This window comes from Novosphingobium sp. (assembly GCF_039595395.1).
GTDB lineage: Bacteria > Pseudomonadota > Alphaproteobacteria > Sphingomonadales > Sphingomonadaceae > Novosphingobium.
In genome coordinates this window covers 2,554,610-3,477,355 of sequence record NZ_JBCNLP010000001.1, presented here as the reverse complement: position 1 = coordinate 3,477,355, position 922,746 = coordinate 2,554,610, and the positions used below count along the sequence as shown (strand labels likewise).

The 922,746-nt window shown below is 65.1% G+C and carries 775 protein-coding genes, 12 tRNA genes, 23 pseudogenes and 4 riboswitches (2 of these 814 only partly in view); of the genes and pseudogenes, 398 read left to right on the top strand and 412 right to left on the bottom strand.

The window, feature by feature from the left end; translation table 11 throughout:
- Positions 1–360 carry the 5' portion of a hypothetical protein gene (locus ABDW49_RS15920; RefSeq protein WP_343613003.1) on the bottom strand. 180 nt of this gene lie to the left of the window's left edge, so only the first 360 of its 540 coding nucleotides appear in the window; its start codon is at positions 358–360; its stop codon lies off the left edge, out of view.
- A gap of 997 nt (positions 361–1,357) precedes the next feature.
- Between ABDW49_RS15920 and ABDW49_RS15915 the strand changes: the two genes are divergently transcribed.
- Positions 1,358–1,957, top strand: a complete 600-nt coding sequence (locus ABDW49_RS15915; protein WP_343613002.1) for an opacity protein — start codon at positions 1,358–1,360, stop codon at positions 1,955–1,957.
- Positions 1,958–2,015: 58 nt separating this feature from the next.
- Here ABDW49_RS15915 and ABDW49_RS15910 read toward each other — a convergent pair whose 3' ends face one another.
- Positions 2,016–2,933 (bottom strand): neutral zinc metallopeptidase, encoded by a 918-nt coding sequence (locus ABDW49_RS15910; protein ID WP_343613000.1) that lies wholly within the window; start codon positions 2,931–2,933, stop codon positions 2,016–2,018.
- A 162-nt stretch (positions 2,934–3,095) separates the two neighbouring features.
- A complete protein-coding gene (locus tag ABDW49_RS15905) occupies positions 3,096–4,448 on the bottom strand; it encodes a voltage-gated chloride channel family protein (protein WP_343612997.1) in 1,353 nt (450 codons plus the stop codon).
- A gap of 23 nt (positions 4,449–4,471) precedes the next feature.
- A riboswitch (Fluoride riboswitch) is annotated at positions 4,472–4,564 on the bottom strand.
- Positions 4,565–5,227: 663 nt separating this feature from the next.
- Between ABDW49_RS15905 and ABDW49_RS15900 the strand changes: the two genes are divergently transcribed.
- Both ABDW49_RS15900 and ABDW49_RS15895 read left to right on the top strand, forming a co-directional pair.
- A complete protein-coding gene (locus ABDW49_RS15900; RefSeq protein WP_343612996.1) occupies positions 5,228–8,215 on the top strand; it encodes a TonB-dependent receptor in 2,988 nt (995 codons plus the stop codon).
- 171 nt (positions 8,216–8,386) lie between these two features.
- A complete protein-coding gene (locus ABDW49_RS15895; RefSeq protein WP_343612994.1) occupies positions 8,387–8,656 on the top strand; it encodes a hypothetical protein in 270 nt (89 codons plus the stop codon).
- Between the two features lie 101 nt (positions 8,657–8,757).
- Here ABDW49_RS15895 and ABDW49_RS15890 read toward each other — a convergent pair whose 3' ends face one another.
- Both ABDW49_RS15890 and ABDW49_RS15885 read right to left on the bottom strand, forming a co-directional pair.
- Complete coding sequence (locus tag ABDW49_RS15890) at positions 8,758–10,044, bottom strand: sugar MFS transporter (RefSeq protein WP_343614326.1); 1,287 nt, start codon at positions 10,042–10,044, stop codon at positions 8,758–8,760.
- A 183-nt stretch (positions 10,045–10,227) separates the two neighbouring features.
- Positions 10,228–13,029, bottom strand: a complete 2,802-nt coding sequence (locus ABDW49_RS15885) for an EAL domain-containing protein (protein WP_343612992.1) — start codon at positions 13,027–13,029, stop codon at positions 10,228–10,230.
- A 199-nt stretch (positions 13,030–13,228) separates the two neighbouring features.
- On the opposite strand from ABDW49_RS15885, the gene ABDW49_RS15880 reads away from it, so the two are divergent.
- Positions 13,229–14,170 (top strand): glutaminase, encoded by a 942-nt coding sequence (locus ABDW49_RS15880; protein ID WP_343612990.1) that lies wholly within the window; start codon positions 13,229–13,231, stop codon positions 14,168–14,170.
- Positions 14,171–14,480: 310 nt separating this feature from the next.
- Here ABDW49_RS15880 and ABDW49_RS15875 read toward each other — a convergent pair whose 3' ends face one another.
- From ABDW49_RS15875 to ABDW49_RS15835, 9 genes are all read right to left on the bottom strand, one after another.
- A complete protein-coding gene (locus ABDW49_RS15875; RefSeq protein ID WP_343612989.1) occupies positions 14,481–16,025 on the bottom strand; it encodes a SulP family inorganic anion transporter in 1,545 nt (514 codons plus the stop codon).
- Positions 16,022–16,717 (bottom strand): carbonic anhydrase, encoded by a 696-nt coding sequence (locus ABDW49_RS15870; RefSeq protein WP_068088415.1) that lies wholly within the window; start codon positions 16,715–16,717, stop codon positions 16,022–16,024. The genes ABDW49_RS15875 and ABDW49_RS15870 overlap by 4 nt, the downstream gene beginning before the upstream one ends.
- A gap of 289 nt (positions 16,718–17,006) precedes the next feature.
- On the bottom strand, positions 17,007–17,867 hold the full coding sequence (locus ABDW49_RS15865) for a diacylglycerol kinase family protein (RefSeq protein ID WP_343612985.1): 861 nt from the start codon (positions 17,865–17,867) through the stop codon (positions 17,007–17,009).
- A gap of 405 nt (positions 17,868–18,272) precedes the next feature.
- On the bottom strand, positions 18,273–19,577 hold the full coding sequence (locus ABDW49_RS15860; protein WP_343612984.1) for an ATP-binding protein: 1,305 nt from the start codon (positions 19,575–19,577) through the stop codon (positions 18,273–18,275).
- 8 nt (positions 19,578–19,585) lie between these two features.
- Positions 19,586–20,344 carry a response regulator transcription factor gene (locus tag ABDW49_RS15855; protein WP_343614325.1) on the bottom strand — a complete coding sequence of 253 codons (759 nt, stop codon included), beginning with the start codon at positions 20,342–20,344 and terminating at the stop codon, positions 19,586–19,588.
- 145 nt (positions 20,345–20,489) lie between these two features.
- A complete protein-coding gene (locus tag ABDW49_RS15850) occupies positions 20,490–20,864 on the bottom strand; it encodes a hypothetical protein (RefSeq protein WP_343612983.1) in 375 nt (124 codons plus the stop codon).
- Between the two features lie 327 nt (positions 20,865–21,191).
- On the bottom strand, positions 21,192–22,052 hold the full coding sequence (gene folD, locus ABDW49_RS15845; RefSeq protein ID WP_343612981.1) for a bifunctional methylenetetrahydrofolate dehydrogenase/methenyltetrahydrofolate cyclohydrolase FolD: 861 nt from the start codon (positions 22,050–22,052) through the stop codon (positions 21,192–21,194).
- A 53-nt stretch (positions 22,053–22,105) separates the two neighbouring features.
- The gene (locus ABDW49_RS15840; protein ID WP_343612980.1) at positions 22,106–23,383 is read right to left on the bottom strand and encodes an MFS transporter; all 1,278 of its coding nucleotides are present in this window, start codon (positions 23,381–23,383) and stop codon (positions 22,106–22,108) included.
- Between the two features lie 2 nt (positions 23,384–23,385).
- Positions 23,386–23,811, bottom strand: coding sequence for a MarR family winged helix-turn-helix transcriptional regulator (locus tag ABDW49_RS15835; RefSeq protein ID WP_343612978.1), 426 nt, complete (start codon positions 23,809–23,811; stop codon positions 23,386–23,388).
- A gap of 76 nt (positions 23,812–23,887) precedes the next feature.
- On the opposite strand from ABDW49_RS15835, the pseudogene ABDW49_RS15830 reads away from it, so the two are divergent.
- From ABDW49_RS15830 to ABDW49_RS15820, 3 genes and pseudogenes are all read left to right on the top strand, one after another.
- A pseudogene (locus ABDW49_RS15830) lies at positions 23,888–25,506 on the top strand (NAD(P)/FAD-dependent oxidoreductase).
- Between the two features lie 304 nt (positions 25,507–25,810).
- The gene (locus ABDW49_RS15825) at positions 25,811–27,331 is read left to right on the top strand and encodes an ATP-binding protein (RefSeq protein WP_343612977.1); all 1,521 of its coding nucleotides are present in this window, start codon (positions 25,811–25,813) and stop codon (positions 27,329–27,331) included.
- 160 nt (positions 27,332–27,491) lie between these two features.
- Complete coding sequence (locus ABDW49_RS15820; protein WP_343612976.1) at positions 27,492–27,881, top strand: hypothetical protein; 390 nt, start codon at positions 27,492–27,494, stop codon at positions 27,879–27,881.
- A gap of 158 nt (positions 27,882–28,039) precedes the next feature.
- Here the strand turns inward: ABDW49_RS15820 and ABDW49_RS15815 are convergent, their stop codons facing one another.
- The 3 genes from ABDW49_RS15815 to ABDW49_RS15805 form a co-directional block, all read right to left on the bottom strand.
- Complete coding sequence (locus tag ABDW49_RS15815; RefSeq protein ID WP_343612975.1) at positions 28,040–29,575, bottom strand: DEAD/DEAH box helicase; 1,536 nt, start codon at positions 29,573–29,575, stop codon at positions 28,040–28,042.
- Positions 29,576–30,029: 454 nt separating this feature from the next.
- Positions 30,030–30,419, bottom strand: a complete 390-nt coding sequence (locus tag ABDW49_RS15810; protein ID WP_343612973.1) for a TonB family protein — start codon at positions 30,417–30,419, stop codon at positions 30,030–30,032.
- Between the two features lie 172 nt (positions 30,420–30,591).
- The gene (locus ABDW49_RS15805; protein WP_343612972.1) at positions 30,592–32,472 is read right to left on the bottom strand and encodes a methyl-accepting chemotaxis protein; all 1,881 of its coding nucleotides are present in this window, start codon (positions 32,470–32,472) and stop codon (positions 30,592–30,594) included.
- Positions 32,473–32,677: 205 nt separating this feature from the next.
- Between ABDW49_RS15805 and ABDW49_RS15800 the strand changes: the two genes are divergently transcribed.
- Positions 32,678–33,250: a GNAT family N-acetyltransferase gene (locus tag ABDW49_RS15800; protein ID WP_343612970.1), complete on the top strand. Its 573-nt coding sequence runs from the start codon at positions 32,678–32,680 to the stop codon at positions 33,248–33,250.
- Between the two features lie 673 nt (positions 33,251–33,923).
- Here the strand turns inward: ABDW49_RS15800 and ABDW49_RS15795 are convergent.
- A complete protein-coding gene (locus tag ABDW49_RS15795) occupies positions 33,924–35,705 on the bottom strand; it encodes a gamma-glutamyltransferase family protein (RefSeq protein WP_343612968.1) in 1,782 nt (593 codons plus the stop codon).
- Positions 35,706–36,051: 346 nt separating this feature from the next.
- On the opposite strand from ABDW49_RS15795, the gene ABDW49_RS15790 reads away from it, so the two are divergent.
- Complete coding sequence (locus ABDW49_RS15790) at positions 36,052–36,357, top strand: PilZ domain-containing protein (RefSeq protein WP_343612967.1); 306 nt, start codon at positions 36,052–36,054, stop codon at positions 36,355–36,357.
- A gap of 9 nt (positions 36,358–36,366) precedes the next feature.
- Here the strand turns inward: ABDW49_RS15790 and ABDW49_RS15785 are convergent, their stop codons facing one another.
- The 7 genes from ABDW49_RS15785 to leuC form a co-directional block, all read right to left on the bottom strand.
- Entirely contained in the window at positions 36,367–37,155 is a 789-nt protein-coding gene (locus tag ABDW49_RS15785) for an NUDIX hydrolase (protein ID WP_343612966.1), read from the bottom strand.
- A 640-nt stretch (positions 37,156–37,795) separates the two neighbouring features.
- Entirely contained in the window at positions 37,796–38,125 is a 330-nt protein-coding gene (grxD, locus tag ABDW49_RS15780; RefSeq protein WP_343612965.1) for a Grx4 family monothiol glutaredoxin, read from the bottom strand.
- Positions 38,126–38,169: 44 nt separating this feature from the next.
- Positions 38,170–38,403 carry a BolA/IbaG family iron-sulfur metabolism protein gene (locus tag ABDW49_RS15775; RefSeq protein ID WP_068088374.1) on the bottom strand — a complete coding sequence of 78 codons (234 nt, stop codon included), beginning with the start codon at positions 38,401–38,403 and terminating at the stop codon, positions 38,170–38,172.
- Positions 38,404–38,425: 22 nt separating this feature from the next.
- Positions 38,426–38,740 (bottom strand): DUF1476 domain-containing protein, encoded by a 315-nt coding sequence (locus ABDW49_RS15770; RefSeq protein WP_206241283.1) that lies wholly within the window; start codon positions 38,738–38,740, stop codon positions 38,426–38,428.
- A gap of 423 nt (positions 38,741–39,163) precedes the next feature.
- Positions 39,164–39,757 carry a 3-isopropylmalate dehydratase small subunit gene (leuD, locus tag ABDW49_RS15765; RefSeq protein WP_343612962.1) on the bottom strand — a complete coding sequence of 198 codons (594 nt, stop codon included), beginning with the start codon at positions 39,755–39,757 and terminating at the stop codon, positions 39,164–39,166.
- Positions 39,758–39,778: 21 nt separating this feature from the next.
- On the bottom strand, positions 39,779–39,955 hold the full coding sequence (locus ABDW49_RS15760) for a hypothetical protein (RefSeq protein WP_343612961.1): 177 nt from the start codon (positions 39,953–39,955) through the stop codon (positions 39,779–39,781).
- A gap of 201 nt (positions 39,956–40,156) precedes the next feature.
- Positions 40,157–41,593, bottom strand: a complete 1,437-nt coding sequence (gene leuC / locus ABDW49_RS15755; RefSeq protein ID WP_343612959.1) for a 3-isopropylmalate dehydratase large subunit — start codon at positions 41,591–41,593, stop codon at positions 40,157–40,159.
- Positions 41,594–41,917: 324 nt separating this feature from the next.
- Between leuC and ABDW49_RS15750 the strand changes: the two genes are divergently transcribed.
- On the top strand, positions 41,918–42,442 hold the full coding sequence (locus ABDW49_RS15750; protein WP_343612958.1) for a sterol desaturase family protein: 525 nt from the start codon (positions 41,918–41,920) through the stop codon (positions 42,440–42,442).
- Between the two features lie 255 nt (positions 42,443–42,697).
- On the opposite strand, the gene ABDW49_RS15745 is transcribed toward ABDW49_RS15750, so the two are convergent.
- The 8 genes from ABDW49_RS15745 to pspA are packed head-to-tail and all read right to left on the bottom strand — an operon-like array spanning position 42,698 to position 45,890.
- Positions 42,698–43,108 (bottom strand): SufE family protein, encoded by a 411-nt coding sequence (locus ABDW49_RS15745; protein WP_343614323.1) that lies wholly within the window; start codon positions 43,106–43,108, stop codon positions 42,698–42,700.
- A 48-nt stretch (positions 43,109–43,156) separates the two neighbouring features.
- Complete coding sequence (locus tag ABDW49_RS15740; RefSeq protein WP_343612957.1) at positions 43,157–43,441, bottom strand: hypothetical protein; 285 nt, start codon at positions 43,439–43,441, stop codon at positions 43,157–43,159.
- Between the two features lie 29 nt (positions 43,442–43,470).
- Positions 43,471–43,788 carry a hypothetical protein gene (locus tag ABDW49_RS15735; protein WP_343612955.1) on the bottom strand — a complete coding sequence of 106 codons (318 nt, stop codon included), beginning with the start codon at positions 43,786–43,788 and terminating at the stop codon, positions 43,471–43,473.
- 33 nt (positions 43,789–43,821) lie between these two features.
- Positions 43,822–44,094, bottom strand: coding sequence for a hypothetical protein (locus tag ABDW49_RS15730; RefSeq protein WP_343612953.1), 273 nt, complete (start codon positions 44,092–44,094; stop codon positions 43,822–43,824).
- 27 nt (positions 44,095–44,121) lie between these two features.
- Positions 44,122–44,406: a hypothetical protein gene (locus tag ABDW49_RS15725; RefSeq protein WP_343612952.1), complete on the bottom strand. Its 285-nt coding sequence runs from the start codon at positions 44,404–44,406 to the stop codon at positions 44,122–44,124.
- A gap of 35 nt (positions 44,407–44,441) precedes the next feature.
- Positions 44,442–44,819, bottom strand: coding sequence for an envelope stress response membrane protein PspC (pspC, locus tag ABDW49_RS15720; RefSeq protein ID WP_343612951.1), 378 nt, complete (start codon positions 44,817–44,819; stop codon positions 44,442–44,444).
- Complete coding sequence (gene pspB, locus ABDW49_RS15715; RefSeq protein WP_343612949.1) at positions 44,816–45,160, bottom strand: envelope stress response membrane protein PspB; 345 nt, start codon at positions 45,158–45,160, stop codon at positions 44,816–44,818. The genes pspC and pspB overlap by 4 nt, the downstream gene beginning before the upstream one ends.
- 4 nt (positions 45,161–45,164) lie before the next feature.
- Entirely contained in the window at positions 45,165–45,890 is a 726-nt protein-coding gene (gene pspA, locus ABDW49_RS15710; protein ID WP_343614322.1) for a phage shock protein PspA, read from the bottom strand.
- Between the two features lie 384 nt (positions 45,891–46,274).
- Between pspA and pspF the strand changes: the two are divergent.
- From pspF to infB, 7 genes and pseudogenes are all read left to right on the top strand, one after another.
- Positions 46,275–47,310: pseudogene (gene pspF / locus ABDW49_RS15705) on the top strand (phage shock protein operon transcriptional activator).
- A 178-nt stretch (positions 47,311–47,488) separates the two neighbouring features.
- Positions 47,489–48,205, top strand: a complete 717-nt coding sequence (locus ABDW49_RS15700; protein ID WP_343612947.1) for an AAA family ATPase — start codon at positions 47,489–47,491, stop codon at positions 48,203–48,205.
- Positions 48,206–48,655 carry a hypothetical protein gene (locus tag ABDW49_RS15695; protein WP_343612945.1) on the top strand — a complete coding sequence of 150 codons (450 nt, stop codon included), beginning with the start codon at positions 48,206–48,208 and terminating at the stop codon, positions 48,653–48,655.
- 160 nt (positions 48,656–48,815) lie between these two features.
- Positions 48,816–49,397, top strand: coding sequence for a ribosome maturation protein RimP (rimP, locus tag ABDW49_RS15690; RefSeq protein WP_343612944.1), 582 nt, complete (start codon positions 48,816–48,818; stop codon positions 49,395–49,397).
- A 3-nt stretch (positions 49,398–49,400) separates the two neighbouring features.
- Positions 49,401–51,068 carry a transcription termination factor NusA gene (gene nusA, locus ABDW49_RS15685; RefSeq protein WP_343612942.1) on the top strand — a complete coding sequence of 556 codons (1,668 nt, stop codon included), beginning with the start codon at positions 49,401–49,403 and terminating at the stop codon, positions 51,066–51,068.
- Entirely contained in the window at positions 51,049–51,999 is a 951-nt protein-coding gene (locus ABDW49_RS15680) for a DUF448 domain-containing protein (RefSeq protein ID WP_343612941.1), read from the top strand. Before nusA ends, ABDW49_RS15680 begins: the two co-directional genes overlap by 20 nt.
- A 17-nt stretch (positions 52,000–52,016) precedes the next feature.
- Positions 52,017–54,689 (top strand): translation initiation factor IF-2, encoded by a 2,673-nt coding sequence (infB, locus tag ABDW49_RS15675; protein ID WP_343612940.1) that lies wholly within the window; start codon positions 52,017–52,019, stop codon positions 54,687–54,689.
- Between the two features lie 248 nt (positions 54,690–54,937).
- Here infB and ABDW49_RS15670 read toward each other — a convergent pair whose 3' ends face one another.
- Positions 54,938–55,315 (bottom strand): RcnB family protein, encoded by a 378-nt coding sequence (locus ABDW49_RS15670; RefSeq protein WP_343612939.1) that lies wholly within the window; start codon positions 55,313–55,315, stop codon positions 54,938–54,940.
- Positions 55,316–55,515: 200 nt separating this feature from the next.
- On the opposite strand from ABDW49_RS15670, the gene rbfA reads away from it, so the two are divergent.
- The 7 genes and pseudogenes from rbfA (at position 55,516) to ABDW49_RS15635 (ending at position 61,293) form a co-directional block, all read left to right on the top strand.
- Positions 55,516–55,944, top strand: coding sequence for a 30S ribosome-binding factor RbfA (rbfA, locus tag ABDW49_RS15665; protein WP_343612938.1), 429 nt, complete (start codon positions 55,516–55,518; stop codon positions 55,942–55,944).
- On the top strand, positions 55,944–56,519 hold the full coding sequence (locus ABDW49_RS15660; RefSeq protein ID WP_343612937.1) for a thymidine kinase: 576 nt from the start codon (positions 55,944–55,946) through the stop codon (positions 56,517–56,519). Before rbfA ends, ABDW49_RS15660 begins: the two co-directional genes overlap by 1 nt.
- Positions 56,516–57,205 (top strand): site-2 protease family protein, encoded by a 690-nt coding sequence (locus ABDW49_RS15655; protein WP_343612936.1) that lies wholly within the window; start codon positions 56,516–56,518, stop codon positions 57,203–57,205. Before ABDW49_RS15660 ends, ABDW49_RS15655 begins: the two co-directional genes overlap by 4 nt.
- A 3-nt stretch (positions 57,206–57,208) precedes the next feature.
- Entirely contained in the window at positions 57,209–58,123 is a 915-nt protein-coding gene (gene truB / locus ABDW49_RS15650) for a tRNA pseudouridine(55) synthase TruB (protein WP_343612935.1), read from the top strand.
- Positions 58,124–58,128: 5 nt separating this feature from the next.
- Complete coding sequence (gene rpsO, locus ABDW49_RS15645) at positions 58,129–58,398, top strand: 30S ribosomal protein S15 (RefSeq protein WP_068093232.1); 270 nt, start codon at positions 58,129–58,131, stop codon at positions 58,396–58,398.
- Between the two features lie 184 nt (positions 58,399–58,582).
- Positions 58,583–60,881, top strand: a pseudogene (gene pnp / locus ABDW49_RS15640) (polyribonucleotide nucleotidyltransferase).
- A gap of 166 nt (positions 60,882–61,047) precedes the next feature.
- Positions 61,048–61,293: a hypothetical protein gene (locus ABDW49_RS15635; RefSeq protein WP_343612934.1), complete on the top strand. Its 246-nt coding sequence runs from the start codon at positions 61,048–61,050 to the stop codon at positions 61,291–61,293.
- A gap of 183 nt (positions 61,294–61,476) precedes the next feature.
- On the opposite strand, the gene ABDW49_RS15630 is transcribed toward ABDW49_RS15635, so the two are convergent.
- The 4 genes from ABDW49_RS15630 to ABDW49_RS15615 form a co-directional block, all read right to left on the bottom strand.
- Positions 61,477–62,619: a GGDEF domain-containing protein gene (locus tag ABDW49_RS15630; protein WP_343612933.1), complete on the bottom strand. Its 1,143-nt coding sequence runs from the start codon at positions 62,617–62,619 to the stop codon at positions 61,477–61,479.
- Between the two features lie 81 nt (positions 62,620–62,700).
- On the bottom strand, positions 62,701–64,428 hold the full coding sequence (locus ABDW49_RS15625) for a hypothetical protein (RefSeq protein WP_343612932.1): 1,728 nt from the start codon (positions 64,426–64,428) through the stop codon (positions 62,701–62,703).
- Positions 64,425–66,083, bottom strand: a complete 1,659-nt coding sequence (locus ABDW49_RS15620; protein ID WP_343612931.1) for a hypothetical protein — start codon at positions 66,081–66,083, stop codon at positions 64,425–64,427. The genes ABDW49_RS15625 and ABDW49_RS15620 overlap by 4 nt, the downstream gene beginning before the upstream one ends.
- Positions 66,084–66,204: 121 nt before the next feature.
- Positions 66,205–66,909: a GcrA family cell cycle regulator gene (locus ABDW49_RS15615; protein WP_343612930.1), complete on the bottom strand. Its 705-nt coding sequence runs from the start codon at positions 66,907–66,909 to the stop codon at positions 66,205–66,207.
- 75 nt (positions 66,910–66,984) lie between these two features.
- On the opposite strand from ABDW49_RS15615, the gene ABDW49_RS15610 reads away from it, so the two are divergent.
- Complete coding sequence (locus ABDW49_RS15610; protein ID WP_343612929.1) at positions 66,985–67,878, top strand: ABC transporter permease; 894 nt, start codon at positions 66,985–66,987, stop codon at positions 67,876–67,878.
- Positions 67,879–67,966: 88 nt separating this feature from the next.
- Here ABDW49_RS15610 and hspQ read toward each other — a convergent pair whose 3' ends face one another.
- On the bottom strand, positions 67,967–68,347 hold the full coding sequence (hspQ, locus tag ABDW49_RS15605) for a heat shock protein HspQ (RefSeq protein WP_343612928.1): 381 nt from the start codon (positions 68,345–68,347) through the stop codon (positions 67,967–67,969).
- A 158-nt stretch (positions 68,348–68,505) separates the two neighbouring features.
- Here hspQ and ABDW49_RS15600 point away from each other — a divergent pair.
- A tRNA-Ser gene (locus ABDW49_RS15600) sits at positions 68,506–68,595 on the top strand.
- Between the two features lie 209 nt (positions 68,596–68,804).
- Here the strand turns inward: ABDW49_RS15600 and ABDW49_RS15595 are convergent.
- On the bottom strand, positions 68,805–70,445 hold the full coding sequence (locus ABDW49_RS15595; protein WP_343612927.1) for a DUF1593 domain-containing protein: 1,641 nt from the start codon (positions 70,443–70,445) through the stop codon (positions 68,805–68,807).
- A 45-nt stretch (positions 70,446–70,490) separates the two neighbouring features.
- A complete protein-coding gene (locus ABDW49_RS15590; RefSeq protein WP_343612926.1) occupies positions 70,491–72,086 on the bottom strand; it encodes a carboxylesterase family protein in 1,596 nt (531 codons plus the stop codon).
- A gap of 346 nt (positions 72,087–72,432) precedes the next feature.
- Here ABDW49_RS15590 and ABDW49_RS15585 point away from each other — a divergent pair, with 346 nt between their 5' ends.
- Positions 72,433–75,120, top strand: coding sequence for a TonB-dependent receptor (locus ABDW49_RS15585; protein ID WP_343612925.1), 2,688 nt, complete (start codon positions 72,433–72,435; stop codon positions 75,118–75,120).
- A gap of 140 nt (positions 75,121–75,260) precedes the next feature.
- Here ABDW49_RS15585 and tpiA (ABDW49_RS15580) read toward each other — a convergent pair whose 3' ends face one another.
- The 4 genes from tpiA (ABDW49_RS15580) to ABDW49_RS15565 are packed head-to-tail and all read right to left on the bottom strand — an operon-like array spanning position 75,261 to position 79,312.
- The gene (gene tpiA / locus ABDW49_RS15580; RefSeq protein WP_343612924.1) at positions 75,261–76,034 is read right to left on the bottom strand and encodes a triose-phosphate isomerase; all 774 of its coding nucleotides are present in this window, start codon (positions 76,032–76,034) and stop codon (positions 75,261–75,263) included.
- Entirely contained in the window at positions 76,027–77,493 is a 1,467-nt protein-coding gene (locus ABDW49_RS15575; protein WP_343612923.1) for an FGGY family carbohydrate kinase, read from the bottom strand. Before ABDW49_RS15575 ends, tpiA (ABDW49_RS15580) begins: the two co-directional genes overlap by 8 nt.
- An 8-nt stretch (positions 77,494–77,501) precedes the next feature.
- A complete protein-coding gene (locus tag ABDW49_RS15570) occupies positions 77,502–78,452 on the bottom strand; it encodes a transketolase C-terminal domain-containing protein (RefSeq protein WP_343612922.1) in 951 nt (316 codons plus the stop codon).
- A complete protein-coding gene (locus ABDW49_RS15565) occupies positions 78,449–79,312 on the bottom strand; it encodes a transketolase (RefSeq protein WP_343612921.1) in 864 nt (287 codons plus the stop codon). Before ABDW49_RS15565 ends, ABDW49_RS15570 begins: the two co-directional genes overlap by 4 nt.
- 182 nt (positions 79,313–79,494) lie before the next feature.
- On the opposite strand from ABDW49_RS15565, the gene ABDW49_RS15560 reads away from it, so the two are divergent.
- The 6 genes from ABDW49_RS15560 to ABDW49_RS15535 are packed head-to-tail and all read left to right on the top strand — an operon-like array spanning position 79,495 to position 85,497.
- Positions 79,495–80,145 (top strand): DUF2291 family protein, encoded by a 651-nt coding sequence (locus ABDW49_RS15560; protein ID WP_343612920.1) that lies wholly within the window; start codon positions 79,495–79,497, stop codon positions 80,143–80,145.
- Positions 80,142–81,650, top strand: a complete 1,509-nt coding sequence (locus ABDW49_RS15555) for a sugar ABC transporter ATP-binding protein (RefSeq protein ID WP_343612919.1) — start codon at positions 80,142–80,144, stop codon at positions 81,648–81,650. The genes ABDW49_RS15560 and ABDW49_RS15555 overlap by 4 nt, the downstream gene beginning before the upstream one ends.
- Positions 81,647–82,720: an ABC transporter permease gene (locus ABDW49_RS15550; protein WP_343612918.1), complete on the top strand. Its 1,074-nt coding sequence runs from the start codon at positions 81,647–81,649 to the stop codon at positions 82,718–82,720. The genes ABDW49_RS15555 and ABDW49_RS15550 overlap by 4 nt, the downstream gene beginning before the upstream one ends.
- The gene (locus ABDW49_RS15545; RefSeq protein ID WP_343612917.1) at positions 82,721–83,536 is read left to right on the top strand and encodes a DeoR/GlpR family DNA-binding transcription regulator; all 816 of its coding nucleotides are present in this window, start codon (positions 82,721–82,723) and stop codon (positions 83,534–83,536) included.
- Positions 83,533–84,489 (top strand): D-ribose ABC transporter substrate-binding protein, encoded by a 957-nt coding sequence (locus ABDW49_RS15540; RefSeq protein WP_343612916.1) that lies wholly within the window; start codon positions 83,533–83,535, stop codon positions 84,487–84,489. Before ABDW49_RS15545 ends, ABDW49_RS15540 begins: the two co-directional genes overlap by 4 nt.
- 33 nt (positions 84,490–84,522) lie before the next feature.
- Positions 84,523–85,497, top strand: coding sequence for a TIM barrel protein (locus ABDW49_RS15535; protein WP_343612915.1), 975 nt, complete (start codon positions 84,523–84,525; stop codon positions 85,495–85,497).
- Positions 85,498–85,539: 42 nt separating this feature from the next.
- On the opposite strand, the gene ABDW49_RS15530 is transcribed toward ABDW49_RS15535, so the two are convergent.
- Genes ABDW49_RS15530 through ABDW49_RS15520 form a run of 3 tightly spaced genes read right to left on the bottom strand, consistent with a single transcriptional unit; the run spans position 85,540 to position 89,944 of the window.
- On the bottom strand, positions 85,540–87,015 hold the full coding sequence (locus tag ABDW49_RS15530) for a glycoside hydrolase (protein ID WP_343612914.1): 1,476 nt from the start codon (positions 87,013–87,015) through the stop codon (positions 85,540–85,542).
- Positions 87,012–88,364, bottom strand: a complete 1,353-nt coding sequence (locus ABDW49_RS15525; protein ID WP_343612913.1) for a glycoside hydrolase family 27 protein — start codon at positions 88,362–88,364, stop codon at positions 87,012–87,014. The genes ABDW49_RS15530 and ABDW49_RS15525 overlap by 4 nt, the downstream gene beginning before the upstream one ends.
- The gene (locus tag ABDW49_RS15520) at positions 88,361–89,944 is read right to left on the bottom strand and encodes a DUF5597 domain-containing protein (protein ID WP_343612912.1); all 1,584 of its coding nucleotides are present in this window, start codon (positions 89,942–89,944) and stop codon (positions 88,361–88,363) included. Before ABDW49_RS15520 ends, ABDW49_RS15525 begins: the two co-directional genes overlap by 4 nt.
- Before the next feature lie 406 nt (positions 89,945–90,350).
- Between ABDW49_RS15520 and ABDW49_RS15515 the strand changes: the two genes are divergently transcribed.
- The 5 genes from ABDW49_RS15515 to ABDW49_RS15495 all read left to right on the top strand — a co-directional run bounded on the left by ABDW49_RS15515 (position 90,351) and on the right by ABDW49_RS15495 (position 99,101).
- The gene (locus ABDW49_RS15515) at positions 90,351–93,122 is read left to right on the top strand and encodes a TonB-dependent receptor (protein ID WP_343612911.1); all 2,772 of its coding nucleotides are present in this window, start codon (positions 90,351–90,353) and stop codon (positions 93,120–93,122) included.
- A gap of 71 nt (positions 93,123–93,193) precedes the next feature.
- Positions 93,194–93,904: a DUF6445 family protein gene (locus tag ABDW49_RS15510; protein ID WP_343612910.1), complete on the top strand. Its 711-nt coding sequence runs from the start codon at positions 93,194–93,196 to the stop codon at positions 93,902–93,904.
- Positions 93,901–95,439 carry a tryptophan halogenase family protein gene (locus tag ABDW49_RS15505; protein ID WP_343612909.1) on the top strand — a complete coding sequence of 513 codons (1,539 nt, stop codon included), beginning with the start codon at positions 93,901–93,903 and terminating at the stop codon, positions 95,437–95,439. The genes ABDW49_RS15510 and ABDW49_RS15505 overlap by 4 nt, the downstream gene beginning before the upstream one ends.
- Before the next feature lie 8 nt (positions 95,440–95,447).
- Positions 95,448–98,273: a beta-galactosidase gene (locus tag ABDW49_RS15500; RefSeq protein ID WP_343612908.1), complete on the top strand. Its 2,826-nt coding sequence runs from the start codon at positions 95,448–95,450 to the stop codon at positions 98,271–98,273.
- A 141-nt stretch (positions 98,274–98,414) separates the two neighbouring features.
- Complete coding sequence (locus ABDW49_RS15495) at positions 98,415–99,101, top strand: FadR/GntR family transcriptional regulator (RefSeq protein ID WP_343614321.1); 687 nt, start codon at positions 98,415–98,417, stop codon at positions 99,099–99,101.
- Between the two features lie 8 nt (positions 99,102–99,109).
- On the opposite strand, the gene ABDW49_RS15490 is transcribed toward ABDW49_RS15495, so the two are convergent.
- Positions 99,110–102,160, bottom strand: coding sequence for a sugar-binding domain-containing protein (locus tag ABDW49_RS15490; RefSeq protein WP_343612907.1), 3,051 nt, complete (start codon positions 102,158–102,160; stop codon positions 99,110–99,112).
- Between the two features lie 188 nt (positions 102,161–102,348).
- Between ABDW49_RS15490 and ABDW49_RS15485 the strand changes: the two genes are divergently transcribed.
- Positions 102,349–103,623: a glycosyl hydrolase family 28 protein gene (locus ABDW49_RS15485; RefSeq protein WP_343612906.1), complete on the top strand. Its 1,275-nt coding sequence runs from the start codon at positions 102,349–102,351 to the stop codon at positions 103,621–103,623.
- Here the strand turns inward: ABDW49_RS15485 and ABDW49_RS15480 are convergent.
- The gene (locus tag ABDW49_RS15480; protein ID WP_343612905.1) at positions 103,620–104,789 is read right to left on the bottom strand and encodes a benzoate/H(+) symporter BenE family transporter; all 1,170 of its coding nucleotides are present in this window, start codon (positions 104,787–104,789) and stop codon (positions 103,620–103,622) included. The two genes, ABDW49_RS15485 and ABDW49_RS15480, sit on opposite strands and share 4 nt — an antisense overlap.
- Before the next feature lie 136 nt (positions 104,790–104,925).
- On the opposite strand from ABDW49_RS15480, the gene ABDW49_RS15475 reads away from it, so the two are divergent.
- Entirely contained in the window at positions 104,926–105,417 is a 492-nt protein-coding gene (locus ABDW49_RS15475; RefSeq protein WP_343612904.1) for a GNAT family N-acetyltransferase, read from the top strand.
- A gap of 3 nt (positions 105,418–105,420) precedes the next feature.
- On the opposite strand, the gene ABDW49_RS15470 is transcribed toward ABDW49_RS15475, so the two are convergent.
- The gene (locus ABDW49_RS15470) at positions 105,421–106,131 is read right to left on the bottom strand and encodes a YafY family protein (RefSeq protein ID WP_343612903.1); all 711 of its coding nucleotides are present in this window, start codon (positions 106,129–106,131) and stop codon (positions 105,421–105,423) included.
- A 74-nt stretch (positions 106,132–106,205) separates the two neighbouring features.
- On the opposite strand from ABDW49_RS15470, the gene ABDW49_RS15465 reads away from it, so the two are divergent.
- The gene (locus ABDW49_RS15465; RefSeq protein WP_343612902.1) at positions 106,206–106,817 is read left to right on the top strand and encodes a glutathione S-transferase family protein; all 612 of its coding nucleotides are present in this window, start codon (positions 106,206–106,208) and stop codon (positions 106,815–106,817) included.
- Positions 106,818–106,848: 31 nt separating this feature from the next.
- On the opposite strand, the gene mtnA is transcribed toward ABDW49_RS15465, so the two are convergent.
- From mtnA to ABDW49_RS15445, 4 genes are read right to left on the bottom strand one after another with little or no spacing between them, the layout of a single operon-like run.
- Entirely contained in the window at positions 106,849–107,937 is a 1,089-nt protein-coding gene (gene mtnA / locus ABDW49_RS15460) for an S-methyl-5-thioribose-1-phosphate isomerase (protein WP_343612901.1), read from the bottom strand.
- Positions 107,934–108,614 (bottom strand): acireductone synthase, encoded by a 681-nt coding sequence (mtnC, locus tag ABDW49_RS15455; RefSeq protein ID WP_343612900.1) that lies wholly within the window; start codon positions 108,612–108,614, stop codon positions 107,934–107,936. Before mtnC ends, mtnA begins: the two co-directional genes overlap by 4 nt.
- Positions 108,611–109,159 carry a cupin gene (locus tag ABDW49_RS15450; protein WP_343612899.1) on the bottom strand — a complete coding sequence of 183 codons (549 nt, stop codon included), beginning with the start codon at positions 109,157–109,159 and terminating at the stop codon, positions 108,611–108,613. The genes mtnC and ABDW49_RS15450 overlap by 4 nt, the downstream gene beginning before the upstream one ends.
- On the bottom strand, positions 109,156–109,797 hold the full coding sequence (locus ABDW49_RS15445) for a methylthioribulose 1-phosphate dehydratase (protein ID WP_343612898.1): 642 nt from the start codon (positions 109,795–109,797) through the stop codon (positions 109,156–109,158). Before ABDW49_RS15445 ends, ABDW49_RS15450 begins: the two co-directional genes overlap by 4 nt.
- 299 nt (positions 109,798–110,096) lie before the next feature.
- Here ABDW49_RS15445 and ABDW49_RS15440 point away from each other — a divergent pair, with 299 nt between their 5' ends.
- Positions 110,097–110,705: a MucR family transcriptional regulator gene (locus ABDW49_RS15440; protein ID WP_343612897.1), complete on the top strand. Its 609-nt coding sequence runs from the start codon at positions 110,097–110,099 to the stop codon at positions 110,703–110,705.
- 90 nt (positions 110,706–110,795) lie between these two features.
- Positions 110,796–111,128 (top strand): DUF1905 domain-containing protein, encoded by a 333-nt coding sequence (locus ABDW49_RS15435; protein WP_343612896.1) that lies wholly within the window; start codon positions 110,796–110,798, stop codon positions 111,126–111,128.
- A gap of 42 nt (positions 111,129–111,170) precedes the next feature.
- On the opposite strand, the gene ABDW49_RS15430 is transcribed toward ABDW49_RS15435, so the two are convergent.
- Genes ABDW49_RS15430 through ABDW49_RS15415 form a run of 4 tightly spaced genes read right to left on the bottom strand, consistent with a single transcriptional unit; the run spans position 111,171 to position 114,241 of the window.
- Complete coding sequence (locus tag ABDW49_RS15430) at positions 111,171–111,611, bottom strand: nuclear transport factor 2 family protein (RefSeq protein WP_343612895.1); 441 nt, start codon at positions 111,609–111,611, stop codon at positions 111,171–111,173.
- A complete protein-coding gene (locus ABDW49_RS15425; RefSeq protein ID WP_343612894.1) occupies positions 111,608–111,994 on the bottom strand; it encodes a DUF6379 domain-containing protein in 387 nt (128 codons plus the stop codon). Before ABDW49_RS15425 ends, ABDW49_RS15430 begins: the two co-directional genes overlap by 4 nt.
- A complete protein-coding gene (locus ABDW49_RS15420) occupies positions 111,994–113,001 on the bottom strand; it encodes a TIM barrel protein (RefSeq protein ID WP_343612893.1) in 1,008 nt (335 codons plus the stop codon). Before ABDW49_RS15420 ends, ABDW49_RS15425 begins: the two co-directional genes overlap by 1 nt.
- 1 nt (position 113,002) lies before the next feature.
- On the bottom strand, positions 113,003–114,241 hold the full coding sequence (locus ABDW49_RS15415; RefSeq protein ID WP_343612892.1) for an MFS transporter: 1,239 nt from the start codon (positions 114,239–114,241) through the stop codon (positions 113,003–113,005).
- Between the two features lie 310 nt (positions 114,242–114,551).
- On the opposite strand from ABDW49_RS15415, the gene ABDW49_RS15410 reads away from it, so the two are divergent.
- From ABDW49_RS15410 to ABDW49_RS15380, 7 genes are all read left to right on the top strand, one after another.
- Complete coding sequence (locus ABDW49_RS15410; protein ID WP_343612891.1) at positions 114,552–116,792, top strand: TonB-dependent receptor; 2,241 nt, start codon at positions 114,552–114,554, stop codon at positions 116,790–116,792.
- Between the two features lie 275 nt (positions 116,793–117,067).
- Positions 117,068–117,988, top strand: a complete 921-nt coding sequence (locus tag ABDW49_RS15405) for a LysR family transcriptional regulator (RefSeq protein WP_343612890.1) — start codon at positions 117,068–117,070, stop codon at positions 117,986–117,988.
- A gap of 71 nt (positions 117,989–118,059) precedes the next feature.
- Positions 118,060–119,175, top strand: coding sequence for an FAD-dependent oxidoreductase (locus tag ABDW49_RS15400; protein WP_343612889.1), 1,116 nt, complete (start codon positions 118,060–118,062; stop codon positions 119,173–119,175).
- Between the two features lie 19 nt (positions 119,176–119,194).
- Positions 119,195–120,097: a VOC family protein gene (locus ABDW49_RS15395; protein WP_343614320.1), complete on the top strand. Its 903-nt coding sequence runs from the start codon at positions 119,195–119,197 to the stop codon at positions 120,095–120,097.
- A 5-nt stretch (positions 120,098–120,102) separates the two neighbouring features.
- Entirely contained in the window at positions 120,103–121,275 is a 1,173-nt protein-coding gene (locus ABDW49_RS15390; protein ID WP_343612888.1) for an alpha/beta fold hydrolase, read from the top strand.
- Positions 121,272–122,057 carry a cyclase family protein gene (locus ABDW49_RS15385; protein WP_343612887.1) on the top strand — a complete coding sequence of 262 codons (786 nt, stop codon included), beginning with the start codon at positions 121,272–121,274 and terminating at the stop codon, positions 122,055–122,057. The genes ABDW49_RS15390 and ABDW49_RS15385 overlap by 4 nt, the downstream gene beginning before the upstream one ends.
- Positions 122,057–123,016, top strand: a complete 960-nt coding sequence (locus ABDW49_RS15380; RefSeq protein ID WP_343612886.1) for a fumarylacetoacetate hydrolase family protein — start codon at positions 122,057–122,059, stop codon at positions 123,014–123,016. Before ABDW49_RS15385 ends, ABDW49_RS15380 begins: the two co-directional genes overlap by 1 nt.
- 59 nt (positions 123,017–123,075) lie before the next feature.
- Here the strand turns inward: ABDW49_RS15380 and ABDW49_RS15375 are convergent, their stop codons facing one another.
- The 3 genes from ABDW49_RS15375 to ABDW49_RS15365 are packed head-to-tail and all read right to left on the bottom strand — an operon-like array spanning position 123,076 to position 127,063.
- Entirely contained in the window at positions 123,076–125,400 is a 2,325-nt protein-coding gene (locus tag ABDW49_RS15375) for a glycoside hydrolase family 3 C-terminal domain-containing protein (protein ID WP_343612885.1), read from the bottom strand.
- A complete protein-coding gene (locus ABDW49_RS15370) occupies positions 125,397–125,966 on the bottom strand; it encodes an NAD(P)H-dependent oxidoreductase (protein ID WP_343612884.1) in 570 nt (189 codons plus the stop codon). Before ABDW49_RS15370 ends, ABDW49_RS15375 begins: the two co-directional genes overlap by 4 nt.
- Entirely contained in the window at positions 125,966–127,063 is a 1,098-nt protein-coding gene (locus ABDW49_RS15365; protein WP_343612883.1) for an LLM class flavin-dependent oxidoreductase, read from the bottom strand. Before ABDW49_RS15365 ends, ABDW49_RS15370 begins: the two co-directional genes overlap by 1 nt.
- 396 nt (positions 127,064–127,459) lie before the next feature.
- Between ABDW49_RS15365 and ABDW49_RS15360 the strand changes: the two genes are divergently transcribed.
- The 8 genes from ABDW49_RS15360 to ABDW49_RS15325 all read left to right on the top strand — a co-directional run bounded on the left by ABDW49_RS15360 (position 127,460) and on the right by ABDW49_RS15325 (position 134,142).
- Entirely contained in the window at positions 127,460–128,119 is a 660-nt protein-coding gene (locus ABDW49_RS15360; protein ID WP_343612882.1) for a helix-turn-helix domain-containing protein, read from the top strand.
- Positions 128,120–128,234: 115 nt separating this feature from the next.
- Entirely contained in the window at positions 128,235–129,290 is a 1,056-nt protein-coding gene (locus tag ABDW49_RS15355) for a sugar phosphate isomerase/epimerase (protein ID WP_343612881.1), read from the top strand.
- Positions 129,287–129,901 (top strand): gluconate 2-dehydrogenase subunit 3 family protein, encoded by a 615-nt coding sequence (locus tag ABDW49_RS15350; protein ID WP_343612880.1) that lies wholly within the window; start codon positions 129,287–129,289, stop codon positions 129,899–129,901. The genes ABDW49_RS15355 and ABDW49_RS15350 overlap by 4 nt, the downstream gene beginning before the upstream one ends.
- A gap of 4 nt (positions 129,902–129,905) precedes the next feature.
- Positions 129,906–131,594: a GMC family oxidoreductase gene (locus tag ABDW49_RS15345; RefSeq protein WP_343612879.1), complete on the top strand. Its 1,689-nt coding sequence runs from the start codon at positions 129,906–129,908 to the stop codon at positions 131,592–131,594.
- A gap of 41 nt (positions 131,595–131,635) precedes the next feature.
- Positions 131,636–132,007 carry a c-type cytochrome gene (locus tag ABDW49_RS15340; protein ID WP_343612878.1) on the top strand — a complete coding sequence of 124 codons (372 nt, stop codon included), beginning with the start codon at positions 131,636–131,638 and terminating at the stop codon, positions 132,005–132,007.
- Positions 132,008–132,040: 33 nt separating this feature from the next.
- Positions 132,041–133,456 carry an MFS transporter gene (locus tag ABDW49_RS15335; protein WP_343612877.1) on the top strand — a complete coding sequence of 472 codons (1,416 nt, stop codon included), beginning with the start codon at positions 132,041–132,043 and terminating at the stop codon, positions 133,454–133,456.
- Between the two features lie 42 nt (positions 133,457–133,498).
- Positions 133,499–133,816 (top strand): hypothetical protein, encoded by a 318-nt coding sequence (locus tag ABDW49_RS15330; protein ID WP_343612876.1) that lies wholly within the window; start codon positions 133,499–133,501, stop codon positions 133,814–133,816.
- Positions 133,813–134,142 carry a hypothetical protein gene (locus ABDW49_RS15325; RefSeq protein WP_343612875.1) on the top strand — a complete coding sequence of 110 codons (330 nt, stop codon included), beginning with the start codon at positions 133,813–133,815 and terminating at the stop codon, positions 134,140–134,142. The genes ABDW49_RS15330 and ABDW49_RS15325 overlap by 4 nt, the downstream gene beginning before the upstream one ends.
- On the opposite strand, the gene cls is transcribed toward ABDW49_RS15325, so the two are convergent.
- Positions 134,139–135,599, bottom strand: coding sequence for a cardiolipin synthase (gene cls, locus ABDW49_RS15320; RefSeq protein ID WP_343612874.1), 1,461 nt, complete (start codon positions 135,597–135,599; stop codon positions 134,139–134,141). The two genes, ABDW49_RS15325 and cls, sit on opposite strands and share 4 nt — an antisense overlap.
- Positions 135,600–135,659: 60 nt before the next feature.
- Between cls and ABDW49_RS15315 the strand changes: the two genes are divergently transcribed.
- Complete coding sequence (locus ABDW49_RS15315; RefSeq protein ID WP_343612873.1) at positions 135,660–136,376, top strand: endonuclease/exonuclease/phosphatase family protein; 717 nt, start codon at positions 135,660–135,662, stop codon at positions 136,374–136,376.
- A 4-nt stretch (positions 136,377–136,380) separates the two neighbouring features.
- Here ABDW49_RS15315 and ABDW49_RS15310 read toward each other — a convergent pair whose 3' ends face one another.
- Positions 136,381–137,808 (bottom strand): hypothetical protein, encoded by a 1,428-nt coding sequence (locus ABDW49_RS15310; RefSeq protein ID WP_343612872.1) that lies wholly within the window; start codon positions 137,806–137,808, stop codon positions 136,381–136,383.
- 11 nt (positions 137,809–137,819) lie between these two features.
- Positions 137,820–140,006 carry a TonB-dependent receptor gene (locus ABDW49_RS15305; protein ID WP_343612871.1) on the bottom strand — a complete coding sequence of 729 codons (2,187 nt, stop codon included), beginning with the start codon at positions 140,004–140,006 and terminating at the stop codon, positions 137,820–137,822.
- Positions 140,007–140,367: 361 nt separating this feature from the next.
- Positions 140,368–140,607, bottom strand: a riboswitch (cobalamin riboswitch).
- 138 nt (positions 140,608–140,745) lie between these two features.
- Between ABDW49_RS15305 and ABDW49_RS15300 the strand changes: the two genes are divergently transcribed.
- The 5 genes from ABDW49_RS15300 to ABDW49_RS15280 all read left to right on the top strand — a co-directional run bounded on the left by ABDW49_RS15300 (position 140,746) and on the right by ABDW49_RS15280 (position 145,006).
- Positions 140,746–141,024, top strand: coding sequence for a hypothetical protein (locus ABDW49_RS15300; RefSeq protein ID WP_343612870.1), 279 nt, complete (start codon positions 140,746–140,748; stop codon positions 141,022–141,024).
- A 153-nt stretch (positions 141,025–141,177) separates the two neighbouring features.
- Positions 141,178–142,251: a catalase family peroxidase gene (locus ABDW49_RS15295; protein ID WP_343612869.1), complete on the top strand. Its 1,074-nt coding sequence runs from the start codon at positions 141,178–141,180 to the stop codon at positions 142,249–142,251.
- Positions 142,248–142,841 carry a cytochrome b gene (locus tag ABDW49_RS15290; RefSeq protein WP_343612868.1) on the top strand — a complete coding sequence of 198 codons (594 nt, stop codon included), beginning with the start codon at positions 142,248–142,250 and terminating at the stop codon, positions 142,839–142,841. The genes ABDW49_RS15295 and ABDW49_RS15290 overlap by 4 nt, the downstream gene beginning before the upstream one ends.
- Complete coding sequence (locus tag ABDW49_RS15285) at positions 142,831–143,721, top strand: LysR substrate-binding domain-containing protein (protein WP_343612867.1); 891 nt, start codon at positions 142,831–142,833, stop codon at positions 143,719–143,721. The genes ABDW49_RS15290 and ABDW49_RS15285 overlap by 11 nt, the downstream gene beginning before the upstream one ends.
- A 241-nt stretch (positions 143,722–143,962) precedes the next feature.
- The gene (locus ABDW49_RS15280) at positions 143,963–145,006 is read left to right on the top strand and encodes a putative sulfate exporter family transporter (protein ID WP_343612866.1); all 1,044 of its coding nucleotides are present in this window, start codon (positions 143,963–143,965) and stop codon (positions 145,004–145,006) included.
- 66 nt (positions 145,007–145,072) lie between these two features.
- On the opposite strand, the gene ABDW49_RS15275 is transcribed toward ABDW49_RS15280, so the two are convergent.
- The 4 genes from ABDW49_RS15275 to ABDW49_RS15260 all read right to left on the bottom strand — a co-directional run bounded on the left by ABDW49_RS15275 (position 145,073) and on the right by ABDW49_RS15260 (position 149,446).
- Positions 145,073–146,095 (bottom strand): LLM class flavin-dependent oxidoreductase, encoded by a 1,023-nt coding sequence (locus ABDW49_RS15275; protein ID WP_055313476.1) that lies wholly within the window; start codon positions 146,093–146,095, stop codon positions 145,073–145,075.
- A gap of 72 nt (positions 146,096–146,167) precedes the next feature.
- Positions 146,168–147,721: a hypothetical protein gene (locus tag ABDW49_RS15270; protein WP_343612865.1), complete on the bottom strand. Its 1,554-nt coding sequence runs from the start codon at positions 147,719–147,721 to the stop codon at positions 146,168–146,170.
- Positions 147,718–148,407, bottom strand: a complete 690-nt coding sequence (locus ABDW49_RS15265) for a class I SAM-dependent methyltransferase (RefSeq protein ID WP_343612864.1) — start codon at positions 148,405–148,407, stop codon at positions 147,718–147,720. Before ABDW49_RS15265 ends, ABDW49_RS15270 begins: the two co-directional genes overlap by 4 nt.
- Positions 148,400–149,446, bottom strand: coding sequence for a glycosyltransferase family 2 protein (locus tag ABDW49_RS15260; RefSeq protein ID WP_343612863.1), 1,047 nt, complete (start codon positions 149,444–149,446; stop codon positions 148,400–148,402). Before ABDW49_RS15260 ends, ABDW49_RS15265 begins: the two co-directional genes overlap by 8 nt.
- Between ABDW49_RS15260 and ABDW49_RS15255 the strand changes: the two genes are divergently transcribed.
- A complete protein-coding gene (locus tag ABDW49_RS15255) occupies positions 149,445–149,642 on the top strand; it encodes a hypothetical protein (protein ID WP_343612862.1) in 198 nt (65 codons plus the stop codon). The two genes, ABDW49_RS15260 and ABDW49_RS15255, sit on opposite strands and share 2 nt — an antisense overlap.
- A gap of 65 nt (positions 149,643–149,707) precedes the next feature.
- Here the strand turns inward: ABDW49_RS15255 and ABDW49_RS15250 are convergent, their stop codons facing one another.
- Positions 149,708–149,836, bottom strand: coding sequence for a hypothetical protein (locus ABDW49_RS15250; RefSeq protein ID WP_343612861.1), 129 nt, complete (start codon positions 149,834–149,836; stop codon positions 149,708–149,710).
- A gap of 468 nt (positions 149,837–150,304) precedes the next feature.
- Between ABDW49_RS15250 and ABDW49_RS15245 the strand changes: the two genes are divergently transcribed.
- Both ABDW49_RS15245 and ABDW49_RS15240 read left to right on the top strand, forming a co-directional pair.
- Entirely contained in the window at positions 150,305–151,177 is an 873-nt protein-coding gene (locus ABDW49_RS15245; protein WP_343612860.1) for a VacJ family lipoprotein, read from the top strand.
- Positions 151,178–151,612: 435 nt separating this feature from the next.
- Positions 151,613–152,050: a MarR family transcriptional regulator gene (locus ABDW49_RS15240; RefSeq protein ID WP_343612859.1), complete on the top strand. Its 438-nt coding sequence runs from the start codon at positions 151,613–151,615 to the stop codon at positions 152,048–152,050.
- A gap of 3 nt (positions 152,051–152,053) precedes the next feature.
- Here ABDW49_RS15240 and ABDW49_RS15235 read toward each other — a convergent pair whose 3' ends face one another.
- Positions 152,054–153,283, bottom strand: coding sequence for an MFS transporter (locus ABDW49_RS15235; protein ID WP_343612858.1), 1,230 nt, complete (start codon positions 153,281–153,283; stop codon positions 152,054–152,056).
- A gap of 70 nt (positions 153,284–153,353) precedes the next feature.
- Between ABDW49_RS15235 and ABDW49_RS15230 the strand changes: the two genes are divergently transcribed.
- Positions 153,354–154,154: a helix-turn-helix transcriptional regulator gene (locus ABDW49_RS15230; protein ID WP_343612857.1), complete on the top strand. Its 801-nt coding sequence runs from the start codon at positions 153,354–153,356 to the stop codon at positions 154,152–154,154.
- A 123-nt stretch (positions 154,155–154,277) separates the two neighbouring features.
- On the opposite strand, the gene ABDW49_RS15225 is transcribed toward ABDW49_RS15230, so the two are convergent.
- Entirely contained in the window at positions 154,278–154,850 is a 573-nt protein-coding gene (locus ABDW49_RS15225) for a TetR/AcrR family transcriptional regulator (RefSeq protein WP_343612856.1), read from the bottom strand.
- Positions 154,851–154,878: 28 nt separating this feature from the next.
- Between ABDW49_RS15225 and ABDW49_RS15220 the strand changes: the two genes are divergently transcribed.
- The 7 genes from ABDW49_RS15220 (at position 154,879) to ABDW49_RS15190 (ending at position 162,990) form a co-directional block, all read left to right on the top strand.
- Positions 154,879–156,312: a carotenoid oxygenase family protein gene (locus ABDW49_RS15220; protein ID WP_343612855.1), complete on the top strand. Its 1,434-nt coding sequence runs from the start codon at positions 154,879–154,881 to the stop codon at positions 156,310–156,312.
- Positions 156,309–157,046: a VC0807 family protein gene (locus ABDW49_RS15215; protein WP_343612854.1), complete on the top strand. Its 738-nt coding sequence runs from the start codon at positions 156,309–156,311 to the stop codon at positions 157,044–157,046. The genes ABDW49_RS15220 and ABDW49_RS15215 overlap by 4 nt, the downstream gene beginning before the upstream one ends.
- 78 nt (positions 157,047–157,124) lie before the next feature.
- Entirely contained in the window at positions 157,125–158,621 is a 1,497-nt protein-coding gene (locus ABDW49_RS15210) for an ATPase domain-containing protein (protein ID WP_343612853.1), read from the top strand.
- Positions 158,599–161,238 (top strand): ATP-binding protein, encoded by a 2,640-nt coding sequence (locus ABDW49_RS15205; protein ID WP_343612852.1) that lies wholly within the window; start codon positions 158,599–158,601, stop codon positions 161,236–161,238. Before ABDW49_RS15210 ends, ABDW49_RS15205 begins: the two co-directional genes overlap by 23 nt.
- A 24-nt stretch (positions 161,239–161,262) precedes the next feature.
- Positions 161,263–161,721 (top strand): GNAT family N-acetyltransferase, encoded by a 459-nt coding sequence (locus ABDW49_RS15200; RefSeq protein ID WP_343612851.1) that lies wholly within the window; start codon positions 161,263–161,265, stop codon positions 161,719–161,721.
- Positions 161,722–161,773: 52 nt separating this feature from the next.
- Positions 161,774–162,544: a 2OG-Fe dioxygenase family protein gene (locus tag ABDW49_RS15195; RefSeq protein WP_343612850.1), complete on the top strand. Its 771-nt coding sequence runs from the start codon at positions 161,774–161,776 to the stop codon at positions 162,542–162,544.
- An 86-nt stretch (positions 162,545–162,630) separates the two neighbouring features.
- Positions 162,631–162,990 carry a YciI family protein gene (locus tag ABDW49_RS15190; RefSeq protein ID WP_343612849.1) on the top strand — a complete coding sequence of 120 codons (360 nt, stop codon included), beginning with the start codon at positions 162,631–162,633 and terminating at the stop codon, positions 162,988–162,990.
- Positions 162,991–163,033: 43 nt separating this feature from the next.
- On the opposite strand, the gene lldD (ABDW49_RS15185) is transcribed toward ABDW49_RS15190, so the two are convergent.
- From lldD (ABDW49_RS15185) to ABDW49_RS15175, 3 genes are read right to left on the bottom strand one after another with little or no spacing between them, the layout of a single operon-like run.
- Positions 163,034–164,188 carry an FMN-dependent L-lactate dehydrogenase LldD gene (lldD, locus tag ABDW49_RS15185; protein ID WP_343612848.1) on the bottom strand — a complete coding sequence of 385 codons (1,155 nt, stop codon included), beginning with the start codon at positions 164,186–164,188 and terminating at the stop codon, positions 163,034–163,036.
- 10 nt (positions 164,189–164,198) lie between these two features.
- Positions 164,199–164,963: an SDR family NAD(P)-dependent oxidoreductase gene (locus ABDW49_RS15180; protein WP_343612847.1), complete on the bottom strand. Its 765-nt coding sequence runs from the start codon at positions 164,961–164,963 to the stop codon at positions 164,199–164,201.
- Positions 164,964–164,999: 36 nt separating this feature from the next.
- Positions 165,000–165,809: an IclR family transcriptional regulator gene (locus ABDW49_RS15175; protein WP_343612846.1), complete on the bottom strand. Its 810-nt coding sequence runs from the start codon at positions 165,807–165,809 to the stop codon at positions 165,000–165,002.
- Between the two features lie 90 nt (positions 165,810–165,899).
- Between ABDW49_RS15175 and rhmD the strand changes: the two genes are divergently transcribed.
- The 7 genes from rhmD (at position 165,900) to ABDW49_RS15140 (ending at position 173,243) form a co-directional block, all read left to right on the top strand.
- Positions 165,900–167,087: an L-rhamnonate dehydratase gene (rhmD, locus tag ABDW49_RS15170; protein WP_343612845.1), complete on the top strand. Its 1,188-nt coding sequence runs from the start codon at positions 165,900–165,902 to the stop codon at positions 167,085–167,087.
- A 12-nt stretch (positions 167,088–167,099) separates the two neighbouring features.
- Positions 167,100–167,948, top strand: a complete 849-nt coding sequence (locus tag ABDW49_RS15165; protein ID WP_343612844.1) for a fumarylacetoacetate hydrolase family protein — start codon at positions 167,100–167,102, stop codon at positions 167,946–167,948.
- Complete coding sequence (locus ABDW49_RS15160; RefSeq protein ID WP_343612843.1) at positions 167,945–168,697, top strand: SDR family NAD(P)-dependent oxidoreductase; 753 nt, start codon at positions 167,945–167,947, stop codon at positions 168,695–168,697. The genes ABDW49_RS15165 and ABDW49_RS15160 overlap by 4 nt, the downstream gene beginning before the upstream one ends.
- 96 nt (positions 168,698–168,793) lie before the next feature.
- Entirely contained in the window at positions 168,794–169,705 is a 912-nt protein-coding gene (locus ABDW49_RS15155; protein ID WP_343612842.1) for an amidohydrolase family protein, read from the top strand.
- Positions 169,706–169,717: 12 nt separating this feature from the next.
- Positions 169,718–170,032, top strand: a complete 315-nt coding sequence (gene rhaM, locus ABDW49_RS15150; protein WP_343612841.1) for an L-rhamnose mutarotase — start codon at positions 169,718–169,720, stop codon at positions 170,030–170,032.
- A gap of 49 nt (positions 170,033–170,081) precedes the next feature.
- On the top strand, positions 170,082–171,152 hold the full coding sequence (rhaT, locus tag ABDW49_RS15145) for an L-rhamnose/proton symporter RhaT (protein WP_343612840.1): 1,071 nt from the start codon (positions 170,082–170,084) through the stop codon (positions 171,150–171,152).
- A 288-nt stretch (positions 171,153–171,440) separates the two neighbouring features.
- On the top strand, positions 171,441–173,243 hold the full coding sequence (locus ABDW49_RS15140) for a diguanylate cyclase (RefSeq protein ID WP_343614318.1): 1,803 nt from the start codon (positions 171,441–171,443) through the stop codon (positions 173,241–173,243).
- A 39-nt stretch (positions 173,244–173,282) separates the two neighbouring features.
- Here the strand turns inward: ABDW49_RS15140 and ABDW49_RS15135 are convergent, their stop codons facing one another.
- Both ABDW49_RS15135 and ABDW49_RS15130 read right to left on the bottom strand, forming a co-directional pair.
- Positions 173,283–174,308, bottom strand: a complete 1,026-nt coding sequence (locus ABDW49_RS15135) for a M3 family metallopeptidase (RefSeq protein WP_343612839.1) — start codon at positions 174,306–174,308, stop codon at positions 173,283–173,285.
- The gene (locus tag ABDW49_RS15130) at positions 174,251–175,411 is read right to left on the bottom strand and encodes a M3 family metallopeptidase (protein WP_343612838.1); all 1,161 of its coding nucleotides are present in this window, start codon (positions 175,409–175,411) and stop codon (positions 174,251–174,253) included. Before ABDW49_RS15130 ends, ABDW49_RS15135 begins: the two co-directional genes overlap by 58 nt.
- 192 nt (positions 175,412–175,603) lie before the next feature.
- On the opposite strand from ABDW49_RS15130, the gene ABDW49_RS15125 reads away from it, so the two are divergent.
- A complete protein-coding gene (locus tag ABDW49_RS15125; RefSeq protein WP_343612837.1) occupies positions 175,604–176,731 on the top strand; it encodes an AI-2E family transporter in 1,128 nt (375 codons plus the stop codon).
- Here the strand turns inward: ABDW49_RS15125 and ABDW49_RS15120 are convergent.
- Entirely contained in the window at positions 176,718–177,410 is a 693-nt protein-coding gene (locus ABDW49_RS15120) for a hypothetical protein (protein WP_343612836.1), read from the bottom strand. The two genes, ABDW49_RS15125 and ABDW49_RS15120, sit on opposite strands and share 14 nt — an antisense overlap.
- 116 nt (positions 177,411–177,526) lie before the next feature.
- Here ABDW49_RS15120 and lepA point away from each other — a divergent pair, with 116 nt between their 5' ends.
- Positions 177,527–179,329, top strand: a complete 1,803-nt coding sequence (lepA, locus tag ABDW49_RS15115) for a translation elongation factor 4 (RefSeq protein WP_343612835.1) — start codon at positions 177,527–177,529, stop codon at positions 179,327–179,329.
- 473 nt (positions 179,330–179,802) lie between these two features.
- Here the strand turns inward: lepA and hemA are convergent, their stop codons facing one another.
- Together hemA and murI are read right to left on the bottom strand one after the other, a co-directional pair.
- Complete coding sequence (gene hemA / locus ABDW49_RS15110; protein WP_206243099.1) at positions 179,803–181,017, bottom strand: 5-aminolevulinate synthase; 1,215 nt, start codon at positions 181,015–181,017, stop codon at positions 179,803–179,805.
- 208 nt (positions 181,018–181,225) lie between these two features.
- Complete coding sequence (murI, locus tag ABDW49_RS15105; RefSeq protein ID WP_343614315.1) at positions 181,226–181,993, bottom strand: glutamate racemase; 768 nt, start codon at positions 181,991–181,993, stop codon at positions 181,226–181,228.
- Positions 181,994–182,212: 219 nt separating this feature from the next.
- On the opposite strand from murI, the gene plsY reads away from it, so the two are divergent.
- The 4 genes from plsY to topA all read left to right on the top strand — a co-directional run bounded on the left by plsY (position 182,213) and on the right by topA (position 187,463).
- Positions 182,213–182,857: a glycerol-3-phosphate 1-O-acyltransferase PlsY gene (plsY, locus tag ABDW49_RS15100; protein WP_343612834.1), complete on the top strand. Its 645-nt coding sequence runs from the start codon at positions 182,213–182,215 to the stop codon at positions 182,855–182,857.
- A complete protein-coding gene (gene dprA / locus ABDW49_RS15095) occupies positions 182,858–184,015 on the top strand; it encodes a DNA-processing protein DprA (protein WP_343612833.1) in 1,158 nt (385 codons plus the stop codon).
- Positions 184,016–184,034: 19 nt separating this feature from the next.
- Positions 184,035–184,730 carry a hypothetical protein gene (locus tag ABDW49_RS15090; protein ID WP_343612832.1) on the top strand — a complete coding sequence of 232 codons (696 nt, stop codon included), beginning with the start codon at positions 184,035–184,037 and terminating at the stop codon, positions 184,728–184,730.
- A 114-nt stretch (positions 184,731–184,844) separates the two neighbouring features.
- Entirely contained in the window at positions 184,845–187,463 is a 2,619-nt protein-coding gene (topA, locus tag ABDW49_RS15085; RefSeq protein WP_343612831.1) for a type I DNA topoisomerase, read from the top strand.
- 262 nt (positions 187,464–187,725) lie between these two features.
- On the opposite strand, the gene ABDW49_RS15080 is transcribed toward topA, so the two are convergent.
- From ABDW49_RS15080 to lepB, 4 genes are all read right to left on the bottom strand, one after another.
- Entirely contained in the window at positions 187,726–189,297 is a 1,572-nt protein-coding gene (locus tag ABDW49_RS15080) for a glycosyltransferase family 39 protein (protein WP_343612830.1), read from the bottom strand.
- 153 nt (positions 189,298–189,450) lie between these two features.
- Positions 189,451–190,350 (bottom strand): GTPase Era, encoded by a 900-nt coding sequence (era, locus tag ABDW49_RS15075; RefSeq protein WP_343614313.1) that lies wholly within the window; start codon positions 190,348–190,350, stop codon positions 189,451–189,453.
- A 38-nt stretch (positions 190,351–190,388) separates the two neighbouring features.
- Positions 190,389–191,129, bottom strand: coding sequence for a ribonuclease III (gene rnc / locus ABDW49_RS15070; RefSeq protein WP_343612829.1), 741 nt, complete (start codon positions 191,127–191,129; stop codon positions 190,389–190,391).
- Positions 191,126–192,013 (bottom strand): signal peptidase I, encoded by an 888-nt coding sequence (gene lepB / locus ABDW49_RS15065; protein ID WP_343612828.1) that lies wholly within the window; start codon positions 192,011–192,013, stop codon positions 191,126–191,128. Before lepB ends, rnc begins: the two co-directional genes overlap by 4 nt.
- A 216-nt stretch (positions 192,014–192,229) precedes the next feature.
- Here lepB and pgi point away from each other — a divergent pair, with 216 nt between their 5' ends.
- From pgi to ABDW49_RS15030, 7 genes are all read left to right on the top strand, one after another.
- Positions 192,230–193,759, top strand: coding sequence for a glucose-6-phosphate isomerase (pgi, locus tag ABDW49_RS15060; protein ID WP_343612827.1), 1,530 nt, complete (start codon positions 192,230–192,232; stop codon positions 193,757–193,759).
- A 303-nt stretch (positions 193,760–194,062) separates the two neighbouring features.
- Positions 194,063–195,919 (top strand): prolyl oligopeptidase family serine peptidase, encoded by a 1,857-nt coding sequence (locus ABDW49_RS15055; RefSeq protein WP_343612826.1) that lies wholly within the window; start codon positions 194,063–194,065, stop codon positions 195,917–195,919.
- Between the two features lie 130 nt (positions 195,920–196,049).
- On the top strand, positions 196,050–197,399 hold the full coding sequence (gene gorA, locus ABDW49_RS15050; RefSeq protein WP_343612825.1) for a glutathione-disulfide reductase: 1,350 nt from the start codon (positions 196,050–196,052) through the stop codon (positions 197,397–197,399).
- Positions 197,400–197,526: 127 nt separating this feature from the next.
- On the top strand, positions 197,527–198,345 hold the full coding sequence (locus ABDW49_RS15045) for a class I SAM-dependent methyltransferase (RefSeq protein WP_343612824.1): 819 nt from the start codon (positions 197,527–197,529) through the stop codon (positions 198,343–198,345).
- Positions 198,346–198,477: 132 nt separating this feature from the next.
- Positions 198,478–198,708 carry a hypothetical protein gene (locus ABDW49_RS15040; RefSeq protein ID WP_343612823.1) on the top strand — a complete coding sequence of 77 codons (231 nt, stop codon included), beginning with the start codon at positions 198,478–198,480 and terminating at the stop codon, positions 198,706–198,708.
- Positions 198,705–199,322, top strand: a complete 618-nt coding sequence (locus ABDW49_RS15035; RefSeq protein WP_343612822.1) for a radical SAM protein — start codon at positions 198,705–198,707, stop codon at positions 199,320–199,322. The genes ABDW49_RS15040 and ABDW49_RS15035 overlap by 4 nt, the downstream gene beginning before the upstream one ends.
- Positions 199,319–199,534 (top strand): hypothetical protein, encoded by a 216-nt coding sequence (locus ABDW49_RS15030; protein WP_343612821.1) that lies wholly within the window; start codon positions 199,319–199,321, stop codon positions 199,532–199,534. Before ABDW49_RS15035 ends, ABDW49_RS15030 begins: the two co-directional genes overlap by 4 nt.
- Before the next feature lie 150 nt (positions 199,535–199,684).
- Here ABDW49_RS15030 and aroB read toward each other — a convergent pair whose 3' ends face one another.
- Together aroB and ABDW49_RS15020 are read right to left on the bottom strand one after the other, a co-directional pair.
- Complete coding sequence (aroB, locus tag ABDW49_RS15025; RefSeq protein ID WP_343612820.1) at positions 199,685–200,791, bottom strand: 3-dehydroquinate synthase; 1,107 nt, start codon at positions 200,789–200,791, stop codon at positions 199,685–199,687.
- A gap of 7 nt (positions 200,792–200,798) precedes the next feature.
- Positions 200,799–201,563, bottom strand: coding sequence for a shikimate kinase (locus ABDW49_RS15020; protein WP_343612819.1), 765 nt, complete (start codon positions 201,561–201,563; stop codon positions 200,799–200,801).
- 139 nt (positions 201,564–201,702) lie between these two features.
- Here ABDW49_RS15020 and ABDW49_RS15015 point away from each other — a divergent pair, with 139 nt between their 5' ends.
- From ABDW49_RS15015 to ABDW49_RS15000, 4 genes and pseudogenes are all read left to right on the top strand, one after another.
- A complete protein-coding gene (locus tag ABDW49_RS15015) occupies positions 201,703–201,936 on the top strand; it encodes a hypothetical protein (RefSeq protein WP_343612818.1) in 234 nt (77 codons plus the stop codon).
- Positions 201,933–203,930, top strand: a complete 1,998-nt coding sequence (locus ABDW49_RS15010) for a hypothetical protein (protein ID WP_343612817.1) — start codon at positions 201,933–201,935, stop codon at positions 203,928–203,930. Before ABDW49_RS15015 ends, ABDW49_RS15010 begins: the two co-directional genes overlap by 4 nt.
- Positions 203,931–203,964: 34 nt before the next feature.
- A pseudogene (locus ABDW49_RS15005) lies at positions 203,965–204,826 on the top strand (tyrosine recombinase).
- 326 nt (positions 204,827–205,152) lie between these two features.
- Positions 205,153–206,100 carry an acetyl-CoA carboxylase carboxyltransferase subunit alpha gene (locus ABDW49_RS15000; protein ID WP_343612816.1) on the top strand — a complete coding sequence of 316 codons (948 nt, stop codon included), beginning with the start codon at positions 205,153–205,155 and terminating at the stop codon, positions 206,098–206,100.
- Positions 206,101–206,242: 142 nt separating this feature from the next.
- Here the strand turns inward: ABDW49_RS15000 and ABDW49_RS14995 are convergent, their stop codons facing one another.
- Positions 206,243–206,425: a Flp family type IVb pilin gene (locus tag ABDW49_RS14995; protein WP_343612815.1), complete on the bottom strand. Its 183-nt coding sequence runs from the start codon at positions 206,423–206,425 to the stop codon at positions 206,243–206,245.
- Positions 206,426–206,842: 417 nt separating this feature from the next.
- Between ABDW49_RS14995 and ABDW49_RS14990 the strand changes: the two genes are divergently transcribed.
- From ABDW49_RS14990 to ABDW49_RS14970, 5 genes are all read left to right on the top strand, one after another.
- A complete protein-coding gene (locus tag ABDW49_RS14990; protein WP_343612814.1) occupies positions 206,843–207,286 on the top strand; it encodes an NUDIX domain-containing protein in 444 nt (147 codons plus the stop codon).
- A gap of 105 nt (positions 207,287–207,391) precedes the next feature.
- Positions 207,392–207,468: transfer RNA gene (locus tag ABDW49_RS14985), tRNA-Arg, on the top strand.
- Between the two features lie 80 nt (positions 207,469–207,548).
- Positions 207,549–207,625 (top strand) — tRNA-Arg (locus tag ABDW49_RS14980).
- Between the two features lie 214 nt (positions 207,626–207,839).
- On the top strand, positions 207,840–208,460 hold the full coding sequence (gene folE, locus ABDW49_RS14975; RefSeq protein ID WP_343612813.1) for a GTP cyclohydrolase I FolE: 621 nt from the start codon (positions 207,840–207,842) through the stop codon (positions 208,458–208,460).
- A gap of 114 nt (positions 208,461–208,574) precedes the next feature.
- Complete coding sequence (locus ABDW49_RS14970; RefSeq protein ID WP_343612812.1) at positions 208,575–209,231, top strand: outer membrane beta-barrel protein; 657 nt, start codon at positions 208,575–208,577, stop codon at positions 209,229–209,231.
- A gap of 85 nt (positions 209,232–209,316) precedes the next feature.
- On the opposite strand, the gene ABDW49_RS14965 is transcribed toward ABDW49_RS14970, so the two are convergent.
- Complete coding sequence (locus ABDW49_RS14965; protein ID WP_343612811.1) at positions 209,317–209,796, bottom strand: peroxiredoxin; 480 nt, start codon at positions 209,794–209,796, stop codon at positions 209,317–209,319.
- A 306-nt stretch (positions 209,797–210,102) separates the two neighbouring features.
- Between ABDW49_RS14965 and ABDW49_RS14960 the strand changes: the two genes are divergently transcribed.
- The 9 genes from ABDW49_RS14960 to trxA all read left to right on the top strand — a co-directional run bounded on the left by ABDW49_RS14960 (position 210,103) and on the right by trxA (position 223,872).
- On the top strand, positions 210,103–210,771 hold the full coding sequence (locus tag ABDW49_RS14960; protein WP_343612810.1) for a hypothetical protein: 669 nt from the start codon (positions 210,103–210,105) through the stop codon (positions 210,769–210,771).
- A gap of 119 nt (positions 210,772–210,890) precedes the next feature.
- Complete coding sequence (gene ahcY / locus ABDW49_RS14955; RefSeq protein WP_343612809.1) at positions 210,891–212,309, top strand: adenosylhomocysteinase; 1,419 nt, start codon at positions 210,891–210,893, stop codon at positions 212,307–212,309.
- Between the two features lie 103 nt (positions 212,310–212,412).
- Positions 212,413–214,791, top strand: coding sequence for a PAS-domain containing protein (locus ABDW49_RS14950; RefSeq protein ID WP_343612808.1), 2,379 nt, complete (start codon positions 212,413–212,415; stop codon positions 214,789–214,791).
- On the top strand, positions 214,788–215,246 hold the full coding sequence (gene tsaE, locus ABDW49_RS14945) for a tRNA (adenosine(37)-N6)-threonylcarbamoyltransferase complex ATPase subunit type 1 TsaE (protein ID WP_343612807.1): 459 nt from the start codon (positions 214,788–214,790) through the stop codon (positions 215,244–215,246). The genes ABDW49_RS14950 and tsaE overlap by 4 nt, the downstream gene beginning before the upstream one ends.
- On the top strand, positions 215,243–216,232 hold the full coding sequence (locus ABDW49_RS14940) for a phosphotransferase (protein WP_343612806.1): 990 nt from the start codon (positions 215,243–215,245) through the stop codon (positions 216,230–216,232). The genes tsaE and ABDW49_RS14940 overlap by 4 nt, the downstream gene beginning before the upstream one ends.
- Positions 216,229–216,957, top strand: a complete 729-nt coding sequence (locus ABDW49_RS14935) for a nucleotidyltransferase family protein (protein WP_343612805.1) — start codon at positions 216,229–216,231, stop codon at positions 216,955–216,957. The genes ABDW49_RS14940 and ABDW49_RS14935 overlap by 4 nt, the downstream gene beginning before the upstream one ends.
- The gene (gene addB, locus ABDW49_RS14930) at positions 216,957–219,980 is read left to right on the top strand and encodes a double-strand break repair protein AddB (RefSeq protein WP_343612804.1); all 3,024 of its coding nucleotides are present in this window, start codon (positions 216,957–216,959) and stop codon (positions 219,978–219,980) included. Before ABDW49_RS14935 ends, addB begins: the two co-directional genes overlap by 1 nt.
- Complete coding sequence (addA, locus tag ABDW49_RS14925; RefSeq protein WP_343612803.1) at positions 219,977–223,492, top strand: double-strand break repair helicase AddA; 3,516 nt, start codon at positions 219,977–219,979, stop codon at positions 223,490–223,492. Before addB ends, addA begins: the two co-directional genes overlap by 4 nt.
- A gap of 59 nt (positions 223,493–223,551) precedes the next feature.
- Positions 223,552–223,872 (top strand): thioredoxin, encoded by a 321-nt coding sequence (gene trxA, locus ABDW49_RS14920; RefSeq protein ID WP_343612802.1) that lies wholly within the window; start codon positions 223,552–223,554, stop codon positions 223,870–223,872.
- A 248-nt stretch (positions 223,873–224,120) separates the two neighbouring features.
- Here the strand turns inward: trxA and ABDW49_RS14915 are convergent, their stop codons facing one another.
- Genes ABDW49_RS14915 through argJ form a run of 3 tightly spaced genes read right to left on the bottom strand, consistent with a single transcriptional unit; the run spans position 224,121 to position 226,778 of the window.
- Positions 224,121–224,933 carry an inositol monophosphatase family protein gene (locus ABDW49_RS14915; RefSeq protein ID WP_343612801.1) on the bottom strand — a complete coding sequence of 271 codons (813 nt, stop codon included), beginning with the start codon at positions 224,931–224,933 and terminating at the stop codon, positions 224,121–224,123.
- A gap of 8 nt (positions 224,934–224,941) precedes the next feature.
- Positions 224,942–225,547: a glutathione S-transferase family protein gene (locus tag ABDW49_RS14910; protein ID WP_343612800.1), complete on the bottom strand. Its 606-nt coding sequence runs from the start codon at positions 225,545–225,547 to the stop codon at positions 224,942–224,944.
- 4 nt (positions 225,548–225,551) lie between these two features.
- Positions 225,552–226,778: a bifunctional glutamate N-acetyltransferase/amino-acid acetyltransferase ArgJ gene (gene argJ / locus ABDW49_RS14905; protein WP_343612799.1), complete on the bottom strand. Its 1,227-nt coding sequence runs from the start codon at positions 226,776–226,778 to the stop codon at positions 225,552–225,554.
- Positions 226,779–226,902: 124 nt separating this feature from the next.
- On the opposite strand from argJ, the gene ABDW49_RS14900 reads away from it, so the two are divergent.
- The 4 genes from ABDW49_RS14900 (at position 226,903) to ABDW49_RS14885 (ending at position 231,815) form a co-directional block, all read left to right on the top strand.
- The gene (locus tag ABDW49_RS14900; protein ID WP_343612798.1) at positions 226,903–227,562 is read left to right on the top strand and encodes an energy transducer TonB; all 660 of its coding nucleotides are present in this window, start codon (positions 226,903–226,905) and stop codon (positions 227,560–227,562) included.
- Positions 227,563–227,595: 33 nt separating this feature from the next.
- Positions 227,596–227,862 carry a hypothetical protein gene (locus tag ABDW49_RS14895; protein ID WP_343612797.1) on the top strand — a complete coding sequence of 89 codons (267 nt, stop codon included), beginning with the start codon at positions 227,596–227,598 and terminating at the stop codon, positions 227,860–227,862.
- A gap of 103 nt (positions 227,863–227,965) precedes the next feature.
- Positions 227,966–230,731, top strand: a complete 2,766-nt coding sequence (gene secA / locus ABDW49_RS14890) for a preprotein translocase subunit SecA (protein WP_343612796.1) — start codon at positions 227,966–227,968, stop codon at positions 230,729–230,731.
- A gap of 412 nt (positions 230,732–231,143) precedes the next feature.
- On the top strand, positions 231,144–231,815 hold the full coding sequence (locus ABDW49_RS14885; RefSeq protein WP_343612795.1) for a PilZ domain-containing protein: 672 nt from the start codon (positions 231,144–231,146) through the stop codon (positions 231,813–231,815).
- Positions 231,816–232,098: 283 nt separating this feature from the next.
- Here ABDW49_RS14885 and ABDW49_RS14880 read toward each other — a convergent pair whose 3' ends face one another.
- Entirely contained in the window at positions 232,099–232,293 is a 195-nt protein-coding gene (locus tag ABDW49_RS14880) for a hypothetical protein (protein WP_343612794.1), read from the bottom strand.
- Between the two features lie 442 nt (positions 232,294–232,735).
- Here ABDW49_RS14880 and ABDW49_RS14875 point away from each other — a divergent pair, with 442 nt between their 5' ends.
- On the top strand, positions 232,736–233,266 hold the full coding sequence (locus ABDW49_RS14875) for a phosphoribosyltransferase family protein (protein ID WP_343612793.1): 531 nt from the start codon (positions 232,736–232,738) through the stop codon (positions 233,264–233,266).
- Between the two features lie 68 nt (positions 233,267–233,334).
- Here the strand turns inward: ABDW49_RS14875 and ABDW49_RS14870 are convergent, their stop codons facing one another.
- On the bottom strand, positions 233,335–233,838 hold the full coding sequence (locus ABDW49_RS14870; protein WP_343612792.1) for a hypothetical protein: 504 nt from the start codon (positions 233,836–233,838) through the stop codon (positions 233,335–233,337).
- A 566-nt stretch (positions 233,839–234,404) separates the two neighbouring features.
- Between ABDW49_RS14870 and ABDW49_RS14865 the strand changes: the two genes are divergently transcribed.
- Positions 234,405–235,616: an MFS transporter gene (locus tag ABDW49_RS14865; protein ID WP_343612791.1), complete on the top strand. Its 1,212-nt coding sequence runs from the start codon at positions 234,405–234,407 to the stop codon at positions 235,614–235,616.
- 3 nt (positions 235,617–235,619) lie between these two features.
- Here ABDW49_RS14865 and treY read toward each other — a convergent pair whose 3' ends face one another.
- The 5 genes from treY to ABDW49_RS14840 form a co-directional block, all read right to left on the bottom strand.
- Positions 235,620–238,001, bottom strand: coding sequence for a malto-oligosyltrehalose synthase (gene treY / locus ABDW49_RS14860; RefSeq protein ID WP_343612790.1), 2,382 nt, complete (start codon positions 237,999–238,001; stop codon positions 235,620–235,622).
- Positions 237,998–239,944, bottom strand: a complete 1,947-nt coding sequence (gene malQ / locus ABDW49_RS14855; RefSeq protein ID WP_343612789.1) for a 4-alpha-glucanotransferase — start codon at positions 239,942–239,944, stop codon at positions 237,998–238,000. The genes treY and malQ overlap by 4 nt, the downstream gene beginning before the upstream one ends.
- Positions 239,941–241,617 carry a malto-oligosyltrehalose trehalohydrolase gene (gene treZ / locus ABDW49_RS14850; RefSeq protein WP_343612788.1) on the bottom strand — a complete coding sequence of 559 codons (1,677 nt, stop codon included), beginning with the start codon at positions 241,615–241,617 and terminating at the stop codon, positions 239,941–239,943. Before treZ ends, malQ begins: the two co-directional genes overlap by 4 nt.
- Positions 241,618–241,796: 179 nt before the next feature.
- Positions 241,797–244,757 (bottom strand): DUF2339 domain-containing protein, encoded by a 2,961-nt coding sequence (locus ABDW49_RS14845; RefSeq protein WP_343612787.1) that lies wholly within the window; start codon positions 244,755–244,757, stop codon positions 241,797–241,799.
- 144 nt (positions 244,758–244,901) lie between these two features.
- Positions 244,902–248,345, bottom strand: coding sequence for an acyl-[ACP]--phospholipid O-acyltransferase (locus tag ABDW49_RS14840; protein ID WP_343612786.1), 3,444 nt, complete (start codon positions 248,343–248,345; stop codon positions 244,902–244,904).
- A 287-nt stretch (positions 248,346–248,632) separates the two neighbouring features.
- On the opposite strand from ABDW49_RS14840, the gene ABDW49_RS14835 reads away from it, so the two are divergent.
- On the top strand, positions 248,633–249,175 hold the full coding sequence (locus tag ABDW49_RS14835; protein ID WP_343612785.1) for a TetR/AcrR family transcriptional regulator: 543 nt from the start codon (positions 248,633–248,635) through the stop codon (positions 249,173–249,175).
- A gap of 124 nt (positions 249,176–249,299) precedes the next feature.
- Here ABDW49_RS14835 and ABDW49_RS14830 read toward each other — a convergent pair whose 3' ends face one another.
- From ABDW49_RS14830 to ABDW49_RS14815, 4 genes are read right to left on the bottom strand one after another with little or no spacing between them, the layout of a single operon-like run.
- Positions 249,300–250,229, bottom strand: coding sequence for a Gfo/Idh/MocA family oxidoreductase (locus ABDW49_RS14830; RefSeq protein ID WP_343612784.1), 930 nt, complete (start codon positions 250,227–250,229; stop codon positions 249,300–249,302).
- Positions 250,230–251,222, bottom strand: coding sequence for an AraD1 family protein (araD1, locus tag ABDW49_RS14825; protein ID WP_343612783.1), 993 nt, complete (start codon positions 251,220–251,222; stop codon positions 250,230–250,232). It lies immediately after the preceding gene.
- Positions 251,223–251,272: 50 nt separating this feature from the next.
- A complete protein-coding gene (locus ABDW49_RS14820; RefSeq protein ID WP_343612782.1) occupies positions 251,273–252,799 on the bottom strand; it encodes an aldehyde dehydrogenase (NADP(+)) in 1,527 nt (508 codons plus the stop codon).
- Between the two features lie 56 nt (positions 252,800–252,855).
- Entirely contained in the window at positions 252,856–254,175 is a 1,320-nt protein-coding gene (locus ABDW49_RS14815; RefSeq protein ID WP_343612781.1) for a sugar MFS transporter, read from the bottom strand.
- A gap of 156 nt (positions 254,176–254,331) precedes the next feature.
- Between ABDW49_RS14815 and ABDW49_RS14810 the strand changes: the two genes are divergently transcribed.
- The 3 genes and pseudogenes from ABDW49_RS14810 (at position 254,332) to ABDW49_RS14800 (ending at position 258,273) form a co-directional block, all read left to right on the top strand.
- Complete coding sequence (locus ABDW49_RS14810; RefSeq protein WP_343614311.1) at positions 254,332–255,489, top strand: aldose epimerase family protein; 1,158 nt, start codon at positions 254,332–254,334, stop codon at positions 255,487–255,489.
- Between the two features lie 34 nt (positions 255,490–255,523).
- Positions 255,524–257,319: pseudogene (locus tag ABDW49_RS14805) on the top strand (IlvD/Edd family dehydratase).
- Between the two features lie 75 nt (positions 257,320–257,394).
- A complete protein-coding gene (locus ABDW49_RS14800) occupies positions 257,395–258,273 on the top strand; it encodes an SMP-30/gluconolactonase/LRE family protein (RefSeq protein ID WP_343612780.1) in 879 nt (292 codons plus the stop codon).
- Between the two features lie 720 nt (positions 258,274–258,993).
- Here the strand turns inward: ABDW49_RS14800 and ABDW49_RS14795 are convergent.
- Positions 258,994–259,752 (bottom strand): FadR/GntR family transcriptional regulator, encoded by a 759-nt coding sequence (locus ABDW49_RS14795; RefSeq protein ID WP_343614309.1) that lies wholly within the window; start codon positions 259,750–259,752, stop codon positions 258,994–258,996.
- 407 nt (positions 259,753–260,159) lie between these two features.
- On the opposite strand from ABDW49_RS14795, the gene ABDW49_RS14790 reads away from it, so the two are divergent.
- The 5 genes and pseudogenes from ABDW49_RS14790 to ABDW49_RS14770 all read left to right on the top strand — a co-directional run bounded on the left by ABDW49_RS14790 (position 260,160) and on the right by ABDW49_RS14770 (position 268,822).
- Positions 260,160–261,680 (top strand): alpha-L-arabinofuranosidase C-terminal domain-containing protein, encoded by a 1,521-nt coding sequence (locus ABDW49_RS14790; RefSeq protein ID WP_343614306.1) that lies wholly within the window; start codon positions 260,160–260,162, stop codon positions 261,678–261,680.
- Between the two features lie 8 nt (positions 261,681–261,688).
- Positions 261,689–262,717, top strand: coding sequence for an arabinan endo-1,5-alpha-L-arabinosidase (locus ABDW49_RS14785; RefSeq protein WP_343612779.1), 1,029 nt, complete (start codon positions 261,689–261,691; stop codon positions 262,715–262,717).
- Positions 262,718–262,812: 95 nt separating this feature from the next.
- A pseudogene (locus ABDW49_RS14780) lies at positions 262,813–263,739 on the top strand (glycoside hydrolase family 43 protein); the annotation flags it as partial.
- A 192-nt stretch (positions 263,740–263,931) separates the two neighbouring features.
- Positions 263,932–266,766, top strand: a complete 2,835-nt coding sequence (locus ABDW49_RS14775; protein WP_343612778.1) for a TonB-dependent receptor — start codon at positions 263,932–263,934, stop codon at positions 266,764–266,766.
- Positions 266,767–266,773: 7 nt separating this feature from the next.
- Positions 266,774–268,822: a glycogen debranching protein gene (locus ABDW49_RS14770; RefSeq protein ID WP_343612777.1), complete on the top strand. Its 2,049-nt coding sequence runs from the start codon at positions 266,774–266,776 to the stop codon at positions 268,820–268,822.
- Here the strand turns inward: ABDW49_RS14770 and ABDW49_RS14765 are convergent.
- Both ABDW49_RS14765 and ABDW49_RS14760 read right to left on the bottom strand, forming a co-directional pair.
- Entirely contained in the window at positions 268,809–269,456 is a 648-nt protein-coding gene (locus ABDW49_RS14765) for a 4'-phosphopantetheinyl transferase superfamily protein (RefSeq protein WP_343612776.1), read from the bottom strand. The two genes, ABDW49_RS14770 and ABDW49_RS14765, sit on opposite strands and share 14 nt — an antisense overlap.
- Positions 269,453–273,487 carry a Pls/PosA family non-ribosomal peptide synthetase gene (locus ABDW49_RS14760; protein ID WP_343612775.1) on the bottom strand — a complete coding sequence of 1,345 codons (4,035 nt, stop codon included), beginning with the start codon at positions 273,485–273,487 and terminating at the stop codon, positions 269,453–269,455. Before ABDW49_RS14760 ends, ABDW49_RS14765 begins: the two co-directional genes overlap by 4 nt.
- Before the next feature lie 334 nt (positions 273,488–273,821).
- On the opposite strand from ABDW49_RS14760, the gene ABDW49_RS14755 reads away from it, so the two are divergent.
- Positions 273,822–276,341, top strand: a complete 2,520-nt coding sequence (locus tag ABDW49_RS14755; RefSeq protein WP_343612774.1) for a sulfite reductase flavoprotein subunit alpha — start codon at positions 273,822–273,824, stop codon at positions 276,339–276,341.
- Between the two features lie 188 nt (positions 276,342–276,529).
- A complete protein-coding gene (locus ABDW49_RS14750) occupies positions 276,530–277,666 on the top strand; it encodes an acyltransferase (protein ID WP_343612773.1) in 1,137 nt (378 codons plus the stop codon).
- Between the two features lie 34 nt (positions 277,667–277,700).
- Here the strand turns inward: ABDW49_RS14750 and ABDW49_RS14745 are convergent, their stop codons facing one another.
- From ABDW49_RS14745 to ABDW49_RS14715, 7 genes and pseudogenes are all read right to left on the bottom strand, one after another.
- The gene (locus ABDW49_RS14745; RefSeq protein ID WP_343612772.1) at positions 277,701–278,768 is read right to left on the bottom strand and encodes a rod shape-determining protein; all 1,068 of its coding nucleotides are present in this window, start codon (positions 278,766–278,768) and stop codon (positions 277,701–277,703) included.
- 126 nt (positions 278,769–278,894) lie between these two features.
- Entirely contained in the window at positions 278,895–279,770 is an 876-nt protein-coding gene (locus ABDW49_RS14740; RefSeq protein ID WP_343612771.1) for a BadF/BadG/BcrA/BcrD ATPase family protein, read from the bottom strand.
- A pseudogene (locus ABDW49_RS14735) lies at positions 279,767–280,249 on the bottom strand (hypothetical protein). The gene ABDW49_RS14740 and the pseudogene ABDW49_RS14735 overlap by 4 nt, the downstream one beginning before the upstream one ends.
- A 156-nt stretch (positions 280,250–280,405) precedes the next feature.
- Positions 280,406–281,485, bottom strand: coding sequence for a D-lactate dehydrogenase (dld, locus tag ABDW49_RS14730; RefSeq protein ID WP_343612770.1), 1,080 nt, complete (start codon positions 281,483–281,485; stop codon positions 280,406–280,408).
- Positions 281,482–282,546: a beta-N-acetylglucosaminidase domain-containing protein gene (locus ABDW49_RS14725; protein WP_343612769.1), complete on the bottom strand. Its 1,065-nt coding sequence runs from the start codon at positions 282,544–282,546 to the stop codon at positions 281,482–281,484. Before ABDW49_RS14725 ends, dld begins: the two co-directional genes overlap by 4 nt.
- A complete protein-coding gene (nagA, locus tag ABDW49_RS14720; RefSeq protein ID WP_343612768.1) occupies positions 282,543–283,694 on the bottom strand; it encodes an N-acetylglucosamine-6-phosphate deacetylase in 1,152 nt (383 codons plus the stop codon). Before nagA ends, ABDW49_RS14725 begins: the two co-directional genes overlap by 4 nt.
- On the bottom strand, positions 283,691–284,746 hold the full coding sequence (locus ABDW49_RS14715; RefSeq protein ID WP_343612767.1) for an SIS domain-containing protein: 1,056 nt from the start codon (positions 284,744–284,746) through the stop codon (positions 283,691–283,693). Before ABDW49_RS14715 ends, nagA begins: the two co-directional genes overlap by 4 nt.
- A 106-nt stretch (positions 284,747–284,852) precedes the next feature.
- Between ABDW49_RS14715 and ABDW49_RS14710 the strand changes: the two genes are divergently transcribed.
- The 5 genes from ABDW49_RS14710 (at position 284,853) to ABDW49_RS14690 (ending at position 292,162) form a co-directional block, all read left to right on the top strand.
- The gene (locus ABDW49_RS14710; RefSeq protein WP_343612766.1) at positions 284,853–285,962 is read left to right on the top strand and encodes an anhydro-N-acetylmuramic acid kinase; all 1,110 of its coding nucleotides are present in this window, start codon (positions 284,853–284,855) and stop codon (positions 285,960–285,962) included.
- A 164-nt stretch (positions 285,963–286,126) separates the two neighbouring features.
- Positions 286,127–288,868 (top strand): TonB-dependent receptor, encoded by a 2,742-nt coding sequence (locus tag ABDW49_RS14705; RefSeq protein ID WP_343612765.1) that lies wholly within the window; start codon positions 286,127–286,129, stop codon positions 288,866–288,868.
- 88 nt (positions 288,869–288,956) lie between these two features.
- Entirely contained in the window at positions 288,957–290,519 is a 1,563-nt protein-coding gene (locus tag ABDW49_RS14700; protein ID WP_343612764.1) for a sodium:solute symporter, read from the top strand.
- 17 nt (positions 290,520–290,536) lie between these two features.
- Positions 290,537–291,427 (top strand): N-acetylmuramic acid 6-phosphate etherase, encoded by an 891-nt coding sequence (locus ABDW49_RS14695; RefSeq protein ID WP_343612763.1) that lies wholly within the window; start codon positions 290,537–290,539, stop codon positions 291,425–291,427.
- A gap of 6 nt (positions 291,428–291,433) precedes the next feature.
- Positions 291,434–292,162 carry a GntR family transcriptional regulator gene (locus ABDW49_RS14690; RefSeq protein WP_343614305.1) on the top strand — a complete coding sequence of 243 codons (729 nt, stop codon included), beginning with the start codon at positions 291,434–291,436 and terminating at the stop codon, positions 292,160–292,162.
- On the opposite strand, the gene ABDW49_RS14685 is transcribed toward ABDW49_RS14690, so the two are convergent.
- Positions 292,159–292,590, bottom strand: coding sequence for an acetyltransferase (locus ABDW49_RS14685; RefSeq protein ID WP_343612762.1), 432 nt, complete (start codon positions 292,588–292,590; stop codon positions 292,159–292,161). The genes ABDW49_RS14690 and ABDW49_RS14685 overlap by 4 nt on opposite strands.
- Positions 292,591–292,858: 268 nt before the next feature.
- Between ABDW49_RS14685 and ABDW49_RS14680 the strand changes: the two genes are divergently transcribed.
- The 3 genes from ABDW49_RS14680 (at position 292,859) to ABDW49_RS14670 (ending at position 296,452) form a co-directional block, all read left to right on the top strand.
- Positions 292,859–293,176 (top strand): hypothetical protein, encoded by a 318-nt coding sequence (locus ABDW49_RS14680; RefSeq protein ID WP_343612761.1) that lies wholly within the window; start codon positions 292,859–292,861, stop codon positions 293,174–293,176.
- An 82-nt stretch (positions 293,177–293,258) separates the two neighbouring features.
- Entirely contained in the window at positions 293,259–293,798 is a 540-nt protein-coding gene (locus ABDW49_RS14675; RefSeq protein ID WP_343612760.1) for a DedA family protein, read from the top strand.
- 59 nt (positions 293,799–293,857) lie between these two features.
- Positions 293,858–296,452 carry a M1 family metallopeptidase gene (locus ABDW49_RS14670; RefSeq protein WP_343612759.1) on the top strand — a complete coding sequence of 865 codons (2,595 nt, stop codon included), beginning with the start codon at positions 293,858–293,860 and terminating at the stop codon, positions 296,450–296,452.
- Positions 296,453–296,560: 108 nt separating this feature from the next.
- On the opposite strand, the gene ABDW49_RS14665 is transcribed toward ABDW49_RS14670, so the two are convergent.
- Both ABDW49_RS14665 and ABDW49_RS14660 read right to left on the bottom strand, forming a co-directional pair.
- Positions 296,561–299,443: a winged helix-turn-helix domain-containing protein gene (locus ABDW49_RS14665; protein ID WP_343612758.1), complete on the bottom strand. Its 2,883-nt coding sequence runs from the start codon at positions 299,441–299,443 to the stop codon at positions 296,561–296,563.
- Between the two features lie 82 nt (positions 299,444–299,525).
- Positions 299,526–301,148 (bottom strand): ABC-F family ATP-binding cassette domain-containing protein, encoded by a 1,623-nt coding sequence (locus ABDW49_RS14660; protein WP_343612757.1) that lies wholly within the window; start codon positions 301,146–301,148, stop codon positions 299,526–299,528.
- Between the two features lie 80 nt (positions 301,149–301,228).
- On the opposite strand from ABDW49_RS14660, the gene ABDW49_RS14655 reads away from it, so the two are divergent.
- Entirely contained in the window at positions 301,229–301,861 is a 633-nt protein-coding gene (locus ABDW49_RS14655) for a helix-turn-helix domain-containing protein (protein WP_343612756.1), read from the top strand.
- 18 nt (positions 301,862–301,879) lie between these two features.
- On the opposite strand, the gene ABDW49_RS14650 is transcribed toward ABDW49_RS14655, so the two are convergent.
- Positions 301,880–303,295, bottom strand: a complete 1,416-nt coding sequence (locus ABDW49_RS14650; RefSeq protein ID WP_343612755.1) for an aldehyde dehydrogenase family protein — start codon at positions 303,293–303,295, stop codon at positions 301,880–301,882.
- Positions 303,296–303,390: 95 nt separating this feature from the next.
- Here ABDW49_RS14650 and ABDW49_RS14645 point away from each other — a divergent pair, with 95 nt between their 5' ends.
- Positions 303,391–304,299 (top strand): LysR family transcriptional regulator, encoded by a 909-nt coding sequence (locus ABDW49_RS14645; RefSeq protein ID WP_343612754.1) that lies wholly within the window; start codon positions 303,391–303,393, stop codon positions 304,297–304,299.
- Positions 304,300–304,534: 235 nt separating this feature from the next.
- A complete protein-coding gene (locus tag ABDW49_RS14640; protein ID WP_343612753.1) occupies positions 304,535–305,683 on the top strand; it encodes a GGDEF domain-containing protein in 1,149 nt (382 codons plus the stop codon).
- Positions 305,684–305,818: 135 nt separating this feature from the next.
- On the opposite strand, the gene ABDW49_RS14635 is transcribed toward ABDW49_RS14640, so the two are convergent.
- Entirely contained in the window at positions 305,819–306,829 is a 1,011-nt protein-coding gene (locus tag ABDW49_RS14635) for a LacI family DNA-binding transcriptional regulator (protein WP_343612752.1), read from the bottom strand.
- Between the two features lie 74 nt (positions 306,830–306,903).
- Positions 306,904–307,305: a helix-turn-helix domain-containing protein gene (locus tag ABDW49_RS14630; RefSeq protein ID WP_343612751.1), complete on the bottom strand. Its 402-nt coding sequence runs from the start codon at positions 307,303–307,305 to the stop codon at positions 306,904–306,906.
- 92 nt (positions 307,306–307,397) lie between these two features.
- Here ABDW49_RS14630 and ABDW49_RS14625 point away from each other — a divergent pair, with 92 nt between their 5' ends.
- On the top strand, positions 307,398–307,988 hold the full coding sequence (locus ABDW49_RS14625; RefSeq protein WP_343612750.1) for an NAD(P)H-dependent oxidoreductase: 591 nt from the start codon (positions 307,398–307,400) through the stop codon (positions 307,986–307,988).
- A 156-nt stretch (positions 307,989–308,144) separates the two neighbouring features.
- On the opposite strand, the gene ABDW49_RS14620 is transcribed toward ABDW49_RS14625, so the two are convergent.
- Positions 308,145–309,035 carry a MipA/OmpV family protein gene (locus tag ABDW49_RS14620; protein ID WP_343612749.1) on the bottom strand — a complete coding sequence of 297 codons (891 nt, stop codon included), beginning with the start codon at positions 309,033–309,035 and terminating at the stop codon, positions 308,145–308,147.
- A 266-nt stretch (positions 309,036–309,301) separates the two neighbouring features.
- On the opposite strand from ABDW49_RS14620, the gene ABDW49_RS14615 reads away from it, so the two are divergent.
- Positions 309,302–309,940, top strand: a complete 639-nt coding sequence (locus ABDW49_RS14615) for a PspA/IM30 family protein (RefSeq protein ID WP_343612748.1) — start codon at positions 309,302–309,304, stop codon at positions 309,938–309,940.
- Positions 309,941–309,975: 35 nt separating this feature from the next.
- Here ABDW49_RS14615 and ABDW49_RS14610 read toward each other — a convergent pair whose 3' ends face one another.
- Positions 309,976–311,556, bottom strand: a complete 1,581-nt coding sequence (locus ABDW49_RS14610) for a carbon-nitrogen hydrolase family protein (RefSeq protein WP_343612747.1) — start codon at positions 311,554–311,556, stop codon at positions 309,976–309,978.
- Between the two features lie 97 nt (positions 311,557–311,653).
- Entirely contained in the window at positions 311,654–311,974 is a 321-nt protein-coding gene (locus tag ABDW49_RS14605) for a multidrug efflux SMR transporter (protein ID WP_343612746.1), read from the bottom strand.
- A 201-nt stretch (positions 311,975–312,175) separates the two neighbouring features.
- On the opposite strand from ABDW49_RS14605, the gene ABDW49_RS14600 reads away from it, so the two are divergent.
- Positions 312,176–312,535, top strand: a complete 360-nt coding sequence (locus ABDW49_RS14600) for a hypothetical protein (RefSeq protein ID WP_343612745.1) — start codon at positions 312,176–312,178, stop codon at positions 312,533–312,535.
- A 9-nt stretch (positions 312,536–312,544) separates the two neighbouring features.
- On the opposite strand, the gene ABDW49_RS14595 is transcribed toward ABDW49_RS14600, so the two are convergent.
- Complete coding sequence (locus ABDW49_RS14595) at positions 312,545–313,687, bottom strand: HlyD family secretion protein (RefSeq protein ID WP_343612744.1); 1,143 nt, start codon at positions 313,685–313,687, stop codon at positions 312,545–312,547.
- A 117-nt stretch (positions 313,688–313,804) separates the two neighbouring features.
- Here ABDW49_RS14595 and ABDW49_RS14590 point away from each other — a divergent pair, with 117 nt between their 5' ends.
- From ABDW49_RS14590 to ABDW49_RS14580, 3 genes are read left to right on the top strand one after another with little or no spacing between them, the layout of a single operon-like run.
- A complete protein-coding gene (locus tag ABDW49_RS14590; protein ID WP_343612743.1) occupies positions 313,805–315,406 on the top strand; it encodes a DHA2 family efflux MFS transporter permease subunit in 1,602 nt (533 codons plus the stop codon).
- A gap of 13 nt (positions 315,407–315,419) precedes the next feature.
- Positions 315,420–316,823 (top strand): efflux transporter outer membrane subunit, encoded by a 1,404-nt coding sequence (locus ABDW49_RS14585; RefSeq protein WP_343612742.1) that lies wholly within the window; start codon positions 315,420–315,422, stop codon positions 316,821–316,823.
- 2 nt (positions 316,824–316,825) lie between these two features.
- Positions 316,826–317,428: a TetR/AcrR family transcriptional regulator gene (locus ABDW49_RS14580; protein ID WP_343612741.1), complete on the top strand. Its 603-nt coding sequence runs from the start codon at positions 316,826–316,828 to the stop codon at positions 317,426–317,428.
- Here ABDW49_RS14580 and ABDW49_RS14575 read toward each other — a convergent pair.
- Entirely contained in the window at positions 317,423–318,046 is a 624-nt protein-coding gene (locus tag ABDW49_RS14575; protein ID WP_343612740.1) for a LysE/ArgO family amino acid transporter, read from the bottom strand. The two genes, ABDW49_RS14580 and ABDW49_RS14575, sit on opposite strands and share 6 nt — an antisense overlap.
- 73 nt (positions 318,047–318,119) lie before the next feature.
- Here ABDW49_RS14575 and ABDW49_RS14570 point away from each other — a divergent pair, with 73 nt between their 5' ends.
- Positions 318,120–319,007 (top strand): LysR family transcriptional regulator ArgP, encoded by an 888-nt coding sequence (locus ABDW49_RS14570; protein WP_343612739.1) that lies wholly within the window; start codon positions 318,120–318,122, stop codon positions 319,005–319,007.
- A gap of 58 nt (positions 319,008–319,065) precedes the next feature.
- On the opposite strand, the gene rclC is transcribed toward ABDW49_RS14570, so the two are convergent.
- The gene (gene rclC / locus ABDW49_RS14565) at positions 319,066–319,650 is read right to left on the bottom strand and encodes a reactive chlorine resistance membrane protein RclC (RefSeq protein WP_343612738.1); all 585 of its coding nucleotides are present in this window, start codon (positions 319,648–319,650) and stop codon (positions 319,066–319,068) included.
- A gap of 12 nt (positions 319,651–319,662) precedes the next feature.
- Entirely contained in the window at positions 319,663–320,007 is a 345-nt protein-coding gene (locus tag ABDW49_RS14560; RefSeq protein WP_343612737.1) for a carboxymuconolactone decarboxylase family protein, read from the bottom strand.
- 108 nt (positions 320,008–320,115) lie between these two features.
- Here ABDW49_RS14560 and ABDW49_RS14555 point away from each other — a divergent pair, with 108 nt between their 5' ends.
- The gene (locus ABDW49_RS14555) at positions 320,116–321,084 is read left to right on the top strand and encodes an AraC family transcriptional regulator (protein ID WP_343612736.1); all 969 of its coding nucleotides are present in this window, start codon (positions 320,116–320,118) and stop codon (positions 321,082–321,084) included.
- Positions 321,085–321,121: 37 nt separating this feature from the next.
- Here the strand turns inward: ABDW49_RS14555 and ABDW49_RS14550 are convergent, their stop codons facing one another.
- Positions 321,122–321,574, bottom strand: a complete 453-nt coding sequence (locus ABDW49_RS14550) for a tRNA (cytidine(34)-2'-O)-methyltransferase (protein WP_343612735.1) — start codon at positions 321,572–321,574, stop codon at positions 321,122–321,124.
- A gap of 209 nt (positions 321,575–321,783) precedes the next feature.
- Here ABDW49_RS14550 and ABDW49_RS14545 point away from each other — a divergent pair, with 209 nt between their 5' ends.
- Positions 321,784–322,470, top strand: a complete 687-nt coding sequence (locus ABDW49_RS14545) for a hypothetical protein (RefSeq protein WP_343612734.1) — start codon at positions 321,784–321,786, stop codon at positions 322,468–322,470.
- 45 nt (positions 322,471–322,515) lie between these two features.
- On the opposite strand, the gene ABDW49_RS14540 is transcribed toward ABDW49_RS14545, so the two are convergent.
- Positions 322,516–323,541, bottom strand: a complete 1,026-nt coding sequence (locus tag ABDW49_RS14540; protein WP_343612733.1) for a LacI family DNA-binding transcriptional regulator — start codon at positions 323,539–323,541, stop codon at positions 322,516–322,518.
- Positions 323,542–323,726: 185 nt separating this feature from the next.
- Here ABDW49_RS14540 and hisD (ABDW49_RS14535) point away from each other — a divergent pair, with 185 nt between their 5' ends.
- Entirely contained in the window at positions 323,727–325,058 is a 1,332-nt protein-coding gene (gene hisD, locus ABDW49_RS14535; protein WP_343614303.1) for a histidinol dehydrogenase, read from the top strand.
- Entirely contained in the window at positions 325,058–325,825 is a 768-nt protein-coding gene (locus ABDW49_RS14530; RefSeq protein WP_343612732.1) for an SDR family oxidoreductase, read from the top strand. The genes hisD (ABDW49_RS14535) and ABDW49_RS14530 overlap by 1 nt, the downstream gene beginning before the upstream one ends.
- A 61-nt stretch (positions 325,826–325,886) precedes the next feature.
- On the opposite strand, the gene ABDW49_RS14525 is transcribed toward ABDW49_RS14530, so the two are convergent.
- The 3 genes from ABDW49_RS14525 to ABDW49_RS14515 all read right to left on the bottom strand — a co-directional run bounded on the left by ABDW49_RS14525 (position 325,887) and on the right by ABDW49_RS14515 (position 329,084).
- A complete protein-coding gene (locus ABDW49_RS14525) occupies positions 325,887–327,134 on the bottom strand; it encodes an MFS transporter (protein WP_343612731.1) in 1,248 nt (415 codons plus the stop codon).
- Between the two features lie 62 nt (positions 327,135–327,196).
- Positions 327,197–328,333: an ester cyclase gene (locus ABDW49_RS14520; RefSeq protein WP_343612730.1), complete on the bottom strand. Its 1,137-nt coding sequence runs from the start codon at positions 328,331–328,333 to the stop codon at positions 327,197–327,199.
- A 34-nt stretch (positions 328,334–328,367) separates the two neighbouring features.
- Positions 328,368–329,084, bottom strand: a complete 717-nt coding sequence (locus ABDW49_RS14515; protein ID WP_343612729.1) for an alpha/beta hydrolase — start codon at positions 329,082–329,084, stop codon at positions 328,368–328,370.
- A 193-nt stretch (positions 329,085–329,277) separates the two neighbouring features.
- Here ABDW49_RS14515 and ABDW49_RS14510 point away from each other — a divergent pair, with 193 nt between their 5' ends.
- Positions 329,278–330,330, top strand: a complete 1,053-nt coding sequence (locus ABDW49_RS14510; protein WP_343612728.1) for a cupin domain-containing protein — start codon at positions 329,278–329,280, stop codon at positions 330,328–330,330.
- Between the two features lie 113 nt (positions 330,331–330,443).
- On the opposite strand, the gene hisD (ABDW49_RS14505) is transcribed toward ABDW49_RS14510, so the two are convergent.
- The gene (hisD, locus tag ABDW49_RS14505; protein ID WP_343612727.1) at positions 330,444–331,739 is read right to left on the bottom strand and encodes a histidinol dehydrogenase; all 1,296 of its coding nucleotides are present in this window, start codon (positions 331,737–331,739) and stop codon (positions 330,444–330,446) included.
- 178 nt (positions 331,740–331,917) lie between these two features.
- On the opposite strand from hisD (ABDW49_RS14505), the gene ABDW49_RS14500 reads away from it, so the two are divergent.
- Positions 331,918–332,970 (top strand): LacI family DNA-binding transcriptional regulator, encoded by a 1,053-nt coding sequence (locus ABDW49_RS14500; RefSeq protein ID WP_343612726.1) that lies wholly within the window; start codon positions 331,918–331,920, stop codon positions 332,968–332,970.
- 222 nt (positions 332,971–333,192) lie between these two features.
- Entirely contained in the window at positions 333,193–335,526 is a 2,334-nt protein-coding gene (locus ABDW49_RS14495) for a TonB-dependent receptor (protein WP_343612725.1), read from the top strand.
- A gap of 92 nt (positions 335,527–335,618) precedes the next feature.
- On the opposite strand, the gene ABDW49_RS14490 is transcribed toward ABDW49_RS14495, so the two are convergent.
- The 4 genes from ABDW49_RS14490 to ABDW49_RS14475 form a co-directional block, all read right to left on the bottom strand.
- Positions 335,619–336,902 carry an amidase gene (locus ABDW49_RS14490; protein ID WP_343612724.1) on the bottom strand — a complete coding sequence of 428 codons (1,284 nt, stop codon included), beginning with the start codon at positions 336,900–336,902 and terminating at the stop codon, positions 335,619–335,621.
- Positions 336,899–337,675 carry an aldolase/citrate lyase family protein gene (locus tag ABDW49_RS14485; RefSeq protein WP_343612723.1) on the bottom strand — a complete coding sequence of 259 codons (777 nt, stop codon included), beginning with the start codon at positions 337,673–337,675 and terminating at the stop codon, positions 336,899–336,901. The genes ABDW49_RS14490 and ABDW49_RS14485 overlap by 4 nt, the downstream gene beginning before the upstream one ends.
- Positions 337,676–337,845: 170 nt before the next feature.
- The gene (gene cydB, locus ABDW49_RS14480) at positions 337,846–338,862 is read right to left on the bottom strand and encodes a cytochrome d ubiquinol oxidase subunit II (RefSeq protein WP_343612722.1); all 1,017 of its coding nucleotides are present in this window, start codon (positions 338,860–338,862) and stop codon (positions 337,846–337,848) included.
- Complete coding sequence (locus ABDW49_RS14475) at positions 338,859–340,241, bottom strand: cytochrome ubiquinol oxidase subunit I (RefSeq protein WP_343612721.1); 1,383 nt, start codon at positions 340,239–340,241, stop codon at positions 338,859–338,861. Before ABDW49_RS14475 ends, cydB begins: the two co-directional genes overlap by 4 nt.
- Positions 340,242–340,499: 258 nt before the next feature.
- Between ABDW49_RS14475 and ABDW49_RS14470 the strand changes: the two genes are divergently transcribed.
- The 4 genes from ABDW49_RS14470 (at position 340,500) to ABDW49_RS14455 (ending at position 342,685) form a co-directional block, all read left to right on the top strand.
- Positions 340,500–340,805 carry a hypothetical protein gene (locus ABDW49_RS14470; protein WP_343612720.1) on the top strand — a complete coding sequence of 102 codons (306 nt, stop codon included), beginning with the start codon at positions 340,500–340,502 and terminating at the stop codon, positions 340,803–340,805.
- Positions 340,806–340,835: 30 nt separating this feature from the next.
- Positions 340,836–341,300 (top strand): DUF4126 domain-containing protein, encoded by a 465-nt coding sequence (locus ABDW49_RS14465; protein WP_343612719.1) that lies wholly within the window; start codon positions 340,836–340,838, stop codon positions 341,298–341,300.
- Between the two features lie 122 nt (positions 341,301–341,422).
- Entirely contained in the window at positions 341,423–342,178 is a 756-nt protein-coding gene (locus ABDW49_RS14460) for an SDR family oxidoreductase (protein ID WP_343612718.1), read from the top strand.
- Positions 342,179–342,229: 51 nt separating this feature from the next.
- On the top strand, positions 342,230–342,685 hold the full coding sequence (locus tag ABDW49_RS14455) for a carboxymuconolactone decarboxylase family protein (protein ID WP_343612717.1): 456 nt from the start codon (positions 342,230–342,232) through the stop codon (positions 342,683–342,685).
- 65 nt (positions 342,686–342,750) lie between these two features.
- On the opposite strand, the gene ABDW49_RS14450 is transcribed toward ABDW49_RS14455, so the two are convergent.
- On the bottom strand, positions 342,751–342,939 hold the full coding sequence (locus ABDW49_RS14450) for a hypothetical protein (protein ID WP_343612716.1): 189 nt from the start codon (positions 342,937–342,939) through the stop codon (positions 342,751–342,753).
- Positions 342,940–343,076: 137 nt separating this feature from the next.
- Here ABDW49_RS14450 and ABDW49_RS14445 point away from each other — a divergent pair, with 137 nt between their 5' ends.
- Genes ABDW49_RS14445 through ABDW49_RS14435 form a run of 3 tightly spaced genes read left to right on the top strand, consistent with a single transcriptional unit; the run spans position 343,077 to position 345,931 of the window.
- Positions 343,077–343,958 (top strand): AraC family transcriptional regulator, encoded by an 882-nt coding sequence (locus ABDW49_RS14445; protein ID WP_343612715.1) that lies wholly within the window; start codon positions 343,077–343,079, stop codon positions 343,956–343,958.
- The gene (locus tag ABDW49_RS14440; RefSeq protein WP_343612714.1) at positions 343,948–344,889 is read left to right on the top strand and encodes an AraC family transcriptional regulator; all 942 of its coding nucleotides are present in this window, start codon (positions 343,948–343,950) and stop codon (positions 344,887–344,889) included. The genes ABDW49_RS14445 and ABDW49_RS14440 overlap by 11 nt, the downstream gene beginning before the upstream one ends.
- A gap of 1 nt (position 344,890) precedes the next feature.
- Positions 344,891–345,931: an aldo/keto reductase gene (locus ABDW49_RS14435; RefSeq protein WP_343612713.1), complete on the top strand. Its 1,041-nt coding sequence runs from the start codon at positions 344,891–344,893 to the stop codon at positions 345,929–345,931.
- A gap of 2 nt (positions 345,932–345,933) precedes the next feature.
- Here the strand turns inward: ABDW49_RS14435 and ABDW49_RS14430 are convergent, their stop codons facing one another.
- Positions 345,934–348,282 (bottom strand): TonB-dependent receptor, encoded by a 2,349-nt coding sequence (locus ABDW49_RS14430; protein WP_343612712.1) that lies wholly within the window; start codon positions 348,280–348,282, stop codon positions 345,934–345,936.
- A gap of 272 nt (positions 348,283–348,554) precedes the next feature.
- Here ABDW49_RS14430 and ABDW49_RS14425 point away from each other — a divergent pair, with 272 nt between their 5' ends.
- Together ABDW49_RS14425 and ABDW49_RS14420 are read left to right on the top strand one after the other, a co-directional pair.
- On the top strand, positions 348,555–349,274 hold the full coding sequence (locus tag ABDW49_RS14425; protein WP_343612711.1) for an SDR family oxidoreductase: 720 nt from the start codon (positions 348,555–348,557) through the stop codon (positions 349,272–349,274).
- Positions 349,275–349,464: 190 nt separating this feature from the next.
- The gene (locus ABDW49_RS14420) at positions 349,465–350,370 is read left to right on the top strand and encodes an AraC family transcriptional regulator (protein ID WP_343612710.1); all 906 of its coding nucleotides are present in this window, start codon (positions 349,465–349,467) and stop codon (positions 350,368–350,370) included.
- 20 nt (positions 350,371–350,390) lie between these two features.
- On the opposite strand, the gene ABDW49_RS14415 is transcribed toward ABDW49_RS14420, so the two are convergent.
- Positions 350,391–350,831: a VOC family protein gene (locus ABDW49_RS14415; RefSeq protein ID WP_343612709.1), complete on the bottom strand. Its 441-nt coding sequence runs from the start codon at positions 350,829–350,831 to the stop codon at positions 350,391–350,393.
- A gap of 226 nt (positions 350,832–351,057) precedes the next feature.
- Here ABDW49_RS14415 and ABDW49_RS14410 point away from each other — a divergent pair, with 226 nt between their 5' ends.
- Positions 351,058–352,266 carry an FAD-dependent oxidoreductase gene (locus tag ABDW49_RS14410; RefSeq protein WP_343612708.1) on the top strand — a complete coding sequence of 403 codons (1,209 nt, stop codon included), beginning with the start codon at positions 351,058–351,060 and terminating at the stop codon, positions 352,264–352,266.
- 10 nt (positions 352,267–352,276) lie between these two features.
- Here the strand turns inward: ABDW49_RS14410 and ABDW49_RS14405 are convergent, their stop codons facing one another.
- Entirely contained in the window at positions 352,277–352,705 is a 429-nt protein-coding gene (locus ABDW49_RS14405) for an Rrf2 family transcriptional regulator (protein WP_343612707.1), read from the bottom strand.
- A gap of 87 nt (positions 352,706–352,792) precedes the next feature.
- Between ABDW49_RS14405 and ABDW49_RS14400 the strand changes: the two genes are divergently transcribed.
- Both ABDW49_RS14400 and hmpA read left to right on the top strand, forming a co-directional pair.
- Entirely contained in the window at positions 352,793–353,197 is a 405-nt protein-coding gene (locus ABDW49_RS14400) for a group III truncated hemoglobin (protein ID WP_343612706.1), read from the top strand.
- An 89-nt stretch (positions 353,198–353,286) separates the two neighbouring features.
- Positions 353,287–354,453, top strand: coding sequence for an NO-inducible flavohemoprotein (hmpA, locus tag ABDW49_RS14395; protein ID WP_343612705.1), 1,167 nt, complete (start codon positions 353,287–353,289; stop codon positions 354,451–354,453).
- 1 nt (position 354,454) lies between these two features.
- On the opposite strand, the gene ABDW49_RS14390 is transcribed toward hmpA, so the two are convergent.
- The gene (locus ABDW49_RS14390) at positions 354,455–355,342 is read right to left on the bottom strand and encodes a LysR family transcriptional regulator (RefSeq protein WP_343614301.1); all 888 of its coding nucleotides are present in this window, start codon (positions 355,340–355,342) and stop codon (positions 354,455–354,457) included.
- A 175-nt stretch (positions 355,343–355,517) separates the two neighbouring features.
- Here ABDW49_RS14390 and ABDW49_RS14385 point away from each other — a divergent pair, with 175 nt between their 5' ends.
- The 7 genes from ABDW49_RS14385 to ABDW49_RS14355 all read left to right on the top strand — a co-directional run bounded on the left by ABDW49_RS14385 (position 355,518) and on the right by ABDW49_RS14355 (position 363,051).
- On the top strand, positions 355,518–356,501 hold the full coding sequence (locus ABDW49_RS14385) for a glutathione S-transferase family protein (protein ID WP_343612704.1): 984 nt from the start codon (positions 355,518–355,520) through the stop codon (positions 356,499–356,501).
- Positions 356,502–356,586: 85 nt separating this feature from the next.
- The gene (locus tag ABDW49_RS14380; protein ID WP_343612703.1) at positions 356,587–357,258 is read left to right on the top strand and encodes a glutathione S-transferase N-terminal domain-containing protein; all 672 of its coding nucleotides are present in this window, start codon (positions 356,587–356,589) and stop codon (positions 357,256–357,258) included.
- Between the two features lie 306 nt (positions 357,259–357,564).
- Positions 357,565–358,356 carry an SDR family NAD(P)-dependent oxidoreductase gene (locus ABDW49_RS14375; protein ID WP_343612702.1) on the top strand — a complete coding sequence of 264 codons (792 nt, stop codon included), beginning with the start codon at positions 357,565–357,567 and terminating at the stop codon, positions 358,354–358,356.
- Between the two features lie 143 nt (positions 358,357–358,499).
- A complete protein-coding gene (locus tag ABDW49_RS14370; protein WP_343612701.1) occupies positions 358,500–359,948 on the top strand; it encodes an efflux transporter outer membrane subunit in 1,449 nt (482 codons plus the stop codon).
- 3 nt (positions 359,949–359,951) lie between these two features.
- A complete protein-coding gene (locus ABDW49_RS14365) occupies positions 359,952–361,100 on the top strand; it encodes an efflux RND transporter periplasmic adaptor subunit (protein ID WP_343612700.1) in 1,149 nt (382 codons plus the stop codon).
- A complete protein-coding gene (locus tag ABDW49_RS14360) occupies positions 361,100–362,629 on the top strand; it encodes a DHA2 family efflux MFS transporter permease subunit (protein WP_343612699.1) in 1,530 nt (509 codons plus the stop codon). The genes ABDW49_RS14365 and ABDW49_RS14360 overlap by 1 nt, the downstream gene beginning before the upstream one ends.
- 8 nt (positions 362,630–362,637) lie before the next feature.
- Positions 362,638–363,051 carry a cupin domain-containing protein gene (locus ABDW49_RS14355; RefSeq protein ID WP_343612698.1) on the top strand — a complete coding sequence of 138 codons (414 nt, stop codon included), beginning with the start codon at positions 362,638–362,640 and terminating at the stop codon, positions 363,049–363,051.
- 660 nt (positions 363,052–363,711) lie between these two features.
- Here ABDW49_RS14355 and ABDW49_RS14350 read toward each other — a convergent pair.
- The 5 genes from ABDW49_RS14350 to ABDW49_RS14330 all read right to left on the bottom strand — a co-directional run bounded on the left by ABDW49_RS14350 (position 363,712) and on the right by ABDW49_RS14330 (position 372,295).
- A complete protein-coding gene (locus ABDW49_RS14350; protein ID WP_343612697.1) occupies positions 363,712–365,247 on the bottom strand; it encodes an alginate export family protein in 1,536 nt (511 codons plus the stop codon).
- A gap of 95 nt (positions 365,248–365,342) precedes the next feature.
- Positions 365,343–366,680, bottom strand: coding sequence for an MFS transporter (locus tag ABDW49_RS14345; protein WP_343612696.1), 1,338 nt, complete (start codon positions 366,678–366,680; stop codon positions 365,343–365,345).
- Between the two features lie 367 nt (positions 366,681–367,047).
- Positions 367,048–367,965, bottom strand: coding sequence for a 2-dehydropantoate 2-reductase (locus tag ABDW49_RS14340; protein ID WP_343612695.1), 918 nt, complete (start codon positions 367,963–367,965; stop codon positions 367,048–367,050).
- Between the two features lie 227 nt (positions 367,966–368,192).
- Positions 368,193–370,631, bottom strand: coding sequence for a TonB-dependent receptor (locus ABDW49_RS14335; protein ID WP_343612694.1), 2,439 nt, complete (start codon positions 370,629–370,631; stop codon positions 368,193–368,195).
- A gap of 197 nt (positions 370,632–370,828) precedes the next feature.
- On the bottom strand, positions 370,829–372,295 hold the full coding sequence (locus ABDW49_RS14330; protein WP_343612693.1) for an aldehyde dehydrogenase family protein: 1,467 nt from the start codon (positions 372,293–372,295) through the stop codon (positions 370,829–370,831).
- 401 nt (positions 372,296–372,696) lie between these two features.
- On the opposite strand from ABDW49_RS14330, the gene ABDW49_RS14325 reads away from it, so the two are divergent.
- From ABDW49_RS14325 to ABDW49_RS14315, 3 genes are read left to right on the top strand one after another with little or no spacing between them, the layout of a single operon-like run.
- Positions 372,697–373,158 carry a MarR family transcriptional regulator gene (locus tag ABDW49_RS14325; RefSeq protein ID WP_343612692.1) on the top strand — a complete coding sequence of 154 codons (462 nt, stop codon included), beginning with the start codon at positions 372,697–372,699 and terminating at the stop codon, positions 373,156–373,158.
- Between the two features lie 30 nt (positions 373,159–373,188).
- The gene (locus ABDW49_RS14320; protein WP_343612691.1) at positions 373,189–374,901 is read left to right on the top strand and encodes a thiamine pyrophosphate-requiring protein; all 1,713 of its coding nucleotides are present in this window, start codon (positions 373,189–373,191) and stop codon (positions 374,899–374,901) included.
- A gap of 1 nt (position 374,902) precedes the next feature.
- Positions 374,903–376,027 (top strand): alpha-hydroxy-acid oxidizing protein, encoded by a 1,125-nt coding sequence (locus ABDW49_RS14315; protein ID WP_343612690.1) that lies wholly within the window; start codon positions 374,903–374,905, stop codon positions 376,025–376,027.
- Positions 376,028–376,047: 20 nt separating this feature from the next.
- Here the strand turns inward: ABDW49_RS14315 and ABDW49_RS14310 are convergent, their stop codons facing one another.
- Positions 376,048–377,004 carry a helix-turn-helix domain-containing protein gene (locus ABDW49_RS14310; RefSeq protein ID WP_343612689.1) on the bottom strand — a complete coding sequence of 319 codons (957 nt, stop codon included), beginning with the start codon at positions 377,002–377,004 and terminating at the stop codon, positions 376,048–376,050.
- A gap of 491 nt (positions 377,005–377,495) precedes the next feature.
- Here ABDW49_RS14310 and ABDW49_RS14305 point away from each other — a divergent pair, with 491 nt between their 5' ends.
- The 6 genes from ABDW49_RS14305 to ABDW49_RS14280 all read left to right on the top strand — a co-directional run bounded on the left by ABDW49_RS14305 (position 377,496) and on the right by ABDW49_RS14280 (position 385,540).
- On the top strand, positions 377,496–380,285 hold the full coding sequence (locus ABDW49_RS14305) for a TonB-dependent receptor (protein ID WP_343612688.1): 2,790 nt from the start codon (positions 377,496–377,498) through the stop codon (positions 380,283–380,285).
- Between the two features lie 77 nt (positions 380,286–380,362).
- Complete coding sequence (locus tag ABDW49_RS14300) at positions 380,363–381,271, top strand: hypothetical protein (protein WP_343612687.1); 909 nt, start codon at positions 380,363–380,365, stop codon at positions 381,269–381,271.
- A 65-nt stretch (positions 381,272–381,336) separates the two neighbouring features.
- Positions 381,337–382,344, top strand: coding sequence for a carbon-nitrogen hydrolase family protein (locus ABDW49_RS14295; RefSeq protein WP_343612686.1), 1,008 nt, complete (start codon positions 381,337–381,339; stop codon positions 382,342–382,344).
- A gap of 123 nt (positions 382,345–382,467) precedes the next feature.
- Positions 382,468–383,691 carry an MFS transporter gene (locus tag ABDW49_RS14290; RefSeq protein WP_343612685.1) on the top strand — a complete coding sequence of 408 codons (1,224 nt, stop codon included), beginning with the start codon at positions 382,468–382,470 and terminating at the stop codon, positions 383,689–383,691.
- 274 nt (positions 383,692–383,965) lie between these two features.
- Positions 383,966–384,469, top strand: coding sequence for a MarR family transcriptional regulator (locus ABDW49_RS14285; RefSeq protein ID WP_343612684.1), 504 nt, complete (start codon positions 383,966–383,968; stop codon positions 384,467–384,469).
- A 195-nt stretch (positions 384,470–384,664) separates the two neighbouring features.
- Positions 384,665–385,540 carry an SGNH/GDSL hydrolase family protein gene (locus tag ABDW49_RS14280; RefSeq protein WP_343612683.1) on the top strand — a complete coding sequence of 292 codons (876 nt, stop codon included), beginning with the start codon at positions 384,665–384,667 and terminating at the stop codon, positions 385,538–385,540.
- A 1,495-nt stretch (positions 385,541–387,035) separates the two neighbouring features.
- Here the strand turns inward: ABDW49_RS14280 and ABDW49_RS14275 are convergent.
- Together ABDW49_RS14275 and ABDW49_RS14270 are read right to left on the bottom strand one after the other, a co-directional pair.
- Complete coding sequence (locus ABDW49_RS14275) at positions 387,036–388,274, bottom strand: AAA family ATPase (RefSeq protein WP_343612682.1); 1,239 nt, start codon at positions 388,272–388,274, stop codon at positions 387,036–387,038.
- Positions 388,275–388,744: 470 nt separating this feature from the next.
- Positions 388,745–389,098, bottom strand: coding sequence for an OmpA family protein (locus tag ABDW49_RS14270; RefSeq protein WP_343612681.1), 354 nt, complete (start codon positions 389,096–389,098; stop codon positions 388,745–388,747).
- 500 nt (positions 389,099–389,598) lie between these two features.
- Here ABDW49_RS14270 and ABDW49_RS14265 point away from each other — a divergent pair, with 500 nt between their 5' ends.
- Positions 389,599–389,823 carry a hypothetical protein gene (locus tag ABDW49_RS14265; RefSeq protein WP_343612680.1) on the top strand — a complete coding sequence of 75 codons (225 nt, stop codon included), beginning with the start codon at positions 389,599–389,601 and terminating at the stop codon, positions 389,821–389,823.
- A 906-nt stretch (positions 389,824–390,729) separates the two neighbouring features.
- Positions 390,730–391,932: an integrase arm-type DNA-binding domain-containing protein gene (locus ABDW49_RS14260; protein ID WP_343612679.1), complete on the top strand. Its 1,203-nt coding sequence runs from the start codon at positions 390,730–390,732 to the stop codon at positions 391,930–391,932.
- 347 nt (positions 391,933–392,279) lie between these two features.
- Here ABDW49_RS14260 and ABDW49_RS14255 read toward each other — a convergent pair whose 3' ends face one another.
- From ABDW49_RS14255 to ABDW49_RS14240, 4 genes are all read right to left on the bottom strand, one after another.
- Positions 392,280–393,086: a hypothetical protein gene (locus ABDW49_RS14255; RefSeq protein WP_343612678.1), complete on the bottom strand. Its 807-nt coding sequence runs from the start codon at positions 393,084–393,086 to the stop codon at positions 392,280–392,282.
- A 19-nt stretch (positions 393,087–393,105) separates the two neighbouring features.
- Positions 393,106–394,455: an integrase arm-type DNA-binding domain-containing protein gene (locus ABDW49_RS14250; RefSeq protein ID WP_343612677.1), complete on the bottom strand. Its 1,350-nt coding sequence runs from the start codon at positions 394,453–394,455 to the stop codon at positions 393,106–393,108.
- A gap of 149 nt (positions 394,456–394,604) precedes the next feature.
- A tRNA-Asn gene (locus ABDW49_RS14245) sits at positions 394,605–394,679 on the bottom strand.
- 238 nt (positions 394,680–394,917) lie between these two features.
- On the bottom strand, positions 394,918–395,697 hold the full coding sequence (locus ABDW49_RS14240; RefSeq protein ID WP_343612676.1) for an NAD kinase: 780 nt from the start codon (positions 395,695–395,697) through the stop codon (positions 394,918–394,920).
- Between the two features lie 153 nt (positions 395,698–395,850).
- Between ABDW49_RS14240 and ABDW49_RS14235 the strand changes: the two genes are divergently transcribed.
- Positions 395,851–397,203 (top strand): bifunctional diguanylate cyclase/phosphodiesterase, encoded by a 1,353-nt coding sequence (locus ABDW49_RS14235; RefSeq protein WP_343612675.1) that lies wholly within the window; start codon positions 395,851–395,853, stop codon positions 397,201–397,203.
- 259 nt (positions 397,204–397,462) lie between these two features.
- Here the strand turns inward: ABDW49_RS14235 and mfd are convergent, their stop codons facing one another.
- Together mfd and ABDW49_RS14225 are read right to left on the bottom strand one after the other, a co-directional pair.
- Entirely contained in the window at positions 397,463–400,966 is a 3,504-nt protein-coding gene (gene mfd, locus ABDW49_RS14230; protein ID WP_343612674.1) for a transcription-repair coupling factor, read from the bottom strand.
- A 160-nt stretch (positions 400,967–401,126) separates the two neighbouring features.
- Positions 401,127–401,405, bottom strand: coding sequence for a succinate dehydrogenase assembly factor 2 (locus ABDW49_RS14225; protein ID WP_343612673.1), 279 nt, complete (start codon positions 401,403–401,405; stop codon positions 401,127–401,129).
- 107 nt (positions 401,406–401,512) lie between these two features.
- Between ABDW49_RS14225 and recG the strand changes: the two genes are divergently transcribed.
- Both recG and ABDW49_RS14215 read left to right on the top strand, forming a co-directional pair.
- Entirely contained in the window at positions 401,513–403,573 is a 2,061-nt protein-coding gene (recG, locus tag ABDW49_RS14220; RefSeq protein ID WP_343612672.1) for an ATP-dependent DNA helicase RecG, read from the top strand.
- Between the two features lie 35 nt (positions 403,574–403,608).
- Positions 403,609–404,277 carry a hypothetical protein gene (locus tag ABDW49_RS14215; protein WP_343612671.1) on the top strand — a complete coding sequence of 223 codons (669 nt, stop codon included), beginning with the start codon at positions 403,609–403,611 and terminating at the stop codon, positions 404,275–404,277.
- A 266-nt stretch (positions 404,278–404,543) separates the two neighbouring features.
- On the opposite strand, the gene ABDW49_RS14210 is transcribed toward ABDW49_RS14215, so the two are convergent.
- Both ABDW49_RS14210 and ABDW49_RS14205 read right to left on the bottom strand, forming a co-directional pair.
- Positions 404,544–405,497 (bottom strand): 2-hydroxyacid dehydrogenase, encoded by a 954-nt coding sequence (locus tag ABDW49_RS14210; protein WP_343612670.1) that lies wholly within the window; start codon positions 405,495–405,497, stop codon positions 404,544–404,546.
- 33 nt (positions 405,498–405,530) lie between these two features.
- Positions 405,531–406,466, bottom strand: a complete 936-nt coding sequence (locus ABDW49_RS14205) for a 2-oxoglutarate and iron-dependent oxygenase domain-containing protein (RefSeq protein WP_343612669.1) — start codon at positions 406,464–406,466, stop codon at positions 405,531–405,533.
- A gap of 107 nt (positions 406,467–406,573) precedes the next feature.
- On the opposite strand from ABDW49_RS14205, the gene ABDW49_RS14200 reads away from it, so the two are divergent.
- Positions 406,574–406,990 carry an EVE domain-containing protein gene (locus ABDW49_RS14200; RefSeq protein WP_343612668.1) on the top strand — a complete coding sequence of 139 codons (417 nt, stop codon included), beginning with the start codon at positions 406,574–406,576 and terminating at the stop codon, positions 406,988–406,990.
- 105 nt (positions 406,991–407,095) lie between these two features.
- A complete protein-coding gene (locus ABDW49_RS14195) occupies positions 407,096–407,356 on the top strand; it encodes a hypothetical protein (RefSeq protein ID WP_343612667.1) in 261 nt (86 codons plus the stop codon).
- 42 nt (positions 407,357–407,398) lie between these two features.
- On the opposite strand, the gene ABDW49_RS14190 is transcribed toward ABDW49_RS14195, so the two are convergent.
- Positions 407,399–408,706: an MFS transporter gene (locus ABDW49_RS14190; protein ID WP_343612666.1), complete on the bottom strand. Its 1,308-nt coding sequence runs from the start codon at positions 408,704–408,706 to the stop codon at positions 407,399–407,401.
- Positions 408,707–408,962: 256 nt separating this feature from the next.
- Between ABDW49_RS14190 and pgsA the strand changes: the two genes are divergently transcribed.
- Positions 408,963–409,538, top strand: a complete 576-nt coding sequence (gene pgsA, locus ABDW49_RS14185) for a CDP-diacylglycerol--glycerol-3-phosphate 3-phosphatidyltransferase (RefSeq protein ID WP_343612665.1) — start codon at positions 408,963–408,965, stop codon at positions 409,536–409,538.
- A 33-nt stretch (positions 409,539–409,571) separates the two neighbouring features.
- Here pgsA and ABDW49_RS14180 read toward each other — a convergent pair whose 3' ends face one another.
- From ABDW49_RS14180 to rnd, 4 genes are all read right to left on the bottom strand, one after another.
- Complete coding sequence (locus ABDW49_RS14180; protein WP_343612664.1) at positions 409,572–409,733, bottom strand: hypothetical protein; 162 nt, start codon at positions 409,731–409,733, stop codon at positions 409,572–409,574.
- A 103-nt stretch (positions 409,734–409,836) separates the two neighbouring features.
- The gene (locus ABDW49_RS14175; RefSeq protein ID WP_343612663.1) at positions 409,837–410,484 is read right to left on the bottom strand and encodes a YitT family protein; all 648 of its coding nucleotides are present in this window, start codon (positions 410,482–410,484) and stop codon (positions 409,837–409,839) included.
- Entirely contained in the window at positions 410,481–411,377 is an 897-nt protein-coding gene (locus ABDW49_RS14170; protein WP_068091014.1) for a hydrogen peroxide-inducible genes activator, read from the bottom strand. Before ABDW49_RS14170 ends, ABDW49_RS14175 begins: the two co-directional genes overlap by 4 nt.
- 5 nt (positions 411,378–411,382) lie before the next feature.
- Positions 411,383–412,603, bottom strand: coding sequence for a ribonuclease D (gene rnd, locus ABDW49_RS14165; RefSeq protein ID WP_343612662.1), 1,221 nt, complete (start codon positions 412,601–412,603; stop codon positions 411,383–411,385).
- Between the two features lie 225 nt (positions 412,604–412,828).
- On the opposite strand from rnd, the gene aspS reads away from it, so the two are divergent.
- The 5 genes from aspS to ABDW49_RS14140 all read left to right on the top strand — a co-directional run bounded on the left by aspS (position 412,829) and on the right by ABDW49_RS14140 (position 418,305).
- Positions 412,829–414,613: an aspartate--tRNA ligase gene (gene aspS, locus ABDW49_RS14160; protein WP_343612661.1), complete on the top strand. Its 1,785-nt coding sequence runs from the start codon at positions 412,829–412,831 to the stop codon at positions 414,611–414,613.
- Between the two features lie 461 nt (positions 414,614–415,074).
- The gene (locus ABDW49_RS14155) at positions 415,075–415,311 is read left to right on the top strand and encodes an acyl carrier protein (protein ID WP_068091019.1); all 237 of its coding nucleotides are present in this window, start codon (positions 415,075–415,077) and stop codon (positions 415,309–415,311) included.
- 318 nt (positions 415,312–415,629) lie between these two features.
- Positions 415,630–416,895, top strand: coding sequence for a beta-ketoacyl-ACP synthase II (gene fabF, locus ABDW49_RS14150; protein ID WP_343612660.1), 1,266 nt, complete (start codon positions 415,630–415,632; stop codon positions 416,893–416,895).
- A gap of 96 nt (positions 416,896–416,991) precedes the next feature.
- Positions 416,992–417,969, top strand: a complete 978-nt coding sequence (gene mltG / locus ABDW49_RS14145) for an endolytic transglycosylase MltG (protein WP_343612659.1) — start codon at positions 416,992–416,994, stop codon at positions 417,967–417,969.
- A gap of 259 nt (positions 417,970–418,228) precedes the next feature.
- A tRNA-Met gene (locus ABDW49_RS14140) sits at positions 418,229–418,305 on the top strand.
- Positions 418,306–418,383: 78 nt separating this feature from the next.
- Here ABDW49_RS14140 and ABDW49_RS14135 read toward each other — a convergent pair.
- The 3 genes from ABDW49_RS14135 to ABDW49_RS14125 all read right to left on the bottom strand — a co-directional run bounded on the left by ABDW49_RS14135 (position 418,384) and on the right by ABDW49_RS14125 (position 422,011).
- Positions 418,384–419,028, bottom strand: coding sequence for a dihydrofolate reductase family protein (locus ABDW49_RS14135; protein WP_343612658.1), 645 nt, complete (start codon positions 419,026–419,028; stop codon positions 418,384–418,386).
- 76 nt (positions 419,029–419,104) lie between these two features.
- Positions 419,105–421,357 (bottom strand): EAL domain-containing protein, encoded by a 2,253-nt coding sequence (locus ABDW49_RS14130; RefSeq protein WP_343612657.1) that lies wholly within the window; start codon positions 421,355–421,357, stop codon positions 419,105–419,107.
- A gap of 324 nt (positions 421,358–421,681) precedes the next feature.
- Entirely contained in the window at positions 421,682–422,011 is a 330-nt protein-coding gene (locus ABDW49_RS14125; RefSeq protein WP_343612656.1) for a hypothetical protein, read from the bottom strand.
- A gap of 250 nt (positions 422,012–422,261) precedes the next feature.
- Here ABDW49_RS14125 and ABDW49_RS14120 point away from each other — a divergent pair, with 250 nt between their 5' ends.
- The gene (locus ABDW49_RS14120; protein WP_343612655.1) at positions 422,262–423,671 is read left to right on the top strand and encodes an oligopeptide:H+ symporter; all 1,410 of its coding nucleotides are present in this window, start codon (positions 422,262–422,264) and stop codon (positions 423,669–423,671) included.
- A 47-nt stretch (positions 423,672–423,718) separates the two neighbouring features.
- Positions 423,719–424,165, top strand: a complete 447-nt coding sequence (locus ABDW49_RS14115; protein WP_343612654.1) for an Rrf2 family transcriptional regulator — start codon at positions 423,719–423,721, stop codon at positions 424,163–424,165.
- An 86-nt stretch (positions 424,166–424,251) separates the two neighbouring features.
- Here the strand turns inward: ABDW49_RS14115 and ABDW49_RS14110 are convergent.
- The 5 genes from ABDW49_RS14110 to ABDW49_RS14090 form a co-directional block, all read right to left on the bottom strand.
- Positions 424,252–424,325, bottom strand: a tRNA-Gly gene (locus tag ABDW49_RS14110).
- Positions 424,326–424,466: 141 nt separating this feature from the next.
- Positions 424,467–424,859, bottom strand: coding sequence for a c-type cytochrome (locus ABDW49_RS14105; protein ID WP_343612653.1), 393 nt, complete (start codon positions 424,857–424,859; stop codon positions 424,467–424,469).
- Positions 424,860–424,930: 71 nt separating this feature from the next.
- On the bottom strand, positions 424,931–426,283 hold the full coding sequence (locus ABDW49_RS14100) for a TlpA disulfide reductase family protein (RefSeq protein ID WP_343612652.1): 1,353 nt from the start codon (positions 426,281–426,283) through the stop codon (positions 424,931–424,933).
- Between the two features lie 32 nt (positions 426,284–426,315).
- The gene (locus ABDW49_RS14095) at positions 426,316–427,785 is read right to left on the bottom strand and encodes a hypothetical protein (RefSeq protein ID WP_343612651.1); all 1,470 of its coding nucleotides are present in this window, start codon (positions 427,783–427,785) and stop codon (positions 426,316–426,318) included.
- The gene (locus ABDW49_RS14090) at positions 427,778–428,332 is read right to left on the bottom strand and encodes a protein-disulfide reductase DsbD domain-containing protein (RefSeq protein ID WP_343612650.1); all 555 of its coding nucleotides are present in this window, start codon (positions 428,330–428,332) and stop codon (positions 427,778–427,780) included. Before ABDW49_RS14090 ends, ABDW49_RS14095 begins: the two co-directional genes overlap by 8 nt.
- A 528-nt stretch (positions 428,333–428,860) precedes the next feature.
- On the opposite strand from ABDW49_RS14090, the gene ABDW49_RS14085 reads away from it, so the two are divergent.
- Positions 428,861–429,019 (top strand): hypothetical protein, encoded by a 159-nt coding sequence (locus tag ABDW49_RS14085; protein ID WP_343612649.1) that lies wholly within the window; start codon positions 428,861–428,863, stop codon positions 429,017–429,019.
- 124 nt (positions 429,020–429,143) lie between these two features.
- Positions 429,144–429,569: a hypothetical protein gene (locus ABDW49_RS14080; protein WP_343612648.1), complete on the top strand. Its 426-nt coding sequence runs from the start codon at positions 429,144–429,146 to the stop codon at positions 429,567–429,569.
- Between the two features lie 234 nt (positions 429,570–429,803).
- Here ABDW49_RS14080 and ABDW49_RS14075 read toward each other — a convergent pair whose 3' ends face one another.
- From ABDW49_RS14075 to ABDW49_RS14055, 5 genes and pseudogenes are all read right to left on the bottom strand, one after another.
- Positions 429,804–430,574, bottom strand: coding sequence for an ABC transporter permease (locus tag ABDW49_RS14075; protein ID WP_343612647.1), 771 nt, complete (start codon positions 430,572–430,574; stop codon positions 429,804–429,806).
- Positions 430,571–431,509, bottom strand: a complete 939-nt coding sequence (locus ABDW49_RS14070) for an ABC transporter ATP-binding protein (protein WP_343612646.1) — start codon at positions 431,507–431,509, stop codon at positions 430,571–430,573. The genes ABDW49_RS14075 and ABDW49_RS14070 overlap by 4 nt, the downstream gene beginning before the upstream one ends.
- Positions 431,510–431,646: 137 nt before the next feature.
- A pseudogene (locus ABDW49_RS14065) lies at positions 431,647–433,837 on the bottom strand (penicillin acylase family protein).
- Positions 433,838–433,989: 152 nt separating this feature from the next.
- Entirely contained in the window at positions 433,990–434,259 is a 270-nt protein-coding gene (locus tag ABDW49_RS14060; protein WP_343612645.1) for a hypothetical protein, read from the bottom strand.
- 132 nt (positions 434,260–434,391) lie between these two features.
- Positions 434,392–436,761: an FdhF/YdeP family oxidoreductase gene (locus ABDW49_RS14055; RefSeq protein WP_343612644.1), complete on the bottom strand. Its 2,370-nt coding sequence runs from the start codon at positions 436,759–436,761 to the stop codon at positions 434,392–434,394.
- A 114-nt stretch (positions 436,762–436,875) separates the two neighbouring features.
- Here ABDW49_RS14055 and fdhD point away from each other — a divergent pair, with 114 nt between their 5' ends.
- On the top strand, positions 436,876–437,706 hold the full coding sequence (gene fdhD, locus ABDW49_RS14050) for a formate dehydrogenase accessory sulfurtransferase FdhD (protein ID WP_343612643.1): 831 nt from the start codon (positions 436,876–436,878) through the stop codon (positions 437,704–437,706).
- Positions 437,707–437,968: 262 nt separating this feature from the next.
- On the opposite strand, the gene ABDW49_RS14045 is transcribed toward fdhD, so the two are convergent.
- Positions 437,969–438,430 (bottom strand): dockerin type I domain-containing protein, encoded by a 462-nt coding sequence (locus tag ABDW49_RS14045; protein ID WP_343612642.1) that lies wholly within the window; start codon positions 438,428–438,430, stop codon positions 437,969–437,971.
- A gap of 126 nt (positions 438,431–438,556) precedes the next feature.
- A complete protein-coding gene (locus ABDW49_RS14040) occupies positions 438,557–439,696 on the bottom strand; it encodes an aminotransferase (protein WP_343612641.1) in 1,140 nt (379 codons plus the stop codon).
- Between the two features lie 205 nt (positions 439,697–439,901).
- Here ABDW49_RS14040 and ABDW49_RS14035 point away from each other — a divergent pair, with 205 nt between their 5' ends.
- Positions 439,902–441,470, top strand: a complete 1,569-nt coding sequence (locus tag ABDW49_RS14035; RefSeq protein WP_343612640.1) for an aldehyde dehydrogenase (NADP(+)) — start codon at positions 439,902–439,904, stop codon at positions 441,468–441,470.
- Between the two features lie 203 nt (positions 441,471–441,673).
- Here the strand turns inward: ABDW49_RS14035 and ABDW49_RS14030 are convergent, their stop codons facing one another.
- Positions 441,674–442,633, bottom strand: coding sequence for a hypothetical protein (locus tag ABDW49_RS14030; RefSeq protein WP_343612639.1), 960 nt, complete (start codon positions 442,631–442,633; stop codon positions 441,674–441,676).
- 267 nt (positions 442,634–442,900) lie between these two features.
- On the opposite strand from ABDW49_RS14030, the gene trxB reads away from it, so the two are divergent.
- Positions 442,901–443,866, top strand: a complete 966-nt coding sequence (gene trxB, locus ABDW49_RS14025; RefSeq protein ID WP_343612638.1) for a thioredoxin-disulfide reductase — start codon at positions 442,901–442,903, stop codon at positions 443,864–443,866.
- A gap of 238 nt (positions 443,867–444,104) precedes the next feature.
- Here trxB and ABDW49_RS14020 read toward each other — a convergent pair whose 3' ends face one another.
- From ABDW49_RS14020 to ABDW49_RS14005, 4 genes are all read right to left on the bottom strand, one after another.
- Positions 444,105–444,905, bottom strand: a complete 801-nt coding sequence (locus tag ABDW49_RS14020) for a hydrolase 1, exosortase A system-associated (protein WP_343612637.1) — start codon at positions 444,903–444,905, stop codon at positions 444,105–444,107.
- On the bottom strand, positions 444,902–445,588 hold the full coding sequence (locus tag ABDW49_RS14015) for a hypothetical protein (protein ID WP_343612636.1): 687 nt from the start codon (positions 445,586–445,588) through the stop codon (positions 444,902–444,904). Before ABDW49_RS14015 ends, ABDW49_RS14020 begins: the two co-directional genes overlap by 4 nt.
- A gap of 28 nt (positions 445,589–445,616) precedes the next feature.
- Positions 445,617–445,877 (bottom strand): acyl carrier protein, encoded by a 261-nt coding sequence (locus ABDW49_RS14010; protein WP_343612635.1) that lies wholly within the window; start codon positions 445,875–445,877, stop codon positions 445,617–445,619.
- A 105-nt stretch (positions 445,878–445,982) separates the two neighbouring features.
- Positions 445,983–447,002: a GNAT family N-acetyltransferase gene (locus tag ABDW49_RS14005; protein WP_343612634.1), complete on the bottom strand. Its 1,020-nt coding sequence runs from the start codon at positions 447,000–447,002 to the stop codon at positions 445,983–445,985.
- A 26-nt stretch (positions 447,003–447,028) separates the two neighbouring features.
- Between ABDW49_RS14005 and ABDW49_RS14000 the strand changes: the two genes are divergently transcribed.
- From ABDW49_RS14000 to ABDW49_RS13945, 12 genes are all read left to right on the top strand, one after another.
- Positions 447,029–448,609 (top strand): acyl-CoA ligase (AMP-forming), exosortase A system-associated, encoded by a 1,581-nt coding sequence (locus tag ABDW49_RS14000; protein ID WP_343612633.1) that lies wholly within the window; start codon positions 447,029–447,031, stop codon positions 448,607–448,609.
- Positions 448,606–449,832 (top strand): pyridoxal-dependent decarboxylase, exosortase A system-associated, encoded by a 1,227-nt coding sequence (locus ABDW49_RS13995; RefSeq protein ID WP_343612632.1) that lies wholly within the window; start codon positions 448,606–448,608, stop codon positions 449,830–449,832. The genes ABDW49_RS14000 and ABDW49_RS13995 overlap by 4 nt, the downstream gene beginning before the upstream one ends.
- Before the next feature lie 337 nt (positions 449,833–450,169).
- Entirely contained in the window at positions 450,170–450,814 is a 645-nt protein-coding gene (locus ABDW49_RS13990; RefSeq protein WP_343614299.1) for an XrtA/PEP-CTERM system exopolysaccharide export protein, read from the top strand.
- A gap of 22 nt (positions 450,815–450,836) precedes the next feature.
- Positions 450,837–452,384 (top strand): XrtA system polysaccharide chain length determinant, encoded by a 1,548-nt coding sequence (locus tag ABDW49_RS13985; RefSeq protein ID WP_343612631.1) that lies wholly within the window; start codon positions 450,837–450,839, stop codon positions 452,382–452,384.
- 10 nt (positions 452,385–452,394) lie between these two features.
- Entirely contained in the window at positions 452,395–453,642 is a 1,248-nt protein-coding gene (locus ABDW49_RS13980; RefSeq protein WP_343612630.1) for a capsular biosynthesis protein, read from the top strand.
- Positions 453,639–455,660: a preprotein translocase subunit YajC gene (locus tag ABDW49_RS13975; protein ID WP_343612629.1), complete on the top strand. Its 2,022-nt coding sequence runs from the start codon at positions 453,639–453,641 to the stop codon at positions 455,658–455,660. Before ABDW49_RS13980 ends, ABDW49_RS13975 begins: the two co-directional genes overlap by 4 nt.
- Positions 455,661–455,677: 17 nt before the next feature.
- Positions 455,678–456,898: an AAA family ATPase gene (locus ABDW49_RS13970; RefSeq protein WP_343612628.1), complete on the top strand. Its 1,221-nt coding sequence runs from the start codon at positions 455,678–455,680 to the stop codon at positions 456,896–456,898.
- A gap of 23 nt (positions 456,899–456,921) precedes the next feature.
- Positions 456,922–457,830, top strand: coding sequence for an XrtA system polysaccharide deacetylase (locus ABDW49_RS13965; protein ID WP_343612627.1), 909 nt, complete (start codon positions 456,922–456,924; stop codon positions 457,828–457,830).
- Positions 457,827–458,900: a FemAB family XrtA/PEP-CTERM system-associated protein gene (locus ABDW49_RS13960; protein ID WP_343612626.1), complete on the top strand. Its 1,074-nt coding sequence runs from the start codon at positions 457,827–457,829 to the stop codon at positions 458,898–458,900. The genes ABDW49_RS13965 and ABDW49_RS13960 overlap by 4 nt, the downstream gene beginning before the upstream one ends.
- Positions 458,897–460,132 (top strand): TIGR03087 family PEP-CTERM/XrtA system glycosyltransferase, encoded by a 1,236-nt coding sequence (locus ABDW49_RS13955; RefSeq protein WP_343612625.1) that lies wholly within the window; start codon positions 458,897–458,899, stop codon positions 460,130–460,132. Before ABDW49_RS13960 ends, ABDW49_RS13955 begins: the two co-directional genes overlap by 4 nt.
- Positions 460,122–461,696 (top strand): exosortase A, encoded by a 1,575-nt coding sequence (gene xrtA, locus ABDW49_RS13950; RefSeq protein WP_343612624.1) that lies wholly within the window; start codon positions 460,122–460,124, stop codon positions 461,694–461,696. Before ABDW49_RS13955 ends, xrtA begins: the two co-directional genes overlap by 11 nt.
- A 51-nt stretch (positions 461,697–461,747) precedes the next feature.
- Positions 461,748–463,643, top strand: coding sequence for an XrtA/PEP-CTERM system amidotransferase (locus ABDW49_RS13945; protein ID WP_343612623.1), 1,896 nt, complete (start codon positions 461,748–461,750; stop codon positions 463,641–463,643).
- Positions 463,644–463,741: 98 nt separating this feature from the next.
- Here the strand turns inward: ABDW49_RS13945 and ABDW49_RS13940 are convergent, their stop codons facing one another.
- From ABDW49_RS13940 to ABDW49_RS13920, 5 genes are all read right to left on the bottom strand, one after another.
- Positions 463,742–464,029, bottom strand: coding sequence for a hypothetical protein (locus tag ABDW49_RS13940; protein WP_343612622.1), 288 nt, complete (start codon positions 464,027–464,029; stop codon positions 463,742–463,744).
- Positions 464,029–464,349, bottom strand: coding sequence for a heavy metal-binding domain-containing protein (locus ABDW49_RS13935; RefSeq protein ID WP_343612621.1), 321 nt, complete (start codon positions 464,347–464,349; stop codon positions 464,029–464,031). The genes ABDW49_RS13940 and ABDW49_RS13935 overlap by 1 nt, the downstream gene beginning before the upstream one ends.
- 272 nt (positions 464,350–464,621) lie before the next feature.
- Positions 464,622–465,752, bottom strand: coding sequence for a cell division protein ZapE (zapE, locus tag ABDW49_RS13930; RefSeq protein WP_343612620.1), 1,131 nt, complete (start codon positions 465,750–465,752; stop codon positions 464,622–464,624).
- Between the two features lie 416 nt (positions 465,753–466,168).
- Positions 466,169–466,951: a succinate dehydrogenase iron-sulfur subunit gene (locus ABDW49_RS13925; protein ID WP_343612619.1), complete on the bottom strand. Its 783-nt coding sequence runs from the start codon at positions 466,949–466,951 to the stop codon at positions 466,169–466,171.
- A 215-nt stretch (positions 466,952–467,166) separates the two neighbouring features.
- Positions 467,167–469,887 carry a ribonuclease E/G gene (locus ABDW49_RS13920; protein WP_343612618.1) on the bottom strand — a complete coding sequence of 907 codons (2,721 nt, stop codon included), beginning with the start codon at positions 469,885–469,887 and terminating at the stop codon, positions 467,167–467,169.
- Positions 469,888–470,614: 727 nt separating this feature from the next.
- Here ABDW49_RS13920 and ABDW49_RS13915 point away from each other — a divergent pair.
- The 7 genes from ABDW49_RS13915 to ABDW49_RS13885 all read left to right on the top strand — a co-directional run bounded on the left by ABDW49_RS13915 (position 470,615) and on the right by ABDW49_RS13885 (position 479,403).
- The gene (locus tag ABDW49_RS13915) at positions 470,615–471,652 is read left to right on the top strand and encodes an N-acetylmuramoyl-L-alanine amidase (protein ID WP_343612617.1); all 1,038 of its coding nucleotides are present in this window, start codon (positions 470,615–470,617) and stop codon (positions 471,650–471,652) included.
- 80 nt (positions 471,653–471,732) lie between these two features.
- Positions 471,733–474,324 (top strand): transglycosylase domain-containing protein, encoded by a 2,592-nt coding sequence (locus ABDW49_RS13910; RefSeq protein WP_343612616.1) that lies wholly within the window; start codon positions 471,733–471,735, stop codon positions 474,322–474,324.
- Positions 474,325–474,618: 294 nt separating this feature from the next.
- Complete coding sequence (prfB, locus tag ABDW49_RS13905; RefSeq protein WP_343614297.1) at positions 474,619–475,746, top strand: peptide chain release factor 2; 1,128 nt, start codon at positions 474,619–474,621, stop codon at positions 475,744–475,746.
- On the top strand, positions 475,746–476,630 hold the full coding sequence (bla, locus tag ABDW49_RS13900) for a class A beta-lactamase (RefSeq protein WP_343612615.1): 885 nt from the start codon (positions 475,746–475,748) through the stop codon (positions 476,628–476,630). The genes prfB and bla overlap by 1 nt, the downstream gene beginning before the upstream one ends.
- Positions 476,630–477,388 carry a class I SAM-dependent methyltransferase gene (locus ABDW49_RS13895; RefSeq protein ID WP_343612614.1) on the top strand — a complete coding sequence of 253 codons (759 nt, stop codon included), beginning with the start codon at positions 476,630–476,632 and terminating at the stop codon, positions 477,386–477,388. The genes bla and ABDW49_RS13895 overlap by 1 nt, the downstream gene beginning before the upstream one ends.
- An 11-nt stretch (positions 477,389–477,399) precedes the next feature.
- Complete coding sequence (locus tag ABDW49_RS13890) at positions 477,400–478,806, top strand: nitronate monooxygenase (RefSeq protein ID WP_343612613.1); 1,407 nt, start codon at positions 477,400–477,402, stop codon at positions 478,804–478,806.
- 96 nt (positions 478,807–478,902) lie between these two features.
- The gene (locus tag ABDW49_RS13885) at positions 478,903–479,403 is read left to right on the top strand and encodes an SH3 domain-containing protein (protein ID WP_343612612.1); all 501 of its coding nucleotides are present in this window, start codon (positions 478,903–478,905) and stop codon (positions 479,401–479,403) included.
- Between the two features lie 270 nt (positions 479,404–479,673).
- On the opposite strand, the gene ABDW49_RS13880 is transcribed toward ABDW49_RS13885, so the two are convergent.
- Positions 479,674–480,861: an acetyl-CoA C-acyltransferase gene (locus ABDW49_RS13880; RefSeq protein WP_343612611.1), complete on the bottom strand. Its 1,188-nt coding sequence runs from the start codon at positions 480,859–480,861 to the stop codon at positions 479,674–479,676.
- 251 nt (positions 480,862–481,112) lie between these two features.
- Between ABDW49_RS13880 and ABDW49_RS13875 the strand changes: the two genes are divergently transcribed.
- The 20 genes and pseudogenes from ABDW49_RS13875 to ABDW49_RS13780 all read left to right on the top strand — a co-directional run bounded on the left by ABDW49_RS13875 (position 481,113) and on the right by ABDW49_RS13780 (position 499,730).
- Positions 481,113–481,487 (top strand): NADH-quinone oxidoreductase subunit A, encoded by a 375-nt coding sequence (locus tag ABDW49_RS13875; protein WP_068089128.1) that lies wholly within the window; start codon positions 481,113–481,115, stop codon positions 481,485–481,487.
- Between the two features lie 26 nt (positions 481,488–481,513).
- Positions 481,514–482,068 carry an NADH-quinone oxidoreductase subunit B gene (locus ABDW49_RS13870; RefSeq protein WP_068089213.1) on the top strand — a complete coding sequence of 185 codons (555 nt, stop codon included), beginning with the start codon at positions 481,514–481,516 and terminating at the stop codon, positions 482,066–482,068.
- A gap of 12 nt (positions 482,069–482,080) precedes the next feature.
- A pseudogene (locus tag ABDW49_RS13865) lies at positions 482,081–482,692 on the top strand (NADH-quinone oxidoreductase subunit C); the annotation flags it as partial.
- Positions 482,693–482,706: 14 nt separating this feature from the next.
- A complete protein-coding gene (locus tag ABDW49_RS13860; protein ID WP_068089122.1) occupies positions 482,707–483,921 on the top strand; it encodes an NADH-quinone oxidoreductase subunit D in 1,215 nt (404 codons plus the stop codon).
- On the top strand, positions 483,918–484,268 hold the full coding sequence (locus tag ABDW49_RS13855) for a nuclear transport factor 2 family protein (RefSeq protein ID WP_343612610.1): 351 nt from the start codon (positions 483,918–483,920) through the stop codon (positions 484,266–484,268). Before ABDW49_RS13860 ends, ABDW49_RS13855 begins: the two co-directional genes overlap by 4 nt.
- Positions 484,268–484,936 (top strand): NADH-quinone oxidoreductase subunit NuoE, encoded by a 669-nt coding sequence (gene nuoE / locus ABDW49_RS13850; RefSeq protein WP_343612609.1) that lies wholly within the window; start codon positions 484,268–484,270, stop codon positions 484,934–484,936. The genes ABDW49_RS13855 and nuoE overlap by 1 nt, the downstream gene beginning before the upstream one ends.
- A 3-nt stretch (positions 484,937–484,939) precedes the next feature.
- Complete coding sequence (nuoF, locus tag ABDW49_RS13845; RefSeq protein ID WP_343612608.1) at positions 484,940–486,235, top strand: NADH-quinone oxidoreductase subunit NuoF; 1,296 nt, start codon at positions 484,940–484,942, stop codon at positions 486,233–486,235.
- Positions 486,235–488,249: pseudogene (nuoG, locus tag ABDW49_RS13840) on the top strand (NADH-quinone oxidoreductase subunit NuoG). Before nuoF ends, nuoG begins: the two are co-directional and overlap by 1 nt.
- Entirely contained in the window at positions 488,246–489,313 is a 1,068-nt protein-coding gene (nuoH, locus tag ABDW49_RS13835; RefSeq protein WP_343612607.1) for an NADH-quinone oxidoreductase subunit NuoH, read from the top strand. Before nuoG ends, nuoH begins: the two are co-directional and overlap by 4 nt.
- The gene (gene nuoI, locus ABDW49_RS13830) at positions 489,310–489,795 is read left to right on the top strand and encodes an NADH-quinone oxidoreductase subunit NuoI (protein ID WP_068089104.1); all 486 of its coding nucleotides are present in this window, start codon (positions 489,310–489,312) and stop codon (positions 489,793–489,795) included. Before nuoH ends, nuoI begins: the two co-directional genes overlap by 4 nt.
- A gap of 11 nt (positions 489,796–489,806) precedes the next feature.
- On the top strand, positions 489,807–490,424 hold the full coding sequence (locus tag ABDW49_RS13825) for an NADH-quinone oxidoreductase subunit J (protein WP_343612606.1): 618 nt from the start codon (positions 489,807–489,809) through the stop codon (positions 490,422–490,424).
- Between the two features lie 10 nt (positions 490,425–490,434).
- Positions 490,435–490,740: an NADH-quinone oxidoreductase subunit NuoK gene (nuoK, locus tag ABDW49_RS13820; RefSeq protein WP_068089098.1), complete on the top strand. Its 306-nt coding sequence runs from the start codon at positions 490,435–490,437 to the stop codon at positions 490,738–490,740.
- A gap of 6 nt (positions 490,741–490,746) precedes the next feature.
- Positions 490,747–492,804: an NADH-quinone oxidoreductase subunit L gene (gene nuoL / locus ABDW49_RS13815; protein ID WP_343612605.1), complete on the top strand. Its 2,058-nt coding sequence runs from the start codon at positions 490,747–490,749 to the stop codon at positions 492,802–492,804.
- A gap of 27 nt (positions 492,805–492,831) precedes the next feature.
- Positions 492,832–494,367: an NADH-quinone oxidoreductase subunit M gene (locus ABDW49_RS13810; RefSeq protein ID WP_343612604.1), complete on the top strand. Its 1,536-nt coding sequence runs from the start codon at positions 492,832–492,834 to the stop codon at positions 494,365–494,367.
- Positions 494,367–495,824: an NADH-quinone oxidoreductase subunit NuoN gene (gene nuoN, locus ABDW49_RS13805; RefSeq protein ID WP_343612603.1), complete on the top strand. Its 1,458-nt coding sequence runs from the start codon at positions 494,367–494,369 to the stop codon at positions 495,822–495,824. Before ABDW49_RS13810 ends, nuoN begins: the two co-directional genes overlap by 1 nt.
- Positions 495,825–495,835: 11 nt before the next feature.
- A complete protein-coding gene (locus ABDW49_RS13800; RefSeq protein ID WP_343612602.1) occupies positions 495,836–496,546 on the top strand; it encodes a biotin--[acetyl-CoA-carboxylase] ligase in 711 nt (236 codons plus the stop codon).
- 39 nt (positions 496,547–496,585) lie between these two features.
- Positions 496,586–497,365, top strand: a complete 780-nt coding sequence (locus ABDW49_RS13795) for a type III pantothenate kinase (protein WP_343612601.1) — start codon at positions 496,586–496,588, stop codon at positions 497,363–497,365.
- A 69-nt stretch (positions 497,366–497,434) separates the two neighbouring features.
- Positions 497,435–499,084, top strand: coding sequence for a ribonuclease J (locus ABDW49_RS13790; protein WP_343614294.1), 1,650 nt, complete (start codon positions 497,435–497,437; stop codon positions 499,082–499,084).
- Between the two features lie 6 nt (positions 499,085–499,090).
- Positions 499,091–499,381 (top strand): DUF1467 family protein, encoded by a 291-nt coding sequence (locus tag ABDW49_RS13785; RefSeq protein WP_343612600.1) that lies wholly within the window; start codon positions 499,091–499,093, stop codon positions 499,379–499,381.
- Between the two features lie 10 nt (positions 499,382–499,391).
- Entirely contained in the window at positions 499,392–499,730 is a 339-nt protein-coding gene (locus ABDW49_RS13780; protein WP_343612599.1) for a hypothetical protein, read from the top strand.
- 33 nt (positions 499,731–499,763) lie between these two features.
- On the opposite strand, the gene ABDW49_RS13775 is transcribed toward ABDW49_RS13780, so the two are convergent.
- Entirely contained in the window at positions 499,764–502,193 is a 2,430-nt protein-coding gene (locus tag ABDW49_RS13775; RefSeq protein ID WP_343612598.1) for an ATPase, read from the bottom strand.
- 69 nt (positions 502,194–502,262) lie between these two features.
- On the opposite strand from ABDW49_RS13775, the gene ABDW49_RS13770 reads away from it, so the two are divergent.
- The 4 genes from ABDW49_RS13770 (at position 502,263) to ABDW49_RS13755 (ending at position 506,195) form a co-directional block, all read left to right on the top strand.
- Positions 502,263–502,565 (top strand): Hpt domain-containing protein, encoded by a 303-nt coding sequence (locus ABDW49_RS13770; protein WP_343612597.1) that lies wholly within the window; start codon positions 502,263–502,265, stop codon positions 502,563–502,565.
- Between the two features lie 124 nt (positions 502,566–502,689).
- Complete coding sequence (locus ABDW49_RS13765) at positions 502,690–503,892, top strand: hypothetical protein (RefSeq protein WP_343612596.1); 1,203 nt, start codon at positions 502,690–502,692, stop codon at positions 503,890–503,892.
- A 23-nt stretch (positions 503,893–503,915) separates the two neighbouring features.
- Entirely contained in the window at positions 503,916–504,800 is an 885-nt protein-coding gene (locus ABDW49_RS13760) for a hypothetical protein (RefSeq protein ID WP_343612595.1), read from the top strand.
- A gap of 3 nt (positions 504,801–504,803) precedes the next feature.
- The gene (locus ABDW49_RS13755) at positions 504,804–506,195 is read left to right on the top strand and encodes a HAMP domain-containing sensor histidine kinase (protein WP_343612594.1); all 1,392 of its coding nucleotides are present in this window, start codon (positions 504,804–504,806) and stop codon (positions 506,193–506,195) included.
- A 294-nt stretch (positions 506,196–506,489) separates the two neighbouring features.
- Here the strand turns inward: ABDW49_RS13755 and gltA are convergent, their stop codons facing one another.
- Together gltA and gltX are read right to left on the bottom strand one after the other, a co-directional pair.
- Positions 506,490–507,773, bottom strand: coding sequence for a citrate synthase (gene gltA, locus ABDW49_RS13750; RefSeq protein WP_343612593.1), 1,284 nt, complete (start codon positions 507,771–507,773; stop codon positions 506,490–506,492).
- An 11-nt stretch (positions 507,774–507,784) separates the two neighbouring features.
- Positions 507,785–509,263, bottom strand: a complete 1,479-nt coding sequence (gene gltX / locus ABDW49_RS13745) for a glutamate--tRNA ligase (RefSeq protein WP_343612592.1) — start codon at positions 509,261–509,263, stop codon at positions 507,785–507,787.
- 317 nt (positions 509,264–509,580) lie between these two features.
- Between gltX and ABDW49_RS13740 the strand changes: the two genes are divergently transcribed.
- On the top strand, positions 509,581–511,515 hold the full coding sequence (locus ABDW49_RS13740) for a ComEC/Rec2 family competence protein (protein ID WP_343612591.1): 1,935 nt from the start codon (positions 509,581–509,583) through the stop codon (positions 511,513–511,515).
- A gap of 171 nt (positions 511,516–511,686) precedes the next feature.
- Here the strand turns inward: ABDW49_RS13740 and lexA are convergent, their stop codons facing one another.
- The 9 genes from lexA to ABDW49_RS13695 all read right to left on the bottom strand — a co-directional run bounded on the left by lexA (position 511,687) and on the right by ABDW49_RS13695 (position 520,662).
- On the bottom strand, positions 511,687–512,409 hold the full coding sequence (lexA, locus tag ABDW49_RS13735; RefSeq protein ID WP_343612590.1) for a transcriptional repressor LexA: 723 nt from the start codon (positions 512,407–512,409) through the stop codon (positions 511,687–511,689).
- Positions 512,410–512,477: 68 nt separating this feature from the next.
- Complete coding sequence (gene glp / locus ABDW49_RS13730) at positions 512,478–513,677, bottom strand: gephyrin-like molybdotransferase Glp (RefSeq protein WP_343612589.1); 1,200 nt, start codon at positions 513,675–513,677, stop codon at positions 512,478–512,480.
- On the bottom strand, positions 513,677–514,159 hold the full coding sequence (moaC, locus tag ABDW49_RS13725) for a cyclic pyranopterin monophosphate synthase MoaC (RefSeq protein WP_343612588.1): 483 nt from the start codon (positions 514,157–514,159) through the stop codon (positions 513,677–513,679). Before moaC ends, glp begins: the two co-directional genes overlap by 1 nt.
- Positions 514,160–514,161: 2 nt before the next feature.
- Positions 514,162–514,953: an indole-3-glycerol phosphate synthase TrpC gene (gene trpC, locus ABDW49_RS13720; RefSeq protein WP_343614292.1), complete on the bottom strand. Its 792-nt coding sequence runs from the start codon at positions 514,951–514,953 to the stop codon at positions 514,162–514,164.
- Positions 514,954–514,982: 29 nt separating this feature from the next.
- A complete protein-coding gene (gene trpD / locus ABDW49_RS13715) occupies positions 514,983–515,993 on the bottom strand; it encodes an anthranilate phosphoribosyltransferase (protein ID WP_343612587.1) in 1,011 nt (336 codons plus the stop codon).
- Complete coding sequence (locus ABDW49_RS13710) at positions 515,990–516,598, bottom strand: aminodeoxychorismate/anthranilate synthase component II (protein WP_343612586.1); 609 nt, start codon at positions 516,596–516,598, stop codon at positions 515,990–515,992. Before ABDW49_RS13710 ends, trpD begins: the two co-directional genes overlap by 4 nt.
- A 10-nt stretch (positions 516,599–516,608) precedes the next feature.
- Positions 516,609–517,160, bottom strand: coding sequence for a YcxB family protein (locus ABDW49_RS13705; RefSeq protein WP_343612585.1), 552 nt, complete (start codon positions 517,158–517,160; stop codon positions 516,609–516,611).
- Positions 517,157–518,686, bottom strand: a complete 1,530-nt coding sequence (trpE, locus tag ABDW49_RS13700) for an anthranilate synthase component I (protein ID WP_343612584.1) — start codon at positions 518,684–518,686, stop codon at positions 517,157–517,159. Before trpE ends, ABDW49_RS13705 begins: the two co-directional genes overlap by 4 nt.
- 41 nt (positions 518,687–518,727) lie before the next feature.
- On the bottom strand, positions 518,728–520,662 hold the full coding sequence (locus tag ABDW49_RS13695) for a SurA N-terminal domain-containing protein (protein ID WP_343612583.1): 1,935 nt from the start codon (positions 520,660–520,662) through the stop codon (positions 518,728–518,730).
- A 339-nt stretch (positions 520,663–521,001) separates the two neighbouring features.
- Between ABDW49_RS13695 and tpiA (ABDW49_RS13690) the strand changes: the two genes are divergently transcribed.
- The 3 genes from tpiA (ABDW49_RS13690) (at position 521,002) to ABDW49_RS13680 (ending at position 524,110) form a co-directional block, all read left to right on the top strand.
- Positions 521,002–521,760 (top strand): triose-phosphate isomerase, encoded by a 759-nt coding sequence (tpiA, locus tag ABDW49_RS13690; RefSeq protein WP_343612582.1) that lies wholly within the window; start codon positions 521,002–521,004, stop codon positions 521,758–521,760.
- Positions 521,761–521,938: 178 nt separating this feature from the next.
- Complete coding sequence (gene secG / locus ABDW49_RS13685) at positions 521,939–522,322, top strand: preprotein translocase subunit SecG (RefSeq protein WP_343614290.1); 384 nt, start codon at positions 521,939–521,941, stop codon at positions 522,320–522,322.
- Positions 522,323–522,478: 156 nt separating this feature from the next.
- Positions 522,479–524,110 carry a CTP synthase gene (locus ABDW49_RS13680; RefSeq protein ID WP_343612581.1) on the top strand — a complete coding sequence of 544 codons (1,632 nt, stop codon included), beginning with the start codon at positions 522,479–522,481 and terminating at the stop codon, positions 524,108–524,110.
- 596 nt (positions 524,111–524,706) lie between these two features.
- Here ABDW49_RS13680 and ABDW49_RS13675 read toward each other — a convergent pair.
- The gene (locus ABDW49_RS13675; protein WP_343612580.1) at positions 524,707–525,183 is read right to left on the bottom strand and encodes an Hsp20 family protein; all 477 of its coding nucleotides are present in this window, start codon (positions 525,181–525,183) and stop codon (positions 524,707–524,709) included.
- A gap of 183 nt (positions 525,184–525,366) precedes the next feature.
- Between ABDW49_RS13675 and grxC the strand changes: the two genes are divergently transcribed.
- The 4 genes from grxC to ABDW49_RS13655 all read left to right on the top strand — a co-directional run bounded on the left by grxC (position 525,367) and on the right by ABDW49_RS13655 (position 527,140).
- Complete coding sequence (gene grxC, locus ABDW49_RS13670) at positions 525,367–525,630, top strand: glutaredoxin 3 (RefSeq protein ID WP_343612579.1); 264 nt, start codon at positions 525,367–525,369, stop codon at positions 525,628–525,630.
- A gap of 4 nt (positions 525,631–525,634) precedes the next feature.
- Positions 525,635–526,477: a carbon-nitrogen hydrolase family protein gene (locus ABDW49_RS13665; protein ID WP_343612578.1), complete on the top strand. Its 843-nt coding sequence runs from the start codon at positions 525,635–525,637 to the stop codon at positions 526,475–526,477.
- The gene (locus tag ABDW49_RS13660) at positions 526,474–526,959 is read left to right on the top strand and encodes a DUF1178 family protein (protein ID WP_343612577.1); all 486 of its coding nucleotides are present in this window, start codon (positions 526,474–526,476) and stop codon (positions 526,957–526,959) included. The genes ABDW49_RS13665 and ABDW49_RS13660 overlap by 4 nt, the downstream gene beginning before the upstream one ends.
- A 104-nt stretch (positions 526,960–527,063) precedes the next feature.
- Positions 527,064–527,140: transfer RNA gene (locus ABDW49_RS13655), tRNA-Arg, on the top strand.
- A 285-nt stretch (positions 527,141–527,425) separates the two neighbouring features.
- On the opposite strand, the gene ABDW49_RS13650 is transcribed toward ABDW49_RS13655, so the two are convergent.
- The 8 genes from ABDW49_RS13650 to ABDW49_RS13615 form a co-directional block, all read right to left on the bottom strand.
- Positions 527,426–527,608, bottom strand: a complete 183-nt coding sequence (locus ABDW49_RS13650; protein ID WP_343612576.1) for a hypothetical protein — start codon at positions 527,606–527,608, stop codon at positions 527,426–527,428.
- Between the two features lie 102 nt (positions 527,609–527,710).
- On the bottom strand, positions 527,711–529,099 hold the full coding sequence (locus tag ABDW49_RS13645) for a PLP-dependent aminotransferase family protein (protein ID WP_343612575.1): 1,389 nt from the start codon (positions 529,097–529,099) through the stop codon (positions 527,711–527,713).
- 41 nt (positions 529,100–529,140) lie between these two features.
- Complete coding sequence (locus tag ABDW49_RS13640; RefSeq protein ID WP_343612574.1) at positions 529,141–529,452, bottom strand: hypothetical protein; 312 nt, start codon at positions 529,450–529,452, stop codon at positions 529,141–529,143.
- 1 nt (position 529,453) lies between these two features.
- On the bottom strand, positions 529,454–529,885 hold the full coding sequence (locus ABDW49_RS13635; RefSeq protein WP_343612573.1) for a DUF983 domain-containing protein: 432 nt from the start codon (positions 529,883–529,885) through the stop codon (positions 529,454–529,456).
- Positions 529,886–530,102: 217 nt separating this feature from the next.
- Positions 530,103–531,593 carry a serine hydrolase domain-containing protein gene (locus tag ABDW49_RS13630; RefSeq protein WP_343612572.1) on the bottom strand — a complete coding sequence of 497 codons (1,491 nt, stop codon included), beginning with the start codon at positions 531,591–531,593 and terminating at the stop codon, positions 530,103–530,105.
- 49 nt (positions 531,594–531,642) lie between these two features.
- Positions 531,643–532,242, bottom strand: a complete 600-nt coding sequence (locus tag ABDW49_RS13625; RefSeq protein ID WP_343612571.1) for a hypothetical protein — start codon at positions 532,240–532,242, stop codon at positions 531,643–531,645.
- Positions 532,243–532,262: 20 nt separating this feature from the next.
- Positions 532,263–532,529 (bottom strand): PadR family transcriptional regulator, encoded by a 267-nt coding sequence (locus ABDW49_RS13620; RefSeq protein WP_343614288.1) that lies wholly within the window; start codon positions 532,527–532,529, stop codon positions 532,263–532,265.
- A 124-nt stretch (positions 532,530–532,653) separates the two neighbouring features.
- Positions 532,654–533,868, bottom strand: a complete 1,215-nt coding sequence (locus ABDW49_RS13615) for a sodium:proton antiporter (RefSeq protein ID WP_343612570.1) — start codon at positions 533,866–533,868, stop codon at positions 532,654–532,656.
- Positions 533,869–534,312: 444 nt separating this feature from the next.
- Here ABDW49_RS13615 and ABDW49_RS13610 point away from each other — a divergent pair, with 444 nt between their 5' ends.
- The gene (locus ABDW49_RS13610) at positions 534,313–536,028 is read left to right on the top strand and encodes an EAL domain-containing protein (RefSeq protein ID WP_343612569.1); all 1,716 of its coding nucleotides are present in this window, start codon (positions 534,313–534,315) and stop codon (positions 536,026–536,028) included.
- On the opposite strand, the gene ABDW49_RS13605 is transcribed toward ABDW49_RS13610, so the two are convergent.
- Positions 536,025–536,927, bottom strand: coding sequence for a LysR substrate-binding domain-containing protein (locus ABDW49_RS13605; RefSeq protein ID WP_343612568.1), 903 nt, complete (start codon positions 536,925–536,927; stop codon positions 536,025–536,027). The two genes, ABDW49_RS13610 and ABDW49_RS13605, sit on opposite strands and share 4 nt — an antisense overlap.
- Before the next feature lie 113 nt (positions 536,928–537,040).
- Between ABDW49_RS13605 and ABDW49_RS13600 the strand changes: the two genes are divergently transcribed.
- From ABDW49_RS13600 to ABDW49_RS13585, 4 genes are all read left to right on the top strand, one after another.
- Entirely contained in the window at positions 537,041–537,205 is a 165-nt protein-coding gene (locus tag ABDW49_RS13600; protein ID WP_343612567.1) for a hypothetical protein, read from the top strand.
- Between the two features lie 78 nt (positions 537,206–537,283).
- Positions 537,284–538,612 carry an Nramp family divalent metal transporter gene (locus tag ABDW49_RS13595; protein WP_343612566.1) on the top strand — a complete coding sequence of 443 codons (1,329 nt, stop codon included), beginning with the start codon at positions 537,284–537,286 and terminating at the stop codon, positions 538,610–538,612.
- The gene (locus tag ABDW49_RS13590) at positions 538,609–539,082 is read left to right on the top strand and encodes an RES family NAD+ phosphorylase (protein ID WP_343612565.1); all 474 of its coding nucleotides are present in this window, start codon (positions 538,609–538,611) and stop codon (positions 539,080–539,082) included. The genes ABDW49_RS13595 and ABDW49_RS13590 overlap by 4 nt, the downstream gene beginning before the upstream one ends.
- Complete coding sequence (locus tag ABDW49_RS13585; RefSeq protein ID WP_343612564.1) at positions 539,079–539,402, top strand: YnfA family protein; 324 nt, start codon at positions 539,079–539,081, stop codon at positions 539,400–539,402. Before ABDW49_RS13590 ends, ABDW49_RS13585 begins: the two co-directional genes overlap by 4 nt.
- A gap of 22 nt (positions 539,403–539,424) precedes the next feature.
- Here the strand turns inward: ABDW49_RS13585 and ABDW49_RS13580 are convergent, their stop codons facing one another.
- Complete coding sequence (locus ABDW49_RS13580) at positions 539,425–540,078, bottom strand: HD domain-containing protein (RefSeq protein WP_343612563.1); 654 nt, start codon at positions 540,076–540,078, stop codon at positions 539,425–539,427.
- A gap of 152 nt (positions 540,079–540,230) precedes the next feature.
- Between ABDW49_RS13580 and ABDW49_RS13575 the strand changes: the two genes are divergently transcribed.
- Positions 540,231–541,199, top strand: a complete 969-nt coding sequence (locus ABDW49_RS13575; protein WP_343612562.1) for a GlxA family transcriptional regulator — start codon at positions 540,231–540,233, stop codon at positions 541,197–541,199.
- Positions 541,200–541,243: 44 nt separating this feature from the next.
- Here the strand turns inward: ABDW49_RS13575 and ABDW49_RS13570 are convergent, their stop codons facing one another.
- The 6 genes from ABDW49_RS13570 to ABDW49_RS13545 all read right to left on the bottom strand — a co-directional run bounded on the left by ABDW49_RS13570 (position 541,244) and on the right by ABDW49_RS13545 (position 547,887).
- Positions 541,244–544,228: a TonB-dependent receptor gene (locus tag ABDW49_RS13570; RefSeq protein ID WP_343612561.1), complete on the bottom strand. Its 2,985-nt coding sequence runs from the start codon at positions 544,226–544,228 to the stop codon at positions 541,244–541,246.
- Between the two features lie 91 nt (positions 544,229–544,319).
- Positions 544,320–545,219, bottom strand: a complete 900-nt coding sequence (locus ABDW49_RS13565; protein ID WP_343612560.1) for a FecR domain-containing protein — start codon at positions 545,217–545,219, stop codon at positions 544,320–544,322.
- Entirely contained in the window at positions 545,216–545,782 is a 567-nt protein-coding gene (locus ABDW49_RS13560) for a sigma-70 family RNA polymerase sigma factor (RefSeq protein ID WP_343612559.1), read from the bottom strand. The genes ABDW49_RS13565 and ABDW49_RS13560 overlap by 4 nt, the downstream gene beginning before the upstream one ends.
- 111 nt (positions 545,783–545,893) lie before the next feature.
- A complete protein-coding gene (locus tag ABDW49_RS13555; protein WP_343612558.1) occupies positions 545,894–546,733 on the bottom strand; it encodes a sigma-70 family RNA polymerase sigma factor in 840 nt (279 codons plus the stop codon).
- A complete protein-coding gene (locus ABDW49_RS13550) occupies positions 546,724–547,176 on the bottom strand; it encodes a carboxymuconolactone decarboxylase family protein (RefSeq protein WP_343612557.1) in 453 nt (150 codons plus the stop codon). The genes ABDW49_RS13555 and ABDW49_RS13550 overlap by 10 nt, the downstream gene beginning before the upstream one ends.
- 75 nt (positions 547,177–547,251) lie before the next feature.
- Positions 547,252–547,887: a TetR family transcriptional regulator gene (locus ABDW49_RS13545; RefSeq protein WP_343612556.1), complete on the bottom strand. Its 636-nt coding sequence runs from the start codon at positions 547,885–547,887 to the stop codon at positions 547,252–547,254.
- A gap of 96 nt (positions 547,888–547,983) precedes the next feature.
- Between ABDW49_RS13545 and ABDW49_RS13540 the strand changes: the two genes are divergently transcribed.
- Entirely contained in the window at positions 547,984–548,658 is a 675-nt protein-coding gene (locus tag ABDW49_RS13540; RefSeq protein ID WP_343612555.1) for an O-methyltransferase, read from the top strand.
- Between the two features lie 49 nt (positions 548,659–548,707).
- Here the strand turns inward: ABDW49_RS13540 and ABDW49_RS13535 are convergent, their stop codons facing one another.
- From ABDW49_RS13535 to ABDW49_RS13500, 8 genes and pseudogenes are all read right to left on the bottom strand, one after another.
- Entirely contained in the window at positions 548,708–549,706 is a 999-nt protein-coding gene (locus ABDW49_RS13535; protein WP_343612554.1) for an SMP-30/gluconolactonase/LRE family protein, read from the bottom strand.
- A gap of 192 nt (positions 549,707–549,898) precedes the next feature.
- Entirely contained in the window at positions 549,899–550,753 is an 855-nt protein-coding gene (locus ABDW49_RS13530) for a fumarylacetoacetate hydrolase family protein (RefSeq protein ID WP_343612553.1), read from the bottom strand.
- A gap of 38 nt (positions 550,754–550,791) precedes the next feature.
- A pseudogene (locus ABDW49_RS13525) lies at positions 550,792–551,951 on the bottom strand (fumarylacetoacetate hydrolase family protein).
- Positions 551,935–552,996 (bottom strand): aldo/keto reductase, encoded by a 1,062-nt coding sequence (locus tag ABDW49_RS13520; RefSeq protein ID WP_343612552.1) that lies wholly within the window; start codon positions 552,994–552,996, stop codon positions 551,935–551,937. Before ABDW49_RS13520 ends, ABDW49_RS13525 begins: the two are co-directional and overlap by 17 nt.
- Before the next feature lie 237 nt (positions 552,997–553,233).
- A complete protein-coding gene (lldD, locus tag ABDW49_RS13515; protein WP_343612551.1) occupies positions 553,234–554,364 on the bottom strand; it encodes an FMN-dependent L-lactate dehydrogenase LldD in 1,131 nt (376 codons plus the stop codon).
- A complete protein-coding gene (locus ABDW49_RS13510; RefSeq protein WP_343612550.1) occupies positions 554,361–554,711 on the bottom strand; it encodes an L-rhamnose mutarotase in 351 nt (116 codons plus the stop codon). The genes lldD (ABDW49_RS13515) and ABDW49_RS13510 overlap by 4 nt, the downstream gene beginning before the upstream one ends.
- A gap of 15 nt (positions 554,712–554,726) precedes the next feature.
- Positions 554,727–555,554, bottom strand: coding sequence for an amidohydrolase family protein (locus ABDW49_RS13505; protein WP_343612549.1), 828 nt, complete (start codon positions 555,552–555,554; stop codon positions 554,727–554,729).
- A gap of 3 nt (positions 555,555–555,557) precedes the next feature.
- Positions 555,558–556,265 (bottom strand): GntR family transcriptional regulator, encoded by a 708-nt coding sequence (locus ABDW49_RS13500; protein ID WP_343612548.1) that lies wholly within the window; start codon positions 556,263–556,265, stop codon positions 555,558–555,560.
- Positions 556,266–556,324: 59 nt separating this feature from the next.
- On the opposite strand from ABDW49_RS13500, the gene ABDW49_RS13495 reads away from it, so the two are divergent.
- From ABDW49_RS13495 to ABDW49_RS13485, 3 genes are all read left to right on the top strand, one after another.
- Entirely contained in the window at positions 556,325–557,467 is a 1,143-nt protein-coding gene (locus tag ABDW49_RS13495; RefSeq protein WP_343612547.1) for a mandelate racemase/muconate lactonizing enzyme family protein, read from the top strand.
- A complete protein-coding gene (locus ABDW49_RS13490) occupies positions 557,464–558,723 on the top strand; it encodes an MFS transporter (RefSeq protein WP_343612546.1) in 1,260 nt (419 codons plus the stop codon). The genes ABDW49_RS13495 and ABDW49_RS13490 overlap by 4 nt, the downstream gene beginning before the upstream one ends.
- 290 nt (positions 558,724–559,013) lie before the next feature.
- Positions 559,014–561,674: a TonB-dependent receptor gene (locus ABDW49_RS13485; RefSeq protein WP_343612545.1), complete on the top strand. Its 2,661-nt coding sequence runs from the start codon at positions 559,014–559,016 to the stop codon at positions 561,672–561,674.
- A gap of 99 nt (positions 561,675–561,773) precedes the next feature.
- Here the strand turns inward: ABDW49_RS13485 and ABDW49_RS13480 are convergent, their stop codons facing one another.
- The 7 genes from ABDW49_RS13480 to ABDW49_RS13450 all read right to left on the bottom strand — a co-directional run bounded on the left by ABDW49_RS13480 (position 561,774) and on the right by ABDW49_RS13450 (position 568,263).
- Positions 561,774–562,538 carry an enoyl-CoA hydratase/isomerase family protein gene (locus tag ABDW49_RS13480; protein ID WP_343612544.1) on the bottom strand — a complete coding sequence of 255 codons (765 nt, stop codon included), beginning with the start codon at positions 562,536–562,538 and terminating at the stop codon, positions 561,774–561,776.
- On the bottom strand, positions 562,535–563,731 hold the full coding sequence (locus ABDW49_RS13475; RefSeq protein WP_343612543.1) for a CoA transferase: 1,197 nt from the start codon (positions 563,729–563,731) through the stop codon (positions 562,535–562,537). The genes ABDW49_RS13480 and ABDW49_RS13475 overlap by 4 nt, the downstream gene beginning before the upstream one ends.
- Positions 563,732–563,747: 16 nt before the next feature.
- The gene (locus ABDW49_RS13470) at positions 563,748–564,500 is read right to left on the bottom strand and encodes an SDR family oxidoreductase (protein WP_343612542.1); all 753 of its coding nucleotides are present in this window, start codon (positions 564,498–564,500) and stop codon (positions 563,748–563,750) included.
- Positions 564,497–565,687 carry an aldose 1-epimerase family protein gene (locus ABDW49_RS13465; protein WP_343612541.1) on the bottom strand — a complete coding sequence of 397 codons (1,191 nt, stop codon included), beginning with the start codon at positions 565,685–565,687 and terminating at the stop codon, positions 564,497–564,499. The genes ABDW49_RS13470 and ABDW49_RS13465 overlap by 4 nt, the downstream gene beginning before the upstream one ends.
- Positions 565,688–565,752: 65 nt before the next feature.
- Positions 565,753–566,517, bottom strand: coding sequence for a kinase (locus tag ABDW49_RS13460; RefSeq protein WP_343614287.1), 765 nt, complete (start codon positions 566,515–566,517; stop codon positions 565,753–565,755).
- A 10-nt stretch (positions 566,518–566,527) separates the two neighbouring features.
- Positions 566,528–567,487, bottom strand: a complete 960-nt coding sequence (locus ABDW49_RS13455) for a D-glycerate dehydrogenase (RefSeq protein ID WP_343612540.1) — start codon at positions 567,485–567,487, stop codon at positions 566,528–566,530.
- A 44-nt stretch (positions 567,488–567,531) separates the two neighbouring features.
- Positions 567,532–568,263: an SDR family oxidoreductase gene (locus ABDW49_RS13450; RefSeq protein ID WP_343612539.1), complete on the bottom strand. Its 732-nt coding sequence runs from the start codon at positions 568,261–568,263 to the stop codon at positions 567,532–567,534.
- Positions 568,264–568,436: 173 nt separating this feature from the next.
- Here ABDW49_RS13450 and ABDW49_RS13445 point away from each other — a divergent pair, with 173 nt between their 5' ends.
- From ABDW49_RS13445 to ABDW49_RS13435, 3 genes are all read left to right on the top strand, one after another.
- A complete protein-coding gene (locus tag ABDW49_RS13445) occupies positions 568,437–569,546 on the top strand; it encodes an extracellular solute-binding protein (protein ID WP_343612538.1) in 1,110 nt (369 codons plus the stop codon).
- Positions 569,543–570,709, top strand: coding sequence for a CaiB/BaiF CoA-transferase family protein (locus tag ABDW49_RS13440; protein ID WP_343612537.1), 1,167 nt, complete (start codon positions 569,543–569,545; stop codon positions 570,707–570,709). Before ABDW49_RS13445 ends, ABDW49_RS13440 begins: the two co-directional genes overlap by 4 nt.
- 177 nt (positions 570,710–570,886) lie before the next feature.
- Positions 570,887–573,022, top strand: a complete 2,136-nt coding sequence (locus ABDW49_RS13435; RefSeq protein WP_343612536.1) for a right-handed parallel beta-helix repeat-containing protein — start codon at positions 570,887–570,889, stop codon at positions 573,020–573,022.
- On the opposite strand, the gene ABDW49_RS13430 is transcribed toward ABDW49_RS13435, so the two are convergent.
- The 3 genes and pseudogenes from ABDW49_RS13430 to ABDW49_RS13420 form a co-directional block, all read right to left on the bottom strand.
- Entirely contained in the window at positions 572,995–574,125 is a 1,131-nt protein-coding gene (locus ABDW49_RS13430) for an MFS transporter (protein ID WP_343612535.1), read from the bottom strand. The two genes, ABDW49_RS13435 and ABDW49_RS13430, sit on opposite strands and share 28 nt — an antisense overlap.
- A 97-nt stretch (positions 574,126–574,222) precedes the next feature.
- Positions 574,223–574,426: pseudogene (locus ABDW49_RS13425) on the bottom strand (MFS transporter); the annotation flags it as partial.
- A 538-nt stretch (positions 574,427–574,964) separates the two neighbouring features.
- Positions 574,965–576,437 (bottom strand): diguanylate cyclase, encoded by a 1,473-nt coding sequence (locus ABDW49_RS13420; protein WP_343612534.1) that lies wholly within the window; start codon positions 576,435–576,437, stop codon positions 574,965–574,967.
- Between the two features lie 165 nt (positions 576,438–576,602).
- Here ABDW49_RS13420 and ABDW49_RS13415 point away from each other — a divergent pair, with 165 nt between their 5' ends.
- The 4 genes from ABDW49_RS13415 to ABDW49_RS13400 all read left to right on the top strand — a co-directional run bounded on the left by ABDW49_RS13415 (position 576,603) and on the right by ABDW49_RS13400 (position 582,248).
- Positions 576,603–577,742: a PatB family C-S lyase gene (locus tag ABDW49_RS13415; RefSeq protein WP_343612533.1), complete on the top strand. Its 1,140-nt coding sequence runs from the start codon at positions 576,603–576,605 to the stop codon at positions 577,740–577,742.
- A 199-nt stretch (positions 577,743–577,941) separates the two neighbouring features.
- Positions 577,942–579,279 carry a family 1 glycosylhydrolase gene (locus ABDW49_RS13410; protein ID WP_343612532.1) on the top strand — a complete coding sequence of 446 codons (1,338 nt, stop codon included), beginning with the start codon at positions 577,942–577,944 and terminating at the stop codon, positions 579,277–579,279.
- A gap of 217 nt (positions 579,280–579,496) precedes the next feature.
- Positions 579,497–580,507 (top strand): aromatic ring-hydroxylating dioxygenase subunit alpha, encoded by a 1,011-nt coding sequence (locus tag ABDW49_RS13405; RefSeq protein ID WP_343612531.1) that lies wholly within the window; start codon positions 579,497–579,499, stop codon positions 580,505–580,507.
- Positions 580,508–580,610: 103 nt separating this feature from the next.
- The gene (locus tag ABDW49_RS13400; RefSeq protein ID WP_343612530.1) at positions 580,611–582,248 is read left to right on the top strand and encodes a family 43 glycosylhydrolase; all 1,638 of its coding nucleotides are present in this window, start codon (positions 580,611–580,613) and stop codon (positions 582,246–582,248) included.
- A 47-nt stretch (positions 582,249–582,295) separates the two neighbouring features.
- Here the strand turns inward: ABDW49_RS13400 and treF are convergent, their stop codons facing one another.
- The 8 genes from treF to ABDW49_RS13360 form a co-directional block, all read right to left on the bottom strand.
- Positions 582,296–583,906 (bottom strand): alpha,alpha-trehalase TreF, encoded by a 1,611-nt coding sequence (treF, locus tag ABDW49_RS13395; protein WP_343612529.1) that lies wholly within the window; start codon positions 583,904–583,906, stop codon positions 582,296–582,298.
- Between the two features lie 66 nt (positions 583,907–583,972).
- Complete coding sequence (locus ABDW49_RS13390; RefSeq protein WP_343612528.1) at positions 583,973–586,405, bottom strand: TonB-dependent receptor; 2,433 nt, start codon at positions 586,403–586,405, stop codon at positions 583,973–583,975.
- A gap of 159 nt (positions 586,406–586,564) precedes the next feature.
- A complete protein-coding gene (locus ABDW49_RS13385; RefSeq protein WP_343612527.1) occupies positions 586,565–589,243 on the bottom strand; it encodes a TonB-dependent receptor in 2,679 nt (892 codons plus the stop codon).
- 196 nt (positions 589,244–589,439) lie between these two features.
- Entirely contained in the window at positions 589,440–590,435 is a 996-nt protein-coding gene (locus ABDW49_RS13380) for a FecR domain-containing protein (RefSeq protein ID WP_343612526.1), read from the bottom strand.
- On the bottom strand, positions 590,398–590,985 hold the full coding sequence (locus ABDW49_RS13375; protein WP_343612525.1) for a sigma-70 family RNA polymerase sigma factor: 588 nt from the start codon (positions 590,983–590,985) through the stop codon (positions 590,398–590,400). Before ABDW49_RS13375 ends, ABDW49_RS13380 begins: the two co-directional genes overlap by 38 nt.
- 216 nt (positions 590,986–591,201) lie before the next feature.
- Positions 591,202–591,336, bottom strand: a complete 135-nt coding sequence (locus ABDW49_RS13370) for a hypothetical protein (protein ID WP_343612524.1) — start codon at positions 591,334–591,336, stop codon at positions 591,202–591,204.
- A gap of 360 nt (positions 591,337–591,696) precedes the next feature.
- Complete coding sequence (locus tag ABDW49_RS13365; RefSeq protein WP_343612522.1) at positions 591,697–592,860, bottom strand: MFS transporter; 1,164 nt, start codon at positions 592,858–592,860, stop codon at positions 591,697–591,699.
- A gap of 10 nt (positions 592,861–592,870) precedes the next feature.
- Positions 592,871–593,905 (bottom strand): aldo/keto reductase, encoded by a 1,035-nt coding sequence (locus ABDW49_RS13360; RefSeq protein WP_343612520.1) that lies wholly within the window; start codon positions 593,903–593,905, stop codon positions 592,871–592,873.
- 99 nt (positions 593,906–594,004) lie between these two features.
- Here ABDW49_RS13360 and ABDW49_RS13355 point away from each other — a divergent pair, with 99 nt between their 5' ends.
- A complete protein-coding gene (locus ABDW49_RS13355) occupies positions 594,005–594,916 on the top strand; it encodes a LysR family transcriptional regulator (protein WP_343612518.1) in 912 nt (303 codons plus the stop codon).
- A 126-nt stretch (positions 594,917–595,042) separates the two neighbouring features.
- Here the strand turns inward: ABDW49_RS13355 and ABDW49_RS13350 are convergent, their stop codons facing one another.
- The 10 genes from ABDW49_RS13350 to infA form a co-directional block, all read right to left on the bottom strand.
- Complete coding sequence (locus tag ABDW49_RS13350) at positions 595,043–597,715, bottom strand: TcfC E-set like domain-containing protein (protein ID WP_343612516.1); 2,673 nt, start codon at positions 597,713–597,715, stop codon at positions 595,043–595,045.
- A 42-nt stretch (positions 597,716–597,757) separates the two neighbouring features.
- Entirely contained in the window at positions 597,758–598,276 is a 519-nt protein-coding gene (locus ABDW49_RS13345; RefSeq protein WP_343612514.1) for a hypothetical protein, read from the bottom strand.
- 59 nt (positions 598,277–598,335) lie between these two features.
- A complete protein-coding gene (locus ABDW49_RS13340; protein ID WP_343612513.1) occupies positions 598,336–598,929 on the bottom strand; it encodes a hypothetical protein in 594 nt (197 codons plus the stop codon).
- 162 nt (positions 598,930–599,091) lie between these two features.
- Positions 599,092–599,739: a hypothetical protein gene (locus ABDW49_RS13335; RefSeq protein ID WP_343612511.1), complete on the bottom strand. Its 648-nt coding sequence runs from the start codon at positions 599,737–599,739 to the stop codon at positions 599,092–599,094.
- Between the two features lie 440 nt (positions 599,740–600,179).
- A complete protein-coding gene (locus ABDW49_RS13330) occupies positions 600,180–600,626 on the bottom strand; it encodes a hypothetical protein (RefSeq protein ID WP_343612509.1) in 447 nt (148 codons plus the stop codon).
- Between the two features lie 278 nt (positions 600,627–600,904).
- Positions 600,905–600,980 (bottom strand) — tRNA-Phe (locus ABDW49_RS13325).
- A gap of 86 nt (positions 600,981–601,066) precedes the next feature.
- Complete coding sequence (yacG, locus tag ABDW49_RS13320) at positions 601,067–601,261, bottom strand: DNA gyrase inhibitor YacG (RefSeq protein WP_343612508.1); 195 nt, start codon at positions 601,259–601,261, stop codon at positions 601,067–601,069.
- Positions 601,262–601,270: 9 nt separating this feature from the next.
- Positions 601,271–602,257: a ribonuclease gene (locus ABDW49_RS13315; RefSeq protein WP_343612507.1), complete on the bottom strand. Its 987-nt coding sequence runs from the start codon at positions 602,255–602,257 to the stop codon at positions 601,271–601,273.
- Positions 602,258–602,263: 6 nt separating this feature from the next.
- Entirely contained in the window at positions 602,264–602,863 is a 600-nt protein-coding gene (locus tag ABDW49_RS13310; protein ID WP_343614286.1) for a nucleoside triphosphate pyrophosphatase, read from the bottom strand.
- 20 nt (positions 602,864–602,883) lie between these two features.
- Positions 602,884–603,129 (bottom strand): translation initiation factor IF-1, encoded by a 246-nt coding sequence (gene infA, locus ABDW49_RS13305; RefSeq protein WP_068080272.1) that lies wholly within the window; start codon positions 603,127–603,129, stop codon positions 602,884–602,886.
- A 562-nt stretch (positions 603,130–603,691) separates the two neighbouring features.
- Here infA and ABDW49_RS13300 point away from each other — a divergent pair.
- Together ABDW49_RS13300 and uvrC are read left to right on the top strand one after the other, a co-directional pair.
- Positions 603,692–606,364: a TonB-dependent receptor gene (locus ABDW49_RS13300; RefSeq protein ID WP_343612506.1), complete on the top strand. Its 2,673-nt coding sequence runs from the start codon at positions 603,692–603,694 to the stop codon at positions 606,362–606,364.
- Between the two features lie 66 nt (positions 606,365–606,430).
- Positions 606,431–608,374 (top strand): excinuclease ABC subunit UvrC, encoded by a 1,944-nt coding sequence (uvrC, locus tag ABDW49_RS13295; RefSeq protein ID WP_343612505.1) that lies wholly within the window; start codon positions 606,431–606,433, stop codon positions 608,372–608,374.
- A gap of 261 nt (positions 608,375–608,635) precedes the next feature.
- Here uvrC and ABDW49_RS13290 read toward each other — a convergent pair whose 3' ends face one another.
- Complete coding sequence (locus ABDW49_RS13290) at positions 608,636–609,760, bottom strand: GNAT family N-acetyltransferase (RefSeq protein ID WP_343612504.1); 1,125 nt, start codon at positions 609,758–609,760, stop codon at positions 608,636–608,638.
- A 92-nt stretch (positions 609,761–609,852) separates the two neighbouring features.
- Positions 609,853–611,967, bottom strand: a complete 2,115-nt coding sequence (locus ABDW49_RS13285; protein WP_343612502.1) for a sodium-translocating pyrophosphatase — start codon at positions 611,965–611,967, stop codon at positions 609,853–609,855.
- Between ABDW49_RS13285 and ABDW49_RS13280 the strand changes: the two genes are divergently transcribed.
- Positions 611,855–612,169: a hypothetical protein gene (locus ABDW49_RS13280; RefSeq protein WP_343614400.1), complete on the top strand. Its 315-nt coding sequence runs from the start codon at positions 611,855–611,857 to the stop codon at positions 612,167–612,169. The genes ABDW49_RS13285 and ABDW49_RS13280 overlap by 113 nt on opposite strands.
- A 66-nt stretch (positions 612,170–612,235) precedes the next feature.
- On the opposite strand, the gene thiL is transcribed toward ABDW49_RS13280, so the two are convergent.
- The 7 genes and pseudogenes from thiL to ABDW49_RS13245 form a co-directional block, all read right to left on the bottom strand.
- Positions 612,236–613,120 (bottom strand): thiamine-phosphate kinase, encoded by an 885-nt coding sequence (gene thiL / locus ABDW49_RS13275; RefSeq protein WP_343612500.1) that lies wholly within the window; start codon positions 613,118–613,120, stop codon positions 612,236–612,238.
- Positions 613,121–613,126: 6 nt separating this feature from the next.
- Positions 613,127–613,585: a transcription antitermination factor NusB gene (nusB, locus tag ABDW49_RS13270; RefSeq protein WP_206239345.1), complete on the bottom strand. Its 459-nt coding sequence runs from the start codon at positions 613,583–613,585 to the stop codon at positions 613,127–613,129.
- Positions 613,586–613,592: 7 nt separating this feature from the next.
- Entirely contained in the window at positions 613,593–614,888 is a 1,296-nt protein-coding gene (hisD, locus tag ABDW49_RS13265; RefSeq protein ID WP_343612497.1) for a histidinol dehydrogenase, read from the bottom strand.
- On the bottom strand, positions 614,885–615,547 hold the full coding sequence (hisG, locus tag ABDW49_RS13260) for an ATP phosphoribosyltransferase (protein ID WP_343612496.1): 663 nt from the start codon (positions 615,545–615,547) through the stop codon (positions 614,885–614,887). The genes hisD (ABDW49_RS13265) and hisG overlap by 4 nt, the downstream gene beginning before the upstream one ends.
- Before the next feature lie 335 nt (positions 615,548–615,882).
- Positions 615,883–616,734, bottom strand: a complete 852-nt coding sequence (locus ABDW49_RS13255; RefSeq protein WP_343612495.1) for an alpha/beta fold hydrolase — start codon at positions 616,732–616,734, stop codon at positions 615,883–615,885.
- Positions 616,731–617,177, bottom strand: coding sequence for an NUDIX domain-containing protein (locus tag ABDW49_RS13250; RefSeq protein ID WP_343612493.1), 447 nt, complete (start codon positions 617,175–617,177; stop codon positions 616,731–616,733). Before ABDW49_RS13250 ends, ABDW49_RS13255 begins: the two co-directional genes overlap by 4 nt.
- An 11-nt stretch (positions 617,178–617,188) precedes the next feature.
- Positions 617,189–617,479, bottom strand: a pseudogene (locus ABDW49_RS13245) (BolA family protein); the annotation flags it as partial.
- 55 nt (positions 617,480–617,534) lie between these two features.
- Here ABDW49_RS13245 and ABDW49_RS13240 point away from each other — a divergent pair.
- On the top strand, positions 617,535–618,137 hold the full coding sequence (locus tag ABDW49_RS13240; protein ID WP_343612491.1) for a J domain-containing protein: 603 nt from the start codon (positions 617,535–617,537) through the stop codon (positions 618,135–618,137).
- Here the strand turns inward: ABDW49_RS13240 and ABDW49_RS13235 are convergent.
- The 4 genes from ABDW49_RS13235 to ABDW49_RS13220 are packed head-to-tail and all read right to left on the bottom strand — an operon-like array spanning position 618,130 to position 620,507.
- Positions 618,130–618,573 (bottom strand): SRPBCC domain-containing protein, encoded by a 444-nt coding sequence (locus ABDW49_RS13235; protein ID WP_343612490.1) that lies wholly within the window; start codon positions 618,571–618,573, stop codon positions 618,130–618,132. The genes ABDW49_RS13240 and ABDW49_RS13235 overlap by 8 nt on opposite strands.
- A gap of 4 nt (positions 618,574–618,577) precedes the next feature.
- A complete protein-coding gene (locus ABDW49_RS13230) occupies positions 618,578–619,069 on the bottom strand; it encodes a VOC family protein (RefSeq protein ID WP_343612489.1) in 492 nt (163 codons plus the stop codon).
- Positions 619,066–619,695 (bottom strand): glutathione S-transferase family protein, encoded by a 630-nt coding sequence (locus ABDW49_RS13225; RefSeq protein WP_343612488.1) that lies wholly within the window; start codon positions 619,693–619,695, stop codon positions 619,066–619,068. Before ABDW49_RS13225 ends, ABDW49_RS13230 begins: the two co-directional genes overlap by 4 nt.
- A gap of 5 nt (positions 619,696–619,700) precedes the next feature.
- A complete protein-coding gene (locus tag ABDW49_RS13220) occupies positions 619,701–620,507 on the bottom strand; it encodes a VOC family protein (RefSeq protein ID WP_343612486.1) in 807 nt (268 codons plus the stop codon).
- 171 nt (positions 620,508–620,678) lie between these two features.
- On the opposite strand from ABDW49_RS13220, the gene ABDW49_RS13215 reads away from it, so the two are divergent.
- Positions 620,679–621,671 (top strand): AAA family ATPase, encoded by a 993-nt coding sequence (locus ABDW49_RS13215; protein ID WP_343612485.1) that lies wholly within the window; start codon positions 620,679–620,681, stop codon positions 621,669–621,671.
- A gap of 261 nt (positions 621,672–621,932) precedes the next feature.
- On the opposite strand, the gene truA is transcribed toward ABDW49_RS13215, so the two are convergent.
- Together truA and fmt are read right to left on the bottom strand one after the other, a co-directional pair.
- On the bottom strand, positions 621,933–622,682 hold the full coding sequence (gene truA / locus ABDW49_RS13210) for a tRNA pseudouridine(38-40) synthase TruA (protein ID WP_343612484.1): 750 nt from the start codon (positions 622,680–622,682) through the stop codon (positions 621,933–621,935).
- On the bottom strand, positions 622,679–623,614 hold the full coding sequence (gene fmt, locus ABDW49_RS13205) for a methionyl-tRNA formyltransferase (protein ID WP_343612483.1): 936 nt from the start codon (positions 623,612–623,614) through the stop codon (positions 622,679–622,681). The genes truA and fmt overlap by 4 nt, the downstream gene beginning before the upstream one ends.
- A gap of 53 nt (positions 623,615–623,667) precedes the next feature.
- Here fmt and recR point away from each other — a divergent pair, with 53 nt between their 5' ends.
- The 3 genes from recR (at position 623,668) to ABDW49_RS13190 (ending at position 626,393) form a co-directional block, all read left to right on the top strand.
- Positions 623,668–624,264 carry a recombination mediator RecR gene (gene recR / locus ABDW49_RS13200; RefSeq protein WP_343612482.1) on the top strand — a complete coding sequence of 199 codons (597 nt, stop codon included), beginning with the start codon at positions 623,668–623,670 and terminating at the stop codon, positions 624,262–624,264.
- 83 nt (positions 624,265–624,347) lie between these two features.
- A complete protein-coding gene (locus ABDW49_RS13195; RefSeq protein WP_343612481.1) occupies positions 624,348–624,917 on the top strand; it encodes a peptide deformylase in 570 nt (189 codons plus the stop codon).
- A gap of 51 nt (positions 624,918–624,968) precedes the next feature.
- Complete coding sequence (locus tag ABDW49_RS13190) at positions 624,969–626,393, top strand: DNA recombination protein RmuC (protein WP_343612480.1); 1,425 nt, start codon at positions 624,969–624,971, stop codon at positions 626,391–626,393.
- 257 nt (positions 626,394–626,650) lie between these two features.
- Here ABDW49_RS13190 and ABDW49_RS13185 read toward each other — a convergent pair whose 3' ends face one another.
- The 7 genes from ABDW49_RS13185 to ABDW49_RS13155 all read right to left on the bottom strand — a co-directional run bounded on the left by ABDW49_RS13185 (position 626,651) and on the right by ABDW49_RS13155 (position 632,335).
- Complete coding sequence (locus tag ABDW49_RS13185; protein ID WP_343612479.1) at positions 626,651–627,454, bottom strand: RNA methyltransferase; 804 nt, start codon at positions 627,452–627,454, stop codon at positions 626,651–626,653.
- A 198-nt stretch (positions 627,455–627,652) separates the two neighbouring features.
- A complete protein-coding gene (locus tag ABDW49_RS13180; protein WP_343612478.1) occupies positions 627,653–627,931 on the bottom strand; it encodes an HPr family phosphocarrier protein in 279 nt (92 codons plus the stop codon).
- A 26-nt stretch (positions 627,932–627,957) separates the two neighbouring features.
- Positions 627,958–628,362 (bottom strand): PTS sugar transporter subunit IIA, encoded by a 405-nt coding sequence (locus ABDW49_RS13175; RefSeq protein WP_343612474.1) that lies wholly within the window; start codon positions 628,360–628,362, stop codon positions 627,958–627,960.
- Positions 628,363–628,435: 73 nt separating this feature from the next.
- Positions 628,436–629,329: an RNase adapter RapZ gene (gene rapZ / locus ABDW49_RS13170; RefSeq protein WP_343614284.1), complete on the bottom strand. Its 894-nt coding sequence runs from the start codon at positions 629,327–629,329 to the stop codon at positions 628,436–628,438.
- Between the two features lie 142 nt (positions 629,330–629,471).
- Positions 629,472–629,906, bottom strand: coding sequence for a serine kinase (locus ABDW49_RS13165; RefSeq protein WP_343612472.1), 435 nt, complete (start codon positions 629,904–629,906; stop codon positions 629,472–629,474).
- Positions 629,903–631,540 (bottom strand): ATP-binding protein, encoded by a 1,638-nt coding sequence (locus ABDW49_RS13160; RefSeq protein WP_343612470.1) that lies wholly within the window; start codon positions 631,538–631,540, stop codon positions 629,903–629,905. The genes ABDW49_RS13165 and ABDW49_RS13160 overlap by 4 nt, the downstream gene beginning before the upstream one ends.
- Positions 631,541–631,552: 12 nt before the next feature.
- Positions 631,553–632,335 carry a response regulator transcription factor gene (locus tag ABDW49_RS13155; protein ID WP_343612469.1) on the bottom strand — a complete coding sequence of 261 codons (783 nt, stop codon included), beginning with the start codon at positions 632,333–632,335 and terminating at the stop codon, positions 631,553–631,555.
- A gap of 225 nt (positions 632,336–632,560) precedes the next feature.
- On the opposite strand from ABDW49_RS13155, the gene ABDW49_RS13150 reads away from it, so the two are divergent.
- Both ABDW49_RS13150 and ABDW49_RS13145 read left to right on the top strand, forming a co-directional pair.
- Positions 632,561–634,189: a phosphoenolpyruvate carboxykinase gene (locus ABDW49_RS13150; protein ID WP_343612467.1), complete on the top strand. Its 1,629-nt coding sequence runs from the start codon at positions 632,561–632,563 to the stop codon at positions 634,187–634,189.
- 169 nt (positions 634,190–634,358) lie between these two features.
- Positions 634,359–634,742 carry a hypothetical protein gene (locus ABDW49_RS13145; RefSeq protein WP_343612465.1) on the top strand — a complete coding sequence of 128 codons (384 nt, stop codon included), beginning with the start codon at positions 634,359–634,361 and terminating at the stop codon, positions 634,740–634,742.
- A gap of 269 nt (positions 634,743–635,011) precedes the next feature.
- Here ABDW49_RS13145 and ABDW49_RS13140 read toward each other — a convergent pair whose 3' ends face one another.
- Positions 635,012–635,668, bottom strand: coding sequence for an alpha/beta hydrolase (locus ABDW49_RS13140; protein ID WP_068080223.1), 657 nt, complete (start codon positions 635,666–635,668; stop codon positions 635,012–635,014).
- 152 nt (positions 635,669–635,820) lie between these two features.
- On the opposite strand from ABDW49_RS13140, the gene ABDW49_RS13135 reads away from it, so the two are divergent.
- The 4 genes from ABDW49_RS13135 to parC are packed head-to-tail and all read left to right on the top strand — an operon-like array spanning position 635,821 to position 640,633.
- On the top strand, positions 635,821–636,846 hold the full coding sequence (locus tag ABDW49_RS13135; protein ID WP_343612463.1) for an aminotransferase class V-fold PLP-dependent enzyme: 1,026 nt from the start codon (positions 635,821–635,823) through the stop codon (positions 636,844–636,846).
- Positions 636,843–637,925 (top strand): cysteine desulfurase family protein, encoded by a 1,083-nt coding sequence (locus ABDW49_RS13130; protein ID WP_343612461.1) that lies wholly within the window; start codon positions 636,843–636,845, stop codon positions 637,923–637,925. Before ABDW49_RS13135 ends, ABDW49_RS13130 begins: the two co-directional genes overlap by 4 nt.
- 32 nt (positions 637,926–637,957) lie before the next feature.
- Positions 637,958–638,302 (top strand): 2Fe-2S iron-sulfur cluster-binding protein, encoded by a 345-nt coding sequence (locus ABDW49_RS13125; protein ID WP_343612459.1) that lies wholly within the window; start codon positions 637,958–637,960, stop codon positions 638,300–638,302.
- Positions 638,303–638,344: 42 nt separating this feature from the next.
- Complete coding sequence (gene parC, locus ABDW49_RS13120; protein WP_343612457.1) at positions 638,345–640,633, top strand: DNA topoisomerase IV subunit A; 2,289 nt, start codon at positions 638,345–638,347, stop codon at positions 640,631–640,633.
- A gap of 271 nt (positions 640,634–640,904) precedes the next feature.
- Here parC and ABDW49_RS13115 read toward each other — a convergent pair whose 3' ends face one another.
- The 4 genes from ABDW49_RS13115 to ABDW49_RS13100 form a co-directional block, all read right to left on the bottom strand.
- Positions 640,905–641,627: a TIGR02281 family clan AA aspartic protease gene (locus ABDW49_RS13115; protein ID WP_343612455.1), complete on the bottom strand. Its 723-nt coding sequence runs from the start codon at positions 641,625–641,627 to the stop codon at positions 640,905–640,907.
- The gene (locus tag ABDW49_RS13110; protein ID WP_343612453.1) at positions 641,624–642,796 is read right to left on the bottom strand and encodes a CCA tRNA nucleotidyltransferase; all 1,173 of its coding nucleotides are present in this window, start codon (positions 642,794–642,796) and stop codon (positions 641,624–641,626) included. Before ABDW49_RS13110 ends, ABDW49_RS13115 begins: the two co-directional genes overlap by 4 nt.
- A complete protein-coding gene (locus tag ABDW49_RS13105) occupies positions 642,793–643,398 on the bottom strand; it encodes a CoA pyrophosphatase (RefSeq protein WP_343612451.1) in 606 nt (201 codons plus the stop codon). Before ABDW49_RS13105 ends, ABDW49_RS13110 begins: the two co-directional genes overlap by 4 nt.
- 63 nt (positions 643,399–643,461) lie before the next feature.
- The gene (locus ABDW49_RS13100; RefSeq protein WP_343612449.1) at positions 643,462–643,977 is read right to left on the bottom strand and encodes an N-acetyltransferase; all 516 of its coding nucleotides are present in this window, start codon (positions 643,975–643,977) and stop codon (positions 643,462–643,464) included.
- A 323-nt stretch (positions 643,978–644,300) separates the two neighbouring features.
- On the opposite strand from ABDW49_RS13100, the gene ABDW49_RS13095 reads away from it, so the two are divergent.
- The 3 genes from ABDW49_RS13095 (at position 644,301) to folP (ending at position 647,413) form a co-directional block, all read left to right on the top strand.
- On the top strand, positions 644,301–644,891 hold the full coding sequence (locus tag ABDW49_RS13095; protein ID WP_343612448.1) for a ribonuclease HII: 591 nt from the start codon (positions 644,301–644,303) through the stop codon (positions 644,889–644,891).
- Positions 644,892–645,110: 219 nt separating this feature from the next.
- Positions 645,111–646,298 (top strand): site-specific DNA-methyltransferase, encoded by a 1,188-nt coding sequence (locus tag ABDW49_RS13090; protein ID WP_343612447.1) that lies wholly within the window; start codon positions 645,111–645,113, stop codon positions 646,296–646,298.
- Positions 646,295–647,413 carry a dihydropteroate synthase gene (gene folP / locus ABDW49_RS13085; protein WP_343612445.1) on the top strand — a complete coding sequence of 373 codons (1,119 nt, stop codon included), beginning with the start codon at positions 646,295–646,297 and terminating at the stop codon, positions 647,411–647,413. The genes ABDW49_RS13090 and folP overlap by 4 nt, the downstream gene beginning before the upstream one ends.
- A gap of 309 nt (positions 647,414–647,722) precedes the next feature.
- Here the strand turns inward: folP and ABDW49_RS13080 are convergent, their stop codons facing one another.
- On the bottom strand, positions 647,723–649,144 hold the full coding sequence (locus ABDW49_RS13080; RefSeq protein WP_343612443.1) for a sigma-54 dependent transcriptional regulator: 1,422 nt from the start codon (positions 649,142–649,144) through the stop codon (positions 647,723–647,725).
- Between the two features lie 206 nt (positions 649,145–649,350).
- On the opposite strand from ABDW49_RS13080, the gene ABDW49_RS13075 reads away from it, so the two are divergent.
- The 11 genes from ABDW49_RS13075 (at position 649,351) to ABDW49_RS13025 (ending at position 659,566) form a co-directional block, all read left to right on the top strand.
- Positions 649,351–649,506 carry an aa3-type cytochrome c oxidase subunit IV gene (locus ABDW49_RS13075; protein ID WP_343612441.1) on the top strand — a complete coding sequence of 52 codons (156 nt, stop codon included), beginning with the start codon at positions 649,351–649,353 and terminating at the stop codon, positions 649,504–649,506.
- Positions 649,507–649,520: 14 nt separating this feature from the next.
- Positions 649,521–650,642 carry an NAD(P) transhydrogenase subunit alpha gene (locus tag ABDW49_RS13070; protein ID WP_343614282.1) on the top strand — a complete coding sequence of 374 codons (1,122 nt, stop codon included), beginning with the start codon at positions 649,521–649,523 and terminating at the stop codon, positions 650,640–650,642.
- 25 nt (positions 650,643–650,667) lie between these two features.
- Positions 650,668–650,964, top strand: a complete 297-nt coding sequence (locus tag ABDW49_RS13065) for a proton-translocating transhydrogenase family protein (protein ID WP_343612439.1) — start codon at positions 650,668–650,670, stop codon at positions 650,962–650,964.
- Positions 650,964–652,499: an NAD(P)(+) transhydrogenase (Re/Si-specific) subunit beta gene (locus tag ABDW49_RS13060; protein WP_343612437.1), complete on the top strand. Its 1,536-nt coding sequence runs from the start codon at positions 650,964–650,966 to the stop codon at positions 652,497–652,499. The genes ABDW49_RS13065 and ABDW49_RS13060 overlap by 1 nt, the downstream gene beginning before the upstream one ends.
- A gap of 25 nt (positions 652,500–652,524) precedes the next feature.
- The gene (locus tag ABDW49_RS13055) at positions 652,525–652,857 is read left to right on the top strand and encodes a hypothetical protein (RefSeq protein WP_343612436.1); all 333 of its coding nucleotides are present in this window, start codon (positions 652,525–652,527) and stop codon (positions 652,855–652,857) included.
- 23 nt (positions 652,858–652,880) lie between these two features.
- The gene (locus tag ABDW49_RS13050; protein WP_343612435.1) at positions 652,881–654,062 is read left to right on the top strand and encodes a deoxyguanosinetriphosphate triphosphohydrolase; all 1,182 of its coding nucleotides are present in this window, start codon (positions 652,881–652,883) and stop codon (positions 654,060–654,062) included.
- Between the two features lie 100 nt (positions 654,063–654,162).
- A riboswitch (glycine riboswitch) is annotated at positions 654,163–654,273 on the top strand.
- Positions 654,274–654,395: riboswitch (glycine riboswitch) on the top strand.
- Positions 654,396–654,428: 33 nt separating this feature from the next.
- The gene (gene gcvT, locus ABDW49_RS13045) at positions 654,429–655,625 is read left to right on the top strand and encodes a glycine cleavage system aminomethyltransferase GcvT (protein ID WP_343612433.1); all 1,197 of its coding nucleotides are present in this window, start codon (positions 654,429–654,431) and stop codon (positions 655,623–655,625) included.
- Positions 655,622–655,993, top strand: coding sequence for a glycine cleavage system protein GcvH (gene gcvH / locus ABDW49_RS13040; protein WP_343612432.1), 372 nt, complete (start codon positions 655,622–655,624; stop codon positions 655,991–655,993). The genes gcvT and gcvH overlap by 4 nt, the downstream gene beginning before the upstream one ends.
- A 7-nt stretch (positions 655,994–656,000) precedes the next feature.
- Positions 656,001–657,368, top strand: a complete 1,368-nt coding sequence (gene gcvPA / locus ABDW49_RS13035) for an aminomethyl-transferring glycine dehydrogenase subunit GcvPA (RefSeq protein ID WP_343612430.1) — start codon at positions 656,001–656,003, stop codon at positions 657,366–657,368.
- A gap of 1 nt (position 657,369) precedes the next feature.
- Positions 657,370–658,935, top strand: a complete 1,566-nt coding sequence (gene gcvPB / locus ABDW49_RS13030) for an aminomethyl-transferring glycine dehydrogenase subunit GcvPB (protein ID WP_343612429.1) — start codon at positions 657,370–657,372, stop codon at positions 658,933–658,935.
- Positions 658,936–659,071: 136 nt separating this feature from the next.
- Entirely contained in the window at positions 659,072–659,566 is a 495-nt protein-coding gene (locus tag ABDW49_RS13025) for a CcdC protein domain-containing protein (RefSeq protein WP_343612428.1), read from the top strand.
- On the opposite strand, the gene ABDW49_RS13020 is transcribed toward ABDW49_RS13025, so the two are convergent.
- Complete coding sequence (locus ABDW49_RS13020) at positions 659,550–660,443, bottom strand: DMT family transporter (protein WP_343612427.1); 894 nt, start codon at positions 660,441–660,443, stop codon at positions 659,550–659,552. The genes ABDW49_RS13025 and ABDW49_RS13020 overlap by 17 nt on opposite strands.
- Positions 660,444–660,487: 44 nt before the next feature.
- Here ABDW49_RS13020 and ABDW49_RS13015 point away from each other — a divergent pair, with 44 nt between their 5' ends.
- On the top strand, positions 660,488–660,694 hold the full coding sequence (locus ABDW49_RS13015) for a hypothetical protein (RefSeq protein WP_343612426.1): 207 nt from the start codon (positions 660,488–660,490) through the stop codon (positions 660,692–660,694).
- Between the two features lie 250 nt (positions 660,695–660,944).
- Here the strand turns inward: ABDW49_RS13015 and ABDW49_RS13010 are convergent, their stop codons facing one another.
- The 6 genes and pseudogenes from ABDW49_RS13010 to ABDW49_RS12985 all read right to left on the bottom strand — a co-directional run bounded on the left by ABDW49_RS13010 (position 660,945) and on the right by ABDW49_RS12985 (position 667,747).
- The gene (locus ABDW49_RS13010; protein WP_343612425.1) at positions 660,945–662,495 is read right to left on the bottom strand and encodes a CpaF family protein; all 1,551 of its coding nucleotides are present in this window, start codon (positions 662,493–662,495) and stop codon (positions 660,945–660,947) included.
- 442 nt (positions 662,496–662,937) lie between these two features.
- On the bottom strand, positions 662,938–663,195 hold the full coding sequence (locus tag ABDW49_RS13005; RefSeq protein WP_343612423.1) for an ATP synthase F1 subunit epsilon: 258 nt from the start codon (positions 663,193–663,195) through the stop codon (positions 662,938–662,940).
- 3 nt (positions 663,196–663,198) lie between these two features.
- A pseudogene (gene atpD, locus ABDW49_RS13000) lies at positions 663,199–664,646 on the bottom strand (F0F1 ATP synthase subunit beta).
- Between the two features lie 24 nt (positions 664,647–664,670).
- Positions 664,671–665,546, bottom strand: coding sequence for a F0F1 ATP synthase subunit gamma (locus tag ABDW49_RS12995; RefSeq protein WP_343612421.1), 876 nt, complete (start codon positions 665,544–665,546; stop codon positions 664,671–664,673).
- A gap of 24 nt (positions 665,547–665,570) precedes the next feature.
- Positions 665,571–667,122 (bottom strand): annotated as a pseudogene (gene atpA / locus ABDW49_RS12990) (F0F1 ATP synthase subunit alpha).
- A gap of 70 nt (positions 667,123–667,192) precedes the next feature.
- The gene (locus ABDW49_RS12985; protein ID WP_343612419.1) at positions 667,193–667,747 is read right to left on the bottom strand and encodes a F0F1 ATP synthase subunit delta; all 555 of its coding nucleotides are present in this window, start codon (positions 667,745–667,747) and stop codon (positions 667,193–667,195) included.
- Positions 667,748–668,051: 304 nt separating this feature from the next.
- Here ABDW49_RS12985 and ABDW49_RS12980 point away from each other — a divergent pair, with 304 nt between their 5' ends.
- Positions 668,052–668,951, top strand: a complete 900-nt coding sequence (locus ABDW49_RS12980; RefSeq protein ID WP_343612417.1) for a type II CAAX endopeptidase family protein — start codon at positions 668,052–668,054, stop codon at positions 668,949–668,951.
- Here ABDW49_RS12980 and ABDW49_RS12975 read toward each other — a convergent pair.
- Entirely contained in the window at positions 668,936–671,116 is a 2,181-nt protein-coding gene (locus ABDW49_RS12975; protein WP_343612416.1) for a primosomal protein N', read from the bottom strand. The genes ABDW49_RS12980 and ABDW49_RS12975 overlap by 16 nt on opposite strands.
- Before the next feature lie 144 nt (positions 671,117–671,260).
- Here ABDW49_RS12975 and fsa point away from each other — a divergent pair, with 144 nt between their 5' ends.
- From fsa to ABDW49_RS12955, 4 genes are all read left to right on the top strand, one after another.
- Complete coding sequence (gene fsa, locus ABDW49_RS12970) at positions 671,261–671,911, top strand: fructose-6-phosphate aldolase (RefSeq protein WP_343612414.1); 651 nt, start codon at positions 671,261–671,263, stop codon at positions 671,909–671,911.
- A gap of 24 nt (positions 671,912–671,935) precedes the next feature.
- Positions 671,936–673,750: a cobaltochelatase subunit CobT gene (cobT, locus tag ABDW49_RS12965; protein WP_343614280.1), complete on the top strand. Its 1,815-nt coding sequence runs from the start codon at positions 671,936–671,938 to the stop codon at positions 673,748–673,750.
- Between the two features lie 33 nt (positions 673,751–673,783).
- Positions 673,784–675,262: a cysteine--tRNA ligase gene (gene cysS, locus ABDW49_RS12960; protein WP_343612412.1), complete on the top strand. Its 1,479-nt coding sequence runs from the start codon at positions 673,784–673,786 to the stop codon at positions 675,260–675,262.
- Positions 675,263–675,359: 97 nt separating this feature from the next.
- A complete protein-coding gene (locus ABDW49_RS12955) occupies positions 675,360–675,836 on the top strand; it encodes a DUF3828 domain-containing protein (RefSeq protein WP_343612409.1) in 477 nt (158 codons plus the stop codon).
- An 11-nt stretch (positions 675,837–675,847) separates the two neighbouring features.
- Here the strand turns inward: ABDW49_RS12955 and ABDW49_RS12950 are convergent, their stop codons facing one another.
- Positions 675,848–676,270, bottom strand: a complete 423-nt coding sequence (locus tag ABDW49_RS12950) for a hypothetical protein (RefSeq protein ID WP_343612407.1) — start codon at positions 676,268–676,270, stop codon at positions 675,848–675,850.
- A complete protein-coding gene (locus ABDW49_RS12945) occupies positions 676,260–676,457 on the bottom strand; it encodes a hypothetical protein (RefSeq protein WP_343612406.1) in 198 nt (65 codons plus the stop codon). Before ABDW49_RS12945 ends, ABDW49_RS12950 begins: the two co-directional genes overlap by 11 nt.
- Before the next feature lie 113 nt (positions 676,458–676,570).
- Between ABDW49_RS12945 and ABDW49_RS12940 the strand changes: the two genes are divergently transcribed.
- Positions 676,571–677,221: a S24 family peptidase gene (locus tag ABDW49_RS12940; RefSeq protein WP_343612404.1), complete on the top strand. Its 651-nt coding sequence runs from the start codon at positions 676,571–676,573 to the stop codon at positions 677,219–677,221.
- An 18-nt stretch (positions 677,222–677,239) separates the two neighbouring features.
- On the opposite strand, the gene ABDW49_RS12935 is transcribed toward ABDW49_RS12940, so the two are convergent.
- Positions 677,240–677,746 carry a thioredoxin family protein gene (locus tag ABDW49_RS12935; protein WP_343612402.1) on the bottom strand — a complete coding sequence of 169 codons (507 nt, stop codon included), beginning with the start codon at positions 677,744–677,746 and terminating at the stop codon, positions 677,240–677,242.
- Between the two features lie 101 nt (positions 677,747–677,847).
- On the opposite strand from ABDW49_RS12935, the gene ABDW49_RS12930 reads away from it, so the two are divergent.
- Positions 677,848–678,519, top strand: a complete 672-nt coding sequence (locus ABDW49_RS12930) for an MBL fold metallo-hydrolase (RefSeq protein WP_343612401.1) — start codon at positions 677,848–677,850, stop codon at positions 678,517–678,519.
- 40 nt (positions 678,520–678,559) lie between these two features.
- Here ABDW49_RS12930 and ABDW49_RS12925 read toward each other — a convergent pair whose 3' ends face one another.
- The gene (locus ABDW49_RS12925; RefSeq protein WP_241126859.1) at positions 678,560–678,985 is read right to left on the bottom strand and encodes an MAPEG family protein; all 426 of its coding nucleotides are present in this window, start codon (positions 678,983–678,985) and stop codon (positions 678,560–678,562) included.
- A 182-nt stretch (positions 678,986–679,167) separates the two neighbouring features.
- Between ABDW49_RS12925 and rpmF the strand changes: the two genes are divergently transcribed.
- The 5 genes from rpmF to ABDW49_RS12900 all read left to right on the top strand — a co-directional run bounded on the left by rpmF (position 679,168) and on the right by ABDW49_RS12900 (position 682,502).
- Positions 679,168–679,347: a 50S ribosomal protein L32 gene (rpmF, locus tag ABDW49_RS12920; protein WP_068080150.1), complete on the top strand. Its 180-nt coding sequence runs from the start codon at positions 679,168–679,170 to the stop codon at positions 679,345–679,347.
- Positions 679,348–679,383: 36 nt separating this feature from the next.
- Entirely contained in the window at positions 679,384–680,451 is a 1,068-nt protein-coding gene (gene plsX, locus ABDW49_RS12915; RefSeq protein ID WP_343612398.1) for a phosphate acyltransferase PlsX, read from the top strand.
- The gene (locus tag ABDW49_RS12910) at positions 680,448–681,419 is read left to right on the top strand and encodes a beta-ketoacyl-ACP synthase III (protein ID WP_343612397.1); all 972 of its coding nucleotides are present in this window, start codon (positions 680,448–680,450) and stop codon (positions 681,417–681,419) included. Before plsX ends, ABDW49_RS12910 begins: the two co-directional genes overlap by 4 nt.
- A 184-nt stretch (positions 681,420–681,603) precedes the next feature.
- On the top strand, positions 681,604–681,900 hold the full coding sequence (locus ABDW49_RS12905) for an integration host factor subunit alpha (protein WP_068080145.1): 297 nt from the start codon (positions 681,604–681,606) through the stop codon (positions 681,898–681,900).
- A gap of 191 nt (positions 681,901–682,091) precedes the next feature.
- Positions 682,092–682,502 carry a MerR family transcriptional regulator gene (locus ABDW49_RS12900; RefSeq protein WP_343614278.1) on the top strand — a complete coding sequence of 137 codons (411 nt, stop codon included), beginning with the start codon at positions 682,092–682,094 and terminating at the stop codon, positions 682,500–682,502.
- 279 nt (positions 682,503–682,781) lie between these two features.
- Here ABDW49_RS12900 and ABDW49_RS12895 read toward each other — a convergent pair whose 3' ends face one another.
- The 3 genes from ABDW49_RS12895 to ABDW49_RS12885 form a co-directional block, all read right to left on the bottom strand.
- Complete coding sequence (locus ABDW49_RS12895) at positions 682,782–683,339, bottom strand: histidine phosphatase family protein (protein ID WP_343612394.1); 558 nt, start codon at positions 683,337–683,339, stop codon at positions 682,782–682,784.
- Positions 683,340–683,348: 9 nt separating this feature from the next.
- Positions 683,349–686,090 (bottom strand): ATP-dependent DNA helicase, encoded by a 2,742-nt coding sequence (locus ABDW49_RS12890; RefSeq protein WP_343612393.1) that lies wholly within the window; start codon positions 686,088–686,090, stop codon positions 683,349–683,351.
- A gap of 78 nt (positions 686,091–686,168) precedes the next feature.
- On the bottom strand, positions 686,169–686,315 hold the full coding sequence (locus ABDW49_RS12885; RefSeq protein ID WP_343612392.1) for a hypothetical protein: 147 nt from the start codon (positions 686,313–686,315) through the stop codon (positions 686,169–686,171).
- On the opposite strand from ABDW49_RS12885, the gene ABDW49_RS12880 reads away from it, so the two are divergent.
- The 4 genes from ABDW49_RS12880 (at position 686,314) to ABDW49_RS12865 (ending at position 689,308) form a co-directional block, all read left to right on the top strand.
- Positions 686,314–686,490 carry a hypothetical protein gene (locus tag ABDW49_RS12880; protein ID WP_343612390.1) on the top strand — a complete coding sequence of 59 codons (177 nt, stop codon included), beginning with the start codon at positions 686,314–686,316 and terminating at the stop codon, positions 686,488–686,490. The genes ABDW49_RS12885 and ABDW49_RS12880 overlap by 2 nt on opposite strands.
- Positions 686,483–688,096, top strand: coding sequence for a lysine--tRNA ligase (locus tag ABDW49_RS12875; RefSeq protein ID WP_343612389.1), 1,614 nt, complete (start codon positions 686,483–686,485; stop codon positions 688,094–688,096). Before ABDW49_RS12880 ends, ABDW49_RS12875 begins: the two co-directional genes overlap by 8 nt.
- Before the next feature lie 21 nt (positions 688,097–688,117).
- Positions 688,118–688,648: a DUF1003 domain-containing protein gene (locus ABDW49_RS12870; protein ID WP_343612388.1), complete on the top strand. Its 531-nt coding sequence runs from the start codon at positions 688,118–688,120 to the stop codon at positions 688,646–688,648.
- Positions 688,649–688,951: 303 nt separating this feature from the next.
- Positions 688,952–689,308, top strand: a complete 357-nt coding sequence (locus tag ABDW49_RS12865; protein WP_343612387.1) for a VOC family protein — start codon at positions 688,952–688,954, stop codon at positions 689,306–689,308.
- A 6-nt stretch (positions 689,309–689,314) separates the two neighbouring features.
- Here the strand turns inward: ABDW49_RS12865 and ABDW49_RS12860 are convergent, their stop codons facing one another.
- From ABDW49_RS12860 to ettA, 3 genes are all read right to left on the bottom strand, one after another.
- On the bottom strand, positions 689,315–690,046 hold the full coding sequence (locus tag ABDW49_RS12860) for a 2OG-Fe(II) oxygenase (RefSeq protein WP_343612386.1): 732 nt from the start codon (positions 690,044–690,046) through the stop codon (positions 689,315–689,317).
- A gap of 197 nt (positions 690,047–690,243) precedes the next feature.
- On the bottom strand, positions 690,244–691,188 hold the full coding sequence (locus ABDW49_RS12855; RefSeq protein ID WP_343612385.1) for an RcnB family protein: 945 nt from the start codon (positions 691,186–691,188) through the stop codon (positions 690,244–690,246).
- A gap of 203 nt (positions 691,189–691,391) precedes the next feature.
- Entirely contained in the window at positions 691,392–693,071 is a 1,680-nt protein-coding gene (gene ettA, locus ABDW49_RS12850; RefSeq protein ID WP_343612384.1) for an energy-dependent translational throttle protein EttA, read from the bottom strand.
- Between the two features lie 194 nt (positions 693,072–693,265).
- Here ettA and ABDW49_RS12845 point away from each other — a divergent pair, with 194 nt between their 5' ends.
- Positions 693,266–694,627 (top strand): M20/M25/M40 family metallo-hydrolase, encoded by a 1,362-nt coding sequence (locus ABDW49_RS12845; protein ID WP_343612383.1) that lies wholly within the window; start codon positions 693,266–693,268, stop codon positions 694,625–694,627.
- 231 nt (positions 694,628–694,858) lie between these two features.
- Here ABDW49_RS12845 and ABDW49_RS12840 read toward each other — a convergent pair whose 3' ends face one another.
- On the bottom strand, positions 694,859–695,977 hold the full coding sequence (locus ABDW49_RS12840) for a hypothetical protein (protein ID WP_343612381.1): 1,119 nt from the start codon (positions 695,975–695,977) through the stop codon (positions 694,859–694,861).
- Positions 695,978–696,526: 549 nt separating this feature from the next.
- Between ABDW49_RS12840 and ABDW49_RS12835 the strand changes: the two genes are divergently transcribed.
- Both ABDW49_RS12835 and ABDW49_RS12830 read left to right on the top strand, forming a co-directional pair.
- On the top strand, positions 696,527–697,363 hold the full coding sequence (locus ABDW49_RS12835; protein ID WP_343612380.1) for a sulfite exporter TauE/SafE family protein: 837 nt from the start codon (positions 696,527–696,529) through the stop codon (positions 697,361–697,363).
- 68 nt (positions 697,364–697,431) lie between these two features.
- Positions 697,432–698,625, top strand: coding sequence for an aminotransferase class I/II-fold pyridoxal phosphate-dependent enzyme (locus ABDW49_RS12830; RefSeq protein ID WP_343612379.1), 1,194 nt, complete (start codon positions 697,432–697,434; stop codon positions 698,623–698,625).
- Between the two features lie 99 nt (positions 698,626–698,724).
- Here ABDW49_RS12830 and ABDW49_RS12825 read toward each other — a convergent pair whose 3' ends face one another.
- The 3 genes from ABDW49_RS12825 to ABDW49_RS12815 all read right to left on the bottom strand — a co-directional run bounded on the left by ABDW49_RS12825 (position 698,725) and on the right by ABDW49_RS12815 (position 702,673).
- Positions 698,725–699,543, bottom strand: coding sequence for a hypothetical protein (locus ABDW49_RS12825; protein WP_343612377.1), 819 nt, complete (start codon positions 699,541–699,543; stop codon positions 698,725–698,727).
- A 125-nt stretch (positions 699,544–699,668) separates the two neighbouring features.
- Complete coding sequence (locus tag ABDW49_RS12820; protein WP_343612375.1) at positions 699,669–702,317, bottom strand: TonB-dependent receptor; 2,649 nt, start codon at positions 702,315–702,317, stop codon at positions 699,669–699,671.
- Positions 702,318–702,439: 122 nt separating this feature from the next.
- Entirely contained in the window at positions 702,440–702,673 is a 234-nt protein-coding gene (locus ABDW49_RS12815; protein WP_343612373.1) for a hypothetical protein, read from the bottom strand.
- Positions 702,674–703,183: 510 nt separating this feature from the next.
- Here ABDW49_RS12815 and ABDW49_RS12810 point away from each other — a divergent pair.
- The 7 genes from ABDW49_RS12810 to ABDW49_RS12780 all read left to right on the top strand — a co-directional run bounded on the left by ABDW49_RS12810 (position 703,184) and on the right by ABDW49_RS12780 (position 714,394).
- On the top strand, positions 703,184–705,250 hold the full coding sequence (locus tag ABDW49_RS12810) for an acyltransferase family protein (RefSeq protein ID WP_343612371.1): 2,067 nt from the start codon (positions 703,184–703,186) through the stop codon (positions 705,248–705,250).
- A gap of 97 nt (positions 705,251–705,347) precedes the next feature.
- Positions 705,348–705,809 (top strand): RidA family protein, encoded by a 462-nt coding sequence (locus ABDW49_RS12805; RefSeq protein ID WP_343612369.1) that lies wholly within the window; start codon positions 705,348–705,350, stop codon positions 705,807–705,809.
- An 11-nt stretch (positions 705,810–705,820) separates the two neighbouring features.
- Complete coding sequence (locus ABDW49_RS12800) at positions 705,821–707,098, top strand: aminotransferase class V-fold PLP-dependent enzyme (protein WP_343612367.1); 1,278 nt, start codon at positions 705,821–705,823, stop codon at positions 707,096–707,098.
- An 81-nt stretch (positions 707,099–707,179) separates the two neighbouring features.
- Positions 707,180–707,815: a TetR/AcrR family transcriptional regulator gene (locus ABDW49_RS12795; protein WP_343612365.1), complete on the top strand. Its 636-nt coding sequence runs from the start codon at positions 707,180–707,182 to the stop codon at positions 707,813–707,815.
- Between the two features lie 623 nt (positions 707,816–708,438).
- Positions 708,439–709,701, top strand: coding sequence for an efflux RND transporter periplasmic adaptor subunit (locus ABDW49_RS12790; RefSeq protein ID WP_343614276.1), 1,263 nt, complete (start codon positions 708,439–708,441; stop codon positions 709,699–709,701).
- Between the two features lie 87 nt (positions 709,702–709,788).
- Positions 709,789–712,980, top strand: coding sequence for a multidrug efflux RND transporter permease subunit (locus tag ABDW49_RS12785; protein WP_343612363.1), 3,192 nt, complete (start codon positions 709,789–709,791; stop codon positions 712,978–712,980).
- A 10-nt stretch (positions 712,981–712,990) separates the two neighbouring features.
- The gene (locus tag ABDW49_RS12780; RefSeq protein WP_343612361.1) at positions 712,991–714,394 is read left to right on the top strand and encodes a TolC family protein; all 1,404 of its coding nucleotides are present in this window, start codon (positions 712,991–712,993) and stop codon (positions 714,392–714,394) included.
- Between the two features lie 84 nt (positions 714,395–714,478).
- On the opposite strand, the gene ABDW49_RS12775 is transcribed toward ABDW49_RS12780, so the two are convergent.
- Genes ABDW49_RS12775 through ABDW49_RS12765 form a run of 3 tightly spaced genes read right to left on the bottom strand, consistent with a single transcriptional unit; the run spans position 714,479 to position 720,076 of the window.
- Complete coding sequence (locus ABDW49_RS12775; protein ID WP_343612360.1) at positions 714,479–715,882, bottom strand: efflux transporter outer membrane subunit; 1,404 nt, start codon at positions 715,880–715,882, stop codon at positions 714,479–714,481.
- Positions 715,879–719,013: an efflux RND transporter permease subunit gene (locus tag ABDW49_RS12770; protein WP_343612359.1), complete on the bottom strand. Its 3,135-nt coding sequence runs from the start codon at positions 719,011–719,013 to the stop codon at positions 715,879–715,881. Before ABDW49_RS12770 ends, ABDW49_RS12775 begins: the two co-directional genes overlap by 4 nt.
- Positions 719,014–719,017: 4 nt before the next feature.
- Positions 719,018–720,076 carry an efflux RND transporter periplasmic adaptor subunit gene (locus ABDW49_RS12765; RefSeq protein WP_343614275.1) on the bottom strand — a complete coding sequence of 353 codons (1,059 nt, stop codon included), beginning with the start codon at positions 720,074–720,076 and terminating at the stop codon, positions 719,018–719,020.
- Between the two features lie 247 nt (positions 720,077–720,323).
- Between ABDW49_RS12765 and ABDW49_RS12760 the strand changes: the two genes are divergently transcribed.
- From ABDW49_RS12760 to ABDW49_RS12750, 3 genes are all read left to right on the top strand, one after another.
- Positions 720,324–721,088 carry a response regulator transcription factor gene (locus ABDW49_RS12760; RefSeq protein WP_343612358.1) on the top strand — a complete coding sequence of 255 codons (765 nt, stop codon included), beginning with the start codon at positions 720,324–720,326 and terminating at the stop codon, positions 721,086–721,088.
- Between the two features lie 6 nt (positions 721,089–721,094).
- The gene (locus ABDW49_RS12755) at positions 721,095–722,477 is read left to right on the top strand and encodes an ATP-binding protein (RefSeq protein WP_343612356.1); all 1,383 of its coding nucleotides are present in this window, start codon (positions 721,095–721,097) and stop codon (positions 722,475–722,477) included.
- A gap of 190 nt (positions 722,478–722,667) precedes the next feature.
- The gene (locus ABDW49_RS12750; RefSeq protein ID WP_343612355.1) at positions 722,668–723,828 is read left to right on the top strand and encodes a pyridoxal phosphate-dependent aminotransferase; all 1,161 of its coding nucleotides are present in this window, start codon (positions 722,668–722,670) and stop codon (positions 723,826–723,828) included.
- Between the two features lie 335 nt (positions 723,829–724,163).
- Here ABDW49_RS12750 and ABDW49_RS12745 read toward each other — a convergent pair whose 3' ends face one another.
- Positions 724,164–724,619: a MarR family transcriptional regulator gene (locus ABDW49_RS12745; protein WP_343612354.1), complete on the bottom strand. Its 456-nt coding sequence runs from the start codon at positions 724,617–724,619 to the stop codon at positions 724,164–724,166.
- A 163-nt stretch (positions 724,620–724,782) separates the two neighbouring features.
- Here ABDW49_RS12745 and ABDW49_RS12740 point away from each other — a divergent pair, with 163 nt between their 5' ends.
- From ABDW49_RS12740 to ABDW49_RS12730, 3 genes are all read left to right on the top strand, one after another.
- Complete coding sequence (locus tag ABDW49_RS12740; RefSeq protein WP_343612352.1) at positions 724,783–725,448, top strand: 2-dehydro-3-deoxy-6-phosphogalactonate aldolase; 666 nt, start codon at positions 724,783–724,785, stop codon at positions 725,446–725,448.
- A gap of 82 nt (positions 725,449–725,530) precedes the next feature.
- Positions 725,531–726,316 (top strand): SDR family NAD(P)-dependent oxidoreductase, encoded by a 786-nt coding sequence (locus ABDW49_RS12735; protein WP_343612350.1) that lies wholly within the window; start codon positions 725,531–725,533, stop codon positions 726,314–726,316.
- A 115-nt stretch (positions 726,317–726,431) separates the two neighbouring features.
- Entirely contained in the window at positions 726,432–727,136 is a 705-nt protein-coding gene (locus ABDW49_RS12730; protein WP_343612348.1) for a GntR family transcriptional regulator, read from the top strand.
- On the opposite strand, the gene ABDW49_RS12725 is transcribed toward ABDW49_RS12730, so the two are convergent.
- The 5 genes from ABDW49_RS12725 to ABDW49_RS12705 all read right to left on the bottom strand — a co-directional run bounded on the left by ABDW49_RS12725 (position 727,133) and on the right by ABDW49_RS12705 (position 735,191).
- A complete protein-coding gene (locus ABDW49_RS12725; protein ID WP_343614274.1) occupies positions 727,133–729,277 on the bottom strand; it encodes a CHASE2 domain-containing protein in 2,145 nt (714 codons plus the stop codon). The genes ABDW49_RS12730 and ABDW49_RS12725 overlap by 4 nt on opposite strands.
- A gap of 64 nt (positions 729,278–729,341) precedes the next feature.
- Positions 729,342–730,694 carry a FecR domain-containing protein gene (locus ABDW49_RS12720; RefSeq protein ID WP_343612347.1) on the bottom strand — a complete coding sequence of 451 codons (1,353 nt, stop codon included), beginning with the start codon at positions 730,692–730,694 and terminating at the stop codon, positions 729,342–729,344.
- Complete coding sequence (locus ABDW49_RS12715; RefSeq protein WP_343612345.1) at positions 730,691–731,386, bottom strand: response regulator transcription factor; 696 nt, start codon at positions 731,384–731,386, stop codon at positions 730,691–730,693. The genes ABDW49_RS12720 and ABDW49_RS12715 overlap by 4 nt, the downstream gene beginning before the upstream one ends.
- 500 nt (positions 731,387–731,886) lie before the next feature.
- Positions 731,887–732,759 carry a tyrosine-protein phosphatase gene (locus tag ABDW49_RS12710; protein WP_343612343.1) on the bottom strand — a complete coding sequence of 291 codons (873 nt, stop codon included), beginning with the start codon at positions 732,757–732,759 and terminating at the stop codon, positions 731,887–731,889.
- A gap of 32 nt (positions 732,760–732,791) precedes the next feature.
- On the bottom strand, positions 732,792–735,191 hold the full coding sequence (locus ABDW49_RS12705; protein ID WP_343612342.1) for a TonB-dependent receptor: 2,400 nt from the start codon (positions 735,189–735,191) through the stop codon (positions 732,792–732,794).
- Between the two features lie 280 nt (positions 735,192–735,471).
- On the opposite strand from ABDW49_RS12705, the gene dctA reads away from it, so the two are divergent.
- Together dctA and ABDW49_RS12695 are read left to right on the top strand one after the other, a co-directional pair.
- Complete coding sequence (dctA, locus tag ABDW49_RS12700; protein WP_343612341.1) at positions 735,472–736,827, top strand: C4-dicarboxylate transporter DctA; 1,356 nt, start codon at positions 735,472–735,474, stop codon at positions 736,825–736,827.
- A 115-nt stretch (positions 736,828–736,942) separates the two neighbouring features.
- Positions 736,943–737,662 carry a hypothetical protein gene (locus tag ABDW49_RS12695; protein ID WP_343612340.1) on the top strand — a complete coding sequence of 240 codons (720 nt, stop codon included), beginning with the start codon at positions 736,943–736,945 and terminating at the stop codon, positions 737,660–737,662.
- A 21-nt stretch (positions 737,663–737,683) separates the two neighbouring features.
- On the opposite strand, the gene ABDW49_RS12690 is transcribed toward ABDW49_RS12695, so the two are convergent.
- The 8 genes from ABDW49_RS12690 to ABDW49_RS12655 all read right to left on the bottom strand — a co-directional run bounded on the left by ABDW49_RS12690 (position 737,684) and on the right by ABDW49_RS12655 (position 746,572).
- Complete coding sequence (locus tag ABDW49_RS12690) at positions 737,684–739,831, bottom strand: EAL domain-containing protein (RefSeq protein ID WP_343612339.1); 2,148 nt, start codon at positions 739,829–739,831, stop codon at positions 737,684–737,686.
- Between the two features lie 217 nt (positions 739,832–740,048).
- Entirely contained in the window at positions 740,049–740,303 is a 255-nt protein-coding gene (locus ABDW49_RS12685; RefSeq protein ID WP_343612338.1) for a hypothetical protein, read from the bottom strand.
- Between the two features lie 119 nt (positions 740,304–740,422).
- Complete coding sequence (locus tag ABDW49_RS12680) at positions 740,423–741,931, bottom strand: oligosaccharide flippase family protein (protein ID WP_343612337.1); 1,509 nt, start codon at positions 741,929–741,931, stop codon at positions 740,423–740,425.
- Positions 741,932–741,936: 5 nt separating this feature from the next.
- Complete coding sequence (locus tag ABDW49_RS12675) at positions 741,937–743,073, bottom strand: glycosyltransferase family 1 protein (protein ID WP_343612336.1); 1,137 nt, start codon at positions 743,071–743,073, stop codon at positions 741,937–741,939.
- Between the two features lie 44 nt (positions 743,074–743,117).
- Positions 743,118–743,999 carry a glycosyltransferase family 2 protein gene (locus ABDW49_RS12670; RefSeq protein ID WP_343612335.1) on the bottom strand — a complete coding sequence of 294 codons (882 nt, stop codon included), beginning with the start codon at positions 743,997–743,999 and terminating at the stop codon, positions 743,118–743,120.
- 112 nt (positions 744,000–744,111) lie between these two features.
- Positions 744,112–745,290: a glycosyltransferase gene (locus ABDW49_RS12665; protein WP_343612333.1), complete on the bottom strand. Its 1,179-nt coding sequence runs from the start codon at positions 745,288–745,290 to the stop codon at positions 744,112–744,114.
- A gap of 111 nt (positions 745,291–745,401) precedes the next feature.
- Entirely contained in the window at positions 745,402–746,193 is a 792-nt protein-coding gene (locus tag ABDW49_RS12660; RefSeq protein ID WP_343612331.1) for a transglutaminase-like cysteine peptidase, read from the bottom strand.
- Between the two features lie 115 nt (positions 746,194–746,308).
- The gene (locus ABDW49_RS12655) at positions 746,309–746,572 is read right to left on the bottom strand and encodes a hypothetical protein (protein ID WP_343612329.1); all 264 of its coding nucleotides are present in this window, start codon (positions 746,570–746,572) and stop codon (positions 746,309–746,311) included.
- A 174-nt stretch (positions 746,573–746,746) separates the two neighbouring features.
- On the opposite strand from ABDW49_RS12655, the gene ABDW49_RS12650 reads away from it, so the two are divergent.
- From ABDW49_RS12650 to ABDW49_RS12630, 5 genes are all read left to right on the top strand, one after another.
- Positions 746,747–747,406 (top strand): polysaccharide biosynthesis/export family protein, encoded by a 660-nt coding sequence (locus ABDW49_RS12650; protein ID WP_343612327.1) that lies wholly within the window; start codon positions 746,747–746,749, stop codon positions 747,404–747,406.
- 104 nt (positions 747,407–747,510) lie between these two features.
- Positions 747,511–748,023: a hypothetical protein gene (locus ABDW49_RS12645; protein ID WP_343612325.1), complete on the top strand. Its 513-nt coding sequence runs from the start codon at positions 747,511–747,513 to the stop codon at positions 748,021–748,023.
- A 20-nt stretch (positions 748,024–748,043) separates the two neighbouring features.
- Positions 748,044–749,342: an outer membrane beta-barrel protein gene (locus ABDW49_RS12640; protein ID WP_343612323.1), complete on the top strand. Its 1,299-nt coding sequence runs from the start codon at positions 748,044–748,046 to the stop codon at positions 749,340–749,342.
- Between the two features lie 27 nt (positions 749,343–749,369).
- The gene (locus ABDW49_RS12635; RefSeq protein WP_343612322.1) at positions 749,370–751,547 is read left to right on the top strand and encodes a polysaccharide biosynthesis tyrosine autokinase; all 2,178 of its coding nucleotides are present in this window, start codon (positions 749,370–749,372) and stop codon (positions 751,545–751,547) included.
- 20 nt (positions 751,548–751,567) lie between these two features.
- The gene (locus tag ABDW49_RS12630) at positions 751,568–752,176 is read left to right on the top strand and encodes a hypothetical protein (RefSeq protein ID WP_343612320.1); all 609 of its coding nucleotides are present in this window, start codon (positions 751,568–751,570) and stop codon (positions 752,174–752,176) included.
- On the opposite strand, the gene ABDW49_RS12625 is transcribed toward ABDW49_RS12630, so the two are convergent.
- The 3 genes from ABDW49_RS12625 to ABDW49_RS12615 all read right to left on the bottom strand — a co-directional run bounded on the left by ABDW49_RS12625 (position 752,137) and on the right by ABDW49_RS12615 (position 755,360).
- Positions 752,137–753,468 carry an O-antigen ligase family protein gene (locus ABDW49_RS12625; protein ID WP_343612319.1) on the bottom strand — a complete coding sequence of 444 codons (1,332 nt, stop codon included), beginning with the start codon at positions 753,466–753,468 and terminating at the stop codon, positions 752,137–752,139. The genes ABDW49_RS12630 and ABDW49_RS12625 overlap by 40 nt on opposite strands.
- A gap of 63 nt (positions 753,469–753,531) precedes the next feature.
- The gene (locus ABDW49_RS12620; RefSeq protein ID WP_343612318.1) at positions 753,532–754,191 is read right to left on the bottom strand and encodes a sugar transferase; all 660 of its coding nucleotides are present in this window, start codon (positions 754,189–754,191) and stop codon (positions 753,532–753,534) included.
- A 152-nt stretch (positions 754,192–754,343) separates the two neighbouring features.
- Positions 754,344–755,360, bottom strand: coding sequence for a cell wall hydrolase (locus tag ABDW49_RS12615; protein ID WP_343612317.1), 1,017 nt, complete (start codon positions 755,358–755,360; stop codon positions 754,344–754,346).
- 233 nt (positions 755,361–755,593) lie between these two features.
- Here ABDW49_RS12615 and ABDW49_RS12610 point away from each other — a divergent pair, with 233 nt between their 5' ends.
- Positions 755,594–757,084 (top strand): phosphomannomutase, encoded by a 1,491-nt coding sequence (locus tag ABDW49_RS12610; protein WP_343612316.1) that lies wholly within the window; start codon positions 755,594–755,596, stop codon positions 757,082–757,084.
- Between the two features lie 165 nt (positions 757,085–757,249).
- On the opposite strand, the gene ABDW49_RS12605 is transcribed toward ABDW49_RS12610, so the two are convergent.
- The 8 genes and pseudogenes from ABDW49_RS12605 to ABDW49_RS12570 form a co-directional block, all read right to left on the bottom strand.
- Complete coding sequence (locus tag ABDW49_RS12605; RefSeq protein WP_343612314.1) at positions 757,250–757,813, bottom strand: response regulator transcription factor; 564 nt, start codon at positions 757,811–757,813, stop codon at positions 757,250–757,252.
- Positions 757,810–759,114: an ATP-binding protein gene (locus ABDW49_RS12600; protein WP_343612312.1), complete on the bottom strand. Its 1,305-nt coding sequence runs from the start codon at positions 759,112–759,114 to the stop codon at positions 757,810–757,812. The genes ABDW49_RS12605 and ABDW49_RS12600 overlap by 4 nt, the downstream gene beginning before the upstream one ends.
- A gap of 21 nt (positions 759,115–759,135) precedes the next feature.
- Positions 759,136–759,897, bottom strand: a complete 762-nt coding sequence (locus ABDW49_RS12595) for an SURF1 family cytochrome oxidase biogenesis protein (protein WP_343612310.1) — start codon at positions 759,895–759,897, stop codon at positions 759,136–759,138.
- A gap of 7 nt (positions 759,898–759,904) precedes the next feature.
- Positions 759,905–760,220, bottom strand: a pseudogene (cyoD, locus tag ABDW49_RS12590) (cytochrome o ubiquinol oxidase subunit IV).
- A 72-nt stretch (positions 760,221–760,292) separates the two neighbouring features.
- Positions 760,293–760,875 (bottom strand): annotated as a pseudogene (gene cyoC / locus ABDW49_RS12585) (cytochrome o ubiquinol oxidase subunit III).
- Positions 760,876–760,934: 59 nt separating this feature from the next.
- Positions 760,935–762,983, bottom strand: a pseudogene (gene cyoB / locus ABDW49_RS12580) (cytochrome o ubiquinol oxidase subunit I).
- A gap of 11 nt (positions 762,984–762,994) precedes the next feature.
- A complete protein-coding gene (locus tag ABDW49_RS12575) occupies positions 762,995–763,477 on the bottom strand; it encodes a COX aromatic rich motif-containing protein (protein ID WP_343612308.1) in 483 nt (160 codons plus the stop codon).
- Positions 763,431–764,141, bottom strand: coding sequence for a hypothetical protein (locus tag ABDW49_RS12570; RefSeq protein ID WP_343612306.1), 711 nt, complete (start codon positions 764,139–764,141; stop codon positions 763,431–763,433). Before ABDW49_RS12570 ends, ABDW49_RS12575 begins: the two co-directional genes overlap by 47 nt.
- 278 nt (positions 764,142–764,419) lie before the next feature.
- Between ABDW49_RS12570 and ABDW49_RS12565 the strand changes: the two are divergent.
- The 3 genes and pseudogenes from ABDW49_RS12565 to ABDW49_RS12555 all read left to right on the top strand — a co-directional run bounded on the left by ABDW49_RS12565 (position 764,420) and on the right by ABDW49_RS12555 (position 768,076).
- Positions 764,420–765,750, top strand: a pseudogene (locus ABDW49_RS12565) (MFS transporter).
- A 74-nt stretch (positions 765,751–765,824) separates the two neighbouring features.
- Positions 765,825–767,366 (top strand): ATP-binding protein, encoded by a 1,542-nt coding sequence (locus ABDW49_RS12560; RefSeq protein WP_343612304.1) that lies wholly within the window; start codon positions 765,825–765,827, stop codon positions 767,364–767,366.
- The gene (locus ABDW49_RS12555; RefSeq protein WP_343612302.1) at positions 767,363–768,076 is read left to right on the top strand and encodes a response regulator transcription factor; all 714 of its coding nucleotides are present in this window, start codon (positions 767,363–767,365) and stop codon (positions 768,074–768,076) included. The genes ABDW49_RS12560 and ABDW49_RS12555 overlap by 4 nt, the downstream gene beginning before the upstream one ends.
- A 266-nt stretch (positions 768,077–768,342) precedes the next feature.
- On the opposite strand, the gene ABDW49_RS12550 is transcribed toward ABDW49_RS12555, so the two are convergent.
- Positions 768,343–768,750 carry a PilZ domain-containing protein gene (locus ABDW49_RS12550; RefSeq protein WP_343612301.1) on the bottom strand — a complete coding sequence of 136 codons (408 nt, stop codon included), beginning with the start codon at positions 768,748–768,750 and terminating at the stop codon, positions 768,343–768,345.
- Positions 768,751–769,012: 262 nt separating this feature from the next.
- Here ABDW49_RS12550 and ABDW49_RS12545 point away from each other — a divergent pair, with 262 nt between their 5' ends.
- The 5 genes from ABDW49_RS12545 to ABDW49_RS12525 all read left to right on the top strand — a co-directional run bounded on the left by ABDW49_RS12545 (position 769,013) and on the right by ABDW49_RS12525 (position 773,236).
- Positions 769,013–769,297, top strand: a complete 285-nt coding sequence (locus tag ABDW49_RS12545) for a septum formation initiator (protein WP_343612300.1) — start codon at positions 769,013–769,015, stop codon at positions 769,295–769,297.
- Between the two features lie 139 nt (positions 769,298–769,436).
- Positions 769,437–770,510: a pyruvate dehydrogenase (acetyl-transferring) E1 component subunit alpha gene (gene pdhA, locus ABDW49_RS12540; protein ID WP_343612299.1), complete on the top strand. Its 1,074-nt coding sequence runs from the start codon at positions 769,437–769,439 to the stop codon at positions 770,508–770,510.
- A 1-nt stretch (position 770,511) separates the two neighbouring features.
- Positions 770,512–771,852, top strand: a complete 1,341-nt coding sequence (locus ABDW49_RS12535; protein ID WP_343612298.1) for a pyruvate dehydrogenase complex E1 component subunit beta — start codon at positions 770,512–770,514, stop codon at positions 771,850–771,852.
- Between the two features lie 101 nt (positions 771,853–771,953).
- Entirely contained in the window at positions 771,954–772,610 is a 657-nt protein-coding gene (locus ABDW49_RS12530; protein ID WP_343612296.1) for a hypothetical protein, read from the top strand.
- 95 nt (positions 772,611–772,705) lie between these two features.
- Positions 772,706–773,236, top strand: a complete 531-nt coding sequence (locus ABDW49_RS12525) for an EF-hand domain-containing protein (RefSeq protein ID WP_343612294.1) — start codon at positions 772,706–772,708, stop codon at positions 773,234–773,236.
- Between the two features lie 206 nt (positions 773,237–773,442).
- Here the strand turns inward: ABDW49_RS12525 and trmFO are convergent, their stop codons facing one another.
- Genes trmFO through gyrA form a run of 3 tightly spaced genes read right to left on the bottom strand, consistent with a single transcriptional unit; the run spans position 773,443 to position 777,880 of the window.
- A complete protein-coding gene (trmFO, locus tag ABDW49_RS12520; protein ID WP_343612292.1) occupies positions 773,443–774,801 on the bottom strand; it encodes a methylenetetrahydrofolate--tRNA-(uracil(54)-C(5))-methyltransferase (FADH(2)-oxidizing) TrmFO in 1,359 nt (452 codons plus the stop codon).
- A gap of 26 nt (positions 774,802–774,827) precedes the next feature.
- A complete protein-coding gene (locus ABDW49_RS12515) occupies positions 774,828–775,181 on the bottom strand; it encodes a DUF952 domain-containing protein (protein ID WP_343612290.1) in 354 nt (117 codons plus the stop codon).
- Positions 775,178–777,880: a DNA gyrase subunit A gene (gene gyrA / locus ABDW49_RS12510; protein WP_343614273.1), complete on the bottom strand. Its 2,703-nt coding sequence runs from the start codon at positions 777,878–777,880 to the stop codon at positions 775,178–775,180. The genes ABDW49_RS12515 and gyrA overlap by 4 nt, the downstream gene beginning before the upstream one ends.
- 385 nt (positions 777,881–778,265) lie before the next feature.
- On the opposite strand from gyrA, the gene ABDW49_RS12505 reads away from it, so the two are divergent.
- Positions 778,266–779,558 carry a hypothetical protein gene (locus ABDW49_RS12505; protein ID WP_343612288.1) on the top strand — a complete coding sequence of 431 codons (1,293 nt, stop codon included), beginning with the start codon at positions 778,266–778,268 and terminating at the stop codon, positions 779,556–779,558.
- Positions 779,559–779,817: 259 nt separating this feature from the next.
- Here ABDW49_RS12505 and ABDW49_RS12500 read toward each other — a convergent pair whose 3' ends face one another.
- Positions 779,818–780,471 (bottom strand): carbonic anhydrase, encoded by a 654-nt coding sequence (locus ABDW49_RS12500; protein ID WP_343612287.1) that lies wholly within the window; start codon positions 780,469–780,471, stop codon positions 779,818–779,820.
- A 143-nt stretch (positions 780,472–780,614) separates the two neighbouring features.
- On the opposite strand from ABDW49_RS12500, the gene lipA reads away from it, so the two are divergent.
- The gene (gene lipA / locus ABDW49_RS12495; protein WP_343612285.1) at positions 780,615–781,589 is read left to right on the top strand and encodes a lipoyl synthase; all 975 of its coding nucleotides are present in this window, start codon (positions 780,615–780,617) and stop codon (positions 781,587–781,589) included.
- 1 nt (position 781,590) lies between these two features.
- Positions 781,591–782,031 (top strand): type II toxin-antitoxin system RatA family toxin, encoded by a 441-nt coding sequence (locus ABDW49_RS12490; protein WP_343612284.1) that lies wholly within the window; start codon positions 781,591–781,593, stop codon positions 782,029–782,031.
- A 345-nt stretch (positions 782,032–782,376) separates the two neighbouring features.
- Here ABDW49_RS12490 and ABDW49_RS12485 read toward each other — a convergent pair whose 3' ends face one another.
- The 3 genes from ABDW49_RS12485 to ABDW49_RS12475 are packed head-to-tail and all read right to left on the bottom strand — an operon-like array spanning position 782,377 to position 784,645.
- Positions 782,377–782,919, bottom strand: coding sequence for a CinA family protein (locus ABDW49_RS12485; protein WP_343612282.1), 543 nt, complete (start codon positions 782,917–782,919; stop codon positions 782,377–782,379).
- Entirely contained in the window at positions 782,916–783,482 is a 567-nt protein-coding gene (locus ABDW49_RS12480; protein ID WP_343612280.1) for a hypothetical protein, read from the bottom strand. The genes ABDW49_RS12485 and ABDW49_RS12480 overlap by 4 nt, the downstream gene beginning before the upstream one ends.
- Positions 783,479–784,645 (bottom strand): bifunctional 2-C-methyl-D-erythritol 4-phosphate cytidylyltransferase/2-C-methyl-D-erythritol 2,4-cyclodiphosphate synthase, encoded by a 1,167-nt coding sequence (locus ABDW49_RS12475; protein ID WP_343612278.1) that lies wholly within the window; start codon positions 784,643–784,645, stop codon positions 783,479–783,481. The genes ABDW49_RS12480 and ABDW49_RS12475 overlap by 4 nt, the downstream gene beginning before the upstream one ends.
- Positions 784,646–784,722: 77 nt before the next feature.
- Between ABDW49_RS12475 and dusB the strand changes: the two genes are divergently transcribed.
- From dusB to hflX, 7 genes and pseudogenes are all read left to right on the top strand, one after another.
- The gene (dusB, locus tag ABDW49_RS12470; protein ID WP_343612276.1) at positions 784,723–785,754 is read left to right on the top strand and encodes a tRNA dihydrouridine synthase DusB; all 1,032 of its coding nucleotides are present in this window, start codon (positions 784,723–784,725) and stop codon (positions 785,752–785,754) included.
- Positions 785,755–785,756: 2 nt separating this feature from the next.
- The gene (locus ABDW49_RS12465; RefSeq protein WP_343612274.1) at positions 785,757–786,899 is read left to right on the top strand and encodes an ATP-binding protein; all 1,143 of its coding nucleotides are present in this window, start codon (positions 785,757–785,759) and stop codon (positions 786,897–786,899) included.
- A gap of 10 nt (positions 786,900–786,909) precedes the next feature.
- Positions 786,910–788,332, top strand: a pseudogene (locus ABDW49_RS12460) (sigma-54 dependent transcriptional regulator).
- 85 nt (positions 788,333–788,417) lie between these two features.
- Positions 788,418–790,661 carry an ATP-binding protein gene (locus ABDW49_RS12455; protein ID WP_343612273.1) on the top strand — a complete coding sequence of 748 codons (2,244 nt, stop codon included), beginning with the start codon at positions 788,418–788,420 and terminating at the stop codon, positions 790,659–790,661.
- Positions 790,662–790,679: 18 nt separating this feature from the next.
- Entirely contained in the window at positions 790,680–792,065 is a 1,386-nt protein-coding gene (locus tag ABDW49_RS12450; protein WP_343612271.1) for a sigma-54 dependent transcriptional regulator, read from the top strand.
- A gap of 144 nt (positions 792,066–792,209) precedes the next feature.
- On the top strand, positions 792,210–792,863 hold the full coding sequence (gene hfq / locus ABDW49_RS12445; protein WP_343612269.1) for an RNA chaperone Hfq: 654 nt from the start codon (positions 792,210–792,212) through the stop codon (positions 792,861–792,863).
- Complete coding sequence (gene hflX / locus ABDW49_RS12440; protein WP_343612268.1) at positions 792,833–794,218, top strand: GTPase HflX; 1,386 nt, start codon at positions 792,833–792,835, stop codon at positions 794,216–794,218. Before hfq ends, hflX begins: the two co-directional genes overlap by 31 nt.
- A gap of 117 nt (positions 794,219–794,335) precedes the next feature.
- Here hflX and mazG read toward each other — a convergent pair whose 3' ends face one another.
- The 8 genes from mazG to ABDW49_RS12400 all read right to left on the bottom strand — a co-directional run bounded on the left by mazG (position 794,336) and on the right by ABDW49_RS12400 (position 804,555).
- A complete protein-coding gene (gene mazG, locus ABDW49_RS12435) occupies positions 794,336–795,124 on the bottom strand; it encodes a nucleoside triphosphate pyrophosphohydrolase (RefSeq protein WP_343612266.1) in 789 nt (262 codons plus the stop codon).
- 72 nt (positions 795,125–795,196) lie between these two features.
- Complete coding sequence (locus ABDW49_RS12430) at positions 795,197–796,228, bottom strand: glycerophosphodiester phosphodiesterase family protein (RefSeq protein ID WP_343612265.1); 1,032 nt, start codon at positions 796,226–796,228, stop codon at positions 795,197–795,199.
- A 106-nt stretch (positions 796,229–796,334) separates the two neighbouring features.
- Entirely contained in the window at positions 796,335–798,836 is a 2,502-nt protein-coding gene (locus ABDW49_RS12425; protein WP_343612264.1) for a TonB-dependent receptor, read from the bottom strand.
- A 138-nt stretch (positions 798,837–798,974) separates the two neighbouring features.
- The gene (locus ABDW49_RS12420) at positions 798,975–799,928 is read right to left on the bottom strand and encodes a DUF4424 domain-containing protein (RefSeq protein WP_343612262.1); all 954 of its coding nucleotides are present in this window, start codon (positions 799,926–799,928) and stop codon (positions 798,975–798,977) included.
- 24 nt (positions 799,929–799,952) lie between these two features.
- Positions 799,953–800,705 (bottom strand): DUF3142 domain-containing protein, encoded by a 753-nt coding sequence (locus ABDW49_RS12415; protein ID WP_343614271.1) that lies wholly within the window; start codon positions 800,703–800,705, stop codon positions 799,953–799,955.
- A complete protein-coding gene (locus ABDW49_RS12410; protein ID WP_343612261.1) occupies positions 800,705–802,858 on the bottom strand; it encodes a hypothetical protein in 2,154 nt (717 codons plus the stop codon). Before ABDW49_RS12410 ends, ABDW49_RS12415 begins: the two co-directional genes overlap by 1 nt.
- Positions 802,859–803,209: 351 nt before the next feature.
- A complete protein-coding gene (locus ABDW49_RS12405; protein WP_343612260.1) occupies positions 803,210–803,845 on the bottom strand; it encodes a CoA transferase subunit B in 636 nt (211 codons plus the stop codon).
- Positions 803,845–804,555: a CoA transferase subunit A gene (locus ABDW49_RS12400; RefSeq protein WP_343612259.1), complete on the bottom strand. Its 711-nt coding sequence runs from the start codon at positions 804,553–804,555 to the stop codon at positions 803,845–803,847. Before ABDW49_RS12400 ends, ABDW49_RS12405 begins: the two co-directional genes overlap by 1 nt.
- 92 nt (positions 804,556–804,647) lie before the next feature.
- On the opposite strand from ABDW49_RS12400, the gene ABDW49_RS12395 reads away from it, so the two are divergent.
- Entirely contained in the window at positions 804,648–805,544 is an 897-nt protein-coding gene (locus tag ABDW49_RS12395; RefSeq protein ID WP_343612257.1) for a LysR family transcriptional regulator, read from the top strand.
- Here the strand turns inward: ABDW49_RS12395 and ABDW49_RS12390 are convergent.
- Both ABDW49_RS12390 and ABDW49_RS12385 read right to left on the bottom strand, forming a co-directional pair.
- Positions 805,541–806,248: an LrgB family protein gene (locus tag ABDW49_RS12390; protein ID WP_343612255.1), complete on the bottom strand. Its 708-nt coding sequence runs from the start codon at positions 806,246–806,248 to the stop codon at positions 805,541–805,543. The two genes, ABDW49_RS12395 and ABDW49_RS12390, sit on opposite strands and share 4 nt — an antisense overlap.
- Positions 806,245–806,601, bottom strand: a complete 357-nt coding sequence (locus tag ABDW49_RS12385) for a CidA/LrgA family protein (protein ID WP_343612253.1) — start codon at positions 806,599–806,601, stop codon at positions 806,245–806,247. Before ABDW49_RS12385 ends, ABDW49_RS12390 begins: the two co-directional genes overlap by 4 nt.
- A gap of 213 nt (positions 806,602–806,814) precedes the next feature.
- On the opposite strand from ABDW49_RS12385, the gene ABDW49_RS12380 reads away from it, so the two are divergent.
- The 4 genes from ABDW49_RS12380 (at position 806,815) to purT (ending at position 811,335) form a co-directional block, all read left to right on the top strand.
- Positions 806,815–808,563: a chloride channel protein gene (locus tag ABDW49_RS12380; protein WP_343612252.1), complete on the top strand. Its 1,749-nt coding sequence runs from the start codon at positions 806,815–806,817 to the stop codon at positions 808,561–808,563.
- 86 nt (positions 808,564–808,649) lie between these two features.
- Entirely contained in the window at positions 808,650–809,411 is a 762-nt protein-coding gene (yaaA, locus tag ABDW49_RS12375) for a peroxide stress protein YaaA (protein WP_343612251.1), read from the top strand.
- Positions 809,408–810,109, top strand: coding sequence for an SDR family NAD(P)-dependent oxidoreductase (locus ABDW49_RS12370; RefSeq protein ID WP_343612250.1), 702 nt, complete (start codon positions 809,408–809,410; stop codon positions 810,107–810,109). Before yaaA ends, ABDW49_RS12370 begins: the two co-directional genes overlap by 4 nt.
- Before the next feature lie 56 nt (positions 810,110–810,165).
- Positions 810,166–811,335, top strand: coding sequence for a formate-dependent phosphoribosylglycinamide formyltransferase (gene purT, locus ABDW49_RS12365; RefSeq protein ID WP_343612249.1), 1,170 nt, complete (start codon positions 810,166–810,168; stop codon positions 811,333–811,335).
- A 15-nt stretch (positions 811,336–811,350) separates the two neighbouring features.
- Here purT and ABDW49_RS12360 read toward each other — a convergent pair whose 3' ends face one another.
- Positions 811,351–812,847: a glycoside hydrolase family 125 protein gene (locus tag ABDW49_RS12360; RefSeq protein WP_343612248.1), complete on the bottom strand. Its 1,497-nt coding sequence runs from the start codon at positions 812,845–812,847 to the stop codon at positions 811,351–811,353.
- A 136-nt stretch (positions 812,848–812,983) separates the two neighbouring features.
- On the bottom strand, positions 812,984–813,868 hold the full coding sequence (locus tag ABDW49_RS12355) for a LysR substrate-binding domain-containing protein (RefSeq protein ID WP_343612246.1): 885 nt from the start codon (positions 813,866–813,868) through the stop codon (positions 812,984–812,986).
- Positions 813,869–813,983: 115 nt separating this feature from the next.
- Here ABDW49_RS12355 and ABDW49_RS12350 point away from each other — a divergent pair, with 115 nt between their 5' ends.
- Both ABDW49_RS12350 and ABDW49_RS12345 read left to right on the top strand, forming a co-directional pair.
- Positions 813,984–814,850, top strand: a complete 867-nt coding sequence (locus ABDW49_RS12350) for an oxidoreductase (protein WP_343612244.1) — start codon at positions 813,984–813,986, stop codon at positions 814,848–814,850.
- A gap of 123 nt (positions 814,851–814,973) precedes the next feature.
- Positions 814,974–817,109, top strand: coding sequence for a hypothetical protein (locus ABDW49_RS12345; RefSeq protein ID WP_343612242.1), 2,136 nt, complete (start codon positions 814,974–814,976; stop codon positions 817,107–817,109).
- A gap of 4 nt (positions 817,110–817,113) precedes the next feature.
- On the opposite strand, the gene ABDW49_RS12340 is transcribed toward ABDW49_RS12345, so the two are convergent.
- The 5 genes from ABDW49_RS12340 to ABDW49_RS12320 all read right to left on the bottom strand — a co-directional run bounded on the left by ABDW49_RS12340 (position 817,114) and on the right by ABDW49_RS12320 (position 822,437).
- Complete coding sequence (locus tag ABDW49_RS12340; RefSeq protein WP_343612240.1) at positions 817,114–818,115, bottom strand: homoserine dehydrogenase; 1,002 nt, start codon at positions 818,113–818,115, stop codon at positions 817,114–817,116.
- Positions 818,116–818,169: 54 nt separating this feature from the next.
- Positions 818,170–818,949 (bottom strand): class I SAM-dependent methyltransferase, encoded by a 780-nt coding sequence (locus ABDW49_RS12335; RefSeq protein ID WP_343612238.1) that lies wholly within the window; start codon positions 818,947–818,949, stop codon positions 818,170–818,172.
- A gap of 182 nt (positions 818,950–819,131) precedes the next feature.
- Positions 819,132–819,437: a hypothetical protein gene (locus ABDW49_RS12330; RefSeq protein ID WP_343612237.1), complete on the bottom strand. Its 306-nt coding sequence runs from the start codon at positions 819,435–819,437 to the stop codon at positions 819,132–819,134.
- A 65-nt stretch (positions 819,438–819,502) separates the two neighbouring features.
- On the bottom strand, positions 819,503–820,186 hold the full coding sequence (locus ABDW49_RS12325) for a 2'-5' RNA ligase family protein (protein ID WP_343612235.1): 684 nt from the start codon (positions 820,184–820,186) through the stop codon (positions 819,503–819,505).
- 133 nt (positions 820,187–820,319) lie between these two features.
- The gene (locus ABDW49_RS12320) at positions 820,320–822,437 is read right to left on the bottom strand and encodes a glycosyl hydrolase 115 family protein (RefSeq protein WP_343612234.1); all 2,118 of its coding nucleotides are present in this window, start codon (positions 822,435–822,437) and stop codon (positions 820,320–820,322) included.
- A gap of 359 nt (positions 822,438–822,796) precedes the next feature.
- Here ABDW49_RS12320 and ABDW49_RS12315 point away from each other — a divergent pair, with 359 nt between their 5' ends.
- Positions 822,797–825,442 carry a TonB-dependent receptor gene (locus tag ABDW49_RS12315; protein WP_343612233.1) on the top strand — a complete coding sequence of 882 codons (2,646 nt, stop codon included), beginning with the start codon at positions 822,797–822,799 and terminating at the stop codon, positions 825,440–825,442.
- 66 nt (positions 825,443–825,508) lie between these two features.
- Here the strand turns inward: ABDW49_RS12315 and ABDW49_RS12310 are convergent, their stop codons facing one another.
- The 6 genes from ABDW49_RS12310 to ABDW49_RS12285 form a co-directional block, all read right to left on the bottom strand.
- A complete protein-coding gene (locus ABDW49_RS12310; protein ID WP_343612232.1) occupies positions 825,509–826,456 on the bottom strand; it encodes a glycerophosphodiester phosphodiesterase family protein in 948 nt (315 codons plus the stop codon).
- 61 nt (positions 826,457–826,517) lie between these two features.
- Positions 826,518–829,013, bottom strand: coding sequence for a TonB-dependent receptor (locus ABDW49_RS12305; protein ID WP_343612231.1), 2,496 nt, complete (start codon positions 829,011–829,013; stop codon positions 826,518–826,520).
- A 109-nt stretch (positions 829,014–829,122) separates the two neighbouring features.
- Entirely contained in the window at positions 829,123–830,286 is a 1,164-nt protein-coding gene (locus ABDW49_RS12300; protein ID WP_343612230.1) for an ROK family transcriptional regulator, read from the bottom strand.
- A 66-nt stretch (positions 830,287–830,352) separates the two neighbouring features.
- Positions 830,353–830,931 (bottom strand): DUF1285 domain-containing protein, encoded by a 579-nt coding sequence (locus ABDW49_RS12295; protein WP_343612229.1) that lies wholly within the window; start codon positions 830,929–830,931, stop codon positions 830,353–830,355.
- Between the two features lie 120 nt (positions 830,932–831,051).
- Positions 831,052–831,762, bottom strand: a complete 711-nt coding sequence (locus ABDW49_RS12290) for a response regulator transcription factor (protein ID WP_343612228.1) — start codon at positions 831,760–831,762, stop codon at positions 831,052–831,054.
- 505 nt (positions 831,763–832,267) lie between these two features.
- Positions 832,268–832,879, bottom strand: a complete 612-nt coding sequence (locus tag ABDW49_RS12285; RefSeq protein WP_343612227.1) for a polysaccharide biosynthesis/export family protein — start codon at positions 832,877–832,879, stop codon at positions 832,268–832,270.
- Between the two features lie 237 nt (positions 832,880–833,116).
- On the opposite strand from ABDW49_RS12285, the gene ABDW49_RS12280 reads away from it, so the two are divergent.
- The 4 genes from ABDW49_RS12280 (at position 833,117) to ABDW49_RS12265 (ending at position 838,830) form a co-directional block, all read left to right on the top strand.
- Entirely contained in the window at positions 833,117–833,992 is an 876-nt protein-coding gene (locus ABDW49_RS12280) for a sugar transferase (protein WP_343612226.1), read from the top strand.
- A 17-nt stretch (positions 833,993–834,009) separates the two neighbouring features.
- Complete coding sequence (locus ABDW49_RS12275; RefSeq protein WP_343612225.1) at positions 834,010–835,488, top strand: outer membrane beta-barrel protein; 1,479 nt, start codon at positions 834,010–834,012, stop codon at positions 835,486–835,488.
- A 52-nt stretch (positions 835,489–835,540) separates the two neighbouring features.
- Entirely contained in the window at positions 835,541–837,667 is a 2,127-nt protein-coding gene (locus ABDW49_RS12270; RefSeq protein ID WP_343612224.1) for an AAA family ATPase, read from the top strand.
- A gap of 119 nt (positions 837,668–837,786) precedes the next feature.
- On the top strand, positions 837,787–838,830 hold the full coding sequence (locus ABDW49_RS12265) for a glycosyltransferase (RefSeq protein ID WP_343614269.1): 1,044 nt from the start codon (positions 837,787–837,789) through the stop codon (positions 838,828–838,830).
- A gap of 267 nt (positions 838,831–839,097) precedes the next feature.
- Here the strand turns inward: ABDW49_RS12265 and ABDW49_RS12260 are convergent, their stop codons facing one another.
- The 3 genes from ABDW49_RS12260 to ABDW49_RS12250 all read right to left on the bottom strand — a co-directional run bounded on the left by ABDW49_RS12260 (position 839,098) and on the right by ABDW49_RS12250 (position 841,520).
- Complete coding sequence (locus ABDW49_RS12260) at positions 839,098–840,210, bottom strand: glycosyltransferase family 1 protein (protein WP_343612222.1); 1,113 nt, start codon at positions 840,208–840,210, stop codon at positions 839,098–839,100.
- Between the two features lie 75 nt (positions 840,211–840,285).
- Positions 840,286–841,113, bottom strand: a complete 828-nt coding sequence (locus tag ABDW49_RS12255; protein WP_343612220.1) for a glycosyltransferase — start codon at positions 841,111–841,113, stop codon at positions 840,286–840,288.
- 158 nt (positions 841,114–841,271) lie between these two features.
- Positions 841,272–841,520, bottom strand: coding sequence for a hypothetical protein (locus ABDW49_RS12250; protein WP_343612219.1), 249 nt, complete (start codon positions 841,518–841,520; stop codon positions 841,272–841,274).
- A 44-nt stretch (positions 841,521–841,564) separates the two neighbouring features.
- Here ABDW49_RS12250 and ABDW49_RS12245 point away from each other — a divergent pair, with 44 nt between their 5' ends.
- From ABDW49_RS12245 to ABDW49_RS12235, 3 genes are all read left to right on the top strand, one after another.
- Complete coding sequence (locus tag ABDW49_RS12245; protein ID WP_343612218.1) at positions 841,565–841,876, top strand: hypothetical protein; 312 nt, start codon at positions 841,565–841,567, stop codon at positions 841,874–841,876.
- Between the two features lie 257 nt (positions 841,877–842,133).
- Positions 842,134–843,024 (top strand): glycosyltransferase family 4 protein, encoded by an 891-nt coding sequence (locus ABDW49_RS12240; protein ID WP_343612217.1) that lies wholly within the window; start codon positions 842,134–842,136, stop codon positions 843,022–843,024.
- Complete coding sequence (locus tag ABDW49_RS12235; RefSeq protein WP_343612215.1) at positions 843,021–843,842, top strand: glycoside hydrolase family 16 protein; 822 nt, start codon at positions 843,021–843,023, stop codon at positions 843,840–843,842. Before ABDW49_RS12240 ends, ABDW49_RS12235 begins: the two co-directional genes overlap by 4 nt.
- A gap of 10 nt (positions 843,843–843,852) precedes the next feature.
- On the opposite strand, the gene ABDW49_RS12230 is transcribed toward ABDW49_RS12235, so the two are convergent.
- Together ABDW49_RS12230 and ABDW49_RS12225 are read right to left on the bottom strand one after the other, a co-directional pair.
- Entirely contained in the window at positions 843,853–845,364 is a 1,512-nt protein-coding gene (locus ABDW49_RS12230; protein ID WP_343612213.1) for an oligosaccharide flippase family protein, read from the bottom strand.
- A gap of 8 nt (positions 845,365–845,372) precedes the next feature.
- Complete coding sequence (locus ABDW49_RS12225; protein WP_343612212.1) at positions 845,373–846,182, bottom strand: 4'-phosphopantetheinyl transferase superfamily protein; 810 nt, start codon at positions 846,180–846,182, stop codon at positions 845,373–845,375.
- 351 nt (positions 846,183–846,533) lie between these two features.
- On the opposite strand from ABDW49_RS12225, the gene ABDW49_RS12220 reads away from it, so the two are divergent.
- The 5 genes from ABDW49_RS12220 to ABDW49_RS12200 all read left to right on the top strand — a co-directional run bounded on the left by ABDW49_RS12220 (position 846,534) and on the right by ABDW49_RS12200 (position 859,696).
- Positions 846,534–848,432 (top strand): non-ribosomal peptide synthetase, encoded by a 1,899-nt coding sequence (locus ABDW49_RS12220; protein ID WP_343612211.1) that lies wholly within the window; start codon positions 846,534–846,536, stop codon positions 848,430–848,432.
- Between the two features lie 87 nt (positions 848,433–848,519).
- Positions 848,520–850,733, top strand: a complete 2,214-nt coding sequence (locus ABDW49_RS12215) for a type I polyketide synthase (RefSeq protein ID WP_343614267.1) — start codon at positions 848,520–848,522, stop codon at positions 850,731–850,733.
- A complete protein-coding gene (locus tag ABDW49_RS12210; protein WP_343612210.1) occupies positions 850,730–856,378 on the top strand; it encodes an amino acid adenylation domain-containing protein in 5,649 nt (1,882 codons plus the stop codon). The genes ABDW49_RS12215 and ABDW49_RS12210 overlap by 4 nt, the downstream gene beginning before the upstream one ends.
- Positions 856,378–858,675, top strand: a complete 2,298-nt coding sequence (locus ABDW49_RS12205) for a condensation domain-containing protein (protein WP_343612209.1) — start codon at positions 856,378–856,380, stop codon at positions 858,673–858,675. The genes ABDW49_RS12210 and ABDW49_RS12205 overlap by 1 nt, the downstream gene beginning before the upstream one ends.
- A 1-nt stretch (position 858,676) precedes the next feature.
- Positions 858,677–859,696, top strand: coding sequence for a dienelactone hydrolase family protein (locus ABDW49_RS12200; protein ID WP_343612207.1), 1,020 nt, complete (start codon positions 858,677–858,679; stop codon positions 859,694–859,696).
- Here ABDW49_RS12200 and ABDW49_RS12195 read toward each other — a convergent pair.
- From ABDW49_RS12195 to recJ, 5 genes are all read right to left on the bottom strand, one after another.
- Entirely contained in the window at positions 859,693–860,706 is a 1,014-nt protein-coding gene (locus ABDW49_RS12195; protein WP_343612206.1) for a glycosyltransferase family 2 protein, read from the bottom strand. The genes ABDW49_RS12200 and ABDW49_RS12195 overlap by 4 nt on opposite strands.
- 3 nt (positions 860,707–860,709) lie before the next feature.
- Positions 860,710–862,149, bottom strand: a complete 1,440-nt coding sequence (locus ABDW49_RS12190) for a glycoside hydrolase (RefSeq protein WP_343612205.1) — start codon at positions 862,147–862,149, stop codon at positions 860,710–860,712.
- A gap of 341 nt (positions 862,150–862,490) precedes the next feature.
- A tRNA-Glu gene (locus tag ABDW49_RS12185) sits at positions 862,491–862,565 on the bottom strand.
- A 40-nt stretch (positions 862,566–862,605) separates the two neighbouring features.
- Positions 862,606–862,680 (bottom strand) — tRNA-Glu (locus ABDW49_RS12180).
- A gap of 168 nt (positions 862,681–862,848) precedes the next feature.
- A complete protein-coding gene (recJ, locus tag ABDW49_RS12175) occupies positions 862,849–864,654 on the bottom strand; it encodes a single-stranded-DNA-specific exonuclease RecJ (protein WP_343612204.1) in 1,806 nt (601 codons plus the stop codon).
- A 98-nt stretch (positions 864,655–864,752) separates the two neighbouring features.
- Between recJ and ABDW49_RS12170 the strand changes: the two genes are divergently transcribed.
- The gene (locus tag ABDW49_RS12170; protein WP_343612202.1) at positions 864,753–865,520 is read left to right on the top strand and encodes a hypothetical protein; all 768 of its coding nucleotides are present in this window, start codon (positions 864,753–864,755) and stop codon (positions 865,518–865,520) included.
- Positions 865,521–865,560: 40 nt separating this feature from the next.
- Here ABDW49_RS12170 and leuA read toward each other — a convergent pair.
- The 6 genes and pseudogenes from leuA to miaA all read right to left on the bottom strand — a co-directional run bounded on the left by leuA (position 865,561) and on the right by miaA (position 873,297).
- Positions 865,561–867,242, bottom strand: a pseudogene (leuA, locus tag ABDW49_RS12165) (2-isopropylmalate synthase).
- A 236-nt stretch (positions 867,243–867,478) separates the two neighbouring features.
- A complete protein-coding gene (locus ABDW49_RS12160) occupies positions 867,479–868,567 on the bottom strand; it encodes a glycosyltransferase (protein WP_343612201.1) in 1,089 nt (362 codons plus the stop codon).
- Positions 868,568–868,684: 117 nt separating this feature from the next.
- A pseudogene (gene ilvC, locus ABDW49_RS12155) lies at positions 868,685–869,705 on the bottom strand (ketol-acid reductoisomerase).
- 129 nt (positions 869,706–869,834) lie between these two features.
- The gene (gene ilvN, locus ABDW49_RS12150; RefSeq protein WP_206240356.1) at positions 869,835–870,353 is read right to left on the bottom strand and encodes an acetolactate synthase small subunit; all 519 of its coding nucleotides are present in this window, start codon (positions 870,351–870,353) and stop codon (positions 869,835–869,837) included.
- 14 nt (positions 870,354–870,367) lie between these two features.
- Positions 870,368–872,110, bottom strand: coding sequence for a biosynthetic-type acetolactate synthase large subunit (ilvB, locus tag ABDW49_RS12145; RefSeq protein ID WP_343612199.1), 1,743 nt, complete (start codon positions 872,108–872,110; stop codon positions 870,368–870,370).
- Positions 872,111–872,322: 212 nt separating this feature from the next.
- A complete protein-coding gene (miaA, locus tag ABDW49_RS12140) occupies positions 872,323–873,297 on the bottom strand; it encodes a tRNA (adenosine(37)-N6)-dimethylallyltransferase MiaA (protein ID WP_343612197.1) in 975 nt (324 codons plus the stop codon).
- Between miaA and serB the strand changes: the two genes are divergently transcribed.
- A complete protein-coding gene (gene serB, locus ABDW49_RS12135; protein ID WP_343612195.1) occupies positions 873,290–874,165 on the top strand; it encodes a phosphoserine phosphatase SerB in 876 nt (291 codons plus the stop codon). The genes miaA and serB overlap by 8 nt on opposite strands.
- Positions 874,166–874,424: 259 nt before the next feature.
- Here serB and purL read toward each other — a convergent pair whose 3' ends face one another.
- Positions 874,425–876,578, bottom strand: a complete 2,154-nt coding sequence (gene purL, locus ABDW49_RS12130; RefSeq protein WP_343612194.1) for a phosphoribosylformylglycinamidine synthase subunit PurL — start codon at positions 876,576–876,578, stop codon at positions 874,425–874,427.
- A gap of 127 nt (positions 876,579–876,705) precedes the next feature.
- Here purL and ABDW49_RS12125 point away from each other — a divergent pair, with 127 nt between their 5' ends.
- The 5 genes from ABDW49_RS12125 to queA all read left to right on the top strand — a co-directional run bounded on the left by ABDW49_RS12125 (position 876,706) and on the right by queA (position 880,447).
- Positions 876,706–876,960 carry an exodeoxyribonuclease VII small subunit gene (locus tag ABDW49_RS12125; protein ID WP_343612193.1) on the top strand — a complete coding sequence of 85 codons (255 nt, stop codon included), beginning with the start codon at positions 876,706–876,708 and terminating at the stop codon, positions 876,958–876,960.
- A 69-nt stretch (positions 876,961–877,029) separates the two neighbouring features.
- Positions 877,030–877,932 (top strand): polyprenyl synthetase family protein, encoded by a 903-nt coding sequence (locus ABDW49_RS12120; RefSeq protein WP_343612191.1) that lies wholly within the window; start codon positions 877,030–877,032, stop codon positions 877,930–877,932.
- Positions 877,932–878,435 (top strand): pantetheine-phosphate adenylyltransferase, encoded by a 504-nt coding sequence (coaD, locus tag ABDW49_RS12115; protein WP_343612190.1) that lies wholly within the window; start codon positions 877,932–877,934, stop codon positions 878,433–878,435. The genes ABDW49_RS12120 and coaD overlap by 1 nt, the downstream gene beginning before the upstream one ends.
- Positions 878,436–878,646: 211 nt before the next feature.
- Complete coding sequence (locus ABDW49_RS12110; protein WP_343612189.1) at positions 878,647–879,375, top strand: peptidylprolyl isomerase; 729 nt, start codon at positions 878,647–878,649, stop codon at positions 879,373–879,375.
- A 34-nt stretch (positions 879,376–879,409) separates the two neighbouring features.
- Positions 879,410–880,447 carry a tRNA preQ1(34) S-adenosylmethionine ribosyltransferase-isomerase QueA gene (queA, locus tag ABDW49_RS12105; RefSeq protein WP_343612187.1) on the top strand — a complete coding sequence of 346 codons (1,038 nt, stop codon included), beginning with the start codon at positions 879,410–879,412 and terminating at the stop codon, positions 880,445–880,447.
- A 169-nt stretch (positions 880,448–880,616) separates the two neighbouring features.
- Here queA and ABDW49_RS12100 read toward each other — a convergent pair whose 3' ends face one another.
- The 3 genes from ABDW49_RS12100 to ABDW49_RS12090 form a co-directional block, all read right to left on the bottom strand.
- The gene (locus ABDW49_RS12100; RefSeq protein ID WP_343612185.1) at positions 880,617–881,786 is read right to left on the bottom strand and encodes an acyltransferase; all 1,170 of its coding nucleotides are present in this window, start codon (positions 881,784–881,786) and stop codon (positions 880,617–880,619) included.
- Between the two features lie 228 nt (positions 881,787–882,014).
- Positions 882,015–882,656, bottom strand: coding sequence for a phytanoyl-CoA dioxygenase family protein (locus ABDW49_RS12095; RefSeq protein WP_343614265.1), 642 nt, complete (start codon positions 882,654–882,656; stop codon positions 882,015–882,017).
- 35 nt (positions 882,657–882,691) lie between these two features.
- Positions 882,692–883,447: a TSUP family transporter gene (locus tag ABDW49_RS12090; RefSeq protein WP_343612183.1), complete on the bottom strand. Its 756-nt coding sequence runs from the start codon at positions 883,445–883,447 to the stop codon at positions 882,692–882,694.
- Between the two features lie 131 nt (positions 883,448–883,578).
- Here ABDW49_RS12090 and tgt point away from each other — a divergent pair, with 131 nt between their 5' ends.
- Together tgt and ABDW49_RS12080 are read left to right on the top strand one after the other, a co-directional pair.
- Complete coding sequence (tgt, locus tag ABDW49_RS12085) at positions 883,579–884,706, top strand: tRNA guanosine(34) transglycosylase Tgt (protein WP_343612182.1); 1,128 nt, start codon at positions 883,579–883,581, stop codon at positions 884,704–884,706.
- A 126-nt stretch (positions 884,707–884,832) separates the two neighbouring features.
- Positions 884,833–885,399: a hypothetical protein gene (locus tag ABDW49_RS12080; RefSeq protein ID WP_343612181.1), complete on the top strand. Its 567-nt coding sequence runs from the start codon at positions 884,833–884,835 to the stop codon at positions 885,397–885,399.
- Between the two features lie 98 nt (positions 885,400–885,497).
- On the opposite strand, the gene ABDW49_RS12075 is transcribed toward ABDW49_RS12080, so the two are convergent.
- From ABDW49_RS12075 to ABDW49_RS12015, 13 genes are all read right to left on the bottom strand, one after another.
- Complete coding sequence (locus ABDW49_RS12075; RefSeq protein WP_343612180.1) at positions 885,498–886,016, bottom strand: TlpA disulfide reductase family protein; 519 nt, start codon at positions 886,014–886,016, stop codon at positions 885,498–885,500.
- Positions 886,017–886,146: 130 nt separating this feature from the next.
- Positions 886,147–886,758, bottom strand: coding sequence for a 30S ribosomal protein S4 (gene rpsD, locus ABDW49_RS12070; protein WP_343612179.1), 612 nt, complete (start codon positions 886,756–886,758; stop codon positions 886,147–886,149).
- 230 nt (positions 886,759–886,988) lie between these two features.
- A complete protein-coding gene (locus ABDW49_RS12065; RefSeq protein ID WP_343612178.1) occupies positions 886,989–887,258 on the bottom strand; it encodes a hypothetical protein in 270 nt (89 codons plus the stop codon).
- A gap of 112 nt (positions 887,259–887,370) precedes the next feature.
- On the bottom strand, positions 887,371–888,129 hold the full coding sequence (locus tag ABDW49_RS12060) for an RNA methyltransferase (protein WP_343612177.1): 759 nt from the start codon (positions 888,127–888,129) through the stop codon (positions 887,371–887,373).
- Positions 888,122–888,610 carry a transcriptional regulator NrdR gene (nrdR, locus tag ABDW49_RS12055; RefSeq protein WP_343612176.1) on the bottom strand — a complete coding sequence of 163 codons (489 nt, stop codon included), beginning with the start codon at positions 888,608–888,610 and terminating at the stop codon, positions 888,122–888,124. The genes ABDW49_RS12060 and nrdR overlap by 8 nt, the downstream gene beginning before the upstream one ends.
- Before the next feature lie 13 nt (positions 888,611–888,623).
- Positions 888,624–889,934 carry a serine hydroxymethyltransferase gene (gene glyA, locus ABDW49_RS12050; RefSeq protein WP_343612175.1) on the bottom strand — a complete coding sequence of 437 codons (1,311 nt, stop codon included), beginning with the start codon at positions 889,932–889,934 and terminating at the stop codon, positions 888,624–888,626.
- 11 nt (positions 889,935–889,945) lie between these two features.
- Positions 889,946–890,383: a ribose 5-phosphate isomerase B gene (gene rpiB / locus ABDW49_RS12045; protein ID WP_343612174.1), complete on the bottom strand. Its 438-nt coding sequence runs from the start codon at positions 890,381–890,383 to the stop codon at positions 889,946–889,948.
- A gap of 90 nt (positions 890,384–890,473) precedes the next feature.
- On the bottom strand, positions 890,474–890,671 hold the full coding sequence (locus ABDW49_RS12040; protein ID WP_343612172.1) for a hypothetical protein: 198 nt from the start codon (positions 890,669–890,671) through the stop codon (positions 890,474–890,476).
- 81 nt (positions 890,672–890,752) lie between these two features.
- Entirely contained in the window at positions 890,753–891,388 is a 636-nt protein-coding gene (locus ABDW49_RS12035) for a DUF2059 domain-containing protein (protein WP_343612171.1), read from the bottom strand.
- Between the two features lies 1 nt (position 891,389).
- Entirely contained in the window at positions 891,390–893,396 is a 2,007-nt protein-coding gene (gene rpoD / locus ABDW49_RS12030) for an RNA polymerase sigma factor RpoD (RefSeq protein WP_343614264.1), read from the bottom strand.
- 64 nt (positions 893,397–893,460) lie between these two features.
- Positions 893,461–895,389, bottom strand: a complete 1,929-nt coding sequence (dnaG, locus tag ABDW49_RS12025) for a DNA primase (protein WP_343612170.1) — start codon at positions 895,387–895,389, stop codon at positions 893,461–893,463.
- Positions 895,386–895,751, bottom strand: a complete 366-nt coding sequence (locus ABDW49_RS12020) for a hypothetical protein (RefSeq protein WP_343612168.1) — start codon at positions 895,749–895,751, stop codon at positions 895,386–895,388. The genes dnaG and ABDW49_RS12020 overlap by 4 nt, the downstream gene beginning before the upstream one ends.
- A 1-nt stretch (position 895,752) precedes the next feature.
- The gene (locus ABDW49_RS12015) at positions 895,753–896,205 is read right to left on the bottom strand and encodes a GatB/YqeY domain-containing protein (protein WP_343612166.1); all 453 of its coding nucleotides are present in this window, start codon (positions 896,203–896,205) and stop codon (positions 895,753–895,755) included.
- Between the two features lie 178 nt (positions 896,206–896,383).
- On the opposite strand from ABDW49_RS12015, the gene carA reads away from it, so the two are divergent.
- The 3 genes and pseudogenes from carA (at position 896,384) to greA (ending at position 901,470) form a co-directional block, all read left to right on the top strand.
- Complete coding sequence (gene carA, locus ABDW49_RS12010) at positions 896,384–897,550, top strand: glutamine-hydrolyzing carbamoyl-phosphate synthase small subunit (protein WP_343612165.1); 1,167 nt, start codon at positions 896,384–896,386, stop codon at positions 897,548–897,550.
- Positions 897,550–900,881 (top strand): annotated as a pseudogene (carB, locus tag ABDW49_RS12005) (carbamoyl-phosphate synthase large subunit). The gene carA and the pseudogene carB overlap by 1 nt, the downstream one beginning before the upstream one ends.
- 112 nt (positions 900,882–900,993) lie before the next feature.
- Entirely contained in the window at positions 900,994–901,470 is a 477-nt protein-coding gene (gene greA / locus ABDW49_RS12000; protein ID WP_206239835.1) for a transcription elongation factor GreA, read from the top strand.
- A gap of 122 nt (positions 901,471–901,592) precedes the next feature.
- On the opposite strand, the gene ABDW49_RS11995 is transcribed toward greA, so the two are convergent.
- From ABDW49_RS11995 to ABDW49_RS11980, 4 genes are all read right to left on the bottom strand, one after another.
- Entirely contained in the window at positions 901,593–901,811 is a 219-nt protein-coding gene (locus ABDW49_RS11995) for a DUF4170 domain-containing protein (protein WP_343612163.1), read from the bottom strand.
- Between the two features lie 137 nt (positions 901,812–901,948).
- Complete coding sequence (locus ABDW49_RS11990; RefSeq protein WP_343612161.1) at positions 901,949–902,374, bottom strand: hypothetical protein; 426 nt, start codon at positions 902,372–902,374, stop codon at positions 901,949–901,951.
- On the bottom strand, positions 902,371–902,769 hold the full coding sequence (locus ABDW49_RS11985; protein ID WP_343612160.1) for a hypothetical protein: 399 nt from the start codon (positions 902,767–902,769) through the stop codon (positions 902,371–902,373). The genes ABDW49_RS11990 and ABDW49_RS11985 overlap by 4 nt, the downstream gene beginning before the upstream one ends.
- Before the next feature lie 116 nt (positions 902,770–902,885).
- Entirely contained in the window at positions 902,886–903,485 is a 600-nt protein-coding gene (locus ABDW49_RS11980; RefSeq protein WP_343612158.1) for a hypothetical protein, read from the bottom strand.
- Positions 903,486–903,696: 211 nt separating this feature from the next.
- On the opposite strand from ABDW49_RS11980, the gene eno reads away from it, so the two are divergent.
- Positions 903,697–904,983 carry a phosphopyruvate hydratase gene (gene eno / locus ABDW49_RS11975; protein WP_343612157.1) on the top strand — a complete coding sequence of 429 codons (1,287 nt, stop codon included), beginning with the start codon at positions 903,697–903,699 and terminating at the stop codon, positions 904,981–904,983.
- Positions 904,984–905,081: 98 nt separating this feature from the next.
- On the opposite strand, the gene ABDW49_RS11970 is transcribed toward eno, so the two are convergent.
- Together ABDW49_RS11970 and ABDW49_RS11965 are read right to left on the bottom strand one after the other, a co-directional pair.
- A complete protein-coding gene (locus ABDW49_RS11970; RefSeq protein WP_343612155.1) occupies positions 905,082–905,567 on the bottom strand; it encodes a winged helix DNA-binding protein in 486 nt (161 codons plus the stop codon).
- A 192-nt stretch (positions 905,568–905,759) separates the two neighbouring features.
- Entirely contained in the window at positions 905,760–905,999 is a 240-nt protein-coding gene (locus tag ABDW49_RS11965; RefSeq protein ID WP_343612153.1) for a hypothetical protein, read from the bottom strand.
- A gap of 225 nt (positions 906,000–906,224) precedes the next feature.
- Between ABDW49_RS11965 and ABDW49_RS11960 the strand changes: the two genes are divergently transcribed.
- Positions 906,225–908,288 (top strand): M13 family metallopeptidase, encoded by a 2,064-nt coding sequence (locus ABDW49_RS11960; protein ID WP_343612152.1) that lies wholly within the window; start codon positions 906,225–906,227, stop codon positions 908,286–908,288.
- Between the two features lie 228 nt (positions 908,289–908,516).
- Here ABDW49_RS11960 and ribH read toward each other — a convergent pair whose 3' ends face one another.
- Positions 908,517–908,939, bottom strand: coding sequence for a 6,7-dimethyl-8-ribityllumazine synthase (gene ribH / locus ABDW49_RS11955; RefSeq protein WP_206239849.1), 423 nt, complete (start codon positions 908,937–908,939; stop codon positions 908,517–908,519).
- A gap of 4 nt (positions 908,940–908,943) precedes the next feature.
- Positions 908,944–910,230, bottom strand: coding sequence for a 3,4-dihydroxy-2-butanone-4-phosphate synthase (gene ribB, locus ABDW49_RS11950; RefSeq protein ID WP_343612148.1), 1,287 nt, complete (start codon positions 910,228–910,230; stop codon positions 908,944–908,946).
- Between the two features lie 118 nt (positions 910,231–910,348).
- Between ribB and ABDW49_RS11945 the strand changes: the two genes are divergently transcribed.
- The gene (locus ABDW49_RS11945; RefSeq protein ID WP_343612146.1) at positions 910,349–910,516 is read left to right on the top strand and encodes a DUF1289 domain-containing protein; all 168 of its coding nucleotides are present in this window, start codon (positions 910,349–910,351) and stop codon (positions 910,514–910,516) included.
- On the opposite strand, the gene ABDW49_RS11940 is transcribed toward ABDW49_RS11945, so the two are convergent.
- Positions 910,517–910,702, bottom strand: a complete 186-nt coding sequence (locus ABDW49_RS11940) for a hypothetical protein (protein ID WP_343612144.1) — start codon at positions 910,700–910,702, stop codon at positions 910,517–910,519.
- 212 nt (positions 910,703–910,914) lie between these two features.
- Between ABDW49_RS11940 and ABDW49_RS11935 the strand changes: the two genes are divergently transcribed.
- Positions 910,915–911,346 carry an NUDIX hydrolase gene (locus tag ABDW49_RS11935; RefSeq protein ID WP_343612142.1) on the top strand — a complete coding sequence of 144 codons (432 nt, stop codon included), beginning with the start codon at positions 910,915–910,917 and terminating at the stop codon, positions 911,344–911,346.
- 46 nt (positions 911,347–911,392) lie between these two features.
- Here the strand turns inward: ABDW49_RS11935 and ABDW49_RS11930 are convergent, their stop codons facing one another.
- Positions 911,393–913,171 carry an IlvD/Edd family dehydratase gene (locus ABDW49_RS11930; RefSeq protein WP_343612141.1) on the bottom strand — a complete coding sequence of 593 codons (1,779 nt, stop codon included), beginning with the start codon at positions 913,169–913,171 and terminating at the stop codon, positions 911,393–911,395.
- A 23-nt stretch (positions 913,172–913,194) separates the two neighbouring features.
- The gene (locus ABDW49_RS11925) at positions 913,195–913,890 is read right to left on the bottom strand and encodes a FadR/GntR family transcriptional regulator (protein ID WP_343612139.1); all 696 of its coding nucleotides are present in this window, start codon (positions 913,888–913,890) and stop codon (positions 913,195–913,197) included.
- On the opposite strand from ABDW49_RS11925, the gene ABDW49_RS11920 reads away from it, so the two are divergent.
- Positions 913,889–914,101 carry a hypothetical protein gene (locus ABDW49_RS11920; protein WP_343612137.1) on the top strand — a complete coding sequence of 71 codons (213 nt, stop codon included), beginning with the start codon at positions 913,889–913,891 and terminating at the stop codon, positions 914,099–914,101. The genes ABDW49_RS11925 and ABDW49_RS11920 overlap by 2 nt on opposite strands.
- Before the next feature lie 222 nt (positions 914,102–914,323).
- Entirely contained in the window at positions 914,324–915,628 is a 1,305-nt protein-coding gene (locus tag ABDW49_RS11915; RefSeq protein ID WP_343612135.1) for a glycosyl hydrolase family 28 protein, read from the top strand.
- Between the two features lie 52 nt (positions 915,629–915,680).
- Here ABDW49_RS11915 and ABDW49_RS11910 read toward each other — a convergent pair.
- From ABDW49_RS11910 to ABDW49_RS11880, 7 genes are all read right to left on the bottom strand, one after another.
- A tRNA-Lys gene (locus ABDW49_RS11910) sits at positions 915,681–915,756 on the bottom strand.
- 76 nt (positions 915,757–915,832) lie between these two features.
- A tRNA-Lys gene (locus ABDW49_RS11905) sits at positions 915,833–915,908 on the bottom strand.
- A 123-nt stretch (positions 915,909–916,031) separates the two neighbouring features.
- Positions 916,032–917,156 carry a rod shape-determining protein RodA gene (rodA, locus tag ABDW49_RS11900; protein ID WP_343612134.1) on the bottom strand — a complete coding sequence of 375 codons (1,125 nt, stop codon included), beginning with the start codon at positions 917,154–917,156 and terminating at the stop codon, positions 916,032–916,034.
- Positions 917,153–919,234, bottom strand: a complete 2,082-nt coding sequence (gene mrdA, locus ABDW49_RS11895) for a penicillin-binding protein 2 (RefSeq protein ID WP_343612133.1) — start codon at positions 919,232–919,234, stop codon at positions 917,153–917,155. Before mrdA ends, rodA begins: the two co-directional genes overlap by 4 nt.
- A complete protein-coding gene (gene mreD / locus ABDW49_RS11890) occupies positions 919,234–919,770 on the bottom strand; it encodes a rod shape-determining protein MreD (RefSeq protein WP_343612131.1) in 537 nt (178 codons plus the stop codon). Before mreD ends, mrdA begins: the two co-directional genes overlap by 1 nt.
- Positions 919,767–920,744 (bottom strand): rod shape-determining protein MreC, encoded by a 978-nt coding sequence (gene mreC / locus ABDW49_RS11885; RefSeq protein WP_343612129.1) that lies wholly within the window; start codon positions 920,742–920,744, stop codon positions 919,767–919,769. Before mreC ends, mreD begins: the two co-directional genes overlap by 4 nt.
- Positions 920,745–920,867: 123 nt before the next feature.
- Positions 920,868–921,914 carry a rod shape-determining protein gene (locus tag ABDW49_RS11880; protein ID WP_343612128.1) on the bottom strand — a complete coding sequence of 349 codons (1,047 nt, stop codon included), beginning with the start codon at positions 921,912–921,914 and terminating at the stop codon, positions 920,868–920,870.
- A gap of 314 nt (positions 921,915–922,228) precedes the next feature.
- Between ABDW49_RS11880 and mutL the strand changes: the two genes are divergently transcribed.
- On the top strand, positions 922,229–922,746 hold the beginning of the coding sequence (mutL, locus tag ABDW49_RS11875; RefSeq protein ID WP_343614262.1) for a DNA mismatch repair endonuclease MutL. The gene runs 1,312 nt beyond the window's last position; 518 of the gene's 1,830 nt are visible here — the first part of the coding sequence; the start codon lies at positions 922,229–922,231; its stop codon lies beyond the right edge, outside the window.

Here is a 922,746-nt window from a genome sequence, read left to right as displayed (position 1 = left end):
GGTGGGGGCCTGTCGCCCGTGGGGGCGCCATGTGGCCAGCCTTGCGGCGAAGGCGGCGGCGCGCTCGGGGGCGACATGGGCGCTGGAGCGGCGATAGCGCCAGTCGCTGCCATTGCCGTTGAAGCGGCCGCTCTCGATCAGCACCTTGCCGCCGGAGGTGACGGAGATCTTCAGCGTCTCGCAGGCGCCGCATTGCGTGCCCGCGGTGCTGGCGAAGGTGACGATGGCGCTGGAACTGGCAGGCTCGTCGGAGGCCGGGGGGGGCCATGGGGACGGGCGCCGGAACCGGTACCGGAGCGGGCTGGGGAACAGGCGCGGGCACGCGGTCGACGGTTGGGCCGGCGACGGCGATGGGTTCACGCACCGGGGCGGGAGCGGGCGGCGCTTCCTTCTCGGCGCGGCGTGCAGCCTTGTCCTGAGCGCGCTGGGCCTTGTCGGCGGCGGCCTGAGCCTTGCGGCTGTCTGCCTCGGCGGCGCGGCTTGCGGCTGCGGCGGCCTTGCGTGAGGCGGCTTCGGCCTTGCTGTTGTCAGGCTCTGCGGAGGTGACGGGCGCGGGCGAGACCGGCGTGGCAGGAGGGGGCGGGGGCGCAACCGGCACCGGAGCCGGTTGCGGCGCGGGGGCCGGTGTCGGCTCGACCGGTGCGGGGCGGGGTGTCGGCGGGGGCAGGGGGGCTGCCGGGCTGCTGCCGCCATCGTCTCGGCCGCGTGCGCGCTCGGCGCCCTCGCGGAAATGGGCGCAGCCGCCGGTGACGGAAAGAGCCATCAGGCACAGGGCCAGGCCCAGAGGGCGGCTGTGCGAGCGGCGGGGCGAGCGACGGGGGGGGCGTAAGGCTGATCACGAGCCCTGCTATGCCCGGCCCGGCGCCGGGGTGCAATCGCCTGAAACGCCTTGGCGCGTCGATGCGCGATTTTGCTTCAGGGGCGCTTTTCCCGAAAGTTCCATGGCGTGGGCATCTTTTCCGAAAAGGCGATCTCGGGGCCTGTCGGAAACCCCATGGTCCGGCCTGCCCGCAAGGAGCCTGAAAAGCCCGGCTGGCAGGGGATTTCGGCCTTTTTCATCACCATAGCGCTGTGTGATAAGACTGTAGCGTGAATGTCACAGTTGCCGTCGGCCTGATCTCCTGCCGGAACATGCCCCTGCCGGCGGGTTTCCTCCCATGACGGCCCCGGTGGCCGATCACCCCGGATCAAGGCGGATCCGGTGATTTCGGAAGTGCCCAGGATGTGATGTGAGGACAGGCAGGCCGACCTGCCGAAAAGCCGGTGTGGTGAAGGGACCACCCGCTTTTCAACCTGACAGGACAATTTGGAAATTCAGCAAGATGCCGGGCGATGTCCGGCGTGAAGGAGTTGTGTCATGAAAAAATCCGTTCTTCTGGCCGCAGCCTGCCTCGGCCTGATCCCGGCCACCGCTTTCGCGCAGGACAGCGCCCCTCCGCCGTCCGCCCCCGCCGATGATGGCCCCAAGGCGCCCGATGGCTCCAAGGCTTTCGGCATCGAGCCCTATGTCGGTGTGCTGGGCGGCTATGAAAGCTTCGACCATCGCAGTGAGTTCGGCACCTCGCCCAACCATGGCACGATGAATGGCGCGCTGATCAGCGGCGTGGCGGGTGTGAATGTACCGCTCGGGCCGGTGTTCGTCGGTGTGGAAGGCAATGGCACCAAGGGCTTCAACGACATCAACTGGGAATATGGCGTGAAGGGCCGCGTCGGCGCCCGCGCCGGTGACAGCGGGCTGATCTATGTCGCGGCCGGTTACGAGTGGATCAACCCCCACAGCAACCGCGGTTTTTCCGACCACAGCAGTTGGGTCTATGGCGTCGGTGTCGAGGTCGGCCCCAAGGACATCGGGCTGAAGGGCGCCACGGGCAATGCCGGGCCGCGCCTGCGCCTCCAGATGGACACCTATGACTTCCACAGCCTGCGCCCGATGGCCGGTGTGATCTTCCACTTCTGATCACGGATCAGCGATGATGAAGCGGCCCGGCGGGATGCCCCTCGGGCCGCTTTGTCGTTTACAGCGTGGCGGCCTTGAAGGTGTCGCACTGGCCCGGATCGCCGGTTTCAAGCCCCTTGCGCAACCAGCGCATCCGCTGCTCCGAAGAGCCATGGGTGAAGGCGGCCTCCACCGGCGCCTTGCCCGCCGCTTTCAGCAGCACATCGTCGCCGATCTGATGCGCGGCGTTGAGGCCGCTTTCCATATCGCCCGCCTCCATCCGGTCCTTGTTCTGCGCGGCCCAGACGCCAGCGTAGCAATCGGCCTGCAGCTCCAGCCGCACCGAGAGCGGATTGGCCTGATCGGGATCGGTCCGCTGCAGGCGGCTCACCTTGGTCGAGGTGCCCAGCAACTGCTGCACATGGTGGCCATACTCATGGGCGATGACGTAATCGCGCGCGAACTGCCCGCCCGCGCCCAGCTTCTGTTCCATTTCGCGATAGAAATCGGTGTCGAGATAGATGCCCTGATCCGCCGGGCAATAGAACGGCCCCATCGCGCTCTGCGCCGCGCCGCAGCCCGATGAGCCGCGCTGCGAATAGAACACCAGCCTCGGTTTCTCGAAGCTGTGGTTGCGCGCCGCGAACAGCGTCCGCCATGTCTTGTTGAGCGAGGAGAGCGCGTTGCAGCTTTCCTTGCTGAAGGCGTCGACCGTGCAACTGCTGGCGGCGTCCCTGCCGGTCTCAACCGGGCCGCGCTGCGGGGCGGGGGCATAGGCGCTCTGTCCGCCGCCGCTCACCAGCCCCAGCACGCTGAGCGGATTGATCCCCAGCGCCCAGGCGCCCACCATCAGCAGCGCAATGGTGCCGATCCCCAGACTGCCGCCGCCAAGCTGGAAGCCCTGTCCGGAAAAGCCCCCGAAGCCGCCAAAGCCGCCGCCTTTGCCACGCTGATCCTCGACATCCACGTCGTTAGGGTCGAAATCGTCGAGGCGCATGCGTTTGGGTCCTGTTGCGGTTTGAGGCCTGACCTTGGGAAGAAGAGCAGGGATAGGCAAGTAGGAAGGCTAGAAAGATGCGAGGGGGTTACCCCCTCGCGCTCCCATGACGTCTCTCGACGAAACGGCAGTGTTTCCCGACCGTTCCGTCCTGTCTCTCCGTCAGGTCTTGTTCCGGTGTCTGCGGCCCCGCACATCGCGCAGGGTCGTGCCCTGCGGCACCGGGCGGCCCATGAATTTGGGCAGGGCAATCCGCTGCGACAGATAGATGCCATTATGGCCCGAGCACAGACAGGCCACAAAGCAGGCCACCGCGATCGGCACCATATGCGTCGCGCCGAACAGCTCCAGCCCCATGATCGTGCAGGCCAGCGGCGTGTTGGCCGCGCCCGCGAACACCGCCACAAAACCCAGCCCCGCGAACAGATCCACCGGAGCGCCCAGCGCCGCGCCCAGCGCGCTGCCCAATGCCGCGCCGATAAAGAAGAGCGGCGTCACCTCGCCCCCCTTGAAGCCGCTCGACAGCGTGACCACCGTGAACAGCAGCTTCAGGGCCCAGTCCCATGGCGCGGCGGGCGTGGTGAAGAAACCGACGATGGTCGGCATGGCCGGATCGGGCGACCACACGCCCAGCCCCAGATAGGCCCTTGTGCCCACCGCATAGGTCAGCCCGATCACCGCCAGACCGCCGATGATGCTGCGCAAGGCGGGGTGCGGGATGACCTTCTTCAACCAGCCGCCCAGCGCATGGTTCGCCTCGGCAAAGATCAGCCCGGCCAGCCCGAAGGCCACGCCCGCCAGCCCCGCCTTGCCGATCAGCAGCGGATCGAGCGGGGCCGCGCCATTGGGCCAGGCCATAAAGGGAATGCGATAGGTGGTGTGATGAATGCCCCACAGCCCGCACACCCAGTCGCCCACCAGCGCGGCGATCAGGCAGGGGATCAGCGCGGCCATCTCGATCCGCCCGACCGCCAGCACTTCCAGCGCGAAAAAGGCCCCGGCCAGCGGTGTGCCGAACACCGCGCCGAACCCTGCCGCAATGCCCGCCATCAGCATCAGCCGCAGCCCCTGCGCATTGAGCCGCGCGAGCCGCGCCGCGCCGCTTGCCAGCGCGCCGCCAAGCTGAACCGCTGTGCCCTCGCGCCCCGCCGAGCCGCCGAAAAGATGGGTGACCACCGTGCCCAGCAGGATCAGCGGCGCCATGCGCAATGGCACACCGCCGCCCGGCTCATGGATCTGGTCGATCAGCAGATTGTTGCCCGCCTCCACGCTCTGCCCCAGCCAGCGGTAGAGCAGGCTGATCGCCGCGCCGCCCAGCGGCAGCAGGAACAGCAGCCAGGGGTGGTCGAAACGGGCACGGGTGGCTGTGTCGAGGCTCCACAGGAAGAAGGCGCAGAGCGACCCCACCGCAGCCGCCATGACGAGCAGCACCAGCAGCAGGCGCAGCGCGGCCAGAGCGCGCGGCAGGCTGATTCCGGACAGGGCATGAAAAAGACGGTTGAATGTCGCGCGCATGATTCCTCCTTGTTGCCAGGCGGCGAAAGGTAGGAATCATCAGCCCACCAAACGGGTTTGGTGGGCGGTTCGGCCGGTGCGACCCGGCCCGGCGGAAATCCATCGCCGTAGGGCGAGCCATGCCCGAGATGGCCGGATGGGTCAAGCTTGGCCGGAATGGGCGGGTGAGGGGATGCCGGATGGTGCAAAAAACGCGAGAGCCATTGCGCCGAAATCACGAAAATCCAGTCAATTTCAAAGTTTACATGAAGTTTGTATAACGGGGGCTTGCCGGACTCGCCCCGAATGGACTAGAGGCGCGTCAGCCAGCCGTGCGGTGTCAATCCGTAATTCGTGCAGAGTTGCAATTTTTCACATAACGGCAACAAACGGGCTGCCCCGCTTGCGCGAAAGATCGCTGCGCCTCAAAGGCTTGATGCGGGGGAATCTGAACAATTCGGCATGAAATTTCAAAAATGCGCAGTTAATTGTTCAATTTTGCGACACTTTGTTTCGCGAATGTGAAATAAGGCAAGCCGAGCTTCTGTGGCGCCCATGTTGCCCTGTGTGTCAAGGCTGCAACATTGGGCCGTCAATGAACTGACAAGCGTGTAAGCGGCTGGCGTATCTCATTATAAATACGCCATGAAGCTGTCACTGACCTGAACGGACTCGGACGTCGAAACGGCATGCTGGGCACATGCGTGTGTCGACGTCATTCAACGTTTTCGGGAGGGTAAACAGGGGGCGGGAAGAGACTTGGGACTCTAACCACTCATGAGGTGACAATGACTACGCGCATGAACAATGCATTGAAGACCGGCGTTGCGACGCTGGTTATGGGTACGGCCTTGATGGCCACGGCAGCATTCGCACAGGATGCCGCCAAGCAGGACGCCGCCAAGCCGGCTGAAGACACCGGTCCCGTCATCGTGGTGACCGGCTCGATCACGAAGAATCCTGCCGCCGCCACGGCGTCGCCGCTGGTGGTTCTGACGAGCGAAGCCCTGACTTCGCGCGGCATCAACACCGTTTCGGGCGCTCTGCAGAGCATCGCCGCCAACAACGCCGGCACTCTGCCGAGCAGCTGGTCGTCCTTCGGCTTTGCCACCGGCGCCAGCGCTCCGTCGCTGCGCGGTCTGAACGATGGCTACACGCTGACGACCTTCGACGGTCTGCGCAGTGCGGTCTATCCGCTGGCTGACGACGGCGTGCGCAACTTCGTCGACCTCAACACGATCCCTGAATCGATCGTCGAGCGCGTTGACATCCTTCAGGACGGCGCGTCCTCGACCTATGGCGCTGACGCCGTGGCCGGTGTGGTCAACGTCATCGTCAAGAAGGAAATCGTCGGTTTCCACGCGAATGCCTCGGGCGGCATCTCGCAGCGCGGTTACGGCAGCGAAGGCCGCTTCGACGCGACCTGGGGCAAGGGTCGCCTGGCCGAGGACGGCTACAACTTCTACATCAACGGCGAATACCAGCATAACGCCGCTGTGATGCAGAACCAGCGCGGCGGCATCTGGGGCACGGCCAACCAGTCGAGCATCTGCGACGGCCTGGGCAACTGCCTGGCCAACGGCATCCGCAACGGCATCCAGGGCAACGGCACCTATTCGGGCTTCCAGTCGACCACCGTCGGCTATGCGCGCCCTTATGATCTGGCCGCTGGTGCGGGTACTGGCCCCTATTCGCAGATCACGCCTTCGGCTGGCTGCCAGGGCCTGACCTCCTACACGCTGACCCCCTCGCAGCGCACGGCCACCGCGCCTGCCACGGTCTGCCAGCAGGATCGCACCGCGCAGTACGCCATGTACTCGCCCGAGATCACGCGTATCGGCGGCAATGCCCGTCTGACCTTCAATGTGAATGATCACATGCAGGTCTATGGCATGTTCAACTTCGCCGAGACCAAGACCTTCAGCCAGGGCAACCCCCGCAGCTTCGCCGACGTGACGCCCAACGGCACCACCGACCTGTCGACGCTGCTGCTGCCGATCTACACCTGCGCTTCGGGCGTGGGCAATGCCAACCCGGCGGCCACGGGCTGCAATGCCAGCAACGGCGTTCTGAACAAGAACAACCCCTATGCCGCCAACGGTCAGTATGCCCAGCTTTCGGGCCTGTATGACCGTCCGATCCAGACCTACACCGATGCCAAGACCTACCGCTTCTCGGGCGGCGTCAGCGGCGACTTCGGCAAGGGCTGGAACTACAACATCGAAGGCACCACCTCCTGGGTCAACCTGGACGTGTCGCAGAACAACTACATCAACGCCCAGCACCTGCTGGACCTGATCGCGACCGGTGGCTACAACTTCGGTGACCAGAGCACCAACAGCCAGGCCGCGCGCGACTATCTGGCGCCTTCGGTCCACACGGTTGACCGTTCGAAGCTGACCCAGATCCAGGGCACCCTGAGCCGCGACTTCTTCAAGCTGCCCGGTGGTGATCTGAACATCGCGGTCGGCGCTGCCTATCGCTTCGAGAGCATCAACCAGCCCAGCTCGAACCCCGTCGACGCCTTCTATGGCATCAACGCGGTCAGCACCGCCGGTTCGCGCCGCGTCTATTCGGGCTTCTACGAAGTCTCGGCTCCGGTGCTGTCGATCCTGAAGCTGAAGGCCGATGGTCGCTATGACAGCTATTCGAGCGGTCAGAGCAACTTCTCGCCCAAGTTCGAAGCGCAGTTCCAGCCGATCAAGGAACTGAAGTTCCGCGGTACCTTCTCGAAGGGCTTCCGCATCCCCAGCTTCAACCAGTCGTTCGGTCTGCCCACCACGGGCTACTCGACGATCAACTTCAAGTGCACCGATCCGACCTACACGGCCTTCTGCGCGGCTCACGCCAGCAACCCGGCCTACTACAACTCGGACGGCAGCGGCGGCGGCAGCTACTCGCTGGGCGTCACCTCGGTCGGCAACCCCAACCTGAAGCCCGAGAAGTCGACCTCCTTCACGGTGGGCACCGTCTTCACGCCTGATCGTCACCTGACCTTCACCGCCGACTTCTGGCACACGAAGATCACGGACATCATCGTCTCGGTGACCAACACCGATCCGGCGCTGCAGCAGTACTTCGCCAACAATGGTGTGGTGAACATTCCGGGTCTGACCGCGACGCAGTCGGGTGCCGACTCTGACAACCCGACCGCGCTGGCTCTGCCCCGCACGGTTGTCGCGTCCTACACCAATGCCAACTCGGAAGTGGCTTCGGGCGTCGATATCTCGGGCACCGCGCGTTACGAGCTGGGCCATGGTGTGCGCTTCACCAGCCAGTTCAACGGTTCGTGGCTGACCAAGCTGGCGCTGACCGACTCCGATGGTGTCGTTTACCGCTACGATGGTTCGCTGGGTCCCTGCGAAACGACCTCGTGCTCGGGTGCGCCGCACTTCCGTGCCACTTGGGCGAACACCTTCGAGTTCGGTCCGGAGCGCAAGTATGGCGTGACGCTGACGGGTAACTACACCAGCGGTTACTCCGAAGTCGCGACCGACGACGGTGGCACCTATGGCGACTGCGTCGGCAGCATTGGCGGCGACGTGAAGGGTTACACCTCGACCTCGCCGGTGATCTGCAACACCCACCCGACCTTCACGATCGACCTGCATGCCCAGGCCCGCGTCAACAAGAACTTCCTCATCTACACCGATGTGAAGAACCTGCTCGACTCCGGCCCGGTCTACGATCCGGCGGCTGGCTATGGCCTGTATCAGTTCAACCCTGCGTGGGGCGACTCGAACTTCATCGGTCGTTACTTCCGCATTGGTGCGAAGCTGGACTTCTAAGCCTTCGCCTGAAAAGGCCTGAGCTTTTGAAACAGGAGAGGGGCGGTCCGATGGGCCGCCCCTCTTTTTATGCGCCGTGCGGGGCGGGTGAGAGGGCTGGTGCCGCGCTGAACATGCGCTGTCGCGCATGTTCCCAACGAGCGCTAAGCAAAGGCGCCATGCAAGACGCTTATGCCAGCCGCATCTGGTCGACGATGCCCCCCGGACCTCAAACGCCTGTCGCGCCCGCCGGTGCGCTTTCCGGGCCTCACCCTGTTTCATGAGCGGGTGCCGGATGCCGTCGCTCTGGCCTTTCTGATGGGGCACTCTTGGCATGCCAAGGATGAGGTCTGGCGGTGGGATGGCCATCTGAAGCCCAACAGCTTCACCACGCTGCGCGACAGCCATCTGCCCATGGCGGGCCGCATTGCCGCGATGGTGAGGGGCGGCGCGCTGTCCTGACCCACAGGCGGAGGGCACGCACAAAAAAGCCCCCGGCGTGACCGGGGGCTTGTCTCGAACCCTATGCCGCGCCCGCCGGAGCAGGCGCGCGGGAAGGGAGGTCAGCCCGCCACGCGGCTCCGGCTGGCAAAGACGCCGAAACCGGCGATGATGGCATAGCACACGGCGGGCAGCGCCAGCGCCAGCGCCACGCTGTGGGTGGCATCGGCCAACTGGCCGGTCAGCGGCGGGATGATCGCGCCGCCCACGATGGCGACGTTGATGATGCCCGAACCGTCGGCCGCCGCTTCACCCAGGCCTTCGCAGGCGAGGCTGAAGATGGTGGGGAACATGATCGAGTTCATCAGGCCGATCAGCAGCAGGCTCCAGGCGGCGACGGGGCCGCTGGTGTTGGCCGAGATGGCGATCAGCAGGATCGAGCCCACCGCATTGCAGGCCAGCACCTTGGCGGGGCTCAGCATGCGCAGCAGGGCGGAACCGGCAAAACGGCCGACCAGCGCGCCGCCCCAGTAATAGGGGATGTAGGTGGCCGCCGCCGCCGCCGTCACGCCCAGCACCGTGGGGAGCTGGAAGTAGTTGACGATCAGTGAGCCGACCGAGACTTCCGCGCCGACATAGAGGAAGATGCAGGCCGCGCCGAAAGCAAAACGCGGCTGGCGGAGCAGCGCCAGACCGTCAACGAAGCTGGTGTGGGCGTGATGCTCGTTCTTGAGCGCATTGCGGTTGCCCCAGACCACGAGTGCCACCACCGTCAGAGCCACGGCCAGGCCGATGTAGGTGTGCACCACGGTCTGCGTCTCGGCGACGCGATAGAGGTCGAGCGCCGGGCCGGTCAGATCCTCGGCCTTCACCTTGGCGAGCTGACCCAGGATCAGCGCGCCGCCCACCAGCGGGAACAGTACCGTGCCCAGCGAGTTGAAGGCCTGCGCGAAGGTCAGGCGGGCCGAGGCCGTCTTGGCCGGACCCAGCAGCGAGATCAGCGGGTTGGTGACGATCTGTACCATCACCACGCCGCTCGCCAGCACGAAGAGCGCGAAAAGGAACAGCGCGTAAGTGGCATGCTGCGAGGCGGGGATGAACAGCAGGCAGCCCGCCGTCATCGCCAGCAGGCCGACCACCGCGCCGCGCATATAGCCGATGCGCTTGACCAGCGCCGCGCCGGGCAGGCCGATGATGGCATAGGCGGCGAAGAAGGCCGTCTGCACCAGCATCGCCTGGGTGTAGTTGAGGGTGAAGAGTTCCTTCAGCTTGGGGATGATCACATCGTTCAGGCTGGTGATGCCGCCGAAGATGAAGAACAGACCCATCACGAAGGGGCGCAACTGGGGAGCGTTGACGTTGCCCTCGTCAGTGGCCGCCGGACCGGTGCTGGATGAGGCATTGGGCATCAAGGCCACAGATTTCACTCCTCTCTGCCCGGTCGGCACGGGGCCGTCCGGGGATCATGCTGCCGCCATGGTCTTGTCCATGGTCGGTTAAGCCGATGCCATCGCCGGTTTGCCGGAGGATGGCCAGAGTCTTTCTGTCAAAATCAGCCTTTTCCCGGAAGGAATAGGTCTGCGTTAGCGCAATCAGGCCGCCACGCCCGCCTGCGCCGCGCCGCCGGGCGCTTCGGTGCTGTTGGCGGCCACCGGCGGCGGGCTGCGCACAGCCCCGCCCAGCGGCTGGGGATAGCCGAAGAGATAGCCCTGGCCCTCGTCGCAGCCTTCGCGGCGCAGCAGGTCGAGCTGGTCCTCGGTTTCCACGCCCTCGGCCAGCACGGGGATCTCCAGGCTGCGGCCCAGTGCCAGCACGGTGCGCATGATCGCGGCGGATTGCGGGCTGGTGGCGGCGCTTTTGAGGAAGCTCTTGTCGATCTTGATCTTGTCGAAGGGGAAGGAATGCAGCGTGTCGAGCGAGGAATAGCCCGTGCCGAAATCGTCCATGGCAATCGCGATGCCCAGCGCCTTGATCTGGCGCAGCACATGCAAGGCGCGGCTCTTGTCGGCGAAGATCGCGCTTTCGGTGATCTCCAGCTCGAGGCGGCTGGCGGGCAGGCCGGTGTCGATCAGGATCTGGGCGATGCGCTGCGCCAGATCGGGCTGCTGCAACTGCACCGGCGAGACATTGACCGCCACCTTGATGTTGCCCGCCCACAGCGCGGCATCGCGCGCGGCGCGGCGCAGCACCCATTCGCCGATGGCGAAGATGGCGCCGGTTTCCTCGGCCACGGGAATGAAATCGAGCGGGGCGATCATGCCGCGCAGCGGATGGCGCCAGCGCACCAGCGCCTCATAGCCGGTCAGCGCGCCGGTACGCACCGAATGCTGGGGCTGGTAGAACAGGCACAGTTCCTCATGCGCCAGCGCATTGTGCAGGTCGCCCGCGATGCGGCGGCGGGTGCGGGCATGCTCGTCCATGCCCTGCTCGTAATAGCAGATCGGCTCGCCGCGCGTCGATTTGGCGCGGTTCATCGCCAGATCGGCATTGTTGAGCAGCGCCTCGCGGTTGTGCCCGTCCTGCGGGAAGATGGCGACGCCGAAGCTGGCGCGCATCGGCATGTCTCCGGTGTCGGCGCCGCGGCGGAAACAGGCGGACAGGCGCTCGACGAAATCGGCCAGCTCGCTCTGGCTGGTGTAGAGGCGGGCGGCGGCGAACTCGTCGCCACCCAGCCGCGCCACCATCTCGCCCTCGCGGCAGGCCCCGGCCAGACGGCGGCCCACCTCGGCCAGAGCGCGGTCGCCGGCGGCATGGCCGAGCCGGTCGTTGATTTCCTTGAAGCGGTCGAGATCGAGCGCGACCACCGCGAAACGCTGGTTGTGGCGGGTGGCCAGCAGCATCTCGCGCGCGCACCATTCGTTGAAATGGGCACGGTTGGCCAAGCCCGTCAGCGGATCATGCGCGGCCAGATGGGCCATGCGCGCCTCGTTGCGGCGGCGCTCGGTCACATCCTCGAAGGTGGCGACATGGCCGCCATCCTCCAGCGCGCGGCTGGTGATGCCGACGTGGAAATCCTCATGGCACTCCACCAGCACACGCTGGCCGTCGGCGGTGTGCAGCGCCTGCTCCAGCAGGGCGCGGATGGCGACGCGGTCGGTGACGTTCTGCCCTTCCATCATCTGCCCGATCACCAGGCCGCAGTCGCTGCCCGGCAGCAGCATGCCCGGCGCGATGCCCCACATGGCGCAGAGCCGCGAATTGGCCAGCACCAGCCGGTGCTTGCGGTCGAACAGCGCCAGACCCTGATGCATGTTGTCGAGCGCGGTGTTGAGCTGGGCGCGGATCGCCGCCAGCCCGTCCTGCTCTTCCTTCAGGCGGGTCATGTCGCGGGTGATCTTGGCGAAGCCCAGCGGTGTCACACCATCCTTGTCGACGATATGCTCGATGGTGACATGGGCCCAGAAGCGGCTGCCATCCTTGCGGCAGCGCCAGCCCTCGGTGACATATTTGCCCTGCCGCGCGGCGATGGCCAGCGCGCGTTCGGGCAGGCCCGCCGCGCGGTCCTCGGGCGTGTAGAAGCGGGAGAGGGGCATGCCGATCGCCTCGGCGCCGCTGTAGCCCTTCAGCCGCTGCGCGCCGGGGTTCCAATAGGCGATGCGCCCCTCATTGGTCAGCATGTAGAGCGCGCAATCCGAAATGCCGCCGACCAGAATCGAGAGCGCGCGCGCATCGTTGTGGATCGCGGCACGCGCGCGGCGGCTGAGCATCAGCGCGACCATGCCCGCCAGCAGCATCAGCCAGGTGGCAAAGCCGACCATGGCGGCGATCGCCTCGGGCTTGAGCGTCAGCCCGGCAGTCTGCGCGATGCGCTGCGGGATCAGCGTGAAGGCGGCCATGCCGGTGAAATGCAGGCTGTCCACCGACAGGCTGAGCAGCAGGAAGGCGGGCCACAGCTTGCGGCGGCCGAGCGCCAGACGCAGCGCGGGATAGAGCGGCAGCACCGCCAGCAGCACCGACACCGCCACCATCACGGGGTTCCAGACCATCCGCGCGGGCAGATCCAGCGCGGCGGTGCCGATGTAATGCATCGCGGCAATGCTGCCGCCGATGACCACGCACGCCGCCGCATGGCCCAGCGGGCGGCGGCGAGAACGGGCGATCGCCATGCCCGCCGTCACGCCCAGCACCGCCACCAGCAGCGAGGCCAGCGTCAGCCCCGGCAGATAGGCCATCTGCAAGCCGGGCGTATAACCCAGCATGGCGACGAAATGCGTGGCCCACACGCCAAAGCCGGTCGAGGCCCCCGCCGCAATCGCCCAGCCGTTGCTGCCCTGCTGTCTTGCATGGCGCAGCAGCATCATGCCGCTGATCGCGGTCAACAGGCAGATCGTGGCCGCAAGAAGGACCAGCCAGGGCTCATGCTGGTCGACAAGGCAGAAATAGACAGACGACATTACGCTTCCCGAGGGGGCGAATCACCGCGAATTACGGTTGGCCCGGTAGGGAACCCTGCCCGCAGGAAGGTTAACAATTGGGAAAGTATGTTGCCCGAATGCGACGAACAACATCTTGAAGAAATGGACGGAAAGCTCTCTTGATCCGCGCGGTTACAGGCGGCACACCACAGCCGGAAAACCCCGGAAAGTGCCAGTTATGACCGTTCTTCAGCCGCTGATCGATGCCATCGTCTCCGACATGCGGGCCATGGAGGACAAGGGGAAGGTGGCCGATTATATTCCGCCGCTCGCCCGTATTTCTCCGGAGAAGTTCGGATTGGCGGTGGTGACCGCCGAGGGGCAAATCTTGACCGGCGGCGACGCCGAGGAGCCCTTTTCGATCCAGAGCATCTCCAAGGTCTTCACCCTGACTCTGGCGCTGGGCACGGCGGGCGACCAGCTCTGGCGCCGGGTGGGGCGTGAACCCTCGGGCAGCGCCTTCAACTCGATCGTCCAGTTGGAGAATGAGAAAGGCGTGCCCCGCAACCCCTTCATCAACGCCGGAGCCATCGTCGTCTCCGACATGATCCTGGCCCGCCACGAACCGCGCGAGGCGATCGGGCAGGTCATGCGGCTGGTGCGCGATCTGGCCGGTGACGACACCATCGCCATCGACGAGCATATCGCCCGCGCCGAGCTGGAGACGGGCTTTCGCAATCAGGCGCTGGCCAATTACACCAAGGCCTTCGGCAATCTGCACAATGATGTCGACCGCGTGCTGGGGGTCTATTCGCACTGCTGCTCCATCGCGATGAGTTGCCGCCAACTGGCGCTGGCCGGGCGCTATCTGATGCTGGGCGGGCGCAATCCGGAAACCGGGCGGCAGGTGCTGTCGGCGCATCGCACGCGGCGCATCAATGCGCTGATGATGACCTGCGGGCATTACGACAATTCGGGCGAGTTCGCGTTCCGCGTCGGCCTGCCGGGGAAGTCCGGCGTTGGCGGCGGGATTCTGGTGGTGGCGCCGGGGGTGGCCTCGATCGCTGTGTGGGCGCCGGGGTTGAATGCTCAGGGGAACTCTTTGCTGGGGTCGATTGCGCTTGAGCGGTTGGCTGCGGGGGCCGGGTGGTCGGTTTTTGAAGGGGGTTTCAAGGGATGAAAGCAGGGGGCCATCGCCCCCTGCACCCCCGTTACGTCTCCCGACGATATCTTGTGCGGGGTTGCGGCGAAGCGCCCAACCTCTCTGTCCCGCAGGGAATAATTGCCTCCGGCGGTGGGACGTTGGCGCATGGTTTCCACCTGCGCTGCCCATGCGTCGGAAGACGTTCCGGGGGTGCAGGGGGTGTAACACCCCCTGCTTATTCCCTTCCTGAATCAAAAAAGGCCGCCCCCGACTGGAAGGGGACGGCCTCGAGTTGCGAGACGGTCTGGACGCAGGTCGCAGACCGTGCCGGGTTCAGCTCTGGAATTTATGCATGGGCGAAGGTCCGCACCATCTCCTCACGCCCGCTGACCGATGCGGCCAGCCCCGCGCGGCGGCGGCGGCCCAGCCATTCGCCGAGCATTTCGGCGCTGGTGTGGTCGAGCCCGGCGAGGGAATCGAGGTCGAGGTGGACGGGCTTGTCGGCGGGCACCTCTTCCAGCGCGCGGGTCAGGCGCGGCAGGGTGAGGAAGGTGGCCGCGCCCGAGAGGCGGACGAGGCGGGCCTCACCGTGCGCGCCTTGCTCGATGCCCAGCTTGAGGCGCGAGATATGCGGCACCACCTCGATCAACGAGAGGCCAAGGCCCACCAGCACGCCGGTCAGCAGGTCGGTGGTGACCACCAGCGCGAAGGTGGCGGCCCAGATGCCAGCGGGGATGGGGCCGTAGTTCTCGAAGAGGTGGCGCACATGCTTGAGGCTGATCAGGCGCCAGCCGGTGACCACGAGGATGCCGCCCAGCGCTGCCATGGGCACCTCGCGCAGCACCCAGGGGAGCAGCGCGACAAGGGCGAGAATCCACACGCCGTGGAGGATCGCCGAGGCGCGGGTCTGCGCTCCGGCCTGCACGTTGGCGGAGGAACGCACGATCACGCCGGTCATCGGCAGGGCGCCGACCAGACCGCAGAGGAGGTTGCCCACGCCTTGTGCGCGCAGCTCCTTGTTGTAATCGGTGCGCACGCCGTCATGCATGCGGTCCACCGCAGCCGCCGACAGCAGCGTTTCGGCGCTGGCGATGAAGGCGATGGCGATGGCGGCGGTGGCGATCGCGGGGTTGGCCAGGATCGGACCGAAGAAGTCCGTGCCGGGCATGGCAAAGGCCGCCGAGATCGATTCCGGAACGCTGATGCGCGCGACCTGCAGACCCAGCGAGGCGGCGACCGCCGTGGCGGCAACCACGCCCAGCAGCGCGCCGGGCACCAGCTTCAGCGAGGCGGGGCGGAATTTCTCCCAGGCCAGCATCACGCCGATGGTCAGCAGGCCGAGGCCCAGCGCGATCTCGGTGGAATGCGCGTCGGCGAAGTTCAGGCCCAGCACGCGGCCCGGCATGGCCGAGAGGTTGGCAAGGCCGTTCGACATCGGCTTGGCGTCGAAGAGGATGTGGAACTGGCCCGCCACGATCAGCGCGCCGATGCCCGCCAGCATGCCATGCACCACGGCAGGCGAGACCGCGCGGAACAGCCCGCCCAGACGCGCCACACCGGCCACGAACTGGATCAGCCCGGCGATGACCAGCATCGGCCCCAGCGCCGAAAGCCCATGATCGCGCACGAATTCGAAGATGATGACGGCCAGACCGGCCGCAGGCCCGCTGACCTGAAGCGGCGAACCGGCCAGAAAGCCGACGACGATGCCGCCGATGATGCCGGTGACGAGGCCCTTTTCGGGCGGCACGCCAGAGGCGATGGCGATGCCCATGCACAGCGGCATGGCCACCAGGAACACCACGATGGATGCGGTGAGGTCACGCACCGAAAGGCCCGGCACTTTCGTACCGGGCTTCGTTGATGCGGAGGGAGCGGAAGGCCCGCTCATTCAGCGGCTTCCGCCAATTGGGCGTCGGTCGCGATGCGGCGGGCGGCATGCAGAGCCACCGGCAGCGGCTGATCCTCGCGCAGGGGGACGAACTGGCCGGTGTCGCCGTCCAGACCCAAGACCTGACCGGCATGGATGTCCACGAACCAGCCATGGAGGGCCATCTCGCCCTTGGCGATGGCCGAGGCCACCGAGGGATGGGTACGCAGATGGGCGATCTGGGCGATGATGTTCTCAAGGCTGACGGCGCGCACGCGGGCCTTGTCATGCAGATGCGGCGAGGTGTTGCTGACGATATGCTCCGCCGCCGCGCCGTGGCGCAGCCAGGCGGCGACATTGGGCATCGCCTCCAGACCGACGGGGTTGGAGAGCGCCTTCATCGCGCCGCAGTCCGAGTGGCCGCAGACGATGATGTCACGCACGCCCAGCGCCACCACGGCATATTCCACCGTGGAGGACACGCCGCCATTCATGGTGGAATAGGGGGGCACGATGTTGCCCGCGTTGCGGCAGACGAACAGATCGCCGGGCTGGGCCTGCAGGATCTGCTCGGGCACGATGCGCGAGTCCGCGCAGGAGATCATCAGCGCCTTGGGCTCCTGCCCTTCGCTGGTGAGTTTGGCGAACAGCTCTCCACTGGCGGGGAAAGTGGTCTTTTCGAAGCTGAACACGCGGCCGATGAGGTCGTTCATTTTATCACCTCTTGTCAGATATGGGGCGGCCCGAATGAGAGGGGAAATGGGGTACTCCCACCCGAGCCTTGGAGGTGAATTTAGGCAGCGTGTTTTGCCCGCGATCCGCTGATGTGTAAGGAAGTGTTGCTGCGGTGCGGAATGATGTTATGATTTTGAAAAATAAAGGAAGTTAAAGGGAAAGTGCGAGAGTTAATACCCTCGCGCTCCCATTAGTTGTCGGCGTGGGTGCCTGGTTTTCAGCGTTTGTTGCGTGTTCGTCGGGCAGAAGAATCCTGTCCGCGGCGCTTCAGCAGATATGGACCGGAGTCTCGTGAATCGAGACATCGATGGGGCAGGACGCGACCACATCGCCATCCGCCTGCAAGGGCAGCGGGCCGTCCGATTGCAGCGAGAGCTGCGTGCAGGAAAAAGCGATCACGTTCTTGTCGCGAACCACATCGGCGCCCCCCAGCAGGCGCCAATAAAAGCGGAGGAATTCCCAGCGCCCAGCCTGCCGCAGCGCGACAACATGCAATTGGCCATCATCGCCCTTGGCCTGAGGCGCGAAGCTCCACGGGCCGGCATAGTATCGCCCCTTGGCAATATAGACCGCTTCACAATCCCATGAACGGCCATTCGCGCGCAGCGAGATCCGGTGCCTTGGCCATTTGTGCAACAGGCGCGCAACGGCGGCCACATAGGCAAAGCGACCGATCTGCTGCTTGAGCACGGATGATGCGACAGAGGCCACCGCCAGACTGTCCGGCCCGACGCTGGCGCAGGCGAAAAACAGATTGTCGCCCGCCTTGACCGGGCTGTGCCGACGGGTGGTGCCATGGACCAGCGCTTGCGCCAGACGCGCGGGGCGCCGGCCAAGCTTGCCTTCCCGTGCCAGAAGATTGACCGTTCCGGCCGGGTAGATGGCGACCGGAAGCTCCCGGTTGGCGCGCACCACGGCTTCGGCGACATGGCGCACCGTGCCATCGCCCCCGGCGATGCAGATATGGGTTGCGGCAGGATCGATGACGGGCGGCGTATCGACGCTTGGCGTGAGATGGACGCGCGCGCCTGTATCGCGAAAGGCCTGCTGGAGGCGGTTGATGGTCGCGTCGCTGTAGCTTCCGGCCTGCGGATTGTAGAAAAGCTGGACGGTTTTATGGGTGCTCATGACCTGATCCATCGGATCCCGGTGACAATCCGCAATCCGTCCTCGAATGGGCTCGCCAGCCTGGCCAACACCTGGGCCTCACCATTCCGGGTGACGTCGAGAGGGCGTGTCCGCAGCCAAAAGGCGGTTAAAAAGGCGACATCCATCTCCTGATCCCCTCACAGGGGGTTGGGGCGGCATTTATCGCGGACGTGCCTGCCTCGCAAGAGAGAAGGCGGAGGGCCTGCCTTCTATCCGCGCAGGTGTGGCTTCCAAGCCATTGTGGCCATTTCCCTTCCGCGAAGCGGCTGACAAAATGGCTACATTGCGCCCAACACCTGACGCCGAACCCCATAGCACAAGGCCGACACGAAAGGGATTGCAAAGGGCAATGGCCCTTTGCCCGCCGGAGGCCACTTTCACCCCCTAACAAGCTCCGCCTGCCAAAGTCACCGTCGCGACCAAACCGCCACCCTCGCGGTTGGCCAGCGCCACGCTCGCGCCTTCACCGTTCAGCGATTTCTCGACGATGGCCAGACCCAGACCCATCCCCGGCGTATCGCGCGAGCGGGCATGATCCAACCGCACGAAGGGCTGGATCACATGGGCGAGTTCTTCTTCCGGAATGCCCGGCCCGCGGTCGGCGATGACCACCGTCACGCGGTTGTTCACCACGGAGAGCGAGACCTCGGCATTGCCGCCGTAATGCAGGGCGTTGCTCACCAGATTGGACAGGGCCCGGCGCAAAGGCACCGCGCGGCCCATCACCACCATCGTGTCCGGCCCGGAGTAGCTGGCATCGCTGCCCTGATCCTGCGCATTGTCCACCAGAGTCTGCACCATGGCGGCGATATCGATGCGGCGCGGCGGCTCGGCGCTGCGCGGTTCCACGAAGGTCTGGAGCGAGGAGAGCAGGTCGCGCATCTCGCCGATGTCGCCCTGCATCGCCTCGCGCGCGGCGGGGTCGAGCGGGGCCTCGTCGAGGCGCAGGTGCAGGCGCGCCAGCGGGGTGCGCAGATCGTGGCCGATCGCCAGCATGGTCTGGGTGCCGGTGGCCAGCAGGCTGTCGATGCGGCTCTGCATGGCGTTGAAGGCGTGGATGAGGTTGCGCACCTCGGCGGGCCCGGCAGGCTCCAGCGCGGAGGATTGCGAGGTGCCGACGCGGCGGGTGGCCAGCACCAGACGGCGCAGCGGATGCAGGATCGCCTGCATCATCACCAGCGCGAGGCCCACCAGCACCAGCGAGGGCAGCACCAGCGAGATCAGCCGCCCGGCCTTGAGCGGCCATGCCCGCCTGCTGTGGTTGTGAAAGCTGACCAGCGATCCGTCGCTCAGCGTCAGCGAGCCGCCGATATCCTCGGAAAAGGTGGAAAGGTGCAGTTGCAGATTGCGATGCGCCAAAGAGGGCTGGGCGGAGAGGATCTGCCCCTGCAGCGCCGCCAGAGTCAGCGCCGCCAGCGGGCGTTCACGCGCCGGGGACCAACTGATCTTGAGGGTTTCGGTGCTCAGTTCCCCGGCGACGCGGGGGCGCGAGATCAGCGGCTCGGTCTCCAGCACCTGATCGGCCACCACCAGCCTTTCGGCAAGGCGGGCGGCATCCTCCTGATGCAGGGCGAAGTCGCTGGCTTTCTCGAAAATCAGCGCGTTGGCGGTGAAATCCACCATCATCACCAGCACCAGGAGCGCCAGAAGACGCCCGAACAGGCCGATATGGCCCGCCCATTGGCGCAAGCGATGGATCAAGAACGCGTGACCGGCAGGTTGAACATGTAACCCACGCCGCGCACGGTGACGAGCGGCGCGGTGCCGCCGGTGTCGGTCAGCTTGCGGCGCAGGCGGCTGACCAGCACGTCGATCGAGCGGTCCGACGAATCGCCGATGCGGGTGCGCGACAGTTCGATCAGCCGCTGGCGCCCGATGACGCGCTGCGGCTGGCTGACGAAGGTGCAGAGCAGGTCGAACTCCGCGCCGGTCAGGTCGACGATGGTGCCGTCGGGCGCGGTCAGCTCGTGGCGGGCCATGGACAGGCGCCAGCCGTCGAACTCCACATCGCGGCGGCCCAGATCGCGCTCACCGCTGGTGTTCTCGCCGCCATTGCCGCCGCCACGGCGCAGCACCGCGCCGATGCGCGCGATCAGCTCGCGCGTGCCGAAGGGCTTGGCCAGATAGTCGTCGGCGCCCAGTTCCAGACCCAGCACGCGGTCTTCCTCGCTGCCGCGCGCGGAGACGAAGATGATCGGCACCTCGCTGGTCTTGCGGATGCGGCGGAACAGCTCGATGCCATTGGTGCCGGGCAGCATGATGTCGAGCACCAGCAGATCGGCCGGCGCCGCTTCGAGCGCCACCCACATCTCCGCGCCGCTGCAGGCCGTGCGCACGTCATAGCCATGGGCCTTGAGGGCACGCGCCGTCAGCACGCGCAGCGCGGTGTCATCCTCGACCAGCAGGATCGAGGGCGCCGAACCGGGAACGGCATCAGGGGCGGCAATATCAGGCATCAACGCACGAAGTGTCACGCTTGCGCTCTCTTTTCAAGGGGAAGGTAGCCGGGCGGCGGTCAGGCCATGCCTGCGTCAGGGCACGACGCATAAAGGAGGTGGCATGACCCACCCATGGGAAGGTCGACCGCCGCCCGGCAGGACATCAGCCAACCTTGCGGAGGCTGCTGCCCTGGGACGCGGTTGCGCGATCGGCTTCGGCGCTCTCCTGCACGGGCTGCGCTGCGGCCTTGGCCACGACAGGCTTCACCTGAGCACCCGGCGCCGGGCGGAAACAGCCACGGTTGCGGCTGGGATCGGGATGGCAGGCGACAGTGCGCGGGGCAGTGGCGTCATCGACCTTGGCCAGCACCACCGGAGCGGTGCCCATCGCGCGCTGCTGCGCAACGACATGGCTATTGGTGACACAACCCATCACCTTGCCCGGCTGCGGATGGCAGCCAATGGCCTGAAGAGGCTGGTCGATCATGGTGGGGGCGGAGGCGCTCAGCGCCAGCGTCGCAAAAGTGGTGAACAACATGAGGGTGGGCTCCATTTCCGTGATGAATACGGAGATAAAGCCCGCGCTTTGCGCTTGATCGTCCCGTGTGTGACGAAGTGTTTCTGGGATAAAAAAAGAGTAAGAAAGATGCGAGGGGGTTACCCCCTCGCGCTCCCATAACGTCTTCCGACGATGGGGTAGTGGCGCCGAAATGGTGCGCCCCGGCTCTCCACCTGCGCTATCTAAGGCGCCGCAGGCATTCAATTTCCTGCCTGCGGCGCGGCGACCTTATTCTATGGCCGAACCCGATGCGCAACGCTGACAAAAATGGGAGCGCGAGGGTGTAACACCCTCGCATGATCTTTCTTACTTCAAGCCCATCTTGGCTGCCTTGACCGTATTGGCCAACAGACAGGCGATGGTCATCGGCCCAACACCACCGGGCACGGGCGTCACCGCGCGGGCGTGGTCCAGTTCGTGAGTCGCGCAATCGCCGACCAGCTTGGTCACGCCGTCGTGGTCGGTGATGCGGGTGATGCCCACGTCGATCACCACCGCGCCGGGCTTCACCCAATAGCCGCGCACGAGGTGCGGGGCGCCGGCCGCTGCCACGATGATGTCGGCCTTGCGGGCGATATCGGGCAGGTCGATGGTTTCGATATGGGTGACGGTGACGGTCGCCTCGCGCTCAAGGAGCAGCATGGAGACCGGCTTGCCCACGATGTTCGACTTGCCAATGACGCAGACGTTGAGGCCGCGATAGTCGTCGATCACGCTGTCGAGCAGCAGCATGATGCCCAGCGGGGTGCAGGGCACGAGGCCGCCGGTGCCCGAGGACAGGCGCCCGACATTCACCGGATGGAAGCCGTCGACATCCTTGGCCGGGCTGATGCGGTCGAGGATGGGGGCGGCGTCGAGGCCCTTGGGCAGGGGAAGCTGCACGAGGATGCCGTGGATGGCGGGGTCGGCGTTGAGGCTGTCGATCAGGGCGATCAACGCGGCCTGATCGGTATCGGCGGGCAGGCGGTGCTCGATCGAGTTGATGCCGGCCTTGCGGCACTGGCTGATCTTGCGGCCGACATAGACCTCGCTGGCCGGATCGCTGCCGACGAGCACCACGGCGAGGCCCGGCGCGCTGCCGGTGGCGGCGACGATGTCGGCGACGCCCTGGCGGGTGTCCTCCATCAGTCTTGCGGCGAGGGCCTTGCCGTCGATGATCTGTGCCATGTGTCCGTTCCCTTGAAGCCTTGGGGGGCCTTTAGGGGGACGGGGCCATTTCTTCAAGCCGGGCGAAGCTGCGCCCGCGCATGGGGCAGCGCCAGGGCAGCGAGTGCCGCCAGCAGGCCCAGCACGCCCGCTCCGGCAAAGGCGGGGCCGTAGGAGCCCCACTCCTGCCGCACCAGACCCGCCCCCAGCGCCGCGCAGGCCGCGCCAAGCTGATGTCCGGCGACCACCCAGCCGAAGATGATCGGGGCCTCGCGCTCGCCAAAGGCGCGGTTGGCGATGGCCAGCGTGGGGGGCACGGTGGCGATCCAGTCGAGCCCGTAGAACACCGCGAAGACACCAAGGCCGATGGGGCCGAAGTCAAGGAAGGGCAGCACGATCAGCGACAGCCCCCGCAGGCCGTAATAGACAAAGAGCAAGCGGCGCGGGTCGAAACGGTCGGTCAGCCAACCCGAGGCGGTGGTGCCGAACAGGTCGAAGATGCCCATGGTGGAGAGCAAGCCCGCCGCCGCGACGGGCGCGATGCCATGGTCGCCGCAATAGGCGATGAGATGCGTGCCGACGAGGCCGTTGGTGGTCGCTCCGCAGACGAAAAACGTGCCGAACAGCAGCCAGAAGGTGCCCGATTTGCTGGCACGGGCCAGAGCTTCCAGCGCCAGCATCGCGCTGGCCTGACGCGGGGGCGGCGGGGGCGTGCCGGGGGCTTCGCCAAAGCGGGCGATCCCGCGTGAGGCCGGGCTTTCGGGCAGCAGGAGCAGCACCAGCGGGATCATGATCAGGCTGGCAAGACCCACCGTGTCCACCACCGGCTGCCATGCGCCGTCGCGCGTCAGCCATGCGAGGAAGGGCAGAAACACCAGCGAGCCCGTGGCGGTCGAGGCCGAGAACAGCCCCATTACCAGCCCCTGCCGTTTGGCGAACCAGCGGTTGGTGACGGTGGCGCCCAGCACATTGGCGACTGCCCCGCTGCCAAACCCGGAGATCACGCCCCATGTCAGCAGATAGTGCCAGCTCTGGCTCATCCAGTGGCTGGCCAGCGTGCCGGCCGCCATCAGCGCGAGGCCGCCCATCATGGTGCGCCTGATGCCGATCGAGAGCATCAGCGCGGCGGCGAACGGCCCGACCAGCCCATAAAGAAAGATGCCGATCGCCGAGGTGAGCGAGACCGTCGCCCGGTCCCAGCCGAAATGCAGCCCCAGCGGCACCATCATCACGCCGGGCGCCGAGCGCAGCCCCGCCGAGACCAGCAGGGCGAGGAAGGTGATCGCGGTGACCTGAATGGCCAGAGCCTTGCTGCCTCTGGCGGCCAGAGTGGCGGTCTGTGTCGTCGTCATGGTCAGAGGGTTCCCGAGGAGAGCTGTGTGGCGAGGCGGTCGGCGCTGGATTGCATCTGGTCCCATTCGCCCGGTTGCATGGCGCCTAGGATGCGGGTTTGCAGCGCTTCCCATGCCGGGTTGGCATCCTGCACCCGCTGTTGGCCTGCCGGGGTGAGGGTGGCGGTGCGGCTGCGCGGCGAGGGGCTTTCCAGCACCAGCAGGCCCTCGCGCTCCAGCGGGGGCAGGGCGCGGTAGAGGCTGGTGCGGTCCATCACCAGACCCTCGGCCAGGCGGGGCAGGGGGATGGTGCCCGCGCGCTGGATGTCGCGCAGGATGGCGAACTGCTGCACCGTGATGCCAAAGGGGGCCAGCGCCTCGTCATAGGCACGGGTGAGCGCGCGGGTGGCACGGCGCATGGTGGTGCAGACGCAGAGTCGTTGATGCATATGCATCATCTATGGGTGGTGCGCCCGCTGGTCAAGCGGGGTGGCGAAAAACCGAGAGGGAGCGTATGGGGCGGCGATGCTACGCCTCTCCGACATCATCCTGCCGCTCGACCACGCCCCCGAGGATCTGGAGCGCGCCGTCTGCGCGAAACTGGGTATTGCGCCCGAAGCGCTGCGCCGCGTCCATATGGTCCGCCGTGGCAATGACGCTCGCAAGAAAAGCGCGATCAAGCTGGTCTATGTGCTGGATGTCGAGGTGGAGGACGAAGCGCGCATCCTCACCGGCTTTGCCGAGGATCAGCATGTGCGGGCCACGCCCGACACGTCCTATCACTTCCCGGTGATGGCGCCTGCCGATTACAAGGGCCCGCGCCCGGTGGTGATCGGCGCGGGGCCCTGCGGGTTGCTGGCGGCGCTGATTCTGGCGCAGATGGGGCTGAAGCCCATCATCATCGAGCGCGGCAAGGCCGTGCGCGAGCGCACCAAGGACACATGGGGCCTGTGGCGCCGCAGCGAACTCAACCCGGAATCGAACGTGCAGTTCGGCGAGGGCGGCGCGGGCACCTTCTCCGACGGCAAGCTCTACAGCCGCATCAAGGACCCGCGCCATCTGGGCCGCAAGGTGCTGGTGGAGTTCGTGAAGGCCGGGGCGCCCGACGATATCCTCTATGAGGCGCATCCGCATATCGGCACCTTCCGTCTGGTGACGATGGTGATGAGCATGCGCGACACCATCGAGAAGCTGGGCGGCGAATATCGTTTCAGCACGCGCGTCAGTGGTTTCGATATCGCCGGTGAGGGGGAGGACCGCAAGCTGCGCGGCCTGCATCTGGCCGATGGCGGCTATATCGAGACCAGCCATGTCATCATGGCGGTGGGTCATTCCGCCCGCGACACCTTCGAGACGCTGCACGAGGCGGGCGTCACCATGGAGGCCAAGCCCTTCGCCATCGGTGTGCGTATCGAACATCCGCAAAGCTGGGTCGACAAGGCGCGTTTCGGTGCTTGCGCCGGGAACGAGATTTTGGGCGCGGCGGCCTATTCGCTGTCTTATCAGTGCTCGAACGGGCGCACGGTTTACAGCTTCTGCATGTGCCCCGGTGGGCGGGTGGTGGCGGCCACCAGCGAGGAAGGCCGCGTCGTCACCAACGGCATGAGCCAATATTCGCGCGCCGAGTTCAACGCCAACTCCGGTCTGGTGGTGACGATTGATCCCGGCAAGGATTATCCCGGCGGTCCTCTGGCAGGCATCGCCTTCCAGCGCCACTGGGAGGATCTGGCCTATATCGCGGGGGGCAGCAACTATCAGGCGCCGGGGCAGAAGGTGAGCGATCTGCTGGCGGGGCGGGCGTCCTCGGGCGATTTCGGGGCGGTGACGCCCAGCTACAAGCCCGGCGTCCACCTGACCGATCTGCGCGAATGTCTGCCCGATTACGTGATCGACTCGATCCGCGAGGCGCTGCCGGTGTTCGGCCGTCAGGTGCCCGGTTATGACCATCCCGATGTGATCATGACCGGCGTGGAAACGCGCACATCGTCGCCTCTGCGCATTACGCGGGGGAAGGATCTGCAGTCTCTGAACACGCGCGGCTGTACCCGGCGGGTGAAGGCGCCGGTTATGCTGGCGGGATTCTGTCGGCGGCGGTGGATGGGATTCGGGTGGCGGAAGCTCTGGCTGCGGAATTGTTGAAGTAAGAAAGATGCGAGGGGGTTACCCCCTCGCGCTCCCATTTCGTCTCCCGACGCATGGGTGGTGGCGCCGCATCCTTGCGTCCAGACTTTCCACCTGTTTCACCTAAGACGCCGCAGGCATTCAGTTTTCCTGCCTGCGGCGCGGCAAATTTAGCGCAAGGCTGAACCCGTGGCGCAAGGTAGACATTAACGGGAGCGCGAGGGGATAATCCCCTCGCATCTTCTCTTGTCCTTCTACCGAAAACCTCTGGAAAACCTGCTTTCCGCCCCTAGGCCCCAACCCGAGCAAAAGGTAAACCCCGCCCCCGTGAGCGCATCGGTCATCATCGGCGAACAGCAGGGCGGCAAGGCTCTGCAAATCGACATTGAGGAACTTTTGGCGACCCGTTTGCTGGTTCAAGGCAATTCGGGCTCGGGCAAGAGCCATTTGCTGCGCCGGTTGCTGGAGGAAAGCGCTGCGCTGGTCCAGCAGGTGGTGATCGACCCGGAGGGCGATTTCGTCACGCTGGCCGAGCCTTTCGGGCATATCGTCGTCGATGGCGCGGCCTATTCGAACAACGACCTGATCCGGCTGGCCAACCGCGTCCGCCAGCACCGCGCGAGCGTGATTCTCGCCTTGGACGGGCTTGAGATCGAGGCGCAGATGCGCTGCGCCGCCACCTTCATCAACACGCTGTTCGATGCCCCGCGCGACCAGTGGTACCCCGCTCTGGTGGTGGTGGATGAGGCGCAGATGTTCGCCCCCGCCGCCGCTGGCGATGTCACCGACGAGGTCCGCCGCCTGTCGCTTTCGGCGATGACCAATCTGATGTGCCGCGGCCGTAAGCGCGGTCTGGCCGGGATCATCGCCACGCAGCGCCTTGCCAAGCTGGCCAAGAATGTGGCGGCGGAAGCCTCCAACTTCCTGATGGGCCGTACTTTTCTCGACATTGATATGGCGCGCGCCGCCGATCTGCTGGGCATGGACCGCCGTCAGGCCGAGACCATCCGCGATCTGGAGCGTGGGCAGTTTCTGGCGCTTGGGCCCGCGATCACGCGGCGGCCTGTCGCGGTGCGCATCGGCGGGGTGAAGACCACCAGCCGCGCGGTCTCCACTGGCCTGCTGCCGCCGCCGACCACCACGGGTCAGGATCTGCACGACTTGCTCCATGCCGCGCCGACGCTGGAGGAGCTGACCGCCGTGGACGGCCCGTCGCCGCGTCCGGCGATGCCCGATGCGGGCGATCTGATGGAGCAGATCGGTTCCTATGTGATGGCCGTGGCGCCGGGCACCGATCAGGAGCCCGAGGATCCGCTGGCGGGCGGAGACAATCTCTTCGCCGCTGCGGCTGTCGCGGCGCCTCCGGCCATCGCGCCTGATGAGATCAACGCGATGATCGCCTCCATCATGGAGGATATGGCCACCGAGCCCGGCGCGACCTATCAGCAGATCGCCTCACTCTATCAGGACTTTACGCTGCGCTGCCGGATGAAGCGCATCGGCCATCACGCGGGCGATGTGGCGCAGTTCCGCCGCCGTTTCGCCATGGCCGTCGCTGGCATCTACGCCCCGCAGGAAGAGCGCTGGGCCGAGTTGATGAACCTTGCCCGCGCCGTCACCGATGACTGGTTGGCGCCGTTTCTGGTCCTGGCCCGCGCGGCGATGGAGGGCGAGGCCTGCCCTGACGACAATGAGTTGGCGCGGGTTTATGGCACTTCGTCTTCAGGCCGCATCCGCCGTTTGCTGGAGCATCTGGAGAAGGAAGGCCATATCGTCGTGAAGACCGATTACGGCGGTCGGCGCTCGGTCGGGATTCCCGAGCTGGGCGTGTTTACCGCGGCGGTTTGAAGGTTTCAGGAAGAGAAAATGCGAGGGTGGAGTCTGTAGTTGGTCGCATGTCTCAAGAGACATGCTCCGGGCCCTCGCGCTCCCATAACGCCTTCCGGCGATAGGGTGGTGGCGCCGACATGGTGTGTTCTGGCTCTCCACCTGTGTCATGGGGTTTCCCATGGAAGCTTTGTTCGAGATCCTTTTTCAGTTCCTCGGCGAATTTTTGCTGCAGTTCCTGATCGAGGCGGCTGTCGATATCGGTCTGGATTGCCTTGCGGATACGGCGAAGACGGAACGCCATCCGGTGCTGTCCGGGCTGGGCTATCTGTTCTGGGGCGCGCTGGCCGGAGGGATCAGCCTGTTGATCCTGCCGCATTCGATGATCCACAGTCCATCGCTGAGGATCGCCAATCTGATCGGCACGCCGCTGTTGGTGAGCGCCAGCATGCTGGCCATCGGGCGCTGGCGTTCGGCAAAGGGCCGCGAGCCGGTCAAGCTGGACCGCTTTTCCTATGCCTTCTGTTTCGCCTTTGCGATGGCGGTGGTGCGCTTTGCCTACACGGCATAAGGGCGCCGCAGGCAATCCCTGAACATCCGATGGGCTGTGCAAGCGAGCCAAAGCCTGCAGCGCAGCGACGTTAGCCTAAGGCCGAACCCGAAGCGCAACGCTGACAAAAAATGGGAGCGCGAGGGGGTAACCCCCTCGCACCTATCCCTTTTCAGTTCTTAACGCCCGCGACGCGCGGTACGATCCCGGCGCTCATCCCCCGAGGCATCGCTCAGCGGATCGAAACGCGGACCCGAGGACGGGCGCTGCGCGGTTGCACGCGGGTCGTTCTGGCGGCGCTCGGCGCGGGCGCGATCGCTGTCGCGCTGCTGGCCGGAGCGCTGGCCGTCACGGGCAACGCGATCCTGCGCGCCGGGGTCCTTGCGGCGGTTGTTGTGACGATTGTGCTCCTGCTGGCCGCCACGGCCACCATCGCGACCCTGGCCCTGCGGGCGACCCGCGCCACCACGGCCACGACCATCGCCGCGACCGGCACTGGCGCCCCGGTCGACACGCTCGGGCTGGCCATTGCCGCGCTTGGCGGGGGCGGGCAGGCGGGCGGCCTCGACGAGGAAGTTGGCGGGCAGCGGCTGCATGGTCAGCTTCACGCCGGTCAGGCGCTCGATGGCCTTGAGGTAGGGCTTTTCGTCATCGGCCACGAAGGAGAGGGCGATGCCGTTGGCGCCGGCGCGGCCGGTGCGGCCGATGCGGTGCACATACTGCTCGGCCACATTGGGGATGTCGAAGTTGAAGACGTGGCTGACGCCGGTCACGTCGATGCCGCGCGCGGCGATGTCGGTGGCGATCAGCACCTTGACCTTGCCATCGCGGAAGCCCTTCAGGGCAGCGGTGCGCTGGGCCTGAGACTTGTCGCCATGGATGGCGGCGGCCTCGATGCCGGCGGGGGTCAGGAAGCGCACGATACGGTCGGCGCCATGCTTGGTGCGCGAGAAGACCAGCGTGCGGTCGATCTCGCCGCTGGCGAGACCCTCGCGCAGCTTGATGGTCAGCAGGGCCTGCTTTTCAGCCTGCGACACGAAGGTGGCATACTGCTCGACGCGCTCGGCGGTGGTGGACTGCGGGGCCACCTCCACCTTCACGGGGTTGTTGATGAACTGGCGGCCCAGCGCCTCGATGTCCTGCGGCATGGTGGCGCTGAAGAACAGGCTCTGGCGCTGTGCGGGCAGCAGGCGGGCGACGCGCTTCAGGGCATGGATGAAGCCCAGATCCATCATCTGGTCGGCTTCGTCGAGCACGAAGATCTCGACATCGCGCAGGGTGAGAGCGCGCTGGTCGATCAGATCGAGCAGACGGCCCGGCGTGGCGACCAGAATGTCGGTGCCGCCCACCAGGGCGCGGGCCTGCTTGGGCGCGGGCACGCCGCCGAAGATGCACTGGATGCTCAGCGGCAGGTGCTTGGCGTAGAACTTCATATTGTCCGCGATCTGGGCGGCCAGCTCACGGGTGGGGCTGAGGACCAGCATGCGGCACGAGGCGGCGCGGCGCGGCTTGGGGTCCATCGCCAGACGGTGCAGCGAGGGCAGCGAGAAAGCGGCGGTCTTGCCGGTGCCGGTCTGGGCCAGGCCGAGAAGGTCGCGGCCCTCGATCAGCGAGGGGATCGACTGGCGCTGGATCGGGGTGGGATCGGTGTAACCTTTTTCGGCCAGTGCGCGCAGGATCGGCTCGGCCAGGTTAAGGTCGGAAAAATAGGACATGGATGTCTTTCTTGAAGCGCCATGCGGCGCGCGCACGCGCGACGCACGGGAAGGTGAGGAGAAGTTCCTGCAACCTTGCGTGACGAGGTGGCGCTGTGGCGATGATGTGACCGAGCGGTCTCTGCCCGGCAGGGAGGCTGACGGCGCTGCGATGGCCCGTAGAAAGGGTTCCCATCGGCGCTGCCTTCACGCGGCCTGATCCTGCTGGGCGAGGCCTGCGGCTGGGGGGAAGCCCTGTACGCCGGTCACGCTTGGGGCGGCCCATAGGCGGTTTTGCTGTGGATAGCAAGAAAATTACGTTTGTTTGGAATCCGGCGTGGCCGGATTCGCGGCACCAGCCCGCTCCCCCGCCCGGCCACCCATAGGATACGACCGTAGGGTAACCGGGCGGGGGAGAGGGCTGGTGCCGGGTAAAAATCTGCTCTTCCGCAGATTTTTCAAAAAGCGCCGATCTTCAGATCAGCTTCCAGGTCACCGGCACGGTCAGCACGGTGGCGCCACCCGGAGGGGCGGGCAGGCGACCCGCGCGGGTCGGCATGGCCAGCGCCTCACGGTCAAGCAGGGGAGAGCCCGAGCCGGTCGCCAGTTCGGTGCGCTGCACGCTGCCATCGGCGCCGACATAGACCTTGACCTTGGCGGTGCCTTCCTCGCCGCGCATCTGGGCGGTGGCGGGATAGGTCTGCTTCGAGCTGATGATGCGCGCGACCTGACGGCTCCAGTCGCTCTGCGCCAGCGCGGGGGTGGCGGTGAGCATGCCTGCCAACAGGGCACAGGCCAGCAGCAGACGTGCAAGGATCACGCGAGCCAGCCGGGCGGGGGCTTTGTGGAGGGTCTGCATCGTCATCGGCCTCATGGAGTGGTCGTCGAATCGATTGCGGGTGAATCCGGGAGAGGTCCTTTGCAATCGTCAGCATTATACGCGCGGGGCCCCAAAAGGAGCGTTGATGGGGCTCTGGAGGAAATACCTAGGCGCTTTTGCGCAATCGTTGCGCAAGGGCTGCGCGGCGGGCGCCTGTTCAGAACGCCGACCAGTCCTCATCGGCCAGCTTCAGCGCGGTGTTGCCCCTTGTGGAGGGCAGGGCCCTGCCGGAAGAAGGGCCGGTGAGGCGCGCCTGCTGTGACGCCGGGCTGACCGGCTCGATCATCACCGCCCGCCGCCCGTTGAGCCGGAAGGTGCTGAGCTGGCCCACCAGACGCTCGGTCTCGGCCGAAAGATTGACCGTGCTGGCCGAGCTTTGCTCCACCATGGCGGCATTCTGCTGGGTGAACTCATCCATCTCGCTGACCAGCGCGCTGATGTCGACCATGGCATTGGCCTGCTTGCCCGCCGACTGGGCGATCTGCTCGACCAGCTCGGAAATGGCCGCGACCTCGCCCACGATCTGGCGCAGCGCCCCGCCGCTGGATGAGACCAGCGCCACGCCGTCACCGATCTGGCCGTTGGAGGTGGTGATCAGCGCCTTGATGTCCTTGGCCGCATCGGCGCTGCGCTGGGCAAGGGCACGCACCTCGGTGGCGACCACCGCGAAGCCGCGCCCGGCGTCCCCGGCACGGGCGGCCTCGACCCCGGCGTTGAGCGCCAGCAGGTTGGTCTGGAAGGCGATGCCGTCGATCACGCCGATGATCTCGGCCATCTGGCGGCTCGAGTCCTCGATGGCGCGCATCGCGGCGATGGCGTCATTGGCGGTGCCTTCCATGCCCCCGGCGGTCTGGCGGGTGGTGGCCAGACGGGTCGAGGTCTGGCGCGCATTGTCGGCGGTCAGCTTGACCATGCCGGTCAGCTCGCCCAGCGTGCGCGCGGTCCCGGCCAGCGAGCTGGCCTGATGGTCGGTGCGGCGCGACAGGTCGCTGCCCGCCACGGCGATGTCCTGCGTGCCCTGGCTGATCGTGTCGAAACCATCGACGATCGCGCCCAGAACATCGGAGAGGCGCTGGGCCGCCTCGTTGAAATTGACATGCAGCGCGCCCAGCGCGCCATGGCCGTCCTCGGGCACGCGATGCGTCAGATTGCCCTCGGCTAGCGCGGCAAGGCCATTGCCGATCGCGTCGATGGTGATCTGGGCGTTGCGCGCCTGCTCCAGCTCGGCGGCGGTGCGGACCTTGTCCTGCGCGACCAGCCGCTTGAAGGCATCGAGCGCGCGGGCCAGCGCGCCGACCTCATCCTGGCGGTGAGTGGCGGGCACGGTGACATTCATGTCGCCATCGACCAGCCGCGTCACGGCATCGGCCAGACGGCGCACGGGCCGCGCGATGGTCTGCATCAGCATCGCCAGCAGCACCAGCGCCAGCGCCACCGTGGCGCTCAGCGCGAGCAGTGTGGTGCGGCGGGCGGCGTCATGGATCTGGCTCGATTCGGCGGAGACCTTGTTGGCGCCCCCCGTGTTCACATCGACCAGCGCCATGATCGAATCCTCGACCGCGTAGAAGCTCTGCTGCACATCGCCCTCGAACAGGTCGCGCACGGCGGTGTCGTCCTGGTCGCCATGCCGCGCATCGAGCGCGAGCATCTTCTCGTTCAGCGCCTTGTAGCTGCGCCAGTTGAAGAAGACCTTGTGGAAGGCGTCATGCTGCTCGGGCGTGTTGATCAGCTTTTCGTAATGGACCATCAGCCCGTCGATCGCCATGCCCGCATTGCGCACCAGCTTGGCGGCGCGGGGCTTGTCCTTGACCGGGGCGGCGATCATCTCGCTCTGGCGGATGCGGTATTGCGAGATATAGGCGTGGATCTGGCCGACCTCCTGCGTGGCGGGCAGCCAGCGGGTGCGCATCTCCATCGAGAGGGCGTTGACCTCGCCGATCTTCATCACGGAAAAGGCGCCGAAACCGGCCATCGCCACCAGCAGGATGGCAAAGGCCCCCAACAGCCGCGTCGAAATCCCAAAGCGCGACAACGCCATTCTCCCCAGTTTGCCCCGGACAATGCCTGCCCGGACAGCACCGGGATCGGGCGAAAGCCTGCTCAGGGAGGTAAAGCAGAATGACTCAGGACCGGTGGCTGCATGGTTAAGGAGAAATGCAGGGATGGCCGCGGCACGTCGTGAAGGTTTTCGGGAGGGGCATGCACCGATTGCAAGGGCCTTGGGCGGGAGCTATCGCTTGGGCATGAGCCAGACCCTTTCCAGCGCCGCCATCTCGCCTTTTCTGATTCGCCGGGCCGAACCGGGCGATGCCGCCGCGCTCAGCGCGCTGAAGCTGGCCTGTTTCCGCGAGACCTTCGGCGCGGAGGGTTTTGCGATCCCCTATCCCGCCGCCGACCTCGCCCGCTTCGAGGTGGATGCCTATGGGCAGGCCACGGTGGAGCGCGAACTGGCTGACCCGGCGCATTGGACGTGGGTGGCTCAGGATGATGAGGGAGCCCTGCTGGCCTATGCCCATGCCGGGCCCTGCAAGCTGCCGCATGAGGCTGTGCGCGCGGGAGATCTCGAGCTTTATCAACTCTATCTGCGCCGCTCCGCGCAAGGGGCCGGGCTGGGCAAGCGGTTGCTCGACCTGGTGCTGGACTGGATGGAGCAGCAGGAGCCCAAAGCGCTCTGGCTGGGCGTGTGGCAGGGCAATGACCGCGCGCGTCATGTCTACAGCGGGCGTGGTTTTGTCGTGGCGGGCGAATATCGCTTCGCCGTGGGGGACTGGTTCGACGATGAATTCATCATGCGCAAACCCTTGGCGAAGGTGTAATTTTACGAAAAGTTACCGGGATATATGGGATTTTTAGTGCCGAGATGACACAGTAGGGGGAATTGTTCTGGCCGGTACAACAATGGATTTGACGAGGCCTGCGTTTTCACGAAGAACGTTTGCACGCCGACAAGGCGGGCAATAAAAAGACAATCGGGGCCGCCATCTTTTTGGCTGGATTTCTGGACTTACGTTCCAGCTTACGGTTCCGATCGGTGCCTATGGGGCCGGAGGCATTGCGGTGTGATCGAATAGGGGGCCACGCGATCCATCGTATCTGCACTTTCCTCCGGGCGGAGCAGGGGGGCTTGTCATCCGCAGCCGGTCGTCGATACCGGGTTGGAATAGGGGCTCGGATCGCAAGATCCGGGCCCCAATTTCGTTTGGGGTTCAGGATTAGGTTTAGAAAAGAAGAAGATGCGAGGGCCATCGCCCTCGCGCTCTCTTTACGTCTTCCGACGAGATGGCAGTGGCACCGAAATGGTGCGCCCAGCCTCTCCACCTGCACAACGAAAAGGCGCCGCAGGCATAAAACCCACGACGCCTTGCGCTTGTCTGAAAGATGAAAGCCTGAGGCGCCGCGACCTTGCCCTATGGTCGAACCCGAAGCGCAACGCAGACAAAAAATGGGAGCGCGAGGGGGTAACCCCCTCGCATCACCCTTCTTCAAACCTTAAAACCCGCGAGCAATCCCCTCACGCCGGGGATCAGCACCCCCGACATAGCGGATAGCCCCCTTGGGCTTGTAAACGATCGCCTGCAGCCCGGAGTTTTCTCCGCGCCCCGAATCCAGCACCTCGCCGCGCGCAGCCAGAGCAGACGTAATATCGTCAGGGAATTTGTCCGCCGAATATTTGTTGCCCATCGCCACCAGATTGGGCAGCGCGACGGCGTCCTGTGGGCTCATCTTCCAGTCGAGGATACCGACCAGCGCCTTCACCACATAGCCCACGATGGCCGTGCCCCCCGGCGAGCCGGTGGCGGCGGCAAAGTGGCCGGTCGCCTTGTCGAGCACGATGGTCGGCGCCATCGACGAGCGCGGGCGCTTGCCCGGCGCCACGGCGTTGGCGGCGGGGGTGCCATCGGCATTGTCGGGCGCGAAGGACGAATCCGTGAGCTGGTTGTTCATGAAGAAGCCGCCAACCATATGCCCATTGCCGAAGATGCTCTCGACCGTGGTGGTCATGGACAGCGCATTGCCGTCGGCATCGACGATCACGATATGACTGGTGCCGCCCGGCTCCAGCGTGTGGTCGGGGCCGACCTTGGGGGCACCGGCGGGGATGCCATAGGTGACGGGCTGGGCTTGCTCGCCGATCAGCGCGGCGCGCTTGGCGAGGTAGTCGGGCGCCAGCAGGCCCTCGGTGGGCACGGGCACGAAGGCGGGGTCGCCCTCATACTTGTCGCGGTCGGCATAGGCGAGGCGGCTGGCCTGCGAGAGCAGATACCAGCCCTTTTCATCCTTGGCGCTGCGCTTGTCGATGTCGGTATGTGCAAGGATGCCCATCGCCTCCTGCAGCGGCAGACCGCCCGAGGGGGCCTGCGGCGTGCAGATGACATAGGCGCGATAGGGGCGGCACAGCGCCTCGGTCTTGCGCGGCTTGTAGGCGGCCATATCGGCCAGCGTCATCGGCGAGGGATAGGGGCCGGTGTGGATGCGCTGCAGGATCGCCTCGGCCAGCGGGCCCGAGAGCAGTCCGGCGGAGCGGTTGGCGGCAATCAGGTCGAGGCTGCCCGCATAGGCCTTGTTGATCAGGCGGTCGCCCGCCTTCATCTGGCTGCCGTCGGCGTTGCGGAAATAGGCCATGGCATCCTCACCATGGGCCTGAGGCGCGCGGCTGACGATCATGCTGGCCAGACGCGGCGAGACGATAAAGCCATCGGTGGCAAGCTCATGCGCGGGGGCGAAGAGGGCCTTCCACGGCAGCTTGCCATGGTCCTTCTGCGCCATGTCGAGCATGGCGATGGCGCCGGGCACGCCGCTGGACTGGCCGCCCATGACGGCCTCGGCATAGGACATCGGCGTGCCGTCGGGGTGGAGGAACTGTTTGGGATTGGCGCCTGCGGGCGCGGTCTCGCGCCCGTCATAGGCGGTGACCTTGTGGGTCTTGGCGTCGTAGAACACCATGAAGGAGCCGCCGCCAAGGCCGGAGCTTTGCGGCTCGACCAGACCCAGCACGGCCTGGATCGCCACCGCGGCATCCACCGCGCTGCCACCGGCCTTCAGCACGCGCATGCCCGCGGCAACCGCCAGCGGATTGGCGGCGGCGACCATCGCATGGGCAGCCTCGCCCGACTGGACGCGCTTGGCCGGGGCGGATGCGGGGGCCTTGGCAGGCAGCGGGCGGGCCAGCGCGGTCAGCGGCGCGGCGGTAACCATGGCGGTGAGCGTCAGGGCCGAAATCAGGCGGATGGCGATGCGGCGGCGCGCGCCGGGAAGGGGGGATTGAGGCAAGATCAAAGGCTCCCTGTGGGGGACGAAAGCGGTGCTGGCGGATGGGGAGCGCCGGGCGCCAGCCAGCCCGGACACCGATTTCATAGCAGGGATACAGGGCAAGGCACCCTGTTATTTGCCCCTGAACTCAGCGTGATCCGCAGCCTGAAAAGCGCGGCACAAAAAGCTTGGGCCCATGAAAAGGTCCTGTCAAACGAGATCGGCTGATCGTTCGCGCGGACCGGTCCGCCTGCATTCCGCAGCCTTTTGCGACGGGCGGTTGTGGTGTGGCCGTAGTCACATCCTAAGGCGCTGTTTACTGTAAAATCGGAAAAAAAATTAACCTCGATGGGGTTAGGCTTAATGCATGGAAACGCCCACTCAGTCTCGCAAGGTCAACAGGTTGCCTGTTACGCTTGCCGCCAAATGTCGCACCATGGGGGGCATGCGCGACGAGGCCTATCTTTGCGACATCTCCACACATGGTTGTAAGATGGTGACGCGCTCGCTCTATCTCTCGATCGGCATGCGCGTGACGATCAAGCCCGATGGCATGGAAGCCATCAGCGGCGTGGTGCGCTGGCTGAGCCAGGATGGCGCAGGGATCGAATTCGACAGCCCGCTCTATGCGCCGGTGGTCGAAAATCTTGGCGTTCGCCACGCAAGGCATTAAGGTTGCACGCTATTTGCGGCGTGCGGTCTCCAGCCTCTCGCGGGTGACCGGATAGCCCAGCCCTTCCGGGATGGTCAGCCATGATGTGCCCTCGGCCTCGATGATGGCGGGCGAGATCGTGTCGAGCGGGCTGGCCAGAGCATGCCGCCGCGCTTCCTCGAAGCTGGAAAACTGCGCCAGCCGCTCCAGCGTGCGGCGGGTGGGGAAGACCAGCGAGAGCCCGCCCGCATCGGCCTGAGCCAGTGTTTCATGCGCCGAAAGCCAGAGCAGCCGCTCGCTCTCATGCGCCTCATGCGACAGGTCGACCTGACCCGAGCCCAGATCCGCCAGATAGAATCGTGTGTCGAACGGGCGGGGCAGCGGCGGGCACCAGCGTGCCAGAGGCGTGAGCGCCGCCGCATTCACGCGCCAGCCCATCGCGTCCAGCACCGGCGCCAGAGCGCCATTGGCCTGTGCCAGCAATATGCGGGCCTCTGCCGCCTGAGCCGCATCGATCGGCTGGCCGTCGCGGTGTGTCAGGCCGATGGCGAGGCCCGTTTCCTCCAGCATCTCGCGGATGGCGGCGATGCGCGCCGCCATATCGGGCAAGCCGTCCCAGCCCTCTGCCATGGGCAGGGTCTCGGCCAGCGCCGCATCGGCCGGATCGACCGCGCCGCCGGGAAACACGCAGGCCCCTGCGGCAAAGCGCATGCTCGCCGCGCGCACCTGCATCAGCAATTGAGGCGCGCCGCCCGCCGGGCCATGCCGGAACACGACCAGCGTGGCAGCCGGGCGCGGTGTGTCGTCAGTGGAGGTCATGAGGGCAGATTGCCCGATGTGCCTGCCTTGGCAAGTTTTGCCGACACTGTCGGAAAATTTTCCACCTTCCGCGCGGGTTTCCGGTAAGGTGTGTCGGGATTTTTAACAGGCTTTACAAATCTTGCCGGCAGAGTTTTTCCGCGAAGTGCCGGAAAACAGGGCTATTTCGAAATTGGCACGGTGTATGCTTTGTTAATGTCACCCAAGCGGTATCGAAGCGGACAATGCCGATCAGTCTCCCGGCAAAGTCCTTACCCCCTTCGATGTCGCACTCCGTCAGGCGGGGCCTTACCCGGTCTCCTCAGGGCCCCGCCGGTCGTTCCCGATCCCGAACCCGTATAGGGCGGCCCCGAAGAGCTTTGGCTTTTCGGGGCCGGTCTGTTTTGAGGGTTTGAAAAGGTTTGAAGGAAGATGCGAGGGGGTTACCCCCTCGCGCTCCCATGACGTCTTCCGATGAACGGGCAGAGGTGCCGCATCGTTGTGCCCAGGCTCTCCACCTGCGCGACCTGAAGCGCCAAGGCTGACAAAAAATGGGAGCGCGAGGGTGTAACACCCTCGCATTCTCTTTTCCTTGAAACCCAAACAAAAAAGCCCCCCGGCACCAACCGGGAGGCTTTTCTCAACCTTCATCCCAAAGCGATCAGGCCTTGGCGACGAGGCCCTTTTCCTCGACCAGCGTCTGCAGTTCGCCGGCTTCGTACATTTCCATCATGATGTCGCTGCCGCCCAGGAACTCGCCCTTGACGTAGAGCTGGGGGATGGTCGGCCATTCCGAGTAGTCCTTGATCCCGGCGCGGATTTCGGGGTCCTGCAGCACGTCGACGGTGTGATAGGGCGCGCCGATGCGGTCGAGGATCGCGATCGCGCGGCTGGAGAAGCCGCACTGCGGGAAGAGCGGCGTGCCCTTCATGAACAGGACGATGTCATTGCCGTTGACGATATCGGCGATGCGGGCGTTGGTGTCGGACATGGCGGCTTCGCTTTCGAAATTGGGGGTAAATTGTCAGTGAGGGATCAGGTGGGGACGCCGGTCTTGATCTGCAAGGCGTGAAGTTCCCCGCCCATGCGGCCGCCCAGCGACTCCATCACCATCTTGTGCTGGATGACGCGCGGCTTGCCCGCAAAGGCGGCCGAGATCACCTCGGCGGCGTAGTGGTCGCCGTCGCCCGCCAGATCGGTGATGGTCACCTGAGCGTCGGGCAGGGCGGCGCGGATCAGCGTTTCGATATCCTGGGCCAGCATCGGCATTGTTCTGTGTTCCTTGAAAAGTTCAGGCGGGGCCCATCAGCGAGCGGCGGGCCTCGGCCTCTTTCTCATGCATAGCGTTGCGGACTTCGGTGTCCTCGGCCTCGACGCCCGCGCGCAGCAGGTCGCCCAGCAGCTTGCGCACAACGTCCTCGTCGTCGGCTTCCTCGAAGTCGGCATGGACGACGCTGCGGGCGTAGGTGTCGGCCTCCTCGGGCGAGAGGCCCATGCGGACAGCCGCCCACTGGCCGAGCAGCCGGTTGCGCCTCGCATGGATGCGAAAGGCCATTTCCGCCTCTTGAGCACCCTGAGCGCGCTCACGGTCGGCAAAGCTGTTCATGCGTTGCGAATCCTTCGCAGTAATGGCGGTGATGCTGTCCGGCAGATAGGGTTCTATCAGACGCGATGCAATCCCGCTATGCGGCCGGGTGCATGGGGGCGTCTTTGTTCGGGCGCAAGGAAGATTGAGCAGGGGGAAGGAAAGAAAATGCGAGGGGGAGTCTTCGATGGTCGCATGTCTCAAGAGACATGCTCCGGCCCCTCGCGCTCCCATAACGTCTTCCGACGCCAGGGCAGGGGCGCCCGATCGGTGCGCCTAGGCTCTCGGCCTGCGTAACAAAAAGGCGCCGCAGGCAGGAAGCCCCGGCGCCTTTCTTCTCGTTAAAGCCTGCGGCGCGGCGACCTAATCCAAAGCCGAACCCGAAGCGCCAAGGCTGACAACTAAAGGGAGCGCGAGGGTGTAACACCCTCGCATTCACCCTTCTTAATGCTGAACGACTGCCAGAAACGGCAGGGCGCCCTTGGCCTTGGCCTCATACCCGCCGATGGCCGCATCGCGCGCCAGCGTAAGGCCGACCTCATCCAGCCCGTTCAGCAGGCAATGCTTGCGGAAGGGGTCGATCTCGAAGGAGAAGCGGTCCTGGAAGGGCGTGGTCACCGTCTGGGTTTCCAGATCGACGGTGATCTCGTCGGTCTTGGCCACTTCCATCAGGCGGTCGATGGCTTCCTGCGGCAGAACCACGGTCAGGATGCCGTTCTTGAAGGCATTGCCCGAAAAGATATCCGAAAAGCTTGGCGCGATGACGCAGGTGATCCCCAGATCGAGCAGCGCCCATGCGGCATGCTCACGCGAGGAGCCGCAGCCGAAGTTGTCGCCCGCGATCAGCGTGGGCGAGCCGGCATAGGTGGGGTTGTCGAAGATGTTGCCCGGCTCGGCGCGGATCGCCTGGAAGGCGCCCTTGCCCAGCCCCGACCGTGTGATGGTCTTGAGGAAGGCGGCGGGGATGATGATGTCGGTGTCCACATTCTTCAGTCCGAAAGGGATGGCCCGTCCGGTCACCTGCGAAATCGGCGTCATGGGTTTGCTTTCTCTGGCGCCTCAGTCCGTTTCGGGGGCGTCTTCGGGGTGGATGGGGGTGGCGGGGGCCTTGCCCTTGCCGCGCGAGGAGTAGAGCAGGACAGCGGCCAGCGCTGCCGAACCGAGGGCGGCTCCGGCGAGGGCTGCGGCTCCTGCCCAGCTTGCGCGTTCGCTGGCGGTTTCGTCTTGCTTGGTCATCGGTCCTCCTGTGCTCTCCTGCGCGTGGGCAGGTAAATCGGGGTGGTTGGGTCACCCCTTTGTGATGCCGCCTACCTTTACGTAACATGGACGCTGTGATCGGCAGGTGGAGATCGAAGGCCCTTTTCGCCGCAGGGGCAAGTGGGCGGAAGGTCTAAGCGGTGGAAAGCGGCGGCCCGGTCGGGAGCCGCCGCTCATCTCTCAGGCCTCGGTCAGATCGCGCACATCGGTCAGGTGACCGGTGACGGCGGCGGCGGCGGCCATGGCCGGGCTGACCAGATGGGTGCGCGCCCCCGGACCCTGACGGCCCATGAAGTTGCGGTTGCTGGTCGAGGCGCAGCGTTCGCCCGCAGGCACCTTGTCCGGGTTCATGCCCAGGCAGGCCGAGCAGCCGGGCTCACGCCATTCCAGCCCTGCGTCGATGAAGATCTTGTCGAGACCTTCCTCTTCGGCCTGCGCCTTCACAAGGCCCGAGCCGGGGACGACGATGGCCCATTTCACGCCCTCGGCCTTGCGGCGGCCTTTCAGGATGGCGGCGGCGGCGCGCAGATCCTCGATGCGGCTGTTGGTGCAGCTGCCGATGAAGACGTTCTGGATCTCGATATCGACCATGCGCTGGCCGGGCGTCAGGCCCATATAGTCGAGCGACTTGCGCGCGGCTTCCTGCTTGGAGGGATCGGCGAAATCCTCCGGCGCGGGGACGCTGCCGCCGATCGAGATCGTGTCTTCCGGGCTGGTGCCCCAGGTGACGGTCGGCGCGATATCGGCGGCATCGATGACGATGGTCTTGTCAAAGAGCGCGCCGGCGTCCGAGTGGAGATCGTGCCACCAGTCGACGGCCTTGTCCCATGCCTCGCCCTTGGGCGCATAGGGGCGGCCCTTGACGTAAGCGATGGTCTTCTCGTCCGGCGCGATCAGGCCGGCGCGGGCGCCATGCTCGATGGCCATGTTGCTGACCGTCAGGCGGCCCTCGATCGACAGGTCGCGGATCACCGAGCCGGTGTATTCGATCACATAGCCCGTGCCGCCGCTGGCGCCCAAAGTGCCGCAGATGTGCAGCACGACATCCTTGGCGGTGACGCCGGGTGCCAGCGTGCCGTCAACGCGCACCTCCATCGTCTTGGAGCGCTTGAGCAGCAGGGTCTGCGTGGCCAGCACATGCTCGACCTCGCTGGTGCCGATGCCGAAGGCCAGCGCGCCCAGACCGCCGTGGCAGGCCGTATGGCTGTCACCGCAGACGATGGTGGCGCCGGGCAGCGAAAAACCCTGCTCGGGACCGACGACATGGACGATGCCCTGTTCGGCATCGGTGGCGCCGATCAGGCGCACGCCGAATTCCGGCGCATTGCGCTCCAGCGCGGCGAGCTGCTGGGCGCTTTCCACGTCCGCGATGGGCAGGCGATGGCCCGCCGCATCGAGTCGCGCCGTGGTGGGCAGGTTGTGATCGGGCACCGCCAGCGTAAGGTCGGGACGACGCACCTTGCGGCCAGAGACGCGAAGCGCCTCAAAAGCCTGCGGACTCGTCACCTCATGCACGAGGTGGCGGTCGATATAGATCAGGCTGGTGCCATCATCGCGGGTTTCCACCACATGGGCGTCCCAGATCTTTTCGTACAGCGTGCGCGGTTGTTTCGTCATAATGGTTCGCCACCTAGGCATCCGCGCGTGCGAATGCAAGGTTTGCGCATCATAGCACGGCTGTGAACCATGCGGAACCGGCGCCCGCCCCAATCGGTGGCGCAATCGGCCCTGGGCGGGGTGCCGGTCCGACATGTCGGTGTCCGGGCGCAAAGGCCCGGACACCGCCCCACGAGCCTGAATCGGTGGCCTGCGGGGGAGCAGAACCGTCAGGATGGGTATGCCTGTCTAGACTCCCGAAAAGGGATTTGGTTTCATGGACTTTGCGGCAAAATGGCAAAGTGGGGCTTTGCTGCAACACTCTTGCGGCCTATGGTCTTTTCGATGAGCCAGAGCGCCTTTCTTGCCACCATGATCGTGATCGCCAGCTTCCTGGCGATGGAGGCAATCGCCTGGAGCGCGCACAAATACATCATGCATGGCTTCGGCTGGGCCTGGCATCGCGATCACCATGAACCGCACGACGGCTTCCTTGAGCGCAACGACTTCTATGCGGTGTTCGGTGCCGCGATCAGCATTGGGGCTTTCAGTGTGGGCAGCCCTCTGGTGATGGGTGTTCAGGCGTGGTGGCCCGGCACATGGATCGGGCTGGGCGTGCTGGCTTACGGCGTGGTCTACACGCTGATCCACGACGGTTTGGTCCACCAGCGCTGGTTCCGCTACGTGCCGCGCGGAGGATACGCCAAGCGTCTGGTGCAGGCACACAAGCTGCATCACGCAACGATTGGCAAGGAGGGCGGGGTGTCCTTCGGTTTTGTGATCGCCCGCGATCCGGTCGTGTTGAAGCGCGAGCTGGCCGAGCAGAGGAAGGCCGGGGTTGCGGTTATTCGGGAAGCTGAAGGGGTTTAAGAAGGAAGATGCGAGGGGATTATCCCCTCGCGCTCCCATGACGTCTTCCGACGACAGGGCAGGGGTGCCGCATTGGTGCGCCCAGACTAGCCAACTGCGCTAGGCATAGCGCCGCAGGCAGTCAATGATCTGTGCGAAGAGTTGCGCTGGCGCTTTTAAAGCCTGCGGCGCAGCGACCTTGCTCAAGGCCGAACCCGAAGCGCCACGTAGACATTAATGGGAGCGCGAGGGTGTAACACCCTCGCATTTCACTCTTTAATTCCCTGAAATCCGCCCGGCATGCTGCTTGATCAGCGAGATCATGTTCGGCACGCCCTGTGTCCGGTTGCTGGAGAGCTGGTTGCGCAAATCAAAAGGCTCCAGCGCCCCGGCGATATCCATATCCGCCACTTCGGCAGCCGGACGACCTTGCACCGTTGCCAGCACCAGCGCGATGATGCCCTTGGTGATGGCAGCGTTGGAGTCGGCCAGGAAGGTCAGCGTTCCGGCGTCTCCGGGTACGGGGTAGACCCAGACGCTGGCCGAGCAGCCCCGCACCAGCGTCGCGTCGGTTTTCAGCGCCTCGGGCATGGGGGGCAGGCTGCGGCCGAGGTCGATCAGCAGGCGATAGCGTTCGTCGGCGTCGAGGAAGTCATATTCCTCATGGATGTCAGCGAGAGTGCGCAAGTCGGTCATGCCGGCGCCGATAGCCTGCCTTGCGCGCCAAATCCATCCTTAGAGATCGACGCCCGAAGCGATGGCCTCCAGTTTGCGGATGCGTTCCTTCAGATCGGCCAGTTCGATGCGCGCGGCGGTGGCGGGGCCGACGTCGGGCTCAAAGCTGTCGTGCCGGGTCGGTCCGGCGCGCAGGTCCAGCTCGCGCGATTTGAGTGAGAGCCAGCCCTGCCAGCCTTTCAGCGCGGCGGCGGTCAGCATCGCCAGCGCGAGCAGGGCGGAAAGGGCGATGGTCGGCACGGCATGCGCGGCCATCAGGGTGGGGGCGATAACAAGCGGTTCCATGGCGAATGTTCCCGGTTGCGGAAGGGAGGTCAGTCCTTGAGCGCGTCGATCTGCGCGGCAAGCTGGCGGGCGGGGGTCTGGCGGGCCTCGTCGGTGGCGATGCGTTCCAGGACGCGGATGCGCTCCTTCAGTTCGGCCACTTCGCGGGCATGGTCGCAGCCCTGCTCGCGGGCGTGGGAGGCGGCCATGGCCTCCATTTCGGCGATATGGTGGCCGCGCAGACGGGGGTCATAACCGCGCTCGGCGGCGATGCGGGCCATTTTCTGGCGGTGGTGCATTATGACCCAGAGGATGCCCATACCGGCCCACATGAAGGGCGCGACGGCGTGTGTGAACTCGTGAAACATGACGATGTTCCTTGAGAGTGACGTGGGAAAGGCTCAGCGCAGGCGCTCGATCTCGTCGGAGAGATCGCGGCTCTTGCGTTCGTCGGTGATGATGCGTTCCAGCACGCGGACGCGCTCGCGCAGTTCCTCGACCTCGCGGCGCAGGGCCGGGTCGGCCTGCGGGGCGGCGGGGGTGACGGACACGGGGTTACCCTTGTGATCGAAGGTGACGTTGTGCCGTCCGCCGCGGGACAGGAGGCTGGCGTGGACCACGCGGGCGACCGCGGTGACAACGACGATGACGACGATGGCTTCGGCCCAGTTCATGGGAAGGCTCCGTGGAGAGAAGGTGGGTTAGTGGTCGGTGCGGGGCGGGGGCGGCAGGGGGTGTTCCTCATGCCGCAGGGCCTCGATCTGGGTGGCGAGATCATAGCCGCCGTCGGTCACGATCCGCTCCAGCACGCGCACCCGCGCTTCGAGTTCGGCGGTGTGCTGGGCGTATTGCGCAGCCTTTTCAGCCGAAAGGGTGGTGGCGGCGGTGATCTGGATTTCGGCGATCTTGCGCTTGTGGTTGGTCCAGATCGCGCTGATCGGGATGGCCAGGGCGGCGAGCGGGATCAGAAGAGCCACGTCCGACATGATGAAATTCCCCCGTTTGATGTTTTGGCGCTGGCTTAGCGCAGCTTTTCGATTTCGTCCGACAGGCGCGGGTTGGAGGAGACGTAATAGGCCTCCACGGCGGCCAGACGGCGGTCGATGTCACGGAAGTCGGCGCGGACCTCGCGGGCGGTGCGGCTGGGCGACTGGCGCACGCCCTGCCAGAATTTTTCTTCCTGCCGGTCGGCATACATGCCGCTCGGCTTGTTCTCGGCCAGGATGCCGAGCGCCAGATAGGCCATGAAGACCACCCCGCCCGAGAGCCACATCAGCGTCAGCATGCCGATGCGCGCCCAGAGGATATCGATCCCGGTGTAGTCGGCAATCCCGGCGCACACGCCCATGAACTTGCCGTTGGCCTTGTCCTTGTAGAACTTTGTGCGGAGCGAGTTCACCGGCGGTTCCTTTCGAATTGGCCGCGAAGGCGGTCGATGCCTTCTGAAACTTCGTTGAGGGCGTTGTGGGCGGAATGCTGATCGAGCGAGCGATCAATCGGATGGTTGGCCAGCGGCGTGCCGGGCTGGAAATCGGGGTGGTCGCTGGCGACCAGACGTTCCACGGTTTCCATCCGGTCGCTCAGGCGGCGGGCGAGCTGGTAGAGTTCCTCCAGCAGGGCCTCGTCGCCATTGGTGAGGGTGGCGGCGGTCTTCCACTTGGTGATGTAATGCAGCACCACCCAGGGCAGACCGACGAAGATCGAGCCAAGGGCGACGACGGGGACGACGACATCCTCCATCGCCTCAGCCCTCCTTGCCGGTGTTGAGCGCGCGCTTCATGGCTTCCAGCTCCTCATCCACCTTGTCGCCCTGGGCGAGGGCGGCGATCTCGTCGGCCAGCGTCTGCTTGTTCGATCCGTCCGCAAGGCTCAGCGCATCGGCGCGCCCTTCGGCGTAATCGACGCGGCGTTCCAGCGCATCGAAGCGGGCCATGGCCTCGTCCACCCGCTCGCTGGCGAGCAGCGTGCGCAGCTTGACGCGGTTTTCGGCGCTTTCGAGGCGGGCGGCAATGGCGGTCTGACGGCTGCGGGCCTCGCGCAGGCGGGTCTGCAGCTTTTCGATGTCGGCCTCATAGGCGCGCAGGCTGTCGTCCAGCACCGAAATCTCGTGGTTGAGCTGGTCGGCCATGTCGCCGGCCTTGCGCTTTTCCACCAGAGCGGCGCGGGCCAGATCCTCGCGGTCCTTGGAGAGGGCGAGCTGGGCCTTTTCCGCCCAATCGGCCTGTAGACGCTCCAGCTTCATGCCGTGGCGGCGCATTTCCTTCTGGTCGGCGATGGTGCGGGCGGCGCTGGCGCGCACCTCCACCAGCGTTTCCTCCATTTCGACGATGATCATGCGGATCATCTTCGAGGGGTCTTCCGCCTTGTCGAGCAGGTCGGAGAAGTTGGCGGCGATGATGTCGCGGGTGCGGGAAAAGATGCTCACGGGGCTAGCTCCGTTCAGAGAAGAATTTTGCGACAGGAGGCGCAACTTTTCGACCTCGCTGTCAAGCCGAAACCGGCGTGCCGGTCGCGGCGCCTGATTGGGGTGGACCGAAGCGCGCTGGAAATCCGCCGGCTGAGGTGAGCGACCGGGGGTGGAGGCGCGCTTCGGTCCGGACTCGAAACCGGCAGCAACGAGCGGGGCCGAGGCGGGCAGGGGCATGTCCGGCTGGGCACCCGCGCCGTTCAGGGGCGCTTCCGGGTCGAGAGGGCTGAAGTGGTTCATGTCTGTGTCCTGTTGGATGACAAGGTTAAAGCAAGGCGCGTGCCAAAATGCGAAAAAGCGCGAAAATCCGCCATTTCCTGCAATGAGGTGTTGTGCGGGCTGTGGGAATTCTTGCCAAGGCTTGGGAAAATGTGCCAATCTTTCGCCATGGCAAGTCTGGGCAATCGCGACGCACAATTCATCGGCCAATCCGGCGCCTTTCTGGACGCCATGGAGCGGGCCAGTCGCGCCGCGCCTCTGCGCCGCCCGGTGCTGGTGATCGGCGAGCGCGGCACCGGCAAGGAGCTGATCGCCGAGCGCCTTCACCGCCTCTCCGCGCGCTGGGACGAGCCGCTGATCACGCTGAATTGCGCGGCCATGCCCGAGACGCTGATCGAGGCGGAATTGTTCGGCCATGAGGCGGGCGCCTTCACCGGCGCGCACCCGCGCCATCGTGCCGGGCGTTTCGAGGAAGCTGACCGGGGGACTTTGTTCCTCGATGAGTTGGGCACGCTGTCGATGGGCGCTCAGGAGCGTCTGTTGCGCGCGGTGGAATATGGTGAGGTGACGCGTATCGGTTCATCCCGCCCGCTGCGGGTGGATGTGCGCATCGTGGCCGCCACCAACGAGGATCTGCCGGCGCATGGCCGCGGCGGGCAAGTTCCGCGCGGACTTGCTGGATCGGCTGGCGTTCGAGGTTATCACCCTGCCGCCCCTGCGCGCCCGCGCCGGAGACGTGCCCGTGCTGGCCGAGCATTTCGCCCGCCGCATGGCCTCGGAACTCGGCTGGGAGCGCTGGCCCGGTTTCGCCACTGGCGTGCTGCGCGCCATGGAGCGCTATGGCTGGCCCGGCAATGTCCGCGAACTGCGCAATGTGGTCGAGCGCGCCGTCTACCGCTGGGACAATCAGGCCGAGCCGGTCGCGGACATCACCTTCGATCCCTTCGAGAGCCCGTGGAAGCCCACCCAGTCCCTGCGCGCCGCCGAGCCCGAAGGTGGGGATGAGGGCGCTGCCCCAACGCTGCCCGCCTTGCCCGAGGCGATCGCCGTGAGCGATCTGCGCGCGGCGGTCGATGCGCATGAGAAGTGCATCATCGAGGGCGCTCTGGCGGGCAACCGTTTCAACCAGCGGCAGACCGCGAAGGCTTTGGGCCTTACTTACGATCAGCTGCGGCATTCGATGAAGAAGCACGGGTTGTTGTAAGGGGAAAGGAATAAGCAGGGGGTCATCACCCCCTGCACCCCCTTTTAATGTCTTGACCTGTTTGTCATCGCCGCGTCGCTTTTGGGTGCTTGGGAGGCCGCTTTGTTGCCTGCGGCGCCGGGGGTTGCCTTTCGCGTGATGCGCGGGCACCCCTGCGGGTGACATACAGGAGACGTCGATGGGCAAGGTGATTGCGGTCTACAGCATGAAGGGTGGCGTGGGGAAATCCTCGCTGGCCGTCAATCTGGCCTTCGAGGCGGCCCGGACCGGCAAGGCCCTGCTGTGGGATGTCGATGCTCAGGGGGCCGCCTCCTTCCTGCTGGGGCAGGTCAGCGGCGGGAAGGCGATGAAAATCTTCTCCCGCGATGTCGATCCCGCCGATGTGGTCGAGCAGACGGCCCATGTCGGGCTGGATCTGATCGCGGCGGATCTCTCGCTGAGGCATCTGGATGCCGAACTGGCCGAGGTGGGCCCCAAGCGGTTGCACAAATTGCTGTCGCGTGTGGCCGATGATTATGACTGGGTGGTGCTCGATTGCCCGCCGGGGCTGGGGACGCTGTCGGAGCAGATTTTCCGCGCCGCCGATGTGCTGGTGGTGCCGGTGCTGCCCGCCCCGCTGGCGCTGCGCACCCTTGAGCAGGTGCGCGAACGCCTGACCGAGGCGCGTGGCAAGAAGGCCCCGCCGATGCTGCCCATCCTCTCCATGGTGGATCGCCGCAAGGCGCTGCACCGCGAGATGGTGGACGAACATGGCGGTTGGCCCGCGATCCCTCACGCCAGCGTGGTGGAGAAGATGGGGCTGGAGCGCGCGCCTCTCAGCACCTTCGCGCCGAAAAGCCCGGCGGCCAAGGCGGTGCGTGGCGTGTGGGAGCAGGTGCTGGGGGCTGCGGGGTAAGTGAACTATCCTGAACGCACGCCGCGGCAGCTTGAGCCTTCGTGGTGTGCGGCTGTCGCTGCGATTGCGCTGGGTTGCCTGACTGGCGGCGTGATTGTGGGTGTTGTGCAGGGTGATGGTCGCGAGATCGAGAGCCAGACGCTCTTTGCCATACCGTGGGCGGCGCTGGGGTTGGGTCTGTTTGGTTGGCCGCTGAGTCGCGCGCTGGGGCATTGGTATGCGCGCTCTTGGCTGGCGCTGGCAGCACCCCTGATTGGCGCTTTGGCTGGAGCGATCATGGCATTCCCCATGCTCGACATGATCGGCATGTGTCCGGTGGGCAGAACATGCTGGCGCGGGGAGCTTCCTGCTGCTTTGCAGATCGGCGCTCTCTTCGGCGCCCCCACCGGCTTCTGGTGGTGGTTTTTCTACCGCCGCGTCCTTATTCGCCGCGCTGCATCACAAAACTGACCCCGCCACCCTCTTGCCAATTGCTGCAACCGCGCGTATATGGCCAATCAATCCCGACATCGTGACGCTTTGCCGGGCTGGCGCCGAAAGGGGCCGGCGAGCAAAGCTGTTGCCATGTGGGGCGTTCAAACCATCTCTTGCTGGAGCAACCGGAGCATCCATGGCCGATATCGCACGCATCACCGAGATTATCGAACCCGAGGTCAAGGCTCTGGGATTCGATCTCGTCCGCGTGCGTCTGTTCGGCAAGAGCGAGGTCGGTGATGAGGAGCATACGCTCCAGATCATGGCCGAACGCCCCGAGACCGGGCAGCTCATCATGGACGATTGCGTCACGCTGTCGCACCGCATCTCCGACCGGATCGATGCACTGGAAGAAGCGGGCGAGACGCTGATCCATGAGGCCTATCGCCTCGAGGTTTCCTCGCCCGGCATCGACCGGCCGCTGACGCGTTTGAAGGATTACGCCAATTGGGTGGGGCATGAGGCGCGCATCACGCTGCTCGTCCCCGTCGATGGCAACCGCAAGAGCATCCAGGGCGAACTGGTAGCGCTGGAGGGCGAGGTGATCACGCTCGACGAGAAGAAGTCGGGCAAGGTGACCTTCCCCTTCGCGGATGTAGACTTTGCCAAGCTGGTCTTCACCGACAAGCTGCTGGCGGCCACCAAGCCGATCGACATGGGCGACGCCGACGACATCGACGACGCCGAAGACGCTGATAACGAAGCACAGGAAGACTAAGCCATGGCCAGTGCGATTTCCGCCAACCGCGCCGAACTGCTTGCGATTGCCACCGCCGTCGCCACCGAGAAGATGATCGACAAGTCGATCGTCATCGAGGCGATGGAAGAAGCCATCCAGAAGTCCGCCCGCAACCGCTATGGCGCCGAGAATGACATTCGCGCCAAGCTCGATCCGCGCACCGGCGATCTGCGTCTGTGGCGCGTCGTCGAGGTGGTCGAGGTGGTCGAGGATTACTTCAAGCAGGTCGACCTCAAGCAGGCCGAAAAGCTGCAGAAGGGCGCCGCTGTCGGCGACTTCATCGTCGATCCGCTGCCCCCGGTGGACCTTGGCCGCATCGACGCGCAGAGCGCCAAGCAGGTCATCTTCCAGAAGGTGCGCGACGCCGAGCGTGACCGCCAGTATGCCGAGTTCAAGGACCGCGCCGGCGAAGTCGTGACGGGCGTGATCAAGTCGGTCGAGTTCGGCCATGTGATCGTCAACCTCGGCCGCGCCGAGGGTGTGATCCGCCGCGACCAGCAGATCCCGCGCGAAGCCGTCCGCGTCGGTGAGCGTGTCCGCGCGCTGATCTCCAAGGTCGAGCGCCAGAACCGTGGCCCGCAGATCTTTCTCTCGCGCGCCCATCCCGAGTTCATGAAGAAGCTCTTCGCGCAGGAAGTGCCCGAAATCTACGATGCCATCATCGAGATCAAGGCCGCTGCCCGCGATCCGGGTTCGCGCGCCAAGATCGGCGTGATCAGCCGCGACAGCAGCATCGATCCGGTCGGCGCCTGCGTCGGCATGAAGGGCAGCCGCGTGCAGGCCGTCGTGCAGGAGCTGCAGGGCGAAAAGATCGACATCATCCCCTGGAGCGAGGACACCGCGACTTTCGTGGTCAACGCCCTCCAGCCCGCCACCGTCAGCCGCGTGGTGATCGATGAGGAAGAAGGCCGCATCGAGGTGGTGGTGCCCGACGATCAGCTGTCGCTGGCCATTGGCCGTCGCGGTCAGAACGTGCGTCTGGCCAGCCAGCTCACCGGTCGCCAGATCGACATCATGACCGAGGCCGAGGCGAGCGAGAAGCGCCAGAAGGAATTCGCCGAGAAGTCCAAGATGTTCGAGGAAGAGCTCGACGTCGACGAGACGCTCTCGCAGTTGCTGGTGGCCGAAGGCTTCAGCGAGCTGGAAGAGGTCGCCTACATCGAGCTGGCCGAACTGGCCACGATCGAGGGCTTCGACGAGGAGTTGGCCGAGGAACTCCAGAACCGTGCGAACGAAGCGCTGGAGCGCCGCGAGGAAGCTGCCCGCGAGTTGCGCCGCGAACTGGGCGTCGAGGATGCTCTGGCCGAGCTGCCGCATCTGACCGAGGCCATGCTGGTCACGCTGGGCAAGGCGGGGATCAAGACGCTCGACGATCTGGCGGATCTCGCCACCGACGAGCTGATCGCCAAGAAGCGCGGCGTCGAACAGCGCCGCCGCAACAAGGATGGCGACCGTCCCGAGCGCAACGACCGCCGCGACCGTGGCGAGAAGGCCGAAAGCAATGCCGGTGGCGTTCTGGGCGAATATGGCCTGAACGAAGAGCAGGGCAACGAGATCATCATGGCTGCCCGCGCCCACTGGTTCGACGACGAACCGGCTGGCGAAGGCCCCGCAAGCGAGGAGGCCGCCGATGCGGACACCTCGCAATGATCGCCTGAGCGACAAGGATGACGCAACGCAGACCGGGCGCGACAAGACGCCCGGCCGCGATGCCAAATCTGGGAAGCGCCAGACGCTTCGCGACACGCAGCGCAAAGAGGCTGACGGGGCGACAGGCCCCGAACGCCGTTGCATCCTCTCGGGTGAGCATGATGCACGCGATGGGCTGATCCGTCTGGCGATTTCGCCCGATGGTCTGGTCCTTCCCGATGTTCTGGCGCGTGCGCCGGGGCGGGGGGCGTGGATCGGCGTCACGCGCGGCGAGCTTGAAACCGCCATCGCCAAGGGCAAGCTGAAAGGCGCGCTGGCGCGGGCCTTCAAGGGCGCGGCTTTGTCGATCCCCGAGGACCTGCCTGCGATGATCGAGACCGCGCTGATCCGCGCCGTCACCGACCGTCTGGGGCTGGAGATGCGCAGCGGCAAGCTGCTCACCGGGTCTGACAGGATCGCCGAACATGCGCGTGGCGGCATGGTGACATGGCTCGCCCATGCCGCCGATGCCGCGCCCGATGGCAGCCGCAAGCTGGACCAGGCCTGGCGCGTGGGCCGCGAGGCGGAGGGCAGCGGTTTGACCGGCGTCACCTTACCTCTGGACCGGGCGGCCCTGTCTGTGGCATTGGGCCGCGAAAATGTCGTCCATCTGGCGTTGACGGAGTCGTCCGCAGCCAAACGGCTGGACGTACCGCTTGCGCGACTACTCCATTTCCTGAGCCGACCAGACGATGTCGGCCCGCCGGGTAACCCCGACGGCAACAAGCCGGGTTCGCCCGGCGACGGCGATCCGGATGATCCGGATGCCGGGTCGGGTGACACCGGCCAGATTGACGAACCGGGACCGTCCGGGGCTGTTGGTCACGAAGAAGAAGGTCATGCGCCGGGTGAAACCCAGCGTTCGGCCATGACCACGACGATACAAGACTGAAGGGCTGTTTGACGATTATGAGCGACACCGACAACAAACCGACACTGGGCCGCAAGCCGCTGGGGCTGAAGCACTCGGTGGAAGCGGGCGAAGTCAAGCAGACCTTCAGCCATGGCCGCACCAACAAGGTGGTGGTCGAGGTGAAGCGCCGCAAGGTGCTGGGCGGCCGCCCCGATGGCGGCACTCAGCATGTTGAGGCCGCGCCTGCCGCCCCGGCACCCGCTGCTGCTGCTCCGGCCCCCGCGCCTGCCGCCGCCGCGCCCGCTCCGGCGCCTGCCGCGCCGCGTCCGGCTGCGCCCGCGCCTCAGGCCCAGCGCCCGGCGCCCGCGCCCGCCCGTCCGGCTCCGCGTCCCATTCCCAGCAATGAGACCCGCCAGGAAATGCAGGCCCGTCTGCTGCGTGAGGCTGAGGAAGCCCGCATGCAGATGATGGAGGCCCAGAGCCGCCGCGAGCAGGAAGAGCGCCAGCGCGCCATGGAAGAAGAGCAGCGCGCCAGGGCCGCTGCCGAAGCGGCCCGCGCCGCCGAGGCCGCCAAGCCCGAGCCCGTTGCCGCTCCCGAGCCGGTGAAGGCCGCCGAGCCCGTCGCTGCCGCCCCCGCTCCGGTGGAGGTCAAGCCGGCTCCGGCGCAGGAAGCGCCTGCCGCCGCTCCGCCCGCCCGCGCGGAGGCTTCGGCCGCCGCGCCCGCGCCGCGTCGCTTCACGCCGGTGGTTTCGGCTCCGGTGCGCCGCCCCGAGGCCACGCCCGCCAAGAAGCCCGCCACCCCCGCGCGTGATCGCAAGGGTGCCGACGAGCGTCGCGGCGGCAAGCTGACCGTGACCCGCGCTCTGAACGAGGATGAGGGCGCCCGCGCCCGCAGCCTCGCCGCGCTCAAGCGTGCGCGCGAGAAGGAGCGCCGCGCTCACTTCTCGGGCCAGAGCCAGCCGCGCGAGAAGCAGGTCCGCGACGTGGTGGTGCCCGAGGCGATCACCGTGCAGGAACTGGCCAACCGTATGGCCGAAAAGGCCGCCGATCTGGTCAAGGCGCTGTTCAAGATGGGCGTGATGGTCACGCTGAACCACACCATCGATCAGGACACCGCCGAGCTGCTGGTCGAGGAATTCGGCCACAACATCCAGCGCGTGTCCGAGAACGACGTTGACATCGACGTGGCCGCCGACGTGGATGCCGAGGAAACGCTCAAGCCGCGTGCCCCGGTCGTCACCATCATGGGCCATGTCGACCACGGCAAGACCAGCCTGCTTGACGCGCTGCGCGGCACCGATGTGGTGCGCGGCGAGGCCGGCGGCATCACGCAGCATATCGGCGCCTATCAGATCAAGACGAAGAGCGGTGATCTGATCACCTTCCTCGACACGCCGGGCCACGAGGCTTTCACCGACATGCGTATGCGCGGTGCGAACGTCACCGACATCGTGGTGCTGGTGGTGGCCGCCGACGACGGCATCATGCCGCAGACCATCGAGGCGATCCGCCACACCCGCGCGGCGGGCGTGCCGATGATCGTGGCGATCACCAAGAGCGACAAGCCCGAGGCCAATCCGCAGCGCATCCGTGAGCGTCTGCTCGAACACGAGGTCGTGGTCGAGGAGATGTCGGGTGACGTGCAGGATGTGGAAGTCTCCTCCAAGACCGGCGCGGGCCTGCCCGAGCTGATCGAGAAGATCCTGCTTCAGGCCGAACTGCTCGAACTGCGCGCCAACCCCGATCGTGCCGGTGAAGCCACCGTGATCGAGGCCAAGCTCGACAAGGGCAAGGGCCCGCTGGCCACCGTGCTGATCACGCGCGGTACTCTGAAGGTCGGTGACATTCTGGTGGTGGGCACCCAGTCGGGCCGCGTTCGCGCCATGCTCGACGACAAGGGCCGCCAGTTGAAGGCCGCTCCGCCCGCTCTGCCGGTCGAGGTGCTGGGTCTGGGCGGCGTGCCCATGGCCGGTGACACGCTGACCGTCGTGGACAGCGAAGCCCGCGCGCGTGAGGTTGCCGCCTTCCGTCAGGAGCAGGCCACCGCCAAGCGCACCACCACCGCGCCCGCCAGCCTGGAGAACATGTTCTCCGCGCTCAAGGCCAAGGAAGCGGTCATCGAATATCCTGTCGTGGTGAAGGCCGACGTGCAGGGTTCGGTCGAAGCCATCGTCAACGCGCTGACCCGTCTGTCGAACGACGAGATCAAGCTGCGCGTGCTGGCGAGCGGCGTGGGCGCCATCACCGAGAGCGACGTCAATCTGGCGGCGGCCTCGAATGCGCCGATCATCGGCTTCAACGTCCGTCCGAATGCCAAGGCGCGCGAGATCGTCGACCGCTTCAAGGTGCGGATGAAGTATTTCGACGTGATCTATCACCTGACCGACGACATCTCGAAGGAGATGGCGGGCGTCTGGGGTCCGGAGCGCATCGAAACCGTTGTCGGCCGCGCCGAGGTCAAGGATGTGTTCCCCGCGGGCAAGCACAACAAGGCCGCCGGTCTGCTGGTGGTCGAGGGCTACATCCGCAAGGGTCTGCATACCCGCCTGACGCGCAACGACGTCATCGTGTCGAAGACGGTCGTGGCCTCGCTGCGCCGCTTCAAGGACGATGTCGCCGAAGTGCGCGTGGGTCTGGAATGCGGCGTGGTGCTGGAAGGTACCAACGACGTGAAGTCGGGCGATATCCTGGAAACCTTCGAGGTCGAGATGCGCGAGCGCACGCTCTAAGCCTTGTCTGGGCAATGCGCTCTCGCGCATTGCCCAGAGCGGCACCAGCCCGCTCCCCCGCCCGGCCACCCAGAGGATACCGCCGTAGGGTATCCGGGCGGGGGAGCGGGCTGGTGCCGTAAAATCCGGCTCTCTCGCCGGATTTTCAAACAAAACCGCACAAACGAAAAGGGCGGCCCGCAAAGGCCGCCCTTTTGCTTTCAGGAGATGCCGGGCGAAATCGGTGGCCCGCCCGGCATGTCTCTCCCTTAGAAGTTGCCCGCGATCACGCTGGCGATCACGCCGCTGGTGATGCCGATGAGCAGGGCGTCATTGCCGTTGCGCACCCAGCGATAGCCGCGCGGGGGAGGGCGCAGGCGGCCGTTGTAGCGGCGGTAGTCGATCTCGCCATAGTTCCAGGCGCGACCACGGTCGAAACGATCGCCCTTGCGGAACTGGTGCCAGCCGTTGGGCGGGCCGCCGGGGCCACCGCGATTCGGGCCAAAGCCGCCGGGGCCGCCGGGGCCACGGTGGTCGCCACGGTCGGGGCCGCGATGATCGTCGTGGCGGTCACGGCCGGGCTGGGCCATGGCCATGGCGGGCGTCAACAGAGCGGCCAGCACGATGGCGCTGATGGTCTTGCGCATGGATTCAATCCTTTCGGTATCCGGTTCGGGTGATGCGGCTATGCCGCGCCCCCCGTGAGACTTATCTGAACGACAGGCTCAGATTCAAGAAAGCATTGCAAATAGTGTTGTTCCCGGCGCAAGGCGGGAACAATTCAGCTTTATCGCATTTCTAGCCGCTCACTCTTTGCGCGGTGACCGGCGATCCCCATATGGACACCATGGCCAAGATCACACCCACCACCCCCGAAGCCCGCTCCGTTCGCCTGCTCAAGGTGGGCGAACAGGTGCGCCATGTCATTTCCGATCTGCTGGCGCGCCAGGAGGTGCATGACGATGTGCTGACCGCGCGCACCGTTTCGGTGACCGAAGTGCGCATGAGCCCCGATCTGCGCCACGCCGCCGTTTTCGTGAAGCCGCTGCTGGGCGAAGAGGAAGAGATCGTGCTGAAAGCCTTGCGCACCAACACGGCCTTTTTCCAGAAGGCCGTGGCGGGCAAGCTGAAGCTGAAATATGCCGCGCGCATCAAGTTTCTGGCCGACGAAAGCTTTGACGAGGCCAGCCGCATCGAGGCGCTGCTGGCCGATCCGCGCGTGCGTCGCGATGTGGCGGGCGGGGAGGAAGACGGTGAGGAGGGCGGGGCCGACTGATGGCCAAGCTCTATTTCTACTACGCCAGCATGAATGCGGGAAAATCGACCACGCTGCTTCAGGCCGATTTCAACTACCGCGAGCGCGGCATGACCACCATGTTGTGGACGGCTGCTGTCGATGACCGGGGCGGCGAGCATGCGATCGAGAGCCGGATCGGCCTGCATGCCCAGGCGCATCGTTTTACGCCCGAGACCGATATGTATGCTGCCATCGCGCCGCTGCATGGCGCGGGGCCGGTGGCCTGTGTGCTGGTGGATGAGGCGCAGTTCCTCACCGCAGCTCAGGTCTGGCAGTTGGCGCGTCTGGCCGATGAGGCCAATGTGCCGGTGCTGTGCTATGGCCTGCGCACCGATTTCCGGGGTGGGCTGTTCCCCGGCTCGGCGGTGCTGCTGGGCATTGCTGATTCGCTGATCGAGCTGAAGGCCGTCTGCCATTGCGGGCGCAAGGCGATCATGAATCTGCGTGTCGACGAGACGGGCAGGGCGGTGATCGACGGCGCGCAGACCGAAATCGGCGGCAATGACCGTTATGTGGCCCTGTGCCGCAAGCATTTCAGCGAGGCGCGGGCATGAGTGGCGCTCTGATCCATCAGATCGTGATGCTGGCGCTGCCGCTGATCTTTGCCATCGTCTTTCACGAGGTGGCCCATGGCTGGGCGGCGCGCGCTTTGGGTGACCCGACAGCGCGGGATGCGAAACGGCTGACACTCAATCCGCTGCGCCATGTCGATCCGGTGGGGACGGTGGTCCTGCCGGGGCTGCTGGCTTTGGCGCATCTGCCGGTGTTCGGTTGGGCCAAGCCGGTGCCGGTCAACCAATGGCGCATGCGCAATCCACGTGTCGGCATGATGCTGGTCGCGGCGGCGGGGCCGGCGTCGAACATCGTGATGGCTCTGATCGCGGCGCTGGTGCTGGGGCCGATCGGGGCGATGCCCCTGGGGCCGGACACGCGCTGGTTGGTGAGCGTGGTCGAGCTGCTGGCCACCTTTATCCAGATCAACCTGTTTCTGGCGATCTTCAACCTGCTGCCGATCCCGCCTTTCGATGGCTCGCATATCGTCGAGGGGTTGCTGCCTGTGCCTGCCGCCCAGCTTTATGGGCGGTTTCGTCGCCTTGGCTTCGGGTTGGTGCTGGTTCTGCTGGTGTTGCTGCCTCAGGTGGTGCCCGGTTTCGACCCCATCGGACGCTTTGTCGGGCCGCCGTTCGAATGGCTCTATGGCCATGTGATGCAGGTCGCGCACTGGACGGGGAGGTTCTAGGTCATGGTCAATGGCTGGATCATCCTCGACAAGCCGCTGGAGCTCGGCAGCACGCAGGCCGTCAGCGCGGTGAAGCGCAATCTGCGGCAGGCGGGCTTCAACATGAAGCTGAAGGGCGGGATCAAGGTGGGCCATGGCGGCACGCTCGATCCGCTGGCCAGCGGCCTGCTGCCCATCGCTCTGGGCGAGGCCACCAAGCTCACCGGGCGGATGCTCGATGCCAGCAAGGTCTACAGCTTCACCGTCAAATTCGGCGCGGAAACCTCCACGCTGGATCTGGAGGGCGAGGTGATCGCCACCAGCGAGAAAATCCCCGAAGCTGCCGAGGTGGCGCAGGTGTTGCCGCTCTTCACCGGCCCCATCGAGCAGGTGCCGCCGATCTACAGCGCGCTCAAGGTCGATGGCGCCCGCGCCTATGATCTGGCGCGCAAGGGTGTTGAGGTGGAATTGGCCTCGCGCAAGGTCACCATCCATAGCCTCGATCTGGTCGATGGGGGCGAGGGGAGCGTCACCTTGCGTGCCAATGTCTCCAAGGGCACCTACATCCGCAGCCTGGCGCGCGACATCGCTCTGGCGCTGGGATCGCGGGGCCATGTCACCATGCTGAGGCGCGAGAGCGCCGGGCCCTTCACCCTGAAACAGGCGATTTCGCTGGACAGATTGAACAAAATCGGCCAAGGGGCGCCGCTTGAACAGGTACTTCTGCCGCTGGAGGCGGGGCTGGTCGACATCCCGGCCCTCTCCCTCACGTCCACAGAGGCAGGGGCGATCCGCCAGGGTCGCGTTCTGATTGGACAGCCCCATCCCGACGGGCTTTTCTGTGCGTATCACGGCCCTGTGCCGGTGGCGCTGGTGGAGCTTGAAGGGGGTGCGATGAAAGTCGTGCGGGGGTTCAACCTTCCCGATGTCGCGGAGTAGAGAAAATGTCGGTTTCGCCCGAACTGAAGCAGGAAATCATTCAGGACAACGCCCGCGCCGCGAACGACACCGGTTCGCCCGAGGTGCAGGTCGCCATCCTGACCAGCCGCATCAAGACCCTGACCGAGCACTTCAAGGCCCACCACAAGGATAACCATTCGCGTCGTGGCCTGCTCATGATGGTGAACAAGCGTCGCACCCTGCTCGCCTACCTGAAGAAGAAGGATGTGGAGCGTTACAATGCTCTCATCGCCAAGCTGGGCCTGCGTAAGTAAGGTTCGATTGGAAGCGCCCCCTTCGCGGGGCGCTTTTCATATGTGAGTTTCAAAAATACGGGCATGTCCGCAATCCGGCGGGCGGCTCTGGGGCCCGAACAAAGCCCCGCACCGGACCGGGACGGCACCCCCGGCTTAGCAACCCCGCGCAGGCAATAGGGCCGTGCGGGGCGAAGGAAAAAGAATGTTCGACGTGAAAACCGTATCGCTGGAGTGGGGCGGAAAGACCCTCACCCTCGAAACCGGCCGTGTGGCCCGTCAGGCCAATGGCGCCGTGCTGGCCACCTTATGGCGAGACCGTGGTGCTCTGCGCCGTGACCGCCGCCAAGTCGGTGAAGGAAGGGCAGGACTTCTTCCCGCTCACCGTTCACTATCAGGAAAAGTTCTCGGCTGCCGGTCGTATTCCGGGTGGCTTCTTCAAGCGCGAGCGCGGCGCGACGGAAAAGGAAACGCTGGTTTCCCGCCTGATCGACCGTCCGGTCCGCCCGCTGTTCCCCGAAGGTTTCTACAACGAGATCAACGTCATCGCTCAGGTGCTGAGCTATGACGGCGAGAGCGAGCCCGATATCGTCGCGATGATCGCGGCCTCGGCTGCGCTGACCATCTCGGGTCTGCCCTTCATGGGCCCGATCGGCGCTGCCCGCGTCGGCTACAAGGATGGCGAGTACAGCCTCAACCCGTCGATGTCGCAGGTTGCCGAAGGCGAGCTGGATCTGGTCGTCGCCGCCACCGGCAATGCCGTGATGATGGTGGAATCGGAAGCCAAGGAGCTTTCGGAAGAGACCATGCTGGGCGCCGTGCAGTTCGCGCATGCCGAGATCCGCAAGGTCATCAACGGCATCATCGATCTGGCCGAGAAGGCCGCCAAGGAGCCTTGGGAAGTCAAGTCGCAGGACGGCAACGCCGCCCTGAAGGCCGAGATCAAGAAGCTGATCGGCAAGGACATCACCGCGGCCTACAAGCTGACCGACAAGTCGGCCCGCTCGAACGCGCTGAACGCCCTGCGTGACAAGGTGAAGGCCAAGTACGCCGAAGCCGATGGCCAGACGATCATGACCGCGATCAAGCTGACCAAGAAGCTGGAAGCCGAAATCGTGCGCGGCGCCATCCTGAAGGACGGCATGCGCATCGACGGCCGCACCACCACCCAGATCCGTCCCATCGAATCGATGGTCGGTTTCCTGCCCCGCACCCATGGTTCGGCGCTGTTCACGCGTGGCGAGACGCAGTCGATCTGCACCACCACGCTGGGCACCAAGGACGCCGAGCAGATGATCGACGGCCTCGACGGCCTGTCGTATTCGAACTTCATGCTGCACTACAACTTCCCCCCCTATTCGGTGGGTGAAGTGGGTCGCTTCGGCGCTCCGGGTCGTCGTGAAGTCGGCCATGGCAAGCTGGCCTGGCGTGCGCTGCACCCCGTGCTGCCTTCGAAGGAAGACTTCCCCTACACGATCCGCGTTCTCTCGGACATCACCGAGTCGAACGGTTCCTCCTCGATGGCCACCGTCTGCGGCGGTTCGCTCTCGATGATGGACGCCGGCGTGCCGCTGGTGCGCCCCGTGTCGGGCATCGCCATGGGTCTGATCCTGGAAGGCAAGGACTTCACCGTGCTGTCCGACATTCTGGGTGACGAAGATCACCTGGGTGACATGGACTTCAAGGTGGCCGGCACGTCCGAGGGCATCACCACGATGCAGATGGACATCAAGGTGGCCGGTATCACCGAAGCCATCATGAAGCAGGCGCTGGACCAGGCCAAGGAAGGCCGCGCGCACATCCTGGGCGAGATGCTCAAGGCTCTGGGCGAAGCCCGCACCGAGCTGTCGGCCCACGCCCCGCGCATCGAGACCATCAGCATCGACAAGTCGAAGATCCGTGACGTGATCGGCACCGGCGGCAAGGTGATCCGCGAGATCGTCGCGCAGACCGGCGCCAAGGTCGACATCGACGATGAGGGCATCATCAAGATTTCTTCGTCGGACGTGGCGCAGATCGAGGCCGCCAAGGTCTGGATCCTGGGCATCGTCGAGGAAGCCGAAGTCGGCAAGATCTACAAGGGCAAGGTTGTCAACATCGTCGACTTCGGCGCTTTCGTGAACTTCATGGGCGGCAAGGACGGTCTCGTCCACGTGTCGGAAATGAAGAACGAGCGCGTCGAAAAGCCCACCGACGTCGTGAAGGAAGGTCAGGAGGTCTTCGTGAAGGTCCTCGAGATCGACCAGCGCGGCAAGGTGCGCCTGTCGATGCGCGTCGTCGATCAGGAGACCGGTGGCGAGCTGGAGGACACCCGTCCCGCTCGCGAGCCCCGCGAACCGCGCGGCGACCGTCCTGACCGTGGCGATCGCGGCGACCGCCGTGGTCCGCGCGGCGGCGGCGACCGTGGCCGTGGTGGCGATCGTGGCCCGCGCCGCGAAGGCCGTGGCGACCGCGAGGGCGGCAACCCCGATCACATGCCGGCTTTCCTGAAGTCGGACGACTGATCGGCGTTACAGCGCTGAGCTAAAAAGGGGCTCGCCGGTTCGTCCGGCGGGCCCTTTTTGCTTGTCTGCTGCTTGATCAGAATTTACGTGCCGGGGCGGTCTATAAAATATATATAAAGACCGCCGGACGCACCGCTGTCTCACGCCTCCGGCGATGGAGAGTTCGATGGGTATCAAGGATTTCCTGGAAGAGGCCGCTGGTGCTTTCGCTGCCGACAAGGCGCTGGAAGCTGTTGATCCCGATGCCGGAATTCTGGCCAAGGGTGCTGCCGCGATCGCCGGTTTCGAGGGCGTGAAAGCGGTGAAGGAGCATTTCGACAATGAGGAAGCGCAGCCCGAAACCGATCAGGCGAGCAGCGATGATTCCTGGACCGATCAGTCCGCCAATGACGATGATTCGCAGAACAGCTAAGATCTGAGGCGCCCGGCGCCCAAGACCGAGAATGCCGGCCAGCCCTTCTGAAGGGACAGGCCGGCATTTTCGTTCAGAGCATCATGCGTGATGTAAGAATCACGCATGATGCTCCGGGTTTTTGTTGTCGCATCGTTGTCGCGAAAAAACCGGTTCCCACTTTTTCGCACGATGCTCTAAAATTCAGCCCAGCATGGTCTTGTCGGCGACGACGACCTTGTTGCGGCCCGATTCCTTGGCCTTGTAGAGCGCCTTGTCGGCGGCGCGCAGCGATTCGCGCGGATCTTCGGAGCCGAAGACATCGGCGATCCCCGCCGAAAAGGTCACCTGTCCGAACGGCGTTTCGGTGGCGCGGTTGACCAGCTTGCGCTCCGCCATGCGGTGGCGCGTGTCGTCCAGCATCTCCCAGGCCTCATGCAGCGAGCGGCCGCGCAGCAGCACCACGAACTCCTCGCCGCCGTGGCGGGCCACATGGCAGCGGTCGTCCGACATGCGGGCCAGCGTTTCGGCCACCACCTTCAGCACACGGTCGCCCGCGTCATGGCCATGGGTGTCGTTGATGCGCTTGAAGAAGTCGATGTCGCAGAAGGCGACGCACAGATGCTCGCCGCGCGCCTTGGCCGAGGCATATTCGGCGTCGAAGCGGGCCTCGAAGGCGCGGCGGTTGGGCAGGCCGGTCAGGTGATCGTGATCGGCGTTGCGGCGCGCCTGTTCCAGATTGTTGCGCAGCACGCGGGTCTGCTCGGCGCTGCGGGCCATATCCTCTTCGAGGCTGCGCGTGCGGTCGAGCATGGCGCGGGCCAGGTCGAGCAGCTCATCCACGCCGATCTGCCCGTCGGGGGCCTGATCCAGATCGTGGACATGGGCGGCCAGCGCCTCATTGTAGTGATTGGTGGCGCTTGAGGCTTCGCTGGTGACCTTGCCGAAATCCTCGATGTCGGTTTCCAGCCGCTTCATCAGGCGATGCATCGCCTCATTCTGGTTGTGGCCGGGATCTGCGGCGGCCTTGCGCAGCCAGGGCAGGGTGACCGGCTCGCTCGCCTGGATCTGCTCGTCGATGGCGCGGGTGACGCGGCGGTTGCCGCCCACCAGATAATCATGCGCCACCGAGAGGGTGAAGCCGCTGACCTCCAGATCATGCACCTGCAGGAAATTGGCGATATCATCCAGCAATTGCTGCCGGGCGATCTGATGTGGCGTGGTGGGCACGAAGGGCGTGCCAGAGGCATCCACATCATGGTTAACATCGCTGGGCCCGGCAAAGCCGAACCAGTCCAGCAGGCCCTTGGCGGGGCGGCGCGGCAGGGAGGAATCTTGGTCGCTCATGACAGCAGAACAGTAGCAGGGGATGGTTTTTAAGGTGTTAATGGCTGCGGTATCATTAGACCTTAAGCCCCATCCGCGCTTTTACCAATCTGGTGGGGCAAGGCAGCAGAAGGAACCTTGCCGCCGCGCGCGGTCCCGCAGCTCCTCGGGCAGCTTGTGGCAGCCCATCACGATCCCCGAGGAATGGCGCTTGTCGAGATAGAGCAGCGGGTCCTCGATTGAACCGCGCGTGCGCAGCGGCAGCACGCCCAGATAATGCTGGGGCGTGTGGCTGCCCATGAAGGTGAAATAGGTGACGTCATCGATCAGCAGATTGCGCGCCGGCCGCGCCGGAGACAGGCCGCAGCGCCCCGCCGCGCCCAGAATGTCGGCGTTCGAACGCTCCCGCGCCAGCAGCGGCACCGAATAGGGCTGCTGCGGCAGATAGGCGGGGGAACCCAGCGCATCGACCATCGGCGGCCCATAGAGCCCGGCCACCAGCACCAGCGACAGGATCATCAGCGGCCCCAGCGCCATGGCCAGCACCGGCAGCGCGCGCTTCAGGCGGTCGAGCCCATGGGGCGAGGCCAGCCCCATGACGATGGCCAGGATCAGCAGCGGCAGCTCGAAAGAGACCTCGTAATCATGGCGCACGAACTGGCTGGCGCACCACATGGCTGCCACGCCCAGCAGGATCAGCGCCATGGCCGCGTCGCAGGCCAGCACCTTGCGCCGCCCCTGCTGCCACAGCGCGGCCAGCGCGGCGGTGAGCCCGGCGGCGCCCGCCAGCGCCCAGATCACGGTCATGCCGCCGCGCCAGCCCTGCATCTCGTCGGCGCTGACCCGGCCCGCGACCAGCCAGCGCGACATCGGAAAGACCTGAGGCGCGGCCGCATCGATATAGGCATCGAAGCGCAGGTTGGAGAGCACGCTCCACACCAGATTGAACAGCCCGCCGCTGCCCGCCGTGGCATTGTTGGCGATCTGCGCGCCGAGGTTCTGGCGGTTGAACTCGCGGTTGATCAGCGGGTCGAGCGGGCAGGCGAGCCGCGCGCTCCAGTAATGCATCGCGGCCAGGGCCGCGGCCACCAGCAGCGCCAGTGCGGCCGCGCGGGGCAGCAGGGCGCGTGGGCCACGGCTGGCCATCAGGATGGCGGCGGCGAAGACCGGCATGGTGATCAGCGCCTTGAAATGATAGCTCAGCGCGATCATCGCCAGCGCGGCAATGCTCAGCGAGCGCAGCCAGGCAATCTCCGGCGCGGTCGATGCGGTGGAATAGGCGATTCCTGTGAAGGGCGCGAAACGATTACCGGGCGCCTGCCAGGCGTTGCTGGCGATCAGCAGGGTGAGGGTCAGCGCCAGCATGATTGGCTGCTCCGGGCGGCTCCAGACCAGCAGCAGCGGGGTGCAGCCCAGACCGATCAGCGTGCAGGCGATGATCGCGATCATATGCCTTTCGGTACGGTTGCGCGCGATGCGGCGGATCAGCGCCAGCAGCAGATAGAGCCAGAGGCAGGCATAGAGCACGCCTGAAATGCGCACCCAATAGGGCTGGGCGAAATGCAGGTTGAAGAAGCCCGAATACCAGCGCACCGGCCACATGAAGAAGGGGGGCATGGTCAGCGTGTTGGGGCCGCATTGATCGGAATAGAGCTTGTCGATCCCGTCGATCCAGGCGCGCTCCTGCAGGCGCCAGCCCACTTCATCGGTGTAGAGCGGCAGCAACAGCCCGCCCAGCAGGCCCAGCACCAGCGAGGCCACCACGCCATGGCGCAGCATATGGAACAGGCGAAGATAGGTGGGCGGGGTTTTGTCGTCAGCGTCCGTCATGGGGTCGGCTGGCTCCCGTTCCGGGCGGCAGCAGGCGTCGGTTTTTCCCATTGATCCGGGCTGATGCAACAGATGCCGCCCACGGCATGGGCCTTTTGACGCAAGGATGCGGGCAGGGCAGCGCAGCCGACGACAACGCCCGAGGAGCCGCGACGGCGCAGATAGGCAAGCGGATCTGTCAGGACGCCGCTCCAGCGCGGGTCCAGCACTGCGGTCTTGTGGTCGGGCAAGGGCGTATCCATGAAGGTGAAATAGGTGACATCGTCGATGAGCAGTCTGGCGGGATGGCGCTCTGGCGTGATGCTGCAGGCCGCCGCTGCCTGCAGGATGGTCTGGCGCAGCGCTGAATATGGGCCCAGACCCACTGAATAGGTCTGGCCCGGCAGATAGCCGGCCTGGCCCGTCGTCGCGGCCAGCGAGGGGCCGTAAAGACCCAGAATGGCCAGGGCGCTGATCGGCAGAGCCAGCCCGGTGGTGGGTGCCACCCGGCCCAGGGCGCGTGCCAGTTTCGGCGACAGGGGGCCCGACAGGGCAAGCACGAAGCTCAGGGCCAGCAGGGGGAGGATGAAGGACGCCTCATAAATGTTGCGCACGATTTGCGACATGCACCATGCCGAGGCGCAGGCCAGCGTGACCCCGGCCAGCAGCATGGAGCGATCGAGGCGGCGTTGCCACAGCGCGGCCACCAAGGCCCACGCCATCAGAACGAAGCCGACCAGCCACAGGAGGTTGAGCGCAATCGTCCAGCCGATCTGCGTGGCCTTGCTCACCAGATGGGGCAGCAGCCAGTTCGACATCGGGGTGATGTCGGGGGCGGCCTGGGCGACATAGACCGGCATCTGGTAATTGGCGATCAGGCGCAGCGGTGCCATCATCCAGCCGGGCGCTCCGCCGTGATGAGCCAGCATGCTCAGCCCGAGACTCTGGCTGGCATGCTCGGCGGCCTGCACCGGGTCTCCGGGGCAGGCGAAGCGCGCGAACCAGTAATGGGCGGATACCGTCGCGGCACTCACCAAAGCCACCACGCACAGGCCCGGCACCGGCCAGGCACGGCGCTGGGGGGAGGCGAGGATCATCGCCGCAAGGAACAGCGGGATCAGGATCAGCGCCTTGAAATGATAGGAAAGCGCGACGATGCCCAGCATCAGGATCGCGACCGGCGCCCAGAGGCGTGGACCATCCCCGCGCGCCGGACCCGTGGCGATCAGCAGGGCCGCGGTGGCCGAGAGGATGATCGGCTGTTCGGGGCGGCTCCACACCATCAGCCATGGCATCAGGCCAAGTCCCATCAATCCGCAGGCCAGCGTGGTGAGCTGGCCACGCCTCTGTCCGTCGGCTGTCAGGCGCCGGATCAGCGCCAGCAGCATGACCGTCCAAACCAGCGCATAGGTCACGCCCGACAGGCGCACCGCGAAAGGCGTGGGCCAGGCGCTGTTGAACAGCGCCGAATACCAGCGCACCGGCATCATGAACCATGGTGGCACGGCCAGCGTGTTGAGGCCGCATTGTACGGAATAGAGCTTGTCCACCCCGTCAAGACCGGCGCGTTCCTGGAGGCGCCAGCCCACTTCATCGCTGTAGAGCGGAAGCATCAGCCCGGTCAGCAGCATGGCGGTCAACACCGCCGGGGTTGCGATGGGCAGCCATCGCTCCATGCGTGCAGCAAAAGGGCTCGAACGAATCATCCCATGGCAATCGCAAAACGCGCGGTAGGCCGCAACCGGCTACCGCGCGTCGGATTGTATCAGAACTGTGCCCGGTCGGGCCCCAATCTGCTTAGCGCAGGCGGGGACCGCCGAAAGGCAGCGGCGGAGGGGGACGGCGCGCGCCGCGCGGCAGCTGAGCCTGATAGGCGCGGCCGCAATGTTCGACGCAGTAAGGGAAACCGGGGTTCACCTTGTCACCGCAGAAGTGGAAGTCGGGCTCGCCGGGGTGGCCCATCGGCCAGCGGCAGATGCGATCGTTGAGGTCCAGCAGGCTGGTCTTGTCAGCGATCTCGGCGCTGGGTTTGGCGGGCACCAGACGGCGCGGCGGGGCCGGCGGAATCGGAGCCTGCTGATCGCCGGGGCCCTGGCGCAGGAAGCCGCCGGGGCCGACCGACACAATGCGCGGCGAAGGCGCGGCAGCGGGCGTATCGGCAGAGGCCGCTGCAGCAGCCGGAGGCGGCGGGGGCGCAGCCGGAGCCGGGCGCGGCGCAGGGGCTGCGGCGCGCGGCGGGGGCGGCGGAGCGGGGACGGGGGCAGCCGCCGGAGCAGCTTCCACCGGGCGCGGCGCGCGGGGCGGCGGCGGGGTGGCGGGCGTGTCGTCCGACCGCTCATTGGCCTTCACGGGCGAAGGGCGTGCCTTCAGTCCCAGGCGGTGCGCCTTGCCGATCACGGCATTGCGGCTCACTCCGCCCAGTTCTTCCGCGATCTGGGAGGCGGTGGAGCCGCCCTCCCACATGCGGGTCAATTTGTCGATGCGTTCGTCGGTCCAGCTCATCGATTGTCCGAAATTCGAGTGTGGGTGACAAGCAGGCGCTTGCCAGCCGCGAAAGACCCCGATAGTCGCCTAGCCATGGCCGATCAACCCCGCTTTGCCGCTGAAAACGCCCTTGGGGCGCCGCATGCCAAACCTGCCCTGTTGCCGCGCGGTTTCCCGCCGCAGGGTGTGCCGATCATCCATGGCGTCAACCGCCTGGGCTTGTGGACCCTCTATATGAAGGAGGTTCGCCGGTTTTTAAAGGTGCATACGCAGACAATCTGGGCACCAGCGGTCACCACGCTGCTTTTTCTGGTGATCTTCACCGTGGCGATGGGGCGCGGCAACCGCATGGTGCTGGGCGTTAACTTCGCCAGCTTCGTCGCGCCGGGCCTCATCATGATGGGCATGATGAACAATGCCTTCCAGAATGCCTCGTTCAGTTTTCTGGCGGGCAAGATGCAGGGGACGATCATCGATTTCCTGATGCCGCCGCTTTCCACCGGTGAATTGATGGTGGGCATGCTGGCGGGCGCGATGACTCGCGGCATCATGGTGGGCTGCGCTCTGGCCGGGGCGATGCTGCTGTGGCCGGGGGTGAGCCTGGGCATGGCGCATCCCTGGGCGGTGGTGTGGTTCGGGCTGATGGGGCCGCTGATGCTGGCGCAGATTGGTCTCATGTCCTCGATCTGGGCGGAGAAGTTCGACCATAACGCGGCCATCACCAATTTCGTGATCCAGCCGATGGCGCTGCTGTCGGGCACCTTCTATGTGATCGACAATCTGTCGCCCGCTTTCCAGTCGGTGAGCCGGGTGAACCCCTTCTTCTATGTGATCTCGGGCTTCCGCTTCGGCTTTCTGGGGCAGAGCGACATTGGTGCGACGAATCAGGCGGTGCTGCATGGCGCGCTGGGCCTGCTGGCGCTCAATATGGTGCTGGGTTTTGCGGCCTATCGTCTGCTGCGCTCGGGCTGGAAGCTGAAGGGCTGAGCGCTTCGGTTTTCGCTGACAGCAAAAAGGGCGCCGCAAGGGCGCCCTTTTCGTATCCGGCGATGGCGTGTTTCGCGGCTTGCTTCGCTCAGTGGCTCATCGCGTGGCGCAGCGGATAGCGCAGGCCGTCGAAATCCTCGAAGATCTGCTCAAGCTGGGGATGGTCCACCGGGCCGGTTTCGCCGTCTTCCAGCAGGTTCTGCTGGCTGACATAGGCGATATAGGCCCCATCCTCATTCTCGGCGAAGAGGTGGTAATAGGGCTGCTCACGCCGGGGGCGCAGATCCTTGGGGATCGATTCGTACCATTCCTCGCTGTTGGCGAAGACGGGGTCGATGTCGAAAATGACCCCCCGGAAATCATACTCGCGGTGGCGTACCACGTCGCCGATAGCAAAGCTGGCCTGGCTGGCACGCGGCATGTCGATGCGGCGGCCGGCAGTTGGGGAATAGAAACTCGCTCGGTCCATGTAGGGGAATATAGGCATGAGGGCGGGGGAGAACAAGCAAGGCGACAGGAAAATCCACCGTCATGTTGTTTTAAGGGCTTGGCAAGGTGAGAATCATTGGCTAGGGGGCGGCTCCCGACCGGATGAGGGTTCTTCCAGAGCTTTCATTCCTACCTTGCGGAGAGGTGGCAGAGTGGTCGAATGCACCGCACTCGAAATGCGGCATACTCGTGAGGGTATCCAGGGTTCGAATCCCTGCCTCTCCGCCATACACTCCCTTCCATGGAGTGATAACGTCAAAGCGGTTTGACGTTTCTGCTTTAGATACAGCGCTATGCCAGATCGGTTCGCATCAGGCGACCAGCGGGGCATGGCCGCATGGTCATGCGGCGTCCCGGCGCTGATCGGTCCAATCCCGCCAGTCGAAACCCTCGCCACGGCCTGACCCGGACGAAGGTTCCGTCAGTCAGCCGCGCGCCTATTGCGCCGCCACGTTCACCACCACCTTCTCATAACGGGTGAGCGGGATCTTCCCGTCATCCGTCGCCTCGGCCACGATCTGCAACTGGTCGCCCGGCCTGGCGTCGGCAGGCACATGGAAGCTGGTGCTCTCGCCCTCGGCGGCGTCCAGCGTCAGCGTTCCGGCATAGGTGCCCGCCTTGTCCCATGGCCACCAGCGCAAGGTCACGCGGTTGCCGTCCGGGTCGCTGGTCGTTGCCTTCAGGTGGATCAACTGCCCCGGCCTGGCCGAGATATAGGCCGGGCCCTCCAGCTTGATGCGCGGATAATGGTTGGCCCCGGCATAGGTGGGCGTGGTGGCCCAGGCCAGTCGAGCCGCCAGATCGTTCATCACCGGGGCGAGGAAGGGATTGGTCGGCTGGCGCGGGCGGGGCGGGGGCATATAGTTCGGGTCCATCACCTGCCGCTCGATCTGCGCCAGCATGTCGGCGCCGAAGGATTTGGTCGGGGCGTTGGGATCGACCACCTTCCATGTGCCGCCCCAGCCGCCGAAGCTGTCGCCGCGATAGCCGCGCAGGCCGTTGTCGACCAGATTCATGAAGGTCGGCGTGTCGCCTTCGCCCAGAAACTCGCCCTTGGGCAGCGGCGGGGTCCAGACGATATAGCCTTTCTGCTTCAGCTCCTTGGCGCTCTGGTCGGGCAGGCCGAAGAAGTCGAAGATGTCGCCCTTCGACATCTGCTTGCCGTCGCCCCACACGCGCTCATTGGCGCCCAGCGGCCCCTTGCTGGAGACATGCTCCTGCATCCATGCCGTGGTGAAATAGGCCGCGTCGGAGGGGCTGGCGGTCGACTGCACCGCATAGCCCAGCGGCACGCCGCCCTCCTGATGGCGATAGCGGATCTCGCCCCAGTGCGGCTTGATGTATTTGGCGTAAGTGTCGTCCTGATCGCCCGAGGGATGGATCACCGCCTTGGCGATCACCTTGGCGCGGATCGCGGCCCATTGCGGGGTGTTGCTGTACTGGTCCTCGATCGATTTCAGCGCGCGGGCGATGGTGCTGCCGCCGCCCCAGGCGTGGAGATAGACCGGCGACTGTTCGTCATCGAGCAGCAGTTTCTTGATCAGATCCGAGCCGGGCGTGTCATGGTCCATCTCGCCGTCGAAATCGACATTGCCCCAGCGGACCACCGCCTTGAGCTGCGCGGGCGTGGGATAGCCGCGGTCGTGCACCTTCAGATTGGGATAGGCCTTGGCATAGGCCTCGACCTCATCGTCGATAAAGCGTTCGTTGGGGCCCCAGCGATAGGAGGTGCAGGGGCACAGATGCAGGCCGAAGCGGGTGTATTCGCGGCCCGGCACCGATTGCGTGGTGCCCTTGCCGTCGCCCTTCCAGTGGAACTGGCTGCTGGTGTAGATCAGCCCCTCGGTGCGAAAGTCCGAACTGCGCAGCAGATAGCGGATCAGCGAGTTGTTGTCGTCCAGCTCGGGATCGGCGGTGATGACGACGCGCGGCTTCTGGCCCGGCGGCGTTTCCAGATAGGTGATGCCGGGCACGGTGGGGTCACGGGTCGGCTCGGGCGCGGCAAAGGCGGTGGCGGGGAGGGCGGAGGCCAGAGCGCTGGCTAGCAAGAGGCGTGTCATGGTGCGTGCAAATGTCATGGGGGCATCCTGTGATCTGTGGTGTCGAGAGACGCGGCGAGGGCCTTATGGCTGGGCCGCGATGCGATCCATCGCGCGATAGCGGGCCTCATCGGTGAAGGGCTTGGCCTTGGTGGGCAGCTCCACCTCCTGCCGCCACAAGGGCGAGGTGGTGCCCGCCGGTTTCCAGGCGGGCAGGCCGGGGCCATTGGGGTTGCCGCTCTTGATGAAGTTGACGAAATAGCCCTGCAGCAGGGTCGACATCTGCCGGTCGGCTTGTGTCCAGGTGTAGAGCGGGCTCACCCCGGCCACATCCAGATTGCCGAGCGCATATTCGATCTCCGCGCTGTGGACCGCGCCGATTACCGGCATCGCCGGGGCCGGAAGGCCGTTGGCGGGCGGGCGGATATGGTTGTAGCGGAAGTAATAGGTCGGCTCGCCGCTCTGGCGGTGGAGGTCGAACCATTTCCATGTCGGCTGGCCGAGGAAGTGGTCGCTCGACAGTTCGGTGGAGGCGGCCAGCACCTGCGCATCGCTGGCGGCGGGGTAGAGCTTCAGCACCGTCTCGGCATTCGCGCCGAACAGTTTCGTCACGCCCTCGCGGTAATGGGCGAGGGTCGGCGTCTCGCTGCCCAGCACCAGATTGCCGAAGGTGTCCTGCGAGTTGGAGCCGATCATCGCGGGCACATGCGCGGCCTGATGCGCGGCATAGGTGGCATCGAGGGTCTGGGGCAGCAGATAGCCGTCGATGCTCAGCCCCAGCCCGCTGCCGCTGTTGGGGCGGCTGGCGAGGATGGTGTCGGCGGGCAGGGCGCGCAACGCCGCCAGCGAGGTCGCGCCCAGTGTCTGGCCCAGCTCCGTGCCGCGCGCTTCGGCGGCCTGAAGCGGGACGGGCCCCATGCACCCTTCCACCGCCGCGCCGCTTTCGGCGATGACGCCGACGATCAGATCGCGCGAGAGTGGCGAGACGGTCAGCACGCTCATCGAGAAGGAGCCCGCCGATTCGCCATTGATGGTGATGTGTTGCGGATTGCCGCCAAAGGCAGCGATGTTGGCGCGGGTCCATTGCAGTGCCGCCACCTGATCGAGCAGACCCTGATTGCCCGAGGCATGATGCGGCGATTCAGCCGTCAGTTCGGGATGGGCGAAAAATCCGAAGCTGCCGACGCGGTAATTGGCGACGACCACGACGATGCCCTTTTTGGCCATGGCCGCCCCATCATAGCGCGATTCATCCGCCGCCCCCGCCACAAAGCCGCCGCCATAGACGTAGAAGAGCACCGGCAGCCTGTCGCCCGGCTTCGCGCCCGCCGGGGTCCAGATGTTGAGATAGAGGCAATCCTCGCTGTCGCCCGAGGAGCGGAAGCGCATATCGGCAAAGGCGGAGGTCTGTTTGCAGCGCGGGGACCATTGCGTCGCCTCGCGCACGCCGGTCCATGGCGCCAGAGGCTGGGGCTCACGCCAGCGCAGCGCGCCGACGGGCGGCTGGGCGAAGGGAATGCCGCGGAAGCTGCGCACCCCATCGATGGCCATGCCATGCACCGCTCCGGCGGGGGCGGTGACGCTCAATGCATCGGGCAACCTGTCGGGCAGCGCGTCAGCCAGTGCCGGAGTGCCGCAGGTCAATGCGAAAATTATCGAAGCGAATCGAATGCGTCGCATGGTGAAATCCCTCTCCCTTTTTGGAGAGGTAGGCATGCAATCTGCGTCGTGTCCAGATTTGTTTCACTCACTTTCGAATCATCGGGCGTAGCGTTCACAAAAATTGCGACGATCTATGTGAAAATTACAAGATTGATCATGCCTATGGGATGAATTTACCGCTAAAGTTCTGAAAAGCATTTGTGTTTTGAGTTGCCGCGCGGCGTGCTAAAAATCGACGCAAAACGAAAACAAATAATTGCTATACGAAAGAATAGACGATAATCATCCGGCAGCAAACGACACCGCATCCCGCACAACATGCCAATCGGCACCGGGATAGTGGCGCTAGAGGGAGGGACTGCCGTTGACTGGGAACACCACACTCGAAATCCGCCTGCCGTTCACGCGCAAGGCGGCTCTGGGCTCGACCAGCGCGCTGGCGATGCTGCTGGCCATGGCGCCTGTCGCCCATGCGCAGCAGGCTGACGCCGCGGCGCCGGAGACCGCTACCGCAGACGCCACCGCCGAAAAGGACCGCGAGATCGTCGTCACCGGTACGCTGATCCGTGGCATTGCCCCGGTCGGCACCAATGTCATCGGCGTCACCACCAAGGACATCGCCGCCAAGGGCGTGGCATCGACCAACGACCTGATGTCCACCATCCCGCAGATCAGCAGCTTCAACGCCTATCAGGCGCCCTCGGCCGGTTTCGGCCAGCCCATCGCCCAGACCAATCTGCGCGGGCTTGGCGCCTCGGGCGGCACCACCACGCTGCTGCTGGTCAATGGCCATCGCATCGTCGGCTCGGGCATTCTGCAGACCTATCCCGACCCCACCGTCATCCCGCCCAACATGATCGAGCGCGTCGAGGTCATCCCCGATGGCGGCTCCTCGATCTATGGTTCGGATGCCATCGGCGGCGTCATCAACTTCATCACCCGCAAGCATGCCTCGGGCATCGAGGCTGATGCGAAAGTCGGCTTCTCGGGCGGCTATCGCACCGTCGATGGCAGCCTTTTCGCGGGCAAGGAGTGGAGCGGCGGCTCGCTGATGCTGTCTTACAGCTTCGCCTGGCACAACAACATCCAGGGCGGCAGCCAGCCCTATGTCTCGCAGAACAACACGGCGCGGGGCGGCACCGACCGCCGCGTCTCGACCTGCGCGCTCACCAATGTCATCGCCAATGGCGTGACCTATGCCGAGCCCAATCTGACGCCCGGCACCGTCAACAAATGCGACACCAGCCAATATGCCGACATCTATCCGCGCGAGACGCGCCATTCGGCCTATGCCGCGCTCGATCAGGATCTGACCGACAACCTCCATTTCAACATGTCAGCCTATTATTCGCGGCGCGACACCACCACGCTGACCGCCCCGCTGGCCACCAATGGCACGATCACCTCGGCCAACCCCTATTTCCAGCCGATCGGCACCGCGACCACGCAATCGGTGCTGTTCAACTACACCTCGGTGTTCGGCGCCCAGGGGCTGAGCAACCCGGCGCGCTTTGAATCCTGGGGCCTGACGCCGACCTTCGAATGGAAGCTGGGCCACAACTGGAACCTGAAGGCCATGGGCAATTATGGCCACAGCTTCAACTCCACCACCGAACGGGCGATCAACAACGATGCCGCCAATGCCGCGCTGGCCAGCACATCGACGGCCACCGCGCTCGATCCCTACAACCTCTCGCTGACCAACCCGAGCGTGCTGGCCGCGATCCGCGACTATCAGAACTATTCGCAGGCCAAGCAGGATCTGGGCGAGGTGCGTCTGGTCGCCGATGGCCCGGTCGTCAGCCTGCCGGGCGGCGATGCGCGCCTCGCCGTGGGCGCGGAATATCACCATGAGGGCATCGAATCGCGCATCGCTTTCGGCCCGACCGCAACGCCCAAGCAGAATGCGGTGGCCGCCACCCGCAATGTGAAATCGGTCTATGGCGAGATCTTCGTGCCGGTGTTCGGCAACAGCAATGCCGTGCCGGGCATCGCGGGCTTCGACCTGACCGGATCGGTGCGTTACGACAGCTATGACGATGTGGGCGGCACCACCAACCCCAAGATCGGCTTCAGCTATCGCCCGGTGCGCTGGATGACGGTGCGCGGCAACTGGGGCACATCCTTCCACGCCCCCAGCCTGGCCGACACCACCGGCGCGGTCGACGAGCGTGTGACCTCGATCCCCGTGGCGACCAATCTGGCGCCCGGCAGCGCGGCTTCCGACGCCTTCCGCCCGGTGCTGTATATTTCGGGCGGCAACCCCAATCTGAAGCCGGAAACCGCGCATACCTGGTCGCTGGGCACCGACATCAAGCCGCCGATCTGGGACGCGCTGACCCTGAGCGCGACCTATTACAACGTCGATTTCCGCAATGCGATCAGCGTCAATTCGGGCTATTTCTCGCAAGGGGCGGCCTATTGGGCCGATCCCAGCAACACGCCCTATTACATTCGGAACCCCACGCTGGCGCAGGCCACCACCTTCGCCAATGGCGCGCGGGCGGACAATTTCTCCTCGCTGGCCGGTTTCTTTGCCGCCAACAACCCCTATGCCATCCTCGATCTGCGGCGCTACAATCTGGGGCAGCTCTCGCAGGACGGCATCGACTTTGCCGCCAACGTCAACCAGCGCACCGATTTCGGGGCGATCACCGCCAGCTTCGCGGGCACCTACACGCTGGACCGCAACAGCAAGACGCTGCCGACCTCGCCGGTGGTCGATCAGTTGAAGAATGGCTACACCCACCTCAACTTCATCGCCAGCCTGGGGGCGCAGGTGAAGGGGCTGACCGGGCGCGTCACGCTGACGCATAGCGGCGGCTATCCGATCATCGGCGATGCCTCGCAGAGCCGCGTGGCCTCCTTCAACCCGATCGATCTCTATCTGGCCTATGAGCTGAAGATTGCGGGTGGGCATCAGGCGACGGTGACGCTCAACATCAACAACATCGCCAATGCCTATCCGCCCTATCGCAACTCGGGCAATGGCTATGCCAATGGCTCGACGCTGGGGCGGCTGGTCTCGGTGGGGCTGCGCACCAAGCTTTAAGGGGGAGGGCAGGTCCGCGCCACAAGCGCGGGCCTGCCCTGTTTGCAGAGCGTTCAAAGCGCCCATGGCCCGCCGGATCGCTCCGGCGGGCGCTTTTTGTGGAGCCTGTCATTTTATGGGCCCGTCATTTTATGAGCCTGTCAGGAGGGTTGCAGGCTGGCCTGCTGCGCCGCGCGGACCACGGCGCGGAAACGGCGCGGGTCGAGGCTGGCATTGCCCACCAGCACGCCGTCGACATCGGGGATGGAGAGCAGCGCCTCGGCATTGCCGTCATGGACCGATCCGCCATAGAGCAGGCGGATGGTGTCGGCCTGCTGGCCCAGCCTGTCGCGCAGGGTCTGGCGCAGGGCATCATGCATGGCGGCGATGTCTTCGGGCTGCGGGATGCGGCCTGTGCCAATGGCCCAGATCGGCTCATAGGCGATGGTGATCGCGTCGCCGGGCGTCAGATCCTCCGGCAGGGAGGCCAGAAGCTGTTCCTGCACGCGGATTTCTGCGTGTCCGGCGTCGCGCTCCTCCGCGCTTTCGCCCACGCAGAGAATGGCCGCGAGCCCATCGTCCAGCGTGGCGCGCATCTTGGCACGCACGGTGGCGCTGTCCTCGCCGCAGCCCAGGCGGCGCTCCGAATGGCCCAGCAGCACGAAGCGCGCGCCGCAATCCGCCAGCATCCGGCCCGAGATATCGCCGGTAAAGGCGCCCTCCTGCGCGGCATGGCAGTTCTGCCCGCCGATGGTGGCATGCTCCACCGTGATGGCGGCGGGGTTGATCAGCGTGAAGGGCAGCGCCAGCGCGACATCCACCCCGGCGTAACAGGCCGCCGCGCGGTCGATGTCGAGGATGGAGGGCAGGCTGGAGAGCAGCCCATGCATCTTCCAGTTGCCCACGACATAGGGGCGTTTCGCGGTGTCACGCATGGGGTTTCAGCATGGCCAGCGCCTCGCGCCATTGCCGGCGCAGTTTTTCGCGGCTGGCCAGTTCCATGGTGGGCACGATCGGCGCGGCGTGATCCTGTGTGGGCAGCGGCTGGCCGATGGCCTGCGCGGCCATGGCGGCGGCGCCCCAGGCGCTCAGCTCGGTCTGCGCCGGGCGGCTGACGCGGCAGCCCGACAGATCGGCCAGCAGGTGCAGCAGCAGATCGTTGCGCGCGCCGCCGCCATCGACGCAGAGCGTGTCGATGGGCTGGGGCAGATCGGCCTGCATCGCCTCGACCAGATCGCAGATCTGATGGGCGATGCCCTCCAGCGCGGCGCGGGCCAGATGGGCGCGGCGCGTGCGCAGGCTGAGGCCGCAGAAGAGGCCGCGCGCCTCCTCCTGCCAATGCGGTGCGCCAAGACCGGCCAGAGCTGGCACGAAGCTGACGCCGTCGCTGTCCTCCACGCTGGCGGCCAGAGCGGTCAGCGCCTCGGGCCCGTCAAGGCCGAGCATCTCGGCGGCAAAAGCGGCGGCATGCGTGGAAACGGTGATGTTGCCTTCCAGCGCATAGGTGGGTGTGCCCGCTTGCGACCATGCGATGGTTTCCGACAGGCCGGTGGTGGAATGCGGGCGCTGCCGCGTCAGCGTCATCAGCGATGAGCCGGTGCCCAAAGTGACCTTGGCCTGACCCGGCGCGCGGATGCCATGGCCGAAGAGCGCGGCATGGGAATCGCCCATCATCGCGCGGATGGGAATGCCATCGGGCAGGCACGCAAAGCCGCCCGCCGTCAGGCCGAAGTCCGCGTCGGAGGGGAGGATGCGCGGCAGAATGGCCGGGTCTATGGCGAACAGCTCAAGCAATTCGTCATCCCATGACGCGGTGTCGAGCCCGAGAAGCTGGGTGCGCGCGGCATTGCCCGCATCGCAGGCATGGACCTGCCCGCCGGTCAGCGACCAGAGCAGCCAACTGTCCACCGTGCCGGCGCGCAGGCGACCCTGTCGATGCGCCTCACGGACTGCGGCCTCATGGTCGAGCAGCCAGCGCAATTTGCCTGCCGAGAACATCGGGTTGAGTTGAAGCCCGCTGCGCTGGCGGATGGCGCTTTCATGGCCGCGTGCCCGCAACCGCGCACAAATCTCCGCCGAGCGGCGGCATTGCCAGATCACGCAGGGCGCCAGAGGCTCGCCGGTAACGGCATCCCACACCACCACCGATTCCCGCTGGTTCGAAATGCCGATGGCGGCGATCTCGACCGGCCCGGCGGCGCTGACAGCCTGTTCAACCGCTTTGGCGACACTGCGGCGGATGCTGTCGGCATCCTGCTGGGCCCAGCCGGGGTGGGGGTGCTCCACCTGTGTCGGCGACGAGCCGCTGGCCAGGATGCGGCCATCCTGCGCCACCAGCAGCGCCTTGGTGTTGGTGGTGCCCTGGTCGATCGCCAGGATCGCGCTCTCCCCCATGGCGGCGCTTACCGGTCGAGCAGCTTGCGGACGCTGGCCGCGATATGGTCGGCGGTGAGCCCGGCCTGCTCCATCAGGAACTCCGCCGAGCCGGTGGGCTGGAAGCCCTCGAAGCCCAGAATTTTCAGGCGGCAGGGGGTGTTCTGCGCGATGATCTCGGCCACGGCGCCGCCAAGGCCGCCGCGCACCGAATGCTCCTCGGCGGTGACGATGGCGCCGGTCTGCGCGGCAGAAAGGATCGCGGCCTCATCGATGGGCGACATGCTGCTCATATTGACCACGCGGGCGTTGATGCCCTCTGCGGCCAAGGCTTTCGCGGCTTCCAAAGCGCGGCACACCACGGTGCCGTTGGCGAGGATGGCGGCGTCATCGCCCTGCTGCAGCACTTCGGCCTTGCCGATCTGGAATTGCGCATCCTCGGGGCGTTCCAGCGCGGGAACGCCCATGCGGCTGATGCGGATAAAGACCGGGCCCTCCGTGGCGGCGGCATGGCGGATCGCCTGCTCGGTTTCCCAGGGGTCGGCGGGGACGATGATGTCGATGTTGCCCATGGTACGCAGCCAGGCGACATCCTCGATGGAATGGTGTGTCGGGCCGAGTTCGCCATAGGCCACGCCGCTGGAAATGCCGCAAAGCTTCACATTGGCCTGCGAATAGGCGACATCGGCCTTCACCTGCTCCAGCGAACGGCCCGTCAGAAAGCAGGAGGCGCCGCTGACAAAGGCGACCTTGCCGCCATTGGCCAGACCCGCGCCGACGCCGATCATATTCTGCTCGGCAATGCCGACATTGATCAGGCGCTCGGGGAATTTCTCGCGGAATTTGCCAAGCTTGCTGGAGCCCACGCTGTCATTCACCACGGCGACGATGCTGCTGTTCTCGGCGCCCAAAGCCTCCAGCGTGGCGACATAGGCGTCGCGGCAATCGAACAGGCCGGTCTTGGTTGCGGCGGCGCTCATGCTTCCAGCTCCTGCATGGCCTGGGCGAATTGTTCGGCAGTGGGGATGCCGTGATGCCAGGCCGCCTTGTTTTCCATGAAGGACACGCCTTTGCCCTTCACCGTGTTGGCGATGATGCACAGCGGCTTGTCGCGCGCAAGCGAACCGTCGAGCAGCGGCAGCAGCGCCGTGATATCATGCCCGTCGATCTCCTCAACATCCCAACCGAAGGCGCGCCATTTGTCGGCCAGCGGCTCCAGCGTGACGGTGTCCTCGGTCGAGGCGCCCTGCTGCAGGCGGTTGCGGTCGACGATCAGGGTGAGGTTCGACAGCTTGCGGTGGCCTGCGGTCATCGCGGCTTCCCAATTGCTGCCTTCCTGAAGCTCGCCATCGCCGGTGGTGACGAAGACGCGGTAATCGGCCCTGCCATTCTGACCAGCGTCGATTTGCCCGGCGATGGCGATGCCCACCGCGATCGGCATGCCATGGCCCAGCGGACCGGTGTTGGTTTCCACGCCGGGGATCTTCACCCGGTTGGGGTGGCCGTTGAGGCGCGAGAGGGGCTGCATATAGGATGTCAGCTCCTCCTCGGGGAAGAAGCCGGCCTTGGCCAGCGTGCTGTAGAGCGCGCCGGTGGCATGGCCCTTGGAAAGGATGAAGCGGTCGCGTGCCTCCCAGCGGGGATTGGTGGGGTCGTAACGCATCGCATCGAAATAAAGCGTGGCCAGAATGTCGGTGACCGAAAGGTCGCCGCCGGGGTGGCCCTGCTTGGCCTCGAAGGCCATGCGCAGGGCGCGTCGGCGCACCCAGCGGGCCATATCGCGCACGTGAGCGGCGCGCTGGGCAATGTCTGCGCCGGATTGCGACAGAGGTTGGGGCATGGGCATCGGCTCTCCTTATCGAGGCTCTGGCTATCGCAATCGAAAGTTATTGGCAAGAGATCGGCTTTCGATTTTTTCGTTTCCTTATGTTTTTTGAGTTTGTGCGCTTGTCAGGGGGCGATAGTCAGGTTAGCTTGGCTCCAACGAAGGCGATCATAAAAGATTGCAAAGAGAGGATAGCCGTGGCCCCCAAGGGACTGAACACCACGCCTGCACTGCGCTTTTGTGCTGCCGCTGCCCTTGTGGCGGCGCTGGGCGGCTGCAAGGTGCTGACGCTGGAGCAGGATCGCCAGATGCGCGCTGTGGCGCAGGGAGGATTCGATGCCTCCGCGCTGGTGGACGGCATGTGGCAGGGCAAGGTGGTTCCGGCTTTGACGCAGGCCACCGTGCCGCTGGCGCCTTTGGCGGGGCAGGCGAAGGCGGGTTCGCTCGATGCCTATGGCGCGCAGCATGGGCGTCGGTCCTCCAGCGAGGCGCCCTGGATCTTTATGGTCAGCGCGCGCGGCAAGGTGGTGTCGATTGATCGGCACTCGCGCGCCGGGGTGATGGTGGTGGATGTCGCGGGGGTGGGGCCGGTGTCGGTGGCGCTGGGGCCGGTGGTGTTGTCCACGGGCTTGCGCGATTCCCTGAAATTTCTGTCCTTCAACGATCTGCCCGATCAACTGGCTTATGGCGCGGTGGCAGGGGCGCTGAACGATCATGCCTTGCGCGCGGTGGTGCCGGTGGCGGCGCATCTGGCGCCCGGAGCGCAGGTCGATGTTATCGGCGCGACTCAGGCGCCTGCCGATGGCGAGCCGTGGCAGGTGATGCCGTTGCAGGTAACAGCATCATGAGCGCGCTGCTCTCCGCAAGCGGGGTGGTGAAGCGCTATGGCGGGATCACCGCGCTGCATGGCGTGGATTTCGCCGTGCATCCGGGCCAGGTCCATGTGCTGATCGGCGAGAATGGCGCGGGCAAATCGACGCTGATGAAGATTCTGGCCGGGATCGAGGCGCCCACCGAGGGCAGCCTTTCCATCGATGGTGCTTCGGTGCAGTTGAACGGCGTGCGCGATGCCGCGCGGCGGGGCATCGGCATGGTGCATCAGGAGCTGAACCTCTGCCCCAATCTGACCGTGGCCGAAAACATCTTCCTGCTCGGTTCGGGCTCCGCGCTGCTGGACAAGGATGGCGAGCGTGAGGCGGCGCGCGGGCTGCTCGCCCGTCTGCGCCAGACCATCGACCCGGATCGCCGCGTCGATACGCTGAGCATCGGCGAGCAGCAGATCGTCGAGATCGCCAAAGCGCTGGCCGAGGAATGCCGGGTGCTGATCCTCGACGAACCCACTTCGGCGCTGAGCGAGGCCGAGGTCGAGGTGCTCTTCGAGGTGATCGGCGATCTGAAGCGCGCCGGGGTCGGGCTGGTCTATATCTCGCACCGGCTGGAGGAGCTGCTGCGCGTGGGCGATGCCATCACCATCATGCGCGACGGGCGGATCGTGGCCAATCGGCCTGCCGCACAGGCCAGCGTCGGCTGGATCATCGAGCAGATGCTGGGCGAGAACGGCAAGCTGCAACGCGAGGGCCGCGAGCCCTGCGCGGAGGGCTCGCCGGTGCTGACGCTCTCGGGCGTGTCGCGTGGGCGGGACCGGGGCGGGGCGGCGCTGGAGGATGTCGATCTGGAGGCGCGGGCGGGTTCGATCCTCGCCATCTATGGCCTGCTGGGATCAGGCCGCACCGAAATGCTCGAGGTGGCCTTCGGCGCGCGCGCGGCTGAACAAGGCACGGTTGCGCTCTGCGGGCAGGATATCACCGGGCTGTCCATCGCCCAGCGGGTGGAGAAGGGCCTGCTTTTCGTCTCCGAAGACCGCAAGGCGCAGGGGCTGTTTCCCAATCTGGATGTGGGGCGCAATATGGCGCTCAGCGATCTGGCGCGCTTTGCCCGCGCGGGGGTGGTTCAGCCCGAGAAAGAGGTCAGCGCCATCGGCCAGATGATCGCGCGGCTGGGGGTGAAGGCGGCGACGCCTCAGGTGGCGATCACTTCGCTGTCGGGCGGCAATCAGCAGAAGGCGCTGATCGGGCGGGCGCTGATGCCAGGCCCCGCTGCGCTGCTGCTCGACGAGCCGACGCGCGGGGTCGATGTCGGCGCGCGGGCGGAGGTGTTTTCCCGCATCCGCCAACTGGCGCAGGACGGGCTGGCGGTGGTCTTTACCACCAGCGACGTGCTGGAAGCTTTGGCCATTGCCGACCGCATCGTGGTGATCGCCAAGGGGCGGATCACGCTGGATGTCGCGGCGGACGCGGCCAGCGAGGCGATGCTGATCGGTGCGGCCAATGCGGAACGGGCGGTGGCGGTATGAACACTCTGGCGAAATCCATCAGCGAAAAGGGCAAGGCCTTGGCCACCAGCATTGAACCGCAAACCGCCGAATCTCGGGGGAAGGCGCAGGCCATGGCGCTGCTGCTGAAATTCCGCACGGTGCTGGCGCTGGTGGTGGTGGTGGCGATCTTCGCGGTGCTGGCGCCCAATTTCCTGTCGCTGGGCAATGCGCTGATCATGCTGAAACACATCGCCATCGTGGCGATCCTGGCCATCGGCATGACCTTTGTGATCCTGACCGGCTGCATCGACCTCTCGGTGGGCTCGATTGCCGGACTGGCGGGGATGGTGGCCGGGGCGCTGATCCTCAATGGCCTGCCGCTGACGGCGCTGGGCGTGGTGATTTACCCTTCGGTGCCCTTGATGGCGGCGATGGTGGTGGCGCTGGGCGCGGCCCTTGGCCTGTTCAACGGCTTGATGGTCAACCGCTTTCAGGTGGCGCCCTTTATCGCCACTCTGGGCATGCTGTACATGGCACGCGGCGCGGCGATGCTGATGTCCAACGGCGCGACCTTTCCCAATCTGGTCGGCAATCCGGCGCTGGGCAATGAGGGTTTCTCATGGCTGGGCGCGGGGATGGTACTGGGCATTCCGGTGCCGGTGTGGATTCTGGCGATTATCGCTTTGGGCGCGGGTTTCGTGGCGGCGCGCACCACTTTTGGCCGCCGCGTCTATGCGGTGGGCGGCAGCGAGCGGGCCGCGCTGCTTTCGGGCGTGCGGGTGGATCGGATCAAATATGCCGTCTACGCCATTTCCGGAGCAATGGCGGCGGTGGTCGGCATGCTGGTCGCCTCCGATCTGGAGGCGGCGCATCCGGCCTCGGGCGAAAGTTTCGAACTCAGCAGCATTGCCGCCGTGGTGTTGGGCGGTGCCTCGCTCACCGGTGGGCGAGGCACGATTGCGGGCACGCTGACCGGCGCCTGCGTCATCGGTGTGCTGGGTGACGGTATGGTGATGGTCGGTATCAGCGAATTCTGGCAGATGGTCATCAAGGGCGCGGTGATTGTCACCGCCGTGGTGCTTGATCGTTTGCAGGAAAGGCTGGGTTGAATGGCGCAAGAGAAACACGAGGACGAACATCGTCGCTCCGAAGGTGGCGGCGCACGCTTCGCCGAAGGGCGCCGGGCCGAGATCATGGAATGGATGCGCGAGGAAGGCAGCGCGCGGGTGCGCGACCTGTCCAAGGCTTTCAATGTTTCGGAAGTGACCATCCGCCAGGATCTGGAGCGGCTGGAGGCCGATGGCCAGATCGAGCGTGTGCATGGCGGGGCCTATCTCAAATCGGTGCCGCATCAGGTGCGCTCGATGGCGCTGCAGCATCATGAGAATATGGACGCCAAGCAGCGCATCGGCCGCGCCGCCGCCGCTCTGGTCAGCGATGGCGAGACGATCACGCTGGACAGCGGCTCGACCACCTCCGAAGTGGCGGCGGGGCTGCTGGAGCGGCGCGATCTGACGGTGATCACCAATGGGCTCAACATCGCGCTGATGCTGGGGGCGCAGCCCTCGATCACCGTGCTGATGCCTGGCGGGCAGTTCAAGGCGCCCACTTTGTCGGTCAGCGGCGAGGGATCGGCGGATTATTTCAACGGGCTTTTCGTAAAGAGCCTGTTTCTGGCGGCGGCGGCGGTCTCGATCGAGGAGGGGATCACCATTCCCTCGCTGGGCGACCTGCCGATCAAGCGGGCGATGATCGCCAGTGCGGAGAAGGTCTGGCTGGTGGTCGATTCCAGCAAGATCGGGCGTCGTTCTTTTTCAGCCATTGGGCCGGTCAGCATGATCCATGGCCTGATCACCGACAGCGGCATCTCGGACGCCGACAGGGTGCGGTTCGAGGATGCGGGAATAGAGGTCATAGTTGCATGAAGCTTGGGCGTGGCACGATTGCGGGGATTGCTTTGGGCGCACTGGCGCTGGGTGCTCTGGCCCTGTGGGGGCAGGCGGCACATAAGGCATCCCATCTGATCGTGGTCATCACGCCCTCGCTGGACAATCCTTTCTTCGGGCAGGAGGCGCTGGGGGCTCAGGCCCGTGCGGCGGAACTGGGCTATCAGACGCTGAAGTTCTCGCATGGTGACGATGCCTTCAGGCAGAGCGAGCTGATCGACACCGCCATCGCCCGCAATGCCGCCGCGATCATCCTCGACAATGCCGGGGCGGAGGCCAGTGTGGCGGCGGTGCGCAAGGCGAAGAATGCGGGCATCCCGGTCTTCCTGATCGACCGCGAGATCGCGGCGCGCGGGCTGGCGAAGGTGCAGATCGTCTCGAACAATTATCAGGGCGCGATGCAGGGGGCTCAGGCCTTTGCGCAGGGCCTTGGCGAGAAGGGCGATTACGTCGAGCTGGTCGGCAAGGAGTCCGACACCAATGCGGCGATCCGGTCGAAGGGCTTCCATCAGGTGCTCGATCAATATCCCGCGCTGCATCTGACCGCGCGGCAATCGGCCAACTGGAGCCAGTCCGAGGCCTTTACCAAGGTGCAGTCGATCCTTCAGGCCCATCCCGAGATCAAGGGCGTGATCGCCGGGAATGACACGATGGCGATGGGTGCCATCGCGGCCTTGCAGGGCGCCGGTCGGCAGGATGTGGTGGTGGTCGGCTTCGACGGTTCGAACGATGTGCGCGATGCCATCCAGCAGGGCAAGGCGGTCGCCACGGTGCTGCAACCGGCCTGGCGGCAAGCGCAGTTTGCCGTCGAGCTGGCGGATCGTTTCCTGAAGACCGGCAGCACCGGGCAGGATGAGAAACTCATCATGGATTGCCTGCTGATCACCCGTGCCAATGCCGCGCGTCTGAACAATTTTGCCCTCGGGCACTGAGCCCTATTCCCCCCAATCTGTGAGAGGATTGTCATGAGCAAGCTGACCTTCGGTGCCGGTATCTGGCACTTTGCCACCTATCTCGACCGCTATGCCACCGATGGCTACGGTCCGGCCAAGACGCTGATCGAGATGATCGATCTGGCGGGGCAGGTGCGTGACCTGTCGGTGGTGGACATCAATGCGCCGTGGAGCCCTGACATTTCGGTGGATGAGGTCGAGGTGGCGTTGAAGCGCAACAACCTCTCGGTGATCGGCATCACGCCGGAAATCTACACGCGCGAATTTTCCAAGGGCGCCTTCACCAATCCCGATGCCGGGGTGCGCCGCCGCGCCAATGAGATGTGCAATCAGGCCGCCGATCTGGTGCGCCGTTTCGGCGCGTCTTACGTGAAGCTGTGGCCGGGGCAGGATGGCTGGGACTATCCGTTTCAGGCCGACTACAAGCAGATCTGGCGCTATTCGGTCGAGGGCATCGGTGAGCTGGCCAGCCAGAACCCCGACCTCAAATTCGTCATCGAATACAAGCCGCGCGAGCCGCGCGTGCATATGAGCTATTCCTCGGTGGCGCGCACCCTGCTGGGGATCGAGGCGATGGGCCTTCCTAACGTGGGCATTCTGCTGGACTTCGGCCATGCGCTGTTCGGCGGCGAGAGTCCGGCGGATTCCGCGCAGCTTGCCATCGACCATGGCCGCCTGTTCGGCATGGATGTGAACGACAATCTGCGCAGTTGGGACGATGATATGGTGGCGGGCACCGTCCACCCCATCGAACTGTTCGAATTCTTCTACACGCTGCGCAAGAACAAGTGGGAAGGCGTGTGGCAGCTCGACCAGTTTCCTTTCCGCGAAAACTGTGTCGAGGCCGCCGATATGGCCATCGATTTCCTGAAACATATCGATGGCGCGCTGGACCGGCTGGACTGGGCCGCCTTGCAGGCCGCGCAGGACCGGCAGGATGCGATGGGCGCCCAGAAGATCGCCCGGCAGGCGCTGTTCGGCTTCTGAGCAAGGGCCGGATGGCAGGCAATGGGCCTGCCATCCGGCGTCTCAGCGACGGCGCAGACGGATCGTGGTGATCGTTTCGGGCTCCACCGGCACGGTGAAGCGATCCTGCCCGAGCCGGGGCGTATCGGCCTGTGCCTGATGATCGCGCGCGGTGGTCACGGTCTGCACCGACCATGCGCCCGGCACGTTCAGCGCCAGATGGCGCGGGGTGGTGCCGGGGTTCACATGCACGAAGACCAGCTCGCGCCCGTCGGGGCTGGCGCCGCCAATGGTGTCCTCGTCAGCGGGGCGGAACAGGTGCATGCCGGGGCGCAGATAGCGGCTGAAATTGGCCATCGCCCAATATTTGCTGGTGATGGAGATGGGATGCGGCGCATCGGGCGCGGCCTGCAGGTCCATCTTGATCAGCCCCCAATTGGAACCGGGCTTGCCATCGCGCGCGCTCAGATTTTCCACTGCCTGCCAGAAGACCCAGGCGCTGGGTTGCAGATGGCGCAGATCGGCCACGATATGGTCGGCCAGAGCCAGCGCGGGCGCCATGGCGGTGAAGCTTTCGGGGCCGCCCTTGTCGGGCGTATCGTTCTCCGACATCCACAGGCGGATATTTGCGGATGCGGCGGCATCGCGCACCCCGGTCTGATACAGCGTGCCATAGCTGTGGACGTTGAGCTGGCCGATCAGCGCGCGCGTCGGCGCCGGATAGGCCGCCCAGTCGATCAGGAAGGTGTCCGAATTGGTCTCGTCCATCGCCGCGATTTGCGTGGTGAGGCCGCGCGCCTGCAAGGCCTGTGCGCTGGCTTCCACCATGGCCGCTTGCCGCGCCGGGCTCCAATGCGCGCCTTCCTGCGTGTTGGCGGCGAACCAATAATCGGTGTTGGGCTCATTGACGGGGGAGAGGGTGCGGAAGTGGATACCGTGGCGCTTCTGCAATTCCTCGACCGAGCGGGCCAGATACTGCGCGAAGACCTGTTCCTGCCCTTCGCGCAGATTGTCGTCGCGGCCTTTTTCCGCGCCCGAGACGCGCCCGCTCACGGTCATGAACCATGGCGGCGAGTTGGAGAAAGCCTCGAAGATGGGCGCCTGCACACGGGCTTTCACGGCATCGAGCCACCAGCGCTGGTTGGGGTCGGCATTCCAGTCCCACATTTGCGGCTGATCGGGGCGCCACCAGTCATGGCCAGAGGTGCCCGCGGGTTGATGCCAGTAACCGGGCACCGCCGCGCCGGGGCGCAGATAGGGCGGGGTGGCCGCCGCATTGCCGCCGCCGATGTTGAAGCGCGCGATGGTCCAGCCAAGGCCGTCCTTGCCATAGAACAGGTCGGCCAGATGCTCGCGCACCGGGGCGGGGTAGCCGCCCGTCACCTCGGCGAACCATGCCAGCGCCGTGCCCCAGCCCTCGAAGGCCGGGCCGTCGGTCGCGCGATCCGCCGAGAGCGCGATGGTGACGGGCTGTTCGGCAGCTTGCGCCTGGGCAGAGGCCGCCAGCAGCGCCGCCATCAACAGGCCACGCGCCATCATGCGGAGAGCCGATAGAGCAGCGAGCCATGCGCGGGCACATCGCGGGTGAAGATCGCGCCGGTCTGGCCTTCATCCTTGCGCTGCCACAGATCGCGTACCTTGGCGGCGGCGGGCAGGCCGAGGCGGGGCAGGTCGAGCCTGACCTCCTTGGCCTTGTCGGCAATGTTGAACAGCGCCAGATACCATGCGCCATCCGGGGCCCGCGCCGACCAGATGGGGACATCATCCTCCCAGAAATGCGGCTGGTTGGCGTGGCTCGACTGGTTGACGGCCAGCACTTCGGGATTGGTCAGCAGGGCCAGCGTGGCCGGGGTGAGGTGCCGCAGATCGCCGCCCATGATCAGCGGCGAGCGGGCGATGCTCCACAGAGTCATCAGCGTCTGCTGTTCGTCGGGGGTGAAGCCGGTTTCGCGGGTGCCCATCTTCAAACGGCCCAGCGGCAGCATATCGGCATCGGGCCAGCCCTGACTGGCACTGCCCAGATCGCGCATCGCGCCGTTCCAGTTGGCCAGACGGGTGAACTGCGCCTTGAGCATCGCCCAGTCATCCCAGAAATCGTCCGAGATGCGCCACATCTGCGCATGCCGGCTGGCATGGGCGGCGCGCGACACGGGCGTTTCGCCGGGCGACATGCTCAGCACCATCGGACGGCCCGAGCGGGTGATGGCGGTCGCGATGGCCTCGATCTCGGGCGCATGGGCGTCATAGGGGCGGCTCAGGTCATCCACCTTGACGAAATCCACGCCCCATGAGGCCAGCAGGGCGAACACGCTGTCGTAATAGGCCTGAGCACCGGGGCGGCGCATGTCGACGCCATACATGTCCGGGTTCCACGGGCAGATGCTGTTGGTGTCGGCGATGGCGCGGGCGGTGGTGGCACCGCCCAGCACCGGCAGGTCGCGCTCCACCGCGAGGCGGGGGATGCCGCGCAGCAGATGCACGCCAAAACGCAACCCCATGGCGTGGACCTGACTGGCCAGAGGTGCAAAGCCCTTGCCGCCCGCGCTGGAGGGAAAGCGGTTGGGGGCGGGCAGCAGGCGGCCATGGCCATCCATCGCGGGCACGGGCTTGGCGTTGTAGTCATAGCCGGTGGCGCTGGGGTCATACCACTGGATGTCGACGGTCAGAATGTCATAGCCGGAGGGCAGCAGATCGCGCGCCATGATCCGGGCGTTTTCCAGAGTCTGCGCCTCGGTGATGGTGGTGGCGAAGCTGTTCCAACTGTTCCAGCCCATGGGAGGCTTTGCGGCCAGCGGACGGCGCGAGGGGGCAGGGGCGGCCTTCACCGCTGTGGCGGCCAGCCCCGTGGCGACACCGCTGGCCAGCAGCGATCGGCGCGAGACCTTCATCGCACCACCTGCGTCGTGACCATCAGGCTCTTGCCCGAAGGCGGCAGCACCAGCCCGAATGCCGTTTCATCGCCATTGAGCAGCCGGTCGCGCACCCATCGTCCATCCATGAAATGTCCTTCCTCCACGCTGACCAGTTCGACATGGCCGGTTGTGCCCAGCTTGGGCGCAAACAGCAGATTGGCCGAAGCGCCGACAATCAGAAAGCGGTTTGCCTCGGCCTGCGCCACGATCACCCGGCCCGAGAGATCGGCATTGCCTTGCCCGCGCGGGCCGCCATAGCCATCGCGCACCTCGCCGAAGCGGGCGACCGCCTCGATGTTATCGAAGGCGAGGGGGACATTGGCCAGCCCGTCTTCCTCCACGGCGGATTGGGCATGGCCCGTATCGCGCAGGGGTAGCAGGAAGGGCGCGGCATCGCGCAGCAGATGGTAATCGAGCGCGATGGGTTCCACGGCTTCCTGCCCCTTGCTCATGCCGAAGCCCTCGTCGATGCCGAATTTGGAAATGCCGAGGCTGCGCGGCTGGGCCACGGTCCAGAAGGCGTGGCGGGCGTGGGCGATGCTGCCCCCGGTCTCGGGCACGAAGAGCGGATTGCCGGGGATGTCATAGGCCTTGGCGATCTGCGTGTAGGGCGCGACATTGGTGTCGTAATTGTCCACGCCGACCACATCGATCGCCGGGGCCAGCGCCTTCCATTGCGGCAGCAGCCATGAGACCGCGCCGCCGCTGGGGCTGCTGTCTCCGGGGCGGAGCAGGCCGGGCTGTTCGCGCGGCCAGACATTGGCATACATCGGCAGATCATAGGCCTTGCGCCCCGCCGCCGCGACCGCGCCGATATAGCGCGCGGTGTGATAGGCCATAAAGGCCTCGGGCGCCTTTTCGGCATAATTGTCCTGCCATGAACCCGCTTTGGCGCCCGGCATGTCGGCGGGGACGGGGGCGTTGAACAGGGCTTCGGCCGCTGCGGAGTGGTCGCGGTCGGCGCCCAGTGTTCCGGCCTCATTTTCCACCTGCACCATGATGATCGTGCGCTGTTTGCCGTCCACGGCCTTGATATGCGCCATCAGTGCGGCAAAGGCCTTGGCATCGGCATTGCGGCTGGCCTCGGCGATGGGGGAGAGCGCGTCGATGGGGTGGTGATCGGCGTCCTCGACGCGCGGGAAACGCTGTGTGTCGCGCTTCACCCAGGCCGGGGCGTAGGACATTTTCGCGTTCTTCCAGCTGCCGAACCACAGCAGGGCGACGCGGATTTTCTGGGCGCGGGCTTCGGCGATCAGGCCGTCGATGGTGGAGAAGTCGAAGCGGCCTTCCTCGGGCTCGATGCTTTCCCAGCCCAGCGGGACCATCACCGTGTTGGCATGGCTGCGCCTGATGGCGGGGGCGAGGGCATGGAAGGTCTCGGCAAAGCCGCTGGAGTTGTTGAGCTGGATGCCGAGAATCAGGAAGGGCTTGCCATCAACGGTGAGCACCTTCTGGCCGGCACTGTCGCTGGTGAAGCGGCTGTCCTGAGCCTGCGCTGCAAGCGGCATGCCCGCCATGGCCAGCAGCCCTGCCATGGCCGCGAGTCTTGTCTTCATCAACCTTCCCCCTCTCGTTTCGGCTCTTCTGGCCGCCGTCTTTGCACGGTTGGTCGCGGCTCTCGCCACAGGATGCACCGATGAGATGTGATGCATTATTGTCATACTATAATGGCTTATATGCTCTATCAAGTCAGATAAAAATGCCGTTTGAATGATGGGGTGGCCTGTCATTTTCGCTGGGGGCACGAGTGGTGAAATTTCTCAATAATATAATGAATATATGGAATAAATTCCGAAATTTTGATGCGTCTTTCAGGTGTAAAAACAAGAATCTTCGCCTCCTCTGCAAAAAGTTCTTGTTGGACAAATGATTCTGCTTAAATATGACAAGCGACGATGCACCGCAAAGCGGGCAAAACAGGGGAGTGGATCAAACATGCGGAGTTTTCGCAGTCGCTATCTTATGAGCGTTTCCATCACGGCAGCCTGCACCATGCTGGCAGGGGTGCCCGCTTTCGCCGCCGATGCCGAGCCGCTCGCTGCCAGTCCGCTGGCGCAGCAGGCACCCGGTGGCTCTGCCGCCAATTCGCAGGACATCATCGTGACCGGCGTGCGCGCCAGCCTCCGTTCGGCGCAGGCGATCAAGCGCAATGCCAATCAGATCGTCGATTCCGTCGAGGCGACCGACATCGGCAAGCTGCCCGACGCCAACACGGTCGAGGCGCTGCAGCGCATCACCGGCGTGCAGATCCAGCGCCGCTATGGCGAGGGCGCGACCGATTTCGACCATCGCACCCAGCCCGCCATCACCGTGCGCGGCCTCACTCAGGTCAGCAATTTCATCGATGGCCGCGCGGCGATTTCGGCGGCGGGCGGGCGTTCGCTCGATCTGGAGGCGCTGCCGCCCGAACTGCTGGCCGGCATCGATGTCTACAAGAATCCGCCCGCCGACACGATCGAGGGTGACATTGCCGGTGTGGTCAACATCCGCACCCGCCTGCCTTTCGATGCCAAGGGCCAAGTCATCAGCGCGACGGTCAAGGGCAATTACTATGATCGCGCCAAGAAGACGGGCGACAGCTTCTCGCTGCTGTATAGCAACCGCTTCCACACCTCGATCGGCGAGATGGGTTTCCTCGTCAACGCCAGCTATGCCAAGAGCTTCTATCAGCAGGACGCGCTGATCATCGGCGCCTTTGGCGCGGTGCCCGCCGGCACAAACATCGCGGGCGCCCCGGCCAATGCGCAGGTGCCCTATGGCGTGCAGATCTATGACGACAGCGGCAATCGTCAGCGCATCGGCGTGGCGGGGGCCTTCCAGTGGCAGCCCTCCAGCACGCTGCTGGTGACGGCGCAGGCGCTGTATTCGCGCTACAAGTTCTACCGTCAGGGCAAATATTATTACTACAACAACAATGGCAATCCCAGCACCACGCCGAATGCCAACGGCACCTTCACCTTTGACAGCGCGGGTTATGCGACCTCGGGCTCACTCAGCAATATGGTGTTCGAATCCTCGCGCTTCGATCAGGACCTGACCGATACGGTCGGCAATTACACGCTGAATGTGAAATGGAACCCCAGCAACCGGTTCAAGAGCACCTTCGACTTCCAATATCTGAAATCGACCTACAATGCCGATCGCAACGGCTTCGTCATTTCGCTCTATGACAAGGCGGGCGAGACGCCTTACAATGCCCTGCATCAGAGCATCGTCGATTTCGATCTGCGCGGCTCCAGCCCGGTCTGGAATGTGCGCAATCCGGGGCTGCTGTCGAACCCGGCCAATTACGCCTTCACCTATATGGCCGACGCGCTTCAGCGCAACGATGCCGATCAGCTCGCGCTGCGCTACGATCTGGAATATGACGCCGAGGGCGGCTTCCTGAAGAAGCTGCGCGGCGGCGCGCGCTATGCCGACAGCACGGTCGATCTGCGCGGCACGTGGAATGCCTTCTGCCTGGTGCCCAGCGGCGCCAATCCGGGATGCAACGCGGCGGCGGGAACGCCCTTCGTGCCGGTCTCGGCGCATCCCGAACTGGCGATCAGCGGACCTTCGTCCAACTTCTTCGACGGGCGCACGCTGACCGGCGGCATTCTCTATCCCAGCTTCGAATCCGGCTCCAGCCTGTGGGACAGCCTGACCAAGACCGAAGCGCTGTTCAACACCAGCCCCAAGAATTACTTCGCCCCCGCCGATCTCAACCATCAGACCGAGAAGTCGATCAGCGGCTATGTCACGGCTGACTTTGCCAACAAGCTGTTTGGGCTGGAGTTCGATGGCACGGCGGGCGTGCGCGTGGTCAACACCAAGACCGGATCGACCGGGGTGATCTTCAACAGCGACGGCTCGATGGCGCCGCTCGATGTGCGGCGCAGCTACACCAAGGCGCTGCCCAGCTTCAACCTGAGGCTGCATCTGGCGCCCAAGGTGCAGGCGCGCTTTGCCTTCTCGCAATCTTTCGCGCGGCCCAATTTCGACCAGATGTCGACCAATGTGACGCTCAATCAGGTGACGCAGGTCAGCCCGATCACCGGGCGCCCCAGCGGCTCCTCGGGCAACCCCTATCTCAGCCCGATCACCTCGACCAATTATGACGCGACGGTGGAATGGTATTTCGCCCCGTCCGGATCGCTGACGGGCGGTTTGTTCTACAAGCAGGTCGATGGCTTCCTGGCCAGCGGCACTGTGGTGCGGACGTATAATGGCACGCCCTTTGATATCGGCACCACGGTCAATTCGGGCAAGGGCACGATCAAGGGCTTTGAAATCGCCTATCAGCAGTTCTTCGACTTCCTGCCGGGCATTTTCAGCGGCTTTGGTCTTCAGGCCAATTACACCTTTGTCGACAGCAACGTCACCAATCCTTTCGCGGCGGCCGGAAGCAACGTCCCGACCACCGTGCCGCTGGAGAAGCTGTCCAAGCACAGTTACAATCTGGTGGGGCTCTATCAGAAGGGGCCGGTCTCGGGCCGCCTCGCCTGGAGCTGGCGCGGCACCTATCTGGACACGACTTATGGCAGCGGCGCCAATGGTTTGCCGCAGTTCCAGAAGCCCTATGCCTCGCTTGACGCTTCGGTGAGCTACAACATCACCAAGCATATCGCGGTGTCGGTCGATGCGGTGAACCTGCTCAACCGCATGACCGAGACCTATATCAACACCACCAGCCAGCCGCTGCAATATACGCTGAACGATCGGCGTTACGGCTTCTCGCTGCGCGCAACCTATTAAGAGACCCTCCCTGGGCCGGCGCGTTATACGCGCGCCGGTTCCTTTTTCGGATTGTGTGCGAAAAGAGGGTGATGATGGCATCTGCATCGACAGTCGCGTCGCAAACATCGGTCTCGCTGCTGCGCCTGACGGGCAGTGACGAGCCGGTCCTGGTGATCGACACCGTAACGGGGCAGGCCGAGCATCTGATCGCCGCCGCCAGCCGCTCTCGCTTCGAACCGGCCAGCGCGGTGGGCAGTGGCTATCCCGGCCTGCTGGGCCCCGCGCCGCATGCCTATATCGATGCCCTGGTGCGTTTTGTGCTGCCCTTGCTGCAGCAGCATTGGGCCATCGGTCCGATCCGTCCCAAGCGGGCGAGGGGCAATTTCTCGCTGGTCACCACGCCGCCCGAAGCCTTGTCTGTGGAGCAACGCATCCCGCATGTGGATGCCGCCGATCCGCTGCAATTTGCCGCCGTCCATTACCTTTGCGATGCGGAACATGGCGGGACGGGTTTCTTCCGCCACCGTGCCACCGGTTTTGCAACGCTCGATCCCGCGCGGGTCGAGATTTTCAACAGGGCGCGGGATGAAGAAACCGCTCCTTCTTCTGGCTATCTTACCGAAGACAGTGCAGAATTCGAACTGATCGGTTCCTGTGAGGCCCAAATGGATCGACTGGTGGTTTATCGTTCCTCACTGTTCCATTCCGGCCTGATCCGCGCTGTGCCCGAGCATGCCGAAGATCCCCGACGCGGCCGCCTGACCGGCAATCTCTTCCTGCAATGCGAGGTGGCCCGATGACTCATGAAGCTTTGCGCAGCATTGCCATCATCGGCGGCGGCACGGCGGGCTGGATGACGGCAGCGGCGCTGGCCCGCGTGCTGGGGCGGCCCGATCTCACCATCACGCTGGTGGAATCCGAGGAGATCGGCACCGTCGGCGTGGGAGAGGCCACGATCCCGCCCTTGCTGGCCTTCAACAGCCTGCTGGGCATCGATGAAGATCACTTTATCCGCGCGACCGGCGCCACCTTCAAGCTGGGGATCGAGTTCACCGACTGGCTTCACCATGGCCATCGCTACTTTCATCCTTTCGGCAATTATGGTGTCGATTTTGGGCCGATCCCTTTCGATGGCTTGTGGCATCGATTAAAAGCAAACGGCGACACCACGTCGCTTGAAGACTATTCGATCTGCGCGCTGGCTGCCCGCGAGAACCGCTTCGATCGGCCCAGCGGGGGCACGAACACGCCGCTTGGCCATATCGGCTATGCCTTCCATTTCGATGCGGCGCGCTATGCCGCCTTCCTGCGCGGCCATGCCGAAACATCGGGCGTGATCCGCAAGGAAGGCAAGGTCACGCAGGTCCATCAGGACGGCGACACCGGCTTTATTGCCAGCGTGGAGCTGGCCTCGGGCGAGCAGATCGCCGCCGATCTCTTTGTCGATTGCTCCGGTTTCCGGGGGCTGTTGATCGATCAGACGCTGGAGGCCGGTTTCGAGGATTGGGGCCATTGGCTGCCCAATGATCGCGCCGTCGCGGTGGCCTGTGAACGCTCCGGCCCGCTCACGCCTTACACACGCTCCACCGCGCGCGAGGCGGGGTGGCAATGGCGCATTCCGCTGCAGCATCGCGTGGGCAATGGCTATGTCTATGCCAGCGATCACCTGAGCGATGAGGCCGCTGAGGAAGCATTGGTCAGCAGCCTCGAAGGCCAGATGCTGGGCAGCCCGCGCCTGCTGCGCTTCCGGGCCGGGCGCCGCAAGGCTTTCTGGGCGAAGAACTGCATCGCGCTCGGTCTGGCGAGCGGCTTTCTCGAGCCGCTGGAATCCACCAGCATCCATCTGGTTCAGGCGGGCATCGCGCGGCTGCTCGAAATGGTGCCGACCCGCGCTTTCGAACCTGCTGATATCCGCCGCTACAACCGGCTGATGACAACCGAGTTTGAAAGTATTCGCGATTTCCTGATCCTCCATTTCCACGCCACCCAGCGCAGCGATACGCCCTATTGGGATCATCTCCGCACCATGCAGGTGCCCGACAGTCTGGCCGAACGCATCGCCATCTATCGCGCCACCGGCCGCGTCTTCCGTGAGGCGGATGAACTCTTCAGCAAGACAAGCTGGCTGGCGGTGATGCACGGGCAGGGGCTGATCGCGGCGGGGCATGATCCGCTGGCCGATGGCATGCCGCTGGCCGAGGCGCAGGCGCGGCTCCAGCGCGTGGCGCAGGTCACCGCCGCCGCGGCGCGACAAATGCCCGAACATGCCGATTTCCTGCGCCGCCGCTGCGGCGTCAGCGATCCCGCCTTTCTCAACACTGTGCTGACACCATGAGGACCCTGATGAGGATCAAACTCCCCCGCCTCAAATCCCTGCTGCTGATGGCTTCGGCGGCCACCATGGCCTGCGCCACCGTGTCCCGCGCCGACCAGCCTGCGGCGCCGCATACCATCGCCTTCGATCAGTACAGCTTCCTTGTCGATGGCAAGCGGGTCTATCTCTGGTCGGGCGAGTTCCATCCCTATCGCCTGCCGAGCCCTGAATTGTGGCGCGACATCTTCCAGAAAATGAAGGCGGCGGGCTTCAACACCACTTCGATCTATTTCTCATGGGGCTATCACTCGCCGCGTGAGGGTGAGTATGATTTCACAGGCATTCGCGACATGGACCGCGTGCTGGATGAGGCGCAGAAGGCGGGGATCTATGTCATCGCCCGTCCCGGTCCCTACATCAATGCCGAGGTCGACAGCGGTGGCTTTCCCCTCTGGCTGACGCAAAAGCCGGTGAAGAACCGCAGTCCCGATCCCGACTACATCAGGCTGGGCGATGAATGGCTGACCCAGATCGACAAGATCATCGCAAGACATCAGTTGTCGGACGGGCGGGGCAGCGTCATCGCCTATCAGATCGAAAACGAATATTACAACGGCGACGAAAAGGGCCGCGACTATATCCAGCATCTGCGTGACAAGGCCAAGGCCGATGGCATCACCGTGCCGCTGGTCGGCAATCACAACGATACGTTCGTGTCGGGCAAAGGCGCGATGGATGTCACCGGCTGGGATTACTATCCGCAGGGCTTCGACTGCTCGCATCCCGAACAATGGAAGCCCGCGCCCGATATGGCCGCGCATCGCCATGCCGGGCAGCCGCTGTTCACCGCCGAGTTCCAGGGCGGCGCCTTCGACCCATGGGGCGGCCCCGGCTATGCCCAATGCGCGAAGCTGATCAACGACCGCTTCGCCAATGTCTTCTACAAGGAGAACATCGCGGCGGGCGCCACGGCGCAGAATTTCTACATGCTCTATGGCGGCACCTCATGGGGCTGGCAGGCGATCCCGCAGAATTACACCTCCTATGACTATGGCGCGGCGATCACCGAGGCCCGCCAGTTCGAGCCCAAATATTACGAGGACAAGCGCATCGGCTATCTGGTGACGGGCCTGCCCGCGCTGCTGAAAACCGATGATCTGAAGCCCCGCGCACCGGACAATCCCCGCCTTGTGGAGATCGCGCGGATCAACCCCGAGACCGGCACGCAATTCCATCTGCTGCGCCATGGCGACACGACGGCCTCGACGGTGGAAAGCACCCATATCGCCCTGTCGCTGAAGGAGGGGGCTTTCCCGCGCATCCCGCAGCAGCCCGGCACGGCGATCCGCATCGATGGACGCGAAAGCAAGCTGCTGGTGGCCGACGCGAAGATCGGCGCGGCCACGCTGGTTTATTCGACCTCCGAAGTGATGACACAGGCCGCCATCGGCGGGCGCGATGTGGGCGTACTCTATGGACGCGCGGGCAGTGATGGCGAGACGGCGCTGGCCTTCAAGGCCAAACCGCAGATCAAGGTGCTGGACGGGCAGGCCACCACGAGCTGGTCGAAGGGCATCCTGCGCATCAACTATCAGCATCATGGCCTGCTGCGCCTGCTGATCGAAGGCGGCGAGCGTCCGCTGCTGTTGCTGATCGGCGAGAACAGCGCCACCGACCGCATCTGGCGTCAGGACACGGCGCAGGGCCCGGTGCTGCTGCTCGGCTCGCATCTGCTGCGCAGCGCGCATGGTGATGGCGACACGCTGGCGCTGACCGGCGATGGCGATGCCGACAATCACGCCGAAGTCCTCGCCGGGAAGGCCCAGCGCATCACATGGAATGGCGCCCCGGTGCAGGTCGCGCCGACGCCATCCGGTACGCTGGCCTTCGATCTGCCCGTGCCCAAGGCGCTGACTCTGCCCGCGCTCGATCACTGGACCAGCCGTGAGGATCAGCCCGAAACCAGCCCCGCCTTCGATGACAAGGGCTGGAAGCAGGCCGACCTCACCGCCAGCAGCAGTGTCACCAAGCCCGGCTCGCTGCCGGTGCTGTTCGCCGATGACTATGGCTTCCACACCGGCAACACATGGTATCGCGGCCATTTCAGCGGGAAGGCCGCGCCTTCAGGCATCAAGCTCAATGTGAAGAGCGGTGGCCCGGCAGGGGCCTTCTCGGTCTGGCTCAACGGGCATTTTCTGGGCAGCGTCACAAGCAACGAGACGGGCGCCTTCAGCTTCCCCGCCAATCTGGTGGTGGCGGGAGACAATGTCGTCTCGGTGCTCACCGTCAATATGGGGCATGAGGAGGATTACAACTCCACCGGCGAGAACCGCACGGCGCGCGGCATCGTCGCCGCCGTGCCGCTGGGGGCGGGCGCCGATGCCATCCGCTGGCGCCTGCAGGGCGCGGTCACCGGGCAGGATGCCTTGCGCGGGCCCTACAATCTGGGCGGCCTGCATGGCGAGCGCGAAGGCTGGCCGACCAGCCATGACACCGCCGGATGGACCCGGACCAGCCTGCCCGCCGACACCGCAACCCCGGGCATCCGCTGGTATCGCAGCGATGTGACGCTGGATCTGCCGCAGGGGCAGGACAGTTCGCTCAGCCTTGCCATTCAGGATCCGCCGGGGCGCCACTATCGCGCGCTGATCTTCGTCAACGGCTGGCAGATGGGCCATTATATCGCCGATATGGGCCCGCAGAGCCGTTTTCCCATTCCCTCAGGGGTTCTTGACGGGCATGGCGTTAACCATATCGCCATTGCGGTGTGGAAGACGGATGACACGCAAGGCGGGTTGGGACATGTGTCGCTGATCGATGAAGGCAGTTTCACCGCGCCCGACACCGCTCGATAACAGGAATTACGCATGAGCCAGCGCCTCGACCTTTCCAGCAGCGACCATGACGCAGGCGAGGTCGAGGACGATATCCGGGACACGCCAGAAACCGGATCCGAGGCCGATCAGGCGCGGGCCGGCCGCAATCTGACCCATGGCATGCTCGATGCGCTGGGGCGGGCGATCGTCACCGGGGCGTTCAAGGGCAAGGCCTTCCCGACCGAGAGCGATCTGGCCCATACCTATGACGTCAGCCGCTCGGTCACGCGCGAGGCCACCAAGATGCTGAGCGCCAAGGGCCTGCTGACGGCCCGGCCGCGTCAGGGCACCAGCATCCAGCCCGAAGCCTCATGGAACCTGTTCGACACCGATGTGCTGCGCTGGTTGCTCGAGCGGGAGTTCTCGCTGGAGCTGCTTTCCCACTTCACCCAGTTGCGTGTTGCCATCGAGCCGATGGCGGCCGAACTGGCGGCGCGCAATGCCTCGCCGCAGGGGCTGGCGCTGATCCATGCGGCCTATCGCCGCATGGAGGCCGCCGAGCAGGGCAAGGATGACGGGCTGCTGGCCGATATCGCCTTCCATGTCGCCATTCTGGAAGCCTCGAACAATCCCTTCTATGCGCAGTTCCGCGATGTGGTGGGCACGGCGCTGAAGAAGTCGATCGTCTTCACCAACCGCTTTGCGGGCCGACAGGCCAGCCTGCCGGCGCACAAGGCGGTGATGGATGCGATCGAGGCGGGTGACACCGCCAATTCCTATGCCACCATGTCGATGATCGTGCGCGAGGTGATGCTGCTGATCGACGTGGCGGGGCGCGAAGGGGAGCGCATCGCCCACGAGCTGTAAAGGGCGCGCTATTTCTTCACCGGCCCCAGCAGATCGGCCTCGACGACGCTGAGGTGCCAGCCCGCAGGGACGCTGTCCGCGCCGACGCTGGCGGCGACCTTGTCGTTCTTGACCTCGACGATCTTGCCGAAGGCGTCGCGGTCGGCGGTGGGGCCCGTCAGCGTGATGCGCAGCCGTGTGCCGCGTGCAGGCGCCATCGGCAGATTGACATAGCCCAGCGATTTGGGCGTCTCGCCTTCAAAGATCACCTTGCCGTCCAGCGTCACCCGGATGGGATAGGAGCGGATGCGCCAGCCCGTCAGCCGTAGCGACAGTTGCGACATGCTTTCAGGGCGGGCGAAGCGATATTCGATCCAGGCGTTTTCGGGTTTGCCGTCGCTGCTCCAGGTGGTGGCTTCATTGTCGTCATGGCTGGCCGCGGCGGTTTGCTGGTTCGATCCTGCGATGATCTCCACCGGATGCAGGGTGGCGAAACGCGGCACCACGGTCTCCCCGGTCGGGGTGGGCCCGCGTGAGAGATCGGCGGGCTGCGAGTCTTCGGGAAAGAGGGTGGACAGGCCGCCGCTGGAGGGCACGGCGTGGCTGTGCGTCTCAAGCGTCGCGCTTTTCAGCCCCGGCGCCGAGGCGGCAAGATGGATCGTCCCGGCCTGCGGCGTCGAGCGGATCAGCACCCGGTTGATGCCCAGTTCCACCGGCAGATGTCTGGCGAGGATGAAATTGTCCTCATCGCGCGCGACACCGGCAAAGCTGGTCGTCCCGGCATAGGTGGGCGGCATCACCGCCACCGTGGGGCGCGGCTTGCCCGAGCTGTCGCCCTGCGCCATGCCGCCGCGCCACTCGGCAGGGCCATCCAGAGTGAAGGTGACGGGGTTGAAGGCGGTGGGCACGCGGCGCCCTTGGGCGTCGACCACCTCGACATCGACCATCATCACATCCGATCCATCCGCCAGCAGGCCCCTGGGGCCGGTATGGGGCGTCAGGCGGATCGCCGCGGGGGCGCCTGCGGTTTCCAGTACCTGCTCGGCCTTGCGGCCATCGGCAAAGCTGGCGACGGCACGCAGCGTGCCGGGCGCAAAAGCGACATCCTTGAAGGTGAAGAGGAAACCGCTGTCGCGCTCCCCCTTGCCCAGCGAGCGGCCATTGAGGAACAGCTCCACCGCCTCGCCATTCGAGACGACCTGAACCGTGCGCCTCGTGCCCGCCGGATAGGTCCAGTGGCCGATCATATGGACATGGTGCCCGCCCGCCTCAACCCAGCCGTCCCACATTGCCTGATGCACATACCACGGGTCCTTGGGCAGCCGCAGCGCATCGACCACGCCTGAGCGGCGATAGTTGTTGTCTCCCCGGAAATGCGAATTGCTGTCGGTAAAGCCAATTTTTACCCCGCCCGCGCTGGCACGATCGCCGCCGCCGGGGCGTTGTTGGTAATAATCCCACCAGCGGCGCACATCCTCCACCGCCATGGTTTCGACATTGCGGTTGTAATCGGGGGCATCCTTGTGGAACGGGGGCGTGTCCTCATCCTGATTGGCGCGGGCGGCTTCATCGCGCGAATATTCCATCGCCCAGAGGGGCTTGGTTGCGCTCTTGTTGATGTAGAGCATCTCGCCGCCATATTCGGCTGTGGTGGAGCCGAGCATCTCGCGCGAGCCGATGGCGCGGCCGCCATGCGGGTCCCATTGCTCCTTCAGCGCGCGCATCTGCGCCATATGGGCATCGGTGATGCCGTGATTGCCGCTCTCGTAGAACAGGATCGAGGGGTTGTTGCGGTTGTAGATGATGGCATCGCGCATCACCGCCACGCGCTGGTCCCAGCGGCGGTCTTGCGGATCGCCTTCGGAATCGCCGGCGGGCATGGCCTGGATCAGGCCCAGGCGGTCGGCGGATTCAATGTCCTGCTTGGCCGGGGTGACATGCATCCAGCGCACCAGATTGCCATTGCTGCCGGTGATGAGGCCGTTGGAAAAGTCGCTCATCCATGGCGGGGCGTCGGTGCCCAGCGCTGGCCATTCATTGGTCGAGCGCTGGGCATAGCCCTTGAGTTGCAGCACCTTGCCGTTGAGGCGCAGCACGCCATGGTCGAACTGGGTGGCGCGGAAACCGGTGTTGATGTCCACCGCGTCGATCACGCGGCCCGCATCGTCGCTCAGCACGCCGGTCAGCTTGTAGAGATAGCCATAGCCCCAGCTCCAGAAATGCAGGCCGGAGAGGTGTTGCTGGGCATGTAGCGTGGCGGTGGCGCCGGGGGCGATGGTCTGCTGCTCGCCCGAGAAACGCGCCACCTGCCTGCCTTGCGGATCGCGCAGCAGTACGCTGTAATGCACGTTCAGTGGGGCCTTGCCCGCATTGCGCACCTCGCTTTCGGCATGCAGCGTGGCGGCGCCATGAGGCAGATCGAAGCCATCGGCCCAGATATAGGCGCCGCTGCTGCCCAGACTGCTGTAGAGCGGCAGCGTCTGGTAGACCGGCCCGGTCAGATGCAGGCGCACCGCTTTGTTGATGCCGCCGAAATTGGCGTAGAAGTTCTTGTCTTCCCACTGGAATTTGGTGTTGCTGGCGCGTTCGCGATAGTCCCAGTGATTGTCGACCCGCACCGCGATCACATTGTCGCCGGGTTTCAGCGCGGCGGTGATGTCCACGCCGAAGGCCATCACGCCATTCTCGCTGAAGCCCACCTCCTGCCCGTTGACCCAGACATCGGCGGCCTGGCGCACGCCCTGAAACTCAAGGAAAGCGCGGCCTTTGGGAGCATCGGCGGGCAGGGTGATATGCTTGCGATACCAGATGATGCCCTCGGCATGCTGGTGGCCATCGACGGCAAAGGCCTGATCCTCGTTGAAGGCATGCGGCAGGCTGACGGTGGACCAGCCTGTCTCGTCATGGAGGGCTTGCGAGAAACCGGCGTCATCCCCGATCTGCATCCGCCAGTCGCCGTTGAGGTTGAAGCTCTGGCGCGGCGAGGGCACCGCTTGCGAGGCGCGCTGGGCCATCGCGGCGCCGGGCAGCAGGGCGTGCAGGGCGGCGATCGAGGCGATAAATCCCATTCTGCGGCGCATTGACGCATCCTTCCCGTGAGTGGTGCCCGCCCTGTGTGTTGATCATATTATGCACATGAGTCCATTATGTGGGCGCGCCTTGCATATCCACTTTTGCGGTGATAGGTAAGGCCAATAATCGAAAAGCGGAAAAATTGGTCGGGAGGGTCACGATGCCGATGCGTGAGAGGAACAGGTCGGACAGCACGATGCTGTCACGCCGCGGATTTACGCTGGCCTCGCTTGCCCTCTGGCCCGGCGGCAAGGCGCTGGCAGCCACCTCGCAACAAAAATCCGCCTCGATCCGCGATTTCGGCGCGCGGCCCGATGGCGCGACATTCGCCACATCGGCCATGCAGGCGGGTATCGACCATCTGGCGCGGCAAGGCGGCGGCACGCTGACCATTCCGCCGGGCACCTATCTGAGCGGCGCCCTTTTCATGAAACCCGGCGTTCATCTTCATCTGGAGCGGGGCAGCGTGCTCAAATGCACCACCGACATGGTGCATTTCCCGCGCCAGCGCACCCGCATCGAAGGCCATGTCGAGGAGCATTTCACCCCGGCCCTCATCAATGCCGACCGCTGCGACGGGCTGCGCATCACCGGCGAGGGCGTGCTCGACGGATCGGGCATGGCGATCTGGGAGAGGTTCTGGGCCCTGCGCAAACAGGCCGCCGACCCCGGCAATTTCCCCAATGTCGGCATCGACCGCGCGCGGCTCGCGCTGATCCAGCATTCGCGGGACGTGCTGATCGAGGGGATCACCTTCAAGGATTCGCAATTCTGGAACCTGCATCTCTACGCCTGCCGCAAGGTGGAGGTGCGCCACGCCCGCTTCCTCGTGCCCGACGATTACGCCTGGGCGCCCAGCAGCGACGGGATCGATGTCGACAGTTGTCAGGATGTGCTGATCGAAAACTGCTTCTTCTCGGTCACCGACGATTGCATCGCCGCCAAGGGCACCAAGGGGCTGCATGCGCTGGAGGACACCGCCAGCCCGCCGGTCGAGCGCCTCCATATCCGCAACTGTGAGTTCCGGCGCGGGCATCAGGCCTTTTCCTGCGGCAGCGAGGCGACGGTGGTGCGCGACGTGCTGATCGAGGATTGCGTGGTCAGCGGGGCGATCAACCTGCTGATGCTCAAGCTGCGCCCGGACACGCCACAGCTTTACGAGAACATCGCGCTGCGCAACATCCGGCTGGCCAGTGATGGCGGGCGTATCCTGCTGATCCGCCCCTGGACGCAATACACCAATCTGCAGGGCAATGCGCCACCCCATTCGACGGTGCGCAATATCACGCTCAGCGGGCTGACAGGCTCCTTTGGCGCATGGGGCGAGGTGCGGCCCGACCCACAGGTGACGGTTACGGGCGTGCGGCTCGACAGCATCGACCTGCGGCTGCACAGGCCTGACAAGCTGCCCGTGGCGGGCGCGCAGGTCGAAATGCACCATGTCGTGGTGAATGGGGTGGCTGTGTCCTAACGCTTCAACGCGGCCCTTATGCCCAGCGCGACAAAGCCCGCCGCCAGCCCCCAGAAGGCCGCGCCCAGATGGAACAGCGTCAGGCCGGATGCGGTGACCAGCAATGTGGTGATCGCGGCATCGCGCTCCTCGCGCGCGGCCATGGCGCCCTCGGTCGCGCCGAGCAGCGCGGGGATCAGGGCAAGGCCGGTCAGCGCCGCGATCACGTCATGCGGCAGGGCCAGGAAAAAGCGCACCAGGATCGGCGAGAACAGCGCCAGCACCAGATAGCAGCCCGCATAGAGCAGCCCCACACTCCAGCGGCGAGCATGGTCGGGATGGGCGTCGCTGCTGGTGCAGATGGCGGCGGTGATCGCGGCCAGATTGACGCCATGCGCTCCGAAAGGCGCGCCGATCAGCGAGGCGATGCCGGTGACCGTCAGCAGCGGGGCCGGTTTGGGCTGATAGCCCGCCGTGCGCAGCACCAGCAGGCCCGGCAGGTTCTGCGACACCAGAGTCACCAGAAACAGCGGCACGCCGATGCCGATCAGCGTGCCGATCTGCGCGCTGGGCATGGCGGGGCTCAGCACGCCCAGCGTGGCGCCGGGGGGCAGGGGCTTGAGGTCGCCGCGCAACAGGCTCAGCGCCGCGCCCGAGCCCAGCGCCAGCAGCAGCGCATAGAGCGGTGCCCGCTGCCGCGCCGCCAGAAAGACGATCAGGATCAGCGTCACCAGCAGCGGATCGGCCCCCGCCACCTTGAACAGGCCAAGGCAGAAGGGCAGCAGGATGCCCGCCAGCATGGCCGAGGCGATGGCACCGGGGATGCGCTCGGCCAGCCGCCCCAGCGCGGGGATGGCGCCCAGCAGGATCATCAGCACGGCGGCACAGACAAAGGCGCCCACCGCCATGGGCCACGACACCGGCGATGCAGCGCCCGATGCCGCCAGCAGCGCCGCGCCCGGCGTCGACCAGGCCAGAACCACCGGAATGCGCAGCCGCCAAGAGAGCGCGGTTCCCGCCAGAGCGATGCCCAGGCACAGCGCCGTCACCGCCGAGGCCGTCTGCAGCACCGATGCGCCCATGGCCTGCATGGCCTGAACGATCAGCGCGATGGTGCCGCCAAAGCCGATCAGCGCCGCGATAACAGCCGAGGACCATGCGGAAAGAGGAGGAAGAGCGCGTGTCATGGTCCCTGCCTAACCGCTTTGCCGCTTTTGCGCAAAAGGGGCGAAAAACCAGTTGCTTCGCGCGCGGCGATGGTCTGCGGAGGGGGAAGCCGCTATCGTCGGCGCCTATCATCGATCCGCAAGAGGAGAGCAGCACATGGGTTGGCGCGCCATGGAAGAGGCCGATATGGCCGCAGTCACCGCCGTGTCGGATGCGGTCCATGGCGATTACACCGAGCCTCTGGCGGTCTATGCCGAGCGCCAAAGGTTGTTCCCCGCCGGCTGCTTCGTCTTCGACCGGGGGCAGGGCGTGGAGGGCTATCTCATCGTCCACCCATGGCGCCATGGCGGGCCGCCGCCGTTGGGCGAGCTGATGGGCGCGCTGCCCGAGGCCGCCGACAGTCTCTATCTTCACGATCTGGCGCTGATGCCCTCGGCGCGGGGCACGGGGGCCGGGGCGCAAGGCGCGGCCATCGCGCTGGAAATCGCCGCGGCGCATGGCTGGCGCGATGTCTATCTGCTGGCGGTCAATGGCGCGGAGACGTTCTGGGCCTCACGCGGCTTTGCGCCGGTTGCGGACCCTGCGCTGGCCGAGGCGGTATGCGAGACCTATGGCGATGTCGTCTATATGCATCGCGTGGTGGATTAAGGATCAGATCGTGCCGGGAGGCATGGCGCGCAGATGCAGGTCCTGGCTGCGTTTCCAGCGCAGCTTCAGCTCGCCCGCGCGCTGGCCGTGGCAGTCCTCCAGAAAGCGGGCCTCCATGATGCGGTCGGTGCGGAAATGGCGGAAATCCTGCCGCACCTCGCACCAGGCGGCCAGCATGCGTGTCGCCTCGAAATAGCCCACGATGATCGGCCAGATCACCCGCTCGCTGACGCTGCCCTTCTCGTCGCGATAGGTGATGGCCAGCTTGCGCCCCTCGTGAATCCAGCGGCGGGTCCGGGCCAGATCGATGCCATCGGCTGTGGCCTGAGGCCGTGACGGCACGCCCGTTGCCGGATTGACAAGGAAGGGCCGCAGCCTTTCGGGCACGACCGAGGTGATCTTGGCGATCAGGTCGCGCGCGGCGGCGGCCAGCGCGGGGTCGCCGCGCCCGGCCACCCATTGCGCCCCCAGCACGGCGGCCTCGATCTCCTCGGGGGTGAGCATCAGCGGGGGCATGTCGAAGCTGTCGTCGAGCAGATAGCCGAAGCCCGCCTCGCCGCGCACCGGCACGCGCTGGCCGATCAGATCGGCGATGTCGCGATAGATGGTGCGGGGCGAGACCTCCAGCTCCTGAGCTATGTCCTGCGCGGTCACGGGCCGGGTCGAGCGGCGCAGGATCTGGATGATCTGGAACAATCTTTCGGCGCGGCGCATCAGGCTTCTCCCTGCTGACATAATGCTGTCAGCAGGGGTGGCGCACAAGGGCTTTCAGCACAACAGGAGGCCTTATGATCACGCTCTATCACGCACCGCAATCCCGTTCCTCGCGCATCGTCTGGCTGCTGGAAGAGCTGGGCGTGCCCTATACGATCCAGCCGGTGTCGATCTTCCGCCCGATGACCGGGCTGGGCCATCCCGATCCGGCCAACCCGCACCCGGACCAGCGCGTGCCCGCCATCGAGCATGACGATGGCCTGATCACGGAATCGGTGGGCATTGCGCTCTATCTGGGCGATCTCGATCCGCGCGCCGGTCTGGCGCCTGCTGTGGGCAGTGCGTGGCGAGGGGCCTATTGCAGTTGGTTGGGCTGGTATGCCTGCGAGATGGAACAGGCGATGTTCGCCGCCATGTCCGGCGCGCTGGAAGGCTCACCCCTGAAGCAGCGCGACCATGCCGCCGTGGTGCAGCGGCTGGAAACCACTTTGGCGCATCGTGACTATCTGGTGGGCGACCAGTTCAGCGTGGCCGATCTGCTGATCGCCAGCGCGCTGAACTTCGGCCGCAAGGCCTTCCCGGAAAGCGCGCTGATCGACGCCTATGTCGCGCGGTGCAAGAACCGCCCCGCCGCGCTCCGCGCTCTGGCGCTGGATGAGGCCGAGGGTTTGCAGCGCGCGGCGTGATGCCGTGGGGGCGGAGCGATCCGCCCCCGTTTCAGTCGGCGGTTGCCATGGCTGTGCCCATCGCCTCTCGCAGCGCCGAGGCGCCGCGCAGCACGCCGCGATCGGTGACATAGGCGGTGACCAGCGCCGCCGGGGTGATGTCGAAAGCCGGATTGCGCACCGGGCTGGCGGTGACGCTGACTTGCCGCATCACGCCATCTTTGTCCGGCCCGGTTACCGTGCTGACCTCCACGCCACTGCGCTCTTCGATGGGCACGCTGGCGCCGTCGGGGGTGGCGGGGTCATAGGTGCTGGCGGGCAGGGCGACGTAAAAGGGCACGTCATGCGCCTGAGCGGCCAGCGCCTTGAGATAAGTGCCGATCTTGTTGCAGACATCGCCATTGGCTGTCACCCGGTCGGTGCCGAGAATGACCATATCGACCAGACCCTGCTGCATCAGCAGCCCGCCCGCATTGTCCACCACATAGCTGTGAGGGACGCCGTGTTCGGCCAGTTCGAAGGCGGTCAGCGCGCCCTGATTGCGCGGGCGGGTTTCGTCGACCCAGACATGGACCGGAATGCCCTCATCATGCGCCTGATAGATCGGCGCGGTGGCGGTGCCCCAGTCGACCGTGGCCAGCCAGCCGGGGTTGCAATGCATCAGGATGTTGACCGGCTCGCCCGGCTTGCGCGCGGCGATCTGACGGATCAGCGGCAGGCCGGCGGCACCGATGGCGCGGTTCATTGCCTCATCCTCGTCGCACAGGCGCGCAGCCTCGGCATAGGCGGCCTGCGCGCGCTGCGCTTCGGGCAGGGGGCGGACATGCGCGGCCACGCGGTCGAGCGCCCAGCGCAGATTGACCGCCGTGGGGCGCGTGGCGGCCAGATGGCGGTGGGCCTCCTCCAGCGCCGCATCGCTGCTGTCGTGCCGCAGGGCCAGAGCCAGCCCATAGGCGGCCACCGCGCCGATCAGGGGCGCGCCGCGTGTCGCCATGGAGGCGATGGCTTGCGCGGCATCCTCCATCTTGCGCAGCACCAGCCTTTCGATCGACCAGGGCAGGGCGCGCTGGTCGAAGATGCCGACGCTCCAGCCATCCTCTTCCAGCCAGATCGAGCGGGTGGTGGTGCCGGCGATCTTCATGCGTGGGCCTCATGGGGAAGGATGGTGTCGAAGCTGTCGGTGGCGGGATAGGGGCTGTTGTCGGGCAGGCCGTCGCGGGCCAGCAGGGTGACGGCAAGCCCCGCCTCGCGGGCGGCATCGAGTTCGGCGGGAACGTCCGAGAGGAACAGGATGTCGTCCGCGGGCAGGTCCAGCGCTTCTGTGATGGCGCGGTAGGAGGCGGCGTCCTTCTTGCCGCCAACGCCGGTGTCGAACCAGCCGGAGAACAGAGGGGTCAGGTCGCCCGCCTCGCTATGGCCGAAGAGCAATTTCTGTGCCGGGACCGAGCCCGAGGAATAGACCGCCAGCGTGATCCCCATCGCATGCCAGCGCCGCAGCCCCGCCACGGCATCGGGATAGATATGGCCCTTGAGCGCACCATCGCGATAGCCATCGGCCCAGATCATGCCCTGCAACGTCTTCAAGGGCCCGATCTTGGCGTCCTGATCCATCCAGCCGATCAGCCGGGCGATGCAGTCCGCATCGGAGAGCGCGCCTTCGCGAGCGCGGATCTCGGCCAGAACCGGGGCGACCTGATCCGGATGGGCCGCGACATGGCTCGCCAGCCGCGTCCGCGCATAGGGGAACAGCACCAGATGCACGAAAGCGATGCTGGAGGTGGTGCCCTCGATATCGGTGAGGATCGCTTTCGGGCTCATGCCGTCACCGCGCTGAACAGGGCCTCGGCGATGCGCTCGCCAGTGTAGCGCGCGACCCAGCCTTCGGGGCTGACGAAAAGGCGGATGGCGGTGAAGTGCGGCGCCTCTCCCGTGTCGAACCAGTGGAGCGTTCCGGCGGGCAGCACGATCAGATCGCCTGCTGTGCAGGTCAGCGCATGGATTTGGCCATCATGATGGATGCAGAACAGGCCCGAACCCTCGACGAAGAAGCGCACCTCATCGTCATCATGGACATGCTCGCTCAGGAATTTCTGGCGCAGTTCGGTGCGGGCGGGGTGGTCTTGCGTCATGCGCACGACATCCTCGCTGCGATAGCCGCCGCGCGCCTTCAGCCGCTCGATCTGCGGGGCATAGGCGGAGAGGATCGCGGCATCGTCCGGCTCGGCAGGGAGCTGCGCATCGGCATCCCAGCGCTCCAGCGTGACACCGGCGGGGGCCAGAATTTGCGCGATGGTGGCGAAGTCCTCTGTTGCCGGTTGGGCCGCGAAGGGCGCCTTGCTGGCATAGGTGGTGAGGCTGGTCATGGGTGCACTCTCGCTTTCCATTCTTCCCAGGCGCAGGCGAGCAGGAATTCGCAGGCCTCCACCATCATTTCGGCGGCCTCCATCGTCGGCCCCCAGGCGTAGAGGCCGTGCCCGCGAATGTAGAAAGCCGGAACCGTGCCGAGCAGCGGTTTCAACTGCCGCGCCAGTGCCACCATATCCTGACTGTTGTCGACCAGCGGCAGGGCGACGCTGCCCTCATGCGTGGCGGTGCCGGGAAAGGCCTTTTGCAGTTCATAGCCGGTCAGCACGATCCGGTCGTGCCCGGCCAGCGCGCGGCTGAGCACCGTGCCCGCCACCGAATGGGTGTGAAGCACCGCGCCGACCTTCGGATCATGCTCATAGACCAGCGCATGCAGCAGCGTTTCGGCCGAGGGCCTGCGCCCGTCCAGCGCCTTGCCCTGCCTGTCGACCCGCATCACCTGCCCGTCGGTGAGGCGGCCCTTGTGCGCGCCCGAGACCGTGACGGCGATGCTGCCATCCGCCAGCCGCAGCGAATAGTTTCCGGCGGTGGCGGGGGCCAGTCCGCGCAGGTCCAGCCTGTGGCCCACGGCGATGATGGCGGCAGCGGCGTCGACAAGGTCGGACGGGAGAAGGTCGGATAGGGCAAGATCGCTCATGATGATGGTCTAGCGTTGCTCCGTGATGACTTGGTGACAGTGCGGGGTGGCGAAGGACTTTCCGGCGGGAAAGCGGCCTGTCCAGCTTCTGGACATTGCCCAAGATTGTGTCGCCCGGCTGCGGTGCTTGCCCGCGTGAATGGGATCGATTGTTGCCCAATTGTAGCGGCCCGCCATGTCTTGCTCTGTTGCGCAGCATAGCCATCTTCGAAGCGGTTTTGGCTCTATTCTTGCCCAGTATTTGACGATCGGGAACAATCACGATAGATGTCGTTTCCCTCACCAGAAGAGGGAATATCATGGCCGATCATAACACTGACGATGTCGCAAGCCTGATTGAACTGGCCGGTGACATTACCATCGCCTGGCTGCAAAACCCCAATGTGAACCCCGGTGCCGAGGATGTCCCTGCTTTCCTGCGCAACATCCATACGGCCATCACCGGCCTGACCGGTGACGGCGCCCCCGCGGTCGAAGCGGTGACCTATGACCCGGCGGTGCCGGTGCGTTCCTCGGTGAAGCCTGACCATCTGGTCAGCCTGATCGACGGGCGCAAGTACAAGACGCTCAAGCGCCATCTGGCGATCCACGGGCTGACCCCCGCCGATTACCGTGAGCGTTACGGGCTGAAGGCGGATTACCCCATGGTCGCGCCCGACTATGCCGCGCAGCGCCGCGAAATCGCCAAGACGCTGGGTCTGGGCCGCAAGCGCACGACGGATGCCGCGCCTGAGGCCGCCGCTGCCGAGCCCGCCAAGGCCAAGCGTGCGCCTGCCAAGACCAAGGCCGCCGCTGTTGCCGCGCCCGAGGCGGTCGCGTCGGCCGCCCCGCGTGGCAAGGCCGCTGCGACTGGCGCGAAGAAGGCTCCGGCCAAGCGCGCCCGCAAGGCTGCTGCCCCCGAAGCGTAAGCTCAAGGCCGGACCTTCCGGTGATGCGATGATGAAGATGTTGCCCGGATCATGACGATCCGGGCAACATGCTTTTGGGGGCTGCAAGCCATGGCGCATGAGCGCGATGAGATCGACTTTACCGGCAAGGTCTGGGTCTGGACCTCGGGCCAAGGCGCGAAAACGCGGGAGAAGAAGCCGGTGCGCTGGTTCTTCGTCACCGTCGAGGGCGAGCCTGCCGCCGCCCTGAAGCTGGCCGGGCTGGGGCTGACGGCGGGGTTCGGGTCGCTGCCGGTGCGGGCCAGCATCGGGGCGACGACATGGCGCACCTCGGTCTTTCCGCAAAAGGAGAGCGGGGGATGGCTGCTGCCGCTGAAAGCCGCGGTGCGCAAAAGCGCGGGAATCGCTGAAGGCGACGAGATCGAGGTGACGCTGGAGGTTTGAGGCGGCGTCTGCCTTGAAATGCGTCGCGTTCAGCGACCAATGTCAGAACATGGGATGCTGATTGGCAGCCTTTTCGGGCACCACCTGAATCGCGTCCCAATGTTCGACGATTTTACCATTCTTCAAACGATACATGTCGAAGACGGAGGCTCCGCGCGAGCCCGGCGTGGGAATGGCGTGAACATGGATCACCGCCATATCGCCATCGACCAGCACCTGTTCGATGGTGAAAGTCTTGGCCGGGTCGGCGAACATGTCCGCCAGAGCTGCCACCGCAGCCTCGCGCCCATCGGCGATGCCGGGGTTATGCTGCAGATAATCGGGGGCGACATAGGTTTCGAAGGCCTGCTTCACCTTGCGCTCGGTGTAGAACAGGCGGGCGAAGTCCTTGACGATCGCGCGATTGTCGGGATGCGCCGGCTTGGCGATGGCGGGGGCCGCGATCATCGCCGCCCCCAGCGCCGCAAGAGGCCAGAGCCTCAAAGGCTGACCACCTTCTCGTCATTGTTGAACGAGGGGAAGGGCAGGTAGGACACGCGCAGCTTCTGCTGGAAGCCGAGCTTGTGCTCGCCCGCCGGAAAGCCGCCAGGGTGAGCCACCGCGATGGTCGCGGGCGCGCCGAAAGGCCAGCGGCGGTCATAGGCGGTCTCCATCGCGTCGAGCGTGATGGGGCCTTCGCCTTCATCGAAGGTGACGGCTTCGCGCGCCAGGGCTTCGCCGTCGATCGAGACATTGAGCTCCTCGATCATCGAGAGGCCGAGGCCGCGGTAATAACCCAGCTTGGCCTCGAAGGCGAAGCCGGTGGGCGCATCGTCGGGCCCGGTGTTGCGCAGCGATGCGGCGTCGATCAGGAATTTGTCGAACATCAGGCGGGCTCCACTTGCGCCTGGGCTTTGGCGATCAGGCGCTCGAACATCACATGCTGGCGGCGGACCTGCTCGCGGCTGTCGACATCCTCCACGTCCTGAATCCAGCGGTTGCCTTCATATTCGGACGACAGCGTGCCTTCCCAGCCGGCTTTCACCAATTGCGGGATCACTTCGTCATAGGCGATCGAAGGATCGGTGCAGTCGGGCGTCATTTCGTAGAACTTCGCCTGAATATGACGGAAGTAAGGAGCGAAATCGGCAATGCGCTTCGGATTGGCGAAGGGCGCATGGCGCAAGGTTTCGGCCATGGCCACTTCGGCCTTGTTGCCGCCCATCTTCACCGCGACTTCATAGATCGTGTATTCGCTCATGATCTTCTGCTCATGGCTGTCGACGATGAATTGCGCGACCTCGGGCCGGGCGCCCTGACGTTCGAAACGGCCCCGGAAGGCGGGGGGATAGTGCTTCATGAAGATGCCCATATCCGGCAGAATGCCCAGATGTTTCGTCTTCAGGCGATCGGCCACCTCGATGGTGCGCAGGATCCAGGCATGGTCGAGATACCAGGGCGCATGGACTTCGACGCCCATATGCACGTCATACTGCTCGGCATAGGGTACGCATTTCTCGAGGATATCAGGGCGCACGAAGATCAGGATGCGCATATTCTTGATGCCGAGCCGGTTGCACAGCTTCAGGTCGCGCACGATGCTCGCCACCTGTTCCTCATCGCTCATCACCTCGCCCTTGCGGATCTTGGTGTCGAGGAACATGTCATAGCAGGTGAAGTGAGCGCCGTGGCGTGCCAGCCGGTCCTGCCATTCGCCGATCTGCTGATCGCTGATGTTGGGGAAGGTCGGCATGTTCTGTTCGGGCAGGATTTCGATGCCCGGAGCGCCGATGCTGGTGGCAAAAGCCACCACATCGTCGAGGTTCATTTTGCCCAGGAACATCTCTTCCTGAAAACTGTAGAGGCTGACGCCCCGTTTGATTGTGGAGGTCATGTCAAAGTCCCGAAACAGGGGCCGCGCGCCGCACGAGGAAGGGCACGATAGCGGTGAAGACAAGGCCGCAGATCCCCGCCACCACGAAGGCGCCATGCATGGTGCCGACATGGCTGCGGATCATGCTGACCAGCAGGGGGGAGGAGAACTGGCCGAAGAAGAAGCAGGCGGTCCACAGCCCCATGCCGCGGCCACGATGCTGGAAGGGCAGATAGGTCTGCGCCCAGGCGATCAGCGTGGGCACGGCCATGCCCGCGCCGGTCTGCTGCAGCGCCATGCCGATGACCATGCCGCGCCAGTCATGGGCATTGCCGATCAGCAGCAGGCCCGCGCCCAGCAGCGCGAAGAAGCAGGTGAGCTGCGCGCGCGCACCCCAGCGCCCGGTCAGCCAGAAGATGCCCGCGCCCACCATCACGAAGAGGCTGGGAATGGTGGTGAGGCGCCCGATGGTGGCGGAATCGGAATAGCCGATCTCGCGCCAGACCAGACCGCCATTGATGATGAACACATAGTACAGCGCCGAGCCGACCAGCGTCACCCCGCCGAACAGCACGACATGTTTCCACGGGAAATCCTGCGTGCTCTGCCCGATGCCCAGCATGCGGCGCACGGTGGTGTCCGAAGCGGGCTCGTAAAGGAAGGCGAGGGCGGCCAGAAACACCGGGAAACCCAGCGCATAGATCAGGAAGATTGAATTCCACTGGATCGCGGTGAGATAGCCCGAGAGCAGGATCGAAAAGCTGCCGAGGAAGGGCCCGGCCAGCCCCTGAAGCGTCAGCCAGTTGCGGCGGCCCTTTTCATCCCAATAGTCGCCGATCAGCGTGTTGAGCGTGGTGAGGATCGCCGCCTCGGTGACGCCCAGCGCCAGGCGCGAGGCATAGACCGCATCGAGATTTTCGAGGAAAAAGGGCGCCATGCCCACCAGCCCATAGGAGGCGGTGGAGATCAGCAGCAGGCGCCGCCGCCCGAAGCGGTCGACCAGCAGGCCCATGAACAGGGCGATGATCGCGATGGTCAGGCCGGGGGCCGACACCATGGCGGGCACCTTGGTCATCGCCTGAGGGTCGGTCTTGATGAAATGGTCGATGATGGCGGGCACCGCCGGGAACATCGAGACGATGGCGACGATGGGCAAAAAGCCCGCGACCACGACCGTCAGGCCCTGGGCGGGACCGGGCTGCCGGGGGTGGGCAGCGTTATGCGAGGGGGCCATCTGGCCCGGTATGGCGGTTTCCGACAACCGAAGCTCTCCCGATTCGCGGTGGACCGCGTTATTTAGAACAGTGATTCTGAAATGGGACTCTTCACACTGATTTGTCAAGCCTCGAAGCGCGGTGATTCGTGACGCGATCCGCGCGTCTCCCCGCGCTTATGCTGCGCAGCATGGCGTGGCGGGCGGGGGCGTGGCGGAAAGGTGACAGGCGACTGCAATGACCCGGATCAACTTCATGCCGATTGACATCGCCCGCCGAAAGGATAAATCAGAATGCACATTTTGATTCCGAATAGCTGCCATGGACGAATCGCAGCATCGGCTTAGGGAGAATGCAATGGCTTACCGTATCACGGCGGCGTTCCTGCTCGGCACCTCGGCTCTGGCTCTGCCGGTGGCCGCATTGGCGGCGGCGCCTGCGGCTGCCGAGGATCAGGCCTCGCAGGGCGGCAAGAGCGACGACAGCATCAAGGAAATCGTCGTCACCGCCAACCGCAGCGAAAGCAGCGCGCAGAAGACCCCGATCGCGCTCAACGCCTATTCGGGCGGCGATCTGGCGGCCAAGGGCGTGTCGAACGTGCTGGCGCTGGCCACGGTGGACCCCAGCATCAACGTGTCGACCAATGGCGGCGCCTCCTATGTGGCCATTCGCGGCATCGCCTCGACCGATGTGACCGAGACGGGCGACCCTTCGGTGCCGATCTCGCGCGATAATTTCTTCACCAACCGCTCCTTCTCGATCGGCACCTCCATGTATGATCTGGAGCGTGTCGAGGTGCTCAAGGGTCCGCAGGGCACGCTGTTCGGCCGCAACTCGACCGGCGGTCTGGTGCAGGTCATTACCCGCAAGCCGGGCAAGACCTATGGCGCCGACATCTCGATCGAGGCGGGCAGCTATCACGCGATCAAGACCGAGGTCGGTCTGGATATTCCCATCGCCGACACCGTGCAGCTTCGCGTCGCCGGTTTCCAGAGCAAGCGCGACGGCTATCGCAACCTCGACGTGGTTGGCGGGCGCGGCGACGACGAGAACACCAAGTCGGGCCGCATCTCGCTGGCGTTCCAGCCGTTTCAGGGCTTCAACGGGCTGATCCAGTATCAGCATGACGATGTCGACAACACTGGCGACGTGGCGATGAAGCTGCCCTTCGGCCAGGCCTATACCGGCCAGCAGGTGGTGCATTTCCCCAATTACGTCACCACCTTCAACAAGCTGGTGGGCGACCGCATCCGCTGGGAGTTCAGCTATGAACTGCCCGCCAATCTGACGCTGTTCTATGCGGGCGGTTACGATCACCAGAAGTGGCGCCATGCGCTCGATGCCACCTCGATCGATGCCAATGGCAATATGGCGGGCAACCCCGTGCAGTTCCGTCAGGGCGAGAACCCCAGCACCTGGAACCATGAGGTCCGTCTGGCCACGCCGCAGAACGGCAAGGTTACCGCTCAGGTGGGCTATTTCCACTTCAGCGAGCACAATGGCAATCTGGACAGCGGCCTGTATGAAACCGCCGGCACCTATGCCAACAACTATCTGATCCACTTCCTGTATGACACCAAGACCACCTCGAACGGCGTGTTCGGCCAGTTCGGCTGGCGCCCGACCGAGACGCTGCATTTCTCGGCCGGCATGCGCTATACGTGGGATCAGAAGGTGCGTACCGGTAACGCCTATCTGCGCTGCGATATCGCGGGCATTCCGGCCTTCCTCTATGGCGTGGTGGGCTGCGCGGGCGCCCAGCCCACGCTGACCACGCCGGGCAACGGCAATGTCAGCGAGAGCAAGCCGACCTTCCATGCCGGTGTCGACTGGACGCCGGGACCGCGCTCGATGGTCTATGCCAAGTTCGACACGGGCTTCAAATCGGGCGGTTTCAACTCGAACGGCTCGGCGCCTTCGGTCAACTATGGCCCCGAGACGCTGAAGGCCTGGGAAATCGGCACGAAGAACAAGTTCCTCGACGGCCATATCCAGCTCAATGCCGACGCCTTCTACCAGACCTACAATGGTTATCAGGCCTCGCAGAGCACCTCGGTGATTTCGGGGGGCGCTTCGGGTGTGTTCAATGTCGGTTCGGCGGAGATCTATGGTGGCGAGGCGCAGTTCATCGCTTCGGCGGGCGGCGCACGGCTGGATCTGAACTCCACCCTGCTGCATGCGCGCTTCACCAGCAATTCGGTGATCGTGAAGGGTGACGACACCACCTCGGTCAATCTGCAGGGCCGCCATCTGCCCAACGCGCCCGATTTCGTGCTGACCGCCGGTCTGGAATATGCGCTGGCGATGGGGAATGCCACGCTGACCCCGCGCATCGAGCTGAAGCATTCGTCGAGCTATTACTTCTCCGCCTTCAACGATCCTGACACGCGTCAGGGCCAGTTCAACACGCTGAACGCCACGCTGACGCTGAAGCCTGCCCTGAAGGGGCTGGAGATCGCCGCTTTCGTGCGCAACCTGACCAACAAGACGGTGCTGGCCAGTGCGGCGCAGACCTTCACCACCAACCCCAACCCGATCAACGCCTATGAATTCCAGCCGCCGCGCACCTTCGGCGTGCGGGTGACCGGCAAGTTCTGAACGTTCGCCTGGAAAATGCGCGAAAGCGCATTTTCTGCGCGGCACCGGCCCTCTGCCCCGTGCGGGCACCCAACGGCAGTATCCTATGGGTGGCCGGGCGGGGGAGAGGGCCGGTGCCGCAAATCCGGCTTTCGCCGGATTTCCAAAAAAGTTCTGATCAGCGTCCTCTCTGGCTGATCCCGAACTGGGGCAGGGTATAATCCCTGCCCCTTTTTGTTTTTCCATCCGGCCAATCAACAGATGAACCGATCCGCGATCTGTTCTATGGATAGGCCATGCGCTTTCGTGGTCTCGATCTCAATCTTCTGGCGGTGTTTGACGGGCTGATGCAGACCCATTCGGTCTCGGCCACGGCGCGACAGATGAATCTCAGCCAACCCGCGATGAGCGCTGCTCTGGCCCGGCTGCGTGATTATTTCGGCGATCCGCTGCTGGTCTCGCATGGCAAGCGGATGCATCCCACCGCCTTTGCCGAAAGCCTGTTGCCTCAGGTGCGCCAGTGCCTCGGCGGGATCGAGGCGCTGCTGGCCACCTCGGCCTCTTTCGATCCGGCGACCTCGCAGCGCAGCTTCCGCATCGTCGCCTCGGACTATCTGGTCGCCGCGGTGATCGCCCCGATGCAGGAGCGCCTTGCCATCGAGGCGCCGGGCGTCCGCCTGAAACTGAGCTATCCGGATGAGAACACCGGCCATCTGCTCGATGATGGCAAGGTCGATCTGGCGATCAACCCCAGGGAGTGGCTGGCACCCGACAACCCGGCCGAACTGCTGTTCGAGGAACGCCATGTGGTGGTGGGCTGGGCGGGCAATCCGCTGATGGCCGCGCCGCTGGATGAGGAGGCCTTTCTGGCGGCGGGCCATGTTTCGGTGGCAATCGGGGCGCGGATCAACGCCTCTTTCGCGGACCGGCATATGGCGCTGCTGGGCAAGACGCGGCGGGTGGAGGTGGAGGCGGCCTCTTTCGCGACGGTGCCCTGGCTGCTGGTCAACACGCCGCGCATCAGCGTGATGCATGAGCGGCTGGCGCGGGTGGCGGCGCGCATGTTCCCGATCCGCATCCAGCCCTTGCCCTTCGCCTTTCCGGTGATGGAGGAGCATGTGCAATATCATCACACGCGGGCGCAGGATGAGGGGCTGGGCTGGATGAAGGCCAAGCTGCGTGAGGCTTCCATGATCCAGATTATGGATGAATGTTGATCCAAACAATAGATTTTTTATATTGATATGGCCTGATATTCTCTCACCGCATAAGCAAGCGGAGAGATGGGTTGAAAGCGCTGAACATACTGGTCGTCGGCGGCGGCATCGGCGGGCTGACTGCGGCCATCGCCCTGCGCGCCAAGGGGCATACCGTCACCGTGATCGAGCGCGATCCGACATGGTCAGTCTATGGCGTGGGCATCATCCAGCAGTCGAATGTGGTGCGCGCGATGGACCAGCTTGGTCTGCTGGACGATTACCTTTCGGCGGGTGTTGGCTTCGATGCAGTGGAGATCTTCCTGCCCAATGGCGCTAAGATCGCCCGCGTGCCGACCCCGCCGCTGGTGCCGGGCAAGCCCGCCAATGTCGGCATCGGGCGCCCGGCGTTGCACAAGGTGTTGGGCGACCGCACGATCGCCAGCGGGGCCGAAGTCCGGCTGGGCATCACCGCCGACACGCTGGCCGATGATGGAGAAGGCGTCGATGTACTGTTCTCTGATGGCAGTCAGGCCCGCTATGATCTGGTGATCGGTGCGGATGGCGTCTATTCGCAGACCCGCAAGGCGATCTTCCCCGACAGCCCCGATCCCGAATTCACCGGGCAGGCCGTGTGGCGCTACAACTTCCCGCGCCCGGCCGATCTCGATGTGCTTCAGGTCTACAACGGGCCGACCGGCGTGGGTCTGGTGCCCGTCTCCGAAACGCTGATGTACATGTACGCCACCACGCCCGAGCCGGGCAATCCGCGCTATCCGCGCGAGGGTCTGGCGGCCACCATGCGCGGCAAGCTGGGCGGCACGGCGCCCGCCATTCAAACGCTGGCGCAGCAGATCAGCGATGACGAGGGCGTGGTCTATCGCCCGCTCGAAGTGCTGCTGGTCGAGGGGCCGTGGCACAAGGGTCGCGTCGTGCTGCTGGGCGATGCCGTGCATGCCACCACGCCGCATCTGGGGCAGGGCGCGGGCATGGCCATCGAGGACAGCATCGTGCTGGCCGATGAACTGACCCGCGCCGAAACGCCTGAGGACGCCTTCACCGCCTATCGCGCCCGCCGCTTCGAGCGCTGCGCCTATATCGTGCGCGAAAGTCTGGCCATCTGCCATGGGCAGATCGGCAAGGGGCTACCGGTCGACAATGCCAAGGCCACCCATGCGATGTTTGAAGTCGTCGCACAGCCAGTTTGATTTTCAAGGAGTTACCATGATGAGCCGCGTGACTGAAATCCGCTATGTCGGCTATGGCGTGCCCGATCTGGCTGCCGAGCGCGCCTTCTACAACGAGCAGTGGAAGCTGGTCGAAGTGGGCGAGCAGGACGGCATGATCCATTTCGCCGCCGAGGGCGGGGTGGAACACCATGTCGTCCGCCTGCGCCAGAATGACGACACCCGCATCGATGTGATCGCTCTGGCGGCGGAGACCAACGCCGATGTTGATGCGCTGCATGAGAAGATCGCCGCCACCGGTGCGCGCATCATCTTCGCGCCGCGCAATCTGAACACGCTGGGCGGCGGCTATGGCTTCCGTTTCTTCAGCCCGGATGGCCTGCCTTTTGAAATCTCCGCAGGCGTGACGCGTCGCGAACCCCGCGAGATCGCCCATTGGGAAGGCATTCCCCAGAAGATCAGCCATATCGTACTGCACTCGCCCGACCATAAGGCGCTGGTCGCGTGGTTCTGCGATGTGCTGGGCTTCAAGGTCTCCGACTGGCTGGGCGACTTCATGTGCTTCCTGCGCTGCAACGATGCGCATCACCGCTTCGCCATCCTGCCGGGGCCGCCCTGCCTCAACCATGTCGCCTATGATATGGTGAGCGTGGATGACATGATGGTGGGCATCAACCGCCTCAAGCAGGCCGGCACCGATCTGCGCTGGGGACCGGGGCGCCATACGGCGGGCAACAACACCTTCAGCTATTTCACCACGCCCGCCGGCTTCGCGGTGGAATACACCGCCGACCTCGACCACGTCGATTTCGAGACGCATGAGGCCAAGGTCCACATCCCCGGCCCCAAGGTGATGGACCAGTGGGGCATTGGCGTCGGCGGCCCGCAGACCATGCCGCATCCGCACCCCGACAAGGGTCTGTTCCAGCCGGTGGAGGCGTAACGCTCGTGGCTTTGTTCGAATATTTCCCGAACTATATCTGGAACCTGTCGGTCTCGATCGCGATGGAATCGGGGGCGCAGATCGGTGAGATCATCGATATGTGCCAGCCCATCAAGGATGCGGCGGCCAGCGGTGCCGATGCCGGAACGCCGGCCTTCATGAAGCAATGGGCGGCGATGGGCGACAAGCTGGTGGACCTCGCCGCCGAGGATGAGGCCAGGGGCCGCCTGATCAGCGCCAGCAACAAGCTGGAGCGTGCGGCGCTGTATCTCATCACCGCCGAGCGCATGCAGGGCCATGGCCATCCGGGTCGTCAGGAGACTTACGCCAAGGCGCTGGCCACGTTTGAAAAGTCCACCAAGCTGGGCAAGATCAACCGCGAGCGGGTCGAAATCCCGTTAGAGCAGGGTTTCATGCCCGCGCTCTACACCCGCGCCGAGGGCGAAGGCCCGCATCCGGTGGTGGTCTATTGCAACGGCCTCGATAGCTGCAAGGAGCTGCTCTACTGGTCGCGCCTGCCCGAGGCCTTGGCCCGGCGCGGCATCTCCACCCTCTGCGTCGATCAGCCGGGCAGCGGCGAGACCCTGCGCCTGCAAGGCCTGCCGGTTGATCCGCACAGCGAGCATTGGGCCAGCAAGGCCGTCGACTGGCTGGAGGCCCGCCCCGAAGTGGACCCCAAGCGCATCGGCATGACCGGCATCTCGCTGGGCGGCCATTTCGCGCCGCGCGCCGTCGCCTATGAGCCGCGCTTTGCCAGCGGCGCCTGCTGGGGCGCCAACCACAACTGGCTGGAGGTGCAGCACAAGCGCATGAAGCGCGAGGGCGAAAACCCCGTGCCGCATTACTGGGCGCATGTCTTCTGGGCCTTTGGCGCCAGCGATATGGACGACTTCCTCGCCAAGGCCGAGGGCATGAACCTCAACGGCCATATGGATGGCGTGAAGGTGCCGTTCCTCGTCACCCATGGCGAGAAGGATCGCCAGATCAGCGTCGATTACGCCCATGACTGCTACGACCAGCTCGTCAACTCGCCCCGCCGCGAATTGAAGATCTTCACCGCCCGCGAAGGCGGGGTCGAGCATGTCGGTGCCGACAATATGGCCTATGGCCGCGATTACATCGCCGACTGGTTCGCTGAAACATTGTCCGGAAATCTTGGGGGAGGCAACGTCGCATGACCCGCCGCTTTATCGACCTGTCGATCACCCTGTGCAACGAGGTGGTCTCCGACCCGCCCTTCATGCGCCCCGAGATCACCTATCAGACCCACAGCGAGACGGTGGCCGAACTGGGCCATTTCTTCCCCGGCGTGGAGCAGAAAGACACCCCCGATGGCGCCGGTTTCGCCGCCGCCGAATGGGTGAAGCTGACGACGCATAATGGCACGCATCTCGACGCGCCTTACCACTTCCACCCCACCATGGATGGCGGTAAGCGCGCCATCACCATCGATGAGGTGCCGCTGGAATGGTGCTTCCAGAATGGCGTGAAGCTGGATTTTCGCCACTTCCCCGATGGCTATGTCGTCACCGCGCAGGATGTGGAAGATGAGTTGAAGCGCATCGGTCACGAACTTCAGCCGCTCGATATCGTATTGGTCAACACGGCGGCGGGCGGGGCATTGGGCCGTCCCGATTTCGTCAATGTCGGCTGCGGCATGGGCTATGAGGCGACGATTTACCTCACCTCGCGCGGGGTCAAGGTGACCGGCACCGACGCCTGGAGCTGGGACGCGCCGTTCAGCTATACGGCGGAAAAGGTGAAGGAAACCGGCGATACCTCGCTGATCTGGGAAGGCCACAAGGCCGGACGCGACATCGGCTACTGCCATCTGGAAAAGCTGCACAACCTTGAGGCGCTGCCCTCGCACGGCTTCACGGTCTCCTGCTTCCCGTACAAGATCAAGGGCGCCTCGGCTGGCTGGACGCGCGCCGTCGCGATCATCGAGGATGCCGGTTGATGCGCCTTGCCACGCTGAAAAACGGCAAGGCGGATGGGGAACTGGTGGTGGTCTCACGCGATGGCGAAAGCTATCTGAGCGCGCCGGGCCTCACCATGCTTGCGGCCATCGAGAACTGGGATGCTGCGGAGCCCATGCTGCGCCGCATGTCAGCTCTGGTGGAGCAGGGCGCGGGCGGAACGCTGGATCACAGCCGCCTGCTGGCGCCTCTGCCGCGCTCATGGCAATGGTTGGATGGCTCGGCCTTCCCGCAGCATGGCGCGCTGATGCAGAAGGCCTTCAACCTGCCCCCCATCGAGACCGACCGCCCCTTGATGTATCAGGGCCTGTCGGACCGTTTTCTGTCCGGCCATGCCGATGTGCCCTTGCCCAGCGAGGCCGACGGCATCGATTTCGAGGGTGAGTTCGGCGTGATCGTCGATGCCGTGCCGATGGGCACCACGGCGGAACAGGCTCTCCAGCACATCAAGCTGGTGGTGCTGATCAACGACTGGTCGCTGCGCGCCATCGCTCCCATCGAGATGAAGACCGGCTTCGGCTGGGTTCAGGCCAAGCCTGCCTGCTCGGTGGCGCCTTTTGCCGTTACGCCCGATGCGCTGGGTGAAGCCTGGCAGAATGGCCGCGTCCATCTGCCGCTGGAGGTGACGCTCAATGGTGAATGGTTCGGCCATCCTCACGGGCGCGAGATGCAGTTTGGTTTCCACGAACTGGTCGCCCATGCCGCGCGCAGCCGCGATCTGGTGGCAGGCACGGTGATCGGCTCGGGCACGGTGTCGAATGCCGATTACGCCACGGTGGGTTCGTGCTGCCTGTCGGAACGCCGCGCCATCGAGATGATCGCGGGTGGGGCTCCTGCCACGCCTTTCCTGCACCATGGCGATCATGTGGCGATGCAGGCTCTGGCGCCGGGTGGATCGCCCTTTGGCGCGATTGGGCAAAGGGTGGCGGTCACCGGCTGATCGACATCAATGCTACGCAAAAAGAAAGGGCGGTTGATCTAATCAACCGCCCTTTTGTTTTACAGCGTGACGGTGAACACCGTGTCGCGGCTGCTGCGCGCCACATCGACGGGCAGGCCACCGGGCAGTTGCTGCCAGCCGCCGTTCCAGATGCGCAGCATGCGCGGTTCGATGGGGACGAAGAGATCCGCTTCCTCGCCCGGCTCCAGATGGGCCTTGGCAAAGCCGATCAGCGCCAACGCGGGCTGCTGGCGATAGAGCTGCACCACCTCGCTGCCGGGGCGAGTGCCCTTGTTGCGCAGGCGGACGGTGATGCCGCCCTGCGCAGGCGTTGCCGACAGCCAGTCGAAGCTGGTGTAGCCTTGCCCCTCGCCAAAGGCGTAAAGCGCCTCCACACCCCTGGCCGCCAGACCGCGATAGCCGATGGCGATGCCTTCGCTGTAGGGCAGATTGCCTTGCCCATCGGGCGTCAGGCCCAGCGCCGGGTAATCCTGCTCCGCGCGGGCCAGCGTCACGGGCAGGCGCCCGCCCGGTTCGCGCGCGCCGGTCAGCACATCGGCCAGTGCCGGGCCAAAGCCTTCGCCCGGATACCACGCCAGCATCAGCGCGGCCGCCTGAGCACCCCATGTCGCGTCAAAGGCATGGCCGATATTGGCTACGATCGCCGTGCGCGGATTGGCCGCGCAGACGGCCTCGATCAGGCGGATTTGGTCCTCGGGGAGGCGCGTGTCGGGGCGATCCTTGCTCTCCACGCTGGAGTCCGAGGTTTCGCCCACCATCAGGATCACGGTGTCGGCCTCGCGGGCAGCCTGCACCGCGCGCTCCAGCATCGCCTGAGCGCTATCGGGACCGCGCACGCCGTACCACAGACCATGGACGCGGGCGCCGTCATAGTGGAACTCCACCTCGACCAGCGCCTTGACCCCGGCCTCCAGATGCAGCGTCGCGCTTTCGGCGTCGCCGCGCTTCAGGCTGCCCATCACGTCGCGGGCGGCCATCTTCTCGCGCTTGTCGATCAGCGTCTCGCCATCGACGCAGAGGCGCACCATGCCGGTGGCGCCCGCGTAGAAGCGATGTTCGCCGGTGGTTTCAGGCGTGAACCAGCCGCTGGCGCGGATGGCGGCGGGGGCGTCGAACACGCCCTGATCATGGACGCCCACGAACCACACCAGCGAATTGGTGTCGCGCGTTTCGCTGCTGATCGGCGGCTGGCTCATGTCGGAGCTGGCGAAATAGTCGACCGTCATGCCGCGTGCCGCATCGCCCGAGATCGGGCTGACCGGCATGGCGGGCAGGCGGGGCTGCGGATCGACGCCGGGCTCATAGACCAGCCCCGGACAGGCCGCGCGCAAGGCTTCGAGCGGGCGGATGGCATCGGGCGACAGCGCGATCTTGGCAAAGGTGCCGCCCTGATAGCAGGGGTTGGCGGCATTGGGCCCGATCAGCGCGATCTTGCCGCCGGGGGCGAGGGGCAGCAGCTTGCCCTCGTTCTTCAGCAGCACCATGCCGGCGGCGGCGGCCTCGACCAACACCGTTTCGGTGTCGAGCCTGGGCAAGGTTTTCTGCGCGCCAAAGCGGCGTGCGGCATGGGCCACGCGCTGCGCGGCATCGGCAAGGCGTTCGGCCGTGGCGTCGCCTGCTTCCACCGCTGCCAGCGTATGGGCGCCCATAAAGCGCGCCGGGCCGGGCATTTCCAGATCGAGCCCGCCCTTCAGGCTGCCCAGCGTGTCATGCGTGCCGAACCAGTCGCTGATCAGCGGGCCATCAAAGCCCCATTCCTGCTTGACGATGGTGGTGATCTGGCCGTGTTCGGCGCAATAGGTGCCGTTGACGCGGTTGTAGGCGGTCAGCATCGCCCCGGCGCCCGCCGCCGCGCAGAGTTCGAAAGGCAGCAGATAGACTTCGCGCAAGGTGCGTTCGTCGACCACGGCGTTCATATGGTCGCGGTCGGTCTCGCTGTCGTTGCAGACCAGATGTTTGGGGCAGGCGCCGGTGCCGGTGCTCTGCAGCCCCTGCACCCATGCCGCGCCCAGCACGCCCGCCAGCAGCGGGTCTTCCGAGAAATATTCGAAAGCGCGCCCGGCCAGCGGGCTGCGCGCCAGATTGACATTGGGGGCCAGCACCATGTCCACGCCGCGCGCCACCGCTTCCCCGCCGACCAGCGAACCGACGCGCCGCGCCAGATCGACATCGAAGCTGGCGCCCAGCAAGGTGGCGCAGGGGCTGAGCAGGGCGACATCGCGCTCATCCACCCGCCCGCTGGCAATGCCCATCGGGCCGTCGCTGAGGGTGAGGGAGGGGATGCCGGCTTCGGGCACGGCGGCCGTGGTCCACATGCTGGCCCCGGCGGTGAGGCGGGCCTGATCTGCGAGAGGAAGCGTCATGCGGGGATGTTCTCCAGAGAGAAGCTCATGATCTGGCGGGCCATCAGCGTGACCTGAGCGGCGATGCCGTCATCCACCAGCGCGCCATCGGGGCCGAAAGGCTTCTGCTCGATGGAGTTGATGGCCAGCCCCACCGGCGTCGGCCAGCCGCGCATGGCATGCACGATGCCGCGCAGCGCGCCCAGCGTGACCCCGCCCGCCTGCCAACCCGCCGCCGAGACGATCAGCCCCACCGGCATGCCGTCCCAATAGACGCGGGCGTCGGTGCGCGTGTCTTCCAGCAGGTCGATCGCGTTCTTCACCAGACCCGAGAGGCCGCCATGGTAACCGGGCGTGCCGATTACCAGAGCATCGGCCTGTCGCACGGCGTTGACCAGAGCGATCTGTTCCGGGGTGCGCTGCGGGCTTTCGGGGTTGAAATGGGGCAGGGCGGCCAAGGCTGGCCCGTCGAACATATGCGTTTCGGCGCCCAGCGCTTCGCAGGCGGACAGCACGCTGCGCACCAGCCGCTCGCTGGAGGAGCCCAGGCGGAAGGTTCCGCCCAACCCGACGATCTTGCGCGCCATTACTTGAACGCCGGCATGACATGCTGCGAGAGCAGGCGCAGCGTCTGTTCACCATAGGCCAGGCGCTGCTGCGTCAGCGGACCGGTGGTGGTGCCGCACAGAATGTTGCCGATGCCCAGCTCCTGATAGGGCTTCAGGTGCTCGATCACCGTCTCGGGCGAGCCATAGAGGCACCAGGTGCCGATCCAGTCGTCGGTCAGCGCATTGGGGGTGCGGTCGGTCTTCTTGTTGGCGCTGTCGGCCTCGGCGCGATTGTTGAACTCGGCCTCGCGCTCCACCGCGTCCTGATAGGAGCGCAGGATGACCTCCAGTTCCTCGCGGGCCTGTTCGTCGGTTTCGGCGATATGCACGACCTGATAGGTGTGCGTCGTCCAGTCGAGCGCGCTGCGCACAATTTCATCGCTGTGGCCGGCCTCCATCAGGAAGCCCTTGTAGATGTCGAACCACTTTTTCACATGGGTGAAAGGCTCGGTGCCGCCGATCTTGGGGGGCGTGAAGGCGGGGATAAAGGCGGGCCAGCCATTGGCGGCGGCGCGGCGGCTGCTCGCTTCCTTCATGGCGACGGGCATCAGGCGGGCGTGGCCCTTGGAGTAGGGCGCGGGGGCGATGCGCTGCAGCACGCGGCCCTTGTGCGGCCCGTTTTCGAAGTCGATCGCGGGGTCTTCCATCGCCTTGGCCCAGAGCTGCTCGGCCAGTTCGAGGTTGCGGTCCGAGACGGCGCCCGCATCGCGGTAATCGACGCCGAAACCGATCATTTCCTCAGGCGTGGTGCCGCTGCCCACGCCCACCAGCAGCTTGCCGTCGGTGAGCTGGTCGAGGATGTTGATGCGCTCCACAAAGCGGATCGGGTGATGCAGCGGCACCGAGACCACCGAAAAGCCGAAATGCATCTGCGGCAGCTTTGCGGCCAGATAGGAGGCGAACATGAAGCTGTCCGAGGCCACGGGCATATAGCCGTTGAAGTGGTGGTCGGGCATGAAGATCGCGTCGAAGCCCTGCGCGGCGGCGCTGGTGGCATGGGCTGTCAGATCCTGGATCAGCCCGCGATCCTCCTGCGGCGACATCGAACGGGCATTCAGAAAGACCGAAAAGCGCATGGTAGTCCTCATGGGGTTGAAGCTGTGAAAAGGGTGGTGTCGTGATGCGCCGGGCGGCGCTTCGGACGGTCACGGTTGGGCAAAAGGCGCCGATGAAGGCGGACCGGCGGGTGCCGGCGCTGTTTGCTGTGTCTCTCCCGATCGATTGTCCGTGACGATCACGACGCGTTATCAGAATTACTATTCTAATTTGTGGGACCGTGCAACCCCGATTTTTTCGCTTGGTTTTTCGCGGGGATGGGGAGGTTCTGGGTGCCGCTGCTGCGCAATATGAACAGGCGTGGTACGCCGATTGGCAGGCTGCGGTGCCGTCCGAAATCAACATAAAAGTAGAATTGTGATTCGTGTTTGTCGAGTCCCGGTTGACGCGCCGCTGTCATTTGCCGACAAAGCGGTATGACAAAAGACGATGTTGGCCTTGCCACCGCCCTGCGCGCTCCTGTTCAAGGGCGCAGCAAGGCTTCCTACGAACGGATGCTCGCCGCCGCCGAGGCTCTGCTGATCGAGCGTGGGAACGATGAGTTCACGCTGCTGGAGGTGAGCAAGAAGGGCAAGGTCTCGATCGGTTCGATCTACAACCGTTTCGAGAGCAAGGATGCCTTGCTGCATGCCGTGCAACTGCGCGTGCTGGAGCAGTTGGACACCGCGATGTTCGCGCGGATCGGGCAGGCACGGGCCGGGCATGCCGCGCTGCCCTCGCTGGTGGTGGCGCTGGTCGAGACGCTGGCGGAGACCTTGCGCGAATTTGGTCCGCAGATGCGGCCACTGATGGCGCGGGCCTCGACCGATGCGCTGGTCGCCTCGGTGGGCAAGGCCTCCTATATGGGCACGGCCAATGCCATCAAGGAGGCGCTGCTGGACCATCGCGGCGAGATGAAGGTGAAGGACCCGGAGCGCGCGGTCGATAGCACCTTCCGCATCCTTTATGCCGCGATTGCGCGTTATCTGGGCTTCGGCACCATCAGCACCTCGGCCTGGGAAGGCGACTGGCTGGTGCTGAAAAAGGATCTTGCGCAGATGATCGCCGCCTTTTTGATGAGCGATGCGCTGATGTGAAGCCTGCGGGCGACGGCGCCTGATTTGGCCGATTGACTCTCCTCTCATTTACGCCATTATTAGAATGAAAGTTCTGATAATGCTTCGCGAAGAATCGCATGAAGCGGGGAGAGACATGAGAACCATCAAGGGGCCGGGCATCTTCCTGGCACAATTCCTGGGCGATACGGCGCCATTCAACACGCTGTCGGGTCTTGCCGACTGGGCGGCGGGTCTGGGTTACAAGGGCCTGCAGATCCCGGCTGACCGGCGCCTGTTCGATCTGGAGAAGGCCGCCGACAGCCAAGCCTATTGCGACGACATCAAGGGGATGCTGGCCGACAAAGGCCTGGAGATCACCGAGCTGTCGACCCATCTGCAAGGCCAGTTGGTGGCGGTACATCCCGCCTTCGATCCTCAATTCGACGGCTTCGCCGCGCCGCATGTGCGCGGCAATCCCGCGGCGCGTCAGGCATGGGCTGTCGAGCAGGTGAAGCTGGCGGCAGTGGCCTCACGCCGTCTGGGACTGACCACCCATGCTAGCTTCTCCGGCGCGCTGGCGTGGCCCTATGTCTATCCCTGGCCGCAGCGTCCCGCCGGTCTGGTGGAAGACGCTTTCGATGAGCTGGCCCGCCGCTGGAAGCCGATCCTCGATGTCTATGAGGACAATGGCGTCGACATCGGCTTCGAACTGCATCCCGGCGAAGATCTGCACGATGGCGTGACCTTCGAGATGTTCCTCGACCGCGTGGGCAATCATCCGCGCGCGAACATTCTCTATGATCCCAGCCATTTCGTGCTGCAGCATCTCGATTATCTGGCCTTTATCGACATCTATCACGAGCGCATCAAATGCTTCCATGTGAAGGATGCCGAGCTGCGCCCCAATGGCCGCAGCGGCGTCTATGGCGGCTATCAGAGCTGGGTGGACCGGCCGGGACGCTTCCGCTCGCTGGGCGATGGGCAGGTCGATTTCACGCAGATCTTCAGCAAGATGGCGCAGTATGACTATGCCGGCTGGGCCGTGCTGGAGTGGGAATGCGCCCTCAAGCATCCCGAGGATGGCGCGGCAGAAGGCGCGCCCTTTATCGCGCAACATATCATCCGCACCACGCCCCATGCCTTCGACGATTTCGCCAAATCCGGCGCCGATCGCGCGCTCAACCAAAAGCTGATGGGACTTCAGCCATGACCCCCTGGAACCGACGCGAATTCCTCAGCGCGGCAGGCCTGTGGGCCGCAGCATTGGGCACCACGCCGGGCCGCCTGCTGGCCGCTCTGCCTGCCGGAGAGGCGCCCACCGCGCAGCAAAGCGCCATGCTCAAGGAGGTCAGCCAGTTGGTGATCCCCCGCACCACCACCGCGGGTGCGGGCGAGGTTGGCACCGGGGCTTTCCTCAGCCTCGCACTGGCGCATGGGCTGAAAGGCACGCGCGCGCCGGTGAAGGATGCGCCTGCCGGATGGCCGCTGCGCGCCGATGGCTCGCTGCGCCATGACCTGTGGCTGCAGCAGGAGCTGAACCGCCGCGCCAAGGGCGACTTCATGGCCCAGACCCCGGCGCAGCGCCACGCCTTGCTCGCGGCTCTGGATGCGGAGGCTTTCCCCGCTGGCCCGCCACCCGCGCAACCCTCGCCATGGCGCGCGATCAAGACGCTGATCCTCACCGGCTATTACACCAGCGAGGAAGGCGGCTCGAAGGAGCTGCGTTACGACCCCGTCCCCGGCCGCTGGGACAATGACATCCCTCTGCACAAGGGCGACCGCGCCTGGTCCAGCGACTGGACCGCCGTGGATTTTGGATAAAGCCATGACCAATCACGATTTTGACGCCATCGTTGTCGGCTCCGGCATCACCGGGGGCCTCGCCGCCAAGCAACTGACCGAGGCCGGTCTGAAGGTGCTGATGCTCGAACGCGGACGCCCCATCGAACATGGCGCCGACTACACCACCGAGATGAAAACACCCTGGGAGATGCCGTTCCGGGGCGAGGGCGATGCTGCGCTCTATGCGCGCGACTATCCGGTGCAGCAATTGAACCGGCACTTCACCGAATTCACCCAGAACCACTTCGTCAACGATGCCCAGAATCCCTACGAAGTTGGTGAGGGCGCCTTCACATGGTTCCGCTCCTATCAAATGGGCGGGCGTTCGCTGACCTGGGGGCGCCAGTGCTATCGCTGGTCGGACTATGATTTCGGCGCCAACAAGCGCGACGGCCACGGCACCGACTGGCCTATCCGCTATGCCGATCTGGCGCCTTGGTATGACAAGGTGGAAGAGTTCGTGGGCGTGTCCGGCGCCAGGGAAGGGCTGGCCCAGCTTCCCGACGGCCATTTCCAGCCGCCGATGGCGCTCAACGCCGTCGAACAGGCTGTGCGCGAACGCATCCTGAAGCAATGGCCCGACCGCTGCCTCACCGTGGGCCGCACCGCCAACCTCACCGAGGCCAAGCCCGAACTGGGGCGCGGACCCTGCCAGTATCGCAACATCTGCATGCGCGGCTGCTCCTTCGGCGCCTATTTCTCGACGCAATCCAGCACCTTGCCCGCCGCCACCGCGACCGGGCGGCTGACCGTCATCACCAATGCTCAGGTCGAGAAGGTCGATTACGATCCGGCCACCAGGCGCGTTACCGGCGTGCGCTGGATCGACACGCAGACCAAGGCGCGCAAGAGCGCCACCGCGCGGATGGTGTTCCTCAACGCGGGCGCCTTCAACTCGGTGCATCTGCTGCTCAATTCGGCCAGCGAGGCGATGCCGGGTGGCTTGGCGAATGGCAGCGGCGTGCTGGGCACCCATATCATGGACCATGCCAACACGCTCTCGGCCGCCGCGATCATGCCCGGTTTCGAGGAGCACACCACCTTCGGCAACCGCCCCACCGGCATCGTGATCCCGCGCTTCCGCAATCTGGAGAAGCTGGACGGCGATGGTTTCACGCGGGGCTATTCCTTTCAGGGCGGCGCGCTGCAATCCACTTGGACAGCGGGCGAACGCGAGGCGGGCATCGGCGCGGAGTACAAGAACCATCTGCGCGAACCCGGCGCATGGCGCATGGTGCTGGTGGTCTTTGCCGAAAGCGTGCCGCGCGTGACCAACAGGCTGGCGCTGTCGAAAAAGCTCGATCCGCTGGGCGTGCCTCAGTTGGAGATCAGCTTCAACCACGGCAAGGAAGAAATGGCCGCTCTGGCCGACGCCAAGAAGGAGGCCGCGACCATGCTGACGGCGGCGGGCGGCCATGTGATCTTCGGCTTCGACCGCCCCGGCCCCGGCGGCACCGCGATCCATGAGATGGGCGGCGCGCGCATGGGCCATGACCCGGCGACAAGCGTGCTCAACAAATGGAGCCAGGCGCATCAGATCGATAATCTGTTCGTCACCGATGGCGCCCAGATGTCGTCGAGCGCCTGCCAGAACCCCTCGCTGACCTATATGGCGCTGACCGCCCGCGCGGCGGATTATGCCGTCACGCAGATGAAAGCGGGCGCGATCTGACGCGCCCGGCAACTCACCCCCCAAGATTGGATAGACCCATCATGACCCTGTTTCGTACCCTGCCGCTCGCGCTGGCTGCTCTGCTCACGCCCGCGCTGGCCTCGGCCCAGCCTGCCGTGGAGGGCGCCGCCATCTTCAAGCAGCAGTGCCAGATGTGCCACGTCAACACCAAGGGCGCCAAGCCCGCCATCGCCCCCAACGTCTTCGGCGTGGCCGGGCGCAAGGCCGGTTCGAGCGATTTCGCCAGCTATTCGCCCGCGCTGAAGTCCTCGGGCGTGGTGTGGAATACCGCCAATCTCGACCGCTTCCTCGCCGCGCCCGGCAAGATGGTGCCCGGCACGCGCATGGTCATCGCCATCCCCGATGCCAAGCGCCGCGCCGCCGTGGTCGCCTATCTGCAAGGCCTGAAATAAGGCACCAACAAAGAAGGCGGGGGGCCTTCCATCATGACCGTTCCAACCCTGTCGCACGGCCAGAAGACTCTGGCCGTGCTGACTCTGGTGATCGCGCTGGTGCTCGAGATCGTCGATCTCACCATCGTCAACACCGCTCTGCCTGCCATTCAGCACGATTACGCCGCCAGCCCGCAGGTCTCCGAATGGGTGGCGGCGGGCTATGCGCTCAGCTTTGCGATCTGCCTGATGCTGGGCGGCAGGCTGGGCGATGCGCTGGGCTATCGCCGCATGTTCGTGACCGGCGTCGCGGGCTTCACGCTGGCCTCGGTGCTGTGCGGTGTGGCGGGCAGCGGCGGGCAACTGGTCGCCGCGCGCATTCTGCAAGGGGTGACCGGAGCGCTGATGGCGCCGCAGTCGCTGGCGCTGATGCAGATCCTCTTCGACCCGCTCGAGCGTGTTCACAAGCTGGCGCTGTTCGGTGTGATCGGCGGGCTGGCGGCGATTGCCGGGCCCATTCTGGGCGGCTTGCTGATCCATGCCGATCTGTTTGGCCTTGGCTGGCGGATGATCTTTCTGGTCAATGCGCCGGTGGGGCTGGTCGCCATGCTGATGGGCCTGCGCTTTCTGCCTGCGATGCGTTCGCCCCATGGCAGCGGATTTGATCCGCTGGGGACGTTGCTGTTCGCGCTGGCCATTGCCGGTCTAGTCTGGCCGCTGATCGCCATGGAGCATGCCGGGCTCGGCCTGCCGGAACTGGCCAGCCTTGCGGCATCGGCCATCTGCTTTGCTTTGGGATGGCGTCATCTGCGGCAACGCAGCCGACAGGCTCAACCGGTGCTGTTCGCCCCCGACCTGTTTGCCGTGCCCAGCTTCCGTCTGGGCATCATCATCGCGGCCAGCTTCTCGCTGGCCAGCGGCGGCTTTCTGCTGATCTTCGCCTTCGCGCTTCAGGGCGAGCGCGGCCTGTCGCCGCTGCAGACCGGGCTGATGCATATGCCTTTCAGCCTTGGTGTGATGCTGGGCATCGGCGGCATCGGGCGCCGCTATCTGCCGCGTTTCGGGCGCTGGGTGCCCGCCGCCGGAGCCCTGGCGATGGCCGCCGCGGGCACAGGCGTGCTGCTGCTGGTGGGCCTGACGGGCTGCTCGCTGCTGGCGGCGCTGCCCTTGGTGGCGCTGACTGGCATGGGCATGGGCATGGCTTCGGGCAGCATCGGGCCGATCACCGTGGCCCATGTCGAGCCGGGCCATGCCGGAGCGGCGAGCGGCCTGCTCAAGACCAGCCAGCAATTGGGCACGGCGCTGGGTGTGGCGTTGATCGGCGGGGCCTATTTCGCCTCGCCGCGCTGGACGGGGGGCTCGGGCACGCTGGGCGCCTCGCTGGTGCTGGTGCCGGTGTTGCTGGGCTGCGCTCTGATGGCCGCGCGCTTGCCCGCGCGCCTGTTCGGGGAGCCGCGTCCTCACGCCTGAGAGAGGGCGTGACTTGGCGCTGCGATCGGGCGATAGGGTTGCATGGCTGAAACCTTGCTGACCGTGTTTGTCGTGGCCGCCGCCATCATCCTGCCGACGCTGCTGATGGCCTTGCTGGCCGGACGGCTGGGTGGCGTGGACAGGCCTTGGCTGGCGGTGATCGCCTGCGGTCTGGTCGTGCCGGGGGCGATGCTGCTCTATGTTTTCAGCCAGATGCATCGTGAGGGTGGCGTCGGCTATGGCGATGCCATGGGGTTGGGCGTGATTATGCTCTTGGCCGCCATGGTCTCGCCGGTGACGTTGCTGACATCCTTCCTGACGATCCGCCGCATGCGCCGCCGCAAGGCACCAGACCAATGATGCTGATCCTGCTGCTGGCCAGCCCGGTGATGGCGGTGCTGGGGCTTTATCTGCCGTTTCGCACCCTGTCGCAACGCGCGGCGGGGATTGGGGCGGCATGCCTCGGCCTGCTGATGCCGCTGCATGCGGTGGCGGGCTTCTGCTGGGTGGGCCCGTGGATTTTCGACCATAGCTCGGTCTGCGCGCTGCGCCACGACACGTTCGAGGGCGGCTGCGGCTATGGCGAATTCATCTTTATCACCATCATCGCTGTCGCCCAGCCCGCCGTGGCAACGCTGATCGGTGGGGCGCTGCTGTTCGCAATCGGGCGCAGCAGGCGCCGTTAAAGCAGCGGCCCGGCCAGCCGGAAGAGATTTTCCAGAAAATGCTGCCGCCAGGGCCTTTGCTTCCATGCGGCGGGATCGATCGCACTGCTGCGCGCGGCATAACCATCAAGGATGCCATCGAGTTGCGCGCTGGCCTGCGGTTCATAGAGGAGCAGGCTCATCTCCAGATTGAGGTAGAAGCTGCGCATGTCCATGTTGACGGTGCCGAAGACGGTGATGCTCTCGTCGATCAGCAGGGCCTTGGCATGCAGCAGCCCGCCGGTGAAGCGCAGGATCTCCACCCCCGCTTCCAGCAGGCTGTCGAAGGCGGACTGGCTGGCATATTGCGCCATGCGGCTGTCGCCCTTTTGCGGCACGATGATCTGCACCGCGATGCCGCGCTTGGCCGCCGAGGTCAGCGCCAGCAGCACCGCCTGATCGGGCACGAAATAGGGGGTGACGATGCGCACTCTTTGTCGCGCGTTGAAAATCCCCGCGACGATCACCTCATAGATCGTGGAGCTGGGCATTTCCGGGCCGGAGGGCAGCAGTTGCATCAGCATCCGCCCCTCGGGCAGGGGAGGCTTCTGCTGGTCGAAGGGCAGGGCGCGCAGGGCCTTATCGTCGATATCTGTGTCGGGCCGGTCGAGCAGATCATCGGCATGGAACACGCAGGCCAGCGCATCGACCATCTGCCCCTCGATCCGCATCATCAGGTCGATCCATTCGCCGACATGGGCATCGGCCTTGAAAAAATGCGGATCGACCAGATTGAAGCTGCCCATATAGGCCACCGCCCGGTCGCAGATGAGCTGCTTGCGATGGTTGCGCAGATCGGTGCGTTTCGAAAAATTGCGGATTGGCGCGACGGGCAGTGATCGCGTGACGCTGACTCCGGCCGCTTTCAGCCGCGCGGGCCAGTCCGAGCGAAAGAAGCCCTTGCTGCCGAAATCATCGGCCAGAATGCGGCAGGCAACGCCGCGTCCCGCCGCGCGCAGCACCGCCTCCAGCACCGCCTCCACGCGGCCGCGCGGGTCGATGATGTAGAACTCAAGGCAGCAGTCGCATCGCGCGGCGTCGATGTCGCTGGCCATGCGCTGCAGAATGTCGCCCGCGTCGCTCAGCAGCGTGTAGCGGTTATGCGAGAGCACGGGAAAGCCGCTGTCCCGCGCGATCGAAGCCGCCATCGCGTTGAAAGGCTGGGGGATTGCATCCACACTGGCCGCATCGGCGCGGGCGATGGCATAGGCCTTCTCGTAATAGCTGCGGATGCGGTGCCCCAGCTCCAGCCTGCGCCGCCCCAGATTGGGGGCGCCGAACAGCACATAGAGCACTGGCCCGCCGATCGGCATGGCGATCAGCACCACGATCCAGGCCAAGGCACTGTTCACCTGAAGCTTGCGATAGAGCACGCGCAGCGACAGGATGGTTGCGACCAGCACGTGGAGCATCAGCGGATATGAGACTGTCGGGAACAAGGTGGCTCCTTCGCAACTTCGCTTTATCGACCGTTGTGACGAAAAAAGGCTGACTGCGCCATGAAGTTGCTGACATGGAACATTCAGGCCGGCATCGGTACCAAGCGCTACCGGGATTATCTGTTCCACGCGCATCGGCAGGTGATCCACACCGCCGCCAAGACCGCGATCCTGCGCGAGATCGCGCGGGAGATCACCCCTTATGACGTGGTCTGCCTGCAGGAAGTGGATCTGGGCGGGCGGCGCGCGGGCTATCGCAGCCAGATCGAGCTGATCGCGGCGGCATCGGGCCATGGCTTTGTCGCGGTCCAGCAGAACCGGGTGATCCCCGGCGTGTCGCGCCACGGCAATGCGATCCTGAGCCGCTGGCCGCTGGAGATCGTGGAGGATCTGAAGCTGCCGGGCCGCGTGGCGGGGCGGGGCTGCCTGATCGTCGATGTGGCGGGGCCGGAGCGCCTGCGGGTGGCCTGCCTGCATCTCAGCCTTGGGGCGGCGGATCAGGCGGCGCAGCTTGCCGTCATCGCCAGAGGGCTGGCGCGGGCGCCGCGCTGGGTGGCGATGGGCGATTTCAATTGTGGCGGCGCCAGCGCGCCGATTGCCGGTTTCTGCGCGCTGACCGACGGGCGCCCGGCCGGAACGTCTCCGGCAAGCTGGCCTTCATGGCGGCCCCGGCGGGATTTTGACCATATCATCGCCAGCGGCGATCTGGCGCCGCTCGACTACCGCGCCGATCCGTTGACCCTGTCGGACCATCGCCCGATCTCGGCGCGGATTTGATGGTTCAGGCGCGCCTCAGCCGCTTCCAGCCGATCCACACGCCGCTGACCGAAGTGACCAGCCCCAGCAGCGACCACAGCCACAGCCAGATGTCCCACAAGGGGCGGTGGAGCGTCAGCGCATTGAGGTCCCATTTGTGAAGCAGATCGAACAGCCAGCGATAGGTGCGGCGGCGCGAGTCCAGATGTTCGATGATCACGCCGGTTTCGGGATCGATATGCAACCAGCTTTGCGCGGGGTCGTCGAAGCGCAGGCGCAGGACGGGCAGACGGGGCAGGGCGCCTACATCGTACCAATAGGCATCGGGCGCGGTCAGCCGCTCGATGGCGATAAGGTGGCCGGAGGGGATGAGGGTTTGGGCGGCCTTGGCGATGGTGGCGTCTGAGGGCCTTAAGGCTTGTCCGTTACTGGCATCGTAGACCCGACGAATGCCATCGCCGTTGAAGATCGCAAGCCGCGCCAGCCCGCCATCGCGCGACAGCCGGATCTGCCTTGCATCGCTGCCCAGGGCGCGCAATCGCTCCAGCGTCACCGATGGCATCGGCGTGCCCATCGCATAGGCACGCTCGGCTTGCTCCGGCAGATCGGCCTTCTGGAACAACCGTCCCGGATCGACCGAGAGCCAGCCGCTGAAAATCCATGCCATCAGGAACAGGCCTCCGCCAAGCCCCGAGACATGGTGCCACAGCATCCAGCCGTGATAGGGTGTCATCCGCCCGCCCTTGAAGCGCCGGTGCCCCACACGCGTGCGCAGCAGGCCGATCCAGATCCCCGCCAGGGCTCCGGCGATGCAGGGGCCCGAAACCCATAGCACCACCTGCCGCCATGCCGCATTGTCCTGCCTCAGCACGGTGGGATAGAGCCAGTGCGGCACCGACCCCAGCCAGTTCCAGAAACGGATGCGCTGCGTCGTGGCCTGCACCACCGCGCCGCTGCTGGAGGAAACATAGAGCTGTGTGCCCGCCGCATCGGCCAGGCTGACCTTCCACAAGGGGCGGTGGCGGTCGAAGCCGCCCGCGACGGTCCATTGGTCGCGGGTGATCTGTTTGACATCGCGCACCGTTGTATGGCTGAAACCCTGCGCGACCCGCCTTGCTACAGCCGCATCCACCGGGGGCAGCACGGCGCCGCCATGCGCGGGCAGGGTGATTGTGGGCGCCCCCCATGGTTCCAAGCGCCACACCGGCTGGCCATCGCGCATCTCCAGCGTCAGGGCGCGTGTGTCGGGGGAAACGGGTGGCGGCACATTCACCGCCCGCCAGTCGATCGCCTGCGCTCCCGCCAGCTTTTGGGCGGGCGAGAGCGAGGGATAGGGCACATAGATCATCACCAGCCCCGAGGCGAACCACATGGCAAACAGCAGGCAGGTGACAATGCCCACCCAGCGGTGGGTCAGGTAAAGCCAGCGTTTGGCCTGATGCTGCCATGCCATGGTTCAGACCCTCAGAACTTGGTGCGCAGCGAGACGTCGACCGAGCGCGGGCGGCCCAGAATCCACTGCTCGTCATTGTAGGTGGTCTGGGCGTAGGCCTTGTCCAGCAGGTTGTAGATATGGACATCCACCGAGGCATGCCGGTTCACGGCATAGGCCAGCCCCGCATCCACCACCGCATAGGCCGGCACGCGGAAGGTGTTGGCGGTATCCGAGTAGGTGTGCCCGACATAGCGCAGCCCCGCCTGAGCGCGGATCTGCTTGGTCGCATCCCAGCGCAGCCACAGATTGGCGGCCTGTTGCGGCACATTGGGCGGCGCCTTGCCGGTAAAGCTGACCCCGCCGGAGAAGAAGTCGTCATAGCGCGCCTTTAGCACCGTGCCATTGGCGTCGATCCCGAAACCGGCGGGCAGATTGAGCGACACCCAAGCCTCGATCCCCTTCGACGATTGCTGCCCCACCTGCTGGATCGGGCTGGAGAGCGTCTGCTGATAGAGCAGGCCTTTCTTCACGATGCGATAGGCCGCCAGCGTCGCCGTGCCGCGCCCGCCCCAGAAGCTGCCCTTGGCGCCCACTTCCACCTGATTGCCGGTGGCATTGCTGAACTGGGTCTGGGCGGAGGAATAGGTCGTCAGCGTGCCGAGCGGATCGGTGCCCGTGCTGTATTGCGCATAGAGCGACACGGTCGGCACCGGCTGATAGACGCCGCCCACGCGCCAGGTGGTGTTGGTCAGTTTCTTGTCGAACACAAACGCATCCACGCCGCCATTGCCGGTGGGATAGGTCCGGGTCCAGCGCTTGATCTCGTCATTCTCATGCCGGATGCCGGTGATGAGCGAGAACTTGTCTCCGAACTTCAGCCGGTCTTCCGCGAAGAAGGCATATTCGGTCGTCTGGGTGCGATAGCGTGGAGCAATCCCCTGCGTGTCGTAGAACAGGCCGGGGTTGAAACCGGTGGGCGTCACGCTGTCTTCCTGCACGTCCGATCCGAAATCGTTCGAATAGGTGAGCGCGATGCTGTTGACATCAAAGCCCACCACCAGATCGGTGCTGATGTTGCCCGACAGCGGGATCTTGAACGTGGCGCTGCCCTGATCGCCCCACTGGGTCTGGTCATGGCCGATGCCGAAATTGTCGGTGCGATAGATGTTGCCGGGCGTCGCGGGGCTATAGTTGTAGCCATTGTGGCAATTGCCATTAGCCCCCACCCAGCAATAGCTTTCCAGATCGCGCCACTGGCGTTTGCTGGTCAGCACATAGCCCAGATTGGTGAGGCTGATGCTGTCTGACGGCGTCCAGTCGGTCTGCAAGGTGGTGCGGTTGTCGCGGTAACGTATATGCGCGTCGCCCACATTGTAGTTCTGATGGCGCAGCCCCAGATCCAGCCTGCCGTTCACCAGCGGCGTGCCGGTGTATTTCATCGGATGCTGGTCGCCGTAATCCTCTCGCAGGGTGAAGGTCAGTCTGTCGGTGGTGGCCCAGCGCAAGGTGCCCGACAGCGCCAGACTGTCCGAATGCCCGCGATCGACATAGCCGTCCGAACGACGATAGCTGGCATCGACACGGTAGGAGAGCCGCTCACCGATCGGCCCGCCAAGCCCGGCGGCGGCATGGAAGGTGTTTTGCGAGCCATAGCCGATCTCGCTCTCGAACTCGGTGCGCTGGGTGTTGGGTTTGCGCATGATCACATTGACCGCGCCGCCCAGCGATCCCTGCCCATAAAGCACCGAGGCCGGGCCGCTGAGGATATCGATGCGCTCGGCCATCCACGGGTCGGTGGGGAAGGTGATGGTGCCCGCCGCCGGGAACAGACGCACCCCGTCGATCAGTTGCAGGATCGAGCCTTGGCCGGCAAAGCCGCGCGCCGCCAGCGCCGTGCCGCCATTGCCGGGGTTGCCGACATTGAAGAAGCCGGGCGCGCGCGCCTCGGCCTCGGCGATGGACATGTCGCCGCGCGCGCGGATCGCCTCGCCATCGATGCTGGCGATCGAGGCGGGGGTCTCGAGCGGGGTAAGGTTGAGGCGGCTGCCGGTGGCGTCGGGCCGGGTGAGCGTCTGGCTCTGCTGGCCGATGACCAGGATGTTGTCGGCCTCTGCGGCGGTCTGGGCCTGAGCGCTGCCGAGCGGCGCCAGCATGCTGGCGGCCAGCCAGATCGGGCGCAGGGCCGTCTGCGGCCTCTTGCGAAGGTTGCGTGTCATATGGGTGATCCCCCTGTTTCTTTTATCGATATCGTGATGCGTGCCGGGTGCGATGCCGGTGCGGCCTCGCCGGGCCTGCGAACTGCCGCCGCGGCGGACAAGTTCTTTACGGTTGGCGCGGTGTTACACCCTGTTTCACCCAGGGTTACGGACGGGGCCTGACGGTCTCTTCATCATCAATCTCCGGCGCCGGGCGACGGGCAGGGGGCAAGGTCTGGCCCGCGCCGATCCGGCACGGTCAGTCCCGCGCCGAAACGAGGCGGGCAGGCGCTGTGGCCCGCTCGCTGCGGCGTCCATGGCCCCCGGCCATGCTGATCGTCGCTCAGACGGATATCCGTGCCTTGGCCATCCCCTGGACCGGGCAAGAGCGACACGCAGCGGCAGGTCTCCTGGCTCGCGGGTCGTCGCGCGGTGCACAAGCCTTCCCGAGCCCCGCATGATTTTGCGTCTGGCCCAGTGGCCGCATCCCGCGCCTTTGGCAGGATGCCGCGTGCATCGCACTCGCCGCTCACAGTTGCAGGGACAGCCCGGTTTCGGATCGGATGATCCTCACCTTGTTCCCTATTAAGCCCTTGCGGGCACCGATGCGGGTTGGGACGCGACAGGTTGTCCTGTCGTCATCACGGGCGCTTAACATCAGAATTCATGCCCTGATGCAAGTTTGAATTGCCGGTGACAGACGGCATGAATGGGGGCATGGCACAAGCAGGCCATAACAGGCCGCAGGGGATGATGGTCCATGCTTCCGGTCGAACAGATCGAACGATTTGCCCTGGCGGTCGAGCTGCTGGGCGGTCCGCATGCGGCGGCGCGGACCCTGGGGCTCAGCGAGGCGGAGATCGACGATCTGTGCATCGGCAGGCGGGCGCTGCACATCGATCTGCTGCAGGCGATCTCGCGCGCCTTGCTGCTGCATGCCGAGGCCTGCCGCCTGATGGAGCGGCGCCTGTCACCGGCCTTTCACGACAACATCCTGCCCGGACAGGACCGGCGAAAAGGCGGTGAGGAAGAGGAATAAATCCCTCTCTTCGACAAGCCCAACCATCAGGGCTGACAAGAGAACGCATCCTTTTGGGTGATGGCTTCGTATAAGAAACGGATATATGAGGTCCTCTCATACGTCCGATATGTTCAAGCCTTCCACGCCAAGCCTTGCCGACAGGATGTCTCCATGCCGCCAACACGCAATCCTCTTGTTCCCGCCGCGCTGATCGGCGCCACTGTTCTCGTGCTGGCCGGAGGACTGGGCTGGGCCGCCGGCTGGATCGGCCCGCACCGCATCAGCGGCGGCGAGGTGGCCAATGCGCTGGAAGCCAATGGCGGGGTCTTCCCCGGCTATCGCCGCGCCCATGCCAAGGGGCTGTGTTTCAGCGGCTCGTTCCAGGCGAGCGGCGCTGGGGAAGATCTGACGACCGCGTCGAGTTTGCGTGCCGGCAGCTATCCGGTGACCGGGCGCTTCTCGCTGGGCGGGGGCAATCCGCTGGCCAGTGACGGGCGCAATGTCTTCCACTCGATGGCGCTGGTGATGCGCAGCCCAGACGGGCAGGAATGGCGCATGGCGATGGACCATACGCCGATCTTCCCGGTGGCCGATGTGCCCAGCTTCGTGGGCCTGCAGCGCGCCACCACGCCCGATCCCAAGACCGGCAAGCCCGACCCGGCCCTGGTCAAACCCTTTATGGTCAGCCATCCCGAGGTGCCCGCCTTCCTGGCCTATATGGCCAAGGCGGTGCTGCCCGACAGCTTTGCCAATGCCACCTATTACAGCATCAACGCCTTCCGCTTCACCGATGCCAAGGGCGTCACCCGCTTCGTGCGCTGGCAGTTCGAGCCCGAGGCGCCGCTGACCGGCCTCGACAAGGCCAAGCTGGCGGACCTGCCGCGCGACGCCCTGTTCAAGGAGATGATCGCGCGCACCGCCAAGGGCCCCTCGCGCTGGCATCTCAAACTGGTGGTCGCCAACCCCGGCGATGTCACCGACAAGGCCACCGTGGAATGGACCGGCCCGCATCGCAGCGTGGAGGCCGGGGTGCTGACCCTGAGTGCCGTGCAGAGCGAGGAACAGGGCGCCTGCCGCGATCTCAACTTCGACCCCACCATCCTGCCATCGGGCATCGCGCCCTCTGACGATCCTTTGCTGGGCGCGCGGTCGAAGACCTATTCCACCTCCTTCACCCGCCGCGCGGGCGAGGGGCCGCGGACCAGCGCCGCCGGACAAGACATGCTGAAGGAGAAGGGTCAATGAGCCGTCATCCTCAGGACTTCCACCCGTTGCTGCGCGCGCTTCACTGGCTGATGGCGCTGATGGTGCTGGCGATGATGTTCATCGGCGTCGGCATGGTCTCCACCGCCGGGCCGCTCTATCCCATGCTGCTGGCGCTGCACCGCCCGGTGGGGATCGCGATCCTTGTGCTGGTGCTGATCCGCCTGCCGCTGCGGCTGCTGACCGGCGCGCCGCCGCTGCCCAGCGATCTGCCTCAACTGCAGCAGATGGTCGCCAAGGGCTCGCATGTGCTGCTCTATGCCAGCATGCTGGGCATGCCGCTGATTGGCTGGGCGATGCTTTCGGCCGGGGGCTATCCGGTGCAGGTGGGGCCGCTGGTGCTGCCCGCGATCCTGCCGCATGATCTGGCGCTCTATGCCTTCCTGCGCTGGGCGCATACGGTGGTGGCGCTGCTGTTCTTCGCGCTGATCCTTGCCCATCTGGGCGCGGCGCTGATGCATGGGCTGATCCGCCGCGACGGCGTGCTGCGCAGCATGACCACCGGCCATGGCGCCACCCCGCCGCTTGCCAAGGGAGACGGCAGCGGGCACATCGCTGCGCATGACGCTTGAGCAACTGCGCATTTTCGTTGAGGTCGCCCGGCGCGAGCATGTCACCCGTGCCGCCCAGGCCCTCAACGTCACCCAATCGGCGGCCAGCGGCGCCATCGCCGCGCTGGAGGCGCGCCATGACGTCAAGCTGTTCCACCGCGTGGGGCGCGGCATCGAACTGACCGATGCGGGCCGCATGTTTCTGGAGGAGGCGCAGGCCGTACTGGCCCGCGCCGCCAGCGCCGAGCAGGCCCTTGCCGACTATGGCGGCCTGAAGCGCGGCACGCTGCGTCTGGTGGCCAGCCAGACCATCGCGGGCTATTGGCTGCCCGAGCGGCTGGCGGTGTTCCATCGCCGCTATCCCGGCATCGAACTGTCGGTGGCCATCGACAACACCGAGGGCGCCGCGCGCGCCGTGCTGCTGGGCGATGCCGAGCTGGGGCTGATCGAGGGCGCCATCGACGATCCCGCTCTGGCGCAATGGCCGGTGGCGAAGGACCGCATGGTGATGGTCGGGCCCAAACCGGTCGAGGCGGTGACCAACGACTGGCTGGCGGGCGCCCCATGGATCATGCGCGAGGGAGGGTCGGGCACACGCTCGACCTTCGAGGCGGCGGTGAGGGATCGCGGGCTCGATCCTGCCGCGCTGAACATCGCGCTGACCTTGCCCTCGAACGAGGCGGTGCTGGCGGCGGTGCGCGCGGGGGTGGGGCATGGCGTGCTCTCCGCGCTGGTGGTGGGGCCGTCGATCGAGGCGCGCGCCTTGCATGCCCTGCCGTTTCACCTGCCCGAACGGCCTTTCTTCGGCATCCGCCACAAGGAGCGTTATCGCGGCAAGGCGGGCGATGCGCTGCTGGGCGTGATCAAGGCCTATGATCAACAGCCGGACTGGGTGATCTGATCGGCTGAGGTGATCGAACCGATCACCCGACAAACACAGGTGGAGAGTTGGTACGCCACGATGCGGTGCCAATGTGGTGGCGTCGGAAGACGTTATGGGAGCGCGAGGGGGTAACCCCCTCGCACCTATGGCCTAAACTCTTACCTATTGATCCTCTAGGAAGATCAGAACCATAGAAATCAACCGTTGGATAGATTGATCGGAAAGGCCCACCTGTTTCCTGTCTTGAAGGGAAACAGCCATGACCCAGCCAGCCGAAACCCGCCCCGTCCTCTTCCGCCTCGCCCCCGGACTGGCGCTGTGCCTTGCCGTAACCGGCGCGGCTTACGCCCTGCAGAAGGTGGAAGAAGCGCTGCTGGGCCGCGCCTGGCTGGAAGCGTTAGTGCTGGCGATCCTGCTGGGCACGGCGGCGCGCACGCTCTGGACGCCGCGCCGCAGCTATCTGCCGGGTATCGCCTTCAGCGCCAAGGTGCTGCTGGAGGCGGCGGTGGTGCTGCTGGGCCTGTCGGTCAGCGCGGCGACGCTGCTGGCGGTGGGGCCGTGGATGCTGCTGGGCATTGCGGGCGTCGTGGTCACGGCGATTGCGGCCAGCTTCGGCATCGGGCGGCTGCTGGGCCTGCCGCCGCGCATGGCGCTGCTGGTGGCTTGCGGCAATTCGATCTGCGGCAATTCGGCGATTGCGGCGGTGGCGCCGGTGATCGGCGCGGATGGCGATGATGTTGCCGCCTCGATCGGCTTTACCGCCGTGTTGGGTGTTGTGGTGGTGCTGGGCCTGCCGCTGCTGGGGATCGCGCTGCATCTCGATGGGTTGCAATATGGCGCGCTGGCCGGGCTGACGGTCTATGCGGTGCCCCAGGTGCTGGCCGCCGCCGCGCCGCTGGGAGCTGCCGCGATCCAGATGGGCACGCTGGTCAAGCTGGTGCGGGTGCTGATGCTGGGGCCGGTCTGCGTGATGCTCTCGCTGCTGGCGCCGCGCCTGAACCATGATGCTGCCGGCGATGTCGCCAAGCGTCCCGCGCTGCATCATCTGGTGCCGTGGTTCATCCTGGGCTTTCTGGCGCTGACGGCGGTGCGTTCGCTGGGTCTGGTGCCTGCTGCCCTGCTGGCTCCGGCGGGTGATACGGCCAGCGTGCTGACGGTGGTGTCGATGGCGGCGCTGGGGCTGGGGGTCGACATGCGCAGCGTGGCCAATGCGGGCGGGCGGGTGACGGCCGCTGTGGTGCTCTCGCTGGCGGTGCTGGGCGGGATCAGCCTGGGGCTGATTCATATGCTTCACATCGCGTAAAACACGGCGATCAGGCCTGCACAAAAAGAGCGTTCTCGCTAACCGCGAAAACGCTCTTTTTGCTGATCAGCGCCAGCCCAGCGCCGGCGCGACATGGGTTAAAATCGATTCGATCACGTGGGCGTTATAATCCACGCCCAGCTGGTTAGGCACGGTCAGCAGCAGCGTATCCGCTTCGGCGATGGCCTCGTCCTGCGCCAGCTGCTCGATCAGCACGTCCGGCTCGGCGGCATAGCTGCGGCCGAAGATCGCCCGGGTCTGCGCGTCGATATATCCGAGCTGATCGCCCTCCTTGCCACCGCCGCCGAAGTAGTTGCGATCCCGCTGATCCACCAGCGCGAAGATGCTGCGGCTCACGGAAACCCGCGGTTCATGCGCGTGGCCGGCCTCTTGCCAGGCGGCGCGGTAGGCGCGGATCTGCTTGGCCTGCTGGATGTGGAAGGGTTCGCCGGTCTCGTCGTTCTTGAGCGTCGAGCTTTGCAGGTGCATGCCGAGCTTCGCCGCCCAGACGGCGGTGGCGTTCGAACCGGCGCCCCACCAGATGCGATCGCGCAGCCCGGCGGAAAACGGCTCCGGCCGCAGCAGCCCGGGCGGATTCGGGAACATCGGCTGTGGATTGGGCTCGGCGAACCCTTCGCCGCGCAGCGCTTCCAGGAACACTTCGGTATGGCGACGGGCCATGTCCGCGTCGCTCTCGCCGTCGGCCGGGGCATAGCCGAAATAGCGCCAGCCGTCGATCACCTGCTCCGGCGAGCCGCGGCTGATGCCGAGCTGCAGCCGCCCGCCGGCGATCAGGTCCGCCGCGCCGGCGTCTTCCACCATGTACAGCGGGTTTTCATAACGCATGTCGATCACGCCGGTGCCGATCTCGATGCGTTGGGTTTTGGCGCCGATGGCGGCCAGCAGCGGGAACGGCGACCCCAGCTGGCGGGCAAAGTGGTGTACGCGGAAATAGGCGCCGTCCGCCCCCAGATCTTCGGCGGCGACCGCCAGATCGATGGACTGCAGCAGCGCATCCGCCGCGGAACGGGTGCCGGACTGGGCGGAAGGCGACCAGTGGCCAAACGAGAGAAAACCAATCTTTTTCATGTCATGTCCCGATGATGAAGGCGCAACCTTTATCGGAACGCGACTGCACCAGATCAAGGGCTTGGCCTGGCTCTAGCGGATCACCCGGCAGGAGAGGCGCGGGTCGGGCGCCACGACGCCCTGCCGTTCATAGGCCATGCTACGGGGCGTTGCGGGCAAAGCGGTGTAATGCGCGGCGAGGAAGGCGCGCAGATCGGCGTCGCGTTTCAGGAAGGCATCGAAGGTGGATGTGCCTGCGCGGTCGCCGGGCATGGACTCCAGCAGGATAAGCGCGGGAGGCGTGCAGCGGATATCGCGCGAGGTCTCCCGCACCACCTTTGCCCCCAGGTCGCGCAAGGCGGGATTGTCGGGCCCATACCGCTCCCCGCCCAGAATGGCTGGTACCATCCAGAGCGAATAGGCGCGTGAGGCCCAGCGCAGGTGGCGAGTCTCGGGCGCCGGCCAGGTCGCCCCGGCATCGTGGGAGGCGACGAACACCGCCTCTCCGGCCGCCACGCGGTCGAGCGCGGGATCATGGGTGCCACCGGCCGGACGCGGCGGATAGAGAAAGACCATCATGCCGCCCAGCAGCAGCAGGGCGACCAGCGTGGGCCCCCGGCGCGTCATGCGCAGGGCCTGCAGGCCAAGGGCGATGGCCAGGCTGCCGCTGGCCGCCATGCTGTGATAATCCCAGCCGCGCTGCTGTATCAGATAGGCGAGCACGAAGCAGGCAGTGACCAGCAGCAGTGCCGGATAGAGCGCATCGACCACAGGCCCGAGCTTGCGGCGCGGCTCATGCCGCATCAGCCAGAGGAAGCTGCCTGTCAGCAGCCATGCCACGCCGCAGGGTTTGACCAGCGCCAAGACAAGCGGGGGTGGACCGGCGTTGTAGGCGAGGCGCACCATCGGCACGATCACCCTCAGGAAATCGGGTGCCAGCGTCAGCACCGCCAGACCATAGGCCAGACCCAGCACGCAGAGCGCCAGCAATTCCGCGCGCCACAGACGCCAGCCGCGCTTCAGTCCCAGCGCAAGCCAGCCTTCCAGCACCAGCGGCACCAGCACGAAATAATGCTTCAGCGCAAAACCACAGGCGCCCAGCACCCCCACCGTCACCGCCATGCTGGTCGAGACCGGCAGTCGCATGCGCCGCCGGGCAATCAGTGCGGTGTAGGGCAGGCAGAGGATCAAGGTCCATGGCTCGCGCTGGCCAACCCCCGACAGCGGCAGCAGGGTGGTCATGGCAAAGACCAGCACCAGCAGGGCAAGGCTGGGCACCGGGCGGGAAGGCGCGACAATCCGCACCACCAGCCATGCCGAAAACGCACCCGAGGCCGCCACCGCCGCGCTGAGCAGCGATTGCCAGCCGATCCCGGTGCTTTCGGCCAGCGCCTCCACCGGCATGGCCGACCAGAACCACAGCGGCGGATTGACCTCCCAGATATCGGTGTAGAGCCTTGTGCCGCCCAGCATCTGCCGGGCGATCCAGAACTGCCAGACCACATCGTTCATCGGCTGGATGGCGCGCAGCAGCAGCCAGCCCAGCACGCCCAGCATCAACGCCACCCCCGCGGTCAGCCTGCCGGTGGTGGGGCAGGGCAGCGCCAGAACCGGCGGGGTTCCGCGATGGTGCGCGCTGGCGATCATCGCGCGCTCAGCGAATATTGCGCGCCGATCGGCAGGCTGGTCATCCAGCGTTCGAGCGGGCGCAGCGCAGCAGCGGGGGCGGGGAAGAAGATGCGATAGCGGATGCGGCAATCGGCAAAGCCCGCCGCCAGCATCCGTCGCCGCATCTCTGGCGCGGAAATCAGCACGGCATTGGCGTCGAAGGGGCAGGTGGCCACCGCGTGGCGGGTGAGCGGGTTCCACGGATTGTGCTCGAACAGCACGAAGAGCCCGCCGGGGCGCAGATGGCCGCGCAACTGGGCCAGCAGGTCGATATGCTGCCCGGCAGGAATATGATGGAAGACGCAGGCGGTGAAGATCGCGTCGAAGGCGCCCAGATCCTCTGGAACATGCTGGCCATCATAGGCGCGATAATGGATGTCTTCGCCATGCTGGCGGCGGGAGAGCGCCAGCGATTGGACTGACACGTCGAGGCAGGTCAGTCGCGCCTCGGGAAAGCTCTCGCGCAGCGGCGCCACCGCATTGCCGATGCCCGATCCGAAATCGAGCAGATCCTTCACCTGGCATCCGGCCTGCCGTGCCAGAAGGCTGGTGTCCTGCGCCTTGTAGCGGGCGAAGTAATCGGTGCTCTCGCCGCTCAGGCGGATCGAGGCGGCGTGCTGGGCGTGATAATCGGCCGCCACGCCATCGAATTCCGCCTCAGCCATGGGGGATGTCCTGTGTCAGGGGAGGGAAGCTCTCCGAGGTTGCGGCTTCAGCTTGATAGCCGCGCAGCTCGCGCAGGATGAACAGCGGGCGGCGCTTGGTTTCCATATACATGCGGCCCAGATATTCGCCGAAAACGCCCATGATCATCAGTTGCACGCTGCCCAGGATCAGCACCACCGCGATCATGCTGGTCCAGCCGGTGATGGTGTGATGCTTCATCCAGTTGAGCAGCACCCAACCCAGCATGGCAAAGCCCGCCAGCCCGAAACTCATGCCCAGAAAGGAGGCAAAGCGCAGCGGCAGCGTCGAAAAGCTGGTGATCGCGTCGAAGGCCAGCGCCAGCATGCGGCGCAGCGGGTAATGGCTCTGCCCGGCGAGGCGCTCGTCGCGTTCATAGGGCAGGGCGGTCTGGTCGAAACCGACCCAGCTCACCATGCCCCGGATAAAACGGAAGCGCTCGGGCATGGCGTTGAGCTGGTCGACGACGCGGCGGGTCATCAGGCGGAAATCGCCGGTGTCGCGCGGGATCGGCAGATCGATCAGCCGGTCGAGCAGGCGGTAGAACCCGGCCGCGCTGGCCCGTTTGAACAGCGTCTCGCCCCGGCGCATCACGCGCTGGCCATAGACGACATCGAAGCCTTCCTCGACCTTGCGGATCATGGCGGGCAGCAGTTCGGGCGGGTCCTGCAGATCGGCGTCGATCACCAGCACCAACTGCCCACGGCATATTTGCAAACCGGCGGTCAGCGCCAGTTGGTGGCCGTGGTTGCGGGCCAGATCGGCCACCACGATGCCCGGATGGCGCGCGGCATGGTCGCACATCAGCGCCCATGTGGTGTCCGTGGAGCCGTCATTGACCAGCACGATCTCGTAATCCTGCCCGGCGGCCTGCTGGCAGACCGGCACCAGCCGCGCGATCAGCGTGTCGAGCACCTGCGCCTCATTGTAGCAGGGCACCACGACCGACAGATGCCGCCGAGGCTGCGGCTGGAACGCAAACTCCGGCAGGGATGCGGAGGGCGGGAAGTCGGAGGGCATGAAGCTCATGCGGCTGACTAACCGATATGTGGTTAACAAATTCCGCCAGAAGCTTGCGATTGGCCCGGCGGGAGTGGCAGAGTTCCGGCGCTTTGGTGTTTATTTTCCCGCTCTGACGGGGCGCGGCGCGACCCCGATTCGCGTGTTGCCATGCTGTGCGGCGCAAGCGCTGCCGTTCCGGGTATGGAGCGGCTGAACGAGTCCCGCAGCGGTGGTCGGTTCAGGGCAGGAAGGGAGACGGTTTGTGGCCGCAGATTGCGGTCAGGCCGAAGCTTCGGCGTTTGTGGCCAGCCCGGCCAGCTCCTCACGCACGACATCGATCGCGGCCGCGACATGGGCGGCGGCAATATGCAGCTCCGCACCATCGAGATGAGCAAGAACGGATTCCAACAGATCCAGCGCGATCGTAGACAAGAGACCTACCCCCCGAAAGACGCGGCTTCATAGTATCTTCCCATCAGGAAGACAAGTTTTGTGAAGTGGGGTAAATTGCGGTTGCAACACTGTTGTAAGGGCAAGAATTTAACCTTGACTCGACTTGATTAACCAAAAATGCAGTGTGTCGTGTGAGCGATGAGTCGCCGCTCTGCCCGTGTTGGCCTCCATGGGCGGCGCTCCGGATGTTGACCCCTTTTGGGTCATGCAATCCATCGCAAAGCCTCTAGGCATTGGCGTACAATTTGTTACAACCGCGCCCTGGATGGGGGCATCCATATGCTTTTGATGTGTTTCCGGTTTTCGGACACTCCCGGGGGGGGATGTTTCGCTGTGGCTGTTGGCCTTTCGGCTTGGATAGGATTTGCACTGCTTGCACCACCGGCTCTGCCTCAGAACCCTGTGCCAACACAGGGCGAAGGGGTGAGTTGCACCGCCGATTGCACACAGCAGCCGGCCAGCAATGCCGCGCCGGCTGACAGTACCGCGGCGCCTTTCAAGGCACCGCCGCTGGTCATCGTGCCCACGCTGCCGGAGCCGACGCCCGAGCCCGCGCCTGTCGCTCAGGATGAAGAGCCCAACATCATCGTCTCGGCCCGCCGTCATGTGCGCTATGATCCGCTGGAAGCGGTGAACAAGGTCTCCTTCGACGCGGTGCAGGCGGTCGACCGGGCGGTCGTGGGCCCGCTGGCCGGGGGCTATGAGCGCATCGTGCCCGAGCCCGCGCGCGACGGCATCCACAACATGGTCCACAATCTGCGCGAGCCCTACATCGCGATCAACTTCCTGCTGCAGCACCGCGTCGGCAAGAGCGCCGAAACCGTGGCGCGCTTCCTCATCAACTCCACCATCGGCGTCGCGGGCCTGTTCGACATCGCCAAGCGCAAGCCTGTGCATTTGCCGCGCCGTCCCAATGGCTTTGCCGACACCATGGCCTTTTATGGCGTAAAGTCGGGGCCTTACCTCTTTCTCCCGCTGGTCGGGCCGACGACCATCCGCGATGTGATCGGCAATACGCTGGACCGTCTGGTGATCCCGCTCTCGATTGGCCGCGTGGCGCGCAATCCGGCCTATGGCGCGCCGCTGGTCGTCTTTGGCGCGATGGACCGCCGGTTGAAGAACAATGCGCGGATCGAGGGCGCGCGCAACTCGGGCGATGCCTATGCCGCCATGCGCGAGGACTATATGCTGCGGCGGCGTCTGGAGATCGAGGGGCTGCATTACCATCGGCCTCACAAGGAGAAGAAGCCCAAGGTGGAGGCCGTGCCGGTCGCGGAAGGGGTCTCAGGGAAGTAAGAAGATGCGAGGGGGTTACCCCCTCGCGCTCCCATGACGTCTCCCGACGAGAGGGCAGTGGCGCCGAATTGGTGCGCCTTGGCTCTCCACCTGTGCTTCCTAGAGCGCCGCAGGCTTTCATCTTGTCTGCGCTACGCAGGGAATACTGCCTGCGGCGCTGCAAATTAAGAGCAAGGCTGAACCCGAAGCGCTGAGGCAGACATTAAAGGGAGCGCGAGGGCGATGGCCCTCGCATGTTCTCCTTGAAACCTTCCCGCATCCAGGATGCGATCAAGCTCATACCGCTTCTCCCATCCCGGAATCTGGCTTAACGGGGCTCTTCATCCGTGGGCTCAGTCGTGGCATGCTCTCGGGAATCTTGCTGTTGCTATTTCTGATAGCGATGTGAATGCTGTCGTTCGAGACGCATGATGGAGTATGACGTTGGGGGATGATGTGACTGAGACCGTGGTGGCCGGAGATGCCGATCACCCGATGAGCGCGCTGCCGGGCTTCACCCTGCGCCGTGCGGCCAATGCGATGATGGCCGATCTGGCGGGGCGGCTTGCTGCGCTCGATCTGAAGATTTCGGATGCTTCGGTGCTGCTGCTGGTGGGCGGTCGGGCCGATATGACCTCCAGCGACATCGGGCGGCTGCTCGATATTCAGCGGGCCAATATGGTGCCCTTGCTCAACCGGCTGGAGGGCGCCGGGCTGATCGCGCGTCAGCCGATCGACCGCAAGTCGCAGGCCATCGTGCTGACCGAAACGGGCGAGGCGCGGCTGGAAGAGGTGCGGGGCCTCGTGACCCGTTTCGAGGACGATCTGATGATGCGCATCCCTGCAGAGCATCGCGGGCATTTCCTGCCCGCCTTGAATGCCCTGCTGGATTAAACCTTATCGCTTTTTCTCCATAGTCGGGAGGAAGGCGGTGAGCAGGCCGATGGCGGGCAGGAAGGCGCAGATCTGATAGACCGCCTCGATGCCCGCCCGGTCGGCGATCCAGCCCAGCACGGCGGCACCAAGCCCGCCCATGCCGAAGGAAAAGCCGAAGAACAGGCCCGAGATCATGCCAACCTTGCCCGGCACCAACTCCTGCGCGAAGACCACAATGGCGGGGAAGGCCGAGGCAAGGATCAGGCCGATGATAACCGTCAGCGGCCCGGTCCAGAACAGGCTGACATAGGGCAGCAGCAGCGTGAAGGGCAGCGCGCCCAGGATCGAGCACCAGATCACATATTTGCGCCCGAAGCGGTCACCCAGCGGGCCGCCGACCACCGTGCCCACGGCCACCGCCGCCAGAAAGGCGAAGAGGTGGAACTGCGCATTCTGCACCGACACGCCGAAGCGGTGGATCAGATAGAAGGTGAAATAGCTGGTGAGGCTGGCGAGATAGACATATTTTGAAAAGATCAGCGCCAGCAGGATCGAGATGCCGCGCGCCGCGTCACCGCGCGGAAGCTCGACATGGCCCGCGCCCTTGCCGATCTTCAGCCGGGCCAGCCCGTGATGGCGATACCACTGCGCCACATTCCACAGGATCGCGCCGGACAGCAGCGCCAGCAGGGCGAAGAAGGCCAGGCTCGACTGGCCCCAGCGCACCACCACCAGCGCGGCGGCCAGCGGGCCCAGCGCCTGTCCGGCATTGCCGCCGACCTGGAACATCGACTGCGCCAGCCCATGCCGCCCGCCCGAGGCCATGCGCGCCACGCGTGAGCTTTCGGGATGGAACACCGAGGAGCCCACGCCCAGCAGCGCCGCGCCCAGCAGCACCAACGGATAGACATGCGCCACCGACAGCACCGCCAGACCCGTCAGCGAGAACAGCGTGCCGCCCGGCAGCGCCATCGGCGTCGGCCGCTTGTCGGCATAGAGGCCCACCAGCGGCTGCAGGATCGAGGCGGTGATCTGATAGACCAGTGTGATCATGCCGATCTGCCCGAAGCTGAGGTTCAGCTCGCTTTTGAGCCCCGGATAGATCGCGGGCAGCAGCGACTGCATCATGTCGTTGAGCAGATGGCAGAAGCTGATCGCCACGATCACCCTGAAGACGGTGCCTTCGACGCTGGCTGACGGCTGGGGGGAGGGGACGGCGCCGGCGGATGCCGCCGTGGCTGTTTGACGCATTGTGTTTGCTCCTATCGGCCATAAGGCCTAGACCGATTCGCGCTGTCCCGCTTTGGGCGATGGGTCATTCATGTTTGAGAGCAGGACATTCCGGGACTGGATCGGCGATCCGCCGCTCTATGATCTGCGCGATGAGTCGATCCCCCGCGCGGTGATGGCGATCGGCCATGACTATCCCCCCGATTTCGAACTGGCACCGCATCGCCACCGGCGCGGGCAGTTCCTCTATGCCGTGAGCGGCGTTGTGACGGTCAGCACGCCCGAGGGCGCCTGGGTCGCCCCGCCCGAGCGCGGGGTGTGGATTCCGGGCGGCACGCCGCATGCGGTGCGGATGGTGGGCGCGGTGCAGACGCGTAGCGTGCTGCTGACCCCGCATCCCGATCTGGCGCCGGAGACGGGTTGCAGGGTGGTCTCGGTCTCGCCGCTGTTGCGCCAGTTGCTGGTGACGGCGGCGGATCTGCCGACGCTCTATGACGAGGCGGGGCGCGACGGTCTGGTGATGCAATTGCTGGTGGCGGAGATTGCCGGGGCGCCCTCGATTCCGCTGTCGGTGCCCTTTCCGGCGCATGGCGCTCTGGCGGCGCGCTGCCATGCCTTTCTGGAGCGGCCCAGCGCATCGGCGACCATCGATGAATGGGCCGATGCTCTGGCGATGAACCGCCGCCGCTTCACCCGCCTGTTCCGCCGCGAGACGGGGATGAGCTTCGCGCAATGGCGCCAGCAGGCCTGCCTCTCCGCCGCGCTGCCAAGGCTGGCGGCGGGTGAGCCGGTGACCGCCATCGCGCTCGATCTGGGGTACGAGGGGCCGGGCAATTTCTCGACCATGTTCCGGCGGGCGCTGGGGGTGTCACCCAGCCGGTACAGGCCCTGAGAGTCTTTTGCAAAATCCGGCGCAAGAGCCGGATTTTGCGGCACCGGCCCGCTCCCCCGGCCCAGCCACCCACAGCATACCACCGATGGGTGGCCGGGCCAGGAGAGCGGGCCGGTGCGGATCTTAACCCACGACCCGGTCGATCAGACTGTCATCCGGCTCGATCTGGCCGTCGAGCATCAGCATCGCCAGCCCATGCACCAGCGCCCAGGCCTGAAGTGTCCGCACCCCGGTTTCACCGCCATCCTTGGCGGCCTGCGCGGCGGCATTGGCCTGCAGCAGCATGAAAGCCTCGGAATCCAGCCTGCCGCTCGCCTTGGACGCTTCCAGCGCGGGGGAGGCGAAGATCAGGCGGAACAGCGCGGGATTGGCCAGAGCGAAGCGCACATAGGCGCGGCCCGTGGCGGCAAGGGCCTGCTTCCCGCCGCCTGCCGCCGCCCCGGCCGCCTTCTGCGCCGCGCCAAGCTGGGCCAGACCTTCCATCGCCAGAGCGGTGAACAGCGCCTCCTTGTCGGGGAAGTGGCGATAGACCGAGGTCGCGCTGACCCCGGCGGCGCGGGCCACCTCACGCAGGGACAGCGAATCGGCGTCGCGCTGGGCCAGCAGGGCCATGCCCTGTTCGATCAGCGCGGCACGCAGATCTCCATGATGATAGGGCTTTTTATCGATGTTGACAGTGTTACTATCCTGAGTCATGATAACAGTGTAAACATTGGAGGCCGATATGGAAACCCTGATCCGTTCCGCAGTCACCAAAGGCGTGGAAGCGCTGGCCACCTTCAACCGCAAGCGTCTGCCCGAGCCCGAAGGCGGCAACCCCTATCTCACCGGCATCCACACGCCGATGGAGGGGGAGGTCACCCTTACCGATCTGGCGGTGACGGGCACGATTCCCGCAGGGCTGAGCGGGCGCTATATGCGCATCGGGCCGAACCCGATGGATGCCGATCCGGCCTCTTACCACTGGTTCACCGGCGACGGCATGGTGCATGGGCTGGCCCTCGCGGATGGCAAGGCGCAGTGGTATCGCAACCGCTGGATCCGCTCCAACGCGGTGGCCAAGGCGCTGGGCGAGGAGCCCGCACCGGGCCCGCGCCATATCTTCGACACTGTGAACACCAATGTCGTCAGCATCGGCGGGCGCAGCTTCGCGCTGGTCGAGGCGGGCAGCTATCCGGTCGAACTGGGCGAGATGCTCGACGCGCAGCGCTACAATCCGTTCGACGGCACGCTGAAGGGCAGCTTCTCGGCGCATCCGCATCTCGATCCGCGCACCGGCGAGAACCATGCGATCTGCTACGAAGGCCGCGATCCCGGCACCGCCCGCCATGTGGTGGTGGATCGCCACGGACAGGTGGTGCGCGAGGAGCCGATCACCGTGCGGCACGGGCCCATGATCCATGATTGCGCCATCACCGAGCGCTTTGTGATCGTGCTGGATCTGCCCGTTACCTTCTCGATGAAGACGCTGATCGCGGGGCACAGCTTCCCCTATCGCTGGAACCCCGACCATCAGGCCCGCATAGGCCTGATGCCGCGCCATGGCTCGCAGGAAGAGATCATCTGGTGCGATATCGCGCCCGGCTTCGCCTTCCATGTCGCCAATGCCTATGACGATGCCGATGGAAGCGTGGTGATCGATGTCTGTGCCTATGCCTCGATGTTCGGCGAGGGCGCTCAGGGCCCCGACGCCCGCAACCGGGGGTTGGAGCGCTGGACCGTCGACCCTGAAGCCCGCAGCGTGGCGATCACCACGCTGGATGGTGCCGCTCAGGAATTTCCCCGCTGTGATGAGCGCTTTTTCGGCCAGCCCTATCGCTATGGCTGGAGCATGGCGCTGCCGACCGATCCGGCGGACCGCTTTGTCGGCGCCACCGCGCTTTACGCCCATGATCTGGCGAGCGGTACGCGGCAGGTCCATGATTTCGGCGCCAACCGCCACCCCGGCGAGTTCGTCTTCGTGCCCGAACACGACACCAGTGCCGAGGGCGAGGGCTGGCTGATCGGCTTTGTCGTCGATATGAACAACCAGACCACCGATCTGGTGATCCTCGACGCCCGCCGCTTTGAGGAAGCGCCGGTCGCCAGCATTCGTCTGCCGCATCGCGTCCCCCCCGGCTTCCATGGCAACTGGATTGCCCAGGGAGATGCCCAGTGATCGCCCCCAGCCTTCCCGCCCCCCGTCAGCTTTCGCCGGAGACCGCCATGAACCGCTCGACCATCACCATCTGGCTGCGTGACAATGGCCCGGCCTTTGCGCTGGATGTGGCCATCAACATCCTTGCCCCGCTGGGCATCTATCACGTGCTGCAGGGCAGCCAGGGGCAGGTGCCCGCGCTGCTCGCCTCCTGCCTGCCGCCGCTGGTGTGGAGCGTGGTGACCTTCTGGCGCAGCCGCAGCGTCGATGCGCTCTCGGTGCTGGCGCTGGTAGGGCTGGGGCTCTCGTTGCTGGCGATGGCGGGCGGCGGTTCGGCGCAGTTCCTGCAACTGCGCGAGAAGCTGGTGACGCTGGTGATTGCTCTGGCCTTTCTGGGCTCGGCGGCGATCGGCAAGCCGCTGATCTATCCCCTGGCCCGCGCCACCATGGCCCGCGAATCCGCCAGGTCGCTCGCCGAGTTCGACGCCAAGCGTGACGATGCCATGGTGCGCCGCACGGTGATGGTGATGACGCTGGTCTGGGGCTTTGGCCTGCTCGTGGATTTTCTGGTCAGCGTGGCGCTGATCTACATGCTCTCGATCGAGGCCTATCTCGTGGTGGGGCCGGTGATCGGTTATGGCACGATGGGCGGTCTGGCGCTGTGGACGGTGCTCTATCGCCGCCGTCGCGAGAGCCATGCCAATGCCATCCGCGCGGCCCGTGACTCTGGACGCGAAAACGCCCCGCAGCCCTGACATCAGGCGGAACATTCCACCCATGCCCGCGTTTAACAGGCGCAGCAGGCGCGCCCGAGGCGCCAACGGGCGGGATGCATGACGGACCTCACGATAATTTCCACCGGCAATGCCGGGCTCGACACTGTTCTCAAGGGCGGCATTCCGGCCAATCGGCTCTATCTGCTGGAGGGCGCGCCGGGCTCGGGCAAGACCACGCTGGCGCTGCAGTTCCTGCGCGAGGGCGTGGCAAGGGGCGAGCGGGTGCTCTACATCACCTTGTCGGAAACGCGCGAGGAACTGCGCGTGGTGGCCGCTTCGCATGGCTGGGAACTCGATGGTTTCGATGTGTTCGAGCTGGAATCGACCGAGGGCATTTTCGGTGATGGCCGCGAACAGTCGATCCTCCACCCCTGGGAGATGGAGCTGGGCGAGACGATCCGGCTGATCCAGGACGAGGTCGAAAGGGTCAAACCGGCGCGCGTGGTCTTTGACAGCCTCTCGGAAATGCGGCTGCTGGCGCAGGACCCGCTGCGCTATCGGCGGCAGGTGCTGGCGCTGAAACAGTTCTTCGCGGGGCGCGAGAGCACCGTCATTCTGGTCGATGACATGACCGGGGCGAGCGACACGCGCGATGCCCATCTCCACAGCCTGTGCCACGGCGTCATCACGCTGGAGCGGCTGACGCTGGACTTCGGCGCGGCGCGGCGGCGGATGCAGGTGCAGAAGCTGCGCGGGGTGGATTTCACCGCTGGTTTCCACGATCTGGTGATCCGCAAGGGCGGGGTGGACATCTTTCCGCGCCTCATCGCCTCGGACCATCATACCAGCTTTGTCGGCGATCCGGTGCCCAGCGGCATCGGTGAGCTGGACGATCTGCTGGCGGGCGGCCCTCTGCGCGGCACCAGCACGCTGCTCACCGGCCCGGCGGGATCGGGCAAGACCACCATTGCCCTGCAATATCTCCATGCCGCCTGTGAGCGCGGCGAGCCCTGCACCATCTTCGAATTCGACGAGCGGGTGGGCACGCTGATGGCGCGTGCGAAAGCCTTCGGGCTCGACATCGTCAGCCATGTCGAGGAGGGGCGGCTGACGATCCAGCAGAACGATCCGGCGGAGATTTCTCCCGGCGAATTTGCCGCCCGCGTGCGTTACGAGGTCGAACAGCGCGGCGTGCGCATGATCGTGATCGACAGTTTGAACGGCTATATGGCGGCCATGCCTCAGGAGCAGCAGTTGCTGCTGCAGATGCATGAGCTGCTCTCCTATCTCAACCAGCAGGGGGTGGTCACCTTCCTCATCAATCCGCAGAGCGGGCTGGTGGGCACGATGGCGACCAATCTCAACATCTCCTATGTGGCCGATGCGGTGGTGCTGCTGCGCTTCTTCGAAGTGCAGGGGCGCATCCGCAAGGCGATCTCGGTGCTCAAGAACCGGGGCGGCAGCCATGAGGATGCGATCCGCGAGTTCCGCATCGATGGCAGGGGCCTGCGCGTTGGCGATCCGCTGGAGCATTTCCGCGGCGTGCTGACCGGAACGCCCGAATATCTGGGCAGTGCCGGGCCACTGATGGATGAGCGCGCCAGTGGCGGATGAGCGCCTGAGCGCCAGGCAGCAGGAGGGACGCCGCATTCTGGTCTGCGCGCCTTACGGGCGCGATGCCGCAAGCGTTTCCGTGCTTCTGGAAAGCGAGGGCTATGAGGTCGGCATCTGCGCCGATGTGGCAGGCGTGGGGCGCGCTTTCGACGAGGATATCGGCGCCATCCTGCTGACCGAGGAGTCCCTGCGCGGCGACCTCACCCCGCTGCGCCGCGCTTTCGAGGCGCAGCCGCCATGGTCGGATGTGCCCTTTGTGCTGCTCAAGGCGCCGCGTTCGCCACGCCTTGCGCAGGACCCGGACAGCCCGCTGCGGCTGCTCGACTTTATCACCAACACGGTGGTGCTGGAACGACCGCTGGGCGCGGCCTCGCTGCTCAGCGCGATTGCCTCCGCGATGCGGGCGCGGCGCAAGCAGTTCGAGATGCGCGAGCGCATCCACGATCTGGCCAGCAGCGAAAGCCGGCTGCGTCTTGCCACGGCGGCGGCCAACATCGGTACCTGGGATTTCGACCCGGTCACCCAAAGCCTGCGCTGGGATGAGCGCTGCAAGGCGATGTTCGGCCTGCCTGCCGAGGCCGAGATCAGCTATGAAGGTGCCTTTCTGCGCGGCCTTCACCCCGATGACCGCGCCTTTGCCGATGCCGCCGTGCAAGCCGCGCTCGACCCTGCGGGCGATGGGCAATACGATATCGAATACCGCACCATCGGCCTTGAAGACGGGGTGGAGCGCTGGATCGCGGCGCGCGGCGCCACGGTCTTCGAGAGCGGGCGGGCCGTGCGTTTTATCGGCACCGTCATCGATATTTCGCAGCGCAAGCGGGCCGATGCGGCTTTGTCGGCTTCGGAAGCGGCGCTGCGCGAGGAAAGTCTGGCGCTCGATATTCTCAACCGCACCGGGCAGCGGGTGGCGGCGGAACTCGATCTCGATACGCTGGTGCAGGCGGTGGTCGATGCCGGACGCGAACTGACCGGGGCGGAGATTGCCGCCTTTTTCTACAACCGCGTCGATGAGGATGGTGAGCGTTATCTGCTCTACAGCCTGTCAGGCGCGTCGATCAGCGATTTCGAGACATTCCCCATGCCGCGCAACACCGCCGTCTTCAGCCCCACTTTCGGGGGCGAGGGCGTGTTGCGCTCGGGCGATATCACCAAGGACCCGCGTTACGGACACAATGTGCCGCATCGGGGCATGCCCAAGGGGCATCTGCCGCTGGTCAGCTATCTGGCGGTGCCGGTGACCTCGCGGTCGGGCGAGGTGATTGGCGGGCTGTTCTTCGGCCATCTCCAGCCCGACCGTTTCGATGAGCGCTCCGAAAGGCTGGCGCTGGGTCTGGCGGCGCAGGCCGCGACCGCCATCGACAATGCCCGTCTGATGCAGGCCCAGCAGCGCCTCAACCAGACGCTGGAGCAGAAGGTGGCCGAGCGCACCCAGGCGCTGGAAAACGAGATGGCCATGCGGGCCAGCACCGAAGCCGCGCTGCGTCAGGCCCAGAAGATGGAGGCGGTGGGCCAGCTTACCGGCGGCATCGCGCATGATTTCAACAATATGCTCTCCGGCGTGATCGGCGGGCTGAACCTGATCAAGCGGCGCATCGCTTCCGGGCGGCTGGAGGATCTCGACCGCTTTATGGAGGCGGCGACCACCTCGGCGCATCGTGCCGCCGCGCTCACCTCGCGGCTGCTGGCCTTTTCGCGGCGCCAGTCGCTCGATGCGCGCTCGGTGGACATCAACGCTCTGACCGAGGCGCTGAGCGACCTGCTGGCGCGCACGGTGAACGAGAACATCGCGCTGCATATCCTGCCCGACGAGGGCGCACCCCATGCCATCGTCGATGCCAATCAGCTTGAGAACGCCATCCTCAATCTGGCGATCAACGCGCGCGACGCCATGCCCGAGGGCGGGCAACTGACCGTCAGCGTCAGCACCGCCGAGCTGGATGCGCGCGACACGGCGGCCACCCCCGGTGTCGAGGCGGGGCGCTATGTGGTGATCGCCGTGTCGGACACGGGCGTCGGCATGGCGCCCGAGGTGATGGACAAGGTGTTCGAACCTTTCTTCACCACCAAGCCGATCGGGCAGGGCACGGGGCTGGGTCTCTCGATGGTCTATGGCTTCGCGCGGCAGTCGGGCGGGCAGGTGCGCGTCCATAGCCAGCTTGGGCAGGGCACACGGGTCAGCCTCTATCTGCCGGTCAGCGACAGCGATGCCGATGCGCTGGGCGAGGGGCCGGCCCTTGTGCCGGAAGGGCAGGGGCAGATCGTGCTGGTGGTCGAGGATGATCCCTCGGTCCGCCTGCTGGTGCGCGAGGTGCTGGAGGAGCTGCATTATGTCGCCGTCGAGGCGGGCGATGCGGTGCAGGCGATCCCGATCCTGAAATCGGGGCAGCGGCTGGACCTGATGGTGTCCGATGTCGGTCTGCCGGGGATGAACGGGCGCCAACTGGCCGAGGTGGCGCGTGAGCATCGCCCGCATCTGCCGATCCTCTTCGTGACGGGCTATGCCGAGAATGCCGCGATCCGCGCCGGTTTTCTGGGCACCAATATGGATATGATCACCAAGCCTTTCGCGCTCGATTCGCTGGCTGACAAGATCCACAGGATGATCGCGCGCTGAGCAGCCGTCTGATAGGCTGCGCCGATGTATCAGATTCGACAGGACGATCTTTCGGGCGAGCAGACCCGCGCTCTGCTGGCATTGCATCTGGCGGGCATGCAGGCCAATTCCCCGCCCGAGGCGGTTTTTGCGCTCGACCTTTCGGGCCTTCAGGTGCCCGAGGTGACGGTGTGGAGCGCCTGGCAAGGCGACCGCATCGCCAGCATCGGCGCGTTGAAAATGCTGGATGCGGGGCAGGCCGAGATCAAGTCGATGCGCACCCATCCCGATTTTCTGAGGCAGGGCGCGGGGGCCGCGGTGCTGCACACCATCATCGCCCATGCGCGCGACAGGGGCCTCACACGGCTGAGTCTGGAAACCGGCAGCGGGCCGTCCTTTGACGCCGCGCTGGCACTGTATCGGCGCAGCGGCTTCGCCAATGGCCCGGCTTTTGGCGGGTACGAAGCCAGCGCCTTCAACCAGTTCCTGCATCTGGACCTGTAATCGGGCCGATCACCCTCTTGCCTTGACGGGGGAAAGGTCCACATTGCGGGGCATGACGTCCACGTTTTCCGCTTCGACCGCCGCCGCTGCCACGATTGCCGATGCTCTGGGTGAGGGCGGTTTCGTCCATGTGCCCGCGCCCGGCGTGCAGCAGGCCTTGGGCTGGAGCGAAGAAGAATGGGCAGCCTTTGCCGCCAGTTGGGATGAGCTTGGGCCCGATGGCTATATGGCCGATGGCGGGCGCTATCGCCTGCGCCGCCATGGCACCTTCGCGGTGCGGGGCGCAGAAGCGCAACGCGGGGCCCATCAGCCGCATTTCCAGTCGCGGGACTACAATCCGCTCAACGGCGGCGTGCAGCGCTGGTTCGAGCCGCTGAAGGATGAAGCCGCCGATAGCCCGGTGCTGCGCGCGATCTTTGAAACCTTCACGCCGGTGTTCACGGCGCTGGATGGTCGCGATCCGGCCACCAGCTGGCACAGTGAGGTCCACCAGTTTCGCATCGAAACCTCGCCCACCGAGACCGGCCGCCCCACGCCCGAGGGCTTTCACCGCGATGGCGTCGACTGGGTGCTGGTGATGCTGATCGACCGCCGCAATGTCGAGCAGGGCGAAACCGAGATCGCCGATCTGCATGGCGCTCCGCTGGGCCGTTTTACGCTGGGCGCGCCGGGTGAGGCGGTGCTGCTCGATGACCGGCGGATCATGCATGGCGTTACGCCGATCCGGCCCATCGCGGCGGATCAGCCCGCTTTTCGCGATGCCTTGGTGGTGACGTGGCGCGCAGGCGATGAGGCCATGGTCTTGCCCGAGGATGCGGTGTAACCTCTCCCACGGCTTTTGTTGTCGCATCGCTTTTGCGAAAAACCGGTTTCCACGTTTTCGCACGATGCTTTGGGGGGAGAGTTGCGATGCGGGTGATGGTGCTGGTCAAGGCCACGCGGGACAGCGAGGCCGGTTCCCCTCCCGATCCGGCGATGCTGGCCGCGATGGGGCGTTTCAACGATGAGCTGCGCGAGGCCGGTATCCTGCGCGCCGCCGATGGGCTGCGGCCTTCCTCCGATGGCAAGCGGGTCGCCTTCGATGGCGCCAGCCGCACGCTGATCGACGGGCCTTTCGAGCACACCAGCGAACTGGTCGCCGGTTTCTGGCTGTGGGAGGTGAAGGATCTGGAGGAGGCCGTCGCATGGGTGAAGCGCTGCCCCAACCCCATGCCCGGCCCCAGCGAGATCGAAATCCGCCCGCTCTATGAAATGAGCGATTTTATCTGAAAGCATGTTTTGCGCCCCTCACGCGGGAGGAGCGCAAAACGGATTACAGGCTGGGCACGTTCACCAGCGCCTCGCGGGTGATGTCCTCGATGCGGGTGCAGCCGGTCAGCGCCATGGCGACGCGCATTTCGGCCTCGATCAGGCGCAGCATATGGGCCACGCCCTCCTGCCCGCCGCCGCTCAGCGCATAGACCCAGGCCCGGCCCAGCAGCACGCCTTTCGCGCCCAGCGCCAGCATCCGCACCACATCCAGACCCGAACGCACGCCGCCATCGGCCAGCACCGTCAGCCTGTCGCCCACGGCATCGGCGATCACGGGCAGGGCGCGCGCGGTGGAGGGCACGCCGTCCAACTGCCGCCCGCCATGGTTGGAGACCACAATGCCATCCGCGCCCAGATCGGCGGCGTTGCGCGCATCGGCCTCATCAAGGATGCCCTTGATGATCAGCGGGCCGTCCCAGGTCTCGCGGATGAAATCGAGGTCGCGCCATGTGACCGAGGGGTCGAAATTGTTGCGCATCCAGGCGAAGAAATCTTCCAGCCCGGTGTTCTCCTTCAGCACGGGCGCGACATTGCCCAGTTGATGCGGCTTGCCGTTGATCCCCACATCCCACGCCCAGTCGGGATGCATCGCGCCCTGAAACCAGCGTCGCATATCGCCCAGCAGTCCGGGCGCCCCGGCAAGGCCCGAATGATAGTCGCGATAGCGCGAGCCGGGCACCGGCATATCCACGGTGAAGACCAGCGTGGTGCAGCCTGCCGCCTTCGCCTGAGCCAGCAGATCGCGCATAAAGGCGCGGTCGCGGATCATATAGAGCTGGAACCAGAAGGGCTGGCTGCTGGCCGCCGCCACCTCGGCAATCGGGCAGACCGAGACGGTGGAGAGACAGAAGGGCACGTTCGCCGCATTGGCCGCGCGCACCGCCTGAGTCTCGCCGCGCCGCGCATTCATGCCGGCAAGGCCGATGGGGGCGAGCGCCACCGGCAGGCTCTGCTCGTGGCCGAAGAGGGTGGTCGAGAGCTTCAAGGCCGAGACATCGTTGAGCACCCGCTGGCGCAGCGCGATATCCTCCAGATCGGCGACATTGCGGCGCAAGGTCACCTCGGCATAGCTGCCCCCGTCGATGTATTCGAAGAGGAAAGGGGGCAGGCGGCGGCGCGCCAGCTCGCGATAGTCGAGCGCGGATGCGGCTTTCATCGCTTCGCCCTTACTGCAGGTTCACGAAAGCGCCGCCATCGACCAGCAGCGCCGCACCGGTGACATACTTCGCCATATCGGAGGCGAGGAAGACGATGGGCCCGGCCAGATCGTCAGCCTCGCCCAGACGGCCCAGCGGCACGCGGGCGGCCATGCGATCGCGCTTTTCGGTGTCGGCCAGATCGTCCTTGTTGATCTCGGTCAGGATCGTGCCGGGCAGCACCGAGTTGCAGCGGATGTTGTGCTTGCCAAGGGCAATGGCGGCGCTCTGCATCAGCGAATGCACACCGGCCTTGGTGGGGGTGTAATGGGTCTGGAACTCACCGCCCACCAGCGCCGAGATGGAGGACACCGCCACGATGGCGCCACCGTTGCCCTGCTTCACCATCTGGTTGGCGGCGGCCTGCACCATGTAATAGGCGCCATGGAGGTTCACCTGAAAGGTGCGGTCCACCACCTCGACCGGCATGTCGAGGAAGGCGTGGAAGGGGCAGATCCCGGCATTGGTCACGAAGACATCCACGCCGCCCAGAGCCTCCACCGCCTTGCTCACGAAATCCGTGGCCGTGGCCGGATCGGCGACATCGCCCTGCACGGCCAGACCCTTGCGGCCGAGAGCTTCGATCTGCGCGATGACCTGCTGGGCGCGCGCCTCGCTGCTGGCATAGTTGATCGCCACATCGGCGCCCTGCCGGGCGGCTTCAACAGCGGCGGCCGCGCCGATGCCGGTCGATCCACCGGTGATCAGAACGCGCTTTCCTGCCAGCAATGTCATCAAATTCTCTCCTGAAATATCGTTGAAATCCGGGGTCTAGGGTGTGGGGCTGAAGCCCAGCTCATGGCTGATGGCCTGCGCTGTGGCGCGCACCTCGGCAATCAGGCCGGCCATGCGCTCGTCATCCATATATTGCGCCGCGCTCGACACGCTGATCGCCGCGACGATCTTGCCCGAGGCATTGTGCACCGGTGCCGAAACGCAGCGGATGCGGTCCTCGTTTTCCTCAAGGTCGAAGGCATAGCCGCCCCTGGCATAGTCGCGCATGCGCTGCTGCCACAGTTGCGCATCGGCGGGCGGGGCGCCTGCGGCCTGATCCAGCGTGAAGCGCTGGGCCAGCCAGCTTTCCGACTCGTCGAGGATCAGCGCCTTGCCAAGGCCGGTGCAGGTCAGCGGATGGCGTTCCCCCACGCGGCTGGAGATGTTGATGCGGCGGCGGCCGGGGATCTTGTCGAGATAGAGCGCGCTGGCGCGATCCGCATCGAGCACGCCCAGATGCACCGTATCCTCGGTCAGCGCGCCCAGCGACTCGAGATGCGGGCGGGCGAGCTGGATGATGTCGGCCTGCTCGCTGGCGCGGTGGCCCAGCGCCAGCATGCGCGGCCCCAAACGGTAACCGCTGCGCGGCGTGTTGGCCAGAAAACCACGGTCCACCAGCGCGCTGGCCAGGCGATGCGCGGTGCTTTTGGTCAGCCCCAGCTTCTCGGCCAGTTCGGTGGCGGTCAGGCTCTGGTCGGCCACAGCCTCGATCACGTCGAGCCCGCGCATCAGCGTTTGCGCGCCGCCTCCTGCAGGGGCGGATTCGTTGGCGCTGTCGCCGGAGGGAGGGTTGGTGGTTGACGTCATGATTTCCATATCCTAAATCATATTCCCACGATGTGGCAAGATGCTGTGCGATGAAAGAGCGCAGCCGCCGTCGCCGACGAGGATGAACCTATGCCCTTTCCACGTATCAAGCACGTTCGCGCCTTTACCGCAAAAGGCGGCGGGGCCGACTATCACGATCAGGGCGCGGGCCACTGGATCGACGACCATATTTCGACCCCGATGGCCAAATACCCCGAGTATCGCCAGTCGCGCCAAAGCTTCGGCATCAATGTGCTGGGCACGCTGGTGGTGGAGATCGAGGCCGAGGATGGCACCGTGGGCTTCGCGGTGACGACGGGCGGCGAACCAGCCTGCTACATCGTGGAAAAGCACCTCTCGCGCTTTCTGGAAGGGCGCGACCCGCGCGAGGTCGAGAAGATCTGGGATCAGATGTATTTCTCGACCCAGTATTACGGCCGCAAGGGTCTGGTGGTGAACGCCATTTCCGGCGTCGATCTGGCCTTGTGGGACCTGCTGGGCAAGCTGCGCGATGAGCCGGTCTATCATATGCTGGGCGGCGCGGTGCGTGACGAGTTGCAGTTCTACGCCACCGGCGCGCGCCCCGACATCGCCAAGGAACTGGGCTTTATCGGCGGCAAGATGGCGCTGCACCACGGCCCCGCCGAGGGCGAGGAAGGCCTCCACAAGAACATCGCCGAACTGGCCGAGATGCGCAGCCGCGTGGGCGACGATTTCTGGCTGATGTTCGACTGCTGGATGTCGCTGGATGTCGAATACGCCACGCGCCTTGCCCATCGCGCCTGGGACGAATGCGGCTTGAAATGGATCGAGGAGGCGCTGAGCCCTGACGATTACTGGGCCTATCAGAAGCTGAAGGCGAACGCGCCCAAGGGCTTGCTGGTCACCACCGGCGAGCATGAATCGACCCGCTGGGGCTTCCGCATGCTGATGGATATGGAATGCTGCGACATCATCCAGCCCGATGTGGGCTGGTGCGGCGGCGTGACCGAGCTGATCAAGATCGCCAATTACGCCGACAGCAAGGGCGTGATGATGGTGCCGCACGGGTCGTCGGTGTACTCGTATCACTTCGTCATCACGCGCCACAACTCGCCCTTCGCCGAGTTCCTGATGATGCATCCCGGACCGACCGAGATCGTCCCCATGTTCGCCCCGCAGCTTCTGGGCGAGCCGGTGCCGGTCAATGGCCGCATCAAGGCCAGCGCGCTCGACAAGCCCGGCTTCGGTGTCGAGCTGAACCGCGACATTCCGCTTCATCGTCCCTACGCCCGTTAAGGAAACTTCCCCATGAAACTCGTTCGTTACGGCGCCAAGGGCGCTGAAAAGCCCGGTCTGGTCGATGCGCAGGGCAAGATCCGCGATCTCTCGGCCCATGTGGCTGACATCACCGTCGATACCATCGCTCAGGTCGCGGGCATCGATGCCGCCAGCCTGCCGGTGGTGGAAGGTGACGTGCGCTATGGCGTGCCGGTGAAGGGCATCGGCAAGATCGTCGCCATCGGCCTCAACTACCGCGACCATGCCATCGAATCGAACCTGCCGATCCCCTCCGAGCCGATGATGTTCATGAAGGCGGTCTCCAGCCTGACCGGCCCCAACGACTTCGTGATGCTGCCCGAGGGTTCGACCCATGGCGACTGGGAGGTCGAGCTGGGCTTTATCGTCAGCAAGACCGCGCGTTACGTGTCGGAAGAGGACGCTCTCGACCATGTCGCCGGTTACGTGCTGGCCAATGACGTGTCGGAGCGCTTCAACCAGAAGGAGCGCGGCACGCAGTGGTCGAAGGGCAAGGGCCATGACACCTTCTGCCCCGTCGGCCCCTGGCTGGTGACGCCCGAGGACATCGCCGATCCGCAGGACCTGCCGATGTATCTCGATGTGAACGGCGAGCGCATGCAGACCGGCAACACCAAGACCATGATCTTCGATCTGCGCCAGCTCATCAGCTATGCCAGCCGTTTCGTCACGCTGGAGCCGGGCGATCTGGTCATCACCGGCACCCCTCCGGGCGTGGGCGAGGGCAAGAAGCCCGAGAAGATCTTCCTCAAGGCCGGTGACGTGATGGAACTGGGCATCGAGGGCCTTGGCACGCAGCGTCAGGATGTCGTCGCCTTCGATTTGGCGAAGCTGGCATGAGCGCGGTCTACGCGGGCCGTTACAGCGGCCGGGCCGCCATCGTCACCGGCGGGGCCAGCGGCCTCGGCAAGGCGGTGGCCGCGCGCATCGTGTCCGAGGGCGGCACCGTCGCCCTCTGGGACGTGAACGCTGACGCTCTGGAGGCCGCCAAGGCTGAAACCGGCGCCAGCTTCACCGTGGCGCTGGATGTCAGCGATGCCGATGCCGTGGCCGCCGCTGCCGAGGCCAGCGTGAAGGCGCTGGGCAAGGTCGATGTGCTGGTCTGCTCGGCGGGCATCACCGGGGCGACCGTGCCGGTGCATGAGTTCCCCATCGACAGCTGGCTGCGGGTGTTCGACATCAACGTCAACGGCCTGTTCTATTGCAACCGCGCCATCGTGCCGCATCTGCTGGCCAATGGTTACGGGCGCATCGTCAATGTGTCGTCGGTAGCGGGCAAGGAAGGCAACCCCAATGCCAGTGCCTACAGCGCCAGCAAGGCGGCGGTGATCGGCCTGACCAAGAGTCTGGGCAAGGAGCTGGCGGGCAAGGGCGTGATCGCCAACGCCCTGACCCCGGCCACCTTCGAAAGCCCGATCCTGGCGCAATTGCCCCAGTCGCAAGTCGATTACATGCGCAGCAAGATCCCCATGGGCCGTCTGGGCGAGGTGGAGGAATCCGCCGCGATCATCTGCTTTATGGCCAGCGAGGAATGCTCCTTCACCACGGCGTCGACCTTCGACACCTCGGGCGGGCGCACCACCTATTGATCGGGCGATCCGGCGGGACCCCACACAGACGGGGCCCGCCGGTCAGCCTATGTTGCCGCATCGTTTTGCACGATGCTCCAGCAGGGAGCAGGACCCATGGGAGCGATCCCCTTTGTTGATGCGCATATCCATCTCTGGAATCTCAACCATCTGCGCTATGCGTGGCTGACCGGGCCGTTTGACGACAACGGCCCCAACGGCAGTGTCGAGGCGATCGCGCAGGATTACCTCACCGCCGACTACCGCCGCGATCTGGCCGAGTGGAACCCGGTGGGCGCGGTGCATGTCGATGCCGGAGCCGATGGCGATCAGGCCATCGACGAGACGCATTGGCTCAACGGTCAGGCCGAGCAGGATGGGGCCTTTCCCACCGGGCTGGTGGCCTTTGCCGCGCTGGACAATCCGCAGATCGACATTCTGCTGGCGGCTCAGGCGCGCCACAGAAGGGTGCGGGGCATCCGCCATATCGTCAACTGGCATGCCGATCCCAAGCGCAGCTACACGCCGCGCGACCTCACGCAGGATGCGGCATGGCAGGCTGGTTACGCGAAGCTGGGCGAGCATGGCCTGTCCTTCGATCTGCAGTGCTATCCGGGACAGTTTGCGGGTCTGGTGCCGCTGATCGCGCGCCATCCCGAGATCCCCGTCATCATCAACCATATGGGCATGCCGGTGATCACCGATGCCGATGGGCTTGAAACATGGCGCAAGGGGCTGGCGGCTCTGGCCGCTCTGCCGCATGTCTCGATCAAGCTGTCGGGGCTGGGTTTTATCCGGCGCGACTGGGATCAGGCGCTGGTGCTGCCGCTGCTGCGCGAGGTTGTCGATATCTTCGGCACGCAGCGTTGCATGATCGCCAGCGACACGCCCACCGACAAGCTGTTCGCCCCGCTGCCGCGCTATCTGGAGGCCTATCGTGCCTTCACCGCAGGCTTCAGCGAGGGTGAGCAGCGCGACCTGTGGGGCCGCAATGCCAATCGTATCTACCGCCTCGGCCTCGACCTTTAAGGACTAGCGGATATGGACAAGATCGCCTTCAGGATGACCCTCAAACCGGGCCATCTCGACGAATACCGCAAGCGCCATGACGAGATCTGGCCCGATCTGGTCGAGGCTTTGAAGGCTGCGGGCATCCGCGACTATTCGATCCACCACGATGCCGAGACCAACGCGCTTTTCGCCACGCTCTGGCGCGAGAAGGGGCATACGATGGATGCTCTGCCCTCGCTGGAGGTGATGCAGCGCTGGTGGACCTCCATGGCGCCGCTGATGGAAACCAATGCCGATGGCTCGCCGGTCAGCGTGCCGCTGGAGACCGTCTTCCACCTCGACTGACCCGACAACGCCAACAGGGGCAGGCAAAAGCCGCTCCGGGAGAGACCAAATGGATGCCAACCCGCTGATCGGCGTGTTCTACCACTGGCTGGGGGGCCTGTCCTCGGCCAGCTTCTATGTGCCCTATCGCGGCATCAAGCGCTGGAACTGGGAGATTTTCTGGCTGACCGGCGGCATCTTCTCCTGGGTGGTGATGCCCTGGGTGATGGGCTCGATCCTGGTGCCCGACCTGTTTGGCATCATGGCGGAAATCCCGGCGCGGATCGTCGGGCTTTGTGTGCTCTTCGGGGTGATGTGGGGTTTTGGCGGGCTGACCTATGGTTTGACGATGCGCTATCTCGGCCTCTCGCTGGGTATGGCGGTGGTGCTGGGACTGTGCACGGTGTTCGGCACGCTGATCCCGCCGCTGGTGCAGGGCGATTTCGCGGCCAAGCTGCTCGATACGCTGTCGGGCCGGATCGTGCTGCTGGGGCTGGGGATCACCGTGCTGGGCATTTGCGTGGTGGCCATGGCGGGCGCTGCCAAGGACCGCGCCCAGTCACCCGAGGAAAAAGCCGCCACCGTGGCCGAGTTCAACTTCCGCAAGGGCATCCTTGTCGCGATCTTCTCGGGCGTGATGTCGGCCTGCTTCGCCTTCGGGCTGGCGGCAGGCGAGCCGGTGAAGGCGATCGCCGCCGCCCATGGCGCGGGCCCGCTGTGGACCGGCCTGCCGGTGCTGTGTCTGGTGATGTTCGGCGGGCTGCTGACCAATGGCGTATGGTGCCTGATCCTGACACGCCGCAATGGCTCGGCAGGGCAGTGGCTGGGGCGGGGTGAGGCCCAAGGTGAAACTGCGCCCGCCCCTCTGGCGTTCAATTACGCACTGGCGATCCTTGGTGGGTCGCTGTGGTATTTCCAGTTCTTCTTCTACACGATGGGTGAGAGCAATATGGGGCGCTACGGCTTTTCGAGCTGGGTGCTGCATATGGCGAGCATCATCATCTTCGGCACGCTGTGGGGTTTTGCGCTGAAGGAATGGAAGGGCGCCAGCGCGGGCGTGAAAGCCACGGTAGTGGGCGGTATCGTCATCCTGCTGGCGGCCACGGTGACCATCGGTTACGGCAACCGCCTGGGCGGCTAAACCGGGCGCAGGCGGAGCGTTCGGGCACACCGATAGGGCGCCACTGAGGCTTCGCCGGAAGACGTCATGGGAGCGCGAGGGGATAATCCCCTCGCATCTTCCTTCCCCCTATTCCGACTTTCACTTGCGACAAACCGAAGCGCAATTTCCTAGATTTTAACCATTTTGATGGGTTTTTAAGGCATGCCTCCTTCATCGCGCCCGATGCGATGGATGAGGATGACGGAGTTTTCCTTGGCTGGATCGCTCTCCCGCCGGATCATGGTGTTGTGCGGCATGGTCTGCGCCATGCTGGTGCTGTTTGCCGCCTTGCTGCTCGACGAGGCGGGGCGGATGCACAGCAGCCTGGGCTGGGTCGCCCATTCTTCCGAAGTGCTCAAGACCGCCAATCAGGCGATGGGTCATCTGCGCAACGCGGAAGGGGGGGAGCGCGGCTTCCTGCTCAATCGCGATGCCGATCAGGCCACGCTGGTTGACAGCGAGGGCCTGCTGGCCCGGCGCGCTGCGGCCTCCATCGCCCAGTTGACGCTCGACAACCCTTCGCAGAACGCCCGCGCCCAGAATGTGCGCGCGCTGATCGATGAGCGTGCCGCCAATCTGCACCTCTCGGTCGAACAGATCCGCAAGGGCGATCCCGAACAGGATGCCACCACCGCGCGCGGGCGGCTGCTGATGCTGCTGGTCGAGGCGCGGCTGGGCGATTTCCTCACCGAGGAGCGCATGCTGTCCAACACGCGCATGGCCACGGCGGGCTCGCATCTTGACGGCATACGCTGGCTGGTGCTGGGCGGCGTGCCGATCGCTTTGCTGCTGGTGGTGCTGATGGGGCTGGTGCTGATCCGCCGGATCCGCCGCCCGGTCGAGGCGATGGTGGCGGTGATGAGCCAGCTTGGCGCGGGTGAGCGCATCGAGGGCGCAATGGGCTCGCAGGAGTTCGAGCGGCTGGCGCAGGGCTATAATGCGATGGCCGATGAGCTGGCGATGGCCGTCTCCGATCAGAACAACATCGAGGAGCGGCTGCGCCTCGCCAACCTTGAACTGAGCCGTAACGGCGAGGAGCTGCGCGAGCGCGGCGAGGTGATCGAGCTTTTGGGCGGCATGGCGCATCGCATGCAGGCGGCGCGCACCGATGAGGAGCTGGCCTCGGTGATCCGCGTCTTCGTGCCGCGCGTGCTGACCGACATGCCCGGCGCGCTCTATGCCCATAACAATTCGCGCAATCTGCTGGTGCCGATCGCGGCATGGGGCGGGCTGGAGGTGGAAAGCGGCGGCTTTGCCCCCGACCAGTGCTGGGCCTTGCGGCGCGGCCAGAGCCATTTCGTGACCCAGCCGGGGGCGGACATCGTCTGCGCCCATGTGCTGGGCAGCGCCGAACCTCACCCCGAGCCTTACCATTGCGAACCGCTGCTGGCGGGCGGCGAGGTGATCGGCGTGCTGTATCTCAAGGGCGTGGTGAAGGCCGACAACCGCTTCCGCATGACGGTGCTGACCGAGAACATCGCCTCGGCCCTGGTCAACCACCGCCTGCAGCGCGGCCTGCGCGAACAGACCATCCGCGATCCGCTGACCGGCCTGTTCAACCGCCGCTATATGGAGGAAACGCTGGCGCTGGAGGTGGCGCGTGCCTCTCGCTCGGGCGGAGCGCTCAGTCTGGTGATGTGCGATGTCGATCACTTCAAGCGCTACAATGACGAATTCGGCCATGATGCGGGTGACGCGGTGCTTCAGGCGGTCTCCGCCGAGATGCGCAAGCGTTTCCGCGACGGCGATGTGATCTGCCGCTTCGGAGGGGAGGAGTTCACCATCATCGCGCCGGGCACCACCGCCGATATTCTGGCCGGGCGGGTCGATCTGGTGAGGCAGGCGATCAGCGAGCTGGCGGTCCATCAGGGCGGGCGGACGCTGGGTGCGGTGACCATGTCCTTCGGCATCGCAAGCTGGGACGAGAGCATGGAGCGCGACGGATCGACGCTGATCACCGCTGCTGACGCGGCGCTTTATCGCGCCAAGCGCGATGGGCGCAACCGCGTGGCGGTGGACCAGCGCCTGCTCGACAAGGTTCGCGAAAAGGCTGAAGCCGAGGCCGGCTGACAGGCAGGCGGGATGCCGGGGCACCCCGCCTGATGTGGCTCAGGGTTTCGGCGCGGTCAGGCCATGCTCTTCCAGCATGGGGCCGACTTCGGGATCCTTGCCGTAGAAGGCCTTGAACATCGCGCCATAATCCTGCGTGTAGCCCTTGCTCAGGATCATGTCGCGGAAGCGCTGGCCGTTTTCGGCGGTCAGGCCACCGTGTTCGGTGAACCACTGGAAGGCGTCGTCCGCCAGCATTTCCGTCCACAGATAGGCGTAGTAGCCCGCGGCGTAGCCGTTACCCCAGATGTGCTGGAAATAGCTGGAACGGTAACGCGGCGGCACGTAGCTGAGATCGACCTTGTCTTTTTGCAGCGACTCGGCCTCGAACTTGTCCACGTCCTGCTGCGGCTGGTCGGCCGTCAGCATGTGCCAGTGCATATCCAGCAGCGCGGCGGACAGCAGCTCGGTCATGCTGTAGCCCTTGTTGAACTTGTCGGCCTTCTTGATCTTGTCGACCAGTTCCTGCGGCATCGCCTCGCCGGTCTGGTAGTGCTTGGCGAAGTGGCTGAACACTTTCGGATCGCTGACCCAGTGCTCGTTGAACTGCGACGGGAACTCGACGAAGTCGCGCGCGGTGTTGGTGCCCGACAGGCTCGGGTATTCCTGATCGGCGAACATGCCGTGCAGCGCGTGGCCGAACTCGTGGAACATGGTGATTACGTCGTCATACGACAGCAGCGCCGGCTGGCCCGGCGCCGGTTTGGTGAAGTTGGCGACGTTGTAAATCACCGGCTTGGTGCCGTTGAGCTTCGACTGATCGACGAAGTTGCTCATCCAGGCGCCGCCGCCCTTGTTGTCGCGCTTGAAGTAGTCGGTGTAGAACAGCGCCAGCGATTTGCCGTCCTTGTCGAACACTTCATACACCTTGACGTCCGGCTGGTAGACCGGAATGTCCTTGCGCTCCTTGAAGCTGATGCCGTACAGCAGGTTGGCGGCGTAGAACACGCCGTTGTTCAGCACGTTGTTCAGCTCGAAGTAAGGCTTGATCTGCGACTCGTCCAGATCGTACTTGGCCTTGCGCACCTGTTCGGCGTAGACTGCCAGTCCCAGGCCTGCACCTTGAAATCGCCTTTCTGCTGGTCGATCACCGCCTGAATGTCCTTGGCCTCACGCTCGGCGCGCGCGGTGGCCGCCGGTACGATGTTGCGCATAAAGCTCAGCGCGGCATCCGGCGTCTTGGCCATCTGGTTTTGCAGTTTCCAGGCGGCGTAGTTCGGGTAGCCCAGCAGCTTGGCCTGCTCGGCGCGCACCTTGGCCAGACGGGAAATGGTCTGGCGGGTATCGTTGCCGTCGCTCTTCTCCGCACGCGTCCAGGAGGCGTCGAACAGCGCTTGGCGGGTATCGCGATCTTTCAGGCTCTGCAGCAGCGGCTGTTGCGTGGTGTTTTGCAGCACCAGCAGCCACTGTTTCTCCAGCTTGCGTTCGGCGGCCGCCTGCGCCGCCGCAGCCAGCTCGCCTTCCGACAGGCCGGCCAGCTTCGCCGGGTCGGTCATGGCCAGCGCCCCGGCCTTGGCGGCGGCGAGCAGCTTCTGCTGATAGCTGGTTTCCAGCCCCGCCAACTGGGTGTTGAGCGCCTTCAGCTTGGCCTTATCGGCAGAGCCAAGCTGCGCGCCCGCATGCACGAAGCTGCGGTAATAGATGGTGAGCACCTGCGTCTGTTCGGCGGTCAGCTTCAGGCTGGCGCGGCGCTCCCACAGGGTTTTGATCCGGGCGAACAGCTTGGGATCGAGGTTGATCGCATCCTGATGCTGCGCCAGCTTGGGCGAGACATCGGCCTGCACCTTGTCGAGCACATCATTGGTGTTGGCCTGCACCACACCGAAAAACGCCAGGCTGACGCGGTCGAGCATCCGGCCCGAGGTTTCCAGCGCGCCGATGGTGTTGTCGAAGGTGGGGGCGGCGGGGTTGTCGGCGATCTTGCGGACCTCGGCCAGATGCTGGGCCATGGCGGTCTCGAAAGCGGGGGCATAATCGCTGTCGTGGATCAGATTGAAGGGCGGCGCCTGAAAGGGCAGGGTGCTGGGCGCGGCAAAGGGATTGGCGGTCTGCGCGGCAGCCGGAACGGCAAAGGCGGCAAGCGCGCTGCCGGCCATCAGCAGGGCGGCGCGAAACAGGGGATGGGCCATGGGGAAGGCTTTCTCTGCAATGAGGTTCTCCGCAAGGTAGCGGAACTGATGCGGAGTTGAGCAAGGCCGGTGCGCAAAGGCAAGGTTTGAAAACACATTTGCCCCAGCCTCGAAGCGCTTGATCCGGCATTCGGCCCGGCGATCCGCAACAGTGGGTGGCGCCCCGTCACCGCATGGGTTAGCCTGACCCTCATGCATGAAGATCATGAAAGCTCGCCCCCCGGCACATGGTTCGCCAACCGCCCACGCTTCCTGTCACGCGGGCAAGGCATCGCCGGGCTGGTCGCGGTGGTGGCGCTGGTGCTCGCAGGCTTGTGGACGCTGCATCCCTTTTTGCCCGCGCTGGGCTGGGGCAGCATCTTCGCTATCTCGCTCTGGCCGGTCTATGAGCGCAGCGTGCAGCGCTGGCCGCGCGGCGAGAAGGTACTGCTGCCGGCCGGTTTTACCCTGCTGATCCTGCTGGTTTTCGTCATTCCTTTGGTGATGGTGGCCGCCGCTCTGGTGCATGACAGCGCGGCGGTGGCGCAATGGCTGGCCGTGGCGCGCCAGCAGGGTGTTCCCGCGCCCGATTTCCTGCAGCACCTGCCTTACAGCGATCAACTGATGACCTGGTGGCAATCGGCGCTGGCCACGCCCGAGGCGATCAACCGGCTGGCCCATCATGCCACCGGCGTGCCGATCGGCAAGGGCGGCAAGATTTTGAGCGGGCTGGCGCATCGCTTCCTGCTGCTCAGCTTCATGCTGATGACGCTGTTCTTCCTGCTGCGCGACGGGCGCCGGGTGGCGGAATCGCTGCGCATCGGCAGCCGCCGTGGCTTTGGCGAGGCGGGCGAGCGGGTGATCCATCAGGCAACGCAGGCCATTCGCGGCACGGTCAACGGTCTGGTGATCGTCGGCTTTGGCGAGGGCGTGCTGCTGGGCGTGACCTATGGCTTTGCCGGGGTGAGCCATGCCGCGCTGCTGGGGCTGGTGACCGGGCTGCTTTCGGCCATTCCCTTTGGCGCGACCATCGCGCTGATCGCGGCTGTCGCGCTGCTGGCGGCCAGCGGCAGCATTGCCGGTGCCGTGACGGTGGGGGTGATCGGCGGGATCGTGGTCTTTGTGGCCGACCATTTTGTGAGGCCGGTGTTCATCGGCGGATCGACGCGACTGCCGTTCCTCTGGGTGCTGCTGGGCATTCTGGGTGGGGTGGAGACCTGGGGCCTGATCGGGCTGGTTATGGGCCCGGCGGTGATGGCCGTGCTGATGCTGCTGTGGCGTGAGTGGGTGGGGGCGGTGAAGGGGCCGCTCAACCCGGAGGCGCCCGTCAGCGGCGATTAGGCGCGGGTTTGCGGGGCTTTGGTTTGGGACTGGGGGCAGGCCGGTTGTGCGCCCGCTCCTCCTGTTCTTCTTTTGACTGCACCCACATCGGGAAAGGTGCCATGCAATAGGCCGGGGGCAGGCTTTCCTCCATGGGCGGCGGTATAATCGCGCCTGGCGACCGATCTGGGGGCCTGCTTGTCGGATCGCATCGCGCCAGTGATTGGCCAGTCAACCTGACCCAGCGCTCCTTCATATAGGCGACCGCCGCCATAAGATCGGCGGATTTCGCCTGAATTTCTCCGCGCCATTCCGCCCAATCCGCCGCAGGAAGGCGGCAAAAGCGTACCAGGCTCTCCAGCGAATGCTCGAGGTTGGCTGTCGTCGATACAGCCTCATAGAAGCTGACCCCAACCGAGCCCTGACATTGCCAGTGGGTGGAGCGGATGCTCAATTGGCCGTCATCTGTAATCGCAATGTCGCCGGCGGTTACGGACAGCGTGACATCCTTGTGCCATGGGCTCCATGTCCAGCCATGCTCCCAGTCCTGGATCGGGTGTACTTCCTTGTAGGTCACCGCACCAAAGCTCCGACTCTCCTCCATGCTGGGCACTGGCGGCCTTGGTGGCGGAAGAATGGCCGCCGCCGTCCCAGGCAGCAGGCCGATCAGGCAGGCCAGAGCAGCAAGAAAGGCTTTCATCACACTCCCCCGTTCAGCCCGTGACAGACGGGCCAAGCGCTGCTAACGGCACAGGCTTGTGCGCTCTGCCCCGAAAAGGCAGGTCGGCGCGGCGAACTCCTGCGATAAAGACACTCATGACCGACCTTGCCAAGATCCGCAATTTCTCCATCATCGCCCATATCGACCATGGCAAGTCGACGCTGGCCGACCGGCTGATCCAGTTCACCGGCGGCCTGCAAGCCCGTGAAATGAGCGAGCAGGTGCTCGACAACATGGACATCGAGAAGGAGCGCGGCATCACCATCAAGGCGCAGACCGTGCGCCTGAACTACAAGGCCCATGATGGCGAGACCTATGAGCTGAACCTCATGGACACGCCGGGCCATGTGGACTTCGCCTATGAGGTTTCGCGCAGCCTTGCCGCCTGCGAGGGCGCGCTGCTGGTGGTGGACGCGGCGCAGGGCGTGGAAGCGCAGACGCTCGCCAACGTCTACCAGTCGATCGAGCATGACCATGAGATCGTGCCCGTCATCAACAAGATCGACCTGCCCGCCGCCGAGCCCGAAAAGGTCAAGGCCGAGATCGAGGATGTGATCGGGCTGGATGCCTCCGAAGCCGTGCTGGCCTCGGCCAAGGCGGGCATCGGCATCGAGGAAATCCTTGAGGCGGTGGTCAAGAAAATCCCCGCGCCGCAGGGTGACCGGGCCAAGCCTTTGAAGGCCATGCTGGTCGACAGCTGGTATGACCCCTATCTGGGCGTGGTCATTCTGGTGCGCGTGATCGATGGCGTGATCAAGAAGGGCCTGCAGGTCAAGTTCATGGCGGGCGGCACCGATCACCTGATCGACCGCGTCGGCTGCTTCACGCCGAAGCGCGAGGAACTGGCCGAGCTGGGGCCGGGCGAGATCGGCTTTATCACCGCGCAGATCAAGGAAGTCGAAACCGCCAAGGTGGGTGACACCATCACCACCCAGAAGGGCGGCGCGACCGAGGCTCTGCCGGGCTATAAGGAAGTGCAGCCGGTGGTGTTCTGCGGGCTGTTCCCTGTGGACGCAGCCGATTTCGAAAAGCTGCGCGAGAGCATTGGCAAGCTGCGTTTGAATGATGCTTCGTTCTCGTTCGAGATGGAGAGCAGCGCCGCGCTGGGCTTCGGTTTCCGCTGCGGTTTCCTCGGCCTGCTGCATCTGGAAATCATCCAGGAGCGTCTGAGCCGCGAATACGATCTGGATCTCATCACCACGGCGCCCTCGGTGGTCTATCGCATCACCATGAAGGACGGCTCGGTCAAGGAGATGCACAATCCCTCCGACATGCCCGATCCCGTCAAGATCGAGACCATGGAAGAGCCCTGGATCAAGGCCACCATCTACACGCCCGACGAATATCTGGGTTCGATCCTGAAGCTGTGTCAGGACCGCCGTGGCATCCAGACGGGGCTGACCTATGTCGGCGGGCGCGCTCAGGTGAATTACGAGCTGCCTCTGAACGAGGTGGTGTTCGACTTCTACGACCGCCTGAAGTCGATCTCGCGCGGCTATGCCAGCTTCGACTATGAGCAGATCGGCCTGCGTGAAGGCGATCTGGTGATGATGAACATTCTCGTCAACAATGAGCCGGTCGATGCGCTGTCGATGATCGTCCACCGTTCGCAGGCCGACCCGCGCGGTCGCCAGTTGTGCGAGCGCCTGAAGGACCTCATCCCCCGCCACCTCTTCAAGATCCCCATTCAGGCCGCCATCGGCGCCAAGGTGATCGCGCGCGAAACCATCGCCGCCATGCGCAAGGACGTGACCGCCAAGTGCTACGGCGGCGACATCAGTCGCAAGAAGAAGCTGCTCGACAAGCAGAAGGAAGGCAAGAAGCGCATGCGCGAGTATGGCTCGGTCCAGATCCCGCAGGAGGCCTTTATTGCCGCGCTGCGCATGGGCGAGGAATAAGCGCTTACCCGTCCCGAAACGGAACTTTTGCGGGCCTCACGCACTCCATGGCCACACGGTTGAACACATCAACCCAGCCATGGAGGTTCGCGATGCGCTCTGCTATTCTCTGGTTTATCGGCGTGCCTGTCCCGGTCATCCTGCTGCTCGCCTTGTGCACGCATCATCTTTGAGATTGCGCAGGGGGCTTTAAGGGAAAAGAGAAAAGCGAGGGGGTTACCCCCTCGCGCTCCCATAACGTCTTCCGACGAGAAAGCAGTGGTGCCGAACTGGTGCGCCCAGGCGCTCCACCTGCGCTCGCCAAGGCGCCACAGGCAATCAGATCCAGATTTGAACGCCAGGTTTGCGCGCGGCACGTCCTGCCTGCGGCGCTAAGAACCCGTGCGAACCCGATAGGTTATGCGCAAGGTGGACATTAAAGGGAGCGCGAGGGCGATGGCCCTCGCATCTTCACTTTTCCTGAAAACCCTGAATCAAGCCGCCAGCTTCAAATCCATCCGGTCCCAGATTTCCACCAGAGCCTTGGTCAGCTCTTCCATCATGGCCTCGGTATGCGCCGGGCCGGGGGTGAAGCGCAGACGCTCGGTGCCGCGCGGCACGGTGGGGAAGTTGATCGGCTGGACGTAGACGCCGTATTCGGCGAGCAGGATGTCGCTGATCTTCTTGGCCTTCACCGGATCGCCCACCATCAGCGGCACGATATGGGTGGTGCTGTTCATCACCGGCAGGCCGGCTTCACGGAACAGGCTCTTCAGCTTGGCGGCGGCGGCCTGCTGGCCATCACGCTCCACGCTGGAGGACTTGAGGTGCCGCACGCTGGCCAGCACGCCCGCCACCAACACCGGCGACAGCGAGGTCGTGAAGATAAAGCCGGGCGCGTAGGAGCGGATCACATCGATGATGCGGGTATCGGCCGCGATATAGCCGCCCATCACGCCGAAAGCCTTGCCCAGCGTGCCCTCGATGATGTCGATGCGGTGGGCGGCATTGTCGCGGTCGGTGATGCCGCCGCCGCGCGGGCCGTACATGCCGACAGCGTGAACCTCGTCGATGTAGGTCAGGGCATTGTACTTTTCGGCGAGGTCGCAGATCTCGTGGATGGGGGCGATGTCGCCGTCCATCGAATAGACGCTCTCGAAGGCGATCAGCTTGGGAAGGGCAGGGTCGGTTTCGGCCAGCAGTTCCTCAAGATGCTCGAGGTCGTTGTGGCGGAAAACCTTCTTCTCGCAGCCCGAATTGCGGATGCCGGCGATCATGCTGGCGTGGTTCAGCTCGTCCGAGAAGATCACGCAGCCGGGCAGGATCTTGGCCAGCGTGGCCAGAGTCGCCTCATTGCTGACATAGCCCGAGGTGAAGAGCAGCGCGCCCTGCTTGCCATGCAGATCGGCCAGTTCGGCCTCCAGATCGACATGGTAATGGGTGTTGCCGCCGATGTTGCGCGTGCCGCCAGAGCCCGCGCCCACATCGTGCAGCGCTTCCTCCATGGCGGCGATCACCTTGGGGTGCTGGCCCATCGCAAGGTAATCGTTCGAGCACCAGACGGTGATCGGCTTGGGGCCATTGTGCCCGGCAAAGCAGCGGGCGTTGGGATAGGCACCCTTGTTGCGCAGGATGTCGATGAAGACGCGGTAGCGGCCCTCGGTGTGGAGGCGCTGGATCGCTGAATCGAAAATCTGGTCGTAATTCACGAGTGCATTCATCCTGCTGGCGCCCCTTTTTCTCGGGGCTGCCTCCCTATGCCCCATAGCGGGGCCCCCGCAAAATGACCAGAGTCAAAGACAGTGATCGCTTATGAGGATGACAGGACTTTAGTGCCCTGTCAGTAGGCATTTAGGCCGGTTGTGCAGAAATGTGCATTGTGTGTTGCGCTTTGAGCAAGCCTGATGTTCGAAAATTTCAGAAGCGCGCAACGCTTTCCAGCCCGCGCAGGCGCAATGCGGGCATCAGCGCGCTGTCGCCGTCCGATCCGGTGAACAGTGCGCTGTCGGCATGGGCGCGCGCAAAGCTCTGGCCCCGCGTCAGGGAGGCGATGCGCCGGGCAATCCCTTGCGCACCATCGATAAAGCGCACGCCGGGGCCGAAGACTTGCCCCAGCTCCTCGATCAGCAGCGGGAAATGGGTGCAGGCCAGCACCACCGTGTCGATCTCTTCGCCGCCGGGCTGGCTGCGCAGGCCGTTAACCGCACGCTCGATCACGGCCTGGTCCACCGGCGCCCCACGCAATTTGGCCTCGGCGGCGGCGACCAGTTCGCCCGCGCCATGGCGCAGCAGGCGCTTGCCCTGCGCGAATTCGGTCTCCAACTGGTCGACATAGGTCTGGCGGACGGTGGCGGCGGTGCCCAGCAGGCCGATGGTGCCGGTCTGCGTCATGGCGGCGGCAGGCTTGATGGCGGGCACGGTGCCGACGATGGGCACCTCCAGCACCTCGCGTACGCTGGCCAGCGCGATGGTGGAAGCCGTGTTGCAGGCGATGCAGACCAGACGGGGCTTCAGCCTCTCGGTCATCCGCCCCAGCAGGCCCGAGACGCGCGCGGCGATCTGGGCTTCGCTCTTTTCGCCATAGGGCAGCCCTGCCAGATCGGCGGCATAGATCACCGGAGCATCGGGAAGCTGCGCCCGCAAGGCGTCCAGCACCGTCAGCCCGCCCACGCCCGAATCGAACATCAGCACCGGCGCGGCGGGATCGATATCTGGCTGTGTCACGTCGTTTCAGGGCCTTGGGCAGGAGATCCGGGCCTCCGCTTCTAGGGTGTGCCCGCGCAAAAAGCAAAGACAGGGCTTTCCTGTGGCGGTGCGCGGGCGCTACAAGGGCCGGGCAGGGGAGAGGCGCGCGATGCGCCTGTGCAGCGATGCCTCCCGCTTATGGATCGAGAGGTTTTTCAAGTGAGTGCGACAGGTTTGAGCCCGCTGCTGGGGGCGCTGGTCTTGGGTTATCTGCTGGGGTCGGTGCCTTTCGGCCTGATCCTGACGCGGGTGATGGGCGCGGGCGACCTGCGCCAGATCGGCTCGGGCAACATCGGCGCCACCAATGTGCTGCGCACCGGGCGCAAGGGGCTGGCGGCGGCGACGCTGCTGCTCGACATGGCCAAGGGCGTGGTCGCGGTGATGATCGCCCGCGCGCTGTGGGGAGAGGTGGGCACCTTCGCGGGCACATGGACCGCCGCGCCGCAACTGGCGGCGGCGGGCGCGATGCTGGGCCATTGCTTCCCGGTATGGCTGGGCTTTCGCGGCGGCAAGGGCGTGGCGACGGTGCTGGGAGTGGCACTGGGCCTGGCCTGGCCGGTCGGGCTGGTGAGCGCTCTGGCCTGGGCGGCGGCGGCGAAGCTGTCGAAGATTTCCTCGGTCGGCGGGATGAGCGCGGCGGTGGCCGCCCCGCTGGCCGCCCTGGCGCTGGGGCATACCGGCTTGGTGCCGGTGCTGGCCGCGCTGGCGGTGCTGGTGGTGGGGCGCCATCACCAGAACATCGCCCGGCTGATCGAGGGCACCGAGCCGCGCGTCGGCCGTTCCTCGAACAAAACGCAAGGGTAAATGGCGGAGCCAGCCTCTCCCCAGCGCGCCGCCGGGCTGACGCGCGAGGAGGGCATGGCCCGCATCCGGCTGATCCGTTCCACCGGCATCGGCCCCATCACCTATCGCCAGCTTCTGGCGCGCTTCGGCTCGGCTGTCGCCGCGCTGGAAGGTTTGCCGCAGCTGCCGGGCAAGAGCGGGTTTACAGTCTTTCCGCTCAAATCCGTCGAGGCGGAGATGGCCGCCGTGCGCGCGGCGGGCGGGCGTTACCTGTTCCATGACGGCGCGGATTATCCCGCTCTGCTGGGGTTGGCCGAGGGCGCCCCGCCAATCCTGATCGTGCGCGGCGACCCTTCGATTGCGGCGCGGCGCCCGGTGGCGATTGTCGGCGCGCGCAATGCCTCGGCAGGGGCGATGAAGCTGGCGCGTAGCCTGGCACGCGATCTGGCGACCGAGGGTTGCGCGGTGATCTCGGGTCTGGCGCGCGGGGTGGATGCCGCCGCGCATGAGGGGGCTTTCGGCGCGGAAGGCGGCGCGTGCACGGTCGGCGTGATCGCCGGGGGCGTGGATGTGGTCTATCCGCCCGAGCATGCCGCCCTGCAGGAGCGCATCGCTCGCGAAGGTCTGCTGATCAGCGAGATGCCCCCCGGTACCGAGCCCACCCAGCGCCATTTCCCCGCCCGCAACCGCATCATCGCGGGCCTTGCCATAGGTACGGTGGTGGTGGAGGCGGCGCCCAGATCGGGCTCGCTGATCACCGCGCGGCTGGCGGGGGATTATGGGCGGGCGGTGATGGCGGTGCCGGGTTCTCCGCTCGACCCGCGCGCGCATGGCGGCAACGATCTGATCCGCGAGGGCGCGGTGCTGGTGCAGCGCGTCGAGGATATCCTCGAACTGCTGACCGACTTTCAGGGCGCGCCCCGCATGCCTCTGCGCGCGCCAAGGCAGGAAGCCTTGCCTTTGGCCGCGCCGGATGAAGCGGCGGTGCAACAATCATCGGCCAGTCTCGATACGGATGACAGGATTGCCGCTCTGCTGGGCGTGGCGCCCATCGGGGTGGACGATCTGATCCGCCATTGCGGCCTGCCTGCTGGCGTGGTGCAGGCGGCGCTGATCGATATGGAATTGTCGGGCACGCTGGTCCGTCATGCAGGCGGGCGGGTCAGCAGGGCGGTGTAGGGCAGGACAAGGGGCAATCATGGCGATCTCGGCAGGTACGTTGATCGGGGCGGGTTGGGAGGTCTTGCAGCGGCGATGGCGCTTGCTGGCTTTGGCCGGTTTGTTGGTCGCCCTTGTACAGGCCGGACAGCGTGTGCTCGATGGTTATACGACGAATCAGCCGTTGACGCAGGCCTTGCCGCAGTTGCTGTTCATCACCCTGCTGGGAGCCTTGCTGCAAAATATGATTTTGGCGATCGTCATCCGCCAACTGTTGCTGCGCGAAGGGCTGGCCGATCCGGATGTTCCGCCGCGTTATGGGGCGTTTGTGCTGATCAATCTGTTGATCATTCTAGCGGTCTGGCTGGGGTTGGTGCTGCTGGTCGTGCCGGGGGTTTTGCTGCTGCTGCGCTGGTTTATCGCGCCCGCCTTCACCTTGTCGCGCGGGATGAGCGTGATGGAGGCGCTGGCTGCCAGCCGGGAGGCCACGCATGGCCATCGCGGGGCGATGCTGGGAGCTCTTCTGGCGCTGATCGCGGTCTGGCTTGTGCCTTATGTCCTGCTGATGATTGGCGTGGGCGTTCTGGCGTTCAACACCGTTCCGATCCTTGGTGGGGTTGGACTGGCGCGTCTGGCGCTTTCCGGGCTGGCGGGCAGCCTGTCGCTGGCTTTCGGCATCGGGGTGTTTCGCACCTTGGTCCATGACAAGGACCCACTCAGCGAGGTCTTTGCCTGAGGCTTTTTGTCCCTGTCTCTTGCGGTGAGCGCCCTCTTGACGCAGGAGGCGCAGCGAACCACCCTCGTGCGTGCACGTGAAGTGCCATGCGAAGAAAGTGTCTGAAACCGCCCTATGCAGCTCGTCATCGTCGAATCTCCGGCCAAGGCCAAGACCATCGAGAAGTATCTCGGCAAGGACTATAAGGTTCTGGCCTCCTATGGTCATATCCGCGATCTGCCGCCCAAGGACGGCTCGGTCCGCCCCGATGAGGGCTTCGAGATGGACTGGGAGCTGTATGGCGACAAACAGTCCCGCGTGCGCGAAATCACCGATGCCGCCAAGCAGGCCGACCGTCTGATCCTGGCGACTGACCCGGATCGCGAAGGTGAGGCGATCAGTTGGCATGTGCGCGAGCTGCTGAAAAAGCGCCGCGCCCTGCCCAAGGAGGTCGAGCGCGTCACCTTCAACGCCATCACCAAGGATGCCGTCACCACGGCGATGAAGCATCCGCGCGAGCTGGATCAGGATCTGATCGATGCCTATCTGGCCCGCCGCGCGCTGGACTATCTGTTCGGCTTCACCCTCTCGCCGGTGCTGTGGCGTAAGCTGCCCGGCGCCAAGAGCGCGGGCCGCGTGCAGTCGGTGGCTTTGCGCCTGATCGTCGAGCGTGAGCGCGAGATCGAGGGTTTCAAGCCGCAGGAATATTGGCAGGTCATCGCCAGGCTGCTGCATGACGGCACGCATTTCCCGGCGCGTCTGGTCAAGTTTGAGGGCCAGAAGCTTGAGAAGCTGAGCCTTGGCGAGGAAGGCATCGCCAAGCGCGCCAAGGCCGCCGTGGAAAATGGCGCCTTCCGCGTGGAAGAGGTCGAGACCAAGCCGGCCCGCCGCAACCCCTATCCGCCCTTCACCACCTCGACGCTGCAGCAGGAGGCCGCGCGCAAGCTGGGCTTCTCGGCCATGCACACGATGCGCGTGGCGCAGACGCTGTATGAGGCGGGCGCGATCACCTATATGCGTACCGATGGCGTGCAGATGGACCCCAGCGCCATCGACGCCGCGCGCAAGGAAATCACCGAGCGTTTCTCGGGCCATTTCTGCCCCGAAAAGCCGCGCCATTACGAGACCAAGGCCAAGAATGCTCAGGAAGCGCATGAGGCGATCCGCCCCACCGACTTCTCGCGCAACACCTATGGCAGCGGCGATGAGGCGCGCCTGTATGACCTGATCTGGAAGCGTGCCCTCGCCAGTCAGATGGCCAGCGCCCAGCTTGAGCGCACCACCATCACCCTGCGCGACGGCACGGGCAGCCACGAGCTGCGCGCCACCGGTCAGGTCGTGAAGTTCCCCGGCTTTATGGCCGTCTACGACGAAAGCCGCGACCAGAAGCAGGACAGCGAGGAGGACGAAAGCGGTCTGCTGCCCCTGATGAGCAAGGGCGACATGCCGGTGAAGGAGGGCGTGGACGCCACCCAGCACTTCACCCAGCCGCCGCCGCGCTATTCCGAAGCTTCGCTGGTCAAGCGGCTGGAAGAGCTGGGCATCGGTCGCCCCTCGACCTATGCCGCCACCCTTCAGGTGCTCAAGGACCGCGCCTATGTGCGCGCCGAGAAAAACCGTTTCTTTGCAGAGGAAACCGGGCGACTTCTCACGTCGTTTCTGGAACGCTTCTTCCCCCGCTATGTCGGCTATGACTTCACCGCGGGCATGGAAGAGGAGCTGGATGATGTCTCGGGCGGCAGCCGCGAGTGGAAGGCCGTGCTCGAGGCCTTCTGGCGCGATTTCAAGCCCAAGTCCGACGAGGTGATGGAGAAGAAGCCCTCGGAAGTGACCGAGGCGCTGGACGAATTCCTCGCCGATTACCTGTTCCCGCCCAAGGATGGCGGCGGCGATCCGCGCGAATGCCCTGCCTGCCACGCCGGGCGCCTGTCGCTGCGCGGTGGCCGCTATGGCGCCTTCATCGCCTGCTCGAACTACCCCGAGTGCAAGTTCACCCGCAAATTCGCCCAGCCCGGCGGATCGCAGGATGGCGGCGAGGAAGGCGAGATCGGCAAGCACCCCGACACCGGCCTGCCGATCATGCGCAAGGCCGGTCGCTTCGGCCCCTACATCCAGACGGGTGAAGGTGACGACAAGAAGATGGCCAGCATCCCCAAGGACATCGGGGAGCTGACGCTGGACTGGGCGGTCAAGCTCCTCAGCCTGCCGCGCACCGTGGGGCCGCATCCGGAAACCGGAGAGCCCATCACCGCCAGCATCGGCCGCTATGGCCCCTATCTGGCCCACAGCGGCAAATACGCCCGCCTGCGCAGCACGACCGAGGTCTTCGACACCGGCATGAACATGGCGGTGACCAAGCTGGCCGAGGCCGCCGCTGGTGGCGGCAACCGCCGCGCCGCCGCCGAGCCTCTGAAAGTCTTCGGCGCGCATCCGGTGAACGGCGGCGAGATCAAGCTGATGGCGGGGCGCTTCGGGCCTTATGTGACCGATGGCACCACCAACGCCACCCTGCCCAAGGCTAAGGACTCAGCAGAGCTGACTTTGGAAGAAGCCGTGGTGCTGCTCGACGAGCGCGCCGCGAAGGGGCCTGCGAAGGGCAAGAAAAAGGCGCCGGCCAAGAAGGCGGCTCCCAAGAAGGCCGCTGCAAAGACGGCTGATGGTGAGGAGGCTCCGAAAAAGGCTCCCTCCAAGAAGGCCGCAGCGAAGAAGCCTGCGGCCAAGAAGGCTCCGGCCAAGAAAGCTGCAGCAGAATAAAGGGAAAAAGAGAAGTGCGAGGGGGTTACCCCCTCGCGCTCCCATGACGTCTTCCGACACAAGGGCAGTGGCATCCTGTCGGTGTGCAAACTTCCCATGGGCACAAAAAAGGCGCCGCAGGCAGGAAGGCCTCGGCGCCTTTTTGCGTTCAAAAGCCTGCGGCGCTGCGACCTTGCTCTATGGCCGAACCCGAAGCGCTTTGGCTGACAATGAATGGGAGCGCGAGGGTGTAACACCCTCGCATTTTCACTTCTGAACCTTCTTAACGCGAAGCGACAACCCGCTTCCCGCTCAAGGCCTTGTTCTGGAACACGAGGAAATCGCGCGTCCCCACGCGAGCCTTGCCGTAAAGCACATAATCGCTGCCCAAACGCGACATCAGGAAGTTGCGCACAGGCCAGTTCACCGGATGGGCCTGAGGCTGGGCGGTGATCACCACCACATCGGGGCGGCTGTCCATGATGTGGTGTGCTTCGGTCTGCGCGTCCACGCCCAGCGCCTCGGAATCGGTCAGGCTCACCAGATGGTTGGGGAAGACGTAGCGCGAGGGCAGGCAGCTTCCTGACAGATGGTACAGCATCGGGTCGCCCTCGGCCACATAGAGGCAGCCCTTGGCGCGGGCGCTCTCGATCTGGGTCAGGAGCACATCCATCTCGGCGCGGGAGCCGTGATCGCTCATATTGACCGAGGTCACCACCAGCGCGGCGACGGTGCCAAAGCCGAGCAGCAGGCGGGTGTACCAGCGGTGAGGCGCCATGCGGCCCAGCGCGGGCGCGGAGAGGATCGAGATGGGCACCAGGACGGGGGCGAGGTAGTGATCGTACCATGTGCCCAGCAGCAGGAAGCCGCCGAAGGCTGTCAGGCCCCAGATGCGCAGGAAGGGCAGGGCCTGGGGGGCCTCGCCAGCCGCCGTCAGACCGCGCGCGCCGAAGCGGCGAGGCGCGAGGAACAGCGCCAGCCAGAAGGGGGTGAGGGCCAGCATTTCCTTGGTCAGGCGCCACAGGGACGCGAGATAGGGCTCATGCCGGGCGAAGATCGAGAGGAAATTGGCCTGAATGAAGGCATCGGCATGGCCGATGGCAGCGTAATAGGCCAAAGCGGCGGTGGTGGGCAGCAGGGCGGCGGCGCACCATGCGGCGGCGGCCAGCGTGACCTGAGGACGACTCCAGCCCGCGCGGCGGATGCGCCACATCAGGGCGAGGCCAAAGCCGATGCCTTCGAAGATCACGGTGTATTTGATCTGCAGCGCCATGCCGATCACCAGCATCACGCCCAGCCCGTGCAGCAGCAGCGCGCGCGGTGGGCGGCGGCGGATCATCAGATCGGTCATCCACAGGCCGACGAGTGCCACAGGCAGGTTGTAATAGACCGGCGACTGCCCACCGAAGCAGAAGAACACCGAGAGGAAGAGCTGATAGGCCACGCCGGCGCACAAAGCGCCCAGCGGAGAGGCGATCATCCGCGCCGTGCGCCAGATCACCAGCGAGGTGGCGACCACGCTGAACATGGCGACAAGCTGGTACTGCACGATGCCCTCACCGCCCAGCAGGCGGATTGCGGCGAAGATCAGGAAGAGGCCGATCGGCTTGCGGTCCCAGATGTCCACGAAGGGCAGGGCGCCATGGAGCATGCGATCGCCGACCAGCAGGTAGAACTGCTCATCGATCTGGATGGTGGGAGAGCCGAAGGTGAAAGCGCGCAGCATCAAGGCGAGCAGGGTGTAAGCCAGCAGCACCAGCGCCTTGTCGGCGGCGAGGGCGCGCAGCCGCACGCCCATATTGCCCAGCAGCGCCACCCGCGCCCGCCCCGGCAGTGCCGCGATGAATTCCACCATCCTTTAATTCCTGCACAGCGACCCTGGCGGACCGGCCCGCCCCCGCAGGCCCGATCCACAGAGCATGGCTTTACGCCACCATGCCGCTATAGAGCGCAGTGGCGGTTCATAACAAGCCTTGGCTGCACCGGTATGGAAAATCCGGCAACGGCCTCAGCGAACCCATTCCAGGCCGATTTCCTCGTAGATTTCCTTGGCATCGGCCCAGTTCTCATCCACTTTGACATGGAGGAAGAGGTGGACCTCACTCCCAAGGATCTGTGTCAATTCGGCACGTGCCGCCTCGCCGATGGCCCGGATGCGCGCGCCTTTCTTGCCGAGAACAATCGGTTTCTGGCTCTCTCGGGCGATGACGATTTGTTGATGAATTTCAACTGAACCGTCCTTGCGCTGCTTGTAGCTTTCGGGACGAACCGTGCTGTCATAGGGCAATTCATCGTGGAGCTGGCGGTAAAGCTGCTCGCGGGTGATCTCGCAGGCCATCAGGCGTTCCGAGGCATCGGAGACCTGATCTTCCGGGAAATGCCAGAGGCCTTCGGGCATCAGTCCGGCCAGATGAGCCTTCAGCCCGGCGACGCCATCATTGCTTTGTGCCGAAACAAAAAACACCTCGGCGAAATCGACCTTCTGGGTCAGTTCCTGCGCCAGAACCAGCAGCGGTTCCTTGGCCGTCAGGTCCACCTTGTTGAGCACCAGGATCTTGCGCTCCTTGCGGTGCTGCAACTGCTCCAGGATGGGTTCGAGATAGTCGCGGTGCTTCTTGGCGGCATCGACCACCAGCAGGATCGCATCGGCCTCCTCGGCGCCATCCCAGGCGGCGGCGACCATCGCGCGGTCGAGGCGGCGCTTGGGGGCGAAGAGGCCCGGCGTGTCGGCCAGGATGATCTGGGCGTTATGCTTGTCGCTCTGCTCCAGCGCGATGCCCATCAGGCGGGCGCGGGTGGTCTGCGCCTTCTGGCTGACGATCGCCACCTTCTGGCCGACCAGCGCATTCACCAGCGTGGATTTGCCGGCGTTGGGCGCGCCCAGCACGGCAACGAGGCCGCAGGTCATCGGGGGCGTGGTGGGTTGGTCGGTCATAACAAAGGCTTTCAGGCGTAAAGTCGGAGGAATTCGCCGGCGGCCTTGGTTTCGGCCTCCTGCTTGCTGTTGGCGGTGGCGCGGGCCTCGCCCACGCCCTTCACCGCCACGGAGACGGTGAACTGCAGGGAGTGGTCCGGGCCGGAACGGTCGATCAGCGCATATTCGGGCGGGCGGCGGCGGTTGCCCGCAGCCCATTCCTGAAGCGCCGATTTGGGATGCTTGGTCTGCCCGGCATGGCCCCGGAAGGTGTCGGACCACAGCTTGCGCACCATGGCGCGGGTGGTTTCGAAGCCGCGCTCGAGGAAGCTGGCGCCGATCAGCGCCTCCATCACATCGCCAAGGATGTTGTCGGAATCGGCGCCGCCATCGTCGCGGGCCTGCTTGCCCAGGCGGATATGCGGCGCAAGCTTCAACCCGCGTGCCACATTGGCACAGCTCTGGCGCGAGACCAGCGCGTTGAGGCGCTGCGAGAGGCGCCCCTCGGCATCGCTCTCGGCCTCATAGAGCCATTCGGCAATGGTCAGGCCCAGCACGCGGTCGCCCAGAAACTCCAGCCGCTGATAGTCGGCGGCCCGCGCGATGCCCTTGTTGGGCGCGGCGGTGAAACTGCCATGCGTCAGCGCGGCGGTCCACATCTCCACATCGGCGGGCGCGGCGCCGTCCAGCAACTGGCGCAGAAAGGCCAGCGTCTCATCGGGCAGGGGTTCCGCCCCCGCCACGGGCTTCAGTTTGAGTTTTCCGACCGTCAAAAGGTGTTCCCGATGCGGCTCCAGCGCGTGGCGGTGAACCAGGTCCACGGCTTGTACCACGAAGCGCCGCCATCGGTCGACCACATCATGATCGTGGCGCGCCCCACCAGATTCTCCTGCGGGACCATGCCGATGCCGCCGTCCAGCGTGGTGAAGCGGCTGTCCATCGAATTGTCTCGGTCGTCACCCATCAGGAACAGCTTGCCCTCGGGCACCATATAGGGCGGGGTGTTGTCGGCATCGAAGCCGGGGACTGGATCGTGCTTCTCGGGCCCGAAATCGAGCACCTTGATGTCCTTGGCGGGGCGGCCATCGTCACCGGGCAGCGTCTCGCGATACTGCGGATAGCGGCAGACCGCCGTGCCATCCTTGCGGGTGGCGGCAAAGGCGGGGGTGTAGCAATGGGTGTTGCCCGAGACGGCGATCTCGAAATCCTCGATCTTCACCTTGGGGATGGCCTTGCCGTTGAGATACAGCACGCCGCCGATCATCTGCACCGTGTCGCCCGGCAGGCCGATCACGCGCTTGATCCAGTCCTGATCGTTGGTCGGCGGGGCCTTGAAGATCACCACATCGCCGCGATGGGGCTGATGGGCCAGCACGCGCTTGGGCAGCAGCGGGGCGCCGAAGGGCAGCGAATAGCTGGAAAAGCCATAGGGCCATTTAGCCGCCAGCAGATAGTCGCCATTGACCAGACCGGGCAGCATCGATTCGCTGGGGATGGTGAAAGGCGAGAAGATAAAGCTGCGGAACACCGCCACGATGATCACCAGCTTGATCAGGAAAACGAAGAAATTCTCTTCTTCCTGAGGCTTTTTGCCCGCGGGCGCGGGTTTGTCGGAGCTGGCGGGCGCAATCGGGCCCTGATTGGCGGTGTCGGTCATAGTCACGTCCATGTTGTGCCTCTGCTCCGCCGTCAACCCTTCGTGAGCGGCTGTTTGTCGCAGGATTGTCTCACGCGTGTGTTGTTCGTGCAATACACTTGGCATGCTTGCGCGCGGCTGAACGGCTTTTTGGGGGTTGGTAACGAATGCAGACTTGGCCATGTCGCATCGGGCAGGCATAGGACAGGTCATTCATCTTCAACGGAGAAACCCCCCGTGTCCAGCCAGCCCGAGATCACCGCCCTGTGGACCCAACTGGCGGATTTGCCGCGCCCCACGCTGGCAGAGCTGTTTGCGAAGGACGAGGCCCGCGTCGACACGCTGACCGGGCGCATCGAGCTGGGCGAGGAGCAGGGCGGGATCCGCTTCGACTGGTCCAAGACGCATCTGGACGCCGCGCATCTCGGCCTGTTCGAGAAGCTGGCCGCCGCCGTCGATTTTGACGGCCAGCGCAAGGCGCTGTTCGCCGGCGAGAAGATCAACGTCACCGAGGGCCGCTCTGCCGAGCATACCGCCCAGCGCGGCGTGGGCCGCGACAGCAGCGTGGAAGAGGCCATGGCGCTCCACGCTCGCATGAAGTCGCTGGTCGAGGCGATCCATGAGGGCGCGCTGGGCGAGGTCAAGCATCTGATCCATATCGGCATTGGCGGATCGGCGCTGGGCCCCAAGCTGGCGGTCGACGCGCTGACCCGCGATGGCGCCAAGGTCGATGTCCATGTCGTCGCCAACATCGACGGCTGCGCGCTGGAACAGGCCTTCGGGCGCTGCGATCCGGCGACCACGCTGATCGCCGTCGCCTCCAAGACCTTCACCACCACCGAGACCATGACCAACGCCACCTCGGCGCTCGACTGGCTGCGCAACAATGGCGTCGAGGACCCCTATGGCCGCGTCGTGGCGCTGACGGCTTACCCTGAAAAGGCCGTGGAATGGGGCGTGGACGAGACTCGCGTGCTGCCTTTTGCCGAGAGCGTCGGTGGCCGTTACTCGCTGTGGTCCTCGATCGGCTTCCCGGTGGCGCTGGCCATCGGCTGGGACGAGTTCGTCGAGTTCCTCGAAGGCGCCGCCACCGTCGATCTGCACTTCCGCGACACCGATGGCGCCGCCAACCTGCCGCTGCGCGCCGCCTTTGCCGACCAGCTCTACACCCGCCTGCGCGGCTGCCAGGCGCGTGCCTGCTTCGCCTATGACGAGCGCATGGCGCTGTTGCCCTTCTACCTCCAGCAGTTGGAGATGGAATCGAACGGCAAGAGCGTGAAGGCCGATGGCACGCCCGTCGATGGCCCCACCGCGCCGATTACCTGGGGCGGCGTGGGCACGGACGCGCAGCATGCGGTGTTCCAGCTTCTCCATCAGGGCACGGTCATCACGCCCATCGATTTCATCGCCAGCATCGCGGCCGGCGACGATCTGGACCCGGCGCATCACCGCATCCTGCTGATGAACTGCTTCGCGCAGGGCGCGGCGCTGATGGCGGGCAAGGACGCCACCGACAAGGCCCGCGCCTATGCCGGTGATCGCCCGAGCGCGACCATGCTGGTGGATGACCTCAGCCCGGCGGCTCTGGGCGCGTTGATCGCCTTCCATGAGCATCGCACCTTCGCCAATGCCGCGCTGATGCAGATCAACCCCTTCGACCAGTTCGGCGTCGAACTGGGCAAGGAAATCGCCAAGTCCATCGAAAAGGGCGGCGCCCGTTTCGACGCCAGCACCACCGCGCTGCTGGAAGCCGCCGGTCTGGCGTAAAGGAAACGTTCCGGCGGAGGCCTCTGCTTCCGCCGGAGACTGTTCTTCACCGCTTTGTCTTGCCGCCTTCTTGAATTTCCCATTTAGCCCGCTAGGCATTCCTTCGGAAAATTCGCCGGTTCTACGGGGCCGGGGTCGAAGGGGGCAAGAATGCGGGCAAGCGTGGGGGCTATGAGGGCGGCTTTGGCCGGGGTGTTGGTGTATGCATGGGGTTGGGGGACCCCGGTTCTGGCGCAGCAGGCGCCAGCCGCTGCATCTGCCCCGGACGCGAAACCGAAACCGCCTGTTGCCGCGAACGCCCCGTTGACCGCCGCCGATTTCGCGGCGCTGCCCTTTATCGAGGGCGTGAAAATGTCTCCCAGCGGCGAATGGATGGCCGGGCTGTTCGGCGGCATCACCGGTCGCCGCGTCTGCGCCATCAGCCTGTTCGAAAGCGGCGGGCCGCCCCACTGCATCGGCATCCCCGACAAGATCGAGGCGCATTCGATCCGCTGGGTCAATGACGACAGTTTTCTGATCCATGTCACCACCCAGCAGCCGGTGGGAGGCAAGCTGTGGTATGTCTCGCGCCTCGCCGCCTTCAACCGGACGACGGGCAAGCTCAAGACCCTGCTGTGGGATCTCAATGGCCAGAGCACCGATGATGTGATCTGGACCGCCCGCGACGGCAGTCCCTATGCGCTGGTCAGCGCGCAGGGGTCGATCTATGTGGGCGACGCCTTCTGGCCCGCCATCTTTCGAGTCAATGTCGACACCGGCGTGCGCTCGCAGGTGCTGCCGGGACGGGGCGATGTGATGGGCTGGGTGGCCGATGGCGCGGGGCAGGTCCGGCTGGGCTATGGCTATGACGACAGCACGCGGCGCACCCGGCTGCTCTATCGCGGCGAGGGCGGCGGCACCTTCCACACCATCGACCGGGCCGATCTGCGCAAGCGCGAATCTTCGCTCAACCCCATGGGTTTCATTCCCGGCGGCAATCACGCGCTGGTGGTGCATGATGACGACAAGGGCGGCAGCGCGCTGTTCGAGGCCGATCTTGACCCGCGCAAGGATGTGAAATCGATCTACACCGCACCCGAGGGAAGCTGGATCGACGATGTGACTCTGGCCGCCGATGGCCAGACCCCGCTGGCCGTCAGCCTGCGCGGCGCCCTGCAGAAGACGGTGTGGATCGAACCGGCGCTGGCCGAGTTGCAGGCGGCCTTCGACAAGGCCGTGGGCAGTGGCAAGCGCGCGCAGATCCTCAGCTTCAGCCGGGATCGCAAGCGGATGCTGGTGTTGCTCGATCAGCCCAATTCGCCCGGCTCGCTCTATTTCTACGATGTCGATGACGGGCAGTTGCGGCGCCTCGCCCCTATGAACGACAAGTTGGGCAGCCGGGCGCTCTCCCCGGTGAAGCTGGTCACCTACAAGGCGCGCGACGGCCTGCCGATCGAGGCGGTGGTGACCAGTCCCAAGGGGCGCGAGGCGCGCAGGCTGCCGGTGATCGTCATGCCGCATGGCGGGCCCTGGGCGCATGACACGCTGGATTACGACTATTGGGCGCAATTCTTGGCGAGCAAGGGCTATCTGGTGATCCAGCCCAATTTCCGGGGCTCGACCGGCTATGGGCAGGAGTTCGAGCGGCGCGGCGAGGGGCAGCTTGGCCTTGCCATGCAGGATGACGTCAATGACGCGCTGGCTTGGGCGGTGAGCGAGGGGCTGGCCGACGGCAAGCGGGCCTGCATCGTGGGGGCTTCCTATGGCGGCTATGCCGCGATGTGGGGCGCGGCGCGCGACCCCGATCTGTGGCGCTGCTCGATCTCCATCGCGGGCGTTGCCAGTCTGAGGCGCGAGGTCAACGACATGGGCGACAGCAGCATGCACGCCAACAGCAACAGCGACGCCTGGGGGCGGATGACCCCCGATTTCGCCGCTGTCTCGCCGATCAATGCGGTGACGCGCATCAAGGCGCCGATGCTGCTGATCCATGGGAAGAAGGATTCCACGGTGGATGTCAGCCAGTCCACGGCGATGGCATCGCGGATGCGCGCGGCGGGCAAGTCGGTCGAGCTGGTGCAGATCCCGCTGGCCGATCACCATTTCACCCGTGAGCCCGACCGGCTGACCTTGCTCACATCGATGGAGACCTTCCTTGCCAAATATAATCCCGCAGATTGAGGGGCCGGCGGATTGATCGCCTCGACCATTCAGGCTGATCACCAAATCCGGTTGGCAAGCGGCGGCCCAGGCGCCATATCGCGCTGCGAATGAACGGCCGCCCCCCGCGGCCCGACTGGAGCCTCACGCGATGACCGAGACCTTCGACTACGACCTGTTTGTGATCGGCGCCGGGTCGGGCGGGGTGCGCGCCAGCCGCATCGCCGCCAGCCATGGTGCCCGCGTGGCCGTGGCCGAGGAGTTCCGCGTCGGCGGCACCTGCGTCATCCGGGGCTGCGTGCCCAAGAAGCTGCTGGTCTACGCTTCGCATTTCGCGCATGGGCTGGAGGATGCCGCAGGTTTCGGCTGGACCATCGAGGGCAAGCAGTTCGACTGGGCCAAGCTGCGCGATTTCGTCGCCAGCGATGTCGACCGGCTGGAGCGCGCCTATACGAGCACGCTCGACAACAACAAGGTCGACCATTTCCACGAGCGCGCCAGCGTGGCCGGGCCGAACCTTGTGCGGCTCGCCTCGGGGCGCGAGATCAGGGCGAAGCATATTCTGATCGCCGTGGGCGCCTGGCCGGTGATGCCCGACTTCCCCGGCAATGAGCATGCCATCACCTCGAATGAGGTCTTCCATCTGAAAGCCTTCCCCAAGCGGGTGGTGATTCAGGGCGCCGGCTATATCGCCATGGAGTTTGCGGGCATCTTCAACGCGCTGGGGGCTCAGGTCACGGTGGTCAACCGTTCGAACCGCATCCTGCGCGGCTATGACCATGATCTGACCGAGCGCCTGATGGCCATGACCGAGAAGCGCGGCATCGAATACCGCTTCGACAGCCCGATTTGCGGCATCGAGAAGCTGGCCGATGGCTCGCTGCGCGTCGCACTCGACGGGCATGATCCCATCGAGGCCGATGTGGTGCTGGTGGCCACCGGTCGCCGCCCCAAGACCGTCGGGCTGGGGCTCGAAGAGGCGGGCGTGAAGCTGGGCGCCAATGGCGAGGTGATCGTCGACGATTATGGCCAGACCTCGGTTCCCAGCATCCATGCCGTGGGCGATGTGACCGACCGCGTGCAGCTCACCCCCGTGGCCATCCGCGAGGGCCATGCCTTTGCCGACACCGTCTTTGGCGGCAAGCCGCGCACCACGGCCTATGACGCGATCCCCAGCGCGGTCTTCTCGCAGCCGCCGCTGGCCGCTGTGGGCCTCACCGAGATGCAGGCGCGCGATACCGGCGCCGAGATCAAGGTCTTCACCAGCGATTTCCGCCCGATGACCAACATGTTCTCCACCCAGGTCGAGCGCGGCTATTACAAGCTGGTCGTCGATGCGGCGAGCGACAAGGTGCTGGGCATCCATATGATCAGCCCCGAGGCGCCGGAAATTCTGCAGGCCGCGGCCATCGCGGTGAAGGCCGGGCTGACCAAGGCCGATTTCGACGCGACCATGGCGCTGCATCCCTCCATGGCCGAGGAACTGGTGCTGATGCGCTAAATCCGGCTTTCTCCGGATTTCAGACATCCGTTAGGTAGAGTTGCGGGGCGGAGGCTTTCCGCCCCATCAACCATGAAAGATTAGCCAGTGGTCCCGACGGGCGTGCTGCCCGAGGGGACTACTGGCGATGAGCGACCTTCTCATTCATTCGATGAGCGAATTTTCCAGCCTGATTCTGGAGGCGCTGGAGCTGACGCAGGTCCGCAACATCGTAGAGATCGGCGCCGAATTTGGCGGCATGTCCAGCGTGCTGGCCGATCATTGCGGCAAGGCCGGCGGCCGTTTCACCACCATCGACCCGGCGCCCAAGCAGGCGTTCATCGACTGGGTGGCGGAGCACCCTCATGTCACCCATCTGGCGGCGCCCAGTCTGGAGGTGATGGGGGATCAGGAACAGGTCGATGCCTGGGTGATCGACGGCGATCACAATTACTACACCGTGCTGCGCGAGTTGCGTCTGGCCGACAGCGTGGCCAGGCGCGATGGGCGCCCGCTGCTGGCCTTTATGCATGATGTGGGCTGGCCCTGCGCGCGCCGCGATTCCTATTATGCCCCCGACCGCATTCCTGCCGAACATCGCCAGCACTTCAGCTTCGATATGGGGGTGACGCTGGGCTATGCCGGGGCTCTGCCGGGGCGGGGCTTTCGTGGCATGGGCTCCTTCGCCTGGGCGGTTGAGGCCGGCGGGCCGGGCAATGGCGTGCTGACCGCCGTCGAGGATTTCATCACCGAGGTCGAGCAGGACGGCACCCGCCAGATGTGTTTTGCCAACATTCCGGCGGTGTTCGGGCTGGGCGTGTTGTTCGATGCCTCGGCGCTCTGGGCCGATCCGCTGGCCCGGCTGGTCGAGCCCTATCACGACAACGAGCTGCTGCGTAAGCTGGAGATCAACCGGCTGCGCAACTACCTCAAGGTGATCGATATGCAGGATGAGCGGCACGGCTGAAAGGCGCCCGCGCGACGGGCCGCGCCTTCGGGTGCTTGAGTGTTGGCCTCCGGGCGCCTATCGCGGGCGTCATGATGATGCCGCTGTCGGCCCTTGCGCCGCGCCGCGTCGAGATTTTCGGAGTTGACCTGCATGACCGATGCCCCTGCCACCACGCCGCGCAACGACTGGAGCCGCGAGGAGATCGCCGCTTTGTTCGACCTGCCCTTTACCGAGCTGGTGTGGCGCGCGGCGCAGGTCCATCGCGAGAATCACCCGGCCAATGAGGTGCAGCTCTCCACGCTGCTGTCGATCAAGACCGGCGCCTGCCCCGAGGACTGCAAATATTGCCCGCAGAGCGCGCCAAGGCCGACACCGGGGTGAAGCCCACCAAGCTGATGGAGGTCGCAGCCGTCCTTCAGGCTGCCGCCCGCGCCAAGGCCAACGGCTCGACCCGCTTCTGCATGGGCGCGGCCTGGAAGAACCCGCACGATCGCGACATGCCCGCCATCATCGAGATGGTGCAGGGCGTGAAAGCGATGGGCATGGAAACCTGCATGACGCTGGGCACGCTTGACGGCACTCAGGCCGAGCGGCTGGCCGAGGCGGGGCTGGATTACTACAACCACAACCTCGACACCTCGCCGGAGTTCTACGGCAACATCATCACCACCCGCACCTACCAGGAGCGTCTGGATACGCTGGATAAAGTGCGCGACGCGGGGATCAAAGTCTGCTCCGGCGGCATCGTGGGCCTGGGCGAAACGGTGCGCGACCGCGCCGGGCTGCTGGTGCAGCTGGCCAACCTGCCGAAGCCGCCGGAGAGCGTGCCGATCAACATGCTGGTGAAGGTAAAGGGCACGCCGCTGGCGGATAATGCTGGCCGACACGCCGCTGGCCAAGATCGACGACATCGAGTTTGTGCGCACCATTGCGGTGGCGCGCATCACGATGCCGCTCTTCGATGGTGCGCCTGTCTGCGGGCCGTGAGCAGATGAACGAGCAGACCCAGGCGATGTGCTTTATGGCCGGCGCCAACTCCATCTTCTACGGCTGCAAGCTGCTGACCACGCCGAACGCTGGTGACGACAAGGATGGCGCGATGTTCGCGCGCCTTGGCATCAAGCCGATGGCAATCACCCAGACCCAGGCCGATCTGGATGCCGAACGCATGCCGCGCGGTTGCGCCAGGCTGGAAGCTGCTGAGTGAGGCTTGCGTGGGAGAGGGCCCGTGGGTTCTCTCCCGCTGCGAAGCAGCAATAGATTTTGAGATTTGCGCCAAGGCCGAGAGCCTAACGCGAGAAAAATGAAAGGGATTGCAAAGGGCGATGGCCCTTTGCCCGCCGGAGGCTTGTCTCCCTTAACCTTCCAGTTCTTCGGCCAGAAACGCTGAAACCTCGTCCAGCGTCACATCCTTGGTGAGGAAGGCCTGACCGATACCGCGCATCAGCAGGAAGGCGAGGCGCCCGGCATCAACCTTCTTGTCATGCAGCATATGGGCGGCAAGCTGCGCGCCGGAAACATTCAGACCCAGCGTTCGCACATCGGAGGGCAGGCCCATGGCGGCGATATGGCGGGCGATGCGCTCGGCATCGGCGCTTTCCATCAGGCCGCGGCGGGCGGAGAAGCGGGCGGCCAGCACCATGCCCAGCGCGACGCCCTCGCCGTGGAGGAGGCGGTCGGAGAAGCCGGTTTCGGCCTCCAGCGCGTGGCCGAAGGTGTGGCCGAGGTTCAGAAGCGCGCGCAGGCCGGTGGTCTCGAACTCGTCCTGAGCGACGATTTCGGCCTTGGCGCGCACCGATTGCGCCACGGCATATTCCCGCGCGGCCAGATCGCCGGTGAGGATGGCGGGGCCGTTAGCTTCGCACCAGTCGAAGAAGGCGGCGTCGCCCAGCAAGCCGTATTTCACGACTTCGGCATAGCCCGCGCGGAGTTCGCGCAGGGGCAGGGTGGTCAGCGCATCCAGATCGGCCAGCACCAGGCTGGGCTGGTGGAAGGCGCCCACAAGATTCTTGCCAGCGGGCGCATTGATCGCCGTCTTGCCGCCCACGCTCGAATCGACCTGAGCCAGCAGGGTGGTGGGGATCTGCACGAAATGGCAGCCGCGCTTCAGCACCGAGGCGGCAAAGCCGGTCAGATCACCGATCACGCCGCCGCCAAGGGCGATGATATGGTCGCCGCGCTCGACCTCCAGCTCCAGCAGCCAGTTGACCACGGCAATCAGATTGTCCCAGCTCTTGGTGCTCTCGCCCGCGGGCAGGATGCGCCATGCCGCCTGCTTGCCGGCGCCCGCCAGCGAAGCTTCGACCGCAGCGCCCCATGCCGCATGCACATTGGCATCGGTGACGATCGGCACGACGGGCTTGCGCAGCCGCGCGCCGCATTGCCCGGCCACATCGGCCAGCAGACCTTGCCCCACGCGCACCTCATAGGGGCGGCCAGCGATATCGACGGGGATGGTCTGCATGGGAGTGTCAGCTTTCGCGTTGGACGGAAGAGGGCGCATCGAGAGCGCTGGTGTCAAGCCAGTGGTCGATGGCGACCAGCAGGCGGGTCAGTGTGCGGGCGTGAGGCGAGTTGCCGCTCATCACATGGATGGGGGCCTGCGCATAGAAGGGCTGGCGCTCGGTCTTCAGGCGGCCGAGGATCTCGCGCGGGTTGCCGCCGCGCAGCAGCGGGCGGTTGTCCTTGCGAGCGGTGCGCTCGACCAGCGTGTCGAGGTCGGCGTCGAGCCACACCGCGATGCCGCTGCGCAGGATCAGCGCGCGGGTGGCATCGTTGACGAAGGCGCCGCCGCCGGTGGCGATCACCTTGACGCGCGGTTCGTCGGGGGCATCGCCGCCCGAGGTGTCCCCCATCAGGCGGGCGATCACCCGGCGCTCGCCATCGCGGAAGAAGCTCTCGCCATAGGTCGCGAAGATTTCCGGGATGGTCATCTGGGCAGAGGTCTCGATGGCGTCGTCGGCATCGATGAAGGGGGCGCCAAGCTGGTTGGCCAGCTTGCGGCCAAGGCTGCTCTTGCCCACGCCCATCATGCCCACCAGCACCACGGGCCGGTCGAGCCGCGCCAGGATCGAGGCCAGGCGCGCGGCATCGGCCGAGGCATCCACCGGCGCATGCGTCGATTCCCCGTCCGAGCGCTGGCCGTCACCGGCAGGATGGGCCTGCGCGGGCTGCGGCGTGTCGCCGTCCACGGGGCGCGGCGTGTTGCCGCCTGATGGCTCATTGCTCATGGTCATTGCAGGGCTGCCTATACTTTTGCTAACCGGCGGCGCAAGCGTGGGTATTGTATCTCCGCCTAAAGGCAGGCTAGGTGGCGGGCATGGTCAAAAGGGCATCTGGGTGCCCGATGCAGGCCAACGGCTATCGGAGTTCGCGGTGACAACACGCATTCGCAGGGAAAAGCATCGCTCGCTGTGGCAGCGCGCGGGGGTGCGGATCGGCCTGCTGGTTCTCGTGGCGGTCAGCGCCTTGCTGGTTCAGGCTTGGCGTCTTGGCGGTCCTGTGCCGGTGCGCCCGGTGGCCGTGGCCTTGCCCGCAACCACCGTGGGCAGCACCGCCCCGGTTTCGAGCGCCTCGGCCGCTTCTCCCGCCAGCGGGATCGGCGGATGAGCCAGAGGATAACGATTCGGCGCTTTGCGGTCTATGCGCTGATTTCGGCCAGTGTGCTGGGGATGGGCGCTGTGGCCGGGGCGCCTTTGCTGGCGCAGCAGGGGCCCGAATCGTTGCTGCCCCCCGGCTTTGACCGGCCTGCGCGCGCTGCAAAGCCGACGCCGACCGGTACGCCCAAACCCAAGCCCACCACGGCGTCCACGCCTCGTCCCGTGGCGACCAACACGCCCAAGCCGGTCGCCTCGGTGCGGCCGGTGGCGACACCTTCGGCGGCGCCCACCCGCGCCGCGCCCGCGCCGCGCATCGATCTGCCCGAGAATGAGCCGACCATCGCCGCTCAGCCGCTGTTCGCCGCGCCCACCGCGCCGGTGGCCGCCGGGCCGGTGAAACTGCCCAATGGCGTGACCAACTACGCCCAGTTGATGGCTATGCCGCCTGACAAGCTGGATCAGCTTCTGGGCCTGCGCCCGCGTTATGACATTCCGCCGGGATCGGCCCGCGCGCTGCGCATGGTGGGCATGATCGACCAGAGCGAGGGTGGCCTGCCCTCCTCGCTGGGCAGCCAGAGTGCCGATCTGCTGCGCGCCGCCTTGACCGGCAATGGCGGGCAGATCGTTTCGCGCTGGGGGCATATTCTGCTGCGCCGCGCGCTGGTCAGCCGTCTCGATCCGCCGGGCGGCGGTGACCCGGCCGATTTTGTCGCCATGCGCGTCGCCCTGCTGCTGCGCATGGGCGAGGGCGATCTGGCCCGCGCCGTGGCTCAGGATGTCGATCCCGACAATTACAATCCGGCGCTGACGGCCAGCGCGCTCGACGCCTATGTCGCGACCGAGGATTTCACCGGTTTCTGCCCGATCATGGGTGTGCAGCCCGCCTTCGCCAAGGACCCGCGCTGGAGTGCGATGCAGGGCATGTGCGATGCCTTCTCGGGCAATGCGGCGGGTGGTTTTGCCAATCTGGACCATATGATCTTTGTCGGCGCCATGCCGCGCATCGATATGCAACTGGCCCAGAAATATGCCGGGGCGGCGGGCGCCGCCGGGCGCAGCGGGCGCCGCAATGTCACCATCGAATGGAGCAAGGTGGCGGAGATGACGCCCTGGCGTTACGCGCTGACTCTGGCGGTGGGGCTCACGCCGCCCGCCAGCCTGATGAAGGACCTGCCCGCGCAGTATGACTATGTCACCGCCACCGCGCCGATGGTGGGGCTGGGGGTGCGTGCCGATGCCTCGGACCGGGCGGGGGGCGCGGGGATCCTGTCGTCCTCGGCGATGGTCGATCTCTACAGCCAGATCTACAGCAATGACGATGTGACCGGCGGCCCGGCGGAGCGCGCCCTGCTGCTGCGCGACGCTTATGTCGCGAGCACGCCTGCCGACCGCCTGAAGGCCATGAAGAGCCTGTGGGATGGTGGTGCCGATGCCAACCAGCGCTATGCCCGTCAGGTGCTGACGGCCTATGCCGCCGCGCGCCTGCCGGTCAGCGGTGATCTGGCGGGCGATGCCGGCGATCTGATCGCCTCCATGCTGGCGGCGGGGCTGGATGCCAATGCGATGCGCTGGTCGGGCGTGGTGCCCAAGGGCAGCCTTGGCTGGGCCCTGCTGGCGTTGGCTGACGGGCGCGGGGGCGAGGCCAACAGCGGTGCCCTCAGCAGCTTTGCGGGTGCGGACAAGAGCGATTCGAGCCGGAAGACGGCCTTCCTTGTGGCAGGCCTTGCCGGTCTTGGCCGGATCAGTGATTCGACCCGGCGCGACTATGCGGGCAAGCTCTCGGTCGATTATGACAGCCACAGCCGCTGGAGCGACGCCATCGATCAGGCTGCCGCGCTGAACAATCAGGCACTGGTGGTGATGCTTGCGGGCCTTGGCATGCAGGGCGATGGCTGGGGCCGGATGACGCCGCGCTATCTTTACCACATCATCTCCGCGCTCAACCGCGTGGGGCTTTCGGGTGAGGCACGGATGATCGCCGCCGAGGCTGTGGCAAGGGCGTAAGGCCATCGCCTCCGCTATCGACGCCTTTATCGCCATGCTGGCCGCCGAAAGGGGGGGCGGCGCTCAACACTTTGGCCGCCTATCGCCGCGACCTTGATGGCGCGCGCGAGTTGCTGGGGCCTTTGGAAAGCGCCACGCCCGCCGCGCTGACCTCGCTTGGCGAGCATTGGGTCGAGCTGGCGCCCTCATCGCTGGCGCGCAAATGTTCGGCCTTGCGCCAGTTTTATGGTTTCCTGGTCGATGAAGGGCTGCGCGACGACGACCCGTCCTCCGCCCTGCCGCGCCCTGTCACCCGCCGCCCTCTGCCGCGCCTGCTGGGCCATGGCGATGTGGAGGCCATGTTCACCACCGCAGAGAAAGAGGCCGAGGGCGACAGCCCCGCCGCCCTGCGCACGCTGGCGGCGCTGGAATTGCTCTATGGTTCGGGCCTGCGTGCCACCGAACTGGTCAGTCTGCCGCTGCGCTCCGTGCCGCGCGATGCGCCGCTGCTGACGCTGACCGGCAAGGGCGGGGTGCAGCGCATGGTGCCGGTTTCGACCCGCGCGCGCCATGTGCTCTCGCGCTGGCTGGCGGTGCGCGGGGCAAGTGCGGCGGAGGCCGAATCGCGGTTCCTCTTCCCCTCGCGCGGGGAGAAAGGCCATCTGACGCGGATTCGCCTGTTCCAGTTGCTGCGCGATCTGGCCTTGCGCGCCGGGCTCGATCCGACGCGGGTGTCACCGCATGTGTTGCGCCATGCCTTTGCGACGCATCTGCTGGAGGGTGGAGCCGATCTGCGCGTGTTGCAGATGCTGCTGGGGCATGCTGATATCTCCACCACGCAGATCTACACCCATGTGGATGCGGCGCGGTTGGTGGCGTTGGTGAATGCCCGGCATCCTTTGGGGCAGAAGAGTTAAGGGAAGAAAGATGCGAGGGGGTTACCCCCTCGCGCTCCCATGACGTCTTCCGGCGATAGGGCAGGGGCGCTGCATTGGTCCGCCTCGGCTCTCCACCTGCTCCACCTAAAGCGCCGCAGGCTCTTAAATCCGGGAGCGATAGCGTTGTGTGGGGCAATCCTGCCTGCGGCGCGGCGACGTTGCTCTATGGCCGAACCCGGAGCGCAAGGCCGACAGTTACGGGAGCGCGAGGGTGTAACACCCTCGCATCTACCCTTTCCTTCCTGCCTGCCCAATCATCACAAACCCTTGCCCATCGCCGCTTGCACGACTAGGGCCTTGACCCCATGATTTCCTATCTCGAATTTGAAAAGCCGGTCGCCGCGCTTGAATCGCGCATTGCCGAATTGCGCACCACCGCTGCCGAGGGTGATCTCGACATCTCCAACGAGATTACGCGGCTGGAACGCAAGAGCGCCGATCTGCTCTCCAGCACCTATCGTGCGCTGACGCCGTGGCAGAAGACCCAGGTCGCCCGCCATCCGATGCGTCCGCATTTCGTCGATTACGTGCGGATGATCTTCACCGATTTCGTGCCGCTGGGTGGTGACCGCACCTTTGGTGAGGACCATGCGATCATCGGCGGTTTCGCCACGATCCAGGGCCGCAAGGTGATGCTGATCGGCCATGAGAATGGCAACGACACCGCCAGCCGCATCAAGCACAATTTCGGCATGGGCAAGCCCGAGGGCTATCGCAAGGCGACTCGCCTGATGGAGCTGGCCGGGCGCTTTGGCCTGCCGGTCGTCACGCTGGTCGACACCAAGGGCGCCTTTCCGGGCGTCGAGGCCGAGGAGCGCGGTCAGGCCGAGGCCATCGCCCGCGCGACCGAGGCCTGCCTGGCCCTGCCAGTGCCGATGATCGCGGTGATCGTGGGTGAGGGCGGTTCGGGCGGCGCGGTGGCGCTGGCCAGCGCCTCGCGCGTGCTGATGCTGGAGCATGCCGTTTATTCGGTGATCAGTCCCGAGGGTTGCGCCTCGATCCTGTGGCGCACGCCCGAGAAGGCCGCCGACGCCGCCGAGGCGATGAAGGTGACCGCTCAGGACCTGCAGGCGCTCAAGGTGATCGAGCGTATCGTGAATGAGCCGGTGGGCGGCGCGCATCGCGATCCGGAGTTCACGGCCAAGGCGCTGTCCAATGCGCTGGTTGAGGAACTCGACAAGCTGGCTCGCCTGAGCCCGGCAGAGATCATCGCCAAGCGCGAAGAGCGTTTTCTGGGCATCGGTCAGGACTGATCGACAGCTTCGGGGAATAAGCAAGGCGCGGTCGGCTTATGCTGACCGCGCCTTTGCTGTGTCTGGCGTCAGGCACGTGGATGACGGGCAGCAAAAAGGGCGGTGGATTGCTCCACCGCCCCTTCTTTCGCGTCGCTCGCTGTTAGGCGGCGGCGGCGTTGCCAACCGACATGGCCGACGAGGTCGAGTTGAACGTGCTCTTGAGCTGGTTGCCCAGGCCGTTCATGGCGGTGATGGCGGCAACGGCGATCAGAGCGGCGATCAGGCCGTATTCGATGGCGGTGGCGCCGGCTTCGTCGCGCAGCAGCTTGTTGATGAACTTCATGGTCAGTCTCCTGGTTTCGATCTCGCGCCGCCTGGCAATTTACCCGTCTCACCGGGCGGTGATGGCCTTTTTAGGCGGCAAGTCTTAAGAAACCGTCAGCGCCGTCCCCTCTTTCCGGGGGTTTCGGGTTTTTTGCTGATGACGAGCGTCCTCTGTAAAATTGCATAGTTTTACGACGCTGCGGCTGTTTCGCTCGGCGCGATTATCGCCAAGGATTGGTGCATCTGATTGGTTAATGCAGGGAAAGCTTTCCGCTCCCTTTGCCAATCCCTGCCGGGAAGGCCTGGCGGTGAGGGATGAATGTTTTTCACCACGGGCGAAGCCGTTGTATCCGGCATGGCAACTCAACCATGGCCAGTCTGGCACGCGCTGCTTAACAAAGCTTTGAATAACGTGCCGGTGAAGGAGCGCAAAGACGTGCAGGGCAATCTGATTCCGGTGGTGGCTGCCGCGCTGATCGATGCGCAAGGCAGGGTGCTGCTGCATCGCCGGGCGCCGGGGAAGTATCATGAGATGCTCTGGGAATATCCGGGCGGCAAGGTTGAGCTGGGCGAGAGCGCGGCGGAGGCCGTGCTGCGCGAGATCGCCGAGGAGCTGGGTGTGGCGCTCGACCCGGCGGCGCTGGAGCCGGTCAGCTTTGCGCAGGGAGACGGGCAGCCGCATCTTATCCTGCTCTATGCCTGCCGGGGCTGGCAGGGGCAGCCACGCGCTCTGGAATGGCCTGAGGTGGCGCGTGAGGACGGGTTGGGCGAGGGGCTGGGCTGGTTCACGACGGCGCAGGTCGGCGATCTGGCCGGGCAGGGCGCTATGCCGCCGCTCGATGTGATCCTGACCCAGGCTTTGTTGCGCCAGTTGGGATGAGGGAAAAGGCAGGCGTTTTAAAAACTTGTCCACAGGCCGGTGATGAAAAACGAAATTGATGCTTGCCAAGCTCGGGGAGCCCCCCTAAAGGCGCGTCTCCCAAGAGCACCCGTAGCTCAGCTGGATAGAGCATCAGACTACGAATCTGAGGGCCGGGCGTTCGAATCGCTCCGGGTGCACCATTCTCCTCCTATGTGGAAGAGGTTGGCATTCTTGGGAAAATGATGGCGGCTTGCCCGTCATCATGTGAAGGTAATAGTGTGCACCCGTAGCTCAGCTGGATAGAGCATCAGACTACGAATCTGAGGGCCGGGCGTTCGAATCGCTCCGGGTGCACCACCTTCCCTCCTTCGCCCCAGATGGCGTTTTCCAAATCGGAAATTCTCATTAATCGGGCCTTTCAAATTGGTCCGCGCGGCGCCACATGCGCTTGAGCATCGTGCGGAAAAGTGGGAACCGGTTTTTCGCGGGAACGATGCGACCATCAAAACTGAGGGCATCATGCCATGATGCTCCAATCGGGCGTTTGAGGCCCGTACTGCCGGAGATACCCATGAGCTGTGCCGACGATCATGACGACCTGCATCCAACCCTGGGTGCCGATGGCAAGATCGCCGTGCCCGATGACGTGCAGGATGCGATTCGCACGCTGATCCGCTGGTCGGGCGACGATCCGGAGCGTGAAGGCCTGCTCGACACGCCCAAGCGCGTCGCGCGCGCCTGGAAGGAATATTGTCAGGGTTATGCCGATGATCCCGCGATCCATCTGGCCCGCCAGTTCGAGGAAGTGGGCGGCTATGACGAGATCGTGCTGCTGAAAGACATCCCCTTCCAGAGCCATTGCGAGCACCATATGGCGCCGATCACCGGCAAGGCCTCGATCGCCTATCTGCCGACCGACCGCGTTGTGGGCATCTCCAAGCTGGCGCGCGTGCTGCATGGCTTTGCCCGCCGCCTGCAGATCCAGGAGCGCCTGACCGCCGAGGTCGCCCAGTGCATCTGGGACAATCTGCGCCCCGAAGGCGTGGCCGTGGTGATCGAGGCGCAGCATGGCTGCATGACCGGCCGCGGCGTGCGTACACAGGGCGTGGGCATGGTGACCAGCCGGATGATGGGCAGCTTCCTGACCGATCCGCGCAGCCGCAAGGAAGTGCTCAGCCTGATGGGCTATTGAAATTCTTCTTTGAGAAGTTCTGCCAGCTTTCTGAAATTCCCCTATTTTTGAGCAGATATTAACTCAATTTATCCTAGGTCCCGCCCCGAGACCTTATGGTTACGTGGAGTTGATATGAAAATTCGGGGCAAGTTGGTGCGCATGACCGTCGCGGCGGCGGCGGTGGTGCTGGCCGGTGCGGGCATGGCGGTTTCGGCCGAGGCGCAGGAGATCGACATCAACCCGCCCGAGCAGGTCTATATCGCGCCGGTGCTGGGTTACGATAATGTCATCGGCAGCAGCATGGGCGATTCGATCAGCAAGGGCGGCCTGACCTATGGCGGCATGGCGGGCATCGACACGCCGGTGGGCAAGCATGGCCGTGTCGGTCTGGAGGCCTCGGTCGCCGGATCGACGGCAGCCTTAACCCTGGCCGGCAGCGATGGCATCAACACCGCCGAGGTCAAGATCGCTGCCGGTGTCGATCTTTACATTGGTGGCAAGCTGGGTTGGATGGTGGCCCCCAAGACGCAGCTTTTTGCAACGCTGGGCTATGCCAATTCCAAATTCACGGCTTCGGCGCGGTTCAATGGCACCAAGATCTGGCAGGAGAGCACCAGCCTGAGCGGTTTCCGCGTGGGCGCTGGCGCCGAATATTTTCTGACCCCGCATGTGCGCGCAAGGCTCGAATATCGCTACACCCATTATGGCGAGATCAGCTATCAGGACCAGCCGCTTGGCGGCAAGGCCGAGCGTCATCAGGTACTGGGCGGTCTGCTCTACGGTTTCTGATCCGCCGCGACCAAGGCAAAGAAAAACCCCGCCCGGCGCGCTGCCGGGCGGGGTTTTCTGTTTCCAGCCTGTCAGGCCGAAAGACTTAGAGGTTCTCGAGAACGTGCTCGGCGCTCGAAACCTGGAACTCGCCGGGGGCTTCGACGAACACCTTGTCCACCACGCCGTCCTTGACGATCATGGCGAAGCGCTGGCCGCGCTTGCCGAGGCCCGCGCCGGTCAGGTCCAGCTCAAGACCCAGGGCGGTGGCGAAATCGCCGCTGCCATCGGCCAGGAAGGTGATGTCGTCGCTGCCCTTGGCGGCGGCCCAGGCGCCCATCACGAAGGGGTCGTTGACGGCGGTGCAGACGATCTCGTCCACGCCCTTGGCCTTCAGCTCGGCGGCCTTTTCGACGAAGCCGGGCAGGTGCTTGGCCGAGCAGGTGGGGGTGAAGGCGCCGGGCACGGAGAAGAGGGCGACGGTCTTGCCCTTGAAGTATTCGCCGGTCTGCACGGGCTCGCGCTCGCTTTCCGTCGACTTCACCAGCTTCACGTCAGGCAGGGTCTGGCCAGCTTCGATCGTCATGTTCTTCTCCTTGGTGGGCGAGAGGGGAGGTCTCGTCCTTTGCGCACCACATATAGGCGGGGCGTGGCGCGGGGCAAGCGGGCATAGGCCAAACAGCACCGGAGAAACCCTGAGCGGATTGGCCCTTAATTCTCCGACGCAGGGCATTTAACCCTGCTTCTTGAGATCCCGGCAAGCGGCAGGTGAGATTTTCAGCCTCGGGATCACTCAGGAGACAGGCGGGGGAGGGGTCCCCCGCCAGAGGGGGTATCAATGAAGCGAGACGGACGTACGGTTGCTCGTGCAATCGTTAGCATGGCCTTGGCGATGGGTGTCGCCACGGGCGCGATGATGCCGCAGACCGCCATGGCTGGCGCGATGAGCAAAGCCGAAAAGCTGCGCCGACTGGACATTATGCTGATGGTGACGGGCCTGCGCTGCCGCGCCGGGGCCGATGATTTCCAGGGCGACTTCGTGCTGTTCGAAGCGCGCCACATGCCCGAACTCAACCGCGCCGCGCAGGATCTGGAGGCCGAGGGTGTGGCCGCCGGTCTCAAGCATGACGAGCATATGGTCGATCGGCTCAGCACGGCGATGGCAAACAATTATGGTAACGGCCATCCCTGGCTGGGCTGCCATGAGCTTAAAGGTTTGACCCGCCAACTGGCCTCTGCCGATGGCGAGGAAGTGCTGATCGCGGCAGCCGAGGAAACGCTTTCGGGCGATTCCCGTGCCGCTCCGGTGATGGTGGCGGCCAACACGCCTGCTCCCACGCCCGCGCCTGTCCAGCCAGCGCCGGTTCCTGCTCCGACTCCGTCGGTTGAGGCGCCTGCCGCGCCTGCCGGGCCGGTCGCGCTTGCGGTGGCTGACCCTGCGCCGGCTGTGCCTGCTGCCGCGGTGGCTCCGGCGCCTGCTGCACCGACCGCCGTGGCGGCCAAGGCAGATGCGCCGAAACCTGCCGTTGTTGGGCTCAATGCCGATGTGACAACCATATAAAGCAATCTTTATATTTGCCTGACGAGTGGCAAAGGGGTAAGGGCGGGTCATAGCTTTATGGCCCGTCCGCCCTTGCCTTGTCGGCATGCGGCGGCGCGGCCCAGTCGGAGAAGACCCAAGTGGCCACCATCGCCCCCGAGAAGGACTACGTTATCGCGGACATCGGCCTGGCCGATTACGGCCGCGCCGAAATCGCCATCGCCGAAACCGAAATGCCCGGCCTGATGGCGCTGCGTCAGGAGTTCGGTGCGTCGCAACCGCTGAAGGGCGCGCGCATCACCGGCTCGCTGCACATGACGATCCAGACCGCCGTGCTGATCGAGACGCTGGTTGCCCTGGGCGCCGACGTGCGCTGGGCCACCTGCAACATCTTCTCGACGCAGGACCACGCCGCCGCCGCCATCGCCGCGCAGAACATCCCCGTCTTCGCCATCAAGGGTGAATCGCTGGCCGATTACTGGGACTATGTGGGCCGCATCTTCGACTGGGACGCTGACGGTTCTGGGGACACCACCGCCAACATGATCCTCGACGATGGCGGCGATGCCACCATGTTCGCCCTGTGGGGCGCCCGCGTCGAGGCTGGCGAAACCCTGTTCGAGCCCAGCAATGCCGAGGAAATCGAGTTCGTTCGCGCGCTCAAGAACTTCCTCAAGGAAAAGCCGGGCTACCTGACCAAGTCGGTCGCCGCCATCAAGGGCGTCTCGGAAGAGACCACCACCGGTGTCCACCGCCTGTACCACCTCGCCAAGGACGGCAAGCTGCCTTTCCCCGCGATCAACGTGAACGACAGCGTCACCAAGTCGAAGTTCGACAACCTCTATGGCTGCAAGGAATCGCTGGTCGACGCCATCCGTCGCGCCACCGACGTGATGCTGGCCGGCAAGGTCGCCTGCGTTGCCGGTTTCGGCGATGTGGGCAAGGGTTCGGCCGCTTCGCTGCGCAATGGCGGCGCCCGCGTGATGGTCACCGAGATCGACCCCATCTGCGCCCTGCAGGCCGCGATGGAAGGCTATGAAGTCGTCACCATGGAAGAGGCGACCAAGCGCGCCGACATCTTCGTGACCTGCACCGGCAACGAGGACGTGATCACCGCCGACCATATGGCCGCGATGAAGCCGATGGCGATCGTCTGCAACATCGGCCACTTCGACAGCGAGATCCAGATCTCGGCCCTGTCGAACTATCAGTGGACCGAAGTGAAGCCCGGCACCGATCTCGTCACCTTCCCCGATGGCAAGCAGATCATCATTCTGGCCAAGGGCCGTCTGGTGAACCTGGGCTGCGCCACCGGCCACCCGTCTTTCGTGATGTCGGCCTCGTTCACCAACCAGACGCTGGCCCAGATCGAGCTGTTCACCAAGGCCGAGAACTACGGCAAGGACGTTTACGTTCTGCCCAAGCACCTCGACGAGAAGGTCGCCGCGCTGCATCTGGAAAAGCTGGGCGTCACGCTGACCCAGCTCTCCAAGAAGCAGGCCGACTACATCGGCGTGCCGGTGGAAGGCCCCTTCAAGGCCGATCATTACCGCTACTGATCAGATTATCTGATCCGTAACGGAATGTGAAATGGGCGCCCCGGCAGCACGCCGGGGCGCCCTTTCTATTGCGTTCGGCCCGCGCCCGCCCTAGCCAGACGGGATGCTGGTCACTCCCACCATTCTTGTGCTTCTGGGCCTGTTTCTTGGCGCCTGGACGCTGGCCGCCGCCGTGACCATCGCGCTGAGCGAGGCCCGCCGCCGCGAAACCAAGGCCGCCATGGCCAGCAACCGCCGGCTGACGCGGCTGGTCGATGAAAGCCCGGCGCAGATGATGCTGGTCCACCCCGACGGCCAGATCCGGGGCCCCGCGCGCCTTGCCGGATGGCTGGGGCTGGAGGCGATGCCCGCTTTCCTCTCGCAATTGTCCGCGCCGGATCGTGGCCTGCCGCCCGAGCAACTCAACGCCCTGGCCGAAGCGGTGCTGCAAACCCAGCGCAGCTCGCGCGCCTTTGCCATGTCGATCAGCGCGCGCGGTTCCAGGAAGTCGTTGGCGGTGCGCGGCAATCTGGCCGATCCGCTGGTGGCGCCCACCGGCTCGGCGCAATTGTGGTTCTTCGACAACACCGCGACCGAGCTGGCGGTCAGCCGCATGCGGGTGGAAACCGCGCAGGCCAAGGGCGATTTCGCCGCGCTTTCCGGCCTGATAGAGGCTGCGCCGATGCCCATGTGGTTCCGTGGCACGGATGGTGCGCTGCGGCTGGTCAACAGCGCCTATGTCCGCGCCGTGGCGGCCCAGAATGCCCAGCAGGTAGTGGCCGAGGGCATCGAACTGGTCGAGCGCATCGAGGGCCTGAGCCCCGCCGAGGTGGCGGCGCAGGCCTCGGCGCAGGGCCTGCCCATCGAGCGTGTGGTGGCCTCCACCATCAACGGCCAGCGCCGCACCCTGCGCGTCTCCGACCTGCCGCTGGGCGAGGGCGGCGTGGCCGGTTACGCCGTCGATATCGAGGATATGGAGGAGCTGAGCCGCTCCCTGCGAGCCTTCCGCGAGGCGCAGCGCTCGCTGCTCGATCTGCTGTCTTCGGGTGTGGCGCAATTCGATTCGGTGCGGCAATTGGTTTTCGCCAACCAGCCCTTCCAGCGCCTCTTCGGGCTGCACAGCGCCGATATGCAGGGCGGTCTGGGCTTCGAGCGCTGGCTCGATGTTGCCCGCGACATCGGCCGCGTGCCCGAGGCGCGCGACTATCCTGCCTGGCGCCGCGACCATGTCGGCTGGTTCGCCCAGAATGCTGCTCAGGATGAGGCATGGCCGCTCTCGGACGGCACCCATTTGCGCATCGCGGCCCAGCCCATGCCCGATGGCGGGCTGTTGCTGATCGCCGAGGACCGCACCGAAACCCTGCGCATCTCGGCCATGCGCGACACGCTGCTGCGCACCCGCACCGCCACCTTCGACAGCCTGTTCGAGGCGGTCGCGGTCTTCGCGCCCGATGGCCGGATGCAGATCTGGAACCGCCGCTTTGCCGCCGCCTGGGGGCTGGAGGGCGATTTCCTCGACGATCATCCGCATATTTCGGTGCTGCTCGACCATGTGGGCGCGATGCTGGCGCAGCCGGGGCAGGCCCGCGCGCTTGGCGATTGCGTGCGCGCCGCCACGCTTGAGCGGCGCGAAACCGGCGGGCGGGTATCTCTGCTCGATGGCCGCACGCTGGAATATGCCGGTATGCCGCTGCCCGATGGTAATGGCCTGCTGATCGCGCTGGATATCACCGATTCGCAAAAGGCCGAGGATGCGCTGCGCGAACGCAACGCCGCGCTGATCGAGGCGGACCATCTGAAAACCCGCTTCCTCGCCAATATGAGCTATGAATTCCGCACGCCGCTCACCTCCATCGGCGGTTTTGCCGAGATGCTGCAGATGGGCCTTGGCGGCGATCTGTCTGATAGCGGGCGCGAGTATGTCGAGGCGATCCTCACCTCTGTCACGCGGCTGTCGGGCCAGATCGAAACCGTGCTGGACCTCTCGCAAAGCGAGGCGGGCATGCTGCCGCTGGCCCGTGAAAGCGTGGATATCCTGCCCTTCCTCACCGCTCTGGTGAAAGAGCGTGAGGCGCGTATCGAGGAAGGTCATATTGCGCTGAACCTGCGTGGCAACAGCGGGGCAGGGCGCATTCCCGCCGATCCGCGCCGTCTGGGCCGGGCGCTGGGCCATCTGGTGGACAATGCCATTGCCGCGACTCACGGCAAGCCGGGCGGCGGCCAGATCCTGATCGATCTCGCCCACCATCGCGTTTCGGGCCACGAAGTCCTGCGTATCGCCATCAGCGACGATGGCGCCGGGATGGATGCCGCCAGCCTTGCCCGTGCATTGGGAGGCCTGCGCATAGGCCCGGACGGCACGGCGATCGAGCGCCGACAGGGCCTCGGCCTGCCGCTGGCCCGCCAATTGATCGAGGCCCATGGCGGCACGCTGGAACTCACCAGCCAGCCGGGCAAGGGCACCACCGCTCTGGTTGATCTGCCGATGGAGGCCCAGGCATGACGAGGGCCATGACCACCATCGACCTGCCCGATACCGAGGCCACGCAAGCCCTCGGCCAACGCATCGCCGCCCTGCTGGAGCCCGGCGATGTGGTTGCCCTCACCGGAGGCCTTGGTGCCGGAAAAACCACGCTGGCCCGCGCGATCCTCGCTGCCTTGGGCCATGAGGGCGAGGTGCCGTCGCCCACCTTCACCATCGTGGAAACCTACGATCCGCCCGCCACGCGCCTGCCTGTGGTCCATGCTGATTTCTACCGGCTCAACGATCCCGCCGAGGCCGAGGAGATCGGTCTCGACGATTATCGCTACAACGCCGCGCTGATCGCCGAATGGCCCGACCACGCCGGAGGCTTCTCGCATGAGCCCGCCTGCCTCTCCATCGATCTGGAGGTTGGGGATGGCACGCGCAGGGCCCTTGTTCGCCCCGGCACCGATTGGCTAAGGCGCTGGGCATGAGCACGATTCTGCCCGATGGTCTGGAACCCTTTATCGCCGCTGCCGGTTGGGGCGGCGCGCATGTCTCGCCTTTGCCGGGCGATGCCTCGTTCCGCCGCTATTTCCGCCTGACTCTGGCCGGGCAGCGCGCCATGCTGATGCATGCGCCGCCCCCGCATGAGGACCCGGCGCCCTTCCTCGCCGTGGCCCACTGGCTGGAGAACAACGGGCTGCGCGCCCCCCATATCCTTGCCGAGGACGCGCAAAAGGGTTGGGTGCTACTGGAGGATTTCGGCGACCATCGCATGCGCGACTGGCTGGATATCCATCCCGGCGACGAAACCGCGATCTATCAGGCGGCGATGGCGCCGTTGGTGGCGCTGGGGCGCCTGCCTGCCGGGCCGTTTCCGCCCTATGATATGGCGGTCTATCTGCGCGAGGTCGGCCTGCTGACCGAATGGTATGCGCCCGCAGCCGGGCTTACCGTCGATGTTCCGGGCTATGTTGCCGCATGGGAGCAGGTGCTTGAGCCTCTTGTCGAGCGGCAGGGCGAAGGCATCACCGTGCTGCGCGATTACCATGCCGAGAACATCATGCTGCTGGAAGGCGGTCTGACGGCGCAGGGCCTGCTCGATTTTCAGGACGCTCTGGCGGGCCACCCGGCCTATGATCTGGTCAGCCTGCTTCAGGATGCGCGCCGCGATGTCTCGCTGGAGACGGAAGCTGCCACGCTCGACCATTATCTGGCCCTCACCAAGCATGAGCGCGAACCGTTTCTGGCCGATTACGCGGTGCTGGGCGCTCAGCGCAACGCCAAGATCGTGGGCATTTTCGTGCGCCTGTGGCAGCGCGACGGCAAGCCGCGTTACCTCTCGCTGATCCCGCGCATCTGGGCCTGGCTTGAGCGCGACCTCAAGCATCCCGCGCTGGCCCCCGTGGCGGCCTGGTTCGATGCCAACATCCCGGCAGAGCTGCGCAATGCCGGCGGCGGGAGCCTCGGCGCATGAGCAAGCCCCTTCTCGCCAGCGACACCGCGATGGTGCTGGCCGCCGGCATCGGCAAGCGCATGCGCCCGCTGACCGCCACGCGCCCCAAGCCGATGGTCAAGGTGTTGGGCAAGCCGCTGATCGACCATACGCTCGACCGACTGGCCGATGCCGGGATCGCCCGCGCCGTGGTCAACGCCCATTATCTGGCCGACCAACTGGAAGCCCATCTCTCACATCGCAAGGCGCCGGTGGTGACCATGTCGGACGAGCGCGTGGCGCTGCTGGAAACCGGCGGTGGAATGGTGAAGGCAGCCAAGGCTGGCCTGCTGCCCGATCCGTTTTTCGCGCTCAACAGTGACAACATCTGGCTCGACGGACCGCTCAATGTCTTTGCCGAACTCAGCGGCGCCTGGGATGCGGATAAGATGGATGCGCTGGTGTTGGTGGTGCGGCATCCTGTTGCTCATAACTATCAGGGCATTGGCGATTTCCACCTCGATGCGGTGGGCCGCGTCAGCCGCCGCACCCATGGCCGCGTGGCGCCCTATATCTATTCGGGCATTCAGCTTGTCTCGCACCGCCTGCTGCGCGATGCGCCGGAGGGCGGCTTTTCCACCAATGTGCTGTGGAACCGCGCCATCGCCGAGGGGCGCCTTTTCGGCCATGTCCATACCGGCGAATGGATCGAGGTGGGCGAACCGGCCCATATCGCCCCGGCCGAGGCCTTGTTGACCCGCATGTGATGGTAGGGGCGACAACACCAAGCCTCTGGTCCATTCCTGCCCACCGCGGTTTTGCCGATGCTCTGGTGGCTGGCTTGTTGCCGCGTTACGGCGGCGATGCCTTGGGACTGGCAAGGCTGACCTTGCTTCTGCCCAGCCAGCGCGCCATCCGCTCTGTAACCGAAGCCTTTGTGCGTGCGCTGGGCGAGCAGGATGCCGTGGGTGGCTTGCTGCTGCCGCGCATGGTGGTGCTGGGCGACCTCGATCTGGACGAGGCGCTGGGCGCTTTGCTCGATCCGCTGGACGGCCCCGATGTGCCGCCCGCCGCCGACCCCACCGCGCGCTGGCTGCGTCTGGCCGCGCTGATCCGCCAGATCGAAGGCGATGAGGCTCCCAAAGGTGCCGCCCTGCTGCGCCGCGCCTGGGAGGCCGGGCAGACGATGGACCGCCTCGCGGTGGAGGGCATCGCGCCCGAAACCTTGCTTTCGGACGAAATCGTGGCGCTGGTGGGCGAGCAGGCCGGGCATTGGCAGGACAGCACGCGCGGCTTCCTCAAGCTGATGGCCCATTGGCGCGCTGAACTGGAAGCGCAGGGGTGCGTCGATCCGCCCACACGGCGCAATCTGCTGTTTGCCCACGCCGCGCGGGCGTGGAAGGCCGCGCCGCCCAAAAACCCCATTCTGGCTGCGGGTGTGACCAGCGCCTCGCCCGCTCTGGCCGATCTGCTGCGGGTGGTGAGCGAATTGCCCGAAGGCGGTGTGGTGCTGCCCGACCTCGATCTGACGCTCGACGATGCGGTGTGGGACGAATTGGGGCAGGCGGGCCACCCTGACGAACCCGGCGGCGCGCCTTTCGGCCGCAGCGATGCCGCCACCCATCCGCAATATCACCTCAAACTGCTGCTCAACCGCATGGGCGTGGCGCGGGGCGAGGTGCAGCTCTGGCAGCGTTCCGGCCCGGCCTCGGCGCCACCGGAGCGGGCGCGGGCGATTTCCAATCTTTTTCTGCCGCCTCAGGCCTCGGCGCGCTGGGTCGATCTGCCCGAGAAGCAGCGCCGCCTGGCCAATGTCCGTCTGATGGAAAGCGGCCACCCCGGCGAGGAAGCGCAAGCCATCGCCCTGCTGATGCGCGAGGCTCTGGAAAAGCCCGAAAAGCGCGTGGCTCTGGTGACGCCGGACCGCGCTTTGGCCGGGCGCGTGGTGGCGCATCTGGCGCGCTGGGGCATTGGTGCGGACGATTCGGGTGGCCAACCCTTGTCGCAGACCTTGGCGGGTCGCTTCCTGCTGCTGTTGGCCGAGGTGGCGGGCGAGCAGGCAACGCCCGTGCCGCTGATCGCTCTGCTGGGCCATCCGCTGGTGAAAGCCGGAGAACCCCGCCCGCGCTGGCTGGAAAGCGTGCGCGCGCTCGATCTGCTGCTGCGTGGACCGCGCCCCGATGCCGGGCTTGAACCCATCGCGGGGGTGATCGACAAAAAGGCTTCGCCCCGCCGCAAGCCGGGCCTGATCGCGTGGTGGCGCGAGGCAGAGGCGATGCTTTCGCCCCTGATGGCGGCTGCGCGCGAAGAGGCCTTGCCGCTCTCCACACTGCTCGATGCGCTGGTCACCTGCGGCGAGGCTCTTTGTGGCCAAGGCCTGTGGGGCGAAACGGATGGGCGCGCTTTGGCTTCCTTCGTGGAAGGCCTGCGGAACGCTAGCGATGGGGCCGATCTGCCGATCCCGCCGCGCGATCTGCCTGCCGTGCTGCGCGATGCGATGGATCGCATTTCTGTCCGCCCGGCATGGGGCGGTCACCCCCGCGTGGCCATTTACGGACTGCTGGAAGCCCGCATGGGCCGCGCCGATCTGGTGATCTGTGGTGGGCTGACCGAGGGCGTCTGGCCCGGCTCGCCCAAGCCCGATCCGCTGCTGCCGCCTGCCGTTTTGCGCCAGCTTGGCGTGCCCGGCGCGGATTTCCGTATCGGCCTTGCCGCGCATGACCTTGCCGCCTGCCTCGGCGCGCCCGAGGTTGTGCTAAGCTGGGCGCGTCGCGATGAGGGCGCTCCGGTCATCCCCAGCCGCTTTGTGCTGCGCGTGACCGCCATGCTGGGCGAAAAGCTGGCCAGGGATCACCGCGAAACGCGCATTCCCGCATGGGCCGGGGGGCTGGATGTGGGGCGCAAGGTGCCTCCGCATCCGCGCCCTCAGCCGATGCCCTCCAAGGATCAGCGGAGGGTGGATATTGCGGTGACGGCGCTCGACCGGCTGCGCGCCGATCCGTATCAGTTCTATGCGCAGGCTATTTTGGGGCTGCGTTCAATCGACGCGCTCGATGCCCAGCCCAGCCCGGCGTGGCGGGGCACGGCGGTGCATGACATTCTCGACGCCTGGCATAAGGCTGGCGCGGTGCCTGGTACTCTGGCGGCCACGGCCGGCGTGGTGCTGGATTCGATGCAGGCCCACCCGCTGGAGCGCAGTCTGTGGCGCCCGCGCCTGGTCGCGGCGCTGGAATGGATCGATAGCGAGGTTTCGGCGCTGGTGGCGGAAGGCCGCCGCGTCATCGCCACCGAGATCAAGGGCGAGATGAAGGTCGATGGCATCCGTATCCATGGCCGCGCCGACCGGATTGATCGCAACCCCGATGGCTCTCTGGCGGTGGTGGATTACAAGACCGGCGCGCCACCCAGCGGCAAGCAGGTACAGGCCGGTTTCGCGCTGCAATTGGGGCTGATCGGCATGATCGCCGGGGATGGCGGTTTCGTCGGAGCGGAAGGTGAGGCCACGCGCTTCGAATATTGGTCGATGACACGCCGCCGCAAGGGCGAGCCCGGTTTCGGCTGGCGCGATGAGCCCATTCTGGAAAAACCCAAGCGCAGCGGCATCCCGCGCGAGGATTTCCTGCCCGAAACCGAGAAATTCCTGCGTGAGGCCATCGCCCGCTGGCTGCTGGGCAGCGAGCCTTTCACCGCGCGGCTCAACCCCGATATCGCGGGTTACAATGATTATGACCAGTTGATGCGTCTGGATGAATGGCTCGGCCTGCTGGGCGATGAGGACGACCAAGCATGAGCGAGCCCGCAATCCATCCGCTGTTCGGCAATCAGGCGCTGGCGGTCAATCCGGGCGAGACGGTGTGGCTGTCGGCCAGCGCGGGCACGGGCAAGACTCAGGTGCTGTCGGCGCGTGTGTTGCGGTTGCTGCTGGAAAGCGATGTACGGCCCGAGCAGATTTTGTGCCTCACCTTCACCAAGGCGGGCGCCACGGAAATGGCCGCGCGCATCAATGAAACGCTGGCGCGCTGGGTGAGGGCCGAACCGGCGCGGTTGGCTCTGGAACTGCAGGCCATCGGTGCCGATATAGGCCCGGAAACGCAGGGCAGGGCGCGCACGCTGTTCGCCGCCGTGCTCGATTGCCCCGGTGGCGGGCTGCGCATCGATACGATCCATGCCTTCTCGCAGTGGCTGCTGGCGGCCTTTCCTCAGGAGGCGGGCCTCACCCCCGGCACGCGGCCGATGGAGGAACAGGAGACGGTGCTGCTCAGCCGTCAGGTGCTGGCTGATCTGCTGCTCGATGCGGAGAATGGCGGGGATGAGCAACTGTCGGTTGCCCTGTCCGACCTGTCGCTGCGGATGGGCGGCGATGCGGCGCTGCGCTGGCTGATGGATTGCGCCCGCGCGCGCGATCTTTGGATTGGGCCGGGGGCATGGATGCCGCCTTTGGACGCCCGTGTGCGCCAACTGCTGGGCCTGCCCGCCGATGCCGATGAAGCGCTGGTCGCAGCGCTTTGCGCCGACGATACCTTCGATGTGCGCAGCTTGCGCGCCGCGATGATCGCCAACCAGCAATGGAAGGGCAAGACCGGCGAGAAAAACGCCAACACCATCGGCGACTGGCTGGCAGCCGATGAAGCAGGCCGCGCGGCGCGTATCGACGATTTGTGGGGCACCTTCTTCACGCAAAAGGGCGAGCCGCGTTCCTCGACCGGTCTGGAAAAGATCGACCCCGATTACCCCGCCCATGTGCTGCGCGTGGGCGAAGGCATCGCGAAAGTGCGTGAGGCCGCGGCGCTGGTTGCCCTGGCCGAATGGCTCACTCCGGCGCTGACCCTGGGCCGCGCCTATGCTCTGGCCTGGGATGCCGCCAAGGCCCGCGAAGGGCTGATCGATTTCGACGATCAGATCCGCAGCGCTGCCGCTCTGCTGGCCCGAGCCGATATGGCCGACTGGATTCGTTACAAGATGGACCGCCGCTTCGACCATCTGCTGGTCGATGAGGCGCAGGACACCAATGCCGCGCAATGGCGCATCATCGATGCGCTGACCGAGGAGTTCTTCGCCGGCGAAGGCGCCAAGCCCGACAAGGCGCGCACGCTCTTTGTGGTGGGCGATTACAAGCAGGCGATCTTCGGCTTTCAGGGCACCAGCCCGGAGAATTTCGAGGAAGCCCGCGCAAGGGTGAAGCGCCGCATGTTGGGCGCGGCGGAAAATGCTGAAGAGCTGCGCGATGGCCCCGAAACATCCCGCCTGAAAGAGTTGGGGCTGGAACAATCCTTCCGCACCGCTGGCACCGTGCTGGATTTCGTCGACCGCGCGATCGAGCATGTCGGCCATGCCGCCTTCGGTCTGGCCAGCGCGCCGGAAAAGCATAAGGGGCAAGCGCGGCCCGGTCTGGTGACGCTGTGGCGCCCAGTGGGACAGGCCAACGACGAAGAGGTCGAGGGCGAGGAAGATGAGGGCGGCGAAGGCTGGCTCTCCCGCCCCGAACGCGAGATGGCGGAGCGGATTGCCCGTCAGGTCAAGGATTGGCTGGATTCTCCGGGCGGCTTTCCGCTGGTGAAGGGCAAGGAGCCGCGCCGCGCCAATGCCGGAGACGTGATGGTGCTGGTGCGCAAACGCGGCGCTCTGGCGGCGCTGATCGTGGCGCGGTTGCATGCGGCGGGCGTGCCGGTGGCGGGCGTGGACCGCCTGCGTCTGGGCGCGCCGCTGGCGGTGAAGGATCTGGTGGCGGCCTTGCGTTTTGCCGCCCAGCCACTGGACGATCTCAATCTGGCCAATCTGCTGGTCTCGCCACTGATCGGCTGGTCGCAGGAGCAGTTGCTGGCCCATGGCTATCGCGAGAAGGGTGTCCATCTGTGGGATCATCTGCGCGCCGCCATCGATCCCGAGCCGCGTGCTGTGCTGGCCCAACTGGGCGAGCTGCTGGGCAAGGCGGAAATCCGCCCGGTACAGGTGGTGCTGCATTGGATGCTGGTCGGCCCGTGGCAGGGGCGCAAGCGGCTGGTCGCGCGGTTGGGGCATGAGGCCAATGACCCCATCGACGAACTCATCAACGCCGCCCATGCCTATGCCGCCAGTTCGACGCCCAGCCTTGTCGGCTTCCTCAACTGGTTCGAGGCGGGCGATGGCGAGCTGAAGCGCGAGGCTGGCCGCGCTGATGGCCTTGTCCGCGTGATGACGGTGCATGGTTCGAAGGGCCTGCAGGCCCCCATCGTGATCCTGGCCGATGCCACTGGCAATCCCGAGGCGGGGCGAGGTGGCGCCTTGTCGCTGACCGATCCGATGAGCCTGATCGGCAGCGATGAACCGCGCCGCGTGCCCATGCCGCCTTTGTCGCGCGAGGAACGGCTGGGGCGCTTGGCGCAAGCCGCTGAAGTTGCCGCCAAGGCCGAAGGTGAGGAACATTGGCGCCTGCTCTATGTCGCCATGACCCGAGCCGAGGAAGCGCTGTTTATCGGCGGCGCGCTGGGCAAGCGGGATAAGGTGCCTGCGCCGGCAAGCTGGTACGCGCGCCTTGCCGAACTTTTCCCCGCGGACGCGTGGCAGGATGACACCATCTGGAACGCCAGCGTCAGCCACGGCGGCATGCCGCCCAGCCCGGTATGGCAGGCCGAAACCCGCAGCTTCGATATGGGCGAGGCACTGCCCGGCTGGGCCTCCCGCGCCGCGCCTGACGAACCGACACCGCCGCGCCCTCTGGCGCCCTCGGCGCTGGGTGAGGAAGGGGCTGTCGATCCGCCGTTTCCGCCGGGAGCCGGGCGCGCTCAGGCGGCAAGGCGCGGGACGTTGATCCATGCGTTGCTTGAGCGCTTGCCCGATGTGGCGCCGGAGGCCCGTGAGGATGTGGCCAGCCGCTGGCTGGAGCGTCAGGCAGCCGATCTTGATGATCTCACGCGCGGCAATCTGGCTAAAGCTGCTCTGGCCGTGGTGAACGATCCGCGCTGGGCGGATCTTTTCGCCCAGGAGGCGCTGGCCGAAGTGCCCATCGCCGCGCTGATTCCTACTGCCGCCGGGCCTCAGGCTGTCGCAGGTGTGATCGACCGGCTGGTGATCACCCCCGACGCCATCCGGCTTGTCGATTACAAGACCGCGCGCCGTCCTCCCGCTGGACTGGATGACGTGCCGGTCGCCTCGCTGCGCCAGATGGCAGCCTATGTCGCCGCTTTGGAAAGCAGCTTTCCGGGGCGCCGCGTGGAGGCAGCCTTGCTCTACACCGAAGCCGCGCGCCTGATCGCGATTCCCCCCGAGGTGATCGCGCAGCACAAAATTGCCTTGGGCCACAGGGAGCAAAGCTTCACCGCTTGAGCGCTTGTCAAACCCGGCACGCTTCCTAGATACATGCCAACGCATTTGGAGTTTTGATTATGGCCACGATTACCGTCAGCGATTCGAACTTTTCGACCGAAGTGCTGGGCGCCGACAAGCCCGTGCTCGTCGACTTCTGGGCCGACTGGTGCGGCCCCTGCAAGATGATCGCTCCCGCCCTGGAAGAGATCAGCGAGGAACTGGCCGACCAGGTCACCATCGCCAAGGTCGACATCATGGCCAACACCAACACCGCCACCGAATTCGGCGTGCAGTCGATCCCGTTCCTGGTGCTGTTCAAGGACGGCAAGCCCGTCGCCCAGAAGCTGGGCGCTGCGCCAAAGGGCGCGCTGAAGGGCTGGATCGAGAGCGTTCTTTAAGATTTGGAAGAAGTAAAGTGCGAGGGGGTAACCCCCTCGCGCTCCCATGACGTCTTCCGACGATAGGGCAGGGGCGCCGAAACCGTGCGCTCCGGCTCTCCACCTGCGCAACGCAAAGCGCCGCAGGCTGCAACGCGGTTGTTTCTGCCTGCGGCGCTGCGACCTTGGCTCTGCGGTTGAACCACTGGCGCAACGCAGACATTAAAGGGAGCGCGAGGGCGATGGCCCTCGCATTCTCTCCCTAACTTTTAAATCTCTGCCACCCTTGCAGCCAACTCTTCCCAAAGCGCTGGCGATGAAGCCCCGATCAGCCCTTTGCGATCCTCGTTCACCCGATAGGGCGAGCCATCGAAGCGCGCGGCCTTGCCCCCGGCTTCGTTGAGGAACAGCACCCCGGCGGCGTGATCCCATGCCAGCGTGCGCTCGAAGATCGAGACATCGTTCACGCCCAGCGCGAGGCGCGGGTACTGCTCGGCAGCGCAGCGGGGGATATCGACCAGCGTGTAATGTGGGGCGATATGCGTCTGCAGCGCGGCGCGGCGGTCGGAGTCGGCGAACATCAGCGAAATGGCAGCGACGGGCGGCTCGGTGCCGGTGGGGCGCGCCGTCAGGCGCTCGCCGTTGAGGAAGGCGCCTTCGCCGCGGCGGGCGTGGCAAAAGCGGCCCGACAGCACGTCAAAAATCCAGCCACCGATGGTCTCGCCGCCCTGCGCCAGCGCGATCAATATGCCGAAGGGCGGGCGGCCATGGGCGAAATTGTTGGTGCCATCCAGCGGGTCGATGATCCAGCACAGGTCCTCACCAAGGCGCGAGAGGATGGCGGGATCGGCATGGGCGGCTTCCTCGCCGACGATGGCGGCTTCGGGCAGGATTTTGGCGAGGCCTTCCGACAGGATCGCCTCGCTTTCCTTGTCGGCCACGGTGACGAGGTCGTCATGGGCCTTTTCGATGATCTCGCTGGCCGCCAGATGCTGATAGCGCGGGCGGATGGCGCGATCTGCCGCATCTGCCATCACGGCATAGACGGCTTCGGTCAGCGGATCGTTGACGGGTCTGGTCATGACGTCTTTCAGGTGAGGGGAATGGTGACGTATTCGAAGCCGGGGCGGTCCTTCAGCCTCTCGTACCAGGCGCGGACATGGGGCGCCTCGATGCGATCGAGCCCGAGCGTCAGCCAGGTGTGGGTGTAGGTGCCCATGGGGATGTCGCCGATGCCGAAGTCCTTGCCGGAGAGCCATGCCTGACGGCTCAGCACATCATCGAGGATGGCCATCATCTTGCTGGTGGCCTGCGCGCCTTTTTCGATCTTTGCCGCGTCGCGCTCCGCCTCTGGCACGCGGACCAGTTGGAGGAAGGCCTCGCGCTGGGCGTCGGCGAACTGGAATTGCCAGTCCAGCCAACGGTCGGTCCAGGCGCGGGCGGTGGGGGTGCCGCTCCACAGATGGCGGCCATATTGGTCCGCGATGTAGCGCAGGATGGCGTTCGATTCCCACAGGGTGAAGTCGCCATCCTGAATGGTGGGCACCAGCCGGTTGGGGTTCATCGCCAGATACTCCGGCGTGTAGCCGAACTGGCCGCCGATATCGTGGCGCTCCCACTGGAGATCGGCCTCGACAGCGGCCCAGACCACCTTCTTCACATTGTGCGAGTTGAGCCGTCCCCAGATGGTGAGCATCGCGTCAGCTCCTGTAATCGGCGTTGATCGAGATGTAGCCGTGCGTGAGATCGCAGGTCCACACGGTGGCGGTGCCTTCGCCAAGGCCCAGATCGACGGTGATGTCGATGTCCGTGCCGCGCAAGTGCTCTGCGACGGGGGCTTCGTCGTAATCGGCGAGGGGCTGGCCATCTTTCGCCGCCCAGATGCCGCCGAAGCCGATGGACAGCCTGTCGCGGTCGGCCGGTTCGCCCGCTTTGCCCACGGCCATGACGATGCGGCCCCAATTGGCGTCTTGACCGGCGATGGCGGTCTTGACCAAAGGCGAGTTGGCGATGGCGAGGCCCACCTTGCGGGCGCTGGCATCGCTGACGGCGCCGGAAACGGTGACGGCGATGAATTTTTGCGCGCCTTCGCCATCTTTCACCACCAGATGCGAGAGTTGGCGGCAGATGTCCTTCAGCGCGGCGGCGAAGGCATCGGCACCGGGGGTGGTTTCGTCTTCAAGCAGTGCGTTGCCTGCCTTGCCGGTGGCGAAGGCCATCACCGTGTCACTGGTGGAGGTGTCTGAATCCACCGTGATGCAGTTGAAGGTTTCATCAGCGGCCTGGCTCAGCAGCTTTTGCAGGAAGGCCGGGGCGATGGCGGCATCGGTGAAGATATAGCCCAGCATGGTGGCCATATCGGGCGCGATCATGCCGCTGCCCTTGATGATGGCGCTGAACTGCACCGTCTTGCCGCCCACGATGGCGCTGGCGGTGGCGCCCTTGGCAAAGGTGTCGGTGGTGCCGATGGTGTTGGCGGCATCCTCCCACGAGCAGGGCGCGGCGGTGAGTGCGGCTGCCACGCCCGCCTGCGCCTTGTCCTTGGGCAGGGGCACGCCGATCACGCCGGTGGAGGAGACGAAGACCTCCTCTTTCGCGCAGCCCAGATGGGTGGCGACCTGGGTCATGATCTGTTCGACCGCCTCACGCCCGCGATAGCCGGTGAAGGCATTGGAATTGCCTGCGTTGACGATCAGCGCGCGGGCGCTGCCCTGCGCCACGTTCTGGCGGCCCAGCTCGACTTCGGAGGAGCAGCAGATGTTGCGGGTGAACACGCCTGCCACGGCGCAGCCTTCGTCCAACTCGACATAGGTTAGGTCGCAGCGATCCCAGGCCTTGTACTGCGCGCGGGCAACGCGCGGGGTGGCCCCGGCAATTGCGGGCAAAGCAGGGAAGGGCGAGGCGAGCGGGGAGATGGCGTGACTCATGGGGAGCGGGGTAGCGCAGCGGTGTGACAGGTCAAGGGCGGATGGGGTGGGCAGGTGGCGGGATGCCTGCTAACGCTTTGGTGGGGTGCTGTTTTAACGGGGGTATGGGGTGATCTTAGCGTTGATGTTGATGGCGGCTGCGCCTGCGCAAGCGGGGCAGGGGCCGGAGGCGGTGCCGGGTTTTGCGCCTCCGGCGGTGGCGGCCACGCCAGCTGGCGATCCTGGTACCTGGGTGTTGCCCGAAGATTATCCCTCCGCGGCGCTTCAGGGCAGCAAGGAGGGCATGACGGGGTTCGTTCTGGATATCGACAGTGCGGGCCGGGTCGATCAATGCTCGGTGACGCAAAGCAGCGGGGCGAGCGATCTTGACGAGGCGACCTGCCGCCTGATCACGCAAAGGGCGCTGTTCAAGCCTGCTGTCGACGCCAGGGGGCAGGCGATGCCGGGGCGTTTTCGCAGCCGGGTGAAATGGGTTATCCCGCAGGTTCCGCCGCCGCAGCCCGGTTTTCTGCGCACCACCTATATCGTCGATGCCGATGGGAAGATGCGCGATTGTGCATGGCAGGCCGAGGGCGATTTCCAGACCAAGATGGAAAAAGTGCCCCAAAACACTTGCCCGAACAACAAGGGGTACGCCGATGGCTACACCGACGAGCAGGGGGCTTCGGTGGAGCGCCGGGTGGTGATCACCACAAGGATCGAAGTGTTGCCGCTGTCCGGGGCGGAGCCATCCTCCACGAAACCTGCCGGACAAGGCCAGCCAGTCACTGGACGCGCGCCGTAAGCCTGCCTATATCACCTTCCCAACATGATCCGCATGCTGCTCACCTTTCTGGCTTTGATGTCCGGGCTGGCCGCTTCTGGCGCGCCGACGCTTGCTCAGGCGATGGAGCCTTGCGCGGTGGTGGCCTCGGGCCGTTATGCCACGCCAGGCGCCGCGCGCGTCTCGGCCCATGTGGTCGAGCATGGGCGGGCCATGACCCGTCCGGCTCAGCCCGCGCTGGTCGCCGCGCGCCTCTTTACGCCTGCCCCCGCGCCCATGGTGGCCCCGGTGCTGGTGGGGATCGAGCGCGCCCGCGAGTAAGCGGCGGCGCCTTTTCCAAGTCTCAAGCATTTATGCCGCAGACGCGCGCGTGATCCTCACGCCGTCGCGGCCATGACCGACCTTTCATTTCAGGAAAAATCGCATGTTTCAGGCCCTTGCCAAGTCTCTCTTCGGCTCGTCCAACGACCGTTATGTGAAGTCGCTCGACAAGACGGTGCAGAAGATCGCGGCCTTCGAAAGCGCCGTCCAGCAGCTCTCCGACGAGGAACTGCGCGGCCAGACCGACCGCTTCCGCGCCATGCTGGCCGAAGGCAAGACGCTCGATGATATCCTGCCCGAAGCCTTCGCCACGGTGCGCGAGGCCTCGACCCGCTGCATGGGCATGCGCCATTTCGATGTGCAGATGATCGGCGGCATGGTGTTGCATCGTGGCGAGATCGCCGAAATGCGCACCGGTGAGGGCAAGACGCTGGTCGCCACGCTGGCGGTCTATCTCAACGCTCTGGAGGGCAAGGGCGTCCACGTCGTGACCGTGAACGACTATCTGGCCAAGCGCGATGCCGAGACCATGGGGGTGCTCTACAACTTCCTGGGGCTGACCGTGGGCACGATCGTCCCCAATCTGGACGAGGTGGAGCGCCGCGAGGCCTACAATTGCGACATCACCTACGCCACCAACAATGAACTCGGCTTCGACTATCTGCGCGATAATATGAAGCATTCGCGTGACCAGATGGTCCACCGCGCCTTCAACTACGCCATTGTCGACGAGGTCGATTCGATCCTGATCGACGAGGCGCGCACGCCGCTGATCATCTCGGGCCCCACCGACGACAAGAGCGACCTCTATCTGGCCGTCGATGCCATCGTGAAGAACCTCAACCCCGAGGATTACGAGGCCGACGAAAAGACCAAGAACATCACCTTCACCGAGGACGGCATCGAGCGCGCCGAACGCCTGCTGGAGGAAGCCGGTCTGCTGGAAGGCAGCAACCTCTATGACATCGAGAACACGCAGGTGGTCCATCATCTGGATCAGGCCCTGAAGGGCAATGTGATGTTCAAGCGCGACATCGACTACATCGTCAAGGACGGCAAGGTCATCATCATCGATGAGTTCACCGGCCGCATGATGGATGGCCGCCGCTGGTCGAACGGGTTGCATCAGGCGGTGGAGGCCAAGGAAGGCGTCCGCATCGAGCCCGAGAACCAGACCATGGCCTCGATCACCTTCCAGAACTATTTCCGCATGTATCCCAAGCTGTGCGGCATGACCGGCACGGCGGCCACCGAGGCGCCCGAATTCTTCGACATCTACAAGATGAATGTGGTGACCATCCCCACCAACGTGCCGGTGCAGCGCATCGACGAGGAGGATGAGTTCTACAAGAACACCAATGACAAATTCGCCGCCATCGCCAAGCTGATCCGCGAGAAGAATGAGATCGGCCAGCCGGTGCTGGTGGGCACGGTCTCGATCGAGAAGTCGGAACTGCTCAGCGAGTTTCTGAAGGCCGAGGGGGTGAAGCACAATGTGCTCAACGCCCGTTTCCACGAGATGGAAGCCCATATCGTGGCGCAGGCCGGCAGCCTTGGCGCGGTGACCATCGCCACCAACATGGCCGGTCGCGGTACGGACATCAAGCTGGGCGGCAACCTTGAGTTCCGCATCGAGGACGAGCTGCGCGATCTGCCCGAGGGGCCGGAGCGCGAGGCGCGCATCGCCGCCATCAAGGCCGAGATCGATGCCGAGAAGGAACAGGTGCTGGCCGCCGGCGGGCTCTGCGTGATCGGCACCGAGCGCCATGAAAGCCGCCGCATCGACAACCAGTTGCGTGGTCGTTCAGGCCGTCAGGGCGATCCGGGCCTGTCGAAGTTCTATCTCTGCCTGGAGGATGATCTGCTGCGCATCTTCGGGCCGGACACGATGTTCTCGCGCATGATGAACAGCAATCTGGCCGATGGCGAGGCGATCGGTTCCAAGTGGCTGTCCAAGGCCATCGAGCAGGCGCAGAAGAAGGTCGAGGCGCGCAACTACGACATCCGCAAGCAGGTCGTCGAATACGACGATGTGATGAACGACCAGCGCAAGGTCATCTACGAACAGCGCGCCGACATTATGGATGCCGAGGCGCTGGACGATGTGGTGCTGGATATGCGCCACGAGACGGTGAACGCGCTGGTCGCCACCGCCTGCCCGCATGGCTCCTACCCCGAGCAGTGGAACTTTGAGGGGCTGCGCGAGCAGGCCTTCGCCACGCTGGGTCTTGAGTTGCCCCTGGACGAATGGATGGAAGAGGACGGCATCGAGCCCCAGACCATTGAGGAGCGGGTGCAGACGCTGGTCGATGAGAAGATGGCGGCCAAGGTTGCCGCCAACGATCCGGCGATCTGGCAGCAGGTGGAAAAGAGCGTGCTGCTGGAGCGCCTCGACCATTACTGGAAGGAGCATCTGGCCACGCTGGACGCGCTGCGTCAGGTGGTGTTCCTGCGTGCCTATGCCCAGAAGACGCCGATCAACGAGTATAAGCAGGAAGCCTTTGGTCTGTTCGAGCGTATGCTCGACACGATCCGCGAGGATGTGACGCGCATCCTGTGCACCGCCGAGATCCAGTTCGGCCAGCCTGCCGCGCCCGAACTGCCGCAGCTCCCTGATTTCCTGACCAATCTGGATGCTTTGGGTGCCGATGGTTTTGAAGGCGTGAGCCCGGCACCTGCCGGTTCGCCCTTTTCGGCCGATGCGCTGCTGGCCAGCGGTTTCGGGGCTGGGGCGGCGGCGGGTTCGCTGTCGGTCGGTGAGCCGGGGCAGGGGGGCGATCCCTATGCCGATATGGGGCTGAACCGCAATGCTCTGTGCCCCTGCGGTTCGGGCAAGAAGTATAAGCACTGCCATGGCGTGGTTGCCTGATCGTCGCCATTCGCGCGAGTTTGTGCTGGATTGACGGCCTCGCCTGCCCGGAAACGGGTGGGCGGGGCTGTTTTTCGATGGTTCACGGGATTTAAACTTTTACAGCTCTATGTGTAAAATTTGCCAATATTGCGATTATGGCGGCTTTTGGGCTTGCTTCGTCCAAGCTCTGGCATGAATATGCTGCAAATCTCCACAGCGATTTCATAACTGATTTACCAATGTTGTGCGATTGAGATGGCAGGCATGGTGTGGGCTCCGGCGCGATCGATGGATTGTGGGGCTCGGCCATGATGGCTTGATCCTGCGAATTGGCAGGCAGGCTGCGCTCTGTGCGAGAGCGTTTGACGTGAAGGCGCTCCCCCCGAGCGCTTGTGTGTGAGGTGACGAATTGGCGCAGGAACCTAACTCGATGCGGGAGGCGGCGGCTGATGCCATTGCACAGCCTGCGCTGCAGTCGGGTGCCGAATTGCGCCGCGCTCCGCGCTACACGCTGCTGGTCCGCGCCGCCAAGCTTGTGCTGGATGGGCGCGAATATCTCTGCGTGTTGCGCGATGCCTCCAGCACGGGTGTGAAGGTCCGTATCTTCCATCCGCTGCCGTCCTACGAACATATCGCGCTCGAAACCGCCAGTGGAGAACGCTATCCGATGGAGCTGATGTGGTTCAAGGATGACCACGCCGGTTTCCGCTTCTTCAACGAGATCGACGTGCAGTCGCTGATCGAGGACCGGCGGGAGACCTATCCGCGCCGTCAGATCCGCCTGCGGCTGGAACGCCCGGCGACCATTCATTCGGGCAGCCGCGCCTGGCCGATCCTGCTGCGCGACATTTCCCAGCAGGGTGCCTGCATCGAAACGCCCGAGCGCTTGCTGCTGCGCCAGTTGGTGAAGATCGACATTCCCGGTTTCCCGCAGATTTATGCCAAGGTCTGCTGGCGGCAGGAGCCGCGCCATGGGCTGGCGCTGGAAACCAGCTTCACCATGGATGAGCTGGCGGTCAACATCATGAAGATGCATGAATATCCGCTGGTCGCGCTGCCGGGCGAAACGACCATTGGATCGAATCTACGCGCCGCGCTCTAAGGCGTTTTCCATCCTGTCAGAACAAGCGCTTCCTCAAGCAAAGCGCTGCCGTCTCGTCGGGAGACGTTATAGGAGCGTGAGGGGATAATCCCCTCGCATCTTCTCTTTTTGGGCTGAAAAAGAAAACCCGTCATCAACGTGACGGACTCCACGCATAGTCAAAAAGAAAGGCGGGCAGGGGCGGCGATGATCGCCTGCGGCCCTGCCCCGCACCTCGCTCTTGGCCACATCCGCCTGCCTCTCCCCACCTGCGGATGCGATGCCCCTGTGTTGCGTTAGCCTGTCAGCGAAGCAGAAGCATCGCAAGCAGGCCGCACCACAGCAAGGCGCTGATCGGCAAGGAGTAAACGATACCCTTGGCGATCTGATTACGCTCTTCCGGCGCATCATTCCAAATATGGCTGTTTTCCAGGGGCATGGGATGATCCACGCCTGAAAACCAGCGATCGAACGGTGTAACCGTCAACCGAGTGTTCATGTCTTCGCCCCTCGAACTTAATGGCATTTTTTAAGATTGATTCTTCGAAGTTCGAAGTTTCAACCTCCCCCTGCAATGAATATGTCATACCATCCTGTGATGGGTTTCACAATGTCCTGTGAAAACAAAGGTGTATTTACGCATCTGCGAAATAAATGAGCGCATGCAGCATGGGTTGACCCTCTTGCGAACCCAAATTGCCGTTTCAGATCATGGATTTTACCGCAGGTGCGAGATTTTCTCGCTGATGCGCAATCGCGAGTGCCGCAATCCGTCTGTGATCGGTTGCATTGCAATAGGGCGCGTAACAGGTTTTAACCCGCTCAGGCGTCACGTGGATCGAATCATCGTCCCGCAGGGGCGCCGCAGCAAGCCACGGATTGCCCTGCGCCGCGCCAGCGGCTAGCGCAGCCCCTTTCACCGGCAACACAGGACAGAGGCCATGACCGCCAGCCCCGAACCAGAGCTTTTCTATCTGCCTTACGATGAGTTCCTGGCCGATGTGCGCAAGGTGGCAGAGCGGATTGCCGCCGATGCTTGGCAACCGGACTATGTGGTCGGCATCGGGCGGGGCGGTCTGGTGCCTGCGGTCTATATCTCGCATCAGCTCAACACGCCGATGCTCTCGGTCGACCATTCTTCCAAGGTGCCGGGCTTTGCCGAGGAATTGCTGCGCAAGGTGGCCATGCGCAGCGCCTCGGGCGTGAAGCTGCTGTTCGTGGATGACATCAACGATAGCGGACGCACCATCGCGACGATTCGTCGTATCCTGACTGACCATGGGGGCAATGCCGACAACTGGCGCTTTGCGGTGGTGATCAACAATGCCAGCTCGCAGGTCGAGGTCGATTTCTGGTCCCGCGATATCGATCGCGCTACGGACAAGCGCTGGTTTGTCTTCCCGTGGGAAGCGGTGGGCATGACCAACACCATCGTTGAGGAAGCGCAGAGCGTTCCGGCACGCCTCGCCTGATCTTGCCGTACATGCAAAACGGGGCCGGCCCAAAGGCCAGCCCCGCGCGTTAATCCGGTCAATGGCGATCAGCGATGGCCGCCAAAGCCTCCGTGCCCGCCTTCGAACCCGCCCCGGTAGCCGCCGCCAAAGCCGCCCCTGTCACCAAAGCCGCCATGCGGCGCGAAGCCGGGGCCGCCATGGTCCATAAAGGGCCGGGCGAAGGCATGGCCGTCACGGCTCCACCACGAGCCACCATGCCACGACCAGCCCATGCGGTAGTAATTCTCGGCCGGATAGCAGTATCCCTCATATCCGGGATAGGCTTCATAGCAGGAGGCCGGGCCGCCATAAGGCGCATAGCCGACGGGCTCGGGGGCAGGAACGTAATTGTCCCGTCCGTGATCGGCCAGCGCTGCGCCGACAGCCAGACCGACGATGCCCGCGGCGATGGCGACACCCGCGCCGCCCCCATCACGGTGATAGCCGCCGCCATGCCACGACTGGGCAGAGGCGGGGGTTGCGATCAGGCTCATGGCGGCCGTGGCAGCTAGAGCGGAGCCCAGCGAGATTTTCTTGAGGATGTTGTTCACGATCTTTCTCCGAAAGGCCGAGCGCTAGATCCTGTGTGTCTTGCCGCCGCTGCTTGCCTTGTGAACTTCTTCTAGACGAGTCCTTCTGAATAGGGGTGGAAGGGCGCATGCAGTTTCAATTCAACATTGTATGCCGGGTGTAAAATTCGGTTACAACTTGGGTGGTTCGACAAGCTGAGCGGCCGGACAAGCCGCGTGGAAAAAACAAGCGCAAACGCTTCGGTCGTTGGCGTCCAAGATCTTTCAAGAATGGCGATGGCCACCATGCCTGACGACGATACCCGTTCCCCCAAAGATCGCGCCTAAGCGAACCGCCAAAGGAAACTGCAAGGCGGCAGGCCGCATCTGCAATCCTATGGCCGCGCGCACCGACAGAGCCCTGCTCCTGTGTCGAAAGAGGCGGCCCTTGTCTCGCGATTGTTGCATTTCTTGCACTTCACTTGTTTGCCTTTGCATCACGGGAGGTTTGCCCCGATGAGTTGTGGGGTTTATGCGACGGCTTCCCCCCGATCCATTCGCGACTCCCTTGGGTTCGTTTTGCTCAAGGTCGTCATCAAGGCCCAATCATGTCCAGCTTGATCCCGTCCCGTTTCCCCCTGTCCTCCTCGGCCATGCAGATTCTGCTGACCGTGACCTGCACTGCGCTGGCCTATTTCGCGGTGGGTCTGCCGCTGGCGGTGTTGCCGGGCTGGGTGCATGGTGATCTGGGTTACAGCGCGGTGGTCGCCGGCATCGCCATTTCGATGCAATATGTCGCCACCATCGTGAGCCGCCGCATCGTCGGGCCGATGGCCGATACCTCGGGCCCCAAGGTTTCGATTCTGGTCGGTTTTGCCTGCTGCCTTGCTAGCGGCATCGCAAGCTGCGCGGCCTCTTTCCTGACAGGTATGCATGCGCTGGCGCTGGCGGTGATGCTCTTCAGCCGCATCCTGCTGGGCTTTGGCGAGAGCATGCTGGGCACGGGCGCCATCGCCTGGGCCATCGGCCGCACGGGGCCCGAGCATACCGCAAGGGTCATCTCGTGGAACGGCATCGCCACGTATGGCGGCATTGCGCTGGGCGCGCCTGCAGGCACCTGGCTCTATGCCATGGGCAAGATGAATGCGGTGGGCCTCGCGCTGCTGGTGACCGGCCTGTTCGGGCTGCTTTTCGCCTGGCCGCAAAAGGCCAGCCCGGTGATCCGCGCGCAGCGCCTGCCTTTCCGCGCCGTGCTGATGCGCGTGATGCCCTATGGCACCGCGCTGGCGCTGGGGGCGATCGGCTTTGGTGTGATCTCGGCCTTTATCGCGCTGTATTATGCCGCGCAGGGCTGGTCGGGCGCATGGGTAGCACTCAGCGTGTTTGGTGTCTGCTTCGTGGCGGCGCGTGTGCTGTTTGTCGACAGCATCGCGCGCCATGGCGGATTGAAGATGTCGCTGATCTTCTTCGCGATCGAGACTGTCGGCCAGTTCCTGATCTGGGCCGTGCCGCATAGCTGGGCTGCGGTGGCGGGTGCGGGCGCGGCGGGCTTTGGCTTTGCGCTGATCTTCCCGGCGCTGGGGCTGATCGTGGTCGATCTGGTGCCGGCGCAGAATCGTGGTTCGGCGATCGGTGCCTATTCGATGTTCACTGATGTGGCGCTTTGCGTCACCGGTCCGGTGGCCGGGCTGCTGGCTGCCAATGTCAGCTATGCTTCGCCTTTCCTCTTCGGTGCGGCCGCTTCGCTGACGGCTGCGCTGATGATGGTGGTGCTGCTGCGTGGCGAGCCTGACGATGACCGGGTGACCCAGATCGGTTGAGGCCTAAAGCGACATGACGCTCCACACGCGGTCCGGGAGCAGATCGCGGGCCAGCCAGGCCTGTCCGTCATGATGAACGGCCGTGTCCTCCCACCATTGGGCGGGAGGGCAGGCGCCATCGCTGCCCAGCAGCACTTTGCCCAGCCGGATGGCGATCATACAGCACAGCATCTCCTCGCCATGGCGGCGCAGGAAGGCCACCAGATGGTCGGAGCGGCGTCCGGTGACCTCCAGCGGGTGATAGTCACCTTGCGCCAGCGCATGCCCTCCACGCCGCAGCCTCAGAAGATGGGCAATCAACGCGAATTTCGCATCACCCGCAGGGTCGGACAGCAGTGCTGAACGCCTTGCGAAATCGACCGGGCAGCGGTTGTCGGGATCGACCATGCTGAGATCGGCACATTCGCTGCCCTGATAGAGATCGGGGACACCGGGCACCAGATGATGCAGGGCACTCTGGGCCAGGCTGGCGGCGAGCGCCGGGGCTTTTAGCGTCTCCATAAAACGTGCGAAACTGTCGCGAAACGCGCCATCGCCCAACAAGGCTGCGCTCAGATCAAGGCAGAGCCCCTCATAGGCCTCATCGGGCGCCTCCCATGAGGAGCGCAACCGCGCCTCGCGCAGGGCCTTGCGTTGCCAGTCCTGAAGGCGGCTGAGCAGGTTTTCGTCGAAACTGCCCGCCCATGCGCCGATGAGCGCCTGAAACAGCAGATAGAGATCGCCCGGATCGACACCTTGCGAAACAGGCGCAGCCAGAGCGATCCAGCGCTGTACGGTGTCTTCCCACACGCCAGGGATGGTGCTCAGCACCGACAGCCGCGCCCGCGCATCCGGGCCGCGCTTGTGATCATGGGTGGCCAGGGTCAGCATGGCGTGAGGGTGATGGCGGGCGCGATGCTCGATCGCGCGATGGAAGCCATCGACCGACAAAGCGGGCTGTGCCGGATCGAACCCCACATCATTGGCCGAAAGCAGCGCGCCATGGCGATAGAAAGCGGTGTCCTCCACACCCTTGGCGGCGATGGGGGCGCTTAGCTGCTGGAAACGGCGGACGGCTTTGGCTTTGAGCGCCGGGTTGGCATGCCCGTCTCCTGCCAGCCATGAAAGGATCAGATCGGCGACCCAGCCCTCACCGGGAGGTACGCGCATCGCCTTGCGCGCCGCTTTGCGCCAGGGTGCATCGCCGGGCAGGGCAGCGCTGCCGGTGCCATAGGTGCGATAGGCTGGAAACACCTCAAGCAGCGCTTCGACCGCGCGGCGCAGCATGCCGCGCGTTGGGATATCGCCAGCCAATGCCGCCATGCTGTCGAGGCAGGCATTGAGCTGTCCCTCGAATTGCCAGCACAGCATATCGCGGCGCCCTTGCCTTGCCTCTGCCTCAAAATCGGCGGGGCGCCCACTGATCCGCGCCCAGAGCGTGGCGAGTTGCCTCATACCTCTGGGGTCATGCAGCAGCCCGCTGACCTCGCGCATAAAGTCATAGCCGGTGGTGCCTTCAACCGGCCATTCAGGGGGCAGATGTTCTTCGGTGGCGAGAATTTTCTCGACCACGACATAGGGCACGCGGCCACCTCCGGCCATTTCCAGATGCTGGCGCAGACGGCGGCAATAGGCGGTGGGATCGCTCAGGCCATCGACATGATCGACCCGCACCCCATCAATCAGCCCGCGCGCGAAAAGGTCGAGGATCAGGCCATGGGTAAAGGTGAAGACCGTCTCATCCTCTACCCGCACCCCGGCCAGATCGTTGATCGCGAAAAACCGCCGCCAGTTGAGCCGATCATTGGCCGCGCGCCAGTGGATCAACCGGTAGTGCTGGCGCAGTGTTACGGCCCGGACGGTTTCGGGATCGTCAGGCGATGCCCCATCCGGCACCCCAGGATCGTCGAGGCGCAGCGGATAGGTCACTCCGCCATCCAGTTGCAGGCCTCCCGCCATCAGAGCCAACCGCCCGGCGGCGATGACCTCTTCCAGCGGGCCATCCAGGACCGGTAGAGCTATCGGGCGATCCCAGTCGATATCGAACAGCGCCGCATATTCGCTGGCTCGGCCTTTGGCCAAAACATCCAGCCACAGCGCGTTGCTGTCACCCGCCACGCCCAGATGGTTGGGCACGATATCGACGATCAGCCCCATGTCCCGCTTCCGCAGCGCCGCGACCAGCCTGATCAGCCCTTCCTCGCCGCCCAGCTCGGGGTTGATGCGGCGCGGATCGGTCCCGTCATAGCCATGCAGCGACCCCGGCGCAGCCATGGCAATCGGCGAGGCATAGAGATGGCTGATCCCCAGAGTTGCCAGATAGGGCACCACGGCCTCGGCGTCGGCAAAGGTGAAACCGGCGTGCAGTTGCAGGCGATAGGTGGCGGTGGGGAAGGAAGGCGTCATGCGCGGCGGCTCCGGTCAAGCTGGTCGAGGCGGCGGGCGATGGCGGGCTGGGCGGCCAGATCCTCGAAAGGAGCGGGCAGGCGGCGGCGCCAGTTGGGGTGCTCGTCGGTGGTGCCGGGCAGGTTGGGCTGTTCCTCGAGCCCCAGAACATCCTCGAGCGGAACGATGGCCAGCGCCGAGCCTGCGCTGCCGATATGGGCCAGCGCGGCGTCGACGACCGGCGCAGGATCGTCACGCGCGGGCACAGGGCCGGGCTTCCCCACGGCGGACCATAGGGCATTGCGGTCCACCGCCCTTTCGACCTCGGCCATGGCGAGGGCACGCGGTGTGCGGCGGCCCAGCGCCCGGTCCCAGGCCAGGTCGCGCCCGCGCCACCAGCCTGTGATGGTCGGCGTGTCATGCGTGCCGGTCATCGCCACGCTGGTTTGGGGAAAAGTCCGGGGCGGGCGGAAGGCACCGTCCTCATCGCGCTCGAACCACAACACGCGCATGCCCGCCATGCCGCACGCCGCGATCGCCTCGGTAAAGCCGGGGGGATGGGTGCCCAGATCCTCGGCAATGACGATGGCGCCCGCGCGATGCGCCTCCAGCGTCACCAGACGGAGCAGATCATTCACTGGATAGGATAGATAGGCGCCCTGCGCCGCCGACCACCCCTCCGGCACCACCCAGAGCCGCTCCAGCCCGAAGGCATGGTCGATCCGCACCCCGCCCGCATGGGTCAGCACTGCGCGCAGCATGGCGATAAAGGGCGCGAAGCCGGTGCGGCGCAGGCCCTGCGGCGAAAAGCTGGTCAGCCCCCAGTTCTGCCCCAGCGGGCCAAGCGGATCGGGCGGGGCGCCGATGGTCAGGCCGCGCAACATGGCCTCGCCCATGGTCCATGCGTCGCTGCCGCCCGGATCGACGCCGACGGCCAGATCGGCAATCAGCCCGATGTCCATGCCATGAGCGCGGGTTGCCCATTGCGCCGCGGCCAGCGCGTGGCTTGTCTGCTGCTGGATATAGAGATGGAGGCTGATCTCATCGCCCTGCGTCGCAGAGACCTGCCGCGCGGCCTCGCCATCGGGATCGCGATAGGCGGCGGGCCATTGCTGCCATGGTATGCCTTTGAACTGGCGGTTGAGCACATTGAACAGCGCATGGCGGTGAAGTGCCGGGCCTTGTTCCTCGGCCCATATCCTGAGCTTGTCCCGTTCTTCGGAGGTCAGGCGGGCGTGTGCCGCCTGCATCATGGCGAATTGGCTTGGAACCTGGGTGACCCAGTCGATCAGGCCCTCGGGCGAGGGGCCTTCCACCGGGCAGGCCAGCGCGCCATTGAGAAACAGACGGCTTGACGGGCTGTAGGGGCTGAAGTGCTGGCCATCGCCGGGCAGCAGCGCATGCAGCGGGCTGATCGCCACGGCATCGGCGCCATGGCTGGCGAGCATGGCGATCATCGAGGGCAGATCGGCCAACGTGCCATAGGCGCTGCCCGCCTTGTCCCGCAGCGACGGCATCTGCACCGCCACGCCCCAGCGCTTGCGCCCCGGCGCGGCAATCGGCGGGCAGCAGGACGGGGCCAGCGCCAGAGTGAGCGCATGATCCTCCACCACAAGGCGATGATAGCCGGGCTGCCCGAAGGGTGGCAATTGGCCCTGATGGATGACCAGTGTCCGGGGCTCGCCCTGTTCGGGGTAAAGGTCGGCATGGGTTGCCTGTGCCAGCGCCGGGGGCAGGGTGATGGGGTGGCCGACATCTCCGGACAGAAAGGATGGCGGTGTTTCACGCTCTTCGCGCAACCGGTCCAGACTGAGCTGCTGCTGGTTTTCGCTGGTGGCGGGATAACCCAGCGCGCCCAGCACCGCGCCAAGCACCTCATCCTCGACGTGATGTATCTGGTGTTCGGCATCGCGCCAGCTTCGCGCCACGCCTGCCGCCGCGGCCAATTGGTCGAGCGGGGTCATGCTGGCGCCAGCCATGCGGCAAAGCGCTCGCCCTCTTGCCACAGCAGCTCGCCTTGCGCTTCGGGCAGGACAGGAGCTTCGCCCAGATCGAGTACCAGTGTCAGCACGGCACCATCGCCCAGCCGCCATGCGGCGCACACGGTTTTCTCGCCACTCGCCTCGGCGCCCAAAGCGGTGGTGCCTTTCAACTGCGGCACGATCCGCGTGGCGCGCAGGGCCAGAAGATCGCGATAGAGTGCATCCCAGGCGGCGGCTTCGGGGCCGGGGGTGGGGATGGAGGCGTCAAAGGTGGCTTGCGCATTGGGATCGGGGATGCGCGCCTGGCTGGCCTTATCGGCAAAAGCTGGAAAATGGGCGAACTCGCGGCGACGGCCCTCGCGTACCACCTCGGCCAACTCGTCGTGGAAGTCGGTGAAGAACAGGAAGGGAGACTGGGCGCCCCACTCATCCCCCATAAACAGCAGTGGGATCTGCGGGCAGAGCAGCAGCAGCGCGGTGGCGGCGCGCAGGCGCCCGGCATCGGTCAACAGGGGCAGGCGCTCGCCCATGGCGCGGTTGCCGATCTGGTCGTGGTTCTGCAGGAAGCTGACGAAAGCCGTGGGCGGCAGATGGCCGCTGGGCGTGCCGCGCTTTTTGCCACGCTGATGCGGCGAAGGATCGCCCTGATAGACAAAACCCTGCGCCAGACAGCGGGCCAGCTTTTGTGCCGGGTCTTGCGCGAAATCGCGGTAGTATCCGCTGTCCTCCCCCGTCAGCAGGACATGGAGCACATTGTGGAAATCATCGTTCCACTGCGCATCATAGAGGCTGGGAGCAAGCCGCGCGGCATCATTGTTTTCGTTTTCGAGGATCAGATGGATAGGACGGCCCGGCGCCACTGCTGCCCGCAGATCCTGCGCCAGTTGATCCAGAAAGGCAGTGTTACCAATGGCATGCACCGCATCGAAACGCAGCCCGTCAAAGCGATAGTCCTCCAGCCATTGCAGCGCGTTCTCGCGGAAAAAGCTCGCCACCTCGGGCCGGTCGACCGCCACCGCGCTGCCCCATGGCGTGGGCGCCCCCTGATGCAGGAACTGGGGGGCATAATTGGGGATATAGTGCCCGTCCGGTCCGAAATGATTGTAAACCACATCGAGCATTATCATCAGCCCCAGCCCATGCGCGGCATCCACGAGCGCCTGAAGCTGTCGTGGCGTCCCCAGCGCTTCGGCAGGAGCAAAGGGCAGCACGCCATCATAACCCCAGTTGCGCGCCCCGGAAACCGCCGCCACCGGCATCAATTCTATCGCGGTGATGCCCAGCGACGCGATCCGGGGCAGATCGCGCATCAGCCCGGCAAAGCCGCCGCAGAGCCCGACGTGGACCTCCTGAATGACGGCCTCTTCCCAGGGACGGCCTTGCCAGTCGCGATGCTGCCAGCGATAGGCGGCGGTATCGGTCATCACGCTCCAGCCATGGACGCCGCCGCTTTGCGCGCGGGAGGCTGGGTCGGGCACGGGGCTGCCGTCTTCCAGCAGGAAGCGGTAGCTTGTGCCGGGAGGCGCTTCGGCCTCCAGCGTGAACCAGCCATCGGTTTCGGCCTGCATAGGCTGCGGCGCCTGTCCCTCGATGGCGAGGGCGAGCCGTTGCTGGGCAGGGGCCCAGAGCTGGAAGCGTGCGCGCCCGTTGCTCATGGCGACCGGTCCCCAGCGCCGCATCAGGCGTGGCGCCTTGCTGGGGGAAAGGAGGCGGGATGGGGGGAGGACAGTCTCAAGGGCGTTCCTTCGCGCGAGGCCATGGGGTCTGCGCGAAGGAAATGCCGGACAGGGGATTTGGATGCATCGCCCTGCGCTTAAAGGTGAAATTCTGCCTGCTAGGCTGCCGGTTTGAGGTAACGGCTATAAAGCCAGCCCACCCCGATCAGGCTGAAGCCCAGCGCCAGGAAGGAACCGATCCGCGCCAGCCCCTCTAGCCCGGAGGCGTCGACCAGAAAGACCTTGCCCACCGCCGCCAGCATCAGCACCAGTGAGGCAATGCGCCAGTCGCGCGCTGTCTTGCGGATGCCCCAGACCAGATAAGCGACCGCCAGAGCCAGCGCCAGCAGCGACCAGAGGATGCTCTCGCCCGCGCTGATGGGGTGCGTGGCGGGCAGGCTGCCGGTGAAAAGCTGGCGCAGCAGGCTCGCCGCGAAGAGCGGGATCAGCACGATGCGGGCCCATTCCACGGGCCTTGCGATCAACCCGCTCCGTTCAGGCATGATCCGGCCCGGCAGGGCGAGGCCTGCAAAGATCAGTCCATAGGTAGGCAGCAGCAGATTGGCGATGGGCAGCGGCCCCACGACCTGTTCAGTCCAGAGTGGATCATGCAGCAGCACCGTATAGAGCAGCCCATGGGCCAATCCGGCGCCGATCAGCGCGATCGCCGCGATGGGACGGTGGGCAAAGCGCCATGCAGTAAAGCCCGCGCCGATCAGCAGCGCCTGCCAGACTGTCCTTTCGGCCAGCCCCAGCGTGATGAAGCTGTTCATATCCTTGAGCGCGAAGATCTGTTTGAACAGCACATGCAGGGCGACCACCATCAAGGCGCCCACGACCCCGGCGAGTGGCAGGACAAGCTTGCGCGGCAGGCTCTGGCCCTGCTGGCGATAGAGGGCGGCACCGGCGAGCAGGGCTGGCAGCAGCAGCCGCAGCACCGCCATACCGGATGCGGGCAGGGCGGTGGTCAGCACGGGCTCGCCGACCAGCGAGAGCAGCCCTGCGGTCAGCCACAGGCCCAGCGGCTCCAGCGCCCAGAGCGCGGCCAGACTGCCCAGCATCAGCGCGGCAGGCAGCAGATCGCGGGCGGGGCGGCGGCGCTGCGCCTCGGCCAAGGCAACCAGCGCCAGACCGCAGGCCGGGGCCAGCCATGTCGGGGGGATCAGTTGCGCCAGGGCGCCATAGGCCAGCAGCGCGGCCACTCCTTGCGTCGCCCGGCGCTGCTGCTTGCCTTTCAGCATCAACGTAAAGCCCAGCGCCGAGGCCGCAACCAGCGCCCAGCGGATCAGGGCCTGACCGGGCATGGCGAAGCCGGAGTCCATGGTCAGGCGTTTGAATTCATCCTCGGGCGCGCCGGTGATCGTCAGGGCGGCGATGGCGGTGCCCAGCTCCAGCAGGGCGAAGAGGGACAGGCGCGGGTTGCGGGCGCGGTCGGCCAGCGTCAGCGTAGCGAAGGCAACGGCGGCCAGTGAGGCCGGGGCGCTCCACTCGGGCAGAGCCACCAGCGCGGCGATGGCCACCAGTATGGCGCTGGCGGCGGTCTGCAGGGCGAAGGGATCGCCCTCGGATGCTTTGGCGCCTTGCCATGTCAGCGCGGCGCCCAGCGCGGGCAGGGCGGCAAAGCCTAACGCCAGCAGCGTCAGCTCATGCTCGGATGGGTTGAAATGCCAGCAACTGAGGGCAAGGCCGATCAGCGCGATGGCAGCCAGCGAGGCCGCCTCGGGCAGGGCTGCGGCGCGGCGCAGATGGTACAGCGCGGGCCCGCCATGGATCAGCGCGATCCCGCCCAGCACTGCGCAGAAGAAGCCGAGCGGCGGGTGTGGCCACAGCCCCGCCAGCGCCAGAGCCGTCAGTAAGGGCAGCACCAGCAGCGGGCGCAGCGCGGGGAGGCGGGTGGTCAGCCAGACGAAACCGGCCGACAGCAGGCCATAGAGCCCCCAGGTCAGCGGGGCGAAATCGCCCGTCGCCACCAGAGCGGCGAGTTGCAACGCCGCGACGGTGGCAGCGCCGCCGCGCAGCAAGGTGGTGTGGCGCTCGCTGGCGGCCAGCACCGGCAGGCCAAGGCCCAACAGCAGGATCAACAGGCCGATGCACAGTGCCGACAGCGTGTCGAGGCTGCCCATGGCGATCATCAACAGGCTCCAGCCAGCGCCGCCGATCAGGGCACTGACCCCCAACCAGACCCAGCGCTGGCGGCGCGAGAGCATGGTCAGCGCGGTGACCACCAGCGCGATATAGGCGGCCAGCATCGGCGGATTGTGTGAATGCGATTGCACGAGTGCCGGGGCAGCGAGGCCGCCCACAAGCCCCAGCAGGGCGCTGGGGGCGCCAAAGCGCAGGGCCAGCGCCATGGCACCTGCGGTGACGCAGGCCAGCGCGATGAAGGCGGCCAGTGGTCCGATCAGCCCATAGAGATTGGCGGCGGCCAGCGTGGCAGCATAGAGGCTGCCGATGCCAGCGCCCGCCAGCGCCTGAGGAATGCGCGGATCGGGCACGAGGGCGGGTTTGCGATTGGCCAGTTCCGCCCCGGCGATCAGGCCAAAACCGAAGAGCCCGCCCAGCGTGACACGCACCATGGGCGAGAGCAGCCCGGCGTCGATGGAATAGCGCACTAGGAGGGCGGCAGCGATCAGCAGGGTGATGCCACCGGCCCAGATCGGCAGCTTGCGCCCGAAGAGATCCTCGAAACTGGTACCCTGACGGCGGGGTTTGGGAGCAGGAGCCGGAGTGACGGGCTGTGCGGGGTGGGGCGCGGCGTCCTCGATGGGAAGGGGCATGGCCGCGATTTCGGGCTCCTGGGCGATGTCCAGTGGTTGTGCGACGGGCTGGGGGGCGGGGGCGTCGATGACCGGCTCAGGAGCGGGGGCTAGCCGTTCTGTCATAGATCTGGCTGACAACGGATCTGGCTTGATGCGCCATGAGGTGATGGCGGGTTTGACGGCCGTCTTCGGGGTGTCAGGCTTGACCGCGATGGGCTGGCCTTGTGCCTTCAGGGCTTTTTCCACGGCAGCCAGGCGCTTGCGCGTATCATGCAGCAAGCCGCCCAGAAGGATCACGCCGATCAGCAGAAGAAAAGACATGCCGGTCTCCATCAGAGTCGCGAGGCAAGGCTAATGTGAAATTGATCGATGTGCAATTAAAATTACACGGTGTTTAATTTTGGCTTCCGAAGCAGCGGGCCGGAATGCCGCATGGCGGCGGCATCCAGACCCGGTGCTTGACCCTCAGGCGGGCTCGTCCTCGCTTTCGGCTTCGTCGGAGGGGGTGATGGGGCTGGACTGCGCCATCTCGCCCAAGGTCATGTAATCCACCTTGCCGGTGCCCAGCACAGGCAGTTCGGCCATGACGCGGATGTCGCGGGGGATCATCAACTCGGTGGCGCCATGCAGGCGGCCCCATTGCTGAAGATCGCGCGCCTGAGCGCCGGGGCAGGTGGTGAAGAGCACCAGCACCTCACCCTTCTTGGGATCGGGGCGGGTCACCACGGCATGGGCAAAGCCGGGCCAGCACTGGGCGGCATAGCCTTCCACGGCGGGCAGGCTGACCATCTCGCCGCCGATCTTGGCAAAGCGCTTGGCGCGGCCCCGGATAGTGATGAAGCCGTCACTGTCCAGCGTGACGATATCGCCCGTGTCGTGCCAACCTTCCACCGGCGGTTGCAGCACGCCCGGAGCGCTGGCCAGCATATAGCCCGCCATCACATTGGGGCCGCGCACATAAAGGCGCGCGCCTTCGGTGATGCCGGGAACGGGCTCCAGCCGGGCCTCTATGCCGGGCAGCAGGCGGCCCACGGTGCCGGCCTGAAAATGCATCGGCGTGTTCACCGCGATCACGGGCGCGCATTCGGTGGCGCCATAGCCTTCCATGATGCGCAGGCCGAACTTGTCGGCATAGGTCTTGCGGGTTTCGTCGCGCACCTTCTCGGCGCCCGCGAAGATGTAGCGCAGCGCGTAGAAATCATAGCCATGCGCCATGCGGGCATAGCCCGAGAGGAAAGTGTCTGTGCCGAACATGATCGTGGCATTGGCGTCATAGGCCAGCGCCGGAACGATGCGGTAATGCAGTGGGCTGGGATACATCACCGTTCGAATGCCGTTGAGCAGCGGCAGCAGCGTGCCCCCTGTCAGGCCAAAAGAATGGAACACCGGCAGGGCATTGAGCACCACATCGTTCGAGTTGAAGTCGATGCGCGCCGCCAATTGTGCCAGATTGGAGAGCAGGTTGCGGTGGCTGAGCACCACGCCCTTGGGCACGCCCTCCGAGCCGGAGGTGAAGAGGATCACCGCCGAGGCGTCCGGGCTGATCGCCAGCTTTTCATGGCGCTTGGCGCTGCCTTTCACCGTCAGCAGGGCCCAGAGCTTTTCCAAGCTGCCGATGGTGGTGGCCAGATCCTCCAGATAGACAATGCGCAGGCCGTCCTCTTCCAGCGCAGCCACAATATCGGTCAGCTTGGCCTGCTCGACAAAGGCGCGGGCGGTCACGATGCTGCGGATGCCGGCCGTGGCGCAAGCCGAGCGCATATTGGCCAGACCCACGGTAAAATTCAGCATGGCAGGTACGCGCCCGATGGCCTGCAAGGCAAAGAAGCCCACCACCGCGCCATTCACATTGGGCAGCAGCACGCCGACCGCCTCGCCTTCCGCCGTACCCTGCGCCAGACGCTTGCCCAGCAGGCGGGTGCCCACCAGCATGCGGTCATAGGAGAGCGGTTCGCGCTTCACGTCCTCCAGCACCTTGGCCTTGCCGCCATGGATGGCGTGCGCCTCGCAAAGGGCCGAGAACAGCGTGCGGTCGGTGTGCGAGGTGGCGAAGATCATCCCGCTCATCTCGTCATAGAGGCGTCGTCCGGCGATGGCGCGGCGGGCGCGGGCGCTCATCTCGCCCTCGATGTGGAAGCGGCGAGGGGGCAGCACGGTGATCGTTACCTTGGGGAACCAGCGCAGCCGCAGCTTGCCGCGCAGCTTGCTGAAAGGTGTGTATTGCGGCCCGTCGAGGCGGATCGGGATGATCGGCGCATCGGCGCGGTCGGCCACCATGCCGGGGCCGTCGAAGACCTTCATCAGCGCGCCGGTGACGGTGATGCGCCCCTCGGGGAAGATCACCAGCGTGTTGCCCTCGCGCACGGTCTTGACCATCGCCTTGGCCGACATGGGGTTGGTGGGGTCGACCGGGAAGGCGGTGAAGAGTTTAAGGAAAGGCTTGATCCACCAGCTTCTGGCGATAGCGGTGTGCACCGCGAAGGTGGCCTTGCCGGGCAGGAAGGCGCCCAGCAGCACGCCGTCGAGGAAGGAGAGGTGGTTGACCACCACCACGGCGCGTTCGCCCGCGCGGGGCATATGCTCGACGCCTTTCAGCTCGACGCGGTAAAGGACGCGCAGCACCAGCCGGATCGTATCCTTGAACAGCGTTTCAGGCAGCAGCCAGATGCTGACAAGCGCCACCACCAGTGTGGCAAAGCCCAGCACGCCGATCAGATCGGGCACATCGACCCCGGCGGCCAGCAGGGCGGTGACCACCAGAACCGCCAGCACAGTGATCGCGGCGTTGACGATGTTGTTGGCGGCGATCACGCGGGAGCATTCACCCTCGGGGCTGTGCACCTGAATGATGGCATAGAGCGGCACGATGAACATGCCGCCGGAAAAGGCGATGACCCCCAGCGCGATCAGGATCGACCACGAGCCGGGTGTCGCCATGAACTGGTGGAGGCTGGCGCCTGCCACCTGCACCTCGAACCCGTTGGTGGCCAGCCACAGGCCGATCAGCCCAAGCGCCAGACCCAGAGCGGAGAGGGGGACGTAACGTGCCGAAACCTCGCCCTTCTGAAGCATGTTGACCACCAGAGCACCCGCCGCGACGGCCAGCGAGAAGACAATCAAAAAGACGGTGGCGACATCCTGCCTGGCTGCCAGCGTACCCGAGACCAGCGGCGCAAATTCGGAGACCAGCACCGCGCCTACCGCGAAGAACCAGCTTGTGCCCAGAATGGCCAGCCATACGCCGCGCCCTTCATGGGCCATGCTCAGGATGCGCCAGGTGCTGCGCGCCACGTTCCAGTCGATAGGCTCGCCCTTGCCTGAGGGCGGGGCGGAGGGCACGGCGAGGCTGGCGACGAAGCCCAGCACGGCCAAGCCGACCAGCGTGATGCCGGCGGTCGCATGCGGGATCACGCCCGCCAGCAGTTGCCCGCCAAGGATGGCGAGGAAGGTGCCGCCCTCGATCACGCCGGTGCCGCCCATGATCTCGTCCTTGCCCAGATGCTGGGGCAGGATCGAATATTTCACCGGGCCGAACAGGGTGGAATGCAGCCCCATCGCGAACAGCGTGGTCAGCAGCACCGGCACCGACTGCTGCCAGAAGCCCAGCAGGGCCACGGCCATGATCGCCACCTCGGCGCCCTTGATCCAGCGGATGAGGTGGGATTTGTCGATGCGGTCGGCGATCTGGCCGCCCAGCGCGGAGAACAGGAAATAGGGCAGAATGAAAAGGCCGGTGGCCACCGCCGCCAGCATCTTGGCTTTGTCCGGCGCGTTGGCATAAAGCCCGAAATTGGCGAGGAACAACATCGCGAATTTGAGCAGATTGTCGTTGAACGCGCCCAGGAACTGCACGAGGAAAATCGGTCCGAACCGGCGCCTGACAAGCAGCGAAAGTTGGGGGGATGACATCGTGCTGGTTCCTTCAATCGCAAGAGGAAGACGATTTGGGCGATGTGTCGTTAATATTCGGTGGGATGGCAAATTTTTACATGAATTGAGCGATACGATGCCTTGCGGGTTAGCGCAGGGATCATGCCGTCGAATCAACCATGAACGCATGATCTCACGGAATTGATCGTCGTTCAATAAAATAAATGATCGATGTTCATTTAACCTCTTGCCTCGCCTGCGCGGGGCTGGCACATCCTTGCGCCATGGGACGCAGATCGGATCACACGCGAGGCGAATTGCGCGAGATGATCGTGCATGAAGGCCACCGCCAGCTTTCACAGGTGGGCTTTGCCCATTTCTCCGCGCGGGAAGTGGCCAAACGGATCGGCTATTCGATCGGCACGCTCTACAACGTCTTTGGCAGCTATGACGGGCTGATGCTGGCGATCAACGGCCGCACGCTCGATCTGTGGCGCGATCATCTGCGCGCCGGGCTTGAGGCGGCGCAGGGGAGCCGGTTGCAGGCGGCGATCACCGCCTATTTCGATTTCGCCACCCATCATCGTCACAGTTGGGCTGCGCTTTATGATTTCCGCCTGCCCGAGGGCGAGCCGATCCCGGATTTTTACGCCGAAAAAGTGAAGGCGATCATTGGCATCGTGGTGGCCGAGGTGGCTGCCGCTCTGCCGTCAGAGCGTCTTGGCGAGGCTGAACCCCTGGCGCTGTCGCTGCTGGCCACGGTGCATGGGCATTGTTTTTTCACACTGAACGGCACCTTCCACTTGCTGGGCGAGGAAGATCCGCTGGGCGCCGCTCTGGCGCGCGTGAATGAGGCGATCAGGGGTTAGAGCATCGCGCGAAAAAGTGGGAACCGGTTTTTCGCAAAGAGCGGTGCGACAACAAAAATCGCAAACCGGCCGCTCGCGCCGAGGGATGGTACGAGCGGCCGGACACCTGCCATGAAGAGCAGGCTTACTCGACGAAGGCCTCGGTGGCCTCGCGCTTGCCGCGCAGGAAGGCATCGGCCACCAGTCGCAGCGGCGCGATATCGACATCGCTACGCCCATCCTTCACCAGCTGCGCGAAGCGGGCATAAAGGCCGGGATATTCCTCATCCTTATGCACTTCGTCGCTGCCATCGGGCAGGGTCAGCACGGCGCCGCCCTTGGCGAGCTTCAGCGCACCGGCATCGGTTTCGACGATGATGTCCCAGCTCTGCGGGCCAGTCTGGCGCCAGTCGAGATCCATATGGATCGGCGCGCCGTTGGTGTCCGTGAAAGAGAGATCGGCGGCGATGGGGGCCTGACGGTTCTCGGGGATGGTCAGCGTGGCGCCCTTCAGAAAGAAGGGGCGCGGCAGGATATGCGTCGCGATGGAGAGCGCATTGATGCCCGGATCGAAGACGCCCAGACCATCGCTCTCCCAGATCCAGTCCTGACCGGGATGCCAGACGCGTACATCCTCGCGCCAGATGATCTTGGCCGACTTGATCTTGCGCCCGGCCAGCCAAGCCTTGGCCGGGGCGACACCCGCCGCATAGCGCGAATGCCAGGAAGCAAACAGCGAGGCCCCCGAAGCGTCGGCCTGATCGCTCAGCACCGCCACCTCGGCCAGCGTGGCGCCGGGCGGCTTTTCGAGGAAGGTGTGGACGCCCTTGCTCAGCGCCAGCGCGGCCAGATCGTACCGCACCTGAGGCGGGGTGCAGAGCGCCACCGCATCGACCGGCGTGTCGCTCTGCAGCAGCTCCTCAAGGCTGCGGAAGTTCGGCACGCCCTCAAGGGGCGTGCCGCGCGGGCTGACCGTGGCGGCCAGCGTGAAGGCATCGTTGCCCGCGATGGCAGGCAGATGCTGGTCGCGGGCGATCTTGCCGAGGCCCACGATGGCGATACGGATCGGGCTCATTTACAGCGCCTTGACCGCCACGGTGACGGCTTCCGCGCGCGTCAGCCCATTGGCCAGCGGCAGGGTGAAGGGCGCGGCGGCGATTTCAAACACATCGCCTTCCTGCGTGGCCACATCGTCGCTGAAGGACAGGGTGGCGGTGCCGAAGAAATGGACGTGAATGTCGCCGGGGTTGCGGAACAGCTCATATTTGAAGTGATGATGCTCCAGATTGGCGATTGAGTGCGACATGTTCGCCTCGCCCGAGAGGAAGGGCTTTTCCCAGATCACGGCGCCATCGCGGCGGATCAGGCTGGTGCCGCGCACGTCATCAGGCGTCTCGTCGATCAGCAGCTCGGCGCCCAGCGAGGCCTGACGCAGCTTGGAATGGGCCAGCCAGAGGTAGTTGTGACGCTCGGTGATATGGTCCGAGAACTCATTGGCCAGCGCGAAGCCGAGGCGGAAAGGCGTGCCATCCGCGCTGATCAGATAGATGCCAGCCAGCTCGGGCTCCTCGCCGCCATCCTGAGCGAAGGCGGGCATGGTGAAGGCTTCGCCGGGCGCCACCAGACCGAAGCCATTGCCCTTGTAGAACCACTCTGGCTGCTGGCCCACGGCGCCAGCGGCGGGCTTGCCGCCTTCCAGCCCTTCAAGGAACATGCGCATGGAGTCGGTCAGCTTTTCACCGGCGGCGGCGGCGGCATGCATCTTGTTGCGGCCCTCGGCCGAACCCAGATGCGTCAGGCCGGTGCCGGTCATCAGCAGGTGAGCCGGATCGGCGTGGTCGATGGGGGCGAGCAGATTGCCGGCGGCCAGTTCGGCGGCAATGTCCACAGCGATGCCCTTGGCGGCAGCGCGGGCAGCGGCGGCCAGCGAGATCCCCTGCGCGATGGCGCTTTCAGCCAGCTCGCGGGTGGTGGTGACGCCGATCAGGAAATGGGCTGTGTCGCCATCGGCAAAGATCACGGAACGCGCGCCGTTTTCGGCGCGATGCTGCAACAAACGAAGGGCCATGAACTGTCTCCCGGCCCCGCCATGTGTCCCGGCGGGGCGTGTGTTTCAAATCAGAGGGTGAGCGCGCCGTCGATCAGGCGAGGGGCGCCATCGCCCTTGGCCTCGTCGCGCAATTCGGCGGGCAGCACCGCGCCGGGCAGGTTCTGATAGCTGACCGGGCGCAGGAAGCGGTCGATCGCCAGCGTGCCCACCGAGGTTGTCCGCGAATCCGAGGTGGCGGGGAAGGGGCCGCCATGCACCATGGCATGGGCCACCTCGACGCCGGTGGGCCAGCCATTGGCCAGAATGCGCCCGACCTTGCGCTCCAGAATGGGCAGCAGGTCGGCGGCCAGCGCCTCATCGGCGTCATCGAGATGCAGCGTGGCGGTCAACTGGCCTTCGAGGCCGCGCAGCACCTGCGCCAGTTCCTCGGCATCGACGCAGCGCACCAGAATGGAGGAGGCACCGAAGACCTCATGCGCCATCGCCGGATTGGCGAGGAAAGCCTGAGCGCCGGTCTGGAAGAAGATGGCGCCGCCGGTCTGCGTGTCGCCCGGTGTGCCCTTGGCCAGCGTCTCGACATCATTCTGACCGGCCAGCGCATCGACGCCCTTGTGATAGGCAGCAGCAATGCCGGTGGTCAGCATGACCTGGGCGGGGGCATCGGTGACGCCCTTGGTGGCGGTCTCGATGAAGGCGTCCAGCCCTTCACCTTCAATCGCCAGCAGCAGGCCGGGGTTGGTGCAGAACTGGCCCGCGCCAATCGTCAGCGAACCGGCAAAGGCCGTGCCCAGCGCTCCGCCGCGCGAAGCCAGTGCCGAGGGCAGCAGAAGCACGGGATTGATGCTCGACATTTCGGCATAGACCGGGATCGGCACCTCACGGGCCTGAGCCAGACGGGTCAGCGCCAGACCGCCAAAGCGCGAGCCGGTGAAGCCCACTGCCGCGATGCGCGGGTCCTGCACCAGCGTGGCGCCCAGCTCATTCGAGGGGCCGACCAGATGGCCGAACACGCCCTCGGGCAGGCCGCAGCTCTTGACCGCCGCCGCAATCGCCGAGGCGACCAGCGCGCCGGTCTCGGGGTGAGCGGGATGGCCCTTGACCACCACCGGGCAACCGGCGGCCAGCGCCGAGGCGGTGTCGCCCCCCGCCGTCGAGAAGGCCAGCGGGAAGTTGGAGGCGCCGAACACCGCCACCGGGCCCACCGGGATCATGCGCAGGCGCAGATCGGGGCGGGGCAGCGGCTGGCGCTCGGGCAGGGCCGGATCGATGCGCAGACCCTGCCAGCCACCCTGACGCACCACCTGCGCGAAGAGGCGAAGCTGGCCCACGGTGCGGCCACGCTCGCCCTCGAGGCGGGGGCGGGGCAGGCCGCTTTCGGCCATGGCGGCCTCGATCAGCGCGTCGCCCAGATCGAGGATGTTCCGGGCGATGGTTTCGAGGAACGCCGCACGCTCCTCGCGCGAGGTGGCGCGGTAGGTGTCGAAGGCCGCCTCTGCCGCAGCGCAGGCCGTCGCCACATCCTGAGCGGTGTGAGTCGCGAGGTCGGGGCCTCGCGGCTCGCCCGTGGCGGCGGCGATGGAACGGAATGCGGTCATGACGGTCTCCGAAAGGGTGGGTGTTGGATATTAGTAGGAGTAAATAGCGGGCCCGTCTAGCCCGCTTCTGCTTCCACCTGCACATCGGGCAGCGCATGGGTGGGGCGCGAACCCCACAGCGCATAGAACAGCGTGTAAAGCTCGCAGGCGGCGGTCAGCAGGAAGGAGTTCTGCAGGCCGAAGGTGTCGGCCAGCCAGCCCTGCACCACCACCAGAGCGCCACCGGCGATCGCCATGATCAGCAGGCCCGAGCCTTCCTCGGTGAGCGGACCAAGGCCCTTGATGCCCAGCGTGAAGATGGTGGGGAACATGATCGAGTGGAACAGCCCCACCAGGATCAGCGACCACATCGCCACGGGGCCGGTGGTGAAGACGGTGACCATCATCACGATAAAGGCACCCACCGAGAAGGCCGCCAGCACCAGATCGGCGCGCATCTTCTGCATCACCGCCGAGCCGACGAAGCGGCCCACCATCATGCCGCCCCACAGGAAGGACAGGTAACGCCCGGCCTCTTCATGGGTGAGGTTGGCGATGGTCGGCTGGCTGACGAAATTGACGAAGAGATTGGCGACGCCGATCTCCGCGATCAGATAGATGAAGATCGCGGGCACGCCGAAGACCAGATTGCGGTGCTTCCACAAGGAATGTCCCGCGCGCTCCTCGGCCGCAAGGCGCTGGTTCGACTGGCCCATGGCAGGCAGCGGGAAGCGCAGCAGGATCACCGCCAGCACCACCAGCACCACGGCTACCAGCCCATAAGGCAGGATCACCGAATGGGCATCGGCCAGACGCTCGGCATGGGTGAGGGTGGCCTCGCCGGTGGCGGTGCCGCTCTTGGAGCGACCCAGGATCAGATAGGCGCCGAACATCGGGGCCAGCATGGTGCCCGCCGAATTGAGCGCCTGCACCAGATTGAGGCGCGAGGAGGCCGTCTCCGGCTTGCCCACCACCGCGACGTAAGGATTAGCCGCGACCTGAAGCAGGGTGATGCCGCAGGCAATCACGAACAGCATCACCAGCGTCACCCCATAAGACGGGATCGAGGCCGCCAGCATCATGCCCAGCGCGCCCGCCGCCATGATGCACAGGCCGACCACCAGCGAATGCTTGTAACCGATCTTCTCGATCAGCTTGGCCGAGGGGATCGAGGCCACGAAATAGGCGATGAACCAGACCGACTCGATCAAGGTCGTCTGGGTATAGGTCAGTTCGAACACGCTGCGCAGATGCGGCAGCAGCGTGTTGTTGATGACCGTGATGAAGCCCCACATGAAAAACAGCGTCGCCAGCAGCGACAGCGCGGGGCCATAGCGAGTGCCTGAATCCGCTGGCGCAACGGCCCGGATGGAGGCGGACGAGACAGGAGGCGCCATGGAAATCCTCTCGGGTGGTCTGGCCGGTTGCTGTCGCGTGGCATACCGGCTTGCGTTTCTTATATTTGTCGGACTATAGGGTGTTGGTGGCGCCGTCAATGGGCCAGGAGCCATTCCAACACATTCCGGCCGGGCGTAAAAGTAGGGAGAAAGATGATGATGGGCCTGCAAGCCAAAAGCTTGATCCGGCAGGGTTTCCTTCTTGGTGCTCTGTTCTCGTCCACCTGCGGCGCGGCCTATGCCGCCGATGCCACGCAGGAAAACGCCGGCAAGCTGGCCGATGGCACGCAAACCTATGCGATCACGCTGAAGGCCGCCAATGGCGTCTCGGCGCGCATCCTGTCCTATGGCGCGACGCTGCAGTCGCTGATCGGCCCCGACCGCAAGGGCGTGAAGGCCGATGTGCTGCTGGGCTATGACGATCTGGCGGGCTACGTCGATCACCCCAACTATTTCGGCGCCACCGTGGGCCGCTATGCCAACCGCATCGCCGACGGGCGCTTCTCGCTGGATGGCAAGACCTATCAGCTCCCCCAGAACGACCATGGCCAGTCGCTGCATGGCGGCGGCAAGGGCTTTGACAAGCAGCCGTGGAAGGTCGTCTCGGTCACCTCGGGCCCGGTGGCGAAGCTGGTGCTCAGCCATGTCAGCCCCGATGGCGATTCGGGTTACCCCGGCAATCTGACCGCGACCGTCACCTATACGCTCGATGAAAAGGGCGATCTGGGCATCACCTTCGAGGCGACCACCGACAAGCCGACTGTGGTCAACATGACCAACCACGCCATCTTCAATCTGGCGGGCGAGGGCAGTGTCGGCGGCGCGATGGACCATCGTTTGACCGTCCCCGCCGCCGCCTATACGCCGGTCAATGCCACGCTGATCCCCACCGGCGAGAAGCGCCCGGTGGCGGGCACGGTCTTCGATTTCACCAAGGGCCGCCGCTTCGCCGATGGCCTGCGCGATGGCAAGGATCAGCAGATCGTCTATGGCCGCGGCTACGATCACAACTTCGCGCTCGACAAGGGGCTGACCGCCACGCCGCAGCTTGCCGCGCGGCTGGAAGACCCCGCCTCGGGCCGCGTGCTGGAGGTGCTGACCACCGAGCCGGGCGTGCAGGTCTACACCGGCAATTTCCTCGACGGCACGCTGATCGGCAAGCAGGGCCATCTCTATCGCATGGGCGACGGCATTGCGCTGGAGCCGCAGAAATTCCCCGACTCTCCCAACCACCCCGACTTCGCTTCCACGCGCGTCGATCCCGGCAAGCCTTACCGGCATGCGATGATCTACCGCCTCACCGTTTCGCGCTGAACCCACTGGCGCTGACCCGCATACCGAGAGACCCATGACCGACAAGCAACCCACCAAGCTTCGCAGCCGCGCCTGGTTCGACAACCCCGAAAACATCGACATGACCTCGCTCTATCTGGAGCGTTACCTCAACTTCGGCCTCAGCCTTGAGGAGCTGCGCAGCGGCAAGCCGATCATCGGCATCGCCCAGACCGGCAGCGACCTGTCGCCCTGCAACCGCCACCACCTCGTGCTGGCCGAGCGCATCCGCGAGGGCATTCGCGAACAGGGCGGCATCGCGCTGGAATTCCCGGTCCACCCCATTCAGGAAACCGGCAAGCGCCCCACCGCCGGGCTCGACCGCAATCTGGCCTATCTCGCGCTGGTCGAGGCGATGTATGGCTACCCGCTCGACGGCGTGGTGCTGACCACCGGCTGCGACAAGACCACCCCGGCGCTGCTGATGGCGGCGGCCACGGTCAACATTCCGGCCATCGCTCTGTCGGTGGGCCCGATGCTCAACGGCTGGCACAAGGGCGAGCGCACCGGCAGCGGCACCATCGTGTGGAAGGGCCGCCAGATGCTGGCCGCCGGCGAGATCGACGATGAGGGCTTCATCAAGCTGGTGGCCTCCTCGGCGCCCAGCACCGGCTATTGCAACACCATGGGCACGGCCACCACGATGAACTCGCTGGCCGAGGCGCTGGGCATGATGCTGCCCGGCAGCGCGGCCATCCCCGCCCCCTACCGCGACCGTCAGGAATGCGCATGGCGCACCGGCAAGCGTATTGTCGACATGGTGCGTGAGGATCTGAAACCCTCCGACATCCTGACGCTGGACGCCTTCCACAACGCCATCGTCGTCAACTCGGCGATCGGCGGCAGCACCAATGGCCGATCCATCTGGCCGCCATCGCGCGCCATATCGGCGTCGACCTGCCGCTGACCGACTGGCAGGATCTGGGCCATAAGGTGCCGCTGCTGGTGAACCTGCAGCCTGCCGGCGAATATCTGGGCGAGGATTACTACCGCGCGGGCGGCGTGCCTGCCGTGGTCGCCCAGCTGATGGGTCAGGGCCTGATCCGCGAGGGCGCGATCACCGTCAACGGCCAGACCATGGGCGACAATTGCCGCGATGCCACCATCGAGGACGAGAAGGTCATCTTCCCCTTCGAAAAGCCCTTCAAGGAAGAGGCCGGTTTCCTCGTGCTGAGCGGCAATCTCTTCGATGCCGCGATCATGAAGACCAGCGTGATCTCGGATGAGTTCCGCGCCCGCTACCTCTCCAACCCCAACGACCCCGAAGCCTTCGAAGGCCCCGCCGTGGTCTTCGACGGGCCGGAGGACTACCACCATCGCATCGATGACCCCGCCGTCGGCATCACCCCCGAAACGCTGATGTTCATGCGCGGCGCGGGCCCCATCGGCTACCCCGGTGCCGCCGAGGTGGTGAACATGCGCCCGCCCGCCTATCTCATCACCGAGGGCGTCGGCGCTCTGCCCTGCATCGGCGATGGGCGCCAGTCGGGCACCTCGGGCAGCCCCTCGATCCTCAACGCCTCGCCCGAGGCGGCGGCGATGGGCGGTCTGGCCCTGCTGGAAACCGGCGACCGGGTGCGCATCGACCTGCGCAAGGGCACCGTCAATGTGCTGATTTCCGATGAGGAACTGGCCGAACGCCGCAACGCCCTGGCGGCCAAGGGCGGCTTCCCCTATCCCGCCAGCCAGACGCCCTGGCAGGAAATCCAGCGCAATCTGGTCGGCCAGATGAACACCGGCGCCATTCTGGAAGGCTCCGAAAAGTACCAGCGCATCGCCCAGACCATGGGCCTGCCGCGCGACAACCACTAAGCCCTGTGCCAAACCGGAGCGGTTGGCCCGAGTCCATCGGGCCAGCCGCTTCGCGCATAAAAGAGGATGACGACCATGAGCACGGTGCGGACAAAGGTGCGACAAATCGCCCGCGACACACGCGACACGTTGGGCGAGGGCGCCCTGTGGTGCGCGCGCGACGGGGCCTTCTACTGGGTCGATATCCTCGCCCCCGCGCTCAACCGCCTGACCTTGGCCACCGGCCAGATCGAGCGTTTCGCCATGCCCGAACCCCTCGGCTGGGTGGTGGAGCATACGCAAGGCGGCTTCGTCGGCGGCTTCCGCAGCGGCATCGCCCGCATCACGCTTGACCCGCTCGCTATCGGCCCCCGCTCCGGCCCCGAGCCCCATCTGCCCGACAACCGCATGAACGACGGCAAGGCCGATTCCACCGGCGCCATCTGGTGCGGCACCATGGACATGACCGAGCAGCAGCAAAGCGGCTCGCTCTACCGCCTCTCGCCCGAGGGCACATGGAACCGGATCGACACCGACTACGGCGTGCCCAACGGCCCCGGCCTCTCGCCCTGTGGCCAGTGGCTCTACCACGCCGACAGCAGCAAGCGCCTGATCTACCGCTTCGCCCGCCATGAAAGCGGCGCGGCAAAGCGCGAAGCCTTCATCCAGTTCACCGAGGCCGACGGCTACCCCGATGGCATGAACTGCGACGCCGAGGGCTTCCTCTGGGTCGCCCACTGGGATGGCGGCCGCATCAGCCGCTTCGATCCCGAGGGGCGTCTGGAGCGCAGCATCACCCTGCCCGCCCGCCGCATCACCAACATGGCCTTCGCGGGCGAGGGGCTGGACCGGCTCTTCGTCACTTCCGCCGCCATCGGCCTGCCGGAGAGCGAGCATGACGGTGCTTTGTTCGAGGTGGATACGGGAGGGATTCGCGGGAATCCGTCGCATGCCTATGCGGGGGTAGTGGGTTAAATTAAAAAGAGAAATGCGAGGGGGTTACCCCCTCGCGCTCCCATGACGTCTCCCGACGCAAGCTTGGGAGATGTTGAAAGCACCGCGTTCGATCTCGCCCTTGCGCTGATATCCTACAACGAACGGCAAAGGCTTGCGCCATGCCGCGCTCATCTTCGCAAAATGGCTCCAGCAGCATACGGCGAAAAGGGCCGATGCGGACACGCGCCCATGGTCGGACGGGCGTCAGGGCACGCCTACAGTCGCGAATGGCCGGATGAGGGCGCCCCCACAAACTCCGGCTCGGCCCTGCGTCTTCGGCGAGGGCGGGCACGGGCTCGCATATGAGCCGCCTCTCGTAAATTCCGAAGCGTGGGGGAGGCGTCGCGGAAGTCTTCCGGCTGCTCACCGTCCGATCCCGTGCCGCATCGGCCCTGTGGTTGGATATAGCCTGGCCTGGGCTGATCCAATCGAGGTTTCTATAACCATATGGGTTAAATGTCAAGATGGGGAGGTATGCCTCCGGCGGGCAAAGGGCCATCGCCCTTTGCAATCCCTTTATTGTCTACCTCGCGCCAAGGGCTCGACCTTGCGCAAAAATCAAAGCGCCGCAGGCTCTTAAATCTCTGGCACAGTGCCATCGATTTTAGAGCCTGCGGCGCTCAGAACCCGTGCCTAACCGATAGGTTGTGCGCAAACATAGACATTCATGGGAGCGCGAGGGGGTAACCCCCTCGCATTTTAATCTTCCTGCTGCCCCTTCATGGCCTGACTCATTTCCTCCCGCGTATCTTCCAGAGCGAGATCGACGAGGAAGCGCATCGCCGCCGCCGCCGCATCGCCATCACCGGCGGCAATCGCGTCATAAACCTTGGCGTGATCGGGGATCGGATTACGCGGCAGGGCTCGCGACCGCTGCTTGTACTGCGTCGTCCAGTGCACCGCCGAGCCGATCGAGGCCGACAGCACGATCAGCGCATCGTTACGGGTGGCGCGCAGGATGGCATCGTGGAAATCGCGGTCGGCGGCGCGCCCGGCGTCGGTGGCCAGCGTGTGGCGGCGCATCGCGGAGAGGGCGTCCTTCATGGCGCGCAGGTCCTCGCGGTCGCGGCGCTCGGCGGCGAGGCGGGCGGCGCCGGGCTCGACGATGGCGCGCAGTTCGAAAATGCCGCGCACGAAGGAGGGGTCGGGCTCGCCGGAGAAGGCCCAGGCGAGGACATCCGGGTCGAGCAGGTTCCAGCGGGTGCGGGGCAGCACGCGGGTGCCGGCCTTGGGGCGGCTTTCGACGAGGCCTTTGGCCGCCAGCACCTGCATCGCCTCGCGGAAGGCGCCGCGCGAAACGTCGAGCGCCTCGGAAAATTCGACCTCGCTGGAGAGCACGGTGCCCGGCGCATAGACGCCCGAGACGATGTCGGTCCCCAGCTTGTAGGCGATGGCGCCATGCAGCCGCCGCCCGGTTCCGCGCTTGGGCTTGGGCGTTTCGGGCTGCACATCTTGGATGGTGGAGGGCGACTGTTTTGCGGTGTCGTCGGACTGGCTCAATGTGCTTCTCTCGTGATCTGGTGTCACCATAGCCAAAACAGCGTTTGCCATCGAGAAAAATCTCAATTAAGTAGGAGTAATTGATAGATTGATGAATTCGAGGGGCTTGAGTGACGCCCATCGCCTTTCAGGCCCGGATTTTCGCGCAACATGCGAGGATCGGGCGAAGCGCGATGGATGATTCTGGACTGTAGCAATCATGACCCGGCCCGCATCCGCGATGCGCGGGGCAGGTTTTGCTGCGCTCCGCTTCCTCTCGAAGGGCGATCCGCGCCCGGATAAAGATCGAACTATTGGGAGTCGATATGGTGATGGTCAGGCGTATGATGGCGGCGGCTCTGCTGCTGTCGGTTTCTTGCGGTGCGATGCAGGCGGCAGCGAAGGAGGCAGGGGCGCAGGCTCCGGCGGCTCAGCCAGCCACGGCGACGCTGGAGGCCGACCACCCCGGCGCCACCTATGACCGCCATATCTTCACCCAGTTCGCCGAGCATCTGGGCACCGGCATCTATGGCGGGCTCTGGGTCGGCACGGATTCTGCCATCCCCAACACGCGCGGCTTCCGCAATGACGTGGTGGGGGCGCTGCGGGCGCTCAAGGTGCCGATGGTGCGCTGGCCGGGCGGCTGCTTTGCCGACGAATATCACTGGCGCGAAGGCATCGGCGATCCCACCAAGCGCCCGGTCAAGGTCAACACCCATTGGGGCGGCGTGACCGAGCCCAACCGCGTGGGCACGCATGAATATATGGATCTGGTCGAGCAGATCGGCGCCGAGGCCTATATTTCGGGCAATGTCGGCGACGGCACGCCGCGCGAAATGGCCGAGTGGGTCGAGTATATGACCGCGCCCGCCGGAGCGCTGGCCGATGAGCGCGCCGCCAATGGTCACAAGGCGCCCTGGGCTGTGCCCTATTTCGGCATCGGCAATGAGCTGTGGGGCTGCGGCGGCAACATGCGCGCCGAATTCGCGGCGGATGAGACGCGCCGCTACAGCACCTTCATCAAGCTGCCCGAGGGCGCGCATACGATCAAGGTCGCCTCGGGCGCCAATGTCGACGATTACGCCTGGACCGAGGCGATGATGAAGATCGCCGGAGACAAGGTCGACGGCCTCTCGCTGCATTACTACACCGTGCCCGGCCAGTGGCCGCCGCGCGCCTCGGCGACCGAGTTCGACGAGAGCGGCTGGCAGGAAACCCTGTCCGAGGCCAACCGCATCGACGATCTCATCACCCGCCACAGCGCGATCATGGACAAGTATGATCCCAAGAAGCGCATCTTCCTGGCGGTGGACGAATGGGGCACCTGGTTCGCGGGCGAAAAGGGCACCAACCCCGGCTTCCTGCACCAGCAGAACACCATGCGCGACGCGCTGGTGGCGGCGATCTCGCTCAACATCTTTGCCCATCATGCCGACCGCGTGCGGCTGACCGCCGTGGCGCAGATGGTCAATGTGCTTCAGGCGATGATCCTGACCGATGGCCCCAAGATGGTGCTGACGCCGACCTATCACGTCTTCGCGCTGTACCGCCCGTGGCAGGACGCCACCGTGCTGCCGATCAGCGTGAAGGGCCCGACTTACGGCGAGGGCAAGTGGAGTGTGCCGGGGATCAGCGCCTCGGCGGTGAAGGGCAAGGATGGCAAGGTGCATGTGGCGCTGGCCAATCTGGACCCCAACCATGCCGCGCCGCTGTCGGTGGCCTTGGAGGGCGTGAAGGCCGCGCGTGTCAGCGGCCAGATCATCACCGCCACCGCGATGAATGCGCATAATGATTTCAACGCGCCCAATGTCGTTGCGCCCGCGCCCTTCAAGGGTGCCAGCGTGGCGGGCGGGACGCTGAAGGTGACGCTGCCGGCCAAGTCGGTCGTGGTGCTGGATCTGGATTGAGGGTGGCTGTGATGCGGACCTTGCTTCTCGCCGCCTCGGCCCTGCTGGGCGCTGTGGCCACGGTTCCCGCCGTGGCCCAGAGCCCGACGCTCAACTCCCAACTGACCGGCGATCTGGTCCCCACGCATGATCCGGTGATCACGCGGGAGGGCGACACCTATTACGTCTTCGGCACCGGCGTTCCGGGTGAGGCGGGGCGCTATCTGCTCAGCCGCACCTCGAAGGATCTGGTGCATTGGACCGCCGGCAAGCCGCTGTTCGACCATATCCCCGACTGGGCGCAAAAGGCCGTGCCCGGCACCAAGGAGATGTGGGCGCCGGATATCTCCTACGTCAACGGGCGCTGGCGGCTGTATTATGCGGTCTCGACCTTTGGCGGCAACCGTTCGGCGATCGGCCTGTTCACCTCGCCCACGCTCGATCCTGCCAAGCCCGGCTATGGCTGGCGCGACGAGGGTCTGGTGCTGATGTCGCAGAATTCGGACGACTACAACGCCATCGATCCCAATGCGACGGTGGATGCGCAGGGGCGCCACTGGCTCAGCTTCGGCAGCTTCTGGACCGGGATCAAGCTGGTCGAACTCGATGCGAAAACCGGCAAGCCGCTTCACCCCGAGGCCAAGCCGATCTCCATTGCGCGCCGCCCGGCGCCCGAGGGTGCGCCCGCCCCCATCGAGGCGCCCTTTATCCTGCGCCATGGCGGGGCCTATTGGCTGTTCGCCTCCTATGATTACTGCTGCAAGGGCGTGAACAGCACCTATTACACGGTGGTGTCGCGCGCCGACAAGATCACCGGGCCCTATCTGGGCAAGGATGGCAGCGCGATGCTGCAGGGCGGCGGCACGATCTTCCTGCGCGCCGATCTGCCCGAGCAGGAGCGTTTCCGCGGCCCCGGCCATGCCGGTTTCATGCATGACAAGGATGGCACCGACATCGTGGCCTATCACGCCTATGACAAGGAGAACCACGGTGCCTCCACCCTGCGTCTGGCGCGCATCCATTGGGGCGACGACGGCTGGCCGGTGGCGGAGCGTTGATCATGCAGCGGCGTGAGATGATGGTGGGCGGCGCGCTGCTGGGCGCTGCTCTGGCCAGCGGCCCGGTGCTGGCGCGCGGGCCCCGTGACGGTATCGTCAACCCGGTGGTGAGGCAGCGCGCCGATGCGCAGGTCTTCCGCCACACCGACGGCTGGTATTACATGACCGCCTCGGTGCCCGAGTATGACCGGCTGGTGCTGCGCCGTTCGCGCACGCTGGGCGGTCTGGGCAAGGGTGAGGAGATCGTGGTCTGGCGCCGTCCGGCGTCCGGCAAGATGGCGGGCTATATCTGGGCGCCCGAGCTGCACTGGATCGACGGGGGCTGGTCCTTCTATTTCGCGGCGGGTGACGGCGACGACAAGTTCCATATCCGCACCTATGTGCTGCGCGGGCAGGGGGCTGATCCCTTCAAGGCGGCATGGGCGCTGGCGGGGCAGTTGCAGACGCCGTGGGATACGTTCACGCTCGATTCCACCAGCTTTGTGCATCAGGGGCGGCATTGGCTGGCCTGGGCGCAGAAGGAGCCGGGGATCGACACGAATTCGAACCTCTATCTGGCGCCGCTGGCCACGCCGACCACCTTCGCGCAGCCCCCGGTGCGGCTGTCGGTGCCCGAATTGCCGTGGGAAATTCGCGGCTTCAAGGTGAATGAGGCGCCTGCGGTGCTGATCCGCCATGGGCGTCTCTTCATGACCTATTCGGCCAGCGCGACCGATGCGCGTTACTGCATGGGGATGCTGACCGTGCCCGCCGATGCCGATCTGATGGACGCCAAGGTGTGGCATAAGTCGAGCGAGCCGGTGTTCGTTTCAAGTCCGACTCATCATGTCTATGGCCCCGGCCACAACAGCTTCACCGTGGATGAGGCCGGGCGCGACATGCTGGTCTATCACGCGCGCGATTATGAGGCGATCAAGGGCGATCCGCTGTTCGATCCCAACCGCCATACGCGCATCCAGCCGATCCATTACCGCCCCGATGGCACGCCCGATTTCGGGCAGCCGGTGGCCAATGGTCCGCTGATCTGATCCTATCTGATTCCATGGGGCAGGCGGCGTGATCTGCCTGCTCCATGGCAAAATCATCACAGTGCGAAGCGGGCTGAACAACGCCTGACAATAGCCCTTGACGGGCGCGGTGACCGGTGTCACATCGCGATTCAATAGTTAGACTAAAAAGCCCCAAAGGGGTTATGGTTCATGGAGGGTGTCTCAATGAAATCTTTCCGCAACGCTGTGCTGTGCTCGGCCTCCTTCGGGGTGCTGGCTCTGGTCACGCCGGCTCACGCGCAAACCGCTGACGCGGGCGCTGCCCCCGTCGCCGCGCCCCAGTCCGGCGCCCAGAGCGATGCCGCCGACATCGTGGTGACCGGCGTGCGCGCCTCGATCGAGGGGGCGCTCAAGGTCCGTCGCACCTCGGTGCAGATCGTCGATTCCGTGGTCGCCGAGGACGTGGGCAAGCTGCCCGACAACAATGTGATCGAGGCGCTGCAGCGCGTCACCGGCATCCAGGTCACCAACCGCACCGGCGGCGAGGCGTCCGCCATCTCGATCCGTGGCCTGACCGATGCGTTGACCACGCTGAACGGGCGCAACATCTTCACCTCGGACGGCCAGTCCTTCGCGCTGCAGGATCTCTCGTCGAACCTTATCCGCCAGGTCGATGTCTACAAGACCCGCGCCGCCGACCAGCTTGAAACCGGCCTAGCCGGCCAGATCGACGTGCAGACCCGCCGCCCCTTCGACTTCAAGGATTTCGCCTTCTCGGCGCAGGCGCGCGGCATCTACAACCAGCAGGCGGGCAGCTACAATCCCAACGTCTCGGCGCTGATCTCCAAGCGCTGGACCACCGATATCGGTGAGATCGGCGTGCTGGTGAACGGCAGCTATAGTCGTACCAAATACCGCGACATGGCGGTGACAGCGGGTGCCTTCGTGCCCTTCGCCACCCAGAACCCGCCTGCCGGTTCGGGCCTCACCCCGCTGCAGCGCATCTTCCCCGGCGACGGCAACCAGAACTGGCAGCCGGGCCAGGATGCGGGCCTGTCCACCACGCCGGGCGCAACCATTTCGAGCAATGGCGTCGCCACGCCCTATTACCTCTCGCGTGACGCGATTTTCTCGACCGACCTTTATGGCAAGCGTGAGCGTCCGGCGGTCAATGTCGCCTTCCAGTGGGCGCCCAACGACCGTTCGACCTACACGGCGGAGTTCTTCTACAACGGTTTCCGCGGCGAAACCTACAACGCCATGATGTTCAGTTTCGTGGACTATTGGGGCGCGCTCGACAGCGACGTCACCAAGGATTTCACGCTCTATCCCGGCACCAACATCATCAAGTCGCGCTATGCGGGGCAGGTCTATGGCTTCAACAGCGCGGACTACACCAAGAGCCAGACCGACAGCTTCCTCTATGGCCTGAACGCCAAGTGGGACGTGGGCAAGGCCGGCAAGATCGAGGCCGACGTCGCCTATCAGGACAGCAAGTACAAGACCGCCTTCATGGCGCTGCGCACCGATCGCACGGCGCAGGGCATCAATGTCGATTTCAACTCGGGCGGCGGCATCCCCTCCTACAGCTTCACCGACCAGAGCCAGCTCACCAATCCGGCGGCGTGGAATCTGGCGCAGCTCTATGACAATGGCGAGCGCAACAAGGGCGGCGCGGTCACCGCGACGCTCAAAGGCCACAATGAGTGGGACGAAGGCCTGCTGCGCCGCATCGAGCTGGGCTTCCGCTATGACGATCGCACCGCCAGCGATTACATCCGCCAGCAGAGCACGGATTCGCTGGGCCAGTCGCTGACCACGCTGGGCAGCGGCGCGCTGTTCACCACGCAGGGCTTCTTCGACAACCGCGCCAATGTGCCCACGAGCTGGACCCTGCCGAGCGGCTATTGGGTCTATCAGAACCAGGACCAGATCCGTTCGCTGTATCACTCGGCCTTCCCGGCCTTCAAGACCAGCGACCAGCTCAGCTACACCAATGTCTTCAATGTCGATGAGCGGACCTTCTCGCTCTATGGCATGGCCGATGGTGAGGTGAGCCTGTTCGGGCGTCCGCTCAAGGTTCAGGGCGGTGTGCGCTTCACCAGCGTGAACACCAAGCTGGACTTCACCGACCAGTATACCCTGGCCCATACCAACGCCAGCGTGAACACCCAGCGCTTCCTGCCCAGCGCCACGCTGCGCTATGATCTGACCGACAAGCTGAAGCTGCGCTTCAACTACGGCCAGACGCTGCGCCGTCCCAACTTCGGTGACCTCAACCCGGCCTATAACCTCACGGGCGATCTGACCAAGGTGGGCTATGGCAGCGGCTCGGCGGGCAATGCCAATCTCAAGCCGACCACCTCGACCAACTATGACCTTGCGCTGGAATGGTATTTCGCGCGCGGCAGCGCCTTCTACACCACGCTGTTCCGCCGCGACGTGCAGGGCCTGGTGGTGCCGCTGACCAACCGCGTGACGATCAACGGCACGGGGCTGAACACCACCAGCTTTGTGGTGACCCAGCCGCAGAATGCCTCGAACGGCAAGCTGCAGGGCGCGGAAGTGGGCTTCACCTTCTTCCCGCAGAAGCTGCCGGGTCTGCTCAAGGGTCTGGGCGTGCAGGGCAGCTTCACGGCGCTCGATTCCAGCCAGAACATCCCGCTCGACGATGGCGCGGGCCATGTGATCGGCCAGAGCACCAGCGCCTTCTTCGGTGTGTCGAAGTACAGCTTCAACGTGACCGGCGCCTATGAGCGTGGCCCGATTGGCGCGCGCCTGTCCTATGTCTGGCGCTCGGCCTTCCTGGCCAGCAATGAGGCGCGGCTGTTTGCCAACCCCATCGGCGTGTGGCGCACCCCCGAAAGCAGCCTCGATGCTCAGTTGACCTATAAGGTCACCAAGAATCTGGCCGCGACCTTCGATGCGGTGAACCTGCTCAATGCGGTGCAGCAGACCTATTACAAGTATGGGGACAAGGGGAATGCGCAGCAGTACAACCTTGGCACCACGCTGCTGTCGCGCACCTTTGCCTTGGGGGTCCGTTATTCGTTCCAGTAAATCCGTGATGAGGACATCGCGCTTTCCCTCCGGCCTCGTTCTCCTTCGAGGCCGGATCAGGGCGGCAGCACTGGCCGCTGCCGCCCTGATTCTGTTGCCGCAAGCTGCCGGGGCGGCGGGCACGCCTGCCGCGCCGCTCGATACGCAGGCGGTGCTGGCCAAACGCTATGGCGGGGATGCGGCCTGGTATGCGGGCAACATCCCGCTCTTCGCCAGTTCCGACCCGCAGCTTGATGACGTCTGGTACTATCGCTGGGCGATCTACCGCGCGCATCAGCGCGACACGGGCGCGCAGGGCTATCTCACCACCGAATTCTTCGACGATGTGGGCTGGCAGCGCGAGCCATGGGCCGGGCTGAACGACGCCAGCGGCTTCCATATCGCGGAAGGGCGCTGGCTGCGCCAACGCCGCTTTGCCGGCGACTACATCGACTATCTCTACGCCCATGGCGGCAATGACCGGCACTTCAGCGAGGCCATCGCGGACGCTGTCTGGGGCCGCTATCTGGTCGATGGGGATAGGGCGGCGGTGACGCGCTATCTGGCTGCCATGCAGCGCATCTATGGCGAGTGGGACGACCATTTCGACAAGACGCGCGGCCTCTACTGGATCGAGCCTTTGCTCGACGCCACGGAATATTCGGTCGCCTCGATCAATGCCTCGGGCGGGCAGGACGGGTTTCGCGGGGGCGATGCGTTCCGGCCCTCGATCAACGCCTATATGGTGGCCAATGCGCGGGCGATCAGCCGGATCGCGGCGCTGGCCGGGCAGCCGGAGCAGGCACGGATCTATGCCGACAAGGCCGATGCGCTGCGCGGCCGCATGCTGGCCGATCTGTGGAGCCCCGGCCTCACCCATTTCGTGGACCGTTACCGCGACAGCAATGCTTTCGTGAAGGCCTGGGACCAGATCGACGGGCGCGAGCTGGTCGGCTATCTGCCCTGGGCTTACGGCGTGGTGGGCAGCGACAAAGGCTATGACGCGGCATGGCAGCATTTGCTGAAGCCCGACGAACTGGGCGGCCCCAAGGGCCTGCGCACCGCCGAGCCTTCCTACCGCTATTACATGCGGCAATATCGCTATGACAAGGAGACCGGCCTGCGCGAATGCCAGTGGAACGGTCCTATCTGGCCCTTCCAGACCACGCAGGCGCTGATGGCGCTGGCCGCGATGATGCATGATCGCGGCGCGGATGCTCCGGTGGCGCGGGGCGAATACTGGCGCTTGCTGAGCCAATATGCCGAGATGCACAGGCAAGCCGATGGCCGCCTCGATCTGGAAGAGGATTACGAGCCCGACAGCGGCAAGCCCATTGTCGGGCTGGCGCGCAGCCATCACTATTTCCATTCCGGCTTCAACGATCTGGTGGTGACGGGGCTGGTCGGGCTGATCCCCTCGGCGGACGACCGGCTGGTGCTCGACCCGCTGATCGCGCAGGGCGAGGGGCCGGACTGGTTCGCGCTGCAGGATCTGCCCTATCACGGCCATCTGCTGACGGTGACTTATGATCGCAGCGGCAGCCATTTCCATGCGGGCAAGGGGCTGAAGGCGTATCTCGACGGGCGCCTTGCCGGGCAGGCATCATCGCTGGGGCGGCTGGAGCTGGCCGTGCCGCGCGTGGCCAATGCAGAGCAGGCGCATCCTGTCGATCTGGCGGTGCAATTGCTGCGCGATGGCTGGCCGCATGTCGCGGCCTCCAGCGGGGCGGAGCCTGAAAAGCTGCATCAGCTTGTCGACGGGCGGATCAGCTTTTTCCGCGAGCTGCCCAATGGCTGGGTGTCGGCGAAGGACAGCGCCAGCGAATGGGTCAGTCTGACTTTCGAAAAGCCTATCCGCCCCCGCGCGATGGAACTGGCCTTCGTGCCGGGCGAGGGCCATGCCGCGCCGCGCATGATCACCGTCTGGACGGGTGGGCGCAAGCTGGCCACTTTGCGCCCCGATGGCGGCACCATCCAGCACATCACCCTGCCGGGCGAGGCGGTCAGCGCGTTGAAGATCAGCTTCGACAAAGCGCCGGGCACCACGCTGAATGTGGGCGAAATCAAGGTCTTCTAGGCAGGGCGAGGGCACAGACCAACCCATCCTGACGACGTAACCGGATGATGGTCTCGCCCCCCGTCGAACGGGCTCGCAACACGCCCCCATCCAGCCACGTATGAATATCGCTGCCCTCCAGTCTTGAGGCGATGCCCAGCGCCTTGGCATGGGCTTCCTTGGCGGCCCAGCGGCTGACCAGAATGGCATCGCTGGCCCCGGCCAAGGCCTCGCGCTCGCCTTGCGTCAGGGCGTCAGGCGGCGGGGGAGGGGCATCTTCGGGCTCGATATCCACGCCCAGCGGCTGGCGCGCCACGCCGATCAGCGCATGGGGCCAGCGCCCGGCTATGCTGATGAACCAGCCTTGAGGCGCCTGCACGAGAGGCTCGCCAGCCTCCCCGCGCACGAAAGCAATCGCATCGGGATGGCATCCCGCTACACGGGCCAACAGCACACGGGTCAACTGCCGTCGAACCCCGCGCATCGCCGCCTGAGGCCGCCCCGCCAGATCGCGCAGATCCTCGGGCCGCAGCGCCGCGCCGCGCGCCCATGCCGCCGCCTCGGGGTCATCCAGCCGAACCCGCCAGACCAGCGGGCCATCCACAGCATGCGGCAGGCCTTCCAGCCCGCCGACATGCCACACCGCGTCCCTCATTCGGCGCGGGCCAGCCTTGCGGGCGAACCTTCCCAGCTTGTGCCGGCGGGCAGGGTCTCGCCCTTCATCACCACCGAGAGGTCGCCCAATTGCGCATCCTCGCCGATCTCGGAATCGTAAAGCACGATGGCGTAGGAGCCGATGGTGGCACGGTCGCCCACATCCACGCCGCTCACCTTCATCACGCGGTCCTCGAAGAGATGCGTCTGCAGCCCCGCGAAATCGTTGAGCGCCACATCGTCGCCGATCCGCACCAGATCGTGTTCGGTGACATCGGTGGTGTCCATATAGCAGCGCTTGCCGATCTTGCAGCCCAGCAGGCGCAGATAGGCGGGCAGCCATGGCGTGCCGCGCAGGGGCTCCAGCAGGTTGGAGACGGCGAGGTTTTCGTAAGTGGCGGTCACGAGTTCGGTGCGCCAGACGAAGGTGCTCCACAGCGGCTGGGTGGTGGGCTTGTAGCGGCCCATCACCAGCCATTTGAGCAGCACCACCGAAAGCCCGCAGGCCAGCGCGAAACCGATGTAGAGGAAGGGGAAGGCGATCAGGATCAGCCGTCCGCCATGCCGCAGATCGTCCAGCGTGCCGACCACCGAGAGCAACAGGTCGAAGAAGGCGAGGAACAGGGTGAGCGGCAGGGTGACGCGCACCGCCTCGATGGCAAGGCGTGTCGCCACCAGCCGGGGGCCGGGGTTGAAACGCGCGCCCTCGTCGAAGACGGCGACCTGCTGGCGCACCGGCAGCGAAATCGGCGGCGAGCCGAACCATGTGCCGTCGGGCTGGCTGGCTCCGCCATCGCGCGGCGGGGTGGAAAGCACGCCGATCAGCACGCCATCGCCGATCTGCGCCCCACTGGGCAGCAGCGCCGAATTGCCGATGAAGCTGCGGCGCCCGATGCGCGTATGCGCCAGCTCGATGGCGCCGGGCTGCACGCGCGCGGCGCCGAACAGCACAGCGTCGGCGATAAAGCTTTCGGGGCCGATGTCGACCAGATCGGGGACGATGGCTGCCGCCGTGGAGATCTCCGCGCGGCGCCCGACCTTCACGCCAAGCGCGCGATACCACGGCACCACATAGAGCGTGGCATAGATCGGATGCAGCAGCCGCAGCGCCAGATCGTTGATCTGCTGCACGAACCAGAAGCGCACATAGAACCAGCTGTGGATCGAATAGCGCCCGGCATGGACGCGGCCCAGAAACAGCCGCTTGGCCACCACCGTCAGCACGCACATCAGGATAACGTAAGTCACCGCCAGACCGGGGGCCAGCAGCAGATAGGTGTAGCTGTCCGAATTCCAGTCGATCTCGATCATGGCGATCAGGCCCGGCGCGATCGGCAGAATGGCGACGATCGGCAGGATCAGCGCCGCCAGCGACAGGGCAAAGGCCGTCAGCATGCGGGCCATGGCCCCGGCCTTGTCATCGGCCTGACGCTCCAGCCCCTGCGCGATCTTGCTCGCGGGCGATCCGCTCCAGCGCTCGCCCGCCGGGATGGTGGCGCCGATGGAGAGGGCTGAAAGGTCTTCCAACACCGCGCCTTCGCCGATCACGCTGTTGCGCCCGACCACCGCCATCGAACCGACGATGGCGCCGTCCTTCAGCGTGGCCGAACCGAGCCGCAGCAGCCCGCGCTCCACCGAGCTGGTGGCCAGCATCGCCTGATCGCTGATGACGGCATCATTGCCGATGCTCACCAGATCGGCGACGTCGATGATGCCGCGCCCGATAAAGGCCCGCTTGCCCACCTTGGCGCCCAGCAGGCGGTAATAGGCGCGGATCATCGGCGTGCCCGCCAGATAGGGCGTGGCGATCACCTCGGAGAAGCGGCGCACGAACCACCAGCGGAAATAGTAAGCGCCCCACAGCGGATAGTCGCCCGCCTTGAACCGCCCCACCACCAGCCATTTGATCAGCACCGAGGCCAGCATGGCCAAAGGCGGAATAGCGATAAAGCTCAGGCCGCTGAGCATCAGCGCCTGCAACCGGCTCATATCGCCCGACAGATGCGTGTAGGCGACATAGGGGAAGAACCATTGCAGCCCCGCCACCGTGTAGATCGGGATCAGCGCGATGGTCTGGGCGATCCAGCACAGCCAGCGCTTCCAGGCGGCGATGCGGTGATATGGTTCGGTTTCGTGATCGTCAGAGACCAGCGTGTCCTGCAGCCTTGCGGCCAAAGTGCGGATCGTGGGGGCGGCGTAAAGGTCCTGAATCGAGACCCCTGCCAGCCCCTTCGACTTGCGGATCGCCGAGACCAGACGCGCGGCTTTCAGCGAATGGCCGCCAAGGTCTTCAAACAGATCGTCGGTGACGGAGACTTTTTGCGGCGCAAAGGCCTCGGCCCAGATGGCGTGGAGCTGTTCCTCCAGCGGGGTGGCGGGGGCGACGGTGTCGCGATCCTCGGCCACCGCCATGGCGGGGCGCACCAGCGCCTTGCGGTCCACCTTGCCCGAGGCGGGCAACGTAGGAAGCGCGTCCAGCAGTTGGTAGGCGGCGGGGCGCATATAGTTGGGCAGGCGTTCCTTCACCCGCGCCTTGGCGGCCTCGATATCGATCACCGCCCCGCCGCGCGCCACCACGAAAGCGGCGAGAAATTCGGCGCCATCCTCATCCTTGAAGAGGTGGACGACGGCCTGCGCCACGGCGCGATCCTCGGCGATGACCGCCTCGATCTCGCCCAGTTCGATGCGGAAGCCACGGATCTTCACCTGCGTGTCGATGCGGCCGATGAACTCGATGTCGCCCACCGCATCCAGACGCACCAGATCGCCCGAGCGATAGATCAGCGCGGACTTGCCATCCGGACCATCAAACGGCGTCATCACGAATTTGTCGGCGGTGAGATCAGGCCGCCCGACATAGCCCGGCCCGACGCCCGGCCCGCCGATCACCAGCTCGCCCTCGGCGCCCGCAGGCACCGGCCACAGCTTCTCGTCCACGATCCACGCGGTGTAACCGGGCAGCGGCTTGCCGATGGTGACGCGGCGGCCCGGCTGCACCTCGGTCCATGTCGCGGTGACCGTGGTTTCGGTGGGGCCATAGGTGTTGAGCATGCGCAGGCCGGGGCGGGCCCAGCGATCGACCAGCTCGGGCGGGCAGGCCTCGCCGCCCAGATTGAGCAGGCGCAGCGCGGGCATCGGCGTCTCGACCAGCGAGAGCAGCGAGGGGACCACATGCCAGACAGTGAGGTTTTCTGCCGCCAGCACGCCCGCCATATCGGGGCCCGCCTTGGCCAGCGCCTCGTCGGCCACCAGCAGTTCGGCGCCGACGAAAAAGGCGCTCCACATCGTCTCGACCGACATGTCGAAGGCGAGACTAAAGCCGCCGAACACCCGATCGGTATGGTCCAGCGCCAGAATCGCGCATTCCGAACGCACCAGATGGCAGGCGTTGCGATGCGAGATCATCACCCCCTTGGGGCGCCCCGTCGTGCCCGAGGTGTAGATGATATAGGCAAGATCCTCGGGGCTGGCGCCGGTGTCGGCGCGGGTGATCTCCACCGCCTCATGCGCGGCCAGATCGCCCAGCATCGTGTCGAGTTCCAGCACCCGCACCGGCATGGCGGCGGAGCGTTCGCTCTCGGTGACGACCAGCACCGCGCCGCTGTCCTGCGCGATATAGTCGATGCGGTCCTGCGGATAGGTCCAGTCGACCGGCACATAGCAGGCGCCGACCCACAAGGTGCCCAGAATCGCCATATACTGGTCGAGCCCGCGCGGCAGGCAGATCACCACCCGGTCGCCGCGCTTGATGCCCATCTCGCGCAACTGGTCGGCGAAACGCAGGGCGCGGCGGCGCAGCTCGGCATAGGTCAGGTCGGGCTTGCGGCTGCTTTCGGGGTCATCGACCAGCATGCGCAGGGCGGGGCGCCAGGCGTGGCGTTCATGCGCGGCCTCGAAAATCTCGTGGAGCAGCTCGTCGCGGCTGTAGGGTTCGTCTTCGCGCAGGGCCGGGGTGGGCGCGATGGGGGCAAAGACGGTGGGCGCGCGCTCCTCGGGGGATGCGTCCGGGCGTCCCGTGTCGGTTTCAAGCATTGCGCACTCCCTTTTCGCGTCCATGCCCCATGGACCAAAATCCGTTATTGTCCCGGCAGTCTGAACTGCGCCTTATCCCGTAAGCGCAGGCAGGCCTGTGTGCCATAGCGGCTTGCACGCGCTTTGCTAAAATTTTCACGGACATAGTTTTAAAAATCATGAGGCCCCCCTTCGGGTTCCCTGCCAGAGGGCGCGCGCGCCCATGGCCCCTGGCCGCGCATAAACAGGGTGCTGACGCCCTGAGACTTATTGCGACAGATTTGCACTATCATTTTCAAGGCGTGGCAGATATGCGCGGATCAGCACATTTCCGTTGACCGAGACCGCCGCCGCCATGACCCGTTCCGTCCTCTTTCAAATCCACTGGTTTCTGGGCATCACCGCCGGTCTCGTGCTGGCGGTGATGGGCGTGACGGGCGCCACGATCAGCTTCGAAAACGAGATCATGGCCGCGCTGAGCCCCGGCGTGGTGACGGTGAGCAATCCGGGCAAGCCGGCACTCTCGCCCGATGCGCTGGTGGCATCCGCCTCGGCGCAGCATGACGGGCTGCGGGTGAACGCGCTGATCCTCTCGGCCGATCCGCGCCGCGCGGCAGAGGTCTTCTTCGATCCGCCCAAGGGCAAAAAGGGGCGCGGCGATTACGGCTATATCGATCCTTACTCCGGCAAGCTGCTGGGCCATGCCAGGGGCGAGGAGACCTTCCGTTTCCTGCGCAGCCTGCACCGCTGGATGGCGCTGCCGGGCGACGGCAATGGCATCGGGCGCACGATCACCGGCATTGCCGCGCTCTCGCTGATCTATTTCGCGCTGTCGGGGCTGTATCTGCGCTGGCCGCGCCGGGTGCTCGACTGGCGCTCATGGTTCGTGCTCGACCTGCGGATGAGCGGGCGCAACCTCTATCGCGCCCTGCATGCGGTGATCGGCGGCTGGGTGCTGGTGTTCTATCTGCTGAGCGCGCTGACCGGCCTGTGGTGGTCCTATGACTGGTATCGCCAGAGCGTGGTCTATGCCCTGACCGGCAAAGCCGCCGAGCAGGAGCGCGGCGAGAAGGACGGGAAGGAGCCCAAGGGACCGCCCCCGGTTCTGGCGCCCGCCTGGGCCAGCTTCCAGCAGGCCAGCGGCGGCCGCTTCGAGACTGTGCGGATCACCATCCCCAGGGGCGACAAGCCGATCGATTTCCGCGCTCTGGTCCCCGCCGCGCGGCATGACCGCATGACCGACAATTACCGCATCGACGCGCAGAGCGGCGAGGTGGTGAAGACCGACCTCTATGCCAAGCGCAAGCTTGGCGCGGTGATCACCACCAGCGTCTATGAGCTGCATCGCGGCGCGTTTTTCGGGCTGATCGGGCGGATCATCATGATGATCACCAGCCTGACCATGCCGCTGTTCTTCGTCACCGGCCTGCTGCTGTATTTTGCGCGGCGTCGCAAGAAGCGCGAGCTGCGCGCGGTGGATGCGCCGGTGCTGGCCGGCAGCGTCGGCTCGGGCGAGACGCTGGTGGTCTATGCCAGCCAGACCGGCGGGGCCGAGCGCCTTGCCCGCCAGACGGCGGCGGCTTTCGACGATGCGACACTGGTGGCCCTGCCGCAGCTCGATGAGGCGATGCTGGCGGCGGCGCGGCGCGCTTTGCTGGTGGTCAGCACCTATGGCGAGGGCGAGGCGCCCGACCATGCGCGCAGCTTTGCCCGCAGGGCGATGGCCGCTCCGGCTGCTCTGGGCGAGCTGGACTATGCCGTGCTGGCGCTGGGCGACCGCGAATATCCCGATTTCTGCGCCTTTGGCCATCAGGTCGATCACTGGCTGCATCAGGGCGGTGCGCGCCGTCTGTTCGATATGATCGAGGTCGACGGCGACGATCCCGACGCCCAGCGCCAGTGGCAGCAGCAGATCGCCTCGATCGGCGCGCATGGCGAACTGCCCGACTGGCAGCCCGCCGCCTATGACCGCTGGCGTCTGGCCGAGCGGCGCCTGCTCAATCCGGGCAGCGCGGGCGGCCCGGCCTTCCATATCGTGCTGGAGCCTGTGGGTGATACCGCGCGCGATGCCGCGCGCGACTGGGAGGCGGGCGATATCGCCGAGGTGCAGCCGCGCCACGATCCCGCTGCTGTCAGCGCATGGCTGGCGCGCGCCGGTCTGGATGGCGCGACGCTGGTGGAGGGCCGCGCGCTGGCCGATCATCTGGCGGGCAGCATTCTGCCCGAGGCTGCGGGTGGCGATCCGGAGAGCGTTGTGAAAGCGCTGCGCCCGCTGCCGCATCGGGAGTATTCCATCGCCTCGATTCCTTCTGACGGGGCGGTGCATCTGCTGGTGCGTCAGGCCAGCGACGGGCAGGGGCGTCTGGGTCTGGGCTCGGGCTGGCTGACGGCCTTTGCCCCGGTCGGCGGCGAGATCGCCATGCGGCTGCATGCCAATGTCAACTTCCGCGCGCCTGCCGATCCCGCGCCGATGGTGCTGATCGGCAATGGCACCGGTCTGGCGGGGCTGCGCGCGCATCTGCGCCACCGCGCCGCGCATGGCATCGCCGAAAGCTGGCTGATGCTGGGCGAGCGCAATGCGGATCGCGACGCCTTCCATGAGGAAGAGCTGCTGGCCGCTGTCGCGTCGGGCAGCCTGACCCGCTTCGACCGCACATGGTCGCGCGATGCGGGCGATGGCCGCTATGTGCAGGATCTGCTGGCCGACCATGCCGGGGAGCTGCGCGCATGGGTCGGGCGGGGCGCCGCGATCTACGTCTGCGGCAGCCTGAAGGGCATGGCCCCGGCCGTGGACGCCGCCCTGCGCGCGGCGCTGGGCGACGAGGCCGTCGAGGCGATGATGGAAGAGGGGCGTTACAAGCGCGATATTTACTGAGGGTGAGGCAGCGGCTGCCGCGTTCTTGCCGACAGGCCGCTTCTTCTGAAAGCGTTGGAAGAATCGCTGGCTGGCGGCAACAAGAATGAATAGCGTGGGGGCTCCCGCCTATGAAAGCTTCCGCGATGAACATTTGCGCGCCGGCCACTCAAGCCGCGAGGCCCGTGCTGCGGCCAAGGAAGCCGGGATTGGACCTTGTTCGCGCGATCGCGATCCTCTGGGTCATGCTGTACCACGCGAGCATCATGGGCCTGATGTCCACCCCGGCGCATGTTCTTGTCTCTTTTGGCTGGATGGGCGTGGACCTGTTTTTCGTCCTGAGCGGTTACTTGATCGCGAGCCAGCTTCTTCGACCCCTGGCGCTCGGTCAAAGCCCGGATTATCGAACATTCTTCTTCCGCCGTCTGCTCAGAACGCTCCCGGCCTATACCGTCCTGCTTGCACTTTATTTCCTCGCTCCGGGGCTGCGTGAGCGTGCGGTCATTCAGCCGTTCTGGCAATTTCTCACCTTCACTGAAAACCTGCTCATCGATGTCGGCCGTGGAACCGCATTCTCCCATGTCTGGTCTCTCTGCGTGGAAGAACAGTTCTACCTGATGTTCCCGGTCGCGGTGATGCTGCTCACACGTCGGCCGAGCGCGACAAAGACGATCATCGCCCTCGTCGCCATCCTTGTTTTCGGGATCGGGTTGCGTGGCTATCTGTGGCTGGCTCATGTCTCCCTCAAGCCATTCGACACCGCCGGCATGCCCACGCCCGCAAGCTATATGAAGCTGATCTACTACCCGACCTGGAGCCGCCTGGATGGCCTCCTCGCGGGGATCGGCATCGCTGCGGTCGAGATCTTCCGCCCTTCCTGGTGGCGGGCAATGACGCGCAGGCCCAATCTCCTGCTTGCCCTTGGGGTGCTGGGGATCGGCGCGGCAATGCTGTGGTTCGGCGGCCAGATCAGCACCTTCTATCCGACGATGTTGGCCTTTCCCCTCTTGTCTGTGAGCATTGCCGTCTTTGTCGTCGGGGCATCCGACAAGCGCTCACTTGCAGGGCGCTACAGCGTCCCGGGCGCGCAGGCACTGGCGACGGGCGCCTACAGCCTCTACCTTTCGCACAAGATCGCCTTCCATCTCGCCGCGCCTTCGGATGACGGCTCTCCGGACTGGCTGCATCTGGGGCTGGCTTTCGGGCTGGCTCTCGCCTTCGGCACGGCGCTTTACTGGTGCGTGGAGCGCCCCTTCCTCACACTGCGCGATCGACTGGATGGACCGGCACGAAGGCCGGTCGTCAGCGATCCGGGCATGAAGCCTGACTTGGCGGACGCAGCCTAGCTGCCGCTTGGGGCCTTCGCCCGCGCTGCCCCCATCACGTCGCGTGCAACACCCCGCGATAGACCTCATCCTCCAGCACGCGGCCGGCGCCCATCGCCACGCAGTTGAGCGGATTGTCCGCCACCGTCACCGGCAGGCCGGTCTCCTGCGCCAGCAGCACGTCCAGATTGGCCAGCAGCGATCCGCCGCCGGTCATCACAATGCCGCCGTCGATGATGTCCGCCGCGATTTCGGGCGGGGTCTGCTCCAGCGCCGCGCGCACCGCCTCGACGATCTGGCCGACGGGTTCGGCCAGCGCCTCCACGATCTCTTCCTGCGTGATGGTCATCTCCCGGGGGACGCCCTTGGCCAGATCGCGGCCCTTGATCACGGCGGGGGCTTCCGGCCCGTTTTCGCCGATCCGCGCGGCGCCCAGTTGCAGCTTCACGCGCTCTGCCGTGGCCTCGCCGATCAGCAGATTGTGATTGCGCCGCACATAGGAGCTGATGGCCTCGTCCATCCGGTCGCCGCCGACCCGCACCGACATCGACAGGCTGAGGCCCCCGGTGGCGATCACCCCGACCTCGGTGGTGCCGCCGCCGATATCGACCACCATCGAGCCCACCGGATGGGTGACGGGCAGTTCCGCGCCGATCGCGGCGGCCATGGGCTCGTCGATCAGCCAGACCTTGCTGGCCCCCGCGTTGGAGGCCGCGTCACGGATCGCGCGCCGCTCCACCCGCGTCGAGCCGGAGGGCACGCAGACCACGATCTCGGGCCGCCCGCGCATGCGCCGGGCCACATCCTGCCCCGGCCCGTCGCCATGGCCCAGCGCCTTGCGGACGAAATGGGCGATCATCTGTTCGGCCACGTCGAGGTCGGAGATCACGCCGCTGCGCAGGGGGCGCACGGTGCGGATATGGTCGGGGGTCTTGCCCATCATCAGCTTGGCATCCGCACCCACCGCCAGCACGGTGCTGATGCCGTTGACGGTCTGCAGTGCCACCACCGAGGGCTCGGCCAGCACCACGCCGCGGTTGCGGACATAGACGACCGTATTGGCCGTGCCCAGATCGATCGCCAGATCGGAAGAGGTGAAGGAAAACAGATCGGACAGGGCCATGCATACTCTCGGTTATCAGGGAACATCTCTGGTTCCGGCGACTTGATGACCCGAAAATGAACCAATGGCTGTATCAGTCTGTATCAGCGATGCATGCGCCGCTGCATGCGACCAGTCACCTTGAGTTCAGCCGGGGATGTGAGTCTTCGGCCGTCCTGCCAGGCTGATAGCACCTTCCAGCGAATCTCCCAAAGGTTCACACAGATGCTGCACCGTGCGCGAGCGCAGCCATGGCGACATGCGCGGGGCAAGGCCCCCGACCAGCGCGCAGCGGGCGGCGCCGCGTTCGAAAATGGTCTCGATAAAGCGCTCGATATGGGCGGCGGCATCCTCGACGATCGAGCGGGCGATGGTGTCATTCGCCTCGGCATAATCCATCACCAGCGGGGCGAAGGTGCCATAGTCGCGCGGGGTCGCCTGATCCATCCAGGCCACGGCCTGGGCGGTGTCATGGTTGAAGCGCGCGGTGACCGCGGTGCTGAGCGGGGTCTGGCGGGTGCGTCCATCCAGCGCGCGCAGGGCATGGCGCATGGCTGAGAGGCCCAATGCCGCGCCACTGCCTTCGTCGGAGATGGGGAAGCCATAGCCGCCGATGGTGAAATCATGGCCGTCGACGCGCAGTTGCGCCGCGCTGCCGGTGCCGATGATCAGGATCGCCCCGTCATGCCCGCCATGCGCGCCCAGATTGGCGATCAGCGCATCGGTGGCATAGGCGGTGGAGGCAAAGCCGAAGTCGAGCTTTTCCAGCGCATCGCGCACGCCGGGGCGGGTGATGCCCGCGATGCCCATGCCGGCCTTGATCTGCGCGCGTTGCTCGGGCGTCAGCCCGGCCTGCGCGATGGCCTGATCGGCGGTGTCTTTCAGCGTGTCATACAGCGCCTCGATGCCGATGCGGGCATTGGCGGCGCCCGAGCGGCCCTCGCCGATGATGGTGCCTTCAGCGTCGATGAGGCGGGCGCGGCAATTGCTGCCGCCCGCGTCGATGCCCAGATAATAGGTCATGGGTGGGGGGCTCCATGGTTGGCGGTTTCGGCCCAGTCGCGGGTGCGGGGGGTGTGGCCGATGCCGGGGTTGAAGCTGTTGGGCGGATCGATGGTGCGGTAGAACGCCTAAAGCGAGGGCCGCGCGACATAGAGATGGCCGACATTGTGCTCGGCGGGATATTGCGCGCCGCGCTCGTCCAGCAGGGCCCAGAGCGCATGCTCATAGGCCAGCGGGTCGGTGCCTTTCCTCACGATATAGTCCTGATGGAAGACGTGGCACAAGAAATGGCCGTAATACAGCTTGTGGATGGGCTGGCTGTCGATCTCCGGCGGCAGGGTTTCGAACCAGTCGGTGTCGTTGCGGCGCAGGGCGATATCCAGCGCCAGAATATCCTCCACCTTGTCGGCGTGCACCGCATGGTAGCGCACGGCGGCGCCGGCGGCGGCGAAGCGGTGCAGGAAGGCCTTTTGCGGCTTCCTGAGCGTCGCATTCGAAATATTCGCTGTTGCCGCCGCCGGGCAGCAGGCGGGCCAGCAGGGCGCGTGTGGCCGCGATCTGCTCCGGGGCCGGCCATCTTCAGCAGCAGGTGATGTTCGAAACGTTCGCGGTATTCCTTCATGCGCTTCGGCAGGTGGCTCGGCGCCGGAAGCGGCTCAGGCCCATTGCATCAGCCGGTCGCTGCGCCCGGCGCCCAGCAACGCATCCACCCGCGCCTTGGCCGCGAAGAAGCGCGGCATCTGATCGGTGCCGAGCTTGTCGATCATCATGAAGGTGTCTTTGCCGTACACCTCGGCGATGTCGAAGATATCGCGGTGCATGTACTCACCGGCCACCGGCAGGTTTTCGAACTGGCTCAGCATGTGGCGGCGCAGTTCGGTCAGCACCGCGGTGTCGTTGGTGCCGATATAGAACACCTGCTCTTTGCCTTCTTTCTCGAAGGTGTCGAGCCGCACCGCGAACACCGCCAGCTTGCCGGCGCAGCCGGAGGCCTCGTACAGGCGGCGTTTGTCGGCGTTGAAGCGGGAAGGGGTGTCGGCATCGACGTCGCGCACCCGGCTGGCGTACTCGTTATCCGAGGCGCGCAGCTCGCCGTATTCGACGTCTGTCGGGCGATAGTCGCCTTTTTCTAGCCGGGTAAGGATCTCTTCCGGCGTGTCGCCGAGGCGGATGCCCAGATGGTTCACCAGGCGCAACTGGCCGTCTTCCCCGAGCTGGGCGTACAGCGCCATTTCGGTATAGGCCGGGCCGCGTTTCACCAGCGAGCCGCCGGAGTTGTTGCACACGCCGCCGATCACCGAGGCGCCGATGCAGGAGGAACCGATCACCGAATGCGGTTCGCGGCCGTAGGGCTTGAGCAATTTCTCGAGGTGGTGCAGGGTGCTGCCGGGGAAGCCGACCACCTGCTCGCCCTCGCGGATCACCCGCAGCGCCGAGAGCCGCGTGGTGCTGATGATCACCAGCCCTCCGGGATAATCCGCGCCATCGGGCGTCGACCCGCCCGTCAGCCCGGTGTTCGAGGCCTGCATGATGATCGACACATCGGCCGCGACGCAGGCCCGCGCCACCCGCCACAGCTCGACCAGACTGCCGGGGCGCACCACGGCGATGGCCGGGCCCGATCCGGTGCGATAACCCTTGCGATAGCGCGCCGTCGCCCGCGCGGAGGTCAGCACATGGGACGGCCCCACGGCCTGACGCAGCGCGGCGAGCAGTTGCGTTTCGCTGTCGGTCATTGCGTCTGGACTTCCTCGTCGGTCATGATGTCATCGCCCTTCAGCCAGCGCAGGATGTCGCGCGCGGCGGGGTGGTCGATGCCCGCATAGCGATCCCGCAGCCGCTCTGCACGCGCGCCGAGCCGTTCATGCCCGATATCCTGAAACAGCAGCACATCGTCCTGAAGGCGGGCCGCGAAATCATCGCCCAGCAGATGCCGCGAGGCATCGTTGAACGCGGCGCCATAGGCGTAATCCTCGCCCTGCCGGTACAGCATCGGCAAGGTCAGCGCGGGAATGCAGGAGAGATGCGCCTGCACCGCCGGATTGAGCGCATGGCCGCTGATATGGACGGCATTGGCCGGATCGCGCCCGGTGAGCGCGCGCAGATGCAGGAAGCGCGACATGCGCGCGCCGTCATTGACCGGATAATTGTCCCACAGGCAGACCTTGCGCCCCAGCTCGCGCGCCACGCGGGCCAGATGCGCTGGGCCGATGGCGCGGGAGCAGACCTCCTCGCCGGTCCAGTAGACCTGCACATCGGGTGCGAGCAGGCGGCCCAGATCGGCCAGATAGTTCGCGGGCCGCTCCCCGAAGACCACATCGAGGATGCGGTCGTCGGCGTAATAGGTGGGGCAGGTATAGACGCTTGTGGCTTTCGTCAGACCGGCGCAGAAGTTCACCACCTCAGCCTGACGGGCGGCGAGATCGGGCATGTCGCCGCGCAGATCGTCGAAGAAGATCGCCAGATCGTCCACGCCGATGGCGTCGAGATCGGCCACCCGCCGGGCCAGATCGGCGCGGGCCTGATCGTCGAAGGGATGCGTCGAGCCGACGGGCGTCAGCGCGATGCCGAAGCGCATGCCGGTGGCGCGTACCTGCGCTGACAGGCGCCCCAGCATCGCGGTCTGCTCGGCGCTGTGGGGCTGGCGCCAGTCGCGGCGCAGCGCCCGGTCGGCCTTGGGGCTATAGTGGTAGAAAGTGTACCCCGCCGCCGCCAGCGTGCTGACCACATAGCTGCGTTCTTCCTCGCTCCAGATGCGCCCGAAACGCGCGTCCACGAGTCCCAGATCAGGCATCATGCGTGGTCCTCGCGCTGCCCCGCGATCCATGTCGCGGTGACATTGCGCGCCTCGTCCAGATGCACCAGATCGGCGCGCAGGCCCGGCGCGATGCTGCCGGTCTCATGCTCCAGCCGCAGGAAGCGCGCGGGGTTGCCGCTGGCCATGCGCGAGGCGGTCACCAGATCCTGTCCCAGCATGGTGATGGTGTTGTTGAAGGCCGCGATCATGCTCAGCCCCGATCCGGCCAGCGTGCCGTCCGGCCCCCGGCAATCGCCATCCTTGACGGTGATGCGCGTGCCCATCAGCGTGAAATCCAGACCCTGACCACCCACCGGCGGCATGGCATCGGTCACCAGCATCGCGCCTTCGCTGCCGCGCGCCATCAGCGCCACGCGCAGGGCGGCGGGGTGGACATGCAGCCCGTCGACGATCAGCCCGACATGGGTGCCCCGATCCTCCAAAGCCGCGCCGACCATGCCGGGCTCGCGGCTGGAAAACTGGGTCATGGCGTTGAAGAGATGGGTGAAACCAGCCAGCCCCTCGGCCAGAGCGGCGCGGGTCTGGGCGTAATCGGCCATGCTGTGCCCGGCGCAGACCAGCACGCCCGCCAGTGTCAGCGCGGCAATCGCGCCCTTGGGGGCCAGCTCGGGCGCCAGCGTGACGATGCGGCGGCCCAGCGTGGGCGCGCCCAGCCGCTCGATCACCCGCGCGTCGATGGCGGCGAAGCGCGTCTGGTCATGGATGCCCTTTTTCGCGGGGTTGAGATGCGGCCCCTCGATATGCAGGCCCAGCACGCCGGGCACGCCCTGTTCCAGCGCGTCCTCGCCCGCCGCCAGCGCGGCATCGACGACCTGCGGATGGTCGCTGATCAGCGTGGGCATCAGGCCGGTGGTGCCGAACTGGCGATGCGCCTGCGCGATGGCGCGGATGCCCTCGACGCTGGTCTGGTCGTTGAACAGCACATCGCCGCCGCCATTGACCTGCGTGTCGATAAAGCCGGGCAGCAGCGTGCCGCCGCCCAGATCGACGCGCTGATAGCCGTCGGGCACATCGCCGGGCGCGGCAAGGCCCAGGATCCGCCCGTCCGCGATCAACAGCGCCTGATGCTGCACGACCCCATGCGGCAGCACGATATGCGCGCCAAGAAGCGCAGTAGGCCCGGTCATAATGTGCGGGTCACCTTGTTGAGATGGGGCGGATTGTCGGGATTGCAGCCGCGCGCCAGGGCCAGACCATTGGCCAGTCCGTAAAAGCTCTGGATCTGGGCGATGGCGCCGATGATCGGGTGAACATCGGCATCGAAGGGCAGCACCAGCTCGGCCGAGGCGGTGTCCTCGGGCAGGCCGGCGGCGATCACCCGCGCGCCGCGCGCCGCGAAATCGGCCAGACGGTCCTTCAGCCCCTCGCGCGCGGCGTCGAGCGGGGCGAAGGCCAGCACGGGATCGCCTGCGCCCACCAGCGTCATCGGGCCATGGGCGACCTCGGCGCTGCTGAAGGCCTCGGCATGCAGGCTGCTGGTTTCCTTCAGTTTCAGCGCGGCTTCCCCGGCGATGGTCAGCGTGGGGCCGCGCCCCAGCACCAGCATCTCCTCGGCGGCGAGCAGCAGCGGCACGGCGGCGGACCAGTCGGCCTGAGCGGCCTGTTCCAGCACCGGCCCGGCATGGGTGAGGGCGGCCAGAAGCTCCGCGTCACCGCTCCATTCGGCGGCCAGATGAGCCAGGGCGAAGAGGGTGCAAACGAAGCTCTTGGTCGCCGCGACGCTGGTTTCCGTGCCCGCATGCACCGGGATGACGATATCGGCCAGATCGGCCAGCGGCGAGGCGGCATCATTGACCACCGCGACCACCACCGCGCCGCGCAGCTTGGCGTCTTGCGCTGCGGCCAGCAGATCCGGGCTGCGGCCCGATTGCGAGATGGCGATCAGCGGCACATCGCGGAAATGCTTCGAGGTGGCCTGATAAAGCGAGCCGATCGAGGGGGCATGGCTGACGGTGGGCAGGCCGACTCGGGTTTCCAGCAGGAATTTGGCGAAACCGGCCGCCTGGTCGGAGCTGCCCCGCGCCAGCGTGGCGGCAAAGGGCGGGGCAAGGTCGCGCAGGCGCTTGCCCGCCTCCCGCATCAGGCCCGCGTTGAGGCGGAGTTGGGCAAGGCACAGCGCCGGGGCCTCACGGGCCTCCGATGCCATTTTTGTGGCGACGGTGGGGGCGATGGAAATCATGGTTTGACCATACCGGTTCTGTCCATTTTCGCAAGTGGCATTAAACTGGTTTGCATGTGAGGCGTGGCGATGATAGCCATGAGTCCAGATGAGAGGATGATAGCCGATGCTGGTCATGGGGTATATGAGCGGAACGTCGCTGGATGGCGTCGATGTCGCGATGATCGAAACCGACGGCGAGTCGATCGAGCGCTTCGGTCCGGCCTTGCTGGTGCCCTTCACCGATGCGGAGCGCGCGGTGGTGGTCTCGGCCACGCAGGATGCGCTGGATTGGGATGGGTATGGGCCTCAGCCTGCCAGTTTCGCGGAGGCCGCTGCCGTGATCGATGCGGCGCATGAACGCGCCGGTTTGGAACTGATCGCGCAGGCTGGTCGCAAGCCCGATCTGGTGGGTTTTCATGGGCAGACGCTGCTGCATCGCCCGCGTCGTCAGCTTTCAGTGCAGATCGGTGACCCGCAGGATCTGGCCGATGCGCTGGATGTGCCGGTGGTCGCGGCGATGCGTCAGGACGATCTGCGCGCCGGGGGTGAGGGGGCGCCGCTGGTGCCCGCCTATCACGCGGCTTTGACGCGGTTTCTGGGGCTGAAAGGCCCGGTGGGCTTCCTCAATCTGGGCGGCGTGGCCAATCTGACGTGGATCGGCGCCGATGGCGAGTTGGTTGCTTTCGACACCGGCCCGGCCAATGGTCTGATCGATCTGGTGGTGCAGCAGCGCGGCGCCGGGCGTTACGACGATGGCGGGCGGCTGGCGGCGGCGGGGCAGGTGGACAGGCAGGTTCTGGCCGATCTGCTCTCGCATGAGCATTTCCGTGCTCGGGGCGCCAAGTCGCTCGATCGCTATGATTTTTCGCTCGATTGGGTGTGGGATTACACGCTGGAGGATGCCGTGGCGACGCTGACCGCCTTCACCGTGGACTCGGTGGCGCTGGCGGTCGGCAGCCTGCCCGAAGCGCCCGCGACATGGGTGGTCTGCGGCGGCGGTTGCCACAATCCGGTGTTGATGCAGGGCCTGCGTGAGAGGCTGGGCGATTGCCGCGCCGCCGATTCCGTGGGCCTGCGCAGCGATTTCGTCGAGGCCGAGGCGATGGGCTTTCTGGCGGCGCGCAGTCTGCGTGGCCTGCCGCTGACCTTCCCCGGCACCACCGGCGTTGCCGCGCCGCTGACCGGCGGACGGCTGTGGCGCCCGGCCTGCGCGGCGGCGATGGTTCAGGGGTAGGCTACCAGTCGAATACCACTGATTGCTTTTTGGCACAGCAATGCATATCAGGCGGAAGATTTGGGCATCACCCATGATCCCGCCGTGTGGAGAGAAGGGCGGGGCATCGTTGATGAACCGGATGCACAGAACACTTCAGGGAACAAAAAAGAGGGCTTAGAACTATGGCTACATTGGATCGTCGCGCCATTGCCACGGCGGCACTGGCTATCGCGCTGGCGCAGGGGGCGGTTGCCGTCCATGCGCAGGATACGGCTGCCGCTCCGGCTGCTCCCGCCGCTGAGGCGCCGCAGGGTGAAATCGTCGTCACCGGCACGCGCATCGCCGTGCCGGGGCTGACCGCCAGCAGCCCGATCTCCTCCACCAATCAGGAGGCGATCAAGCTGCAGTCGGCGATGACCATCGAGGATTTCTCGACCAAGCTGCCCCAGCTTTCGGGCGGTGTCCGTCAGGGTTCGCAGGGCAGCGATGCCTTCGGCGCCAATGTGCTGGAACTGCGCAACTTCGGCCAGAGCCGCACCCTTGTGCTGATCGACGGCACGCGCGCCGCGCCTTTCGGCTTCCGCAACTCGGTTGACGCCAATGCACTGCCCGCCTCGCTGATCAAACGCGTCGATGTGCTGACGGGCGGCGCGGCGGCGGTTTATGGCGCGGACGCCGTGGCCGGTGTGGTCAACTTCATCCTCAACGATGAGTTCAAGGGCATTCAGGCCAGCACCACGGGTCGCCTCGCCACCCGCGGCGGCGGCGCCAATTACGGCGGCTCGCTGACCTGGGGTTCCAAGCTGGGCGATCGCGGCCATCTGGTGCTGGCGGTGGATTACACCCAGCGCGACGGCGTGCGCGCCGGTCAGCGCGACTGGGCCAACACCCCCAACCAGACCATCCCCAGCGTGGGCGGCGTCTTCACCGATGTGGCGAGCGGGCGCAAGTTCGGCTTCACCGATGCCGGGGCTTTCACCACCAACCCTTCGGCCACCTCGAACATTTCCGGTTCGTACCCGCTGACCTCGCCGCTCAAGCGCATCAATGCCGCCGCGCTGTTCAAATATGAGATCACGCCGCAGGTCGAATTCTATGGCCGCGCCATGTTCACCCATATGCGCAGCCAGGAAACCGGCACGCCGGGCGCCGCGCCTGCCGCCGTCAACCAGACGGTGGGGATCAGCGCCAGCAATCCTTTCCTGACCGACGCCATCCGCAACCAGCTCACCTTTGTGAACGGCACGGCGCAGGTCAATGTCTCGCGCTCGCTGGCCGAGCTGGGGCTGGTCAATTACGATACCGAGCGCAACACGCTGCAGGTGCAGGGTGGCTTCCGGGGCCCGCTGACGCCGCATATCAAGTGGAATGTCTACGCCCAGTATGGTCGTTCGAGCGAGAACACCGAGATCACCGGCGATGGTCTGGTCACCAATGCCAGCGGCGCGAACAATTTCGCCTCCATCGTCAACACGGTGAACATTTTCGGGCCGAACTCTTCGGGTCTGGCGAGCGCCTTGGGCAGCTCGATCAACGGCTTCCGCCGCACGCGCGACCAGTTCGTCACGGCGGGCACGATCAGCGGTTCGCTGGCCGATGTCTTCTCGCTGCCCGCAGGCCCGATCGGCTTTGCAGTCGGCGTGGAGTACCGGCGTGAGACCGCCACGATCGGTCAGGATGCGCCGCTGCTGACGGGCAACACCTACCGCGAGGGCGTGCAGGCCGCCTACAATGGCGAGTTCGACGTCAAGGAACTCTATGGCGAGGTGCTGATCCCGCTGATCCATGACACGCCCTTTATCCGCAAGCTGGATGTGGGCGGGGCCTATCGCTATTCCTCCTACAACCTCTTCGGCAATCACGGCACCTGGAAGGCCGAGGCCAATTGGCAGGTGGACCGCAATCTGCGCTTCCGCGGCACCTATCAGAGCGTGCTGCGCACCCCCAACTTCGGTGAGTTTGCCGCGGGCATGTCCTCGCTGCCCTTCAACAACCTCATCACCGTGGCGCGCCTTACCCCGCGTTACGGCGGCGATCCCTGCGTGCTGGGCACCGGCAATGCCGCGCAATGCGCCCGCTTTGGTGCGCCTGCTGTCGGATCGACCAACAGCTTCTCGCCCACCTATCTGACGGGCAATTACTATTACGGTGGCAACCCCGCGCTGAAGCCCGAAACCGGCTACACCAAGACGCTGGGCGCGGTGCTGACGCCCACCTTCATTCCGGGCCTCAACGTCTCGGTCGATTGGTACAATCTCGACCTGCGCGGCGCGGTCGGCGTGATCCAGCCCATCGCGGCGATCACGAGCTGCTATGTCACCAACCCCACCGCCAGCAATCCGCTGTGCGGGCTGGTGACGCGCAATGCTGACGGCTCCTTCAAGGATGCCTTTGTGAACAACCAGAATCTGGGCCGCCTGCTGCAGCGCGGTCTGGACATTGCCGCCAGCTACACGGCGCGTGCCGCTTGGCTGCCGGGCAAGGGCATGCGCTTCAGCTATCAGGGCAACATCGTGACCTCCTATCTGATCCAGGCCAACTCGACCGTTTCGGCGGTGCAGTGCAAGGGCACCTTCGGCGCCACCTGCTCGAGCGACGGCACGACGCTGGTGCAGCCCGCCTATCGCCACACGGCGGGCATGGGCTGGCTGTTCGACAAGGGCGTGGTGCAGTTCGACTGGAACCGTATCGGTAAGGTGCGCTCCAGCACGGTGGGCTCGACCGAGACCATCGCCGCGCAGGACACGTTCGACCTCTCGGCCAGCTACAAGTTCACCGATGTGGTGACGATGAGCGCCGGCCTCTACAACATCTTCGACAAGAGCCCGCCGTTTGTCTCGACCGGCGGCGTGTTCAACACCTTCCCCGATACCTATGACATCATGGGCCGCACCGTGGGCATTTCGCTGACGGCGCGTATCTAGGTTTACCCTGCCTGCGGCTCCCGGCCGGTTTGCCGGTCGGGGGCTGCCTTTTCCTTTCGATGGCCTTTTCCATCGCGGAGACTTCTTCATGACGCTGCCCTTTTCCATGGCAGACTGGCTGGTGATCGGCCTCTACATCCTGCTGCTGGTGGGCGGGGGCTGGGTCTTCACCCCGCGCAGCACCGGTTCGGCGCGCGAGTATTTTCTGGCCGGGGGCAGTGTGCCGTCCTGGCTGGCGGCGGTCTCGGTGCTGTCGGCCACGCAATCGGCGGCGACCTTTCTGGGCGGGCCCGATTATGGCTATCACGGCGATCTCACCTATCTGAGCGGCAACATCGGCGGGCTTCTGGGCGCGATCTTTGTGGCCCATGTGATGATCCCGCGCTTCTACCGCATCAAGGCGACCACCGCTTACGAGCTGCTGACCCTGCGCTTCAGCGAAAAGGCCACGCGCTGGGCGGGCGGCATGTTCCTGATCGGGCGTGTGTTCGCCGGTGGCGCGCGCGTCTATCTGGCGGCGATTGCACTGGCCATGGTGATGACGGGCAGCGTGGGCGCTCAGGGGATCATGATCGCGGCGGCTTTGCTGGTGGTGGCCAGCGTGCTGTTCACCTTTGTGGGCGGCCTCAAATCCGTGCTGTGGAACGATTTGATCCAGTTCTGCGTCTATCTCGGCTCGGCCATCGCGGTGCTGGTGTTCCTGCGTTACGCGATCCCCGCGACCAACAGCCAGATCATCGACGGGCTGATGCACACGCCAGAGGGCGTCAACAAGCTGCGGCTGTTCGATCTGTCGCTCTCGCCCTCGCATCCTTTTTCCATGCCTGCGGTCGTGCTGGGCATGACCTTGCTCTACATCGCCAATGCCGGGATGGATCAGGACACCACGCAGCGCCTGCTCTCCTGCGCGGACGCGAAGACCAGCGCGCGCGGGCTCTATATGTCGGTGCTGGGCACGGTGCCGGTGGTGGGGCTGTTCATCGTGATCGGCCTGCTGCTCTATGTGTTCTATGACCGTCCCGATCTGATGGGCGGCACCACCGCTCTGGCCGCCAACCGCTTCGGCGGCGAGAAGATCAGCATCTTCATGCATTACATCCTCACCCAGCTTCCCGGCGGTCTGCGCGGGCTGGTGACGGTGGGCATCTGCGCGGCGGCGGTGGCGACGACCAATTCGGCGCTCAACGCCATGTCCTCGGTGCTGGTGCAGGATTTCTACCGCCCCTGGCGCGAAAAGCGCGGAGACGCGCCCGAACAGCATTACGTTCAGGCCGGTCGCGCGGGGATGGGAGTGATCGGCTTTGCCATGTTCCTGATGGCGGTCGTCTCCTTCTATTGGCAGCGCTACACCCAGATGGGCCTGCTGGAGTTCGCGCTTCAGGTCATGGTCTTCACCTATGCCGGGCTGCTGGGCGTCTATTTCACGGCGCTGTTTACCCAGCGCGGCTCGACAGGCTCGGTGATCGCGGCGCTGCTGGGCGGCTTTGTCACGGTTCTGTTGCTTCAGCCCTCTATCGCCCGCGCTCTTGCTTTCCCCGAGGTGCTGGCCAGCCTGTCCTTCCCCTTCCAGCTTTGCATCGGCACAGTCGTTGCCTTCCTGATTTGCATCCTCCCCGCCGGAAACCGCGCCCCCGCGGCCCCCGGCCAATGATCCGCAGGACAGACCTGATGAACACCGAAACGCTTGATCCCCGCTATCGCGACCTCGATCTCTGGCCCACCCAGCTTGCGGTCGAGGCGATGCTCGAAGGCCAGATGGCCGCCATCGCCGCGCTGCAATCGCAGACCGCCGCCATCGCCGCCGCCGCCGAACAGGCTGCGCAACGCCTCGGCACGGACGGCAGGCTGGTTTTTGTGGGCGCTGGCACCTCCGGGCGCCTCGCCGTGCAGGACGGCACCGAGCTTTACCCCACCTTCGGCTGGACGATGGAGCGCATGGTCTTCCTGATGGCGGGCGGCTCGGGAGCCCTCACACAGGCCAAGGAGGGCGCCGAGGACGATGCGCAGGCCGCCCGCGCGGAAGTCCTCGCCGCCAACATCGGCCCGCATGATGTGGTGATCGGCGTCGCCGCCAGCGGCCGCACGCCCTACACCGTGGCCGCCATCGACCAGGCGCGCGAAAGCGGCGCGCTGACCATCGGCATCGCCAACAACCCCGGTTCCGCGCTGCTGACCCATGCCGAGCATGCCATTCTCGCGGTGACCGGCAGCGAGATCGTCGCCGGCTCCACCCGCATGAAGGCGGGCACGGCGCAGAAGGCGGCGCTCAACCTGCTCTCCACCGCGATCATGCTGCGGCGCGGGCTGGTCTATGAGGGCCGGATGGTCGCCATGCGCATTTCCAATGCGAAGCTCTTGCAACGCGGGCAGCGGATGGTTCAGGATATCGCCGGGGTCGATGCCGTAACAGCGGGGGATGCGCTGGCCGCGGCGGAGAATGACATTCGGCTGGCCGTCGTGGTCGCCTCGGGCGTTCCGGTCGATGAGGGCCGGGCCCTGCTTGAGGCGCATGGCGGCGATCTGCGCAGCGTGTTGCAGAAGCTGGGACGGCGGGACTGAACCATGATGCGTGATATGGTCTGGACGCGCGAAGACGAGGGCACGCCGCTCTATCTGCAGTTGGCGCGCTCCCTGCGCGAGCATATCAACAGCGGCGGCATCGGACCGGGCAGCGCTTTGCCCTCCGAGCGGGATCTGAGCGAAATGGCGGGCCTCTCGCGCGTCACCATCCGCAAGGGGATCGAGCAGCTCATCGAGGAAGGCGTGCTGGTGCGCAAGCAGGGCTCGGGCACCTTTGTCGCGCGGCGTATAGAGACATCGGGCGGGCGGCTGAGCAGCTTCACCGATGAGGCGCGCAAGCGTGGCGAGGACCCCGGCGTCATCTGGATCAACAAGAGCTACGCCCAGCCCACCGAGGAAGAGGCCACCGCCCTGCAGATCGGCAACACGGCGCGCGTCGCCCGCCTTGGCCGCGTGCGTCTGGCGGGCGGAGAGCCCTTGGCCATAGAACATGCCGTGGTGCCTGCCGAGTTTCTGCCCGAACTCGATAGTCTGGGGGATTCGCTCTATCACGCGCTGGAAACGCACGGGTTCCGCCCGGTGTCGGGCACGCAGCGGGTGAGGGCATCCCTGGCCACGCCGACCGAGGCGGGCATTCTCTGCGTCAAGCAGAACTCCGAGGTGCTGCGCATCGAGCGCATGACCTGGGTGGCGAGCGGGCGTATCGTCGAGTTCACCCGCTCGGTCTATCGCGGCGATCGCTATGAGTTTGTGAGCGATCTCAAGGAAATCTAACCGCGCGCCAGATGGATCAGCGGATAGGGCCTGCCTTGCCCGTCCAGCGCCGAGCGGCCCGTCCGCGTAAAGCCCATATGCTCGTAGAAGCCGACCGCCTGCGCGTTCTGCTCGTTGACGTCGGTGGTCATTTGCGGGTGCAGCGACAGGCCATGGCGCAGCAGCGCGGCGCCCACGCCCGTGCCGCGATGCGCCGGGTCGATGAACAGCGCCTCCATATGGCCGCCGTCGATCAGCATGAAGCCCAGCGGGCGGTCGTCAGCATCCACCGCCAGCAGCAGCGGCGCCTCGGGCAGGAAGCCGCAGACCAGATCGTCGAGCGCAAGGCGGTCCTCGCGCGTCAGGAAATCATGCGTGGCATCCACCGCATCGCGCCAGATGGCAATGATGCGGTCAGCGTCTTCGGGGTGGGAAGGGCGAATCATCATGTTGCGCGCATACAGTGGTTTGTTGCGTTTGGGGATTTAAGGGGGATAAAAATGGGCCTCCGGCGGGCAAAGGGCCATTGCCCTTTGCAATCCCTTCAATGTCGGCCTTGGCGCCACTGCGGCAGCCTTTGGTGTGGAACGCCATTTTTTAAGGCTGCTTTGCAGCGGGGATGGCGCACGGTTTGCCGCGTTCCGCCGCCCGCGCGATTGACAGGGCAGGGCTTGCCTTCAACCTTCCATTTTTGCCCGCCCCAAGGAAAGGGACACCATGATCGAGACTGTCGGCGCCATGCGCCTGTCCAGCCTGACCACGGGAACCATCTGCCGGATCGGCATCGCGCTGAGCACCTGTTTCTGGATCCCCGCCGCCCTGCTGATGGGCATCGCCGGAGCCATGGGCCTGCTGCCCGATCCCGATCTGGGCTTCGCGCCCCGCGGCTTCCCCGGTTTTGCCGGAGGCTTTCTGCAAGGGATCGGCTGCTCGATCGTCAATGATCTGGTCGTGGTGCTGGGCGCGGTCGGCTTCGCCCTGCTGCGCGGCACGTTGGGCGCCCCCGATCCGGTGCTGAAACAACGCCGCCACTGAAAATTTTTACACAAGGATCCATGGGTTTGCGCTGCCCCGCGATCGTGATAACGCGCCGCGCAACCGCTCGGGAATCCATGGTTTGGAAGATTTGATTGCCCATTACGGCCTGATCGCCATCGCTCTGGGATCGGGCATCGAGGGGGAGCCCTTTGCCCTGGCGGGCGGCGTGCTGGCGCAGCGCCACTGGCTGCCGCCCTATGTGGCGATACTGGCGGCCATCGGCGGCTCCTTCATGGTGGACCAGATGTGGTTCCTGCTCAGCCGCAACTTCCGCCAGAGCCGCATGGTGCAGGCCGTCATCCACCGCCCGGCCTTTCGCCGCTCGCTCACGCTGATCGAGCGCAATCCGGCGCGTTTCGTGCTGATGTTCCGCTTTGCCTATGGGCTGCGCGCGGTGACCGCCGTGGCGGTGGGCTGTTCACGCATGCCGCTGCGGCGCTTTCTGCCGCTCAACCTGCTGGCCGCGACGCTGTGGGGCTCGATCTTCACCATGCTGGGCTATGCGCTGGGCCCGGCGCTGGAACAAGCGGTGGCGCATGTCGGTTACGCCCTCACGGCCCTGTCGATCGCCGTTTCGGGGCTGGTGATTTTTCTGTTGATCCGCCGCCGCCATTCATGATGCTGTCACCGCAGGACGCGCAGATGCGTCCGTTCTGACACGATAAACATAGAGGCCGCATGCATCGCAAGACCCTGTTGGCCACGCTGGCCTGTGCCTCCAGTCTTGCCTGCCCCGCCATGCCGCGCGCGCAAACGCGCGAGGTTCTGCCCGCCGACGTGGTGCCGCTCCATTACGATCTGGCGATCCGCCCCGATCTGGCCGAGCACCGCTTCACCGGCACCAACGCCATCACGCTGGAGGTGAAACAGGCCACCGCCGAGATCACCCTCAACGCCAAGGATCTCACCCTCGACGGCGCCGTGCTGGATGAAGGCACCCGCAAGCCCGTCGCCATTCCGGCCGATGCCATCTCGCTCGACAAGGCGCTGGACCGCGCCACGCTGCATCTGCCCAAACCCGTCGTGCCGGGGCAGCATGTGCTGACCATCCGCTATCACGGCGCCATCGGGCGTGACACGCTGGGCATCTTCAGCATGGATTACCAGAGCGCGGATGGCCCGCGCTCCATGCTGGGCACCAATCTGGAACCGGCCAGCGCGCGCGAGGTCTTCCCCGGCTGGGACGAGCCCGGCATCAAGGCCAGCTACACCGTCACCGTCGATGCGCCCGCCGGGCAGATGGCGCTGTCGAACATGCCGGTGGCGCGCACGGTGGCTTTGTCGCCGGACATGAACCGCGTCACCTTCGCGCAAAGCCCGCGCATGGCGAGCTATCTGTTCTTTCTCGGCATGGGCGATCTGGAGCGCATTCACCGCCAGGTCGATGGCGTCGATGTCGGCGTGGTGGTGAAACGCGGGGACACCGCGAAAGGCGCCTATGCGCTCGATCAGGCCGCCGCGCTGCTGCATGTCTACAATGGCTGGTTCGGCACGCCCTATCCGCTGCCCAAGCTGGACCTGATCGCCGCGCCCGGCTCGCTGCAGGGCGATTCCATGGAGAATTGGGGCGCCATCTTCTACTCGCAGACCAGCCTGCTCTTCGACCCCGCCAGCTCGACCGAGGCTGATCGCCAGCGTGTCTTCGCCATCGTCTCGCATGAGATGGCACATCAGTGGTTCGGCGATCTGGTGACGATGGACTGGTGGGACAATCTGTGGCTCAATGAAGGCTTTGCACGCTGGATGCAGATCCATGCCGCCGATGTGCTCCACCCCGAATGGAAGACCGGGCTGAAGGCGCAGACCTTCTTCGAGAATGGGCGCGATGCCGATGCCCAGCCCTCGGCCCATGCCATTCTGAAGCAGATCACCACCGCCAATCAGGCCGCGCAGGCCTTCGACGACATCACCTATGACAAGGGCGCGGCGGTCATCACCATGCTGGCCGACGACATGGGGGCCGATGCCTTCCGCACCGGCGTGCAGCGCTATATGCGCGCCCATGCCTATGGCTCGACGGTGGACGCCGATCTGTGGAGCGTGATGCAGGAGGTGGCCGGAAAGCCGATCCTCGCCATCGAGCATGATTTCACCACCCAGCCCGGCGTGCCGCTGATCCGCGTGAGCGCCACCAAACAGGGCCTGCATCTGGCGCAGGACAGTTTCCGCTCCGCCGGGCCGGGCGCGGGCGGCGAGGCCGCGCATTGGCGCATTCCCTTGAGCGTGGCGCCTTTGGGTGGCACGCCCAGCTCGCTGATGCTGGACGGCGAGGCCGATGTGCCGGTGAAGGGCCTCGCGCTGGTGAATGCGGGGCAGAGCGCCTATGCGCGGGTGCTCTACCCGCAGGCGATGTTCACGGCGCTTCTGAACAAGGTTCCCGCCATGAGCGCGGTCGACCAGATCGGGCTGATGCAGGATGCTCAGGCGCTGGGCAATTCGGGCTATGCGCCGGGCAGCAATGCTCTGGCGGTGGTGGCCCATCTGCCGCCCTCGGCCGAGCCGGTGGTGTGGCAGCGCGCCGCCGAGGTGCTGACCGGGCTGGACGAAGCCTATGAGGCAGGCGCGGCGCGCAAGGCGTTTCGCGCCTATGCTATTAGGCTGATCCGCCCGGTGCTGGCGGTGCTGGACAAGCGCCCGGCCTCTGCCGGGGCGGCCAATGACGCCATCACGCGCGCCCGGCTGGTCGAGGCGCTGGGGCAATTGGGCGATGCCGAGACTTTGGCCCATGCCCGCGCGGTCTTCACCAGCGGCAGCGGCTCGGCAGCCGAGCAGCGCAGCGCGCTGACGGTGGCGGCGGCCAAGGCCGACCGGCGCTTTTTCAAGGTGCTGCTGGCCAGGGCGCGGGCGACTGCCGATCCGCTCGACAAGCTCACGCTCTACAATGCGCTGGTGACGGCCGAAAACCCCGCCTTTGCCAAGACCATCGCCAACATCGTGCTGAGCAATGAGGTGCCCGCCGGGACCAATGAGGGCCTGCTGGGGCGCTTTGCCGCGGCCCAGCCCGATCTGGCGTGGAAGCTGACGGTGCCCCGGCTGGGCGAACCCGGCGCCGGGCTGGATCCCAAGGTGCAGTGGGATGTGGCGATGAACATCGCCTCGCAGGCCTCCGATCTTTCGCGGATCGCGCAATATCGCGCCTATATGGCGGCCAGCGTGCCGCAGGATGCGCAAGCCGGCATGCTGGGCGCCATCGCCTCGATCGAGCTGAACAACAAGGTCGCCACGCAGGTGCTGGCCGATGTCGACCGCTGGGTGGCGACGCAGGGCGGCTGACGACTCTGGAGCCTATCGCGTGATTTATGAATCACGCGATAGGCTCCAAGTTTTTTGCTGTCGCATCGTTTTTGCAAAAAACCGGTTCCCACTTTTTTGCACGATGCTCTAGCGGATCGCCGCCTTGCGGCTTTTGAGATGCGCCAGATCCTGCGGATCTTCATGGCCGGTGGTCTCGGCCAGAATGTCGTCCAGCATGGCATGGGCTTCGTCGCGGCGGCCGCTTTCGGCCAGCGGCATGGCCAGCGCCGAGGCCAGCGGCAAGACCCAGGCGCGGTTGCCCTGCTGGCGGCTGGTGGCCAGCGCCTGTTGCAGCAGCAGGATCACGGTGTCGGGCCCTTCGCCAAGGGCGGCGGCGATCTGCGCCTTCAGCCCCAGCAGTTCGGGCATGGCAAAGCCCTCGCCGATGGTGCCGCAGCGCGCGATGGTGGTGTCGATCAGTGACAGCGCCTCATGCGGGCGGCCCTCCCGCAGCATGGCGCGGGCCATGGCGATGGAGAAGGGCGTGGTCAGCAGCTCGTAACGGGTGGCGCGCAGTTGCGAGAGGCTGTCCTCCAGCGCCTCGACCACGCCCTCGTGGCGGCCCTGCCGCAGGGCCAGCATGGCGTGAAAACCCTTGGCGGCGGTGATATAGGGCGCCAGCGCATTGACCTGCGCGCAGGTCTCGAAGGCCTCCAGCGCTTCCCGAGCGCCCTCGAAATCGCTGACCCACAGTGCCAGCGACAGTTGCCAGATCAGCGCGATGCAATGCACCACCGGCTGGTCGAGCCGCAGCGACTGGCTGACCGCCTGCCGGGTGAGGGTGGTCGCCCGCTCGGCATAGCCCGAGAACCACAGCGTGCGCGCCAGCGCGATGGCGGTGCGGCTGCGATGATCGAAGCCGTAATGGATCATGCGGTTGCGGCTGAACATCGGGCAATGGGCCAGCGCGCTTTCCAGATCCCGCAGCGCCTGCCGCTGGTCGCCCGCCAGATAATGCGAAATGCCCGAGAGCGAGAGGGCCACGCCCAGCGCCTCGCCATGGTTGGGTGCCCCGGCGAGACGCAGCGTTTCGGCGATGTCCACAGCGCGCGAGGCCAGATCCATGGTGATGGCGCAGTCGCCGATGCGCTCATGGAAGATATGCAGGCGGCCCAGCATGCGAAGCTGGTTCCACGGATCGTCCAGCTTTTCCGCCAGCGCCAGCGCGCGCGACAGCGCCTGCCACGCCGCCGGGCTGCTGCCCCGCGTGAACATCAGCGCGAGGCCCAGAGCGCCCTGCAATTCCAGCTCCAGCGCCGAGCCGCGCCGGTTCTCCTCCAGCACATCGAGCGCGCGGGCACACCAGTTGCGGCACTCGACCAGATGCGACAGGTTGATGAAGACCGGCGTGCTGGCGGCGGCCAGACGCACACCGATACGCGGATCGCCATCAGGGCCGAAACACCAGTCGAGCGCGCTGCGGATGTTGCCCAATTGCTGGCGCAGCGGGCTGGGGTCGGCCAGCACATCCTCATCCTGCGTGGCGATGGCCTCCAGCTCGGCAAGGAAGAAACCGGCATGGCGCTGGGCGGCGGTGTTGAAGGCCTCGGCGCCGCGCGCGCGCAATTTCTGGCGGGCATAGGCGCGGGTCATCTCGAGCAGGCGATAGGTGCCCGATCCGCGCGCCCGGCTGGGCACCACCAGCGATTTGCTGGTCAGCGCATCGAGCGCGGCGACCACCTCGTCGCTGCCCAGCGCGGCATCGGCCACCACCTCCAGCGCGGCATCGACCGAGAAGGGGCCGACAAAGACGCAAAGCCGTTCGAGCACGGTGCGCTCCGCCTCGCTGAGCAGATCGTAGCTCCAGTCGAGCATCGCCTGAAGCGTCTGCTGGCGCGGCAGAGCGGTGCGCCGCCCGGCCCAGCCAAGGCTGAAACGCTCCTCGAGCTGCTGGGCGGCGGCATGCAGGCCGTGGGTGGCAACGCGCACCGCCGCCAGCTCGATGGCCAGCGCCATGCCGTCGAGGCGGCGGCACAGGCCCGCCATCAGGCGCGCGGCCTCGGCGTCGATGGTCAGCGCGGTGTCGGCGGCGCAGGCGCGGTCGCGCAGCAGTTGCACGGCGGGGAAGCTGAGGATCTCCTCCATCGACAGCGCCGGATCCTCGGGCGGGCAGGTGAGGGCATCAAGGCGGTGGATATGCTCGCCGCGCACCCGCAGGGGCTCGCGCGAGGTGGCCAGGATGCGGAGCTGCGGCGCGGCCTCGATCAGGCGCTCGACCAGCAGGGCGACCGGCTCGATCAGATGCTCGCAATTGTCGAGCAGCAGCAGGAAGGGCGCATCGCGCATATGGCCCAGCATCACGGCCAGCGGGTCCTCGCTCTGCACCGGCGCGCCCATGGCGCCCGCGATCATGCCGGGGACCAGCGAGGGATTTTCCAGCATGGAGAAATCGACAAAGGCGACCTGCCCCGCAAAGCGCTCCGCCAGCCGGTGGCCCATCTCGACGGCGAGCGAGGTCTTGCCGACGCCGCCCGGCCCGACGATGGCGAAAAGCTGGGCATCGGGCACGCGCTGTTCGAGCAGCGCGACATCGCCCTCGCGCCCGATCAGCACCGGCAGGCGCGAGGGCAGGCTGAGCGGCGCGGCGCTTTCGGGGGCAAGGCTTTCGGGGGCGGAGGCAGGCGGCGTGCCCATGCCCGCCTGCCGCTCGACACGGGCGACAAAGGCATAGCCCACGCCGACCTGCGTCGCGATATAGCGCGCGCCATCCTTGCCATCGCCCAGCAGCTTGCGCAGGCCTGCCATATGGAAGCGTAGGCTGCCGTCCTCGACCACCACATCGCTCCACACGCGCTTGAGCAGTTCGCGCTTGGAGAGCACGCGGCCCGGCTGCTCGGTCAGCACCACCAGCAGGTCGAGCGAGCGCCCGCCGATCTCCACCGGGGCGCCGTCCATCGTCAGCAGCCGCTCGCCGGGGGAGAGGGTGAAGGGGCCGAACGATATCTGCTCGCCGATAACGGTGTCCGTCATGATCGCGCTGCTTTCCCTTGCGACTGGTGGCGGCGCTTTAGCATGAGCGGGCGCCAGCATGCCACCGGCGCGCGCCATGATTTCAACGGCTTTGCTCTTCTGTCAGCGTGGCGGGGCCATCGCCGGTCGGTTGCAGGCGCAGGTGGCGCGCGATGCCGATGGCGTCGAGGAAGGCCTCGTCATGGCTGACCACCAGCAGCGCCCCGTCATAGGCCGCCAGCGCCGCCTCCACCGCCTGGATCGAGTCGAGATCGAGATGGTTGGTCGGCTCATCCAGCACCAGCAGCGCGGGAGGATGCGTGCCGCCCAGCCGACAGGCCAGCCCCGCGCGCAGCATCTGCCCGCCGCTCAGCGTGCCCACACTCTGCAGCGCGGCATCGGCGCGGAACAGGAAACCGGCGAGAATGGCGCGGCAGGCGTTCTCATTGGCGTCCGGGTTGAGCGCGCGGAAATTGTCGAGGATGGAGAGCGCGGGGTCGAGAAAGCCGACATGCTGGTCGATGATGGCACAGGGCACATGCACCGCCACCCGCCCCGCCAGCGGCGCCAGATCGCCCGAAATCAGCCGCAGCAGCGTGCTTTTGCCCATGCCATTGGGGCCGGTGATGGCGATGCGCTGAGGGCCGGTGATGGTGAGGTCGATGTTGTTCAGCACGGGGTGGGCGGGGTCATAACCCGCCGTCACGCCCGTCATGGTCAGCACGTCGCGCTCGGCATAAAGGCCGCTGGAGGGCAGGGTGATGGAGAGTTGCTGCAGCACCTCGATCCGTTCGCGCGCGGCGGCCACGGCATCGCCGGCCTGCGCTGCCAGTCTTTCACTGAGGCGCGCGCCGCTGCCGCTGCTGGCCTCGGCGGCATTCTTGCGCAGGCCCATCACGATGCGCGGCATATCGCCGCGTGCGGCCTTGCGCGATCCGGCGGCATCGCGCTTCTGCTGGCGCTCGGTGGCGAGGCGGGCGCGGCGCTCGATCTCGCCCTGATGCTTGCGGGCATGGGCCAGATCGTCCTGCGCCGCCTGCAGTTCCACCGCCTTGCGCGCGCGATACTGGCTCCAGTTGCCGCCATAGCGGGTGAGGCCCAGCGTGGTCAGCTCCAGGATCGCGTCCATCCGTTCGAGCAGTTCGCGGTCATGGCTGACGACCAGCAGCCCGGCGTTCCAGCTTTCGACCAGCGCGATCAGCGCGGCGCGGCCCTCGCGGTCGAGGTTGTTGGTGGGCTCGTCGAGGAACAGGAAGTCCGGCGCGGCAAAGATCGCCGCCGCCAGCCCGGCGCGGGTGCGCTGCCCGCCCGACAGATCCGCCAGCAGCGTCTCGCCCGAGGCATCGAGGCCGACGCGGGCCAGCGCTTCCTCGATCCGTGTTTCGAGAGTCCAGTCGGCGTCGCCCATCTCCTCCAGCGTGGCGAGGCCTGCATCGGCGCGGCGCAGCACGGCCAGCGCGGGGGCGACGCCGAAGAGGGTGGCGATGCTGGCCTGCGGGTCGGTGGCCAGCGCCTGACGCATCAGGTGAAGGTGGCCGTCGAGGGTGATCTTGCCGCTGGTGGGCTGACGCTCGCCGCTTAGCAGGTGGAGCAGCGTGGTCTTGCCCACGCCATTGCGGCCCACCAGCCCGACCCGCTCGCGCCCGAGCTGCAGGTCGATGCCGCTGAGCACCGCGCGCCCCTCTGGCGAGGCCCAGCCAAGGGCGGAGGCGGTGATCGATGGCATGGCATATCCTTTAAACAGCACAGATACGTGCTATTAATTTTTGCCGCACAATGCAATATGGCGCGGCAAGGAGGCAGGCGATGACGGAAAAACGCGGCGGGCGGCCCACCAGAGAGCGGGCCGCCGCCATGAACGATCTGCTGCTGGATGAGGCGCGGGCGCGTTTTGCCCGGCGCGGGGTGGCGGGCACCTCGATGGAGGAGATCGCCGCCGCTTTGGGCTGGTCCAAGCATACGCTGTACCATCGTTATGCCGGGAAGATGGCGCTGCTCGAAGCGGTGGTGGCGCGGGATATGGTGCAATTCGCGCAGGTTCTGACCGAGGCGGGGGAGGGCCATGCCACGCCGCTGGAGCGGCTTGAGGCCATGGCGCTGGCTTATTTCACGCTCTCCGCGACGCCCTCCTATGCGGCGCTTTATGCCGCGATTTTGCTGGAAGCGGCCAGTTCGCCGGATCTGCGCCAACGGCTGATGCTGTGGAGCGCGGAGTCGCTCGCCCCTTTGCGCGCGGCGGTGGAGGCGGCCACGCCGCCTGCGGGATGGCGGGTGGAGGAGGATGTCGCCGCTATCCTGATCGACCTGCTCGATGGCGAGGCCAATCGGCTCAAATGGGCCGAAGGGGCGGCGGATAAAATCGTGCTGGAGGCGCATTTCCGGAAACGCTGGCGCCTGTTTCTGTACGCCACTTTGGGAGAAGCGGGCGCCCGCCCGTAAAGGCAGGCGCCCGGCGGATCAGCCCATCACCGCCTTGGGTTCCAGAAAGGCTTCCAGCCCAAAGCTGCCGCCCTCGCGCCCGATGCCCGAATGCTTGAAGCCGCCGAAGGGCGCGCTCATCTCCATCGGCGCGGCGTTGATGATGACGCGGCCCGCCACGATGCGGTCGGCCACAGAGCGCGCGCGGTCCTCGTCGCGCCCGGCGACATAGGCGTGGAGCCCATAGTCGGTGTCATTGGCGATGGTGATCGCCTGTTCCTCATCCGCATAGGGGATGATCGAGAGGACGGGGCCGAAGATTTCCTCACGCGCGATGGTCATATCGTTGCGTACATCGCTGAAAATCGTGGGTTTTACGAACCAGCCACCCTGCGTGCCATCGGGCCGCCCTTCGCCGCCGGTCAGCAGGCGGGCGCCTTCGTTCAGGCCCTTGGCGATGTAGGACTGCACCCGATCCCACTGGCGCTGGCTGACCATCGGGCCGATCGCCGTGGCGGGATCGCGTGGATCACCCGAGGGGAAGGCGGCGATGGCCTCGCTGATCGCCGCCTCGAACTCGGCCAGACGGCTGGCGGGCACCAGAATGCGCGAGCCCGCGATGCAGGCCTGCCCGCTGTTCATAAAACCGGCGTTGAGCGCGAAGGGAATGGCGGCGCCGAAATCGGCATCCTCCAGCACCAGCATCGGCGATTTGCCGCCCAGTTCCAGCGTCACCCGCTTGAAGCTCTCGGCCCCGGCGCGCAGGATCGCGCGGCCCGTGGCGGTCGAGCCGGTGAAGGAGAGCTTGGCCACATCGCGATGGCCCGACAGCACCGCGCCCACCACATCGCCGCGCCCGGTGACGATGTTGAACACGCCCGCCGGGACGCCCGCCTCATGCAGTGCCTCGGTGACGATCTGGGTCTGGATCGCGCTCATCTCGCTGGGCTTGATCACGCAGGTCGAGCCCGAGGCGATCACCATGGCCAGCTTGCCGGCGATAAAACCGGCGTTAGCGTTCCACGGCGTGATGATCCCCACCACGCCCAGCGGCTCCATGGTGACGCGCGCGGTGCCGATCTGGCGGGTGAAATCATAGGCTTCCAGCACCTGCGCGGCGAGGCGGAAGGCGCCCACCGCATAATCGGCCATCCATGCCGAGCGGGAAATTGGCGCGCCATACTCCTCGATCGTGGCCTCGATCAGATCCTCGCGGCGCTTGTCCAGCGTGTCGGCGAGGCGGTGCAGCAGGGCGATGCGCTCGGCCTTGGTGCTGCGCGAGAAGCTGGCGAAGGCACGCTTGGCGGCGGCAATGGCGGCCTCGGCGTCGATGGCATCGGCCATGCGCAGCTGGCCGATCACCTGGGCGGTGGCGGGGTTGTGGAGGTCGAACAAGTCCGTGCCATGCGGGGTCACGAAAGCGCCGTCGATGTAGATCTGGTCGATAAGGGTCATGAGAGGTCTCCTGTTGGGGTGACCTTCAGATAGGCCTCTGGCATTGATGCGATAAGGCGGATAGAATGGCATGAGATGATGCAGGATTCAGGATAATGGCAAAGGCCTCGACCGGACTGACCGAATATGAGGCCGTCGCCGCCGTCGCCCGGCTGGGCAGCTTCCGCGCGGCGGCGACCGAGCTGGGCATGTCCACCTCGGCGCTCAGCCATGCGGTGGCGGCGCTGGAGGCGCGGCTGGGCGTGCGCCTGTTCAACCGCACCACCCGCAGCGTTTCGGCCACCGATGCGGGCGAGCAGTTCATCGCCCGCATCGCCCCCGCGCTGGCCGCGATCGGCGGCGCCATCGAGGGTATCAACAGCCATCGCGACACGCCCACCGGCATGCTGCGGATCAACACCTCGGCGGGCGCGGCGCGGATGATCCTGACGCCGGTTATCCTCGATTTCCTGCGCCGCTATCCCGATATGCAGGTCACGCTGGTCACCGAGGGGCGGCTGGTCGATATCGTCGGGCAGGGTTTCGACGCCGGGGTCCGCATCGCCGAGGCGGTGCCTCAGGACATGATCGCCGTGCCCATCGGGGGCGAGATCCGCATGCTGGTGGTGGGGACGCCCGCCTATCTGGCGGCGCATGGCCGCCCGCTGGTGCCCGCCGATCTGCACCGCCACCAGTGCATCCGCGCCCGCATGGCCAGCGGCGGCATCTGGCGCTGGGAGTTCGAGAAGCGCGGCGAGAAGGTCGAGGTCGATGTGCAGGGCGCGCTGACGCTCGACGAGATGACGGTGATGCTGGAGGCGGCGCTGGAGGGCGTGGGGCTGGCCTATCTGAGCGAATGGTCGGTGCGCGAGGCCATCGCGGCGGGGCGGCTGGTGCCGGTGCTGGAGGATTGGTGCCCGCCCTATCCGGGGCTGTGTCTTTACTATCCGGGGCGGCGCCATGTGCCCGCCGGTCTGCGGGCGCTGATCGATCTGATCCGCGAGAAGAACCGGGGGTTTCTTTGAAAATCCGGCGAAAGAGCCGGATTTTGCGGCACCGGCCCACTCGCGTCATCAGCGTTCTTGGTCCGGCCACCCAGAGGATACCACCATAGGGTAGCCGGGCGGGGGAGTGGGCCGGTGCCGCTTCGGGGACCTACGTGTCTTCCCCATGACGCGTGAGGGATACAGTGATGTAAACTTTACGCGCGCGGCGCAGGATGGCTTTGGAACGGCGGGGCGATGCTGTTAATTGGGCGGGATGAGTGTTCTTGCCCTCGCGTTTTTTGGCGTTGCCAGCACCAGCCTGCTGTTGGCCATCGCTCTTTACGGCGCCTATCTGCGCTTCGGGCGGGAGCGTCATGCCACCTATTGGGCCAGCGCCTTCGCGCTGATCGCGCTGGATCACACGCTGATGGCGCTGCGCCTGCTGGTGCCGGGCGACCATACGGCGATGAATCTGGCCTCCTGCACCGCATCGCTGGTGGGCTCCACCCTGGTGCTGCTGGGCTTTCGCGAGCGCAGCGGGCTGCGGGACCAGCGCTGGATTCTGGCCTCTCTCGCGCTGCTGGTGCTGGGCTGCGGCGTGCTGGTGGTGCGCTATCCCGACCGGCCGGTGCATCATCCCGTGGTCACCACCTATGTGGTGGCGATGCTGTTCTTCTCGATCCGCGCCCTGCGCCAGGGCCCGGAGCGCGAAATGGCCGAGGGGCGCATCACTCTGGCGATGATGAGCCTGTTCATGGGCTTCTTCGGCCTGCTGACCGTGCTGGGGCTGATGACCGACCCATGGGGGGCGGGCGCCGCCGAGATTTACCATGCCGTCTATGTGCTGGGCGTGCCCGCCAGCCTGACCGGCATCGGCCTGTTCGCGCTGTTCCTGCTGGCCGAGGATCTGGCCCATGGCATCCGCCATCTGGCCATCGTCGATCCGCTGACGGGCCTGCTCAACCGGCGCGGCTTCGATGAGGCGGCGCGGCGGGTTAAGGCGCAGTGCCGGCGCAGCGGCATGCCGGTCTGCGTGGCGGTGGCCGATCTCGACAATTTCAAGTCGATCAACGACCGTTTCGGCCACAAGGCGGGCGATATGGTGCTCAGCGAATTTGCCCGCCGGTTGCGCGCCAATGTGCGGGCGGGCGATCTGGTCTCACGCGCGGGGGGCGAGGAGTTCGTGCTGCTGCTGCCCGGCGTCGATCTGGATGAGGTGGGGGATCTGCTCAACCGCCTGCGGGTGGCGCTGGCCGAGGAGGGGCCGCATACCGGGCTGGGGCTGGCCATGCCCACCGTCAGCTTCGGCGCGGTGGAGATCGGCGCGCATGACATGCTGGCCTCCGGCATCGAGCGGGCCGATCTGGCGCTCTATGAGGCCAAGCGTGACGGGCGCGATTGCGTGCGGCTGGCTTTGGCTTGAAAATCCGGCGGAAGAGCCGGATTTTGCGGCACCGGCCCACTCCCCCGCCCGGCCACCCAGAGGATACCACCGTAGGGTAACCGGGCGGGGGAGTGGGCCGATGCCGCTCTTAAATCGCAAGCTTCCGCCGGATTTTCAAAGATGCGTAACAACATGCACCGAGGGGCGCGGCGGTTCTTTCCCGGCATCGCGGCCCTTGTTCATCAGCGCATCGAGCAGCAGCGCCCCGGCCTCCTGAAAATCGGGCGCGACCGAGGGGATCGGCGGCACGGCATGGCGCGCCTCATAGGAACCGTCGAAGCCGATCAGCGCGATCCGCTCGAGCGCGCCGGAAGGACGCAGCGCATTCTGTAGCCCCAGCGCCAGACTGTCATTGGCGGCGATCACGCCGTCGCAGTCGGGATGCTGTGCCAGCAGGGCCTGACCCGCCCTGAAGCCCTGATCGTGGCGCGAGGCGCCCTTGGGCATGGGCAGGCGCAGCAGCTCCAGCCCCTCTTCCGCCAGCAGCGCCTGGCAGGCGGTGAAACGCTCGGAAAACTGCGGGGGAGCATGGCGCCCGGCGCCCAGAAAGGCGATGTTGCGGCAGCCGGCGTCGAGCAGATGGCGCGCGGCCAGGCGCCCGCCCTCGGCATTGTCGGCGCGGACCCAGCGCATGTCGGCATGCGGCGTGCCCCAGCCCACGATGTTGGCGCCGCTTTTGGCGATCTGGCGGAAATAGCGCCATGCCTCGCGGTTTTCGCTGGTGCCGATCACGATGGCGCCCATCGCCTTGCGCGCCACCTCGTAATTGCCGCGCAGCGTGTCGGGGCGGCTCTGGAAGGAGACCAGCGTTTCCAGCCCGCGCGCTGACGCCGCCTGGCAGATGGTGGCCAGCAGATTGTGGTGGAAGGGGTTGCAATGTTCGGGCGGGCCGCTTTCGCGCGCCAGCACCACCACCGCGATGGTGTCGATGCGGCCGGTACGCACGGCGGCGGCCACGCTGTCGATCTGATAGCCCATGCTCCGCGCGATCAGCGCGACGCGGTTGCGCGTGCCTTCCGACACCGAGGAATGCCCGGCCAGCGCGCGCGAAACGGTCGACTGGCTGACGCCCGCCCTTTCGGCCACATCATAGCAGGTCGCGCGCATGCGGCGATCGGCAGGCATCTCGTGTCTTCCCTTTTCGTCGGTTGTCCCGCCTTTCGCAGACGGGTTTAATCGGCCCCTTAAACCAGAGCGTCCTAACCCGCTAGGTCGCGCGTGTCATATCGGATGCGATGGCCGTCGATTTCCTCCATATGGCCGCGCGCCCAGGCGCCCAGAGCGCGCACCGGCACCGCCAGCGAATGGCCCAGCGGGGTGAGCGCATACTCCACCTGAGGCGGCACGGTGGGGTGCACTGTACGGCTGACCATGCCGTCGCGTTCGAGTGCTTTGAGGGTGCGGGTCAGCATCTGCTGCGAGATGCCGCCGATGATGCGCTTTATCGCGTTGAAGCGTTGGGGCCCCTCGACCAGCACCATGACGATCATCACCGTCCATTTGTCGCCCACAATGCTCAGGATGCTGTTCATCCTGCGGCATTCGGCGCTGATGCCGGGTTGCTCGGGCATGGTGGGGAGATCGGGGGTGGGCATATCCATGTGACCTGGTCCTAAAAATATGCGTTCTTGGCAGGTGGCTTCCAGTCACATAGCTGGTCCTGGTCACAAATCCAGACCGGAGTTACCCCCCCATGACACCGACCAAGCTTCTTCATCTCGATTCCAGCATCCTTGGCGACAATTCGGCCAGCCGGGCCATCTCGGCGGCGGCGGTCGAAAGGCTGCGCGAGTTGCATCCCGGCGTTGAGGTCACCCATCGCGATCTGGCCGCGGCGCCGATCGATCACCTGACGCTGGAGGCCTATGGCCAGCTTGCCGAGGGCGAAGACCTGCGCGAATTCCTCGAGGCCGATATCGTGGTGATCGGCGCGGGCTTCTACAATTTCACCATTCCGACGCAGTTGAAGGCTTGGCTCGACCGCATCGTCGTGCGGGGCACCACCTTCTCCTATGACGAGAACGGGGTGAAGGGCCTTGTCGCGGGCAAGCGGGTGGTGGTCGCGCTGGCGCGGGGCAATGTCTATCACAGCGGCTCGCCCTTTGCGGCCTATGAGCACGGCGAGACGCTGCTGCGCACGATCCTGGGCTTTATCGGTCTGGGTGATGCGCAATACATCATCGCCGAGGGCATCGGGCGCGGCGATGACGCCCGCAAGGCCGCCATCGAGGGCGCGGTTGCCGAGGCGCGCCAGCTCACCGCCGGCGAGCCGGTCACGGCCTGAGTGTTCATGCGGACAATGCGCTTTTGCGCATTGTCCGCGCGGCACCGGCCCGCTTCCCCGCCCGGCCACCCACAGGATACACCGTTGGGTGGCCGGGCGGGGAAGCGGGCCGGTGCCGCAAAATCCGGCTCTTTCGCCGGATTTTCAAACAGACTCTCAAAACGTATACGCGATCCCGCCGCCCGCCACGAATTGCGCGGGCGTGCCGCGAATGGCGGTGTAGGGATTGTCGCGCGCATCGTTCAGCAGCCGCGTGTAGCCCGCGATCCCCACCAGCGAGAAGCCGCCCTTGCGCAGATCGCCCGCAAGCGAATAGCCCATGATCAGCGTCCCTCCCACGCTGGCCCAGCCGCCGCGCGCCTGATAGAGCGGCAGCCCGCTCGCCAGGCTTTGCTGCCCCGAGACCGAATAGTAATAATTGGCGTAATCCCGGTTCACATGCTTGGCCGAGATCGAGATGGTGGCGATCAGCTTCTTGCTGAGCGGGGTGATGTAGTTGAGCGAGGGCGAGATCTGCATGCCCCCCGTTGGCCCGCGCACATCCCATTTCACATCGACCGAGGCCGAGACGCTGTCATAGGCGTCGAGCACGCGATAGACCGACACGCCCGCGCTGGCTCCCACCGCGATATCGGCATCGAGCCGCCCGGCGGCGCGCACCACGGGGTCGACGATATGCCGGTCGCGGTTGGCCGAATAGGTGGCGGTGGGGCCGAAGGAAAAGCCCACCTTGGCGCCCTTGGGATCGGGAATGACATCGAGCGCGAGACCGCCCGAGCGCGGGCTGATCGTCACCCCGCCGATCCGCCCCAGCATGGCGGGGATGGGCTGGGCGATGTAATCGTTCGAGCCTTCATAGCTGGGCCCATAGATCAGCCCGCCGCCCACGGTGAGGAAATCGCCCTCCAGCACGTTCTTTTCAGGCGCTGGCGGGGGGCTTTCAGGCGGCGTGGCGCTTTCAGGGGGAGACGCCGGGGCGGTCTGCGCCTGCGCGGCCAGCGGCGTGGCGGCCATCATCGCTCCGGCCAGAAACAAGGCAATAGGCATGAACTCTCCCGGTATGTTTCATGTCCCAATGCGCGAGGGTGGGGGATGTTGCCTTGGGCGCCCCTTTTGGTGGTCGGGCCGGTGGAAGGGTACGGCAGGCTGTCGCGCATGGCGGGGCGCCAGTCGCAAGCCGGTCGCCGGGGTGGGAGCGGGCGTTTATGAACAACATGCGAAGAAAGCCGCGCTTCGATCGGCGCTTTTTAGAAATGCTTTAAGGGTGCCGGCTAAAAGCCATGCCGTTGCAGCATCATTTCATGAGGATCTTCATGACCGAGCCGATTTTTCAGCGCGTTGGGCGGATTATTTCAGCCACTTTGGAAGATGCCGTCGACAAGCTCGAAAGCGCGGGCAGCGGCAGCATCCTGCGCGAGACCGTGCGTGAGGTCGATCGCGGCATCGCCCAGTTTCAGGCCGAGCGTGATGATGTGCAGGCCCGCCTCGCGCAGCTTGCCCGCCAGCAGGAGCAGCTTCGCGCCGAGGCCGCGCAACTGACGGAGAAGGCGCGTTTCGCGCTGGCCGAGGGGCGTGAGGATCTGGCCGAGGCGGCGCTCGCCCGGCAGATCGATCTGGAGGCGCAGGCCGAAGCCCTCAAGGCCAAGGCCGAGGCGCTGGCCAAGCATGAGGCCGAGATCGCCGAAGGGCTGGGCACGCTCAAGGCCCGCAAGGTGCAGATGGAGCAGGAGAAGGAAGCGTTTCTGGCCCAGCGCCTCGATCAGGCGCTGGCCGGGCAGGGTGTTCCCAAGGCCGAGAGCGACCGCCGTCAGGAGCTGAACAGCGCTCAGCAGGCTTTCGAGCGGATCGTCTCGGCTGCCGGTGCCGCGCCCGCTCCGGTCGACCAGATCGCCGAGATCGATGCCATGCAGAAGCGCGCCGAGGTGGCCGCGCGTCTGGCCGCCCTGAAGTAACCTTCAAGGGGCGGCCATCGCGCCGCCCCCATCGCTCAGGCCGTAACCTTGGGCGCGCGCTGCTTCTTCCAGTGCACGCGATAGAGATCGAAGCGGCGGTCCTTCAAATTCTGCACCGCGCCCGACTGGCGGCTTTTCAGCAGATCGGCCAGCGAGACATCGGCAATCGCGATGGTCTCGGTGTTGGGCGCGGTGTCGGCCGCCACGCCATCGCGGGCGAAGGGGAAGTCCGAGGGCGTCAGGATCGCGCTTTCGGCGTAATGGATATCCATCGCCTCGACATTGGGCAGATTGCCCACCACGCCCGACATGGCGACATAGCACTGGTTCTCCACCGCGCGGGCATGGCAGCAATAGCGCACCCGCAGATAGCCGCGCCGCTCATCGGTGCAGAAGGGCACGAAGAGCATCAGCGCGCCCTGATCGACCAGATGGCGCGCCAGCTCGGGAAATTCCGAATCGTAGCAGATCATCACGCCGATGGGGCCGCAATCGGTCTGGATCGCATTGGCGCCGTAACCGCCCTTGATGTTCCACCAGCGCGCTTCGGAGGGGGTGGGATGCAGCTTTTCCTGAGCGAAGGTCGCCCCGTCGCGCAGGAAGACATAGCTGACATTGCGGATCTCATCCTCCTTGCCGGGGGCGCGTTCGATCTGGGTGGGATGCGATCCGCCGATGATGTTGATGTTGTAGCTGACCGCCAGCCTTTCCATGAAGGCGCAGAAGCGGTCCTTATAGGCCGCCACCTTGCGGATCGCCTCGATGGGGGAAAGCTTGCCATTGTCGATGGAGAGCAGTTGCAGCGTGAACAGCTCGGGAAACAGCACGAAGTCCGCCTTGTAATCGGCGGCGACGTCGACGAAATATTCGACCTGCTCCTCGAACTCCTCGATGGCGTTGATGCGGCGCATCTGGAACTGCACCGTGGCGATGCGCACGCTGGCGGGCAGGCGCCCATGCGGCGCCAAGGTCCGCGTGTTGACCGCCTGAGGCGCCAGCGGATTGGCCCAATACATCAGAATGCCGTGGCCCATGCTTTCATGGTCGACGGGCAGATAGTCCTTCAGCACGCGCAGCGGCTCATAGCCCTGGGCCATCTGGAAGTTGATGACCGTGTCGCGGACGCGCTTGTTCTGCACCGCCTCCAGATAATCCTTGGGGTCGGGAAATTCGCGGCGCCGCCGGGCATAGCCGGGCATGCGCCCACCAAAGGCGATGCCCTTCAGCTCGAAATGCTCGCACAATTCGCGGCGCACGCGGTAGAAACGCTGGCCGATGCGTAACCGGCGGAATTTGGCATCGACGCAGACCTCCATGCCGTAGAGCACATCGCCATCGGGATCATGGCGCGAGGCATAGCCGTTGCCGGTGATCTCGAACCAGCTATGCGGCTTGAGCGCCACGCTTTCGGAGATGATGAAGGTCGCGCAGTGCCCAGCGATCTCGCCCTCATATTCGGCGACCAATTGGCCATCGGGGAACTTGTTGATTTGGGCGCGGATCTGTTCTTCCGTCATCGATCCCGCATGGCCATAGACCCGTTCGGACAAAGCGGCGATGGCATGGCTGTCCTTCAGCCGGGCCTTGCGGATGATCAGCTTGGGTTTGGTCGACACGGATGGACGGTCCTTTGCGTCTCGGATCGCGGCACCGGTTGGTGCCGCTGTCCTGCAAGAAACCATCAAGATCCCATGTGGTTGCGCGCCGCCGGACTCAATCCCCGCCCGACAGCTTCATCAGCACCAGCCCGGAAAGGATCAGCAGCGCGGCGGTCACGCGCATGGCGGTCAGCGCCTCGCCCAGCAGGGCGACGCCCACCACAAAGGCGCCCAGCGCGCCGATGCCGGTCCACACGGTATAGGCCGTGCCCAGCGGCAGCGAGCGCATCGACCATGACAGCAGGCCAAAGCTGGCCATCACCGCGACCACGGTGATGACGCTGGGCCAGAGCCGCGAAAACCCCTGCGATTGCTTCATTGTGCTGGCCCAGACGACTTCGAGCAGACCGGCGATCATCAGACTTAACCATGGCATGGCGGCAACCTCCTTGCGAAAGTTGCCGGGCCGTCCCGGTCTTGATCTCCCGCCCCGACCGGACGATCAGGGCTGAGGCGGGAACGTTGTCGCCGCAGGGGGCAGATAGGGGCGGGCGCCGGAAGGGTCAATGGCGGCTTGCCGTGGCCGGGCATGCCCTCTAGGCGGGTGGCCCGATCAACGGTCTGGAGGCGGACACACATGGACAGCACGCAATGGAACGCCGAGACGGTCCGCACCTGGCTGGCCAGCCGCCTTGCCGCCTCGCAGGTCGATCAGGTCCGGGCCGAGCGCATGGGCCGCGATTACGAGGACGATTACGACAAGGCCGCCGCCGAAGAGTTCGTCTGTCGTCTGGCGCAGCGCCATGCCTCGCTGGAGGATCAGGCGGGTTTTGGGCTCTATCTGAAAGAACTGCTGGGCCGCGACGAATACAATCGCACCGGCGTCTACAGCGACCGCCGTTTCGAGCGCGAGGTCAGGGCCTATCTGCGCAAGCTGATCCGCATGGCCAAGGCCAATGAAGGCTTCGACAAGACCTCGCATTTCCAGAAGGATTGATGCGGGCGATCACTCGCCCACCCGCACTTTGGCCGTTACCGAAAGACCGGGCCGCAGCAGGTCTGCCCCGGCCTGCGACGCATCGAAGCGGATGCGCACCGGCACGCGCTGCACGATCTTGGTGAAATTGCCCGTCCCCGGCTCGAAAGGCAGCAGCGAGAAGCTGGAGCCCGACCCCGGCGCGATGCTCTCCACCGTGCCTTTCAGCCCATGGCCCAGCGCATCGACCGCGATGGTCACGCTTTGCCCGACGCGCATATGGCGCATCTGCGTCTCCTTGAAATTGGCGGTGACGTAGAGCGCATTCATCGGCACCAAAGTCAGCAAACGCGATCCGGGCTGCACATAATCGCCCACCCGCACCTGCCGGTTGCCCACCGTGCCATCGAGCGCCGCGCGGATCAGCGTATGGCCCTGATCCTGCCGCGCCAGATCAAGCGCGGCCTGCGCCTGCTGCTGCCCGGCCAGCGCCTTGTCCAGCGCGGCCTGCAGGCCGGGGCGCTTGGCCGAAGTCACGCCGGAGCTGCGCTGCGCCACCGCCAGCAAGGCGGCACTGCGCGCGGCGGCCTGCTCGGCGGAGACCGCCGTGGTGCGATAGGTGTCGGCATCGCGCCGCGCCACCGCGCCGGTCGCCACCAGCGTGTCATAGCGGCGGCGGTCGGTGTCGGCGCGCTCGGCCTCGGCGGTGGAGGAGCGGATCTGGGTGCGCGCCGCTGTCACCTGCGCGGCATCGAGCTGCTGCTCGGCGCCGAGGCTGACCAGCGCGGCGCGGGCCGAGGCGACATTGGCCCTGGCATCGGCAAGACTGGCCTGCGCCGCCGCCAGCCTGGCGTCGAACTCCTCGGGATCGATGCGGACCAGCGGATCGCCCGCATGCACCGCCTGATTGTCACGCACCAGCACCGCCGAGACCAGCCCGCGCACCTTGGGCGCCACAGAGGTCGAGTCGGCGGCGACATAGGCATCGTCGGTCGATTCGGTGGAGGGGCTCATGGCGATCCAGCCGATCCCCGCCAGAGCCGCCGCCAACGCCACGGCCGATGCGATCACCGTGCGCTGGCCGGGGCCGCGCCGGGTGGATTCGGGCGCCTGATCAAAGGGTTCGCCCTGTGCCTGCCGGGCCATCGCCGGGCTCTGTACCGCTTCACTCATCGAAACCTCCTGACGTGCGGGCCAGATGCGCCCTTGCGAATATGATGATTGTCATTTAAATGATGACCGTCATATATGTCGAGAGCATTTCTCGGGATGAAAGCGGAAAGGGCCAAGATGACAGGCTGGCTGAAAGGAATCGGGCAGGATTGGGCGCATGACCCGCAGGGCATGCCCACGCCGCGCAAATTCCTGATTCTGGCCGTGATGGCCTTCGGGCAGTTCATGGCCCTGTTCGACATTCAGATCGTTTCGGCCTCGCTGCGCGATGTGCAGGCGGGGCTGGCCGCCGGGCCGGACGAGATCAGTTGGGTGCAGACCGCCTATCTGATGGCCGAACTGGTGATGATCCCGCTCTCGGGCTATCTGGCCCATGCGATGTCGACGCGCTGGGCCTTCACCTTCTCGGCGGCCAGCTTCACCTTTTTCAGCCTGATGTGCGGTTTGAGCTGGGACATGGGCTCGATGATCGCCTTTCGCGCGGCGCAGGGCTTTACCGGGGGCACGATGGTCTCGCTGGTGTTTGCCACCGCCTTCACCATCTTCACCGGCAAGCAGCGCGCGATGATCCCGGCGATCCTCGGCGCGGTCAGCGTGCTGGCCCCCACGCTGGGCCCCAGCGCGGGCGGGGCGATCACCGACTGGCTCGACTGGCGCTGGCTGTTCTTCATCAATGTGCTGCCGGGCATCGTGGTGACGGTTTTGTCATCGCAGGTGATCCGCGTCGACCGCGCCCAGCCCGCACTCTTCGCCCGCATCGACTGGAGCCATCTGATCGCTATGGCCGTCTTTCTGGCGGGCCTCGAATATGTGCTGGAGGAAGGCCCGCGCCATGACTGGTTCGGCGACCAGACCATCGCCATGGCGGGCTGGTGCTCGCTGGTGGGGTTTGTGCTCTTTCTGGAGCGGTCCTTCTTCTCGCCCAATCCGCTGGTGAAGCTCTCCCCCTTTCGCCGGCCCACATTCGCCTTTGCCTGCGTTTTCAATCTGGTGCTGGGGGTGGGCATGTATTCGGCGGTCTATCTGGTGCCGGTCTATCTGGGGCAGGTGAGGGGCTTCGACTCGCTGCAGATCGGTGAGACGGTGATCGTGGTGGGGCTGGCGCAGATGCTCAGCGTGGTGGTGGCCGCCTCGCTCAGCCAGAGGCTGGACGCGCGGATCATGATCACCGTGGGGCTGAGCTGCTTTGCCCTCAGCCTGTGGCTGTCCTCGAACATGACCAACAATTGGGGCTTTTGGGAGCTGGCGCCCAGTCAGGCCTTGCGCGGCTTTGCGATGATGCTGTGCATCGTGCCCAGCGTGACCATGGCGCTGGCCGGGTTCCAGCCTGCCGAACTCAAATATGCCTCGGGCCTGTTCAATCTGATGCGCAATCTGGGCGGGGCCATCGGCATCGCCGTGGTCAACACGCTGCTGCAGGATCACACGCGCATCGACAGCCTGCGCCTTGGCGAGGCCATGGCCCATGGCGCCGCCCCCATCAACGACACCATCGCCGCCATGGCCGGGCGGATGGGCGCGATTGCCCCGGATCCGCATCAGGCGCTGCTTTCCGCTCAGGGCCTGTTCGCCCGTGTGGCGGGGCGCGAGGCGCTGACTCTGGCCTTCAACGATGTGTTCCGCCTGCTGGCCTGGATGTTCATCGGCGCGCTGGTGATGGTGCCCTTCTGCCGCCCGCCCGCCAACGCCGCCCCGCCGCCGCCCGATGCGGCGCATTGAGGAGATGTTGTCCATGAAACTGTTATCCGCATTGCTGGCCACCAGCCTGCTCACGGGCTGCACCGTTGGCCCGGATTACCACAAGCCCGAGGTCGCGCTGACCGCCGCCTATCATGCGCCCGCCACCATCGCCCCGGCCGAGGCGCAATGGTGGAAGCGCTTCAACGACCCGGTGCTGGACGCTCTGGTCGATCAGGCGCTGGCCCAGAATATGGACATTGCCGCAGCCGCCGCGCGGATCACCCAGGCGCGCGGAGTCGCCAGAGCGGCGGGCGCGGCGCTGCTGCCCACCGTGGGTGTGGGGGCCTCGGCGGAGCGTGACCGGACCTCGCTGCAGACGCCCTTTGGCGCGGCCTCGCGCGAGTTGGGTTTTCCGAGGGATTATTCGCTCTATCAGATGGGCGCTCAGGCCAGTTGGGAGATCGATCTCTTCGGGGGCCTGAGGCGCGGGCGTGAGGCGGCACGGGCCGATCTGGCCGCCACGCAGGCCCATGCCGATGCGGTGCGCCTCAGCATCGCGGCGGAAACGGTTGACGCCTATCTGCAATTGCGCGGGCTTCAGGCGCGGCTGGCGGTGGCGCAGGGGCAGTTGCAGACCGAAAAGCAGCTTGTCGATCTGGTCCGCCAGCAGAGCGATCAGGGTGTCGCCTCCGACCTGTCGCTCAACCGCACTTTGGGCGAGCAGCAGGGCATCGAGGCCTCCATTCCGCCGCTGCAAGCCGCGATTGCCGGGCAGATCAACCGGCTCTCGGTGCTGGGCGGCCAGCAGGCGGGCAGCGGGGCGGAAACCTTGGCAAATGCCGTGGCGATTCCGCTCGCCCCCGATCCGGGCGGTAGCATTCAGCCTGCCGAACTGATGCGCCGCCGCCCCGATCTGGTCGCGGCGGAGCGGCAGGTCGCCGCCGCCAATGCGCGGATCGGCGTGGCCATGGCCGAATATTACCCGCATGTCTCGCTCGATGGCTTGCTGGGCGTGGCCACGGTGGGCGGCGCGGGGCTGCTGACCGGCAATGCGCTTCAGGCCAGTGGCGGCGCGGGCCTGCGCTGGCGGTTGTTCGATTTCGGCAAGGTCGATGCGCAGGTGGCTCAGGCGCGCGGGCGGGAGGCCGAGGCGCTGGCGCTCTATCGCGGCGCGGTGCTGCATGCCACCGAGGATGTCGAGAATGCCCTGACCGGTCTGGCGCAGGGCCGCGCCGAAATTGCCCTGCGCGAGCAACAGCTTGCATCGCTGACCAAAGCGCGCGACCAGGCGCGACAAGCCTATGGCGCCGGTGTAGTGTCGCTGATCGATGTCCTTGATGCCGATCGCGCGCTGCTCGCCGCCGCTGACCGTCTGGCCATGGCGCGGGCCGACACGGCGCGCGCCAGCGTGGCGGCGATCCGCGCGCTGGGCGGCGGATGGGAGAAAAGGACCTGAACGTGAGCGAAAAACTGTCGCATAAGGAGCGCACCCGCGCCCGCATCCTCGATGAAGCGGCCAAGGCCATGCGCGAGCATGGTTTCGACGGCATTGGCGTCGCCGCGCTGATGAAGCGCGCGGGGCTGACTCATGGCGGCTTCTACGCCCATTTCGAGAGCCGTGACGATCTGGTGGCCCATACGATCGACCGCCTGTTCGAGGACAACCGCAGCTCGCTGGCGCGTCATCTCGATCAGCCCGATCTGGCGGCGGGGTTGGCGGCCTATATCGACGATTATCTCTCCGAGGAGCGGATCACCTGGCGCGAGCGGGGCTGCGCGCTGACCTCGCTGATGAGCGAGGCCACCCGCCTGCCGCCCGAGGCGCGCACCGCCTATGCCGCGGGGATCGAGCGTTTCCGCAACCGGCTGCGCGACCGGCTGGCCGCGCTGGGCCATGCGCAGGCCGAGGAGGAGGCCAATTCGGCGCTTGCCGAAATGGTGGGGGCGGCCACTGCGGCGCGGGCTTTCGGCGAGGGCGAGATGGCCTCGGCCTTTCTGCTGGCCTCGCGCCGACAGATCAAGCGGCGGCTGGGGCTGGAGGATGTGGCGCCCGCCTCATGACAGCAGGGCATGGCCCAGCAGCGAGGCCGCCAGCGTCAGCATCACCGCGCCGACCAGCGCATCGAGCACGCGCCATGCCGCAGGCCGCGCGAAGACCGGCTCAAGCACCCGCGCGCCATAGCCCAGCGCGGTGAACCACGCGAAGCTGGCCGTTGCCGCCCCGGCCACGAAAAAGGGGCGCAGCACCTCAGGCTGCGACGATCCGGCGGTGCCCATCAGCAGCACCGTGTCGAGATAGACATGCGGGTTGAGGAAGGTGAAGGCCGCCGTGGTGGCCAACGCGCGGGGCAGCGAGAGGCTGGCGCTTTGCGTCACCGCCATGGCTTCGGGGGAGGCCATGCGGCGTAGCGCGCTCACCCCATACCATGCCAGAAAGCCGGCGCCGCCCAGTGACAGCACCATGGTCAGGCGCGGGATGGCGGCCAGAAAGGCGCCCATGCCCGCCACACCGGCAGCGATCAGCAGGGCGTCCGCCGATCCGCAGAGCAGCACGATCGGCCCGACATGATCGCGCCTCAGCCCCTGCCGCAGCACGAAGAGGTTTTGCGCGCCGATCGCCATGATCAGCGCGGCGGAGAGCAGAAAGCCCGAGAGAAAGGGGGTGAAAAGGTTCGTCATGCCGCGCGGAATGGCCGGGTGCGGCGGGTAAGTAAAACTTGTTCTTCTTATCTCGATGAAGCATGGCTTCATCATGCTGGATTATCCGTCGCTCGCCGCCGTGGCCGCCGTCATCACCGAGGGCAGTTTCGAAAGGGCCGCCGCCGCTCTGGGCATGACCCCGTCCGCTGTGTCGCAGCGGGTGCGCGGGCTGGAGGAAAGGCTGGGCGCGATCCTGATCCTGCGCGGCGCGCCCTGCCTGCCCACCGAGCTGGGGGGGACGCTCTGCGCTCACCTCGACAAGGTGCGCTTGCTGGAGCAGGATATGGCGAGCGTGCTGGGGGCATCCGTCGATGCCGCGCCGCCGACGCTGCGCGTGGCGGTCAATGCCGACAGTCTGGCGACCTGGTTTCCCGCTGCCATGGCGGCATTTGTGCGCAAGACCGGCGTCTCGCTCGATCTGAAGCTGGATGACGAGGCCTATACCGCCGACCGGCTGCGCTCGGGCGAGGTGCTGGGGGCGGTGACCACCGATCTCAAGCCGGTGCAGGGCTGCAAGGTGATCCCGCTGGGCGCGCTGCGCTATGTCGCCTGTGCCAGCCCGGACTTTGTGGCGCGCTATTTCGCGCAAGGGGTGGATGGGGATGCTCTGGCGGTGGCGCCGCATCTGCGCTTTGACCGGCGCGATGGGCTTCAGGCCCGCTGGGCGCGTGAAGCTTACGGGGTGGAGCCGGGCGGCCCGGTGCATTGGGTGCCCTCGACCAATGCCTTTATCGATTTCGCGCTGGAAGGGCTGGGGTGGAGCATGCATCCGCTGCAGCTTGTGGCGTCGCACCTGGCGAGCGGGGCGCTGGTGGAGCTGGCGCCGGGGCGGCGGATCGATGTGCAGCTTCACTGGGCGGTCACCCGGCTGCATACCGGCCTGCTTCAACATCTTTCCGATGCGGTGCGCGCCGTGGCGCAAGAGAGGCTGGTCGGATAACAGCAGCGCGCCGGCGGCCATGGGACCACCGGCGTCATGCTGAGAGCCTGTTTGGTTTTCAGGCCTTCTCTCGTCCGGCGAGCATCCGCCGCGCGGTGTCGACGATGATGATCCATCCGCCCGCCAGAATGGCGACATCCTTGATCACCAGCCGTCCGGCGCCCGACAGATAGGGGAAGCCATGTTGCGCATCGCCCAGCGCGGGCACCCAGGCCTCTGGCGTGGTGACCAGGAAGGACAGGGTGACGAAGGGCGTCAGAAAGGCCAGCACCGCGCCCGCCAGACCCAAAGGCTTCGAGAACAGGCCCGAGAGGGTCAGCGTGCCGATGATGATCTCCACCGTGCCCAGCCCGTTGGAGAACGCATAGGTGTTGTTGGCGATCTGCCAGGCGCGCTGGGCGGGGATCAGCACGCCCTCCTTGGTGAGATGCGCCGCATACTCGGCCGGATGGGCGTAGAAAAAGCGCATGAAGGGGCTGTTGGCGACAAAGGTGGTGATGCTGTCGGCCTCATAGGGCTGGAATTTCAGATAGCCGATCCAGAGGAAGATGATCGCGATGGCGATCTTCATCAGGGCGATCCCCAGACGGTCGGAGCGCTGGGACGCGACCAGCCGCAGGGCGTTGTGATAGAGCTTGGTCATGGCTGTTCCTCCTCAGGCCTGATCGAGGGCGTCGAAGGCGTCGATCGTGCGGGTCGAATAGACCAGCGCGGCTCCGGCATTGACCGCGATGGCCACGCCCAGCGCTTCGGCGATCTCTTCCTTGGTGGCACCGGCCTTGCGGGCGGCGGCGACATGGACAGTTATACAGCCGTCGCAGCGCAGGCTGATGGCGACCGAGAGGGCGATCAGCTCGCGGGTCTTGGCATCCAGCGTGCCGGTGGCGGCATTGGCCTGGCTGATCTGGACATAGCCCTTCACCGTGTCGGGGCTGAGCTTGCCGATCTGGCCCACGCCGGCGGTGACTTGCTGGCGGTATTCGTTCCAATTCATCATCATGGTACATCTCCTTTTCGATGTGATCATGATGGCCCGGAACGTGCTGCCTGTTGATGCCCGCGCGGCGCATGCTTATGACCGTGAGGATCAAATCACGGGATTGCCGCCATGAACGAGACCCGCGCCCCGCGCGACGCCCTGACCAGCCTTGCCCCCATGTTGCGGGTCCGCCCGGAGCTTCAGGACTATTGCCGCTTCGGCGGGGACTGGTGCGCCCGGCATGACCCTGAGGAAAGCGGTTGGGCGGCCTTTCACATCGTTTTGAAGGGCAGTTGCGTCGTCGAGCGGGCGGGGCAGGCGCCGGTCGCGCTGCAGGCGGGCGATGTGCTGCTGCTGCCGCATGGCGATGGTCATGTGGTCTTTGGCGGGGATGACCGGGCGGCTTTCCGGCCCATCCATTATTCCGGCCGCGACACCATCCGCCTCAAGCAGACCGAGGGCGTGCCCATCGACACCGAGCTGGTCTGCGGCAGGCTGCATCTGGAAAGCAGCAGCGAGAATCTGGTGCTGCGCACGCTGCCGCGCGCCGTGCTGCTGACGTTGGGGGGGATCGATGGCTGCCTTGGCCTGATCGGCCTGATCGTCGCCGAGCTGGAGCAGGACCGGGCGGGCTCTGCCGCGATCACCCGCGATCTGGCGAGCGCGATGTTCGTGATGCTGCTGCGCCGCTGTTTCGAGACTCTGGCGCCCGCCGAAGGCCTGCTGGCCCTGCTCGCCGCGCGCGAGACCGCCAAGGCCGCCGCCGCCATGCTGGAAGATCCCGCGCGCCTGTGGGAGCTGGATGAGCTGGCCGCCATCGCTGCCGTGTCGCGCCCCTCGCTGGTGCGGGCGTTCCGGCGGATTACCGGACTGCCGCCCTTTGGCTTCCTCACCGAATTGCGGCTGGGGATCGCGCGGCACCGGATCATGGACACCGCCGAGCCGCTGGCGCAGATCGCGGCGGATGCGGGCTATCAGTCCGAAGCGGCTCTGAGCCGGGCCTTTCTGCGCCGCTTCGACATTCGCCCTGGCGCGCTGCGCAAGGCGGCGCAGCATGATCAGGCAAAGGGCAAGCAGGGGAAAGGCCCGGAGGACTGATCCTGCCGGGCCGGCCGGAGTCTTCCAGCTCGATGTCCTAGCCGGGCAGGCTGCCTGTCTGGCGCAGGGCCTCGCCCAGCGCGAGGGCGGCGGTGGTGGCCAGATTCATCGAGCGGACCTGCGGTTGCATCGGGATCCGCACCCGCGCGTCGCAGACATCCGAGACCGCGGCGGGCACGCCCGCGCTTTCCTTGCCGAACAGCAGGATATCGTCGGGCCGATAGGTGAAATCATAGGCCGACCGGTCGGTCTTGGTGGTGAAGAGCACCAGCCTCTGTGTGCCGATGCCGGCCCGGAAAGCCTCGAAGCTGGCATGGCGCGTGATGGTCACATGGTCGATGTAATCCATGGCGGCGCGGCGCACGCGGCGGTCGTCCCAGGTGAAGCCCATGGGCTCGATCAGATCGACAGCGGTGGCGAAACAGGCACACAGGCGCAGGACGGCGCCGACATTTCCGGCAATTTCCGGTTCGAAAAGGGCAATACGCATGAAGCCTGCTTGGCGCCTGAACGCGCGCCATGCAAGCGTGCAGCTTGGGGGCGCGTGCGGGTGGGGGAGAGGGCTGGTACCGCAAATCCGGCTTCGCCGGATTTCCAAACAGGATTTACCGGCATGGGCGGTTACTGTGCCTGTACTTGTCGCCAGACATGTGCTGCATGCGCCGTGGACGGGGGTATGCTCCTTGAGGATGAAGTGACATGAAAATTCTTGCGACGATGCTGGTATCGGCTCTTCTTTCCAGTGCCGCAGTCGCTCAGCCTGTTGCCGCGATCGATGCGGGCAACTTCTCGGCCGATCCGCTGTTCCGGCAGTATATCGGCGACTATTTCCAGATCGCCCATGCGCTTCAGAGCGGTTTCGCGGCCAAGATGATGGAGGGCATGCCCGCCGAGGTGAAGGCCGCCGCCCCCGCCATTCCGGCCTGCGTGAACGAGATGCAGAAGGAGATGTTCCGCGATGACATCTTCGTCACCCCGCTGCTGACCAAGCTGCAGGGGACGGGCCCGGCCGACCGCGAGCAGTTCGCCGCCTTCGCCCGTTTTCTCCATACCAGCGATGGCGGGCGTCTGATCGCGCTCAACCATGAGGCCAACGCCGTCTCCGACAAGCCGGATGCCGAGGGCGCGCCCCAGCTCGTGAGCGACCGCGATGCCAAGCTGGAGCAGATGAAGACCCTGCTGGCCGGCCAGCCCAAGCCCAATCAGCTCCCTCAGGCGATGTTCGGCATTGGGGTCTATATGGGCGCCATGGGCGATGATCCTTCGGCCGATGCCGCCATGGAGCAGGCGCAGGAAAGGGCTCACGCCAGCGCGCCCTGTCAGGCCATGGAAACCCAGATGGCCGCCTATCAGAAGGCCCATCCCGAGGCGGCCGGGAAGAAGTAAGGCTGGCCGTTCCATCCCCGCATGGCCTGATCGGCCTTGCGGGGATTATACGCTGATTTTTGCAGGCCGCGTGCTGGAGCGCACCATCAGCGTGCCGGGGCATTGCACCTCTTCGTGGCTCTCGGCATCGGCGCGCAGGGCGTGGATCAGGCGCACGGTCTCATCGACCATTTGCCGCGCGGGCTGTGAATAGCTGGTCAGGGCGTAGCCGGGCCAGGCCGCTATCGGCACATCGTCATAGCCCGCGATGGAAATCTCGCGTCCGACATCGAGGCCGAACTCATGGCGCGCGACGGTCAGCGCGGCCAGCGCCATCGTGTCATTGGCGCAGAACAGGGCGTCGGGCCGGTCGGGGCGCACCAGCAGGCGGCGGGTCGCGGCCATCGCGGCCTCGAAAGAGAAATGGCCCTCCTCGCGGATGGGGGCAGGGTGGCCGCGTTCGGCCAGATAGGCGTTGAAGCCCGCCTCGCGCTCGGCATTGGTGGAGCTTTCGGGGGTTCCGGCAAGGAAGGCGAGGCGTTCATGCCCGCCGCCCAGCAGATGGGCCGCAATGCTGCGCGCGCCGGTGGTGTTGTCGCCCACGACGCAGGAGGCGTCGTGCTGGCCTGTCGTGCGGTTGTAGAGGATGATCGGCACCTGCGCGCGGCGGCATTCCTCCGCCAGCTTCGAGGATAGGCTGACCGAGAGCAGCACCAGCGCGTCGATGCGGTAATGCAGCACCTCCTGAATGGAGGGTTCGGCGCCCTGTGAGCCATGCGCCGGGAACAGCATCAGGCGCAGATTGGCGGTCTCCAGCGCCTGCGAGAGCAATTGCAGCGTCTGCACGAAAAAGGGGTTGGCCAGATCGCCCACGCCCACGCCGATGATGTTCGACTTCCCCCGCAGCAGTGAGCGGGCCAGCGGGTTGGGCCGGTATCCCATCTGCGCGGCGATGGCGATGATGCGGTCGCGCTTGTCGGGCGACAGGCTGGAGCCCGGCGTGAAGGCCCGCGACACCGCCGATTGCGAGACGCCCGCCGCGCGCGCCACATCGTGAACGGAAACGGCGGCGGGGGTGGGGTCGCGGGTCATGGTGGCGGTGGTAGCTGGTGAAAGGCTTGCAAAGCAATTTGAATATGCATTCAATCATAAAAATCATAAAATGTGGCGTTTGAAATTTGTAAAATGTCATATTGGAAAATTTCTGTGACTATGTATTCATAAGCTTCGACGAGTCGGAGCGGGCGCGTGCCTGCCGCTCATTGAGGAGGATGATGATGGCCCAGTATCTCAAGCGCGGCGCGGCAGCCGATGTGAAAGCGGAAGCCGACCGCAAGGTTCGCGACATTGTCGAGGCGGCGCTGGCCGATATCGAGAAGCGCGGCGACGCGGCCCTGCGCGACATGAGCATCAAGTTCGACGGCTGGGACCGCGAGGACTATCGCCTTAGCCAGTCCGAGATCGATGCGGCGGTGGACAGCCTTTCCCCGCAGGAGCGCAAGGACATCGAATTCGCCCAGACCCAGGTGCGCAACTTCGCCCGGATCCAGCGCGACAGCGTCAAGGATGTCGAGGTCGAGACGCTGCCCGGCGTGGTGCTGGGCCACAAGAACCTGCCGGTGAATGCGGCAGGCTGCTATGTGCCGGGCGGCAAATATCCGCTGCTGGCCTCGGCCCATATGAGCGTGATCACCGCCAAGGTGGCTGGCGTGAAGCGCGTCATCACCTGCGCGCCGCCGTTTCAGGGCAAGCCCGCGCGCGCCATCGTGGCGGCTCAGGCGCTGGCCGGGGCGGATGCGATCTATGCGCTGGGCGGCATTCAGGCGATCGGCGCCATGGCCATCGGCACCGAGACGATCGATCCGGTCGATATCCTTGTCGGCCCCGGCAACGCCTTTGTGGCCGAGGCCAAGCGGCAGTTGTTCGGCCGTGTCGGCATCGATCTCTTCGCTGGCCCCACCGAAACGCTGATCATCGCCGATGAGATCGGCTGCGATCCCGAAATGGCCGCCACCGACATTCTGGGTCAGGTGGAGCATGGGCCCGACAGCCCCGGCGTGCTGCTGACCAACTCCGAGGCCTTTGCCCGCGCGACGATGAAGGAAATCGACCGCTTGCTGGACATCCTGCCCACGGCGGATCATGCTCGCAAGGCATGGGAAACCTATGGCGAGGTGATCGTGGCCGAGAGCTATGAGGAAATGGTGCGCGTGGCCGACGAGATCGCCAGCGAGCATGTGCAGGTGATGACGCAGGACCCCGAATATTTCCTGCAGAACATGACCAATTATGGCGCGCTGTTCCTGGGCAACCGCACCAATGTGTCGTTTGGCGACAAGGTGATCGGCACCAACCACACGCTGCCGACGAAGAAGGCGGCGCGCTACACGGGCGGTCTGTGGGTCGGCAAATTCCTCAAGACCTGCACCTATCAGCGCGTCACCACCGATGAGGCCAGCGCGCTGATCGGCGAATATTGCAGTCGCCTCTGCGCGCTGGAAGGCTTTGCCGGTCATGGTGAGCAGGCCAACATCCGCGTGCGCCGTTTTGGCCACCGCGATGTGCCCTATGCCGGGCAGGTCGAGCCCAGCGAACTGACGGCCGTCTGATGGAGGCGCTGCCACAGACGCCGGCCTTCCGGCTCGATGGGCAGCGCGCGCTGGTGACGGGGGCGGGGCGAGGCATTGGCCTTGCCGCCGCCGCCGCTCTGGCGCAGGCGGGCGCGCAGGTGACCCTTGCCGCCCGCACCGCGCGCGAGATCGAGGAGGGCGCTGCCGCGATCAAGGCCGCTGGCGGTCAGGCGCAGGCGGCGGTGCTCGATGTCAGCGATATTGCCGCGGTCGAGGCCTTCTTTGCCAGGCGCCCGGCCTTCCATGTGCTGGTCAACAATGCGGGCACCAACCGGCCCATGCCCCTGTGGGAGGTGAGCGAGGCGGATTACGACGCCGTGCTCGACCTCAATGTGAAGAGCGCTTTCTTCGTGGCGCAGGGCGCGGTGAAGGCGATGATCGCCGAAGGGATCAAGGGCAGCCTGATCCATATGGGGTCGCAGATGGGCCATGTCGGCGGGCCGAAGCGCTCGCTGTACTGCGCCTCGAAATGGGCGATCGAGGGGATGAACAAGGCCTTTGCGCTGGATCTGGCGCCGCATGGCATCCGCTCCAACACCATCGCGCCGACCTTTATCGAAACGCCGCTGACCAGGCCCTTCTTCGAGGATGAAGCCTTCCGCGCCAGCGTGCTGGCCAAGATCAAGCTGGGCCGCATCGGCACGGTGGAGGATCTGATGGGCCCGGTGGTGTTCCTGGCCAGTGAGGCCTCGGCGCTGATCACCGGCACCAGCCTGATTGTCGATGGCGGCTGGACCGCCGACTAACGATTCTGTCGCTCGTAAAGAAAACCCCCGGCTGCTGGATCAGCCGGGGGTTTTTTACGTTTCAGGCGGCAAGCGTTTCGCGCTGGCTGATCCACAGGAAGGCGGCTAGCGTGAAGGCCAGCGCGGCGCAGCTCATGGCGATGGGCATGCCGACCTGCTGGGCGATGCTGGCGGTGATCAGCGGCGAGAAAAAGCTGATGATCCGCCCCCAGTTGAAGATCGAGGCCGCCGTCGATTGCAGATGCGGCGGGTAAAGCTCGGCCATCCACGCGCCCCAGATCACGCTGGAGCAAAGGGTCGCGCCATAGATCAGGCCCAGCCCGCGCAGCAGCATCACATTGGACGGCGCCAGCAGAAAGGCGACGATGGCCGCCGAGGCGATAAAGAAGCCCACCGCATTGAAGCGCCGCCCGAAACGGTCCGCCGCCCAGCCCCAGAAGAAGCCGCCCGCGATGTTCCCGGCGAACTGCCACGCCAGCAGATTGCCCGCCAGCGCGGAGGAAAAGTGGCGCTCGCCGGTGAGATAGGTGGTCAGCCAGCCGCTGAAGGCCGCATAGCCGAAGAAGTTGAGGCCCGTCATCGCCGCCAGCGTCAGCGTCTGGCGGCGCACATCGGGGGCGAAGAGTTCGCGCACCGGCAGCTTGTCGCCGCGCTGGCTGGCCAGATCGATGCGCGAGCCCGCCGAGATCATCACATAGGCCACCACCGAAAGCACCAGCGGCGGCAAACCGCCCGCCCACAGCAGACTATGCCACTGCCCCGGCGCGACCGCCCCCATCGCCAGCCCCAGCGCCACGATGGAAAGACTGAAACAGGCGTTGAGAATGCCCGCCAGCCGCCCGCGCACCGTGGGGCGGAACAGGTTGCAATAGATGCCCACGCCGACCGGAAAGCTGGCCCCGGCAAACAGCCCCAGCAGGAAACGCTGGGCCAGCAGTTGCGGATAGCTGCCCACGGCTGTTCCCGCGATCAGCATCGCGCCATAGCCCGCCACCAGCAGCGCGAACATGTGCCTGCGGCCATAGCGGTCGGCCAGTTGCCCGATCACCACCGCGCCGATCAGCGCGCCCGCGCCTTGTGCGGAGTAGGTCGAGCCTGCCTGCATCAGCGAGAGGCCCAGCGACTCGCGGATAAAGGGGCGCAGCACGTCCACCGTGTTCCACGCCCAGCCGTAGAGGAACTCGCAGACCATCAGCAGCACGAAGATCGCCACCTGATGGGGCAGGGTGATGTCCGGCGTGTCGATGGCCTGCTGGGGCGCGGGCTCCGGAACGGCGGAAGCGGGCAGGGCGGGGGTGGCGGTGGGCATCCTCGGAACACTCCGGCGAGGAAAGGGGGGCGGGGCCGCGCTGGGCCCCGCCCGTTGCACGATCAGGCGGCGGCCTGAATGGCGGCCAGCTTCAACTGCACCAGCATCGAGAACTCGTCATAGACCGCCCATTCATCGACGATCTTGCCGTCCTTGATATGGAAATGCGTCACGCCCATCACGAAGAGCGGGTGCCCGGTGGGCGCGCCCAGCGAGCCATAGCCCAGATGGTGGCCATCCATCACCCAGCGCAGCGCATATTTGGTGCCGCCCTCCTCGCTCTCCACCGAGCAGATATGCTGCGGCACGAAGCTGCAATCGGGCATCAGCGCGACAAGGCGCATCGTCTGCTGCAGCACCGCCGCCACGCCGTACAGTTCGCGCATCAGCGGGCCGTGCCACTGGCAGTTGGGGGCGTAGATCTCGTGGATCTTGCCGAACATGCGCTTGTTGTAGATGTGGTGCAGCCAGGTGAGGAGCTGCGCCTCGCCCTCATTGTTGGCGATGGAGAGGTCGGCCTCGCTCTCGGGCGGGTACTGGCCCAGCAGGCGGCGGTTTTCGGCGGTGTCCATCACCGGCTCGCCAAGGTCGAACTTGCGCTGGGCGAGGGTCTGGGCGAACTCATGCGGGTCGAGGCCGACCTGGATCAGCGGGCCCATGTTGTCGCGCACGATCCATTCCTTGTAGATCTTGTTCTCAAGGATCATGCAGTCGGCCACGGTGCGGGTGCAATAGGTGCGGCCCGTCGGCTTGCCCCAGGCGCCAAGCTGGGTGTGGCGGCCCGAGCCATGAGTCATATGGCTGGTGTAGAAGCCGTTCACATCATCGCCGTTCCAGATCACCTGCTGGGCCATGCCGCGCCGGTCGGGAAATTCGACGAGGCGCTGGATGGTGTCGCGGATATGCGTCTCGCGGTCATACATCGTGCCCAGCGTGGTGTAGGCGACGCAATTGTGGGTGTAGTGGCTGTAGATCAGCCCGACATCGCGCTCGTCCCAGATGCGGTGGGTGCAGCGCACGATGTAGTCGACGATGTCGGTGTAGCAGTCGTCGAAGCCGCGCATGCTCTGCACGCGGGGGCGGTTTTCGGGCACCAACTGCGTGAAATCGCGGCGTTCGACCTGCAGCACGCGGCCTGGCTGGGCGGGCACGGCCTGAGGGGCGGCGGCGGGCTTCTTGGGGGTTTGGGCGTCAGTCACGAAAGGCCTCTCCATTGTGCGACATGAGGGAATGTTATGGGTGGACGGGCGCGGGCGCCAGCCATTCGGCAAGCGCGCGGGCGCAGAAATCGGGACACTCGAGCGGCAGGAAATGCCCGGCATCGGGGGCGATGTGCAAAGTGGCGTCAGGCAGACCGGCGGCCAGCTCCTGCTGCAGGGCGGGCGGGGCGATCTGGTCCTGAGCGCCGCCCAGTATCAACGCGGGCATCGCCATGGCGGGCAGCAGCGGGCGCTTGTCGCTGCGGGTGAGGGCGACCTCGGTCTGCAGGCTGAGCGTGTTTTCGGGCGATTCGCGCGCCATGCTGCAGATCAGTTGGCGCAGCGAAGCATCCTCCAGACGCGCCGTCGCCACCGAGCGGGGCCATAGCTGATCGACCGCCGCCACCGGATCACCGGCCCCGGCGATGCGGCGGGCGGCGTGATCGGCTGCAGGCACATCGCGACCATTGGCGGCGATCAGCACCATGGCGCCGATGCGCTGCGGGGCGATGGCGGCCATCTCCAGAGCGACGATGGCGCCAAGCGAAAAACCGACCGGGATAAAGCGGGCGGGGGCGCTCTCCAGCAATCGGCGGGCCAGCGCTCCGGCGCCGGGCAGGCCGGTCATGTCGCCATGCAGGATATCGCGTTCCACCCCGGCCAGCATCGGGCCGAACACCCGTGCGTCGCACAGGGTGCCGGGCAGCATCAGCAGCGGCCAGTCGGGATCGATGCGCGAGGGCGCTGTCACGTGTCCATTCTCCCGTCCGGGATCGATGGTTCGTCCCGGTTCGTTGCTGGCTGCGCGTCACAAATCTGGCGGGCCAAATTCGCTTGCGCTGGGCATGGCGATGGATTACCACATTTGCATTCGAATGCAAGTATGGGATGAAAAATTCCGGCAGAGACCGGCGATTTGGGGCCCTGAAACAATGGAGCGATTCGTGACTGAACAGACAAACGGGGGGATGGCCGGCGATGCACTGGCCGGAACGGCGATGGCTGGCCGTCTGGTGCGCTATGCCGACCTCGTGCCTTGCCGCACCGCCTTTATCGACACCCGCACGCCCGGTTCGACCGAGAAGGAAAACTTCACGATCATTGGCCCCGGCGTGTCCGAAAGCCCCGATCAATTCGTGCATATCGCCCTGCCGCATGGCTTCAACATCGGCGGCGCGCGCCAACCCTTCGGCTGCGTCAATTCGCAGCATAGCCATGAAACGGCAGAGGTTTTTGTCGTTCATTCGGGCCATTGGCGGCTGCTGTTCGGCCCCAATTGCGAGGATGGCTCGCTGGAAATCGGGCCGGGCGATGTCGCCTCGGTGCCAACACAGATGTTCCGTGGTTTCGAGAAGGTCGATGAAGGCACCGGCTTCCTGTGGGTCGCGCTGGGGCAGGATGAGCCCGGCAAGGTGACCTGGGCCCCCGCCGTGCTGGAGGCCGCGCAGGATTTCGGCCTGAAGCTGACCAAGGGCGGCCAGTTGATCGACACCAGCAGTGGCGATTACGAGCTGCGCGATGTCGAGCTGGAAACCGGCCTCGATGCCGAGGCTGCCGCGCAATTGCGCACGCCGCCGCTCGAAAAGCTGCTGGAATGCGTGGTGCGCGCCGGGGAGGCTTCGGCCAATCCCGCTTCGCCACTGGCCGCGCCGGGGGTGGTGGAGGCGGGCATCATCGTGCCTCAGGCCACCAGCGACGGCTTTGCGCCGGGGCCGATTTCGGGCTGGTGGCCGCATGGTCTCAACCTGCGCCAGCTCACCTTGCAGACCGGCGCCTATGTCCCGCTGCATGCCCGCGCCGAGGAAGAGGTTATCTTCATCCAGTCCGGCACGCTGGAGGTCAGTTGGGCCGATGGCAGCCTGATCATGGGCGCCGGTGACACGCTGACGGTGCCGATTGGCCTGCAGCATGCCTTCCGCAACACCGCCTCCGTGCCGTGTGAGGCGATTGTGGTGCGCGGATCGGAGGATCCGGCAAGGCCGGTGTTTGCCGGCTAAGCCTGGCGCAAGGCGCTGAAAAAAGGGCGGTCCGGATCAGTCCGGGCCGCCCTTTTTGTGGGGTTTGTCGGCAAGGAAAAACCCCGGCGCTGTTGGGCGCCGGGGTCCTCAAATCAGGCGTTCTGCTTCAGGCGTTCAAAGCGGATCGCCGCGGCCTTCTGATGGCCTTCGAGGCCTTCGCTGCCGCTCTGGCGGATGGCGGGCGGGGCGACGGCGGCAATGGCCTTGTCTTCCAGCCACTGATGCGTCGCGATCTTCACATAGGAACCGACCCAGAGCCCGCCCGTATAACGCCCCGCGCCCATCGTCGGCAGCGTGTGATTGGTGCCGACATTCTTGTCCGAATAGACCACGCTGGCGTTCTCACCGATAAACAGCGAGCCGTAATTGCGCAGCTTCCTGGCGAAACCATGCGGGTCGGCGGTGTGGACCTGCAGATGTTCGGCGGCGACGTGATCGGAATAGGCGATCATCGAGGCTTCACTGTCGCAGAGCACGATCTCGCCGTAATTGGCCCAGCTTTCCGCCGCGACCTTGGCGGTGGCGAGGGTCTCAAGCTGGCGCTCGACCTCCTTCACCGTCGCCTCGGCCAGAGCGCGGTCGGTGGTGATCAGGCCCACGCGGGTGCGCACATCATGCTCGGCCTGACCGAGGAGGTCGCAGGCGATCAGTTCGGGGTCGCCTGAGGAATCGGCCACCACGAAGATCTCCGAAGGACCGGCAAGCTGGTCGATGCCCACGGGGCCGAAGACCTGACGCTTGGCCTCGTTCACAAAGGCATTGCCGGGGCCCATGATCTTGTTGACCTGCGGCACGGTCTGCGTGCCATAGGCCATGGCGGCGATGGCCTGCGCCCCGCCGATGCGGAAGATGCGGTCCGCGCCCGAGAGGTGGCAGCCCGCGATCATCGCGCGGTGCGCGTTGGGCGGCAGGCAGGCGACGACCTCGGCGCAGCCCGCGACCTTGCCCGGCACGATGGTCATGATCGGCGCGGAGAGCAGCGGGAAGCGGCCGCCCGGCACATAGGCGCCCACGCGGTCGATGGGGATGACGCGGTGGCCAAGATGCAGGCCGGGGATGGGCTCGATCTCCAGCGGCAGGATGGTGCCGAGCTGGGCCTGCGCAAAACGGCGCACGTTTTCGATGGCGAATTCGGTGTCGGCGCGGGTCTGGGGATCGAGTTCATCCAGCGCGGCGAGGCGGTCGGCCTGGCTGACCTCGAACTGCTCCAGATCGGCATTGTCGAATTTGGCGGAATAGCGGCGCACGGCGGCATCGCCCTCGCGGCGCACATCGGCCAGCACGCTCGCGACGATTCCGGTCACGTCATTGTTGTCGGCGATCGAGTCGCGGGCGGGGGCCTTGATGTAGACGGTGGTCTCGGAAAAGCCTTGCGGCGCGGTGGTCATGGTTTTCTCCCGGCGGTTTTGGTGACTGAGGTTTTGCATCAATACTGCATTCGAATGCAAGTGTCACGCGGGATTTTGTGCATCATGGCGCCGGGCATCCCGGATATGGCGCCATGTCATTTGCCTTGGAGATGCAAGCCAATTAGAGAAAAGTCCGTTCCAGGCTTTGAGGGTGCCGATGCCCAAACCGCAGACCAACAAGAAATCCACCTCCACCATCATGGAGCAGGGGCGGCGCCCGACATCCTATGATGTCGCGCGGATCGCGGGCGTGTCGCAATCGGCGGTGTCGCGCTGTTTCGCGCCCAATGCCTCGATCGGCGCGGCCAAGCGCGAGCTGATCCTGAAGGTGGCCGCCGAAATCGGCTATCGGCCCAATGCGCTGGCTCAGGCGCTGATTTCCAAGCGCACGAATATTGTGGCGCTGATCATTTCGGCGCGCACCAACCTCTATTATCCCGAGGTTCTGGCCGAATTGAGCGCGCGTTTGAATGAGCGCGACATGCGTGTGCTGCTCTTCTCCCTGTCGGAGGAGAGCGAGGTCGATGGCGTGCTGGACCAGATCTGGCGCCATTCGGTCGATGGGGTGATTTCGGCGGCGCGTCTTTCGGCGGCGCAGGTGGCGCAATTTGCCGAGCATCGCGTGCCTTTGGTGCTCTACAACCGCGTGGCGAGCGCGGCGCCTTCGGTGCGCTGCGATTCCGTGTCGGGCGAGCGCGGGCTGGTCGAGCATCTTCTAGCCGCCGGGCATCGCCGTTTCGGGCTGATTTCGGGCCCCGCCGACAGCTATGTCGGTGAGGAGCGGCGCACGGCGGCGCTCGCCGCGCTGGCGCAGGCCGGGGTGGGCGATGTGCCCGAGAGCCGGGGCGACTTCTCCTATGACAGCGGGCACCGCGCGATGCATGCATTGCATCAGGCGGTGGGCGCGCTCGATGCGGTGATCGCGGTCAGCGATCTGATGGCGATCGGCGCGATGGATGCGGCGCGGCGCGATCTGGGGCTGAGCATTCCCGGTGATCTCTCGGTGGTGGGCTTCGACGGGGCGGGGCCGGCGCGCTGGGGCAGCTATGATCTCACCTCGGTGCGGCAGCCGGTGCGGCGCATGACCGATGCGGCGGTTTCCATGCTGGTCGAGCGGATCGAGGATGCCACGGCGCCCGCCGAGCAGCGGCTGTTCACCGGCGAATTGCTCACCGGCAGCAGCGCGCGAATCGCGATGCCGGAGATGTGAATGCGAAGGCAATTTACGCAGGAATTTTTTCGCTATGAAAAATAGCTGTATTGCCCTGTGATTCGCGGTGTTATCGAATATTCACTGATTTTCCGTGATATTTTGGCCGTGACGTTAAGCGCATATGCGTCAAATGGCCAATGACTTCGAATGCAAAAAATGATGGACGGGCCGCGACCTTCCCGATAGATTTCTCCCCAGAACAAAGAAAAGGGGAGTCACATGCACAAGCACCCACTGCTAAGGGGCGTTTCCGCCTTCACACTGACGATGCTGGCCACGCCCGCTCTGGCCGCGACGGAGCCTGCTGCGGATCAACCGGCGGTGGCATCGACCTCTGCCGCCCCTGCGGCCAATGATGCGAGCACCGGGGAGATCATCGTCACCGCCCAGCGCCGCAGCGAAAAGCTGCGCGACGTGCCCATCTCGATGACGGCACTCTCGGGCGATGCGCTTAACAAGCTGCGCGCCAACGATATTTCCCGCGTCGAATTTGCCACGCCGGGCTTCACCTGGGGCTCGCAGGGCTCGGATTCCTTCCCCGCCATCCGCGGCGTGCGCACCAGCCTGGTTTCGGCGCAGAACGACCCCGTCATCGGCTTCTACATCGACGGCATCTATCAGAGCCGCACCCAGCAGCAGTCGATCCCGCTGTTCGACATCGCGCGCGTCGAAGTGCTGCGCGGCCCGCAGGGCACGCTCTATGGCCGCAACACCTTTGGCGGCAATGTCAGCATCGTCACCGCCGAGCCCACCCATGATTTCGGCGTCGGCGCCAATCTGGAAAAGGGCAATTACAACCAGTCGCGCGTCGACGGCTACATCAACCTGCCCGTCACCGACACGCTGGCGGTGCGTTTTTCCGGCGTGTTTCAACGCCATGACGGCTATGTCCATTCGACCACGCCCGGCGTGGTGCTCGACGATCTGAACGAGAATGCCGAGCGCGTCGCCGTGAAATGGACCCCCACCAGCGATCTGGAGGTCACGCTGCATGCCGGCACCTGGCGCCGCGACGATGCGGGCGCGGGCTCCTATGGCTACAAGGTGGCCGGCACGCTGATCAATCCGGCGACCGGCTATCAGTCGATCAACGGCCAGCCCTATGCGGTCAATCCCTCGGTGCCCAATGGTTCGCCCAATGTCGCGGGCCGCGACATCGGCAAGCCGGTGACCGGCGGCGCCTGGACCAATGACTGGGATTACCAGCCCTTCGAACACATCGCCGAGGATTATGTCTCGGGACAGATCGCCTACAATCTGGGGCCTGTGACGCTCAAGTCGATCACCGGCTACACCCATTTCCGCGCCCATCGCAGCGCCGACAACGACCAGTCGAGCGTCACCTTCGAGGGCCTCGGCTATGGCTCGGGCGTGCAGGAGGCCAACACGCGCTCCAACGCCTTCACGCAGGAGGTGCAGCTTGCCTCCAACGCCAAGGGGCGGCTGGAATGGATCGTTGGCGCCTATTATCTGCATGACAGCATCTTCGAGACCTATCAGCAGAAGATCACCGCGCCGGGTGCCACCACCACCGGTTTCCGCGCCGATGCCGGGCTGACGACCGACGCCTATGCCATCTATGGGCAGGGCACCTTCCAGCTTGTGCCCGATCTGCTCAGGGTGATCGCGGGCGCGCGCTACAGCCATGAAAAGAAGGCGTTCAACTTCGCCGACTGGGCCGATGCCGCGCCGGGCACCTACAACTTCATGTCGCCCTATTCGGTGACATCGGGCGCGCCCAGCTTCAGCAGCGGCACATGGCGCGCGGGCCTGCAGTTCACGCCGGACCGCAACACGATGATCTATGCCACCGCCTCCACCGGTTTTGAATCGGGTGGGGTGAACGACACGGGCGGCAATCCGGCCATTCCCTCCTCCTATGCCCCGCAAAAGGTCTGGGCCTATGAGGCGGGCATCAAGTCGAAGATTCTGGGCGGCAAGGGCGAGATCGAGGCCTCGGGCTTCTACAACAAGTTCTCGAATTTGCAGATCAACGTCTACACGCCGCTGGTGTCCTACTTCGGTTCGGCGGGTCAGGCGCGCTCCTATGGTGGCGAATTGGCGCTGCGGCTCGATCCGGTGCCGAATTTGCACATCAACACCACCCTGTCCTTTATGAATGCGCGCTACACCCGTTACATCAGCGGTAACAACTTCTATGGCGCTTCGGGTGGGGCCGATCCGGTCTCGGTCGATCTGGCGGGCAAGAAGATCCCGCAGTCGCCCGATTTCAAGGCGACGGTGCTGGCTTCCTATGACATCGATCTGGGCAAGGCGGGCACGCTGACGCCCTCGGGCAACTGGCTGCATTCGGGCGGTTACTACACCACCGATTACAACACGGTGCTCGATTACCAGAAGGCCTATGACAAGCTGGGCGCCTCGCTGCGCTGGAGCGCGGCCAAGGGCAACAACACCTATATCGAGGCCTATGGCGACAATCTGACCAACCAGGCCACGCTGCTGAGCGGCGTCGTCGGGCGGTTGGAGCGTATTCAGGTCTCCTATGGCGCGCCGCGCACCTATGGCGTGCGGGTCGGCACCAAGTTCTGATCGCAGAAAAACAGGGCCATGTTGCGCAACATGGCCCTTTCAACCTTCCTCCCTGCAGCGGTCCCGCCCTGTCGGCGGGACCGTCTTTTGTGTCAGGGGCGCTCCAGCATGGCGGCCAGGGCGAAGAGCGCGGCTTCCTGTCGGGCAGGCACCAGCAGTTCGGCGCCGACGGGGCGCTCACCGGGCGCGGCAACGGGCACGCTGATCGCGGGCCATCCGCTGCGTGCCGCCAGTTCGGGCGCCCAGCCGCCCGGAGGATTGCCCAGCCCCTCGGGGATGACGCGCATGGTGGGATAGAACAGCGCGTCCAGCCGATGCTGCGCCATCACCGCCCGCAGCATCGCGGTCAGCTCACGATGGCGGGCGAGGATGGGGGGCGCCGCATCGGGGGAGATGGCCATGCGTTTGGTCAGGCTCTCGCGATGGTCGGGCAGGAAGGCGCCGCCTGTCACCAGCTCGGCCAGAGAGGCGGGAGCGTTTCCGGTTGAGGCACGCCCGGCAAGATAGGCGTCGAAGGCCGCGCCAAATTCCGCATCGACGATATGCGGCCCGGCCAGCAGATCCTCGACGCCGGGCAGGGTGAGCGGATCGACCAGTTCGATTCCCCCACGCGCCAGCCGTTCCAGCGCCTGATCGCAGGCGGCCAGAATGCGAGCATCCTCACCGAAGGCCTGCCGCACCACACCCACGCGGCGGGGCGCCGCGTTCCCGCCGATCTGCCCGCCCATGATCTCATAGAGCAGCCGCGCATCGGCCACGCTGCGCGTGATCGGCCCGATGGTGTCGGTGCTGGGGGCCAAGGGCGCGACGCCCTCCAGCGAGAGCATGCCATGCGCCGGACGCAGCCCGACCAGCCCGTTGCAGGCCGCCGGAATGCGGATCGATCCGCCCGTATCGGTGCCCAGCGCCGCCATGGCAAAGCCGCGCGCCACCGCCACCGCCGATCCGCCGCTCGATCCGCCCGCCGTGCTGTCGGGGGCGAAGGGGCAGCGCACATCGCCGCCCAGCGAGCTGCGCGAGCGGATCTCGAAGGAGAACTCCGAGAGGTTGGTCTTGCCCACCACCACCGCGCCTGCCGCGCGCAGGCGTGCCACCACCGGCGCGTCGCCCGGTACCATGGCCCGCGCCAGAGCCTTGCAGCCCGAGGTGGTGGCCATGCCCGCAACGTCGATGTTGTCCTTGATGGCCAGCACCACGCCATGCAGCGGGCCGAGGCCTTGCCCTTGTGCCGCGGCATGATCGGCGGCTTCAGCCTCGGCCTCGGCCTGCGGGTTGATGGCCAGCATGGCGTGCCAGCGGTCATCCTCCTGAAGGATCAGGCTCAGGCAGCGGGTGAGGGCATCCTGCGCGCCGCCCTGTGTCAGCGGCTCGATCATGGCTTTGTTTGCGCCAGCAGATTGGCCGCGCCCTGCAGCATAAAGCTGTGATCCGACCCGAGCAGGAACAGGCTGGCGCCCTTGGCCTCCCACTGCGGCACATCCTGCGGGCGGGCGAGGAACATGCCGACGCGGCGGTTGTGCTTGCGCCCGGCCGCGCAGATGCGCTCCACCGCCGCGACCACGCGCGGATCGTCCTGAGAGGTCGCGCCATAGGCCACCGTCAGATCGACGCGGCCCACGAAAAGCGCGTCGATGCCCGGCACGGCGGCGATGGCGTCGATGTCCTCCACGGCTTCGGGGTCCTCGATCTGGGCGATGGCGACGGTCTGTGCCGCGCTGTTTGCCAGATGGTCGGCGATGCTGCGCCTTGTGTAAAGGGCGGCGCGTGACGATCCGGCATAGCCGCGCCCGCCCGCGCCATAGTGGCAGGCGCGGGCGAAGGCCTGGGCTTCGGCGGCGCTGCGGATATGCGGGGCGACGACACCGGTCGCGCCGCAATCCAGCGCATTGAGGATATGCTCGGGCGCCGTGGCGGGCACGCGCACCAGCATGGGCATGGCGGCGGCGCGGGCCATGGCGATGCTGCCGTCGATGGCGATGCGGTCGAAGGGGGCGTGCTCGGCATCGATGCACAGGCAGTCGAGATCGGTGAGCGAGAGCACCTCGGTGACGATGGGGGAGGGCGTCTTGAGGAAGGTGCCGATCAGCGTGGTGCCTGAATGCAGGATGTCGCGGAAGTTTGCGGCGTTGTGGGGTGGGGTGTGGGCCAAGGTCGTATCCTCCCGTTCTGTCGCGGGCTGATGGATCGATCCTGGTCTCGCCGCGCTTTTTGACTTCGAATGCAAATAGGGGCTCCGGCGCGGATTGTCAAAGTTCGGATGGAGGATCGCTGCGTGGAGGAGGCATCGTTGATGCGCCGGGCGGCCGGATGCCGGTCCGCTCAATGATAACCGACATCCGGCTTCAGCTTGCCGCGAAACACCCAGTAAGACCAGCCGGTGTACATCAGGATCACGGGCAACAGCACCAGCGTACCGATCAGCAGGAACATCTGTGTTCCCACGGCCGAACTGGCCTGCCACAGCGTGTAGTGATGAGGGACGATCATCGGCCAGAGGCTGATCGCGACGCCAAGGTAGGAGAGCAGGAACAAGCCAAGCCCGGCAAAGAAGGGCAACACATCCGGCCCATGTCCCTTCAATGCCCGCCAACACAGGATCGCGATTCCGCCCGTTGCCAAGGGGATCGGTGCCAGCCACATCGCATGGGGCAGGGTGAACCAGCGCGCGGCGATCGCCGGGTCCATCGCCGGTGTCCACAGGCTGACCGCTGAAATGGCCAGCATGACCCCGATCAGGGCACGCCGCCCCATCATGCGCGCCCATGCCTGCAGATCGCCCTCGGTCTTGATGATCAGCCAGCCTGCGCCCAGCAGGCCATAGCCGCACATCAGGGCCAGTCCGGTCATCACCGAAAAGGGTGTGAGCCAGTCCCACGAGGAGCCCGCAAAGACCCGCCCCTCGACGTGGAAGCCCTGGATGAAGGCGCCCAGAACCGCCCCTTGCGCAAAGGCCGCCACCGCCGAACCCACGGCAAAGCCTCGGTTCCAGAAGTGATGCAGCCGGGGTTCCTCGAAGCGGAATTCGAAGGCCAGCCCCCGGAACACTAGCGCCAGCAGCATGATCAGGATCGGGAAATAGACCGCCGGGATGACGATCGCAAAGGCCAATGGAAACACCGCCAGCAAGGCCACGGCGCCAAGGATCAGCCATGTCTCATTGCCGTCCCAGACCGGGGCAATGGCGTTCATGATCATGGGGCGGTCCTTCTGTGGCGCCAAGCCGTAGAGCATGCCCACGCCCAGATCGAAACCGTCGAGCAGGACGTAAAGGAACACGCTCAGGGCGATGATCACCACCCAGACGGGGATCAGATCGACGATCAGGGCATTCATCATGCTTTCTCCGACAGGGCGTGGATCGGGGCGGCGGCCTGCATCGCGGCCACCGGGGCGCCGGGCGGGGTTTCAGTGGGGCCGCCGCGCACGATGCGCGCCATGACCAGCAATCCGGCGGGGAACATCATCAGATAAACCACCGCATAGGCCAGAAAGGACAGCAGCACGTCACTGCCCTTCAGCGAGGGCGAGACGGAATGCGCCGTGCGCAGCAACCCGTAGACAGTCCAGGGCTGGCGCCCGACCTCGGTGGTGGTCCAGCCGGCCAGCACGGCGATAAAGCCCGAAGGCGCGCTCCATATGCACAGGCGCAGGAACCAGTCGCTGTCATAGAGCCGCCCGCGCAGGCGCAGTGCCAAAGCGGTGGCAACCACCGCCAGCATCAGCAGGCCGATCCCGACCATCACACGGAAAGACCAGAACACCGGCCAGACCGGCGGGCGCTGATCGGCGGGAAAGGTTTTGAGCCCGCGCACCTCTCCATGCAGCGAATGGGTGAGGATCAGGCTGCCCAGCACCGGGATGTCGAGCGCATGATCGGTGCGCTCCGCCTGTTGGTCGGGCCAGCCCCACAGGGTGAGCGGAGCAGGCGCGGCGCTTTCCCATCGCCCTTCGATGGCGGCGAGCTTGGCGGGTTGATATTGCGCGGTGTTCAGGCCGTGCATATCGCCCAATGCGATCTGCAAGGGCACGAAGAGGGCCAGAAAACCCACCGCCATGCGCAGAATGCGCCGCCCGTCGGCTGCGAAGCGGGGGCGGCGCAGCAGCCATGCTCCCACGCCGAGCACGACAAATCCCGTGGTGACGTAAAAGGCCACCACATTATGCGCGAGGCGATAGGGGAAGGAGGGGTTGAACACGATGGCGCCCCAGTCGGTGGGGAAGAAGCGGCCATCGTGGAATGTGAACCCCGCAGGCGTCTGCATCCAACTGTTGACCGACAGGATCCAGAAGGACGACATCAGCGTGCCCAGTGCGACCATGCAGGCTGCCAGCAGATGCGCCCAGCGCGGCACCAGATGCCGTCCGAACAGCAGCACGCCCAGGAAGGTCGCCTCCAGAAAGAAGGCCATCAGATCCTCATAGGCCAGCATGGGCGAGAGGATGTTGGCCGTGGCATCGGAAAAGCGCGACCAGTTGGTGCCGAACTGGAAGGGCATGATGATCCCCGAGACCACGCCCATGCCGAAGGACACCGAAAAGATCTGCGTCCAGAAGCGCGAGATACGATACCAGGCCGCATCGCCCGTGGTGAAGAACAGCCCTTCCAGCACGGCGATGTAGGAGGCCAGCCCCACGGTGAAGGCGGGCAACAGAATGTGCCAGCCGATCACCCAGGCCCACTGGATGCGCGAGAGCAGGATCGGATCGAGGGTCATGCGCGGGTCAACCTTTCATGAGAGGGCAGGCCGCCAGAAGTGCCAGGACAGGCCGCTGCTCGCGCGATGTGTCGCGTTGGTGAAGATGTGCGCCAGGCAAGGGATGACCGATTGAACGCTGCGACCATGTTTGGTCTGTAACGCGCATCTTGCACCGCGCCGGCTGCGTTGATGGCACAAGCGTTCAAGCCGAGCCGGAACGTTCAAGAGCGCGCTGGAGGATCGGGGGAGGTTGACGCCCGAAAGGACGCCCAGGCCATGAAAACCACCGCCGCCGTATCGCGCCATCCCCGGCGGGATTTTTCGATTGAGGCCGTCGAGTTGCCTTTGGCCTTGTCATGTGACGGGAAGGGGATCGCCCACCATGTCGATGGCGCGCCGCACGGGGCGGATGGCGGGGAAAGATGCGGTACGGGCATCCCCTTGCGGTGCCCCGACTGGGCGGGAGGCATGATGGCCATGCTGGCAACACAGGATGCGTCAATTTTTCCAAAACAGCGCGCGGCGTTCAATCAGTTCGCGCGGAGGCACCCTATCATCGGCGAGCAGACCATGGGGCGGTAACGACCTCACGTTGATCCGGGAGAATGCTGTATGTCGCTCCTTCTCGCCTCTTTCCTGATCGGTCTTGTCGCGGGATTGCGCGCCATGACCGCGCCCGCCATCGTCAGTTGGGCGGCGGCCCGCGCAGGGATTGCCCCGGTCACGGGCTGGCCCGCCTTCATGGCCTATCGCTGGACCCCATGGGTGCTGCTCGCCGCCGCGCTGGGGGAGTGGGTGACCGACCAACTGCCCACCACACCCAGCCGCAAAGTGCCGGTGCAGTTTACGGCCCGCATCATCATGGGTGGGCTGTCGGGAGCGACGCTGGGCGCAACAGGCGGTTCCTGGCCGGCGGGTCTGGCTCTGGGAGCGGCCGGGGCGGTGCTGGGCACGCTTGGCGGCGCTTCATGTCGAGGAAGAATGGCCATGTCCTTTGGCAGTGATCGCCCCGCCGCATGTCTGGAGGATGCTGCCGCGGTCGGATTGGGGGTTCTGGCGATCTGGATGGCGGGTTGATCATTCATCTTTCCTGAATGGAAGATCAACATCTGCTCCATCGATCAACATTGATGAGGCGCCTACACCGCAATCAACGCCGACGCGATGGTGCGCCGACGCTCTTGCGAAGGATGATTGCCATGACCCGTTCTCTCCGCCTTGCCGACAAGACCGCCCTGATCACCGGGGGCACCAGCGGCATCGGCCTTGCCACCGCCCGCCGCTTCATCGAGGAAGGCGCCCGCGTCGCCATCACCGGCACCAGCGCCGACAAGCTGGCCGCCGCCAAGGCCGCGCTGGGCGATGTGCTGACCATTCAGGCCGATGCCGGCGACGCCGCCGCGCAAGCCGCCGTGGCCACCGCCCTGCGCGATGCCTTCGGCCATCTGGATGCGGTGTTCCTCAACGCCGGCGTGGCCGATTTCCGCCCGCTGGAAGGTTGGGACGAGGAGGGCATCGACCGCACCTTCGCCACCAATGTGAAGGGCCCGTTGCTGCTGGTGCAGGCGCTGCTGCCGATCCTGTCGAACCCGGCCTCCATCGTGCTCAACGGCTCGATCAACGCCCGGCTCGGCAAGCCCAATTCCATCGTCTATGCCGCATCGAAGGCCGCGCTGATCTCGATGGCGCGCACGCTGTCGGGCGAGCTGATCGGGCGCGGCATCCGCGTCAACACGATCAGCCCCGGTCCGGTCACCACGCCGATCTACAGCAAGCTGGGCCTGTCTGACGCGCAACTGGCGGGCATGAAGGACTATCTGATCGGCGCGATCCCCGCCGGGCGCTTTGGCGATCCGGTCGAGATTGCCGATGCGGTGGTCCATCTTGCTTCGGACGAGAGCCGCTACACCGTCGGCGCTGAGCTGATCATCGATGGCGGCATGAGCAACATCTGACATCCACGGGGGCGGTCCATGCACCGCCCCGTTTCACCAAGGAGAAGAGCTGTGACCAAGAGAATTGACCACAATGCGGCGACCCCTCAGGGCATGCAGGCGCTGGGCAGTGTTTATGGCTACATCATGACCAGCGGATTGCCCAAGGGGCTGGTCGATCTGGTCTATCTGCGCGTCAGTCAGATCAATGGCTGCGCCTTCTGCATCGACATGCACAGCCGGGACCTGCTCAAGGACGGCGTTTCGGTGGAAAAGCTGGTGCTGGTGCCCGCATGGCGCGAGGCAGGGGCGCTCTTCGATGCGCGCGAACAGGCGGCGCTGGCCTGGGCCGAGACCGTGACCCAGGTGGCCCAGACCCATGTGCCCGACGCGGCCTATGAGGCTGCGGCAGCCGTGTTCGCCGCAAGGGAGCTGGCCGATCTGACCATCGCCATCGGCCTGATGAACACCTACAACCGCATGGCGATCAGCTTCCGAGCCGTGCCGCAAGCTGCCAGCGCCGTTTGATACCGGGATGGCGGCAGGGCGAAAAGGGCAGGACAAGTTCTTGCTTTTTCTACCACTGCCGCCGTCTATTCATGCATCATCGATTGCATGGGCTGCTCTGCCATTGCCAATTGGAAGCTATCGCCTGGCTTTTCGCGCGCAGCGGCAGGCTCTTGGGCGCATGCGCAATTGGGCATGGTACATTTCGCTCTTTTGGCGAATCCTGCTGCAAACGCATCCCGGCTGTTACGGATGTTTGCCACGACTTCGCTCATGATCTACTTTCCGGCTTGTCGGTGACCCGCCACATTCGGCAGAGTATCGCTGCAACCCGTGGGTGATGCAGAAGGGGGGACACGTGGGAACGCGCAGCGAAGGGGCATATGGGCAGCGCCTCCTTGAGGCCATGCGAATGGAGGAGGCGCCCGCGCTCATCACGCGGGTCCTGCGCAAGGCCGACATTGCCGTCACCGAATGCCGTTCGGACAAACCCGAGAATGGAATTTCCGGAAGCATCCCGGTGGAGGACGCCTATCTGATGGGCCTGCAACTGCGTGACTATCCCGAGCACGATTATTGGGAGGGATCGCGCCAACATCCGCGCCGCGACGTCAAGGCGGGCGAAATCCTGCTCTACGATCTGAAGCGCGATCCGCGTTTCTTCATCAACAAGCCTTTCCATTCCATCCACTTCTACCTCCCGCGCAAGGCGCTGGACGCCATCGCCGACGAGGCGCAGGCTCCGCGCATCTCCGAGCTGCGTTATGAGCCCGGCGTGGGGATGGTCGATGAGGTGGTGCGCAATCTGGGCACCTCGCTGCTGGCCGCTTTCGACCGGCCCGAGCAGGTCAGTCGCCTGTTCATGGACCATGTGACCTTCGCCATCGCCACCCATGTCACCCAGACTTACGGTGGACTGTGGTCCACCCCGCAACGGATCAAGGGCGGGCTGGCCGCATGGCAGGAGCGCCGGGCCTGCGCGATGCTTGAGGCGAACCTCGACGGCGAGGTGGCGATCCGCGAAGTGGCGGCCGAATGCGGCCTGTCGATCAGCCATTTCTCGCGGGCCTTTCGGGAGAGCACCGGCATGGCTCCGCATCAATGGCTGCTTCACCGCCGGGTCGAGAGCGCCAAGCTTCTGATGCATGATCGCCGCCTTCCGCTTTCCGAGATCGCCCTTTCCTCAGGTTTTGCCGACCAGAGCCATTTTACCAGGGTCTTCTCTCGTCTGGTCGGGGTCAGCCCCGGCCAGTGGCGCCGCTCCCGCGAAATCGAGACAGCCAATGAGCCATAGGCGAACGATCCCGACACAGGCCGGAACGGAGCCGGAAGGCGCCTATGGCGCCCGGCTGGCCGAGAGTTTTGGCATGAATGAGGTTCCCGCGCTGGTCACGCGGCGCCTGTCGCATCAGGCGATCGGCGTCACGCTCATCCGCTGCGACCGGAGCAACAATGGGCTGACCGCGCCTCTGCCTTGCGAGGACGCCTTTCTGGCGACGCTGCAATTGCGCGAATGTCCGGCCCATGACTTGTGGCTGGACGGGGTGCCTCAGGCGACCGGCGCGCTGCATGCGGGGGCGACCTGCATTTACGATCTGCGCAGCATGCCGGTGGTCAACAGCGTCAGCCCCTTTCGCAACATGCATTTCTATCTGCCGCGCCAGACGCTGAACCGGCTGGCCGAGCAGGACGGGATGCCTCCCGTCGAGGCGCTGGAGGCCGACCCCGGACATGGGGTGGAGGACAGCATCATCGCCGCGCTGGGCTCCTCGCTGGAACCGGCCTTCAACCGTCCGCATGAGGTGACGCAGCTCTTCATCGATCATGTGATCCTTGGCCTGGCTTCCCATCTGGTGCGGGTCTACGGGACCACGCGCTCCAGCTTTCGCGCGGAAGACACCGGCAGCCTGTCCACCGCGCAGGAGCGTGCCGTCAAGGATATGCTGCGGGTCAATCTGGCCGGGCATGTGGGGATGGAGGAGCTGGCGAAGGCCTGCGGCATGGGGCTGACGGCTTTCCGGCGCGCCTTTGCCCGCTCCACGGGCATGATGCCGCATCAATGGCTGCTGGGCCAACGGGTCGAGCAGGCGACCGCGATGATCGCGGACACCGGGCGGGATCTCGGCGAGATCGCGGTTGAAAGCGGCTTTGCCGATCTGAACCATATGGAGCGCGTGTTCCGGCAGATGCGGGGTGCATCGCCGGCATCGCTGCGGGGGCACTGACATGCGTTACACATTGTTTGGCCGGGGCACGGGGCTGCGCGTGTCGGAGATCGCCATGGGCGGAGCGCTGCTGGGCGACGCCTGGGGATATGGCACGCCGGCGCAGGATGCATTGCGCTTGCTGCATGCCTATGAGGATGCCGATGGCAATTTCCTCGACACCGCCGATTCCTATCAGTTCGGCCAGTCTGAAACCATCATCGGCGAATTCCTGCCCGGACGGCGCGACAGGATGGTGCTGGCCAGCAAATACACGCTGGGGGCCGGGCCCGGTCACGCCGCGACCACCGGGAACAGCCGCCGCACGATGGTCCAGTCGGTGGAGGCGAGCCTGCGTCGCCTGAAAACCGACCGTATCGACCTCTATTGGGCCCATATGGCCGATGGGCAGACCTCGAGCGACGAGATCATGCGCGGGCTCGATGATCTGATCCGCGCGGGAAAGATCGTCTACGCGGGCCTGTCCGATTTCCCGGCGTGGCGTGTGGCGCGCGCGGCGACCTTGGCCGAATTGCGCGGTTGGGCGCCGGTGATCGGCCTGCAGGTGGAATACAGCCTGGTCGAGCGCAGTGCGGATCGCGAGTTGCTGCCGATGGCACGGGCCTTTGGTATGGGGATCACGGCCTGGTCGCCCCTCGGCGGGGGTCTGCTGACGGGCAAGTATCGGCGGGGTGAGGACGGGCGCGCCACCACCTTCGGCCATGTCGTTCATCGTGAGGACGATCCGCGAAAGGCGGCGGTGGTCGATGCCGTTTTGGGCGTGGCGGGTGAAACCGGGGCGACGCCGGATGCGGTGGCGCTGGCATGGCTGCGCGCGCGCGGGATTGTGCCGATCATCGGCCCGCGCACCGTGGAGCAATTGCGCGCCAATCTGGCCGCCGCCGATCTGGCGCTGTCGCCGGATCATCTGGCGCGGCTTGATGCGGCGGGCGCGATTCCGGGTGGTTTCCCGCATGACTTTCTGGCCGCCGAGATGCAGCGGCAAGGCATGGCGGGCGGCATGGCCGATCTGATCGACGACCCTGCCATCCTCGTCGCCTGAGGTCAGCGCCAGCTTCTTGTCACGGTGATCCCATATTCCGCCGGGCGCCCGGCATAGCGAATGATCGTGTCATAGGCGCGCCCGGCGTTGGTCAGATAGAAACGGTTGCCCACATTCTTGCCCCATAGCGTCACGCGCCAGCCTTGCGCGGTTTCCACACCGGCATGCAGATCCAGCACCGCATGGCCGGGCAGGGTGGTGTCGGCGCGATCCTGCGCGGTGCCCACCAGCGAGGCATAGCTGCCGGTCTGGGCCGCAAGGCTGCCGCCCACAAAGCCGCTCAGGCGTCTGGTGAGCCGCGTGCTGTAGTCAACGGCGGCGCGCGCCTGCCAATGGGGGGCAAAGGGCAGGTCCGCCCCGGCAAAGGGGGCTCGCACCGCATAGAGCAGGCCGTTGACCATCGTGTCGCCGATGATGCCGTCATATTGCTCTATCCGCGTGTCCAGCCAGGTGGCTGACAGGTCGATCCGCAATCCTTTGGCGGGACGGATCGTGGCCTGCGCTTCTGCTCCCAAAATGCGTGAGCGGGGCACGTTCACCAGTTGATCGATGATGCCGAAGATGGGGTTCACTGTCTTGGCGCGGACCTGCTTGTTGCGATAATCATCATAGAAGGCGGAGGCCTCCAGCGTTGCCAGTGTGCCCAGCCTGCCCTTCACGCCCGCCTCATAGGCGAGCAGCGATTCCTGCGTGACGGGCTGGTACTGGTCGAAAACAGGCGCTGAAATCGTGGGATAACTGCCGTTTTTCCAGCCCTTGGCGATGTTGGCATAGGCCAGCCAGTCGCGGGACAGATGCAGGTCGATCCCCCCGCGCCAGGACAGATTGCTTTCGGGAAGCCTGCCGCGATAGAGCCCGGCAGAACAGGTCGCGGTGTTCACCGACACCGATCCGCCCGGCGGGATCAGGGTGAAGCTCTGTCCGGGGCAGAACAGCGGGGTCAGTGCGCTGCTCCACAGCGTGTTGATCAGGCCGGTCAAGCCCGGCGATCCGGCAAAGGGCTCCACATAGCCCGGCGTCTGATAGCTGCCGTTGACGGTGCGGCGCAGCGCCCATGTGTAGCGCGCCCCGCCATGCAGGGTCAGGCGCGGCAGCACGTCATACTCCAGGCTGGCAAACAGCGCTTCGTTGCTCATTGTCTGGTGGGAGTCATAGGTGTCGGCGGAAAAGCCCTGGATCGACCCGGTGGATGCCGCGGGGAAGACGAGATCGACCGCCTCATAGACCTGCGTCCGGTCCAGCCCCGCACCCGCGACCCAGCGCAGACGGTCATGCTCATCGATGGAGGAGAGGCGGAGTTCCTGAAAGAAGCTGCTGGCTTGCGCCCGATCGCTCACGATGTCGAGATCGGCAAGGGCGGTGCCGTCGCCTTCGGTGGCGTTGTGCATGCGGTAATGGACATAGGATGTGATCGCGGTGAGGCGCAGGTCCGTTCCGGCATCCCAGCTGGTGGTGAGCGCGGCCTGAGCCAGCCGGTTGTCGGCAAAGGGGCGGTTGCCGGCGTTCCAGTCGGCGGCGCGCGGGTTGGCGGGCGCGGGGGCAACATGCAGCAGGGCAAAGTCGGCCGTGATTGTCCCGGTGGGGCCCGAGGCGCCGATGGCGGCCTGCAGATCGGCCGGGGTGGTCATGCGCGCCAGTTGCGGCGCTTCCGGGTCCGACTGATCGACCCAGCCGTTGAGGTCGAGCGAGACCTTCAATCGGTCCGACGCCTGCCAGTCCAGCAGCAGTCTGCCCGCTGCTGTACGCGTCGCGCCCAGCGTGTCGGGGCGCGTGGTGCTGCGCTGCCAGTCGCCTGTGTCCACCGCCTTGATGGCCAGTCGCGCGGTCAGATTCTGCGTGAGCGGTCCCGTGACATGTCCGTCAAGCTCCGCCCGGCCAAAGCGGCCTGCCGTGGCGCTGACCTGCGCCCCGAACACGTTTTGCGGGCGCGCCGCGACAAGGTTGATGGCGCCGCCGGTGGCATTGTTGCCGAACAGCGTGCCCTGCGGTCCTTTGAGGACCTCCACGCGGTCCAGATCGAACATGGTCAGCTTGGTGAAGGCCGGCAGCGTCAAGGGCGTCTGGTCGAGATAGACCGCGACATCGGGATAGGCCGCCACCGATGTCTCATAGAACCCCACACCGCGCAGGATAAAAACCGGCGTGTCGTTGGGCGAGGGCGTGGCCTGCAGGCCGGGCACCTGGGCGACCAGATCGTTGATGCTTTCCACCCTTTGCCGGGCCAGATCGTCACCCGTCAGGATGGAGACGGCCAGCCCCACGTCCTGCAACCGCTGCTCGCGGCGTTGGGCGGTGACGATCAGCTCGGGAGGTTGGTCTTCCGCCTTCGCGGGCGAAGGGGTCGCGGACATTGCGCAAAGCAGGCCTGTGAAAATCCGTGATCTTCTTGAAATCCCGCGCATCATTGGCCCTCCTGCGCGGGTGGTGTGCGGGATTTGAGGGGCCGGGTTTTGTCTGATCCTGCTGTGTTTGGGATGGCGCGCTTAGAATGCGGCGAAAGTCCCCTGCCGCAGGGCACGAACATTCAAGACCTGGCGCAAGGGGGGAGGCAGGGCGAAGCCGCGTCTGCCGACCAAGTCATGGCTCCAGGCGCTTCCCATATTCCGTGAAGGAGTTACCCCCCATGACCTCCCGTACCTTTCTCGTCACTGGTGCCAGCAAGGGCATCGGCCGTGCCACCGCGCAGATGCTTGCGGACCGAGGGCATCACGTCGTCGGTATCGCGCGCGGCAAGGATCCTGCTTTCCCCGGCGATCTCGTCTCGATCGATATGAGCGATAGCGCCGCTACGCAGCAGGGGCTGGTTGAACTGGCCTCCCGCTATCCCTTCGATGGTGTGGTCAACAATCTGGGGCTGGTGCGGCTGCATACCGTGGGTGACATCGATCTTGCCGATGTCGACGACATTCTGCGTGTCAACATCCATCCCGTGATCCACACCGTTCAGGCTTTGCTGCCGGGCATGAAGCAGCGGGGCTGGGGGCGGGTGGTCAATCTTTCCAGCCTGACCGTGCTGGGCATCGCCGGGCGCACGGCCTATGCCGGGGCCAAGGCGGCGGTGAACAGCTTCACGCGCACATGGGGACTGGAACTTGCCGGGACCGGCATCACGGTGAATGCCGTCGCGCCCGGCCCGATCGAGACCGAACTGTTTCGTGAAAACACGCCCGCCGGCAGCGAGGCCGAGCAGCGGTTCCTCTCGCTGATCCCCATGCGCCGGCTGGGTGCGCCGCGCGAGATCGCCGCGGCGGTCAGCTTCCTGCTTTCCGACGATGCCGCCTACATCACCGGCCAGACGCTTTATGTCGATGGCGGCGGCTCGATCGGCAAGGCGCTGGGCTGAGCGGGACAGGCTTTGTCCCTTTGTGCTGCCTGCTTTCCGATCGTATTCGCCAAGGCGGATCGGGGGCGGCGCGGCCGGCGATGAAATTCGCCAAAATCGCCTTGAAACCGACAAGCAAGCCGGTCGGCCTTGCGCTCTGATGCGGGCAGGAGGTGCCGGATCGCTCCGGCGGGCCACGCAGGAGGCAAGGATGAGCAGGGGACTGGATGCCAGGGTCTTGGGGCGTCATTTCGGACTGGAATGCGCACCCAGCGTGGTGGCGGGGCGGCAGAGCCGCTCGGCCATCACGGTCACCCTGCTGGAAAGCGAGGCGACCGACCATGCTCCGACCGCGACCATGTCCTGCGAGGATGGCTTCCTTTTCGGCCTGCATTTGCGCCCTTGCGGCGATCGCGACCTGTGGATCGACGGCGAGCGGATCGAGACGCAGCCTGTGCAGGCGGGCTCTTTCGTCACGCACGATTTGCGCCGGTCCACCCGCTGGCATCTGCGAAGCGCCTTTTCGGCGCTGTGCATCCATCTTGGCCGCAATGCGCTCGATACGCTGACCGATGAGGCGGGGCAGGGGCGGGTGCGGGATTTCGTCTTTGAACCGGGGCGCGGGATCGCGGACAGGACGATGTATGAACTCGGCCTGTTGCTGGAGCCTGCCCTGCGGCAGCGGCAGCAGGCCAGCCGCCTGTTCTGCGAGAGCCTGATCCTGGCGCTGTGCGGCCAGCTCGTGCAGGCCCATGCCGACCGGGCGGGGGCTTCGCCGCTCTATCAGGGCGGGCTGGCATCCTGGCAGGAGCGACGCGCGAAAGAGATGCTGGATGCCAACATCACCGGCAACATTCAGGTGGCCGCGCTGGCGCAGGAATGCGGGCTGTCGGTCAGCCAGTTTTCGCGCTCGTTTCGCAAAACGACCGGTCTTGCCCCGCATCAATGGCTGACCCACCGCCGCGTGGAGTTGGCGCGCACGATGTTGCCAGACAACGCCTTGCCGCTCTCGCAGGTCAGCCTGATCTGCGGCTTTGCCGACCAGAGCCATTTCACCCGCGTTTTTTCCCGCCTTATGGGCACCAGCCCCGGAGCATGGCGGCGCGCCTGCGGGTGAGGCGCGCCGATCTTGTCGCCTCAGGCGATTTCGGGGCCGAAGACGTGAATGAGATTGCCCTCGGGATCGCGGATCATCGTCGAGTGGCGATGGTCCGTCAGCGGCGCGCGGGACCAGACGCATTCGACCGCATTGGCTGAAAGCCGCGTTTCCAGCGCGTCCAGATCGTCGGTTTCGAGCACCAGCGCCTTCCAGCCCAGCTCGTTGAGGTGCATCGGCGGCTGGGTCCGGGCCACCGGCTGATGCTGCCCTTGCGCGCGCGACACCAGTTCCAGCCGGAACCCTTCTCCTTCCAGAAAGGCGTAGTCGGCGCCCACGCCGTCGAAATGCCCCTGCCGAACAAGGCGCAGCCCCAGAACCCGGCGATACCACCACACCATCCCCCGCAGATCCCCCACCGCCAGCGCCATGTTGTTGAAGCGCAGTTCAGGCTCGCTGGCGGGATCATTGTGCATCATCATCGAAATTACCTCTGTCAAACCAGAGTGTTGCATTGTGTTGCACCTCATGACCGGCGTCTTGAACGCTTCGCTCGTTTCGCAGGCGGCTCGCGGCATTGTGCGAGAGGAACGTCCAACGCATGCGCCGCCCAGGCAAGAATCTGCCTCGCCGGCCCCTCTATGTCTGCGCTCACCCGGTCGGGGCCATGACATGCGCCGCGATCTCCTTCGAGCGAGGTAGCCTGAGATGACTCAACGTATTCTGGTGATCGGTGCCGGTTTCGCCGGCATGTGGAGTGCGCTTGGCGCGGCGCGACTGACGATCCTCACTGGCCATGAAGGCGACCTTGAGGTCGCCCTGATCGCGCCTCAACCCGATCTGCATGTGCGTCCGCGCCTGTATGAGGAAAATGCCGCCTCGATGCGGGCGCCCTTGCTCGATATCTTCACGGCGGTGGGGGTACGCTTTGTTCAGGGCCATGTTCAGACCATTGCCGAGGATGGCCAGTCGGTGACCTATGTCGATGCCGCCGGTCACGTCCATATGCTGGGCTGCGACCGGCTGATTCTGGCTGCGGGCAGCACGCTCAATCGCCCTGCCATTCCGGGGCTGGCCGAACATGCCTTCAGCGTCGATCAGATCGACGAGGCCGCCGTTCTGGAGGCGCATTTGCTGCGTCTGGACGCCTTGCCCGAGAGCCCGGCGCGCAACACGGTGGTGGTGGGCGGCGGCGGCTTTACCGGCATCGAGACGGCGGCCGAAATGCCCCATCGCCTGCGCGCCGTGTTGGGCCCGCAAGCCGATGTGCGCGTGGTCGTCGTTGAGCAAAGCGAGCAGATCGGGCCGGAGCTGGGCGCCGGCCCGCGCCCGGTCATCGAGGAGGCGCTGGCGGAGCTGGGGGTGGAGCTGCATCTGGGCGACGGCGTGGCCCTGATCGACGCAGAGGGCATCGTCACGCAGGCAGGCACGCGCATCCCCGCCCAAACGGTGGTGTGGACGGCGGGCGCCCGCGCGAACCCTCTCACGCGCCAGATCGCCGGGCAACGCGATGCTTTCGGACGGCTGCATGTGGACCGCAGCCTCAAGGTGATCGGCCAGACCCATATCTATGCCACCGGCGATGTGGCCCGCGCCGAAACCGACGATGAGGGCAATCTGGCCGCCATGGCCTGCCAGCATGCGATGAATCTGGGCCGTTCGGCGGGGCACAATGCCGCCGCCGATCTGCTGGGGCTGGACCCTATCCCCTATGAGCAGCCATTTTACGTGACCTGCCTTGATCTTGGTCCGTGGGGCGCGGTCTATACCGAAGGGTGGGATCGGCAGGTCAAGATGCGCGGCGAGGACGCCAAGGCCCTGAAGCGCAAGATCAACACCGAATGGATATATCCGCCGCGCGCCGACCGGGCCGAGGTGCTGGAGGCCGCCGATCCGCTGCGGATCGTGGTGGCCTGAGGAGGCGAGCTCAGGCGCGGGCCGAGAGTTGTTCCAGCAGCCTCGCCGCGCCCTTGTCTCCCATCACATCGGCCAGCGTATAGCGTTCCAGCACCGCGAAGAACGCATCGAGCGCGAGATCGAGCGGCCCCGGCAGGGTGCAGGCGCCCCGCAGGCGGCAATCGGCGCAGCCCACCAGATCGATTTCGCCCTCGGTATGGCGGATCAGGCGCCCGATGTTGATCTGTTCGGGCGGCGTGGCCAGGCGGATGCCTCCGCTCCGCCCGCGCTGCGACAGGACATAGCCGTGGCCCGCCAGGTCGCTCACCACCTTCATCAGGTGATTTTGCGAGATATCATAGGCTTTTGCGATCTCGCCGATCGAGCAAAGCCGATCTTCATGGGCGGCCAGATACAGCATCACGCGCACGGCATAATCGGAAAAGCGGGTGAGGCGCATGGCTGGTTCCTTTAAGATGCATTTTTATTGCATGATATGTCGCGTGTCGATATATAGCATTTTAGATGCATGATTTGGAGTCGCAATATGAAGACGCCCGATCCCCCTCCCACCGCGGCGCTCGACCATGAGGCGCTCAGCGGGCTGGTGCAGGCTTTCTATGCCCGTCTGCGCCGCGACGATGTGCTGGGCCCCGTGTTCGACCGCGCGATCGCGCCCGAGGACTGGCCACCCCATCTGGCCCGCATGGCCGACTTCTGGTCCTCGGTGATGCTGGGCAGCGGTCGCTATCATGGCCAGCCCATGGCGGCCCATCTGCGCCACCGCGACGCCATCGCGCCCGAGATGTTCGACCTCTGGCTGGGCCATTGGCAGGACACCGCCAAAGCCCTGCTCTCGCCAGCCGATGCTGACGCGGTGACGGCCAAGGCGCGCCGCATCGCCAAAAGCCTGGGTCTGGCACTCTTCTTCCGACTGCCTTCCGCCGTCTGAACTCCTCCCCGCTCTGAACTCCTCCCAATGTCTGGCGCTTTCCGTCTGGCTTTCAGGCGCGCGCCCTCATGCCTGAAAGGATTTGCCTCATGCTGACACCCGAACAGACCGCCATCGTCAAAGCGACCGTCCCCCTGCTGGAAACCGGGGGAGAGGCGCTGACCACCCATTTCTACACCATCATGCTCGCCGAATATGAGGAGGTCCGCCCCCTCTTCAATCAGGCGCATCAGTCGCGGGGTACGCAGCCGCGCGCTCTGGCGAATGCGGTGCTGTTGTATGCCCGCCATATCGATGAGCTGGGCGCACTGGGCACGCTGGCCGGGCAGATCATCCAGAAGCATGTCGCCCTGCAAATCCTGCCCGAGCATTATCCCATCGTGGGCACCTGCCTGCTGCGCGCCATCCGCGAGGTGCTGGGCGCGCAGATCGCCACGGATGACGTGATCGATGCCTGGGGCGCGGCCTATTGGCAATTGGCCAACCTGCTGATGGGCGCCGAGGCGGTGGAGTATGACAAGCTGGAACAGGCGCCCGGCGGCTGGCGCGGCGCGCGGCCCTTCCGCATCGCGCGCAAGGTGGTGGAGAGCGCCGAGATCATCTCCTTCACGCTGGCCCCTGTCGATGGCGGCGCTGTGATCGCGCATCGCCCCGGCCAGTATCTGGGCCTGCGGCTGACGGTGGACGGCAAGGAGGTGCGCCGCAACTATTCGCTGTCTCAGGCCAGCAACGGCCGCACCCTGCGCATCAGCGTCAAACGCGAGCCGGGCGGTGTGGTCTCGAACCATCTGCACAGCCTGCCGGAGGGCGCGGTGATCGACGTTTTCCCGCCTGCCGGCGCCTTCGTGCTGGAGCCGGGCACCGTGCCGCTGGTGCTGATCAGCGGCGGCGTGGGCATCACCCCCACGCTGGCCATGGCCGAAGCCGCGCTGGTGGAAGGCGGGCGCGAGGTGATCTTCATCCACTATGCCCGCAATGCCGATGTTCATGCCTTTGGCGCGGACATCGATGACTGGGCGCGCGAGCACCCGCATTTCACCGCCCATATCGTCTATGAGGAAGGCGCCGCGCAAGGAGCGCCCTCGGGCCGCCCGACGCAGGACCATCTCCACGCCTGGGTGCCGGTGGAGGCCGATGCCTATGTGCTGGGCCCCAAGCCCTTCATGGGCTTTGTCGATCGCACCCTGTCGGCGATGGGCCTGCCCGATGAGCGCCGCCACCACGAGTTCTTCGGCCCCGCCGAAGCGCTCGCCTGACCTACCATTCCGTGTGCCGAAACGCCTCCGCCAGAAAATCGACCATGGTCCGCACCTTGGCCGACAGATGGCGGCGGCTGGCATAGAGCGCCAGCACATCGATATCGGGCAGGCGCCAGCCCGGCAGCAGCGGCACCAGATCGCCCCGCGCCACATCCTCGCCGATCAGGAACATCGGCTGCCAGGTGATCGCTTCTCCCGCCAGCGCCAGCGCGCGGGCGGTGTCGCCGCTGTTGGTGCGCACATGGGGTTGCAGGCGCACGCGATGGGGCGTGCCCTCGCCGTCGAGCAAGGTCCAGACATCCGGCTCGGGCGCATGCGTGTAGACGAGGCAGCGGTGGCCCGGCAGATCCTCCGGGCTCACCGGTATGCCAAAGCGCTCCAGATAACGCGGCGCGGCGCAGAGCATGTTGCGCGACGTGGCCAGCTTGCGCGCGACATGCGCCTGACTGCCCCCGCGTGAGATGCGGATGCCCAGATCATAGCCATCCTCGACCAGATCGACCACGCGGTCGGTCAGATCGATGTCCAGCTCCACATCGGGATAAAGCGCCAGAAAGCGCGGCCAGAGCGGCGCCAGATGCCGGATGCCAAAGGCCAGCGGTGCGTTGATCCGCAGCCGGCCGCGCGGGTTGCGGCTGTCGGCGGTGGCGGCGGCCTCGGCCTCGGCGACATCCTCGATCACGGCGCGGGCGCGCTCATAAAGGGCCTCGCCCGCCTCGGTCAGCGACAGGCGGCGCGACGTGCGGTTGAGCAAGCGCACGCCCAGATGCGTCTCCAGCTCGGCGACATAGCGGGTGATGTTGGCGGGCGACGTGTCCAGAGCATCGGCGGCGCGGGCGAAGCCGCCTCTGGCGACCACGGTGGTGAAGACCTCAAAGGCGCGCAGACGATCGATGGCAAAGGTCCTTTCGGCTGGCCGATGGTACTCTCAAGCGCTGCGCAAGATCTAGCCGATCATTCAGCATTTGGGAATGCATCATCGCATTTGCCCGCATTGATGGCGCAGGGCTGAAGGTCCACATCGGCGTCAACGGGCACAGAGCCCATAAGGAGTGACGACGATGGGTTTGCTGGTCGATGGCCAATGGCGCGATGCCTGGTATGACACTGCTTCCACCGGTGGGCGCTTTGTCCGCAAGGATGCCGCCTTCCGCAACTGGGTGACCGCCGATGGCGCGCCGGGGCCGACGGGCGAGGGCGGCTTCAAGGCCGAGGCGGGACGTTACCACCTCTATGTCAGCCTTGCCTGTCCATGGGCGCATCGCACGCTGATCCTGCGGGCGCTCAAGGGGCTGGAGGGGATGATCGATGTCTCGGTGGTCAACTGGCTGATGCTCGAAAACGGCTGGACCTTCGATCCGGCGCCCGGCGTCGTGGCCGATCCGATCCATCACGCGCGCTTCATGCATGAAGTCTACACGGCGGCCGACCCGGCCTACACCGGACGCGTCACGGTGCCGGTGCTGTGGGACAAGCGGACGGGGCGCATCGTCAACAACGAGTCCTCCGAGATCATCCGCATGTTCAACTCGGCCTTCGATGGCATCGGTGCCTTGCCGGGCGATTATTACCCGCAAGACCTGCGCGGAGAGATCGATGTCATCAATGCCCGCGTCTATGACACGGTCAACAACGGCGTTTACAAGGCCGGGTTTGCCACAAGCCAGCAGGCTTATGAGGAAGCCGTCGGGCCCTTGTTCGAAACGCTCGATTGGCTTGAGGAGATTCTGGGCCGGCAACGCTATCTGGTCGGCGCGCGGCTGACAGAGGCCGATATCCGCCTGTTCACCACGCTGATCCGCTTCGACGCCGTCTATGTCGGCCATTTCAAGTGCAACATCCGCCGTATCGCGGATTACCCGGCGCTGTCGGCCTTTGTGCGCGACCTCTATCAGCGCCCGGCCATCGGCAGGACCGTCGATTTCGACCATATCAAGCGGCATTATTATCAGAGCCACCGCACGCTCAACCCGACGGGCGTTGTGCCGGTGGGGCCGCTGCTTGACCTCGACAGCCCCCATGGCCGTGACGACCTGACCATCTGATCACCACCCCATTGAACGACCGACCGACGTCAGGGCTTCCGCTTTGGCGAACCCTCCCTCTCAATCTGAAGAAAGGACTGTAACCATGCTTAAATTCTACTTCCATCCCTCGCCCAATCCGATGAAATCGGCGCTGCTGCTCGAAGAACTGGGGCTGCCCTATGAACTGATCGCGGTGGACACCTTCAAGGGCGAGCAGCACAGCGAGGCTTTTCGCGCCATCAACCCCAATGCCAAGGTGCCCGCGCTGGTCGATGGCGATGCCACCGTCTTCGACAGCCAGGCGATCCTGCTCTATCTCGCCGAAAAGACCGGGCGCTTCCTGCCCAGCGATCCGGCGGCGCGGGCGCAGGCGCTTTCGTGGCTGATGTTTGTCGGCACGGGGCTCTCGCCCTTTTCGGGTCAGGCGGTGCATTTCCTCCACCACGCCCCCGAAGCCATTCCCTATGCCCGCAACCGCTATCTCAAGGAAGTCGAGCGCCACTACCGCGTGCTCGATGAGCGGCTGGCCGGCCATCGCTATCTGGCGGGCGACGAGTACAGCATCGCCGACATCGCCCTGTGGGGCTGGGCCAACATTGCGGGCTATATTCTGGGTGAGGACCCCCTGGCGGCCTATCCGCATGTGAAGCGCCTGCATGAGGAGATCAGCGCTCGCCCCGCCGCGGAGCGTGCCCGCGCGCTGAAGGAGACGCTGACCTTGAAGGCTGACTTCGACGAGGAAACCCGCCGCGCGCTCTTCCCGCAGAACCTCTGAAAAGAAGCACCCGCCCGGCTGGGGGTGGAACGAATAGCCGGGCGGATGCAGCCGGAGCGGGATGGGCTCCAAACGCTGCGGGACGGGGGGAGCGCAGCGTCGTGCAAGACAGTGTCCGTCATATCGCCAGGGATCCGGTTCTCTCTGCCGGGTTTGGAGCGGGCGTCATGGGCTTTCTCTTGCGGCATCACCTATGTCCGATCCCGACCCGTCAGGATTGAACCTACACCGCACGCCTTGATGCTTTCTGCTGTGAAGGGCGCATCCGGCGCGCGGTCATGACCCATTCAAGCGAAGGATAAGCAGATGAAGATCGATCTTTCCGGTAAGACGGCGATTGTCACCGGGTCCACCGAAGGCATTGGCTTTGCCATTGCCAAAGGCCTCGCGCAGGCTGGTTCCGGCGTGGTGCTCAATGGACGCAGCGCCGACAAGTTGGACATCGCACGCAAGAGATTGGCGGCAGAGGTGCCGGGCGCGCAGATCAGCGCGGTGGTTGCCGATCTGGGCACCGCAGAGGGCGCGGCGGCGCTGATCGCGGCGGTGCCGACCTGCGACATCCTCATCAACAATGCCGGCATCTTCCAGCCCATCGACTTTTTCGAGGCCGATGACGCGGTGTGGGACCGGCACTGGGCGGTCAATGTCATGTCGGGCGTGCGCCTCTCGCGCGCCTATCTGCCGGGCATGGCGGCCAGGGGCTGGGGCAGGGTGGTGTTTCTGGGTTCGGAATCCGCCTTCAACATCCCTGTCGAGATGATCCACTACGGGGTCAGCAAGACCGCCGATGTCGCCGTGGCGCGCGGTCTGGCCAAGCGGATGGCGGGCACGGGCGTCACGGTCAATTCCGTGCTGCCGGGGCCAACACTGTCCGAAGGTGTGGCGGGCATGCTCAGGGAACAGCAGGCCGCGACCGGACAGGCGCTGGAAGCGGTGGCGGCTGATTTCGTGAAGGCGCATCGCGGCAGCTCGATCATCGGGCGCGCGGCCAGCGTGGATGAGGTCGCCGCCATGGTGGTCTATATCGCCTCGCCGCTGGCCTCGGCCACCACGGGCGCATCGCTGCGTGTCGATGGCGGCGTGATCGACACGCTGTGAGCTTTTGAACGATCGGCGCATCGCCTGCCTTCGCTTGACAGCGTTATGCTGCAAGCCGTGCTGGCGATCTCCGCTCATTGTGCGGGGCGGCGAGGGGATGCGGCAGGCATCCTCCCGCCGCCCTTTGCGATGGGATGCCGATCATGGACAAGGCTTGCAGGATCAGCGGCGGTTTGGCGGTCACGGCGCTTGTCTGGGGGCTGGCGGGCTGCGTTGCGGTGCCCCGTGACCGGCCTTTGCTGCACCCTTTGGCGGCTGAGGCGCTCTTGCCGCCGGACGCGCCAGCGCTGGCGATCAACCAGCAATGGTGGCAGGCGCTGGGCGATCCCCAGCTCGACCGGATCATGAACGATGCCCTGGCGGGCAATCCGGGGCTGGATCTGGCCGCGGCGAGGCTGCGTCAGGCGCAGCAGGTCATCGGCATCGCCCATGCCGGGCTGGAGCCCCGGATCGGTATCGACGCGCAGGAAACCGGCGAGCGGCTGAGCGGCAAATACATCATTCCACCGCCCTATGCGGGCACGGCGCGCTGGGTGGGGACGGTGCAGGCAGGCCTGTCCTGGTCGCTTGACGTGGCGGGGCGGCAAAAGGCGCTGGTCGATGCCGCAAGGGCGCAGGCGAATGGCGCGGGTTTTGACCTTGCCGCCGCGCGTATCGTGCTGTCGGGCGCGGTGGCGCAGGCCTATCTGAACCTGCGGCGCGCGGGCCTGCAGGCGTCCATCGCGGACCGGTTTGTGGCCTCGCGCGAGGATCAGGCGCGCCTTGCGCGCAGCCGTCGCCGCAATGCGCTTGGCAGCGATTTCGACCTGCGCGCCGCCGAAACCCTGCTGGCCGAGGCGCGGCAGGCACGGGTCCGCGCCGATGGCGAGCGGGCGATGATGGTCCATGCCCTGGCCGCGCTGGCCGGGCAAGGGGCTGGTGCCTATGCGGATATTCTCACCCCGGTGGTCGCGGTGGAAAACGCCACCCCCGTGCCCGACCATCTGCCCGCCGATCTGCTCGCCCGCCGCCCCGATGTGCTGGCCGCGCAGGCCCGCATGGCCTCGGCGGAGGCGGGCCTGCGGGTCGAGCGCGCGGGTTTCTATCCCGACATCGATCTCAAGGCTTTTGCCGGTGTCTCGGCGATCGGCCTGTCCTCGCTGTTTACGGGCGGCGCCACAACCATGGGGGCGGGCCCCGCACTGCACCTGCCGATCTTCGAGGGGGGGCGGTTGCGCGCCAGTTACCGTGCGGCGGTGGCCGGGCAGGATGTGGCCATCGCCCAGTACAATGCGGCGGTGCTGGGCGCCGTGCGCGAGGCCGCCGATGCGCTGAGCGCCATCGAGACCAACCAGCGCGCCACCGCCCAGCAGCAGGTGATCGAACAGGGTCTGGCCGATACGGTCCGGCTGGACGAGGCCCGCGTGCGCGCGGGCCTGAGCGCGCGGCTCGACATTCTCGACGCGCAGGACCGCGAGCTGGTTGCCGCGCAAAGGCTGGCTGATCTTCGTGTCGATGGCGCGCTGGCGCGGATTCAACTGATCGTCGCACTGGGCGGCGGATTTCCCTCACCATCCGGCGATGCGGCCCCCCCGCTCGCCTTGCGGAGATAGGCCATGGACGTGGAACAGCAGGCGCCATCGGTTGCGCGCAAGCGCGGCTTTCTGGCCATAGCGGCGGTGGTGCTGGCCGGCGGGGCCGCCTATGCCGGTTATGACTATCTCTTCACGGGCGCTTCGGAATGGACCGACGATGCCTATGTGGCGGGCGATGTGGTGGCGATCACCCCGCGCGAAGCCGGCACCGTCATCGCCATTCATGCCGACAACACCGAGGCCGTGAAGCGCGGCGCACCGCTGGTCGAGCTGGACCCGGCGACGGCCGATGTCGCTGTGGCCGGCGCGGCGGCGCATCTGGCACAAAGTGTGCGCTCGGTGCGATCGGGCTTTGCGCAGGCCGACGCCGCCGATGCCGAAATCACCCATGCCCGCGCTGAACTGGCCAAGGCACGCGACGATCTCGCCCGCCGCAAGTCTGCGGTGCGCGACGGAGCGGTCTCGGGCGAGGAGGCGGCCCATGCCGCCGACAATCTCCGCATCGCTCAGGCCGCGCTGGAGCTGGCGGTCAGCCGCCATACGCAGGCTCTGGCCTCGGTGGCGGGGACGACGGTGAGCAACAATCCCGATGTGCAGGCCGCGCAGGCCGCGCTGCGCCATGCCGTTATCACGCGCAGCCATATGCAACTGATCGCGCCGGTGGACGGCATCATTGCCCAGCGCGGCGTGCAACTGGGCCAGCAGGTGGCACCCGGCGCTCTGCTGATGGCCGTGGTGCCGCTCGACCGGGTGTGGATCGATGCCAATTATCGTGAAACCCAGCTCGCCGATATCCGCGCCGGCCAGCCCGCCACCGTGGAAACCGATGTCTATGGCGACAAGGTAACCTATCACGGCCATGTGTTGGGGCTGGGGGCGGGCAGCGGCAATGCCTTTGCGCTGTTGCCGCCGCAAAATGCCAGCGGCAACTGGATCAAGATCGTCCAGCGTCTGCCCGTGCGCATCGGGCTCGATCCGGCCGAGTTGCGGCGCCATCCCTTGCAGATCGGCCTGTCGGTGAAGGTGACCGTCGACACGCATGATCATGCCGGGCCGCCTGTGGCGCGCATGGCGGCCACCATCCCCGGCAGTCAGCAGAGCGAGGACGGCGCGGTGCAGGCCGACCGCCTGATCGCCCGCATTCTGGCCGACAACCGGGGGAACCGGTGATGGACACCGCGCCGCTGACGGGGCCCCGGCTGGGGATCGCCGCGTTGGCGCTGGCGCTGGGCACCTTCATGCAGGTGCTCGACACGACCATCGCGAATGTCTCGCTGACCACCATCGCCGGCAATCTGGGGGTGAGCGCCGACAACTCCACATGGGTCATCACCGCCTTTGCCGTGGCCAACGGCGTGACCGTGCCGCTGACGGGCTGGTTTATGGGGCGGTTTGGTGTCGTGCGGACCTTTGTGGTGTCGGTGCTGCTGTTCACCGCGGCCTCGCTGCTGTGCGGTGTGGCGTGGAGCCTGCCCTCGCTGATCCTGTTCCGTCTGCTGCAGGGGGCTGTGTCCGGCCCCATGATCCCCGGCAGCCAGGCGCTGCTGATCTCGATCTTTCCCGAAAGCAAGCGCGCCACGGCGCTTGGCATCTGGTCGATGACGACGCTGGTGGGGCCCGTGGCGGGGCCGATCCTTGGCGGCTATATCAGCGACAATTACCACTGGGGCTGGATTTTCCTGATCAACGTGCCGGTGGGGCTGGTCGCGGGGCTGGTCAGCTGGGCCTTGTTGCGGCGGCGCGAGACGGCCACCCATCGCCTGCCCATCGATGTGGTGGGCCTGCTGCTGCTGGCCTTCTGGGTGGGCACGCTGCAGATGGTGCTGGATCTGGGCAAGAATGCCGACTGGTTCAACTCCAGCTTCATTCTGGTGACTGCGCTGCTCTCGGCGCTGGGTTTCGTCTGCTGGCTGATGTGGGAGCTGACCGAGGCCCGCCCGGCGGTGGATCTGCGCCTGTTGGGAGATCGCAATTTCGCGCTGGGCACGGCGGCCTTCTGCCTGGGCTATGCGCTGTTCTTCGGCAACACGCTGCTGCTGCCTTTGTGGCTTCAGATGCAACTGGGTTATACCGCGACCTGGGCGGGGCTGGTGTCCGCGCCCAGCGGGCTTGTCGCTGTGCTGTGTACGCCCTTGATCGCGCCGCTGTCGGCGCGGGTGGATGCGCGCTGGCTGGGCACTCTGGCCTTTGCCGCCTTTGCGCTCAGCTATTTCATGCGGGCGGGCTACACCACCTATGCCGATTACTGGCACTTCACCCTGCCCTTGCTGGTGCAGGGCGTGGCGATGAGCACCTTCTTCCTCGCCATGCTGACGATCTCGCTGGGCGGCATCCCGCCCGAGCGGACTCCCTCGGCCACCGGTATTTCGAACTTTGCGCGCATCACCGGGGGCAGCTTTGCCGCCTCCATCGTCACGACCATCTGGGACCGGCGCGAGGCCCTCCATCAGACGCGCCTTGCCGAAGCCAGCTCGCCATTTCAGGGCCCATTTCCTGGAGCGGTCACCCATCTGGCCGGGCAAGGCCTGAGCGAGCATCAGGCGCAGGGGGCGATCGCGCGCCAGCTGGTCGGGCAGGCCTATCTGCTCTCTGCCACAGACATTTTCTGGGCCTGCGGATGGATCTCGCTGGGGCTGATCGCCTTCGTCTGGCTTGCCCGCCGCCCGCCTGCGCCCACCGGACCTATTGCCGCCGACTGAAAGGACGAATGATGAAACGCATTGCCGCCGCCCTGTTGTTCCTGGCTTCCACCGTGCCTGCGCAGGCCGCTCCCGAGCGGCCCGAGGAAAGCAAGAAAATCGCCTTCATGCAGGCGCTGCCCAATGTGCCGGGCAAATCGCTGATCGCGGTGGAGGTCACCTATCCGCCGCGCGGCGCATCGCCTGCGCATCGCCATGCGCCCTCGGCCTTCATATTTGCCTATGTGATTTCGGGCGAGATCCGCAGTTCGGTGGATGATGCGCCGCCACGCGTGTTCAAGGCGGGCGAAAGCTGGTTCGAGAACCCGGGCGCCCATCACGGCGTCAGCGAAAATGCCAGCGATACCGAGCCTGCGCGTCTGTTGGCTGTTTTTGTGGCAGATTCCGATGACCATAATCTGGTCATTCCCGACCATCATTGAGATCAAGTGATAGAGGGGCCAATCGCGGATGTGACGGATGGGCATCCTTGCCCCTTGGGTCGTTCGCGATCTGGATGGGAAATGGCTGCCTCACGCGATTTTCAAAGTGAGGCATTGCAAAAGCATTGTAAATGCAATGCTTTATACGAAATGGCTCCCTGAGTAGTTGAGAAATAAAGCTCAAAAAACAGTGTTATACATTTGGCTCATTACGATGATTTTTTGACGGGTTCCTGCCGGTTATATTGTAGGATGTCTCATCTACTGAGAGTGCTCTCATTGTATTTGAGGGTGGGGTATAAATCCATTTTTGAGAAGCTACTGGAAGGGCTCTTGCTGGGAGAGGATGTTCGGGGCGGAGGGTGTAGCCGAGCGACGGTGGGATGGTCGTAGGGATCCGGAACGGCGCTTGTGTCGTGGAAACCGGAAAGGCAGCTTCCGACGCTCCGGTCAAGCATAGACGACATGATCACGTTCCTGAAAAGATCTATTCGGATTCACTCGAGAGAGACAAGAGGAAATAAGATTGATCTTAATTATAACAAAAGTGAAGTATGCTCATTTTTAATGTGGCCATTGCGAAAGGATAATTCGCGACATTTATATAAAGTCACATGCCTTAATTGTCGTTTTTATTGCAAAAAGGTGTGATGCCAGCGATCAAAAGCGTGATGAAATATAGACCGATGTGTAAAGGAGATTTTTCCCATCTCCAGTCTCGTGCAAAAACCTACCCGCCTGAACTCGATTGATGTACAGGCCGGTAACCACATACCGGTTGCACTGATAATCCAGTCGGGCCGTGTTGCGCAGGCCCACATAATGCGCCGAGCTTTCGTTGGCTCTCCGCAGGATCGCGCCAGTCATGGCGTAGAGGTTATCCTGATTGGTGGCCCGCCAAAGCCCAGATGCCGTCACTTCCATGGTCAGCTTTTTGGATGGCTTCATGCCAAAAGAAGGGCCTGCTTGGATCAGGTTCGAGTAGCCGAACTCTGCTGTGAAGGTTTGACCTCTCGACCAGAGGAAGTCGTACGTGCCCGAGGTGCCGTTACCCGGATGGCGATCTCCTGATCCGATGTCTGTTCGAAAACCGACTCTGGGCTTCCAGGCGCCCGGGAGCTGATAGGCGGTGTCCATACCGTAGAGCCATGCCTTGATGGTCTGCCCCGCAGCCGTCTCGCCATGTTGGCCGATAAGCTCTATATCATAATCCAGTTTGCCTTGCCGGCCTGCTAACCGCGCTGACAATGTGTCGCGGCGGGCGTCGAACAAGGGCACAGCCGCACCTTTTCGGTCTGAGTGGATATAAAGGATCTCCAACTCGGCATTTTTGAGCAGTGGGTTGAGTTTGCGCGCCGCATGAGCGGCAATGAATGAAAAGTCGTAATTGGTGCTGTCGTTGAACGAGCCCAGCTTGTCCTGCACGGCCAACCCGCCCAGTAAACCTACACGCCATTGGCCATTTTGCCACTGAGTGCGGGCGGCGTCGAAGGAGCGGCGCGTGTTTGGAGCGTTACGTGCATCGAACAGGCGTGCCTTGCCGAAAGAAATTTCCTGACGCCCCGCGCGAGCGATGAAGCGACCGCCAGATCCATCGGTGGGCAGACTGATTTCAGCGAAAGCCTGATGCAATTCTGCGGTGTTCGCATCGACGGCATTGGGCGTGACGTTGGCCCCATGCGTGTCGGTCGCTTCGATCTCGGTGAAGGTTCTCAGATAATCGGTCCAGTGGAGATCGGCCCAGAGCCGTACTCGGTATTGGATATCCAGGCCACGATCTTCAGCCCCGCGCCCGAAGTTGAGGTGGTCGCGTGTCTCGGTGCGCAGGCGCGCGTCACCTCCAACGGTGAGAAAACCATCGGTCCACAGCGGGATGTGCTTGAGTTTGGCCCAGGTGGTCGTGCGCATGGTAGGGTCGGCGTACTGGGTGTAGGTCTCGTCATAGGGCAGCGGCTGGAAGGCGAGCGTAGACGGGAGAACGCTGGTCGGCGCGTGCACCGGATGTGGCAGATTAAGCGGTGGGGCAATGACGGCCTCGGCAGCACCAGGCGCGTGCTTCGATTTCGCTATCTTGGCTGGCTTGCTTTCGACTGTGGCTTCGTTCGCGGTTTGGGCAGCCGCTCCAGTTGACCCGGCGATGAGCGCAAAAATCCCGGCACCGAGGCTGGTGCCCCGGCGCAATGCCAATCGCTTCATTGTTCATCCCCCGATTTCAGATGAATGGCGGCTACGCCGCATTGTCTGGTCCCGTCGGACACACCCGGTCCGACGAGGCCTGCATCAGCTCGATCTCACCGGCGTGTGGTAGTTGTCGCGCGCGGGATATGGTTCTTGAGCAAAAGGATGGCGACCATTGCACCAGTCATCGCGAATGCCAGCAGCCCGAGGTAGCCATCCGCACCTCCTCTTGCGATCACGATCGCCCCGGCAAATGCACTGAGAATGGCGCCGAGCCGCCCAACCACCAGTCCGGCAGCTGTGCCGGATGCACGCACGTCTGTGGGATACATGTTGCCGGCGACCGCATACATGGTGGACTGAACCGCATTCACGAACAGGCCGTGCACACCAAGTCCAATCACGAATAGGCTGGTATCTCCGGCGATGTTGAGGCCGCGTAGATAGAAGGCGCTGATTGCTGCTCCTGCGCAGCAGAAGGCGAGCGGCCAGCGCGAACCGAAGCGATTGATTGCAACCGCACAGGCCAGTGCGCCAAACACCCCGCCAAGATTGTAAGCGGTGAGGCCGCGCCCGGCGACGACCACGCTCAGTCCTTCGCTGGTCAGCATGGTAGGAAGCCAGCTGAAGGCGAGATAGACCGCGAGCAGGGTGAGGAAAAATCCAGCCCACAAGGCGATCGTGCTCAACGCCCGGCCGTCCGTGAAGAGCGCTTTGACACCGCGCCCGGTTTTCACGACCTCATCGGGAGCTTGCGCGAATGTCGCATGTTCAGAGACGTCACGGCCCATACGGTGGAGCAGGGCGACCAGCGTGGGCCACTTGGGTTGCTTGCGCGCTAGCCAGCGCGGCGATTCTGGCAGTGCGGCGACCAATATGAGCGATAGCACCAGGGGAATGGCGCCTCCCGCGTAAAACAGCATGCGCCAACCGAATGCGGGCAAGATCTGCGATGCGAACAGGCCGGCAAGCGTGCCGCCGAGAGGTACGCAGACGATCGTGCCGGTGATCGCCATGGTGCGATAGCGCTGCGGGGTAAATTCGCCAGCCAGCGTCGTCGAGGCGGGCAGTGCGCCTCCAATACCAAGGCCCGCGCAGAACCGCAGGATAGCGATCGTCCAGATGTTGGGCGACAGGCCGATCGCGAGCGTTGCAATGCCGAAGCAGATCACCGACCCTAGGATGGCGATTCGACGACCATAGCGGTCAGCGATAAAGCCAGCGATTCCGCTGCCGACTGCCATGCCGACCAACCCCATGGCCACGACCGGTGCAAAATCAGCTTTGGTGACACCCCATTCCTTTATGAGAACTGGAATGGCAAAGCCAATTAGTTGGCCGTCAAACCCATCGAGGACAATGGAAAGGGCCGCTAGCAGCACCACGAAGCGCTGGAGAAAACTCCAGGGGCCACCATCGATAACCTCACCAATGCTCAGAGGTTGGCTCACGACAAGACCTTCGCTTAGCCCTGGGGAGTGGGGGGCTTCATGTGCCCGATGGTTTTTCTGCGCCAAAATATCGCGATCCTCTGCCTGCGCCTTGTGGCGTCTCTCATCGAAATATAGGTTTGATGTCCAACTATCAACCCGGAAAATTGGTGTCCCACTTCAACCACGACGAATGGAGTGCGGAGCAAGCATTTTCAGATCCGGTAAGGTCGATTGGTCAGGATTGAAACAGCTACTGGCAAGCCAGCCACCGGGGTGCCGTGGCTCCGTCACCTCTGAGCATTGTCCGGCGGCATGGAGCCGTCGTGCCCTTCCAAGGGGAAAGCAGGTTCGATGGTAGGCTTCCGGCAGATCAAGGCGCAAGAAATCAGCCTTCAATCACTCTAATTAGATCGACCAGAACATCATTGGTCGGAGTCGGGATACCTGCGTCCCGACCCAGGCGGGACACCGCGCCGTTGATAAAATCGATCTCCGTGCGCCGGTTGGCCAGACGGTCCTGTAGCATTGAGGGCTTGTGGCCCTGATGATTGTTAAGCGCGAAGTCGATTTTCGCCAGGATGCGGGGCAGATCCACCGGCACGTCAAGCGCTTTGGCGACCGCCGCAACTTCATCGGTCACCCGCGCGATCAGGCGCAGCCCGACTTCTCCCGCCAATCCGCCGACCGGCACCATGGTGACGGTGCACAGGGCATTAAGCGCTGCATTGAATGCCACCTTTTCCCAGATCGGCACGCGCACGTTGTTGTCGACCACAGCGTCGAATCCGCCAGCCTGGAGGCAGGCAGCCACGCGCGCAACGTCGTCATTGTCGCTGGTTTCGTACTGCCCAAGCCAGATATGCCCTTTGCCGTGGGAGCTCACCGTGGTGGGGCCTTCCAGATCTGCTGGTACATCTGTTACGCCGATCAGGACGTGCGCGGGCGTCTGCACAGCAGCAATCGTTTCAGCATTGCCCAACCCATTCTGGAGTGTGAGTACAATGGTATTTGGGCTGATCAGGTGGCGGACGGATTGGACTGCGGCGGCCGTGTACTGCCCTTTGGTAAATACGATCAGCACATCGACCTCGCCTGCCACCTCGGTGGCAAGCCCCCCTGATATGGCGACGGCGCGTGTGCCTAAATCGTCATGCAAGGTGATGCCCTCAAGGCGCATCGCTTCAAGACGTGCCTGATCGACATCGACGATCTGCACACGAAATCCATTCTCGGCCAGACGGCCGCTAAAGTAGCAGCCCATAGCACCGGCGCCAACGACGGTAACAGTTTCGATATTTTTCAAAGGGTTTCTCCGAACTGCCAGCAATCGATGCCTCTAATCGGTGCGCTGCATGTAGCTGTCGGCAGGCTCATCGTCACTAGCTGGGAGCTGCGCAGCGCTGCGGCCATCCCAAGGATGCTTTTGTGTTCCTTGGTGAACGAACGAGGCCGTGTTGCTTCATCCCAGTGGATAGAGCAACACGGCCAGGCGTCGAAGTGGTCTTCCGAAAAGGGCCTACGGTGCGGGGATTAGCCCTTTATGCGCAGCGCCAAATACCATTGGCGGGGGGCGCTGTAGGTTGCAGATACGAAGCCGATCCCGCCTGCACCCGATTGATCGAAGCCGCCGGTCACATAGCGCTTGTCGGTGATGTTCTGGACGCCGAAGGTGAGCGCGACACGATCAGCCTTGGTGGCATAGGACACCGAGCCATTCAGCAGGCCGACGTTGCCGGACTGAAGATAGACGGAATTTTCTGCATCGGGGTGGCTGTTGCTCTTGTAGGTGTAATCGAGATTGGCTGACACTGTCCGCCCTGCTGCCACTTCATGGCGCCATGACCCACTCATGGTTGCTGACCAATTCGGCGTGTTGACCAGCGCATTTTTGACCGAATAGGTCACTCCGGGTGCCAGGTAAGTGTAATGGGCATCCATGTACCCAAGGCTGGCGTTGAGCGACAGTTCGCCCAGGCGACCCTGCGCTTCAGCCTCGATACCACGGATGAGCGCTTTACCGGCGTTTTTGATGACCGGCGAGATGCCGACGAACTCGGTCACCTGGATGTTTGTATAGTCCGTCGAGAACGCGGCCAGGTTCAGGCGCAGCTTACGATCGAAAAGCGTGCTTTTCAGACCGATCTCGTGGGTTGCTGCCTTCTCCGGCTTGAAGGTGAGCTGCGAGATGTCGTTCGGCGGGCTGATGACGTCGGTCAGGCGCGCAGTCCAGCCACCCGACTTGAACCCCTGCGAGAAGGAGTAATAGGACATCACTGCCGGGGTGAACTTATACTCCAGCCCAGCCTTGATCGAGGCGTTGGAGAAGCTCTGATGCTGCACGCCCACGGGATAAACCCGGGTAGGGTCGTTGGGGTCGGGCAAAAGCGCGCGGGCGGCGGCGGGCAACGGCAGGTTCGGATCATACCCGCGCGAGCGCAGGAAGAAGGAATTGAGGTCCTTTTGCTCGCCCTCGAAGCGTTTGCGCTCGTTTGTGTACCGGGCGCCAAAGGTGATGCCCAGCTTCTCGGTCACATCGAAATGTTCATGCGCGAAGGCGGCATATGCGTCGTTGCGCAGGAAGTTCTGGCCGTAGATCTGGATCAACCCTTCGCCGAGCACCGGCGTTTCGGTCTGGTTGCCCGTCTCGTTGAAATAATAGAGACCGGCCACGCTTTTGAGGCGGTTGTCGAAGGCGGAGCTGATGAGCTGCAGCTCCTGGGAAAGCTGCGCCTGGTTCATCGAGAAGGAGGCGTCAGCGGCGCCAAAGGGCGCCCCGGCATTTTCGCTGCCGAAGGATGAGTGCAGTTCCCGATAAGCCGAGATCGACTTGATTGCGGCGTCAGACGAGATGGTCCAGTCTACCGTGACCGATCCGCCCCAGGTCTTCAGCTTGTCGTAATTGCTGCCACGCGCATAGGTCGTGTCGATGTTGCCGGTGACAAAGGCGTCGCTGATATACAGACGGTTCGTAGCCCCATAGAAGCTGGTCCCGACCGTGGCGCGCTTGCTGCACAGGAAAGCAGGCGCCGCCCCGGCGAGGCAGCCGTTATAAGCCGAAAACAGCGTGTTGTCGGCTGCACCCGCAAAGGTCTTGATAAGGGTGATGGGTCGCGCGGCCTGGTTGACGTTGGTGTAGTCGCCCTCGATCAGCACATTGACGGACGGAGAGGCGATCCACTTGAGCTTGCCGCGAATGTTGACCTGATTTTCATCGCCGCGCGTGCTCCCGCCGCTCTGGTTGCCGGCGGTCACATAGTTGCCCAGATCGTTGACCGTGCCTGCCGCCCCGGCATAAGCGATCTGCTTCTGATAGCCGTCGCGCTTCTTGACCGAGAAAGAGACCTGCGAGAGGAGCTTGTCCTCGATCAGCGGAATATCCACCGAGCCGCGCACATCGGTGCGGCTGAAGCTGCCGATGGTGGCGTCAAAAGCATAGCGGAATTGCTTGTCGGGCTGGCGCGTGGTGATGTTGAGGGCGCCGCCGATCGTATTGCGCCCAAACAGAGTGCCTTGCGGCCCCTTGAGCACTTCCATCTGCTGGAGATCGAGCAGATCGACCACTGCGCCGAGTGAGCGGGCGAAATAGACGCCATCGATGTAGACACCGACGCCCGGCTCCAGATTGAATGAGAAATCGTTCTGGCCGATACCTCGGATGGAGGCGGCCAAAATCTGTGAGGAGCCGGCGAAGGCGGCGCTGGTCTTGATTTCCACGTTCGGGGTGAAAGCAGCCACTTCGCTGATCTTGCCCAGACCATGCTGCTGCAGGGCCTCGCCGCTGAAGGCGGTTATGGCGATCGGAACCTTCTGGATGTTTTCCGTGCGATGCTGCGCGGTCACCACGATCTCGCCGACTGCATCCTGCGCCTTGGGCGTCGCGCCGGTCACCGCATCCTGCGCATGCGCCTGGGCAGACAGGGCGCACAGAACCCAAAATACCGAATATTTTGAAGCTGAAGATTTTCTCATGGTTCCCCCCATTGTGCTCCGAAGCGCTTTGGCTCGAAGCAGAGCGGATCATGACAAAGGGAAGACAGTGCCGATTGCTTGTAGCGAACCTATCTTCTGTCTGAAGAGGAACAGTGCGGGTTGGTCGGAAAGGTCGCGATTTCTCCGGCCGCCACCTCGATCTCTAGGATTGAGGCGGCGGCCAAGAGGTGCAGATATTAATGAATATAGCTGATTTTTCCGCGCCGGACGGTGATCCAATGTGTCGTGGTCAGCTCATCGACGATCCAGCTTCCACCAAAGCGACCAAGGCCGCTGTTCTTCTCACCGCCGAACGGGTTGAAGGGTACGTCGGCGACGGTCATGTCGTTGATATGGGTCATCCCGGCATCGATGCCGCGTGCGAAACGCAGCGCTCTGGCCTCGTCCTGTGAGAAGACCGCGCTCGACAGTCCTGCCTCTGTGCCATTGGCCAGTTCCAGGGCGTGGGCGTCATCACGCGCTTTGATCACGAAGGCGATCGGCGCGAACATCTCGGTCTGGGCCAGCGGGTCGTCATTATCGACATCGGCAAAGATGTGTGGCGGCACGACCGATCCCACCGGATCGCCGCCCAGCACCTGGCGAAGCCGCGATTTGGCATCGGCGAGGTGCTCCAAATTCGCCTTCAACTGCTTGGCATTGAGCGCAGGGCCGACGAGCGTGTTAGCATCGGCAGGATCACCATGCTGCAGGCGCCCGGCATAGTCGACGAACAGAGTGAGGAACTCATCATACACACTGGCATCGACGATGATTCGATTCGTGCTCATGCAGATTTGTCCCTGATGCAGGAAACGGCCAAAGGCCGCAGCCTGGGCGGCCTGCTCGAGATCGGCGTCCGCTAGCACGACAAGCGGGTTGTTGCCGCCCAACTCCAGCGCTGTGCGCTTGATCACCGGGGCTTCGATGGCCAGGCGCCCGATCCGGCGTCCAACACCGGTAGAGCCGGTGAAGGAGAGGAAGCGCGGCGCGTCATGCGTGCAGAAGCTATCGCCGATCGTCCGCGAATCGCCCGTGACCACATTGAGCAGCCCGGCAGGCAGGCCAGCCTCCTCATAGATCCGTGCGATCAGCAGGCCGCCCGTCACAGGGGTATCTTCTGCCGGCTTCACCACGACGGCATTGCCTGTCGCCAGGGCCGGGGCGATCGAGCGATGCGACAGATGGAACGGGAAATTCCAAGGACTGATGACGCCGACCACACCGATAGGACGACGATAGACGCGGCTTTCGGTATCAGGTGTATCGATCGGCAGGATTTGGCCATGCATACGGTAGGGGATCGAGGCGGCCTCAATAACGCCATTGAGGACGGCCTGCCATTCGATCTGGGCCTTGAGCCGGGCTGAACCAGCCTCCTTGATCAACCATTCGACGATTTCCTCTCGCCGGGCTCGCAAGATGTCCGCAACCCGCCGGAACAGGTCGGCACGCGCTGCCGGTGAAGTTTCGGCCCATGCAACCTGTGCAGCCTCCGCAGCGCGATATGCGGCATCCACGTCGGCGATTGATGCCGACTTCAAGGTCAGCAAGGTCTCGCCGGTATAAGGGTTCAGGTCTGTTGCGGTGGTTTCGCCAGTGCCCGCCCGCCAGGTGCCGGCAATGTACTGCGCTTCGAAATTGTAAGACCTAGCGTCGCTCATCGAATGATCCTCTTCCGTCTATGGCGATAGCAATCCCGCTGCGAGTGTCTGCTGCTGCCGGCATATGCTCGGGCTCGCTTTCACTTTCAGGCGCACGCCCGGGTCAAGCTATGGGCATTTGATAGTTTGTTATCAAACTATAATCAAGGACCTCAGGGCATCTTGGGGCCGAGTGAGACGAGACGTGGTTCAGGTAGGGCAGGGGCAGCGGATCTCACTGATGGGGAATGATTCGGACCAATTCCGTCTCAAAGTTTGACCTTACTGGCCGTGGTCAGGTGAGTTGCGTTTCTAAAGTTCATCCACCTGCCGGTTTTGTGGGTTCTGGCGGCTCAGCAATTTTCGCTTGAAAATAGTTTGATGCCTAACTATCCCGGTGAGAGAGGGAAGAGAGCGACACAATGGACATAGACCCATCAACGAGATTTGACCCCGTGCCAAAAGCCGAGGCATTCTCGGCGAACATCGCCTTTCTGTTGGCGCGGGCGCAGGACATGTCGTTCTCGGCGTTTGCCCGCCTAGCTGGCCAGAAGGGTCTGAAACCAGGGCACTATGCCATCCTTCAATTCATCGCGGATCGCCCCGGCATTTCGCAGATCGAGCTGAGCCGGGAGGTTGGGCGCGACAAGGCCACCATCACCCCGATTCTTCAGGGCTTCCAGAAACATGGCCTCGTCACGCGCAGGCCTGACCCAGGTGATGGTCGCGGACGGAAAGTCTATCTGACCGCTGCTGGCGTTCGTCATCTCGACGAGCTGCGTGCCTGCGCCCAGGCCCACGACGCGGCATTGGACGCGCTGGCGGGCGACGACAAGCAACAGTTTCTCAGAACACTCCAGACCATCATTTCAGGCTTTGCCTGAGCGTCATTCCCATTTTTTGAGGATAGATCCATGTACACGACCTCGAGCGCTTTTCTCGACGCCCTGATCGAGCACGATATCTCCTACATCTTCGCCAATCTGGGCAGCGACCATCCCGCTTTGGTCGAAGCCATCGCGGAGGCCCGAGCTGCTGGGCGTAAGATCCCAGAGGTTGTGACGTGCCCCAATGAAATGGTGGGTATGAGCGCAGCTCACGGATACTGGCAGGCCAGCGGGATTGCTCAGGCGGTGGTCGTCCATGTCGAATGCGGAACCCAGGCCCTTGCCGGCGCGGTGCACAATGCCGCCAAGGGCCGCGCGCCCATGCTGATTTTCGCGGGCGCCTCGCCATACACTCAGCATGGCGAACTGAAGGGTAGCCGAAACGAATTCATCCAGTGGATTCAGGATGTCCATGACCAGCGCGGCTTGGTGCGCGGCTACATGCGCTATGACAACGAGCTGCGCACGGGCAAGAACGTCAAGGAACTGGTGCACCGCGCGCTGCAATTCGCGAACTCCGACCCCAAGGGCCCGACCTATCTGATGGGCGCCCGTGAGGTGATGGAAGAGGAGGTCGCACCCACGCCCGACGAGGCGGCACGCTGGCGCGCCATTGAGCCTGCAGCGCTGGGCGTGGCGTCGCTTGAGGCGATTGGCAATGCGCTGTTGACGGCCAAGCGCCCGCTGATCGTCACCTCTTTTGTGGGGCGCAATCCGCAAGCGGTCGCGCCGCTGGTCCAGCTGTGCCAGCGCCTTGGCATCGGCCTGCTGGAATCGGTCCCCAATTGGATGAACTATCCGCATGGTGACGACCTCTACCTGGGCAACCAGTGGAACCAGCCATATCAGAATGAGGATCTGGGTGCTGCCGATGTGGTGCTGGTGATCGACAGCGATGTGCCGTGGATTCCCACGATCTCGAAGCCTGCGCAGGGTGCCCAGATCTTCCACATCGACATCGATCCGCTCAAGGAACAGATGCCGTTGTGGCGCATCGATGCGCAGGCCGTCTGCCGCGCGGACGCTGCCACCGCTCTTGCGCAACTCAACCAGTGGCTGGATGGCAAGGCCATCGACGCAGCTCTGGTTGCCGAGAGGACGCAGCATTATAGTGCGCGCCATGCCGCCCGCGACGAGTCCCTTGGCCGGCTCGAGGCCGTCCCCACTGGCAAGATCACCCCTGAATATTTCGTCTCGCGCCTTCGCGCTGCGCAGGACGAATCCATGGTTTTCGTCAACGAGGCGATCTCGAATTACCACACGGTTTTCAACCATCTCGATCTGCAGGAACCCGCCCAGATATTCACCAGCGGCGGTGGCTCCCTGGGTTGGAACGGTGGCGCAGCCATCGGGGTTAAGCTGGCCAAGCCCGAGGCGACGGTCGTGGCTCTGACCGGCGATGGTTCATTCATGTTCACCGTGCCCAGCTCGGTACACTGGATGGCACGCCGCTATGAGGCACCCTTCCTCCAGATCATCTTCAATAATCGCGGTTGGAAGTCGCCCAAGCTCTCGACTCTCGCCGTCCATCCCGATGGCTATGCAGCCCATGCCGACACGCTCGACACCTCCTTCGACCCGGCGCCCGACTATGTCGGCATCGCCAAGGCGGCGGGCAATGCCTGGGGTAAGCAGATCACGAACCCCGAGGATATCGACCAGATCATCGCCGAAGCCCTGAAGGTGGTTCGCGAAGAGAAGCGCTGCGCGGTTCTCGATGTCTGGCTGGATCACCATTGATATGAGCAAGCCGCTCCCCACGCTCGATGACTATCGGCAGGTGGCCCAGCGCCACCTGCCCAAGATGGTCTGCGACTATGTCGAAGGCGGTGCCGGTTCGGAGCGCGGACTGGCCCGGAACCGGGAGGCCTATACCTCGCGCCTGCTGAACCCGCGCCGTCTCGTCGATGTCAGTACGCGTGACCAGAGGGTCGCCCCATTTGGCCGGGAATGGTCCAGCCCCATGGCAGTCGCACCGATCGGCCTGACTGGAGTCGTCCGGCCTCAGGGCGACATTATCCTGGCCAAGGCGGCACAGAAGGCGGGCATACCTTTCTGCCTATCGACCGCAGCCACCAGCACTGTCGAGGAAGTGGCTGCTGCCTCATCGGGCGAACTGTGGTTCCAGCTCTACGTCGTCCAGCGCAAGTTGGCCGAGGATCTTGTCCGCCGCGCTGCAGCGGCGGGCTGTACCACTCTCGTGCTGACCGTCGATGTGGCCGTGAATGGCGAGCGTGTCCGCGACAAGCGCACCGGGTTTGGCGTGCCCTTTCACTACACGCCGGGCATCATGTGGGACGGGGCAACGCACCCAATTTGGGCGCTGCGCCAGGTGCTGCGCGGATTTCCCCAGCTTGCCCATTTCGCGGCAGGGGCGGGCGATGTCGAGGCGCAGGCGGCCCTGATGGGCCGGCAGATGGATGCCAGTTTCGATTGGAATGCCTTGTCGGTGCTGCGAGACACCTGGAAGGGCAAGCTGCTTGTGAAAGGGATCCTAGACGCCGACGATGCAACGCACTGCGCGAAGCTTGGCGTCGATGGCATTATCATCTCCAACCATGGCGGGCGACAGTTAGAAGATGTTCCGGCTCCGATCGACCAGTTGCACGCCATGCGACAAGCCTGCTCACTGCCCATGATGGTGGATAGTGGCATCCGGCACGGTTCCGACGTGGTCAAGGCACTGGCGGCCGGAGCAGTGGGCGCGATGGTCGGGCGGCCCTTGCTCTATGGTTTGGGCGCACGCGGGGCGCAGGGTGTAGATGAGGTTTTGGCGCTATTGCGCGCACAGATCGACAACACATTGGCGCTTACGGGTTGCCCGGATGCAAAGCAGCTGGATGGAAGCTACCTCGTCCAGCCATGACACCATTGCGCGCCGACGGCTTAGCTGTCGGCGCGCTGGTTTCTGAAATCACGAGGGCTAATGCCGAAGCGCGACCGGAAGGCACGGCTGAAATGTGCCGAATCCTTGAAGCCGCATTCGTAGGCGATCGACGTCACCGATTTCTGCACCGCAACGCGCTGCCCCAACTGGCGCTGCGCCTCGATGAGGCGGCGTTCCCAGATGGTTTCCGACAGGCTGGAGCCGCGTTCTGAAAATATCTTCCGCAGGTACCGGTCCGAGATGCCCAGACGGCGCGCCACATAGTCACAGTTCAGCTCATCATTGCCCAACTCATCCTCGACCAGGCGGATGACGCGCTGCACGAGCAGGTGGCGCGGCTCACTCATCCGGTCGGCCGGACGCTCCCCTGCTGCTTCAGCCAGCGCGGCAGCGATTAAGGAGAGCATCGTATCGCTGACCTGACGCACGCCACCGTCCCCGATGGTCGGGAGCTGCGAAATCGTTTCCTCGATCAACAGCGAGGCAATACGGCCCGTCCCGCTCTTACCCGATACGGCCAGAGCAGTGAGCTCGTTGATGGCACCGACCTGCCGGGCGAAATGATCCCGCTCGATGCGCATCACATTCATTTCAAAAGGCTTGTCCAGGACCATTTGATAGGGCGTGGTGGTGTCGTAGATGGCGAAGTCGCCGGGCTGCAAATGGGCCTCTCGTCCATCCTGCACCAAGACCGAACTGCCCGAGACGATCTGACTGAGAAGAACGAACTCTTCGACAGCCCTGGATGCGCGGTGGCGATCGCGCGTCACCTGGTGCGGTGTGGCAGCGATCTTGATCATGCGCAGATCGCGCATGGGCTGAGACAGGATCTTACCGTGAAAAGCGCCAGATTTCGGGCGCGCACAGTCCAGATCAACAACTGCGTCGCATACGGCATCGCGCCAATGCGAGAAGCAGGACGATTCATTTGTAAAAGTGCCTGCGCCCAAAGCCATTGCGAATACTCCCCGCTTGCACCCAGTTACATCACACCCACTGACCGCCTGGTTTCGGTCTGTGTCATCCGCCTGCGGTGCGTTTATCTCGGGATTGCTCCCAGCCACCTCGTTGTCCGGATGGCTCTGCCGGCAAATTACGCGCGGAGCAGGCATCATGCAACGGCACACGGATCTGTGAGCTACTATTTTAGAAAAATAGGGCAGTTCGGGCAGATGACAGGTGGTCAAACACCCTAGTGACATAGTCGATGGGTAATTTTGTGTCCCAAAATGAGCGAATCACTTAGCCCATAAATCACGGCTGTGCCGGATAAGACCAAAGTTCGTGCCGTTTGCGAACATCAACGCCCCACGATCACCTCTAGCCTCGATTCCACCAAACATCGCGTGCGTCAGCCCGGGAGGCTGGCGGCAGCGGCGCATCGCGCCAGCTCGCCGGGAACGAAACGCGAGTGGGTCCAGGGTCATTCAATTATTGAGGGGTACTTATGAAGCAGGGGTTTATCGTTGCATTGTTGGCAAGCACCGCGCTGGCACTGCCGACAACTGGCATGGCGCAGGATGCTACTCCGACCGATCAAAAAGGAGCTGCTCCGGTTGGCGACATCGTCGTGACCGGTACGCGCCTTGTCAGCGATGGCATCAAGGCGCCGACACCTGTTACGGCCGTGACAACCGAGCAGTTGCTCAAGGCTTCGCCAGGCAGTCTCGCCGATGCGATCAACCAGCTGCCGCAGCTGTCCAACTCGTCGAGCTCGACCAGCTATTTCCAGACTAATGCTGACTCGCCCGCCAATGGCAACTATCTGAACCTGCGCGGCATTGGTACTGCTCGCGCGCTGATCCTGTTCGATGGCCAGCGCGCCGTCCAGACCAGCTCGGCCGGCGGCGTCGACGTCAACACGCTGCCCCAGATGTTGGTCAAGCGCGTCGATATCGTGACGGCGGGTGCCTCGGCCACCTACGGCTCAGACGCGGTCAGCGGCGTGGTCAACTATGTGCTCGATCGTAAGTTCAAGGGCGTGAAGTATCAGGCCAGTAGCGGCATTTCGACCTATGGCGATGCACCCAGCTGGAAGATCGGCATGGCTGCAGGCAAGGACTTCGCGCAAGGCAAGGGCCATATCCTGTTCAGCGCCGAACATTATCATCAGGACGCCATCAACTACCGCTCTGCTCGACGCAATGGCAACAGCCTCTACACGCTGGTGGGCGCGGGCACGGCTTCCGATCCACTGAAGACCTATGCCAACGCCCACTTCAACTTCTCTTCGTTTGGCGGTCTGATCCCGGCTCTGGGCAAGACGTTCAAGAATGGTCAACTGGCCACCTTCAACACCGGCACGCCGATCGGCAACACGGGCGAATCGGTTGGCGGCGACGGTGCCTATTTCGATGGTCTGGGCCTGACCGGGAGCATCGACACGACCCAGGTGTTCAGCCGCATCTCCTATGAGTTTTCTTCCGAGATCGAGGGCTTCGTGCAGGGCAGCTTTGCCCGAGCCGAGAATGACAGCCAGTACGGCTATGACTTCAATTTCGGCGGCCTCATGATCTCGCCGACCAACGCTTACCTGTCGGCCGCCGACCAGGCGACACTGGCTGGGGTCAATGGCGGCCGCGCCGTGGCCATGTCGCGCTACAATCGCGATCTGGGCCTGCGTACCTCCGAGGCTGTGAACCTCAATTACAACATCACCACTGGACTGTCGGGCTCACTCGGCGCCTACAAGTGGAATGTCAGCTATGAGCACGGCCGCAACAGCCTGAAGGTCAACGCCAACGAGATCGACAACCGTAAGCTCTATGCCGCGCTTGATGCGGTCAAGGACAGCAGCGGCAACGTCGTTTGCCGCGTCACTCTGACCAACCCTGGCCTGTATCCAGGCTGCACGCCGATCAATCTGTTTGGTGAGGGCTCACCTTCGGCAGCAGCGGTGGCCTATGTGCGCGGAACTTCGACCTATCAGATCATCAATACGATGGATGATGCTGTCGCCAGCATCTCGGGCACGCCCTTCTCGCTGTGGGCGGGCCCGGTATCGCTGGCGGTCGGCGGCGAATATCGCCACCAGTCGCTCAACCAGACCAGCAATTCCGACCCTGCCACTCAAGCCGTGTTCACCGGTATCCAGAACGTGCCGACCGGCACCACCGCCTATGACTGGACCAACATCGGTACTGCGCGCGGCGCTTACAGTGTGAAGGAGGTCTTTGGCGAAGCCGAGGTTCCGCTCATCAAGGAAGGGGCGCTCGGCAAGTCACTGTCGCTGAACGGCGCGGCGCGCTTCACCAATTATTCGACGAGCGGCAGCGTGGTCACCTGGAAGGCTGGCCTCGTCTACGAACCGACCAGCGACCTGCGCGTCCGCGCCACACAGTCGCGCGACATTCGCGCGCCCACGCTTTACAACTTGTTCGCTACCGGCTCGGTAAGCGCCAATGCGCTGACCACCACGGCAGGTTCCGTCAACGTGACGCAGACGGCCGTTGGCAATCGCAATCTCAAGCCTGAGAAGGGCGACACCACCAGCGTCGGCATTGCCTACACGCCACATCAGGTGCCTGGCCTGCGCCTTTCGCTCGACTGGTATCGCCTAAAGCTAAAGGAGGCGATCACCACCAACGACGCGCAGACCACCTACAACGACTGCGTTGCCAGCAACGGCACGTCGCCGGAATGCGCGCTGATCACCTATTCCGCTGATGGCCGGACGCCAACCGCCGTGAATCTGTCGCCCGTCAACAGCGCCTCGCTCATGACGCAGGGCTATGATTTCGAGGGCAGCTATCGCCATGCATTGGGCGCAGGCACGGTGACCTTCCGCGCGCTGACCAGCTATGTCCCGCACATCAAGCTGAAGTCCAGCGCGCTGGCTACCGAGGAAGAGCTGGCGGGCACTGCCAACACATCAGTGGATGGCAACGCCTCAGGCTACCCCAAGTGGCGTGGCAATTTCTCGGTCAACTACAGCGTGAACAAGTTCAACCTGTTTGTGCAGGAGCGCTGGATCGGCAGCTATCTGCGCTCGACCCGGTCGACCTATGTGATTGATGACGCCTCGAACCACATCCCCAACGTGTTCTACACGGATGTGACTGCCAGCGTGGACATTGCAGATGGCCGTTTCCAGCCCTTCATCAACGTCACTGATCTCTTCAATCGCCAGGCGCCGCTCTTTGCGTCGTACTTCCCCGGTGTGCTCTATCCCGCCGCGCAGTCGGTCCATAACATCATGGGCCGCTACTTCACGGTCGGCATTCGCGGAAAGTTCTAAGTTGCCCTGACTTGGCGGGCCAGTGCTGCTGTTGCGGCGGCCCGCCACCTTTTCCCATGACCTGCGAGGAACGACTGATGAAAAGCGTGTTGGCGGCGATCATGCCGGTTTTGATGCTGGCTTCGCCGGTTGCGGCCCGTCCTGCTGTTGCTCAACCTGCTCCAGGCTGTGATCGCAGTTGCCTCCTCGACACGGTCCATGATGTCCTGTTGGGGCTGGAAGCGCATGATGCGGCTAAGCTGGCCTTCACCAAGGACGCGCTGGTCTATGAGAATGGCCACAAGACTGATCTGAAGGATGGGATCTGGCACGACGCCACGATCATCACCGGCCGCTCGACTTTTGTCAGCCCGATCGATCATCAGGCCGTGTTTCTGGGGATGGTGCGCCGTCGCGATGGCGGAACGGCGCTGTATTTCTTGCGGCTCAAGCTCGACGGTCGCAAGATCAGCGAGATGGAAGAGTTGGTCGCCGGCCCCAAGGACCTGCTGTACAATCCTGCGGGCGTTGAGATCCCCAAGCCGATGTGGTCGGATGTGCTCCCTCCCGAGGAACGCGTTTCCTCCAGCGAACTGCGCCGCATTGCCAACCTCTATTTTCAGTCCGTCGAGGATCATAATCCCAAGATCGTGCCCTTCCACCCGGACTGCAATCGCACCGAAAACGGCACGTTGACCACGAACACCAACAAGCCCGGCGTCATCACTTCCGACAGCTGTGACATTGGCGTGACCAAATTCGGCTGGATTCCGCATGTGCGCGAACGCCGCTTTCCCCTGACTGATCCGGCGCGGGGCATCGTGGTGGGCATTAGCCGCCTGGATGTTGAGCCCGGCTTGCAAAGCAACAACGGGCCCAAAGCGGACCATCCATTCAGCTTTGTCATCTATGAGATTTTCAAGATCGTCGATGGGAAGATTCTGAACATCGAGTGTTTCATGATTACGCCGGATGGTCACCCCACCGTCTGGCCGCTCAAGCGATAAGCCCTCGGGGTACGGACCGCATGAGACAGGCATAGTTGAATTTTTGAACAAGATCGGGATCCTCCATGAACACGATAAACGTCAAACTCGCTGCCGTTCAGGCGGCTCCCGTCTTCCTGGATCTGAGGGCTACGGTCGACAAGACGATCGAGCTGATGACGCAGGCTAGCGCCAATGGCGCCGATCTCCTTGCGTTTCCAGAGGTCTGGCTTTCGGGCTATCCGTGGTGGGCATGGTTGGGCGCGCCCGCTTGGGGGATGCAGTTCCTCCCTCGCCTCTATGCGAGCTCAGTGAGCGTCGATGGCGCCGAGATCGCACGCATCCGTCAGGCAGCTGCTTCTCTTAAGCTGCATGTCGTGTTGGGCTTCAACGAGAAGGCGGGCTCCAGCCTGTACATCTCGCAAATCGCCATCGACGATGCCGGCGAGATCCTGTTCGTCCGCCGCAAACTCAAGCCCACCCATGTTGAGCGCACCGTCTATGGTGAAGGCGACGGATCGGATCTGACGGTGGTTGACACCCGCCTGGGTCGGCTCGGCGCGCTGTGCTGCGCCGAGCATGTGCAGCCGCTTTCCAAATTTGCGCTCTATGCCCAGGACGAGCAAATCCACGTCGCATCCTGGCCCTCCTTCACCCTGTACAAGGACAAGGCATACGGTTTGTCCGCGCAGGCCAATCTGGCTGTCAGCCAGGTCCACGCCATCGAGGGTGGCTGCTATGTCCTGCATGCAACGGCTGTGACAGGGCAGGACATCTTCGATCAGATTTGCGACACTGAGGAGCGCGTCCTTTTGCTCAATCCCGATGGCGCTAAGCCGGGTGGCGGATGCAGCATGATCTTCGGCCCTGACGGCAAGCCGCTCGCGGAGCATCTCCCCGAGGATCAGGAAGGCATCGTCTATGCCGATGCAAACCTTGACGCAATCATCGCGGCAAAAGCCGTGTTTGATCCTGCGGGCCATTACTGCCGCGCCGATGCCACCCGCCTGCTGCTCAATGCTGAGCCCCGGCGCGCTGTGGTGACAGTCTATTCCACCGGCGAATCCGAGCAATTCTCCGGCGATCCCGCCTGAACCGCCTCAGCCCCGAGATTGGACCGTTCGGGGCAATCTGGCGAGCGGGCATTCGCGCATGATGGCGTGGTGGCTGTTCTCGATGGCCACCACGCTACCCGTCCGGTCACATAGGGATTCATCATGCACAGCCTGTCAGCGCCTTCCAGCGACATTGAAGACCCTCGCTACGAGAGACGCGCTGTCGGGCTACTGGCCGCAGGGTTTGGGCTGGTTGGACTTGATCGCTGGTTGATCACGCCCTTGGCGCCGCAGATCATGAAGGACCTGCATCTTAACTATCAGGATCTGGGCAATCTTGCCGCTGCCATCGGCCTATCATGGGGTGTTTTCGCCATCATCATGGGCCGCTTGTCCGACCGGGTGGGGCGGCGCAAAATCATCATTCCGGCGGTGATCGCTTTTTCCCTGCTCTCAGGCGTCAGCGGCTTGGCCATCAGCTTCGCTACGCTGTTCGCCGCCCGCCTCATGATGGGCATCGCCGAGGGCGCCTATTGCCCGACCAGCTATGCGGCCGCGCTCGACGCGTCTCCGGCTCGGCGTAGGGGCATCAACCTGGGCATCATTCAAGGCGCTTTTGCTCTGGGCGGACTGGCGCTGGGGCCTATCATCGCGACCCAACTGGCCACGGTACTGCCATCCTGGCGCGATGTATTCTTGCTGGTGTCGGTGCCGGGCCTCGTTCTGGCCTTCGTGCTCTGGCGGGTGTTGCGTGATCCGCTGCCAACCACCAAGCAAAGCGCCGAACCTACGCGGTGGGGCGAGATCTTTGGCTATCGCAACATCCGTGTCGCGATCCCGGCCATCTTTTGCTCGATGAGTGGCATATTCGTCCTGGGTGTCATGGCACCCGTTTTCCTGACCGATGTGATGCATATCAGCGGTGTTGTGATGGGCTTTGTTATGTCGGGCTTCGGCCTCGGCGGTTTTGTCGGCCAGATCCTGCTGGGCATCCTGTCCGACCGTATCGGTCGCCGCCCGGCTCTGTTCATCGCTTTTGTCGTCGGAACGGCTGCCCTTGCGCTGCTCGTGCTCTACGCTCAAGCTCCGCCTGCCATCTTTGCCGCGCTGTTCATGGCTGCGTTTTGCTGCTGCGGCGCCAATGCCTTGCTGGCTGGACCGATCGCAGGTGAATGCGTGCCGCCGGCGTTGGCTTCCGGTGCGATGGGGCTGGTCATTGGCCTGGGCGAGATTTTTGGTGGTGGTGTCGCGCCGGCTATCGGAGGCGCTATCGCAGTAGCCGGCGGGCTCAAGCTGACGCTTCTGTGCGTCGACGGTGTGCTGCTGGCCGGGGCTGCGATATCGCTTCTGCTGCAGGAAACAGCGCCAGGCGCGGTGCGCGGGTAATCAGGAGGAAGGGCCCGGCGGCCGACCACCCGGGCCCGTACGATCATCAACTGATAGTCGGAAAAGCAGACTGCGAGCTTGATGGTGTAGGACGTACTCAAATCTGAGCTATGTTTCAGCTAGCAAAATCGTCCAGATTCCGATAGCCGATGCTCCGCCCGAGAGGCGGTGATAGGGGGAGGGCAATCAAGGTGATGCCACTCTGGTCCTCGTCTCAGGCGTAACAAATTTGGCCACAAAGCTGATTATCATCTGTTTTCTTTAGGCAAAATCCATGAGTAATCGTGACACACGCGCGAAGCGACCGCAGTCAGCCAAGCCGCGCCTCGTGATGCCGACACAGCCTCCTGCCTGGACGAAAAACCTTGAAGGCGTGTTGGGTTACCAACTGCGCCGTGCACAGGAAGCATCGTTTGCTGCATTCTCCCGCCGGGTCGGCGAGCATCGTATCTGGCCTGGCTGGTATTCCCTGCTGAAGATCATCCACGACAACCCCCAGATCAACCAGACCGAACTCAGTCAGGCGATCGGTCGCGACAAATCGACGATGACGGCATCACTTCGTGAATTAACCAAAGCAGGCTTGGTCGAACGCGAAAGAGATCCGAATGACAAAAGAAGCTTTCACATTTCCCTGACACCCCAAGGTTTATCTTGCCTTGAGGAATTGCATGGCCATGCAACGGATCACGAGATCCATATCGAAAAAATAGTCGGCCAGGAGAACCACCAGGCGCTTATCGCCATATTGGCGGATATAGCTGAAAAGCTTTCGTAGATTATTACGACGCCGGCCTCTCGTCTGCCTGGCAGATGGCGTCGGCCCGAAGGCATCGACCATTTTCTTGCCGGGTGGCCAGGCACCGGGATTAGGTCGGCGGCCCAGCGCCGAGCAGCTAATGGACTATTTCGAAGCGCGCTTGCGGGCGGGCAATTTCTACATCCTCTGTCGCTGGGGCTGCTTTCGCCCTTCATGGCGATCGACGAAAACGGCTGGTACGGCAACCAGATCAGCACCAGCACGGTCTCGGACCTCCCGGCCTATGACCCGCGTATCACGCTCGGCGCCGGCATCGGTTTCGGTGGCGACTATTCGATCGGTGGCTATCCCGTCGCGCTGGACAGTGCCACGGGGCCGCTCACCTTCACGCCGGGCAAGGCTTACGACACGCTCGATCTGATCCTGTCGTGTGGCGGTACCGCAGGCAGTTCGGTGGGCGTACAGTTCGGCAGCGGCTCGGTGACGACTGTGCCGTGCAACACCAGCAACTATACGCTGACCACCCTGACCAAGACGCTGGGCACCGAGCCGGTGGTCGTCACCAAGGTCGCAGGCGCGCCGCGCGTCCAGGGCATGACCCTGCGCAACTCGACGGCGCCCAAGGTGATGCTGGCCAACATGGCCAAGGCCGGATCTGCCAGCACCGATTGGGCCGCCACGACCAACAATCGCTCGCCGCTCTCGGTGCTGAACGCCATGCGGCCGGTGGCGGTGTTCATCAATCTGGGCATCAACGATTGGTCGCTCGGCGTCCCTGTGGCCACCTTCAGGGCCAACATGGTTTCGATCATCACGACGCTGCAGCCGAACAGCGATATCATTCTGGGCATCCCGTTCCCGAGCAACCTGTCCGCCTATCCCACTCAGGGGCAGTACGTGCAGGTGATCCGGGATCTGGCCTCGCAGTATAATCTACCGCTGATCGACTTTACCCGCCCGTTTGTGTCCTATGAGGTGTCTCAGCCTCTGGGCCGTTACGTCGACAACCGACATCCTGCTCCGGTGCTTGGATATGGGATGACGGCCAAGTTCATGGCGCGGCGCTTGCGTGAGCTGCTGGGTATCTGACGGCAGCGAATTGTGTATCCGGGCATCGGGTCGGAGACCCGGATACACAAGACAAGGCCACGAATCGGAGAACATGGCGTCGCCCGGCTCACTAACTAGGGTCTGTGCCATTGACTAGATGGAAGTGCGCACGTTCCTGTCAGGCACCTTGAGACTGCCTGGCTAGAGACTGTCGCCCCGCTGCTGAAAAAATCTCGGCGGTGCAGATACTCCGCAAATTCCTTATTCACTAGGAACAAGCGATTCATGGGCGTCGTAGGAAGCATGACGGGCTTCATCATGGCTTTGCTCTGTTCAGCAAACTCATCCCACAATTTCCAGAAATAGGAGATCCTCTGCTTGGGAAACCTTGCAAGCGGCACGTTGCAAAACTCCTTGGGGCTGAAAGACATGAAATACGAGCGTTCCCAACCGACGATGCCAAGGAGCCTGTTGGGAACGCTCGCGGCGCTCGAAGGCGCCTCGGAGCGAAAACGGCGAGCCGCCGCGTTGGTTCCGGATACCGAAATTTGATCAGGGCCACCGTGGGCGCGCTTAGGACGACACCTCCAACCCACCCGGAGATGGGCCACCTCAGGCCGGTGCCCTGATCTGGGCCAGTGCTTTCTCAAGGCGCTAGCTTGTCGGGGAGGATATCGCAGGTTGTCGGAAAGGCTATAGGTATTTCCCGTGCCGCGTAATCACCAAGCTCCATGGCTCGGGTTCCGGCGCTCCTCCCTCTCCCTGCGCTTTTCGTTCACCAAGAACTTGATCCGGTCGCGGCAGGCATTGGCGCTCTGCCACCTGCCAACGTCGTGATCGCCCTCTAGGCATCTCCAGAACCACACCAGGTCTGATCGGTCGACGCCCCAATCTCGCAGGAACGCTAGAGCGTCGATGAGTTCTTGGCCGCGCTCTTGGGGCTTCAATGCGGCATCAGCCACCGAATCCACGACCGCCAAGGCTTGCATAAGGTCCATTCGCTCACCGTAATGCAGCGAGAACGAAAATGGAACATGAGTCGCGGCGAGCCGTGGAAAGTGGGGTATCGGTGGGGGTATCAAATATCTCGGTGATGCAGGGAAAATGGCACAATTTCGCCATTCTTGAGATTATCGCGGCGGAGGGATTATCCGACGCGATTCCGGCTTTTAGAGGGATCTCAGGACGCGCAAAGAGGCCGCCGTCAAAAACACTTGCTGACAAAACAAGCGGCGCACTTCACTGATGTAGCGAGGCCTAGTGCCGTGACCCAGAGACCCAAATCTCCACTGGAACTGGCCTGCCGCCCGCTGTGCCAGTCTCACGCCGTTCCCGAAAATACGACGTTCGAGGGGTAGCCTATGTGGAAGAGCTACATCTCGGAGGGAAGGGTGGTGCTGAAGGAGGTGGAGATCGATTCTGACGGGATGCAGTGATGGGCGCGAGTTGGATTGCGCGCTATACGTGGCCAGCTCGTGCATTTCGCACATTAAAGTCTGCGCTGGCCATCATAGCCGAAGAGAACGACCTTGATCTACGTAGCGGGAAGCATGTCCTTCCGTACCTGCCACCGCAGATAGAACCTAAGGTAAGGGTCGACCAAATTTACCTCCCTCGTGTCTTCGTTCCAATCAATCGCGGCGCCGGTCCCAAACTCGCGCGCAAGGGTCGCCAAGTGTTTGAGTGCAGATGTTATCTCATGTTTTTGGGGAACTTGATCAGACAGCAGGTTGTTCAACTCCTGGCGCAGTTCATCATAAGGGATGAGTGCCTTTGGCCCAGTTGCTGCCAAGGCCAGCAAAATCGCCTGATAGATATCAGCAGCTCCTCCGCCCTTTAAAGGTCTTTTTGCCCTTACTTTGCGAATTTGAGGTCCCGCTGATAGCTTCTGATAGATGGGAAGGCCTGCGTCATTAGATATTCTTCGAAGCATATCATCTATCGAATATGAAGGATCTATCGAATTTTTCGCAAACATAGATGATGCTTCTATGCCGTTGTCAAAGCACATCTCCCAGCAAAATTTCTGCATGAGAAATGGGCTTTCTTGCGCTTCATCGCACAATTTATCTATCAGGGATTCGGTATACTCGACCTTTAATTCTTTAAATCCCAGTCGCGGGATTTTTCCGAGATCATCTTTGTTCCAACTAGGCAAGGTGATGGCAGTAAATCGACCGGTAAGTTCAGACTCTGCCTTAATTGCATCAAAAACGCGGTGAGATACTGAAAGAAGGATAACCTTAAGGCCATTGAAGACCGCGCCTTTGACGTTTCGCATCACATCTCGCCGCTCATCATCGCCAAGATAATGGAAATCATCAATAACGAGCATCACTTTATTTTGGACGAGTGCATTAAGCGCGCTCCTCATCGAGTCGATGCGCTCTCTTTGCGTCGTCGTTGACGAAAACAGTTGAGAGCCGCTAGCAGTGACCACGAGTGGCACGCCGCCCTGTGCTTGAACGGTGGTAGAAGCGAGGTTAGCGGTTTGACTGTCCAGCGGGATATTGAGCTCGGCAGCAACCTTATCCCAAAAATCGGTGGTAGATTTGACCTGACCACCGTCAATCCAGACATATTCCCTATGCCCCAGAATTCTGCGGCATAACACTGTTTTTCCGGTTTTGGTGGGGCCAGAAAGGGAGACGATCTGATTTGGTGTGGCGACAGCGCGGGCAAAGCTTCGCTCGACGTGAACCTCCTCTCGCTCGACATATGTGACTGCAGGCTGGCCGCCCGCCACGAACACCTCATCGCGATGATATCCCATGCACTTCCCTCCGTATCGGCAGCGATGATAAAGCAGGATGTTGCGCGCCGCTACGCATTCTCGCGCGCCGCAGCGTTTTTTTGCGCGCCGCCTGCCCGGCAACGCATTATCTTCAATGACGCTTGGCCATGGCGGCGCGAGCGATGGCCGCTGACGCTTTTCCCTATTCCGCCTTCGGGCAGCTTTCTTGTGCGTGAGCCAACCATCTTTGTCCCCACCACTCCCTTTTCATGGGATGGCGGACCTTCGGACTCAGGGGGTATCGGTGGGGGTATCGCTTATTTGACGCGATGCCCCAAAATGTCGGAAATCCGCCATTTTCGCAATCATCGCGGCGGATAGTTCATCCGCCTAGGCCGCAAGCATTCCGACTCTTGTTGCGACGAACCAGCGCCGATGAGCACCCGCGAGAAATCAGAAAGAAGGGGCCGGATTGCTCCGGCCCCTTCCTGCTTTCGGTGCTGTAGGGCTTAGTTGCCCGAACCCGGACCGTAGGTGATTTCCACGCGACGGTTCTGCAGTTCGCGCACGCCGTCGGCGGTCGGAACGCGGGGGTTGGCTTCGCCATAAGCGGTGCTCGAGATGGTGCCGTCAGCCACGCCATGCGCGGTGAGGTAAGCACGCACCGAGGCGTTACGACGGGCCGACAGACCCAGGTTGTACTTGGGCGTACCCGAGCGGTCGGTGTAACCGGCCAGGGTGATCGCAGCCGTACCGCAGTTGCCATAGGCCTGGATCGCGCTGTCCAGAATGGTCGCAGCCTGAGGCGTGATGTCCGACTTATCCCAGTCGAAGAACACGATGTAGGGGCCCTTGTTGCACACTGGAGCCGGGGGAGGCGGCGGGGGCGGAGGGGGCGGCGGCGGAGGGGGGGCGGCGGCGGCGGGGGCGGCGGAGCAGCCGGCTCGGCAGCGGCATGGCCGAAGTTGTAGGTCAGCGTCGCCAGCACCGAGTGGCTGCGCAGCGAGGTTTGCGCAAAATTCTGCTGAGCATTGCGGAACAGATCGGTGCCGTCCGGGCGGAAGTAGCGATACTTCACACCCAGATCGATGTTATGGGTCAGTGGCATGGTCACGCCCGCGATGGCCTGCCAGGCATAACCGTTGTCGCGGTTGTTCACGGGGACTGAGCCGGCGCTGTTTTCATGCAGCACGATCGAGGCCCAGCCTACGCCGCCGCCTGCATAGGCCTTCGCGCCACCCCAGTGGCCCAGCCCGAACAGCACGTTGCCCATGAAGGCCGTGGTGTAGGTGTTGCCCGAGAGCGTGTTGGCATCACGGGTATAGAAGCCCGTCGCCGTCTGCTCCGACTTCATCCAAGATTCATGGTGAAACCCTTCGGCCTCCAAACGGAATTTGCCGAAATCGTAACCAACGGCACCACCGGCTTCCCAGCCATAGCGAAACCGGTCGGAACGGAAGTTGCTGTTGGAGTCACGGACGTCAGCGCGCTCCTGCTTTACCCCGCCGCCTTCGACGGTGATGTAGGGGCCTTGCTCGTCTGCATGTGCAACAGCACCGGACGCCGCAGTCGCCAGCATGGCAGCTAAAAGTAGTTTCTTCATAGGACCTCTTTCTATGAGCGTGATAGGCCGCTGCGCAGACGGTGACCTCCAAAGCGGCTTCCTCAGGGAAAGTCAGGTCCCGGTGAATTGTTGCGTATGAAGGATGAGCGGCTGCGATCAAACCCGTAGTGTGCTGTTTCGGCAACATTGTTCGGGCTGAAGATGCCGTTGACATGCCTCTAGCAACCGTTTGAGCGGCCTCATCAATCATCAGTGCTGGAAGGGAATTATGTATCCGGCGAGGGCGAGAGATCGGCGCCCAACGCCGGATACACAAAACGAAAACGCGTGCTCTGCCAACGCGTCCTCGTAAAGCTTATAGGTTCCGCACGTGAACCACTCCGCTCCTCCTAATTCTCCGTCAGGGGCTAGGACATGAATGGTAGCGCAACATTAGCGGCTATAAAGCGAATGATGAACCACTGGATTAGTTCCGCCCCCTAATTGCAAAAGGTTGGGTACCGGCGGGGAATCACATTCCCGATCGTGCCCCCAACCGGAGGACTTCCGCCGCGATCCGTCAGAAACTTGGCGTTATGCGGGTGTTGATGCGGTCCGCAAGCTCTCGATTCATGTCCGTTAGAGCTTGGACTCGACGAAGTTCGGCATCACGAACCCGACTGGAATAGTTCGTTGCCCAGGTGGCTGCAGCGCCTAAGACGCCTCCCGCCACCCCAAACCACGCGGCAAGCGATGGCGCCTGACCTGGCAGGGAAGCAACACCGGCGCCGATCGCTAGCACGGCGGCAAGGCCGGGCAGCCAGCGACTAGAGCGATCTGCCCACAGGACCTTCCATGGCGCCGGATACGCGTACGGACCCAAGATACTGGTCAAATCGGCCATATAATTCCCCCTCGGGCGGATGACGCCCACTTTCGTGAGACCATAATATGCTGACACCTGCCGCCGTTAAGGCCGCGCAGCCGCAGGCGCGCGCCTATAAGCTTTTCGACCAGCGCGGGCTGTTCCTGTTTATCGCGGCGAGTGGCCTGCGCTCCTGGCGCTGGAAGTACCGCCGCGCGGGCAAGGAAAAGCTGATCACGCTTGGGCAATTCCCGGCTATGTCGCTGCCCGAGGCGCGTGCGGCACGCGATACCGCGCGGGAACGCCTGCAGGCAGGCGTTGCACCTGGCGCCCCGCGCGCCCACCTCGAGCAGATCGAGACCTTTGTCCAGCTGGCGCGTGCCTGGCACGCGCACCAGGCGCCGCGCTGGTCGACCGTGCATGCAGCCGATGTGCTGGCCAGCCTCGAGCGCGATGCCTTCCCGGCGCTGGGCGAGCTGCCGATCGGTGAGATCGATGCGCCGGCTATCCTCGAGGTGCTTAATGATGTTGAGGGCAGGGGCTGCCTGACGACCGCGAAGCGGCTCCGGCAGCGGCTCTCCTCGATCTTCCGCTTCGGCATCGTGAAACGGCATTGCACCGACGACCCGGCGGCGATCCTATCGCGCATGCTGATGCCAGCGCGGCCGGCGCGCCAGCACGCCGCTTTGCTGTCGGCCGACGAGTGCAAGCAGCTGCTGGCTGACTGCGATCGCGTCGGCGCGCGGCCGATCGTGCGGCTGGCCTCCCGCTTCCTCGCGCTGACGGCGGTGCGCCTCGATGCGGTGAGGGGCATGCGCTGGGGCGAGCTCGAGGATCTCGATGGCCCGGCGCCCGTTTGGCGGGTGCCGGCGGCGCGGATGAAACTCGCCCTGGTTAAGAAGGACGACGAGCGGTTCGATCATCTCGTGCCGCTCAGCGCGCCGGCGGTGCAGCTGTTGCGCCAGGCCGCGCGCGAGAACGGGTATGATACCCATTCGCCGGCGCCCGCCGATCGGCTGGTGTTCTCGACCGGCGCGGCGCCGATCGGGGAGGGGGCCATCCGCCAGCTCTATATCGATGCGGGTTATGGCGGCCGGCATGTGCCGCACGGCTGGCGCGCAAGCTTCAGCACCATCCTCAACAAAGCTGTGCCGGCTGAGCGGGCCTCGATCGACCGCGCCCTGGCGCACTCGCCGAAGGATAAGGTGGAGGCCGCCTATAACCGCGACGAGATGCTGGAGCGCCGGCGCGCGTTGTTTGATCGCTGGGCCGCTTTGCTCGAGGCCTGATACATAAACGCTCCCTTTGTTGCGTAAACCTGAGGCGGGCGTTGCGTAAACCGGGGGAGCGTTGCGTAAACCTGCCCTAGCGTCGAGCGGCTGGCCTAGTTCGCTGCAACAGAGCCTCAGCTAGTCCACCTGCTCGTTGCAGGGGCGCATTCCAGGCCTCACGCCCGGCGCGCGCGGAATGGCACAGGCCTTGCGCCCTTCCCCTTGGGAAGCCCCGGAGCCGCGCAAGCGGCTCCGAGCAACGGTGCCGCCGTCGCTTCGCCTGGGGCGGTTCTTGCCCCATCAGGGGGCGCTTTATCGTCAAACCACGCATGGAGGAGCACCGCTCCTCCCATTCCCTTTATGGATCAGAATGATCCCACGGTTTCTCCGCATGTCGAAGATTCGCGTTCCTGCCTGTCGAGGAGCGCTGCAATCGAAGCGAAGCTCTGGCCGGTGAGCTTGTCCCCCGACCAGAAGTCGTGATGGAACTGGCTTGCCGTGACCGTGGCGATGAGGGCCTCGAGATCCTTGTCGGCCTGCTCGCGGCGCCAGCGCTCGCAATCAGGGGTAGGGGCGTCGCCCAGGAGCGCTTGGAAGTGCTCGATCATCTCGGCCGGGATGCACAGCACATAGGCGTTGGTGATCTGCTCTACCTGCGGAGCAAACTGGCCTTCCTTGTCGGTTGGCCTGCTACGCCTGACCCAACTGACGAAACCGCGCTGGCGGAGGCGATCCAGGGCGTTATGCACGGCGGCATAGCTCTTGCCGATCCTGTCGGCGAGATACTGGATCGAGGGCTCCAGTCGGCCGGTCCTGAACTCGACGATCTCATAGAGGGCCTTGAGCACGCGAAGGCCGATATCGCCGAGCACGCCATTGCGCACGCCGGGCTTCTTGGCCTGGCGCTCGCGCAGGGTGCGCAGCTCGAGTTTCTCGGCCGCCTTGAGGACCGCGCCCATCATACGGCGGGCGCCGCGCTTCTTGCCCTTGTCCTTGCCAAAGCCGACCGGACGCCACAGGCGGTCCTCGAGCTGGCCTTCGGTGTAGCTGTTGCGCCACACCTTCTCGCCAGTGCGCGGGCTGTCCCCGCGCACACGTTCCTTGCGGACAGCCTGGTCCATCAGGCCAGCGGCGATGCCTGTCGTCAGGCTACCGATTGCGCCCCCGCTCATGCGCGGGCTCCCTGGGCTGCTAGGTGCGCACTTTCCGGCGTTCGATCTTTTGTCGTCCCCATCCGGCCAAGCCGGTGCGCCAGGCCCGGCTGGCCCCCGGCGGAGGTGTGAGCAGGGAAGACATGAGCCGCGCGGCTGGCGGCAGACCTTCCATCAGCATCGTCGCCCAGGCGCACGCGATCTCTCGCCGCTGCGGCATATAGAGATAACGATTGTAGATGGGCTCGACGCCTTCTGGGACATGAGCCAGCATCAGGTCGATGACTTCTCGATCGCCGGGGCGCCCAGCGGTCGCGGCGATCCTGTTCATGATCGTCGAGAAGGTCGAGCGCCAGCCGTGCGGGACATGCAGGCCCCTGTATCCAGCGTCCCGGTAGTGCTTCGATACGGTGCTGTCGCTGATCGGCACGCCCTTCTTGCCCACTCCGGGGAACAGCCATTTCGAGCTCTCGCTCAACTGCATGGCCGTCTCGACGGTCTCGACCGCCTCCGGTGACAACGGAATCAGAAATTCGAAGGTGGAATCCCGCTTGTGCTCGCGGGTAAGCTTCATTTTCTCGGCTGGCACGCGCCAGACCGGTTCGGCCCCACCGAGATCCTCGAACTCTTTCCTCTCGGCCAGCCGGACAATGCCCGGCCGGGCTGCCGTCAGTGCTAGGAGCCTCGAGGCGAGGCGCGTGCCCCAGTAAAGATCCTCCATGGCGCCAGTCTTGAGCAGCAGCTCGCGCGCGTCCGGCAGGTGCAGCAGCGCTGGCCGCTTCCTGCCGTCGGTTGGCGCCAGCGCTTTGCGCACGATGCCAGCCGGATCGCTGTCCGCAAGCCCCGAGGATATGCCCCAGACGAACACGTCGGACATATGGCCACGCACTCGGTGCGCCATTTCGATGGCACCACGGCTCTCGATCTTGCGGATGACCTGCAGCACCATGGGCGCCGTGATCTTCCGAACCGGCAACGAGCCCAGATCCGCAAAGACATTGTCCTTCAGCCTGGACAGCACCTGCTTTGCATAGCGCGGGGTCAAAGTCTTCGATGTTGTGGCGTGCCAGGCGCGCGCGAGATCCTCGAAGGTGTTCGCGGTTTCCGCAAGCGAGACCGCCTTGCGCTGCTTCTTCTCTACGACCGGATCGATCCCGTCGCGCAGCAACGCTCGGGCTTTGTCGCGTTCTGCACGCGCATCGATCAAGCTGACCTCGGGATACGGACCGATGACTAGCTTCTTCTCCTTCCCGGCGAACCGGTACTTGAAGCGCCAGACTTTGTAGCCCTTGGGCGATATCGCCAGCAGCAGCCCGAGGGAATCGGGGAGCTTGCGTTCCTTGCCATTCGGGTCGGGTTTGGATTTTCTGCAGGCCGCATCGGTCAGCATGCGGGCCTCGATTCAAAGCCCCCAGCGGAGCCCCCAGAGTGGGGGCCTTTGCATGATCGTGTATGATCGAACATGATTGTTGGGGTGCCAGCAAAATGCCGGAAAATCTAGCCTTTTGACTACCCATGAAAGGGTAAGACAGAAGGACGTGGCTCCCTGAGTAGGATTCGAACCTACGGCCGCTCGATTAACAGTCGAGAGCTCTACCGCTGAGCTATCAGGGACCATGTCGTTTCCGCCGTGGCATCGCTGCCGGGCAGGAGCGCGCTAATAGCAGGCATTCCGAGACTGACAACCCAAAAATGCCGCGAAAATGCAAAAAACATCCATCTGTGGAAAAGTTTTCGTCTTTTGAAGGTGTTGAGGCAGTTTTTCGCCTTCACGCACCATCGCAAGGCACAAAAAAGGGGCCGGAACCGCGCAGCAAACGCCGTTCCGACCCCCATCACACCGCAAAAAATCTCAGACCAGAAACTGCTCGGCGAAAATGCGCTCTTCCAGACTCGCGCCACGGTCGAACAGCAGATGAAGCTGACGGTCGCGCGCGGCGGTGATCGTCACACTGTCGATGTCGCGCACTTCCTTCTGGTCGGCCACGGCGGCCACAGGGCGCTTGGCCGGTTCCAGCACGCGGAAGGAGACCTCGGCGCTCTGCGGCAGGATCGCGCCTTTCCAGCGGCGCGGGCGGAAGGGGCTGATCGGCGTCAAGGCCAGCATCTGGCTGCCCAGCGGCAGGATCGGGCCATTGGCCGACAGATTATACGCCGTCGATCCCGCAGGCGTCGCCACCAGAATGCCGTCGCAGGCCAGATCGGCCATGCGCACCTTGTCATTCACGGTGATCTCCAGCCTGGCGGTCTGGCGCGTCTCGCGCAGCAGCGAGACCTCATTGATGGCGTAGGCGCTGATCGTCTCGCCCGCATGGGTGCGCGCCACCATCTGCAGCGGCGTCACCGAAATCGGCGTGGCGCGCGCCACGCGCTGCTCGATCGTGCGCGATGACCGCACCTTGTTCATCATAAAGCCCACAGTGCCGTAATTGATGCCATAAGCGGGCACCACATGGTCCAGCTCCAGCATCTGATGCAGCACGGTCAGCATAAAACCGTCGCCGCCCAGCACCACCACCGCATCCGCCTCGGCCAGCGGCACCCAGTCATGATCGTTCTGCATGGCGGCCAGCGCCGCTTGCGCGGCCGGCGTATCCGATGCGGCCAGAGCGAGCCTTGGTTCCTTCGTCATTCTCGATCCGGCAACTGCTTGGGGAAGGGCGCAGTCATAGGCGGGCGCCTTGGGTGTGTCCATGGCGAGAAAAGGAACGCTTTGGCAAGCTGCAAGGCGTAAGAAGCTGATTCGGCGCGGGAGCCGTTTCCGCCGCCACCGGACCGATCACCCATGGATGACGCGCAACTGGACCTCGACGATATGCGCGATGCGCTCACCGGCCTGCCGGGGCTGGACATGGCGCGCGAAAGGCTGGCCGAATGGGCGGAGAATGCCGGGCAGGCCCCCGACGAGCCGATCCCCGCCACGCGCTTCCACGCCCTGTTGCTGGGGTTGCGGCGCTTCGAGACGGTCAATCTGGCCTATGGCGCGGCGGCGGGTGACGATGCTCTGGTCGAGGTGGCGCGCCGCCTGACGCAATTCGCGCAAGCCGAACTGACCGGCCCGTGGATGGCCGCCCGCGCGCCCGGTGGCACCTTCCTGCTGATCGCCGACGAACCCTGCAGCCGCGAGCGCTGGCAGATGTTCGCCGAGCAACTGGCTGACCGCGTGGCGCGTCCTCTGGTGCGGCGGGGCGGTACGTTGCGGCTCTCGCCCCGGCTGGCGCTGCTGCGCGTGCTGAAGGATGAGGGCGCCGAGAGCGTGCTCGACCGTCTGGCGCAGACCTTTGCCGTGGCCCAGCGCCACCAGGGCCTGCGCGTGATGTGGGCCGATGGCGAGACCACCCGCGCCGGGCGCACCGCCGCCGAGCTGGAAGCCGATCTGCTGCGCGCCATCGACCGCAAGGAAATCGAGGTGCTGTTCCAGCCGCAATTCGCGCTGAACTGGCAATCCGGCCCAGATGGCGAGCAGGCCGAGGAGCGCCTCTCCGGCGCGGAAGCTCTGGCGCGCTGGAACCACCCCAAGCTGGGCCGCATCGGGGCGGGCGCTTTGTTTGCGATTGCCGAGCGGGCCGATCATGTCGTGCCCCTGTCACGCCATATCGCCGAGCAGGCGCTGAAGGCGGCGGCGGCTTGGCCTGCGCCTTTGCGTTTATCGTTGAACGTGACGGCGGCGGATTTGTCGGCTGGAAGCTTTCCCTTCGATCTGGGCCGCGCTCTGGGCAAGACCGGCTTTCCCAACGACCGCCTCACGCTGGAAGTGACCGAGCAGGTGCTGGTCTCGGACATGAGCCTTGCCGAGCGGTCTCTGTCGGACCTTGCCGCGCAGGATATCCGCATCGCGCTGGACGATTTCGGGGCGGGGTTTTGCAACTTCCGTTATCTCAAAACGCTGCCGTTGCACTATCTGAAGCTGGATCGCTCGATGGTGGACGGCATCACCGAGGACCCGCGCGATCTGGCGGTGCTGCGCGCGATTGCTGCGATGGCGCATGCGCTGGATCTGGAAGTGATCGCCGAAGGCATCGAGAGTGAGCCCCAGCGGCTGGCCGTGGCGCGCGAGGGTTGCGCCTATTATCAGGGCTTCGTGCGGGCTCAGCCGATGAGTGCCGAGGCGTTTTTGAAGCTGGCTTTGGGGCAGTAGGAAGGAAGGGTAAGTGCGAGGGTGTTACACCCTCGCGCTCCCATTTTTTGTCAGCGTTGGCGCATGGGGTTCGGCAGCAGAGCAAGGTCGCTGCGCCGCAGGCTTGAAGATTGCCAGCGCCATCTTTGGATCATGGTGACACTGCCTGCGGCGCTTTAGGTTGCGCGGGTGGAGAGTTTGTGCACGCGGATCGGGTGCCACGGCCCTGTCGTCGGAAGACGTTATGGGAGCGCGAGGGGGTAACCCCCTCGCATCTTCCTTACTTCCTCTTCTTCTTCAAAATCGCACTCAACCCCTTGGTCAGTTGCAGCAACCCGTTCAACCGCGCCTTGGGATCGCCCCATGCGCGGCTGACGATCAGCTTGCTGTCGGGCCGCAGCTTGATCGTGCCCTCCAGCCGCGCGGCATAGGCGGCCAGACCGGCAATATCGGGGAAGGAGTCATTGTGGAACGACACCAGAGTGCCCTTCGCGCCCACGTCGATCTTGGCGATATGCGCCTCGATGGCCTGACGCTTGATCTGGATCAGCTGGATGAGGTTGATCGTGGGCTGCGGCAAAGGCCCGAAGCGGTCGATCATCTCGGCGGAGAGGGCCTCGACCTCGGCGCCATCCTCGGCATCGTTGAGGCGGCGGTAGAGCGCCATGCGGACGGCGAGATCCGGCACGTACTCCTCGGGGATCATGATCGGCGCATCGACGGTGATCTGCGGCGAGAGGCCCTTGGTGCTGTCGCGCTCAAGGCCGATTTCGCCTGCCTTGGCGGCGAGGATCGCGTCTTCCAGCATGGACTGGTAGAGTTCGAAGCCGACCTCGCGGATATGGCCCGACTGCTCATCACCAAGCAGGTTCCCCGCGCCGCGAATGTCGAGGTCGTGGCTGGCAAGCTGGAAACCGGCGCCCAGCGAGTCCAGATCGCCCAGCACCTTCAGGCGCTTTTCGGCGGTGTCGGTCATGCCCTTGCCCGCCGCCGTGGTGAGATAGGCATAGGCGCGCAATTTCGAACGCCCAACGCGCCCGCGAAGCTGGTAAAGCTGGGCAAGGCCGAAACGGTCTGCGCGATGGATGATGATCGTGTTCGCGCTGGGAATATCGATCCCGCTTTCCACGATGGTGGTGGAGAGCAGCACATCGTACTTGCGCTCATAGAAAGCGCTCATGCGCTCTTCCACCTCGCTGGCCGCCATCTGGCCATGGGCGGAAACATATTTCACCTCAGGCACATAGGTGCGCAGCCATTCCTCGACCTCGGCCATGTCGGAGATGCGGGGGACGACGATAAAGCTCTGCCCGCCGCGATGGTGTTCGCGCAGCAAGGCCTCGCGCATCACCATCTCGTCCCATTCCATCACATAGGTGCGCACCGCAAGGCGATCGACGGGCGGCGTCTGGATGGTGGAGAGTTCGCGCAGGCCGCTCATCGCCATCTGCAGGGTGCGCGGGATGGGGGTGGCGGTCAGCGTCAGCATATGGACGTCGGCGCGCAGCTGTTTCAGGCGCTCCTTATGGGTGACGCCGAAGCGCTGTTCTTCATCGACGATCACCAGACCGAGCCGCTTGAAATTCACCGATTTGGCGAGCAGGGCATGCGTGCCCACAATCAGATCGACCTTGCCCTCGGCCAGACCCGCGCGGGTGGCGCTGGCCTCCTTCTCGGGCACGAGGCGCGAGAGGCGGCCCACCTCCAGCGGGAAACCGGCGAAGCGTTCGGAAAAGCTCTTGTGGTGCTGGCGCGCGAGCAGCGTGGTGGGTGCCACCACCGCCACCTGCATGCCCGCCATGGCGGCGACGAAACCGGCGCGCAGAGCGACTTCCGTCTTGCCGAAGCCGACATCGCCGCAGACGAGGCGGTCCATCGGCTTGCCGCTGGCCAGATCCTCCAGCACGTCGCCGATGGCGGCTTCCTGATCCTCGGTCTCGTCCCAGGGGAAGCGGTCCACAAAGGGCGCGAAGCTGGCCGGATCGCTGACCAGCGCCGGAGCGGTGCGTAGGGCGCGCAGGGCGGCGGTTTTCAGCAGCTCATGGGCGATCTCGCGGATGCGCTCCTTGAGTTTCGCGCGGCGCTTCTGCCATGCCTCGCCGCCGAGGCGATCCAGCGCGACGCCTTCATTCTCGGCGCCAAACCGCGACAGAACATCGAGATTTTCGACCGGGATGTAGAGCTTGTCGCCTCCGGCATAGGTCAGCATCACGCAATCATGCGGGCTGCCGCCGACGGGCACCGATTGCAGGCCTTCGTATTTGCCGATGCCGTGATCCATATGGACCACCAGATCGCCGGGGCTGAGCGCGGCGAGTTCGGCCAGAAAGGCGTCGGCGGATTTCTTCTTTTTCTTACGGCGGACAAGGCGGTCGCCCAGCAGATCCTGCTCGGTGAGGATCTCCACGCTCTCGCTGGCAAAGCCGGTTTCCAGCGGCAGCACCAGAGCCGCGACACGGCCCGAGGCGGCAATGCCCAAAGCCTCCTGCCACGTATCGGCCAGAGCGGGGGTGGGGGCCTTGAAGGCCTCGCCCGCCTCGCCAAGGATCGACGTGATGCGCGCGCGGCTGCCGGTGGAATAGCAAGCCAGCACCGCCTTCTTGCCCATGCGGGCCTGAGCGATCAGATGCTTGGCGGCGGCCTCGTAAGCGTTGTCGCCGCGTGCGCGTTCGGGGGCGAAATCGCGCGCGCCGTTGAAGGCGAAATCGACCGTGTTGGCGCTGTCGGGCTGGGGGAAAGGCTGGGCCGTATGCGCGGGCCAGCCTTGCAGGCTGCGCGCGATTTCATCCTGAGTCAGGTACAGGGCATCGGCGGGCAGTGGGCGATAGGCGCCCGATTTCTTCTGGGTTTCCGGGTCGGCGCGCGAATGGTGGTAATCGGTGACGTCGGCCAGACGTTCCTCGATGGCGCCTTGCGCTCCGGCTTCCACCAGCAGCAGATCGGCCTCGCCCAGATGGTCGAACAGCGTCACCAGACGGTCTTCCAGCAGCGGCAGCCAATGCTCCATGCCCGCCAGACGGCGTCCGTCGCTCACCGCCTGATAGAGCGGGTCGGTGGTGGCATGGGCGGCGAAACGCTCGCGATAGCGGCTGCGGAAGCGCTTGATGCTCTCGTCATCGAGCAGCGCCTCGCTGGCGGGCAGCAGCAGGTGTTGGGGCAGCGTGCCGGTGGTGCGCTGGGTGGCGGGATCGAAGAGGCGGATCGTCTCGATCTCGTCGCCGAAGAAATCGAGGCGCAAGCCCTGATCCAGACCGCTGGGGAAGATGTCGAAGATCGAGCCGCGCACCGCATATTCGCCGGCATCGGCCACCGTGTCGGTGCGGGCATAGCCGGCGCGGGCGAGCAGGGCGGTCAGGCTCTCGCGCCCGATTTCCACGCCGGGTTTGAGCAGCCGCACCGATTCGCGGATGCGGAAGGGCGTGAGCACGCGCTGGGTGATCGCGCCCACGGTGGTGAGCAGCAGTTGCGGCGCCTCCACCTTCTGCTGCAGCCGGTGCAAGGCGGCCAGACGGCGGGTGGAGATCGAGACGGCGGGGCTGGCGCGGTCATAGGGCAGGCAGTCCCACGCGGGGAATTCCACCACCTCCAGTTCGGGGGCGAAGATTTTGGCCGCGTCGCCGATGGCGCGCATGGCGGCATCGTCGGCGGCGACGAAGACCGCGCGGCCCTGTTTCACCGCCGCTGCCCGTGCCAGATCGGCCAGCACCATGGGCTGGGCGCCGCGCACCAGCCCGGCCAGCGTCAGCGGGCTCTTGGCGGCAAGGATGCGGGAGATATCGGGCATGGCAACAGCGCTTTCGTCAGGGTTTCGGCGTCAGATCCGGGCACGGCAGAAAACCCGCCGCGCCGATTCGGCGGGCAGGGGAGTGCAGACGCCTTTAGGGCAGTCAGCGCTTGAGGGGAAGGCGTTGGTTTGCGTTTTGTTCCGATCCGGCGCGGATCGTTCAGCGCGGAATGTCGACGTAATCCAGCTTGCGCATGCGCTCCATCAGCGCGCCCTGATACTCCTGCGGCACGGACAGCGAGCCCAGTGCCCAGCCGAGGATATCGACATCCTCTTCCTCGATCAGGGTCTCGAACCAGACGAGGTCAGCCTCGCTCCATTCGGCATGGAAGCGGTCGAAGAAGCAGCCGATCATATAGTCGGCCTCACGCGTGCCGCGATGCCAGGCGCGGAAATGGAGGCGCTTGAGGCGGTCCTGATGGGCTTGGGAGTCGGTCATGGGGGCGGGTTAGGCCGGGGCGGGCGCCAGATCAACAGTGATTTGGAACAGTGGAATAAAGCGGGAACGCGGCTGGAAAAATCCTTATCCGCCTTTATGAGGGCGGCATGCGTCCCGAAGAGCTCAATCCCCTGTTTGTCGGTGCCGAAGCGTTGAAAGGCGTGGGGGCGGGGTTGTCCAAGCCTCTGGCCAAGCTTGGGCTCAACCGGATTCGCGATTTCGTCTATCATTTGCCCGACCGTTTCGTCAGCCGCCGGGTGCTGAACGCGCTGGAGGAAAGCGCGGTGGGCGAGCAGGTGATCGTGGAGCTGACGCCCGTCGATTATCGCGGCGGCGGCAATCCCCGCGCGCCCTTTCGGGTGATGGCGCAGGACCGGGCGGGGAATGTCTGCGCTCTGGTCTATTTTGGGCGCAATGCGGGCTGGGCGCGCAAGCAATTGCCGCTGAACGAGCCGCGCTGGATCGCCGGGCGTCTGGACCAGTTCGGGCAGAGCCTGCAGATCGTCCACCCCGAGCATGTGGGCGAGGACAGCACGGCCGCGATGGGCAAGACCATCGAGCCGATCTATCCCTTGTCCGAAGGGATGACTCAGGGACGTCTGGGCGCGCTGGTGCAGCAGGCTTTGACGCATGTGCCGGAACTGCCCGAATGGATCGAACCCTCGTTGAAAACCAAGCAGGGTTGGCCCGATTGGCAGCCCGCCGTGCTGGGCGCGCATCGTGGCGAAGATCCCAAGGCGCGCGACCGCCTCGCCTATGATGAGTTGTTGGCCAATTCTCTGGCGCTGATGCTGGTGCGCGCCAGCAATCGCCGCAGCAAGGGCCAGCCTTTGCAGGGCGACGGGCGACTGCGCTCGAAACTGGCGCTGCCTTTCGCGCTGACCGGCGCGCAACGCCGCTCCATCGCCGAGATCGAGGGCGATCTGGCCCAGAGCGCCCCGATGCTGCGCCTGCTGCAAGGCGATGTGGGCAGCGGCAAGACGGTGGTGGCGCTGGAATCCATGCTGATCGCGGTGGAGGCGGGAGCTCAGGCCGCGCTGCTGGCGCCCACGGAAATCCTTGCCCGCCAGCATTTTGAGACTTTGCGCCGCATGGCCGCGCCCACCGGCGTCAACATCGCCCTGCTGACCGGGCGCGACAAGGGCAAGGCCCGCGAGGGCATCCTGATGGGCCTGATGGACGGCAGCATCGATATGGTGGTGGGCACGCATGCCATCTTTCAGGATGCGGTGGCCTATAAGAACCTCGCGCTGGCGGTGATCGATGAGCAGCATCGCTTCGGTGTCGGCCAGCGGCTGATGCTGACGCAAAAGGGCAAGGCCACGCCTCATTGCCTCGCCATGACCGCCACGCCGATCCCGCGCACGCTGACTCTGGCGCAATATGGCGAGATGGATGTGTCGCGGCTGGACGAACTGCCGCCGGGCCGCCAGGCCATCGACACGCGCGTGGTGGCGCAGGAGCGGATCGGCGATGTGGTCGCCGCGCTCAGCCGCCATTTCGAGACCGGGCAGCAGGCCTATTGGGTCTGCCCGATGGTGCGCGAAAGCGAAACCGCCGACCTCGCCGCCGCCGAGGCGCGCCATGCCGATCTGGCCGCGCATTTCGGCAATGATGTCGTGCTGGTCCACGGCCAGTTGAAGCCCGAGGAGAAGGACGCCGCCATGGAGCGTTTTTCCCGAGGCGATGCGCGCCTGCTGGTGGCGACCACGGTGATCGAGGTCGGCGTGGACGTGCCCAATGCCACGCTGATGGTGATCGAGCAGGCCGAGCGTTTCGGCCTTGCCCAGCTTCACCAGTTGCGCGGGCGCGTCGGGCGCGGCAGCGAGAAATCGACCTGCCTGCTGCTGCGCGGCGAGGCGTTGAGCGAGGTCGGCCGCGAAAGGCTGGCCCTGATGCGCGAAACGCAGGACGGCTTCCGCCTTGCCGAGGAAGACCTGCGTCTACGCGGTGGCGGTGAACTTTTGGGCACCCGCCAGTCGGGCGACACGCCCTTCCGCACCGCCAGCCTCGAACAGATCCAGCGCCTGCTGCCCATGGCGCATGACGACGCCCGCCTGCTGATGGAGCGTGACGGCGGCCTTGTCGGCGAGCGCGGGGAAGCCGCCCGCCTGCTGCTCTACCTGTTCGAGCGCGACTGGGGCGTGCAGCTTTTGCGCGGCGGGTAAGCGCTTTTTCAAGGCTTTGCGGCTAAGGCCAGGCCATGGCTGCTGCATTCCCTCAAAGATCGATCCTGCTGATTGCGCTGGCCGCGATGGGTATCGCGGTGCTGCTGCCTTTCGATCAGGGCCTGCGTGTTGTCAGCTTCGGGCATCTGCCGATCCATGTGCTGCTGGTCGGGGTGCTGGCGCTCGCGGGCGGATGGTTTGCCCAAAAAGGCGGGCTGTCCTCCGCTGCGCATCTTCGCGCCGGCCTGCTCTGGGCGCTGGGCATGGCGGCCTATGTGCTGCTGCTCGATCTGGTGGTGGCGCGCCCGCTGATGCCCGCAGGCGCCATGGCCTATGCCCATATGCCGCTGCTGGGCCGGCTGACGGTGTTTATGATGCGCGCCTTCAATGAAAGCGTGATCTATCGCCTGTTTCTGTTCGGCGGACTGATCGCGGTTTTGCAGAGCCGGTTCTCACGCCCCTTGCCGCCGATGGTGGTGCTGGCGGCGGCGCTGGTGGCGCAACTGGCGAACATTGGTATCAACCTTGGGCTGGGTGAAGCGGGAGCGATCGGCCCGGCGCTGCTGCTCTATTGGTTGCTGCGCTATGTGCTGCCCGGCGTGGTCTGGGGCTGGCTGTACTGGCGCCATGGTTTTGTGACCACCGAGATTGCGTCCACCGGGGTTCACCTGTTTCTGCAGCCGTTGGTGGGGTTTTTGGTTTAAGGGGAAAGGGAAGATGCGAGGGTGTTACACCCTCGCGCTCCCATGAATGTCTGCGTTGCGCCAAGGGTTCGGCAGCAGAGTAAGGTCGCTGCGCCGCAGGCTTGAAGATCCCAGCACAACCTTTGGATCAAGGTGACCCTGCCTGCGGCGCGTCAAGTCGCGCAGGTGGAGAGTTCATGCAATCGGATCGGGCGCCACTGCCTGTGCGCCGGAAGACGTCATGGGAGCGCGAGGGGGTAACCCCCTCGCATTTCCCTTCTTCCTTTTCAGCGCAAAAAGGGCCGCGTCTCGATCACCGGCGTCAAGGGCTGACCGGTCTCGAACCAGCTCACCAGATTGTCGGCCACCAGTTGCGCCATCGCCTCGCGCGTGAGCGTCGAGGCCGAGCCGATGTGCGGCAGCAGCACCACGCCCGGCTGGTCGAGCAGCGCTTGCGGCACGTTGGGCTCATCCTCGAACACATCGAGCCCGGCCGAGAGGATCGTGCCGTTTTGCAGGGCCTCGATCAGGGCTTCGGTATCCACCACGCTGCCGCGCGCGACATTGATCAGGATGCCGTCGGGGCCCAGTTCGGTCAGCACCTCGGTGCCGACGAGGTGGCGCGTGGCATCGCCGCCCGGCGTCAGCACCACCAGCACATCGACCGCGGCGGCCAGCGTGACGGGGCTTTCGTGCCAGGCGTAGGGCACGTCGCGCTTGTGGCGGGTGTGGTAGTCGATCTCGACGCCGAAGCCTTCCAGGCGCCGGGCGACGGCAAGGCCGATATCGCCAAGGCCGAGGATGCCCACGCGCCGCCCGCGCAGCGAGGGCGAGAGGGGGAAGCTGCCCTTCAGCCAAAGCCCCTCGCGCAGGTGGCGTTCGGCGGCGGGGATCTGGCGGATGGTGGCCAGCAGCAGGCCCAGCGTGAGGTCGGCCACTTCTTCCGTCAGCACGCCGGGCGTGTTGGTGGCGATCAGGCGGCGCGCGGCGATGGCGGGGATATCGAGGTGATCGTATCCCACGCCGAAGCTGCTGATGATCTGCAGATTGGGCAGATGGTTCAGGAAGTCCTCATCGAGCGGGCCGCCCTTGCTCGTGGCGACCATGCCGGTGATGCGGGGGCCCAGCTGAGCCAGAAAATCCTCCCGGTTGGACGCTTCCCACAGGCGATGCAGGGTAAAGCGCCCTTCCAGCCGCTTCTCGATCGCGGGGGCGGGGGCGGTGAAGAGGATTTCGGTCATGGGGCCATCCGACTTGTTGGGGGGAGGTTCGGCTTACATCTTCAAACCGATTTCCCGCAACCTTTCCTGCAGATAGTCGTCCGCCGTGATCGACTCCGGATAGCGGTCGGGGTTTTCCGCCGTGATGCAGCCGGGCAGCGTTTCAAAGCGGAAGTCGGAGCGCAGATGCAGGAAGAAGGGCATCGAATAGCGCGAATGGGCGGCGCGCTGCGCGGTGGGGTTGCGCACGCGATGCGTGGTGGAGGGCAACACATGGTTGGTCAGGCGCTGCAGCATGTCGCCGATGTTGACCACCAGCGCACCCGGCGGCGGGGCGACCTCCATCCAGGTGCCGTTCTTGGTCAGCAGTTCGAGGCCCGCTTCCTCGGCGCCCAGCAGCAGGGTGATGAGGTTGATGTCCTCATGCGCGCCGGCGCGGATGGCGCCTTCGGTGGCATCGGCGATGGGGGGATAGTGCAGCAGGCGCAGCACCGAATTGCCATCCGAGATGGGCTGGTCGAAGAAGTGCTTCTCCAGCCCCAGATCCACCGCGATGGCCGAGAGAATGCGCTCACCGGCATGGTCCAGCGCGGCGTAAAGCTCGCGGAAGGTCTTTTCGAAACCCTCGGGCCTGGTCGGCCAGATGTTGGGCGGCATGGAGGGGCCGGCGAGCGGGCTGCCCTCGGGCAGGTCGCGGCCGACGTGCCAGAATTCCTTCAGATCGTGGCGGGTGGCGCCCTTGGCGATCTCGGTCTTGAAGGGAGTGTAGCCGCGCGCGCCGCCATTGGCGAGGAAGTAGGCGCGCTTTTCCTCTTCGGGCAGGGCGAAGAACTGCTCGGTCAGCGCCCAGGCGCGGGCGACCAGATCGTGGTCGACGCCGTGATCCTTCACCATGGCAAAGCCGAACTGGCGGAAGCTCTGCCCGATGTCGCGCGCGAAATCCGCGGGCGCGCTGGCGAGCGAGAGGACGGGGAGGGAGGTGAGATCCATGGGTAGTCCTGTATATCGGTTGGCGCTAAGGCCGTGTCTGTCTGGGGCGCCCGTGTCCGGTGTCTGCCCTGCTGGAACCGTCCTTAGGCCAAACGAGAGCTTTGCGCATGACCAAAATCAATCATTGGCTGATGAAGTCCGAACCCGACGCCTATTCCTGGGACAGACTGGTCTTAGAGGGCGAGGGGACGTGGGACGGGGTGCGCAACCACCGCGCGGCGAACAATCTGCGCGCGATGGAGGTGGGCGATCAGGCCTTTTTCTATCACTCGAACATCGGGCTGGAGATCGTGGGCATTTGCGAGATCAGCCAGAGCGGCTTGATCGACCCCACCGATGAAACCGGTAAATGGGCCTGCGTGAAGGTGAAGCCGGTGCGCAAGCTGAAGCGCCCGGTGTCGCTCAAGCAGATCAAGGCCGATCCGCAGCTTGCCGAGATCGAGCTGATCCGCTTGTCGCGCCTGTCGGTCAGCGTGATCACGCAGGAGGAATGGGACTATATCATCGGTCTTTCGGAGGGCTGAAAGACCGTCCCATAATGGGACTCTCGGGCCTGTGTCCCGCTGCGGGACTGGGATCGGGCTGCGGATCGCTTCCCCAAAGGTTAAGAAATTCTTAACATCGGGGGCATGAGACGTTCGCTTGTTCTGGGCGATGAAGCCGCCCGTCATCCTTTTCTGCAAAGCCTGCCACCGCATGTGCGCAGCGGGCATTTTGTGCCCGCGCGCCGCAACGTGCCAACGCCTGTCAGGGCCGGAGCGCATCCGTTCCGCGCCGCGCTGGCCGAGCGCCGCAACAGCGCTCTGGCCGGCATCACCGCGCGTGATCTGCGGCAGTTCCTGCTGGCCTATTGCTCATGCTTTCTGGCGGTGAGCGCGTTTATCTGGTGAGTGACGGCGGGTGAGGGCCGTGCCGCTCACCCGCAACAAGGGTCAGGCCGAAGGGCAACCCTCGGCACGGCACAGCCGCAGCGCCAGCCACGCCGAAACGAGGCACAGGGCAGCGGCCAGCAAAAGCTGCTGGATCACCAGCACGCCCAGCGCGCTCAGGCCCGCAGCCAGAATGGCGCCCGCCACCATCGCGCCGGAGTTGACGATGTTGTTGGCGGCAATGGTGCGCGCGGCCTGCGACTTGTGCACGAAGGTCGTCAGAAACGCATAGAGCGGCACCACGAACATGCCGCCCGAAATGGCGATGCCGCCCAGCGTGCCCAGCAGCATCGGCGCCAGCGGCTGGGTCAGGAAATGCGGCACATCCATCAGCACGCCATCCTGCGGCGGCGACCACATCACGCAGGTCTGCTCGAAAGCGACCACGAAGCATGCCATCACCAGCACCGCGATCGGGCTGTAACGCGCCGAGACGCGTCCTTTCAGCAGCGCATTGATCGACACCGAACCGATCGCCACGCCGATCGAGAAGATCACCAGAAACAGGCTGGCGACCTCCTTGCTGGCGTTGAGCACATTCTTGGCCAGCGGCGGAAACTCGATGAAGAGGATCGCGCCGATCGACCAGAAGAAGCTGATCGCCATGATTGCCAGAAACACCCGCCGGTCATGCATGGTGTTGCGCACCAGATTGGCCGAGGAGCGGAAGATGTGGAAATCGAGCGGCTCGGGCGCGACCAGCGGCGGGGCGGGCGGCACCGACAGGCTGGAGGCATAGCCCACCAGCGCGGTGACGACCACGCCGCCTGCCGCCCATTCCACCGGAATCCAGCCCGCCAGAATCGTGCCGACCAGAATGGCGATATAGGTGCCCGCTTCCACCAGACCCGTACCCGCCAGCACCTCATTCTCATGCAGGTGCTGCGGCAGGATGGCGTATTTGATCGGCCCGAAGAAGGTGGAATGCACCCCCATGCCGAACAGCGCCAGCAGCATCAGCGGCACCGCCACATCCTCCACCACCATGCCTTTCCACGCCAGTAGCAGCCCGCAGGCGCCCACCGTCATGATGCCGATCTCGGCCAGCTTGATGAAGCGGATCAGCCTGGCCTTGTCGCGCATATCGGCCAGTTGCCCGGCCAGCGCGGAGAACAGGAAGAAGGGCAGGATGAACAGGAACGAGGACAGGGCCGAGAAGTTCGCCTCCGCCTTGTCCGAATCATAGACGCTGTAAACAACGAAAAACACGAGCGCATTCTTGAACAGATTGTCGTTGAAGGCGCCGAGCAGCTGGGTGACAAACAGCGGCAGGAAACGCCTGCGCCGCACCAGATGCGTGGATGTGGTCATGGAAACTGGCTTGCGCCCCTCTGGTGTTCGTTCCCGCGCAGTCCTAGCGGATGCAGGGCGGGCCGCAAGAGCGGATACGGCCGGAGCCGCAGAATGAACGCGGGCTTTGCCGCATGATGGATGGATCGCTCAGGGCTTTAGCGGATATGGGCAGGCCCGCAAGGAGTCTCGCAAGGCAGGGCGTGAAATGCCTGCCACAGGAGTTTTTGCAGCCCCATCTTTTTCCTCGCCGTTTTGCGCGCTATGGGCTTGGGCGATGCTGACCTTGCCCAATGTTCTGACGCTGTCGCGTATCTTTGCCGTCCCGCTGCTCGTGTGGCTGCTATGGTGGCCGACATGGCGTCTGGGGTATGGTCTGGCCTATGGCATGTACTGCCTGATGGGCATCACCGACTATTTCGACGGCTATCTGGCCCGCGCCAAGGGCACGGTGTCGAAGCTGGGCATTTTCCTCGACCCCATCGCCGACAAGATCATGGTCGCGGCCGTGATCCTGGTGCTGACGGGCAAGAATGTGATCGGCGGCGTGCATGTGATCGCCGCGCTGGTGATTCTGCTGCGCGAGATCGCTGTGTCGGGCCTGCGGGAGTTTCTGGGCGGCATCCGCGTCTCGGTGCCGGTGTCGCAGCTCGCCAAGTGGAAGACGACCTTCCAGATGGTGTCGCTGGGCAGCCTGATCCTGATTCCGGCGGTGCCCGGCTGGTCGGTGCCTTTCACCGGGGGCTGGCTGACACCCGCTTCGGTGGGCTTTGTCACGCTGTGGGTCGCGGCGGCCCTGACGGTCATCACCGGCTGGGATTATCTGCGGGTCGGCCTCAAGCATATGGACTGAGGGCGGGGCCGCCGCAGCGGCCCCGCGCGAATTTTAGCGGACCCAGCGGCACACACGCTTGACGTGGTGATGGTCGCGCACGGTCTTGCACACCTTGCGGGGCGGATGATGCGGACGCGCCAGCGCGGGGGTGGCGCTGGTCACGGCAAAGGCAAGGCCGGTCAGAACGAGGGTGGCCATGGTCTTGCGGTTCATAAGATAAGCTCCTGATATCAGCGGCTGCAGGGCCGCCCGGCAGCTTAATGCCCGAGCGCGGGGCCTGTTCCTGTCGGTGAGGCCGGACGCCGCTGGGGTGCGGTCAACTGTCGGCCAGATAGCGGTCGGGCCGGTGCCAGACCAGCACCACCGCATTCATCGAGAGCGCCGCCACCAGCGACCAGATGCCCCGCTCGGGCCCCAGCACGATGAAGGCGACGGTCACGATCATGGCGTCAATCCCCATGCAGATCGCGCCGAAATTCCAGCCCTTCAGGCGGCTGAGCCAGCGCGCGATCACCGCGCTGCCGCCCACGCCCGTGGCATGGCGGGTAACGGCCAGCACGCCCATGCCGGTGACGGTGCCGCCCACCAGCGAGGCCATCGGCGGGGCAATGGCGGCGATCATCATCTGCCCGGCGACCACCTGCACCAGCGCCATGATGGCGATGGTGGCGACCACGGTGCGCAGAATATAGGCCGTGCCCAGCATCCGCCAGAAAGCGAGGAAAATCGGCAGGTTGATGATGGCAAACAACTGCCCGGCGCTGAACGGCACGAAATAGGACACCATCAGCGCGATCCCCGCCACGCCCCCGGTGATCAGCCCGGCCATGCGCAGCAGATAGAGCCCCAGCGCGATCAGCACACAGCCGATGAAGATGCCGTAGAGATCCTCCACCACCGTATGGGGGACGCCGCGCAGGTCGGCGATCTCGTCCATCGACTCAGGAGGGAGGTTATCGCTCATCCGGCGCGCAATTCCTCGGCCAGCAGGCGAAATTCTTCCGAGCGGGGGCTGTTCTTGCGCCAGACCAGCGCGATCTCGCGGTTGGCGGCCTCCGATTTCAGCGGGCGCGCCACCACATTGGTGCCGTTGAGAATGCCCGCATCCAGCGCCATTTCGGGCAGCATGGTCAGGCCCAGCCCATTGTCCACCATCTGCACCAGCGTGTGCAGCGAGGTGCCGATCATCGTCGCCGAAGCGCGCAGTTCGGGCCGGTTGCAGGCCGCCAGCGCGTGATCCTTCAGGCAATGCCCGTCTTCCAGCAGCAGCAGACGGTTTTCCTCGATCATGCCGGGCAGGATTTCCTGCGGCGGATCGCGCGGATCGTCCTTGGGAAAGGCCACAAACAGCGCGTCGAGTTCGATGGTTTCCTTCTCCACCTCGCCGGTGGCGAAGGGCAGGGCCAGCAGCACGCAATCGGCGCGGCCATGATGCAGCGACTCGACGGCCTGAGCGCTGGGCTCCTCACGCAGGAAGAGCTTGAGGTTGGGGCGCTCGCGGCGCAGGCGGGGCAGCATGCGCGGCAGCAGGAAGGGCGCGATGGTGGGGATCACGCTCATCCGCACCTCGCCCGAGAGGGGCTGGCTGGAGGAGTGGATCAGGTCGGAAAGTTCCTCGGCCTCGCGCAGGATGCGGTGCGATTTCTCGACCACCGAATTGCCCAGCGGGGTGAAGCGGACATTGCGCTTGGTGCGCTCCACCAGCACCACGCCCAGCAGCGTTTCGAGATCGCGCAACCCCGCCGAAAGCGTCGATTGCGAGACGAAACAGGCCTCCGCGGCGCGGCCGAAATGGCCATGCTCATGCAGGGCCACCAGATATTGCAACTGCTTGAGGGTGGGCTGATAGACGTGCATCCGCCTTACTGCTCCGTCTCGGGGGCAGGGGCTTCGGCAGGCGCGGCGACAGGCGGCACATCGTCGACATGCGTCATTTTCAGGCGACCATTGACCACGGCGAAGGCCAGCTTGCCCTCCACCAGATCGAGCGCATCCTTGCCGAACACGCCCACGCGCCAGCCTTCGAGAATCGGCAGATCCTTGCGGACGCCAGCGGCCAGCAGTTCCAGATCGTCGGAGCGGGCCAGCAGGCGGGCGGCAACGTCGATCTCCCGCGCGCGGATCTTCAGCAGCAGTTTCAGCAGATCGGCAACCAGCGCGCCCTCCTTGCCCAGCGGGGCGCCGCGCGGGGTGCGCGGGGGCAGCTCGTCTTCATGCAGCGGCTTGGAATTGTCGATGGCCTGCATCAGGCGCTTGCCGATCTCATTGTCCTTCCAGCCCGGCGAGAGGCCGCGCACCTTGGCCAGATCGGCCTGCGCCTTGGGCGGATGGCTGGCGATATCGGCCAGAGTCTCGTCGCGGGCGATGCGGCCGCGCGGGATGTTCTTGTCCTGCGCCTCATGCTCGCGCCATGCGGCCAGAGCCTTGAGGCGGCCCAGCATGGCGGGATTGCGCCCGGCGGCCTTGATCTTCAGCCAGGCATTGCCCGCATCATTGGCGTAATTCGCTGGATCGGCCAGCTTTTCCATCTCCGCGTCCAGCCATTCGCCGCGCCCGGTCTTGATCAGGCGCTGCAGCAGCTTGGGGAAGATCTTCGCCAGATGGGTGACATCGCCGATGGCATATTCGATCTGGCGCTCGGTCAGCGGACGGCGGCTCCAGTCGGTGAAGCGCGCGCCCTTGTCGATCGTCAGGCCCAGCCACGCCTCGACCAGATTCGAATAGCCGATCTGCTCGCTCTGGCTGATGGCCATCATCGCGATCTGCGTGTCGAAAATCGGGTGAGGGGTCTTGCCGGTCAGATTGTAGATGATTTCCACATCCTGCCCGCCCGCGTGGAAAATCTTGAGGACATCCTCATTGTCCACCAGCAAATCGAGCAGCGGCGACAGGTCCAGTCCCGGCGCCTTGGGATCGATGGCGGCGGCTTCCTTGCTGTCGGCGATCTGGATCAGGCAGAGCTCGGGCCAGTAGGTGCTCTCGCGCATGAATTCGGTGTCGACGCAGATAAAATCGGCCTGCGACAGGCGGTCGCACAGATCGGCCAGCGCGTCGGTGGTGGTGATCAGCGGGTGAATCTTCATGATGCGTCTTTTCGTTCTTTCGTTGGCCCGGATGCGAGCCGCGCCCGTCACGACAGATGCCGTTCGAGCAGGGATGGGTGAGGGAACATGCCCCTCTCGGCTTGACAAACAGGCGGCATTGCATTGTTAGCCGCCCTACGCGTCCGGCGCCGGTCGGTGCGCGTTGCACTCCCCTGCCTCAAAGGTTCCGTCATGGAAAGGGGGCTTATGGAAAGAGTTTCTTCGATGCATCCCTATCGTTCGCACAACTGTGGCGCCCTTAACCGCGATGCGGTGGGCCAGGACATTCGTCTTTCGGGCTGGGTCCATCGCAAGCGCGACCATGGCGGCGTGCTCTTCGTCGACCTGCGCGACCATTACGGCATCACCCAGATCGTGGCCGACAGTGACAGTCCGGCGCTCGCCATCCTCGATTCGCTGCGCGTCGAAAGCGTGGTGACCATCGACGGCACGGTGAAGGCCCGCAGCGAGGGTACCGTCAACCCCAACCTGCCGACCGGCGCCATCGAGGTCTATGCCCGCGCCGCCACCGTGCTTTCGCGCGCGGAAGAGCTGCCGATGCCGGTGGCCGGTGAGCAGGAGTACCCTGAGGAAATCCGCCTCAAGTACCGCTTCCTCGACCTGCGCCGCGAGACGCTTCACGCCAACATCGTGAAGCGCACCCAGGTGATCAGCGCCATGCGCCGCGCCATGGAAGACACCGGCTTCACCGAATATTCGACGCCGATCCTGACCGCCAGCAGCCCCGAGGGCGCGCGCGACTTCCTGGTGCCCAGCCGCATCCACCCCGGCACCTTCTTCGCGCTGCCTCAGGCGCCCCAGCAGTACAAGCAGCTGCTGATGGTGGCCGGTTTCGACCGCTATTTCCAGATCGCCCCCTGCTTCCGCGACGAAGACCCCCGTGCCGACCGTCTGCCCGGCGAGTTCTACCAGCTCGATCTGGAAATGAGCTTCGTCACGCAGGAAGAGGTGTGGGAGACGATGGAGCCGGTGATCGGCGGCATCTTCGAGAAGTTCGCCGACGGCAAGGCCATGACCCCCATCGGCCAGTTCCCGCGCATCGCCTATGATGACGCGATCCTGAAGTATGGCAGCGACAAGCCCGATCTGCGCAACCCGCTGATCATCAGCGATGTGTCGCATCACTTCACGACCTCGGGCTTCGGCCTGTTCGAGAAGATCGTCGGCACCGGCGGCGTGGTCCGCGCGATTCCCGCCCCGAACACCGCCGAAAAGAGCCGCAAGTTCTTCGACGAGATGAACGAATGGGCGCGCAGCGAAGGCTATGCGGGCCTGGGCTATGTCACCCGCAAGGGCGGCGAGTTCGGCGGCCCCATCGCCAAGAATCACGGCACCGAAGGCATGGAAAAGCTCTATGCCGAGCTGGGTCTGGGTGCCGACGACGGCCTGTTCTTCGCCGCCGGCAAGCCCGATCAGGCCGCCAAGCTGGCCGGCGTTGCCCGCACGCGCTGCGCGGAGCAGCTCGACCTGATCGAGAAGGGCGCCTTCCGCCTATGCTGGATCGTCGACTTCCCCTTCTTCGAGGAAGGCGAGGAGCCGGGCAGCATCGACTTCGCCCACAACCCCTTCTCCATGCCGCAGGGCGGGATCGAGGCGCTGACCGACGGGCGTGATCCGCTCTCGATCAAGGCCTTCCAGTACGATCTGGTCTGCAACGGCTTCGAGATCGCTTCGGGCTCGATCCGTAACCAGCACCCCGATCTGATGGTCAAGGCCTTCGAGATGGTGGGTCTCTCCAAGCAGGACGTGGAGGATCGCTTCGGCGGCATGTATCGCGCGTTCCAGTATGGCGCCCCGCCGCATGGCGGCATGGCCGCCGGTGTGGACCGCATCGTCATGCTGATCTGCGGCGCGCAGAATCTGCGCGAGGTCACGCTGTTCCCGATGAACCAGCGTGCCGAGGATCTGCTGATGAACGCCCCGGCGCCCGCCAGCCTCAAGCAGCTGCGCGAGCTTCACATCCGCGTGATCGAGCCTTCGAAGAGCTGAGGATTTGTTGTGAAATCCGGCGAAAGCCGGATTTCGCGGCACCGGCCCTCTCCCCCGCCCGGCCACCCATCGGCAGTATCGTGTGGGTGGCCGGGCGGGGGAGAGGGCCGGTGCCGAACCAAAAATGTGCTCTTCCGCACATTTTTGCCAACATGGCGCTGATCCGTTTTGAGACGAATACGGATGCGGTGGGCACCGGCCCGCCGCATCCGGCTTTCAGGGGCGGGAAGAGCGCCCCATACAGCCCGGAACGGCTGCGATTCGGCAGGGTTTGCTGCGACAATCGGTCACACAAATATCCCTGCGAATCACGTTTCGCCGCTGTAAAGCGCGATTGCGTCGCATAAGGCCGGGTCGCCGGTGCCGCCGCTTTCGCTATGCCTCTTGCCAGTGCCCTTGCCAGCCATTAGTGGCGTGGGCCGATAGAGTTTTTTGTTTTGCCGCTTCTTAAGGGGAATACCATGAGCGACACCGCTGACCGCGTGAAGAAGATCGTTGTCGAGCACCTGGGCGTCGAGGCCGAGAAGGTCACCGAAGACGCAAGCTTCATCGACGATCTGGGCGCAGACAGCCTTGACATCGTCGAGCTGGTGATGGCCTTCGAGGAAGAGTTCGGCGTTGAGATCCCGGACGATGCCGCCGAGAAGATCAGCACCGTCTCGGACGCGATCAAGTACATCGACGAGCACAAGGGCTGATCCCTCAGCCTTCGGGTTCCCGGCCGCGCCCCAACAGGCGTGGGCCGGTGCCCCTGGGGCAGGTGGATATGGCTCAAGGGCGCGATAAAACGCCCCGCCATGCCGCCGCCCAAGGGCGAGCACAAGAGCTCGCCAAAACCCTCGGCAAGCAGGCGCACTGGTTTTAGGTTCCAGTGTTCCTATATGACCAGAAGGCCGATGAACCGGTCCTGAAGGGTCCGTCAGAGGGAATGGCAGGCTCGGTCCGAGAGGGCTGGGCCTGTTGCTGTCTCAACCCGGCAAGTTTCGCGCCGGGGATGCAGGAAGGATAAAGCATTCATGACGCGTCGTGTCGTTGTCACCGGACTTGGTCTGGTCACCCCGCTGGGGGCTGACGTGGAAACCGCCTGGGCGAATCTGCTGGCGAGCAAGTCGGGCGCGGGGCGCATCACGCGCTTCGACACCACGGGGCAGAAATGTCATATCGCCTGCGAGGTGAAGCCCGCAGATCATGAATATGGCTTCGATCCCAACAAGCGCGTGGACCACAAGGTGCAGCGCCAGGTCGACCCCTTCATCGTTTACGGCATCGACGCCGCGGGCCAGGCGCTGGAAGACGCCGGCCTGATCGACATGCCCGAAGCGATGAAGCTGCGCGCCGGTTGCAGCATCGGCAGCGGCATCGGTGGCCTGCCCGGCATCGAGAGCGAATCGCTGGTGCTGGCCGAGAAGGGCCCGGCCCGCGTCTCGCCGCATTTCGTCCATGGCCGCCTGATCAATCTGATCTCGGGCCAGGTCTCGATCAAATATGGCCTGATGGGCCCCAACCACGCGGTCGTCACCGCTTGCTCGACCGGCGCCCATTCGATTGGCGACGCCGCGCGCATGATCAAGGATGACGATTGCGACATCATGCTGGCGGGCGGCGCGGAAAGCACCATCTGCCCCATCGGTATCGCCGGTTTCGCCCAGGCGCGCGCCCTGTGCACCGCCTTCAACGATGAGCCCGAAAAGGCCAGCCGCCCCTATGACAAGGACCGCGACGGTTTCGTCATGGGCGAGGGCGCGGGCGTGGTCGTGCTGGAAGAGTATGAGCATGCCAAGGCGCGCGGCGCCAAGATCTATGCCGAGGTGGTGGGCTATGGCCTCTCGGGCGATGCCTTCCATGTGACGGCGCCGCATCCCGAGGGCTTCGGCGCCTACCGCTCGATGGAGATGGCGCTGAAGAAGGCGGGCATGACCACGGCCGACATCGACTACATCAACGCCCATGGCACCTCGACGATGGCCGACACCATCGAGCTGGGCGCGGTGCGCCGTCTGTTCGGCGATGACATTGGCCGTGTCTCGATGTCCTCGACCAAGAGCGCCATCGGCCATCTGCTGGGCGGCGCTGGCGCTGTCGAGACGATCTTCTGCATTCTGGCCCTGCGCGACCAGATCGTGCCGCCCACGCTCAATCTGGATACGCCCGATGAGGGCACCGATGGCGTCGATCTGGTGCCGCATGTCGCCAAGAAGCGGGTTGTGCGCGCGGCGCTTAACAACAGCTTCGGTTTCGGTGGCACCAATGCCAGCGTGATCGTCAAGGCGATCGAAGACTGAGATGGAGTGGGGGCCGGGGGGCTTGAACCCCGGCCCCGCCGTCACATATCGGCCTGATGGCCAACTGGCATTAAATTCGGCGGCATATTGAGCGGCATGAAGAAGAAGACCTCTCTGATTCTGGCCGGTGTGGCCGCCTTGGTGGTTGTGGTGCCTGGTGGCGCCCTGCTGCATGGCTATTACGGCGCCGGGCCGCTGGCCGCCGAAAAGAATTTCATCGTGCCTGATGGCGCCAAGCTGTCCGATGTGGCGGTGAAGCTGCAGGCTTCGGGCGCGGTCTATTCGGCGCGGGCCTTCCGCTTCCATGTCCGCCTGATGGGCAGCAGCGAGGCCCATATCAAGGCGGGCGAGTTCCTGCTGCCCAAGGGCGCCAGCGAATCGAAGATCTTCGGCATCCTGACCGGGAAGGAGGCGCTGCGCCGCTTCGTCACCGTGCCCGAGGGCCTGCCCAGCATCATGGTGCAGGAACGGCTGATGGCGCAAAGCGCGCTGACCGGCCCGGTGACCGTGCCTGACGAAGGCTCGATCCTGCCCGACACCTATGATGTGAAGGCGGGCGAGACGCGCGTGCAGGTCGTCACCCGCATGCAGGCGGGCATGACCAAGCTGCTGAAGGAAGCCTGGGACAAGCGCGATCCCTCCATCCCCGTAAAGACGCCGAAGGAAGCGCTGACGCTGGCCTCCATCGTCGAGAAGGAAACCGGCAAGCCCACCGAGCGCGCGATGGTGGCAGGCCTCTACGAGAACCGGCTGAGGCAGGATATGCCGCTGCAGGCCGACCCGACGATCATCTACCCGATCACGCGGGGCAAGCCGCTGGGCCGCCGCATCCTGCACAGCGAGATCGTCGCCCAGAACGATTACAACACCTATTCGATGAAGGGCCTGCCCAAGGGCCCCATCACCAATCCGGGCCGCGCCAGCATCGAGGCGGTGCTGCATCCGGCGAAAACCCAGGCGCTCTATATGGTGGCCGACGGCACGGGCGGCCATGCCTTTGCCGACACGCTCGAGCAGCACAACGAGAACGTGAAGAAGTGGTTCGCCATCCGCCGCGCCAAGGGCGAGATCTGAGCCGCACAGCCTGCCGGGGTTAATCCGCGCCCCTTGCTTTTGCCCGAAAGTTTCTGACATGCCGTGCGCTGCATGGCGTGCGTGGGCGTGCCTGCGCGCCCTGTTGCGCGAGAGGTGAGGGGGTTCTCTCCCATCTGCACAAGAAAATGCATGGGATGCATTTTTCCTGGTTGACCCCCGCGCAACCCCCGCCTAAGGACCGCGCCTGCCCCGGACGGACGATCCGAAAGGCGGCGGAAAAGCCCATGCGGCAACGTGTGGCGGAGTAGCTCAGTCGGTTAGAGCAGCGGAATCATAATCCGCGTGTCGGGGGTTCGAGTCCCTCCTCCGCTACCACTTTTCAAACATTTGGTGGATCAGCGCCGGGCGGTTTACCCGTGTACGCAACACCGGCGCGCAGGTTTGCCTGCCACCTCATTCCCGCTTGATCACAAGATGCGTCGCCAGCTCCGAAGGGGTGGACTCGGTCACGCGATAGCCCAGCGCGGACAGATCCAGCCCCGCGAACAGAGCCTCACCCCGGCCCAGCAACACCGGCGAGAGCGCGACATGCATCTCGTCGACCAATCCCGCCTGCAGATATTGCCGCACCGTCGCCACGCCGCCGCCGATCTTCACATCCGCGCTGCCCGCCGCCGCGCGTGCGCGCTCCAGCGCGACCTCGATGCCTTCGGTCACGAAGTGGAAGGTGGTGCCGCCCTCCATGACAATGGGCGCGCGGGGGTGGTGGGTGAGGATAAAGGTCGGCGCGTGATAGGGCGGATTGTCGCCCCACCAGCCTTTCCACGCATCATCGGGCCAGTCGCCACGGATGGGGCCGAACATGTTGCGCCCCAGGATAAAGGCGCCAAAGCCATCCATCGAGCGATGGGCAAACGCCTCATCCACCCCGTCCGAGCCGCCATCCCGGCCGGTCATCGCGCGGAAGGTTTTCGTGCCGAAGAACCACGTGAACATCTCCGGGCCGCGCTGGCCCAGCGGGTTTTCGAGGCTCTGCTCGGGCCCCGCGCCGAAACCGTCCAGCGAGAGGGAAAAACCCGCGACTCTGACACGCCCCATTTCAGCCTCCTCGATTGTTATGTGTATGCTGCCTTGCCCCGGCGCCCGGTGCAACGCTCAACGCGGCAAGCCGCCCTCAGGCGACGTTGCGCGTGCCCGACCGCCCGGCGATAAAGGCCAGCACCGCCTCCTCGGGCAGGGCGGGGGTGAAGAGATAGCCTTGCAGCTCGTTGCAGCCCGCCTCGGAGAGGCGGCTCATCTGGTCGCGGTTCTCCACGCCCTCGGCGGTCACCGTCAGCCCCATGGCATGGCCCAGCGTGACGACCGAGGTGACGATGGCCGCCGCCTCCGCATCATGGCCCAGATTGTTGGTGAAGGAGCGGTCGATCTTGATCTTGTCGATCTTGAAATGCCGCAGATGGCTGAGCGAGGAATAGCCCGTGCCGAAATCGTCCAGAGCGATGCGGAAGCCCGCCTCGCGCAGGGCGCGCATGGCGTCTGCGGCGGGGGAATCCTCGCTCAGCAGCACGCTTTCGGTGATTTCCAGCTCGATCTGCGCCGGGCGGCATCCGGCCTGCGCCACGATGGCGACAAAGCGCTCCGCCACCAGCGGCACGCGCAACTGCACCGGCGAGACATTGACCGCCACGAAAAGCTCGGGCAGCCGCGCCGCCATGCCGCTGGCCTGCGCCAGCACCCATTCGCCCAGCGGCAGGATCAGCCCGGTTTCCTCGGCGATGGGGATGAACTGCTCGGGCGGCAGCATGCCCCGCGTCGGGTGGTTCCAGCGGGTCAGCGCCTCCAGCCCGATGACCTTGCCGCTGCCCGCATCGATCTCGGGCTGGTAATGCACCGCAAGGCCGGTGCCGGTGGTGAGGGCATGGCGCAATTCGTCCTCGATCTGGCCGCGCAGCCGGACGGTCTCATCCATCGAGGGGACGAAGATCTGGAAGCGCCCGCGCCCGCCATGCTTGGCCTGATAGAGCGCGATGTCGGCCTTGCGCATCAGCTCGCCGCGATCCATCCCGGCGTCGGGCGTGCAGGCCACGCCGATGCTGACGCCCACGAAGGTCTGGCTGCCCATCAGCATGAAGGGCTCATCGACGGTGGCGAGAATGCGCTCGCACAGGATGGGGATGTCGGCATCGTCCTCGATGTCGCAGGCCAGCAGGCAGAACTCGTCGCCCCCCAGCCGCGCCACCGTGTCCGAGGCGCGCACCGTTTCGCAGAGGCGCTGCGCGAAGTCGCGGATCAGCGCGTCGCCCGCGGCATGGCCCAGCGTGTCGTTCACCTGCTTGAACCGGTCGAGATCGAGCGCCAGCACCGCGCAGCGCTTGCCCCGCCGCGCGCGGGCCAGCGCCTGGTCGAGCCGGTCGTGAAACAGGGCGCGGTTGGCAAGGCCGGTGAGCACGTCATGAAAGGCCAGATGCTGCGCCTGTGCCTCGCTGGCCTGCAGGTCGAGCACTGCCGCCGACAGCCGCTTGCCCGAGCGCCACAGCGACCAGACCAGCGTGGCCATCGCGCCCAGCATCACCAGCAGCACCAGCCCCGCCATCGGCCCCAGATAGCGGGTGATCAGCCGTCCGGGCACATCGGCGCGCCAGAACAGGAAGCCGAGCCGCTCATCCATCTGGTCACGGATTTCGATGCCGGTCTCGCCGGAGCGGGGGGCGGCGTTCAGGGACAGGCGCAGGCCCTTGAGCATGTTCCATGTCGCCAGACGTTGCAGATATCGCGCATCGAGAAAGCGGACGCTGACCAGAAAATGCGGGCCCGTCTCATTGCTGCCGCCGATGCGCATCACGCTGGCGATGGCGGGCAGGCCGGTCACCTGCGTCGTGTCGCTGGCATAGGTGGTGCTGGCGCGGGTCAGCACGGTGGAGCGGCGGCGCGGGACATGGCCGTAATCGGCGCGGCCGCCCGGCGCCTTCTGGTCGCGCACCACGGCGAGGAAGGGCGCCAGATCCTTCTCCACCCGCCCGTAACGCGCGGTGGGCACCTGCCGGCCTTCCTCGAAGGCGTAGACGGGCCTGCCCTCGGCATCGAGGATGAAGGTCATGTCGTGATGGTACATGTCGCGCAGCCAGCCGCCCACCTCGCGGTCGAGCCAGCGCGGGTCGATCGGCTTGGCGGCAAGATGCTGGATGAGCTGCCCCCATATGGCGATGCCCTGCTGCTCATAGGCCAGTTCGTCGGCGCTGCTGGAAAGCGCCTGACGCGCCAGCTCGGACTGATGCTCCAGCATGACGGCATCGCTGGTTCGCGTGGCCCAGAGCAGGCCGCCAAAGGTAAAGCCCACCACCGCCAGCGCCAGCAAGGCCACCGGCAGCAGCACCTGCCGGCGGAAAGAGGGACGGAAGGCCCCATTGTGAGCGGGCTGCTGATACACGCGACATCTCGTCCTGTGGCCGCTGCGGGCATGAGCGGCTCCGGCAGCGTTTTCGGCGGGGCCAAAACGGGAAATTGTGTCGATGCAGTCCGCTGAAAACGCCTTTGCCCCATGCTTGGGGGATCAGGCGGAAATTATCGGTGGCGACCGCTTAGGGGATAGCCGCAGGTGAGGTCGGGAGAGGGGCCCCGACAGGCATCGCCGAAAGCCTCGCCGGTTTGCGCCGTGGCTGAGGGCTGTGCAAAGCGGGGAGATGGATCAAGGGTTTGATGTCTTCAGCCCCCATGGCGTGATCGACGCCATGGGGGGCTTGAGACCGGTGCCTTAGCGACCGATGGCGCGCGACTGGGCGTTTTCCTCGGCGTTCAGGCGGTGCTGCTGGCCAGGGGTGATGTAGCCGCCATTGGCGCGGGCATCGGCATGATCCTGTGCGGCGATCGAGCGGTCGGTGGCGCGCATCGCACGGGCCTGACCACGGGTGATCTCGCCCTCGCGGCGTTCCTGATTGATGCGGGCGAGTTGGTGATGCTCGCGGTGAAGGACCTCGGACTGGCGCGGATGGCGCTGGTTCCAGGTGGCGGCATTGGCGCTGGTGCCCACGGCGGCCAGCGAGGCGGCGGTGGCAAGGGCGAGGATGAGCTTGCTGGTGACCATGATGCTTGCACTCCTGAAGTCCGGAGGACCCTCCCGTCCGGTGATCGCCTTCTGCGCCGAGTCCGTTGAACCGGGGCTGAGGCGCGATGAAAGGTGGCGTTCAGTTGTGGGGCAGGGGGCGGCCACCGTTGACCTCAGGCGCATTGAGGCACCCGGCCTCCTGCCCTATGGAATGGGAGGGTATCGGTGGATGCCGCTGCTCCAGTTGTCGCCTCAGTTGTCGTCCCAGTGGTCTCAAGGTCAGGATGGAATGAACGAAAACCCTGTCGCCGCCCCGCAGCATGAGGTGCAGCAGACGCCGCAGCATATGTCGGACAGGGCCTTTCTGGGGCATCCGCGCGGGCTGGGCTATCTGGCCTTTTCCGAAGGGTGGGAGCGGTTTTCCTATTACGGCATGACCGCGCTGCTGGCGCTCTACAGCGCGCAATATCTCTTCACGCCGGGCCATATTGAAAAGATCTGGGGCTTTACCCCGTTCCGCCATCTGCTGGAGATGTTCTTCGGGCCGCTGACGCCGCTGACCATGGGCGGGGCGATTGCCGCGCTCTACAGCGCTCTGGTCTATCTCACCCCGCTGCTGGGCGGCTTTGTGGCGGATCGTTACATCGGGCGCACGCGGGCGGTGATCTTCGGCGCGGTGACCATGGCGATCGGCCATTTTTGCATGGCTTTCGACCAGACCTATCTGATCGCTCTGGCCTGCATTCTGCTGGGCAGCGGCTTCTTCAAGGGCAATCTGGCGGCGCAGGTGGGCGATCTTTACGCCGCCGACGATCTGCGCCGCGCGGACGCTTTCCAGATCTACACGCTGGCGATCCAGGTCGCGGTGATCGTCTCCCCGATCGTCTGCGGCTTTCTGGGGCAGAAGGTGGCCTGGCATGCCGGTTTCGGCGCGGCGGGCGTGGGCATGCTGATCGGCCTTGGCATTTATCTCGCCGGGCATCGCTGGCTGCCCGCCGAGCCCAAGCCCGAACCCGGCCATATCGCCGAGCCGCGCCCCAAACTGCAGCCCGGCGAGGGCAAGCGCATCGCCTTGCTGGTGCTGCTGATCCCGGTGCTGGCCTGTGCCTATGTCGGCAATCAGCAGATTTTCGCCGCCTATGAGCTGTGGGGCGACGCGCATTACCGGCTGGAGTTTTTCGGGCACGCCATTCCGGCCAGCTTCCTGATTTCGCTCGACGCCATCGTCTCGACCACGCTGCTGATCGCGGTCGTTGCCTTCTGGCGCTGGTGGAGCACCTTCCGCCCCGAGCCCGACGAGATCACCAAGATCACCTTCGGCATCTTCATGGCCGCGCTGGCGCCGCTCTGCCTGGCGTTGGGCGCGATGCATGAGGCCGCGACGGGAGAGAAGATCGGTCTGGGCTGGGCGCTGGGCTTTCACATCCTCAACGACATCGGCTTCGTCCATATCTATCCGGTGGGCATCGCGCTCTATTCGCGCGTCGCGCCCAAGGCGGTGAATGCGACGATGATGGCGTCCTATCTGCTCGCGCTGTTTCTGGCCGGGATGATCGTGACCAAGCTGGCGACCCTGCTCGACAAGCTGCCCGGCGCGGCCTTCTGGGGCCTGCATGCCGCGATCATCGCCGGGGCCGGGGTGGTGATGCTGATCGTGCGCTCTGCCGCCGGGCGCCTGCTGGCGCCGGTTGTCGAGTAGGTCCGGGCGTTTTTGCGGCTTCGGGCCGGGCATGATAGGGGACGAGGATGCAACTTGATGGCCGCTTGTCGCGCATGCTCCATGTGCTGATCCATATGGACCGGGTCGAAGGGCCGATCACCTCGGCTCAGGCGGCGCAGATGCTCCATACCAATCCGGTTGTCGTGCGCCGCACGATGGCGGGCCTGCGTGAGGCTGGATTCGTGCGCTCGGAGAAGGGGCATGCCGGGGGATGGCGGCTGGTTGTCTCGCTCGACAGCGTGACGATGCTTGATATCTACCGCGCCGTGGGCGAGCCGCGCATTTTCGCGATCGGGCTTGCGGACCCGGCGCCCGATTGTCTGGTCGAGCAGGCGGTCAATGAGTCCATGAGCGAGGCGCTGGGCGCGGCCGAGGCCATGCTGATCGCGCGGCTGGGGCAGGTCACGCTGGCGCAGATCGCGAAAGGTTTCGAGGCGCGCCATGCCACATGCGTGACGGCGGGGGAACGATAGGGGCGAAGCGGGTTTGCCGTACTTTTACCGCACCCATCCTCTTCGAGGGTAACGCGAAGGGTGGTCTAAACCATTGATTTTGAAGCTGGAGCGGGTGAAGGGAATCGAACCCTCGTATTCAGCTTGGGAAGCTGCTGCTCTACCATTGAGCTACACCCGCCTGCATGCGTCACGGTCCATACCGGCGCCAAGCGTGAGAGGGCGATTGGCACAGGTGGCATGGATCGGTCAATCCCTTTCCGTCGGCATCCCCAGCTTTATGGCAGAGCCATGACATCGCCTCCCGGTGCCAAAAGCCAGCCTATCGCAAGGTCTTGAGATAATCGATGATGGCCTCGCGCTCATTGGGGTCGGGGGAGTTGACCTCCATCTCGGCGCCGGGGGCAAAGGCCTGCGGGTTGGCGATATAGGCGTTGAGCGTGTCGGGCGACCAGATGCCGCTCTTGGCCTTCAGCGCGTCGGAATAGACGTAGTCGCTGCGGCCCGCGATGGAGCGGCCCATCACCCCGATCAGCGGCGGGGCCAGCCCATCGCCGCCGTCGCCGCCCAGCCCGTGGCAGCGGGCGCAGCGGTTTTCGAACAGGGTCTCGCCCCGTCCATGTCCCGGTTCAGCGCCGCTCAGGGCCGAACCGCCATTGCTGAATGTCAGGATCGCTCCGGCCACGGCCAGAGACGCCAGAAATGCTCGCACCATGTAACTCCAGAACAGTCATGCTGCACAAAGGGGAAACGGGGCAGGGGTGGAGTTCCTGCCCCGCCCAGCTCTTAGCGGTTCAGCGCCAGAGCCTTACCCGTGGCAGGGGTATCCGCCTCGGCCACCACCGGCTTTTCGGCCAGAAGCTGCTCGATGCGGCTGGTGAAGTCGGCCTTGAGCTGCTCATGGAAGGCGCCGCTGGCGGGCGAGGCGAAGCCCGAATGGACCGCCTTCACCTTGCCGTCGCGCCCGATGAAGACCGTGGCGGGCCAGGTGTCGAGGTGGTTGAGCTGGGGCACCTTTTCCCACATCTGGGCGGGCGAGCCAGCCTCGAGGTAGGTGTATTTCACGCCATACTGCTTGACGAAGGCCTTCTGGCGCTTGAGCGTTTCCTGCTGGTCGGGCTCCTCGAAGTTGAGGGCGACGATGGCCAGGCCCTTGTCGCGGTACTTCTTGTCGAGTTCGACCAGATACTGGGCCTCGTCATGGCAATTGGGGCACCATGTGCCGGTGACGACCGCCAGAACCACCTTGCCCTTGAAGCGCGGATCGTCCTGCGAGATCAGCTTGCCGCTGTTGTCGGGGAAGTTGAAGGTGAATTTGGCGTTGGGGTCGACGACCTTGGTGTGGTTGAGGAAGTCGTCGGGCTCGGCCAGACCCCTGGCCTTGGCGACATCCTGACGATAGGCGACCAGCGCGGGGGCATAGCGGCCATCGGGGGCACCGGCCTCGCTGCCGTAATCGCTGCTGGCCTTGGCGGGGCGGGCGGATTCCTGCTGGATTTCCAACGTGCCGTCACCCTTGGGGGTGACCACGATCACACCGGGGCGGCCGCCGTCAAAGTGGCTGAGCACCCATTTGCCGTCCTTGAAATGGCCGGTGTAGCTGCCGGTGTCGCCGTCGATGCGCAGGATCGAACCGGCCACTTCGCCGCCGTTCTGCTGTACCACGAAGCGGAAGGCCTTCTCGCCCTTGGACGAGGGCGAGGAGAGCGGGATGATCCAGGTGCCGGCGATCGCGGGCCCTGCGGGACCGGCGGCGGTCTCGACATGGCGCACGGCGTGGAAGGTGTAATTGGCCGAGGATTCGCGGTTTTCCGCCGAGACGGTGCCGTTCAACTGGCCGTTGTCCAGCCTGGCGTTGATGGTGGTGAGGTAATGGTCGACGTTGAGCACCAGATTGCCGTTCTGGAAGCTGGCGCTGGTGGTGCCGTCATAGGGCTTGAAGCCGTCGTAGAACACGCCCTGAAGCGAGGGGCCGTCGCCCTTGATGTCGAGGCGGAAGGGAATGTCGGTGCCATTGCGCGAAAGCACCGCGTCCCAGCGCCCGGTAACGGGGCTGTCGGCGGCGGTCGCAATGGCGGGTGCTGCCATGCCGCCGAGCAGAAGGGCGGCGCAGGTGGAGGCCTTAAGACTTGTCTTCATCGTTCTTACTCCGGTCAGGCTGGCGTTGTGAGTCACGAAAAATGGCGTTGGGAAGGCGTGTGGCCGGTCGCCACGCGCAGCTTGTGGGCCTGCGCATAGGCGCGCCATTCGGCGGGCAGGCCCGGCTTGGTTTCCAGCAGGATGCTCAGGATGGCGGCGCGTTCGTCGGTGGAGAGATGCGCGAAGTCGGGGGACTGGTCCTGTCCGGTCAGCACCTCGAGCAGGCGGTGATAGATGTAGCCCTTGGCGGGCTCGGGGATGGCGTCGAAGGCGCTGGAATAGATGAGATAGCTGCAGGGGTTGCGGAAGGTGCGCGTCGACAGGTCGAAGTCGCGCAGCGAGCGCTTATGGGAATCGCGCAAGCCCTGCGCCGCGAAACCGCGCGCGAAGGCCGAACTGGCCAGCAGCTTGGCGCCATCCTGCCCACCCAGCGATGCCTCGCCTGAGAAGAGCAGATAGCGCAGCAACTGTTCCGAGGGTTTGGTGATCTTCTCGCGCGCGTCCTCGGGCAGGCTGGCCAGCGTGGCCTGCGCATAGGCGGGCGTGCCCTCATCCTTGCCCAGCGCGTGCAGCGTCAGGCGGGTCTGGTAATTGGTCAGCGTGATGAGGTTGTGCATCTGGGTCTGATGCGCCAGCACCAGCAGGGCCACGCCGTCGCTGCCCGGCGCCAGATAGGCCGAGCGATCGTAGGGTTTGGCTACCGCGCCAAGGGTGGGCAGCGATCCGGTGGGGGGCACCACGCCGCTCTGCTGGTCGGCGGCCGGGATCACCGCCGCATTGGCCATGGTGTTGCCCGCCAGCGGCCCGCTGATGTACCAGCCGCCCCAGCGGTCCTTGAGCGGGCTCTTCTGGTCGGTGATGTGCTGGGGCGTGCGCGGGGTCAGCGCGCCGGTCTGCGAGGCATAGACCGAGCGCAGCAGCACACCGGGCACGCCGCGCGTGCTGGCGGCGATATGGCACTGGGTGCAGTCCAGCTCGGCGCGCTGGAAGGTGGGCTTCTCGGCTTTCTGGTCGTCGAGCAGATAGAAGACCGCGCCCTGCATCGGGTCGAAGGAGACGATCTCCACCGTCTTGCCGTCATGCACCGAGCCGACATAGACATCGTCATTATAGTAAAGCGCGCGGGGATGATCGGGCGAGATCTTGGTGAACTGGAAGCTGGTCTTGGAAAAGACCAGCGTCTGCGAGGCCTCGGGAATGTCCAGCAGTTTCAGGACCGAGCCGAGATAGCCGCGCTTCTCGTCGAAGGTGAGATGGGCCTTGCCCTCGTCCAGCCGCTTTTGCAGCAGAGCGACGGGGTCGGTCAGCGGGCGCGTGCGATAGTTGATCGGCGCGTCGCTGAAGGGGACATAGCCCTGGTTCTGCACCGCGATCTGGGCCCTGGCCGGGTCACCCGCATCGCGCAGGGCAATCGTGCCGACGATGGCGAGGCCTGCCAGCAGCGGCAGGCGCGCGGCGGCCTTGGCCAGACGCCTGCGGAAGAGGGCGCGCCGCTCAGCCATGGGCGCCCACGGTCACGGCGGCGGTCAGGTGCAGCGTCTTGGGCGGTTCGCAGGTCTGGCCGTTGCAGGTCTGGAAGCGCACCGTCACGGGGACGTTCTGGCGCCCGGCGGCGGCATGGGGTTTCAGCTTCACCGGGACGGTGATGGCGAAATTGTGCAGATAATAGGGCGTGTCCAGATTGAAGGCGGCATCATGCGCGACGATCGGCGCGCTGCCCGAGGGGGCGCCATCGGGCTGGGCGACCTCATTGGCGTCGAGCGCGACCCGCAGCGGGGTGGGGCCGTTCTCCTTCTGCTTGAAGGCATAGAGGTGCCAGTTGTCGCGCAGCGTTCCCTGCAGCACCAGCCTGGCGCGGCCGCCGGGGGTGGCACTGACCGGGGCGATCGTCCAGGTGACGGTCGGGGTGCCTGCGGGCTGGGCAGAGGCTGTGGCAGCGGGCAGCAGGGCGCAGGTCGCGAGAAGGGCGAGAGCAAGGCGAGAGCCCGCCGGATTGGCTCCGGCAAAGGCGCGGGAAAGGGCAGTTTTCGATGTTAAGGGCGTGTTCATGGGTGGGCAGGGCTCTCATCTGGACGATGGCCCGCTTGTAAAACCTATAATCCCGATGGGAAATTAAATTTTTCTATAAGGGGCAAAAGGCGCCGGGGCGTTGCCCGTGGGGTGCCGGGTATCGGCACGGTGTTGCGCGCATCTCACTCGGCCTGTCGCGGCCCGCCGTGGCGAGGTGGTTTCCGGCTTGCCCGAAGGGGGTGATTCGGGGCACATCAGGGGCAGGATGCAGACGATTTCATGCCCTGCGCGTGGGGTGTGCCGGGAAAATAGAGTGGCGTTGCAACCGTTTTCCAGAAACGGGACATAAAAAGTTCATATAGATGGAACCAATCGGACCAATGCGCGTTTATGGTCGATTTCCAGTATCGACGGTGGGGATGAACGACCTTGGTCAATCCTGCACGGAATCGCCGGATTTTTTGGCAAGCTTTGTTGGAGAGGCAAGGCTTGTCCCTATCTAATCATCAAGACGTGACTGCTGGCGATTGCGTGTAAATTCCGCCTATTTCTGATATGGAGATAAAAGTGGTCGCCAAAATAATTGAGCAGCTCGAAGATATTCTGCAAGTCCTTGATGATCGTAAATTCGATATTCCAGCAACCCATATAGCAACGGCAATAGATCTGCTGCAAAAAGGGCTTAAAGAAAATCAAATTACCTCTCAGGATCCCCATGTGAAATAATAACGCCTATTCTTGTTCGCAGGCTGATGGTAAATCTGCATTGCGATTCGGGATGGGGTCCTCGTCGCAAAAGGAAGCTCTGCTTCCGAATGAGTGATGTGTTGGCAATGCAGGGGGATTTGCGTTGAGCTATCATCAGACGGGGCCGTTGTCGGAGGGTCATCCTCTTCTTGAAGTCAGCGCCGGGGACTATCTGGCGGAAGAAACGTTTTTTGCAGGCGCCGCGGCGCGTTCGGAGCTGGCGCTTGCGGCCAATCGGGCGCGGATTGCCGGCTCGGCCTTCGGGCGGCACTGGTCCTGGGAAATCCTGCTGACGATCTTCGCGGCGGGCTGCGCAGGGGAGGCGATGTCGCTCTCAGCCGCCATCGGGCGTCTGGGCGCGCCTTATGAGTTTGCCCGGCGGCTGGTCGGCGTTATGGTTAATGAAGGTTCGATCCGTATCGGCGATGAGCGGTTGAGCGATGATTCGCCGCTCAGTGTTACGGATCATGTGTTTGCCGCCCTGCGCTGCTATCTGCGCGAACCGGGTCGGCAACCGCTGGCTATCTGAAGGCTGAGCCACTGCTCGCCTGAGGAAAGGGCCGTTCATCGTCGGGGGGCGATGAACGGCCCGCATTTTTTGTGAGGTCCGGAATTTGTAAGGTCCGGAATTTGTAAGGTTCGGCACCGGCCCGCTCCCCCGCCCGGCCACCCATAGGATACTGCCGATTGGGTAACGGGGCGGGGGAGCGGGCCGGCGCCGTTCAGGCCATGCGCGAAAGCGCATGGCCCAACCAAGGGCGCTTTACGGCTTCAGGCGCCAGCCGGTCTTGAAGATCCACCACAGCACGGTCAGGCACACCGCGATAAAGCCGGCGGTGAAACCGAGGCTGGCCTCCACGCCCACATCGCCCAGGCCATAGAAGCTCCAGCGGAAACCGCTGACCAGATAGACCACCGGGTTGAACAGGCTGACCGTGCGCCATGTGGGGGGCAGCATGTCGATCGAGTAAAAGGCGCCGCCCAGGAAGGTCAGCGGGGTCACGATCAGCGAGGGGATGATCGAGAGCTGCTCGAAGCTGCGCGCCCAGATGCCGATGATGAAGCCGAACAGCGAAAAGGCGATCGAGGTCAGCAGCAGAAAGGCCACCATCCACACCGGGTGCAGAATGCGCACATCGGTGAAGAAGGTGGAGGTTGCCAGAATGATCAGGCCGATGATCACCGATTTGCTGGCCGCCGCGCCGACATAGGCGATCACCGCCTCGATGGCGTTGAGCGGCGCCGAGAGGATCTCGAACATGGTCCCGGTGAATTTGGGGAAATAGATCCCGACCGAGGCGTTGGAAATGCTCTGCGTCAGCAGCGAGAGCATGATGAGGCCAGGCACGATGAAGGCGCCGTAACCGACACCCCCCACATGCTGCATGCGCGACCCGATCGCCCCGCCGAACACGATGAAATAGAGCGCGGTGGTGATGACCGGCGTGGCGATGCTCTGCAGCACAGTGCGGCGGGTGCGCGCCATTTCGCTGCTGTAGATGGCCCAGACGCCGTGGATGTTGATGCCGCTCATGCCGATTTCTCCACCAGCTCGACAAAGATGTCTTCAAGCGAGGAGCGGCTGGTGTCCAGATCCTTGAAGGCGATATGCAGCTCGTCGAGGCGGCGCAGCAGGGCGGGCATGCCCGTATCGTCCTCCTCGGCATCGAAGCTGTAGACCAGCTTGTGGCCTTCCTCCTCGAGGCTGAGCGACCAGTCGGACAGTTCGCCCGGCACCTGCGTCATGGGCTCGGCCAGAGTCAGCGTCAGGCGGCGCTTGCCCAGCTTGCGCATCAGCGCGGCTTTCTCTTCCACCAGCAGCACCTTGCCGCCGTCGATCACGCCCACGCGGTCGGCCATTTCCTCGGCTTCCTCGATGTAATGCGTGGTCAGGATGATGGTGACGCCCTTTTCGCGCAGCTTGCGCACCAGCGCCCACATGTCGCGGCGCAGATTGACGTCGACACCCGCCGTGGGCTCGTCGAGGAACAGCAGGTCGGGCTCATGGCTCAGCGCCTTGGCGATCATCACGCGGCGCTTCATGCCGCCCGACAGCTCGATCATCTTGGCGTCGCGCTTCTCCCACAGCGAGAGGTCGCGCAGCAATTGCTCGATATAGGCCGGGTTGGGGGCCTTGCCGAACAGGCCGCGGCTGAAAGACACGGTGTTCCACACGGTGGTGAAGATATCGACCGCGATCTCCTGAGGCACCAGCCCGATGCGCTGACGGGCGAGGCGGAAATTATGCGCAATATCCTCGCCATCCATCGCGATGGTGCCGCCGGTCTTGTTGACGGTGCCGCAGACGATGGAGATCAGCGTGGTCTTGCCCGCGCCATTGGGGCCGAGCAGGGCGAAGATTTCCCCGCGCTCGATCTCCAGATCGACGCCGCCGAGCGCCTTGTGGCCGGATTTGTAATGTTTGCTTAAGCCCGAAATGGACAGGATGGGGGATGAGACGGGGGGCATGCAGGCTCCTCAGGACCGGAAGCGCGACGAGAAATGGCGTGGAAACGCCTTCGCGGCCCCCCACCGCACGGGAAGATAGGACGGCCCGCGCGTGGTTACCAGAGGGGGCGGTCTCTTTTTGTACTCTCCGGTTAATCCTATAGGTTACCCGGATGATAGGTCTTTTCGACGTGTCCCTTCAACTCGTCGGGGTAAAAATAGACCTTGCGCAGATCGCCATCGGCATAGCGCTGGATCTGGTCGGCGAAATGGGGGGGAGGCCGGATCACCGCTCTGCCCGCCCGCCATCACCGCGCGGGCCGAGACGCGCGGGCCGAACTCCACAACGGCGACGAAGCTGTTGCCGCTGGTGCCGTAATAGCGCTTCGTCCCCGGCCATGGCTTGGCACCGAAGGAGGCCAGACTGCCCCATTGCGCCGAGGTAAAGGGCACGGGCGCGGAGGGTTTGGCGTCGTCGAAATGTGGCTTGATGGCATCGTCGAGCCGCTGGAACCGGTTGATCTGTTGCCATGGCACCTGCCAGCCGCCGAAAGCCTGAGTCAGGCGGTCGACGGCGGCACTCAAGGCCTTCAGCTTCTCCTCCGGGGAGACCTTGGTGGCGATATAGTCGGGCACATTCATCCGCTCGGCCTGAGCAAAGCTGCTCACCTCATGCCAGAGCTGATCGCCCCAGAAGACGGCGAGGCTGGTAGCGGTGGAGGTGGCGCTCCAGCGATTGTCCCAGCCTTTCAGCAAGGCGATGGGCGCGGCCAACCGGGCGCGGCGCGGATCGCTTTCGGGCAGGGCGTCCCATGCTTTCACCAGACCGGGGATCAACGCCCCGAAAGCGGGGAGGTAGGAATCGAAAGCCGCCGCGCGCAAGCTTTCCGCCGTCCAGCCGCTCTTGCCCATCAGCACCAGATCGGCATGGGCGCCGCGCGGATTGTGGCCCACCTGATCCATATAGCGCGGATAGTTCGCCGCCTTGGGACTGTCGGGACCGGCGGCGTCCCACGGCCAGTCATTGGTGTTGTGAGTCCAGCCGACCTTGGGATTGATCACATTGGGCAGGCTGGCGATGGTGTGCAGCCCGTGCCAGTCGGTGGCGGGATCGCTGCCGTCCACCGGCTTGCGGTAATCGAAGCGATTGTCGCGCAGGGGCATGAACTGCGGCATCAGGAAGGCCGTCTCGCCCTTGCTGTCGGCGAAGAGCGTGTCGTTGGAGGAATTGGCCTTCAACTCGGCCACCTTCATGAAACTGGCAAGATCGGTGGTCTTGGTGCGCAGCCAAGATTGCTCCAGCGCGGGGACGGGCTTCCACATCAGCGCGGTGGCGATCCAGCGGCCGTCCTTCATCGCCACGATGGGGCCGTGATGGGTGCGCCATGTGGTGAAGCTGCGCTCGCCCATGGTGCCATCGGGTTTGCGGAAGCGCAGGGTGATCACCTTGCTGGCAACGGGCTTCAACGCCGCGCCATAGCGATAGGCAAAGCCGTTGCCCTGAGGCACGATCTTCTCGGCAAACTCATCGATGTTGTCGACGGTGGAGGAGGTATGCATCCACCCCGCCTTCGCGTTAAAGCCCTGATAGATAAAGAACTGCCCCCAGGTGCTGGCGCCATAGGCATTGAGCCCCTCATCGCTGCTGGCCTGCGCCTCGGAGCGGAAATAGAAGCTGGTGTGCGGGTTGATCAGCAGCAGGGCATGGCCATTGGCGCTGATCTGCGGCGCAATGGTGATGCCGTTCGACCCGGAAGGCTCACGCGGCACCTGGCCCAGTTCCTCGGGCGTTGGCGGGGTGGGCTGGTTGTAGAAGGTCTTCAACTGGCTGATCGAAATGCGCTCCACATCGCCGCCGATGCTGCCCTCTGTGAAGCTCAGCGCCATCCATGGCTCGACATGCTTCAGCACCCTGGGATGCACCGCAGGGTGCGTGGCGAGGTAATAGTTCAGCCCATCGGCCCAGCCATCCATCAGCCTGCGCAGCCACAGCGGGCTGGCGGCATATTGCGCCTTCAGTTCTGCCGGATCGACAAACAGCCTTTGCCGCAGATCGCCCCAGATGGCGTCTTCGCCCTCGGCCTCGGCGGTGCGGCCCAGCGATGTGAGGTAATTGGCCTCGATGCGCGGGAAATCATCCTCGGCCTGCGCATAGATCAGGCCGAAGACGGCATCGGCATCGCTTTTTCCGTGGACATGGGGAATGCCCCAATCGTCGCGCGTGATGGTGACGCGGGCGGCCTGCGCCTTCTGCCGCGCCAGATCGGCAGGCGAAGCCGAGGCGCTCGTCGATGCCAGCAGGGCGAAGAGAAACAGCGAGGGGCGGGCGTAACGGGAAAGCGTGTCCATCACGTCAGCCTAGAGGGATCGGGCATCAAGGCCTATGCGTCGGCTGGCTTATGTGAATATTTTATCGGTTCCGTCACATCGCATCGAAATGGGTCAGGCCTTGGGCCTTTCTGGCGCTGAAGGCGGATGGCAATCGTTCCGGATGCGAAAACTTAACGGAAATAGCCAATCAGCAACAGAATAAGCCCCGCAGCCGTCAACAATGCGCCTTTTGTCCGCCATCCAGTGTCAGTCGCAGGTAAGGGATAGGCGTCAATGGAACGCCTTTCTTCGAAATATCGTTCGGAGGAGCCCGCTGCCAATTCCTCCTTTCGAAGTGCAACTTTGGCTTCCGCAGCTAGCCGCCTCTTTCGGGGATAGATCAGCATCCCCAGGCCAGATGGCAGGCAGAAAGCACCAATGACCAGCGCTTGCAAATTCACGGTATGCTCCGATTGGGATGGTTGAACACAAGGCCAACATTAAAGGGATTGCAAAGGGCGCCATAGCTTGCCGCGTGCGACAAGCGCACGCTTGGGGCCCTTTGCCCGCCGGAGGCAGACTTCCCTTAACGCCTAAACAATCCCCGCCACCCCATCACGCCGCACCACCAGCTCATCGGCTTCGCTGGGCACTTTGGGCTCGGCCAGCGTGATCTTCACCGGGATCGACTTGTAGGAGGGGGTCATGCTCTGCGGATCGTGGTGCTCCAGCGCGATCAGCGGCTGGGTCTCGGGGTAATAGGCGCCGCAGCAGCCGTCGGGCAGGGATTGCGCCACCAGAGTCAGGCCGCGCACCACGCGCCCCGGCGCGGCATGGGCCAGCGCGGTTGAAACATCGACGAGATCGCCCTCGCTGAAGCCCAGACGCGCCAGTTCCTTCGGGCTGACGAAGAGAATATCGCGCCGCCCGAAGACCCCGCGATAACGGTCGTCCAGAGCATAGACCGTGGTGTTGTACTGGTCATGCGAGCGCAGGGTGGTCAGCTTGAGGACGGTGTCATCATCCGTCACCTCATCCTCGTCGAGGCTGGCGTGGGTGAGGAACTGCGCCTTGCCGTCGGGCGTGTTCCACTGGCGCAGCGAGGCCGAATTGACGAGGTGAAAGCCGCCCGGCTTGCGAATGCCCTGATTGTAATTGGCAAAGGCGGGGAAGACCGCCTCGATCAGATCGCGGATCAGATCGTAATCGCCGACCAGACCGTCCCAGTCGATGCTGGTGGCCTGTGGCTTGCCCATGGCCGCCAGCGTGGCCTTGGCCATCCTAGCGATGATCCAGGGTTCGGAGCGCACCATCTCGCCCGGCGGCTTCAAAAACCCGCGCGAGGCGTGGACCATCGACATGGAATCCTCCACCGTCACGGCCTGCGATCCGGTGGCCTGCACATCCAGATCGGTGCGGCCAAGGCAGGGCAGGATAAAGCTGTCCTTCGCCATCAGCAGATGGGTGCGGTTGAGCTTGGTGGTGATATGCACCGCCAGATCCTGCTTGCGGAAACCCTCGGCGCAGGCGGCGGGGTCGGAGCAGGCGATGGCCAGATTGCCGCCAAGGCACACCACCGCCTTGGCAAAGCCCTCGCGCATGGCGGCGATGCTTTCCACCACCGAATTGCCGTGCTCGCGCGGGGGATCGAAGGCGAAGACCTCCTGCATCCTGTCGAGGAAGGCCTCGGTCGGGCGCTCCCAGATGCCAACGGTGCGGTCGCCCTGCACGTTGGAGTGGCCGCGCAGGGGACAGATGCCCGCGCCCTTGCGGCCGATGTTGCCCTTCATCAGCAGCAGATTGGCGAGCTGCTGCACATTCTGTGTGCCGGTGCGATGCTGGGTGATGCCCATGCCATAGCACAGGATCGTCGCCTTGGCCTTGGCATAGACCGCGGCCACGCCCTCCAGATCGACGCGGGCAAGGCCGCTGTCGCGCGTGATCACACCCCAGTCGGTGGCCTCGATATCGGCCACGAAGGCGTCGAAACCATTGGTATGCTCGGCGATAAAGGCCCGGTCGATCACGCCGGACCGACCCGCCGCCAGAGCCTGCGCATCGAGCGCCAGCAGCCCCTTGGCGATGCCCTTGAGCGCCGCCATATCGCCGCCCACCTTCACCTGCAGATAGGTGTCGGCAATCGGCGTGGCGGACAGCGTCGCCATTTCCACCGGCGATTGCGGCGAGGCGAAACGCTCCAGAGCGCGCTCACGCAAGGGATTGAACACGATGATCCGCGCCCCGCGTTTCGCGGCGCTGCGCAAGGTGGCCATCATGCGCGGATGGTTGGTGCCCGGATTGTGCCCGAAAGAGAGGATCAGATCGGCATGATCGAAGTCCTCAAGGCTGACGGTGCCCTTGCCGATGCCGATGGATTTGGGCAGCCCGACCGATGTCGCCTCATGGCACATGTTCGAGCAGTCGGGGAAATTGTTGGTGCCATAGAGCCGCACGAACAATTGATACAGAAACGCCGCCTCATTCGAGGCCCGGCCCGAGGTGTAGAACTCGGCGCGATCCGGATTGTCCAGTGCGGCCAGACCCTTGCCGATGGCGGCGAAGGCATCGTCCCAGCTCACCGGCTCGTAATGGCCGGTGGCGGCATTGTAGCGCAGGGGATGGGTGACGCGCCCCTGATCCTCCAGCCAGTGGTCGGACTGCTGCCACAGATCGGCCACGCTGTGCCGGGCGAAAAACTCAGGGCCCACCCGGCGCGAGGTCGATTCCCACGCCACCGCCTTGGCGCCATTCTCGCAGAATTCGAAAGCGGCGGTGTGATCGGGATCGGGCCAGGCGCAGCTCGGGCAGTCGAAACCTTCGGGCTTGTTCTGCTTCCACAAAGCCTGCGTGCCGCGCTCGACGGCCTGCTGCTGCTTCAGCGCGCTGGCCACCGCGCGCAAGGCGCCCCAGCCACCGGCGGGATCGTCATAGGTTTCAATGCCTTCTGGCCGTTGTTCGTCCATGACTGCCGCTCCGTTCTGGTGGTAGACCACTATGAAGCACCGCCGCGAGTCACGACAGCCCTAATTTAGCTCGACAGTTTTGCGCCACGCGCCCGCCGCGCCTATGGACAAGCGATGCCAAGCGATCCCATCCAGCCAGACGCCCGCTCCATCACCCTGTCGGTCCGCCGTCTGGGGTTGGCGCAAGCGGGCGACGCCGATCTGCCGCGCACCGTGCCCATCGAGGCGCCCATCGCCATCGAGGTCGGCGGCTTTGGCTATGCGGTGATGATGGCCACCCCCGCCGACCTCGAAGACTATGCCATCGGTTTCGCGCTGGCCGAGGGCCTGATCACCCGCGCCGACCAGATGGACGCCGTCGATGCCGTGCCGCTGGACAACGGAGGCTGGGTTCTGCGCCTCTGGCTGAGCGCGGATCGCGCCGGTCTGGCGCTGGAACGCGCCCGCACCCGCCTTGGCGAGAGCAGTTGCGGCCTTTGCGGCATGGACTCCATCGAGGCCGTGCTGGCGCCCCTGCCGCGCGTGGCCGCGACCTTCACCACGGACCGCACCGCCATCGCCAAAGCTCTGGAGGCGCTCTCCGATCATCAGCCGCTGGGGCATGCGACAGGCGCTGTCCACGCCGCTGCCTTCTGCGGCCCCGATGGTGCGATCCTGCTCGCCCGCGAGGATGTCGGGCGGCACAATGCTCTGGACAAGCTGGTGGGCGCGCTGTTGAAGGCAGGGCTGGACCCCGCGAGCGGCTTTGTCCTGCTCTCCGCGCGCTGCAGTTATGAGTTGGTGGAAAAGACCGTCCGCGCGGGGTGCCCGTTGCTGGTGACGATCTCCGCGCCGACCAGTCTGGCTGCGCAGCGCGCTGAGGCTGCGGGGCTGGCGCTGGTTTCTTTGGCCCGGCAGGATAGCGCTTTGGTGATCTGTGATCCGCATGAAGTCATTAAGGAATAAAAGGAAAAAGCGAGGGGGTTACCCCCTCGCGCTCCCATTACGTCTTCCGACGCATGGGCAGTGACGCCGAAACGGAGCGCCTCAACTCTCCACCTGCTCAGCAAAAAAAGCGCCGCAGGCAGGAAGCCCCGGCGCCTTGTCATCGTTTGAAAGCCTGCGGCGCAGCGACGTTGCCTTATGGCCGAACCCGAAGCGCCAAGGCTGACAAAAAATGGGAGCGCGAGGGTGTAACACCCTCGCACTTATCCTTTTCTACAAAACCTTACTGCCCCTGACCCTGCCGCATCTGGGCAACCGCAGCCTCGACCTCTTCACGCGTGATCGCCCCGTCATGATTGGTGTCGAAACGGTCGAACATGCGGGTGGCGTTGGCGGCCAGTTCTTCCTTGGTGACCTTGCCATCGCCGTTGGCGTCGGCGCGCATCACCCGCTCTTTCTGGCGGTCGGCCATTTCGGCGGGGAGGTCGGCGAAGTCCTTGGCGTCGATCACGCCGTCCTGGTTGCGGTCCATGCGCTTGAACTGCGCATCGACGAATTCTTCCTTGGTGACCTTGCCGTCACCGTTGGCGTCGGCGCGCATGATCATGTCGGCGGGGTTCATGCGGCCACCGGGTCCACCTTCGGGCGGCTGGGCCAGGGCGGCGACCCCCGTGGCGGCAGCGGCGGCGGCCAGAGTCAGCAGGCCAAGGCGAGCGGGGTTCAGGGCGGCGAGCAGTGGGCGCATGCGATCTCTCCTTTGCCGCGAGGTATGACGGCTGGGCACTGTATAGCGTCTGAACAACGCGCGATCTGTCATATCGTGTCGCCAATTGTCACGGCGGTGGCCGTGCCGGGGCAACGCTTTGTCGGATCAGGTGTGATGGGCGCGGAAGCGGGCGAGGCGGTCGACGGCTTCGCTCAGCGTTTCGGGCGTCTTGCAGAAGCAGAGGCGCAGGTAGCGTGTTTCGGGGTTCTGCGCGTAAAAGGCCGAGACGGGGATCGAGCCGACGCCGCCTTCGCCGACCAGCCTTTCGGCCACCACCGCATCCTCTTGCGTGAAGCCCGAGGCGGCAAGATCGACCGTGACGAACCATGTGGCCGAGGCGGGCAGCAGGCTGTATCCGGCTTCGGTCAGCCCCTGGATCAGCGCGCGACGGCCCGGGACATAGCGCGCGGCATGGGCGGAGAGCCAGTCCCGCCCCAGCGACAGCCCATCGGCCACGGCCCATTGCAGCGGGGTGGGGGTGGTGAAGGTGAGGAACTGGTGGCGCGCGGCGATGCGCTCGGCCAGTTCGGGCGCGGCGACGGCCCAGCCGATCTTCCAGCCCGTCAGCGAGAAGATCTTGCCCGCCGAGCCCACTTTCACCGAGCGCTGCCGCAGCGAGGGGATGGCGAGGGGCGAGATATGCGGCGTACCGTCAAAGACCATGCCCTCCCACACCTCGTCGCACAGCACGATCAGGTCATAGGCCTCGGCCAGTTGCCCGATGGCCTCCAGCGTGGCGCGGGGCAGCATGGTGCCGGTGGGGTTGTTGGGGGTGTTGAGCAGGATCATCCGCGTGCGCGGGGTGATCGCCTCGGCCAGATCGGCGATGGAGAGCTCCCATGTCGGCGGCTTCAGGCTGATGAAGACGGGGATGCCCCCGGCGCGCTCGATCAGCGGGACATAGGCGTCGTAGAGCGGCTGTACGCAGATCACCTCGTCGCCCGGCTCGACCAGAGCGAGGATGCTGGCGGCCAGCGCCTCTGTCGCGCCGGAGGTGACGATGACCTCGGCCGGATCGAGCGAGAGCCCCTGCGTCTGCGCATAATAGGTGCAGACCGCCGAGCGCAGTTCAGTCAGGCCGCGCATCGGCGGGTATTGGTTGGAACGGTCGACCAGCGCGCGCCTTGCCGCCTCGATCAGTTCGGGCGGATCGGGCAGATCGGGAAAGCCCTGACCCAGATTGACGGCATCACTGCCGCGACAAAGCGCTGACATATGTTCGAAAATCGTGGTCGTGCGGGTCATGGTCACAGTTTAGGCCAGCCAAGGCGCTTGTGCCAAGCGCAAAGCCGGGGCAGAGAGAGGTTTCAATGGTTGCGCTACCATCCGATGCGTGAAGTCTCTATTCGGGCATGGATCGATGGCAAGCACGCATTGGTAATTGCCCGGTTTCATCCCCATATCGCCTTCAAACAGAACCTCTTTCGCAGCATCCTTCAAGGAACATCACATGATCGACGGCAGCATTCTGATCGGCGCCACGGCGCGCAAAGCTGAGGGCGGGTTCCAGTCCGTCAATCCGGCGACCGGCGAGAGCTTCGGCCCGCTGGTGTCCGAGGCCACCACGGCTGACGTGGCGGAGGCCGCCGCTCTGGCCGCAGCCGCCTATCCGGTCTTCGCCAATCTGGCGCCCAATGCCCGCGCCGACTTCCTCGACGCCGTAGCCGAGGAAATCCTGGGCCTGGGTGACGTGCTGATCGAGACCGCCATGGCCGAATCGGGCCTGCCCCGTCCTCGCCTCGAAGGCGAGCGTGGCCGCACCGTGGGTCAGCTCAAGCTGTTTGCCGCCGAGCTGCGCAAGGGCGAGTTCCTCGACGTCACCATCGACCCCGCTCTGCCCGAGCGTGCGCCTTTGCCGCGCCCCGATCTGCGCCGCATGAATGTCGCGCTGGGCCCGGTGGTGGTGTTCGGCGCCTCGAACTTCCCGCTGGCTTTCTCGGTTGCCGGTGGTGACACCGCCTCGGCCTTTGCCGCCGGTTGCCCCGTGCTGGTCAAGGGCCACCCCGCGCACCCCGGCACCGGTGAGCTGGTGGCCCGGGCCATCGCCGCCGCCGTCGCCAAGGCGGGCCTGCCCGAGGGCACCTTCTCCTATCTGCCGGGCCGTTCGAACGAGCTGGGCGGCGCGCTGGTGACCGATCCCCGCGTCAAGGCCGTGGGCTTCACCGGCTCGCGCTTCGGCGGTCTGGCGCTGGTCAAGCTGGCGCAGGCCCGCAAGGAGCCGATCCCCGTCTATGCCGAGCTGTCGGCCATCAACCCGGTCGTGCTGCTGCCGGGCGCTCTGGCCGAGAAAGCCGAAGCGCTGGGCAAGGCTTTCGCCGGTTCGCTGACGATGGGCGCGGGCCAGTTCTGCACCAATCCCGGCCTGATTCTTGCGCTGGAAAGCGAGCATCTCGACACCTTCATCGAGGCCGCTTCGGCCACGCTGGCGGGCGTCGATCCTGCTGTCATGCTGACGCCGGGCATCGCGGGCGCCTATGCCAAGGGCGTGGCCGCTCTGGACGCCAATGCCCATGCCGAGCGCGTCGCCACCGGCAAGGACGCGGGCCTCAACCGCTGCAGCCCGGCGCTGTTCAAGGCCAAGGCCGCCGACTTCATCGCCGATGAATCGCTGGGCCATGAGGTCTTCGGTTCCTCCTCGGTGGTCGTCGTCGCCAAGGATGTCGCCGAACTCAACGCAGTGATCGCGGCGCTCGAAGGCCAGCTCACCGCCACGATCCATGCCGCCGAGAGCGACAACGCGGTTGCCGCGCAAATCCTGCCCGGTCTGGTTGATCGCGTGGGCCGCGTGCTGGCCAATGGCTGGCCGACGGGCGTGGAAGTGTGCCACGCCATGGTCCATGGCGGGCCTTTCCCCGCCACCAGCGACGCGCGCACCACTTCGGTCGGCACGCTGGCGCTGACGCGTTTCCAGCGCCCGGTCTGCTATCAGGACATCGCCGAGAGCCTGCTGCCGCCCGCCCTTCAGGACGCCAACCCCTGGGGCCTGCCGCGCAAGGTCAATGGCGTGTGGGAGCGCTGATCGAGCTTCCCCATCGCGCATGAAGGAAGCGGCGGTTCCGAAAGGAGCCGCCGCTTTTTTGTGGAATCTGTTTGAAAAACCGGCGGAAGAGCCGGTTTTTGCGGCACCGGCCCGCTCCCCCGCCCGGCCACCCACAGGATGCCACCGATGGGTAGCCGGGCGGGGGAGCGGGCCGGTGCGGTATCGCCTTGTCCGCGCGGCTGTTACAGCTTCACGTTCAGATTGAGATTGGCGTGAAAGCGGTTGAGCGAGGGATCATTCTCCTGCCGGATACGGAAGGTGTATCCCGTCTCCGCCGAGAGCGAGGTGCCGTTGCCGAACAGCTTGAAGCGCGCCACCGGCCCGGCAACCTGATCCTGCGAGGGGTTCAGCGCGCCCAGCGTGCCCAGACTGCCGCGCGCGACCATGCCCACCTTCAGATTCTGGCTCAGATCGACCAGCGCGATGCTGTCATAGCTCAGGCTCATCGACTGGGCCATGCTCAGCCCCTGCCAGCCCGTCACCTTCACCTCGACATCCACCGGCCCGGTGGTGTGCTGAAGCTGCACATTGGTGGTGACGCTGGAGAGACCGTTGAACTTGTGGGAGACGCCCACCGCCATCCAGCGCGCCGAGCCGAAATTATGGTTGGTCAGTTGCTGAAAGGTCATGTCCGGCGCGTCGCCGGGCAGGGCGCCGGGGGCCTTGGCATGGAAGGGATCACGCTCCCCCACCGCCGCCTGATGGTTGAGCATCGCCATTCGCCCGCGATAGGACCGGCCGATGCTGGCCAGCACCTCATCGGCCATGCCCGCGTCCAGACTGCGCCCGACGACATCCATCAGCGAATCGGCAAATTCGGGAAAGCCGGTGTCGACCGCGGTCACGCCGACCATCGAGGAGAGCAGCTCGGGCGGAGCCAGCCTTTCCGCCGCCCCATCGGCCAGTCCGGCATCGCGGCTTTCGCCCGCCGAAGCCTCACCGGCCTGCTCGCCTTCCGGCGCAGCGGGCGGCGGGTTGTCGCTCATCACCACGAGGCCGCGGTTCGACAGCGTGCGATGGTCGGGCGCCATGATGCGCTCGGCCATGATACGGGCGGTTTCATAGGGCGTGCGCGCCTGCGCGCTGCCCGCGCCCACCATAAGGGCACAGGCCAGCGCCGCCAGAGCACAACCGGCACGCATCGGGAAGTGACCCGTCGGGGGGGGAGGCGGGCAACCATTCGTACACGGATCGCTCCGTAGCAAAAGTCAGGTGAACCATTCCTTTAACACGGTTTTTGGCCCGCGTGCAGGGGTGATATCGTGGGCAAGCTGTGGTTTAGCGCTCCAGCATACCTTTCCATTCTGGCCGCGACTTCCTATTTCGGCGGCTGATTCTTGTTTTGCCGCGTTTTCGGAGCCGCCGGGTGGAGCTCATCCGGCTTGAAAACGCTCCAGGAGACGTTTTTCATGACGACCCATACGACTCGCATGCTGATCATCGGTTCGGGCCCGGCGGGGCTGACCGCGGCCATCTATGGCGCGCGCGCCGGTTTGAACCCCATCGTCGTGCAGGGCTTGCAGCCCGGCGGCCAGCTGACCATCACCACCGATGTCGAGAACTACCCCGGCTTCCGCGAGGCCGTGCAGGGCCCCTGGCTGGTGCAGGAGATGCAGGCCCAGGCCGAGCATGTCGGCACGCGCATGATGTGGGACACGATCACCTCGGTCGATCTCTCGGGCCCGCCGTTCCGCGCCTATGGCGATTCGGGCGATGTCTATGAGGGCGACACGCTGGTGATCTGCACTGGCGCCCAGGCCAAGTGGCTGGGCGTGGATGGCGAGCTGCAGTTCTCGGGCAAGGGCGTCTCGGCCTGCGCTACCTGCGACGGCTTTTTCTATCGCGGCAAGAAGGTCGTGGTGATCGGCGGCGGCAACACCGCTGTCGAGGAAGCGCTCTATCTGACGAACCACTCGGATGACGTCACCCTGATCCACCGCCGCGACAGCCTGCGCGCCGAGCGCATCCTGCAGGAGCGCCTCTTCGCGCATCCCAAGATCAAGGTGCTGTGGAACAAGGCCGTCGACCGCTTCGTGGGCGCCGAGGGCGGCGCGCTGACCGGCGTGGAACTGACCGACACCGTGACCGGCGAAACGTCGGTGGAACCGGCACAGGGCGCCTTCGTGGCGATCGGCCATGCGCCCGCGACCGAGCTGTTCAAGGACAAGCTGGCGGTGGACGACGGCGGCTACCTGATCGTCGAGCCCGGCACGCCCAAGACGGCAATCCCCGGCGTGTTCGCGGCGGGCGACGTGATGGATCACACCTATCGTCAAGCCGTCACCGCCGCCGGTACGGGCTGCATGGCGGCTCTGGACGCGGAGCGGTTTGTGGCTGCGCTGGATTTCGCTTCGCGTGAGAAAGTCGCGGGGTAAGTTTTTAGAAAAGGGATAAGTGCGAGGGTGTTACACCCTCGCGCTCCCATTATTTGTCGGCGTTGCACGTCGGGTTCGGCCTAAGAGTAAGGTCGCGGCGCCGCAGGCAATGTTTTAAGCCTGCGGCGCTTTCCGTCGCGCAGGTGGAGAGGCGGGGCGCTCGGCTTCGGCACCACTGCCCCATCGTCGGAAGACGTTATGGGAGCGCGAGGGGGTAACCCCCTCGCATCTTCCTTGCTTAAATCCCCTTCAAAACCTGTCCGACCAACCACTCCCGAGCATCCGCCTCGACAAAGGAATGGGTCGCGCCTTCGCAGCGGGCGATCCGCTCATCCTTGCCATCCCAGCACCCCAGAAACGTCTGAGCCGTCCGGTCCCGCCCGGCGATCAGGATCGACACCGGGCCGGAGAAGCGCGCCAGACCGGATGCCATACGCTGCGCCAGCCCGTCGGGCGCAGAGGGCGCACGCGGGCGGGCCAGCGCCATCAGGCTGCCGAACAGGCTGCGCAGTGAGACCTTGCCGCTCAGCAGGCGAAGCAGCGCGGCGGGATTGGCGAGGCGGGCGCGGTAATGGGCGCGCAGGCTGGAGACTTGCGCGTCGGCGCGGGCTTCGGCGCTGGCGTTCTCGTCCTCGCCCTCGATGGTCCAGGGGTTGGAGAGGATCAGGGCGTCGGCGCCGCATCCGGCGCCCAGCATCAGCGCGCTGGCGGCGTCGCAATTACCGAGGGCGGCGATGCGGGCCTGCGGGGCCTGCTTGCGCAGCCAGCCCAGCGCGGCGGCGATATCGGGGGCCGAGCCGCGATAGGTGGCGTTGGTGCCCTCGCTGTCGCCCACGCCGCGGCGGTCGAAGCGCAGGACGGGGATGCCTTTGGCGGCCACTTCCGCCGCCAGCCAGGCCTGGCCTTCCCATGCGCCGCTGCGGATTTCATTGCCGCCCGAGACGATCAGCAGAGCGGCTTTCGCGCCCTCCAGCGAGCCGTCCAGCGTGGCGCCCATGGCGCTGCCTTCGCAGCGGATGGTGAGGTGCTGGCGGATCATGGCGTCACACTCTCGCGCAGGGCGATGGCGAGGATGGCGGCCAGCGCATCGGCCTGCTGCGGGTTCTCGCCTGGCTCGGCGCGCAGCCAGAGGGGCGGGCCGCCGACCAGATCCTGACCGATGGTGGAGATATCTTTGGTGGGGGCGGTGGCGCTTTCAAGCCCGGCGATCATCGCGGGGCCGAGGCGGTATCCGGCCAGTTCCAGCCCGCGCTCGCGGCCTTCGGCCAGCAGGGCGTCCTGCTTTTCCTCCAGACCCGCCTCACGCGCGGCGATGATACGGACGCGGATCAACTGGCGCAGGATGCTGGCGCCGGTGACGGGGGCGTAATGCCAGCCGGTCAGGTCCTCGGGGCTGGCCAGAGCGCCGCCACGTAGGGCGAAGATGGCTTGCGCCCCGATCTGCTGCGCCAACTCGCCCATGGCGGCGCGCCACAGGGCGGGGCTGGCTTGGTCGAGCGGGAAGGGGGATTCGCCAAGGCCCGGCAGGTCGGGCAGGATGCAGGTGATGCCGCTGGCCGCGAGGCGCCGCATCACCTCGGCGGTCAGGCGGCGCAGGCGGTGGCCGTCGTCAAAGGGGGCGGGCAGGATCAGCAGGCGCGGGCCGCTTTTGCCCAGCCATAAAGCGCTTTCCGTGTGGCGCAGGCCGTCAGGGCCCTCGAAGCTCCAGTCCGCATAGCGCATGATGTCGATGTGCCCCCCGTTTCGGCCCTCAGGCCGTGACTTTGCCCTTCACGAAGCGCAGCAGCGCGCCGTAATCGGCCAGCAGGTCGCCATCGACCTCATCATCCTCGATCACGATGTCCAGCCGGTCCTCGATCTCGGTCAGCAGGCCGGCGACAGCCATGGAATCGAGTTCGGGCAGATGGCCGAACAGACCGCTGTCTTCATTCAACGCCTCCACCTGCGCGGGCTTGAGGCCCAGCACATCGCCGAGAATCTGGCGCAATGTAAGGTCGATATCCTTGCTCATGATGTCCCTTTGGGCGTTTTGTTTCTGTTGTTTGGTCACTGAACATGGTTACTTGTTCAGAAATCTTGTGGCGGCTTTAATGGAGCGCTTAACGGCTCACAAGAGCTACCGTTTCAACCTTGCGACCAAGGTCGAAGCCAGCATCCGCCCCAGAGCGCCCCATTGGCTGACCGCGCGCGGGTCGATGGCCTGCAACTGCCAGCGGTGGCGCTGCTGCTCCATCCAGTCGCGCTTGTAGGGATCATCGCCCGTGCCGAAGTCGATGAAGCGCACCTTGTCCTCGTCGATCACCGTCTGGAACAGCGCGGCCGACAGGCTGGTGCCCGGCGAGAGCGGCTTGGCCTCCTCGATATAGGCCAGCTTGTGGATGAAGGCGGTGCCCGCCTCGACCGTCCAGAGTTGCGCCGCGACAGGCTTGCCCTCCGCGCGGGCGATGCCAAGGCGCAGGCGGCCGGCCTGGGCCTCCTCGCGGGCGAAGCGGTGCAGGAAAGGCATGGAGCCTTCCTCGCCTTTCCAGCTTGCGGCGTAGATTGCCTCGTAATCGGCCCAGATGGCGTCGGAGAGCTGGCGGTGGATTTCGCAGGCGACCTTCTTGGCCTTGCGCTTCAGCGTGGTGCGCAAGGGGCCGGGGCGCGCGGCGAGGTAATCGGCATAGGAGCGCCCCGCCACATCGAGCCAGTGGTTGATGTCGCAGGGTGTGGCGCGCACGGCCCAACCGGCAGCGCGGAAGGCGTCTGCCAGCAGGTGGATCTGCTCTTCGGGGATGTGCGAGAGGGTCAGGCGGCTGCCGCGATGCTTCAACTCGCGGGCCAGAGCTTTCAGCAGGGCAGGGGCATCGGCGCCCGGCGTCAGCAAGGCGCGCAGACGGAAGGTGTACCAGTTGGCGAGGCCTGTCAGGGCGTTGTCGCCATGGGCGAGGGGCAAGGCGGCCAGTTGATCCCCTTGCCGCGCCACCGCCAGAATCGGCGCGACAGCGCATTCCTCCTGCAGAGCCACCCACCAGCCGAGCCGGTCGAAGGGCCCGGCCACGCCCGCTTCGCTGCCCGCCGCATGCGCCAAAGCATCCGCCAGCGCGCAATCGCGTTGAACTTCCTTAAGATCGGCGTGATAAGCCAGCGAGATCACGACAAAAGGCCTCGTTTCATTTCACCATGCCTTATTCCAGCGATGTTACCGGTCAAAGCGCCGAAATTACGGCCCTTCCACTCGATCACCTCGCTTTGCGGGGCGAGGATGACGCCCCCGCGCTGGTGCTGCGCAGCGGTGTGCTTAGCTGGCAGGACTTAAGAACGCGTGTCGCTCGCCTTGCCGGTTGGTTAAGATATCGGCTGGGGGAAGAGGCCTTTAGCGGGCAGCACGGCCCCCGCGTGGCCAGTTGGGCCGCCAAGGGCGAGCTGACCTGCCTGCTGCCTCTGGCGGCGGCGCGGGCCGGGTGCATTCATGTGTCGATCAATCCGCTGCTGAAACGGGCGCAGGTGGCGCATATTCTGGCCGACAGCGGGGCGGTGCTGCTGATCGGCACGCCCGCGCGCTTGGCCACGCTGGAGCCGGGCGATGTGCCTGATGGCTGCGCCATGCTGGAGGAGGCCGAGGCGCTGACTCTGGCGGAAAGTGCCGGGCCTCTGCCGCCCTCGGAGGCTGATCCTCATGCCCTGACGGCGATCCTCTACACGAGCGGCTCGACCGGGCGGCCCAAGGGGGTGATGCTGTCTCACGCCAATCTGTGGCTGGGGGCGGAAAGCGTTGCGCATTATCTGGGCCTTCAGGCCGATGATCGCGCTCTGGCGGTGATGCCGCTCAGCTTCGATTATGGGCAGAACCAGTTGCTGTCGCACTGGTATGTGGGGGGCAGCGCCGCGCCGCTCGATTACCTGACCCCGCGCGATGTGGTGAAGGCCGTCGAGCGCCACAACATCACCACGCTGGGCTGCGTGCCGCCCTTGTGGGTGCAACTGACCGAAGTGGAATGGCCGAGCGAAACCGCCGCGAAACTGCGCCGCCTGACCAACACCGGCGGGGCGCTGACGGTCGATCTGGTGCGGCGGATGCGCGGGCTGTTCCCTGATGCGCGCCTCTTCGCCATGTATGGCCTGACCGAGGCCTTCCGCTCGACCTATCTCGACCCCGCGCTGATCGACACGCACCCCACCAGCATGGGCAAGGCCATCCCTCATGCCGAAATTCTGGTGGTGAACGATGCGGGCCAGATCGCTGCCGACAATGAGGAAGGCGAACTGGTCCACACCGGGCCTTTGGTGGCGCAGGGCTATTGGCGCGACGCAGAGCGCACCGCCGAACGCTATCGCCCCGCACCCGAAGGCAGCGTCTATGGCGGCATGGCGGTCTGGTCGGGCGACCGGGTGAGGCGCGATGCTGACGGGCTGCTCTATTTCGTGGGCCGCCGCGATGCGATGATCAAATCCTCGGGCAACCGCATCTCGCCGCAGGAGCTGGAGGATGCGGCGCTGGCCACCGGCCTTGTGGCCGAGGTCGTCGCGCTGGGCCTGCCCGATGTGCGGCTGGGTCAGGCGGTGCATCTGGTGGTGCGCGCCGCGCCCGGCGCCGAAGATGCCGAAACGCTGCTGCCCAAACGGCTCGCCGCCGATCTGCCCAATTTCATGCAACCCAAAGCGATCCACTGGAAAGACACCATGCCCATCGGCCCCAATGGCAAACTCGACCGCACCGGGCTCTTTGAAGAGATTCGCGCCGGTCTGGAGGCACAAGCATGAAGCCGCTCGGCCCCATTCCCGCAGGCTTTGCCGCGCGCGATGGCGTGCTGGCGGTGGACGGCATCAAGGTCACCGAACTGATCGCCCAGGCGGGGGCGACGCCTGCCTTCGTCTATTCCTCCGGCATGATCCGGGCGCGGGTGGCCGCCTTGCGCGCCGCCATGCCCGAAGCTCTGGCGCTGCATTATGCGGTGAAAGCCAACCCCTTCGCGCCGCTGCTGCGCCTGATGGGCACGCTGGTCGACGGTTTCGACATCGCCAGCGGCGGCGAACTGGGCATGGCGCGTGAGGCCGGACTCGATCCCTCGCTGATCAGCTTTGCCGGGCCGGGCAAGCGCGATATCGAGCTGCAGGCGGCGATCATGCAGGGCGTGACGCTCAACCTTGAATCCGCCGCCGAAGCCCGCCGCGCGCTCACCATCGCCGAGAAGCTGGGCAAGGTCCCGCGCCTCGCCATCCGCGTGAACCCCGATTTCGACCTGCGCGGCAGCGGCATGAAGATGGGCGGCGGCGCCAAACCCTTCGGCATCGACACCGACAAGGTCCCCGCTCTGGCGCGCGAGATTGTCGCGGCAGGGGCGGAGTGGCGCGGTTTCCATATTTTTGCCGGATCGCAGTCGCTCGATGGCGCGGCGATTGCCGAAACGCAGGGGCAGGTGCTCGATCTGGCCGTCCAACTGGCACAGCAGGCCGATGTCCCTCTGCCGCATCTCAACATCGGCGGTGGCCTTGGCATTCCCTATTTCAACGGCGATTCGCCGCTGGATCTGGCTCCTATCGGCGCGGCACTGGGCGAACGCCTGTCCAACCGCCCCGATGTCCTGAAAGACACGCAACTCGCCATGGAAATGGGCCGTTTCCTCACCGGAGAGGCGGGGGTCTATCTCACCACCATACTCGACCGCAAGGAAAGCCACGGCGACATCTTCCTCGTCACCGATGGCGGCTTGCATCACCAACTGGCCGCCAGCGGCAATTTCGGCACGGTGGTGCGGCGCAACTATCCCGTCGCCATCGCCACCCGCTTCGATGCCGAGCCCGAGGAAGAGGCCAGCGTGGTGGGCTGCCTGTGCACCCCGCTCGACCGGCTGGCCGACAAGGGCCATTTCCCCAAAGCCGACGCGGGCGATGTGGTCGCGGTGTTCTGCGCCGGGGCTTACGGCGCCTCTGCCAGCCCCTCGGCCTTTCTCGGGCAGGGGCCCGCGCGCGAAATGCTGATCTGAGAGTCTGGTTGGACACTATGCGGAAGAGCATAGTGTCAGAACGGCACCGGCCCACTCCCCCGCCCGGCCACCCATCGGCAGCATCGTGTGGGTGGCCGGGCGGGGGAGTGGGCCGGTGCCGCACATCGATTCGTCCCGTCGCGGGACGGAGGGGGCTTGCGCCCTGTCCCCCACCGGGACAAACATGCGTAAAACCGCAGAAAACCGGCGTCTTGCGGGTAGATGACTAACCCTATGTTTACCCTTCTGGCGCATAGCCGACCGTGAACTGCCGTATCCACCCTTGCGCCCATACCGGGCAAGAGGGGCCGGGTGCCGCCCAGTCCGGGAACACATGATGCCGAGCAAGACAGCCGTTCACACCATCGCCGGCGCGGCTCTCGCCAGCCTGACCCTGAGCGGTTGCGCGGGCGACGGCACGGCGGCGCGGCTGCCCCCGGCCAATTTCGTGGCGCATCAGGAAGGCCCCGGCGAGGACTATATCATCGGGCCCATGGATGAGCTGACGGTCTTCGTCTGGCGCAACCCCGAGCTGGGCTCCAAGGTGCAGGTGCGGCCCGACGGGCGGATCACCACGCCGCTCATCACCGATATGCCCGCTGTCGGCAAAACGCCCAGCATGCTGGCGCAGGATATTCAGCTCCAGCTCTCGCAATACATTCAGGATCCGCTGGTTTCGGTGATCGTCACGCGCTTCGCGGGCACGTTTTCCGAGCAAATCCGCATCGTTGGCGCCACCGGCAAGCCTGCCTCGCTGCCCTATCGCGCGAATATGACCATTCTCGACGCGATGATTGCGGTGGGCGGCCTCTCCGAATATGCTTCGGGCAACCGTGCCAAGCTGATCCGTTACGACAAGGCCAGTGGCCATCAGAAGGAATTTGCGCTGCGTCTGGGCGATCTGCTCAAAAAGGGTGACAGCAAGGCCAATGTGATGCTGATGCCCGGGGATGTGATCATCATCCCCGAAAGCATGTTCTGACAGCGGGGCCGGACGTAATTTTATGAACTCGCTCTTCGACGATATCAGGGCCACGCTCTTCTCGATCTGGCGCCGCCGCTGGCTGGCGCTGGGCGTGGCGTGGGTGGTGTGCCTGCTGGGCTGGGGCATGGTCAGCACCATTCCCAACACCTTCGAATCGCATGCCCGCATCATGGTACAGCTTTACGATCCGCTTTCGGCGCAGGTCGGCATCGATGCCGGGGACCGCAAGCGCGATGTGGACCGCGTGCGCGACACGCTGACCAGCTCGGGCAACCTTGAAAAGGTGATCCGCGGCACGCGTCTGGGCGACAGCATCACCGACCGCAAGCAGATGGAAGGCGCCATTGCGGGCCTGTCCAAATCGGTCAAGATCGTCGCCACGCAGGACAACATCTTCGAGATCAGCGCCCAGTCCCGCTCGGGCGGCGGCATGAGCGACGCCGATGGCGCGCATCTGGCGCAGGACATCGTGCGCAAGATGATCGAGCTGTTCGGCAGCGAGAACAACAACACCAATCAGGGCGAGATGAAGCAGACGCTGGACTTCCTCGACCAGCAACTGGTGAACCGTCAGGGCGAGTTGCAGGCCGCCGAACAGCGCCGCCTCACCTTCGAGACCCAGCATCCCGAACTGGCGCAGGGCGGCGTCTCGCTGATCCAGCAGATGGAGCAGAACCGCGCCGAGATGCGCAGCCTCGATGGCGACATTGCCGCCGCGCAGAGCGCTCTGGCCGCGATCAACGGCCAGATGGCGGGCATTGCGCCGACCATCGCCGGGGTCGCCGCGCCGGGGCAGCTTGGCGGCTCGCGCGCGCAGCTTGCCCAGCTCCAGTCCGATCTGGGGGCCATGCGCGCCCGTGGCCTGACCGACAATCACCCCGATGTGATCGCCGCGCGCAACCAGATCGTGGCGCTGAAAGCCCAGATCCGCGCCGAGGGGCCCACGCCCGTCGCGGGTCCCAATGCCCAGCCCAATCCGGCCTACACCACGCTGGAATCGATCCGTGCCGAGCGCACCGCCAACCTTCAGGCGCTGCAGGCCCGCCGCTCGACCATCGAGCAGAACATCGCGACGCAGACCGCGCGCCAGCTCAGCAACCCCGATCTGGTGCAGGAAGCGCAGAACATCAGCCGCGACTATGACGTGCTGAAGGCGCAATATGACAAGCTGCTTCAGGACCGCGAGGAATTGCGCCTGCGTGGTCAGGTCGTGGCGGCCCATGGCGCCACCAAGTTCCAGGTGCTCGATCCGCCGGTGCTGCCGCGCGGGGCCACCGCGCCCAACCGTCCGTTGCTGCTTGCGGTGGTGCTGGTGGCGGGCATCGGCGCGGGGCTGGGCGTGGCCTTCGCGATGGGCGAGCTGCAGTCCAGCTTTGCCACCACGGCCAAGCTGGAGCGTGTGACGGGCCTGCCGGTGCTCGGCGCGATTTCGCAATCGCTGTCGGCCTCGGCAAGGGCCGAGCGGGCCCGCAAGCTGCGCGGCTTTATGGCGGCCAGTGGCGCTTTGGGTGGATTGTTCATACTCCTCGTGGCCATGGAGCATTTCCATGTCGGCGGCGGGGCCTGAGGAGATGGCGATGTTTGAACCCAGGAAACTGAAGCCGCAGGGCGGGGCCGGCCATGGCGCCGGCGCGGATGGCTCGGGCCAGAGCGGTCAGGTCGTGCCGCTGGCCCAGCCCGGCAACGCATCGCATGCCGAGCCGACCGCTGCCCCGGTCCAGCCCGCCGCGCCGCAGCCTGGCGCGCCGCATCCCGGCATCGTGCCTCAGGGTGTGCCGGTCGATCCGCAGACGGGCATGCCCTATCCCTATCCGGGCCCCTATGCGGGGCAGGTGCCGCCTCAGCCTTATCCCTATTACGGGCAGGGCGGGCATCCGGCCTATCCCTATCCGCCGCAGGGTTATGCGCAGCAGCCTTATCCGCCGCAGCCGGGCTTTCCGCCTCAGCAGCCCTATGGGCAGGTGCCGGGCCAGCCCTATCCGCAGCAGGCGCCCTATCCCCAGCAGCCTGCCTATCCGCAGCAGGGCGCGCACCCTCAGCAGAGCGTTCCGGCCGCGCCCGCTGCCCCGATCACCCCGCCGCCGCCCGCGCAGCCGCGTCATGCCGTCGATCGCGCGGCGCTGGCCGAGGCCGGGCTGATCGTGCCCGAAAGCGGCGCCACCGCGCAGCTTGAAGAGTTCCGCATCGTCAAGCGCCAGCTTCTGGGTCAGGCCGAGGAGCTGCGCCGCATGCGCTCGGGCCCCGCCAGCCAGCGCATCATGATCACCAGCCCGCATCCGGGCGAGGGCAAGACCTTCTGCGCGCTCAATTTCGCCATGTCGATCGCGGCGGAAAAGGAAGCCGAGGTGGTGCTGATCGATCTCGATCTGGCGCGCTCCTCGGCGCTGGGGCTGCTGGGCATTCCGGCCGGACCGGGCCTGATGGATGCGCTGGTCGATCCGCGCATCGATGTGCGCCAGCTTGTGATCCCTACCGATGTCGCGGGTCTGTCGGTGCTCTCGGGCGGCCGCTCGACCACCTCGGACGCGGAATATCTCGCCAGTTCGCGCGCGCCCCGCGTGCTCGACCTGCTGACCGAGGGCTTCCCGCGCCGCATCGTCATCATCGACACGCCCCCGGCGCTGGCCGCCATGTATCCCACCGAGGTCGCCAAGCTGGTCGGCCAGGTGGTGATGGTGGTGCGCGCCGACAGCACCTCGACCAATGCGGTGCAGGATGCCGCCTCGCTGCTGGCGGGTTGCCCCAACGTGCAGCTTCTGCTCAATGCCGTGCAGTTCAGCCCCAGCGGACGGCGCTTTGGCTCCTATCACGGATATCGCGGATGACGAATGCGGGGGGCTTCCTGACGGTCAGCCTGACGGCGCTGGCGCTGGCGCTGGCCGCGCCGGGCGTGGCGCTGGGCAAGGGCGTGCCGTCCTCGGCCATGGCCTATGACACGGGCGGGCTGCTTCAGGCCGACGCCAATCAGGGTGCCGCCAATCAGCCTGCGACGGATACCACCGGGCAGCAGGCCCCCGCGCCCCAGACTCCCACACAGGGTACGCTGACCGCCACCCCGGCCCAGACCTATGGCGGCAACCCTTATGACACGGGCGTGTCCTATGCCGGGGAGGTGCAGAACAACGATCCATCCTCCACCAGCATCGCCACGCAGCCCAACCGCATCAACACCGCGCGCGGCGCGCGGGGCGGCGTGGCCGACCAGTCGGTGGACGCGCAGGGCGATGGCGAGACCACTCTGGCGCCCTCCGCGCTGATTCCGGGGCAGGTCAATGTCTTCGGCAATGCCGATCTGCACGGCAAGCCCCTGGTGATCCGCCCCTATATCGAGGCGCAGCAGACGCTCTATGCCCCGCTCAGCCCTTCGGGCGACGTGTTGACCTATTCGGTGCTGGCGGCGGGTGTCGACGGGCTGGTCAATGGCCGCAACACGCAGGGCGCGGTCTCGCTGCGCTATCAGCGCAACTTCGGCTGGGGCAAGGCGAACGACAGCGACGCGATCAACGGCCTCGCCAATTTCACCACCCGCATCGCGGGCGAGGGCGGACGCAGCGGCAAGGGCGGGCTGAGCCTCGATTACGGCGGCTATGCCCAGCGCGTCACCGCCTACACGGGCGGCGCGGCCTTTGGCGCGGTCAATCCGCAGGGCGATACGCTCAGCCAGATCTATTCGGTCTATGCCGGGCCGCGCTATGCCACGCAGATCGGCGATGTGGCGGTCAATGCGGCCTATCACGCCGGTTACACCAAGGTGGACAACAGCGACGGCACGGGACGGAGCGGCGGCAATCTGCTCGACCATTCGGTGTCGCAGGATGCGCGTCTGGCCGCCAGCACCAGGCCGGGCGATGGCGGCCTGCCGGTCGGCCTGACCGGCGAGGCGGGCTATTACCGGCAGGATATCTCCAATCTGGACCAGCGGGTCGAGGATTTCCATGCCCGCGCGGGCGTGATCGTGCCGGTGACGCAGAATCTGAACGTCATCGCCACGGCGGGCTATGAAAAGGTGCAGGCCAGCAGCCGCGACGCGGTCTATGACGCGCAGGGCAATCCGGTGGTGGATGCCAGCGGCCGCTATGTCACCGATCCCAACAGCCCGCGCCTGATGGCCTTCGACACCAGCGGCCTGATCTGGGACGTGGGCGTGCAATGGCGCCCCAATCCGCGCACCAGCGCCGAGGCGCATATCGGACGGCGCTATGGCCGTCTGGGCGGCTATGGTTTCTTCAACTGGCAGCCCAATGGCCGCACCACCTTCAGCGTGGTGGCCTATGAAAATCTCACCGGTTTTGGCGGTTCGCTGACCTCGCAGCTGACGGCGGCGCCCACCAGCTTTGTGGCGGTGCGCGATCCGGTTTCGGGCGGGCTGACGGGCTGTGTGGGCTCTTTCTCGGGCGGCGGCTGCGTCACCGGCTCGCTGGGCACGCTCAACGGGCAGATCTATCGCGGGCGCGGCGTGATAGCGAGCGGCATGTTCGATTTCGGCCATTGGCAGGCAGGGCTGGCGGGCGGCTGGGACCGGCGCCAGTACATCGGCGCCCCCGGCACCGTGCTGGAATTGCTTAACGGCAGGGCCGATCAGGATTACTGGGGTGCCGTGATGGTGAACGGCAAATTGACTCAGCGCTCCTCTTTGCAGACCACATTGCAGCTTTATCGCTTCGAAAGTGGCCTGACTTCGGCTGGCGACACCACCGGTCTGAGTGCTACAGCTCTGTATAATTACTATTTCACGCGACACCTTACCGGCAATGCCTCTGCGGTAATCAATGGGGTCAAGACCGAGCAGAATGAGGATATCTGGAGCGCGACCGGGGCTCTGGGTATGCGCTACACCTTCTGATCGGCGGAGGAATGACGATGTTCGATGATTTCTACGGTTTCACCGCTCGCCCCTTCCAGCTGACGCCCGACCCGGCGTTCTATTTCGAGAGCGCGACGCATCGCAAGGCGCTGTCCTATCTGGGCTATGGCCTGGCGCAGGGTGAGGGCTTCGTGGTCATCACGGGCGACGTTGGCGCGGGCAAGTCCACGCTGGTCGCCCATCTGATGGCCACCATCGACCGTCAGCGCCTGACCGCCGCGCAGATCGTCACCAGCCGCCTGTCGGACACCGATCTGGTGCAACTGGCAGCGCAAGCCTTCGCCATCCGCGCCGAGGGTGAGACCGCCCTGGGCCGCGACCCCGGTGTGGGCAAGGCCAAGGCCCTCTCGCAGATCGAGGCGTTCCTGCATGGCGAGGCGCGTGCCGGTCGCCGCTGCCTGCTGGTGGTGGATGAGAGCCAGAATCTGACCGATGAGGCGCTGGAGGAGCTGCGCATGCTCTCCAACTTCCAGCTCGGCAATCATCCGCTGCTGCAGATCCTGCTGCTGGGCCAGCCCGAATTTCGCGACCATCTGGCCGGGCAGCCCGGTCTGGAGCAGTTGCGCCAGCGCGTGATCGCCGCGCATCATCTGGAGCCGATGGGCGCCGATGAGGTCGAGGCCTATCTCGCCCATCGCCTGCGTCTGGTCGGCTGGAAGGGCCGTCCGACCTTCACGCCCGCGCTGTTTGCCGAGATCCATCAGGCCAGCGGCGGCGTGCCGCGCCGGATCAACCAGATCGTCAACCGCCTGCTGATGGCGGGCGCCGCCGAACAGCGTGAAGAGCTGGACGGCGTGCTGCTGGCCCGCGTGCTGGGCGATATGGTGAGCGACGGCGGCCTTTCGCTGGGCCGCATGGTGAAGGATGCCGAGCCCGAAGCGCCTGCCGTGAGCGCCGCGCGCGCCGCCGGTGGGCAGAAGCCCGCCGAGCCGGTGCATGAGGGGGCAACGATGGCCGAAGACCTGCAGGCCCGTCTGGCCGAGCAGGCCGCGCAAATTGCCGAGTTGCAGCATGCCGTGATCGAACTGGCGAGCGGGCAGGGGCAGCAGGGCGATGATGGCGTGGCCTCGGCTCAGGCTGCGGCCATCGAGGCGCTGACCGCACGCCTTGGCGAGCTGGAAGCGCGTCTGGCCGAGCAGGACCGCACCTTGCGCCACACGCTGACCATGCTGATCGAATGGATCGAGCGCGACGGGACGACCCGTTTCGCCGCCTGATCCCGAATTTCGGAGAGAATACCGTGTCGAAGTCCAGCATCGTCAATGGTTTGTCCGTCGATGTTGAGGACTGGTTTCAGGTCGGGGCCTTCGAAAAGGTGATCGACCGCGCCGATTGGGATTCTCTGGAACACCGGGTTGCAAACAACACCAGCGCCGTGCTGGATCTGTTTGCCGCTGCGGATGTGAAGGCCACCTTCTTCACTTTGGGCTGGGTGGCCCGGCGCCATCCCGCGCTGATGCAGCGCATCGTGGCCGAAGGGCATGAGCTGGCCAGCCATGGGCTCGACCATGCCCGCGTCTTCACGCTGGGGGCCGAGCGTTTCGCCGCCGATCTGTCGGAATCGCGCAAGATCCTTGAGGATGCAGGCGGCGTGGCGATCAAGGGTTATCGCGCGCCCAGCTTTTCGATCGACACGCGCACGCCATGGGCTCACCCCATTCTGGCCGAGCAGGGCTATGACTATTCCTCCAGCGTCGCGCCCATCGCGCATGACCATTATGGCTGGCGTGATGCCCCGCGGTTTGCCTTTCGACCGTTAAAAGACAGTGATTTAGTTGAAATTCCTGTCACTACGGTTGAGGTGGTAGGGCGGCGTCAGGCGGCGGGCGGCGGCGGCTTCTTCCGCCTGTTCCCCTATTGGTTCAGCCAGTGGGCGCTGCGCCGCGTGAACAAAGTCGATGGCCGCCCCGGCGTCACCTATTTCCACCCGTGGGAGATCGATCCCGGCCAGCCGCGCGTCGCGCAGGCTTCGGCCAGGTCGCGTCTACGGCATTATACGAATCTTGACGTTATGGCCCCTAAGCTCGAACGGTTGGTGCGAGATTTTCAGTGGGGTCGAATGGATATGCTGGCCAAGGCGGAGGCCGCGCGCGCGGTGCCTTTCATCATGCCGGAAGCGACTGAAGCGCGACAAGCGCAGGTCGCATGAACGCGCCCGCCTGTATCGTGAGCATCACGACCCGCCTTGCCGATCTGCGCGCGCCCGATGAGGCGCGACGGATCGAGGCCTTTCTCGAAAACCATCCCGATGTCACGCCCTTCCATCGCCCGGCATGGCTGCTGGCGGTGGCGCAGGGCACCGGCAACAAGCCGCTGGCGCTGGTGCTGGAACAGGGGAGCGCGCTGGTCGGCTATCTGCCGCTGACGTTGGTGACCTCGCCGATCTTCGGGCGGGTGCTGGCTTCCACCGGCTTTGCGGTGGGTGGCGGTGTGCTGGTGGAGGAGGGGATCGATCCGGCGCCGCTTTTCGCCGCGCTGGAGGATCTGGCGCAACAGCACAAGGCGCCCTCGGCGGAATTGCGCGGCGGGGCGCTGCCTGAAAGCCGCGCGGGCTGGGCGGTCAAAAACCAGTCGCATGCCGGGTTTATCCGCCCTCTGGCCGCCAGCGACGAGGCCGAACTCTCCGCCATTCCCCGCAAGCAGCGCGCCGAGGTGCGTAAAGGTCTGGCCAACGACTTCGAGGTGGTGACGGGCGGCAAGGAGCTCGCCGCCGAGCATTACCATATCTACGCCACCAGCGTGCGCAATCTGGGCACGCCGGTCTTTCCGCGCGCGCTGTTCCGCGCGGTGATGGAGCGCTTTGGCGAGGATGCCGATATTCTCACCGTGCGCCATCAGGGCAAGGCGGTGGCCAGCGTGCTGTCACTCTACCATCGCGGTGCGGTGATGCCCTATTGGGGCGGCGGCACGTGGGAGGCGCGGGGCCTGCGCGCCAACGACCGCATGTATTTCGAACTGATGCGCCATGCTCGCGCGCGTGGCTGTACCCATTTCGACTTCGGTCGTTCGAAAACGGGCAGCGGGGCCTATGATTTCAAGCGCAACTGGGGGTTCGAGCCCGCGCCGCTCTCCTATGGCGTCTACACCGCGCCGGGCAGCGCGCCGCGCAATGCCGACCCCACCAGCGCGACCCATTCGCGCCGCATCGAGATGTGGAAGAAGCTGCCTCTGCCGGTGGCCAATCTGATCGGGCCCTGGATCGCGCGGGGGCTGGGGTGAGCGCATCTGCATCCGGCAGCGAGATCCTGTTTCTGGCCCATCGCCTGCCGTTTCCGCCCGACCGGGGGGACAAGATTCATTCGCATCATGTGCTGAAGGCTCTGGCCGCGCTGGCGCCGGTGCATGTCGCCTGTTTCGCCGACAATGCGGGGGACTGGGCGCATGAAAGCGAACTGGCCGCCTGCGCCGCGACCTATTGCCTGCGCGCCCGCAAGAAGCCTCTGCCGCTGGCCGGGCTGGAGGCTTTGGCCAAGGGGCAGCCGATCAGCCTGACCGCCTTTCATGACAAGGCGCTGGCGGATTATGTCCACGCCACGCTGGCGGGCGGGCGGATCGGCACGATCTTCATCTTTTCCGGCCAGATGGGGCAATATGTGCCTGCCAGTTTCAAGGGAAGGGTGATCGCCGATCTGGTCGATGTCGATTCGGCCAAATTCGACGCCTATGCGCGCGATGGCAAAGGCCCGATGCGCTATGTCCATGCCCGCGAAGGACGCCTGCTGGCCGCCGAAGAGGCGCGCATCGCCGCCCGCGCCGAAACCACGCTGCTCATCAGCAAGGCTGAGGCCGACCTTTTACGCAGTCGCCTGCCGGCCAAGACACACGCGCATGTCGGCGTGCTGAGCAACGGGATCGACTGCACCTATTTCTCGCCGGACATCACCCCCGATGCCGGGCTGGCAGCACAATCCGGCCCGAAGCTGATCTTCACCGGGCAGATGGATTACGCCCCCAACATCGCCGCTGTCACCCGCGCCACCCAGCGGCTGATGCCCGCGATCCTTGCCCGCCATCCTCAAGCCAGCTTCCATATCGTGGGCCGTGCGGCGACACCCGCCGTGCAGGCGCTGCATGGCGTGAACGGCACGCAGGTCCATGGCGCGGTGCCCGATATGCGGCCCTTTCTGGCCGCCGCGGACATCGCTCTGGTGCCGCTGGAGATCGCGCGCGGGGTGCAGAACAAGGTGCTTGAGGCGATGGCGATGGCGCTGCCCTGCGTGCTCTCGCCCGGCGCCGCGACAGGCATCGAGGCGCGCGACGGCACGGATTACAGCATTGCGGAAAGTGACGAAGCCCTGATCGAGACCACCTTGGCGCTGCTGGACGATCCGCAGCGCGCTCGGGCCATGGGGCAGGCCGCCAGTGCCCATGTTCTGGCCCATGCAAGCTGGGATGCCGCTCTGGCGCCTTTGAAGACCCTGATCGAGGGAGCCATCCCCCATGCCGCGTGAACCGTTCTCGCCGGACTGGGGCAAGGGGTTGACGCTGCTCGCCCTGCTCTGGGGCATCATGATCGGCGCGGCCGGGCAGGAATGGCGCGCCATGGCCGATCAGTGGTGGAACATCTCCACCTACACCCATGTGCTGCTGATCCCGCTCATTCTGGGCTGGCAGGTGTGGCACCGCTGGAGCGAGGCGAAACAATTGCGCCCCGCTTGCTGGTGGCCGGGGCTGATCCTGCTGCTGCTCGCCGCTTTGGTCTGGGTGGCGGGACGCCTCGCCAATCTGGCCGAGCTGGCGCAGTTCGGTGCCGTCGGCATGCTGGTGGCCGCCGTGCCGCTGATGCTGGGCACGCGGGTGACGGCGGCTTTCCTGTTTCCGCTGGCCTATATGGTCTTTCTGGTGCCCTTCGGCGACGAGATCATCCCGCCGCTGCAGACCATCACCGCGCGGCTGTGCATCTGGCTGGTGGTGATGACCCATGTGCCCGCCCATATCGACGGCGTGTTCATCGCCACCCCGGCGGGCCTGTTCGAGGTGGCCGAGGCCTGCTCGGGCGTCAAATTCCTGGTGGCGATGCTGGCCTTTGGTGCGCTGGCGGCCAATGTCTGCTTCCGTTCGTGGAAGCGGCGGATCGCCTTTATGGCGCTCTGCGTGGTGGTGCCGGTGCTGGCCAATGGGGTGAGGGCCTGGGGCACGATCTATGTCGCCCAGATCAAGGGCGCAGCCTATGCGGGCGGGGTCGACCATATCATCTATGGCTGGTTCTTCTTCGCCGCCGTGATCGCCGCCATTCTGGCCATCGGCTGGCCCTTCTTCGACCGCAAGGTGCGCGATCCGATGATCGATGGCGCTGCCATCGCGCGCAGCCCGGTGCTGGCGCGTCTGGATGGCTGGCGCTGCGCGCGAGGGCTTGCCGGGGGCGGGGCTTTCGCCATCGTGCTGGCGTGCCTCGTGTGGTCCACCGCCGCTGCCCGGCTGGAGGCGCCCATGCCGCCGCGCATCGAGGTGCCTCAGGTCCCGGGCTGGCACCGCGTCGGCACGCCGCTGATGGTGGATTGGACGCCGCGCGCGGCGGGCGCCGATCACCGTATCCAGCTGCGTTATGCCGACGACAAGGGGCGCATCGTGGACATGTTCTATGCGCTCTATGCCGCGCAGGGGCCGGGGCGCAAGGCGACCGGCTTTGGCGAGGGGGCGCTGCCGCCCGGCTCGTCATGGCAGTGGCAGGGACCGGGCGCAGGGGCTCTGGCGGCGCAGGGGGACCGGTTGCTGGCGCATGGCCATATCGCCCGTCTGGCCCAGACCACATGGCACACCGGCGACACCAGCACGGGCTCGAGCGTGACGCTGCGCCTTGCCAATCTGCAAGACCGGCTGATGCTGCGCCGCGTGCCCACGATGATGCTGATCCTCTCTGTGGAGGAAGAGGCTGCTGTGGCGCAGCAACCGGGCGGCGATCCGGCGATCGACACGCTGCATGATTTCCGCCGCGCCATTGGGCCGGTGGGCAGCTTTATGGATCATATCGCGCTGGGCACCAGCGATGACGATGATGATGACGGTGGAAATTAGGCGCGTAGTAAGGACCGCTCTGCTAGGCTATACCGCGAAAAGAGGTTTTTTATGTGCGGCATAGCGGGGATTTTTCACAGGGCTGCGGGCGCGCGTGCCGATGCCGATGTGCTGCGCGCCATGTGCGATGCCATCGCCCATCGCGGGCCCGACGGCTACGGCGTGTGGGAGGGCGGCCCGGTGGCGCTGGGCCATCGGCGCCTCTCGATCATCGACATTGCCGGTTCGCCCCAGCCCATGGCCTCGACTGACGGGCGGGCGATGCTGGTCTTCAATGGCGAGATCTACAATTACCGCGAGTTGCGCGCCGAACTGGCGGAGCAGGGTGCGCGTTTCCACACCGATGGCGACAGTGAGGTCATTCTGGCGGCTTATCAGCGCTGGGGTGTTGATTGCGTCGCGCGCCTGTCGGGCATGTTCGCCTTTGCACTCTATGATCTGGACCGGCGTCAGCTGCTGCTGGCGCGTGATCGTCTGGGGGTGAAGCCGCTCTATCTGGCCGAATTGTCCGATGGCAGCACGGTGTTTGCCTCGGAATTGAAGGCGCTGATTGCTCATCCGGCGCTGGAGCGGCGGATCGATCCGCTGGCCATCGAGGACTATCTGGCCTGGGGCTATGTGCCCGATCATCGCTGCATTCTGGTCGGGGTGCGCAAGCTGCCAGCCGCCCATGTGCTGCTGCTGAGCCATGATGCCCCGGTGCCCGCGCCTCAAGCCTATTGGGACGTGACCTTCGTCGAACGCCACAAGGGCAGCGAGGCCGATCTGACCGCCGAACTGGCCGATCTGCTGCGCTCCGCCGTGAAGAGCCGGATGGTGGCCGATGTGCCTTTGGGCGCCTTCCTGTCGGGCGGGGTGGACAGCTCCAGCGTGGTCGCGCTGATGGCCGAGGAAAGCAGCCATCCGGTGCGGACCTGCTCGATCGGCTTCGATGTGAAGGCGCTGGACGAGACCGGCTATGCCGAGCAGATCGCGCAGCGTTACGGCACCGATCATGTCAGCCGCATCGTCAGCCCCGATGATTTCGAGGCGGTGGATCACCTCGCCGCCATGTTCGACGAGCCCTTCGCCGACGCCAGCGCCCTGCCGACATGGCGCGTCTGCCAACTGGCGCGCGAAAGCGTGACCGTGGCCCTGTCGGGTGATGGTGCCGACGAGGCCTTCGCCGGATACCGCCGCCATCGTTTCCAGCATGGCGAGGACCGGGTGAGGGGGCTGGTGCCCTCGGCGCTGCGTGGGCCCTTGTTCGGGCTGGCGGGGCGGCTCTATCCCAAGGCCGATTGGGCGCCGCGTCCGTTGCGGGCCAAGACGACGCTGCTGTCGCTGGCGGGCTCTTCGGCGCAGGCCTATGCCAGCGCGATCTCGGTGACGGGGCCTGCCTTGCGCGACAGGCTCTACAGCGACGATTACCGGCGCCAGCGGGGCGATTACCGTGCCGAGCAGCCCTTTATCGAGCTGATGGAACAGGCTCCGGCCCGCTCCGGGCTGGATGCGGCGCAATATGCCGATCTCAAATTCTGGCTGCCGGGCGATATTCTGACCAAAGTGGACCGTGCCTCCATGGCGGTGTCGCTGGAAGCGCGCGAGCCTTTGCTCGATCACCTCCTGATCGAATTTGCCGCCGGCCTGCCCGAGGGCATGCGCATTCGCGGCACGCAGGGCAAATGGCTGATGAAGCAGGCGATGAAGCCCCATCTGCCGGACGATATCCTCTTCCGCCCGAAGCAGGGCTTCGTCACGCCCATCGCGCAATGGTTCCGGGGGCCGCTGGCAGGCGCGGCGCGGGGGATTGCGCAGGGCGGGGCCCTGTCCCGCACCGGCTGGTTCGACAGCGCCGCCATCGACCGTGCCGCCCAGGCCCATATCGCGGGCACCAGCGACCACTCACGCCTGCTGTGGCAATTGCTGCAACTGGACCGTTCGCTGACCCATCTCGGGTTGGTTTAGAGCGGGTTGATCCGATTGCATCGGATCAACCCGCTCTAAGTTTTTGTTTGACCGCGTTTTCCGAGTCGCTGGGTGATTCCACCCAGCTTGAAAACGCTCTAGGGCTGGGCAGGCCGGTAATCGCGCTGGCCGGTGCCGGGGTGATACCAGACCTGCATGACCTGCCCGGTGTCCTCATCGAGGAATTTTTCCGGTGTGGGCTCCCAGCCGCTCTCGGGCCGGGAGGCACGCCCGCGATAGCGTCGCTCCACCAGCACCGAAATCGCCATAATCGCGCCCATCACCCCCAGCGGCACCGCCCCCGGCCACATCGGCCAGAAAGCCAGCGCCGCCACAACCAGCGCCAGCCCGATGGAGAGCATCGCGATGCTGGCAACCGGGCGCATTACAGGGGCTCGATCTTCACCGCCGTACCGTAAGCGACGACCTCATTCATCGCCTGCCCGATCTGGCCGGAATCGAAGCGCATCATCACCACCGCATCCGCGCCCATCGCCCGCGCATTGCTGACCAGACGGTCCAGCGCATGACGGCGCGTGTCCTCCACCAGAGCGGAATATTCCTTGATCTCGCCCCCGATGATCGTGCGCAACGCCGCCACGAAATTGCCCGCAAGCCCCCGGCTGCGAACGACCACGCCAAAGACCTGACCCAGCGATTGCGTGGCGCGGTAACCGGCAATGTTTTCGGTGGTGGTGACGATCATAAGGATGGGTCCTTTCCCTGTTTCGAAGGAAAGTAGCAGAAGAGAGGAAAAAGAGAAATGCGAGGGTGTTACACCCTCGCGCTCCCATGATTTGTCGGCGCGGCGCTTCGGGTTCGGCCAAGCGCAAGGTCGCGGGGCCGTGGGCAAAAGAAGGCCTGCGGCGCTTTATGTTGCGCAGGTGGAGAGTTGGGGCGCTCCGTTTCGGCGCCACTGCCGTCTCGTCGGAAGACGTAACGGGGGTGCAGGGGGCGATGGCCCCCTGCGTTTATCCCTTAATCCTGCAACTCATGATCCACACCATGGCCAGCAGCCAGATAATCGCGGCTCTGCATCTCCATCAGACGGCTGATGGTCCGGTCGAATTCGAAGCGGCCATCGCCGGCCTCGTACAGGTCCTCGGGCGAGGTTTCCGCCGTGACGAACAGCTTCACCTTATGCTCGTAAAGCGAGTCGATCAGCGTCACGAAGCGCGCGGCCTCATTGCGGTTTTCCGGCCCCATGCGCTTCACGCCGACAAGGATCACCGTGTGGTAATGCCGCGCCACGGCGAGGTAATCCGAGGCCCCGCGCGCCTCGCCGCACAGCTTCTTGAAGCTGAAGACGGCCACGCCCTTCAGGCTCTTGGGCACATGCAGCAGGCGCCCGCCGCCGACATCCATATCCACCGAGGGCACGTTGGCGGCGTCCTCGGGCGGATAGTCGGTGAGGCGGAAGAAGACCTCGCGTACGCGCTGGGTGGCGGCTTCGCCCAGCGGCATGTGCCAGGTGGCGATGCCGGTGAGGCGCTCAAGCCGGTAATCGACCGGACCGTTGAGCGTCAGCACATCCAGCTCGCCCTCGATCAGGGCAATGAAGGGCAGGAAATGCTCGCGGTTGAGGCCGTCCTTGTAGAGATCCTTCGGCGCACGGTTGCTGGTCGTCACGATCACCAGCCCATGATCGCGGATCAGCGCGGTGAACAGCCGGCTCATGATCATCGCGTCGGCGGAGTTGTTGACGACCATCTCGTCGAACGCCAGCACGCGCAGCCCCTTGGCGATGCGCGCGGCGACCTGCGGGATGGGATCACCGGTTTCGCCCTTGCGGACGTCGCGCATCACCTCATGCACCTCCAGCATGAAGGCGTGGAAGTGGACGCGGCGCTTCTCCGCGATGTTCAGCGTGTCATGGAACAGGTCCATCAGCATGGACTTCCCGCGCCCCACGCCGCCCCACATGTAGAGCCCGCGCGGGGTGGGTGCCTTCTTCCCCAGCAGGCGCCCGAAGAAACCACCCGAAGGTGCCGCTTCCAACTCCTGCTGCAGGCGCGCCAGGCGCTGTGCGGCGGCGGCTTGCTCGGCGTCCGGGCGCAGCTCCTCCTGAGCGATAAGCTGGTGGTAACGGTCGAGGAGGGCTTCTGGCATGAGGGCTCTGTTGGTTGGGTGTGTCCGGTTGCGCTGCCAGTTGGGGGAGGGGATGGCAAGGAGGACGAAGGGCTGAAGGGGAAGAAAAGAGAAAATGCGAGGGCCATCGCCCTCGCGCTCCCTTTAATGTCTGCGGCAGTGCATCGGGTTCGGCCTTGCGCTCAGTTTGCTGCGCCGCAGGCAACAATCGCTAACGCCGTGCCATCGTTTCTGGGTTGAAGGCCTGCGGCGCTTGGTGTCGCGTCGGTGGGGAGATGAAGCGCACCGATGCGGCACCACTGCCGTCTCGTCGGGAGACGTAACCGGGGGTGCAGGGGGCGCGGGCGTCCCCTGCTTTTATCCCTTCAAACCCCTTGAGAATCAGAAAAGGCCGCCCTCTCGGACGACCTCCCTGAAAACCAGCCTAAACGCCAAAATCAAATCTGGCGCTCGGCCTGCATCTTCTTGATTTCCGCGATGGCGCGTGCGGGCGACAGGCCCTTGGGGCACACGTTGGCGCAGTTCATGATGGTGTGGCAGCGGTACAGGCGGAAGGGGTCTTCCAGCGCGTCGAGGCGCTCGCCGGTCATCTCGTCGCGGCTGTCGGCCAGCCAGCGATAGGCCTGAAGCAGGATCGCCGGCCCCAGGAACTTGTCGGGGTTCCACCAGTAGGACGGGCAGGAGGTCGAGCAGCAGGCGCACAGGATGCACTCGTACAGGCCGTCCAGCTTCTCGCGCTGCTCGGGGCTCTGCAGGCGCTCCTTGCCCGAGGGCGTGGTAGAGACGGTCTGCAGCCAGGGGCGGATGCTGGCGTATTGTGCATAGAAATGCGTGAAATCGGGGACGAGGTCCTTGATCACTTCCATGTGCGGCAGCGGGGTGATGCGGACATCGCCCTTCAGATCCTCAATGGCGGTGGTGCAGGCCAGACCATTGCGACCGTTGATGTTCATCGCGCAGGAGCCGCAGATGCCCTCGCGGCACGAACGGCGCAGCGTCAGGGTCGAGTCAACCTCGTTCTTGATCTTGAGCAGCGCGTCCAGCACCATCGGGCCGCAGCTGTCGAGATCGATCTCGAAGGTGTCATAGCGGGGGTTTTCGCCGCTGTCGGGGTCATAGCGATAGACGGTGAATTTCTTCACATGGGTCGCGCCCTCCGCCTTGTGCACATGGCCTTTGCCATTGATCTTGCTGTTGGCGGGGAGGGTAAAGGTAGCCATAGGTCGCTTCCACTGTCCATCGAACACGAGTCAGGCATGCCGCATAGGCGCCCGATGCGCGTTTTGTCTACCGTCTTATGGGGCGGGGGCAAGCGCCTTTGTTGCAGTGCCACGAAAGTCGGGGGCATTTGCCCGATGTTGCGGGGATGCCGGACAGAAAAAGGGCCGGGCAACCTTGCGGCGGCCCGGCCCCTTTCCCTGGTTACACCCCGACCTTAGCCGAAGGTGCGCTGCCACCAGCCGCGACGCGGGCTTTCGGCGCCCTCGGCGCTGCCGTCCTCGGCCGGAGCCACGGCGGCATCGATTTCCACGCTGGCCGCGGCAACGGGGGCTGCGGCGGCCGGAGCCTCCTCAGCGACCTTCTTCTTGCGGGGCGCGCGCTTGGCCTTGGGCTTGGCCTCGGCTGCGGCGGGCGCCTCAGGAGCGGCCTCGACGGGGGCTTCCACGGCGGGAGCTTCCTCGACGACCTTCTTCTTGCGGGGAGCGCGCTTGGGCTTGGGCTTCACCTCGGCTTCAGCGGGGGCTTCAACCGCAACGGGCTCGGCCTCGACCGGCGCCGGGGCCTCTTCCACCACCGGAGCGGCTTCCACGACCTTCTTCTTGCGGGGCGCGCGCTTGGGCTTGGGCTTCTCGGCCTCGACCGGAGCGGGCTCGGCTTCGACCGGGGCGGGCTCGGCGGCGAGTGCTGCTTCGACCGGAGCCTCTTCGCTCACCACGTTTTCGCCTTCACCGGCGTCCTCGCCAGCCTGCTCGGCGCCTTCCTCACGGCCACGGCCACGACGGCGGCGACCGCGACGGCGGCGCTTGCGCTGGCCACCCTGGTCGTCAGAGCCCTCGACGGCAGGAGCCGCCTCGTCGCCCTCATCCTCACCGGCGTCCTCGGCTTCCTCACCGGCGTCGGCACCTTCTTCCTCGGTGTCCTCGGCGGCGGCTTCGGTGCCATCCTCGCGGCGGTCGCGGCCACGGCCACGGCGACGCTTGCGGCGCTTGCGGTTGCGGCCGTTCTGGCCTTCGCCGTCATCCTCGGCGGCTTCGGCCTCTTCGGCCTCGTCCTCGAAGTCCTCCTCGGGCAGATCCTCAAGATCCTCCTCGAAGGTGATCGGGTTGAAGGTCGGCACGTAGTCGTTGCGCGGGCCGCTGGAGATGACGCGCATCTTGGCGCCCTCGTTCTCGCCCTCGGGGATCACCTCGACCTCGACGCGGTAGCGCGCCTCGATCTCGTGCAGGTCGGCGCGCTTGCCGTTCAGCACATAGATCGCCGCTTCCTGGCTGGCGAAGAGCGTGATCGTGGTGCCCTTGCCCTTGGCAGCCTCTTCCTCGATCAGACGCAGGGCCGACAGACCGGCGGAACCGGCGGTGCGGACCAGACCCGTGCCGTCGCAATGCGGGCACGAACGCGTGGTGGCCTCGAGCACGCCGGTGCGCAGGCGCTGGCGGCTCATTTCCATCAGGCCGAAGGACGAGATGCGACCGACCTGGATGCGGGCGCGATCGTTCTTGAGCGCTTCCTTCATGGCCTTCTCGACCTTGCGGACGTTCGAGCCATATTCCATGTCGATGAAGTCGATCACGACCAGGCCGGCCATGTCGCGCAGGCGCAACTGGCGGGCGATTTCGCGCGCGGCTTCGAGGTTGGTGGCGACCGCCGTCTGCTCGATGCCATGCTCCTTGGTGGAGCGGCCCGAGTTGATGTCGATCGAGACCAGCGCCTCGGTCGGGTTGATGACGATGTAGCCACCCGACTTGAGCTGCACGACAGGGTCGTACATGGCGGTCAGCTGATCCTCGGCGCCGTAACGCTGGAACAGCGGCACGGGGTCGGCATAATGCTTCACCCGGCGCGCATGGCTGGGCATCAGCAGCTTCATGAAATCGCGCGCGTCATGGAAGCCGTGATCGCCCTCGACCACCACTTCCTCGATCTCGCGGTTGTAGATGTCGCGGATGGCGCGCTTGATGAGGTCGCTGTCCGAATGGATCAGCGCCGGAGCCGAGGCCTTCATCGTGCCTTCGCGGATCTCGTCCCACAGGCGGGCGAGATAGTCGAAGTCGCGCTTGATCTCGGTCTTGGTGCGCTGCAGGCCGGCGGTGCGCACGATGCAGCCCATGCTCTTGGGCAGGTCCATCTCGGCGATGATCGACTTGAGGCGCTTGCGGTCGGCAACGCTGCTGATCTTGCGCGAAATGCCGCCACCATGGCTGCTGTTGGGCATCAGCACGCAGTAACGGCCAGCCAGCGACAGATAGGTGGTGAGGGCCGCGCCCTTGTTGCCGCGCTCTTCCTTCACGACCTGAACCAGCAGCACCTGACGGCGGTGGATCACGTCCTGGATCTTGTAGCGGCGGCGCAGCGCCATGCGCTTGGCGCGCAATTCGTCGGCCTGCTTGGCGCGATGGCCCTGAGCGCCACCCTGACGGCGACGGCGGCCACGCGGGTTGTTGTCGGTCTCGGCGTCTTCCTCGGCGGCGTGATCGTCGTCAAAGCCATCCTCGACGTGCCCTGCCTCGATGGTGGCGACGGCGTCCTTCTCGGAGGTGTCGACCTCGATCACCGAACCGGCATCATCGCCGTTGTCGTCGGCGAAATCCTCGCCTTCGTCCTCATCATCGCCTTCGGAATTGGCGCGCAGCGCGGCCTCTTCCTCGGCATGGGCGGCTTCTTCCGCCAGCAGGGCCTCGCGGTCCTCCTTGGGGATCTGGTAGTAATCGGGGTGAATTTCGCTGAAGGCGAGGAAACCGTGACGGTTGCCGCCGAAATCAACGAAAGCGGCCTGCAACGAGGGTTCGACCCGCGTTACCTTGGCCAGATAGATATTGCCCTTGATCTGCTTGTGATCAGCAGAATCAAAGTCGAATTCTTCAATACGATTGCCCTTGAGCACCGCCACCCGGGTCTCTTCCGCGTGGCGCGCATCGATCAGCATGCGCGTTGTCATTATAAACTCTCCAGCCGCGCGAGCAGGGCTGAACCCCGGCGCGGCGATTTATGGACATGCCGCAATTGGCGGAGCGTTGGGCGCTCCTGTTTCCTGCGGCGAAGTGGGAAAGCCCGAGGCGCTGAAAGGGTTCATGGCGAACCTGTTCAGGGACGAGGGCGGTGAGGCCGTGACGCGACCCGGAAAGTCCGGGCGCAACGGCATTTTTCGTGTCTGCAAGGCAGGAAAGGCGCGGCTTCATGGCCTGCGCAAAGGCACCCAGAAAAGATTCTGGCAGGACCACCCCATGGGCGATATCGCTCCGGGATGTGTTGAAATGCGACCCTGCTTCTGCCGATCCATCAGACGCCCACGCCATCACCGCCCCGTGGGGCAGTGAAGAACGGGACATCGAACGGCTCATCATACCTGCATCAACCTGTCAGGCCCGGTGAAAATTGGGATTCCGGGCCATGCGAAACGGCAAGCGGGCTTTCAACGCAATGACCCCGGCCTGTTGGGCGTGGGTAAAAGGGATCGGCGCCAGGCAAACCTGTTTCGACTTTTTGATGCCTAGCATTGGTTTCCTTTCCGGGCAAGCGCGATGCGTCCTGCGATTCGCACCTGGGCGGCGTGGCCTGGGGAAGGGGGTGTACGGGCCATTGCGCTGGCGCCCGCACTTGCCTAATCTGCGGTCAGACAAAGGGGTTGCGACCCGATAACGGGTTGTGGTGCGGAACGCTTTCAGGTGACATCCAGCGAAGAAGAACAGCCGGGCAGCGAGGAAGAACAGGCGGTTCCCGCCAAAGATGCGCCCGAGCCCTGCCCGGAGGAAGTCGGCGAGCAGGACGGGGAATCTTCCGAGGCGCTGCCGCAATCCTCATCCCGCCAGCGCGTGCTGTTTGTGCTGGCCGCCGTGCTGCTGGCGCCCGTCGCCCTGCTGGCCGGAGCCTTTGGGGCATCGCGTTTTCTCGCGCCTCCGCCCGATGCGGGCCATGCCTATGTGCTGCATGTCGCCCTGCCGCCTGCCGGGGGCACGCTGGGTCTGCCGCCGGTGCAGGGGCCGCTCGATGCCAGCCGTCCGCTGGTGGTGATCGATCCCGGCCATGGCGGGCACGATCCCGGCGCGCCGGGTGTCGATGAAAAAGGCCATCCTTTACGCGAAAAGGACATCACGCTGGCCCTCGCTCTGGCCCTGCGCGACAAATTGCTGGCTGCTGGCGGGGTGCGTGTGGCGCTCACCCGCGAAACCGACCGCTATCTGATGCTGGAGGAACGCTCGGGGATTGCGCGGCAGTTGAAGGCCGATCTCTTCGTTTCGATCCATGCCGACAGCTCCGAGGCGGCCGATGCCAGCGGGGCGACGCTCTATACGCTGTCCGACCGGGGCAGCAGTCAGGAGGCCAGCCGCATCGCCGCGCGGGAAAACCGCGCCGATACCGTCGATGGCGTGCCTCTGGCGGGCACCAGCAATGCGGTCAGCGCCATTCTGGTCGACCTGTCGCAGCGCCATGCCGGAGCGCAATCCACGCGCTTTGCCGAACTGGCCCTGCGCGAAGGCAAGGATCGATTCGACTTTCGCGCCAGACCTTTGCAATCGGCGGCCTTTGTGGTGCTGAAGGCTCCGGACGTGCCCTCGGTGCTGTTCGAGGCGGGCTATATCTCCAACGGAAAAGACAGCGCGCGCCTCGCCTCGCCCGAGGGGCGCGAGGCTTTCGCCGCAGCCACGGCTCAGGCCATCCGCGTCTATTTCGCGCGTGAGAATGGCGTTGCGGCGGCCCAATAACGCTGTGCTGGCCTTGGCCGCATGTGCCATGCTAGGGGGCAGCGGTATGCCAGTTTGTGGCCAGAGTTTCGAAAGCCATCATGCCTGACCTGCCCAACACGCCCGATCCAGAGCGCGACGAAGACCATCACCTGCGTATCCGCCGCAAGGCCGGGGGCTTTATGGGCCGTCTGCGTGGGGGACTGAGCGGCGCGGGGCGCGCCCTGGGGCATCTGCCGGGCGCGGGTCGCCTGCGCGGGGCATGGGGGCGCAGCCGTCTGGTGCGCTTTGGCGGCTATGGTCTCGGTGCGCTGGTGCTGGCCTATGCGCTGGTCTGGGTGACGGTGATCCGCAACCTGCCTTCCGCCGACAGCCTGCTGACCTATCAGCCGCCGCTGCCCACCATGGTGCGCGGGGCCGATGGCGGCATCATCTATTCCTATGCCCGCGAACGCCGCGTGCAATTGCGTTTCGTCGACTTTCCCAAGCCGATGATCAACGCCTTCCTCTCTGCCGAGGACAAGAACTTCTTCCACCATGGCGGCGTCGATTTTATCGGCCTGGGCCAGGCCGTGGTCGATTACGCCTCCAAATTCGGCTCGGGCGAGCGTGCGCGTGGTGGCTCGACCATCACCCAGCAGGTCGCCAAGAACATCCTGATCGGCAATGAATATTCCGTCAGCCGCAAGCTGAAGGAAATGCTGCTGGCCCGCCGCATCGAAAGTGTGCTGGGCAAGGAGCAGATCCTCGAACTCTATCTGAACGAGATCCCGCTGGGCCGTCAGGCTTTCGGCGTGCAGGCCGCCTCGCGCGCCTATTTCGGCAAGGATGTCGGCGATCTGCAACTGCATGAGGCCGCTTTCCTCGCCATCCTGCCCAAGGCGCCCGAAACCTATGGCCGCGCCAAATTCGCCGACAAGGCCATCGCCCGGCGCAACTGGGTGCTCGACCAGATGGTCAAGAACGGCTTCGTCTCCTCGGCCGAGGCCGAGGCCGCCAAGGCCCAACCGCTGGGCATCATCGCCCAGCCCAAGCGCGACACTTACGATCCCTCGGTCGGCTATTTCGTCGAGGAAGTGCGCCGCCGCCTGATGGACCAGTACGGTGAAAGCGCCGAGGACAGCCCGAACAGCGTCTATGCCGGTGGCCTCTGGGTCCGCACCTCGCTCGACAGCGAGCTGCAGAAGGCGTCGCAGGATGCGCTGCGCGGCGGGCTGCTGCGCTATTGGTCGGGCAAGGGCTGGCACGGCCCCATCGCCCATATCGAGATCGATCCCGAGCACTGGCAGGGCCAGCTTATCGGCCTCAACAAGAGCATCGCCTATCAGGACTGGCGTGTTGGCCTCGTGCTGAAGCGCGGCGGCGGCAGCGGCCAGATCGGCTTCACCGACGGCAGCACCGCCGCGCTGGTCGGCGATCTCAATCAGGTCCGCGAAGGCGATGTGGTGGCCAGCGCGCCCGCAGGCAATGGCGTCTATGCGCTGCGTATCATTCCCGGCGTCTCGGGCGGCATGATGGTCGAGCAGCCCGGCACCGGCCGCGTGATGGCCATGGCGGGCGGCTTCGACTTCGGTCTCGACAGCTTCAACCGCGCCACGCAGGCCGAGCGGCAGGTCGGCTCGACGATCAAGCCCTTCGTCTATGCCGCCGCGCTCGACAATGGCATGACGCCCGCCACCATGGTCCCCGACCAGAGCTTCTGCGTCGACCAGGGTGCGGGGCTGGGCACCAAATGCTTCAAGAACTTCGGCAATGAAGGCGGCGGCGGCATCCACACCATGCGCTGGGGCCTTGAGCAGTCGCGCAACCTGATGACCGTCCACATCGCCAATGACACCGGCATGAGCAAGGTGGTCGGCACCATCAAGCGCGTCGGTATCGGCAATTACCAGCCCTATCTCTCCTTCTCGCTGGGCGCGGGGGAGACGACGGTGGCGCAGATGGTCAACGCCTACTCGGCCCTTGCCGACAACGGGTTGCAGCATGACCAGTCGTTGATCGACTTCATTCAGGACCGCAACGGCAAGGTCATCTGGCGCGCCGACGAACGTGCCTGCAACGGCTGCTCGATGGCTGAATGGGATGGCAAGCCCATGCCGCGCTTCAGCCAGCGTGGCCGTCAGGTGCTCGATGCGCGCACCGCCTATCAGGTGGTGCACATGCTGGAAGGCGTGATCACACGCGGTACCGGCGTGGCGCTGCGCGACCTCAACCTGCCGCTGTTCGGCAAGACCGGCACCACCACCGGCCCCACCAACGTCTGGTTCATGGGTGGATCGCCGGGCATCGTGGGCGGGGTCTACCTCGGTTACGACCAGCCCAAGTCGCTGGGCGGTTACGCTCAGGGCGGCACCTTCGCGGCGCCGATCTTCCGCCAGTTCGTGATGGCCACGCGCGATCGCTGGGATCACACGCCCTTCCTGATGCCTCCCGGCGTGCGCATGGTGAAGATCGATCGCGTCTCGGGCCAGCGCGTCTTTGGCGGCGATCCGGGCGACGAGGCCAAGGCGGCGGTTATCTGGGAAGCCTTCAAGCCTGAAACCGAGCCCTCGCGCGTGACGCGGCAGGAGCAGATCGCGGCCAAGCGTTCGGAATTGCTCGATGCGATCCGGCGCGGGTTTAACGCCAAGTCCGGGCAGAGCGATCAGAGTTCTGCGGGCAACTTTGCCGGGGAGCAGGGCGGGGTTTATTAAGGGATTGAAGAAAGGGTTATGCGAGGGTGTTACACCCTCGCGCTCCCGTTAATGTCTGCGTGGGGGCTTCGGGTTCAGCCTTAGGGTAAGGTCGCCGCGCCGCAGGCAGGATGAAGCCTGCGGCGCGGCGATGCAGGCGCAACGATCGGGCGCCACTGCCCTGGCGCCGGAAGACGTTCCGGGAGCGCGAGGGGGTAACCCCCTCGCTTTACCCCCTTCTGCCTCCCTCCCTCTTTACTTTGCGGCCAATAAGTCTAACGCCCCACAGCTTGAATTCTGGTGGAGTGAGTGACGATGCGTGCCGAGGGCCAGGCCCATATTGACCGGATTGAGGCTGCTTTGGCGCTCGTCCGCAAGTTCCTGGACTGGGACCGTGCGCTGCGGCGCTTTGACGAGCTGAACGCGCGCGTGGAAGATCCCAAGCTCTGGGACAATCCCAAGGAAGCGGAGGCGGTGATGCGTGAGCGTCGCCGGCTGGAGGCTAGCATCGGCGCCGTCAATCACATCGGTCAGGAAATGGCCGATGCCATCGAGTTCATCGAGCTGGGCGAGATGGAGGGCGACGAGGCCACCATCGGCGAGGGGCTTTCCTCGCTGGCCGCGCTGGCCGAGCGTGCCGACAATGACAAGGTGCAGGCGCTGCTGGCCGGTGAAGCCGATGCCAGCGATACCTACATCGAAGTCCATGCCGGCGCGGGCGGCACCGAGAGCCAGGACTGGGCCGAGATGCTGCAGCGCATGTATTCGCGTTGGGCCGAGCGCCATGGCTACAAGGTCGAGCTGGTCGATTACCACGCGGGCGAGCAGGCCGGGATCAAGAGCGCCACGCTGCTGATCAAGGGCGAGAACGCTTACGGCTATGCCAAGACCGAGAGCGGCGTGCACCGTCTGGTCCGCATCAGCCCTTATGATAGCTCGGCGCGTCGGCATACGTCGTTCTCGTCGATCTGGGTCTATCCCGTGGTCGATGACAACATTGAGATCGACATCAACCCGGCGGATCTGAAGATCGACACCTATCGCGCTTCGGGCGCGGGTGGTCAGCACGTGAACACCACCGACTCGGCGGTGCGTATCACCCACGTGCCCTCGGGCATCATTGTCGCCTCGCAGAACGACCGCAGCCAGCACAAGAACCGCGCCACCGCGATGAACATGCTGAAGGCGCGCCTCTACGAGACCGAACTGGCCAAGCGTGAAGCCGCCACCAACAGCGAATACAACGCCAAGACCGAGATCGGTTGGGGCCACCAGATCCGCTCCTATGTGCTCCAGCCCTATCAGCTGGTGAAGGATCTGCGCACCGGTGTGACCAGCACCTCGCCCGACGATGTGCTCGATGGCGCGCTCGATCCCTTCATGGCCGCCGCCCTGTCGCAGCGCGTGACGGGCGACAAGGTCGACGTCGAGGACGTGGATTGATGATGCAACGCCGGTCGTTCGGCGCCGGAGTTGTCGCGGCGCTGGGCGCCGGGGCCGCTCTGCCGCGCCTTGCGCTGGCGCAGCCTGGCGCGCCCATCGGCACGCTGGGCTTCTATCTGCTCGACACCGCCACCGGGCAGGGCTTTGGCGAGCGCATGGACGAGCGTTTCGCCATGTGCTCCTCCTTCAAGCTGAGCCTGGCCGCCCATGTGCTGCATCTGGCCCAGCAGGGCCGCATCGATCTGACCCAGACCGTGACCTACAGCGAGGCTTTCGTCGCCGCGCTGGGCCATACGCCGGATACGAAGGCGCATCTCTCCACCGGCATGAGCGTGCTCGATCTGGCGCGCGCCAGCGTGGTCAACAGCGACAATGCGGCGGCCAATCTCCTGCTGGAGCGCAGCGGCGGGCCCGAGGCGCTGACGGCCTTCTGGCGCGCGCTGGGCGACACGACCACCCGTCTGGATGCCATCGAACCCAGCCTCAACCGCGTGCCTCTCGGCGAGGTCCGCAACACCAGCACGCCGCGCGCCATGGCCCACACCGTGGCCGCGCTGCTGACCGGGCCTTTGCTCACCCCGGCCCATCGCACCATGCTGCTTGGCTGGATGCATGAGAGCGCCACTGGCCTCAAGCGCATCCGCGCCGGGCTGCCGAAGGACTGGTGGGCAGGGGACAAGACCGGCACCGCCTCCTATGACGATGCTCCGGCCTATTGTATCGATCTGGCCTATATCCGCCCGCCGGGGCGCAAGCCACTGATCGCCACCGCTTTCCTGCGTGTCGATGGTCCGCATGCCGAGATCACGCCCGCCGCCGAGGCGCGCATTGCCGATGCCGCCCGCGCGGGGCTGCAGCGCTGGATGGGGCAGGGCCACCGCTGATGCGCCTGCGTGCCGTTTCGTGCCTCGCGCTGGCTTTGCTGGCGGCCTGCCAGCAGGATGATCCCGATGCCGGGCGCCCGCCCGAGGCGCGCGGTTTCCCCCGCGCCGAGCATCAGACCTCGCGCCCCTCCGCCGAGGAAACCCCTGAAGCCGAGCGTGACCGCAATGACGAGGCCCGCTCGGTGATGAGCCAGGCCGGTGTGGTTCCCGGCATGACCGTGGCCGATATCGGCGCGGGCGAGGGCTATTACACCGTGCGTCTGGCCGCTCAGGTCGGCAAGAAGGGGCGCGTGCTGGCCGAGGATATCGATCCGGTCAGCCTGTCGTCTCTGGGCGACCGCGTGGCGCGCGAAAATCTCGACAATGTGTCGATCCAGCACGGGGCGGAGGCGGATCCGCATTTGCCCCGTGACAGTTTTGACCGCATTTTCATGGTCCATATGTACCACGAAGTATCCGAGCCCTATGCCTTCCTCTGGTATCTGCGGCCTGCGCTGCGCGCCGGAGGACGGGTGGTGGTGGTGGACAGTGATGTCACGACCAGCGGCCCTCACGCTGGTCATGGCATTGCCCCGGGCCGTTTGTTCTGCGAATTTTCCGCCGTTGGATATCGATTGACGGAATTCCTTCGCAAGCCGGAGATTTCGGGGTATTACGCGGAATTCGAAGCTGCCGGTGCTTTACCGGCTCCGTCCTCGATGCAGGCGTGCCGGATGGGGATAGCTCCGGCCCAGCGCTCTGTTCCAGGCAAGGGGTGAAAGAAAGTCAGATGGGTTTCAAGGGTTTGCAGCCGATTCTCTACGGGGGTAGGGAGGTCTGGCCGCTGGTTGAGGGTGGCAAGGGGGTTGCCGCCACCAACCACGCGAGTTCGGGCGCATGGGCGGCCGCAGGCGGCATCGGTACGGTTTCGGCCGTCAATGCCGACAGCTATGACGACAATGGCGATTTCATCCCGCAGATCTATCACGCGCTGACCCGTCAGGGCCGCCATGCCGAGCTGATCCGCTATGCCATCGACGGCGCGGTGGAACAGGTGCGCCGCGCCTATGACATCGCCAGCGGCAAGGGCGCGATCAACATCAACGTGCTCTGGGAAATGGGCGGCGCTCAGGAAGTGCTCGAGGGCGTGCTGGAGAAGACCAAGGGTCTGGTCACCGGCGTCACCTGCGGCGCGGGCATGCCCTACAAGCTCTCCGAGATCGCGGCGCGCTTCAATGTGCATTACCTGCCGATCGTCTCCTCGGGCCGCGCCTTCCGCGCGCTGTGGAAGCGGGCCTATCACAAGGTCGCCGATCTGATGGCCGCGGTGGTCTATGAAGACCCGTGGCTGGCCGGTGGCCACAATGGCCTCTCCAACGCGGAAGACCCCACCAAGCCGCAGGACCCCTATCCCCGCGTCAAGCAGCTGCGCGAAACCATGCGTGCCGAGGGTGTGCCTGATTCGGTGCCCATCGTGATGGCTGGCGGCGTCTGGTATCTGCGCGAGTGGGAAAACTGGATCGACAACCCCGAGCTGGGCGCCATTGCCTTCCAGTACGGCACGCGGCCCTTGCTGACCGAGGAAAGCCCGATCCCTCAGGCGTGGAAGGATCATCTGCGCACGCTGGAGCCGGGCGATGTGCTGCTTCACAAGTTCAGCCCGACCGGTTTCTATTCCTCGGCGGTGAAGAACCCCTTCCTGCTCGATCTGGATGAGCGCAGCCACCGTCAGGTGCCCTATTCCAAGGTCGAGGCGGGCGATCACACCGTTCAGCTCGATGTCGGCGTGAAGGGCAAGAACTTCTGGGTGACGCCCACCGACCGCGAACGCGCGCGTGGCTGGGTTGCCGCCGGCTATACCGAGGCGCTGCGGACCCCCGACGATACGGTGGTGTTCGTCACCTCGGAAACCCGCGCCGTGATCCGCAAGGATCAGGCCGACTGCATGGGCTGCCTGTCGCATTGCGGTTTCTCGGCCTGGAAGGACCATGACGACTGGACGACCGGTCGCCTGGCCGATCCGCGCAGCTTCTGCATCCAGAAGACGCTTCAGGACATCGCCCATGGCGGCGACGTCGAGCAGAACCTGATGTTCGCGGGCCACGCGGCCTATCGCTTCAAGCAGGATCCGTTCTATTCCAACAACTTCACCCCCACGGTGAAGCAGCTCGTCGATCGCATCCTGACCGGCGACTGAACGATTGCAGCGCCCGCCCCGGTTCTTGAGCCGGGGCGGGATGCTCTTTAGGTCGGGGCTTGCTGCCCCCGCTCAGTTGAGCGTAGAAAGTGACCCATGTCATTCCCCCGTTTCGTCTCTGCCGCCGCCGCATTTTCGGTGGCCCTCGGCGCCCTCTGTACCGCTCCGCTCTCTGATAGGCTCTCGGCTGCGCCCGACCGCAAGCCGCCCTATTGGCAGTCGCTGAAGGCCGATGAGGTCAACATGCGCGTGGGGCCGGGCGAGGATTACGGCATCCGCTTCGTCTACCACCGCCGCCACCTCCCGGTGAAAATCCTGCGCATCAAGGAAAACTGGCGCTTCGTGGAAGATCCGGACGGCGTGCGCGGCTGGATGGTGATCAATTTCCTTGGGAATGAGCGCACGGCCTCCGTGCGCGGGCGCGGGCCTGCCGAGATGCGCTCGGGCGGGAGCGATTCGGCGGGGCTGCTGTGGAAGATCGCTCCAGGCGCCGTGGGCAAGCTGGGCGATTGCGGGAACGGCTGGTGCAAGCTCGATATCGACCGGCATGTCGGATATGTGCGGCAGGATCGGCTTTGGGGTGTTGGGCAGCCTTAAGGGGTTGAAATAAAGGATAAGATGCGAGGGTGTTACACCCTCGCGCTCCCATTCATGTCTGCGTTGCGCAAAGGGTTCGGCCAAGGCGCAAGGTCGCCGCGCCGCAGGCAGGATTAGCCAGCGCATCGTTTCGATCATGAATTTGAAAGCCTGCGGCGCCGAGCGTCACGCAGGTGGAGAGTTTGGGCGCTCCATTTCGGCGCCACTGCCGTATCGTCGGAAGACGTAACGGGGGTGCAGGGGGCGTAACGCCCCCTGCGTTATTCTTACTTAAATCAACTCGATAGCAACGGCCGTAGCCTCACCGCCACCGATGCACAGCGCCGCGACGCCCTTCTTCAGCCCGCGCTTGCGCAGAGCGCCCAGCAGCGTGGTGATGATGCGCGCGCCCGAGGCGCCGATGGGGTGGCCCAGCGCCGTGGCGCCGCCGTTGACGTTGATCTTCTCGTGGGGGATGCCCAGGTCGATCATCGCGAACATGGCGACGCAGGCGAAGGCCTCGTTGACCTCGAACAGGTCCACGTCGTCGATGCTCCAGCCAGCCTTGTCGAGCACCTTCTTCACCGCGCCGACGGGGGCGATGGTGAATTCGCGGGGCTCCTGCGCATGGGCGGCGGTGGAAACCAGCTTGGCGACCGGCTTCAGGCCCTTGGCCTCGGCGGTGCTGGCACGGGCGAGGACCACGGCAGCGGCACCGTCCGAGATCGACGAGGAAGACGCCGCCGTGATCGTGCCGTCCTTGGCGAAGGCGGCGCGCAGGGTGGGGATCTTGTCGGGGCGGCCCTTGCCGGGCTGCTCGTCGGTGTCGACCACGACTTCGCCGGCGCGGGTCTTGATCGTGACGGGCACGATTTCCTCGGCGAAGGCGCCGCTCTCGATCGCGGCCTTGGCGCGGCGCAGCGATTCGATGGTGTAGTCGTCCATGCCCTCGCGGGTCAGCTTGTACTCATTGGCCGTGTCCTGGGCGAAGGCGCCCATGGCGGCGTTCTCATAGGCGTCTTCGAGGCCGTCGAGCGCCATGTGATCATAGACGGTGTCATGGCCGAAGCGCGCGCCCGAGCGGTGCTTTTTCAGCAGGTAGGGGGCGTTGGTCATGCTTTCCATGCCGCCCGCGACCACGAAATCGACGCTGCCCGCGGCCAGAGCTTCCGAACCCATGATGACCGTCTGCATGCCCGAGCCGCAGACCTTGTTGACGGTGGTGGCCTGAACCGACTTGGGCAGGCCGCCCAGCACGCCAGCCTGACGGGCTGGGGCCTGACCGAGCCCTGCAGGCAGCACGCAGCCCATATACAGGCGGTCGATCTCTTCGGGGTTCACGCCCGAGCGCTCGACAGCGGCCTTGACGGCGGTCGCGCCCAGTTGGGTTGCGGGAACATCGGCCAGCGCCCCCTGAAGCCCGCCGATCGGCGTGCGGGCGAAGGACAGGATGACGACGGGATCTGAATTCTCAGCCATGAGGGGCAGTGCCTTTCAGGATTGTGCTACGTCCTAGGGGAGAGACATAAAGGGTGCAGTGCGGCAAATATGTGACAGCAAACCTTTTGCACCGATTCATACCTATTCCTCCCCCTAGGTCGGACAGGGTGGACGAAAGGACAAGAGGCAAAGTTGCATATTCGTTCAGCTAGCGGTGGTTCCGCCACTTGCGCATGGCGCCAAGCGGTACTAGGGCCCGCTCAACCCACAAACAAATGCGAGTCAGCTCCTTGGTCGACCTGTCGCACTACCTGCCCATTCTGATTTTCCTGGTTATCGCACTGGGACTCTCATCGGCATTCGTTTTCCTGCCCCAGCTGGTAGGCCGTCTGACCGGCTCCTATAAGCCGGAAGCTGACAAGCTTTCGGAATATGAGTGCGGTTTCCCCACTTTTGAAGACCCGCGCAGTCAGTTCGACGTGCGATTCTATCTGGTGGCCATTCTTTTCATCATCTTCGACCTGGAAGCAGCCTTCCTGTTTCCCTGGGCGGTCAGCCTCAAGCAGACCGGCTGGGCCGGTTGGGCCACCATGATGGTGTTCCTGGCCGAACTGGTGATCGGCTTCATCTATGCGTGGAAGAAGGGAGCTCTGGACTGGGAATGAGCAACATCAATCCTCTTGAGCCCATCATGGGGGCCAATGGCCGCCTGATGAACCCCCAGACGCTGGCGCCCGCCGTGACGCCGCCTGACCAGGCCTTCTTCAAGGACCTGTCGCAGGAAGTGTCGGACAAGGGTTTTCTGGTCACCAGCACCGAGGATCTCTTCCACTGGGCCCGCACGGGCTCTTTGTGGTGGATGACCTTTGGCCTGGCATGCTGCGCCGTGGAAATGATCCACGTCAACATGCCGCGCTATGACATGGAGCGCTTCGGCGCCGCGCCGCGCGCCTCCCCGCGTCAGAGCGACGTGATGATCGTGGCCGGCACGCTGTGCAACAAGATGGCCCCGGCGCTGCGCAAGGTCTATGACCAGATGTCGAACCCCAAATGGGTGATCTCGATGGGCAGCTGCGCCAATGGCGGTGGTTATTACCACTACAGCTACAGCGTGGTGCGCGGTTGCGACCGTATCGTCCCCGTGGACATCTATGTGCCCGGTTGCCCGCCGACCGCGGAGGCGCTGCTGTATGGAATCATGCAGTTGCAGCGCAAGATCCGCCGCACCGGCACGATCGAGCGTTAAGGGGCTAAGACTATGGCTGTTGTGCATGCCGCACCCAAATGGTCCTCGAATGAGGGCGTGCTGGCCAAGCTGAGCGACTCGCTGGCTGGCCTGCTGATCGCCGCGCGCGAGGAGCATGGCGAGATCGTGCTGACCATCGCGCGCGACAAGATCGTCGAGGCGCTGACCATCCTGCGCGATCAGCATGCCTACCAGCAGCTGATGGAGATGGCTGGTGTGGACTACCCCGATCGCGCCGAGCGCTTCGAGGTGGTCTACATGCTGCTCTCGCTGACCGCGAACCATCGCGTGCTGGTGAAGGTTTCGGCCGCCGAGCATACGCCCGTGCCGACCGTAACGGGCCTGTGGCCGGTGGCGGGCTGGCTGGAGCGCGAAGTCTTCGACATGTATGGCGTGATCTTCGCGGGCAACCACGATCTGCGTCGCATCCTGACCGACTACGGCTTCGAGGGGCATCCCTTCCGCAAGGACTTCCCGCTGACGGGCTATCAGGAACTGCGTTACTCGCAGGAAGAGCAGCGCGTGGTCTATGAGCCGGTCAAGCTGGCCCAGGATCTGCGTCAGTTCGATTTCATGAGCCCCTGGGAAGGCGCGGAATACGTGCTGCCCGGCGATGAGAAAGCACAGGGAGAAGCCAAGTGACCGGTCTTGTCCTGGAAGAATCGCCGACCACCGGCGATCAGATCATCACCAATTACACCATCAACTTCGGTCCCCAGCATCCTGCCGCTCACGGCGTGCTGCGCATGGTCACCGAGCTGGATGGTGAAATCGTCGAGCGTATCGATCCGCATATCGGCCTGCTGCATCGCGGCACCGAGAAGCTGATCGAGCACAAGACCTATCTGCAGGCGCTGCCCTATTTCGACCGGCTGGACTATTGTTCGCCGCTCGGCATGGAGCACAGCTACGTTCTGGCGGTGGAAAAGCTGCTGAATGTGGAGGTGCCGCTGCGCGCCCAGTATCTGCGCGTGCTCTTCGCGGAGCTGACCCGCATCTGCAATCACATGATGAACATCGGTTCGCAGGTGATGGACGTGGGTGCGATGACGCCCATGCTGTGGATGTTCGAAATCCGCGAGGATTGCCTCAACTTCTTCGAGCGTGCCTCGGGCGCCCGTATGCACTCGGCGTACTTCCGTCCGGGCGGCGTGCATCAGGATGTGCCTCTCAAGCTGCTGGTCGATATCGGCGAGTGGCTGGACAAGCGCTTTGTCGAGCTGTTCGACGATGCCTGCTCGCTCTTCGTGGACAACCGCATCTTCAAGCAGCGCAACGTCGACATCGGCGTGGTCAGCAAGGAAGACGCGCTCAAGTGGGGCTTCTCGGGCCCGATGCTGCGTGGTTCGGGCATCCCCTGGGATATCCGCAAGTCGCAGCCCTATGACGTCTACGACCGCATGGACTTCGACATTCCCGTCGGCACCAGCGGCGACTGCTATGACCGCATGATGGTGCGCGTCGAGGAAGTGCGTCAGTCGGCGCGCATCATGAAGCAGTGCCTGGCCGAAATGCCCGAAGGCCCGATCCAGAGCGAGGACCGCAAGGTCTCGCCGCCCAAGCGCGGCGAGATGAAGCAGTCGATGGAAAGCCTGATCCACCACTTCAAGCTCTACACCGAAGGCTTCCACGTGCCGGCCGGCGAGGTCTATGTGGCCACCGAAAGCCCCAAGGGTGAATTCGGCGTCTATCTGGTCAGCGACGGCGGCAACAAGCCCTATCGCTGCAAGATCCGCCCGACCGCCTTCAGCCATCTGCAGGCGATGGACTTCCTGACCAAGGGCCACATGCTGCCCGACATCACCGCCATTCTGGGCGCGATGGACATCGTGTTCGGGGAGTGCGACCGTTGAGCAACCTGGCAACCGCCGAGGCGATGCTGGCCGCGTATAACGCGCAGGATGCCGACCTCTATGTCAGCTACATGACCGATGATGCCAGCGAGGCTGGCTATCGCGGCGATGTGGTTCGCGAAGGCAAGGAAGGGACCCGCACGGGTCTGGCCGCCGCTTTCGTGAAATGGCCGGAAAACCGCGCCGAAGTCCGCCACAAGCAGGACATCGGCAATTATGTCCTGATGCGCGAATATGTGACGCGTGGGCCCGCCAGCGACGGTTCGCCGCTGGTCGAGCCTTTCGAGGTCATCGCCGTCTATTCGTTCGAGGGCGACAAGTGCTCTCGCGTGGAGTTCATCCGCTAATGGCTGATCGTCATCTTGAACCCGATACCCCCGAGCTGCGCGCGCGCTGGGGGAATTTCGCCTGGACCGAGGCCAATGCGGCCCAGGCCAAGGTCGTTGTCGCGCGCTATCCCGAAGGGCGCCAGCGCTCGGCGGTGATGCCGCTGCTCGATCTGGCCCAGCGCCAGGTCGGCGCCGAGACCAACACCCAGGGCTGGCTGCCGATCCCGGTGATGGAGTATGTCGCGAGCTATCTCGACATGCCGATCATCCGCGTGGTCGAGGTCGCCACCTTCTACACCATGTACAATCTGGTCCCCGTGGGCCGCTATCACGTGCAGGTCTGCGGTACGACGCCCTGCATGCTGCGCGGTTCGGACGATCTGATCTCCGCCTGTCACAAGCGTGGCATGAAGGCCGGGCACATCAGCGACGATGGTCTCTGGAGCTTCACCGAGGTGGAATGCATGGGCAATTGCTCGTCGGCGCCGATGGTGCAGATCAACGACGACAATTACGAGGATCTGACGACCGAGCGTCTCGACAAGATCCTCGACGCGCTGGCCCGTGGCGAAACGCCCAAGGCCGGCACGCAGGAGCCGGGCCGCCACACGGTCGAGCCCGCCAATGCGCTGTCGAACCTGCATGCGATGGTTGGCGACAACCACGATTATCGAGGGGAGTGGTAAGTCATGGCCCTTCAGGACAAGGATCGCATTTTCACCAACCTCTACGGCTATCAGCCGTGGAACCTGGACGCGGCCCGCAAGCGTGGCGACTGGGACAACACCAAGGCGCTGCTGGAAAAGGGCCGTGACGGCATCATCCAGGAGATGAAGGATTCCGGGCTGCGCGGGCGTGGCGGCGCCGGCTTCCCCACCGGCATGAAGTGGTCCTTCATGCCCAAGGAAAGCCGCGACGGTCGTCCCAGCTTCCTGGTCATCAACGCCGACGAATCCGAGCCCGGCTCGTGCAAGGACCGCGAGATCCTGCGCCACGATCCGCACAAGCTGATCGAGGGCGCGCTGGTCGCCGGTTTCGCGATGGGGGCCCGCGCGGCCTACATCTACATTCGCGGCGAATACATCCGCGAGGCCGAAACCATGTTCGCCGCCGTGGCCGAGGCCTATGACGCGGGCCTGATCGGCAAGAATGCCTGCGGTTCGGGTTACGATTACGACGTCTTCGTCCACCGCGGCGCGGGCGCCTACATCTGCGGCGAAGAAACCGCGATGATCGAGAGCCTTGAGGGCAAGAAGGGCCAGCCCCGTCTCAAGCCCCCGTTCCCGGCAGGCGCCGGCCTCTATGGCTGCCCGACCACGGTGAACAACGTTGAGTCGATCGCCGTGGCGCCGACCATCCTGCGCCGTGGCGCCGGCTGGTTCGCCTCGTTTGGTCGCGAGAACAACAAGGGCACCAAGCTTTTCCAGATCAGCGGGCATGTCGACAAGCCCTGCGTGGTCGAGGAAGAGATGAGCATCTCCTTCCGCGAGCTGATCGAAAAGCACTGCGGCGGCATTCGCGGCGGTTGGGACAATCTGCTGGCGGTGATCCCCGGCGGGTCCTCGGTGCCGCTGGTGCCTGCCGCCGAGATCATGGATTGCCCGATGGACTTCGATGGCCTCAAGGCCGTGGGTTCGGGTCTGGGCACCGCCGCGATCATCGTGATGGACAAGTCCACCGACATCGTGCGCGCCATCAGCCGCATCAGCTACTTCTACAAGCATGAGAGCTGCGGCCAGTGCACCCCCTGCCGCGAAGGCACGGGCTGGATGTGGCGCGTGATGGAACGCATGCGTACCGGTGACGCGGCGGTCGAGGAAATCGACATGCTGTTCAACGTGACCAAGCAGGTCGAGGGCCACACCATCTGCGCTCTGGGTGACGCGGCCGCATGGCCGATCCAGGGCCTGATCAAGCACTTCCGCCCCGAGATGGAACGCCGCATCGCCGCCAAGAGCGGTGCGCTTCAGGAGGCAGCCGAGTAATGCCTAAGGTCACAGTCGACGGCGTCGAACTCGAAGTTCCCGCAGGCGCCACCGTCCTGCAGGCCTGCGAGCTGGCCGGCAAGGAAATCCCCCGCTTCTGCTATCACGAGCGCCTGAGCATCGCCGGCAACTGCCGCATGTGCCTGGTCGAGGTGAAGCCCGGACCGCCCAAGCCGCAGGCCTCCTGCGCGCTGCCCGCTGCCGAGGGTCAGGTGATCCGCACCGACAGCGAGATGGTCAAGAAGGCGCGTGAAGGGGTGATGGAGTTCCTCCTCATCAACCACCCGCTCGACTGCCCGATCTGCGATCAGGGCGGCGAATGCGATCTTCAGGACCAGAGCGTGGCCTACGGTCGCGGTTCCTCGCGTTACCACGAGCACAAGCGCGCGGTGACCGAGAAGTATATGGGCCCGCTGATCAAGACGGTGATGACGCGCTGCATCCAGTGCACGCGCTGCGTCCGTTTCAGTGAGGAAATCGCGGGTGTGGATGAGATCGGCGCGCTCTATCGCGGCGAGAACATGCAGATCACGACCTATCTGGAAAAGGCCGCGACGCATGAGCTGTCGGCCAATGTCATCGATCTGTGCCCGGTCGGCGCGCTGACCTCGCGTCCTTACGCGTTTGAAGCCCGTCCCTGGGAGCTGAAGAAGACGCTGGGCATCGACGTGTCGGACGCCACCGGCGCCAACATCCGCATCGATGCGCGCGGTCGCGAAGTGCTGCGCGTTCTGCCGCGCAACAATGACGACGTGAACGAGGAATGGCTGAGCGACAAGGGCCGCTATCAGGTCGAAGGCCTGACCAAGCGCCGCCTCGATCGCCCCTGGATCCGCCGCGACGGCAAGCTGACCGCCGCGACCTGGGAAGAGGCGCTGCACGCGGTTGCCAGCATCAATCCGGGCCTTCGGTGGCCGCGATTGCCGGTGATCTGCTCGATGCCGAGACCATGTTTGCCGCCAAGAAGCTGGTGAACGCGCTGGGTTCGCATCTGCTGGAAGGCCGTCAGACGGGCCTGGCCTATGACGTGTCCAATCTGGCGGCGGTGAACTTCAACACCACCTTCACCGGCATCGAGAGCGCTGACGCGATCCTGATCGTCGGCAGCCAGATCCGCAACGAAGCCCCGCTGCTCAACGTCCGCCTGCGCAAGGCGGTCAAGAAGGGCGCGAAGGTCTTCATCATCGGCCCGGCATGGGAAACGACCTATCCGGCCGAATTCCTGGGCACCGATGCCGCGATCCTGAACAAGCTGCCCGCCCATGTGTGGGACGCGCTGAGCGCTGCCAAGCGTCCGGCTGTGATCCTGGGCGGCGCGGCTCTGGCCAAGAACGCGCTGGGTTCGGCTCTGGCGATCAGCAGCCAGCTCAATCTGGTGCGCACGCTGGAAGACGGCACGGTGTGGAACGGTTTCAACGTTCTGCACATGGCCGCCAGCCGCATGGCCTCGCTGATGCTGGGTTACGCTCAGAAGGGCGGTATCGCCGATCTGGTCGCCGCCGCGCCGAAGCTGGTCTTCTCGCTGGGCGCCGATGAGGTGGACTACAGCAAGTTTGCCAACAGCATGGTCGTCTACATCGGCCATCACGGCGACAAGGGTGCCCATGGCGCCGACATCATCCTGCCCGGCGCCGCCTTCACCGAGAAGGACGGCACCTATGTCAACACCGAGGGCCGGGTGCAGTATGGCGAGCGCGCCGTCTTCGCTCCGGGTCAGGCCCGCGAGGATTGGACGATCCTGCGCGCTCTGGCGGACGCTTTCGACGTGAATGTCGGTTTCGACAGCTTTGCCGAGCTGCGCGGCAACCTTGTGGCTGAATACGCTGCTTTCGGTGAAGAAGGTCTGGTCGATTACGGCGCTCTGCCCGCCGGTGGCGGCGAAGCTGCCGGTGAGATCGCCTATCCGATCGCCGATTTCTATCTGACCAACCCGATCGCGCGGGCCAGCGAGACGCTTCAGCGTTGCTCGGCCGAGCTGCTGCACGGCGAGATCCAGGCGGAGGCCGCAGAATGAGCTTTTTCCGACCCCCGACCCAGCTTTTCGAAAGCTGGGGGATGGGCCATGATCTGGCCTTCCTGATTGCCACCGTCGTCTGCATTCTGGCCATTTGTCTGCCGGTGATGCTTTCGGTCGCCATGGTGATTTACGTCGACCGCAAGATCTGGGCCGCCATGGCGCTGCGCCGTGGTCCCAACGTGGTCGGCCCGCTCGGCCTGCTGCAGTCCTTCGCGGACGGTCTGAAGGTGTTCCTGCAGGAAACCATCATTCCCTCGGCGGCCAACAAGGGCCTGTTCCTGATCGGCCCGATTGTCACCTTCACGGTGGCGCTGCTGGCCTGGGCGGTTATCCCCTTCAATTCCAACGCCATTCTGGCCAACATCAATGTCGGCCTGCTGTATATTCTCGCGATTTCCTCGCTGGGTGTTTACGGCACGATCATGGCCGGTTGGGCGTCGAACTCGAAGTATCCCTTCTTTTCGGCGATGCGCGCTTCGGCCCAGATGATCAGCTACGAAGTCTCCATCGGCTTTATCCTGATCTGCGTGGTGCTCTATGCCGGCAGTTTCAACATGCAGGACATCGTCGAGGGCCAGCGCGGCCACGGCCTGTTCGGTCTGGTGAACGCTTACGCCTGCAACATCCTGCTCTTCCCGATGTGGGTGATGTTCCTGATCTCGGGCATGGCCGAAACGCAGCGCGCGCCGTTCGATCTCGCGGAAGCGGAATCGGAACTCGTCGCCGGTTATCAGACCGAATATTCCTCGATGGCCTTCGCGCTGTTCTGGCTCGGCGAGTATGGCAACGTGCTGCTGATGTGCGCGCTCAACGCCACGCTGTTCTGGGGTGGTTACCTGCCGCCGCTGAACCTGCCGTTCCTTTACGCCGTGCCCGGCATCATCTGGCTGCTGCTCAAGATCGCTTTCGGCTTCTTCGTGTTCAGCTGGGTCAAGGCCACCGTCCCGCGCTATCGCTATGACCAGCTGATGCGCCTGGGCTGGAAGGTCTTCCTGCCGGTTTCGCTTCTCTTCGTCTTCCTCGTCAGCGGCTGGCTGATGGCAACGGGACACTTCGCATGACAGTCGCTCAGCTCGTCAAGAGCTTCACGCTCTGGGAGTTCGTGAAGGCTCACACCTTGACCTTGAAGTATTTCTTCAAGCCCAAGGCGACCATCAACTATCCTTTCGAGAAGAACCCGCTTTCGCCGCGCTTCCGTGGTGAGCATGCGCTGCGCCGCTATCCCAACGGGGAAGAGCGCTGCATCGCGTGCAAGCTGTGCGAGGCCGTGTGCCCCGCTCAGGCGATCACCATCGAATCGCAGCCGCGCGATGACGGCAGCCGCCGCACCACGCGCTATGACATCGACATGACCAAGTGCATCTTCTGCGGCTTCTGCCAGGAAGCCTGCCCGGTCGATGCCGTGGTCGAGGGGCCGAACTTCGAATATGCGACGGAATCGCGCGAAGAACTGCTCTATGACAAGGCGAAACTTCTGGCCAACGGCGACAAGTGGGAGCGGGCGATTGCCGCGAACCTTGAAGCCGATGCGCCCTATCGTTAAGGGGCCGCGCCATGATCCAACTTCTTGCTTTTTATCTGTTTGCCACGCTGGTGATCGTCTCGGGTCTCGCGACGATCCTGGCCCGCAACCCGGTCCATTCGGTGCTGTGGCTGATCCTGGCTTTCTTCAACGCCGCGGGCCTGATGGTTCTGGTCGGCGCTGAATTCATCGCCATGCTGCTGGTCATCGTTTACGTGGGCGCCGTCGCGGTGCTGTTCCTCTTCGTGGTCATGATGCTCGACATCGACTTCGCCACGCTGCGGGCCGGTTTCGTGCAGAATGCGCCGCTCGGCCTGCTGATCGCTCTGGCGCTGGTCGCCGAGCTCCTGATCGGCACGGGCGCGGTCAAGTCCGGCGCTCTGGTGCTGGGCGTGGCCAACGGGCAGGGGGCAACCCCGGCCGGTCTGTCGAACACCGCCGCCATCGGCGCGCTGCTTTATTCGCGCTACATCTTCCTGTTCGAAGCTGCGGGTGTGATCCTGCTGGTCTCCATGATCGGCGCGATCGTGCTCACTCACCGCAAGCGTGGTGACGTGCGCACCCAGAACATCTCGAAGCAGGTCGCCCGCCGTCCCGAGGACGCGACTGTCAACCTCAAGCCCGTCAGCGGGCAGGGCGTTGAGCTGTAAGGAGACGACTGTGATTACGATCGGACATTACGTCTTCGTCAGCTCGGTGCTTTTCGTGCTGGGCGTGCTGGGGATCTTCCTCAACCGCAAGAACATCATCATCATTCTGATGGCGATCGAACTGATCCTTCTGTCGGTGAACATCAATCTGGTGGCCTTCAGCGCCTTCCTCCACGACCTCGTGGGCCAGATCTTCGCGATGTTCGTGCTCACCGTTGCGGCGGGCGAGGCGGCGATCGGTCTTGCGATCCTCGTGATCTACTTCCGTGGCCGCGGCACCATCGCCGTGGACGACGTCAACCGGATGAAGGGGTAAATCTTCGTGCATCCTTCGATCCTTTACATCGTCTTCGTCCCGCTTCTGGCGGCGGCGATCGCGGGCCTTGGCAACAAGGCGCTGGGCAAGTTCCCGGCCAAACTCATCACGACGGGCGGACTGTTCCTGTCCTGCTTCCTGTCCTGGCCGATCTTTCTCCAGTTCTTGGGCGGCCATGCTGAACCCTCGGTGACTCCGGTCATGAACTGGGTTCAGTCGGGCGGTCTGCAGTTCAACTGGGAACTGCGCGTCGACACGCTGACCGCGGTCATGCTGGTGGTCATCACCAGCGTGTCGAGCCTGGTCCACCTCTACAGCTGGGGTTACATGGATGAAGAGCCGGATCAGCCGCGCTTCTTCGCCTATCTCTCGCTGTTCACCTTCGCGATGCTGATGCTCGTCACGGCCAACAATCTGGTCCAGATGTTCTTCGGCTGGGAAGGCGTGGGTCTGGCCTCGTATCTGCTGATCGGCTTCTGGTTCCGCAAGCCTTCGGCCGGCGCTGCCGCCATCAAGGCTTTCGTGGTCAACCGCGTGGGCGACCTTGGCTTCATGATGGGCATCTTCGGCGTCTTCCTCGTCTTCAAGACGGTGTCGATCCCCGAGATCCTGGCCCATGCGCATGACTATGCCGGTTCGACCATCGGCTTCCTCGGCTACCGTATCGATACGCTGACCATTCTGTGCCTGCTGCTGTTCATCGGCGCGATGGGCAAGTCGGCGCAGCTCGGCCTGCACACCTGGCTTCCCGACGCCATGGAAGGCCCGACCCCCGTGTCGGCGCTGATCCACGCGGCCACCATGGTGACCGCCGGCGTGTTCATGGTGTGCCGCCTCTCGCCGCTCTTCGTCGAGAGCGAGACGGCGATGCATGTCGTGACTGTCGTGGGCGCCTGCACCTGCTTCTTCGCGGCCACCATCGGCACGACGCAGTGGGACATCAAGCGCGTCATCGCCTATTCGACCTGCTCGCAGCTCGGTTACATGTTCTTCGCCGCTGGCGTGGGCGCTTTCGGCCCGGCCATGTTCCACCTCTTCACGCACGCCTTCTTCAAGGCTCTGCTGTTCCTCGGCGCCGGTTCGGTGATCCATGCCATGCATCACGAGCAGGACATGCGTTACTATGGTGGCCTGTGGAAGAAGATCCCCTGGACCTTCGCGGCGATGACGGCGGGCACGCTCGCCATCACCGGCGTGGGCCTTGAGGAAATCGGCGGTTTCGCCGGCTTCTACTCGAAGGACGCGATCATCGAAGCCGCCTATGCCAAGGGCACCGGCCTGGGTCACTTCGCGGCCATTATGGGCATCGTTGCCGCTCTGCTGACCAGCTTCTACTCGTGGCGCCTGGTGTTCCTCACCTTCTTCGGCAAGCCGCGCTGGAACCAGTCGGAGCATATCCAGCATGCGGTGCATGACGCCCATGGCCACGGCCATGACGATCACGCCCACGGCCATGATCACCACGACCATGCTCACGGCCACAAGCACGATGATGACGGCACCGCCGGTTATCATCCGCATGAAAGCCCGCTGGTCATGATGATCCCGCTGGCGGTCCTCAGCTTCGGTGCGGTCTTTGCCGGTGCCATCTTCCACCATGCCTTCACCGGCATCGAGGGAGCCCCCGAATTCTGGCGCGGTGCGCTGGTGTTCAACACCGAACTGGCCGAAGCCGCCGAGCATCTGCCGGCCACCGTCAAGCTGGCACCTTTCATCGTGATGCTGATCGGCGCGATCACGGCCTACATCTGCTATCTGGTGAAGCCCGGCATCCCTGCGGCCTTCGTCAAGGCGATCAAGCCGCTGCACACCTTCGTCTACAACAAGTGGTTCTTCGACGAACTCTACGACATCCTCTTCGTCCGCACGGCCTTCGCCATCGGCAAGGTCTTCTGGAAGAGCGACAAGGCCGTCATCGACGGGCTGGGTCCGGATGGCGCGGCCTGGGTGGTCGCCAAGGGTTCGGTGGGCGCACGCAAGGTGCAGTCCGGCTTCCTCACCAGCTATGCGCTGTGGATGCTGGTCGGCCTTGTGGCTGCGGTCACCTGGGTGTTGAAACATTAAAGGCATCAGCGACAGGGCACGCAAACAATGAACGGTTTTCCAATCCTTTCGCTGATGCTGGCGGTTCCGCTGGTCGCGGCCATCGCATGTCTCTTCGCTGATGCGAAGGGCGCGCGCTGGATCGCGCTGGCGGGCACGCTGGTGGACTTTGTCCTCGGCATCTATCTGTGGTCACAATTCCAGGTGGGCGGCGCCCAGTGGCAGTTCCAGGAGAGCGTTCCGCTCTTCGCGGGCTTCAAATGGGCGCTCGGCATCGACGGCATCGCGCTGACGCTGATCGGCCTGTCGGTGCTGCTGATGCCGATCTGCATCGGCGCCAGCTGGCACGCGATCGAAAAGCGCGTGCCCGAATATATGGCCGCCTTCCTGCTGATCGAAACGCTGATGATCGGCGTGTTCACCGCGCAGGACATCTTCCTGTTCTACATCATGTTCGAAGCCGGCCTGATCCCGATGTATCTGATCATCGGCATCTGGGGCGGTGCGGATCGCATCTACGCCAGCTACAAGTTCTTCCTCTACACGCTGCTCGGCTCGGTGCTGATGCTGATTGCGATGATGTGGATGGTGAATGAGGCCGGCACCACCGATGTGCCCACCCTGATGGCCTACAACTTCCCGGTTGCCGCCCAGAAGTGGCTGTGGCTCGCCTTCTTCGCCAGCTTCGCGGTGAAGATGCCGATGTGGCCGGTCCACACCTGGCTGCCCGACGCCCACGTTCAGGCGCCGACCGCCGGTTCGGTCATTCTGGCTGGCGTGCTGCTGAAGATGGGCGGCTACGGTTTCATCCGCTTCAGCCTGCCCATGTTCCCCGAAGCCTCGGCCTATTTCGCGCCGTTGATCTGGGGCCTGTCGATCGTCGCGGTGGTCTACACCTCGCTGGTCGCCCTGGTGCAGACCGACATGAAGAAGCTGATCGCCTATTCGTCGGTTGCTCACATGGCCATCGTGACCGTGGGTCTCTTCGCCTTCAACCAGCAGGGTCTGGAAGGTTCGATCGCCGTCATGCTGGCGCATGGTCTGGTCTCGGGCGCGCTCTTCCTCTGCGTCGGCGTGATCTACGACCGCCTGCACACCCGCGAGATCAAGCGCTACGGCGGCCTGTCGATCAACATGCCCAAGTACTCGCTGTTCTTCATGTTCTTCACCATGGCGTCGGTCGGCCTGCCCGGCACCGCCAACTTCGTCGGTGAGTTCCTGTCGCTGGCCGGTATCTACCAGGCTTCGAGCTGGATCGCGCTGATCTCCACCACCGGCATCATTCTGGGTGCGGCTTACATGCTGTATCTCTACCGCCGCGTGGCCTTCGGTGAGCAGAAGAACGCCGATGCCGCCGCCATGCCCGACATCGACGCGCGCGAATGGCTGCTGCTGGCCCCGCTCGCCGCGCTGACGCTGTGGATGGGTGTCTATCCCGAAACCTTCATGGCGCCGGTGCATGCCGATGTCGCCCATCTCGACGCGCGCCTCGCTCAGGCCAAGCCCAAGGGCGACGCGCAGGTCACCGCCGGTCATCCCGAGGCCAAGGCGGAAGAAGCGCACGCTCAGGGGAGTGCTGAATAATGAATCTTCTCACATCCCTGGGCCTCGTGCTGAGCGAGGAAATGCTTAGCGGCTTTGGCCTGCTTCTGCTGCTCGTCTCGGCATGGGGCGGCGACAAGTCTGCCCGCACGATTTCCTTTGCCTCGATCCTGGCGCTCGCCGCCGCGGCGATCATGGCCATGCCTTCGCTGATGCTGGGCCGCCATGGCGTTGAGGTCTCGGCCTTCTCGGGCCAGTTCGCTCAGGACAGCTTTGCGTCCTACGCCAAGATCCTTGTCTATCTGAGCGCCGCCGTCACGCTGGTCGTGGCTCCCAAGTTCTTCGAGAAGGCGGGCACTTACCGCGCCGAATTCCCGATCCTGGTGCTGTTCGCGGCGCTGGGCATGGGGATCATGGTCTCGGCCACCGATATGCTCACGCTGTATATCGGTCTGGAAATGAACTCGCTGGCCTCTTACGTGCTGGCAGCTATGCTGCGCACCGATGAGCGTTCGGCCGAAGCCGGTCTGAAGTATTTCGTACTGGGTTCGCTGGCCTCGGGCATTCTGCTCTTCGGCATCAGCCTGACCTATGGCTTCACCGGTTCGACCCAGTTCGACGCCATTCACGCCGCTCTGGGCCATGGCATGACCACCGGCGCGCTGTTCGGCATCGTCTTCGTGCTGGCCGGCCTTGCCTTCAAGATCAGCGCCGTGCCCTTCCACATGTGGACGCCCGACGTTTACGAAGGCGCCCCGACCCCCGTCACCACCTTCTTCGCCACCGCGCCCAAGGCTGCCGCTCTGGCCCTGACCATCCGCGTCGCTCTGGGTGCTTTCGGCACGCAGTCGGACGCCTGGCAGCAGATCGTGATGTTCGCGGCCATCGCCTCGATCGTGGTCGGCGCGCTGGGCGCCATCGGGCAGGGCAACATCAAGCGCCTGCTGGCTTACTCGTCGATCAACAACGTCGGCTTCATGCTGCTGGGTCTGGCGACGGGCACGGCGGCGGGTGGCTCGGCCATGCTGGTCTATCTGGCGATCTATGTGATCACCTCGCTGGTCAGCTTCGTCTCGGTGCTGATGCTGACGGATCACGAAGGCAACCAGATCGAGAAGATCGCCGATCTGGCGGGCCTCTCGCGCGTGAAGCCGGGTCTGGCCGCTGCTCTGGCCATTGCGATGTTCAGCCTTGCGGGTATTCCGCCGCTGTTCGGCTTCTGGGGCAAGTTCGTGGTCTTCATGGCCGTGGTGAAGGCGGGCTATGTTCCGCTGGCTGCCATCGGTATCGCGGCCAGCGTCATCGGCGCCTTCTACTATCTGAAGGTCGTCAAGGTGATGTTCTTCGACGAGCCCTCGGGCAAGATCGGCGGCAAGTGCGATCCGGTTTACACCGCTCTGGTTGCCATCGGCTGCGTGTTCCTCTCGCCGCTGGGCTATCTGCTGACCGGTCCCCTGGGCCGTCTGGCTGATACCGCCATCGCCAGCCTGATCCACTGAGACCAGAGCCTTTGATCGAAACCGTCGCCGTCACCGGCTCGACCAACGCCGACCTTCTTGCAAGGCTGGCTGCGGGCGAGCCGCTGGGCGATGGTTTCTGGCTTGTCGCCCGGCGCCAAAACGCCGGGCGTGGTCGTTTGGGGCGTGTCTGGAACGACGGCGCGGGCAATTTCATGGGCTCGGGCGTGGTACGCCTGTCGCCGGGCGAGCCTCATGCCGGATCGCTGGCGCTGGTTGCCGGTCTGGCGGTGCATGAGGCTGTCGCGCCTTATGTGCCGGCGCCTCATCGGGCCATGCTGAAATGGCCCAACGATCTGCTGGTCGATGGCGCTAAGCTGGCCGGTATCCTGCTGGAGCGGGTCGGCGATGCTGTCGTTGTGGGGATTGGCGTCAATCTGGCGCAGGCGCCCAGCCTGCCCGATCGCGCCACCTGCGCGCTGGCCGATCTGGTGCCCGCTCCGGATGTCGATCATTTCGCCGAAAGGCTGATCTCTGCCTTTGCGTCTCAACTGGCGCTCTGGCGCAGCTATGGGCTTGGCCCGCTGGTCGGCCGCTGGCAGGCTGTGGCCCATCCTTTGGGCACACCTTTGTCCGTGATCGAACCTTCGGGCAGCACGCTGCAAGGGCATTTTGCCGGGCTGGACGAACAAGGAGCCTTGCGTCTGGCGCTGGCAGACGGCACCACACGCATCATTCATGCGGGCGATATCAATCTCGCCTGACACACATATCAGTCGACACAATCGCTTGAGGGGATTGCCATGCTGCTCGCCGTCGATGTCGGCAACACCAATGTCGTCTTCGCCCTGTTCGACGGGCTGACGATCAAGGCGCGCTGGCGCATCGCCACCGATCCGCGCCGCACCGCCGATGAATATGCCGTCTGGCTGATGCAACTGCTCTCGATCGAGGGGCATATGCGTGCCGTGGTGGAAACCATCATCATCTCCACCGTGGTGCCGCGCGCGCTTCACAATCTGGAGGTGCTCTGCACCAAATATTTTGGCGTCGAGCCACTGATCGCGGGGCAGGGCGCCGCCGGCTACGGCATCGACATCGATGTCGACCAGCCCAAGTCGCTGGGGGCGGACCGCGCGGTCAATGCCATCGGCGCCCATGCCAAATATCCCGGCGATCTGATCATCGTCGATTTCGGCACGGCGACCACCATCGACGCCATCGATTTCAACGGCGCCTATAAGGGCGGGATCATCGCGCCGGGGCTCAATCTGTCGCTCGACGCGCTGGTGGGCAACACGGCCAAGCTGCCGCGCATCGCCATCGCCCGCCCGGCGACGGAAAGCGTGATCGGCACCAACACCGAGGATCAGATGCTGATCGGCATCTATTGGGGCTATGTCTCGATGATGGAGGGGCTGATCGAGCGCATGCGCCACCAGATCGGCCGCTCCGCCAAGGTGGTGGCGACAGGCGGCCTGGCGGTGCTGTTCAACGGCCATCCGGGGCTGTTCGACGCTGTGGACCCCGACCTTACGCTTGACGGGCTGGCGCTTCTGGCCCAGCGAGCCGCGACACGTTAATTTTGCGCGCAACGCAGGCGCGCCACAATGATTTTGCGCGCGAGAAGCGCGGCTTGAAAGGACAAGACGCTGAAACCGGGTGACGAACTGCTTTTTTGCGCGCTGGGGGGATCCGGCGAGATCGGCATGAACGTCAACCTCTATGGGTGCGACGGCAAATGGCTGATGGTCGATCTGGGGATGACCTTCAGCGGCAATGAATATCCCGGCATCGATCTGGTCTTCGCCGATCTGGACTTCATCGAGGAGCGCCGCCAGGACCTGCTCGGCGTGGTGCTGACTCACGCGCATGAGGATCATATTGGCGCGGTGCCCTATTTCGCCGCGGACCTTGGCGTGCCGCTCTATGCCACGCCTTTTACCGCCAAGCTGGTCGCGGCCAAGCTGGACGAGGCCGGGCTGACCGATACGGTCGAGCTGATCGTCATCGATCACCTCGACCGCTTCGCGCTGGGGCCTTTCGGCATCCGCTATGTGCCGCTGGCGCATTCGATCGCCGAGGGCAACGCCCTGCTGATCGACACACCCTATGGCAAGGTCTTCCATACCGGCGACTGGAAGCTCGACAAGGAGCCGCTGATCGGCCAGCCCGCAACCCCCGAGCAGCTCACCGCCATTGGCGATGAGGGCGTGCTGGCGGTGGTCTGCGACAGCACCAATATCTTCAACCCCGAGCCTTCGGGCAGCGAGGGCGATGTGGCGCGCGGGCTGATGGAGGAAATCAGCCGTCACAAGGGCAAGCGCGTGGTGGTGACCACCTTCGCCTCCAATGTGGCGCGGCTGAAAACGCTGGGCAAGGTGGCCAAGGCGACCAACCGCCGGCTGTGCGCCTCGGGCCGTTCGCTCGACCGCATCATCGCCAGCGCCAAGGCCTGCGGTTACCTCAATGATCTGCCCGATCTGATCGATGCCGACTATGCGATGGACCTGCCGCGCGGCGAGGTGCTGATCGTCGCCACCGGCGGGCAGGGCGAGCCGCGGGCCGCGCTGGCCCGCATCGCGGATGACAACCATCCCATCAAGCTCGACAAGGGCGATGTGGTGCTGTTCTCCAGCCGCCAGATCCCCGGCAATGAGATCCCCATCGGGAAGATCCAGAACCAGCTTGCCGCCAAGGGCATCACGCTGGTCACCGACCGCCAGAGCATGATCCATGTCTCCGGCCACCCCGGTCGCCCCGAGCTGGAAGAGCTTTATGGCTGGCTCCGTCCGGAAATCCTAGTGCCGGTGCATGGCGAGGTCCGCCATATGCGTGAGCAGGGCCGCGTCGGCAAGGCCAAGGGCATCCGGCATATCGTCAATCAGGTGAACGGCGATCTGTGCCGCCTGGCGCCGGGCAAGCCGGGCAAGTTCGACACGGTGCGCGCCGGGCGTCTGGTGCTCGATGGCGACATCATCGGGCCCGCCGATGGCGAGGCGGTGGTGATGCGCCGCCGTCTGGCCCATGCGGGTGTGGTTGTTGTGGCTCTGGCCGGGCAGATCGGCAGCAAGAGCGGAAGGGTGCGCGTCGAAGGCATCGGCCTGCCGCTGGTTGAGGATTACGATCAGTTCGTCGAGGAAGCCATCGGCGATGTGGTGAAGGCCGTGGGCAAGCTGAAGGGCAGTGATGCCCGCGACCGCGATGCCATCACCGAGGCCGCCCGTCTGGCTGCGCGCCGTGCCGCGCTGCGCTGGTGTGGTAAGAAGCCTCAGGTCAAGGTGATGCTGCTGGAAGGTTGATTTTCAATGCGCTGGACGTCGATTCTCGCGATTTACCTGCTGTTCTGGGTGATGTCGGCGTTTCTGGTGATGCCTTTCGGCATCCGCACGCATGAGGAAAATGGCGAGGAGCTGGTGAGAGGGCAGGCGACCAGCGCCCCCGCCAATTTCCGCCCCGGTCGCGTGGCCTTGCGCGCGACGATCCTGTCCGCAGTGCTGTTCGGGCTGTTCTATGCCAATCTGCAGTTCGGATGGATCACGATTGACGATGTCAGCGTGATCCATCCGCCGGCCTCGCTGAAGGGCGCGGGGTATTGAGTCTTCCGGCATGATCGATGCCCGGCAGTTCAACGTGTGCGATGGCGAGGGAAAGCTGCTTTGTCCCACTTGTGGTTTCCCCGCCTATGTCGATGGGGAAGCCTATGATGAAGCTGGCGGCATGCCCGGCTCTGGCATCTGCCCATGCTGCCTGTGGGAACCGGGTTTCGACGACGACCCCGCGGCTTCAGCCGCTGCTCAAGGCACGATCCTCGCTTCGCTGCAAAGCTATCGCGCGTCCTGGCGGCTAACCATGGAATGGCGCGTGGCAAGCTGCAAACCGGACGCGTGGGATGGCGAACAGCAATTGGCTCGGCTTCTGGCCATCGCGCCGCATCTTCGCGGATAGGGCTGGCGCAGCGTCGCTGGCCAGCCCCCGATCTTAATTCCGCAGCCGCTCAATCGCCTGAGCCAGCGCCACATACAGCTTGCCCACATCCGAGGACAACAGCGTCACCCCCAGCGCATGGCCATCGCGCGTGGACAGCAACTGGCGCAGCAGCCCCTCGAAATCATGGATATAGCGGTTGACCTCGACCGCGAAATGCGGGTCGTTCTCATAGGTCGCCAGCACCGATTTGGCCTCGGCATTGTCGAGCAACCGTACCGCGCGGCGGGTGAAAATGCCCCGCTCGCCGCGCAGATAGGCGGCCCAGGCGGTCTCGCCGACTTCGGTGTCCAGCGCCTTGGCGATGTCGATGGCGCTGGAGTTCAGCGTTTCGGTGATGCTCGCCACGCGGCGGGCGAAGTCATTGTCCACCTGCTCCTCGGCGCGGGCGCGGGCATCGTTGACGCGGCGCTCCAACCGGCCCGCCAGCTCGTCGACCTGACCCATCTGCACCTTCAACTGTGCGGCGGCCTCCTTGGCCAGACCGGCGGCGTGAGAAGCGGATTGTTCAAGCTGCCCCGCGATTTCCGCGCTCTGGTTGCGCATGGCGCGCTCGATCAGTGCGGCGCTGTCGGCGCCCAGCTTGCTGGCCAGCGTGGCGACGCGCTCGGCGCCCTCTTCCTCGATGGCGCTGATCGTCTGGCGCAGGGCGTCGCCCAGCGCATGGATCGCCGTCGCCAGCTCATCCTGAGCGCGCGCGCCCAGCTTCTCGCTGTCACGCTCCATCACCACCAGCGCGGCGCGCAAGGCCGCCAAAGCCTCGCCATGGGCGGCGACGCGGTCATCCAGCCCGTCATGCAGCGTGCCCAGAGCATGGGTGGCATTGGCGATGCGACCCTCGGCGCTGGTGACATGCTCGGCCAGCGCCTCGCCCGAAGCGCGCGCCCTGGCCATATTCTCGGTCAGCGCAGCCACACGGCCACCGTAATCGGCCAGACGCGATTCGCTTTGCCCCAGCGAGGCCGGCAGCTCCTGCGACGTATAGCGCGCGCTGGCCTGCACCAGCTCCAGCAGGCGCACACTGGCCTCGGTCAAGGCTCCGACGCTGCGGTCGGCCTCGACCAGACGGCGCTCCATGGCATCCATCCGCTCGCTCATCGTGTCGATCGAGGTGCGGCTGCCTTCGCCGATCACCGTCAGCCGCGCATCCAGCGCCTCATAACGCGCCGTGGCGACGCGGGCGGTCTCGCCCAGCGCCTGCGCCTGAGTCATCTGATCGCGGGTGCGCTTCTCGATCTGGCCGTCCATATCGCGGAGCTGGCCTTCGATACGCTCGATCACGCCCTGCCATTCGGTCAGCGCGCTGGCCTCGCTCTCGCGCAGCGCGCGGGCCACCGTGGCGGTCTCGTCGCGCAGGCCCGACAGGCGGGCGCGCAGCGAGGTGATGCTCTGCGCCTCCTCATCGTCCAACTGGACGCGGGTGGCGGCGATTTCCTCATTCAGCGTGGCGGAGCGGCGGCGTAGCGTGTCGCGCGCCTCTTCCTCATGCTTCTCCAGATCCATGGCGAAGCCCTGTGAACGCTGATCCAGCGCCTCGAACCGGCCCGCCACCGAGCCGTGCAGCTCATCGACGCGCTTCTCCAGCTCGCGCAGGGTCTGGTCGATGTTCTCGCGCAGCGAGAGCACCTGCCGCTCGCTCGCCAGCCCGAAATCGTTCAGGCGGTTGAGGCCGAACACCATATCCTGCAGATGCGCCTGAGCCACGCGCCCGGTGTTGGCGATGTTGTTGGCCAGATCCTTGGTCGAATTGCTGATGACCGGCAGATGCTCGCGCAGGCGCTCCATATTGGCGAGCGCGGCATCGCTGACGGTGCCGATGGCCTGCAGCCCGCTGGCATTGTCGCGCACCAGCCCGGCCAGATGGTCGCCATGCTGCGACAGGCGCTCGATCGTCTGGCGGCCCAGCGAATCGAGATCGCGCGACTGGGCGGCGATAAAGTCGCGGGCCAGGCTCAGCTCGCGGTTCATCGCGATAAGCCGCTCTTCCAGCGCCACACTCTCGCCGCGCAGCGCGCGCGCCGCATCGCCCATCCGCAGCGCCGAGCGCGTGCCGCCCATATGCAGCGCATAGGCCAGCATCGCCAGCAGCACGGCGGGGCCGCTCCACAAGGCGATCAGCATCACCGCGGTGGTGGGCAGCAGATTGGCCTCGCCCCGGTTGATCCAGATGAAAGCGCCGGTCCACACGACCAGCGCGGCCAGCGCCAGCGCCGGCAGCACGGCGCGGCGCGGGGCAGGGAGCGAATCACTGTCCGCCTCATCCTGCCATGCCCCCAGCGCGGAGGGCAGCGGCGGGTAAGGGTCTTCGTCCAGCGCGGCGAGATGGGCGGCTTCGCGCGCCTCCTCCCCGGTGCTGACCTGCTGATCCCCCAAAGCTGCCCCGCCTTCCGCCGAAGCGGCCGCGCTGTCATGTCTCGATGCCATCCGGCGACGATAGCACGAAAGCCGTTCTGTTAAACCGGTCTTCACCCTTAGGCTGTAACGAATCCCGTCATGGTCTATGAAGCAGGAGCTCTCGACGCGACAATCGCCGCCGCCGCCGGTGATGATCAGGCGCTTTTTCTGGAATTGCGCACCGCATTTCTGGACAGTCTGACGCGCCAGATCGACCTGCTGCGCCGTGCCCGCTGCGATGCCAATTGGGAAATCGCCGCGCTGCGTCTGCATGGTCTGGGCTCCAGCTTTCAGGCCTGGCCGCTGATCTCCCTGGCCGATGAGGCGCTGCATTCGGCGCCGGGTGAGCCGGTGGTGATCCGCAAGCTGCAAGCCTTTGCCGAGGATTTCGCCGCGGCCTGAAACGCGCCTCGGCCATGCGGTGTCAGCAATCCGCTTGGCAGTCTGGTCGCCCTCCTTTACACAGCTTCCATTCCCTTCCGGGACCTTTTGACGGAGAGCCCGGCTGCGTATCGCCCTGCTATCATTGGTTGAACCGACTGGCGCCCCGCAAGGTGACCAGCCCGCGTCCACCGTGGGCGCCCTGCGTGTGGGTGGCCTGTCGCTGGCGCGTCACCAACTGGGGTTGGCGCTGGGGTTGGGCTGTGAGCGCATCATCTGCGTCACCACCCCCCATGAGCCCGAGATGCCCGTGCTGCGTCAGGCGGCCGAGGATGCGGGCGCCGCTTTCCACGCCGTGCCCGGCGTGCGCGGCATGCTGGGGCTGGTCTCGGTGGCTGACGATGTCATTGCCTTTGCCGAGGGGCTGCTGGTCTGGCCCGAGCTGATGCTGCCGCTGATCGAGGATGGCGCCTGCGTGCTGTCCCAACCCATCGAGCGCGGGCTGGCCGCCGGTTTCGAGCGGCTCGACCTCAACCATGCCGCCGCCGGGGCCCTGCGCGTGCCGGGGCGGATGATCGAGCGTCTCGCCGATGTGCCTTCCGACGCCGATCCCTTTTCCATCCTGCAGCGTGTGGCGCTGCAATCGGGTGTGCAGCAGCGCGTGCTGCCCGATCTGGCGCTTGAGCCGGGGCGCTGGCAGCTCGTGCGCAATGACGATCAGGCGCATGAGGTGGAGGAAGGCTGGTTCCGTCTCCACACCCATGACGAGGGCGTTCTGGGGCCCTCCGGACGGATCGCGCGGCGCGGCGTGCGCCTGATCGGCCCGGCGCTGCTGCATGCGGGCAGCGGTGGCACGGTGGTCGCCTTGGCGGCGCTGGTGTTGTGCGGCCTCGCGCTGGTGACGGGCTGGTTCGGCCTGACGACCACGGGTTGCGCGCTGGCGGGTGCTGGCTGGGTGCTGTTTCTTTCCGCCTCGCTGTTCGGGCGGGTGGAGCGGCGCTCGTTGCGTCTGGCCCGGCCGCGCGTGGCGCCGATGCGCGTCTACAGCGGGGTTCTGGACCTGACGCTGGCGCTGTTGATGCTGTGGAACGAGAGCCCGCATATGGGGCAGGGGCTGGTCTATCGCGCCTTTGCCCCGGTGATGCTGCTGGGGCTGTTGCGTCTGGGCACCTCGGTGATGCCGCCCGAGCGGGTGGCCTGGGTGGCCGACCGGGCGTTGCTGGCGCTGGTGCTGGGGCTGTCGTCGCTGGCGGGATGGCTGGATGGGGCGATTCTGGGGCTGGGGCTGCTCTATCTGGGGCTGGCGCTTCATGCCGTGCATCGTCTGTCACAGCTAACAACACTTTAACCTCGTTGCGCTACGCCCGATCCATGCGGCCGGAGCCAACAGACACTGAAGATCGCGTCGAGGCCGCTCTGCGCGCCGATCTGGCGCGTGGAGACGGCGTGACGGCGGGCGTCGCGCCGGTGCTGCGCCATCTGCTGGTGCATGATGACCGCGAATTTATGGCCGACGATGTGCTGGCCTCGCTGCGCGGGATGATCGGCCATGCCGCGAGCCAATTGAGCGATCAGGACGAAGGCGATCATCCCGAGCTGACCGCCGCGCTGGTCGATGTGCCGGGGCTGGTGCCGCTGGCCCATGCTCTGGCGCTTGAAACCCATGTGACTCGGCGCCTGCAGTCGGTACAGGGCTTCGATCCCGTGCTCTCCCCGCTGCTTCAGGCGCTGATCGCCTCCGATGATGGCGAGACCGCCGCTCTGGCGATGCAGGTGCTGGCCGCGCAGGCGCGCTTCGTGCAGCAGCAGCGCCGCATGCAATGGCCGCTGGGCGAATGGCCCGCCGAACTGCTCCACGGCGCCCTGTCGGTCGATGCCGCCGCGCCCGAGCGCATCGCCGCCCTGCGCGCCGATTACGACGAGGGCGCCACAAGGCTGGGCCTGCTCGCCCGGCTGATCGGCGTGATGGGGCCCGGCGTGGTGGCCGCGCTCGATCTGCCGCATGCTGGCGTGGCGATCTTTGCCAGCGCTCTGGCCCATGTCAGCGGGCAGGATCGCGGGCAGGCGTTGCTCTCGCTGCTCTCGCGTCACAAGGCGCGGCTGGTGCTGGGGCTCAAGGCCGGCGGCGTCAGCAGCGCCCATGTCGAGGCCACTCTGCTGGCCCTCCATCCCGGCGCCACGCCCCCCGAGGGCCTGAGCCGCATCACCCCCGAGCGTGCCGCCACGCTGTTGCACCCATCGGGCGGGAAGAGCTAGACCATGGACATGTCCGAAGGCGTCCTCGCCCGTGCGCGCAGCGATGCGCAGGATCACCTCACCAGCGCCGATGAGCCGCTTGCCGGGCTGCAATTGCGCTGCGGCGGCCTGCTGCCCGGCCCCATCGCCGTGCCCGAACTGCGCGAGGTGGTCGCCAAGGCGCGCCGCTTCGGGCTGAAGCTGGCGCGCGCCATCACCGCTCAGGACGGGCATGATGTGATCCACGCCTGGGTCGAGGTGATGCCCCGGCCCGGCCCAAATCACGGCGAAGGCTGCGACATCGTGCTGCGCCACTGGCAAAGCTCTCCCTTGCCCGCCGAAAACGCCGATCTCGCCTCGCGCCGCCGCGCCGAGATCGACCGCGCGCTGGCCGAAATGACCGTGCGCCTCGACGCGCGCCAGAATGTGCTGACCGTCACCTGCGACGGCGGCGATCTGGCCGAGGCCGCCGCCCGGCTGCGCGCGGGCACCGGCCACCCGTGGACCGATGTGGTGACCATCCCCGGCAGCAACCATCGCCAACCGCTGCACTGGCGCCTGCTCGACGGCGCGGGGGTGGATTTGCCCGGTTCCTCGCGCCGCTGGCGTGCCACGCTGATCCCCATCGGCCTGAACGGACCGGCCGGGCGCGGCGCCGAGCCCGGCGGTTTCGACCTCTGCCTCACCTCCGACACGCCAGCGCCCGCGCCGCGCCCGGCCCCCGCTGCGGTGCTGCCTGTCGAGCGCGCCGTGGTCGGCAGCGATCTGGCCCCCGTGCTGCGCCAGCCCATCGCCCGCGTCATCGCCAATGCGGAGACGATCCGCACCCGCCTCGCCGGGCCGCTGTCCGAGGATTACACCCGCTATGCCGCCGATATCGCGGCGGCGGGGCAGCATTTGATGGGGCTGGTTGATGACCTCGCCGACCTCGATGTGATCGAGGCCGAGAACTTTTCGACCATCGCCGATGCCATCGATCTGGCCGATGCCGCGCGGCGCGCCGCCGGTATCCTCTCGATGCGCGCGCGGGAAAAGGGCATCACCATCAGCGCGCCGGCTCTGGATGTGTCGCTGCCCGCCGTGGCAGAGTTCCGCCGCGTGCTGCAGATCCTGCTCAACCTTGTTGGCAACGCCATCCGCTACAGCCCTGAAAATTCGACGATTATCGTCGACCTGTCGCGCGATGAAGGCTTTGCCCGCGTCGCGATCGCCGATCAGGGGCCGGGCCTGTCGCCCGAGGACCAGCCGCGCGTGTTCGAGAAGTTCGAGCGGCTTGGACGCAGCGGGGACGGTGGGTCCGGGTTGGGGCTCTACATCTCGCGTCGCTTGGCGCGCGCGATGGGCGGGGAACTGTCCGTCGTCAGCGTGAAGGGCGAGGGGGCCTGTTTTCTGCTGGATGTTCCGGCGGGGAAGTAAGGGGTTTCAGGAAAGTAAGATGCGAGGGGGTTACCCCCTCGCGCTCCCGGAACGTCTCCCGACGATAGGGCAATGGCGCCGAAACCAAGCGCCCAAACTCTCCATCAGCGCGACCTAAGGCGCCGCAGGCATCAAATCCTCTGCCTGCGGCGCGGCGATGTGGGGCTCTGCACCAAATAAAGGGATTGCAAAGGGCGATGGCCCTTTGCCCGCCGGAGGCATCTTCTCTCCAAACAAAACAAAAGCGCGAGAGGTTTCCCCCTCGCGCCTTCATCTTCAGCGTAATCGCAGAAATCAGCGCTTGCTGATGTCCACGTAATCGCGCTGCGTCGGGCCGGTGTAGAGCTGACGCGGGCGGCCGATGCGCTGGCCTGGATCGGAGATCATTTCGTTCCACTGTGCGACCCAGCCCACGGTGCGCGCCAGGGCGAAGAGCACGGTGAACATGGTGGTGGGGAAGCCGATGGCCGAGAGGATGATGCCCGAGTAGAAGTCCACATTGGGGAACAGCTTCTTTTCCGCGAAATACGGATCGGAAAGGGCGATCTCTTCCAGGCGCAGGGCGGTCTCGAACAGCGGATCGTTGACCTTGAGCGCGTCGAACACTTCGCGCACGGTCTTCTGCATCACGGTCGCGCGCGGGTCGTAGTTCTTATACACGCGGTGACCGAAGCCCATCAGACGGAACGGATCGTTCTTGTCCTTGGCGCGGTCGATGTAGTGGTTGATGCGGTCGGGCGTGCCGATCTCGCGCAGCATGTTGAGCGCCGCTTCATTGGCGCCGCCGTGAGCGGGGCCCCACAGGCAGGCGATGCCGGCCGCGATGCAGGCGAAGGGGTTGGCGCCCGATGAACCGGCCAGACGGACGGTCGACGTCGAGGCGTTCTGCTCGTGGTCGGCGTGCAGGATGAAGATGCGGTCCATCGCCTTTTCGACGGCGGGGACGACTTCATACTCCTCGGCGGGGACGCCGAAGGTCATCTTCAGGAAGTTGCCGGCGTAGGACAGCTTGTTGTCGGGGTACACGAAGGGCTGGCCGATCGAGTACTTGTAGGCCATCGCCGCGATGGTGGGCACCTTGGCGATCAGGCGGTGGGCGCTGATCTTGCGCTGCTCGGGGTCGGCGATGTCGGTCGAGTCGGGATAGAAGGCCGACAGCGCGCCCATCACGCCGACCATCACCGCCATCGGGTGAGCGTCGCGACGGAAGCCGCTGAAGAAGCTGGAAAGCTGCTCATGCACCATGGTGTGGCGGCTGATCGTGTGGTTGAACCCGGCCAGTTCATCCTTGTTGGGCAGCTCGCCATTGAGAAGCAGATAGCAGGTCTCCATGAAGGAGCTGTTTTCCGCAAGCTGGCCGATGGGATAGCCGCGATGCAGCAGCACGCCTTCGTCGCCGTCGATGTAGGTCAGCGCGCTTTCGCAGCTTGCCGTCGAGGTGAAACCCGGATCGTAGGTGAAGGCGCCGGTCTGGCCGTAGAGCTTGCGGATGTCGATCACATCCGGCCCAACGGTGCCCTTCAGCACAGGAGCATCAACTTCCGTGCCGCCAAGATTGATTTTGGCGAGATCAGCCACAACAGTTCTCCTTAACTGTGCCCTGCCGTGACGCTGCTTGCCTGTGCCGCAATGCGGGCCAGGCTTTCGTCACGACCGAGCAGAACCAATACGTCGAAAATACCGGGCGAGGTGCCCTGGCCCGTCAGCGCCGCGCGCAGCGGCTGAGCCAGCTTGCCAAGCCCCAGGGTGAGGTCGGCGGCCATCGCCTTCAGGCGGGCCTCCAGCGGTTCGATGGCCCATTCGGCCTCGTCCGCGAAAGCCGTGTGGATCTGGGCCAGCAGCGCGCGGGCATCCTCGGTCAGCAGGCTTTCGGCCTTGGCGTCGAGGGGCAGCGGGCGCTGGGCGAAGAGGAAACCGGCGCCCTGCGCCAGCTCGTTCAGATCCTTGGCGCGCACCTTGAGCACCGGCATGGCGCGGGTGAGCAGATCCATGTCCACCGTCTCGGCGGTCACCTTCGGGGCGACCAGCGCGGCGAGGCGCGCGTCGTCAGCCTCACGGATGTAATGGCCGTTGAGGTTCTCCAGCTTCTTCATGTCGAAGCGCGAGGCACCCTTGTTGACGTTGACGATGTCGAACCACGCGATGGCCTGCTCACGGCTGATGATTTCCTCATCGCCATGGCCCCAGCCCAGACGCAGCAGATAGTTGAACACGGCTTCCGGCAGCAGACCCATCTCGTCGCGATAGGCGTCCACGCCCAGCGCACCATGACGCTTCGACAGCTTGGCGCCGTCCGAGCCGTGGATCAGCGGGATATGGGCGTAGACCGGGTCTTCCCAGCCGCCCTCGATTGTCTGCATCGCGCGGATGATGACCAACTGGCGGAAGGCGTTGTTCAGGTGGTCGTCGCCGCGGATCACATGGGTCACGCCCATGTCATGGTCGTCCACCACCACGGCCAGCATATAGGTCGGCGTGCCGTCCGAGCGCAGGATAACGAAATCGTCCAGCTCGGCATTGGCGACGGTGACGTCGCCCTGCACGCGGTCGGAGATGGTCACCTCGCCGTCGCGGGGAGCCTTGACACGCACCACATAGGACTTGCCCTCGGGCCACTGGTCCGGCGAGGCATCGCGCCATTCGGAGACGACGCGGAAAGGACGCTTCTCGGCAGCGGCAGCCTCGCGGCGGGCGGCCAGCTCTTCCTGCGTCAGATAGCAGCGATAGGCATGGCCCGAATCGAGCAGCCGCGCGGCAACCTGCGCATGACGATCGGAACGCGCGAACTGGAAGACGGGGGCCTCATCGCCGCCCAGGCCCAGCCAGTTCAGACCATCGAAGATCGCCTCGATCGCGGGCTCGGTCGAGCGGGCGCGGTCGGTATCCTCGATGCGCAAGAGGTATTTTCCCCCATTGGCACGCGCGTAAAGCCAGTTGAAAAGGGCCGTGCGCGCCCCGCCGATATGCAGATAGCCGGTGGGAGAGGGCGCGAAACGGGTGACAACAGGGCGCGCGATGATCTGGCCATCCGTGGCCGAGCCATCACCGTTCACGCCAACACTTGCCATTCACTCATCCTTCCTGTCACTCTACCCCCCTATGGCCAGCCGCTCGGGCATCACCATCGGGCTACGTTCTGGCGCCCCGCGCTTATGGCGCGATGCGGGCGCTGCATTGCAACACGGCCATAGGACCAGCGGCGCGATCTTGTCCAGCACTGCCTTGCGGCTTGAACACTTTCTGAACGAGGCCGGACCGGACCGCCTTCCATGGCTGGCCGTGGGGTTGGGCGGAGGCATAGGCCTGTGGTTCGTGCTTGCCAATGCCTGGCTTTGGTATGGTGTGCTGGCCTTTGGTATAGGGGGGGGCAGGGCTTGCGGCGCTGTTGCAGGGGGTTTCGCTGGGCCATCTGCGTGCCGCCCTGATGAGCATGGGGCTGGCCGTGGCGGCGGGGTGCGGCCTGATCTGGGCGAAATCCGCCATGGTCGGTACGCCTGCCATCGTCCAGCCGATGACCCCGCGCATCACCGCCCGCGTGATGGACCGCTATGCCCAGCCCGCCGAGCACCGCCTGCGCCTTGAACTGGCCTTTGCCGAGCCGGGCAGCGGGCGGCCCATTCTGGCGCGACTCTCCATGCCTGAAGGGCGCGACCAGCCGGGGCTGACCGAAGGCGCCGTGGTGCAACTGCGAGCAAGGCTGATGCCGCCCGCCGCGCCCATGCTGCCCGGCGGCTATGACGCGGCCCGCGCGGCATGGTTCGATGGTGTGGCCGCCACCGGGACAGTACTCGGTCCGGTGAAAGTGATATCGCCCGCGCCCGGCGACTCATGGCTGGCCCGCATGCGCCATGCGCTGGCCGATCACGTGCGTTCGCGCGTGGCCGGACCGGCGGGAGGCATCGCGGCCGCCTTTGCCAGCGGAGACCGGGGCGGCATCCCGGCCTCCGACGAGCAGGCGATGCGCGATTCGGGGCTGACTCACCTGCTGTCGGTGAGCGGGCTGCATGTCAGCGCGGTGATCGCCGGAGTTTATGTGCTGGCGATCCGGCTGCTGGCGCTGCTTCCGTGGCTGGCCTTGAGGGTGCGCCTGCCGCTGCTGGCCAGCGCTTTTGGCGGGGCGGCAGGGATTTTCTACACGCTGCTGACGGGGGCTCAGGTGCCCACGGTGCGGTCGGTGCTGGGGGCCTTGCTGGTGCTGGCGGCGCTGGCGCTGGGGCGGCAGCCTTTCACGGTGCGCTTGCTGGCGGTGGCGGCGATCTGCACCATGCTGCTGTGGCCCGAGGCGGTGATCGGCCCCAGCTTCCAGATGAGCTTCGGTTCGGTGCTGGCGCTGGTGGTGCTGCATGATTGCGCGCCGGTCCGCGCCTTTCTGGCCCCGCGTGAGGAGGGCTGGTGGCAGCGCTTGGCGCGCCATCTGGCGATGATCCTGCTGGCGGGCATGGTGATTGATCTGGCGCTGATGCCGGTGGCGCTGTTCTATTTCCACCGTGCCGGGGTCTATGGCTCGATGGCCAATCTGGTGGCTATTCCGCTGACCACCTTTGTGTCGATGCCCGCGATTGCTTTGGGGCTGGCGCTGGATCTGGTGGGGGCGGGGGCGCCTGCGTGGTGGGTTTGCGGGCAATCGCTGGACCTGCTGCTGGCCATCGCGCGCTGGACGGCGGAGCGGCCCGCCTCGGTGACGGTGATGCCCGCGATGGACGCATGGCGCTATGGGCTGTTTGTCGGCGGCATGCTGTGGCTGGCGCTGTGGCATGGGCGGGTGAGGCTGTGGGGGCTGGTGCCTGCGCTGGTGGCGATTGTCTCGCTGACATGGCTGCAGCCGCCCGATGTGCTGATCTCCGGTGATGGCAGGAACGTCGGCATCACCGGCATTGCGGGCCGCGCGCTGGTGATCCTGCGCGATGGGCAAGGTGGCCGCACTGGCGAGGCGATGCTGGAGTCCGCAGGGCTGTCAGGCCCGGTGACGCCGCTGGCGACATGGCAGGGCGCGCGTTGTTCGGAAGGCTTTTGTGCTCTCGATCTCGACCGGGGCGGGCGGCGCTGGCGTCTGCTGATTGCGCGCGGCAAGGGAGACGCGGAGCCCGTGCCATGGGAGCAGGCCTGCGCTCAGGCCGATATCGTTGTCGCGCCGGAGAAGCTCTATGGCGCGTGCCGCCCCAGATTGATCAAGGCCGATCGCGCCGCGTTGCTGCGGAGTGGCGGACTGGCACTGGATCTGGAGCATTTAAGCGTGACCACCGTGGCCCAATCGATGGGCGCCCATCCATGGTGGCGCGCGCCGCATCGTCTGCCGCGCGAGGAGGAGAACAGCCCCTGAGCGTGGGTTTGGCAGGAGTGGTCTGAGGTTGGGCTCCGCCTTATGGGAGCATGCTCCCGATGAAGCGCGGTTCGCATCAAGAGCCGATCCGAGGCCAGATCAAAACCGATCTCCTCCCAGCCCCGATCAAACCATGTCCAGGGTTGGAAAAGCCTCTCCCAACCCTGCCCATCAATGATAGCGGCGCAGCAGTCCGGCCAGCTTGCCCTGCACCTGCACCTCGCCGGGGCGGTAATATTGCGGCTGATAGGTCGCATTGGCGGGATCGAGGCGGATCATCCCGCCATCGCGGCGCAGATACTTCAGCGTCGCTTCCTCGCCGCGCACCAGCGCCACCACGATTTCGCCATCGCGGGCGATTTCGGTGCGGCGGATCAGCGCCAGATCGCCGTCGAAAATGCCGGCCTCGACCATCGAATCGCCAGACACCTCAAGCGCATAATGGTCGCCCGCGCCCAGCAGGGCAGCAGGCACCGGCAAGGTCGATTGCCCTTCCAGCGCCTCGATCGGCACACCGGCGGCGATACGGCCGTGCAGCGGGATCTCGATCACGTCATTGGCGGGGCGGGGCGCCGCCACCGGTGCCGGAGACAGTGCGGCGGGGCGGGCCAGCGGCGCAGCGGGGGCGGGGGTGGCACGCGGGGCAGCCGCAGCAACGCCGCGCTGGCCACCGGTCACATCCTCAGGCTGGCGCAGCACTTCGAGCGCGCGGGCGCGGTTGGGCAGGCGGCGGATAAAGCCACGTTCCTCCAGCGCGGAAATCAGCCGATGAACGCCCGATTTCGACTTGAGGTCGAGCGCTTCCTTCATTTCCTCGAAAGAGGGGGACACGCCATCTTCCTCCAGCCGGACCTGGATAAAGCGGAGCAATTCGTGCTGCTTGCGGGTGAGCATGCGGATGTCCTTCCTGCCGTTCCGTTCTCGAACGAACAAGGAACATTTATGCAACAATTTTTCAGCCGTCAAGCGAGGGAATGCGTGTCCAGCAGATAAATTCCCACAATTGCGCCCGTTTCGGCGGCTTCGGCATTGATCGGGCGGTCGATCAGGCAATTGCTCGCCGCCATCGCCGCCAGAGCGCTGCTGTCGCGCATGGGGTTGGGGGTGACCTCTTCGCCATCCCAGGCCCCGCGCAGAAACTCCTGCCGCTTGCCGCCTGCGGGCACGGGGGCTGTCAGCCGGGCGCTGACCTTGCGGGGCAGAACATCGCTCGCGCCCATCATCGCGCGCAGCATCGGCAGCAGGAAAAGCTGCCCGCAGACCAGCCCCGAGACCGGATTGCCCGGCAGGCCCAGCACATGGAGCCCGCCGCGCTGCGCATGCATCAAGGGTTTGCCTGGGCGCATCGCCACGCGCCAGAAAGCGAGCTGCGCGCCCCATGCTTCCAGGGCCGGGCGGATCAGGTCGTGATCCCCCACCGAAGCGCCGCCCGAGGTGACGATGAGATCGGCCTCGCCAGCGGCGTCCAGAGCGGCGACCAGTGCGGAAAGATCGTCTCGCACAGGACCGATGCGCGTCACCTCGGCGCCCAGAGCGCCGACCATCGCGGCCAGCATCGCGCCATTGCTGGCGGGGATCTGATGCGGCAGCACGCGCGCGCCGGGCGGCACCAACTCGTCGCCGCTGTCGATGATGGTGACGCGGGGCAGGCGGCGCACGGCCACGCTGCCATGACCGCCCGAGATGGCCAGCGCGATCTGCGCCGGGCCGAGGCGGGTTCCGGCGGGCAGCAAGGGCGCGCCCTGCGAGAAATCCAGCCCCGCGCGACGGATATGGCGACCGGGAGGATTGGGCGCATCGCCGGTCAGGATCAGGTGGTCGCCATTGCGGGTCACATCTTCCTGAAGCACCATGGCGTCGGCGCTCTGGGGCATCAGGGCGCCGGTGGCGATGCGGATTGCCTCACCGGGCTGGACGGGGTGAGGCCATGGGTGGCCCGCCGCGCTTTCGCCGGCCACGCGCCATGGGCCGGGCAGATCCTCGGCACGCAGAGCGTAGCCGTCCATCGCGGAGAGATCGGCGGCGGGCTGGGTACGCTGCGCCGTCAGAGGTTCCGCCAGCCAGCGCCCGGCAGCCTGTTCGATGGGCAGGGTTTCAATCGGCAGCGGCGTGATGGTGGCCAGCAGCTTTTGCTGCGCCTCGGCCAATGGGAGGGGCGGCATCAGGCCTGCCTGCCCGGCGCGTACCATGAGCCCGATTTGCCGCCGTGTTTCTCGATCAGGCGGATGCCGGTGATTCCCATCGCCTTGTCCACGGCCTTGGCCATGTCATAGACCGTCAGCAGGGCGACCGAGACGGCGGTCAGCGCCTCCATCTCTACGCCGGTCTTGCCCGTCAGGCTGGCGCTGGCGGTGCAGCGCAAGGCGTCATCTTCAAAGGCGAAGTCCACGCTGACGGCATCCAAAGGCAGCGGATGGCACAGCGGGATCAGATCGCCGACCTTCTTGGCGGCCATGATCCCGGCGATGCGGGCGGCGGCCAGCACATCGCCTTTGGGGATCGCGCCGTCGCGGATCGCCTCCAGCGCTTCCGGGCCCATCAGGATGCGGCCTTCCGCGATGGCGAGGCGTCTGGTTTCCGCCTTGCCGCCCACATCGACCATGCGGGCATGGCCCTGAGCGTCGAGATGGGTGAGATCGGCCATGGTCAGGCGCCGGTCAGCAGTTGGCGGGTGGCGGCCTCGACATCGCTCTGACGCATCAGGCTCTCGCCGACCAGGAAGGTGCGGGCGTTGCAGGCCGAGAGGCGGACCAGATCGGCATGGCTGTTGATGCCGCTCTCGGCCACGAGCAGCGTGCCTTCGGGCGCCAGCGGGGCGAGGCGCTCGGTGGTGGCGATGTCGGTCTTGAAGCGCTTGAGGTCACGGTTGTTCACGCCGATCAGGCGCGAGGTGAGGCGCGCGGCGCGCTCCATCTCGGCCTCATTGTGGACTTCGACCAGCACATCCATGCCGCGTTCCAGCGCGGCGGCCTCGATCTCGGCCATCTGGGCGTCTTCCAGCGCGGCGACGATGATGAGGATGGCATCGGCGCCGATGGAGCGCGCCTCGGCCACCTGCCAGGGGTCGATCATGAAATCCTTGCGGATCACCGGCAGGGTGCAGGCGGCGCGGGCGGCGATCAGGAAATCCTCATGGCCCTGGAAATAGGGCGCGTCGGTCAGGATCGAGAGGCAGGCCGCGCCCCCGGCCTGATAGGCGCGGGCATGGGCGGGCGGATCGAAATCAGCACGGATCCGGCCCTTGGAGGGGCTGGCCTTCTTGATCTCCGCGATCAGCGCGAAGCCATCGGCGGCCTTGGCGCGCAGGGCGGCTTCGAAACCGCGCGGAGCGGTCTGCAGCGCGGCGCGGGCATCAAGGTCCGACAGGCTGGCCAGCGGTTTGCGCAGCGCAACTTCCTCGGCCTTGGTGGCGCAGATTTCGGTCAGCTTGTCGGTCATCGTCGTATCCATCTTGATCATTGTATCGCTCATCGGACCGCATCGATCCAGCAGTCGAGCAGTGCCTTGGCCAGACCTTTGTCGATCACCTCGGCGGCTTCCTCGACGCCTTCGCGCCAGCTTTCCACCTCGCCCGCCACGCGCAGCGCGGCAGAGGCGTTGAACAGCACGGCATCGCGATAGGGGCCTTCCTCGCCCATCAACAGGCGGCGCAGGGCGTCAGCATTGTAGGCCGCATCGCCGCCGCGCAGCGCAGTGACCGGATGCACGGGCAGGCCCACATCCGCCGCCGACACGCGATGCATGGCGATGGTGCGACCCTGCACCTCGGCGCATTCATTGCCGCCCGCCAGCGAGAGTTCGTCCAGCCCCTCATCGCCCGAGACGATAAAGCTGCGCTGCGTGCCCAGCGCCTCGAACGCCTCGGCATAGATCGGCACATAGGCGGGGCGGGCGATGCCCACCAACTGGCGCTGCACATGGGCCGGATTGGCCAGCGGGCCCATCAGGTTGAAGATGCTGCGCTTGCCCAGCGCCTTGCGGATCGGCGCGATGGGGCCGAGCTTGGGGTGATGCGTCTGCGCGAAGAGGAAGGCGATGCCGATGTCCTGAAGCGTTTCGGCGGCGCGTTCCCCGGCGTTGGCGAGGTTCAGGCCCAAAGCCTCCAGCGTATCGGCGGCGCCCGCCTTGGAGCTGGCCGCGCGGTTGCCATGCTTGGCCACCGGCACGCCGCAGGCCGCGACCACCAGCGACACGGCGGTCGAGACGTTGAGCGTATGATGCCCGTCCCCGCCCGTGCCGCAGACGTCGATGGCGCCCTCGGGGCTCTCCACCGGGATCATACGGGCGCGCATGGCCAGAGCGGCGCCTGCGATCTCGCTGGCGGTTTCGCCCCGGTCGGACAGGTCCGAGAGGAAGGTGGTGATGGCCTCGGCATGGCTCTTGCCGTCGAGGATGGCGCCGAAGATCGCCTCGGCCTCATCCTGAGCGAAGGGCGTGAGCGAAACGGGGGGCAGGGTGCCCTGCGAGAGGGTGCTCATGCCGCGCGGATCGGGGTGATGGTTTCGGGCATGGTCACGCTCATCCCGGCGCTGCGCAGGAAATTGGCCAGCATGGCGTGGCCGTGTTCCGTCGCGATGCTCTCGGGGTGGAACTGCACGCCGTGGATCGGCAGGCTGGCATGGCGGAAGCCCATCACATGGCCGTCATCGCTGCGGGCGTTGACCTTGAGCGTCTCGGGAATGTCCTCGACGATCAGCGAGTGATAGCGCGTGGCGGTAAAGGGCGAGGGCAGGCCAGCGAACACGCCGGTGTCGTCATGGGTGACGGGGCTGGTCTTGCCATGCATCAGCCCGCCGCGCACCACCTTGCCGCCGAAATACTGCCCGATCGCCTGATGGCCCAGGCATACGCCCAGCAAGGGCTTGCCCGCATCCGCAGCGGCGCCGACCAGATCGAGGCTGATCCCCGCCTCATTGGGCGTGCAGGGGCCGGGCGAGATCAGAAAGCCCTGAGCGCCCGAGGAAATCGCCTGCCCGGCGGAGAGCGCATCATTGCGCACCACTTCGACCTCTGCGCCCAGCTCCAGCAGGTAGTGGACGAGGTTGAAGGTAAAGCTGTCGTAATTGTCGATAACGAGGATCATGACGAAAAACCTAGCGATGGGGGACGCGGGCGGCGATCAGGGCCGACCTCAGCGCGTCGATGATATGGGGAGCCACTTGCGACTTGGGAATAATGGAATAGCTGCGCGGCATCAGAACCAGCAGCAGGATGCGATCATTCTCAAGCCATCGCTCGAACAGGAGCCAGTCCAGATTGGTGGTGGCGTGTGCGTTGGCAGAGCGGATGCCTTGAGCGTCAAACTCGAACCGCGTGCTTCTGGCCAGCTTGGTTGTGGCACGGAACAACTTGCGCACCCTGACATGCATCAGGATGCAGGCAAGCGCTGCGTAGAAGGGAATGACGCCCAAAGCGACTTTGCTACCCCATATCAGGCCAGCCCAAAGCCACGCGCGATGCCAACCATACTGCAGCCCATCCGGGACAGTATAGGCGGCGACAAAAAGCACCCATATCAGCCCGCAAACGACCAGCAGCCGCTTCCATAACCACTGATGCCGCGTCAGCAGCCAGCTTGCCGAGAGCCAGTCCTTCTCATCGTTGACGATGGTGAAGGAATGGCTGTCGGCCAGACTGTCGCTCATTGCCCGAAACCGGCTTCGCTTGCCACGCGCACGGCTTCACGCGCGGCGGCAAACAGAGCGCCTGCCTTGTGCTCGCATTCGCGCTGTTCGCTGGCCGGATCGCTGTCGGCGACGATGCCCGCACCGGCCTGCACATGCATCATGCCATCCTTCACCACGGCGGTGCGCAGCACGATGCAGCTATCCAGATTGCCGTCGGGCCCGAAATAGCCGACGCCGCCCGCGTAAGCGCCGCGCGTCTCGCCTTCCAGCTCGGCGATGATCTGGCAGGCGCGCACCTTGGGCGCCCCGCTGACCGTGCCTGCCGGAAACCCTGCGAAGACCGCATCGATGGCGTCATGCTTGGCCGTATCCAGCTCGCCCACCACGTTCGAGACGATGTGCATCACATGGCTGTAACGCTCGATGGTGTAGCTTTCGGTGACCTTCACTGAGCCTCGCGCCGCCACCCGGCCCACATCGTTGCGCCCCAGATCGAGCAGCATCAGATGTTCGGCGCGTTCCTTGGGGTCGGCCAGCAGGCTCAGCTCATTGGCCTTGTCTTCCTCGGGCGTCTTGCCGCGCGGACGGGTGCCCGCGATGGGGCGGATCGTCACTTCCCCGGCGCGCACACGCACCAGAATTTCCGGGCTGGAGCCCACCACGGCAAAGCCGGGCAGATCGAGGAAATATAGGAAGGGCGAGGGATTGACCCGGCGCAGCGAGCGGTAAAGCGCGAAAGGCGGCAAGGTGAAGGGCGCGGTGAAGCGCTGCGCCAGCACCACCTGAAAGATATCGCCCGCCGAGATATACTCCTTGGCGGTCTTGACCATCTCGCCATAACGGCCCGGCTGCATCACCGGGGTGAGCTGCGGCTCGGGCAGATCGGCGGCGTGAGTGGTGTCAGGGGTCGGCCCGGCCAGACGGCGCAGCGCCTCGTCGATGCGATCCTGCGCGGCGTCCAGCGCGCGGTCGGGCGCGGTGGCCGACGGCCAGATCGGCGCGATGACGAAAAGCTCGTCGCTCAGCCGGTCGAAGACCAGAATGAGGCGCGGGCGCACGAAGAGCATATCGGGCAGGTCGAGATCGCTCTGCGCCGGGCGGGGCAGGTTCTCGACCAGACCAAAGGTCTCGTAACCGAAATAGCCGACCAGACAGGCCAGCGCCGGGGGCAGGGCCGCAGGCACATCGATATGGCAGGCCGCCACCAGAGCGCGCAGCTCGGTCAGCGGGTCCTTGGCCAGCGGCTCGAAGGCCGCGCGGTCATGCTGCCAGATGCGGTTGATTTCCGCCGTCTTGCCCACAGCGCGAAACACCAGATCGGGATCGAGGCCGAGCAGGCTGTAACGCGCCCGCACCTCGCCGCCCTGCACCGATTCGAGCAGGAAATCGCCGCGACCGCTCTCGATCAGCTTGGCGCCTGCGCCCACCGGCGTCTCGCTGTCGGCAATGACGCGACGCCAGACCAGCGCCGGCTTGCCTTCGCGCAGGGCGGCAAGGGCTGCCTCCTGGTTGTCGGGGCGGGCGGTGGTGCTGATCTGGGTCATGGTTCCATTTTCTTGAGTTGCGAGGGTAAGGAGGCCGGTGCTTAGTTGCCGCCGGCCAGTTGCTTGGCAACGGCGCCGATGGCGGCATCGTTGCGGGTGGCGCCGACATCGGCGCGCATCGCGCGGCGCAGGGCATCGCCATATTCACGGCCCTGCAGGCTGGCCAGTTCGCGCTTGGCATCGGCCACCAGCGGGTCCTTGGCGTCGACCGGCGTGGTGGTGATGTCCTTGAGCTGAACCACCAGCCAGCCACGTCCGCCCGGCAGCGGCAGCAGCTTGGTGCTGCCCTTGGCCATCGAGAAGAACAGGCCCATGGCGGGCGGCAACTGGCCCTGCTGGGCGCGAAGCTGCTCACGACCCAGCGAGAGCGACTGCACCGGCGGCAGCTTGACGCTCAGCCCGGCCACAGTGGCACCCAGCTCGCCGCCGTGCTTCATCTTGTCGAGCACGCGCAGCGCGGCATTCTTGGCGGCCTGGGCGCCCTTTTCCATCTGGATCGCGGCGACCACGGCGGGCTTCACGCGGTCGAGCGGCAGCGGGGCGGCCTGCACGATGCTGTCGACATCGAACATCAGGAACTTCTTGCCCGGCTCCAGCTCGGCGAGCTGGGGCGCATGCTCGCGCTCCATGGCGAAGGCGGCCTGAACGGCCTTGGCCAGCTCGGGCGGAGCCTTCTGCGCGGTGTTGCCAAAGACGCTGCCATCGGCGTTGAGCGCCGGGGTGGCAACCAGATTGACGCCCAGCTCCTTGGCCGCATCGCTGAGCGCGCCGCCCTTGGAGAAGCTGTCGTCGATCTTCGAGGTCACGCTGGCCAGTGCGGCCTTGCGCTTGTCGGCCAGCAGGGCCGCGGCGATCTCGCCCTTGGCCTGATCGAGCGTGCGGGCGGGCTTCACGATGATCTCGTCGACGCGCACCACGCCATAGCCCAGCAGGCCCTTCACCGGCGCGGGCAGCACGCCCTTGGGCGCGGCAAAGGCGGCATCGGCGACAGCCTGCGAGGTCTGGGCGGCAAGCGTCGCCTTGTCCACCGGGCCGACCGAGGCCACCGAAAGTCCGCGCGCCTTGGCGGCGGCTTCCATCGCGGTGCCCTTGGCCAGTTCGGCGGAGAGCGCCTTGGCGGCCGCTTCGGTGGGCAGGATCAACTGGCTGATCTTGCGGGTCTCGCTGGCCTGATACTGCGCCTTGTCGGTGTTGTAGCGCTGGGCGATCTCGGCATCGGTGGGCGCGGCAACGTTCTTGGCCACGCTGTCATCGAAGACGGCATAGCGAATCACGCGGTGCTCGGGCTGATTGAAGAACAGCTTGTGGCTGTTGTACCAGCTCGACACTTCGGCATCGCCGGGGGTATTGGCCGGAGCAAAGGCCTGCGAGGGCAGTGCCGCGACAAAGCCGCTGCGATGGTCTTTGAGCAGCGTGGCATAGCGCAGCGCGGCATCGGTCGGCGTCACCGCGCCCAGCTGGGCCGGGGTGAGCAACTGGCGGGCGACCAGGCCCTGCGCGATATCCTCACGCACATCCTTGTCGGTCAGATTGCGCTGGGCGAGCATCTGGCGATAGCTGGCCTCGGCAAACTTGCCGTCGGGGCCCTGCAACGAGGGGATCTTGGCCAGTTCGCTGTCAACCAGCAGCTTGCCGGCCACGATGCCGTTCTTTTCGCCAAAGACGGTGATGGCGGTGCGGTCGACCATCTGGTCGATCACCTGCGTCAGGCCGTTCTGCGCCAGAAAATCGCGCATCGACACCTTGGGGTTGTCCTGGCGGGCGATTTCCACCGCCTGCTGGGCCTGCTTCACCAACTGGGTGCTGGTGATGGTGGTCGAGCCGACCTTGGCGATGGTGTCGCCCGATCCGCCGCCGCTCACCAGATTGCTGGCCACGTCGCTGGCGGCAAAACCGCCCACGATCAGCACCAGAAAGGCGATGGCGATGCCCACACCCAAGGAGGATTTGAAGATGTTGCGAAAGAACTGAAGCATCGGCCAACCTTAATCCAACCGCCCGCCGCCCCGTGGCCCGGCGCAGGCCCGGCAAAGGGCACGCGGGCACAGAGGCGCGAACATACGGATCGGGGCTTTAGAGTGCCTTGTGCGTTCCCGCAATGGCCTGCGCCACAGGTCCCGTGATGGAACATGGGTGGTGAATATCGTTTCCGCATACCTATGCAAAGATAAAGATCGATGCTATCGCACCGGACACACAGTCAATTTTGCGGCAGGGACCGATAAGGCGCTCCACTGTGTGTCGAGCCTTTTGCCGGTCTGCCGCGGGTCACGGCATCGCAGCCGCGATGCCTCAAATATAGGGAATGAAGCTTCATGGCGCTCAGGCCGTATATCGTCGGAAACTGGAAGATGAACGGCCTGCGTGGCGCGCTGGCCGAGGCACGGGCGATCGACCGGCTGGCGCAGCGTTACCCTTCTGTCGAGATCGCTCTGGCCCCGCCCGCGACGCTGCTTCACGCCATGGCTCTGGAGGTGTCGCATATCGGGGTGGGGGCGCAAAACGCGCACAGCAATGGCAGCGGGGCTTTTACCGGGGAGGTGTCGGCCGCGATGCTGGCCGATTCCGGGGCGCATTTCGCCATCGTCGGCCATTCCGAAAGGCGCTGGCAGCAGGGCGAGGATGATTCGCTGGTCCGCGCCAAGGCCGAGGCGGTGCTGGCCGCGGGCATGCAGGCGCTGGTCTGCGTGGGCGAGAATGAGGACAAGCGCCTGGCCGGGCAGGCCGAGGCGACGGTGATCGAACAGTTGCAAGGATCGCTGCCTCGGGTCGAAGGCGCGGCGCAGCAGCTTGTGGTCGGTTACGAGCCGGTCTGGGCCATCGGCACGGGCCGCATACCCACGGTGAGCGAAGTGGGCGCGATGCACCGCGCCATCCGCCGCGCGCTGATGGAGGCCTATGGCGCGGAAGGCGAGGGGGTTCGCATCCTCTATGGCGGCTCGGTCACGGCGGAGAATGCCGCCGAACTGCTGGCGGTCGAGGATGTGGGCGGCGCGCTGGTGGGCGGCGCCAGCCTGACCACGGAAAAATTCTCGGGGATCATTCTGGCGGCGGCGGCCAGAGTCGATGCTTAAGGTCGGCGCCTGATGCGCGGGGCGGGCTGGTTCCGTCCCCAAACCGACCTTTCGGTCCGCACTGTCACAAATCTGGATGAAATCCTGCGGCCATGCCCTTGCGCTTGGCCCGATGCACGCCTAGATGCGCCAGCGATTTTGTGTGTTTTTCCGCGATGAGAGCCTGTTCATGTCCTCCCTGTTTCTGTTCCTGACGGTCGTGCAGGCCCTGATCACCATTCTGCTGGTCGTCGTGATCCTGATCCAGAAGTCAGAAGGCGGCGGCCTCGGTGTGGGCGGCAGCCCCTCGGGCTTCATGTCGGCGCGTGGCGCGGCGGATTTCATGACCCGCATGACGCAGATCCTGGGTGGCCTGTTCGTGGCGCTCTCGATCCTGCTGGCCGCTCTGGCGGTCAAGAGCGGCTCGGCGCAGACCGTCGATGATTCGCTCAACCGCGCGGTGCCCACCGCTCCGGTCTCGGCCCCGGCCGATCCGCTGGGTAAGACCACGGCCCCCGCCGCGACGAACAGCCCTGCTCCGGCAGCGCCGCTCGATCCGCTGGCCGGCGCGGCCAAAAAGTAAGCATTCCAGCATGATGCCAGCCCGCCCCGCCGAGCTTCGGAGGGGCGGGCGGAGCTTTGTGCGCAATACACCTTCCACGCAATTGTGGATTCATTTCCGGATTGGCGCCCTTGGCGCTTGTCTTTCCCCCCTCCTCACGATTAAGGCGCGATTCCCATGACGCGGTATATTTTCATCACCGGCGGCGTGGTTTCCTCGCTCGGCAAAGGCCTTATGGCGGCGAGCCTCGCAGCGCTTCTTCAAGCACGCGGCTTCAAGGTCCGCATTCGCAAGTTCGATCCCTACCTCAACGTCGATCCGGGCACGATGAGCCCTTATCAGCACGGCGAAGTGTTTGTGACCGACGATGGCGCCGAGACGGACCTCGACCTGGGCCATTACGAACGCTTCACCGGGGTCTCGGCCCGCAAGAGCGACAACATCACAAGCGGTAGGATCTATCAGTCCGTCATCGCCAAGGAGCGCCGCGGCGACTATCTGGGCGCGACGGTGCAGGTGATCCCGCATGTGACCGATGCCATCAAGAATTTCGCGCAGGAAGAGACCGATGGTCTGGACTTCGTGCTGTGCGAGATCGGCGGCACGGTGGGCGACATCGAGGGCCTGCCCTTCATGGAGGCCATCCGCCAGCTGCGCAACGATCTGGGCCGCGAGCAGACCTGCTTCGCCCATGTCACGCTGGTGCCCTACATTGCCGCCGCCGGCGAGCTGAAGACCAAGCCCACGCAGCACTCGGTGCGCGAGCTGACGAGCCTGGGCATCCAGCCCGACATCCTGCTGTGCCGCTGCGAGCATCCGCTGCCCGAGAATGAGCGCGCCAAGATCGCCCTTTTCTGCAACGTGCGCAAGGAAGCGGTGATCCCCGCGCTTGACGCGCCCAACATCTACGCCGTGCCGATTCAGTACCACAATGAGGGTCTGGACGCTGCCGTGCTGCATCACTTCGGCCTGACGGCCCCCACGCCCGATCTGACCGGCTGGGAGGGCATCACCAAGTCCTACGCCAACCCCGAGGGTGAGGTCACCATCGGCGTGGTCGGCAAGTATGTCGTGCTTCAGGACGCCTACAAGAGCCTCAATGAGGCGCTGGTCCATGGTGGCCTGGCCAACAAGGTGAAGGTCCATATCAAATGGATCGACGCGGAAATCTTCGAGAAGGGTGACGAGGAAATCGCCGCCACTCTGGAGCCGCTGCATGGCGTGCTGGTCCCCGGCGGCTTTGGCGAGCGCGGCACCGAGGGCAAGATCGCGGCCGTCCGCTTCGCGCGTGAGCGCAAGGTGCCCTTCTTCGGTATCTGCCTTGGCATGCAGATGGCCTGCATCGAGGGCGCGCGCAACACGGCGGGCTTCACCTCGGCCTCCTCGACCGAATTTGGCGAAACCAGCGAGCCGGTCGTCGGCATCATCACCGAATGGATGAGCGAAGAGGGCCTGCAGACCCGCCATGCCGACACCGATCTGGGCGGCACGATGCGTCTGGGCGCCTATGAGGCCAAGCTGGCGGGCAACAGTCATGTCGCCACCATCTATGGCAGCGAGACCATCTCCGAGCGTCACCGCCACCGTTACGAGGTGAACAGCCACTATCGCGAGGCGCTGGAGCAGGGCGGTCTGGTCTTCTCGGGCATGTCGCCCGATGGCCTGCTGCCCGAGATCGTCGAGCGCCCGGATCATCCGTGGTTCGTGGGCGTGCAGTTCCACCCCGAACTCAAGAGCCGCCCCTTCGAGCCGCATCCGCTGTTTGCCGGTTTCATCGGCGCGGCGGTACGCCAGGCGCGTCTGGTCTGAGCTTTGAAGAGATGGATGGGCGCGGTCGGAGAGCTTTCGATCGCGCCCATCCGGTCTTTGCCGGCGACGGGCCGCGTTTCGGCGGCCTTGCCTGACGCTGAACGCAGCGATAATTTCGACAGCAAGTCACGGGTTTGAGCGGAATTTCCGCATCACTCCGGTGGCATGCCAAGGCGCAACAAGGCGCCATAAGGATGGGGGCCGGTCAACGGTCTCTGGTGGAGAGGATGCCTACAAGGTCTGCTGCTCTGGCAGGCCTGATGCGAGATCCCTTTAGGTGGATCGCGATTCCATGATATAGATGGTTAAACAGGATTTATGGCTCGTTCCGCGCGGGCGGTCTTTAGCGACCCGGATCGCTCTTGGTGGAACGTGGCGGCGCCAAAGCCGTGGGGGTGAGTCTTTCCCGGACTCACCCCCGAATTGTTTTGAGAGCTTTTTTGAAAATCCGGCGGAAGAGCCGGATTTTGCGGCGCCAGCCCTCTCGCGCCATCTGCTTTCTTGGCCCAGCCACCCAGAGGATACCACCGCAGGGTAGCCGGGCGGGGGAGAGGGCTGGCGCAGTTGGGCCCGGACTGAACCGGGCCCGGATCGGTTTACGCCGCGTCAGCCTCGCTGGCAGCGCCGCCGTCGATCACGCTGAGCGGCTGGGTGCCACCGATGGCGATCTTGCGGGGCTTCATCGCCTCAGGCACTTCGCGGACCAGATCGATCACCAGCAGGCCGTCTTCCAGCCCGGCGCTCTCGACGCGGACGAAATCGGCGAGTTCGAAGCGACGCTCAAAACCGCGCTGGGCGATGCCCAGGTGGAGGAACTGCCCGGCATTCTGGGCTTCCTCGGCCTTGCGGCCCTGGATCACCAGCAGGTTCTGCTGCGCGGTGATGTCGATCTCGGACGACTTGAAACCGGCGACGGCAAGGGTGATGCGATAGGCATCCTCATCGCGGCGTTCGATGTTGAAGGGAGGGTAATTGTCCCCGCTGCTGCCGCGCGCATTGTTTTCCAGCAGGTCGAACAGACGGTCGAAACCCACGGTGCTGCGGCGATAGGGAGTGAAATCCAGACGGTTCATACGGGTAAAATCCTCTTTGCTTTGAGCAATTTCACAAATGTGGGGCCCGATCGGCGCCCCGGTTTGCGTGTCATCCCCGGTGGGCCATGACACATGACAGAAGGTATGATAGCCGCTTGGCATTTCAAGCCCCCCACCTACATGGGGCATGACGATTTTTGCCGAGCATTAAGGATACATGCCATGACCACCCCCAAGGTTGAGATCTACACGCAGTGGGGCTGCGGCTATTGCGTGCGCGCCAAGGCGCTGCTGGACAGCAAGGGCGTTGCCTATACCGAATATGACACGTCCATGGACACGTCGAAGCGCCGCGAGATGGTCGAGCGCAAGCCCGATGCGCGCACCGTGCCCCAGATCTTCATCGACGATGCCGCGATTGGCGGGTCGGACGATCTCCACGCGCTGGACCGCGCGGGCAAGCTCGACGCGATGCTAGGGCTGTAACGCCATGGCGCGGGTGGCCCTGTTCCAGATGACCTCGGGCATCGACCCGCAGGCCAATGCCGATGCGATCGTTAACGCGGTAGCGCAGGCCAAGGCGGGCGGGGCGATGATGCTGTTCACCCCCGAAATGTGCGGCTTGATCGACAAGGACCGCACCCGCGCCCGCGCCAGCATCCGCAAGGAGGCCGATGACGTGGTGCTGGCCGCCGCGCGCAAGGCGGCTGCCGAGCATGGCATCTGGGTGGCGCTGGGCTCTCTGGCGATCGACCGCGAGGGGGAAGAGGGCGCCGATGGCCGCTATGCCAACCGCACCTTCGTCATCGACGACAAGGGCGCGATCGCCGCGCGCTACGACAAGATGCATATGTTCGACGTCGATCTGGCCACCGGCGAGCGCTGGCGCGAATCCGCCGCCTATGAGCCGGGCAAGGGCGCGGTGGTGGTGGAAACGCCGCTGGGCCGCCTTGGCCTTGCGATCTGCTACGATCTGCGTTTCCCGGCCTTGTTCGAGGCGCTTGGGCAGGCGAAATGCGATGTGATCGCCATTCCCGCCGCCTTCACCGTGCCGACGGGCGCGGCGCATTGGCATCTGCTGCAGCGCGCCCGCGCGGTGGAGGCCAGCGCATGGGTGGTGTCCTCTGCGCAGGTCGGCACGCATGAGGATGGCCGCGCCACCTATGGGCACAGCCTGGTGGTCGACCCCTGGGGAGGCGTGGCGCTGGATATGGGCGGGGAAGCCGCTGGCGTCGCCTTTGCCGAGATCGACCCTTCCCGCACCGCCGAGGTGCGCGCGCAATTGCCCAGCCTGAGCAACCGCCGCCCGGTGGGGGCCGCAGCCGTCTCATGATCGTTTACGACCTGTTGTGCGAGGAGGGCGGCCATAAATTCGAAGGCTGGTTCGGCTCCTCGCAGGATTTTGACAAGCAGCAGCAGCGCGGCCTGCTGGCCTGCCCGCAATGCGGCGGTCAGCGCGTGAGCAAGGCGCTGATGGCGCCCAATCTGGCGCGCAAGGGCAACCAGAAAGCGGTTGAAGTCGCGCCATCGCCTGCCGCTGTGCCGGCCAAGGCTCCGCCCGCGCCTGCCGCTCTGCCGCCTGAAGCCAAAGCGATGCTGCAGGCGGTTGCGGCGCTTCAGGCCGAGGCGCTCAAGAGCTCGCAATGGGTGGGCGACGCTTTTGCCGGAGACGCCCGCGCGATGCATTACGGCGACAAGGAGGCCGCGCCGATCCATGGCCGCGCCTCTGCCCGTGACGTGCAGGACCTGCTGGAGGAGGGGATCGACTTCGCTCCGCTGCTGGTGCCGGTCGCCCCGCCCGACGAGATCAACTGAAGCCCACGCGTAAAAACCGGATGCGCGAAATGCGACTGGGGCGTTGCCATGCGCCCCGGCGGCGATTAAGAGGCGCTCTGCATCCTGCTGTTTGGCGGGGTTAAGCACCCATAGCTCAGCAGGATAGAGCGTCGGATTCCTAATCCGAAGGCCACTGGTTCGAATCCAGTTGGGTGCACCATTTCACCGACGCGGCAGCGCTTTGTGGTGCGCCATTGTTCGCTGACCTGCCCCTTGCAAGGCGCAAGCCCGGCCATCAACCTCTCACCTTGGTCTGCAGCACAGGGCCATGGCTTGTCACGGTTTCCGACGCCGCGATGCAATCCCCGTTTCACGGCCAGCGCAGGTGACCGGGCACAAACTCCGCGCTTCCATCGTCAGACCATTCGCAGAGCTGCGAACGCCCCCGATCGTGGCCGTAACATAGCCGCGCCCAAGGGGGCTTTCGGATGGATTTTGGGAAAATTTATCGCTGGCTACCGGCCGCCTCATCTGAGGCATCGGCTGTATGTTCGGCGGAGGCTTGCGCTTGGCTGGCTTCGTTTTTCTTCTTCTTGTCCTGATCGTAATGCCACTTGATCGAGAAGAACATGCCCGTGAAGAGCACGAGAGCCTTGAATGTAATGAAGACGACCGGAACCCATTCCATCGCTGTTTCCTGACATGATCTATCGTGAGGTGCACGACCTCAAAACGTTGTTTCAGATTGAAATCTGCCGGATGCCGGGCATCTGGCAGGGGGCATTCGTGTCTAGACCAGGCTGACCTTGCGAGGCGCCTGAGGGCTGATCAGGGCGGATAAAAGGTTGAGACCACGCCGCAGTTGCTCTCGGGCGATGGTTCCTCCAATCGAAACCCGCATGGCAGCCGGGCCGGCCAGAGACCTGTCGGCAGCAAAGGCGTCCCCCGGAATGGCAGGCAGGCCGTGTTGGCGCAGCGCATCGCAGAGGTAGCGGCTGTCCAGATCGTCCGGAACGTCCACCCAGAGGTGATAACCGTAGTCCTGCGCGCGGAACGAGCCGGGGGTGAGGCAGTCCCTCGCGATCTCCTGCCGGAGACGGGCTTCCGACCGCACCTCATCGATCAACTTGTGAAAAACCCTGGTATGAACCCATTCGGTCACGACCGCGGCATTCAGGGGCGGCGCCATAATGGCGGTTTCATGCATATCGGCGGCGAGCCGCCAGGCTCCGGCGACATCGGGCGCGCGCAACCACGCGACGCGCAGGCCGGGGGTCAGGACCTTCGACACGCTGGCGATATACCAGCTGTTGTCCGGAACGCGGGAGGCGATCGGAGGAAGCGGATGCTCCGGCAGCCATCCATAAGCATCGTCTTCGATCAGCAAGAGATGGTGTGTGCCAACGACCTGGGCAATCGCTTCCCGGCGTGAGACGGGCATGGTGACCGTTGTCGGGTTGTCATTGGTGGGAACGAGGTACACGCCTCGCACGGTGCCACCGGCGCAGGCATGGCTGAGTGCATCGGGGTCCATGCCCTCGGCATCGGAGGGGATGGGGAGCAACGTCACGCCAAACCGGCGGGCCAGCGCGAGCAACCCCGGATAGACTTGCGCACAGACCGCAAGCGTGTCGCCCGGCTTGAACTCTGCGCTGAAGATGGCATGGAGCGCGTTCTGCCCACCGGCGGCCACCAGAATGGTATCCTCCGAACAGGGAATGCCCCGCGCGGCCAGCAGTTCTGCCCCTGCCTTGCGCGCCGAAGGCGCGCCTCCGCTGCGTTGATACTGGAAGGGCAGGGCCGCACTCTCCGGGCCGAGCAGGCAGCTCGCGCTCTCGCGAAATTCCCTCATGAGCGTACCGCCGAAGCCTTCCGGAGGGGCGTTCATGCCGGTATCGCCAGCCTCGCTGGTTGTCACCGATGACGGCACGGTTGGCCTGGCCCGCACGAAGCTGCCGCGACGCCCGCTGCCTTCGATGAGGCCAAGGCGCTGTGCTTCGCCATAGGCTCGCGTCACCGTGGTGAGATCCAGTCCCAGCGCTTCGGCCAAGGACCTCTGCGGCGGCAGGCGATCGCCGGCGGCAAGGATCCCGGCCTCGATGTCGTTCGACAGGGCCTGGGCAATGGCGAGATATTTGGGCCCGCTTGCCGCGCGAATGTCAGGGTTCCAGCCTTGCATCGTGACCTTCCAACCGGTTTGTATGGATTTTGACGGGATGATCAGTCCCGGTGATTGAAAGCGGGGCGGCCTGCAAGAACATTCCTTGCCATGTCGCCGCCATCATGAAGCGCGAGCACACCGCCGGGAGTCATGTCATCCCAGAAGCCGGGATCGGCATATTGGCGCAGGGCTGACTCATACCGGTCCAGTCGCGCCGCATCCTGTTCCAGCAAGGCGGTTGCGGCTGTGATCTCGGGAAAGTCGTCGGCATGGCCGGCGCGGATCATGCCGGACAGATCGGGGCGGTTGATCGCGTCATACATGTCCGCAACAAGGCGGGCGGCCGGATTCAGGCCCTTTGGCGCGCCCATGTCAGCCGTCCCGGCCTTCGGTCTCGGCGCGGGCATGCAAGTCAGCCCAGAGCTTCTCGGTGCCAGCCTCCTGCGCGTGATTGACGTACTGCGAGGCGACCAGCCACCCCTTGATATAGGGCAAGGGCAAAACGCATCCGAGCAGGACCAGCGGGAAGGATGTGACCAGATGCACCCAATAGGGCGGATCGAAGACCACCTGAAGCCAGACCACAAAAAACGAGAGCGGGAACGCGACGATGCAGAGCGAGAAGAAGGCCGGCCCGTCATCGGGTGCCGCGAAGTTGTAATTCAGCCCGCAAAGCGGACAGCGTGTCTGCAGCTTCAGCCATTTTCTGAACATGGGCGCTTTACCGCATTTCGGGCAAAGACCCTTCAGTCCGCAGCGGAAAATGTATTTTCCCTTGCTTTCAATGGTGTCGTGGTTCGGCATCGGCGCAATCCTCAACAGGATCCTTGATTCTGTCCGCCCTATAGGTCTGCGATTGAATGCATGCAATATGCCATGCAATCGCGGGGTTTAATTATTATGTATGGATATTGACCCATGCATAATCGGAGGCCCCGCCCAGATGGGCTCGTGGCTCAGCCAATAAGCGCCGATTTCGTATGAATGAACCTCAGGGTGGATCCACTATGAGGCCGCTGCCTTATGGTGCCGCCTTCGAGCGCACCAGCTTCATCGGCGGACCGCCTTCGGTGATGGTGCAGCTCGAAAAATCCGGCGCGAAGCTGCAGGTCAGCCCCATCGATTCGGATCGGAAGCGTGTGGGCGACAGGGCGATCAGCCGCTCAAAGGCGGGTGCGCCGACGAGCTTGCCAAACAGGCCCTCCGGTCGTGCTTCGAAATCGACGTTTAGTCCGCCGCCCTCGAAATGCCCGGCGGCTCTGGCAAGCTCGGCCAGTGTCAGCGTCTTTTCCTCGGTGGCCGGGGCCGCGATCTCCGGCCAGCCATAGTCGGTTGCGACCGCGCGCACCACATCGGCTGTCAGTCGTCGGCCGTCTCCGCCATTGGTCAGGACGACGATGCCATCGCCCCTGCCGGCATAGGCGATCATGAAGGACTCAAAGCCCGGATTCACGCCATCGTGGCCAAAGCGCGGGGCATCGTCCGGATAAAGGGCAAGGCCAAGCCCCCAATTGCCCTTGACCGGCGTCATCATCTCCCGCGTCATGGCGGGCGACAGGCGGTGTCCCCTCTGGCCCGCGGCGGAAGCCTGCAGGTCGATCAGCACACGCGCGAGGTCCCCCGCGCTGGCCCACAAGCCCGCCGCCGCAAGCTGGGGCAAGACGGCATCATCGTCTGCGATCGGTTTGCCCCAAGCCGAACCCGATGCCATGTCGGCCCGGATCCGGGGCGATGGCGGCATGGCAAAGGCGCTGCGCGTCATGCCCAGCGGGCCCAGCACCTCGCGTTGCGCGAGGTCGGCGAAGGGCAGGCCGCTCACGTCAGTCAGCGCGAGTTGCGTCACCATGTAACCACCGCCGGAATATTCGAATTGTCCGCCTGCGGGCAGGATGCTGCGAACGGGCGGATTGCCGGCAGGCGGTGTGCCATCGAGGATCTGGATGATCGTGGGGAGGGCCTCGCCGGGCCGATACCCGTGATCGAAGCCATGAACGCCAAGCCCGGCTGTGTGGCTCAGCAATTGGCGAAGGGTGATGCCGCCCGGTGCCAGCGTTTCATCTCTGGGCATCTGCCAGGACCGAAGCGCCGCGTTGATGTTCCGATCCAGTCCGATCCTGCCTTGCTCGACCAGGCGCAGCGCGATCATCGCGGTGATCACCTTGCTGATGGAGGCGGCCTGAAAGGCGGTGTCCGGGGTGACCGGCGCACAGCCCGCAAGATCGCGAAGGCCCCAGCCGCGCGCCCAGGCAATCTTGCCCTCATGGATCACCGCGACGCTGATGCCCGGCACGTCGTATCGGCGCATCTCCTCGGCGAGGGTGAGGGGCGGGGCGCCCGGCTTGATGACCGCCGGTCGCAGGCTGGTCTCGACATAGGCGGTATGTGCATTGCTTGGGCCGCCAGCCGCGAGGGAAGGCGCGGCACAGGTTTTCGGCGTGGATTGCGCGCTTGCGGGAGGGGCGGCGATTGTGCCCAGCAACAGGGCGCAGAAGGTCATGCGTGCTCGGGGCATCGTCTGGATCTCCGGCAATCTGGGGGGAAGGGGCAACGCAGCCCCGTGGTTACGAAGGCGGCAGGTTCAGCTCTGCGTGCCAGCGACCAAGACCGGCGATCAGCGCCAGTTCGATCCCCAGCACCGCCGCCAGCGTGACGGCCTGGCCGACATCGAGAAACATGCAGCCCATGAAGAGGATCAAGGTCGTGATCGCGGCAAGATTCGCGACGCCCGTCGAGGTCGCGCGCTTCCAGTCGCGCTCGAGCATCAGCCAGGCGAGGCGCAACTGCGCGCCCCCGCAGAGCAACAGCAGCAAGGTCAGCGACGGGGCCACCACCCGAAAGGCGCCGCCAATGATGAGCCTTTGCGCGAAGGTCATGCCCGCGCCAGGGTCTCCCGGGCCGCCGAACAGATGGGGCAGGCCAAACATTGCAGCGCTGATTTCAACGGCGGCGATCGGCACCATCACGGCGAGCGCCAGCGTGTAATTCGTCAGGACGAAGCGCCCTTCCTCCTGCATCGGCATCTGGCGCAAGGCGCCGATCAGGCATCCGGCCGCGAAACTCAGCGCGCGTCCGTCCTCGACGGCGATATCGAATTCTGCCTGCATCGCCTGCGCCCATGCGCGTCGGCCTTCTCCCAGGCATTGGCAGGCCAGCGTCATCAAGGCGCGGGAGAAGGCGGGCATCATATCCCGGCGGCCCTCGGCGACAGCGCGCCGGCGTCGAGCGCGAGGTCGCGCATCAGCGCATACCCCTCGGCGGTCAGGCGATAGGCGTGACGTGCGGGACGGCCGGGCTGGGCAGGTTCGCGCCACTCCGCCTCGACCAGCCCCTGATCGGTCATCCGCATCAGCAGCGGATAGAGCGTGCCGGAGAGCAGGCCGGTGTCCTTCATCAGATCATAGCCATGGTGCCACTGCCGGTCGGACAGCGCCTGAAGAAGGGCGATCATCTGCTTCGAAGGGCGGCGTTTGCGGATCATGGTCTATTTTCAACATATGTAGATTTAAGAGTCAAGCGCTGTCGGCCTGCCCTGTTTCCGGGGCAGTGGGGGCTTTCGGTGCCCTCGATATCTTCTATGCTTTTGCGGTGGTCTTGCGCAGCAGGATCGGCACGGTCAGGCCTTGCACGAAGATCGAGAAGGCCACCACGGCAAAGGCCACGCTGACCAGCGCATCATGCTCGGGCAGGCTGGCCGGGGCTCCCAGCGCCAGCGCCAGCGCGAGGGCGCCGCGCAGGCCGCCCCAGAACAGAATGTGCCGGGTCAGTCCGTCGACCGCCATGCGCGTGCCCGCAAAGAGCTGCGTGATGGGATAGATCGCCACCGCGCGCCCCGCCAGCACCGCCAGCGTGCCGATCACCGCAGGCAGCCAGAAGGCCGCGACAGGCTGCACCGCGCCCCGGCTGCCGATCAGCAGGAAGACCACCGAATTGGCCAGAAAGGCCGCGAAATCCCAGAAGCGGATGACGGCTTTGCCGCCTTCGTCGGTCAGCTTGCGACCCTTGCTGTCGGCACTGATGCCCCAATTGCCCACCAGCATGCCCGCCGCCAGCGTCGCCAGCACGCCCGAGACATGCAGTTCCTCGGCCAGCAGGAAGGAGCCATAGGCCGCCAGCATGGTCAGGGTGATCTCGACCAGATGGTCCTCCGACCGCCCGGCGATCAGCATCAGCCCCGCCGCCACCGCCAGCCCCAGCAGCACGCCGCCGCCCACCGTGGTCAGCAGCGCCATGGCAATTCCCGAAGGGGTGACAGGGCCCGCGGCACCGGTGGCGTTGCCCACAATCCATGCCGCGATCAGCGCGAAAATCACCGCCGCCGCGCCGTCATTGACCAGGCTTTCGGCCTCCATCAGGAAGCGCAGGCGCTTGTCGGCGTTTTGCTCCTTCATCATGGCGATGACCGAGACGGGATCGGTCGCGGCAATCAGGCTGCCGAACAGCAGCGACGCGGGCCAGCCCCAATGCGCCAGCCCATGCATCGCCACCGCCACCACCAGCGCGGACAGCAGCGTGCCGCCAAACGCGAGGCTGAGCACCAGGGCGCCCTCGCGCCGGAATTGCGCCCAGCCCAGATGCAGCGCTGCCTCGAAGACCAGCGGGGGCAGCAGCACGCTGAACACCAGTTCGGGCGTCAGTTCGATGCCGCTGTGATAGCCCGAGAGGCTGAGGCCCACGCCCGCGATCACCAGTCCGATGGCATAGGGCTGGCCAAAACGGCGGCAGACGATCGCCACAAGGCAGGCGATCAGCAGCAGCAGGCCCAGCGTGACCGTATCGTTGTTGTGCATGAGGCAAGGGCTCCGGGTTGAGGCGACAGGGGGTGAGCCGGATCGTGTGCCGCAAGGCATCCGTCGCTGGCGGCCCGACCAGCGCTCAAAACCTGCTCGTTTCTGCGCGATAACGAGCACCCGGCAGAGGCTATCGCATCCTCCGCAAAGCCGCACAACCATTTACGACAGACCGAAAGTTACGGGCCCCGACGGAGAAGGTCTGACGCGAGACATTTTGGATGTTACAGTTTTGGGACAATATCATCCTTCCCCTTTGATGGGCGTTGGACTAGGATCGTCCAGCAGGAATATACCCTTGTCTTGCGGGGAATCTGCTAAACCTTGCTGCTTTATGACAATGTTACAGGGGCGACCCCGTAAATTCCACCAGCTTTGGCTGCAGGCTTTGTTTTAAGGCTCGATCTTTATAGCCACCAGCGTCAGGTCGCTGGGAAACATTTGATGATGCTGCGTTCTCTCGTGAAGCCATTGCCGGCATTGCGCAGTTTCGATGTGGGCGAGACCGCCTACAATCTGTTCGAGGAAATCGTGGAATCTCCGCTGCTTGTCGTGGTGGACGATCATGGTAAACCGATTGGAACGGTTGAGCGCAACAGCTTCCTGATGCAGTTTTCCGCCGAGTTCGGCCGCGCCATCTTCGCGCGCCGCCCGATCACCCGCATCATGGAGCCGGTCTCGCTGCTGGTCGAGGCGCGCGAAAAAGCCGCCGATTTCGCCGAGCGGGCCTTGCATGAAAATTTTTCCGACCTCGTGCGCGGCTTCGTCGTGGTCGAGGAGGGCCGTTATCTCGGGGTGGCGGGCGTGGTCGATCTGCTCCGCGCGACGCTCAAGGAGCGGGCCCGCACGGCCGAACGTCTGGAAAAGCTGGCGCATTTCGATGCGCTGACCGGCCTGCCCAACCGGGTGCAACTGCTCAGCCATCTCTTCACCCGCCTGCAGCAGATCGATCTGGCCGAAGGTGATGAGCAGGTGGCGCTGCTGGCAATCGACCTCGACCGCTTCAAGATCGTGAACGACACCTTCGGCCATGCGGCGGGCGATATGGTGCTCAAGGAGATGGCGGCCCGCCTGCGCAACGCCTTGCGCGCGGATGATATGCCCGCGCGTCTGGGCGGCGATGAATTTGCCGTGGTGGTCAGCGGTCGCTCGGTCGAAAAGCTGTCGGAAAAGATCGCCGACCGCCTGATCGCCGCCATGCGCGATCCCTTCCTGTTCGGCGACAAGGTGGTGCATCTGGGCGGCAGCATCGGCATCGCCATCTATCCGCAGGATTGCGCCAATGCCGAGGAATTTCTCAATTACGCCGATGTCGCGCTCTACAACGCCAAGTCGGACGGCAAGGGCACCTGGCGCAAGTTCTCGCCGGGCATGCGTGATGGTCTGGTCCAGCGCAATGCCATCGAGAACGACCTGCGCGGCGCCCTGAAGCGCGGTGAGATCGAGGCGCATCTTCAGCCGCAGCTCGATCTGGCGACAGGGGATATTTCGGGCTTCGAATGCCTGATGCGCTGGCGTCATCCCGAACGCGGGATGATCTCTCCGGCGGTGTTCATCCCGCTGGCCGAGGACATCGGCCTGATCCACGAGCTGGGCGAATGGATGATCGACGAGGCCTGCGCGATCGGTGCCGCTCTGCCCGCGCCGTTGACGGTGGCGGTCAACATTTCGGTGGTGCAGTTCCGCGTCGAGGGGCTGGTGCAGATCGTCGAGCAGGCGCTGGCGCGTTACGGGCTCGACCCGTCGCGGCTGGAGCTGGAAATCACCGAAAGCGTGCTGATCGACGATGAGGAGCGCGTCATGCGCTATATCCAGTCGCTGAAAGATCTGGGGGTGCGGATCGCGCTGGATGATTTCGGCACCGGCTTTGCCTCCTTCTCCTATCTGCACAGCTTCCACTTCGACAAGATCAAGATCGACCGCAGCTTCGTGAGCGGCCTGCCCGACAATCAGGCCTCACGCGCGATCGTCTCGGCGGTGGTGGTGCTGTGCCAGCAGCTCAATGCCATCGTGGTGGCCGAGGGGGTGGAGACGCAAACCCAGCTTGAGGCACTGCGCCACTATGGCTGCCATGGCGCGCAGGGTTTTCTGATCGGCCATGCCGATGCCGATCCCTTCCGCTACCTTGAGGAGCGCAAATTCATCCATCTGGCCGCCTAGAGCGGTTCTTTCACGCTCTTCACGCCGATTTCGGCCAGCAGCCATTCGCAGAAGCGCCGCACCTTGCGGTTGCGACGGCGATGCTCGGGATAGACGATCCAATAGGCCATGCCGAGGCTGGACACCTGGGGGAAGAGCTGCACCAGCCGCCTGTCCGACATGTCCTGATGCCAGAAAAACGGCGTGAGCATGGCAACGCCCTGACCAGCCATCGCCGCATGGCTCTCATTCGCCTGCGAATCCATCAGCAGCCCCTGCGGCGAGGCGTCACCGGCCTGAGCCAGCCCCGCCTCCTGCAGCCAGCAGGCCCATGATTGCGCATGCGGGCTGATCCGCGGCAGGCGCAGCAGATCCTCCGGGCGGATGTGCCCACCGCGCGCCGCCAGAAAGCCGGGGCTGCACATGGGGGTGAAATCATACTCCATCAGGCGGTGCGTCGCCAGATCCGGCCATGGGCCATAGCCCAGACGCACCGCCATATCGGCGCCATCGCCCGAGAAATTGGCCAGCCCGTCCTGCACCAGCAGGCGCACCGCAATGTCGGGATATTGCATCTGGAAGCCGCCGATCCGCCAGGCCAGCCAGGCATTGGCGAAAGTGTGAGTGGTCGAGATCGTCAGCGTGCTTTCATCATCGCTGCGCATGTCGGCAAAGGCCGCCTCGATGGTGTCGAGCCCCTTACCGATGCCCGCCGCCGCCCGGCGCGCGGCATCGGTCAGGATGACGCGCTGGCGTTCACGCCGGAACAGTTGCTGGCCCAGATGGTCCTCGATCAGGCGGATCTGGTGGCTGACCGCCGCCTGGGTCATGCCCAGCTCGCGCGCGGCGGCGGTGAAATTCTCATGCCGCGCTGCCGCTTCGAAGACTCGGACCGCTGCGAGGGGAGGGATCTTGCGCATGGTACCATCATAATCACAGCTAATGAAGTCTGTCGATCAATTGGTTGGCCAGAGGTGGCGTTGTGGGCGTATCAACACGCACAGCAAAGCCTTACCTGCAAGGATAACGCGCCATGCCACACGCTTCCGCCCCCTGCACCGATGAGACGAGCACCCCGCTGTTTCCCACATTGCACGCCCTGTGGTCGAGCATCCGCGCGGTTTCCGCCGTTCATGTCCGCATTGCTTTCGACAGCCCCTGGGCTGACCGACACAAGCATGGACGCAAGCGCGGCTGACCATAGGTCAGGCTTATAAAGCACACGCACGCTCCATTTCGCGCTTTGCATGGCGCACTGCGGCATTAAGGTGGCGCCATGCCCCTCCATTTGCCCCAGACCGCCACGGCTCCCTTCTGCCCCTCCGAAGTCCAGGGCAGCGTTCCCGTCCCCTCGGGCGTGGCGTGGTGGCGCAAGCTGGCGCTTTCGGCGGGACCGGGGCTGCTGGTGGCGGTCGGCTATATGGACCCCGGCAATTGGGCGACCGATATCGAGGCCGGGTCGCGCTATGGCTATGATCTGCTGTTCGTCGTCCTTCTCTGCGGGCTGGCGGCGATCTTTCTGCAATGGCTGGCGGCGCGGCTGGGCATCGTCGGGCGGCGCGATCTGGCGCAGATGGCGCGTGACGAATACAGCCCCGCCGTCTGCCGCCTGCTGTGGGTGCTGGCCGAGCTGGCGATCATCGCCACCGATGTCGCCGAGGTGCTCGGCGCCGCGCTGGCCTTCAACCTGCTGCTGGGCGTGCCGCTGTGGCTGGGCGTGCTGCTGACCGGGCTGGACACGGTGATCGTGCTGAGCCTGAAAGGGCATGGCTTCCGCCAGCTTGAGGCGATCGTGCTGGGGCTGATCCTCACCATCGGCCTGTGTTTTGCCGCGCAACTGGTGATTGCTCCGCCCAGCGCGGCGGGTGTGCTGCATGGCGTGGTGCCGCATCTGTCGGTGCTCAGCCAGCCGCATGCGCTTTATCTGGCGGTCGGCATTCTGGGGGCGACGGTGATGCCGCATAACCTCTATCTGCACAGCAGCGTGGTGCAGACCCGGCTTTCCGCGCGTGACGAGGCCTCCACACGGCAGGCTTTGCGCTTTGCCACGGCCGATACGGTGGTGGCGCTGGTGCTGGCCACCTTCGTCAATGCCGCGATCCTGTGCCTCGCGGCCTCGGCCTTCCATGCCCATGGCTATGCGCAGGTCGCCGAGATCGAGGATGCCTATCGCCTGCTCGCCCCGATCACCGGCGCTGGTGCCGCCGCCCTGCTGTTCGGCATCGCCCTGTTCGCCTCGGGCCAGAGCGCAACCTTCACCGGCACGGTGGCGGGGCAGGTGATCCTTGAAGGCTTTCTCGATCTGAAGATCCCCTGCTGGCAGCGGCGGATCATCACCCGCGCGCTGGCGCTGGTCCCGGCGCTGGCCGGGGTGCTGTGGCTGGGCGAGCATGCGGTGGGGCGCCTGCTGGTGTTCACGCAGGTGGTGCTGTCGCTGCAACTGCCCTTCGCGATCTGGCCGCTGATCCGCTTTACCGGCAACCGCCGCATCATGGGGGTCTTTGCCAGCGGTGTTGTAGTTCAGGCGCTGGCCTTTGTGCTGTTCGCGCTGATCGCGGTGGCCAATCTGTGGCTGGTGTGGAACTGGCTGGGGGCAGGGGCGTGAAGCTCTGGCGCCTGGTCCGGCCCGGCCATGAGGCGCTCGATGGCGAGGGGGCAAGGCGGCACGGTGGGCGTTATGCCTCGGCGGGCCGCCCGCTCGTGCCCTTTGCCAGCGAGGCCGCGCTCGCGGTGCTGATCGCCATGCGCTATGTCGAGCCGGATGGCGATACGTGGCAGGCCGAATACCGCCTCGGTTGGACGCAGAGCGATGCCCTGCCGGAACGCCTGCCCGAGGGGCTGGACGATGCCGGCAAGACCGCATGGGTCGATGCCTGGGCGCAAGGCCAGCGCAGCCTGCTCGCCGCTCTGCCGTCAGCGGTGCTGCCCGAGGGGGATGTGGTGCTGATGAACCCGCTGCACCGCGATGCGGCCTCTCTGCCGCCGCTGACCACGCGGACCTTCCGTTTCGATCAATGTCTGCACCGGCCGCCGATGCTCGATCGCTACCGCAAGGCCGAACAGGAGCCACGATGAATTTTGCGATCTACACCGCCGCCGCTCTGGCCGAAATCGGCGGCTGCTATTCCTTCTGGGCCTGGCTGAGAATGGGCCGCTCGCCGCTGTGGCTGGTGCCGGGGTGTCTTTCGCTGGTGCTGTTCGCCTGGCTGCTCACGCTGGTGGACAGCGCGGCAGCCGGGCGGGCCTATGCGGCCTATGGCGGCATTTACATCACCGCCGCGCTGATCTGGCTGTGGCGCGTCGATGGTGTGGCGCCGGACCGCTGGGATCTGCTGGGTGTGGCGCTGGCCTTGGCCGGTACGGCGACCATTCTGCTGGGGCCGCACCGGGGCTAGGCGCCACACCCATCATGGGCGATCAGCCGTGCCAGTGCGAGCAGCGGATCACCGAGCAGAAATTGCCCTTGTGGAAATGCGGTTCCTTGTCGGCGATCACATCGGCCTTCACATTGCCGAAGGTGGTGTCGGGCTTGTGCTTGATGCCGTCGTAGAAGGCCTGGATGATGTCTTCCTTGAAGGCGGGCGTGCGCGGGAAGGCGGCGACCACCGCCTCGCGGATGGCGTCGGGATACTGGTCATAGGTCAGGCCCAGCACATCCATCTCGACGCCCGCCGTGGTCAGCGCGATCACCGGATGCATGAATTCGGGCACGCCGGGCGTGGTGTGCAGGGCGATGCCGGTCCAAACCCGCTCGATGTCGGAAGGGTCGAGCCGGTGCGCGGTCAGGAAATCGCGCGCGGCATTGGCGCCGTCGACCTCGAAACGCAGATCGGCGCTGCTGTGCGAGGGCATCAGGCCGATGTCATGGAACATGGTCGCGGCATAGAGCAGTTCGGGGTTGAAGCTGAGGCCGCGCTGCTGCCCGGCCAGAGCGCCGAAGAAATAGACCCGGCTCGAATGGTTGAAGAGCAGTTCGGTTTCGGTGTCGCGGACGAACTCGGTGATGGCGCGGCACAGCGCGCTGTCGGGGATGGTGATGCCGTTGATGGGGGCGATGGTCTGGTCGGTCATGATGGGCCTTTCGGGATGGCGCGCGCGAAAGAGGCTTGCGTCTTGCCCGCTCCTGATCGCAACAAGGGGGGCGTGGCGGCAATCGAGGCTGACCGGCATAAACTGCCAACCATCCGCGATAAGCTGCCGATAGGGCAAAGGAGCGCAGATCCATGGCCAGACGGGCAATGGCGATCGTGATTTTCGAAGGGGTTCAGGCGCTCGATGTGGCCGGGCCGCTCGATGTCTTTGCGCAGGCCAATGGTTCTCTGCCGGAGGAGGACCGCTACGACTGCCTGCTGGTCGGCGCCGATACGCAGCCCCTGCGCTGCTCGAACGGCATGCGGATGAGCGCCGATCTCACCTATGATCAGGCGGCCCGCGTGTTCGACACGGTGCTGGTGGCGGGCGGGCCGGACCTGCCGCGCAACCCTGCCGATGAAGCCATGTCCGCTTGGCTGCGTGACTGGGGTGTGCGGGCGCGGCGCTATGGCTCGATCTGCAATGGCGCTTTTGCGCTGGGGCGGGCGGGGCTGCTGGACGGGCGCATCGTCACCACCCATTGGCTGACCTCGCAGCAGTTGGCGGCCGAATTTCCCGCCGCCCGCGTGGAGCACAACCGCATCCATGCGCGTGACGAGCGGCTGGTGACCTCCGCCGGGGTCACGGCGGGCATCGACCTCAGCCTCGCCCTTGTCGGGGAGGACCATGGGCCGGCGATCTCTCTGGCTTGCGCCAAGGCGCTGGTGGTGGTGGCACAGCGGCAGGGCGGGCAGTCGCAGTTCAGCCCCTTGCTGCTGCCGGTGAGCGATCCGGAAAGCCCGCTCGGCAAGGTCCAGGCCTATGTGATGGAGCATATCCGCGAGGCCTTCCCCGTCGAGCGGCTGGCCGGGATCGCGGGAGTCAGCGCGCGCAGCATCGCGCGGATCTTCGTGCGCGAGCTTGGCGTGACGCCGCATGACTATGTGGAGGGGGTGCGGCTCGATCAGGCGCGCAATCTGCTGGAATCGAGCGATCTGGCGCTCAAGGCCATCGCCTTCGATTGCGGCTTTGCCAGCCCCGATCAGATGCGCAATGCGTTCCAGCGAAGGCTGCATGTGACGCCGCTGCAGTATCGCGGCAGCTTCAAGGCGGCATCATAAAAACCTCCCCGCCGCGCCGATGCGCAGCGGGGAGTAGCGTTCGATCAGAACTCGGCGCTGAAGCCGAAGGTGAAGGTGCGGCCGCTGGTGGTGTAGACCTCCTTGCGGTTGGGCCCCACCGACTGGACGATGGGCTGGTTGGTCAGGTTGATGCCCTCCGCGATCAGGCGCATGCCGCGACGGATGTTCACATGGGCCTGGAAATCGACATTGTGGCTGCCCTCGATGGCGTCGCCCGAATTGTCGATCGCCGTGCCCGCGCCGATCAGATAGCGGCTGCGATAGGCGTCGGAAATGCGCGCCCCCCACAGCTTGTTCTCGTAATAGAGCGTCACGTTCGCCGCCCATTTCGACAGGTTGGGAAGCTGGATGACCTTGGGCACATTGCTGTAATAGGCGGTCTGGTGCCCATCGAACCAGGTGCCGTTGGCCACCATGCCCAGATGTTTGAGCGGCCCCGGCAGGAAGGTGAAGTCGTGCTGGAAGGCGGCCTCCAGCCCCTTGATGTTGGCGCCCGCGCCATTGACCGGCTGGCTGACGTCGAACAGCGTGTTGCCATCCTCACCCTGGATCAGCAGCGAGAGCGGCAGGCCGGTCTGGCTGTAGGGGATCTGCGTCGTGGCCGAGGAGATGAAGCTGTCCATATGCTTGTAGAAGAAGCCCAGCGAGGCGATGCCGCTCTGGTCCATGTAATATTCGACCGATCCTTCGATCGAGGTGGCCTTGTAGGGCTTGAGGAAAGGGTTGCCGAAGCTGGCGCTGCCGCCGTTGGGCCGCGTGGTGATCGATCCGGCCGCCGCCAGATCGCCCAGCGCGGGGCGGTTGACGTTGCGGCTGGCGCTCAGGCGCAGCACCAGCGCCTTGGTGACATCGAGCGCGACATTGGCGGCGGGCAGCCAGCCATTGCTGTTGTTGCGGATCGAGACCGGCACCAGCCCGCCCGTGGTCGCCAGATGGCCCGATGAGGTGAGGTCGGTCGAGTAGTAACGCAGGCCCGCATTGGCGCGCAGCCGCATGTCACCCAGCATCGTGTCGAGGTCGACCTGCGCAAAGCCCGCCCAGGTCTTTTCATCGACGCGATAGTCGCTGCCCGCCTGCAGATAGGAGGCGTTGAGATCGCGCGGATCGCCGATGTAATTGTACACGCCATCGACATTGCCGACGATGTACTGAATTTGCGTCTGGGGGGCGACGGTCTGCTTCAGATTGTTCGGAATGGCCACATCGTTGGGCACATTGTGGAAGACCTTGTTGTTGTACTGGTAGCCGCTGTTGGTGAAATGCTTGAACTCGCCGCCCGCCTTGAAGGTCAGCGTGTCGGAGAGCTTGTAGGCGCCATCCAGCTTGCCATTGGCATATTTGTTGGTGATGGCATTTTCCTGCGTGTCCAGCCGCTGCAGCGCCCAGTTGTTGGGATCGGTCAGATCCTTGCCATAGGTGTTGAAGGGGATGGTCGGGCGCGTGTCGAAGCTGAAGGCGGTGTTCTTCAGCTCCATGAACACCTTGTCGAACACCGGCTGGGCGAAGTCCGATTCCTCGTAACCGCCCAGCGCGTTGATGGTCAGGCGGTCGGTGACGTTCCAGCTCAGATTGGCCACGCCCTGATAGAAATTGGTGTGGTTCTCGATGACATGATGTTCGGAACGCTGGTCGATCCCGGTGTAGCTGGCCGCGCGGAGCGTGTTGGTGTTGTCGACCACCGCGCTCTGGATCACCTGCGTGCCGCCGATCGGGCTGCCGGTCAGCGCGTTGGTGCCGGCGCTGGCGATGGCATAGTCGTCGCGGTGGTCCCACAGGCGCCCATAGAGGAAATCGACGTCGAGCTTGAAATCCTTGCCGGGATGGTACTGCAGCGAGGAGGTGATGCCCAGACGCTTGCGATCGGTGTACCAGCTTGAGGGCGATTCCGCCGTCGGGGCCCAGACGCCATTGAGCAGCGCGCTGCGGGTGGCGGCATCGATGTTGGGGCCGATGTTGGCGGCGTTATATTTCGTCAGGCCCCAACCCCAGTTGCGGTAGCCGAACTCATTGCTGCGGATCTGGCTGTAGGCCACCGAGACCAGCGCGGCCAGATCGCCCCAGCGGTGCGAGGCCAGTCCCACCACGCGCGGCGTGACGCCGGTGGTGTTGGTGTTGGTCTGCCCCTTGGCCGAGACGATGAACTTGTCACCCACATCGAAGGGCTTGGCGCTGGTGAGCTGGACGGTGCCCGCGATGCCGCCTTCATCCTGCTCGGCGGAAAAGCTTTTCTGCACGGCTACGCGGCTGAACAGTTCCGAGGCGAAGAGGCTGTAGTCGAAGGAGCGCGAGCGGCTGACGCCCCCGCGGTTGTCCATGCCCGATGCGGTGTTGCCCAGCACCTCCATGCCGTTGAGCTGGGTGCGGGTGAAATCGGCGCCCAACCCGCGCAGCGCGATCTGGCGGCCTTCGCCACTGTCACGCGTGATGGTGATGCCCGCCACGCGCTGGAGCGATTCCGCAAGGTTGAGGTCGGGGAAGGCGGCAATGTCGGAGGCGACGATGTCATCCTCGGCGCCCACGGCGTGGCGCTTGAAATCCTGCGCCACGGTCAGGCTGTGGCGAAAGCCGGTGACGGTGATCTGCGGCGCGGCATCCGGGTCTTCGGGAGTGTCGGCGCTGGGGGCGGGCGCATCGTTGCGCGCCGCGACCAGTTGGACGGGGCGCGCATGGCTCGCCGCCGCGACCGGTGCGGGCTTGAGCACCGCGACGCCGTTCTGGAAGCTGGCGGTCAGGCCCGTGCCGCGCAGCAGATGGTCGAGCGCGTCGCGCGGCGCGAAACTGCCGCGCAGCCCGGCGGTATGGCGCCCGCTGACGGCCTTGGGCGCCACCACCACCTGCAGCCCGCTGGCCTGCGAGAATTGCGAGATCGCGCTGCGCAGATCGCCCGAGGCGATATCGTAGCGCACCTGCCCAGCGACATTTGTCTGCGCCGCACTGGCCTGCGCGCCGCCCGACATGCCGAGCACCGCCGCGAGGGCCAGCAGCGAAATTCCCCTGTTGCTCATCATCTGTCTTTCTCCGCTTCGACGCGCTTGCGTCCCGGAAGGAAGACGGAGAGCTAACCCATTCCGGACAAAAGAATTTTGTTGCAATACGGCGTCAATGGGATGACGTTTTTGTGTCATCGTCAGGCGTGGCAACGAGCCGCAGATTTTGCCCCTGATGCTCCAGCGTGAAGCCGTAAACGCTGCCGATGGCGCCCAGCAATTGCTCGCTGCTGTCGAGCTTGAAGCGCCCCGACAGCATCTGGTCGGCCAGCGCGGGCGGGGGCGGCAGGATCGCCGTGCCGCCACGCCGGTTGAGCGTCTCGACCAGATCGCCCAGCCGCATGTCGTCGGTGTCGAGCCAGTCCTGCCGCCAGTCCTGCTGCTTCGCATCGAAAGGCGTGGGATCGCTGGCGATGCCATTGGCGAGGCGCGAGCGCCAGCCCGCGCGCACCGTCACGCCCTGATCGGTGGCCCGATTGCCGAAGCGCACCGCGCCGCGATAGACCGCCAGCTTCACCTCGCGATGCGCCAGATCGATGTCGAAGGCGGTGCCCAGCACCTGCGTGCGCGATCCGCCCGCCTCGACGGTGAAGGGGCGCGTGGGCTGATGGGCGATGTCGAAATAGGCCTCGCCCTTTTGCAGCACGGCATGGCGCTGGTCCTTGCCCAGCGTGACGTCGAGGCTGGTCGCGCCATCGAGTTGCAAGGTCGAACCATCGGCCAGATGGACGCTGAGCTTCTGCCCACGCTGTGTTTCATAATGCTCGGTCGGAGGCGCTTCGGGCAGGATCCCGCCCTGCTGCCAGACGCCGACACCCACGGCCAGAGCGAGCGCGGCACTCACCCCGGCGGCCAGCTTGCGGCGGCGCGTTTCGCGCATCGCCCGGATATCCTCGTTGGACAGGCGCCCGAACGCGGCGGCCTGCGCCAGCGCCTCGCCCAGAGCGGGATCGTTCAGCGTGGCGTCTGCGCTTTGCATGTGGGGACGGGGCATGATGGCGCTTTTGCTCATGGCCGGGCTCCCCCCGGCAGGCCGCGCTTTTCCAGAGCGGCGCGCAGATCGGCAAGGGCGCGGGTGCAATGCTTCTCGATGGCCGCCACGCTCAGCCCCAGATCCTCGGCGATGGTCTGGCTGGCGATGCCGTCGAGGCGGCGGCGCAGAAAGACCTCGCGCCGCAGCGGCGGCATGATCCGTAGCGCGCCAACCAGAATTTCCACGCGCTGGCGGTAATCCAGCACGGTCTCGATGCGGGGCTGGGGGCAGGCGATCTCCTCGGTGACCTCCTGCGCCTCGGGCATGGCGCGGCGGGCGCGGAAATAGTCATGGACCAGATTGCGCGCCACCTTGAAGCAAAAGGCCCCGACATTGGCGACGCTGCGCTTCTGGCGGTAGTCATAGAGCCGCAGCCAGGTTTCCTGAACGATGTCCTCGCCATCGGCATGATGCCGCAGCCGCCCGCCGACGAACTGCAGCAGCGCCTGATGCAGATCGGCGTCATCGCGCTCGGCATGCTGCCCCATCGCGATCGAGGTGATCTCGTTCACTGTGCCGCGCTCCCCGAAGGAGGCGGGCATGTCTGCTGTGGCCCTGACACGGCTTTGCCCCCTGTTGCACTCCGTCTGGAGTCGCGAAGGAGCTAGTCGAGAACCGTGAAGCGCCGATGACAGTCGCCCGCAGGCCTGCCGTCAGGACAGATGCCCCAGCTTGTCGGGGTTGCGCATGACATAGATGGCGCGGATCAGCCCGTCCTCGATCAGCAGCGCCGTGGTCTGAAGCAGCCCGTCGGCCTCACGCGTCACAAAGCCGGGCAGGCCGTTGACGAAAGCATGGCGCACAAATTGCGAAGGCGCCGTACGCAGCCGCGCGATGGCGGCATGGGCGCGCAGCACCTCCTCCAGCCCATGGAGCACCCGCCCGGCGGCGGGGCGCTTGCCGCCGCCGTCGCTGTGGAAATGCACCTCCTGCGCCAGCAGCGCGCTGAGCGCCCCGACACCCTCGCCGCGCGAGGCCTGAAAGAAGGCCTCGGCGATGTCCATGCCGTGGTTGCGGTCGACGGCATAGCGGGGGCGTTCGCTGCGCACATGGCCCCGTGCCCTTGCGGCCAGTTGGCGGCAGGCGGCGGGATCGCGGTCGATGGCCTCGGCGATGGACTCGAAGCTCTCGCCGAAGACATCGTGAAGCAGAAAGGCCGCGCGCTCCAGAGGCGACAGCCGTTCCAGCGCCAGCATCAGTGGCAGGGTGACATCCTCCACCGGCTCATCCTCCACCAGCGGATCGGGCAGCCACGGGCCGGTGTAGGTCTCGCGCCGCACCCGCGCCGATTTCAGATGATCGAGGCACAGCCGCGTGACGATCCGCCGCAGAAAGGCGCCGGGCACCGCCACGCTGTCGCGGTCCGCTCCGGCCCAGCGCAGAAAGGCCTCCTGCACCACATCCTCGGCATCGCTGAGCGAGCCGAGCATGCGGTAGGCGGTGCGCATCAGCATGGGCCGATGCGCATCGAAACTGTCGTCGATCAGTGCCACCCCAGCTCCGGGGCATAGAGGTTGAAGCCCACTGCCAGACGGTTCCAGCCGTTGATGACATTGATGGCGAGGGTCAGTTGCACCTGTTCCTCGGGCGAGAACTGCTCGGTCAGGGCGGCATAGGTGGCTTCGGGCGCGCGCATGGTGGCAATTTGCGTCAGATGGTCGGTCCAGTCCAGCGCGGCGCGTTCGCGCGGGGTGTAGCAGGGGGCCTCATGCCAGGCCGCCAGCAGATGGAGGCGCTGCTCGGTCTCGCCCGCCTTGCGCGCGTCGGACGTGTGCATGTTGAGGCAATTGGCGCAGCCGTTGATCTGCGAGGCGCGGATCTTCACCAGTTCTAGCAGCGAGTGCTCCAGCCCGCTGTTGCCGATCTGGATCGAGATTGCATACCAGGCCTTCATCAGTTCGGGGGCGGCGGTGTAGGGATTGGTGCGGGGGGGCATGAGGGTGGTCCTTTCGTTCAAGCTGACCTCATGACGATCGGGCCGTGCCGCCTGTGACATGGCCCGCACATTTTTTTAAGATGGCCGCTCCAGCCTGACGAGATAGGCGCAGAGCATGTCGGCCAGCGCTGCCGAATAATGCTCGATCTCCTCGTCGGTTCTGAGCTCCTCGGAATAGCTGCTGCCGACGCCGGACAGGGTGCGTTCGATCAGATCCGCCACCATCGCCCGCTGCTTCGGGGGCGTCAGGGGCAGCGCCTCGTCGATAAAGGCGTGAAACAGGCGCGATCCCTCGGCGCGAGCCTCCCCGGCCTCCGGGGCGTCGCGATAGAGCGGCGCGGCATCGGCCAGCGCGAGGCGCACCTCGGCCTCCTCGCATTCGGAGCGGATGAAGGCGCTCACCAGATCGCGCAGCCGGGCCTGCGTGTCGCGGCTTTTGTCGCTGAGGATATTGCCCAGCATGGCGCTGGTGCGGCGCCATTCCTCGGCCTGCACGCGGAACAGGATCGCGGCCTTGTTGGGGAAATACTGGTAGATCGAACCGACGCTGACCCCGGCGCGCTCGGCGACTCTGGCGGTGGTGAAACGCTGTGCGCCCTCCTTGCGCAAAACCTGAACAGCGCCGTCCAGCACGGCCGAAACCAGATCGCTGGAGCGCGCCTGCTGAGGGTCTTTTCGCGAGGAAACTTGCGGTTTTCGGCGGTCTGCCATCGTCTCTCCGGGGGCTCTGCGGCCAATGCGATTAGCGAAGCTGACGAAGTAGTCGTATTCTCCACCCATCACAACAACCATGATGGGAACCCCCTGATGACGACCCTGACGACTGCCCCCGTTGCCCCTCTGCTCGACCTGCTGTTCGCCGTGGACAAGGAGGCCCACCCTGGCTCCGATCCCGAGGTCGCGGCCTATTGGAATGGCCTGAGCGCGCCCGAACGCAGCGCGTTGATGCAGAGCCGCACCGACTATGCCGATTTCTATGCCCGCCTGAAGAACCTGCCGCTGGCCGTCTCGCGTGAGACGGGCAATCTGCTCTACATGCTGGCGCGTTCGACCAGGGCCAGCACCATTGTCGAGTTCGGCACCTCCTTTGGCCTCTCGACGCTGTGCCTGGCCTCGGCGCTGCGCGACAATGGCGGCGGGCGGCTGATCACCAGCGAGTTCGAGGCCTCCAAGGTGGCCCGCGCCCGCCAGCATCTGGCCGATGGCGGCCTTGCCGATCTGGTCGAGTTCCGCGAGGGTGATGCGCTGGAAACGCTGGCGCACGATCTGCCCGCTGCGGTCGATCTGCTGCTGCTCGACGGGGCCAAGGGGCTCTATCTCGACATTCTGGCGCTGGTCGAGCCGGTGTTGCGCCCCGGCGCGCTGATCATCGCCGACAATGCCGATCATTGCCCGCCCTATCTCGCCAAGGTGCGTGGCGCGGAGGGCTATCTCTCGCTGCCCTTCTCGGATGAGGTCGAACTTTCGATCCGTTTGGGCTGATGATCCGCACTGGGGCGGCGCCTTCACAAGGCGCCGCCCCTGTGGCGTTTTACCGCCCGGCGATGCCCTGCGCCTTCACCCGCAAGCCATAGAGCGAGGTGCTGGCTGCCATCAACAGCAGCCGGCGGTCCGGCCCGCCAAAGGCCAGATTGGCGCAGCGTTCGGGCAGGGCGATGTGCCCGATCATCTTGCCCTTTGCGGGGTTGATGATCGCGACGCCATCCAGCCCCGTGCCGCCGCCCCAGCCGCACCACAGATTGCCCTGCGTATCGACGCGGAAACCATCGGCCAGCCCGGCGCCGCAGTCGAAGATGACCTGCCGGTTGGCGATGGCGGTGCCGCCCTTCACCACATCATAGCGCACCAGCAGGCGATGCGGCTGGGCGCGCGCCTCCACCACATAAAGCGCGCTTTCATTGGGCGAGAAGACCAGCCCGTTGGGCCCCGGAATATCGCCCATCAGCATGGTAACGGCCTGCGTCCGCGGATCGAGGCGATAGATCCGCCCGGTGGTGACCGGCGGCTGCATGCCCTCGGAGGGGGTGGGGCCGAAGGCGGGATCGGTGAACCAGATCGAGCCGTCCGATTTGCAGACGATATCGTTGGGGCTGTTGAAGCGCTGCCCCTCGAAACTGCTGGCCAGCGTGGTGATGGTGCCGTCCGGCTCGGTGCGGGTGATGCTGGCGGTGCGGTGCTGGCAGGTGACGAGGCGGCCCTGCCGGTCGATGGTGTTGCCATTGGCATTGTCGGCCGGCTTGCGGAAATCCGAGATGCCGCCGGTGGTCTGGTCCCAGCGGATCATACGGTTATTCTTGATGTCGCTGAAGATCAGCGATTTTTGCGCGGGCAGCCACACCGGCCCCTCGGCCCAGAGGAAGTCGCCACCGAGTTTCCTTGGCACCTTCTCATCGATCAGCGCGGCAAAGCTCGGGTCGAGCATCTGGATCGGTGAGGCGGGATCGCCTGCTGCCTTGAGGATGCCGGGCAAGGCGCTGCTCATGGCGAAACCGCCTGTCGCGGCCAGCATCGATCGTCGGGATAGGGGCATGGATTTGTCCTCTCCGGGGGGATGCGGTCCTGCACGGGGCCGCTCTTGTCGGGCAGGCTAGACCCATCCGGCGCCTTTCACCAAATCCGAGATGGCAAGGATCGATCCAGCCTGAGCATCGATCCGGGGCGGCATGAAAAACCCGGCAGGGACGCGCCTTGCCGGGTTCTTCCTTTCACGATGTCGAAAAGCTCAATCGCGCGACCATGCGACGAAATCCTGCCGCTGCTCGCCCAGCTTCTCGATGCCCAGCGTCACCACGTCACCGGCTTTGAGATACCAGGGCTCGGGCTTCTGGCCCAGACCCACGCCCGGCGGGGTGCCGGTGGTGATGATGTCGCCTGGCTCCAGCGTGGTGAACTGCGAGCAATAGGCGACGATCTCGGCCACCGAGAAGATCATCGTCTTGGTCGAACCGTTCTGCACCCGCTTGCCATTGACGTCGAGCCACATGGAGAGGTCCTGCGGATCGCCCACCTCATCGGCGGTGACCAGCCAGGGGCCGACGGGCCCGAAGGTGGGGAAGCCCTTGCCCTTGTCCCAGGTGCCGCCGCGCTCGGTCTGCCAGGCGCGTTCGGAGACGTCGTTGATGGTGCAATAGCCCGCCACATAGTCGAGCGCCTCATCCAGCTCGACATAGCTGGCGCGCTTGCCGATCACCACGCCCAGCTCGACCTCCCAGTCGGTCTTGAGCGAATCGCGCGGGATCGTCACCGGATCGTTGGCGCCCTGCAGGCAGTTGACCCATTTGTTGAAGACCACCGGCTCCTCGGGGATCGGCAGGTTCGATTCGGCGGCATGGTCGGCATAGTTGAGGCCGATGGCGATGAACTTGCCCACGCCCTTGACCGGCACGCCGTAACGCGGCTCACCCTCGGCCAGCGGCAGCGAGGCCGGATCGATGGCGGCCAGTTTCGCGAGGCCCTCGGCGCCGATCTCGGCACCGGTGAGGTCGGCGATATGGGCGGAGAGGTCGCGGATGCGGCCTTGGGCATCGACCAGACCGGGCTTTTCCTGGCCGACCGGGCCATAGCGGCAGAGTTTCATCGCTTGGGTTTCCTTGAACGTTGAGGGCTGGGAAAGGTTTAAAGCAGGCCGCGCCGGGCCAGATTGCGCATCAGATCGGCCACGCCAAAGGACCATGGCGGGCAATCGGAGCAGAGCGCGACGCGGTTTTCAAGCGTGCCGATGCCCGCCGCGCCGATCCGCACCACATCGCCGACCTTATGCGTGAAGCCTTGGCCCGGCTCGTCGCGGTCCTCCACGGGGGCGAACAGCGTGCCGGTGAAGAGCATGAAGCCATCGGGGTAGAAATGGTTGGCGTTGCGCGCCTGCGCCACAAGGTCGAGCGGGTCGCGGCTGATCTCGTCCATCCGGCTTTCGCCTTGCAGAAGGTAGCCATCTTCACCCTCGATCGAGAGCGAGAGTTTCGCCTGCCGGACCTGATCCATGCCGAATGTCGCATCGAACAGGCGGATAAAGGGCCCGATCGCGCAGGAGGCGTTGTTGTCCTTGGCCTTGCCCAGCAGCAGCGCCGAGCGGCCTTCGATATCGCGCAGATTGACGTCATTGCCCAAGGTGACGCCGCGCACGCGCCCCTTGCTGTCGACCGCCAGCACAATCTCGGGCTCGGGGTTGTTCCATTGCGAGGCGGCCAGAATGCCCACCGACGCACCCCAGCCGACCGCCGACATGGGCTGCGATTTGGTAAAGACCTCGGCATCCGGGCCGATGCCGACCTCGAGATATTGCGACCACAGGCCCTGTTGCTGAAGCGCGCTTTTGAATGCGCCGCCTCCGCCGAGCCGGGGACCAGCGCGGCAATGCTGTCGCCGATGATGGCGGCGATGCTGGTGCGGATCTGCTCGGCGCGGGCGGGGTCGCCTGCCGCGCGTTCCTCGATCACGCGCTCGATCATGCTGCGGGCGAAGGTGACGCCGCAGGCCTTGATCGCCTGCAGGTCGCAGGGGGCCAGCAGCCATGGGTGATCTGGGCTGCGCCCGGCCTCGCGGCTGTTGGCGGCGATGGCCTCCAGCGGGCCGAGGTCTTCGCCGGTCTGGGCCGCCAGCCATGCGACGGGATCGTCCCGTTCCAGCAGGTCGCGCATGGTGGGGGCCTGCTGGTTGGTCACATCGAACAGGTGGCCGTTGCGCAGATGGACAAGGCTGGGGCCCTGTCGGTCCGGGCGCCAGACCCTGCCGACCAGGGGAGCGGCAAGCGCCGCGGCATCAAGGATGGTGGTCATGGGTGAACTCCGGGCATGATCGACCAGCCGGGACCGGCGCATCGCTGCGGATGATCGCCTGATCGCGCAGATCCTGCCAGAAGGCGGCGGGAATGGGATACGTCGCCAGCCGCCCGGTATCGTGCATCCGCGCCGGGCTGGCAGTGCCGATCACGCTGGTCACCACGGCGGGGTGAGCGCCGGCGAATTGCAGCGCGGCGGCGGGCAGGGGGACGTTATGGGCGTCGCAGATGGCCTCGATCCGGCGGGTGCGTTCCAGAATCTCGGGCGAGGCGGGTTGATAGTCGTAATGCGGTGTGCCGCCGCCGCGCGTGCCGGTTGCCAGAATGCCCGAATTGAACACGCCCGCCGCGACGATGCCGGTGCCTCGCTTCAAACAGGCATCGAAGAAGCCGTCGAGCGGTGACTGGTCGAGCAGGCTGTAGCGCCCGGCCAGCATGAACAGGTCGAAGTCGGCATGGGCGAAGCTGGCTTCACAGACTGCCACCTCATTGACGCCAAGGCCAATGGCGCCGACCTGTCCGCCGCCGCGCAGCTCGTCGAGCGCGCGATAGCCGCCCTCCATGGCTGTATCGAACAGCGCGGGATTGGCATCGCCATGGGTGTAGGCGCCGATGTCATGCATATAGAGGATGTCGATGCGGCTCAGGCCAAGCCGCTGGATGCTGTGCTCGAAGGAGCGCATCACGCCATCGTAGCTGTAATCGAACAGTGGCTCGAAGGGCATGGGCGAGACAAAGCCGTGCCTTTCGGAGGCCCGCGCGATGGGCTGCAGCAAACGGCCGACCTTGGTGGAGAGGATGAAGTCGCCCCGGTCGCGTTCGCGCAGCCCGTCACCCATGCGCCTTTCGGCCAGGCCGAAGCCGTAGAAGGGCGCGGTGTCGTAATAGCGTACGCCCTCCGCCCATGCGGCATCGAGCGTGGCGCGCGATGCCGCCTCATCGATGGCCTTGTAAAGATTGCCCAGCCCCGAGGCGCCAAAGCCGAAAGGGGCGGCGGCCAGCGCGCGTTTGATCGCGGCAGCGTCGGGGGACATGAGGGTCATGCGCGGCGGCCTTCGCGGATGGTGGCGAGAGGGAATGGCGATGAGGCAAGCCGGCCGGGGCGAATCGTGCTGTGCTGCTGCCTTGACTGATCCACGCTTTTCTCCCGCCTTCAGATGTCTGGAATTTGACCTATCTGATATTTCTTTATCCATCAATGATAGATCAGTCGGGACTATCAAGATTGTTCCGCCAGCCTATGGCCATGCGGTCAGGCGCCACGGCGCCGTACATTTGCGTCACGCCAGAATCGAGCGGTCGATCTCGCCGATGCTGCGCGCGCCGGTCAGGGTCATGGCCACGCGCATTTCCTTCTCGATCAGGGTGAGCAACTGGGTCACCCCGGCCTCGCCGCCCGCCGCCATGGCATAGAGCCACGCCCGTCCCAGCAGCACGCCCTGCGCGCCCAGCGCCAGCATCCGCACCACATCCAGCCCCGATCGGACCCCGGAATCGGCCAGCACTGTCAGCCTGTCGCGCACCGCATCGGCAATCGCGGGCAGGGCGCGCGCCGAGGACAGCACACCGTCGAGTTGACGCCCGCCATGGTTGGAGACCACGATGCCATCCGCGCCGATGGCTGCGGCCTCGCGCGCATCTTCGGGATCGAGAATGCCCTTGATGATCAGCGGCCCATCCCATTCCGAGCGGATCCAGTCGAGATCTTGCCACGCGATCGAGGGATCGAAATTGCTCCCCAGCCAGCCGATATAGTCATTGAGCCCGCTGGCCTTGCCCAGCACCGGCTCCAGATTGCCCAGCCGATGCGGTCGCCCGTTGAGCCCCACATCCCACGCCCAGCGCGGATGAGTCACCGCCTGCATCACCCGCCGCGCGGGGGCATAAGGGCCGGACATGCCGGAATGGGCATCGCGATAGCGCGCGCCGGGCACGGGCATGTCGACGGTGAAGACTAGCGCCTTGGCCCCCTGTTCGCGCGCGGTGGCCAGCAGATCGCGCATAAAGGACCGGTCGCGGATCACATAAAGCTGGAACCAGTTGGGCCCCGGCGCGGCCTTGGTCACCTCGGTCAGCGAGCAGATCGACACGGTGGAGAGCGTGAAGGGCAGCCCGGCGCGATGCGCGGCGCGGGCGGCCTGAATTTCTCCGCGGCGGCGAAACATGCCGCCGATGCCGATGGGCCCCAGCACCACGGGCAGAGGCATCGCCGCGCCGAACAGGCTGGTCGAGAGGGTGATATCCTCCATGTTGCGCAGCACGCGCTGGCGCAGGGCGATGTCGCTCAGGTCGGCAACATTGCGGCGCAGCGTCTCCTCGGCATAGGCGCCGCCATCGGCATAGTGGAACAGAAAGGGCGGCAGGCGGCGCCGCGCGGCATCGCGAAAGTCGAGCGTCGAGGAGATGATCATGGGTGATCGCTCAGGCGGAAGATGCGCTGGGCGGGTATCCATGTACCGTCGGGCCCTGCAGCGGGTACCGGCTGCTGGAAGCGCTTCATCAGTTTGCCCCAGGCCTGCACATGCGGATCGGCGGCGTCGCTTGCGGCCTTGGCGGCCTCGGAGAAGCTGTCGTCGGCCTCGATCAGCATGAACATGCGGTTGCCTGCGCGATAGATCTCCATCTGCGTGATCCCGGCCACGCGGTGCGAGGCGATGATCTCGGACGGTGTGACGCCGGGCTGGTGCCAGCGTTCGTATTCGGCGATCAGCGCGGCATCATCGACCAGGTCGAGGGCGAGGCAAAGGCGTTGGGTCATGGCGCGATCCTGTCGTCAGAGGTCGTAGAAGCGAGTCGCGGCGCCGCGCATCAGGCTGGCGTGCTGCGCAGCATCGAGCGGTGCGGCAAGGCGCAGCGCATCGGCGATCCAGTCGGCATAGCTGTCGCCCGCATGCAGCAGCACGGGCCAGTCGCTGCCCCACATCAGCCGGTCGCCAAAGCAGGAGACCAGATGCTGCACATAGGGGCGCAGCGCCTCGGCGCTCTGGCCGGGTGCCTGCTCGGTACGCAGGCCCGAGAGTTTGCAGAAGATCGCCGGATTGGCGGCAAGCTGGGCGATATCGGCGCGCCATGGATCGAGGGTGCCGGTGGCAGCATGCGGCTTGGCGGCGTGATCGATGACGATTCGCAGCTCCGGCCAGCGTTGCGCCAACTGCGCGATCACCGGCAGATGGCGCGGCTGGATCAACGCGTCGAACCGCAGGCCATGGGTGATCATGCTTTCGATGGCGGGGGCGACGGTGTCGCTTAAAATCCATGCTGCATCCTCCATGCCCTGCAGCATGGGGCGCATGCCGCGCAATTTGTCATGGGTGGCCAGATGCTTGATCCGCTGTGGCGCATGGGGCGCGGCCATATCGACCCAGCCCACGACCGCCTTGATCAGCGGCTCGTCGCGGGCAAGGGCGAGCATCCAGTCGGTGTCGCGGTCGTCGGGCTGGGATTGCACCAGCACCGTGCCCGCCAGTTCGCAGCCCTGTGCCGTCGCCCGCAGATCATCGGGACCAAAATCGCGATGGATGCGCGGCCAGTCGGCATCGGGCCATTGGTGACCGGGATTATCGAGCTGCCAAAAGTGCTGATGCGAATCGATAATCCCCATAGGTCAGAACATTCCCAAGATGCGTTGCAAGGCGGCCTGGAAGTGCTGGTTGAGAGCCGCCTCGGCACGGTCGGCGTCGCGGTCGGCGCAGGCTTCCAGGATTTCGAGATGTTCGCGCAGCGTGCGCAGCGCGACAGGCTGGGTGATCAGCCGCTCCAGACGGATCAGCGTCACGTAATTCTTCAACCGGCGCGAGGTCGTCTCGACCAGCGGATTGCGCAAAGTGGCAATCATCGAAGCATGCAGGCGGTGGTCCAGCGCATCCACCCGGTCGGGCATGTCGGCCGAAAAACCGTGCGTTTCCATATGCTCGATCAGCGCCTTGTGGTCCGCGATCAGCGTGGCGATCTCATTGGCATCCCCCGCCTCGGCAAAGGCGCGCGCGGCGGAACGCTCGATGATGGTGCGGAACTGATAGGTGCTGCGCGCCAGCTCCAGATCGGGCTTGAGGAACTGGATGCCCGAACGTGGATGGATCGTCAGCACGCCCTCGGCCTCCAGCACGCGCAGCGCATCGCGCAGCGGCTGCACCGGAATGCCCAGCAGCTTCACCAGATCGTTCTGCGACACGAAAGCCCCCGCGGGCACGCGCTTTTCGAACAATCCTTCAAGGATCGCGCTGTAGGCGACATCGCTGAGCCGCTTGCCCACGAGGCTCGCGGTCTCATCGCTGTCATCCTTTCCAGCTTGCCAAGTTTGTTTGTCTGCCATATCTATCCTTGCGCACTGATATCTCAAAACGTCACTCTGGATCAATAGTAGCGGTGAAAATGGCGATCGTCGACTTCCGTATCACTCGATTTCAATTCGCGCGGGACCGCGTGATCGGTGACAGCCAGGTGCGGACGGACGATGTCCATCTCGCCGCGCTGGAATTGATCGACGGGGCAGGGCGGGTGGGCCTGGGTTTCATGCAGTCGCTCTTCGCGCCGCTGCCCGATGAGGCCGAGCTGATACGCATTTTCGCGGTGGAAATCTGGCCCGGTCTGGACGGGCAGGAGCCTGGGGCGCTGGCCCATCGCGTCGCCCGCCCGCGCGGTGGCAACCAGCGCCGCAGCGGCATTCCTGTCGAGGAAGCGCTGCAGCATGCGGTGTGGGATCTGTTTGCCAAGCAGGTGGGCCTGCCCTTGTGGCAATTGCTGGGCGGGCGGCGTTCGAAGGTGCGCGCCTATGCCAGCGGGCTGGACTTCCATCTGGCTGACGATGCCTTTCAGGCGCTCTTCGCCCATGCCGCCTCGGAGGGTTTTACCGCCTTCAAGATCAAGGTCGGCCATGCCGAGGTGGAACGCGACCTGCACCGCCTCGATCTGCTGGCGAAGGCTGTCGGCCCTGACCGCACGGTGATGATCGACGCCAATGAAGCCTGGTCGCCCAAGCAGACCATCGCCAATCTTGAGCTGTTCCGTCGCGCGGGCCATCCGATCTTCTGGATGGAGGACCCCATTCTGCGCAGCGACATCGACGGGCTGCGCTTGCTGCGCGGCACGGCGGGCGAGACGCTGATCAATTCGGGCGAATATCTCGATGTTTCGGGCAAGCGCGCGCTGCTTCAGGCGGGCGGGGCGGATATGCTCAACGTCCATGGCCATGTCACCGATGTGATGCGCATCGGCTGGTTCGCGGCAGAGCTGGGCGTGCCGGTCACGCTGGGCAACACCTTTCTGGAGGTGGGGGTGAACATGGCGCTGGCGCTGCCCGAAGTCGAATGGCTGGAGTACAGCTATCAGAACTTCGAGCATCTGGTGGAGCAGCCCTATGAGATCCGCGATGGCTTCATTCATGGTTCGCAAGCGCCGGGCCACGGTCTGGTGCTGAGCGAGGAGGCCCGCGCAGCATGGCGCCGCCCCGAGGTGCTGGAACGTAGCGCCCTTGGCGATGCGCCGCCGCAACATCGTCTGACAGGCGTGCTGTGAGCGATCTGGCCATCGCGCCCGCGCTGGTGGCGGGGCAGGGGCGGCCGTGGCGGCTGTTGCTGTCGTTGTCTGCCGTGTTCTTCGTGCTGCTGGCGCTCTATTGCGCGGTGCTCTCGGTGCTGCTGCCCAACCAGATCGAGGCGCTGGATCACGCGCATAAGGCGGGCAATCTGGCGATGGTCTTTGCCGTCACCTCGGTCTTCTCGACGCTGACCACGCCGATCGCCGGGGCGCTGTCGGACCGCACATCAGGGCGGTTCGGGCGGCGCACGCCATGGATCGTGCTGGGATCGGTGGTGGGCGGCATCTGCCTGTTCCTCACCGCGCGCATGACCAGCCTGTGGCCGATCACCATGGTCTGGGTGGGGGCGACCGTCGCGCTCAATTCCATGCAGGCCGCCGTCACGACCATCGTGGCCGACCGTTTCCCCGCCGAACAGCGCGGCACCGCCTCGGGCTTTGTCGGCGCGGGGATGACGGCGGGGGGCACGGCGGGCATCGTGCTGGGCGGCTATCTGGCCTATGACATGACGCTGGCCTATGGCGTGCTGGCGGCGGGCATCGTGCTGGTGTGCCTTGCCTTCATCCTCCTCAACCCCGAGCCGCCGGTTTCAGCCGCGCCGCCAGAGCCGTTCCGGCCCGGCGCTTTTCTCGCCGGTTTCTGGGTCAGCCCGCGTGAGCATCCCGATTTTGCCTGGGCCTTTCTGGGCCGCTTCACGATCTATATGGGCTATCAGGGGATCGTCACCTATCTGCTCTATATTCTGCAGGATTACATTCACCTCTCGGTGTCCGCCTCGAACCGCACCATTGCCACGCTCTCGACGATCACCTTTGTCGCGCTGGTGCTTTCGGCCTTTGGGTCGGGTTTCGCTTCGGACCGGGTGGGGCGGCGCAAGCCTTTCGTCTTCCTCTCCAGCATCATCATGGGGCTGGCGCTGATCGTGCCGCTGGTGATGGCCAGCGTGCCGGGGATGATGGGCTATGCCGCGCTGATGGGCATCGGTTACGGCGCCTTTATGTCGGTGGATATGGCGCTGATGACCCAGGTGCTGCCGCAAGGACGCGGTGAGGCGACCGGCAAGGATCTGGGCATTCTGACCACGGCGGTCAACATCCCCCAGATCCTCAGCCCGGTGTGGTCGGCATGGCTGCTGCATGTGACGGGGGGCGATTACCGGGCTCTCTTCGTCTCGGCGATCGCCTTCGTTTTTGCCGGAAGCTGTTTCGTGCTGCCGATCCGTTCGGTGCACTGAAACCCGTTTCCGGGCGCATGTCGCCATACGCCATGTGCTGTTCCGATAAGATGGCTGGGTAAGCCACTGCTTCTGCATGCTCAATGTCCGTGCCTCTGCACCGGGGCGATGACCGGAGCACCCACGGCCCCGGTATCAAAAAACCCTCTTGAAAGACATTCCAAGAGGTGCAATTGATATATCAATAATGAATCGTGAAATCTTAAAAACGCGATATGGGAAATGGGGAAGGACCGGGGATGAAGGGTAGGTTCAGTCGCTTCGCAATGGGTGTGGGTTTGTCAGCCTTGATGGCCGGCCCCGCCTTCGCGCAACAGGCGCCGCAGGGCGCTCCTCCGCCCGGCGATGCCAGCACCGCCAGCGGCCAGCAGGAGATCATCGTGACCGGCCTGCGCAAATCGCAGCAGGCCGCCATCGATATCAAGCGCAAGGCCGTGAACATCGTCGATTCCATCGCCACCGAGGATCTGGGCAAGCTGCCGGAAAGCAATGTCGCGGAATCGCTCCAGCGCATCACCGGTGTCACCATCGATCGCAGCCATGGCGACGGCAATTTCATCTCGGTGCGCGGGCTTGGGCCCCAGTTCAACGTGGTGACGCTCAACGGCCGCACGCTGGCGACCGAGAATGTCGGCCGCGAATTCAGCTTTGACGAACTGCCCTCCGAGCTGATCGCCGGGGCGGATGTCTACAAGAGCCCGATGGCCAAGCTGAACGGCGCCAGCATCGGCGCGACGGTCAACATCCGCTCGATCCGCCCGCTCGAACTCAAGCCCTTTACGCTGGCGCTCTCCGGTCAGGCGCAGGACCAGCAACTCGCCAAGAACTGGGGCCCTTCGCTCTCGGGCGTGGTGAGCTGGCACAATGCCGAAGGCACGCTGGGTCTGGCGGTGGTCGCCTCCTACGAGGACCGCAAGATCCGCACCGACGAATTCGACATCGGCGCGGGCTGGGTCACCCACAGCAGCACCGACAGCTATTACAATGGCCGCGTCGGCCCCAATGTGGCGCCTTTCACCAATGTGACGATGCCGTCCAACATGTCGCCGACCTATGTCTTCACCACCAAGAAGCGGGTGGGGACCAATGCGACCTTGCAGTGGAAGCCCACCGACACGCTGCTCTTCACGCTGGATGGTTTCTACACGCGTTTGAACGAGCTGGATAACACCTCGCAGATCGCTTACGATTTCAGCGGCGGCACGCTGGTCGATCAGGTGGTGCAGAACGGCTCGGCGGTGGCCCAGCGCTTTACCGGCGGCACGGTGGACGAGATCGTCAGCAGCACGGTGCAGCACAACACCACCTATCTGATCGGCGGCAATCTGGAGTGGCACAAGGGCGACCTGAAGTTGACCGCCGATCTGGCGCGCTCGCAGGCCACCCGCACGGGCGCGGCCGACAGCTATTTCTCGACCTTCCGCCGCACCGGCATGGATCTGTCATGGGACAGCCGCACCGGCAATCCGATCTTCAACATGGCCTGGTCGAACCCCAACTACGCCAATGCCGCCACCGATGTGAACCACATCGGCGCGCATTACGAGGCGGATGGCGGCTCCGACATCAAGGACCAGACGCTGGAGGCCAAGTTCGACGGCGTGTGGGATCCGGGCAACGGCTTTGTGGTGTCCTTTGGCGCCGCGCGTGAGGATCGCAAGAAGACCAACAACACGCTGCAGCAGCCCCCGGCCTCGCAATGCGCTTTCTGCGGCGGTTCGGTCTATGTGCCGATGCCCGCCTCGCTGTTCCAGACCACGCCGAACGACTGGTTCTCCGGCTACAATGGCAGCATTCCGCGCCAGTGGATCACCTATGATCCGCGCCAGTTCGTGCAGGCGCTGCAGGCCTTCAAGAGCAGCGATCCCAATTTCGTCGGCTATCAGCGCCCGGTCTTCAACCCGGCGGCCAGCTCTGTGGTCGATGAGCATGTCTACATCGGTTACCTGATGATGGACTTCAAGACGCAGCTTGCGGGCATGCCGCTGGCCATCAACACCGGCCTGCGTTTCGAGGACACCAGCTACACCTCGACCGGCGCGGCGCAGACGATCCTGAGCGCGCGGCCCAATGGTGGCGGGCAGAACATCATCACCCTCTCGCCGGTGGTGCCTTTCGGCTTTGCGGGGCATTACAATGATTTCCTGCCCTCGCTGAACCTGCGGCTGGATCTGACCGACAAGCTGGTCGCGCGCTTCTCAAGCTCGCGGGTGATGACGCGCCCGACGCTGACCGATCTGTCGCCCGCCCAGTCGATCCTGACCAATCCGGGCAATGAGCAGATCACCCGAGGCAACCCCAACCTCAACCCCTTCCGCGCCTCGCAGGTCGAGACCGGGCTGGAGTGGTATTTCGACAAGACCTCGCTGCTGTCGCTGGCGCTGTTCTACAAGAGCATCGACTCCTTCGTGGCGCAGACCACCACGCCCCAGCAGGTCGATCAGGTGACCTTCCAGGTGACCGAGCCGACCAATGGCAAGGGCGCAGCGGTGAAAGGGCTGGAGCTGAACTATCGCCAGGCCTTCACGCGCCTGCCGGGGATCTTCAGCGGGCTGGGCTTCCAGGGCAGCTTCACGCTGGTCGACAGCAATGCCCAGTATCAGAACCAGGTCAGCGGCACGAGCTATGGTCTGGAGGGGCTCTCCAAATATTCCTACAGCCTTGTCGGCTATTACGAGAAATACGGTTTTCAGGCGCGCATGGCCTATACGTGGCGCAGCAAATATCTGGAAACGGCCAATGGGCGCAATGGTCTGCCGCTCTATTATGCGGCCTATGGCCAGTTGGACGCCAGCCTCGCCTATGATGTGAACAAGCATCTGACCGTGATGGCCAGTGCGCTGAATCTGGCCGATGAGCGCGAGTTCACCTACTCAAGCGTGCCCAGCCAGACCTTCAGCTATGGCGATACGGGGCGGCGCTTCACCTTTGGCGCGCGCATGCGGTTCTGAACCGGGGAGGGCGGGGCGTGACAGCGCTCCGCCTTCCTCGCGCACAGAAAAAGCCGGCACAGGAGCGATCCCGTGCCGGCTTTTCTGTGTTGGCGCGCTTTACTTGCGCCGAAACACCGGCGCGCGCTTTTCCTTGAACGCCGCTCGGCCTTCCAGCGCATCCTGCGTGGTAAAGCAAATTGTCTGCAGGTCGCGCTCATAGGCCATGGCTTCCTCCAGCGGCATGGAGAAGGCTGCCGTCAGATTGCGCTTGGCGGTCTCGGCGGCGATGGGGGCGCGCGCGGCAATGGTCTCGGCCAAAGCGCGCGCGCGGTCCATCAGCGCATCGGGCTCGATCACTTCACTGACCAGACCCCAGCCCAGCGCGCGTTGGGCATCGATGGGGTCGCCGGTCATCAGCATCAGCGCCGCATTGGAGGCGCCGATGGAATGCGCCAGAAAGGCCGCCATGCCGCCTCCGCCGATCCAGCCCAGCTTGATTTCGGGCGCGGCGAATTTGGCGTTGCTCGAGGCGATGCGGATGTCGCAGCTCAGCGCGGTTTCCAGTCCGCCGCCCAGCGCATGGCCATTGACCGCCGCGATGCTCGGCTTGCGCAGCTTATGGATGGCATCGCAGTAATCCACGCGGTTGCGGAAATCCCAGGGCGTCGCGTAATCGTCCAGCGCCTCGACATCCGATCCCGCGCAAAAGGCCTTGGGCCCCGCGCCGGTGATGATGACGCAGCGTATATCATCGTTGCGGTCGCATTCCTGTGTCGCTTCCACGATGGCCCTGGACATGGCCGGTGTGGCGGCGTTGAACTTCTCCGGGCGGTTGAGCGTGATGGTGGCGACCGCGCCGTCGATTTCGAACAGAATGCTCATCTCATGCCTCCTGACGGACCACGCCGCTCTCCAGCAGGCGCTTGATGGTGGCGTCGTCGAAGCCCGCCTCGCTCAGCACCTCGCGGCTGTGCTCGCCGATCTGGGGGGGCGCCGCGCTCCACCGTGGAGGGCGTTTTCGAAAAGCGGATCGGGAAGCCGGGGGTTTTGACGCGGCCCTCGCTGGGGTGGTCATACTCCACGAAGGTGCCGTTATGCGCGATCTGCGGATCGGCCACCACATCCTCATAGCCATAGACCTTGCCCGACCAGATATCGTGGCTGTCGAACAGGGCCAGCCATTCCGCGCTGCTGCGTGCGGGCAGCTTTTCGCGGACGCGGGCGAAGATGGCGTCGCGGTGCGCCCAGCTATCGGTCTCATCGTCCATAGCGGCGAAACTGGGCTCGCCGATCAGTTCGCCCAGCTTGCGCAGGCTGGCAAAGGCCAGCGCGATATAGCCATCCGCCGTGGCGAACACGCCATAGGGCGAGCGGATGTAGCAATGGGCATGCGGTTCCTCCGAGCGGGTCTGCGGCTTGCCGCCCACGGTGAAGACCGAGAGTTCCTGCATCTGGATCGTCACCAGCGCGTCGAGCATGTTGACCTCCACCAACTGCCCTTCGCCGGTGCGCTCGCGGTGAAGCAGCGCGGCCAGCGCGCCCTCGAAGGCGCTATAGGCGGTGATCGCATCGGCCAGATATTGCCCTGCCGGAGCAGGCGGATCGCTGGCCCGCCCGGTGGAGAGCATCGCACCCGACATGGCCTGCAGGATCAGATCCTGCCCCGGGCGTTTGGCATAGGGCCCGCTCTCGCCATAGCCGGACATGGAGACATAGATCAGCCGGGGGTTGATGGCGCTCAGCGTCTCGTAATCCACCCCCAGCCGTTTGGCGACGCCGGGGCGGTAGTTCTGGATGAAGACATCGGCGCTCTTCACCAGTTCGAGCAGCGCGGCCTTGCCGTCCTCGCTCTTCAGATCGATCGCCAGCGAGCGCTTGTTGCGGTTGAGCGAGAGGAAGGAGGTGTTGATCTTCCGGCCCGTCGCGCCGCCTGCCGCGCGATAACGCTGCCACTCGCCGGTGGTCGGCTCGACCTTCACCACATCGGCGCCCAGATCGCCCAGCCGCTGCGCCGCAAAGGGCCCCGCCATGGCGATCGAGCAGTCGAGGACGCGATAGCCGCTCAGAATACCCATGATAGATCGTGTCCTCTTAATGCATGATCCAGCCGCCATCGACGTTGAGCGTCTGGCCGGTGATGAAGCCCGCCTCGTCGGAGGCGAGGAAGGAAAGCGCGGCGGAAATGTCGCGCGGGGTGCCGCGCCGCTGCACGGCCTGATGGCTCAGCACATGGCGGGTGTAGCCCTCAGGATCGGGGTGGATCTTCTCGGCATCGGTGGGGAAGGCGCCGGGCGAGAGGGCATTGACGGTGATGCCGTCGGGCCCGAACTCGCGCGCCCAGGCCCGTGTCAGCCCGACCAGCGCGCCCTTGGAGGCGACATAGGGCGAAAGCTGCGCCCAGCCGCCATAGAAGGTGACGCTGGCGATGTTGACGATACGCCCCCACTGCCGCGCGCGCATGCTGGGCAGGGCGACCTGCACCGCCACAATCCCCGCATCGACATTGATGCGCTGCACGAGTTGATGCTCTTCGATGGAATAATCTTCGAAGCGTTTGGAAGGATAGATCGCGGCATTGTTGATGACGATATCGTAGCCGCCAAGCCGCTGGCCGACGCCCGCGATATCGGCGCGGAAGCGGGCCAGATCGGACATATCCGATGCCAGCACGGTCAGCCTGTCGCGATGGGTGCCTGCAGCCGCCGCTTCCAGCGCGGCGATCTTGGCCGGGTCGTTGTCGACCACCACCACTTGAGCGCCCTGCTCAAGGAAATGCAGCACCGTGGGCAGGCCGAGCCCGCCCGCCGCGCCGGTGTAGAGAATGGTGCGCCCGGCGATGCTCATGCCGCCACCTCGCGGCCTGCGATGGCGCGGTAATTGCCCGAGGGTTCGGGGAAATCCTCGGCGGGCTGGATGGCGATGGCGCGGATGCGCTCCTCGGCCTGCGCAATGGCCGCGCCGCCGTCGAGCACGATAAAGCGCGTATCGTAATGCCGCTCCTCGCCGTGTTCGAGCCAGATCAGCTCGTCGCGCTGGCGGGCGAAGGGCTTGCCCAGCACATGGTTGGTCGAGGGCTCGATGCCCAGCGCATATTGCCCCGCCTGCAGGTTCTGCCACTCATACTGGCAGGGAAACTGGTCCTTGCGCGTCTCGACCATCAGGCCGAACCCTGCCGCATCATTGATCAGCGCGACGGGCACGCGCCCTTGCGCATCGGCGCCCATCTCATGCTGCCAGACCTGCTCGTGGAAGTTGCGCTGCGGGGCGGGCAGGGTGCGATAGCCCGCGTTTTGCCTCCGGTAATCCGCCCCTTCATGCGCCGCCCAGACCACATCGCGCACCGGGGCGAGGTAACGCGCACCCTCCGCCAGCACGGGGTGGCCGACATTGATATGATAGCAATACATATGCGGCGTGCGGTAAAAACCATGGTTCACCACGCGGTCGGAGAGGCGGATTTCATCGCCGCCGACATCGGCCTCGATGCGGCGGATCAGATGCAGATCCTCGCCGAAGACGGTCGATTGCTGCACGATCCCTTCAGCCCAAAGCACGCAGCGCTCACCCTCCCAGCGCTCGCCATAGCCGGTGAGGCGCGCGGGGATCGTGCCCACCCGCCCATGCAGCGAGGAGGACACCACCTTGCGCGGGCCATAGACATAATGGCTCGCGTCATCCTCATCCATAAACAGCGTGTGATCGAGCCCGCAGGTCACCAGCAGGCCCGAGAAGGAGCGCAGCCATGCCAGCCCGCCTTCGCCCTCATACTCATGCAGGCTGGGGTGGCGGAAACCGGCGGGCGAGTTCCAGCCGATGGCGCGGGCGTTGTGTTCGCAATCGGCGATATCCATCGCGCGATCGACCAGCACGGTGAAGCGCAGCCCGCTGCCGGTGCGGAAGTCGAGCATGCGGATGCCGCGCTCCACCCCGTCGCCAAGGGTCATCAGGCGCACGCCTGCAAATTGCGAAAGCATGCCGCTGTGCTGCGCGATCTCGCGTCGCGCATAGTCGCGGCCGTAAAGGTGAACCATCGCCGTTCTCTCCCGGACTGATGGCTGCACCCTACATTAAAAGATCAATATGGCAATCAGAGATATCAGATGCGCAGTGAGCGATCCTCATTCAGCGGCAGCGTCAGATCGGCATCGTGGGGCATGTCGCCGAGGATATGGCGGGTGAGCCGCTCGTAATGCTGGATAAAGCGGGCGATCTGGGTGTCGTTCATGCCCTGGCCCCTGGCGCGCAGGGCCTGCTCCTGCTCGATACGCCAGCGCAGCACCACCTCGAAACCGGGGGCGGCCAGCAGGATCAGCGCATCGAGCCGGTCGAACAGGGCGCGATAGGGGCCGCTGAGCTGATCGTTGACATGGCGCCGCCAAGCGCCGGTGGGGTCTTCATCACGCTCCAGAGCGTTGACCGGATTGACCAGCGCCGCAGCGGATTGCGGCCGTGCCCCCACGCACCAGCCTTCCAGTATCAGCAGGCGCGTGTCGGCAGGCGCATGTTCCCATTGATCGAGCGGCGCGCGATCATCCACCCCCTTGTCGAAGCGCGGCAGCAGGGCAGGGCGCCCCTGCGCCAGCTCATCCAGCAGCTTGAGCCCCAGCGCCACATCATGCGTGCCCGGCACCCCGCGCGTGGCCAGCAGAGGATGGACCGTCCGCCCCAACTCCTCGCGCACCGCCTTCGTATGATAGAGATCGTCGATCGACAGCACAGCGGTCGCCACGCCTTCGCCGCGAAACAGCGCGGCCAGACCCTCGCTCAGCGTGGATTTCCCGCTGCCTTGCGCGCCGCAGATCCCCACCACCAGCAGGCTTTCGCCCAGCTTCGCGCGGATCGCCCCGGCGGCGCGCGCCAGCGTGACGGGATCAGACGGCACGGTTGGGCAGATCCCGTCCGGCGAAGAAAGCGTCCAGATTGTCCGCCGCCTGCATGCCCATGGCGGTGCGGGTCTCGATTGTCGCGCTGCCCAGATGCGGCAGCAGTACAGCATTCTCGCAAGCCAGCAGATCGGGATGGACCACCGGCTCGCGCTCATAGACATCGAGCCCCGCCGCCGCGATGGTGCCCGATCGCAGCGCCCGCGCCAGCGCCGCCTCATCCACCACCGGCCCGCGCGCCGTGTTGACCAGCACCGCAGTCGGCTTCATCCGCGCGAGCAGATCGGCATCCACCAAATGCCGCGTCTCGGCCCCGCCCGGCACATGCAGCGAGAGGATATCGGCCTGCTCTGCCAGTTCCTCCAGCGTCGTGACATGCCCCGGTTCGCCCGAGGGGCGGCGGCTGTGATGCAGCACCCGCACGCCGAAAGCCTCGGCGCGCTTGCCCGTGGCACGCGCGATCCGCCCGAAACCGACCAGCCCCAGCACCTTGCCGGTCAAGGTCTGGCCTAGCAGATGGGTGGGGTGCCAGCCCGGCCACTGACCGGCGCGCAACTGCCGCTCGCCTTCGCCCGCGCGGCGGCAGGCCATCATGATCAGCAGCATGGCGATGTCGGCGGTGGCATCGGTCAGAGCGTCGGGCGTGTTGGTCACGGCGATCCCGGCGGCTTTGGCGGCGACCAGATCGATATGGTCGAGCCCCGCGCCGAAATTGGCCAGCAGGCGGGCGCGGTTGCCCGGCTGGCCCAGCAAGTCGGCATCGATCCTGTCAGTGATCGTCGGGCAGATTGCGTCGAAACTCTGCAGCGCCTCGGCCAGTTCGGCGCGGCTGCGCGGGTGGTCCTCCGTGTTGAGACAGACCTCGTAATCGGCTGAAAGCCGCGCCTCCACCGCTTCGGGCAGGCGCCGCGTGACATAGAGTGTGGGGCGCTTTGGGGTATCGGTCACGCGGTCTTCCATCATGGTTCGGCCATCAGGATCGGGGCTGAGGGTCAGATTGTCCAGCCGCCATCGATGGCGATGGCCTGCCCGGTGGTGTAACCGGCGCCCGCCAGATAGACCACCAGATCGGCGATTTCCTCGGCGCTGCCGAAGCGGCCGATGGGCTGGCGCGCGACGAAATTGGCGCGTGTCGCATCATAATCGCCGCCCGCGCCCAGCCGGCCCTGAAGCGAGGGCGTGTCCACCGTGCCGGGGCAGATCGCATTGCAGCGGATGTTATGCGCCACGAAATCGGCGGCCACCGATTTGGTCAGCCCCAGCACCGCCGATTTGGTCACCGAATAGACGAAGCGGTTGGGCACGCCTTTCACCGCCGAGGCGACCGAGGACATGTTGATGATCGCGCCATCCTTGCGCTCCACCATGCCGGGCAGCACGGCGCGGATGGTGCGGATCATCGCCTTGACGTTGAGCGCCTGGGCGAAATCGAGATCGTCCTCGCTCGCCTCCAGAATGGTGCCGCCATGCACCACGCCCGCGCAGTTGAACAGGATGTCGATCCGGCCCACCTCGGCCACCAGCGCCTTCACCGCCGCATCGTCGAGCACATCGAGCTTGCGGAGCTCCACATGGGCGAGGCCGGCCAGGGCGGAAAGAGCCTCCTCATTGATATCGGTGGCGATCACGCGGGCACCGGCGGCGGCCAGCTTCTCCACGGAAGCGCGCCCGATGCCCTGGGCGGCGGCGGTCACAAGGGCGGTCTTGCCGGACAGGTCGGTCATTCAACTCTCCACGCTGGGGCGATCATCATGCCCGGAAGGAAACGCATAAGACAGCATCCGCTCCCGGCTGGACAGATTTTCATTTGTATATCACATGTGATAAAAGATATATCAGTTCAACTATGAGAGAGCGACAGGCGAGTCAACTCGCTTCCTCGCCAAGGGAGACATATGTGCATCTCAAGGGCATGACATGGGATCATCCGCGCGGGGTCGATCCGCTGGTGGCCGCATCGCGCGTCTGGCAGCAGCAGGGCGAGATGGAGATCGTCTGGGAGCGCCGCTCGCTGCAGGATTTCGAGACCTATCCGGTGCAGCAACTGGCGCGCGAGTATGATCTGATCGTCATCGATCACCCCCATGTCGGGCAGGTGGTGGCCGAGCAATGCCTGCTGCCTTTCGCTCCGGCGCGGCTCGATGGCATTGCGCAGGGGGCTTTGGGTCAGTCGCTGGAAAGCTATCGCTGGGGCGGGCAGGTCTGGGCCCTGCCGATCGACGCGGCGGCGCAGGTGCAGGTCCGCGCGCCCGAGCGCCTGCCGGTGGCGCCGACCACATGGGACGGGGTGCTGGCTCTGGCGGAGCAGGGGCGGGTGGCCTGCCCGTTGCTGCCGCCGCATTCGGTGCTCAGCCTGTTCACGCTCTATGGCTTGCAGGGCGGGGTGCCTTTGGACAGCGGAGTGCCGTTGCTTGCGCCGGAAAGGGGGGAGGCCGCTTTGCGCGCGCTGGGGCAGCTCTATCGCCTGATCGATCCGGCCTGCCTCGATATGGACCCGATCGCCGTGCTGGAGGCCATGGCCGCAAGCGATGCGCGGATCGATCTGGCGCCGATCATCTTTGGTTATGTCAGCTATGCGCGCGAAGGGTTCCGGCCCGCGCGTCTGGCCTTTTCCGATCTGGCGGCGATGGGGGCTGAGGGCCCGTGCGGCTCCTCACTGGGGGGCACGGGTATCGCCGTGTCGGCGCTGGGGGCGCATGGAGCGCAGGCGGCGGATTTCGCACTGTGGGTCGCGGGGGAAGAGGTGCAGAAGGGCCTCTATGCGCAGGCGGGCGGGCAACCGGGCCATGCCGCAGCGTGGAGTGATGCTGCGGTGAATGCGCCGGTTCTCGATTTCTACCGCGCCACACGCCGCACGCTGGATGCGGCATGGGTGCGCCCGCGCCATGACGGCTATATGGCCTTCCAGCATGAGGCCTCCTGCCGCATCAATCAGGCGCTGCGCCGGGGCGAGGACGAGGCCGCCGTCATCCGCGACATCAACGCCCTGTTCGAGGCCAGCCTGTGACATCGCCCTCATCCATGCCGCTCGAAGGGCTGCTGGTGCTCGATATGGCGCAGTTTCTCTCGGGCCCCTCGGCGGCCTTGCGGCTGCGCGATCTGGGGGCGCGGGTTATCAAGATCGAGCGGCCCGATGGCGGGGACATCTGCCGCACGCTCTATATGACAGACACCGATCTGGGCGGGGATTCCACCCTGTTCCACGCCATCAACCGCGACAAGCTGAGCTTTGCCGCCGATCTGAAAGACCCCGCCGATCTGGTGGCGGTGCACCAGTTGATGGCCCGCGCCGATGTGGTGATCCAGAACTTCCGCCCCGGCGTGGCCGACCGCCTCGGGGTGGGCTGGCAGGCGGCGCGGCAGATCAATCCACGCCTGATCCATGCCACCATCTCCGGCTATGGCGAGGATGGGCCATGGGCGGGCCTGCCGGGGCAGGACCTGCTGGTGCAGGCGGTCTCGGGCGTGATGTGGCTCAATGGCAGCGCGGGGCACGGGCCGGTGCCGGTGGGGCTGGCGGTGGCCGATATGCTGGCGGGCCATGCGCTGGTCGAGGGCATTCTGGCGGCGTTGGTCAGGCGCGGCATCAGCGGGCAGGGCGCGCGCGTGGAAACCAGCCTGCTGGAGGCCATCGTCGATTTCCAGTTCGAGGTGCTGACGACCCATCTCAACGACAATGGCCGCCTGCCGAAGCGCGATGCGAGCCATGGGGCCCATGCCTATCTGGCGGCGCCCTATGGCGTCTATGCCACGCGCGACGGGCATCTGGCGCTGGCCATGACGCCGCTGGCGAGGCTGGCGACCTTGCTGGATCTGCCCGATCTGGCCCGACTGGCCGAGGAGCCCGATGCCGCTTTCACCCAAAGGGAGGCGATCAAGCTGATGATCGCGCGCCATCTGGTCAGCGAGACCACCGACCACTGGCTGGCTCTGCTCAGGCCCCATGATATCTGGTGCGCGCCGGTGATGGACTGGCCCGGTCTGCTCTCGCATGATGCCTTCCAGCGGCTGGATATGCTGGGAAGGGTGAGGCGCGATGGCGTCGATGTCACCACCACCCGCAGCCCGATCCGCATCGATGGTGCGCGCCCGGCGGCGCAGGCGGCGGCTCCGGCGATTGGCGCGCATAACGATCTGCTGCGCGAGGAATTTGATCTGACAGGGCGGTGAGGTGCAGGCCTTGCGCGTTGCACGCGTTTGCGATTTCCTTCTTGTGCGATCCATTGTGATAGATATATCAAATACTATAATTGATATCTAAATATACGAATCCCCCAGCACCTGCGGGACATTCGGCAATGGGACAAGGCCGCCGCCCCCCAGGGCGCGCCTCGGGAGAGAGATGCGATGGTTGGTCGTGTGCATGGGCTTCTGGCAGGCGCGGCGCTGTTGATGGTCGCGGTCCCCTCGGCCGCCGCGCCCCAGCGCCCGCATGTCGAGTTTTTCGTGGCGCCCGGCGGCAGCGATCAGGCCTCGGGCAGCGCGCAGGCGCCGTTCCGCAGCCTGACCCGCGCTCAGGCGGCGGTGCGGGGCGTCAATGCCACTCAGGATGTGGTGGTGACGATCCATGGCGGCACCTATGCTCTGGCCGCGCCGCTGGCCTTCACCGCGAGGGATGGCGGACAGAACGGCCATAAGGTGACATGGCAGGGCGCCACACCAGAGGCCCGCCCGCTTATCACCAGCGGCACTGTCGTCACCGGCTGGACGCTGTTTGATCGTGAGCGCAACATCTATGTCGCCGATGCGACCAAGGGGGTGATCGCGCGCCAGCTCTGGGTCAACGGGCATGAGGCGCGCCGCGCCCGCACCGAAATCGCCCGCAGCGATGCCAGTTTCACCGCGCATGGCATCACGCTGAGCGGAGACGCCGCCAAGATCCTCGCCAAGGCCGCCGCCGAACACCGGCTGGAGATCGAGGCGACCGGTTTCTTCACCCATCGCTATGCGCCGGTGGAGCGCGTCAACGGTTCTTCGCTGGAGATGCGCCAGCCCGCCTGGAACAACAATCTCTGGGGCTGGGACACGGTGCAGAACCCCTTCCACGCCGATCAGGCGCATCTCTTTCTGACCAATGCGCTGGCCTTCCTCGATGCCGAGAACGAATGGTATCTGGATGCCGATGCCGGGCGGATTTACTACAAGCCCGCCGCCGGCGTCGATCTGGCGCAGGCCGATGTGCAACTGCCGCGCCTGCCGCTGCTGGTCAGCATTGCGGGCACGCCTCAGGCCCCGATCCACGATCTGACCATCAGGGGTCTGCAGTTTTCCTATACGAGCTGGACTGGCCCCTCCGGCCCAGAGGGCTATGCCAACCAGCAGAGCGGCGCCTTCCTGACCGGGCAGGCCAAAACTTTCCCGGCGGACGCGCTGACCTCCTGCTCGATGGGCTGCGCGGCCTTTGAAACGGTGCGCAACACCTGGCATCAGATGCCATCGGCGGTGCAGATTTCCGCCGCTCAGCATGTGCTGGTGGAGGGCAATGTCTTTGCCCATCTGGGGCAATATGCGCTGGGCATCGGCAATGATGCCAATGCCAATCTGGCCAGTGTCGGCCTTGCCACCGCCGATGTGGTGGTGCGCGACAATCTCTTCGCCGATCTTTCCGCAGGCGCCATCGCGGCGGGCGGCGTGCAGCCCGATGCCCATCACCCCTCCGACCCGCGCCTGACCAACCGGCAATTGCTGATCCAGAGCAATCTGATCCAGAGCACCGGCAAGGATTTCAGCGACACCGCCTCGGTGCTGGCGACCTATTTCGACGGGGCGATCATCATCCATAACGACATTTCCGATGCGCCCTATGACGCCATCGATGTCGGCTATGGCTGGGGTTATGTCGATCGCGGGGGCAATGCGAATTATCTCGCCAATTTCCGGGGTTACGATGCGGGGATGAACCCGCTCTGGGAAACGCCGACCATTCGCCACGATGTGATGGTGGCCTACAACCGCGTCTACAAGGTCAAGCAGATCGCCGACGATGGCGGAGCGATCTACAACCTCTCGGCCTGCCCGGATTGCGTCATTGCCGAGAACCATGTCTTCGACATCGGCCACCGCGTGGCGCTCTACCTCGATGAGGGATCGCGCGGCTTCACCGTGCGCAACAATGTGGTGGAGGGACCGGTGCGGCAATGGCTCAACGTCAACACCGCGCGCTCGGCGCTGCCCTTGCGCACCTCGATCAACAACACGGCCAGGGGCAACTGGCATGATGCCACCGTCGTCGGCGGCATCTGGAACGAGTATATGAACAACCTCATCGAGGACGACCACCTCGTCATCAACAATGCCTGGCCGGCGGCGGCTCAGGCGGTGATGGGCAATGCCGGGCTGGAGGCGGGCAACCATGTGCCCGCCTATCGTGACTTCAAACCGCGCCCCAAGGTGGGTCTGCCGCCGCCTGCGCCCGCGGGCAGCGGTACCTATGCGCGCCGCGATCCTCAGGGCGTTCAGGCCAATGATGCTTCGAAAGACTGACTGACGGGGCGCTCGCTGAGCGGCTTTACCGCGCGCCGGTGTAGGCGAGCCCCTGTCCGGGGGCGGGCTTGGCAGCCGGCAGAGGCGGCAGGGTGATATCGGGCAAAGCGCGGTCGACGGTCACCGGATGGCCCTCGGCCAGCAGTTGGCGCGCCTCGGCTCTGCTTTCCACCGCCGGGGGAGAGCCGCGCAGAGGCATGCCCGCCGTTTCCTTCACCGTCAGCATTGCGCCAAGGCCGATCAGCGCTGCGCCCATCAGGTAATAGGCCGGCATCAGCGGGTCGCCGGTGCGTCTCCACCAGCCAGGCGGTGACCAGCGGCGTGGTGCCGCCAAACAGCGAGACCGAGATGTTGAACGCGATCGACAGCGCGCTGTAGCGCACCGGCGTATAGAACAGCGCCGGCAGCGTGGAAGGCATCGTGCTGGTAAAGCACACCAGCGTGATGCCCAGCACCATCAGCCCCAGAAAGATCAGCGCATCATTGCCGGTGCCGATCAGCATCATGCAGGGAATGGCGAGCACGATCAGCGCGGCGCAGGCGCCGATCACCATCGGGCGGCGGCCCAGCCTGTCGGCGAACACCCCGCCCAGCACATTGAGCGGCATCATCACCAGCATCACCAGGATGATCAGCAGCAGCCCCTTGCTTTCGGCATAGCCCATGGTGACGCTGAGGTAGCTGGGCATGTAGGTCAGCAGCATGTAGTCGGTGACGTTGAACACCAGCACCAGCGCCACGCATTTGACCAACTGGCGCCAATGCGCGCTGATCATGTCGCGCAGGCGGACGGTCTCACGGTTTTCGGCCTCATCGGTGTAGGCCTTGAAGGCCGGCGTTTCCTCCAGCTTCATGCGCATGTAGAGGCCCAGCAGGCCCAGCGGCCCGGCCACCAGGAAGGGAACGCGCCAGCCCCAGGCCAGCATGGCCTGCGACCCCAGCGACATCTGCAGACCGGTGACCAGAGCGGCACCGGCGATATAGCCGCCCAGCGTGCCGAACTCCAGCCAGCTGCCCATCAGGCCCCGGTTGCGGTCGGTGGAATACTCGGCGATGAAGGTCGCCGCGCCGCCATATTCGCCGCCGGTCGAAAAGCCCTGCACCAACCGTGCGCAGCAGCAGCAGCACCGGGGCGGCCATGCCGATCTGCGCATAGGAGGGAATCAGGCCGATGGAAAAGGTGCCGAGGGCCATCATGATCATGGTCATGGCCAGCACCTTGTGGCGGCCATAGCGGTCGCCCAGCGGGCCCAACACCATGCCGCCCAGCGGGCGGACCACAAAGGCAGCGGTGAAGGCGGCCAGCGCCGCGATCAACTGGATGGCGGGCTTGTCGCCGGGGAAGAAGACCTGGCCCAGCGTGACGGCCAGATAGCCGTAGACGCCAAAGTCGAACCACTCCATCGCATTGCCGAGGGCAGCGGCAGCGACGGCGCGGTTGAGGGTGGGGCGATCGATGACGGTAACGTCGCTGATGGTGACTTCGTGGCGGCGTTTGAACCAGCCGAAATGCGCGCGCAGCGCATGAGTCTTCGATGCGCGCAGCGCATGGATCTCGGACATGTATGTCTCCGTTGCCGCCGGAAGCGGACGCGAGAGACGCACCCGGCACATGGCGGACAGGGCCGAAAAGACGACCAGAAAGGAAGCGACGCCGATGCGGCATCAAAGCTGTCCGAGGGGGTCTAGACAGCTAAATCCGTCAGCGGGGACGCTGATGGACGAGCCGTGCATGAGCCGGGGTGAGGAGTGCAATCGAATGACAAAAAGCTGCTGGCAGAGGGCGGATGGCGCTGCTCAAGGCCGGGAGACTCGGATATCGGGTCTCAGGAAAGGTCGTTAGATTGCTGTTTTTCGGCAATGATTGGTGAAGCGTCGGCCTGCGCCGCCATGACAGTGTGTGCACAGCCCGCCATTCCTCCCGATCATGGCGAGGGGAACGTCAGGCCGCCAGTGGAAGATGCACCGCATTGCGACCGCCGCGCTTGGCCTCGTAAAGCGCGGCATCGGCGGCGGCCAGAAGCGTCTGCGGCTCGCCCTCGCAGGCGTCGCTCGAACTGACCCCAATGCTGATGCTCACCTGCCCGCCCGGAGCCGGCGTGGGCAGGGCAAGATCGTAAATGCTGATGCGCATATGCTCGGCAATGTGCCAGGCCTGCGCCGAGGTGGTCGCCGGAAGGATGACCACGAACTCCTCGCCGCCATAGCGCGCAACCATATCGCCCTCCCGCGACGCGCAGGCGGCAAGCGCGGCGGCGACATCGCGCAGGCGCTTGTCGCCCTCGGGATGGCCGAGATGGTCGTTGAGCAGCTTGAAATGGTCGATGTCGATCATCAGCAGCGACAGGCTGTGGCCATGGCGCTGAGCGCGCGCCCATTCGCTCTGCAGGGTCGCGTCGAAATTGCGGCGGTTGGGCAGGCCGGTCAGATCATCGATGCGCGAGAGGCGCTCCAGCCGGTCGCGCTCTTCCAGATTGCGCAGATGCGTCAGCACATTGCGCAGGCCATAGACGATGGTCGCCGCGCCAAAGCCCGTCACCGCCCAGACCGGATGCGTGCGCAGCATCGTCGCGGCCACCACCAGCAGCATCGCGGGCAGCATCAGCGGGCTGATGGCCTGGGCCAGACGCTCGCGCCGCAGCGGGTTCGGGCTTTTACTGCTGCCCGTGGCCAGCGGGCGCGACACCATGGCGATCAGCAGCATGAAGGGCAGATCGATCACCAGATCGAAGGGCGTGCCGTAATCGGCCTCCCTCTGCCAGTGATCCATATAGGCCGTGCAGAGCATATAGATCACGCCATAGACCAGCAGAATGCCGAAGAAATCGCGATGCGCGCGCGTATGGCTGGTGGTAAAACGCATCAGCGCGAACAGCGCGACCAGTCCATTCTCGATGTCGAACATGCGCGTCAGCAGTTCGGCATCGGCAGGATTGGCGCCCGCCAGCGTCGAGAGCGAGAAGATATGCGCGAAGAACAGCAGCCCCAGCGCGCTGGCCAGCAAGGCATCGACGATGCGCACCGGCAGGCTCTCATTCTCCGGGCTGGAGGTGGCGAAGATGATCGGCACGCCATAGATCACGAAGAACATCAGGCAGACGCTGGCATCGCCCTGATAATGGCCCAGCGAGAGATGCATCAGCGCATTGGCCGCCATGCCGCCCGCCCAGATGCACAGGGCCAGCGCCAGCATGGTCCAGCCCTGCACGCCGCTGACGCCCGCGCGCTTATGGCAGGCCTTCGCCGTGATCAGGGCAAGCGTCACCAGACAGGCGAGCGAGATGATCGGCGCCATGCTGCCCGCCAGAAACGGCACGGCGGTGTGCCCGAAGACAAGGATCGCGGCGCACAGCCAAAGCGGTGGCCGCCCGGCGCGCAGGGCGCTGGGGGCGGGCTCTCCGCGCTCTGACAGCATAGCTTGTGGCACCCGAACCGCCCCTCGATACGTGATCTCCCCCATGCGGCAAACAGGGTTAGGAAAGGGTGAAAGGCGGCGCAGAAAGCGGAGGCGATGGCCGGATTCTTCCTCGCTGCGGCCGCCGGTTGATCTCTTGCCCGGCGTCTTATACCTGTCGAGGCGATGAGCCGCTTCGATCGCCTTATCGACCGCCACAACACAGGCGCCAACAAATGGAGCCGCTATGGCGCCGATGTCCTACCGCTGTGGGTGGCGGATATGGATTTCGCCGCGCCCGATTGCGTGGTGCAGGCGCTGGCCGAGCGTGCGGCGCATCCGGTCTATGGCTATGCCTTTGCGACGGAGGAGCTGCGCGAGACCATCGTGCGGGATCTGGCCCGGCGGCATGACTGGCACATCTCGCCCGAGGAGATCGTCTTCCTGCCCGGTGTCGAGCCCGGCTTCAACATGGCGCTTTCGGCGTTTCTGAAGCCCGGTGACGGGGTGGCGGTGCATACGCCCGCTTTTCGCCCGATGCGCCGCGCGACCGATGTCTGGGATTTGCGTTTTCTCGCCATGCCGCTGGCGCTGGATGGGGCGCGGTGGTTGGCGGACGACCGGCGCCAGAAGCGGGCCATGGCCGAGGCTCGCGCCTTGTTGCTGTGCAATCCGCATAACCCCACCGGCAAGGTCTTCTCCCGCGCCGAGTTGGAACTGTTGGCGCAGCAGGCTCTGGCCAGTGACACGCTGATCATCTCGGATGAAATCCACGCCGATCTGCTGCTGGAGCAAGGCACGCGCCACACCCCCATCGCGAGTCTCTCGCCCGAGGTGGCGCGGCGGACCATCACCTTGATGTCGCCGGGGAAGACCTTCAACATCTCGGGCCTGAGAACGGGTTTTGCCTTGGTGAGCGACCCCAGGCTGCGCGCGCGTTTCGATGCGCAAAGGCTGGGCATGGTCGACAGCGTCAATACCTTCGGTCTGGTGGCGATGCAGGCGGCCTATGCCCATGGTCACGCTTGGCTGGCCGAGCTGCTGGCCTATCTGCGCGGCAACCGGGACTGGCTGATGCAGGCCGTGGCAGACCGCCTGTCCGGCATCACCATGGCCGCGCCCGAGGCGACCTATCTGGCCTGGCTCGACTGTCGCGGCGCGGGGATCGCGGGCAGCGCTCAGGCCCATTTCCTTGAGAAGTCACGCGTCGCTTTGACCCCCGGCGAGGATTTCGCCGATCCCGGTGAAGGCTTTGTCAGGCTCAATTTCGCATGCCCGCGCAGCCTGCTCGAACAGGCCATCGAGCGCATGGCCGCCAGCCTTTGACCGCTCGGGCGCCTGTTCTGGCGGCGACGCTGCTGCGGACCCGGATCTGCCGCTGGCGCCGGGGGTGGTCGATGCCGTGGCGCAATGTATCGGGCAGGCGGGGCATCCATAAGGGCGGCGGGCCTGTTCCAATATCAGAATTAATATTCTAAAGGATGCCGACATCCATCGCATAAGCGAGAGTGAGGGAGAGAGCACCATGATCGACCGCCGTACCGTTTTGACCGCCGCCGCCATGACAGGGCTGGCCGGCATGGCGGCGTCTCCGCTGCGGGCGGCGGGGCGCGCTGCCAATCCGCATTTCCCGCAAGGCTTCCTGTGGGGCGCCGCCACCGCCGCGCATCAGGTCGAGGGCAACAACACCAACAGTTGCGTCTGGGCGATGGAGCATGCCCACCCCACCGTCTATGCCGAGCCTTCGGGTGATGCGGCCAACAGCTTCATGTTGTGGCGCACCGACCTCGATCTGGTGAAGGATATGGGGCTGAACTCATACCGTTTCAGCCTTGAATGGGCGCGGATCGAACCGGCCAAGGGCGAATTTTCCATCGCCATGCTGGAGCATTACAAGGCGATGATCGCGGGCTGCCGCGCGCGTGGTCTGACCCCGCTGGTCACCTTCAACCATTTCTCGACGCCCGTGTGGTTCGCGGCGCAGGGCGGCTGGTCCAATCCCGAGGCGCCCTCGCTCTTCGCGCGCTATTGCGAGCATGCCGCGCGGCATCTGGCCGGTGAGATCGGCTATGCCACCACGCTCAATGAGCCCAATCTGAGCGGGCTGCTCGACATCGTGCTGCCCGGCGACATCGGCAAGCGCCTGCTCGATGCCGACCGCCAGATGCAGGAGGCAGCCGCGCGCGAGCATGGCGTGGCGCGCTTCCTGCCGGGCAATCCGCTCTATGTCGCGGACCCGCATGTGGTGCAGGCCGGGCTGCTGGCGGGCCACAAGGCCGGGCGCGAGGCGATCAAATCGGTGCGCCCCGATCTGCCGGTCGGCGTCAGCCTAGCCATCATCGACGATCAGGCGGCGGGCAGGAACAGCCTGCGCGATGCCATGCGCGCCAAGCTCTACCGCCCCTGGCTGGAGGCGGCGCGCGGCAATGATTTCGTCGGCGTGCAGAATTACGAGCGCTCGATCTGGACCGACACCGGCCGCCTGCCCGCGCCCAAGGGAGCGGAACTGAACGACGCCGGCTCGGAGATCTATCCGGCCTCGCTGGCGGGTGCGGTGCGCTATGCCCATGAGGTGAGCGGCGTGCCCGTGATCGTCACCGAGCATGGGCTGAACTCCGCCGATGATACCAAGCGCGTCCGCCTGATCCCGGCGGCGCTGGCCGAGCTGAAGCGCGCGATGGAGGATGGCGTGCCGGTGCTGGGCTATATGCACTGGTCGCTGATCGACAATTTCGAATGGGTCTTCGGCTACAAGCCGCAATTCGGTCTGCACACGCTGGACCGGAAGAGTTTTGCCCGCACGCCAAAACCCTCCGCCGCCGTGCTGGGCGCCATCGCGCGGGCCAATGCTCTGCCAGCGTGATTGACCGCCCCATCGACATGATCTAATCCGGGCATGCCTGTTTAACCGCAGGCATGCCTGGTAGCCGGAGATCCGGCTTGGGAAGGCGCCGCTTGGCCGAGGCGTCATGCTGCAGGCCCCATTGGCGATCCGTGGAGCGGACGCGCAAGGGGGATGCAGCGCGCTCGCTCCCCCTTTTGCGCATCACCGTTCCGCGATCAAAATCGAGGAAGGTCTGATGAGCTATCTGCGCAACATCTGGTACATGGCTGGCTGGGAAGAGGAAATCGCGGGTGAGGCGCTGTTGGAGCGCCGCCTGCTGGGCCGCGACTGGCTGCTCTATCGGCAGCAGGACGGCGCCTATGCCATGCTTCACAACCGCTGCCCGCATCGCTTTGCCACGCTCGGTCAGGGCAAGCGCAAGGGCGACAGCATTGCCTGCCCCTATCACGGGCTAGCGTTCTCCGCGCAGGGCACCTGCCTGCACAACCCCTTCTCGGAGCGCATCCCGCCCCATGCGCGGGTCGATGCTCCGCCGGTGGTGGCGCGCCATCGCGCGATCTGGTTCTGGGCGGGTGATCCGCGCAAGGCCGACCCGGCGCTGATCCCGGACTTCTCCGCCATCGAGGTCGATCAGCCGATGGTCCATGGCCATATGCTGTTCCCGGCCCATTACGAGATCATCACCGACAATCTGATGGACCTCTCCCACACCGAATTCATCCATGAGGAAAGCTTCCGCATGCAGGGCAAATTCCTCGCCGGAGAGCATCGCGCGCAGGAGGATGAGGATGGCGCGATCTGGTCGAAATGGACCTTCCACAACACGCCGCGCCCGGCATGGCTGAAGGATGTCGCGCCCGAGGCGCGGATGGATGAATGGCTCGACATGCGCTGGCATGCCCCGGCCTCGATGCTGCTGGAGGTCGGCTTCACGCTGGCGGGCGAGGCGCGCGATGCCGCGCCCATGCCGCCTTTCGTGAACCCGCATATTCTGACGCCCGAAACCGCTTCGACCACCCATTATTTCTACACCCGCCAGCCCGGCGAAGAGGCCGAGGCGATGACACGGCAGGTCTTCGAGATGGAGGATCTGCCGATGCTGGAAGCCATCCAGCAGACCATCGGCGATGGCGCCGAGGGCGAGGCCTTCTGGGATCTGAAGCCGGTGGTGCTCAGCGTGGACGCTGCTGCCGTGCGGGCGCGCCGTCGCCTGATGAAGCTGAGGCGTGAGGAAGCGCAGGCCTGATCCGCCACACAAGCCGCATCATGGCCCGCCAAGAGCCACGATGCGGCTTGCACTGCGTTTCGATTTATCTAGAATAATGGTTCTAGAAAATAGGGAGATGATCATGCCAAGTCGCCGCCGCGCGCTGTCCACTCTGGGCGCCACTCTGGCATCGGGTGCCTGCTCCGCAGCGCTATCTCCCATGGTGCAGGCCGCAACGGCGAAATCCGCCCCGCAATCAGCGCCGCACTGGGGCACCGGGCCGGAGGGCGAGCGCCGCGCGGACCTCGGCAATGGCTGGTATCGCAACCCGATCATGCCGGGCGACTATGCCGATCCATCCGTGCTGAAGGATGGTGACGATTACTACATGACCCACTCCAGCTTCGATGCGGCGCCGGGTCTGATCATCTGGCATTCGCGCGATCTGGTGAACTGGCAGCCGATCGGCCCGGCGCTTCCCAAGCCTTTGGGCACGGTGTTCGCCGTCGACATCGCCAAGCATGATGGGCGCTACTACATCTATATTCCTTTCATGAAGGCGCCGTGGTCGCAGGGGCTGGCCAGCTTCGCCAACATCTATGTGATCCATGCCGACAGCATGGCCGGCCCGTGGAGCGAGCCGGTGGACATGAAGATCGGTGGGTTGATCGACCCCGGCCATGTGGTGGGCGAGGATGGGCATCGCTACCTCTTCCTCTCCGGCATCAACCGCGTGCGGCTGAGCGCGGATGGGCTCTCCACCGACGGCCCGGTCGAAAAGGCCTATGACGGCTGGCACTATCCCGATGAGTGGGTGACCGAGGGCTATTCGCTGGAAGGGCCCAAGCTGTTCCGGCCCGGGGCGTGGTTCTATCTGGTCTCGGCGGTGGGCGGCACATCGGGCCCGGCAACGAGTCATATGGTGATCGTGGCGCGTTCGAAATCGGTGCTGGGCCCCTGGGAGAACTGCCCGCACAACCCCATCGTGCGCACCCGCAGCGACAAGGAGGCCTGGTGGTCGCGCGGCCATGCCACGATGGTCGAGGGGCCGGGCGGCAAGTGGTCGATGGTCTATCACGGCTATGAGAATGGCTATCGCACGCTGGGCCGCCAGACCTTGCTGGAGCCGATGGCGTGGGGAGAGGATGGCTGGCCGCGCGCCTTGGGCGGCGATCTGTCGATGGCTTTGCCGATGCCGACGGGGAAAGCAGGCGGGTCGCATGGCTTTTTGCGTTCAGATGATTTTACCGCGCCTGATTTCGGCACGCGCTGGAGCTTTTATGGCGCCGCGCCGGGCGAGATTGCCCGCGCTCATGTCGGCGGCGGCGTGCTGGACCTGTCCGCCAAGGGATCGAGCCCCGCTGATTGCTCCCCGCTGACGCAGACCGTGGGCGACCATGCCTATGAGATCAGCGTGGTGGTCGAACCCGTCGATGGCGCCGAGGGTGGCTTGCTGCTGTTCTATGATGACCGGCTGTTTCTGGGCCTTGGCATCGATGGGCAGCATATGACGACATGGCGCGGCGGCCATCGCAGCTTCTGGCAGGAACCGGCGCCTGCCACGCCCAAGCTTCATCTCAAAATCGTCAATGACCGCAACATCGTGACGTTTTTCTACAGTCTCGACGGCAAGGCATGGACGCGGCACGGCATCCGCAGCGAGGTCTCGGGCTATCAGGCCAATACGGTGGATGATCTGGCCTCGCTGCGCCCGGCGCTTTACGCCAGCGGCAAGGGGAAGGTGCGCTTTTCGGCCTATCGCTTCCGCGCGCTGGCCTGAAGGCGGTCAGGGGAGGGGCGTGTGGCCCTTCCCCTGCCGTCAGCGCCTCAGGGTTTGGGCGTTTCTTCCGGATATTGCGCGATCAGCGCGCGGGTGACGCCATTGGTCCAGCCAAAGCCGTCCTGCACCGGATATTCGCCGCCGCCGCCGGCCTCGCCGGTTTCGATGTTGTACTTCTCGACCATGCGTCCGGTGCGGTTGTAGAAGGCCGAGACGGTGCCGATCCAGCGATGGGCGATCTCCTTGGCCAGCTCTTCCTGCCCGTTGCGGTGCAAGCCCTCGATGGCGACCCAGGTCAGCGGCGCCCAGCCATTGGGCTGATCCCACTGCTGACCGTTCGTGTTGGTGGTGGTGCGCAGACCGCCCGGCGCCAGCAGCGCGCTGCGGGTCAGTTTCGCGGTGGCCTGCACCTGCGCCGGTGTCGCCATCCCCACAAACAGCGGATAGAGCATGGCGGCGGAGACCACCTTGGTCGGCTGCTTGGTCGTGCTGTCCCAATCGACGAAACGCTGCTCCTTTGTCGACCAGAGCCATTTGCCGACTGCGGCCTTGCGCGCCTCGGCCTGACGGGTGAAATCCTGAGCGCAGGCCGTATCGCCAAGGGCGGCACAGCGCCGGGCGATCGACATCTCCAGATTCCACATCAGGCTGTTGAGATCCACCGGCACGATATCGGTGACATGGATCGTCGAGAGGGTCTTGCCATCCCGCAGCCAGCGCGAGCTGTAATCCCAGCCGCTCTCGGCCCCGGCGCGCAGATCGCGGTTGGTCTGCCCGGCGGGACGCGGCGCGGCCTCGGCAGAGGTGGCGACATCCTCGGCATAGGATTCATCGCGCGGCGTGTCGCGGGCATCCCAATAGCGGTTTAGCAGGCTGCCATCGGGCATGCGCATCACATGCTGGCAGGCGTTGTCCGTGCCGAGGCAGGTGGAGCCGGCCATCCAATAGGCATGCTCACCTTTCAGCGCGGCGAGGCGCTGGCGGGCCAGAGCCGGGTCCTTGTTGTCGGAAAGGTCCATCATCAGCGCCAGAAAGGGCGGCTGCGAGCGCGAGAGGTAATAGCTGCGCGTGCCATTGGGGATATGGCCATAGCGCTCGATCATGCTGGTGAAATTGGCCAGCATGGAATCGATCAGCGGCTGCTCGCCATCGGTCTTCAGGCCCAGCATGGTGAAATAGCTGTCCCAATAATACATCTCCTGATAGCGGCCGCCCGCCACCACATAGGCATAGGGCAGTTGCAGCAGGGATGAGCCGGGCGTGGCGGCCATCGGCGGCTTGGCCAGCACGGGCCAGAGCGCGCGAATATGCTCCAGCATGGTCAGCTTGTGCTGATCGTCCGTGCCGATCTTGCGGAAATGCTTCGCGACGAAGGCGCTCAGCGCTTCCTTACCCTGCGGGTTCTCGGCCTTGTAGGCGGCCAGCACCGCAGCCGGGCCATCGAGCGGCACCATATCGGCGAAGGTCTTGCTGTCGGGGAAGACGCGGGCCAGCTCGACCGCGCGATAGAGGTCACCATAGGTGTCCTCGGGCGTCCCGGCCTTTTGCGAGATGGTCTCGACCCGCTGGGCGGCAGCGGAGAGGGACTGTGCTGCGGCAGGCGCACCGGAAAGGGCCAGCGCCAGAGCGGCGAGGGAGAGCAGGGGGGATTTGGTCATGGAGAAGACACTCGAAGGAAAGGGCCGATCGGACAAGAAAAATCCGACCGGCCCGTTAGACAAGGATCAGAACTTGTAGGCGGCGGTGATCGTTCCGTGGCGCCCGAAGATCGGGCGGCCCAGGAAGTAGCCGTTGCTGTTGGCCGAGCCCACGGTGCGGACGTTGCCCTCGGTCAACGCCAGCGTGTTGGTGACATTCTCCACCGTCGCCTGGATCGAGAAGCGGTCGCTCACATCCAGCGAGGCGCCCAGATCCAGCGTGTTGTAGCTGCCCAGCGGCTGCTGGTTCTCAAGATCGGCAAAACGGTTGCCGATATGGGTGAAGGTGCCGAAGATGCGTGCCTTACCCCAGGCGGTGCGCTGGGTGTAGGAAGGCGTGAAGGCGATCTGGAACTGCGGCTGGCGGTTGACCTGATGCCCCGAATTGGTGCCGAAATCGAGGAACTTGCCGTTCTGCCACACGCCGCGCGCGGCAAGCTGCAGGCCCTCGACCGGACGCAGCGCGCCTTCGAACTCCACGCCGTAAGCGCGCGATCCGCCGAACTGCACCACATTCTGCTCGACGCCATTGATGACGCGAATGTCCTGGAAGACCAGATTGTGGAAGCGGTTGTAGAAGCCGGTCAGATAGAGATCATAGAGCTTCTTGGAGGTCTTGAGGCCGATCTCATACTGGTCGGCGGTCTGCGGCTTGATGTTCTGCAAGGCGGTGGCGTTGCCGCGCAGATCGTCGAACTGCGGCAGCAGGGCGCCGTGGTTGGCGCGCAGGAAGCCGTTGAGCTGACGGTTGAAGGCATAGTCTGCACCGGCGGTCCAGCTCACCTGGGTCTTGCCGTAACGCACATCGGTGAAGGTGCCGTTGAGATAGGTGGCGCCATTGTTGTAGGCCGTCAGCGGGTTGTTATCGAGATCGCCGGTCGAGCTGTTCTCATAGTGATCGGTCATCGAGACATGCTCAACACGCACGCCGCCATCCAGACGCAGCTTGCCGATCTGCCATTCATCGCTCAGGTAACCGGCGACATTGTCGCTGACGTAATAGGCGTTGACGTCATAGCTGTTGGCGCTGGTGAAGCCGTTGCGCGTCAGGATCGTGCCATTGTTGAGCGTGGCATTGAGCACACGCGCCTGCGGCTCCAGCGCCAGCAGGATGTTGTTGCCCAGATACCAGACGTCATGATCGGTGACATGCGCGACATAGCCGCCCAGGGTCAGCGTGTTGCCCTCGAAGATCTTGCGCGAGAGCTTGAGCTCGTCGGTCAGGCTCTGGATATGCTTCTGCACCGACCAGATGCCCGCCTGAATGGTCTGCTGATCGCCAGTCAAAGCCACACCGCTGTCGGCATAGCTGACCGTGCCCGTGCCGCCCGCCGAGGCGAGATATTGCGAGACCGTCTGCGGATTGCTGCCGGTGAAGAGCGCGAAGGTGTTCGACGTGCCCTTGGTGAAGTTGAAGTTGTTCTGGAGCTGGAAAGCACCGAAATCATAGCTGAAGGTGCTGCCCGCCGTCCACACATTGGCGCCGCGACCCTTCGACAGATCCACACCCAGCTTCTGGGTCGGCCCGCCATTGACGCTCGGCCCGGTCTCGATCAGCGTGTTGCGGATCTCGCGGCCCACCAGCGTGTCGGTGCGCGCGTCAAAGCCGGGGAAGGTCGAGAAGGTGCCGTTCCCGGTCTGCAGCAGCGGCATGGGCGCGTAGAAAGCGTTCTGGTCGCTCAGATAACGGCCATAGACGTTCAGCTTGCCCGCATCGAAGGTGTGGGTCAGGCTGCCGGTGATTTGCCCGCCCTGATCGCCGTTGAAGCCGGTGTGGCGGAAACCGTCCGAATAGCGGTAGAAACCGCCGATCATATAGGTGGTGTTCTCGGTGATCGGGCCCTGCGCCACGGCATCGACGCGATAGGTGCCCTCGGTGCCATAGGTGGCGCGCAGCGAGAGATGCGGCTGGCTGGTGCCTTCCTTCAGGATGAAGTTGGTGGTGGCGCCGGGCTGGCCGTTGCTGAAGATGGGGCTGGGGCCGCCGCGCAGCACTTCCATGCGCTCGACCGTGTCATCGAGGCGGAAGATCGAGCTGTTCTCAAGGAAGGACAGCGAGGAGGGCGCGATGATCGGCGAGCCGTTCATCTGCACCGTCAGGAAAGGCGCGTCGCCGGTCGAGGGGAAGCCGCGGATAAAGACGTTGGCGCCGGCCTGACCGCCCGAGGATTCCACCCAGATGCCGGGCACGATCTTGAGCAGATCGGCGGTCGAGGTGGGCTCGATCTCGCGGATCTGCGCGGCAGACGCCGTGGAGATCGAGTAGGAAGCGTCGATCTTGCGCTGGCCTTCGCGGTTGGCGTTGCCGGTGACGACGATTTCCTGCGGCTCGGGGGTGGCGGCGGCGTCAGCGGCAGGCGCGGGGGTCGCCTGCTGGGCGTAGGCCGGGGCGGCCAGCGCCGTTCCGGCGAGCAGCAGCAGCGCAAGCGCCTTGCGATGGTGGGGGATGGTAGCGTGCATGGAGTGTCCTTCCTGCTTCATTATGGTTTTGTGCGCCCATGCCCGGGACGCGCGGGATCTCTCCGTGCGGCAGGCTGGCCGACGGTGGTTTAAAACCGGTCTTTTGTTGGGTCCGGGACTGAGCCTAGGGGGGAGCGCGTGGGCCTTGCGTCGCCATGGTCAGAATCCGTAGGTGGCGGAAAGCGCCACCGAGCGGCCAAGGATCGGGCGGGCAAACATCGCGCCGCTGGGCTGGGCGCCCAGCGTGCGGGGATTGCCTTCGGTGAGGCCGATGGTGTTGGTGATGTTCTCCGCCTTTACCCGCAGGCGCAGGCGCGTGGAAAGGTCGAGGCTGGCCCCGGCGTCGAAGGTCACGAAATGTGGCAGCAACTGCTGGTTCTGCACATCGGACCAGCGGTCGCCCATATAGCTGATCGTGGCAAAGAGGCTTGCCTTGCGGTGGCCCAGTTTCCCGTTCCAGCTTGGGGTGATGCGGCCCTGCCATTGCGGCTGGCGCTGCACGCGGTTGCCGGAGAGGTCGGTCAGGCCATCATTGGTGAAGAAATGGCGGTAATGCGCGTCGAGCCAGCTTCCCGAAAAGGCGACGGAAAGGGCAGGCAGCGGATGCCATTGGCCTTCCAGCTCCACACCCGTCGCGCTGGCACCGCCCACCGAGGCCATCGGCGCACCCTCGGTGATGACGGTGGTGACGAGGCCCTGAAAGCGGTTGTGGAACAGCGTGGCGTAAAGGCTGAAGGGCTTGGTCGAAAGTTTCACGCCGCCCTCGATCGTGTCGACCTGCGGGGTCAGCGTGATGCCGTCGCGCAGATTGTCGAAGAAGGGGAAGCTGTTGCCCCGGCTGAAGCGCATAAAGGCGCCCAGTTTCGCCGTCGGCGCGTAATTGGCGCCCAGCGTCCAGCTCCACGCGCCGCCGCGATAGCGCAAGGGCGTGGCGGTGCCGGTGAAGACCACATCATTGTTGTCGTAAAGCGTGCGCGGATCGCCATCGAGGCCGCCTGCTCCGGCCGCGCGCGTGTCGGCCACGGTGCCATCCACGGCATGGCTCTGGTGACGCAACCCGCCATCGATGCGCAGGCGGTCGGTGACTTTCAGCTCTTCCACGCCGTAAAAGGCCAGATCGTTGCCGGAATAGCTGGCATCCACCAGAAAGCTGGCGCCGCTGGTGAAGCCATCGCGGGTGATGGCGCGGCCATCGGCAAGGGTCATGTTCAGACGGCGGGCATGGGGTTCTGCCGTCAGCAGCAGATCGTTGCCGATGTCCCAGCGGTCGCGCGAGCCATAGGTGGTGGCATAGATGCCGAAGGTTGCCTTGCTGGCCCCGGTGGTCCATTCCAGCGTGGCATCGTTGACCAAAGCGTTGATCCGCTTGGTGATGGTCCAGATGCCCGCCTCGACCACGCTCTGACTGGCGGACACCGGCTGGCCGGTGACCGTGGCCAGCGATCCGATGCGCGCCCCCATGCTGGCGGCCAAATCGGCGGCGTTCTGCGGTGGGGTGTTGTCGGGCACCAGGCCGGTGGTGTCGGCATGGCCCGAGAGCCAGCTGATCTTGTCGCGCAGGATCAGGCCATGGGCCGGGCGCAACTCCAGATTGCCGCCCAGTTGCACGATCCGCGCGCCGCGCCCGTCGGCCAGATTGTAGCGCGTGCCATCGTTCAATGCGCCGCGCTGTGTGTCTGGCCCGGCCAGCGTGCCGCTGCCTGCGCTGAAACCGGGATAGGCGGTGATGCTCTGCCCGTTCTGCTGCAGTGGGATGGGCAGCAACCACTGGCTGCGGTCATTGAGATAACGCCCGAAGACCAGCAGCGAGCCCGCGCCCAGATCCTGCCGCAGATTGGCGGTGATCTGCCCGCCGCGATCGGCATCGAAACCGGGCGAACGAATGCCATCGCCACGCGTGACATAGCCGCCGATCATGGCCCCGGTATGCGGGCCGAGCGGGCCCGAGATGTAACCATCGGCGCGGGTCTCGCCATCGCTGATGAGTGTGGTCTTGATCAGGCCCTCGCGATGCGAGCCACCCTCGCGCTGCACCAGATTGACCGTCACCCCCGGCTGGCCCGAGGCAAACAGCGCGCCGGTGCCGCCGCGCACGGCTTCCACCCGCTGCACCGTCTCATCGATTTGATAAAGCTGCGAGTTTTCGAGGAAAGAGAGCGTGGCAGGCGGAAAGAAAGGCACGCCTTCGCTCTGGAAGGTGACATATTCCGCATCGCCGCCCGAGGGATAGCCGCGCACGAAGATGTTGGCGCCATTCTTGCCGCCGGAGGTTTCGACCGTCAGGCCAGGGACCAGCTTCAGCACCTCGGCGGTGCTGGTGGGGGCAAGCTGGTCGATGGCGGGGCGGTCGATGGTGGTGACGGCGAAGGCCGCCTGCTGGCGCTTCTGGCCGCCGCCCGGCGTGCCGACCACCACGATATCGCTGGTGACGGCAATCTGCGCCGGAGCGAGCGTTTCGGCGTCGGTGAAGACCGGGCGCGGGCGAGGGGCGAGGGTGCGGGGCTCAGCCACGGGCACCGCCACCAGCAGATAGGCGCCGCCCGGCGCGGCACGCGCCTGCCAGCCCGAGCCTTTCAGCAGTTGCGCCAGCGCTCTGTCTGGATCGAGCCGCGCATGCAGCCGCACCGAACGTCGGCCCCGCGCATCGGTGGGCGCGAAGAGGATAGGCCGATGGCTCTGTTTGGCGAAAATCACCAGCGCTTCGGACAAAGGCAGGGAAGGAATGTCGAAAGGCAGCGCCTGACCCGCCTGACCCGCCTGAGCGGCGCCGGGTAAGGCAGCGCAGAGCGCAAGCGCGGCATATACGCCGATCTGCACCCTCCCGCTGAGCCATGGCATTCCCCTCTTCCCTCGCGGCTCCGTCAGATGCGGGGCCTTCAAGGGACAAGACGCAGGCTTGTCCAAAACCCGAACCCCTTTTCCTCATTCCCGTCCGATTTTTTTCGGATCGGCTTTTCCCTGTTTGAAATGGCTGCACATCGGCGAGGATGCAACCTCGTCAGAATGCCAGCTTTACCCTCGTTCGGACAAGGCTTCAGCGCGCGGTGATGGTGATGCCCTCATGCCCGTCATCATGCAGCGTCACCGGGAAGCCGGTGGACAGGGCGCTGAGGAAGCGGGCGCTCTCCCCGGTGCGGAAGGCGCCCGAGATGCGCAAGGCCCCGGCGCGCGGGTCGCTGAGGCGGATCGGATGGTGGCGATAGCGGTTGAACTCGCTCACCGCATCGCTGAGCGGCACGTTCTGGAACTGCAGCAGCCCCTCGCGCCAGCCGGTGAAGCCGGCGGGATCGGGCAGGTCGCGGATCACCCGGTCGTCGCCGCGCTGGGCGAACAGGCGGCCTGGTGCCAGTGTCAGCGCGGTATTGTCCTCGCCGACGCCAAGGTGCCCGCTGTCGGCATAGGCGCGAAGCTGGCCGGGATCGGTGCGCAGGTCGAAGCTGCCTTGCGCGGCGGTGAAGGTCTGGCCGCCCGCCTCGATCCGCCATGGCGTGGCCGAGGATTTGATGCGGAACCAGCCCTGACCATCGAGGCGCATGCTGCGCTCGCCCGAGGCAAAGCGCACCTCCAGCCGGCTGTTGGTGTCGAGCGTGACCAGCGAGCCATCGGGCAGGGTGACATCGGCCTGCTGGCCGACATCGGTGTGGAAGCTCTCGATCGAGGGGGCCTGCGTATGCGCGGCATTCCACGCATGGATGCTGTAGGCGGCAAGCGGCGTGCCCACCAGCGCCAGCACCGCAGCGGCCACGATCGCGGGCCGCCGACGTGCCGGGGGCCGGGCCAGCAGGGTGCGCGCTAAGGTCTGCTGGCGCAGCGCCAGCAGCGGGCTTTCCTCGGCCAGAGCGGCAGCTTGCTCATGCGCGGCGCTGACCTGCGCAAAGGCAGCGGCGTGCTGGGGGCTGGCGTCGCGCCAGGCCGCGAAGGCGCCCTGCGTCGCGGCGCTCGGGTCCTGCATGCGCTCATGCCAGAGCGCCGCCTGAGTCAGGAGAGGGTCCTCAGCGATGGCGCCAGTCCCTGAAGGCGGCGGCGACATGCGCAAGGGCACGCGCCTGATGCTTTTCAGCGGCGCGCGTCGAAATGCCCAGCGCGCGGGCGACATCGGCCATTTTCAACCCTTCCATCACGCGCAGCACGAAAACGTCGCGGCTGCGATCGGGAAGCTCCAGCAGCACGGCCTGTAGCCGCACTGCCGCCTCCTTGCTTTCCAAGACGCGGTCGGCGGAAATATCCGAACTGGGCAGGACAAGATCGTCGCGCAATTCGTCATGAAGTCTGGTTTCGCGCACGGCGGCGCGCCTTGCGCTGTCCTTGAGCACATTGGCGGCGGTGACGAAGAGGAAATGTTCGGGCTTCTCGATGCCCGCCGGGTCCTGCATCCGGCTGAGGCGCAGATAGACGTCCTGCACCAGATCGGGGACATCGGCCTTGACGGTCACACGCCGCTCGAAAAAGCGGTGGAGCGCCTGACCATAGCCCTGCGCCAGCCGCGCCAAAACCTGCCCCCGCCGATTGGGCTCGGCCAAGGTGCTCTCGGCCCGAGTGCCCTCGGCCACGGCGGCAAGCGGGGTTTCCTCGCGGTTCATGCTGCTTTCTGGGCGCCAGAGACGGCGATCTGTCAAGCTTTGTGCGTGGAGAGTTTGGGAGAGTTTGGCGCATGGCGCGGCGGATGGGCATGGCCTCATCGATGAAGGCGTGCTGTTTCAACGCTATGCCGCGGCGCAATGGGGAACATGTCACCCGGAGGCGACATGACGGTTTATTCGGTGGGCGGGGCCTGTGCCGGCCCCATGCCAGCCTGCTTAGTCCACCATATCGGCGACGATGCGCCGCAGTTCGGCCTGCGACAGCGTGCCGGCGGGGGTTTCCCGCTCCCGGCGCGGCGCGGCCACGATGGTATGGAGGGGCAGGTGGAAGTTCATCAGTTGAGTCATCATTGTCATCAAATCTCGAAAAAATGGGGCGCGCTTGGGCGCCATATGTCATGTGAGTTAGTGTGAATGGGCGGCGTTTTGCCTGTAAACCATTGAAAGCCTGCAAGGTTCCCCTTGAACAGGCTTATCGGTCGTCAAGCTGGAAATCGCCTTGCGGCGCGCCGGGCGGAAGTGGGTTGGAAGCCTTGGGGGTTTTCGCCTCTGTGGGGCTTCCAAAGTCGGTCGCATGCGACATTGACAGGGTCCATATGGCCTCAAGCTGTGGAAAAGTCAAGGTGGGCGGTATCGCCCTGCAGCGATGAAGGGGCCGACGCGCCGCGCCGACCCCTTGATGGGCTTATGCTTTCCGGGCCGGATGGGCGATCAGCAGGGTTGGGGCTCCGGCTGGGGCGCCTCGCGCATGGCCAGCACGCAGACCAGCCCGGAGGCCGCCGCCGCCGCGCCCGCCAGCGCCACCGTGGGATAGCCCAGCCCCAGCGAGATCACCCCGCCACCCAGCGCCGCGCCGATGGCATTGCCCAGATTGAAGGCGCCGATGTTCATCGCCGAGGCAAGGTTGGGCGCATCCTTGGCGGCATTCATCACCCGCACCTGCAGTGGCGGCACCAGAGCGAAGCTGGCAATGCCCCACAGGAACACCAGAACGGCGGTGGGCAGGGCCTGAGTCATGGTCAGGGCAAAGGCCACAAGGATCGCGGTGAGCGAGGCCAGCGTGACCATCAGCGTGCGGTCGACCGAGCGGTCGGCGAATTTGCCGCCCAGCCAGTTGCCCACCGTCAGCCCCACGCCATAGGTGACCAGCATGGCGGTGATAAAGCCCAGCGAGGCGCCGGTGGCCTCACGCAGGATGGGGGTGATGTAGGTGAAGACGGTGAACATCGCGCTTGACCCGATGACGGTCAGCGCCAGCGCGCCCAGCACCGGCTTGCGGGTCAGCACGCGCAGTTCGGCTCCGGCATCGCCGCCTTTGGGGGCGGGCAGCGCGGGCAGGGTCAGGCGCAGGGCCACCATCGTGGCGCCGCCCAGCGCGGCAATGCCCCAGAAAGAGGCGCGCCAGCCCATATGCTCGCCCGCCCAGGTGGCCAGCGGCACGCCCACCACATTGGCGATGGTCAGCCCCATGAACATGGTGGCGACGGCACCGGCCTGCTTCTGCGGCGGCACCAGACTGGCCGCCACGATCGAGCCGACGCCGAAAAAGGCGCCATGGTTGAAGGAGGTCAGCACGCGCGCCGCCAGCAGCATGGCATAGCCCTGCGACACCGCCGCCAGCAGATTGCCCAAAGTGAAAATCCCGGCCAGCAGGATCAGCAACTGGCGCCGGGGCACGCGCCCGGTGGTCAGCGTCATCAGCGGGGCGCCGATCATCACGCCCAGCGCATAGGCGCTGATCAGCAGACCGGCGGTGGGGATCGAGACGCCAAGGTCTCCGGCGATCACCGGCAGCAGACCCATGGGGGCAAATTCGGTGACGCCGATGCCGAAAGCGCCGACGGAGAGGGCCAGAAGGCCGGGGTTGATCTTCATGGGTAGTTCCTCAAACCAGCGGCGGGTTCAGGCGGGCAAAGCCCTCCTGCTGGTGATAGGGTGTGTGCGGATAGGGCGGCAGCACGAAGCTGGCGGCATCGAGCTTGGCCACCTGTTCCGGGGTCAGCGCCCAGCCGACCGCGCCGAGGTTCTGCCTCAACTGTTCCTCATTGCGCGCACCGATGATCACCGAGGAGACGGTGGGGCGGCGCAGCAGCCAGTTGATGGCGATCTGGGGGACGGTCTTGCCGGTTTCCTCCGCGATCTCCTCCAGCGCGTCGATGGTGCGATAGAGCAGTTCGGTTTCGACCGGGGGCGCGAACTGTTCGGTCTCATGCAGGCGGCTGCCCTCGGGCACGGGGCGGTTGCGGCCGATCTTGCCGGTCAGGCGGCCCCAGCCCAGCGGGCTCCACACCAGCGCGCCCACGCCTTGATCGGCGGCCAGCGGCATCAGGTCGCTTTCATAGGCGCGCCCGATCAGCGAGTAATAGACCTGATGCGCCACCAGCGGCGGCAAGCCATGCTGCTTCGCGATGGCCTGCGCCTTCATCAATTGCCAGCCGGGATAGTTCGACACGCCCGCATAGCGCAGCTTGCCCTGATCGATCAGGCTGGCCAGCGTGCCCATCAGTTCCTCGACTGGGGTGGAGGCATCGAAGGCATGCAGTTGCAGCAGATCGATATAATCGGTGCCGAGGCGGCGCAGCGAGTCCTCCACCGCGCGGATCAGCCTTGCGCGCGATGCGCCCCAGTCCTGCGGGCCATCGCCCATCGGCAGGGCGGTCTTGGTGGAGATCAGTGCTTCATCGCGGCGACCACGCAGGGCCTCGCCCAGAATTTCCTCCGAGGCGCCGCCGGAATAGACATCCGCCGTGTCGAACAGTGTGACGCCCGCCTCAAGGCAGATGTCGAGCAGGCGCCGCGCTTCGGCGGCATCGCTGCTGCCCCAGGCGCTGAAGAGCGGACCTTGCCCGCCAAAGGTGCCGGTGCCGAAGCTGAGGGCGGGAACGCGCAATCCAGAGGAGCCAAGTTGACGATAGTCCATGAGTCGATCCTAGCCTTGATATTTGACGCATAGATGGACTCTGTGCAGCGCCAGCAGTAGTCACCATGAACGCAAGGGATTTTTGCGCTGGAGGCAAAGATGGTCGATGAGGCAAGGCTGACCGGCAGCGACGACCGCGCCCATGCGCTCGGCCTGTTCACCGCTGTGGTGGAGGAAGGCAGCTTTTCCGGCGCGGGCCGTCTGCTGGGCCTCAGCCCCTCGGCGGTCAGCCGGGCGATCGATCGCATCGAGGCGCGGCTGGGTGTGCGGCTGCTGCTGCGCTCGACCCGCGCGCTGACGCTGACGGCGGAGGGGCAGGCCTATTTGCAGATGGCGCGGCGCATTCTGGCCGATCTCGACGATGCCGAGCAGCAGATCGCCGATCAGGGCGCGCCGCGCGGGCGGCTGCGGATCAATGCCGCGCTCTCGCATGGGCGGCTCTGCGTGGTGCCGCTGCTGGGCGAATTCGCGGCGCTCTATCCGCATATCGTGGTGGACATCGCGCTGACCGACACGCTGGTCGATGTGGCGGGCGGGCAGGCCGATGTGGCGATCCGCTTCGGCCCGCTGGCCGACAGCACGCTAACCGCGCGCAAGCTGGGTGAAACGCGTCGCGTGATAGTGGCCGCGCCCGCCTATCTGGAGCAGCATGGCACGCCGCAACTGCCTGAGGACCTCTATCGCTTCAACTGCCTCAACTTCAACTTCCGCCGGGTCGAGCCGGTCTGGCCCTTCCGCCGCGACGGGCGCGATTACGCCCTGACGGTCAAAGGCAACATCGAGGCCAACAATGGCGAGACGTTGGGGCAACTGGCCGCGGCGGGCGTCGGCGTGGCGCGGGTCGGCCATTTCAGCGTGGCGGCGCAGATCGCTTCGGGGCAGTTGGTGCCCATTCTGGAAGAGTTCAACCCCGGCGATGTGGAGGCGATCCATGCTCTGTTCGTCGGCGGGGTCAGCACGCCCGCGCGCATCCGCGCCTTCGTCGATTTTCTGGCGGAACGTCTAAGATAGCACCGGCAGGCGTCTGTCTGAAAATCCGGCGAAAGAGCCGGATTTTAGCGGCGCCAGCCCGCTCCCCCGCCCGGCCACCCACAGGATACTGCCGTTGGATGACCGGGCGGGAGAACGGGCTAGGCCTTACTTGTCGCAGGCCAGCTTGCCCACGCGGTACAGCACGCTGGACGAGGTCTTGCCGATGATCTGCTGGACCGGACGGGCAAGGCAGGCCTGGCCGGTATCGGTCTTGATGGTCACCGTATCCTCCAGTGGCGAGGTGACGGTGAAATAGCCCAGATCGTCGGTGGTGATCAGATCGTCACCCGCCTGCACCCGCGCATTGCGCAGCGGGCGGCCATTGGCATCCACCGCCTGACCGAACAGCGTGACGATTTCGCGCGCCGTATAATCCAGCCGCACCACATTGCCCGGATAGAGCGGCACCTCATGCACCGTCGCTTCCAGATCGAAGGGCGGCGCGCCTTCGGGCTTGAGCCCGACGCGATAGGATTTGAGCGCGGGCAGGCCGACCGCCACGCTCTGCCCCGGCTTCACCAGATTGCCCGGCCGCGAATCCACCGTGACGCGATAGCCGCCCGAGGCGATCGGGGTCTTGGGATGATCCTCATCGTCATCCTGCTGCTCCGCCATGCGTTGCGAGGGGATGGAGGTGGCGCGCCCGTCATCGTCCTGCGCCTTGATCTTGACCAGCACCAGACCGCTGGCCGGATTGGCCACGCCGATCTTGAAGCTGCCGCCGCCGATGGCAAAGCCGGTCTGGCCGTTGAACAGCAGCGACTTGTCGCTGGTGCCGCCGGAATCGGTTTCATACTGGGCGGTCAGATCCGCCTGCCCGATCTGCGAGGAGGCGCGGGCCAGCGCGAAGACGCGGTTGCTGTCCGCATCGGTCGAGCCGCCCAACTGGGTGACCAGATCGGTGTTGCCGATCTGGCGGTTCTGGGTGATCGTGCCCGAGGCCACCGGCGAGACGCCGTTGCGCACGCTGCCGTCATTGCTGTGCGCGACCTCTCCGCCCAGATTGAAGGCGGCATCGGTGCGGCGGTTGACCTGACGATAGAAGGCGAAGCCCAGCGTGAAGCGGCGATCCACTTCGGAGACGCTGCCCTGCGCGGTCATCAGCGCCACGCCGATCAGCGGCAGGCGCACAGGCCGCGTGAACTGCGCGGAATAGGTGTAGCGGTCGGGCAGGGCGCTCGAGCGCGTGTAACCGGCGCTGAGCGCCAGCGTGCCGCCCAGCAGCTTGCGCTGCACCGAGGCGAAGATCGAATCCTCGGAGCGGTAGAAGGGGCGATAGGTGCGCAGATCGAAGCTGGTGGCGTCGCCCAGCGGATCGTCGGTATGGGTGGTGCGGGCCGACAGGCTGAAGGTGGTGCTCCGGAAAGCGACCTGACCGCTGACCAGCCCCGACCAGGTGCCGCCCGAGCCGATGCCGCCCGCGATGATCCCCTGCGTCTTGCCGCGAAAGAGCTGCAGCGAGCCTTCGCCATAGACGCGCGGGCCGAACATCAGCACCTTGGCCCCCAGCGCCAGCGAGCGCCCCATGCGCCGCTGCACCGAGGCGGTGGCGGCAAACTCGCCGGTCAGCGGCGGCAGGAAGGCCTGTTTGTCGACCGTGGTGCCGATGTCGCTGCCGAGCTGATAGCTGTCGGACACGCGCTCACCCACGCGCAGGTCGAAGGCCAGCTTGCCCGGCGGGGGCAGGTTGGCCAGCTTGGTGAAGCTGCGCCGCTCATCCAGCAGCACCGTGTTGCCGTTGCGCGCGACGATGCGCACCGTGTAGGAACCGGTGGGGAAATTCTGCGTGTTGATCCGCTGCAGACCCGCGTCATATTGCGCGGCCTGCACCAGCACGCCATCGCGATAGACCTCGACCTGGGCGCGCTGCGGCAGCACGATGGCCAGCGGCGTCGCCGTGTCGTTGGGGCCGTCGATCAGGGTCTGGTAGAAGCTGCTGAACTGGGCGCCGGCGATGCGATAGCTGTTGAAGGTCAGCAGGTTGAGATCCTGCAGCAGGCCCGCGGCCACCTTGCGCTCGGACCAGATGCGCTGGGCGTAGAGCTCCTGCTCGCGCAGGCCCTGCGTGTCGGTGAGCACGGTCTGCCCCACCAGCGCGGTGCGCCCGACGCTGGCAACGGTGTCGAAGATGCCGCCATAGCGCACCTCGCCGCCCTGCAGCGCCGCCGAGAAGCGCGCGCCCTGGATCAGCGAGGGGCCCGAGACCGGGGCGCCCAGACGACGGATCTCGACCGGCCGGGTCTTGAAGAAGCTCTGCGCCAGAAACAGCGAGACGGCGAAACGCTCGGGCAGCACCACCACGCCCGACTGGCCCGGCGGCAGGATGCCGCAGGCCGAGGTGACCGCTTCGCCCGGCTTGCAGCGCAGGCTCTCATTGGTGGGCAGCGGATCGGACAGCAGGGCGATGACACGCGCGGCATCCACCTCGTCGCCCAGCGCGGCGGCCACGGCGGCCGGATCGGTGAAGCGCAGGCTGTTGTCGCGATAGGTCGCCTGAAACGCGCCGATGTGGCGACCCTCGAAGGTCAGGTCGAACAGCGTCGTGGTCTGGTTCGACATGTCCTCGAAACCGGTCGGCGCGCGGGTGCGCAGCTGCTGTCCGGCGGTCTGCTCGGTCATCTTGATCTTGTTGGCGGGCGTTGCCGGGGGCACGACGGGTTGCGCCGGAGCCTGAGCCTGCGCCAGCGCCGTCTGGGCGGTCACCACCCAGCAGGCGGCGCACAGCAGAAAGGGAAGGCGGCGCGACATCCGGTCACGCCCGACCAGCGACAGGATCATGAGTGCCCCGCGAAAAGTGAGAGTGAAAAAGATCCGTGAGGATCAGAGAGGGTCGATCGCCAGCCGCAACCTGTCGAGGTAGCGGCCTGCCTGACCCTTGAGCAATTCGTCCTGCGGCGCGCGCAGGCGCAGCGTGGCATTGGGCCCCCGGTCGCAGGTCGCATCGGCGGGGGCTTGCCCCTCGATCGCGACCAGCACCTGATCCTGCAGCGTCACATCATGGCTGACGCCGGCGCCATCGGTTAGCGACAGCGTGTAGCGCAGCTTGCCCGGCCCCATCAGCGCGCCGCCGCTCAGGCTGGCGATGCGCAGGCGATAGCGGCCCGTGCTGCTGGCGAGGCACAGATCGATGGCGTCCCATGCATCGCCCGTTCCGCTCCACACCGTGTGCGCGGTATGGGCATAGAGCCGCAGATCGGCCCGAGGCGCGCTGGGAGCGCTGTGCATTGCCACGGGCGGCGGCGACAGCAGCGAAACCGCCGAAGCATGGCCCGAAGCGACAGGAAAAACCATGGCCGCAACCGGCGCGGCGGCCAGAATAGCGATAAGATTGCGTACCACGGGTCGTCTCCAACCGGAAAGGTGGCGGTGGCCGCCCGGAAGCGGCCACCGCAACGCCATTAGATGGTCGAGACCGTGATGGTCAGCGTACCCTTGTAGGTGCCAGCCGTCGCAGCCAGGATGTTGGTGTTGTTGATGCCAACATGGACCAGGGCGTTCTTGCCCACGTCCGAGCAGTCCAGCGTGGCGGGACGGGCCTGGCCACCCGAGGTGGTCTTGTAGCCGGTCACGACATTGCCGGGCCAGGTGTAGTTCTTGAACGAGTTGCTGACGTTGTCCGAAACCCACACGTCATAGCTCAGCTTGGCGTTGGTCGAGGCGTTGGTCAGGGCGAAGGGGTTGGTGGTGCCGGCGGTGCCGTCAACCTTCAGCGTGTAGCCGCCATCGGCGCCGATGTTCGAGTAGACACAGAACTTGCTCTCGGTGTCTTCGCGGCTGAAATAGGGGCTGGTGACGGCGTCAGGCGTGACGTTCAGCGTCATGTCGGTCAGGCCCGAGATGCGGACCATCGAGGGGATGACGGCGGTGAAATCAACGGTGCCGGCGCTGCTCGAGGTCGACAGGGCGCCGTTGGTGGCGGCCATGGCAGGAGCGGCCATCACGGGAGAAAGCACCAGAGCTGCGATTAACGCCTTGTTGAGAAGCTTTACCATATAGAGACCTCCAGGTTATAAGCCCGGACAGAATGTGCGGGCTTTGCGTTTGATCTGGCGGCGTCTTGTCTAGGGAACACCGCCAGGACTTCAGGTGACGCGGGTACGTCATTCAGGGCGTTTTCATTTTTAGCGAAATGGAAACGCCCGACCCTACCCTTCTCAGGGCAGAACTACGGATTTGGGTTCGGTCGAGGCGTACAACCTCTGCCTTGCGTGCAAGGTGTCGGTCGATGATCCGGTCTTCAATTCCCAGCTTGTTCCCGGATACATGCGGTGCGAGCCGACACCCTGACAGGCCGTGGTGTCGTTCTTGCTCTTGGCAGGCTGCGTGGCGCAGAGTTCGCCATCGAACAGCAGAAGATTGGTGTTGCCGTCATTGCGGATGACCAGCGTCTTGTCGCCCTGGGTGGTGACCAGATGCGCCTTGGCATCGTTGGGGCGCGCGGTGACCAGCACATCATAGGCGGCCAGCAGCTTGATCGCCATGTCGCGGTTGGCGACATTGCTCTGCGTGGTCTCGATATCGCCGACCTGCGGCGAGATGCGGACGCGATAGATGCGGTCGCTGGTCAGGGCGTTGTTGAGCGAGACAATCCGGATCGAGCGCATGCCGCCCGGCTCCAGAATGAGCCGATTTGGTGTCACCAACAGGCCCAGCTTGTCGGGATCTGCCTCTTCCACCCGCTTTTCCGTGGCCGTGCCAGGATTGACGATTTCGGACGGCGCGACAGTAATGTAGTAACGATCTTTACTTTCGTTACGAATGATTACATCGGCACGCGGCGTGATGTTGGGCTCAAAGTCCACCCACAGACGATCAATCGCCAATTGTGCGCTGGCTGGTGCTGCACCGCACAAGAGCAGTGCAGTACAAAGACTGCGGAAGTGTAACATTTGTAGTGCCCCACACCCGGCAGAACGGAAAGTTTCTTCCGTTTCTTCTACTGCCTTGGCTTGGCTTCGAGATAGGGGATACGCCCATTCAGTCAAGCTAAACCCCGCCACCACAGTCCCGGAACGAGACAGATCGTTGAGGGGGAAAACCCTACGTGGATTTAACTATGGATTTTTTAAGGGAAATTCCTGCGGGGCAGGGGGCCGCGCTTCGCCGTATAGGCGCGTCGGACAGGGTGCGCGCGTTAACTATTGGTACAGGGAATCGGGCCGAAATCGCCCTTTTTCGCGACTCAGAGCGGTCGATTCCCCAGCAATGCCGCAGTTTTGTTGCGCCAAAAGGCGCCAAATTGTCACACAGCGGTGATCGTGACCTGAACCGGTTCTGAACTCGTGGACTGCGTGGCCGCCGCCAGCGTGTAGGTCTGACGCATCAGCCCGCTATGCTCCATGGCGGTGGCCGGCGTGGCCTCCTGATGCACCAGGCTGACATTGCTCTTGGCGGGAAGGGAGACCTCCACCAGATTGCCGTCGGTGCGATAGATATCCAGCTTGGCGCTTTGGCCCGTCGAGACGGTCTCGGGCACATGCACCATTATGCCGCCCGATTCCGAGGTCAGCGTCCACAGGCCGACCGCGCCCTGCGCCGCGGCCTCGATACCTGCCCCCAGCGGAGGAATGATGACCGTGATGGTCGCCGAGGCGCTGGAACTGAAGCCGACGCGCCCGTCACTGGCCTGTGCCACTGTCGGAAGAGCCAGACCCAACATCAGGCCCGCGATCGTCTTTGCTGTCTTCACGTTCAACGCCTCCTTGCGGAGGGCATCTGATAGGCATCATCCGCCAAGGAATGGCTTCGGTGTGTGGTTAATGGGCTGTTGAGCCTGTGCCCTTGTTGCGCAGCATGGGCAGCGTCAGGGGGCGCGGGGCGGGATGGGCGCGGAGGCGCATCAAGTCCGCGCCTGCTTGCGAGGAGCGTCGGACGGCATCGCGGCCCGATCGGCCCGCAGACCTCGCGGCGAGGGCCGGAGGTCTTCATCGATCCATCAAATATCGTGAAAAACCAGAGATGAGGCGATGGTGCCTGGGGACGGAATCGAACCGCCGACACGGGGATTTTCAATCCCGTGCTCTACCAACTGAGCTACCCAGGCATCGCCTTGGCTGTCCGGTTTGTGACCGTTCAGCGTCTGGTGGAGGCGCCTATGGCCAAGGACTCGTGCCTTGGCAAGCAGGAAAATCACTCTGTGGAAAAATCCTTGGGGCGGCTGGACGAAAGTCCGTCCGATTCTTCGTCGATCACGGGGCCGGGCAGGGCATAGCCATCTTCCAGCCATTGCATCAGATCGCGGTCGCGGCAGCGCGCCGAGCAGAAGGGGGTATGGTCGGCACTGCGGGGCTTGCCGCAGATGGGGCATTTGCGTGTGAGGGTCATGATGCGGTCCTAAAGAGGAATGGCCTGGGCAAAGCCGCCGTCCAGCGCCATTATGGTTTTTCCGGGGCCGGGCGTTTCGGCCCAACGGATGCTGCGCCCGCTGCGCCGTGCCAGCTCGGCCTCCCATGCGGGCAGAATGGCTTTGCGCACGGCAGGGGGGCAGGTGAGCAGCAGGGCGCCGGGCTCATCCACCCTTTCCGCGCGGCGCAGCAGCAGGCGTGCTGCGGCATCGGCGCGATGATGTGCCAGCCTCGCCAGCAGCGAGGGCCGCTCCATCCGCGCCACGATCTGCACAAAGCCGAAGCCGTTCATCGCGGTGCGCTCATGGTCATAGGCGTCGAGCGCGGTCTCCAGCGCCCCGTCCACCGCCTGCCGGTCCGCCTTGGCCGAGAGGGTGGGAAAGTCGATGCCGATCGACCCGGCCAGATCCAGCCAGCCGATGGCCTGCGCGACGGGCTCAACAGCGGCCAGCGCCAGATCGCGCGGGGGCAGGGGGCCGTCGATGTCGATCAAGGTCATGGCGGGGGTGGGGGAGACGATCAGCGCGCCACCGGCAAAGGCGATCTCGCCCGACCATGCGGCCTCCCACACTTCGTCCCAGTCGCCGCCGGGCAGGCGGCGCACGGGTTTGGCGTCATGGCCTTGCGCGCGCAGGCTGTCGGCAAGGCTGGGGGCGGGGCGGGGTTCGCCGCTGGTGGGCTTGGCCCTGGCCTGTTTGAAGCGCCCCTTTTCGGCCAGAGCCGCGCGGGTGACGATCAGGCGGATATTGGCGCCCTCGCTGGCGTCACGCGGCAGGGAATCGACCAAAGCCTCCTCGCCGCTGGCAAAGCGGGCGATGCCGCGCCGTGTTCCGGCGAGGCGGGTGGTCAGGCGCGCCTCCTCGATCTGCCCGGCGGCAAGCATGCCCGGCCAGTCGAGCCTTGCGGCCACCACCTGTCCATCCTTGTAACCGAGGGCGCGATCCTCGCCGATGCCCTGTTCGACGAGCCATTCCATCGCGGATCAGCCCAGCGGATAGCCGGCCCAGCGCAGCAGGGCGCGGGTTTCATAGAGCGGTAGGCCGATCACGCCCGAATGGCTGCCCGCCAGCGCGCGGATCAGCGCCTCGGCCAGGCCCTGGATGGCATAGCCACCCGCCTTGCCAAGGCCTTCGCCGCTGGCGACATAGGCCTCGATCTCGGCCTCGCTCAAAGTCTTGAAGGTGACGATGGTCTCGGACAGGCGCGACTTTTCGCGCCCTTCCGCATCCACCACGGCCACGGAAGCGAACACACGGTGCCGACGCCCGGCCAGCTTGCCCAGCATGGCGCGCACACCGTCGTCGGTCTCGGCCTTGTCGAGGATGCGGCGGCCCAGGGCCACCGTCGTATCGCCCGCGATCACGATCTCGCCGGGCTCGGCTTTTACCGCGCGTGCCTTTTCCTGCGCCATGCGCAAGGCATAGGCGCGGGGCACTTCGCCCTTGCGCGGATTTTCATCGATATCGGGGCTGGCGATGCGGGTGGGCGCGACATTGAGCCGCGCCAGCAATTCCCGCCGCCGGGGCGAGGAGGAGGCCAAGACCAGCAGCGGCCGGGCCTTGTCAGACCCGTCAGCCTCCATCAACGCGGAAACGGCGATGCTCAATAGCCGCCGGGGCCGCCGCGGCCGGGCATGAAGCGGTAGGTGATGCGCCCCTTGGTGAGGTCATAGGGCGTCAGTTCGACCAGCACTTCGTCGCCCACCAGCACGCGGATGCGGTTCTTGCGCATCTTGCCGGCGGTGTGGCCGAGGATTTCATGGTCATTCTCCAGACGCACGCGGAACATCGCGTTGGGGAGAAGTTCGACCACCTGGCCGCGCATTTCGAGGAGTTCTTCTTTTGCCATCCGGTTTTTCGGTTTCCAAAGTGGAGGAGGCCCAAAAATCCGGGCCGGGAGATCGATCAGGTGCCTAAACAACCCCTGTTTGGGCGGGCACATAGCGGCAGATGTGCCAAAAGGGAAGCCTTGGCGTGGTTGTTTGGATATTCGGCTTACGCCGAATGTGCGGCACCGGCCCTCTCCCCCGCCCGGCCACCCATCAATAGTATCCTGTGGGTGGCCGGGCGGGGGAGAGGGCCGGTGCCGCTCTGACAATGTGCGAAAGCACATTGTCCAAACAGACCAAACCGCCTGAAACATCGTAAATGGGCGCGAAAGCTGTTGCAGATATGCAGCAAGTGTATCCCGGACGCGACAAATTAATACCCGCATCCGCTTGCTTCATCATCGGGTCACAGGCATCCGGTCAGTGTCGAATTTCCCTGATCTGCCGATACATATCGTATCCCCCTTGCGGAGTTTCAAGACCTTGTCGAGGCTGTCCTCTTCATCGATGGTGGCGCTTTGCGCTTTCCTCCCTGTTCTGATGGCAGGCACTGCTTACGCGCAGACGTCGGATACTGCGCCGGTGACCACCTCGGGCGGGCTGACCGATGATGCCACCAATGCGCCGGTGCCAACCGGCGTGGTCCATGCCAAGGACACCAAGGGCAAGGAAATCGTGGTCATCGGCCAGAAGATTCCGGGGCAGGTCGAGGCGGCCCAGCCCCCGCTGGCGGTGATGGATGAGGAAGATATCGCCGCTTACGGCGTGAACTCGATCAGCGATCTGCTCGACGCCATCTCGCCGCAGACGGGCACAGGGCGCGGGCGCGGGGCCTCGGGCCCGGTCATTCTGGTCAATGGCCAGCGCATCTCCTCCTTCCGCGAAATCCGCGACTATCCGCCCGAGGCGATCCGCCGTGTGGAGATCCTGCCCGAGGAAGTGGCGCTGCGCTTCGGCTATCCGCCCGATCAGCGCGTGGTCAATTTCATCCTGAAGGATCTGTTCAAGAGCAAGGTGCTGGAAGGCAAGTTCACCTCGCCCACGCGCGGCGGCACCAGCACCACGGCGGGGCAGGCCAATTACCTGAAGATCGACCATGGCAAGCGCTTCAACATCTCGCTCAAGGCCGATTACACCAGCCCGCTGACCGAGGCCGAGCGCGGGGTGACCCAGAATGCCGGCACCACGCCCACCGTTGCCGCCGATCCGCAGCCGGGCGATTATCGCACGCTGGTCGATAGCACCAAGGATTACACGCTCAACGCCACCTATACGATGCCGCTCTCGAAGAAGGTGATGTCGGGCACTTTGGCGATCAACGGCACCGCCGCGCGCACCGACACCACCGGCCTCAATGGCCTGAACACGGTGACGCTGACCGGGCCGAACAACGCCTCGGCGGTGCGGACCTTCCCCGGCGCGCTGACCCAGTTCAGCCGCACCGACACCTTCAGCACTGGCGTCACGCTCAACAAGCCGGTCGGCCTGTGGAACCTGTCGGCCACTTTCGACGGCAGCCATGCCGAGGCGACGACGCGCAACGACAACCGCTATTCGACCTCCAGCACGGCCTATACCGACATGCTGGCGCAAGCTTCGGCGGGCACGCTGTCGCTGACCGGCGCGCTGCCCTCGCTGCCCGATCCGGGGCAGACGGTGTCGAAGAGCATCACCAACTCCTTCACCAGCCTGCTGACCTTTGGTGGCCGCGTGATCCGCCTGCCGGGCGGCCATATGGGGCTGACCACCAAGGCGGGCTTCGCCTACACCGGGCTCGACAGTCACAGCACCTTGGGCACGGGCAGCAATCTCAAGCGCGGCGATCTGTCGGCGGGTTTCAATCTGGCGATCCCGGTCACCAGCCGCCGCGAGAACTTCGGCGCGGCGCTGGGCGACATCACGCTCAACATCTCGGGCGGGCTCGACAATCTGTCGGACTTCGGCGTCATCACCAACTGGAGCGGCGGCGCGACCTGGGGCATCACCCCCAAGCTGAGCTTGCAGGCCAGCTACATCTTCAACCAGGAAGCTCCCAGCCTCTCCAATCTGGGCGGCGCGCAGACCATCAGCTACAACCAGTCGGTCTATGATTTCGTGAAGGGCCAGTCGGTGCTGGCCACCGTCATCACCGGCGGCAACCGCGGTCTGGTGCGCGAGAGCCGCAACGACATCAAGCTGGGGATCAACTGGACCCTGCCGGTGGTCAAGAACTCGAACCTGATCGTCGAATATTTCGACAACCGCTCGCGCAATGTGTCCTCCAGCTTCCCGGCGCTGACGGCGGCGGTGCTGGGCGCCTATCCGGGCCGCGTCACCCGCGACAGCCTGACGGGCGACATCACCCAGATCGACGAGACCCCCGTCACCATCGCCAGCCAGCACGAAAAGCGCCTGCGCTGGGGCTTCAACCTGTTCGGCAATGTGGGCAAGCCGCTGCCGCCGGTGCGCCGTCGCGGCATGTTCGGCGATGGTCCTCCGCCGGGCGGTCCGCCTCCGGGCGAGGGTGGCCCGCCGCCGGGTGAAGGCGGCGGATCGGGTCGCGGTGGCGGCGAAGGTGGCGGCTCCGGCGGCGGTTCGGGTGGCGGCGGTGCCGGAGCATCGGGTTCGACGGCAGGTGGCGGTTCTGGCGCGGCGCTGAGTGGCGGCGGTTCAGGCGGCGGCGGTGGTGGTGGTGGCCGGGGCGGCGGTGGCGGCTTTGGCGGCGGCCCCGGCGGTGGTTTCGGTGGTCCCCCTCCGGGTGGCGGCGGCGGTCGCGATCGCGCCCGCTATCCGGGGCGCTGGAACGTCTCGATCTATCACACGGTCAATTTCCTCGACCGCGTGCAGCTCACCCAAGGCAGCCAGCCGCTCGACCTGCTGAGCGGCGACACGATCAGCTCGGGCGGCGGCGTGGCGCGGCATTCCATCGCGCTGGATGCGGGCGGTTCCTACAAGGGCATCGGCGTGAGGCTGAGCGGTAGTTGGTCCTCCACCACCCATGTGAAGGACAGCGGCGCGCCCGGCTCGACCGCTTTGCGCTTTGGCTCGGTGGTTTCGCTGAATGCGCGGGCCTTCGTGGATCTGGGGCAGCAGGCCAGCCTGGTGAAGAAGTCGGACTTCTTCAAGAACGCCCGCCTGTCCTTCGGGGTGAACAATCTGCTGGATAATTACAGCAAGGTCACCGACAGCAACGGCGTGACGCCCACGGCCTATCAATGGGCCTATCTCTCGCCCAACCGGCGCACGCTGTCGCTGGAACTGCGGAAAATGTTCTGAGTTTGATCTGTGGGGAGGGGCCTTGGGCCTCTCCCCATTTGGCATGCGATACCCTATCTGGGGGCGATGCCCACCGACTCATCCGGCCCCAACATTCCAGCCAGCCCCAACCGCTTCCACGAGGATGCCGCCACGCGCCTGATCCGGGGCGGCAGCGAGCATCCCGATCTCGACGCGGGCGTCGCCGCCATCCGCGAGGTGCTGGCCACGCTGCCCGCGCGCCCCGGCGTCTATCGCATGACCGATGTGCGCGGCGATGTGCTGTATGTCGGCAAGGCGCGGGCGCTGCGCAACCGCGTGGCCAATTACACGCAGGTCGATCGCCTGCCTCTGCGGCTGCAGCGCATGGTCTCGCAATGCCGGGGCATGACGATCATCACCACCAATTCGGAGGCCGAGGCGCTGCTGCTGGAGGCGCAGCTGATCAAGCGCTTCCGGCCGCCCTACAATGTGCTGCTGCGCGACGATAAGAGCTTTCCGTTCATTCTGCTGCGCACCGATCACGATTTTCCGCGCATCTCCAAGCATCGCGGCGCGCGCAAGGCGGTGGGCAATTACTATGGCCCCTTCGCCAGCGCCGGATCGGTGAACACCACGATCAACGCGCTGCAAAAGCTGTTCCTGCTGCGCAGTTGCACCGACAGCTTTATGAGCCGTCGTGATCGGCCCTGCCTGCTCTACCAGATCAAGCGTTGCAGCGCGCCCTGCGTGGATCGCATCGACAAGGACGGCTATGCCGACCTCGTGCGGCAGGCGCGTGATTTCCTCGGTGGCAAATCCAATGCGGTGCAGCGCGAGATCGAGGCCCAGATGGCGCAGGCCGCCGAAGATCTTGACTTTGAACGCGCCGCCATGCTGCGCGACCGCCTGCGTGCCGCGACCTTCATTCAGGGCTCGCAGGCCATCCATGCCGAGGGCCTGCCCAACGCCGACATCTTCGCCATGGCGGTGAAGAGCGGCCAGATCGCCATTCAGGCCTTCTTTATCCGTGGCGGCCAGAACTGGGGTCACCGCGCCTTCTTCCCCACCCACACCGAGGGTCTGGAAGAGGCCGAGGTGATGCAAAGCTTCCTCGCGCAATTCTACGAGGAGGTGCCGCCTCCGCGCGTCATTCTGCTGGACCGCGAATTACCGGAAAGCGACCTGCTGGCCGAGGCGCTGAAAGAGGGCGCGGGCGGCAAGGTGGACATCGCCATGCCCCAGCGCGGCGACCGCAAGCGATTGGTGGATCAAGCCACGCGCAACGCCGTCGAAGCGCTCGACCGCCGCGCCGCCGAAACCGGCACCAAGGCCAAAATCTGGCGCGAGATGACCGAATTCCTCGACCTGCCCGAGATCCCCCAGCGCGTCGAAGTCTACGACAACAGCCACATCCAGGGCGCCCATGCCCTCGGCGCGATGATTGTCGCAGGGCCGGAAGGCTTCATCAAGGGCCAGTACCGCAAGTGGAACATCAAGCAGGCCGAGACCAACGACGATTTCGGCATGATGCGCGAAGTCCTCGCCCGCCGCTTCGGCCGCGTGATGGAGGAAGACCCCGAGCGCGACAAGGGCCTGTGGCCCGACCTGATCCTGATCGACGGCGGCAAAGGCCAACTCAGCGCCGTGATGGAGGTGGTGAACGAACTGGGCGTGGAAGATGTGGCCATCATCGGCATCGCCAAGGGCCCCCACCACGGCCGCGACGGGCGCGAGGTCTTCCACTTCCCCGATGGTCGCGAGAAGATGCTGCCGGTCAACTCCCCCGTGCTGTTCCACCTGCAACGCCTGCGCGACGAGGTTCACCGCTTCGTGATCGGCGCCCACCGTGACAAGCGTTCGCGCGCGATCACGGCGTCTCCGCTGGACGAGATCCCCGGCATCGGGCCTGCGCGGAAACGCGCGCTGTTGCTGCATTTCGGTACGGCGAGCCGGGTGCGGGCGGCGGCGCTGGACGATCTGGTGCGGGCGCCGGGGGTTTCGGAAACCGTGGCGCGGGCGGTGTATGATTTCTATCATCCGGGGGGATGAAGAACGTTCAAGGAAAGAGAAGATGCGAGGGCCATCGCCCTCGCGCTCCCTTTACTGTCGACCTTGCGCCAAGGGTTCGGCGTTGCGCCCAGATTGCGGCGCCGCAGGCAGAAAATGCCAGCATGGCGCGCAGTTCAGAGAGCTAATGCCTGCGGCGCTTTAGGTGGTGCAGGTGGAGAGTTGGTGCGCCCGGATCGGGTGCCACTGCCCGAGCGTCGGAAGACGTTATGGGAGCGCGAGGGGGTAACCCCCTCGCATCTTCTACTTCCACTCTTCCTGCCGCTCTCTTTTTACAATTTCCCTGAACAGCATCCGCCGCAATGCCCCGCCAATCGCGATGGAAACCCTCCCCACCGCGCGGCGCTCTCTCCAGATATGGTCGATCATCGGGTGATCGGCGGCGGCGCAACTGTCGCAGGCTGAGATGGCGGCATCGTCAAGCAACGCCAGATTTTCCCGCTGCAGCAGCACCCCCGGCGAAAAGCGGGAGAGGCTCTCATCGAAAGCGGTCTTGTAGCTGAACCCCATGGGCGGCGTCAGCAGATTGGCGAGCATGGCGATGGGCCGCCCATCCAGCGTCAGTGCGATGCGTTCCAGATGCCCCGCCTGTGCCGCGCCATTCATCGCCTCCCGGAACAGGGCGGCGGTGTCGGGGCGGCAGGCGAGGGCGGAACCGGCCTTGCCTTTCCATCCGGCGGCTTCGAGGGTCAGGAACTGCTCGATCCATGCGGCCAGATCGGTGGCGTCACGGTGGCGCTCGACCGCCAGGGCGCCGGTTTCCGACAGGCGCGCATGCTGGCGGCGCAGTTCCTTGCGTTTCTTGCCGGACATGGAGGCCTCCAGATAGGCCTCGGGCGAGAGCGGGGAGGACAGCATCGCGCGCTCTTCGCGCCAGACCAGAGCATGCGGGCGGCTTGCCAGCACAATCCGCAGGGCGTCGGCCAGCGCCCCGCTCAGCGGCAGGTCGGTGAGATGGAGGAACAGGCCCAGTCCGGCATGCTTGTCCGCATGGGCCAGCAGGGCTTGCCAGAAAGTCTCTTCCGCGCCGCGCGCCACCAGGGGGGCGCCGAGGAAGCTGTTGGGGTGAGTCCAGCCCGCCAGATGAGGAATGGGCCGCCCGTAATAAGATCGCGCGGCCTGCACCGGCAGCAGCCCGATCAGGGCGCCATCGCTCTCAACACACCACAGTTGCACTCGCGCCGGCTGCAATGCTCGCAACGAAGCCAGCAGATACCAGCTTTCGAGGAAGGGATTGGGCTCGCTGGCCCGCATTGCCAGCGCATCCCAGCGCGCGATGGCCTGGGAGCTTTCCATATCCCGCCAGTCGATGGCACGCAGCACGGCGCGATGCGCGTGATCCGATGCGAGGTGGGGCGGGGCAAGCACGAAACAATCTTCTCCATCGGCGCGACCTGTACCGATGGAGAAGCTCTAGCAGGTGATCCGCGAAAGAATAACTAACGCGAACAAGGTGTTTTTCATCCTGCGCCAGCCTGCCCGGCCAATGCGGCCAGCAGCAGCAGGGCGACAATGTTGGTGATCTTGATCATGGGGTTCACGGCGGGCCCGGCGGTGTCCTTATAGGGGTCGCCCACCGTGTCGCCGGTCACCGCGGCCTTATGGGCCTCGGAGCCCTTGCCGCCGTGGTGGCCGTCCTCGATGTATTTCTTGGCATTGTCCCAGGCGCCGCCGCCGCTGGTCATGGACAGCGCCACGAAGAGTCCGCCCACGATCACGCCGAGCAGCAAGGCGCCCAGCGCGGCAAAGCCGTTCTCGCGCCCGGCCACGGCGGTGATCACGCCATAGACGACGACTGGCGCCAGCACCGGCAGCAGCGATGGCAGCACCATCTCCTTGATCGCGGCCCGCGTCACCAGATCGACGGTGCGCGCGTAATTGGGCCGCGATGTGCCCGCCATGATGCCGGGATCGCTGGCGAACTGGTTGCGCACATCGAGCACCACATCGCCCGCCGCGCGGCCCACCGCCGTCATCCCCATGGCGCCGAAGAGATAGGGCAGCAGCCCGCCCAGCAGCAGCCCGACGATGACGTAGGGGTTCTCCAGACTGAAATCGACATGCAGTCCGGGGAAGAACTCGCGCAGATCGGTGGTGTAGGCGGCAAACAGCACCAGCGCCGCCAACCCCGCCGAGCCGATGGCATAGCCCTTGGTCACCGCCTTGGTTGTGTTGCCCACAGCGTCCAGAGCATCGGTCTTTTCGCGGACGCTGTCATCCAGCCCGGCCATTTCGGCGATGCCGCCCGCATTGTCGGTGACAGGGCCGTAAGCATCGAGTGCCACCACCATGCCCGCCAGCGCCAGCATCGATGTCGCGGCATAGGCGATGCCGATCAGCCCGGCGAGCTGATAGGCGATGATGATCCCCGCCACGATCACCAGCGTGGGGAGAGCCGTCGCCTCAAGGCTGATCGCCAGGCCCTGAATGACATTGGTGCCATGCCCGGTTTCGGATGCCTTGGCGATGGAGCGCACCGGGCGATACCCCGTGCCGGTGTAATATTCGGTGATCCAGATGATCAGCCCAGTGATCGCCAGCCCCAGCAGCGCGCAATGGAACAGCGATTGCCCGGTCAGCGTGCTGTTGCCCAGTGGCGTGCTCATCTCGCCCGCCACATCGCCGATCACCGAGGCGATCGCCAGCCAGATCGCGGGGATGGAGAGCACGGCGGTAACGCCAAAGCCCTTGTACATCGCCCCCATGATGTTGCCCGATCCGCCCAGCCGCACAAAGTATGTGCCGATGATCGAGGTGAGAATGCACACGCCGCCGATCAGCAGCGGCAGGCTCATCAGTGGGAACACCAGAGCGGGCTGGCCCCGGAAATGCAGCGCCGTCAGCACCATGGTCGCGCCGATGGTCACCACATAGGTCTCGAACAGGTCGGCGGCCATGCCGGCGCAGTCGCCCACATTGTCGCCCACATTGTCGGCGATGACGGCGGGGTTGCGCGGGTCGTCCTCGGGGATGCCCGCCTCGACCTTGCCGACGAGATCGGCGCCGACGTCAGCCGCCTTGGTGAAGATGCCCCCGCCCAGACGCGCAAAGATTGACACCAGCGAAGCGCCCAGGGCCAGCGCCGTCAGCGCGGTGATCACGGTGCGGTCGCCCGGCGCATGTCCGGCAGGCCCGGTGAGATACCAGAAGAAAATCGCAATCGCGAGCAAGGCCAGCCCCGCCACCAGCATGCCGGTGATGGCCCCCGCGCGGAAGGCCAAGGTCAGCCCGCTTTGCAGGCCATGCTGGGCCGCCGCCGCTGTGCGCAGGTTGGAGCGCACCGACACATGCATGCCGATAAAGCCCGCCGCGCCCGACAGCACGGCCCCAAGCACGAAGCCCACGCCGCAGATCGGCCCCAGCGCCACGGTGACAATGATGGCGACGATCACGCCGACCACGGCGATGGTGGAATATTGCCGCTTGAGATAGGCCTGCGCGCCCTCCTGAATCGCGGCCGCGATGTCGCGCATTTTCTCGCTGCCGGTGGGCGCGGACAAGACCTGCCGCGCGGTGACAATGCCATATAAAATAGCCAGGGCCCCAAAGGCGATGGCGGTGGCGATCGGACTCATCAAGCCGCTCCCCTCTCTTCCATGGCGCAAAATTGCGCCTGCCCGCCCGGTTTGTGCCCTCTTTCTATCCTATGGGGCGAAGACGGTGCAGTGCGATCATAGTGGAGAGGGTGATTTCGGCAAAGAAAACTTTGACCAATATGGGGAATTTCGGAAAAGTAGCGATCAGCTCTTTTGTTGCGATGCGGTAAGAAAAGGCTGATCGGTTTGAGTTGTCTTTTCGATCAGATGCTTGGCTTTGTGGCATCGCAACTTGGCAGGGTGTCGATTAACCCTCGTGCTGCCAGCCCAGATGGCTGGCATCGGCCAGCAATCGCCCATCGAGCATGAGCGGAGCGTCCTTTCGCGCCAAGACCTTACCGATGCGATGTGCGGTCACGGGCGGCTGAACGCTGTCGGGCAGGATAAAGAGCAACTGATAGTCGTCGCCCCAGCGCAGGGCCTCATCGCGGCGACCTTCGGGCGTGGCAATGGGCACGGCGGCGCTGTCGATGGCGAGCGTGACGCCGCTGGCGATGCCCATGCGATAGGCATCGAGCAGCAGGCCATCGGACAGATCCATCATCGCGGTGACCAGCGGGGCGAGCGCCTGACCCTGCGCCAACAAGGCATCGGGGCGGCGATAGGCAAGGCTGGCGGCAGGATCGCTGTCACCGGCCTGCAAAGCCTCCAGACCCAGCATCGCCGCACCGACGGCTCCGGTGATCCAGATGCCGTCGCCCACTTGAGCCCCGGCGCGCGAGGGCACCGGGCGATGGGTGGCGCGGCCGATCGCCGTCAGCCCCAGCGTGCGGGGGCCATCCGCCGTGATCGTGTCGCCGCCCAGCAGGGGCACATCGTAATGGCGCAAGGCCTCGCCCAGACCGTCAAGGAAGCGCTCGTCATCGCGGCCCAGCGTATAGCCGATCAACACGCCCAAAGGATCGGCGCCCTTGGCGGCCAGATCGGACAGGTTGGTGGCCACCAGACGCCAGGCCACATCGGCCATGTCCTGATCGGGCAGGTAATGCACGCCCTGCGCCAGCGAATCATGGGTGAGGATCAGCGTCTCGCTGCCCACCTCCAGCACCGCGCAATCGTCATTGAGCCCGCGCGCGGCAGGGTGACTGGCCAGATCCCGCAGGCGGGCGATGAATTCAAGCTCGCCCGCCATGGGAGATCAGCGGACCGATTTGCCCACCGCGTCCAGCACGCCGTTCACGAATTTGGCGTCGCGCTCTTCGAAGAAGGCATGGGCGACGTCGACATATTCGTTGATGACCGTGCCGATGGCGATGTCATCGCGCGCGATCAGCTCATAGACGCCCGCGCGCAGCAACTGGAGCATGGTTTTGTCGAGGCGCTCCAGCTTCCAGCCCTCGGCCAGCTTGGCGGAGAGGGCCGCGTCGATCTCGCCGATGCGCGCCACGGTGCCCTTGACCACATCGTCGAAATGGATGCGGTCGGCGTCGAGGAACTGCACGTCCTCGATCTCGGCGCCCAGACGGTGGCGGTGGAATTCGTCCAGCAGCGTGGCCATCGGCGTGGCCTCCATCTCATGCTGGTACAGCGCCTGAACGGCCGCCAGACGGGCGGCGGCACGGGCGCGATTGCGGGGCGTTTGGTGTTCTCTGCTCATAATGTCCTCACTTCCCCAGCCGGATGGAGACCGAACGGCCATGGGCGGGCAGGCCCTCGGCGTCGGCCAGAGCCACGGCGGCGGGGCCAATCTTGTGCAGGGCCGCTTCGTCGAGCTGGATAAAGCTGGTGCGCTTCATGAAATCCAGCACGGAGAGGCCCGAGGCGAAACGTGCGCGCCGCCCGGTGGGCAGCACATGGTTGGGGCCGGCGACGTAATCGCCCACGGCCTCGGGCGTGTGACGGCCCAGAAACACCGAACCGGCATGGCGGATCTTGGCGAACAGGGCCTGCGGATCGTCGGTGGCGATCTCCACATGCTCGGCGGCCAGCGCGTTGGCCAGCGCCGGGGCTTCGGCCAGAAGATCGCGCACGGTGATGATCAGGCCATGCGTTTCCCAGCTTGCGCGGGCGGCTTCCTGCGTGGCCAGCAGCTTCAGTTCGCTTTCCACGGCCTGCGCCACGGCTTCGGCAAACTCCGCATCGTCGGTGATCAGGATCGACTGGGCGGCGGGATCATGCTCGGCCTGGCTCAGCAGATCGACGGCGATCCAGTGAGGATCGTTCTTGGCATCGGCAATCACGAGGATTTCCGAAGGCCCGGCGACCATATCGATGCCCACTACGCCGTAAAGCTGACGCTTGGCCTCGGCCACCCAGGCGTTGCCGGGGCCGGTGATGACGTCCACCGGCTTGATGCGCTCCGTGCCATAGGCCAGCGCGGCAATCGCCTGAGCCCCGCCCACGCGCCAGATCTCGTCCACACCGGCGATATGCGCGGCGGCCATCACCAACGGGTTGATCTCCCCGCCCGGCGTCGGCGTGGTGACGGCAAGGCGCTCCACGCCCGCCACCTTGGCCGGAATGGCATTCATCAGCAGCGAGGAGGGATAGGCCGCGCGGCCACCCGGCACATAGAGCCCCGCCGCATCCACCGCGCGCCACACCGCGCCAAGGCGGACGCCCTGCGCATCGGTGTAGTCGCGGTTCTCGGGAAGCTGGGCGGCGTGATAGGCGCGGATACGCTCGGCGGCGGTGTCCAGAGCCTCGCGCAGTTCCGGGGCCAGCGCTTCGTAAGCGGTGCGGCAGGCATCGGCATCGATGCGCCAGTCGGCTTCGGTGACCAGTGGGTGGCGGTCGAACTTGCCGGTCAGCTCGGCCAGCACATCGTCGCCGCGCGCGCGCACATCGGCCAGAATCTGCGTGACCAGCGCGCTGACATCGCCATCGCTCTCACGCCGGTTGGCGACCTGAGCGGCAAAGGCCTCGGCGAAACCGGCCTCCTGCGTGTCGAGCCGGATCATGCCGCCGCCTTCGCCGCCAAGGCGCGGAAGCGGTCCACCAGCGCGCCGACACGCGGATCGGTCTTCAGCGCCGCGCGGTTGACGATCAGACGCGCCGAAATCGTCATGATCTGGCTGGTTTCCACCAGACCATTGTCCTTGAGCGTCTTGCCCGTCGAAACCAGATCGACGATCCGGCTCGCCAGACCCAGACCGGGCGCCAGTTCCATCGCGCCGTTCAGCTTGACGACCTCGGCCTGAATGCCGAGGCGCTCGAAGTGCTGGCGCGTGAGGTTGGGATACTTGCTGGCGACGCGCAGATGGCTGGCGGTGGCATCATCCGGATTGCGCTCGACCGGCTCGGCGACCGAGAGGCGGCAATGCCCGATGTCCAGATCGACCGGCGCGTAAAGATCGGCATAGGCGAACTCATCCACCACATCGCTGCCCACGATCCCGGCCTGCGCGGCGCCATGGGCCACGAAGGTCGCCACGTCGAAAGCGCGCACGCGGATCAGGCGCATGTCGCTGTCCTCACAGGCAAACGACAGCGCGCGGCACTTGGGATTATGGAACTCGGCCTCGGGCACGACACCGGCGCGCGCCATCAGAGGCAAGGCCTCCTCCAGAATGCGGCCCTTGGGAATGGCGAAGGTGAGCGGTTTGGCGGATGTGGACATAGCGCGCGCCTTAAGCCGTGGGCGTGAAAAGGGCAACTGCCCGCGATGCGATGATGGTGATCGGGTTTGGGGCAGGGAGGTTTGCAGGAAGAGAAATGCGAGGGGGTTACCCCCTCGCGCTCCCATAACGTCTTCCGGCGAGATGGCGGGGGCGCCGCATCGTAGCGCCCAATCTCTCCACCAGCGCCATGGTGGGGCGCCGCAGGCATCAATTCCTGCCTGCGGCGCGGCAAACTGGGCGCAAGGCCGAACCCTTGGCGCAACGTAGACATTAAAAGGAGCGCGAGGGCGATGGCCCTCGCATTTATTCTTCCTTCAAAAACCCTTCCAGAACTTCACAAACCTGCCCCGCCCCGGCCCAGGGTGAAAAATGGCCCACCCCCGGCAGACGGGCGATCCGCAAATCGGGGCAGATATCCTCCAGCCCATCCAGACAGGCGGGCAGCAGATCGCGGTCTTCCATGCCCCAGATCACCTGAACCGGCATGGGCAGAGCGGCGGGAAGGGGGGGCAAGCGCAGGCTGATCCTCCAAAGGCACCACGATCGGGCTGGCGCGATACCAGTTCACCATGGCGCGGGCGGCATCGCCATCCTGCCAGCGGGTGAGCAGATGCGCGCGTTCCTCCGGCTCCATGGCGGCAAGGGCGCCCTTGCCGAACAGGTGCAGCAGGGTGGGGGTAAGGCCTCGGCTCGCCAGATCCTCGTCGATGGCGGGATCGCGCAGGGCGGTGATATAGGCGGATGCCTGGCGCTGTTCGGCATTGGCGCAGAGCAGGCGCTGGAACAGAGCCGGATGCGGCGCATTGGCGATGGCAAGGCGGGCAATGCGCTCCGGCGCGGTGTGCGCCGCCAGCCATGCGACCACGCCGCCCCAGTCATGGCCGATCAGCGTGAAGCGCTCCATGCTCAGGGCATCGGCCAGAGCCAGCACATCCTCGGCCAGCTTTTCGGGGGCGTAATCGGCAACCCCGGCAGGTTTGGAGGAGGCACCATAGCCGCGCTGATCCGGGGCGATGCAGCGATAATGCGGCGCGAAATCGGCAATCTGGTGCCGCCATGCCCGCCAGCTTTCGGGAAAGCCGTGGAGGAAGATCAGCGCGGGGGCATTGGCAGGCCCCGTCTCGCACACATCCAGCGTCACGCCGGAGCGCAGCACCACCGGGCGGGGATCGGGCAGGGCGATCACGCCGGAATCAGCCCGACTTCGACCAGCAATTCGGACAGGTTTTCGGGATAGATCACCTCTGGCCAGCCGGGGATTTCCTCGGGGGTGAACCAGCGGTGCTCGAGCATCACGGCCTGTTCGCTGGCGGTCAGCGCATGGGGGTTGATCGCGGGATCAGCGACGCGCACGATGTAATAACGCTCATCGCCGGTCACGGGCTCGCCATCGAAGGTCAGGAAATCGCAGCCGCCGCGCGCCACTTCCGGGCCGGGATCGGTGTCGATGCCGGTTTCTTCCAGAAGCTCGCGGCGGGCGGCGGCGTCGAAGCTTTCGCCCTCATCGCATTCGCCGCCGGGCGTGGCCCACAGGGGCGGCCGGTCCGAAGGCGTGAAGCGGAACAGCAGCACGCGGCCCGCGCCATCCACCAGCAGGATGCGCGCGGCGCGGCGAATGCGGCGGGGCACGGGTTTACTCCCCCCGGAGCGGTGGCACGGATCGCCAGAGCATGCACGCGCTGGCCCGGAATATCGCCCAGCGCGCGGTTGACCATGCGCTGGCGCATCACGCGGTTCACCCCGGCAAAGGATGCGCTCTCGATCTCGACGGTGAAATGCGATTCGCCCGTGCCGTCGTCGCCCATATGGCCGGCGTGAGAAGCCGAATCATTGATGACCTCCAGCCGGGTGGGGGCGAAGGCTTCGGTCAGCAACTGGTGGATTTCTGCGGCGAGGGGGCCGGTGGGGGCGATGGATTGGGTCTGGGTCATGTTATGCTCCTTACACCCTTTTCATCCCGTTCGTCCTGCATCTATGGGGAGCTTGATGAAACATGACCGCTTCCATGGGCGGGTCAAGGGGCATGCCCGCCCCTGCGACTGGCCTGACTGCCCCAATCAGGGCGAATTTCGTGCGCCCGGCTTGCGCCCCTCGGGCTTTGACGGGCCGGGCGACTACCGCTGGTTCTGCCTGGACCATATCCGCGCCTTCAACGCGGGCTACGATTATTTCGAGGGCATGAGCGCCGAGGAAATCTGGCAGGCGCAATCCCCGATCCACGGCTGGGCCAGCGAGCAGCGCGCCTTCCGCCCCACCGCGGGCGTGGACGATGCCCCGCGCTGGGCCGATTACGCCGATCCGCTGGAGGCCATTGCAGCCCGCGCCCGAGGCTTTTCCAAGGCGCGTCACGCTCAGGCCAATCCGGCGCAGCGTGCCGATGGCCGTCCTGTCACGCCCGAGGAACGCCGCGCGCTGGAGCTTTTGGAACTGGGCATCGATGCCGACCGGCGGCAGTTGCGCTCACGCTATTCCGATCTGGTCCACCGCTATCACCCGGATCGCAACGGTGGCGACCGCAGCCACGAAGCCAAGCTGCAGCAGGTGGTGGAGGCCTACCAACTGCTGCGCAAGGCAGCGGCCTTTAGCTAGCGGTTTCGCACAAGGCAGCCAACTGGTCCGCGCAGGCGACCCAGCCCTGGATAAAGCCCATCTCCTGATGCTGGCGCATGGCTTCCTCGGTCCAGTGGCGGGCGCTGGCGGTGTAGCGTGTGCCGCTGCCTTCGGGCTCGATGGACCAGATGCCGATCATGAAGGGCCCGCTGGGCTCCAGATCGCCGGTGATCGCGTCAGTGACGGCAAAGCGCTTGCCCTCCTCATAGGCGAGGTAGATGCCGCGATGCTGCATCACCTCGCCATCGGGGCCGTGCATGACCATGTCGCAGACTCCGCCGGGGCGCTTGTCCTGAGCGGTGATGATGGCGCGCCAGGGTTTGGGGCACCACCATTCCTCCTGCCGGTTGACCATCACATCCCACACCACCTCGGGCGAGGCGGCGATCAGCCGGTTGATCGACAATTCATGCATTGATTCAGTCTCCGCGCCGCGCGGCTTCGATCGCGGCGATATCGATCTTCACCATAGTCTGCATGGCGGCAAAGACGCGAGCCCTGACAGCAGGATCGGGATCGGCCATCCCCTCGCTCAGCACGCGAGGGACGATCTGCCAGCGCAGACCCCAGCGATCCTTGCACCAACTGCAGGCGATGCCCGCGCCGCCATCGGCGGTCAGGGCCTCCCAGTAACGGTCGGTCTCTTCCTGGGTTTCGGTGGAAATCTGGAAGGAGAAAGCCTCGCTGTGCCGGGCCTGCCCGCCACCGTTGAGGCCGGTGCATTTCACGCCCATCAGCGTGAACTCGACCATCAGCACATCGTCTTTCTTGCCGCCGGGATAATCGGATGGCGAGCGATGAACGGCATCAAGTGAGCTGTCCGGGAACAGATCGGTGTAGAAGCGGGCGGCAGGCTCGGCGCCGCCGTGGAGGGCGGTGTCGAACCACAGGCAGGCGGTAATCTTGCTCATGCCGCGTCCTTCGGAGGCATCATGGCGTTGTCGATGGCCTTGGCCTCCTTGTAGACGGGGCGCTCCATCAGGCGGGCGGCATAGGCGGCGAAGCTGTCGTTTTGGGGCAGCGTCTTGAACATCAGGCCCCACAGCACCTGACTGCCGACATAGACATCCGCCATGGTAAAGCGCGATCCGCAGACGAAATCATGGCTGGCGAAATGGCCCGCCAACGCCTCGACCATCAGATCGAAATTGCCGAAACCGCAGGAGCGAACCTGCTTCTCGTCGGGCTCGAAACCGAAGGCGCGGGCGGTGATCGCCTGCTCCACCGGGCCCGCCGCGAAGAACAGCCAGCGGTAGTAATTGGCGCGTTCCTCGGCCGTGGGGGCCAGCCCAGCTGCGGGATGAGCCTCGGCCAGATAGGCGCAGATCGCCGCGCATTCGGTGATGACGGCATCGCCCGCGCCATGATGGATCAGCGTGGGCAGCTTGCCCATCGGATTGGCGGCCAGAAAGGCCTCGGGCTTGGGCTCGGTGTAGCTGACGATGACCTGATCGTAGGTCGCGCCGGCCTCATGCAGCGCCCAGCGCGCGATCTGGCCGCGCGACATGGGGTTGGTGAAGAAGGTGTAATCGGCCATGGCTCTTAATCCTCCACCACATCCGCGCCGCCGACCAGCGCGAAAGGCGCGCCCTGAGGATCGACGCCGACCAGAATCCAGTCGCCGCCCGGTACCTCCATCGGCCCATGCACCACCTGACCGCCATGCGCCTCGACAGCGGCCTTGGCCGCCGGAATGCTGACGACACGGAAATAGTGGTTCCAGTGCGGCGGCGGCGATTGCGGCGGGCTGGTCATGATCGCGCCGAGCATCACCTCGCCCTTGCCGATGAACTGATAGGTGCCAAAATCGCCCATATCCATCGAGCCGGGCAGCGACCAGCCGAACAGCTCGGTGTAGAAGCCCACCGCGCCCGCCTGATCGGAGGTGTGCAGCTCGTTCCAGCCGCAGCGCCCGGTCTGCGTGGGCGAGAAGGCGGTGCTCTTCGCGCCATCGGGGCGCGGCGTGGGCGCCATGATGTAGAAAGGCGCCCCCCACGGGTCCATGACCATGGCCATGGTGCCCACATCCAGCGTGGTGGCGGGCATCAGCACACGCCCGCCGCGCTTCTCGATGGCCGCCAGCGTGGCGGCGCAATCCTCGACGCTGACATAGCCCAGCCACATGCTGCGCGCGCCCTGCGCCTTCATCTCGGCGGTGATGGTCAGCATGCCGCCCACCATCGGACCATCCTCGGCGGTGATCATCGCATAGGCGGTGTCGGGCTCGCTCATGGGCATGGCGTCGAGGGTGATCGACCAGCCGACCACCGCCTCGTAGAAGGTCTTGGCGGCATGGGGATCGTCGGCCAGCAGTTCGTACCAGATCCAGTTGCCCTGAACGTCATTCATGATCTCTCTCCCCCGAGTGTACGCTTTATGATGAGTCGTAATAGGAGCGATGGTGACACTCTGGCCGCCGATGGCAACCATCATCACAACCATCGGACAGGACCAAAGTTGCCTGCATGGTGCTTCAAACATGTTGCAGCCGCGAGGATCGGCGGTTAACCCGAAAACACGATGACGCAGATTCTGAACCTTCAGCCCGACAGTGCCTCCTCCACGGTCATGGCCGCACCCGATAAAACCGTCGATGTGCGCGAGACCTTTGGCATCGATATCGACATGCAGGTGCCCGCCTTCTCGGTGGCGGACGAGCGCGTGCCGGACCGCGACGACTCCTATGTCTTCGATCCCGACACCACGCTGGCGATCCTTGCAGGCTTTGCCTTCAACCGCCGCGTGATGGTGCAGGGCTACCACGGCACCGGCAAGTCCAGCCATGTTGAGCAGGTGGCGGCGCGCCTCAACTGGCCCTGCATCCGCATCAACCTCGATGCTCACATCAGCCGTATCGACCTGATCGGGCGCGATGCCATCGTGCTGAAGGACGGCATGCAGGTCACCGAATTCCGCGAAGGCCTGTTGCCCTGGGCACTGCAGACCCCCACCGCGCTGGTGTTCGACGAATATGATGCCGGTCGTCCGGACGTGATGTTCGTGATCCAGCGCGTGCTGGAGACCGAGGGCAAGCTGACGCTGCTCGACCAGAACCGCGTGATCCGCCCCTCCAAGTGGTTCCGCCTGTTCGCCACGGCCAACACCGTGGGTCTGGGCGACACCAGCGGGCTCTATCATGGTACGCAGGCGATCAACCAGGGCCAGATGGACCGCTGGAACATCGTCGTCGGCCTGAACTATCTGCCCGCGCAGATCGAGAGCGAGATCGTCCTGAAGAAGGTCGATGGCGTGGCCGACAAGACCGTGGCCGATATGGTCAAGGTGGCCGAGCTGACCCGCCGCGGTTTCATCAATGGCGATATCTCGACGGTGATGAGCCCGCGTACCGTCATCACCTGGGCGCAGAACACGGCGATCTTCAAGGATATCGGTTTTGCGTTCCGTTTGTCGTTCCTCAACAAGTGCGACGAGACCGAGCGGGTTCTGGTGGCTGAATATTACCAGCGCGTGTTCGGCAAGGATCTGCCTGAGAGCGTGGTCGGTAAGGCCTAAGAGAATAAGGGGAAGGTGCGAGGGTGTTACACCCTCGCGCTCCCATGAATGTCTACGGAGCGCATCGGGTTCGGCCTTAGATTAATGTCGCAGCGCCGCAGGCTTTCAATTCCAAGATCAGTGTAGGGCGCCGGGGCTTTCTGCCTGCGGCGCCTTTTCGTTGTGCAGGTGGAGAGGCGGGGCGCTTCGTTTCGGTGCCGCTGCCTTATCGTCGGAAGACGTCATGGGAGCGCGAGGGGGTAACCCCCTCGCATCTTCCCTTCATCCTTCTTCGGGATAAAAGGCCCGATCGAAATACAGCCCATCCGAAGGCGCATTCAGCCCCAGCGCCTTGCGATCCCGCGCTTCCAGAGCCTCGGCCATCTGCGAGACCTTCCAGCGGCCCAGCCCGACCAGCGACAGGCAGCCGACCATCGAGCGCACCTGATGGTGCAGGTAGGACCGCGCGGCGGTGTCGATGATGACCCAGTCGCCCTCGCGGCGGACATTGAGGCTGTCCAGCGTTTTGAGCGGGCTCTGGGCCTGGCAGTGGACGGAGCGGAAGGTGGTGAAATCATGCCTGCCGACCAGGGCCTGCGCGGCTTCATGCATGGCTTGAGCATCCAGCGGCTTCTGCACCTGCCATGCGCGGTTGGCGTCCAGCGTCAGCGGCGCGCGGCGGTTGGCGATGCGGTAGATGTAGCTGCGGCCGATGCAGGAGAAGCGGGCGTGCCAGTCGTCAGGGACGATGCGGCAGTCCAGAACCGCGATGGGATCGGGGCGCAGATGGAAGTTGAGGGCCTCCATCAGGCGGAAGGGGGCGATGTCCTTTGCGATATCGGCATGGGCGCGCATCTGGAGGGCGTGGACGCCCGCATCGGTGCGCCCGGCGGCGAAGAGGATCGCGGGTTCGCCGGTGACGCGCTCGATGGCTTCCTCGACGGCCTGTTGTACCGAGGGGCCATGGGCTTGCCGTTGCAGGCCCATGAAGGGGGTGCCGTCGAATTCCAGCGTGAGGGCGAAGCGGGTCATGAAAGCTGCGTGCCCTCACGAATCGGGAAGCCGCGCAGCATGTCCCACATCGGCATCGCGGGTTTGCCAGCGCGTTGAACGACGGTGGGGCGGATTGCTCCTGTGCCGCAGCCAATCGCAAGCTGATCGCCGATCACGATGCCGGGTATGGTCGGGAAATCGGCGATTTTCCCCTCCGGATCATCCGTGAGAATGTTGGCGGCCAGAATTTTGATGCGCTCGCCTTGGAGTTCAAAGAAGGCGCCGGGGGCGGGATTGAAAGCCAAAATCTGGCGCAGAACCTGCTGAGCGCCAGCGGTGAAATCCAGCTTAGCCTCGGCCTTCTCGATCTTGCGGGCGTAGGTCAGGCCTTCTTCCGGCTGGGTGACAGGCGGGAAGGCAGTCAGGTCGGCAAGCACGCGCACGATCAGTTCCGCGCCCAGTGCAGCCAGTTCGACCGTCAGTTCTCCCGCCGTCTTGCCCGCGACGGGCGTGCGCACGCTGGCCCGCACCGGGCCGGTGTCCAGACCGGTTTCCATCTGCATGATGTCCACGCCGGTCTGCTCGTCTCCGGCCAGAATCGCGCGCTGGATCGGCGCGGCCCCACGCCAGCGCGGCAGGATCGAGCCATGCAGGTTGAGGCAGCCATGAGTTGGCGCCTCCAGCACGGCGCGGGGCAGCAGCAGGCCATAGGCGGCCACCACCGCCACATCGGCGTTCAAGGCGGCAAAGGCGGCCTTCTCGTCCTCGCCCTTCAGCGAGAGGGGATGGCGTACCTCGATACCCAGCTCCTCGGCGCGTTTGTGGACCGGGCCGGGGGTCAGTTCCCGGCCTCGGCGGCCGCCGGGGCGCGGGGGCTGCGAATAGGCGGCGACCACCTCATGGCCTGCATCGACCAGCGCCTGAAGGGCGGGAACGGCGAAATCGGGTGTCCCCATAAAGATGATGCGCATAGGTGGTCTCGAGCGTCTTTCGGTTTTGGTGCGGCTGCCCTATCTGGGGCGGCATGGCATCGCAAGAGATCGAGACATTGGCCGGCGCGCTTTCCCGCCTGCCCGGACTGGGCCCACGCAGCGCGCGGCGTGCCGTGCTGTGGCTGATCAAGCGGCGCGAAACCGCGCTGCCCGCGCTGATCGACGCGCTGGACGCGCTGAGCCAGCGGCTGACCGAATGCGAGGTCTGCGGCAATGTGGACACCGCCAGCCCCTGCGCGATCTGCGCCGATCCGCGCCGCGACGCGCGCCAGATCTGCGTGGTGGAGGAGGTGGCGGACCTCTGGGCGCTGGACCGGGCGCGGCTGTTCACCGGGCGCTATCATGTGCTGGGCGGGCGTTTGTCGGCGCTGGACGGGGTGGCGCCCGAGGATCTGGCGATTGCTCCCCTGCTGTCCCGCGTGGAGGGCGGCGGCGTGGATGAGGTGGTTTTGGCGATGAATGCCACGCTGGAGGGCCAGACCACCGCCCATTATATCGCTGAAAGGCTTGAGAACATGCCGGTGCGGGTCACCCAGCTGGCCCATGGCCTGCCGGTGGGCGGTGAACTCGATTATCTCGATGAAGGGACGCTGGCTCAGGCCTTGCGGGCAAGGCGCCCCGTTGCCTGATCGTTTCGGGCGCTTATCAAAATCGCTAAATTTGGCGGCTGGCGGCCTTGCGCGCGGGGGCAGGCGGGATTATCTGGCGCAGTATGGCTATCCGACCGATCCTTGAAGCGCCCGATGCGCAACTGAAGCAGATTTCCGCCCCCGTCACCGTGTTCGATGATGAGCTGAAAACGCTCGTCGATGACATGTTCGAGACGATGTATGATGCGCCGGGCATCGGCCTTGCCGCCATTCAGGTGGGCGTGCCGCTGCGCGTGGTGGTGGTCGACCTGCAGCCCGAAGACATGGATGCCGAGCCCGAGGTCTGCACTTCGCACGGCGGCCATGAGCATACCCATCGCCCGCTCAAGAAAGAGCCGCACATCTTCATCAATCCGGAGATTCTCAACCCTTCGGAGGAACTGTCGGTCTATCAGGAGGGCTGCCTCTCGGTGCCCGACATCTTCGCCGATGTGGAGCGCCCCGCCACCTGCCGCCTGCGCTGGCAGGATCTGGACGGCACGGTGCATGAGCAGGATCTGGAAGGCCTGATGGCCACCTGCATCCAGCATGAGATCGATCACCTTGAGGGCATCCTCTTTATCGATCACCTCTCGCGCCTGAAGCGCCAGATGGCGCTCAAGAAGCTGGAAAAGGCGCGCAAGGCGGCTTGATCCTTTTGCGATAGGGGCCTAGGTTCACGCTTCGTTCTGATGGAGTGAAGCGTGGAACCGGCTGTTGTCGCGATTGTTGCCCTTGTCGTGGGCCTTGGACTGGGCTGGTTTTTCGGCCAGCGCCCCTTGGCCGACTGGAAAGCGCGGCTTGCCGAGCGGGACAAGGTTGTGGCCGAGCGAGAGCAGGCCTTTGCCGTGCTCGATGGTAAATTTCGCAGCGCCATCACCGATCTTGCCGCCGCTAGTGAGCGCGCATCTCGCGCCGATGCGCTGGCGGGCCAGGTGGAGCAGGCCCGCGCGCTGCTGCTGGACGCGCAGGGCGAAGTGGCGACCTTGCGCGCCAATGCCACCCATTTCGAGGAACAGAAGCGCCTGCTACTCGAAGCGCAGGACGCGCTGCGCCAGCAGTTCGAGGCCTCTGGCGCCCGTGTGCTGGCTCAGGCGCAGGAAGCGTTTTTGAACCGCGCCGAGGCCCGCTTTACCGAAAGCGAAAAGACCAGCGCCGAGCGGATGAGTGCCGTTCTGGCGCCGGTTGGTGCCCGCCTGAAGGCCTATGAAGAGCAGGTGCAGGCGCTGGAAACCCGCCGCGTCGATGCCTTTGGCCAGCTGCTGGGCCAGATCGACCTGCTGCGTGCGGGCCAAGAAAAGGTGCGCGAGGAAGCCGCCCGTCTCGGCAACTCGCTGCGCAATGCGCCCAAGGCGCGGGGCCGCTGGGGCGAGCAGCAGCTCCGCAATGTGCTGGAGCAATGCGGCCTGTCCGAACACACCGATTTCGTTACCGAGCATTCGGTCAACACGGAAGAAGGCCGCCTGCGCCCCGACGCCATCGTCACCATCCCCGGCCAGAAGAAGCTGGTGATCGACGCCAAGGTCTCGCTCAACGCCTATCAGGAAGCCTTCGAGGCCAGCGATGACGCGCTGCGCGAGCTGGCGCTGAAGGGCCACGCCGCCTCGATGCGCAACCATATCCAGACACTGGCCAGCAAAAGCTACCAGAGCCAGTTCGAGGACGCGCCGGATTACGTCCTGATGTTTGTCCCCGGCGAGCATTTCATTGCCGCCGCACTGGAATACGACCCCGACATCTGGAACTTTGCCTTCGATCGCCGCGTGCTGCTGGCCAGCCCGACCAATCTGGTCGCGATCTGCCGCACCGTGGCACAGGTCTGGCGTCAGGATGGTCTGGCGAAGGAGGCCAAGGAGATCGGCCGCATGGGCGGCGAACTCTATGACCGTCTTGCTGTCGCGGCAGAGCATTTGAAGCGCATGGGCGGCGGCTTGACCAGCGCTGTGGAGAACTACAACAAATTCGTCGGTAGTTTCGAGCGGAACGTGCTCTCCGCCGGGCGCCGTCTGCGCGACAAGCATATCGAGATCGGCAAGCGCGAGGTCGAGGATGTGCCTCTGGTCGAAGCCGCGCCGCGTTATGGGGATGTGGCCGCGCTGCCTTTGCCGGGAGAAGAGGCAGGGGTTTAGGAAGAAAGAGAAATGCGAGGGTGTTACACCCTCGCGCTCCCATGAATGTCTGCGTTGCGCTTCGGGTTCTGCGTTGAGCTGAGTTTGCAGCGCCGCAGGCTTTAAAATTCTGGATCAGCGTAAGGCGCCGGGGCTTCTGCCTGCGGCGCCTTTTCGTTGCGCCGGTGGAGAGGCGGGGCGCTTCATTTCGGCGCCACTGCCCTGTCGCCGGAAGACGTCATGGGAGCGCGAGGGGGTAACCCCCTCGCATTTCCTTCTTACTTCCCTTCCAGCCCCGCCAAAACCTCATAGGCCAACACGGCCCCGGCCACCGCGGCGTTCAGACTGTCCGCGCGTCCCTTCATCGGCATCGTCACGCGCAGGTCGCAGGCCATTTCGTAATCCTCGGGCAGGCCGCGCGACTCATTGCCGACCATGATAAAACAAGGCCCGGCGTAAGGCGCCCCGCGATAGGGCACGGCCTCACGCAAAGAGGCCGCCACCAACTGGCCTTCGTCGCCGCGCAGCCAGGGCAGGAACTCTTCCCAGCGGGCCTGAACGATGCGCTGCGTGAACACCGCGCCCATGCTGGCGCGCACGGCTTCCACGCTGAACGGGTCCACGCAGTCGTCGATCAGGATCAGGCCCCCCGCGCCCACGGCATCGCCGGTGCGCAGCATCGTGCCCAGATTGCCGGGGTCGCGCATCGCATGCGCCACCAGCCAGAGCGGCGCGGCATTGCGGTCCAGCCCGGCGAGGCTGGTGTCGAATTCCGGGAAGACGCCGCAGACGGCCTGCGGGTTGTCCTTGCCGGTGATCTTGCTGAGGATGTCCTCGCTGGTTTCCACCACATCGCCGCCGGCTGCCAGCACATCGTTCTCAAGCTGCTCCAGCAGGGGGTGCGGGTCGCGACCCTCGGCCATGATCAGCATTTCGGGCAGGCGGCCCATCTCGCGGGCGTCGGTCAGCAGGCGCAGGCCCTCGGTCAGGAATTTGCCCTCGCGGCGGCGATGCTTCTTGTCGCGCAGGCTCTTGAGGAACTTGACCGTGGGGTTGGAGAAGCCGGTGATCGTGCGGCGCATGGGCGGGTGTCAGCCTGTGAGAAAAGGGAAACCCCGCCCATAGAGCATCGCGCGAAAAAGTGGGAACCGGTTTTTCGCAAAAGCGGTGCGATCATCGAAATGCGCATCGCGCGAAAAAGTGGGAACCGGCTTTTCGCAAAAGCAGTGCGACAGCAACACGCCGCCGATTTATGCCCTGTCAAACGTCAAACAGAGGCTTCAGTCTTCCCCGAAACCGTCTTTCACCAGACCCGCAAGGCGCGACAGGGCCACTTCGGCCTCTTCGCCCTTGACGATGATGTCCACGCTGTCGCCGCGCGCGGCGCCCAGCATCATCAGGCCCAGGATCGAGCCGCCACCGGCCTCCGCGCCCTCTTTCGACACCTTCACGTCCAGCCCCTCGGGGAGCATGGCGACCATATTGACGAATTTCGCGCTGGCCCGCGCATGCAGGCCCTTGGCGTTGACAATTTCGACGGTTTCCCGTGCTTCTCCCATGCGTTTCACCCTGCCGTGTTGTTGTTTTAGGCGTCCTGACCCAGAAATTCGGACGCGATGGTAATATAGTTGCGGCCCGCATCGCGCGCGGCGACCACGGCCCCCAGCACATTGGCGGATTTTCGCGCCCCGGCAAGGCGTATCAGCATGGGCAGGTTGATGCCCGCGATCACCTCGACCCGGCCCGCCTGCATCAGCGAGATCGCCAGATTGCTGGGCGTGCCGCCGAACAGATCGGTCAGGATGATGGCACCGTCGCCCGCATCGACCTGCTGGATCGCCTCGGCGATTTCGCGGCGGCGCTTCTCGACGTCATCGTTGGGCCCGATGCAGACCGTCGCAATGGCCTCCTGCCGTCCGACGACATGCTCCATCGCATGCACGAATTCTTCGGCGAGTTTGCCGTGAGTGACAAGGATCATACCGATCATGCGGGAATTGCGCTCCGAATTGAGTTCCCGACCATCGCGTTGACCCCCCGTGGTCTGGTGAACATGCAAACTGTCATCGGCTGGCGGCCCCTTCTACGAGGTCGGCCGCACGCGATTGCAGGTTGCGGTGCAGCATTGTGGGTGAAAATCCGTGGTTGCGCAAGGCCATGCCGATCTGTTCGGCCATGAAGACACTGCGATGACGCCCCCCGGTGCAGCCGAAAGCGATGTGAACATAGGCTTTTCCCTGCGCCTGAAAACGGGGGAGAACTGCCAGCAGCAGGTCGCGAATCCGTGCAAAAGCGTCCTCGAAGGCCGGGTCCTGGCGGATGAATTCGGCGATCGGGGCGTCCTTGCCGGTCATCGGGCGCAGGTCCTTGTCCCAATGCGGATTGTTGAGAAAACGCATGTCGAAGACGAAATCGGCAACGGGAGGCATGCCGCGCGAAAAGCCGAAACTGCTCACCGAAATCGTCAGATCGGGGCCTGCAGCGGGGGCGAATTGCTCGCGCATGGCCTGTTGCAACTGATTCGCGGCGAATTGCGTGGTGTTGATCACCAGATCGGCCCAGCGGCGCAGCGGCTCCATCAGCTCGCGCTCGGCGGCGATGCCGGAGGCGGCGGGCATGTCATTGGCCAGCGGATGGCGGCGGCGCGTCTCGTTGTAACGGCGTTCCAGCTCGGCCCCGCCGCAGTCGAGATAGAGCGTCGTCAGCGCCAGATCGCCGCGTCTGGTCAGGCGTTTGACCAGTTCGATCACCTCATGCGGGTTGAAACCGCGGGTGCGCGAATCGAAGCCGATGGCCAGAGGACCATGATGTTCGCCAAGATCCGCGCCATGCTCGGGCGAATCGATCAGCCTTTCGAGCAGGCGGATGGGGAAATTGTCGATGGTTTCCCAGCCCAGATCCTCCAGCACGCGCAGGGCGGTGGTCTTGCCTGCGCCCAGCATGCCGGTCACCAGCATGATGCGCTGGCGTTTCCCGCTGTCGGCAGAAACAGGCTCCGGGGCGGGGGACGCCGGAGTCGAGGCAGATTCGTCGGACATATCCGGGCTTTTTGCGCCCAAGAGGGGCAAAAGGAAAGGGGCAAGCGCCCCGATCCGACCTTCAGGACAGCGGCGCCACCGGCAACCCGTGAACATCGAGCGCGATGGTGGCTCTTAGCGCTAACACCGGACTGTCGGGATAAAGCTCCAGCAGCGGCAGATCGACGCCCAGAATATCCTCATGCCTCGGTGTTTCGACATAGCGCGGCGCGTCGTGCGTCAGGCGGATCAGCAGCGCCACCGGCATATTCTCCACCGCCGCCATGGGCATCAGACCCACGCCGCGCACCTCGATCAAGCCGCGCGTGGCCGGGACCGGGGAGGCCAGCAGCACGCCGCTTTCAACGCGCAGCGCCACGCCATCGTCGCCCACCAGCGCGGCGCCCCGGTCGATCAAGGCGAGGGCGAGGCTGGATTTCCCGCTGCCGCTGCTGCCATCGATCAGCACGGCGCGCCCGCCGATCGCCACGCAGGTCAATTGTCGGAGCAACATCATGACGCCACCTGGGCCGGATGCCAGGAGGGCAGTTCGAACACCAGCCTTGCGCCGCGCCCGTTCTGCGGCGGCCCTTCCAGCGGATCGCGCGCATGCAACTGCCCGTCATGCGCCACGATGATGGTGCGCGCGATGGCCAGTCCCAGCCCCGAATGGCTGCCGAAATCCTCGCCGGCCGGGCGCAGCGAGTGGAAGCGCTCGAACACACGTTCCCGCGCGGAGGCCGGGATGCCCGGCCCCTCGTCGGTCACATCGCAGGACACATAGAGGCCGTGATTGGCCAGCGCCACGGTGATCGTCCCGCCGGGCGGCGAGAAGGACACCGCATTGTCGATCAGATTTTCAAACACCCGTTCCAGCCTTGCCGCGTCGCCCTCGACCACCGGAGGCGTGCTGCCCTCATGCGTCACCACGACCACGCAATCGCGGTTGACCCCGCGCCTTTCGCGCTCACCGGCCAGCGCCGTGGCCAGCGCCAGCAGGTCGACGACATCGAAGGTGGTGCGCGACAGTTCGGCATCGATGCGGCTGGCATAGGCGATCTCGGTCACCAGCCGGTCGATGCGCTGCACATCATGCGCGGCAATCGCGTGGAGCTGGCGGCGCAGATCGCCATCGCCCACCTTGTCCAGCGTATCGAGCGCGCTGCGCAAGGAGGCCAGCGGGTTCTTGATCTCATGCGCGACATCGGCGGCGAAGGCCTCCACGCCGTCGATGCGCTGGCGCAGGGCCTCGGTCATATCGGCGATGGCGCGGGCCATCAGGCCGATCTCGTCGCCGCGCTCGGGCAGGCGGGGGACGATGACGGTGCGGTCGCGGCCCAGCCTCACCCGCACCGCCGCGCGCATCAGCACGCGCAGGGGCTGGACGATGGTGCGCGCCAGAAACAGCGAGAGGAACACGGTGGTCAGCAGCGCGGCCAGCACCACGATGGCCAGAGTCTGGCGCGCGTCGCGCACCGCTTGCGTCACATCGGGCGCCGGGCGGGTGGTGAGCAGCACCGCGCCGCGCGTGCCCAGCGGCGTGGCGGCGTTGATGATCGGGGTGCGGTCGGGCGCATAGCGCTCACGCACGGTGGAGCCTTCCTGCGCGCGCGCCTCCATCACCTCGGGCCAGAGGCCGGCGGCATCCTTGGGGTTGGCGGGCGGCGGCGGCTCGTCATAGCGCGGCACGGGCGGGGCCAGCAGCGCGGCATCCATCATGCGGTCGAGCGTGCGCGCGGCCTTCATCGTCCAGGGCTGGCTGCGCGGATCGGCCAGGCTGAAGGAGGGCGGGGCGAGGGCAAAGCTGTCCGCCGCCAGATGGCCGTCGGGCGCATAGAGCCGCAGCCGCATCTGCTGATGCGTGCCGATCGTGGCCAGCACCTTGGGCCGCGCTGAGCCGGGCGACTGGGCCATGACGGCGGCGGCGATCTCGGCCTCGACGCGGGCGCGCTTGAAGCGCTCGGCCAGCATCTGGTTGCGGTAGTTGTCGAGGAACAGCAGGCTGAAGGCCATCAGCGCCAGCACGATGACATTGACCGCCAGAATGCGCGCCGTCAGCGACACGCCCCTGATCTTCATGCGCGAGGACAGCGGCGCGATGACGCTGGCCCAGCGCTTGCGCTCCTGCGCGGTTTTGCGGGATTTGGCCATCAGCTTTGGGCGCTATCCGGTTTCGGCAAAGGAATAGCCCGCGCCATACAGCGTCTCGATCGCGCTGAAGGTCGGGTCGGCCTGACGGAACTTGCGGCGCAGGCGCTTGATATGCGAATCGATGGTGCGATCATCGACATAGATGTCGTCGCTGTAGGCCGCGTCCATCAACTGGTTGCGGCTGCGGATCACGCCAGGACGGCTGGCGAGGGCCTCGAGGATCAGGAATTCGGTGACGGTGAGGGAAACGGGCTGCTCGTTCCACGTCACCTCGTGGCGGGCCGGGTCCATGGCGAGGCGGCCGCGATGGATGATGTCGGGCGCGGGCTCTCCGCTGGGGGCGGGGGCGGCGCGGCGCGCGTCCAGACGGCGCAGGATGGCGCGGATGCGCGCCACCAGCAGGCGCTGGCTGAAGGGCTTGGTGATGTAGTCGTCGGCGCCCATGGCCAGGCCCAGCGCCTCATCGGGCTCCTCATCCTTGCTGGTGAGGAAGATGACGGGCAGGGCGCTGGTCTCGCGCAGGCGCTGCAGCAGTTCCAGCCCGTCCATGCGCGGCATCTTGATATCGACCACCGCCAGATCGGGCGGATTGTCGAGCAGGGCCTTCAAAGCGCTGGTGCCGTCGGCATAGACGCGGGTGGCGAAACCCTCGGCCTGAAGCCCGATCGAGACGCTGGCCAGAATGTTGCGGTCGTCATCGACCAGCGCGATGGTATGGCCTGCGGCCTGCGAGGTTTGGCCGGCGGCGGGGCCGGGGGCAGCTTCCCCGGAGGGATCGAGCGAGGACGCGTTCATTGCCGCGCAGTCTAGCCAGCGGGCTCGTTGCTGTCCATCGCCGCGTCCCTGAAGGCCGGCTCCACCGCATGGGTGAGGCGCCCTGGCGACTAGCGTGCAAAACGGATGTTTCATCGCGGAACACCACGCACCATTCCGGTTGAATTCTCCCGCAATCCGGTTACGCATTCGTATGTGGAAGCCAGCGACTCGCTTTTCCCGCCCCCGGATGAGCAGCGCCTTTTGATGGAGAAGCACTTGACCACCGCATCGCTTTCCTACCCGCTGGACCGTCAGGGCATTGCCGCCAGGGGCCAGATCTTCGCCAATCTGGGCACGTCGCCGCTGGTCGAACACGCCGTGCGCAACGGTGAGGGCCTGCTGGCCAAGGATGGCCCCTTCGTGGTCGCCACCGGCAAGCACACGGGCCGCAGCCCCAAGGACAAGTTCATCGTTCGCGATGCGACGACCGAAAGCACCGTGTGGTGGGGCAATGTGAACCGGGGGATGACGCCCGAGCATTTCGCGGCGCTGAAGGAGGATTTCTTCAAGGCCGTCGAGGACAAGGAAACGCTCTATGTCGCGGACCTGTTCGGCGGCAGCCAGAAGGAACACCGCATCAATGTGCGCGTGATCAATGAGTTCGCCTGGCACAACCTCTTCATCCGCACGCTGCTGGTGCGCCCCGCGGAGCAGGAACTGACCAGCTTCGTGCCCGAATACACCATCATCGACTTGCCCAGCTTCAAGGCCGATCCGGCCCGCCACGGCAGCAACAGCGAGACGGTGATCGCGGTGAATTTCACCGAAAAGCTGATCCTGATCGGTGGCACGGCCTATGCCGGCGAGATGAAGAAGTCGGTCTTCGGCCTGCTCAACTATCTGCTGCCCGCCGATGGCATCATGCCGATGCATTGCTCGGCCAACATCGGGCCCGATGGCGATACGGCGGTGTTCTTCGGCCTGTCGGGCACCGGCAAGACCACGCTGTCGGCCGATGCCAGCCGCACGCTGATCGGCGACGATGAGCATGGCTGGTCGGACACGGCGGTCTTCAATTTCGAGGGCGGCTGCTATGCCAAGATGATCCGCATCTCGCCCGAGGCCGAGCCGGAAATCTACGCCACCACCAAGCGTTTCGGCACGGTGCTGGAAAATGTGGTGATCGATCCGGTCACCCGCGAACTGGATTTCGACGATGGTTCGCTGGCGGAAAACAGCCGGGGTTCCTATCCGATCGACTTCATCCCCAATGCCTCGAAGGACAATCTGGGGCCAGTGCCTCAGAATGTGATCTTCCTCACGGCTGACGCTTTCGGCGTGATGCCGCCCATCGCGCGGCTGACGCCCGAACAGGCGATGTATCACTTCCTCTCGGGCTACACCGCGCGCGTGGCGGGTACCGAGATCGGCGTGACCGAGCCCGAGGCGACCTTCTCCACCTGCTTTGGCGCGCCCTTCATGCCGCGCCATCCCTCGGTCTATGGCAATCTGCTGAAAGAGCGCATCGCCAAGGGGGGTGTGAAGTGCTGGCTGGTCAACACCGGCTGGTCGGGCGGCAAGGCCACGCAGGAGGGCATCAAGCGCATGCCGATCAAGGCCACCCGCGCCCTGCTCAACGCTGCGCTGGACGGCAGCCTGAACGATGCCACCTTCGTCAAGGACCCCAACTTCGGCTTCGAAGTGCCGCTGGCCGTCCCCGGCGTGGACAGCAAGCTGCTCGACCCGCGCGGCGCCTGGGCCGATGCGGGAGACTACGACAAGACCGCCCACGCGCTGGTGCAGCTCTTCGTCGATAACTTCGCCCAGTTCGAGGAGCATGTGGACGAAAACGTGCGCGCTGCCGCTCCGGCAGTGGGCGCTGTTCCCGCCTGATCCCGGCCTTGGGGGAGAGGGAGCGGAGAGGGCCGCTCCCCTCGGAAGCACCGGCTTTCCGTGCCAAGCGGAAGGCCGGTGTTTTCTTTTGTTAAGCGGCTTGCTTCTGCGTCCGGGCTTTGAGACTCTCCTGACGAAGCGCCATCGGGCGCATCTCTAGGAGCTTGCCATGAGCCTGTTTGATTCGCTGCTGGGCCAGTTGGGTTCGAATGTGGATGTGGGCAGCATTGCCCAGAAATTCGGCGTCGATCCCGAAACCGCGCAGACCGCCATTGCCGCCTTGGGGCAGGCTCACCAGGAGCCGGGCGATACGGTGGAGACCGCCGCCGCCAACACCGGTATCGATCCCTCCGTGCTGAGCGGCATTGCCGAGCACCTCGGCGGGGAAGGCGCGCTGGGGCAGATTGCGCAGCACCTCTCCGACAATCCGCAGATGCTGCAGAGCGTGCTGGGCGCTTTCGGCGGTCAGGGCGGCGAAGGGGCTCAGGGCGGGCTTGGTGGCCTGCTGGGGGCGGCTTCGGGGTTCTTTGGAGGCGGGGCTGCCAAGGAATGAGGGTTTAAGGGAGAAAATGCGAGGGGGTTACCCCCTCGCGCTCCCATGACGTCTTCCGACGCACGAGCGGTGGCGCCGAAATGGAGTGCCTCGGCTCTCCACCTGCGCGGCCTATGGCGCCGCAGGCAGTAGGTTTATGAGAAAACGCTGCGCTGGCAATTTTAAAGCCTGCGGCGCAGCGACGTTGCTCTTTGGCTGAACCCGTGGCGCAACGTAGACAATAAAGGGAGCGCGAGGGCGATGGCCCTCGCATTCACCTTCTTCAACCCTTAACGGATCGGACAATCCGGCGACAAACGCATGTCGAGATAATTGTCCACCGCCCGCATCATATCGTCGAGTTCGTTCTCGAAGAAATGGTTGGCGCGGGGCACTTCATCGTGATGGATGGTGATGTGCTTCTGGGTGCGCAGCTTGTCGACCAGCTTCTGCACGGCGCCGGGCGTCACCACCGTGTCGGCGGTGCCCTGCACGATGATGCCGCTGGCGGGGCAAGGCGCCAGGAAGCTGAAGTCATACATGTTGGCGGGCGGGGCCACGCTGATGAAGCCACGGATTTCCGGGCGGCGCATCAGCAACTGCATGCCGATGAGGGCACCGAAGGAGTAGCCCGCGATCCAGGTCGTGGAGGCCTCGGGGTGGATCGACTGCACCCAGTCGAGCGCCGCTGCGGCATCCGACAGCTCGCCAATGCCATTGTCGAAGCTGCCCTGCGAACGACCGACGCCGCGGAAGTTGAAGCGCAGCGTGGCGAAGCCGCGCGCGACGAAGGTCTTGTAGAGGGCCTGCGTCACGCGGTCGTTCATGGTGCCCCCGGCCTGCGGGTGGGGGTGGAGGATCATGGCGACGGGCGCGCGCGGGCGGGTGCCGGGCTGGAAACGGCCTTCGAGGCGGCCTTCGGGGCCGGGAAAGATCACTGCGGGCATCGGTTCATCCTGCGAAGGGGCAGTTCTCTCTTGTCGGCGCTGCGAAAAAAGCGGCGCGCGGGCCAAGGGGGACTGTGAATGGAAGCGATGCGCTATATAGGAAGCAAGGTTCCAAAAGCAATCTTTTCGCGCCTTTCTCATAAAGCAGGTCCATGGGTCCACATCTCTATCTCGATCATGCCGCCACGACGCCTTTGTTGCCGGTGGCGCGCGCTGCCATGGAGGAGGGATTTGCGCTCTGGGCCAATCCGTCGAGCCCGCATCGGGCCGGGCGCGCGGCGCGCGCGGCGCTGGAGGATGCGCGCGAACGGGTGAGGGCGGCGCTGGGCTGGCAGGGCGAGGTGATCTTCACCAGTGGCGCGAGCGAGGCGCTGGCCATCGCCATGCAGCGCTGCGTTCAGCCTTTGACGGCGATCTCTCCGGTGGAGCATGAGGCGGCTTTGCGCCATGCGGGCGATGCGCAGAGACTGGCGGTGGATGCGCTTGGGCGTGTGTCGCCGCAGGATTGCGCGTTGCCGGGGCTGGTCTGTGTGCAACAGGTCAACAATGAAACCGGCGTGATCCAGCCTTTGGATGAGATCGCCCAAGCTGTGCATGAGGCGGGCGGCCTGCTGTTGGCAGATTGCGCTCAGGGGGCAGGCAAGATCGCTCTGCCCGGCGCCGATCTGGCGGTGTTGAGCGCTCACAAATTCGGCGGTCCGGTGGGGATCGGCGCCCTGTTGCTGCGCGATTGGGGCCAAATCCAGCCGAGCGGCGGCCAGGAGCGCGGCTATCGCCCCGGCACGGAAAATCTGCCGGGCGCTCTGGCCATGGCTGCGGCTTTGGAGGCGGGCGCGGACTGGATGGCGGAGGCCTCCCGCCTGCGCGCCCGTCTGGAAACCGCGATGGCAGCGGCAGGCGGCGAGGTGGTGGCTGCCGAAGCCCCGCGCATCGCCACCATCGGCGCCTATCGCATGAAGGGCAAAGCCGCCGCCGCGCAGCTTATCCGTTTCGACGGGCTGGGCATGGCGATTTCGGCGGGCTCGGCCTGTTCCTCGGGCTCGCTGCGGGCCAGCCATGTGTTGACGGCCATGGCCTATCCCCACACCAGCGAGGTGATCCGCGTCAGCATCGGCCGCGAAACCACCGAGGCTGACATCGACCAGTTCGCCCAGGCCTGGGCGCAGGTGGCGGGATGATCTACCTCGACTATCAGGCCACCACGCCGCTGGCGCCGCAAGCGCGCGAGGCGATGCTTCATTGGCTCGGCGGGCCGGAAACCACGGGCTTTGCCAATCCGCATAGTCCGCATCGCCCCGGTCGCGGGGCGGCGGCGGCGGTGGCCGTGGCGCGCGATCAGGTGGCGGGTCTGTTCCCTCCGGGCGGGCAGGTGATCTTCACCAGCGGCGCGACCGAGGCGATCAATCTGGCCATCAAGGGCGCGGCGCTGAACGGCCGCGTCATCGCCCATTCCGCCATCGAACACAGCGCGGTGCTCGATACGGTGGCGGCGTTGGGCGGCGGGCATGTGCTGCCGGTGGGCGCCGATGGCCTGGTGGCTGAAGATGTGGCGCTGCCCGGCAATCTCGGCCTGCTGGCGGTGATGCAGGTGAACAATGAGATCGGCACGGTCCAGCCCGTCGATGCTCTTGCCGCAAGGGCGCATGCGATGGGCGCGCTGATGCTGGTCGATGGGGTGCAGGGCGCGGGCAAGATGCCGCCGCCGCTGCAGGCCGATATGATCGCGGTGTCGGCGCATAAAATCTACGGCCCCAAGGGCATTGGCGCCTTGTGGGTTCGCGATGGGCTGGACCTTTCCCCGCTGCTTCACGGCGGCGGGCAGGAGGGGGGCTTGCGCTCCGGCACGCTCAGCCCGGCGCTTTGCGCGGGGTTCGGCGCTGCGGCGGCGCTGTGCCAAACCTCGTGGGAAAGCGATGGACAATATGTGGACAACCTGTGGAAAACTGCCCGCGCCATTCTCCACCGCTGGACGCTCAATGGCGATGAAGCCCATCGCTGGCATGGCAATCTCAACCTGCGGCTCGACGGGCTCGATGTTGCCCGGCTGATGAGCGACCTGCGCGACATCGCCTTTTCGGCGGGCTCGGCCTGCGCCAGCGGGTCGGGGCGGCCCAGCCATGTGCTTTCGGCCATAGGTCTAACGCCCTCTCAGGCAAAAACTTCTATCCGCATTGGTTTCGGGCGCTATACGGAACCCGGAGAGTTTGCCGAGGCCTTGCAACGAATCGACGCTGCCGCCGCCCTACAAGGCGTGTGAGCAGGGCGCGTGAATCGGGGAGCTTTCGCGGCGTGGCTGATAAATTTGTTCAGGTTGAATTTCTGACCACCGATGGCGGTCGCATCAAGGCGCAGGGCTCGGCAGGCATCAGCCTGCTCGAAGTGGCTCAGGGCGCCGGCATGCCTCTGGAGGGCACCTGCGAGGGGCAGATGGCCTGCTCTACCTGCCATGTCGTGGTGGCACCGGATTGGTTCGCCAGACTGCCCGCCGCCAGCGCCGATGAAGAGGATATGCTCGATCTGGCCGCCGCGGTCACCGCCACCAGCCGCCTGTCCTGCCAGATCCGCCTGACCGAAGAGCTCGATGGCCTGCTGGTGCGAATTCCGGGGGAAAGCCGGGATATGCAGCGCCGCTAAACGCTTGGCGAGGCGGGGCTTCGCCTGCTACAGCCACAGGCGATGAGCGATATTGACCTGAACGAGCCCGATCCCTTCGACGCCATCGTGGATGCGCCTTTCGACAGCGCTCTGTCGGAGCGTTATCTGGTCTATGCGCTCTCCACGATCACGGCGCGTTCGCTGCCCGATCTGCGCGACGGGTTGAAGCCGGTCCACCGCCGCCTGCTCTGGGCGATGCGGCAGTTGAAGCTGGACCCGAGCCAGGCCTTCAAGAAATCCGCCCGCGTGGTGGGTGACGTGATCGGTAAGTATCACCCGCATGGCGATGCCAGCGTGTACGATGCCATGGTGCGTCTGGCTCAGGATTTCGCGCTGCGCTATCCGCTGGTGGAAGGCCAGGGCAATTTCGGCAACATCGACGGCGATAATGCCGCCGCCTATCGTTACACCGAAGCGCGCCTGACCAAGACCGCGATCCAGCTCATGGCGGGTCTCGAAGAGGGCACGGTCAACTACCACCCCACCTACAATGGCGAGGATGAGGAGCCGGAGATCTTCCCCGGCCTCTTCCCCAATCTGCTGGCCAATGGCGCCACCGGCATCGCCGTGGGCATGGCCACCTCGATCCCCAGCCACAATGTCGCCGAGATCATCGACGCCACGCTGCTGCTGATCGAGGACCCGCACACCGAACACGCCCAGCTGATGGAGGTGTTCCACGGCCCCGATTTCCCCACCGGCGGCATCGTGGTCGACAGCCCGGCGGCGATCTCCCACGCCTATGAGACCGGCAAGGGCGCGATCCGCGTGCGGGCGCGCTTCTCCACGGGCCGCGAAGAGAATGGCGAGTGGGAGCCGACCGGCATCGAAAAGCTGGGCAGCGGCCAGTGGCAGTTGGTGATCTCCGAGATCCCTTACATGGTGCAGAAGGGCAAGCTGATCGAGCAGCTCGCCGCGCTGATCGCCGACAAGAAGCTGCCGATCCTCGAAGACGTCCGCGACGAAAGCGACACGCAGATCCGCATCGTGTTGGTCCCCAAGACCCGCAACATCGAGCCCGATCTGCTCAAGGAAAGCGTCTACAAGCTGACCGAGCTTGAGAGCCGTTTCAGCCTGAATCTCAACGTTTTGGATGCCCAGCGTACCCCCGGCGTGCTGGGCCTGCGCCCGTTGCTGCTGCAATGGGTCGTCAGCCAGATCGACATCCTCCAGCGCCGCAGCCAGCATCGCCTCGACAAGATCGCGGCGCGGCTGGAGCTGGTCGAAGGCTATATCATTGCGTACCTGAATCTCGACCGCGTGATCGAGATCATCCGCACCGAGGATGAACCCAAGCCCTTGATGATGGCTGAGTTCAACCTCACCGACCGGCAGGTGGAAGCCATCCTCAACATGCGCCTGCGCTCCTTGCGCAAGCTTGAGGAAATGGAACTGCGCGGCGAGCGTGACGATCTGCTCAAAGAGCAGGACGAGCTGCAGAAGCTGCTGGAAAGCCCGGCCCGCCAGCGCACGCGCCTGAAGCGCGACCTGACCACGCTGCGCAAGGATTACGCCGAGGACACGCTTCTGGGCCGCCGCCGCACCACCATCGCCGAAGCCGCGCCCACCCGCGAATTCAGCATGGATGCCATGATCGAGAAGGAGCCGGTCACGGTCATCCTCTCGGCGCGCGGCTGGATCAGGGGCGCGAAGGGCCACGAGCCGCTCGACCGCGAGTTCAAGTTCAAGGAAGGCGACGGCCCGGCCTTCGCCTTCCACGCCCAGACCACCGACAAGCTGCTGATCGCCTGCGACAATGGCCGCTTCTACACGCTGGGCGCCGACAAGCTGCCCGGCGCGCGCGGCTTTGGCGAGCCGGTTCGCTCGATGCTGGACATCGACGGCGACACGCACATCATCGCCATCTTCCCCTTCCGCCCGAAATCGCAGATCCTGCTGGCCGGGACGAGCGGCAGGGGCTTTGCCGCCGAGGCCGAGGAACTGCTGGCCGAAACCCGCAAGGGCCGCGCCGTGATGACCACCAAGGCGGATGTGAAGCTGGCCGTGGTGCGCGAGATCCCCGAGGACCACGACCATGTCGCGGTGATCGGCGACAACCGCAAGCTGGTGCTTTTCAGCCTCACCGAGATGCCGCTGATGGCCAAGGGGCAGGGCGTGACCTTGCAGCGCTATCGCGACGGCGGTCTGTCGGACATCACCACCCTGAAACTGGAAGACGGCCTGACCTGGCGTATGGGCGGCGACAGCGGCCGCATGCGGACCGAGAAGGATATGCGCCTCTGGAAGGTCGCTCGCGGGGCCGGTGGGCGGATGCCACCTCAGGGATTTCCTCGGGATAACAAGTTTTAAGGTTGGGTTTTTAAGAAGGTTTAGAAGGAAAATGCGAGGGGGTTACCCCCTCGCGCTCCCATGACGTCTTCCGACGAACGGGCAGTGGCGCCGCAATGGTGCGCCTCGGCTCTCCACCTGCGCTGGGCAAAGCGCCGCAGGCAGGCGTTCCTTTGATCGATCAGTTGTGCTGGCGTTTTCAAGCCTGCGGCGCAGCGACTTTAGCTCTTTGGCTGAACCCGATGCGCAACGTAGACATTAAAGGGAGCGCGAGGGCGATGGCCCTCGCATCTTACTTTTCTTCTTCGCCCTTCACCCCGACGGGATGATGCGGCACCAGCACCATCACATTGTCCTTCACCTGCCACCGCGCCAGCCGCGACATGAAGTTCATCCCCAGAACGTTGGTCCCGCCCATGCCGGGTGCCACCACCACCTCCAGATTGCGCGCGATGACGCTGCCCACGCGCAGTTCGTCCACCGCGGCGACATCGGCCTGGGTCGAGCCGTTGGCGGTCTGCATCATCACTTTCTGGCCGAAGGGGCTGGGGGTGATCTGGGCTTTTTCGGCGCTCTCGGGCGAGAGGGTGGTGATGGTGGCGCCGGTGTCGATCAGGAAGCGCATGGGCACGCCGTTGACGTTGGCGGAGAGCCAGAAGTGACCGTCGGGCGCCAGCGGTACGCGGGTTTCGCCGCCGGAGACGGTCTGCTTGGGCTGTTCGGTCAGGCCGGGGCCTTCCATGCCGGTGCTGATATGGGCGAAGCGCAGCACGGCCATGGCGATGGTGGCCATCACCGCGAGGTTGCCGAGCAGGCGCAGCAGCCCGCCTGCCATGGGGAGGCCTCGGCGGACCCAGCCGCCCAGCACCACCAGCGCGATGCCGATCAGCGCAAGCTGCGCGAGAGGCTCGGCCATGACGGCGGCGGCGATCTGGTGCCAGAGGTCGATCAGCGCCTCTTTCAGCGTGGTGCTGGCGTCTCCGGCGAGGCTGTCCTCGGGCAGGGCTGTTTTCATTGAGGTCTGGCCAGTTCGGCCTCCAGCAGGGCCTCGATGCGGGGGGCGTCGGGGAAGCCTTCATCGACCCATGCCGCCTCGACATTGGACAGCACGCGGGCGACTTGCGGACCGGCGGCGACACCGCGTGCCACAATCTGGCCGCCCTTGAGCGGGAAGGTGGGGGGCGTGAAGTTCCCCAAACCTGTGGCGTCGCGACCAGCCAGCAGCAAGGCGTCGACGGCTTCCGGCACGCCCAGTCGGTAGGCCAGGGCTTGCGGCAGGGCGGTTGCGCCGGGGCGGTTGGCGGCGCTCATCAGGCGCTTTTTCTGCACGCCGGACAGGCGGAAGCGACTGGCGATTTGCGCGGACAGGGTCACATCGGCGGGGATCAGCGCGGCCAGATGGCGGATGGCGGCGGGGGCGATGCCCTGCGCCTGCTCCTGCGCGACCAGAGCGGCCAGCGACGGCACATCGGCCTCGGGCAGGATTTCGGCCAGCACGCCAAGTGCCTGCATCCGCGCCACGGTGGGGGCGGGATCGGGCAGGGCGAGGAGGTTCATCGTCTCCATGCCGATGCGTTCGCGTGACAGGCCCTTCAGGGTTGCGGCCAGATCGGCGCAGGCTTGTTCGGCCGCAGCATCGGGGTCTCCGGCACCGAAGCGGGCGCGGAAGCGGAAGTAGCGCAGGATGCGCAGATGGTCCTCGCGGATGCGCTGATGCGCATCGCCGATAAAGCGAACGCGGCGATCCTTCAGATCCTCCAGACCGCCGAAATAGTCGAAGATCTCCAGCGTTTCGGGATCGGCATAGAGCGCGTTGATGGTGAAATCGCGCCGCGCCGCATCCTCGCGCCAGTCCTGAGCGAAGGCCACCGTCGCCCGGCGCCCGTCGGTGGAAACGTCATGGCGCAGCGTGGTGACCTCCACCGGGCCGCCGGACAGCACCACGGTCACCGTGCCATGCTCGATGCCGGTGGGCACGGTTTTGAGGCCGGCTTCCCTGCAGGCCGCGACCACATCCTCGGGGCGTAGCGATGTGGCGGCGTCGATATCCTTCACATCGGCGCCCAACAGCGTGTCGCGCACCGCGCCACCGACCCAGCGGATGTTCTCATGACCCAGCGCGCGCACCAGCGCCGCGAGGTCTTGGCGCGCCGTCCAGGGCGCCTTGGGCAGCAGGGCGCTCACAGCTGGGTCCAGTCGATGCGCAGCGACAGATTGGCGAGGATCGCGCCCGTGACGCCCCAGATGCGGCGGCCCTGCCAGTCGATCTCGATCACGCGATGCATGCGCCCCCGCCACTCGACCTCACGCGAGCCATGCCGCGCCGGATCGAGCACATAAGCGGCAGGCGCGGCGAACCAGTCGGCCACTTCCGCAGGGTTGGGGGTGAAGGTCAGGCCAGTCGGGATTGTGGCCAGCACCGGGGTGATCTCATAGCCGGAAGCCGTGCGGATCACATCGAGTTCCCCGATCACCCGCACATCCTCGGGCGACAGGCCGACCTCTTCCTCCGCCTCGCGCAGAGCGGCGGCGACGGCATCCTCGCCTTCCTCGCAGCGGCCACCGGGCAAAGCGATCTGCCCCGGATGAGCGCGCATGGTGGTCGGGCGGTGAGTCAGCAGAATTTCGGGTTCGCCGGTATCGCTTACCGCGATCAGCACGGCGGCGGGCTTGAGCGGCACATCATCCTCGATGCGCGGATCGCTCCACAGGCCGGAAACGGCGCGGGCCATGCCGGCGCGGTAAAGCGCGGTCAGTCGATCGTGAAGGGGAGCGGTCTCGGTCATGCGTGGCCCCATATGGCCATCCCGCAAGGGCTTGGCCAGAGGGCAATCATCGCCGCAATCAGATCAGAGCCACGGCCCCAGCATGCCCGCCACGGGCAGCACCGCCGGATTGTCCGCGCGGGCCAGCAGGCGATGCCGCTCGAACGGGCCGGGCAGATCCCAGCCGCCGGTCTGGGCATTGGTAAAGCCCCAGAAACGCCCGTAATAATCCGGGTCGCCGATCATCACCTGAGGCAGCGGCGCCTCGGGAGACAGCGCGCCCAGGGCTGCCGTCATCAGCGCCTTGCCGTAACCCTGGCCCTGGTGCGCGGGCAGCACGGCCACGGGGCCGACCATCACCATCGGATGGCGGCGTCCCTCGGGATCGGTCAGCGCCACCGGCCAGCACTGGATCGTGCCGACGAGATGCTCGTCCTCGTCCATCGCGGCGAAAGACAGGGCCGGAAGCCAGTCCATGCCCTCTCGCACCTTATAAGCCGTGCGCTTGTGTCGGCCCGGCTCGAAAGCGGCGTCCAACAGGGTTTCAACCAGCGCGGGGTCAACCGCATCAAGCGGGATCAAGGTGGAGTTCGATGCCATGGCCGCGCGCGGATAGGGCAGGGGGGGAGTGGGCGCAATTGATTTTTGGAAAAGGGAAAGGGGGAAGGAAGTGCGAGGGTGTTACACCCTCGCGCTCCCGGAACGTCTTCCGACGATAGGGTGGTGGCGCCGAAGTGGTGCGCCACGGCTCTCCACCTGCTCAACCTAAGGCGCCGCAGGCACCAATTTTCTGCCTGCGGCGCGGCGTCCTTAGCTCTGTGGGTGAACCCGTGGCGCGGCGTAGACACTAATGGGAGCGCGAGGGGGTAACCCCCTCGCATCTTCTCTTCCTTTCTTCCTCAAACCCCTTCACAGCCTTTTGAATGAAGAATGGCTGGATTATTGGCGTAGACGAAGCGGGGCGCGGCCCCTTGGCAGGCCCGGTCGTGGCGGGCGCAGTAGCGCTGCCCGTGCCCATCGAAGGCTTGGCGGATTCCAAGAAGCTCAGCGGCAAGCGCCGGGCTCTGCTGGAAGCGCAGATCATCGGGCAGGCCCATTGGGCCACCGGCGTCTGCGACGTGGAGGAGATCGACCGCCTCAACATCTTCGGCGCGACCATGCTGGCGATGACCAAGGCGGTGGCCAATCTGGTGGCGGGTCTGGATGGCCCGGTGGCGGTCGTGCTGATCGACGGGAACAAGACACCCGAGGGGCGCGTGGCTGAGTGGTGCTGGCCCGCCCGCTCCATCGTCGGCGGCGACGCCATCGAGCCCTGCATCAGCGCGGCCAGCATCATCGCCAAGGAGCATCGCGACAGGGTGATGCAGGCTCTGCACGAGGCGCATCCGCATTACGGCTGGGTGCGCAATGCGGGCTACGGCACGGCGGAGCATCTGGCGGGCATGCGAGAGCATGGCGTGACGGTGCATCATCGGCGCAGTTTTGCTCCGGTGGCGCAACTTTTGCCCCTCTAGGCGCAAGTTTTCAGAAAAATTTTAGTGTGGCGCTGACGAGTCGGGGCACAAGATGTTGAGTCTCGCCTGAATCCCGGACTCAACTTGTTGATCCGGACTCTTTTCGTTCCGCCTGACTCGACTCTCCGACTCGCTGGATTCCCGCGAGTCGCGCTTGACGTGGGACTCTGGATGAATCACTTAGGGTCATCTTATCCACGGATTTCAGGCAAAAAACACATGGTTCAGCTTCTGGTGAAAGAGCGCGTCGCGGAAGCCCCGCTCGTTCGCACCCGCCCCGCTCGCAAGGTTTCGACGCGCGCCCGCAAGCTGCCCGTGCCTCAGGTGCCGCGTGAGGCCCTGCCGCTCTCCACGATCATCCCCGGCGACTGCATCGAGGCGATGCGCAGCCTGCCCACCGCCAGCGTCGATATGGTCTTCGCCGATCCGCCGTATAACCTGCAGCTTGGCGGCGATCTCTCGCGCCCGGACGGCAGCCATGTCGATGCCGTGACCGACGAGTGGGACAAGTTCGACAGCTTCGCCACCTATGACAAATTCACCCGCGACTGGCTGACCGAGGCGCGGCGTGTACTCAAGCCCACCGGCTCGCTGTGGGTGATCGGTTCGTACCACAACATCTTCCGCGTTGGCGCGATCCTGCAGGATCTGGGATTCTGGATTCTGAACGATATCGTGTGGCGCAAGGCCAATCCCATGCCCAACTTTAAGGGCACGCGCTTCACCAACGCGCATGAGACGCTGATCTGGGCCTCCATGGGCGAAAAGAGCCGCTACACCTTCAACTACCGCACCATGAAGACGCTGAACGACGAGCTTCAGATGCGCAGCGACTGGGTACTGCCGATCTGCTCGGGCGGTGAGCGCCTGAAGAAGGGCGGATCGAAGGTCCACCCCACGCAGAAGCCCGAAAGCCTGCTCTATCGCGTGATGCTGGCCACCACCAACAAGGGCGACGTGGTTCTGGACCCCTTCTTTGGCACCGGCACGACCGGCGCCGTCGCCAAGCGCCTCGGCCGCGAATGGATCGGCTGCGAGCGTGAGGGCGGCTACCGCGAGGCCGCGCTGGAGCGCATCGAGATGGCCCTGCCGCTCGACGAAGCCGCGCTGACCACCATGCAGAGCCCCAAGGCTGCGCCCAAGGTGGCCTTCGGCACGCTGATCGAAACCGGCTGGATCAAGCCGGGCACCCAGCTTTCGGCCAAGAAGGGCACGATGCTGGCCACGGTGCGCGCCGATGGCTCGCTGGCCTCGGGCGATGTGACGGGCTCGATCCACGGCGTGGGTGCCAAGCTGCAGGGCGCGCCCAGCTGCAACGGCTGGACCTTCTGGAACATCGAGCACGACGGGCAGAGCAAGCCCCTCGACGCCATTCGCCAGCTTTACCTGCTCTCCACCGAGCCGTGAGCTTGCGTCTCTACATCCGCCCCGCCGCGCTGGCCGAGAGCCCGCAGGCGGAGGGCGGAGCGGTGCGGCTGGCGGGCGGTATGGCCTGGGCCAGCCGCTTTGCGTTGATCGTGCGGGATGGGGCGCGGGTGATCTCGCGCGAGGTGGTGAGTGATGTGGCGGGCGCTCTGGCGCGCCTGCCCGTCGAGTTGCACGCGGATGGCGCGGCGCAATGGGATGCCCTGCGCAGCCCGCGCCAGCCGCTGACGCTGCCCTTGAAGGATGGCGGATCGCGGGTGATCCGCATGGACAGCCCGCAGATCATGGGCATCCTCAACATGACGCCCGACAGCTTTTCCGACGCGGGCCAGTTCCTCGACAGGCCCGATGTCGCCCGCGAACACGCCGCCGACATGCTGCAGGCCGGCGCGGCGATCATCGATGTGGGAGGCGAAAGCACCCGCCCCAACGCCCCTGCCGTGTGGGAAGGCGACGAGATCAAGCGCATCATCCCCGCCGTCGAGCATCTGGCTGCGATGGGTGCGGCGATCAGCCTCGACACGCGCCGCCTCGCGGTGATGGAGGCCGGGCTAAATGCGGGCGCGCAGATCGTCAATGACGTCTCCGCCCTGCGCCATGATCCTCGCGCGTTGCCCTATGTGGCCCATAGCGGCGCCCCCGTCTGCCTGATGCACGCGCCGGGCGACGATGCCGACCTGCACAGCAATGGCGTCTATGCCGATGTCGTGCTGGATGTCTTCGACTGGCTGCGCGAACATCGCGACAGAGCGCTGGCAGCGGGCATCCCGGCGGAGAAGATCCTGCTCGACCCCGGCGTGGGCTTCGGCAAGACGCTGGCGGAAAACCTCGCGCTGATGAACGCTTTGCCGCTGTACCATGCTCTGGGCTGCCCGCTGCTGGTGGGTGCCAGCCGCAAACGCATGATCGGCGCGCTGTCGGGCGAGGCTCCGGCGCATAAGCGTCTGGGGGGCAGCGTGGCTCTGGCGTTGAAGATGATGGAGGCGGGTGTGCAGATCATCCGCGTCCACGATGTGCCCGAAACGGTGCAAGCGATGCATGTGTGGCGAGGAATGCGGGATGCGGCTTTGACCGATTTTTCGCAGATTGTGGATTGAAGGTTTGAAGAAAGAAAGCAGGGGACGGCGTTTTATGTGCCGATTTCTCAAGAGAAATCGGTTGGGCCCCCTGCACCCCCGGATACGTCTTCCGACGAAAGCTCAGTGGCTCACGATCGGTGCGCGCGGCCTCTCCAACTGCTCAAGCTAAAGCGCCGCAGGCAGGCAACATGGGCAGAGTGCTTTGTGGGGAATTTCAAGCCTGCGGCGCCGCGACGTGGCTCTTTGGCCGAACCCAAAATGCAACGCAGACATTAATGGGAGCGCGAGGGTGTAACACCCTCGCATTTTCCCTTTTAATCCCTTGAATCAGGCAACGTTATCGATCCCCAGATCGCTCAGCTTGCGATAGAGCGTCGACCGCCCGATCCCCAGACGCCGAGCCACCTCGGTCATCCGGCCCCGGTAATGCCCGATGGCCAGACGGATCACGTCCGCCTCGATATCCTCCAGCGGGCGCAGATTGCCGTCCGCCGTGAACAGCATCACGCCCGCGCTTTCGTGGGCCATGCTGCCGGTGTGCACCGGCTCGGCGGTGATCATGCTGGAGAGCTGGGGGAAGTCGTCGGCGGTCAGGGCATCGCCATCGCAGAAGACGGCGGCGCGGAACAACACCGCCTGCAACTGGCGCACGTTGCCGGGCCAGTCATAGGCGGAGAGCAGCGACAGCGCGCCTTCGGTGATGCCGAGGCTACGCAGGCCGGGCTGCTCGCCGATGCGGGCGAGGAAGTGGCGGGCAAGGGCGGGGATATCGCCGGTGCGCTCGCGCAGGGATGGCAGAGAGAGCGTGGTGTTGCCGATCAGGGCCTGCAGATCGGGCAGGAAATCGCCCTGCGCCACCAGTTCCTTGAGCGGGAAATTGCTGGCGGCGATCAGGCGCACATCGACCCGGAAGGAGTGGCGCGCGCCGATGGGGCGGCAGTCGCTGCGGGTGAGGGCATCGGCGAGGCGCTCTTGCACGGCCAGGGGCAGGCGGTCGATCTCGTCGATGACCAGCGTGGCGCCGTCGCATTGCTGCAGGGCGCCCACTTGCCGGTCGAAGGCGCCGGGGAAGGCGCCTTTTTCGTGGCCGAAGAGGAGCGATTCGATCGAATTGCCCGGCGTGGACCCGGCATTGACGATGCGCAGCGGCAGCTTGGAGCGCATGGAGGCCGCGTGGATCGCGTGGACCAGCATTTCCTTGCCGGTGCCGCTTTCGCCCTCGATCAGCACGGGGCCGTGGTTGCGGGCCGCCTTGGCCGCTATGGCCAGAGCCGTGCGGAAAGCGGGGGCCGCGCCGATCATCGCCTCGAAGGTGGCGGGACCGTGCATCTTTTCGGTGAGCGGTTGAAGCTCGTCGCGCGGGGCCTCGCGCGTCGTGGCGGCGCGCAGGGCGTGCATCATGCGGTCGGGCGCGACCGGCTTGATCAGGTAATCGGTGGCCCCGGCGCGCATCGCTTCCACCGCCAGCAGCGGCGAGGCACTGGTGGTCAGCATCAGGATCGGCAAGGCGGGGCGGCGGTTGCGCAATTCGGCGATCAGGCCGCAGGCATCGTCGCCCGGCACCCACTGGTCGAGGATGATCGCGCCAAGCTGCATGCCCTGGCGCGTGCCGAGCATGGCAATGGCGGTTTCGGAATCACCCACGACGACCGTGCGCCAGCCTTCGCGCGCGGCCAGAGCGGTGATGAGACGGCTCTGCGCGGGCTCATCGTCGATCAGCATCAGCAGGCGCGGTTCGGTATCTGACATGCTCGCGTGCAACCCTTGGCGCCGCCGACAACAGACGGCCAATGGGCAAGCACTACATTCAAAGGTGTAAAGTTACCTTTAAGCCACGGATGCGGCGGGTAAGTTGCTGCACGGTAACGGCGGCTGTCCGGTCCAAAGTTCAAGGTTGTGATGCGCGCGGGTGATGATAGGATCGCGTGACAAAACAACGAACGGGACAGGACTTCATGACACAGGCCCATGATCCTTCAACGCATAACCATGGCGGTCAGGACGTGACCGCGGCGCGCCAGACCTATGATGGCTTCATCAAGCTGGTGCAGATTTCCACGCCGATCATTCTTCTTCTGGCGGCTTTCGTCGTCTTTCTGCTGACGCGCTGATCGTGGCAGGGGGGCTGATCATCGCCGTTCCGCGTGAGAGCGCGGAGGGAGAAACGCGCGTGGCCGTCACGCCCGAAACGGTGAAGAAATTCATCGCTCTGGGCGCGCAGGTCGCGGTGGAGACGGGCGCGGGGCTGAGCGCCTCGATAGCGGACGCCGATTATGCCGCCGTGGGCGCAAGGGTGGGCGATGCCGCCAGTGTGCTGGCGGGCGCGCAGATCGTGCTGGGGGTGCAGGGGCCTGACCCGGCGGCGCTCGCTGGCGTGGCGCCGGGGGCATGGGTTGTGGCGGGGCTCGATCCTTTCGGGCAGCGGGGGCGCATCGATGCCTATGCCGCTGCCGGGCTTGAGGCGCTGGCGATGGAATTTATGCCGCGCATCACGCGGGCGCAGTCGATGGATATCCTTTCCAGCCAGTCGAACCTTGCCGGCTATAAGGCGGTGATCGATGCGGCGGGTGTCTATGGTCGGGCCTTCCCGATGATGATGACGGCGGCGGGCACGATCAGCGCGGCCAAGGCCTTTGTGATGGGCGTGGGCGTGGCGGGCTTGCAGGCCATCGCCACGGCGCGGCGTCTGGGGGCTCAGGTGTCGGCGACCGATGTGCGCTCCGCCACCAAGGAGCAGATCCAGTCGCTGGGCGCGAAACCCATCTTCGTGGAAAGCGTCGCGGGGATCGAGGGCGAGGGCAGTGGCGGCTATGCCACCGAAATGAGCGAGGACTACCAGAAGGCGCAGGCCGAACTGGTCTCCGGCCATATCGCCAAGCAGGATATCGTGATCACCACCGCGCTGATTCCCGGACGGGCGGCGCCTCGATTGATCAGCGACGCGCAGATTGCCAGCATGAAGCCGGGCAGCGTGATCTTCGATCTGGCGGTTTCGCAGGGCGGCAATGTGGAAGGCTCCGTGGCCGACCAGATCGTCGAGCGGCATGGCGTGAAGATCATGGGCTGGACCAACACGGCCTCGCGGCTGCCGGCGGACGCCTCGGCGCTGTTTTCGCGCAATCTCTACAACTTCCTCTCGGCCTTCTGGGACAAGGAGAAGGGCGCTCCGGTGCTGGATGAGGAAATCGGCGGGGCAATCCGCCTCACGCAAGGCGGAGCGGTGGTGCATCCGCGCCTGCTGGGCTGACAGTTTTAGCCTGAGGGGGGCTGTTATGGATTTTATCTCGATCCTGTCGATTTTCGTGATGGCCTGTTTTGTGGGCTATTACGTGGTGTGGTCGGTGACGCCCGCGCTGCACACGCCGCTGATGGCGGTGACCAATGCGATCTCCTCGGTGATCGTGGTGGGGGCGCTGATCGCGGCGGCGGCTTCCGGTATCGGAGCCGGGGCGGGCGTGTCGAAATGGCTGGGGCTGGGGGCGGTGGTGCTGGCCAGCATCAACATCTTTGGCGGCTTTGCCGTGACCGCGCGCATGCTGGCGATGTATAAGAAGAAGGAGCGCAAGTGATGGAACACAGCGCTACTCCTTCGTGGGCCATGCTGGCCTATCTGATTTCGGGCGTGCTGTTCATTCTGGCATTGCGTGGGTTATCCAGTCCCAGCACCAGCCGGGCGGGCAACCGCTATGGCATGATCGGCATGACGATCGCCGTGGTGACCACGCTGGTGACGCATTTCCCTATAATGGGAATTTCTTATGAAGGCCCTTCGACTGCAATAGAACGTGGTTTTCAAGCGGTTCCTGATTTTGGAACATTCGGACTGATCCTCGCCGCCATCGCGATTGGTGGAGGCATCGGCTGGGTCACGGCGCGCAAGATTGCCATGACGGATATGCCGCAACTGGTGGCTGCCTTCCACTCGCTGGTCGGTCTGGCGGCAGTGCTGGTGGGTTGGGCGGCCTACCTCAATCCGCAGGCCTTCGGTATTGTCGAGGTGGTGCATGACGTGGCCACTGCTCTGGCGCAGACGGGACCGGAGGGCACGGCGCTGCCCATGCAGATCCACCCGCAAAGCCTGATCGAGATGTCCCTCGGCATCGCCATCGGCGCGATCACCTTCAGCGGCTCGGTCATCGCTTTCCTGAAGCTGGCGGGCAAGATGAGCGGCGCGCCCATCATGCTGCCCGCGCGCCATGCCATCAACATCGTGCTGCTGCTGGCCATCGCCTTCTTCATCTTCGGCTTCTTTATGTCGCAGTCGATGGTGGATATCGCGCTGATCACCGCGCTCAGCTTTGTGATCGGCTTCCTGCTGATCATCCCCATCGGCGGGGCGGATATGCCGGTGGTGGTCTCGATGCTGAACAGCTATTCCGGCTGGGCCGCCGCGGCGATGGGCTTCACCCTGCACAACACCGCGATGATCATCACCGGGGCGCTGGTCGGCTCCTCGGGTGCGATCCTCTCCTACATCATGTGCAAGGCGATGAACCGTAGCTTTGTCTCCGTGATCGCGGGCGGCTTCGGCGCGGCGGCGGAATCAGGCGGCGGTGCGGCCAAGGAACAGCGCCCGTGGAAGCGCGGCAGCGCCGAGGATGCGGCTTTCCTGCTCAAGGAAGCCGAGAATGTCATCATCATCCCCGGCTATGGTATGGCGGTGGCGCAGGCCCAGCATGTGCTGCGCGAAATGGCCGACACGCTCAAGAAAGAGGGCGTGAACGTCAAATATGCCATCCATCCCGTCGCGGGCCGCATGCCCGGCCATATGAATGTGCTGCTGGCTGAGGCGAACGTGCCCTATGATGAGGTCTTCGAGCTGGAGGACATCAATGGTGAGTTCGCTCAGGCCGATGTCGCCTTCATCATCGGCGCCAACGATGTGGTGAACCCCGCCGCCAAGACCGACAAGAGCAGCCCCATCTATGGCATGCCCGTCTTCGACGTGGACAAGGCCAAGACCGTGATGTTCATCAAGCGCTCGATGAGCGGGGTGGGCTATTCAGGTGTTGATAATGACGTCTTTTATATGGACCAGACCATGATGCTGCTGGCAGACGCCAAGAAGATGGTGGAGGAGATCGTCAAATCCCTCGAGCACTGAGTGTTTTGAAGGGATTGAACGGATCATGCGTGGGTTTGCAATCGCGGTGCTGGGTGCATCGCTGGTTCTGGGTGGATGCGTGCAGGGCATCGCCCGTGGCCGGGTGCAGGCGGCGCTCACCCACGCCGGTCTGTCCCAGCCGATGGCCGAATGCATGGCGCAGCGCATGGTTGATCATCTGACGATCTCGCAATTGCGCAAGCTGGAGGCGCTGCAGGGCCCCAAGCGTTCCGCGATGGATTATGTCGCCGCTGTTCAGCGCATCAACGATCCGCAGGTGATTCAGGTGACGGCCTCGGCGGCGGGCGCCTGTGTCGCTCAGGTCGGGCCCTCGGGCTTGGGGAGCTTGCTGCAATAGGGGCGGTGAGCTAGGCCCGCGCCATGGATAGTGCCGAAGCCCAGATCACCCGCTCCCCGCTGGCTTGCGATCCCCTGCGCTCACGCGGGCGCGAGTTTCCCATGGAGGGCGGGATCGCGCGCGGTCCGCGCAGCGAATACCAGCGCGACCGCGACCGGATCATCCATTCGATCAGCTTCCGCCGCCTGCGACATAAGACTCAGGTGTTTATCGCGCCCGATGGCGATCATTACCGCGTCCGCCTGACGCACAGCCTTGAGGTGGCGCAGATCGGCCGTGTCATCGCCCGCCAACTGGGGCTGGACGAGGATCTGACCGAAGCCCTGTGCCTCGCGCATGACATCGGCCACCCGCCCTTCGGCCACAGCGGCGAGGATGCGCTGCAGGAGGCGCTGAAGGAACAGGGCGGCTGGGATCACAATGCTCAGGCGCTGCGCACGCTGATGCGTCTGGAAAGCCCCTATTGCGGGCATGATGGTCTGAACCTGACATGGGAACTGCTGGAGGGTCTGGCCAAACACAACGGCCCGGTGCGCAACCCCGGCTGGGCCTTGCAGGAGCTGGATGCGGCCTTTCCGCTCGATCTGGGCAACTATTCCAGCCTTGAGGCGCAGGTCGCGGCGATTGCCGACGACATCGCCTATGACAATCACGATATCGACGATGGGTTGCGCGCGGGTTTCCTCACGCTCGATCAACTGACCGAGCAGCCCTTCGTGGCCGAGCAATGGTATGCCGTGGAGCAGCGCTATCAGGGCGCTCCGCGTGATCGCCAATTGCGCGAATTGGTGCGCAGCCAGATCGGCATCATGGTCAATGATGTGATCGCCGAGACGCGCTGCCGTATCGCAGGGCTCGAAACCGTCGATCAGGTCCGCCATGCCGGCCGCGCCTGCGTCGCCTTCTCGCCCGCGATGGAGGAGGAGGAGCGTCGCCTGAAGCGCTTCATGTATCAGCGGCTCTATTACCACCCCGATCAGCTCGACACCGCAGGCAAGGCCAAGCAGGTGACGGCGGGACTGTTCACCGCCCTGCGCGCTGATCCGTCGCTGATGGGCGAGGACTGGCTGTCCCGCATGCCCGAGGCCGAGCCGGGCCGCAGCCGCCACATCGCGGATTATATCGCCGGCATGACCGACCGCTTCGCCATCGCCCGCTATGCGCAGATCCATGGCAGCGCGCCCGAGGGGCTCAGCAACGTCTGATTTCTCCTTATGTCTTGAACAGATGCGACCTGTTTGGTGGACAAGGCGTCAAATGCCCTTTGACTTGGGCGTCACAACAGTGGATGGCGCGCTCATATCGCTGATCCATGCGGGAGAGTTTCTCGCGATTCGCCCGAAAGGGTGCGTTTGCGAGACGCCGAAGGAGCAACCGCCCCGGAATCTCTCAGGCACAAGGGACCGTGTGGATTGATAGCGATGCTCTGGAAAGTGCACTTCCGCTTTGCGGGAGGGCCGCCGAAGGGGTAAATCCTGCTCACGCTGGTCGCGGTGAGTGGGGCTAAGCTCTCAGGTTTCCGTGACAGAGGGGGCACCAGATCTGGTGCAATCTGTAGGGAAGCCCGAGTTGTGAGCGATTCATACGAACAGAACGAATCCGTGGATGTGGATGGCGATGAGCTTCCCGCGATCCTGACCCTGCCGCTCGATGCGTGGCACCGTGAACACGGCGCGCGCATGGTGGAATTTGCCGGTTACATGATGCCGGTGCAGTATGAAGGCATCATGGCCGAGCATCTCTGGACGCGCGAGAGCGCGGGCCTGTTCGATGTCAGCCATATGGGCCAGCTGGTGGTCAGCGTCGAGGGCGACGATCAGTCGGCTGTCGAGGCTGCTCTGGAAGCCCTGCTGCCCGCCGATTTGTCGATCCTGAAGATCGGCCGCATCCGCTATTCGCTGCTGCTGGACGAAAACGGCGGCATTCTCGATGACCTGATGGTCACCCGCTGGCGCAATGGCTTCTTCGTGGTGGTGAACGGCGCCACCAAGTGGGACGATATCGCCCATCTGCGCGAAAACCTGCCCGACGACATCACCCTGACCCACCGCGACGAGCATGGCCTGCTGGCGCTGCAGGGCCCCAAGGCCGCTGCGGCTCTGGCCTCGCTGGGCCTCAAGCCCGCGCTGGCCGATATCGTGCCGGTGGAGGAGCTCTCCTTCATGCAGGCCGGGCCCTATGAATGGAACGGCATCGAGCTGGGCGTCAGCCGCTCGGGCTATTCGGGCGAGGATGGCTATGAAATCAGCGTGCCTTATGAAGGCATCGTCGAGTTCGCCACCGCTCTGGCTGCCCACGCGGATGTGAAGCCCATCGGCCTTGGCGCGCGTGACAGTCTGCGTCTGGAAGCCGGTCTGCCGCTTTACGGCCATGACCTGTCGCCGGAAACCGATCCCGTCAGCGCCAACCTCACCTTCGCGCTCTCCAAGCGCCGCCGCGAACAGGGCGGCTTTATGGGCAGCGACCATGTGCTCAAGGTGCTGGCCGAAGGCACCGCCACGCTGCGCATCGGCCTGAAGCTGGAAGGCCGCCAGGCCGCCCGCGAAGGCGCCGAAGTCTTCGCTGGTGACGTCAAGGTCGGCACGGTCTGCTCGGGCGGTTTCGCGCCGAGCCTCGGCCATCCCATCGCCATGGCCTATGTCGATGCCGCGCACACTGCCGAGGGCACCGCTCTTTCCATCGACGTGCGCGGCAAGAAGCTGTCCGCCACCGTCGTGCCCATGCCTTTCCAACCCACCCGTTACTACCGCAAGGGAGCCGCCAAATGACTCGCTATTTCACCAAGGAACACGAGTGGATCCAGGTCGACGGCGATACCGCCACCGTCGGCATCACCGATTTCGCGCAGGAATCGCTGGGTGACATCACCTTCGTTGAGCTGCCCGAAGCGGGCCGCGCCGTCACGGCGGGCGAAGCTGTCGCCGTGGTGGAATCGGTGAAGGCCGCCAGCGACGTCTACGCGCCTGTCGCGGGCACCATTGCTGAGGGCAATGCCGCTCTCGATGCCGAGCCCGAGCTGGTCAACACCGCCGCCGAAACCGACGGCTGGCTTTTCAAGCTGACCCTGACCGATGCGGCTGCTCTGGGCGACCTGCTCGATGAAGCCGCCTACAAGGCCTATATCGCGGAGCTTTGATCTCACGATGCGTTATCTTCCCCTGACCCCGGCGGATCGTACCGCCATGCTCGCGGCCGTCGGCGCCGGCACCATCGACGATCTTTTCGCCGATGTGCCCGCCGATGCGCTGCTCTCCGGCCCCGTTGAAGGCCTTGCCCCGCACGCCAGCGAAATGGCGGTGGAGCGCCATATGGCGCGTCTGGCGGGCAAGAACCTGTCGGCGGGCGCGGCGCCTTTCTTCCTGGGGGCAGGGGCTTACAAGCACCATATCCCGGCCAGCGTCGACCATCTGATCCAGCGCGGCGAGTTCCTGACCGCCTACACGCCCTATCAGCCGGAAATCGCGCAGGGCACGCTGCAGGTGCTCTTCGAGTTCCAGACGCAGGTCGCGCGCCTGTTCGGCACCGATGTGGCCAATGCCTCGATGTATGACGGCTCGACCGCATGCTGGGAGGCCATCGCCATGGCGGGCCGCGTCACGCGCCGCAAGAAGGCGGTGCTCTCGGGCGGCCTGCATCCACATTACGTGGGCACGGCCGAAACCATGGCCAAGTTCACTGGCGATGTGATCGAGGCGCGCTCTCCGGTTCTGTCGGCCCAGCCCGACGACGCCGAGGTGATCGCCGCCATCGACGACCAGACCGGCGCTGTCGTGGTGCAGTATCCCGATATTCTGGGCCGCATTCCCGATCTGGCCGCGATTGCCGCCGCCGCCCATGCCAAGGGCGCGCTGCTGGTGGCCGTGGTCACCGAGCCGGTCGCTCTGGGCCTGATCGAGGCGCCGGGCCATCTGGGCGCGGATATCGTCGTGGGTGAGGGGCAGTCGCTGGGCGTCGGCCTCAACTTCGGCGGGCCTTATCTGGGCCTGTTCGGCGCTTCGGAGAAGTTCCTGCGCCAGATGCCGGGCCGTCTGTGTGGTGAGACCGTAGACGCCGAGGGCAAGCGCGGTTTCGTGCTGACGCTCTCCACGCGCGAGCAGCATATCCGCCGCGAGAAGGCCACCAGCAACATCTGCACCAATGCGGGTCTCTGCGCGCTGGCCTTCAGCATCCATATGAGCCTGCTGGGCGGCGAAGGCCTCAGCCAACTGGCAGCGGTCAACCATGACCGTGCGCGTCAGACGGCGGAGCGTCTCGCCCAGATTCCGGGCGTGACCGTTCTCAACGATGTGTTCGTGAACGAGTTCACCGTGGTTCTGCCTGCCGACGCCCGTGAAGCCGTGCGCTCGCTGGCGGACAAGGGCGTGCTGGGCGGTGTCGCCCTGGGTCGCCTCTATCCGCAGGACAAGGCGCTGCATGCCGGCCTGTTGGTGACGGCGACCGAATGCACCACCGATGACGACATTGAAGCGCTGGCCGCCACGCTGGCCGACGTTCTGAAGAAGGGGGCCTGATATGAACGCTCCGAATGCCTCGGGCTGGAAGCCTGAAATGGTGGCCGGTGACGGTTCCGTGCAGCCCATGACCGTCTCCGGCGACAAGGGTCTTCAGCTTGAAGAGCCCTTGATCTTCGAACTCAACCGCGCTGGCCAGACCGGTGTGGACATCGATGCGCCCAAGCGCGGGCCGGTCGCCGGGCTGTCGAAGTTCCTGCGCAAGGCGCCCGCCGCCCTGCCGGGCCTGACCGAGCCGGAGGTGGTGCGCCACTACACCCGCCTGTCGCGCCAGAACTATGCCATCGATCTGGGGCCCTTCCCGCTGGGAAGCTGCACCATGAAGCACAATCCGCGCCTCAATGAGAAGGTCGCGCGGATGCCCGGCTTTGCGGATATCCACCCGCTGCAGCCCAAGCAGACGGTCGCTGGCGCCTTTGAAGCCATCGCCGAACTGTCGGACTGGCTGATCGGCCTGACCGGCATGGCCGCCGTTGCCCTGTCGCCCAAGGCCGGTGCTCATGGCGAGCTGTGCGGGCTGCTCTGCATCCGCGCCGCGATCGAGGTCAAGGGCGAAAAGCGCCACATCGTGCTGGTCCCCGAAAGTGCGCATGGCACCAACCCCGCCACCGCCGCCTTCGCCGGTTTCCGCGTGGAGAGCATCCCCGCGACGCCGGATGGCCGCGTGGATATGGAAGCGCTGATCAGCCGCCTCGGCCCCGATGTGGCCGGCGTGATGATCACCAACCCCAACACCTGCGGGTTGTTCGAGCGGGATCTGAAAAAGATCTCCGACGCGGTGCATGCCTCGGGCGGTTACGTCTATTGCGATGGCGCGAATTTCAACGCCATCGTCGGCAAGGTGCGTCCGGGCGATCTGGGCGTGGACGCCATGCACATCAACCTGCACAAGACCTTCTCCACCCCGCATGGCGGTGGCGGTCCCGGTTCGGGTCCGGTGGTGCTGTCCGAAGCGCTGGCGCCCTTCGCGCCGCTGCCCTTCGTACAGCGTGAGGCCGATGGCCGTGTGCATCTGGTGGAAGAGGAAGAAATCGCCTCGACCGGCCATGCGCAGAGCTTTGGTCGTATGGCCGCCTTCCATGGCCAGATGGGCATGTTCACCCGCGCGCTGACCTATATCCTCTCGCATGGCAATGATGGCCTGCGTCAGGTGTCGGAAGATGCCGTGCTGAACGCCAATTACATCCTGCGCGAGCTGGAAGATGTGCTGGAGGCGCCCTTCGCCAAGGCGGGCCCCTGCATGCATGAGGCGCTGTTCAGCGATGCAGGTCTGGCCTCGGGCTTCTCGACGCTGGACATCGCCAAGGGCCTGATCGACGAGGGCTTCCACCCGATGACGGTCTATTTCCCGCTGGTGGTGCATGGCGCGATGCTGATCGAGCCGACCGAAACGGAAAGCCGCGCTGGCCTCGACCGCTTCATTGCCTCGATGCGCTCGCTGGCCGAGCGTGCCCGCGCGGGTGACGAACGCCTGAAGACGGCGCCGCACTTCACCCCGCGCCGCAGGCTGGATGAAACCCTGGCCGCGCGCAAGCCGGTGCTGGTGTGGAAGGGCGACGCTGCCTGATAGGCGCGACGTAGACATTAATGGGAGCGCGAGGGTGTAACACCCTCGCATTCTCTTTTTAATTCCTGAAACTTGTATCTTGGCATCCCCTGTGGCCGTGTTATCATTCTAACACAGTCACAGGGTTTTCTTGTTTATGCAAAGCGCCAATCCTTACAGCCAATGGATTCCCATCGCGGTGATCGTGGTGGTTCTGGCGCTGCGCAGCCGCCAGATCGGGCGGGAGCGCCCCTTTCGCCCGGCCTTGTCACTGATCCTGCCGGTGATCGCTCTGGCGGGGATCACTGCCATGCTGATCACCCGCCCGCCCGCGCCTCTGGGCTGGGCTGCTCTGGGGGCAGGGCTGGTGCTAGGCGTGCCGCTGGGCTGGCAGCGGGCGAAATTCACCCATATCGGCCGCGATCCTGTCACCGGCGCGCTGTTTATCCGCCAATCGGCGGCGGCGATGATGCTGCTGATCGGCGTGATCGTCCTGCGCCAGTTCGCCCGCTATGAAATGATCGAGGCGGGCGCGGCCCATGCGGAATGGCTCGCGCTGGCCAGCGATGCGCTGATCGGCTTTGCGGTGGGCAGCATCTGCACCTTCCGCGGTGAGCTTTACGTGAGGGCGCGCTCTATCCTTGCGGCGTGAGCGCGGCGCGGGTTCGCACCCGCTCGCGCCACAGGATCACCAGACCGGCGCAGGCCACCAGAGGCGCGCCGAGCCAGGTGCTGGAGGGCGGCATCTGGTCGAAAATCAGCCAGCCATAGAGCGTCGTCCAGATCAGCGAGGAATAATCCATCACCACCACCGTCGACACCGGGCCATAGCGCACCGAGGCCGTCACCAGCATCTGCGCCAGCGTGCCCACCGCGCCCATGCCCAGAATGGCCGTCCATTGCAGGCCGGTGTGATGCGTCATGGTGAAAGGCAGGGTGGGCAGCATCAGCACCGTGCCGATCAGCGAGAAATAGAACACCACCGAGAGCGGCGCCTCCGTGCGGCCCATATCGCGCAACTGGATTGCCACCAGCGCCACCATAAAGCCCGAGGCCAGCCCGACAAAGGCCCCCAGCGGTGAGATGGCCATCGAGCCAGGCCGAGCGATCACCAGCACGCCGACAAAGCCCAGCGCCACCGCCAGCCAGCGCCACGGCCCGATCTTTTCCTTCAGCATCAAAGCCGAAAGCACCACCGCGAACATTGGCGTGGTAAAGCCCAGCACCGTTGCCACCGCCAGCGGCAGCAGGATCGTCGCGCCAAAATTGGCCAGCATGCCGAACATGCCCATCAGCGAGCGGGTGGCGTGGCTCTTGAGGCGGGTGGTCCGCAACTGCCACCACTGCCCGCGCAACGCGACCCAAAGCGTGAGCAGGGGCAAGGCTCCCGCCTGCCGCCAGAACATGATCTCGGGCAGGGAAACGCCCATCTGATGCACCAGCTTGACCAGCATATACAGGCTGGACAAAGCGAGCGCCGCACCAAGCCGCAGGCCCAGCGCCAGAAAAGGACGTTGATGAACAGGCATGAGTTTGCGTTTACCCGCGCAGCCGGTTGAGGCAAGAGCAGGCGATGGAATTGGACTTTACCATATGCGCATCGGTTGCGGTTTTTGCGGCGATGGTGGCCGTGCTGGGCTGGCTGGCCGATCGCCGCCGGATGCGCCGCGCTGATCCTGACGCTGTGGGTTGGGTGCCGTGGCGGGGCCTGTCGTTCTGGGCGACGATGGTGGGGGTGTTGGCCGCCGCCGGGGCGGTGAAGTTCTGGATGGTGGGGTGATTCAAGGGGGTAAAGGGAAGATGCGAGGGCCATCGCCCTCGCGCTCCCTTAACTGTCAGCGTTGCGCATAGGGTTCGGCCAATCGCCCAGTTTGCCGCGCCGCAGGCATGAAATGGCCGGATATAGCTGCCTGCGGCGCTTTGCGCTGGACAGGTGGAGAGGTCTTGCATGACGACCGGGTGCCGCTGCCTTGTCGCCGGAAGACGTAACGGGGGTGCAGGGGGCGTAACGCCCCCTGCGTCATTCTTTCTTACAGACAGGCTTCCAGATAAGCCTGATCGAACCCGAACTGCCGCGCCTTTTCCAGAGTATAAGGTCGCAGGCCGGAAGGACGGAACTCGCCGATAATCTTCCCGTCGTCGGTTTCGTCGAGATATTCGAACTTGAACAGCTCCTGCGTTACGATCACATCGCCTTCCATCCCGATCACCTCGGTGATGTTGGTGGTGCGGCGCGAGCCATCGCGCAGGCGCTTGACCTGCACGATGATGTCCACGCTTTCCGCGATCTGGCGGCTGATGGCTTCCTTGGGGATCTTGATGTCGCCCATCAGGATCATGTTTTCCATACGGCCCAGGCATTCGCGCGGGCTGTTGGCGTGGAGCGTACACATCGAGCCATCGTGACCGGTGTTCATCGCGGCGAGGAGGTCGAAGCACTCCGCGCCACGAATTTCGCCCAGGATGATGCGGTCGGGGCGCATACGCAGGGCGTTCTTCACAAGGTCGCCGATGGTGATGGCGCCCTGGCCTTCAAGGTTGGGCGGCCGCGTTTCCAGCGGCAGCCAGTGCGGCTGCTGCAGGCGGAGTTCGGCGGCGTCCTCGATGGTCAGCACGCGCTCGCCCGGATCGATCATCTTCGACAGGGCGTTGAGCATCGTCGTTTTACCCGAACCCGTACCGCCCGAGATCACGATGTTCATACGGCAGGCGCCCGCGATCTTGAGCGCGGTGCACATCGGGTCCGACATCGATCCGAAATCGCGCAGCATATCGAGCGTGATCGGCTTTTCGGAAAACTTACGAATCGAGATCGCCGTGCCGCGCAGCGAGAGCGGGGGCACGATGACGTTGACGCGGCTGCCGTCCTTCAGGCGGGCGTCGGCCAGCGGCGTGGTCTGATCGACGCGGCGGCCGACCTGGTTCACGATGCGTTGGGCGATCTGGAAGAGATGCTGCTCGTCGCGGAAGCGGATCGTCGAAAGGGTCAGCTTGCCCTTCTTTTCGATGTAGGTCTGATCTGGCCCGTTGACCATGATATCGGACACGTCGGGATCGCCCAGCAACTCCTCCAGCGGGCCGAAGCCGAGCAGCTCGTCGATCAGCACCTTTTCCAGCGCGAACTGCTCGCGCCGGTTGAGGGTGATCTTCAGCTCGGCCAGCACCTCCATGATGATGGGGCGGAATTCCTCGGCCAGCTCGTCCTTGGTCAGGGTGGCGGCGGCTTCGGGGTCCACGCGCTCCAGCAGGCGCGGCAGGACCTCTTCCTTGATCTTGTGGACGCTGGCCTCGAACCCTTCGGCCTTATGCGTGTTCTCGACCGTGGTGTTCATGCGCTCGTCGAGGCGCGCCATGGCCTCGCTGCGCAGGGGCTGGGGAGCAGACGGCGCGGGGGCCGGGGCAGGCGCGGGCGCAGCGGATTCGGCAGGCAGCGGCGGGAACTGCTGTCCGCCGGCGGGCGGCTGCTGCGGCTGAGCTGCCGGAGCTGGTCCGCCGCCCTGCATGGGCCGCGCGACGCCGAATTGCGGTCGCGCACCTTGCCCGAAGCTGGTGGGGCCGTTGCGTCGCCCGAATGCGCTCATAAGTTTCAATCCTCGAAATCACGACCCACCATGTCCCGCGTGGGTATGGCGTATGGTGGTGGTGAATAAGGCGGAAACTTTGAGGATTTGCTAATGAGTAAGCACGGGTGAGGGGGATTACGGGTTGGCAGGGAAGAAAAGAGAAAAGCGAGGGCCATCGCCCTCGCGCTCCCTTTACGTCTTCCGACGATAGGGCAATGGCACCCGATCGTGGTGCGGGACCTATCCACCTGCCCAACATAAAGCGCCGCAGGCAGATCATTTAATGCCTGCGGCGCGGCAAACAGGGCGCAAGGCTGAACCCGATGCGCAATGTAGACATTCATGGGAGCGCGAGGGGGTAACCCCCTCGCATCTTCACTTCGAAACCTTCAAAACAAAGAAAAACCGGGCAACGGAACCCCGCCACCCGGTCTTTCTAAATGCACGAAGGCTAGAAAAATCAGCCCTCGACATGCTCCGCCAGCACGGTGAGGCCGCTGGCGCTCACCTCTGCGAAGCCGCCCGAGACGACGATGTCTTCCGGCGTGCCGTTCTCCGAACGATACACCTTCAGCACGCCGTCGCGCACGGTGGACATGAAGGGCGCGTGGCCTTCAAGCACGCCGAACTCGCCTTCCGTGCCGGGAACGACCACCATGTGGACGCTCTCGGACCGGACCAGACGCGCAGGCGTGACGAGCTCGAAATGCAGTGCCATGGATCAGGCCTCCGCAGCCAGCTTCTTGGCCTTTTCGACGGCTTCGTCGATGCCGCCGACCATGTAGAACGCCTGCTCCGGCAGGTGGTCGTACTCGCCGTCGACGATCGCCTTGAAGCCAGCGGATGGTGTCCTTCAGCGGCGACGTACTTGCCCGGCGAAGCCGGTGAAGACTTCGGCCACGTGGAACGGCTGCGACAGGAAGCGCTGGATCTTGCGGGCGCGGGCCACGGCCAGCTTGTCTTCTTCCGACAGTTCGTCCATGCCCAGGATCGCGATGATGTCCTGCAGCTCCTTGTAGCGCTGCAGCGTCTGCTGAACGCGGCGGGCGGTGTCGTAGTGCTCCTGGCCGATGACCAGCGGGTCGACAGCTGGCGCGAGGTCGAGTCCAGCGGGTCGACGGCCGGGTAGATACCCAGCGAGGCGATGGCACGGGACAGTGCGACGGTCGCGTCCAGGTGGGCGAAGGTGGTCGCCGGGGACGGGTCGGTCAGGTCGTCCGCGGGAACGTAGACGGCCTGGATCGAGGTGATCGAGCCTTTCTTGGTGGAGGTGATGCGCTCCTGCAGGACGCCCATTTCCTCGGCCAGGGTCGGCTGGTAGCCCACCGCCGACGGCATACGGCCCAGCAGTGCCGACACTTCGGTACCGGCCAGGGTGTAGCGGTAGATGTTGTCGACGAAGAACAGCACGTCCTGGCCTTCGTCGCGGAAGTACTCGGCCATGGTCAGGCCGGTCAGCGCGACGCGCAGACGGTTGCCCGGCGGCTCGTTCATCTGGCCGTACACCAGCGCCACCTTCGAACCATCGGGGGTCGGATTGCCGTCGGCGTCCTTGGCGATAACGCCGGCGTCGAGCATCTCGTGGTAGAAGTCGTTGCCTTCACGGGTACGCTCACCCACGCCGGCGAACACCGAGAAACCGCCGTGCGCCTTGGCGATGTTGTTGATCAGTTCCATCATGTTGACGGTCTTGCCCACGCCGGCGCCGCCGAACAGGCCGACCTTGCCGCCCTTGGCGAACGGGCAGACCAGGTCGATGACCTTGATGCCGGTGACCAGAATGGCCGCTTCGGTCGACTGCTCGATGAAGGGCGGGGCTTCGGCGTGGATCGGGGCGTACTGGGTCGCGTTGACCGGACCGCGCTCGTCGATCGGCTCGCCGATGACGTTGAGAATGCGGCCCAGGGTCTGCGGGCCCACGGGGACCGAGATCTGCGCGCCGGTGCTGGAGACCGGCTGACCACGGGTCAGACCGTCGGTCGAGTCCATGGCGATGGTGCGGACGGTGTTCTCACCCAGATGCTGGGCCACTTCGAGAACCAGACGGTTGCCGTTGTTGGTGGTTTCCAGCGCGGTGAGAATGGCGGGCAGTTCGCCGTCGAACGAAACGTCGACGACGGCGCCGATGACCTGGCTGATCTTGCCAGTGGAGGTGAGCACGGTGGCCATAGGGTTATTCCTTTTGGTCGTCGATCAGAGCGCTTCGGCGCCCGCGATGATTTCGATAAGCTCAGTGGTGATCGCGGCCTGACGGCTGCGGTTGTACTGAACGGTCAGCTTGTTGATGAGATCGCCGGCATTGCGTGTGGCATTGTCCATGGCGGTCATCGAGGCACCCTGTTCGCTGGCAGCGTTCTCCAGCAGGGCGCCGAAAAGCTGGGTGCGCAGGTAGCGCGGCAGCAGCGCGGCGAGGATTTCTTCCTCATCGGGCTCATATTCCACCACGGCGCCGCTGGTCTCCGCGGCCACCTTGGGGGCGGGCACGGGGATGATCTGCTGCGTCGTCGGCTCCTGCAGCAGGGCGCTGCGGAACTTGGAATAGAACAGATGCGCCACGTCGAACTTGCCTGCCTCATACAGAGCGACGAGTTCGTTGGCGATCGCCTCGGCTTCGGCAAAGCCGGGTTCGCGCACCGAGGTGGTGTCGAATTCGGCCTCAACCGCCTTGGGGAATTCCCGGCGCACCACCGCACGGCCCTTGCGGCCGATGAGGTAGAACAGCACGGTCTTGCCCTCGGCCTGAAGGGCCTGCGCCTTGGCGCGGGCGGCCTTCAGGATGTTCGAGTTGAAGGCGCCGCACAGGCCGCGATCCGAATTGGCCACGACCAGCAGATGCACCTGCGACTTGCCGGTGCCCGCGAGCAGCCTGGGGCTGTTCTCGCTGACGGTGATGCGGCTCGCGAGCGAGCCCATCACCTGCGCCAGACGCTGGGCATAGGGGCGCGCGGCCTCGGCAGCGGCCTGCGCCTTGCGCAGTTTTGCCGCCGCGACCATTTGCTTCGCCTTGGTGATCTTCTGGGTCGACTTGACCGAGTTGATACGAAGCTTGAGTTCTTTAAGACTGGCCATCGCCAATTACCCTCCCGGTAAGGTTCAGGCGAACTGCTTGGCGAAGGTGTCGAGCGCGGCCTTCAGCTTGCTCTTGGCCTCATCGCCCAGATCCTTGGTGTCGCGGATCAGCTTGAGGACATCGGCATGGTTCTGATGCAGGAAGCTGAGCATCTCGGCCTCATACTCGGTCACCTGCTTGACAGGGATGTTGTCGAGGTAGCCGTTGGTGCCGGCGAAGATCACCGCGGTCTGCTCCTCGAAGCCGAGGGGCGAGAACTGGGCCTGCTTGAGCAGTTCCGTCACGCGGGCGCCGCGGTCCAGCTGCTTGCGGGTCGCGGCGTCCAGGTCCGAGGCGAACTGCGCGAAGGCAGCCAGTTCACGGTACTGGGCCAGGTCGAGCCGGATCCCGCCCGACAGCTTCTTGATGATCTTGGTCTGGGCCGCGCCACCGACGCGCGACACCGAGATACCGGCGTTGATGGCCGGACGGATGCCCGAGTTGAACAGGTCGGTTTCCAGGAAGATCTGGCCGTCGGTGATCGAGATCACGTTGGTCGGAACGAAGGCGGAAACGTCGCCGGCCTGGGTTTCGATGATCGGCAGCGCGGTCAGCGAACCGGTCTTGCCCTGGTCAAACCTCGTCGTTCCGAGCCTTCGCGACGCGGAAGCGCGCTCCAGCAGACGGCTGTGGAGATAGAACACGTCGCCCGGGTAGGCTTCGCGGCCCGGCGGACGGCGCAGCAGCAGCGAGATCTGGCGATAGGCCACGGCCTGCTTGGACAGGTCGTCGTAGACGATCAGGGCGTCTTCGCCGCGGTCGCGGAAGTATTCGCCCATGGTGCAGCCGGCGTAGGGCGCCAGGTACTGCAGCGCGGCGGACTCCGAAGCGGTGGCGGCCACCACGATGGTGTTGGCCAGCGCGCCGTTCTCTTCCAGCTTGCGCACGATGTTGGCGATGGTCGAGCGCTTCTGGCCGATGGCGACGTAGACGCAGTACAGCTTCTTGCCTTCATCGTCGCCCTGGTTGGCGGCCTTCTGGTTGATGATGGCGTCGATCGCCACGGCGGTCTTGCCGGTCTGGCGGTCGCCGATGATCAGCTCGCGCTGGCCACGGCCGACCGGGATCATGGCGTCGATCGACTTCAGGCCGGTCTGCACCGGCTGGTCTACCGACTTGCGCCAGATCACGCCCGGAGCGACCTTCTCGACCGCGTCGGTGGCCTTGGCGTTCGATCGGGCCCTTGCCGTCGATCGGGTTGCCCAGCGCGTCGACCACGCGGCCCAGCAGGCCCTTGCCGACCGGCACGTCCACGATGGTGCCGGTGCGGCGCACGGTGTCGCCTTCGCGGATCTCGCTGTCCGAACCGAAGATCACGACGCCGACATTGTCGGCCTCGAGGTTGAGGGCCATGCCCTGCACGCCATTGGCGAACTGGACCATCTCACCGGCCTGGACCTTGTCCAGACCGTGGATGCGGGCGATGCCGTCACCCACCGACAGCACGCTGCCCACTTCCGAGACCTGGGCCTCGGTGCCGAAATTGGCGATCTGGTCCTTGATGACCTTCGAGATTTCTGCGGCGCGGATATCCATGTTCAGCCTTTCATCGAAGTCTTTTTGTAGAAGGGCTGCTGCCCTTCGTCGCTTAGCCGAAAGAAGGAGATTAGCCCTTCATCGCCTGAGCGAGGGAATTGAGACGGGTGCGGATCGAGCTGTCGATCTGCTGGCTGCCGATGCGCACGACCAGGCCGCCAAGCAGCTCCGGATCGACATCGGCCTTGATCTTGACGGTCTTGCCTTCGCGGGCGGCCAGCTTGGCCGACAGCGCGGCGATCTGATCGTCGGTCAGCGGGTGAGCGCTGGTGACCTGAGCGGTGACCTCGCCGCGCGCGGCGGCGGCGATCGAACCGTATGCGGCGATCACCTGAGGCAGCGCCGAGAGGCGGCCATTGGCGGCCAGCACGCCCAGGAACTTGGTGGTAACCTCACCCAGTTCCAGCACGCCCGCCACGCTGTTCAGCGCCTTGCCGGCGGCGTCGCGGCTGACCAGCGGGTTGCGAATCAGGTTGGACAGATCGTCGGACGCGGCAAGGGCCGCACCCAGTTTCTCAAGATCGGCCTCGACAGGCGACACAACGCCCGTTTCATTGGCCAGATCGAACAATGCCGAGGCGTAGCGGCCTTGCAGGCTGGCGGTGATGCCGGCGGAATTCTCCACGCGCGTCGGTCCCCTTTAATCCGGACTCTGAACGCATAGAGACCGGACCCCGATGCCCGACCCCCGTTCAGATGGTCGGGCGCATAGCGGGCATTATCGCGCTATGCAAGCCGCCGGGAGGTCGCCACGGGGCATCGCGTGTCAAAAATGTGAAATCACGTTGGTCATGCAGGCAATACGCCATTTGACGCGGCTGCATTGGTATGCGGCCGCTGCCGGGCAGAACCGAATCATTTGTAACGCAGATAAGCTCGACAGGCCGGGGCCGGTGAGGGAGAAGAAGGGCCCTTCCTGAAAGACCCCCATGACCAGTTTCGATGTTGTCTCCCTTCCGCAGCCGCGCTGGCGGCGGATCCTGCTTCACCCCGGCAGCCTGCTGGTGATCGGCTTCATCTGGCTGGCGCTGGCCGAGGTGGTCTCGATGGTCCTGTCCGAAAAGCTGCTGGGGCGCGACGCGGACCACCATATCCATGCCCCGGTGCAGATCCTGGTCGCCTTGTGGCTGATCCTGGCGTGGAAGCTCTACAAGCGCTGGGTAGAGCGCTCGGCGGATACCGAGTTGCCATGGGCCGGGGCAGGGCGGGAATGGGCGGCGGGGCTGGCCTTCGGCATGCTGCTGTTCAGCGCGATGACCGGCATGGTGGCGCTGCTGGGCGGCCTCACCGTAACAGGCGTGGGCGGCGTCGGCGATCTGGCCGCGATGGTGGCTATGGCCGCGATCTCGGGCGTGGGCGAGGAATTGCTCTTTCGCGGCGTGATCCTGCGCCAGCTTGAGAAGATGGTGGGCACATGGGGTGGTCTGGCGCTGACCTCGGCCTTTTTTGGCCTCGCGCATCTGGGCAATGAGGGGGCGACGTGGTTTGCGGCCCTCGCCATCGCGCTGGAGGCCGGATTGCTGCTGGGCGCGGCCTATCTGCTGACGCGGCGGCTGTGGCTGGCGATGGGCATCCACAGCGGCTGGAATTTCACGCAAGGGTGGATTTTCAGCGTGCCGGTCTCGGGCGGCAAGGCGCCGGAGGGCCTGCTGCTCACCGCCCGCCATGGACCCGAATGGCTGACGGGCGGTGCCTTCGGGCTGGAGGCCAGCGCCGTGGCGATGGTGGTGGCAACCCTGGCGGGCGTGATGCTGATGCGCCGCGTGATCCGTGCCGGGGGCATTGTGCCCGCGCCATGGACCCTGAAGCGTCGTCAGACGAAGGAATAGGGGTCGATATCCACGCCCACCCGCACGCCGGGCGGAAATTTCAGCCCGCCCAGCCATTGCCGGATCACCGTCTGCACCTGCGCCGAGCGTTTGGCATTGATCAGCAGCCGATAGCGATAGCGCCCGCGCAACTGCGCCATGGGGGCAGGGGCCGGGCCCAGCACCGCGACATTGGGCAGGTTGGGCCGCGTGCCGCCGATGGCGCGGGCGGCATCGCGCGCCTCGGCCTCGTCTTCGGAGGAGACGATGATCGCGGCCCAGCGTCCGAAGGGCGGGGCATAGGCGGAGCGGCGGCCTTCGGCTTCGGCGGCGTAGAAGGCGTCGCGGTCGCCCGAGGCGATGGCGGCGATCACCGGCGCGCTGGGCGAGCGGGTCTGGATCAGCACCTCGCCGGGTTTTTGCGCGCGGCCCGCGCGGCCCGCGACCTGCGCGATCTGCTGATAGGTGCGCTCGCCCGCGCGCAGGTCGCCGCCTTCGAGGCCCAGATCGGCGTCGATCACGCCGACCAGCGTCAGATCGGGGAAGTGATAGCCCTTGGTCACCAATTGCGTGCCGACGATCACATCGATCATCTTGTTTTCCGCCGCCGCCACGAACTCGCCGATCTTTTCCGGGCTGTTGAGCGTGTCGGAGGTGACCACCGCCACCCGCGCCTCGGGCAGGATCTGTGCGACTTCATCGGCGATGCGCTCCACGCCGGGGCCGCAGGCGACCAGGCAGTCGCCCTCGCCGCATTCGGGGCAGGCGGTGGGCATGGGCGCCTCATGCCCGCAATGATGGCAGGCGAGGCGGCGTGAGAGGCGATGCTCGACCAGCCATGCGCTGCAATCGGAGCACTGGAAGCGATAGCCGCAATGGCGGCACAAGGTCAGCGGCGCATAGCCGCGCCGGTTGAGGAACAGCAGCGACTGTTCGCCCTTGTCCAGCCGGTCCTGCAGCTTTTCGACCAGCGGCGGGGCGATCCAGTGGTTGCGCTCGGGCGGATGCTGGGTGAGGTCGACGATCTGGATGTCGGGCAGGCTGGCGCCCCCGAAGCGCGAGGGCAGATCGACCTTCTGGTACACCCCCGCCTCGGCCAGTTGCATCGATTCGAGCGCGGGGGTGGCGCTGGCCAGCACCACCGGGATCTGCTCGAAACGGGCGCGGATCACCGCCACATCGCGGGCGTTGTAGCGCACGCCATCGTCCTGTTTGAAGCTGATCTCATGGGCTTCGTCGACAATGATCAGCCCCAGCGCGGCATAGGGCAGAAACAGCGCCGAGCGCGCGCCCACCACCACCTGAGCGCTGCCATTGGCCACCGCGCGCCAGGCCCGCCGCCGCTCGCCCGATTTCAGGCTGGAGTGCCAGAGGATCGGCGCCACCCCGAAACGTGCCTCGAACCGGCGCAGGAAGTTTTCGGTCAGCGCGATTTCGGGCAGCAGCACCAAGGTCTGGCGGCCAAGGCGGAGTGCTTCGGCGACGGCCTCGAAATAGGTCTCGGTCTTGCCCGAGCCGGTCACGCCATCGAGCAGGAACGGGGTGAAGCCCTCCTTCTGGCGGCCCTTGCGCGTCGCATCGATAAAGCGGTCGGCGGCCTCCTGCTGGCCGTCCGACAGGGTGGGCACATCATGCTCGGGATCGGCGGGAGGATAGGGCCGGTCAAGATCGACCTGCACCGCCTCCATCAGCCCGTTGTTGGTGAGGCCGCGTAGCACCGCTTCCGAAACGCCCGCGATCTCGGCCAACTCGCGGAGAGTGCCCTGAGCGCCCGGCAGCCGTTCCAGCGCCTGCTTGCGCTGGGTGGTCAGACGGCCCGGCTCGGCGCCCTCGACCAGCCGGTATTCGGTCATGGTGCGCCCGCCCTGCAAGGCCGCCGAGGAGGACAAAGCCATCCGCGCCACCGAGGCCAAGGAGGCGCAATAGTAATCCGCCGTCCATTCGATCAGCCGCCTTAAAGGCGCGGGCAGGGGCGGCACCGGCAGCACATTGAGGATCGGGCGCAGGCGGTTGTCGCCCACCTCTTCGGCGGGCAGGCGTTCGGGCTCCCACACCACGCCCAGGATTTGGCGCGGGCCCAGCGGGGCGACCACCACGCTGCCCGGCTCCACCGTCATGCCGTGGGGCGCGCGGTAATCCAGCACTGGCAAGGCGGCGTTCATCACAAGCAGGCGGATGCGGGTCATGGGGCCCATCTATGGTCTTGGCGCTGGCGGGGGAAGGGGCAGAGGTATAAAAAGGAAGGGTTGGGTTCCGCGCCAAGCCTGCCTATAGGCCACCATGATCACGGGGCGGAATCGCCCGAACACGCCAGCGCAGGAGTGCCAGCCATGAAATTCTTCGTCGACACCGCCGAAACCAAGGACATCGCCGAACTGGCCGCCACCGGCCTGCTCGATGGCGTGACCACCAACCCCTCGTTGATCGCCAAGTCGGGCCGTGACTTCATCGAAGTCACCAAGGAAATCTGCGGCCTGGTCGATGGCCCTGTTTCCGCCGAGGTGGTCAGCCTCGACCACGAGAGCATGATGCGTGAGGCCGAAGTGCTGCGCAAGATCGCCGACAACGTCTGCATCAAGGTGCCGCTGACCTTCGACGGCCTCAAGACCTGCAAGAAGCTGACCGGCGACGGCACGATGGTCAATGTGACGTTGTGCTTCTCGGCCAATCAGGCTCTGCTGGCCGCCAAGGCCGGCGCGACCTTCGTCTCGCCCTTCATCGGTCGCCATGACGACAATGGCTTCGACGGTCTCGATCTGATCCGCGACATGCGCCTGATCTATGACAACTATGACTATCAGACCGAGATCCTGGCCGCCTCGATCCGCCATGGCGTCCATGTTCTGGAATGCGCCCGCATCGGCGCCGATGTGATGACCGCGCCGCCCGCCGTCATCAAGGGTCTGGTCAAGCATGTGTTGACAGACAAGGGTCTGGAAGGCTTTTTGGCCGACTGGGCCAAGACCGGCCAGAAGATCTGATTTTCTTGAAGTAAGGTGAGCACATTGGCGGAGGAAACACCCCTCGATCGGTTCAAGCAGGCACTCACCGGCACCGCGCGCGCGATGTCGGACGTGGCCGAGGTCGAGGTGAACTGGTCCGCCGATGTGCCCGCCATCTCGGGCACGACGATGCGCGTGCCCATGCCTGGTCGCGGCCTCCCGCTGGAGGCCGCGATGCAGGCGCGCGGCGTGGCCGATGGCTATGCGCTGCGCATCAAACATCACAATGCCGCGCTGCATAACCGCGCCCAGCCGGCCGAGGCGACCGCGCGCGCCTGTTTCGACGCCATCGAGCAGGTGCGTTACGAAGCGCTGGGCGCCAATGAATATGATGGCGTGCGGCACAATCTGGGCGTGGCCCTGCAGCAGCGTATCGCGGGCGATCCGATCACCCGCGTCGAGCGGCCCGATCAGGTGCCGTTGCCGACCGCTCTGTCGCTGATCCTGCGTGAGCATCTGACCGGCGAACCTGTGCCCGAAGCTGCCGAGCGCGGCGTTTCCATGGTGCGCAACTGGATCGAGAAGAAGGCGGGCAAGGATTTCGAGGCGCTGGCCGAGAAGCTGGAGGACCAGAAGGCCTTCCAGCATCTGGCGCTCGACATGCTGGGCCATCTGGAGCTGACCCGCGCCGAGCTGGAACCCAATGGCGAGGACGAGGAAAACCCCGAGTCCGGCGACGAGCCCGATGAGGACGATCAGCCCGGCGAGGATTCGCAGGAGATGCCTCAGCCGATGGAGGCTGCCTCCGAACCCACGCGCGGCGACGATGAGGGGCAGGACGACGCCGATGGCGAAATGTCCGACGATGCCGACGATTCCGATGGCAGCGAGGATGCCGAGGATGGCATGCTGCCCACGCGGCCTAACCGTCCGTGGACGGAAACGCCCGAAAACTTCGACTACAAGAGCTTCATCACCCAGTTCGACGAGGTCGTGGCCGCGCAGGATCTGTGCGACGATGAGGAGCTGACCCGCCTGCGCGCCTATCTCGACGCGCAGTTGAAGGGGTTGCAGGGCGTGGTGACCAAGCTGGCCAACCGCTTGCAGCGCCGCCTGATGGCGCAGCAGAACCGCAGTTGGGACTTCGATCAGGATGAGGGCATGCTGGATGCCGCGCGTCTGGCCCGTGTGGTGGTCGCGCCGGGGCAGTCGCTCAGCTACAAGATCGAGCGGGACGTCGAGTTCAAGGATACGGTTGTCACGCTGCTGATCGACAATTCCGGATCGATGCGCGGGCGGCCGATTTCCATCGCGGCGATTTCGGCGGATGTGCTGGCGCGTACTTTGGAGCGTTGCGGCGTCAAGACCGAGGTGCTGGGCTTCACCACCAGCGCCTGGAAGGGCGGCAAGAGCCGGGAGCAGTGGCTGGCCGGTGGCAAGCCCGCTCATCCCGGTCGTCTCAATGACTTGCGGCACATTGTTTACAAAAAGGCTGATGAGCCCTGGCGCCGGGCGCGCAAGAATCTCGGCCTGATGATGCGCGAAGGCCTGCTCAAGGAAAACATCGACGGTGAGGCGCTGATCTGGGCGCATAACCGCATGCTGGCCCGGCAGGAGGACCGCCGCATCCTGATGGTGATCAGCGACGGCGCGCCGGTGGATGACAGCACGCTCAGCGTCAATGCGGCGGGCTATCTGGAAACCCATCTGCGCAAGGTGATCGAGTGGATCGAGAAGCAGTCGCCGGTGCAACTGGTGGCGATCGGCATCGGCCATGATGTGACGCGCTATTACCGCCGCGCTGTCACCATCATGGATGTCGAGCAGTTGGGCGGCACGATGATCGAGCAGTTGGCGGGGCTCTTCGAAGACGGTTGACGTTTTCGCCGCGCCTTGCCAACCGGCAGGGCTATGACTGACGCCACGCCCCTGAAGCTGTTCAACAGCCTGACCCGCCAGCTCGAAACCTTCGAGCCCGTCCACCCCGGCGAGGCGCGCGTCTATACCTGCGGGCCGACGGTCTACAACTATCCGCATATCGGCAATATGCGCGCCTATGTGTTTGCCGATGTGCTTGGAAGAGTGCTCAGCTTCAAGGGGTACAAGCTCTCGCATGTGATCAACATCACCGATGTGGGGCACCTTACCGACGATGCCGATGCGGGCGAGGACAAGATGGAAAAGATGGCCGCGAAAGAGGCCAAAAGCATCTGGGCCATCGCCGAGCATTACACGCAGGCCTATTGGGCCGACATCAAGGCGCTCAACATCCGCCAGCCGATGGAATGGTCGGTGGCGACGAAATATGTGCCCGCGATGATCGAGTTCGCGGAAAAGATCGCCCACAAGCACTGCTATGAACTGGAAAGCGGCCTCTATTTCGATGTCGCCAGCGTGGCGGACTATGGCCGCCTCGCTCGCGCCCATACCGAAGAGGGCGAGGGCCGCATCGAGGCCGTCGAGGGCAAGCGCAACGCCGCCGATTTCGCCATCTGGCGCAAGACCCCCGCCGGCGAGACGCGCCAGATGGAGTGGGATTCGCCCTGGGGTCGCGGCGCGCCGGGCTGGCATCTGGAATGCTCGGTGATGAGCGGGCAGTTGCTGGGCTTCCCCTTCGACATCCATACCGGCGGCATCGACCACCGCGAAATCCACCACCCCAACGAGATCGCGCAGAATCAGGCTTTCTGCTGCAGCGGCGGGCTCGACGTACCCGGCAATTCAGGCGCCAAGCTGTGGATGCACAACAATTTCCTCGTCGAGCGCAGCGGCAAGATGAGCAAGTCCTCGGGCGAGTTCCTCCGCCTGCAACTGCTGATCGACAAGGGCTATCACCCGCTGGCCTATCGCCTGATGTGCCTGCAGGCGCAGTATCGCAGCGAGCTGGAGTTCAGCTGGGAAGGCCTTGGTGCCGCTCTCACGCGCCTGAAGCGTCTGGTGATGGCTGTTGAGCAATTGCGCGCCCGCCTGAACGATGAGGGCGGCTCCGTGATCGAGGGCGCCGAGCCGGGGCCGAAGTTCGCCCCCTTGCGCGAAGCTTTCGCGGCGGCGGTCAGCGATGATCTGAACACGCCGATCGCGCTGACTCAGCTTGAGCAGGTCGTGGCGCTGAAAAAGGTCGATCTGGGCCAGAAGCTGGCGGTGATCGCGCAGATGGACGCGGTGCTGGGCCTGAATCTGATGGCTCTGACCCGCGCCGAATTGCGCCTGAAACCCAAGGCCGCGACCATCACCGAAGCCGAGATCGACGACGTGCTGGCCGCCCGCCGTCAGGCCCGCGCCGACAAGGATTTCGCCCAGTCCGACGCCCTGCGCGAGACCCTTGCCGCGCGTGGTGTGGAGGCCATGGATGGCGACCCGCTCGGCTGGGACTGGAAGCTGGAGGCGTAAAGCACGCTGTTGTCGCATCGTTTTTCGCGAAAAACCGGTTCCCACTTTTTCGCACGATGCTTTAAGAACACTCCCGGTTCCTGCCGGGAGTGTTCCTATGTCCACCGCCGTCTTCGCCAGTCTGCTGCTTGCCGCCGGGTCGCCCGGTTTCGCCGAGGGAGGCGCGCTCGATGCCGTGGTGAGCCAGATCTATGCGCCCTATCGCAACGGCACGCAGCGCCCTTACTGGAGCGCGCCGATCTACACATCCCAGACCCAGCAGCTTATCCGCGACTGGGAGCAGGTGCGCGGGCGCGGCAGCGATGATGTCTCCGAAACGGATATGCTCTGCGATTGTCAGGACTGGGATGCCGATGCATTCCATGTCGACACGATCAGCCGCCTGTTCACCGGGCCGGGGCGGGCGGTGATGCTGCTGCGCGTCTGGCAGACCAAGGGCGATCACAGCAATGTGCGGCTCTCTCTGGTGAAGGAGGGCAGCCGCTGGGCGGTCGAGGATATCGGCGATGCCGCTGCGGGCAGCAGCCTGCGTTCGGCCCTTGGCCGCGCCATGAGCAGGAAGGCGCGGCGCTAGGGGGGCAAGCCTCAGACCTCGCTGAGCAGCAGCAGGTCCGCCTCCACCACCATCAGCGGCTGAGGCTGGGTGACATGCGTCACCTCGCTGATCCCGGCGTCGGCCACCAGCTGGCCGGGCAGGGTGAAGTCGTGATCGGGCAGCAGGGCGATAAAGCCTTCACCCGCCGCAACCCCTTCCTGACCGGCAAAGGTCAGCGTGATGGTGTGGCGCGTGCCCGAAAAGGTCGCGCTGGCCCAGGGGCGCTCGGCATGGGACAGCAGTTCGGCCTCGGGGCCCGCCAGACGCGTCACCGCATCGAGCAGCCGCAGCGCCGGATCGCGGCGCCTTTTGCCCGAGGCGCCGCCGCCCGAATCGCCCGCCAGCACCGGTTTGCGCGCCGGGCCGGAAAACAGGCGGATCAGATCGCGCCCATGGCGGAAATCAAAGCGCATGATCGGCCTCCTTCTTCACGGCCTGGCTGTCGAGAAAGGCCTCGATGCGGCGGGCCATGGGCTCGCGCGGCACCCGGCCATTGCGCATGTCGGCGACCAGGCGCGGGTCATGCGCCACCAGCCTGCCGAATTTGGTCCACGGCATGCCGCTGTGGCGCAGGAACGTTTCGATCCGTCTGAGCAACATCAAAGCCCCCTTTCGTATGGGCGCCTGTGGTGGAGCCCGAATCAATAATGTTCGCTAAATGTTCCATTCGAAGTCCTACTTGTCTAGGATATTTCCTATGGTAGATTGGCGCCATGCATGATGCCGATCCTCGCAGCCGTCTGGTCACACTGGCCGCAGAGCGCGGCACCAGCCTTGCCGCCCTGTCCGCGCTGATTGGCCGAAATCCGACCTATCTCCAGCAGTTTGTCCGCAAGGGCAGCCCGCGCAAGCTGGAGGAAGGCGACCGCAGGACACTGGCCCGCTTCTTCGGCATTTCCGAGAAGGAGCTGGGCGGCATGGAGGATAAATCCTCTGCTTCCGGCGGCAAGCGTGAAGCCTCGGTCTGGATCGATGTGCCGCGCCTTGCGCTCGATGCTTCCGCCGGGCCGGGGGCTCTGGCCGGGCGGGAGCAGGCCTTTGGGCATATGCGTTACAGGCGCCAGTGGTTGCGCGGGCAGGGGCTCGATCCGGCCTGGCTCTCGACCATCGCCGTCTCGGGTGATTCGATGGAGCCGCTGCTGCATGATGGCGATGAAATTCTTGTCGATCAGCGCCCGAACGGCTGGCGCGACGGGGTGCATGTGCTGCGGCTGGGCGACACGCTGCTGGTCAAGAAGCTGAGTTTCGAGCGGCCGGGGCATCTGCGTATCATCAGCGAGAACCGGCTCTATGCCCCCTATGAGCTGCCGCTCGACGAGGTGGCGATCGTGGGGCGCGTGGTGTGGAAAAGCGGGCGGGTTTAAGCCCGCCCGCCCCGGCGTTTACTTCGTCCAGCTTGCCAGCCAGTCGGCCAGCGCCTGCGGGCTCATATGGCGCGCGTCGGACAGGGCCGTTTCATGGCCGGGGTTCAGCACCTTGCGGGTCTTGGGATCGATGATCAGTGCGGCGGGCACGCCCTTGGGGCGTGGCGGTTGGCCATAACTGGCCCAGATGTCGAGATTCTTGGTGTAGCGGCCCACATCGATGGTCACCTCGACATAGTGCTTCTCCACGAAGGCCTTCACCTCGGGCAGCTCGATGGTGCCGGCCAGCACGCGGCAGTCCGGGCACCAGTTGCCGCCGAAATCGAGCAGCAGCAGCTTGTGCTCCTTTTTCGCCTTGGCCGTGGCCTTGGCGACATCGGCCTTGGCATCGGCGTTCTCGTCATAGGGCAGGGGCAGCGGCTGTTTAAGCTGGTCGAAGCTGCCGATGGCGACATGCGGCGCCGGGGCGGCCAGAGCGGGGGCGGCGGTGCAGGCAAGGGCAATGGCAGCAAGAGCAAGGCGCATTCGGTAAAATCCCAACCAAAAGAGTTGAGTTTTTATAGGCCGTGTCCGGGGATGTGCAATGCCCTTTGCGCCTATCACTTTCGCGGCTATTCCCCGATCTTATGGCCACCAATCCTACCAAGCCCGAACCGCCCCTTCGCGCGGCGATCATTCCTGTCACCGCCTTCCAGCAGAATTGCTCGCTGATCTGGTGCACCAAAACGATGCGCGGCGCGCTGGTCGATCCGGGCGGCGATCTCGACAAGTTGAAGGCGGGCGTCGTCAGGGCGGGTGTCACGCTGGAAAAGCTGCTCGTCACCCATGGGCATATGGACCATTGCGGTCTGGCCGGCGTGCTGGCCGAGGAGCTGGGCCTGCCGCTGGAAGGGCCGCATGAGGGCGACCGCTTCTGGATCGAGGGTCTCGACGATCCCAACACCCGCATGGGGCTGGAAGGCAAGAGCTTCGAGCCGACCCGCTGGCTGCAGGATGGCGACACCGTCACCGTGGGCGAGCTGACCCTGGATGTGATTCACTGCCCCGGCCATACGCCCGGCCATGTGGTGTTCTTTCACGAACCGTCACGGCTGGCGATCGTGGGGGATGTGATCTTTCAGGGCTCGATCGGGCGGACCGATTTTCCCAAGGGCAACCATCAGCAGTTGCTCGATTCGATCACCGAAAAATTGTGGCCGCTGGGCAAGGATGTGAATTTTATCCCCGGCCATGGCCCGATGAGCAGCTTCGGCCATGAGATGCTGACCAACCCCTTCGTGGGCAGCCGCTACGGTTAACAGGCAAGGGGGGCGGCGCGAACCGCCCCCTGAAGTCCCGTCAGGCCGGGTGCATCATCTGATGCATCGCCACGAACAGCGCAAAACCGCCCAGCCCGAGCTGGATCAGGATGGCCGAGACCGCGCCGAAGACGCGCCCGGCCTTGAAGCGCCCGTCCATGCCCCAGGCATGCGTCACGCGGCCCAGCATGAAGACGGCGCCCACCACCGGCAGCCACCAGCTTCCCTTGCCGCTCAGCTCGATGCCGGCGACCAGAATCAGCAGCAGCGGCGTGTTCTCGGAAAAATTGGCGTGAGCGCGCATGCGGCGGAAAATCGAATCATGTCCGCCATCGCCCACATCCACTTTCAGCTTGCCGCGCAACTGGCCGATGCGCAGGCTCAGCCAGAAGTTGATCAGCGCCGCTGCCGCTGCCAAAGCCAGCGTGGTGGGCAGGATCATCGGGATTGTCAGGCTTACGGGCATGTTTGTCGCTTCCCCCTCGGGCGGTTGATGACAGATATCTTTCAGGTCGTTGCGCCGATTAGACCAGAGATGCTTGCAACACACGCTAAATTCGCTATAGGCGCGCCTTCGCTCCGCCGGTGCTGAGATGCATTGAGGCGGCTTTTACTGTCGGTAACGAATTTTCAGGAACAGGTGCCTCCATGGCTGTCCCCAAAAGAAAAACCTCCCCTTCTCGCCGGGGCATGCGTCGCAGCCATGACGCGCTGTCGGTCGAGGCGTTCCACGAGTGCTCGAACTGCGGCGAGCTGAAGCGCCCGCACAACCTGTGCAACGCTTGCGGCCATTACAATGGTCGCGAGATCGTCGCGGTTGGCCTGTAAGCGCAATCGCGCGCTGACAGCAGGAGGTATGCACCCATGACTTTGCCGCGTATCGCCGTTGACGCGATGGGCGGTGATGAGGGTGTGCGCACGATGGTCGCTGGCGTGGCTTTGGCTCGCCAGCGCCACGATCGTGCGCGTTTCCTTTTGGTGGGTGACGAGGCCCAGATCAGCAGCGCTCTCGATCATCATCCCGATCTGCGTTCCGCCGTCGAGATCCTGCATGCGCAGGACGTGATCAGCGGAGAGGAAAAGCCCAGTCAGGCTCTGCGCCGTGCGCGCACCACCTCGATGGGGCTGGCCATTCACGCCGTGCGTGACGGCCTTGCCGGCGCCGCCCTTTCGGCGGGCAACACCGGCGCGCTGATGGCGATTTCCAAGCTGGCCCTGCGCACCATGCCCGGCATCGACCGGCCCGCGCTGGCTGCTTTGCTGCCCACGCTGGACAGCAGCGATCTGGTCATGCTCGACCTTGGCGCCAACACCGAATGCGATGCCCGCAATCTGGTGCAGTTCGCCCTGATGGGCGCGGCCTATTCGCGCATCGTGACCGGTCGGGCCGAGCCGCGCGTCCGCATCCTGAACATCGGGACCGAGGACAACAAGGGCACCGAGGAACTGCGCGATGCCGCAGCCCAGCTCAAGGCCGCCGCCGCCGATCTGTCCATCGCCTTCGACGGCTTTACCGAGGCGGACAAGCTCTGCCGCGGCGAGGTCGATGTGGTGGTGACCGATGGCTTCTCGGGCAACATCGCCCTGAAGGCTGTCGAGGGCACCGCGCGCTTCGTGGGCGATCTGCTGCGTCGTTCCTTTGCCTCCTCGCTGCGCTCCAAGATCGGCTTCCTGATCTCGCGCCCCGCGACCGAGCTGCTCAAGCATCATCTTGACCCCAACAATCACAATGGCGCCGTCTTCCTGGGCTTGAACGGCATCGTGGTGAAAAGTCACGGCAGTGCGAATGCGCTGGGCGTGGCCAATGCCGTGGGCGTGACCCAGCGGCTGTTGGAGGAAAAGCTGACCGAGCATATTTCCGCCGACCTTGATCGGCTTGGGGCCGACAAGATTCGCAACACCCCAAAGTCCGTGGCAGGTGCTTCTCAGTGACCCTTCGATCCGTGCTCACCGGCACCGGCAGCTCGCTGCCGGTGCGTATCGTCACCAATGCCGAACTGGCGGAGAAGGTTGACACCAGCGACGAGTGGATCGTCGAGCGCACGGGCATCCGCACCCGCCATATCGCGGACGAGGGCGAAACCACTGCCACGCTGGCCACCGATGCCGCGCGCAATGCGCTGGAGGCCGTCGGCCTGACCGGGGCCGACATCGATCTGATCGTGCTGGCCACCGCCACGCCGGACCAGACCTTTCCGGCCACCGCCACCATCGTCCAGGAAGCCATTGGCGCGCGTGGAGGCATCGCCTTCGACGTGGCGGCGGTCTGCTCGGGCTTTGTTTATGCGGTGGGCGTGGCTGATTCGATGCTGCGCACCGGCATGGCCAAGCGCGCGCTGGTGATCGGTTCGGAAACCTTCAGCCGCATCCTCGACTGGGAAGATCGCGCGACCTGCGTGCTCTTCGGCGACGGCGCCGGTGCCATCGTGCTCGAAGCGCGCGAGAGCGACGCTGCCGATGCTCCGGGCATTCTGGCCACCCGCCTGCATGCCGATGGCGCGCATAACCAGCTCCTCTATGTCGATGGCGGCGCCAGCACCACCGGCGAGATTGGCAAGCTGCGCATGAAAGGCCGCGAGGTCTTCCGTCATGCCGTCAACAACCTTGCCAGCGTGCTGGGCGAGGTGCTGGGCGATGCCGGCTTCACCGCCGATGACATCGACTGGCTGGTGCCGCATCAGGCCAATGCCCGCATTCTTGACGCCACCGCCCGCAAGCTGAACATGCCGGCGGAGAAGGTGGTGGTCACTGTCGATCGCCATGCCAACACGTCCGCCGCGTCTGTTCCCCTGGCGCTGGACGTGGCGATGCGCGACGGGCGGATCAAGCCGGGCGACCTGGTGATGATCGAGGCCATGGGCGGCGGCTTTACCTGGGGCGCCAGCCTGATTCGCATCTGATCTTCCTGCATTTCCTCCCTTCAGCATGGGTGCTCGACGGCAATTTCCGGTTTTGAGCGCCATTCTGGAACAAATCGGCGCGTGGGAACCTCCTGTTAAGCAGGATGGCATTGTAATCCCGTGTGGATTTGATATCCATTTGAGTCGGGAGGGTCGCCATTCTTAGGGCTATGGGGGGGAGCAGATGCGCTCCATGAACACACTGACACGTGCAGATCTGGCCGAAGCCATCAATCGCAAGCTGGGTTATTCCCGTGCTGAGTCGCTTGGCATGGTGGAAGCCATTCTCGATCACATGAGCGACGCTCTGGCCGAAGGCGAGAACGTCAAGATCTCTGGCTTCGGGACGTTCCTCTTGAGGGACAAGACCGAACGGATCGGGCGCAACCCGAAAACCGGTGTCGAGGTGCCGATCACCCCGCGCCGGGTGCTGACGTTCCGCGCCAGCCAGATGCTGAAAGATCGCGTCTCCGGTGAATAAGGGCCGGTGATAAGCGATGACCGATGTTCGGCTCGGCAGAGCCTGACGGCATGACCACGAGGGACACCTTGGGGGACAGCGCCGCTCAGGATCATCAGCCGACGAAGATAGCCGGAGTGCCGGGGGGCGCTCCGGCTATCGCTCGATCCGCGCGCCGGGGCGCTGCGGGTCAGCCTCAAGATCTTCAAACGCTGTTCGACGATGGCAAGGCGCCCGATGCGCTGCGCACCATCGGCGAGGTCACCCGCGCCCTGTCGATCGCGGCCCATGTGCTGCGCTACTGGGAAGACCAGTTCCCCATGCTCCGCCCGGTCAAGCGCAGCGGCGGGCGGCGCTATTATCGGCCCGAGGATGTGGCGCTGCTGGTCGATATCAACCGGCTGGTGCATGCTCAGGGCTACACTTTACGCGGTGCGCGGCAGTATCTGGAAGAGCGCTCCGTGCAGGTCCGGCGTGAGCCGAGTGTTCCGGCGCCGGTGGCGATGCCGGTTATCGCTCCCCCGCTTCAGGGGCAATTGGCGCTGGCCATGCCTCAGGATGATCTGCTCGATGCGCTGATCGGTTTGCGGGGGGATCTGGCCCGGTTGCTCGGGGAAGAGTGAGCAGGGAAGAAAGGGACAATGCGAGGGTGTTACACCCTCGCGCTCCCATTAATGTCTGCGTTGCGCATCGGGTTCGGCCAAAGAGCATGGTCGCGGCGCCGCAGGCAATAATCCCTTAGACAGCGCTATCGTTCTCATGGCTTGATTGCCTGCGGCGCTTTGGCCGGCGCAGGTGGAGAGCTCAAGCGCACCATTTCGGCACCATTGCCCGCGCGTCGGAAGACGTCATGGGAGCGCGAGGGGGTAACCCCCTCGCATCTTCTCTTCCCTTAAAACCCCTTACAACGCTTCACCCGCAGCAAGATCTCGCGGTCGCATCAGATGCGTAAACCGCGCACAACCGTCCTCGACTTGCGCCCAGCGCTCCACATCCAGTTCCAGCACGGCAAAGCTGGCGGTGGGGAATTTCATCTCGACCTCGTCGCGCAGCGAGCTTGTGCCATTGTCCGGCACGAGGTCGAAGATCAGATCCTCCAGCCCCGGATTGTGGCCGACCATCAGCACCGTGTTGAGGCTCTCGTCCAGCTCGCGCAGCACGTCGATCAGCGTGACCGAGCTGGCGAGATAGAGCCGCCGGTCCCAGTTGATCGCCAGAGCCGCGCCTTGCGGCATGCCCGCGCCCTCGGCGGCCAGTTCAATGGTCTGCGCCGCGCGGACGGCGGGAGAGGACATCACCCGGTCCCAATTGAAACCCTGTTCCTGGCACCAGCCGCTGATATGCTGGCCCATGCGGGGCGCCCAGCGCAGCCCGCGCGCATTCAGGGGGCGGTCGAAATCGCGGGCGCGCGGATCGTCCCAGTCGGATTTGGCGTGGCGGAAGATGCCCAGAGTTTTCATGCGTGCTTTTCAGTCATCCGTTGAGGCGGGTGCGGCCTCGGCCCAAGCAGAAACACCCGCCGCCACCCGTTGTAAAGCCTCATCGAGCGATAGGCGATGAACGGGCGTGCCGGGCGGAAAGGCGCTGAGCAGGCGGCTCGGGAAGGCCGAGGACAGCACCACGAAATGCCCCTTGTCGCCTTGGGTGCGGATCAGGCGCCCGAAGGCCTGAGCGAGGCGGGCGCGGATGATGCGGTCGTCATGGGCCTGTCCGCCGGCGGGGTGAGCGGCCCGGCGGGCGCGGTGCAGGATGGTGGGCTTGGGCCATGGCACCTGCTCCATCACCACGAGGCGCAGCGAATGGCCGGGCACGTCGACCCCGTCGCGCAGGGCATCGGTGCCCAGCAGGCTGGCCTTGGGATCGTCACGGAAGATGTCGACCAGCGTGCCGGTGTCGATGGGATCGACATGCTGGGCGTAGAGTGGCAGGCCGCCGCGCGCCAGCCGGTCGGCGATGCGGCCATGGACGGCGCGCAGGCGGCGGATCGCGGTGAACAGGCCCAACACGCCGCCGCCGCTGGCCTCGATCAGGCGGCCATAGGCGGCGGCGAGGGCCGGAATATCGCCGCGCGGCACATCGTTGACGATCAGCACCTCGGCCTGATTGGCATAGTCGAAGGGGCTGTCGAAGGCGGCGGTCTTGGTCGGGCTGTCGAGATGCGCCGCGCCGGAGCGGGCCAGAGCGGTGTCCCAATCGTCGCCCGCGTCGGAGCGGTCGCGCAATGTGGCGCTGGTCAGCATCACGCCGTGGGCGCCGTTCAGCACGGTGGAGGCGAAGGGGCGCGTGGGGTCGAGCCAGTGGCGGTGCAGCCCCATATCGAACTCGCGCCCGTCGGAGCGTTCCAGCGCCAGCCAGTCGACGAAATCGGGGCCATCCATGGCTTGCCCGCCGACGCGGGCCAGCAGGGCCTCCCACGCGCCGATCAGATCGACGCGCCAGCCCAAGGATTGGCGCGCGCCCTCGATCCGGGCGCGGCCTTGGCCATCGAGCCAGTCGGGCGGATCGGCGAGGATGGCTTCCAGCCGCAGGCCCAGCTTGACCAGTGGGCGGCGCAATTCGCCCAAAGCCTGCCCGGCGTTTTGCGCGGCCTCGATAAAGGGGCCGTCGAGCCTTGCGGCCTCGGTTTCCAGACCATAGCCGCCTTCCTGCCCGCCGCTTTCGTCGCGGGCATAGACGGTGGCGCGCACGGCGGCGAAGAGTTCCTCAAGCGGGCCGGAGGGCTCGCCTTCCACCACGCGGGCCAGCCAGCCATCGCCGTTGAGCGCTTCTGCGGCGGCGCGGGCTTGCGTGATCGCCAGGGCGCCTGCCTCGTCATAGGAGGCGACATCGGCAAGCCGCGCGGACAGGCCCCTGCGGCGGCCTTTCGAGCCCTTTTCCGGGCCGATGACCCAGCGGCGCAGTTCGATGGCCTCGCTGCCGGTGAGTTCGGCGGCGAAGGTGCTGTCGGCGGCCTCGAAGATATGGTGGCCTTCGTCGAAGACGATGCGGGTGGGGCGCTGGGCGACATCGCGGCCGCGCGCGGCGTTGACCATCACCAGCGCGTGGTTGGCGATGACCAGTTCGGCCTCGGCGCTGGCGCGGGCGGCGCGCTCGATGAAGCATTTGCGGTAGTGGGGGCAGCCGGCATAGACGCATTCGCCGCGCCGGTCGGTCAGCGCCGCCACGCCGCGGTTGCGGAACAATGTGGGCAGCCAGCCGGGCAGGTCGCCGCCGATCATGTCGCCATCGGCAGAGTATGCGGCCCAGCGGGCGACCAGTTGCGCCATGATTCCCGCGCGGGCCTGAAAGCCGCCTTGCAGCGCGTCCTCAAGGTTGAGCAGGCAGAGGTAGTTCTCGCGTCCCTTGCGCACCACCACGCGGGCCGGGCCGGGGTTGGGGCCCCAGATACGGGCGGCCTCGCGCCGCAACTGCCGTTGCAGCGCCTTGGTGTAGGTGCTGACCCAGACCGTGCCGCCCGAGGCCTGTGCCCACAGCGAGGCCGGGGTGAGATAACCCAGCGTCTTGCCGGTGCCGGTGCCCGCCTCGGCCAGCAGCATATGCGGCGCGTCACGCGAAGGGCGGGGGGCGAAGATATGGCCCACGGACTGAGCGTAATCGCGCTGGGCGATGCGCGGTTCGGCGCCGGTTTCGCTCAGCGCACCGGTGATTTCGGCGAGGCGCAGGGCGATGGCCTCTGGTGGCAAGTTGATCTGCGCGGGCTGGGGGCGGGGGGCGGCCTCCTCCCATTCGGGCAGGCGGGAGAAGAGCCAGCGCTCGGCCCGGCCCGGATTGGCGATGCGCGCCGACAGCAGCGTGGCCCATGGCCAGCGCAGGCGGATCATGGCTTGCAGGCCGGTCCAGGCGCCTTCGCGCTCGGCCCAGTCGGGGCTTTCGCAGCGTTCGAGCAGGATCGCCGCCGCCTGTTGCAGCAGGGCGGGGACGGCCTCGTCGCTCTCGGGTTCGGTCAGGCCCAGCGCATGGGCAAGGCCCTTGGCCGTGGGCACCATAAAGCGCGCCGGGTGAACGAAAGCGAACAGCTCCAGCAGGTCCAGCCCCGACAGATCGGGATAGCCCAGCCGCGTCGCCACCAGCGGCGCGTTGAGCATCAGCAGTGGCGTGTCGGCGGCCGTGACAATGGCCTCGCCCTTGCCGACCAGTCTTGTCGCTTCACGCTCACGCAACCAGCAGCCGGAGTGGCTGGCATGCAGGGCGGGAAGGGCGCGTGTTTCCATAGTGTTCCAGCGCATAGGCGCGGGGATATGGGCGCTGCAAGGGGTTTGCGTGGTCGGTGCGGTGGGAAAACCTGCGTTTCAGCCGAAAAGGATGCGTTCCAGCAAGGAGATCGGGCGCGGCATCGAGCGGATGGGGCCATGCAGGCGCAGGCGGTCGCACGGGTTCATGGGGAGGCGGAAGGACACGGGGGTTTTGGCAGCGGCGGGAACGGACTCGGGGGTCATGGCGCTCTCCGAAAAAGGCGGTGAGGGCAGGATGAAGCGCGGCGCTTGTCGAGAAGTTAATGAAACCTTCCGCAAGGGCCGCAAGCCACGGGCACAAGCGCTGCAAATGCGCCAATCACCCCAGTTGGGGCTTGCGAAATCCGCGCGCGCGGGCAAAAGCGCCAGCTATGACTGACACCGATCTCCAGACCGCCGCCCAGACGTCCAAGGCATGGCCTTTCGAAGAGGCCCGCAAGCTGCTCAAGCGCTATCCGCAGGGCAAGGCGAAAGACGGTCAGGATATGCCGGTGCTGTTCGAGACCGGCTATGGCCCCAGCGGTCTGCCGCATATCGGCACCTTTCAGGAGGTGCTGCGCACGACTCTGGTGCGCCGCGCCTATGAGGTGCTGACCGGCAAGCCCACCCGTCTGGTGGCCTTCTCCGACGATATGGACGGGCTGCGCAAGGTGCCCGACAATGTGCCCAACAAGGAGATGCTGGCCGAGCATCTGGGCAAGCCCCTCTCGCGCATTCCCGATCCCTTCGGCACGCATGAGAGCTTTGCGCATCACAACAATGCGATGCTGCGCGCTTTCCTCGACCAGTTCGGCTTCGATTACGAGTTCGTCTCGGCCAGCGATCGCTACAATTCGGGCGAATTCGATGAAGCGCTGCGCGGCGTGCTGCGCAATTACGACAAGATCATGGGCATCATGCTGCCCACCCTGCGCGAGGAGCGTCGCAAGACCTATTCGCCGATCCTGCCCGTGTCGCCCACCAGCGGTATCGTGCTTCAGGTGCCCATCGAGGTGGTCGATGCCGAGGCCGGCCTGATCCGTTTCGAGGATGAGGGCGAGAGCGTCGAACTCTGCATCTTCAAGGGCAATGCCAAGTTGCAGTGGAAGGTCGACTGGGCCATGCGCTGGGTGGCGCTGGGCGTCGATTACGAGATGTGCGGCAAGGATCTGACCGACAGCGTGACGCAGAGCGGCAAGATCGCCAGCGTGCTGGGTGGCCGCAAGCCGGAAGGGCTGATCTACGAACTGTTCCTCGACGAGAATGGCGAGAAGATCTCCAAGTCCAAGGGCAACGGCCTCACCATCGAGCAGTGGCTGACCTATGGCAGCGAGGAATCGCTGGGCTTCTACCTGTTCCGCGAGCCCAAGAGCGCCAAGAGCCTGCACCCCGGCATCATCGGCCGCGCGGTGGATGAGTACTGGCAGTTCCGCGAGAAGATCCCCACCCAGCCCATCGAACAGCAGATGGGCAACCCCGTGTGGCACCTGCTGCGCACCAACGGCGCCAGCGCTGGCGGCGAGGGCGACAAGCTGCCCGTAACCTACGGTCTGCTGCTCAATCTGGTGGGCGTGCTGGGCGCCAATGCCACGCGCGATCAGGTCTGGTCCTACCTCGCCAATTATGTCGAGGATGCCACGCCCGAGGCGCATCCCGCGCTCGATACGCTGGTGACCTGCGCGCTGGCCTACAATCGCGATTTTATCGCCCCGACGCTCAACCGCCGCGCGCCCGAGAATGGCGAAGTCGCCGCGCTGACCGCGCTGGACGAGGAACTGGCCGCCACCAGCGACGATGCCACGGCGGAAGAGCTGCAGAACATCGTCTACGAAATCGGCAAGGACCCGCATTACGGCTTCGAGAGCCTGCGCGACTGGTTCAAGGCGCTGTATGAGACGCTGCTGGGCTCGTCGACCGGGCCACGTATGGGGTCGTTTATCGCGCTCTACGGCATCGAGAACACGCGCAAGCTGATCGCCCAAGCGCTGGAGGGTGCCAAGGCCTGATCTGAACCGGGGAGGCGGCCCATGAAGCTCAACAACACGCCCGAGGCGCTTGCCGAAAAGCTGCTGGGCCGCCCTTTCGATCAGCTCGATGAGGACGAGCAGCATGTGCTGCGCCATGTCCTCTCGCGCGATATCAGCCTTGAGGATGACGAAACCCAGGCCGCCAAGGCCGGCTTCGGCGACCGGCTGGCCGACCGCGTGGCCAAGGTTGGCGGCAGTTGGGGCTTCATCATCTGGTTTATGGTCACGCTGCTGGGCTGGATGCTGCTCAACAGCCCGCTGGTCTCAGGCTGGATGCGGCAGTGGGACCCATACCCCTACATCTTCCTCAACCTGATGCTCTCCATGCTGGCGGCGGTGCAGGCCCCCGTCATCATGATGAGCCAGAACCGCCAAAGCGCGCGTGACCGCATCTACAACCGCCACGATTATGAGATCAATCTGCGCACCACGATCGAGATCGTGCGTCTGCATCGCAAGATCGATCGGCTGACGGGGAAGGTTGAGCGTCTGATGCATCCGGGGGAGCATAAGAAGGGTGTTAAGGAGTAAAGGGGAAATGCGAGGGTGTTACACCCTCGCGCTCCCGGGTTTTGTCAGCGTGGGCGCCATGGGTTCGGCGAAAGAGTAAGGTCGCTGCGCCGCAGGCAATAATCCGAAAGCCGTGCTATTGTTCATGGATCCACTGCCTGCGGCGCTCTAGGTTGGGCAGGTGGAGAGCCCAGGCACACCATTTCGGCACCACTGCCCTTTCGTCGGAAGACGTTATGGGAGCGCGAGGGGGTAACCCCCTCGCATCTTCTCCTTCCTACCTTCCTCAACCCGCGTTACCTTCCCAAAAACAGGAGGGCATCCATGGCGGTGGCAGGCATAGGTGGCGTGTTTTTCCGGGCCAAGGATCCGGCGGCGCTTCAGGCGTGGTATCGCCGGCATCTGGGCATCGGCGGCGAAGACCCTTTCCATTGGACTCAGACAGCGGGCCCGGCGCTGTTCATGCCCTTCAAGCAGGACACGGATTACTTCCCCGCGGGCAAGCAGTGGATGATCAACTTCCGCGTTACCGCTTTGGCCGAGATGATCGCCACCCTGCGCAGTGAGGGGATCGAGGTGACCACCCATGCCGACTGGGACACACCCCAGACCGGCAAATTCGCCCATATCACCGACCCGGAGGGCAATATGGTCGAACTCTGGGAGCCGCCCCAGCACTAAACCCCTTCAGCCCGGCAGCCCGGCCCAGTTGCGGGTGCGATACCACTTGGTGATCACATATTTGCACCCACGCACCACCGGCAAAGCGGCGTGCAGCGTGTAGTGATTGGGCGTGCCGTCGATGTTGGCATTGTTCCAGGCCAGCAGCATGCCCTGGCGCGGCGTGGCGGTGACCCCGGCGCGCTCGAACACTGTCTCGCCGCCTTCCTCCACATCGTTGAGGTAGATCATCGCCGTCCAGCTGCGCTGACCGCCCCGGCTGCGCTCGCCGGGCCAATAGGCGGCCTTGGTCGAGAAGAAATCGTAATGCGCCTTGAACTGCTGGCCGGGCATATAGCGCTGCCCCTGCATCGTCTCGCCATAGGCGGAGGGCATGCCGAGCAGATCGTCGATCCGCCGCTCGATCATCATCACAAAGGGATCGAAGCGGTCGACATTGCCCGAATAGCTGCTGCGGATCGAGGCATCGTGATCGGCGTGATAGGTGGAGGAGGGCTCGGCGATGCGGTCGATCAGCTCGATGATCTGGGCGCATTCGTCGGGCATCAGGAATTCGGTGACGGTGACGATTTCGGCCTGCACCACCGGCGCGTGCCACACGGCAGGGTCCAGCGCGAGGCGCGCCCGCACCGCGCCGCCCAGTTTCTCCAGCGCGGATTTGTCGACCACCGGCCCCATATCGGGAAAGACGTTGCCAGTGCTGTGATTGGCTTGGGGGGCAACGGGTGCTGTGCTCATGGGGCTTCCGGCTTCGCTGATGGTTGCGGTTGTCCCGTTTTGAGTGTCGCAATTTGGCGCGGGGGTCAACGCCCTCTGCCGCCGGACCGGGGTTTGATCGGGGCGGACTCAAGGCGGGCCGTGATCAGAACGGCAGAACCCCGCCTGCGCGCATGGCGGCGCTCAGACGGGGTTCATTGTTGCTGTCGGGCTTCGGTTTAGAGGAAGAAGCCGTAAAGCACATCGACGACCTGGCCGGTGTAGGTGTCCACCAGCACGGCGTCATTGTAGTAGCGCACCCACTCATAGGGCTCATAGGCCGGGGGCAGGCGATAGGCGTAAGGATCGGCCAGCACATAGGTCGAGCCGAAGAACATCCGGTCCAGCGTGAAGCCGATGCCGAGGCGGCGATAGGCATAGCCGCTGTAGGGCGGGCGATAGCGGCCCATGCGGAACACATCGCGGTGCATGTCGCGCCAGGCCGACCAGTTGTAGCGGTTGTCATTGCGCCAGCCGTTGTTCCAGCCGCCGCCGGGGCGACCCGGGCCGTTGAAGCCGGGGCCACCGGGGCGACCGGGCTGGTTGAAGCCCGGACCACCGGGCCGGCCATTGTAGCCGGGCGCGCCGGGGCGGCCGTTGTAGCTGGGGCCGTCGGGACGACCGGGCCTGTTGAAGTCGGGACCACCGGGGCGACCACCGTCGAAACCGGGACGGCCCTGCTGGTTGAAGCCCCCACGGTTGTCAGGCCCGCGATTGTCGGGGCCACGGTTCTCCGGGCCACGCTGGAAATTGCCGCCGCCATTGCCGTTGAAGCCGGGGCGTTGGCCGCTCCACTGGCCTCCACCGGGATTGCCGCCGGGGCCGCGCTGGAAATTGCCACCGCCGGGATTGCCGGGCTGCGGGGCCGGGCGCTGAGCGCCGGGCGCGCCACCCTGTCCGCCGCCGTTGAAGCCGCCGCGCGGGCCACCACCACCGGGGCCACCGGGATTGCCACCGCCATGCGGCGCGCCGCCACCGGGGGCGCCATGCTGCGCCGGGGGAGGTGCGCGACCGCTGTCGGGGTTGTCGTCGCGCTTCTGGGCCATGGCCGGAGTCGCGATCAGCGCGATGCTCGCCATCGCCGCGATTGTTGCAAGATGCGCCGAGCGCCGGTTGTTGCCCATGGTAACCTCATGCTCCCCAGGCGATCCGTGATGGATGCTGCCTTGATGGTTACTTTGTATCAGAAACTGGCTGACATGGCGCTGAACCGTTCACATAGCCTTTCGTTCAGCTTTCTGCTTCTCGTGTAAAAACAGCATAGTAAAAACAAAGCCCCCGTTGCGCGTGGCAACGGGGGCTTCGCTGTACCGAAAAGCTGAAAAGATCAGCGAGTCAGCTTCTTATAGGCCAGCGCGGTCGGGCGGTCAGCCGCATCGCCCAGACGGCGGCGCTTGTCTTCCTCATAAGCCTCGAAGTTGCCCTCGAACCATTCGACATGGCTGTTGCCCTCGAACGCCAGAATGTGGGTGGCGAGTCGGTCAAGGAAGAAGCGGTCGTGGCTGATGACCACGGCGCAGCCCGCGAAGTTCTCGATGGCCTCTTCCAGAGCGCGCAGGGTTTCCACGTCCAGATCGTTGGTCGGTTCGTCGAGCAGCAGCACGTTGCCGCCCTGCTTGAGCATCTTGGCCATGTGCACGCGGTTGCGCTCACCGCCCGACAGCTTGCCGACGTTCTTCTGCTGATCCTGGCCCTTGAAGTTGAAGGCGCCGACATAGGCACGCGTGCTCATGTCCTGCTTGTTGACCTTCATATAGTCCAGACCGTCGGAGATTTCCTCCCAGACGTTCTTGCTGGGGTCCAGATGATCGCGGCTCTGGTCGACATAGCCCAGACGCACGGTCTGGCCGATCTCGATGGTGCCCTCATCAGGCTGTTCCTGACCCGTCAGCAGCTTGAACAGCGTGGACTTGCCCGCGCCGTTCGGCCCGATCACGCCGACAATGCCGCCGGGGGGCAGCAGGAAGGAGAGGTTCTCGAACAGCAGCTTGTCGCCATAGGCCTTGGTGATGTTCTTGGCCTCGATCACCTTGCCGCCCAGGCGCTCGGGCACCTGAATGACGATCTGGGCCTTGTTGACGATGCGGGTTTCCTGCGATTCCACCAGCTGATCGAAGGCCTTGATACGGGCTTTCGACTTGGTCTGGCGGCCCTTGGTGCCGGCGCGGATCCACTCCAGCTCGTCCTTGATCGCCTTGGAGCGGCCTTCGTCCTCGCGGCTTTCCTGCTCAAGGCGCTTGGCCTTCTTGTCGAGATAGGTCGAGTAGTTGCCCTCGTAGGGGAAGTACTTTCCGCGATCCAGCTCGAGAATCCATTCCACCACATTGTCGAGGAAGTAACGGTCGTGGGTGATCATCAGCACCGCGCCGTGGTATTCCTTCAGGTGGTTTTCCAGCCAGTTGACGGATTCCGCGTCAAGGTGGTTGGTCGGTTCGTCGAGCAGCAGGATGTCCGGCTTCTGGATCAGCAGGCGGGTCAGCGCGATGCGGCGCTTTTCACCGCCCGACAGATTTTCCACCGACCAGTCGGACGGCGGGCAGCGCAGCGCTTCCATCGCGATCTCGAGCTGGTTGTCCAGCGTCCAGCCGTCCACGGCGTCGATCTTGCCCTGCAGATCGCCCATCTCTTCCATCAGCGCGTCGAAATCGACGTCCTCCGGCGGATCGGCCATGATGTTGCTGATCTCGTTGAAGCGGTCGACCAGATCGGCGGTGGCGCGGGCGCCATCCTTCACATTCTCCAGCACCGACTTGCTGGGGTCGAGCTGGGGCTCCTGCGCCAGATAGCCGACGGTGATGTTCTCGCCGGGCCAGGCCTCGCCGGTGAAATCCTTGTCGATGCCGCCCATGATCTTGATCAGGGTCGACTTACCCGCGCCGTTCGGGCCCACGATGCCGATCTTGGCGCCCTGATAGAACTGCAGGTTGATGTTGCTCAGCACCGGCTTGGCGGCGCCGGGGAAGGTTTTGGTCATGTCCTTCATGACGAAGGCGTATTGGGCGGCCACAGGCGGTCTCCAAAGTCGAATGATGCGCGGAATGATGCGTTTTGAACCGGATTTGCCGCGCTCACTACAGGCTGGCCCGGCCCTTGCCAAGCGGGGCGTGGCGCATCGGCGCTGAAAGTGATCCACGGCGGGATAAAGCGGGGGAGGCATTCGGCCATTGGCAGATTTCAGCGGCCACGCTAATCCTTGCGTCCATGCGAAACATTCTTTCCTCACTGGCGCTTGCTGCCAGCCTCGCCGCCGCTTCGGCCCCCGTCACAGCGTTGGCTCAGGAGGGGCCGGCGCAGAGCGGGAAGGACACCGTTGCCTATACCATCGTCGCCGACCTCACCAGCGAGGTCGGCCAGCGCCTCGGCGGCACGCCGCGTGAGGCCTATGCCCGCGACTGGGCGGTCAAGCGCCTGACCGCGCTGGGCCTGACCAACCCGCATATCGAGCCCTACACCATGCCCGGCTGGGAGCGCGGCGCTGAAAGCGCGACGCTGCTGGGCGCCGCCGAACAGAAGCTGGCCATCGCCGCTCTGGGTAATTCGGGCGCGACGCCCGCCAGTGGCATCAAGGCCCCGATGGTCTATTTCGCCAGCTATGAGGCGCTGAAGGCGGCCCCCGACGCCGCCGTGAAGGGCAAGATCGTCTTTATCGACAATGCCATGCGCGCGGCGCAGGATGGCGCGGGCTATGGACCCTATGGCGCGGCGCGGCGCTCTGGCCCCTCGCTGGCGGCGAGCAAGGGTGCGGCGGCGGTGCTGATCCGCTCGATCGGCACCGATCACAACCGCGATCCGCACACAGGTTTCACCGGCTGGGACAAGGGCGTGACCCCGATTGCCGCCGCCGCCGTTTCGGCCCCCGACGCCGATCTGATCGCTCTGCGCGCGAAGAAGGGCATGGCCGAGCAGGTCGCCCTGACGCTGACCCCGCGCTTCACCGGCAATGTGCAGTCGGGCAATGTGGTCGCCGAGCTGCCGGGTCGCGATCCCTCGCTGCCGCCCATTCTGGTGGGCTGCCACCTCGACAGTTGGGATCTGGCCACTGGCGCCATCGATGACGGTGCTGGCTGCGCCATCGTCACGGCTGCCGCGCTTCAGGCGGCGAAGGGTGGCCAGTTGCTGCGCACCATTCGCGTGCTCTGGGCCGGTGCCGAGGAGCGCGGTGGCTTCGGCGGCGAGGCCTATGCCAAGGCTCACGCGAAAGAGCCCCACGCTCTGGCCATGGAATCGGATTCCGGCGCGGGCCGCGTCTGGCGCGTGAACATCGCCATGGGCGCCGCCGACAAGGCGCTGGGCGATGCCATTGCGGCGCGTCTCTCCGACATGGGCCTCGTGCGCGGCGAGAACAAGGCTGAGGGCGGCGAGGATGTCGGCTTTATCGCCGCTGCCCAGAAGACGGCGGTGATCGATATGGGGCAGGATATGACCCACTATTTCGATCTGCACCACACGCCCGACGATACGCTGGACAAGATCGATCCTGCCGATTTGCAGCAGAATGTCGATACATGGGCGGCGGTGCTGAAGATCGCCGGGAATGCGGCGACGATTGCTCCGCAGGGGTAATCAAGGAAAGGGAAAGTGCGAGGGGGTTACCCCCTCGCGCTCCCATGACTTGTCGGCGTAGGCGCTATGGGTTCGGCCAAAGAGCAAGGTCGCCGCGCCGCAGGCAGGATATTGGAATGCCTGCGGCGCTTCAGGCTGCGCAGGTGGATAGCTCTGGCACCACGATCGGGTGCCACTGCCTTATCGTCGGAAGACGTCATGGGGGTGCAGGGGGCGTAACGCCCCCTGCTTTCATCCTTCTACCTGCACAACCTCTTCGTCGGGCGTATTCCAGTAAGCCCACAACCGCAGCGCCGCGCGGGGCAGCAGCACATAGCCGATAAAGTACCACGGCAGCATGATCGCCCCCCAATAGAAGGTGTCCGCGCGCGAGAAGAGGCCGATCATCAGCGCATAGCCGAGCACCAGCAGGATGCAGAACCGCCCTTCGCGTCCGCGTAGCGACAGCCAGCCCAGCAGGGGCAGGGTGGCGGTCAGCAGCGCGACCCCCAGTGGCAGAGGTTGAAGCGTGCTGGTGAAGATCACCGCCTTGAGGAAGCCTGAAAGGCCTTGCAGCCCGTGCCAGCCCTTGGAGGCAATATCGCCCGGTAAAGCCTGGGCGTTCACCTGGCTGGCGTGCCATGCCATGAAGGCGCCCCAGACCGCCAGCACGCCGACCCAGCCCGCCACGGCGCGCCATTGCTTCTCGACGACCGCGAAGGCCAGGGCCAGCAGCGCAAAGGGCAGCACCAGCTCGCGGATGAAGAGGCCCAGCGCGATGGGGATCATCGGCAGCCACCACTGGCGGGGCCAGCCGATCCACAGCGCCAGCGCCACGCAAATGCATTGCCCCGCCGGATATTCCTGAAGGGCGAGGATGTTGGGCTGCATCACCTGCCCGCCGCCCGCGCCCAGCGCGCCCAGCAGGGCGATGCGCTCGACGATATGCAGCTTGCCCTCGGTGGCCAGCACCCACAGGAAGGTGCCGATGAACAGCATCCCCATGCAGAAATACTGCACCGCCTTCCAGCCGAAGGTGGCGGCGAAGACGACCTCGGTCGGCTGGCGCATCGTCATGAAGGGCTTGAGCGGATAGTGATGGGCGCGGTGCAGGGTGGCCGCCGCCGGATAGTAATTCTCGCCCTTGGCCACTTGCGCGGCCATGTCGTGATAGAGCTTCACATCGGTGTAGCCGCCCTTTTTCGCCACCTTGATCGGCGGCGGCGAGGCGGTGAGGCACCAGGCCGCCAGCGCGGCGACCAGCACGGCCAGCACCACCGCCAGCACGCGCGCCTTGCGGCGTGGCAGGCGGCCGTTCAGGCTGGGGAGTTTGAGCATGCTTGCCGGAAAACCGGCGGGCAGAGACAGCATTCCAGATCCTTCTCAACTCCCGCGCGGGGCCGCCGTGCCGGGAACATCCCTCTGTTTGCGCTTTGCCGCCTCCAGCGCAAGAGCGATGGCGGGCGGAAAGGGCGATGCGCATCGGGGAAGTGACGGCGCTTGGCAAGAGCGCAAGGGGCCGCGACTCGGGGGATGAGCGGGAAAAAGCGCAAGAAACGGCCTGTGTGCCATCCCGCGCCGGTCTGTGACATGTAGCGGATATAGTATCACATTGGCCTGATTTTAAAGCGATAAATCGGCCAATTCATGCCATCATTGCTGCGGTTTTGATGGATTGCTGCGTCAGATGGCGCCAGCGCTTGCGAAAATTGCCCTTGGGGCACGCGTTCCGTTCACAAAGCGCAAGCCGAGGCGAAATTCAAGTGGGTAAATCACTTCTGTCGTCAGAAAGCTGTCAGGCGCAAACAGACCTCAACAGTGACGAATGGCACGGCTTTCACCGGCGCAACTGCGGATCGCCTGCAAGGTGAAGCAAGATGTGGCGCACGACCGGACGCACTAAAACAAGGGGTCAGAATTTTGACGCAAGAGATGAGTATGTGGCTGGTGCCTGCATTGGCAATGCTGGCAGCCGGTCTTGTCGCAGGTTTCGCCGCCGGTATTTTCGGTATTGGCGGCGGTTTCGTTGTGGTGCCCGCTCTGATGCTGGTGCTGCCCTTGCTGGGTGGTGACAAGCATCAGTTGGCGCATGTCGCCATCGGTACGTCGGCGGCCACCATTATTCTGACCTCGATCCGCTCGTTGCGATCGCATGCCAAACGCGGGGCGGTCGAGTTCGAGATCTTGAAGTCATGGGCACCATGGCTGGTCATCGGCGACACCGTGGGCGTGATGCTGGCCGGCAAGGTCGACGGGCACATCCTGCTGATCATCTTCGCCGTGGGCGTGGCGCTGATGTCGCTGAATTTCCTGCTGCCCTTCATGGCTGACCGCAAGATCAGCGACAACATGCCCGGCCTGATGCCGCGCGTCGCCATCGCCGGTGGCCTGGGCACCTTCTCCTCTCTGCTGGGCATCGGTGGCGGCACCATCGCCATCATGGTGATGACGCTGTGCGGCCGTTCGATCCACAAGGCGATCGCCACCGCTTCGGGCATCGGCACGCTGATCGCCATTCCCAGCGCCATCGGCTTTGCCATCATCGGCTTTGGTGAGGCTGGCCTGCCCTGGGGTTCGCTGGGCTTCGTCAACGTGCCTGCCACGGTGGCGATCGCCTCGATGTCGATCATCTCGGCGCCCTGGGGTGTGGCCGCCGCGCACAGCCTGCCCTCGGGCCCGCTGCGCAAGATCTTCGGCGTCTACCTCGTCGTGATCGCGGCGGTGATGTTCAAGAACGCCATGCACATGGCGCACTGATTGAGTTAAGGGGGAGGCGGCTTGGCCTCCCCTTTTCATTTTGCGATACCAAAAAACATGAGGGCAACATGACGGTCGAACTGGACAACCAGACCATCGATACTCTTTCCGCCGAGGCACAGGACGACCTGCTCTCGCGCGGGTTCAACCGCCGCGATCTGGCGCGCATCGCCGCCGTTTTCGGCACCGGCGCCGCCATGGTCGCCGCCAGCGGCACGCCCGCCTGGGCCTCGGGCGGCGTGCCCGACCCGGCTCCCACCGCCAAGACGCGCATCGGCGCCAATGAATGCTGGACCGGCCCGCTGATGCCCGGCCAGGCCGCCGCCGCCAAGATGATCGCCCAGTCGAACCGCTATGCTCCGCATGACGAGCGCGGTGATTTCATCAAGGCGGTGATGCAGGTCGAAGGCGTGCCCTACGATCACGTCGCCCCCTGGCCTGGTTCGTCGGACCCGCTGTGCCGCTCGGTCATCACCTTCTGCTCGCCCACCAAGGGTCTGGTCACCGCCGATCCCACCTTCGAACTGGCCGGGCGCACCGCCCAGTGGCTGGGCGCGCCGGTGAAGGCCGTGCCGCTGCTGCCCGACATGCGCCATGACGTGAAGGGCATGCTGGCCGCCAATCCCAACGCCGGCCTCTATTATGTCTGCACGCCCAACAACCCGACCGGCACGATCACGCCGATCGAGGACATCGTGTGGCTGCTGGAGAACAAGCCCGCCGGTTCGATGGTGCTGGTCGATGAGGCCTACACCCATTTCGCGGGTGTGCCGGTCGCCTCGAAGCTGACGATGAAGTATCCCGACCTGATCGTGATGCGCACCTTCTCGAAGATCTTCGGCATGGCCGGGATGCGCATGGGCTTCATCATGACCCAGCCCGCCAACATCGAGAAGATGATGCGTTACGATGGCGGCATGCAGTCGGGCGCCCTGCCGCTGCCTTCGCTGGTCTGCGCCACGGCCAGCCTGCTCGACGCGCAGGGCATCGCCAAGCGCAAGGCCGAGATGGAACTGGCCCGCGCCTATGCGCTGGACGTGCTGAAGAAGAAGGGCATCAAGACGATGCCGACCCACGCCAACATGTTCATGATCGACTGGGGCAACAAGTCGGCCAAGGAGATGCAGACCAAGTTCCGCGCCCAAAGCGTGGAAATCGGCCGTAGCTGGCCGATCTGGCCCAATGTGTCGCGTCTGACCGTGGGCTCGATGGACGACATGAAGAACTTCGCCCTGGCGCTGGACAAGGTCTGGACCGCCTGAGCTGACGTCAACACACGGCATGGGTGAGGGGCAGATGATCGCCTGACCCTCGCCCCCGCCGACCATGAGGCCGCTCCCGCAAGGGGGCGGCCTTTTGTGTTACGGGGCGGCGTTGGCGTAAGGCGGCGAGGCGCTGGTGGGTTGCCCCAGATACAGCACGCCCGAATAGGGCTGACCCGGCTGGGACAGCAGCTCGACATGCCGCTGCGGCGGATTGCTGGTCACCCCGCTTGCCATGGGCTGGGTGTCGCAGGTCACGGGGCGGCCCATGCAGGCCCAGATGCTGCCGCCATTGCCCTGCGTGTCGAGCGTGATGGTCCGCTCGGGCGGCAGATAGCTGGCCATGGTGCGATAGGGGCGGGTCGGAGCGGCCTGTATGGCGTGCACATTGCCGACCAGCACCACCATCGTCGTGTCGGGCCTGGCCTGAGCCATCAGCCGCTGCGCCATGGCCTCCTCGCGCGCGGCGGCGGTGGAGAGCGCGGGGGACGCCGCCGGTTGAAAACCGATGACGCGATCGATCCGGTGAGCGGCCTTCATCGCGCGCAAGGTTTCAAACAATTGGAAATAGGCGATGCTCGACCGGCCATCGGGCGGCGTGTGCCAGATCAAGGCCTTGCCGAAAGCGGCCCGCGCCTTCTCGCCGCCATCCGAGGCCATGAAGGCGTCGATGGCGTCCTGACCCGCCTCATTCTGCTCGACCGCAGCGGTGACGGGGCGGGTGGCCGCGGTCAGGCAGACGGCATCGGCAAAGATCCGGGGGATCTCGCTCGACCCATGCATTTCCCCGATCACCAGAAAATCGAGGTCGGGGCGCTGGTCGATGGCGTTCCAGCCGGGGATGGGGTTGCAAGGCGGGCTGGCCGGGGCGGCACCGCCCGGTGAAGACAGGGCGGCCAGAAAAAGCAGGGCATGCATACGGCAACATCCGATCGGCTTGGGAGCGTTGACCGGATGATGCCGCAAAACATCGCGCGCCAAAAGGGAAAGGCGCTGCCGGTTTTCCGACAGCGCCCCTCCCTCAACCGAAAAGGTGTTTCAGATTACCACTTGAAGCTGATGCGGCCGTAGTAATAGCCGCCGTTGATGCCGTAGGGCGAGAAGGTCGGATAGACGTTGCTGCCGTAGGAGCTGTTGCCCGAGGCCAACTGACCCGCGCGGATGGCTTCGTAGTTGGTCTTGGTGGGATAGTGGTTGGTCAGATTGTTGGCGCCCACCGTCAGCTTCACGTTCTTGACGACGTCATAGGCCAGTTCCAGATCCGTGATGAACGCCGGGGCGATGTGGATGCGGAAGTCGTTACCGGCATAGTCGGTCGAGAGCAGGCCCGAGGCGGCATAGAAGCTCTCACGCAGGTTGGCGCTGAATTTGCCCTTCTTCCAGAAGGCACCGGCCGTCGCGCGGAACTTGGGCGTGGTGTCTTCAAGGTTGGAGACGTCATACTTCGAGATCAGCGCCGAGGCGGTCGGGTTGGTCGTGCTCTGATACAGGGCCGAAGGCAGGGCCGCGATGCTGAGCACCTTGTTGTCGTTGTAGTTCATCGACAGCGACCAGTCGACATGGCCCAGATCGCCCAGATCGCTGGCATAGGTGGCCATGAAATCGACGCCGCGGGTGCGCATCTTCACGCCATTGGCAAAGGTCTGGATCGCCACCGAGCCCGAGGTGTTGCGCACGTTGGGCGTCACGGCGGTGTTGGTCAGGATGTAGGCGGGAATACCGTTCACCGCCGAGCTGACCGCGTTGTAAACGGCCGACTGGTTGTAGAGGTTGTAGAGATCCTGACTGAAGGTGGCGACGCAGCCCGCAACCGTGGGCGAGGTGCCCGCGGCATTGTACAGGTTCGCCGGGCAGTACTGGCCGCGATAGCCATAGAAGCTGGAGGAGACGATGATGCGGTCGCGGATCGTGGTCTGATAGGCGTCGATGGTGATCGTCAGCTTGGGCGCCGGGTTGAAGACCAGACCGGCCGAGAAGCTGGTCGACTTTTCAGGCTTCAGGCCGCCAAAGCCCAGCGCCGCGGCGCCCGGCGAGTTGGCGGGCAGCACGCCGCTGATGCTGCTGGGGCCGACGTTCAGGCCCGAGTAGAAGGCTTCGGCCAGCGTCGGGGCGCGGAAGCCGGTCGACACGGTGCCACGGATGGCGATGGCGGGGCTGAAGTCGTAACGGCTGGTCAGCTTGAAGACGGTGGTGTCGCCAAAGTCGCTGAAGTGTTCGTGACGGACCGCGCCATCGACCAGCCAGGACTTGATCGGCTTGATGCTGAGGTCGAGGTATTGCGCGAAGTTGTTGCGCTTGTGGTTGCCGGCGTCATTGGGCGTGTAGCCGAAGAAGGACTGCGCGCCGCTGCCGTAATAGGAGGTCGGGTCGCCCGCCGCGATGGCATAGGTTTCACGGCGATATTCCAGACCGCCCGCGACGTTCAGGGGCCCTGCGAGACCCAGGTCGAACGCATGGGTCAAGTCCAGCGTGGTGTCGAGCATCGTGGTCGAGAAGGTGCCGTCATGATAGCGGCTGGGCGACACGCCGGTGGGCGAGAGGGCCGCGATCGAGATGTTGGCCGAGTCCACGGTGTAGACGCCGATCTCGTCCTTCGAATACTGGACGGCCAGATCGAAGGTGGTGTCGTGGACGGCGCCCTTGAAGCCGCCGGTGACCTGATAGTCGGTTTCCTGAACCTCCTCCTTGGGCGAGAAGCCCGAGGGGAAGACCACCGTGCCGGTCGAGCCGACGACGCGGTCGGGGGTGCGATAGTTTTCGTAGGCACGGGCGGTTTTCTTGCCGATGCTGCCGAAGCTGTAGGCTTCGAAACCGTCGAACTCGTAACCCGCATTATATTCGATCGAGGTCTGCTTGACCTGCGGATCGCCCGAAATACGGTTCACATAGGGATAATTTCCGGCGCCGGTGAGCTGGTACTTGGGATTGGACAGATAGCCTGCCGCCGTGGTGCTGGGGCCGAACACGCGCGGATCGACGTCGCCACGGAAGCTGTAGTCCTTCGACTTGGTTTCGGCGGTGATGTTCAGATAAGCGCCCTCGAAGGGCTCGATGCCGATGTTCCCCGCATAGGTGAAGCTGCGGCCGCCCTGGTCGAAGTAATGGCCGCCGGTGGCGTTGATGGTGCCGCCGTGGTTGCTCTTCTTCTGGATGAAGTTGATGACGCCCGCGATAGCGTCGGTGCCGTATTGCGCGGCGGCGCCGTCGGTCAGCACTTCGACGTGATCGACCGAGTCAGGCAGGATGAAGCTGATGTCAGGCGCGGCGCCACCGCCGTAGGGGCCGCCCGAAACGTTGACGTTGGCGCTGCCGTGACGGCGGTGGCCGTTCACCAGGATCAGCGTGTGGTTGGGCGACAGGCCGCGCAGCTTCATGGCGGGGCTCAGCGCGGCAAGGTCGCTGCCGAAAGCTTGGGCCTGAATCTGCGGCAGGTTCTGCGCCAGGCTCTGGATCAGGTCGGGCGAACCGGTGCGCTTAAGCATCTCGCTGCCCATGATCTGGATCGGCGCCGGGCTGTCAGCGGCCTTCATGCCGGTGGTGCGGGTGCCGGTCACGATGATCGCGCCGCCATCGTCGTCGCCAGCGGCGGGCGCGGCAACCGGAGCGGGCGCAGGTGCGGCGGCAGCGATGGCGGGCAAGGCGTATGCCCCGGCAATCACCAATGCCAGCATGGAAGTCGTTGTCTTGTTCATAAAGCCCCCTTTTCTTTGCGAAACAGAGCGCTTTCAGTCATCCCCGAGTATTCATGATCTTTGGGTGCTTCAGGGCTTGCGGATGGCCTTTATGAGGTTCGCCCGCTGTGCCCTGAGAACCATTATTCTTGTGTCTTCAGTGCCTTCGCCCCGAAAGCGGCTGTCATGCCATCGAGAGGCAGCAGCCGATCGTCCCCGAAAACGGGAGCGATGGCGGCTTTATTTCTGGCGGGGGAGTTAAAGTCGCTGCCTGCAACCTTGATCGAAACGGTGATGGCGTCGGTCCGAAGATCCGCGCCCTTCATCCGGTTCGGGTGAAGGAATACTGGCAAGCCGGGCCCTTCGGCGCCGACCATATCATATGGCGACCCTTGCTTTTGCAAAGCTGTACACTCGTCCCTGAATAATTTTGCGTCATTCCTTTGGGGATTGGCGCAATTGACTGTCCTTCGATGCTGCAAAGAAGCCATGAAATGCCGGATCACGGCATGGGGCATTTTACCACTATGGGTAGTAAGCTGTTGTTGACCGGCAACACTATGCTTTTTCTATGCTTCTGAAGGGGTTTTCAGAAGCGCGACGCAGGCGCTGCGATCATGACTATTGTGCTGATATGGTGACGAAGTTTTCAGCATGGATGGCGATGCGGTTATGATATGGCCGCAGCCTGTCAGGCCGGGCGAAGGGGGCGGGTGTTTGCCCCATGCGCTCTGCATGGAGAGCCCAAAGCGCAAAACCTCCCGGAAACCGTCCTGTTTCCGCACAGGACAAGAGCGCCTCGCCGTGTTGCCGAAGGCGTAAAACGCTTTGCCAAGTGCGCATGCGGCTCCTATTCGCGCCGCTTCCGGTTTCAATCAGGACGCACGATGACCAGCCCGCATATGCCCGCCCGCTATCGCCCGGATATCGACGGGCTGCGCGCGGTGGCGGTCGGATCGGTGATCGCCTTCCATGCTTTCTTCCGTCAGCATTTCGGCGGCTTTGTCGGCGTCGACATCTTCTTCGTCATTTCCGGCTATCTGATCACCGGCATCCTGCTGCGCGAACTGGATGAGGACCGCTTCATCTTCGCCCGCTTCTATGCGCGGCGGGTGAGGCGCATCTATCCCGCCTTGGTGGTGGTGATGGCGGCCGTGCTGGGCTTCGGCTGGCTGGAACTGTTCGATCAGGATTTCCATCGGCTGGCGCTGCATGTCGCGGCCAGCGCGGGCTTTGTCGTCAACCTCGTGCTCTATCGCGAGGCAGGCTATTTCGACACCGCCTCCGACGCCAAGCCGCTGCTCCATCTATGGAGCCTCGGCGTGGAGGAGCAGTTCTACATCCTCTGGCCGGTGCTGCTGCTGATCGCGCATCGCATCGGGCGTCGGCTGGGCAGGGGCGTGTTGTGGTGGGTGCTGGGCGCGCTGATGCTGGCCAGCTTCACCCATGCGGTGCTGCTGATGCGGCACGATATCTCCGCCGCCTTCTATTGGCCCAGCGCGCGTGGCTGGGAACTGCTGGCAGGCGCTGCTCTGGCGCTGCTCCATCGGCGCGAAAGCACCCGCCAACCCGGCGCGGCGCTGGCCACGGCGCTGGGGCTGGGCGGTCTGGGGCTGATCGCCGCCAGCCTGATCTTCGTCACGGCCGAAAAGCCGTTCCCCGGCTGGAATGCCGTGCCTGCCGTGGCGGGCGCCGTGCTGCTGATCGCCGCCGGCCCGCTGGGGTGGGTCAACCGCTTTGTGCTGGGATTGCCGCCGATGCGCTGGCTGGGGCAGATCAGCTATCCGCTCTATCTTTGGCACTGGCCGCTGCTGGCCTATGCCGCCATTGCCGGTTTCGACAGCGTGACGGCGCGTGCCATCGCCATGGCGGCTGCTGTGCTGTTGGCCTGGCTGACCATGGCTCTGGTGGAGGAAAAGCTGCGCTTTGGCGGGCGTTCCGGGCTCAAGCTGTGGGGGCTGGTGACGGCGATGGCGGCGTTGGGCCTGTTTGGGCTCTGGGCATGGCACAAGCCGCTGCCTTCCTACACCTCCGGACGCGCGGCGGCCTTTGCACGCCAGCTCAACTGGCAGACGGCGGTAGGCAGCAGCGCGCAGAAAGCCGCCTGCTACCGCCTGATGCCCGAGCGTGTCGGGCTGGCGCATCCGGTGCAGAACGACTTCTGCTATCTGATGCATGATGGCCCGCCCGATGTGGCGATGATCGGCGACTCGCTCAACCTCAGCCTGTTCCCCGGCATGGCGCATGTCACCCGCCACAATCTGCTGCTGGCCTCCGCCAGCGAGGCGGCGCCTTTCTACGATGCGCGCACCACCGACGTGCCCGACCACAGCCGGCTGGGCAATTACCGCCTGACCAATCAGGCGCTGGATTACGCCATCGGCGCGCGTTCGGTGAAGGTGGTGCTGCTCTCCTATCTCAATGCCGACCGGCTGTTCTCGCCGGGCTCGGGCCATTACATTCAGGATATGCGCGGCACCGAGGACACCGACGTCAACGGCGGCGAGAATGTCGAGGTGCCCGCCGACCCCGCCATCGACGGCCCGGCCACCATGGAGGCGGCGATGCGCCGCACGCTGAATCGGTTGGCTCTGGCGCATAAGAAGGTGATCATCCTGCTCTCCAACCGGCGGCTCAGCTTCAATCCCGCGACTTGCCTCGACAGTCTGCGCCCCGTTCATGCCGCCATGGGCAACCGCCCTTGCGCCGTGCCCGACAATGACGAGAACGCCCGCCATCGTCAGGCCTTTGTGCAGCGGGTGAGCGCGGTGGTGAAGGCCTATCCCAATGTCACGCTGTTCGATGTCTCGGCGCCGCTGTGTCAGGGCGGGCTGTGCTATGCGATGCGCGATGGGCATATGCTCTATCGCGACGATCTCCATGTGTCCGAGGATGGCGCCACGCTGATCGCGCCTTCGCTGGAGGCGGCCATCGATGCGGCGATGAAGCGCTAGGCCGCCTTGGGCAGCCTGCAGACGGGCGCCTTGCGTCAAATACCCCAGAGCAGGATATAAGGTTACACCGTAAGCCTTGCCTCTCTGGGGAGATTTCATGCTGCATATCGCCAATCGACTGGCCCAATTGGGGATCACGCTGCCCGATCTCACCGCGCCGGTGGCCAATTATGTGCCTTTCGTGCGTTCGGGGCGGATTGTGCAGATCTCCGGGCAACTGGCGCGTTCGGGCGAGACGATCGTCAAGGGCAGGGTGGGCGTCGATCTGACGTTGGAGCAGGGGCAGGCCGCCGCCCGCATCTGCGCGATCAATCTGCTGGCGCAATTCCGCGCGGCCTGCGGCGGCGATCTCGACCGGGTGGTGCGGGTGATGCGGCTGGGCGGCTATGTGCAGGTGGGGCCCGAGTTCGATGCCATCCCACAGGTGGTTAACGGCGCCTCGGATCTGATGGTCGATGTCTTCGGTGACAAGGGGCGCCATGCCCGCAGCGCCATCGGCGTCTACCGCCTGCCGCTGGGCGTCGCCGTCGAGGTCGATGCCATGATCGAAGTCGCCTGAAAGGACACGCCATGACCAACCGCCGCGATTTTCTGCTGCAGGCCGGGGCGATGGGCGCGGCGGCTCTGGCCGGACCGATGCCCGCTTATGCGGCTCCCGACGACTGGGCCGCGATGGAGCGCCAGATGGCGGCGCTCTACACGGTGGATCGCAGGCTGATCAATTTCGACGCCGCCTATTATGGTGCGATGACCCATCCCGTCGATGCCGCCTACCGCGAGAAGATCGACTGGGTGAACCGCTACAACTCCACCTTCCTGCGCGATGGCGTGCCCGGCGCCCCGCGCGATGTGGAACTCGCCAAATCGAGCGATGCGGTGGCCAAACTCATCGGCGCCCAGAGCGACGAGGTGGCGCTGGCAGGCGGCGGGACCGAGGCGCTCTATGCGCTGATCGCCAATTACCGGGGCGTGAAGTCGGGCGATGCGGTGATCTACGCCGATGTCGATTACGACGAGATGCAATATGCCATGGACTATCTGGGGCAGAGCAGGGGCGCTCAGGTCGTGCGCTTCTCGATCCCCGAGCCGCAAACGCGCGCCAACATTCTGGCCGCCTATGAGAAAGTGCTGAAGGACACGCCGCGTGCGAAACTGCTGCTGGTCACCCATGTCTCCAACCGCAACGGCCTGATCCCGCCGGTGGCAGAGATCGTCGCCATGGCCAAGGCGCGGGGTGTGGATGTGATCCTCGATTCCGCGCAGGCGGTGGGCCAGATGCCCTTTGATGTGAAGGCGACCGGCGCGGATTTCATCGGCTTCTCGCTTCACAAATGGCTCGGCGCGCCTTTGGGTGTGGGCGGCATCTACATCGCGAAGGCGCGGCAGGGCGATATTGCGCCCTGGCTGGGCAACCGCATCCACGCCGCAGACGATATCCGCGCCCGCCTGCCCACCGGCACGGTGGATTTCGCGGCGCGCTTGACCATTCCCACCGCCATCGATGTGCTGGGCCAGATCGGCATCGAGCGCAAATATGGCTTTCTCAGGCATCTGCGCAACCGCTGGGTCGATGGCGTGCGCGACATTCCCGGCCTGACGCTGATGCTGCCCGATGAAGCCGGCAATTACGGTGCGATCAGTTCCTTCCGCCTGCCGGGCATGGCAACCATCGATCAGGCCAAACGCGCCCAGCAGGTTTTCGTGCAAAAGCATGGGCTTCTGGTGGTGGCCAAGGCGGGGCTCGCGGCGGGGCCGGGGCTGCGCGTGACGCCCGCCCTGTTCAACACCGTCGCGGAGATCGACCGGCTGGTTGCGGCGATTCACGCGGAAAAGGGGATGTTTGCCTGATAAGAACCGGGATGCGGCCTTGGTCTCATGCGTCGAACCGCTCTGGACGATTCGCATAGGATGCACTATATACCGCTCGGTATGGAAACCATCGAAGACAGCGTCGTGACGGTTGAGCCGGTTGCCCCCACTCGCGGGCGCCCGCGTCAGTTTTGCCCTGATCAGGCGCTGACGGCGGCGCTGCAGGTGTTCTGGGCGCGTGGCTACGAAGGCGCCTCGATGGCTGAACTGACCGAGGCGATGGGCATCACCAAGCCCAGCCTCTATGCCTGCTTCGGCAATAAGGAAGCCCTGTTTTGCAAGGCGCTCGACCTCTATGAGCGCGACAAGATGGCCTATGTGCAAAAGGCGCTTGAGGCGCCCAGCGCCAAGGGCGTGGCCGAACAGTTCCTGCGCGGCGCGCTGGCGCTGCAGACCGGCACGACCGATCCGCGCTGCTGCCTTGGCGTGATCAGCGCCGTAGCCTGCACGACTCAGGCCGACTCGATCAAGCATGAGGTCATGGCGCGTCAGGCATCGTCCAATCAGGCGATCATCGATCGGTTCCGCCGCGCCAAGGCCGAAGGCGACCTGCCCGAAGGCGTCGAGCCCGAGGCGCTGCAGTCCTATCTGTCCGCCGTGCTTCAGGGCATGGGCGTGCAGGCCAGCTCGGGCGCCAGCCCGGAAAAGCTGGCGCAACTGGTGGAAACCACGCTGGCGCTGTGGCCGGGCCGCTGACGTCCCGCGCTTTGGCGACATTCTGAAAAACCGGCCGGGCGGTTTCTCCGTCCTGTCACCATCCTCACGTATGATCCCGATGGGCGGGTAGGTGCGCTATGCGTTCTGGCCATGGTCGACCTTCCATCTGAACCCCGCCTGAAAAAATTACCAATCGGTATAGAAATGCGGTTGACGGTTGCGCTGCAGCATTCTATACCGCTCGGTATTGAAGGCGCCGGGGCCACTCAGACCCCCCGCTGAAGCGCAGGACCATCCCCCGTCCCGTCCTGCTGCCCCGACGTCTTCATGTCCGCGATGCCATGCAGGATGGCATCGTTCGCGGCCCACCCTGCTTTGCCCTCCTACCCATAGGGGCAAGGCAGAGAGCGTGGCCGACACCGGTTCCCGTCCGGCGGTGCGCCAGCCACCCGATTGCGCCCGCCGGATGGGGGCCGGTTCAAACAGGGTTGAGAGTTCTGTCATTGCGGTTGGCTGCATGCCGGCGCTGTGCCCGTTCGCGTCTTTGGCGCGATCCGCGGGTGCTGGCGCTTTTGTGCGCCTGCGGCAGGGGCAGGGCTCCCGATGCTGTCCCCGTTTCAAATGTCTCGAGTCCGACAGACAGCCGGAGTTTCCTCATGGATATGCAAACCACCCTCAAGACTCGCGCCGAAGCCGAGGCGGCGGCGGAAACCCGCGCGCCCCGCTCGTTCTCGACCCGCAATCTGGCGATTGGCGCCATGGCGCTGGCTTTCGTTGCCGGCATCGGCTGGCAGGCGCTGCACCGCCCGGCGCAGGCCACCATCGCCCCCGAAGTGGTGCTTGGCGTCGCCACGCCGCTCGCCAGCCAGGTGGTGCAGTGGGACGATTATGTCGGCCGCTTCGCCCCCAGCCAGAGCGTCGAGGTGCGCCCCCGCGTCGCCGGGCAGATCACCGCGCTTCACTTCCATGACGGCGATCTGGTGCAGAAGGGCCAGTTGCTCTTCACCATCGACCAGCGCCCCTATCGCGCCGCTCTGGCCGAGGCGCAGGCCAATGTCGCCAGCGCCGCCAGCGCGCTTGCCCTTGCCAAATCCGATTATGCCCGCGTCGGCCGCCTGACGGGCGACGAGGCCGTTTCGGCAGGCGAGGTCGACAGTCTGCGTTCGCGCATGCAGTCCGCCGCTGCCGCTCTGGCCGCCGCTCAGGCCCGCGCTCAGCAGCGCGCGCTGGAGATGGAATGGACCCAGGTGCGCGCCCCCATCGCGGGCCGCATTTCGGATCGCCGCGTCGATGTCGGCAATCTGGTCGCGGCGGGTGAGGGGGCCAATGCCTCGCTGCTCACCACGATCAATGCGCTCAACCCGATCTATTACACCTTCGACTCGTCCGAAGCCCTGTACCTCAAGGCCCAGCGTGACCGCGCCCAGAACGGCAAGGCCCCCGAGGTCGAGATCAAGCTGCAGGACGAATCCGGCTACAACTGGAAGGGCCGTCTGGACTTCACCGACAACGGACTCGACCCGCATTCGGGCACGATCCGTGGCCGCGCCATCATCGACAATCCCAAGCTGTTCCTGTCGCCCGGCATGTTCGGCAACATGCGCCTGTCGAACGGCGGCACGGTGCAGGCGCTGATGGTGCCTGACGAGGCGATCCAGTCCGATCAGGCCCGCAAGACAGTGCTGGTCGTCGGCAAGGATGGCACCGTCGCCGCCAAGCCGGTGGAACTGGGCCCTGTGGTGCGCGGTCTGCGGATCATTCGCGGCGGGCTGCTGCCCACTGATCAGGTGGTCGTGACCAACTTCCAGGCAGCGATGCCCGGCGCCAAGGTCTCGACCCACAATGAGCCGATCAAGCCCGCGCCCGTGCCCACCGACGCCGGCATTTCGGCGCCCGTGGCCGCCCAGGCCACGCTGGCCCGCTAACCTTTTTGTTGGCCGCGTTTTCGCAAGCCGCCGGGTGTACCACCCGGCTTGAAAACGCTCTGACCTTCTCACGGGACACCCCCTCCCATGCGACTTTCCCGCTTCTTCATTGACAGGCCGATCTTTGCGGCCGTCATCGCCGTGGTGATCATGGTGGTTGGCGCGCTGGCTTTCGTCAGCCTGCCAATCAGCCAATATCCCAACATCGTGCCCCCCACGGTGACGGTCGCCGCCCAATATCCGGGCGCCTCCGCTGAAACCGTCGCCAACACCGTTGCCTCGCCCATCGAGCAGGAGATCAACGGTGTCGACAACATGCTCTATATGAGCAGCCAGTCGACGGGTGACGGCAAGGTGACCATCACCGTCACCTTCAAGGTCGGCACCGATCTCGATACCGCTCAGGTGCTGGTGCAGAACCGTGTCGCCGTGGCCGTGCCGCGCCTGCCCGAAGAGGTGCAGCGCCTTGGCGTCGTGACGCGCAAGACCACGCCGGACTTCCTGATGGTGGTCAATCTGCAGTCGCCTGATGGCAGTTTGAACCGCGACTATCTGTCGAACTATGCCCTCACGCAGGTCAAGGACCGCCTCGCGCGTCTCGATGGCGTGGGTGACATCAATCTGTTCGGCTCGCGCGATTATGGCATGCGCATCTGGATCGATCCGGGCCGCGCCGCCGCGCTGAACCTCACCGCCGGTGAGATCGTCGCCGCGCTGCGTGCCCAGAACGTGCAGGTGTCCTCCGGTGCGCTGGGTCAGCCGCCGGCCAACCACGGCGATGCCTTCCAGCTCGGCGTGGAAATGCAGGGCCGTCTGACCGAACCCCAGCAGTTCGCCGATATCGTCATCCGTACCGATGCCGATGGCCATCAGGTGCGCGTGCGCGATGTGGCGCGCGTGGAGCTGGGCGCCCAAGACTACAACATCAACACCTATCTCTCGAACAAGCCCACCGTGGTGATCGCGGTGATGCAGCGCCCAGGCTCGAACGCTCTGGAGGCTGCGGCCAAGGTCAAGCATGAGATGGACACCATCTCCAAGTCCTTCCCCAAGGGCATGGAATATTCGGTGATCTACAACCCCACCGAATTCATCAGCCAGTCGATCGACGCCGTGTATCACACGCTGTTCGAGGCCGTGGTGCTGGTGGTGCTGGTGATCCTGATCTTCCTGCAGAACTGGCGCGCGGCGATCATCCCGATCATCGCCATTCCGGTCTCGCTGGTGGGGTCCTCCGTGGTGCTGCTGGCGCTGGGCTATTCGCTCAACAACCTTTCGCTTTTCGGTCTGGTTCTAGCCATCGGCATTGTGGTCGATGACGCCATCGTGGTGGTCGAAAACGTCGAGCGTAACATCGAGAACGGGCTTTCCCCGCTGGAAGCCGCCCGCGTCTCGATGGATGAGGTCTCGACGGCGCTGGTCGCCATCGTGCTGGTGCTCTGCGCGGTCTTCGTGCCGACGCTGTTCATCACCGGCCTGTCGGGTGCGTTCTACAAGCAGTTCGCCGTGACCATCTCGACCGCGACGATCATCTCGCTGATCCTCTCGCTCACCCTCTCGCCCGCCGCCGCCGCCCTGCTGCTGCGCCACAAGCATGGCAGCATTGCCGACGATCACAGTAAGCCTGCCTGGCAGCGCCTGCTGGCCCGCGCCGCCGACCGTTTCAACGCGGGCTTCGAGCGTATGTCGGACGGCTATGCCCGCCTGACGCGCCGCATGCTGGGCGCACCCAAGAAGGTGATGGCCACCTATGCCGCGCTGATCGCGGCGACGGTGGGCATGTTCGTCATCACTCCCTCGGGCTTTATCCCGGCGCAGGATCAGGGCTATTTTCTGGCCGTGATCCAGCTTCCCTCGGGCGCTTCGCTGGAGCGTACCGATGCCGTCACCCGTGAGGTGGCCGCCAAGATCCTGCCCATTCAGGGTCTGCGCGGTGCGGTGATGTTTGCCGGTTTCCATGGTCCATCGCAGACCTCGGCGCCGAACTCTGCCGCCATCTACTTCCCCTTCAAGACCTTTGACGAGCGCAAGAAGCTGGGTGCCACCTACAAGGGCATCATGGATCAGGCGCAGAAGGCCGTGGCCGGTTACGACAAGGCTCGCATCATTCTGGTGCCGCCGCCGGTGATTCAGGGCATCGGTGCTGCCGGTGGTTACCGCTTCATGCTTCAGGACCGCGAGGGCCGTGGCTATGACGAACTGAACAAGCAGGCCTGGGCGCTGATTGCCAAGGCGAATGCCGAAAAGGGTCTGCATCAGGTCTACACGCTGTTCGACGTCGGCACGCCGCGCGTCTGGGCCGATGTCGACCGCCGCAAGGCCGATCTGCTGGGCGTTCCCCCTGAGCGTATCTTCGAGGCGTTGCAGGTCTATCTCGGCTCGTCCTTCGTCAATGACTTCAACCTGCTGGGCCGCACCTATCACGTGACCGCCCAGGCCGATCAGGCCAGCCGCGAAACGGTTGCCGACATTGCCAATCTGAAGACGCGTTCGAACACCGGGCAGATGGTGCCCATCGGTTCGGTCGCCACTTTCAGCGACAAGACCGGCCCCTACCGCGTGGTGCGCTACAACCTGCAACCCGCTGTCGAAATCGACGGTGACACGGCTCCGGGCTATTCGACCGGCCAGTCGCTCGCCACGATGGAGAAGCTCGCCGACACGCTGCCTGCCGGTTACGGCGGCGACTGGACGGACATCGCCTATCAGCAGAAGTATGCCGGCAACACCGCCGGTCTGGTCTTCGGCATGGCTGTGTTCTTCGTCTTCCTGGTGCTGGCTGCCCAGTATGAAAGCCTGGCTCTGCCTCTGTCGATCATCCTGATCGTGCCGATGTGCTTGCTGGCCGCGATGCTGGGGATCAATCTGCGCGGCATGGACAACAATGTCCTGACGCAGATCGGTCTGGTGGTGCTGATCGCCCTTGCGGCCAAGAACGCCATCCTTGTGGTGGAGTTCGCCAAGCAGGCTGAGGACGAGCAGGGCATGGACCCGTTGGAAGCCGCCGTCTTTGCCGCCCGCACCCGTCTCCGTCCGATCCTGATGACCTCGCTGGCCTTCATCCTCGGCGCCGTGCCGCTGGTGATGGCAACGGGCGCCGGTGCCGAATTGCGCCAGGCGCTGGGTACGGCGGTGTTCTTCGGCATGGCGGGCGTGACCGGTTTCGGCCTGCTCTACACCCCCAGCTTCTATGTGCTGCTGCGCAAGCTCTCCCTGCGGATGGCCCGCCGGAAGAACCGCAAGGCCACGCATGACTCCGCCTGGCAACCGGCGGAATAAGGAAAGACCCATGAAGATCAGGATGATCCTTCTGCTGGCGACAACCAGCCTGCTGGCCGCCTGCGCCGTGGGGCCCGATTACAAGGCCCCGAAAACCGCCCCTGTGGCCGCCGCTCCCTTCACGGGGGCGGCGAGCCCGGCCTTCACCCAGGAGGCCGCCGTCGATCACTGGTGGACGCTTTACAGCGATCCGCTGCTCGACCGGATGGTGGATGATGCGCTGAAAGCCAACACCGACATCCGCGTGGCGGCAGCCCGTGTGGAACGCGCCCGCGCCCTGCTGCGCAACGCCAAATCCGCGCGCCTGCCGAGCACCACGCTCGATGCCTCGGCCACGCGTGAGCGCTTTTCCGCCGCCCAGTTGAACTCTGCCAATCAGCAGCGCGAAGCCTGGTACTATGATGGCGGGCTCTCGCTCTCCTATGAGGTCGATCTGTTCGGCCGCGTGCGTCGCGGTGTCGAGGCGGCCCATGGCGACTGGCAAGCCGTGGAGGCCGATGCCGATGCGGTGCGCCTCGCGGTGATCTCGGACACGGTGCGCGCCTATCTGGACGTGACCACCAGCGCCGAGAGGCTGAAGGTGGCGCAGGATACGGTGGCGCTGCTCGACCAGTCGATCCGCATCACCGGGGCGCGTGTCGATGTGGGCCGGTCGGACCGGCTCGATCTGATCCGCTTCCAGACGCTGCGCGATCAGCAGGCCGCCATCATTCCGCAGCTCGAGGCCGATCGCAAATCGGCCCTGCTGCGGCTGGCCACGCTGACGGGCCGTGCGCCTCAGGATCTGCCTGCCGACGTGATCGCGCAGGTGGTCACGCCGCATCCCGCCAAGCCCATTCCGGTGGGCGACGGCGCGGCACTGCTGGCCCGCCGTCCCGATGTGCGCGCCGCCGAGCGCCGTCTGGCCGCCGACACCGCGCGCATCGGCGTGGCGACGGCGGACCTCTATCCGCGCATCACATTGGGCGGATCGGTGGGTTCCTCGGCCTTCACCGGCATGGATGTGCTGGGGTCGGAATCAACGCGCTGGTCTATCGGCCCGCTGATCAGTTGGAACTTCCCCAACATCGCGGCCACCCGCGCCAAGATTGCTGCCGCCAAGGCCGACAGCAAGGCCTCGCTGGCGACGTTTGACGGCACGGTGCTGACCGCGCTTGAGGAAACCGAGCGGGCGCTCTCCACCTATGCCCATGCTCAGGAGCGGACCGATACGCTGGCCCGCGCTCAGGATGAGGCGGCGCGGGCCGCGCGCATCAGCATGGCCCGTCAGCGCGAAGGGCGGATCGACTTCCTGACCGTGCTGGACGCACAGCGCACGCTGGCGCAGGCGCAGTCCGATCTGGTGGCGGCGCGGCGTGATGCGGCCTTTGCTCAGGTCGATGTGTTCCGCGCGCTTGCGGGCGGCTGGAGCTAACGTTTCCCGACCCAAGCGGGAAACGAAGAAGGGGCGGAAGGCCATGAACCTTCCGCCCCTTTTTTGTGGCCGATTGTGGCTGGCTTACAGCGTCTCGTCGGCGCCGATCGCGGTGTAGAGCGACAGGCGGTTCGACAGATCGGCCAGCGTGGCCGCCACCTGGCTCTGGCGCGAAGAATAGAGCGTGCGCTGGGCCGTCAACACATTGATATAGGCCAGTGTCCCGGCCTGATATTGCGCATCGGACAGCGTCAGGCTCTTCTGCGCGGCGCCGACCAGACGGCTCTGGGCGGCGCGCTGGTCGTCGATGGTGCCGCGCCGGGCGAGGGCATCGGACACGTCGCGGAAGGCGGTCTGCACCGCCTTTTCATACTGGGCGACATTGGCATCCCGCGTCGCCCTGGCCTTGGCCAGATCGGCAAAGCGCGTGCCACCGATCAGCGGCAGCGAGGCGGTGGGCTGCACCGTCCAGCCCTTCGAGCCCGATTGGAACAGATGGGCCAACGCCGTGCTGGCAAAGCCGCCCGTCGCCGTCAGGCTGATCGTCGGGAAGAAGGCCGCGCGGGCAGCGCCAATGCTGAAATTGGCACCCTTCAGAGTATGCTCGGCCTCGACCACATCGGGGCGCTGGAGCAGCACCTGCGAGGAAAGCCCCGCCGGAACCAGCGCGATGCTGCCATCGACATCGGACAGCGATGTGGGCAGAAGCGCCTCATCGACATGGCCGCCCACCAGCAGATCGAGCGCATTGCGGTCCTGCGCCACCTGCGTGGTGGCGCTGGCCATATCCGATTGCGCGGTGGCCAGCACGGTGCGCGCGGTTTCCACATCGACCGCATTGCCAAGCCCGGCATCGAGCAGCGATTGCGTCAGGTCCAGACTGCGTTTGGCGCTGGTGGCGGTGTCCTTGGCGATGGCCAGCAGATCCTCATCCGAGGCCAGCGTGACATAGGCCAGAGCGGTTTCCTGCACCAGGCTCAGCTTGGTCGAGCGCATGCCCGACTGGGTCGAGAGATAAGTCTCGAAACCCGCGCTGGCCTGATTGCGCAGCCGTCCCCACAGGTCGATCTCGAAGGAGGAGATGCCGATGTTGACGGCATTGTAGCCGCTGATGGCATTGGCCGCGCTGCTGCCGCCGGTGCGGCTGCCCGAGGCGGTGGCGCCGATGGTGGGGAAGATGCCCGCACGGTCGGCGCGATATTGCGCACGCGCCGCCACGACATTGGCCACTGCCGCGCGCAAGTCGCGGTTGTTGGCCAGCATCTGGGTGATGACCTGCTGCAGCTTGGGGTTGTTGATCAACTGCTGCCAGGTCAGGCCTGCTTTGGCGTCCTGATCCGGCGCGGGATAGGCCGCGCCCGTCGGCCATTGCTCGGCCACCGGGGCGGTGGGGCGGACATATTTGGGCGCCATGTTGCAGCCCGAAAGCAGCAAGGCGGCCAGCGACAGGGAGAAGGCGGGGCCTCTCATGTTAAACGCGCGCATCATGCGGTCTCGCTCGGAGTTTCGCTGTCGGAAGCATGGAACAGCTTGCCGATCACCATGAAGAACAGGGGGACGTAGAAGATCGCCAGCACCGTGGCGGTGATCATGCCGCCCGCAACGGCGGTGCCGATCTCGATCCGGCTTTCCGCGCCCACGCCGCTGGCGATCACCAGCGGGAAGACGCCCGCGATGAACGCGATCGAGGTCATCAGGATCGGGCGCAGGCGCAGTCTGGCCGCTTCGAGCACGGCATGCAGCATGTCCTGCCCTTCGCGGCGCGAGGCTTCGGCAAATTCCACGATCAGGATCGCGTTCTTGGCCGCCAGACCGATGGTGGTGAGCAGACCGACCTGGAAATAGATGTCGTTCTGCAAGCCCCGGACCGTCACCGACAGCACGGCGCCGATGATGCCCAGAGGCAGCACCATCAGCACGGCCAGCGGCACCGACCAGCTTTCATAGAGCGCGGCAAGGCACAGGAACACCACCAGCACCGAGAGCGCATAGAGGTAAGGCGCCTGACCCGAGGACTCGTTCTGCTGATAGGACAGCGAGGACCAGGCATAGGTCAGCTCCGGCGCGATCTTCTGCTGAAGCGCGACGATTTCCTTCATCGCCTCGCCCGAGCTGACGCCAGCGCCCGCGCTGCCGTCGATCTCATAGGCCGACTGGCCGTTGAAGCGCGACACGATGTTCGGGCCGTTCTCCCACTTGGTGGTGGCAAAGGCCGAGAAGGGCACCATATTGCCGTTGGTGCTGGAACGGACATACCATTTCTCGATGTCCTCGGGCAGCATGCGCGCGGCGGAATCGCCCTGCACATAGACGCGCTTCACACGGCCGCGATCCACGAAGTCATTGACGTAGTTGCTGCCCCAGGCGGTGGTCAGCACATTGTTCACGTCGCTTTCGCTCAGGCCCAGCACGGCCAGCTTGGCCTCGTCGATGTTGATGCGCAGCTGCGGGGCATCGACCAGCGTGGCGGCGCGCACCTGCGCCAGCTTGGGATCGGCATTGGCCGCGGCGATCAGCTTGTCGCGCAGCTCCTCGAAGGTGGCACGATCGAGGTTGGCACTGTTGAGCAGCTCGAAGGTGAAGCCGCTCGACTGGCCCAGGCCGCGAATGGCCGGGGGTGCCAGCGGGAAGACCGTGGCATCGCGGATCTTGCTGAACTCCATCATCGCCCGCTTGTTAATCGAGCCGACCGAGTCCTTGCTGCTGGTACGATCATCGAAGGGCGCCAGGGCGACAAAGCCCATGCCCGCATTCTGGCCCTGACCGTTGAAGCTGAAGCCGTTGACGACCATGGCCTGAGCGACGTTCTTCTTCTCGTCACCCATGTAGAAGGCCTGGATCTGGTCGCCGACCTTCTGCGCCCGCTCGTCCGTGGCGCCGGGGGGGAGCTGGAACATGACCATGGCCATGCCCTGATCCTCATCGGGCAGGAAGCCGGTGGGCAGGCGGGTGAAGAGCAGCGCCATCGCCACCACAATGGCGGCAAACACGCCCAGATGCAGGGCCCGGCGGGCGATCACGCTTTCGACCTTGCCCAGATAGGAGGTGGTCTTGGCGTCCAGCCAGCGGTTGAAGGTGCCGAACATGCCGGTACGGTGAAGCGGATCGTGGTCACCGCCCTTGAGCATGGTGGCGCACAGCGCGGGCGAGAGCACCAGCGCGACGATCACCGAGAGCATCATCGCCGAAACGATGGTCACCGAGAACTGGCGATAGATCACGCCGGTCGATCCGCCAAAGAAGGCCATCGGCAGCAGCACCGCCGAGAGCACCAGCGCGATGCCCACCAGCGCCGAGCCGATCTCGTCCATCGACTCGATGGTGGCCTCGCGCGGATTGAGGCCCTTTTCGGTCATCAGGCGCTCGACATTCTCGACCACCACGATGGCGTCGTCGACCAGCAGGCCGATGGCCAGCACCATGCCGAACATCGTCAGCGTGTTGACCGAATAGCCGAAGGCGGCAAGGATGCCGAAGGTGCCCAGCAGCACCACCGGCACCGCGATGGCGGGCACCAGCGTGGCGCGCCAGCTCTGCAGGAAGAGATACATCACCGCGACCACCAGCAGGATGGCGATCACCAGCGTCTCGATCACCTCATGGATCGAGGTTTTCACGAAGGTGGTGCTGTCGACCGGATAGGCCACCGTATAGCCCGAGGGCATGCCCTTGGAGAGCTGCTCCACCTTGGCGCGGACAGCGGCGGCGGTCTTGATGGCGTCGGCCCCGGCGGCAAGCTGCACGGCAAGACCGGCGGCGGGATGGCCGTTGAGGCGGGCCGAGAAGCCGTAATCCTCTGGCCCCAGCTCGGCGCGGGCGACATCCGACAGGCGCACGATCGAGCCGTCGGTCAGAGTCTTGACGACGATGTTGTTGAACTGCTCGGGGGTCTGCAGGCGCGACTTGGCCTTGACCACGGCGTTGATCGCCTGGCCCCTGACGGCGGGGAGCTGGCCGATCTGGCCTGCCGAAACCTCGACGTTCTGGGCGGCGATGGCGGCGGTGACGTCCGAGGGCATCAGCTTGCGCGCGGCCAGCTTGGTCGGGTCCAGCCAGACGCGCATGGCATATTGCGCGCCGAAGACCTGGGTCTGGCCCACGCCGTTCACGCGGCCGATCTCGTCGTTGATGTGGCTGACCAGATAGTCGCCGATGTCCGAGGAATCGGCGCGGTTGCTCTCGTCATAGAGGGCGACCACCATCAGGAAGTCGGCGGCGGCCTTGGTGACGGTCACGCCGCGCTGCTGCACTTCGGTGGGCAGGCGCGATGTGGCCTGCTGCACCTTGTTCTGCACCTGCACCTGCGCCGTATCCGGGTTGGTGCCCTTGGCGAAGGTGACGGTGATCGTCGCCTGACCCGAGGCCGAGGAGGTGGAAGAGAAGTACAGCAGATTGTCGACGCCGGTGAGCTGCTGCTCGATGATCTGGGTGACGCTGGATTCCAGCGTCTCGGCCGAGGCGCCCGGATAGGTCGCGGTGATGGCGATCTCGGGCGGAGAGACGTCGGGATACTGCTCGATGGGCAGCGACAGGATCGCACCGATGCCCGCCAGCATGATGGCGATCGCCACCACCCATGCAAAGATCGGCCTGTCGATGAAGAAACGACTGATACTCATGGGATCAACCCCCGATCTTCACGAGCGTGGGCTTCACCGTGGCGCCCGGAAGCGCCTTGTCGGTGCCCTGCACGATCAGATGGTCGCCGGGCTTGAGCCCTTCGGAGACGACCCACATGTTGCCGACGGCCTTCACGGGCTTGATCTTGCGCTGCACGACCTTGTTCTGCGCATCGACCACCAGAGCATAGGGATCGCCCTTGGTGTCGCGGATGATGCCCTGCTGCGGCGCCATCACGGCGTTGGGGACGATGCCCTGCGGCGTCTCGATCCGCACGAACATGCCGGGCAGCAGAATGCGCTGCGGGTTGGGGATGCGGGCACGCAGCACGACGGTGCCGGCGTTTTCATCCACGCTCACTTCGCTGAACTCGATGGTGCCGGCATAGGGATAGTCGCTGCCATCCTCCAGCTTGAGATGCACGGTGGCGCTGGCGGGCAGCACGCTGCCATTGGCGAGCTGCTTGCGCAGGGCCAGCAGTTGGGCGCTCGACTGGGTGATGTCGACATAGATCGGGTCGAGCTGGGTGATGGTGGCCAGCGCCGTGGTCTGCGAGGCCTGCACCAGCGCGCCCACCGTCACCGAGGAACGCCCGATGCGGCCCGAGATCGGCGCCAGCACCTTGGTGTATTCCAGATTGAGGTTGGCGGCGCGCAGATTGGCCTCATACTGGTGAAGCGAGGCGCGGGCCGTGCCCGCCGCGGCGATGGCATCGTCGATGTCCTGCTTGGACACGGCCTGGTTGTCACTCAGCTTGCGATAGCGGTCGGCCTTGTTCTGGGCGGTGACCAGATTGGCCTTGGCGCTTTCGATCTGCGCGGCGATCTGATCGCGCGAGGCGCGGTAGGAGCGCGCATCGATCACATACAGCGCCTGACCGGCCTTCACATCGCTGCCTTCCTTGAACAGGCGCTCGCGGATGATGCCGTCGACCTGGGGGCGCACGTCAGAGGTGGTGGTGGCGGTGATGCGCCCGGTCAGCTCGGTGCTGAGCGCGGCCTGCGTGCCCTGCAGCTCGACATAGCCGACATCCGTCGGGGGGCGGGTGGGGGGGAGCCTGATGGCCGGAACAGGCGGCCAGAACGGTCAGAATGGCCAGGGGGGAGACCATGCGGGCGGGCGAACGGGGGGCGAAAAGAGGCATGGAGAGCAAATGCTCTTTTGCGCTGCAACAAGCCAGAAGTTTTTGGGTATGAATTTGTGCTTTCAACGTGTCTTTCGGTACCTCATCGTAGGTCTTTGTATCGGAATGTACGGGCCCCTTGTCACGGGTTGGACAAGCACACGGGGGAGGGATAAGGCCAAGCGAATGAACCAGCCTTCCGCCTCGTCCTGCCTTAATAACGGCCATGTTCTGGTGGTCGATGACGACACCGACATCCGCGAGCTGATGATCGGCCAGCTTGAGCGCGAGGGCTTTGCGGTGCGCGCCGCAGGCAGCGTGACCGAGACGCTTGCCGCGCTGGGCAAGGAGCCGGCCGATGTGGTGGTGCTGGACCTCAACCTGCCCGACGGCGACGGGCTGAGCCTGTGCCGCGACCTGCGTTCGCGCGGCTATACCGATGCCATCATCATGGTCACCGCGCGCGATGGCGCAATCGACCGCGTGCTGGGGCTGGAGCTGGGCGCCGACGACTATCTGACCAAGCCTTTCGAGCCGCGCGAGCTGTTGGCCCGCGTGCGCAACCTTATCCGCCGGGTGGGCGGCCACGGCGGCGGGGGCGACAATGGCGCGCAGGGGGAGCTTCGCCCGCGCAATGCCCGTTTCGCCCAGTTGGGGCCGTGGAAGCTGGACCTGCTGCTGCGCCGTCTGGTGACGCGCGACGGGCGGCTGGTGATGCTCTCCTCGGCGGAATATCGCCTGCTCTCGCGGATGATCGAGGCGCCCAATCAGGTGCTGGGGCGCGAGGCGCTCTCGCCCGAACGCAAGGCGACCGTGGCCTTCGACCGTTCGATCGACCTGCAGATCAGCCGGTTGCGTCAGAAGCTGTCCGCCGAGCCGGGCGGGGCGGATCTGATCATCACCGTGCGCAGCGAGGGCTATGTGCTGGCGGCCAATGTCACCTATGAGTGAAAGCCTGTGAGGGCATTGGCGCGCCTGTGGCGTGATTTTGCGGCCTCGCTGGCCGGGCGTATTGCGCTGTTGCTGATGCTGGGCATCGCCAGCGCCTCGATCGCCTCGCTGTTCGTGGCCGAGCATCTGCGTATTCTCGCGCTCCAGCATCTCCAGCTTGAGCGCGTGGTGGCCAGCACCGCCGACATCGCCAACCGCTTTGCCCATAACCCCCAGGTTACCCAGCGACAGCTCGACGCGCGCGAGCTGTTCGGCGTGCGCAACGCCATGCCTGCCGTCGTGCTGGGCGATGCCGACCCCCGGCTGATCGACATGCTGAAGCAGGGCATGGGCGAGCAGGCGGGCGTGACCGTCAAGCACATCACCAACTCATGCTTTGCCGAGTCCTATGTGGACCAGAACAGCATCGCCGGCGTGAAGGGCAAGATCGACATCGACTGCTGGCAGGTCGGCTTCACCGACGCGCGCGGGGTGCGGCGGCTGGTCACCATCGACCTCTTCGCGCTGCAGATCCCGCACAATGGCTCGCTCGATCCGATCTATCTGTTCCTGATCGTGATGGCCAGCGCGCTGATTTCCCTATGGGCAGCGCGGCTGACCACCGTGCCGCTGCGCCGCCTGACCCACTCTGCGCAGCGTTTCTCGCTCTCCAGCGATCCCGAGGCGATCCCGGTGACCGGTCCGGGCGAAGTGCGCGTGGCGCTGGAAACCTTCAACCTGATGCAGCAGCGCGTGCGCGACGGCTTTCGTGAGCGCACCCATATTCTGGCCGCCATCGCGCATGATCTGCAGACGCCGATCACCCGCCTGCGCCTGCGCCTTGAACAGGTGGAGGAGGGGGCGCTGCGCGAAAGGCTGGTCGCGGATCTGGCGGCGATGCAGTCGCTGGTGCGCGACGGGCTCGATCTGGCCCGCAGCACCGAAAACCGCGAGCAATGGTCGATGGTGGACATCGACTCGCTGGTCACCAGCCTGGTCGAGGATCATGCCGAAATGGGCGCGCCGGTGTTTCTGGCCGGGCATTGCGATGTGTCGGCCTGGATCAAGCCCGATGCGCTGACCCGCTGTCTGGAAAATCTGGTGAGCAATGCCATCAAATATGGCGGCGAGGCGCAGGTCAGTTGCAGCCTCAACGACCGCCATGTCGAGATTTCGGTCGCCGACAGCGGCCCCGGCATCCCGCCCGAGCGCATCGCGGAAATGTTCGAACCTTTCGTGCGTGGCGAAACCAGCCGCTCGCGCTCCACCGGCGGCACCGGCATCGGCCTCACCATCGCGCGGACCCAGGCGCGCGGCTTTGGTGCCACGCTGACCCTGGCCAACCGGCCCGGCGGAGGGCTGGTCGCGCTGCTGGCTTTCCCCATCGACGGCACCTCGGACGGGATCTGAAATCCTAGTCAATCAGGGGGTTTTGCTCGCCCTGGAGGGGGGTGATCTGACGTATGCCCAAAGCCGCGTTCAGCCTGTAGCCATCTTTCTGGAAGGGGGACCCCGGCCTCCGCCTGTTTCAAGGCAGGCATCGGGCGGGAGCGTTCAGCACATTCAGCACGCTGGCATGGGCCGGCAGAAGGGGACAAACATGGTCGTGTCACTCCAGGAAAACGCGCAGCAGGATCTGATCGATCGCGGTTTCTCGCGTCGCAACTTCGGCAAGATCGCCGCCCTGCTCGGCGCCGCCGCCGCTTCGCCCACCGCTTTCATCGGCACCGCCGAGGCCCAGCAGCAGGCCGCCCGCTCGCTCAAGGGCGGCACGATCATCGGCGCCAACGAATGCTGGACCGGCCCCTTCGCCTCGGGCGTGCAGGCCATTGCCAAATACGCCGCTTCGGGCAACCGCTATGACCCGGATGACCTCAAGGACAAGCTGATCACCACCGTCGCCTCGACCGAGGGCGTGCCTGAGTCCGTCGTCCGCATCTGGCCCGGTTCGGGTGGCCCGCTGGTCAGCATCGTGGCGGCTTTCTGCTCGCCCACCAAGGGTCTGGTCACCGTTGATCCCACCTTCGAGTCGGCCTGGCGCACGGCGGCCTATCTGGGCGCCCCGCTTGCCAAGGCTCCGCAGACGATCGGCAAGGGCGCCGATGTGAAGGCCATGCTGGCTTCGAACCCCAACGCCGGCCTCTACTACATCTGCACCCCCAACAACCCCACCGGCACGGTCACCTCGCTGGCCGACATCCAGTGGCTGCTCGACAACAAGCCCGCAGGGTCCATGGTGCTGGTTGACGAAGCCTACATCCACTTCTCGGAAGCGCCTTCCGCTCTGAAGCTCCTTGGCAACCGCAAGGACCTCATCGTGATGCGCACCTTCTCGAAGCTGTTCGGCATGGCGGGCATCCGCCTGGGCCTGACCTTCGCGGCGCCCGAAGTGCAGCAGAAGATCGCCCTCTACAACGCCGTTTCGGGCGGCATCTCGATCACCGCCATGGCCTGCGGCGCGGCGGTCTACACCGAGGCCGGCCTGATCAAGGCCCGCCGTAACGAGATGATCGCCAACCGCGAGGAAACTCTCGCCTGGCTCGGCAAGAAGGGCATCGAATATCACCCCGGCGCCGAAGCCAACATGTTCATGGTGAACTGGAAGAAGCCCGCCAAGGAAATGCAGACGGCCCTGCTGACGCAGCAGGTGCAGATCGGCCGCAACTGGCCGATCTGGCCGACGACCTCGCGTATCACGGTGGGTTCGGCTCAGGACATGGCCAACTTCCGCGCTGCCGTGGAAAAGACCTACAAGGCTTGAGAGGGCCCGGCTTGAGGGGCGTGATCTCCGACAGCCGGATGAGAGCGGGAAAGGCGTTCGGTTCTTCGGGACCGGGCGCCTTTCCTTTGTTTTAAGGGAGGTAAGAAGGAAGATGCGAGGGGATTATCCCCTCGCGCTCCCATGACGTCTTCCGGCGATGGGGCAGTGGCGCCCGATCCTTGTGCCTGACCTCTCCACCTGAGCGCCGCAGGCAGGAAGCATGGGGAATAATTGCCTGCGGCGCGGCGACCTTCCTTAAGGCCGAACCCGAAGCGCCAAGGCTGACAAAACCCGGGAGCGCGAGGGTGTAACACCCTCGCATTCACCTTTTTCTGTTACTTCGCCTGATCGAACATCCGCTTGCGCAACACCTTCAAGGCGCCGTCCATCTCGCGGATATCCTCCACCGACATGCCCAGCCCTTTAAACACCTCACCCGGAATGCACGCCGCTTGCTGAGCCAGATCGCGGCCCTGATCGGTGAGCGACACACGCACCACGCGCTCATCCTTGCTGTCGCGGCGGCGGCTGAGGTGCCCGGCGGCTTCCATCCGCTTGATCAGCGGTGTCAGCGTCGAGGATTCCAGAAACAGTTGCTCGCCGATCTCGCTGACGGTCTGCCCGTCCTTGTCGCGCAGCAGCACCAGCAGCAGATATTGCAGATAGGTCAGCCCCAGCCTGTCGAGCAGGGGTTTGTAAAAGCGGTTCATCGCCAGCCCGGTCGAGTAGATCGAGAAGCAGATGAAATCATCCAGCGCTCCGGCGGCGACAGGGGTACTCTTGTTGTCCATCCTCGCAATATAATCGAGTGCGATTGAATTGCAAGGCGGAGGTTGCCGGGCGCCATGGTCGTTTCGGCGCGATATCGCCATGATTACGCGCATGGAGATGGTGGCATTTCCATGCCGGGCCTATTAGAGCCGCTGCGTCAGCCCTTGCGATGGAGTGTACCCGATGAGTGCGATTGCCGATCTCTCCGCAGCCATGGCCCATTGCCCGCTGGTGGCGATCCTGCGCGGTGTGCGCCCCGAAGAGGTGGAAGCCGTGGGCGAGCAACTGGTCGAGGCAGGTTTCAGCATGATCGAGGTGCCGCTCAACTCGCCCGATCCCTATGAGTCGATTGGCCGTCTGGCGCGGCGTTTCGGTCCTCAGGTGCTGATCGGCGCGGGCACGGTGCTGACGCGGCGCCAGGTGGCGCATGTGCATGAGGCCGGTGGGCGCCTGATCGTCTCGCCCAATGTCGATACCGATGTGATCGCGGCCAGTGTCGAGGCGGGCATGGTCAGCCTGCCGGGCTTCTTCACCGCCAGCGAGGCTTTTGCCGCGCTCGATGCCGGGGCGACCGGCTTGAAGCTGTTTCCGGCGGAGGGCGTGGGCCCGTCCTATATCAAGGCCTTGCGCGCGGTTCTTCCCATCGATACTCCTCTTCTCGCGGTTGGCGGCGTGGCGGTGGACAACATCTCCGACTGGTTCGCGGCGGGCGCTGATGGCGCGGGGCTTGGCTCGGCGCTCTATCGTCCGGGGCGCAGCGCAGGCGATGTCGGCGCGATTGCCCGTGCTTTTGTCGCCGCGTCGCGTGAGGCGCGGGGGCTGGTTGTTGAAACCACGCCCCAGGCCTGACACCGGACTGCCGGTTGGCGGCTTTTCCGCGATGGCGCGTCCTGCGTCCTCGTTCCTGATCTGATGTCTCAAGGAGTTTCCCATGCCCAGCACCTCGTCCAACACTTGGGCCGAAGGCCGCATCGCGCTGGTGACCGGCGCCACCTCGGGCTTCGGCCAGGCCATGGCGCGGCGCGTGCTGGGCGCGGGCGGGCGGGTGATCGCCACCGGGCGCCGGGTGGAGCGGCTGGAGGCCCTGAAAGCCGAGGGTGGCGATCGCCTGCTGGCCGTGCCGCTCGACCTGCGTGAGGCCGATGCGGGCCACAAGCTGATCGCCGCTCTTCCGCAAGCGTTTCAGGCCATCGACATCCTGTTCAACAATGCCGGTCTCGCGCTGGGGCTGGAGCCCGCGCAGCGCGCCGATCTGGCCGAATGGGAGACGATGATCGAGACCAACATCACTGGTCTGGTGCGCATCGCCCATGCGGTGCTGCCCGGCATGGTGGAGCGCGGGCGCGGCGACGTCATCAACCTCAGCTCGGTGGCGGCCAATTATCCCTATCCGGGTGGCAATGTTTACGGCGCCACCAAGGCCTTTGTGCGCCAGTTCTCGCTCAATCTGCGCGCCGATCTGCTGGGGACGCCGATCCGCGTCACCTCGCTGGAGCCGGGGGCCTGCGAGACCGAGTTTTCGCAGGTGCGCTTCCGTGGCGACGATGGCGCGGCGGCCAAGGTCTATGAGAACATGAAGCCGCTCTCTGCCGAGGATGTGGTCGATACAGCCGAGGCGGTGCTGCGCCTGCCCGCGCATCTCAACGTCAACACCATCGAGATCATGCCGGTGCAGCAGGCGTTTGGCCCCTTCGCCATCTCGCGCAGCGGCGCCTGATCGCGCAAGGCCAGCGGGCGGTATTCGCCCCATGGCGGCCGGTGTGATGCTATGGCAGGGGTGATCCGGGGCGCGCCTGGGGATGGCGCGCCTGCGGATGCGACAGGATAGAGTGGTGGCAACGGTTCTGCGTGGAGGTCGGCTGGTTCAGCATCCGGGTGACGGCATGGTCGCTCTGGCCTCGCCGACGCTGGTCGAGCAGGCCTATGACCATCTGCTGGCGATGATCCTGACCACCACCATCGCACCGGGCGAACGTGTCGCCATCGACCGCGTCGCCCGGCAACTGGCCATGTCGCAGACCCCCATCCGCGAGGCGTTGAGCCAGCTGGAGGCCGAAAGGCTGGTCTTCAAGCGGCCCAATGTCGGCTATCGCGCCTGCCCGGAGATGGGTGGCGTCGAACTGCGCGATGCCTTCGCGCTGCGCCTGCTGGTCGAGCCCCATGCCGCCGCCGAGGCCGCGCGCAACATGGGCGAGGGCGCGCGGGCCGGGCTGGGCGCGACGCTGCGCGAGATGGAAAGCGCGGCGCTCGACCCGCAGGGCAAGGCGCGCTTTGCCGAGGCGCTGGCCGCGATGCAGCGGCTGATCGCCATTGGCAGTGGCAATGCGCTGCTGGTCGGGACGATGCTTTCGCTCCATCGCCGCCTACGTATTTTGCATGTCCGGCGAGGGCCCGACGACCAGCGCGAGACGGCGGGTGAAATGGGCGCCGTGATCCATGCGCTGGTGGCGCGCGACCAGGCGCGGGCGAGCACGCTGCTGCGCGACCATTTGACTGCCGCCCACGCCCGGCTGGAGCACGCCGTGCGGCTTGGTTAATCCTCATCCGGCGGCAGAGGTTCGTCGGGTAACGTTATGAAACACATGGTGAAACAGGTGCCATGCGGCCCGCTGTCGCAGGCGATGGCGGCGCTGTGGCGGTCCATCACGGTTTTCACAAAGGCCAGACCCAGTCCGGCGCTGCGTTTCTCTTTGCCGCCGCCCGCGACGAAGCGGCCGAACAGGTTTCGCCGCACATGTTCGGCCATACCTTCACCCTGATCGCGGATCGAGACTTCGGCCTCTTCCGGTCCGGGGCCGGGCGCAATGGCACAGGTGATCGTGGTGCCCGCGGGGCTGTATTTGATGGCATTGTCGATCAGATTGGTGAAGGCGCGCAGCAGCATCTGGGGCTCGGCCACCAGGAAGACCGGCTCCTCAGTGCCTTCCAGCGCGATGGTCAGGCCCTTTTCGCGGGCCAGCGGCAGCAGATCGTCGGCGGCCTCGATCAGCATGTCGGCCAGCATGATCTCGACCGGCTCGAAAGGCGCGGCCTGAGCGCGCGCCAGTTGCACGAAACCATCGGCCAGGCTCATGGTGCGCCGCGCATGTCGGGCGATGCGGCTGGCCATATCGCGCGGCAGGTCGGCGCCCTGCGGCCCCTCGACCATGGTGATGATCGAGGCCTGGGGCGAGCGCATGTCGTGGCTCAGCAGTTGCAGCACCTCCTCGCGGGTGCGCTCGGCCTCGCGGATGGTGGTGATGTCGACGAGGCGCAGAATCCAGCCGCTGTGCTGGCCATTGGCGTGTTCCAGCGGCGCGCGGGCGATGACGACACGGCGCCCGTCGCCGGTGGTGATCTCATCCTCATGGCGCTCGGCGGTGATGGTGGCGAGGATGTCCTCGACGCGGTAGCCCACCATCTTGCCGCCCATCATGGCGATGGCGGCGGCATTGGCCAGCGTCACCCGCTCGTCGATGCCGGTGACCAGCACGGCATCGGGCAGATGCTCGATCGTGTCGCTGGCGAAGCGGCGGATGTCGCGGATGCGGTCGATGGCGCTGGCGAGTTGCGCGGTCTGCGCCTCGATCACATCGCTGGGCAGGGGGCGGGCGCGGCGCGGCACGGCCAGATCCTTTTCCGCCGCGAAACGGGCGATTTCGACATCGACATAATCGCTGATCGCCTGCAGTCGCCGCCAGCCCCACAGGGGATAGGCCAGCAGCAGCCCGGCCAGCATGGCGCCCGGCGGCATCCACCAGCCCGCCAGCAGCAGCGCCGCCACCGATCCGCCCAGCACCAGCAGGATCGCCCCGAGCGAGCAGCGCAGCGCCATGGCGGGCGTCCAGCGCCAGAAGCCCAGCATCAGCGCCAGCACCGGCAGCACGCTGAGCAGCGCCATCCAGACGGGCGGCACTTCGTGGATCATGCGGCCTGCCAGCAAGGCGCTGAGCAGATGGGCCTGAAGCTCGACGCCGGGCATGGCGGCGCCGCCGGGCAGGGGGGTGGGGTAGCGGTCGCCGATGCCCGTGGCGGTGGCGCCCACCAGCACGATCTTGCCGCGCAGGAAGGCGTCCGGCACTTCGCCGGCCAGCACCGAGGCGAAGGGTACGGTGGGAAAGGCGCCGGTCTGGCTGGCATAGGGCAGCAGCGTCGGCGCGCCACCATCGGCGAAGGCGGGCGAGGCATGGCCGGTGGTCTGGCGATAGGCCAGCTCCATCAGATGCGGCACCGGAGCGCTGACGCCCGCGCTTTCGCTCAGGGCGATATGGCGGATCAGCCCGTCGGCATCGGCGGCCAGATTGACATGGCCGATCCGCGCATGCGCCGCGACCTGAGGGATCGGCGCCACGGCATCGACTGAAGCGCCATTGCTGCCGGGCGCCTGAAACAGCATCGGCGCGATGGTCGCAGGGGCATGGGCGATCGCTTCGCCCAGCGCGGCGTCATCGGGCGTGGGCTCGATAAACAGCACGTCATAGGCGATCAGCGCGGCGCCGGCATGGCTCAGACGCTCGATCAGCTTGGCATGCAGGTCGCGCCGCCATGGCCAGGCGCCCAGCCGTTTCAGGCTGTCATCGTCCATCGCCACGATCTCGATGCGCGGATCGGGGGCAGGCGCGCGCCAGCGGATCAGCCGGTCATAGATCTGATTGTCGAGCCGCTGCGTGCCATGAGTCCATGCCAGCGCCGCCGCGATTCCGGCGGCAAAGCACAGGATGATGCTCCATTCCAGCAGCAGGCGGCGATAGGGGCGTTTCAGCTTAGCGGCCCATTTCGATCTTCACGTCGCGCCATGGCGTCCACAGATCGTCCTTGTGGTCAGGCGCGATGGCGCCGACCCGCCAGCGGTAGGGGCCGGGCGGCAGATCGTCCAGCCGCAGGGCGCGGCCATGCAGATCGTCCTCGTCCAGCGTGATCCGGCCATGCTTGCCGATGGGCGTGACCTGTACGCGGAAATGCGCGGCGGGATCGCCCGAGTAGTTCCATGTCACCCGCCATGAACGGGCGTTGAGCCGAGCCAGATCGGCATCGAAGGCATGGGCCTGTCGCTGAAAATCCTGCGTGGCGGGCAGGCCTTCAAAGCCGGTGGCGGAAATGGCGGTTGCCCGCGCGAACCACGCGCCCTCGGGCAAGGCGGCGAAGCGGGCCTCGGGCGTGGCGGAGGTGGTTTCCGCGACGATATCGTGGAAAGCGGCATCGCGCGCGATCTGCAAATGATAGGAGGCCGCGCCCGGCACCGGAGCGAGGGAGAAACGCAGGTCATGCCCGGCCTGCAGGCGGTTGCTTTCGGCCAGAGCAGGCGCTGGCAGCAGCGTTTCGGTGTGGATGCCTCCGCCCGGCGCCACGGCGGCGCCCTCGCCGATCGGGATGGCCTGCGGATGGGTGGAGCCCGGCGCGCCCACGGCCACCGTGCCGCCCAGCACCTCGGTCAGGGAAGGGCCGTCTCCGTAATTGACGCGGAACACCGTGCCGCGCACCGCCGAAACGGCGATGGGGGTGCGTACCTCGTAATGGCTGGCCGGGCCCACCTGCTTGGCGACGGTGGTTTCCAGCCGTCCGCGCTCGACGCTGAACTGCTGGTCCAGCGTGCCGGTCAGCAGGATGCGGCGCATGCGCGAGAGGCGCATCACGCTTTGCGAGGGCATGGTCACCGTCGAACCATCGGCGGCGCGCAGGCTGAGGAAGGAGCCCGCGCCGGTCTCGATCCGCGTGCCCTCGTTCAGCACGGCGCCCTGCGTGGCGGCATGGCGGTCCTCGCCAAGGCGCACATCGCCGCGAAAGCTGATGATGCTGGCGGTGGCCGGGGCGCCGCGCAGCAGGGCCACCGGGATGCGCAGGTCGATATCGGGCTGGAGATGCTCCGGGATCGGCACATGGTTGAGCTGCTGGACCACGCGATAATCCTCGACCCGGTTGAAATAACGGCGGGCCAGATCGATCAGCGTGTCGTGGAGCTTGGTGTGATAGGTGGCTTCGGTGGGCGGAGCAGGGGCGTCGGCCCACGCCTTTGGCGCCAGAAAACCCTGTGGAGCCAGAAAACCCAGGCAGCTCAGGCCGATGGCGATCCCCGGCCTCATGCGGGGCATGCGCCGGGCCTGATGGTGCTTGGTCATTCGTCCTCCGCGCAGGCCTCCAGCCGGTAGCCATAGCTCACGATGGTCTGCAAGCGGAAGTTGCCGCCGGTCGCAAGTTTGAGCTTTGCCCGAATATGGGACACATGGACATCAAGCGTGCGCGTGGGCAGGCCCGCCACGCTGTTCCACACCGTATCGAGCAGATAGCCGCGCGACAGGGGGCGGTTGAGGTTCTGGAAGAACAGCAGCGCCAGCGAGAATTCCTTGGCCGTCAGCCGCTCGGACGCGCCGTCGTAATGGACGGTGCTTTCCAGCCGGTCGAAGCGGTAATTGCCGAAATCGATGTGGCGCTGGGGCGCGGCGCGCTGCCCGCTGCGGCGCAGAACCGCGTCGATGCGGGCGGAAATGACAGCGGCGGTCTCGGGCTTGACGATGAAGTCATCCGCGCCCTGGCTGAGGGTGCGGGCGATGTCGGTCTTGTTGTACTGGCTGGTCAGCATGATGACCGGCGGTGGCACCTCAAGGTTCTGCTGCATCCATGCCAAAACCTCGGGCCCGGTCATGCGCGGCATGTGCCAGTCGAGGATCACGAGGTCGAAGGTTTCACGCTGCAACTGGGTTACGATCGATTGCCCGTCACCGAAGACGACACAGCTATGCCCGTCATTTCCCGTAATGGCCTTAATGAAATCGACGAAAGTGACATCGTCGTCGGCAATTGCGATACGCATGAGACCCCTTCATGTGAGGCACGTGATGCCCCTGCCCGTATCCCTCGCCAGATATACCTTGTTGTGACTTGGCAGAAGCGCAAAGGTGAGAGAATTTACAATCCTTTACAAGAGCGGCCATGGCCACCTTGTTAAGCTGCGCGATGGTGATAACCCTGGTTGAGGCTTAAGCATCTGGAAAGAGGGTTATTAAGCCATATTGACAAGATTTTTGTTAGCGGTTTCAAGGCAGGGTAAGCCGGAATTTCCCGGAAAAGATGTGACGTATATGGTTAACATGGCCTGAGGTGGCTGATGCATGGAACCCATGGCTTTTCATGGCTTTCCTTGCCCTGTTCGAAAGCAATTGGTGACGAAATCATGCGCGCAACATTGCGAGCAAGCGTCAGCGGGCGCGGCTGACCCATGTGCCAAAAAGAGACAGGGCCGTCGCCAGGCCGGTTCGCATGGAACGGCTTTGGCAACGACCCTGTCTTCGATGTGGGGCTGTCTGGCGGCGCTCAGTTCAGATACAGGTGGCGCAGGCGAGCCAGATCGGTTGGCGCCAGCCCCAGTTCGTCACGCAGATAGCCTGACGCACCGTCCTTGTGACTGTCCACCACCGCCAGCGCGGCCTCGATATAGCGGCGGTCGGCGATCATGAAGGGATGGGCGATCGCGGGCGGCAATTGCGCCAGAAAACTGCCCGAGGCCTGGCTGGCGGCCATGGCGCCGTCGATATGCAGCGTCTGGTTGGTCAGCAGATAGTCCTCGATCACCGTGGCGCGCGGCGCGTCCAGCGCCGTCAGCAGCAGGGCGGCGGCAATTCCGGTGCGATCCTTGCCCGCCGAGCAGTTGAAGGCCAGCGGCGCATGGCCCGCCAGCAACTCGGCGAACATGCGGCGATATTGCCCGTTGAACTGGGTCAGCATGCGCGGATAGCTGGCGGTCATCGCGGCGCTGGTCTGCTCCGCCGTCCAGCCTGAGGGTTTGCCCGGAGGCATCAGCCCGGCCATGTCGAGCGCATAATCGTCCGCCAGCACGCGCGGCGCGGCGGCGGCTGGCCATGCGACCGGCTCGGCGGCGCGTTCCTTGCTGTCACGGAAATCGCAGACGACGCGGATGCCGCGTGCTTCCAGCGCGGTATAGTCCGCGGGCGTCAGCCCATGCATCGATCCCGACCGGAAGAGCTTGCCCCATACCACATGGCGCCCACCCGCTGCCGGATATCCGCCCAGATCGCGGAAATTGCGCCCGCCCTGCAAGGGAATGACGCGGCTGTGCTGCAACCTTGCCACATGGCGCGTCGCCGCAGCGGCGGGGGAGGGCATGGCCCCCCACCCGCCAGCCATGGCAACGGCCAGCATGGCGACCTTGATGGTCCTTTTCATCATGACTGTCCTTTCAGGCATCCTGTCCTTCGGGATCAGAACTTGATGTTGGCTTCCAGACCATAGGTGCGCGCTTCGTTGAAGAAGCCGTTGGTGCCCACCGTGCTGCTGAAGGCCTTGTAGAACATATGCTGCTCGTTCAGCAGGTTGCGGGCCCAGCCCGCCACGGTCAGCTTGGCGCCGCCCGCGCCCAGATCGATATCGGCAAAGGCGATGCGGCCATTGACGATAAAGGCGCTGTCGCCCTTGGGCTGATAGACGTTTCCGGCAGCGCCGGGGCCGGTGTAAACCGGGTCGGTGTAGCCCTGATAGAAGCCATTGTCGTAATTGGCGTCGAAATGGCCGCGCAGCGTGAAGCCATTGGCCGGAACCTCATAGGTGATCGAGGCGCTGGCCGAATTGGTCGGCGTGTAGACCGCATAGATCGGGATCGGCAGCGTGTTGATCGTGCCGTTCGACTGGCGGAAGGGGTTGGCGGTGTTGGGGATCTTCACGCTGGTATGGGCATAGCTGCCGGTCAGCGTCAGGCCGGTGATGGGGATCAGCGTGAGTTCCGCTTCCACGCCCTTCAGGCGGCCAGTGCCGGGCGCGTTGTAGGTTTCGGTGGTGGTGCGGGTGCCGGTGGTGATCAGATTGCCGTTGGCGTCGAACTGCTGATAGGTCGCCTGGAAATCGAGCTGAATGTCCTTGTAGCTGCCGGTATAGGCGGCCACGTTCAGCCGCGCATGGCGGTTGAGGAACTCGGTTTTGGCGCCGATTTCAAACATCGAGACGGTCTCGGGGTTGAAGGGCGCATAGGTCAGCGAGCGCGAGTTGGCGCCGCCCGACTTGTAGCCGGTGCTCCACTTGCCATAGACATGCATATCGCGGGTGATGTCCCAGGCCAGATTGACCATCGGATCGACGCGCGACCAGGCGGCGTTGAGCTGCTGGGGGGCGGTGATGCCGTTCACCGTGGGCGTGGCGCCGTTGATGATGAAGAGCTGGCCGACCTTCTTGTCGCGCGTGAAGCGCAGGCCGCCGGTCAGATGCAGGCTGTCATTGAGGAGGGGCGGCGTATAGGTCGCCTGACCGAAGGCGCCGACGCTGGATGAGGTAACATGGCTGGCGCGGTCGATTGAGACCGTGTTCATGTCATAGGTCTTGATGATATAGGCGCTGCCCGCCGCATCGGTGAACTGGTTGGTGTAGAAGGCCTGGGCGTTGTCCTGCACCTTTTCCTGATAGAACAGGGCACCGGCCACGAATTTCAGATGCGGCACCTCGCCGATCAGCTGCAGCTCCTGGCTGACCTGGTTCTGGCGGAACTGCGCCAGCGAATAGCGCGAGAAATTGGCGTTGGTGAAGTTGCTGGCGGTGCCGATCACCATCGTCGTCGCGGCCGAGCCATTGTCATACTGCGACTGGTTAAGATCGCGGTAGGAGGAGATCGACTTCACCGTGATCTTGGGGGCAATCTCCCAGTCCAGCGTCAGGCGATGGCCCCAGGTCTTGCCGATGCTGAGCTGCTGGGGTACGCCGACATTGGCGGTATCGGCGCGGACGGGTTGGATGGTGCCCAGCGTGGCCAGCTTCACCGAGGTGGCGGTCGGCGGCGTGGTCAACTGCAGATAGAGCGGGGTGGAGGCATCGTAGGAGATGTCGAAGGCATAGTCGGCGGTAAAATTGGGGGCCGCGCGCCACAGCGTCTCGGCATGCAGGCCGCGCTTGTTGTAATAGTTGAAGCCATACTGGCCCTGCAGCGGGTTCTTCACCATGGCGTCGCGATGGGCGACCACGCCGTCGATCTTGACGGCGATGTCGTGCCAGGCGGGCAGGTCGAGGTGGACTTCGCCCTTGTAGGAGCCGTAATTGCCGAAACCGGCGGTCATGTTGGCCTTGAACTGGCCGCTGGGCTTCTTGGTGGTGATGTTGACCGCGCCGCCCTCGGTGTTGCGGCCGAACAGCGTTCCCTGCGGGCCTTTCAGAACCTCGATGTTCTCGACGTCATAGATCGCGGTGCCCAGACCCTGGGCGCGGCCCATGTAGACGCCGTCGATGTAGATGCCCACGCCCTGGTCGCGGGCGGGCTGGTTGGAGTCCGACAGCACGCCGATGCCGCGGATGTTCATCACCAGCGCCGAGTTGCGCGAATAGAAGGGCGCGACCTTGAGCGAGGGGATCGAGCCGTCGCCCAGATCGAGGAGCGAGGTGACATGGCGGTTGGTGATATCCTGCGACCCCAGCACGGAAATGGCGATCGGCGTGGTCTGCAGGCTCTGCGGGCGTTTTTCGGCGGTGACGACGATGTCGGTCAGTTGCTCGGTGTCGGCGGTCGGATCAACGGCAGGCGCTTCGGCGGGAACGGGGGCTGCGGCAAAGGCCGGCGCCGACAGCGCGCAAAGCGAGGCGCCGGCCAGCCACAGGCTGGCACGAAGCATGGAAGTCTTGATCATGGAATGTCCCCTGTATGAATCTCAGGGGCGGCCTTGGCTGGGCTTAATGACGCGTTTACGACATTTATTTGGATACTATTACAAAGAGATAGTTCTGGCAGGATTCATATATAATTTTTACGGTAAGGACTTGCCACGGGGCTTTCCTGCCGCGCTGAACAAGCCCTGTCCTGTCCGGCGCAGGAGAGTAGCTGCCGACGCCTTTGTGGGCAATGCTGCAAGTTGCACTGGTCCCAGGCCCCATGCCCGTGCCATGCAGGGGGCAATGATGGAGCATGGAATGGCCGTAATCGACACGCCTTTGCCTGATGAGGCCAGGACCGGCCACGCGGCTCGCCCCCGTTGGCGCCGCTGGTTGGGATTGCTTTATGTGCAGGTGCTGCTGGGCATGGTGACAGGGGCGGTGATCGGCTTTGTCGCGCCCGATCTTGGCGTGCAGTTGAAACCGCTGGGCGACACCTTCGTGCGGCTGATCAAGATGATGATCGGCCTGATCGTCTTTTGCACCATCGTCTCGGGCGTGGGCGGATCGCAGGATCTGAAAGCCGCGGGGCGCACCGGCGCGCTGGCACTGCTCTATTTCGAGGTGGTGTCGCTGGTCGCGCTGCTGGCGGGGCTGGCGATGGTCCATCTGCTCAAGCCCGGCGTGGGCTTCGGGGCCGATCCGGCGCATCTCGATACGCATGCGGTGGCGGCCTACACCAGCGGCGCGGCCAAGGCCAATGACGGGCTGGTCAGCTTCCTGACCGGCATGGTGCCCGACAGCGTGGTGGGCGCCTTCGCCAATGGCGAGATCCTGCAGGTGGTGCTGATCTCGGTGCTGTTCGGCGCGGTGCTGGCCCAGATCGGCGAGCGCGGCGCGCCGCTGCGCAGCCTGATCGACAGTTGCAACGGCGTGGTCTTCGGGGTCATCAACCTGATCATGCGGCTGGCCCCCTTCGGCGCTGGCGGCGCGATGGCCTATACGGTCGGCAAATTCGGCCTGAGCGCGCTGGGCAAGCTGGCTGGTCTGGTGGGCACGTTCTATGCGGCCGGCGGCATTTTCGTGCTGGGCTTTCTGGGGCTGGTGATGGCCGCCTCGGGCCTGTCGATCCTGAAATTGCTCAATTACATCAAGGCCGAACTGCTGATTACGCTGGGCGCCAGCTCCTCCGACGCGGCGCTGCCGGGGCTGATGGAAAAGATGGAGCATCTGGGCCTGTCGCGCCAGCATGTCGGACTGGTGGTGCCCTCGGGCTATGTGTTCAACACCGATGGCACGGCGATCTATATGGCCACCACGGCGATCTTCATCGCTCAGGCTTTGGGCATCAACCTCACCTGGCAGCAGGAGGCGCAGATGCTGGCCGTGGCCATGGTCACCTCGAAGGGCGCGGGCGGTGTGTCGGGTGCGGGCTTTATCGGCCTGCTGGCCACGCTGGCGGTGGTGCCGGCCATTCCTCCGGCCGGCATGGCGCTGGTGCTGGGTGTCGACCGCTTCATGAGCGAGGCGCGCGCGCTGGTGAACATGATCGGCAATGCGGTGGCCTGCGTCGTGCTGGGCCGCTGGCTAGGCGATCTCGACCGTGATCGTGCGATGCGTGTGCTCTCGGGCGATAAGGAGCTGAGCTTCGAGGCTGCCGGAAACCGGGAATAAGCCTGGGATTTGGGCCGAAGCGTGCGGCTGCCTCTTGGCCGTGGGCAGAGTGGCTCCTAGGCTTGATCCCTTGCCCCTTGCGGGCGAATCGGATCAGGCGAAGGATCAGGACACGATGAAGCGGATTGCTCTTGCCGTGCTGGCGACGCTGGCGCTGGCAGCGCCGGTGGAAGCGCGGCACAGCCATCATGGGAAAGCGGCGGCCAGCCAGACGGCAAAGCATGGCGGCAAATATGGTGCCAGGGCGAAAAAGGCCCGCGCCGCCAAGGTCGGCCGGACCAGCATGCGCCGCAGCCATCACGCGCGTGTGGCGGTGAAGCAGCGTGCAGCCCGTGGCTCGCATTATGGAGCCTCGCGCTATGGCAGTCAGGCGGGCACATCGCATCGTCAAGCCTATGACCGCCAGCAGGCGAAGCTGCACGGGGGCAAGCATGCCAGCCGCCATCGTCACAGCTATGGTTCGGCGAAATATGGCACGGCGAAGTATGGTAAGTCGAAGTATGGCAAGGCTAAGTATGGCAAGGCGAAGTATGGCTCGGTGAAGGCGACGTCGCGCCATGCCTCGCGCCGTTATGGGCATGCCGCCTACACCACGCGCCATCATCGCACGCGTTACCATGCCGCCAGCCGTCATCACGCCTATCGTTACAAGGCGCGCCATCACAGCACGCGCTATCGTGGCGCTAGCCATCGCGCTTACGGGCAGGGCGCCTCGCATGCCATGCCGACCTATCGCACCCCGCATTACGATGCACCGGCCGACAGCGGCGGTCAGAGTGGTGGTTCGTTCAACAGTGCCTTCAAGGACATCCGCCCCAACGGCGCCAGCCAGTAAGGCTGACCCAACCGGCTCCCTTCACGACCGTGAGGCGGTGAAGGGAGCAGGCGGATGCATCTGGCTGGCCGGTACCGGCCGCCCATAAAGATAGCCCTGGAACCGCGTGCAGCCTGCCATCACCAGCAGGCTGTGCTGCCTTTCGGTCTCGACCCCCTCGGCGATCACCTCCAGATCCATGGCGCGGCCCAGGCGGATGATCGCATTGATCAGCTTGCGGTTGTCGATGTCGCCGGCATCCAGATTGCGCACGAAGCTGCGGTCGATCTTGATCTTGTCGATGGCAAAGCGCTGCAGCGAGGACAGGCTGGAATAGCCCGTGCCGAAATCGTCGAGCGCGATGCAAAAGCCCTCCTGAGCCAGCACATCGATGCTGTCGCGCGTGGCGCCGTCCTTGCCCAGCATGGCGGTTTCGGTGATCTCGATCTGATATTGCGCCGGGTCGATGCCATATTCGGCCACCAGCCGCGTCACCATCGCCATGAAGGCAGGGGTACGCAGTTGCACCGCCGAGACATTGATCCCCACCGGAGCCCCCCGCCACAAGGCGGTTTCGCGAAACACGGTGCGGAAGGTGAACTCGCCCAGCTCGGGCATCATGCCCGCGTCCTCGGCCAGCGGGACGAAGACGGTGGGAGCAATGGGGCCGCGCTCGGGATGATCCCAGCGCATCAGTGCTTCCATCCCCACCATACGGCGCTTTTCATCGACCTGCGGCTGATACACCATGCGCAACTGCCCCAGCCTGATGGCATCGCGCAGATCCTGCTCCATCCGGCGGCGCATGCGCAGGGCGGCATCCATCTCCGGCTCGAAGAAGGTGGCGCGGTTGCGGCCCCGCTCCTTGGACTGATAAAGTGCCAGATCGGCCTGACGCAGCATTTCCGCCGCGTTGGCGTCCGTGTCATGGATCAGCGCGATGCCGATCGAGCAGGCGATGGTGGTGGTGCCCGCCTCCAGCAGGAAGGGTTCGCTCAGCACGTCGAGGATGCGCTCGGCCAGCAGCATGGCGGTGGTGGCATCGGCTTGCGGCTGCAGAATGGTGAATTCATCGCCGCCCATGCGCGCCACCGTATCGGTCTCGCGGCACAGGGCGACAATGCGGGTGGCGACGGCGCGGATCAGCTCGTCCCCCGCCGGATGGCCCAGCGTGTCATTGACCTCCTTGAAGCGGTCGAGATCGAGGCAATGCAGCGCGATGCCCACCGGCATGTCGCGGGCGATGGTCTGCCAATTGCCCAGCCTTTCGAGCAGCAGCGTGCGGTTGGGCAAGCCGGTCAGCGCGTCATGTAGCGCCAGATGGCGGGCGCGCGCCTCGCTGGCGATCAGATGGCGCGCGATGTTGGCGGATTGGCGCAGCAGGCACATCACCACCACCACGATGAGGGCCCCGGCCAGTGTCAGCGGCCAGCGCAACCGGTCGAACACCAGAGCGGCGGGGCTTTGCGGCTTCCAGCTCAGCGCGCCCAGCACATGGCCGTTTGCATCGGCCAGCGGCATCAGCAGGTAATGGAGGCGTGGCGTCAGTTGCCGGGTGATCGTCAGATCCTCGGCCATGCGATGCAGGGCGAAGCGGCTGAGCATCTCCTCATCGATGGGAATGCCGGTGACGATTGCGGGGCCGGTGCCCGTCAAGGTGACGGTGACCAGATAGAGCTGGCCTTCGCTCATCGCGATGGTGTTGCGCAGGACGGTGTCGGCCGCCTTTGGCCGGTCGGCCCGTGCCGCGCGCAGGCCGGGCAGCACGTCGGCGACGGCATGGGTGAAGGAGGCATAGGTCGACAGGCCCGCGCGCTGTCCGGAGACGGCAGCATAGAGGGGGCGATCCTCTCCATCCAGCACGAAGAGTCGCTCCACCTCATGATCCTGGGCCAGCGGCTGGGTCAGATTGCGGTCGATCCAGCCGGGATCGGGGGTGCCTGCCAGATGGCGCGCGGTGTCGGCCGAACCGGTGATCGGCGCGAGGGCGCGGGCGGTGTTGACGATGCGGGCATGGTAATTGTGCCGCGCGACATTGAACTGGGTTTCGAAGGCCACCGTGTTGAACTGGCTGACGACATAGGCCACCGTCACCAGCAGCACCGCCAGCCCGGCCAGAGCGATAGCGGCCAGGGCGCGAAACCGCTCGGCCTGCCGGGAATCCTCTTCGAAACCGCCGGGGCTGGTCATCCTCGCAGTCTTGCGCAAGGCAGCCCTGGCGTCGGGTGGTAACATGCGGCGTTCGTCCAGTTCATCAGATCCAAGGACATAGCCCCGCGCCTCTTTATCAAAGGCCTGTCCGGCGACACGCATTGGCAACAGGGGATGCCGAGCGGAACGGAAAGGAAGACTGACACAGGGTTGTCGAAGGCTTTGGGGTTTGTGCTTAGCTGTTGAGGGTTCAGGGTCAGGAATCGGGCGGCGGGAAGGGCTGGAAGCAGCTTCGCGCCCGTTCCAGCAAGATGTTGCGCATTGGGCTCCAGGCGGGCAACGCCAGCACGCCGGGCAACAGGACCATCGCCGCGCGCAGGATGGCGGATGGGTGGATCATCAGCGTGGAACAGTCCGCCACCGTCCCGGCGGGGCTTTCGCAAGCGCTGGAAAGGGCAAAGGACAGGTCCACAGCGATCTCCTGCAAAGCGGGATCATGGTGATGGAGCATGCCGTTTCAAGTCAAACAAAGCCCTCCGTCCGCGCTCTGTAAAAGCGCGGAGTTGTGGGCGGTGTGGGCCATTTGGGGCGATGATGTGAAAGGGTTTTGCGGCCAATATCCCTCGCCCCTCAAGCGAGTGCCAGTCGCCCCCGCTGCCGCAGGCGTCGCCAGAGCGTCGCGGCGATGCCGATCAGCTTGGCCTCTCCCCCTTCCGGGCAGCCGGAACCATGCCACAGGCCGGTCAGCGTCAGAGCGTAAAGCCCCATGCCTGCCCCGCTGCAAAAGGCGATCCCCAAGGCCAGAGCCCAGGGCGCCAGATCGCTGAGCCAGGGCCGGATAAGGATCAGCGCCAAAGCCATGGCGGCAGCCGCAGCGGCGGGACGGATGACGGCGCTCAACACCTGCATGGGTGGCAGACCGATCAGCGCGCGCAGCACCATCAAGGCGTTGCTCAGCGCCACGACCGCCACCACACCGCGCACCGCCACCGCGCCGTTCAATCCACCAAGCCAGACGGCCAGCAAGGTCAGTGGAATGCGGACCAGAAATTCGACAAGACTGAGGCGCAGGCTGGCCTCCGGCTTGCCCACGGCCATGGCCAGCGCGCTGAGCGGATTGTAGACGGTGAAGAGCAGCAGCACCGGCGCCAGCATTTGCAGGCAGGGCGCTACCCCCAGCCAGCGTACCCCCAGCACCAGCCGCACGATCGGTTCAGCCAGAATGGAGATGATCGTGACCACCGGAGCGACCATGGCAAAGACACAGCAGGTGAGCGACAGATAGCTGGCGACCAGCGCCTCGCGGTCGTCCTTTTTCTGCGACAGGGCGGGCAGGAAGGTGCGCATCGTCGGTTTGAGCAGTGCCTGATCGGGCAGGGCGGCCAGATCGCTCGCCATGCTGAACAGGCCCAGAGCGCCGCGTGGAATGAAGGGGCCAAGGATCAGCCGGTCGGCCTGCCAGTTGAGCGCGCTGAACAGTTGCGCCGCCGAGGTCCAACTGAGGAAATGCGCGAAGGTGCGCCAATCCGCCAGCCGCAAGCCGGGGCGCATCGGCGCCCAGAGATAAGAAACCACCGCCAGAAACAGCGGCGATGCCACCGAAGCCGTCGCAATGGCCCAATAGGAATGGGTGATCAGCGCCATCCCCGCCGCCAGCAGCAGGGCCAGCACCTTGCCGATGATCTCGCCCGAGACATCGGGGCGGAAATCCATGTTGCGGGTGAAATGCACCATGGCCGGGCTGGTCAGGCCGCGCAGAATGGGCGCCAGCGCCAGAAAACAGATCAATGGAGCGATCCGCGCGTCACCATAGAGCGTGGCAAAAGGCCAGGCCGAGAAGGCCAGCAAGGCCCCCAGCACCAGTCCGCGCAAGGCCCCCAGCGTCAGCGCCGTATGCAGCAAAGGCTGGGTCACTTCATCGGCGCGGACCAGCACCTGCGCCACCGGAAGTTCGAAGATTGCCTCGCAGATCTGCACCAACGTCATGGCGATGGCAACCAGCCCGAAATCCTCGGGCGTGAGCAGATGGGTCAGCGCGATCAGCGTGACGAGATCGATCAGCTTGGCCCCCAGCCGCGACAGGATCAGCAGCCCGGCCCCCAGCGCGGTCCGCTGGCCCAAGCCGTTTTTTTGACCCATGCCGCTCATGCGGATCGCGATGGCAGCAGCGCCATCCGGCTGGACGCGGGGCGTGTCGCAAGTTCTGCCGCAATCTGCCTTAGAGAGATCATCAGCCTGTCGCAGGCCGCGTTCCAGCTCATGCGGCGGGCCTGTTTCAGCCCGGCGGCGGCCCATTTCTCGCGCTCTTCCGGGTTGTCGGCAAGGCGGCGGATGGCGGCGCGCCATTCCTCTGGGCGGTCCACCCCGGCACGCAGAGCGCCATCGGCGCAGACCTCGGGCAGGGCGCCGCAGGGGGCGATGATGGCGGGCGTACCGCGCAGCATTGCCTCCAGCGGAGGCAGGCCAAAGCCTTCGGTGCGCGAGGGCATGGCAAAGCACAGCGATTGCTGCATCAGTCCGGCCAGGGTCGCATCGTCGATCCGCCCGCAGAACATGGCATTGTCGGGAATGGGGTAGCCCTGCTCGGCAAAGGCGGCCGCGTGGCCGTGGCCGAACAGCACCAGCCGCAGATCGCGCATGGCCGGATCGGCAAAGGCGCGCAGCAGCACGCCGATGTTCTTGTGAACCTGAGGCGAGGCCAGCGCCAGCACATAGCGTCGCGGCGTCAAACCCAGCCGCGCCGAGGCATCGGCGGCGGCTTCGGCCATATCCGAATGGTCGGCGCCATTGTGGATGACCTCGATCTTGTCGCGCGGGGCGATACCGAAATGCTCAAGCTGGCCTGCCGAATAGTCCGAAACGGTCAGGATCCGCAGCGAGCGCCGCCCGATGATGGGCAGCATGAGCTGATAGAAATTGCGAAAGGCGAAGTCATAGGATTGCGGGCTGGAGAAGGTCTGTGCGTCATGCACCATGGTCACGGTGCGGCCGTGGACGATGGGCGACAGATTGCACAGGCTGAGCAGAAAACCGCGCCGCGCGCGGATCGGCAACTCAAGCTGTTCCCAGAACTGCCATGTGAGCAGGCTGCGGTTGTAAAGCGGGAAGGGCAGTTCGCGTGCCATGCCTTTTGCGCCGCGCGGCGCCAGAATGATGGGCGGGGCGCCGAACAGCCGCGTCAACTCCTCCTTGTGCTTGCCCAGTTGGGTCAGCAGTTCGAAGGCCACGCGTGAGACGCCGGTGCCCTTGGTGGACAGAAATTTGCCGTTGATGATCAGCATCCGATTATCCTCGATAAGGCGATGATCATGGCCGCTTGGCGTGCCTAGAGTTCCAGCACGCGCTGGGGGGTGATGCGCCCGCAGAAGAAGTCGCCCAGTGCCAGCCAGTTACCCTTGGCGCGGCCGATCCGGTCGATCCAGGGTTCGGCGAAAAAGGCGCGGGCATGGTTGGCCATCATGTTGAAAACCATGCGCTTGAGCCCATAGCGCGCGGGCATGCTGCCCTTGCGGATCAGATAGAGCATGTTCGACACTTGCGAATAGCCGAGCCGGCATTCATTGACCCGCCCGCGCCGGCTGCCCAGATGCACGCCGACAAAGGCATTGGTGCCGCGCAGCGGGCCGTGCCGCTCGATCCGGCGGGCGAAATCGACATCCTCCTGCCAGCCATAGAGCGGCAGGTTTTCGTCGAACCACTCACCCTCGATGGCGGAGCGGCGAAAGACCATGTTGCAACCATAAAGGCCGACGATGGCGCGGGTGGAGAGGTCGATGTCGGGCGGCGCGTCGCGGTCATGCGCGGCGATCATCGCCAGACCATTTTCCACGCTGATGCCGCAGGAGTTGATGCCGTCGGCCAACAGACGTCCGCTTGCCCCCACCACGCCGGGTGAGGCTTCGAAGAAGGCCTGCACTCCCGCAAGGCATTGCGAGGATGGCACATAATCATCGTCGAAAAAGGCGACGAGATCGATGTCGGCTGGCAGGGCCCGCAGCGCCGCATTGCGTTGGGCGCACAGGCCGGGGGTGGAGATGCAGACCATTGGTCCGTCTCCCTCCGCAAGGTGTTTGGGCAGGTCGGCTTCCCCGGTCACGGCCCAGAGCAGCAGGTCCGGCTGGCGGCTTTGGCGTTGCATATGGGCGACCCACAGGCCCAGTTCCTCGGGGCGGCCCTTGCTGGCGATGACAACTGCAAGCTTGGTCATAGCAATCCCATGTCGAGAGGGTGAAGGGAGTGGGGGGATGGACAGGATTATGTCGGGATGGTCGCGCCGGGGGAAACGGGGACATGTCCGTTCTGGCGCCATTGGCGCGCGGCTACAGCAGGGCGAGTTCGCTCCGGTGCGCATCATGGGCGGGGGGCATCACTGCCTTGATCGGGACGGGACCCTCAGCCGCACGGAGGCCATGCCCGGCCAGAGCAGAAGCGATATGCCGCGCCATGGCCTCGCGGAAACGGGCGGGCGTGAAGTCTTCGGCGCGGCTTATCGCGTCTTGGGGGGCGAAGCCGGGCAGCCATGCCTCGAACCGCTCCAGCGCGGTGAGCAGACCATCGCGGCTGCTGTCATGATAAAATTGCCCGGTCAGGCCATCGACCACCGATTCCAGCGCTCCGCCCCGCCCATAGGCGATGACCGGGCGGCCGCTGGCCATCACCTCGACCGGGATCATCCCGAAGTCCTCTTCCGAGGTGAAGACCAGCGCCTTGCAGGTGGCATAGGCATGTCGCAAGGCGTTGAAATCCAGCCTTTCGGTGAAGCGGATGCCGGGCCCGGCCATGGCCTTCAACCGGGGGAGCATCGGCCCGGTGCCCACGACGTGCAGCCTGCGGCCCGAGGTGGTGAAGGCCTCCACCGCGACATCGGGCAGCTTGTAGGGGATAAGCTGCCCGGCCCAGAGATACTCCCCGCTCACATCGTCAACCGGCGCGAACAGCGAGGTATCGACGGGCGGATGCACCACCTGCGCCTCACGCCCCCAGAATTTGCGAACCCGCGCGGCGACATAGGCCGAATTGGCGATAATCCGGTCCGACCGCGCGGCGCTGGCCATATCCCATTGGCGCAGGCGCGGCGCGAAAAGCGGCATCATCAGCCGCGCGCCCATGCCGCTTTCGCGCCGATACTGGTGATACTGGTCCCAGATATAGCGCATCGGTGAGTGGCAATAGGTGACATGCACCGCATCGGGCCGGGTGATGATGCCCTTGGCCGGGCCCGCCTCGCAACTGATCACCAGATCATAGGCCGAGAGGTCCAGCGCTTCCAACGCAGCGGGCATCAGCGGCAGGTATTTCTGGTAATGGCGGGTGGCGAAGGGAAGTCTGCTGATCCAACTGGTATGGATGCGCCGCGCCGCCAGCTTGGGGCTGAGTTTCGCGCGGTTGACGACATGGGTGAAGATGTCGGCCTGCGGATACATGTCGCACAGATGTTCAAGCACGCGTTCGCCGCCGCGCATCTGCACCAGCCAGTAATGGACAATCGCCACGCGCATCTTTCGATCCTGTCGCCTGTTGCTCCTTGATCGGCAGCCTAGTTCAAAGGATGCGTCAGGGCCGGTCTGGACAGGTCGGAAATGGAGCCAAACTATGGGCAGGAAAGGTTTTCAGGCCGGATAGAACCAGCGGTCGGGCGTGCCGGGCTGTTGAAGGCTGAGCCAGGCGTAGCCGGTCCTGGCGACGGGCCTGACGAAAGTATCATGGCTGTCGAGCACCCGATCGCCATCCTCCAGCCGTGCGATCAGCACCGCATGCAGGCCGACATCCTGCCGAAAGGCGATGGCCATGAACAGCCGGGCGGCCGGAAAGCCGGAGGTGATCAGTTCGCGCCGTTTTTCAAGCGCCAGATCCTCGCAATCGCCGGTCGCGCCCGGTTGGGTGCCGGCGGGGCGCCATACGTCCGGGCGGCCATAGGAGCGCATGTCGTCGACCTGCTTCACATGGCGGTTCACATGGGTGTTGACCTGCGCGATCAGGCGCGGCCAGGCGCTTTCCTCGGCGCGGGGCATGGTAACCGGCGCCATGCGGAACAGCGGGAGCAGGTGCAACACGGTGGCCTGTTGGCGTTGCGGCTGGGCAAAGGCGATGAGTGTGGGTGTTGTACCGACCGCAGACTCCCACAGATCTGACTGGCGCGGCTGAGGCATCAGGCAGGCGAAGAGGGGGCACATGGTGCCACCGGCCGGCTCGGCTTCGGCTTGCGGCTCATTGGCAAAGCTGCGGCACAGATCGGGCTGCGTCTGGCACATATCGCTGTAGCCGCGCGGGGCTTCGGTCTCGGCGCCGAAATGGAGGAAACGGGCGTCGGCATCCCCGGCATGAGCGCGCGGTGCCTGAAGGCTCTGGGCGATCAGGGCGCAGCTCAGCGCGATCAGTGTTGTCAGCCCTGTCTTGCGCATGTCGTCCTGCGATGCCCGATCGAGACGACGCTCTAGCAAGCCAAGCTTGGCATCCGGTGTGCTTGTATGGTGAAGAAAAGCGTTGATCGGCCCTGCGGCAAATGCGGAAGCGCGATCAGGCGAAGGCGGCGCGCAAGGCGTATCCCGCGCCCAGCACGAGGCCCCAACTCGCCAGGGACAGCGCGCCGAGCAGGCTCAGGCGGACGCTGAGCGGCCAGATGTCATTGCCCCGATCGAGATGCCACGGCTCTGCGGGATTGTCCGCGAGCGAGGTTGGCACCGAAATGGCTTGGTGCGCCACCATGGCCGCGGCGCGGGTCGCATCGGCCCGATCATCGGCCGCATGGAGCAAAGCGCCAGGGAAAAAGCCAAAAGCCATGAGAAACGACCGTCCTTGCTCGCCCGGATTGCGTCCAGACTGGTTGCACAAACATTTGAGGGCCGCCCGAAAGCGGGTTTAGCCATGCACCATCACGCCCCCGCATGCCGAAAGGCACAGCGAAGGATATCAGCTCAGACCGGATCGCTCCGGCCGGAACGGGATTGTGCGGCCATGTCCCTTGCCAGAACGCTCTACATCAAGAAGGTTGACGACTGCTTGACCCGCCATGGATTTTCGCGGTTTTCCGCGATGGGCGGATGGGGGCTGCTGGCCAGCCTGCTGGCGGCGGTTCCGGTCGCGGCCGGGGCCCAATCACCTGCCCCGGCGCAGGCCTTGATCACCGCCCCGGATGTACCGCCCGCCGCTGTCGAGGGTGACTATCAATTGGGCGCGGCTGACAAGGTGCGGATCATCGTCTTCAACGAGCCCAGCCTGTCGGGCGAGTTCTTCGTGAACACGGCGGGCGCGCTGTCGCTGCCGCTGATCGGTGAGGTGACGGCGCGCGGCAAGACGCTCAACGAGGTCGCGCAGGCGATCACCACGCGGCTCAAGGGCGGCTATGTGCTGCAGCCGCGCGTCAGCATCGATGTGCTGACCTTCCGCCCCTTCTATATTCTGGGGGAGGTCAACAAGGCGGGCGAATATCCCTATTCGACCGGGCTGACGGTGGATGCCGCCGTGGCGCTGGCCGGGGGCTTCACCTATCGCGCCAACCGCAAGAAGGTCTTTATCCGCCATCCCAATGCCGAGCAGCCCGAAAGGGTGGAGTTGAGCCCCGATCTCAAGGTCTCGCCCGGCGACACGATCCGTATTGGCGAGCGCTATTGGTGATGGCGCGCGATCTCGGTGCACAAAAGGCTTCAATGCCGATCTTTCTGCATTTGCGAAGAGATGGCCCGCATGGAACGCTTTGCCCAAGCCACATGAGAGAGTTGATGATGACGCGACACGGCACAGGAAAGCGGCACGGCTTGGCGCGAGACGCCGGTGGCGTGGGCATGCTTGCCCTGGCGCTGCTGCTGGCCGGCGTGCCGGGCGAGGCGCTGGCGGGTGTCGATCAGCGTGTCGCTCATACCGGGCCCATGCAACCGGTCAGCGCAACGGATCAGCAGCAGGCCGATGCCTTGCTCTCGCGGCTGATGGCGGCAATCACCGCCAATCCGGGCGCATCGATGGCACAGGTGCAGGGCCAGATCATGCTGGCGATCAGCCAGGCGCAGGTCAATTGCACCGTCAGCCAGATCGCACTGAGCCGCTTGCAGGAGGCTGTGGTGCGCCGCGCGCCCGCAGTACGCGCGGCGGTGGCGCACGCTTCCACACTGGCGCGAAGCTGCGTCGGTGGAACGATTGCGGGCATCGCGCCCGGCAATGGAGATCTGAGGCTGTTGCAGCAGGGGACCACGCTGGGGCTTGCCTCGGGCGGGTCGAACTATCTGACGGCGCCATAACGATCATGGGGCGGGGGGACATGATCTTGAAACACTGGACGCGCCAGATGCTGGGCCTGTTGCTGGTCACCGCGCCCGACGGCCTGCATGCACAGGGCAGCGACGACAATATGGTCACCCCCAGCCTGCCGCTGGAGTTTGATCGCGGGCGCAACATCGGCGTGCTGGACCGGCCCCGGCCCGAATATACCTCGCAAGGGGTTCCGGTCGGTGGATTTACCCTGCAGCCCAAGGCTGAACTGGGCGTGGGCTACACCAGCAACGCCTATCAGAACACTAGCAATCAGGGTGATGGCTATGTGGTCTTCGCGCCTTCCGCAGTGGTGTCCTCCAACTGGTCGCGGCATGATCTGACGCTGAGCGGTGGGGGCAATTTCTACCGCTATTTCACCGAGGGACGGCGCAACCGCGATGGCTGGAATGGCGCGCTGGAGGGGCGTTTCGATGCCACCGCCGACGTGGCGATCGCCGCTTCGGCACGGGTGCGCAAGGATGCCGAGCCGCCGACCTCTGCCGCCTATCCCACGGCGGCGGCGCAAAGCTCGCAATACACCACCGCCGTGGCGCAGATTTCGCCCACGGCCACGCTGGGGCGGACGAAGCTGCAGGGCTCCTACAGCTTCTCGACCACCGCTTTCGATCCAGTGCGTGCCTTTTCGGGCGCGCTGATCGACCAGACCAACCGCAATTCGCAGACGCATAGCGGCATTGCGCGGGGCGAATATGCCGTCTCGCCCGATACGTCGCTATTCCTTCAGGGCAGCTATGATCGCTCGACCTATCTGCACCGGCTGGCGCCGGGCGTTCCCAATCGCGATTCCAAGACCTATCGTGTGCTGGCGGGTGCGACCTTCGACCTGGCGACGCTGGTGCGCGGGGCGGTGGGGGTCGGCTATATGTCGCACCGTTATGATACGCCGCTCTATCGCAATTTTGCCGATTTCGCCGCCGAGGCGCGGGTCGATTACTTTGCCTCGCCGCTCACCACCGTGACGTTGACCGCGCGGCGGATCGCTCAGGATGCCACGCTGCTGGATCTGGGCGGTTATATCAACAGTTCCGTCGCGCTGCGGGTGGACCATGAGTTGCGGCGCAACATCCTGCTCGATGCCCAGGCGGGCTATGAGCATGATGCCTTCAAGGGCACGCCCGCCTCGCTCGACATCCTCAAGACCAGCGCCGGGGTGCGTTATATGGCGACGCGCGTGCTGGGGTTTGGCGTTTCGGTCGAGCATGACCAGCGCCGGGCGCATAGCACCGGGCTGATCTCACCCTATTCGGAAACGCGCGTGATGCTGCGCATCGTGATCCAAAAATAGTGATCCAGACATGACAGGAGGTCGCCCATGAATGCCGTCACTCTGGCCACGCCTCTCACGCCGATGCCAGTCAGCCGCTTCGATCAGTCGCGCCATGTGGGGCGGCGGTCGGTGTCCTTCGGGGCGCTGGGGCAGGTGCTGCGCTGGCGCTGGAAGCTGGTTGTGGGCGTGTTGGCGCTGACCATGCTGCTGGTGGTGGGGGCGAGCTATGCCATTTCACCGCGCTATCAGGCGGTGGCACGGCTGCGCATCACGCCCAACCGGCCGCTGGTGGTGGCGCCCGATGGCGAGGGTGGGCACGGGCCGCTCGACCAGTCGCTGCTCAGCACCGAAATTGCTACGATCCGCTCGCGCGATATTGCGCGGCGCGTCGTGCAGGCCAATGGGTTGCAGCACGACCCAGAGTTCGTCTCCGCCCGTCTGCGCAGCGGCAAGGATGAGGTCGCCCAGGCCCGCGCGGTGGAGGCGGCGATCAGCACGCTGCTCGAACGACTGTCGGTCGATCAGCAGGAAAAGAGCTACATTCTGGCGGTTGGCTTTCAGTCGCGGGACGCGGTGAAGGCTGCGCGCATCGCCAATGGTTTTGCCGAAAGCTATATCAACAGCACCGCCGATGTGATGATGAGCACGGCGGCGCGTCAGGCCGATGAGGGGCAGGCCGCGCTGCAACGGCTGAGCAAACAGGCCGAGGTTGCTGCGGCCGATGTTGCGCATTATCGCGCCTCGACCGGCATCGTGCAGGGCGCCAATGGCGCGACGGTGAACGATCAGCAGATCGCGCCGCTCAGCTCTCAGGTGGCCACGGCGGAGGCGGCGGCGGCGGCGGCGCGCTCCAATCTGGAGACGGCGGAGAAGCAGGTCGCCTCGGCGGGGCCCGATGCCGTGTCGGCGGTGTTGTCCTCCAATGTGATCGCCGATCTGCGGCGGCAACGCACGGCAGCGGAGGCGGATCGCTCGCAATTGGCATCGCGTTATGGGCCGATATTCCCCGCGTTGATCGAGGCCAATGAGCGGATTTCGGCACTGGACCGCCAGATCCACGAGGAGCAGGCGCGCATCATCGAAGGCCTGCGCAGCGAGGCACGCGCGGCCACCGCTCAGGCGGCCAGTCTGCGTGGACAGTTGGGGAGTTTGAAAGGCGAGATCGCGGCGAACAACAGCGCGGCGGTGAAGGCGGAGAGTCTGCAGCGTAGCGCCGATGCTGCAACCGGAGCCTACAACCATCTGGCCAGCTCGGTGCAGCAGACGGCGCAGGTCGAGCAATCCAGCCAGCCTCAGGCGCGGCTTATCGAGCAGGCGGTGGTCAGCTCCACACCTGCTTTCCCCAACCGTCCCGCCATGGCCGCGACCAGCGTGCTGGCTGGCCTGGTGCTCGGGGTGATCGCGGCGATGGTGACCGAGACGATGCAGGGCACGGTGCGCAATGCCGATGATGTCGAAGTGCTGTTGGGGCTGCGCTTTCTGGCCTCGGTGCCCCGGCTGGGGCGCAAGCAGTTGAAGGGCGAAGACGGAGGGCGTTGTTCGCCGGCCGATACGCTGCTGCTGCGCCCGATGTCAGCCTATGCCGAGGCCTATCGTGCCATTCGCAGCTCGATCCGCCGGGCTGATGGGGGGAGCGCGCGTGTTGTGGCGCTGTGCTCCACCGTGCCGGGGGAGGGTAAGACGTCCAGTTCGCTGACGCTGGCGCGGGTGATGGCGATGGCGGGCGAGCGCGTGCTGCTGATCGATGGCGATGTGCGGCGGCCCAGCGTGCGGCGGCTGGCGCATCTCCATTCGGATTGCGGGCTGATCGAGGTGTTGAAGGGTGAGGCGGAACTGTCCGATGCGATCCTGGCCGATCATGTCGAGGGTTGTTCGATCCTGCCGGTGACCAAATCCACCTTCAGCCCGACCGATCTGTTCAATCCGGGCCGGATGCGCGCCTTGCTTGAGCAATTGCGCCCGCATTACGACCATATTCTGATCGATACGCCCCCGGTGCTGGGCGTGACCGATGCGCGCAGCATCGCCAAGCTGAGCGATGGCGTGGTGTTGATGATCAAATGGGGCGGGACGCCGATTGCTGCGGTCGATGCCGCGCTGGCCGGGCTGGAGCATGACAATGTGCCGATCATCGGCGCGGTGCTCACCATGGTCAATCCGCGCGCGGAGGCGGTGGGGGCGCTGTATTACTCGCGCCGTTACGTCTCCTATTACGATCGGTGATGAAGGCGGCAGCGGTCGTTATGCCAGCCCTCTGTGTGGGGCTGGCGATCTGCGCGGCCTCCACCGCCATGCGGGAATGGACCACACAGGGCATTCTTCTCGCCATGCACGGCCCTATGGATGATCGGCTGCAGGTTCTGGCCGATCACGCCGACGATCCGCCCGAGGCTCTGGGGGATCGGGCGACGGCCGGTCTTGCGGAGCTGGCCTTGATGGCTGCCGCACAAGGGGCCTCGCCTGGCGAGCGGAGCTTGGCCAAAGCCCGTGCCGCGCAGCAAATAGGACGTCTGACGCGCCTGCGCCCGGATTGGGCGGCGACGCAAATCCTGATCGCTCAGCTCGATCTGCTGGAGCATCCTTCGGCTTCATCGGATGGCTTGAAAGCTTTTGCCGCAAGCTATCGTTTGGGACCCTTCAGAATGCAGGAGGCGCGATGGCGCATTGCTTATGGCGCTGCTCTGTGGCCGCGCATGTCCAATGACACGCGGCAACAGATGCTGAATGAGGCCGAGTGGCTGAGCCGTTTCGATGATGATCAGCGCGGCAGCATTGAAAAGCTGCTGGGTGATAGTCCGGCAGGCATGGCCTATCAGTATCGGATGACCGGCGGCGCCATGCTGCGTCCATAGAGCATGGCTGCAAGGCTAGTGACCATCGCGCTGACGGCTGGAACATTCATCGCAATATCGACCAGCGATGCGCCGAGCGGCAGCAAAATCGCCAGCAGCATCGACAGCGCCACAGGATCACGCAGCCGGTCCCTGTGTCTGATCAGGCGCCAGGCAACCACCACAAACAATGACATCGTCAGCGCGAGCCCCGGCCATCCCAATTCGATCACCAGTTGCAAGGGGGCAGCATGGGCGGCGCCGAAATCCCACATGGCTAGCGCGCTGTCTGTGGTCAGTTGGCGCTGATTGATCTCGATGAAAGAGCCCAGCCCATAACCTGCCCATGGGGCGTCCCAGGCGATGAGCCAGAACCTTTCCCATAGCGCCAGGCGACTGGCGCCATCTTCCGCCAGCCCTTGCAGGCGATCGAAAGCCGGAATCGCGGGCAGGGCCATAAGGGCCAACAGCCCTGCTCCGGCCAGACGGTAGCGGCGATATGTTCGTGGTGGCCATGCCGAACAGGCACAAAGAATAGCGAGGCAAGGAAACAACAACAGCGCCGCCGTGCGTGATTGCGTCGCGACCACCAGAGTGAGGCAGAAACCGCATGTCGCCCCGGTGAAGGCCAGCGTCAGCAATGACCGGTCTGTGGGGCGTGCCAACCAGTTGCGGAAGCGGGTGATTGTCGCCCCCATGGTCAGCAGCGCAATCATGGCAAAGATGACTCCAGCGACATTGGGATTGCCGATTGAGCCGGAAAAACGCTGTTGTCTTGCGCTTCCCAGCCCGAGCAAGGCCGGATCGATCCATTCCAGCCGGACGGCTGCAAGGCACAGCGCAATGATCGGAATGGCTAGCAGCCCGATGGCTTTCACATGCCGCTGACAGGCCTGACTTTGCCTTGCGATCTGTGTCATCGCCATAAACAGCATGATCTGCCCGCACAGAGTCAGCAGGCTCAACTGATAGAGATCGGGCGATAGTGGAGGCTGCAGACCCCGCAGACCAAGCCACGGCGCTGCCAGCGGAAGCGCGGCCCAGAGCGCCAGCATCAGCCATGCGAGCTTCGCCGGCCAGATCGACTGCAGCCACGCCCGTTCCGGCGGCAGCACCACAAAGACCACGCCTGCGAAAAGCGCCTGAACCAGCACCATGATCGCCGAAAGATAGCCATTGTTGGCTGCCCCCAGCATCGCAAAGCCCAGCATGTGTATCGCTGCAAGGCCCGGCAGAGCCTTGATGATAAAGGCCCGATGCCGGGTGAGCAGATTTTGCCCTCCGGCTCTTGCCTTGGCACCATGCTTGCTCATCGGAGGATGGGGCGGCGGCCGGGTGGTCTTCGCTCGCCTCACGCGATCACTTGCCGCCAAAGCTCAGCAGGAGCCGCGCTGGAGCAGAACCGCCGGCAGCGTGCGCGCCATAATCACACTGTTGAGCACAACATTGCGCCGCCGGATATAGACCACATCCATCGCCACACGGCGGCGATAGCTGACATTGCTGCGCCCGCTGACCTGCCACAGGCCGGTGATTCCCGGCCTGACCCGGCAGTAATGGCTGAAATGATGGCCATAGCGATGCACTTCATTCTGCACGATGGGGCGCGGGCCAACCCAGCTCATCGTGCCGTTCAGGATGTTGTAGAGCTGGGGCAGCTCATCGATGCTGCTGCGTCGCAGGAAATGACCCACAGCGGTGATACGCGGATCCTTGAGCAGTTTCTGGCTGCTCTGCCATTCGGCGCGAGCTTGTGGATCACGCTCCAGCAGGTCGGCGAGGCGGCGGTCGGCATCCACGGCCATGGTGCGGAACTTGCAGCATCCAAAGGTCTGTCCGTTGCGGCCGATACGCTTATGGATGAAAAACACCGGCCCTTTGCTGGTCAGGCGTATCGCCAGCGCCACCATCAGCATCAGCGGCAACAGGATGGCCAGGGCCGCCAGAGCCAGCACCATATCGGAGCAGCGTATCCAGTCCCACTCCTGAGCGGGACGAAAAGAGATCGGGCGAGGAGACACTGACAAAGAGGTCATGACGCACCTTGTTGCAATTCATGCTGAGGCGCAGCCTATCCAAAATGATGGCATGTAGAATCGATGATCCATCCAAATCCGCCGAAACAGGTGCGAGAAATATCTGAATTTGATCAAAGTATGTGAGGCGGTGATTTGGCATCAATTTTTGATTAAAATCTGGTCAGGGGCATGTTGGTCCTGCGTTGCATGTTTCTGCCGAACTGAAAGATTTTTCTATCAGATGGAGGTTTGTGATCTGACGCAGGTAAAGGTCTCGCTTCGACCTCCGGGACGATGAAGGTTGCCGTCGTCACCTCCATCAACTTTTTGGGCTCGCTCGTCATCGGGGGCGGGGCGCTGTCTGGCCTGTCATTCACAGCGATCGCCGGATGCGTCTGCCGGGGCATGGCCAGATCGGGCGTTTCGGCATGAGCCTCAAGTGCAGGCAAGGGGGTGGGCAGCGTATAGCCGGCGTAAAACGCGGAAGGCCGATAAAACACATGATGCTCGATGATGGCCACCTTCCGCAATTGCCCGGCCCAGCGCGGGACGATCCAGATCGTGTGATAATGCGTGGCCTGCCCGGCCTGAGCCGAAGTCGCGCCATGCAGTGCCGCCTGAGCGACTCGCCGGGCTCTTTGCAGACCAGCCGGATTGGGCGCTCGCGTCAAAGCGCCATCGCAGGTGAAGGTGAACTGGCACCCCAGCGCTCTTTCGCTGCCCTGATTGACCACCGCGCAGACCGTCTTGGGAAAATGAGGGTGGCGTACCCGATTGAGGATCACCTGAGCCACCGCCAACTGCCCGGCCAGACTTTCGCTGGCCGCCTCATAATAGATGGCGGTGGCCATGCAGTCAGTGGCGCGCTCCAGCTCCTGCGCGGAGAGCCATTCGGGATGGAAGGGCGGCGCTGCGGGGTTGGTCGGCTCCAGCGGGGAAGCGATGTTGTAGGCTCGCGCGGCATCGCTGCTGAGGTTGCGGATCTGCTGCGGCAGAAGGGATTCCAGCTCAGGGTCCGAGCCGGTTCCTGCGGCGACCACAGGTGCCGCCGCGACCCGGCCCGGCACCAGACCGGTAAAGCTGTCAGCCATCCCCCAATTGACATAGGATACCAGCGCGCAGGCCAGAGCCAGCACGGCGACCAGCCCCGCATCCCACAGGCGGGCGATATGCACAGGCGCGATCATGACATCAGCCTATCGCCGCGCGGGCATGGCACGAAGGCGCGACTGATCGGCTTTGGAGCCTTTCGGGCGAGCGCTCGTTCGATCAGTCAGTGTATTGCAACAATGTTCTGGAATTTGTCCATCTTACGGGGTGGCCCGTATACCGCAGACAGGATAGACAAGAGGGGCAAAGTCCGGCTTCATCATGGGGCTCGTCTCTGACCGTTTCGTTCTCAAAAGGCAGGAAATTTTCGATGACCCAGCAGGACGCCCAGACCAAACCCCTGACGGTCGATGCGGTGATGGCACGCTCGGGCGTGCAATTCGGCACCAGCGGCGCACGGGGCGAGGTGGTGGCGATGACCGATCAGGTCTGCCACGCCTATACCACCGGTTTTCTCCAGCATCTGGCGGGCCTTGGCGAGTTTTCGCCCGGCATGCGCGTGGCGGTGGCGGGCGATCTGCGCCCCAGCACGCCGCGCATCATGGCCGCTTGCGCTCAGGCCGTGCGGGATCTGGGCGGCGAGCCGGTGTTCTGCGGCTTTGTGCCGACGCCGGCGCTGGCGCTTTATGCCTTTGGGCAGGGCATTCCCTCGCTGATGGTGACGGGCAGCCATATTCCCGCCGACCGCAACGGCATCAAATTCTACCGCCCCAAGGGGGAGGTGCTGAAGGAGGATGAGGCCGGGATGCGCGGTCAGGTGATCGCCACCGATCCGGCGCTTTTCGACGATGCGGGCATGCTGAAGGCCGAAGCCCCGCTGCCCGAGGTGACCGAGGTCGCACGCAGCTATATCCAGCGTTATGTCGATCATTTCGGGCCTCAGGCGCTGCGCGGGCTGACGATCGGCGTCTATCAGCATTCGGCCGTGGGCCGCGATGTGCTGGTCGAGGTGGTCGAGGCGCTGGGCGGCAAGGCCGTGGCGCTGGGCCGTGCGACCCAGTTCATTCCGGTCGATACCGAAGCCATTCGCCCCGAGGATGTCGAACTGGCCAAGGGCTGGGCGGCAGAGTTCGGTTTCGATGCGATCATCTCGACCGATGGCGATTCGGATCGTCCGCTGCTGGCCGACCATACGGGCGAATGGTTGCGCGGCGATATTCTGGGCGTGCTGTGCGCGCGGGCGCTGCGCGCGCATGCGGTGGTGACGCCGGTGTCGAGCAACACGGTGCTGGAGCGCAGCGGGGCGTTTGCCGAAACGGATCGCACGCGGATCGGATCGCCTTTCGTGATCGCGGCAATGAACGCGCATCTGGCCAAGGGCGAACAGCCGGTGGTGGGCTATGAGGCCAATGGCGGCTTCCTGCTGGGCACGAAGCTGGGCTCGCTGGAGCCGTTGCCGACGCGCGATGCGGTGTTGCCGGTGCTGACGGTGATTGTGGCCTCGCGTCCGGGCAAGATCCGTGATCTGATCGAGGAACTGCCGCCGCGTGTGACCTATTCGGATCGCATCCAGAACTTCGCCACGGAGAAGAGCGAGGCGATCTTCGCCAAGCTGCTGGAGGGCGACAAGGATGCGCAGATCGTGCGGTTGAACGAGCACTTCGGCGCGATTGCCGGGGCGGTGACCCAACTGGATCTGACCGATGGCATCCGCATGACGACCGAGCAGGGGGTGATCATTCACCTGCGCCGCTCGGGCAATGCGCCGGAACTGCGGTGCTATTCGGAAAGCGATACAGTGGAGCAAGCCAAGGCGATCAACGAACAGGCGCTGGCCATCGTGCGCGACAAGCTGGCGTAAAGGATATGTGGCGTTTGGCTTAGCCGAACGCCACCGCGCCGCAGGCTGAAATGGTTTTCACGCAGGTGGAGAGGTAAGACGCCCGGTAGCGGAGCCACTGCCCTATCGCCGGAAGACGGAATGGGAGCGCGAGGGGGTAACCCCCTCGCATCTTCCTTTTCAACCTTACTTCAACTGCCGCTTTTCCAGCTTCCGCGCTAAAGTCCGACGATGCATCCCCAACCGCCGCGCGGCTTCGGAGATGTTGAAATCGCAATCGGCCAGGGTGGAGTGGATATATTCCCACTCCATCGTCTTGATCGAGGTCTTGCGGCCTTCGAGCGGCACCTCGGGGTTGCCCTCGCGCTGGGCAAAGGCTTCCTCGATATCGTCGGTGTTGGCGGGCTTGGCGAGGTAGTGCGCGGCGCCCAGCTTGATCGCCTCGACCGCCGTGGCGATGCTGGCAAAGCCGGTGAGCACCACGATGCAGGTCGCCGGATCATGCTGGCTGAGCATCTGCACGCAGGTCAGGCCTGAGGCGGTGCCCAGTTTCAGATCCACCACGGCGTAATCGAAGCTGTCGTCGTCGAGCAGGGCTTCCAGCTCTTCGGGGCTTGTGGCGTGTTGCACCTCATAGCCGCGCCGTTCGAAGGAGCGTTTGAGGGTGCGTCCAAAAGCGGGGTCGTCCTCGACGATCACCAGCGAGGGTGAGATCGAAGACTCCGGGGATGGGGGTGCCGGATCGTTCATTTCGTCCTTTTGCCCTGAAAGGCCAGCGCCGACAACGGGATCGTCAGGGTGACGCGGGCGCCGCCTTCCTCGCGGTTCTCCACCTTCAGCCGTCCGCCCAGCTTGCGCGCCACATTGACCACGAGGAACAGGCCGAGCCCGCCGCCGTCGCGCCCCTTGGTGGAGACATAGGGCTTGCCGATCTGGTCGATCACCTGGGCTGCGAAGCCGGGGCCGTCGTCGGTGGTGACGATGCTCAGCCAGTCGCGCTCGCTGCGTGCTTCGATGGTGATGCCGGTTGGGGAGGCGTCGATGGCATTGTCGACGATGTTGCTGAGCACCTGCCGCAGCGCGGGGTCGGCGACGATGTCGATGTCCTCGCCGATGTCTTGCGTGAAGGCGATGGGGCAGGGGGAGCGTTCGCGCCAGTCCTCGATGAAATCATGGAGGAAGGTGTGAAGCGAGGTGACCTGCGGGTTCTCGCCGCGGATTTCCCCTGCCGAGATCAGCACGCCGGACAGGATCGCCTTGCAGCGCTTCAACTCGCCCTGCATCAGCGCGATATCCTCGGCCAGATCGCTGTCTTGTTTGACGCTGGGGTGATGTGCCCAGTCGCCCAGGATCACCGACAGGGAGGCCAGCGGCGTGCCCAGCTCATGGGCGGCGCCGGTGGCCAGCAGGCCCATGCGGACGATGTGGTCCTCCTCGGCCGCGCGTTGGCGCAGGGCGGCCAGGCGGGCGTCGCTGGCGCGGCGGTTGCGGTCGATGCGGCCCACGAAGAACACCAGCAGCGAACCGATCAGCAAAAAGCACAGCAGGCTGCCTATCAGGTAGAGCTGGAAATGCACGCCCTCATAGACATCGGGCAGGGTCAGCGGCTGGAAGAAGAAGGTGAGGAAGGTGGCATCGCAACCCGCCAGCGCGGCGATGATCCAGCTCCAGCGCGGGGGCAGCAGGATGGCGCCGATCACGATCTGCAGCAGAAACAGGAAGGCGAATGGGTTGGTGCCCCCGCCGGTCTGGTAAAGCTGCCAGGCCAGCGCCGACACATCCAGCATCAGCGAGCCCAGCAGTTCGATGTAGGAAAAGCCCCGCCGCCCGATGCTGAGCACCAGCGTGGCCAGATTGACCAGCGCCAGAAGCACCAGCACCGTCATCATCTCGAAGATCGGCAGATGGACATGCAGCACGGCGGCGACGAACCAGATGGTCAGCAACTGGCCGACCACCGCGATCCAGCGCAACTGGATCAGCAGCATCATGTTGCGTTTGGACGCCGGGGCGATGTCCCAGGGCGGGGTGAGCGGGGGCGTGTCGCTCATGCGGACACAGCCCCCGCAAACTTAACGCTGGCGTCGCACCAGCAGAATGGCGCCCAGAGAAAGCAGCGCAAGCGTAAACCAGGTGATTGCATAACCCAGGTGATTGTTGGGAAAGCTTACCACCGTCAAGCCCGCCATAGGTTGATGGGCGGTGATGGCCGCGTCGACGGGCTGGTCGGGGCGCATGCTCTGCGCATCGATAAACCAGTCGGGCAGGGCGGCGATGTGGCGATGCGCGGCGATGGCGAAGATATCGCGTGAGGCCCAGCGATCAGCTTGCGGGTCGTTGCCGCGTAGGAAACCGCCATGCGGCTCGGTCAGGCGCAGCAGGCCGGTGACCTCGACCGGCACGGCGGGCGTTGCCGCGATCACGGCATCGCGCGTGGTGCCCATCGGCACGTAGCCGCGGTTGACGTAGAGCGTCCGTCCGGCGTCTGTGGTCAGCGGGGTCAGCGCCCAATAGCCGGTGCCATAGGCCGAGGCCCCCGTCACCAGCGTCGTGCCCTCGGGAATCCAGCGGCCATGCAGGGTGAAGCGGCGATATTCGGCGGCTTTGAGCAGCTCGCCGGGCAGGCCGGTCGGCACGGCGTCGATCGTCTGGGGTGTGGCGCTGAGCCCGGCGTTGACCCGCGCGATCAGCGCTTCCTTCCAGGCGAGGCGCTTCACCTGCCACACGCCAAGGCCGACGAAGAGGGCCGCAAAAGCCAGAAGGGCGGCCACCAGCATGAACTGGCGCCGCCCCCCTGTCTTGCCCTCGGTTGCCAGAGGCAAGTCCAAGGTCATGTCGCGATCAGCCCATGCCGTCCATGGTGGCGGGCATCGGCATCATGTTCTGGTTCAGGTGGAACATCACCCAGATCGAGCCGGCCAGCATGATCACCACGACGACCAGCGTGAAGATCAGCGCCAGCATCGTTCAGCCCGCCCTCGACCTTGGGGTTCATGTGCAGGAAGTAGACCATGTGGACCACGATCTGCACCGCCGCGAAGCCCAGGATGACAAGGCCCGTGGCGGCGGGGCTGTGGAGCGCCCTGGTCATCACCAGCCAGAACGGGATCGCGGTCAGGATCACCGACAGGATGAAGCCGATCACGTAGCCCTTCATCGTGGCGTGGTAGCCCGTCGCCCCATGATCGTGGCCATGGCCGGGTCGTCATGTGTGGTGCATGGTCAGCCATCAGCGCAGCACCCCCATCAGGTAGACGAAGGTGAAGACGCCGATCCAGATCACGTCCAGGAAGTGCCAGAACATCGACAGGCACATCAGGCGGCGCTTGTTGGCGGCGGTCAGGCCGAAGCTGCCCACCTGGACCATCAGCGTCACCAGCCAGATCGAGCCGAAGGTGACGTGCAGGCCGTGCGTGCCCACCAGCGTGAAGAAGGAGGACAGGAACGCGCTGCGCTGCGGGCCCGCGCCTTCATGGATCAGGTGCGCGAACTCATAGAGTTCCACGCCCAGGAAGCACAGGCCCAGCACACCCGTGATCGCCCAGCCAGATCAGCGTGGCGTTCTTCTTGCCCGACTGCATCGCGATCATGGCGAAGCCATAGGTGATCGAGGAGAACAGCAGCAGCGCGGTGTTGAGCGCCACCAGCGGCAGGTCGAACAGGGTCTTGGGGCCCGCGGGGCCGCCCGCATAGTTGCGGCCCAGCACGCCGTAGGTGGCGAACAGCACGGCGAAGATCAGGCAGTCGCTCATCAGGTAGATCCAGAAGCCCAGATTGGTGCTGTAGCCGTCCGGATGAGCATGCTCATGCAGGTCGTAGTAGCTGGCGACGAGTTCGTCGCCAGTCTTGTTCAGATGGGTTTTAGGAGTGCTCACGCGGCGGCTCCTTCCTTGGAGAGCGCAGCCAGCTGCGCGGTGCGCTTCTCTTCCACTTCGGCGATATGCGCGGCGGGGATGTAGTAGCCGCGCTTGTAGTTGAAGGTGTGGACGATCGCGGTGGCAACCAGCACGGCAAAGCCGCCGATCGCTGCCCACCAGACCTGCCAGATCAGCGCGAAGCCGAAGCCCGTGGCCAGGCCCGCCAGGATCACACCGGCCCAGGTCGAGCGGGGCATGTGGATGTCGGCAAAGCCCGAGGTCGGACGGGGCACGCCCGCCTTCTTCATGTCGGCCCAGGCGTCCAGATCGTGGATGATCGGGGTGAAGGCGAAGTTGTAGTACGGCGGCGGCGAGGAGGTCGACCATTCCAGCGTGCGGCCGTCCCACGGATCGCCCGTGACGTCCTTGTACTCTTCACGCTTCCAGATCGAGATGGCGAACTGCAGCAGCATCGCGCCGATGCCGGCGGCGATCAGCAGAGCGCCCAGCATGGCGACGATGTAGTAGATGCGCAGATCGTCGAAGCTGTGGTCGAAGAGGCGCATGCGGCGGGTCACGCCCATCAAGCCCAGCATGTAGAGCGGCATGAAGGCCAGGTAGAAGCCGACCAGCCAGCACCAGAACGGCACGCTTGCCCCAGAACTCGTTCAGCTTGAAGCCGAAGGCCTTCGGGAACCAGTAGGTGATGCCGGCCAGCAAGCCGAACACCACGCCGCCGATGATCACGTTGTGGAAGTGGGCGATCAGGAACAGGCTGTTGTGCAGCACGAAGTCGGCGGCCGGGACGGCCAGCAGCACGCCGGTCATGCCGCCGATGGTGAAGGTGACCATGAAGCCCAGGGTCCACAGCATCGGCACGTTCGAAGCGGAGGCGGCCGCGGTACATGGTGAACAGCCAGTTGAAGATCTTCACGCCGGTCGGGATCGAGATGATCATGGTGGTGATGCCGAAGAAGGCGTTGACGCTGGCGCCCGAACCCATGGTGAAGAAGTGGTGCAGCCACACGAGGAAGGACAGGATGGCGATGACGCAGCGCTGGCGTAGACCATCGACGTGTAGCCGAACAGGCGCTTGCCGGAGAAGGTCGCGGTGACTTCGGAGAAGATGCCGAAGGCCGGCAGGATCAGGATGTACACCTCGGGGTGGCCCCAGATCCAGATCAGGTTGACGTACATCATGGCGTTGCCGCCGAGGTCGTTGGTGAAGAAGTGCGTGTCGAAGGTAGCGGTCCAGGGACAGCAGGGCCAGGGCGGCGGTCAGGACCGGGAACGCGGCCACGATCAGGATGTTGGTGACCAGGGCGGTCCAGGTGAAGACCGGCATCTGCATCAGGGTCATGCCCGGCGCGCGCATCTTGAAGATGGTGACGATGAGGTTGATGCCCGTGAGCATCGTGCCCACCCCGGATATCTGCAGCGCCCAGATGTAGTAGTCCACCCCCACGCCCGGGCTGTAGGCCAGCCCCGACAGCGGCGGATAGGCCAGCCAGCCGGTGCGGGCGAACTCGCCCACGAACAGCGAGACCATCACCAGCACCGCGCCGCCCACGGTCATCCAGAAGCGCAGAGAGTTGTTCAGGAAGGGGAAGGCCACGTCGCGCGCGCCGATCTGCAGCGGCACCACCAAGTTCATCAGGCCGGTCATGAAGGGCATGGCCACGAAGAAGATCATGATCACGCCGTGCGCGGTGAAGATCTGGTCGTAGTGGTGCGGCGGCAGGTAGCCGTCAGACGGCGCCGAAGGCGAGGGCCTGCTGCGCGCGCATCATGATCGCGTCGGCGAAGCCGCGCAGCAGCATGACCAGGGCCAGGACGATGTACATGACGCCGATCTTCTTGTGGTCGACGCTGGTGAACCACTCGGTCCAGAGGTAGCCCCACAGCTTGAGGTAGTAGGTGATCGCACCGACCACGCCGAGGCCGCCCAGGGCGACGACGGCCAGTGTGACCATGACGATGGGCTCGGTGGGCAGCGCATCGAAACCGAGACGGCCCAGCAGGGGCGTCCAGTGCGAATGCGTCGAAGGTGCTTCTATTAGCATGGGCTTCACAATCACGAATGAGTGGAGCGGGCCGGGGCGAGCAGGCTCAGCTCCGACTGGCGGGGCGCCTTGGCGGGCGCCGTGGAGGCGTTTGCGGGCTTCTGACCTTCAGGCAGCAGCGGACCGGCCATCTTGGCGTTCGGATCGCACATGGCGCGCACGAAAGCCTTGTCGACCTCGGCCTGCTGGCCGGGGATGACGGGCGTGACGGCTTCGCGGCCGTTCTTGTCATAGGTCAGCTGGGCCACGTTGAAGGTGCCGGCCTTGCCGGTGCCGCCCTTGGCGTCGAGCGCCATCATCTGGTTGACGCACATCTTGCCCGAACGCACGCAGAGGTTGACCACGCGGTCGAACAGGTCGCCCTGCACGGCGGCGAAGTGGCGCACCGGATCGGCTTCCGAAGGCTGTTCCAGCTTCAGATAGGTGGCTGCATCCAGGTTGCCGCCTTCACCCTTGGCCTTGGCGACCCACTTGTCGAAATCGCCCTGGTTCACGCCCAGCGCGGAACTTGAAGCGCATGTGCGAGAAGCCCGCGCCGCTGTAGTTGGCCGAGAGGCCCTCGTAGCCGCCTGGCTTGTTGATCACCGCGTTGAGCTGAGTGGTCATGCCCGGCATGGCGTAGATCATGCCCGGCAACGGCCGGGCACGTAGAACGAGTTCATCACCGTGGAGGCGGTGATCTTGAAATGGATCGGGCGATCCACCGGCGCGGCCACTTCGTTGACGGTGGCCACGCCCTGCTCGGGGTAGATGAACAGCCACTTCCAGTCCAGCGCCACCACCTCGACCGCCAGCGGCTTGGTCGCCGGCGGCGATCGGACGCTGGCCTTCCTTCAGGCGGTCCAGCGGGCGGAAGGGATCGAGCTGGTGCGTGCTGATCCAGGTCATCGCGCCCAGCGCGATGATGATCAGCAGCGGCGCCGCCCAGATCAGCAGCTCGAGCTGGGTCGAGTGGTGCCACTCCGGCGCGTAGGGCGCCTGCGCGCTGGACGCGCGATAGCGCCAGGCGAAGAGCACGATCAGCAGCATGACCGGCACGACAATGATCAGCATCAAGAGCGTGGCGACGATCACCAGATGCGCTTGCTGCTTTGCAATATCGCCCGCCGGATTCATCACGTCGGACTGACATGCGGACAAAATCAGCGGCAAGACCAATGCGCTGGCCTTACGCCAATGGCGAAGGGGGGGTGGGAGATGCAGGCTCATGGAACGCGCGCGTAGGCCTCCGATGCTGCAGCTGCGATTGGACATTTTGTCCCATCACCGGGATTGTCACCGCCCGCATTATGGTGCAGCCTGCAAAACAACGCAATTCAGCGATTTTGCCGGGAACTCCGGTAACCTCTTTGAATTACGTATAACAGTACGGACATAATCCGTACGACATGGGATGCCTGAACATGACCACCGCCACTTACGACAAGGGGGGTGCCATTACCCCTCCCGGCGCCGGCACTGCTCCGGAGCGCGACGACCATGTTTCCCCCGGTGAGATCGCCATTGGCGTCATCATCGGTCGAACGTCCGAGTTTTTCGACTTCTTTGTTTACGGCATCGCCTCGGTGCTGGTGTTTCCGAAGTTGCTCTTTCCGTTCACCGATGCCTTCACCGGCACGATCTATTCCTTCGCGATCTTCCCGCTGGCCTTCATCGCGCGGCCTGTCGGGTCTTTCGTCTTCATGATGATCGATCTGGCCTATGGGCGCACCGCCAAGCTGGTGGTGGCGCTCTTTATGCTGGGCGGATCGACCGCCTCGATCGCTTTCCTGCCCGGCTATGCCGATATGGGCAGCGGTGCGGCCATCGCCCTGCTGGCGGCCTGTTCCGCCTGGGCCAGGGCTTTGCCCTGGGCGGCACTTGGGACGGCCTTGCCTCGCTGCTGGCGCTGAACGCGCCCCAGGAGCAGCGCGGCTGGTACGCCATGATCCCGCAGCTTGGCGCGCCGCTGGGGCTGATCGTGGCCAGCAGCATGTTCGCCTTCTTCCTCTCGACCCTGCCTCAGGTTGAATTCGTGAGCTGGGGCTGGCGTTTCCCCTTCTTCGTGGCCTTTGCCATCAACGTGGTCGCGCTGTTCGCCCGGCTGCGTCTGGTCGGCACCGCCGAGTTCGAACGCCTGTTCGAAAGCCGCGATCTGGCTCCCGAGCCGCCGATCGAGACGCTGCGCAGCGAGTGGAAGACGATCCTGCTGGGCGCCTTTGCCCCGCTGGCCAGCTTTGCGCTGTTCCATATGGTGACGGTGTTCCCCCTGTCCTGGGTCTATCTCAACACCACCGAAACTCCGGTCAAGTTCCTGCTGATCGAGATCGTGGCCGCTTTCATCGGCGTGCTGGCGATCATCGCCTCGGGCCGTCTGGCCGATCAGGTCGGGCGCCGCGTGGTGCTGGGTTGCTCGGCGGTGGTGACCGCGGTGTTCTCGGGCTTTGGTCCGCAGATGCTGAGCGCGGGCATGGCCGGCGAGATCATCTTCATGGTCACCGGCTTCGCGCTGCTGGGCGTGTCCTTCGGGCAGAGCTCGGGCGCGGTGGCTTCCAGCTTCACGCCTTCGCACCGTTACACCGGTTCGTGCTTCACCAGCGACATCGCTTGGCTGGTGGGTGCCGCTTTCGCCCCGCTGATCGCGCTTAAGCTGGCGCATGAGTATGGCGTGGTGGCCTCGGGCCTGTACCTGCTCTCGGGTTCGATCCTGACGCTGGGCGCGCTGTGGCTCAACCGTGAGCTGGCTGGCGGCCGCAACGGCATGTCGACCATGGCGCTGGCGATCTGACGCCATCGTTGCTGCAATCAGGCGCCCCGGTCGGGTTTCCGACCGGGGCGTTTGTTTATGGGGAAGGGGGGCGCATGGCCTTGCCGACAAGCGTCGCTTCTGAAACAAGCCGCGGCATGGTCGAGCCTGCTCCGTCGCCTTTCACGCCCTCCCCGGCATGGTATCATATCGCCCCGCGCCAACTGGCCTGGGGTTTCAGCCTGCTGATCGTCGCCTCGGCCTTTGGTGTCGAACTCGATGGCGTGCTGGAAGAGGGCTATATCAGCCTGATCTTCGTGATGGTCATCACCGTGATCGGCGCGCTGTATGGGCTGGGGGTGGCGCTGATCTGCGCTGCCGTCGGTGCGCTGGGTTTCGACTTCTTTATTGGCGAACCCAAATGGGAGCTGAGCTTCACCCGCGCCAATGACATCACCACACCCCTGATTTTCACCTTCAGTGCGATGATTTCGGGCCTGCTCTCGGGGCGGCTCAAGGATGAGACGCGGCAGGTCCGTCAGCGCAACATCCAGCTTGAGGCCCTGCTGGAGGCCAGCAGAGGCCTGCAGCGCGCGGGCAGCGTTCGCGATGTGACCCTGGCGCTCCATGACGGGGTTGAGGCCCAGACCGGCATTGCCGTGGCGCTGCAAGGCATTTCGCTGGCCGCCGGGCAGCCCGAGGGCGGCGAAAGCGCCCTGATGCATCAGGCGCTGGCCTCGGGGCAGGACTGGCTTGAGGATGGGGCCATGTCCGCCTTTCCGCTGGCGGCAGGCCCCCAGACGCTGGGCGTGCTGCTGGCGCGTCGGCCCGAAGGGGTGCTGCTCGATCACGACTTTATGCTGGCGCTGGCGCGCATGACGGCGCTGGCGCTTGAACGCATCTATCTCGCCGACCGTCTGGCCGAAGCCCATGCCGCCGCCCGCGCCGAGGAATTGAAAAGCGCGCTGCTCTCCTCGGTCAGCCATGATCTGCGCTCGCCACTGACCGCGATCAACACGGCGGCAGCCAGCCTGCTGACCTATGGCGAGCATTTCGACCCCGAAACATCGCATGGCCTGCTGAGCGGCATTGTCGAGGAATCGGACCGGCTCAACCATCTCACCACCAATCTGCTGCAGATGACAAGGCTTGAGGGCGGCCCCGGTGGCCTGTCGCGCAGCGTGCTTCCGGCGGTAGAAATGATTCGTAATGTTGTGGCGCGGCAGGCCAGAATCGACACCGAGCATCGCTTCGCTCTCAACGCTCCCGATGGGGAGGTTTCGATCGTGGCGGATGCGACGCTCTATGATCTGGTGCTCACCAATGTGATCCAGAATGCCTGTCGTTACAGCCCCTTCGGCACCACTGTGGAGATCACCTGCCGCGAGCAGGGAACCATGTGCGCCATCGCCATCAGCGACGAGGGGATCGGCGTGCCTCCGGCCGAGCAGGGCCACGTCTTCGAGCGCTTCTATCGTGTGCGCCGCGACGATGGCGCACCACGCGGCACAGGGCTGGGGCTTGCCATTGCGCGCGGTTTCGTGAAAGCCTCTGACGGAACGATCGAACTTTCATCCCCCTTGCGCGACGGCAAAGGCACTTGCATCACCATTTGCCTGCCCATCGCCCATAGTGAGCCAGACCAGACAAACGCATGACTTCCGGCCATATCCTGCTTGTCGATGATGAGCCCGCCATTGTGAACGCGCTTCGCCCCGTGCTGAAGGCCGTGGGCCATGCCGTCACCGTTGCCAGCGACGGCACCGCCGCCCTGGCCAGCTTCGCATTGGAAGACCCCGATGTGGTGCTGCTCGATCTGGGCCTGCCCGACATGGACGGCAAGGATGTGATCCGCGCGATCCGCGCCACATCGACCACGCCGATCATCGTGATCTCGGCCCGCCATCAGGAGGGCGAGAAGATCGCCGCGCTGGATGAGGGCGCCGACGATTACGTCGACAAGCCTTTCGTGCTGGGCGAGCTGCTGGCCCGCGTGCGCTCATCGCTGCGGCGGCGCGAGGCGCTGGTCAAGCCGCTGGAAACCTTCGACGCCGATCCGCTGCATATCGATTTCGCGACCCGCGTGGTGACGCTGCGCGGCGAGACGCTGCGCCTGTCGCCCAAGGAGTACAATCTGCTGCGCACGCTGGCGCAGAGCGCGGGGCAGGTGGTGACGCAAAGGCGCCTGCTGGCGGCGGGCTGGGGCCGCAGCGAGGCCGATCCGCAGTATCTGCGCGTCTATATGGGCATGCTGCGCCAGAAGCTGGAAGCCAACCCTTCCGAGCCCAGGCTGATCGTCACCGAACCGGGCGTTGGTTATCGCCTGATGGCGGTGCCGGATTCGGGCGAGGCATCGCCCGAGGCTTAAGGCGTGTGAGGCTTCGCCCGAGGCCTGAAGCGCAAGTTTACGGGTGGTTCAGGTAAAGATGGCCGCCCGTGAATCGCTTAGGGATAGGATGAAACAGAGGGCGGCCATGCAGGTGCATCGACATCGGGTAAGACCCGGTGGATGGATGTTGTGTTCTTTTGCTCCGTTGGCCGAAATATGGGTTTCCCCGGCAGGGCACACCTAAAAAGACCATAGGCATTTTCGGCCTGTCGCGAGCTGCCCTCCCTTGCGGGTGGAGCTGTGGCTCAGACCCGGCGAAGCGCGTTGGGCATGGCGCCGATCTGGCGCAGTCGCACACCCAGCGGGCGGCGGGTCATCGGTGCGGGGGCGGCCTGCGCTTCGACGGGGGCATGGCGGACCCGGCTCGGGTCGATCTGCGCGGCGAAAAGAATGCCGAAGCGATTGTCCTGCACCCAGGCAACGCGCCCCTCCACCCAGCCAAGATTGCGCAGTTCGATCGAGATCCGGGCGTCTTTCGCTGGCACGCGCGGCGCTTCGGCCATCACTCCCTGCGCCGAGATGTTGCGCAGCTTGACCGTGATTTCCACCCCGCCTTCGCCACCCTGATCATGGATGAGGCAGCGTGCGCCGAGCAGCAGGCTGTCGCGAAAGCTGTGGCGTCTTTCCGTCCTGGGCTTTTCCGGGTCGCTCATGGTGGCTGGCCTATCGCGTCGATCCGGATGCGCCAGAGTCGCGCCCGGAGGTTGATGCAATCGTGTAGATCCTCGCGGCTAAGCAAGGATTGTCGGGTGAACCCTGCAAATTTACATAAGCCCTTCGCGCCGGGACAACGATTCGGCGCATTTCCGGGGGGCGGAGCGTTTTAGATTGCGGAAAAACTGCGAAACCGCTTGAATCGGCGAATCAACTGTGATTCTAGTGATTCTTATGACGACAGTCCGCAACAGGCACCGGATGGCCAAGGAAACCATGATCCAGTGGTTGGCGCTTGGCTGTCTGTTGTGCATGCTGGCCTGGTCGGTCGCGGGGCCCAGCGGTTTGCTCGCCTGGAGCGAAAATCACCACGCTTTGGCCGAAAGGCAGCAGCGCATCAAACTGCTTACGCTGCAGCGCAATGAGCTTCAGAACCGCGTCACCCTGCTCGATCCGCGTCACACCGACCCCGATCTGGCCGGTGAATTGCTGCGCCGCAACCTGAATGTGGCGCATCCCGACGACGTCATCATGATGGTGCACTAAAGTCTACTATGCATCCGTATGGGCCTATGCGCGGTAGGCCTTGCCCTTCGCCCCAAATTTCGTATTCGAGTGTTTCCGGGCGCAGACTCTGCGCCTATAGACGGTCGTGAAAACCGGCCTTCCATTGGGGAACTTCGTCTTGGCCAGAACCGGCAAAACCCAAAACGCTTCGCCCGCCGCTGATGCCACCGGCACCGACGGGCTCGATCATCTTCAGCAGGCTTACGAAGCCAACCGGCTCTATGCCGCTTCGGACGAGGAGCTGCTGCACTTCTACGAACAGATGGTGCTGATCCGCCGCTTTGAAGAGCGTGCCGGCCAGCTCTACGGTCTGGGCCTGATCGGCGGCTTCTGCCACCTCTACATCGGCCAGGAAGCGGTTGCCGTGGGCATCCAGTCGGCCCTGCAAGAGGGTCATGACAGCGTCATCACCGGCTATCGCGATCACGGCCACATGCTGGCCTATGGCATCGATCCCAAGGTCATCATGGCCGAGCTGACCGGCCGCGAGGCTGGCATCAGCCGCGGCAAGGGCGGCTCGATGCACATGTTCAGCACCAGCCACAAGTTCTACGGCGGCCACGGCATCGTGGGCGCGCAGGTTTCGCTGGGCGCGGGTCTGGCTTTCGGTCACCAGTACAATGAAGATGGCGGCCTGTGCGTCTCCTACTTCGGCGACGGCGCGGCCAACCAGGGCCAGGTCTATGAGAGCTTCAATATGGCCGCTCTCTGGAAGCTGCCGATCATCTTCGTGGTGGAAAACAACCAGTACGCCATGGGCACCGCTGTGAAGCGTTCCTCGGCCGAAACCCATTTCCACAAGCGCGGCGCGGCCTTCACCATCCCCGGCATGAATGTGAACGGCAATGACGTTCTGGAAGTGCGCGCGGCGGCCAATCTGGCAGTGGAATATGTCCGCGCCGGCAATGGCCCGGTGCTGATGGAGCTCAACACCTATCGCTATCGCGGCCACTCCATGTCGGACCCGGCCAAGTATCGCAGCCGTGAGGAAGTGCAGGACATGCGCGACCATCACGACCCGATCGAGGGTGCCAAGGCCGAACTGATCAAGCGCGGCGTGTCGGAAGACAAGCTGAAGGAGATCGACAAGAAGATCCGTCAGATCGTGTCGGAATCCGCCGATTTCGCCGAAAGCTCGCCCGAGCCGGAGCTGTCTGAACTGTATACCGACGTTCTGGTGGAGACCTATTGAGATGGCAATCGAACTGAAGATGCCCGCGCTGTCGCCCACCATGGAAGAGGGCAAGCTGGCGCGCTGGCTGGTCAAGGAAGGCGATGAGGTCAAGTCCGGCGATATCCTCGCCGAGATCGAAACCGACAAGGCCACCATGGAATTCGAGGCCGTCGACGAAGGCACGATCGGCAAGATCGTGGTCGCCGAAGGCACCGAAGGCGTGAAGGTCGGCACCGTGATCGCCGTGATCGGCGAGGGCGATGTGGCGGCTCCCGCTGCTTCCGCGCCCGCCGCTGCTGCCCCGGCGCCCGCCGCCGTGGCGGCTGCTCCGGTTGCCCCCAAGGCGCCCGCCAAGCCCGAAATCCCCCATGGCACCAACATGAAGACCTCGACCGTGCGCGAGGCTCTGCGTGACGCCATGGCCGAGGAAATGCGCCGTGATCCGCGCGTCTTCGTGATGGGCGAGGAAGTCGCCCAGTATCAGGGCGCCTACAAGGTCACGCAGGGTCTGCTGGAGGAATTCGGCCCCAAGCGCGTGATCGACACGCCGATCACCGAATACGGCTTTGCCGGCATCGGCACCGGTGCCGCCATGGGCGGGTTGCGCCCCATCGTCGAGTTCATGACGTTCAACTTCGCCATGCAGGCGATTGACCACATCATCAACTCGGCGGCCAAGACCAACTACATGTCGGGCGGCCAGATGCGTTGCCCGGTCGTGTTCCGTGGTCCCAACGGCGCTGCCAGCCGCGTGGGTGCGCAGCACTCGCAGAACTATGGCCCGTGGTACGCCAACGTCCCCGGCCTGATCGTGATCGCGCCTTACGACGCTTCGGATGCCAAGGGCCTGCTCAAGGCCGCCATCCGTAGCGAGGATCCGGTCGTGTTCCTTGAGAACGAGCTGATCTATGGCCGTTCGTTCGAGCTGCCCGAGCTGGACGACCACGTTCTGCCCATCGGCAAGGCCCGCGTGATGCGCGAAGGCAAGGACGTGACGATCGTCAGCTACTCGATCGGCGTGGGCCTGGCCCTCGAAGCCGCCGAGACGCTGGCCGCCGAAGGCATCGATGCCGAGGTGATCGATCTGCGCACGCTGCGCCCGCTCGACAAGGAGACGGTGCTGGCTTCGCTCAAGAAGACCAACCGCATCGTGGTGGCCGAAGAAGGCTGGCCGACCTGCTCGATCGCTTCGGAAATCGCGGCCATCGCGATGGAAGACGGCTTCGACGATCTGGACGCTCCGGTGGTCCGCGTCTGCAACGAGGACGTGCCGCTGCCTTATGCCAACAACCTCGAAAAGGCCGCGCTGATCGATGCCTCGCGCATCGTGGCTGGCGTCAAGAAGGTCACCTATCGCTGATCTTCGCCTTCGGGTGTGAACAAGAGGGGCGCTCCGGTCTGACCGGGGCGCCCTTTTTGATGGGGCTGTCCTTGCCCCCGATCTGCTGTATGGGCGCGGGCATGAGCGATATATCCCAGCTTGATACGCAGCTTGAGACACTGCCGCCGCCATGGCGTCTGGCGCTGGCCTATGCCCCGCGCGAGGCGCGTGAGGCGTGGCTCTCCTTTCTGGCGCTGGATGTGCGTCTGGCGGGCGTGGTGCGTGCCGCGCGCGAGCCCATGCTGGGCCAGATGAAGCTGGCCTGGTGGCGCGACCGCCTGAACGCCGACCCCGCGACATGGCCCAAGGGCGAGCCTCTGCTGGCGATGCTGAAGGGCTGGGGCGAGCATGCCAAGGGCCTCGTGCCGCTGGTTGATGGCTGGGAAGTGCTGCTGGACGAATGGGACGGCGGCGCGGCGCTGGAGGCTTTGACACAGGGCCGGGTGGCGGGCGTGGAAGCCCTGGTGCGGGTTCTGGGCGTGGCCCATGACCGCATCGCCCCCATGACCCACTGCTGGGCGGCGATGGATCTGGCCAGCCATCTGGGCGATCCCGCCGAGCGCGAGGCCGCCATGGCCAAGGTGGCGGCGCTGGACTGGAAGGCCTGGCGTCTGCCCAAGGCGATGCGCCCGCTCACCGTGCTGCACGGGCTGGCGCGGCGTGAGAGCAAGGGGGGGGATGCGGCCTCTCCCATGGCGCTGCTGTCTGCCATGCGGTTTGGCATTTTCGGTATGTAGGGCGTTTTTGCTGTCGCATCGTTGATGCGAAAAACCGGTTCCCACTTTTTCGCATGATGCTCTAGTCTGCCCTCTCTGGTTGAAGAGGGGCTGGGATGAACCGGATCGCTTTGGGGGCGGTGTCTGCGCTGTTGCTGGCGGGCGCGGGCTTTTTCTGGTGGCAGGGCCGCGCGGAGGTCGAGCGCGGCGCTCCGCCGCCCGATCTATCCGGAAGCCATGCCGAGGCGCCTCTGGAATTGCCCAGTGCCGATTCGCATGGCCGCGGGCCGGGGCTGCCTGATCTCAAAACCAAGAAGCGTCCCAAGCAATCGCTCGAGGAACGGCGCTTCAACCGCTTCGACCGCAACCGCGATGGCAAGATCACCCGCGTCGAGATGCTCTCCACCCGCGTGAAGGCCTTCCAGAAGCTGGACACCAACCACGACAATCTGCTGACTTTCGAGGAATGGGCGGTGAAGACCTCCGAGCGGTTCAAGGCAGTGGATCGCGATGGTGATGGGATCATTTCGCGCGATGAGCTGAACGCTTTTTACGCGGCGCAGGAGGCGGCGAAGGCGCAGCGGGCGGCGGCCAAGGCGATGCAGTGTTCGTGCAGCACTGCGCCTTCGGCGGAGGAAGAAGATTAGGAGAGAAACTTGAGGGCCTTAGGCCCTCAAACTCCCGTTACGTCTCCCGACGCAAGGGCAGGGGGCGCCCGATCCTGGCGCATAACCTCTCTGCCCCGTAGGGAATGAAAGCCTGCGGCGCTGCGACGTTGTTCTATGGCTGAACCCGAAGCGCAACGCAGACAGTCATGGGAGCGCGAGGGGGTAACCCCCTCGCATTTCCCTTTTTACCCTTCTGCCCCTGATCCGGGCAACCACGCCGCCAGATCCTCCTTGGCCCGCTCCGTATACGCCACCTTCCGCTCGGGCTTCTTGCGCTTGCGGCCTTCGGGCGTCTTGGGATCGACGGGTGGGAACAGGCCGAAGTTGATGTTCATCGGCTGATAGGTCTCGGCCTCGGCGTCGCCGGTGATATGGGCCAGCAGCGCGCCCAGAGCAGTCGTTGCGGGGGGGCTCACAAAGTCGCGACCGGCCAGTTCGCAGGCGGTCATGATGCCGACCAGCATGCCGACGCTGGCGCTCTCCACATAGCCCTCGCAGCCGGTGATCTGCCCGGCGAAGCGGATATGCGGCGCCGATTTCAGGCGCATCTGGCGGTCCAGCAGCGTGGGCGAGTTGAGGAAGGTGTTGCGGTGCAGACCGCCGAAGCGCGCGAATTCGGCGTTCTCAAGGCCGGGGATCATGCGGAAGATGCGCTGCTGCTCGGCGTATTTCAGCTTGGTCTGGAAGCCGACGATGTTCCACAGCGTGCCCAGCACATTGTCCTGGCGCAGCTGGACCACGGCATAGGGCCAGCGGCCGGTGCGGGGATTGTCGAGGCCAACGGGTTTCATCGGGCCGAAGCGGAGCGTGTCCTCGCCGCGTTCGGCCATCACCTCGATGGGCATGCAGCCGTCGAAATAGGGGGTGTTGGACTCCCATTCCTTGAAGACGGTCTTGTCGCCGGCCAGAAGCTCCTCGCGGAAGGCGAGGTACTGGTCCTTGTCCATCGGGCAGTTCACGTAATCCTTGCCACCCTTGTCCCAGCGGGCGGCCATCCAGGCCACGTCCATATCGATGGACTCGTGGTAGACGATGGGGGCGATGGCGTCGAAGAAGGCGAGGCTGTCCGCGCCCGTCGCGCCGCCGATGCTGGTGGCCAGCGAGGCCGCTGTCAGCGGGCCGGTGGCGACGATGGTCAGGCCTGCTTGCGGCAGGGTGTCGATGCGTTCGCGCACCAGTGTCAGCGTGGGCTGGCTGGTCAGCGCTTCCTCGATGGCGTGGGAAAAGACCTCGCGGTCCACGGCCAGCGCGCTGCCGGCGGGTACACGGGCCTTGTCGGCGGCGGCCATGATCAGCGAGTCGCAGGCGCGCATCTCGTGATGCAGCAGGCCCACGGCGTTCGACGTGTCATCGTCCGAGCGCAGCGAGTTGGAGCAGACCAGCTCGGCCAGATTGTCGGTCTGATGGGCGGGGCTGCGTTCTCCGGTGCCGCGCATTTCGGAGAGGCGCACGCGAAAGCCGCGCTTCGCCAGTTGCCATGCCGCCTCGCTGCCCGCGAGGCCGCCGCCGATGATGTGAACGTCGTAAGAAGTGTCAGAGGTCATGGGGCGCCTTTGCCCCAAGCCGAGGCTCAGGGCAAGTTTGGCAGGATTGGTTCGCCTTCAGCGGTCCGTTGCAGGGCCCCATGCGCCACCACGGCGGAGAGCGGTAGCGGGCCGTAGATATGCGGGAAAAGGGCGCCGCCGCGCGCCTCTTCCCACTTCACCGTGTCGCCCAGCGCCGTCAGATCGACGGCGGCGAGGTAGAGATCATCCTGCCCGGCGAACCATTTGGCCAGCGTGCCCGCCACCTGATCCTGCGCCGAAAGATGGATATAGCCATCGGCCAGATCGACCGGCGCCCCGGCGAAACTGCCCTTTTCGGACAGCTCCGCCCATTGGGGACCGGTCAGGATCTTCCAGGCGATGCCGGGCAGGGTGCTCACGCCTCCGCGCCGCCTTCGGAAGCTTCGGGCGCGGGCGAAGCGGTGGCTTCAACCTCATCGCCCTCTTCTTCCTCTTCGGCCAGACGCACCGCCGAAACGACATGCTCCTGATCGGCGACATTGAACAGGCGCACGCCCGCGCTGCCGCGACCGATGACGCGCAGGGTCGTCAGCGGCAGGCGGATCAGCTTGGCCTGATCGGTCACCAGCATCAGTTGCTCGGCCTGAACCGTCGGGAAGCTGGCGACGACAAGCCCGTTTCGGGCGATGTTGTCGATGTTGGTGATGCCCTGACCGCCGCGACCGGTGCGGCGATACTCATAGGCCGAGGACAGCTTGCCATAGCCATTGGCGCAGACGGTCAGGATGAACTGCTCGTTCTCGGCCAGATAGGCGTAGCGCTCGGCGGTCAGCGTGGGTTCGCCTTCCTTCTCGCCCTTCCACGGGGCGAAGCGCAGGTAATCCTCGCGCTCTTCCGGCGTGGCGCCGACGCGCTTGAGGATCGAGAGCGAGACGACCTCATCCTCGCCCTTCAGTGCCATGCCGCGCACGCCGGTCGAGGTGCGCGAGGTGAACTCGCGAACCTCATCGGCGGCAAAGCGGATTGCCTTGCCCTGACGCGAGGCCAGCAGCACATCGTCACCCGAGTCGAGCAGGGCGACGCCGATCAGGCGATCCTCATCCTCATCGTCGAAGCGCATGGCGAATTTGCCATTGGACGGAATGTTGGCGAAGGCGTCCATGCTGTTGCGGCGCACATTGCCCTTGGCGGTAGCGAAGACGACCGAGAGGTCGCCCCATGCCGCTTCATCCTCGGGCAGCGGCAGCACGGTCTGGATTGTCTCGCCCTGATCGAGCGCGGGCAGCAGATTGACGATCGGGCGACCGCGCGTGGCCGGCCCACCCTCGGGCAGGCGATAGACCTTGAGACGATAGACCTTGCCGGCGGTCGAGAAGAACAGCACCGGATTGTGGGTGGTGGTGACGAACATCGTCGCCACGGCATCCTCATCCTTGGTGGCCATGCCCGCGCGGCCCTTGCCGCCACGCGCCTGAGCGCGGAAGGTGCTGAGCGGCGTGCGCTTGATGTAGCCGTCCATGGTGACGGTCACGACCATCTCGTCGCGCTCGATCAGGTCTTCGTCGTCGATGCTGTCGCCTGCGGGCACGATCTCGGACTTGCGGGGCGTGGCGAACTGCGCTTTCACCGCCACCAGCTCCTCACGCATGATGCCATAGAGCTTCACGCGGTCGGCCAGAATCGAGAGATATTCGGCGATGGCATCGGCCAGCTGCTGCAGCTCGTCGCCGATTTCGTCGCGGCCCAGCGCGGTCAGGCGATGCAGGCGCAGGTCCAGAATGGCCTTCACCTGAATTTCCGACAGGCGATAGGTGGGCGCCGAAAGCTCGTCCGAACCCTCCTCGATGGCCTCGACCAGGCGGATGTAGGAGGCGATCTCGCCCATGGGCCATTCGCGCGTCAGCAGCGCGGTGCGGGCGGCGGCGGGGTTGGGGGCGCCGCGGATGATGCGGACGACCTCGTCCAGATTGGTGACGGCGATCACCAGACCCAGCAAGATATGCGCCCGGTCGCGCGCCTTGTTCAGCTCGAACTTGGTGCGGCGGGTGATGACCTCTTCACGGAAGCTGATGAAGCTGGTGATGATGTCCTTGAGGCCCAGCACCTCCGGACGGCCGCCACGGATCGCCAGCATGTTCGCCGGGAAGGAGGACTGGGCGGGGGTGTTGCGCCAGATCTGGTTGAGCACCACCTCGGGCGTGGCATCGCGCTTCAGATCCACGACGACGCGCACGCCCTCGCGGTTCGACTCGTCGCGGATGTCGCTGATGCCTTCGATCCGCTTGTCCTTGGCGGCTTCGGCGATCTTCTCGACCAGACCGTTCTTGCCGACCTGATAGGGGATCGAGGTCAGCACGATCGAGCGGCGGTCGCCACGGCCCGTCTCGATCTCGTGACGCGCGCGCATCAGGATCGAGCCGCGCCCGGTGTTGTAGGCATTGCGCGCCCCGCCCTGACCCAGGATCAGCGGCGCGGTGGGGAAATCGGGGCCGGGGATGATCTGCATCAGCTCATCGGTGGTGATGGCCGGGTTTTCCATCGTGGCGAGGCAACCGTCGATCACCTCGCCCAGATTGTGCGGCGGGATGTTGGTGGCCATGCCGACGGCGATGCCGCCCGCGCCATTGACCAGCAGATTGGGGAAGCGCGCGGGCAGGGCCTGCGGCTCGCTCTCCGACCCGTCGTAGTTGTCGGCGAAATCGACGGTGTTCTTGTCGATATCGGCCAGCAGGCTGTCGGCCACCTTGGCCAGACGCGCCTCGGTGTAACGCATCGAGGCCGGCGGATCGGGGTCCATGCTGCCGAAGTTGCCCTGGCCGTCGATCAGCGGCAGGCGCATCGACCAGTCCTGCGTCATGCGCGCCAGCGCGTCATAGATCGCCGAGTCACCATGGGGGTGATACTTACCCATGGCGTCACCGACGATACGCGCCGACTTGCGATAGGCCTTGCCCGAGGTGAAGCCGTTTTCGTGGCAGGTCCAAAGGATGCGGCGATGCACAGGCTTCAACCCGTCGCGCACATCGGGGAGGGCGCGCCCCACGATCACGCTCATCGCGTAATCGAGATAGCTCGTCTTCATCTCGTCGACGATGTCGACGCGGGTGAATTCGCCCATGGGGTTCGCAGGGTCGGTCAGGGTTGTTTCGCTCACGCGGTTTGTTTTCGCTCTGTTGATCAGGACGGTCGATAGACCGCTCTAGGGCAGGTTGGGCGCCAAGGCCAGCACTGTGGTCATGATGCCCTGAATTGGCGGGCGTTTTTCCACAAGCCCATGATCTGCATGGGCTCATATGCTCCAAGCATGCGGCGGGGCGATGGGCATGTGCGGCGGGGCGGGTTCAAATGCGGTTCAGTCGCGTCGCCCCATATATTCCACGGTTGCCAATCTGGCGAATCCCTTGCACTAAAACGGAACACGCAAGGTCTTTGCGGATTTTGCACCAAGGATTTTTCCCTGCCGCGCAAGGTGCGGGGCCGGGGGCATAACAGGAGTTGAATGCATGAACCGGACCAGCTCGCGCCAGCGTGGACCGCTCCTCGCGCGTGTCGCCATGGCCGCCGCTCTGTCGCTGGGCGTGGTGTCCTCGCTCGGCCTGGCCGCGCCTGCCTTCGCGAAGGAGAAGGCCGCCAGCGGCGCCGCGCAGTACACCCCCGGCTTCCTGGCCGTGGCCAGCCCGCTGCAGACCGCCGTCACCAAGGCCAAGGACAATCCCGCCTCGGTGCCCGATCTGGTCAAGCAGGTCGATCCGCTGATCGCCGCCGCCAAGTCGCCTGACGACAAGTTCGGCGCCGGCGGTCTGGTCGTGGCCATCGGTCTGGCCGCCAAGGACACCGCCCTGCAGCGCAAGGGCATCCTGCTCGAGCTGGACAGCGGCAAGGCCCCGGCTGACATGGTCGGCAAGCTGAACGTCTATGCCGCGCAGTTCGCCTATGACGCCAAGGACTTCGCCGATGTGCGCGCCCGCGTCGCCGCCGCTCAGGCCGCCGGTTACAAGGACGTGCAGCTCGAGATTCTGGCCGCCGACACCTATTTCCAGGAAAAGAAGATCCCCGAGGGTCTGGCTGCCCTGAAGACCGTGATCGAGCATGCCCGCGCCAGCGGCGTGAAGGTGGACGAAGCCTGGTATCGCCGCGGTCTGGGCGGTTCCGAGGATTCGATGAACGCCGATTACGGCACGTTCTTCGCCACCGGTCTGGCGCAGGACTATGGCACCCCCGCCAACTGGCAGCTTGCCGCGGCCGTGATCCGCGACACGCACAAGTATGGCCTGCCCGAGACGCTGGATGTGCTGCGCCTGCAGTCGCGCCTCGACGCGCTGCTGAACGAGCGTGACTACCTCGATTACATCGAGGCGGCCGACCCGATCCGCAACCCCGCCGAGGTCAAGGCCGCTGCCGACAAGGGCATTGCCGCCGGCAAGCTGAAGGCGGCGACGCCTTTCGTGGCTGACGCGGTGCGTATCGCTTCGGGCCGTATGGCTTCGGACCGCGCTGCTCTGCCCGATCTCGAAAAGAGCGCGCGCGGCGCCAATGCCAAGACCACGCTGATCGCCGGTACGGGCGACGCCTATCTGGGCTTCGGTCAGGCCGCCAAGGCTGCCGAGATCTACAAGCTGGCTCTGGCGCGCCCGGATGCCGACAAGGCGCTGCTCAACACCCGTCTGGGCATCGCCCTGTATGACGCTGGCGACTATGCCGGTGCCAAGGCTGCCTTCTCGGCTGTCGAAGGGCCGCGTCAGGGTATCGCTCAGCTGTGGCTGGTGCAGGTGGCCAACAAGGCTGGCGGGAAGTAAGATTGAAGGGGAAAGTGCGAGGGGGTTACCCCCTCGCGCTCCCATAACGTCTCCCGGCGAGAGTACAGTGGCGCCGCTTCGGTGCGCGTGAACTCTCCACCAGCGCACGAAAAAGGCGCCGCAGGCAGTTCATGCCTCGGCGCCTTTTCTCGTTTGAAAGCCTGCGGCGCGGCAAGCTGGGCACAACGCCGAACCCTATGCGCAACGTAGACATTAACGGGAGCGCGAGGGCGATGGCCCTCGCATTCCCTTTTTGTCCTTAACTCGCCGGAGAAAACTCGCCCGTCTCTTCATCCAGCACATGCAAAACGCCATCCGAAATGGCGAAGAACGCACCACGCAGCGTCAGTTCGCCGCTGGCTTCCTTGGCCTGCACGCAGGGGAAGCTGCGCAGGTTGCTGAGGCTGACCTTCACCCCGGCCAGTTCCATTGCGCGCTCGGCCTCGCGGCCCTTGGTGCCGTATTGGGCGACCACCGGCTCGCGCGCTTCATCCAGCATGGCGATCCAGTTGGCGATAAAGCCGCCCTTGCCGGGCTCGGCGCCATGCAGTTCCTGGGTCAGCGCCGCCTTGCAGCCGCCGCACAGGCCGTGGCCCAGCACCAGCACCTCTTTCACCTTCAGCACCTGCACCGCGAATTCGAGGGCGGCGGAGACGCCGTGATGGCCGGGCGTGGTTTCGAAGGGGGGCACCATGGCGGCGACATTGCGCACCACGAAAATCTCGCCGGGATCGACGTCGAAGATCTGCGAGGGGTCCACGCGGCTGTCGGAACAGGCGATGACCATGACTTCGGGCTGCTGGCCCTCGCCAAGTTGCTGCCAACGGTCGCGGTGGGGCGTCCAGCCCGATTCGCGAAAGCGGCGGTATCCTGCCAGAAGGCGGTCGAGGGGGGGCTTGGCATCCGTGCTCATGCGCGCTTTTTATGCCTCGAAGGCGTCGCCGCGCAAGAGGCGGCGTCATTCATGCCCCTTGGTGCAAGCAGACATGCATTGCGCGCAAGTCTTACGACGCTTTTCCACTGGCAAGGCGGCGGTCATGCGCCTATCTGGCACACATGAACGACCTTTCCACCGCGCCTCAGCCCGCCGACCAGACATCTGACCGCCCCGCCATCCAGCGCAAGCCCGACTGGATCCGCGTGAAGGCTCCGGTCAGCAAGGAATATGGCAAGACCCGCGACCTGATGCGCGAGCTGAGCCTGAACACGGTGTGCGAAGAGGCAGCCTGCCCGAACATCGGCGAATGCTGGACCAAGAAGCACGCCACGGTGATGATCCTGGGCGATGTCTGCACCCGCGCCTGCGCCTTCTGCAATGTGAAGACCGGCATGCCGCGCAAGGTCGATCCGCTCGAGCCCGCGCATGTCGCCGAGGCCGCCGCCAAGCTGGGGCTGGAGCATATCGTCATCACCTCGGTCGATCGTGACGATCTGCCCGACGGCGGCGCCAGCCAGTTCGTGAAGGTCATCAACGAGCTGCGCAAGAACACGCCCAACACCACCATCGAGATCCTGACGCCGGACTTCCGCAACAAGATGCATCGCGCGGTGGAAGCCATCGTCGAGGCCGGTCCGGACGTCTACAACCACAATCTGGAGACGGTGCCCCGCCTCTATCCCACCATCCGCCCCGGCGCGCGCTACTACGCCTCGCTGCGCCTGCTGGAAGAGGTGAAGCGCCACAATCCGCTGATCTTCACCAAGAGCGGCGTGATGCTGGGTCTGGGTGAGGAGCGTCTGGAGGTCCATCAGGTGATGGACGACATGCGCAGCGCTGGCATCGATTTCCTGACCATGGGCCAGTATCTGCGCCCCACGCCCAAGCATGCCGAGGTGAAGGAATTCGTCACCCCGAAGGCTTTCGCCGCCTATGGCGCGATTGCCCGTGCGAAGGGCTTCCTGCAGGTGGCGGCCAGCCCGCTGACCCGCTCGTCGTATCATGCGGGTGAGGATTTCGCCCAGATGCGCGCCGCGCGTGAGGCTCAACTGGCCAAGAAGGCGGCTCAGGCCGTGCTGGCGGGCACCAAGTAACATGCCGGGCATTCATGAAGTGCGGCGCATGCCTTACAGCGCCCAGCAGATGTTCGATCTGGTCGCCGATGTCGCGCGCTATGGCGAATTCCTGCCCTGGGTGGTCGCCACCCGCGTGCGCAGCGACGACGGGAATGAGATGATCGCGGACATGCTGGTCGGCTTCAAGATGCTGCGCGAGAAGTTCACCAGCAAGGTGGTGAAGGAGCGTCCCAACATCATCACCGTCCACTATGTGGATGGGCCGATGCGCGATCTCGACAACCGCTGGGAGTTTCGTGACGTCGACGGCGGGTGCGAGCTGGATTTCAACGTGACCTTCAGCTTCCGCAACGCCTTGTTCGAAAGCATCGCGGGCCAGTATTTCGACCGCGCTTTCCGCAAGATGGTCGAGGCCTTCGAGGCCCGCGCCGCCGATCTTTACGGCGCTCCGGCTGTCTGACGCCGGCCTGCGCCGTCCACAGGGTTAAAGCAAAGCTGGCTGGGTCCAGAGCCCGGCCGGCTTTGTTGTGAAAGTTGTCGGAAAAGAACAATTTTCAACGATCTGAACGACTAAGCAGCGGCTGCATCAAAGCGATAGCGCCCAGCAGAACGGAGAGATATCCCCTCATGAGTCCGCAAGAAAAGAAGCAGCGCATCCTGCGTCAGATCGCGATCTTCGGCACCGTTCTGGTCGTGTTTCTGATCTACACCGCCTATCGCCTCAAGGCTGGCAATTTCGGCTGATCCTCAGCGCGTCGGAACGATTGGTCCGGAATGGCCGCAACCGGCCATTCCGGACATTATATCAGATGGCGTAATCCCCAGCGGGCTCGGCCGGGTCCTCGGTGCGGGGCGGCAGCAGCAGTTCCAGCGCTACGCGAGCGGCATCGGCGCGCACGCTGGCGCGGCTGGTGGGGGTGAAGTGGCGCTCTTCGGCCACGACATCGGTGCCGCCGCGCTCGGCCTTGGCGAAGACCACCAGCCCGACCGGCTTTTGCGGCGAGCCGCCATCGGGCCCGGCAATACCACTGATCGCCACCGCCACATCGGCGTCCGAATGCTTGAGCGCGCCCTGAGCCATCGCCCAGGCGCAGGCCACCGAGACAGCGCCGAAGGTGTCGATGATGTCATGCGGCACGCCGAGCTGGCGGTGCTTGGCAGCGTTGGAATAGGTGATGAAGCCGCTGTCGACCACCGCCGATGATCCGGCGATCTCGGTCAGGGCGGCGCAGACCAGGCCGCCGGTGCAGCTTTCGGCCAGCGCGACCTTGCGGCCTGCGGCCCGGTTTTCGTCGATGACCTGCTGGGCCAGCGCCACGATGTCGGCGGGAAGGAGGGTGTCTGTCATGGTTTGTTGCAGATCTGGATCTTTCCGATCCTTGCCTGTCCGGTCTGCGAACCCAGACCGATGGCAAGGCCGATGATGTCTGCCGTGCTTTGCGCGGGCAGCGGGGAGAGCAGGCGCAGCATGTTGTCGAGGCTGCTGCAACGCTCGGCGGGAATTTTCTCGACGACCAGCCCCTGAATGAAGGCATCGGCCATCTGCTGAAGCTGGGGATCGGGCATGGCGCGAAGCATGTCGCCAACCGGGCCCTGCTGGCCCGAGGACAGTTTCAGAAAGACGTTGCGGGCACCGGGCCATGCCTCGGGCTTGCCGGCGGCATAGCGCGCGATCATCGCGGGCCCGCCGGTCTTGAGGAAAGCGTCGGGCGGCAGGCTGGCCGAGCAGCGCTGCGCCGTCGCGCTCAGCGCATTGGGCAGGGCGTAGGTGGAGAGCGCATTGAACTCATGCGGGGTGATGCAGGGCGGCTCAGCGGCGCGGGCCAGACCCGGCACCAGCACCAGCAGCGCGGCGGACAGGGCGCAGAAGGGGCGCTTGCTGACCCGCCTCCCTGTCGCCAGCGCCTTCATGCGCGCACCACCACGGCGGCGGCCTGACAGGCGATGCCTTCGCCGCGCCCGGTGAAGCCCAGCTTCTCGGTGGTGGTGGCCTTTACGCTGACCAGCGCCTCGGGCACTTCCATGATCTGCGCCAGACGCGTCTGCATGGCATCGCGATGCGGGCCGATCTTGGGCGCCTCGCAGATGATCGTCACATCGACATTGCCGAGCTGGTAACCAGCCTCGCGCACCAGCTTCATCGCATGGGCGAGGAACTGGTCGCTGGAGGCGCCCTTCCACTGCATGTCGCTGGGCGGGAAATGCTTGCCGATATCGCCCAGCGCCACCGCGCCCAGCAGGGCATCGACCAGCGCATGGATCGCCACATCGGCATCGCTATGGCCCGAGAGCCCCTGATGATGCTCGATCTTCACGCCGCAGAGCCACAGTTCCTCGCCATCCTCCAGCCGGTGGACGTCATAGCCGGTGCCCATGCGGACGGGCGGACGTGTCTCGCCGTCCCCGAAATCGCTGGCATAGGTCAGTTTGTGCAAGATCTCATCTCCATCGACCAGCGCCACGTCGAGCCCATGGGCCTGCGCCACCTGGGCATCGTCGCCGGCGATGGGCGTGTCCGCCCAAGCCTGATGCGCCGCAAGAATGTCATTATAGTTAAAGGCCTGCGGTGTCTGCACCCGGCGCAAGGCTTCACGCCGTGCCGGAGCGCCCATTTTTACGCCGCGCGGATCGCTTTCCGCATGGCACAGGCTGTCCACCACGGGCAGCACGGGGATGGCGCCGGGGAAGCGATCCAGCGCCTCGACCAGCCTGTCGATCACCGCGCGGGGCAGGATCGGGCGGGCGGCATCATGGATCAGCACCAGACGGGGCCAATCGCCCTGCATCGCTTCCAGCCCGAAACGGACCGATTGCTGGCGGGTCTCGCCCCCGGTGATAAAGCGCACGCCGTCGATCCCGGCCACGCAGGCGCGGGCGATCTCTTCGGCGCCTTCGGGGATGGCCACGATGATCGGGGTGATGCCCGCTGCCGCCAGCGCCTCGACCGAATGCCGCAGAACCGGCTTGCCGCGCCATGGCGCGAATTGCTTGGGCACAGGCTGTCCGGCGCGCAAGCCTTGCCCGGCTGCGACCACCAGAGCCGCTACTCCTGAGAGATTCGCTTCGCTCGTCATCCGGCGGGCGGGTAAACGCTTGCTGCTTGGCGCGCAATCCACTATGCGCTGCCTGTTTTTTAGGCAAAGCCCGGATTATGAGCAGCGCACCCGTCCCGCCCGTTCTCAAGCCGATCCATATCGGCCCCGTTCAGATCGACTCTCCGGTCGTTCTGGCGCCGATGACGGCGGTGACCGACCTGCCGATGCGCCGTCTGGTGCGCCGCTATGGCAGCGGGCTGAACGTGACCGAGATGATCGCCAGCCCCGCCGCGATCCGCGAAACGCGCCAGTCGATCCAGAAGGCGGCCTGGGACCCGGCGGAAGAGCCAGTCTCGATGCAGCTCGTCGGCTGCGAGCCGGAACAGATGGGCGAGGCGGCCAAGCTCTCCGCCGACAAGGGCGCCGCGATCATCGACATCAACATGGGCTGCCCGGTGAAAAAGGTGGTGAATGGCGATGCTGGTTCCGCGCTGATGCGCGACCTGCCGCTGGCCACCCGCCTGATCGAGGCCACGGTGAAGGCCGTCGATGTGCCCGTCACGGTCAAGATGCGGATGGGCTGGTGCCATGACAGCCTGAACGCGCCCGAACTGGCGCGCATCGCTCAGGATCTTGGCGCCAAGATGATCACCGTGCATGGCCGCACCCGCAACCAGATGTATCGCGGCGAGGCAGACTGGGCCTTCGTGCGCACTGTTGTCGAGGCGGTGGACATTCCCGTTATCGTCAATGGCGATATCTGCACCATCGAGGATGTCGCCAAGGCGGTTGAGCAGTCGGGCGCCGATGGCGTGATGATCGGGCGCGGCGCCTATGGCCGCCCGTGGCTGCTGGGTCAGGTGATGCACTGGCTCGCGACCGGCGAGCGCAAGGATGCCCCCGATCTGGCCGAACAATATGCCGTACTTTGCGAGCATTACGAGCTGATGCTGGAGCATTACGGCACCGTCACCGGCGTCAATCTGGCCCGCAAGCATCTTGGCTGGTACACCAAGGGCCTGCATGGCTCGGCGGAGTTCCGCAACCGGGTCAACTTCTTCGATGATCCCGATATGGTGAAGGCGGCGCTGGAAGAATTCTACATGCCGCTGATCGAGCAGGGCCACCAGCCGGCGCAGGCCGCATAAACGTGGTCGCAGCCGGGGAGGGGCCCGATCATCGCAAGCTGATGCTCAGCCTGCCCATGGCGGTGGTGGTGCTGGCGCCGGGGCAGATGATCGCTCAGGTCAACCCGGCGGCGGAACAGTTTTTCGGGCAATCGAACCGCCGCCTCGTCGGCAAGGCTTTGGGCAGCCTGCTCGATGTGGGTGAGCCGCGTCTCGCCCGCCGTCTGGCCGAGGGCGATGCGCCGGTGTCGGCGCGGCAGATCGATGTGCAGCTTGTCGGCCATGGCGTGAGGCGGCTCGACATTACGGCGGCCCCGGTGGCGGATTTCCCCGGCTGGCTGGTGATGACGCTTCACGATTCCTTTGCCGCCGATGCCATGCGCGAGAATGGCTCGGGCAATGAGGAAGGCGTGCTGCGCGCGCCCGAAATCCTTGCCCATGAGATCAAGAATCCGCTGGCGGGCATCAAGGGCGCCGCGCAATTGCTGGGCCGCAAGGTGGAGGGCGCGGACCGCGCCATGACCCTGCTGATCGCCGATGAGGTCGACCGCATCGCCAAGCTGATCGACCAGATGCAGACGCTCAGCCGTCGCACCACCGAGCCGGTCGCGCCCTGCAATCTGCATGAGGCGATCCGCCGCGCCGCCGCCATCCTCACTGCCGCCTCGGAAACCGCGCCCTCCCAAAACCTTTTACGCATCGAGGAGGAGTTCGATCCCTCGCTGCCCTCGGTGCTGGGCAGCGCGCATGGGCTGGTGCAGGTGCTGATCAACCTGCTCTCCAACGCCCGCGATGCCTGTCGCAAGACTGAAGGCGCGCGGATCATCGTGCGCACGCGCTTTGCCAGCGGGTTGCAGTTGCATTCGGCGGGGCAGGGTTCCCCGGTGCGTCTGCCGATCGAGGTGCGCGTCTCCGACAATGGGCCGGGCATCGACCCGACCATGCGCGACCATATTTTCGAGCCCTTTGTCAGCAGCAAGAAAAGCGGGCAGGGGCTGGGTCTGGCGCTGGTGCGCAAGCTGGTGCGCGATATGAACGGCCGCATCACGCATGATCGCGACGAGGCCGGGGGCTGGACTCATTTCCGCCTCCATCTGCCCGTCGCCATCGATGACACGCCAAGCTCCAGCAAATGGCGCTTTTTCAAGAGGCAGGGCATAGGGTGATGGGCGCTTGATGAACGTTCTGCTGGTTGAAGATGACGAATCCATCGCCATCGTGATCACCGCCGCGCTGGAGGCGGAAGGCTTTAATGTCGCCCGCTGCGACAGCATCGCCGAGCGCGATCGCCTGCTGGCCGAGCGCCGCTTTGCCGCGCTGGTCACCGATGTGATGCTGACCGATGGCGATGGCATCGAGTCGCTGGACCGGGTGCGCGCCCTGCGGCCCGACATGCCGGTGATCATCCTTTCGGCGCAGAACACGCTGGATACGGCGGTCCGCGCCAGCGACACCGACGCCTTCGAATATTTCCCCAAGCCTTTTGACATCGACGAACTGGTGCGTACCGTCCGTCAGGCCGGGGCTGCTGCTTCTTCCGCCGGGCTGCTGGAGGAGGAGAATGCCGGGCAGGGCTTGCCGCTGGTGGGGCGCAGCGCCTCGATGCAGGCGGTCTATCGCATGATCACCCGCGTTTTGCGCAATGATCTGACCGTGCTGATCCTTGGCGAGTCGGGCACCGGCAAGGAACTGGTGGCCGAGGCGATCCATCAGTTGGGCCATCGCCGTGCCGGGCCTTTCGTGGCCGTCAACACCGCCGCGATCCCCGCCGAGCTGATCGAAAGCGAGCTGTTCGGCCATGAGAAGGGCGCCTTCACCGGGGCCGTCGCCCGCAACATCGGCAAGTTCGAGCAGGCCGAGGGCGGCACCCTGTTCCTCGATGAGATCGGTGACATGCCGATGCAGGCCCAGACCCGCCTGCTGCGCGCGCTGCAATCGGGCATGATCCGCCGCGTGGGCGGTCGTGACGAGGTGCGGATCGACACGCGCATCATCGCGGCGACCAACCGCGACCTGATGCCGATGATCGCGGCGGGGCAGTTTCGCGAGGATCTGTTCTATCGCCTCAATGTCGTGCCCATCAACCTGCCGCCGCTGCGCGAGCGCGCATGATGTCGAGGCGCTGGCCCGCCATTTCCTGACCCTGGCCGCCGCCGAGGGCCTGCCGCGTCGCCAGCTTGCACCCGATGCCGTCGATCTGCTGACCCGCCAGCCCTGGCGTGGCAATGTGCGCGAGTTGCGCAATTTCATCTATCGCCTCGCCCTGCTGGCGCGCGAGGACATTATCGATGCCGCCGCCCTGACCCCGCTGCTGACCGCGCCCACGCGCGAAGAGGTGGAGGTGGTGCCCGCTTTGCCGCGGGCCTCCGATCTGGAAAGTTGCGTGACACAATGGCTGGCTCAGGAAAATCCCGAGCCGGGGACGGTTTACGACCGCGCTCTGGCCGCTTTCGAGCGCCCGCTGTTTATCGAGATCCTGCGTGCCACGGGCGGCAATCAGCTTCGGGCGGCGCAGTTGCTGGGCATCAACCGCAACACCTTGCGCAAGCGTCTGGGCGAGTTGAACGTGGACGCTGAAACGCTCGGGCGGCGTGCCTGAACGGGATGGTGTCACAAATCCTCTTGCAAGCACGCTACAGTGGTGTTGTAAGCGCGCAACGATGCCGCAGAATTTGACCCCTTCCATGCGCCGATGGCTGCCCCGCTGGTGGCGCCGGGCGCAGGTCTATCTGCGGCGCGCGAACATCTTCCCGTGGCTGGAAGGTGTGGCGCTGGCCTCTTTCCTGGCCGCGACGCTCTCTGCCTATCTTGTGCTCTCGGACCAGTCCGACAAAGGCCAGTTGCTGCCCTCGGCGCTGACGGCCACCTTGCTGGTGGGCATGCTGGTGCCCGCCATGGCGATCCTGATGCTGATCGGGCGGCGCATGGCGCTGCGCCGCGCGGCCGAAAGCATCGGTTCGAAGGGAAGGCTGCATGTGCAGCTCGTGTTCCTCTTCTCGATGATCGCGGCGGTGCCGACGCTGCTGGTGGTGGTCTGCGCTTCGTGGCTGTTCCAGTCGGGCGTGGAGTTCTGGTTCTCCGACAATTCGCGCGGCATGCTGGAAAACGCCAACAAGCTGGCGCAGGGCTATTATGAGCAGAGCCAGCGCGACGTGTCCGACAATGCCATCGCCATGGCTTACGATGTGCATGATGCGCTCAGCCGTGTCTCGATGGTCAGCCGTGAGTTTCAGGAGGGCATTTCCTATCAGGTCGTGCAGCGCAAGCTGGATGAGGTGGCGATCCTGCAGAAGGGCCCCAACGGTGCCCTGAACACCGCCGCCTTTATCGATCCCAGCGGCAAGCCGCATGACTGGGTCAAGCCCGAGGCCTTGCGCCGCCTCGATGCTGGCGAGAACATCGTCGTCAACACCAACGCCGACCGGATCGAGGTGGTGACGCCGATCGACCGCCGCAGCGGCATCTATCTCTTTGCCGCGCGCCGTTCGGACCTTCTGGCGATCACCCAGGGCCGTCGCGCCGATAACATCGTGCGCGCCTATCAGGTGCTCACGCAGAAAGCGCGGCTGCTGCAATTGCGCTTCAACGTGGCGCTGTTCATCGCCTCGCTGGCGCTGGTGGGTCTGTCCGTGTGGTTCGCCTTGCGCTTTGCCGACCGTCAGGTGCAGCCGCTGGCCGAACTGGTGGCCGCCGCCCGGCGCGTGGGTGCCGGTGAGTTCGATCAGCGTGTGCAGGGGCGGGCCGGGTCCGACGAGATCGGCCTGCTCAACCGCGCCTTCAACCGCATGACCGGCCAGATCGAGCGGCAGACTTTGGCCCTTGTCGGCGCCAACCAGCAAATCGGCGAACGCCGCGCCTTTATCGAGGCTGTGCTGGAATCGGTGACGGCAGGCGTGATCTCGCTTGATGCCGAGGGGCGCGTGCTGCTGATGAACTCCTCGGCGCAGAAGCTGCTGCGCCCTGCCGATGCCGGCCCGCCCGAGGGCCATGCGCTGGGCGATATCGCGCCTCAGCTTGCCGGGCTGGTCGGGCCTGCCGCCAATGAGGGCATCGTGCAATATGCCAAGGGCAGCGAATTGCTGACGCTGGCGGTAAAGGTCACCGGCAATCCGGCAGGCGCGGTGCTGACCTTCGAGGACATCACCCGGCAATTGCTCGACCAGCGTCAGGCGGCCTGGTCCGACGTGGCGCGGCGCATCGCGCATGAGATCAAGAACCCGCTCACCCCGATCCAGCTTGCCACGGAACGCCTCAAGCGCCGCTATCGCAAGCAGATCGTCGATGATGGCGAATTGTTCGAGGAGCTGACCCAGACGATCATCCGGCAGGTGGGCGATCTGCGCAAGATGGTCGATGAGTTCTCCTCCTTCGCGCGCCTGCCCAAGCCGGTCTTCCGCACCGAGGACCCGGCCGATCTGGCGCGTCAGGCGATGTTCCTTCAGGAGGTCGCGCGACCGGACATCAGCTTTGCCTTCTCGGCGGGTGAGGGGATCAACCAGATCGCCTGCGACCGTCATCAGTTCGGTCAGGCCATGACCAATGTGCTGAAAAACGCCACGGAGGCGGTCGAGGCGCGCGCCAAGAACGCCGAGGGCGATTATCGCGGGCGCATCACGCTGGATCTCTCCGGCGATGAGGACAGCGTGATGGTGACCATCACCGACAATGGCATCGGCCTGCCTCAGGACCGCGAGCGCATCGTCGAGCCCTATGTCACCACGCGTGAGAAGGGCACAGGCCTTGGTCTGGCCATCGTGAAGAAGATCATCGAGGAACACGGGGGCGAGATGGCCTTCGCCTCGGTCGAAACGGGGGGCACCAATGGGGGGGGAACCCGAGTCACCATGCGCTTCGCGCGCGATCCGCTCGACGACAAGCCTGCCGCAGACATGGGTGCTGCCAGGCGTGTCGGCGAGGCGGCCGAGTAGTAAGGAACGGAACTTTCCATGGCACTCGATATCCTGATCGTCGACGATGAGAAGGACATTCGCGATCTGGTCGCGGGTGTGCTCTCCGACGAGGGCTATGACTGCAGGACGGCGGGCGACAGCCGCGCCGCGCTGGAGGCGGTGGACAAGCGCCGCCCTTCGCTGGTGCTGCTCGACGTGTGGCTGCACGGCAGCCCGATGGACGGGCTGGAGGTGCTCGACGCGATCAAGGCGCGCGAGCCCGACCTGCCGGTGATCATCTTCTCGGGCCATGGCAACATCGATACGGCGGTGGCCGCGATCGGTCGCGGGGCGATGGATTTCATCGAAAAACCCTTCGAGACCGAGCGGCTGCTCCATCTGGTCGAGCGTGCCACGGAAACCGAACGCCTGCGCCGCGAGAATGCCCGGCTGAAGCTGGACGTCACGCAGGGCGAGGAGTTCACCGGCAACTCCAGCTCGATCAACCATGTGCGCGCGACGCTGAAGCGCGTGGCCAACACCGGCAGCCGTCTGCTGATCTCGGGCCCTTCGGGCGCGGGCAAGGAGGTGGCGGCGCGCCTGCTCCATAGCTGGAGCCCGCGTGCGGCCAATCCCTTCGTCAGCGTCAATTCCGCCCGCATCACCCCCGAGCGCTTCGAGGAGGAGCTGTTCGGCGAGGAGCAGAACGGCAAGCTGGTACGTGCCGGCCTGCTGGAGATGGCCGATGGCGGCACGCTCTACCTCGACGAGGTGGGCGATATGCCGCTTTCGACGCAGGCGCGGATCCTGCGGGTGCTCACCGATCAGGCCTTTGCCCGTGTTGGCGGGGCGCGGCAGTTGCGCGTCGATGTGCGCGTGGTCTCCTCCACCAGCCGCAATCTGGAGAAGGAAATCGCCGAAAAGCGTTTCCGCGAGGATCTGTTCTACCGACTGAACGTCGTGCCGGTGCATGTGCCGCCGCTCTCGGAGCGTCGCGATGACGTGCCCGCGCTGGTCAGCCATTTCTTCGCGCGTTACGCCAACGATCAGGGCCTGCCGCCGCCCGACATCAGCCTTGAGGCGATGGCCGCGCTGCAGGCCTATGAATGGCCGGGCAATGTCCGCCAGCTCCGCAATGTGGTCGAGCGTACCGTGATCCTCGCCCCGCGCGAACGTCTGGGCTGCATCGAGCCGGATATGCTGCCGGGCGAAATCGTCAGCGGGCGTCTGGCCGGCGATGGCGGCATGTCGGCGCTGATGGGCGTGCCCCTGCGCGAGGCGCGCGAGAATTTCGAGCGCGAATATCTGCGCGTCCAGATTCGCCGTTTTTCGGGCAACATTTCCAAGACCGCCAGCTTCATCGGCATGGAGCGCTCGGCCCTGCACCGCAAGCTCAAGCTGCTGGGCATGGGTGAGCGGCGGGAGGATGAGGAGGAGGAGTAGGCCCCTCTTTTTACACTGTAGGACAATTTTGGCCATTTACGCTGCAAGCGCGAAACATTATTCACTCAGGACAGAAGTCGGCCATCCGGGAATCGGAGGCCAGATCGCGGGTGGCACCACCATCCGCCAAAAACAGGAGCCAAAATGACCGAAACGACCGAAACCTCGGAAACGCCTGAGGCCAAGCCCGCGCGCAAGCTGACCGCCCGGCCCAAGCTGAAGGCCGCAACGCCGCCTCCCGCTCCGGAGGCCGAGGCTGCACCGGTTCCCGCTCCCACCCCGGCGGCTGCCCCTTCGGGCGCTGTGTCGGGCAAGGGTGGCCAGAACCTTCAGGACCAGTTCCTCAACCACCTGCGCAAGAACAAGACCCCGGTGACGATGTTCCTCGTCAAGGGTGTGAAATTGCAGGGCATTGTTACCTGGTTCGACAATTTCTCGATCCTGCTGCGCCGCGATGGCCAGTCGCAGCTCGTCTACAAGCATGCCGTCTCGACGATCATGCCCAGCACGCCGATCGACACCCGCCTGTTCGGCACCAGCGAGGGCAACAAGAAGGCCCGCCTGCTGCAGGACGTGTTCCTCTCCAGCATCCGCGCTGCCGCCGCTCAGGTCACGATGTTCCTGGTGAATGGCGTGATGCTTCAGGGCCGCGTCGCCGCTTACGATCTGTTCTGCATGCTGCTGGAGCGTGAAGGTTACGTCCAGTTGGCCTATAAACATGCCGTTTCGACCATTCAGCCGTTGACCCCGGTCGACCTGACGGGTGAATGGGACGGCGAAGAGGATTCCGACGCCTGACTTTCCATATTGATGACTCGAAGGGCGAGGTGACGCGCGGCGCGCGTGCCCTCGTCGTATGTCCGGACATCCGCGGGCGGGCTGCCACCACGAGTGACCCCGCCGCGCGGATCGAGGAGGCCAAGGGCCTGGCGCTGGCCATCGGGCTGGAAATCGCCGAGGCCTTTGCCGTGCCCATCCGCGAAGCACGCCCCGGCACGCTGTTCGGCGAGGGCCAGATCGACAACATTCTGGTGCAGTGCAACCTGCATGAGGCCGAGTTGGTGATCGTCGATGGCTCGCTTTCGGCGGTGCAGCAGCGCAATCTTGAGGAAAAGCTCAAGCGCAAGGTGATCGACCGCACCGGGCTGATCCTCGAAATCTTCGGCGAGCGCGCGGCGACCGCCGAAGGTCGCCTGCAGGTCGAACTGGCGCATCTGGACTATCAGGCGGGCCGTCTGGTCCGGTCCTGGACTCACCTTGAGCGTCAGCGCGGCGGCTTTGGCTTCCTTGGCGGCCCCGGCGAAACCCAGATCGAGGCCGACCGCCGCATGATCCGCGACCGCATGGCGCGCATCCGCCGCGAGCTGGAACAGGTCCGACGCACGCGCGGTCTGCATCGCGAGAGGCGCGGCAAGGCGCCTTGGCCGGTGCTGGCGCTGGTGGGCTACACCAACGCGGGCAAATCGACCTTGTTCAACCGGCTGACCGGTGCGGGCGTGATGGCGCAGGATCTGCTCTTCGCCACGCTGGACCCGACAATGCGCGCGATCCGTCTGGCGGGCGTGGACAAGGCGATCCTCTCGGACACGGTGGGTTTCATTTCGGACCTGCCGACGCAGCTTGTCGCCGCTTTCCGCGCCACGCTGGAAGAGGTCACCGCCGCCGATGTGGTGATCCATGTGCGCGATATCGCCAATCCCGAAACGGCCTCGCAAAAGGCGCATGTGCTTGATGTGTTGGCCGATCTGGGGCTGATGGAGGAGGGCGGTTTCGCCCCCAAGGTTCCCATCATCGAGGTGTGGAACAAGTGGGACTTGCTGCCCGCTGACCAGATCGCCGATCTGCTGCGCGCCGCGCGCCAGCAGGGCGAGGATGAGGACCAACTGATCGTGCCATTGTCGGCGCTGACCGGCGAGGGCTGCGATGAGCTGCTCGAAGCCGCAGGCCGCTTGCTGACGGGCGATGCCCGCGAACATGTGATTACGCTGGAGGCCGGCGATGGCCAGCGTCTGGCGTGGCTGCATGCCCATGGCGATGTGCTGGAAGACAGCGATGCGGGCGAGGGCGAGGATCATCGCCGCCGCCTGCGGGTGCGTCTGACGCCGCGCGAATGGGGCCGCTATTGCCGGTTGAGCGAGGATCTGGAGGGCTAGAGCATCGTGCGAAAAAGTGGGAACCGGTTTTTCGCGAAAAACGATGCGACAACAAATGCCTAGAGTATCCTGCGTGATTCCTGAATCACGCAGGATACTCCAGAGGCGCGGCGGCGCTTAGACCGTTAAGCCCTTCTCGCGTCGCTTGACGGCCTGCCACAGTTCCTCCTGCTCATCGAGCGACAGGGCCGCGAAATCCCGGCCCTGTTCGCTTGAGAGCGTTTCCATCCCGCGATAGCGGCGCTCGAATTTGGCATTGGCGGCGCGCAGGGCTTCCTCGGGCGCCACGCCATAAGCCCGCGTCACATTGACGGCGGCGAAGAGCAGATCGCCCGCTTCCTCGATACGCTCGGCCTCATTGGTTGCTTCGGCCAGTTCCTGCACTTCCTCGGAGAGTTTGGCGACGGGGCCTTCGGTATCGGGCCAGTCAAAACCCTGCCGTACCGCACGCTTTTGCAGCTTTTCCGCCCGCATCAGCGCGGGGAGCGCCTGAGCCACCCCATCCATCGCGCTGGTTGCGCCCTTGGCTTCACGCTCGCTGGCCTTCTGGGCTTCCCAGCGGGTTTCACGCGACCAGTCCTGCCCGGCCTCATCGCCGAAGATGTGCGGATGGCGCTTTTCCATCTTGGCCGCGATTCCCGCGGCGACATCGTCGAAGCTGAAATGCCCGGCTTCCTCGGCCATGCGTGCGTGGAACACCACCTGCAGCAGCAGATCGCCCAGTTCCTCGCGCAGATCGGCCATATCGTCACGCTCGATGGCGTCGGCGACCTCATAGGCCTCCTCGATGGTGTAGGGCGCGATGGTGGCGAAGGTCTGCGCCACGTCCCATTCGCAACCCTTTGCCGGATCGCGCAGCCGGGCCATGATGGCGAGCAGACGGTCGAGAGAAGGGCTGGCGGACATGAAAAACCTCACGGGCAGAGGGAAGGGCACCTTCCCCTCTGCCATGGAGCCTCCGCCTTTGCCAACAGGCCTTTACGCCTGATCGACAACCTTGCGGCCAAGCGCGGGATCGTCGGTGAAGAAACCGTCGAGTTGCAGCGTCTTCAGATAGTGGCTGATCTCGGCCAGACTGCCCTCGACATTGCGGGCGCCGTCGCCAGCGCCATTCTGGAAGTCGCCGGCGAGGAAATGGTTTTCCGGGCGGAAGGTCCAGGTGCCCACCAGCATGCCCGCCTTGCGCGCGGCCAGATGCAGACCGGTGGGGGCGGCCAGCTTGCCGTCCTTGCCCAGCGGGATGTACATGCGCGTTGGCGGCGCGAACCAGTCGGCATAAGTCGCCATATCGGCCATGGCGGCGGGGGTGAACAGATCCTTCCAGACGCGCTTGTCGCCCTTGGCCACCAAATCTGCGGGGCTCTCATTGGGCGCGCCGATCAACTGCATCAGCTGCACATTGGGCTTGTCAGCCAGTGCCGGACGCAGCTTGCGTAGATTGTCGGTCTCGAAGCTCTGCACGATCACCGGGGCGGTCTTCAGGTAACGGCTGGCGTTCAGCCTTTCGAGAAAACGCCCCTCCTGCGGCAGGCCGATCCCGGCGAAATAGGTGGAATGCTTGATCTCGGGAATGATGCCGATGATCCGCCCCCGCGCCGCGCTTTCCGCCGCCACGAAGTCGATCATCTCCTCCAGCGTCACGATCTGGAACTGGCCGTCGTAGGAATGGCTTTCCGTGCGCATCCCCTCAAGGCGTTCCTTGGCCCGCAGCGTCTTCAGCTCGGCAAGGGTGAAGTCCTCGGTGAACCAGCCGGTCAGCTTCTCGCCATCGACGGTCTTGCTCGTCTTGCGTGAGGCGAACTCAGGATGTGCTGCAACATCAGTTGTTTCCGCGATGTTGTTCTCATGGCGTATCACCAGAACGCCATCCTTGGTGCTCACCAGATCGGGCTCGACGAAATCGGCCCCGTCCTGGATCGCCTTGGCATAGGAGCCCAGCGTATGCTCGGGCCGCAGCGCCGAACAGCCGCGATGACCCATGACAACCGGCTTGGCTGGACGTTGACGCATCGGAACAGCTCCCTGGGCAAAAGAAGTGATGGGGCCGACCCCCATGGCGATGCCTGCGGCGGTATAGCCCATCAGGCGGCGGCGGGAAATCGGCCCCATCATCATCTTAGAACCCCAGAGACAGCGTGCCGAACACCATGCGCGGCGCGATCGGATAGGCCGAGAAGCTGGACGCCGTATTGACAGACACGGTGGACCAGCCGGTCGTGTTGAACAGGTTGGTCACATTCATGCTGATCTCCGCCTTGCGGGCATGGATCCACCGTTCGGGGATCTTGGCCGCGATCCGGGCCGAAACCAGGAAGTAGCTGCCCACCGCGCCGTCGTTGACATAGGTGGCGTAACGCTTGCCCACATAGTCACCGAAGAGCTGAACCTGGAAGGGCCCGTTGTCCAGCGTGATGACGGTCTTGTTCATCCACTTGGGGCTGCCGGGCACCTGCTTGCCGCCGGTGGGAACCACATTGTTGACGGTGGTGAAGCCGCCGATGCTGCTGCCGGTGGCCGCGCCCGTCGCGGTGGAATAGTCGCTCTGATAGACCGAGTTGTTGTAGCTGATCGCGTTGTAGATCGAGGCGATCGAGCCGAAGCGCAGCGTGGCGCCGGCGTCCACACCGTCGGTCTTCACATTGCCCACGTTGAACAGCGAGGTGGTGCCGCCGGTGATCGAGCCACCCGCGATGCCGCCCGGCGCCGCGCTGACCGAAAGCAGGCGGTTGCTGAAATCGACGTGGTAATAGTTGATCTGGCCCTCGATGCTGGTCACCGCGCTGTTGGTGAAGCTGTGCTTCGAGCGCAGACCCACTTCATAGGTCCACGAGCTTTCGGGATGACCATTGGCCTTGATGTAGTCGAAGGCCTGCTGGTTGCCCACCGACCACGGATCGGCGCTGCCGCCGCCGCCGTAGGCCTGATACTGGCGCATATTCTTCTGGATGTTGGCGTAGAGTTCCTCGTGGCCGGTCACGTTCCACTTGGCGCCGACGGTGGGCAGGAACCAGTTTTCGGTGTTGATGCGGCCCGAGGGCAGGCTGTCACCCGCGACCAGACCGGCATAGGAACCGACCTTGGGCTGGGCGATGAAGAAGCCGTTGGCATATTGCGCGCTGGTCTTGATGCCGGCCTCGACGGTGAGGCGGTTGGTCATCTTCCAGGTGTCCTGCAGATGCAACTGCAGCGTGTTCACGCGCATTTCGGCGGCATATTGCGTGAAGAGCGGGTTGGTGGGCGTGGTGTAGGGCGTCGAGCTGTCCGGATTGCTGGCATCCAGAGCATACCAGCGGCGCCAGGCATGCGAGCTGTTGTATTGATACCAGACACCCGCCTCGATCGAATGATTGCCGATGTCGGCGTTCAGCGTCGAGATGATGCCCTTGCGCATGATGCGATATTCGGTGGTGCGGGTCACATAGCCCGAGCCGCCCGTCGCCGCGACCAGATAGGACGAGGTGTTGGCATTGCTCTTCTGAGCGGTGGCGGTGGTGTAGCCCGGCGTCAGATAGGCATCGACCACGGTGATCGACTGGCCCAGCGGCCCGGCCACCACGCCTTCACCATTGTTGTGGTGATAATAGACCTGGTTCGACCATTTCACATGCTCGCCAAGGTTCAGATCATACTTGAGGTATCCAAGATAATCTGCGCGGTGAGCGTCAGAATAATAGTTGCGATAGTTCGAACCGTCAGCGGCGGGCGTGTTGCCAAAGGCATCGACATAGCTGCGCGCGGTGGCGAAATTGGGATAGGTATAGGGGCGGGTGTAAGGCACATTGGCCTGAATGGCATTGGCCGGCTTGGTGTAGATGACCGAGGCGTCTTCGTTGGGCTCGGTCTTGTCCGACCAGTCGAAATAGGCGGTCAGCTTGCCGATGTGGTCTTCATGGACGAATTTGGCGTTGGCCTGCCAGCCGCCCTGAATGCCGCCAAAGTCCCACGAACGCCCGCGCTGGCGCGCTGCCGAAATGTAGAACTTGTTGCCGCCGGCGAACTCGCCGCTGTCGACGCGGGCATAGGTGCGCGAGGTGCCGTACATGCCGCCGGTCTGGTTGACCTGCACGCCCATGCGGCTTTCCGGATCGCTGCTGTAGACCTGAACCGCGCCGCCCAGATTGCTGGTCGAGGCGATGCCCAGCTCGCCCGCGCCGGTGGCGACGACGGTGCGGCCGACGTTTTCGGAGATCAGCGCGCGCTGAGGCGACAGGCCGTTGAAATTGCCGTAATTCTGGTCGCCCAGCGGCACGCCGTCCATCACATAGCCAAGCTGGCTGATCGAGAAGCCGTGGATGAAGAGCTGAGCGTTCTGCTCATTGTTGCCCCACGGATCGGCGGTGATGTAGAGCACGCCGGGCAGGGTCTGCATCGCCTTGAAGGGCGAGGCGCCGGGCAGGATCTTCTGGATCTCCGCGCCCGCGACCGAGGTGCTGGAGCGGGTCGCCTTGGCGGTCACCGTGATGGTGTCGGTGCTCACCTCTTCGGGGGCGGAGGTCTCGGCCGGGGCGGTGGCATCGGCGGCCTTGGTGGTGTCATCGGCATGGGCCAGGGCCGGCGCGAGGGCCAGAACGGCGACCCCCGGCAGCATCAGCGTGTTTACAATTCGGCGAAAGCTCATGGCGTGTCCCTCTTAACATCGCGCTGCGGTTGCGAAGCCGCTAGAGGGTCCACGTGACAGGAGATTGACTGTTTTATGTCGTTATCGAGACGGCATAGCTATGAATGTCTTTGAAATGTCTTATTTTTCACGATGCACTCACTCAATATCGTGGTGCACGAGGAACAGGATCGAGAGATCATGCTCCGGGCGCCAGTTGGTGCGGGTCATCTCGAAGGTGGTGGGGCCGGTCTTGCGCAGGCCTTCGGCGCAGAGGCTCACCAGATCCTTGGGCTTTTCCTTGTCGATCGTCAGGCGGAACTGGCCGATGGGTTTTTTCCAGTTGCCCCCGGTGACCAGAATGTAATCGAGCCAGTCTTCCGAAAAGACGACCTTGCCGCCATCATGGATGCGGCGCAGGCTGGCCAGCAACGAGGGCTCCACGCAATAGCGTTTGGTGGTTTCGGGGTCTTTGTCCTCGCCCAGCATGGTCTGCACCGTGCTGCCGACCGAGGGGGTGTAGCGATGCTCCACCACCACCGGCACACCGGCGGGGAAGCGCTGGACCCAGTGATAGGTGGTTTGGAGCGTCCAGCCGGGGCCGCCATCGCTGCCGAACAGGCCCATCTTTTCGGCCTCGGCATGTTTGGGGGCGGATAGTTTTCCCAGCGCGGCCTGCGCGGCATCGGTCTGCGGGGCGAGGGGTATGCCATTGGCGCGCAGCCAGGCGGTGCGGTCGATGCCCTCGGTCGTGGCCTTCTGCTCGATCTCCATGGGCACCGGCCTGCCATCGATGATTGTGGTAAAGCCCAGGAAATTGTTGGCCTTGTTGACCGGGATGGAGACATCGCTCTGGAAGAAATCGGGGCCGCCCATGGGGGGCAGGGGGAAGGCAACGCGGCTGGTCACATCCTTCGCGCTGGTGTTGATGAAGGTGTAGCGCACCACCACCGCAGAGCGCGAAATCCGCAGATCCTCGCTGCGCATCTCGATGGCGTCGCTGTGGGTCAGCACAAGGCCTCCGGCAGCCAGTTGGGCCGAGGAGTCATTGCTGGAAGCACTCTGGGGCAGCAGGGCCAGCGCGGTGGCGATGGGGAGCAGGCAGGCTTTCATGGGGGCTCTTTCGGGTTGTGCGCTTCAGGCGCCCGCGCGTGTCTGGGGGGAGGGATGCTTCAGCAGAAAGACGACATAGCCGCGAAAGCGCGGATGCTGCTCCAGCGCGGGCGGGGCGCGCCATGCGCCGCCTTCGACCAGCGCCACGCGGAAGGGGATGGGGAAATGCGCCATGCGGACGAAATAGCTGTCATAGCCCGCAATGGTGGTCTGGCCCTGATAGGTCTGGATCACCACCTCATCGAGGATGCCCGCCATGGTCGCGAGTTGCTGCGGGTCGCCATGCGCGCTCCAGTCCATCAGCCCGGTGACGGACAGTTGCCAGCGGCGGGGCAGGCGGGCGCGCAGATCCTTGAGGAAGCGGGCATAGTTGCCGATGCCGCGCGTCGCCGCGTCGAAATCAAGCTGCAGGCCGGTAATGCTGTTGCCCGCCTTCTGCCATTGATCGAGGTCGGCCAGAATGGCGGCATAGGTGGCAGCGTCCCAGTCGAGCCGGTCGGCACGCACCACCAGCCAGACCGCCTTGCCGGGCAGATGCGGTGTGCCCATGCGCAGGCGTGTCAGCCTTGGCGCTCCGCCATGCCGGACCTCGCCATCGAGCAGATAGAGTGTTTTGGGCCGCAGGTCGGGCGAGGGCGTGACGCCGGGCCACAGATAGAAGGCATCATGGGCGGAGGCCTGCACCTGCGGCTTCTGCGCGGCCTCGCGCTGCTTCTGGCAACCGGGCAGCAGGCACAGGCCCAGCAGCAGCGTGGCCAGAGCGGCGCGGGGCCTCATCACCAGTAATAGTGCAGGGATTTGGCCCATGGACTGCCCGGATAGCGCTGCTTGAGTTCATCGTACCATGCCTTGCGCATGGACTTGGGCACGTCGTTGGTTTCGGTCTCGCTGTAGGTGAGGCGCGAGGTCGCGCAGCCATTGTAGCCCGAGGGCGCATAGCACATCACCGCGCGATAGAGCGCATAGGCGCGCTCATCGGGCGTGGCCCGCTGGTCGGCAATGACGGCGGCATAGATGGTGTCGCGCGACAGGGGCTTGCCGGGGAAGCCGCTGGCCCCCGCGCCGAGCAGATTGCGTTTGCCGTCGGAGCGGAACAGCGAGAAGCCGTCGAAGCCATTGAGGCGATAGAACTCGGCAAGGCAAAGCTGCGCCTTGCGGTCGACTGGCGATCGCGCCAGCGCGGCGGTGGTTTGCGTCAGCGATCCGCAGGGGAACTTGCCATCGGACCATTGGCCGGTGCGGAACAGGCTGACCGGAATGTCATCCTGCATCGAGAAATCATAGAGATGGGCGTCTTTCGAGGCCGTCGCCGGGGCCAGCGCGACATCGCTGCCGAAATCGGCATAGGCCCCGTTGGTCAGATCCTTGTAGAGCAGGGTGAAGCGGGCAATGTCGCGCTCATGCGCGGGGCGTGAGGCATCCTTCGCGCTGCCCCGCAGGATGGCGGGCGTGGCCAGCGTCTGCAGCAGGATCTCGCGGGTCATGCTGTCGGTAATCGGGGAGCCGGGCGCGAAGACCTGCGCCAGCCTGCCGTCGCGTTGCCAGCGCAGCACCAGCCCCATCTCGACCAGCGGGCGCTGATAGGCGGCAGTGGCGCCGCCCAGCATGCCTTGCCAGAAACCGGCCTCATTGGGGTCCTTTGCCCTGGCCAAAGCCATGCCGCGCAGCATCTGGCGGCTGAAGGCGAGCGGCGTGTAGCTTTGGGCATGGGCGGCATCGGGCAGCATGGCCAGAATGGCGCGCGGGTTCTCGCCGGTCTGGAAAGCGTGGGTCGCCTGAAGAAAGCCATAGAGATCGCCATGCGCCGCGAACTGCCCCTGCTGCGCCGCAAGCTGCGCGGCGGAGAGTTTGCCCGGATCCTTGGCGTCCCCCTCATCGCGCCGCATGCGCTTGAGGTCGGCAATGGCCGTCAGCAACGGCATATCGTGAAGCCGGTCGAACAGGGCATCGGCATCCTGACTCTCGAAGAGCTTGATGTCGATTTCCTCGGCCAGATCGGCGGCGTCCTCACGGTTGCCCGGCGTGGTGGCGAGCAAATTCTCATAGCTGCGGGCCAGCGTCTCATTATCGCCGCCCAGCCAGGCGACGCGGCGCGTCAGCCCCTTGGCGGAGTCGGCATAGCGCCCCTTGGGATAGGCCTTCAAATAGGCCGCGATGGCCGCGCGCGCCTGCCCGACCGTCGCGGTGTCGACCTTCTCCACCCCCGCGAAATCGCCATACTGATTGACGGCCCCCGCCACGGCCGCACGCAGCGCAATGCGGATCGGCATATAGGATGCGGTTTCCGCGATCCATGTGTTGCGGGCGCGGGCCAGCGGGGCAAAGCCCTGCCGCGCCCCGGCCCAGTCATTGGCATAAAAGGCCTGCGAGGCTTTCAGATAGGCCAGCCAGTCACGCCCCGCCGCGCTGGTGATGGCGGCGCCGTCCCACGAAACATCGCCGCATCCAACCTTCTCGCGCAGTTGGTTGAGGGCCTTGCGCTCACCCTCTGGCACGCCCTTGTCGGCGGCCAGCGCCTCATGGAAAGCCGGAAGGGACTGGGCGATATTCTGGCAGGAGGGCGCGGATGTATCGGCGGGCGCTTCTGTCGCGGGCGAGGGCCAGAAGGCCGACCGCAACCCCGGCCATGACATGAAAGTCTGCCCGAGCTGGCGCTCGTCGGAGATTTTGGCGGTGGCGGCGGCGGGCGGGCTCGATCCGCTCAGGCTCTGCATCAGCCAGATCATGTTGATGCGCGTGTCATTGCCCGGATTCATCGCCGCCTGCCCGCTGCAGGCATAAGATGAAGCGCCAAGCTTCCAGTCCGGATAACAGGAGGAATCGGCACAAGCCCAGACCACGCCACCAGCAATCATCGCCGCCGGTACAAGCCCGGCTGCAACAACAGCAGCCCGATGCTTGCCGCGTGCCCTAAAAAGCGCCTTCATCATCCGATCTCGCCTTTGGCTGTTCGGACGGTGTCTTGGCAGAATGTTTAGGGATGGGGAAGGGAGGGGGAAAGGTTCTGTAAGAAGATAGAAGTGGAAGATGCGAGGGTGTTACACCCTCGCGCTCCCTTTAATGTCTACGTGGGAGCTACGGGTTCGGCCTTGCGCTCGGTTTGCCGCGCCGCAGGCAGGTTCTGATGGCGCAGCGTTGATGTTCCGGGATTCGATAGCCTGCGGCGCTTTGGCGCGGGTGGAGAGGCTGGGTGCTATGATCGGGCGCCACTACCGCTTCGTCGGAAGACGTCATGGGAGCGCGAGGGGGTAACCCCCTCGCACATCTTTTGCCTTCAAACCTTACTCGACAAACTTCGCTGACGTCTTCTCGCGCACCTCTTCCACGCTCACCCCCGGCGCCAGCTCCACCAGCTTGAAGGGCGAGGCATGATCCGCCCGCTGGAACACCGCCAGATCCGTCACAATCATGTCCACCACGCCCAGCCCCGTCAGCGGCAGGGTGCAGGCGGGGATGAACTTGGGGCTGCCGTCCTTGGCGTTGTGCTCCATCACCACGATGATCTTCTTCACGCCCGCGACGAGGTCCATCGCCCCGCCCATGCCCTTGATCATCTTGCCGGGGATCATCCAGTTGGCGATGTCGCCATTCTCGGAGACCTCCATGGCGCCCAGCACCGTCAAATCGATATGCCCGCCGCGGATCATGCCGAAGCTGGTGGCGCTGTCGAAATAGGCCGATTGCGGCAGTTCGCTGATGGTCTGCTTGCCCGCGTTGATGAGGTCGGCATCTTCCTCGCCTTCGTAGGGGAAGGGGCCGATGCCGAGCATGCCGTTTTCGCTCTGCAGCGTGACGGTCACGCCCTCGGGCACATGGTTGGCGACCAGCGTGGGGATGCCGATGCCAAGGTTCACATAGAAGCCATCCTGCAGTTCGCGGGCGGCGCGGGCGGCCATGTCATCTCTGGTCCAGGGCATTATGCGTCCTCCCGCTTGCGCGTGGTGCGGAATTCGATCTTCTTGTCGTAGGGCGCGCCCAGCACGAGGCGCTGCACGAAGACACCGGGCAGATGGATGGCGTCGGGATCGAGTTGGCCCGGTTCGACGATCTCCTCCACTTCCACCACAGTGACCTTGCCGCAGGTGGCGGCAGGCACGTTGAAGTTGCGGGCGGTCTTGCGGAAGATGACGTTGCCGGTGGTGTCGGCCTTCCAGCCCTTCACGATGGCCAGATCGGCAAAGATGCCTTCCTCGAGGATATAGTCCTGCCCGTTGAAGGTTTTGACTTCCTTGCCCTCGGCCACCAGCGTGCCGACGCCGGTCTTGGTGTAGAAGCCGGGGATGCCTGCTCCGCCCGCGCGCATGCGTTCGGCTAGCGTGCCCTGCGGGGTGAACTCGACCTCCAGTTCGCCCGCCAGATACTGGCGTTCGAACTCCTTGTTCTCGCCCACATAGGAGGAGATCATCTTCTTGACCTGCCTTGTGCGCAGCAGCTTGCCGATGCCTTCATTGTCGATGCCGGCATTGTTGCTGGCGAAGGTGAGATCCTTCGTGCCGGCGGCCTGAATGGCATCGATCAGGCGCTCGGGCAGGCCGCTGAGGCCAAAGCCTCCGCTTGCGATCAGCATGCCGTCGAACAGCACGCCTTCCAAAGCGGCAGCGGCATCGGGGTATATCTTGCCGGGCATCCGGGATGTCCTCTCCTTGATGTTCTTCAGGAGATGGGTAGCAGGATCAAATCATATGCTCTAATAATAGATTTTTACCGATATCGATAGGCATGATCTATGATTTTGCGGGTTGCGCGATGAACCGGGTCGCGCTCTATCATCTCGAAAGCCTGTTGTGGATCGCGCGGCTGGGTACCTTCCACGCTGCCGCCGACCGTCTGAACATCACCCAGCCCACGATCTCGGCCCGCATGCGCGAGCTGGAGGGGCAGTTGGGTTATCCCCTGTTCCAGCGCGAGGGGCGGCGCATGCTGCTCACCCCGCGCGCGCGCCAGTTGGTGCAGGACTGCGAACCGATCTGGGCTCAACTGGAGCGTGCCTTCGACAAGGGCCAGCGCACCGGTTCCGTCCGTATCGGCACAGGAGAGATCGCCGCCGCCACCTGTCTGCCGGGCTTTCTGGCCGGTCTTGAGCGTGACTGGCCCGGCGTCACGCTTGATGTCTCGATCGAGCTGACCGCCCATCTGATCGAGCATTTGCTCAGCGCCGCCAGCGATCTGGTGTTTCTGGCCGGGCCGGTTGCGGCGCCGGGGCTGAAGGTGGCCTCGATCGGCACGGTCAGGGTGGTCTGGCTGGGCCATCCCGAGACGGCGCGCCGCATCGCTCAGGGCGGCTGGGAGCCGCCGGTCTGGTCGCTGCCGCGCCACTCGCCGCTCTATGGCATGATGCTGGAGATGCTGGCCGAGCGGAACATCGACCCTGCGGTCATCCATCGCTGCAACAATGTGCGCGCCCTGATCGAGACCGTGGCGGCGGGGCAGGGGGTGGCCCTGCTGCCCGCGTTGATGGCAGCCGAGGCGATGGCGCGCGGCGATCTGGTGGAGGTCTGGCCAGCGCCGGGGAGCAGCATCCTGTTTCAGGCGGCGATCCGCGCGGGAGAGAGCGACCCGCTGATCCTCGATCTGTTCGAGCGGGCGCAAACCCTGCGGATAGGCGAAAGCTCTTAGGGAAATACGGCCAGCACACAGGGCAGTAGCACGCTGGTCATTACGCCATTGAGCGCTATGCCCAGCGCGCCAAAGGCGGTGGCGACCTCGCCAAGGCGTGTGACCTGCGCCACGGCGATGCCGCTGCCCGCCACGCCCGCGCTGAAACCATGGATGGCGCGATCCTCGATGCCCAGGGCGCTCAGCAATGTCTTGCCGATCAGCGCGGCCAGAATGCCGCTCGCGATCGCCAGCGCCGCCGTCAGCGCGGGTATGCCGCCTACCTGAGCGGCGACGCCCATGGCGATGGGGGTGGTGGCCGCCTTGGGCGCCATCGAGAGCATCACCGACCGGCTGCCGCCCAGCGCGCCGACCAGCACCATGGCCGAGACCATGCTGGTCAGGCTGCCCGCCAGCAGCGCCAGCCCCATCCCGCGCAGGCTTTTGCCGATGCGCGCGATATGGCGGACCATCGGAACGGCCAGGGCAATGGTCGCGGGGCCCAGCAGCAGATTGATCGCCTGCGTGCCCTGCCAATAGGTGGCATAGGGAATATGGCAGGCCAGCAGCAGCGCGCCGATGGCCACGATGGTCAGCAGTACCGGATTGGCCATCACCCTGTTGCCCGAGCGCTTCTGGATCTCGATCGCGGCCAGCCATACGCCCAGCGTCAACGCCAGCCAGAGGATCGGCATTGCAGTCAGGGGGGCGGTCAGAGCGCTCATGTCCGGGGCCTCAAGGTCCAGCGCATCACCAGCGCGGTAACCAGCAGGCCCAGCACCGTCGAACCGGCCAGCGCGACGGTGATCGGCAGCCATTGCGCGCGCAGCAGATCGGCCTGAGCGATGATCCCCACGCCGGCGGGCACGAAAAGCAGCCCCATATGGCGGATCAACTGGCCCGACAGACGGTCGAGATCGCTCTCGGCGTCAGGAGCCTTGCCGCGCCGCGTGACCAGCAGGGCGCCCGCCAGCAGCAGCATGCCGATCACCGGGCCGGGCAGCGGCGCGCCGGTGGCCATGCGAAGCGCTTCGCCCAGCAACTGGCAGGCCAGCAGGGTAAACCAGGCCCGGATCATCCGGCGATCTTGCAAAAGGATGGGAAAAGCATGGGGCAGGGATAGCGGCCTCCATCCGGCACGCCAAGTCTTGCAGGGGGCGGGCATGGCGGAATTGTCAGCGCGCGACCCAAAGTCTGATGGGGGCAGGAAACAGGATTTGTCTTGGGCGATTGTTCCTTTATCTTCATACCGATCTGGCACAGCAGGCAGGATCATAACGAACGGATGCGCATGCGATCGGCCAGACTGCACCGGCTGCGACACGGGCTGATCCTCGTCAGACGCCGCCTGCGCGCCAGCGAGGCGGCCTTTATCGTGCTGGCCGCGCTGGTGGGGGCCATGGCGGGCATCTCGACCCTGATCCAGAGCTGGCTGGCCCATGGGCTGCAGCATGTCTTTTACGGCGTCACCATCAACCGGCTGAGCGCGCTCGCCTCGATCCGTCATCCGTGGCGGCTGCTGGCCCTGCCTTTGGGGGCTTTGGCGCTGGTCGGGCTCAACCGCTGGCTGGCCTTGCGGGGGCGTACCCCCGTCGACGTGGTGGAAGCTAATGCGCTGCATGGCGGGCGCATTCCCATGTTCGACAATCTGATCATCGGCGCGCAGACGGTCATCTCCAACGGCTGCGGCGCCTCGGTGGGGCTGGAGGCGGCCTATGCACAGTTGGGCGGCGGGCTCGCCTCATGGCTGGGGCAGAAGGCGCATCTGCGCCGCGCCGATCTGCGCACGCTGGTGGGGGCGGGGGCCGGGGCGGGGGTGGGCGCGGCTTTTGGCGCGCCGCTGGCCGGGGCCTTCTATGCCTTCGAGATCGTGATCGGCACCTACAGCACGGCGGCGGTGGCGCCGGTGGTGGCCGCTTCGCTGCTGGCTGCCGCGCTGATGCGCTGGCTGGGGCCAGAGCCATGGCTGATGGCCGCCACCGACAACCGCATTATCACGCTGGGCGATTATGCCGCCTATGCGGTTCTGGGGCTGGTCTGCGCGCTGCTGGGTATCTTCGTGATGCGGCTGGTCACCGCCGCCGAGCGGGTGATGCAGGCCATAACCCGCTCAAGCCCGTGGCGCCCGGTGCTGGGCGCGCTGCTGCTGATGCCGGTGGCCTGGCTGTCGCCTCAGGCGCTGTCGGCGGGGCATGGGGCGCTGCATCTCGATCTGGCGATCAAGCCGCCGGTGGCCTTTCTGCTGGGGGTGCTGGCGCTGAAGATCACCGCCTCGGTGATTTCGCTGGCCAGCGGCTTTCGTGGGGGGCTGTTCTTCGCCTCGCTGTTTCTGGGCTCGCTGGCGGGGCAGGCCTTTGGCGAGGTGGCCAATCTGTGGGGCATCGCCATCGATCCCAACGATGCCGCGCTGGTCGGCATGGCGGCGCTGAGCGTGTCCATCGTCGGCGGGTCGATGACGCTGGCCATGCTGATGCTGGAGATCACCCATGATTTCGCACTGATGGGGGTGGTGCTGACCGCCGCTCTGGTATCGAGCGCGGTCACGCGTGAGGCTTTCGGCTATTCCTTCTCGACCTGGCGGCTGCATGTGCGCGGGTCGGACATTCGCTCGCCGCGCGACATTGGCTGGCTGACCACGCTGACCGCCGGGCGGATGATGCGCCGCGACTGGGTGGCGGTGCAGAGCGGCACCAGCGTGGCCGGTTTCCGCCAGCAGGTGCCGCAGGGATCGGTGTCGAAAGCGATCCTTGTCGATGAGCAGGGCCATTATGGCGGGGTCGTGCCGATGGTGGCGGCCTATGCCGCGACCCTGTCGCCCGATGCGGTGATCGATGAGGCGGCGCGGCTGGTGGACCGGGTGCTGACCCCGGCCATGGGCGTGCGGCAAATTCTGGAAACCTTCGACGAGGCCAGCGCCGACGAACTGGCGGTTGTCGACGACAAAGGCAAGGTGCTGGGCGTGCTGACCGAAAAACACGCCCGCCGCCGCTATCTCGAAGAGATCGAGGCCGACCAGCGCCGCATGTTCGGAGAGATGTGAGCCGCAAATTCGGCCTCGCCGAATTTTCAAACCGGCGCCAAGCGCCGGTTTGACGCGGGGCGGCAAGCCCTTTACCGGCCCCGATCATGATCGCTTTGCTTTCCCCCGCCAAGACCCTCGATTTCGACCGGGCGCTGCCGCCGCTCACGCTGTCCACGCCGCATTTTCGGGAGGAAGCGCATGGTCTGGCGCGGTCCGCCACCCATCTCACCGAGGAGAGACTGGGCAAGCTGATGCATATCTCGCCGCGTCTGGCCCAGCTCAATGTCGAGCGGTTCCGTGATTTTGACGATCTGCCCGAACGCGCGGCGCTCTATGCCTTTGCGGGCGATGTCTACACCGGTTTTGAGGTCGATACGCTGCATGAGGAGGGCATCGCCTTTGCCCAGAACCATCTGCGCATGCTCTCGGGATTGTATGGCCTGCTGCGTCCGCTCGACGCGATCCGGCCCTATCGGCTGGAGATGGGCACGCGCTGGGCGCCGCCCGAGGCGGGGCTGAAAAAGCTGACCGACTGGTGGGGCGAGCGCATCGCCCGGCTGCTGCGCGATCTGGTCGAAGAGGAAGGATCGGGCACGGTCCTCAATCTGGCCAGTCAGGAGTATTTCGCCGCAGTTGACGGGCAGTTGCCGGGGCTGCGCGTGATCGAGGTCGAGTTCCGCGAACCCGGCCCGGACGGTCCGCGTTTCATCAGCTTCCACGCCAAGAAGGCGCGCGGCATGATGGCGCGCTGGATGTGCGAGCATCATATCACCGATGTGGACGCCATGCGCGGCTTCGACACCGACGGCTATCGTTTCGATGCCGCCGAAAGCGAGCCAGACCGCTGGCGCTTCACCCGCGCATGAGCAAGGGATCGGCCATCGTCATCGGCGCCTCGGGCGGGATCGGCGCCGCCTTCGAGGCCGCGCTGATCGAGGAAGGCGCCTATGAGGTGGTGCATGGTTTCGCCCGGTCGCGCGGCGGGGCGCAGCATCTCGATCTGCTCGATGAGGCGAGCATAGCCGCCGCTGCCGCCCATGTTGCCAAGGGGCCGCCGCCCGCCATGGTGATCGTGGCGACGGGGCTGCTGCATGAGGGCGAGCACGGCCCGGAAAAGGCGTTGCGCGATCTCGATCCGGCATGGCTGGCGCAGCTTTATGCCGTCAATGCGGTGGGGCCGGCGCTGGTGGCCAAGCATTTTCTGCCGCTCATGCCCAAAAGCGGGCGGACGGTATTTGCGGCGCTGTCCGCACGGGTGGCGTCCATCACCGATAATCGGCTGGGCGGTTGGCATGGCTATCGCGCCTCCAAGGCGGCGCTCAACATGCTGATCCGCAATCTGGCCATCGAGGAGCGCCGCCGCAATGAGCGGGCCATCGTGGTGGCGCTGCATCCCGGCACGGTCGATACGGCCCTGTCGCGCCCGTTTCAGGCCAATGTCCCGGCGGGGCGCCTGTTCGATGCCGAGCGCGCCGCGCTGCAATTGCTCGATGTGATCGAGGAATTGAAGGGCCCGGACAGCGGCAAGCTGTTCGATTACGAGGGGCAGGAAATCCCTTTCTAAGGGGCCTGCTCTTTGCCTATAGGCGGCCTTCGGCACTGGCTTGAAGGATTTGGATCATGGCGTTCACGGCAACCATCTTGCTGCTCGGTTCGGGCGAATTGGGGCGGGAGTTCGTGATCGCGGCCAAGCGGCTGGGCGCCCGTGTCATCGCCTGCGACGCCTATGAAGGCGCTCCGGCGATGCAGTTGGCCGACGGTTTCGAGGTCTTCTCCATGCTCGATGGCGAGAAGCTGCGCGCCGCCATCGCCAAACACCAGCCCGATTTCGTCGTGCCCGAGATCGAGGCGATCCGCACCGAGGTTCTGGCGGAGGTCGAGGCGCAGGGCGTCAATGTCGTCCCCTCCGCCCGCGCCACGATCCTGACGATGAACCGCGACCGCATCCGCGATGTGGCGGCGCAGGATCTGGGCCTGCGCACCTCGCGCTATCGCTATGCCGAGAGCCTTGAGGAGGTGCGCGAGGGCGCTGCTTTCACCGGTTTTCCTTGTGTGATCAAGCCGGTCATGTCCTCCTCGGGCAAGGGGCAGAGCACGGTGCGTTCCGCGCAGGATCTGGAAGCGGCCTGGACCTATGCCGTCGCCAACATGCGCGGCGACCGCCAGCGGGTGATCGTGGAAGAGTTCATCGCCTTCGATTACGAGATCACTTTGCTGACGATCCGCGCCCGCGACGGCGTGCATTTCTGCCCGCCCATCGGCCACCGGCAGGAGCGCGGCGACTATCAGGAAAGCTGGCAGCCCGCCGCCATGAGCGCCTCGGCCATCGCCGATGCTCAGGAGATGGCGCGCAAGGTGGTGGACGATCTGGGCGGCTACGGCCTGTTCGGCGTCGAGTTCTTCGTGAAGGGCGAGGAGGTGATCTTTTCCGAACTCTCGCCGCGCCCGCATGACACCGGCATGGTAACGCTGATCTCGCAGGATCTGAACGAGTTCGACCTGCATGCCCGTGCGATCATGGGCCTGCCGATCCCGCAGATCGCGCTGCGCGGTCCCTCGGCCTCGGCGGTGCTGCTGGCGGACCGGGATTCGGCGAAGTTCCGCTATGAGGGGCAGGCGCAGGCGCTCTCCACGCCGGGCGAGGCGGTCGATCTGCGCATCTTCGCCAAGCCCACGGCACGGCCCTATCGCCGCATGGGCGTGGCGCTGGCCCGCGCGCAGGACACCGACAGCGCCCGCCGCATCGCTGCCGAGGCGGCCGGCAAGCTGTCGATCGTCTACGAGGATTAAGGCCCAAGCGGCGCTTTAGAGCGGTTGCGCCAGCACCGTCGGAAAGCGCCGCGCCACATCCATGATCATCTCGCCAAACAGGCTGTTGGCCCAGGCGAACCAGGCGCGGGTGTAGTGCCGGGGGTCATCCTGACGGAAGCTCTCATGCATAAAGCCGGTGCCGGCATGGCTGGACTTCAGCGTGCGCAGCAGGGCGCGGATTTCCGCCGGGCTGTCGCTGGTCATGGCCCGCACGATCAGCGACATCGGCCAGATCATGCCCAGTCCGACATGCGGTCCCCCGATGCCCGCCCCGGCCTCGCCCTTGAAGAAATAGGGGTTGCGCGATGACCAGCACAGCGCCGCCGTGCGCCGGAAGATCGGATCATTGCGCGGCACGGCGCCCAGATAGGCCAGCGATGACAGGCCGGGCACATTGGCGTCATCCATAAAGAAGCCATTGCCGAAACCATCGACCTCATAGGCCCAGACCGGATGGCCATCGGGTCCCGTCATCCGGCCATAGCGCAGCAGGGCGCGGTCCAGTTGCAGCGCCAGCGCATTGGCGTCCCGCGCCAGCGCCGCGTCACCGCGTGCCTCCATCGCGACCTTGGCGAGGCCCTTCAGCGCACTGGCTGCGAAGAGATTGGAGGGGATCAGGAAAGGAAAGGTGCAGGCATCGTCGGAGGGGCGGAACATCGAATGGATCAGCCCCACCTTGCGGCTGGCCGCGCCATAGCCGCCCAGCATCAGCGTCTCGGTGGCATTGCCGTCCGGGCGGCGGAAGGTGTAGGGGCCATTGTCATGCAGCCGCTGCTGCTCGCGCATGGTGCGCAGCGCGGCGCGCGCACCGCTGGCCCAGAGCGCGTCGAAAGGCCGCTTGTCCTTGGTCGCCTGCCAATAGCCATGGGCCAGACGCAGCGTCCAGCACAGCGAGTCCAGCTCCCATTTGCGCTCGGCCACGCCCGGTTTCATGTCCGTCAGGTCGCGCTGCGCCCATGACAGATCACTGCGCGCCTGCGGGTTCTGCATAAAGGCATTGGCATAGGGATCGATCAGCAGGCAGCGGGCCTGACGCGCGATCAAACCGTTGAACAGCGTCTGCAATTGCTGGTCGCCCTTGGCCAGCGGAAGATAGGGCCAGACCTGGGCGCTGCTGTCACGCAGCCACAAACACGGAATGTCTCCGGTGATGACGAAAGCATCGGGTTTGCCATCCACCGTGCCCATCCGCACCGTGGTGTCGAGCGTGTTCGGATAGCAATTGGCGAACATCCAGGCCAGTTCGGGATCCGCGATCTGTTTGGAAATCTCGGCGATACGCGCCTCGACCGAAGGACTGGTGAACTTGCGATCGCCGGGCGCGGGGCGGCGCGAATTGAGGTCGGTGGTGCGCCCCGGCGCGGGCGGCACGGGAATGGGCGTCGCCGGGCTGATCGGGGTGGGAGGAGGCGCTGCCATGGATCGCGAGGCCAGCGCTCCGGCCAGCAGGGCGGTGCCCGATGTCAGAAAGGTACGGCGATGCGTTGGCATGGGGTGGTCACGGCCTCGATTGAACTATGGGCACGGAGCACTGGCCCGTCCCCGACATAGGTATCACCGCGCAATTTGCGAGGAGCTGACTGCAAAGTGTGATCCGTCACCGGGGATGCACGCTCCGCCGCGTGCCTTATCGCGTGAAGTCGATAAAGGCCCTTAAAGGCGCGGGCACCTGGCGGCGGCCCGAGTAATAGAGCATCGGGCCCGCAAAAGCCTCGTCCCATTCGGGCAGGATGCGCTCCAGAGCGCCGCTTTGCAGGGCGGGGGCCAGCCAGTCCTCGAACAGGCGCATCACGCCCAGCCCCTCCACCGCCGCGTCGATCAGCAGGTCGCTGGCCGATCCGGGCTGGACCAGCAAGGGGCCTCTGGGGTCGATGCGGATCACCTCATCGCCCTTCTCGAACTCCCAGATGGCCATGGCGCCGCTGGAAAAGCGGAGGCGCAGGCATGGGTGGTCGAGCAGATCGCGCGGATGCTGCGGGCGGCCATGCTCGGCCAGATAGGCGGGCGCGGCCACGGTGATGATCCTTTGCCGGCGCGGCCCGATGGGCAGGGCGATCATGTCCTGCTCCAGCCGCTCCTCATAGCGGATGCCCGCATCGGCGCCCGAGGCGAGGATGTCGACATGGGTGTCCTCCACCGTCACCTCCACGCGGATCTGCGGATGCGCGTGGAGGAAGCGCGGGATGATGCCGGGCAACACGGTCTTGGCGACATTGGCTGGCACATTGAGGCGCAGCGTGCCCGCCGGTTGATCCGGCTGGGCATGCACGGCCTCCAGAGCCTCGCCGATCTCGCGCAGCGCGGGGGAGAGCCTTTCGAACAGGCTGCTGCCCGCCTCGGTGGTGGAGATGCTGCGCGTGGTGCGGTGAAGCAGCCGCGTGCCCAAGCGGCTTTCCAGCCGCCGCAGGGCCTCGCTCAGCCCGGAGGCCGACAGGCCCGAGACGCGCGCGGCCTCGCGAAAGCCTCCGGCGCGCACCACGGTGACGAAAGCGGACAGGTCATCGAGTTCCATGCTCACACCATGCCAGAGATTGTACGAAATTCCATACGGGCTGTGCCGGAGTGCACGGCTTATCGATCGCCGGCAACAGGGCCATACTGGGCGCACCCCTTGAAGGAGAGTTCCCATGACCGATCCAAAGACCTTCCAGCTCGGCGATCTCACCGTCAACCGCATGGGCTATGGCGCCATGCAACTGGCAGGCCCTCATGTCTTCGGCCCGCCCAAAGATCGCGCGGCGGCGCTGGCCGTGCTGCGCGCCGCGGTGGAGGCCGGGGTCAACCACATCGACACCAGCGATTTCTATGGTCCCCATGTCACCAATGAGATCATCCGCGAGGCGCTTCATCCCTATGCGCAAGATCTGGTGATCGTCACCAAGGTCGGTGCGATGCGCGGGGAGGACGCCTCGTGGAACCGGGCGCAGGCGCCTGCGCAGCTTGAGCAGGCGGTGCATGACAATCTGCGCAACCTCGGGCTGGAGCGGCTCGATGTCGTCAATCTGCGCATGATGATCGAGGTGGGCGGTCCGGCGGAAGGCCCGCTGGAAGAGCAGTTCTCGACGCTGGCCAAGTTGCGCGATCAGGGCCTGATCCGCCATCTGGGGCTGAGCAATGCCACGGCAAAACAGGTCGAGCAGGCTCAGGCCATTGCCCCGGTGGTCTGCGTGCAGAACCACTATAACCTCGTCCACCGGGAGGACGAGGCGCTGGTCGATAGCCTGAACGCGCAGGGCATCGCCTATGTACCCTTCTTCCCGCTGGGCGGTTTCAGCCCGATCCAGTCCGATGCGCTCTCCACCATCGCCGCCGATCTGGGCGCCAGCCCGCTGCAGGTGGCGCTGGCGTGGCTGCTGGCGCGCTCGCCCAACATGCTGCTGATCCCCGGCACGTCCAGCACCGCTCATCTGGCGGAAAATCTGGCGGCACAGGATCTGGTGCTGACCCCCGAGGTGCTGGCGGCGCTCGACCGGGCTGCCGCGCTGCCCGCCTGATCGGGAGAGGGGCAGGAACCTTCGCCGGGGCTCAGGCGATTGGATAATGTCTGAACGTTCATCTGGCAGCAGGCTGAAGGGCCCTATGCCGGATGAACGTTTATCCCATTGCCGTGGAGTCTCATGCGCCTCGCTCTTCCTTGTCTTGCCGCCGGTCTGGTCATGCTGTCGGCGGGGGTGGTTTCCGCCGATCCGGCTCCCTTCGATCTGGTCGGGCCCGATCTGCGCATCAGCGTGACGCGCCACGGCGTCACCCTGCCGATCGGCGCGGTGCCGCAACTGGCGGAGGGCGACAAGGTGAAGGTGGAGGCGGTGCTGCCCCATGACGAAAGCGCGCATTACCTGCTGATCGCCGCCTTCCTGCGCGAGCCGACCAACCCGCCCCCCGACAAATGGTTCGACAAGGTGGAGGCGTGGAAGCGTGTCGGTCATGGCGGCGGCCCGATCAATCTGACGGTGCCGGACCATGCGCAGCATCTGGTGGTGTTCCTCGCACCCGAGACCGGGGGCGACTTCAAGACCCTGCGCGATGCGGTCAAGGCACGCCCCGGCGCCTTTGTCCGCGCGGCGCAGGATCTGGAGCAGGCCTCGCTCGACCGCAGCCGTTACGAGACCTATCTCACCGCGATCCGCCAGATCTCGGCCAGCCAGCCCGAGGCGCTGGCCCATAGCGCGCCGGTGGTGGCCGAAAGCCTGCATATCAAGATCAACGATGCCTGCCTGCAACGCCCGGCCGAGTTTCAGGCCACCTGCCTGCTCGATTCCAAGCAGTCGGTGGTGCTGGGCGGGGACGACACCGCCAACAGCAGTAGGCTGACCGGCGCCGCGACCGATCTGGCCTTGAGCCTGAGTGCGACGCCTCAGGGCGGCTTCGGCTATTTCAGCCCCTATATCAGCGCGATCCACGAGATCGTCGGCATTTTCGGCGCGATGCGCACCGCACGCTACCAATATGTCCCGGCGTTGGGGGCGCTGCGTGGTGATACGATGGCGCTGGCGCTCAACACGCCGCCCTCCTTTGCCAATCCCAAATCGGTGCTGATGGCGGCTTTGCCCGCGGTCCGCCCGACCAGCGTGCCGGTGCTGCGGATCCCGCCCAAGGCCGCCCCGGCCTGTCTGGGGACATCCTCGGGCCTGCTCAGCCTGTCGGGTTCGCCTTTGCTCTATGCCACGGCCTATGGCCATGATCTGTCGCTGCGGGTCAGCCTGCCGGGGGGCAAGACGAGCGATCTGGCGCTGACGCCCAATGCCCTGCGCGGCGGTCTGGAGATTGCCGCGCCGCCGCCCGAACTGGGCGCGCTGACCGGTCCGATCCCCGCCAAACTGCATGGCATGTGGGGTTTCGAGCCTCTTGATGGCCCCGAGGTGACGCTCCAGACCGCCGGAGACTGGCACTGGCAGCAGGCGCCATCCGGCGCTGCCGATGGCCATCTGGTGCTGACGGGCGCGGCATCGGGCTGCGTCTCCGAGGTGAGCGTGACTGCTCCGGGCGCCGCCCCCAAGCCCGCCGAGTGGAAGGCTAGCGGCGAGCATGAGATCAGCGTCGCCCTGCCGCCGCAGGGCCAGCAACCCGTCACCCTGACCATCGCCGGGCCGGAGGGCACCCCGCCTGCCAGCATCACCGTTGCGCCGCCCGCCAGAGCGCCGCAGCCGGTTGCGACGATCATAGCGCGCGGATCGGATCGTCCGCATGCCGATCAAGCCAATGGGCTGGAGATCACGCTGGGCAGCCCGGACGCCATCCCCGCCGATACCCGCCTGAGCTTCACGCTGAAAGCGCAGGGCAAGGAGCGTTTCGACCGCCATGACAGTGTGGAGGTCGCCACCGCCAAGGACGATGCCTCGGTGAAACTGGCGCTGGGCAGCGGGCTGACGCTGGTCGATCCCGGCGTGATGATCGCCAGCCTGACCCCGGCGCAGGCATTGGGCGCCTCGGCTTTCGGGCCGCTGCATGCGCGGCTGGTGCGCGGCGGGGTGGCCGGAGAATGGCTGCCGGTCGGCACGCTGGTGCGCTTGCCCCGGCTCAGGCAGGTGAGCTGTGCGGCTGCGGCGCCCGCGCCTTGCACTTTGCAGGGCGAGGGGCTCTATCTGCTGGCCTCGGTTGCGGGGCGGCAGGATTTCGATGGCGCGGCCAATGTGCCCGAGGGCTTTCCCGGCGGCAGCCTGAGCGTGCCGCATCCCGGATCGGATGGCGTACTCTATCTGCGGCTGCATGACGCGCCGGAGATCGTCAACCGTGTGACGGTGCGGGCGCCCTAGCCGTTCAGCCGAAGCGCCTGGCGAGGATATGTTCGAAATCTTTCAGCGCTGCAGCGGCGGTCGCCATGGGTTCGGAACCGCAGCCCATGGCCAGCACCTCGCCCATCAGATCGGTGGTGATGCGGACGGCCTTGTTCTTGCCCGTCACCAAGGCAAACGGGTCGCTGGGGGGCAGGGCGCGAACCTCGACCCCGGCGTGAAAGGCGTCACCGTCCTTGCGCAGATGGCCGATCAGCTTGGGGACCAGACCTTGCTCGCGCCACTCGCTGATCTGGTCCTCGCTCAGCCGGTCGATGCCCGAGACATCCATCGTCTCGATCGTCAGGCCTGCGCCAAGGCCGAAATTGGCGAGGATCAGCAGCTTGCAGGCGGTATCCCAGCCTTCGACATCATTGCGCGGGTCGGCCTCGGCAAAGCCTGCGGCCTGTGCTTCTTTCAGGGCCGCATCAAAACCGATATCTCGGCTGATCATGGCATCGAGCAGGAAATTCGTGGTGGCGTTGAGAATGCCCTCGATCTCCAGCACCTCACAGCCGGCCAGATTGTACTGCAGAAGATCGATGGTCGGCAGCGCCGCCGCTGTGGCGCCGCTGATCTTCATCAGCGATCCGGAGGCCTGCGCCATGGCGTTCAGCCCCGCGCCATCGTGAACCAGCGCCCCCTTGGAGATGACGATGACGTCACGCCCCGCCGACAGCGCCTCACGCAGATAGGGCAGGCCGGGGCCGCCGGTGCGAAAATCGCTGGGGCCGGCTTCGATCAGCACATCGGCCCGGCTGGCGGCGATGAAGGCCGGGCCGGTCTGGCCCTCTTCCAGATGGTCGAGGGTTTGAAGCTCAAGGCCCTCGGCCCGCATCACGCCTGCCCGCGATCCGCAGGCGGCCACCAGCCGCACATCGACGCCAAACAGGGCCCGGTAACGCTCTCGCCGTGACAGCAGCAGCGCGGCGGTGGCGCGGCCCACGCCGCCCAGACCGGCAAGGGCGACACGGCATTCTTTGTTCATGGAGGGCCTGTTCATGCGGCCATCATGGTGCCGCCGGCGAGCGCGTCAAGACTTTCAACCTCTTGCTACACCGATCAGCGCGGTGGAGGGAATGGGCAGCACCGCGCCGCCACCCGCCATGGCGCGAGCCTCGGCCACCACCTCGGCCTTTTCCGCATCGCTCAGCCCGGTCCAGTCGGGCGACATGCCGAAGAGCGTGTCGGGTTCGGCAAGGGCCGCGACATCCAGCAGATAATCATGGGTGACGCGCTCGATCCGCGGATCGGTGAACCCGGCGACGACCAGTTCGCGGGCGAAGTCTTCCGGGGCGCTCAGGGCCTGCACTGCGGCGGGCATGGTCATGCCCTGACGCTCGGGAAAGAGTTTGCGGCGGATCTGGCCGAGCAGCAGGAAGGTTGCTGCGCCGGAGTCACGCCAGGTGGCGACGACGCCATAGCCGCCCGGACGGGTGACGCGCGCCATTTCCGCCAGCCCCTTGCGCCAGTCGGGAAACATGATGACGCCGAAGATCGAGAAGCTGGCATCGAAGCTGGCGTCCGGCAGATCGAGCGCCTGCCCATCCATCACTTTCGCCTCGACGTTGGGCAGGCCAGCCGCCGCGATCCGCGCGACCATGCCGGCGGAGAAATCCGTGGCGAGCACCCGCGCGCCGGTGCTCGCCGCCTGCAGTGCCAGAGCGCCCGTGCCGGCCGCGACATCGAGAACGCGGCTGGCCGGCGAAAGCGGCACGCGCGACAAGGCCGCCTTGGCATAAAGCGCGGTGAAGGGATGGGCGGTTTTTTCGTAATGCTGGGCGGCTGTGTCCCAATGGTCGGGGTTTTCGAATTGCTGCATGGGATGCTCCGTGAATCACGTAACATCATAAGTATCGTAACAACAATCTTTTGCCAATCGGTGTTGTTTTGGCACAGCTTGGGATCCTGCGAAAAACCGCGTGTTTCCGCAGCGGAATCATTTGACAAAACCCCCTGCGAGGCGTTTCATGCATACCTATTCGGGAGAGGTTGCCGGAGCCGTCAAAGATGGCCCGAGCCAGCCAGTAAAGGCAGGTCATCATGCTGTTGCACGCGCTTCTTGTCGGTGCCCACAATGTCCAGGCCATCAGCAGTCTTCTGGCTGCGGGGGTGGTGAGCTGGTCGTGGTGGAGTGCGTTCAGGCTCGTTCTGGGGGCTGAGCGGGAACCGGTCTTGCAGCCGGTCGTGTCGATCGCCGGTTTCGGTCGCTTCTGATCCTTTTTGCGCGCAGGTCGGGTCGCGGCTCGCAGCGGACGCCGGAAACAGGCCGGGCCGCAGCGGGCCGGCGCGCTGGATCAGCCAGGCCATCGGCGCTCCCGACCATGGGGGGGGGGCGCCGTTGCCGGGAAATTTCAAAACGAGCAGGGGTTCGTTCAGCGGGTTTTGGTGAAATGGAACTCGGCCAGCGTCTTCACGATCTGGCCATTGGCATCGACCACGCCGATGCCGATCCCTTCGACCTGACCGCTCGCCTGCGGCTGGTTCTTCTCCGCCTCGGCCATAAAGGCGGAGAGGGCGGGGCTCTTCTCATTGGCGAGCAGGGTCAGATGCGGCTCGAACTGCATGAACACATTGGGCGAGCCATAGCGCTCGAAGGCAGGCAGCTTGGCCGGATAGTCGCGCATCCAGCCCGGTGCGGTAACATGGTGATCGCGCAGGGGCTCGGCGGCCAGCGTGACCTGATCGGCCAGCCGCTGCAGATCGGCGCTGTGCTTCACCTTCAGGAACAGCCAGTTCGATGCGGTGCGCTCGGTGCCATCCAGCGCGAGCGGGAAGGTGGCACGGCCCTTGGCCAGCCGGGCGATGGCGGCCTTCAGTTCAGGCTCGGCGCTGGCGGGATATTGGGTGAGATAGAGCGTGGCATGCACCGCATGGCCCTGCGCGTAAAAGGTGGTCAGGCCATGTTTGGCCAGATCCTTGCTGGCCTGAGCCACTGCCTCGACCACGGGGCGCGAGGGGATGGCGTAGATATCGATGCTCACCGTGTCTTCCGCGCTGGCGGGCACGGCAAACGCAATGCTCGCAAGAAGGGCCGGGATGACAGTGCGCAGCATCATGAGGGTCTTTCCACCAAACGAGTCCATGGTGTCCAGCGATAGGCAGGGCGTGGCCCGGCTGGCAATCCCCATCTGATTAGAGCGCCCTCTGCATGCGCCTTGTGCGCGGCGCATGCAGAGGGCGCGGGCCCGCTCAAGGGCGAACGTCGACCGAGCGCGTGCCCTGATACTTGAGGATGCGGTAATAGGCCTCCCAGTCGGTTTCCATGATCGGCACGGGGGTGGTGCCGATCGGATCGATCACCCATGCCTTGAAGGTCGCCAGCCAGTCGGCGGTGGAGCCGATGTTGGTCAGCCACTCGCCGCGCCACCAGTTCTTCCATTTGCCATAGGTGGCATAGGTCTCGTAGCGCTTGATCTCGGCGATCTGGGCCAAAGCGGCATCGGCTTGACGCAGGGCTTCGGCCTGATCACCCGCCCGCGCCGCCTTCACCGCCTGGCTGACGGCGAGCAGCATCGCATTGCCGTTGCGGTTGACCGACAGCATGGTGAGCACGGCATATTGGTAATAGTCGCGACGCTCAGGCGCGACTTGCGGCAGGATCGCCAGCGCCTGTTTCAGCAGCGCATCGAAGCGGGGCTGGGCGGCGGTGCAGGTGGCGATTTCCCGCGCGGAAACCTGATCGACCCAGAGTTTGGCATCCGCCGCGCTCTTGCCATAGTCGACTATGCGCGGCGGCCACCATTGCGGCGACTGCGCGATGGTGCGGTAATAGGGCGGATCGATCATGGTGCGCAGCATCAGGCTGCGCGACAGCTCCTGATAGCGCTGATCGCCATATTCCATGCCGCCGCCGGTGCCTTCGCCCGTGGGCAGGCGCGGCAGGCTGGTGAAATAGGCCGGGTAGAAGGTGGCGAGGCTCTCGGCGGCCCCGGCGCCATACTGGCCCTTTGCCCAGCCTGCATAATAGGCGCGAGCGGAGGCCCTGGCGGGCACGCCGTTCCATGCGGTGTCGAGCGTGGCTTTCGCGGTCATGGCCACGGCGCGCAGATCGCTGACATTGACCAGCGCGAAGCGTGTCGCTCCGGCGCGGATAAAGCGGCCGAATTCCTCATGAATGCGCTCGACCGGCACCATTTCGGAAAGCTGGTTGGCTTTTCCGTTCAGCATGGCGACGTGGAAGTAGAAGCCCTGATCCTTGCTCACCTGCCCGTCGTCGCGGATCTTGCCCCAGCCTTCGTCGGGCCAGGCGATGATAACCTCCTCGGGGATCTTGAGGTGGCCCTCGCGCATCAGTTCGGCGCCTTCGGACCATAGGTTGGTGACGAAGCGGGCGTTGGGGAAGCGGGCGCGCACCAACGCCATCTGCTCGCGCATGGCCTGCCCGGCCAGTTGCCCCATGCGCGGCTTGTTGCCCACCACGCTGGGGTCCATCGAGGCATAGGACACATCCGACAGGCCGCGCATGCCCACCGTCCACAGCACCTCCTGATCCTTGTCGTAAAGCGCGATGGCGTTCTTCCAGGCGTTGCGCAGGATGTCGGGGTGCTCGGTGTAGTTATAGGGAACATGCTCGGGCCAGCGGGCAGCGTTCATGCCGACGGGCGTGGCGTGATGCTGGTTGACGATCAACCCGCGCGCGCTGGCCGCCTTGATCTGCGGATCGTCGGGGAAGGGCCAGGTGCTGGGCACCACCATATTGCCCTTGAGCCGCAGGATCGTCTCATAGACCTTGTCCATCACCGCCGGATCGATGTTGGTGTGGTCCTCGGGCTTTGCGGGGGCCCAGCCGGTGAGTTGATCCTCATCGTTCACAAAGAAGCCGCGATAGTCGATCACCGGGCCCGGAAAGGCGATGCGGGCGCCGTCCTTCATGGCGATTTCGGCCAGAGGTTTGGGGCTGTGGTCAGTCCAGAAGGCCATGGGGTCGACGCCGAGGTGGTCCTGAGCGAACTGATAGATCGCGTAGATCGTGCCGCGCATATCCGCCCCGACCAGATCGACGCGATGGCCATGACGGCTGAGCGAAAAGCTTTCACGCGCGCCCTGGTTGCTGGTGGCGATGGCGATGTGCAGCCCGTCATGCGCCTGATCCTGATCCTGCACGAGATCGACCGAGGCGCCCAGCACGGCCTTGAGATCCCCGGCCAGATCCTGAGCGGCCCGATGCACAGGCGGGAAGGGCGAGCGAATCGAGATGGTCACGCGCGGGGTGGCGGTGTCGCGAGTCGCACTCAGGGCAGGGGAGCCCAGCGCGGCGGCGCCTGCCGCGCCCAGTGACTGGATGACCCGTCGCTTCGAAAGTTTCACGCATGCTCTCCCGCGTTGGATGCTCATTTTGTCAGATCATTCCATATCTGTGATCTGATGAATGTTCAAGAATTGGTCGCGTGGTGATCTGTCCAATTTGCAAAATGGTGACTTTTGCGAGCTGCGATCGTGGTGGATCGGTGAGGGATGTCATCATCTCTCCGATGATGACGATGATATAGTAAATTGAAATTTAGTCATAAAAATTGATATCATGCTGATCTGTCGCGCACCTCCCTCCACAATCCCTCACGGACTTTCGCAGAAGGTCAGGCCTCTTCTCTCAAAAAATTGTCCGATAAATAGTTGCGGTATGACCAAATGCGGATATTGTGGTCAGATAATTATGGGAGGATTTGATGACCAGATCACTGTTGCTCGCGTCCTGCACATTGCTTTCCGGCCTGACTGCAACCACGGCATGGGCGCAGCAGGCTCCGGCCAGCGCCGGCAATGTCGTCGCCAATCCGCAGGCGGCGCCTGTCGCGGATGATCATGAGATTGTGGTCAGCGGCGTGCGCGCCAGCCTCTCCAGCGCGATCGGCATCAAGCGCAACTCCACCCAGATCGTCGACTCGATCGTGGCCGAGGACATCGGCAAGCTGCCCGACAACAATGTGGCCGAGGCGCTCCAGCGCGTGACCGGCGTGCAGATCACCCGCAGCCAGGGCGAAGGCTCGGGCATCGCGATCCGTGGTCTGTCGCAGGTGCAGCAGCTTGTGAACGGGCGCAATTTCTTCACCACCTCGGGCCGCACCGTAGCGCTGGGCGATATTCCCGCCGCGCTGCTGGCCGGGGTCGATGTCTACAAGACCTCTTCGGCCGACCAGATCGAGGGCGGCATCGGCGGTGTGGTCGATATCCGCCTGCGCCGTCCCTTCGATTTCAAGGGCAGCGAAAAGTCGATCACCGCCAAGGGCTTCTATGGCGACATCGCCAAGAAGGTCGATCCGCGCGTCTCGGCCCTGTGGAGCAACCGTTATGACACCAGCGTCGGCGAGGTCGGCCTGCTGATCAGCGCGGCCTATCAGGCGCGCCATTACGGTTCCTACCGCAATGCGACCGGCGCCTATCAGACCCGCACGGATCTGCTCGACCTCAACGGCAATGGTGTTCAGGACGCGGGCGATGCCATCACCGCCGTCACCGATGCGGGCACGCGCTACACCAATGGCAGCCGCAAGCGCTGGGGCGTGAATGCCTCGGCCCAGTGGCGCCCGGCCAGCAATCTGGAGTTCTATCTCGACGGCGCCTTCGAGCGTGTTGACAACCGCGAGGACGACCTGACGGCTTACGTCCGCACCGGCACCAGCGGCTTCCGGGCTTCTCCGGCGACAGCGGTGCCGCCCTTCACCTTTGCGCCGGGGACCAATTATTTCCAGTATGGTTCCTATGCCAACGCCAAATTCGCCCCCGCGACCTATGCGCAGGACAGCGCCTACACCACCTATCAGCTCGCGCTGGGCGGCAAATGGGAGCAAGGCCGTCTGAAGATCACCGGTGAGGGTACCTACACCCGCAGCACCGGCTGGGATGATTTCCGCCAGATTGGCATCTATGCCAATGCGCCCTCCTACACGTTGGATCTGCGCAGTTTCATCCCGAACCCGCAGGTCTCCGGCTTCAATCCCAATGATTTCAGCGCCTATCGCTTCGACAATTTCCAGGACGAATATCACCGCAACATCGGCGAGGAGGTCAGCGGGCGCCTCGATGCCACCTATGAGCTGGGCGGCTTCCTGAAAAGCCTTCAGGCCGGTGTCCGCTTTGCGCGGCGCACCTCGCATCATAGCGGCTTTACCAACGACTATTCGCTCAGCGACCGCACCGATCTGCCGCTGCCGGGCAATGTGAAGGGCCTGCTGACGATCACGCCCAATCAGGTGTTCCGGGGCGACTATGGCCTCAGCCTGCAGCAATTCGCGCTGCCCAACATCAATCTGGTGCGCGATATCGCCTTTGGGCGCCAGCTCTTCGGCTTTGGTCCGGGCACGCCGGCCGACGATCCCTCACAGCTCTATGATATTTCCGAAACGACCTATGCCGCCTATCTGATGGCCAATTACAGCTTCATGCTGGGGGGCATCCAGTTCGACGGCAATGCGGGCCTGCGCTATGTGAAGACGAAGGAAAGCGTCACCGGCTTCCAGAACCAGGCGGGCGGCGGCTATGCGCCGATCAACGCCAACAGCGATTACGGCAACTGGCTGCCCAGCGCCAACATCCGCGCCAAGCTGACCGACAAGCTCTATCTGCGCGGCGGCATTTCCAAGGTGGTGACGCGCCCCGGCTTCAGCCAGCTCACCCCGGCGCAGAGCCTGGCCTATGCTTTCCTGACGGGCACGGCGGGCAACCCCAACCTCAAGCCGCTGCGGGCCGACCAGTTCGACACCTCGCTGGAATGGTATATTTCGAAGACCAACATCCTCTATGCGGCGGCCTTCCTGAAGAAGGTCGACGGTTTTATCCAGAATGTCTCGACGCAGGAGACCATCAACGGCCAGTCCTTCCTGATGACCCGCCCGGTCAATGGCAACAATGGCACGGTGAAGGGGCTGGAAGTCGGCTATCAGACCTTCTTCGACTTTCTGCCGTCGCCCTTCAACGGTCTGGGTTTCCAGGCCAATTACACCTATGTCGACAGCAATGCGCCCAGCCCCATTCCCGGCCAGAGCGTGCCTTTGGAAGGTCTTTCCAAGAACAGCTACAATCTGATCGGCATCTATGAAAAGGGCCCGGTTTCGATGCGGCTCGCCTACAACTGGCGCAGCAAATATGTCGAGACGACCTCGGGCGATGCGGCGAACCGACCGCTGGTGTCCAAGCCGATCGGGCAGCTCGATGCCTCGTTCAGCTATGACCTCACCAGGAAGATCGCTCTTACGTTCGACGCCACCAATCTGACCCGCAACACGCAGAGCGACTATTACGGCACGCCCCTGCTGCCCAAATCGGTCAATGCTTTCGATCGCACCTTCGAATTTGGCGTTCGCGCGCGCTTCTGAAGGCGGGGTCTTTACCGTCTCCTCACTGGCCGGGGGTGTCACGCCGCCCCCGGCCTCTTTTTGCCTTCAGCGTTTGAGGCCCAGATGCGCGGCCTCGCGAAAGCGCAGCATGGCTTCGGGATCGTCGGTCTGGATCATGGTGACGCCCCGGCGATAGAGATCGCCCCAGACCGCATCGGGCTTGCGCAGCGCGTCCACATCACTGCCGCCGCCGATGACAAAGCCCTTGAACAGCGTGTTGACCCAAAGCCGCACCGTCAGCTTCTGCGCCTGCTCGCCAATCGCGGGCAGGGCGGAAAGTTGCAGCAGCGGCAGTTCAAAGGCGACGGGCTTGCGCGGGCCCGCCATCTGGCGACGCATCACCTCGGGAATGTCGAGCCCGCGCTCATCGGCGCTCATCGGGATCACCGCGAAGGGCACCTTGTCGAAGGGGGCGATGGCGGCCAGCGGCGCGCTGCCCAGCCCGCCGAAGGTCTTCACGATCACCCGATCCTGCGCCCCGGCGCGCATCACCGCATCGACGACCTCGGGATAGATCATCGCCTTCACATCGAGGTTGAGCACGATCCGCCCCTTGGCCATGGCCAGCATCTCGTCGAGCGTGAGCATGGTCTGGTCGGTCAGCGCCGCATCGGTCCCGCCTTCATTGTCGCGCAGATGGAGGGCCTTGATCTGCGCCAGCGTCAGCTTTTCGATCGCGCCCTTGCCCTCGGTCATGCGGTCGACGGTGTCGTCATGCATGATGACCAGAAAGCCGTCGCGGGTCTTGTGGACATCGGTTTCCATCACATCGACGCCCATCTCGGCGCAGCGCTGCAGCGCCAGTGCCGAGTTCTCCGGCGCGCTGCCCCAGCCGTGCCAGGGAGCCGGTTCATGGCAGCCGCGATGGGCGATCACGATCAGGCCCCCTTGGGGATCACGGATGCGGCGCATGGTGTCCTGCGTGTCGGTGGCATGCAAAGGGGCCGCTGCCGCGCAGGCCAGCGCGGCCATGGCGAGAAACGCCTTGGTCATAAGGATCAGCTTTCGTCAGAAGGAGGAAGCGGGGCAGCCCAAGCCGCCCCTGCCAATCAGATCACCACTTGCGCGACAGCACGAAGCGGAACGAACGCCCGAACAGCGGCCGCCCGAAGATCGCCGTGGCGGAGCCTTGCCCGGTCAGCACGTCGCCTGCGGTGTTGCCCTCGGTCAGGCCATGGGCGTTGGTGATGTTGTCGCCCACCACCTGGAAGGACCAGCGGTCGCGCTCGACCAGCGCGCCCACCCCGAAATAGCCATAGGCGGGCAGGGCCGTGGTGTTCGAATAATCGACATAGCGGCGGCTGACATAGTCATAGCGGCCATAGAGGCTGATCTTGTTGCCCCCCGCCATGAAATCCACCGTGGGGCGGATGTTGCCATAGACCTTGGGCTGGCGGACCATCTGCTTGCCATTGCCGCCGCTGGCGTCCGCCCCGACCGAACTGGTGAAGTTGAGATATTTCGGGTCCTGCACCGTCAGCGAACCGGCGATGGAGAGTGGCCCGGCGATATGGATCTGGCCATCGGCCTCCACGCCGATGTCGCGCGCCTTGCCCACGAAGTTGATCTGCTGGTCGCTGCGCCCGGTGGTGGGGTTGAAGGCGGTGAAGGCGGCGCTGAGCGGGTCGAACTTGGTGTAGAAGCCCGTCAGATAGAGATAGGAACGGCCGAAGGAGGCCTTCAGTCCGACCTCATAAAGCTTGGCCGAGGTGGTGGTGGTGACGATGGGGCTGTTGATCGTCACCGAGGCGCCGGGCGGCACCTGCAACTGCGACATACGGGTATAGGCGCCCAGATGGCCGTTGAGGTCGTAATTGGCGCCCACCGTCCAGTTGGTGGCATTGGGTTTCAGCTTCTGGTTGACGATCTGGCCGGTGAAGGCGCGGGTGGCATCGTCGGCCAGCGTGGCGGCATTGCCCAGATTGGCCGAGGTGGTGACGCGATACCAGCCATCATACTCATACCATTCGCGGCGCAGGCCCAGATCGATGCGCAGATGGTCGGTGATGTCCCATGTGTCGGTGCCGTAAGCTGCAAAAACCCGGCCATTGTAGGCGCCGCCCGTCATCGAGACGGCATCGTTGATCGCGCCATTGTCCGTCACCGAACCCAGCACCGTGCCATTGGCCGAATAGGCCAGCAGATCGAGCATCTGCGGGTTGGACTGCACCGGCATCAGATAGTTCTGATAGACCGCGAAAGCCGTGCTGCCATAGCGTGAGCCATACAGCCCGACGCGGATATCATGCTTGCCGATGGGCGTGTCGAACTTGCGCGTGACGCTCAGGTCGCCCTGGCCGGAATAGAAGTCCGCTTCAATGGAGCGATATTGCGCCGACAGCACCAGCCCCGAAGAGGCGGCGGGGTTGTAGACGCTCTGCCCGTTGGTGCCCGCGATGGCATAGCCCAGCGAGGCGACATTGCTGCCGAACGCCGTGCGCGCGGCGCTCAGATAGCCGGCGGCAAAGGTGTTCGCATCCACCGGGTTGGAGGTGGAATAGAGCGCGTCGAAATGGTTCTTGCCCTTGGTGTAGCCGCCCTTGGCCGAGACATGCCACGGCCCGAAATCGCCCTCGTAATCCAGCGCGACATTGCCGAACACCATATGGCGGCCATTGGACAGATCACCATGCTGGGTCTGGATGTTGCCCGAGCCGTCGCGGTAGCGGATGTTGACCGACTCCAGCGAGGAGGAGTTCAGCGTACCGGTGAAATAATTGATGTAGGGGTTCAGGCTGACACTGGTGTTGCGCGGATCGGCGGTCGGGATCGAGAGGTAGAAGGCGTTGCGATCGTTGACATATTCGCCCGAGAGCTTCAGCGAGCCATTGCTGAACCTGTGCAGGATGTTGGCGCGGATCTGCCCGCCCTTGTCCGAAGGATAGCCCGCATCGCGATAGCCTTCGTTCAACCGCAGAAAGCCGCCGACCGCATAATAGGTGTCATGGCCGAGCGGTCCGGACTGATAGGCGTCCAGACGATAGAGTCCGCTGGTGCCCAGAGTGAGTTGCGCCTGACCCTGCGTATGGTCGCTGCCGGTGCGGGTGATGACATTGGCGATGCCCGCCGCCGTGCTGGCGTAGATCGGCGCCGGGCCGCCGCGCACGGTTTCCACGCGGTCGGTCATCAGGTCGAGGCGGTTCATGCCGTCGCCCGCGTTGAAGAAATAGCCGTCGAGTTCGTGGAACAGCGGCAGCCCGTCCTGCTGGAAATAGAGATAGCCGCGGTCGGTGGGAATGCCGCGGATGCGGGTGATGTTCTGCACCTCGCCGCCGGTGGCCTCGACCTGGATGCCGGGCAGGGCGCCGATCAGCTCGGCCATGCTGCGCGGGGCGAGCTTGGCGATCTGCTCCTGCGACATGGCGTTGACCGCATAGGAGACGCCGAAGCGGCGCTGGGCCCGCGCCGAGCCGGTGACGACGATATCGCTGGGCTGGTTGGCCTCGGCCTGCGTTGCGGCGGGCGCGGCGTCTTCGGCAAGGGCCTGTGTGGCAGCGGCGCTCAGCGCGAGCGCGGCGGCTCCTGTCAGCAGGCGTGAAGCAATGGTCATAGGAAAACCCCCGTCTCGATGGATGAGGCGCCTATGCTGGGGCTGCGTGACAGTTTTAATTTCTTACATGAAATTAAATTGCCTTTCTGCAATCGATAGCACGCACTCATCACACGCGGATCGCGGTGATGGCATGGATGGGGGCCAGCGCCGCGCCGATCACCACAGCCGCGCTGCCGATGGTGGAGGCATGGATCTGTGGTGTGGCGGCCAGATAGCTGCTGTCGCGCGTGGCGTTGATCGCCTCGAGCCTTGCGGCCAGCCCCTGCAGGATCGGCTGGGGCAGGGCGCCCGAGATCACCACCGCCCCCGGATCGAGCCAGACAATGCCGCTCAGCACCGCCTGTTCGAGCTGCGCGGCGACGCGATCGGCCCAGGCCTCGATCACATCGGCATGGCTTTCCAGCAGATGATCGATGTCGGACAGGGAGGAGATGTCTACCCCCGCCTCGCGCAGGGTGCGCATCAGGTCGATGCCCGAGGGGCGGGGGCCATGGCCGGGGAACAGCCGCCCGACCTCGCCCGCATTGCGATGCTCACCGGGGAACAGGTCGCGCTCGGCGATCAGCCCGGCGCCCACGCCATGGCCCAGAAAGAACACCAGCACCGAGCGATAGGCGCCCAGAATGCGCGGCTGGTAATATTCGGCCAGCGCGGCTGCCGTGCCGTCATTCTCCACCCACACCGGCATGCCCAGCGCATCGCCCAGAATTTCGTCGAGCGGCACATCGTTCCACGGCGCCAGCCAGTCGACCATCTTGCGGCGATTGCGATCGTCATTGAGCGCATAGCCCGCCACCGCCACGCCGAGGCCGAGAAACTTGCCGCGCATAAAACCATGCTGCGCCACCAGAGCGCGCAGTCGCGTGTCGAGCATGCGCGCGAACAGCTTCGGGTCGGTTTCGGTGAAAGGGATGGAGTCGCGCAGCAACGGCGTCCCCGCGAAATCCACGATGACGATTTCCAGCCAACCGGGATGCAGCGTCGCCCCCGCCGACCAGCCGCCCTGGCCGCAAATGGCCAGCGGGATCATCGGTCGCCCGCGCCCCGCGTTCGCGTTGCCCGCCAGCTCTTCCACCAGGCCCAGCGTTGCCACTTGCTGGGTGACACGGGTCATCGTGGCGCCATTCATGCCCATGGCCTCGGCCAGTTGCACGCGGGAGGTCGGCCCGGCGGTGCGCAGATGCCAGAGGATGCGTTTTTGCGGTTCGCTCAGCAGCAATTGCGGGCGCAAGGCGGAACGATGGCCGGAGATCATGGCGTGGCTGGTCATGATCGGGGCGATATAATTTCATCATGTCAAAAAAATGAAGGTCGGGCGCCGCGTCAGCCCCTGCGATTACAACTCCGTCGTGCCCAGCGGGAAGAACAGGCCGTCGCTCCACAGGCCGATGCCGCCGTCCGGGCCCTTTTCCTCGTCGATCGCGAGATTGGCCAGTTCGTACCAGGCGGGCCGCCCGACCAGCGCATCAAGGCCGCCGCGCACGCGCAGATAGAGGCGGGCGCCATGGCCTCTGTCCTCAAGCACCAGCGGATGATCGGGCCCCGCCACGACCAGATCGCCGACATTGGTGCGGAAAGCCAGGCACCGTGTTTTGCCTTCACCCTCGCTTTTGACCTCGACCGCGATGAAGGGCGCATCCTCGACCGCGATGGACAGTTTTTCGACCGGGGTAACCAGCACATGGCTGCCGTCTTGCTCACGCCGCAGCACGGTGGAGAACAGGCGCACCATGCTGGGCCGCCCTATCGGTGAGCCCTCATGCAGCCATGTGCCATCGGCCAGAATGCGCATCGCGCTGTCGCCGCAATGGGCCGGGTTCCAGCTCTCGACGGGCGGCAGTTTGCCCTCGGCGGCCTGCTGGGCGATCTCGCTCAGGGTGAGCGTCGCGATCGAGTCCGGAGGGAGTTGTGTCATGATTGGCCCCATAGCTGTCGCTGCGAGTGAGGCTTATAAGGCATCGCGCCGCGACTGGCCAAGGGGATGGTGGCCGAATGGAAAAGAAAACCATCCGGCGGAGGTGATCCCGGCACCCTTTCAGGGCGCGAGACGCGCGTCCGAGATCCCGCGTGAACTGGCCCAGATCGCCGCCTGCGTCCGGTTGTTCACATTCAGCTTGCGCAGGATCGCCTTCACATGGACCTTGACCGTCGCTTCGCAGACCACCAGCCGCCGGGCAATGAGCTTGTTCGAATAGCCTGCCATCAGGCAGCGCAGCACGTCGCGCTCACGCGGGGAAAGGGGGGTCTGGTCCATGGCGGCGGGCATCTCTCCACCGCTCTTCACGGCCTCGGCGCCAGAAAAGGCGATGCGGGTCGGTTCGGCGGTTTGCAGTTCGCCAAGCGGCTGCCGGTTGAACAGATCGACCAGATCGGAAGGAAAGACCCTTTCACCCATCGCGGCGAGCCGCAGCGACGTGGTCATCGGCAGGGCTTTCATGGAACGGACGATGTAGCCTTTGGCGCCGTTCTGAAAACAGGAAATCATCGCGTTGACATCGAAGCGTTCGGAAAGAACCGTGACCAGCGACGTCTGGAAGCGCGCCAATATATCCTTGACCAACCCGGCCTGATCACTGACCGGAAAGCCATCAAGGACGATGAATATATCCTGAGGAAGGCTGGATTCCACGGCTTCGGTCACGGTCGCGAACAGGTCTACGATCTTGAAACCCTCTGATTTGAGGATGTTTTTCAACCCCTCGCGGGAGATTTCATACTCGCTGACAATGCAGACATCTGTACGCATTTCGTTTCCCCGATCTCGTATCTCCGCCAGGCCAATTATGTGATTTTGGCCATGCCCCCCATTTATCGGCATGCCTGTTCGGTGCGACTCCGAACATCGTTCTCGATTTTGAGGATGCTGCATGCGGAAATTGAAATCAACCAACTTGTGGTTACGCATTGTTAACTAGAGGAAGAGGTGAAATGCATCACTAAAACAGATGTTTGTGGTTCAAATCTACTCCTTTAGGATAGGCTATTTGGAGGGGGGTAACCATCCCAAAATAAGACACTCCTGTACGAAAACGGGCAGCATCGTGATGATGCCGCCCGCCGCGTGACATTCGGTGTGGTTGAAGCGACGGTAAAAGCCATTCCAGATCAAGGTTTTTGGGATATGAGTCGGGGCAGGGCGCTGGCTTCCAGCGCCATCCCGCCCATCGGCAGGCCCAATCCTGAATGTTTGACGCTTTACTTCGCGGATAGTGAATGTCGATTTTAAATCGGAATTTGAATTTTCTTAAATATCAGAAAAACGCTTCCTTGATGATGATCGTGTCGCCCGGCGCAATCCGCAGCGGAGCATCCAGCTTGACCTGGGCAGGCTGCTCCCCTGTCCCGCGCTGGATCCTGATGGAATGCGTGTCCGCCCGCGCGGTGTAACCGCCGGCCGTCGCGACGGCCTGAGCAAGCGTGAGATCGCCGGTATAGGGATACTCACCCGGCTTGGCGACTTCGCCCAGAATGTAGAAGGGCCGGTGCTTGAGGATCTCGACCGCGACCTTTGGGGTCAGCACATAGCCACCGGTCTTCAGCTTCTCGGCGATCTTGCCCGCGAGCTGCGAGGTCGTGAGCTGGTTTGCCGGTACTTCATCGATCAACGGCACGGCGACGGCGCCGCTCTCGTTCACGACATAATCATTCGTCAGGTTCGGTTCGTCGAAGACGGTGATGCGCAGCCGGTCGCCCGCGCCGATCTGATAGCCCGTCCGCAATTCCCCGTTGAGCTGCGCGACGGTCATGCGCGGCGCATTGGCCCCCAGCGGACTGGACAAGGCGGTCAGGCTGATCAGCCCCAGACAGGCTGCCGTGACAGCTTGCCGCGAGCGGGAATGCAAAAGTCTGGCGATGGTCTTCATGCGCCGTCTCCTCGCACCAGAGGTCTTCTGGCTACAGTTGTCCCGGCATCATAGCCGCGGTGGCGGTCACCCGAAATCGCTATTCTGAGTGATGGCCGCAGTGCGGATGCTCATGTTTTCTTAACCACTTTGAGTAGGCGCCCCTACATCGGATGCTCGGTTGTGCGCGGTGGGAAATTGGGAAATCGTTACGGGTGAGATGGTCCCGAGCGGACCCGCTTTTTCACTGAGATGGTGGTGTCACATCCTATGCTGACCACACGAACAGATCTGCAAGATGGCGGTCAGGCACTCATCGCGGTGCCCCCCATCCTGTTGCTCTGGTCGCCGTCATCGCCGGAAGAGAAAGCGCTCATCCTCGATGAGGACCGGCCGGGCGTGGACTGGCACGGGGATCGCCGCCCGATGATCACGAAAGTCCCGAGTGAGCCATGGGGCAGGGTGATCGGGGCGATCCCGCAACCGGCCATGCGCCGCCCCGTGCCGGGCCAGGCCGCATCGGCGCAGGAACGGCTGGCGCGGGCAAGGGACCTGGTCGGTGCCGTGAGTTTGCTGGTGCTGTGCCTGCCTCTGATCCTGGGTTTGGCGATCATCATCTGGCTGACGGATGGCGGGGCGCCCTTTTTCGCGCACAGCCGCATCGGCCGGAACGGCAAGGCGTTCAAATGCTACAAATTGCGTTCGATGCACCGCGACGCGGAGAGTCGGCTGGCGCAGTTGCTGAATGACAATCCCGCCCTGCGCAGCGAATGGGCCCATCACCGCAAGCTGTCCCGCGATCCGCGCGTGACATGGTTTGGCAGCTTTCTGCGCAGCAGCAGCCTCGATGAGCTGCCCCAGCTTTTCAATGTGATCGACGGCACGATGTCGCTGGTTGGTCCGCGCCCGATCGTGCAGGACGAACTGCAGTGCTATGGCCGTTATGCGGACTGCTATCTGCAGTGCAAGCCAGGCCTGACCGGCGTCTGGCAGGTCAGCGGGCGCAGCGACACATCCTATCACCGCAGGGTTGCCGCAGACCGGCTCTATCTGCGCCGTCGTTCCTTCCTCTTCGACGGCAAGCTGCTGCTGTCCACCTTGCCTGCTGTGTTCACGCGCAAGGGAGCATGCTGATGGCGGGCCGGAGATCCATGCGAAAGGACGGTGTCCCTCAAAGGGGCCAAGCGATCATCCGCCTGCCCGACCTCAGCGAAAAGAGCGCTCCGCCCCGGCGGCGCAGGCGCACTCACCCGGTCGCGCCGGGCTGGTTTGCCGAGCTATGGCAACTGGCGCGCTTGCTGGTGGTTCTGCTGACCGCTGGTGAGGAGCGGCGCGAGATTGTCGCCAACCGCGTGATCTATGTGATGTCCGGCAAGGCCAGGCGCCGGGCGCCGACCTTGATCACGCGCCTCACGCTGCTGCTGGCGCTGCTGGCCCTGCCGCGCGCTGCCGGTGCCCAGGCGACGCGGGTGCTCACGCCCACCGAGATGTTCGATCCGGAAAACAGTCCGGGCGTGCCGCTGGGCAAGGAACTGGTGCTGCGCGATGAAACCACGCTTCAGGGGCAGGGCAATTCCAACATCTACAACGTCGACACCGACAGACGGTCCGATACCATCGGCATTCTGCAATCCGATCTGCATCTGGGCACAAACACCGCGCGCCATATGGCCGAGCTGACGGCGGGGGGAACGCTGCAGCGCTATGCCAGGACCGGCGCCGAGGACACCTCGACCTATTACGGCGGCGCGCGCGTCAGGCTGGACCTTGCCCACCGGATCACCGTGAACGCCGATGGCGAGCTGGGGCGCGGCTATGAGATGCGCGGCACGGCGGGCGACCAGTTCAACCAGTTTTCCACCGATCATCCGGTGCTTTACAACAGGCGGCAGTTCCATGCCCGGATCGCCCGCAGCGGCGGCGTTCTGGAGGTCGCGTTCGATGGATCGCTGCGCACGCAGGATTATCTGAAGGCTGCGGTGCAGGGCGTCCCCATCGATCTGTCCTATCGCAATGTCACGGTCCGCCAGGGCATGCTGGAGACGCAATACCGGCTGTCGCCCGCGTTGCGGCTCTATTCCGAAGTGAGCGTCAATGAGGTCGCCTATGCGCAGAACCTTGGCTACGCCCGCAATTCCAGCGGTTATGCGGTGCTGGCCGGGGTGCATGTCGCGGTGACCTCGGTCGTGGATGTGGAGGCCGCCGCCGGCTATATGCGGCAGACCTTCCAGGCCTCCGCCGCGCCGCCGGTCAGCGGCATCAGTTACAAGCTGGCGGCCAACTGGACGCCGACCCCGACGTGGCGGCTGACGGCAGCCGGTCGGCGCGACATTGATGCCAGCCCGCTCTCGAATGTGCCGGCCATCGTGCGCAGCAACATCGACCTCAAGGCGCAGCGCGCGTTGGGGCATCGACTGCTGGTCGAGGCCCATGGTGCCTTTACGCAGGAAGATTATCGCGGCCTGCCGCGCTCCGACCGCCGTGTCGAGGCGAGCGCCGGGGCGCATTATCGGCTGACGCGCAATGTCGGCCTGTTGGCACAGGCAGGCTGGCGCCAGCAATGGGGGGGCGCTTCGGGGCGCTCCTACAGCGGCTTTTCCGGCTCTCTGGGTGTGAGGATCGTGCTGTGAGGCAAATCCGCAACCGCTTCAGCACCATGAGACCGAGCGATGGAGGTAAACCATGAGCGGTTCGCGCGAACTCGTAGCCAAACAAGGCGAAACGCCCGCGATCGCCAATCTGGGCGAGCATGCGCTGGTCACCTCGGACCGGCTCGATCTGGTGGGCACGGTCAGCTTTTTGCGCCGGCGGCTGGGCATCATTCTGGGATGCGCCGCGATCGGCCTGGTGGCGGGCGGAGCCTTCAGTGTCCTCTCGCACAAAATCTGGCGCGCCGAGGCGACGGTGATGGTGCTCGACACCGCCAAGCAGTCGCCCGGCAGCGGCCCCGATGACACGACGGCCACCGTGCCCGAAACGCAACTGGTCGATACGCAGACGGCCATCATCGAATCCCAGGACATGGCCGTCCGGGTGGTGCAGGCGCTGCCCGCCGGAATCCTGATGCCGTCGCCGGTCCTGTACGATACGCTGATGCACCGCATCGCGGCGCGCCGCAACAGCCAGACCTATGCGCTGACCATCAGCTATGACGCGCCGACCGCCAAGCAGGCGCAGATGGTGGTGAATGAGTATGCCCGGCAATATGCCAAATGGCAGGTGACCACCGAACAGGAGCGCAACCTGCGCCTGCGCAAGCAGGTGGAAGGGCGGCTCGACAAGCTGCGTCAGCAGGCGCAGGCCGACACCGAGGCTTTGCAGCACTATCGTATCGCGCATAATCTGCTCAGCACCTCGGGCGCCTCTTTGGCCGAGCAGGAGATTTCCGTCTACAATCAGGAGGTCAGCAAGGCACGCGCCGCTGCCGTCGAGGACCGGGCGCGGCTCGACACGGCGATCGAGCAATTGCGCAAGGGCTCCTCTGGCGATGATGTGGGTGAGGCGCTGGATTCTCCGGTGATCTCCTCCTTGCGCGCGCAGGAGGGGCAGCTTGCCGGGCAGGTCGCCAATCTGGAGGCGCGCTATGGCCCCAATCACCCCGTGCTGATCCAGAACCGCAACCAGCTTCAGGAAGTGCGCAGCCGGATTCAGGCGGAAATCGGCCGGGTAATGTCCAATCTGCAGGCCAAGCGCAATGTGTCGCAGGAACGGCTGGGCTCGCTCGACGCCAGCCTTGCGGGCGCGCGCGCCAAGCTGGCCGACAACAATGCCGCCATGGTGGGGCTCAGCGGGCTGGAGCGTGCGGCGGCGGCCTCGCAGGGGATCTATGACACCTATCTGGGCAGCTACAAGCAGTTGCTGGCAGCGGAAGGAAGCGAGCGCCCCATGGCGCGCATCCTCTCCTTCGCGTCGGAGCCGACCAAGCCGCTCTCGCCCAACATCCCGCTGGTGGTCGCGCTTGCGGTGGTCATCGGGCTGGGTGTCGGCGTGGTGGGGGCCTATGTCACCGATGCGCTGTTTCTGGGCATCACGACGGCCTATGATGTCGAGCACAATCTGGCCGAAAACTATCTGGCCTCGATCCCCTTGCTCTCCTCCGTCCATGCCGAGCGGCCGCCCGCGCTCTCGGCGGTGCAGGACAGCCCCCGTTCGGCCTTCACCGAGGCCTTCCGCGTGTTGGGCACTGCGATCGACCAGTCCACGACGGGCAGGGCGCAGGTGATCGCGCTGACCTCCGCGCTGCCGGGTGAAGGCAAGACGATGACCTCCTGCTGCCTGGCCCATGTGCTGGCCGAGGGCGGCGCGCGCACCCTGCTGATCGACTGCGACATGCGCCGTCGCGGGATCAGCCGCCAGTTCAATGTCGGCCCCGATCATCCGGGGCTGATCGAGATTCTGGACGGGACGGCAGCGCTGGAGATCGACCATCTGATCCAGGATCGCATGCTCTGTGTGATCCCGCTGGGCGCCAATTCGGCGGATTCCGAAAGGCTGCTGACCGGGCCGCTCTTCGCCCAGTTGCTCGACAGGATGCGTGGCAAGTTCGACCGGATCATCCTCGATCTGCCGCCGATCCTGCCGATCGCGGCGACACGCACGCTGGCCACGCGGGCCGATGCCGTGGTGATGGTGGCGAAATGGCGCGAGACATCCTCCTTTGCCATTCGCACCGCGCGCAGCCGGTTGCCCAAGAACCTGGTCAATGTCGTGGGGGTGGCGCTCAATCAGGTCGATTTGACCAAGCGCGCCTATTTCACGCGCGAGGACCCGGCTTTTTATTACAACAAATACAGCGAGTATTACACATGAACCTGCTCGCCCCCGGCTTCGTGGCCGACCCTGCCCCCGGTTCCTTTGCCCCTCCGGCGATCCTTTCGAGCGGACGGTCCAAGCCCAGGGTCGCGCTGGTCCATTACTGGCTGGTGGCGATGCGCGGCGGGGAGCGGGTGCTCGAACGCCTGCTGGGCCTTTACCCCGATGCCGATATTCTCACCCATGTCTATGACCCTGCAGCGGTCTCCGCGCGGATCAGGGCGGCCAATGTCCGCACCAGCTTCATCAATCAACTGCCCTATGCGCGCAAGCTCTATCAGTATTATCTGCCGCTGATGCCGATGGCGCTGGAAGAGCTGGACCTGTCCGATTACGACCTTGTCATCAGCAGCGAGGCTGGGCCCGCCAAAGGCGTGATCACCGCGCCCAATGCGCGGCATTTCTGCTATTGCCATTCGCCCATGCGCTACATCTGGGACCACTATCACCAGTATCGCAAGGAGGCGAACCTGCTGGCCCGGATGGCGATGCCCACGATGTATCACCGGTTGCGCGAATGGGATGTCAGCTCCAGCGCGCGGGTCGATCATTTCGCCGCCAACTCGAGCTTTATCCAGCAGCGTATCCGCAAATTCTGGCGGCGCGAGGCCGAGGTCATCCACCCCCCGGTCGAGACCAGCCTGTTCAGCCCTTCGAGCGAGATCGACGATTTCTACCTGTGGGTCGGCCAGATGGTGCCCTACAAGCGGCCCGATCTGGCGGTCGATGCCTTCAACGCCAATGGCCTGCCGCTGGTCATGGTCGGCAGTGGGGGCATGGAGAAGGCGCTGAAAGCACGGGCCAGGCCGAACATCCGCTTTGTCAGCCATCTCGATTTCGCGCAGCTGCGCCAGACCTATGCGCGCGCGCGGGCTCTGGTGATGACAGCTGAGGAGGATTTCGGCCTGACGCCGGTGGAGGCCATGGCCTCGGGCCGACCGGTTGTCGGGCTGGGGCGCGGAGGGCTGGTCGACAGCGTGGTGCCCGACCGCACGGGGGTTCTGTTTGCGCGGCAGGAGGTCGATGATCTGATCGAGGCCGTCAGCCGTATGGAGAACTTCCTGCGCGATTTCGATCCCCGGCATGCTGTCGAACAGGCGGAGCGGTTCTCCGTGGCGCGTTTTGACCGGAAGATGCGGCGGTTTACGCAGATGAATTAAGGGATGAAGGAAGACATGCGAGGGCCATCGCCCTCGCGCTCCCTTTAATGTCTGCGTTGCGCCTCCGGTTCGGCGGAGGAGCTAGATTTGCTGCGCCGCAGGCAGAAAGATATGTGGCGCCATATTGGCAAGCTTGCGCCAACTTATGCGATTGCCTGCGGCGCGGCGATCTTGTTCCCAGGCCGAACTCTTGGCGCCTGCGCTGACAATTAAAGGGAGCGCGAGGGCGATGGCCCTCGCATCTATTCTTCTTAATGTCCTTAAACCCTAACCTCGCGCAACGACAGCCTGCGCGTCAGACCGCTCCACAGGTTGCTTTGCGCTTTCCACCAGTTGCAGCAGGCGCCCGGCGGCGCTGTCCCATCGGAACCGCGCCGCGTGGGCCAGCCCGGCCCGGCGCATGGCTTCCAGCTTCGGTGGAGAGGCGACCAGTTCGCCGATGCGGGCGGTCCATCCCGGCCGGTCCAGTGGCGAGCAATAGGCTGCCGCCTCGCCGCAGGTTTCGCGCAGGGCTCCTCCGTCCGAGGTCAGCACCGGGCAGCCCGATGCCATGGCCTCCAGCGCGGGGAGGCCAAAACCCTCGGTCAGCGAAGGCAGGAGAAACAGTCTCGCGTTGTTGTAGAGCGCCTTGAGTTCACCATCGCTGACCCTTCCGGTCGGGATAAGGTCCTGACCGGGTTCCGCCTCGCCAGCGCCAACCAGAACCAGCGGTAGGCGGGGCGTGGGCAGGGCGCGGTGGGCTTCCAGCAGCATGGGCATGTTCTTGTGCCAGGCCTTGGCGCCGATCGCCAGCAGATAGCCGCCCGGCGTCAGGCGAAGGCGGTGCAGGATCGTGTCATCCGCTATGATCGGGTCGATATGATCGATGCCATTGGAGAGGACGTCGAAACTCCGCCCGCCGCCGACGCGGTGATGCCGCAGCCGCTCGGCAGAATGGTCGGATACCGTGGCAATATGCTGCGCCCGGCGCGCCAGCAGCGGCTGCAGCAGACGATAGGCATGGCGAAAGGCCGGGCTGTAGCTTTCGGGAACATCGTGGATCTGGGCATCATGCATCAGCACCAGTTGCCGCCGCCGCAGCACCGGCCCCATGTTGCAGAGGCTGAGCAGAACGGCGTCGGGCTGCAGCATGGCCAGGGCGATCTGTTCCCAGCCATAGCCGCGATGGCGCGAGCGCAGGATCGCGCAATCCGGATCGAGGTCGAGGCAGGCCCGGATTGCCCCGTCGCCGGGCGCATCGGCGGGAACGGCAATGGACAGATCCATGGCGGCGCCAGCTTTGCGGCGTTTCTGCAGCGCGCGGACCAGTTCGATGGCCACGCGGTCGACGCCGGTTGCGGGCCTGCTCAGAAAGCGGCCATTGACCAGAAAGGCGGTCATCCCGGCGCGGCGCGCATGTGATGCGCGGGCCCCGTCACAGTGCCAAAACCCTGCGCGGATCGATCCTGCCGCTGGTCAGGTCGCGCATCGCCAGCCAGTTGCCTTTGAGGCGCCCACGGCGGTCGACCGGGGGGGCTGGCTTGCAGGCTGCCCGCAACATTGGCCGCAACATTGCACAGCAAGATCCGCCAGCCATGCAGGAAGCGGATCGTCCCTTTGCGCCGCAGATAGATGACATTGGCGATCTGGGAATAGCCCAGCCGCAAGCCGGACGTGCGCCCCCCCGCGCACGCCCAGATGGATGCCGGTCAGCGCCGCCGTGCGATAGAGCGTGCCATGCCGCGCCAGCCTGCTGCTGAAATCGACGTCTTCCTGCCAGCCATAGAGCGGCAGGGCCTCGTCGAAGCGCAACTGCGGATTGGCACTCAGGCGGATGGCCATGTTGCAGCCATAGAGCCAGGCCATGCGCTCCTCTCCCGCAGCAGGGCGCTCATGCTGCACGTCGAGCTGGTCGACGGCCTCCTCGAACATCAACGATCCGGTCTGCGCGCCGTCACGCACAAGCCGGCCGGTCAGGCCCACGATGCCGGGGTCGGCGGACATCAGCGCCTCGACCTGCTCCAGAAAATCATGGGCGGGAACGAAGTCGTCATCGAAAAACACGACGACATCGGCATGATCGCCCAGCGCCGCCAGACCGGCGTTGCGTTGGCTGCACAGGCCTTTTTCGGAGATGATGATCTGGAGACCGGGGAAGGTGTTCTCCACCCCCGCGACATCGGCCGGGCACGTCCCTACGACAAGCACACCATCGGGAGCACGGGTCTGATCCGTCAGGCGGGTGAGAACCTTGCCCAGAACCTCGGCTCTGCCGGTCGTCGCAAAGATCACATGAATGCGCATGATGGGTGTCGCTTGCTCCATCGGCGATCGGGATATCGCGGTCGGATGGAGTTTACTGGCAGGCTCTGCTGCCCGGAAGCGAACTTAAGGATATAGCCGAAAGGGGGAGCGGCCGGATGGAAGGGGATTCGCCCGGTTTGTAACCTGGGCCGATCCCTTCAATTGATCTTTGCGTCCATTTCGATTTCATCAGCCAGATTGCGAAACAGGCTTGGCAGCTCATTACGCAGGCCGAACATCTCATAGATGTTCAGCGTGGCGCCCAGCATGGCCCAGGCGATTTCTGAGGCGGGCGAGCCGTTTCGGATGAGCCGCGCATAGCTGTCCGTAAAGACCTGCGCGACTTCGGCAAAATCCGAAAAATCGATCGGGCGCGGATCGATCGGACGCTGATCGGTTGGCGGCAAGTTTCTTTCCTTCCTCGTTTGGCCGACCTATCCTTGACCAGGGCATGAGCCTGGGATTCCGGACAGTGCTGTCGTGCAACGGTGATTCTGGTAAAGCACTGAACATCGATGCAATTCTGGCTACCGTGAGTTTTGCCCGGCGATCTTTCCTCTCCATTCTTGCGCCTGAGCCTTTTGGGCAAGCGCAGCATGTCCATGCGCCCGCCCCGTGTCTGCTCATGCACGTCCTGGCATTGTTCGCTGACGTGATGGCGAAGCTTTGCCACGTTTGTATCGAGTGCCAACCGCGATTTTACAGTGTGCCGGATGAGTTGCCGGTTCCATGGGATGAGGTGTTTGATCGCGGTCTAACGTGACTAATGTAATGCGCCGCGGCCCGCGAGGAAAGTCGAGTTAGCACTAATCTCGAATGATTAACCTGCTTGTCGGGGGGGCAAGCTCAGGTGGTAAGGCCTAAGGGGTAGGTTTGGGGGTTTGGACGGCTTGTATCATCCCTTTGCGCATATGCCGGGCCGGGCGGGTGGAGCTATAACCGCCTCGTAGCCGGAGAGCGGCGTGACGGGCATCGCGCGCCCGTCCGGCAGACCAGCGCGCAGTTGGAGAGCAGCGGAACGTGCGGATCGTCCATCTCCTCAAGCATTCCCGCCAGGCCGACGCCCATGTCGAGGCGGTGGTCGATCTGGCCTGCCAGCAGGCGCGGCTGGGGCATGAGGTGCTGTTCGTCGCGGGGGCGGGTCATTTCGGGCAGGTTCTGGCGCGCCATGGCGTGACCTTCATCGAAGTGCCCGATGCCGGCGCCTGGCAGACCATGCCTTTGCTGCGCGAACTGGCCTTTGTGCTGCGTCGCACCCGCCCCGACATCGTTCATGCCCATATGGTGGCCGGGGCGTGTCTGGCCTGGCTGCTGCGCCCTCTGGGCGGCTACCGGCTGGTCACGACGCTGCACAATGCACCCGGCAGCCGCAGCCGTCTGATGGGGCTGGGGGATCGGGTCATTGCGGTCAGCGATGCGCTGCAGCGCGAGATGCGGGAGAAAGGCTTTGCCAGCCATAAGCTGCGCGTGGTGCACAGCGGCACGGAGGTCGCCGCGCAGGAGGCTGCCCCGCAGGAACATCCCGCCATTGTCGCCTTGGCCGGGCTGGGTGCGGACAGGGGGATCGACACGCTGATCGAGGCTTTTGCCGCGCTGCGCAACACGGGAATGCCGGCCCATCTCTATATTCTGGGCGCGGAGACCGAGGTGCTCGAGAACAGCATATCGGCGAGCGGGCACAAGGCGTTCATCCATCCCATGGGCTCCATGGTGGAGGTCCATGCGCTGGCTGAAACCTTGCAGGCCACGATCGGCGAGCGCGGCCGATGGTCCACGGCCAGCTCCCGCCAGACCGATGGCAGCGCCGAACGGATGGCGCGCGAAACCATCGCCGTCTATCATGAGGCACGCGCTCTGAAGAAGCGGCGCGCGATGAGGATGCCGGTACAGCAAGGAGCTTTGCCACAGTGAGACGCGCAAAGCTGAAACAACGGGTCGCCCTGCTGGCGATGGCGCCTTTCCTGCTGTCGGGGAACCTGGTGCATCCTGCCCCGGCGACAGGCCCCATCGACCTCTCGCATTATCGCCTGACCTTCGCGGAGGATTTCAACGATCTGAGCGTCAGCCCATGGGGCGATGGCCACAGCCGCTGGATCGCGCATACGCCATGGGCGGGCGATTTTGGCGATGCCGCCTTTACCGATCCCGAGCCGGGCTTTCCCTTCACGGTCAGGAAAGGCGTGTTGCGGATCGAGGCGCGCAAGGATGGCGCGGGCCGATGGCGCGGTGGTCTGCTTTCGGCGGTGGATGACAAGGGGCGGGGCTTTTGCCAGCAATACGGCTATTTCGAGGCGCGGATGAAGCTGCCGCCCGGACCGGGCGTCTGGCCCGCCTTCTGGCTGATGGGGCGCGACACATCGCAGGGCAAGGCCGAGATCGATGTGATGGAGTATTACGGGCACAATGACAGCCAGATCATCTCGACATGGCATGTCTGGAAGGTGCATCCGGATCAGAGCGATCAGGGCGAGCAGACCATCGTCGCCGTGCCGCCGGGCAGCCTTTCGGCGCAGTTCCACACCTATGGCGTGGAGGTGACGCCGGGCGAGGTGCGCTTCTATCTCGATCGTCAGGAGAGCTGGCGGGTGCCCGCGCCGCCCAGCTACAGCAGTTGCTTCTATCCGCTGGTCGATCTCGCGCTGGGCTCGGGCTGGCCGATCACGGACACGCCCAACCCCTCCTACCTGTGGGTCGATTATATCCACGTCTATCAGCGCAAGCCCGACTAGGCTGAAGCGGCTAGGCTGAAGCGGCCGCCCGTCTTTGGCCGATGCGTCGCAGCAGGAAGCCAATGGCCTGCCCCTCGATGTCATCGTGCTGTCCCTTCAGCGACCAGACAATCAGATGCACCCCGGCATAGGTGGCGGCGCCCAGCGGCACCAGCGCCAGCATGGAGAGCAGCGCGGGCAGCACCCCAGCCGCATGGGGCATCAGCGGCCTGAGCAGGGTCAGCACCAAAGCCATCGCCACGCCGCCCAGAACGCTCCGCCAGATCCGGCCGATCAGCCAGGGCAGGGATAGGCCCAGCAGCCGCCTGACCGAGAGCAGGCAGATGCCGGCCAGCAGCACCTCCGAAGCCATCAGCGCAACAACCGCGCCCTGCAGGCCCATGAAAAAGATGCCGAGAATGGTGGCGGGAAAGCGGAAGAGAAAATCGAGGAAATTGCGCTGGAACACCAGATCGGGCCGCCCCATCGCATAGAACAGGTTGGTCGTGACGCTGGAAAACACCGCCGGGATCAGCGCCAGCGACACCAGCGCGAAGATCGGCGCCGCGGCGGCCCATTTCGGCCCCAGCAGCACCGCCACGATCTCGGGCGCCAGCAACGCCTGCCCCAGCCCGACCGGCAGGCCGATCGCGATCATCGCGGAGATCACCTTGCCATAGGCCAGAATCATGCGGCCATTATCGCCATTGGTCGCCGACAGCCCGGCCAGCACGGGGCGCATCAGCGTTTCCATGAAGATCTTGAAGGCGGTTCCGGCAAAGTCGCGCGCCGTGGTGAAGAGGCCCAGCGCTTCATGCGTGACCATCTTGCCCAGCACGAAACGGTCGGTCTGCCAGTTGAGCGCGCTGCAGACCTGCCCCGCCAGTCCCCAGCCCATATAGCGATAGAACAGATGGCGATGGTGCAGCGTCAACACGGGCCGGTAGGGGCAGATGACATAGGAGGAGAGGGTGGAGAACAAGGGCGCGGCAATCGTCCCCACGGCAATCGCCCAGTAACTGTGGGTCAGCATGCCGATGCTCACCGCCAGCAGCAGCGCGGCGATCTTGCCCACAAGGTCGGCACAGGCTTCGGGGCCGAACCGCAGGCTTTTGAAATAAAGGAACATCTTCGGGCAGCGCGCGCTGCGCAGCAAGGGCACCACCGACAGGGCGCAGATCAGCGCGACCAGATGATCGTCCTGATAGAAGCGGGCCAGCGGCACCGCGCCCACCACCATCAGTGCCATGATCGCCAGCCCCCGCAGCAGGGCGATGGTGAAGGCCGTATCGAGATGCGGGCGCGTGACGGGGTTGATCTCCAGCAGGGCGATGCCGGTGGGGATCTCCAGCACGGTCTCGACGATCTGGATGGTCGAGAGCGCAATGGCCACCCGTCCGAAATCGGCGGGCATCAGCAATCTCGTCAGCACCATCAGGATGACGACATCCATCGATTTGATGGCCAGCCGGTTGACCAGTAGGAACAGGCTGCCTTTGGTCACCTTTTCATACAGGCCGGGATTGCGGGGCTGATCTGTCATGGCATGGTTCAGGCGGCAGCCGCCCGCTTTTCCATCCCGGCCTCGCGATGGCCGAGATGCCAGCGCTCCACCGCGCCCCAGCCGGGCGGGAGGCCGGTCAGCCGGGGGGCACCGGTCTGCGTGAAGGCAAAGCTGCCAAATCCCTGATCGATCCCTTCGCCTCTGGCCTTCACCAGCGCTTCGCCCAAGGTCCAGTTGCGGTAGAACAGTGCCATCCTGTCTTGCGGGTCTTGCGTGGCCCTGAAGGCGCTCAGCGCTTCGGGGGCCATGAAGCGGGCGATCAGACGTTCCATGTCGGACAGCGGGCGGACCCTTTCGACATCGACCCCCACCGGGCTGCCGGAGAGCGCGACCGCGACGAGCCCACGGCTGTGGCTGATGCTGAACCGCAGTGCCGCGGCACGGCTTGCGGTGTAGCGCGATGGGCACAATGCGGGCTTTCCGCCGGGCATTGTATGGAAGCGGATGTCGCGCGGTGTTTCGTCCAGCAGGCGGCCCAGCAGCAGGCGCAGCCCGGCATGGGCCGCCATGTAGCTCCATCTGTCCTGCTCAAAGCGGAAGCGGGCCGCGCGGTCGAGTTCCGCGCCGGAAAGGCAATCTGCCAGCTCTTGCGTTGCCATCGATGCGCCGGCCTCCGCGCCCAGCCACAGCCAGAGGTCTTCCTTCAGCGGTTCCTGCGTGCCGGGGTTCGCGGGATCGGGCAGCAGGTTCAGCCTGACCGGCTTGGCCTCGCCTGAATCCTCGCGATCCAGCGCCCAGGATATCGCATGACCGGACCAGTCCTGCGCATGGAGATGGGGATACATATTGGTAAGCATCACCTTGTCCATTGCGATATCTTGCCTGACATCATCCATCCGAAGCCGTGTCCGACCAACTGCCAGCGTGGCTGCTGATTATGCATAAAGTCCGTGCCTTGCGCCTTTGCTGCAAGGGAGCATCCGACTTAGCTGCTGCCCCGATAGGGGTATTGCGATAACTCCCTGCCTCTCCCCCCTAATAGTACCTGTCGCCGCGCGGTCGCAGGCATAGAGTGTTGACGGCGGGAATGGCTCGCAGGCGGCGCGATGTGGACCTTTGTTCGCAGGGTTCGCGGGTCGCGGTGCCTTCACCAGTGCTTCGGGGGGAGGCTGCGGGCCGTGCTTGAAGGACATCGACAAGGCCATGGGATGTTGAGCGACACTCTCTTCGACAGGCTCCCCGCCGGGCCCGCATCCGGGCCGGAGAGCGGCGGGTGTCCTGCGGTTGAGCATCGCCATCTGGCCGATCTGTTCGAGAGCGCGGCCCGCCGCCATGCAGACCGCATTGCCGCGGTCGAGCCCGGCCTTCCTCCCCTGACCTATCACGAGCTGGAGCGTCGTTCCGGCGCTCTGGCGCGGCGGCTCGCCGGGGCCGGGATCGGACGTGGCGCATTCGTCGCGCTCTGTGCGGGGAGGTCCCTTGCGGCGCTGGTGGCGATTGTGGCCATTGTCCGGACGGGGGCGGCCTATGTGCCGCTGGACCCGGCCTATCCCGATGCGCAACTGGCCTTCATGCTGGCTGATGCCGCGCCCGCCATCCTGCTTCTCGAGCCCGCCATGCAGGCGCGGCTGGCCGGGATGGGGGCAGCGGCGCCCGTCTGGCTGCTCGATGAGGAGGGGGAGGCGGCAGGCCCTGCTCCGGACCGGACCGGCTGCGATCCCGAAGACCCGGCCTATGTGATGTATACCTCCGGCTCCACCGGCAGGCCCAAGGGCGTGGTGGTGCCGCATAGGGGCATCTCGCGGCTGGTGATCGGGCAGGACTATTGCCGTCTGGGCCCGCAGGAGGTGATCCTCCATCTCGCGCCGCTGGCCTTCGATGCCAGCACCTTCGAGATCTGGGGGGCTCTGCTGCATGGCGCCCGTCTGGCGATCGTGCCGCAGGCGCAGGCTGTGCTCGATACCATTGCCGATGTGCTGGCAGGCCAGCAGGTCACTACGGCATGGCTGACGGCGGGGCTGTTCCATCTGATGGTCGATCGCCGGATCGAGGCGTTGGCCGGGCTCGGGCAACTGCTTGCGGGTGGCGATGTGCTCTCGCCCGACCATGTGGGACGTTTTCTCGCTGCCGTGCCAGGCTGCCGTCTGATCAATGGCTATGGCCCGACCGAGAACACCACCTTCACCTGCTGCGCCACCATCGACCGCGCCGCCTGGGCGGGCGGGCGCGTGCCCGTCGGGCGGGCCATCGCGGGCACGCAGGTCTTTATCGTCGATGAGGCGCTGCGCCCTGTCGCATCCGGAGAGCAAGGCCAGTTGGCGGCGGCAGGGGCAGGGCTGGCGCTGGGCTATCTGGGGCAGGAGGCGCTGACGGCGGAGCGTTTCGTCGAGGCGCCCGCACCCATCGGGCAGCGGCTCTATCTGACCGGGGATCTGGTCCGCGCCTTGCCCGATGGCCAGATCGACTTCCTTGGCCGGATCGACCGTCAGGTCAAGATCGACGGCAAAAGGGTCGAACCCGGCGAGATCGAGGCAGCGCTGCGCCTTGGCGACGGGGTGGCGGATGCCTGTGTGATCGTGGATGCCAAGCGCATTCTGGCCTTTGTCGCGGTGGGCTGCGGGCAGGGGGAGGCGATCGCTCACGCCGCCATGGTCAGGCTGCGCGAGCAATTGCCCGCGCATATGTGCCCCGCGCGGATCGTGGCTGTGGCGGCTTTCCCGCTGACGCCCAATGGCAAGGTTGATCGCGCCGCGCTGCTTCAGCTTTGCGCCGCCAACACGCAGCCAGTCGCTCGCGGCGATGATCTGCAAGGGCGCATTCTGGCGATCTGGCAGCAGGTTCTGGGCACCGGGCAGCTCGGTCTGGATGAGGCCTTTTTCGATCTGGGCGGGACATCTCTGCAGTGGATGCGGGTTCATGCCGAACTCGAGCATCTGCTGGGCGCGAAAATCGCCATCACCGAGCTTTTCGCGCGGCCCACGGTCCGCGCGATCACCGAGCATCTGGGAGGGGCACCGGATGCAGCATCGCAAAGCCTGACGGATGCCGCGCGTGAGCGGGCCCGGCGCCAGCGCGCCGCGGCGATGCGTCGCACAAGAGCTTCCTAGGAGAAAAAACAAGGGGGGGGGGAGAGGCATGTATCACATGAACGAGGATCTGTCGGGGGCAACCGGGGGGGGGGCGCCAGCGATGCGATCGCCATCGTGGGCATGAGCGGGCGCTTTCCGGGCGCCCGCTCGATTGCCGCCTTCTGGGAGAACCAGCGGCAGGGCATCGTCTCGATCTCGCGCTTTTCGGAAGGGGAGCTGGAGGATTCCTTCGATCCTGCCACGCGCAACGATCCTGCCTTCGTGCGCGCGCGCGCCCTGCTCGAGGATGTCGGCCTGTTCGATGCGAGCTTCTTCGGCATGCACCCGCGTGAGGCGGCGCTGACCGATCCGCAGCACCGCATCTTCCTCGAAATCGTGCAGGAGGCGCTGGATCAGGCGGGCATCGATCCCAAGCGCTATCCCGGCCTGATCGGCGTCTTTGCCGGGGCCAGCATGCCGACCTATCTGATGCGCCATGTGCTGGGCAACCGCGCGGCGGTGGACCGCTTTGCCAGCACCTATCAATTGGGCGACATGCCCACGCTGGTGGGATCGCTGCCCGAGGTGCTGGCCAGCCGCGTGGCCTATAAGCTCGATCTGCGAGGCCCCGCGATGACGGTGCAGAGCGCCTGCTCGACCTCGCTGCTGGCCGTGGCGCAGGCTTGTCAGAGCCTGCTGACCTATCAGTGCGACGCGGCGCTGGCGGGGGGCGTGTCGATCACCTTTCCGCAGAAGCGCGGCTATCTTTGGCAGGACGGCGGCATGGGATCGCGCGATGGCACCTGCCGCCCCTTCGATGCACAGGCTTGCGGCACGGTCTTCGGCTCGGGCGCGGGGGTGGTGGTGCTCAAGCGGCTGGAGGATGCTCTGGCCGACCGCGATGAGATCCACGCGCTGATCCGGGGCACCGGCGTCAACAATGATGGCGCCAGCAAGATCGGCTTTACCGCTCCCAGCGCCGAGGGTCAGGCCAAGGCGATCGCCGCCGCTCTGGCGCAGGCCGATGTCGCGCCCGAAAGCATCGGTTATGTCGAATTGCATGGCACGGCCACCCCGCTGGGCGACCCCATCGAGTTCGACGGGCTGATGCGCGCCTTTGGCGAGACCGTAACGCCGGGAGGCTGCGCGCTGGGCTCGGCCAAGGCCAACAATGGTCATCTCGATGCCGCCGCCGGGGTGACGGGGCTGATCCGCGCAGCACTGGCCCTGCGCCATGCCGAGCTTCCGCCGCTGGCCGGTTTCACCGCGCCCAACCCGCATATCGCGCTGGAGGGCAGCCCTTTCCGCATCGAGCGCGAACTGACCCCCTGGGCGCCGGGGCCCGAACCGCGCCGCGCCGGTGTCAGCTCCTTTGGCGTGGGGGGCACCAATGTCCATGTCGTGCTGGAGGAAGCGCCGCCTGTGCCTCACCGCGAGGCGAAAGACGGGACACAGATTCTGCCCCTCTCGGCTGCCAATTGCGAGGCGCTGGAAGCCATGGCGGGCGAGCTGGCCGATCATCTGCGGGCCAATCCCGCCTTGCCGCTGGCCGATGTTGCCTTCACGCTCGATCAGGGGCGCAGCCTGCGCGCGGCGCGCGGTGCTGTCGTTGCCGCATCGACGCAGGAAGCCGCCGAGCGCCTGGCTGCCTTTGCCAGCAAGGGTCTGAAGGGGCAGGCGAAGGATGTCGCCCCGGTCATCTTCATGTTTCCGGGGCAGGGCTCGCAATATCCGCAGATGGCGCAAGGCCTCTATGACAGCGAGCCCGTCTTCCGCCTCTGGATCGACCGGGGCGCGGAGGCGCTGAAACCGTCACTGGGGCTCGATATCCGCGATCTGCTCTATGCCACGGCCAGCGGCGACGATGATGCGCCGCATCCCATCCGCTCGACGATCTATGCGCAGCCCGCGCTGTTTCTGGTGCAATATGCTCTGGCGCAGCTCTTTATGGCCAAGGGCATCAGGCCTGACGCGATGATCGGCCATAGCGTGGGCGAGCTGGTCGCCGCCTGTCTGGCCGGGGTGATGCGTTTCGAGGATGGCCTTGCCCTGATCGCTAGGCGCGCGGCGCTGATGCAGAATGCGCCGGAAGGCGCGATGCTGGCCGTCCGCACCACCGAGGCGCGGCTGCTGCCGCTGCTGGGCGGCGATCTTGACCTTGCCGCCGCCAACGCCCCGGAACTTTGCGTGGCGGCGGGGCCTTTCGAGGCCATCGCGGCGCTGGAAGCAAGACTGCAGGAGGCCGGGATCGACTCGCGCCGCCTGCATACCTCGCATGCCTTCCATTCGCGTATGATGGACCCGGTGGTCGAGGGGCTTAGACCTTCGCCGAAGGGATGAGCTTTGCCGGTCCGACCATCCCCTATGTCTCCAGCGTGACGGGCGAGTGGGTTACACAGGCGTCCGATGCAGCCTATTGGGCGCGGCATTGCCGCCAGCCGGTGCGTTTCGCCGAAGCCTTGCGGAAGGTGGCGGGCGATACGCCGCCGATCCTGCTCGAAGTGGGACCGGGGCGCGCCCTGACCACCTTCGCCACGCAGGGGCTGGCGCGCGATGACTATCGCGCCGCCATCACTTCGCTGCCCGATGCCGTCGCGGCGGACCGGGATGTGCAGAGCTTTCACGAGGCACTGGCGCGGCTCTGGACATTGGGCGCGCCGGTCGATCTGCCTGCTCTCTATGGCAATCAGGCGCGCCGGGTGGCGCTGCCCTCCTATCCCTTCCGGCGGCAGTTGCACTGGATCGAGGCGCCCGCCGCCCAGACCAGCACGCCCCAGCCTCAATCCCTTGAAAGTGAGCAAGCGATGACCAGCATTGCCCCTGCTGCGGCCGCTCCCGGCCGCCTTGCCCGCCTGACCGCCGCCCTGACCGCCCTGTTCGAAGAGCTTTCCGGCGAAGTGATCGGCGAAGAGGACCGTGGCACGCCCTTTCTGGAACTGGGTTTTGACTCGCTGTTCCTCGGGCAGGTGGCGGCAAAGGTGCAAAGGGAGTTCGGCGTCAGTCTGGTCTTCCGCCAGTTGCTGTCCGATATCACGACGCTCTGCGCGCTGGCGCAGTATCTGGATGAGAACTGCCCGCCCGATCCGGTGCAGGCCGAGCCCGTGGCCCCGGTCGCTGCCGAGGCGCCGCCTGCCATGGCCATGCCCGCCATGGCTCTGCCCGCAGCGACAGGCGATGGCGCGGCAGGCATGGCCGCGACGTTCCAGGCGCAACTGGCCGCGATGCAGGCCGTGATCGCCCAGCAACTGGCGCTGATGCAAGGGCAGGGCGCGCCTGTCGCTGCGGCGCTTGCACCGCCGCCCGTTGCGGCCCCGGCGCCCCGGACAGCGGCTTGCTCGCCGGAACCGGCCAGTGACACGCCCAGCCGCTTCCGTCCCTTCAACAGCAAGGCCCCCGCTGCGCCAGTGACCGACAGCCAACTGGCCCTGATCGCGCAGATGACCGCGCGGACCCATGCCCGAATGCCCGGTTCCATGGCGCAGGCGGCCAAGCACCGCCCCTATTTCGCCGATCCGCGCTCGGTCTCTGGCTTCCGCGCGGTGTGGAAGGATATGGTCTTCCCCGTGGTGGCCGAGCGGTCCAAGGGTTCGAAGATCTGGGATCTCGATGGCAATGCCTATGTCGATCTGGTGAACGGCTATGGGCAGACGGCCTTTGGCCATGCGCCCGATTTCGTTCAGGCCGCCGTCGCGCGCCAGTTGGAGGAAGGTTTCGCCATCGGTCCGCAGACCCCGCTGGCGGGCGTGGTGGCGGCGCAATTCGCGCGCATGGTCGCCATGGAGCGCGTGACCTTCTGCAACACCGGTTCCGAGGCGGTGATGGCGGCGATGCGTCTGGCCCGCTGCGTCACCGGGCGCGAGACGGTGGTGGTCTTCAACAATGACTATCACGGCCAGTTCGACGAGGTGCTGGTGAAGGCAGGCAGCAAGCCGGGGCGTGCCTTCCCCATCGCGCCGGGCATTCCGCAAGAGTCGCTCAGCAATATGGTGGTGCTGCCCTATGGCACGCCCGAGGCGCTGGACTGGATCCGCGCTCATGCCGATGATGTGGCGGCGGTGATCGTCGAGCCGGTGCAGAGCCGCCATCCCGAACTGCTGCCCTTCGACTTCCTGCGCGATCTGCGCGCGCTGACCGCCGACACCGGCTCGGCGCTGGTCTTCGACGAGGTGGTGACGGGCTTCCGCACCCATCCGGGCGGGATGCAGGCGGTGCTGGGCATCAGCGCCGATATGGCCACCTATGGCAAGGTGGTGGGCGGCGGCATGCCGGTGGGCATTCTGGCGGGCGCGTCGCGGTTTATGGATGCGCTCGACGGCGGCGGCTGGAATTTCGGCGATGACAGCGCGCCCGAAGTGGCGCCCACCTTCTTTGCCGGGACCTTCGTGCGCCACCCGCTGGTGATGGCCGCCTGCCGCGCGGTGCTCGACCATCTGGAGGCGGAGGGGCCGCAGTTGCAGGAGCGGCTGACGGCGCGAACTGCCGCTCTGGTCGCCCGTATGAACGCACTGTTCGCCAGCAAGGGCGTGCCCTCGCGTGTCGAGACCTATTCGAGCTGGTTCATGCTCAATCTGTCTGGCGCCGACAAGCTGGGGGCGCTGTTCCATTACAACATGCGGCTGCTGGGCGTGCATGTGCTGGACGGCTATCCCTGCTTCCTGACCACCGCGCATAGCGACGAGGATATCGAGCAGATTTTCGAGGCGACGCGGCAAACCATCGATCTGCTTCAGGCCGCGGGCATTCTGGTGCCGGAAGGGTATACGCCGCCGCCGCCCGTTTCGCGTGAACCGCGCGAGGTGCCGCTGACCGAACCGCAATTGGAAATCCTGCTCTCGGCGCAAATGGGGGAGCAGGCCTCCTGCGCTTACAATGAATCGATCACGCTGGCCTTTGATGGGGCGGTCGATCCGGATGTGCTGAAAGGCGCCATCGATGATTTCGTCGCGCGGCATGATGCCATGCGCGCCACGGTGCCGGCAGGGCGGACGACGCTGCTCATCGCGCCGACCCTGACCATCCCCCTGCCGGTGATCGAGGGCGCCGATGAGGAGATGATCGCCGCCTGCAAGGCCGAGGAAGCCGCAACCCCCTTCGATCTGGCAGCAGGACCGTTGATCCGGGCCTGCCTGTTCCTGAAGGCGGATGGCGGTTCGGCGCTGATCGTCACGGCGCATCATATCGTCTTTGATGGCTGGACGGCCAATCTCTTCGCGCAGGAGGTGGCGGCCTTCTACCGCGCCCGCGTGACGGGCATGGCTGCGGTGCTCGATCCGGTGCAGTCCTTTGGCGATTACGCTCTGGGCAAGACGCGGGCCACCGCTGCCAATGAGAGCTGGTGGAAGGAGGCCTATGCCACGCTTCCCCCGCCGCTCGACCTGCGCGGGGACCGGCCCCGCCCGGCGATCAAGAGCTTCAACGGCGCGACCATGACCGCCGCGATCGATGCTGGGCTGATGCGCGATGCGCGCAAGGCCGGGGCCAGGCTGGGCTGCACGCTTTTCGCCACGCTGCTGGGCGCGCTGCAGGTCACGCTGGGCCGTCTGGCGGAGCGCGAGGATGTGGTGATCGGCTGCCCGGTGGCCGGCCAGACGCTGGTCGAGGGCAAGGTGCTGGCGGGGCATTGCGTCAACTTTTTGCCGCTGCGCTCGCCCTTCTCCATGGCGGCCCCGCTGGGTGAGCATCTGGCCTCGGTCAGCGCCATCCTGATGGAGGCCTTCGATCATCAGGACTATACCTATGGCGCGCTGGTCCGCGCGCTGGGTCTGCCGCGCGACCCCAATCGCACGCCGCTCTGCGACGTGCAGTTCAATCTGGAGCGGCTGGGCGAGGATATCGATTTCGCGGGCACCAAGGCGTCCCTGCTGCCCAATCCCAAGGCCGCGGCCAATTTCGACCTGTTCTTCAACATGGTGGAATCGAGCCAGGGCCTGCGGATCGATGTCGATTACGCCACCGATCTTTTCGATGAGGCGACCGTTGCGCGCTGGGTGGAAAATCTGCGTCAGGTGCTGCGCGCGCTGGTCGCCGATCCGGACACATCGATCGGCGCGCTGGATCTGCTGGGCGAGGATGAACGCCGCTGGCTGCAGGCACAGGGCGAGACCATGCCGCGCCTGCCCGATGATGCCACCCTGCCAAAGTACTTTGCCGAGGCGGCGGCCAGGCATGGCGCGCGTCAGGCGATGGTCTGTGAGCGCGATGCCCTGAGCTATGCCGAACTCGATGCCCGCGCCAACCGGCTGGGGCAGGCGCTGGCGGCGCGTGGGATCGGCAGGGGAGATAACGTTGCCCTGCTGGCCGACCGTTCGCCCGACACCATCGTGGCGATCCTGGGCGTGCTGAAGGCGGGGGCGGCTTATGTTCCGCTCGATCCGGCCTTCCCGACGGCGCGCCTGGTTCACATTCTGAGCGATGCAAAGGCAAAGCTGGTGCTGATCGGCCCCGGAGGCGAGGAATCCGCACGAGAGCTTGGGAACGAGGTCGCTGCGCTGTCCTTCGAGGCCCTGTGGGCCCTGGCGGCCAATCAGCCCGCAACCGCGCCCGAGGTGTCGGTCGCGGCCGATGATCCCGCTTACGTCATGTACACCTCCGGATCGACCGGCCTGCCCAAGGGGGTGGTCGTTCCGCATCGCGCGGTGGTGCGGCTGGTCAGCGATCAGCAATTTATCGCTTTCGGTCCGGATCAGGTGTTCCTCCATCTCGCCCCGCTGGCCTTCGATGCCAGCACGCTGGAGATCTGGGGGGCGCTGCTCCACGGCGGCATGCTCGCGGTGGTGCCGGAGGCCAAGCCCTCGCTCGCGCGGATCGGGCAGGCGATTGCCCAGCATCGCGTCACCACGGCCTGGTTCACGGCGGCGCTGTTCCATGCGCTGGTGGATGAAGGCGTGCAGGTGCTGATGCCCTTGCGGCAGATCCTGGCGGGCGGCGATGTGCTGTCTCCCACCCATCTGCGCAAGGCTCAGGAGGCCTTGCCCCATGCGCGGATCGTCAATGGCTATGGCCCCACGGAAAACACCACATTTTCGGCCTGCTATCCTCTGCCGCCCGAGGGCTGGGGGGCAGGGGCCGTGCCGATCGGCACCGCCATCGCGCACAGCAGCGTCCATATCATGGATGCCGATCTGCGTCTGAGCCCGCGCGGGGCGGTGGGCGAATTGCTGGTGGGCGGCGAAGGTCTGGCGCTGGGCTATCTGGGGCAGAACGAGCTGACGGCGCAGCGTTTCGTGCCCCATCCCCTCGTGGCGGGCGAAAGGCTTTACCGCACCGGTGATCTGGCGCGTTGGCGCGGCGATGGCGTGCTGGAATTTCTCGGCCGCGCCGATGGGCAGGTCAAGATCAACGGCCACCGTATCGAGCCCGGCGAGATCGAAAGCGTGCTGCGCGATATCCCTGGTGTTGCCGACGCAGCCGTGACGGTGGTGGAGAACAACCTCGGTTCGCGCCAGCTCCACGCCTTTGTGGTGCCTGAGGCGGGCCTCGCTTCGCCCTCCGGGCTGATCGAGCAGGCGAGCGCGCAGGCTGCCCGCCTGTTGCCCAAGGCGATGCATCCGCGCACCATCCGCCAGATCGAGCAACTGCCGATGACCACCAATGGCAAGGTCGACCGCGCCTTGTTGGCGACGCTGGTGGAGAAGAACCCTGTCAGTGCCACGGAAGCCGCGCCCCGTCCCGTCCAGCATCGCGCGGTGGAACTGCTGGAGATCGAGGCGAAGATCGGGGCCATCTGGGCCGATGTGTTGGGCCTCGACTCGGTGGCGACCGGGGACGCCCTGTTCGATCTGGGTGCCGAGTCGCTGCAAATCTTCCGCATCGTGGCGCGCATGACGGATATCGGCCTGCCGCTGGAAAGCCGCAGCCTGCTGGCCAATCCGACCCTGGGCGAGGTGGCCGCGATGCTGGCCAGCGGCGAGGCGGCCCCGCGTCCCACCGCAGCCATCGTCCCGCTCTCGGCCTATCGCCGCAACACCGTCAGGGAGATCCGCTGATGAACGCCATCGATCTGGCTCTTAACGGCGCGGCGCCGGCCCCCGAGGTTCTCGCGCGGTTCCCCGCCACCGCCAACCAGCATCATATCTGGCAGGATATGGCCAGCCCGCTGACGCGCGACGCGCTCAACGCAAGCTTCCGCCGCCGCCTTGAAGGGAGCATCTCCGACGGCGCGGTGACGAAAGCCTTGCAGGAGCTGGTCGACCGCCACGAGATCTTGCGGACCCGTTTCCGCATGGGGGCTGATGGCCGTCTGGAGCAGGAGGTGCTGCGCGAGCAGCCCTTCAAGCCGGACATGGTGGACTTGCGGCATCTTGCTTCGCCGGGCCGTGAGGCCGAGCTGGAACGGCTGGGAGCGGGCGAGGCGCGCAAGCCCTTTGCCGTCGCGGATGGCGTGGCGCCCCTGTTTCGGGTCCTGTTGGTGAGGCTGGCGGCGGATCTCGCCTATGTCCATTTCACCTTCCATCAACTGGTGATCGACGGTTGGTCGGTCGATGTGCTGGATCAGGAATTCGGCAGACTGGCGGCGGCGGCAGACGGGGGCGCTCCGGCTGATCTGCCGCCCATCGAGATGCAGTTCGGCGACTATGCACTGTGGCAAGGCGATGTGCTGGCCAGTGGAGCGCTGGATGCCCAGCGCGATTACTGGCGCGGCCAATTGGCGGACCTGCCGCATTTCGGGATCACCCCCGACCGCGCCGGGCCGCGCGGTGATTGTGAGGGGCAGATCCGCTCGATCCTGCTGCCTCATGCGCTCACCGCCGCCTTTGAGCATCTGGCCCATGCCAACCGTCATACGCTCTTTTCGCTGACCACGGCGGCGGCGGCGGCGGCGCTGCATCTGGTCTCCGGGGCCGGGGAGGTGGTGCTGGGCACGCAGACCGCCAGTCGCGAGGACCCCGATGCCGAGCATATCGTCGGCCCGCTGCTCAACACGGTGGTGCTGCGCCTGCCGGTGGCGCCCAACGACAGCTTCCTCACCTTTGCCGACCGTGTGCGCGGTGTGGCGCTTGAGGCAACGCAGAACCAGTTGCTCCCCTTCGCCGAGGTGGTGCGAATGGCGCAAGAGGCGGGCATGAACAGGCCGCTCTACAACGTCAATCTGGTGGTGCAGCACACGCATATCTCGACAGGCCGGGACGCCGATCGCCAGTTCGGCGCTTTCCGCGTCGCCTCTGCGCCCAGCCACTCCGCGGGCGCGCTGTGGGATCTCAGCCTGTTCATGGTCGGGCGTGAGGAGGGCTGGCGGCTGTCCTGCGAGGGGGCCAGCGCGCTTTACGACAGCGGCACCATCGACGCGCTGCTTGCCGTCTGGCGCAAGGTGATGGAGGGGGCGGTGGCCCGCCCGCAAGCCGCGCTGACCGAGCTGGCCACACTGGAGGCCCATGAACGGCGCCCGGCCAGCCCCGCGCCCGAAAAGACAGTGCAGAAGGTGCCCGAGGCTCCCGTCAATCCCCGGCTGGAGGCCTTGCGCCAGCGCATCATTGCGCTCCGGCCGCAGGGCGACAGGCTGCCGATCATGGCGATCAACAATGCCTCGATGCTCTATCCGGTGGCCCGCGCCATCGAGGGGCATCCCTTCTACGATATCCAGTTCTGCCCTTCGCCGACGCGCATGGCTCTGCCGCGCCGCCACTTTGCCGACCATGCGCGCGATGCTGTCGAGATGATCAGGCTGGCGCGGCCCCATGGGCCCTATGTGCTCTTCGGCCTGTGCATCTGCGGGGCGATCGGGCTGGAGGCGGCGCGCATCCTGCGCTCGGAAGGCGAGGAGGTGCCGCTGGTGGTGCTGGTCGACACCTACCGCCCCGGCTTTCGCGAGAGACTGTCCTTTGTGGATCACCATATCCGGGCATGGCAGGTGCGGGGGCGCACCTTTATGGATCTGCGGGCCCGCGTGGCCTCGGGCGAGCTGACGATGGCGCAATGGATCGACAATTACCGGCTGGCGCGGCGCCTGCGCATCAGCGCCCTGTTGCGGCGGCTGGGCGTCACCTCGCTGGGGGCGGAGCATGATCCGATGCAGGACAACAACCGCTGGTTCCCCGAAGAGGTGCTGTTGCCCAGCCAGGCGGCCTTCGATCTGGAACCCTATCCGGGCGACGTGCTGTTCTTCCGCAACAGGGAGATGCAGCCGGGGCGGCTGTTCCCTCATGATTTCGGATGGGCCGGTCATGTCGAAGGGCGCTTCGATCTGGTCGAGGTGCCCGGAAACCATGACACGATCTTTCGTCCGGAAGGCGCTGCGGTGATGGGCCCGGCGATCCGCCACAGGCTGGCGGAGCTGGGTTTTTGAGATGCGCCTGAACAGTCTCTCTCCGGGGACAGGGGCGGCGCTGCTGATCGCCTGCGGGATGATGTTGGCCTCTGGCCTGCCCCGCGCCCCTGATCTGCCGCCGGGGCCCTGGCAGGTGCGGGCGACACGCTCTGTCATCGCCACGCGCGATGGCCCCTATCGCATTCTGGTCTGGCGGCCCGAGGGCAAGACGGGCCGCCGGCCGCTGATCCTCTATGCACCGGGCTGGGGGGATCGTGGCGAGGCCGGATCGCGTCAATTGGCCTATCTGGCCAGCCATGGCTATGTGGCGGTAGCTTTCGACGATCTGGCCCGTGACCCGCCCCGCGCCGGAGAGAGCCCCGCCGACGCTGCCCTGCGCCATGCAGCCTTCGATGAGGCGACACCGCGGGCCTATGCCGCCTCCTTCACCCTTGCCGGTCGCAGAGTGCAGAAGGCGGCGGACAAGGGCAGGGCGATCCTCGACGCTGTGTTGGCCTCCCCGGATCTTGCGGCGCAGATCGATCCGGCGCGGATCGGCTTTCTGGGCTTTTCCTTCGGCGGGGCCACAGCCGTCGAGCAGGCGATTGCCGACCCGCGCATCAAGGCGGTGATCAATCTCGATGGCTGGCTGTTCGGCGAGGCGTCGCGCAGGGTCCTCGCAAGGCCCTATCTGCTGTTCTACATCGACGACGATTTTCCGCCCGCTGGCTGGTCCACCCGATCCGATCCGGGGCAGCGGGCGCTGGCGCAGGCATGCGCCGTCGACCGGGCCATTCACCGGCCTTATCTTGGCCGGGCGGATTTCGTCTGGCTGCACGCTCGTCACGTCTCTCATGAGGATCTGTCGGGAGCCTGGCCCGGCTGGTCATGGAAGCATCCCTTTGCGCCCATGGATGATGACCGGCAGGCGCTGGCTGCTCGGCAGGCGGCGCATGCGCAGATCGTCCGGGCCTTCCTTGACCGCTATCTGCTGGACCAGAACCGGGCTTTTCCGCCTGCCGGGCAGACCTATCCCGGCGATATCAGCGCGATGAACTAATGAGCGGCCCGGAAGCGCCACCGCACCAGGCGGTCGGCCAGCGGGCGTGGCGCCGTCAGGGTCACGATGGACCAGAGGGCCACGGCAAGCCGTTTGGACAGCGGATCGAAACCACGCAGGGCCACCGAGTGAATGGCGTCGATCAGCGCGACCTTGCGGCTGTCCTCGGGCAGGGGGTGGCCCTGCGGGTCCATCCGCAGCGAGGCGACGCGCAGTTGCAGCAGATGTCGGCTTGAGCGCAGACGCGCCTTGTCCGGCGGTGGCGTGCCCAGTTCGTTGCAGATGCTTTCGGCGCTGCGCTGGCGTGACATGGCCCGCGCCACCTCGCGTCCGAACCGTCCGGGAGAGGCGAAGAGGTTGCTGTCGTTCCCGCCATGCTGCCGGTAGAGCACCAGCGGTTGCAGCACGGTCACCACGTCACCCAGCAGCGGGGCCAGCGCGAGGCAGGTGGAATCGGTGAAGCTGTCATGCTCCGGCCCGATGGGGAAGAAACGCGCCAGAAAATCCCGCGCATAGGCGTTGCCCGAGCCGGGAGGCGTGGGATATTCGGTCATCTCGACGCTCCAGCGTCGCACATCCTCGGGACGCGGGGCCTCGGCTATGGCGGGCAGCACCGAGCCCAGCGAGCGCTCCTCGACATCGACGCGCTGCATCTGCACCTGCACCTTGCTGACGCCGGGTCGCCACACAGACGCGACGGCGCGGGCGAAATGGGAATCGAGAATGTCGTCGGCATCGAGAAACACCACGATGTCGCCCCGCGAGGCGGCAAAGCCGGTGTTGTTGGCCGATCTCTGCCCGCCATTGGGCTGGAAGATCGCCTGCACGCGGTCGCCGAAGCTTTCGATCACCGCGCGCGAACCGTCGCTCGATCCGTCATCGACGACGATGACCTCGACATGCGGCCAGTCGAGGTCGAGCGCGCTTTCGATGGCGCGGGCGACGAAGCGGACATAGTTGAAATTGGCGATGATGATGCTGAAGCACGGAGCAGGGGCGATCGTGGTCATGGGCTACCCCTTCATCGCTTGGGCAGGCACAGGGGGCGAAAGGGCAGGCCCCGGATCATCGGCCTTGCGGGACGGGACCACGGGGCGCAGCGCCACGGCAACGCCGGCGAAGAGCGCGACATTGGCGCCCAGATCGGCGCTGGGCGAAATCAGGCAGGCCGGGATCAGCGCCAGCATCGCGGCGGTGGCAAAGGCCCCGCCGATGGTAAGCGCGAGATCGGGGCTGACGCCGAAGCTGGAATGGCGGGTGGGCTGAAACACCGAATAGGCATAGGCCAGAAAGGCGCCGCATCCGACAAGGCCGGTCGAGCCGATCATCGCGGTCACCAGGCTCGACGAGCGGAAGCTGCCCGGCCCGATGCCCAGCCCGTAGGAGGTCTTGAAGGCGTCGAGCCCCTGCATCGCCCAGAACAGGCGCTGCTGAGCGGAGTCGGAGCCCGACTTGTTCACCGTCATGTGCAGGATCATGTCGGAGGCGCTGGCGAGAAATTGCGGCACGGCCAGCAAGGCCACCGCCATCAGCAGCAGCCCCACCAGCGTGGCCACCACCAACTGCTTCACCCGCAGCGATTGCGCCAGATGCGGCATCACGATGACGCGCAGCGCAAAGAAGCCCATATAGGCCGCCAGCGCCAGATAGGCCGTCGAGGAGGTGCTGATGACCAGCAGCATCGCCAGCGCCAGAGCCGTGACGCCCGTGGCGCGCGGGCGGATCGAGCGGTACCACAGCTCGGCATTCAGCGTGAAATAGGCGAAGGCGAAATCGGCGTAGGACGAGCTTTCGGGAAAGAACCCCCTGATCCGCACGAAGCCCCCGACCGCCTGGTCGAGCTGGGCATAATTGCCGTTACGCATCAGTTCGAACACCGCGTTGAGCGGCGTGCCTGCCGCCAGCGCCGTCGCCAGCCCCAGCACGATGTGGAGCCAGCTCACCAGGATGGCGGTGCTGATCAGCGTGGCGACCCCGCCGCGCAGGCGCGCCATCAGATAGGCCGCCACGGCCACCGCCAGCGTGCCCAGCAGATAGACGCTCGTCGTGATGTTCTGGGTGGAGGGCACCAGCGGCACGGTGTCGAAGAGCGTGCGGGCCGCATCGAAGCGCAGCGGCGTCACATCGATCTGATTGGCGAACAGGCGCGGCGCGATGACAGCGCTGGCCACGCCATAAAAAGTATAGAGCACCAGCCAGCGGTTCGCGCGGACCGCATCGGGCAGCAGCGCGAGAAAGCCGCCGCGCGGCGCGAGGATGCGCAGATAGACGATCAGGCAGGCGAACTGGATCGGCGGGATCGATGAGCCGCCCAGCGCGGGCAGAACAATGGCGGCGCTGCCCGCGAACAGGCCGGAGATGATCATGAAGGTGACGGCATGGCGCAGCGATCCGCCAAAGAAGATGACGGCGCCGATCACCAGCTGAATAAGACCGATGAAGGTCAATTGCATCGCGGCACCTCGCGCGGAACGCCCGGTCAGGCCCCGAAAGCGGGGATCGACCGGAACGCAGGGTTCCGCAGTTTGCCTTCGGGCTCAACCGGTCATTGGAAGTAGCCGCGGCATTGGCCAAAAGGGGTAGGGCGCGGGCCGGGAGCATCGGGCGGGATGTTCGCGCTGCAAGGGGCGTTTCAGCAGGAGCCCGCAGATGGGCGCCAGGACCGTCATCGTGGTTCGGCCAAAGCCGAGAAAAAATGTGAGATGAGGCCGGAGATGCCTTAGGGCAATCTTCCGCTTTTCCATATCACCGATTTCAGGGGAGAGAGTTTTGGACTCTCAAGTCCTTGAAATAATGGTGACCCCTACGAGAATCGAACTCGTGTTTCAGCCGTGAGAGGGCCGCGTCCTGACCGCTAGACGAAGGGGCCTAAGCCATTATCAATGTCCCAATCTTCCGTTAGGAAGAGATGGTGACCCCTACGGGAATCGAACCCGTGTTTCAGCCGTGAAAGGGCCGCGTCCTGACCGCTAGACGAAGGGGCCACTCTGAAGCTCGGCGGTGAAGCGTTGCGTCGTCGGGAGCCGCGCATCTAGGGGTGAGGCGGGATTCGGTCAATCCCTTTTTTGCATGTTTTTGCGAGATAGTTTTCCACAGGGTAAATCAAGGCATTAGCAACGCTACGCCCGCCGCCGGCGTCAGGAGCGGCCCGATCAGTCGATCAGGGCGGCATCCTCGATATACAGTTCGGCGGCGGGGCGGCTGCCCCAGTCGTCGATCTTCGCGCGGCCCACCAGCCACAGGCTGCGCCCATGCGTGCCATGCAGCAGGGCCTGACCCATGTCGCTGTCGGCGGCGCGGAAGGCCATGGCCTTGAAGCTGGCGCCGTCATTGCCGCGCACGATCATCCGCACATGGTCGGCACCCACCACATCGGCCTTCACCACCTTGACCGGCCCCACCGCCACGCGCGGCCCCGGCCAGCCCATGCCATAGGGCCCGGCGCTCTCAAGCGTTTCGACCAGCGCCGGGTTGAGCCCGCGCGGCGCCACCGCCAGATCGACCAGCAGCGACTGATGCAGCCTTGCGCGCGCCACATCGCTGGCCAGCCGTTCGTCAAGCCATTCGCCCAGCGCATCCAGCTTGTCGGGCGCGATGGTCAGCCCTGCTGCCATGGCATGGCCTCCGCCCGCCACCAGCAGGCCCTGAGCACGCGCGGCAATGATCGCGGCCCCCAGATCGACGCCATGCACCGATCGGCCCGAGCCCTTGCCATGGCCCGCCTCATCGGCCTCCAGAGCAATCACCAGCGTGGGCTTGCCGCTCTTTTCCTTGATGCGCCCGGCCACGATGCCGATCACGCCCGGATGCCAGCCTGCGCCCGCCAGAACCAGCACGCTGCGGTTGTGCTGCTTGTCGACCTGGGCCTCGGCGGCTTCCTGCACGGCCATTTCGATGCCGCGCCGTTCTTCGTTGAGGCGCGAGAGTTGCGCCGCGATCTCGCGCGCTTCCTCCGGATCATGGGTGGTGAGCAGACGCACACCCAGCGTGGCCTCGCCCACGCGCCCGCCAGCGTTGACGCGCGGCCCCAACGCAAAGCCCAGATCCGAGGCGGTGGGCGCGCGCCCCAGCTTGCTGGCATCGATCAGGGCGGCCATGCCGATGTTCTCGCGCTTGGCCATTACCTTCAGGCCCTGCGCGACAAAGGCCCGGTTGAGCCCATGCAGCGCGGCGACATCGGCCACCGTGCCCAGCGCCACCAGATCGAGCAGCGAAAGCAGCGCGCCATTGCTGGGCGTGCCGGGGTACTTCGCCTTGTCCAGCTCGCGGCGCACCGCGATGGCCAGCAGGAAGGCCACGCCGACCGCCGCCAGATGGCCATGCGCCGCGCCGATCTCGCTTTCATCGAGGCGGTTGGGGTTCACCATCGCCACCGTGCGCGGCAGCTCATGCGAGCATTTGTGGTGATCGACGACGATCACCTCCACCCCGGAATCCGCCGCCATGGCCAGCGCATCATGCGCCATGGCGCCGCAATCGACGGTGACGACCAGTTGCGCGCCTTCCTGCCCCAGCCGCACCAGAGCCTCGCCGCTGGGGCCATAGCCCTCCAGCAGGCGGTCGGGGATGTAGTGGCGGGCATCATGGCCGCACAGGCGGATCAGGCGGATCAGCAGCGCGGCGCTGGTGGCGCCATCGACGTCGTAATCGCCATAGACCGCCACCGCCTCGTGCTTGACGATGGCCTGAGCGATGCGGCGGGCGGCCACATCCATATCCTGAAGATGCGAGGGGTCGGGCAGGAACTCACGCAAGGTGGGGCTGCGTTGGCGGCTGAGGTCCTCACGCGAGACGCCGCGCGCCAGCAGAAGCTGGGTGACCAGATCGTCGGCCAGCGGGCCGTCCCAGCTATGGTCGTGCTCCATCATGTCCATATTGCCGCCGCGCCAGTGCCAGGCCTTGCCGCCAAGCGAGCTGCGGCCGGGGATCAGGGCGGAGGAGGTGTTCTGGTCGGTCATGCCGGGCGGTTAGACCATCGCGGGGCATCGCGAAAGGGGTGTGGCTTCGCTTTGGCAAAGCCGCGGCAATATGCGAAGGATGGTGCAGGAGGCGGCGCATGACATCGCACGATCAGGCAGAGGGCGTTATCGTGGCAGAGGTGCCGGAGCCCGTGGGAAGCGGTGTGGCGCTGTTGTTCGCGCAAGGAAGCCGTCCGTCGGCCGAAGAGATCGACGGGCTGCTGGCGGGGCTTCCTGCGGGCAGGATGCTGTCGGTCAGTCACCGGGCCGAGGCCGATCTTGGCGATCTCGAACTGTTGTGCCGGGGGCTGAGTTTCGATCTGCAGGGGCTGGCTCCCGCGCGATCCGCTGCGGTGCCGGTTGTGATGCAGAGGCTGGAGCTGGACGATGATGAGCCGCAACTGGAAGCTGTGACGCTGATGGCCGGGCGGCATCTGGAGGGTGGCGCGCATCTTCTGCCGGTGCTGCGCACGCATCTGGATGTTGCGTTGGCGCTGACGGGCTTGTCGGGGCTGAAAGCGGTGATCTGGGCGCGTTCAGGCGTGATGATGAGCCCGGAGCATTTCGCCCGCATTGTTGGAGGCTGGCTGGAAGGCGGCCCATTTCCTGTGCCGGGGCTGGTGGCCTTGCTGCGTGACGCGGAAGGTGGCCTGCTCAGCAGCTATGGCCTCTCCTTCTTCACGCCTCGTCAGGTGAGGGTGGAGGGTTCTTGCGAGGCGCAGGCGGAGGTCGCGGCAGCGCTGATCGGCAGGCTGGTGGATGGCGATGGCCATGTGCCGGCCTGGATTACCGATAACGACGGCGGCGTCTGGAATGTATCATGGGTGGCGGAACAAGGGCTGGTCACAGCCCGGCGCAGCGCCTGACAGGGGCCGGAAGCGCAAGGCTCCGGCCCCTTTTGGTCACTTACTTGCCCGAGAGGACCAGCGTGTTGGCGGCGCTCAGCACGGCGCGCACACTGGCGGTGGCGACGTCCGTATCGACGCCCACGCCCCAGATGGTCTGCCCTTCCGGCCCGGTGCATTCGACATAGGCGGCAGCCCGCGCATCCGAACCGGCGGAGAGCGCATGCTCGGAATAGTCCTTCACCGAGAGGTTGACGCCGAAGCTGTCCGCCAGCGTCGCCACCACCGAAGAGATCAGACCATTGCCGCGACCCGACACCGACTGTTCCTGACCATCGACACCGATCTTGCCCGCGAAGATGCGCGCGCCATCGGGGCCCTTGGTCTCATCCCAATCCAGCAGCTGGAAATGCTGCGGATCGTTGACGCGGTAGGTCGCCTCGAACACGTTCCAGATGTCGGCGGCGACCAGCTCGCGGCCCAGTTCGTCGGCCAGATCCTGCACATGGCGGCTGAAATGGGCCTGCATGCGCTTGGGCAGCTTCAGGCCCTGATCCTGCTCGATCACCCAGGCGAAACCGCCCTTGCCGGACTGGGTGTTGACGCGGATCACCGCCTCGTAGCTGCGGCCCAGGTCGGCCGGGTCGATGGGCAGGTAGGGCACTTCCCAGAGCGCGTCGTTACGCTTCTCTTGCGCGGCGAAGCCCTTCTTGATGGCGTCCTGGTGCGAGCCCGAGAAGGCGGTGAAGACCAGGTCGCCGACATATGGATGGCGCGGGTGCACCGGCAACTGGTTGCAGTCTTCGACCACCTTGCGCACCGCGTCGATGTCGGAGAAGTCCAGCTGCGGATCGAGGCCCTGGGTGTACAGGTTCAAGGCCAGGGTCACCAGGTCGACGTTGCCGGTGCGCTCGCCGTTGCCGAACAGGCAGCCTTCGACGCGGTCGGCGCCGGCCATCAGGCCCAGCTCGGCGGCGGCCACGCCGGTGCCGCGGTCGTTGTGGGTGTGCAGGCTGATGATCACGCTGTCGCGCTTGTCGACGTGGCGGCCGAACCACTCGATCTGGTCGGCGTAGACGTTCGGCGTGGCGCACTCGACGGTGGCCGGCAGGTTGAGGATGATCTTGTTGTCCGGGGTCGGTTGCCAGACGTCGATCACCGCGTTGCAGACCTCCACCGAGAACTCCAGCTCGGTAGAGCTGAAGATTTCCGGCGAGTACTGGAACGACCACTGGGTATCCGGGTACGCGCGGCACCAGCTTGTCGCGCAGCAGCTTGGCGCCATTCTCGGCGATCTCACGGATCTGCGGGCGTTCCATGCCGAAGACCACCCGGCGGAACGACGGGGCGGTGGCGTTGTAGACGTGGACGATGGCCGCCCCGCGCAGGGATTCGAAGGTGCGGGTGATCAGGTCTTCGCGGGCCTGGGTCAGCACCTGGATGGTGACGTCGTCCGGGATGTGGTTGCCTTCGATCAACTCGCGGACGAAGTCGAAGTCGGTCTGCGGAAGCCGACGGGAAGGCCACTTCGATTTCCTTCAGGCCGACCTGCACCAGGGTCTTGAAGAAGCGCATCTTCTTCGCCGCGTCCATCGGTTCGATCAGCGACTGGTTGCCGTCGCGCAGGTCGGAACTGCACCAGATCGGCACCTCGGTGATGGTCTTCGACGGCCAGGTGCGGTCGGGCAGATTGATGGCCGGGAATGGGCGGTATTTCTCCGAAGGGTCTTTCAGCATGGGCATGATAAGTCTCTGATGCTCTTCACTGGGGCCGCGCGACATTCAACAAGCGGCTATCGGATAGGCTGATCGGTAATCCCTTGGGCGCTCCTTGCGCGCGGCCAGAGGGCACGCGCTCGCTCACGCCCAAGGGCGGATAAGTCGTAGCGCGAGGGTCAGCTTGAAGATCATGCACTCAGCCTATGATGAAGGCGGCGCGGCCTGTAAAGCAAAAACCGCCTTCGAATGCCTGCCCTAGACTACGCGGGCGTTTTGTCGTGCTCCAGCACTGTCTCGAACCAGTCGAGATAGGCTTGCGCGCAGACCTCCGGCTCCAGATGGGCGATCAGGCCCTGCAGATCCGCCAGCGGGGGAGGGCCGCGCCGGGTCACCTCGATCACGGCTTGCGCCAGATCCTGCGGGTTGCGGGTGGGGACCAGCGTGCCCGCTTCGGGGATGGTCATGATGTCATGCAGGAAATGCGAGCAATCGGTGGAGATCACCGGCACGCCATGCGCCAGAGCCTCAACCGCCACCGCCGGGCCGCCCTCGAAATGCGAGGTGCAGAGGAAAGCGTCGGCCTTGCGCAGCCATGGGTCGATCACGGGCACATAGCCGGGCGTGGCGACCACGTCGGACAGCCCCATCTGGCGGATCTTCCTGAGCATGGCCTGATGCAGGCTGCCATCGCCCAGCATGGTCAGCCGGGCAGGGGTGATGGCATTGAGCGAGGCAATGGTGCGCAGCGCGAGCGCGGCATCCTTCTGCTTCTCGAAGCGTCCGGCCCAGAGGAGATGGATGCGTCCGTCATCGGCATGCGGCCCATCGGCGGTCATGTCGTGATGGAGATAGATCGGATCGTAGAGCGTCGCGGTGGACACCGTGGGCGCGAGCTCGGCCAGTTCGCGGGCCAGACCGCTGTTCATCGCGGCAATGCCATCGACAGCGGGGGCAAAGCGGCGGATCAAGGCGCGGATGGGTTTGCCGATCAGCCCGCTGGGCACGGCGGGGTTGGAAACCTTGGCGACAATCTTCGCGCGACCCTTGGCCTTGCCGAAGGCGAGCACCAGCGGGAAATGAAAATTGCCGGGCAGGAAGATGATATCGGGATCGATCTTGCCGAGCATCGGTGCCATCGCCTTGCCCAGATGCAGGCGGGAGATCGGGCCGCGGCGCACGGGCGGATCAAGCTCCACCACCTGCACACGCGGATCGACGGTGGCGCGCAGGCCCCCCTCGGTGGTGCCGCAAAGAATGGTGACGCGATGCCCGGCCTCGACCCAGAAGCGGGCCATGCCGATGGCGATGCGTTCGGTGCCGCCACGCGAAAAATCGTGGAAGCAGATCAATATATGGCGCGAGGGTGCGCGTTCATCACGCGCAAACGACGCGCCGGCGCGCTGCCCCTTCAGGGCAACACGCCGACCACGTCCACTCGGGCCCAGTTTGGTTCCGGGCTCCAAGGCTTAGTTCTTGGACTGGTCGACCAGCTTGTTGGCGCCGATCCAGGGCATCATCGCGCGCAGCTTCGAACCGACCTGTTCGATCTGGTGCTCGGCCGTCAGGCGGCGGCGCGACTTCAGCGTCGGGGCGCCGGCCTTGTTCTCGAGGATGAAGCTCTTGGCGTATTCGCCCGTCTGGATGTCGGTCAGGACCTGCTTCATGGCCTTCTTGGTCTCTTCCGTGACGATGCGCGGGCCGGTCACGTATTCGCCGTACTCGGCGTTGTTCGAGATCGAGTAGTTCATGTTGGCGATGCCGCCTTCATAGATCAGGTCGACGATCAGCTTCAGCTCGTGCAGGCACTCGAAGTAGGCCATTTCCGGCGCGTAGCCGGCTTCGACCAGCGTCTCGAAACCGGCCTTGATCAGCTCGACGGTGCCGCCGCACAGCACGGCCTGCTCGCCGAACAGGTCGGTTTCGGTTTCTTCGCGGAAGTTGGTCTCGATGATGCCGGCACGGCCGCCGCCGACGCCCGAGGCGTAGGACAGGGCGATGTCATGCGCGTTGCCGGTGACGTTCTGGTGGACGGCGATCAGGCAGGGCACGCCGCCGCCCTTCACGTATTCGCCGCGCACGGTGTGGCCCGGGGCCTTCGGGGCGATCATGATCACGTCGAGGTCCTCGCGCGGGATCACCGGCCGTAGTGGACGTTGAAGCCGTGGGCGAAGGCCAGCGCGGCGCCCTGCTTGAGGTTGGCGTGCACGTCTTCGGCATAGACGGCGGCCTGATCTGCTCGTCGGGCACCAGGATCATGACGACGTCGGCCCAGGCGGCGGCTTCGGCGTTGGGCAGAACCTTGAAACCGGCGGCTTCGGCCTTGGCGGCGCTGGCCGAGCCGGGACGCAGGGCGATGGCGACTTCCTTGACGCCGCTGTCGCGCAGGTTCTGGGCGTGGGCATGGCCCTGCGAGCCATAACCAAGGATCGCGATCTTCTTGCCGGTGATCAGGTTCAGGTCGGCATCGGCGTCGTAATAGACTTTCACTGGACTTCCCTTTCATTGCCCGCGCTTGGCGTTGCGCTGGGCCAGGATTGAATGTGCCTGGATGCGAGAACCGGCACGTTTGGTGGTGCCCCAATCGAAACCGGGGCACCGATCAACTCTTGCTGGGGCTTAGGTGCTGGACTTGCCCCGGATCATGCCGACAACGCCGGTGCGCGCGGTCTCGACCAGCCCGAGGTCACCCATCAGGGCCACGAAGCTGTCGATCTTTTCCGGCGTTCCGGTCAGTTCGAACACGAAACTTTCGGTGGTGGTGTCGACGGGCCGCGCGCGGAACACCTCGGCCAGACGCAGCGCCTCGACGCGCGCCTCGCCCTTGCCGACCACCTTGATCAGGGCCAGCTCGCGCTCGACGTAGGGGCCCTGCTCGGTCAGGTCGACGACCTTGTGCACCGGGATCAGGCGCTCAAGCTGGGCGCGGATCTGGTCGATCACGGCAGGCGGGCCATGCGTCACGATGGTGATGCGGCTGATCTGATGGTCGCCGGTGATTTCCGACACCGTCAGGCTGTCGATGTTGTAGCCACGCGCGGTGAACAGACCGGCGATCTTGGCCAGAATGCCCGCCTCATTGTCCACCGTCAGCATCAGGACGTGGCGCTCGGTGGCTTCCTGCTCGATTTTCGTCATCTGGTTCATCTCTCTTACACCAGAGCCTTGGCGCTGTCGTCCATGGTGCCGGTGACCACATCGCCGGGCAGCAGCATATCGGTATGCGCCGCGCCGCTCGGGATCATCGGGAAGCAGTTGGCGTCCTTGGCGACGCGGCAATCGACGATCACCGGGCCGTCATAGTCGATCATCTCCTGAATGCCCGCGTCCAGCTGGCCTTCGTTCTCGATCGAGATGCCCTTCCAGCCATAGGCCTGCGCCAGCTTCACGAAATCGGGCAGGCTGTCCGAATAGGAGTTCGAATAGCGGCTCTCATAGGTCAGCTCCTGCCACTGGCGGACCATGCCCATCCACTCATTGTTGAGGATGAAGATCTTGACCGGCAGGCGATACTGCGTGGCGGTGCCCAGCTCCTGAATGTTCATCTGGATGCTGGCTTCACCGGCAATGTCGATGCACAGCTTGCCGGGGTTGCCGAGCTGAGCGCCGATGATGGCGGGCAGGCCGTAACCCATCGTGCCCAGACCGCCGCTCGTCAGCCACTTGTTGGGGCCGAAGAAGTGGAAGTGCTGCGCCGCCCACATCTGATGCTGGCCAACCTCGGTGCTGATGATCGGATCATGCGCGCGGGTCAGCTCGAACAGACGCTCGATGGCGCGCTGCGGCGGGATGGCAGCGGGGTTCTCGGCATAGGAGAGCGACTTCTTGGCGCGCCATTCGGTCACCCGCGCCTTCCACGCGGTGAGATCCTGAGCCTTGCGGCCCTTCCACCCGTCGAGGATCTGCTGCAGCACCGTGGCGCAATCGCCGATGATCGGCAGATCGACACGCACCGTCTTGTTGACGCTGGCGCGGTCGATATCGATGTGGATCTTGATCGAATTGGGCGCAAAAGCGTCCAGACGGCCCGTCACGCGGTCATCGAAACGCGCGCCGACGCAAATGATCAGATCGGCCTGGTTCATCGCCCAATTGGCTTCATAGGTGCCGTGCATGCCCAGCATGCCCAGCCAGTCCTCATGATCCGCCGGGAAGGCGCCCAGACCCATCAGCGTCGAGGTGACCGGCGCCTTGGTGATCGCCTGCAGCTCGCGCAGCAGCTCGCTGGCGCGGGGCCCCGAGTTGATCACGCCGCCGCCCGTGTAAAACACCGGAGCTTTGGCCTTGGCGATCAGATCGATGGCCTGGGCGATCTCGGCCTCGCCACCCGCGATTTGCGGCGAGTAGCGGTTGCGGCGCTGCACCGGACCTTCGGGGAACATCGCCGTGGCGATCTGCACATCCTTGGGGATGTCGATCACGACCGGGCCGGGGCGGCCGGTGGTGGCGATCTGGAAGGCCTCATCGATCACGGCGGCGAGGTTCGCCGGGTCCTTCACCAGATAGTTGTGCTTGCAGCAATGACGCGTGATGCCGACCGTATCGGCCTCCTGAAACGCGTCAGAGCCGATCAGCGGGGTGCCGACCTGGCCGGTGATGACCACCAGCGGAATCGAATCGAGGAAAGCATCGGCAATGCCGGTGACGGCATTGGTCGCGCCCGGACCGCTGGTGACCAGCACCACGCCCGGCTTGCCGGTGGAGCGCGCATAGCCTTCGGCGGCATGGGCCGCACCCGCTTCGTGGCGGACGAGAATATGGCGCAGGCGCTCTTCGCCGAATAGCGCGTCATAGATGGGAAGTACCGCACCGCCCGGATAGCCGAACACAAATTCCACGTCCTGACGAACCAGGCTTTCAACGAGGATCTGGGCGCCGCTGCGCTCTTCGGTCACGGTGACTTCCTTCTGTATCAATCATCATGCGCCACGGGGGCGCGGTTCACGCAAAGGCGCTTGCGTTGGGCCCGTGCTGCACAAGATGCAACCCCCCAAAGCGCCGATTATCGCGATTTTCCCAGGGGGCGGGGCCGGATGCGCAAGCATCCAAAGCACGCCTTGCGACATGCTGGGAGGCAGGTAGAAGACTAAAAATATCCTGTCAACAGCTATTGTTGTAACAATCGATCAAAATGTCTGGCGATGTCGGAATTTTCATGGCTTTCGGGCGCAAAGCGGGGCCAATCGGCGGGGGGCTGGTGGCGCAGCCAGGTGTATTGCCGCTTGGCATAATTGCGCGTGGCCTGCGCGCCGCGCATGATTGCTTCGTCGAGGGTCAGGGTGCCTGAAAGATAGTCAGCGACGTCCGCGACTCCGATGGCGCGCATCACGGGCAGATCGGGGGGCAGGTGGCGGGCGAGCAGAGCCTCGACTTCGGCGATGGCGCCGCCCTCGATCATCAGGCCGAAGCGGCGGTCGCAGCGCTCATAGAGCCAGTCGCGGTTCGGCAGCAGGATCAGCGGATGGAGCGTGACCGCATTCCCGATCCCGCCCTCCTTATGCGCCTGCCAATAGGCCAGCGAATGGCCGGTGGAGCGCACCACCTCCAGCGCGCGCGCGACGCGGGTGGTATCGGCGGGGTTGAGCAGGGCGGCGCGTTCGGGGTCTTCGTGCGTCAGGGCGGAATGGGCCTCGGCGACGGGGAGGGCGCGCACCGCATCGCGGATTGCCGGATCGATGGCAGGCACCGGGGCAATGCCATCCAGCAAGGTGCGTATATAGAGCCCCGTGCCACCCACCAGAATGGGCACTTGCCCTGCCTGATGCGCCTTGGCGATTTCCTGTCGCGCCCGCTCGGCCCAATCGGCAGCAGAGCAGCCCTGTGCGCCATCCCATGCGCCATAGAGCCGGTGCGGCACGCGCGCGGCATCCTCGGGCGAGGGGGCGGCGGACAGAATCGGCAGATCGGCATAAAGCTGGGCGCTGTCGGCATTGACGATCACCGCGCTCCGGCCCTGCGTCGCCAAGGCTTCGGCCAGCTTTATGGCATAATCGCTCTTGCCGCTGGCGGTCGGCCCTGCAATGAGCGCCAGCGGCGGGCGGCTCTCGTCCGGAATGGTTTGGAAAGGATCAACGGTGCTCATCGCGCGCGTCATAGCAGAACCCGCCGGGCTGTCGCCCCAAGTCGATGACCTGCTGGAGGCTCTGGGCGATGAAGGCTTCTCCGCCGACGCCCGCGAAATCCCCGGCGGCGTGGTCGAAATCGCAGCCGAAGGCGTCACGGTGGACATCCTGCGCAAGGCCATCGACAAGCATCTGGGCACCAGCGACGCCCTGATCACCGAGCAGCGCCCCGTGGTGCCGCGCCTGTTCATCTCGGACATGGATTCGACGATGATCTCGGCGGAATGCATCGACGAGCTGGCCGATTTCGCGGGCCTCAAGCCGCAGATCGCCGCCATCACCGAGCGCGCCATGCAGGGCGAACTCGATTTCCGCGAGGCCCTGACTGAACGCGTCGCGCTGCTGAAAGACCTGTCGGAAGAGGCCATCGCCCAGTGCCTCGCCGAGCGCATCAAGCCGATGAAGGGCGCGCGCACTCTGGTGCAGACGCTGAAGGCCAAGGGCTGTCGCACCGTGCTGGTGACCGGCGGTTTCCACCAATTCGCCGATCCCGTGGCCGAGCAGCTTGGGTTCGAGCGCGTCGTCGGCAACCGCCTCGCCGTGGCCGATGGCAAGCTGACCGGCGGCCTCGACGGCCCGATCAGCGACAGTGCCACCAAGCGCGCCACGCTGCTGGAAGAGCAGGAGAAGCTGGGCGGGAAGGTGCCGACCTTGGCCACCGGAGACGGCGCCAACGATATCCCCATGATCGAGGAAGCCACCTACGGCATCGCCTTCGAAGCCAAGCCCAAGGCGCGCGCTGCGGCCAATGGCTGGGTGGATCGTGGGGATCTGACCGCTGTGCTGCGGTTGCTGGGGATTCCCGAGAAGGATTGGGTGCTGGATTAAGAAGGTCTAAGAGGAAAGTGCGAGGGCCATCGCCCTCGCGCTCCCTTTAATGTCTGCGTAGTGCATCGGGTTCGGCCATAGAGCTAAGTTCGCCGCGCCGCAGGCTTTGAAACGAGAAAAGGCGCCGGGGCATTCCTGCCTGCGGCGCCTTTTCTGTGCCCGTGGAAAGGTTGCGCACCGATCGGATGCCGCCAACCTTCGTGTCGGAAGACGTTATGGGAGCGCGAGGGGGTAACCCCCTCGCATCTTCCCTTTTAACTTAACCTTCCATCCAATCCTTGAAGAACGCCTCATTGGCGGCCTTCAGCTTGGACACGGCGACACCGGCGACATCGAAACCGCCGACAACGCCCAGCTTCACCGCGCCTTCCAGCGCAATGTCGGGCTTGGTGGTGACGATATAGCGGCTCTGGTCCTCGCCGAAGGCCTGGGTGGTGTTCAGCGACACCTCCAGCTTCACGCCAAGGCCCGACGCCATGGCCATCTCGGCCAGAGCGACCAGCAGGCCGCCATCCGACACGTCATGCACGGCGGTAGCCTGACCGTCGCCGATCAACTGGCGCACGGTCTCGCCATTGCGCAGTTCGACATCCAGATCCACGGCGGGGGCGGGGCCTTCCTCGCGCCCGGCGATCTCGCGCAGCCAGAGCGACTGGCCGAGGTGCGAACCCTCGGGACCGATCAGCCATACTACGTCGCCGGGGGCCTTGAACTTGATGGTGGCCATCTTGGTGTGGTCCAGCATCAGGCCCACGCCGCCGATGGCGGGGGTGGGCAGGATGGCGCTGCCGCCGCCCGTCGCCTTCGATTCGTTGTAGAGCGAGACGTTGCCCGACACGATGGGGTAGTCCAGCGCGCGGCAGGCGTCGCCCATGCCTTCCAGCGCGCCCACGATCTGGCCCATGATTTCGGGGCGCTGCGGGTTGGCGAAGTTGAGGCAGTTGGTGATGGCCAGCGGCGTGGCGCCCACGGCACAGATGTTGCGCCAGGTTTCGGCCACGGCCTGCTTGCCGCCCTCATAGGGGTCGGCAAAGACGTAGCGCGGGGTGCAGTCGGTGCTGATGGCCAGCGCCTTGTCGGTGCCGTGGATGCGTACCACCGCCGCGTCGCCGCCCGACTTCTGAAGCGTGTCGCCGCCGACCTGCGAGTCGTACTGCTCAAAGATCCACTTGCGCGAGGCCAGATCCGGGCCGCCGATCAGCGTCAGCAGGTCGGCTGCAATGTCCTTGCTTTCCTCGATCGCGCCCAGCGGGGCGGGCTTTGGGGTGGGGACATGGGGGCGATCATACAGGGGCGCTTCATCGGCCAGCGGGGCGAGCGGAATGTCGCAGACCACCTCGCCGTCGAATTCCAGCACCATATGGCCGGTGTCGGTCACCTCGCCGATGACGGCAAAGTCCAGTTCCCACTTCTTGAAGATCGCCTCGGCCATCGGCTCCTTGCCGGGCTGGAGGACCATGAGCATGCGCTCCTGGCTTTCCGAGAGCATCATCTCATAGGGCGTCATGCCGGTCTCGCGGCACGGCACATTGTTCATGTTCAGGCGAATGCCCGCGCCGCCCTTGCTGGCCATTTCGACCGAAGACGACGTCAGACCGGCAGCGCCCATGTCCTGAATGGCGACGATGGCGTCGGTGCTCATCAGTTCGAGGCAGGCCTCGATCAGCAGCTTTTCGGTGAAGGGGTCGCCGACCTGCACGGTGGGGCGCTTCTCATCCGACTTCTCGTCGAAATCGGCCGAGGCCATGGTCGCGCCGTGTATGCCGTCGCGGCCCGTCTTCGAACCGACATAGACGATGGGGTTACCCAGGCCCGTGGCGGCGGAGTAGAAGATCTTGTCGGTATCGGCCACGCCCACGGTCATGGCGTTGACGAGGATGTTGCCATCATAGGCTTTGTGGAAATTGGTCTCGCCGCCAACGGTGGGCACGCCCACGCAATTGCCATAGCCGCCGATGCCTGCGACCACGCCCTGCACCAGATGCTTCATCTTGGGGTGATCGGGGCGACCGAAGCGCAGCGCGTTCATGTTTGCCACCGGGCGGGCGCCCATGGTGAAGACGTCGCGCAGAATGCCGCCAACGCCGGTCGCGGCGCCCTGATAGGGCTCGATGTAGCTAGGGTGGTTGTGCGACTCCATCTTGAAGATGGCGGCCTGGCCATCACCGATGTCGATCACGCCGGCGTTCTCGCCGGGGCCGCAGATCACCCAGGGGGCTTCGGTCGGCAGCTTTTTCAGATGCAGGCGGCTGGATTTATAGGAGCAATGCTCTGACCACATCACCGAAAAGATGCCAAGTTCGACAAGGTTGGGCTCGCGGCCCAAGGCGTGGAGAACCTTGTCGTATTCCTCGGGGGAAAGCCCGTGGGCGGCGACGACATCGGGGGTGATGGTGGAGGCTGTCTGGGTCATGCCGCGCCCTCTAGCGCCATGCGCGCGCGAAGGCCAGACCGGAATGGCCATAAAGCAGGCCGATTAGTGGTGGAGCCGCCCATCCCTACCTCTTGACCGCGCGCAGGCACACGGCCATTGCAGGCCCATGAGTGACAACAACGCCGACAGCGCAGGCATTGCGCAGCTCAACTTCGAGGAGGCGCTGCGCGCGCTGGAATCCGTGGTGCGCCAGCTCGAAAGCGGCGAAGTGCCGCTGGACGAGTCCATCTCGCTCTATGAAAAGGGTGAGAAGCTGCGGGCCGCCTGCCAGGCCCGTCTGGATGCCGCCACCGCGCGGATCGAGCGAATCGTGGCCAAGGATGATGGCGCTGTCGCCACCCGTCCGCTGGACGATGCCTGACAATTTTGACGCCCGCGCGGGGGCTGCCCCCGGCGCGGAACCGACTGACGATATCCTAAGGGGAGCCCAGTGGCTGAGGTAACCGAAACCGTGCTGGCCGATGGCCTCAAGCGCATCCAGGCCGATATTCTGGCGGCATTCGACGAACTGTTGCCGGTGCCCGCCGATCCGCGCGCGCAGCTTTTCGAGGCGATGCGCTATGCAGCGATGGGCGGCGGCAAGCGCGTGCGCCCGCTGCTGCTGGCCGCCGTCGCCGAGATGTATGGCGTCGACCGCGAGGCCGCCGTGCGTGCCGGCGTGGCGATCGAGTCGGTGCATGTCTATTCGTTGATCCACGACGATCTGCCCTGCATGGACAATGACGATCTGCGCCACGGCAAGCCCACCGTCCACAAGCAGTGGGATGAGGCGACCGCCGTGCTGGCGGGCGATTCGCTGCATTGCTTCGCCTTCGAGGTGCTGGCCGATCCGGTGATGAGCGGCGATCCCTTCGTGCGCGCCGAGCTGATCCAGGTGCTGGCCACCGCGGCGGGTTCGCATGGCATGGCGGGCGGGCAGATGATGGACATCGTCGCCGAAAGCTCGACCTTCGACCTGCAGACCGTGACGCGGCTGCAGCAGCTCAAGACCGGCGCGCTGCTGGCCGCTTCGGTGGAAATGGGCGCGGTGCTGGGCAAGGTGCCTCACGAGGGCCGCAAGCATCTGCGCGCCTATGCCCGCGACATCGGCCTGGCCTTCCAGATCGCCGACGATCTGCTCGATCATGAGGGTGACGAGGAAGCTGCCGGCAAGGCGCTGCGCAAGGATGCAGACAAGGGCAAGGAAACCTTCGTCTCGCTGCTGGGCGCCGACCGGGCGCGTGAGCAGGCGCGGATGCTGGTGGATCAGGCGATCGGCCATCTGGCCCAGCACGGCAAGGAAGCCGATCTGCTGCGCGAACTGGCCCGCTTTATCGTGGAGCGCTCGCACTGATGCGCATCGGGGTCTATCCGGGCACATTCGACCCCGTGACGCTGGGGCATGCCGATATCATCCGTCGCGGCGCCAAGCTGGTCGACCGGCTGATCATCGGCGTGACGACCAATCCGTCGAAGAACCCCATGTTCACGCCCGATGAGCGCATGGAGATGGTCAAGCGCGAGGTTGCGGATCTGGCGCTCGACAATGTCGATGTGGTGGGGTTCAACGCGCTGCTGATGACCTTCGCCGAAAAGCAGGGTGCCAGCGTGATCCTGCGCGGTTTGCGCGCCGTCGCTGATTTCGAGTATGAATATCAGATGGCGGGGATGAACCAGCAGCTCAATCCGCGCATCGAGACGGTGTTCCTGATGGCCGATGTCGGCCTGCAGCCCATCGCATCGAAGCTGGTGAAGGAAATCGCGCTGTTCGGCGGCGACATCGCCCGCTTCGTCAGCCCGGCGGTGCGCACCGATGTGGTGGAACGGGTCGAACGCATCGGCCGCATGGGCGACTGATTTTCTGCATTGGGGACGTTTGCGCTGATTGTGGATCATGCGCAGCCCTAGTGTCGGAAGACATTATGGGAGCGCGAGGGGGTAACCCCCTCGCATTTTCTTCTTTTTGTCTCCTTGATGACTCCCTCGTTGTATAACGTTCATGGACACGACAGACAGGCGCGGCTATCGCCCTGATGCGCATTCGCGACGTAACGCCCAAGAGAGCTGCATGAACCGTAATTCCTTTGCCAAGATTGCCATGTCGCTCGTGCTGGGCGCCGCCGTGCTGGGGACCAGCGCTTGCGCCCGCAAGCAGGACGCTCTGTCCAAGGCGATGTCGCAGAACGTCAACAAGACGAACCTCAGCTCTAAGGTCGATCCCGACCCTTCGGTCGATCCGGACAATGTGCTGGTGCTGGACCTGTCGAACGGCGGGCGCGTGCTGATCCGTCTGGAGCCCAAGTGGGCGCCCACCCATGTCGAGCGCATCAAGACGCTGACGCGGCAGGGCTTTTACGACGGCATCATCTTCCACCGCGTGATCGACGGCTTTATGGCGCAGACGGGTGACCCGACGGGCACCGGCGGCGGCGGTTCGAAGCTGCCCGACCTGAAGGCGGAGTTCAACTCGCTGCCTCACGTGCGTGGCACGGTGTCGATGGCGCGTACCGATGATCCGGATTCGGCCAACAGCCAGTTCTTCATCGTGTTCTATCCGCATTTCTCGCTGGATCGCCGCTACACCAACTTCGGTCGCGTGATCGAGGGCATGGATATCGTCGACCGCATCGTGCGCGGCGAGCCGCCCAGCAATCCGACCAAGATCGTGCAGGCCTCGATCGAGAGCGATCACAAGCCGCGCCCGGCGATTGCGCCGCCGCCCCCGCCGATCGTGCCTGCGGCTCCGGCAGCGCCTGCCGCCCCGGCCAAGACGCCGACGGCCAAGACGAAGAAGTAAGGATGGGGCCCCGCAAGGGGCCCTTCTGACAGATATGCGCGTTGACGATTTCGATTTCGACCTGCCGCAGGAGCGTATCGCCCTGCGCCCCGCCCGCCCGCGTGACAGCGCGAAGCTGCTGCATGTGCCGGGCCGGGAAGGGCCGTTTGGCGATCTGAAGGTCAGCGATCTGCCCTCGCTGCTGCGCAAGGGCGATCTGCTGGTCTTCAACGACACGCGGGTGATCCCGGCTCAGCTTGAAGGAATGCGCGGCGAGGCGAAGGTCGGCGCGACGCTTCACAAGCGGATCGATCTGCGCCGCTGGCAGGCCTTTGTGAAGAACGGCAAGCGGCTGCGGGTGGATGATGTCATCGCTTTTGGCGCGGGCGTTCAGGCCGTGGCCGAGGCACGCCATGAGGATGGAAGCTGGACGCTGTTCTTCCCTGGCGATGAACCCGTCGAAGTGCTGCTGGAGCGTGCTGGCACGATGCCGCTGCCGCCCTATATCGCGGCCAAGCGCGGCACGGATGAAGCTGACCGCAGCGATTACCAGACGATGTTCGCTCAGGCCGAGGGCGCGGTTGCAGCCCCGACGGCGGCGCTGCATTTCACGCCGGAGCTGATGGCGGCGCTGGATGCGGCGGGGATTGGCCACGCCTTTCTGACGCTGCATGTCGGTGCGGGCACCTTCCTGCCGGTGAAGGTGGATGATACCGCCGACCATGCGATGCATGCCGAATGGGGCACCATTCCCGCTGAGGTTGCGGATCGCCTGAACGCGGTGCGTGTTGCCGGTGGTCGGGTGATTGCGGTGGGCACCACCTCGCTGCGCCTGTTGGAGAGCGCGACGGGTGAGGATGGCGTGATCCGACCATTCAGCGGCGATACGTCGATCTTTATCACGCCGGGCTATCGTTTTCGTGCGATCGATGGGTTGATGACCAATTTCCATCTGCCGCGTTCGACGTTGTTCATGCTGGTCTCGGCGCTGATGGGGCTGGATCGGATGCAGGCTGTCTACAAGCATGCCATTCAGGAAGGCTATCGCTTCTACAGCTATGGCGACTCCAGCTTGTTGCTGCCCGAGGGTTAAGAGTTACGGCTGCTCCGGTTGGGAGTGCGCGAACTTGATAGCGCGCAATCTGCTCAACGATCCACATCGCTGATTGCCAAGGCAATTGCCCGGCGCCTCAAGGCGCCAGGCTATCACTCGGTACCAAGCGCAACATCAGGCGGGGCGGGAAGGTTTGCTCCGGATTGGGTCATGCCGTGCCTGCTTCAGGGGTTTGGCTGGCACGTGTCGAGCGTGCACGTGACCGGATCGCCAGCTTTCGCCCGAACTCCATTCCCGGCTTTTCGATCATGTCATATGTGAACTTGGAAATTCCAACAATAGCAGCGAGATAGCCTATGGTTATGGCATCCATCACACAGGGTGATCCTGCAATCGTCACGAGGTCTGTGCCGGGGACGGTGCTGGGAAGATGCAATATCTTTGCTGCAACCTTGATCGCATTCGTCAGCATGAAGGCCAGGAAGAAATGGACCATGTAAATGGAGAAGGACTGGCGCCCCAGTGCAAGCAGAAAGGGATGCTTCAGAACCGTTGAAACCGGGCCTTTCTCAAAAGTGATCGCCGCCACCACCAGCGAGAAGACGATCGGGCAAGCGATATAAAGATATTCTTTTTGAACAAAGGCCAGCAGGGCGACAGCCGTGCCGACTGACAGAATTTCAAACGCACGTGCGGGAAGGCGCCGTGCAATGTCGCGATATCGCCACACGCCCACACCCATGAAAAATGAAAACACGCATCGCGCGAGGCGGGCGCGGTCATCCATCTGGACGACCAGGGCGATGAGGCCCGCCAGCAGGATCAGGAATTGATATCGGCCTGCTTGTTTCCCGCCAAACAGCACGGTCAGGGCGAAGATGGTGTAGGCAAACAGCTCCAGGCTCAGGCTGATGCTTGGCCCGTTCCAGCCTGCTCCGGGTACTGGCACCAGTGCCTGGATCAGCAGCAAATTGACGGGGATGCCGATCAGCGTGCGATCATGGGTGAATGGCGGGCGAGGCAGCGGCAGGGCCATGCGGTGGCTCAGCAAGAAGAGCATGGTCTCCGCGAGCACAAAACAGATGAGCATGACGCAGTGAAGTGGCCACATTCTGGCAATTCTCTTGATGGCAAATTCAAGGAACTGCTGGCCGTTGGAAAGCTTGTTGTGATACGCATGCGCGATCACAAAGCCGCTCAAAACAAAGAAAAAATCCACAAACAGGAATGAGTTTCGAATGAAATTCAAGCCGTAGACATGGCTTGCGACCTGCAGATGGAAGATGGCGACGGCCAGTGCGGCTATGCCTCGCAGGCTGTCGACAGCCTCAAACCTGTGCTTCTCCACCGCAGCATTGGATGATGCAAATGTTCCCATGGAAATCAGCCCCCGCCACCGGCAACGCCAATATAGTTAAGATACGTACCATGAGTGTTAACCAACTTCTATTGTAATCTGCAAAATATATTTCACATGAATGGCCGGATTTCTGGCGATTGGCGTAATAATTTCGTCACATGATTTTCGCAAAAATTAGTACGCAGGCCGGGATTGCGGTCGATAGCTGGGTACGGCGCGGAGACCTTCAGGCTAACCAGTTGCGGCTTAACCTTTTAGCCATGCCAATCCACCGGGCAGGCTGTCGGCACTATAATCGATTTGCAGAACCCTGCGTCGCAGCGGCAGCTTGGCTGCTTCGGAGGCATGCAGGATCGGCGTGGCATAGGCCCATACATCACCAGCAGACGCCAGGCACGTCACCGTGCCGCAGCGGGCGGCTATGGCATCAGCTTTATTGGCTGGCACTTTACCCAGCTTGTGTGATCCCGGCGCGATCAACAATGGGGCATTGGTGGCTGGCACATCATCCAGATGCACTCTCAAGGTCACCATGCGCGAAAGCAGATCGAAGGGTGGTGCCACATGATGCTGCCCTGCCTTGATCGACCATGGGCCAAAACCTTCGACCTCGACACGCTCTTGCACACAGATGGTGCGATCCTGATGCCATGCCAGAGACCAGTTGGTTTCGGCCGTCTTGTCAAACAGGATCGTTCTGACAGCCATGGCGGACCGGCCCAGACATTGGCTCGCGATGACGCCGATCGGGCCATCTGGAGCCAGATAGGGCTGCAGGGCCGGCATTGCGTTGATCCGGATCCCGGCTTGATCTGAAGGCAGCGCCTCCAGCAGGGCCAGTAGATCCTTAAACTGTGCGCGGATGGCCGAGGGGAACAGTTGCGCCATGTTCAGCAAGGGTGAGGCCATTCAACAGCATGGCCCTAACCCGCAAACCAGCCCCAGATCAGCTTGCCCGTCATCGCCAGGCTGACTGTCACCAGCAAAGGTCGGATCACCTTCGCTCCCAAACGCGATGCCATATGGCTGCCGATCCAGGCGCCGCTCATCGCGCCCGCCGCCATGCAGCCGCCCAGCAGCCACAGGATCTTGCCGCCTGCCGCAAAGACGATGATGCTGGTGACATTGCTTGTCAGGTTGAACAGTTTGGTGAGGCCGGTGGCCCGTGTCAGCCCCATGCCGCGCAGCGTCACCAGCGACATGGTGTAGAACTGCCCCGCGCCGGGGCCGAAAAAGCCGTCGTAAAAGCCCACGGCCGCCCCGGCGGGCAGATAACCCCTGGGCGAGACCCGCGCGGCGGCATCGGCATCGCTCATGCGCGGGCTCAGCAGCGTGTAGAGGCAGATCGCCATCAGCAGGACCGGCACGATCAGGCTCAGCCACTCGGCCTTGAGGTGGCTGACCACCAGCGTGCCGATCATCGCGCCGACAAACACCGCACCCACGGCGGGCAGGGCCGGGCGCAGTTCGAACAGGCCCGCGCGGTGATAGCGCCACGTCGCCATCGCCGTGCCGCAGGCCGCCTGCGCCTTGTTGGTGCCCAGCACCATGGCGGGCGGCAGACCGGCATAGATCAGCGCGGGCACGGTGATCAGGCCTCCGCCACCGGCCACGGCGTCGACAAAACCCGCCACGACGCCGGTGAGGGTGAGGGCGGGGTAGGTCCAGTCTATGATCACGGGCAGGCTTGATCCTGAAAGAGGGCGTTGCGGCGCTGCCTAGCCGCAGGTGACCGCCGGCCCAAGGGCTATTTGGCGCCGTGAGGCTGATGGATTGCGCCGCTGGCGCTTTGGGCTTAACGGCTAGCCCCATGACCCGTTTTGCTTTCAACATCCATGCGCGCGACGGCAAGGCGCGCACCGGCACCATCCAGATGCAGCGCGGCGAGATCCGCACGCCTGCCTTCATGCCCGTGGGCACCGCCGCCACGGTCAAGGCGATGAAGCCGGAAACCGTGCGCTCGACCGGGGCCGATATCATCCTTGGCAACACCTATCACCTGATGCTGCGCCCCGGCGCCGAGCGGGTGGCGCGCCTTGGCGGATTGCACAAATTCATGAACTGGAACCGCCCGATCCTGACCGACAGCGGCGGCTATCAGGTGATGAGCCTGTCGGAACTGCGCAAGATCACCGAGGAAGGCGTGGCCTTTGCCAGCCATATCGACGGCTCGCGCCATATGCTGACGCCTGAACGCTCGATGGAAATCCAGCGCCTGCTCGGCAGCGATATCGTGATGTGCTTCGATGAGTGTCCGCGCGCCGATCAGGGTAAGGATGTGATCGCCAAATCGATGGAAATGTCGATGCGCTGGGCCAAGCGCAGCCGAGAGGGCTTCAACAGCGGCGAGGAGCATGCCGCGCGCTCGGCGCTGTTCGGCATCCAGCAGGGCGCTTTGCATCAGGAGCTGCGTCAGGCCTCGGCGGACGCGCTGCGCGATATCGGCTTCGACGGCTATGCCATCGGCGGACTGGCCGTGGGCGAGGGACAGGAGGCGATGTTCGCCACGCTGGATTTCGCGCCCGGCATGCTGCCCGATGACAAGCCGCGCTATCTGATGGGCGTGGGCAAGCCCGACGATCTGGTCGGCGCGGTGGAGCGCGGCGTCGACATGTTCGACTGCGTGCTGCCGAGCCGCAGCGGGCGCAACGGGCAGGCCTTTACGTGGAACGGGCCGCTCAACATCCGCAATGCCAAGCATGCCGAGGATACCGCGCCGCTCGACGATCGCTGTGCCTGCCCGGTGTGCAGCACCTATTCGCGGGCCTATCTGCACCATCTGCAGAAGTCGGGCGAAATTCTGGGCGCCATGCTGATGACGGAGCACAACATCTCCTTCTATCAGCAGTTGATGGCCGGGATGCGGAGCGCGATTGCCGAAGGTCGCTTTGCGGCATTTGCCAGCGATTTCAGGCGGGATTATTTCGCGGGCAAATAAGCCGCGAGGCATGTCGTGTGAAACGATGCGCATCTTTCGGTGTAAATCGTTTCTGCGCCAGAAGGATTTAGGATCATTTTAAGGGGTTCTGCATAACTCTCTCCCCGCTTTTGGGGAGAGAGACCTATGTCGTTCCATGCGGATGAACGCGGCAAGATCGGACAGTCGTCCTATTGGCTGCATTTTGGCGGCTATATTCTGGGCATCCTGCTGCTGATCGCGGTGTGCGTCTATCAGGTCTTCACGGCTCATTATGTGACGGCGATCATCGCCTTTCTGGCCATTGGGCCGCTGAGCATCTATTTCCGCGTGATCATGATGCGGCGTTGCCGCGATATCGGGTGGCCGGTGATCCTGCCGTGGCTGCCGATGATCGTCTCGGGCGTGAATGGCGCCGCGTGGAGCTTTTATGGCCTGAGGACGCATCATTTCTCATCGACCGGCTCCATCAGCATCAGCGCTTTGGTGGGTGGCTTCGATCTTGTCCTGCAGATCGTGCTGGGCTGTATCGAGAGCAAGGCGGCCGGCGGCTCTTTCGGAGATGATTTTGATCCGCGCGGTCTGCCGCAGGCGCCGCGGCCTTATGACGATGATGCGCCTTTCCGCACAGCGACCCAGCCTCTTTCCGCCGCTCAGCCAAGAACCCCAACGGGCCCCCGCCACCCCGGCGGTTTCGGACGCCGCGGCCTTTAAGCCCAAGCCGTCGCCGGGATGCGTTATGGGAGCGCGAGGGGCGCTTGAATTGGTCGCATTTCTCAAGAGAAATGCTCCGGGCCCCTCGCATCTTACTTTCAGACCGCCTTTGCGGCACCAGCCGCAGGCGCAGGTTCCTGCAGCAAAGGGATCAGCTCGCGGTTGAGGTCATCCAGCTCGAAAGCGCCAGCCTTGGCGTAGCGGATGCGCCCGGCGCGATCGATGATGTAATTGGTGGGCACGGCATTGTCGATCGGCGCATAGGGCCCGCTCAGGCGCCGCAGCGGATCGATCGACAGCACATCGAACAGCTTGTGCATATAGGTCAGCGGCACCGAATCCTCGGTCGTGACCGCAAACACGCGCAAGCCGAATTGCTTCTGTTTGGTGTAATAGAAATCGAGCAGCGGCAGCTCGCGCTTGCAGGGCCCGCACCAGGTCGCCCAGAAATTGATAACGACCACCTGCCCGCGCAGCTCGGACAGCTTGACCGCCTTGCCCTTCACCAGCACCAGCGTGGCTTCCGGCGCCATATCGCCAACCTTTGGCGTTCTGGCCTCAAGCGGTCCGCCAAGGCTGAGCATCAGCAAGCCCGCCACCATCATCCTTCGGATCATACAGTCCCCATATCCCGTTTCCGGGCCTCAATGTCGCCATCGCAAGGGCGGCGTCAAGCGCTGAAAGCACAACAAAAAAGGCGGTGACCGAAGCCACCGCCTTTCCTGTTTGTTCCCGAAGGAGCCGATCTTAGCGCGAGTAGAACTCGACGACCAGATTGGGTTCCATCTTCACGGGGTAGGGCACCTCGTCCAGCGTCGGGACGCGGACGAAGGTCGCCTTGTCGGCTTCGGCGGCCACATAGTCGGGGATCTCGCGCTCGGGCAGGGCCTGGGCTTCGGCGATCAGGGCCATGTCCTTGGCCTTCTTGCCGAGCGAGATCACGTCGCCGGGGCGCACGCGACGCGAAGCGATGTTGCACTTCACGCCGTTCACATAGATGTGACCGTGCGACACGACCTGACGGGCCGAGAAGATGGTCGGCGCGAACTTGCAGCGATAGACGACCATGTCCAGACGCTGTTCCAGCAGACCGATCAGGTTCTGGCCGGTGTCGCCCTTCAGGCGCGCGGCTTCCTGATAGGTGGCCTTGAACTGCTTCTCGGTCACGTCGCCGTAGTAGCCCTTCAGCTTCTGCTTGGCGCGCAGCTGCAGACCGAAGTCCGAAACCTTGCCCTTGCGGCGCTGACCGTGCTGGCCGGGGCCGTAGCTGCGGCGGTTCACCGAGCTCTTGGGACGGCCCCAGATGTTCTCGCCCATGCGGCGATCGATTTTGTACTTAGATGCGTGGCGCTTCGACAAAGGCCATTCCTTCCTATTTGCATGCCCGGCCGGTGCTCCTTGGGAACACCGGGCGCCGGTCTGTTTCATCCGGCGCGCACCCTGCGAGCGACTCCCGCAGGCGGCCACCGCTTCACCGGAGTGCGGGGCCAATGGAAAGGCCCGCCGGTGAGGGCGGGCTCCATGTAGGGGGTGGCCGTTAGCGACTTGGACGTGCTTCGTCAAGCGCCCATGCTGCCCTGGGCATCAGATCAGTTGCCGGCGCCTTTCAGCGAGGGGCCCGCACCATTCAGCGCGCCGTCGGTCGCGGATTGGGTAGCCTTGTCGATGGCGGCCCATTCCTCCTTGGAGTGGCAGACATAACGCGGCATCACCGAGCCCAGCGAGGCATCGGCGCGGCAAACTTTCTTGGGCTTGGCGGCCTTGGCGGATGACGTGGCCGCTGCAGGCGCATCCTCGGCCAGCGCGGGAACGGCAAGAGATGCTCCCGCCAGCACGGCGAGAGGAAGAAGAAAACGCATGGAATTTGCCCCTGTTGCAAACTGTTGCTGCAGCTTGCCAGCATAGTGCGCGGACGCAAGGGGCAATTTGCTGCGATGCGGTGAATTGCTTCGCAGTATGACGGGGTGAGGATCAGTCGCGCTGCTGCCGTCCGAGTGCGGAGAGCACGCCGCGCATCGTGCGTATTTCCAGATGGTTCCAGCGCGGCTTGGTCAGCATGCTGCGCAAGGTCCGGTGCGTGGCGGCGGCGCGGCTTTCGGGGAAGAAATAGCCCTTGGGCTCCAGCAGAGCCTCGAAATGGCCGATCATGCCTTCCAGCTCGTCCTGCGGGGCAGGGGGCAGCAGCTCTTCCTGCGTGGGCTGGGCCAGATCGCCATCCTTGCCGATCCCCTTCGACCATTCATAGGCGCACAGGATCACCGCCTGGGCCAGATTGAGCGAGGCGAAGTCCGGGTTGATCGGCACGGTGATGATCGCGCGGGCCAGCGCCACATCGTCGGTTTCCAGGCCCGAGCGCTCGGGGCCGAAGACGATGGCGCTGCGGCCCTGCGTGGCATCGGCCTGCGGGGCATGGGCGTGGATTTCGCGCGCGGCTTCCTCGGGGGTCAGCACCGGCTTGGTGACGCCGCGCTTGCGCACGGTGGTGGCATAGACATGGGCGCAATCGCCCACGGCCTGAGCCAAAGTCTCGAAGACCTGCGCCTTTTCCAGCACCACATCGGCGCCCGCAGCGGCAGGACCGGCGCTGGGGTTGGGCCAGCCGTCACGCGGGGAAACCAGCCGCAGCTCGGTCAGGCTGAAGTTGAGCATGGCGCGCGCCGCCTTGCCGATGTTCTCGCCCAGTTGCGGGCGGACCAGCACGATGACGGGCTTGTGAGGAGCATCAGTCATGAGCCCGGCTCCCGATATCGCGGACATTGCTGGCGAATTCCTCGAAATCGCGCGCTTCGGAGAAATCGCGATAGACCGAGGCAAAGCGGATATAGGCCACGCTGTCGAGCTGGCGCAGGCCCTCCATCACCATCTCGCCGATGGCGTGGCTGGCGATTTCGCTTTCGCCCATGGTCTCGATCTGGCGCTGGATGCCGCTGACCAACTGGTCGAGCCGCTCCTGAGCGATGCCGCGTTTGCGGCAGGCCAGCGACACGGACTTGTCGATCTTGGACCGGTCGAAGGGTTCGCGGCGAGTGGGGGCGTCCGAGGAGCCCCCACTCTTGATCACGAAAACCTCGCGAAGCTGTACGCGCTCAAAGGTGCTGAACCGGCCGCCGCAGTTTTCACACTGGCGGCGGCGGCGGATCGCGGTGTTGTCCTCGGCGGGACGCGAATCCTTCACCTGGGTGTTGTCATGGGCGCAAAAAGGGCAACGCAAGGTCTGTTGGTCCTTAGTAGGCCAGGTTGGGATAGATCGGGAAGTTGGCGCACAGTTCCTGCACCTGGGCTTCCACGCGGGCCTCGATCTGGGCATCGCCCTCGGCGCCGTTCTTGCCCAGCGCGGCAACCACCTCGGCGATCCACTTGCCGATCTGGGTGAACTCGGCCTCGCCGAAGCCGCGGGTGGTGCCCGCCGGCGTGCCCAGACGGATGCCGCTGGTCAGCAGGGGCTTCTCGCTGTCGAAGGGGATCGAGTTCTTGTTGCAGGTGATGGCGGCGCGGTCCAGCGCATGCTCGGCATGCTTGCCCTTGGCGCCGAAGGGGCGCAGGTCGACCAGCATCAGATGGTTGTCGGTGCCGCCCGAGACGATGCCCAGACCCTCTGCCTGAAGGCTGGTGGCCAGCGCATGGGCATTGGCCTTGACCTGACGGGCATAGGCCTTGAATTCGGGCGTCAGCGCCTCACCGAAGGCCACGGCCTTGGCGGCGATGATGTGGACCAGCGGGCCACCCTGCAGGCCGGGGAAGATCGCCGAGTTGAACTTCTTGGCCAGCGCCTCGTCATTCGTCAGGATGATGCCCGAGCGGGGACCGCGCAGCGACTTGTGCGTGGTGGTGGTGGTGACATGGGCGTGAGGCACCGGGCTCTCATGCACGCCGCCAGCAACCAGGCCCGAGATATGGCTCATGTCTGCCATCAGATAGGCGCCGACCTCGTCAGCGATCTCGCGGAAGCGCTTCCAGTCCCAGGGGCGCGAATAGGCGGTGCCGCCGCAGACGATCAGCTTGGGCTTGTGCGTGCGGGCGATGTCGGCCACCTGATCCATATCGATCAGCTGGTTGTCCTCGCGCACGCCGTAAGCGACCGGGTTGAACCACTTGCCGCTCATGTTGACCGGCGAACCATGCGTCAGGTGGCCGCCCGAGTTGAGGTCCAGGCCCATGAAGGTGTCGCCGGGCTGCAGCAGCGCCAGGAACACCGCCTGGTTCATCTGGCTGCCCGAGTTGGGCTGCACATTGGCGAACTGCGCGCCGAACAGCTGCTTGGCGCGCTCGATGGCGATGCTCTCGATGTGATCGACATACTCGCAACCGCCGTAATAGCGGCGGCCCGGATAGCCCTCTGCGTACTTGTTGGTCAGGATCGAACCGGCGGCTTCCAGCACGGCGGTCGAGCAGATGTTTTCGCTTGCGATCAGCTCGATCTTGTCGCGCTGGCGCTGGAGTTCCTTGTTGATCCAGCCGGTGATCTCGGGATCACGCTCGGCCAGCGTGCCGGTGAAGAAGCCCTGGGGGCGCACATCGGTAAGGGTGGCGGTCATCTGCGTGTCCTTCAGCAGGAGGGGGTCGAGAGCTTGTCGACGCGGGGGCCATGGCGGCCGCCGGCGAACTGCCCGGCAAGAAAAGCGGAAATGCAGGCCTTGGCCATGTCGATGCCGGTCAGCCGCGCGCCCAGCGCGATGACATTGGCATTGTTGTGCTCGCGCGCCAGCGTGGCCGAATAGGGCTCGCTCACCAGAGCGCAGCGGGCCGCCGGGTTGCGGTTGACGGCGATGGAAATGCCGATGCCGCTGCCGCACAGGGCCACGCCGAAATCGGCCTCGCCCTTGGCGATGGCGTCGCCCAGCCTGTAGCCGTAATCGGGATAATCGACGCGGTCGGCGGTTTCGGGGCCCAGATCGCTCACCTCATGGCCTTCCTCGCGCAGGAAGGTGACAAGCTCTGCCTTCAGATCGAAGGCGGCGTGGTCGGAAGCGATGGCGATGCGCATGGGGCTGCGGGTTCCTCTTGGCCGGGATTCGCAGGTGCCCATAGAGGGGAATGCAACAAAGGGCCAGTCTTGGCCGCGACAATCGCGTTTTTAATGCTTGACTGTGGCCGCAGGCGCGCCCGCGTTCCTCGCGCCGCCCTGGGTTGTCCATTCGATGCCATTCTGGCCATCGGGCAGGGGGTGGGCAGAGCAGAAAGGGCTGCGCTCGCACAAGGTTACCTTGTCGCTGGCGCCCCTGTCGAGGCAGGCCGTGAGCAGGATCAGGGGCAGCAGGGCGGTCCAGCGCATAAGACGACCTTTCGCAGCAGGCCGAGCGATGGAGCCTTTCCTGAACTGAACGCTGAATGAACCAGGCCCTTTGCCTGCGGATCAGGGCTTTTTAGCTTCTGCCTGCTCTTTCATTTTGGCGGCCACTTCGGGGTGGGCCTTGAAGTAATCGCGGATCTTGCCCTGCATCTCGCCCAGCGACTGCATGGTCGCCTGCTGGGCCGCGCGCATCATCGTCCCATTGGCCGCCGCCACATCCGGGTCCTGCAGCAGAGTGGTGGAGCGCGAGAAGAACTTCCCGCCCGCAGGCGTATGCGCGAAGGCCAGGATCTGCTCCAGCTCGCCCGGCGAGAAGGTGCGGGCATAGGCATGCGCCATCGCCTCGAACAGGCCGGGCATATGCTGGGCCATCACCGGAGCCATGGTTTCGGGCACACGGTCGATGTAATCCTGCAGGATCTTGTGGAGGCCCGGATCGTTCAGCTCGGGCGGAAGCTGAAGATTGGCCTTCATCGGCGCGAGGATGGCATCCTGCATGCGCCGCATCATCACCATGCGCTGATCTTCGGGCCAGGCCACCGCGATGATCTCGCGGGACAGCTTCAGGCTGGCCTCATTCGGAACCGCGGCTCCGGCAGCTACAGCCGCCGGAACCCCATTCCCTTGCGCCAGCGCCGGCATGGCCTGAGAGGCGCATGCCAGACCGGCGAAAGCAGCGATCAGCCTGATCTTGCGCATCTTACTGATCGAGGAAGCTGCGCATCTTGCGCGAGCGGCTCGGGTGCTTGAGCTTGCGCAGTGCCTTGGCCTCGATCTGACGGATACGTTCGCGCGTCACCGAGAACTGCTGGCCGACTTCTTCCAGCGTGTGATCGGTGTTCATGCCGATGCCGAAACGCATGCGCAGCACGCGCTCTTCACGCGGGGTGAGCGAGGCCAGCACGCGGGTGACGGTTTCCTTCAGGTTGGACTGGATCGCGGCATCCACGGGGATGATCGCGTTCTTGTCCTCGATGAAATCGCCCAGATGGCTGTCTTCCTCGTCGCCGATCGGTGTTTCGAGGGAGATCGGCTCCTTGGCGATCTTCATCACCTTGCGGACCTTTTCGAGCGGCATCGACAGACGCTCGGCCATTTCCTCGGGCGTGGGCTCGCGGCCCTGCTCGTGCAGGAACTGGCGGCTGGTGCGCACCAGCTTGTTGATCGTCTCGATCATGTGCACCGGAATACGGATGGTGCGCGCCTGATCGGCGATCGAGCGGGTGATGGCCTGACGGATCCACCACGTCGCATAGGTACTGAACTTGTAACCACGGCGGTATTCGAACTTGTCGACCGCCTTCATCAGGCCGATGTTGCCTTCCTGAATGAGGTCGAGGAACTGCAGACCGCGGTTGGTGTACTTCTTGGCGATGGAAATCACGAGACGCAGGTTCGCCTCGACCATTTCCTTCTTGGCGATGCGTGCCTCGCGCTCGCCCTTCTGCACCATGTTCACGATGCGACGGAACTCGGGCAGCGCCATGCCGGTGTTGGCGGCGATGTCCGACACTTCGGCGCGGATACGTTCGGCGGCATCGCCTTCATTGGCGACGAAAGCGGCCCACTTCTTGTCGCGCGTGGCGACCGAACCCAGCCAGGCATCGTCCAGCTCACGCCCGACATAGGCGTCGAGGAAGTCCTTGCGGCTCACCTTGTGACGCTCGGCCAGACGCAGCATCTGGCCGCCAAGGGCAGTCAGGCGGCGGTTGAAGGCATAGAGGTTGTCGACCAGATATTCGATCTTGCTGGCGTGGAACTGCACGCTTTCCACCTGCGCGGTCAGGTCTTCGCGCAGTTGCTGGTAGGCGGTTTCACGGTCCAGCGGGAAATCGTTGCCCACGCTCATGAAATCGAGGCGTTCGGACTGGATCTTCTCGAAGGCCAGGAACAGATCGGTGATCAGCGCGAACTTCTCAAGTGCTTCGGGCTTGAGCTGCGCTTCCATCTGGGCGAGCGAAAGAGTGTTGTCCTCTTCCTCTTCCTCGGCGGGGCGGCGGGCGCGGCGCTCGATGCCGTCCTCATCCTCCTCGTCGGCGGATTCTTCCTCCTGAACGTCTTCCTCTTCCTTGTAGGAAGGACCGGCGGTCGATTCGCTGATCTCGCCGTCGTTCTCGTCCTCGCCGTCCTCATTGAGGTTTTCCGGCTGCGGCTCCTTGGAGAGCATGGCGTCGAGATCGAGGATCTCGCGCAGCTGCATCTCGCCGTTGTTGAGCGCTTCGGACCACTGGATGATGGCGTGGAAGGTGATCGGGCTTTCGCACAGGCCCAGGATCATCGTGTCGCGACCGGACTCGATGCGCTTGGCGATGGCGATTTCGCCCTCGCGGCTCAGCAGTTCGACGGCGCCCATTTCGCGCAGATACATGCGCACGGGGTCATCGGTCCGCTCGACCGTTTCCTTCTTCTTGACCAGATCGGGGCGATCGTCGACCGCCTCCTCATCCTCGGCGTCCTCGGCCTTGCGGTCCTCGGGATCGGTCGCGTCATCGTCGTTTTCGACGATGTTCACGCCCATCTCGCTGATCGCGGCCATGATGTCCTCGATCTGCTCGGACGACATCTGGTCCTGCGGGAGGGCCTCGTTCAGCTCGTCATAGGTGATGACCCCGCGCCGCTTGGCACGGGCGATCAGCTTTTTGATCGAGGCTTCATTGAGGTCGATCAGGGGCGCATCGCCACCTTCACCCCGATCGTTGCCCGACATTTCGGCGCCAGAAATCTCTTCGTCCATCATTTCGCCATCTTGAAGGGGGCCTTGCGGCTCCCATTTACGAATTCAAGCCGCCTGATACGTCATCGGCTGCGGATTGCGCGAGAGCCATTTGCCCGAGTCGCGCCTTCAAATCCAGTTCCCTTTTTTGCACATCGTTCAGACGCATGCGCAAGCGTTGCTGTTCGGCAAAGGCCGCCTCGCTAAAAGCAGCCTGCGCCGAAGCCTCCGCCAGCGCGCGTTCGACCTGCGGCCTTTCGGTCAACACGGCGATCACGTCAACCAGTTGAGCCATCGCGGACCCACCTTCTTGCACCGCGGCGTCATCTTGCAGAAAGATAAAGCCCATGCCCTTGATCGGTTCCTGGCGAGGAGGGAGCCAACCTCGCTCAGCGAATATGGTAGCGATTCGTTCCGGTTCAAGACCCTCGCCACTCATGGCGGCATCGATCAGGGCATCGATGCGGGCATCCTCGGCGGCGAGGGCCGACAAGGCCTCCACCTGAGCGCCGATCACCGAGGGCAGGCGCATCAGCCCCACCACCACCGCATCGAGCGCCGCCGCGCGCCACGGCGCCACCCGCGCGACCATGGCCGAGGTACGGGGATGCGGCACATCCGGCACGAAATCGCGCCCGAAGCGGCCTCCTTTACGCGGCGGCTGCCATTCGCGCTGGGCACGCGGGGCAGGGCCGCCTCTGGTGAAGCCCTGATCGCGGCGGGGGAAGGCATAGGCGGAAAAGCGCTCCAGCAACTCGCTGCGGTAGAGCGATTTGATGTCCTTGTCGGCAATCGTGTCGACATGGGCCATCAGCCGCGCTTTCAGGCCGGCTTTGGCCTCGGGCGTGTCGGTGGGGATGGCGTCGCGTTCATGCAGCCACAGCGTGTCGAGCAGGCTTTGTGCCTCGCCCAGCATCGCTTCCATGGCCTGGGGGCCATGCGCCTTGATGAGATCGTCGGGGTCTTGCCCCACCGGCATCCGCACGATGCGCAAGGAATGGGCCGGGCGCAGCAGGGGCAGGGCGCGGGTGACAGCGCGCATCGCCGCGCGCTGTCCTGCCGCATCGCCGTCGAAGCAGAGGATCGGCGTTTCCACCATGCGCCACAGCATCTCGATCTGTGTCTCGGTCAGTGCGGTGCCCAGCGGCGCGACCGCATCGCTGAACCCCGCATTGGCCAGCGCGATCACGTCCATATAGCCCTCGACCACGATGATCCGCCCGCTCTGGCGCGAGGCGGGGGAGGCGCGATGCTGGTTATACAGCGTGCGCCCCTTGTCGAAGAGCGGCGTATCGGGCGAGTTCAAATACTTGGGCGCATCGGTCTTGGTCTTGTCGAGAATGCGCCCGCCAAAGGCGATCACCCGCCCGCGCGCATCCTGAATGGGCAGCATCAGGCGGCCCCGGAAGCGGTCGTAAGGTTCTTTGCCATCGACCGCGATGCGCAGGCCGCCCTCGATCAGCAGGGCATCGGGCAGATCGGTGAGGGCGGCTTTCATCGCCTGACGCCCCTCGGGCGCATAGCCGAAGCCGAACTCGCGCACGATGTCAGGGCGGAAGCCGCGCGTCGCCAGATAGGCCCGCGCCGTGCTGCCCTCGCCGCCCTCCAACTGGCGCATGAAAAAGCTCTGGGCCGCGCCCATCGCATCATGCAATCCGGCCTGCTTCTGCGCCCTTTCCGCCGAACGCGGATCGGGGGCGGGGACTTCCATTCCCGCTTCCTCGGCCAGATCCTTGATGGCATCCATGAAGGAGAGGCCGCGCTGCTCGGTCATCCAGCGGATCACATCGCCATGCGCGCCGCAGCCGAAGCAGTGGTAGAACCCCTTCTCGTCATTGATGGTGAAGCTGGGGGTCTTTTCCCCATGGAATGGGCAGCAGGCCTTGAACTCGCGCCCGGCCTTCAGGATGCGCACGGTCCGCCCGATCACGCTGGAGAGCGTGATACGGCTGCGCAGCTCGTCGATCCATTGGGGAGAGAGGCTCATGCGGTGGGCTCGGCAAAATCAGGGTGGCGGTAGAGGTGAAGCGGCGTCGGCTCGAACACCGGGGTCATGATCTGGATATACCATGTGGGCGCGAAGCCGAAATGCGCTTCCATCGCCTCGCGAAAGGCGACGAAACCGGCCATCTGCTCGTTCACTTCGATCACGCCGTCTGGCGTGGCCAGCAACAGGCAGATGCAGTCAAAAGCATAGAGATCGCGCTTGAAGGCAGTGATCTGGCGGATATCCTGCCACGCCACCACTTGGCTCGCCCGGCCATGCGCAAGGCGAAAGCCGTCACTCGTCAATTCCAGAGCGGCAACATGGCGGCGGCGCCAGTCGAGATAGCGCCGCCACAATCCCATCTTAAGCCAGCGCGGCCTTCACCAGACCGCTCGCCTTGCCCATATCAAGCACGGCGCCGTGGCGCGCCTTCAGCTCGGCGATCACCTTGCCCATGTCGCGGATGCCGGTGGCGCCAACCTCGGCCTTGATCGCCTCGATGGCGGCCTTGGTGTCGTCCTCGGACATCTGCTGGGGCAGGAAGCTTTCGATCACCGCCACTTCGGCGGCTTCGGCGGCGGCCAGTTCGGGGCGGCCACCGGTTTCATACATCGCAATCGATTCGCGGCGCTGCTTGACCATCTTCTGCAGCACATCGACCACCAGCGTGTCGTCATCCGGCGTGGTGGCGGCGGTGCGCAGCTCGATATCCTTGTCCTTGATCTTGGCAAGGATCAGGCGGACGGCGGCCAGGCGCTCCTTGTCGCCGGATTTCATGGCGGTAACCTGAGCGGCCTTGATCGAGTCGCGGATCATTTTCTCGTTCTTTCCTGAATTTCACTGTCTTTCCGCTGCATTGCAGCGCAAGCGATACAGACTAGCGGGAAAATTCCCGATTTGATAGGCCTGCTGCGGGGTTGACGGATGGGGGTGCGGGGTCTAGCGGGCGGGCCTTAGCAACCATGTCCGAAACCCCTAGAACGGAGCGCCCCCTATGGCAGACCCCGCCCCTACGCTTGCGCCTAAACCTGCCGATGCAACGGCTGTCCTGGTGCTTTCCGATGGCAGCGTGCTGTGGGGCCGAGGCTTCGGCGCCGTGGGCAGCGCGGTTGGCGAAGTGTGCTTCAACACCGCCATGACCGGCTATCAGGAAGTGATGACCGACCCCAGCTATGCCGGGCAGATCGTGACCTTCACCTTTCCGCACATCGGCAATGTCGGCGTGAATGACGAGGATCTGGAATCGCAGGTCGATGGCGCGGTGGGCTGCGTGGTGCGCGAAGACGTGACCGCCCCCTCCAACTTCCGCGCCCAGGGTGAATTCCCCGCATGGCTGGCGAGCAAGGGCAAGATCGGCATCTCGGGCATCGACACCCGCGCGCTGACCCGCCGTATCCGCCTGGCCGGTGCGCCCAACGCGGTGATCGCCCATGATCCCGAAGGCAACTTCGATCTGCAGGCGCTGATCGCCCAGGCTCAGGCCTGGAGCGGCCTTGAAGGCCTCGATCTGGCGAAAGTCGTCACCCGCACCGCCAATGAGGATTGGGAAGGTTCGGTCTGGACGCTGGGGCAGGGCTATGGCCGCCCCGACAGCGATCCGCGTCCCCATGTGGTGGCAATCGACTATGGCGCGAAGGACAACATCTTCCGCAATCTGGTGAAGGCTGGCGCCAGCGTGACTGTCGTGCCCGCCGAAACCTCGCTGGAGGACATTCTGGCGCTCAAGCCCGCCGGTGTGTTCCTCTCGAACGGCCCCGGCGATCCGGCGGCCACCGGCGAATATGCCGTGCCGGTGATCAAGGCGCTGCTCGATCGCGATGTGCCGCTCTTCGGCATCTGCCTTGGCCATCAGATGCTGGGTCTGGCCACCGGCGCCAAGACCATCAAGATGCATCAGGGCCACCGCGGCGCCAACCATCCGGTCAAGCGCACGGCCGAAGGCGTGGTCGAGATCACCTCGATGAACCACGGCTTCGCGGTGGACAGCGCAACCTTGCCCGAGGGCGTGGTGGAAACCCATGTTTCGCTGTTTGACGGCAGCAACTGCGGCCTGTCGATCACCGGCAAAAAGGCCTTCTCCGTGCAGTACCATCCCGAGGCCTCGCCCGGTCCGATGGACAGCTTCTACCTTTTCCAGAAATTCATTGAGGGCCTCGCCTGATGCCGAAGCGCACTGACATCAACTCGATCCTCGTCATCGGCGCGGGGCCCATCATCATCGGCCAGGCTTGCGAGTTCGACTATTCGGGCACGCAGGCGATCAAGGCGCTGAAGGAAGAGGGTTACCGGGTGATCCTGGTCAACTCGAACCCGGCCACGATCATGACCGACCACGAGATGGCCGACGCCACCTATATCGAGCCGATCACGCCTGAAATCGTGGCCCGCATCATCGAGCGTGAGCGCGCCGAGCGCCCGCAGGACACGCTGGCCTTGCTGCCCACCATGGGCGGCCAGACCGCGCTCAACACCGCGCTCGCGCTGTTCGGTGACGGTACGCTGGAGAAGTTCGGTGTGCAGATGATCGGCGCCGATGCCGACGCCATCGACAAGGCCGAGGACCGCCAGCGCTTCCGCGAGGCGATGGACAAGATCGGCCTGGAATCCGCCCGCAGCGGCGTGGCCCACACGCTGGACGAGGCCTTCGAGGTCTTGAAGCGCACGGGCCTGCCCTCGATCATCCGCCCGTCCTTTACCATGGGCGGCACCGGCGGCGGCGTGGCCTACAACAAGGCCGAGTTCGAGGCGATTGTCCGTTCGGGCCTGGACGCCAGCCCCACCACCGAGGTGCTGATCGAGGAATCGCTGCTCGGCTGGAAGGAGTATGAGATGGAGGTTGTGCGTGATCGCAACGACAATTCCATCATCATCTGCTCGATCGAGAATGTCGATCCGATGGGCGTCCACACCGGCGACTCCATCACTGTCGCGCCGGCGCTGACGCTGACCGACAAGGAATATCAGATCATGCGCAACGCCTCGCTGGCGGTGCTGCGTGAGATCGGCGTGGAAACGGGCGGCTCGAACGTGCAGTTCGCGGTCAATCCCAAGGATGGCCGCCTGATCGTGATCGAGATGAACCCGCGTGTGTCGCGGTCTTCCGCTCTGGCGTCGAAGGCCACCGGCTTCCCCATCGCGCGCGTCGCGGCCAAGCTGGCCGTGGGCTACACGCTGGATGAGCTGACCAACGAGATCACGGGCGCCACGCCTGCGTCCTTCGAGCCCTCGATCGACTATGTCGTGACCAAGATCCCGCGCTTCGCCTTTGAGAAGTTCAAGGGCGCCGAGCCGCTGCTCTCCACCGCGATGAAGTCGGTGGGCGAGGTGATGGCCATCGGGCGCAACATCAAGGAATCGATGCAGAAGGCGCTGCGCGGTCTGGAAACCGGTTTGGATGGTTTCAACCGCGTCGATGCTCTGGTCGGCGCCGCGCGTGACGATATCACCGCCGCCCTGTCGCGCGCCACGCCTGACCGTCTGCTGGTCGCGGCGCAAGCCTTCCGCGAGGGCTTCACGGTCGAGGACATCCACGCGATCACCCATTTCGACAAGTGGTTCCTGCGCCACATTGAAGAGATCATCGCGGAAGAGGCCAACATCGAATGCCACGGCCTGCCCACCGATGCGGCGGGTATGCGTCGCCTGAAAGCCATGGGCTTCTCGGACAAGCGTCTGGCCAAGCTGGCGGTCAAGTCGGTGAACCCGGTCGCGGGTGCCAATGCGGTTCGCTCGGGCCTGCTGCATGATGTGGTGGAAGCCATGGCTGGCGCCACCAGCGAAACCGAAGTGCGCAAGCTGCGTGAGCGTCTGGGCGTCCACCCGGTGTTCAAGCGCATCGACAGCTGCGCCGCCGAGTTCGAGGCGATCACGCCCTACATGTACTCGACCTATGAGGCCCCGCTGTTCGGCGAGCCCGAGAATGAGGCCGCGCCTTCGGATCGTAAGAAGGTCGTCATCCTTGGTGGTGGTCCAAACCGTATCGGTCAGGGCATCGAGTTCGACTATTGCTGCGTCCACGCCTGCTTCTCGCTGGCGGAGGTCGGCTATGAAACCATCATGGTCAACTGCAACCCGGAAACGGTCAGCACCGACTATGACACCTCGGACCGCCTCTATTTCGAGCCGCTGACCGGCGAGGATGTGCTGGAAATCCTGCGCGTTGAGCAGTCTAAGGGCGAGCTGCTGGGCGTCATCGTGCAGTTCGGCGGCCAGACCCCGCTCAAGCTGGCGCAGGCGCTTGAGGATGCCGGCATCCCGATCCTGGGCACCAGCCCGGACGCCATCGATCTGGCCGAGGACCGTGAGCGTTTCGCCGATCTGGTGGAAAAGCTGGGCCTCAAGCAGCCCGCCAACGGCATCGCCCGCAGCCGCGACGAAGCTGTCGCCGTGGCGAGCCGTATCGGTTACCCGGTGCTGATGCGCCCCAGCTATGTGCTGGGTGGCCGCGCGATGGAGATCGTCGACAGCCTGCAGCAGCTCGATGACTACATCACCACCGCCGTGCAGGTCTCGGGCGACAGCCCGGTGCTGATCGACCAGTATCTGCGCGATGCCGTGGAATGCGACGTCGATGCGCTGTGCGATGGTGAGGAAGTCCGCGTGGCGGGCGTGATGCAGCATATCGAGGAAGCCGGTATTCACTCGGGCGACTCGGCCTGTTCGCTGCCGCCTTACTCGCTGCCCGCCGACATCATCGCCGAGATGGAGCGTCAGGCCCATCTGCTGGCGCTGGCGCTGGGCGTGAAGGGGCTGATGAACATCCAGTTCGCGGTCAAGGATGGCGAGGTTTACCTCATCGAGGTCAATCCGCGCGCTAGCCGCACCGTGCCCTTCGTCGCCAAGGCGCTGGGGCAGCCGGTGGCCAAGATCGCCGCGCGGGTGATGGCGGGCGAGAAGCTCTCGACCTTCGAGCCGTTCAAGCGCGACCTGCCCTATGTGGCGGTCAAGGAAGCCGTGTTCCCCTTCAACCGCTTTGCGGGCGTGGATCCGGTGCTGAGCCCGGAAATGAAGTCCACCGGCGAGGTGATGGGGATCGACAAGGATTTCCCCACCGCTTTCGCCAAGGCCCAGTTGGGCGCGGGCACCAAGCTGCCTCAGAGCGGCACGGTCTTCGTCTCGGTGAAGGACAGCGACAAGCCGGTGATCCTGCCTGCCGCGCACAAGCTGGTGGCAATGGGCTTCAAGCTGGTCGCCACGGGCGGCACGGCGAAGTTCCTGGCCGATCAGGGCGTTGCCGTGGAGCATTGAACAAGGTGGCCGAAGGGCGTCCGCATATCGTCGACAAGATCGTCGATGGCGATATCGCGCTGATCTTCAACACCACCGAAGGCTGGCAGAGCCTGAAGGATTCGCAGTCGATCCGTCAGATCGCGCTCTCCACCAGGGTGCCTTCCTTCACCACGGCGGCGGCCAGTGTCGCGGCTGTGGATGCAATCGAGGCTCTTTCGCGCGCGAAACTTGAAGTTTGCCCGCTCCAGTCCTATTATAGTTGATCGATCACGCCCTCCCCACACCAGCGATCGGCCTTAATCCGTTGAGATTATCCAACGGGTTAGGGAAACTGTCGCTGAAACGGGAGGGCCTTGAAAAGGACGATGACGGAACATGGCGAGTGTCGAAAAGCTGCCGATGCTGGCGGAAGGCTATCAAAAGCTGAACGCCGAGCTGAAGGCGCTGCGTGAGGAGCGCCCGCAGATCGTGGATGCGATCGAGGAAGCGCGCGCTCATGGCGACCTTTCGGAAAACGCCGAATATCACGCGGCGAAAGAACGCCAGGGCCAGGTCGAGGCGACCATCGCCGACCTGGAGGACAAGATCAGCCGCGCCACCATCATCGATCCCACCACGCTTTCGGGCGACAAGGTGGTGTTCGGTGCCACGGTGACGCTGCTCGACGATGACGACAAGCCGGTGCGCTATCAGATCGTCGGCACCTATGAGGCCGACGCCAAGGGCGGCAAGATCAGCTACAACTCGCCTCTGGGCCGCGCGCTGATCGGCAAGCGGATCGAGGACGAGATCGAAGTCAGCGTGCCTGCCGGTGAGCGCTTCTATGTGGTGAACAAGATCGAGTTCATCTGAGTGTGCCCGCGCCGGGTAACCGGCGCATCATCTGAGAGGGTGCCGGGAAGCCGGCGCTTCACCTCAAACGTAAAAGGCCCCATCGCTGGGGCCTTTTTTGTGTCCTGCGCGGTCGCCTGACCTCAGCCTTCCGAAGCCGGGTCGAGCAGACGATGCAGATGGACGACGACATACTTCATCTCGGCATCGTCGACGCTGCGCTGGGCGGCACCGCGCCAGGCTTCCTCGGCCGAAGCATAGTCGGGGAACACGCCGACATAGTCCAAAGCCTTCAGGTCGACAAAATCGAGGCCCTGCGGGTCTTTCACGCGGCCGCCGATCACGAGGTGTAGTTTCTGCATTGCATATCCCATGAATGGGGGGAAGGAGCCGTCCGCATAGCATCGCATCCTGTCGAAAGCCATGCTTTCGCCCTGGGGAAAGGTCCGGACTCGCCAAAAGTCGGGGGGCAGGGGGCATGCGCCGCCCCGTCACATACCTATTTTTTGCCCCAGGGCAGCCAGCGGCTTACACGAGCCAGCTTGCTTTCGGGCTTTTTCAGCCGGTCGCCCAGATTTTCCAGCCAGCTTGGCGCACGATCCGCCAGGGCTTTGCCCGCCTCGATGGCACTGTCGCCCAGCTTGTGACCCAGTTGCAGCGCGATCTGCCGCGCCACTTGCTGTCGCATCAGCCACAGCGCCAGCGCCGAGGCTGTGGCAACCACGATGCCGCGATTGTCATTGGCGATATCGAGCGCCTGAAAGGTGGCTGAGCGGGTGCCATGTTCCAGATCGGCGCGGGCCCGGCTGATCAGGGCCGTGGGATTGGCGGCCAGATGGCGCACCTCACCGATGCGTTCGACCAGATTGGCGCGCGAAATATCGCGGCGGGCCTTGAGCACGGCCAGATCATCGTCCTGGATCATGGCTTGGCCTTTCCGGTCAGCACGCCCTTGAGGCGCCGCCATGCACGCAAAGCGGCCCACGCTGCCACCGCCATGCCCAAGAGCAGCGCCAGCACCACGATGCCCAGCGCCTGCCATGTGCCCAGCAGCGGCGCGAGTGCCAGCAGCAAGCCCACCACCAGCGCCAGCAGCAAAAAGAACACCAGCGCCGCCGCCAGTGCTGCCAGACCGGCGATCCGCCCGGCAATCTTGCTGGCCAGAATGGCGCGGGCGCGCTGATAGGCGACCTCGCTGGAAAAGGCCTCACGCGCGGCGGCAATCAGCCCCTCGATTTCCGAAGTCAGCGCCATGGGGCGTTTTCCTGCACCTTCATGCTGGTTCGCCTGATCGTCATGCTGTTCGGTTTCGTCAATCATGCCCCAACATTCATGCCTGACGCGACGCCCGGCAAGCCCCAAATTGCATGGCAACACGGGGGAGCGGCATCTGTGCCGCTCCCCCGCGCGGAAATCCGGTCAAGCGGATCGCAGGATCAGGCTTCTTCCTGCACCTCGGGCGTGCTGGTGAAAGCGCGGGCGACCAGGAACCCGGCAACCGCCGCGATCCCCAGCGCCACGAAGGGCCGGGCGCGGACAAAGCCCTTGGCGTCCTCGCCCAGCTCGCCCAGATCCTTGGCTTCGAGCTTGGCGGCCGTTTCCTGGATCGAGCGGGCGGCGGTACGGGCGTAATCGCCGTATTTTTCGCCCAGCTTGTCGTTCACCACACCGGCATTGTCAGCCACGACCTTGCCCAGGCTGGTCAGCAGATCGCTGGCCTTGGACTTGCCGTCACTGGCCAGAGCGGCGGCGCGTTCAGCGGCGTCAGCGGCCAGTTCCTTGCCCTGGTTGATCAGATCGGCGGAGGCCAGCTTTTCGCGGTAGGCCTCGGTCTGTTCATGGGCCTTCTTGCCCAGTGCCGAGACGCTGGCCTTGGCTTCATCCAGCGCCTGCGCGAAGCGGGCCTTGGCGTGATCCTTGGCGTCCGCAGCCGCCTCTCCGGCCACATCCTTGGCGGCGTGGATCGTTTCGGCCGCCGAATGGGCGGTGTCCTTGGCGGACTTTTCAAGGTGCTCGGTGGCTTCGGTCTTGGCCATGGCTTTATCCTCCTCTGGCGGGTCACCGCGGGGCATGGGTCTGGCGACAATCGCCCGCTCATTACAAAGCGAGAATCGCCTGCTCGTTACAGGAACGCCGCAAGTGGTCCCTGGGTCCATCATGCTGCAATGCAGCTTGCCTGCCAAGGCTCTGCTGCTAAGGAGCAGTCACGAAAGACCTTTGAGTTGGTCCAGAGGAGATGAACCCGCCATGACCGCGATTCTCGATATCCATGCCCGCGAAATTCTCGACAGCCGTGGCAACCCCACGATCGAGGTCGATGTTCTGCTGGAAGATGGCAGCTTCGGTCGGGCTGCGGTTCCCTCGGGGGCCAGCACCGGCGCGCATGAAGCCGTGGAACTGCGCGACGGCGACAAGAGCCGCTATCTGGGCAAGGGCGTGCTCAAGGCCGTCGATGCCGTCAATGACGAGATCAGCGAGCTGCTCGAAGGCCGCGACGCGGAAGACCAGCGCGACCTCGATCTGGCCATGATCGAGCTGGACGGCACCCCCAACAAGGCCCGTCTGGGCGCCAACGCCATCCTCGGCGTGTCGCTGGCCGCTGCCAAGGCTGCCGCCGATGCGCGCGGTCTGCCGCTGTACAGCTATGTCGGCGGCGTGTCGGCCCATGTGCTGCCCGTGCCGATGATGAACATCATCAACGGCGGCGAGCATGCCGACAACCCCATCGATTTCCAGGAATTCATGGTCATGCCGGTGGGCGCCGACTCGATCGCCGAGGCCGTGCGCTGGGGCAGCGAGATCTTCCACACGCTGAAGAAGGACCTGTCGGCCAAGGGTCTGGCCACCGCCGTGGGTGACGAGGGCGGCTTTGCCCCCAACATCGCCAGCACGCGCGCCGCGCTGGACTTCATCGGCGCCTCGGTCGAGAAGGCCGGTTTCAAGCTGGGCACCGATGTGCTGCTGGCGCTGGACTGCGCCGCCACCGAGTTCTTCAAGAACGGCAAGTATGAGATCAGCGGCGAAGGCCTGTCGCTCTCGCCGGTGGAATTCGCCGATTACCTCACCAAGCTCTCGCAGGACTACGCGATCATCTCGATCGAGGACGGCATGAGCGAGGACGATTTCGAAGGCTGGAAGGCCCTAACCGACAAGATCGGCGACAAGGTGCAGCTCGTGGGCGACGATCTCTTCGTCACCAACCCCAAGCGCCTGACCATGGGCATCGAGAAGGGCCTGGCCAACTCGCTGCTGGTGAAGGTCAACCAGATCGGCACGCTGACCGAGACGCTGGAAGCCGTGAGCATCGCCCAGCGCGCCGGTTACACCGCCGTGATGAGCCACCGTTCGGGCGAGACCGAGGATTCGACGATTGCCGACCTCGCCGTCGCTACCAACTGCGGTCAGATCAAGACCGGCTCGCTGGCCCGTTCGGACCGGTTGGCCAAGTACAACCAGCTCATCCGTATCGAGGAAGAGCTGGGTTCGGGCGCGATCTACGCCGGTAAGGGCGCGTTTGGTCGTCTGCTGAAGTAAAGATAAGGGGTAGGTGCGAGGGTGTTACACCCTCGCGCTCCCATGACGTCTTCCGGCGATGGGGCAGTGGTGCACCATCGTTGCGCACCGGCTCTCTGTCAGCTTGCCAGGAATTCTTCCATCAGGCTGCTGCCGCGTGGCGACAGGCGCACGAAGATGCGTCTCGCGTCGATTTCATCGACCTCGCGTTCAATCAGTCCGCGTTCTTCCAGGATCTTGATCCAGCGCAGCGCCGTTGTCGCGGGCACCGCCGAGCCGATGCAGGCACTGGTCACCGCGATCCGCTTGGCATGGCGAGAGGCCACGAACAGATCCAGCATGATGTCCCAGGCCGGTTCGCCAAACAGTGTGGCGTCGCCAAAAATCTGCTCCCGGCGGCGGCGGTTGCGATAGATCTGGATCGCGCGATCCAGCGTGTCATCATCACTTTTGGGAGGAGTGATGTGATGAGTGTCCGCAACCAGTTGCAATTCGCTGACTAAAAGATCGAGCGACCGCGCGATATCCCGCAATTTCGTATCTGCATCCTGCGGTGCGTCATGATCCTGACGATGAGTGGGGAGACGTTTGAATGTTGCATTCATAACTTCTCCAACTCCTTTGGCTTGTCATGCCGCAACGAATTGCTCGAATCGCAAACGCTCGATCCGGCATTAATATGATGTTAAGTTGCGTAACGTCCAACCGAAAATGGATGATAATTCCATCCATTTTGATACTTTTTGTGAAAGTGCCTGATTTCTCCCGTTCGTCGGGGAAAAATAAGTGGGGATGAATTAGTCCAGATCGAAGCGCCGGTTCAGCGAATCGATGCAGGCCGCCAGATGTGCCGCCGCCAGATTGGCACCCATGCCGTCGAGCTGCATCAGCGCTTCACGCAGCATCTTACGCAAGGCGATCGCACGGAGCCTGTCATCATCTTGTGGATTGTCGGGCTGATCGGCCGGGCGCATGCCGGGAAGGATAATGCGGACGGCGCGATGAATTCGCTGCATTGTTGCTAGGGGCATCACCATAAAGCAATTCATCTATACTTTTCGCGTATTTCGCGCCTTGCGCCTGCGTGGCGGTCAACCGCCATCGTCATCCACCCTGATTGCATTGTTCCTTGGCAGGCGTAGTGACAGAGGCATGAACGGTCAGCGGTCAGCCGCAGTTTTGGTGCGTTCCGTCGCTGACCGGGTCTCGGACATGCAATGGGAAAGGATGATCCCCTCATGAAGCATCAGGATGCCATCAGAATGGCACGGACCTTCCGCCATCTCGGCAGTTTTGCGGCGTGTTGCGCTCTGGCCATGGCCGCGCCTTACGCGCAGGCGGCCGGGCAGGGCGCGGGCGTGCAGACGGCGGACATGGACAAGTCGATCCGTCCCGGAGATGATTTCTACCTCTATGCCAATGGCACCTGGCTGGCGCGGACGGACATCCCCGCCGATCGCGCTTCCGTGGGCAGCTTCCTCACCGCGTCCAATGCCACCGAGGCCCAGCTCAACACCGTGATCGCCGATCTGCTGGCCAAGCCTGCCGCGCCTGGCAGCGATGCGCAGAAGATCCGCGACTATTACCGCGCCTATCTCGACACTGCGGCGATCGAGGCCAGAGGTCTTGCCCCGGTCAAGCCCGATCTCGACCGTTTCGCCGCCATCACCGACAAGACCAGCCTGAGCCGGGTGCTCGGCCAGCAGGTGCGCGCCGATCTCGACCCGCTCAACGCCACCAATTTCCACACCGAGAACCTCTTCGGCCTCTTCGTGACGCAGGCGCTGACCGGCGGCGAGGTGGTGCCCTATCTGATGCAGGGCGGCCTTGGCATGCCCGAGCGGGATTATTACCTCTCCACCGATCCCAAGATGGTGGCGATCCAGGGCAAGTACCGCGCCTATATCGCCAGGCTGATGACCGACGCCGGGCTGGCACAGGGCGATGCGCAGGCGCGCGCCGATGCCATCTATGCGCTGGAGATAAAGATCGCCCAAGCCCATGTCGGCCGCGAGGAGAGCGAGGACTTCCAGCACGCCACCACCCTGTGGACCCGCGCCGACCTGCCCGCCAAGGCCCCCGGTCTGGACTGGGATGCTTTCCTGTCCGGCGCCAACATCACCTGGACGGGTAAGTTCGCCGCCTATCAGGCCAAGGCGATCCCCGCTCTGGCCGCTCTGGTCGCCAGTGAGCCGCTCTCGGTCTGGAAGGACTGGCTGGCCTTCCATCAGGTGAGCCAATACGCCGCCGTGCTGCCCAAGCAGATCGACGACGACCGCTTCGCCTTCTACGGCACGGTGCTGAGCGGCGTTGCCCAACCCCGCCCGCGCGACAAGCGCGCCTTGGCGGCGGTGAACAACGCTCTGGGCGATGCGCTGGCGCGGATTTACGTGGGCCGCTATTTCCCGGCCTCGTCCAAGACGCGCATTCAGGGCATGGTGGTCAACATCAAGGCCGCCTTCACCAGCCGCATTCAGGCGCTCGACTGGATGGCCCCCTCGACCAAGGCCGAGGCCATCGCCAAGGTCAAGGGCATCATCGTCGGCATCGGCTATCCCGACACTTGGGAAGACTATGCCGGCCTTACAGTCACCCCCGACAACGCCTATGCCAATGCCGTGGCGGCGGGCAAGTTCGACACCGCCCACCAACTGGCCAAGCTGGGCAAGCCGCTCGACCGCAACGAATGGTGGCTGACCTCACAGACGGTCAATGCGCTCAACCTGCCGGTGCAGAACGCGCTGAACTTCCCCGCCGCCATCCTGCAGAAGCCCTTCTTCGACCCCGCCGCCGATGCCGCCTACAACTATGGCGCGGTGGGCGCGGTGATCGGCCACGAGATCAGCCACAGCTTCGACAATCAGGGCGCGGCCTTCGACGCCACCGGGCGCCTGCGCAACTGGTGGACCGAGCAGGACCTCAAGCGCTTCGACGCGGCGGGCAAGATGCTGGCGGAAGAGTTCAGCGCCTACGAGCCCTATCCGGGCCTGCACATCAAGGGCGATCTGACGCTGAGCGAGAACATCGCCGACGTGGCCGGGCTGGCGGCATCGCTGGACGCTTATCACGCCTCGCTGCACGGCGCGAAGGCTCCGGTGATCAGCGGCATGACCGGCGATCAGCGCTTCTTCCTCGCCTTCGCGCAGACCTGGGCGACCAAGTACCGCGAAGCAGCGCTGCGCAACATTGTGGCGACGAATGGCCACGCTCCGGGCCAGTATCGCGCGCTGACGGTGCGCAATCTGGATGCGTGGTATGATGCCTTCGGCGTGAAGCCGGGCGACAAGCTCTATCTGCCGCCGGAGAAGCGGGCGAAGATCTGGTAAGAAGGTAAAGGATGAAAGCAGGGGGTGTTACACCCCCTGCACCCCCATGACGTCTTCCGACGAAAGGGCAGTTAAGGCCGCGCCGTTGCGCAAAACCTCACCGCCGGAGGCAATCATCTTAAAGCCGCTTCGCGGCGGGGCGCAGCCTATAAATCAGCGCTGCCCTTTCGTCGGGAGACGTCATGGGAGCGCGAGGGGGTAACCCCCTCGCACTTTCCCCTTAACCTCTTAAGCCCCGAACTTCTCTTTCAGAGCCAGCAGCGCAATCGCCGCCTTAGCAGCCTCACCACCCTTGTCCTTCTGGGCCGGATCGGCGCGGACCAGAGCCTGCTCTTCGTTCTCGACCGTCAGGATGCCATTGCCGATCGGCAGGCCATCCATCGAAAGCGCCATGATCCCGCGCGCGCTTTCGCCCGCCACGATTTCGAAGTGATAGGTCTCGCCGCGGATCACCACGCCGATGGCGACATAGCCTTCGTAATCGCCCGTCGAATCCGCCAGCGCGATGGCGGCGGGGATTTCCAGCGCTCCGGGCACGGTGATAACCTCGGACTTATGGCCGGCGGCCTTGATCGCGGCCTTGGCGCCGGCGATCAGTTGGTCGTTGAGGTGGTCGTAGAAGCGGGCTTCGACGATCAGAAACTTGGCCATGGAATTATCCTTGAATGCAGCGTTCGCCCACGATGGAGAGGCCATAGCCCTCCAGCGCGACAAGCGTGTGATGGGTGTTGGTGAGGAGGGTGATCTCGTGAACCCCCAGTTCCGCAAGGATCTGGGCGCCCACGCCGTAATCGCGCAGTTCCTCGATGGGCTTCATATTGCCCGCCCGCGCCTGTTCGCGCAATTCGAAAGCGCGTGAAACTTCGCTGGTGGGCCGGTTGACGAAGACGATCACGCCCGCGCCTTCCTCGCCGATGATCTCCATCGAGCGGTGGAGCAGGTCGGCGCGCGGGCTGACCTCACCCAGCAGGTCGGCGAAGAGCGAGGTGGCGTGCATGCGCACCAGCGTGGGGGTGGTCGGGTCGATGCGGCCCTTGACCAGCACGAGGTTTTCCTCGCCGGTGGCCTTGTTGAAATAGGCGCGGGCGGCCCAGTCACCGCCGAAGCGGCTGGTGAAGGTGCTTTCCGACTTGAGCGAGACCATGCGGTCATGCTTGCGGCGATAGGCGATCAGGTCGCGGATGGTGGCCATCTTCACGCCGTGCTGGCGGGCGAAGGCGACGCAATCGTCGAAGCGGGCCATGGTGCCGTCCTCGCGCATGATCTCGCAGATCACGCCCGAGGGGTTGAGGCCGGCGAGGCGCGAGATGTCGACCGCCGCCTCGGTGTGCCCGGCGCGAACCAGCACGCCACCGGGGCGGGCGCGCAGCGGGAAGACATGGCCGGGGCTGACGATATCGTCGGAGCCCTTCGAGCCGTCGATCGCCACGGAGACGGTGCGGGCGCGGTCCTGCGCGGAAATGCCGGTGGAGATGCCTTCGCGGGCTTCGATGGATACGGTGAAGGCGGTGCCCAGCGGGGTGCGGTTGTGGCGGTGCATCGGTTCGAGGCCCAGCTCGTCGATACGCTCGGAGGAGAGGGCGAGGCAGACCAGGCCACGGCAATGGGTGACCATGAAATTGATGGCGGAGGGGGTGCACATTTGCGCGGGAATGATAAGGTCGCCCTCATTCTCGCGGTCTTCATCATCGACCAGGATATACATGCGCCCGTTGCGGGCTTCCTCGATGATCTCCTCGATGGAGACGAGGACGGGGGTTTCATCATTGTCCGACAGGAAGCGCTCCAGCTTGCTGAGCGTTTCGGCGGTGGGGTTCCACTCGGGCTCGCCCACGTCGCGCAATGTGTTGGCATGGAGCCCCGCCGCACGGGCAAGGCCGGACTTGGTCATGCCACCATCGGTGATGAGGCGGCGGACGCGTTCGATGAGAGTCTGTGACATGGGCTTGTGTTTATCACATAGGAATGTGATGGCAAGTTCAATGATCACATTTCCGCTTTGGCGGGCGATCCCTGAAAAGAGCCTGCATTGGCCCTCGATATCGGCTAGGGGCCACGCCATGCGATCCCCTTGCGTTGAAAATTGTGTTTTCGATGGCCGCACCGGCTGGTGCCGTGGCTGCGGACGCACCAAGCCCGAATGCCGCCAATGGAAGAAGGCTCAGCCGCATGAGCAGCGCAAGATCAGTGCCGATCTGCCGCGCCGGTTGAAGAAGCTGGCGGGCTGATCAGGAGGGGTCGCGCCGCGCCTTGCTGGCCTTGATCTCGACGGCATGAACGCCGGGTTCCTCTTTCATCCGGGCCACCCCATTGCGGATATCGCGCCGCGAGACACGCATCAGATGCACCGTCGTTTGCGCCACATCATCGCCATCGGGCATGGTGACCAGCCGCTTGATCTGGCCGCCGCGCACGCCAAGGATGCTTTTGACGTCATCGATCTTTCGGCGTGGATCACCACCACGGCGCTGTGCACACGGGCGCGATAAGCCTCCCCCAGCGGGAACATTGGCGGGCGAGTGGGTTTTCGCCCCATGGAAAATCGCCGTTCTTGCGCCAGAAGGGGCGCCGACGGCTTGCGGGGTACCTGTCGAATCCGATAGGACACCCCCATAAACCAAGAGAGATGCAGGGTTTGGCAATGCAATGTGCGGCAATACCTTACCGCAGGGCGCAAAGTGGCGATCTGGAGATCCTGCTGGTGACGTCACGCAGCAAGGGCAACTGGATCCTGCCCAAGGGCAAGGTCAAGCCGGGCAAGACGGCCGCCCTGTCGGCTCAGGAAGAGGTTTATGAGGAAGCAGGGGCGCTGGGCGTGGTCGATCAGGCGCTTGTCGCCCGCTTCGATCTGTCTGTGACCGGCAAGGATGCCGATGCCGTCCGGGAGGAGATGCAGGTCTTCTCGCTGGAGGTCGAGAGTCTGGCGCTGGTCTGGCCGGAGATGTTTCAGCGTCAGCGGCGCTGGGTCAGCGTGCCGGACGCGCTGGAGGCTATCAGGAATGCCCGTATCCGTAGGGCGCTGCGGGACTTTGCCATGATGATGGCGCCGATCATCTGATCGGCAAAAACGGGGGGAGGGGCATGGCCCGCTCCCCCGATCTGTCTTAGTGATTATGACGCGGCGTCTTGGCGGCAAGGCCGCGATATTTGACCGCCATATCCATCACCGCGCCTTCGCCCATCTGGCCGGTCTTCTCGCGGAAGAGTTCTTCCCAGGGCGTGTTGCTGGGTGGCACGGGGGGCAGGCCGTCGCCCTTGCGGCGCTCGATCTCGGCTGCATCGACCAGAGCGTTGCACTCACCCTTGTTGATGTCGATGCGGATGGTGTCGCCGGTGTGCAGCCATGACAGGCCCCCGCCCGCCGCGCTTTCAGGCGAGCAATTGAGGATCGAGGGACTGTCCGAGGTGCCCGACTGGCGGCCGTCGCCCAGCGTGGGCAGCCACTGGATGCCCTTCTGGATCAGGGCGGCGGGAGGCTGCATGTTGACCACCTCGGCGCTGCCCGGCCAGCCCTGGGGGCCCGCGCCGCGCATCACCAGAATGCAGTTCTCGTCGATGTTGAGGGCAGGATCGTCGATGCGGTGGTGGTAATCGTCACCGCCCTCGAAGACCACGGCGCGGGCCTCGAACACGCCTTCGCTGCCGGGGCGCGAGAGATAGCGGTTGCGGAACTCTTCGCTGATGACGCTGGTCTTCATGATGCCGAAGTCGAAGAGATTGCCCGCCAGCACAAGGAAACCGGCCTTTTCCTTCAAGGGCTGGTCGAAGGGACGGATCACCTCGCGGTCGCGCGCGGGGCGCTTGCCGACATTCTCGCCCACCGACTGGCCGGTGACCGACAGGCTCTCGCCATGCAGCTTGCCCGCCTCAAGCAGTTCCCACATCACCGCTGGCACGCCGCCCGCACGGTGGAAACGCTCGCCAAGAAAACGCCCGGCAGGCTGCATGTCGACGATCAGCGGCAGGTCGTAGCCATGCTCGGTCCAGTCGCTGGCCTTGATCTCCACCCCGGCGTGGCGGGCCATGGCGACGATATGGGGCTGGGCATTGCTCGACCCGCCGATGGCGGTGACGACGCGGATAGCGTTGAGGAAGCTCTCGCGCGTCAGGATTTTCGAGGGGCGCAGATCCTCATAGGCCATCTCGACGATGCGCTGGCCGGTGGCATAGGCGATTTGCCCGCGCTCGCGATAGGGGGCCGGAATGGCGGCGCAACCGGGCAGCGAGAGCCCCAACGCCTCGGCGACGGCGTTCATGGTCGAAGCCGTGCCCATCGTGTTGCAATGGCCCGCGGAAGGCGCGGAATCGCAGGCGCGCTGCAGGAATTCTTCCTCATCGATCTCGCCAGCGGCCAGCTTGCGGCGGCTGCGCCAGATCACCGTGCCCGAACCGACCAGATCGCCCTCATGCCAGCCATCGAGCATCGGCCCGCCCGAGAGTACGATGGCGGGAATATCCACCGTGCTGGCGGCCATCACCTGCGACGGCGTGGTCTTGTCGCAGCCGGTGGTCAGCACCACGGCGTCGATGGGGTAACCATAGAGGATTTCGACCAGACCCATATAGGCGAGGTTGCGATCCAGTGCCGCAGTAGGTCGGCGGCAGTTCTCGAAGATCGGGTGGACGGGGAATTCCATGGGAATGCCGCCCGCATCGCGGATGCCGTCGCGCACGCGCTTCGCCAGATCGAGATGGATGCGGTTGCAGGGCGACAGATCGCTGCCCGACTGCGCGATGCCGATGATCGGCTTGCCCGAGCGCAGTTCCTCGGGGGTCACGCCGTAATTCATGAAGCGCTCCAGATAGAGCGCCACCATGTCGGAGCGGGCGGGATCGGCGAACCAGTCGCGTGAGCGGAAATGGCGGGTGGGTCTGTCTGTCATGGCGGGATCCTCTGAGTGGGTGTTCAGGCGATGGGGGTGAGGCGGCGGCGCCCTTGCGAGAGGTGCCACCGCATGGTCAGGGCGGCGCGTTCGCCGTCGCCCAGGCGGATGGCCTCGACGATATCCTCATGCTCCTTGAGCATGGTCTGGATGATCTCGGGCGGGCGGGCGCGGGAAATTTCCACGCCGGCCCGCATGATCTGAAGGGTGGCGGGTTTCAGGGCGTCGAAGGTTTCGACAAAGCCGATGTTGCCCGAGGCGATCATGATGGCGCGATGCAGCGCCAGATCCTCGGCATCGGCGGGGTGGCCCGACAGCAGCGCCTGCTGAAGCGCGGTGAGGCAGGCCGCGATCGCCTGCATATCCTCCACCGAATGGCGGATGGCGGCAAAGCGCGCGGCTTCAGGTTCCAGCACGAAGCGCACCTCATAGGTGCCGAAGGCCGAGGCGATGGCGTCGAAGGGCAGGTGCTGCGCCAGCAGCCGGTCAGGCCGCCGCGTGACATAGGAGCCGGAACCGACGCGGGCCTGCGTCAGCCCATCGGACTGGAGCCGTGCGAGGGCTTCGCGGATGATGGCGCGCGAGACGCCCAGCCTTTCGGTCAACTGGACTTCGGAGGGCAGGCGCTGGCCCACCTGAATGCCTTCGGTGACGATCATTTGCACGATGCCCGCATAGGCATCGTCGGCGAGGCGGCGCGATTTCTGAGGGATGTCCATGATCTATCGCTTCACCATGGCGAGGGTGGTGCCGGTGATTGCGATCGGGTCGGCATTGGTTCCGCGCATCCGGTATCTCTCTGGGGTGAATATCATGGTCCGCTCTTTGACGGGCGGCGGAGTGATCTCATATCTGTCTGACAGAAGTTTGTCCATGCCGTCCTTTGACACGAGATTGGTTGGGTTTGGCGTCAAAAATCCCGATTTTTAATCAAATCTGTCTGATCGATTCTGCGATGGGATTGGCCGTAAGCACTGGCTTGATCAACCAGGAAACCGGTGTCATTCTTTTGCCAATGTGTTCGCGGGCAGCGCCGTGAACGATGGAGAGTTGATGCCTGCCGACCGGCGTTCCTTCCTGTCTGCCTCCGCAGCCGCGTTTATGGCGGCCTCAGGTGCTTCATCACTGCGGGCAGGCGGTCAGACATCGCCCATGCTGCCTGCCCCGCTGCCGATCCTGCGCAGGGGTGTCAGCCTCGATCCGCGCAGCTTTGGCGCCAAGGGGGATGGTCGCGCAAAAGATACATCCGCCGTGCAGCAGGCTCTCGACCGCTGCGCCGTATTGGGTGGTGGAGATGTTGTGCTGGCCGATGGCATCTTCCGTGTCGGCACCCTGCGCATCGGTTCGAACACCACGCTGCGGATCGAACAGGGCGCGGTGCTCAAAGGCTCTGACGATATCGCGGATTATCCGGTCATTCAGGTCCGCTGGGAGGGGCGGTGGGTTTCCGGCCATGCGGCTCTGCTGTGGTCTCAGGAGGCGCGCAATGTGCAACTGACAGGCGGAGGTCGCATCGTGGGCTCAACGGGTTTCGCGGGCCGCATTGCGCCATCCGGGCTGCGTCATCCCGCTTTGATGGAATTTGTCGAGGTCATCGGCCTTGCCGTCAGCGATCTGTCCACCGAGCAGGGGGACATGTGGTCGATCCACCCGGTTTATTGTCAGGACGTCCGCTTCTCGCGGCTCGCCGTCCGGGGCGGGGCCGATGGCATCGATGTGGATTCCTGCCGCCGCGTTCTGATCGAGGACTGCCGCTTCGACACCGCGGACGACTGCATCTCGCTGAAATCCGGCAGAGGCATGGAGGGCGCCACCATCGCCCGCCCCGCCGAGGATGTGACGATCCGCGATTGCAGCTTCAGCGACCGGCGCTGGGCCTGCATCGGCATTGGCAGCGAGACCAGCGGCGGCATCCGCAATGTGCTGATCGAACGCTGCCGTTTCCTCAACGCCTATACGTTCAGCATCTACATCAAGAGCCGACCGGGGCGCGGCGCCTTTATCGAGAACATCACCATGCGCGATCTGGAGGTCGCGGAGGCTGGGCAGGGTTTTCTACGTTTGAACTTTCTCGACAGCGGTAAGCAGGACCAATTCCCGGTGTCCGGCATCGAAGGCATACCGCGCGTCGGCGGTTTTACCTTCGAGCGGGTGGCGGTCCGCAATGTGCCTGTTCTGGTCGATGCGGTGAACATCCATCCCGACAAGCCCCTGACCGGCTTCACGCTGCGCGACATTCATGGGGCAAGCAGGCGCGGCATCGCCCTGGCCAATATGCAGGGCGTGGTGCTGGAGGGCATCCATGTCGATGTGAAATCCGGCCCGATGCTGACGGTGACCGATGTGACCGGAAGCGGCTTGGAAGGTGCGGCCAAAGGCATCCCAGTGCAGCGTCCGCCTCATGTCGAGGCATCAGCGCCATTTCGACTGGGGGAGGGATTGGCGCCGCCCAACTGAAGGGCTTGGCTCCCGCGATGGGGGCTTTTTCCGGCAATGTCATGGGAAAGGATGGTGGACGCACTAGGGCTCGAACCTAGGACCCGCTGATTAAGAGTCAGCTGCTCTACCAACTGAGCTATGCGTCCACACCTTGGCATATCCGATGGACATGCGCCTGAGCCGGATGGTATTCCCTCAGCCCGAAGGCAAAGAGAGAAGCGATGGTGGACGCACTAGGGCTCGAACCTAGGACCCGCTGATTAAGAGTCAGCTGCTCTACCAACTGAGCTATGCGTCCATTCCGTCGCTTGGAAGAAGGCGTTTCTGCCTGTCTCCCCGGCTGGGAGACGCCCCTTTAACGGCTGAAATTTTCCCTGCAAGTGATTCGTGCAGAAAAATGCACTCACGGCAGAAAAATGTTTCAGTTCAACGTGCCCCCCACGCGGCTCCACTTCTCGATGGCCATCAGCACGCCCACGCAGAGCATGTTGGTCATCATCGAGGAGCCGCCATGGCTCATGAAGGGCAGGGGGATGCCCACCACGGGGGCCAGGCCCATCACCATCATCATGTTGATCGCGACATAGAAGAACATGGTGGCGGTCATCCCGGCAGCGAGCAGCTGGGAAAAACGATCAGGCGCGCGGCGCGCCACACCCATGCCCCAGCGGAACAGGACGATGAAAAAGATAAACAGCACGAAGAGGCCGCCGGCCATGCCCCATTCCTCGCTCATCGTGGCGAAGATGAAGTCGGTGTGTTTTTCGGGGAGGTACTCCAGATGGCTCTGCGAGCCATTGCCGAAGCCCTTGCCGAAAAAGCCGCCCGAACCGATGGCGATCTTCGACTGGGTGATGTGATAGCCCGAGCCGAGCATGTCGCTCTCCGGGTCCATGAACACCAGCACGCGCTTGCGCTGATAATCATGCAGCGCGAAGAAGAAGGCCAGCGGGGCGACCACGGCCCCGGTGGCGCCTCCCGCCACGAACCACCAGATGGGCACGCCCGACATGAAGATCACCACCACGGCGCCGAAACAGATCGCCAGCGCGGTGCCCAGATCGGGCTGCAGGATCACCAGCGCGGCAGGCACCGCCAGCAGCATGCCCGGCGGCACCAGAGCGCGCCATGTACGGATCATCGAGGGGGGCAGATTGGCATAGAAATGCGCCATCACCAGCACGATGGCCGGTTTCATCAGTTCCGAGGGCTGCAGGTTCATAAAGCCGATGTTGAGCCAGCGCTGCGACCCGCCCCCGATCTTGCCCACGGCCTCCACCAGCACCAGCATCACCACCAGTGCCGTATAGGCCGGATAGGCAGCCTGCCTCAGCCGATCACGCGACAGGCGCGAGACCACGATGGCGAGGCCAGCAAAGACCACGAAATGGATGAAATGGATCAGCGCCCATGGGCCCAGCCTGCCACCGGCCGCCGAATAGAGCACTGCCGAGCCGAACAGCGTCAGCAGGCCCAGCGCGCCCAGCACCTGCCAGGGCAGGCGGCGCAGCGGTTCGGGGATGATCGAACGGCTGGGGCTGCTCATGGCTGGCCTGCGGGTTTGACGGGTGCGGGGGCCGGTGCGGGCGCGGCGACAGGCGGCGGCGGGGCTTCACCAGCCGGTTCGGGCGCCGGGCTGGCCGCATCGGACTGGATCGGCTGCGGAGGCTGGGCGTTTTCGGCAGTGCCTTCCACGGCGCTTTCCACCGCCTGATCGCTGTTGTCGACCTGAGGCGCCGAAACGCCATATTGCGCGGCATAGCTGCGATATTTGGCGGCCATGCGTTCCTGAGGCGTGCCACCCCAGCCCTTTTCCAGCGGCGCCAGCACATCCATGCCCTTCTGCTTGTCGAAGAGATAGGTCATGATGTCGCGCGCCACCGGGAAGGCTGCGTGCGAGCTGCCGCCATGCTCCATCAGCACCGCGCAGGCATATTTCGGATTGTCGAAAGGCGCGAAGCAGATGAAATGGCCGTGGTCGCGGTGCTTCCACGCGCCGATCTTGCCGTTGCCGCCGTTCATGTTGAGGCCAACGACCTGCGCCGTGCCGGTCTTGCCCGCCATCTGGATGTTGGGGAAGGGCAGACGCGCTTCCTTTGCCGAACCGCGCCCGTTCACCACCTCGAACATGCCCGAACGGATCACGTCGAGATGCTCCTTGGGCACGCCGAAGGGCTCGCTGGCGCGGATCGGATCATTGGCCATCAGGCGCGGGAACACGATGTTGCCGCTGGCGATGCGACTGGCCGCCACCGCCTGCTGCAAGGGGTTCACCAGCATATAGCCCTGGCCGATGGTGGCGTTCACCGTGTCATAGATGGCCCAGGGCTTCTTGTACTTCTTCTCCTTCCAGGCCGGATCGGGCACGGTGCCGAAGGACTGGTTGGGGAAGGGCAGATCGAACTTGCCGCCATAGCCCATGCGGTGCATCATCCGGGCGATGTTATCCATGCCGATCTTCTGCGCGAAATAATAGAAATAGACGTCGCAGGACTGATAGATGCCCTTCCACATGTTGGTGGGGCCATGGCCATGGTGCTGCCAGCAGTGGAACACGCGGTTGCCCACCTGAAGCCCGCCATTGCAGTTGACGGACTCATTGGGGTCCAGCCCCGCCTCCAGGAAGGAGAGGGCGACTGTGGGCTTCACCGTCGATCCAGGCGGGAACAGGCCGTGCAGGATCTTGTTGCGCAGCGGCACATGATCGTCATCGGCCAGCATCTTCCATTCCAGGCGCCCCACGCCATCGGTGAAGCTGTTGGGATCGAAGCTGGGCATCGAGACGAAGGCCAGAATGTCGCCGGTATGGACATCCATCACCACCACGGCGCCGCTGTCGGTGCCAAGGCGCCGGGCGGCATAGTCCTGAACGCCCGCGTCGATGGTGAGATGGATCGGCTTGCCCGGAATATCCTCGCGCGTGTCGAGGTCGCGCACGATCTTGCCGCCTGCGGTCACTTCCGAGCGGCGGGCGCCCGGTGTGCCGCGCAATTCGGCGTCGTAACGCTTTTCGAGGCCATCCTTGCCGATCTTGAAGCCCGGCGTGATCAGCAGCGGATTATGCTCCTTGGCGTAATCCTCGGCATTGGCGGCGCCGACATAGCCCACCAGATGGCCCACGCAGGGCCCGCCGGGATAGAAGCGCGAGAAGCTGCGCTGCGGGATGATGCCGGGCAGATCGGGCTGGCGCACCGACACCGCCGCATAGAGATCGGCGGAAAGGTGCTCGCCCGCCGCCACAGGCTGAAAGCCGCGCGCCTTCTCCAGCTTGTCCTTGATGTCCTGCAGGTCGATGGGCGTCAGTTGCAGGATATGCGCCAGTTCCTCGAGCGTCTTGTCCTTGTCGATCAGGCGATCGGGGATGATGTCGACGCGGAAATCGGCGCGGTTGCTGGCGATGGGCTGGCCGTTGCGGTCGAGAATCCAGCCCCGGCGCGGCGGGATCAGCGAGAGATTGACGCGGTTGCTCTCGCTCATCATCTGATAGCGGGCGTTTTCGAACAGCGCCAGATAGCCCAGACGCGTCGCCAGAGCGACACCGATGCCGCCCTGAAGCGTGCCCAGAATGATGCTGCGCCGGTCGAAGGAATTGCGCAGTGTGGCAGGGGTAATATGCTTGGGCATCAGGCGGTCACGCGATAACGCCGCAGGCGCCAGCGGTCGATGGCCGCCACAGTACGCCCGACGAGGGGATAGACAAGGATCGACAGGCCGATTTGCGGCGCGACCACGACTGGCAGCACCGCACCGCCGCCGGCATTGGCAATGCCGAGGCCAAGCAGGATGTAGATGGCGATCATCACGGCCGCCACCAGCCATTCGGTGAGGAAATTACGCCAGGGAAAGCGCGCCTCGATCACATCGAGCGCCAGCATGGTGGCCGACCACAAGGTGATCGCGCTGCCCATGGGCTGGCCGCTGACCATATCGTCGAACAGACCCAGCAAGGCGCCGCACCATACCGGCAGCAGGCCGGGGCGCAACTGGCGCCAGGCCAGCAGCATCAGATAGCCGAAGGGCGGCATCACCGGCGCCGAGGCGATCACCGGCCACAGTGGCAGGCAGGAGGCGAGCATGATCGCCACCCATGGCGTGGCATAGGCCAGCCACGGCATCGAAACGGCGACCAGCTTTGGTTTCTTCGCGCGAGCAGGCATCATGGATGATGCTTTTCACCCGCCGCGCCCGGCTTGCCGGTCTTGGTGCCATTCGACGCCTTGGGGTGTGCCTTGGGCTTCTTGGGCGGCGGAGGGGGCACATCGGGGGCGGGCGGCGGCAGGGTCGGGTCGGAGGTCGGCTCCCAGGCGGGTTGCACCGCGACCATCTCGCTGGCGGCCGGATCGCTCAAGGGACGGGCGATGGCGCCATCATGCGTCAGCGTGACGACCATGGCCATCGGCGTGCCTGGCCAATAGAGCCCGCCCGCGCCCGAGGTGACAAAAACATCGCCCTTCTTGAGCGGATTGAGCCCCAGCGACAGCAGGCGGACCTGAAGCGTGCCGTCGCCCTTGCCGTTGATGAAGGCGGGGGTGCCGTCGCTGGCGCGGCGCACGGGGACGGTGCTTTCGGTGTCGGTGACCAGCAGGATGCGCGCGGCGCCATGGCCGACTTCGAGCACGCGGCCCACCAGCCCCTGAGCGGTGCGCACCGGCATGCCGGGCTGGACGCCCTGGGCGCTGCCCGCCGAAATCGTCGCATAGCGGCGCGTGGAAGAGGCGCTCGAGGCGATCAGCCAGGCGTTGGCCAAAGGCTGGGGCGTGTCGCTCAGCAGGTGGAGCTGGTCTTTCAGGCGGCGGTTTTCATCCACCATGGCCTGGGCTTCGATGGCACGGGTGCGCGCCAGAGCGACTTCGCGGCGCAGACGGGCGTTTTCAGCGCCAGAGGTCAGAAAGCCACCCGCGACATCCAGCACGCTGCCCGCACCCGCGCGGGTCTGCGCGCCGATCCGCGCTGCCGGTGCTTCCACATCGGCAGCCAGCATATGCATCCAGCCGAAGGCCGAATGCCCGAACACCGAACTGGCCAGCACCGCCCCGCCGCCCAGCACACCCAACACGCCGGCGACATAGGCCGCGAATGTGCTGTATTGCGCCTTGCGCGAATAGCTGGTGCGCCGGTTGACTGGCGGCGCCATGGCGGATCCCATTCCTTGCTTATCGGCCCGGCGCGCAACATTACGCCGGGCGGGGGTCTTTCAAAACCTGTCTTGCCCGCCACCGCAAGAGCGGCGGGCGATCAACACGGCAGTCTGTGCCGATCAGGCGTTCATCAGCACGCCGCGATAGATCGGGTCTTCCATCGCGCGGCCGGTGCCAAGCGCGACGCAGGACAGCGGATCTTCGGCGATCGAGACGGGCAGGCCGGTCTCTTCGCGCAGATATTCGTCCAGACCCTTGATCAGCGCGCCGCCGCCCGTCAGCATGATGCCCTGATCGACGATGTCGGCCGCCAGCTCGGGCTGGGTGTTTTCCAGAGCGATGCGCACGCCCTCGACGATCTGGCCGATGGGTTCGGCCAGCGCCTCGGCGATGTTCGCCTGGCTGATGGTGATTTCCTTGGGCACGCCATTGACCAGATCGCGACCCTTGAGGTTGATCGTCTCACCCACGCCGTCGGCGGGCACGCGGGCAATGCCGTAATCCTTCTTGATGCGTTCCGCCGTGGCTTCGCCGATCAGCAGATTGTGATGGCGGCGCACATAGGAGACGATGGCCTCGTCCATCTTGTCGCCACCCACGCGCACGCTGGTGGTGTAGGCCAGCCCGCGCAGCGAGAGCACCGCGACCTCGGTCGTGCCGCCGCCGATGTCGACCACCATCGAGCCGACCGGCTCGGTGACGGGCATGTCGGCGCCGATGGCGGCGGCCATGGGCTCCAGGATCAGATAGACCGCGCTGGCGCCGGCATTGCTGGCGGCGTCGCGAATCGCGCGGCGTTCCACGCTGGTGCTGCCCGAGGGGACGCAGATCACGATCTCGGGATAGTTGAGCAGGCTGCGCTTGCCATGCACCTTGCGGATGAAATGCTTGATCATTTCTTCGGCGATTTCGATGTCGGCGATCACGCCGTCACGCATCGGGCGGATGGCCTCGATGTTGTCGGGGGTCTTGCCCATCATCATCTTGGCATCGTCACCCACGGCTTTCACCGATTTGACGCCGTTGATGGTTTCAATGGCCACCACGCTGGGTTCGTTAAGAACGATGCCCCGATCCTGGACATAGACCAGCGTATTCGCTGTGCCGAGGTCGATGGCCATGTTTTGCGAACCGAACTTGAAGAATCGCTGAAGGATGGACGGCATTGAAAAATCCGTGAAATTGTCGGTTCTTTCCCAAGAAGGGCGGGGCGGAACCGGCAGAGCGTTGCGGGTGATCGCGGCTCCTTAGCGCAAGCGGCGCAAAAGGGGAAAAAATTTGTTCATGCAGGTGCGAAATGATGCACCACTCTGGCGCATTCGAAAACCGCTTCATCGCCGTTGGAGCACGAGCCGGGCTAGGGCGTTATCGCACTGCGGCATCAGAGGTTTTCGACCATGTCTCGGGGGCGATGGTGGAAAGCTGATTTTGCAGCCGTGCCCTTCGCGACGCAATCGACTATAGAGGCGCGATGTCTGCCATGCCCGTCATTCGCCGCCTGCCCGATACGCTGGTCAACCGCATTGCCGCCGGCGAGGTGGTGGAGCGCCCCGCCTCGGCCCTGAAAGAGCTGGTGGAGAACGCCATCGACGCCGGATCGCGCCAGATCACCATCGCGCTAACGCAGGGCGGTCTGGATGGCATTCAGGTGACCGACGACGGCTGCGGCATGACCAGCGACGATATGGCGCTGGCGCTGGAGCGCCATGCCACCTCCAAGCTGCCGGATGAGGCGATCGAGCTGGTCGCCACCCTTGGTTTCCGGGGCGAGGCCTTGCCCTCCATCGCCTCGGTGGCGCGGCTGACGGTGGAAAGCCGGGTGCGCGGCAGCAGCGAGGGCTGGCGCCGGGTGGTCGATCATGGCGCGGTGACGGACGAAGGGCCTGCCGCTTTGCCGCCGGGCACGCGCATCCGGGTCGAGGATCTGTTCGGCAAGATCCCGGCGCGGCGCAAGTTTCTGCGCAGCCCCCGCAGCGAATATGCCGCCTGCCTCGATGT

Coding starts and splice junctions, on each gene's coding strand:
- ABDW49_RS15915 (WP_343613002.1), top strand. CDS start 1,358: ATGAAAAAATCCGTTCTTCTGGCCGCAGCCTGCCTCGGCCTGATCCCG.
- ABDW49_RS15910 (WP_343613000.1), bottom strand. CDS start 2,933: ATGCGCCTCGACGATTTCGACCCTAACGACGTGGATGTCGAGGATCAG.
- ABDW49_RS15905 (WP_343612997.1), bottom strand. CDS start 4,448: ATGCGCGCGACATTCAACCGTCTTTTTCATGCCCTGTCCGGAATCAGC.
- ABDW49_RS15900 (WP_343612996.1), top strand. CDS start 5,228: ATGAACAATGCATTGAAGACCGGCGTTGCGACGCTGGTTATGGGTACG.
- ABDW49_RS15895 (WP_343612994.1), top strand. CDS start 8,387: ATGCCAGCCGCATCTGGTCGACGATGCCCCCCGGACCTCAAACGCCTG.
- ABDW49_RS15890 (WP_343614326.1), bottom strand. CDS start 10,044: ATGCCCAATGCCTCATCCAGCACCGGTCCGGCGGCCACTGACGAGGGC.
- ABDW49_RS15885 (WP_343612992.1), bottom strand. CDS start 13,029: ATGTCGTCTGTCTATTTCTGCCTTGTCGACCAGCATGAGCCCTGGCTG.
- ABDW49_RS15880 (WP_343612990.1), top strand. CDS start 13,229: ATGACCGTTCTTCAGCCGCTGATCGATGCCATCGTCTCCGACATGCGG.
- ABDW49_RS15875 (WP_343612989.1), bottom strand. CDS start 16,025: ATGAGCGGGCCTTCCGCTCCCTCCGCATCAACGAAGCCCGGTACGAAA.
- ABDW49_RS15870 (WP_068088415.1), bottom strand. CDS start 16,717: ATGAACGACCTCATCGGCCGCGTGTTCAGCTTCGAAAAGACCACTTTC.
- ABDW49_RS15865 (WP_343612985.1), bottom strand. CDS start 17,867: ATGAGCACCCATAAAACCGTCCAGCTTTTCTACAATCCGCAGGCCGGA.
- ABDW49_RS15855 (WP_343614325.1), bottom strand. CDS start 20,344: ATGCCTGATATTGCCGCCCCTGATGCCGTTCCCGGTTCGGCGCCCTCG.
- ABDW49_RS15850 (WP_343612983.1), bottom strand. CDS start 20,864: ATGTTGTTCACCACTTTTGCGACGCTGGCGCTGAGCGCCTCCGCCCCC.
- folD (WP_343612981.1), bottom strand. CDS start 22,052: ATGGCACAGATCATCGACGGCAAGGCCCTCGCCGCAAGACTGATGGAG.
- ABDW49_RS15840 (WP_343612980.1), bottom strand. CDS start 23,383: ATGACGACGACACAGACCGCCACTCTGGCCGCCAGAGGCAGCAAGGCT.
- ABDW49_RS15835 (WP_343612978.1), bottom strand. CDS start 23,811: ATGCATCAACGACTCTGCGTCTGCACCACCATGCGCCGTGCCACCCGC.
- ABDW49_RS15820 (WP_343612976.1), top strand. CDS start 27,492: ATGGAAGCTTTGTTCGAGATCCTTTTTCAGTTCCTCGGCGAATTTTTG.
- ABDW49_RS15815 (WP_343612975.1), bottom strand. CDS start 29,575: ATGTCCTATTTTTCCGACCTTAACCTGGCCGAGCCGATCCTGCGCGCA.
- ABDW49_RS15810 (WP_343612973.1), bottom strand. CDS start 30,419: ATGACGATGCAGACCCTCCACAAAGCCCCCGCCCGGCTGGCTCGCGTG.
- ABDW49_RS15805 (WP_343612972.1), bottom strand. CDS start 32,472: ATGGCGTTGTCGCGCTTTGGGATTTCGACGCGGCTGTTGGGGGCCTTT.
- ABDW49_RS15800 (WP_343612970.1), top strand. CDS start 32,678: ATGAGCCAGACCCTTTCCAGCGCCGCCATCTCGCCTTTTCTGATTCGC.
- ABDW49_RS15790 (WP_343612967.1), top strand. CDS start 36,052: ATGGAAACGCCCACTCAGTCTCGCAAGGTCAACAGGTTGCCTGTTACG.
- ABDW49_RS15785 (WP_343612966.1), bottom strand. CDS start 37,155: ATGACCTCCACTGACGACACACCGCGCCCGGCTGCCACGCTGGTCGTG.
- grxD (WP_343612965.1), bottom strand. CDS start 38,125: ATGTCCGACACCAACGCCCGCATCGCCGATATCGTCAACGGCAATGAC.
- ABDW49_RS15775 (WP_068088374.1), bottom strand. CDS start 38,403: ATGCCGATGCTGGCCCAGGATATCGAAACGCTGATCCGCGCCGCCCTG.
- ABDW49_RS15770 (WP_206241283.1), bottom strand. CDS start 38,740: ATGAACAGCTTTGCCGACCGTGAGCGCGCTCAGGGTGCTCAAGAGGCG.
- leuD (WP_343612962.1), bottom strand. CDS start 39,757: ATGACGCCGATTTCGCAGGTGACCGGACGGGCCATCCCTTTCGGACTG.
- ABDW49_RS15760 (WP_343612961.1), bottom strand. CDS start 39,955: ATGACCAAGCAAGACGAAACCGCCAGCGAACGCGCAAGCTGGGCAGGA.
- leuC (WP_343612959.1), bottom strand. CDS start 41,593: ATGACGAAACAACCGCGCACGCTGTACGAAAAGATCTGGGACGCCCAT.
- ABDW49_RS15750 (WP_343612958.1), top strand. CDS start 41,918: ATGAGCCAGAGCGCCTTTCTTGCCACCATGATCGTGATCGCCAGCTTC.
- ABDW49_RS15740 (WP_343612957.1), bottom strand. CDS start 43,441: ATGGAACCGCTTGTTATCGCCCCCACCCTGATGGCCGCGCATGCCGTG.
- ABDW49_RS15735 (WP_343612955.1), bottom strand. CDS start 43,788: ATGTTTCACGAGTTCACACACGCCGTCGCGCCCTTCATGTGGGCCGGT.
- ABDW49_RS15730 (WP_343612953.1), bottom strand. CDS start 44,094: ATGAACTGGGCCGAAGCCATCGTCGTCATCGTCGTTGTCACCGCGGTC.
- ABDW49_RS15725 (WP_343612952.1), bottom strand. CDS start 44,406: ATGTCGGACGTGGCTCTTCTGATCCCGCTCGCCGCCCTGGCCATCCCG.
- pspB (WP_343612949.1), bottom strand. CDS start 45,160: ATGGAGGATGTCGTCGTCCCCGTCGTCGCCCTTGGCTCGATCTTCGTC.
- ABDW49_RS15700 (WP_343612947.1), top strand. CDS start 47,489: ATGGGCAAGGTGATTGCGGTCTACAGCATGAAGGGTGGCGTGGGGAAA.
- rimP (WP_343612944.1), top strand. CDS start 48,816: ATGGCCGATATCGCACGCATCACCGAGATTATCGAACCCGAGGTCAAG.
- nusA (WP_343612942.1), top strand. CDS start 49,401: ATGGCCAGTGCGATTTCCGCCAACCGCGCCGAACTGCTTGCGATTGCC.
- ABDW49_RS15680 (WP_343612941.1), top strand. CDS start 51,049: ATGCGGACACCTCGCAATGATCGCCTGAGCGACAAGGATGACGCAACG.
- infB (WP_343612940.1), top strand. CDS start 52,017: ATGAGCGACACCGACAACAAACCGACACTGGGCCGCAAGCCGCTGGGG.
- ABDW49_RS15670 (WP_343612939.1), bottom strand. CDS start 55,315: ATGCGCAAGACCATCAGCGCCATCGTGCTGGCCGCTCTGTTGACGCCC.
- rbfA (WP_343612938.1), top strand. CDS start 55,516: ATGGCCAAGATCACACCCACCACCCCCGAAGCCCGCTCCGTTCGCCTG.
- ABDW49_RS15660 (WP_343612937.1), top strand. CDS start 55,944: ATGGCCAAGCTCTATTTCTACTACGCCAGCATGAATGCGGGAAAATCG.
- ABDW49_RS15655 (WP_343612936.1), top strand. CDS start 56,516: ATGAGTGGCGCTCTGATCCATCAGATCGTGATGCTGGCGCTGCCGCTG.
- truB (WP_343612935.1), top strand. CDS start 57,209: ATGGTCAATGGCTGGATCATCCTCGACAAGCCGCTGGAGCTCGGCAGC.
- rpsO (WP_068093232.1), top strand. CDS start 58,129: ATGTCGGTTTCGCCCGAACTGAAGCAGGAAATCATTCAGGACAACGCC.
- ABDW49_RS15635 (WP_343612934.1), top strand. CDS start 61,048: ATGGGTATCAAGGATTTCCTGGAAGAGGCCGCTGGTGCTTTCGCTGCC.
- ABDW49_RS15630 (WP_343612933.1), bottom strand. CDS start 62,619: ATGAGCGACCAAGATTCCTCCCTGCCGCGCCGCCCCGCCAAGGGCCTG.
- ABDW49_RS15625 (WP_343612932.1), bottom strand. CDS start 64,428: ATGACGGACGCTGACGACAAAACCCCGCCCACCTATCTTCGCCTGTTC.
- ABDW49_RS15620 (WP_343612931.1), bottom strand. CDS start 66,083: ATGGAGCGATGGCTGCCCATCGCAACCCCGGCGGTGTTGACCGCCATG.
- ABDW49_RS15615 (WP_343612930.1), bottom strand. CDS start 66,909: ATGAGCTGGACCGACGAACGCATCGACAAATTGACCCGCATGTGGGAG.
- ABDW49_RS15610 (WP_343612929.1), top strand. CDS start 66,985: ATGGCCGATCAACCCCGCTTTGCCGCTGAAAACGCCCTTGGGGCGCCG.
- hspQ (WP_343612928.1), bottom strand. CDS start 68,347: ATGGACCGAGCGAGTTTCTATTCCCCAACTGCCGGCCGCCGCATCGAC.
- ABDW49_RS15595 (WP_343612927.1), bottom strand. CDS start 70,445: ATGACATTTGCACGCACCATGACACGCCTCTTGCTAGCCAGCGCTCTG.
- ABDW49_RS15590 (WP_343612926.1), bottom strand. CDS start 72,086: ATGCGACGCATTCGATTCGCTTCGATAATTTTCGCATTGACCTGCGGC.
- tpiA (WP_343612924.1), bottom strand. CDS start 76,034: ATGCGTGACACCGCGAAACGCCCCTATGTCGTGGGCAACTGGAAGATG.
- ABDW49_RS15575 (WP_343612923.1), bottom strand. CDS start 77,493: ATGGGGGAGAGCGCGATCCTGGCGATCGACCAGGGCACCACCAACACC.
- ABDW49_RS15570 (WP_343612922.1), bottom strand. CDS start 78,452: ATGAGCGCCGCCGCAACCAAGACCGGCCTGTTCGATTGCCGCGACGCC.
- ABDW49_RS15565 (WP_343612921.1), bottom strand. CDS start 79,312: ATGCCCCAACCTCTGTCGCAATCCGGCGCAGACATTGCCCAGCGCGCC.
- ABDW49_RS15555 (WP_343612919.1), top strand. CDS start 80,142: ATGAGCGCGCTGCTCTCCGCAAGCGGGGTGGTGAAGCGCTATGGCGGG.
- ABDW49_RS15550 (WP_343612918.1), top strand. CDS start 81,647: ATGAACACTCTGGCGAAATCCATCAGCGAAAAGGGCAAGGCCTTGGCC.
- ABDW49_RS15545 (WP_343612917.1), top strand. CDS start 82,721: ATGGCGCAAGAGAAACACGAGGACGAACATCGTCGCTCCGAAGGTGGC.
- ABDW49_RS15540 (WP_343612916.1), top strand. CDS start 83,533: ATGAAGCTTGGGCGTGGCACGATTGCGGGGATTGCTTTGGGCGCACTG.
- ABDW49_RS15535 (WP_343612915.1), top strand. CDS start 84,523: ATGAGCAAGCTGACCTTCGGTGCCGGTATCTGGCACTTTGCCACCTAT.
- ABDW49_RS15530 (WP_343612914.1), bottom strand. CDS start 87,015: ATGATGGCGCGTGGCCTGTTGATGGCGGCGCTGCTGGCGGCCTCTGCC.
- ABDW49_RS15525 (WP_343612913.1), bottom strand. CDS start 88,364: ATGAAGGTCTCGCGCCGATCGCTGCTGGCCAGCGGTGTCGCCACGGGG.
- ABDW49_RS15520 (WP_343612912.1), bottom strand. CDS start 89,944: ATGAAGACAAGACTCGCGGCCATGGCAGGGCTGCTGGCCATGGCGGGC.
- ABDW49_RS15515 (WP_343612911.1), top strand. CDS start 90,351: ATGAGCGTTTCCATCACGGCAGCCTGCACCATGCTGGCAGGGGTGCCC.
- ABDW49_RS15510 (WP_343612910.1), top strand. CDS start 93,194: ATGATGGCATCTGCATCGACAGTCGCGTCGCAAACATCGGTCTCGCTG.
- ABDW49_RS15505 (WP_343612909.1), top strand. CDS start 93,901: ATGACTCATGAAGCTTTGCGCAGCATTGCCATCATCGGCGGCGGCACG.
- ABDW49_RS15500 (WP_343612908.1), top strand. CDS start 95,448: ATGAGGATCAAACTCCCCCGCCTCAAATCCCTGCTGCTGATGGCTTCG.
- ABDW49_RS15495 (WP_343614321.1), top strand. CDS start 98,415: ATGCTCGATGCGCTGGGGCGGGCGATCGTCACCGGGGCGTTCAAGGGC.
- ABDW49_RS15490 (WP_343612907.1), bottom strand. CDS start 102,160: ATGCGCCGCAGAATGGGATTTATCGCCTCGATCGCCGCCCTGCACGCC.
- ABDW49_RS15485 (WP_343612906.1), top strand. CDS start 102,349: ATGCTGTCACGCCGCGGATTTACGCTGGCCTCGCTTGCCCTCTGGCCC.
- ABDW49_RS15480 (WP_343612905.1), bottom strand. CDS start 104,789: ATGACACGCGCTCTTCCTCCTCTTTCCGCATGGTCCTCGGCTGTTATC.
- ABDW49_RS15475 (WP_343612904.1), top strand. CDS start 104,926: ATGGGTTGGCGCGCCATGGAAGAGGCCGATATGGCCGCAGTCACCGCC.
- ABDW49_RS15470 (WP_343612903.1), bottom strand. CDS start 106,131: ATGCGCCGCGCCGAAAGATTGTTCCAGATCATCCAGATCCTGCGCCGC.
- ABDW49_RS15465 (WP_343612902.1), top strand. CDS start 106,206: ATGATCACGCTCTATCACGCACCGCAATCCCGTTCCTCGCGCATCGTC.
- mtnA (WP_343612901.1), bottom strand. CDS start 107,937: ATGAAGATCGCCGGCACCACCACCCGCTCGATCTGGCTGGAAGAGGAT.
- mtnC (WP_343612900.1), bottom strand. CDS start 108,614: ATGAGCCCGAAAGCGATCCTCACCGATATCGAGGGCACCACCTCCAGC.
- ABDW49_RS15450 (WP_343612899.1), bottom strand. CDS start 109,159: ATGACCAGCCTCACCACCTATGCCAGCAAGGCGCCCTTCGCGGCCCAA.
- ABDW49_RS15445 (WP_343612898.1), bottom strand. CDS start 109,797: ATGAGCGATCTTGCCCTATCCGACCTTCTCCCGTCCGACCTTGTCGAC.
- ABDW49_RS15440 (WP_343612897.1), top strand. CDS start 110,097: ATGGCCGATCATAACACTGACGATGTCGCAAGCCTGATTGAACTGGCC.
- ABDW49_RS15435 (WP_343612896.1), top strand. CDS start 110,796: ATGGCGCATGAGCGCGATGAGATCGACTTTACCGGCAAGGTCTGGGTC.
- ABDW49_RS15425 (WP_343612894.1), bottom strand. CDS start 111,994: ATGTTCGACAAATTCCTGATCGACGCCGCATCGCTGCGCAACACCGGG.
- ABDW49_RS15420 (WP_343612893.1), bottom strand. CDS start 113,001: ATGACCTCCACAATCAAACGGGGCGTCAGCCTCTACAGTTTTCAGGAA.
- ABDW49_RS15410 (WP_343612891.1), top strand. CDS start 114,552: ATGGCTTACCGTATCACGGCGGCGTTCCTGCTCGGCACCTCGGCTCTG.
- ABDW49_RS15405 (WP_343612890.1), top strand. CDS start 117,068: ATGCGCTTTCGTGGTCTCGATCTCAATCTTCTGGCGGTGTTTGACGGG.
- ABDW49_RS15395 (WP_343614320.1), top strand. CDS start 119,195: ATGAGCCGCGTGACTGAAATCCGCTATGTCGGCTATGGCGTGCCCGAT.
- ABDW49_RS15385 (WP_343612887.1), top strand. CDS start 121,272: ATGACCCGCCGCTTTATCGACCTGTCGATCACCCTGTGCAACGAGGTG.
- ABDW49_RS15380 (WP_343612886.1), top strand. CDS start 122,057: ATGCGCCTTGCCACGCTGAAAAACGGCAAGGCGGATGGGGAACTGGTG.
- ABDW49_RS15375 (WP_343612885.1), bottom strand. CDS start 125,400: ATGACGCTTCCTCTCGCAGATCAGGCCCGCCTCACCGCCGGGGCCAGC.
- ABDW49_RS15370 (WP_343612884.1), bottom strand. CDS start 125,966: ATGGCGCGCAAGATCGTCGGGTTGGGCGGAACCTTCCGCCTGGGCTCC.
- ABDW49_RS15365 (WP_343612883.1), bottom strand. CDS start 127,063: ATGCGCTTTTCGGTCTTTCTGAATGCCCGTTCGATGTCGCCGCAGGAG.
- ABDW49_RS15360 (WP_343612882.1), top strand. CDS start 127,460: ATGACAAAAGACGATGTTGGCCTTGCCACCGCCCTGCGCGCTCCTGTT.
- ABDW49_RS15355 (WP_343612881.1), top strand. CDS start 128,235: ATGAGAACCATCAAGGGGCCGGGCATCTTCCTGGCACAATTCCTGGGC.
- ABDW49_RS15350 (WP_343612880.1), top strand. CDS start 129,287: ATGACCCCCTGGAACCGACGCGAATTCCTCAGCGCGGCAGGCCTGTGG.
- ABDW49_RS15345 (WP_343612879.1), top strand. CDS start 129,906: ATGACCAATCACGATTTTGACGCCATCGTTGTCGGCTCCGGCATCACC.
- ABDW49_RS15340 (WP_343612878.1), top strand. CDS start 131,636: ATGACCCTGTTTCGTACCCTGCCGCTCGCGCTGGCTGCTCTGCTCACG.
- ABDW49_RS15335 (WP_343612877.1), top strand. CDS start 132,041: ATGACCGTTCCAACCCTGTCGCACGGCCAGAAGACTCTGGCCGTGCTG.
- ABDW49_RS15330 (WP_343612876.1), top strand. CDS start 133,499: ATGGCTGAAACCTTGCTGACCGTGTTTGTCGTGGCCGCCGCCATCATC.
- ABDW49_RS15325 (WP_343612875.1), top strand. CDS start 133,813: ATGATGCTGATCCTGCTGCTGGCCAGCCCGGTGATGGCGGTGCTGGGG.
- ABDW49_RS15315 (WP_343612873.1), top strand. CDS start 135,660: ATGAAGTTGCTGACATGGAACATTCAGGCCGGCATCGGTACCAAGCGC.
- ABDW49_RS15310 (WP_343612872.1), bottom strand. CDS start 137,808: ATGGCATGGCAGCATCAGGCCAAACGCTGGCTTTACCTGACCCACCGC.
- ABDW49_RS15305 (WP_343612871.1), bottom strand. CDS start 140,006: ATGACACGCAACCTTCGCAAGAGGCCGCAGACGGCCCTGCGCCCGATC.
- ABDW49_RS15300 (WP_343612870.1), top strand. CDS start 140,746: ATGCTTCCGGTCGAACAGATCGAACGATTTGCCCTGGCGGTCGAGCTG.
- ABDW49_RS15295 (WP_343612869.1), top strand. CDS start 141,178: ATGCCGCCAACACGCAATCCTCTTGTTCCCGCCGCGCTGATCGGCGCC.
- ABDW49_RS15290 (WP_343612868.1), top strand. CDS start 142,248: ATGAGCCGTCATCCTCAGGACTTCCACCCGTTGCTGCGCGCGCTTCAC.
- ABDW49_RS15285 (WP_343612867.1), top strand. CDS start 142,831: ATGACGCTTGAGCAACTGCGCATTTTCGTTGAGGTCGCCCGGCGCGAG.
- ABDW49_RS15280 (WP_343612866.1), top strand. CDS start 143,963: ATGACCCAGCCAGCCGAAACCCGCCCCGTCCTCTTCCGCCTCGCCCCC.
- ABDW49_RS15275 (WP_055313476.1), bottom strand. CDS start 146,095: ATGAAAAAGATTGGTTTTCTCTCGTTTGGCCACTGGTCGCCTTCCGCC.
- ABDW49_RS15270 (WP_343612865.1), bottom strand. CDS start 147,721: ATGATCGCCAGCGCGCACCATCGCGGAACCCCGCCGGTTCTGGCGCTG.
- ABDW49_RS15265 (WP_343612864.1), bottom strand. CDS start 148,407: ATGGCTGAGGCGGAATTCGATGGCGTGGCGGCCGATTATCACGCCCAG.
- ABDW49_RS15255 (WP_343612862.1), top strand. CDS start 149,445: ATGAAGCTCATGCGGCTGACTAACCGATATGTGGTTAACAAATTCCGC.
- ABDW49_RS15260 (WP_343612863.1), bottom strand. CDS start 149,446: ATGCCCTCCGACTTCCCGCCCTCCGCATCCCTGCCGGAGTTTGCGTTC.
- ABDW49_RS15235 (WP_343612858.1), bottom strand. CDS start 153,283: ATGCGTCAAACAGCCACGGCGGCATCCGCCGGCGCCGTCCCCTCCCCC.
- ABDW49_RS15230 (WP_343612857.1), top strand. CDS start 153,354: ATGTTTGAGAGCAGGACATTCCGGGACTGGATCGGCGATCCGCCGCTC.
- ABDW49_RS15225 (WP_343612856.1), bottom strand. CDS start 154,850: ATGACTCAGGATAGTAACACTGTCAACATCGATAAAAAGCCCTATCAT.
- ABDW49_RS15220 (WP_343612855.1), top strand. CDS start 154,879: ATGGAAACCCTGATCCGTTCCGCAGTCACCAAAGGCGTGGAAGCGCTG.
- ABDW49_RS15210 (WP_343612853.1), top strand. CDS start 157,125: ATGACGGACCTCACGATAATTTCCACCGGCAATGCCGGGCTCGACACT.
- ABDW49_RS15205 (WP_343612852.1), top strand. CDS start 158,599: ATGAGCGCGCCAGTGGCGGATGAGCGCCTGAGCGCCAGGCAGCAGGAG.
- ABDW49_RS15200 (WP_343612851.1), top strand. CDS start 161,263: ATGTATCAGATTCGACAGGACGATCTTTCGGGCGAGCAGACCCGCGCT.
- ABDW49_RS15195 (WP_343612850.1), top strand. CDS start 161,774: ATGACGTCCACGTTTTCCGCTTCGACCGCCGCCGCTGCCACGATTGCC.
- ABDW49_RS15190 (WP_343612849.1), top strand. CDS start 162,631: ATGCGGGTGATGGTGCTGGTCAAGGCCACGCGGGACAGCGAGGCCGGT.
- lldD (WP_343612848.1), bottom strand. CDS start 164,188: ATGAAAGCCGCATCCGCGCTCGACTATCGCGAGCTGGCGCGCCGCCGC.
- ABDW49_RS15180 (WP_343612847.1), bottom strand. CDS start 164,963: ATGACATTGCTGGCAGGAAAGCGCGTTCTGATCACCGGTGGATCGACC.
- ABDW49_RS15175 (WP_343612846.1), bottom strand. CDS start 165,809: ATGACGTCAACCACCAACCCTCCCTCCGGCGACAGCGCCAACGAATCC.
- rhmD (WP_343612845.1), top strand. CDS start 165,900: ATGCCCTTTCCACGTATCAAGCACGTTCGCGCCTTTACCGCAAAAGGC.
- ABDW49_RS15165 (WP_343612844.1), top strand. CDS start 167,100: ATGAAACTCGTTCGTTACGGCGCCAAGGGCGCTGAAAAGCCCGGTCTG.
- ABDW49_RS15160 (WP_343612843.1), top strand. CDS start 167,945: ATGAGCGCGGTCTACGCGGGCCGTTACAGCGGCCGGGCCGCCATCGTC.
- ABDW49_RS15155 (WP_343612842.1), top strand. CDS start 168,794: ATGGGAGCGATCCCCTTTGTTGATGCGCATATCCATCTCTGGAATCTC.
- rhaM (WP_343612841.1), top strand. CDS start 169,718: ATGGACAAGATCGCCTTCAGGATGACCCTCAAACCGGGCCATCTCGAC.
- rhaT (WP_343612840.1), top strand. CDS start 170,082: ATGGATGCCAACCCGCTGATCGGCGTGTTCTACCACTGGCTGGGGGGC.
- ABDW49_RS15140 (WP_343614318.1), top strand. CDS start 171,441: ATGCTGGTGCTGTTTGCCGCCTTGCTGCTCGACGAGGCGGGGCGGATG.
- ABDW49_RS15130 (WP_343612838.1), bottom strand. CDS start 175,411: ATGGCCCATCCCCTGTTTCGCGCCGCCCTGCTGATGGCCGGCAGCGCG.
- ABDW49_RS15125 (WP_343612837.1), top strand. CDS start 175,604: ATGCATGAAGATCATGAAAGCTCGCCCCCCGGCACATGGTTCGCCAAC.
- ABDW49_RS15120 (WP_343612836.1), bottom strand. CDS start 177,410: ATGAAAGCCTTTCTTGCTGCTCTGGCCTGCCTGATCGGCCTGCTGCCT.
- lepA (WP_343612835.1), top strand. CDS start 177,527: ATGACCGACCTTGCCAAGATCCGCAATTTCTCCATCATCGCCCATATC.
- murI (WP_343614315.1), bottom strand. CDS start 181,993: ATGTTCGATTCGGGCGTGGGCGGGCTGACGGTGCTGGACGCCTTGCGG.
- dprA (WP_343612833.1), top strand. CDS start 182,858: ATGGCGGAGCCAGCCTCTCCCCAGCGCGCCGCCGGGCTGACGCGCGAG.
- ABDW49_RS15090 (WP_343612832.1), top strand. CDS start 184,035: ATGGCGATCTCGGCAGGTACGTTGATCGGGGCGGGTTGGGAGGTCTTG.
- topA (WP_343612831.1), top strand. CDS start 184,845: ATGCAGCTCGTCATCGTCGAATCTCCGGCCAAGGCCAAGACCATCGAG.
- ABDW49_RS15080 (WP_343612830.1), bottom strand. CDS start 189,297: ATGGTGGAATTCATCGCGGCACTGCCGGGGCGGGCGCGGGTGGCGCTG.
- era (WP_343614313.1), bottom strand. CDS start 190,350: ATGACCTGCGGCCTCGTTGCCGTGCTGGGCGCGCCCAACGCCGGCAAA.
- lepB (WP_343612828.1), bottom strand. CDS start 192,013: ATGACCGACACCGCCAATCAGGGCCCGATTGCGCCCGCCAGCTCCGAC.
- gorA (WP_343612825.1), top strand. CDS start 196,050: ATGACCGAGACCTTCGACTACGACCTGTTTGTGATCGGCGCCGGGTCG.
- ABDW49_RS15045 (WP_343612824.1), top strand. CDS start 197,527: ATGAGCGACCTTCTCATTCATTCGATGAGCGAATTTTCCAGCCTGATT.
- ABDW49_RS15040 (WP_343612823.1), top strand. CDS start 198,478: ATGACCGATGCCCCTGCCACCACGCCGCGCAACGACTGGAGCCGCGAG.
- ABDW49_RS15030 (WP_343612821.1), top strand. CDS start 199,319: ATGAACGAGCAGACCCAGGCGATGTGCTTTATGGCCGGCGCCAACTCC.
- aroB (WP_343612820.1), bottom strand. CDS start 200,791: ATGCAGACCATCCCCGTCGATATCGCTGGCCGCCCCTATGAGGTGCGC.
- ABDW49_RS15020 (WP_343612819.1), bottom strand. CDS start 201,563: ATGACCATGAGCAATGAGCCATCAGGCGGCAACACGCCGCGCCCCGTG.
- ABDW49_RS15010 (WP_343612817.1), top strand. CDS start 201,933: ATGAGCCAGAGGATAACGATTCGGCGCTTTGCGGTCTATGCGCTGATT.
- ABDW49_RS15000 (WP_343612816.1), top strand. CDS start 205,153: ATGATTTCCTATCTCGAATTTGAAAAGCCGGTCGCCGCGCTTGAATCG.
- ABDW49_RS14995 (WP_343612815.1), bottom strand. CDS start 206,425: ATGAAGTTCATCAACAAGCTGCTGCGCGACGAAGCCGGCGCCACCGCC.
- folE (WP_343612813.1), top strand. CDS start 207,840: ATGAGCTGTGCCGACGATCATGACGACCTGCATCCAACCCTGGGTGCC.
- ABDW49_RS14970 (WP_343612812.1), top strand. CDS start 208,575: ATGAAAATTCGGGGCAAGTTGGTGCGCATGACCGTCGCGGCGGCGGCG.
- ABDW49_RS14965 (WP_343612811.1), bottom strand. CDS start 209,796: ATGACGATCGAAGCTGGCCAGACCCTGCCTGACGTGAAGCTGGTGAAG.
- ABDW49_RS14960 (WP_343612810.1), top strand. CDS start 210,103: ATGGGTGTCGCCACGGGCGCGATGATGCCGCAGACCGCCATGGCTGGC.
- ABDW49_RS14950 (WP_343612808.1), top strand. CDS start 212,413: ATGCTGGTCACTCCCACCATTCTTGTGCTTCTGGGCCTGTTTCTTGGC.
- tsaE (WP_343612807.1), top strand. CDS start 214,788: ATGACGAGGGCCATGACCACCATCGACCTGCCCGATACCGAGGCCACG.
- ABDW49_RS14940 (WP_343612806.1), top strand. CDS start 215,243: ATGAGCACGATTCTGCCCGATGGTCTGGAACCCTTTATCGCCGCTGCC.
- ABDW49_RS14935 (WP_343612805.1), top strand. CDS start 216,229: ATGAGCAAGCCCCTTCTCGCCAGCGACACCGCGATGGTGCTGGCCGCC.
- addB (WP_343612804.1), top strand. CDS start 216,957: ATGGTAGGGGCGACAACACCAAGCCTCTGGTCCATTCCTGCCCACCGC.
- addA (WP_343612803.1), top strand. CDS start 219,977: ATGAGCGAGCCCGCAATCCATCCGCTGTTCGGCAATCAGGCGCTGGCG.
- trxA (WP_343612802.1), top strand. CDS start 223,552: ATGGCCACGATTACCGTCAGCGATTCGAACTTTTCGACCGAAGTGCTG.
- ABDW49_RS14915 (WP_343612801.1), bottom strand. CDS start 224,933: ATGACCAGACCCGTCAACGATCCGCTGACCGAAGCCGTCTATGCCGTG.
- ABDW49_RS14910 (WP_343612800.1), bottom strand. CDS start 225,547: ATGCTCACCATCTGGGGACGGCTCAACTCGCACAATGTGAAGAAGGTG.
- argJ (WP_343612799.1), bottom strand. CDS start 226,778: ATGAGTCACGCCATCTCCCCGCTCGCCTCGCCCTTCCCTGCTTTGCCC.
- ABDW49_RS14900 (WP_343612798.1), top strand. CDS start 226,903: ATGTTGATGGCGGCTGCGCCTGCGCAAGCGGGGCAGGGGCCGGAGGCG.
- ABDW49_RS14895 (WP_343612797.1), top strand. CDS start 227,596: ATGCTGCTCACCTTTCTGGCTTTGATGTCCGGGCTGGCCGCTTCTGGC.
- secA (WP_343612796.1), top strand. CDS start 227,966: ATGTTTCAGGCCCTTGCCAAGTCTCTCTTCGGCTCGTCCAACGACCGT.
- ABDW49_RS14885 (WP_343612795.1), top strand. CDS start 231,144: ATGCGGGAGGCGGCGGCTGATGCCATTGCACAGCCTGCGCTGCAGTCG.
- ABDW49_RS14880 (WP_343612794.1), bottom strand. CDS start 232,293: ATGAACACTCGGTTGACGGTTACACCGTTCGATCGCTGGTTTTCAGGC.
- ABDW49_RS14875 (WP_343612793.1), top strand. CDS start 232,736: ATGACCGCCAGCCCCGAACCAGAGCTTTTCTATCTGCCTTACGATGAG.
- ABDW49_RS14865 (WP_343612791.1), top strand. CDS start 234,405: ATGTCCAGCTTGATCCCGTCCCGTTTCCCCCTGTCCTCCTCGGCCATG.
- treY (WP_343612790.1), bottom strand. CDS start 238,001: ATGACGCCTTCCTTCCCCACCGCCACCTATCGCCTGCAACTGCACGCC.
- malQ (WP_343612789.1), bottom strand. CDS start 239,944: ATGACCCCGCTCGACCAATTGGCCGCGGCGGCAGGCGTGGCGCGAAGC.
- treZ (WP_343612788.1), bottom strand. CDS start 241,617: ATGAGCAACGGGCGCGCACGCTTCCAGCTCTGGGCCCCTGCCCAGCAA.
- ABDW49_RS14845 (WP_343612787.1), bottom strand. CDS start 244,757: ATGTCTTTTCTTCTGCTGATCGGCGTGATCCTTCTGGGCGGCTTGCTG.
- ABDW49_RS14840 (WP_343612786.1), bottom strand. CDS start 248,345: ATGTCATCCCCCCAACTTTCGCTGCTTGTCAGGCGCCGGTTCGGACCG.
- ABDW49_RS14835 (WP_343612785.1), top strand. CDS start 248,633: ATGATCGTGCATGAAGGCCACCGCCAGCTTTCACAGGTGGGCTTTGCC.
- ABDW49_RS14830 (WP_343612784.1), bottom strand. CDS start 250,229: ATGAGCCCGATCCGTATCGCCATCGTGGGCCTCGGCAAGATCGCCCGC.
- araD1 (WP_343612783.1), bottom strand. CDS start 251,222: ATGGCCCTTCGTTTGTTGCAGCATCGCGCCGAAAACGGCGCGCGTTCC.
- ABDW49_RS14820 (WP_343612782.1), bottom strand. CDS start 252,799: ATGACCGCATTCCGTTCCATCGCCGCCGCCACGGGCGAGCCGCGAGGC.
- ABDW49_RS14815 (WP_343612781.1), bottom strand. CDS start 254,175: ATGGCGCCTCCTGTCTCGTCCGCCTCCATCCGGGCCGTTGCGCCAGCG.
- ABDW49_RS14810 (WP_343614311.1), top strand. CDS start 254,332: ATGATGGGCCTGCAAGCCAAAAGCTTGATCCGGCAGGGTTTCCTTCTT.
- ABDW49_RS14800 (WP_343612780.1), top strand. CDS start 257,395: ATGAGCACGGTGCGGACAAAGGTGCGACAAATCGCCCGCGACACACGC.
- ABDW49_RS14790 (WP_343614306.1), top strand. CDS start 260,160: ATGCAGGCGGCAGCGAAGGAGGCAGGGGCGCAGGCTCCGGCGGCTCAG.
- ABDW49_RS14775 (WP_343612778.1), top strand. CDS start 263,932: ATGAAATCTTTCCGCAACGCTGTGCTGTGCTCGGCCTCCTTCGGGGTG.
- ABDW49_RS14770 (WP_343612777.1), top strand. CDS start 266,774: ATGAGGACATCGCGCTTTCCCTCCGGCCTCGTTCTCCTTCGAGGCCGG.
- ABDW49_RS14765 (WP_343612776.1), bottom strand. CDS start 269,456: ATGAGGGACGCGGTGTGGCATGTCGGCGGGCTGGAAGGCCTGCCGCAT.
- ABDW49_RS14760 (WP_343612775.1), bottom strand. CDS start 273,487: ATGCTTGAAACCGACACGGGACGCCCGGACGCATCCCCCGAGGAGCGC.
- ABDW49_RS14755 (WP_343612774.1), top strand. CDS start 273,822: ATGACCCGTTCCGTCCTCTTTCAAATCCACTGGTTTCTGGGCATCACC.
- ABDW49_RS14745 (WP_343612772.1), bottom strand. CDS start 278,768: ATGGCCCTGTCCGATCTGTTTTCCTTCACCTCTTCCGATCTGGCGATC.
- ABDW49_RS14740 (WP_343612771.1), bottom strand. CDS start 279,770: ATGACCTATTATCTGGGCATCGACGCGGGCGGCAGCAATTGCCGCGCC.
- dld (WP_343612770.1), bottom strand. CDS start 281,485: ATGACCGACAGCGAAACGCAACTGCTCGCCGCGCTGCGTCAGGCCGTG.
- ABDW49_RS14725 (WP_343612769.1), bottom strand. CDS start 282,546: ATGATGCCTGATCTGGGACTCGTGGACGCGCGTTTCGGGCGCATCTGG.
- nagA (WP_343612768.1), bottom strand. CDS start 283,694: ATGACCGGGCCTACTGCGCTTCTTGGCGCGCATATCGTGCTGCCGCAT.
- ABDW49_RS14715 (WP_343612767.1), bottom strand. CDS start 284,746: ATGATTTCCATCGCCCCCACCGTCGCCACAAAAATGGCATCGGAGGCC.
- ABDW49_RS14710 (WP_343612766.1), top strand. CDS start 284,853: ATGCTGGTCATGGGGTATATGAGCGGAACGTCGCTGGATGGCGTCGAT.
- ABDW49_RS14705 (WP_343612765.1), top strand. CDS start 286,127: ATGGCTACATTGGATCGTCGCGCCATTGCCACGGCGGCACTGGCTATC.
- ABDW49_RS14700 (WP_343612764.1), top strand. CDS start 288,957: ATGACGCTGCCCTTTTCCATGGCAGACTGGCTGGTGATCGGCCTCTAC.
- ABDW49_RS14695 (WP_343612763.1), top strand. CDS start 290,537: ATGAACACCGAAACGCTTGATCCCCGCTATCGCGACCTCGATCTCTGG.
- ABDW49_RS14690 (WP_343614305.1), top strand. CDS start 291,434: ATGCGTGATATGGTCTGGACGCGCGAAGACGAGGGCACGCCGCTCTAT.
- ABDW49_RS14685 (WP_343612762.1), bottom strand. CDS start 292,590: ATGATGATTCGCCCTTCCCACCCCGAAGACGCTGACCGCATCATTGCC.
- ABDW49_RS14680 (WP_343612761.1), top strand. CDS start 292,859: ATGATCGAGACTGTCGGCGCCATGCGCCTGTCCAGCCTGACCACGGGA.
- ABDW49_RS14670 (WP_343612759.1), top strand. CDS start 293,858: ATGCATCGCAAGACCCTGTTGGCCACGCTGGCCTGTGCCTCCAGTCTT.
- ABDW49_RS14665 (WP_343612758.1), bottom strand. CDS start 299,443: ATGACGGACACCGTTATCGGCGAGCAGATATCGTTCGGCCCCTTCACC.
- ABDW49_RS14660 (WP_343612757.1), bottom strand. CDS start 301,148: ATGCCATCGATCACCGCCTCCGCCCTTGGCTGGGCCTCGCCAGAGGGG.
- ABDW49_RS14655 (WP_343612756.1), top strand. CDS start 301,229: ATGACGGAAAAACGCGGCGGGCGGCCCACCAGAGAGCGGGCCGCCGCC.
- ABDW49_RS14650 (WP_343612755.1), bottom strand. CDS start 303,295: ATGACCCTTATCGACCAGATCTACATCGACGGCGCTTTCGTGACCCCG.
- ABDW49_RS14645 (WP_343612754.1), top strand. CDS start 303,391: ATGGCAAAGGCCTCGACCGGACTGACCGAATATGAGGCCGTCGCCGCC.
- ABDW49_RS14640 (WP_343612753.1), top strand. CDS start 304,535: ATGAGTGTTCTTGCCCTCGCGTTTTTTGGCGTTGCCAGCACCAGCCTG.
- ABDW49_RS14635 (WP_343612752.1), bottom strand. CDS start 306,829: ATGCCTGCCGATCGCCGCATGCGCGCGACCTGCTATGATGTGGCCGAA.
- ABDW49_RS14630 (WP_343612751.1), bottom strand. CDS start 307,305: ATGGATATGCCCACCCCCGATCTCCCCACCATGCCCGAGCAACCCGGC.
- ABDW49_RS14625 (WP_343612750.1), top strand. CDS start 307,398: ATGACACCGACCAAGCTTCTTCATCTCGATTCCAGCATCCTTGGCGAC.
- ABDW49_RS14620 (WP_343612749.1), bottom strand. CDS start 309,035: ATGCCTATTGCCTTGTTTCTGGCCGGAGCGATGATGGCCGCCACGCCG.
- ABDW49_RS14615 (WP_343612748.1), top strand. CDS start 309,302: ATGACCGAGCCGATTTTTCAGCGCGTTGGGCGGATTATTTCAGCCACT.
- ABDW49_RS14605 (WP_343612746.1), bottom strand. CDS start 311,974: ATGCCATGGTTAAGTCTGATGATCGCCGGTCTGCTCGAAGTCGTCTGG.
- ABDW49_RS14600 (WP_343612745.1), top strand. CDS start 312,176: ATGGACAGCACGCAATGGAACGCCGAGACGGTCCGCACCTGGCTGGCC.
- ABDW49_RS14595 (WP_343612744.1), bottom strand. CDS start 313,687: ATGAGTGAAGCGGTACAGAGCCCGGCGATGGCCCGGCAGGCACAGGGC.
- ABDW49_RS14590 (WP_343612743.1), top strand. CDS start 313,805: ATGACAGGCTGGCTGAAAGGAATCGGGCAGGATTGGGCGCATGACCCG.
- ABDW49_RS14585 (WP_343612742.1), top strand. CDS start 315,420: ATGAAACTGTTATCCGCATTGCTGGCCACCAGCCTGCTCACGGGCTGC.
- ABDW49_RS14575 (WP_343612740.1), bottom strand. CDS start 318,046: ATGACGAACCTTTTCACCCCCTTTCTCTCGGGCTTTCTGCTCTCCGCC.
- ABDW49_RS14570 (WP_343612739.1), top strand. CDS start 318,120: ATGCTGGATTATCCGTCGCTCGCCGCCGTGGCCGCCGTCATCACCGAG.
- rclC (WP_343612738.1), bottom strand. CDS start 319,650: ATGACCAAGCTCTATCACAACGCCCTGCGGCTGGTCGCGTCCCAGCGC.
- ABDW49_RS14560 (WP_343612737.1), bottom strand. CDS start 320,007: ATGATGATGAATTGGAACGAATACCGCCAGCAAGTCACCGCCGGCGTG.
- ABDW49_RS14555 (WP_343612736.1), top strand. CDS start 320,116: ATGAACGAGACCCGCGCCCCGCGCGACGCCCTGACCAGCCTTGCCCCC.
- ABDW49_RS14550 (WP_343612735.1), bottom strand. CDS start 321,574: ATGCGTATTGCCCTTTTCGAACCGGAAATTGCCGGAAATGTCGGCGCC.
- ABDW49_RS14545 (WP_343612734.1), top strand. CDS start 321,784: ATGAAAATTCTTGCGACGATGCTGGTATCGGCTCTTCTTTCCAGTGCC.
- ABDW49_RS14540 (WP_343612733.1), bottom strand. CDS start 323,541: ATGACCCGCGACCCCACCCCCGCCGCCGTTTCCGTTCACGATGTGGCG.
- hisD (WP_343614303.1), top strand. CDS start 323,727: ATGGCCCAGTATCTCAAGCGCGGCGCGGCAGCCGATGTGAAAGCGGAA.
- ABDW49_RS14530 (WP_343612732.1), top strand. CDS start 325,058: ATGGAGGCGCTGCCACAGACGCCGGCCTTCCGGCTCGATGGGCAGCGC.
- ABDW49_RS14525 (WP_343612731.1), bottom strand. CDS start 327,134: ATGCCCACCGCCACCCCCGCCCTGCCCGCTTCCGCCGTTCCGGAGCCC.
- hisD (WP_343612727.1), bottom strand. CDS start 331,739: ATGACCACCGCGCCGCAAGGCTTTTCCGAGACCACCGTCTACATCAAG.
- ABDW49_RS14500 (WP_343612726.1), top strand. CDS start 331,918: ATGCCCAAACCGCAGACCAACAAGAAATCCACCTCCACCATCATGGAG.
- ABDW49_RS14495 (WP_343612725.1), top strand. CDS start 333,193: ATGCACAAGCACCCACTGCTAAGGGGCGTTTCCGCCTTCACACTGACG.
- ABDW49_RS14490 (WP_343612724.1), bottom strand. CDS start 336,902: ATGATCGAGCCGCTGACACAGGGCGGCGCGCAGGATGCCCTCACCCGC.
- cydB (WP_343612722.1), bottom strand. CDS start 338,862: ATGATGAATGCCCTGATCGTCGATCTGATCCCCGTCTGGGTGGTGATC.
- ABDW49_RS14475 (WP_343612721.1), bottom strand. CDS start 340,241: ATGACCCTCGATCCGATCCTGCTCTCGCGCATCCAGTGGGCCTGGGTG.
- ABDW49_RS14470 (WP_343612720.1), top strand. CDS start 340,500: ATGAAAACCACCGCCGCCGTATCGCGCCATCCCCGGCGGGATTTTTCG.
- ABDW49_RS14465 (WP_343612719.1), top strand. CDS start 340,836: ATGTCGCTCCTTCTCGCCTCTTTCCTGATCGGTCTTGTCGCGGGATTG.
- ABDW49_RS14460 (WP_343612718.1), top strand. CDS start 341,423: ATGACCCGTTCTCTCCGCCTTGCCGACAAGACCGCCCTGATCACCGGG.
- ABDW49_RS14450 (WP_343612716.1), bottom strand. CDS start 342,939: ATGAGCGAAGTCGTGGCAAACATCCGTAACAGCCGGGATGCGTTTGCA.
- ABDW49_RS14445 (WP_343612715.1), top strand. CDS start 343,077: ATGGAGGAGGCGCCCGCGCTCATCACGCGGGTCCTGCGCAAGGCCGAC.
- ABDW49_RS14440 (WP_343612714.1), top strand. CDS start 343,948: ATGAGCCATAGGCGAACGATCCCGACACAGGCCGGAACGGAGCCGGAA.
- ABDW49_RS14435 (WP_343612713.1), top strand. CDS start 344,891: ATGCGTTACACATTGTTTGGCCGGGGCACGGGGCTGCGCGTGTCGGAG.
- ABDW49_RS14430 (WP_343612712.1), bottom strand. CDS start 348,282: ATGTCCGCGACCCCTTCGCCCGCGAAGGCGGAAGACCAACCTCCCGAG.
- ABDW49_RS14425 (WP_343612711.1), top strand. CDS start 348,555: ATGACCTCCCGTACCTTTCTCGTCACTGGTGCCAGCAAGGGCATCGGC.
- ABDW49_RS14420 (WP_343612710.1), top strand. CDS start 349,465: ATGAGCAGGGGACTGGATGCCAGGGTCTTGGGGCGTCATTTCGGACTG.
- ABDW49_RS14415 (WP_343612709.1), bottom strand. CDS start 350,831: ATGATGATGCACAATGATCCCGCCAGCGAGCCTGAACTGCGCTTCAAC.
- ABDW49_RS14410 (WP_343612708.1), top strand. CDS start 351,058: ATGACTCAACGTATTCTGGTGATCGGTGCCGGTTTCGCCGGCATGTGG.
- ABDW49_RS14405 (WP_343612707.1), bottom strand. CDS start 352,705: ATGCGCCTCACCCGCTTTTCCGATTATGCCGTGCGCGTGATGCTGTAT.
- ABDW49_RS14400 (WP_343612706.1), top strand. CDS start 352,793: ATGAAGACGCCCGATCCCCCTCCCACCGCGGCGCTCGACCATGAGGCG.
- hmpA (WP_343612705.1), top strand. CDS start 353,287: ATGCTGACACCCGAACAGACCGCCATCGTCAAAGCGACCGTCCCCCTG.
- ABDW49_RS14385 (WP_343612704.1), top strand. CDS start 355,518: ATGGGTTTGCTGGTCGATGGCCAATGGCGCGATGCCTGGTATGACACT.
- ABDW49_RS14380 (WP_343612703.1), top strand. CDS start 356,587: ATGCTTAAATTCTACTTCCATCCCTCGCCCAATCCGATGAAATCGGCG.
- ABDW49_RS14375 (WP_343612702.1), top strand. CDS start 357,565: ATGAAGATCGATCTTTCCGGTAAGACGGCGATTGTCACCGGGTCCACC.
- ABDW49_RS14370 (WP_343612701.1), top strand. CDS start 358,500: ATGGACAAGGCTTGCAGGATCAGCGGCGGTTTGGCGGTCACGGCGCTT.
- ABDW49_RS14365 (WP_343612700.1), top strand. CDS start 359,952: ATGGACGTGGAACAGCAGGCGCCATCGGTTGCGCGCAAGCGCGGCTTT.
- ABDW49_RS14360 (WP_343612699.1), top strand. CDS start 361,100: ATGGACACCGCGCCGCTGACGGGGCCCCGGCTGGGGATCGCCGCGTTG.
- ABDW49_RS14355 (WP_343612698.1), top strand. CDS start 362,638: ATGATGAAACGCATTGCCGCCGCCCTGTTGTTCCTGGCTTCCACCGTG.
- ABDW49_RS14350 (WP_343612697.1), bottom strand. CDS start 365,247: ATGAAGCGATTGGCATTGCGCCGGGGCACCAGCCTCGGTGCCGGGATT.
- ABDW49_RS14335 (WP_343612694.1), bottom strand. CDS start 370,631: ATGAGAAAATCTTCAGCTTCAAAATATTCGGTATTTTGGGTTCTGTGC.
- ABDW49_RS14330 (WP_343612693.1), bottom strand. CDS start 372,295: ATGAGCGACGCTAGGTCTTACAATTTCGAAGCGCAGTACATTGCCGGC.
- ABDW49_RS14325 (WP_343612692.1), top strand. CDS start 372,697: ATGGACATAGACCCATCAACGAGATTTGACCCCGTGCCAAAAGCCGAG.
- ABDW49_RS14320 (WP_343612691.1), top strand. CDS start 373,189: ATGTACACGACCTCGAGCGCTTTTCTCGACGCCCTGATCGAGCACGAT.
- ABDW49_RS14315 (WP_343612690.1), top strand. CDS start 374,903: ATGAGCAAGCCGCTCCCCACGCTCGATGACTATCGGCAGGTGGCCCAG.
- ABDW49_RS14310 (WP_343612689.1), bottom strand. CDS start 377,004: ATGGCTTTGGGCGCAGGCACTTTTACAAATGAATCGTCCTGCTTCTCG.
- ABDW49_RS14305 (WP_343612688.1), top strand. CDS start 377,496: ATGAAGCAGGGGTTTATCGTTGCATTGTTGGCAAGCACCGCGCTGGCA.
- ABDW49_RS14300 (WP_343612687.1), top strand. CDS start 380,363: ATGAAAAGCGTGTTGGCGGCGATCATGCCGGTTTTGATGCTGGCTTCG.
- ABDW49_RS14295 (WP_343612686.1), top strand. CDS start 381,337: ATGAACACGATAAACGTCAAACTCGCTGCCGTTCAGGCGGCTCCCGTC.
- ABDW49_RS14290 (WP_343612685.1), top strand. CDS start 382,468: ATGCACAGCCTGTCAGCGCCTTCCAGCGACATTGAAGACCCTCGCTAC.
- ABDW49_RS14285 (WP_343612684.1), top strand. CDS start 383,966: ATGAGTAATCGTGACACACGCGCGAAGCGACCGCAGTCAGCCAAGCCG.
- ABDW49_RS14280 (WP_343612683.1), top strand. CDS start 384,665: ATGGCGATCGACGAAAACGGCTGGTACGGCAACCAGATCAGCACCAGC.
- ABDW49_RS14275 (WP_343612682.1), bottom strand. CDS start 388,274: ATGGGATATCATCGCGATGAGGTGTTCGTGGCGGGCGGCCAGCCTGCA.
- ABDW49_RS14265 (WP_343612680.1), top strand. CDS start 389,599: ATGGTGAAACCCTTCGGCCTCCAAACGGAATTTGCCGAAATCGTAACC.
- ABDW49_RS14260 (WP_343612679.1), top strand. CDS start 390,730: ATGCTGACACCTGCCGCCGTTAAGGCCGCGCAGCCGCAGGCGCGCGCC.
- ABDW49_RS14255 (WP_343612678.1), bottom strand. CDS start 393,086: ATGAGCGGGGGCGCAATCGGTAGCCTGACGACAGGCATCGCCGCTGGC.
- ABDW49_RS14250 (WP_343612677.1), bottom strand. CDS start 394,455: ATGCTGACCGATGCGGCCTGCAGAAAATCCAAACCCGACCCGAATGGC.
- ABDW49_RS14240 (WP_343612676.1), bottom strand. CDS start 395,697: ATGACGAAGGAACCAAGGCTCGCTCTGGCCGCATCGGATACGCCGGCC.
- ABDW49_RS14235 (WP_343612675.1), top strand. CDS start 395,851: ATGGATGACGCGCAACTGGACCTCGACGATATGCGCGATGCGCTCACC.
- mfd (WP_343612674.1), bottom strand. CDS start 400,966: ATGCCCGATATCTCCCGCATCCTTGCCGCCAAGAGCCCGCTGACGCTG.
- ABDW49_RS14225 (WP_343612673.1), bottom strand. CDS start 401,405: ATGACCGACTCCCAAGCCCATCAGGACCGCCTCAAGCGCCTCCATTTC.
- recG (WP_343612672.1), top strand. CDS start 401,513: ATGCGTCCCGAAGAGCTCAATCCCCTGTTTGTCGGTGCCGAAGCGTTG.
- ABDW49_RS14215 (WP_343612671.1), top strand. CDS start 403,609: ATGGCTGCTGCATTCCCTCAAAGATCGATCCTGCTGATTGCGCTGGCC.
- ABDW49_RS14210 (WP_343612670.1), bottom strand. CDS start 405,497: ATGACCGAAATCCTCTTCACCGCCCCCGCCCCCGCGATCGAGAAGCGG.
- ABDW49_RS14205 (WP_343612669.1), bottom strand. CDS start 406,466: ATGGATCTCACCTCCCTCCCCGTCCTCTCGCTCGCCAGCGCGCCCGCG.
- ABDW49_RS14200 (WP_343612668.1), top strand. CDS start 406,574: ATGACCAAAATCAATCATTGGCTGATGAAGTCCGAACCCGACGCCTAT.
- ABDW49_RS14195 (WP_343612667.1), top strand. CDS start 407,096: ATGAGACGTTCGCTTGTTCTGGGCGATGAAGCCGCCCGTCATCCTTTT.
- ABDW49_RS14190 (WP_343612666.1), bottom strand. CDS start 408,706: ATGACCACATCCACGCATCTGGTGCGGCGCAGGCGTTTCCTGCCGCTG.
- pgsA (WP_343612665.1), top strand. CDS start 408,963: ATGCTGACCTTGCCCAATGTTCTGACGCTGTCGCGTATCTTTGCCGTC.
- ABDW49_RS14180 (WP_343612664.1), bottom strand. CDS start 409,733: ATGAACCGCAAGACCATGGCCACCCTCGTTCTGACCGGCCTTGCCTTT.
- ABDW49_RS14175 (WP_343612663.1), bottom strand. CDS start 410,484: ATGAGCGATAACCTCCCTCCTGAGTCGATGGACGAGATCGCCGACCTG.
- ABDW49_RS14170 (WP_068091014.1), bottom strand. CDS start 411,377: ATGCACGTCTATCAGCCCACCCTCAAGCAGTTGCAATATCTGGTGGCC.
- rnd (WP_343612662.1), bottom strand. CDS start 412,603: ATGAAGATTCACCCGCTGATCACCACCACCGACGCGCTGGCCGATCTG.
- aspS (WP_343612661.1), top strand. CDS start 412,829: ATGCATCCCTATCGTTCGCACAACTGTGGCGCCCTTAACCGCGATGCG.
- ABDW49_RS14155 (WP_068091019.1), top strand. CDS start 415,075: ATGAGCGACACCGCTGACCGCGTGAAGAAGATCGTTGTCGAGCACCTG.
- fabF (WP_343612660.1), top strand. CDS start 415,630: ATGACGCGTCGTGTCGTTGTCACCGGACTTGGTCTGGTCACCCCGCTG.
- mltG (WP_343612659.1), top strand. CDS start 416,992: ATGAAGAAGAAGACCTCTCTGATTCTGGCCGGTGTGGCCGCCTTGGTG.
- ABDW49_RS14135 (WP_343612658.1), bottom strand. CDS start 419,028: ATGGGGCGTGTCAGAGTCGCGGGTTTTTCCCTCTCGCTGGACGGTTTC.
- ABDW49_RS14125 (WP_343612656.1), bottom strand. CDS start 422,011: ATGGTCACCAGCAAGCTCATCCTCGCCCTTGCCACCGCCGCCTCGCTG.
- ABDW49_RS14120 (WP_343612655.1), top strand. CDS start 422,262: ATGAACGAAAACCCTGTCGCCGCCCCGCAGCATGAGGTGCAGCAGACG.
- ABDW49_RS14115 (WP_343612654.1), top strand. CDS start 423,719: ATGCAACTTGATGGCCGCTTGTCGCGCATGCTCCATGTGCTGATCCAT.
- ABDW49_RS14105 (WP_343612653.1), bottom strand. CDS start 424,859: ATGGTGCGAGCATTTCTGGCGTCTCTGGCCGTGGCCGGAGCGATCCTG.
- ABDW49_RS14100 (WP_343612652.1), bottom strand. CDS start 426,283: ATGAAGACAAGTCTTAAGGCCTCCACCTGCGCCGCCCTTCTGCTCGGC.
- ABDW49_RS14095 (WP_343612651.1), bottom strand. CDS start 427,785: ATGGCTGAGCGGCGCGCCCTCTTCCGCAGGCGTCTGGCCAAGGCCGCC.
- ABDW49_RS14090 (WP_343612650.1), bottom strand. CDS start 428,332: ATGAACACGCCCTTAACATCGAAAACTGCCCTTTCCCGCGCCTTTGCC.
- ABDW49_RS14075 (WP_343612647.1), bottom strand. CDS start 430,574: ATGAGCGGCATCAACATCCACGGCGTCTGGGCCATCTACAGCAGCGAA.
- ABDW49_RS14070 (WP_343612646.1), bottom strand. CDS start 431,509: ATGCCCCCCGTCTCATCCCCCATCCTGTCCATTTCGGGCTTAAGCAAA.
- ABDW49_RS14055 (WP_343612644.1), bottom strand. CDS start 436,761: ATGGACGAACAACGGCCAGAAGGCATTGAAACCTATGACGATCCCGCC.
- fdhD (WP_343612643.1), top strand. CDS start 436,876: ATGCCAAGCGATCCCATCCAGCCAGACGCCCGCTCCATCACCCTGTCG.
- ABDW49_RS14045 (WP_343612642.1), bottom strand. CDS start 438,430: ATGCGCCCACTGCTCGCCGCCCTGAACCCCGCTCGCCTTGGCCTGCTG.
- ABDW49_RS14040 (WP_343612641.1), bottom strand. CDS start 439,696: ATGACCCGCACGACCACGATTTTCGAACATATGTCAGCGCTTTGTCGC.
- ABDW49_RS14035 (WP_343612640.1), top strand. CDS start 439,902: ATGATCGACGGCAGCATTCTGATCGGCGCCACGGCGCGCAAAGCTGAG.
- ABDW49_RS14030 (WP_343612639.1), bottom strand. CDS start 442,633: ATGCGTGCCGGTTGTGCTCTGGCGGCGCTGGCCTGTGCCCTTATGGTG.
- trxB (WP_343612638.1), top strand. CDS start 442,901: ATGACGACCCATACGACTCGCATGCTGATCATCGGTTCGGGCCCGGCG.
- ABDW49_RS14020 (WP_343612637.1), bottom strand. CDS start 444,905: ATGATCCGCCAGCACCTCACCATCCGCTGCGAAGGCAGCGCCATGGGC.
- ABDW49_RS14015 (WP_343612636.1), bottom strand. CDS start 445,588: ATGCGCTATGCGGACTGGAGCTTCGAGGGCCCTGACGGCCTGCGCCAC.
- ABDW49_RS14010 (WP_343612635.1), bottom strand. CDS start 445,877: ATGAGCAAGGATATCGACCTTACATTGCGCCAGATTCTCGGCGATGTG.
- ABDW49_RS14000 (WP_343612633.1), top strand. CDS start 447,029: ATGCCTTATTCCAGCGATGTTACCGGTCAAAGCGCCGAAATTACGGCC.
- ABDW49_RS13995 (WP_343612632.1), top strand. CDS start 448,606: ATGAAGCCGCTCGGCCCCATTCCCGCAGGCTTTGCCGCGCGCGATGGC.
- ABDW49_RS13990 (WP_343614299.1), top strand. CDS start 450,170: ATGCCGAGCAAGACAGCCGTTCACACCATCGCCGGCGCGGCTCTCGCC.
- ABDW49_RS13985 (WP_343612631.1), top strand. CDS start 450,837: ATGAACTCGCTCTTCGACGATATCAGGGCCACGCTCTTCTCGATCTGG.
- ABDW49_RS13980 (WP_343612630.1), top strand. CDS start 452,395: ATGTTTGAACCCAGGAAACTGAAGCCGCAGGGCGGGGCCGGCCATGGC.
- ABDW49_RS13975 (WP_343612629.1), top strand. CDS start 453,639: ATGACGAATGCGGGGGGCTTCCTGACGGTCAGCCTGACGGCGCTGGCG.
- ABDW49_RS13970 (WP_343612628.1), top strand. CDS start 455,678: ATGTTCGATGATTTCTACGGTTTCACCGCTCGCCCCTTCCAGCTGACG.
- ABDW49_RS13960 (WP_343612626.1), top strand. CDS start 457,827: ATGAACGCGCCCGCCTGTATCGTGAGCATCACGACCCGCCTTGCCGAT.
- xrtA (WP_343612624.1), top strand. CDS start 460,122: ATGCCGCGTGAACCGTTCTCGCCGGACTGGGGCAAGGGGTTGACGCTG.
- ABDW49_RS13945 (WP_343612623.1), top strand. CDS start 461,748: ATGTGCGGCATAGCGGGGATTTTTCACAGGGCTGCGGGCGCGCGTGCC.
- ABDW49_RS13940 (WP_343612622.1), bottom strand. CDS start 464,029: ATGCGCCCGGTTGCCAGCATCGCGATGCTCTCCATCGGGCTGGCGCTG.
- ABDW49_RS13935 (WP_343612621.1), bottom strand. CDS start 464,349: ATGATCGTCACCACCACCGAAAACATTGCCGGTTACCGCGCCACGCAA.
- zapE (WP_343612620.1), bottom strand. CDS start 465,752: ATGCCAGAAGCCCTCCTCGACCGTTACCACCAGCTTATCGCTCAGGAG.
- ABDW49_RS13925 (WP_343612619.1), bottom strand. CDS start 466,951: ATGGCTACCTTTACCCTCCCCGCCAACAGCAAGATCAATGGCAAAGGC.
- ABDW49_RS13920 (WP_343612618.1), bottom strand. CDS start 469,887: ATGACAACGCGCATGCTGATCGATGCGCGCCACGCGGAAGAGACCCGG.
- ABDW49_RS13910 (WP_343612616.1), top strand. CDS start 471,733: ATGCCTGACCTGCCCAACACGCCCGATCCAGAGCGCGACGAAGACCAT.
- prfB (WP_343614297.1), top strand. CDS start 474,619: ATGCGTGCCGAGGGCCAGGCCCATATTGACCGGATTGAGGCTGCTTTG.
- bla (WP_343612615.1), top strand. CDS start 475,746: ATGATGCAACGCCGGTCGTTCGGCGCCGGAGTTGTCGCGGCGCTGGGC.
- ABDW49_RS13895 (WP_343612614.1), top strand. CDS start 476,630: ATGCGCCTGCGTGCCGTTTCGTGCCTCGCGCTGGCTTTGCTGGCGGCC.
- ABDW49_RS13890 (WP_343612613.1), top strand. CDS start 477,400: ATGGGTTTCAAGGGTTTGCAGCCGATTCTCTACGGGGGTAGGGAGGTC.
- ABDW49_RS13885 (WP_343612612.1), top strand. CDS start 478,903: ATGTCATTCCCCCGTTTCGTCTCTGCCGCCGCCGCATTTTCGGTGGCC.
- ABDW49_RS13880 (WP_343612611.1), bottom strand. CDS start 480,861: ATGGCTGAGAATTCAGATCCCGTCGTCATCCTGTCCTTCGCCCGCACG.
- ABDW49_RS13870 (WP_068089213.1), top strand. CDS start 481,514: ATGGGGGCCAATGGCCGCCTGATGAACCCCCAGACGCTGGCGCCCGCC.
- nuoE (WP_343612609.1), top strand. CDS start 484,268: ATGGCTGATCGTCATCTTGAACCCGATACCCCCGAGCTGCGCGCGCGC.
- nuoF (WP_343612608.1), top strand. CDS start 484,940: ATGGCCCTTCAGGACAAGGATCGCATTTTCACCAACCTCTACGGCTAT.
- nuoH (WP_343612607.1), top strand. CDS start 488,246: ATGAGCTTTTTCCGACCCCCGACCCAGCTTTTCGAAAGCTGGGGGATG.
- nuoI (WP_068089104.1), top strand. CDS start 489,310: ATGACAGTCGCTCAGCTCGTCAAGAGCTTCACGCTCTGGGAGTTCGTG.
- ABDW49_RS13825 (WP_343612606.1), top strand. CDS start 489,807: ATGATCCAACTTCTTGCTTTTTATCTGTTTGCCACGCTGGTGATCGTC.
- ABDW49_RS13810 (WP_343612604.1), top strand. CDS start 492,832: ATGAACGGTTTTCCAATCCTTTCGCTGATGCTGGCGGTTCCGCTGGTC.
- nuoN (WP_343612603.1), top strand. CDS start 494,367: ATGAATCTTCTCACATCCCTGGGCCTCGTGCTGAGCGAGGAAATGCTT.
- ABDW49_RS13795 (WP_343612601.1), top strand. CDS start 496,586: ATGCTGCTCGCCGTCGATGTCGGCAACACCAATGTCGTCTTCGCCCTG.
- ABDW49_RS13785 (WP_343612600.1), top strand. CDS start 499,091: ATGCGCTGGACGTCGATTCTCGCGATTTACCTGCTGTTCTGGGTGATG.
- ABDW49_RS13780 (WP_343612599.1), top strand. CDS start 499,392: ATGATCGATGCCCGGCAGTTCAACGTGTGCGATGGCGAGGGAAAGCTG.
- ABDW49_RS13775 (WP_343612598.1), bottom strand. CDS start 502,193: ATGGCATCGAGACATGACAGCGCGGCCGCTTCGGCGGAAGGCGGGGCA.
- ABDW49_RS13770 (WP_343612597.1), top strand. CDS start 502,263: ATGGTCTATGAAGCAGGAGCTCTCGACGCGACAATCGCCGCCGCCGCC.
- ABDW49_RS13760 (WP_343612595.1), top strand. CDS start 503,916: ATGCGGCCGGAGCCAACAGACACTGAAGATCGCGTCGAGGCCGCTCTG.
- ABDW49_RS13755 (WP_343612594.1), top strand. CDS start 504,804: ATGGACATGTCCGAAGGCGTCCTCGCCCGTGCGCGCAGCGATGCGCAG.
- gltX (WP_343612592.1), bottom strand. CDS start 509,263: ATGGCAAGTGTTGGCGTGAACGGTGATGGCTCGGCCACGGATGGCCAG.
- lexA (WP_343612590.1), bottom strand. CDS start 512,409: ATGCTCACCCGCAAGCAGCACGAATTGCTCCGCTTTATCCAGGTCCGG.
- glp (WP_343612589.1), bottom strand. CDS start 513,677: ATGCCGCCCCTCCCATTGGCCGAGGCGCAGCAAAAGCTGCTGGCCACC.
- moaC (WP_343612588.1), bottom strand. CDS start 514,159: ATGGCCGATCTCACCCATCTCGACGCTCAGGGCCATGCCCGCATGGTC.
- trpC (WP_343614292.1), bottom strand. CDS start 514,953: ATGACCGACAAGCTGACCGAAATCTGCGCCACCAAGGCCGAGGAAGTT.
- trpD (WP_343612587.1), bottom strand. CDS start 515,993: ATGAGCACCCTCTCGCAGGGCACCCTGCCCCCCGTTTCGCTCACGCCC.
- ABDW49_RS13710 (WP_343612586.1), bottom strand. CDS start 516,598: ATGATCCTCGTTATCGACAATTACGACAGCTTTACCTTCAACCTCGTC.
- ABDW49_RS13705 (WP_343612585.1), bottom strand. CDS start 517,160: ATGAGCGACAGTCTGGCCGACAGCCATTCCTTCACCATCGTCAACGAT.
- trpE (WP_343612584.1), bottom strand. CDS start 518,686: ATGACCCAGATCAGCACCACCGCCCGCCCCGACAACCAGGAGGCAGCC.
- ABDW49_RS13695 (WP_343612583.1), bottom strand. CDS start 520,662: ATGCTTCAGTTCTTTCGCAACATCTTCAAATCCTCCTTGGGTGTGGGC.
- tpiA (WP_343612582.1), top strand. CDS start 521,002: ATGGCGCTCAGGCCGTATATCGTCGGAAACTGGAAGATGAACGGCCTG.
- ABDW49_RS13680 (WP_343612581.1), top strand. CDS start 522,479: ATGACGCGGTATATTTTCATCACCGGCGGCGTGGTTTCCTCGCTCGGC.
- ABDW49_RS13675 (WP_343612580.1), bottom strand. CDS start 525,183: ATGAACCGTCTGGATTTCACTCCCTATCGCCGCAGCACCGTGGGTTTC.
- grxC (WP_343612579.1), top strand. CDS start 525,367: ATGACCACCCCCAAGGTTGAGATCTACACGCAGTGGGGCTGCGGCTAT.
- ABDW49_RS13665 (WP_343612578.1), top strand. CDS start 525,635: ATGGCGCGGGTGGCCCTGTTCCAGATGACCTCGGGCATCGACCCGCAG.
- ABDW49_RS13660 (WP_343612577.1), top strand. CDS start 526,474: ATGATCGTTTACGACCTGTTGTGCGAGGAGGGCGGCCATAAATTCGAA.
- ABDW49_RS13650 (WP_343612576.1), bottom strand. CDS start 527,608: ATGGAATGGGTTCCGGTCGTCTTCATTACATTCAAGGCTCTCGTGCTC.
- ABDW49_RS13645 (WP_343612575.1), bottom strand. CDS start 529,099: ATGCAAGGCTGGAACCCTGACATTCGCGCGGCAAGCGGGCCCAAATAT.
- ABDW49_RS13640 (WP_343612574.1), bottom strand. CDS start 529,452: ATGGGCGCGCCAAAGGGCCTGAATCCGGCCGCCCGCCTTGTTGCGGAC.
- ABDW49_RS13635 (WP_343612573.1), bottom strand. CDS start 529,885: ATGCCGAACCACGACACCATTGAAAGCAAGGGAAAATACATTTTCCGC.
- ABDW49_RS13630 (WP_343612572.1), bottom strand. CDS start 531,593: ATGCCCCGAGCACGCATGACCTTCTGCGCCCTGTTGCTGGGCACAATC.
- ABDW49_RS13620 (WP_343614288.1), bottom strand. CDS start 532,529: ATGATCGCCCTTCTTCAGGCGCTGTCCGACCGGCAGTGGCACCATGGC.
- ABDW49_RS13615 (WP_343612570.1), bottom strand. CDS start 533,868: ATGCACAACAACGATACGGTCACGCTGGGCCTGCTGCTGCTGATCGCC.
- ABDW49_RS13610 (WP_343612569.1), top strand. CDS start 534,313: ATGATGCTGCGTTCTCTCGTGAAGCCATTGCCGGCATTGCGCAGTTTC.
- ABDW49_RS13605 (WP_343612568.1), bottom strand. CDS start 536,927: ATGCGCAAGATCCCTCCCCTCGCAGCGGTCCGAGTCTTCGAAGCGGCA.
- ABDW49_RS13600 (WP_343612567.1), top strand. CDS start 537,041: ATGCCACACGCTTCCGCCCCCTGCACCGATGAGACGAGCACCCCGCTG.
- ABDW49_RS13595 (WP_343612566.1), top strand. CDS start 537,284: ATGCCCCTCCATTTGCCCCAGACCGCCACGGCTCCCTTCTGCCCCTCC.
- ABDW49_RS13585 (WP_343612564.1), top strand. CDS start 539,079: ATGAATTTTGCGATCTACACCGCCGCCGCTCTGGCCGAAATCGGCGGC.
- ABDW49_RS13580 (WP_343612563.1), bottom strand. CDS start 540,078: ATGACCGACCAGACCATCGCCCCCATCAACGGCATCACCATCCCCGAC.
- ABDW49_RS13575 (WP_343612562.1), top strand. CDS start 540,231: ATGGCCAGACGGGCAATGGCGATCGTGATTTTCGAAGGGGTTCAGGCG.
- ABDW49_RS13570 (WP_343612561.1), bottom strand. CDS start 544,228: ATGATGAGCAACAGGGGAATTTCGCTGCTGGCCCTCGCGGCGGTGCTC.
- ABDW49_RS13565 (WP_343612560.1), bottom strand. CDS start 545,219: ATGAGCAAAAGCGCCATCATGCCCCGTCCCCACATGCAAAGCGCAGAC.
- ABDW49_RS13560 (WP_343612559.1), bottom strand. CDS start 545,782: ATGCCCGCCTCCTTCGGGGAGCGCGGCACAGTGAACGAGATCACCTCG.
- ABDW49_RS13550 (WP_343612557.1), bottom strand. CDS start 547,176: ATGCCCCCCCGCACCAATCCCTACACCGCCGCCCCCGAACTGATGAAG.
- ABDW49_RS13545 (WP_343612556.1), bottom strand. CDS start 547,887: ATGGCAGACCGCCGAAAACCGCAAGTTTCCTCGCGAAAAGACCCTCAG.
- ABDW49_RS13540 (WP_343612555.1), top strand. CDS start 547,984: ATGACGACCCTGACGACTGCCCCCGTTGCCCCTCTGCTCGACCTGCTG.
- ABDW49_RS13535 (WP_343612554.1), bottom strand. CDS start 549,706: ATGCCCCTATCCCGACGATCGATGCTGGCCGCGACAGGCGGTTTCGCC.
- ABDW49_RS13530 (WP_343612553.1), bottom strand. CDS start 550,753: ATGAAACTCTGCCGCTATGGCCCGGTCGGCCAGGAAAAGCCCGGTCTG.
- ABDW49_RS13520 (WP_343612552.1), bottom strand. CDS start 552,996: ATGACCCTCATGTCCCCCGACGCTGCCGCGATCAAACGCGCGCTGGCC.
- lldD (WP_343612551.1), bottom strand. CDS start 554,364: ATGATCATCTCCTCGACGCTCGACTTTCGCGATGCCGCGCGGCGCCGC.
- ABDW49_RS13510 (WP_343612550.1), bottom strand. CDS start 554,711: ATGACCCAACGCCTTTGCCTCGCCCTCGACCTGGTCGATGATGCCGCG.
- ABDW49_RS13505 (WP_343612549.1), bottom strand. CDS start 555,554: ATGGGGATTATCGATTCGCATCAGCACTTTTGGCAGCTCGATAATCCC.
- ABDW49_RS13500 (WP_343612548.1), bottom strand. CDS start 556,265: ATGGCAGACAAACAAACTTGGCAAGCTGGAAAGGATGACAGCGATGAG.
- ABDW49_RS13495 (WP_343612547.1), top strand. CDS start 556,325: ATGGCGATCGTCGACTTCCGTATCACTCGATTTCAATTCGCGCGGGAC.
- ABDW49_RS13485 (WP_343612545.1), top strand. CDS start 559,014: ATGGCCGGCCCCGCCTTCGCGCAACAGGCGCCGCAGGGCGCTCCTCCG.
- ABDW49_RS13480 (WP_343612544.1), bottom strand. CDS start 562,538: ATGAGCATTCTGTTCGAAATCGACGGCGCGGTCGCCACCATCACGCTC.
- ABDW49_RS13475 (WP_343612543.1), bottom strand. CDS start 563,731: ATGGGTATTCTGAGCGGCTATCGCGTCCTCGACTGCTCGATCGCCATG.
- ABDW49_RS13470 (WP_343612542.1), bottom strand. CDS start 564,500: ATGAGCATCGCCGGGCGCACCATTCTCTACACCGGCGCGGCGGGCGGG.
- ABDW49_RS13465 (WP_343612541.1), bottom strand. CDS start 565,687: ATGGTTCACCTTTACGGCCGCGACTATGCGCGACGCGAGATCGCGCAG.
- ABDW49_RS13450 (WP_343612539.1), bottom strand. CDS start 568,263: ATGACCGACCTGTCCGGCAAGACCGCCCTTGTGACCGCCGCCGCCCAG.
- ABDW49_RS13435 (WP_343612536.1), top strand. CDS start 570,887: ATGGTTGGTCGTGTGCATGGGCTTCTGGCAGGCGCGGCGCTGTTGATG.
- ABDW49_RS13420 (WP_343612534.1), bottom strand. CDS start 576,437: ATGCTGTCAGAGCGCGGAGAGCCCGCCCCCAGCGCCCTGCGCGCCGGG.
- ABDW49_RS13415 (WP_343612533.1), top strand. CDS start 576,603: ATGAGCCGCTTCGATCGCCTTATCGACCGCCACAACACAGGCGCCAAC.
- ABDW49_RS13410 (WP_343612532.1), top strand. CDS start 577,942: ATGATCGACCGCCGTACCGTTTTGACCGCCGCCGCCATGACAGGGCTG.
- ABDW49_RS13405 (WP_343612531.1), top strand. CDS start 579,497: ATGAGCTATCTGCGCAACATCTGGTACATGGCTGGCTGGGAAGAGGAA.
- ABDW49_RS13400 (WP_343612530.1), top strand. CDS start 580,611: ATGCCAAGTCGCCGCCGCGCGCTGTCCACTCTGGGCGCCACTCTGGCA.
- treF (WP_343612529.1), bottom strand. CDS start 583,906: ATGACCAAATCCCCCCTGCTCTCCCTCGCCGCTCTGGCGCTGGCCCTT.
- ABDW49_RS13390 (WP_343612528.1), bottom strand. CDS start 586,405: ATGCACGCTACCATCCCCCACCATCGCAAGGCGCTTGCGCTGCTGCTG.
- ABDW49_RS13385 (WP_343612527.1), bottom strand. CDS start 589,243: ATGCCATGGCTCAGCGGGAGGGTGCAGATCGGCGTATATGCCGCGCTT.
- ABDW49_RS13380 (WP_343612526.1), bottom strand. CDS start 590,435: ATGTCGCCGCCGCCTTCAGGGACTGGCGCCATCGCTGAGGACCCTCTC.
- ABDW49_RS13375 (WP_343612525.1), bottom strand. CDS start 590,985: ATGAACCGCGAGGAAACCCCGCTTGCCGCCGTGGCCGAGGGCACTCGG.
- ABDW49_RS13370 (WP_343612524.1), bottom strand. CDS start 591,336: ATGATGACTCAACTGATGAACTTCCACCTGCCCCTCCATACCATCGTG.
- ABDW49_RS13365 (WP_343612522.1), bottom strand. CDS start 592,860: ATGAAGATCAACCCCGGCCTTCTGGCCCTCTCCGTCGGCGCTTTCGGC.
- ABDW49_RS13360 (WP_343612520.1), bottom strand. CDS start 593,905: ATGGACTATCGTCAACTTGGCTCCTCTGGATTGCGCGTTCCCGCCCTC.
- ABDW49_RS13355 (WP_343612518.1), top strand. CDS start 594,005: ATGGTCGATGAGGCAAGGCTGACCGGCAGCGACGACCGCGCCCATGCG.
- ABDW49_RS13350 (WP_343612516.1), bottom strand. CDS start 597,715: ATGATCCTGTCGCTGGTCGGGCGTGACCGGATGTCGCGCCGCCTTCCC.
- ABDW49_RS13340 (WP_343612513.1), bottom strand. CDS start 598,929: ATGGTAAAGCTTCTCAACAAGGCGTTAATCGCAGCTCTGGTGCTTTCT.
- yacG (WP_343612508.1), bottom strand. CDS start 601,261: ATGACCCTCACACGCAAATGCCCCATCTGCGGCAAGCCCCGCAGTGCC.
- ABDW49_RS13315 (WP_343612507.1), bottom strand. CDS start 602,257: ATGGAATGGCTCGTCGAACAGGGCATCGGCGAGGATCGCGCCCTCGGT.
- ABDW49_RS13310 (WP_343614286.1), bottom strand. CDS start 602,863: ATGGAGGCTGACGGGTCTGACAAGGCCCGGCCGCTGCTGGTCTTGGCC.
- infA (WP_068080272.1), bottom strand. CDS start 603,129: ATGGCAAAAGAAGAACTCCTCGAAATGCGCGGCCAGGTGGTCGAACTT.
- uvrC (WP_343612505.1), top strand. CDS start 606,431: ATGCCCACCGACTCATCCGGCCCCAACATTCCAGCCAGCCCCAACCGC.
- ABDW49_RS13280 (WP_343614400.1), top strand. CDS start 611,855: ATGTCGCGCATTTTCTCGCTGCCGGTGGGCGCGGACAAGACCTGCCGC.
- ABDW49_RS13285 (WP_343612502.1), bottom strand. CDS start 611,967: ATGAGTCCGATCGCCACCGCCATCGCCTTTGGGGCCCTGGCTATTTTA.
- thiL (WP_343612500.1), bottom strand. CDS start 613,120: ATGGCGGGCGAGCTTGAATTCATCGCCCGCCTGCGGGATCTGGCCAGT.
- nusB (WP_206239345.1), bottom strand. CDS start 613,585: ATGAGCAGAGAACACCAAACGCCCCGCAATCGCGCCCGTGCCGCCGCC.
- hisD (WP_343612497.1), bottom strand. CDS start 614,888: ATGATCCGGCTCGACACGCAGGAGGCCGGTTTCGCCGAGGCCTTTGCC.
- hisG (WP_343612496.1), bottom strand. CDS start 615,547: ATGTCCACATCCGCCAAACCGCTCACCTTCGCCATTCCCAAGGGCCGC.
- ABDW49_RS13240 (WP_343612491.1), top strand. CDS start 617,535: ATGAAACATGACCGCTTCCATGGGCGGGTCAAGGGGCATGCCCGCCCC.
- ABDW49_RS13235 (WP_343612490.1), bottom strand. CDS start 618,573: ATGCATGAATTGTCGATCAACCGGCTGATCGCCGCCTCGCCCGAGGTG.
- ABDW49_RS13230 (WP_343612489.1), bottom strand. CDS start 619,069: ATGAGCAAGATTACCGCCTGCCTGTGGTTCGACACCGCCCTCCACGGC.
- ABDW49_RS13225 (WP_343612488.1), bottom strand. CDS start 619,695: ATGGCCGATTACACCTTCTTCACCAACCCCATGTCGCGCGGCCAGATC.
- ABDW49_RS13220 (WP_343612486.1), bottom strand. CDS start 620,507: ATGAATGACGTTCAGGGCAACTGGATCTGGTACGAACTGCTGGCCGAC.
- ABDW49_RS13215 (WP_343612485.1), top strand. CDS start 620,679: ATGACGCAGATTCTGAACCTTCAGCCCGACAGTGCCTCCTCCACGGTC.
- truA (WP_343612484.1), bottom strand. CDS start 622,682: ATGACCCGCTTCGCCCTCACGCTGGAATTCGACGGCACCCCCTTCATG.
- fmt (WP_343612483.1), bottom strand. CDS start 623,614: ATGCGCATCATCTTTATGGGGACACCCGATTTCGCCGTTCCCGCCCTT.
- recR (WP_343612482.1), top strand. CDS start 623,668: ATGGCATCGCAAGAGATCGAGACATTGGCCGGCGCGCTTTCCCGCCTG.
- ABDW49_RS13195 (WP_343612481.1), top strand. CDS start 624,348: ATGGCTATCCGACCGATCCTTGAAGCGCCCGATGCGCAACTGAAGCAG.
- ABDW49_RS13185 (WP_343612479.1), bottom strand. CDS start 627,454: ATGCGCCGCACGATCACCGGCTTCTCCAACCCCACGGTCAAGTTCCTC.
- ABDW49_RS13180 (WP_343612478.1), bottom strand. CDS start 627,931: ATGGGAGAAGCACGGGAAACCGTCGAAATTGTCAACGCCAAGGGCCTG.
- ABDW49_RS13175 (WP_343612474.1), bottom strand. CDS start 628,362: ATGATCGGTATGATCCTTGTCACTCACGGCAAACTCGCCGAAGAATTC.
- rapZ (WP_343614284.1), bottom strand. CDS start 629,329: ATGCTGGTGACCGGCATGCTGGGCGCAGGCAAGACCACCGCCCTGCGC.
- ABDW49_RS13165 (WP_343612472.1), bottom strand. CDS start 629,906: ATGATGTTGCTCCGACAATTGACCTGCGTGGCGATCGGCGGGCGCGCC.
- ABDW49_RS13160 (WP_343612470.1), bottom strand. CDS start 631,540: ATGGCCAAATCCCGCAAAACCGCGCAGGAGCGCAAGCGCTGGGCCAGC.
- ABDW49_RS13155 (WP_343612469.1), bottom strand. CDS start 632,335: ATGAACGCGTCCTCGCTCGATCCCTCCGGGGAAGCTGCCCCCGGCCCC.
- ABDW49_RS13150 (WP_343612467.1), top strand. CDS start 632,561: ATGGAGAAGCACTTGACCACCGCATCGCTTTCCTACCCGCTGGACCGT.
- ABDW49_RS13145 (WP_343612465.1), top strand. CDS start 634,359: ATGAGCCTGTTTGATTCGCTGCTGGGCCAGTTGGGTTCGAATGTGGAT.
- ABDW49_RS13140 (WP_068080223.1), bottom strand. CDS start 635,668: ATGCCCGCAGTGATCTTTCCCGGCCCCGAAGGCCGCCTCGAAGGCCGT.
- ABDW49_RS13135 (WP_343612463.1), top strand. CDS start 635,821: ATGGGTCCACATCTCTATCTCGATCATGCCGCCACGACGCCTTTGTTG.
- ABDW49_RS13130 (WP_343612461.1), top strand. CDS start 636,843: ATGATCTACCTCGACTATCAGGCCACCACGCCGCTGGCGCCGCAAGCG.
- parC (WP_343612457.1), top strand. CDS start 638,345: ATGAGCGATATTGACCTGAACGAGCCCGATCCCTTCGACGCCATCGTG.
- ABDW49_RS13115 (WP_343612455.1), bottom strand. CDS start 641,627: ATGAAAACAGCCCTGCCCGAGGACAGCCTCGCCGGAGACGCCAGCACC.
- ABDW49_RS13105 (WP_343612451.1), bottom strand. CDS start 643,398: ATGACCGAGACCGCTCCCCTTCACGATCGACTGACCGCGCTTTACCGC.
- ABDW49_RS13100 (WP_343612449.1), bottom strand. CDS start 643,977: ATGGCATCGAACTCCACCTTGATCCCGCTTGATGCGGTTGACCCCGCG.
- ABDW49_RS13095 (WP_343612448.1), top strand. CDS start 644,301: ATGAAGAATGGCTGGATTATTGGCGTAGACGAAGCGGGGCGCGGCCCC.
- ABDW49_RS13090 (WP_343612447.1), top strand. CDS start 645,111: ATGGTTCAGCTTCTGGTGAAAGAGCGCGTCGCGGAAGCCCCGCTCGTT.
- ABDW49_RS13080 (WP_343612443.1), bottom strand. CDS start 649,144: ATGTCAGATACCGAACCGCGCCTGCTGATGCTGATCGACGATGAGCCC.
- ABDW49_RS13075 (WP_343612441.1), top strand. CDS start 649,351: ATGACACAGGCCCATGATCCTTCAACGCATAACCATGGCGGTCAGGAC.
- ABDW49_RS13065 (WP_343612439.1), top strand. CDS start 650,668: ATGGATTTTATCTCGATCCTGTCGATTTTCGTGATGGCCTGTTTTGTG.
- ABDW49_RS13060 (WP_343612437.1), top strand. CDS start 650,964: ATGGAACACAGCGCTACTCCTTCGTGGGCCATGCTGGCCTATCTGATT.
- ABDW49_RS13055 (WP_343612436.1), top strand. CDS start 652,525: ATGCGTGGGTTTGCAATCGCGGTGCTGGGTGCATCGCTGGTTCTGGGT.
- ABDW49_RS13050 (WP_343612435.1), top strand. CDS start 652,881: ATGGATAGTGCCGAAGCCCAGATCACCCGCTCCCCGCTGGCTTGCGAT.
- gcvH (WP_343612432.1), top strand. CDS start 655,622: ATGACTCGCTATTTCACCAAGGAACACGAGTGGATCCAGGTCGACGGC.
- gcvPA (WP_343612430.1), top strand. CDS start 656,001: ATGCGTTATCTTCCCCTGACCCCGGCGGATCGTACCGCCATGCTCGCG.
- gcvPB (WP_343612429.1), top strand. CDS start 657,370: ATGAACGCTCCGAATGCCTCGGGCTGGAAGCCTGAAATGGTGGCCGGT.
- ABDW49_RS13025 (WP_343612428.1), top strand. CDS start 659,072: ATGCAAAGCGCCAATCCTTACAGCCAATGGATTCCCATCGCGGTGATC.
- ABDW49_RS13020 (WP_343612427.1), bottom strand. CDS start 660,443: ATGCCTGTTCATCAACGTCCTTTTCTGGCGCTGGGCCTGCGGCTTGGT.
- ABDW49_RS13015 (WP_343612426.1), top strand. CDS start 660,488: ATGGAATTGGACTTTACCATATGCGCATCGGTTGCGGTTTTTGCGGCG.
- ABDW49_RS13010 (WP_343612425.1), bottom strand. CDS start 662,495: ATGAGCGCATTCGGGCGACGCAACGGCCCCACCAGCTTCGGGCAAGGT.
- ABDW49_RS13005 (WP_343612423.1), bottom strand. CDS start 663,195: ATGGCACTGCATTTCGAGCTCGTCACGCCTGCGCGTCTGGTCCGGTCC.
- ABDW49_RS12995 (WP_343612421.1), bottom strand. CDS start 665,546: ATGGCCAGTCTTAAAGAACTCAAGCTTCGTATCAACTCGGTCAAGTCG.
- ABDW49_RS12980 (WP_343612417.1), top strand. CDS start 668,052: ATGACCAGTTTCGATGTTGTCTCCCTTCCGCAGCCGCGCTGGCGGCGG.
- ABDW49_RS12975 (WP_343612416.1), bottom strand. CDS start 671,116: ATGACCCGCATCCGCCTGCTTGTGATGAACGCCGCCTTGCCAGTGCTG.
- fsa (WP_343612414.1), top strand. CDS start 671,261: ATGAAATTCTTCGTCGACACCGCCGAAACCAAGGACATCGCCGAACTG.
- cysS (WP_343612412.1), top strand. CDS start 673,784: ATGACTGACGCCACGCCCCTGAAGCTGTTCAACAGCCTGACCCGCCAG.
- ABDW49_RS12955 (WP_343612409.1), top strand. CDS start 675,360: ATGTCCACCGCCGTCTTCGCCAGTCTGCTGCTTGCCGCCGGGTCGCCC.
- ABDW49_RS12950 (WP_343612407.1), bottom strand. CDS start 676,270: ATGCGCTTTGATTTCCGCCATGGGCGCGATCTGATCCGCCTGTTTTCC.
- ABDW49_RS12945 (WP_343612406.1), bottom strand. CDS start 676,457: ATGTTGCTCAGACGGATCGAAACGTTCCTGCGCCACAGCGGCATGCCG.
- ABDW49_RS12940 (WP_343612404.1), top strand. CDS start 676,571: ATGCATGATGCCGATCCTCGCAGCCGTCTGGTCACACTGGCCGCAGAG.
- ABDW49_RS12935 (WP_343612402.1), bottom strand. CDS start 677,746: ATGCGCCTTGCTCTTGCTGCCATTGCCCTTGCCTGCACCGCCGCCCCC.
- ABDW49_RS12930 (WP_343612401.1), top strand. CDS start 677,848: ATGGCCACCAATCCTACCAAGCCCGAACCGCCCCTTCGCGCGGCGATC.
- ABDW49_RS12925 (WP_241126859.1), bottom strand. CDS start 678,985: ATGCCCGTAAGCCTGACAATCCCGATGATCCTGCCCACCACGCTGGCT.
- rpmF (WP_068080150.1), top strand. CDS start 679,168: ATGGCTGTCCCCAAAAGAAAAACCTCCCCTTCTCGCCGGGGCATGCGT.
- plsX (WP_343612398.1), top strand. CDS start 679,384: ATGACTTTGCCGCGTATCGCCGTTGACGCGATGGGCGGTGATGAGGGT.
- ABDW49_RS12905 (WP_068080145.1), top strand. CDS start 681,604: ATGCGCTCCATGAACACACTGACACGTGCAGATCTGGCCGAAGCCATC.
- ABDW49_RS12895 (WP_343612394.1), bottom strand. CDS start 683,339: ATGAAAACTCTGGGCATCTTCCGCCACGCCAAATCCGACTGGGACGAT.
- ABDW49_RS12890 (WP_343612393.1), bottom strand. CDS start 686,090: ATGGAAACACGCGCCCTTCCCGCCCTGCATGCCAGCCACTCCGGCTGC.
- ABDW49_RS12880 (WP_343612390.1), top strand. CDS start 686,314: ATGGCGCTCTCCGAAAAAGGCGGTGAGGGCAGGATGAAGCGCGGCGCT.
- ABDW49_RS12885 (WP_343612392.1), bottom strand. CDS start 686,315: ATGACCCCCGAGTCCGTTCCCGCCGCTGCCAAAACCCCCGTGTCCTTC.
- ABDW49_RS12875 (WP_343612389.1), top strand. CDS start 686,483: ATGACTGACACCGATCTCCAGACCGCCGCCCAGACGTCCAAGGCATGG.
- ABDW49_RS12870 (WP_343612388.1), top strand. CDS start 688,118: ATGAAGCTCAACAACACGCCCGAGGCGCTTGCCGAAAAGCTGCTGGGC.
- ABDW49_RS12865 (WP_343612387.1), top strand. CDS start 688,952: ATGGCGGTGGCAGGCATAGGTGGCGTGTTTTTCCGGGCCAAGGATCCG.
- ABDW49_RS12860 (WP_343612386.1), bottom strand. CDS start 690,046: ATGAGCACAGCACCCGTTGCCCCCCAAGCCAATCACAGCACTGGCAAC.
- ABDW49_RS12855 (WP_343612385.1), bottom strand. CDS start 691,188: ATGGGCAACAACCGGCGCTCGGCGCATCTTGCAACAATCGCGGCGATG.
- ABDW49_RS12845 (WP_343612383.1), top strand. CDS start 693,266: ATGCGAAACATTCTTTCCTCACTGGCGCTTGCTGCCAGCCTCGCCGCC.
- ABDW49_RS12840 (WP_343612381.1), bottom strand. CDS start 695,977: ATGCTGTCTCTGCCCGCCGGTTTTCCGGCAAGCATGCTCAAACTCCCC.
- ABDW49_RS12830 (WP_343612379.1), top strand. CDS start 697,432: ATGACGGTCGAACTGGACAACCAGACCATCGATACTCTTTCCGCCGAG.
- ABDW49_RS12825 (WP_343612377.1), bottom strand. CDS start 699,543: ATGCATGCCCTGCTTTTTCTGGCCGCCCTGTCTTCACCGGGCGGTGCC.
- ABDW49_RS12820 (WP_343612375.1), bottom strand. CDS start 702,317: ATGAACAAGACAACGACTTCCATGCTGGCATTGGTGATTGCCGGGGCA.
- ABDW49_RS12815 (WP_343612373.1), bottom strand. CDS start 702,673: ATGGTCGGCGCCGAAGGGCCCGGCTTGCCAGTATTCCTTCACCCGAAC.
- ABDW49_RS12810 (WP_343612371.1), top strand. CDS start 703,184: ATGACCAGCCCGCATATGCCCGCCCGCTATCGCCCGGATATCGACGGG.
- ABDW49_RS12805 (WP_343612369.1), top strand. CDS start 705,348: ATGCTGCATATCGCCAATCGACTGGCCCAATTGGGGATCACGCTGCCC.
- ABDW49_RS12800 (WP_343612367.1), top strand. CDS start 705,821: ATGACCAACCGCCGCGATTTTCTGCTGCAGGCCGGGGCGATGGGCGCG.
- ABDW49_RS12795 (WP_343612365.1), top strand. CDS start 707,180: ATGGAAACCATCGAAGACAGCGTCGTGACGGTTGAGCCGGTTGCCCCC.
- ABDW49_RS12790 (WP_343614276.1), top strand. CDS start 708,439: ATGCAAACCACCCTCAAGACTCGCGCCGAAGCCGAGGCGGCGGCGGAA.
- ABDW49_RS12785 (WP_343612363.1), top strand. CDS start 709,789: ATGCGACTTTCCCGCTTCTTCATTGACAGGCCGATCTTTGCGGCCGTC.
- ABDW49_RS12780 (WP_343612361.1), top strand. CDS start 712,991: ATGAAGATCAGGATGATCCTTCTGCTGGCGACAACCAGCCTGCTGGCC.
- ABDW49_RS12775 (WP_343612360.1), bottom strand. CDS start 715,882: ATGATGCGCGCGTTTAACATGAGAGGCCCCGCCTTCTCCCTGTCGCTG.
- ABDW49_RS12770 (WP_343612359.1), bottom strand. CDS start 719,013: ATGAGTATCAGTCGTTTCTTCATCGACAGGCCGATCTTTGCATGGGTG.
- ABDW49_RS12760 (WP_343612358.1), top strand. CDS start 720,324: ATGAACCAGCCTTCCGCCTCGTCCTGCCTTAATAACGGCCATGTTCTG.
- ABDW49_RS12750 (WP_343612355.1), top strand. CDS start 722,668: ATGGTCGTGTCACTCCAGGAAAACGCGCAGCAGGATCTGATCGATCGC.
- ABDW49_RS12745 (WP_343612354.1), bottom strand. CDS start 724,619: ATGGACAACAAGAGTACCCCTGTCGCCGCCGGAGCGCTGGATGATTTC.
- ABDW49_RS12740 (WP_343612352.1), top strand. CDS start 724,783: ATGAGTGCGATTGCCGATCTCTCCGCAGCCATGGCCCATTGCCCGCTG.
- ABDW49_RS12735 (WP_343612350.1), top strand. CDS start 725,531: ATGCCCAGCACCTCGTCCAACACTTGGGCCGAAGGCCGCATCGCGCTG.
- ABDW49_RS12720 (WP_343612347.1), bottom strand. CDS start 730,694: ATGACCAAGCACCATCAGGCCCGGCGCATGCCCCGCATGAGGCCGGGG.
- ABDW49_RS12715 (WP_343612345.1), bottom strand. CDS start 731,386: ATGCGTATCGCAATTGCCGACGACGATGTCACTTTCGTCGATTTCATT.
- ABDW49_RS12710 (WP_343612343.1), bottom strand. CDS start 732,759: ATGATGAAAAGGACCATCAAGGTCGCCATGCTGGCCGTTGCCATGGCT.
- ABDW49_RS12705 (WP_343612342.1), bottom strand. CDS start 735,191: ATGATCAAGACTTCCATGCTTCGTGCCAGCCTGTGGCTGGCCGGCGCC.
- dctA (WP_343612341.1), top strand. CDS start 735,472: ATGGCCGTAATCGACACGCCTTTGCCTGATGAGGCCAGGACCGGCCAC.
- ABDW49_RS12695 (WP_343612340.1), top strand. CDS start 736,943: ATGAAGCGGATTGCTCTTGCCGTGCTGGCGACGCTGGCGCTGGCAGCG.
- ABDW49_RS12690 (WP_343612339.1), bottom strand. CDS start 739,831: ATGACCAGCCCCGGCGGTTTCGAAGAGGATTCCCGGCAGGCCGAGCGG.
- ABDW49_RS12685 (WP_343612338.1), bottom strand. CDS start 740,303: ATGCTCCATCACCATGATCCCGCTTTGCAGGAGATCGCTGTGGACCTG.
- ABDW49_RS12680 (WP_343612337.1), bottom strand. CDS start 741,931: ATGGGTCAAAAAAACGGCTTGGGCCAGCGGACCGCGCTGGGGGCCGGG.
- ABDW49_RS12675 (WP_343612336.1), bottom strand. CDS start 743,073: ATGCTGATCATCAACGGCAAATTTCTGTCCACCAAGGGCACCGGCGTC.
- ABDW49_RS12670 (WP_343612335.1), bottom strand. CDS start 743,999: ATGACCAAGCTTGCAGTTGTCATCGCCAGCAAGGGCCGCCCCGAGGAA.
- ABDW49_RS12665 (WP_343612333.1), bottom strand. CDS start 745,290: ATGCGCGTGGCGATTGTCCATTACTGGCTGGTGCAGATGCGCGGCGGC.
- ABDW49_RS12660 (WP_343612331.1), bottom strand. CDS start 746,193: ATGCGCAAGACAGGGCTGACAACACTGATCGCGCTGAGCTGCGCCCTG.
- ABDW49_RS12655 (WP_343612329.1), bottom strand. CDS start 746,572: ATGGCTTTTGGCTTTTTCCCTGGCGCTTTGCTCCATGCGGCCGATGAT.
- ABDW49_RS12650 (WP_343612327.1), top strand. CDS start 746,747: ATGTCCCTTGCCAGAACGCTCTACATCAAGAAGGTTGACGACTGCTTG.
- ABDW49_RS12645 (WP_343612325.1), top strand. CDS start 747,511: ATGATGACGCGACACGGCACAGGAAAGCGGCACGGCTTGGCGCGAGAC.
- ABDW49_RS12640 (WP_343612323.1), top strand. CDS start 748,044: ATGATCTTGAAACACTGGACGCGCCAGATGCTGGGCCTGTTGCTGGTC.
- ABDW49_RS12635 (WP_343612322.1), top strand. CDS start 749,370: ATGAATGCCGTCACTCTGGCCACGCCTCTCACGCCGATGCCAGTCAGC.
- ABDW49_RS12630 (WP_343612320.1), top strand. CDS start 751,568: ATGCCAGCCCTCTGTGTGGGGCTGGCGATCTGCGCGGCCTCCACCGCC.
- ABDW49_RS12625 (WP_343612319.1), bottom strand. CDS start 753,468: ATGAGCAAGCATGGTGCCAAGGCAAGAGCCGGAGGGCAAAATCTGCTC.
- ABDW49_RS12620 (WP_343612318.1), bottom strand. CDS start 754,191: ATGACCTCTTTGTCAGTGTCTCCTCGCCCGATCTCTTTTCGTCCCGCT.
- ABDW49_RS12615 (WP_343612317.1), bottom strand. CDS start 755,360: ATGATCGCGCCTGTGCATATCGCCCGCCTGTGGGATGCGGGGCTGGTC.
- ABDW49_RS12610 (WP_343612316.1), top strand. CDS start 755,594: ATGACCCAGCAGGACGCCCAGACCAAACCCCTGACGGTCGATGCGGTG.
- ABDW49_RS12605 (WP_343612314.1), bottom strand. CDS start 757,813: ATGAACGATCCGGCACCCCCATCCCCGGAGTCTTCGATCTCACCCTCG.
- ABDW49_RS12600 (WP_343612312.1), bottom strand. CDS start 759,114: ATGAGCGACACGCCCCCGCTCACCCCGCCCTGGGACATCGCCCCGGCG.
- ABDW49_RS12595 (WP_343612310.1), bottom strand. CDS start 759,897: ATGACCTTGGACTTGCCTCTGGCAACCGAGGGCAAGACAGGGGGGCGG.
- ABDW49_RS12560 (WP_343612304.1), top strand. CDS start 765,825: ATGGCCTTGCCGACAAGCGTCGCTTCTGAAACAAGCCGCGGCATGGTC.
- ABDW49_RS12555 (WP_343612302.1), top strand. CDS start 767,363: ATGACTTCCGGCCATATCCTGCTTGTCGATGATGAGCCCGCCATTGTG.
- ABDW49_RS12550 (WP_343612301.1), bottom strand. CDS start 768,750: ATGAGCGACCCGGAAAAGCCCAGGACGGAAAGACGCCACAGCTTTCGC.
- ABDW49_RS12545 (WP_343612300.1), top strand. CDS start 769,013: ATGGCCAAGGAAACCATGATCCAGTGGTTGGCGCTTGGCTGTCTGTTG.
- ABDW49_RS12535 (WP_343612298.1), top strand. CDS start 770,512: ATGGCAATCGAACTGAAGATGCCCGCGCTGTCGCCCACCATGGAAGAG.
- ABDW49_RS12530 (WP_343612296.1), top strand. CDS start 771,954: ATGAGCGATATATCCCAGCTTGATACGCAGCTTGAGACACTGCCGCCG.
- ABDW49_RS12525 (WP_343612294.1), top strand. CDS start 772,706: ATGAACCGGATCGCTTTGGGGGCGGTGTCTGCGCTGTTGCTGGCGGGC.
- trmFO (WP_343612292.1), bottom strand. CDS start 774,801: ATGACCTCTGACACTTCTTACGACGTTCACATCATCGGCGGCGGCCTC.
- gyrA (WP_343614273.1), bottom strand. CDS start 777,880: ATGGGCGAATTCACCCGCGTCGACATCGTCGACGAGATGAAGACGAGC.
- ABDW49_RS12505 (WP_343612288.1), top strand. CDS start 778,266: ATGAACCGGACCAGCTCGCGCCAGCGTGGACCGCTCCTCGCGCGTGTC.
- ABDW49_RS12500 (WP_343612287.1), bottom strand. CDS start 780,471: ATGAGCACGGATGCCAAGCCCCCCCTCGACCGCCTTCTGGCAGGATAC.
- lipA (WP_343612285.1), top strand. CDS start 780,615: ATGAACGACCTTTCCACCGCGCCTCAGCCCGCCGACCAGACATCTGAC.
- ABDW49_RS12490 (WP_343612284.1), top strand. CDS start 781,591: ATGCCGGGCATTCATGAAGTGCGGCGCATGCCTTACAGCGCCCAGCAG.
- ABDW49_RS12485 (WP_343612282.1), bottom strand. CDS start 782,919: ATGACAGACACCCTCCTTCCCGCCGACATCGTGGCGCTGGCCCAGCAG.
- ABDW49_RS12480 (WP_343612280.1), bottom strand. CDS start 783,482: ATGAAGGCGCTGGCGACAGGGAGGCGGGTCAGCAAGCGCCCCTTCTGC.
- ABDW49_RS12475 (WP_343612278.1), bottom strand. CDS start 784,645: ATGACGAGCGAAGCGAATCTCTCAGGAGTAGCGGCTCTGGTGGTCGCA.
- dusB (WP_343612276.1), top strand. CDS start 784,723: ATGAGCAGCGCACCCGTCCCGCCCGTTCTCAAGCCGATCCATATCGGC.
- ABDW49_RS12455 (WP_343612273.1), top strand. CDS start 788,418: ATGCGCCGATGGCTGCCCCGCTGGTGGCGCCGGGCGCAGGTCTATCTG.
- ABDW49_RS12450 (WP_343612271.1), top strand. CDS start 790,680: ATGGCACTCGATATCCTGATCGTCGACGATGAGAAGGACATTCGCGAT.
- hfq (WP_343612269.1), top strand. CDS start 792,210: ATGACCGAAACGACCGAAACCTCGGAAACGCCTGAGGCCAAGCCCGCG.
- hflX (WP_343612268.1), top strand. CDS start 792,833: ATGGGACGGCGAAGAGGATTCCGACGCCTGACTTTCCATATTGATGAC.
- mazG (WP_343612266.1), bottom strand. CDS start 795,124: ATGTCCGCCAGCCCTTCTCTCGACCGTCTGCTCGCCATCATGGCCCGG.
- ABDW49_RS12430 (WP_343612265.1), bottom strand. CDS start 796,228: ATGCGTCAACGTCCAGCCAAGCCGGTTGTCATGGGTCATCGCGGCTGT.
- ABDW49_RS12425 (WP_343612264.1), bottom strand. CDS start 798,836: ATGAGCTTTCGCCGAATTGTAAACACGCTGATGCTGCCGGGGGTCGCC.
- ABDW49_RS12420 (WP_343612262.1), bottom strand. CDS start 799,928: ATGAAAGCCTGCCTGCTCCCCATCGCCACCGCGCTGGCCCTGCTGCCC.
- ABDW49_RS12415 (WP_343614271.1), bottom strand. CDS start 800,705: ATGAGGCCCCGCGCCGCTCTGGCCACGCTGCTGCTGGGCCTGTGCCTG.
- ABDW49_RS12410 (WP_343612261.1), bottom strand. CDS start 802,858: ATGATGAAGGCGCTTTTTAGGGCACGCGGCAAGCATCGGGCTGCTGTT.
- ABDW49_RS12405 (WP_343612260.1), bottom strand. CDS start 803,845: ATGCCCTGGACCAGAGATGACATGGCCGCCCGCGCCGCCCGCGAACTG.
- ABDW49_RS12400 (WP_343612259.1), bottom strand. CDS start 804,555: ATGCCCGGCAAGATATACCCCGATGCCGCTGCCGCTTTGGAAGGCGTG.
- ABDW49_RS12395 (WP_343612257.1), top strand. CDS start 804,648: ATGATCTATGATTTTGCGGGTTGCGCGATGAACCGGGTCGCGCTCTAT.
- ABDW49_RS12390 (WP_343612255.1), bottom strand. CDS start 806,248: ATGAGCGCTCTGACCGCCCCCCTGACTGCAATGCCGATCCTCTGGCTG.
- ABDW49_RS12385 (WP_343612253.1), bottom strand. CDS start 806,601: ATGATCCGGGCCTGGTTTACCCTGCTGGCCTGCCAGTTGCTGGGCGAA.
- ABDW49_RS12380 (WP_343612252.1), top strand. CDS start 806,815: ATGCGATCGGCCAGACTGCACCGGCTGCGACACGGGCTGATCCTCGTC.
- yaaA (WP_343612251.1), top strand. CDS start 808,650: ATGATCGCTTTGCTTTCCCCCGCCAAGACCCTCGATTTCGACCGGGCG.
- ABDW49_RS12370 (WP_343612250.1), top strand. CDS start 809,408: ATGAGCAAGGGATCGGCCATCGTCATCGGCGCCTCGGGCGGGATCGGC.
- purT (WP_343612249.1), top strand. CDS start 810,166: ATGGCGTTCACGGCAACCATCTTGCTGCTCGGTTCGGGCGAATTGGGG.
- ABDW49_RS12360 (WP_343612248.1), bottom strand. CDS start 812,847: ATGCCAACGCATCGCCGTACCTTTCTGACATCGGGCACCGCCCTGCTG.
- ABDW49_RS12355 (WP_343612246.1), bottom strand. CDS start 813,868: ATGGAACTCGATGACCTGTCCGCTTTCGTCACCGTGGTGCGCGCCGGA.
- ABDW49_RS12350 (WP_343612244.1), top strand. CDS start 813,984: ATGACCGATCCAAAGACCTTCCAGCTCGGCGATCTCACCGTCAACCGC.
- ABDW49_RS12345 (WP_343612242.1), top strand. CDS start 814,974: ATGCGCCTCGCTCTTCCTTGTCTTGCCGCCGGTCTGGTCATGCTGTCG.
- ABDW49_RS12340 (WP_343612240.1), bottom strand. CDS start 818,115: ATGAACAAAGAATGCCGTGTCGCCCTTGCCGGTCTGGGCGGCGTGGGC.
- ABDW49_RS12335 (WP_343612238.1), bottom strand. CDS start 818,949: ATGCAGCAATTCGAAAACCCCGACCATTGGGACACAGCCGCCCAGCAT.
- ABDW49_RS12330 (WP_343612237.1), bottom strand. CDS start 819,437: ATGGCCTGGCTGATCCAGCGCGCCGGCCCGCTGCGGCCCGGCCTGTTT.
- ABDW49_RS12325 (WP_343612235.1), bottom strand. CDS start 820,186: ATGATGCTGCGCACTGTCATCCCGGCCCTTCTTGCGAGCATTGCGTTT.
- ABDW49_RS12315 (WP_343612233.1), top strand. CDS start 822,797: ATGACCAGATCACTGTTGCTCGCGTCCTGCACATTGCTTTCCGGCCTG.
- ABDW49_RS12310 (WP_343612232.1), bottom strand. CDS start 826,456: ATGACCAAGGCGTTTCTCGCCATGGCCGCGCTGGCCTGCGCGGCAGCG.
- ABDW49_RS12305 (WP_343612231.1), bottom strand. CDS start 829,013: ATGACCATTGCTTCACGCCTGCTGACAGGAGCCGCCGCGCTCGCGCTG.
- ABDW49_RS12300 (WP_343612230.1), bottom strand. CDS start 830,286: ATGACCAGCCACGCCATGATCTCCGGCCATCGTTCCGCCTTGCGCCCG.
- ABDW49_RS12295 (WP_343612229.1), bottom strand. CDS start 830,931: ATGACACAACTCCCTCCGGACTCGATCGCGACGCTCACCCTGAGCGAG.
- ABDW49_RS12290 (WP_343612228.1), bottom strand. CDS start 831,762: ATGCGTACAGATGTCTGCATTGTCAGCGAGTATGAAATCTCCCGCGAG.
- ABDW49_RS12285 (WP_343612227.1), bottom strand. CDS start 832,879: ATGAAGACCATCGCCAGACTTTTGCATTCCCGCTCGCGGCAAGCTGTC.
- ABDW49_RS12275 (WP_343612225.1), top strand. CDS start 834,010: ATGCGAAAGGACGGTGTCCCTCAAAGGGGCCAAGCGATCATCCGCCTG.
- ABDW49_RS12270 (WP_343612224.1), top strand. CDS start 835,541: ATGAGCGGTTCGCGCGAACTCGTAGCCAAACAAGGCGAAACGCCCGCG.
- ABDW49_RS12265 (WP_343614269.1), top strand. CDS start 837,787: ATGCGCGGCGGGGAGCGGGTGCTCGAACGCCTGCTGGGCCTTTACCCC.
- ABDW49_RS12260 (WP_343612222.1), bottom strand. CDS start 840,210: ATGACCGCCTTTCTGGTCAATGGCCGCTTTCTGAGCAGGCCCGCAACC.
- ABDW49_RS12255 (WP_343612220.1), bottom strand. CDS start 841,113: ATGCGCATTCATGTGATCTTTGCGACGACCGGCAGAGCCGAGGTTCTG.
- ABDW49_RS12245 (WP_343612218.1), top strand. CDS start 841,565: ATGAGCCTGGGATTCCGGACAGTGCTGTCGTGCAACGGTGATTCTGGT.
- ABDW49_RS12230 (WP_343612213.1), bottom strand. CDS start 845,364: ATGACAGATCAGCCCCGCAATCCCGGCCTGTATGAAAAGGTGACCAAA.
- ABDW49_RS12225 (WP_343612212.1), bottom strand. CDS start 846,182: ATGCTTACCAATATGTATCCCCATCTCCATGCGCAGGACTGGTCCGGT.
- ABDW49_RS12220 (WP_343612211.1), top strand. CDS start 846,534: ATGTTGAGCGACACTCTCTTCGACAGGCTCCCCGCCGGGCCCGCATCC.
- ABDW49_RS12210 (WP_343612210.1), top strand. CDS start 850,730: ATGAGCTTTGCCGGTCCGACCATCCCCTATGTCTCCAGCGTGACGGGC.
- ABDW49_RS12205 (WP_343612209.1), top strand. CDS start 856,378: ATGAACGCCATCGATCTGGCTCTTAACGGCGCGGCGCCGGCCCCCGAG.
- ABDW49_RS12200 (WP_343612207.1), top strand. CDS start 858,677: ATGCGCCTGAACAGTCTCTCTCCGGGGACAGGGGCGGCGCTGCTGATC.
- ABDW49_RS12195 (WP_343612206.1), bottom strand. CDS start 860,706: ATGACCACGATCGCCCCTGCTCCGTGCTTCAGCATCATCATCGCCAAT.
- ABDW49_RS12190 (WP_343612205.1), bottom strand. CDS start 862,149: ATGCAATTGACCTTCATCGGTCTTATTCAGCTGGTGATCGGCGCCGTC.
- recJ (WP_343612204.1), bottom strand. CDS start 864,654: ATGACCGACCAGAACACCTCCTCCGCCCTGATCCCCGGCCGCAGCTCG.
- ABDW49_RS12170 (WP_343612202.1), top strand. CDS start 864,753: ATGACATCGCACGATCAGGCAGAGGGCGTTATCGTGGCAGAGGTGCCG.
- ilvN (WP_206240356.1), bottom strand. CDS start 870,353: ATGACGAAAATCGAGCAGGAAGCCACCGAGCGCCACGTCCTGATGCTG.
- miaA (WP_343612197.1), bottom strand. CDS start 873,297: ATGAGCACCGTTGATCCTTTCCAAACCATTCCGGACGAGAGCCGCCCG.
- purL (WP_343612194.1), bottom strand. CDS start 876,578: ATGACCCAGACAGCCTCCACCATCACCCCCGATGTCGTCGCCGCCCAC.
- ABDW49_RS12125 (WP_343612193.1), top strand. CDS start 876,706: ATGAGTGACAACAACGCCGACAGCGCAGGCATTGCGCAGCTCAACTTC.
- coaD (WP_343612190.1), top strand. CDS start 877,932: ATGCGCATCGGGGTCTATCCGGGCACATTCGACCCCGTGACGCTGGGG.
- ABDW49_RS12110 (WP_343612189.1), top strand. CDS start 878,647: ATGAACCGTAATTCCTTTGCCAAGATTGCCATGTCGCTCGTGCTGGGC.
- queA (WP_343612187.1), top strand. CDS start 879,410: ATGCGCGTTGACGATTTCGATTTCGACCTGCCGCAGGAGCGTATCGCC.
- ABDW49_RS12100 (WP_343612185.1), bottom strand. CDS start 881,786: ATGGGAACATTTGCATCATCCAATGCTGCGGTGGAGAAGCACAGGTTT.
- ABDW49_RS12095 (WP_343614265.1), bottom strand. CDS start 882,656: ATGGCGCAACTGTTCCCCTCGGCCATCCGCGCACAGTTTAAGGATCTA.
- tgt (WP_343612182.1), top strand. CDS start 883,579: ATGACCCGTTTTGCTTTCAACATCCATGCGCGCGACGGCAAGGCGCGC.
- ABDW49_RS12080 (WP_343612181.1), top strand. CDS start 884,833: ATGTCGTTCCATGCGGATGAACGCGGCAAGATCGGACAGTCGTCCTAT.
- ABDW49_RS12075 (WP_343612180.1), bottom strand. CDS start 886,016: ATGATCCGAAGGATGATGGTGGCGGGCTTGCTGATGCTCAGCCTTGGC.
- ABDW49_RS12065 (WP_343612178.1), bottom strand. CDS start 887,258: ATGCGTTTTCTTCTTCCTCTCGCCGTGCTGGCGGGAGCATCTCTTGCC.
- ABDW49_RS12060 (WP_343612177.1), bottom strand. CDS start 888,129: ATGACTGATGCTCCTCACAAGCCCGTCATCGTGCTGGTCCGCCCGCAA.
- glyA (WP_343612175.1), bottom strand. CDS start 889,934: ATGACCGCCACCCTTACCGATGTGCGCCCCCAGGGCTTCTTCACCGGC.
- rpiB (WP_343612174.1), bottom strand. CDS start 890,383: ATGCGCATCGCCATCGCTTCCGACCACGCCGCCTTCGATCTGAAGGCA.
- ABDW49_RS12040 (WP_343612172.1), bottom strand. CDS start 890,671: ATGCGCTGGACCGCCCTGCTGCCCCTGATCCTGCTCACGGCCTGCCTC.
- ABDW49_RS12035 (WP_343612171.1), bottom strand. CDS start 891,388: ATGCGCAAGATCAGGCTGATCGCTGCTTTCGCCGGTCTGGCATGCGCC.
- rpoD (WP_343614264.1), bottom strand. CDS start 893,396: ATGTCGGGCAACGATCGGGGTGAAGGTGGCGATGCGCCCCTGATCGAC.
- dnaG (WP_343612170.1), bottom strand. CDS start 895,389: ATGAGCCTCTCTCCCCAATGGATCGACGAGCTGCGCAGCCGTATCACG.
- ABDW49_RS12020 (WP_343612168.1), bottom strand. CDS start 895,751: ATGGGATTGTGGCGGCGCTATCTCGACTGGCGCCGCCGCCATGTTGCC.
- ABDW49_RS12015 (WP_343612166.1), bottom strand. CDS start 896,205: ATGATCCGCGACTCGATCAAGGCCGCTCAGGTTACCGCCATGAAATCC.
- carA (WP_343612165.1), top strand. CDS start 896,384: ATGGCAGACCCCGCCCCTACGCTTGCGCCTAAACCTGCCGATGCAACG.
- greA (WP_206239835.1), top strand. CDS start 900,994: ATGGCGAGTGTCGAAAAGCTGCCGATGCTGGCGGAAGGCTATCAAAAG.
- ABDW49_RS11995 (WP_343612163.1), bottom strand. CDS start 901,811: ATGCAGAAACTACACCTCGTGATCGGCGGCCGCGTGAAAGACCCGCAG.
- ABDW49_RS11990 (WP_343612161.1), bottom strand. CDS start 902,374: ATGATCCAGGACGATGATCTGGCCGTGCTCAAGGCCCGCCGCGATATT.
- ABDW49_RS11985 (WP_343612160.1), bottom strand. CDS start 902,769: ATGATTGACGAAACCGAACAGCATGACGATCAGGCGAACCAGCATGAA.
- ABDW49_RS11980 (WP_343612158.1), bottom strand. CDS start 903,485: ATGGCCAAGACCGAAGCCACCGAGCACCTTGAAAAGTCCGCCAAGGAC.
- eno (WP_343612157.1), top strand. CDS start 903,697: ATGACCGCGATTCTCGATATCCATGCCCGCGAAATTCTCGACAGCCGT.
- ABDW49_RS11970 (WP_343612155.1), bottom strand. CDS start 905,567: ATGAATGCAACATTCAAACGTCTCCCCACTCATCGTCAGGATCATGAC.
- ABDW49_RS11965 (WP_343612153.1), bottom strand. CDS start 905,999: ATGGTGATGCCCCTAGCAACAATGCAGCGAATTCATCGCGCCGTCCGC.
- ABDW49_RS11960 (WP_343612152.1), top strand. CDS start 906,225: ATGGCACGGACCTTCCGCCATCTCGGCAGTTTTGCGGCGTGTTGCGCT.
- ribH (WP_206239849.1), bottom strand. CDS start 908,939: ATGGCCAAGTTTCTGATCGTCGAAGCCCGCTTCTACGACCACCTCAAC.
- ribB (WP_343612148.1), bottom strand. CDS start 910,230: ATGTCACAGACTCTCATCGAACGCGTCCGCCGCCTCATCACCGATGGT.
- ABDW49_RS11945 (WP_343612146.1), top strand. CDS start 910,349: ATGCGATCCCCTTGCGTTGAAAATTGTGTTTTCGATGGCCGCACCGGC.
- ABDW49_RS11935 (WP_343612142.1), top strand. CDS start 910,915: ATGCAGGGTTTGGCAATGCAATGTGCGGCAATACCTTACCGCAGGGCG.
- ABDW49_RS11930 (WP_343612141.1), bottom strand. CDS start 913,171: ATGACAGACAGACCCACCCGCCATTTCCGCTCACGCGACTGGTTCGCC.
- ABDW49_RS11920 (WP_343612137.1), top strand. CDS start 913,889: ATGATCTATCGCTTCACCATGGCGAGGGTGGTGCCGGTGATTGCGATC.
- ABDW49_RS11925 (WP_343612139.1), bottom strand. CDS start 913,890: ATGGACATCCCTCAGAAATCGCGCCGCCTCGCCGACGATGCCTATGCG.
- ABDW49_RS11915 (WP_343612135.1), top strand. CDS start 914,324: ATGCTGCCTGCCCCGCTGCCGATCCTGCGCAGGGGTGTCAGCCTCGAT.
- rodA (WP_343612134.1), bottom strand. CDS start 917,156: ATGAGCAGCCCCAGCCGTTCGATCATCCCCGAACCGCTGCGCCGCCTG.
- mrdA (WP_343612133.1), bottom strand. CDS start 919,234: ATGCCCAAGCATATTACCCCTGCCACACTGCGCAATTCCTTCGACCGG.
- mreD (WP_343612131.1), bottom strand. CDS start 919,770: ATGATGCCTGCTCGCGCGAAGAAACCAAAGCTGGTCGCCGTTTCGATG.
- mreC (WP_343612129.1), bottom strand. CDS start 920,744: ATGGCGCCGCCAGTCAACCGGCGCACCAGCTATTCGCGCAAGGCGCAA.
- ABDW49_RS11880 (WP_343612128.1), bottom strand. CDS start 921,914: ATGCCGTCCATCCTTCAGCGATTCTTCAAGTTCGGTTCGCAAAACATG.